The 922,746-nt window shown below is 71.0% G+C and carries 744 protein-coding genes, 7 tRNA genes, 8 pseudogenes and 1 riboswitch (1 of these 760 cut by a window edge); of the genes and pseudogenes, 377 read left to right on the top strand and 382 right to left on the bottom strand.

Annotated features, from left to right (window positions below):
* Positions 1-820 precede the first annotated feature (820 nt).
* The 5 genes from ACQPZX_RS16730 to ACQPZX_RS16710 form a co-directional block, all read right to left on the bottom strand.
* A complete protein-coding gene (locus ACQPZX_RS16730; RefSeq protein WP_433385274.1) occupies positions 821-3,121 on the bottom strand; it encodes a putative bifunctional diguanylate cyclase/phosphodiesterase in 2,301 nt (766 codons plus the stop codon).
* 153 nt (positions 3,122-3,274) lie between these two features.
* Positions 3,275-3,628, bottom strand: coding sequence for a hypothetical protein (locus ACQPZX_RS16725; protein ID WP_433381233.1), 354 nt, complete (start codon positions 3,626-3,628; stop codon positions 3,275-3,277).
* 49 nt (positions 3,629-3,677) lie between these two features.
* Positions 3,678-3,995 (bottom strand): winged helix-turn-helix domain-containing protein, encoded by a 318-nt coding sequence (locus ACQPZX_RS16720; protein WP_433381230.1) that lies wholly within the window; start codon positions 3,993-3,995, stop codon positions 3,678-3,680.
* Positions 3,992-4,459 (bottom strand): hypothetical protein, encoded by a 468-nt coding sequence (locus ACQPZX_RS16715; protein WP_433381227.1) that lies wholly within the window; start codon positions 4,457-4,459, stop codon positions 3,992-3,994. The genes ACQPZX_RS16720 and ACQPZX_RS16715 overlap by 4 nt, the downstream gene beginning before the upstream one ends.
* Before the next feature lie 43 nt (positions 4,460-4,502).
* Positions 4,503-5,027, bottom strand: a complete 525-nt coding sequence (locus ACQPZX_RS16710; RefSeq protein ID WP_433381224.1) for a PadR family transcriptional regulator — start codon at positions 5,025-5,027, stop codon at positions 4,503-4,505.
* A 44-nt stretch (positions 5,028-5,071) separates the two neighbouring features.
* On the opposite strand from ACQPZX_RS16710, the gene ACQPZX_RS16705 reads away from it, so the two are divergent.
* Entirely contained in the window at positions 5,072-6,436 is a 1,365-nt protein-coding gene (locus ACQPZX_RS16705) for an MDR family MFS transporter (protein WP_433381221.1), read from the top strand.
* Here ACQPZX_RS16705 and ACQPZX_RS16700 read toward each other — a convergent pair.
* Complete coding sequence (locus ACQPZX_RS16700) at positions 6,417-7,346, bottom strand: LacI family DNA-binding transcriptional regulator (RefSeq protein ID WP_433381218.1); 930 nt, start codon at positions 7,344-7,346, stop codon at positions 6,417-6,419. The genes ACQPZX_RS16705 and ACQPZX_RS16700 overlap by 20 nt on opposite strands.
* A 108-nt stretch (positions 7,347-7,454) precedes the next feature.
* On the opposite strand from ACQPZX_RS16700, the gene ACQPZX_RS16695 reads away from it, so the two are divergent.
* From ACQPZX_RS16695 to ACQPZX_RS16675, 5 genes are read left to right on the top strand one after another with little or no spacing between them, the layout of a single operon-like run.
* Positions 7,455-8,780 carry an aminomethyl transferase family protein gene (locus ACQPZX_RS16695; RefSeq protein WP_433381215.1) on the top strand — a complete coding sequence of 442 codons (1,326 nt, stop codon included), beginning with the start codon at positions 7,455-7,457 and terminating at the stop codon, positions 8,778-8,780.
* A 4-nt stretch (positions 8,781-8,784) separates the two neighbouring features.
* On the top strand, positions 8,785-9,642 hold the full coding sequence (locus ACQPZX_RS16690; protein ID WP_433381213.1) for a methylenetetrahydrofolate reductase: 858 nt from the start codon (positions 8,785-8,787) through the stop codon (positions 9,640-9,642).
* Entirely contained in the window at positions 9,639-10,544 is a 906-nt protein-coding gene (purU, locus tag ACQPZX_RS16685) for a formyltetrahydrofolate deformylase (protein WP_433381210.1), read from the top strand. The genes ACQPZX_RS16690 and purU overlap by 4 nt, the downstream gene beginning before the upstream one ends.
* Positions 10,545-10,554: 10 nt before the next feature.
* Positions 10,555-11,412 carry a bifunctional 5,10-methylenetetrahydrofolate dehydrogenase/5,10-methenyltetrahydrofolate cyclohydrolase gene (locus ACQPZX_RS16680; RefSeq protein WP_433381207.1) on the top strand — a complete coding sequence of 286 codons (858 nt, stop codon included), beginning with the start codon at positions 10,555-10,557 and terminating at the stop codon, positions 11,410-11,412.
* 6 nt (positions 11,413-11,418) lie between these two features.
* Positions 11,419-15,381 carry an NACHT and WD repeat domain-containing protein gene (locus ACQPZX_RS16675; RefSeq protein ID WP_433381204.1) on the top strand — a complete coding sequence of 1,321 codons (3,963 nt, stop codon included), beginning with the start codon at positions 11,419-11,421 and terminating at the stop codon, positions 15,379-15,381.
* Here the strand turns inward: ACQPZX_RS16675 and ACQPZX_RS16670 are convergent.
* Positions 15,378-16,163, bottom strand: coding sequence for an NPP1 family protein (locus ACQPZX_RS16670; RefSeq protein WP_433381201.1), 786 nt, complete (start codon positions 16,161-16,163; stop codon positions 15,378-15,380). The two genes, ACQPZX_RS16675 and ACQPZX_RS16670, sit on opposite strands and share 4 nt — an antisense overlap.
* Before the next feature lie 246 nt (positions 16,164-16,409).
* Between ACQPZX_RS16670 and ACQPZX_RS16665 the strand changes: the two genes are divergently transcribed.
* On the top strand, positions 16,410-17,570 hold the full coding sequence (locus ACQPZX_RS16665; protein ID WP_433381198.1) for an LCP family protein: 1,161 nt from the start codon (positions 16,410-16,412) through the stop codon (positions 17,568-17,570).
* 856 nt (positions 17,571-18,426) lie between these two features.
* Here ACQPZX_RS16665 and ACQPZX_RS16660 read toward each other — a convergent pair.
* From ACQPZX_RS16660 to ACQPZX_RS16645, 4 genes are read right to left on the bottom strand one after another with little or no spacing between them, the layout of a single operon-like run.
* Complete coding sequence (locus ACQPZX_RS16660) at positions 18,427-19,671, bottom strand: DUF1501 domain-containing protein (protein ID WP_433381195.1); 1,245 nt, start codon at positions 19,669-19,671, stop codon at positions 18,427-18,429.
* 13 nt (positions 19,672-19,684) lie between these two features.
* Positions 19,685-20,953, bottom strand: a complete 1,269-nt coding sequence (locus tag ACQPZX_RS16655) for a DUF1800 domain-containing protein (protein ID WP_433381192.1) — start codon at positions 20,951-20,953, stop codon at positions 19,685-19,687.
* A 41-nt stretch (positions 20,954-20,994) separates the two neighbouring features.
* Complete coding sequence (locus tag ACQPZX_RS16650; protein WP_433381189.1) at positions 20,995-22,074, bottom strand: sensor histidine kinase; 1,080 nt, start codon at positions 22,072-22,074, stop codon at positions 20,995-20,997.
* 4 nt (positions 22,075-22,078) lie between these two features.
* Complete coding sequence (locus ACQPZX_RS16645; protein WP_433385271.1) at positions 22,079-22,738, bottom strand: response regulator transcription factor; 660 nt, start codon at positions 22,736-22,738, stop codon at positions 22,079-22,081.
* 112 nt (positions 22,739-22,850) lie between these two features.
* Between ACQPZX_RS16645 and ACQPZX_RS16640 the strand changes: the two genes are divergently transcribed.
* Genes ACQPZX_RS16640 through ACQPZX_RS16630 form a run of 3 tightly spaced genes read left to right on the top strand, consistent with a single transcriptional unit; the run spans position 22,851 to position 25,777 of the window.
* Positions 22,851-23,708: a S1 family peptidase gene (locus ACQPZX_RS16640; RefSeq protein WP_433381186.1), complete on the top strand. Its 858-nt coding sequence runs from the start codon at positions 22,851-22,853 to the stop codon at positions 23,706-23,708.
* A gap of 15 nt (positions 23,709-23,723) precedes the next feature.
* The gene (locus ACQPZX_RS16635; RefSeq protein WP_433381183.1) at positions 23,724-24,299 is read left to right on the top strand and encodes a DUF3632 domain-containing protein; all 576 of its coding nucleotides are present in this window, start codon (positions 23,724-23,726) and stop codon (positions 24,297-24,299) included.
* 23 nt (positions 24,300-24,322) lie between these two features.
* Entirely contained in the window at positions 24,323-25,777 is a 1,455-nt protein-coding gene (locus ACQPZX_RS16630; RefSeq protein WP_433381180.1) for an endonuclease/exonuclease/phosphatase family protein, read from the top strand.
* Here the strand turns inward: ACQPZX_RS16630 and ACQPZX_RS16625 are convergent.
* The 4 genes from ACQPZX_RS16625 to ACQPZX_RS16610 all read right to left on the bottom strand — a co-directional run bounded on the left by ACQPZX_RS16625 (position 25,735) and on the right by ACQPZX_RS16610 (position 29,919).
* Positions 25,735-26,328, bottom strand: coding sequence for a TetR-like C-terminal domain-containing protein (locus ACQPZX_RS16625; RefSeq protein ID WP_433381177.1), 594 nt, complete (start codon positions 26,326-26,328; stop codon positions 25,735-25,737). The genes ACQPZX_RS16630 and ACQPZX_RS16625 overlap by 43 nt on opposite strands.
* Positions 26,321-27,154 (bottom strand): alpha/beta fold hydrolase, encoded by an 834-nt coding sequence (locus ACQPZX_RS16620; protein WP_433381174.1) that lies wholly within the window; start codon positions 27,152-27,154, stop codon positions 26,321-26,323. The genes ACQPZX_RS16625 and ACQPZX_RS16620 overlap by 8 nt, the downstream gene beginning before the upstream one ends.
* 64 nt (positions 27,155-27,218) lie before the next feature.
* Positions 27,219-29,789: a CHAT domain-containing protein gene (locus ACQPZX_RS16615; protein ID WP_433381171.1), complete on the bottom strand. Its 2,571-nt coding sequence runs from the start codon at positions 29,787-29,789 to the stop codon at positions 27,219-27,221.
* A complete protein-coding gene (locus tag ACQPZX_RS16610; protein WP_433381168.1) occupies positions 29,749-29,919 on the bottom strand; it encodes a hypothetical protein in 171 nt (56 codons plus the stop codon). The genes ACQPZX_RS16615 and ACQPZX_RS16610 overlap by 41 nt, the downstream gene beginning before the upstream one ends.
* A gap of 134 nt (positions 29,920-30,053) precedes the next feature.
* Here ACQPZX_RS16610 and ACQPZX_RS16605 point away from each other — a divergent pair, with 134 nt between their 5' ends.
* Positions 30,054-30,401 (top strand): PadR family transcriptional regulator, encoded by a 348-nt coding sequence (locus ACQPZX_RS16605; RefSeq protein WP_433381165.1) that lies wholly within the window; start codon positions 30,054-30,056, stop codon positions 30,399-30,401.
* Positions 30,398-31,381, top strand: a complete 984-nt coding sequence (locus tag ACQPZX_RS16600) for a permease prefix domain 1-containing protein (RefSeq protein ID WP_433381162.1) — start codon at positions 30,398-30,400, stop codon at positions 31,379-31,381. The genes ACQPZX_RS16605 and ACQPZX_RS16600 overlap by 4 nt, the downstream gene beginning before the upstream one ends.
* A 46-nt stretch (positions 31,382-31,427) precedes the next feature.
* On the opposite strand, the gene ACQPZX_RS16595 is transcribed toward ACQPZX_RS16600, so the two are convergent.
* Positions 31,428-32,567, bottom strand: a complete 1,140-nt coding sequence (locus ACQPZX_RS16595; protein ID WP_433381159.1) for an acyl-CoA dehydrogenase family protein — start codon at positions 32,565-32,567, stop codon at positions 31,428-31,430.
* 77 nt (positions 32,568-32,644) lie between these two features.
* Here ACQPZX_RS16595 and ACQPZX_RS16590 point away from each other — a divergent pair, with 77 nt between their 5' ends.
* The 10 genes from ACQPZX_RS16590 to ACQPZX_RS16545 all read left to right on the top strand — a co-directional run bounded on the left by ACQPZX_RS16590 (position 32,645) and on the right by ACQPZX_RS16545 (position 44,596).
* Complete coding sequence (locus tag ACQPZX_RS16590; RefSeq protein WP_433381156.1) at positions 32,645-34,651, top strand: acyclic terpene utilization AtuA family protein; 2,007 nt, start codon at positions 32,645-32,647, stop codon at positions 34,649-34,651.
* On the top strand, positions 34,648-36,243 hold the full coding sequence (locus ACQPZX_RS16585; RefSeq protein ID WP_433381153.1) for an acyl-CoA carboxylase subunit beta: 1,596 nt from the start codon (positions 34,648-34,650) through the stop codon (positions 36,241-36,243). Before ACQPZX_RS16590 ends, ACQPZX_RS16585 begins: the two co-directional genes overlap by 4 nt.
* A 26-nt stretch (positions 36,244-36,269) precedes the next feature.
* A complete protein-coding gene (locus tag ACQPZX_RS16580; RefSeq protein ID WP_433381150.1) occupies positions 36,270-38,177 on the top strand; it encodes a biotin carboxylase N-terminal domain-containing protein in 1,908 nt (635 codons plus the stop codon).
* Positions 38,174-38,779: a TetR/AcrR family transcriptional regulator gene (locus ACQPZX_RS16575; protein WP_433381147.1), complete on the top strand. Its 606-nt coding sequence runs from the start codon at positions 38,174-38,176 to the stop codon at positions 38,777-38,779. Before ACQPZX_RS16580 ends, ACQPZX_RS16575 begins: the two co-directional genes overlap by 4 nt.
* Positions 38,780-38,833: 54 nt before the next feature.
* Positions 38,834-39,403 (top strand): hypothetical protein, encoded by a 570-nt coding sequence (locus ACQPZX_RS16570; RefSeq protein ID WP_433381144.1) that lies wholly within the window; start codon positions 38,834-38,836, stop codon positions 39,401-39,403.
* A 92-nt stretch (positions 39,404-39,495) separates the two neighbouring features.
* Complete coding sequence (locus tag ACQPZX_RS16565) at positions 39,496-40,185, top strand: DivIVA domain-containing protein (RefSeq protein WP_433381141.1); 690 nt, start codon at positions 39,496-39,498, stop codon at positions 40,183-40,185.
* A gap of 323 nt (positions 40,186-40,508) precedes the next feature.
* Positions 40,509-41,681, top strand: coding sequence for an aldose epimerase family protein (locus tag ACQPZX_RS16560; RefSeq protein WP_433381138.1), 1,173 nt, complete (start codon positions 40,509-40,511; stop codon positions 41,679-41,681).
* Position 41,682: 1 nt separating this feature from the next.
* Positions 41,683-42,813 (top strand): sugar ABC transporter substrate-binding protein, encoded by a 1,131-nt coding sequence (locus ACQPZX_RS16555; protein WP_433381135.1) that lies wholly within the window; start codon positions 41,683-41,685, stop codon positions 42,811-42,813.
* On the top strand, positions 42,810-43,844 hold the full coding sequence (locus ACQPZX_RS16550; protein ID WP_433381132.1) for an ABC transporter permease: 1,035 nt from the start codon (positions 42,810-42,812) through the stop codon (positions 43,842-43,844). Before ACQPZX_RS16555 ends, ACQPZX_RS16550 begins: the two co-directional genes overlap by 4 nt.
* A complete protein-coding gene (locus tag ACQPZX_RS16545; RefSeq protein WP_433381129.1) occupies positions 43,844-44,596 on the top strand; it encodes an ATP-binding cassette domain-containing protein in 753 nt (250 codons plus the stop codon). The genes ACQPZX_RS16550 and ACQPZX_RS16545 overlap by 1 nt, the downstream gene beginning before the upstream one ends.
* Here ACQPZX_RS16545 and ACQPZX_RS16540 read toward each other — a convergent pair whose 3' ends face one another.
* Entirely contained in the window at positions 44,597-45,712 is a 1,116-nt protein-coding gene (locus ACQPZX_RS16540) for an FAD-dependent oxidoreductase (RefSeq protein WP_433381126.1), read from the bottom strand.
* 23 nt (positions 45,713-45,735) lie between these two features.
* On the opposite strand from ACQPZX_RS16540, the gene ACQPZX_RS16535 reads away from it, so the two are divergent.
* Positions 45,736-46,446 carry a TetR/AcrR family transcriptional regulator gene (locus tag ACQPZX_RS16535; RefSeq protein WP_433381123.1) on the top strand — a complete coding sequence of 237 codons (711 nt, stop codon included), beginning with the start codon at positions 45,736-45,738 and terminating at the stop codon, positions 46,444-46,446.
* On the opposite strand, the gene ACQPZX_RS16530 is transcribed toward ACQPZX_RS16535, so the two are convergent.
* Positions 46,439-47,308, bottom strand: coding sequence for a hypothetical protein (locus tag ACQPZX_RS16530; protein WP_433381121.1), 870 nt, complete (start codon positions 47,306-47,308; stop codon positions 46,439-46,441). The two genes, ACQPZX_RS16535 and ACQPZX_RS16530, sit on opposite strands and share 8 nt — an antisense overlap.
* A gap of 65 nt (positions 47,309-47,373) precedes the next feature.
* Positions 47,374-52,740: an RHS repeat-associated core domain-containing protein gene (locus ACQPZX_RS16525; protein WP_433381118.1), complete on the bottom strand. Its 5,367-nt coding sequence runs from the start codon at positions 52,738-52,740 to the stop codon at positions 47,374-47,376.
* A gap of 158 nt (positions 52,741-52,898) precedes the next feature.
* Here ACQPZX_RS16525 and ACQPZX_RS16520 point away from each other — a divergent pair, with 158 nt between their 5' ends.
* Genes ACQPZX_RS16520 through prfH form a run of 3 tightly spaced genes read left to right on the top strand, consistent with a single transcriptional unit; the run spans position 52,899 to position 55,355 of the window.
* Positions 52,899-53,648 (top strand): GNAT family N-acetyltransferase, encoded by a 750-nt coding sequence (locus ACQPZX_RS16520; RefSeq protein ID WP_433381115.1) that lies wholly within the window; start codon positions 52,899-52,901, stop codon positions 53,646-53,648.
* Between the two features lie 49 nt (positions 53,649-53,697).
* On the top strand, positions 53,698-54,759 hold the full coding sequence (locus tag ACQPZX_RS16515; protein ID WP_433385269.1) for an RNA ligase RtcB family protein: 1,062 nt from the start codon (positions 53,698-53,700) through the stop codon (positions 54,757-54,759).
* Positions 54,756-55,355, top strand: a complete 600-nt coding sequence (gene prfH / locus ACQPZX_RS16510) for a peptide chain release factor H (RefSeq protein ID WP_433381112.1) — start codon at positions 54,756-54,758, stop codon at positions 55,353-55,355. Before ACQPZX_RS16515 ends, prfH begins: the two co-directional genes overlap by 4 nt.
* A 222-nt stretch (positions 55,356-55,577) precedes the next feature.
* Here prfH and ACQPZX_RS16505 read toward each other — a convergent pair whose 3' ends face one another.
* The 3 genes from ACQPZX_RS16505 to ACQPZX_RS16495 form a co-directional block, all read right to left on the bottom strand.
* Positions 55,578-56,234: a tetratricopeptide repeat protein gene (locus ACQPZX_RS16505; RefSeq protein ID WP_433381109.1), complete on the bottom strand. Its 657-nt coding sequence runs from the start codon at positions 56,232-56,234 to the stop codon at positions 55,578-55,580.
* A 74-nt stretch (positions 56,235-56,308) separates the two neighbouring features.
* Positions 56,309-57,043 (bottom strand): SDR family oxidoreductase, encoded by a 735-nt coding sequence (locus tag ACQPZX_RS16500; RefSeq protein WP_433381107.1) that lies wholly within the window; start codon positions 57,041-57,043, stop codon positions 56,309-56,311.
* A gap of 43 nt (positions 57,044-57,086) precedes the next feature.
* Positions 57,087-57,875: an alpha/beta fold hydrolase gene (locus ACQPZX_RS16495; RefSeq protein ID WP_433381104.1), complete on the bottom strand. Its 789-nt coding sequence runs from the start codon at positions 57,873-57,875 to the stop codon at positions 57,087-57,089.
* 99 nt (positions 57,876-57,974) lie between these two features.
* Here ACQPZX_RS16495 and ACQPZX_RS16490 point away from each other — a divergent pair, with 99 nt between their 5' ends.
* From ACQPZX_RS16490 to ACQPZX_RS16460, 7 genes are all read left to right on the top strand, one after another.
* Complete coding sequence (locus ACQPZX_RS16490; RefSeq protein WP_433381101.1) at positions 57,975-58,814, top strand: NAD-dependent epimerase/dehydratase family protein; 840 nt, start codon at positions 57,975-57,977, stop codon at positions 58,812-58,814.
* Between the two features lie 39 nt (positions 58,815-58,853).
* Positions 58,854-59,474, top strand: a complete 621-nt coding sequence (locus tag ACQPZX_RS16485; protein WP_433381098.1) for an AbfB domain-containing protein — start codon at positions 58,854-58,856, stop codon at positions 59,472-59,474.
* Between the two features lie 83 nt (positions 59,475-59,557).
* Entirely contained in the window at positions 59,558-61,543 is a 1,986-nt protein-coding gene (locus tag ACQPZX_RS16480) for an endo-1,4-beta-xylanase (protein ID WP_433381095.1), read from the top strand.
* Between the two features lie 9 nt (positions 61,544-61,552).
* Positions 61,553-62,071 carry a carbohydrate-binding protein gene (locus ACQPZX_RS16475; protein WP_433381092.1) on the top strand — a complete coding sequence of 173 codons (519 nt, stop codon included), beginning with the start codon at positions 61,553-61,555 and terminating at the stop codon, positions 62,069-62,071.
* A 169-nt stretch (positions 62,072-62,240) separates the two neighbouring features.
* Positions 62,241-62,858 (top strand): helix-turn-helix domain-containing protein, encoded by a 618-nt coding sequence (locus tag ACQPZX_RS16470; protein WP_433381089.1) that lies wholly within the window; start codon positions 62,241-62,243, stop codon positions 62,856-62,858.
* Positions 62,859-62,965: 107 nt separating this feature from the next.
* Positions 62,966-63,403: a hypothetical protein gene (locus ACQPZX_RS16465; RefSeq protein WP_433381086.1), complete on the top strand. Its 438-nt coding sequence runs from the start codon at positions 62,966-62,968 to the stop codon at positions 63,401-63,403.
* Between the two features lie 18 nt (positions 63,404-63,421).
* Complete coding sequence (locus tag ACQPZX_RS16460) at positions 63,422-64,474, top strand: NAD(P)/FAD-dependent oxidoreductase (protein WP_433381083.1); 1,053 nt, start codon at positions 63,422-63,424, stop codon at positions 64,472-64,474.
* A 94-nt stretch (positions 64,475-64,568) separates the two neighbouring features.
* Here ACQPZX_RS16460 and ACQPZX_RS16455 read toward each other — a convergent pair whose 3' ends face one another.
* Together ACQPZX_RS16455 and ACQPZX_RS16450 are read right to left on the bottom strand one after the other, a co-directional pair.
* The gene (locus ACQPZX_RS16455; RefSeq protein WP_433363724.1) at positions 64,569-65,762 is read right to left on the bottom strand and encodes an IS30 family transposase; all 1,194 of its coding nucleotides are present in this window, start codon (positions 65,760-65,762) and stop codon (positions 64,569-64,571) included.
* 96 nt (positions 65,763-65,858) lie between these two features.
* On the bottom strand, positions 65,859-67,409 hold the full coding sequence (locus ACQPZX_RS16450) for an alpha/beta hydrolase (protein ID WP_433381080.1): 1,551 nt from the start codon (positions 67,407-67,409) through the stop codon (positions 65,859-65,861).
* 127 nt (positions 67,410-67,536) lie between these two features.
* On the opposite strand from ACQPZX_RS16450, the gene ACQPZX_RS16445 reads away from it, so the two are divergent.
* The 3 genes from ACQPZX_RS16445 to ACQPZX_RS16435 are packed head-to-tail and all read left to right on the top strand — an operon-like array spanning position 67,537 to position 70,157.
* Entirely contained in the window at positions 67,537-69,084 is a 1,548-nt protein-coding gene (locus tag ACQPZX_RS16445; RefSeq protein ID WP_433381077.1) for a methyl-accepting chemotaxis protein, read from the top strand.
* Positions 69,085-69,115: 31 nt separating this feature from the next.
* A complete protein-coding gene (locus ACQPZX_RS16440) occupies positions 69,116-69,649 on the top strand; it encodes a hypothetical protein (protein ID WP_433381074.1) in 534 nt (177 codons plus the stop codon).
* Positions 69,639-70,157 carry a hypothetical protein gene (locus ACQPZX_RS16435; protein WP_433381071.1) on the top strand — a complete coding sequence of 173 codons (519 nt, stop codon included), beginning with the start codon at positions 69,639-69,641 and terminating at the stop codon, positions 70,155-70,157. The genes ACQPZX_RS16440 and ACQPZX_RS16435 overlap by 11 nt, the downstream gene beginning before the upstream one ends.
* 1 nt (position 70,158) lies before the next feature.
* Here ACQPZX_RS16435 and ACQPZX_RS16430 read toward each other — a convergent pair whose 3' ends face one another.
* Together ACQPZX_RS16430 and ACQPZX_RS16425 are read right to left on the bottom strand one after the other, a co-directional pair.
* Entirely contained in the window at positions 70,159-71,064 is a 906-nt protein-coding gene (locus tag ACQPZX_RS16430) for a hypothetical protein (protein ID WP_433381068.1), read from the bottom strand.
* Positions 71,065-71,083: 19 nt separating this feature from the next.
* Positions 71,084-71,929, bottom strand: a complete 846-nt coding sequence (locus ACQPZX_RS16425) for a class I SAM-dependent methyltransferase (protein ID WP_433381065.1) — start codon at positions 71,927-71,929, stop codon at positions 71,084-71,086.
* A gap of 23 nt (positions 71,930-71,952) precedes the next feature.
* On the opposite strand from ACQPZX_RS16425, the gene ACQPZX_RS16420 reads away from it, so the two are divergent.
* Complete coding sequence (locus ACQPZX_RS16420) at positions 71,953-72,921, top strand: MBL fold metallo-hydrolase (RefSeq protein WP_433381062.1); 969 nt, start codon at positions 71,953-71,955, stop codon at positions 72,919-72,921.
* 95 nt (positions 72,922-73,016) lie between these two features.
* Here ACQPZX_RS16420 and ACQPZX_RS16415 read toward each other — a convergent pair whose 3' ends face one another.
* The 7 genes from ACQPZX_RS16415 to ACQPZX_RS16385 form a co-directional block, all read right to left on the bottom strand.
* On the bottom strand, positions 73,017-73,181 hold the full coding sequence (locus ACQPZX_RS16415) for a hypothetical protein (RefSeq protein WP_433381059.1): 165 nt from the start codon (positions 73,179-73,181) through the stop codon (positions 73,017-73,019).
* Between the two features lie 27 nt (positions 73,182-73,208).
* On the bottom strand, positions 73,209-74,483 hold the full coding sequence (locus ACQPZX_RS16410; protein ID WP_433381056.1) for a YcaO-like family protein: 1,275 nt from the start codon (positions 74,481-74,483) through the stop codon (positions 73,209-73,211).
* A gap of 63 nt (positions 74,484-74,546) precedes the next feature.
* Positions 74,547-75,146: a hypothetical protein gene (locus ACQPZX_RS16405; protein WP_433381053.1), complete on the bottom strand. Its 600-nt coding sequence runs from the start codon at positions 75,144-75,146 to the stop codon at positions 74,547-74,549.
* A 40-nt stretch (positions 75,147-75,186) separates the two neighbouring features.
* On the bottom strand, positions 75,187-76,068 hold the full coding sequence (locus ACQPZX_RS16400) for a WXG100 family type VII secretion target (RefSeq protein WP_433381050.1): 882 nt from the start codon (positions 76,066-76,068) through the stop codon (positions 75,187-75,189).
* Positions 76,065-76,388, bottom strand: coding sequence for a type VII secretion target (locus tag ACQPZX_RS16395; protein ID WP_433381047.1), 324 nt, complete (start codon positions 76,386-76,388; stop codon positions 76,065-76,067). The genes ACQPZX_RS16400 and ACQPZX_RS16395 overlap by 4 nt, the downstream gene beginning before the upstream one ends.
* On the bottom strand, positions 76,385-76,762 hold the full coding sequence (locus ACQPZX_RS16390; protein WP_433381044.1) for a YbaB/EbfC family nucleoid-associated protein: 378 nt from the start codon (positions 76,760-76,762) through the stop codon (positions 76,385-76,387). The genes ACQPZX_RS16395 and ACQPZX_RS16390 overlap by 4 nt, the downstream gene beginning before the upstream one ends.
* A 39-nt stretch (positions 76,763-76,801) precedes the next feature.
* The gene (locus ACQPZX_RS16385) at positions 76,802-77,632 is read right to left on the bottom strand and encodes an AraC family transcriptional regulator N-terminal domain-containing protein (RefSeq protein ID WP_433381041.1); all 831 of its coding nucleotides are present in this window, start codon (positions 77,630-77,632) and stop codon (positions 76,802-76,804) included.
* Positions 77,633-77,737: 105 nt separating this feature from the next.
* Here ACQPZX_RS16385 and ACQPZX_RS16380 point away from each other — a divergent pair, with 105 nt between their 5' ends.
* The gene (locus ACQPZX_RS16380) at positions 77,738-78,817 is read left to right on the top strand and encodes an aldo/keto reductase (protein WP_433381039.1); all 1,080 of its coding nucleotides are present in this window, start codon (positions 77,738-77,740) and stop codon (positions 78,815-78,817) included.
* A 308-nt stretch (positions 78,818-79,125) separates the two neighbouring features.
* On the opposite strand, the gene ACQPZX_RS16375 is transcribed toward ACQPZX_RS16380, so the two are convergent.
* On the bottom strand, positions 79,126-80,217 hold the full coding sequence (locus ACQPZX_RS16375) for a hypothetical protein (RefSeq protein WP_433381036.1): 1,092 nt from the start codon (positions 80,215-80,217) through the stop codon (positions 79,126-79,128).
* Positions 80,218-81,375: 1,158 nt separating this feature from the next.
* Between ACQPZX_RS16375 and ACQPZX_RS16370 the strand changes: the two genes are divergently transcribed.
* From ACQPZX_RS16370 to ACQPZX_RS16340, 7 genes are all read left to right on the top strand, one after another.
* Positions 81,376-82,356, top strand: coding sequence for a LacI family DNA-binding transcriptional regulator (locus tag ACQPZX_RS16370; protein WP_433381033.1), 981 nt, complete (start codon positions 81,376-81,378; stop codon positions 82,354-82,356).
* Between the two features lie 16 nt (positions 82,357-82,372).
* On the top strand, positions 82,373-83,584 hold the full coding sequence (locus tag ACQPZX_RS16365; protein WP_433381031.1) for an extracellular solute-binding protein: 1,212 nt from the start codon (positions 82,373-82,375) through the stop codon (positions 83,582-83,584).
* Complete coding sequence (locus ACQPZX_RS16360; RefSeq protein WP_433381028.1) at positions 83,581-84,624, top strand: ABC transporter ATP-binding protein; 1,044 nt, start codon at positions 83,581-83,583, stop codon at positions 84,622-84,624. The genes ACQPZX_RS16365 and ACQPZX_RS16360 overlap by 4 nt, the downstream gene beginning before the upstream one ends.
* Entirely contained in the window at positions 84,621-85,493 is an 873-nt protein-coding gene (locus tag ACQPZX_RS16355; RefSeq protein WP_433381025.1) for an ABC transporter permease, read from the top strand. The genes ACQPZX_RS16360 and ACQPZX_RS16355 overlap by 4 nt, the downstream gene beginning before the upstream one ends.
* Positions 85,490-86,359, top strand: coding sequence for an ABC transporter permease (locus ACQPZX_RS16350; protein WP_433381022.1), 870 nt, complete (start codon positions 85,490-85,492; stop codon positions 86,357-86,359). Before ACQPZX_RS16355 ends, ACQPZX_RS16350 begins: the two co-directional genes overlap by 4 nt.
* Positions 86,356-87,561 (top strand): D-mannonate dehydratase ManD, encoded by a 1,206-nt coding sequence (manD, locus tag ACQPZX_RS16345; RefSeq protein WP_433381020.1) that lies wholly within the window; start codon positions 86,356-86,358, stop codon positions 87,559-87,561. The genes ACQPZX_RS16350 and manD overlap by 4 nt, the downstream gene beginning before the upstream one ends.
* 160 nt (positions 87,562-87,721) lie before the next feature.
* Positions 87,722-88,672 (top strand): ABC transporter substrate-binding protein, encoded by a 951-nt coding sequence (locus ACQPZX_RS16340; protein ID WP_433381017.1) that lies wholly within the window; start codon positions 87,722-87,724, stop codon positions 88,670-88,672.
* Here the strand turns inward: ACQPZX_RS16340 and ACQPZX_RS16335 are convergent.
* From ACQPZX_RS16335 to ACQPZX_RS16325, 3 genes are read right to left on the bottom strand one after another with little or no spacing between them, the layout of a single operon-like run.
* Positions 88,661-90,064, bottom strand: a complete 1,404-nt coding sequence (locus tag ACQPZX_RS16335; RefSeq protein ID WP_433381014.1) for a gamma-glutamyltransferase — start codon at positions 90,062-90,064, stop codon at positions 88,661-88,663. The genes ACQPZX_RS16340 and ACQPZX_RS16335 overlap by 12 nt on opposite strands.
* Entirely contained in the window at positions 90,055-91,362 is a 1,308-nt protein-coding gene (locus tag ACQPZX_RS16330) for an LGFP repeat-containing protein (protein WP_433381011.1), read from the bottom strand. Before ACQPZX_RS16330 ends, ACQPZX_RS16335 begins: the two co-directional genes overlap by 10 nt.
* A gap of 1 nt (position 91,363) precedes the next feature.
* Positions 91,364-91,681 carry an RIP homotypic interaction motif-containing protein gene (locus tag ACQPZX_RS16325; protein ID WP_433381008.1) on the bottom strand — a complete coding sequence of 106 codons (318 nt, stop codon included), beginning with the start codon at positions 91,679-91,681 and terminating at the stop codon, positions 91,364-91,366.
* A 76-nt stretch (positions 91,682-91,757) separates the two neighbouring features.
* Between ACQPZX_RS16325 and ACQPZX_RS16320 the strand changes: the two genes are divergently transcribed.
* Complete coding sequence (locus ACQPZX_RS16320; protein ID WP_433381005.1) at positions 91,758-92,168, top strand: ester cyclase; 411 nt, start codon at positions 91,758-91,760, stop codon at positions 92,166-92,168.
* Here ACQPZX_RS16320 and ACQPZX_RS16315 read toward each other — a convergent pair.
* The 4 genes from ACQPZX_RS16315 to ACQPZX_RS16300 form a co-directional block, all read right to left on the bottom strand.
* Positions 92,149-94,038, bottom strand: a complete 1,890-nt coding sequence (locus ACQPZX_RS16315) for a hypothetical protein (RefSeq protein ID WP_433381002.1) — start codon at positions 94,036-94,038, stop codon at positions 92,149-92,151. The genes ACQPZX_RS16320 and ACQPZX_RS16315 overlap by 20 nt on opposite strands.
* A 66-nt stretch (positions 94,039-94,104) precedes the next feature.
* Complete coding sequence (locus ACQPZX_RS16310; RefSeq protein WP_433380999.1) at positions 94,105-95,343, bottom strand: ADP-ribosylglycohydrolase family protein; 1,239 nt, start codon at positions 95,341-95,343, stop codon at positions 94,105-94,107.
* Positions 95,333-96,604, bottom strand: coding sequence for an ADP-ribosylglycohydrolase family protein (locus ACQPZX_RS16305; RefSeq protein WP_433380996.1), 1,272 nt, complete (start codon positions 96,602-96,604; stop codon positions 95,333-95,335). The genes ACQPZX_RS16310 and ACQPZX_RS16305 overlap by 11 nt, the downstream gene beginning before the upstream one ends.
* Entirely contained in the window at positions 96,601-97,695 is a 1,095-nt protein-coding gene (locus ACQPZX_RS16300) for an ADP-ribosylglycohydrolase family protein (protein WP_433380993.1), read from the bottom strand. Before ACQPZX_RS16300 ends, ACQPZX_RS16305 begins: the two co-directional genes overlap by 4 nt.
* Before the next feature lie 168 nt (positions 97,696-97,863).
* Here ACQPZX_RS16300 and ACQPZX_RS16295 point away from each other — a divergent pair, with 168 nt between their 5' ends.
* The 8 genes from ACQPZX_RS16295 (at position 97,864) to ACQPZX_RS16260 (ending at position 105,789) form a co-directional block, all read left to right on the top strand.
* Complete coding sequence (locus ACQPZX_RS16295; protein ID WP_433380990.1) at positions 97,864-98,904, top strand: LacI family DNA-binding transcriptional regulator; 1,041 nt, start codon at positions 97,864-97,866, stop codon at positions 98,902-98,904.
* The gene (locus ACQPZX_RS16290) at positions 98,901-100,241 is read left to right on the top strand and encodes an ABC transporter substrate-binding protein (RefSeq protein WP_433380987.1); all 1,341 of its coding nucleotides are present in this window, start codon (positions 98,901-98,903) and stop codon (positions 100,239-100,241) included. The genes ACQPZX_RS16295 and ACQPZX_RS16290 overlap by 4 nt, the downstream gene beginning before the upstream one ends.
* Before the next feature lie 107 nt (positions 100,242-100,348).
* Positions 100,349-101,137 (top strand): carbohydrate ABC transporter permease, encoded by a 789-nt coding sequence (locus tag ACQPZX_RS16285; protein WP_433380984.1) that lies wholly within the window; start codon positions 100,349-100,351, stop codon positions 101,135-101,137.
* Positions 101,134-101,952, top strand: coding sequence for a carbohydrate ABC transporter permease (locus ACQPZX_RS16280; protein ID WP_433380981.1), 819 nt, complete (start codon positions 101,134-101,136; stop codon positions 101,950-101,952). Before ACQPZX_RS16285 ends, ACQPZX_RS16280 begins: the two co-directional genes overlap by 4 nt.
* On the top strand, positions 101,949-102,827 hold the full coding sequence (locus tag ACQPZX_RS16275; RefSeq protein ID WP_433380978.1) for a ribokinase: 879 nt from the start codon (positions 101,949-101,951) through the stop codon (positions 102,825-102,827). The genes ACQPZX_RS16280 and ACQPZX_RS16275 overlap by 4 nt, the downstream gene beginning before the upstream one ends.
* Before the next feature lie 53 nt (positions 102,828-102,880).
* Complete coding sequence (locus ACQPZX_RS16270) at positions 102,881-104,314, top strand: hypothetical protein (RefSeq protein ID WP_433380975.1); 1,434 nt, start codon at positions 102,881-102,883, stop codon at positions 104,312-104,314.
* A 39-nt stretch (positions 104,315-104,353) separates the two neighbouring features.
* Complete coding sequence (locus ACQPZX_RS16265; protein WP_433380973.1) at positions 104,354-104,920, top strand: carboxymuconolactone decarboxylase family protein; 567 nt, start codon at positions 104,354-104,356, stop codon at positions 104,918-104,920.
* Complete coding sequence (locus tag ACQPZX_RS16260) at positions 104,917-105,789, top strand: fructosamine kinase family protein (protein ID WP_433380970.1); 873 nt, start codon at positions 104,917-104,919, stop codon at positions 105,787-105,789. The genes ACQPZX_RS16265 and ACQPZX_RS16260 overlap by 4 nt, the downstream gene beginning before the upstream one ends.
* Here ACQPZX_RS16260 and ACQPZX_RS16255 read toward each other — a convergent pair.
* Positions 105,786-106,496 (bottom strand): SGNH/GDSL hydrolase family protein, encoded by a 711-nt coding sequence (locus ACQPZX_RS16255; protein WP_433380968.1) that lies wholly within the window; start codon positions 106,494-106,496, stop codon positions 105,786-105,788. The genes ACQPZX_RS16260 and ACQPZX_RS16255 overlap by 4 nt on opposite strands.
* A 63-nt stretch (positions 106,497-106,559) precedes the next feature.
* Positions 106,560-107,207: a hypothetical protein gene (locus ACQPZX_RS16250; RefSeq protein WP_433380965.1), complete on the bottom strand. Its 648-nt coding sequence runs from the start codon at positions 107,205-107,207 to the stop codon at positions 106,560-106,562.
* On the opposite strand from ACQPZX_RS16250, the gene ACQPZX_RS16245 reads away from it, so the two are divergent.
* The gene (locus tag ACQPZX_RS16245; protein ID WP_433380962.1) at positions 107,208-108,368 is read left to right on the top strand and encodes a glycosyltransferase; all 1,161 of its coding nucleotides are present in this window, start codon (positions 107,208-107,210) and stop codon (positions 108,366-108,368) included.
* Here ACQPZX_RS16245 and ACQPZX_RS16240 read toward each other — a convergent pair.
* Positions 108,346-109,602: a class I SAM-dependent methyltransferase gene (locus ACQPZX_RS16240; protein WP_433380959.1), complete on the bottom strand. Its 1,257-nt coding sequence runs from the start codon at positions 109,600-109,602 to the stop codon at positions 108,346-108,348. The two genes, ACQPZX_RS16245 and ACQPZX_RS16240, sit on opposite strands and share 23 nt — an antisense overlap.
* A gap of 129 nt (positions 109,603-109,731) precedes the next feature.
* Here ACQPZX_RS16240 and ACQPZX_RS16235 point away from each other — a divergent pair, with 129 nt between their 5' ends.
* Genes ACQPZX_RS16235 through ACQPZX_RS16225 form a run of 3 tightly spaced genes read left to right on the top strand, consistent with a single transcriptional unit; the run spans position 109,732 to position 112,388 of the window.
* Positions 109,732-110,904 carry a zinc-dependent alcohol dehydrogenase gene (locus ACQPZX_RS16235; protein WP_433380956.1) on the top strand — a complete coding sequence of 391 codons (1,173 nt, stop codon included), beginning with the start codon at positions 109,732-109,734 and terminating at the stop codon, positions 110,902-110,904.
* A 9-nt stretch (positions 110,905-110,913) separates the two neighbouring features.
* A complete protein-coding gene (locus ACQPZX_RS16230; RefSeq protein ID WP_433380953.1) occupies positions 110,914-111,786 on the top strand; it encodes an ATP-binding cassette domain-containing protein in 873 nt (290 codons plus the stop codon).
* A gap of 32 nt (positions 111,787-111,818) precedes the next feature.
* Entirely contained in the window at positions 111,819-112,388 is a 570-nt protein-coding gene (locus ACQPZX_RS16225) for a hypothetical protein (RefSeq protein WP_433380950.1), read from the top strand.
* A gap of 62 nt (positions 112,389-112,450) precedes the next feature.
* Here ACQPZX_RS16225 and ACQPZX_RS16220 read toward each other — a convergent pair whose 3' ends face one another.
* Positions 112,451-113,764: an acyltransferase family protein gene (locus ACQPZX_RS16220; protein WP_433380948.1), complete on the bottom strand. Its 1,314-nt coding sequence runs from the start codon at positions 113,762-113,764 to the stop codon at positions 112,451-112,453.
* A 106-nt stretch (positions 113,765-113,870) separates the two neighbouring features.
* Here ACQPZX_RS16220 and ACQPZX_RS16215 point away from each other — a divergent pair, with 106 nt between their 5' ends.
* Entirely contained in the window at positions 113,871-115,331 is a 1,461-nt protein-coding gene (locus ACQPZX_RS16215) for a PAS domain-containing sensor histidine kinase (RefSeq protein ID WP_433380945.1), read from the top strand.
* A 69-nt stretch (positions 115,332-115,400) separates the two neighbouring features.
* Here the strand turns inward: ACQPZX_RS16215 and ACQPZX_RS16210 are convergent, their stop codons facing one another.
* The 9 genes from ACQPZX_RS16210 to ACQPZX_RS16170 form a co-directional block, all read right to left on the bottom strand.
* Complete coding sequence (locus tag ACQPZX_RS16210) at positions 115,401-116,918, bottom strand: DUF1593 domain-containing protein (protein ID WP_433380942.1); 1,518 nt, start codon at positions 116,916-116,918, stop codon at positions 115,401-115,403.
* Positions 116,915-117,901: a sugar phosphate isomerase/epimerase family protein gene (locus ACQPZX_RS16205; protein WP_433380939.1), complete on the bottom strand. Its 987-nt coding sequence runs from the start codon at positions 117,899-117,901 to the stop codon at positions 116,915-116,917. The genes ACQPZX_RS16210 and ACQPZX_RS16205 overlap by 4 nt, the downstream gene beginning before the upstream one ends.
* A 1-nt stretch (position 117,902) precedes the next feature.
* On the bottom strand, positions 117,903-119,279 hold the full coding sequence (locus tag ACQPZX_RS16200; protein ID WP_433380936.1) for an FGGY family carbohydrate kinase: 1,377 nt from the start codon (positions 119,277-119,279) through the stop codon (positions 117,903-117,905).
* Positions 119,272-120,234, bottom strand: coding sequence for a transketolase family protein (locus tag ACQPZX_RS16195; RefSeq protein WP_433380933.1), 963 nt, complete (start codon positions 120,232-120,234; stop codon positions 119,272-119,274). Before ACQPZX_RS16195 ends, ACQPZX_RS16200 begins: the two co-directional genes overlap by 8 nt.
* Positions 120,231-121,112, bottom strand: a complete 882-nt coding sequence (locus tag ACQPZX_RS16190; protein WP_433380930.1) for a transketolase — start codon at positions 121,110-121,112, stop codon at positions 120,231-120,233. Before ACQPZX_RS16190 ends, ACQPZX_RS16195 begins: the two co-directional genes overlap by 4 nt.
* 69 nt (positions 121,113-121,181) lie before the next feature.
* A complete protein-coding gene (locus tag ACQPZX_RS16185; protein WP_433380927.1) occupies positions 121,182-122,156 on the bottom strand; it encodes a D-ribose ABC transporter substrate-binding protein in 975 nt (324 codons plus the stop codon).
* A gap of 6 nt (positions 122,157-122,162) precedes the next feature.
* Positions 122,163-123,242 carry an ABC transporter permease gene (locus tag ACQPZX_RS16180; protein ID WP_433380924.1) on the bottom strand — a complete coding sequence of 360 codons (1,080 nt, stop codon included), beginning with the start codon at positions 123,240-123,242 and terminating at the stop codon, positions 122,163-122,165.
* Entirely contained in the window at positions 123,239-124,753 is a 1,515-nt protein-coding gene (locus ACQPZX_RS16175) for a sugar ABC transporter ATP-binding protein (protein ID WP_433380921.1), read from the bottom strand. The genes ACQPZX_RS16180 and ACQPZX_RS16175 overlap by 4 nt, the downstream gene beginning before the upstream one ends.
* Positions 124,750-125,391: a DUF2291 family protein gene (locus ACQPZX_RS16170; RefSeq protein ID WP_433380918.1), complete on the bottom strand. Its 642-nt coding sequence runs from the start codon at positions 125,389-125,391 to the stop codon at positions 124,750-124,752. The genes ACQPZX_RS16175 and ACQPZX_RS16170 overlap by 4 nt, the downstream gene beginning before the upstream one ends.
* A gap of 197 nt (positions 125,392-125,588) precedes the next feature.
* Here ACQPZX_RS16170 and ACQPZX_RS16165 point away from each other — a divergent pair, with 197 nt between their 5' ends.
* The 5 genes from ACQPZX_RS16165 (at position 125,589) to ACQPZX_RS16145 (ending at position 132,365) form a co-directional block, all read left to right on the top strand.
* Complete coding sequence (locus ACQPZX_RS16165) at positions 125,589-127,037, top strand: nucleoside hydrolase-like domain-containing protein (RefSeq protein WP_433380915.1); 1,449 nt, start codon at positions 125,589-125,591, stop codon at positions 127,035-127,037.
* Between the two features lie 69 nt (positions 127,038-127,106).
* Positions 127,107-128,096 carry a sugar-binding transcriptional regulator gene (locus ACQPZX_RS16160; protein ID WP_433380912.1) on the top strand — a complete coding sequence of 330 codons (990 nt, stop codon included), beginning with the start codon at positions 127,107-127,109 and terminating at the stop codon, positions 128,094-128,096.
* Between the two features lie 538 nt (positions 128,097-128,634).
* Positions 128,635-130,566 carry a hypothetical protein gene (locus tag ACQPZX_RS16155; protein ID WP_433380909.1) on the top strand — a complete coding sequence of 644 codons (1,932 nt, stop codon included), beginning with the start codon at positions 128,635-128,637 and terminating at the stop codon, positions 130,564-130,566.
* 136 nt (positions 130,567-130,702) lie between these two features.
* The gene (locus ACQPZX_RS16150) at positions 130,703-131,755 is read left to right on the top strand and encodes an MBL fold metallo-hydrolase (RefSeq protein WP_433380906.1); all 1,053 of its coding nucleotides are present in this window, start codon (positions 130,703-130,705) and stop codon (positions 131,753-131,755) included.
* Positions 131,742-132,365: a maleylpyruvate isomerase N-terminal domain-containing protein gene (locus tag ACQPZX_RS16145; protein ID WP_433380903.1), complete on the top strand. Its 624-nt coding sequence runs from the start codon at positions 131,742-131,744 to the stop codon at positions 132,363-132,365. The genes ACQPZX_RS16150 and ACQPZX_RS16145 overlap by 14 nt, the downstream gene beginning before the upstream one ends.
* 5 nt (positions 132,366-132,370) lie before the next feature.
* Here ACQPZX_RS16145 and ACQPZX_RS16140 read toward each other — a convergent pair whose 3' ends face one another.
* Positions 132,371-133,201: a siderophore-interacting protein gene (locus tag ACQPZX_RS16140; protein WP_433380900.1), complete on the bottom strand. Its 831-nt coding sequence runs from the start codon at positions 133,199-133,201 to the stop codon at positions 132,371-132,373.
* A 71-nt stretch (positions 133,202-133,272) separates the two neighbouring features.
* On the opposite strand from ACQPZX_RS16140, the pseudogene ACQPZX_RS16135 reads away from it, so the two are divergent.
* Positions 133,273-135,546, top strand: a pseudogene (locus tag ACQPZX_RS16135) (leucine-rich repeat domain-containing protein); the annotation flags it as partial.
* Between the two features lie 945 nt (positions 135,547-136,491).
* On the opposite strand, the gene ACQPZX_RS16130 reads toward ACQPZX_RS16135, so the two are convergent.
* Positions 136,492-137,613 (bottom strand): lysostaphin resistance A-like protein, encoded by a 1,122-nt coding sequence (locus ACQPZX_RS16130; protein WP_433380897.1) that lies wholly within the window; start codon positions 137,611-137,613, stop codon positions 136,492-136,494.
* Between the two features lie 3 nt (positions 137,614-137,616).
* Positions 137,617-138,516, bottom strand: coding sequence for a LysR substrate-binding domain-containing protein (locus ACQPZX_RS16125; RefSeq protein WP_433380894.1), 900 nt, complete (start codon positions 138,514-138,516; stop codon positions 137,617-137,619).
* A 92-nt stretch (positions 138,517-138,608) separates the two neighbouring features.
* Between ACQPZX_RS16125 and ACQPZX_RS16120 the strand changes: the two genes are divergently transcribed.
* From ACQPZX_RS16120 to ACQPZX_RS16105, 4 genes are all read left to right on the top strand, one after another.
* Positions 138,609-139,364: an N-acetyltransferase family protein gene (locus tag ACQPZX_RS16120; protein ID WP_433380891.1), complete on the top strand. Its 756-nt coding sequence runs from the start codon at positions 138,609-138,611 to the stop codon at positions 139,362-139,364.
* Positions 139,365-139,603: 239 nt separating this feature from the next.
* Positions 139,604-140,269 carry a DUF4097 family beta strand repeat-containing protein gene (locus tag ACQPZX_RS16115; RefSeq protein WP_433380888.1) on the top strand — a complete coding sequence of 222 codons (666 nt, stop codon included), beginning with the start codon at positions 139,604-139,606 and terminating at the stop codon, positions 140,267-140,269.
* 14 nt (positions 140,270-140,283) lie between these two features.
* Complete coding sequence (locus tag ACQPZX_RS16110) at positions 140,284-141,219, top strand: ATP-binding cassette domain-containing protein (protein WP_433380885.1); 936 nt, start codon at positions 140,284-140,286, stop codon at positions 141,217-141,219.
* On the top strand, positions 141,216-142,007 hold the full coding sequence (locus ACQPZX_RS16105) for an ABC transporter permease (protein WP_433380882.1): 792 nt from the start codon (positions 141,216-141,218) through the stop codon (positions 142,005-142,007). The genes ACQPZX_RS16110 and ACQPZX_RS16105 overlap by 4 nt, the downstream gene beginning before the upstream one ends.
* Positions 142,008-142,059: 52 nt before the next feature.
* Here ACQPZX_RS16105 and ACQPZX_RS16100 read toward each other — a convergent pair whose 3' ends face one another.
* The 9 genes from ACQPZX_RS16100 to ACQPZX_RS16060 all read right to left on the bottom strand — a co-directional run bounded on the left by ACQPZX_RS16100 (position 142,060) and on the right by ACQPZX_RS16060 (position 154,361).
* A complete protein-coding gene (locus ACQPZX_RS16100) occupies positions 142,060-142,869 on the bottom strand; it encodes a carbohydrate ABC transporter permease (RefSeq protein WP_433380879.1) in 810 nt (269 codons plus the stop codon).
* Entirely contained in the window at positions 142,866-143,750 is an 885-nt protein-coding gene (locus tag ACQPZX_RS16095; RefSeq protein ID WP_433380876.1) for a carbohydrate ABC transporter permease, read from the bottom strand. Before ACQPZX_RS16095 ends, ACQPZX_RS16100 begins: the two co-directional genes overlap by 4 nt.
* A complete protein-coding gene (locus ACQPZX_RS16090) occupies positions 143,750-145,060 on the bottom strand; it encodes an ABC transporter substrate-binding protein (protein WP_433380873.1) in 1,311 nt (436 codons plus the stop codon). The genes ACQPZX_RS16095 and ACQPZX_RS16090 overlap by 1 nt, the downstream gene beginning before the upstream one ends.
* Positions 145,057-147,045 (bottom strand): glycoside hydrolase family 36 protein, encoded by a 1,989-nt coding sequence (locus ACQPZX_RS16085; RefSeq protein WP_433380870.1) that lies wholly within the window; start codon positions 147,043-147,045, stop codon positions 145,057-145,059. The genes ACQPZX_RS16090 and ACQPZX_RS16085 overlap by 4 nt, the downstream gene beginning before the upstream one ends.
* Before the next feature lie 226 nt (positions 147,046-147,271).
* A complete protein-coding gene (locus ACQPZX_RS16080) occupies positions 147,272-149,365 on the bottom strand; it encodes a carbohydrate-binding protein (RefSeq protein ID WP_433380867.1) in 2,094 nt (697 codons plus the stop codon).
* A 92-nt stretch (positions 149,366-149,457) separates the two neighbouring features.
* A complete protein-coding gene (locus tag ACQPZX_RS16075; RefSeq protein ID WP_433380864.1) occupies positions 149,458-150,465 on the bottom strand; it encodes a LacI family DNA-binding transcriptional regulator in 1,008 nt (335 codons plus the stop codon).
* A gap of 66 nt (positions 150,466-150,531) precedes the next feature.
* Positions 150,532-151,038, bottom strand: a complete 507-nt coding sequence (locus tag ACQPZX_RS16070; RefSeq protein WP_433380862.1) for a hypothetical protein — start codon at positions 151,036-151,038, stop codon at positions 150,532-150,534.
* Positions 151,039-151,067: 29 nt separating this feature from the next.
* Positions 151,068-151,625, bottom strand: coding sequence for a DUF6197 family protein (locus ACQPZX_RS16065; RefSeq protein WP_433380859.1), 558 nt, complete (start codon positions 151,623-151,625; stop codon positions 151,068-151,070).
* An 87-nt stretch (positions 151,626-151,712) separates the two neighbouring features.
* On the bottom strand, positions 151,713-154,361 hold the full coding sequence (locus tag ACQPZX_RS16060; RefSeq protein WP_433380856.1) for an ATP-binding protein: 2,649 nt from the start codon (positions 154,359-154,361) through the stop codon (positions 151,713-151,715).
* 105 nt (positions 154,362-154,466) lie between these two features.
* On the opposite strand from ACQPZX_RS16060, the gene ACQPZX_RS16055 reads away from it, so the two are divergent.
* Positions 154,467-155,300 carry a hypothetical protein gene (locus ACQPZX_RS16055; protein ID WP_433380853.1) on the top strand — a complete coding sequence of 278 codons (834 nt, stop codon included), beginning with the start codon at positions 154,467-154,469 and terminating at the stop codon, positions 155,298-155,300.
* A 16-nt stretch (positions 155,301-155,316) separates the two neighbouring features.
* Positions 155,317-156,498, top strand: coding sequence for an epoxide hydrolase family protein (locus ACQPZX_RS16050; RefSeq protein ID WP_433380850.1), 1,182 nt, complete (start codon positions 155,317-155,319; stop codon positions 156,496-156,498).
* On the opposite strand, the gene ACQPZX_RS16045 is transcribed toward ACQPZX_RS16050, so the two are convergent.
* Entirely contained in the window at positions 156,495-156,782 is a 288-nt protein-coding gene (locus ACQPZX_RS16045; protein ID WP_433380847.1) for a LacI family DNA-binding transcriptional regulator, read from the bottom strand. The genes ACQPZX_RS16050 and ACQPZX_RS16045 overlap by 4 nt on opposite strands.
* A 7-nt stretch (positions 156,783-156,789) precedes the next feature.
* Positions 156,790-156,987 (bottom strand): annotated as a pseudogene (locus ACQPZX_RS16040) (carbohydrate-binding protein); the annotation flags it as partial.
* 555 nt (positions 156,988-157,542) lie between these two features.
* On the opposite strand from ACQPZX_RS16040, the gene ACQPZX_RS16035 reads away from it, so the two are divergent.
* Genes ACQPZX_RS16035 through ACQPZX_RS16025 form a run of 3 tightly spaced genes read left to right on the top strand, consistent with a single transcriptional unit; the run spans position 157,543 to position 161,607 of the window.
* Positions 157,543-159,123 (top strand): ABC transporter transmembrane domain-containing protein, encoded by a 1,581-nt coding sequence (locus ACQPZX_RS16035; RefSeq protein WP_433385266.1) that lies wholly within the window; start codon positions 157,543-157,545, stop codon positions 159,121-159,123.
* A complete protein-coding gene (locus tag ACQPZX_RS16030; RefSeq protein ID WP_433380844.1) occupies positions 159,120-160,844 on the top strand; it encodes an ABC transporter ATP-binding protein in 1,725 nt (574 codons plus the stop codon). The genes ACQPZX_RS16035 and ACQPZX_RS16030 overlap by 4 nt, the downstream gene beginning before the upstream one ends.
* Positions 160,845-160,884: 40 nt before the next feature.
* Complete coding sequence (locus ACQPZX_RS16025; RefSeq protein ID WP_433380841.1) at positions 160,885-161,607, top strand: pectate lyase; 723 nt, start codon at positions 160,885-160,887, stop codon at positions 161,605-161,607.
* A 37-nt stretch (positions 161,608-161,644) separates the two neighbouring features.
* On the opposite strand, the gene ACQPZX_RS16020 is transcribed toward ACQPZX_RS16025, so the two are convergent.
* On the bottom strand, positions 161,645-162,316 hold the full coding sequence (locus ACQPZX_RS16020; protein WP_433380838.1) for a hypothetical protein: 672 nt from the start codon (positions 162,314-162,316) through the stop codon (positions 161,645-161,647).
* A gap of 200 nt (positions 162,317-162,516) precedes the next feature.
* Here ACQPZX_RS16020 and ACQPZX_RS16015 point away from each other — a divergent pair, with 200 nt between their 5' ends.
* From ACQPZX_RS16015 to ligA, 5 genes are read left to right on the top strand one after another with little or no spacing between them, the layout of a single operon-like run.
* A complete protein-coding gene (locus ACQPZX_RS16015) occupies positions 162,517-163,407 on the top strand; it encodes a hypothetical protein (RefSeq protein WP_433380835.1) in 891 nt (296 codons plus the stop codon).
* The gene (locus ACQPZX_RS16010; RefSeq protein ID WP_433380832.1) at positions 163,404-163,883 is read left to right on the top strand and encodes a hypothetical protein; all 480 of its coding nucleotides are present in this window, start codon (positions 163,404-163,406) and stop codon (positions 163,881-163,883) included. The genes ACQPZX_RS16015 and ACQPZX_RS16010 overlap by 4 nt, the downstream gene beginning before the upstream one ends.
* 23 nt (positions 163,884-163,906) lie before the next feature.
* A complete protein-coding gene (locus ACQPZX_RS16005; protein ID WP_433380829.1) occupies positions 163,907-165,982 on the top strand; it encodes a tetratricopeptide repeat protein in 2,076 nt (691 codons plus the stop codon).
* 22 nt (positions 165,983-166,004) lie between these two features.
* The gene (locus ACQPZX_RS16000; RefSeq protein WP_433380826.1) at positions 166,005-167,666 is read left to right on the top strand and encodes a DEAD/DEAH box helicase; all 1,662 of its coding nucleotides are present in this window, start codon (positions 166,005-166,007) and stop codon (positions 167,664-167,666) included.
* 35 nt (positions 167,667-167,701) lie between these two features.
* The gene (gene ligA / locus ACQPZX_RS15995) at positions 167,702-169,681 is read left to right on the top strand and encodes an NAD-dependent DNA ligase LigA (protein ID WP_433380823.1); all 1,980 of its coding nucleotides are present in this window, start codon (positions 167,702-167,704) and stop codon (positions 169,679-169,681) included.
* A 5-nt stretch (positions 169,682-169,686) separates the two neighbouring features.
* Here the strand turns inward: ligA and ACQPZX_RS15990 are convergent, their stop codons facing one another.
* Positions 169,687-170,043, bottom strand: coding sequence for a VOC family protein (locus tag ACQPZX_RS15990; protein WP_433380820.1), 357 nt, complete (start codon positions 170,041-170,043; stop codon positions 169,687-169,689).
* Positions 170,044-170,275: 232 nt separating this feature from the next.
* Between ACQPZX_RS15990 and ACQPZX_RS15985 the strand changes: the two genes are divergently transcribed.
* The 4 genes from ACQPZX_RS15985 to infA all read left to right on the top strand — a co-directional run bounded on the left by ACQPZX_RS15985 (position 170,276) and on the right by infA (position 172,647).
* Positions 170,276-170,977: a hypothetical protein gene (locus ACQPZX_RS15985; protein ID WP_433380817.1), complete on the top strand. Its 702-nt coding sequence runs from the start codon at positions 170,276-170,278 to the stop codon at positions 170,975-170,977.
* Positions 170,978-171,098: 121 nt separating this feature from the next.
* Positions 171,099-171,494 (top strand): nitroreductase family deazaflavin-dependent oxidoreductase, encoded by a 396-nt coding sequence (locus ACQPZX_RS15980; RefSeq protein WP_433380814.1) that lies wholly within the window; start codon positions 171,099-171,101, stop codon positions 171,492-171,494.
* Between the two features lie 164 nt (positions 171,495-171,658).
* A complete protein-coding gene (locus ACQPZX_RS15975) occupies positions 171,659-172,420 on the top strand; it encodes a GNAT family N-acetyltransferase (protein ID WP_433380811.1) in 762 nt (253 codons plus the stop codon).
* A gap of 2 nt (positions 172,421-172,422) precedes the next feature.
* Positions 172,423-172,647 (top strand): translation initiation factor IF-1, encoded by a 225-nt coding sequence (gene infA, locus ACQPZX_RS15970; RefSeq protein ID WP_433380808.1) that lies wholly within the window; start codon positions 172,423-172,425, stop codon positions 172,645-172,647.
* Positions 172,648-172,666: 19 nt separating this feature from the next.
* Here infA and ACQPZX_RS15965 read toward each other — a convergent pair whose 3' ends face one another.
* The 4 genes from ACQPZX_RS15965 to ACQPZX_RS15950 are packed head-to-tail and all read right to left on the bottom strand — an operon-like array spanning position 172,667 to position 175,727.
* Positions 172,667-173,164 (bottom strand): DinB family protein, encoded by a 498-nt coding sequence (locus ACQPZX_RS15965; protein WP_433380805.1) that lies wholly within the window; start codon positions 173,162-173,164, stop codon positions 172,667-172,669.
* Entirely contained in the window at positions 173,161-174,582 is a 1,422-nt protein-coding gene (locus tag ACQPZX_RS15960) for an MFS transporter (RefSeq protein WP_433380802.1), read from the bottom strand. The genes ACQPZX_RS15965 and ACQPZX_RS15960 overlap by 4 nt, the downstream gene beginning before the upstream one ends.
* Positions 174,579-175,319 (bottom strand): 3-oxoacyl-ACP reductase family protein, encoded by a 741-nt coding sequence (locus ACQPZX_RS15955; RefSeq protein ID WP_433380799.1) that lies wholly within the window; start codon positions 175,317-175,319, stop codon positions 174,579-174,581. Before ACQPZX_RS15955 ends, ACQPZX_RS15960 begins: the two co-directional genes overlap by 4 nt.
* A gap of 24 nt (positions 175,320-175,343) precedes the next feature.
* Complete coding sequence (locus ACQPZX_RS15950; RefSeq protein ID WP_433380796.1) at positions 175,344-175,727, bottom strand: SgcJ/EcaC family oxidoreductase; 384 nt, start codon at positions 175,725-175,727, stop codon at positions 175,344-175,346.
* A 149-nt stretch (positions 175,728-175,876) separates the two neighbouring features.
* On the opposite strand from ACQPZX_RS15950, the gene ACQPZX_RS15945 reads away from it, so the two are divergent.
* A complete protein-coding gene (locus ACQPZX_RS15945; RefSeq protein ID WP_433380793.1) occupies positions 175,877-176,869 on the top strand; it encodes a sigma-70 family RNA polymerase sigma factor in 993 nt (330 codons plus the stop codon).
* Here ACQPZX_RS15945 and ACQPZX_RS15940 read toward each other — a convergent pair.
* Positions 176,812-178,665 carry a glycoside hydrolase family 5 protein gene (locus tag ACQPZX_RS15940; protein WP_433380790.1) on the bottom strand — a complete coding sequence of 618 codons (1,854 nt, stop codon included), beginning with the start codon at positions 178,663-178,665 and terminating at the stop codon, positions 176,812-176,814. The genes ACQPZX_RS15945 and ACQPZX_RS15940 overlap by 58 nt on opposite strands.
* A 40-nt stretch (positions 178,666-178,705) precedes the next feature.
* A complete protein-coding gene (locus ACQPZX_RS15935) occupies positions 178,706-179,572 on the bottom strand; it encodes an alpha/beta fold hydrolase (RefSeq protein ID WP_433380787.1) in 867 nt (288 codons plus the stop codon).
* Positions 179,573-179,656: 84 nt separating this feature from the next.
* On the opposite strand from ACQPZX_RS15935, the gene ACQPZX_RS15930 reads away from it, so the two are divergent.
* The 4 genes from ACQPZX_RS15930 to ACQPZX_RS15915 all read left to right on the top strand — a co-directional run bounded on the left by ACQPZX_RS15930 (position 179,657) and on the right by ACQPZX_RS15915 (position 182,256).
* Positions 179,657-180,166: a CGNR zinc finger domain-containing protein gene (locus tag ACQPZX_RS15930; RefSeq protein ID WP_433380784.1), complete on the top strand. Its 510-nt coding sequence runs from the start codon at positions 179,657-179,659 to the stop codon at positions 180,164-180,166.
* A gap of 132 nt (positions 180,167-180,298) precedes the next feature.
* Positions 180,299-180,916, top strand: a complete 618-nt coding sequence (locus ACQPZX_RS15925) for a hypothetical protein (protein ID WP_433380781.1) — start codon at positions 180,299-180,301, stop codon at positions 180,914-180,916.
* Between the two features lie 23 nt (positions 180,917-180,939).
* Positions 180,940-181,653 carry a hypothetical protein gene (locus ACQPZX_RS15920; protein WP_433380778.1) on the top strand — a complete coding sequence of 238 codons (714 nt, stop codon included), beginning with the start codon at positions 180,940-180,942 and terminating at the stop codon, positions 181,651-181,653.
* A gap of 30 nt (positions 181,654-181,683) precedes the next feature.
* Positions 181,684-182,256: an AAA family ATPase gene (locus tag ACQPZX_RS15915; protein WP_433380775.1), complete on the top strand. Its 573-nt coding sequence runs from the start codon at positions 181,684-181,686 to the stop codon at positions 182,254-182,256.
* Positions 182,257-182,320: 64 nt separating this feature from the next.
* Here the strand turns inward: ACQPZX_RS15915 and ACQPZX_RS15910 are convergent, their stop codons facing one another.
* From ACQPZX_RS15910 to ACQPZX_RS15890, 5 genes are all read right to left on the bottom strand, one after another.
* Positions 182,321-182,791: a hypothetical protein gene (locus ACQPZX_RS15910; RefSeq protein ID WP_433380772.1), complete on the bottom strand. Its 471-nt coding sequence runs from the start codon at positions 182,789-182,791 to the stop codon at positions 182,321-182,323.
* 33 nt (positions 182,792-182,824) lie between these two features.
* Positions 182,825-183,406, bottom strand: coding sequence for a GNAT family N-acetyltransferase (locus ACQPZX_RS15905; protein WP_433380769.1), 582 nt, complete (start codon positions 183,404-183,406; stop codon positions 182,825-182,827).
* A gap of 10 nt (positions 183,407-183,416) precedes the next feature.
* Positions 183,417-183,986, bottom strand: coding sequence for a TetR/AcrR family transcriptional regulator (locus ACQPZX_RS15900; RefSeq protein ID WP_433380766.1), 570 nt, complete (start codon positions 183,984-183,986; stop codon positions 183,417-183,419).
* Between the two features lie 13 nt (positions 183,987-183,999).
* Positions 184,000-186,645 carry a PEP/pyruvate-binding domain-containing protein gene (locus tag ACQPZX_RS15895; RefSeq protein ID WP_433380764.1) on the bottom strand — a complete coding sequence of 882 codons (2,646 nt, stop codon included), beginning with the start codon at positions 186,643-186,645 and terminating at the stop codon, positions 184,000-184,002.
* Positions 186,646-186,908: 263 nt separating this feature from the next.
* A complete protein-coding gene (locus ACQPZX_RS15890; RefSeq protein ID WP_433380761.1) occupies positions 186,909-188,348 on the bottom strand; it encodes a cation:dicarboxylate symporter family transporter in 1,440 nt (479 codons plus the stop codon).
* A gap of 60 nt (positions 188,349-188,408) precedes the next feature.
* Between ACQPZX_RS15890 and ACQPZX_RS15885 the strand changes: the two genes are divergently transcribed.
* The 4 genes from ACQPZX_RS15885 (at position 188,409) to ACQPZX_RS15870 (ending at position 193,891) form a co-directional block, all read left to right on the top strand.
* Complete coding sequence (locus tag ACQPZX_RS15885) at positions 188,409-189,983, top strand: sensor histidine kinase (protein ID WP_433380758.1); 1,575 nt, start codon at positions 188,409-188,411, stop codon at positions 189,981-189,983.
* Complete coding sequence (locus ACQPZX_RS15880) at positions 189,980-190,663, top strand: response regulator (protein ID WP_433380755.1); 684 nt, start codon at positions 189,980-189,982, stop codon at positions 190,661-190,663. Before ACQPZX_RS15885 ends, ACQPZX_RS15880 begins: the two co-directional genes overlap by 4 nt.
* A gap of 71 nt (positions 190,664-190,734) precedes the next feature.
* Entirely contained in the window at positions 190,735-193,488 is a 2,754-nt protein-coding gene (locus tag ACQPZX_RS15875) for an ATP-binding protein (protein ID WP_433380752.1), read from the top strand.
* Positions 193,489-193,615: 127 nt separating this feature from the next.
* Positions 193,616-193,891, top strand: coding sequence for a hypothetical protein (locus ACQPZX_RS15870; protein WP_433386105.1), 276 nt, complete (start codon positions 193,616-193,618; stop codon positions 193,889-193,891).
* On the opposite strand, the gene ACQPZX_RS15865 is transcribed toward ACQPZX_RS15870, so the two are convergent.
* Both ACQPZX_RS15865 and ACQPZX_RS15860 read right to left on the bottom strand, forming a co-directional pair.
* Positions 193,798-194,070 carry a helix-turn-helix domain-containing protein gene (locus ACQPZX_RS15865; RefSeq protein WP_433380749.1) on the bottom strand — a complete coding sequence of 91 codons (273 nt, stop codon included), beginning with the start codon at positions 194,068-194,070 and terminating at the stop codon, positions 193,798-193,800. The genes ACQPZX_RS15870 and ACQPZX_RS15865 overlap by 94 nt on opposite strands.
* Positions 194,006-194,620, bottom strand: a complete 615-nt coding sequence (locus ACQPZX_RS15860; RefSeq protein ID WP_433380746.1) for a redoxin domain-containing protein — start codon at positions 194,618-194,620, stop codon at positions 194,006-194,008. The genes ACQPZX_RS15865 and ACQPZX_RS15860 overlap by 65 nt, the downstream gene beginning before the upstream one ends.
* A 123-nt stretch (positions 194,621-194,743) precedes the next feature.
* Between ACQPZX_RS15860 and ACQPZX_RS15855 the strand changes: the two genes are divergently transcribed.
* From ACQPZX_RS15855 to ACQPZX_RS15830, 6 genes are all read left to right on the top strand, one after another.
* A complete protein-coding gene (locus ACQPZX_RS15855) occupies positions 194,744-195,187 on the top strand; it encodes a VOC family protein (RefSeq protein ID WP_433380743.1) in 444 nt (147 codons plus the stop codon).
* A 2-nt stretch (positions 195,188-195,189) separates the two neighbouring features.
* The gene (locus ACQPZX_RS15850; RefSeq protein WP_433380740.1) at positions 195,190-196,518 is read left to right on the top strand and encodes a dihydrolipoyl dehydrogenase family protein; all 1,329 of its coding nucleotides are present in this window, start codon (positions 195,190-195,192) and stop codon (positions 196,516-196,518) included.
* Complete coding sequence (locus ACQPZX_RS15845) at positions 196,515-197,981, top strand: DHA2 family efflux MFS transporter permease subunit (protein WP_433380737.1); 1,467 nt, start codon at positions 196,515-196,517, stop codon at positions 197,979-197,981. Before ACQPZX_RS15850 ends, ACQPZX_RS15845 begins: the two co-directional genes overlap by 4 nt.
* Positions 197,978-198,700, top strand: a complete 723-nt coding sequence (locus tag ACQPZX_RS15840) for an SDR family oxidoreductase (RefSeq protein ID WP_433380734.1) — start codon at positions 197,978-197,980, stop codon at positions 198,698-198,700. The genes ACQPZX_RS15845 and ACQPZX_RS15840 overlap by 4 nt, the downstream gene beginning before the upstream one ends.
* Positions 198,697-200,511 (top strand): glycoside hydrolase family 15 protein, encoded by a 1,815-nt coding sequence (locus ACQPZX_RS15835; protein WP_433380731.1) that lies wholly within the window; start codon positions 198,697-198,699, stop codon positions 200,509-200,511. The genes ACQPZX_RS15840 and ACQPZX_RS15835 overlap by 4 nt, the downstream gene beginning before the upstream one ends.
* 134 nt (positions 200,512-200,645) lie before the next feature.
* The gene (locus ACQPZX_RS15830; RefSeq protein ID WP_433380728.1) at positions 200,646-202,196 is read left to right on the top strand and encodes a peroxidase family protein; all 1,551 of its coding nucleotides are present in this window, start codon (positions 200,646-200,648) and stop codon (positions 202,194-202,196) included.
* Between the two features lie 13 nt (positions 202,197-202,209).
* On the opposite strand, the gene ACQPZX_RS15825 is transcribed toward ACQPZX_RS15830, so the two are convergent.
* A complete protein-coding gene (locus ACQPZX_RS15825) occupies positions 202,210-203,262 on the bottom strand; it encodes a GNAT family N-acetyltransferase (protein ID WP_433380725.1) in 1,053 nt (350 codons plus the stop codon).
* A gap of 163 nt (positions 203,263-203,425) precedes the next feature.
* Here ACQPZX_RS15825 and ACQPZX_RS15820 point away from each other — a divergent pair, with 163 nt between their 5' ends.
* From ACQPZX_RS15820 to ACQPZX_RS15780, 9 genes are read left to right on the top strand one after another with little or no spacing between them, the layout of a single operon-like run.
* Complete coding sequence (locus ACQPZX_RS15820; RefSeq protein ID WP_433380722.1) at positions 203,426-204,196, top strand: polysaccharide deacetylase family protein; 771 nt, start codon at positions 203,426-203,428, stop codon at positions 204,194-204,196.
* Positions 204,189-205,313 (top strand): DegT/DnrJ/EryC1/StrS family aminotransferase, encoded by a 1,125-nt coding sequence (locus tag ACQPZX_RS15815; protein WP_433380719.1) that lies wholly within the window; start codon positions 204,189-204,191, stop codon positions 205,311-205,313. The genes ACQPZX_RS15820 and ACQPZX_RS15815 overlap by 8 nt, the downstream gene beginning before the upstream one ends.
* A gap of 3 nt (positions 205,314-205,316) precedes the next feature.
* Positions 205,317-206,531: a glycosyltransferase family 4 protein gene (locus tag ACQPZX_RS15810; protein WP_433380716.1), complete on the top strand. Its 1,215-nt coding sequence runs from the start codon at positions 205,317-205,319 to the stop codon at positions 206,529-206,531.
* The gene (locus ACQPZX_RS15805; protein ID WP_433380713.1) at positions 206,518-208,032 is read left to right on the top strand and encodes a protein kinase; all 1,515 of its coding nucleotides are present in this window, start codon (positions 206,518-206,520) and stop codon (positions 208,030-208,032) included. Before ACQPZX_RS15810 ends, ACQPZX_RS15805 begins: the two co-directional genes overlap by 14 nt.
* Positions 208,016-209,260, top strand: coding sequence for a lipopolysaccharide biosynthesis protein (locus ACQPZX_RS15800; RefSeq protein WP_433380711.1), 1,245 nt, complete (start codon positions 208,016-208,018; stop codon positions 209,258-209,260). Before ACQPZX_RS15805 ends, ACQPZX_RS15800 begins: the two co-directional genes overlap by 17 nt.
* On the top strand, positions 209,257-210,432 hold the full coding sequence (locus ACQPZX_RS15795) for an O-antigen ligase family protein (RefSeq protein ID WP_433380708.1): 1,176 nt from the start codon (positions 209,257-209,259) through the stop codon (positions 210,430-210,432). Before ACQPZX_RS15800 ends, ACQPZX_RS15795 begins: the two co-directional genes overlap by 4 nt.
* Entirely contained in the window at positions 210,429-211,523 is a 1,095-nt protein-coding gene (locus tag ACQPZX_RS15790) for a hypothetical protein (RefSeq protein WP_433380705.1), read from the top strand. The genes ACQPZX_RS15795 and ACQPZX_RS15790 overlap by 4 nt, the downstream gene beginning before the upstream one ends.
* Positions 211,523-212,533, top strand: coding sequence for a GNAT family N-acetyltransferase (locus ACQPZX_RS15785; RefSeq protein ID WP_433380702.1), 1,011 nt, complete (start codon positions 211,523-211,525; stop codon positions 212,531-212,533). The genes ACQPZX_RS15790 and ACQPZX_RS15785 overlap by 1 nt, the downstream gene beginning before the upstream one ends.
* Before the next feature lie 8 nt (positions 212,534-212,541).
* Positions 212,542-213,771 (top strand): FAD-dependent monooxygenase, encoded by a 1,230-nt coding sequence (locus ACQPZX_RS15780; protein WP_433380699.1) that lies wholly within the window; start codon positions 212,542-212,544, stop codon positions 213,769-213,771.
* Here the strand turns inward: ACQPZX_RS15780 and ACQPZX_RS15775 are convergent.
* Genes ACQPZX_RS15775 through ACQPZX_RS15760 form a run of 4 tightly spaced genes read right to left on the bottom strand, consistent with a single transcriptional unit; the run spans position 213,676 to position 218,486 of the window.
* Positions 213,676-214,737: a hypothetical protein gene (locus ACQPZX_RS15775; RefSeq protein WP_433380696.1), complete on the bottom strand. Its 1,062-nt coding sequence runs from the start codon at positions 214,735-214,737 to the stop codon at positions 213,676-213,678. The two genes, ACQPZX_RS15780 and ACQPZX_RS15775, sit on opposite strands and share 96 nt — an antisense overlap.
* The gene (locus ACQPZX_RS15770) at positions 214,715-215,359 is read right to left on the bottom strand and encodes a sugar transferase (protein WP_433380693.1); all 645 of its coding nucleotides are present in this window, start codon (positions 215,357-215,359) and stop codon (positions 214,715-214,717) included. The genes ACQPZX_RS15775 and ACQPZX_RS15770 overlap by 23 nt, the downstream gene beginning before the upstream one ends.
* On the bottom strand, positions 215,356-216,612 hold the full coding sequence (locus ACQPZX_RS15765) for a nucleotide sugar dehydrogenase (RefSeq protein WP_433380691.1): 1,257 nt from the start codon (positions 216,610-216,612) through the stop codon (positions 215,356-215,358). The genes ACQPZX_RS15770 and ACQPZX_RS15765 overlap by 4 nt, the downstream gene beginning before the upstream one ends.
* The gene (locus tag ACQPZX_RS15760) at positions 216,612-218,486 is read right to left on the bottom strand and encodes a polysaccharide biosynthesis protein (protein WP_433380688.1); all 1,875 of its coding nucleotides are present in this window, start codon (positions 218,484-218,486) and stop codon (positions 216,612-216,614) included. Before ACQPZX_RS15760 ends, ACQPZX_RS15765 begins: the two co-directional genes overlap by 1 nt.
* A gap of 264 nt (positions 218,487-218,750) precedes the next feature.
* Between ACQPZX_RS15760 and ACQPZX_RS15755 the strand changes: the two genes are divergently transcribed.
* Complete coding sequence (locus ACQPZX_RS15755; protein WP_433380685.1) at positions 218,751-219,878, top strand: glycosyltransferase; 1,128 nt, start codon at positions 218,751-218,753, stop codon at positions 219,876-219,878.
* Here ACQPZX_RS15755 and ACQPZX_RS15750 read toward each other — a convergent pair.
* Complete coding sequence (locus ACQPZX_RS15750; protein ID WP_433380682.1) at positions 219,862-220,395, bottom strand: VanZ family protein; 534 nt, start codon at positions 220,393-220,395, stop codon at positions 219,862-219,864. The two genes, ACQPZX_RS15755 and ACQPZX_RS15750, sit on opposite strands and share 17 nt — an antisense overlap.
* Before the next feature lie 22 nt (positions 220,396-220,417).
* Positions 220,418-221,023, bottom strand: a complete 606-nt coding sequence (locus ACQPZX_RS15745; protein WP_433380679.1) for a LuxR C-terminal-related transcriptional regulator — start codon at positions 221,021-221,023, stop codon at positions 220,418-220,420.
* A gap of 312 nt (positions 221,024-221,335) precedes the next feature.
* On the opposite strand from ACQPZX_RS15745, the gene ACQPZX_RS15740 reads away from it, so the two are divergent.
* The gene (locus ACQPZX_RS15740; RefSeq protein ID WP_433380676.1) at positions 221,336-222,457 is read left to right on the top strand and encodes a 5-methyltetrahydropteroyltriglutamate--homocysteine S-methyltransferase; all 1,122 of its coding nucleotides are present in this window, start codon (positions 221,336-221,338) and stop codon (positions 222,455-222,457) included.
* Here the strand turns inward: ACQPZX_RS15740 and ACQPZX_RS15735 are convergent.
* The 4 genes from ACQPZX_RS15735 to ACQPZX_RS15720 form a co-directional block, all read right to left on the bottom strand.
* Positions 222,454-223,068: a hypothetical protein gene (locus tag ACQPZX_RS15735; RefSeq protein ID WP_433380673.1), complete on the bottom strand. Its 615-nt coding sequence runs from the start codon at positions 223,066-223,068 to the stop codon at positions 222,454-222,456. The genes ACQPZX_RS15740 and ACQPZX_RS15735 overlap by 4 nt on opposite strands.
* Entirely contained in the window at positions 223,065-223,601 is a 537-nt protein-coding gene (locus tag ACQPZX_RS15730; RefSeq protein WP_433380670.1) for an RNA polymerase sigma factor, read from the bottom strand. Before ACQPZX_RS15730 ends, ACQPZX_RS15735 begins: the two co-directional genes overlap by 4 nt.
* Positions 223,602-223,921: 320 nt before the next feature.
* Positions 223,922-224,899, bottom strand: coding sequence for a cation diffusion facilitator family transporter (locus tag ACQPZX_RS15725; RefSeq protein ID WP_433380667.1), 978 nt, complete (start codon positions 224,897-224,899; stop codon positions 223,922-223,924).
* Between the two features lie 162 nt (positions 224,900-225,061).
* Positions 225,062-225,715 carry a class I SAM-dependent methyltransferase gene (locus ACQPZX_RS15720; RefSeq protein WP_433380664.1) on the bottom strand — a complete coding sequence of 218 codons (654 nt, stop codon included), beginning with the start codon at positions 225,713-225,715 and terminating at the stop codon, positions 225,062-225,064.
* Positions 225,716-225,810: 95 nt separating this feature from the next.
* On the opposite strand from ACQPZX_RS15720, the gene ACQPZX_RS15715 reads away from it, so the two are divergent.
* A complete protein-coding gene (locus ACQPZX_RS15715; RefSeq protein WP_433380661.1) occupies positions 225,811-226,374 on the top strand; it encodes a TetR/AcrR family transcriptional regulator in 564 nt (187 codons plus the stop codon).
* Positions 226,375-226,377: 3 nt separating this feature from the next.
* Here ACQPZX_RS15715 and ACQPZX_RS15710 read toward each other — a convergent pair whose 3' ends face one another.
* On the bottom strand, positions 226,378-227,040 hold the full coding sequence (locus ACQPZX_RS15710; protein WP_433380658.1) for a TetR/AcrR family transcriptional regulator C-terminal domain-containing protein: 663 nt from the start codon (positions 227,038-227,040) through the stop codon (positions 226,378-226,380).
* Positions 227,041-227,059: 19 nt separating this feature from the next.
* Between ACQPZX_RS15710 and ACQPZX_RS15705 the strand changes: the two genes are divergently transcribed.
* The 3 genes from ACQPZX_RS15705 (at position 227,060) to ACQPZX_RS15695 (ending at position 228,492) form a co-directional block, all read left to right on the top strand.
* Positions 227,060-227,719: a DUF4386 domain-containing protein gene (locus tag ACQPZX_RS15705; protein WP_433380655.1), complete on the top strand. Its 660-nt coding sequence runs from the start codon at positions 227,060-227,062 to the stop codon at positions 227,717-227,719.
* Positions 227,716-228,183: a hypothetical protein gene (locus tag ACQPZX_RS15700; protein ID WP_433380652.1), complete on the top strand. Its 468-nt coding sequence runs from the start codon at positions 227,716-227,718 to the stop codon at positions 228,181-228,183. The genes ACQPZX_RS15705 and ACQPZX_RS15700 overlap by 4 nt, the downstream gene beginning before the upstream one ends.
* 69 nt (positions 228,184-228,252) lie before the next feature.
* A complete protein-coding gene (locus ACQPZX_RS15695) occupies positions 228,253-228,492 on the top strand; it encodes a bleomycin resistance protein (protein WP_433380649.1) in 240 nt (79 codons plus the stop codon).
* Here the strand turns inward: ACQPZX_RS15695 and ACQPZX_RS15690 are convergent.
* Positions 228,479-229,459: a redoxin domain-containing protein gene (locus ACQPZX_RS15690; protein ID WP_433380646.1), complete on the bottom strand. Its 981-nt coding sequence runs from the start codon at positions 229,457-229,459 to the stop codon at positions 228,479-228,481. The genes ACQPZX_RS15695 and ACQPZX_RS15690 overlap by 14 nt on opposite strands.
* A gap of 123 nt (positions 229,460-229,582) precedes the next feature.
* On the opposite strand from ACQPZX_RS15690, the gene ACQPZX_RS15685 reads away from it, so the two are divergent.
* Positions 229,583-231,853: an ATP-binding protein gene (locus tag ACQPZX_RS15685; protein ID WP_433380643.1), complete on the top strand. Its 2,271-nt coding sequence runs from the start codon at positions 229,583-229,585 to the stop codon at positions 231,851-231,853.
* Between the two features lie 7 nt (positions 231,854-231,860).
* Positions 231,861-233,228 (top strand): TrpB-like pyridoxal phosphate-dependent enzyme, encoded by a 1,368-nt coding sequence (locus ACQPZX_RS15680; RefSeq protein WP_433380640.1) that lies wholly within the window; start codon positions 231,861-231,863, stop codon positions 233,226-233,228.
* Here ACQPZX_RS15680 and ACQPZX_RS15675 read toward each other — a convergent pair.
* Entirely contained in the window at positions 233,188-234,111 is a 924-nt protein-coding gene (locus tag ACQPZX_RS15675; RefSeq protein ID WP_433380637.1) for a LysR family transcriptional regulator, read from the bottom strand. The genes ACQPZX_RS15680 and ACQPZX_RS15675 overlap by 41 nt on opposite strands.
* 74 nt (positions 234,112-234,185) lie before the next feature.
* On the opposite strand from ACQPZX_RS15675, the gene ACQPZX_RS15670 reads away from it, so the two are divergent.
* The gene (locus ACQPZX_RS15670) at positions 234,186-235,487 is read left to right on the top strand and encodes an aspartate aminotransferase family protein (protein WP_433380634.1); all 1,302 of its coding nucleotides are present in this window, start codon (positions 234,186-234,188) and stop codon (positions 235,485-235,487) included.
* A 73-nt stretch (positions 235,488-235,560) separates the two neighbouring features.
* Here ACQPZX_RS15670 and ACQPZX_RS15665 read toward each other — a convergent pair whose 3' ends face one another.
* Positions 235,561-235,815 (bottom strand): helix-turn-helix domain-containing protein, encoded by a 255-nt coding sequence (locus ACQPZX_RS15665; protein ID WP_433385263.1) that lies wholly within the window; start codon positions 235,813-235,815, stop codon positions 235,561-235,563.
* Here ACQPZX_RS15665 and ACQPZX_RS15660 point away from each other — a divergent pair.
* Positions 235,726-236,121: a hypothetical protein gene (locus ACQPZX_RS15660; RefSeq protein WP_433386102.1), complete on the top strand. Its 396-nt coding sequence runs from the start codon at positions 235,726-235,728 to the stop codon at positions 236,119-236,121. The two genes, ACQPZX_RS15665 and ACQPZX_RS15660, sit on opposite strands and share 90 nt — an antisense overlap.
* A 63-nt stretch (positions 236,122-236,184) precedes the next feature.
* A complete protein-coding gene (locus ACQPZX_RS15655) occupies positions 236,185-236,898 on the top strand; it encodes an MBL fold metallo-hydrolase (RefSeq protein ID WP_433380631.1) in 714 nt (237 codons plus the stop codon).
* Positions 236,899-236,938: 40 nt separating this feature from the next.
* On the opposite strand, the gene ACQPZX_RS15650 is transcribed toward ACQPZX_RS15655, so the two are convergent.
* Positions 236,939-237,787 (bottom strand): LysR family transcriptional regulator, encoded by an 849-nt coding sequence (locus tag ACQPZX_RS15650; RefSeq protein WP_433380628.1) that lies wholly within the window; start codon positions 237,785-237,787, stop codon positions 236,939-236,941.
* A 68-nt stretch (positions 237,788-237,855) separates the two neighbouring features.
* On the opposite strand from ACQPZX_RS15650, the gene ACQPZX_RS15645 reads away from it, so the two are divergent.
* From ACQPZX_RS15645 to ACQPZX_RS15620, 6 genes are all read left to right on the top strand, one after another.
* Positions 237,856-238,734 (top strand): EamA family transporter, encoded by an 879-nt coding sequence (locus ACQPZX_RS15645; RefSeq protein WP_433380625.1) that lies wholly within the window; start codon positions 237,856-237,858, stop codon positions 238,732-238,734.
* Between the two features lie 16 nt (positions 238,735-238,750).
* Complete coding sequence (locus ACQPZX_RS15640) at positions 238,751-239,065, top strand: hypothetical protein (protein ID WP_433380622.1); 315 nt, start codon at positions 238,751-238,753, stop codon at positions 239,063-239,065.
* Entirely contained in the window at positions 239,065-243,612 is a 4,548-nt protein-coding gene (locus ACQPZX_RS15635) for a hypothetical protein (protein WP_433380619.1), read from the top strand. The genes ACQPZX_RS15640 and ACQPZX_RS15635 overlap by 1 nt, the downstream gene beginning before the upstream one ends.
* Positions 243,613-243,739: 127 nt before the next feature.
* Positions 243,740-245,947: a CHAT domain-containing protein gene (locus ACQPZX_RS15630; RefSeq protein ID WP_433380616.1), complete on the top strand. Its 2,208-nt coding sequence runs from the start codon at positions 243,740-243,742 to the stop codon at positions 245,945-245,947.
* On the top strand, positions 245,944-246,381 hold the full coding sequence (locus tag ACQPZX_RS15625; protein WP_433380613.1) for a hypothetical protein: 438 nt from the start codon (positions 245,944-245,946) through the stop codon (positions 246,379-246,381). Before ACQPZX_RS15630 ends, ACQPZX_RS15625 begins: the two co-directional genes overlap by 4 nt.
* A gap of 10 nt (positions 246,382-246,391) precedes the next feature.
* Positions 246,392-246,790: a DUF4190 domain-containing protein gene (locus ACQPZX_RS15620; protein ID WP_433380610.1), complete on the top strand. Its 399-nt coding sequence runs from the start codon at positions 246,392-246,394 to the stop codon at positions 246,788-246,790.
* Between the two features lie 39 nt (positions 246,791-246,829).
* Here ACQPZX_RS15620 and ACQPZX_RS15615 read toward each other — a convergent pair whose 3' ends face one another.
* Positions 246,830-249,529 carry a hypothetical protein gene (locus ACQPZX_RS15615; protein WP_433380607.1) on the bottom strand — a complete coding sequence of 900 codons (2,700 nt, stop codon included), beginning with the start codon at positions 249,527-249,529 and terminating at the stop codon, positions 246,830-246,832.
* Between the two features lie 104 nt (positions 249,530-249,633).
* Between ACQPZX_RS15615 and ACQPZX_RS15610 the strand changes: the two genes are divergently transcribed.
* Entirely contained in the window at positions 249,634-249,954 is a 321-nt protein-coding gene (locus ACQPZX_RS15610) for a hypothetical protein (RefSeq protein WP_433380604.1), read from the top strand.
* A complete protein-coding gene (locus ACQPZX_RS15605) occupies positions 249,951-250,901 on the top strand; it encodes a hypothetical protein (RefSeq protein WP_433380601.1) in 951 nt (316 codons plus the stop codon). Before ACQPZX_RS15610 ends, ACQPZX_RS15605 begins: the two co-directional genes overlap by 4 nt.
* Here ACQPZX_RS15605 and ACQPZX_RS15600 read toward each other — a convergent pair.
* From ACQPZX_RS15600 to ACQPZX_RS15550, 11 genes are all read right to left on the bottom strand, one after another.
* Entirely contained in the window at positions 250,885-251,553 is a 669-nt protein-coding gene (locus ACQPZX_RS15600; RefSeq protein ID WP_433380598.1) for a hypothetical protein, read from the bottom strand. The genes ACQPZX_RS15605 and ACQPZX_RS15600 overlap by 17 nt on opposite strands.
* A gap of 78 nt (positions 251,554-251,631) precedes the next feature.
* On the bottom strand, positions 251,632-252,711 hold the full coding sequence (gene pabB / locus ACQPZX_RS15595) for an aminodeoxychorismate synthase component I (protein WP_433380595.1): 1,080 nt from the start codon (positions 252,709-252,711) through the stop codon (positions 251,632-251,634).
* Positions 252,712-252,772: 61 nt separating this feature from the next.
* A complete protein-coding gene (locus ACQPZX_RS15590) occupies positions 252,773-253,342 on the bottom strand; it encodes a DUF6518 family protein (RefSeq protein WP_433385260.1) in 570 nt (189 codons plus the stop codon).
* Between the two features lie 75 nt (positions 253,343-253,417).
* A complete protein-coding gene (locus tag ACQPZX_RS15585) occupies positions 253,418-254,317 on the bottom strand; it encodes a DUF1295 domain-containing protein (protein WP_433380592.1) in 900 nt (299 codons plus the stop codon).
* Between the two features lie 216 nt (positions 254,318-254,533).
* On the bottom strand, positions 254,534-254,758 hold the full coding sequence (locus ACQPZX_RS15580) for a hypothetical protein (RefSeq protein ID WP_433380589.1): 225 nt from the start codon (positions 254,756-254,758) through the stop codon (positions 254,534-254,536).
* A gap of 57 nt (positions 254,759-254,815) precedes the next feature.
* Entirely contained in the window at positions 254,816-255,988 is a 1,173-nt protein-coding gene (locus tag ACQPZX_RS15575; protein WP_433380586.1) for an FAD-binding oxidoreductase, read from the bottom strand.
* 10 nt (positions 255,989-255,998) lie between these two features.
* On the bottom strand, positions 255,999-256,769 hold the full coding sequence (locus tag ACQPZX_RS15570) for a DUF6597 domain-containing transcriptional factor (RefSeq protein WP_433380583.1): 771 nt from the start codon (positions 256,767-256,769) through the stop codon (positions 255,999-256,001).
* A 7-nt stretch (positions 256,770-256,776) separates the two neighbouring features.
* Entirely contained in the window at positions 256,777-257,328 is a 552-nt protein-coding gene (locus ACQPZX_RS15565; RefSeq protein WP_433385257.1) for a phosphatase PAP2 family protein, read from the bottom strand.
* The gene (locus ACQPZX_RS15560) at positions 257,328-258,077 is read right to left on the bottom strand and encodes an alpha/beta hydrolase family protein (RefSeq protein ID WP_433380580.1); all 750 of its coding nucleotides are present in this window, start codon (positions 258,075-258,077) and stop codon (positions 257,328-257,330) included. Before ACQPZX_RS15560 ends, ACQPZX_RS15565 begins: the two co-directional genes overlap by 1 nt.
* A 13-nt stretch (positions 258,078-258,090) precedes the next feature.
* On the bottom strand, positions 258,091-259,194 hold the full coding sequence (locus tag ACQPZX_RS15555; protein ID WP_433380577.1) for a hypothetical protein: 1,104 nt from the start codon (positions 259,192-259,194) through the stop codon (positions 258,091-258,093).
* Between the two features lie 2 nt (positions 259,195-259,196).
* The gene (locus ACQPZX_RS15550) at positions 259,197-259,685 is read right to left on the bottom strand and encodes an RNA polymerase sigma factor (RefSeq protein WP_433380574.1); all 489 of its coding nucleotides are present in this window, start codon (positions 259,683-259,685) and stop codon (positions 259,197-259,199) included.
* Between the two features lie 66 nt (positions 259,686-259,751).
* On the opposite strand from ACQPZX_RS15550, the gene ACQPZX_RS15545 reads away from it, so the two are divergent.
* From ACQPZX_RS15545 to ACQPZX_RS15505, 9 genes are all read left to right on the top strand, one after another.
* On the top strand, positions 259,752-260,483 hold the full coding sequence (locus ACQPZX_RS15545) for a maleylpyruvate isomerase family mycothiol-dependent enzyme (RefSeq protein ID WP_433380571.1): 732 nt from the start codon (positions 259,752-259,754) through the stop codon (positions 260,481-260,483).
* Between the two features lie 88 nt (positions 260,484-260,571).
* On the top strand, positions 260,572-261,288 hold the full coding sequence (locus ACQPZX_RS15540; RefSeq protein WP_433380568.1) for a G5 domain-containing protein: 717 nt from the start codon (positions 260,572-260,574) through the stop codon (positions 261,286-261,288).
* A gap of 399 nt (positions 261,289-261,687) precedes the next feature.
* The gene (locus ACQPZX_RS15535) at positions 261,688-262,362 is read left to right on the top strand and encodes a hypothetical protein (RefSeq protein WP_433380566.1); all 675 of its coding nucleotides are present in this window, start codon (positions 261,688-261,690) and stop codon (positions 262,360-262,362) included.
* A gap of 153 nt (positions 262,363-262,515) precedes the next feature.
* Positions 262,516-264,054 (top strand): alpha-L-arabinofuranosidase B, encoded by a 1,539-nt coding sequence (locus tag ACQPZX_RS15530; protein WP_433380563.1) that lies wholly within the window; start codon positions 262,516-262,518, stop codon positions 264,052-264,054.
* A gap of 150 nt (positions 264,055-264,204) precedes the next feature.
* Positions 264,205-264,561, top strand: a complete 357-nt coding sequence (locus ACQPZX_RS15525; protein WP_433380560.1) for an effector-associated constant component EACC1 — start codon at positions 264,205-264,207, stop codon at positions 264,559-264,561.
* Positions 264,558-268,925: a caspase, EACC1-associated type gene (locus ACQPZX_RS15520; RefSeq protein WP_433380557.1), complete on the top strand. Its 4,368-nt coding sequence runs from the start codon at positions 264,558-264,560 to the stop codon at positions 268,923-268,925. The genes ACQPZX_RS15525 and ACQPZX_RS15520 overlap by 4 nt, the downstream gene beginning before the upstream one ends.
* A 110-nt stretch (positions 268,926-269,035) precedes the next feature.
* The gene (locus tag ACQPZX_RS15515; RefSeq protein WP_433380554.1) at positions 269,036-271,963 is read left to right on the top strand and encodes a M36 family metallopeptidase; all 2,928 of its coding nucleotides are present in this window, start codon (positions 269,036-269,038) and stop codon (positions 271,961-271,963) included.
* Between the two features lie 106 nt (positions 271,964-272,069).
* Positions 272,070-272,588 carry a SigE family RNA polymerase sigma factor gene (locus ACQPZX_RS15510; RefSeq protein WP_433380551.1) on the top strand — a complete coding sequence of 173 codons (519 nt, stop codon included), beginning with the start codon at positions 272,070-272,072 and terminating at the stop codon, positions 272,586-272,588.
* The gene (locus ACQPZX_RS15505; protein WP_433380549.1) at positions 272,585-273,712 is read left to right on the top strand and encodes a hypothetical protein; all 1,128 of its coding nucleotides are present in this window, start codon (positions 272,585-272,587) and stop codon (positions 273,710-273,712) included. Before ACQPZX_RS15510 ends, ACQPZX_RS15505 begins: the two co-directional genes overlap by 4 nt.
* 44 nt (positions 273,713-273,756) lie before the next feature.
* Here the strand turns inward: ACQPZX_RS15505 and ACQPZX_RS15500 are convergent, their stop codons facing one another.
* The gene (locus ACQPZX_RS15500) at positions 273,757-276,057 is read right to left on the bottom strand and encodes a glycoside hydrolase family 9 protein (protein ID WP_433380546.1); all 2,301 of its coding nucleotides are present in this window, start codon (positions 276,055-276,057) and stop codon (positions 273,757-273,759) included.
* Between the two features lie 112 nt (positions 276,058-276,169).
* On the opposite strand from ACQPZX_RS15500, the gene ACQPZX_RS15495 reads away from it, so the two are divergent.
* A complete protein-coding gene (locus ACQPZX_RS15495; RefSeq protein ID WP_433380543.1) occupies positions 276,170-276,538 on the top strand; it encodes an HPF/RaiA family ribosome-associated protein in 369 nt (122 codons plus the stop codon).
* On the opposite strand, the gene ACQPZX_RS15490 is transcribed toward ACQPZX_RS15495, so the two are convergent.
* On the bottom strand, positions 276,532-277,209 hold the full coding sequence (locus ACQPZX_RS15490) for a transglycosylase SLT domain-containing protein (RefSeq protein ID WP_433380541.1): 678 nt from the start codon (positions 277,207-277,209) through the stop codon (positions 276,532-276,534). The genes ACQPZX_RS15495 and ACQPZX_RS15490 overlap by 7 nt on opposite strands.
* Before the next feature lie 197 nt (positions 277,210-277,406).
* Here ACQPZX_RS15490 and ACQPZX_RS15485 point away from each other — a divergent pair, with 197 nt between their 5' ends.
* From ACQPZX_RS15485 to ACQPZX_RS15465, 5 genes are all read left to right on the top strand, one after another.
* Positions 277,407-280,082, top strand: a complete 2,676-nt coding sequence (locus tag ACQPZX_RS15485) for a BTAD domain-containing putative transcriptional regulator (RefSeq protein WP_433380538.1) — start codon at positions 277,407-277,409, stop codon at positions 280,080-280,082.
* Between the two features lie 160 nt (positions 280,083-280,242).
* Positions 280,243-281,250, top strand: a complete 1,008-nt coding sequence (locus ACQPZX_RS15480; protein WP_433380535.1) for an ABC transporter substrate-binding protein — start codon at positions 280,243-280,245, stop codon at positions 281,248-281,250.
* A 63-nt stretch (positions 281,251-281,313) separates the two neighbouring features.
* Positions 281,314-282,108 (top strand): ABC transporter ATP-binding protein, encoded by a 795-nt coding sequence (locus tag ACQPZX_RS15475; RefSeq protein WP_433380532.1) that lies wholly within the window; start codon positions 281,314-281,316, stop codon positions 282,106-282,108.
* Positions 282,092-282,859 carry an ABC transporter permease gene (locus ACQPZX_RS15470; RefSeq protein WP_433380529.1) on the top strand — a complete coding sequence of 256 codons (768 nt, stop codon included), beginning with the start codon at positions 282,092-282,094 and terminating at the stop codon, positions 282,857-282,859. Before ACQPZX_RS15475 ends, ACQPZX_RS15470 begins: the two co-directional genes overlap by 17 nt.
* A complete protein-coding gene (locus ACQPZX_RS15465) occupies positions 282,856-283,596 on the top strand; it encodes an ABC transporter permease (RefSeq protein ID WP_433380527.1) in 741 nt (246 codons plus the stop codon). The genes ACQPZX_RS15470 and ACQPZX_RS15465 overlap by 4 nt, the downstream gene beginning before the upstream one ends.
* Before the next feature lie 57 nt (positions 283,597-283,653).
* Here the strand turns inward: ACQPZX_RS15465 and ACQPZX_RS15460 are convergent, their stop codons facing one another.
* From ACQPZX_RS15460 to ACQPZX_RS15445, 4 genes are all read right to left on the bottom strand, one after another.
* Positions 283,654-284,154: a zinc-binding dehydrogenase gene (locus tag ACQPZX_RS15460; protein ID WP_433380524.1), complete on the bottom strand. Its 501-nt coding sequence runs from the start codon at positions 284,152-284,154 to the stop codon at positions 283,654-283,656.
* A 47-nt stretch (positions 284,155-284,201) separates the two neighbouring features.
* On the bottom strand, positions 284,202-284,591 hold the full coding sequence (locus tag ACQPZX_RS15455) for an alcohol dehydrogenase catalytic domain-containing protein (RefSeq protein ID WP_433380521.1): 390 nt from the start codon (positions 284,589-284,591) through the stop codon (positions 284,202-284,204).
* A complete protein-coding gene (locus ACQPZX_RS15450; RefSeq protein WP_433380518.1) occupies positions 284,591-285,658 on the bottom strand; it encodes a hypothetical protein in 1,068 nt (355 codons plus the stop codon). Before ACQPZX_RS15450 ends, ACQPZX_RS15455 begins: the two co-directional genes overlap by 1 nt.
* Positions 285,659-285,959: 301 nt before the next feature.
* Positions 285,960-286,895 carry an oxidoreductase gene (locus ACQPZX_RS15445; RefSeq protein ID WP_433380515.1) on the bottom strand — a complete coding sequence of 312 codons (936 nt, stop codon included), beginning with the start codon at positions 286,893-286,895 and terminating at the stop codon, positions 285,960-285,962.
* Positions 286,896-286,995: 100 nt separating this feature from the next.
* Here ACQPZX_RS15445 and ACQPZX_RS15440 point away from each other — a divergent pair, with 100 nt between their 5' ends.
* The gene (locus tag ACQPZX_RS15440; RefSeq protein ID WP_433380512.1) at positions 286,996-287,868 is read left to right on the top strand and encodes a helix-turn-helix transcriptional regulator; all 873 of its coding nucleotides are present in this window, start codon (positions 286,996-286,998) and stop codon (positions 287,866-287,868) included.
* Between the two features lie 262 nt (positions 287,869-288,130).
* On the opposite strand, the gene ACQPZX_RS15435 is transcribed toward ACQPZX_RS15440, so the two are convergent.
* Positions 288,131-288,898 carry an SAM-dependent methyltransferase gene (locus tag ACQPZX_RS15435; protein WP_433380509.1) on the bottom strand — a complete coding sequence of 256 codons (768 nt, stop codon included), beginning with the start codon at positions 288,896-288,898 and terminating at the stop codon, positions 288,131-288,133.
* A 140-nt stretch (positions 288,899-289,038) separates the two neighbouring features.
* On the opposite strand from ACQPZX_RS15435, the gene ACQPZX_RS15430 reads away from it, so the two are divergent.
* Positions 289,039-290,139: a hypothetical protein gene (locus ACQPZX_RS15430; protein ID WP_433380506.1), complete on the top strand. Its 1,101-nt coding sequence runs from the start codon at positions 289,039-289,041 to the stop codon at positions 290,137-290,139.
* 268 nt (positions 290,140-290,407) lie between these two features.
* Here ACQPZX_RS15430 and ACQPZX_RS15425 read toward each other — a convergent pair whose 3' ends face one another.
* The gene (locus ACQPZX_RS15425) at positions 290,408-291,109 is read right to left on the bottom strand and encodes a copper homeostasis protein CutC (protein ID WP_433380503.1); all 702 of its coding nucleotides are present in this window, start codon (positions 291,107-291,109) and stop codon (positions 290,408-290,410) included.
* 85 nt (positions 291,110-291,194) lie between these two features.
* On the opposite strand from ACQPZX_RS15425, the gene ACQPZX_RS15420 reads away from it, so the two are divergent.
* Entirely contained in the window at positions 291,195-292,211 is a 1,017-nt protein-coding gene (locus ACQPZX_RS15420; RefSeq protein ID WP_433380500.1) for a GDSL-type esterase/lipase family protein, read from the top strand.
* On the opposite strand, the gene ACQPZX_RS15415 is transcribed toward ACQPZX_RS15420, so the two are convergent.
* Entirely contained in the window at positions 292,206-293,333 is a 1,128-nt protein-coding gene (locus ACQPZX_RS15415) for an acyl-CoA dehydrogenase family protein (protein WP_433380497.1), read from the bottom strand. The genes ACQPZX_RS15420 and ACQPZX_RS15415 overlap by 6 nt on opposite strands.
* A gap of 86 nt (positions 293,334-293,419) precedes the next feature.
* On the opposite strand from ACQPZX_RS15415, the gene ACQPZX_RS15410 reads away from it, so the two are divergent.
* Positions 293,420-295,045, top strand: coding sequence for an aldehyde dehydrogenase family protein (locus ACQPZX_RS15410; protein WP_433380494.1), 1,626 nt, complete (start codon positions 293,420-293,422; stop codon positions 295,043-295,045).
* Between the two features lie 134 nt (positions 295,046-295,179).
* Here ACQPZX_RS15410 and ACQPZX_RS15405 read toward each other — a convergent pair whose 3' ends face one another.
* Complete coding sequence (locus ACQPZX_RS15405) at positions 295,180-295,827, bottom strand: GntR family transcriptional regulator (protein WP_433380491.1); 648 nt, start codon at positions 295,825-295,827, stop codon at positions 295,180-295,182.
* A 44-nt stretch (positions 295,828-295,871) separates the two neighbouring features.
* Between ACQPZX_RS15405 and ACQPZX_RS15400 the strand changes: the two genes are divergently transcribed.
* Both ACQPZX_RS15400 and ACQPZX_RS15395 read left to right on the top strand, forming a co-directional pair.
* On the top strand, positions 295,872-296,888 hold the full coding sequence (locus ACQPZX_RS15400) for an LLM class F420-dependent oxidoreductase (RefSeq protein WP_433380488.1): 1,017 nt from the start codon (positions 295,872-295,874) through the stop codon (positions 296,886-296,888).
* Positions 296,885-297,778 (top strand): oxygenase MpaB family protein, encoded by an 894-nt coding sequence (locus ACQPZX_RS15395; RefSeq protein WP_433380485.1) that lies wholly within the window; start codon positions 296,885-296,887, stop codon positions 297,776-297,778. The genes ACQPZX_RS15400 and ACQPZX_RS15395 overlap by 4 nt, the downstream gene beginning before the upstream one ends.
* A 109-nt stretch (positions 297,779-297,887) precedes the next feature.
* Here the strand turns inward: ACQPZX_RS15395 and ACQPZX_RS15390 are convergent, their stop codons facing one another.
* From ACQPZX_RS15390 to ACQPZX_RS15380, 3 genes are all read right to left on the bottom strand, one after another.
* Positions 297,888-299,693: an AMP-dependent synthetase/ligase gene (locus ACQPZX_RS15390; protein ID WP_433380482.1), complete on the bottom strand. Its 1,806-nt coding sequence runs from the start codon at positions 299,691-299,693 to the stop codon at positions 297,888-297,890.
* Positions 299,694-299,732: 39 nt separating this feature from the next.
* Positions 299,733-300,539, bottom strand: coding sequence for an oxygenase MpaB family protein (locus tag ACQPZX_RS15385; RefSeq protein WP_433380479.1), 807 nt, complete (start codon positions 300,537-300,539; stop codon positions 299,733-299,735).
* 103 nt (positions 300,540-300,642) lie between these two features.
* Entirely contained in the window at positions 300,643-301,824 is a 1,182-nt protein-coding gene (locus ACQPZX_RS15380; protein ID WP_433380476.1) for a TetR/AcrR family transcriptional regulator, read from the bottom strand.
* 89 nt (positions 301,825-301,913) lie between these two features.
* On the opposite strand from ACQPZX_RS15380, the gene ACQPZX_RS15375 reads away from it, so the two are divergent.
* Together ACQPZX_RS15375 and ACQPZX_RS15370 are read left to right on the top strand one after the other, a co-directional pair.
* Positions 301,914-303,128: an acetyl-CoA C-acetyltransferase gene (locus ACQPZX_RS15375; RefSeq protein ID WP_433380473.1), complete on the top strand. Its 1,215-nt coding sequence runs from the start codon at positions 301,914-301,916 to the stop codon at positions 303,126-303,128.
* Positions 303,125-305,209, top strand: coding sequence for a 3-hydroxyacyl-CoA dehydrogenase NAD-binding domain-containing protein (locus tag ACQPZX_RS15370; protein ID WP_433380470.1), 2,085 nt, complete (start codon positions 303,125-303,127; stop codon positions 305,207-305,209). Before ACQPZX_RS15375 ends, ACQPZX_RS15370 begins: the two co-directional genes overlap by 4 nt.
* Before the next feature lie 144 nt (positions 305,210-305,353).
* On the opposite strand, the gene ACQPZX_RS15365 is transcribed toward ACQPZX_RS15370, so the two are convergent.
* The 5 genes from ACQPZX_RS15365 to rfbB all read right to left on the bottom strand — a co-directional run bounded on the left by ACQPZX_RS15365 (position 305,354) and on the right by rfbB (position 311,503).
* Positions 305,354-307,258 (bottom strand): elongation factor G, encoded by a 1,905-nt coding sequence (locus ACQPZX_RS15365; RefSeq protein ID WP_433380467.1) that lies wholly within the window; start codon positions 307,256-307,258, stop codon positions 305,354-305,356.
* Positions 307,259-307,495: 237 nt separating this feature from the next.
* Entirely contained in the window at positions 307,496-309,064 is a 1,569-nt protein-coding gene (locus ACQPZX_RS15360; protein ID WP_433380464.1) for a DHA2 family efflux MFS transporter permease subunit, read from the bottom strand.
* A gap of 136 nt (positions 309,065-309,200) precedes the next feature.
* On the bottom strand, positions 309,201-309,476 hold the full coding sequence (locus tag ACQPZX_RS15355; RefSeq protein ID WP_433380461.1) for a hypothetical protein: 276 nt from the start codon (positions 309,474-309,476) through the stop codon (positions 309,201-309,203).
* Between the two features lie 201 nt (positions 309,477-309,677).
* Positions 309,678-310,526, bottom strand: coding sequence for a dTDP-4-dehydrorhamnose reductase (gene rfbD, locus ACQPZX_RS15350; protein WP_433380458.1), 849 nt, complete (start codon positions 310,524-310,526; stop codon positions 309,678-309,680).
* Positions 310,526-311,503, bottom strand: a complete 978-nt coding sequence (gene rfbB / locus ACQPZX_RS15345; protein WP_433380455.1) for a dTDP-glucose 4,6-dehydratase — start codon at positions 311,501-311,503, stop codon at positions 310,526-310,528. The genes rfbD and rfbB overlap by 1 nt, the downstream gene beginning before the upstream one ends.
* Positions 311,504-311,549: 46 nt before the next feature.
* Here rfbB and rfbA point away from each other — a divergent pair, with 46 nt between their 5' ends.
* The 4 genes from rfbA to ACQPZX_RS15325 all read left to right on the top strand — a co-directional run bounded on the left by rfbA (position 311,550) and on the right by ACQPZX_RS15325 (position 315,601).
* Positions 311,550-312,434 (top strand): glucose-1-phosphate thymidylyltransferase RfbA, encoded by an 885-nt coding sequence (gene rfbA, locus ACQPZX_RS15340; RefSeq protein ID WP_433380452.1) that lies wholly within the window; start codon positions 311,550-311,552, stop codon positions 312,432-312,434.
* Positions 312,431-313,030, top strand: coding sequence for a dTDP-4-dehydrorhamnose 3,5-epimerase family protein (locus ACQPZX_RS15335; RefSeq protein WP_433380449.1), 600 nt, complete (start codon positions 312,431-312,433; stop codon positions 313,028-313,030). Before rfbA ends, ACQPZX_RS15335 begins: the two co-directional genes overlap by 4 nt.
* Before the next feature lie 483 nt (positions 313,031-313,513).
* The gene (locus ACQPZX_RS15330; protein WP_433380446.1) at positions 313,514-314,896 is read left to right on the top strand and encodes a sugar transferase; all 1,383 of its coding nucleotides are present in this window, start codon (positions 313,514-313,516) and stop codon (positions 314,894-314,896) included.
* 153 nt (positions 314,897-315,049) lie between these two features.
* Positions 315,050-315,601: a hypothetical protein gene (locus tag ACQPZX_RS15325; RefSeq protein ID WP_433380443.1), complete on the top strand. Its 552-nt coding sequence runs from the start codon at positions 315,050-315,052 to the stop codon at positions 315,599-315,601.
* An 88-nt stretch (positions 315,602-315,689) separates the two neighbouring features.
* On the opposite strand, the gene ACQPZX_RS15320 is transcribed toward ACQPZX_RS15325, so the two are convergent.
* The 8 genes from ACQPZX_RS15320 to ACQPZX_RS15285 form a co-directional block, all read right to left on the bottom strand.
* A complete protein-coding gene (locus tag ACQPZX_RS15320; protein WP_433380440.1) occupies positions 315,690-320,156 on the bottom strand; it encodes a DUF4082 domain-containing protein in 4,467 nt (1,488 codons plus the stop codon).
* Between the two features lie 11 nt (positions 320,157-320,167).
* Positions 320,168-323,368, bottom strand: a complete 3,201-nt coding sequence (locus ACQPZX_RS15315) for a N,N-dimethylformamidase beta subunit family domain-containing protein (protein WP_433380437.1) — start codon at positions 323,366-323,368, stop codon at positions 320,168-320,170.
* Positions 323,369-323,795: 427 nt separating this feature from the next.
* Positions 323,796-324,920: a non-hydrolyzing UDP-N-acetylglucosamine 2-epimerase gene (wecB, locus tag ACQPZX_RS15310; RefSeq protein ID WP_433380434.1), complete on the bottom strand. Its 1,125-nt coding sequence runs from the start codon at positions 324,918-324,920 to the stop codon at positions 323,796-323,798.
* 2 nt (positions 324,921-324,922) lie between these two features.
* On the bottom strand, positions 324,923-326,182 hold the full coding sequence (locus ACQPZX_RS15305) for a nucleotide sugar dehydrogenase (protein WP_433380431.1): 1,260 nt from the start codon (positions 326,180-326,182) through the stop codon (positions 324,923-324,925).
* Between the two features lie 11 nt (positions 326,183-326,193).
* Positions 326,194-326,997: a WecB/TagA/CpsF family glycosyltransferase gene (locus ACQPZX_RS15300; protein WP_433380428.1), complete on the bottom strand. Its 804-nt coding sequence runs from the start codon at positions 326,995-326,997 to the stop codon at positions 326,194-326,196.
* A gap of 1 nt (position 326,998) precedes the next feature.
* Positions 326,999-328,084, bottom strand: a complete 1,086-nt coding sequence (locus ACQPZX_RS15295) for a hypothetical protein (RefSeq protein ID WP_433380425.1) — start codon at positions 328,082-328,084, stop codon at positions 326,999-327,001.
* A gap of 427 nt (positions 328,085-328,511) precedes the next feature.
* Positions 328,512-329,420 carry a glycosyltransferase gene (locus ACQPZX_RS15290; RefSeq protein WP_433380422.1) on the bottom strand — a complete coding sequence of 303 codons (909 nt, stop codon included), beginning with the start codon at positions 329,418-329,420 and terminating at the stop codon, positions 328,512-328,514.
* Complete coding sequence (locus tag ACQPZX_RS15285; RefSeq protein ID WP_433380419.1) at positions 329,417-330,259, bottom strand: glycosyltransferase; 843 nt, start codon at positions 330,257-330,259, stop codon at positions 329,417-329,419. Before ACQPZX_RS15285 ends, ACQPZX_RS15290 begins: the two co-directional genes overlap by 4 nt.
* 614 nt (positions 330,260-330,873) lie before the next feature.
* Here ACQPZX_RS15285 and ACQPZX_RS15280 point away from each other — a divergent pair.
* On the top strand, positions 330,874-331,731 hold the full coding sequence (locus ACQPZX_RS15280; protein WP_433380416.1) for a hypothetical protein: 858 nt from the start codon (positions 330,874-330,876) through the stop codon (positions 331,729-331,731).
* Positions 331,728-332,918 carry a glycosyltransferase gene (locus ACQPZX_RS15275; RefSeq protein WP_433380413.1) on the top strand — a complete coding sequence of 397 codons (1,191 nt, stop codon included), beginning with the start codon at positions 331,728-331,730 and terminating at the stop codon, positions 332,916-332,918. The genes ACQPZX_RS15280 and ACQPZX_RS15275 overlap by 4 nt, the downstream gene beginning before the upstream one ends.
* Positions 332,919-332,952: 34 nt before the next feature.
* Here ACQPZX_RS15275 and ACQPZX_RS15270 read toward each other — a convergent pair whose 3' ends face one another.
* Together ACQPZX_RS15270 and ACQPZX_RS15265 are read right to left on the bottom strand one after the other, a co-directional pair.
* Positions 332,953-334,323, bottom strand: coding sequence for an O-antigen ligase family protein (locus ACQPZX_RS15270; protein WP_433380410.1), 1,371 nt, complete (start codon positions 334,321-334,323; stop codon positions 332,953-332,955).
* Positions 334,320-335,246: a hypothetical protein gene (locus tag ACQPZX_RS15265; RefSeq protein ID WP_433380407.1), complete on the bottom strand. Its 927-nt coding sequence runs from the start codon at positions 335,244-335,246 to the stop codon at positions 334,320-334,322. The genes ACQPZX_RS15270 and ACQPZX_RS15265 overlap by 4 nt, the downstream gene beginning before the upstream one ends.
* Positions 335,247-335,499: 253 nt before the next feature.
* On the opposite strand from ACQPZX_RS15265, the gene ACQPZX_RS15260 reads away from it, so the two are divergent.
* Positions 335,500-336,789 carry a glycosyltransferase family 4 protein gene (locus ACQPZX_RS15260; RefSeq protein ID WP_433380404.1) on the top strand — a complete coding sequence of 430 codons (1,290 nt, stop codon included), beginning with the start codon at positions 335,500-335,502 and terminating at the stop codon, positions 336,787-336,789.
* Here the strand turns inward: ACQPZX_RS15260 and ACQPZX_RS15255 are convergent.
* The 10 genes from ACQPZX_RS15255 to ACQPZX_RS15210 all read right to left on the bottom strand — a co-directional run bounded on the left by ACQPZX_RS15255 (position 336,786) and on the right by ACQPZX_RS15210 (position 350,855).
* Positions 336,786-338,264, bottom strand: a complete 1,479-nt coding sequence (locus tag ACQPZX_RS15255; RefSeq protein WP_433380401.1) for a lipopolysaccharide biosynthesis protein — start codon at positions 338,262-338,264, stop codon at positions 336,786-336,788. The genes ACQPZX_RS15260 and ACQPZX_RS15255 overlap by 4 nt on opposite strands.
* Positions 338,265-338,312: 48 nt before the next feature.
* Positions 338,313-341,891: a DUF4082 domain-containing protein gene (locus ACQPZX_RS15250; RefSeq protein WP_433380398.1), complete on the bottom strand. Its 3,579-nt coding sequence runs from the start codon at positions 341,889-341,891 to the stop codon at positions 338,313-338,315.
* A gap of 530 nt (positions 341,892-342,421) precedes the next feature.
* Complete coding sequence (locus tag ACQPZX_RS15245; protein WP_433380395.1) at positions 342,422-343,444, bottom strand: TolB family protein; 1,023 nt, start codon at positions 343,442-343,444, stop codon at positions 342,422-342,424.
* Positions 343,441-344,697 (bottom strand): MFS transporter, encoded by a 1,257-nt coding sequence (locus tag ACQPZX_RS15240; RefSeq protein ID WP_433380392.1) that lies wholly within the window; start codon positions 344,695-344,697, stop codon positions 343,441-343,443. Before ACQPZX_RS15240 ends, ACQPZX_RS15245 begins: the two co-directional genes overlap by 4 nt.
* Positions 344,698-344,815: 118 nt before the next feature.
* Positions 344,816-345,922 (bottom strand): acyltransferase family protein, encoded by a 1,107-nt coding sequence (locus tag ACQPZX_RS15235; RefSeq protein ID WP_433380389.1) that lies wholly within the window; start codon positions 345,920-345,922, stop codon positions 344,816-344,818.
* A gap of 28 nt (positions 345,923-345,950) precedes the next feature.
* Positions 345,951-347,042, bottom strand: coding sequence for a DegT/DnrJ/EryC1/StrS family aminotransferase (locus ACQPZX_RS15230; RefSeq protein WP_433380386.1), 1,092 nt, complete (start codon positions 347,040-347,042; stop codon positions 345,951-345,953).
* Positions 347,043-347,048: 6 nt separating this feature from the next.
* On the bottom strand, positions 347,049-347,705 hold the full coding sequence (locus ACQPZX_RS15225; protein ID WP_433380383.1) for an acetyltransferase: 657 nt from the start codon (positions 347,703-347,705) through the stop codon (positions 347,049-347,051).
* A complete protein-coding gene (locus ACQPZX_RS15220) occupies positions 347,702-348,856 on the bottom strand; it encodes a DegT/DnrJ/EryC1/StrS family aminotransferase (protein WP_433380380.1) in 1,155 nt (384 codons plus the stop codon). The genes ACQPZX_RS15225 and ACQPZX_RS15220 overlap by 4 nt, the downstream gene beginning before the upstream one ends.
* The gene (locus ACQPZX_RS15215) at positions 348,838-349,803 is read right to left on the bottom strand and encodes an NAD-dependent epimerase/dehydratase family protein (RefSeq protein ID WP_433380377.1); all 966 of its coding nucleotides are present in this window, start codon (positions 349,801-349,803) and stop codon (positions 348,838-348,840) included. The genes ACQPZX_RS15220 and ACQPZX_RS15215 overlap by 19 nt, the downstream gene beginning before the upstream one ends.
* The gene (locus ACQPZX_RS15210) at positions 349,800-350,855 is read right to left on the bottom strand and encodes a Gfo/Idh/MocA family protein (RefSeq protein WP_433380374.1); all 1,056 of its coding nucleotides are present in this window, start codon (positions 350,853-350,855) and stop codon (positions 349,800-349,802) included. The genes ACQPZX_RS15215 and ACQPZX_RS15210 overlap by 4 nt, the downstream gene beginning before the upstream one ends.
* A gap of 323 nt (positions 350,856-351,178) precedes the next feature.
* On the opposite strand from ACQPZX_RS15210, the gene ACQPZX_RS15205 reads away from it, so the two are divergent.
* The 5 genes from ACQPZX_RS15205 to ACQPZX_RS15185 all read left to right on the top strand — a co-directional run bounded on the left by ACQPZX_RS15205 (position 351,179) and on the right by ACQPZX_RS15185 (position 356,842).
* Positions 351,179-351,787 (top strand): acyltransferase, encoded by a 609-nt coding sequence (locus tag ACQPZX_RS15205; RefSeq protein ID WP_433380371.1) that lies wholly within the window; start codon positions 351,179-351,181, stop codon positions 351,785-351,787.
* A 3-nt stretch (positions 351,788-351,790) separates the two neighbouring features.
* A complete protein-coding gene (locus ACQPZX_RS15200; RefSeq protein WP_433380368.1) occupies positions 351,791-354,601 on the top strand; it encodes a BTAD domain-containing putative transcriptional regulator in 2,811 nt (936 codons plus the stop codon).
* A 35-nt stretch (positions 354,602-354,636) separates the two neighbouring features.
* Positions 354,637-355,671: an FAD-dependent monooxygenase gene (locus ACQPZX_RS15195; protein WP_433380365.1), complete on the top strand. Its 1,035-nt coding sequence runs from the start codon at positions 354,637-354,639 to the stop codon at positions 355,669-355,671.
* A 423-nt stretch (positions 355,672-356,094) separates the two neighbouring features.
* A complete protein-coding gene (locus tag ACQPZX_RS15190) occupies positions 356,095-356,442 on the top strand; it encodes a hypothetical protein (RefSeq protein WP_433380362.1) in 348 nt (115 codons plus the stop codon).
* A 4-nt stretch (positions 356,443-356,446) separates the two neighbouring features.
* Positions 356,447-356,842, top strand: a complete 396-nt coding sequence (locus tag ACQPZX_RS15185) for a hypothetical protein (RefSeq protein WP_433380359.1) — start codon at positions 356,447-356,449, stop codon at positions 356,840-356,842.
* 52 nt (positions 356,843-356,894) lie between these two features.
* Here the strand turns inward: ACQPZX_RS15185 and ACQPZX_RS15180 are convergent, their stop codons facing one another.
* The gene (locus ACQPZX_RS15180) at positions 356,895-360,401 is read right to left on the bottom strand and encodes a choice-of-anchor D domain-containing protein (protein ID WP_433380356.1); all 3,507 of its coding nucleotides are present in this window, start codon (positions 360,399-360,401) and stop codon (positions 356,895-356,897) included.
* 343 nt (positions 360,402-360,744) lie between these two features.
* Between ACQPZX_RS15180 and ACQPZX_RS15175 the strand changes: the two genes are divergently transcribed.
* A complete protein-coding gene (locus tag ACQPZX_RS15175) occupies positions 360,745-361,062 on the top strand; it encodes a helix-turn-helix transcriptional regulator (protein WP_433380353.1) in 318 nt (105 codons plus the stop codon).
* 316 nt (positions 361,063-361,378) lie between these two features.
* Positions 361,379-364,648: an NACHT domain-containing protein gene (locus ACQPZX_RS15170; RefSeq protein ID WP_433380350.1), complete on the top strand. Its 3,270-nt coding sequence runs from the start codon at positions 361,379-361,381 to the stop codon at positions 364,646-364,648.
* Here the strand turns inward: ACQPZX_RS15170 and ACQPZX_RS15165 are convergent.
* Complete coding sequence (locus ACQPZX_RS15165; RefSeq protein ID WP_433380347.1) at positions 364,617-365,237, bottom strand: TMEM175 family protein; 621 nt, start codon at positions 365,235-365,237, stop codon at positions 364,617-364,619. The two genes, ACQPZX_RS15170 and ACQPZX_RS15165, sit on opposite strands and share 32 nt — an antisense overlap.
* Positions 365,238-365,296: 59 nt before the next feature.
* On the opposite strand from ACQPZX_RS15165, the gene ACQPZX_RS15160 reads away from it, so the two are divergent.
* Positions 365,297-366,193, top strand: a complete 897-nt coding sequence (locus ACQPZX_RS15160) for an alpha/beta fold hydrolase (RefSeq protein ID WP_433380344.1) — start codon at positions 365,297-365,299, stop codon at positions 366,191-366,193.
* Complete coding sequence (locus ACQPZX_RS15155; RefSeq protein WP_433380341.1) at positions 366,190-367,644, top strand: MFS transporter; 1,455 nt, start codon at positions 366,190-366,192, stop codon at positions 367,642-367,644. Before ACQPZX_RS15160 ends, ACQPZX_RS15155 begins: the two co-directional genes overlap by 4 nt.
* On the opposite strand, the gene ACQPZX_RS15150 is transcribed toward ACQPZX_RS15155, so the two are convergent.
* Entirely contained in the window at positions 367,634-368,629 is a 996-nt protein-coding gene (locus ACQPZX_RS15150) for a LacI family DNA-binding transcriptional regulator (RefSeq protein ID WP_433380338.1), read from the bottom strand. The genes ACQPZX_RS15155 and ACQPZX_RS15150 overlap by 11 nt on opposite strands.
* 81 nt (positions 368,630-368,710) lie before the next feature.
* Here ACQPZX_RS15150 and ACQPZX_RS15145 point away from each other — a divergent pair, with 81 nt between their 5' ends.
* Together ACQPZX_RS15145 and ACQPZX_RS15140 are read left to right on the top strand one after the other, a co-directional pair.
* Positions 368,711-369,703, top strand: a complete 993-nt coding sequence (locus ACQPZX_RS15145) for a Gfo/Idh/MocA family oxidoreductase (protein WP_433380335.1) — start codon at positions 368,711-368,713, stop codon at positions 369,701-369,703.
* Entirely contained in the window at positions 369,700-370,275 is a 576-nt protein-coding gene (locus ACQPZX_RS15140; protein WP_433380332.1) for a TIM barrel protein, read from the top strand. The genes ACQPZX_RS15145 and ACQPZX_RS15140 overlap by 4 nt, the downstream gene beginning before the upstream one ends.
* Here the strand turns inward: ACQPZX_RS15140 and ACQPZX_RS15135 are convergent.
* The 3 genes from ACQPZX_RS15135 to ACQPZX_RS15125 all read right to left on the bottom strand — a co-directional run bounded on the left by ACQPZX_RS15135 (position 370,256) and on the right by ACQPZX_RS15125 (position 375,157).
* A complete protein-coding gene (locus ACQPZX_RS15135; RefSeq protein WP_433385254.1) occupies positions 370,256-373,084 on the bottom strand; it encodes an MGH1-like glycoside hydrolase domain-containing protein in 2,829 nt (942 codons plus the stop codon). The genes ACQPZX_RS15140 and ACQPZX_RS15135 overlap by 20 nt on opposite strands.
* A gap of 104 nt (positions 373,085-373,188) precedes the next feature.
* Positions 373,189-373,839, bottom strand: coding sequence for a response regulator transcription factor (locus ACQPZX_RS15130; protein WP_433380329.1), 651 nt, complete (start codon positions 373,837-373,839; stop codon positions 373,189-373,191).
* A gap of 1 nt (position 373,840) precedes the next feature.
* Positions 373,841-375,157, bottom strand: a complete 1,317-nt coding sequence (locus ACQPZX_RS15125) for a sensor histidine kinase (RefSeq protein ID WP_433380326.1) — start codon at positions 375,155-375,157, stop codon at positions 373,841-373,843.
* A 109-nt stretch (positions 375,158-375,266) separates the two neighbouring features.
* Between ACQPZX_RS15125 and ACQPZX_RS15120 the strand changes: the two genes are divergently transcribed.
* The 5 genes from ACQPZX_RS15120 (at position 375,267) to ACQPZX_RS15100 (ending at position 379,980) form a co-directional block, all read left to right on the top strand.
* A complete protein-coding gene (locus tag ACQPZX_RS15120; protein ID WP_433380323.1) occupies positions 375,267-376,145 on the top strand; it encodes an ATP-binding cassette domain-containing protein in 879 nt (292 codons plus the stop codon).
* On the top strand, positions 376,142-376,930 hold the full coding sequence (locus ACQPZX_RS15115) for a hypothetical protein (RefSeq protein WP_433380320.1): 789 nt from the start codon (positions 376,142-376,144) through the stop codon (positions 376,928-376,930). Before ACQPZX_RS15120 ends, ACQPZX_RS15115 begins: the two co-directional genes overlap by 4 nt.
* 32 nt (positions 376,931-376,962) lie before the next feature.
* Positions 376,963-378,351 (top strand): APC family permease, encoded by a 1,389-nt coding sequence (locus ACQPZX_RS15110; RefSeq protein WP_433380317.1) that lies wholly within the window; start codon positions 376,963-376,965, stop codon positions 378,349-378,351.
* A complete protein-coding gene (locus ACQPZX_RS15105) occupies positions 378,345-379,343 on the top strand; it encodes an acetamidase/formamidase family protein (RefSeq protein WP_433385251.1) in 999 nt (332 codons plus the stop codon). Before ACQPZX_RS15110 ends, ACQPZX_RS15105 begins: the two co-directional genes overlap by 7 nt.
* A gap of 109 nt (positions 379,344-379,452) precedes the next feature.
* Complete coding sequence (locus ACQPZX_RS15100) at positions 379,453-379,980, top strand: DUF4352 domain-containing protein (protein WP_433380314.1); 528 nt, start codon at positions 379,453-379,455, stop codon at positions 379,978-379,980.
* Here ACQPZX_RS15100 and ACQPZX_RS15095 read toward each other — a convergent pair.
* Both ACQPZX_RS15095 and ACQPZX_RS15090 read right to left on the bottom strand, forming a co-directional pair.
* Complete coding sequence (locus ACQPZX_RS15095; protein WP_433380311.1) at positions 379,977-381,098, bottom strand: McrC family protein; 1,122 nt, start codon at positions 381,096-381,098, stop codon at positions 379,977-379,979. The genes ACQPZX_RS15100 and ACQPZX_RS15095 overlap by 4 nt on opposite strands.
* A gap of 2 nt (positions 381,099-381,100) precedes the next feature.
* Positions 381,101-382,588 carry an McrB family protein gene (locus ACQPZX_RS15090; RefSeq protein WP_433380308.1) on the bottom strand — a complete coding sequence of 496 codons (1,488 nt, stop codon included), beginning with the start codon at positions 382,586-382,588 and terminating at the stop codon, positions 381,101-381,103.
* A 115-nt stretch (positions 382,589-382,703) separates the two neighbouring features.
* Positions 382,704-382,907: riboswitch (cobalamin riboswitch) on the top strand.
* Between the two features lie 119 nt (positions 382,908-383,026).
* On the opposite strand from ACQPZX_RS15090, the gene ACQPZX_RS15085 reads away from it, so the two are divergent.
* Both ACQPZX_RS15085 and ACQPZX_RS15080 read left to right on the top strand, forming a co-directional pair.
* Entirely contained in the window at positions 383,027-385,324 is a 2,298-nt protein-coding gene (locus ACQPZX_RS15085; protein WP_433380305.1) for a ribonucleoside-diphosphate reductase subunit alpha, read from the top strand.
* Complete coding sequence (locus ACQPZX_RS15080; protein ID WP_433380302.1) at positions 385,324-386,319, top strand: ribonucleotide-diphosphate reductase subunit beta; 996 nt, start codon at positions 385,324-385,326, stop codon at positions 386,317-386,319. Before ACQPZX_RS15085 ends, ACQPZX_RS15080 begins: the two co-directional genes overlap by 1 nt.
* On the opposite strand, the gene ACQPZX_RS15075 is transcribed toward ACQPZX_RS15080, so the two are convergent.
* Both ACQPZX_RS15075 and ACQPZX_RS15070 read right to left on the bottom strand, forming a co-directional pair.
* A complete protein-coding gene (locus ACQPZX_RS15075; protein ID WP_433380299.1) occupies positions 386,297-387,037 on the bottom strand; it encodes a (2Fe-2S)-binding protein in 741 nt (246 codons plus the stop codon). The genes ACQPZX_RS15080 and ACQPZX_RS15075 overlap by 23 nt on opposite strands.
* Positions 387,038-387,050: 13 nt before the next feature.
* On the bottom strand, positions 387,051-387,383 hold the full coding sequence (locus tag ACQPZX_RS15070) for a cupin domain-containing protein (RefSeq protein ID WP_433380296.1): 333 nt from the start codon (positions 387,381-387,383) through the stop codon (positions 387,051-387,053).
* A gap of 66 nt (positions 387,384-387,449) precedes the next feature.
* Here ACQPZX_RS15070 and ACQPZX_RS15065 point away from each other — a divergent pair, with 66 nt between their 5' ends.
* On the top strand, positions 387,450-387,860 hold the full coding sequence (locus tag ACQPZX_RS15065) for a TIGR03618 family F420-dependent PPOX class oxidoreductase (protein WP_433380293.1): 411 nt from the start codon (positions 387,450-387,452) through the stop codon (positions 387,858-387,860).
* A gap of 1 nt (position 387,861) precedes the next feature.
* On the opposite strand, the gene ACQPZX_RS15060 is transcribed toward ACQPZX_RS15065, so the two are convergent.
* The 9 genes from ACQPZX_RS15060 to ACQPZX_RS15020 form a co-directional block, all read right to left on the bottom strand.
* The gene (locus ACQPZX_RS15060) at positions 387,862-390,636 is read right to left on the bottom strand and encodes an AAA family ATPase (protein WP_433380290.1); all 2,775 of its coding nucleotides are present in this window, start codon (positions 390,634-390,636) and stop codon (positions 387,862-387,864) included.
* A 956-nt stretch (positions 390,637-391,592) separates the two neighbouring features.
* Positions 391,593-391,665: transfer RNA gene (locus tag ACQPZX_RS15055), tRNA-Lys, on the bottom strand.
* Between the two features lie 104 nt (positions 391,666-391,769).
* Positions 391,770-391,843 (bottom strand) — tRNA-Ile (locus ACQPZX_RS15050).
* Positions 391,844-391,847: 4 nt separating this feature from the next.
* A tRNA-Ser gene (locus ACQPZX_RS15045) sits at positions 391,848-391,940 on the bottom strand.
* A gap of 235 nt (positions 391,941-392,175) precedes the next feature.
* The gene (locus ACQPZX_RS15040; RefSeq protein ID WP_433380287.1) at positions 392,176-394,488 is read right to left on the bottom strand and encodes a DUF3488 and transglutaminase-like domain-containing protein; all 2,313 of its coding nucleotides are present in this window, start codon (positions 394,486-394,488) and stop codon (positions 392,176-392,178) included.
* Positions 394,482-395,585, bottom strand: coding sequence for a DUF58 domain-containing protein (locus ACQPZX_RS15035; protein WP_433380284.1), 1,104 nt, complete (start codon positions 395,583-395,585; stop codon positions 394,482-394,484). Before ACQPZX_RS15035 ends, ACQPZX_RS15040 begins: the two co-directional genes overlap by 7 nt.
* Before the next feature lie 185 nt (positions 395,586-395,770).
* On the bottom strand, positions 395,771-396,763 hold the full coding sequence (locus ACQPZX_RS15030) for an AAA family ATPase (protein WP_433380281.1): 993 nt from the start codon (positions 396,761-396,763) through the stop codon (positions 395,771-395,773).
* Positions 396,764-396,775: 12 nt separating this feature from the next.
* A complete protein-coding gene (locus ACQPZX_RS15025; protein WP_433385248.1) occupies positions 396,776-399,325 on the bottom strand; it encodes a fibronectin type III domain-containing protein in 2,550 nt (849 codons plus the stop codon).
* A 213-nt stretch (positions 399,326-399,538) separates the two neighbouring features.
* Positions 399,539-400,963 carry a fibronectin type III domain-containing protein gene (locus ACQPZX_RS15020; RefSeq protein WP_433380278.1) on the bottom strand — a complete coding sequence of 475 codons (1,425 nt, stop codon included), beginning with the start codon at positions 400,961-400,963 and terminating at the stop codon, positions 399,539-399,541.
* A 200-nt stretch (positions 400,964-401,163) separates the two neighbouring features.
* Here ACQPZX_RS15020 and ACQPZX_RS15015 point away from each other — a divergent pair.
* The 4 genes from ACQPZX_RS15015 to ACQPZX_RS15000 all read left to right on the top strand — a co-directional run bounded on the left by ACQPZX_RS15015 (position 401,164) and on the right by ACQPZX_RS15000 (position 402,744).
* Positions 401,164-401,248, top strand: a tRNA-Leu gene (locus ACQPZX_RS15015).
* 273 nt (positions 401,249-401,521) lie between these two features.
* Entirely contained in the window at positions 401,522-401,833 is a 312-nt protein-coding gene (locus tag ACQPZX_RS15010; RefSeq protein ID WP_262012285.1) for a transposase, read from the top strand.
* On the top strand, positions 401,830-402,366 hold the full coding sequence (locus ACQPZX_RS15005; protein WP_433380274.1) for an IS3 family transposase: 537 nt from the start codon (positions 401,830-401,832) through the stop codon (positions 402,364-402,366). The genes ACQPZX_RS15010 and ACQPZX_RS15005 overlap by 4 nt, the downstream gene beginning before the upstream one ends.
* 33 nt (positions 402,367-402,399) lie before the next feature.
* Complete coding sequence (locus ACQPZX_RS15000; RefSeq protein WP_433380271.1) at positions 402,400-402,744, top strand: transposase; 345 nt, start codon at positions 402,400-402,402, stop codon at positions 402,742-402,744.
* Positions 402,745-403,171: 427 nt separating this feature from the next.
* Here the strand turns inward: ACQPZX_RS15000 and ACQPZX_RS14995 are convergent, their stop codons facing one another.
* Entirely contained in the window at positions 403,172-404,332 is a 1,161-nt protein-coding gene (locus ACQPZX_RS14995) for an amidohydrolase family protein (protein WP_433380268.1), read from the bottom strand.
* A 950-nt stretch (positions 404,333-405,282) separates the two neighbouring features.
* Here ACQPZX_RS14995 and ACQPZX_RS14990 point away from each other — a divergent pair.
* On the top strand, positions 405,283-407,508 hold the full coding sequence (locus ACQPZX_RS14990) for an MMPL family transporter (protein WP_433380266.1): 2,226 nt from the start codon (positions 405,283-405,285) through the stop codon (positions 407,506-407,508).
* Between the two features lie 117 nt (positions 407,509-407,625).
* Here the strand turns inward: ACQPZX_RS14990 and ACQPZX_RS14985 are convergent, their stop codons facing one another.
* Together ACQPZX_RS14985 and ACQPZX_RS14980 are read right to left on the bottom strand one after the other, a co-directional pair.
* Entirely contained in the window at positions 407,626-407,856 is a 231-nt protein-coding gene (locus ACQPZX_RS14985) for a hypothetical protein (protein ID WP_433386100.1), read from the bottom strand.
* A pseudogene (locus ACQPZX_RS14980) lies at positions 407,830-407,963 on the bottom strand (transposase); the annotation flags it as partial. The gene ACQPZX_RS14985 and the pseudogene ACQPZX_RS14980, both read right to left, overlap by 27 nt.
* A 159-nt stretch (positions 407,964-408,122) precedes the next feature.
* On the opposite strand from ACQPZX_RS14980, the gene ACQPZX_RS14975 reads away from it, so the two are divergent.
* The 4 genes from ACQPZX_RS14975 to ACQPZX_RS14960 all read left to right on the top strand — a co-directional run bounded on the left by ACQPZX_RS14975 (position 408,123) and on the right by ACQPZX_RS14960 (position 413,320).
* Positions 408,123-408,806: a response regulator transcription factor gene (locus ACQPZX_RS14975; protein WP_433380263.1), complete on the top strand. Its 684-nt coding sequence runs from the start codon at positions 408,123-408,125 to the stop codon at positions 408,804-408,806.
* Positions 408,803-410,251 carry a HAMP domain-containing sensor histidine kinase gene (locus tag ACQPZX_RS14970; protein ID WP_433380260.1) on the top strand — a complete coding sequence of 483 codons (1,449 nt, stop codon included), beginning with the start codon at positions 408,803-408,805 and terminating at the stop codon, positions 410,249-410,251. Before ACQPZX_RS14975 ends, ACQPZX_RS14970 begins: the two co-directional genes overlap by 4 nt.
* A gap of 322 nt (positions 410,252-410,573) precedes the next feature.
* Positions 410,574-411,500, top strand: a complete 927-nt coding sequence (locus ACQPZX_RS14965) for an NADP-dependent oxidoreductase (protein ID WP_433380257.1) — start codon at positions 410,574-410,576, stop codon at positions 411,498-411,500.
* Between the two features lie 80 nt (positions 411,501-411,580).
* On the top strand, positions 411,581-413,320 hold the full coding sequence (locus ACQPZX_RS14960; RefSeq protein WP_433380254.1) for a hypothetical protein: 1,740 nt from the start codon (positions 411,581-411,583) through the stop codon (positions 413,318-413,320).
* A 119-nt stretch (positions 413,321-413,439) separates the two neighbouring features.
* On the opposite strand, the gene ACQPZX_RS14955 is transcribed toward ACQPZX_RS14960, so the two are convergent.
* Complete coding sequence (locus tag ACQPZX_RS14955) at positions 413,440-413,949, bottom strand: winged helix-turn-helix transcriptional regulator (RefSeq protein ID WP_433380251.1); 510 nt, start codon at positions 413,947-413,949, stop codon at positions 413,440-413,442.
* A gap of 79 nt (positions 413,950-414,028) precedes the next feature.
* On the opposite strand from ACQPZX_RS14955, the gene ACQPZX_RS14950 reads away from it, so the two are divergent.
* The 6 genes from ACQPZX_RS14950 to ACQPZX_RS14925 all read left to right on the top strand — a co-directional run bounded on the left by ACQPZX_RS14950 (position 414,029) and on the right by ACQPZX_RS14925 (position 417,174).
* Entirely contained in the window at positions 414,029-414,538 is a 510-nt protein-coding gene (locus tag ACQPZX_RS14950) for a pyridoxamine 5'-phosphate oxidase family protein (protein WP_433380248.1), read from the top strand.
* A 9-nt stretch (positions 414,539-414,547) separates the two neighbouring features.
* Positions 414,548-415,219 carry a Type 1 glutamine amidotransferase-like domain-containing protein gene (locus tag ACQPZX_RS14945; RefSeq protein WP_433380245.1) on the top strand — a complete coding sequence of 224 codons (672 nt, stop codon included), beginning with the start codon at positions 414,548-414,550 and terminating at the stop codon, positions 415,217-415,219.
* Positions 415,216-415,620 (top strand): ASCH domain-containing protein, encoded by a 405-nt coding sequence (locus tag ACQPZX_RS14940; RefSeq protein WP_433380242.1) that lies wholly within the window; start codon positions 415,216-415,218, stop codon positions 415,618-415,620. Before ACQPZX_RS14945 ends, ACQPZX_RS14940 begins: the two co-directional genes overlap by 4 nt.
* Positions 415,621-415,638: 18 nt before the next feature.
* Positions 415,639-415,842 (top strand): hypothetical protein, encoded by a 204-nt coding sequence (locus ACQPZX_RS14935; RefSeq protein WP_433380239.1) that lies wholly within the window; start codon positions 415,639-415,641, stop codon positions 415,840-415,842.
* A gap of 68 nt (positions 415,843-415,910) precedes the next feature.
* Positions 415,911-416,618, top strand: a complete 708-nt coding sequence (locus tag ACQPZX_RS14930; RefSeq protein WP_433380236.1) for a hypothetical protein — start codon at positions 415,911-415,913, stop codon at positions 416,616-416,618.
* Between the two features lie 214 nt (positions 416,619-416,832).
* Entirely contained in the window at positions 416,833-417,174 is a 342-nt protein-coding gene (locus ACQPZX_RS14925; protein WP_433380233.1) for a helix-turn-helix domain-containing protein, read from the top strand.
* A gap of 29 nt (positions 417,175-417,203) precedes the next feature.
* Here the strand turns inward: ACQPZX_RS14925 and ACQPZX_RS14920 are convergent, their stop codons facing one another.
* Together ACQPZX_RS14920 and bglS are read right to left on the bottom strand one after the other, a co-directional pair.
* Positions 417,204-418,217: a LacI family DNA-binding transcriptional regulator gene (locus ACQPZX_RS14920; RefSeq protein WP_433380230.1), complete on the bottom strand. Its 1,014-nt coding sequence runs from the start codon at positions 418,215-418,217 to the stop codon at positions 417,204-417,206.
* Between the two features lie 75 nt (positions 418,218-418,292).
* Positions 418,293-419,066, bottom strand: a complete 774-nt coding sequence (bglS, locus tag ACQPZX_RS14915) for a beta-glucanase (RefSeq protein ID WP_433380227.1) — start codon at positions 419,064-419,066, stop codon at positions 418,293-418,295.
* A gap of 198 nt (positions 419,067-419,264) precedes the next feature.
* On the opposite strand from bglS, the gene ACQPZX_RS14910 reads away from it, so the two are divergent.
* The gene (locus ACQPZX_RS14910) at positions 419,265-420,329 is read left to right on the top strand and encodes a glycoside hydrolase family 26 protein (RefSeq protein ID WP_433380223.1); all 1,065 of its coding nucleotides are present in this window, start codon (positions 419,265-419,267) and stop codon (positions 420,327-420,329) included.
* A 15-nt stretch (positions 420,330-420,344) separates the two neighbouring features.
* Here the strand turns inward: ACQPZX_RS14910 and ACQPZX_RS14905 are convergent, their stop codons facing one another.
* The gene (locus ACQPZX_RS14905; protein WP_433380220.1) at positions 420,345-420,791 is read right to left on the bottom strand and encodes an SRPBCC family protein; all 447 of its coding nucleotides are present in this window, start codon (positions 420,789-420,791) and stop codon (positions 420,345-420,347) included.
* The gene (locus ACQPZX_RS14900) at positions 420,788-421,417 is read right to left on the bottom strand and encodes a TetR/AcrR family transcriptional regulator (RefSeq protein WP_433380217.1); all 630 of its coding nucleotides are present in this window, start codon (positions 421,415-421,417) and stop codon (positions 420,788-420,790) included. Before ACQPZX_RS14900 ends, ACQPZX_RS14905 begins: the two co-directional genes overlap by 4 nt.
* A 322-nt stretch (positions 421,418-421,739) precedes the next feature.
* Between ACQPZX_RS14900 and ACQPZX_RS14895 the strand changes: the two genes are divergently transcribed.
* Both ACQPZX_RS14895 and ACQPZX_RS14890 read left to right on the top strand, forming a co-directional pair.
* Complete coding sequence (locus tag ACQPZX_RS14895; RefSeq protein WP_433380214.1) at positions 421,740-425,126, top strand: galactose oxidase-like domain-containing protein; 3,387 nt, start codon at positions 421,740-421,742, stop codon at positions 425,124-425,126.
* Between the two features lie 699 nt (positions 425,127-425,825).
* A complete protein-coding gene (locus tag ACQPZX_RS14890; protein WP_433380211.1) occupies positions 425,826-426,146 on the top strand; it encodes a MerR family transcriptional regulator in 321 nt (106 codons plus the stop codon).
* A 46-nt stretch (positions 426,147-426,192) separates the two neighbouring features.
* On the opposite strand, the gene ACQPZX_RS14885 is transcribed toward ACQPZX_RS14890, so the two are convergent.
* The 3 genes from ACQPZX_RS14885 to ACQPZX_RS14875 form a co-directional block, all read right to left on the bottom strand.
* Positions 426,193-426,390 carry a hypothetical protein gene (locus tag ACQPZX_RS14885; RefSeq protein WP_433380208.1) on the bottom strand — a complete coding sequence of 66 codons (198 nt, stop codon included), beginning with the start codon at positions 426,388-426,390 and terminating at the stop codon, positions 426,193-426,195.
* A gap of 11 nt (positions 426,391-426,401) precedes the next feature.
* Positions 426,402-426,947, bottom strand: coding sequence for an alpha/beta fold hydrolase (locus tag ACQPZX_RS14880; RefSeq protein WP_433385245.1), 546 nt, complete (start codon positions 426,945-426,947; stop codon positions 426,402-426,404).
* A gap of 242 nt (positions 426,948-427,189) precedes the next feature.
* On the bottom strand, positions 427,190-428,395 hold the full coding sequence (locus ACQPZX_RS14875; RefSeq protein WP_433380205.1) for an ROK family protein: 1,206 nt from the start codon (positions 428,393-428,395) through the stop codon (positions 427,190-427,192).
* A gap of 118 nt (positions 428,396-428,513) precedes the next feature.
* Between ACQPZX_RS14875 and ACQPZX_RS14870 the strand changes: the two genes are divergently transcribed.
* The 5 genes from ACQPZX_RS14870 (at position 428,514) to ACQPZX_RS14850 (ending at position 433,054) form a co-directional block, all read left to right on the top strand.
* Positions 428,514-429,602 carry a sugar ABC transporter substrate-binding protein gene (locus ACQPZX_RS14870; protein ID WP_433380202.1) on the top strand — a complete coding sequence of 363 codons (1,089 nt, stop codon included), beginning with the start codon at positions 428,514-428,516 and terminating at the stop codon, positions 429,600-429,602.
* Positions 429,602-430,348: an ATP-binding cassette domain-containing protein gene (locus ACQPZX_RS14865; protein ID WP_433380199.1), complete on the top strand. Its 747-nt coding sequence runs from the start codon at positions 429,602-429,604 to the stop codon at positions 430,346-430,348. The genes ACQPZX_RS14870 and ACQPZX_RS14865 overlap by 1 nt, the downstream gene beginning before the upstream one ends.
* Positions 430,345-431,523, top strand: a complete 1,179-nt coding sequence (locus ACQPZX_RS14860) for a sugar ABC transporter permease (RefSeq protein ID WP_433380196.1) — start codon at positions 430,345-430,347, stop codon at positions 431,521-431,523. The genes ACQPZX_RS14865 and ACQPZX_RS14860 overlap by 4 nt, the downstream gene beginning before the upstream one ends.
* Positions 431,520-432,440: an ROK family protein gene (locus ACQPZX_RS14855; protein WP_433380193.1), complete on the top strand. Its 921-nt coding sequence runs from the start codon at positions 431,520-431,522 to the stop codon at positions 432,438-432,440. Before ACQPZX_RS14860 ends, ACQPZX_RS14855 begins: the two co-directional genes overlap by 4 nt.
* Before the next feature lie 143 nt (positions 432,441-432,583).
* Positions 432,584-433,054, top strand: coding sequence for a DoxX family protein (locus ACQPZX_RS14850; RefSeq protein WP_433380190.1), 471 nt, complete (start codon positions 432,584-432,586; stop codon positions 433,052-433,054).
* A 116-nt stretch (positions 433,055-433,170) separates the two neighbouring features.
* Here the strand turns inward: ACQPZX_RS14850 and ACQPZX_RS14845 are convergent, their stop codons facing one another.
* Positions 433,171-433,641 (bottom strand): hypothetical protein, encoded by a 471-nt coding sequence (locus tag ACQPZX_RS14845; protein WP_433380187.1) that lies wholly within the window; start codon positions 433,639-433,641, stop codon positions 433,171-433,173.
* A 121-nt stretch (positions 433,642-433,762) separates the two neighbouring features.
* On the opposite strand from ACQPZX_RS14845, the gene ACQPZX_RS14840 reads away from it, so the two are divergent.
* From ACQPZX_RS14840 to ACQPZX_RS14830, 3 genes are read left to right on the top strand one after another with little or no spacing between them, the layout of a single operon-like run.
* On the top strand, positions 433,763-434,887 hold the full coding sequence (locus tag ACQPZX_RS14840) for a hypothetical protein (RefSeq protein WP_433380184.1): 1,125 nt from the start codon (positions 433,763-433,765) through the stop codon (positions 434,885-434,887).
* A complete protein-coding gene (locus ACQPZX_RS14835) occupies positions 434,884-435,795 on the top strand; it encodes an ABC transporter ATP-binding protein (protein ID WP_433380181.1) in 912 nt (303 codons plus the stop codon). The genes ACQPZX_RS14840 and ACQPZX_RS14835 overlap by 4 nt, the downstream gene beginning before the upstream one ends.
* Complete coding sequence (locus ACQPZX_RS14830; protein WP_433380178.1) at positions 435,792-436,625, top strand: ABC transporter permease; 834 nt, start codon at positions 435,792-435,794, stop codon at positions 436,623-436,625. The genes ACQPZX_RS14835 and ACQPZX_RS14830 overlap by 4 nt, the downstream gene beginning before the upstream one ends.
* 8 nt (positions 436,626-436,633) lie before the next feature.
* Here the strand turns inward: ACQPZX_RS14830 and ACQPZX_RS14825 are convergent, their stop codons facing one another.
* From ACQPZX_RS14825 to ACQPZX_RS14815, 3 genes are all read right to left on the bottom strand, one after another.
* Positions 436,634-437,398, bottom strand: a complete 765-nt coding sequence (locus tag ACQPZX_RS14825; protein WP_433380176.1) for a lipase family alpha/beta hydrolase — start codon at positions 437,396-437,398, stop codon at positions 436,634-436,636.
* A 92-nt stretch (positions 437,399-437,490) separates the two neighbouring features.
* Complete coding sequence (locus ACQPZX_RS14820) at positions 437,491-439,287, bottom strand: ATP-binding protein (RefSeq protein WP_433380173.1); 1,797 nt, start codon at positions 439,285-439,287, stop codon at positions 437,491-437,493.
* 143 nt (positions 439,288-439,430) lie between these two features.
* Entirely contained in the window at positions 439,431-439,850 is a 420-nt protein-coding gene (locus tag ACQPZX_RS14815) for an endonuclease/exonuclease/phosphatase family protein (protein WP_433380170.1), read from the bottom strand.
* 308 nt (positions 439,851-440,158) lie between these two features.
* Between ACQPZX_RS14815 and ACQPZX_RS14810 the strand changes: the two genes are divergently transcribed.
* Complete coding sequence (locus ACQPZX_RS14810) at positions 440,159-440,821, top strand: TMEM175 family protein (RefSeq protein WP_433380167.1); 663 nt, start codon at positions 440,159-440,161, stop codon at positions 440,819-440,821.
* Positions 440,822-441,085: 264 nt separating this feature from the next.
* Entirely contained in the window at positions 441,086-442,387 is a 1,302-nt protein-coding gene (locus ACQPZX_RS14805; RefSeq protein ID WP_433380164.1) for an MFS transporter, read from the top strand.
* A gap of 103 nt (positions 442,388-442,490) precedes the next feature.
* Here the strand turns inward: ACQPZX_RS14805 and ACQPZX_RS14800 are convergent, their stop codons facing one another.
* Positions 442,491-443,351, bottom strand: a complete 861-nt coding sequence (locus ACQPZX_RS14800; protein WP_433385242.1) for a phosphotransferase enzyme family protein — start codon at positions 443,349-443,351, stop codon at positions 442,491-442,493.
* Positions 443,352-443,640: 289 nt separating this feature from the next.
* Here ACQPZX_RS14800 and ACQPZX_RS14795 point away from each other — a divergent pair, with 289 nt between their 5' ends.
* Together ACQPZX_RS14795 and ACQPZX_RS14790 are read left to right on the top strand one after the other, a co-directional pair.
* Positions 443,641-444,129: a winged helix-turn-helix domain-containing protein gene (locus tag ACQPZX_RS14795; protein ID WP_433377869.1), complete on the top strand. Its 489-nt coding sequence runs from the start codon at positions 443,641-443,643 to the stop codon at positions 444,127-444,129.
* On the top strand, positions 444,054-444,665 hold the full coding sequence (locus ACQPZX_RS14790; RefSeq protein ID WP_433385239.1) for a transposase: 612 nt from the start codon (positions 444,054-444,056) through the stop codon (positions 444,663-444,665). Before ACQPZX_RS14795 ends, ACQPZX_RS14790 begins: the two co-directional genes overlap by 76 nt.
* Here the strand turns inward: ACQPZX_RS14790 and ACQPZX_RS14785 are convergent.
* The 3 genes from ACQPZX_RS14785 to ACQPZX_RS14775 form a co-directional block, all read right to left on the bottom strand.
* Complete coding sequence (locus ACQPZX_RS14785; RefSeq protein WP_433380161.1) at positions 444,617-445,144, bottom strand: hypothetical protein; 528 nt, start codon at positions 445,142-445,144, stop codon at positions 444,617-444,619. The genes ACQPZX_RS14790 and ACQPZX_RS14785 overlap by 49 nt on opposite strands.
* The gene (locus tag ACQPZX_RS14780) at positions 445,110-445,322 is read right to left on the bottom strand and encodes a VOC family protein (protein WP_433380158.1); all 213 of its coding nucleotides are present in this window, start codon (positions 445,320-445,322) and stop codon (positions 445,110-445,112) included. The genes ACQPZX_RS14785 and ACQPZX_RS14780 overlap by 35 nt, the downstream gene beginning before the upstream one ends.
* A gap of 350 nt (positions 445,323-445,672) precedes the next feature.
* Positions 445,673-446,062 (bottom strand): ester cyclase, encoded by a 390-nt coding sequence (locus ACQPZX_RS14775; protein ID WP_433380156.1) that lies wholly within the window; start codon positions 446,060-446,062, stop codon positions 445,673-445,675.
* Between the two features lie 420 nt (positions 446,063-446,482).
* On the opposite strand from ACQPZX_RS14775, the gene ACQPZX_RS14770 reads away from it, so the two are divergent.
* Complete coding sequence (locus ACQPZX_RS14770; RefSeq protein WP_433380153.1) at positions 446,483-446,845, top strand: STAS domain-containing protein; 363 nt, start codon at positions 446,483-446,485, stop codon at positions 446,843-446,845.
* A gap of 201 nt (positions 446,846-447,046) precedes the next feature.
* Here the strand turns inward: ACQPZX_RS14770 and ACQPZX_RS14765 are convergent, their stop codons facing one another.
* A complete protein-coding gene (locus ACQPZX_RS14765; RefSeq protein WP_433380150.1) occupies positions 447,047-448,069 on the bottom strand; it encodes a zinc-dependent alcohol dehydrogenase family protein in 1,023 nt (340 codons plus the stop codon).
* 80 nt (positions 448,070-448,149) lie between these two features.
* On the opposite strand from ACQPZX_RS14765, the gene ACQPZX_RS14760 reads away from it, so the two are divergent.
* Both ACQPZX_RS14760 and ACQPZX_RS14755 read left to right on the top strand, forming a co-directional pair.
* Positions 448,150-448,323 (top strand): hypothetical protein, encoded by a 174-nt coding sequence (locus ACQPZX_RS14760; RefSeq protein WP_433380147.1) that lies wholly within the window; start codon positions 448,150-448,152, stop codon positions 448,321-448,323.
* A 12-nt stretch (positions 448,324-448,335) separates the two neighbouring features.
* On the top strand, positions 448,336-449,322 hold the full coding sequence (locus ACQPZX_RS14755; RefSeq protein ID WP_433380144.1) for an aldo/keto reductase: 987 nt from the start codon (positions 448,336-448,338) through the stop codon (positions 449,320-449,322).
* Here ACQPZX_RS14755 and ACQPZX_RS14750 read toward each other — a convergent pair.
* The gene (locus ACQPZX_RS14750; RefSeq protein WP_433380142.1) at positions 449,255-449,485 is read right to left on the bottom strand and encodes an SDR family NAD(P)-dependent oxidoreductase; all 231 of its coding nucleotides are present in this window, start codon (positions 449,483-449,485) and stop codon (positions 449,255-449,257) included. The two genes, ACQPZX_RS14755 and ACQPZX_RS14750, sit on opposite strands and share 68 nt — an antisense overlap.
* A 91-nt stretch (positions 449,486-449,576) precedes the next feature.
* Positions 449,577-450,785: an alpha/beta fold hydrolase gene (locus ACQPZX_RS14745; RefSeq protein ID WP_433380139.1), complete on the bottom strand. Its 1,209-nt coding sequence runs from the start codon at positions 450,783-450,785 to the stop codon at positions 449,577-449,579.
* A gap of 239 nt (positions 450,786-451,024) precedes the next feature.
* Here ACQPZX_RS14745 and ACQPZX_RS14740 point away from each other — a divergent pair, with 239 nt between their 5' ends.
* Positions 451,025-451,699, top strand: coding sequence for a hemerythrin domain-containing protein (locus ACQPZX_RS14740; RefSeq protein ID WP_433380136.1), 675 nt, complete (start codon positions 451,025-451,027; stop codon positions 451,697-451,699).
* A 61-nt stretch (positions 451,700-451,760) separates the two neighbouring features.
* Here ACQPZX_RS14740 and ACQPZX_RS14735 read toward each other — a convergent pair whose 3' ends face one another.
* Positions 451,761-452,357 carry a TetR/AcrR family transcriptional regulator gene (locus tag ACQPZX_RS14735; protein ID WP_433380133.1) on the bottom strand — a complete coding sequence of 199 codons (597 nt, stop codon included), beginning with the start codon at positions 452,355-452,357 and terminating at the stop codon, positions 451,761-451,763.
* Between the two features lie 189 nt (positions 452,358-452,546).
* Positions 452,547-452,957, bottom strand: a complete 411-nt coding sequence (locus ACQPZX_RS14730; protein ID WP_433380130.1) for a GlcG/HbpS family heme-binding protein — start codon at positions 452,955-452,957, stop codon at positions 452,547-452,549.
* 98 nt (positions 452,958-453,055) lie between these two features.
* Here ACQPZX_RS14730 and ACQPZX_RS14725 point away from each other — a divergent pair, with 98 nt between their 5' ends.
* Entirely contained in the window at positions 453,056-453,658 is a 603-nt protein-coding gene (locus tag ACQPZX_RS14725) for a TetR/AcrR family transcriptional regulator (RefSeq protein ID WP_433380127.1), read from the top strand.
* A gap of 108 nt (positions 453,659-453,766) precedes the next feature.
* Here the strand turns inward: ACQPZX_RS14725 and ACQPZX_RS14720 are convergent, their stop codons facing one another.
* Positions 453,767-455,833, bottom strand: a complete 2,067-nt coding sequence (locus ACQPZX_RS14720) for a M14 family zinc carboxypeptidase (RefSeq protein ID WP_433380125.1) — start codon at positions 455,831-455,833, stop codon at positions 453,767-453,769.
* Between the two features lie 284 nt (positions 455,834-456,117).
* Here ACQPZX_RS14720 and ACQPZX_RS14715 point away from each other — a divergent pair, with 284 nt between their 5' ends.
* Together ACQPZX_RS14715 and ACQPZX_RS14710 are read left to right on the top strand one after the other, a co-directional pair.
* Complete coding sequence (locus ACQPZX_RS14715; protein WP_433380122.1) at positions 456,118-456,588, top strand: hypothetical protein; 471 nt, start codon at positions 456,118-456,120, stop codon at positions 456,586-456,588.
* A 140-nt stretch (positions 456,589-456,728) separates the two neighbouring features.
* Positions 456,729-458,708 carry a GTP-binding protein gene (locus ACQPZX_RS14710; protein ID WP_433380119.1) on the top strand — a complete coding sequence of 660 codons (1,980 nt, stop codon included), beginning with the start codon at positions 456,729-456,731 and terminating at the stop codon, positions 458,706-458,708.
* Here the strand turns inward: ACQPZX_RS14710 and ACQPZX_RS14705 are convergent.
* Positions 458,705-460,048: a PQQ-dependent sugar dehydrogenase gene (locus ACQPZX_RS14705; protein WP_433380116.1), complete on the bottom strand. Its 1,344-nt coding sequence runs from the start codon at positions 460,046-460,048 to the stop codon at positions 458,705-458,707. The genes ACQPZX_RS14710 and ACQPZX_RS14705 overlap by 4 nt on opposite strands.
* 218 nt (positions 460,049-460,266) lie before the next feature.
* Positions 460,267-460,638 (bottom strand): hypothetical protein, encoded by a 372-nt coding sequence (locus ACQPZX_RS14700; protein WP_433380113.1) that lies wholly within the window; start codon positions 460,636-460,638, stop codon positions 460,267-460,269.
* 275 nt (positions 460,639-460,913) lie between these two features.
* On the opposite strand from ACQPZX_RS14700, the gene ACQPZX_RS14695 reads away from it, so the two are divergent.
* Positions 460,914-461,300 (top strand): STAS domain-containing protein, encoded by a 387-nt coding sequence (locus ACQPZX_RS14695; protein ID WP_433380110.1) that lies wholly within the window; start codon positions 460,914-460,916, stop codon positions 461,298-461,300.
* Here the strand turns inward: ACQPZX_RS14695 and ACQPZX_RS14690 are convergent.
* Positions 461,297-461,854: a TetR/AcrR family transcriptional regulator gene (locus tag ACQPZX_RS14690; RefSeq protein ID WP_433380107.1), complete on the bottom strand. Its 558-nt coding sequence runs from the start codon at positions 461,852-461,854 to the stop codon at positions 461,297-461,299. The genes ACQPZX_RS14695 and ACQPZX_RS14690 overlap by 4 nt on opposite strands.
* Before the next feature lie 43 nt (positions 461,855-461,897).
* Here ACQPZX_RS14690 and ACQPZX_RS14685 point away from each other — a divergent pair, with 43 nt between their 5' ends.
* Positions 461,898-462,233 (top strand): DoxX family protein, encoded by a 336-nt coding sequence (locus ACQPZX_RS14685; RefSeq protein WP_433380104.1) that lies wholly within the window; start codon positions 461,898-461,900, stop codon positions 462,231-462,233.
* Positions 462,234-462,256: 23 nt separating this feature from the next.
* Here ACQPZX_RS14685 and ACQPZX_RS14680 read toward each other — a convergent pair whose 3' ends face one another.
* Positions 462,257-462,655 carry a nuclear transport factor 2 family protein gene (locus ACQPZX_RS14680; RefSeq protein WP_433380101.1) on the bottom strand — a complete coding sequence of 133 codons (399 nt, stop codon included), beginning with the start codon at positions 462,653-462,655 and terminating at the stop codon, positions 462,257-462,259.
* Between the two features lie 90 nt (positions 462,656-462,745).
* Here ACQPZX_RS14680 and ACQPZX_RS14675 point away from each other — a divergent pair, with 90 nt between their 5' ends.
* Both ACQPZX_RS14675 and ACQPZX_RS14670 read left to right on the top strand, forming a co-directional pair.
* Entirely contained in the window at positions 462,746-463,255 is a 510-nt protein-coding gene (locus ACQPZX_RS14675; RefSeq protein WP_433380099.1) for a TetR/AcrR family transcriptional regulator, read from the top strand.
* 155 nt (positions 463,256-463,410) lie between these two features.
* Positions 463,411-463,974 carry a DUF1697 domain-containing protein gene (locus ACQPZX_RS14670; RefSeq protein ID WP_433380097.1) on the top strand — a complete coding sequence of 188 codons (564 nt, stop codon included), beginning with the start codon at positions 463,411-463,413 and terminating at the stop codon, positions 463,972-463,974.
* Positions 463,975-464,151: 177 nt separating this feature from the next.
* Here the strand turns inward: ACQPZX_RS14670 and ACQPZX_RS14665 are convergent, their stop codons facing one another.
* Positions 464,152-465,360, bottom strand: a complete 1,209-nt coding sequence (locus ACQPZX_RS14665) for a hypothetical protein (protein ID WP_433380095.1) — start codon at positions 465,358-465,360, stop codon at positions 464,152-464,154.
* A gap of 21 nt (positions 465,361-465,381) precedes the next feature.
* Entirely contained in the window at positions 465,382-466,512 is a 1,131-nt protein-coding gene (locus ACQPZX_RS14660) for a hypothetical protein (protein ID WP_433380093.1), read from the bottom strand.
* Between the two features lie 158 nt (positions 466,513-466,670).
* Here ACQPZX_RS14660 and ACQPZX_RS14655 point away from each other — a divergent pair, with 158 nt between their 5' ends.
* Entirely contained in the window at positions 466,671-467,513 is an 843-nt protein-coding gene (locus tag ACQPZX_RS14655; RefSeq protein WP_433380090.1) for a hypothetical protein, read from the top strand.
* A 279-nt stretch (positions 467,514-467,792) separates the two neighbouring features.
* On the opposite strand, the gene ACQPZX_RS14650 is transcribed toward ACQPZX_RS14655, so the two are convergent.
* Together ACQPZX_RS14650 and ACQPZX_RS14645 are read right to left on the bottom strand one after the other, a co-directional pair.
* Entirely contained in the window at positions 467,793-468,818 is a 1,026-nt protein-coding gene (locus ACQPZX_RS14650; protein WP_433380087.1) for a methyltransferase, read from the bottom strand.
* A 128-nt stretch (positions 468,819-468,946) separates the two neighbouring features.
* Positions 468,947-471,724, bottom strand: coding sequence for a BTAD domain-containing putative transcriptional regulator (locus ACQPZX_RS14645; protein WP_433380084.1), 2,778 nt, complete (start codon positions 471,722-471,724; stop codon positions 468,947-468,949).
* 124 nt (positions 471,725-471,848) lie between these two features.
* Here ACQPZX_RS14645 and ACQPZX_RS14640 point away from each other — a divergent pair, with 124 nt between their 5' ends.
* Positions 471,849-472,412 (top strand): dihydrofolate reductase family protein, encoded by a 564-nt coding sequence (locus ACQPZX_RS14640; RefSeq protein WP_433380082.1) that lies wholly within the window; start codon positions 471,849-471,851, stop codon positions 472,410-472,412.
* A gap of 169 nt (positions 472,413-472,581) precedes the next feature.
* Here ACQPZX_RS14640 and ACQPZX_RS14635 read toward each other — a convergent pair whose 3' ends face one another.
* Positions 472,582-473,523 carry a helix-turn-helix transcriptional regulator gene (locus tag ACQPZX_RS14635; RefSeq protein WP_433380079.1) on the bottom strand — a complete coding sequence of 314 codons (942 nt, stop codon included), beginning with the start codon at positions 473,521-473,523 and terminating at the stop codon, positions 472,582-472,584.
* Here ACQPZX_RS14635 and ACQPZX_RS14630 point away from each other — a divergent pair.
* The 3 genes from ACQPZX_RS14630 to ACQPZX_RS14620 all read left to right on the top strand — a co-directional run bounded on the left by ACQPZX_RS14630 (position 473,497) and on the right by ACQPZX_RS14620 (position 479,587).
* On the top strand, positions 473,497-474,537 hold the full coding sequence (locus tag ACQPZX_RS14630; RefSeq protein ID WP_433380076.1) for an alpha/beta fold hydrolase: 1,041 nt from the start codon (positions 473,497-473,499) through the stop codon (positions 474,535-474,537). The two genes, ACQPZX_RS14635 and ACQPZX_RS14630, sit on opposite strands and share 27 nt — an antisense overlap.
* Positions 474,538-474,665: 128 nt before the next feature.
* Entirely contained in the window at positions 474,666-476,588 is a 1,923-nt protein-coding gene (locus ACQPZX_RS14625) for an alpha/beta hydrolase-fold protein (protein ID WP_433380073.1), read from the top strand.
* Between the two features lie 41 nt (positions 476,589-476,629).
* The gene (locus tag ACQPZX_RS14620; protein WP_433380070.1) at positions 476,630-479,587 is read left to right on the top strand and encodes an AfsR/SARP family transcriptional regulator; all 2,958 of its coding nucleotides are present in this window, start codon (positions 476,630-476,632) and stop codon (positions 479,585-479,587) included.
* Here the strand turns inward: ACQPZX_RS14620 and ACQPZX_RS14615 are convergent.
* Together ACQPZX_RS14615 and ACQPZX_RS14610 are read right to left on the bottom strand one after the other, a co-directional pair.
* Positions 479,553-479,963 carry a hypothetical protein gene (locus tag ACQPZX_RS14615; RefSeq protein WP_433380067.1) on the bottom strand — a complete coding sequence of 137 codons (411 nt, stop codon included), beginning with the start codon at positions 479,961-479,963 and terminating at the stop codon, positions 479,553-479,555. The two genes, ACQPZX_RS14620 and ACQPZX_RS14615, sit on opposite strands and share 35 nt — an antisense overlap.
* A gap of 47 nt (positions 479,964-480,010) precedes the next feature.
* The gene (locus tag ACQPZX_RS14610; RefSeq protein ID WP_433380064.1) at positions 480,011-480,721 is read right to left on the bottom strand and encodes a C39 family peptidase; all 711 of its coding nucleotides are present in this window, start codon (positions 480,719-480,721) and stop codon (positions 480,011-480,013) included.
* 132 nt (positions 480,722-480,853) lie between these two features.
* On the opposite strand from ACQPZX_RS14610, the gene ACQPZX_RS14605 reads away from it, so the two are divergent.
* On the top strand, positions 480,854-482,287 hold the full coding sequence (locus ACQPZX_RS14605) for a hypothetical protein (protein WP_433380061.1): 1,434 nt from the start codon (positions 480,854-480,856) through the stop codon (positions 482,285-482,287).
* On the opposite strand, the gene ACQPZX_RS14600 is transcribed toward ACQPZX_RS14605, so the two are convergent.
* A complete protein-coding gene (locus tag ACQPZX_RS14600) occupies positions 482,284-483,399 on the bottom strand; it encodes a zinc-binding dehydrogenase (RefSeq protein WP_433380058.1) in 1,116 nt (371 codons plus the stop codon). The genes ACQPZX_RS14605 and ACQPZX_RS14600 overlap by 4 nt on opposite strands.
* 104 nt (positions 483,400-483,503) lie before the next feature.
* On the opposite strand from ACQPZX_RS14600, the gene ACQPZX_RS14595 reads away from it, so the two are divergent.
* Both ACQPZX_RS14595 and ACQPZX_RS14590 read left to right on the top strand, forming a co-directional pair.
* The gene (locus ACQPZX_RS14595; RefSeq protein WP_433380055.1) at positions 483,504-484,262 is read left to right on the top strand and encodes an SDR family NAD(P)-dependent oxidoreductase; all 759 of its coding nucleotides are present in this window, start codon (positions 483,504-483,506) and stop codon (positions 484,260-484,262) included.
* Positions 484,259-485,104 carry an SMP-30/gluconolactonase/LRE family protein gene (locus tag ACQPZX_RS14590; protein WP_433380052.1) on the top strand — a complete coding sequence of 282 codons (846 nt, stop codon included), beginning with the start codon at positions 484,259-484,261 and terminating at the stop codon, positions 485,102-485,104. The genes ACQPZX_RS14595 and ACQPZX_RS14590 overlap by 4 nt, the downstream gene beginning before the upstream one ends.
* On the opposite strand, the gene ACQPZX_RS14585 is transcribed toward ACQPZX_RS14590, so the two are convergent.
* Together ACQPZX_RS14585 and ACQPZX_RS14580 are read right to left on the bottom strand one after the other, a co-directional pair.
* Complete coding sequence (locus ACQPZX_RS14585) at positions 485,101-485,604, bottom strand: hypothetical protein (protein WP_433380049.1); 504 nt, start codon at positions 485,602-485,604, stop codon at positions 485,101-485,103. The genes ACQPZX_RS14590 and ACQPZX_RS14585 overlap by 4 nt on opposite strands.
* A gap of 9 nt (positions 485,605-485,613) precedes the next feature.
* Positions 485,614-486,537 (bottom strand): helix-turn-helix domain-containing protein, encoded by a 924-nt coding sequence (locus tag ACQPZX_RS14580; RefSeq protein WP_433380046.1) that lies wholly within the window; start codon positions 486,535-486,537, stop codon positions 485,614-485,616.
* Positions 486,538-486,668: 131 nt separating this feature from the next.
* Here ACQPZX_RS14580 and ACQPZX_RS14575 point away from each other — a divergent pair, with 131 nt between their 5' ends.
* Positions 486,669-488,963: an ATP-binding protein gene (locus ACQPZX_RS14575; protein WP_433380043.1), complete on the top strand. Its 2,295-nt coding sequence runs from the start codon at positions 486,669-486,671 to the stop codon at positions 488,961-488,963.
* Here the strand turns inward: ACQPZX_RS14575 and bglX are convergent.
* Positions 488,960-491,221, bottom strand: a complete 2,262-nt coding sequence (gene bglX / locus ACQPZX_RS14570) for a beta-glucosidase BglX (protein WP_433380040.1) — start codon at positions 491,219-491,221, stop codon at positions 488,960-488,962. The genes ACQPZX_RS14575 and bglX overlap by 4 nt on opposite strands.
* Before the next feature lie 166 nt (positions 491,222-491,387).
* Between bglX and ACQPZX_RS14565 the strand changes: the two genes are divergently transcribed.
* Positions 491,388-492,455 (top strand): hypothetical protein, encoded by a 1,068-nt coding sequence (locus ACQPZX_RS14565; RefSeq protein ID WP_433380037.1) that lies wholly within the window; start codon positions 491,388-491,390, stop codon positions 492,453-492,455.
* Positions 492,456-492,545: 90 nt separating this feature from the next.
* The gene (locus ACQPZX_RS14560; protein ID WP_433385236.1) at positions 492,546-492,629 is read left to right on the top strand and encodes a hypothetical protein; all 84 of its coding nucleotides are present in this window, start codon (positions 492,546-492,548) and stop codon (positions 492,627-492,629) included.
* Between the two features lie 8 nt (positions 492,630-492,637).
* Here ACQPZX_RS14560 and ACQPZX_RS14555 read toward each other — a convergent pair whose 3' ends face one another.
* The 4 genes from ACQPZX_RS14555 to ACQPZX_RS14540 are packed head-to-tail and all read right to left on the bottom strand — an operon-like array spanning position 492,638 to position 497,332.
* Entirely contained in the window at positions 492,638-494,146 is a 1,509-nt protein-coding gene (locus ACQPZX_RS14555) for an alpha-N-arabinofuranosidase (RefSeq protein ID WP_433380034.1), read from the bottom strand.
* A 4-nt stretch (positions 494,147-494,150) separates the two neighbouring features.
* Positions 494,151-495,038 (bottom strand): carbohydrate ABC transporter permease, encoded by an 888-nt coding sequence (locus tag ACQPZX_RS14550; protein ID WP_433380031.1) that lies wholly within the window; start codon positions 495,036-495,038, stop codon positions 494,151-494,153.
* Position 495,039: 1 nt separating this feature from the next.
* Positions 495,040-495,990, bottom strand: coding sequence for a carbohydrate ABC transporter permease (locus ACQPZX_RS14545; protein ID WP_433380028.1), 951 nt, complete (start codon positions 495,988-495,990; stop codon positions 495,040-495,042).
* Positions 495,991-496,003: 13 nt separating this feature from the next.
* Entirely contained in the window at positions 496,004-497,332 is a 1,329-nt protein-coding gene (locus tag ACQPZX_RS14540) for an extracellular solute-binding protein (RefSeq protein WP_433380025.1), read from the bottom strand.
* Here ACQPZX_RS14540 and ACQPZX_RS14535 point away from each other — a divergent pair.
* The gene (locus tag ACQPZX_RS14535; protein ID WP_433380022.1) at positions 497,331-497,585 is read left to right on the top strand and encodes a hypothetical protein; all 255 of its coding nucleotides are present in this window, start codon (positions 497,331-497,333) and stop codon (positions 497,583-497,585) included. The two genes, ACQPZX_RS14540 and ACQPZX_RS14535, sit on opposite strands and share 2 nt — an antisense overlap.
* A 17-nt stretch (positions 497,586-497,602) precedes the next feature.
* Here the strand turns inward: ACQPZX_RS14535 and ACQPZX_RS14530 are convergent, their stop codons facing one another.
* Positions 497,603-498,415, bottom strand: a complete 813-nt coding sequence (locus tag ACQPZX_RS14530) for an AfsR/SARP family transcriptional regulator (protein WP_433380019.1) — start codon at positions 498,413-498,415, stop codon at positions 497,603-497,605.
* A gap of 98 nt (positions 498,416-498,513) precedes the next feature.
* Between ACQPZX_RS14530 and ACQPZX_RS14525 the strand changes: the two genes are divergently transcribed.
* Positions 498,514-499,521, top strand: a complete 1,008-nt coding sequence (locus ACQPZX_RS14525; protein WP_433380016.1) for a LacI family DNA-binding transcriptional regulator — start codon at positions 498,514-498,516, stop codon at positions 499,519-499,521.
* A gap of 36 nt (positions 499,522-499,557) precedes the next feature.
* Positions 499,558-500,478, top strand: a pseudogene (locus tag ACQPZX_RS14520) (methyltransferase); the annotation flags it as partial.
* A gap of 129 nt (positions 500,479-500,607) precedes the next feature.
* Here the strand turns inward: ACQPZX_RS14520 and ACQPZX_RS14515 are convergent.
* From ACQPZX_RS14515 to ACQPZX_RS14495, 5 genes are all read right to left on the bottom strand, one after another.
* Positions 500,608-503,613 carry an FtsX-like permease family protein gene (locus ACQPZX_RS14515; RefSeq protein ID WP_433380013.1) on the bottom strand — a complete coding sequence of 1,002 codons (3,006 nt, stop codon included), beginning with the start codon at positions 503,611-503,613 and terminating at the stop codon, positions 500,608-500,610.
* Positions 503,610-506,621 carry an FtsX-like permease family protein gene (locus ACQPZX_RS14510; protein WP_433380010.1) on the bottom strand — a complete coding sequence of 1,004 codons (3,012 nt, stop codon included), beginning with the start codon at positions 506,619-506,621 and terminating at the stop codon, positions 503,610-503,612. The genes ACQPZX_RS14515 and ACQPZX_RS14510 overlap by 4 nt, the downstream gene beginning before the upstream one ends.
* Positions 506,622-506,691: 70 nt before the next feature.
* Entirely contained in the window at positions 506,692-508,302 is a 1,611-nt protein-coding gene (locus ACQPZX_RS14505) for a lipase family alpha/beta hydrolase (protein ID WP_433380007.1), read from the bottom strand.
* Positions 508,299-508,715, bottom strand: coding sequence for a hypothetical protein (locus ACQPZX_RS14500; RefSeq protein ID WP_433380004.1), 417 nt, complete (start codon positions 508,713-508,715; stop codon positions 508,299-508,301). Before ACQPZX_RS14500 ends, ACQPZX_RS14505 begins: the two co-directional genes overlap by 4 nt.
* A gap of 76 nt (positions 508,716-508,791) precedes the next feature.
* Complete coding sequence (locus tag ACQPZX_RS14495; RefSeq protein WP_433380001.1) at positions 508,792-509,784, bottom strand: NADP-dependent oxidoreductase; 993 nt, start codon at positions 509,782-509,784, stop codon at positions 508,792-508,794.
* Positions 509,785-509,875: 91 nt separating this feature from the next.
* On the opposite strand from ACQPZX_RS14495, the gene ACQPZX_RS14490 reads away from it, so the two are divergent.
* From ACQPZX_RS14490 to ACQPZX_RS14475, 4 genes are all read left to right on the top strand, one after another.
* Positions 509,876-510,487, top strand: coding sequence for a TetR/AcrR family transcriptional regulator (locus tag ACQPZX_RS14490; RefSeq protein ID WP_433379998.1), 612 nt, complete (start codon positions 509,876-509,878; stop codon positions 510,485-510,487).
* Between the two features lie 107 nt (positions 510,488-510,594).
* Positions 510,595-511,863: a S8 family peptidase gene (locus ACQPZX_RS14485; RefSeq protein ID WP_433379995.1), complete on the top strand. Its 1,269-nt coding sequence runs from the start codon at positions 510,595-510,597 to the stop codon at positions 511,861-511,863.
* A gap of 204 nt (positions 511,864-512,067) precedes the next feature.
* Positions 512,068-513,006: a hypothetical protein gene (locus ACQPZX_RS14480; protein WP_433379992.1), complete on the top strand. Its 939-nt coding sequence runs from the start codon at positions 512,068-512,070 to the stop codon at positions 513,004-513,006.
* Between the two features lie 115 nt (positions 513,007-513,121).
* Positions 513,122-514,090, top strand: coding sequence for an isopenicillin N synthase family dioxygenase (locus tag ACQPZX_RS14475; RefSeq protein ID WP_433379989.1), 969 nt, complete (start codon positions 513,122-513,124; stop codon positions 514,088-514,090).
* A gap of 360 nt (positions 514,091-514,450) precedes the next feature.
* Here the strand turns inward: ACQPZX_RS14475 and ACQPZX_RS14470 are convergent.
* Positions 514,451-514,659, bottom strand: a pseudogene (locus tag ACQPZX_RS14470) (integrase core domain-containing protein); the annotation flags it as partial.
* A 154-nt stretch (positions 514,660-514,813) separates the two neighbouring features.
* Positions 514,814-517,132 (bottom strand): NACHT domain-containing protein, encoded by a 2,319-nt coding sequence (locus ACQPZX_RS14465; RefSeq protein WP_433379986.1) that lies wholly within the window; start codon positions 517,130-517,132, stop codon positions 514,814-514,816.
* 680 nt (positions 517,133-517,812) lie between these two features.
* On the opposite strand from ACQPZX_RS14465, the gene ACQPZX_RS14460 reads away from it, so the two are divergent.
* From ACQPZX_RS14460 to ACQPZX_RS14445, 4 genes are all read left to right on the top strand, one after another.
* Positions 517,813-517,887 (top strand) — tRNA-Glu (locus ACQPZX_RS14460).
* Between the two features lie 37 nt (positions 517,888-517,924).
* A tRNA-Tyr gene (locus ACQPZX_RS14455) sits at positions 517,925-518,008 on the top strand.
* Positions 518,009-518,019: 11 nt separating this feature from the next.
* A tRNA-Cys gene (locus ACQPZX_RS14450) sits at positions 518,020-518,095 on the top strand.
* A 159-nt stretch (positions 518,096-518,254) separates the two neighbouring features.
* The gene (locus ACQPZX_RS14445) at positions 518,255-519,088 is read left to right on the top strand and encodes a hypothetical protein (RefSeq protein WP_433379983.1); all 834 of its coding nucleotides are present in this window, start codon (positions 518,255-518,257) and stop codon (positions 519,086-519,088) included.
* Positions 519,089-519,098: 10 nt separating this feature from the next.
* Here ACQPZX_RS14445 and ACQPZX_RS14440 read toward each other — a convergent pair whose 3' ends face one another.
* Positions 519,099-520,475: a permease prefix domain 1-containing protein gene (locus tag ACQPZX_RS14440; RefSeq protein ID WP_433379980.1), complete on the bottom strand. Its 1,377-nt coding sequence runs from the start codon at positions 520,473-520,475 to the stop codon at positions 519,099-519,101.
* Positions 520,472-520,837: a PadR family transcriptional regulator gene (locus ACQPZX_RS14435; RefSeq protein ID WP_433379977.1), complete on the bottom strand. Its 366-nt coding sequence runs from the start codon at positions 520,835-520,837 to the stop codon at positions 520,472-520,474. The genes ACQPZX_RS14440 and ACQPZX_RS14435 overlap by 4 nt, the downstream gene beginning before the upstream one ends.
* Positions 520,838-521,044: 207 nt before the next feature.
* Here ACQPZX_RS14435 and ACQPZX_RS14430 point away from each other — a divergent pair, with 207 nt between their 5' ends.
* The 4 genes from ACQPZX_RS14430 to ACQPZX_RS14415 all read left to right on the top strand — a co-directional run bounded on the left by ACQPZX_RS14430 (position 521,045) and on the right by ACQPZX_RS14415 (position 524,794).
* The gene (locus ACQPZX_RS14430; RefSeq protein WP_433379974.1) at positions 521,045-521,242 is read left to right on the top strand and encodes a hypothetical protein; all 198 of its coding nucleotides are present in this window, start codon (positions 521,045-521,047) and stop codon (positions 521,240-521,242) included.
* A 90-nt stretch (positions 521,243-521,332) separates the two neighbouring features.
* Positions 521,333-522,892: a diguanylate cyclase gene (locus ACQPZX_RS14425; protein WP_433379971.1), complete on the top strand. Its 1,560-nt coding sequence runs from the start codon at positions 521,333-521,335 to the stop codon at positions 522,890-522,892.
* Positions 522,893-523,016: 124 nt separating this feature from the next.
* Positions 523,017-523,616 (top strand): DUF5317 family protein, encoded by a 600-nt coding sequence (locus ACQPZX_RS14420; protein WP_433379968.1) that lies wholly within the window; start codon positions 523,017-523,019, stop codon positions 523,614-523,616.
* 677 nt (positions 523,617-524,293) lie between these two features.
* Positions 524,294-524,794 carry a hypothetical protein gene (locus tag ACQPZX_RS14415; RefSeq protein ID WP_433379965.1) on the top strand — a complete coding sequence of 167 codons (501 nt, stop codon included), beginning with the start codon at positions 524,294-524,296 and terminating at the stop codon, positions 524,792-524,794.
* Positions 524,795-524,849: 55 nt separating this feature from the next.
* On the opposite strand, the gene ACQPZX_RS14410 is transcribed toward ACQPZX_RS14415, so the two are convergent.
* The 3 genes from ACQPZX_RS14410 to ACQPZX_RS14400 are packed head-to-tail and all read right to left on the bottom strand — an operon-like array spanning position 524,850 to position 526,605.
* Positions 524,850-525,326: a hypothetical protein gene (locus ACQPZX_RS14410; protein WP_433379963.1), complete on the bottom strand. Its 477-nt coding sequence runs from the start codon at positions 525,324-525,326 to the stop codon at positions 524,850-524,852.
* Between the two features lie 59 nt (positions 525,327-525,385).
* The gene (locus tag ACQPZX_RS14405) at positions 525,386-525,751 is read right to left on the bottom strand and encodes a DoxX family protein (RefSeq protein ID WP_433379960.1); all 366 of its coding nucleotides are present in this window, start codon (positions 525,749-525,751) and stop codon (positions 525,386-525,388) included.
* Between the two features lie 5 nt (positions 525,752-525,756).
* Positions 525,757-526,605 carry an SDR family NAD(P)-dependent oxidoreductase gene (locus ACQPZX_RS14400; protein ID WP_433379957.1) on the bottom strand — a complete coding sequence of 283 codons (849 nt, stop codon included), beginning with the start codon at positions 526,603-526,605 and terminating at the stop codon, positions 525,757-525,759.
* A 79-nt stretch (positions 526,606-526,684) separates the two neighbouring features.
* On the opposite strand from ACQPZX_RS14400, the gene ACQPZX_RS14395 reads away from it, so the two are divergent.
* Positions 526,685-527,572 (top strand): RNA polymerase sigma-70 factor, encoded by an 888-nt coding sequence (locus tag ACQPZX_RS14395; RefSeq protein ID WP_433379954.1) that lies wholly within the window; start codon positions 526,685-526,687, stop codon positions 527,570-527,572.
* A 98-nt stretch (positions 527,573-527,670) separates the two neighbouring features.
* A complete protein-coding gene (locus ACQPZX_RS14390; protein WP_433379951.1) occupies positions 527,671-530,418 on the top strand; it encodes a helix-turn-helix transcriptional regulator in 2,748 nt (915 codons plus the stop codon).
* On the opposite strand, the gene ACQPZX_RS14385 is transcribed toward ACQPZX_RS14390, so the two are convergent.
* From ACQPZX_RS14385 to ACQPZX_RS14375, 3 genes are all read right to left on the bottom strand, one after another.
* Entirely contained in the window at positions 530,415-530,975 is a 561-nt protein-coding gene (locus tag ACQPZX_RS14385; protein ID WP_433379948.1) for a hypothetical protein, read from the bottom strand. The two genes, ACQPZX_RS14390 and ACQPZX_RS14385, sit on opposite strands and share 4 nt — an antisense overlap.
* Before the next feature lie 67 nt (positions 530,976-531,042).
* Entirely contained in the window at positions 531,043-531,537 is a 495-nt protein-coding gene (locus tag ACQPZX_RS14380) for a hypothetical protein (RefSeq protein ID WP_433379945.1), read from the bottom strand.
* Between the two features lie 2 nt (positions 531,538-531,539).
* Positions 531,540-531,803 (bottom strand): hypothetical protein, encoded by a 264-nt coding sequence (locus ACQPZX_RS14375; protein ID WP_433379942.1) that lies wholly within the window; start codon positions 531,801-531,803, stop codon positions 531,540-531,542.
* A 144-nt stretch (positions 531,804-531,947) separates the two neighbouring features.
* On the opposite strand from ACQPZX_RS14375, the gene ACQPZX_RS14370 reads away from it, so the two are divergent.
* The 3 genes from ACQPZX_RS14370 (at position 531,948) to ACQPZX_RS14360 (ending at position 534,621) form a co-directional block, all read left to right on the top strand.
* Positions 531,948-532,790, top strand: coding sequence for an MBL fold metallo-hydrolase (locus ACQPZX_RS14370; protein WP_433379940.1), 843 nt, complete (start codon positions 531,948-531,950; stop codon positions 532,788-532,790).
* 79 nt (positions 532,791-532,869) lie between these two features.
* Positions 532,870-533,688 (top strand): alpha/beta hydrolase, encoded by an 819-nt coding sequence (locus tag ACQPZX_RS14365; RefSeq protein ID WP_433379937.1) that lies wholly within the window; start codon positions 532,870-532,872, stop codon positions 533,686-533,688.
* 102 nt (positions 533,689-533,790) lie between these two features.
* Positions 533,791-534,621 carry an alpha/beta fold hydrolase gene (locus ACQPZX_RS14360; protein WP_433379934.1) on the top strand — a complete coding sequence of 277 codons (831 nt, stop codon included), beginning with the start codon at positions 533,791-533,793 and terminating at the stop codon, positions 534,619-534,621.
* 62 nt (positions 534,622-534,683) lie between these two features.
* Here the strand turns inward: ACQPZX_RS14360 and ACQPZX_RS14355 are convergent, their stop codons facing one another.
* A complete protein-coding gene (locus tag ACQPZX_RS14355; RefSeq protein WP_433379931.1) occupies positions 534,684-537,422 on the bottom strand; it encodes a helix-turn-helix transcriptional regulator in 2,739 nt (912 codons plus the stop codon).
* Positions 537,423-537,543: 121 nt separating this feature from the next.
* Here ACQPZX_RS14355 and ACQPZX_RS14350 point away from each other — a divergent pair, with 121 nt between their 5' ends.
* The 6 genes from ACQPZX_RS14350 to ACQPZX_RS14325 are packed head-to-tail and all read left to right on the top strand — an operon-like array spanning position 537,544 to position 540,591.
* Entirely contained in the window at positions 537,544-538,185 is a 642-nt protein-coding gene (locus ACQPZX_RS14350; protein ID WP_433379928.1) for a sigma factor, read from the top strand.
* 44 nt (positions 538,186-538,229) lie between these two features.
* A complete protein-coding gene (locus ACQPZX_RS14345) occupies positions 538,230-538,889 on the top strand; it encodes an SRPBCC family protein (RefSeq protein ID WP_433379925.1) in 660 nt (219 codons plus the stop codon).
* Entirely contained in the window at positions 538,889-539,077 is a 189-nt protein-coding gene (locus tag ACQPZX_RS14340; RefSeq protein WP_433379922.1) for a hypothetical protein, read from the top strand. The genes ACQPZX_RS14345 and ACQPZX_RS14340 overlap by 1 nt, the downstream gene beginning before the upstream one ends.
* A gap of 19 nt (positions 539,078-539,096) precedes the next feature.
* Complete coding sequence (locus tag ACQPZX_RS14335; RefSeq protein WP_433379919.1) at positions 539,097-539,447, top strand: AI-2E family transporter; 351 nt, start codon at positions 539,097-539,099, stop codon at positions 539,445-539,447.
* A complete protein-coding gene (locus ACQPZX_RS14330; RefSeq protein ID WP_433379916.1) occupies positions 539,444-539,800 on the top strand; it encodes an AI-2E family transporter in 357 nt (118 codons plus the stop codon). The genes ACQPZX_RS14335 and ACQPZX_RS14330 overlap by 4 nt, the downstream gene beginning before the upstream one ends.
* Positions 539,801-539,805: 5 nt before the next feature.
* Positions 539,806-540,591: an alpha/beta hydrolase gene (locus tag ACQPZX_RS14325; RefSeq protein WP_433379913.1), complete on the top strand. Its 786-nt coding sequence runs from the start codon at positions 539,806-539,808 to the stop codon at positions 540,589-540,591.
* On the opposite strand, the gene ACQPZX_RS14320 is transcribed toward ACQPZX_RS14325, so the two are convergent.
* Positions 540,563-541,078 (bottom strand): SDR family NAD(P)-dependent oxidoreductase, encoded by a 516-nt coding sequence (locus ACQPZX_RS14320; protein ID WP_433379910.1) that lies wholly within the window; start codon positions 541,076-541,078, stop codon positions 540,563-540,565. The two genes, ACQPZX_RS14325 and ACQPZX_RS14320, sit on opposite strands and share 29 nt — an antisense overlap.
* An 80-nt stretch (positions 541,079-541,158) precedes the next feature.
* On the opposite strand from ACQPZX_RS14320, the gene ACQPZX_RS14315 reads away from it, so the two are divergent.
* Together ACQPZX_RS14315 and ACQPZX_RS14310 are read left to right on the top strand one after the other, a co-directional pair.
* On the top strand, positions 541,159-542,016 hold the full coding sequence (locus ACQPZX_RS14315; RefSeq protein WP_433379907.1) for a BREX system ATP-binding domain-containing protein: 858 nt from the start codon (positions 541,159-541,161) through the stop codon (positions 542,014-542,016).
* A 69-nt stretch (positions 542,017-542,085) separates the two neighbouring features.
* Positions 542,086-543,897 (top strand): LuxR C-terminal-related transcriptional regulator, encoded by a 1,812-nt coding sequence (locus ACQPZX_RS14310; protein WP_433379904.1) that lies wholly within the window; start codon positions 542,086-542,088, stop codon positions 543,895-543,897.
* Between the two features lie 55 nt (positions 543,898-543,952).
* Here the strand turns inward: ACQPZX_RS14310 and ACQPZX_RS14305 are convergent, their stop codons facing one another.
* Positions 543,953-544,561, bottom strand: coding sequence for a 5'/3'-nucleotidase SurE (locus tag ACQPZX_RS14305; RefSeq protein WP_433379901.1), 609 nt, complete (start codon positions 544,559-544,561; stop codon positions 543,953-543,955).
* Positions 544,562-544,581: 20 nt separating this feature from the next.
* The gene (locus tag ACQPZX_RS14300) at positions 544,582-545,010 is read right to left on the bottom strand and encodes a hypothetical protein (protein ID WP_433379898.1); all 429 of its coding nucleotides are present in this window, start codon (positions 545,008-545,010) and stop codon (positions 544,582-544,584) included.
* A gap of 238 nt (positions 545,011-545,248) precedes the next feature.
* Here ACQPZX_RS14300 and ACQPZX_RS14295 point away from each other — a divergent pair, with 238 nt between their 5' ends.
* Complete coding sequence (locus ACQPZX_RS14295) at positions 545,249-546,169, top strand: alpha/beta fold hydrolase (RefSeq protein WP_433379896.1); 921 nt, start codon at positions 545,249-545,251, stop codon at positions 546,167-546,169.
* 5 nt (positions 546,170-546,174) lie between these two features.
* Complete coding sequence (locus tag ACQPZX_RS14290) at positions 546,175-546,519, top strand: hypothetical protein (RefSeq protein ID WP_433379893.1); 345 nt, start codon at positions 546,175-546,177, stop codon at positions 546,517-546,519.
* Positions 546,520-546,758: 239 nt separating this feature from the next.
* Here ACQPZX_RS14290 and ACQPZX_RS14285 read toward each other — a convergent pair whose 3' ends face one another.
* The 8 genes from ACQPZX_RS14285 to ACQPZX_RS14250 form a co-directional block, all read right to left on the bottom strand.
* Positions 546,759-547,511: a DUF899 family protein gene (locus ACQPZX_RS14285; RefSeq protein WP_433379890.1), complete on the bottom strand. Its 753-nt coding sequence runs from the start codon at positions 547,509-547,511 to the stop codon at positions 546,759-546,761.
* A gap of 80 nt (positions 547,512-547,591) precedes the next feature.
* Positions 547,592-547,921, bottom strand: coding sequence for a hypothetical protein (locus tag ACQPZX_RS14280; protein ID WP_433379887.1), 330 nt, complete (start codon positions 547,919-547,921; stop codon positions 547,592-547,594).
* 10 nt (positions 547,922-547,931) lie between these two features.
* Complete coding sequence (locus ACQPZX_RS14275; protein WP_433379884.1) at positions 547,932-548,240, bottom strand: putative quinol monooxygenase; 309 nt, start codon at positions 548,238-548,240, stop codon at positions 547,932-547,934.
* On the bottom strand, positions 548,237-549,079 hold the full coding sequence (locus ACQPZX_RS14270) for an enoyl-CoA hydratase/isomerase family protein (protein WP_433379881.1): 843 nt from the start codon (positions 549,077-549,079) through the stop codon (positions 548,237-548,239). The genes ACQPZX_RS14275 and ACQPZX_RS14270 overlap by 4 nt, the downstream gene beginning before the upstream one ends.
* A 25-nt stretch (positions 549,080-549,104) precedes the next feature.
* On the bottom strand, positions 549,105-549,329 hold the full coding sequence (locus ACQPZX_RS14265; RefSeq protein ID WP_433379878.1) for a hypothetical protein: 225 nt from the start codon (positions 549,327-549,329) through the stop codon (positions 549,105-549,107).
* Between the two features lie 6 nt (positions 549,330-549,335).
* Positions 549,336-549,791 carry a VOC family protein gene (locus ACQPZX_RS14260; protein ID WP_433379875.1) on the bottom strand — a complete coding sequence of 152 codons (456 nt, stop codon included), beginning with the start codon at positions 549,789-549,791 and terminating at the stop codon, positions 549,336-549,338.
* A 78-nt stretch (positions 549,792-549,869) separates the two neighbouring features.
* Positions 549,870-550,055, bottom strand: coding sequence for a response regulator transcription factor (locus ACQPZX_RS14255; RefSeq protein ID WP_433379872.1), 186 nt, complete (start codon positions 550,053-550,055; stop codon positions 549,870-549,872).
* A gap of 54 nt (positions 550,056-550,109) precedes the next feature.
* A complete protein-coding gene (locus ACQPZX_RS14250; protein ID WP_433379869.1) occupies positions 550,110-550,286 on the bottom strand; it encodes a hypothetical protein in 177 nt (58 codons plus the stop codon).
* 160 nt (positions 550,287-550,446) lie between these two features.
* Between ACQPZX_RS14250 and ACQPZX_RS14245 the strand changes: the two genes are divergently transcribed.
* Both ACQPZX_RS14245 and ACQPZX_RS14240 read left to right on the top strand, forming a co-directional pair.
* Complete coding sequence (locus tag ACQPZX_RS14245; RefSeq protein ID WP_433379866.1) at positions 550,447-550,701, top strand: three-helix bundle dimerization domain-containing protein; 255 nt, start codon at positions 550,447-550,449, stop codon at positions 550,699-550,701.
* Between the two features lie 520 nt (positions 550,702-551,221).
* On the top strand, positions 551,222-552,262 hold the full coding sequence (locus tag ACQPZX_RS14240) for a hypothetical protein (RefSeq protein WP_433379863.1): 1,041 nt from the start codon (positions 551,222-551,224) through the stop codon (positions 552,260-552,262).
* Here ACQPZX_RS14240 and ACQPZX_RS14235 read toward each other — a convergent pair.
* Together ACQPZX_RS14235 and ACQPZX_RS14230 are read right to left on the bottom strand one after the other, a co-directional pair.
* On the bottom strand, positions 552,205-553,749 hold the full coding sequence (locus tag ACQPZX_RS14235; protein ID WP_433379860.1) for an FAD-dependent monooxygenase: 1,545 nt from the start codon (positions 553,747-553,749) through the stop codon (positions 552,205-552,207). The genes ACQPZX_RS14240 and ACQPZX_RS14235 overlap by 58 nt on opposite strands.
* A gap of 135 nt (positions 553,750-553,884) precedes the next feature.
* Positions 553,885-555,297: a PLP-dependent aminotransferase family protein gene (locus tag ACQPZX_RS14230; protein ID WP_433379857.1), complete on the bottom strand. Its 1,413-nt coding sequence runs from the start codon at positions 555,295-555,297 to the stop codon at positions 553,885-553,887.
* Positions 555,298-555,404: 107 nt separating this feature from the next.
* Between ACQPZX_RS14230 and ACQPZX_RS14225 the strand changes: the two genes are divergently transcribed.
* The 7 genes from ACQPZX_RS14225 to ACQPZX_RS14195 all read left to right on the top strand — a co-directional run bounded on the left by ACQPZX_RS14225 (position 555,405) and on the right by ACQPZX_RS14195 (position 563,076).
* The gene (locus ACQPZX_RS14225) at positions 555,405-556,439 is read left to right on the top strand and encodes a methyltransferase (RefSeq protein ID WP_433379854.1); all 1,035 of its coding nucleotides are present in this window, start codon (positions 555,405-555,407) and stop codon (positions 556,437-556,439) included.
* A gap of 28 nt (positions 556,440-556,467) precedes the next feature.
* Positions 556,468-557,604: a hypothetical protein gene (locus ACQPZX_RS14220; RefSeq protein WP_433379851.1), complete on the top strand. Its 1,137-nt coding sequence runs from the start codon at positions 556,468-556,470 to the stop codon at positions 557,602-557,604.
* Positions 557,601-557,948, top strand: coding sequence for a hypothetical protein (locus tag ACQPZX_RS14215; RefSeq protein WP_433379848.1), 348 nt, complete (start codon positions 557,601-557,603; stop codon positions 557,946-557,948). Before ACQPZX_RS14220 ends, ACQPZX_RS14215 begins: the two co-directional genes overlap by 4 nt.
* Before the next feature lie 144 nt (positions 557,949-558,092).
* On the top strand, positions 558,093-559,304 hold the full coding sequence (locus ACQPZX_RS14210; RefSeq protein WP_433379845.1) for a pectate lyase: 1,212 nt from the start codon (positions 558,093-558,095) through the stop codon (positions 559,302-559,304).
* 130 nt (positions 559,305-559,434) lie between these two features.
* A complete protein-coding gene (locus tag ACQPZX_RS14205; protein WP_433379842.1) occupies positions 559,435-559,857 on the top strand; it encodes an ankyrin repeat domain-containing protein in 423 nt (140 codons plus the stop codon).
* A 74-nt stretch (positions 559,858-559,931) separates the two neighbouring features.
* Positions 559,932-560,870 carry a cyclase family protein gene (locus ACQPZX_RS14200; protein ID WP_433379839.1) on the top strand — a complete coding sequence of 313 codons (939 nt, stop codon included), beginning with the start codon at positions 559,932-559,934 and terminating at the stop codon, positions 560,868-560,870.
* 196 nt (positions 560,871-561,066) lie between these two features.
* The gene (locus ACQPZX_RS14195; protein ID WP_433385233.1) at positions 561,067-563,076 is read left to right on the top strand and encodes a DUF4153 domain-containing protein; all 2,010 of its coding nucleotides are present in this window, start codon (positions 561,067-561,069) and stop codon (positions 563,074-563,076) included.
* Between the two features lie 41 nt (positions 563,077-563,117).
* On the opposite strand, the gene ACQPZX_RS14190 is transcribed toward ACQPZX_RS14195, so the two are convergent.
* Positions 563,118-565,073 carry a sensor histidine kinase gene (locus ACQPZX_RS14190; protein ID WP_433379836.1) on the bottom strand — a complete coding sequence of 652 codons (1,956 nt, stop codon included), beginning with the start codon at positions 565,071-565,073 and terminating at the stop codon, positions 563,118-563,120.
* Between the two features lie 1,215 nt (positions 565,074-566,288).
* Entirely contained in the window at positions 566,289-567,368 is a 1,080-nt protein-coding gene (locus tag ACQPZX_RS14185) for a DMT family transporter (protein WP_433379833.1), read from the bottom strand.
* Between the two features lie 71 nt (positions 567,369-567,439).
* On the opposite strand from ACQPZX_RS14185, the gene ACQPZX_RS14180 reads away from it, so the two are divergent.
* Positions 567,440-568,330 (top strand): LysR family transcriptional regulator, encoded by an 891-nt coding sequence (locus tag ACQPZX_RS14180; RefSeq protein WP_433379830.1) that lies wholly within the window; start codon positions 567,440-567,442, stop codon positions 568,328-568,330.
* A gap of 45 nt (positions 568,331-568,375) precedes the next feature.
* Here ACQPZX_RS14180 and ACQPZX_RS14175 read toward each other — a convergent pair whose 3' ends face one another.
* Positions 568,376-570,097, bottom strand: coding sequence for a M20/M25/M40 family metallo-hydrolase (locus ACQPZX_RS14175; protein WP_433379827.1), 1,722 nt, complete (start codon positions 570,095-570,097; stop codon positions 568,376-568,378).
* 100 nt (positions 570,098-570,197) lie between these two features.
* The gene (locus tag ACQPZX_RS14170) at positions 570,198-571,808 is read right to left on the bottom strand and encodes a sensor histidine kinase (protein WP_433379824.1); all 1,611 of its coding nucleotides are present in this window, start codon (positions 571,806-571,808) and stop codon (positions 570,198-570,200) included.
* Between the two features lie 211 nt (positions 571,809-572,019).
* On the opposite strand from ACQPZX_RS14170, the gene ACQPZX_RS14165 reads away from it, so the two are divergent.
* Positions 572,020-573,657, top strand: a complete 1,638-nt coding sequence (locus ACQPZX_RS14165; RefSeq protein WP_433379821.1) for a hypothetical protein — start codon at positions 572,020-572,022, stop codon at positions 573,655-573,657.
* Here ACQPZX_RS14165 and ACQPZX_RS14160 read toward each other — a convergent pair.
* Positions 573,632-574,552 carry a GntR family transcriptional regulator gene (locus tag ACQPZX_RS14160; RefSeq protein WP_433379818.1) on the bottom strand — a complete coding sequence of 307 codons (921 nt, stop codon included), beginning with the start codon at positions 574,550-574,552 and terminating at the stop codon, positions 573,632-573,634. The two genes, ACQPZX_RS14165 and ACQPZX_RS14160, sit on opposite strands and share 26 nt — an antisense overlap.
* Before the next feature lie 122 nt (positions 574,553-574,674).
* Here ACQPZX_RS14160 and ACQPZX_RS14155 point away from each other — a divergent pair, with 122 nt between their 5' ends.
* Positions 574,675-575,784: an FAD-dependent monooxygenase gene (locus tag ACQPZX_RS14155; RefSeq protein ID WP_433379815.1), complete on the top strand. Its 1,110-nt coding sequence runs from the start codon at positions 574,675-574,677 to the stop codon at positions 575,782-575,784.
* On the opposite strand, the gene ACQPZX_RS14150 is transcribed toward ACQPZX_RS14155, so the two are convergent.
* Both ACQPZX_RS14150 and ACQPZX_RS14145 read right to left on the bottom strand, forming a co-directional pair.
* Positions 575,774-577,021 (bottom strand): flavin-dependent oxidoreductase, encoded by a 1,248-nt coding sequence (locus ACQPZX_RS14150; RefSeq protein WP_433385230.1) that lies wholly within the window; start codon positions 577,019-577,021, stop codon positions 575,774-575,776. The two genes, ACQPZX_RS14155 and ACQPZX_RS14150, sit on opposite strands and share 11 nt — an antisense overlap.
* Before the next feature lie 2 nt (positions 577,022-577,023).
* Positions 577,024-577,974: an ABC transporter substrate-binding protein gene (locus tag ACQPZX_RS14145; protein WP_433379812.1), complete on the bottom strand. Its 951-nt coding sequence runs from the start codon at positions 577,972-577,974 to the stop codon at positions 577,024-577,026.
* Positions 577,975-578,079: 105 nt separating this feature from the next.
* On the opposite strand from ACQPZX_RS14145, the gene ACQPZX_RS14140 reads away from it, so the two are divergent.
* Both ACQPZX_RS14140 and ACQPZX_RS14135 read left to right on the top strand, forming a co-directional pair.
* On the top strand, positions 578,080-578,568 hold the full coding sequence (locus ACQPZX_RS14140) for an SDR family NAD(P)-dependent oxidoreductase (RefSeq protein ID WP_433379809.1): 489 nt from the start codon (positions 578,080-578,082) through the stop codon (positions 578,566-578,568).
* Positions 578,565-579,275, top strand: coding sequence for a helix-turn-helix domain-containing protein (locus ACQPZX_RS14135; RefSeq protein WP_433379807.1), 711 nt, complete (start codon positions 578,565-578,567; stop codon positions 579,273-579,275). The genes ACQPZX_RS14140 and ACQPZX_RS14135 overlap by 4 nt, the downstream gene beginning before the upstream one ends.
* On the opposite strand, the gene ACQPZX_RS14130 is transcribed toward ACQPZX_RS14135, so the two are convergent.
* The 3 genes from ACQPZX_RS14130 to ACQPZX_RS14120 all read right to left on the bottom strand — a co-directional run bounded on the left by ACQPZX_RS14130 (position 579,257) and on the right by ACQPZX_RS14120 (position 581,766).
* Complete coding sequence (locus ACQPZX_RS14130) at positions 579,257-579,832, bottom strand: dihydrofolate reductase family protein (protein WP_433379804.1); 576 nt, start codon at positions 579,830-579,832, stop codon at positions 579,257-579,259. The genes ACQPZX_RS14135 and ACQPZX_RS14130 overlap by 19 nt on opposite strands.
* A gap of 90 nt (positions 579,833-579,922) precedes the next feature.
* Positions 579,923-580,573 (bottom strand): response regulator, encoded by a 651-nt coding sequence (locus tag ACQPZX_RS14125; RefSeq protein WP_433379801.1) that lies wholly within the window; start codon positions 580,571-580,573, stop codon positions 579,923-579,925.
* Positions 580,570-581,766, bottom strand: coding sequence for a sensor histidine kinase (locus tag ACQPZX_RS14120; protein ID WP_433379798.1), 1,197 nt, complete (start codon positions 581,764-581,766; stop codon positions 580,570-580,572). Before ACQPZX_RS14120 ends, ACQPZX_RS14125 begins: the two co-directional genes overlap by 4 nt.
* Positions 581,767-581,889: 123 nt before the next feature.
* Here ACQPZX_RS14120 and ACQPZX_RS14115 point away from each other — a divergent pair.
* Together ACQPZX_RS14115 and ACQPZX_RS14110 are read left to right on the top strand one after the other, a co-directional pair.
* Positions 581,890-582,534, top strand: a pseudogene (locus tag ACQPZX_RS14115) (ABC transporter ATP-binding protein); the annotation flags it as partial.
* A 77-nt stretch (positions 582,535-582,611) separates the two neighbouring features.
* Positions 582,612-583,400 (top strand): ABC transporter permease subunit, encoded by a 789-nt coding sequence (locus ACQPZX_RS14110; RefSeq protein ID WP_433379795.1) that lies wholly within the window; start codon positions 582,612-582,614, stop codon positions 583,398-583,400.
* 71 nt (positions 583,401-583,471) lie between these two features.
* Here ACQPZX_RS14110 and ACQPZX_RS14105 read toward each other — a convergent pair whose 3' ends face one another.
* Both ACQPZX_RS14105 and ACQPZX_RS14100 read right to left on the bottom strand, forming a co-directional pair.
* Positions 583,472-584,632 (bottom strand): sensor histidine kinase, encoded by a 1,161-nt coding sequence (locus ACQPZX_RS14105; protein ID WP_433379792.1) that lies wholly within the window; start codon positions 584,630-584,632, stop codon positions 583,472-583,474.
* Positions 584,629-585,279, bottom strand: a complete 651-nt coding sequence (locus ACQPZX_RS14100) for a response regulator transcription factor (protein WP_433379789.1) — start codon at positions 585,277-585,279, stop codon at positions 584,629-584,631. Before ACQPZX_RS14100 ends, ACQPZX_RS14105 begins: the two co-directional genes overlap by 4 nt.
* Before the next feature lie 127 nt (positions 585,280-585,406).
* Between ACQPZX_RS14100 and ACQPZX_RS14095 the strand changes: the two genes are divergently transcribed.
* The 4 genes from ACQPZX_RS14095 to ACQPZX_RS14080 are packed head-to-tail and all read left to right on the top strand — an operon-like array spanning position 585,407 to position 588,859.
* Positions 585,407-585,934 carry a hypothetical protein gene (locus tag ACQPZX_RS14095; RefSeq protein ID WP_433379786.1) on the top strand — a complete coding sequence of 176 codons (528 nt, stop codon included), beginning with the start codon at positions 585,407-585,409 and terminating at the stop codon, positions 585,932-585,934.
* Positions 585,934-587,007 carry a peptidoglycan-binding protein gene (locus tag ACQPZX_RS14090; RefSeq protein WP_433379783.1) on the top strand — a complete coding sequence of 358 codons (1,074 nt, stop codon included), beginning with the start codon at positions 585,934-585,936 and terminating at the stop codon, positions 587,005-587,007. Before ACQPZX_RS14095 ends, ACQPZX_RS14090 begins: the two co-directional genes overlap by 1 nt.
* Positions 587,004-587,672 (top strand): ABC transporter ATP-binding protein, encoded by a 669-nt coding sequence (locus ACQPZX_RS14085; protein ID WP_433379780.1) that lies wholly within the window; start codon positions 587,004-587,006, stop codon positions 587,670-587,672. Before ACQPZX_RS14090 ends, ACQPZX_RS14085 begins: the two co-directional genes overlap by 4 nt.
* Positions 587,666-588,859 (top strand): ABC transporter permease, encoded by a 1,194-nt coding sequence (locus tag ACQPZX_RS14080; protein WP_433379777.1) that lies wholly within the window; start codon positions 587,666-587,668, stop codon positions 588,857-588,859. The genes ACQPZX_RS14085 and ACQPZX_RS14080 overlap by 7 nt, the downstream gene beginning before the upstream one ends.
* Before the next feature lie 36 nt (positions 588,860-588,895).
* Here the strand turns inward: ACQPZX_RS14080 and ACQPZX_RS14075 are convergent, their stop codons facing one another.
* The 3 genes from ACQPZX_RS14075 to ACQPZX_RS14065 are packed head-to-tail and all read right to left on the bottom strand — an operon-like array spanning position 588,896 to position 591,249.
* On the bottom strand, positions 588,896-589,840 hold the full coding sequence (locus ACQPZX_RS14075; protein WP_433379774.1) for an electron transfer flavoprotein subunit alpha/FixB family protein: 945 nt from the start codon (positions 589,838-589,840) through the stop codon (positions 588,896-588,898).
* Positions 589,841-589,853: 13 nt separating this feature from the next.
* Positions 589,854-590,630 carry an electron transfer flavoprotein subunit beta/FixA family protein gene (locus tag ACQPZX_RS14070; RefSeq protein WP_433379771.1) on the bottom strand — a complete coding sequence of 259 codons (777 nt, stop codon included), beginning with the start codon at positions 590,628-590,630 and terminating at the stop codon, positions 589,854-589,856.
* 13 nt (positions 590,631-590,643) lie between these two features.
* Positions 590,644-591,249 (bottom strand): TetR family transcriptional regulator, encoded by a 606-nt coding sequence (locus ACQPZX_RS14065; RefSeq protein WP_433379768.1) that lies wholly within the window; start codon positions 591,247-591,249, stop codon positions 590,644-590,646.
* 83 nt (positions 591,250-591,332) lie between these two features.
* Here ACQPZX_RS14065 and ACQPZX_RS14060 point away from each other — a divergent pair, with 83 nt between their 5' ends.
* Positions 591,333-592,220 carry a phosphotransferase family protein gene (locus ACQPZX_RS14060; protein WP_433379765.1) on the top strand — a complete coding sequence of 296 codons (888 nt, stop codon included), beginning with the start codon at positions 591,333-591,335 and terminating at the stop codon, positions 592,218-592,220.
* A 4-nt stretch (positions 592,221-592,224) separates the two neighbouring features.
* Here ACQPZX_RS14060 and ACQPZX_RS14055 read toward each other — a convergent pair whose 3' ends face one another.
* The 10 genes from ACQPZX_RS14055 to ACQPZX_RS14010 form a co-directional block, all read right to left on the bottom strand.
* Entirely contained in the window at positions 592,225-592,845 is a 621-nt protein-coding gene (locus ACQPZX_RS14055; RefSeq protein WP_433379763.1) for a dihydrofolate reductase family protein, read from the bottom strand.
* Entirely contained in the window at positions 592,845-593,315 is a 471-nt protein-coding gene (locus ACQPZX_RS14050) for an SRPBCC family protein (RefSeq protein WP_433379760.1), read from the bottom strand. Before ACQPZX_RS14050 ends, ACQPZX_RS14055 begins: the two co-directional genes overlap by 1 nt.
* The gene (locus ACQPZX_RS14045) at positions 593,312-593,653 is read right to left on the bottom strand and encodes an ArsR/SmtB family transcription factor (RefSeq protein WP_433379757.1); all 342 of its coding nucleotides are present in this window, start codon (positions 593,651-593,653) and stop codon (positions 593,312-593,314) included. Before ACQPZX_RS14045 ends, ACQPZX_RS14050 begins: the two co-directional genes overlap by 4 nt.
* A gap of 42 nt (positions 593,654-593,695) precedes the next feature.
* Positions 593,696-595,096 carry an RICIN domain-containing protein gene (locus ACQPZX_RS14040; RefSeq protein WP_433379754.1) on the bottom strand — a complete coding sequence of 467 codons (1,401 nt, stop codon included), beginning with the start codon at positions 595,094-595,096 and terminating at the stop codon, positions 593,696-593,698.
* Entirely contained in the window at positions 595,093-596,514 is a 1,422-nt protein-coding gene (locus ACQPZX_RS14035; RefSeq protein ID WP_433379751.1) for a pectinesterase family protein, read from the bottom strand. Before ACQPZX_RS14035 ends, ACQPZX_RS14040 begins: the two co-directional genes overlap by 4 nt.
* 129 nt (positions 596,515-596,643) lie before the next feature.
* Complete coding sequence (locus ACQPZX_RS14030; protein WP_433379748.1) at positions 596,644-597,525, bottom strand: PmoA family protein; 882 nt, start codon at positions 597,523-597,525, stop codon at positions 596,644-596,646.
* Complete coding sequence (locus ACQPZX_RS14025) at positions 597,522-598,937, bottom strand: family 43 glycosylhydrolase (RefSeq protein ID WP_433379745.1); 1,416 nt, start codon at positions 598,935-598,937, stop codon at positions 597,522-597,524. Before ACQPZX_RS14025 ends, ACQPZX_RS14030 begins: the two co-directional genes overlap by 4 nt.
* Positions 598,938-599,756, bottom strand: a complete 819-nt coding sequence (locus ACQPZX_RS14020) for a carbohydrate ABC transporter permease (protein ID WP_433379742.1) — start codon at positions 599,754-599,756, stop codon at positions 598,938-598,940.
* A 2-nt stretch (positions 599,757-599,758) separates the two neighbouring features.
* Positions 599,759-600,691 (bottom strand): carbohydrate ABC transporter permease, encoded by a 933-nt coding sequence (locus ACQPZX_RS14015; RefSeq protein ID WP_433379739.1) that lies wholly within the window; start codon positions 600,689-600,691, stop codon positions 599,759-599,761.
* Positions 600,688-601,998: an ABC transporter substrate-binding protein gene (locus ACQPZX_RS14010; protein ID WP_433379736.1), complete on the bottom strand. Its 1,311-nt coding sequence runs from the start codon at positions 601,996-601,998 to the stop codon at positions 600,688-600,690. The genes ACQPZX_RS14015 and ACQPZX_RS14010 overlap by 4 nt, the downstream gene beginning before the upstream one ends.
* Before the next feature lie 99 nt (positions 601,999-602,097).
* Here ACQPZX_RS14010 and ACQPZX_RS14005 point away from each other — a divergent pair, with 99 nt between their 5' ends.
* Together ACQPZX_RS14005 and ACQPZX_RS14000 are read left to right on the top strand one after the other, a co-directional pair.
* On the top strand, positions 602,098-602,952 hold the full coding sequence (locus tag ACQPZX_RS14005) for a PmoA family protein (protein WP_433379734.1): 855 nt from the start codon (positions 602,098-602,100) through the stop codon (positions 602,950-602,952).
* On the top strand, positions 602,949-604,196 hold the full coding sequence (locus ACQPZX_RS14000) for an ROK family protein (RefSeq protein WP_433379731.1): 1,248 nt from the start codon (positions 602,949-602,951) through the stop codon (positions 604,194-604,196). The genes ACQPZX_RS14005 and ACQPZX_RS14000 overlap by 4 nt, the downstream gene beginning before the upstream one ends.
* A gap of 31 nt (positions 604,197-604,227) precedes the next feature.
* Here the strand turns inward: ACQPZX_RS14000 and ACQPZX_RS13995 are convergent, their stop codons facing one another.
* The 8 genes from ACQPZX_RS13995 to ACQPZX_RS13960 all read right to left on the bottom strand — a co-directional run bounded on the left by ACQPZX_RS13995 (position 604,228) and on the right by ACQPZX_RS13960 (position 614,191).
* Entirely contained in the window at positions 604,228-605,751 is a 1,524-nt protein-coding gene (locus ACQPZX_RS13995) for a diguanylate cyclase domain-containing protein (RefSeq protein ID WP_433379728.1), read from the bottom strand.
* A 125-nt stretch (positions 605,752-605,876) separates the two neighbouring features.
* Positions 605,877-606,728 (bottom strand): pyridoxal kinase PdxY, encoded by an 852-nt coding sequence (gene pdxY / locus ACQPZX_RS13990; RefSeq protein ID WP_433379725.1) that lies wholly within the window; start codon positions 606,726-606,728, stop codon positions 605,877-605,879.
* Between the two features lie 144 nt (positions 606,729-606,872).
* Positions 606,873-607,979: an ABC transporter ATP-binding protein gene (locus ACQPZX_RS13985; RefSeq protein ID WP_433379722.1), complete on the bottom strand. Its 1,107-nt coding sequence runs from the start codon at positions 607,977-607,979 to the stop codon at positions 606,873-606,875.
* A complete protein-coding gene (locus tag ACQPZX_RS13980; RefSeq protein ID WP_433379719.1) occupies positions 607,976-608,956 on the bottom strand; it encodes an ABC transporter ATP-binding protein in 981 nt (326 codons plus the stop codon). Before ACQPZX_RS13980 ends, ACQPZX_RS13985 begins: the two co-directional genes overlap by 4 nt.
* A 6-nt stretch (positions 608,957-608,962) precedes the next feature.
* On the bottom strand, positions 608,963-609,904 hold the full coding sequence (locus ACQPZX_RS13975) for an ABC transporter permease (protein WP_433385227.1): 942 nt from the start codon (positions 609,902-609,904) through the stop codon (positions 608,963-608,965).
* 8 nt (positions 609,905-609,912) lie between these two features.
* Positions 609,913-610,920 carry an ABC transporter permease gene (locus tag ACQPZX_RS13970; protein ID WP_433379716.1) on the bottom strand — a complete coding sequence of 336 codons (1,008 nt, stop codon included), beginning with the start codon at positions 610,918-610,920 and terminating at the stop codon, positions 609,913-609,915.
* Positions 610,921-610,995: 75 nt separating this feature from the next.
* A complete protein-coding gene (locus ACQPZX_RS13965) occupies positions 610,996-612,651 on the bottom strand; it encodes an ABC transporter substrate-binding protein (protein WP_433379713.1) in 1,656 nt (551 codons plus the stop codon).
* Between the two features lie 136 nt (positions 612,652-612,787).
* A complete protein-coding gene (locus ACQPZX_RS13960) occupies positions 612,788-614,191 on the bottom strand; it encodes an MFS transporter (protein ID WP_433379710.1) in 1,404 nt (467 codons plus the stop codon).
* A gap of 111 nt (positions 614,192-614,302) precedes the next feature.
* Here ACQPZX_RS13960 and ACQPZX_RS13955 point away from each other — a divergent pair, with 111 nt between their 5' ends.
* Both ACQPZX_RS13955 and ACQPZX_RS13950 read left to right on the top strand, forming a co-directional pair.
* Positions 614,303-616,243, top strand: coding sequence for a sensor histidine kinase (locus tag ACQPZX_RS13955; RefSeq protein ID WP_433379707.1), 1,941 nt, complete (start codon positions 614,303-614,305; stop codon positions 616,241-616,243).
* The gene (locus ACQPZX_RS13950) at positions 616,231-616,836 is read left to right on the top strand and encodes a response regulator transcription factor (RefSeq protein WP_433379704.1); all 606 of its coding nucleotides are present in this window, start codon (positions 616,231-616,233) and stop codon (positions 616,834-616,836) included. Before ACQPZX_RS13955 ends, ACQPZX_RS13950 begins: the two co-directional genes overlap by 13 nt.
* 58 nt (positions 616,837-616,894) lie before the next feature.
* On the opposite strand, the gene ACQPZX_RS13945 is transcribed toward ACQPZX_RS13950, so the two are convergent.
* Together ACQPZX_RS13945 and ACQPZX_RS13940 are read right to left on the bottom strand one after the other, a co-directional pair.
* Positions 616,895-617,293: a VOC family protein gene (locus ACQPZX_RS13945; protein WP_433379701.1), complete on the bottom strand. Its 399-nt coding sequence runs from the start codon at positions 617,291-617,293 to the stop codon at positions 616,895-616,897.
* 224 nt (positions 617,294-617,517) lie between these two features.
* Positions 617,518-618,519: a DMT family transporter gene (locus ACQPZX_RS13940; protein WP_433379698.1), complete on the bottom strand. Its 1,002-nt coding sequence runs from the start codon at positions 618,517-618,519 to the stop codon at positions 617,518-617,520.
* A 54-nt stretch (positions 618,520-618,573) separates the two neighbouring features.
* Here ACQPZX_RS13940 and ACQPZX_RS13935 point away from each other — a divergent pair, with 54 nt between their 5' ends.
* Positions 618,574-619,122 carry a CGNR zinc finger domain-containing protein gene (locus ACQPZX_RS13935; protein ID WP_433379695.1) on the top strand — a complete coding sequence of 183 codons (549 nt, stop codon included), beginning with the start codon at positions 618,574-618,576 and terminating at the stop codon, positions 619,120-619,122.
* Between the two features lies 1 nt (position 619,123).
* Positions 619,124-619,999, top strand: a complete 876-nt coding sequence (locus ACQPZX_RS13930) for a LysR substrate-binding domain-containing protein (RefSeq protein ID WP_433379692.1) — start codon at positions 619,124-619,126, stop codon at positions 619,997-619,999.
* Here the strand turns inward: ACQPZX_RS13930 and ACQPZX_RS13925 are convergent.
* The 5 genes from ACQPZX_RS13925 to ACQPZX_RS13905 form a co-directional block, all read right to left on the bottom strand.
* On the bottom strand, positions 619,990-620,418 hold the full coding sequence (locus tag ACQPZX_RS13925) for a nuclear transport factor 2 family protein (protein WP_433379689.1): 429 nt from the start codon (positions 620,416-620,418) through the stop codon (positions 619,990-619,992). The two genes, ACQPZX_RS13930 and ACQPZX_RS13925, sit on opposite strands and share 10 nt — an antisense overlap.
* A 128-nt stretch (positions 620,419-620,546) precedes the next feature.
* A complete protein-coding gene (locus ACQPZX_RS13920; RefSeq protein WP_433379686.1) occupies positions 620,547-622,097 on the bottom strand; it encodes a phytoene desaturase family protein in 1,551 nt (516 codons plus the stop codon).
* Positions 622,036-622,896 (bottom strand): alpha/beta hydrolase family protein, encoded by an 861-nt coding sequence (locus ACQPZX_RS13915; protein ID WP_433379683.1) that lies wholly within the window; start codon positions 622,894-622,896, stop codon positions 622,036-622,038. The genes ACQPZX_RS13920 and ACQPZX_RS13915 overlap by 62 nt, the downstream gene beginning before the upstream one ends.
* Positions 622,897-622,961: 65 nt before the next feature.
* Positions 622,962-624,509, bottom strand: coding sequence for an amidohydrolase family protein (locus ACQPZX_RS13910; RefSeq protein WP_433379680.1), 1,548 nt, complete (start codon positions 624,507-624,509; stop codon positions 622,962-622,964).
* Positions 624,510-624,538: 29 nt separating this feature from the next.
* A complete protein-coding gene (locus ACQPZX_RS13905) occupies positions 624,539-626,974 on the bottom strand; it encodes an ATP-binding protein (protein ID WP_433379678.1) in 2,436 nt (811 codons plus the stop codon).
* 176 nt (positions 626,975-627,150) lie between these two features.
* On the opposite strand from ACQPZX_RS13905, the gene ACQPZX_RS13900 reads away from it, so the two are divergent.
* Positions 627,151-628,146 carry a hypothetical protein gene (locus ACQPZX_RS13900; protein ID WP_433379675.1) on the top strand — a complete coding sequence of 332 codons (996 nt, stop codon included), beginning with the start codon at positions 627,151-627,153 and terminating at the stop codon, positions 628,144-628,146.
* A gap of 3 nt (positions 628,147-628,149) precedes the next feature.
* Here ACQPZX_RS13900 and ACQPZX_RS13895 read toward each other — a convergent pair whose 3' ends face one another.
* Positions 628,150-628,380 carry a hypothetical protein gene (locus ACQPZX_RS13895; protein ID WP_433379672.1) on the bottom strand — a complete coding sequence of 77 codons (231 nt, stop codon included), beginning with the start codon at positions 628,378-628,380 and terminating at the stop codon, positions 628,150-628,152.
* Between the two features lie 146 nt (positions 628,381-628,526).
* Between ACQPZX_RS13895 and ACQPZX_RS13890 the strand changes: the two genes are divergently transcribed.
* Both ACQPZX_RS13890 and ACQPZX_RS13885 read left to right on the top strand, forming a co-directional pair.
* Positions 628,527-629,384, top strand: coding sequence for a helix-turn-helix transcriptional regulator (locus tag ACQPZX_RS13890; RefSeq protein WP_433379669.1), 858 nt, complete (start codon positions 628,527-628,529; stop codon positions 629,382-629,384).
* The gene (locus ACQPZX_RS13885) at positions 629,378-630,070 is read left to right on the top strand and encodes a haloacid dehalogenase type II (RefSeq protein WP_433379666.1); all 693 of its coding nucleotides are present in this window, start codon (positions 629,378-629,380) and stop codon (positions 630,068-630,070) included. The genes ACQPZX_RS13890 and ACQPZX_RS13885 overlap by 7 nt, the downstream gene beginning before the upstream one ends.
* On the opposite strand, the gene ACQPZX_RS13880 is transcribed toward ACQPZX_RS13885, so the two are convergent.
* The 3 genes from ACQPZX_RS13880 to pabB (ACQPZX_RS13870) all read right to left on the bottom strand — a co-directional run bounded on the left by ACQPZX_RS13880 (position 630,040) and on the right by pabB (ACQPZX_RS13870) (position 633,482).
* On the bottom strand, positions 630,040-631,638 hold the full coding sequence (locus ACQPZX_RS13880) for an ATP-binding protein (protein ID WP_433379663.1): 1,599 nt from the start codon (positions 631,636-631,638) through the stop codon (positions 630,040-630,042). The two genes, ACQPZX_RS13885 and ACQPZX_RS13880, sit on opposite strands and share 31 nt — an antisense overlap.
* A 126-nt stretch (positions 631,639-631,764) precedes the next feature.
* Positions 631,765-632,319: a GTP cyclohydrolase I FolE gene (folE, locus tag ACQPZX_RS13875; RefSeq protein ID WP_433379660.1), complete on the bottom strand. Its 555-nt coding sequence runs from the start codon at positions 632,317-632,319 to the stop codon at positions 631,765-631,767.
* Positions 632,316-633,482 carry an aminodeoxychorismate synthase component I gene (gene pabB / locus ACQPZX_RS13870; protein WP_433379657.1) on the bottom strand — a complete coding sequence of 389 codons (1,167 nt, stop codon included), beginning with the start codon at positions 633,480-633,482 and terminating at the stop codon, positions 632,316-632,318. The genes folE and pabB (ACQPZX_RS13870) overlap by 4 nt, the downstream gene beginning before the upstream one ends.
* A 90-nt stretch (positions 633,483-633,572) precedes the next feature.
* Between pabB (ACQPZX_RS13870) and ACQPZX_RS13865 the strand changes: the two genes are divergently transcribed.
* Complete coding sequence (locus ACQPZX_RS13865; RefSeq protein ID WP_433379654.1) at positions 633,573-634,055, top strand: MarR family winged helix-turn-helix transcriptional regulator; 483 nt, start codon at positions 633,573-633,575, stop codon at positions 634,053-634,055.
* On the opposite strand, the gene ACQPZX_RS13860 is transcribed toward ACQPZX_RS13865, so the two are convergent.
* The gene (locus ACQPZX_RS13860) at positions 634,052-635,029 is read right to left on the bottom strand and encodes an ABC transporter substrate-binding protein (protein WP_433379651.1); all 978 of its coding nucleotides are present in this window, start codon (positions 635,027-635,029) and stop codon (positions 634,052-634,054) included. The genes ACQPZX_RS13865 and ACQPZX_RS13860 overlap by 4 nt on opposite strands.
* 94 nt (positions 635,030-635,123) lie before the next feature.
* On the opposite strand from ACQPZX_RS13860, the gene ACQPZX_RS13855 reads away from it, so the two are divergent.
* The 7 genes from ACQPZX_RS13855 to ACQPZX_RS13825 all read left to right on the top strand — a co-directional run bounded on the left by ACQPZX_RS13855 (position 635,124) and on the right by ACQPZX_RS13825 (position 642,802).
* Positions 635,124-636,464: an aminomethyl transferase family protein gene (locus tag ACQPZX_RS13855; RefSeq protein WP_433379648.1), complete on the top strand. Its 1,341-nt coding sequence runs from the start codon at positions 635,124-635,126 to the stop codon at positions 636,462-636,464.
* 201 nt (positions 636,465-636,665) lie between these two features.
* Positions 636,666-638,372, top strand: coding sequence for a cellulose binding domain-containing protein (locus tag ACQPZX_RS13850; RefSeq protein WP_433379645.1), 1,707 nt, complete (start codon positions 636,666-636,668; stop codon positions 638,370-638,372).
* Positions 638,373-638,383: 11 nt separating this feature from the next.
* A complete protein-coding gene (locus tag ACQPZX_RS13845; protein ID WP_433379642.1) occupies positions 638,384-640,039 on the top strand; it encodes a cellulose binding domain-containing protein in 1,656 nt (551 codons plus the stop codon).
* Positions 640,040-640,145: 106 nt separating this feature from the next.
* Complete coding sequence (locus tag ACQPZX_RS13840; RefSeq protein WP_433379639.1) at positions 640,146-641,387, top strand: alpha-hydroxy acid oxidase; 1,242 nt, start codon at positions 640,146-640,148, stop codon at positions 641,385-641,387.
* A 34-nt stretch (positions 641,388-641,421) separates the two neighbouring features.
* Positions 641,422-641,631, top strand: coding sequence for a hypothetical protein (locus ACQPZX_RS13835; protein WP_433379636.1), 210 nt, complete (start codon positions 641,422-641,424; stop codon positions 641,629-641,631).
* 338 nt (positions 641,632-641,969) lie between these two features.
* Positions 641,970-642,173, top strand: a complete 204-nt coding sequence (locus ACQPZX_RS13830; protein WP_433379633.1) for a cold-shock protein — start codon at positions 641,970-641,972, stop codon at positions 642,171-642,173.
* Positions 642,174-642,268: 95 nt separating this feature from the next.
* The gene (locus tag ACQPZX_RS13825) at positions 642,269-642,802 is read left to right on the top strand and encodes an HD domain-containing protein (protein WP_433379630.1); all 534 of its coding nucleotides are present in this window, start codon (positions 642,269-642,271) and stop codon (positions 642,800-642,802) included.
* On the opposite strand, the gene ACQPZX_RS13820 is transcribed toward ACQPZX_RS13825, so the two are convergent.
* The 5 genes from ACQPZX_RS13820 to ACQPZX_RS13800 are packed head-to-tail and all read right to left on the bottom strand — an operon-like array spanning position 642,787 to position 647,688.
* Positions 642,787-643,584 carry an ABC transporter permease gene (locus ACQPZX_RS13820; protein WP_433379627.1) on the bottom strand — a complete coding sequence of 266 codons (798 nt, stop codon included), beginning with the start codon at positions 643,582-643,584 and terminating at the stop codon, positions 642,787-642,789. The genes ACQPZX_RS13825 and ACQPZX_RS13820 overlap by 16 nt on opposite strands.
* Positions 643,568-644,467: a 2-aminoethylphosphonate ABC transporter permease subunit gene (locus ACQPZX_RS13815; protein ID WP_433379624.1), complete on the bottom strand. Its 900-nt coding sequence runs from the start codon at positions 644,465-644,467 to the stop codon at positions 643,568-643,570. The genes ACQPZX_RS13820 and ACQPZX_RS13815 overlap by 17 nt, the downstream gene beginning before the upstream one ends.
* Positions 644,464-645,510, bottom strand: a complete 1,047-nt coding sequence (locus ACQPZX_RS13810) for an ABC transporter ATP-binding protein (RefSeq protein WP_433379621.1) — start codon at positions 645,508-645,510, stop codon at positions 644,464-644,466. Before ACQPZX_RS13810 ends, ACQPZX_RS13815 begins: the two co-directional genes overlap by 4 nt.
* A gap of 9 nt (positions 645,511-645,519) precedes the next feature.
* Positions 645,520-646,569, bottom strand: a complete 1,050-nt coding sequence (locus tag ACQPZX_RS13805) for a 2-aminoethylphosphonate ABC transporter substrate-binding protein (protein WP_433385224.1) — start codon at positions 646,567-646,569, stop codon at positions 645,520-645,522.
* A gap of 3 nt (positions 646,570-646,572) precedes the next feature.
* Positions 646,573-647,688, bottom strand: a complete 1,116-nt coding sequence (locus ACQPZX_RS13800; protein ID WP_433379618.1) for a TIGR03364 family FAD-dependent oxidoreductase — start codon at positions 647,686-647,688, stop codon at positions 646,573-646,575.
* 145 nt (positions 647,689-647,833) lie between these two features.
* On the opposite strand from ACQPZX_RS13800, the gene ACQPZX_RS13795 reads away from it, so the two are divergent.
* From ACQPZX_RS13795 to ACQPZX_RS13780, 4 genes are all read left to right on the top strand, one after another.
* A complete protein-coding gene (locus tag ACQPZX_RS13795; RefSeq protein ID WP_433379615.1) occupies positions 647,834-648,610 on the top strand; it encodes a GntR family transcriptional regulator in 777 nt (258 codons plus the stop codon).
* Entirely contained in the window at positions 648,607-649,257 is a 651-nt protein-coding gene (locus ACQPZX_RS13790) for a phosphonatase-like hydrolase (RefSeq protein ID WP_433379612.1), read from the top strand. The genes ACQPZX_RS13795 and ACQPZX_RS13790 overlap by 4 nt, the downstream gene beginning before the upstream one ends.
* Before the next feature lie 164 nt (positions 649,258-649,421).
* Positions 649,422-649,892 (top strand): winged helix-turn-helix domain-containing protein, encoded by a 471-nt coding sequence (locus tag ACQPZX_RS13785; RefSeq protein ID WP_433379609.1) that lies wholly within the window; start codon positions 649,422-649,424, stop codon positions 649,890-649,892.
* Positions 649,817-650,428: a transposase gene (locus ACQPZX_RS13780; protein ID WP_433385222.1), complete on the top strand. Its 612-nt coding sequence runs from the start codon at positions 649,817-649,819 to the stop codon at positions 650,426-650,428. The genes ACQPZX_RS13785 and ACQPZX_RS13780 overlap by 76 nt, the downstream gene beginning before the upstream one ends.
* Before the next feature lie 44 nt (positions 650,429-650,472).
* On the opposite strand, the gene ACQPZX_RS13775 is transcribed toward ACQPZX_RS13780, so the two are convergent.
* The 3 genes from ACQPZX_RS13775 to ACQPZX_RS13765 form a co-directional block, all read right to left on the bottom strand.
* The gene (locus tag ACQPZX_RS13775) at positions 650,473-651,057 is read right to left on the bottom strand and encodes a carboxymuconolactone decarboxylase family protein (protein ID WP_433379606.1); all 585 of its coding nucleotides are present in this window, start codon (positions 651,055-651,057) and stop codon (positions 650,473-650,475) included.
* Positions 651,054-651,338, bottom strand: coding sequence for a hypothetical protein (locus ACQPZX_RS13770; RefSeq protein ID WP_433379603.1), 285 nt, complete (start codon positions 651,336-651,338; stop codon positions 651,054-651,056). The genes ACQPZX_RS13775 and ACQPZX_RS13770 overlap by 4 nt, the downstream gene beginning before the upstream one ends.
* A 106-nt stretch (positions 651,339-651,444) precedes the next feature.
* A complete protein-coding gene (locus ACQPZX_RS13765) occupies positions 651,445-652,224 on the bottom strand; it encodes an LLM class F420-dependent oxidoreductase (RefSeq protein ID WP_433379600.1) in 780 nt (259 codons plus the stop codon).
* Positions 652,225-652,292: 68 nt separating this feature from the next.
* On the opposite strand from ACQPZX_RS13765, the gene ACQPZX_RS13760 reads away from it, so the two are divergent.
* Positions 652,293-652,847, top strand: a complete 555-nt coding sequence (locus ACQPZX_RS13760) for a carboxymuconolactone decarboxylase family protein (protein ID WP_433379597.1) — start codon at positions 652,293-652,295, stop codon at positions 652,845-652,847.
* A 4-nt stretch (positions 652,848-652,851) separates the two neighbouring features.
* The gene (locus ACQPZX_RS13755; RefSeq protein WP_433379594.1) at positions 652,852-653,613 is read left to right on the top strand and encodes a helix-turn-helix domain-containing protein; all 762 of its coding nucleotides are present in this window, start codon (positions 652,852-652,854) and stop codon (positions 653,611-653,613) included.
* A gap of 1 nt (position 653,614) precedes the next feature.
* On the opposite strand, the gene ACQPZX_RS13750 is transcribed toward ACQPZX_RS13755, so the two are convergent.
* Positions 653,615-654,658, bottom strand: coding sequence for a DNA polymerase IV (locus tag ACQPZX_RS13750; RefSeq protein WP_433379591.1), 1,044 nt, complete (start codon positions 654,656-654,658; stop codon positions 653,615-653,617).
* Positions 654,659-654,719: 61 nt separating this feature from the next.
* On the bottom strand, positions 654,720-655,772 hold the full coding sequence (locus ACQPZX_RS13745) for an ABC transporter substrate-binding protein (RefSeq protein WP_433379588.1): 1,053 nt from the start codon (positions 655,770-655,772) through the stop codon (positions 654,720-654,722).
* Positions 655,773-655,871: 99 nt separating this feature from the next.
* On the opposite strand from ACQPZX_RS13745, the gene ACQPZX_RS13740 reads away from it, so the two are divergent.
* Genes ACQPZX_RS13740 through ACQPZX_RS13720 form a run of 5 tightly spaced genes read left to right on the top strand, consistent with a single transcriptional unit; the run spans position 655,872 to position 662,227 of the window.
* Entirely contained in the window at positions 655,872-656,909 is a 1,038-nt protein-coding gene (locus ACQPZX_RS13740; RefSeq protein WP_433379585.1) for a FecCD family ABC transporter permease, read from the top strand.
* Complete coding sequence (locus tag ACQPZX_RS13735; RefSeq protein WP_433379582.1) at positions 656,906-657,979, top strand: FecCD family ABC transporter permease; 1,074 nt, start codon at positions 656,906-656,908, stop codon at positions 657,977-657,979. Before ACQPZX_RS13740 ends, ACQPZX_RS13735 begins: the two co-directional genes overlap by 4 nt.
* A complete protein-coding gene (locus ACQPZX_RS13730; RefSeq protein ID WP_433379579.1) occupies positions 657,976-658,800 on the top strand; it encodes an ABC transporter ATP-binding protein in 825 nt (274 codons plus the stop codon). Before ACQPZX_RS13735 ends, ACQPZX_RS13730 begins: the two co-directional genes overlap by 4 nt.
* Complete coding sequence (locus ACQPZX_RS13725; protein ID WP_433379576.1) at positions 658,797-660,455, top strand: ABC transporter ATP-binding protein; 1,659 nt, start codon at positions 658,797-658,799, stop codon at positions 660,453-660,455. Before ACQPZX_RS13730 ends, ACQPZX_RS13725 begins: the two co-directional genes overlap by 4 nt.
* On the top strand, positions 660,452-662,227 hold the full coding sequence (locus ACQPZX_RS13720; protein ID WP_433379573.1) for an ABC transporter ATP-binding protein: 1,776 nt from the start codon (positions 660,452-660,454) through the stop codon (positions 662,225-662,227). Before ACQPZX_RS13725 ends, ACQPZX_RS13720 begins: the two co-directional genes overlap by 4 nt.
* 19 nt (positions 662,228-662,246) lie before the next feature.
* On the opposite strand, the gene ACQPZX_RS13715 is transcribed toward ACQPZX_RS13720, so the two are convergent.
* The 5 genes from ACQPZX_RS13715 to ACQPZX_RS13695 all read right to left on the bottom strand — a co-directional run bounded on the left by ACQPZX_RS13715 (position 662,247) and on the right by ACQPZX_RS13695 (position 688,576).
* Entirely contained in the window at positions 662,247-662,447 is a 201-nt protein-coding gene (locus tag ACQPZX_RS13715) for an MbtH family protein (protein WP_433379570.1), read from the bottom strand.
* On the bottom strand, positions 662,444-672,946 hold the full coding sequence (locus tag ACQPZX_RS13710; protein ID WP_433379567.1) for an amino acid adenylation domain-containing protein: 10,503 nt from the start codon (positions 672,944-672,946) through the stop codon (positions 662,444-662,446). The genes ACQPZX_RS13715 and ACQPZX_RS13710 overlap by 4 nt, the downstream gene beginning before the upstream one ends.
* Positions 672,943-683,322 (bottom strand): amino acid adenylation domain-containing protein, encoded by a 10,380-nt coding sequence (locus ACQPZX_RS13705; RefSeq protein WP_433379564.1) that lies wholly within the window; start codon positions 683,320-683,322, stop codon positions 672,943-672,945. Before ACQPZX_RS13705 ends, ACQPZX_RS13710 begins: the two co-directional genes overlap by 4 nt.
* Complete coding sequence (locus tag ACQPZX_RS13700) at positions 683,319-687,554, bottom strand: amino acid adenylation domain-containing protein (RefSeq protein WP_433379561.1); 4,236 nt, start codon at positions 687,552-687,554, stop codon at positions 683,319-683,321. The genes ACQPZX_RS13705 and ACQPZX_RS13700 overlap by 4 nt, the downstream gene beginning before the upstream one ends.
* 77 nt (positions 687,555-687,631) lie before the next feature.
* Positions 687,632-688,576: a methionyl-tRNA formyltransferase gene (locus tag ACQPZX_RS13695; protein WP_433379558.1), complete on the bottom strand. Its 945-nt coding sequence runs from the start codon at positions 688,574-688,576 to the stop codon at positions 687,632-687,634.
* A gap of 94 nt (positions 688,577-688,670) precedes the next feature.
* On the opposite strand from ACQPZX_RS13695, the gene ACQPZX_RS13690 reads away from it, so the two are divergent.
* Complete coding sequence (locus tag ACQPZX_RS13690) at positions 688,671-690,005, top strand: lysine N(6)-hydroxylase/L-ornithine N(5)-oxygenase family protein (RefSeq protein WP_433379555.1); 1,335 nt, start codon at positions 688,671-688,673, stop codon at positions 690,003-690,005.
* 60 nt (positions 690,006-690,065) lie between these two features.
* Here the strand turns inward: ACQPZX_RS13690 and ACQPZX_RS13685 are convergent, their stop codons facing one another.
* The 5 genes from ACQPZX_RS13685 to ACQPZX_RS13665 form a co-directional block, all read right to left on the bottom strand.
* Positions 690,066-690,722: an HAD family hydrolase gene (locus ACQPZX_RS13685; protein WP_433379552.1), complete on the bottom strand. Its 657-nt coding sequence runs from the start codon at positions 690,720-690,722 to the stop codon at positions 690,066-690,068.
* Positions 690,723-690,732: 10 nt separating this feature from the next.
* Entirely contained in the window at positions 690,733-690,924 is a 192-nt protein-coding gene (locus ACQPZX_RS13680) for a hypothetical protein (protein WP_433379549.1), read from the bottom strand.
* Complete coding sequence (locus tag ACQPZX_RS13675; RefSeq protein WP_433379546.1) at positions 690,921-692,183, bottom strand: vanadium-dependent haloperoxidase; 1,263 nt, start codon at positions 692,181-692,183, stop codon at positions 690,921-690,923. The genes ACQPZX_RS13680 and ACQPZX_RS13675 overlap by 4 nt, the downstream gene beginning before the upstream one ends.
* A 93-nt stretch (positions 692,184-692,276) precedes the next feature.
* A complete protein-coding gene (locus ACQPZX_RS13670) occupies positions 692,277-692,741 on the bottom strand; it encodes a hypothetical protein (RefSeq protein ID WP_433379543.1) in 465 nt (154 codons plus the stop codon).
* A 205-nt stretch (positions 692,742-692,946) separates the two neighbouring features.
* The gene (locus tag ACQPZX_RS13665) at positions 692,947-693,774 is read right to left on the bottom strand and encodes a LacI family DNA-binding transcriptional regulator (RefSeq protein WP_433379541.1); all 828 of its coding nucleotides are present in this window, start codon (positions 693,772-693,774) and stop codon (positions 692,947-692,949) included.
* A gap of 41 nt (positions 693,775-693,815) precedes the next feature.
* On the opposite strand from ACQPZX_RS13665, the gene ACQPZX_RS13660 reads away from it, so the two are divergent.
* A complete protein-coding gene (locus tag ACQPZX_RS13660) occupies positions 693,816-694,988 on the top strand; it encodes an ROK family transcriptional regulator (RefSeq protein ID WP_433379538.1) in 1,173 nt (390 codons plus the stop codon).
* Here ACQPZX_RS13660 and ACQPZX_RS13655 read toward each other — a convergent pair.
* Genes ACQPZX_RS13655 through ACQPZX_RS13635 form a run of 5 tightly spaced genes read right to left on the bottom strand, consistent with a single transcriptional unit; the run spans position 694,985 to position 702,837 of the window.
* Positions 694,985-697,411 (bottom strand): cellulase family glycosylhydrolase, encoded by a 2,427-nt coding sequence (locus ACQPZX_RS13655; protein WP_433379535.1) that lies wholly within the window; start codon positions 697,409-697,411, stop codon positions 694,985-694,987. The genes ACQPZX_RS13660 and ACQPZX_RS13655 overlap by 4 nt on opposite strands.
* Positions 697,411-699,801 (bottom strand): glycoside hydrolase family 2 protein, encoded by a 2,391-nt coding sequence (locus ACQPZX_RS13650; protein WP_433379532.1) that lies wholly within the window; start codon positions 699,799-699,801, stop codon positions 697,411-697,413. The genes ACQPZX_RS13655 and ACQPZX_RS13650 overlap by 1 nt, the downstream gene beginning before the upstream one ends.
* Before the next feature lie 14 nt (positions 699,802-699,815).
* Positions 699,816-700,628, bottom strand: coding sequence for a carbohydrate ABC transporter permease (locus ACQPZX_RS13645; RefSeq protein ID WP_433379529.1), 813 nt, complete (start codon positions 700,626-700,628; stop codon positions 699,816-699,818).
* Positions 700,625-701,527, bottom strand: coding sequence for a carbohydrate ABC transporter permease (locus ACQPZX_RS13640; protein ID WP_433379526.1), 903 nt, complete (start codon positions 701,525-701,527; stop codon positions 700,625-700,627). Before ACQPZX_RS13640 ends, ACQPZX_RS13645 begins: the two co-directional genes overlap by 4 nt.
* Positions 701,524-702,837 (bottom strand): ABC transporter substrate-binding protein, encoded by a 1,314-nt coding sequence (locus tag ACQPZX_RS13635; protein WP_433379523.1) that lies wholly within the window; start codon positions 702,835-702,837, stop codon positions 701,524-701,526. The genes ACQPZX_RS13640 and ACQPZX_RS13635 overlap by 4 nt, the downstream gene beginning before the upstream one ends.
* A 126-nt stretch (positions 702,838-702,963) precedes the next feature.
* Between ACQPZX_RS13635 and ACQPZX_RS13630 the strand changes: the two genes are divergently transcribed.
* The 3 genes from ACQPZX_RS13630 to ACQPZX_RS13620 all read left to right on the top strand — a co-directional run bounded on the left by ACQPZX_RS13630 (position 702,964) and on the right by ACQPZX_RS13620 (position 706,605).
* On the top strand, positions 702,964-704,235 hold the full coding sequence (locus tag ACQPZX_RS13630; RefSeq protein WP_433379520.1) for an ROK family transcriptional regulator: 1,272 nt from the start codon (positions 702,964-702,966) through the stop codon (positions 704,233-704,235).
* A gap of 87 nt (positions 704,236-704,322) precedes the next feature.
* Complete coding sequence (locus ACQPZX_RS13625) at positions 704,323-705,327, top strand: glycosyl hydrolase (RefSeq protein ID WP_433379517.1); 1,005 nt, start codon at positions 704,323-704,325, stop codon at positions 705,325-705,327.
* 60 nt (positions 705,328-705,387) lie between these two features.
* The gene (locus ACQPZX_RS13620; protein ID WP_433379514.1) at positions 705,388-706,605 is read left to right on the top strand and encodes an AGE family epimerase/isomerase; all 1,218 of its coding nucleotides are present in this window, start codon (positions 705,388-705,390) and stop codon (positions 706,603-706,605) included.
* Positions 706,606-706,611: 6 nt separating this feature from the next.
* Here the strand turns inward: ACQPZX_RS13620 and ACQPZX_RS13615 are convergent, their stop codons facing one another.
* Positions 706,612-707,982: a PQQ-binding-like beta-propeller repeat protein gene (locus ACQPZX_RS13615; RefSeq protein ID WP_433379511.1), complete on the bottom strand. Its 1,371-nt coding sequence runs from the start codon at positions 707,980-707,982 to the stop codon at positions 706,612-706,614.
* Positions 707,983-708,091: 109 nt separating this feature from the next.
* Here ACQPZX_RS13615 and ACQPZX_RS13610 point away from each other — a divergent pair, with 109 nt between their 5' ends.
* Positions 708,092-708,838 carry an isocitrate lyase/PEP mutase family protein gene (locus ACQPZX_RS13610; RefSeq protein WP_433379508.1) on the top strand — a complete coding sequence of 249 codons (747 nt, stop codon included), beginning with the start codon at positions 708,092-708,094 and terminating at the stop codon, positions 708,836-708,838.
* A gap of 20 nt (positions 708,839-708,858) precedes the next feature.
* On the opposite strand, the gene ACQPZX_RS13605 is transcribed toward ACQPZX_RS13610, so the two are convergent.
* The 3 genes and pseudogenes from ACQPZX_RS13605 to ACQPZX_RS13595 all read right to left on the bottom strand — a co-directional run.
* Complete coding sequence (locus ACQPZX_RS13605) at positions 708,859-709,917, bottom strand: lysylphosphatidylglycerol synthase transmembrane domain-containing protein (protein WP_433379505.1); 1,059 nt, start codon at positions 709,915-709,917, stop codon at positions 708,859-708,861.
* Between the two features lie 39 nt (positions 709,918-709,956).
* Positions 709,957-710,889: a hypothetical protein gene (locus ACQPZX_RS13600; protein ID WP_433379502.1), complete on the bottom strand. Its 933-nt coding sequence runs from the start codon at positions 710,887-710,889 to the stop codon at positions 709,957-709,959.
* Between the two features lie 68 nt (positions 710,890-710,957).
* Positions 710,958-711,137 (bottom strand): annotated as a pseudogene (locus ACQPZX_RS13595) (ATP-binding cassette domain-containing protein); the annotation flags it as partial.
* Between the two features lie 132 nt (positions 711,138-711,269).
* On the opposite strand from ACQPZX_RS13595, the gene ACQPZX_RS13590 reads away from it, so the two are divergent.
* The gene (locus tag ACQPZX_RS13590) at positions 711,270-712,058 is read left to right on the top strand and encodes an SAM-dependent methyltransferase (protein WP_433379499.1); all 789 of its coding nucleotides are present in this window, start codon (positions 711,270-711,272) and stop codon (positions 712,056-712,058) included.
* Here ACQPZX_RS13590 and ACQPZX_RS13585 read toward each other — a convergent pair.
* Positions 712,055-712,846 (bottom strand): SAM-dependent methyltransferase, encoded by a 792-nt coding sequence (locus ACQPZX_RS13585; RefSeq protein WP_433379496.1) that lies wholly within the window; start codon positions 712,844-712,846, stop codon positions 712,055-712,057. The two genes, ACQPZX_RS13590 and ACQPZX_RS13585, sit on opposite strands and share 4 nt — an antisense overlap.
* 11 nt (positions 712,847-712,857) lie before the next feature.
* A complete protein-coding gene (locus ACQPZX_RS13580; protein WP_433379493.1) occupies positions 712,858-713,463 on the bottom strand; it encodes a TetR family transcriptional regulator in 606 nt (201 codons plus the stop codon).
* Between the two features lie 138 nt (positions 713,464-713,601).
* On the opposite strand from ACQPZX_RS13580, the gene ACQPZX_RS13575 reads away from it, so the two are divergent.
* Positions 713,602-714,195 carry a sugar O-acetyltransferase gene (locus tag ACQPZX_RS13575; protein WP_433379490.1) on the top strand — a complete coding sequence of 198 codons (594 nt, stop codon included), beginning with the start codon at positions 713,602-713,604 and terminating at the stop codon, positions 714,193-714,195.
* Positions 714,196-714,219: 24 nt separating this feature from the next.
* Here the strand turns inward: ACQPZX_RS13575 and ACQPZX_RS13570 are convergent, their stop codons facing one another.
* Both ACQPZX_RS13570 and ACQPZX_RS13565 read right to left on the bottom strand, forming a co-directional pair.
* A complete protein-coding gene (locus tag ACQPZX_RS13570; RefSeq protein ID WP_433379488.1) occupies positions 714,220-714,636 on the bottom strand; it encodes a DUF7144 family membrane protein in 417 nt (138 codons plus the stop codon).
* Positions 714,637-714,697: 61 nt separating this feature from the next.
* Positions 714,698-715,858: a hypothetical protein gene (locus tag ACQPZX_RS13565; RefSeq protein WP_433379485.1), complete on the bottom strand. Its 1,161-nt coding sequence runs from the start codon at positions 715,856-715,858 to the stop codon at positions 714,698-714,700.
* Positions 715,859-715,956: 98 nt separating this feature from the next.
* Between ACQPZX_RS13565 and ACQPZX_RS13560 the strand changes: the two genes are divergently transcribed.
* Positions 715,957-716,781, top strand: a complete 825-nt coding sequence (locus ACQPZX_RS13560; protein ID WP_433379482.1) for an SAM-dependent methyltransferase — start codon at positions 715,957-715,959, stop codon at positions 716,779-716,781.
* 7 nt (positions 716,782-716,788) lie between these two features.
* On the opposite strand, the gene ACQPZX_RS13555 is transcribed toward ACQPZX_RS13560, so the two are convergent.
* Positions 716,789-717,832: an NAD(P)-dependent alcohol dehydrogenase gene (locus ACQPZX_RS13555; RefSeq protein WP_433379479.1), complete on the bottom strand. Its 1,044-nt coding sequence runs from the start codon at positions 717,830-717,832 to the stop codon at positions 716,789-716,791.
* Between the two features lie 101 nt (positions 717,833-717,933).
* Here ACQPZX_RS13555 and ACQPZX_RS13550 point away from each other — a divergent pair, with 101 nt between their 5' ends.
* Positions 717,934-718,812 carry a helix-turn-helix domain-containing protein gene (locus ACQPZX_RS13550; protein ID WP_433379476.1) on the top strand — a complete coding sequence of 293 codons (879 nt, stop codon included), beginning with the start codon at positions 717,934-717,936 and terminating at the stop codon, positions 718,810-718,812.
* On the opposite strand, the gene ACQPZX_RS13545 is transcribed toward ACQPZX_RS13550, so the two are convergent.
* Positions 718,806-719,522 carry a class II aldolase/adducin family protein gene (locus ACQPZX_RS13545; RefSeq protein WP_433379473.1) on the bottom strand — a complete coding sequence of 239 codons (717 nt, stop codon included), beginning with the start codon at positions 719,520-719,522 and terminating at the stop codon, positions 718,806-718,808. The genes ACQPZX_RS13550 and ACQPZX_RS13545 overlap by 7 nt on opposite strands.
* Before the next feature lie 29 nt (positions 719,523-719,551).
* Between ACQPZX_RS13545 and ACQPZX_RS13540 the strand changes: the two genes are divergently transcribed.
* Both ACQPZX_RS13540 and ACQPZX_RS13535 read left to right on the top strand, forming a co-directional pair.
* A complete protein-coding gene (locus tag ACQPZX_RS13540; RefSeq protein WP_433379470.1) occupies positions 719,552-720,529 on the top strand; it encodes an ABC transporter substrate-binding protein in 978 nt (325 codons plus the stop codon).
* A 12-nt stretch (positions 720,530-720,541) separates the two neighbouring features.
* Positions 720,542-721,495, top strand: a complete 954-nt coding sequence (locus ACQPZX_RS13535; protein ID WP_433379467.1) for an ABC transporter substrate-binding protein — start codon at positions 720,542-720,544, stop codon at positions 721,493-721,495.
* A gap of 101 nt (positions 721,496-721,596) precedes the next feature.
* Here ACQPZX_RS13535 and ACQPZX_RS13530 read toward each other — a convergent pair whose 3' ends face one another.
* A complete protein-coding gene (locus ACQPZX_RS13530; protein WP_433379464.1) occupies positions 721,597-722,295 on the bottom strand; it encodes an SDR family NAD(P)-dependent oxidoreductase in 699 nt (232 codons plus the stop codon).
* A gap of 97 nt (positions 722,296-722,392) precedes the next feature.
* Between ACQPZX_RS13530 and ACQPZX_RS13525 the strand changes: the two genes are divergently transcribed.
* Positions 722,393-724,105: a methyltransferase gene (locus tag ACQPZX_RS13525; protein ID WP_433379461.1), complete on the top strand. Its 1,713-nt coding sequence runs from the start codon at positions 722,393-722,395 to the stop codon at positions 724,103-724,105.
* Here ACQPZX_RS13525 and ACQPZX_RS13520 read toward each other — a convergent pair.
* The 4 genes from ACQPZX_RS13520 to ACQPZX_RS13505 are packed head-to-tail and all read right to left on the bottom strand — an operon-like array spanning position 724,074 to position 729,994.
* Positions 724,074-724,883: an alpha/beta fold hydrolase gene (locus ACQPZX_RS13520; RefSeq protein ID WP_433379458.1), complete on the bottom strand. Its 810-nt coding sequence runs from the start codon at positions 724,881-724,883 to the stop codon at positions 724,074-724,076. The genes ACQPZX_RS13525 and ACQPZX_RS13520 overlap by 32 nt on opposite strands.
* On the bottom strand, positions 724,880-725,482 hold the full coding sequence (locus ACQPZX_RS13515; RefSeq protein ID WP_433379455.1) for a class I SAM-dependent methyltransferase: 603 nt from the start codon (positions 725,480-725,482) through the stop codon (positions 724,880-724,882). The genes ACQPZX_RS13520 and ACQPZX_RS13515 overlap by 4 nt, the downstream gene beginning before the upstream one ends.
* Positions 725,479-726,612 carry a DUF3419 family protein gene (locus ACQPZX_RS13510; protein WP_433379452.1) on the bottom strand — a complete coding sequence of 378 codons (1,134 nt, stop codon included), beginning with the start codon at positions 726,610-726,612 and terminating at the stop codon, positions 725,479-725,481. The genes ACQPZX_RS13515 and ACQPZX_RS13510 overlap by 4 nt, the downstream gene beginning before the upstream one ends.
* On the bottom strand, positions 726,599-729,994 hold the full coding sequence (locus ACQPZX_RS13505; protein ID WP_433379450.1) for an AMP-binding protein: 3,396 nt from the start codon (positions 729,992-729,994) through the stop codon (positions 726,599-726,601). Before ACQPZX_RS13505 ends, ACQPZX_RS13510 begins: the two co-directional genes overlap by 14 nt.
* Positions 729,995-730,066: 72 nt before the next feature.
* Here ACQPZX_RS13505 and ACQPZX_RS13500 point away from each other — a divergent pair, with 72 nt between their 5' ends.
* From ACQPZX_RS13500 to ACQPZX_RS13490, 3 genes are read left to right on the top strand one after another with little or no spacing between them, the layout of a single operon-like run.
* Entirely contained in the window at positions 730,067-731,656 is a 1,590-nt protein-coding gene (locus ACQPZX_RS13500) for a PfaD family polyunsaturated fatty acid/polyketide biosynthesis protein (RefSeq protein ID WP_433379447.1), read from the top strand.
* Positions 731,657-731,664: 8 nt separating this feature from the next.
* Positions 731,665-737,355, top strand: coding sequence for an SDR family NAD(P)-dependent oxidoreductase (locus ACQPZX_RS13495; RefSeq protein ID WP_433379444.1), 5,691 nt, complete (start codon positions 731,665-731,667; stop codon positions 737,353-737,355).
* Positions 737,352-743,582 (top strand): beta-ketoacyl synthase N-terminal-like domain-containing protein, encoded by a 6,231-nt coding sequence (locus ACQPZX_RS13490; protein ID WP_433379441.1) that lies wholly within the window; start codon positions 737,352-737,354, stop codon positions 743,580-743,582. Before ACQPZX_RS13495 ends, ACQPZX_RS13490 begins: the two co-directional genes overlap by 4 nt.
* Positions 743,583-743,585: 3 nt before the next feature.
* Here the strand turns inward: ACQPZX_RS13490 and ACQPZX_RS13485 are convergent, their stop codons facing one another.
* Both ACQPZX_RS13485 and ACQPZX_RS13480 read right to left on the bottom strand, forming a co-directional pair.
* Positions 743,586-745,820, bottom strand: coding sequence for an FtsX-like permease family protein (locus ACQPZX_RS13485; protein WP_433379438.1), 2,235 nt, complete (start codon positions 745,818-745,820; stop codon positions 743,586-743,588).
* Complete coding sequence (locus ACQPZX_RS13480) at positions 745,817-746,473, bottom strand: ABC transporter ATP-binding protein (RefSeq protein WP_433379435.1); 657 nt, start codon at positions 746,471-746,473, stop codon at positions 745,817-745,819. Before ACQPZX_RS13480 ends, ACQPZX_RS13485 begins: the two co-directional genes overlap by 4 nt.
* Before the next feature lie 132 nt (positions 746,474-746,605).
* On the opposite strand from ACQPZX_RS13480, the gene ACQPZX_RS13475 reads away from it, so the two are divergent.
* Complete coding sequence (locus ACQPZX_RS13475; RefSeq protein ID WP_433379432.1) at positions 746,606-747,910, top strand: sensor histidine kinase; 1,305 nt, start codon at positions 746,606-746,608, stop codon at positions 747,908-747,910.
* Complete coding sequence (locus ACQPZX_RS13470) at positions 747,907-748,566, top strand: response regulator (RefSeq protein WP_433379429.1); 660 nt, start codon at positions 747,907-747,909, stop codon at positions 748,564-748,566. Before ACQPZX_RS13475 ends, ACQPZX_RS13470 begins: the two co-directional genes overlap by 4 nt.
* Here the strand turns inward: ACQPZX_RS13470 and ACQPZX_RS13465 are convergent.
* From ACQPZX_RS13465 to ACQPZX_RS13455, 3 genes are all read right to left on the bottom strand, one after another.
* Entirely contained in the window at positions 748,553-749,737 is a 1,185-nt protein-coding gene (locus tag ACQPZX_RS13465) for a SpoIIE family protein phosphatase (protein ID WP_433379426.1), read from the bottom strand. The genes ACQPZX_RS13470 and ACQPZX_RS13465 overlap by 14 nt on opposite strands.
* Before the next feature lie 219 nt (positions 749,738-749,956).
* The gene (locus ACQPZX_RS13460) at positions 749,957-750,679 is read right to left on the bottom strand and encodes a hypothetical protein (RefSeq protein ID WP_433379423.1); all 723 of its coding nucleotides are present in this window, start codon (positions 750,677-750,679) and stop codon (positions 749,957-749,959) included.
* 31 nt (positions 750,680-750,710) lie between these two features.
* Positions 750,711-751,346, bottom strand: a complete 636-nt coding sequence (locus ACQPZX_RS13455; RefSeq protein WP_433379420.1) for a TetR/AcrR family transcriptional regulator — start codon at positions 751,344-751,346, stop codon at positions 750,711-750,713.
* 90 nt (positions 751,347-751,436) lie between these two features.
* Between ACQPZX_RS13455 and ACQPZX_RS13450 the strand changes: the two genes are divergently transcribed.
* The 4 genes from ACQPZX_RS13450 to ACQPZX_RS13435 all read left to right on the top strand — a co-directional run bounded on the left by ACQPZX_RS13450 (position 751,437) and on the right by ACQPZX_RS13435 (position 754,562).
* Positions 751,437-752,021, top strand: coding sequence for a TIGR03086 family metal-binding protein (locus tag ACQPZX_RS13450; protein WP_433379417.1), 585 nt, complete (start codon positions 751,437-751,439; stop codon positions 752,019-752,021).
* A 74-nt stretch (positions 752,022-752,095) separates the two neighbouring features.
* The gene (locus ACQPZX_RS13445) at positions 752,096-752,836 is read left to right on the top strand and encodes a glycosyltransferase family 2 protein (RefSeq protein ID WP_433379414.1); all 741 of its coding nucleotides are present in this window, start codon (positions 752,096-752,098) and stop codon (positions 752,834-752,836) included.
* Complete coding sequence (locus tag ACQPZX_RS13440; RefSeq protein ID WP_433379411.1) at positions 752,830-753,540, top strand: polysaccharide deacetylase family protein; 711 nt, start codon at positions 752,830-752,832, stop codon at positions 753,538-753,540. Before ACQPZX_RS13445 ends, ACQPZX_RS13440 begins: the two co-directional genes overlap by 7 nt.
* 38 nt (positions 753,541-753,578) lie before the next feature.
* Entirely contained in the window at positions 753,579-754,562 is a 984-nt protein-coding gene (locus ACQPZX_RS13435) for a glycoside hydrolase family 6 protein (RefSeq protein WP_433379408.1), read from the top strand.
* Here the strand turns inward: ACQPZX_RS13435 and ACQPZX_RS13430 are convergent.
* Genes ACQPZX_RS13430 through ACQPZX_RS13420 form a run of 3 tightly spaced genes read right to left on the bottom strand, consistent with a single transcriptional unit; the run spans position 754,522 to position 757,130 of the window.
* Positions 754,522-754,932 (bottom strand): ATP-binding protein, encoded by a 411-nt coding sequence (locus ACQPZX_RS13430; RefSeq protein ID WP_433379405.1) that lies wholly within the window; start codon positions 754,930-754,932, stop codon positions 754,522-754,524. The genes ACQPZX_RS13435 and ACQPZX_RS13430 overlap by 41 nt on opposite strands.
* Complete coding sequence (locus ACQPZX_RS13425) at positions 754,929-756,800, bottom strand: PP2C family protein-serine/threonine phosphatase (protein ID WP_433379402.1); 1,872 nt, start codon at positions 756,798-756,800, stop codon at positions 754,929-754,931. Before ACQPZX_RS13425 ends, ACQPZX_RS13430 begins: the two co-directional genes overlap by 4 nt.
* 6 nt (positions 756,801-756,806) lie before the next feature.
* Positions 756,807-757,130, bottom strand: coding sequence for an STAS domain-containing protein (locus tag ACQPZX_RS13420; protein WP_433379399.1), 324 nt, complete (start codon positions 757,128-757,130; stop codon positions 756,807-756,809).
* A 116-nt stretch (positions 757,131-757,246) separates the two neighbouring features.
* Here ACQPZX_RS13420 and ACQPZX_RS13415 point away from each other — a divergent pair, with 116 nt between their 5' ends.
* Positions 757,247-757,696 (top strand): nuclear transport factor 2 family protein, encoded by a 450-nt coding sequence (locus tag ACQPZX_RS13415; protein WP_433379396.1) that lies wholly within the window; start codon positions 757,247-757,249, stop codon positions 757,694-757,696.
* Between the two features lie 2 nt (positions 757,697-757,698).
* On the opposite strand, the gene ACQPZX_RS13410 is transcribed toward ACQPZX_RS13415, so the two are convergent.
* On the bottom strand, positions 757,699-762,672 hold the full coding sequence (locus tag ACQPZX_RS13410; RefSeq protein WP_433379393.1) for a fibronectin type III domain-containing protein: 4,974 nt from the start codon (positions 762,670-762,672) through the stop codon (positions 757,699-757,701).
* Between the two features lie 84 nt (positions 762,673-762,756).
* Positions 762,757-763,836, bottom strand: a complete 1,080-nt coding sequence (locus ACQPZX_RS13405) for a CinY protein (protein ID WP_433379391.1) — start codon at positions 763,834-763,836, stop codon at positions 762,757-762,759.
* 87 nt (positions 763,837-763,923) lie between these two features.
* Between ACQPZX_RS13405 and ACQPZX_RS13400 the strand changes: the two genes are divergently transcribed.
* Positions 763,924-764,220 carry a hypothetical protein gene (locus tag ACQPZX_RS13400; RefSeq protein ID WP_433379388.1) on the top strand — a complete coding sequence of 99 codons (297 nt, stop codon included), beginning with the start codon at positions 763,924-763,926 and terminating at the stop codon, positions 764,218-764,220.
* A gap of 48 nt (positions 764,221-764,268) precedes the next feature.
* Here the strand turns inward: ACQPZX_RS13400 and ACQPZX_RS13395 are convergent, their stop codons facing one another.
* From ACQPZX_RS13395 to ACQPZX_RS13385, 3 genes are all read right to left on the bottom strand, one after another.
* On the bottom strand, positions 764,269-764,811 hold the full coding sequence (locus ACQPZX_RS13395) for a hypothetical protein (protein ID WP_433385219.1): 543 nt from the start codon (positions 764,809-764,811) through the stop codon (positions 764,269-764,271).
* 135 nt (positions 764,812-764,946) lie between these two features.
* Positions 764,947-765,555, bottom strand: a complete 609-nt coding sequence (locus tag ACQPZX_RS13390) for a response regulator transcription factor (protein ID WP_433379385.1) — start codon at positions 765,553-765,555, stop codon at positions 764,947-764,949.
* 89 nt (positions 765,556-765,644) lie between these two features.
* Positions 765,645-766,718 (bottom strand): hypothetical protein, encoded by a 1,074-nt coding sequence (locus ACQPZX_RS13385; RefSeq protein ID WP_433379382.1) that lies wholly within the window; start codon positions 766,716-766,718, stop codon positions 765,645-765,647.
* Between the two features lie 119 nt (positions 766,719-766,837).
* Here ACQPZX_RS13385 and ACQPZX_RS13380 point away from each other — a divergent pair, with 119 nt between their 5' ends.
* The 4 genes from ACQPZX_RS13380 to ACQPZX_RS13365 all read left to right on the top strand — a co-directional run bounded on the left by ACQPZX_RS13380 (position 766,838) and on the right by ACQPZX_RS13365 (position 773,962).
* Complete coding sequence (locus tag ACQPZX_RS13380) at positions 766,838-767,530, top strand: SprT-like domain-containing protein (RefSeq protein ID WP_433379379.1); 693 nt, start codon at positions 766,838-766,840, stop codon at positions 767,528-767,530.
* A gap of 24 nt (positions 767,531-767,554) precedes the next feature.
* Entirely contained in the window at positions 767,555-768,616 is a 1,062-nt protein-coding gene (locus tag ACQPZX_RS13375) for a magnesium and cobalt transport protein CorA (RefSeq protein ID WP_433379377.1), read from the top strand.
* A 148-nt stretch (positions 768,617-768,764) separates the two neighbouring features.
* Positions 768,765-772,631 carry a Pls/PosA family non-ribosomal peptide synthetase gene (locus ACQPZX_RS13370; RefSeq protein WP_433379374.1) on the top strand — a complete coding sequence of 1,289 codons (3,867 nt, stop codon included), beginning with the start codon at positions 768,765-768,767 and terminating at the stop codon, positions 772,629-772,631.
* Positions 772,628-773,962: a M1 family metallopeptidase gene (locus ACQPZX_RS13365; RefSeq protein ID WP_433379371.1), complete on the top strand. Its 1,335-nt coding sequence runs from the start codon at positions 772,628-772,630 to the stop codon at positions 773,960-773,962. Before ACQPZX_RS13370 ends, ACQPZX_RS13365 begins: the two co-directional genes overlap by 4 nt.
* A gap of 7 nt (positions 773,963-773,969) precedes the next feature.
* Here ACQPZX_RS13365 and ACQPZX_RS13360 read toward each other — a convergent pair whose 3' ends face one another.
* The 3 genes from ACQPZX_RS13360 to ACQPZX_RS13350 are packed head-to-tail and all read right to left on the bottom strand — an operon-like array spanning position 773,970 to position 775,779.
* Positions 773,970-774,803, bottom strand: coding sequence for a patatin-like phospholipase family protein (locus tag ACQPZX_RS13360; protein ID WP_433379368.1), 834 nt, complete (start codon positions 774,801-774,803; stop codon positions 773,970-773,972).
* Positions 774,804-774,852: 49 nt separating this feature from the next.
* Positions 774,853-775,269 (bottom strand): nitroreductase/quinone reductase family protein, encoded by a 417-nt coding sequence (locus ACQPZX_RS13355; RefSeq protein WP_433379365.1) that lies wholly within the window; start codon positions 775,267-775,269, stop codon positions 774,853-774,855.
* A gap of 51 nt (positions 775,270-775,320) precedes the next feature.
* Complete coding sequence (locus ACQPZX_RS13350) at positions 775,321-775,779, bottom strand: hypothetical protein (RefSeq protein ID WP_433379362.1); 459 nt, start codon at positions 775,777-775,779, stop codon at positions 775,321-775,323.
* Between the two features lie 87 nt (positions 775,780-775,866).
* Here ACQPZX_RS13350 and ACQPZX_RS13345 point away from each other — a divergent pair, with 87 nt between their 5' ends.
* The 6 genes from ACQPZX_RS13345 (at position 775,867) to fxsT (ending at position 785,270) form a co-directional block, all read left to right on the top strand.
* Positions 775,867-776,736, top strand: a complete 870-nt coding sequence (locus tag ACQPZX_RS13345; RefSeq protein ID WP_433379359.1) for an AAA family ATPase — start codon at positions 775,867-775,869, stop codon at positions 776,734-776,736.
* Complete coding sequence (locus ACQPZX_RS13340; protein ID WP_433379356.1) at positions 776,726-777,790, top strand: vWA domain-containing protein; 1,065 nt, start codon at positions 776,726-776,728, stop codon at positions 777,788-777,790. Before ACQPZX_RS13345 ends, ACQPZX_RS13340 begins: the two co-directional genes overlap by 11 nt.
* 97 nt (positions 777,791-777,887) lie before the next feature.
* The gene (locus ACQPZX_RS13335) at positions 777,888-778,397 is read left to right on the top strand and encodes a (2Fe-2S)-binding protein (protein WP_433379354.1); all 510 of its coding nucleotides are present in this window, start codon (positions 777,888-777,890) and stop codon (positions 778,395-778,397) included.
* A complete protein-coding gene (locus ACQPZX_RS13330) occupies positions 778,394-780,772 on the top strand; it encodes a xanthine dehydrogenase family protein molybdopterin-binding subunit (RefSeq protein ID WP_433379351.1) in 2,379 nt (792 codons plus the stop codon). Before ACQPZX_RS13335 ends, ACQPZX_RS13330 begins: the two co-directional genes overlap by 4 nt.
* Positions 780,769-781,623: an FAD binding domain-containing protein gene (locus tag ACQPZX_RS13325; protein ID WP_433379348.1), complete on the top strand. Its 855-nt coding sequence runs from the start codon at positions 780,769-780,771 to the stop codon at positions 781,621-781,623. The genes ACQPZX_RS13330 and ACQPZX_RS13325 overlap by 4 nt, the downstream gene beginning before the upstream one ends.
* A 329-nt stretch (positions 781,624-781,952) precedes the next feature.
* Positions 781,953-785,270 carry an FxSxx-COOH system tetratricopeptide repeat protein gene (gene fxsT, locus ACQPZX_RS13320; RefSeq protein WP_433379345.1) on the top strand — a complete coding sequence of 1,106 codons (3,318 nt, stop codon included), beginning with the start codon at positions 781,953-781,955 and terminating at the stop codon, positions 785,268-785,270.
* A gap of 52 nt (positions 785,271-785,322) precedes the next feature.
* On the opposite strand, the gene ACQPZX_RS13315 is transcribed toward fxsT, so the two are convergent.
* The 5 genes from ACQPZX_RS13315 to ACQPZX_RS13295 all read right to left on the bottom strand — a co-directional run bounded on the left by ACQPZX_RS13315 (position 785,323) and on the right by ACQPZX_RS13295 (position 792,320).
* Complete coding sequence (locus tag ACQPZX_RS13315) at positions 785,323-785,499, bottom strand: hypothetical protein (RefSeq protein WP_433379342.1); 177 nt, start codon at positions 785,497-785,499, stop codon at positions 785,323-785,325.
* Positions 785,500-785,515: 16 nt separating this feature from the next.
* Positions 785,516-787,324 (bottom strand): HEXXH motif domain-containing protein, encoded by a 1,809-nt coding sequence (locus ACQPZX_RS13310; RefSeq protein ID WP_433379339.1) that lies wholly within the window; start codon positions 787,322-787,324, stop codon positions 785,516-785,518.
* Positions 787,325-787,411: 87 nt separating this feature from the next.
* Positions 787,412-788,932 carry a hypothetical protein gene (locus tag ACQPZX_RS13305; protein ID WP_433379336.1) on the bottom strand — a complete coding sequence of 507 codons (1,521 nt, stop codon included), beginning with the start codon at positions 788,930-788,932 and terminating at the stop codon, positions 787,412-787,414.
* A 1-nt stretch (position 788,933) separates the two neighbouring features.
* The gene (locus ACQPZX_RS13300) at positions 788,934-790,976 is read right to left on the bottom strand and encodes a hypothetical protein (protein WP_433379333.1); all 2,043 of its coding nucleotides are present in this window, start codon (positions 790,974-790,976) and stop codon (positions 788,934-788,936) included.
* A 99-nt stretch (positions 790,977-791,075) separates the two neighbouring features.
* Positions 791,076-792,320: a glycoside hydrolase family 6 protein gene (locus tag ACQPZX_RS13295; protein WP_433379330.1), complete on the bottom strand. Its 1,245-nt coding sequence runs from the start codon at positions 792,318-792,320 to the stop codon at positions 791,076-791,078.
* A 135-nt stretch (positions 792,321-792,455) separates the two neighbouring features.
* On the opposite strand from ACQPZX_RS13295, the gene ACQPZX_RS13290 reads away from it, so the two are divergent.
* Positions 792,456-793,496, top strand: a complete 1,041-nt coding sequence (locus ACQPZX_RS13290; RefSeq protein ID WP_433379327.1) for an undecaprenyl-diphosphate phosphatase — start codon at positions 792,456-792,458, stop codon at positions 793,494-793,496.
* A gap of 107 nt (positions 793,497-793,603) precedes the next feature.
* On the opposite strand, the gene ACQPZX_RS13285 is transcribed toward ACQPZX_RS13290, so the two are convergent.
* From ACQPZX_RS13285 to ACQPZX_RS13275, 3 genes are read right to left on the bottom strand one after another with little or no spacing between them, the layout of a single operon-like run.
* Positions 793,604-794,764, bottom strand: a complete 1,161-nt coding sequence (locus ACQPZX_RS13285) for a Dyp-type peroxidase (protein WP_433379324.1) — start codon at positions 794,762-794,764, stop codon at positions 793,604-793,606.
* Entirely contained in the window at positions 794,761-795,954 is a 1,194-nt protein-coding gene (locus ACQPZX_RS13280) for an EfeM/EfeO family lipoprotein (protein WP_433379321.1), read from the bottom strand. The genes ACQPZX_RS13285 and ACQPZX_RS13280 overlap by 4 nt, the downstream gene beginning before the upstream one ends.
* Position 795,955: 1 nt before the next feature.
* Positions 795,956-797,857, bottom strand: coding sequence for a cellulose binding domain-containing protein (locus ACQPZX_RS13275; RefSeq protein WP_433379318.1), 1,902 nt, complete (start codon positions 797,855-797,857; stop codon positions 795,956-795,958).
* A gap of 187 nt (positions 797,858-798,044) precedes the next feature.
* On the opposite strand from ACQPZX_RS13275, the gene ACQPZX_RS13270 reads away from it, so the two are divergent.
* Positions 798,045-799,172 carry an alpha/beta hydrolase family protein gene (locus ACQPZX_RS13270; RefSeq protein WP_433379316.1) on the top strand — a complete coding sequence of 376 codons (1,128 nt, stop codon included), beginning with the start codon at positions 798,045-798,047 and terminating at the stop codon, positions 799,170-799,172.
* Positions 799,173-799,415: 243 nt separating this feature from the next.
* On the opposite strand, the gene ACQPZX_RS13265 is transcribed toward ACQPZX_RS13270, so the two are convergent.
* Both ACQPZX_RS13265 and ACQPZX_RS13260 read right to left on the bottom strand, forming a co-directional pair.
* Complete coding sequence (locus tag ACQPZX_RS13265) at positions 799,416-805,004, bottom strand: RHS repeat-associated core domain-containing protein (RefSeq protein ID WP_433379313.1); 5,589 nt, start codon at positions 805,002-805,004, stop codon at positions 799,416-799,418.
* Positions 805,001-811,414, bottom strand: coding sequence for a LamG domain-containing protein (locus ACQPZX_RS13260; protein WP_433379310.1), 6,414 nt, complete (start codon positions 811,412-811,414; stop codon positions 805,001-805,003). The genes ACQPZX_RS13265 and ACQPZX_RS13260 overlap by 4 nt, the downstream gene beginning before the upstream one ends.
* A gap of 226 nt (positions 811,415-811,640) precedes the next feature.
* Between ACQPZX_RS13260 and ACQPZX_RS13255 the strand changes: the two genes are divergently transcribed.
* From ACQPZX_RS13255 to ACQPZX_RS13230, 6 genes are all read left to right on the top strand, one after another.
* On the top strand, positions 811,641-814,358 hold the full coding sequence (locus tag ACQPZX_RS13255) for an ATP-binding protein (RefSeq protein WP_433379307.1): 2,718 nt from the start codon (positions 811,641-811,643) through the stop codon (positions 814,356-814,358).
* Positions 814,359-814,466: 108 nt separating this feature from the next.
* Complete coding sequence (locus ACQPZX_RS13250; RefSeq protein ID WP_433379304.1) at positions 814,467-815,723, top strand: ABC transporter substrate-binding protein; 1,257 nt, start codon at positions 814,467-814,469, stop codon at positions 815,721-815,723.
* A 38-nt stretch (positions 815,724-815,761) separates the two neighbouring features.
* Positions 815,762-816,679 carry a carbohydrate ABC transporter permease gene (locus ACQPZX_RS13245; RefSeq protein WP_433385216.1) on the top strand — a complete coding sequence of 306 codons (918 nt, stop codon included), beginning with the start codon at positions 815,762-815,764 and terminating at the stop codon, positions 816,677-816,679.
* 2 nt (positions 816,680-816,681) lie between these two features.
* A complete protein-coding gene (locus ACQPZX_RS13240; protein WP_433379301.1) occupies positions 816,682-817,515 on the top strand; it encodes a carbohydrate ABC transporter permease in 834 nt (277 codons plus the stop codon).
* Positions 817,516-817,532: 17 nt separating this feature from the next.
* On the top strand, positions 817,533-818,702 hold the full coding sequence (locus ACQPZX_RS13235; RefSeq protein WP_433379298.1) for an ABC transporter ATP-binding protein: 1,170 nt from the start codon (positions 817,533-817,535) through the stop codon (positions 818,700-818,702).
* 21 nt (positions 818,703-818,723) lie between these two features.
* The gene (locus tag ACQPZX_RS13230) at positions 818,724-820,280 is read left to right on the top strand and encodes a glycoside hydrolase family 13 protein (protein WP_433379295.1); all 1,557 of its coding nucleotides are present in this window, start codon (positions 818,724-818,726) and stop codon (positions 820,278-820,280) included.
* 2 nt (positions 820,281-820,282) lie between these two features.
* Here ACQPZX_RS13230 and ACQPZX_RS13225 read toward each other — a convergent pair whose 3' ends face one another.
* Positions 820,283-822,262, bottom strand: coding sequence for a cellulase family glycosylhydrolase (locus tag ACQPZX_RS13225; RefSeq protein WP_433379292.1), 1,980 nt, complete (start codon positions 822,260-822,262; stop codon positions 820,283-820,285).
* An 81-nt stretch (positions 822,263-822,343) separates the two neighbouring features.
* Here ACQPZX_RS13225 and ACQPZX_RS13220 point away from each other — a divergent pair, with 81 nt between their 5' ends.
* On the top strand, positions 822,344-824,776 hold the full coding sequence (locus ACQPZX_RS13220) for a GH36-type glycosyl hydrolase domain-containing protein (protein ID WP_433379290.1): 2,433 nt from the start codon (positions 822,344-822,346) through the stop codon (positions 824,774-824,776).
* Here ACQPZX_RS13220 and ACQPZX_RS13215 read toward each other — a convergent pair.
* The gene (locus ACQPZX_RS13215) at positions 824,766-825,527 is read right to left on the bottom strand and encodes a hypothetical protein (protein WP_433379288.1); all 762 of its coding nucleotides are present in this window, start codon (positions 825,525-825,527) and stop codon (positions 824,766-824,768) included. The genes ACQPZX_RS13220 and ACQPZX_RS13215 overlap by 11 nt on opposite strands.
* Before the next feature lie 13 nt (positions 825,528-825,540).
* Positions 825,541-834,882, bottom strand: coding sequence for a LamG-like jellyroll fold domain-containing protein (locus tag ACQPZX_RS13210; protein ID WP_433379285.1), 9,342 nt, complete (start codon positions 834,880-834,882; stop codon positions 825,541-825,543).
* Positions 834,883-835,033: 151 nt separating this feature from the next.
* Here ACQPZX_RS13210 and ACQPZX_RS13205 point away from each other — a divergent pair, with 151 nt between their 5' ends.
* A complete protein-coding gene (locus ACQPZX_RS13205) occupies positions 835,034-836,503 on the top strand; it encodes a tetratricopeptide repeat protein (RefSeq protein WP_433379282.1) in 1,470 nt (489 codons plus the stop codon).
* Here the strand turns inward: ACQPZX_RS13205 and ACQPZX_RS13200 are convergent.
* Entirely contained in the window at positions 836,481-838,724 is a 2,244-nt protein-coding gene (locus ACQPZX_RS13200; protein ID WP_433379279.1) for an ATP-dependent Clp protease ATP-binding subunit, read from the bottom strand. The genes ACQPZX_RS13205 and ACQPZX_RS13200 overlap by 23 nt on opposite strands.
* Positions 838,725-838,922: 198 nt before the next feature.
* Here ACQPZX_RS13200 and ACQPZX_RS13195 point away from each other — a divergent pair, with 198 nt between their 5' ends.
* The 3 genes from ACQPZX_RS13195 (at position 838,923) to ACQPZX_RS13185 (ending at position 843,340) form a co-directional block, all read left to right on the top strand.
* The gene (locus ACQPZX_RS13195; RefSeq protein WP_433379276.1) at positions 838,923-839,702 is read left to right on the top strand and encodes a hypothetical protein; all 780 of its coding nucleotides are present in this window, start codon (positions 838,923-838,925) and stop codon (positions 839,700-839,702) included.
* Between the two features lie 90 nt (positions 839,703-839,792).
* Entirely contained in the window at positions 839,793-840,176 is a 384-nt protein-coding gene (locus ACQPZX_RS13190) for a hypothetical protein (protein ID WP_433379273.1), read from the top strand.
* Positions 840,173-843,340: a choice-of-anchor D domain-containing protein gene (locus ACQPZX_RS13185; protein ID WP_433379270.1), complete on the top strand. Its 3,168-nt coding sequence runs from the start codon at positions 840,173-840,175 to the stop codon at positions 843,338-843,340. Before ACQPZX_RS13190 ends, ACQPZX_RS13185 begins: the two co-directional genes overlap by 4 nt.
* A 12-nt stretch (positions 843,341-843,352) precedes the next feature.
* Here the strand turns inward: ACQPZX_RS13185 and ACQPZX_RS13180 are convergent, their stop codons facing one another.
* Positions 843,353-846,739, bottom strand: coding sequence for a TIR domain-containing protein (locus ACQPZX_RS13180; RefSeq protein ID WP_433379267.1), 3,387 nt, complete (start codon positions 846,737-846,739; stop codon positions 843,353-843,355).
* Positions 846,740-846,868: 129 nt separating this feature from the next.
* Between ACQPZX_RS13180 and ACQPZX_RS13175 the strand changes: the two genes are divergently transcribed.
* Positions 846,869-847,342: a hypothetical protein gene (locus ACQPZX_RS13175; protein WP_433379264.1), complete on the top strand. Its 474-nt coding sequence runs from the start codon at positions 846,869-846,871 to the stop codon at positions 847,340-847,342.
* A 7-nt stretch (positions 847,343-847,349) separates the two neighbouring features.
* On the opposite strand, the gene ACQPZX_RS13170 is transcribed toward ACQPZX_RS13175, so the two are convergent.
* Both ACQPZX_RS13170 and ACQPZX_RS13165 read right to left on the bottom strand, forming a co-directional pair.
* Positions 847,350-850,256, bottom strand: coding sequence for a BTAD domain-containing putative transcriptional regulator (locus ACQPZX_RS13170; protein ID WP_433379262.1), 2,907 nt, complete (start codon positions 850,254-850,256; stop codon positions 847,350-847,352).
* A 177-nt stretch (positions 850,257-850,433) separates the two neighbouring features.
* Entirely contained in the window at positions 850,434-851,981 is a 1,548-nt protein-coding gene (locus ACQPZX_RS13165; RefSeq protein ID WP_433379259.1) for an MFS transporter, read from the bottom strand.
* 134 nt (positions 851,982-852,115) lie between these two features.
* Here ACQPZX_RS13165 and ACQPZX_RS13160 point away from each other — a divergent pair, with 134 nt between their 5' ends.
* Positions 852,116-853,459, top strand: coding sequence for an MFS transporter (locus ACQPZX_RS13160; RefSeq protein WP_433379256.1), 1,344 nt, complete (start codon positions 852,116-852,118; stop codon positions 853,457-853,459).
* On the opposite strand, the gene ACQPZX_RS13155 is transcribed toward ACQPZX_RS13160, so the two are convergent.
* Positions 853,438-854,367 (bottom strand): glycosyltransferase family 2 protein, encoded by a 930-nt coding sequence (locus ACQPZX_RS13155; protein WP_433379253.1) that lies wholly within the window; start codon positions 854,365-854,367, stop codon positions 853,438-853,440. The two genes, ACQPZX_RS13160 and ACQPZX_RS13155, sit on opposite strands and share 22 nt — an antisense overlap.
* 206 nt (positions 854,368-854,573) lie before the next feature.
* On the opposite strand from ACQPZX_RS13155, the gene ACQPZX_RS13150 reads away from it, so the two are divergent.
* Positions 854,574-857,324 (top strand): helix-turn-helix transcriptional regulator, encoded by a 2,751-nt coding sequence (locus ACQPZX_RS13150; protein ID WP_433379250.1) that lies wholly within the window; start codon positions 854,574-854,576, stop codon positions 857,322-857,324.
* 4 nt (positions 857,325-857,328) lie between these two features.
* On the opposite strand, the gene ACQPZX_RS13145 is transcribed toward ACQPZX_RS13150, so the two are convergent.
* Entirely contained in the window at positions 857,329-857,652 is a 324-nt protein-coding gene (locus ACQPZX_RS13145; RefSeq protein ID WP_433379247.1) for a hypothetical protein, read from the bottom strand.
* A gap of 152 nt (positions 857,653-857,804) precedes the next feature.
* Between ACQPZX_RS13145 and ACQPZX_RS13140 the strand changes: the two genes are divergently transcribed.
* Genes ACQPZX_RS13140 through ACQPZX_RS13110 form a run of 7 tightly spaced genes read left to right on the top strand, consistent with a single transcriptional unit; the run spans position 857,805 to position 876,225 of the window.
* A complete protein-coding gene (locus ACQPZX_RS13140; protein WP_433379244.1) occupies positions 857,805-860,594 on the top strand; it encodes a choice-of-anchor Q domain-containing protein in 2,790 nt (929 codons plus the stop codon).
* A gap of 24 nt (positions 860,595-860,618) precedes the next feature.
* Positions 860,619-863,015: a S8 family serine peptidase gene (locus ACQPZX_RS13135; RefSeq protein ID WP_433379241.1), complete on the top strand. Its 2,397-nt coding sequence runs from the start codon at positions 860,619-860,621 to the stop codon at positions 863,013-863,015.
* A gap of 5 nt (positions 863,016-863,020) precedes the next feature.
* On the top strand, positions 863,021-866,350 hold the full coding sequence (locus ACQPZX_RS13130) for a DUF6603 domain-containing protein (RefSeq protein WP_433379238.1): 3,330 nt from the start codon (positions 863,021-863,023) through the stop codon (positions 866,348-866,350).
* A gap of 8 nt (positions 866,351-866,358) precedes the next feature.
* On the top strand, positions 866,359-869,085 hold the full coding sequence (locus ACQPZX_RS13125; protein WP_433379235.1) for a hypothetical protein: 2,727 nt from the start codon (positions 866,359-866,361) through the stop codon (positions 869,083-869,085).
* The gene (locus ACQPZX_RS13120; RefSeq protein WP_433379232.1) at positions 869,082-872,861 is read left to right on the top strand and encodes a hypothetical protein; all 3,780 of its coding nucleotides are present in this window, start codon (positions 869,082-869,084) and stop codon (positions 872,859-872,861) included. Before ACQPZX_RS13125 ends, ACQPZX_RS13120 begins: the two co-directional genes overlap by 4 nt.
* On the top strand, positions 872,858-874,360 hold the full coding sequence (locus ACQPZX_RS13115) for a hypothetical protein (protein ID WP_433379229.1): 1,503 nt from the start codon (positions 872,858-872,860) through the stop codon (positions 874,358-874,360). The genes ACQPZX_RS13120 and ACQPZX_RS13115 overlap by 4 nt, the downstream gene beginning before the upstream one ends.
* Positions 874,357-876,225 (top strand): RiPP maturation radical SAM C-methyltransferase, encoded by a 1,869-nt coding sequence (locus ACQPZX_RS13110; protein WP_433379227.1) that lies wholly within the window; start codon positions 874,357-874,359, stop codon positions 876,223-876,225. The genes ACQPZX_RS13115 and ACQPZX_RS13110 overlap by 4 nt, the downstream gene beginning before the upstream one ends.
* On the opposite strand, the gene ACQPZX_RS13105 is transcribed toward ACQPZX_RS13110, so the two are convergent.
* Genes ACQPZX_RS13105 through ACQPZX_RS13095 form a run of 3 tightly spaced genes read right to left on the bottom strand, consistent with a single transcriptional unit; the run spans position 876,198 to position 878,276 of the window.
* On the bottom strand, positions 876,198-876,866 hold the full coding sequence (locus ACQPZX_RS13105; RefSeq protein ID WP_433379224.1) for a DUF6065 family protein: 669 nt from the start codon (positions 876,864-876,866) through the stop codon (positions 876,198-876,200). The genes ACQPZX_RS13110 and ACQPZX_RS13105 overlap by 28 nt on opposite strands.
* A 16-nt stretch (positions 876,867-876,882) precedes the next feature.
* Positions 876,883-877,662: an SDR family NAD(P)-dependent oxidoreductase gene (locus tag ACQPZX_RS13100; protein WP_433379221.1), complete on the bottom strand. Its 780-nt coding sequence runs from the start codon at positions 877,660-877,662 to the stop codon at positions 876,883-876,885.
* A gap of 23 nt (positions 877,663-877,685) precedes the next feature.
* Positions 877,686-878,276, bottom strand: a complete 591-nt coding sequence (locus tag ACQPZX_RS13095) for a TetR/AcrR family transcriptional regulator (RefSeq protein ID WP_433379218.1) — start codon at positions 878,274-878,276, stop codon at positions 877,686-877,688.
* Positions 878,277-878,371: 95 nt separating this feature from the next.
* On the opposite strand from ACQPZX_RS13095, the gene ACQPZX_RS13090 reads away from it, so the two are divergent.
* Positions 878,372-879,679 (top strand): cytochrome P450, encoded by a 1,308-nt coding sequence (locus tag ACQPZX_RS13090; RefSeq protein WP_433379215.1) that lies wholly within the window; start codon positions 878,372-878,374, stop codon positions 879,677-879,679.
* A 514-nt stretch (positions 879,680-880,193) separates the two neighbouring features.
* On the top strand, positions 880,194-881,486 hold the full coding sequence (locus ACQPZX_RS13085) for a cytochrome P450 (RefSeq protein ID WP_433379212.1): 1,293 nt from the start codon (positions 880,194-880,196) through the stop codon (positions 881,484-881,486).
* Here ACQPZX_RS13085 and ACQPZX_RS13080 read toward each other — a convergent pair.
* From ACQPZX_RS13080 to ACQPZX_RS13060, 5 genes are read right to left on the bottom strand one after another with little or no spacing between them, the layout of a single operon-like run.
* Positions 881,476-882,300: a carbohydrate ABC transporter permease gene (locus ACQPZX_RS13080; RefSeq protein ID WP_433379209.1), complete on the bottom strand. Its 825-nt coding sequence runs from the start codon at positions 882,298-882,300 to the stop codon at positions 881,476-881,478. The two genes, ACQPZX_RS13085 and ACQPZX_RS13080, sit on opposite strands and share 11 nt — an antisense overlap.
* On the bottom strand, positions 882,290-883,168 hold the full coding sequence (locus ACQPZX_RS13075) for a carbohydrate ABC transporter permease (protein WP_433379206.1): 879 nt from the start codon (positions 883,166-883,168) through the stop codon (positions 882,290-882,292). Before ACQPZX_RS13075 ends, ACQPZX_RS13080 begins: the two co-directional genes overlap by 11 nt.
* Positions 883,165-884,397 carry an ABC transporter substrate-binding protein gene (locus ACQPZX_RS13070; RefSeq protein ID WP_433379203.1) on the bottom strand — a complete coding sequence of 411 codons (1,233 nt, stop codon included), beginning with the start codon at positions 884,395-884,397 and terminating at the stop codon, positions 883,165-883,167. The genes ACQPZX_RS13075 and ACQPZX_RS13070 overlap by 4 nt, the downstream gene beginning before the upstream one ends.
* 13 nt (positions 884,398-884,410) lie before the next feature.
* A complete protein-coding gene (locus ACQPZX_RS13065; RefSeq protein ID WP_433379200.1) occupies positions 884,411-886,009 on the bottom strand; it encodes an FAD-dependent oxidoreductase in 1,599 nt (532 codons plus the stop codon).
* The gene (locus tag ACQPZX_RS13060) at positions 886,002-887,000 is read right to left on the bottom strand and encodes a LacI family DNA-binding transcriptional regulator (RefSeq protein WP_433379197.1); all 999 of its coding nucleotides are present in this window, start codon (positions 886,998-887,000) and stop codon (positions 886,002-886,004) included. Before ACQPZX_RS13060 ends, ACQPZX_RS13065 begins: the two co-directional genes overlap by 8 nt.
* A gap of 159 nt (positions 887,001-887,159) precedes the next feature.
* On the opposite strand from ACQPZX_RS13060, the gene ACQPZX_RS13055 reads away from it, so the two are divergent.
* Both ACQPZX_RS13055 and ACQPZX_RS13050 read left to right on the top strand, forming a co-directional pair.
* Complete coding sequence (locus tag ACQPZX_RS13055; protein WP_433379194.1) at positions 887,160-888,974, top strand: hypothetical protein; 1,815 nt, start codon at positions 887,160-887,162, stop codon at positions 888,972-888,974.
* On the top strand, positions 888,971-889,900 hold the full coding sequence (locus tag ACQPZX_RS13050; RefSeq protein WP_433379191.1) for an alpha/beta hydrolase fold domain-containing protein: 930 nt from the start codon (positions 888,971-888,973) through the stop codon (positions 889,898-889,900). Before ACQPZX_RS13055 ends, ACQPZX_RS13050 begins: the two co-directional genes overlap by 4 nt.
* Before the next feature lie 492 nt (positions 889,901-890,392).
* On the opposite strand, the gene ACQPZX_RS13045 is transcribed toward ACQPZX_RS13050, so the two are convergent.
* Complete coding sequence (locus ACQPZX_RS13045; protein ID WP_433366032.1) at positions 890,393-891,985, bottom strand: transposase; 1,593 nt, start codon at positions 891,983-891,985, stop codon at positions 890,393-890,395.
* A gap of 505 nt (positions 891,986-892,490) precedes the next feature.
* On the opposite strand from ACQPZX_RS13045, the gene ACQPZX_RS13040 reads away from it, so the two are divergent.
* Positions 892,491-893,414 (top strand): chitinase, encoded by a 924-nt coding sequence (locus ACQPZX_RS13040; protein ID WP_433379188.1) that lies wholly within the window; start codon positions 892,491-892,493, stop codon positions 893,412-893,414.
* 41 nt (positions 893,415-893,455) lie between these two features.
* On the opposite strand, the gene ACQPZX_RS13035 is transcribed toward ACQPZX_RS13040, so the two are convergent.
* Positions 893,456-895,900, bottom strand: a complete 2,445-nt coding sequence (locus ACQPZX_RS13035; RefSeq protein WP_433379185.1) for an immune inhibitor A domain-containing protein — start codon at positions 895,898-895,900, stop codon at positions 893,456-893,458.
* Between the two features lie 301 nt (positions 895,901-896,201).
* Here ACQPZX_RS13035 and ACQPZX_RS13030 point away from each other — a divergent pair, with 301 nt between their 5' ends.
* The gene (locus tag ACQPZX_RS13030; RefSeq protein ID WP_433379182.1) at positions 896,202-899,747 is read left to right on the top strand and encodes a family 78 glycoside hydrolase catalytic domain; all 3,546 of its coding nucleotides are present in this window, start codon (positions 896,202-896,204) and stop codon (positions 899,745-899,747) included.
* Here the strand turns inward: ACQPZX_RS13030 and ACQPZX_RS13025 are convergent.
* The 3 genes from ACQPZX_RS13025 to ACQPZX_RS13015 form a co-directional block, all read right to left on the bottom strand.
* The gene (locus ACQPZX_RS13025; RefSeq protein WP_433379179.1) at positions 899,726-901,060 is read right to left on the bottom strand and encodes an FAD-dependent oxidoreductase; all 1,335 of its coding nucleotides are present in this window, start codon (positions 901,058-901,060) and stop codon (positions 899,726-899,728) included. The two genes, ACQPZX_RS13030 and ACQPZX_RS13025, sit on opposite strands and share 22 nt — an antisense overlap.
* Positions 901,061-901,127: 67 nt before the next feature.
* Positions 901,128-901,502 (bottom strand): cupredoxin domain-containing protein, encoded by a 375-nt coding sequence (locus ACQPZX_RS13020; protein WP_433379177.1) that lies wholly within the window; start codon positions 901,500-901,502, stop codon positions 901,128-901,130.
* 168 nt (positions 901,503-901,670) lie between these two features.
* Positions 901,671-907,028 carry a GH92 family glycosyl hydrolase gene (locus ACQPZX_RS13015; RefSeq protein WP_433379174.1) on the bottom strand — a complete coding sequence of 1,786 codons (5,358 nt, stop codon included), beginning with the start codon at positions 907,026-907,028 and terminating at the stop codon, positions 901,671-901,673.
* Positions 907,029-907,278: 250 nt separating this feature from the next.
* Between ACQPZX_RS13015 and ACQPZX_RS13010 the strand changes: the two genes are divergently transcribed.
* Together ACQPZX_RS13010 and ACQPZX_RS13005 are read left to right on the top strand one after the other, a co-directional pair.
* Positions 907,279-909,345 carry a transglycosylase domain-containing protein gene (locus ACQPZX_RS13010; RefSeq protein ID WP_433385213.1) on the top strand — a complete coding sequence of 689 codons (2,067 nt, stop codon included), beginning with the start codon at positions 907,279-907,281 and terminating at the stop codon, positions 909,343-909,345.
* Between the two features lie 19 nt (positions 909,346-909,364).
* Entirely contained in the window at positions 909,365-909,979 is a 615-nt protein-coding gene (locus ACQPZX_RS13005) for a hypothetical protein (RefSeq protein ID WP_433379171.1), read from the top strand.
* On the opposite strand, the gene ACQPZX_RS13000 is transcribed toward ACQPZX_RS13005, so the two are convergent.
* A complete protein-coding gene (locus tag ACQPZX_RS13000) occupies positions 909,976-910,431 on the bottom strand; it encodes a hypothetical protein (protein ID WP_433379168.1) in 456 nt (151 codons plus the stop codon). The two genes, ACQPZX_RS13005 and ACQPZX_RS13000, sit on opposite strands and share 4 nt — an antisense overlap.
* Positions 910,432-910,471: 40 nt before the next feature.
* On the opposite strand from ACQPZX_RS13000, the gene ACQPZX_RS12995 reads away from it, so the two are divergent.
* From ACQPZX_RS12995 to ACQPZX_RS12985, 3 genes are all read left to right on the top strand, one after another.
* Positions 910,472-911,098, top strand: a complete 627-nt coding sequence (locus tag ACQPZX_RS12995) for a DNA-3-methyladenine glycosylase family protein (protein ID WP_433379165.1) — start codon at positions 910,472-910,474, stop codon at positions 911,096-911,098.
* 39 nt (positions 911,099-911,137) lie between these two features.
* Entirely contained in the window at positions 911,138-913,939 is a 2,802-nt protein-coding gene (locus tag ACQPZX_RS12990; RefSeq protein WP_433379162.1) for a M36 family metallopeptidase, read from the top strand.
* A gap of 200 nt (positions 913,940-914,139) precedes the next feature.
* The gene (locus tag ACQPZX_RS12985) at positions 914,140-914,307 is read left to right on the top strand and encodes a hypothetical protein (RefSeq protein WP_433379159.1); all 168 of its coding nucleotides are present in this window, start codon (positions 914,140-914,142) and stop codon (positions 914,305-914,307) included.
* Here ACQPZX_RS12985 and ACQPZX_RS12980 read toward each other — a convergent pair.
* The 6 genes and pseudogenes from ACQPZX_RS12980 to ACQPZX_RS12955 form a co-directional block, all read right to left on the bottom strand.
* Entirely contained in the window at positions 914,282-915,202 is a 921-nt protein-coding gene (locus tag ACQPZX_RS12980) for a carbamate kinase (protein WP_433379156.1), read from the bottom strand. The two genes, ACQPZX_RS12985 and ACQPZX_RS12980, sit on opposite strands and share 26 nt — an antisense overlap.
* A gap of 3 nt (positions 915,203-915,205) precedes the next feature.
* A complete protein-coding gene (gene argF / locus ACQPZX_RS12975; protein WP_433379153.1) occupies positions 915,206-916,186 on the bottom strand; it encodes an ornithine carbamoyltransferase in 981 nt (326 codons plus the stop codon).
* Entirely contained in the window at positions 916,183-916,713 is a 531-nt protein-coding gene (locus ACQPZX_RS12970) for an arginine deiminase family protein (protein ID WP_433379151.1), read from the bottom strand. Before ACQPZX_RS12970 ends, argF begins: the two co-directional genes overlap by 4 nt.
* A gap of 103 nt (positions 916,714-916,816) precedes the next feature.
* Positions 916,817-917,434 (bottom strand): annotated as a pseudogene (locus ACQPZX_RS12965) (arginine deiminase family protein); the annotation flags it as partial.
* 5 nt (positions 917,435-917,439) lie between these two features.
* Complete coding sequence (locus tag ACQPZX_RS12960) at positions 917,440-918,804, bottom strand: amino acid permease (protein WP_433379148.1); 1,365 nt, start codon at positions 918,802-918,804, stop codon at positions 917,440-917,442.
* A 77-nt stretch (positions 918,805-918,881) separates the two neighbouring features.
* Entirely contained in the window at positions 918,882-920,459 is a 1,578-nt protein-coding gene (locus ACQPZX_RS12955) for a M28 family peptidase (protein WP_433379145.1), read from the bottom strand.
* 109 nt (positions 920,460-920,568) lie between these two features.
* On the opposite strand from ACQPZX_RS12955, the gene ACQPZX_RS12950 reads away from it, so the two are divergent.
* The 3 genes from ACQPZX_RS12950 to ACQPZX_RS12940 all read left to right on the top strand — a co-directional run.
* A complete protein-coding gene (locus ACQPZX_RS12950) occupies positions 920,569-921,363 on the top strand; it encodes an SAM-dependent methyltransferase (protein ID WP_433379142.1) in 795 nt (264 codons plus the stop codon).
* 82 nt (positions 921,364-921,445) lie between these two features.
* Positions 921,446-922,666 carry a carbohydrate-binding protein gene (locus ACQPZX_RS12945; protein ID WP_433379139.1) on the top strand — a complete coding sequence of 407 codons (1,221 nt, stop codon included), beginning with the start codon at positions 921,446-921,448 and terminating at the stop codon, positions 922,664-922,666.
* A gap of 51 nt (positions 922,667-922,717) precedes the next feature.
* On the top strand, positions 922,718-922,746 hold the 5' portion of the coding sequence (locus tag ACQPZX_RS12940; RefSeq protein WP_433379136.1) for a hypothetical protein. Its footprint extends 97 nt past the window's final position; 29 of the gene's 126 nt are visible here — the first part of the coding sequence; it begins with the start codon at positions 922,718-922,720; its stop codon lies beyond the right edge, outside the window.

The following is a 922,746-nucleotide window of genomic DNA, read 5'->3' as shown; positions in this document are numbered from 1 at the left end:
CGTCAACGGCGGCGCGGACGGTGCCAGCGGCGCGGACGGCAGCTTGGGTGGCGGCCCGGACGGTGCCAGCGGCGCGGACCGCAGCTTAGGTGGCGGCCCGGACGGTGCCAGCGGCGCGGACCGCAGCTCAGGTGGCGGCCCGGACGGTGCCAGCGGCGCGGACCGCAGCTTAGGTGGCGGCCCGGACGGTGCCAGCGGCGCGGACCGCAGCGCTGGTGTAAGCGCAGGTTGCGAGGCGCGCATCAGCGGCGGCGTGGACGGTCGCGGTCGCCTAGGCGCCGCGGGCGTGACCGCCGCTGCGGGAGCGAGCGCGGGTTGCAGCGCGGATGTGGGCTGCGACGCGGGCGTCGGCTGCAGCGCAGGTGCGAGCTCCAGCGCGGGGGTCGGCTGCAAGGCGGGCGCGGGCCGCAGCGTGGGCGTCGGCTGCAGCGCGGGTGCGGGCTGCGGGGCCGGCGTGGGGGTTTGGGGCAGCGACGGCGGTTGAGCTTGTGGTTGAGCTCGGTGGGCGGGAACCGTCGTGGGCGGCGCCGGCCGTGGATTGGCGGGGCCGTGTAGGTCGCGTAGCTTTCGCGCGTGGCGCTGGGTCAGGCCCCAAGCGCGATGCCGCTCGTGCATGCGCCGGAATGCCTCTGCCTGGGGTGAATAGCGGCGCGAGCGAGTGCGGTCACGCATTTCTGCCAATTGGGACTTGGTGAAGAACTCCAGCTGCCGCATACCGAAATTATTCCACCCCGGGAAATGCCGCGGTAAGCCCGAACAGGCGTTCGATCATGCCAATCTCGAACCGGGGGCGCTGTTGAAATCTTGATGACTTTTGAGGCTAGGCGACTTGGTGTGTCTTCTGCAGCATCGCGTCGATTTCGGCGGCGGGGAGGGGGCGGGCGAAAAGGAAGCCCTGCGCGTGGCGGTAGCCCAGCTCGTACAGGCGTTGCGCCTGCTCGGGGGTCTCTACGCCCTCGGCTACGGTGCGCAAGCCCATCGTTTCGGCTATGCCGGTCAGGGCGGTGACGATTGCTTCCTGCTGTGGGGTGCCGCCCAGGCCGTCCACGAAGGACTTGTCGACCTTGATGGCGTCTACAGGGCAGGTGCGTAGTAGGCCCAGCGACGAGTGGCCGGTGCCGAAGTCGTCCAGGGCGATGCTGACGCCCAAGTCCGACAGAGCGGTCACGGTGGCCAGGGCTCGGCCGCCGCCGAAGACCGCGGTCTCGGTGATCTCGATGGTCAGCTGGTGGGCGGGGACGCCGTGGCGGGCCAGGGAGGCGGCTACCAGGTCGGGCAGGCCGGGGTCGAGCAGCTGGCGCGCCGAGACGTTGACGGCGACCGAGTGCAGCGCATCCGGGCCATGGGTGAGCCGCCAGGCTGCGGCCTGGGCACAGACGGTGTCGATGATCCAGGCGCCTAGCTCGACGATCAGGCCGGTGTCCTCGGCTACGGGGATGAAGTCGGCGGGAGAGACTACTGTGCCGTCGGGGCGGGTCCAGCGGATCAGCGACTCCACGCCGGTCGGATGGCCGTGGGGGAGCTCGACGATCGGCTGGTAGAGCATGTGGAACTCGCCTGCGGTCAGGGCCCGCCGCAGGTCGGCGGCGATCGTTGCCTGGCGGCTGAGCTGGCGCTCGAGCGAGGCGTCGTAGCGGACCAACCGGCCGCCGGACGCCATGGCGGCGCGCAGGGCCAGCTCGGCCCGGCGGTACAGGTCAGCGGAGTGCACCTCGGCGGCGGCAGGACCGGCCGCGGCGGGACCGGCGGAGGCAGGAGCGGCGGAGGCAGGACCGGCGAAGGCAGGACCGGCGAAGGCAGGACCGATGGAGGCAGGACCGGCGGAGGCGACGCCGACGAAGACGTCGACGAGGACCTCGTGGCCGGCGGCCTGCAGCGGCTCGCTCGCGGCCTCCAGAAGGCGGTCGGCGAAATCGCGGGAGGAGTCGGGGTCCGCGAACAGCAGCACCCCGAACTCGTCGCCGCCCAGCCGGGCAACCAGCGCCCGGTCGTCGAAAGCGCCGGCGAGCCCGGCAAGGCGCGCCCCGTAAGCGATCAGAAGCGCGTCGCCGGCGTCGGGGCCGAGGCCGTCGTTGAGGGCGCGGAACTCCTTGAGGTCGATCAGCACGACGGTGCGTGCCCCGGGGACGGCGGCGGCGAAGTGGCGGCGGTTGGCCAGGCCGGTGAGGTCGTCGTGCATGGCCTGGTTCGCGACCGTGTCGAGGAGGGTGGCGTTCTCGGCGAGCGCCACCGCCTGCCGGGCCACCACTACGAGCAGCAGCAGCGTGGTGCCGCCGACCTGGACGAGGCTCAGGTGGCCGGTCCGCAGCAGGACGGTGGCCAGCAGAACGCTGGTCAGGCCGGTGGCGACCAGCGGAATGGCGGTGCCGCGCCGAGGCGTCGAGGGACGGGACAAAGCAGATGAAGCGAATGAAACGGATGAAGAAGAGCGCGCCGCCAGCACCCCGCACAACCCCACGAACGGAAGCACAGCCGCGCTCCCGTTCAGGTGCGGCCACGGGCTCAGCAGCGACATCAGGATCGTCGAGAGCGGCCCGCACAGCCCGACCGGCGCCAGCCACCACAGGGCGGCGCGCGGCACGGGACTCTGGCTGGCCGCCATGATCTTGACGACGACCACCACGCCGGCGACGGCGATCGCCATCATGGCGATGTTCAGCCACCACGCGGACGCGGTGACGCCGAACCGGTCGATGAACCAGCCGACGTACTGCGACGAGGCGATCCCCGCCGTCACCGCCACGACCGCCACATCGAGCACGGCCGTGGTCAGCTGTCGCCAGCTGCGGCCCCCGCCGGGCAGCCGCAACAGCGCCGAGATCGCCAGGATGGTGCCGATGACGTACAGCAGCAGGGTGCGCGCCCCGATCGGCGGCATCCCGGAGTAGTCGGTGGTGCCGACGTCGATGGTCTGGCTCACCGCCGCGACCGCCACGGCGCCCATGCCGTACGACAGGCGCCGCCAGAACGTGCGCAACGCACCCTCGGTGAGCGCGGCCGCACGGCGGAAAGCGACGACCGCGAGCGCGGGACCGCCGACGGCCGGGAGCCACACCACCAGCTTCGGGAAGCCGGCGCGCATGCCCAGCACGATCAGCAGGACGTCCGCGAGGGCCAGCATCAGGGCGCCGCGCGCGAACCAGCGGTTGTGCACCTCGCCCCCTCATCCCGCCCGGAAGAGCAGTTGTCCGCCAAGCAATAGCGGTTGTCTGCCAGGCAAGATCGGCAGGGAGAGGCCCGAGTTGACTGTGATCTGCGCCTAGTGAAGACGCACCTAGTGGCGGAAGGAGAAGCCCGCACCACGGAGCTTCGCCGAGCTCACCGCCACCGTCGGCGTGGCGATCTCGCCCCGGTAGGTCAGCGGCGGCCACCCGTGCGACGCGCAGATCGCGGCGAACGCCTCGCCGTTGGTCGGCGGGACCGCCGCGTCGGGCACCGCGTTGTAGGCGCCGGTCAGCTCCCGGCTCACCACGAAGTCGAGCGCCGCCGCCGCGTCCCGGTAGTCGATTCGATACAGCAGCGCATGCTCGGCGAAGGGAACGCTGCCGTTGAGCACCTCGTGCGCCATCTCGACCCGGCTCGGGTAGTCGATGTCGCGCGGATGCCCGTACACGTCGGGAATGCGCACGACCGCTCCTCGCGCCGTGGCCAGGACCGCCACGCCGTTTCCCGAGGGGCTACAACGAGTCGGGCACCACGGTCAGCCCCGCGCGGGCCACGATCTCCTGCAGCGCCGCGACGTGCGCCTCGAACGCGCGGCGGCCGGCCGGCGTCAGCCGCACCGCGGTGCGCGCCCGGCGCCCCACGAAGCTCTTGTGGATCTCGACGTAGCCCGCTTCCTCGAGGGTCGTGAGCTGCTTCGACAGCGCCGAGTCGGACAGGCCGGCGGCGTCGCGCAGGTACTGGAAGCCCGCCCACTCGGTCGCCGCCAGCAAGCTCACCAGCGACAGCCGGGTCGGCGCGTGGATGAGCTCGTCGAAGCCGGGTGCGGTCACCGCGACCCCGCCAGCGGGCGCGACATCATGAGCCGCCGCAGGAACCCCATGAGCATCGGGCCGCCGACCGCCAGCCCGATGGCGACCGGGATGCTCGCGAGGGTCGCCGGGAACGGCACGCCCGCGGCCTCGAGCGTCATCCCGATCCCGAGCCCCGCGCCGACCATCAGGGCACTGAACCCGAAGATCGCCATAAACCCCCGAACACCCAGCAGGGCCGCCCGGACCTGCACCCGCGCCCGCCGCACGACCAGCACGATCAAGATCGAGAGACCCATCGCGTACGAGACGGAGCCCAGCGCGACCAGCCACGGCCGCTCGCTCTCCACCGCCGCCACGAAGGGCACCATCAGAAGGCCGATCGCCGGCCAGAACCACGTCGGGACGGAGCTGGCGTCGATGGCCTGGGACCGGCGCACCCGCACCTCGGCGAGGGCGAGCTCGGCATCGATCGGATCAAGCATGACTCTCCCCTTTCCTGCCAGGAAAGTCTAAACCGATAGGAAACTACTTTCCAAGCCCTTCCAGGTGATCGGCTGTCTCCGAGGCCCAGTCCCGGATCGCCGTCATCTGCCGAATGCCCAGGTCCAGGGCATACCAGCCATTCCGCCCCGGCTTCGTCGGCGGGCTGTGCCGCTCGCGCTCCGCCTCCAGCTCCGCCACCTGGGCCGCATAGAGGGCCGCCTCCTGGCGGAGCAGCGGCACCGCCTCCCCGGGCGGCAGCAGGGGCAGCAGGAACATCCGCAGCCCCGACTCGCTGCGCACCCGCTGGCGCGCCTCGGTGGTGCGCAGCCACGAGTCCAGGGCGGACCGGCCGGCGTCGGTGATCGTGTAGACCTTCCGCCCCCGCGCGCCGTCGTCGGTGACGGTGGCGAGCTCGTCGACCTCCAGCTTGTTGAGCTCCGGATAGATCTGGCTGTGCCGCGCCGCCCAGACGTGACTGAGCGAGCCCTCGAATTGTTTGGCCAGGTCGTAGCCGCTGGACGGCCCACCGGCGGCCAGCATGCCGAGCAACGCGATCCGCAGAGACATGCTCCATACTTTACAGGTCATTTTTGACCTGTCAGTATCGACCTATGCCTCTTCTCCTGGCCGTCGTGGGCGGCATGCTCCTGGCCCTGCTCGACCAGACGATCGTCAGCACCGCCCTCCCCCGCATCACGACCGAGCTGGGCGGCACCGGCGGCTACGGCTGGGTGGTCACCGCGTACCTGCTGAGCATCACCGCGAGCGGCCCCCTCTACGGCCGCCTCTCCGACCGGTACGGCCGCCGCCCCCTCCTGCTCATCGGCATCACCGTCTTCCTGACCGGCTCGGTCCTCTGCGCCACCGCCTTCTCGATGCCGTCGCTGATCGCCTTCCGGGCGGTGCAGGGCCTCGGCGCCGGCGCTTTGATGCCGCTCTGCCTGGCGCTGGCCGCCGAGACGTTCCCGCCCGGCCGCCAGGGCGCCGTCCAGGGCATGCTCGGCGGCGTCATGGGCCTGAGCTACGTGGGCGGGCCGCTCGCCGGCGGCTACCTGACCGATCACGCCGGCTGGCGCTGGGTCTTCCTGATCAACCTGCCGATCGGGATCGTGATCCTCTTCCTGATCGCCACCCGCCTGCCCCGCGTCGCCGCGCCCGCCGCCCGGATCCGCCCCGACTACCTCGGCATCGCGTTGTTCACCGGCGCGGTCTCGGCGCTGCTGCTGGGCCTCTCCGAGACGGCGCTGCTGTTGCCCCTGGCAGCGGTCTTGTTCGTGGCATTTGTTCACGTGGAGCGCCGCGCCGCCGAGCCGTTGCTGCCGCTGCACCTGTTCCGGGTACGCGGCTACACCACGGCCGCCCTGGGCGCCTTCGGCGCGGCGTTCGGCCTCTACAGCGCGATCATCTTCCTGCCGCGCTACTTCCAGACCGCCCGCGGCGTCTCCGCCACCGACTCCGGCCTGCACATCTATCCCCTGCTGCTGGGGATGGTCGCCGGCAGCGTCGTGACCGGCTACCTGATCGGCCGCACCCACCGTCACCGCCCGTGGCTGCTGGCCGGGGCACTGTTCCTTGCCTGCGGAGCGCTGCTGGCCACGCGCTTGTCGGACACCACGTTGCCGGCGGGAATGCTCCTGATGGGCCTGGGCATCGGCCCGAGCATGTCCGGCCTGACCGTGGCGATCCAGAACGCCGTTCCGCCCACCCACCTGGGCACCGCGACAAGCACGCTGGGCCTGTTCCGCCAGGTGGGCGGCGCCCTGACCCTGAGCCTGGCCGACCTGATCCACCGGTCGGCGGGCGCGGGCCAGTCGGCCGGCACCGCTGCGATCCTGCGCCGGCTCCCGCCAACCGGGGCGGTGATCCTGCTGCTGGCCGCCGCCGCGATGCCCGCGCTGCGTACCCCGGCCACGACGGACGCCGACCCGGAACTCAGCGGCGCACTCCCGCCAGTCGTCAGGCAGAGTCGCGGGTAATGACCTCGCCGTGGGTGGGGTCCAAGCCTGTCGTGGTGAGGCCCAGAGCCGTGCGGGCAGCTCGCCGGCCGTGGGCCTCGGCGTCGATGTGGATCGTGGTCAGCGCGGGGGTGGCGAGCGCGCCGTACTCGGTGTCGTCGAAGCCGATCACGGCCAGGTCGGCCGGGGCTGACAAACCCAGATCCTGCAGGGCGGTCAGCGTGCGCAGGGCCGTGTCGTCGTCGTAGCCGGCTATCGCGGTCACCGCGGGGTGGTCGGCGCGGAAGGCCGCCAGCGCATCGGCGCCCGCCGGCCGGGGGCGCGGCATGACGAATGAGACCAGCGGCGGAATCCCTGCTGCCAAAGCGGCCTGGTCGGCGAAGCGCAAGCGGACCTCGCCCAGCGGCGGATCCACCGGGGTGGCCAGGGCGATGCGGGTGTGGCCGCGGGAAGCCAGGTAGCGGATCTGCATGGCGGCGTGTGCGGCCAGGCCGTCGTGCCAGCCGCCGCCGACGTCCTCGAGCTCGTGGCCGGTGCGGTAGATCTCGCCGAAGCGCAGGACCGCGCGGGGGCGGATCGCGTCGAGGATCTGCCTGGTCGCCGAATCGGTGGGCGGGCCGTGGCGCACCAGCAGGACGTGGTCGTGGGCCGCCAGCTCCTGGTCGAGGCCGTGGATGTAGCTGCGCGAATAGTTTCCCTCGAGGTTGCTCTCGATGTGCAGCACCACGATGCGCGACGCGCCCTCGCGCAGCGCCTTGGCCAGGCCGTGCGGTTTGTAGCCCAAGTTTCGCGCGGTGCGCAGCACCCGCTCGCGGGTGGCCGGCGAGATCGTCTGGTTGGGCGTGTCGTTGAGAACGAAGCTGACCGTCGCCCGGGAGACGCCACTGGCCGCGGCCACGTCCTTGAGCGTCGCGCGCGGGGTCTCGGTCATGGCTGCACGTTACCGGGGGTTGTCAGATCCCGAAACATGCCTGTAGCTTTCGTCACTAGCTCGATTTAGTGCTAGCTCGATTAAGTACCCCTTGACCAGGGAGGCAGCATGAATCTGCAGGACGGGATCGACAAGGCCGGCTCACCGATGCGGATGCTCTGGAAGCCGGGCGCGCAGCCGTGGAACCCGGAGGTCGTCGAGAAGGAGTACGTGGGCTGGCGCGAGGAGCAGAAGGCCTGGCACGAGGGCGTCGCGATCTCCGACCTCTCGCACCACATGTACGACCTGTTCATCGAGGGCCCCGACGCCACCAAGCTGTTGAAGGCGGTCACCGCGAACAACTACGAAAAGTTCGCGATCGGGCAGGCCAAGCAGATCGTCCCGGTCAACGCGGACGGGTTCATCGTCACCGACGGCATCCTGCTGCGCCGCGCCGAGAACGAGTACACGCTCAGCGGCGTCCCCGCCTCCCAGCACTGGGTGCAGTGGCACGGCGAGCAGGGCGGCTACGACGTAACTTTCCGCACCGATCCCTCCTCGGCTTTCCGCAAGGACGGGAAAGACCCCGCCCTGTTCCGCTACCAGCTGCAGGGTCCGCAGGCACAGGAGCTGGTCGAGAGCGTCTTCGGCGGGCCGCTGCCGCCGACGAAGTTCTTCCACACCGCCGACGTCACGCTCGACGGCCGCACGTTCCGGGCGCTGCGCCACGGCATGGCGGGCCAGGCGGGTTACGAGTTCATCGGCGATGGCGCGGACGCCCCGTACGTGAAAAACGCCCTTGTGAAAGCCGGAGAAAGTTTCGGGCTCGTGCACGTGGGGGCGCTGGCCTACACGACGGCGTCGGTGGAGAGCGGCTGGATCCCGTCGCCGACGCCCGCGATCTACACCCACCCCGGTCTCGCGGAGTACCGGCGGTGGCTGCCGTTCTTCGGCATCGAGGGGCAGCGCCCGCTGCACGGAAGTTTCTACTCCGACGACATCGAGGACTACTACGTCACGCCCTACGAGCTGGGCTACGGCCGGTTGGTCCACCTCGACCACGACTTCATCGGCCGCGAGGCACTGCAAGAGGCCAAGGATTCCGTACGTTTCCAGAAAGTCACCCTGGTCTTCGACAACGACGACGTGCGGGAATTCGTGGAGGCCGACAACGGTTTCGTGCTCAGCTACGCCCGCAACCGCATCGAGACCAAGGACGGCCTGGCCGGGACCACGTATCACACCGCGTCGCTCGCGCCCTACGACGCCGTCATCGCGCTCTCGCTGATCGACCTCGAGCACGCCACCCCCGGCACCCAGGTCGAGGTCGTCTGGGGCGACCACCCGGGCCCCGGCACGCCGGCCGGCGCCGACCTGGGCCTCCCCCGCATCCGCGCCACCGTGCAGCCCGCGCCCTACAACGAGCACGCCCGCACCCAGTACCGCAGGGACTGACAGCATGACCGAGGCACCCATCGCGAACGAACTACGGCTGCTGAGCGACTTCTCCCTGGAAATGACCGGCAAGGACGTCGCCGACCTGCAGCAGGCGGCGATCCCGGCCGGCACGCGGATCAACGTCACCTTTCTCGGCAACGAGGACCTCCAGATGCGGGTGGCCGCCGCCCGAGCGGTCAAGCTGCACGGAGGCGTACCCGTGCCGCATGTCTCGGCCCGGCGCCTGACCTCCGACAGCGAGTTGCGAAAGTTTCTCTCGGCCCTGCGGGCCGAGGGCGCCGCGGGCGAGATCTTCGTGGTCGGCGGCGATCCCAGCGAGCCGCACGGACCGTACGGCGACGCGCTGTCGGTGATCGAGTCCGGCGCGCTGGAGGAGTACGGTGTCGGCAAGGTGAGCATTACCGGATATCCAGAAGGACATCCCGATATTTCGGATATAAAGCTGTGGTCGTCGCTGACCGAGAAGCACGCGGCGATCTCCCGGCGTGGTCTCCGGAGCGAGATCATCACCCAGTTCGGCTTCGACGTCGACCCGGTCCTCGACTGGATCGAGACCGCCCGGGAGAAGGGCATCGACGCACCGGTCCGGATCGGGGTCCCGGGCCCGGCCGGCGTCCGCCGCCTGCTGCGCTTCGCCGGCCGCTTCGGCGTCGGCACCAGCGCGTCGATCGCCCGAAAGTATGGCCTGTCCCTCACCAACCTGATGGGCACGGCCGGCCCCGACCGCTTCCTGCGTACCCTCGCGACCGACTACCACCCGGCCCGCCACGGCGAGGTCAAGCTGCACTTCTACACGTTCGGCGGGCTGCGTGCCACGTCGGACTGGATCACGGACTTCAGGAACGGAGGGCTGACGTGACGATCACCCAGGAAGCACCGCTGCAGGCGCCGTCACTCACACATACCCACAACCAGGCCTCGCTGATCGTGCACGGCCGCGACCGCACCGGCATCGTCGCGGCGGTCGGCGCGGTGCTGAGCAAGCACAAGGCCAACATCGTGTCGCTCGACCAATACAGCGACAACCCCCACGGCGGGGCATTTTTCCAGCGTACGGTGTTCAGCCTCGACAACCTCAAGGCGGCGCTGCCCCACATCGACGACGACCTCAAGGCGCAGCTCGGCAAGGGATTCGAGCTCGAGTTCCGGCTCCGCGACATGTCCATCCCGCACCGGGTGGCGATCTTCGCGTCGAAGGCCGACCACTGCCTGCTCGACCTGCTGTGGCGGCACCGGCGGGGCGAGCTGCCGATCACCGTCTCCATGGTGATCTCGAACCACCCGGACACCGCCGGCGAGGTGCGCGCGTTCGGCATCCCGTTCTTCCACGTGCCGTCGGCCGGCCCCGACAAGTCAGCCGCCGAGACCCAGCATCTTTCGCTGCTCAAGGGAAATGTCGACTTCATCGTGCTGGCCCGCTACATGCAGATCCTCTCCGGGGACTTCATCGCCAAGGTGGGCGTGCCGATCATCAACATCCACCACTCGTTCCTGCCGGCGTTCATCGGCGCCGGGCCGTACGCGCGGGCCAAGGAGCGCGGGGTGAAGCTCGTCGGGGCGACCGCGCACTACGTGACCGAGGACCTCGACGAGGGGCCGATCATCGAGCAGGACGTGGTGCGGGTCAGCCACGCGCACACCGTCGCCGACCTGCAGCGCCGCGGGGCCGACGTGGAGCGCGACGTGCTGTCCCGGGCGGTGCTGTGGCACAGCGAGGACCGCGTCATCCGGCACGAGAACCACACGATCGTCTTCGCGTGAGGGGTCTTCGGTGATCAAGATCGACGGCAAGACGGCCGCCGCCCGGGTCCGTGCCCAGGTCGCCGCCGAGGTGGCCCTGCTGGACGACAAGCCCGGCCTGGCCACCGTGCTGGTCGGGGACGACCCGGCCAGCGCCGTGTACGTCGCGAGCAAGCGCAAGGCGGTCCGCGAGGCCGGCATGCGGGATCTGCACCGGTCGCTGCCGGCCGACTCCTCCCAGGCCGGGGTGGCCGCGGTGATCGACGAGCTGGCCGCCGACCCGGCCGTGCACGGCATCCTGCTCCAGCTGCCGCTGCCGGCGCACCTGGACCCGGACGCCCTGATCGACCGGATCCCGGTGGGAAAGGACGTGGACGGGCTCACCACCCAGAGCGCCGGCCTGCTGGCCCGCGGCGAGTACGGCCTGCGCCCGTGCACCCCGAGCGGCGTGATCGAGCTGCTCGAGTCCGAGGGCGTGAAGATGCGCGGGGCGCGGGCCGTGGTGGTGGGCCGCTCGGCGCTGGTCGGGCACCCGATGGCCGAGATGCTGACCCAGAAGGACGCCACGGTCACGCTCGCCCACAAGCACACCGTGGACCTGCCGGCGGTGACCCGGGAGGCCGACATCCTGGTGGTGGCGGCGGGCGTACGCGGTCTGATCGGCCCTGCGCATGTCAAGCCGGGCGCAACCGTGATCGATGTCGGCATCCACCGTTTCGAGGGCGGCCTGGCCGGCGACGTGCGCACGGCCGAGCTGGAAGGGATCGCCGCCCGGGTCACGCCGGTGCCGGGCGGGGTCGGGCCGATGACGATCGCCATGCTGATGGTGAACACTGTGCGGGCTGCCCGCTGGGCAGAGGAACACAATGGACACTCCATGACACCATGAGCGTCGATGAGCACGACGCCCTCCCCCGCCGAGCGGGCCCGTAACGGCATCCGATCCTGGGTTCGCGCGACCGGCTCCGGGGTGCGCCGGGCCACCCCGTACGCGATCCTCGCCTTCCTGTCCGCGTCGGCGGTCGCCCCGATCGCCGGCGCGGCGCTGGGCGCCCCCGCCGAGTATTCCGCCGCGCTCAACCAGCTCGGCGGGATGGGCAGCAACTACCTCGCCGACGCGCTCGCCTCGACGGCCGCCCGGTCGCCCGGGGAAGAATGGCGGGACGCGGTAGCGGAAGAACTGCTGGCCCGCCTGGAGGCCGGCGACACCGGGCTGCGGGACGAGCTGACCGCGCTGCTGCAGGCGGTCGGCGCGGTGGAGGCCACGCTGCTGGCCGCCGACGCGGAGAGCCGGCAGGAGTTCGCCGCCGCTTTCGAGAGCCTGCACGCGTTGACGGCCGACAACCGGCGGGTGCTCGACGAGATCCGCCTGGGTCTCAACCAGCAGATCGAGGAGCAGCGCCGGGACACGACGCGCGTGCTCGGAGCCCTGGCGGCCACGACTTCTCTGATCCGGTCATTGCGAGATCCCGAGCCGGAAATCCAGCCCACCCGACATGCCGGAAATATCAGTCCGTATCCGGGACTGGCGAGCTTCGACATCGGGGACGCGCCGTTCTTCCACGGGCGGGAGGAGCTCGTCCGGCTGTTGGTCGGCCGCCTCGACGAACACCTGCTGGGCGGTCCTCCCCTGGTTGTCGTCGGGGCGTCCGGCGCCGGGAAGTCCTCGCTGCTGCGGGCCGGCCTGCTTCCCCTGGTCGCCGCCGACGGCCTCGGCGCGGGCAGCGGCGCCTGGCCCTGGCTGATCATGACGCCCGGCCCCACGCCCCTCGCCACCCTGCGCGCCGGCCTCTCGCCCGACGGTCGCCGGATCGTCCTGGTCGACCAGTTCGAGGAGCTGTTCACCCAGTGCCCCGACCCGGCCGAGCGCGTGGCCTTCGTGGAGGCGCTCACCGCCGTACCCGAAACGCTTTTGATCATTGCCGTTCGTGCCGACTTCTATCAGCAGTGCACCGAGCTGCCGCCGATGGCCGCCCTGCTGGGTCCCGGCCAGGTGGTGGTCGGCCCGCTGAACGACGACGAGCTGCGGCGCGCGATCGCCTCCCCCGCCCGCGACGCCGGACTGCACATCGAGCCCGGGCTGGTCGAGGTGCTGCTGCGCGACTACGAGCCGGGCGCGCTGCCGCTGCTCGCGCACGCGCTGCGCGCGACCTGGGAACGCCGCGAGGGCGACACCCTCACCGTGGCCGGCTACCACGCGACCGGAGGCATCCGCCGGGCCGTCGCGGCGAGCGCCGAGCACGTGTACGCCACCCTGACCGAACCCGCCCGCGAGGCGCTGCGCGCGGAGCTCCTCGGCCTGGTCACGATCGTCGACGGCCTTGCCGTTCGGCGCCGCGCGGCCCTCGCCGAGGTGAACATGCCGGTGCTGCGCCCGCTGATAGCCGAGCGCCTGGTCACCGCCGGCGACGACACGGTCGAGATCAGCCACGAGGCCCTGCTCGACGGCTGGCCCCGCCTCTCGGGCTGGCTGGCCGACGCCCGCGAGGAGATCCTGCTGCGTCAGCGGCTGGGCCAGGCCACACGCGAGTGGCAGGCGGCCGGCGAGGATCCCGACCTCCTCTACCGGGGCGCGAGCCTGGCCGTGGCGGCGGGACACCGGGCGGAGCTTCCCGAGGCGCAGCGCCGCTTCCTGGCCGCCTCCACCGCGGCCGCCGAGGCCCGGCAGCTCGCCGAACGGCGCACCACCCAACGGCTGCGTCGTCTGGTGGCCGGGCTGGCGGTCGCGTTGCTGCTCGTCGTGGCCGGCGGCCTGGTAGCGCTCGACCAGAGCCGCCAGGCGCGCGCGAACGGGCGGCTCGCCCTGTCCCGCCAGCTGGCAGCCGAGTCCCGCACCGAGCACTACAGCGACCCGCTGTCGTCGGTGGACAAGGCGCTGAACGCCTGGCACACCTCGCCGACCACTGAGGCCCGCAGCGCGCTGTTCTACGCCCAGCAGACGACGATGATCGGCCGCCTGGGCACCCGCACCGGCGCGGGCAACGTGTCGGTGAGCTCCGACGGCCGGCTGGTGGCGGTCGGCTACCCGAACGGCGACATCGAGCTGTGGGACCCCGGCACGCTGAAGCGGACCGGCCCGGCCATGCGGCATCCCACCGTCAACATGCATTGGCTCGAGTTCTCGCCGGACGGCAAGTACCTCGCCTCGTCCTCCTACGACCGGCGGGGTGTATCCGTGTGGACTCTCGCGACCGGCACCCAACGCCGGCTCGACGCGTTCGGCGGGGTCGCGTGGCTGCCCGACTCATCGGCGCTGCTGGCCACGCGGAACGTCGACGACTGGGCGATCGGCGAGTGGGATCCGGCCACCGGGTCGCTGCGCCGATCGGTGCCGAGCCCGGTGTCGCCCGGCATCGACCTCGCGGTCAGCCCCGACGCCGCCTACCTGGCGGTGGCCGGGCCGGCCGGCGGCGCGCTCCTCGACCGCCGCCGGGTGACCACGCTGGCCCGCATCCCGGACACCGCCGCGGTGGGGTTCTCGGCCGACGACACGCTCTTCAGTTCCGGGCTGAAGGAACTCAGTCCGGTGGAAGCCCGCCGGCGGACGACCGGGTGGAAGGTCGAATACCTGACCGACTCGTCCGGCGCGCCGCCGCAGCCGGGGATCGGCCTGCGCAAGTTCGCGGTCACCCCGGACGGCACAGTGCTGATCGGAAGCTCGGTGAAGGGCGAGACGCTGCGCCTGACCGTCGGCGGCATGTTGAACGAGCTGGGCAACATGACCAACCTGCCCAACGACTACGGGCTCTCGGCGGATGGGCAACTGCTCGCCCTCGCCGGTACCTACGATCCGCCGACGCTCATGCGGATCGCCGGCCCGGCGCTCCCCCACCCGCAGGTCGTCGGCCATCTGGCGGTCGACCCGGCCGGCGGCTGGCTGGCCACCGGCTCGAACGATCCCGCGATCCGGATCTGGGACCCCCGGAACGGCCGGCTGCGCTCGACGCTGCGGGTGGCCGCCGACGACGGCCCACTCGGGCTGGCCTACGGCCCGGACGGCTCGCTGGCCGCGACCTTCGCGCAGGGTGGCCAGGTGCTGCTATACGACCGGCAGCAGCAGCTGCGGCGAACCCTGCGGCTCGACGCCACCCTCTACCCGGGCAACATCGCCTATTCCCCCGACGGCTCGATGCTGGCCGTCGTCACCAACCCGCGCGACACCCCCAAGCTGGGATCCGACGAGGTGCAAGACCGCGACGACGTCGACGTGGTGGTGTGGGACACCCGCACGTTTGCGAAGGTCACCGAGCTCCGGCTGTCCGGTTACCTCGCGATGCAACCGGCGTTCACCCCCGACGGACGGAATCTGCTGGTCACCGCCAACCGGGTGATCGACAAGTACCGGCCCGACTCGCAGAACGGCGCCATCTGGCGCTTCCGGGTGCCGGACTTCAGTCTGGCCGGCTCCCGGGAGTTGTACGCGGAGGCCCTGGACGAGATCACGGTCAGCCCCGACTCGTCCTCGTTCGCGGTCACGACCCGCACGACCGCACGCGTGTTCAAAGTGGACGGACTGAGCCCGGTGCGCGACATCGGCTCGCATCCGGTGGCGCTCAGGCGGGTGGTCTGGTCGCCGGACGGGCGGCTGCTCGCCACCGCTACCGACACCGAGCCCGGTCTGATCGTGCTGTGGGACGCCGAGACCGGTGCGAAGGTGGCCGAGGTGCGCGGGAACTCCAACAACTGGGGGCAGATCCGCTTCAGCGCCGACAGCCGCATGCTGATCGCCGGACTCAACGACTGGACGGTGGGGCTCTGGCGGCTCGACCCCGACGACGCGATCCGGCGGCTGTGCGCGGTGGCGGCGCCGGCGGACCGGGCCGGCGGCAAGGAGCCGCCGGCCCTCTGTGGGGATTAGCTACCGGCCGCGTTGGGATCAAAAGGGATCCCGGCCGGCTTGGAGACGCCGAGCAGGTATTCGAACGAGCCATCCTTGATCTTGATGGTGGCCGAGCCGAAGTCGGCGGCCATCAGCTTGTCGCGCAGCGCGACCGTCGGCCAGCCGCTCCAGTCGACCAGGGGCGGATAGCGCCAGTTGTGGTAGTGGTTCTCCGGCGGCTCGTCGTTGGTGTTGGCCAGCCGGAAGAAGTGGGTCGACGCGCCGTCCTTGTGGTAGACGACCTTCGGGTGGCTGCCGTCGAAGCGGACCTGCGAGCGGGTGTAGGTCACTTGGGAGCTGTGCTGGGTGGTCGTCACGTACTCGACCTGGTTGGACGACTGGCTGACCCAGGAGATGACGTGCTCCCAGTCATGCCGGTGACCGCCGAGACCGCTGCCGGCCACGGCCTGGTCCTTCTCGAAGTAGCTGGCGTACACGATCGCGCACCAGCCGTTGTTGCACTTCGAGCGGGCGTACGTCTGGGAGTTGTCGAGGTCCCACTGGTCGCGGCAGCTGCCGTTGACGGCGCCGGTGGTCTTGAGGCCGCCGTTGAGGGTGCCGTCGGGGCCGATCGCGGGCACCGCGTAGCAGCCGTCGGTGTCGTAGTCGTAGGCCGGGGAGAACGATTGCTCGTAGCCGCCGGCGTTCTGCGGGAGGTTGTGGGGAGGGTCGGCGAAGGCCGGTGTGGCGGGGACCACAATGAGGATCCCGGCGATTGCCGACGCAAGGACAATCCGGGCGGTGGGACGGGTACGGCGCATGAGTCGGTGACCCTTCGTCGCATTTCGCCGCAGTTGGCGATGATTACGGGATCGTGACCGGTCGAATCGAGCCGGGTCAATAAGATCCCGTTCCGGAACCAAAGGATCACAAGCGGTCACAACGGAACCGTTGCGCCCCAACGGCCGATTGACTATCGCAACGTGAAGATATATCTGTTTCTCTGCGATGTCGGCGCCCGGCAGCGCTCGTTCGTGTGTCATTCGTGTGTCCGGAGGAGTTGACGCATGCCGGGACAGCCCGCCCGAAGCAACGGCACGGTGCCCGCCCTGAAAGGCAAGAAGCAGAAGTCGCCTTTCTGGGCCAAAGCGGTCACCGCGCTCGGCGCGTTCCTGGCGGTGCTCAGCGTCAGCGGCATCGTGGGTGTCAAGTACTTCATGGGCCAGCTCACCCACGACATCCAGACGACGTCCAGCGTCCTCGACGGTGAGAGCGGCAGCAGCGTCACGGCGAGCGGCAAGCTCCCCGAGGGCGCGATGAACCTGCTGATGCTCGGCCTCGACACCCGGCAGGGCTGGGAGGAGAAGGGCGAGACGTCCCGCTCCGACACGATGATGATCCTGCACATCACGGCCGCGCACGACCAGGCGTACATGATCTCGATCCCGCGCGACATGATCGTGAACATCCCCGCCGACAAGACGCTCGGCACCGGCGCGCAGACCGGGAAGATCAACGGCGCGTACGCGATCGGCTCGGAGAACAAGCGCGGCTGGACCGGCGGCGCGAAGCTGGCCACCAAGACCGTGCACGAGCTGACCGGCATCAACTTCGACGGCGTCGTGGTCATCGACTTCGACGGCTTCAAGGGCATGCTCGAGGCCATGGGCGGCGTCTACATGTGCGTCGACAAGGACGTCTGGTCGAGCCACTACATCATCGTCGACGGCAAGGTGAAGTACGCCGAGGGCGCCGACCCGCAGACCGCCCCCAAGAACGCGCTCTGGTTCAAGAAGGGCTGCCGCAACATGCAGCCGTGGGAGGCGCTCGAGTTCTCCCGGATCCGGCACTCCTCCAACGGCGACTACGACCGGCAGCGCCACCAGCAGCAGCTGCTGCGGGCCATGGCCAAGAAGGCGACCAGCGCCGGCATCATCACCAACCCGACCAAGGTGGCGAACATCCTGAAGGCGGCCGGCTCGTCGCTCAAGATGGACACCCACGGCGTCGAGGTCTCCGACTTCATCTTCGGCCTCAAGGGCCTGGCCGCCGCCGACCTGATCCCGATCAAGACCAACGGCGGCACGTTCGCCAAGTCCTCCGACGGCAGCGGCGAGGGCGCGACCCAGGACACCAAGGACTTGTTCCAGGCCACCGCCAACGACAAACTCCGCGACTTCCTGGGCCAGCACCCCGAGATGCTCATCAGCGACGGCACCGAGAAATAACTTCCAAACCCTCGATACCGTACGAGCGCGGGCAGCCCCCAACCGCAGCAGCCACCGCCCCCGGCGCGCCCCGCGACCTCACTGCAACACCGGCAAGTGCCGCGACCGCCGGGCTGAGCGACCCACCACAACCGGCGCCGCCCCGCCCCCGGTGCGGCAAGCTGCCGGCGCAGCGCGATGCCACGGCGGTCGGTCGGGCTATGGCCCGTGCGCCTGGGCGGTTGCGCCACGCGCGGCCCGTCGCGGTGGCTAGTCGCGAAGGCGGAGAAGCCGTGATGAACCGCCGCTCGCCCCGCGCAGCGATTCATCAAGGTCACCTGCGGAAGCCGCTGGCAGCCGTGGCAAGGTCACCTGCGGAAGCCGCTGGCAGCCGTGGCAAGGTCTCCTGCGGAAGCCGCTGGCAGCCGTGGCAAGATCTCCTGCGGAAGCCGCTGGCAGCCGTGGCAAGGTCACCTGCGGAAGCCGCTGGCAGCCGTGGCAATGATGAATTGCCGCTCGCCGCGCGCGAACTTATCAAGGTCGCGTGGCGCTGGCAGCGAGGCGGCGTCACGCCGAGCGCGAGCCACCGAGCGAGCGCAGGGTGCAGGGGCCGGGCGCGGAGCTTGGGGGGCCGGGCGCGGGGCGCGGGCGCCGGGCGCGGGCGCCGGGCGCGGGCGCCGGGCGCGGGCGCCGGGCGCGGGCGGCGCGGGCGCCGGGCGCCGGGCGGCGATGATGAGTTGCCGCTCGCAGCGCACGCGGAATCATCAAGATCGCGCGCACCGGGCAACACAAGCGAGTGCGGCGGCCCAGCCATGATGAGTTGCTGCTCGCAGCGCACGCGGAATCATCAAGGTCGCCAGGCGAGAAGGATGGTGGGCTAGGAGAAGACGGTTGGTAGGTGGCTCTGCCAGCCATTCAGGATCGGGGCCGGGTCGGTGGCGAGGACGTCGGCCAGCAGGGTGGCGTAGACGTCGCGGAAGTCGGTGGTGTACTTCAGGTCGCCCTGGTCGAGGTCGGTCAGGCTGGGTGGCTCGCCGTAGAGGCCGCCCTTGACGCCCGCGCCCAGCAGGAACATCGACGACGCCGTGCCGTGGTCGGTGCCGTCGGAGGCGTTGGCGGTGACGCGGCGGCCGAACTCCGAATAGACGGCGATGACCACGTTGCGGCCGGCGTCGGTGCGGGACATGCGGTCGGCGAAGGCGGCCAGGGGCTTGTCGAGCTTGGTCAGCTGGGACTCCTGGGCGGTCTTCTCGTCGGCGTGCAGGTCGAAGCCGCCCAGCGAGACCGAGTAGACGCGGGTGGCGGCGCCGGCTTCGACGCACTTGGCGACCAGGCCCAGCTGGGCCTCCAGGGGCTGGCTGGCGCCTCCGGTGGCGGTCGCGGCGGGCTCCTCATCGGAGTCACCGGCGTCGGAGGAGGAGGAGGAGGAGGCGGCGGAGGCAGTGACGTCGGCCATCAGGTCCTGGATGCGGGTCAGGTCAGTGAAACAGGTGGCGGCCCGGGCGCGGGCAGGCGGCTCGGTGGGGTCGGCGCGGCCCAGCGCGGTCAGCTGATCGGCGGTGACGAAAGCGGGGAGCTTGAGCTCGCCCCCGGGAACCGTGGCGCCGGCGCTGTGGGCGCCGGCCAGCAGCGGCGGCAGGACGGGCTCGAACGAGACGGCCAGGCGCGGGTCGCCGCCGGACGCGTCGAGCCAGCGGCCGAGCCAGCCGGTGTTCTCGGGGTGGTCGGGCCGGCCGGACTGCCAGATGTCCATCGATCGGAAGTGGCTGCGATCGGGCTTGGGATAGCCGACGCCGCGAACAACGGCAAGGCGGCCCTTCCCGTACGCCTGATGCAGGCCCTTCATCGCGGGGTTGAACCCGAACTGGTCGTCGAGCCGGAGGACCTGATCGGCGTTGTAGGCGAGGGCCGGCCGCGCCGCCGCGTAGGCGGGATCCGCGTACGGGATGACGGTGTTGAGCCCGTCGTTGCCGCCGTAGAGGGTGACCAGCACGAGGGTTCGCGCCGAAGGATCGCGGTCGCCGGAGGTGCGCAGGATGTCGGAGAGGGCGTAGGCGCCGGCCCCGGCGGCCACGACCGCGCCACTCGCGGCGAGGAACCGGCGACGGGTGAGGGTGTCCATGACAGCATCCTCCTCAGTGGACGGTGTATTCGGGGGTGGCCAGGGCGATGGCGAGCAGGCGGCGCGGGTCCTTGGCGGCCGGCGTGAGCACGGCGGCAGTGCGGTCGGTCCACGCGTCGACGGCGAGCACGTGCGCGAGGGCGTCGAGCCGGTCGGCGGCGCCGGACTCGGCGAGCTGCTGGACCACGGCGGGGGCGAGCCCCACGAGGGCCTGGCCGGTGCGCAGGCGGGCCTGGGCCGCCGCGGTGGTGAGCCAGGCCTCCCCGGCCGGCCAGCCGCCGACGCTCGGCGGGCGGAACGGCACCTGGCCGAGCGCGCGCAGGCCGGCCAGGATCTGCTTGCGGCCCTTCGCCGGGTCGACGCCGAGCTGGCGCACCGCGCCGACCAGCCATTCGACCGGCTGTTTCACCAGGTGGCCGGCGGTCTGCGGGAACGCCGGGTCGAGGGCGAGGGCGCGCAGCATCGCGGTGACGTCGTTACCGGCCGCGGTCAGGGCGGCGGGCGCCGGCTGGGAGGTGGAGCCGTAGCGCAGCCAGACCCGGGCGGCCAGGAACGGGACGTGGGCGGGGTGGCGCACCAGCAGGTCGGCGAAGCCGTCCAGGTCGAGCGGGCCGGTGTGGCCGAGCAGCGTGACCGGCGCGGTGGCGTGCCGCTTGGCGTCGAGGTGGCCGGCGCCGGCCGCGCGGTCGACGACCCAGCCGGTGAGGACGCGGGCGGCGGCCTTCACGTCGTCCTCGGTGTAGTTGCCGACGCCGAGGGTGAACAGCTCCATCACCTCGCGGGCGAGGTTCTCGTTCGGGGCTTTGCGGGTGTTCTTCTGCCCGTCGAGCCAGAGGATCAGAGCCGGGTCGCGGAGCATGGCCCGCACCAGCGGGCCGGTGGTGCTCAGCCCGTACCGTCGCAGGGTCTTTTGTTGTCCCAGCATGAGCCCCGCCGAGCGCACCTTCTGCACGCTCGTCGCCCAATGCCCGTGCCAGAAGAACGTGAGCTTCTCGGTGGCGACGCCGCCGTGGGCGGCCATCTGGCCGACCCACCAGGCGAGAGCGTCGGTGGCCTGTTTCGTGGCCGCCTGGCGGGCCTTCTGCCGGTCCTCGCGGGAGGCGCCCTTGGCGAGCGAGGCCATCGGGTCCGGGCCCAGCGCCGGCGGCTCCACCGACGCAGGCGCGAGCAGCCGGTCCACGGTCGCCGGCAGGCCGTCCCGCGCGGCGGCATCGACCTCGGCGGCGGTCGGCCCGAAGGTCAGCCGCCGCAGAACATGTGCGACAACGCGTCGGTCCGTCATGCGGCACACGCTAGGCGCGCCGTGTAAGCGTCGTGTAAGGGTCAGGTCAGCGAAGCGTCCGGGAAGGACACCTGCACCCGCAGCCCGTCGTGGCCGGTCGAGTGGGCCGCGATGGTGCCCTCGTGGGCGCGGACGATCGAGCGGGCGATCGACAGCCCCAGCCCGGCGCCGCCGCTGTGGTCGATGCGGGTGCCGGCCAGGCGGTGGAACGGCTCGAACAGCCCGGTGACCTCCTCCGGCGGCACGTCGTCGCCGGTGTTGACGACGACCAGGGCGGGGTTGGCGCCGACCCGCACGTCGATGGTGCCGCCGGGCCGGTTGTACTTGATCGCGTTCTGCACGAGGTTGGTGACCAGGCGTTCCAGCAGCACCCGCTCGCCGGTCACCACCCGCGGCAGCAGCTCGCAGGTCATCGTGACGCCGGCTTCGGCGGCCCGCGACTCGTGCGCGTCGACCGCGGCCCGGGTGACCTCGTCGAGCCGCACCGGCGCGTGGGAGACCAGGCCGCGGTCGCTTTCGGCCAGCACCAGCAGGCCCTCGATCAGGCGCTCGTTGCGCTGGTTGGTCTCCAGCAGCTGCGCGGCGAGCAGGGCGATCTGGTCGGGGTTGAGGTCGCGGGCCATGCCGACCTCGATGAGCGTGCGCTGCACGGCGAGCGGGGTGCGCAGCTCGTGCGAGGCGTCGGCGGCGAACCGGCGCTGGGCGTCGTAACCCACCGCGATGCGGTCCATCATGTCGTCGATGCCGCGGCCGAGCGCCGCGAGCTCTCCGCGGCCCTGGCCGGGCCGCAAGCGGTGGCCGAGGTTCTGCGGGCCGACGTCGGCGATCATCGGGATCAGGTCGCGGACCGGCTGCAGACTCCACCGGATCGCGGCGAGACAGGCCACAAGCAAAAGGCCCAGCACGAGTACGCGTGCCGCGAGCGGGACGACACTGGGATGCCGGAACAGCTGGATGCAGAAGTACGAGGAGTCGCCGCCCGGGACTGGGCTGCACGGCGACGGGACGAAGTCGCTCCACAGGTTGAGCAGCTCGTCCGCGACGCGCGGCACGAACGGGGCGGCGACCAGCAGGACGGCGCAGACCAGCAGCATCCGCCGGGCCGGGGAGCGGTTGGTCACTTCGTCACGAGCCCAGCCGGTAGCCGACCCGGGGCACGGTGTGGATCACCGGCGGGTCGCCCAGCTTCCGGCGCAGGGTCATGATGGTGACCCGCACGGAGTTGGTGAACGGGTCGGCGTTCTCGTCCCACGCCTGCTCGAGGAGGTCCTCGGCGCTGACCACCTGGCCGGCGGCCCGCAGCAGCACCTCGAGGACGGCGAACTCCTTGGGCGACAGCGAGAGCACCAGGCCGTCGCGGGAGGCGGTGTGGCGGGTGGTGTCGAGGGTGACGCCGTCGCGCTCCAGGACCGGCGGCAGCGCCGGGGTCGAGCGCCGGGAGAGAGCCAGCAGGCGGGCCACCAGCTCGGCGAAGGCGAACGGCTTGGTCAGATAGTCGTCGGCGCCCAGGCCGAGGCCCTCGACCCGGTCGCGGATGCCGGCGGCGGCGGTGAGCAGCAGCACCCGCGTGTTGGCGCCGGAGTCGACGATGCGGCGGCACACCTCGTCGCCGGTGTGACCGGGCATGTCCCGGTCGAGGACGGCCACGTCGTACCGGTTGACGTCCAGCCGCTCGAGGGCGCTGTCCCCGTCGTACACGACGTCGACGGCCATCGCCCGCTGCCGCAACCCCTCGGCCACCGTGTCGGCGAGCATCCGCTCGTCGTCGGCCAGCAGCACCCGCACGCGCTCGTCCTCCACTCGTCGCAAGATGCGCCAGGCTCGCACAGCGGGGATAAAGGTTTCGTAAACGCTCCGCTGACGCCCGCCCGACGGCCCTCGCAGCAGCATCTTCACCGTGTCCCGAAACTACCTCGTCATCCCGCTGGTAGCCGCCGCATTGCTCGTGGCGCCCGCGCGACCCGCGGCCGCGATCGCGCACGGCGACCACGTCCCGGCCGGCAAATACCGGTTCGCGACCAAGCTGACCATGACCGGCATCCCGACGACCGACGGCGGCACCCGGGACAGCTGGTGTTCCGGGGCCCTCATCGCGCCCCGCTGGGTGATCACCGCCGGGCACTGCTTCCGCGACGCCGCCGGCAAGCGGGTCGACCGGACCGTCGCCCGCACCACGGCCTCGGTGGGAGGCCACGAGGTCGAGGTCGTCGACGCCTTCCAGGCTCCCGACAACGACGACGTGGCGCTCGCCGAGCTCGACTCCCCCGTCACCGACATCACCCCGATCCGCCTGGGCGACACGCCGCCGAAGGTCGGCGACAAGCTGCGGCTGACCGGGTACGGCCTGACGACCGGGGACGAGTCGGCCGGGTCGCCCGGCCTGCGGACCGGCGTGTTCGTCGTGGGTCAGGTGCGGGACTCGCTGCTCGACGTCTCGGGCAGCCGGCCGCGCCGCGACACCAGCGCCTGCCTGCACGACTCGGGCGGCCCGTACTTCTCGGAGGCGAAGAACGGGACGGCGACGCTGCGGGCGGTGGTCAGCACCGGACCCGGCTGCCCGCACCCCGGCGCCGACTTCGCCGCGCGCACCGACCTGCTCGGCGGCTGGATCGCCGAGACCACCCGCCCGGAGCCGGCCGGCCCGCTCACCCCGGCCAGGTTGCTCACCCTGCTGGCTGTGGTGACCGCATCCGTGGCCGCGGCCGCGCTCGCACTTCGGCGGCGAGGGCGGCGAGCAGGAGCACGACGGCGTTGAAGAAGAATCGAGGCCATGAACTACGAGGAGGCTCTCGCTTACTACCCGGGGGTGGTCGCGGCCGGGGACGTGGCGGCCTTCGTCGCGCCGCTTTCGCCCTCGACACCGGACGACGTTCTCTGGGCCGCATGGCAGACCGTGGTCGCCGTCGCCGATGAGAGTGTCGCGCCGCTGGTCTTCGGGGTGCGGGAGCGCCTCCCCGACCTGCCGCACCTCGGCGCGGCGATGCAAGCGGCCTGGGCCGAACCGCATCCCGGCCCTGAGTGGACCAGCCTGAACGCCTTCGCCGCCACGCTGACCGCCGGTGGGATCGACTTCCTGCGGCTCGGGCTGCGGACCGTCGGCCTGGCGCTGGAGGCCTTCGACGGCGAGCCGCACGTGCCGGCCGCCGTCGCGTGGTTCCGGCTCGCCGGGCCGCAACTGGTGGCCGCCTGCAAGCACGGACGCACCTTCGTGGACTGGTCCGGCGGGTCCGATCCCGGTTTCAGCGTCGCCCGCTGGATCCTCTGGCGCGGCCGCATGGAGGCGGTCAGCCGCGAGGGATTCACCATCATGAAACGGTACGACCGCGAGATCGCCGCCTCCCGGTAGCCCGCCTGCGGTTGCCTGCTCTCGTGCGCGGACTTCTCGCAGCTCTGACGGCGGCGGCGACCCTGGTGGCGCCCGCACCGCACCATGACGCGACGACGCAGATCAGGGTGCTGTCGCTCAACATCTTCTACGGCGGGGACGAGCTCGACCTCGCGACCGGCGACTTCTGCGCGACCCCCGACGGCTGCCCGGCCACCTTACGGCAGGTCGAGCGGGTCATCCGGGCGAGCGGCGCCGACATCGTGGGCCTGCAGGAGCCCGAGCGCAACACCGAGCGGATCGCCGCCGACCTGGGCTGGCACGGCAGCAACCACGCGCACGTCATGTCCCGCTTCCCGATCGTCGACCCGCCCGGCGCCGACGGCCGCTACGTGTTCGTCGAGGTCACGCCGGGCAAGGTGGTCGCGGTCGCCAACACGCATCTGCCGTCCGACCCGTACGGCCCGTATCTCGTGCGCGACGGCGGCACCAAGGACGAGGTGCTCGAGCTCGAGCGATCGGTGCGGCTGCCCGCCGTGCGCGATCTGGCCCGCACGCTGCCGGCCCTGGCCGCCAAGGGGATCCCCGTCGTGCTGACCGGCGACTTCAACAGCCCGTCGCCGCTCGACTGGACGCCCGCCGTCGCCAAGGTGCGGCCGGACGTGCCGTACCCGGTGCGCTGGCCGGCCGGGGCGGCGCTGCTCGACGCGGGACTGGCCGACACGTACCGCGAGGCGCACCCCGATCCGGTGCGGGATCCCGGATTCACGTGGACTCCCGGCGGGCCCGAGTCGGATCCGCACGAGGTCTTCGATCGCATCGACTGGGTGCTGCGGGCCGGTCCCGCCCGGACCGTGGCCTCCCGCGTGGTGGGCGAGCAAGTCGTGAGCCCCTATCCGACCGACCATCGCGGTGTCGTGTCCACTCTGGACACCAGGCCCGCTCCGCCGCCCGTGCTGGTGGCCCCCGCCGCGCGGCGTGTGACCCTGGGCGATGCGGTCGCGGTCCGATTCCACGCTCCCGCTTCTTCACACGTACGGGTTGAGCTCCGCGACCCGCACGGGCGGACCGTCGCCGCCGCGGGAACGGGCGGCCGGCGCGACGGTGAGGTGCGGTTGCCGACCCGGGGGCTGGCCCGGGGTGAGCACGAGGTCGCACTGGTGTCCGGCGATGGTGCTGTGCTCACCCGTACGGGAATATGGGTTTATCCCGCCGGCGAACCCACCCAGGTCTCCACCGCCCGGTCTTCGGTCCGGAAAGGCGAGCCGATCGGCGTGCGGTGGTCGAACGCGCCGGGCATGGGACTCGACTGGATCGCCGTCTATCGCGTCGGCGCCGACGCGGCCGACTATCTGACGTACGAGTACACCGGCGGGCGCGTCGAGGGCGGCCTGACGATCGATTCCGGCTCGCTGTCGCCCGGGCGCTATGTGCTGCGGCTGCTCCCTGACGACGGCTATCGCGCGGTCGCCGAGTCGCGGCCGTTCACCGTCGCCTGAAGCCCGCGGTCGACGAAGGCGATCAGCCACTCGAAGCTGTCGTCGACGCTCGTGTCCATCTCGAAGCCGCCGGCCGACTCGATGACCGCGAAGCCGATGAACAGGCTCCGCATCATGCGCATCGCGTGCACGGTGTCGGCCGGGCCCAGCGGGTATCCGGTGAGGACCGCGGCCAGCGAGCCGAGGACCCGGGTGCCCGCCACGGCGATCGGATCCTCGGGCCCGTCGGCGTTGAGCCGGATCGTGGCCGAGTACCGCCCGGGGTGCTCGACCACGAACGCCCGCATCGTGCGGGCGGCGGCCGCGAGCGCGTCCCGGCCCGAGCGGCCCTGCAGCGCGTCCCGCAGCTCGTCGCCCAGCTCGGTGAGCGCGAGCACGGCGATCCGGCGGTTGAGGTCGGCCTGGCTCGTGACGTGCTTGTAGAGCGACGGCGCGCGCACCCCGAGCCGCTCGGCCAGCAGGCCCATCGTCACGTTGGCCAGGCCGATCTCGTCGGCCAGCCCGGCGGCGGCGGCGACCACGGCCGCCGGGTCGAGTCCGGCCCTAGGCACGGGCGTACGCCTTGAGGAACGGCAGCAGCAGCGCCACGGTCTCGTCGGGGAACTGGGTGTGCGGGTAGTGCCCGGCGCCCTCGATCATCTCGAGCTTGCCGATGCCGGCCGGCATCGCCGCCACGATCGCCTCGCCCTCGGCGCGCGGGTCGGCCCAGTCCGGGTCGAGCGTGCCCTCGACGACGAGCGCCGGAACGCGGACGTTGCCGAGCTGCTCCCCCGCGTCGGTCGGTGCGGACTGGCCCATCTTCTGCATCGCCTTCATCCGGCCGGGCTCGCCGAGCATGGCCGCCATGCCCCGAAGCTGCTCCGCCCAGTCCGCCGGCCTGCGCCCCGGAACGGCGACGTCGAGATATTTGTGCCACCACTTCACGCTGCCCAGGATGCCCGTCGCGAACAGCCGCGTCATGCCGGTGCGGTACCGCTTCACCCGCAGGCCGCCCAGGCTGATCGACTGCTTGCGGGTGAACGGCGCCAGCTCGACGATGCCCTCGACCAGCTCGGGCGCCTGCGCGGCGGCGATGGTGACCGCGCCGCCCGAGATCGAGTGCCCGACCAGCACGGCCGGGCCGCCGAGGTGCCGAACCAGGGCGATCAGGTCGCCGGCGATGTCGGTGCGACTGTAGGACGGCCAGACGGCGCTCGACTCGCCGGTGCCGCGGATGTCGGTGGCGGCGACCCGATAGCCGGCCGCGACCAGCTGCGGGACGACGAAGCGGTAGGCCTTGCGGCTGTCCCCCATGCCCTGAGCGAGAACGACCAGCGGCCCGGCGCCACTGATCTCGTAGGCGATCGTGCCGCCGTCGACGGTGAGGAACTCGGTCATGTCAGCCTCCGTGGCTAATGTCGTTAGCTAAAAGCTAATCCAATTAGCCGCCGCCGTCAAGGCCTTAACTGCCGAGGCAGACGAAACCCGCGGGCGATGCCTCGGCCAGGGCCGCCGCGGGGGTACGGCCGGCGGTGAGCGCCCGGTGGAAGCCGGTCATCAGGGCAGCCGCCTCCTCCTCGCCGACCCGGCTCACGCTGGCCACGACCGTCGCGGCGCCGCCGGAGAGCAGCGCGGAAGCGATGCCGAAGCTCTCGTCGCCCGGACGGATGTCGGTCAGGCCGAGCTCGCAGCAGGAGAGCACGACCAGAGCCGGCGGCCGGCGCAGCCCCAGCAGGTCGTAGCCCAGGATCTGCCCGCCGGCCAGGTCGAGGGTGCTGAAGAGGGCGTTCTCGGCCTGGTGCCGGCCGTGCGCGGCGAGGTGGGCGACGCCGGCGCCGTCGAGCGCGCCGAGCGCGGCCCTGGGTGTCGCCGCCGCCCCGGTCAGCACGCGAGCTCCGGGATACAGCGCGGCCACGGAACGGATCTCCTGTTCGCCGCGCGGGATGCCGGGACCGGCCACGAAGGCCGGCGCCGCGGGGCCGGGCGGCGGAACGCGGCGGACGGCGGCGAGCCACGCGGTGGCCGAGAGCGCGACGGTGACCGGGCGCTGACGGCAGGCGGGCAGCAGGCCCCACGGTGCGGTGGTCAGCAGGCCGGTCGGGACCACGACGAGGTCGCGATCGCCGGTCCGGCGCAGCAGCGGATCGAGGATCATCCCGGCGAGTGCGGCGGCGTCGTGCCGGGTGGCCAGGGCGACGGCCCGGGCGAGCCGGCCGCTCATGGCGCGGCCCGCCCGCGTGTCCAGGTCGGCGCGCAGTCGCAGGACCGCCTGCTCGGCCCGCGCCGCCGAGCCCAGCGCGGTCAGCGTGGTGCGGCCGGCTGTCACCACCAGCGCGCTCAGGGCGTCGCCGTCACGCAGGTAGGCGACCAGGGCCGCGTCACCGAGGGCGGCGCGGACGGCCCCGAGCGGGGCCGGGGCGGATCCGTTCCGGCCGTTCGATCCCGGCGAAGACCACGACCTTTCCCGTACGAGTCGGTGCAGTCGCTCCACTCGCGTGTGCAGCTCGCGGATCGGCCGGCCGGCGAGCTCCGCCTCCCGCAGCACGAACCGGCTGTGGCGCAGCTCCTCCAGCAGCGCGGCGGCCTCCGGGTCGTCGGGCGGTCGCACCGGCAGCAGCAGCGACGACTGGGCGCGGACCCGTTCGGACCAGCGGTAGACCGCGGACAGCGACCCGCCGGCCAGGGCGGAAGCGAGCCCGGCCGCGGCGATCTCGCGCCCGTGCGCGGCGACACCGGTCTGCAGGTCGAAGGAGCCGAGGTGGGCGCGGTGGCGGTGCAGGGCCGCCATTCCGGCGCGCAAATGGCGGGCGGCCTCGGCGGGTCGGCCGGCGGCCTGGGCCAGCTCCGCACGGGTGAGCCGCCAGAGCAGCCGGGTGTCGAGCCGGTCGAAGCGGCCCGGCGGACCGTCGAAACGGCCCGGCGGACCATCGGCGGGCCGCGCCCGTTCTCGCCCGGCCACCGCGCCGCGCAGCGGCCGCTCTCGCCCGGCCGTTGCGCCGCGCAGCCGGCATCGCTCGGCCAGCAGAGCCGCCACGCGAGCGTCTTCCGGCAGGTCGAGGTCCCGGAGCTCGGCTGCCAGCCGCCGGAGCCGGCCGGCCAGGTCTTCGCGGTGGGCGGAGGCGCGCAACTCCAGGAGCGCACACAGGGCCGCCTGCCGCCGGTTCCGCCGGGCGAGGAAGGCTTTCCGGGCCTGCCGCGCCCATTCCGCGGCGTCGACCGGCCGACCGGCCAGCAGGGCCGCCGCGGCCCGCAGTTGCAGCGCGTCCGCGTACGTGTGCCCCTGGCGCTCCCGATGCGCCTGGCGCATCGCGGCGTCGAGCTCGCGGTCGGCCTCCCGGAACAGGCCGGCGCCGATCAGCACGCGGGCCTGCTCGAGCGCTACCACCGAGAGGATCGTCGCCAGTCCGACCCGCTCGAAGGCGGTCCGCGCGACCGTCAGCGTCCGCAGCGCGCCGGGCAGATCCCCGGCGACGCCCTCGAGACAGCCGAGGTTGAGCAGCGCCCGGGCCGCCGCGGCGTCGAGCCCGTGCCGGTCGGCGAGGCGCAGAGCGCGGTCGAGGTCCTCGCGGGCGGCGCCGATGCGCCCGACCTCGAGGTGGAGCACGGCGCGATTGGTCAGGGTCTTGACGAGGTCGTGGGGGTCGCCGAGGCCGCCGATCGCGGCGGTGAACTCGGACAGCGCCGCGCCGGCCTGCCCGTTGCGGGTCAGCAGGAGGGCGCGCTGGGCACGCGCGATCGGCTTGAGCGGCACGGGAAGCGTCGCCTCGGCCCGGTCGACGAGGCGGAAGCCGAGCGCCACGTCGCCGCGTTCGGCTTCCGCCCAGGCGAGGCTGACCAGCAGGCGGCCGTGCGCCCCCGGATCGACCTGGCCGGGCATCTCGTCGATCAGGTGCAGACCGGCGCGCAGCCGGCGGACGGCCAGGGCCGGGCGGGCGTCCTGGTTGGCGGCGACCCCGGCGGCGTAGAGCGCGGCGACGCGGTCCGCCCGGCTTCTAGAGCGGGTTGCCGCGCCCGATGTTTTCCGGGTCGCCATGCCCTGCGGCCTCGCTGTGCGGCTTCTCCGCCGGGTGCGGATCGGCCTCGCCGATATCCGTGGGTGACGTCGGCTCCTCGTCGGTGTCCGGCACCTCGGGCAGGTCTTGTGGGTTCTCGGGAGTGGTCATGATCCCTCCAGCCGTCATCTCGAACCTCCATCGTTCGACCGCCGGTCCCCCGGCGACGGCCTTCTGTCGCGTACCCGATCGCACAATGCTGTAGTGGGTTGCCATAGTGTGTGAGACACAGTATGGTGTTGGACATGACAATGGATGCGACGCTCTCGGGGCACCTCCAAGAGTTGCGGCGCGGCACGGTTGTCGTGGCGAGTCTGACCGTGCTGCGGGAGCCGGGTTACGGCTATTCGCTGCTGGAGACGTTGAGCGCGGCCGGTTTCGAGGTCGAGGCCAACACGCTCTATCCGCTGCTGCGCCGGCTCGAGGCGCAGGGGCTGCTGACCAGCGAGTGGAACACCGATGAGGCGCGGCCGCGCAAGTTCTACCGCACGACCGCCGAGGGCGACGCCATCGCCACCTCGCTGCGCGAGGAGTGGGCGCGCCTCGACAAGGCGATCACCGATCTCGATCGGACCACGGGGAGCGCGAAATGACCAGTCTCGTCGACCGCTACGTCTACACCGCCCTTCGTCGCGTCCCCGAGCAGCAGCGGGCCGACATCGACCGCGAGCTGCGCGCCTCCATCGAGGACGCGGTGGATGCCCGGGTCGACGCCGGCGAGCCGCGCGAGGCCGCCGTCGAGGCCGCGCTCACCGAGCTCGGCGACCCCGACCGGCTGGCCGACAGCTACGCCGGCCGGCCCAACTATCTGATCGGCCCGGCGCTCTACACACCCTGGCGCAAACTGACCATCACTTTGTTGTCCACAGTGCTGCCGATCGTGGTGGCGGTGGTCGTGGTGGTCCAGCTCTTCGACGACCCCAAGTTCGGTGAGGTCATCGGCACGGCCATCACCACGATCCTCAGCGTGGGCACCCAGATGGTCTTCTGGACCACGCTGGTCTTCTTCATCATCGAGCGCTCCGGCGGCGCCAAGACGAAATTGCAGACCACATGGTCGCTCAAGGACCTGCCCCGCTACCAGCCCGGCGGCATGCCCACGTCGCAGCTGGCCGCCGGCATCGCGTGGCCGGTCCTGCTGATCGCCGCCCTGATCCTGCAGCAGTTCACCTTCACCGACGTCCCCGTGCTCGACCCGGCCAACTGGTCCTTCTGGTGGCCGTTCCTGATCGTCGCGTTCGCCCTGCGCGGCGTCTACACGGTCTGGGTGTGGCGCCTCGGCACGTGGAACCGCACGGTCGCGGTCGCCAACGCGGTCGTGTCGCTGCTGTCGACGGTCCCGATGGTGTGGCTGCTCGCCACCGACCAGTTCTTCAACCCGGAGTTCCAGCAGTTCGCCGACCTGGGCTCGGCCGCCGACGTGAAGAGCTGGCTGTCGGCCGGCATCATCGCGATCCTGGTGCTGGGCACCGCCTGGGACATCATCGACGTCACGATCCGCGGCGAGCGGGCCCGCAAGGGCCTGCCCACCAAGGTCCCCGGCACCGGCGGCTCGTACAACTACGGCAAGTAAATCCCGATTCTGGTCACGCCGCCCGGCTGCTCGCGGGCGGCGTTTCTCAGGCTGGCAGGCCGTCGAGGCGGGCCAGGACCTGGAGCATCACCTCGTCGGCGCCGGCGCCGATCGACGTGAGGCGGACGTCGCGCAGCATCCGCGCGGTCCACGTCTCCTCGAGGTAGCCGGCGCCGCCGTGGAACTGCAGGCACCAGTCGGCCACCTCGCGGATCAGGCGGCCCGCCTTGAGCTTGGCCACCGTGGCCATGCGGGTGATGTCCTCGCCGGCCATCAGCGCCTCGCAGGCCTGCAGGTTGTGGCTGCGCAGCAGGTCGACCTCGGCCTGGAGCTCGGTGAGGCGGAACGCCACGTACTGCCGGTCGGCGAGCGGGCGGCCGAAGACCTGCCGGTCCCGCACGAACGCCCGGGTGCGGTCGAGGGCGTACTGGCACTGGCCGGCCGTCGTGTAGGCGGCGAACATGCGCTCGGTGACGAACTGGCGCATCTGCTGCTGGAAGCCGCGGCCGACGGCGCCGATGGTGTTGGCGACCGGCACGCGAACCTCGTCGAGGACCAGCTCGGCGGTGTCGGAGCAGCGGTTGCCGAGCTTGTCGAAGGTGCGCGCCACCTCGACATCCGTCGTGGGCACCACGATCTGCGACATGCCGCGGTAACCGCCCTCGTCGGAAGTGCGGGCGAGCAGGCACAGCCAGTCGGCCTGGGCGCCGTTGGTGATGTAGACCTTCCGGCCGGTGATCACCCAGTCGTCGCCGTCGCGGACCGCACGCGTGCGCAGGCGGGAGACGTCGGAGCCGGTGTCGGGCTCGGTGACGGCGATCGCGGTGACGGCGGTGCCGGCGATCGCGGGCTTCAGATAGCGCTCCTTGAGCTCGGCCGAGCCGAACTCGTGCAGCGAAGGGGTGGCCATCATCGCCTGGACGCCGAGGGCCATGCCGACGCCGCCGGCGTGCATGCGGCCGTACTCCTCGGCGGCGACCAGCTGGAAGCTCGGGTCGGCGCCCTCGCCGCCGTATTCCGGGTCGTATTCGAGGCCGAGCAGGCCGAGCGCGGCCGCCTTGGGGAACAGGTCGTGCAGCGGCGCGCGACCGGCCGCCTCCCACGCGTCGACGTGCGGGTTGACCTCGGTGTCGACGAACCGGCGGACGCTGTCCCGGAAGGCGCTGTGGTCCTCGTTGAGCCGCATTACCGCACGGTAGCTTTCCGGGCTGCCCAAAAACAAGCGCGCTTGCTTGTTTTTCCCGGCTGTGCGAGCCTCGGCGAATGATCCGCATCGGCAACTGCTCCGGCTTCTACGGGGACCGGCTCTCCGCGATGCGGGAGATGCTGGAGGGCGGCGATCTCGACGTGCTCACCGGCGACTACCTCGCCGAGCTGACCATGCTGATCCTCTCCCGCGACCTGCGCGAGGACCCGCAGGCCGGGTATGCGCGAACCTTTCTGAGCCAGCTGCGGGACTGCTTGCGGCTCGCGCTCGACCGCCAGGTGCGCATCGTGACCAACGCGGGCGGGGTGAACCCGTCCGCTCTCGTCTCCGCGATCCAGTCGGTTGCCGCCGAGCAAGGGCTCTCCCCTCGGATCGCGCTCGTGCGCGGCGACTCGCTCGGGCCGGGATCGCACGCTTATCTCGGGGCTTTCGGGATCGCGCGGGCCATGTCGGCGGACATCGTCGTGACCGGGCGCGTAACCGACGCCTCCCTGGTGATCGGGCCGGCTATCGCGCACTTCGGCTGGGGCCGCTCTTCTTATGATCAGCTAGCCGGCGCGACCGTGGCCGGCCATGTGATCGAGTGCGGGACGCAGGCAACCGGCGGCAATTACCCATTTTTCACCGAAATAAGCGACCTGATGCGACCGGGGTTTCCGATCGCGGAGATCTTCGAGGACGGCTCCAGCGTCATCACGAAACACCCCGGCAGCGGCGGCGCGGTCACCGTCGGGACAGTCACGGCCCAATTGGTGTACGAGGTGCAGGATGCGCGCTACGCCGGACCGGACGTGACAACCCGCCTGGACAGCGTGACCCTGCGGCAGGAGGCCCCCGACCGGGTGGCGATTTCTCCCGTACGCGGTGAGCCGCCCCCGCCGGACCTGAAGGTCTCCCGGACGCGGGTAGGCGGCTTCCGCAACGAGATGACGGTCGTGCTCACCGGCCTGGACGTCGAGGCGAAGGCCGTCCTCTTCCGGCAGCAGTTCGAGGCCGGGCTGACGCGGCGGCCCGCGTCATTGACCTGGACGCTCGCCCGGCTCGACGTCACCGACGCCCCCACCCAGCAGCAGGCGTCGGCGCTGCTCACGGCCGTCGCCCGCGACCCCGACCGGCGCAACGTGGACCGAGCCTTCAGCAACGCCGCCGTGGAGGTGGCGCTGGGTTCGTATCCGGGCTTTTTTGCGACTACGCCGCCGGGTGGGGCGCATCCGTATGGCGTTTTCACCGCCGGCTATGTGCCGCAGAACGAGCCGGTGCACGAGGTGGTGCTGCCGGACGGCGCCGTCGAGCGGATCCCCGCGCCGCCGACGTTTCAGGCCCTCGAGCCGCTGCTCGGACCGCCGCTGGTCGCCTCGCCCGAGCCCGCCGCGCCCGGCCCCATGTCGCCCAAGCCGGACCAGCCCGAGGCCGCCCTGGCCGAATCAGCGCAGCCCACCCAGCCCGAGCCCGCGCAGCCCGCCCAGCCCGAGCCTGCGCAGCCCGCCCAGCCCGAGCCTGCGCAGCCCGCCCAGCCCGAGCCCACGCAGCCCGCTCGGGGCGAGCCCGCGGGGTCGGAGCCCACCCCGTCCTGGGCGGGGCCGAGTCAACCATCCGGGTCTGACACTTTTTCGGTTTTGTCCACAGGGGGCGGTCCGCAAGCCTCCCCCACCCGTTCTCGGGTGGGGCCGAGTAGAGCACCTGGGTATGACAAAACCGGGGAGATTTCCACAGGGGGGAGCCGGCGGCTGCCGCTGGGCACGGTCGCGGGGGCGCGCTCCGGCGACAAGGGTGGCGACGCCAACGTCGGGATCTGGGTGCGCCGGGCTGACGCGTACCCGTGGCTGGAGAATTTGATCTCTGAGGAGACGGTGCGTGAGCTGCTTCCGGAGACCGCGGAGTTGCCGGTGCGCATCACGCGGCTGCCGAACATCTACGCGGTCAACGTGGTGATCGAAGGGCTGCTCGGTGAGGGCGTGGCCTACAACGCCCGGTTCGACCCGCAGGCCAAGGGGCTGGCGGAGTGGCTGCGCTCGCGGCACGTCGACATTCCGGTTCGGCTTCTGGAGGAGGAGGCGCGGTGACCGTCCTGCGGTCCACACTCGACACTTCATCGGCGGAGGCGCGGGCGGCCCGGGAGGCCATGCTGGCGGCGCTGGCGGAGATCGGCGCGGAGACGGCGAAGGCCGTGGCGGGGGGCGGCGAGCAGGCGGTGGCCCGGCATCACGCGCGCGGGAAGATGACCGCCCGGGAGCGGATCGAGCTGCTGCTGGATCTGGACTCGCCGTTCCTGGAGCTGGCGGCGCTGGCGGGCTACGGCTCGCCGTTCAACGTCGGCGGCAGCGTGGTGGCGGGGATCGGGGTGGTCAGCGGGGCGGAGTGTCTGCTGGTGGCGAACGACCCGACGGTGAAGGGCGGGTCGAGCAACCCGTGGTCGTTGCGCAAGACGCTGCGGATGCACGAGATCGCGCTCGCCAACCGGCTGCCGCTGATCGCGCTGGTCGAGTCGGGCGGGGCGGACCTGCCGACGCAGAAGGACGTGTTCATCCCGGGCGGGGCGGTGTTCCGGGATCTGACCCGGCTGTCGGCGGCGGGGATCCCGACGATCGCGCTGGTGTTCGGCAATTCCACGGCCGGCGGGGCCTATCTGCCGGGGATGAGCGACCACGTCGTGATGATCGAGAAGCGGTCGAAGGTGTTTCTGGCAGGGCCGCCGCTGGTGAAGGCGGCCACCGGGGAGGAGTCGGACGACGAGTCGCTCGGCGGGGCGGAGATGCACGCCCGCGTGTCGGGGCTCGCCGATCACTACGCGGTGGACGAGCGGGACGCGATCCGGATCGGGCGGCGGATCGTCGCCCGACTCAACTGGGAGAAAAGCGGCAAAACGCCCGCCGAGAGCAAGCCGCCACGGCTCAAAACGGGGGAACTCCTCGACATCGTCCCGCCCGACCTCAAAACGGCGTTCGACCCGAGGGAAATCATCGCGAGGATCGTCGACGACAGCGACTTCGACGAGGTCAAGCCCCTGTACGGCACCAGCCTGGTCACCGGCTGGGCGAGGCTGCACGGCTACCCGATCGGCATCCTGGCCAACGCCAACGGCGTCCTGTTCAGCGAGGAAGCGCAGAAGGCGGCCCAGTTCATCCAGCTCGCGAACCGCTCCCGCACCCCGCTGCTGTTCCTGCACAACACCACCGGTTACATGGTCGGCCGGGAGTACGAGCAGGCGGGCATCATCAAGCACGGCGCCATGATGATCAACGCGGTGTCCAACTCGGCCGTCCCGCACATCTCGGTGCTGATCGGCAACTCGTACGGCGCCGGCCACTACGGCATGTGCGGCCGCGCCTACGACCCCCGCTTCGTCTTCTCCTGGCCCAGCGCCCGCTCGGCCGTGATGGGCGCCCAGCAGCTCGCCGACGTCACCTACCTGGTGTCGAAGGCGTCGGCGCTGTCCCGCGGCCGGCCCTTCGACGAGGACGGCGCGCAGGTCGTGCGCCAGATGATCGAGCAGCAGATCACCGCCGAGGCGATGCCGATGGTGCTGTCGGGGATGGTCTACGACGACGGCATCATCGACCCCCGCGACACCCGCGACGTGCTCGGCATCGCGCTGTCCGCCATCCACTCGGCCCCGATCCAGGGCGCCGAGTCCTACGGCGTCTTCCGGATGTGAAGGAGGTGAAGGAGGTGAGGCAGAAAATGATCACAAGCGTCCTGGTAGCCAACCGCGGCGAGATCGCCCGCCGCGTCTTCGCGACCTGCCGGCAGCGAGGGCTCGCCACGGTCGCCGTCTTCTCCGACGCCGACAAAGACCAGCCGCACGTACGGGAGGCCGACAGCGCGATCAGGCTGCCCGGTTTGTCCGCCGCGGACACCTACCTCCAAGCCGACCTGATCATCGCCGCCGCCAAGAAGGCGAATGCCGACGCCATCCACCCCGGATACGGCTTCTTATCGGAAAATGCCGATTTTGCCCGGAAGGTCAAGGCGGCCGGCCTTACGTGGATCGGCCCCACCCCCGAGGCCATCGAGGTCATGGGCTCGAAGATCGAATCCAAGCGGCGCATGGCCGTCGCCGGCGTCCCCGTGCTCGACCGTCTCGACGTCGCCACGGTCAAGAAGGAAGACCTCCCGATCCTGGTCAAGGCCTCGGCCGGCGGCGGCGGCCGGGGCATGCGCATCGTCCGCGCCCTCGACGAGCTGCCCGACGCCGTCGCCTCCGCCGCCCGCGAGGCCGCCGCCGCGTTCGGCGACCCCACCGTCTTCTGCGAGCGTTACCTCGAGCGCGGCCACCACGTCGAGGTCCAGGTCATGGCCGACGAGCACGGCACGATCTGGGCGCTGGGCGAGCGCGAGTGCTCCCTGCAGCGCCGCCACCAGAAGGTCATCGAGGAGGCCCCGTCCCCGCTGGTCGAGCGGATCGGCGGCGACCTGCGCGCCCGCCTGCTCCGGGCCGGCCGGGACGCCGCGGCCGCCGTCGGCTACCGCGGCGCCGGCACCGTCGAGTTCCTCGCCGACGAGGCCGGCAACTTCTGGTTCCTCGAGATGAACACCCGCCTGCAGGTGGAGCACCCGGTCACCGAGTGCGTGACGGGCGTCGACCTGGTCGGCCTGCAGCTCGACGTCGCGGCGGGGCGCAAGCTGAGCGGTCCGGAGCCGAAGATCGACGGGTACGCGATCGAAGCGCGCCTGTACGCCGAGGACCCCGCCGCGGACTGGCGGCCGCAGACCGGAACCCTGGTCACCTTCGACATCCCCACGACCGACGGCATCCGGCTCGACTCGGGCGTCGAGAGCGGCAGCGTCGTGGGCACCCACTACGACGCCATGCTCGCCAAGGTGATCGCGTACGGGAATGACCGGGAGACCGTGGCCCGCCGGCTCGCCGCGACCCTGCGCCGCTCCCGCATCCACGGCGTCACCACCAACCGCGACCTCCTGGTGGCCAGCCTCCTGCACCCCACGTTCCTCGACGGCACGGCGAGCACGGCTTTCTATGCCGACAATCTCCCGGCGACGCTGGCCCCAAAGAGCGACGCGAGAACAGCCGCCGTGGTAGCGGCGCTAGCGGACTGGGCGATCAGCAAGGGACGCGGCTTCCGCAACATCCCTGTCGGCCACCGCAGCCGGTCCTACCACCACGGCGAGGACGAGATCGAGGTGCGCTACCGGTTCGGTCGCGAGGGCCTCGAAGTCGACGGCATGGCGGCATCGCTTGTCGAAGCAGCAGCCGACCGCGTGGTCCTGGAGGTCGACGGCGTCCAGCGCACCTGGTTGGTGGGCCGATACGGCGAAGACGACGACGTGTGCCTGGTGATCGACGGCCCGCAGGGCTCGGTCGGGCTGCGCCGGGTGCCGCGCTTCCCCGACCCGGCCGCCCAGATCCCCTCCGGCGCGCTGGTCGCCCCGATGCCCGGCACCGTCGTGCGGGTCGGCGCCAAGGAGGGCGACCAGGTCACGGCCGGACAGCCGCTGGTCTGGCTGGAGGCGATGAAGATGGAGCACGCCGTCCACGCCCCGGCTGACGGCGTCCTGGCCTCGCTGCCGGTCGTCGTGGGCCAGCAGGTCACCCAGGGCACGCCGCTCGCGGTCGTGGCGCCCGCATGACCGAGCTCGCCGGCACCAAGCAGGACCGCAGCCGCGCCACCCGCCGCCGCCTGCTGGAGACGACGATCCGCTGCCTGGCCACCCACGGTTGGGAGGTCTCCACCGTCGGTTTCATCGCCGCCGAGGCCGGCATCAGCCGGGGCGCGGTGCAACACCATTTCCGTACGCGGGAAGCACTCATCCTCGCAGCGCTGGAGCACATGTTCGAGGAGCGGGCCGCGCTGCTCGACGCCCTGCCCGAGCCCGCACCGGACAGCCCCGAGCGGGTCCACGCCGTGGTCGGCGGCCTGGTCGAGGCCATCATCGGCGGTGACCTGTTCCGCGCCGCCCTGCAGGTCTGGTCCGTCGCCGCCGCCGATCCCGCGCTGCGCCTGGCGGTGCTGCCCCTCGAACGGCGCTTCGCCCGCGGCGTCCACGAGCGGGCCGTGCGGCTGCTGGGCGCCGACGACAGCGACCCGTCGGTCCGTGCCCTGATCCAGGCGACGCTCGACATGGCCCGCGGTCTCGCGCTGGCCGACGTGCTCACCGACGACTCCCGGCGGCGCGCCCGGGTGGTGCGGGCGTGGTCGGGCCAGCTGGCGACGGCGCTGTCCCCCGCCTGATTGACACCATTGACGCGTACGCATAGGTTCGGCCCCCTTCGACCGGGAGTGACGATGCCTTTCGATGTTGCGCGCCGCGCCGCCGCTGCCGCTGCCGCCCTGCTGGTGCTCGCCGTCGCGGCGTGCGGCGGCAACAGCCCCGCCACGCCCCAGCCCACCCAGGCCCCGCCCGTCTCGGCGAGCGCCGAGCCCTCGTCCGAGGCGCCGCCCTCGGCCTCGGCCTCCGCGCCGGTCACCCTCCCGACAAGCGAGAGCCCGCCACCCACCGCCACCGCCACCGCGTCGGTCAAGGGCGTCAAACTGGTCAAGCAGGGCGGCATCGCCGGCATCGACCAGAGCATCGAGGTCAGGTCCGACGGCTCCTGGCAGCGCTCCAGCGACGGCAACGTCACCTCCAGCGGCAAGCTGACCGGCGATCAGATGGCCCAGCTGCAGAAACTCCTCGCCGACCCGCGGCTGCCGGCCGAGGGCAAGCAGCCCACCGGGCTCGGCCGGTGCAGCGACGCGTTCGTCTACGTGCTCACGTCCGGGAAAACCGTGATCCGCTACACCGCATGCGGCCAGACCGACAAGCCCGCGGTCACGATGAAGATCATCGAACTGCTACAAAACGCCGCAAAGTAGCGTGAGTGATCACGCCCACCGGGCGGACGCACAGGTGGGGTGCGTACGATATTGCGCTGCACCACCGAGACGAACCAAACCCGAGGAGCACGATGCCGCTCACTCCAGCTGACATCCACAACGTGGCCTTCAAGAAGCCACCGATCGGCAAGCGTGGATACGACGAGGAAGAGGTCGACGCCTTCCTCGACGAGGTCGAGCAGGAGCTCATCCGCCTGCTCGAGGAGAACGGCGCCCTGCGGGACCGGATGGACCGCGGCGGCGGTCCCGCCCCGGCCGGCGCGGCCTCGACGATGGTGATGAGCTCCGAGCTCGCCGAGCTGTCCGCGCAGCTCGAGCGCCTCGAGGAGGCCCGCGCCCGCGCCGAGCAGAACGCGCGGAGCATGCAGGCCCAGCTCGAGCGGGCCCGCGCGGCCACGCCGTCCGGGTCGTTCGCCCAGGTGGGTGACGACGAGCGGAACTCGCGGGTGCTCATGATGGCGCAGCGCACCGCCGACGAGCACATGCGCGACGCCCAGCGCGAGACCGAGTCGCTGATCACCAGCGCCCAGTCGAAAGCGGAGCAGATCACCAGCGAGGCCCAGCTCAAGGCCGCGACCATCGAGACCGACGCCCGGCGCAACCACACCGAGGCGATGAGCCAGATCGGGGCCAAGCGGGCCGCGCTGCTCGACGAGATCGAGCGGCTGGGCCAGCTCGCGCAGAGCTACCACCAGGCGCTGAGCAGCCACGTCAACCAGCAGCTGCAGGAGCTCAACAGCGCGCCCGACGCGCAAGCCTGACGACACACAAACGAAGGCCGCCCTCACCGAAAGGGGGGCGGCCTTCGTCGTACGAAAGTATTGATTCTTTAAAAGCGGAAACGCACCAAAACCGCAATTCAAAAGATCGACAAATACCACTGTTGACATTGCCAGAGAGCAAATTGTAGCGTCGACTCCGCGCTCTTGGTTTCGCCTATGTTACTGGCCGGTTTTCCCGTTGGGCCAGGCGAAGCGCTCCTCTCCCCACCTCGGGGTGTCGACTCCCCCTCCCCGTGGTCGCCCTCATTGCATGCTGCCCTGCCACGCGAAGGGCGTGGCGCCGCTGAGAGAGGCGAGGCACGATGCACAAGATTTCCCTGGGCCGGACCGCGGTCCGGCTCGGCGCGGTGATGCTGATGATCGGTGGCGTGGGCGTGGTGTCCGCGTCCACCTCGTACGCCGGCGGATCCGCGACCATCACGAAACGCGCGTTCGGCACGCTGGCCGGCGGCGAGAACGTCGACATCTACACGCTCACCAACAACGGCATCCGCGTCAAGATCCTGACGTACGGCGGCATTCTCCAGTCGATCGAGATGCCCGACAAACACGGCCGCACCGCAAACGTGGCGCTCGGCTTCGACAATCTCGCCGATTACGTGGCGAAGAGCCCGTACTTCGGCTGCATCACCGGCCGGTACGCCAACCGGATCGCGCTGGGCACGTTCACGCTGGACGGCGTCACGTACCACCTGCCGATCAACAACGACCCGAACAGCCTGCACGGCGGCACGGTCGGCTTCGACAAGCACGTCTGGGCCGCCACCCCGATCAAGACCCACGACGCAGTGGCGCTGAAGCTGCAGTTCACCAGCCCCGACGGCGACATGGGATACCCGGGCGAGCTCAGGGCGACGGTCACCTACACGCTGACCCGCAATCACGGCATCAAGATGGACTACGTCGCCACCACCAACAAGGCGACGATCATCAACCTGACCAACCACAACTACTGGAACCTGGCCGGCGAGGGCACGGGCACGATCGACACGACCAAGCTCCAGCTGAACGCGAGCCGCTACACGCCGGTCGACGCGACGCTGATCCCGACCGGATCGCTCGACCGGGTCGCCGGCACCCCGATGGACTTCCGCAAGGCCACGGCCATCGGCGCCCGCAACCGCGACGGCTTCCCGCAGCTGGTGATCGGCCGCGGTTACGACCACAACTGGGTGCTCGACCGCAAGGACCCGACCTTCCGCAAGCTGGAGTTCGCGGCGCGGGCCACCGACCCGGCGAGTGGGCGGCAGCTGACGATCTACACGACCGAGCCGGGAATCCAGTTCTACGGCGGCAACTTCCTGGACGGCACGCTGGTCGGCACAAGCGGTCACATGTACCGGCAGGGCGACGGCTTCGCCCTGGAGACGCAGCATTTCCCGGACTCGCCGAACCACGCGAACTTCCCGTCGACGGTCCTGCGGCCCGGTCAGACGTACCGCACCACGACCATCTATCAGCTCGGCGTGGCGTGACATGCCCGAGATTCCCGAGGTCGTCGAGCGGGCGGCCGCGCAACTCGATCCCCGCGGGGTGACCCGCCGCCGGCTGCTCGCCGGCACCGGCCTGGCCAGCGCGTCGCTCGCGGCAACGGGGCTACTCTCCGCGTGCAGCCAGGACGACACCAAGACCAGCTCCGACGCGATCGGGAACTTCCCGAAGACGCCGAACTGGAAATTCGTCTTCGTCAACCACGTCACCACCAACCCGTTCTTCACCCCGACCCAGTACGGCGCCGAGGACGCGTGCAAGCTGCTCGGCTGCTCGTACCAGTGGACGGGCTCGCAGAACTCGGTGGTGGCCGAGATGGTCAACGCCACCAACACGGCGATCAGCGGCAAGGCCGACGGCCTGGCGATCGCGGTGGTCGACAAGTCGGCCTTCAAGGCGCCGGTCGACCAGGCCCTGAACGCCGGCATCCCGGTGGTGTCGTACAACGCCGACGGCGCCCGCGACGACCCGGGCACCAACCGGCTCACGTACGTCGGCCAGGGTCTTTTCGACTCCGGCTACGCCCTCGGGCAGCGCGCGCTGAGCCAGGTGCAGTCGGGCGACGTGGTGGGGTTCATCGCCACGCCGGGGCAGCTCAACATCCAGCCGCGGATCGACGGCGCGCAGCAGGCGTTCAAGGACGCCGGCGGCGCGGTGAAGTTCACGGCGGTCGCCACCAACGCCGATGTCACCAAGGGCCTGTCCATCATCGACGCGTACGCCCAGGGGCACTCCGGCCTGGCCGGGATGCTCGCCGTGGACGCCGGCTCGACCCAGGCCGTCGGCCAGACGGTCAAGAAGTACGACATGCGCGGCAAGGGCCTGAAGGTGGCCGGGGGCTTCGACCTGATCCCGGAGACCCTGGCCTCGATCAAGTCCGGCGATCTCGACTACACGATCGACCAGCAGCCGTACCTGCAGGGCTTCCTGCCGGTGCTCTACCTCTACCTGTTCAAGGTCTCCGGGGGCCTCATCTCGCCGCCGCAGACCAACACGGGCCTGCTGTTCGTGACGAAGGACAACGTCGCCCAGTACCAGAACACCCAGACCCGCTACGAGGGCTCGTCCACGGACGTCAAGCTCGTCGAGCGGTCCGGACCCATCGCCCACGCATGACCGGGACCCTTCCCAGGCAGCAGGAGACGCCGGCCCAACGCGACCGGCGTCTCCTGACGCTGCTCCGCCACGGCGGCACCGTGCTGGTGCGCTGGCGCGAGGCGAGCGTCCTCATCGTCGCGATCGCCATGGCGATCTACTTCCGGGCGTCCAACGACGTCTTCCTCACCCACGACAACCTGCGCAACATCGCGCAGGCCACCGCGCCGGCCGCGATCGTCGCGGTGGGCATCGTGCTGCTACTGGTCTCCGGCGAGATCGACCTCTCGGTCGGGGTGGTGGCGGCGCTCGCGCCGTTCCTCGTCCACTACGCCGTCGACATCTACGGGATCCCGGTGATCCCGGCGTTCCTGATCGCCTTCGCCATCTCGGCGTTCATCGGGTTCTGCAACGGCTTCATCGTCACCAAGTTCAAGGTGCCGTCGCTGGTGGCCACGCTCGGCTCGTACTACCTGCTGCTCGGCATCCTGCTGACCACCTCGCACGCCTACCCCGCGCAGATCCCCGAGGAGGCCCAGGGCAAGATCCAGACCATCTTCGGTGCCGGGGACTGGTCGTCGCTGATCTGGTGCCTCGGCGTCGTCGCGGTCTATCACGTGGTGCTCACCCGTACGCGATGGGGTCTGCACACGATCTCGGTCGGCGGCAACCTGATCGGCGCGACCGAGGCCGGCATCCGGGTGAACCGCATCAAGATCGGCAACTTCATGATGGCGGCCATGCTCGGCGCGCTGGCCGGCATCCTCGAGGCGTTCCGGATCAACAGCATCGACCCGAACATCGGCGGCGGCACCGCGCTGACCTTCACCGCGATCTCGGCGGCGGTCATCGGCGGCACCGCGCTCGCCGGCGGCTCGGGCACGGTGATCGGGGCGCTGCTCGGCGCGCTGATCCTGGCCGAGCTGCAGAACGGCTTCAACCTGATCGGCATCAGCGCGAACCCGTTCAACATCATTCTCGGCTCGGCGATCCTGCTCTCGATGATCGCGAACCAGTACCTGTCGCGCCTGCGGCGAACCGGAGGCACGTGATGACCGATGTCCTGCAGGTCGAGCACGTGGCAAAGCGGTTCGGCGCGCTGACCGCCCTGCGCGACGTGTCGCTGCGCCTCGAACAGGGCGAGGTGCTCGGCCTGATCGGCGACAACGGCGCCGGCAAGTCCACCCTCATCAAGGTCATCTGCGGCTATCACCGGCCGGACGCCGGCCGCATCGTCGTCAACGGCGAGGAGGTGGTGCTGCGCAGCGTCGACCACGCCCGCTCGCTGGGGATCGACACGGTCTACCAGGGACTCGCGCTGATCAACGAGCTCTCCGTCTTCCACAACATGTTCCTCAACCGGGAGCTGAGGGTCGGCCCACTGCTCAACAACCGGGCGATGCGCCGGCTGGCCCGGGCCCACCTGGAGGACATGGGTGTCAACATCCCGAACGTGAGCTCCGAGGTCGCCAAGCTCTCCGGCGGCCAGCGGCAGGCCGTGGCGGTCGCCCGCGCCGTCTACTCCGACGCGAAGATCCTGCTGCTCGACGAGCCCCTCGCGGCGATGGGCGCGAAGGAGGGCGCCCTGATCCTCGACCTGATCCGCGACCTGAAGGCGCGCGGCGACGTCTCGGTCATCATCATCGCCCACAATTACGCCCAGGTCCTCGACGTCTGCGACCGGGTGAACCTGCTGCAGCACGGCGCCATCACCTTCGACAAGCCCACCCCGGAGGTGACCCTGGACGAGCTGACCGAGCTGGTGGTGGCCGAGTACCGAGCCCGCCGCCGCGGCGGCGCCTGATCACGGCACCTCGGCGGCCCGCCGCGAGAAGAAGCGGACGATGTCGTCCGCCGCGGTCGGCGACAGCATCATCGCCTGGATCCGGGCCGACATCTCGGCGATCGGGTGGATCCGGGCGAACATCTCCTCCTCGTAGGCCCGGATCGCGGAGTCCGGGTCGGCGGCGATCGCGCCGGCCAGCGAGGCGGCGAGCGAGGCGCCGTCGAGCATGGCCTGGTTGGCGCCCTCGCCGACCGGCGGCATGAGGTGCGCGGCGTCGCCGATGAGGGTGATTCCCGGCCGGTGGTCCCAGCGCGTGCCGGTGGGCATCGCATCGATCCGGCGCGGGTTCGGATCGCCGTCGCCGGCCTGGATGAGCGCGGTGAGGCGGGGATCCCAGCCGTCGAAGATCTCCAGCAGGGCCCGCTTGCCGCGGTAGGCGTCCAGGTCGCGATCGTCCGCGGGCAGGGTGATCCCGACCCGGATGCTGCCGTCGCCGAGGCGTTGCGCCGCCAGGATCCGGCTCACTCCCATGCACCAGAGATTTCCCGGGCCGACCAGGCCGGCCACGTCTGGCCGGGGGTCGCCGATGGTCAGCTCGACCAGGGTGGCCACGGGCGACAGCTTCGCATCGGTCAGCAGCGGCCGGACGGCCGAGCGCGCGCCGTCGGCGCCGACGAGGAGGTCACAGTCGGCGCTACGGCCGCCCTCGAACGTCAGCTCGAAGCCGCCGCCGGGTCGTGGCGCCGCCGCGACGATCCGGTGGTCCCAGGCCACCGCGTCGCCGGGGAGCGCATCGAGCAGAAGGTCGCGCAGCACGCGGCGGTCGATCTCGGGACGCCCTGCGAAGGAGCCGGGCTCCGGCACGTGGTGCACGAGGGTGCGCCCGGCCGGGTCGAGGATGCGATGCTCCTCGCCCTCCGGCCGCGCCTCGGACCGGAACGGGGCGGTGAGGCCCGCCTCGGCCAGGGCGTGCTGCCCGGACTCCGGGTGCAGGTCGAGCATGCCGCCCTGCGAGCGCGCGGATCGGCTCGGCTCGCGCTCGTAGACCACCGCGCCGATGCCGTGCCGGTGCAGGATGCGGGCCAGGGTCAGGCCGCCGAGGCCGCCACCGGCGATCGCGATGCGCATCGTCATCTCCTTAGCGTACGCTGTACCTCGTGGATACGCCGTACGGTAGCGAAGGGTTGCCGGTTTGGGAACGGCCCGAGCCGCAGCCGCGGGCGGCGCCGGTGCCGCTGAGCCGGGCGAAGATCGCCGCCACGGCCATCCGGATCGCCGACGAGCACGGCCTCGACGGGCTGTCGGTCCGCAAGATCGCCAAGGAGCTCGGCGTCGGCCCGATGCGGCTGTACGACTACGTGACCAACCGGTCCGAGCTGCTCGATCTGATGGTCGACGCGGTCTACGCCGAGATCGCCGAGGCCGGCCCGGAAGCCGATTGGCGGGCCACGGTGCTGGCCATCGTGCACCGGACGCGGACGGCCGCTCTCGACCACGAGTGGTTCGCCGACGTGCTCGGCGCGCGGCCGCACCTGGGCCCCCACGCGCTCGCGGTGGGCGAGTCGACCGCGGCGGCGCTCAGCCAGGCCCCCGGCGTGCGCGGTATCGAAGATCTCCAGCGGGCCCTGGGCGCCCTCAACGGCTTCCTCGTCGGGGCGCTGCGCCGGGAGGTCACCGAGCGGCGCACCGCCCGGTCCACCGGGACCGACGAGGCCGCGTGGCAGGCGACCCTCGGGCCGTACGTGAAACGCATGCTCGACACGGGCCGCTACCCGACCGTCGCCCGGCTCGTCATCGAGGGCGCCCACCTCGACCCCGGGGAGACCTTCCACCACAACCTGAGCACCATCCTGGACGGCCTCAGGTGAGCTGGGGAAACGGCGACCCCGGCGGGACCTTGCGGAAGGCGGTGCCCGGGTCGCGGACGATCCGCAGCGGGTATCCCTGGTAGCAGATGTACTCGCGGTCGAGCAGCACCGGGCGGTACAGCTCCTTCGCGGCCGCGAGGCGGGTGTCGTCGAAATCGGCGATGGGCGCGGGATCGCGTACGAGAAAAGCGTCGCCCAGAGGGACCACGACGAAGCCCGCCGCCTCCGCGCGCTGCTGGAGATCCGGCAGGCGGGCCAGGTGGCCCGCCGTGAGCAGCACCGCCCAGTAGTAGCCGCGCACGTGATCGCGGGTGTGGCGGACCATCTCGTGGGGCAGCACGTCGTACCAGAGCTCCCAGGCCGAGCTGTGCAGTCCGGTGCGGTCCCAGGTGATCGCGGCGGTCCGCAGGCCGCGCTGCTTGGCGATCAGATCGAGCAGGGATTCCGCCTCCGCGGCCGTCCACAGCTGCGCCGAGCTGGCCGAGACGCCCTGACCGGCCGCGGGATCGGAGGGGACGGCGTCGACGGCGAGGGACAGCCGGCGGTCCGCGGAGTCGGCGAACGAGATCTGGAGCATCTCGAGCCGGCCCGTCCGCAGCGCCGCCATCACGCGGTCGAGCGTGTCGTCCGTCCACGTGTCGGTGCCCGTGGACGGCGAACGGGACAGCGCCCAGCCGGCCGCGACGGGACGCACGCCGGGCGCGGTGGCGGCGAGATCGTCGAGCAGCTGCGGGAACACCTCGGACAGCGAGTCGTGGTCGTAGTCGAGGTAGAGGGCCAGCTGCGGCGGCGGGGCCGGCGCCCGGCCGCGCTCGTGGACGAAGTAGTCGACGGCGTCGAACTCCGCCTGCGGCATCTCCATCGTGTGAGTCCTCCGGGAAAGAGCGCGACCCCGGAGGTTACCCGGGGCCGCGCGAACTCATCGAACTACCACGACATGGCCCAGCCGAACAGGGCGACCGCCGCCCCGACCAGGATCTCCTCGGGCAACAGGACGATGACCAGCGCCACTACTGCGACGGCGGCGACGATCAGTAACGCGTCCTCCAGGAACGACCCGGCGACCACCGGCTCGTCCACCGGCGACTGCACCGGTTTGTCGACCGGGCGGGACGTCGGCTCCTCGGTCGGCTCCTCCGTGGCGCCCGGGGTCGGGCGTCCGGTGGGCTTGCCGGTCGGCACCGGCGGCGGCGGGACCCGGAAGTAGTAGATGATCCCGGACGCGTTGGCCGGATCGGTGGCCGGGCGCGCCCCGGGACGTGCCCAGGCCGCCCAGTCGACCCGCGAGAAGATCGTCAGCGTGCCCCGCGAGTCGACCCGGCTGGCCGGCACGATGTCCGGGCCGGGACGCGGGTTCGGCCAGCCCGCCGCGGTCAGCGAGCGCAGGTAGCGGTTGACCTGGTTGGCGTTGAAGTACTCGCGGATCGGCTGGCTGCGGTGGCCGGCCGAGAGCTGGTCGGTGCCGTGCTTGACCTCCCAGAGCAACGTCTGGGCGCCGAAGCGGGCGATGATGTCGGGGCAGCTGCTGGCGGGCTCGCCGGGCTGCGGGTCGAAGGTCGGGATGCAGATCTCGGTGCTGACGCCGCGCAGCTGGCGGCGGCCGGGCACGTCGGCGGCGTAGACGTTCCACGGCCCGTACTTCGGGTCGAGCTGCTCGAGAGCCAGCTCCTCGGCGGCGTCGTGGTCCGGGTCCGAGCTGGCGCCGGACGGGTCGCGCAGGACCGTGGGCCGGCCCTCGACGTAGCCGTAGGTGGAGACCGCGCCGGCCCGCAACGGCCGGGCGACCGGGTCGGTGCCGCCGAACCGGCCGGTGGACGGGTCGTAGGTGCGCGCCGGGAACGAGTACTGCGAGCCCAGCTGGCCGTCCTGGTAGCCGCCGGCGAACTTCACCGGGTTGTCGGTGCCGGCCCCGGCGACGGAGGCCGCCGTCCCATTTGTCCGGGCATTTCCATAAGGGTCATAGTCGTACGCCGCCAGCACGGCGCCGCTGTCGTCGAGCACATCGGCGACCCCGTTGAGCCAGTCCGGGACGTACGTGGCGGCGCCGTCCGAAGTGAGCATGGCCAGCGGTGAGGTGCCCGCATCGGTGAGGAACCCGCGGGTGGTCGACGAATCGCCCTTGCTGACCGTTTCGAGCGCGAGCGAGGGGATCGTGCCGTTGATGTCCTGCTTCCAGGTGCGGGTCGCCACGTCGGCGCCGCTGCCGGAGATCGCGCCGATCTGCAGGCCCTGGCCGTCGTAGCTGAAGCTGACCTGCTTGCCGCCGACCGTCGCCGAGGCCATGGTCTTGTCCAGGTTGTAGGCGAACGAGTCGGACCCGGCCTTGATCATGTTGCCCTGGGAGTCGTACTGGAACTTGATCGTGTTGCCGCCGGTCCGCTCCGGGCTGTACGCCTCGACCAGCTGGTCGGCGTCGTCGTAGGAGTACTTCGTGGTGCCGGAGCCGGCGGTGCCGCTCAGCTTCTGGGTGAGGCGGTTGCCCACCCCGTCGTAGCTGTAGCTGACCGAGTCAGCGCAGCCGGAGGCGTTGTAACAGGCCGACGTAATCCGGTTGGCGGCGTCATAGCTGTACCGCACATCCTGCGTCGCCGTCCCCCGCGTCGTGGTGATGGCGGTCGGGTTGCCCACCGGGTCGCGGGTGATCTGGTAGCGGGCGAGCACGTTCCCGCCCTGGGTGGTGTTGAGATCGTCGAGCCGCCCGGCCCGGTCGTAGGAACGATCGGTGACGGCGCCCGGCAGCGTCGTCTTGGTGAGCCGCCCCGCGACGTCGTAGCCGAAGCTCCAGCTGACGCCGGCCGAGCCCGCCACGCCGTCCGAGGCGGACAGCGAGGTCATCTGGTTGGCGTCGTTGAAGGAGGCGGCGATCTTCGTCCCGTCCGGCCAGGTGCGCGACGTGACGTTGCCGTCGGCGTCGTAGCCGTACGAGAAGTCCTGCCCGTCCCGGCTGACCCGGGTGAGCTGGTCGTCGGCGTCGTAGGACATGGTCCGCAGCCCGTTCGCGTCGGCCATGCTGGTCATCCGGTTGTCGGCGTCGTAGCCGTAGGCGTAGATCAGGTCGCCGGCGCCCTGGTCCTGGCCGACCTGGCGGCCGAGCAGGTCGAAGGTGTTGACGATGCTGCGCTGGGCGGCGTCGCTCGAGCCGTAGCCGGGGGCGGTGTAGCGGATCATGTTGCCCTCGGCGTCGTAGGCGTAGCTCGACGTGCGGTCGATCGCGTCGGTCACGGTGGCGATCCGGCCGAGCGCGTCGTAGCCGTACTTGCCGAGGTGCCCGTTGGGGTCGACGCGCTTGACGACGTGGCCGACCCGGTCGTACTCGTACTTGGTCGTGGCCTTCGTCGGCGCCACGACCCTGGTGAGCCGGTTCGCGTCGTCATAGCTCAGCGTGGTGGTGTTGCCGTCCCGATCGGTGTTGCTGACCACCTTGTTGACGGCGCTGTAGCCGAAGCGCGTGGTCGCGCCGAGCGCGTCGGTCACGCTGGTGAGATTCGAGGCCCGGTCATACGCGTACGAGGTGGTGAAGTCGGCCGCGTTCGCCCCTTCGGCGTTGCCGCGCGCCTCGACGGCGGTGAGCACCCGGCCGTCGTCGTCGTACGCCCAGGTCGTCTTCCCGCCGGTCCCGGTGGTCCGGGCGATCGGGTTGCCGGCCGCGTCGTACTCGGACTTCAGCGTGCTGCCGCCGGGGGTGGTGACCGCGGTGGGCCGCCCGTTCTCGTCGTACGAGAAGGACGTCTCCTGCCCGAGCGGGTCGACGGTGGAGGTCACCTGGTGGTTGTTGTCGTACTTCGTGGTGGTGACCTTGCCGAACGCGTTGGTGCTGGTCACGCCCCGGTTCATCTCGTCGAAGCCGGCGTCGACGGTGACGAACCCGCCGCCCGGGTAGGGCCGGCGCGCCCGCACGAGGTTGTTGTTGAAGTCGTAGGTGTAGGTGGTGGTGAACTGCGCCGGGTTCGCGCCCTTCACGTTGCCGCGCGGCGACACCACCGTCGACAGGTTGCCGCGGTTGTCGTACGCGAGCGTGGTCCTGCCCCCGAGAGCGTCGGTCACCGAGGAACGACGACCCGCCGCCGTGTAGGTGTATTCGGTCTTCGACCCGGTCGGATCGGTCACGCTCGCGGTCCGGCCGATCACCTTCGTGTACGAGTACGTGGTGGCGTTGTCGAGCGGGTCCACCGCCCGCACCACCTGGCCGAGCTCGTCGTACTCGGTGATCCACGGCTCCCGCTTGCCCGGGTCGTAGGTCTTCCGCAGGCGATCGAGGTTGTCGTAGACGTACCGTGTGGTGAAGTCGTCCCGGTCCGCGCCCGCGACGGTGCCGCGCGGGTCCGTCTCGCTGACCGGGCGGCCCACCTGGTCGTACCCGAAACCGGTCTTCTCACCCAGCGGCGTGGCCCGCTCGATGAGGTTACCGGCCGCGTCGTACGCGAAGGTGGTCTTCTTGTTCCTCGGGTCCGTGATCGCGGTGACCAGGCCACGGTCGTCGACGGTCAGGATCGTGGTGTTGTCGCCGAAATCGGTGATGCGCTGGATCTCGTCGAACGCGTTGTAGCCGTAGGTCGACGTCTTGCCCAGCCCGTCGGTGTGCGACGTCAGGTTGTTGTGCGGGTCGAAGGTGTTGCTGACCGTGTAGTTGAACGGCTCGGGCGCGCTCTGGCTGACCATGTTGCTGGCGCCGTCGTAGGCCGAGACGGTCTGGTTGCCCTTGGCGTCCACCAGCAGCGTCGGGTCGATCTGCTGGTCGTAGCGCTGGTTGGTGGTGTCGCCGTTGCCGTTCTGGCTGTAGACCAGCACGTTGCCCCGGTAGCCGTCGAAGTAGACGACGCCGTCCGGGTCTGTGGTGGTGGCTTCCTGCTTGCCGGCGTCCCAGGCGAAGGTCGTGATCTTGCCGAGGGCGTCGGTCTGGCTCGCGACGCGGTTATTTTGATACGTGGTGCTGACCTGCGTGCGCTGCTCAGGGTCGATGACTTTGCTCAGCAGCGTGCCGACGTACTGATATTTCCAGGTATTTCCGTCAGCATCGGTCGCTGCCGTCATTTGGCCGTTCGTGTAGCCGTATCGGACATTTCGCCCGTCCGGCAGGCTCATCTTGCGGATCAGGCCGTCGCTGCCGAGGTCGACGGTGACCACCCGGCCGGCCGCGTCGGTGATCTTCTGCTGGGTCGCGGTGTAGGCGAGCGTCAGGCCCAGCCCGCGACTGTTCTTCACCGAGGTGAGCCGGCCCGTGCCGTCGAAGGCGTAGGTGATCTGCGCCGGCGTGACCAGCTTCCAGCCGGTGCCGGTGGCGCTCAGGTTGGACCGCACGCCGGCCGGCCGCTTGAACGAGCCGTCCTCGTTGCGACCGTAGGTGACCTGGGCGCCGTCGTCGGCACGCACGGTCACCGCGGTAGCGTCCCCGGCCGGCGGGATCACCCGCACGTCGTAACTCCACGCCCAGCCCAGCCCCATCGATCCGGCGCCGGTGTTCGTCGACGAGTAGCGGCGCACCGCGTCGAACGTGACGCCGAACCCGGCCATCCGCAGGTCGTTCGAGGAGAAGGTGAACGAGCCGGTGCCGGTGTTCACCCCGCCGCCGCGCACCGCCTGCCCGACCGCGGTCGGGTGCAGCACGTTGCCGCACGCGCAGCCGGCGGCCTGGTCGGCCGGGATGGCGGGCGGCTCGATCGTGGCCCGCGCCTTGGCGTTGGCGGACGGCTCGGAGACGACCTCGGTCGCGTCCTTCTTGGTCACGGTGACGGTCGCGAAGTAGTCGTGGCCGTCCTCGAGCACCCAGCCGTCCTTCGCGCCGAAGGTGCGGCAGAAGTCCCGCGGCGTCGTGCACTTCGCGAGGTCGGAAGCCGCCAGCGACGCCGACTCCTGCGCGGTGCCGGTCGCCGGGTCGAAGACGGTCGCCTTCCAGGTCTGCCAGTCGGCGGTGTCGTCGGAGTCGAAATACAGCACGAGCGACGTGTCGGCGATCTCGAACCCGGACCGCAGCAGCACGTCCCGCGCGCCGGGGCCGGGCGTCGTCGGCGCGTCCAGCGCCCGGACTTGCGGCTTCGCCAGCCGTGTCGACTTCACACGGGCCGGCTTTCCGGAAGCCTTGATGCCCGGAGGCACGACCGGCGGCCGTTCCCCCTTGGCCAGCCCGTGCCCCGATGCCGAGGAGCTGGGCAGCGCCCGGTCGACCGGACCCGGCCCCGGCGGCGCCACGACGGGTTTCTTCGGTTGGGCGGCGGGCACCTCGGCCGACGCCGGCGTAGCCACCAGGAATTGCGCGAGAGTGAGTAGAGCCGCGGGCGCGGCAAGCCGTCTCAACATCACTTACCCCCGTAGTCAGCGATGGACGCCGATAGATGTTTCCGGCTCAATAGATCAACATCTATGAAGTGTCGGAAGGGCGATTTCCGGCCCGGACGGGGTTGCCTGCGGTAGCGTCCATTTGCGACCGTCGACGTTTCGACCGGGGGTATTTCGTCATGACCACCCGAGACCAGGCCCGCCGGGCCGCCACCGACCTCTCCACGCTGCTGGCCGCCGAGAGCCGCGCCGGTTTCACCTGGCAGCAGCGCATGTGGCAGATCGCCGCCTGCCTGTGCGCCGACGCCACCGACGACGAGGCCATGCGCGCCGCCCGCTCCCGCTTCGAGGCCGTCTATCCGGGCCTGCGCGACTTCCGCCTCTCGCCGCGCTCGGAGCCGTCCGCCCACGAGCGCCTGGCCACCCTGACCGCCCGCCTGCACGACCTGCTGCACATGCCGCCGGTGACGCTGCGCCGCGCCCGCGCCGCCGACGCCCCGCGCATCGCGATGATCTGGCACACCGGCTGGCGCGACGGCCACCTCGGCAACGTCCCCGACGAGCTGATCGCCGCCCGCACGCCCGACTCGTTCCGCGCCCGCGCCGCCGAGCGCGTCCCCGACACCACGGTGGCCGAGGTTGGCGACGTCGTCGCCGGCTTCGTCATGGTCGTGGCCGACGAGGTCGAGCAGGTCTACCTGGACGCTTCCTTCCGCGGCGGCGGCGTGGCCGACGTCCTGCTGACCGAGGCCGAGCGCCTGGTGGCCACCAACGGCCACGGCGTCGCGTGGCTGGCGGTCGTCCCCGGCAACGCGCGGGCGCGCCGCTTCTACGAGCGCTCGGGCTGGAAGGACGACGGCGGCTTCGACTACGTCGCCACCGGCATCCACGTGCCGTGCCGCCGCTACGTCAAGCCGGTGAGCCGGTAAATCGATTGCCCCGGGTTCGCCGCCCGGGGATGCTTCCCGTCATGACGCGCTGACATCTCCTCCACCGAGTCCCGGAAGCCTCGAGAAACCTGAGGAAGTTTTGTCTGCCACCGTGCGCGTTTTCGCCTCACCCTCCAGCTGGATCGAGTCCTCCGCCGTCGACCAGTGCCACCAGGTCGCCGCGCTCGACGGCATGCTGCACGTCGCCGGCATGCCCGACCTGCACCCCGGCAAGGGCGCCCCGATCGGCGCCGCCATGACCTCCACGGTCCTCTACCCGTTCCTCGTCGGCTCCGACATCGGGTGCGGCATCGCCGTCTTCCCGATCCGGCTCAAGCGCCCCTCCCCCGAGAAGCTCGCCGCCCGCTTCCCGGACCTCGACAAGCCTCTCGGCGATGACGGGCTGGGGACGCTCGGCCGCGGCAACCATTTCGTCGAGCTCGCCCGCGTGGACGAGGTGTTCGCCGACCGTCCGGGCCTGGCCAAGGGCGACCTCCTGCTGATCGTCCACAGCGGCTCGCGGGGCATCGGCGAGCGCATCCTCCGCCGCCACACGGAGGTCCACGGCGCGGGTCCCGCCCCCGATCCGGAGACCTACATCAAAGAGCATGACGACGCCGTACGGTGGGGGTCGCGCAATCGCCGGGTGCTGGCCGACCGCGTGGCGCGGGCCTTGGGCGCCGCACCCGAGGAGCCTCTGGTCGACGAGTGCCACAACCTCGTGACGTACGAGAACGGGGTCTATCTGCACCGCAAGGGCGCCGCCCGCGGCGACCGACGCGACGTGCTGATCGCCGGGACCCGCGGCACGCGGTCGTTCCTGGTCGCGGCCCACGCCGGCCCCGAGGCGAACTTCTCGGTGGCGCACGGCGCCGGCCGCAAGATGTCGCGCGCCGACGCCCTGCGCCGCGGCAAGGCCAAGCACACGGTCGCCGAGCTGCGCCGCACACCCGTCGGCTCGATCGTCGTCTGCGGCGACCGGCAGCTGCTCTTCGAGGAGGCGCCGACCGCCTACAAGCGCATCGAGCAGGTGGTCGGCGACCTCACCAGCCACGGCCTGGCCACCCCGATCGTGGCCACGGTCCCGCTGGTCACCTACAAGACCCGATGACCATCCACCTGCTCGTCTCGGCCGGCCGCGGCCCTGAGGAATGCTCCTGGGCCGTGGCCCGGCTGACCAGCCGCCTCGAGGAGGAGGCACGCCGGCGGAAGGTGGTGGCGACGCGCGTCCAGGCCGTACCCGGCGACCATCCGGGCACCTTCCGCTCAATCCTGCTGCGGATCGCCGACGACGCCTTCGCCGCCTCGTGGACCGGCACGCTCTGCTGGCAGGCGCCGAGCCCGTACCGGCGCGGCCACGGCCGCAAGAACTGGTACGTGATCGCCCATCCCGTCGATGTCAACGCTCCGCGCACGCCGTTCGACGAGTCCGACGTGGACGTGGTCGCCTGCCGCACCGGCGGTCCCGGCGGCCAGCACCGCAACAAGGCGAGCACCGCCTGCCGGGCCACCCACCGCCCGTCCGGCCTGGTCGTGGTGGTCGACACCGAGCGGCAGTTCACGCTCAACCGCGGCCTCGCCATGCGCCAGCTCCGGGCCCGCCTCGCGCAGGGCGACGCGGCGGCGGCCCAGGCGTTGACCACCGCCCGGTGGCAGGTCCACGACGATCTCGTCCGCGGCGACCCGGTCCGCACCGAGCGCCCCTGACAGCGACCTCGCGCCGGTCGCGCTGACGGCGCTGCCGCACGCGATGTTCTCGATCGGCGCCGGCTCCCCCGAGCACGCCGCCGCCAGCCCTGCGCGGCTCGGCCCTTCCCGCGGCTCGGCCTGCCTCCCGGCCGCGCCTCGGCCCGCTCACAGATCTTGATGACGTGCGGTTCGGCCCGAGCGGCAAGTCATCAAACCTCGACGGCTTCGAGCGCGGCCCCCTCAACCCGGGAAGGCCTCCCGTGGCGGCACGACGAGTCCCTGGTCGTACTGCTCGGTGAACGCCTCCTCGCCCAGCGCGTCCAGCGCGGCGGCGCGGACCGTGGCCAGCTCGGCCGCGTCGTCGGGGTCGGGGATCTGGCCGAGGGCCGCGAACGCGCCGTCGGCCACGCCGAGCATGAAGGCGGCCCGCCGGTGCTCGCCCTGGGCTGACGCCAGCGCCGCGGCCGCCACGCAGACGTACGGCACGAACCCGTCCCAGCCCTCCCGGAACACCTCCTGCCGGCCCGCCGCGAACAGCTCCCGGGCCACCTCGATGTTGCCCAGGCGCAACTCGGTGAAGGCCAGGTTGTGGTACTCCGAGTTGACCGTCTCGGCGTTGCCCAGCTGCCGGTTCAGCGCGATGCTCGCCTTGTAGAGGTCGCGGGCGCGCGGCAGGTCGCCGCTCATCCGGGCGACCGCGGCCAGCACATGCCGGGGCCGCTCCTCCAGGCCGCGGTCGCCGGCGCGCATCGCGGCCACGAGCGCCTCCCCGGCCAGCCGCTCGGCGCCGGGCAGGTCACCGCCGCGGGCGGCCACCCGCGACAGCGCGTACAGGGCCTCGACCTCGCCGGGCCGGTCGCCGGAAGCGCGGGCGCGGCTGAGCTCGGCCTGGCTCATCCGCACCACCTCGTCGCTGTCGCCGCGACGGAAGGCGGCCCGCACCCGCTCGGCGAAAGCCGGCCCCTGAGGGCTCAGATCGCGCCGCCGTTCGCGTAGATGACCTGCCCGTTGACCCAGCGGCCCGGGCCCGCCAGGAACGCCACCACCTCGGCCACGTCGCCGGGGTGCGCGAGGCGCTCCAGCGGGGGCTCGGCGGCGATCCGGGCGATCAGCTCGTCGGACTTGCCGGTCAGGAACATGTCGGTGGCGGTCGGGCCGGGCGCGACGGTGTTGACCGTGATGTCGCGGCCGCGCAGCTCACGGGCCAGGATCAGGGTCATCGACTCGACGGCGCCCTTGCTGGCCGCGTACGCCGTGTAGCCCGGCCGCGCGAAGCGGGTGATCGAGCTGGAGAAGTTGACGATCGCGCCGCCGGCCCGGACGCGCTGGGCGGCCAGCTGGTCGACCACGAAGGTGCCGCGCACGTTGGTCCGCAGCACCCGGTCGAGGACCTCCAGGTCGAGCTCGGCGAGCGGGGCGAGAGGCATGACGCCGGCGCAGTGCACGACCACGTCGACGCCGCCGTACCGCTGCTCGGCCTGGTTGAAGACCGACCGCATCGCGGCCTCGTCGGCGACGTCGGCCTGGACGGCGAAGACCTGGGCGCCGGTCGCGGAGATCTCGGCCACGGCCGCGTCGGCGGCGGCCTTGTCGCCCGCGTAGTCGATCACCACCGCGAACCCGTCGCGGGCGAGCCGCTCGACCACCTCACGGCCGATCCCGCGCGAACCGCCGGTGACGATCGCGACCCTGCTGGCTGTGCTCATGCCTTGATCATCCCCGGAGGCGCCGGCGGCAGCATCAGTCAAATTACTTCTCCTTCAGGAAGTCGAGCGCGACCGCCGGGAAGAGCGGCGAATCCGCCATCGCGTAGTGAGTGACGCCGGGCAGGATCGCCAGCGCGTGACCGCCCGCGGACCGGCCCTCGCCCATCCAGCCGCCGTCGCGCAGGCCGCCGTCCAGCAGCTTGAAGACCTCGACGAAGTGGCTCGGCGGGCACATGTCGGCGTCGCCGGCGACGATCATCGTGGGCACCGAGAGCGCGCGGACCTGCTCGGTGAAGTCGAAGTCCTTCGCCATCGCCTCGCCGATCTTGTCGAGCAGGCGGGGGAAGTCCTCAGGGCGCGGCGCGACCCGCTGGTAGAGCTCCCACATCGGGGTTTCCTTCATGAACTCGGCCGCGGCCGCGTTGACCTGGCCCTGCTGGCCGAGGATCTCCGGGTACGTCGCGTCGCGCCGGATGCCAGCACTTGCGCTGACCAGGCGACCGACCTTCTCCGGGTGGTTGAACGCGACCTGCATGGCGACGCCGCCACCGAGCGAATAACCCACGACATCGGGGCGGTCGAGGCCCAGGTGGTCGATCAGCGCCGCGATGTCGTCACCCATCAGCCGGATGTCGAGGGGCCGGTCCACGTCGGCGGTGCGCCCGTGGCCCTGCAGGTCGGGCAGGATCACCTGCCGGTTGGCCGCGAACGCGGGCAGGTTGGCGGCGAACATCTCGCCGGAGCCCAGGCCGCCGTGCAGCAGGACCAGCGGGCGGCCCTCGCCGTGGGTCTCGTAGTAGAGGTTGATGCCGTTGACGTCCGCGTAGCTCATCTTCTCGCTCCTCGTCTCGATTCTTGCCCCTATTGACCGGGCGGCCCACCGGAACTCATCGCTACGCTCGCATCTGGCTACGACATTTTTGGAGGCACGATGCGGATCGCGGTCACCGGTGGCACCGGCAAACTCGGCCGGGCCGTGGTCGCCCATCTTCGGGAGACCGGCGACGAGGTGGTCAACCTGGACGCGGCGGCGCAGCGGCCGGACATCCGGATCGACCTGACCGATTACGGGCAGACGATCGAGGCGCTCACCGCGATCGACGACCGGTACGACCGCATCGACGCCGTGGTGCACCTGGCGGCGATCCCCGCGCCCGGCATCACCGGCAACGCGGCCACGTTCCAGAACAACATCATCGCCACCTACAACGTCTTCGCCGCCGCGAAGGCCGCCGGCATCACCAACGTGGTGTGGGCGTCCAGCGAGACCGTCCTCGGCCTGCCGTTCGACACCCCGCCGCCGTACATCCCGGTGGACGAGGAGTATCCGGCCCGCCCCGAGTCCCGCTACTCCCTGGCGAAGCATCTCGAGGAGACGATGGCGGCCCAGTTCTGCCGCTGGAACCCCGAGCTCAAGATGATCGGCCTGCGCTTCTCCAACGTCATGGACGTCGAGGACTACGCCGAGTTCCCGTCCTTCGACGCCGACCCCTCGCGGCGCAAGTGGAACCTGTGGGGCTACATCGACGCCCGCGACGGCGCCCAGGCGGTGCGCAAGGCCCTCGACTACCGGGCGACGGGGGTGGAGATTTTCATCATCGCCAATGCCGACACGGTGATGAGCCGCTCCTCCGCGAGCCTGGCGGCCGAGGTCTATCCGGGCGTCGAGGTGCGCAAAGACCTGGGAGAGCACGAGACCATGCTGTCGATCGACAAGGCCAAGAGGCTTCTCTCGTACGAGCCGGAGCACAGCTGGCGCCATCACGTGTGAGGGTACGATCCGGGGCAGCCCACGGATCGGGACATTTCGTTGCCTCACGCCGACACTGACACCTTCGCCGCCCGCGTCGCCCGGTTTCTGGGGGCGGTGCGGGCTCATCCGGTCGCGGTGGCCGTGAGCGCGGTGGCGCTGGCGCTGGGGGTCGCCGCCATCGTGGCCGGCTGGACCGTGTCGGCGCCTTCCCAGGCGGCGAACGGGCTGCCACCACCGCTTCCGCGGCGAGGTGAGCAGATCGCGAGCGGCCCGCTGTCGCTCGAGGCGGCCGACAGCCAGGGGCGCTTCGTCGCGGTGGACGGTGACGCCGGGGCGCTCGCCGAGGTGAGCGCGGGCAGCCCGGCCGCGGCGCGGCGGGCGGCGACGTTCGTGGCGGAGCCGGGGCTCGCCGCCACCGATTGTTTCTCCTTCCGGGCCGCCGACGGGCGGTACCTGCGGGACGCCTCCGGACGTCTCGAGGCCGGCGTCGCCGAGCCGAGCGCCGCGTTCCGGCAGGCGGCGACTTTCTGCCTGCGGGGCGGGTTCGCGCGCGGGTCGGCCACGCTGGAGGCGCTGGGGCAACGCGGGAAACTCGTGCGGCACGTGGGAAACGAGATGCGGGTGGAGCAGGGGGACGCGCGGGGGACTTCGTTCCTGGTCCGCGCCCCGCTGGGCTGAAGCATTGTTCTGGGAGCGCTCCCATGTAACGATGAGCGTCACTTTCTCATCCGCGTACCCTTGGCCCCCGAAGGACCCCGCAGATGCGCGCTCTCGCGCGGCTCGCCGTGACCACCGTCCTGGTCGCGGCCCCCATCGCCGCAGTCACCGTCACCACGGTCGCCAGCGCGGCCGACGAACCCGCCCCGATCACCGTGCTGACCAGCACCTTCGAGGACGGCACCGTGCAGGGCTGGACCGGCCGCAACGCCGAGATCCTGGCCAACAGCACGACCGTCGCCCACGGCGGTACGCACAGCCTCTCGGTCACCGGCCGCACCGCCGCCTGGAACGGGCCCTCGCTGGACGTGCTCGGCACCTTCGAGAAGGGCACCTCGTACACGATCTCCGCCTGGGTGCGGATGGCCGACGGCTCCGACAACGCCCGGCTCAGCGTCGAGCGCCACACCGACGGCACGGCGTCCTACGACACCGTCGTGGGCAACACCGCCGTCACCAACGGCAGCTGGGTCAACCTGGTCGGGCATTACACGCTCGCCGCCGACGTGGATTTCCTGCACGTGTACGTCGAGACGGCGTCCTCCACCGGGTCGCTGTACCTCGACGACGTGACGATCAGCTACGTCCCGGCGCTGCCGATCCAGACCGGCATCCCCTCGGTCAAGGACGTGGTCACCGACTTCCCGGTCGGCGCGGCGATCACCGGCGCCGAGACCGTCACCCTGCACGGCGATCTGCTCGCCAAGCACTTCAACTCGGTCACCCCGGGCAACGCGCTGAAGTGGGACGCCACCGAGCCGAGCGAGAACACGTTCACTTACACGCAGGCGGACCCCCTCATCGCGTACGCGAAAGCCCACAACATGAAGGTGCGAGGGCACACGCTGGTGTGGCACAACCAGACGCCTTCCTGGGTCTTCACCCGCGCCGACGGCACCGCGATGACCGGGACCGCCGCCGACAAGACGCTGTTGCTGTCGCGACTGGACAATCACATCCGCAACGTCGCCGCCCACTACGGCACCACGATCGGCACCTGGGACGTGGTCAACGAGGTGATCGACGAGAACCAGTCGGACGGCCTGCGCCGCAGCAGCTGGTTCACCGTGGCCGGGCTCGACTACATCCGCACGGCGTTCAAGGTGGCCCGCGAGGTGGCGCCGGCCGCGAAGCTCTGCATCAACGACTACAACACCAACGTCGCCGCCAAGCGCGACAAGCTCTACAACCTGGTGTCCCAGCTCAAGGGCGAAGGCGTGCCGATCGACTGCGTCGGCCACCAGATGCACATCAACGTGAGCTGGCCGTCGATCGCCGACACCGAGGCGATGATCCAGAAGTTCGTCCCGCTCGGCGTCGAGCAGCAGATCACCGAGATGGACGTCAGCATCTACACCAACAGCGGCGAGAGCTTCCCGGCGCCGCCCGCGGACCGTCTGCTGCAGCAGGCGTACGTGTACCGCGACATGTTCGCGCTGTTCCGCAAGTACGCGAGCGCGATCACCTCGGTGACGTTGTGGGGCCTGGCCGACGACAACACCTGGCTGGACACGTATCCGGTGGCTCGCAAGGACGCCCCGCTGCTCTTCGACACCCGGCTGCAGGCGAAGTCGGCCTACTGGGGCGTCGTCGACCCCACCAAGATCGGCACGACCACGCCCCCCACAACCCCTCCCACCACGCCGCCCACGACTCCTCCCACGACGCCGCCCACCACTCCTCCCACCACGCCGCCGACCGCCACTCCTGGCGCCTGCGCGGTCACCTATCGCGTCACGGGTAGCTGGCCCGGCGGCTTCCAGGGCGACGTGAAGATCGCCAATACCGGCAGCGGCGCGATCTCCGGCTGGAAGCTGGCCTGGTCCTTCACGGGCGGCCAGACGATCTCGCAGCTCTGGAACGGCTCGGCCGCACAGAGCGGCGCCGCCGTGACGGTCACCAACACCTCGTGGAACGGCTCGATCGCCGCCGGCGGGTCGCAGTCGTTCGGCTTCCTCGGCAGTTGGACGGGCAGCAACCCGGTCCCGTCCGCCTTTACCCTCAACGGAACCGCCTGCACCGTCCTCTGAAGGAGGGTCATGACCGTCAAATCCCTGTTCACCGTCGTCGGCGCCGCCCTGCTCACGCTGCTGGCCGCCACCCCCGCCACGGCCGCGTCCCCCACCCGGCCGTTCGGGTCGCTCATCGAGGCCGAGAGCTTCGACGCGACCCACGGCGTCCGGGTCCTGGCCGACGCGAACGCCTCCGGTGGACACGCGATCGCCTTCTCCCCCGGCGACTGGGTCCGCTTCGACAGCATCGACTTCGGCGCGCCCGGCCAGACCAGCGGCTACGCGACGTGGCGCTCCTGCGCCACCGGCTCCGGCACCGTCGAGCTGCGCCTGGACAGCCCGGCCGCCACCCCGTTCCTGACCTTCAACCCGTCCGGCGGCGGCTGCACCCAGTGGTACCAGTCGAGCCTCCGCCTGGGCCTGGGCTCCACCCCGACCGGCGTGCACGCCTTCTACACGACCGCCCGCTCCGACGCCACCAGCTGCGACTTCTACCGCTTCGACAGCCTCCAACTGATCAAACAGACCTTCCCGCCGATCCCCTGACGGCTCGAGGGCGCCGGCCCGGCGCCCTCGACAAGGGTTTCGTGGCAAGTTGACAGAAGGTTGCCACCGGCGCCGGCCCCGGGATGCAATTGCCGGGACGACGAACTCACCGGGGGGCGGCCCGATCATGAGTGACGATCTTCACCGTTTCGCCGAGAATCTCCAGCGCTTGCGGATCTCGGCCGGCATCAAAAGCCGGCGCGCCCTGGCGGCCCGCACGTTCTTTTCGCACACCACGATCTCGGCGGCGGAGCAGGGAAAGATTCTGCCCTCGCTCGAAGTGACAACGGCCTATGTCGAGGCGTGCGGCGGCGATCCGGCGGAATGGGAAGATCGATGGAGACTGGTCTATGCGGCGGGCGAGGACAGCGCCGAGTCGCCCTGGCCGGCCCAGGAGGTGGCGGACGGCAGTGACCCGATGGACTCCGGCTGCCACGTCGACGCGGTGACGGTCCAGGTCGCACGGGTCGCCCTGGCGGCGAAGCGGCACATCATCGGGCGAGTCGAGCTGCGCTATTCCCCGCGATCGCATGCGGCGTGGGGCCGGTTCAACGGCGAGAAGGGCCTCGACTGGCTGGCGGCACATCGCCACGCGGTCGACATCACGGTCGGGGTCGGGCGGGAGTCCGACCAGCGGCGCCTCGGGTTCGAGATCGAGTACGGTGCCGACGATCATTGGTGCGGCATTCTGATCACCGGGGCCGGCGCATTCTTCGCGTGGACGGCCGTGCGTTTCGACGGCGCTCAGGTCGCTTATCGCGAGACCGATCGCGCGGTGCTCGGCTGAACTGGCAGACGATTGGCAACTGACACCGGATCCCTGGCGCGCGGCGTTCCGGCTGCCCCAGCCTGGAACAAAGCGAAGGGGGTCCCAAAATGCGTCGCTTCGTATCCGTGGCAACTGTCCTGTTACTGGCCGGATGCGGCTGGGCCACTCCGGACAGCTCCACGAAGAACGACCTGAACATGAAACATGGGAGCGAAATAAGTTGCCTCCGCGATGCGGTCTTCCCGCATATCGACCACTACGACCTGAACGGGGACGGCAGCGCCGAGGAGTTCCTCGTCATGCGCTGCGAGAACGCCAGTGATCCGCGCGGTGACCAGTTCGAGGTGCTCCCCGGCGGCGGGGACGGGAAACCGGTCAAGCTGGTCCTGCAGATGCCGCAGCCGTCGGTCGTCGACCGGGTGTGTTTCGCCAACGGTGCGGCGATCTACAGTGTCACCAGCGCCACCGGGTCAAAGGTGTGGCAGGTGAAGTGGGCCAAGGACAAGCCCAAGCCGGGACCGCCTACGCCGGGACCACCCGGGGGCTGCCCCGAACCCCGGTAGGCGACCGCACAATGAGGCATGGAGATCGAAGCTGACGTCGCCGTCATCGGCGCGGGCATGGCCGGTGTCTCGGTGGCTCACGAGCTGTCGGCCGGCGCGACCGTCGTGGTGCTCGAGCAGGAGAGTCAACCCGCCTACCACACCACCGGTCGCTCGGCGGCCATGTTCCTGGAGAGCTACGGCAGCCCCCGCGTGCGCCGGCTGACCACCGACTCCCGGCCGGACTTCGACGGCCTGCTCACCCCGCGGCCGATGCTGTGGGTGGCGCCGCCCGATCAGCTCGACCGGCTGGACGCCATGGCGAAGGCCCAGCCCACGCTCATCGCCTCGGATCCGGCCGAGTACTTCCCCGCGATGCGGCCGGGCTGGTGCGCCGCGGCGCTGATGGAGCCGGACGCCTTCGAGATCGATGTGCTCGGCTTGCACCAGCGGTATCTGGGCGGCGCCCGCCGTCGCGGCGTGCAGGTGCTGCTCAAGGCCGAGGTCAGCAAGGGCCGCCGCGAGGGCGCCCGCTGGCTGCTCGACACCGCGGCCGGGCCGGTCGCGGCGACCACCGTGGTCAACGCGGCCGGCGCCTGGGCCGACCGGGTCGCGGTCGCACTCGGCGTGCCGCCCATCGGCCTCCAACCGATGCGCCGCACCGCCGCAGTAGCACGCGCGGCCGGCGTCGACCGTTCGTGGCCCCTGATCGGCGACATAGGCGAGACGTTCTACTTCCGCCCCGAGGGCGCCGGCGTGCTGGTCTCCCCCGCCGACGAGACCCCGAGCGACCCCTGCGACGCCCGCCCGCTCGACGAGGATGTGGCGCTGGCCATCGAGCGGGTCAACGAGGCGACCACGCTGGACCTGCGCTCGGTGCAGACCGCGTGGGCCGGCCTGCGCACCTTCGCCCCCGACCGGCAGCCGGTGACCGGGGCGGACCCGGCCGCGCCCGGCCTGTTCTGGGTGGCGGGCCAGGGCGGCTACGGCATTCAGATCGCCCCGGCCCTGGCCCGTCTGGCGGCCGGCGCGGTGACCGGCGCGGGCGAACCCGTGCCGGCCGACCTGTCGGTAGCGCGCTTCCGGAGCTGAGCCGTGTGGATAACGGCGAAAAATTGTCGTAGCCATCTGCTTCAGTTGCCCCACCCAGTGAGGCGGTTTCTGGGGGTCGTTGCAACACTGCTGGTCAGTTGGCTTGGGTGAGGAGTTTAGCGAAGCGTTCGGCGGGGGTGTCCCAGCCGAGGGTTTTGCGGGGCCGGCCGTTGAGTTGGACCGCGACCGCGTCGAGGTGTTCACGGCTGTGCACGGCTAGGTCGGTGGATTTCGGGAAGTACTGCCGCAGCAGGCCGTTGGTGTTCTCGTTGGTGCCGCGTTGCCAGGGTGAATGCGGGTCGCAGAAGTAGACGCTCATGTCGGTGGCCAGGCTGAACTGGTGGTGCAGGTGCATCTCGCTGCCCTGGTCCCAGGTCAACGACCGGCGCAGATGCGCGGGCAGAGTGGTGATCGTGGTGATCAAGGCGTCGCGGAACACGTCCGGGGTCCGTCGCCCGTCCGGCAGGTGCACCAGCATGAGGTAGCGGGTGTGCCGTTCGACCAGGGTGCCGATCGCGGACTTGTTGCCCTTGCCGATGATCAGATCACCTTCCCAGTGCCCGGGCACCGCCCGATCCTCGATCTCGGCCGGCCGCTCACTGATCATGATCATGTCGGTGGCCATCCGCGGGGTGCGCTGCCCTGCGCTGCGGTGGGGGCGGCGCATCACCCGCCCGGTGCGCAGCGCGGCCGCGACCTCGCGGCGTAAACCGCCGCGGCCTTGCAGGTAGAGGGCCTGGTAGATCGTCTCAGGACACACGGACAGCTCCGGCCGGTCAGGATGATCGCGGCGCAAGCGTCGCACGATCTGCTCCGGACTCCACCGCAGGTCCAGGCCGTCCTGAATCAGCGCCCGCAGTTGCGGGCTAGCGTCGATCTTGCGGGGTTTCGGGCGGGGTCGGCGGGCCTCGGCCCGCCGCTGCGCCGCATACGGCCGGTAGCTCCCGCTGTCCGGATGGGCGTTGCGGCGCAGTTCCCGGCTGACCGTGGACGGATCCCGGCCGAGCTCCGCGGCGATCTGCCGGACCGACGCCTGCTCCCGGCGGCGGTCAGCGATATGGATACGCTCGTCAGCGTTCAGATACCGGCCCCGCACCGAACGCTCAGCGGCCGACCTGATCGGCTTCGGCCCGTTACGCCAGCGTTTAGTCAGCCGATAGGAAACCCCGACAATCCGAGCCGCCCGCCGGAACCCCATGCCTTGATCCACCAGAGCAAGGTAGGCCTCCCGCCGCAACAACGACCGACCGGCGTAGTCGACCGACCCATCCCGGACCACCTGCTCCATCACACAAACCCCTCAGAACGAGGTGTTGCGACGACCCCTGGAATCCGGGTGAACGGGGTGGGGTGGAGTACCCAGCCCGAATCCGGACGTGAGCGCTCAGGCGGCGGGGAAGGGCGCCAGATCCTGCGAGCAGCGCGTCCCGACCGGTGGCAGGGCGCCGTCGATCAGGTAGCGCGAGTACCAACCCGTGATGCAGGCGCTGTACCGGGTCGTGTGCCCGTACCCGTCCAGCGTGAGCAGCCGGGCGTTGCCCAGCTCCCGGGTCATCCGCACGGCGAAGTCGTAGCGGGTCGCCGGGTCGTAGGTCGGGTTCACCACCAGGACCGTCTTGGCGGTGCGCTTGTTCCACGGGCCGTGGTAGCGCTCGGCGATCCGGGGCCAGTTCGCGCAGGCGACCTCGCCGAACGCCTCGGCCCGCCCGAACGTGGGGCTGGCGGCCTCGAAGGCTTCGGCGATCGCCGGGTAGAGCGCGGGGTTGCGGGGCAGCGGCGCGTCGGCGCAGTTCACCGCGAGGAACGAGTCGTTGCCGTTGTACGAGTACGCGTCGGCCGACCGACCCGGACCGGGCCGGGCCTTCGGCAGCGTGCGGGCCGCGAGCGTCGACGCGGTGGCGCCGCCGAACAGGGCGTCGTAAGCGAACTGCAGCGTGGCCGCGGTGTCCGGCCAGTCCGCCACGTTGTACATGCTGCCGGAGATGAAGTCGGTCAGGTCGTCGATGGTGACCGTGCCCAGCTCGGGCAGCGTGGCCGGCCCCTGCCGCAGCCGGTCGCGGAGCCGGTCGAACTTGGCCCGCGCGTTACCGGTGAACGCGCAGGTCGTGGTCGCCTTGTCGCACTCGCGCAGGAACGCCGACAGCACCAGCTCGAAGCCGCCGGCCCGCTCGAACTTGTTCGCCAGCCGGCGGTTGGTGCGCTGGTCGGGGTCGACGTTGCCGTCGATGATCACGGCGCGCACCTGGGACGGGAACAGGTTGGCGTAGGTGGCGCCGATCAATGTCCCGTACGAGAAACCGATGTAGTTGATCTTGGTGTCGCCGACGGCCAGGCGGAGCCGGTCGAGGTCCTTCGCGACGTTGAGCGTGCTCATGTGCTCGAGCAGCGGCCCGGCGTTGGCGACACAGCCCCGCGTGTACTCCAGGTTGGCGCGAATGGTGCTCGCGATCTCGGCCCTGGAGAGCGGGACGATCTTCATCTGCTCGTAGAGCGCCTCGGCCTCGGCGTCGGTCTTGAAGCACTCGACCGGGTCGCTGGCGCCGATGCCGCGCGGGTCGAAGCCGACGATGTCGAAGCGGGCCAGCACATCGGGCGCGACGATCTGGTCGGCCACGGTGACCATGCCGCGGCCGGCGCCGCCCGGGCCGCCGGGGTTCACGAAGATGGTGCCGATCTTGTGGGCCGGGTCGCCGGCCGGGCGGCGGGCGAGCGCGATCGTGGTGGTCGCGCCGTGCGGCTTGTCGTAGTCGAGCGGCACCGGGGTGGTGGCGCAGTCGAAGCCGAGCAGCTCCTCCTCGGTGCAGGCGGCCCACCGCAGGCCGGTCGAGGGCGAGGCAGCGGCCGCCGCCTGGGGGACGGCCAACGCGGCGGAGAGCAGGGCAAGAGCGGCGCCGGCCCGGACTGAGACCCGGCGATGGAACGGAGTGACGGACATCGGTGCTCGTCCTTCCGGTCGGAAGCAGGACCAGCCGCCATATTTCCACGTATGGAAATGCATTGTTGACCGCGCTAAGCCGTCCGAACCGGGTGCCGATAGGTCGGGCATGGGTGCTGGACGATGGATGCGGGACCGCAAGGTGTCCGGGAAGATCTTGGCGGTCGCCGGGGTGGCGATCGCGGGGACGCTGGTCACCGGCACGATGGCGCTGGTCGGGATCGCGGACCTGCAGGGCACGCGCAACAGCGAGCTGCAGCGCGGCGTCCCCTACATCACCAACCTCAACGACGCGGCGCTGACCGCGAAGGCGGCGGCGAACGACGAGCGCGGCTACCTGATCGCCGGCGACGCCAGCTTCAAGGACGAGGCGCTCGGCCGCCAGGACGAGGTGGACAAGAGCCTGGCGTCGGCGCGAGCGCTCGGCGACGCCGGGGAACAGGCCACCGTCGACAAGATCAAAGCGGCCACCGACGCCTGGTTCACCGCGGTCGAGGCGGAGTTCACCACCTACCTGACCGACAAGGGCGCCGCGGTCAAGGCCGCCATGAACGCCAACCGGGACCTGCGCAAGACGTACGAGGGCCTGCTGAAAGACGAGATCGCCCGGGCCGACCAGGCGCTGATCGCCGGGCCGGAGTTCGGGTCGACGGTCGGCACCACCCGCACGGCGCTGGTGATCGCGCTGACCATCGCGCTCGCGCTCGGCATCTTCCTGGCCCTCGTGGTGGCCCGGATGATCGTGGTGCCGCTGCGCAAGGTGTCGGTGGTGCTCGACGCGGTGGCCGACGGCGACCTCACCAAGGACGCCGACGTGGACCAGCGCGACGAGCTGGGCCGGATGGCCGGGAGCCTGCGCCGGGCCACCGGCACGCTGCGGCAGACCGTGGGCGACCTCGGCCGGCATGCGCACGAGCTGAGCGAGGCGGCCGGGTCGCTGGCCGGCACCAGCCGGGAGAGCGCCCGCAGCGCCGAGGCCGGCGCCGCTCAGGCCGGGACCGTCGCCGAGTCCGCCGCGCTCATGTCGACGAACATCCAGACCGTGGCGGCCGGCGCCGAGGAGATGGGCGCGTCGATCCGCGAGATCAGCGAGAGCGCCACGCTGGCCGCTCAGGTCGCCTCCCGCGCGGTCGACGTCACCGCCACCACCAACACGGTGATGGCGAAACTCGGCGACTCGTCGGCCGAGATCGGCAACGTGATCAAGGTGATCACCGCGATCGCCGAGCAGACGAACCTGCTCGCGCTCAACGCGACGATCGAGGCGGCGCGGGCCGGCGAGATGGGCAAGGGCTTCGCGGTCGTGGCCAGCGAGGTGAAGGACCTCGCGCAGGAGACGGCGAAGGCGACCGAGGACATCGGCAGCCGGGTCGCGGCGATCCAGGCCGACACGACCGGGGCGATGACCGCGATCGAGGAGATCAGCGAGATCATCGGACGGATCAACGACTTCCAGACCACCATCGCGTCGGCGGTCGAGGAGCAGACGGTCACCACCAACGAGATGAGCCGCAACGTGGCCGAGGCCGGCAGCCAGGTCGCGTCGACCATCACCGAGGTGGCGTCCTCCGTGCAGCTCACCACCGTCGGCGTCGGCGAGGCGACGCGCGCGGCCGGGCAGCTCGAGGAGATGTCGGCCGATCTGCGGGCAATCGTGGGACGTTTTACCGTCTGAGGTCATTGCGATCGGTCGATAACGTGAGCGCGTGAGTTCAAGACCCCGCCGCGCCGCGGCAGTCGTGGTCGTCCTGTTTCTGGTGCTGGGTGGCGGGCTCACCTACTGCTCGGCCGACTGGAAGAGCTCGGTCTTCGCGTTCGACCTTCCCGGCGGCGACTACCGGGTACGGCTGACCGGCTCCTCGGGGAACGGCGAGTGCGCGCGGCTCGAGCGGGAGACGAACTTCGACGAGTTCACCCGCTGGCGGACCGCCGGCAAGGACTGCGCGTGGCCGAAGGTCGCGGGCGGCGACGGCTGGCTCGCCGGCGGGCAGGTCGTGCGGGTGTCCGAGGACGGCGGCGATCAGACCAAGGACTGGATCCTTTTCGGCATCGTGCCGGCCGCCGCCGCCGAGGTCGTGCTCACCCTCGCCGACGGCAAGGAGCGGCCGGCCGCGACCAAGGCTGCCGGGGGCGGCGCGAACCGGCTGTACGCCCTGCACGTGCCGGGCGTGGGCGACAGCGCCGAGGTGATCTCGATCGTCCTGCACGACGCCCGAGGTGGTGAGATCCGTGTCTATTAGACGAGTCCTGGCCCTGGCGGCCGTGCTGACGCTGGTCGGCGGCTGCGATCGGCTGGACAGCATGTTCCAGCAGCGCAGCGAGCCGCGGCTGCTGGCCGGCGGGGCGGTCGGCGAGGCGCGCTGGTCGGTCGTGCAGGTGCGCGAGAAGGACCACGGCGAGTGCCTGGAGCTGCGCAGCCGGGGCGTGCCGGCCTCGCACACCTGCGCCACGTCGAGCCTGATGAGTCAGTACACACTGGACATCGCGGTGCTGCACGGCACCAGCCAGCCGCTGGTCTTCGGGCTGCTGCCGGCCGGCACGGCCCGGGCCGAGGTCGCGCTCGACGGCGGCCTCGCGGTGCGGGCGACGCCGGGGCGCAAGATGGCCGAGGTGGCGGTGGTCAAGAAGGGCGACCTGCGTTTCGTGGCCGAGCCGGCCCCGGCCGGGCGCACCGGCGACTGGAAGGACGGCGGGTCCGTCAACGTGGTGGCCTACGACGAGCAGGACAAGCCCATTCCGGGTCGATAGCTCACAGGCGCGCCGTCGAGATCGAACCGACGCGGGCCGCGGTCGTCACGTCGTACCGAATCTTGGTTGATCGCCACCCACCGGGCGTGAGGGTCGTGCCGGGTTTGATCTTGCGCTGGGTCTTGCCGCCGACCACCGCGACGTCCGCGCCGGCGGTGAGCCGCAGCCGCACCGGGATCGCGCCGGCCGTCGCCAGGCGCAGCTCGCTCACCTGCTTGGTCGCGGTCACCTTCACCGTTCCCTTCGGCTTGGGCAGGGTCAATGCGGCGCGCGCGGTGACGCCGCCGAGCTCGATGCCGGCCAGGCCGCCCGCGCGCATGTCGATGTCCTGATCCGTGGCGGACGCGGTGAGGCGCACGGTCCAGGCGACCTTACTGGTGAGCCGGATCTCGGCGCCGGTCTGGGCCAGCTCGAGTCGCGGCCCCCGCGCCGAGGTGGTGACGAGCGGCGCCGCTCCCCCGCCGATCCCGATGATGCTGTAAAGCTGATCGCCCAGGTTGGCGCTCGCGATGTGGACGACGGTGGCGGTCCCGGACACCTCGAAGACCAGCGCCTTCGCCTGGCCCAGCGGTGCGGTGAGCGGCGAGACCGGCGTCGGGGCGGTGCTGCCGATGATCGGCGGCACCACCGCGGCCTGCGCGCTCGGCCGGCGTGAGGTCGGCTGGAACGCCTCCGCCTGACCGAGCACCACCCCGATCGTCAGCGACACCAGCACGGCGGTGAAGACCCAGAGCCGCCACGGCTTGCGCGGCGCCTGCTCGTAGACGATGACCGCCCGGCCGGCCACCCGCTGCGGGATGGTCGGCAGCACCTTGAGCTTCTGCGTCGGCTCGTCGATGACCGGTGGGGGCACCACGAGATCCGGCGGCACTTCGGGTCCGCTGCGGGAGAGGAGTCTGTCGAGCATGGGCACCTCCGGTCGTCCGCTACGAAATACGGATCCCGGGCGCCTTCGGATCGATGTTCGTCTGTGCGAATTCGCCGGCGGCCAGGACCGCGGAGACGGGAATCGCCAGCCGGCCACCGCGCTCGTAGGGGGCGGCGTGCCGATCGAAGGCCGCCCGGATCCGCTCTCGTGTCGCCGCCGGCTGCCCTCGGACATGCGCCGCCGTGCGCACCGTGCCGGCCATGAATCCGTCCCACAGCTCACCGGCACTGATCACCAGCTCGAACGCCACTGTGGAAACCTCGCAAGTGAACCCGCATTCGCGGAACAGCGCGGCCATCTCGCCGGGGCGTGCGTAGCGGAAGAAGTCCGGACCGGCCGGAAGCCCCGGCGGCGGCGCCGCACCCACCTCCGCGATCGCGTCGACGAGCACGCCGACGAAACGCGCCCGCTCGGGCAGGTCCCACGCGGTGAGCGCGAGCCGGCCGCCCGGCGCCAGCACCCGCGCGCACTCCGCCAGCACGATGCGCGGCTCGGCCAGGTGGTGCAGCAGGAAGTTGCCCGCTACGGCATCGAAACTGGACGCCGGGAACGGCAACTCCTCCGCCGAGGCCTCCCGGAACTCCAGCGCCGGATGGCGCGTGCGGGCCAGCGCGACCATGGCCGGCGAGAGGTCGATGCCGACCGCCGTGGCGCCGCGTCCGGCCGCCTCCGCGGTGGCCTGCCCGGGCCCGCAGGCCAGATCGAGCAGCCGCGTGCCCGCGGTCACCCGGGCGGCGTCGAGCAGGTCGCCGACCACCCGGTCGGTGACACGGCCGAGCGAGCGCTCGTAGTCCGTGGCGATGGCGGCCCAGCCCGCCTGTTCGAAGCGGCTGAATGCGTCCATCCAGGAAGCGTAGGCTCCGGAACGTGCAGCAGATCAGCCTTGCGCCGGTCGACGGCGTGCACATCACGACGCTGATGGACAACTCGTCGGACGCGTTGCTCCCCGACGAGGGTCTCGTGCGGCGCTGGGGACTGGCCGGGACGGCCGGCCCGCTGGCGGTGCTCCCCGCCGAGCTCGCGGAGGAGAAGCAGAGCTACGACTTCCTCCGGGCCGAGCACGGATTCTCGGCCATGCTGGACGTCGGCGGCCGCCGGCTCCTCTTCGACACCGGCATCTCACGGGACGGGCTGGTCGGCAACCTCGACCGGCTCGCCATCCGCCCGGACAGCTTCGAGACGATCGTTTTCAGCCACGGGCACTTCGACCACACCATGGGCCTCAACGGCCTGGCCGACCGGCTCGGCCCCACCAATGTGCCGGTGCTCCTGCACCCCGACTTCTGGCTGCGCCGGCGCATCGTCTCGCCCGACCGCACGCTCGAGATGCCGACGCCGAGCCGCTCCGCGATCGAGGGCGCCGGCTTCACCATCGTCGAGGAGCGCCAGCCCTCGTTCCTGCTCGACAACGCCGTGCTGGTCACCGGCGAGGTCGACCGCACGACCCCGTTCGAGACCGGCATGCCCGCCGCGCATCAGGCGTTCCGCGACGGCGCGTGGGCGCCCGACCAGGCGGTCCACGACGACCAGGCGGTGGTCCTGCACGTGCGCGACCGCGGCCTGGTCATCCTCACCGGCTGCGGCCATTCCGGAATCATCAACATCATCCGGTACGCCAAGAGGCTCACCGGCATCTCCCGGCTCTACGCGCTGCTGGGCGGCTTCCACCTGCGCGACGGCCCGATCGTGGCGGAGACGGTGGCCGCGCTGGTCGACGAGGCTCCGCTGGTGCTGGTACCGGCCCACTGCACATCGTGGAAGGCCCAGCACGCCCTTGCGGCCGCGTTGCCCGGTGCCTTCCGGCCGAACGCGGTGGGGAGCCGCTTCGAGCTCTGACCGGCCGGCGGGGACCGATCGTTTCCGGTCCCCGCCGTTCTCCGATCAGCGGCCCGTTCGCGCTCGCCGGCCGGGCTCGCGCTCGTCGGCGACGGTCAGCGGTCGAGGTCGGCCAGCTCAAGCTCCTCGGCGGCGGTCAGCGGCAGCGCCGGGGCGGCCGCGAGGTCGTCGCCCGGGTGGAAGCAGGAGTTGACCGGCTTCGGGCGGGGGCCGGCCTCCGGGGCGCGCTCGGCCGGGATCGGGGTGATGGCGTTCGCCATGCTCTTCTCCTTGTTTCGTGTGCGGGTTCAGGCCGCCGCGTTCTCGCGGGACGGCCACAGGCGCCGGCCGCGACCGGTCGGGAGGACCGGGTCGCCGTGCCGCACCAGGCTGAAGCGCTCCAGACCGGGAGCGATGGTGCTGGTCACCGAGATCAGCGAGCCGGGCGGCGCGATCTCGCGGGTGTGGTGGGCGATGCCGTGGGCGGCAAGCGCGCGGGAGACCTCGGCAAGTCCCCAAGCAGCCGAGCCCTCGCCGCACGAGCCACCATCGGCCGAGCCCTCGCCGCACGAGCCACCATCGGCCGAGCCCTCGCCGCACGAGCCACCATCGGCCGAGCCCTCGCCGCACGAGCCACCATCGGCCGAGCCACCGCCGGGCGGATCGCCGCGCAGGACGACCTGCCGGAACGCGAGGCCGTCGAGCGGCAGGCGAGCGCATCGCTCCAGAGCCGGCCATCGCCCGAGGCCGCCTGATTTTTCGGATTTATGCGGCGACGGCGGATTAATGGTCGCTTGACCGGGCACGGCGGCGCCACTGAGCTGGGCCAGCTCGTCAAGCGCCCGACCCGCGGCAACGCTCCCCCACGCCGACGCGCCCGCGCCGAGCCAACCGCCGCCGATCGCGAGGTAGACCGGCACCCCGAGGTCCGTTGTCACGTCCAGCAACCGCACCGGACCGCCCACCGCCCGCTCCGCCTCGGCAAGGCTCTCGGCCGGCGCCGCGTCCGGCGCCACCTCGTCGGCGTCGGCGAGGCCGGCGACGTACCAGCGCAGCAGCGCGTGGCTCAAGCCGTCGTGCTCGATCAGCTCGCACAAGCCGTGGTAGGTGGCCTCCGCCGCATCCGAGCCGGCCGCCGTGCCCAGGCTCGACGAATAACGCAGCAGCCCGGCGTACGAATGCATGTCGTCGCCCGGAACCGGGTGCTGGAAGTAACGCGGGTCCACCAGGAACGTCGGATACCGCACGTCGCCGTAGGCGGCGCAGGCCGCCCTCGCCGCCGGGAACTCCCGGGCCCACCGCTGGATCACCAGGTCGGCCGCCAGCGCCGGCTGGGCCGCCACCTCGCGCGCCGGCAGCAGGACCGACGAGCGCGCGGCCGACATCAGATGACGTTCCAGCGCCTCGAAATAGGCGCTCGCCACGCTGCTGCCGCCTCCGACCGCAACCTCGGTCCCATCGCGCAGCAGCGTGACCTGAGTGGTCCGGCCGAAGGCCGCCACCACGGCGGTCAGGCCCAGCCGCGAGATCTCGGCGACCGCCGTGGACACGGCGCGCGCCGGCGTTGTGGACCGGAACGGCATGCCGTGCTCCCCACGATCGTGATCAAGCGTGGGGCCGACTCTGGCAGCAGAGGTCCACGGATGTCAATGATCTAGAGCGGTCACCAACCGGTGCGCGAGGACCTCGGGGGTGACCAGGCTCAGGCGCGAGCCGTCGCCGAATCCAAGGTGGATCCGGCCGCCGCCGACCGTGGCCGAGACGAGGGCGTGCTGGGGGGCCTCCCAGCGCGGGGCCAGCGGCGGCAGCGGCTCCGAGGACGGCTGGTTGCGGACCAGATCGCCGGCCTTCGCGAGCCAGGAGCGCTTCGGTCCGGGCGGCGGCGCCGACTTCTCGAAAACGATCAGGCGGTGGTCGGTCAGCGCGAGCGCGCGGGCGGCGGTCGGCAGCGGGACCTGGGCGTCGAGCTGGGCGGCGACGCTTCCGGGCCGGCCGTCGAGGACGCCGCGACGATCGTCACCGTACGCGTCGGGGCCGGTCGACGCCTCGTCGATGCCGACGGCCTCGGTGGCGATCGACTCCAGCAGGCGCTTGGGCCCCAGCTCCTGGCGCGCGACCTCGCCGGCCGACGGGCGGGACGTGGCGCGGGTGACCCAGATGGCCCCGCGGAACGTCTCGCCGGGATGCAGATGCTCGCCGACCCGCGCCTGCAGCTCGGCGTATTTCTGCGCGACGGGATCGGTCACGGCCTCTGCTCCCGCGCGGAAGACGTGCGACGCGGCGCGCTCATGGCACCCGGTCCGCGATCGGGTCGACGACGCCGCTGATCGTGCGGCGCCAGCCGGTGGCGTCGCCGTCGGTGCCGGACCGGCGGTCGTCGTACTCGTCGGCGGCCGAGCCCACCACCAGGTCGCCGAACGACTCCAGGCCCTCGCCGACGATCGAGCCGTCAAGGCCCGTGGTCGCCTTGATGCCCACCTTGATCCAGTGCTTGGGGCCGTACATCTTGTTGAGCGTCCAGGCCGCGATCTTGCCCATCGTGCCGAGGGCCTTGAGCGCCTCCATGAACGCCTTGTACGCCTCGAGCGCCCGGTGCAGCTGGGCGAGCAGGCGGGTGGCGCGGCTGACCGCGATGCCCGTCTCGGCCGCCGACGCCACCGCGGCCGCCGCCTCCGACGCGCCCGCCGTCACCAGCGCGAGCGCCTGCGCGGCCAGCCAGGTGATGACCAGCCATTCGACCAGCTCGCGGATGATCGTCTTGATCATCTCTTCGACGTTGCGCAGGTCCATGGCGCTGTCCCCGAGGCTGTCGGCGGTGCGCGCCATCTCGTCGGCCGCCCCCTCCAGGCCCTGGACCAGGGCCTGTATGCGCGCCGCGTACGCGTCGAACGCCGCGCCCTGCCACTGCCCGGACAGTGAGTCGAGGTCGGCGCGCTGGGCCGACGCGAGGTCGCGCAGCGACTGAGCCGTGGTGTTCCAGGTGCCCGCGTGGTGGTCCAGCTGATCGGGGTCGCCGACCGCCTGCTCGAAGACCTGCAGCAGCGGCCAGACGATCGGGGTGAGCAGCCAGTCGAGGCCACTGTTGATCGCCTCGCCCATCGGGTTCATCACCGCGCCGGCGGTGTCCCGGACGTTCTGGTAGCCGCTCGCGAGGTCGCTGCCGCTCATGAGCCGGCCCGGTAGGAGCGGCCCACGCGGTCGGCGGCGGCATGGTCGACGCCGTCGTAGTCGTCGGCGGTGAACGCGAGCCCGTCGGAGAGGTCGGTGAGCATGCGGGTGAGCTCCTCCATCGAGGAGGCCTCGCCCTCGACCCAGCTCAGATAGGACGACTCGAGCCCGGCCATGGCCCCGACCTTGCCGAACGCGTTGCCGACGGTGGCGGTGGTCCGCACCTGGCAGGCGATCTCGGAGACCTTGTTTGCCTGCTCGCGCTGGAAGTCGCGGCTCTGGCGCAGCCGCTCGGCCTGGACGTGCACGTGGTCGCTCACCGGTCGAGCTCCTCGGCGTGGTCCCGCAACGCGGAAGTGTCGATCCGCTGTGTGACCAGCGCCGACACATCCACGGCCCGGCCGGTCGCCTCGTCGACGGCGGCGGCATAGCGCCGGTTGGCCTCCTGCAGACCGTCCCGCTGCGCCCGCAGAATCGCCGCCGACAGCTCCTCGGCGCTCAGCCGCATGGCCGACGGCTCCAGCGACAGGCCGACCAGATTGCCCCCGGGCGCCACCGTCACGATCACGCCGTCGCGCTCGACCGGGGCCCGGAACCGCTCGGGTTCTTCCTGCAGCCGGCTCAGCTCCCCGAACCGCGCCTGCGTCTCGCGCACCAGCCCGCGGAACCATTCCTGCGTCGTCTCGCTCACCACCGGCCGCTCCCCCCTACTTTCGCCAGGCATCGACGCACCTTAGCGGACCCGATCAAGACTCGGCGGCACCCCGAACAGCCGCCGGTAGTCGCGACTGAACTGCGACGCGCTCTCATAGCCCACCGCGAATCCCGCCCGCGCCACGTCCCCCGACGTCGCGAGCCGCAGTCGCGCCTCCTGCAACCGGATCCGCTTCTGGAACTGGATCGGGCTCACCGCGGTCACCGCCTGGAATCCTCGATGGAACGCGGAGACACTCATCCCGCATTCGCGCGCCAGATCCTCGACCCGGAACGGGGAGGCATAGTGGGTGCGGATCCAGGCGACCGCCTTGCTGATGCGGGTGAGAGAGCTTCCGGCAAGACCCATTTCCCGTACGGTGGCAGCCTGGTCTCCCGTGATCAGCCGCCACAGGATCTCCCGTTCGATCATCGGCGCGAGAATCGCGCGGTCACGCGGCCGCTCGATGAGCCGGACCATCCGGGTCACGGCGTCGATCAGGTCGGCGGACGCGTCGCTGACGGCTATCCCGGAGGGCACCGGCCCGCGCGGCGGATCCGCCTCGGTCAGCAGCGACGCGATCACCGAGGGCCGCAGCTCGAGCCCGAAGCCCAGCGAGGGCCCGGTGAAGCGCCCGCTGACGGGCAGGTCGACCGAAGCCACCAGGTATTGACCGGCTCCGTAGTCGAAGACCCGGTCGCCGAGCACGAGGCGCTTGCCGCCCTGGGCGATGAGCGCGAACACGGTGCCGGAGGTGGACGTCTCCGGCGGGCCCGGGCGGTCGACCTTGGACAGCAGGACGCCGTCGATCGGGGTGCGCCCGTCGGGGCGCGCATGCCGGGCGATGAGGGCGGTCAGCTCGTCATGCATCTGCTCATCTGAGCAGAATCGGGCAAGTCTTCGCAAGGATCGTTCTACCTGTTTCCTGGTCGTCCTGATGTCATGGATTCAACGTCTTCCACGAGGAGCAGGAACATGTCACTCGACCAGTACCGCACGCTGGGCCGCTCGGGCCTTCGGGTCAGCCCGTTCGCGCTGGGCGCCATGAACTTCGGCACCGAGGGCGGGTGGGGCTGCGACGCCGCCGAAGCCTCGAAGATCCTCGACGCCTACCTGGAGCGCGGCGGGAACTTCATCGACACCGCGAACTTCTACACCAACGGCCATTCCGAGGCGATCCTCGGCGACTACTTCGCGGCCCGGCCCGAGCTGCGCGACCGGGTCGTGCTGGCCACCAAGTTCTTCGGCAACCTCTACCCCGGCGACCCCAACGCGGGCGGGGCCGGGCGCAAGGCGATCGTCACCCAGGTCGAGGAGTCGCTGCGCCGGCTCCGGACCGGCTACCTGGACATCTACTGGCTGCACAACTGGGACGCGCACACTCCCGTCGACGAGACGATGCGCACGCTCGACGACCTGGTGCACGCCGGGAAGGTCCGCTATCTCGGGTTCTCGAACACGCCGGCCTGGTACACGGCGCAGGCGCAGACCGTGGCGCTGCTGCGCTCGTGGACGCCGGTGATCGCGCTGCAGGTGGAGTACTCGCTGCTCGCCCGTACGGTCGAAGGCGAGATCGTGCCGCTGGCGCTGGACGCCGGGATGGGGTTGACGCCGTGGAGCCCGCTCGCCGGCGGCTACCTGTCCGGCAAGTACCGCCGCGACGGCAGCGCCGACGACACGTATCGCGGGCAGATCACCGGCGGCCCCAGCGCCGCGCAATTCACGGTGATCGACGCGGTTACCTCTGTCGCCGCTGCTGTCGAGACTTCGCCGGCCGCCGTGGCGCTGGCCTGGCTGCTCGGCCGGCCCGCCGTCACCGCGCCCATCCTCGGCCCGCGCCGCCTGGAGCATCTGCTGGCCAACGTCGAGGCTCTTTCGCTCGCGTTGACGCCCGACCAGACCGCCACACTCGATGCGGCATCAAATCCCGAGCTCAATTACCCGTACGCGTTGAACGCCGCCACCGCCCCGATGTTGCAGTTCGCCGGCGCGACGGTCGACGGCCGGCCCTCCACCGTCTACCCACCGCTGCTGGCCGACCCGGTCCGGCACTGAGATCACAGGTAGCACACAGCGAAAACGGCTGGTCGGACCATCCAGCACCCGACGGACGGCCAGCCATGACCGTCAGGCCAGATGAAGATCAAGTACACGGAGCGGACTAACGTCTTGTCCCTCAAGCCTTACCCGCAGTTAGGGGCGGCGCTGTGGCCTGGTAGTGCGGGACCGGACCACAGCGCCGCCGGGCTTCCCCGCCCTATCCGCGGCGCCGCCCGTCCGCGGCGCCGCCCGTTCCCGCCGCGCGCCCGTTCCCGGCGGTCGCTCCCGCCGCAGCCGTCCTGCCGCAATGCGGGTTCGCCTTGCTATCCCCTGCGCTGCCACCAGCGGCGCTTCTTGGGCTCCGGCCGGGCCCGATCCCCGCGGCCGCCTCCGGTCTCGTCCTCCTCGCCAGCCTCGGCCCGCGCGAGCACGATCTCCGCCGCCGCCCGGTCGTCCGGGGTGCAGCCCGGGGTGACCAGCATGAGCCGGGCCAGCGACTCCTCGATCGTCACGAGCCGGGGCGCCCCCATCGCCGCGTCGAGGCGGGCGCGCACGAGCGCACGCACCTCATCCCGCTGCTCCGATTCCCGGAACGCGACCGTGACCAGCGCGAACAGCGCCGCATCGGAAACCCAGTCCTCGACCCCGAAGGCCAGATCCATGAGCACCTCGCGCCGCGTCGACACCAGCCACGGCTCATCGGAGGCGTGGTGCAGAATCCCCAGGCACACCCAAGGCTGAAGGAGCCGGTACCAGTACGTCGGCGTGGTAGTGGCAAGGTGCCGCCACCGCGGCATGTCGGGCGGCCCCGGAAGGTGCGCAAGCAGGCCGAGCAGCTCATCAAGGGGCAGTTTGCCGAGCGGAGCCGCCTGAAGATACCCACTGAGCAGCGAGGGCCAGGGCTCGCCCGCCACTTCATGAAGCACCCGCACAGCCTCGCCCGACGGCGCCGGAACCGCAGGCACCGGATTCTCCCCGTCGTAGCGCCAGACCGCATACCGAACCGGCCGCACCGGCGTACGGATGTCAGGCTGCGGAAACTCGGCGATCCCCACCTCAACGGGCCCGGCAACCCGCTGGCAGGCGGTCATCGCACTGGGCGGCTCCGCCGCCGAGAGCCCCAGCCCGCTGACCTCCAGCTGCTCCCCTTGCGCCCGCCGCCGCCCCACTTCGTCGGCCACGTTGATGATCGCCTCACTGGGCATAGGCACCCAGTTCAGCCAGGCCCGCTGCGCCCCCGCCATCGCAAAGAGCACGTCGGTGCTCTGACAGGGATGCGGGTCATCCTCGATAGCAACAAGATCAGCCACATCACCCCCGTCCCGGAACCGGATCGCCCGCCGCGCCGCATCCCGGTGCGGAAACGCAGGATCGTCGGCCAGCCGCCTGAGCTCGTCGTCAACATCCGCATTCACGCCGCGGAGCGTAGCCGATCCCCGATCTTGCGAACGCCCCTTCACGCAACCCCCGAGCCCCGCCCGCTCGCCTCCAGACCAGCCGAGCCCACGCGGCCAACAGCACCGCCCAGGCCATGGTCGCAGGCCTCGTTGAGGTTTCAACCCCCGAACGAATGTCATTTGCGGAGTGCCGGCAAGAGGCCGCCGCAACGACAATTCCGAGACACAGAAAGCCGTCGGCGAAATGCGCCTTGCAACCCCGGAAGAAAGCGCCTCGAATTGTCTGATACGGAGAGCGATCGCATGCCGGCGGAAAAAAGGCGCCGACAACCGCGCGGGCACAGAAAACGGCGTGGGAGGGGGCGTGGGAGCGGACGCCGGCGCGGGAGCAGGAGCGGGCGCCAGCGCGGGAGCGGGAGCAGGAGCGGGCGCCAGCGCGGGAGCGGGAGCAGGAGCGGGCGCCAGCGCGGGAGCGGGAGCCGGCGCCAGCGCGGGCACGGGAGCGGGAGCCGGCGCCAGCGCGGGCACGGGAGCGGGAGCAGGAGCAGGAGCAGGAGCAGGAGCGGGACCAGGCACGGGCGACGAAGACGGCGGCTGAGCCTTTGCTTGAGCTGCCCGAGCGGACGCGACCGCGACCTGCGCCGCCCGGACGGCCTCGCTCCGATCGCGCCGGTGGCGCAACTTCCGCGCTTGGCGCTGCCCGAGCCCCCAAGCCCGATGCACGTCATGCTCGCGGCGAAACGCTTCCGCCTCCGGAGAATAGCGGCGCGAGAGGGTTCGATCACGCATTACTGCCAACTGAGACTTGGTGAAGAACTCCAACTGCCGCATACCAAATTATCTCACCGCAGGAATTGCAGCGGTAAGCCCAAACATCCGTTCGATCATGCCAATTATTTCGAATCCCAAGGCACAATGAGCCCGGGCCCAAGCGCGACGGGCCGCACCCACCGCACACCGCGCACACCCGGGCCATGGCACGCCAAGCCCAACCACCGTCAAGCCGCAACGGACGCACCCACTACTACGTCGGCGACCGCGAGCGTCTCAAGATCGCCAACGTTTTCAGAAGAATCACCGCACGCCGCAAATGATCTTGAAGAGATCGTGGTCGATGCCTTGACATCGATCCGAAATGGATTTCAAACTGGCCGTTAACTCCAGCAAGGGGGCGGCATGGCGGTGACGATCAAAGACGTGGCCCGAGCGGCCGGCGTCTCGGCGTCCACCGTCACGCGTGCGCTCACCCTGCCCGAGCTGGTCCACCCCGACACCCGCGAGCGTGTCCGGCGCACCGCGGCCACCCTCGGCTATCACCCCAACCGCGCGGCCCGGGGCCTGAGCACCGGCCGCACCGGCAATATCGGCCTGCTGGTCCCCGACCTGGGCAACCCGTTCTTCCCGAGCGTGGTCAAGGGCGTGCAGGCCCGCGCCCACGAGGCCGACTACGCCGTCTTCCTCGCCGACACCGATGAGGACTCGGCCGCCGAGGCCGGCCTCGTGCGACGGCTGTCCAAGCAGGTCGACGGCATCGTGCTCTGCTCGCCGCGGATGCCCGACGAGGAGCTGCGCACCCTGGTCGCCGACACCCCGGTCGTACTCGTCAACCGGCGCATCGCCCGCGTGCCGTCGGTGACCCCGGAGTTCCCGGACGCCATGCGCCAGGCGGTCAGCCACCTCACGGCGCTCGGCCACCGCCGCATTGCGTACGTGGCGGGCCCCCGCTCCTCCTGGGCCAACCGGGAGCGCCTGCGGTCCCTGAAGGCCGCCGCCGCCGAGATCGAGCTCATCGAGATCGGCAATGTCATGCCGCAGTTCGAGGGTGGCGTGGCCGCCGCCGATCAGGTGCTCGCCTCCGGCGCGACCGCGGTGATCGGCTACAACGACCTAGTCGCCCTCGGCCTGCTCAACCGCTTCACGGCCCGCGGCGTCGCGGTGCCGGGCGACATCAGCCTGCTCGGCTTCGACGACATCCCGCTGGCCGCGATGGTCCACCCCGCCCTCACCACCGTCGCCCTGCCCAAGGAGCAGTCCGGCCGCGCCGGCGTCGACCTGCTCCTGCAACTCCTGGCCGACCCGGACCGCTCCACCGCGGCCCGGCGGGAGCTCGCCACCCAGCTGATGGTGCGCGACTCCACCGGCCCCGCCCCCAAATAAACGAAGGGATACCCCAATGTCCCGAAAAATCGGATTTTTCGCAGCAGCGGCCGCCACGGCGCTCGTTCTGACCGCCTGTGGCGCGCCGGACAAGCCCGGTGGAAGCAGCGCCAAGACCGACGGCCCCGTCCCCGACAAGCCGGGCAAGGCCGTCACCCTCAACATCCTCGACGTGGCCGGAGATCTCCAGCTCACCCAGGGGATGATCGACGAGTTCGTCTCGAAGAACAAAGACCAGATCGAGAAGGTCACCTACTCCAAGGCGACCGCCCCCGAGCTGGTCGGCAAGGTCAAGGCCCAGCAGAACGCCGGCCGCGTCGACATCGACCTCGTGCTGACCGGTGTGGACGGCCTCGCCGCGGGCATCGACCAGAGTCTTTGGGTTCCGGTGCTTCCGACGTACGCGAATCGCCTGCCCGGAATGAACGACTACCTGGACGGCGCCGCGGCCATGCAGAAGCTCGCCGGCGATTTCGGGGTGACCGTCGCCTACTACCCGTCCGGCCCGCTCATCGAATACCTTCCGGCCAAAGTGCCGAACCCGCCGAAGACCGCCGAGGAATTGCTGGCCTACGCCAAGGCGAACCCGGGCGCCGTCCAGTACGCGCGACCGAGCAACTCCGGCCCCGGCCGTACGTTCCTCATGGGTCTTCCCTATCTGCTGAAGGACAGCAATCCGAAGGATCCGGTCAACGGGTGGGCCAAGACCTGGGCCTATCTGGCCGAGCTCAACAAATACGTGACGCTCTATCCGTCGACCACCAGCGAGACCATGAAGAACCTCGCGAACGGCTCGGCGAAAATCATCGCGAGCACCACCGGCTGGGACATCAACCCGCGGGTGCTCGGCACCGTGCCCAAGGAGGCCGCGGTCGGCACCCTGGCGGGCTTCCACTGGGTCACCGACGCGCATTACGCCGTCGTTCCCAAGGGTGTCGACGTCGACAAGCAGGCCGCGATCCTCAACCTGCTCAAGGACATGCTCACCCCCGCCCAGCAGGCCAAGGCCTACGACAAGGGCTACTTCTACCCCGGCCCGGCCGTCAAGGACGTGACGCTCGCGATGGCGCCGCAGGAGAGCCAGCAGGCTCTGGGCGAATTCGGCCGCCCGGAGTACGAGAAACTCATCGCCGACAATCCCCTCGAGGTGCCGCTGGACGCGAAATCGCTGGTGGCCGCCTTCGACAAATGGGACCGCGAGATCGGCGGCGCGAAGGTGAAGAAGTGAGCTGGCTCCGCCTCGATGGGGTCACGCGGCGCTTCGGCGGCAAGGACGCGCTGTCCGGCCTCAGCCTCGGCATCGGGAAGGGCGAGTTCATCGCCCTGCTCGGCCCCTCCGGCTGCGGCAAGTCGACCGCTCTGAACTGTCTCGCCGGGCTGCTCCCGCTTTCCGAGGGCAGCATCTGGCAGGACGACAAGCGGATCGACACGCTGCCGCCGGAGCGCCGCGGATTCGGCATGGTGTTCCAGAGTTATGCACTGTTCCCGCACCTTTCGGTGCGGCGGAACATCGCCTTCGGGCTGCAGATGCGGCGATTGCCGCGAGCCGAGGTCCGGCGTCGCACCGACGAGGCGATTCGACTCGTACGCCTCGAGGAGCACGCCACGAAATTGCCGGGCCAATTGTCCGGCGGTCAGCAGCAGCGCGTCGCGATCGCCCGCGCGATCGTCCTCGAGCCGTCGCTGGTCCTCATGGACGAGCCGCTTTCCAATCTGGACGCGAAACTGCGCCTGGAGATGCGCACCGAGATCCGGCGGCTGCATCAGTCGCTGGGCCTCACCACCGTGTACGTCACGCACGACCAGGAGGAGGCGCTGTCGATGGCCGACCGCCTGGTCGTGCTGCGCGACGGCCGGGTGCAGCAGGTCGGCACGCCCGAGGAGCTGCACACCCGGCCCGCCAACCGGCACGTCGCCGACTTCATGGGGTACCGCAACCTGCTCCCGATGCGGGTGGCCTCCGTGTCGCGGGACGTCGTGACGGTCGAGGGGGCCGGCATGGCGTTGCGCGGCACGGCGGTCGGCGAGCTGTCCCCGGGCGACGAGGTCGTCGCGGGCATCCGTCCCGAGGACCTCCAGGTCGGCGAGGACGGCGTGCCGGCCACGGTCGAGGTCGTCGAGTACCAGGGGCGCGAGCTGGCGGTCGAGGCGCGCACGCCGCAGGGGGTCATGCTGCACCTGCGGGCCGTCGACCGGCCGGCGCCGGGTGACAAGATCTCGGTGGTGGCCGACCCGTCACGGGTGCTCGTCTTCGGGGCCGGCAAGTGACCGCGCTCCGGCACCGCCTGGCCGAGCGCGGTGTCGACCGGCAACTTCTCCTTCTGGTGCCCGCGCTGCTGTGCGTGCTGATCCTTTTCGTCTATCCGTTCGCGTACGGGCTGGGGCTGTCCTTCCAACCGGAACAGGGCGGGATTCTCGGGGCGTACAAGGCGTTCTTCGAGGACGCGTATCAGCGGGACACCATTTGGACGACGCTGAAGTTGTCCCTTCCGGCGGCGTTCCTGAATGTCGCGGCGTCGGTGCCGATCGCCTACCGGATGCGCGGCCGCTTCCGCGGGAAGCGTCTCCTCACGACGCTTCTGGTCGTGCCGATCACGCTCGGCACGGTGCTCACCGCCGAGGGTCTGCTCAATTTCCTCGGCCCGGCCGGATGGTTCAACCGGACGCTCATGTCGGCGGGCATCACCGACGAGCCGCTGCGGCTGACCAACAACTACTGGGGCGTGTTCTTCTCCCTGGTGATCACCGGCTTCCCGTTCGCTTTCCTGCTGATCCTGTCGTATCTCTCCGGCATCGACCCGACCCTGGAACGGGCCGCGGCGACGCTCGGGGCCGGGTGGTGGCCGCGATTCCACCGGATCACGCTGCCGCTGCTCGCGCCGGGGCTCGCCACCACGTTCTGCCTCACCTTCGTGCTGGCGTTCAGCGTGTTTCCCTCGGCCGTTCTGGTGGGCGACCCGGCCGGGTCGACGCGGGTCATCTCCATCGCCGCCTATCACGCCGCTTACGAATCCTTCGACTATCCGCTCGCCAGTGCCATCGCCGTGGTGATGGGCGTGGTCGAGCTGGCCGTCGTGGCGGCCGTACTCGGGTTGCGGACGCTGTTCTACACCGGATCGACGGGAGGCAAAGGATGACCGCGGTCGCCGTCGCCGAACAGGACGTGAAAGAGCGGCGCCGCATCGTCGCCTCGCCCGGCGCCTGGCTGGTCTGGGGTTCGGTGGCGTTCTTCTTCGTCATGCTGGCCGGCGTCATTTTCTCGGTTCTGGTCAGCTCGTTCGGCCGCCGCTGGTTCGACACGTGGCTGCCCGACGGCTGGACCACACAGTGGTACGGCCAGGCGTGGACCGAATTCACGCTGCTCGACGTCCTCATCGTGACGATCGAGGTGTCGCTGCTGGTGGTGGGCATCTCGGTGCTTGTGGGCGTGCCGGCCTCGTACGTGCTGGCCCGCCGCACCTTCCCCGGCCGCCGGATCCTCTATCTGCTTTTCCTGCTGCCGATTCTGATGCCGCCGATCACCTACGGCATTCCGCTCGCCACGGTCCTCTACAAATACGGCCTCGCCGGGCACATGGCCGGCGTGGTGCTCGCCAATCTCGTGCCGTCGATCCCGTTCGTGATTCTCACGATGACGCCGTTCATCGAGCAGGTCGACCCGGCCATCGAGCGGGCCGCGCGGATGTGCGGGGCGCGCACCTGGCAGGTGTTCCTGCGGATTCTGGCGCCGCTTCTGGTGCCGGGGATCCTCGCCGCGTCGATCCTGGTGCTGGTGCGCACGGTCGGGATGTTCGAGCTGACGTTCCTGACCGCCGGACCCGATTCGCAGACGCTGGTCGTGGCCCTCTACTACTCGATGTCGGCGGCCGGGATCCGGGCCCAGCAGTCAGTCGACGCCATGGCGGTCATCTATACCTCGATGATGCTGGTGCTGCTGGTCATCGCGCTGCGCTTCGTCAATCCGACCCAATTGGTGGCGCGGGTCAAGGAGGATCCCTCGTGACGATAGAGGCGGCCCGGGTGATCGTCTGCTCCCCGGGCCGCAACTTCGTGACGCTCAAAATCGAGACGTCCGACGGGCTCACGGGAGTGGGCGACGCGACCCTCAACGGGCGGGAACTCGCGGTCGCCGCGTACCTGAACGAGCATGTGATTCCGCTTTTGATCGGGCGCGATCCGGCGCGCATCGAGGACACCTGGCAGTACCTCTACAAGGGCGCCTATTGGCGCCGCGGGCCGGTGACGATGACCGCGATCGCCGCCGTCGACACGGCATTGTGGGACATCAAAGGCAAGGTGGCCGGGCTTCCCGTTTACCAACTGCTGGGTGGGCGGTCGCGCTCCGGGGTTTCCGTGTACGGGCATGCCAGCGGTTCCTCCACCGAGGCTTTGCTTTCGTCGATCGCTTCTTTCGTCGAGCGCGGGTACCGGGCCGTCCGGGTGCAGGCCCCCGTGCCGAATATTTCCGATATCTACGGCGTGACCGACAAGCCCCTCTACGAGCCCGCCTCCGCCGCCCTTCCGACCGAGGCCGTGTGGTCCACCCCGGACTACCTCGCGCACATCCCTTCGGTGTTCGCGAAGGTGCGGGAGGAGTTCGGGCCGACGCTGCGGCTGCTGCACGACGTGCATCACCGGCTCACCCCGATCGAGGCGGCCCGGCTCGGGAAGTCCCTCGAGCCGTACGCGTTGACCTGGCTCGAGGATCCGGTGCCGGCCGAGCTGCAGGACGGCTACCGGCTGATCCGGCAGCACACCACGACTCCCCTGGCCGTCGGCGAGGTCTTCAACTCGATCTGGGACTGCGAGCGGCTCATCCGCGAGCAGCTGATCGACTACATCCGCGCCACGGTCGTGCACGCCGGCGGCATCACCCACCTGCGCCGCATCTTCGACCTGGCCGCCCTGCACCACGTGCGGACCGGCTCGCACGGCGCCACCGACCTCTCCCCCGTCTGCATGTCCGCGGCCCTGCACCTCGACCTGGCGATCCCCAACTTCGGCCTGCAGGAGTACATGCCGCACGCCGCGGCGACCGACGAAGTCTTTCCGCACGGCTACACGTACGCCGACGGCTACCTCCACCCCGCCGAGGAGCCCGGGCTGGGCATCGACATCGACGAATCGCTCGCGGCGAAATACCCGTATCGCCCGGCATCACTCCCCGTTAACCGCCTTGAGGACGGGACGCTGCACGATTGGTGAACTCCGGACATTTGAGTCACCAGGGCATGGCCGACCACAATCCGTCATCGTCATTCCCTTACGAACAGCAACTCTGACCGTTCGCTCTGTGTTGTTGGGCCGGAGTTCGCGGTAACGTGCGCCGGGCGCGAATGCGCCGAATTTCTTCAGGGAGCGCAGCATGCGTCGGATCCTCGCCACCGTCGGCGTGCTGGCGACGCTTCTCGCGTCGTCGGCGTGCACGTCCGACGACGCCAAAGAAGAGCCGGCCGGCACCAAGGTGGACGTGGGCGTCATCGCCATCATCGACGTCGCACCGATCTACCTGGGCAAGGAGAAGGGCTTCTTCAGCAAGCGCGGCATCGACCTGAACCTCGTCCAGGAGCAGGGCGGCGGGCCGATCGTGAAGGGCGTGCTCGGCGGCAAGTACCAGTTCGGATTCGCCAACGTGACCTCGCTGATGGCCGCGCAGGCCGACGGTGCGCCGCTCAAGGGCGTGGCCAGCGGCGTGGCCTCGACCGGCCGGGCCGGCCGCGACTTCTCCGCGATCGTGGTGAAGGACGGCAGCCCGATCCGCACGCCGAAGGACCTGGTCGGCAAGACCGTCGCGGTCAACACGCTGAAGAACATCGGCGACACCACCGTCCGCCAGTCGGTGCGCAAGGCCGGCGGCGACCCGAAGAACATCAAGTTCGAGGCCATGCCGTTCCCGACGATGAACGGCGCGCTGCGCAACGGCAAGGTCGACGCGATCTGGGTGGTCGAGCCGCAGCTCTCCGAGGCGGTCGTCTCCGGCGCTCAGGTGCTCGCGTCCAACTTCGTCGACACCGCGCCCGACCTGACCGTGGCGCTCTACTTCACCAGCCAGGACGAGATCACCAAGAGCCCCGAGCTGGTCACCCACTTCACCGAGGCGATCAAGGAGTCGCTGCAGTATTCGGAGACCCACCCGGAGGAGGTGCGCGACGTGGTCGGCACCTACACGCCGATCAATGACACCGTACGGATCGGCATGATCCTCCCGAACTGGCCGCAGGACATCAACCGCGCCTCCCTCGACAAGGTGGCCCAGCTCGGCCGGACCGACGGCATCTTCAAGAAGCCGCCGGCGCTCGACCAGCTACTCCCCTAGGACCGCGCCCAGCCCGTCGGCGCGCGGGTCGCCGGCGGCCGCGAGGTCGCCCTCGCGCAGGCGGCACACCTGAATGTGTCCCGCGCGGTCGTGGAGGCCGTTCACGATCTCGTCGGCCGCGAGCATGCCCGGCGTTCCCGCCTCGGCCAGCACCCGGGTGCCGTCGAAGACCCAGCGCGGCCGGGCGAGCAGCCCGGCGAGGTCGTCCGACCCGACGGTCTCGCCGGCGACCTGGGCGAGGATCCACGGCTGGTTGCGCCCGCCCATGCAGCCGAGCGCCACCACGGTGTCCCCGGTGATCGCCATGGTCGGGCAGAGCGTGTGCGGCGGCCGGCTGCCCGGCGCTATCCGCCCCGGGTGTCCGGCGTCGAGGCTGAACGAGGCGCCCCGGTTGTGCAGCACGATCCCGGTCCCCGGGTCGAGCAGCCCCGAGCCGAAGCTCTCGAACAGGCTCTGGATGAGCGTCACCGCGTTCCCGTCGCTGTCCACAGCCGTCACCGCGACCGTGTCGCCGCCCGGCCGCGGACCTTCCTTCCCCGGCGCCGCGTCCCCACCCAGCATCGTTTCGAGGTCCACCGGCCCGGTGCGCGGGTCACCGAGCAGCGAGTCCCTGGTTCGGCGGGCGCGCCGGGAGGCGCCGACCAGGTCGCCGGCCCCCAGCACGGCCAGAAACGTCGGCCCCTGCACCGGCGGCGGCGCGGCATGCCAGGTCACCCCGTCCAGCACCCGGGTCAGCGGCGCGACCACCTCGGCCCGATGCGCCGCCAGGTCGGCCGCCACCAGCGGGCTGCCCAGCTTCCGGAGCCCGCCGGCGAGCCGCCGCCCGAGGTCGCCCTCGTAGAAGACCCGCCAGTCGGCCGCGATCTCGGCCAGCGTCCCGGCGAGGACCGGCTGCACCAGCCGGTCGTCCCCGCGGAGCAGCAGTGCGGACAGTCCCGGATCGGCCCGGATCGCGTCCATCCGATCCGCCATTGCGCGGCGCAGCCCCGGGCTGAACGGCACGCCTTCCTCGGCGAGCCGGATCGCCGGCGCGAGCAGTTCCTTCAGCCCCAGCCGCGCCCCGAAGCCGGCGACCTCCGCCCACCCCGCCACGATCCCCGGCACGGTGATGGGATGCGGCCCGCCGAACGGCATCTCCGCCCCGGCCGCCCGCAGCCCCGCGATGTCCACGTTCGCGGCGGCGGCCCCGATGGACAGCACCGCCCTCGGCGGCCCGCCCGCCGGCCGTACGATGGCCACGAGATCACCGCCCACCGAACACTGATGCGGATAGACGACGGCGAGCGCCCCCGCGGCGGCGAGCGCCGCGTCGAATGCGTTTCCTCCGCCGGCGACCACCTCGCGAGCGGCGTCCACCGCAGCCGCATGGGGTGCGGCCACCGCTACGGCCATGGTTCCTCCAGCGCCGAAACCCAAGATCTGACAACGCCATCCCGTACGGTGATGACGCCTTTCTCGAAGAACTGGGCGAAGTCGTCCGCGTTCTCCCCCAGGCGCTGCTCAGCCGTGGTGGGGAAGCCTAATCGCCGCGCCGGCTCCAGAATGCCCTTCCGTACGCTGAACTCGCCGTCAGCCGAGGAGAAGATCGCGCCGCCCTCGAAGTCCTGCCGGCCGTCGTTCTCCTCCGAACTCGGCAGACCGAGCCGGACGTTCAGGGTGCCGACCGCGTCCCGGACCATGAAGGTGCCGTGCCGCGACACGAAGACGGTTGCGCCCTCGAAGGTCTGGCCGACAGCCTCGGTCCCGAAGCTCGACGTGACCCGGACGGCCTCCCGGGTGGGGAATCCCAGCCGGCCCGCGACCCCGCCCTGGGCGTGGTGGTAGTCGGCGATCTCGGAAGACACCGACACCGAGTCGTAGCCCTCGGTCTCGCGTGGCACGCGGTAGACGGTGCCGCCCTCGAATCTCTTGGACCAGCCCGCCCTCTTGCCATGCCGCGAGGGACCGATCCGCTCCGCGGCGCCGGCGGGATAGCCGAGCGGACCGGCCGGGCCACCCGACTCCCGGTAGTACGCGCCGATGAACCCGAAGATCGCGCGCACGCCGTACATCTCGGTCCGATACACCGCGGCGCCGCCCTCGAACCGCTGGAACGTGCCTTCCGTGCCCTGCGCCGAGCGTGGCGCCGGCTCCGGCGATCCCAGCGGGAACCTCAGGACGCCGGAGGTGCCGTCGTACAGGTGAGGAGCCTGCACCTCGAGCGCGCCGCGGCGCGGCGACCAGAGAATCTGCCCGTTCCGGTGAGGTTGCCGGTACCCATGGGTTCCCTCAGTCGAGGGACCGATGTGCTCCACCTGACCGGTGCGCTCGCCCAACGACCCGAGCGCCTTCCGTTCGAGGCCCGCGATCTCCGCCGCGGCGGCCGGCAGTTGCTCCAGCCATGGCCGCTGCCGCTTCAGCGCCGTGACGAGCTCGCGGCATCGCGCCGGATTCATGTGGGCGAGCAGCGAGACCGCCACCCCCTCGGCCTCGCCGAGCACGATCGCCAGAATCCCCACCGCGTCCGCGAGCGGCACGGCGGCCAGCGCCACCACCGCGTTGTCCCGCGACAGCTCCCGCACCTTCGTCGCCGCGACATGCCAGTTGAGCGCGCCCAGATTGAGCGGCTGCGACTGCGACGGCATGAAGACGTTGGTCTGGGTGTTCTGGTCGCCGACCTGGACGCCCCGGCCTCGGTTGACCTCGGCCATGTCAGCCGAACGTGTTGTGCTGCGTGTTGTGGTCGCCGATCTGGACACCCTTCGCGTCCTGGACGTACACGTTCCGCGAAAGCGCCAGCACCTGATGAGCCGCCGCCAGGATCTGCTCGTCCCGGTCCACGCCGGCGGCGATCAGCTCGCCGCGCAGCACCTCGGGGCTCGCCGCCTCGATCGACCGGCCGCCCAGCCGCCGTTTCACCAGGTCGCGGAACCCCGTATAGGCGTCCATCATGGCCGCCTTGGCCACGTCACCACTGCCGGCCCCGGCCCCCGCCGCCAGCGCTGCCAGGACCACCTCGACGCCCGTCACCTTGATCACCTTCTGTCATCCAGCACAACCGACTGTGACTGTAGAGACCGAGCGCTCGCGCGGCTAGCGTGATGCCGTGGCGTTCGAGGATCAGCTCTTCACCCTGTGGCGGTTCCCGCCCGACACCCTGGACGACCCGGTCGCCGCGTTCTCCGCCCTCTACACCGACCCGGTCACCATCAACGGCGTCCCGATGCCGGTCAGCGACCTGGTCGAGCGGGCGCGCACCCTCCACGAGGCCTTCACCGAGCACGACATCGAGATCGTCGACCGGGTCGAGGCGCCGGGCAAGCTGACCGTCGCCTTCCGGCACCGGGCCCGCCACACCGGCGTGTGGCATACCCCGTTGGGTGACCTGGCCCCGACCGGCCTGCTGGTGACCGGCCTGGGCATCGACGTCCTCACCATCGACGACGACGGCCGGATCAGCGCGATCTGGGTCCTGGCCGACGAGCTGCAGCGCATCCTCAGGGTGCAGGCGGTGTGAGCCAGTAGATCACCGCCCGGCCGGCCTTGTCGTGCCCGCTCGCGTCGGCGGGCCTGACCAGCGCCACCAGGCTGTCATCGGGTCCGAAAGCGAGCCCGCGCACGGCGCCTCCCAGATCCTCGACCGGATCGCCGACCCGGTCCCCCGTGCCGGGGTCGACGAACTGCACCGTCCCGTCCTGCGTGGCGACCGCCAATATCTGGCCATCGGGCGAGAATCGCAGCGCCGTCACCGACCCGACCGCTCCGAGTCGCCGTTCGGGGCGGTGTCCCCCGAATTCCCCCAGCGCCACGCCGTCCGGCCCACCGGCCGCCAGCCTTCGGCCGTCGGGCGAGAACTCGAGAGCCACCGGCGCCTCCGGCAACCAAGGGCCAGGATCGGAGGCACTCGCGAACTGGATCTGCCCGTTCGCCAACCCGATGGCAAGCATCTGTCCGTCAGGGCTGAACGCCAGGGAGGTCACAGCATCACCGACGGAAATCAGCTCTCCCCGCGAGGCACCGGTCGCCGGATCGGTCAGATGGACCGTGACCGAACGCACGAACGCCAGGACACCAGCCCGGGAAAATACCGGCTTGGATACTCGGCCACGGCCGATGAGCGGAACGCCGGCCTGGTCGCCGGCCGATGAATCCCACACCGTCAGCGCTCCATCGTTGGACCCGCTCGCCAGGAACCGGCCGTCGTGGTCGAAGGCGAGCTGAGCTCCGACCCGTCCCGACTCGCTCGTCAGCGTCATGACCTGGCTGCCGTCGAACGTGTCGTAGACCGCGACGGACTGCCCGTTCGAAGCCGCCGCCCGCCGGCCGTCCGGCGACAGCACATAGCCGGTGGAACCGCCCGGGCCACCACCGACCGCCACGCGGAGGACACCGCGCTTCGGCCGGAGCCACGCCTCGGCCACGTCGTCGCGCACCGTCACCAGTCCATGCTGGAACGCCTGCACCCGATCCTCGGCCCCCGTGCCCAGCGGCTGCGCATCGGCAACCGGCTGCCCGAGCCGCCGCACCACATCGCCATCCCCGGACAGGAGTTCCGCGACGGCCCCCGAGACCGTCACCGGCCCCCGCTCGGTCAGCTGGATGACCCCACCCTCGAAGCTCTGCCGCCCCTCGGCCTCATCGGAGGTGGGAAAGCCCAGCGCACCGCCCGCCCCGCCCCGGCGGTAATGGTGAAGCCCCACCTCCCCCGACGACGAATACGTCCCGTGCGGCGACGCGTAGACGGTGGCGCCGAAATCGTCCTCGGGATCGAGCCGGCTGCTCTCGGCCGGATAGGCCCGGCGCGACTCGAACCGCTGATAAGTCCCCGTGGTCCCGTGCGGCGAGCCGACTCCCGACGCCGGCCCGACGGGAAGCCCCAACCACCCATGACCGTCGTGATATTCGCGGATCTCGCCGGAGACCACGACCACGCGATCGACGTAGTAGATCGTTCCCCGCTCGAACTCCTGCCGCCACGCGGTGCGGCGACGCGGCGACAAGCCGGTGTGCATGATCTCCCCGACCGGCTTGCCGAGGGCCGCGGTATCCAGCGCGCTGATCGCGGCCCACGCCGATGGCAGCCGCGCCAGCCACCCGGGCGCGCCCGGGACCGCGGCGACGATGTCCGCCGCTCGCCCCCGGTGCATGTGGACGAGCAGCGACACCGCGAGCTCGTCGTCCTCCGCGAGCAGCGCTTTCACGATCTCCGCGGCGTCCGCGGGCGGGATGCGGGCCAGCGCCACCGCCGCGTCGTCCAGCGAAAGCTCCTTCACTTTCGCGGCCGCGCGGTGCGGGCTCAACGCGCCGAGGTCGGGCGCGGTGAAGTAGTTCGTCTGCCGGTTGTGATCGCCGACCTGGACGCCCCGGCCATGGCTCGCGTCGACCACCGTTGATCACCTTCCGTCAGGGAGCAGCACTGATTGTGACAGTCCTGCCGCACCCCGCAGTAGGGACTACCCGGTCAGGGCGTACGTCCGCGCGGCCAGCTCCGCGATCGACGACGTGGCGTGGCCGCTCAGCGCGCTCGTGAACCGGTCGTGCAGCGGCTCCGTCCAATGCGCCGGGATCCCGCCGGTGCCCGCCAGCACGCCGGCGATCGCCCCCACCGTCGCGCCGTTCGAGTCGGTGTCGTAGGCCGAGCTCACCGCGAGGCCGACCGCCGTCGTGAAGGCGCCGTCCGACCACAGCAGGGCGGCCGCGATGATGGCCGCGTTGTTGATGGTGTGGACGTAGTAATAATCCATCCGGTGGATCCAGTCGATCGCCGCTTCCCAGCCGGCGCCGGCGGCGTGCAGGTCCAGCACGTGGGCAAGGGCCTTGTGCAGGCGCGAGCGGCGCGGGACGACGGCGAGGGCCCGGGTGACGACTTCGCGCGGGGTGGCGGCGCCGAAGGCCGCGGCCACCGCCGCCGCGGCCCACATCGAGCCGTAGATTCCGTTGCGCACATGCGAAAGGCGGGCGTCGAGAAAGGCCATCCGGGCCGCCTCGGCCGGGCGGCCGGGCGACACCAGACCGAAGATATCGGCCCGGATCAAAGCACCGACCCATTCACGGTACGGGTTGAGCACGGTCGCCGTCCGGGGCGCCGCGACGCCGGTGGCCAGGTTGCGATAGGCGGCCGCCTCGGCGGTGAAGGTCTTGCCGAACGGCAGCAGCGAAAGCCACATCGACCCGACCTGCTCGGTGGTGAACTCCCGGCCGTGCTGCTCCAGCAGAAGCAGGTTGAGCAGCGTGTAGTCCAGGTCGTCATCGCGGGTGACGCCGTCGATGTTTCCCCTGGTAGTGGTCCGGAAACAGTCCTGCCGCAACACGAACCGCGACGGCATCGGGTCAATTACCGGCACGTAGTCCACAAGCGGCCACGCCCCCGCCGTCTTGAGATAGTCCCGGATCAGCGCGGGCGTCCACAGCGCCGACTCGAAGGGCTTGCCCAGCCCGTTCCCCGCACATCGCCCCAGCCAGCCGGCAAGAATCCGATCAAGAACAACCACGCGGTCCACCGGCAGAGACGGCACGTTCGGCGTCGTCGCGACAATTTTCTCGAACGAGGACGGCTCGTCTTCTGTCTCTGAGACCACAAGGCTTTCCAGCTCAGCCAGTCCGGCGCCGTCGGGCACCACCACGCCGGTCTCCCGGAGCGCCGCGATCTGATGGGCCAGCAGATCAGCGGGGTCGATGGGGTCATGCGGCACGGAAACCCCCCGCATCCCCGCCGGGCTCACCCGGTCCGGCGGACGGAACCGCCGCCACATCCCCGCCGGGCTCACCCGGTCCGGCGGACGGAGCCGCCGCCACATCCCCGCCGGGCTCACCCGGTCCGGCGGACGGAGCCGCCGCCACATCCCCGCCGGGCTCACCCGGTCCGGCGGACGGAACCGCCGCCCCCACATCCGCGCCGCGCACACCGCCGCCGGCGGATGCGTTCGAGGCCGCGCTTCCCGTGGCGTGCGCGACGAGTGCCGCAGCCAGGTCACGCAGCCGGACCCCGCGGGTCGACGGGACGCAGACTCCGCGCAGTTCTTCGACCGGACCGGTCCACGGCGGCGGCAGGCCCGACGCCCCCGTGGCCGCGCCCAGCAGGGCCCCGACCATGGCCGGCATGGTGTCGGCCTGCTTCGGGATCAGCGCCGCCACGCCGAGCGCCTCGGCGTAACTCGCGGTGGACCGGGCGATCAGCAGCGCGAGCGGCAGCGTCTCGGCGACCGCGTTGCCGAAGTTGTATTCGGCGTTGCCCACCTCGTCGGTCCACCGGGGAACGGCCGCGAAGGGACCGCCGCCGGCCTCGTCGAGGATGCGCTCGGCGAGGGCGAACTTCCGCCCCAGCCACGAGTCGGCGACGATCTGCGAGCGCGCGAAGTTAACGGCCTCTTGCATGTGACCGCCGCCTACCAGAACGGCGACGGCCCCCGCGAAGGCGGCCGAACCGTCGACGCCGACCTCGGCGTTGGTGATGATCGCGAGGTCGCGGGCCACCGTGGCGGCGCGCGCGGGATCCGCCGCGAAGTGAATGCCGATTGGCACCGCTCGGATCACCGAGGAGTCGTCGTAGAAGTGGGGGTTGTCGTTGCCGGTGTGCGGCGGGCGCAGGCCGTCGGCGGCGTTCTTGACGGCGGAGATGTCGGCCACCGAGCCCCAGAAGGAGTCTCGTTGCGGCTCGACGATCGACCACCACGCGTCGAAGAGGTCGCCGCCGGCGAGCAGCACCTGCGCGGCCAGGGCGGCCTGCTCGGCGTCGTCGGTCGGCCCGAACGCCATCGCCGCAGGGTCGCCGCTGAGCGTGAACGGCAGCGGAAGCTTGTTCACCCGCTCGGCGTCCCCGTCGAGGGCCTGGGTCCAGAGCAGCCGGCGACGCTTCGGAAAGGCGATCTCCCGGTGGTACAGCGCGGGAAAGCTCGCCGCGTCGGCCGCGGCCAGCCCGAGCAGAGCCCCTTCGGCCCGATCCAGCAACGTCATGCGACTGTTCCCTTCTCGTCGGGATCGCCGGCGGAGGCGAGATTCGCGGCGGAGGCGGCATTCGCAGCGGAGGCGGGACCGGCGGGCGGCGGCGGGGCGTGAACCGGCATTCGCGTCGAGGCGGCCGCCGCGATCTCGTCGGCCAGTGCTTCCAGCCGTACGCCGGCCGTTGCTTTAATGCAGCTCCCCCGCAGCTCCGTGATGCGCTCCGACCAGCGTGCGGGAATCGAAGCGGCGCCGCGCAGCGCGCCTGCCATGGCGCCGGCCATGGCGGCGATGGTGTCCGCGTCGCGGCCGATGTTAACGCCGCCCAGCACCGACTCGACGTAGTCGCCCTCGGCGATCGCGAAGACGCCGATCGCCAGCGCGGTCGCCTCGGGCGCCACGTCGGCCCACGGGTAGTGGAAGATCGCGATGCGGCATTCGAGCTCGTCGTAGCGCTCGTCAGCGGTCCCGGGACCGGTGGCGATCGCGATCGCGCGGGTGACGAGCCGGGCCGACCAGGAGTCGGGCGGCAGTGCGGCCACCGCGGCGTCGACCACCACCCGCCAGTCCTCGGTGGCGGTCGCGGCGGCCACCGCGGCGGCGATCGCCTGGCCGCACCAGATGCCGTCGCGCGCGTGGCTGACCTGGGCGTCTATCCCGGCCAGCCGGGCGGCCTCCGCGGGATCTCCCGCGCAGTAGGCGCCGATCGGCGCGACCCGCATCGCCGAGCCGTCGCTCCACAGCTCGTGGTTGTCGCCGCCGGAGGCGGGCGCGCGCAGGCCACGGGCCAGGTTGTGGATGGCCTCCATCTCGCTGAAGCCGCCGCCGGCGAAGCCGCCCTCCTGGTGGGCGAGGGTGCGCTCCCATTCGGCGGAGACGTCCTCGGCGGTGAGCGCTGGGCCGTAGGTGAGCAGGATCCGCGCGGTGAGCGCGGCGTACTCGGTGTCGTCGGTGCCGGCCGGGTCGTCGGAGAGGAAGCCGGTGACCCGGCCGTGAGCTTCCCGGATGGCGGCGCGGGTCATGCCCTCGGTCGGCGCGCCGAGCGCGTCGCCGATGGCCTGTCCCAGCACCGCGCCGCGGATGCGGTCGCGCAACTGGTGGTCCATGCGGCCCACGCTAAGCGCAAATGGATTTGCGTGCCAGAGGTCGTTTCGGTGGCGAAACATCGTTCCAACCAGGCGTTGACAGCCAAGTAATCGCGGATTCACACTGCCATGACCACGGCAGATCCCGCCGTCGGGCGCAAATCGTTTTGCTTGACAAAGGGGACCGAGATGTCCAGACCGCGCATCGCCGACGTCGCGAAGGCCGCCGGGGTCAGCCCGACGACCGTCTCGCACGCGCTCAGCGGCCACCGCCCGGTCTCCGAGGAGGTCAAGGCCAAGGTCGAGGCGGCCGTGCAGCGCCTCGGCTACCGCGCCAACGTGCTCGCCCAGGGCCTGCGGACCCAGCGCACCCAGACCGTCGCGCTGATCGTCCCGGACATCACCAACCCCTTCTATCCCGTGGTCGCCCGCGGCGTGCAGGACGCGATCAGCGACGCCGGCTACCAGGTCGTCGTGTGCAGCACCGACGGTGAGGCGGCCCGTGAGGCGGCGTTCCTGCGCGACATGCTCGCCCGCAGCGTCGACGGCCTGATCATCGACCTGTTCCGCACCCCGCCTGTGGAGCTGGCCGCGATGATCGACCCGCACACGCCGGTGGTCATGCTCGGCCCGATGCCCGCCCCGGTGGAGGGCGTGGCCGACCGGGTGGTCGGCGACGACCGGGTCAGCGTCGCCGAGGCCACCCGCCACCTGCTGCGCGACGGGCGCCGCCGGATCGCGTTCGCCGGCGCCTCGCCCGGCGTCGGCCCCTCCGACCTGCGCCGCCTCGGCTACGAGGACGCGCTGCTCGGCGCCGGGCTCACCCTCGACCCGGGGCTGGTGATCGAGTGCGACTACACCCGGCCGGCGGCGCGGGCCGCGATGACCGAGGCACTTGCCGGCGGACGCGACGTCGACGCGGTGGTCTGCGCCAACGACCTCGCCGCCATCGGGGTCCTCGACGCCCTGCACCAGGCCGGCCGCGACGTGCCGCACGACGTGGCCGTCATCGGATTCGACGACATCGACGCCGCGGAACTCGTGCGCCCGGCGCTCACCACGGTGGACAACCGCGCCTACGAGAAGGGCACCGTCTGCGGGCGGCTCCTGCTCCAGCGCATCACGGGGGAACTCGACGGACCGGCCCGGGAGATCGTCGTCCCGGGCGCGTTCAAGGTCCGGGAATCAGCACCCGCCATCTCTCTCCCCGCTCAGAGGAGCTCCTCATGACCTCACTTTCGCGCCGTCAAATTCTCCAGCTCGGTGGCGGGGCCGCCCTCACCGCGTTCCTCGCCTCCTGCGCCGCCGGCGGTTCGGGGCCTTCGACGGCGAAGGCCACCGGAAAGCTCGAATACTGGTCGGGTTTCGCCTCCAAAGAGCAAGAGACCTTCTTCCGTACGAACATCGTCGACGCGTTCAACGCCACGAAGCCGGCCGCCACCGTCGAGCTGTCGGTGAAGCAGTTCGACACCATCGACCGGCTGGTGCAGACCGCGCTGGCGGCCGGGTCCGGCCCGGACATCGTGCTGGCCAACGGTCCGGCGCAGATCCGGGCGTACGCCCAGGCCGGCTATCTGGCGCCGCTCGACGACTTCGCCAAGAAGCTGGGGTGGAACGACCGGATCCTGCCGTGGGCGCTGCAGACCGGCGTGATCGACGGCAAGCTGTACGCGCTGCCCTCGAACTACGAATCACTTCTGGCCTTCTACAACCCCGCGACTCTGTCGGCGCACGGCTGGGCGTACCCGAAGAATCGATCGGATTTCGAGGCGCTCTGCGCCGAGGCCAAGGGCAAGGGCATCGTGCCGGTGGCGGCCGGGAACGCCGATTATCAAGCGGCCAACGAGTGGCACGTCTCGGTGATCCTGAACCACGCGGCCGGCCCTGACGCCCTGAAGCAGGCCCTGGCCGGGAAGGCGAAGTTCACCGATCCGGTCTTCGTCGACGCGATCACCCAGCTCAAGGGCTACTTCACGAAGGGCTGGCTCGGCGGCAGCGTCGACCGATACTTCACCAACACGTTCAGCTCGCAGTACAAGCAGCTCGCCGACAGCAAGGCGCTGTTCAACTTCACCGGCACGTGGGGCCTCGGCGAGATCAAGCCGTTCTTCGACAAATGGCAGTGGGGCGCGATCCCCTCCCTGCGCGACGGTGTGCCCGAGGAGGTCTGGGAGCTGTCGCTGGGCGGTACGTACTCGGTCAACGCCCACTCCAAGAACCTCGACACCGCCGCCGCCCTGGTCGACTTCCTGCTTTCCGACCCCAAGCGGCAGACCAAGGGCCTCGCCGAGGTCGGCGCCGGGCTCGCCCCCATCAAGATCGCCTCGTCGGACTTCCCGGCCGACATCGACCAGCGCACGGCGGCGCTCTTCTCCGCCATCGCGGGCGCGCCGAACGTCGGCTACACGACCTGGACGTTCTTCCCGCCCAAGACCGACACCTACATCGTCCAGGGCTGGGAGAAGGTCATCACCGGCGACGTGAGCCCGCAGGAGTACTGCAAGCAGATCGACACCCTGTTCACCGCCGAGCTCGCGGCCGGCGCCGTCCCGCCCCTGCCGCAGTGACCGCCCTGCTCTCACCGGCCCCGGCCGTGTCGCCGAACCCGCCGGCGCCGTCGTCCCGTCGGCGCCGCCGCCGACACCTCACCGCCTGGCTCTTCATGCTGCCGTTAGTGGCGGTTAACTTAGCGGTGATCCTGGTGCCGGCGGCCGAGGCGGTCTGGTACTCGTTCACCGACTGGGCCGGCGTCGGCGGCGCGAACTGGATCGGGCTGGGCAACTACACCCGGATGTTCGGCGACCCGGAGTTCCGCTCGGCGCTGGGCCACACCATCGTCTGGACGGTCATCAGCCTCGTGATGCCGATGGTCCTGGGCCTGCTCGGCGCGTACCTGCTGTCCCGGGTCCGCCGTTTCCAGGTGCTGTTCCGCCTCGCCTACTTCATCCCCTACACCGTGGCCAGCGTGGTCAGCGCCGCCGTCTGGAAGAACCTGCTGTCGCCGGACTCCGGAATCGGGCCTAACTTCCTCGGCGACAAGGACCTGGCGCTCGGCTCGGTGGCGGTCGTCAACACCTGGGCGTTCTGGGGCTTCCTCGTCGTGGTCTTCCTGGCCTCGATGCAGTCTGTCGACCCGGCCCTCTACGAGGCGTCCGCGCTCGACGGCGCGAGCCCCTGGCGGCAGTTCCGCTCGATCACGCTGCCCGGCATCCGCCCGACGCTGGTCTTCCTCGTGGTGCAGACGATCATCTGGTCGTTCCTGGCGTTCGACTTCGTCTACATCCTCACCCAGGGCGGCCCGGCCGGCGCCACGGACGTGCTCAGCACGCTGCTCTACCGGAACGCGTTCAGCAATCTGGAGGCCGGTTACGCCTCCGCGATCGGCGTGGTGATGGCGTTGTTCAGCGCCGTCGTCGTCCTCGTCTATCAGTTCCTGCGACGGGTAAGGAAGTGGGACGCATGAGGCCCCGTCTCACCATCGGCTGGCTGTTCCTGGGGCTGTTGCTGGCCTTCGCCGTCGGGCCGCTCATCGTGTTCGTGTTCGCGGCCTTCAAGACGCAATCCGAGCTCGCCGACGATCCGCTGGGACCGCCCGCGCACCTGCTGTGGTCGAACTTCTCCGACGCGTGGACCCAGGCGGCCATGGGCCGGGGCCTGCTCAACAGTTTGATTCTGGTGGCCGGGACCGTGGCCGGCACTCTTCTGGTCGCCGGGCTCGCCGCGTACGCAATGGCGCGCCTGAATGTGAAAGGAGGTGGCCTGGTCCTCGGGTATCTGCTGGTCGCCAGCTCGCTGCCGATGCAGATGTTCCTGGTTCCACTTTTCTACATCTGGACCCGGGCCGGCCTCTACGACACCCGCCTCGGACTGGTCATCATCTATGTCGCGGTGTTCTCGCCGTTCGCCACCCTGCTGCTGCGCGCCTTCCTGTTGACGCTGCCGCGCGAGTTGGAAGAGGCTGCTCGGATGGACGGCGCCGGCGAACTGCGCGTGGCCGCCCGGGTGGTGCTGCCCAACGCGCTGCCCGGCCTGCTCACGGTCGCCCTGGTGACCGCGCTGTCGGCGTACAACGAATTCCTGTTCGCCGTCACGTTCCTGCAATCCGACTCGTCGATGCCGGTCTCCACGACATTCTTCGCGTTCCAGCAGAGCTACGTGCAGAACGGCGTCCTCAACGCGGCCGCCGGCATCATCATGCTGCTGCCCATGCTGATTCTGTTCCTGGCGCTGCAACGCCGCTTCACCGACGGTCTGGCGAACACTGGAATGAGCTCATGAGCACCGTGATCGTGGTCGGTTCCGTCAACGTCGACCTGGTCGCGGCGGGTGGCCGGATGCCGCGTCCGGGCGAGACCGTCGCGATGGCGCGCTTCGCGCAGACGCAGGGCGGCAAGGGCGGAAATCAGGCCTCCGCGGCGGCGGCGCTGGGCGCCACCACCCATTTCGTGGGCGCGGTCGGCGACGATTCCTACGGCCGATCGGCGGTCACCGACCTGCAGGCCCGGGGCGTACGTCTTTCCGGCCTGCGAACCGTGCCCGAGCCGACCGGCGTGGCCGTCATCCTGGTCGACGACAGCGGCGAGAACTCGATCGCGATCATCGCCGGCGCCAACGCGACGGTCGGCCCCGCCCAGGTCGATGCGGCATTGCAGGCCATCGATGGCGAGGCGGTAGTCGTCGCCTGCCTGGAAGTGCCCGTCCCCGCCATTCTCGCCGCCGCCCGCACCACCCGCGCCCGCGGCTGGCAAATGATTCTCAACCCCGCGCCCGCCCTTGCCCTGCCGCCCGAGTTGATCGCCTTGTGCACCGTCCTGACCCCCAACGAGACCGAGGCGGCGGCCCTGGGCGGCGTCGACGCCCTGCTGGCCGCCGGCGCCGGCTCCGTCGTGGTCACCCGAGGCGCCGACGGCTGCGAGATCCACACCGCCGGAAGTGAACCCACATTCGTCCCCGCGGTCCAAGCCTCGGTCGTCGACACCACCGGCGCCGGCGACACCTTCACGGCCGCCTTAGCTGTGGCCCTCGCCGACGGCCGCCCGCTTCCGGAGGCCGTCCGCTTCGCCGCGGCCGCGGGCGCGCTGGCCACCGAGGGCTTCGGCGCGCGCGGCTCGCTGCCCACCGCCGCAGAGGTCGACATTCGGCTGACCACCTGATCCATGCGGGAGTGTCACAATCGGTGCTGCTCCCTCACGGAAGGTGATCAACGGTGGTCGACGCGAGCCACGGCCAGGGCATCCAGGCCGGCGACAACAACCACCAGACCAACGTCTTCATGCAGCAGGCGCCGATCGACTTGGCGGCGCTCAGTTCGCATGGTGCCGCCGACAAGGTCAAGGGACTGTCCCGCGATGACGCTGTCGTGGCTCTGGCACGGCTTCCGGTCGACGAGGCGCTGAAGATCCTCGAGGTTGTGCTCGCCGACGACGAAGGGCTCGCGGTCTCGCTGCTCGCCCACATGAACCACAGGCGTGCCCAAGAGCTGGTCGCGGAGCTCAAGGCAGTCAAGCCCTGGCTGGAGAACCTTCCGGCAGCCTCGGCGGCGATAGCCGCCTGTGAGCAGGCGGCACGGGTGGAGCTCGGCGAGCGGGTCGGCCAGATCGAGCACGCCGGGCCGTCCGGGCTCGGGACCGAGGGCTACCGCCAGCGGCACCGGAACGGCGCCATCCTCTGGTCGGCGCGGGGAGGCGCCACCGTGGTCCCGCCGCCGGCCGCCGACGTACAAGGTGTGCTGGGGTTTCCTCTCGGCGTGGCGAGACGGGCCCAACGGTCGCCGTCCGGCACGGACGGCACGTTCCAGCGCTTCGAGGGTCCGAGCGGAGAGGGCGCCACGTTGTACTGCTCCGAGCGGCACGGCTTCGCCGCGATACAGAAGCCGTTCCTCACCTACCACGACCGGATGGGCGGCACCGGTGGTCAGCTGGGGTTTCCCACGAGGCCCGCGGACAGCGTCTCGCACACCCTCACCACCGTTCTCCATCAACCGTTTGAAGGTGGCATGGTCTACGCGGCAAGCCTTCGCAGCCCCGGGCGGCTCGTCGCAGTCGGGGTATTCGCGGAGATGCTCGAGTATCACGAGGCCCACAACCGCATCATGGGCCCGCTGGGATTCCCGCTCGACGATGCGGTCGACGTCGTCTCCCCGCACGGAACTTCAGGCCGCCGACAGGACTTCACCGGATCGGGCGGGGAGGACTCCGGCCCAGCCACGATCTATACCTCCACGCACGGCACCTTCGCGGTCAGATCGAGCATTCGTGCCCGCTACGAACAACTCGCGGGCGCCGTCGGTTCGATGGGATTGCCGATCGCGGAAGAGGTCGACTCGCGGATTTACGCCTTAGGGCTGCGACGCGGCTACCAGGCTTTCGAGGGCGGCGCCATCTACACGACGTCGGGGCGCCGCGCCTCTTTCCTCGCCGCCGCCTGGCAGAAACGCGAGCGCACGATCGAGGTCCGGAAGGCCGTGATCGAGATGTTCGCGTCGTCGCCCGGTTTGGAACGGACGCTGGGCTTTCCGAGAGAGGTCGAGAAGCGGCTGGCCGAGAGTGACGACGATGCGGTTCAGTTCTTCGAGAACGGCGTCGTCACCATCCGCGGCGGGCGGGCTCAGGCGTGGGTCCGGCCGGGAGCCGGCGGCTGATGGCTTCCCGGGGCGGGGATCGCGACCTATCCTGCACCGATGGCGCACATCGACCTTGGCGTGGACGAGCAGCTCTTCCCCGGTATCCAGGGGCTTCTGCAGTACCGGCCGGAGACCGCGCGGCCGCTCATGATGCTGGCCGAGGTGCTTCTGCGCGGGCCAAGCACACTGGCGCCCGGTGAGCGGGAGCTGATCGCCGCCTACGTCTCCGAGCTCAACGAGTGCGCCTACTGCGCCGCCTCGCACGCGGCGTTCGCCGCGGCTCAGCTGCCCGAGGGGGTGCGGCTGGTCGACGAGGTCCGGGCCGATCTGGAGACGGCGCCGATAACGCCCAAGCTGCGTGCGTTGTTGCGCATTGCCTCCGCCGTACGGGAAGACGGGCGCAACGTGACCGCCTGGCTGGTCGCCGATGCGCGGGCGGAGGGCGCGACCGACCTCGAGATCCACGACACGGTTTTGATCGCCTCGGCGTTCAGCATGTTCAACCGGTATGTGGACGGGCTGGCCACGCTGACGCCGGAGTCGCCGGAGGCCTATCTGCACGGAGTGCACCGGATCGTGCGCGACGGCTACCTCGCCGGCCGCGGCGGGCCGGAGAGCGAGTGACCCCGTTCCTGCTCGAGCGCCTGCACCGGGCCGGAATGCGCGATGTCGTCAGCGTGGAGCCGGCGACCGGTGGGCTTGCGGCCCTCGCGGGGCTGGCGACCCGGCGGGACGCGCCGCCGCTGTTCGTCAAGGCGTTCGCCGACGCCCCGGACGATGACGTCTTCGCCGCGGAGGCCGAAGGGCTGGCCGCCCTGCGCGAGCTCGGCGGCATGGCGACGCCCGAGGTGATCCTGGCCGGCCGCGAACTGCTCGTGTTGTCGGTGCTGCGGCCGCGACCGAGCAGCGAGGCCTTCTGGGAGGAGTTCGCGCACGCGCTCGCCCGGCTGCACCTCAGCACAACGCACCCGCGCTTCGGATGGCACCGCGACAACTGGCTGGGCCGCCGCCGGCAAGTCAACAGCTGGGAGGAGGACGGCTTCACTTTCTTCGCCCGGCATCGGCTGCTGCGGTGGCTCAGGGAGCCCCGCGTCGAGGCGGCACTGGACGCCGGCGACCGGGCGGCGCTGGAGCGGCTATGTGAACGGCTGCCCGATCTGCTGCCGGTGAAGCCGGCCTGCCTGACCCACGGCGACATGTGGACGCAGAACGTCATGGCCACCGCGGACGGCCGGCCCGCGCTGATCGACCCGGCCGTGTCCTACATGTGGGCCGAGGTCGACCTCGCCCACGTGTGGACCACCTCGCCGCCGCCCGAGGCGGAACGGTTCTTCGCGGTCTACGCCGAGCTGACCGGCCTGGACGAGGACTGGCGGGACCGGATGCCGATCGTCCAGCTCCGCCAGCACCTCGCGGTGGTGGCCCAGTTCGAGAACGACTGGGGCGCGGCCGGCCTGATCCGCGCCACCCTGGCCCCGTTCCGGAAGAGCTAGAACGGGCTGGTGACCGGGCGCCATTCGCGGCCCTGCGGCAGGACGCCGCGCAAGGCCTCGTACCACTGGTACGCCATCTGCTGGTAGCCCAGCGCGTTGGGGTGGACGTGGTCGACCGTGTTGGCGACCGGCACGCGGGCCATGTCGACCAGCGTGACGTTGTCCGGGAAGAGGGCGGCCACCACGGGCAGCGTGCTGTTGTACCACTCGAAGTCGGCCTCGTGGCCGCGGTCGACGACCAGCAGCTCGGCCAGCAGGATGCGGACGTCGGGGTTCGCGGTGACGATGTGGTCGATCAGCTCGACCAGGCGGTCCGGCGCCTCGTCGACGTGGTCGTGGTGGAGCAGGTCGTTGGTGCCGATGTCCAGCAGCACGACGTCGGGGCGCGCGTCCGCCATCCACCCGTCGATGAGCTCGGTGAGCTGGGCGATCCGCCAGCCGGGGTGGCCCTCGTGCGCGGTGGCGCCGTTCACTTGCGAGCCGACGAAGGAGACGGGCCGGCTCAGCCAGGAGTAGAGGGCGGCGCGGTAGCCATTCTCGGTGGGGTCACCCTTGCCGAACGTGATGCTGTCGCCGAGCGGCATGACCCGCAGGCCCGCATCGACGGACGAGGACGCGGGAGAGGCGAGGGCGGCCGACGCCGGTGCCAGCGCCGTGACGACGGTGAGCGCGGCGGCCAGGGCACGGGACCGGATCGTCAGACGCATGCCTGCCCGTTCGGCCCGGCCGGCCGGCGCGCTGAGCGGGGCAACCGGTCCGCAACGTCATGCTCACCGAGGTGCCACCCGGCGGGCGATGACGGTGCCGCCGACCGCGATCAGAGCCACCAGGGCGAGCAGCACACCGGCCAGGCCCGCGCCGCCGGGAGTGGCGCCGGAGTCGGCGGCGAGCAGGGCGATGAAGACCAGGCCGCAGGCGATCCCGGCGGCGATCGCGGCCACGACCGGGCGAGGGCGGCGGGAGGCCAGCGTGATCCGGTTGAGGGCCAGGGCCAGCAGGGCGGCGGTGACCGCGCACATCGCGGTGACGAAGGCGGCGTGGTACCAGCCGGCCGCGGTGAAGCGATGCGGGCGGGGCAGGGTCCAGTTGGGGCGCGGGTTGCCGGCCGCCAGCCACAGGGCCTGGGAGGCGAGGCCGAGGGCGCCGGCGAGGACGGCCGTGACGAGGGCGAACGGCCGGTCACCCCGCGCGGCGGGGAGCGCGCGGACCGCGTACAGGAGGAAGCCTGTCATCGCCGGAAGGGCGAGCGCGTCGCCCCAGGTGGCGCTGGCGAAGTCGAAGAGGCCGGGCAGCGACGACGGGTGAACGCCGGACGTCCAGAAGAGACAGAGAGCGCCGAATCCCGCGGCGAGGACGACGAAAGCGGCGGCGGCCGGTACCTTCAGGTCACTTTTCCGACGTGCGGAGGAAGCGGCCACGTGGTCAGGATCGCACACTTCTCGGACGCGGCCGTCGACGGTGTGAACGGCATCGCGACGTCGGTCCGGCTGCTGGTCGACCAGCTCGAGGAGCTGGGCCACGAGAGCCTGGTGACCAGCACCGGGCCGCTGTGGCGACCGGGCGGGCGGGTGCCGTCGCTGGACACGGGGATGGGTGACTTCCGGTTCGCGCTGTTTCCGATGCGCGGGCTGCGGAGCCGCGTCGAGGAATGGCGGCCGGACATCGCGCACGTGCACACGCCGGGGCCGTTGGGCGCCGCGGGGCTGTCGGTCGCGAAGTTCATGGGCATTCCGGCGGTGTACACCTACCACACCGACATGCACGGTTACTCGGCGTTCTACCACTTCCCCACCCCGGTGATCCGGGCCGGCACCGCGCTCTACGCCCGCTATCTGCCGCACGGCGAACGGGTCCGCGGCCGGGGGAAGTACGCGGCGGTCGAGGCGGCCAACGCGCGGGTCTTCGAGGCCGCGGACGTCATCATCCTGCCGACCGCGACGGCGCTGCGGCACTGCCGGACGGCCGGCGCCTACGCCCACAAGGTGCGAGTCATCGCCACTCCCCCGGGCCATCATGGGGAGCAGGCCGCGCGCAACGAACCGGTCGTCCTCTTCGTGGGCCGCGTCTGCGCGGAGAAGGGCATCCCGCTGCTGCTCGATGCTTTCAAGCTGCTGCGAGGGAATCGGCCGGACGCGAGGCTCGTCCTGGCCGGCCCGGTCTCGCCCCGCCTCGGATTGCGCCGGCGACTCAGCGAACGCGGGTTAACCGAGCACGTCGATGTCACCGGCACCCTGCACGGCGCGGAGGTGCCGGCCGCCTACCGCTCGGCGAGCGTGTTCGCCTTTCCGTCCACGACGGACACTCAGGGCATCGTGCTGCACGAAGCGGCCCTGGCGGGGCTGCCGATCGTCATGGTCGATCGCGAGCTGGCGGCCGGCCATCCGCTGGGCGAGGCGGTGCGGCTGGCCGATCCGGCGCCGGCTTCCCTCGCCTCGGCCCTGCGGGCCTCGCTGGACGACACCGACGGCAAGACGGCGGCGAGGGCGAGGCAGATCGCGTACGGCCTGACGCCCGCCCTTTTCGCCGAGCGGACCCTCGACGCCTACCGGGCCGCGCTCATGCCCGCCGGTCGAGGATGAGCTGGTACACGTCGATCTCGCCGGAGACGAATCCCGCTTCACAATAGGCCAGGTAGTACTCCCACGTACGGATGAAGATGTCGTCGAAGCCGAGCGCGCGGACCCGATCGGCGTTCGACAGGAAGTTCTCCCGCCACAGCCGCAACGTCTTGGCGTAGCTCCAGCCGAAGGCCCGCTTGTCGGCCAGCCGCAGCCCGGTGCCGGCGGCGAGCTGACGCTCGACCTCCTCGACCGAGAGCATCACGCCGCCGGGGAAGATGTATTTCTGCACCCACGTGTACGTGTCGGCGAACTGCAGCCGCTCGTCGGGCAGGGTGATGGCCTGGATGCCGGCCCGGCCGCCCGGCGCGAGCAGCCGGTCGATGGCGCCGAAGTACGACGGCCAGTACTTACGGCCGACCGCCTCGATCATCTCGACGCTGACGATCGCGTCGAACCCCTGGGCGTCCTCGACGTGCCGGTAGTCGCGCAGCTCGATGGTGACCCGGTCGGCGACCCCGGCCTCGGCCACCCGCTGCTGGGCGAGCGCCTGCTGCTCGGTGGAGATGGTGATGGTGTGCACCCGCGCGCCGCGTTTCGCGGCCCGGATCGAGAGCTCGCCCCAGCCGGTGCCGATCTCGAGGACCCGGGTGCCGTCGCCGACCCCGGTCAGGTCGAGCAACCTGTCGATCTTGCGGCGCTGGGCGCCGGCTAGGTCGTCGTCCTCCGGGCCGGCGAACAACCCCGACGAGTACGTCATGGTCTCGTCGAGGAACAGCGCGAACATCTCGTTGGACAGGTCGTAGTGCCGCTGGATGTTGCGGCGGGCGCCCTCGACCGTGTTCTCCTCGTCGGACTTCGGGCGGGCGCCGTGCGCCCACTGCAGCCACGGCACGTGTCGCAGCCGGGCGAGCTTGCGATACCGGCCGAGCGACCCGCTCATCGCCGCGGCGGCCGCGGTGAGCAGCCCGGCCAGGTCGTCGGTGTCCCAGTCGCCCGCCTGGTAGGCCTCGCCGAGCCCGATCAGGCCGGTGGCGCCGACCCGCCGGTGGAACGCCTCCGGCCGGCGCAGGCGCAGGACGGGCGGCGGGCTCGGGGGCGGCGGTCCGTCGCCGGTGACGACGCGCACCGGCACCCGGCCGGCGACGAACCGCAGCAGAGCCTTGGCGGCCGCCCCGCGTAGTGGCGCGCGGGGGACCGTCTCCACATCGGGCCAGTAGCCCGCGGGCGTGGTGGGGACGCCGATCTCCGTCATAAGCAGCACTCTCGGCGATCTCCCGGTCACCCGCAAGACCTAGTCAGAAGTTGAATTGATCGATGTTCCCGGCCGGCTTTGCCGCCGCGGTTTTTGTGTGCCCTTGTCGGGCAGGCGCATCATCGATCGATGCGCGCCGTTCTCGCCGACCTGTCCGTTCCCCGGTACCTGCTGACGGCTGCCACGAAGGGACGGGCGCCGTTCGGGCTGCTTTCGCTCCGGGACGACCTGCCGGCGCCCGCCCTGCCCAAGGCGCCGGGGTGGGTGCTGCTGCGCACCGAGCTCGGCGGCATCTGCGGCAGCGACCTCGCCGTCGCCCGCGCGAAGAACTCGCCGGTGCTGAGCGCCTTCTACACCGCCCGCAAGCAGATCCTCGGGCACGAGATCGTGGCGGTGGTCGACTGGACCGGGCCGGGCGTCACCGCGGTCCAGGCCGGTGACCGGGTCGTGGTCGATCCCGTCCTCCCCTGCGCACACCGCGGGTTCGAGCCGTGCCGGTCCTGCCGCGAGGGCCACCCGAATGTCTGCGAGCGAGGGCAGAACCCGGCGCAGGGCTTCGACGCGGCCCTCGGCGGCGGCTGGGGTGAGCTGATCGCGGCGCACGAGAGCCAGCTCCACCGGGTCGGCGTCATGGCCGCCGCGCGGGCGGTGCTGGCCGAGCCGGCCTCGATCGGGTTGCACGCGACGCTGCGCTGGGAGCGGCGCGGCGACCGGGCCGTGGTGATCGGGCCGGGCACGATCGGGCTGCTGACGACGGCCGCGCTGCGCCGGCTGCATCCGGATCTCGACATCACGGTGGTGGGGCCGGGCCGCTTCAAGGCGGAGAACGTCGGCGCGACCAGAACCATGGCCTCCGGCCCCGAGGTCGTGGAGAAGTTAGCCGAGATTCACGGCGGCCGGGTCATCCGGCCGCGCGTCGCCGGGACCCCGATCCTCGAGCAGGGCGTCGACGTGGTCTTCGACTGCGTGGCGCAGCCGGACACGATCGACCTGGCGCTGCACCTGTTGCGCCCCACCGGGATGCTCGTCCTGGTCGGCGGGGCGGGCCGGCAGCGGGTCGACTGGTCGCTGGTGTGGAACAGGCAGCTGACCGTCCAAGGCACGATCAACTCCGGTCCGGAGCCGGCGCTCGGCGGCCGGTCGGCGATGTCGCAGGTGGTGCAGTGGCTGGGCGATCCGGCGTACCCGGCGGACGGCCTGGTCACGCACGAGTTCCCGCTGTCCCGGTGGCGGGCCGCGCTGTCCACGGCCGCGGCCGGGCCACGGGCGGGGGCTGTGAAGGTTGCGCTACGCCCCCTATAGTGGCGGGCCATGATCGAGACCATCGAGCTGACCAAGGCGTACGGGAAGGTGCGCGCGGTCGACGAGCTCTCGTTCACGGCGCTGCCGGGCCGGGTCACCGGGTTCCTCGGGCTCAACGGCTCGGGCAAGACGACCACGCTGCGCATGCTGCTCGGGCTGACCCGGCCGACCGGCGGCGCGGCGCTGATCGACGGCCGGCCCTTCACCGACCTCAAGCAACCGCTACGCGAGGTAGGCGCGGTGCTCGAACAGGGCATCAGCCACCCCGGGCAGAGCGGGCGGGCGCATCTCGTCACGCAGGCGATGCTGGCCGGGGCGAGCCGGGCGCGGGTCGATCTGCTGCTCGAACAGGTGGGCCTGACCGACGCCGCCCACCCGCGGACCGGCGACTACTCGCTCGGCATGCGCCAGCGCCTGGCGGTCGCGACCGCGCTGCTCGGCGAGCCCCAGGTGCTGATCCTCGACGAGCCCGCCAACGGCCTCGACCCCGAGGGCATCGCCTGGCTGCGCGGGCTGCTGCGGGAGCACGCGTACGGCGGTGGCACCGTCCTCATCTCCAGCCACCTGCTCGCCGAGCTCGCGCAGCTCATCGACGACGTGGTGATCATCGCGAACGGGCGGCTGCGTCACGAGGGGCCGTTGGAGAGCCTCTACGGGTCGGGATGCGTGCTCGTCCGGGGCCGGGACCCGCAGCGGCTGCGGGAGGCCTTCGAGAGCGCAGGCGCGAAGGTGACGAGCGACGACGGTCCCTTCCTGACGGTCGACGGGCTGTCGTCGGAGGAGGCCGGCGAGATCGCCTTCGCCGCCGGGGTGCCCGTGCATGAGCTGCTGACCGACACGCCCAACCTCGAACAGATCTTCCTCGAGCTGGCGGGCGCCTGATGTTAATCCTCATTCGCAGCGAGCTGTACCGGATGGCAACCATCCGCTCGAGCTGGGTGTCGATCGCCCTGTTCGGCTTCGTCGCGGCCGCCTTCGGGGTGCTGGGCGCCGACTATTGGGCGCTGTTCGCCGGCCTGGGCGCCTTCGGCATCTCGGCGCTGACCGTCGCCCAGCATCACCAGCACCGCACGGTCGCCCTGATGTACCTGGCCCGGCCGAAGCGGTTGACGACGCTGTTCGCGCAGGTCGCCACGACGGTCGTGGTGTCCTGGGCGGTGGCCGCGCTCAGCGGCATGACCGCGCTGGTCAAGGACGGCGGCAACACCTACGTGCACACGCTGACCGTCGTCCCGATCATGGCAATCTTCGGAGCGTCGGTGGCGGCGCTCGTCCGCCGGTCGTCGTGGCTGCTGTTCGGCTTGGCGGTCTGGTTCGTCGTGGTCGAGGGCATGGTCGGCCACCTCGACTGGGAACTGCCGATCTCGTCATATCTGGACGCGGCCCGCGGCGACCCGTGGGGCCTCGAGGTCTTCATCGCTTGGGCGGTGGCGGCCCTCGCGGTCTCGGTCGCCTTCCTGGGCCGCGACCTCAGCGCCGACTGACGCGCGGCGCCACCTGAGAGCCGCCGGACCCACCAGGCGCCCCCTGGGCGCCGACCGCCGACTCAGCGCCGGCTGACGCCGTTGGCCGGCACCGCCGCCCGGCCGGTCGTCGCGCCGGCCGGCACCACCTGCGGCGACATCGTGGTCGTCACGGGCACGGCCGCCTGCACGGACTCCGCCGGGGCCGGGACGGAGGCCGGGGCCGGGACGGACGGCGAGGCCGGGACGGACGGCGAGGCCGGGGCCGCGACGGACGGCGAGGCCGCGACGGACGCCGAGGCCGCGACGGACGGCGAGGCCGGGGCCGCGACGGACGCCAGGGCCGAGGCCGCGACTGAGGCCGAGGCCGGCGCCGGGTCCGCGGGCCAGGGCAGGAAGCGCAGGCGACGCCTCGCGGCGAGGTCCTCCACCCAGCCGAAGACCAGCACGGCGTTGGCGAGCAAGGCGAGCGCGACAACGACGTACCCGATCTCGAAGAATTTGCCGAGACGCCACACCTGGAGCGCATCGCCGATCGGGTAGCACAACGCGATCGCGACGTTGTTCCACAGGTAGATCGTGACCGCCCGCGAGTTGATCAGAGAGACCCACTTGTCCAGGCCGGGGCGTCGGGTCAGCCAGCCCATCCGCGGCTGCCAGCGCAGCAGCGCGAGCACGAACCCGGCGTTGTAGAACGCGTAGGCGACCGGAATGTATTTGAGTCCACCGGCGTCGGGATGGGTCTGGCTCCAGAACAGGCCGCCCGTGATGCACGCGGCGGCGACCACGACGACCAGCCGGCCCGGCACCTTCCGCAGCGAACCGTCGCGGTAGGCGAAACCCAGGATCCAGCAGGCCGCGAAGACCAACAGGTCCGTGGCGACCTCCTGCACGGCGCCGACCGGGATCTCGTACGCCGTCAGCACGGCCACGAGCGCGACCGGCAGGAGAATCGTCATTAACTTCGCGCGCTTGTACAGCCACAGCAGCACCGGCGTCAGCGCGACCAGCCACAGGTAGGTCACCAGATACCAGAGCACCTCGGCCGCCTGGAGACCCCACGTGCTCGACGGCGGGTCGGCGAACGGGACGATCCAGGCGACCAGGTGCCACAGCGGCGGCCTCTCGTCCCAGCCGACCAGGAACATGGCCGGAACCACCACCGCCGCGAGCACCCAGAGGGCCGGCAGCAGGCGGCGCACCCGGCCGTAAAGCACCCGGTGGACCGGCTGGCGGCCGAGCGAACTGGCCATCAGCGAGCCGGCGAGCGCGAACATCACGCCCATCGACGGAAACGCGAGCTCGAGCGCGGCGAGCGGAAAGAAGTGGTACACCGACACCCGCACGATCGCGAGGACGCGCAGCAGGTCGAAGTACCGGTCCCGGGTCTTGGTCACGGACGGACGCTATGACCTGCGGTTTTGCGCGAGCTGTGACGTGCCTGTCCGTTACATCCGGCCCCCGGCAGGGCACAATGATCTCGAATCTTGGGGGGATCAGACGGTGACGTGGGAATTCGAGCAATATCTGGCGCTCTCCCCCGACATGGTGATCCTGGCCGGATACGACGGGTTCTGGAAGCGGATCAACCCGGCCGTGGAGGCGATTCTCGGCTATCCGGAGCAGGCGGCACTGGCGCGGCCGTTCCTGGAGCTCATCCACCCGGACGACCGCGCGGGCGCCCGGGAACAGCTGCGCCGCGCGGCCGGTGGGGCGCAGCCCTTCACGTACGAGACCCGGATGGTCTGCGCGGACGGCTCGATCCGCCGGATCGAGTGGACGGCGACGCCGTTCCCCGGGCAGAGCGTGCTGTACGGCGTCGGGCGCGACGTCACCGAGCTCCGCCGCACCGAGCGCGAACAGGCCGAGCTGCGGCGCATCGCCACCCTGGTCGCCGAGGGCGCCCGGCCGGCGGAGGTGCTCGCCGCCGTCACCGCGGCGGTCGCGGCCACGTTCGACGCCATCACCGGCGTGCTGCGGTTCGAGCACGACCCCTCCGAGGTGGTCCTGGCCGGGGCCTCGGACGAGATCGGCATCCCGGTCGGAACCCGCTGGGCGACCGACGACGCCCTGGCCGCCGCGGCCGTGCACCGCACCGGCAGCTCCAGCCGGATCGACCCCCTGGAATGGTCGGCGGCGGCCAGCGAGATCGCCGACGAGGTGCACCGGCTCGGCATCGTGTCGACCGTGGCGAGCCCGATCGTCGTCGAGGGCGAGCTGTGGGGCGTCATGACGGTGAACTCCCGGGAGGAACTGCCGCCGGACACCGCGCGGCGGCTCGGGAACTTCACCGATCTGGTCACGACCGCCATCGCGAACGCGGAGAGCAGGTCGCAGCTCGCGGCCTCCCGCCGGCGCATCGTGGCCGCCTCGGACGAGGCCCGGCGCACGATCGAGCGCAACCTGCACGACGGCACACAACAGCGGCTGGTCTCGCTGGCGCTGGCGGTGCGGGCCGCCGAGGCGAACCTGCCACCGGAGCGGGACGACCTGCGCGCCCAGCTGTCCGAGGTCGAGGCGGGCCTGGTGGCCGCCGTCGACGAGCTCCGCGAGCTGGCCCGCGGCATTCATCCGGCGATCCTGTCCCGGGGCGGCCTCGGCCCGGCCCTGCGGGCCCTGGCGCGCCGCTCCGCCATCCCGGCCGGCCTGGAGATCGCGCTCGACGTGCGACCGGCCGAGCCGATCGAGGCGGCGGCCTACTTCGTCGCCTCGGAGTCCCTCGCCAACGCGGCCAAGCACTCTCGCGCCGCCCGCGTCGAGGTGTCCCTCGTGCGGCGCGGCCAGATCCTCGTGCTGACCGTCCACGACGACGGCGCCGGCGGGGCGGATCCGCGCGGCTCGGGGCTGGTGGGTCTCCGCGACCGCGTCGAGGCGCTCGGCGGCTCGATGCGGGTCGACAGCCCGCCGGGCGGGGGCACGCGAATCACCGCCGAGCTCCCGCTCGAGCTGAAGCCACCCGCGTGAAAGAGCTCGCGAGCTGAAGCCACCCGCGTGAAAAGAGCAGGCGGCCGACGCCGCCTGCTCTTCACCGGCCTAGCTCACACGGATGGTCACACGGTCGTAGCGGGTCAGCGGGAACTCCCCGTTGTCGGTGCCCTGCAGGATGACCGAGATGGTCTGGCCCCGCTTCGCGTCCGGGGGAACCGTGACGGCGCCGTGGGCCGACACCGCCACCGCGCCGGGGTAGGTGCCCTCCTCGCGGTATTGCCACCACTGTGTGGCGACCCTGTCACGGTCGGGGTCGGAGACCCGGGCCGTGAGCCGGACCGTCGAGCCGGGGCGGGCCTGCACCGACGCGCCCTGGGCGATCCGCACCGACGGCGCGTGGTTGCCGTCGGAGTAGCGGCGGGTCAGCGTCCACTGGATCCGGGCCGCGAAATCGTTCTGGGCGGCCGCAGCCCAGCGCAGCGTCGTGTAGTTCGCCACGTCGGCGCCGGTGGCGTCCTTCTCGGTGGGGACCATCGTCCACAGGTTGGGCGACGCCGTGGTCTGCGTTGCCCGGCCGCCCCAGCCGCCGAGCAGCGGATTTTCCGGCGCCTGGATCCCGGTGTCCAGCAGCATGTTGAAGGCGACATTGTCCCCTTCGGACAGGAAGTCGTACTTGCCGAGCGGCGGGCACCATCCGGTCTGGGCGGCCACCGGGTCGCCGAAGATGTCGAGCTGGTCGCCGGGCATCGACTGGCCGTCGAGCCACGAGCGGTACAGCGACCCGTACGGCCCGACCTGGATGTTCCGCTGGATCCAGGCCCCGCTGAAGTAGACCCGGTCGGCGGGCAGACCGCGTACGTTGCCGGTGTTGCCGAAGTTGCAGTTGTAGCCCCAGGTCGCGTACCCGGCCGACATCTGCTCGACCCGGATGGCCGGCCATTGCACCGAGATGTAATCGGCGTAGGTCTCGTCCTGGAACCCGCTGGCCAGGATCACGGCCTTCGACGAGACGGCGTCGCGGATCCGCGGCCACGAGCGCGAACCGGAGTATCGCTCCTCAATGGACTTCAGCGCGCGGGCGATGGTGCTGGTGCCGCCCCACGCCTGCAGATAGAGCGGCCGCGGGTCGTGGTCGAGCAGCAGGCTCCGGATGAGATTCGAGCCTTCGGTGTCCTGGCTCATCTCCCCCTCGAAGTCGATGTTCCCCACCTTGACCTTGGAGAGCAGCGCGGCCGGCGACGGATAGTCCGGGTCGTGCGTCTTCAAATTCTTATAGACCTTCGCGTACGCCGGGAGCACCTGATCCTGGATCGTGCGTGTCCCGGTCCAGCGCCACGAGGTCTGCGGCGTCTTGTATTCGCGGCCGGGCAGGAAGAACTCGGTGCCCTTGCCGTCGCCGGCCCAGTGGAAACGGCCGCTGGTGTAGATGATGCCTTCGGTGTCGACGTCGTTGGTGTAGAGCAGGTAGCGGATCAGCGAGGCGAGGTCGTCCTGCTCCATGTCGGTGGTGACCACGGTGCGCGGCTTCGACGGGTGCGACGACGAGTGGGCGGATGCGGGAACGGCCTGGCCCGCAAGCGCGAGGCCGGCCGCCGTGGCGACAGCGAGGAACCGGCGGATCATGAAGGCACCTCTCCGAACAGCGCGTCCTGCACGATCCGCTGCGTCGCCATGGCGTCCTGCCGCTCCTGCGCCTCGGCCAGCGCGGTCTCGTCGAGGCGGTCGAGCGCCCGGTGGATGCGCTTGAGGAACGTGATGGACGTGCGGGCCGCGTCGACCGAGTCCTCGCGGAACGGGAACTGGTCGAGCTGCCAGACGCCGTCCCAGTTGTTCTTGCGCAGCACGTGGAAGAACTCGAAGATCTCGCTGAGGTGCACGGTGCCGACCACCAGGTCGTCGTCCCAGCCGCGCAAATTGTCGTTCACATCCATGCCGTACAGGCGGCCATGGTCGATGATCAGCTGGGCCGCGTCGGCCGGGGACTCGCCACCGTAGAGGCTGTGGCCGAAGTCCAGCAGGATGCCGACGTTGTCGAGGCCGATCTCCTGGATGCCCAGCAGCGAGCGGGCGGCCGAGTCCCAGGTCATCTTCACCCGCGGCTCGCGCGGCTTGTACTCGATGGCGAACTTGAGGTCGGGGTGGGCGCCGGCCAGCTCGCGCATGCCGTCGACCGCGAGCTTCCACAGGGTGCGGTGGTCGACCTGCCAGGGGTAGTCCCAGCCGTCCTGGCCGGGCCAGATCTTCACATAGTTGGCGCCGAGCTCGCGGACGATGCCGGCCGCCTCGTGCATGAGGTCGAGCGCGGCCTTGCGTACGCCCGGGTCGGGGTTGGTGAAGGAACCGCGGCTGAACTTGCGCAGATAGATCTCGGGGGTGATGCCGATCGCGGTGAGCCCCTGGGCGGCGAGGGCGTCCTTCACCTCGCCGAGGCCGACGCCGGGGGTGAAGGGGTAGTTGAGGTCGACCACGGAGAGGTCCTCGACCTGGCCGGCCAGCTCGATGGCCTCGAGCGTGGTGCGGGCCGGGCCGTAGCCGTCGGAGGCGTACCGGTCGACGTAGGTGGCGAAATGCCACAGGCCGGCGCCGAAGCGGGGGTACTCGGACATGTCAGCTCCCTCCAGAGGGGGTGCGGGCCCGGGCCACCGCGTCGCGCCAGGCGATGCGGACGGCCGGGTCGATCGGACGGGGATCGAAGTCGTCGTAGTCGAGGGACAGGCCGGTGAAGCCGCCGGCCAGGAAGGCGGCGCCCAGCGCCGAGAGGTTGGCGGCGCGGGCCCGCCGCACCGGCACGCCGGCCAGGTCGGCCTGGATCCGCATGAGGTGGTCGTTCTCGCTCGCCCCGCCGTCGGCGAGCAGGCAGGAAGCGCCGCCCATCGCGTCGACGACATCGGTGACCTGGTGGGCGATCGACTCGATGGCGGCCCGGGCGAGCTGCGGCGCCCGGGTGCCGAGGGTGAGGCCGCTGATCACGCCGACCGCCGCGTCGTCCCACCAGGGCGCGGCGAGCCCGCCGAAGGCCGGCACCACGAAGACGCCGTCGCTCGACGCGGAAGCGGCCATCTGCCCGATCTGCGAGGCGGAGACCCCCAGCAGCGAAGCCAGCCAGGCGACGGTGGCGCCGCTGGAGCGAATGTTGCCTTCCATCGCGAGGCAGTCGTCCCACGCGACGGTGAGGCAGACCGCCTCGGAGTCGGACGAGCCGAGCCGCATGACCGACGACCCGGTGCCGTAGGTGACTTTCACACCACCGGAACCGGCGGCGCCGTGGGCGTAGAGGGCGGCGTGCGAGTCACCGAGCACCGCCGTGATCGGCAGCCCTTCGAGGACTCCCCCGCGCTCGCCGATGATGCCCAGCGACCCGGAAGATGGAGTAACAACGGGGAGCGCGGAAGCCGGGATCCCGAACAGATCGAGCAGCTCCGGGCTCCACACGCCGGCCCGGACGTCCAGCAGCTGAGTGCGCGAGGCGTTACCCACCTCGATCTGGTGGCTGCCCGTCAGCGCGTGAACGAGCCAGGCGTCGACGGTACCGACCACGGACGACGAAGGGGCGCGATCGAGGAGCCATCGCAGCTTGGCCGCGCTGAACATCGGGTCGAGCGGGAGCCCGCTGATCTCCCGTACGCGATGGGCCTGATCTTTGTCTCGAAGCGCGTCGCAGATGGGCTGAGAACGCTGGTCCTGCCAGCCCAGAACCGGCCCCGAAGGCAGGCCGGTGCGCGGATCCCAGACCACCGCCGACTCGCGCTGCGTGCTGAACCCGACCGCCCGCACCGCGCCCTTCCCGACCCCGGACAGGCACTCCGTGGCGGCCGCGAGGACGCTGTCGAGGATCTCGATGGCGTCCTGCTCGACCCACCCGGGCTGTGGATAACGGATCGGGACCGGCGCGCTCGCGGACCGCACGATCGCGCCGGACGGGTCGACCAGCAGGCACTTCGTCGATGAAGTGCCCTGGTCGATCGCGAGGACCAAATCAGGCATCTTCGCGGGCCAGCCCGATCGCGGCCTGCCGGATGTCCGCGGCGGTCAGGCCGAAGTGCTCGAGCAGGAACGTGGTGCTGCCGGTCGGGGCGAACTCGCGGTGCACGCCGAGCATGCGCATCGGCACCGGAGTGCGGGAAGTGACGACGACTGCCGCGACCGCCGCGCCCAGCCCGCCGGTGGTGGTCGCCTCCTCGGCGGTGACGATCGCGCCCGTCTCGCGCATCGCGGAGCGGATCGCCTCCTCGTCGAGCGGCGCGATCGTCGACATGTTCAGCACCCGCACCGAGACGCCCTGCTCGGCGGCCTCCTCGGCGGCCTCGAGCGCCCGGGAGACCATCGTGCCGGTGGCCACCACGGTGACGTCCGAGCCGTCGCGCAGCCGGGTCGCCGTGCCGAAAGTGAATGGCCGTTCGCCCGTGACGGCCGGCACCTTGAAGCGGCCCACGCGCAGGAAGACCGGCGTGGCCGCCGACGCCGCCCAGCGGACGGCCAGACGCGTCTCGTTGGGGTCGGCCGGGACGACGATGCCGAGCCCGGCTATCGCGCGCAGCCAGGAGAGGTCCTCGATCGAGTGGTGGGTGGGGCCGAGCTCCCCGTACGCCATGCCGGGGCTCATCCCGCAGAGGACGACCGGCGACTGCGAGTACGCGACGTCGGCCTTGATCTGCTCCAGCGCGCGGCCGGTGAGGAAGGGCGACGCGCCGCACACGAACGGCACGTAACCGCTGAGCGCGAGGCCGGCGCCGACCCCGACCATGTCCTGCTCGGCGATGCCGACGTTGATGAGCCGGTCCGGGAACTCCTTCTGGAAGCCGACGAGGTTGCTGGAGCCGACCGAGTCGTTGCAGACCGCCACGATCCGCTCGTCCTCGCGGGCCAGCTCGATCAGCGTCTCGGCGAAGGCGACCCGGCAGTCGAAGGTCTCGGCGGACGAGAGGACCTGCGCGCTCATCGGGCCAGCTCCGCCGTTGCCAGCGAGATCTGCTCGACGGACGGCACCTTGTGGTGCCATTCCACGCGGTCCTCCATGAACGAGACGCCCCTTCCCTTGATCGTGTTGGCGATGATGCAGGTCGGACGCTCGCCGCGAGGCGAGGTGAACGCGTCCAGCAGCTCAAGATGATCATGCCCGTCGACGACGCGCACGTCCCAGCCGAACGCGCGGAATCTGTCGTCGAGCGGGTCGAGCGTGTTGGTCTCCTCGGTGCGGGCGCCCTGCTGGAGGCGGTTGCGGTCGACCACCGCGGTGAGGTTGGCCAGGTGGCGGTGCCCGGCGGTCATCGCGGCCTCCCAGTTGCTGCCCTCCTGCAGCTCGCCGTCGCCGAGCACCACGTAGACGTGCCGGGAGGAGCCCGAAAGGCGCCCGGCGACCGCCATGCCGACCGAGATCGGCAGGCCGTGGCCGAGCGGGCCGGTGTTGGTCTCGACGCCCGGCACCTTGACCCGGTTGGGGTGGCCGTTGAGCGCCGACATCGGGGCTGCGAACGTTTCAAGTTCCTCGGTCGCGAAGAAGCCCGCCGCCGCGAGCGTCGCGTAGAGGGCGCCCGCGGTGTGGCCCTTGCTGAGCACGAACCGGTCGCGGTCGGGCCAGTCGGGCTTCTCCGGGTCGACGCGCAGGACGGCGAAGAACAGGGTGGTGAGGATGTCGAGGACGGACATGTCGCCGCCCACGTGGCCCAGGCCGGCATGACCGATCATGCGCAGGTCGGTGGCGCGGGACTGGTTGGCCCGCTCCCGCAGTAACTCGCGGCGTCGCTCAGGGCCGGCGTCGGCGATCTCCTGCCGGAGTCGGCGCCATTCGCGAGCGGAACGGGGGTCGGCGACCAGCATCGAGGTTGTTTCCTTTCTTTGACGGCGGGCCGCATTTCGCAACGCGGCCCGCCCTTCTCGCCACGAAGATCAGGAAGTGGTGACGGCGAAGTTGTTGACCTGCTTGGCGTTGTCCGGGTTCACCAGCACGCAGTCGACCGACTGCTTCTCGGGCTGGTCGGCCTTGCCGTTCTTGATGTACGCGTCGGCCTGGTCGACTGCCATCTCGCTGATCTTGCTGGCCGGCTGGAGCACGGTCGCCTTGATGCCGTTCTTGAGGATCGACGAGACGACGTCGGGGCTGCCGTCGAAGCCGACGACCACGATGTCCTTCTTCGCCGCCTGCACCGCGGCCCACGCGCCCAGCGCCATGGTGTCGTTGCCGGCGATGATGCCCTTGATGTTCGGGTGGGCCTGCAGGATCGTCTGCGTCTTCTGCAGCGCCTCGGCCTGGTCCCAGTTCGCGCTCTGCTGGGCGACCATCTTGAGGTCCGGGAACTGGTCGAGCACGCCGTGGTATCCCTGCGAGCGGACGCCCGCGTTGGTGTCGGTGGGCTTGCCGGTGAGCTCGGCGTACTCGCCCTTGTTGCCCATCAGCTTGGCGAACTCCTGGCCGCCGAGGCCGGCGCCCTGAGCGTTGTTGGAGACGATCTGGGCGACCGCGACGTCGGTCTTGTTGATCTCACGGTCGATCAGGAAGGTCGGGATCTTGGCGTCCTTGGCCCGCTGGATCGCGGCGACCGAGGCGTCCGCGCCCGCGTTGTCGAGGATGATCGCGGCGGCCTTGCGGGAGATCGCGGTGTCGATCTCCTGGCTCTGCTTGGTGGGGTCGTCGTCGTGGCTGAGGACCAGGGTCTCGTAGCCGAGCTTCTTGGCCTGGGCGGCCGCGGCGTCCTGCTCGGCCTTGAAGAAGACGTTGTCCGGGGACGGCGTGATGATGACGATCAGCTTCGAGGCTGCGGGGGTGCTGCCCGAATCACCGGATTTGTCATCCGAGGAGGAACCGCAAGCCGCCAGGGCCAGAACCGCGGCGGTACCGGCGGCCAGGAGGATCTTTCTGAACATCAAGGATCAGCCCTTTCGTTTATTGAGACCGGTCTGCAGGCGCTGCTGGGCCTGCTCGGTGATGACGGCGAAGACGATCACGGCGCCCTTCACCACGGACTGCCAGAAGGTGGAGACCCCGACCAGGACCAGGCCGTCGCTGAGGAAGCCGATGACGAAGGCGCCCATGACGGTGCCGATGATGGTGCCGCGGCCGCCGCTGAGCGCGGTGCCGCCGAGGACCGCCGCGGCGATCGCGTTGAGCTCGTACGTGGTGGCGGTGTCCGGGTAGGCCGCGCCCAGCTCGGAGGTGAGCAGCAGGCCGGCCAGGGCGGCGCAGGCGCCGGAGATGACGTACACGGCGATCTTGACCCGGTTGACCCGGATGCCGGCCAGGATCGCGGCCCGTTCGTTGCCGCCGACCGCGAAGATCCGGCGGCCGAACGGGGTTTTGGTGGTCACGACAATGGCCGCGATCGCGACCAGGATCATGATCCAGACGGCGACCGGGATGCCGAGCACGCTGTCCACGCCGATGAACGAGAAGCCGGTGTTGCCCCGCGCCTCCGATCCCGCGAGATCCGGATAGGTGCCGCCGTTGCTGTGCAGCTGGGCGAGGCCGCGCGCGACGTACAGCATGCCGAGCGTGGCGATGAACGGCGCGACCTTGAACCGGGTGATCAGCAGGCCGTTGACCGCGCCGACCAGCGCGCCCACCAGGATCCCGATGAGAATCACCACGGCCACCGAGAAGAAGATCGTGCCGCCCGGGACGCTGAAGCCCTTGAACAGCAGACCACCCGCGACCATGCTGGCCAGCCCGGCGATCGAGCCCACCGACAGGTCGATGCCCCCGGTGAGGATCACGAAGGTGACGCCGATCGCGAGGATCGCGTTGATCGCCACGTGCTTCGTCATCAGGATGAGGTTGCTCTGGGTCAGATACTCCCCCGAGATCGCGCTGAAAAAGATCACCAGCAGCACGAGTACGACGAGAGTGCGCCCCCGCAGCAGCAGCAACGCCGCCTTGGCCAGTGCCGGGTTGCGGGCCGGCCCCGGCTCGGGCGCCGCGGCCTGGGACGGGGCGGCGACGTGCGTGTCGGTCATGAGGAGGCCTCCAGGACGCTTTCGGATGCGGAGGCGGTCACGAGGGCCTCCTCGGTGACGTTCTCGGCGGTGAACTCCGCGGTGATGCGGCCCCGTGCCATGACCAGGACCCGGTCGGCCATGGCGATCACCTCGGCCAGCTCGGAGGAGATGAACAGCACTCCGAAGCCCTGCGCCGCGAGGTCGGCCATCAGCGCGGCGATCTGGGCCTTGGCGCCGACGTCGATGCCCCGGGTGGGCTCGTCGAGCAGCAGCACCACCGGCTCGGTGAGCAGCGCCCGGGCGAGTACCACCTTCTGCTGGTTGCCGCCGGACAGCGCGGTGACCGCCGCCGACAGGCCGGGGATCTTGATGGCCAGGTCCTTGACCTTCGCGGCCGCGGTCTTCTGCTCGGCACCGCCGGAGAGAAGCCCGCCATGGGTCAGGCGGGCCACGGTGGCGAGCAGGATGTTGTCGCGGACGGACATGGTCTGCACGAGGCCGTCGCGCTGCCGGTCCTCGGGCACCAGGGCGAGGCCGGCCGCCATCCGGGCCTGCACCGTGCCCTCTTTTTCCATTTTGTCGCGCACCAGCACGTCGCCGACGCCGCGCCGCATGCCCATCAGGCACTCGACGAGCTCGGTGCGGCCCGCGCCCATCAGGCCGTAGATGCCGACCACCTCGCCGGCGCGCACGGTCAGCGAGACGTTGTGGACGGGCACGGTTCCGGGGACGCTGAGGTCGCGAACGTCCAGTAACACGTCGCCCACAGCCGAGCTGTTGCGGACGTAGAGCGAGTCGGGGTCGCGGCCGACCATCTGCCGGACGATCCACCCGGTGTCGGTGCGGCTCATCGCTTCATGGGCGACGAGGTTGCCGTCGCGGAACACGGTGACCCAGTCGCCGATCCGGCGGAACTCGTCGAGCTTGTGCGAGATGTAGATGACCGTGACGTCCTGCTCGCGCAGATCGGCCATCACTTCGAAGAGGACGTCGACCTCGTGGTTGGACAGCGCCGAGGTGGGCTCGTCCATGATCAGCACGCGGACGTCCTCGAGCAGCGCCCGGCCGATCTCGACGAGCTGCTGAAGACCGATCGGGAGGTCGCCCACCTTCTCGTCGGGGTTCAGATCGCCCTGGCCGAGCCGGGCGAGGACCTCTTTCGCCCGGCGCCGCTGGGCGGCCGAGTCGACGAAACGCCGGCCGCGGCGCAGCTCCCGGCCGGCGAACATGTTCTCGGCGATCGACAGATTCGGGAAGAGGCTGAGCTCCTGGTGGATGATGCCGATGCCGAGCGCCTGGGCGGCGCGCGGGCTGCCCAGCGTCACCGGCTCGCCGTCGAGCCGGATCTCGCCGCTGGTCGGCTGCTCGGAGCCGGAGAGGATCTTCATCAGCGTCGACTTGCCGGCGCCGTTCTCCCCCACCAGCACGTTGACCTTGCCGCGGTAGGCGGTGAACGTGACGTCCTTGAGCGCCCGGACGCCGCCGTAGCTCTTGCTGATGTGGTGCGCTTCCACGATCTCGGCGGTCACGGCGTCACCGTCAGCTCGGTCGGGACCAGGAAGATCGTGCCGGGGCTCAGCGCCGAGAACGCGCCGTAGAAGTCGACCTTCTTGCCCTTGATGCTCTTCAGGTCGACCTTGGCGATCACGTCCGACTTGACCTTGGCATTGATCTGGTTGGCCGCCTCGGCATAGTCGATCTGGTTGGTGAAGTCGCCGAACGAGACGAACCCGACCCCGTCGCGGATCGCGGTGCCGGCGATGACCGGGCCGGTCGCGATGGTGACCTTCGTGCTGCCCACCTGGACCGTCATCGGGCCGGTGGGCACCGACGTGTCGATGCCGGTCACCGTGCCGGAGCCCTTGACCATGTACGCGTACGGGCTGCCGGTGCCCGCCTGGTGGCCGTATTGCTTGCCGGCGGCCTCGGGGTCCTTCGCGACCGCCGCGGCCACGGTGGCGACGTCGACCGCCTTGTCGTGCACGGTCGGCACGATCTTGGTGGACCAGTTGTCGGCCACGTAGGTCTTCGGATCGTTCGCGCCGGACTTGGCCGCGGTGGCCTGCCCGTCCTTCTCGTACACATAGACGCCCGGCACTTTGGAGCAGGCCGCCGTCAGCGTTGCCGCGAGGAGGAGGGCCACTGCCCGGCGTACGATCACCTTCATGCTGAATATCCATTCATAGGCGACTGGCCATGCAGCTACTGTGAACGCTCGATGTCGTCGTTGTCAACGGGTGGCGTTCTTGACTCTCGGCAGACGTCATGATTACGGTCCTGTTGCGGTACCGATGCAGCACTGAATTTCTATTCGTCGCTCTTCCACTCCCCTTACCGGAAGGACGTACGTTGCAGACTCGGACATTGGGGCGGTTATTGACCACCGCGGCCCTGGCGATCACGCTGCCGCTGGCGATTTCCGTGCCGGCGCAGGCTCACGATCGCGGCCACGACAAGCCGCGGATCATCGTTTCCCAGGACGGCGAAGTGGACGACATGGACTCGTTCATCCGCTTCCTGTACTACTCCAACGAATTCGACATCCAGGGCATCGTCTACTCGAGCTCGCGCTACCACTACGCCGGCAACGGCGCCGACGTCGCGCCGTTCCGCTGGACCGGCACCGAGTGGCTCAGCCACTACATCGACCTGTACTCGAAGATCTACCCCAACCTGCGCAAGCACGCCTCCGGCTACCCCTCGCCGGCCAAGCTGCGCTCGCTCTACAAGATCGGGAACATCGACAACGTCGGCGAGATGGACCACGACACCCAGGGCTCCGACTGGATCAGGAAGACAATCCTGGACGACGACAAGGGCCCGCTCTACATCCAGTCGTGGGGCGGTTTGAACACCACCGCGCGGGCGCTCAAGTCCATCCAGGACCAGTACCAGGGCACCCGTAAGTGGCCCGCCCTGCAGCGCAAGATCAGCCAGAAGGTCGTGATCTACAACATCCTCGACCAGGACGCGACGCTCAACGGCTACATCAAACCGAACTGGCCCGACCTCAAGATCGTCGACAACCAGAGCCAGTTCTGGAGCTTCGCCTACCTGTGGACGCGGCAGGTGCCAGCCGACCTCCAGTACGCCCTGAAGGCGCCCTACATGGAGCAAAACCTCCTTAACAATCACGGTCCGTTACTTCAGGAGTACCGCACCTACCGCGACGGCAAGCCCACCCCCGGCGACGACCAGAACAACCGGTGGCGGCCCGACCAGAACCTGACGTACGCCGTTCACGACTTCATCTCCGAGGGCGACTCCCCGTCGTTCCTCTACCTGCTCGACTTCAACGGGCTGCGCTCGTCGGAGGACCCGACCTACGGCGGCTGGGGTGGCCGGTTCGCGCCCAACGCCACCGGCTGGATCGACACCACCGATGTGAATCCGAATTCGGGTGCGGCCGACCGGGCGTACCCGCAGACCCGATGGGTCGCCGACCTGCAGAACGATTTCGCCGCCCGCGCGGACTGGGGAACGACCCCGCGCTATCGCGATGCCAACCACAACCCCATTGCTTCCGTACGGGAAGGGCTGAACCTCCGCGCTCGCACGAGCCAGACGGTGACGTTGCATGGTCGCGGCGCGGACCCGGACGGCGATCGTCTCGGGTACCGCTGGTGGCAGTACACCGACGCCGACACGTACGCGGGAACGGTTGCTCTGTCGAACGCGACCTCGCCCACGACGTCGTTCCAGGTGCCGGCCGACGCGAAGAGCGGCGACACGATCCACCTCATCCTCGAGGTGACCGACAACGGGACGCCCGCCCTCAAGCACTACCAGCGGGTGATCGTCACGGTGAGGTAGCTCTTCACATCCGAGGTTGAATGGATATTCTTCCTAGCTGCGCGTAATCGAACGCACGGGAGGGCCGTAATGGTGGACAGCTACGCGGCGGAGATCGCCACTGATCAGATCCGTCTGCTCACCAAGGTCGCGCGCATGTACCACGAGCGCGGCATGCGGCAACCCCAGATCGCCGAGCAGCTCCACATCTCCCAGCCGCGGGTCTCGCGGCTGCTCAAGCGGGCTGTCGAGCTCGGCATAGTGCGCACCACGGTGATCGCGCCGCGGGGCGTCTATGCCGAGCTCGAGGAGCAGATCGAGCAGGCGTACGGCGTCACCGAGGTGATCGTCGCCGACACCGACGACCACGCCGACGAGGCCCAGGTGATCAGGGCGCTCGGCGCCGCCGCGGCCGTCTACCTGGAGACCACGCTCATGGGCGGCGAGCGGATCGGCGTCTCCTCGTGGAGCTCGACGATCCTGGCCACCGTCGAGGCCATGCACCCGCGGCCCACGCCGGTCGCCGACCAGGTGGTGCAGATGATCGGCGGGGTCGGCAACGTCACCGCCCAGACCCAGGCCACCCGCATCACCGGCCGGCTCGCGGCGCTGACCGGCGCGCAGGCGGTCTATCTGCAGGCGCCCGGGCTGCTCTCGTCCGGGGACATGCGGCAGATGTTCGTCAGCGACCCCAACATCGAGCCGGTCCTGCGCGCCTGCGACGACCTCACCATGGCGCTGGTCGGCATCGGCAGCGTCGAGCCGTCGCCGCTGCTGCGCGAGAGCGGCAACGCGGTCGCCGAGAACGAGCTGCCGGCGCTGCGCGCGGCCGGCGCGGTCGGCGACGTGTGCATCCGCTTCTTCGACTCCGACGGCGTGCACATCGACTCCGACTTGGACGACCGCGTCCTCGGCATCGCCGCCGACACGCTGCGCGCCGTCCCCCGCCGCGTAGCCGTGGCCGGCGGCACCCGCAAGAGCACAGCGATCCGGGCCGCCCTCCGAGGCGGCTGGGCCAACGTCCTGATCACCGACCTGCAGGTGGCCCGCAGCCTGATGGCGGCCGACGACCAGCGCTAGCCACCTCCGGGCAGAAGCCCGCCCCGCCTCCGGGCACGAGGCCCCGCCCAGCCGCCAGTCAGCGAGGGCCGGCCTCCGTGGCCACGCAAGGCCGGGCCAGGCGGGTCGCGGCGTGACCGCGCAAGGCCGGGCCAGCCGGGTCGCGGCGTGACCGCGCAAGGCCGGGCCAGCCGGGTCGCGGCGTGACCGCGCAAGGCCGGGCCAGCCGGGTCGCGGCGTGACCGCGCAAGGCGGGCCAGGCCGTCCACGGCGTGGCCGGGCCAGGCCGGGCCGGCCAGGCCGGTCGCGGCGTCACGGGTCCGTGGCGGCACCGTCAGCCACAGCGCCGCCGGCTTTGCTCTGCGCACCAATACGCGCCCGCCGCCGGCAAGGCGCCGCCGACGGCTCGGTGACCCGCCGCGCCGGTGGTGGTGCGTATGGGTGAGCAGAGCAAAGCGCGCGACAAAGTCGGACCCGGTACGCCGTGTCCTGGATCCGACGGCGGATCCGGTCGTCGTGGCGGGTGTTCGGGGACGACGGTTCGGTACGGTGCTCCCCGATGGTGAGGGAACACGAGGACCTGCCGCCCAAGGGTCCCGTTCCGGTGGCGGACGCCTGGCGGGCCGGGGTGCTGCTGCACGCGCGCGGCGAGTTCGACGCCGCGGCGCGCGTCTATGCGCGGGCGCGGGACGACGACGCCACCGAGGCCGCGGACCGGGCGCAACTGCTGGCGGCGCGCGCCTCGCTCAGCTGGGCGCAAGGCGGCGACGACGTGCGGCGGCTCGCCGAGCTGGCGGTGGCCGAGGCGCTGAAGAGCCAGGACGACGCCGCCCAGGCCGCCGCATATGTGGCGCAGGCGCTCGGCGCCTATCGGGCCGGGGACCGAGCCGCCAACGAGCACGCCTATGCGCTCGCGCTCGCCGCGGCGGAGCGTGCGGGGGATGTGCGCCAGCAGGTGCGGATCCGCAGCAATGTGGGATCGCGGCTGCTCGAGGAAGGCCGCTACCGGACGGCGATCGCCGAGCTCGACGCGGCCATCCGGCTGAGCGAGGACGGTGGGATGCCGGAGTTCCTGGCGCTCGCGCGGCACAACCGGGCCGAGGCGTGGCTGGGGCTCGGCGAGCTGCGCCGGGCCCGGGACGACGCGGACGCCTCGCTCAGCGGGTGGCAGCGGATGGGGTCGCCGCAGGCGGCGTTCGGGTTGCTCACCATCGCCCGGGTGCATCGGCAGCTGGGGTTGGCGAGCCAGGCGGTGGCGGCCTACCGCGAGGCAATCGTGTTGGCCGAGCCGACCGCGAACGCCCAGGTCCTCACCGAGGCCTGGGCCGGCCTGGCCCGCTCGGTCTTCGCCGACGATCCGGCCGAGGCGGGCCGCGCGGCCAAACAAGCGCTTGACCAGTCGCCGACGGGCGGTGCGGTGGTGCCGGAGCTGGCGGCCGGCTGGGTGTCGCTCTGTTCCGACGATCGCCCGGCCGCGGCTGGGCATGCGGCGCGGGCCAAGGCCGAAGCCGGGCGGCGGCGGGACGCGGCGGGGCTGGCGGAGGCTCTCGAGCTGGGGGCGCTCGCGGACGAGCGGTCGGTGGCGGGGCGGCTGTCCGATCTGGCCGAGGCGGCGGCGATCTGGGGCGAGGTCGGCAACGGGCTGGCGGCGGCCATGAACGCCGTCGTGCGGGGGCGGCTCACCGGGGATTGGCCGGCGGAAGCGGTGGCGCGCACTCGGTTGCATGCTTTGGGCGTACGGGATGGGGTTTGGCAAATCGCCGGACCTCTGGCCGCGCTCGGCGCGCCACCCACCGCTGAGGTCGCGGTCCGGGCGCTCGGGGAGTTTGCCGTGCTGTTGTCGGGGGAGGCTGTGCCGACGGCGGCGTGGCAGTCACGCAAGGCGCGGGATCTCGTGAAACTGCTGGCGGCGCGGTCGGGCGGGCCGATCTCGCGGCAGACGCTTGCGGAGGCGTTGTGGCCGGAGGCGGAGGCGGCTGTCGCGGGGAGGCGGCTGGCGGTGCTCGTGTCGACCGTGCGTGGGGTGTTCGACCCGCGGCATGCCAGGCCGGCGGGGCATTTTCTGGCCGCCGACGAGGACAGCGTACGGCTGGATACGCGGCATGTGGCGCTGGATACCGCGGCGTTCGCGGCTGCGGCTCGGGCCGCGCTGGCGGCGCCGCGCGACGAAGCCCGCCTCGAAGCCGTCGCGACCCTCTACACCGGAGAGTTGTGCGTGGGGGACGAGAGCGCCCGGGTCACGCTCGCCGATCTGCATCGGGAAGTGTTGCGGCGGCTGGCGATCGGCGCGGGACCCGACGCCGCGGCCGGGTGGTACCGGCGGATCGTCGCGGGCGAGCGGTACGACGAGGCCGCGCATCTGGGGCTGATCGGGGCGCTGACGGCCGCGGGGCGGCACGGGGAGGCACGGCGGGCCTACGACGAGTACGCGGCGGCGATGCGGGAGATCGACGTCGCGCCGGCGACGCGGGAGAGCCTGAACAAATCCTGAACCGGCTCCGAAACGCTCCTGGCACCCTGTGGCGCGCGGCGCGGGTGGGCCGTGCTCATCCCCGCCGATGAGCGACCTCGTGGCGGCGTGGGCGGCCCACCCGGCGTCACTCCCGCCCGGGTTAGTCTGACCAATGATGGTGGTGACGGGGGAAGCACAGCGCGAGGCCTGGCTGCGGCGCGTGCTGCCCCCGGTCGAGCAGCCCCGGCCCGATCTGTGGTCGATCCCGGTGCCGATCCCCGGAAATCCGATGCGGTACACGTTGTCCTACGCGTTTGTCGCGGACGGTGGCATCCTGCTGGTCGACCCCGGGTGGGACAGCGCCGACGGCCGGCGGATCCTCGCGGAGGGCCTGGCCGCGGCCGGCGCCACCCCGGCCGACGTTGCCGGCATCGTGCTCACCCACATCCACCCCGACCATCACGGCATGACCGGCTGGCTTCGCGAGGTCTCCGGCGCGTGGATCGGCATGCACCCGCTGGAGGCCGCCAACCTGCCCGGCCGCGCCTGGAAGGACCGCCGCCACCCCGGCATCGACCCGGGCTGGCTCCGCCACCAGGGGGTGCCGGAGGAGGAGCTCGCCGGGCTGAGCGTGGCGGCCGATCGCGTCGAGGCGCTGCTCGCGATGGCCGAGCCGGACCGGCTGATCGAGGACGGGGACCTGCTGCCGTTCCCGGGCCGGGCGGTGCGCGCGGTCTGGACGCCCGGCCACACCCCGGGCCACCTGTGCCTGCACGACGCCGGCGCGGGCGTGCTGCTGACCGGCGATCACGTGCTCCCCCGCATCACCCCGAACATCGCGGTGCTGCCCACCTCGGCGGGCGACCCGCTCGGGGCGTACGTGTCATCTCTGCGGAAAACGGCCGCGTTCGACGCCGACGAAGCTCTCCCCGCGCACGAGTGGCGATTCCGCGGCCTGAAAGGCCGCACCGACGACATCATCGCGCATCACGAGAAACGCGACGCCGAGATCATGCGAGCGGTGGACCTGCTCGACGAGCCCACCGCCTGGCACATCGCCGCGTCTTTGACCTGGTCGCGCGGCTGGGACGCGCTGCACGGGCTGCTGCGCCGGATGGCGCTGGCCGAGACCCTCGCCCACCTTTGGCACCTCACGGAAATCGGAATGGTCGCGCCTACTCACGGTGACCCCGCGTTGTGGCTAAGGTCGAGCAATGTCCATCGATGACCGTCTCACCACACTCGACGCGCTCTGGTCGGTCTGGGCCGGGACCGGCAAGGGGCTGACCGAAGCCGACTGGCGGCGGCCCACCCGGCTCGACGGCTGGGACCTGCGGGCCCTCTGGGCGCACTCGGCCGGATGGCCGTTCGGATTCTCGATACTCGTCGGCCGCGTCACCGACGCGCCGGCCACCCACGACACCGCGGCGGCGCTGCTCGCCGAGTTCAACGTCCCGGACGGGATCGCCAACACGACGCGTGACCGGGTCGCCGATTCCGGGCGCGAGGACGCCGAGAAGTACACGGTCGAGCAGCTGGTCGACCAGTTCGCCACGACCGGGCCGCACGCGATCGCCGAGGCGCGGGAGCTCGGGGACGTGTCGATCGACTACTTCGGCCGGGCGGTGCTGCCGCTCGGCGAGGCGGTCAGCATCGGCATCCTGGAGGCGACCGTCCACCTGCTCGACGTGCAGCGGGCGCTCGGCCACGAACCGGACGTGCCGGCGGTGGGGCTCGCCCACACCGCGGAGGTGATCGCGCACATCGCGCCGCCGGTGGAGTTCATCGAGGCCGCGACCGGACGGGCATCGACCGACCTCTTCCCCGTCATGTCCTGAGGCCGCTACATGTAGGCGTGCCCGTGCCGCCAGTAGCCGACAAAATCGAGGTGCGCCTTGGCGAACCCACGCTCCTCGACGAGATGCCGCCGCGCGCCCGTGGCCAGCTGCGACTCCCCGATCAGGTAGCCGTAGCCGATTCCCTCGGGCAGCGCGGCCTCGCGCAGCGCCGCGAGCGCCAGGCGCCCCGGAACGTCGTGGCCCGCTGCCGCCTCGTCGCGGGCGAGCCACCGCAGCTCCACGCCGGGCGGCACCTCGATGTCCTGCACATCCGCGTCGGTCGGGACCTCCACGATGGCCACGCCTTTCGCCTGCGGCGGCAGCGACGCGCAGATCCCCGCGACGGCCGGAAGCCCGGTCTCGTCCGCCACCAGCAGCATCCAATCGTGCGGGTGGCGCGGGTTGTAGCCGACACCCTGGTCGAGCAGCCCGACCTGGTCACCCACTTCCGCGCCGAGCGCGAAACCCGTCGCGGGACCGCAGCTGCCGTCGGCGCCGGCATGGATCACAAAATCAACATCCATCTCGTACGGGTCGGCCCGGAACGCCCGCACGGTGTAGTTCCGGACGTGTGGCCGCTTCGGCTTCGGCGTGGCGAGATACTGGGCGTACCAGAGGCTCGAGGTGCGAGTCGGCAGACGCAGCGACTCCTGCCCGTCGCGCGGCAGGAACAACCGGAACCACTGGTCGAAGCCCTGCGGCGTGAACTGGGCCAGCCCTTCTCCCCCGAGCGTGACCCGCACGACGCTCGGCGAGACCTGCGCCCGCCCGGTCACCTCGAGCAGCAGAACATGCGGATCGATCGGCTTCCGCAGCCGCAGGCGAGACTCACTCATGTTAGGGGAGGCTAACCTAATCACCCGCTCGACGGAACAGGCGGTGGCCATAGCCCTGGCCCGATGTTTTGATGAGTGCCGAGGGGTCCCGTCGAAGGCAGGAGTTCAGCTCGATGTCCGAGGCCGCTGAGCGCGCGATCGCCGAGGCCGTCCGAGCGGGCGAGAAAGCAGTGCGCCTGACCGGGATGCAACTGACCGAACTACCACCATCGATCACCCGGATCGACGGCCTCCAAGATTTGAATTTCGGCGGCAACCAGATCAGCGAAGTTCCCGAGTGGATCGGGCGGATCGACACTCTGGAAAGCATCAACGGGTCAGGGAACAGCCTGTCGAGGCTGCCCGAATCCCTCGGCAACCTCAAGCGTGTGCGAACGCTCAAGTTCTCGCGCAACAAACTCGCCGAACTTCCCCAGTCGATCGGGGAGATCCATTCGCTCGCTGTCCTCTCGGCCGACAACAACGAGCTCACCACATTGCCGGAATCCCTGTCGAACCTACGTCGCCTGACCGAGGTCTACGTTTCCAGAAACCGGCTGGCCACACTCCCCGATCTGCGCGCCTCGACCGCGCTCGAAAACCTCACGATCGACCACAACCACCTCACCGCGGTCCCCGGATGGCTGGGCGAAATGCCTAAGTTGTGCCGCCTCGACCTGAGCAACGTCGGCATCGATGCGCTGCCGGAGTTCCTGGCCGGCCAGCGCGTCCTCAGGATGTTGTACGCCGCCGGCAATCGCATCGAGACATTGCCCGGATGGCTGTTCGATTGCACGGAGTTGAGACTTCTCAGCCTGGAGGACAATCAGATCTCGGCAATTCCGGAGTCGATCGGAGAATTCACCCACCTGGAAAAACTCCATCTGGACCGCAATCGAATCGCCTCCTTGCCGGAATCGATCGGCAAGCTCACCAAGTTGACCCACCTGAGTGTGGCGGGGAACAAGCTCACCAGACTGCCGGACGCATTGCGCGAGATTCCCCGGCTCGCCACCTTCGACGTCTCGAACAACTTGGTCGAAGAATTCCCCGAGTGCTTGAGCTCGCGTCAGAAGGTCATCGACCTGGGCGGGAACCACATTCGTGAGCTTCCGGCGTCGGTCCGCGACCTGTCGCTCGAAGGGCTGCGCCTGGACGGCAACCCCTTGCAGCCGGAGATCGTGGAGGCCTACAAGGAGGGCGCGAACGAACTGTCCAACCTGCTCGGCCTGCTCCACGACGAAGGCACCGTCCTGCGCGAGGCCAAGCTGGTCCTGATCGGCGAGGGCGAGGCCGGCAAGAGCAGCCTGCTCGCCGCCATGCGCGAGGAGGAGTTCGTCGACCGCCGATCCACCACGCACGGCATCGAGATCAAACCGGTCCTGGTGGACCGGCCGGACGGCACGCTCACGCTCAACACGTGGGACTTCGGCGGACAGCCCGACTACCGCCCGACTCACCAGCTCTTCTTCACCGCACCGGCCGTCTACGTCGTCGTCTGGAGTCCGCGCCGGGGACCCGAGGTCAGCTTCGTCGACTACTGGATCGATCTCATCCGGAACCGCGCCGGCGAGGATGTCCGCATCCACGTCGTAGCGACCCACGCCGACAGCGGCCAGCGGGGCGCCTGGATCGACGAGGCCAACCTGCGCCGGCGCTTCGGCCGCGTCATCGCCGGCTTCCATCACGTCGACAGCCGTACCGGCACCGGCATACCCGCCCTGCTGACCGCGCTCGCCGACAGCGCCGCGTATCTTCCCCATACCAAGCGCCACTATCCCCGTAGCTGGATCGAGGTTCGCCGGGCCGTGGCCAGGAGCGGCACGACCTACCTCGCCTACGCCGACTACGCCCGCCTGGCCGCCGGCCACGGCCTCTCTCCCCTCAGCGCCCGCTCCCTCGCTTCGAGCTGCAGCGCGCTGGGCCACTGGATCTTCTACAGCGACGACACCGACCTCAGCGGCATTGTCATCTTCAAGGCCGACTGGCTCAGCACGGCGATCAGCTACGTCCTGGACGATGCCGCGACGAGGGGGTCCGGCGGCCTCCTCGCCCACCGCCGTCTTGCCACCATCTGGCACGACAGCAAGCGGCCCGTACGATATCCGCCCGCTCTTCACCCGGTCTTCCTGCATCTCATGGAGAAGTTCCAGATCTCCTACCGCATCGCCACGGAGTCACCCGTCGACGAGCCCACCAGCCTCGTCGCTCAGCTGGTCGGCGGCGTACAGCCCGACCTCGAATGCTGGTACGGCTACGGCGAAGGCCTGCACCAGCAGAGCCAGGTCTGCCAGATCGTCGACCAGGACGGCGAGCCGGCCACTCCGACCGGCCTCATCTTCAACCTGATCGTCCGGCTGCACCGGTATTCGCTGGGCCGCTTCGAGCACTCCCGCAGCCGCCACTGGCAGACAGGTCTGGTGCTGGACAACGACATCCACGGCCGCGCACTGCTGACCATGGATCGCAACATGCTCACCATCACGGTCCGGGCCGCCTATCCGCAGTATCTGCTGCACCGGCTGACCGAGGCGGTCCGCGAGCACATCGCCGACTTCTGGCCCGGCCTCGCCGTACGCGTGCTCGTGCCCTGCGGCCCGCGATGCGGAACCAACCGGCCCGGCTCGGGCCTGTACAACCTCGAGACGCTGATCGCCACGAAACGCGAGGGCTACCCGAAGAGCCCCTGCCCGCGCTGCCAGTCCTTCCAAGAGATCGACGAGCTGCTGTCCACCGTGGTGGTGCTGGCCAACGAGCGGGACCAGCGGATCGCCGACGCGGTGGAGGCTCTGATCGGCCCCCGCTTCGCCGAGGTGCTCGACGTGGTGAACGCTCAGGCGCGTGAGGTGACCGAGACGGTGGAGCGCAGCTCCCGGCAGACCCTGGACATCGTCCGATCCATGGGTGTCGAGACGCAGCGGGCCGTCAGTCAGGTCGAGGACCGCTACCGGGAACTCGTCTCCGCGCTCGACGACGAGTCCCGCGACGGCCCCACGCTCTTCACCGTCGAGTTCCTCGACGCGAGCCTGCTGCGGCCGGGCTGGACGCACCGCCGGCTGCGGGTGACGTTGTGGTGCGAGCACTCCCGGCTTCCGGTCAACGCGCTCTTCGGCGCCGATTCGACCCTGGGCGTCTACGACCTCAGCCTGCCCCGCGACTGGGTAGTCGCCGCCGCTCCGATGATCAAGGCCATGTCCGTCGTGTTGCGGGCCTTGCTGCCGGTCGCCGTCGGCGCGGTCGATCTGGGGGTTCCCGACACGGCGGCCTGGCGGACGGCGCTCGGCGAACAGCTGAAGAACATGGGCGACGGGCTAGAGGCCGTCACCGACGGCGCCGACATTCTCTACGCCCGGGACGGTTTTGGACCTCAGAGCGTCGACACCATCGGGGCTCAGGGCCCGGTTCGGCTCGACAGCGGGCTGCTGCGCGTCCTGCGAGACCGTCTGGGCAAGGTCGACCCCGGCTTCGGCGGTCTGGTCCGCTTTCGCGTCGACAGCCGCTACCGCTGGGTGCATCCGCGCTTCCGGTCCGCCTACGAGGGCACCGTTCCGGTCATTCCCGCGGCCGGCGAGTAGGCGGCGCTTCAGGAAAACCACGATCATCCCGTACGCGATGAGCACCGGAACGTCGACGGCGACCAGTTGCCATGGCATGTCCGCCGCGGTCTCGTCCGTGCTCAGGTCGCCGAAGGCGGCCAGCAGCACGGTGCCGAGCAGGTTGTTGGCCACGTGCAGCGCGATCGCCGCCTCGAGGCCGCCGGTCCACACGGTGAGCCAGCCCGCGACGACCCCGAACACGACGAGGTCGGCGAAGCCCCAGGGCGTGCCCCAGCCGTGCAGTGCCGCGAAGACGAGGGCCTGCACCGCGATCGGCAGCCACGGCCGTTTGAAGTAGGCGCCGATCGCCTGCATCAGCCAGCCCCGGATGACGTACTCCTCGGCCGCCGCCTGCACCGGCACCACGTGCACGGCCACCAGCGCCGACACCAGGAAAGTCGGCCAGCCCACCAGGCTCTCGCCGCCATCGGCGGACGAGGACTCGGCGGGCAGGAACGCGGACGCCCCCAGCAGGATCCCCACCGCGACCACCGCGACGCCGAAGCAGGCCATCATCCACGGCCACCGCAGCCGTCCGGTCACCGAGGAGAGCGTCCCGGCCGGGCGGCCCTGGATCCAGCGCGCCGCCGCGAACGTGGGCGGCAGCAGCGCGGCGACGGCGAGGAACGTCAGCGCCAGGTCGGGGAGCGGACCGAGGGTCGGCAGCCCGTCGGCGTCGAGGGGCCGGCCGGCGAGGACGGCGACGATCGCCGCGACGACGATCAGGCCGATCGCGAGGGCCAGCCCGCCCGCGACGATGAACAGCGTGCCGAGCACCGATTTCCACCAGCGGAGCTGCGGCGTGCGCGCCAGGCGGTGGTACTCGGTGATCGGCATGCCTCAAAGTGTCGCGGCCGGGGGCAACACCGCCTCGCTTGCGGCCCGGAGGAAGGCGCGGACCAGCGAGGTCTCGCCGGCGCTGCGCCACACCGGCGCGTACTCCAGGGTCGGCGTGTCGGCGAGGGGCAGGAAGACGACGTCGTGGGGCTGCCGGGCGGCGGCCGTGAAGGCCCCGATCGGCGAGACGACGCTGCCGCCGCCGATGGCCGTCAAGGCCTCGGCGAGGGTGTCCACCGGAGTTCCGGACCGGATCGGCCGCCCCGCCGGCGTGACGGCCGGGGTGTGGGCCCGCCACATGTAGTCCGGAATGGGGCCGTCCGGCTGGACCACCGGGTAGTCGCCGAGGTCCTCCATCACGACCCGGTCGCGGCCGGCCAGCGGGTGGTCGGGCGCGACCGCCAGCACCAGCGGTTCGGTGAACAGCACCGGGCCGACGACCAGGTCGGGCTCGCGGACCGGCAGCCAGAGCACGGCGATGTCGACCCGTCCGGCGCGCAGCCCGGCGAACGGGTCGGTCGGGACAACCTCGCGCATGCGCAGCTCGCATCCCGGGTGCCGCTGCCGGAACAGGTCGAGGACGGCCGCGATCTCGCGCGACTGGTTGTCGTACGTGCCGACGGTCAGGGTGCCGGTCTCGCCGCGGGCGGCCGCGGTGGCCTCCGCGATGCCGGCCATGATCTCGCCGTAACCGGCGGCGAGCCGGTCGCGGAGCCGCTCGCCGAGCGGGGTGAGGCGCACGTTACGGCTGGTCCGCTCGAACAGGGCGCCGCCGATCCGGCGTTCCTGCTGCTTGATCGACTGGCTGACCCTCGCCTGGGAGACCCGCAGGCGCTCGGCCGTACGCCCGAAATGCAGCTCCTCGGCCAGCGCGAGAAAGATCTCGATGTCGCGTAGCTCCACCTGGCCGTTTCTCCCATCGATAACCGGAGGCTTATCCGGCGGTTCAATCTTTCACATTGTTCACCACCGATCACTCAGGTGATCGTGATGCCATGAGCGAACCCATGATCAAGATGGTCGCGGAGCGGTGGCAGGCCGTGGCCGCAGGGGGGACCGTCGCCGGGGTGGCCGGCGTGCGGCCGGTGCCCGCGCTCATGAGTCCGGGCGCCGCGGAGCTGAGCCTGCACGTCGAGCCGGAGTGGCGGCGCCGCGGGATCGGCTCCCGGCTGCTGACCGCGGTCCGGGAGCAGTCGACCGGTCTCGGCCTGCTCGCGGGCGTCGCCGAGGGCTCGCCGGGCGAGGCGTTCTGCCGGCGGCACGGCTTCCGCCACACCCGGTCGCAGCGCCACGACCTGCTCACCTACTGCGACGTCCACCAGGCCTGGCTGGGTGAGCTGGTCGACGCCGAGCATCCCGGCTACCGCCTGACCCACTGGACCGGCGACCTGAACGGCACGCCCCGCGTCGACGAGCTGTGGCGGACCCCGAGCCGCCCGGGCCGGGCATTGCTGACCGCCGCGGACGCGGACGGTGACCTGGCGGCCTACGCCGTGGCGGTGGTCGGCGCGCTCGCCGAGCCCCGCGCCCGCCAGTACGGGCCGGCCGTGCTGCCCGGCCATCGCGGCCGGCGGCTCGGCCTCTGGGTCAACGCCGGCCTCATCCAGCGGCTGCGGGAGGTCCATCCGCACGTCACCGAGATCGAGGCCGCCACGGCCGAGGACGACCACCAGTTGCTCGCCGCCCGCGAGCATTTCGGCTTCCGCCCGGTCGGGCGCACGCACCTCTACGAGCTCTGGAACGAGTCGTGAACAGCACCCGGATCTGGCTGCTCGCCGCCGGGGCGCTGTTCCTCCGCGCGCGGGAGCGTTCACTTCCCATCCATTGCAACGCCAATACCTCTCGCCGTTGCGTTAAATTCAGAGCCGTTGCAATGAAATCATGGCTTTTACCTGCGATTATCTGTTCCATACGCAACAGGCGTGTTGCCAGCTCTGTGAACGCAACGTAGCGTTTCCCATGTCAGAAACACCAGCACAAGGAGCCCACGATGCAGAAGTTCGACACCCCTTCCCCGATCTCCGCCGTTCTCGACATCCCCGCCGGGCGCGTCCGGTTCGTCGCCACCGAGCGGGCCGACACCACCGTCGACATCCGGCCCCTGGACGCCTCGAAGGGCCGCGACACGAAGGCGGCCGAGCAGACCACCGTCGAGTACGCCGACGGCGTCCTGCGGATCCGGACCGCCGAGCCCAAGAACCAGCTCCTCGGCCCCTCGGGGTCCCTCGAGGTCACCGTCGAGCTGCCCGCCGGCTCGCGGGTCGAGGGCAAGGCCGCCGCCTCCGAGCTGCGCGGCGTCGGCCGCCTCGGCGAGGTCGCCTTCGACGGCGCGTACCGCGAGATCAAGATCGACGAGGCCGCAAGCCTGCGCCTGACCGCGATCGACGGCGACGTCGAGGTCGGCCGGGTGGGCGGGGCCTCCGAGATCAGCACCGCCCGCGGCGACATCCGGATCGCCGAGGCCGCCGCCGGCCGGGTCGTCCTGACCACGCAGTCCGGCGACATCTCGGTCGCCGCCGCCCCCGGCGTCTCCGCCGCCCTGGACGCCGGCACCGGTTACGGCCGCGTCAGCAACTCCCTGAAGAACGACGGCGCCAACGAGCTCGACATCCGCGCCACCACCGCCCACGGCGACATCACCGCCCGCAGCCTCTAAGGAGCACATCCCTCATGACCACCCTGGCCATCTCGGCGAACGGTCTGCGCAAGTCGTACGGCGACAAGGTCGTGCTCGACGGCGTCGACCTGGCCGTGCCCGAAGGAACGATCTTCTCCCTGCTCGGCCCGAACGGCGCCGGCAAGACCACCGCCGTCAAGATCCTCTCCACGCTCATCTCCAAGGACGCCGGCGACGTCCGCGTAGGCGGCCACGACCCGGCCACCGAAGCGCAGGCGGTCCGCGCCGCCATCGGCGTCACCGGCCAGTTCTCCGCGGTCGACGGCCTGATCACCGGTGAGGAGAACATGCTGCTCATGGCGGACCTGCACCACCTGCCCCGCGGCGAGGGCCGGCGCGTCATCGCCGGACTGCTCAAGCGCTTCGACCTGGTCGAGGCCGCGAGCAAGCCCGCGTCCACCTACTCCGGCGGCATGAAGCGCCGCCTCGACATCGCGATGACCCTGGTCGGCAGCCCCCGGATCATCTTCCTCGACGAGCCGACCACGGGTCTCGACCCGCGCAGCCGGCACAACATGTGGCAGATCATCCGCGAGCTCGTCGCCGACGGCGTGACCGTCTTCCTCACCACGCAGTACCTGGAGGAGGCCGACGAGCTCGCCGACCGGATCGCCGTGCTCCACGACGGCAAGATCGCCGCCGAGGGCACCGCCGGCGAGCTGAAGCGGCTCGTCCCGGGCGGCCACGTCCGGCTCCGCTTCAACGACCCGGTCGCCTACCAGTCGGCGTTGCTCGCGCTGGTCGACGCCACCGGCGACGACGAGTCGCTGTCGATGCAGATCTCCAGCGGCGGCAGCCAGCAGGAGCTGCGCACCGTCCTCGACCGCCTCGACTCCGCCGGCGTGCTGGCCGACGAACTGACCGTGCACACCCCCGACCTCGACGACGTCTTCTTCGCACTCACCCAGCCCATGGAGGCCCTCCGATGAGCACCATCGCCCTCGCCTACCGCGACTCGTCCACGATGCTGCGCCGCAATCTCCTGCACGCGCGGCGGTACCCGTCGCTCACCCTGAACCTGCTGCTCACCCCGATCATGTTGCTGTTGCTCTTCGTCTTCATCTTCGGGGACACGTTGAGCGCGGGCATCGACGGCGGTCCACCCGACCGCGCCAAGTACATCGCTTATCTGGTGCCGGGCCTGCTGCTGATGACCATCGGCAGCACCGTGATCGGGACCGCGGTGTCGGTCTCCAACGACATGACCGAGGGCATCATCGCCCGCTTCCGCACCATGGCCATCCACCGGGGCTCGGTGCTCGTCGGGCACGTCGTCGGCAGTGTCCTCCAGTCGGTCCTGAGCGTGGTGCTCGTCGGCGCGGTCGGGGTGGCCATCGGCTTCCGGTCGACGGACGCCACGGTGCTGGACTGGCTGGGCGCGTTCGGTCTGCTGGTCCTGTTCGCCCTGGCCCTGACCTGGATCGCGGTCGGCATGGGCCTGGTGAGCCCGACCGCGGAGGCGGCCAGCAACAACGCGATGCCGCTGATCCTGCTGCCGCTGCTGTCCAGCGCGTTCGTCCCGGTCGACTCGATGCCCGGCTGGTTCCAGCCGATCGCCGAGTACCAGCCGTTCACGCCGGCCATCGAGACCCTCCGGGGCCTGCTGCTCGGCACCCCGATCGGCCACAACGGCTGGCTCGCCATCGCCTGGTGCGTCGGGCTCACCGTGCTCGGCTACTTCTGGGCCACCTCGAAGTTCAACAACGACCCCAAGTAACCGGGAACGCTCCGCCGGCCCGGGCCGTTAACGGCCCGGGCCGAGCGCGCGCCTACTTCACCGCGCCCCCGGTGATGCCGGAGATCACCCGCCGCTGGGCGACCGTGAAGACCACCACCAGCGGCAGGCTCATCACGATCACGTACGCGAAGATCAGGTGCCAGTTGTTGAGGTAGAGCCCCGCGCTCGCCACCCGGAACAGGTTGAGCGGCAGGGTGTCCAGCCGGCCGCCCACCACGAAGAAGGCGTAGAACACGTCGTTCCAGACGTACAGGCAGATCAGGATCGTGGCGGTCGCCAGCACCGGGCGCAGCAACGGCAGCACGACCCGGCGGAAGACGAGCAGCGGGCCGGCGCCGTCGATCTGCGCGGCTTCTTCGAGCGCGACCGGGATCGTGCGGACGAAGCCGGTGACGAAGAAGATCACCGTGGACAGGTAGATGCCGAGGTAGACGCAGATCATCCCGATCACCGTGCCGGCCAGGCCGAGCTGCCGCAGCAGAAGCACCACGGTGACGACGGCCGGCGGCAGGATGATGCCGCTGATTCCCAGCGCGTAGAGCATCGCGGTGAGCCGCGACCCGCGGCGGGCCAGCACCCAGGCCGCCATCGATCCGAGGATCAGCACCAGGACGACGGTCGGCGCGACGATCAGCACGCTGCCGAGGAAAGCGGCCGGCACGTCCGCTTCCGTCCACACCGTGCGCAGGTTGTCGAGCAGCTGCCAGTGCGAGGGCAGCGAAAGGTCGGGGTCGACCGCCTCCCCCTGCGACTTCCCGGCGGTCACCACGACGAGCCACAGCGGGACGCCGATGAGAACCGCCGTTAACAACAGGGCGGCGACGGGCTGAAGGCGCCTCACAGGATCTCCTCCCGCTTGCGCAACACGTAGATGACCGGGAACGCGAGCAGCGCCACCATCAGGAACAGCACCAGGCTCATCGTGGTGGCCTGGGCGAACAGGCCCTGGCCGAAGGTCCGGTAGATGAAGATGTTGAGGATCTCGGTGGTCCGCGCCGGGCCGCCGCCGGTGGTCGCCTGCACGATGTCGAAGCCGTTCATCGAGCCGAGCAGCGCGGTGGCGACGTTGAAGGTGATCGCCGGCGCGAGCAGCGGCACCCGGATGCGCCAGAACGACCGCCAGCGCGAGGCGCCGTCGATCGAGGCCGCCTCCACCAGGTCGAGCGGGATGGTCTTGAGCCCGGCCAGGTAGATCAGCATGGACAGGCCCATCCACTTCCAGGAGTGGATCAGCGAGACGACCAGCAGGGTCCACGTGGTGTCGGCGAGCAGGCCGGTCGGCTTGAGCAGGGCCTGGAAGATGTAGCCGACCGCCAGCGCCGACATGAGCACCGGCAGCAGGAAGAACGTGCGCGAAATCCGATTGACCACCGTGTCCCGCTCGAGCAGCACCGCCAGGCCGAAGCCGAAGACGTTCTGGAAAACGGCCACTAACAACGCGTACTCGAGGGTGATCCGCAACGAGCGCCAGAGCGTGCCGTCCGCGGCCAGCGAGGTGAAGTTGTCGAAACCGACCGGGTTGATCGCGCTCTTGAAACTGGACCAGTCGGTGAACGCGTACACGAAGTTGAAGACCGTCGGCAGCACGAAGAACACAACCAGGACGGCGTACGCGGGAATCAGGAACCACAACGGGTGCGTGACCCGGCCGATGGGTTTCCCCGCGCGGCGCGGCGGCATCGCCGGCCGCGCGGGGGCCCGGGAGACGGTTGCGGTGGCCATCAGAAGCCCGTGGCTCCGGCGGCCTTGGCGAGCTGGGCGAACTGGTCCTGGGTGGCCTTGGCGACCTGGTCCGGCTTCATGGTCCCGGCGATCATGTCGGCCAGGTTGATGTAGAGGTCGGGGTTGGCGACGGCGAGCGCCTGCATCGAGCCGACCGAGTTGCCGAGCGACGCGTGCACGTCGAGCAGCGCCTGCGGCACGCCCGGCGGGTTGGCGACGCTCGTCTCCAGCGAAACGGTCTTCCGGTCGGTCACGAAATCCGAATAACCAGGACCCATCCAGTACGCGAGGAGCTGGCGCGCTGCCGCTTCGCGTTTCGCGTCCCCGGTCTTGAAGGCGACCAGCGCGTTGGACTGGTCCGGGATGAACGTCCCCACGTTGCCGGTCGGCGAGATGGGGAAGAAGCCGATCTTCTTGTCCAGCGTGGCGGTGTCGGCCTTCGCCTGCAGCTGCCCGAAAAACGAATTAACTTGGACGACCATGGCGGCCTTGCCGTCGAGCAGCGCGGCGCCCTGGTCCTCGAACTTGGCCGTCTTGATGTCCTTGTTGAACAGTCCCTCGCCGATCAGCCCCTGGTACTTCTTGATGGCGTCGAGGACGGTCGGGTCGGTGAACTTCTCCGAGCCGTTGTTGATCCGGTCCCACAGGCCGCTCTTGGCCGCGTCGGCGAGCTGCACCTGCACCCACCACTGGGTGGCCCACCGGTCGGCGCCCATCTCGTAGAACGGGGTGACGCCCTTGCCCTTGAGCTGCCGGGCGAGTGTGATCATGTCGTCGAAGCTCTTGGGCGTCGCGGTGATCCCGTTGGCCGCGAAGACTTCCTTGTTGTAGTAGACGCCCTCCACGGCCGGGCTGGTCACCAGCGCCGCGTAGCGGGTGTCGCCGAGAAGCCCGGTGATGTCGCGCAGTTTCGGATCCAGCGAGGAAAGCCACGGCGCGCCGGTCAGCGGCTGCAGATTCGTTTTCGCGTTGATGGCGGTGAGCATCGAGGCGGTCGGCTGCCAGAAGGCGAGGTCCGGCTTGTCGCCGGTCGCCACTTTGGTCTGCACACCTTGCTCGTACGGGTCGGGCACGGTGACGACCTGCACGGTCGCGCCGGTCGCCTGCTGGAAACCCTCGATAACTTTCGCCGGCACGGTGTTGCTGTTCTGCGCGGCCCAGATGGTGAGCTTGACCCCGTCGAGCTTGGCGGCCGGGTCGGCCCACGCGGTGTCGCCGCCGGTGGAGGTGGTCGTGGCGCCGGGGTCGCTGCAGGCGGTTACGCCGATGAGGAGGGTCAGGCCGGCAAGGGCGCCGAGTATGCGTTTCATAGCGATCCTTCGTTCGGGTGGAGGCGGAACAGCCGGGCGGAGAAGGGTTCGTCGCCGGGCGCGGTGACGGTGAGCCCGCCCGCCGACCACTCGGTGGTCCAGGCGGGCAACTCGCGGGGGTAGAGCACGTCGGCCGTGACGCGCTGGGAGAGCGGAAGGGTGACACTGCGGGCGGCGCCGGGACGGCGCCACATCGCCAGGTAGGTGACCCCGGGCGCGCGCAGAGCGATTGCCAGCCAGGCGTCGTTCCACGCGGGCAGGCCGAGGGGCCAGGTGGGTGCCGCGGTCGCGATTTCCGCGCGGATTTTCCGGTACGCGTCGACGCCGTCACCCACGAGCCGCCGCTGCCCGCCGCTCATGGAATCGAGCCGCCCGGAGAGGTAGAGCCGCCCGGCAAGGCCGGTGACCATCGCGTACGCGATCTGCTCGTCGCTCATCTCGGGTTGCGGGTAGGCCCAGCTGGCGGCCTGCTCGGGCAGCACCGAGAGCGGCGCGGCCACCGCGATCGGCGGATAGAGCCGCCAGTCCTGCTGGTCGCTGGTGGACTGCAGCTGCATCCGGCTGAGTAGCGCGTAGTCGGCCCGCATCCCGCCGGACGCGCAATTCTCCAGGATCAGCCCCGGATGCCGGTCGTGCAGGCCGTCGAGCCAGGCCAGCTGGGCCCGGTTGTGGCCGAGCAGCCCCGCGCCGACGCTGTCCGCGTCCCGGTCGGTGCCGGCGCCCGGGTCGATGTTGTAGTCCAGCTTGAGATAACCGACCCCGAGCTCCTCGACGAGCCGGTCGACGACCTCGTCGAGGTGCGCGACCGCCGCCGGGTGCCGCAGATCCAGGTGATAGCGGCCGTGCTCGACCAGCCGCACCCCGCCGCGCTGCAGGAAAGCCTCGGCGGGCAGCTTGTCCCGCATCGGGCTGCGCACCCCGATCACCTCGGGCTCCAGCCACAGCCCGGCCACCATGCCGCGCCCGCGGATCCGGGCGATGACCTCCTCGATGCCGCGCGGGAACCGGGTCTGCGACGGCTGCCATTCGCCGACGCTGTCCCACCACGCGGTGCTGTTGTCGTACCAGCCGGCGTCCACGCAGAACACTTCGGCGCCGCTCTCGGCCGCCGCGTCGATCAGCGGCAGCAGCTTGGCGGTGGTCGGGTCGCCCATCAGCGTGTTCATGTAGTCGTTGAAGACGACCGGGAGCTCGGCCCGGTCGAGGTGCGGCCGGGTCAGCTCGCGGCGGTGGGCGGTCAGCTCGGCGACGGCGCCCTCGAGGCCGTCCGGCGAAACGGCGAGCGAGACCGGCACCGTGGTGAAGGACTCCCCCGGCGCGAGCCATTGCTGCCATTGATGGTCGATGTCGGTGGGTCCGAGCAGCGCCAGGTAGGCGCCGGCGAGCCGCTCGCCGGTCTCCCACCGCCACGGGCCGTTGTGCTCGACCTGCCAGAGCCAGGCGTCACCGCGGCGCCGGTAGTGGTGGTCTACCGGTTCCTGCGGCTCTGCCTGGTGGATCTCGATCAGGCCGCCGACCGGCAGGTGCGAGCCGGTCGACCAGGTGCCGGTGCTGACGTGCGCGAACCGGCCGCGGCCGGACTGCCCGTGCAGAGCCAGGCCGAGGTCGGGGACGAGGCCGTCGCGCAGCGCCCGCCTCGTCCACCGCCCCTCGCCCAGCCACTCGCTCTCGCCGGAGAGCAGGTCGAGGTCGTCGATCGGGTTGTGCTCGAGGCCGAGGGCGAGTGAGGTGACGCCGAGCAGCAGGATCGGCTCGGCGCCCTCGTTCGTCAGGGTCGTGGTGGCCTGGCAGGCGGCGACCCCGGCCGCCGACCGGAGGGTCACCCGGGCGGCGAGGCCGCTGACCGGGTCGCGCTGGTCGAGCCGAAGCTCGTGCCAGGCGCCGTCGCGGCTCTCCGCGTGGCCTGTGTAGCGCAGGCCGCGCCCGATGGCCGTGTCGGAGAAGCGTTGCGAGACGTGCGCCCGGCCGAAGCCGGCCGCGAGCACCTCGACGAGCGGCTGCGGGTGCCCCTCCGATGCAGGTACATGTTGACGTGTTGATGCCGTCAATGTTGATGCAGTCAATGCATCAACATGTCTGTCAACATGACCGTCAACGTGCGCGCCGGCGAGGAACGACACGGCCGCGGGCCCGTCGTCCGGCGTCGCGATGACGAGCCGGAAGGCGCGATGTCCCCAGGTGACCCTCACTGCACAACTCCCCGTGGTGTGCTCAGCCGACCGGCGCGGCGATCTGGATGCGGTCGATGTTCGGCGCGTAACCGCTGGATGCGTTGCCGAACGTGATGGTGTTGGCGCCGGCGGCCAGGTCCACGTCGACCACCCGGGTCCAGTAGTTGGACCAGCCCAGCGTGTTGCGGAAGTAGACCCGCTTGCCGTTGATCTCGGCGTACCGGTCGACAATGTTGCTGTTGTAGTTGGTCGCCCCGTCGCCGAGCTCGCCGTTCGCGTAGCTCACGACCAGGCGGTAGCGGCCCGCCGCCGGGACGCTGATCCCGTTGAAGCGCACCGTGTTCGCGCTTCCGGCGCCCACCCACCCGACGTATTTGCCGCCCGAGGCAGCCGCGTCGTTGACGACGACGGCGGTCCCGCTCAGCGTGGTGCCGGTCTCGGCCTCGTATGCCGTGACTGTTCCGCTGGTCGCCGCGACATCCAGGTAGTCCAGGTTGACGGCGTCGCGGTCGTCGCTCGCGTATGCGTTGTACTCGACGCGACTGATGCCGGCCGGTAGGTAGACCTTGGTGGTGGCGGTCTTCCACGTGTTCCAGTCGGCGGTACCGGGCAGCGCGACCGTCGTCAGGTCGCTGCCGTTGAGCCGCACCCGGATCGAGCGGTCCGCCGGCGCGCCGGTGTAGGGCCCGGCCGAGTAGCGGATCCCGAGGTTGTAGTAGCCGTCCGACGGCACCGAGACGACGAACTTCGTGCTCGCGGTGGTGCTCGCGCCGTAACCCTCGACGAAATAGGTGCTCACGATTTTCGCGGTGCCGCCGATGGCGGCATATTCCGCCTCGTAGCGGCGGGCGGGAGCGACGTCACCGTTGGGCGTGACGACGATCTGGTACGCCGATTGGCCCTTGAGCCCGGTCAGCGGGACCGTGACCTGCCCGCCCGAGGCGGTGAAGTCGCCCTCCTTGACCACGTACGGCCCGGCCGACGGGTTGAGCCCGGAAGTGTCGACGCCCCACACCGTCGCGTGCACGGTCGTCCCCAGGTAGGACGGGATGCCCTTCACCACGACGTTGGTGTCGTAGGTGCCCGACGCCGGGTTGTTGCCGCCGAAGATCACCCGGGCCTGTTTCTTGCCGGCGTCGACGGCGGCCAGCCCTTGCAGCGAGCCGCTCGGCGGCGTCACGGCGACCGTGTTGCCGGTCAGCTCGCCGTACCACTTGTAGAGCCACCACCCGCCGGTCGCCTGGTTGTTGCGGGTGACCAGGTCGTTGAGGCCGCCCGCCGTGGTCCAGTAAGCGAGGCAGCCGTCCACCTTGCTCGCCTCGAACCTCGCGACGAACTGGACGAGGTTGCCGGGGACGCCGAGGTCGCCGGACGAGCGGCCGTACTCGTTGATGGTGATCGGCCGCGCGCTGATGCCGAGGCTCGACTCGATCGCGCGGTAGTCGTTGTAGTGGCTCTGCCAGCTGGTGAAGAAGTCGTTGCCGAGCTCGTGCCAGGTCATCACGTCGGGGAGAACGCCGTTGGCCTTGGCGTACGTGAGAAAGGCGCGCAGATCGGCCGAGCGGTAGGAGGCGAAGTTGGGCCCGGCGATCCGGGCGGTGGAGTCGATCGAGCGGATCTTCTGGAACACGGTTCTCCAGTCCGCCTCCAGGCCGGCGAGGTTGCCGGAGTACCAGATCCCGTCGGGCTCGTTGAACGGGACGTAGACGTACGAGCTTCGGTACGGGTCGGCGACCACCTTGCGGGTGATCGTGTCCACCTTGGCGAGGTAGTCGGCGATTCCGAGGTTCTCGTACGGCCACTGCTTGTAGACGTCCTGCATGTAGATCTGGATGTCGCGGCCGCCGGTGCGCTTGAACATCGGGGCGATCTTGAGGGCGTCGCCGTTGGGGTGCTGCAGCCCGTCCGGGGCCTTCTGGGCGGTCACCTGCGGTTTCAGGGCCGCCAGCATGGTCTCGTCGGGGACGCCCTCGTCGCCGAGCCCGTACAGGAAGCCCGTCGCGCCGTAGCGCAGCGCGCCCGTGCTCGTCGCCAGGTCCACGGTGAGCGTCGACGCCGCCGCGCTCGCCGGGGTGGCGATCGTGGTGGCCGCCAGCGCGATCACGCCGATCATGGCTGCTCTTCTCGATCTCATGGCCCTCCCTTTGGCCGATGTGACCGGTCACATTGTCGGTCATGAGTGTGACCGGTCACACGCCACGACGGGAAGAGGCCGTTACCGGTTTGTTACCTGGGTGATGCGGTCGACTCGCGGATCACCAGGCGCGGGGGCTCGGGCGCCGACTCCGGCTCCCCCGCCAGCGCCGCCACGCACTGCCGGCCCAGCGCCCCGAAATCCATCCGCACCGTGGTCAGCGCGGGCGTCCAGTAGGCCGCCCCCGGCACGTCGTCGAAGCCCACGATGCTCACGTCGCCCGGCACATCCCGGCCCGCCTCGTGCAGCGCGCGCCGCACGGCGAGGGCGGTGTCGTCGTTGCCGCAGAGGATCGCCGTGACACTCCGGTCGGCTGCGAGCCGCTGCCCCGCGAGGTAGGCCGAGCGGTAGTCCCAGCCGGCCGGCAGCACCGCCGGCACCGCGCGCCCCGCCGCCTCGAGCGCCTCCCGCCAGCCCGCGCCCCGGGCGCTCGCCCCCGCCTCCGAGGGGATCGCGACGTGATGGACCGTGCGGTGCCCCAGATCGAGCAGGTGCCGCGTCGCGTCCGCCGCCGCCTGCCGCTCGTCGAGGAAGATCATGCGGCAGCCCGCCCCCGCCAGCCCACCGGCCTCGGTCGCCGCCACCACCGGCACGTCCGCCGGCAGCTCCCGCAGCACTCCCGCGCCGGCCGGGTCGAAGGCCACCACCACGAGGCTGCCCGCGGTCGGGTCGCTCACGTACTCCACGGCCTGCCGCACGTCCGCCGCCGAGTCCGATTCCACGACGCGTACGCCCACCGCCAGCCCCAGCAGCCGCCCGGCCTCCTCGACGCCTTGCAGCACACTCGCGTACCCGTAAAGCGTGGTGTTGGCCGTGACGACGGTGACCGCCCGCGCCCGGCCCAGCCCCAGAGCCCGCGCCGCCCGGTTCGGCCGGTACTGCAGGCGCTCCATCACCTCGACCACCAGCCGGCGGGTCTCCGGCCGCACGTTGGGCGAGTCGTTGATGACCCGCGACACGGTCTGGTGCGAGACTCCCGCCGCGGCGGCGACATCCCGGATGCGGGGCGAACTCTCCCCGTGCCGATCTCTAGCGGTCAAGGCAGGCAGGCTTTCGTCGAGGCCGGAACGACACGAGCGTACGCGCAGGACCGCCGCCGCCCCGGTTCAGTAACCCGGCTCGCCGCCGGCGGCCAGCCGGGCGGCCGCCTCGGCCGGGGTGTCGTCGTACCCGGGCCGGGCGATCAGCGCCGACTGGAAGAAGTAGCCCTCGGCGTCGTCGGGATCGTCGTCCGCCGCGAACGGCCGCCAAAGCGCCAGGTACGACTCCCGGGCGGTGAAGCCGTCATCGTCCTCGTTCGGCGCGATCGCCACGTGGCGCCGGAGCCGCTGCACCACCTCGAGCGCGGGCGCCCCGAACACGTCCACGTCCCGGAAGCGCACCACGTCCCGCTCGTGCGGACGCCACACCTCGATCGCGTTGACCCGATCGAGTGTGGCGCCGACGCCGAACCCCACGCTGAGCCCGAGCCCGCTGCCGAGGTGCAGCGAGAGCTCGCCCCGGCCGGCCGGCGAGGGCACCCCGAGCGTCTCCAGCGCCGCCCGGGCCTCCGCCGCCGTCATCCCCAGCCGGAGCGGACCGGCGCCGCGCGGCGGATCAAGCACGATCTCCACGCACCGGACCGTAGCAATCCGGCGCGCGGTCAGGCGTCGACGGCCGCGGCGCGGTGGCTCGACACCCGGGCGATGGTGAGGTCCAGCAGCTGGAGTACCTCGTGTTTGGCCCGGTGGCCCCGGTCGTTCCAGGTGGTCAGGTCGCGGACGCGGGCCGCGCGCACCAGCGGCGGCGTCATCGGGCCCACGGGGTCGGCGCTCCCGGCGGCGCCGGCGTCGAAGAGCGTGTGCCAGAGGGCGTCGATGGCCGGGTACGCGTACTCCGCCCGCGGGCTCAGCTGCCACCCGCCGTGCATCACCGCGCCGACCAGGCACGCCCCGACGACCCGGCTGCGGTCGAGGCGGCTGGGGAGGAAGCGCTGCCGGGCCGGGCGAGGACCGGCGGGGGTCTCGAGGACGTACCAGGTGTTCTGCACCCAGCCCCGGGCGATCACGCCGCGGGTCGCGCTCAGCACGGCCAGCGCGTCCTCGTGCCGGGGATGGGACGGCGGCGGCGCGGCCCCGGCCGGCGAGGCTCTCAGCGCGGACGCGACACGGGCGAGGAGCCGGACGGAACGTGACGGGGTGACGGTGACGGTGACGGACATGCGCACCTCCCGATCGACTGACGGGCAACATCGATTGTTGCGCGCGAGCCGCCACCCGGGAAGACAGCGAGGGCGACGATGCCGCGCTCAGCCCTCGGCGAGGAGGGCCGCCATCTCGGCGGCCAGGGGTGTGCCGAGCTGTTGGGCCAGTTCGTGGGCGTCGCGCCAGAGCCGGCGGGCGCCGTCGCGGTCGCCGGTCGCGTGCCGGGTGCGGCCGAGGCCGGCCAGGCTGCGTGCCTGTTCGTCGCGTTCGCCGGTCGACGCGGCCACGTCGGCGGCTACGGCGAAGTGCTCGGCGGCTTCGGCGTAGTGCTCGGCGGAGAGCGCGACCTGGCCGAGCGCGATGAGGGCTTCGGCTTCGCGATGGCGGTCGCCGGAGCTCCGCGCGATCTCCAGTGCCTTGGTGGCCGCCGCGGCGGCCTCGGGGAGCCGGCCGGTCGTGGCGAGGGCCGTGGCCAGCGTCGCCAGGGTGGCTCCCTGCTGGGGCACGTCACCGACGTCGGCGCAGGCGGCCAGGGCCTCGTGCAGGAGGGGCAGGGCCTCCGCGGGGGCGCCGAGCGCGGCGGTGGCGGCGGCGATTCCGGTGAGGGCGTTGGCGATCGAGGACCGGTCGCCGATGGCGCGGAACAGGGCGGCCGCCGCCGTGTAGCGCTCGCGGGCCTCGTGGTGGCGGCCCAGGCGCTGGCGGACGCCGCCGAAGTTGAGCAGGGCGATGCCTTCCCGGTCGCGGTCGCCCTCGGCGACGAAGATGTCGAGGGCCTGCTGGTGGAGGTCGAGGGCGGCGGGATAGTTGCCGCGCCGTTCCTCGATGTTGCCGAGGTTGTCCAGGGCGTTGGCCTCGTTGATCCGGTCGCCGAGCGGGCGGGCGAGCTCGAGGGACCGGCGGTAGTAGCCGGCGGCGTCGTCGTAGCGGGTCAGGGCCTCGCTGATCGTGCCGAGCATGCCCAGCGCGGTGCTCACCTTGGTCTGGTCGCCGAGGTCGGTGAAGATCTGCAGCGCCTCGTTCATCTGCTTGAGCGCCTCGTCGTTGCGTCCGGCGAGCCAGTAGGCCATGCCGACGTTGCCCAGCGCGCGCCCCTGGGCGCCGAGGTCGCCACGCGTCCGGGCGGCGGTCAGCGCGTGGGTGTGGATGGCCATGGCCTGCTCGAAATGGGCGTGCACGACGAAGTAGCGCCACAAGGAGCTCGACAGGTCGCCGGCCGCGACCGGCCATCCGTTCGTGGCGGCGAATCCGGCGACGAGGATGATGTTGTGCCGTTCGCCGTCGAGCCAGCCCTGCGCGGACTCGGCGTCCCCGCCGTCGGGTTCCTCGTCGAACAGCGCCCGCACGGCCTCGGCGCCGGTCCGGACGTAGTGCTCGACCAGGCGGTCCAGCGCCTGTCTGCGCTCCTCCTCGGAGTCGGCTTCCTCGCCGAGCGAACGGGCGTAGGCGCGCAGCAGATCGTGCATCGCCACATGACCGCCGCCCGAGGCGTGGGCCAGGCTGACGCGTACGAGATGGTCGAGCCAGCCCTGTGCGACACGCTGCGGGGCGCCGGCGAGGACGCCGAGGGTCGCCGCGGTCACGGTCGTGCCCGGGTGCAGGCCCACGAGCCGGAAGGCTCGCGCGACCGGCGGCGGCAGGTTGCGGTACGACCAGGAGAACACCGCCCGCAGCGCGCTGCGCGGGTCGTCGGTGGCGTCCATCAGGTCCAGCCGGCGGGTCACGTCGGCCAGCTCGGCCACGAACGACCGCAGCGGCACGCCGGGCTGGGACGCGACGAGCTCTGCGGCGATCCGCAGCGCCAGCGGGATGCGGCAGCACTGCCCGGCCAGGACCGCCGCCTCGGCCGGCTCGGTCTCCACCCGGGCGCCGATCAGATCGCGCAGCAGGGCGACCGCGTCGCCCGCGCCGAGCGGGGTCAGCGTCAGCCGGTTCGCCCCGTCCACACTGACCAGGCCGCTGAGGCTGTTGCGGCTGGTCACGACCACGACGCAGGCGCCGCTGCCGGGCAGCAGCGGCCGGACGTGCTCGGCGTCGGCCGCGTTGTCCAGCACGACGAGCAGGCGCCGGCGGGCGGCCCGCGTCCGGAACGCGGCCGACCGCTGGTCGGCCGAGGCGGGCAGCTCCGCCTCGGGCACGCCCAGCGCGACCAGGAACCCGGCCAGGGCGTCCGCCGCCGCCACGACGTGGCCGGGATCGAAGCCCCGGAGGTTGACGAACAGCTGGCCGTCGGGGAACAGGTCGCGGACCTGGTGTGCCCAGCGCACCGCCAGCGCGGTCTTGCCCACGCCGCCCGCGCCCACGACCGCCGAGATCACGATGGGCGCGCCGGTCGTGCCGGCGGCCTCCATCCGGCCCGACAGTTCCCGGAGCTCCGCCTCGCGGCCGACGAAGTTCGCCACCGCCGGCGGCAGCTGCTCGGGCACCGGGCGGTCGGCGTCCTCCGCGGACTCGGCGGCGCGGCGTTCACGGTCGACGGCGATGACCAGCTTGTTGTGCTCCGCGCTCCACCAGCCGAGATCGGTGCTGACCGATACGGTCCGGTGGTGATCACGCGCGTAGCGGTCGCACGCCGCCACGAAGGCGGCGACGAACTCCCACGAGGGCGGGCGGCGCACCGTCCCGCCGAGGACCTGGTAGACCTGTGTGCGCCGCAACGGGAACCGTACGTCCGAGGTCATCGCGTCGACGTTCGGACCGCCCGCTTGCACATGCAGTTCCTTGAGCCGCGCGCAGAAATCCCGCAGTGCCATCGCCTCATTGTCCGGTCCGGCGCCGTCCGCCGCCGTCCGGAGACGCTGACGGGTGACCCGGGCCGCGCGCAGGATCGGGAAAACCCGAACCTGAGTGAGGTGCCCATGGCGACGCAGACCGACGCCGACGTGCTGGTTCTGACCGCCCTGCCGGTCGAGTACGCCGCCTTCCGCGCGCATCTGCACGACGTGGGGCGAGCCTCCGACGACGCGGGCACGCAGTTCGAGGTCGGCGTCATCGACGGCGGCACCTGCCGGGTGGCCGTCGCCGAGATCGGTGAGGGCAACGACGGCGCGGCGGTGCTCGCCGGGCATGCCATCGCGCGCTTCCGCCCGTACGCGATGCTGTTCGTCGGCGTCGCCGGCGCCCTGCGCGACGACATCGACGTGGGCGACGTCGTCGTCGCCACCCGCGTCTACGGCTACCACGGCGGCAAGGATGACGACGACGGCTTCCTGCACCGGCCGCGCGTCTTCGAGGCGGACAACGAGCTGCTGCAGCGCGCCCGGTTCGTGGTTCGCCCGATCCAGGACTTCCGGGTTCACCTCGGCCCGGTCGTCGCCGGCGAGGTCGTGCTGAACTCGCGCAAGACTCAGCTGCTTCAACAGCTCAAGCGCAGCTACAACGACGCCGTCGCGATCGAGATGGAGAGCGCCGGCATGGCCCGCGCGGGCCACGTGAGCCGGGTGCCGGTGCTGACGGTCCGGGGCATCAGCGACCACGCCGACGGCACGACGGCGATGGCGGACGGCAACGGCCCGCAGCGGATCGCGGCCCGCCACGCCGCCCGGGTCTCCGCCGCGCTGGTCGCCGACCTGCCGTTCCTCCCCCGGCAACTGGCCGCGCCAGTGCTCCCTGGCAACGGGACGACCAGGGTGTTTCACGGGCGCGAGCTCCTGCCGAGATGGCCAGGCTTGGGGGTGTCCCGGAAGCCTTAGAGAGGCAGTGTGCGACATGAGTATCCGACCGTTCACCGTGGAGATCCCCAAAGACGCGCTCGACGACCTGCGGCGGCGCCTCGCGGCGACGCGCTGGCCGAGCCGGGAGATCGTCGGCGACCGCTCGCAGGGTGTGCAGCTGGCCACGTTGCAGGCGCTCCGCGAGTACTGGGCGACCGAGTACGACGGGCAGCGGGTCGAGGCCCGGCTGAACGCCTTGCCGCAGTTCACCACCGAGATCGACGGCGTTGACATCCACTTCGTGCACGTGCGGTCGCGGCACGAGGACGCACTTCCGCTGATCATGACGCACGGCTGGCCGGGCTCGGTCATCGAGATGCTGGACTCCGTCGGGCCGCTCACCGACCCGACCGCGCACGGCGGCGCGGCCGCGGACGCGTTCCATCTCGTGCTGCCGTCGCTGCCCGGGTACGGCTTCTCGGCGGAGCCGGCCGAGACCGGATGGGACCTCGCCCGGACCGCGCGGGCCTGGGCCGAGCTGATGAGCCGGCTCGGCTACGACCGCTACGTGGCGCAGGGCGGCGACGTCGGCGCGGGCGTGACCGACGCGATGGGACGGATCGGCCCCGACGGGCTGGCCGGCATCCACACCAACCTGCTGGTGCCGGCGCTCAACGACCCGGCGGCGCTGCCCAGCGACGGCGACGCGGAACGCGCGGCGCTCGCCGCGATCAAGACCTTCCAGAGCAGCGGGAACGGCTACTTCGTGGAGATGGCCACCCGGCCGCAGACCATCGGGTACGCCCTGCTGGACTCCCCCGCCGCGCTGGCCGCCTGGATGATCGACCACGACACCGACGCGTACTACAAGATCGCCGGCGCGTTCGTCGACGGCCGGCCCTCGGGCAACCTCACGCGGGACCACATCCTCGACAACATCACGGCCTACTGGCTGACCGGCACCGGCACGTCCGCGGCCCGGTCGTACTGGGAGGCCTACGGACCGGACGCGCCCACCGCCGGCGGCAAGCCGCTGCCGGACCCGCGGGTGCCGGTCGGCTTCAGCGCGTTCCCCGGCGAGATCTGGAAGACGCCGCGCAGCTGGGCCGAGCAGGCCTACCCCACGCTGAACTACTTCGGCGAGGCCGAGCGGGGTGGGCACTTCGCGGCCTGGGAGGAGCCGGAACTGTTCGCGGCCGAGCTCCGGGCGGCCTTCCGCCCGCTGCGAGGCGCCTAGCCGGCGGGTTCGGCGACCTCCTCGACGCCGGTGAGGATCGACAGGCCCCACACGCTGTCGAGCTCGTTGATGACCAGGTCGATGAGGTCGGGGCGGCGGGCGCTGTGCCGCGCCGACCGGGGCCTGCGAAAGCCCCGGTCGGCGAGGAGGCGCTCGACCTGTTTGCGGGTCGACGACGCGACGTCGGTGTGCCCGTTCAGCACCTTGGAGACCGTGGACACGGCCACGTTGGCTTCCTTGGCGATCGCCGCGAGCGTCGGCCTGCCGGTGGTGGTCATGGTCATTCGCCTATCAGAGGAGACGGAACCAGTCCAGGGTCAGCACGTCGCCGCCGTCGTTGGCGCGCGCCACGACGGTGATCGACGTGGTCCCGGCGGGCAGGTTGCTGACGTTGAAGGGGACCTCTTTGTACGTATTCACCGATCCGGTGCCCAGCGGCCCGGGCGCCGCGATGATCGGGCCGGTGGCCGATCCGGCGTGGAATTCGAGCGTGAAAGCCTGATTGGCAGGCCTCGCGGACGAGTACCGGAAGAAGGTCGAGGCGCTGGTCTTCTGGTGCCTCGACCGCGGCCTGCACCCGGATACTCCGACAGGGGTCTGGTTGAAGTTGTTTGATGTTGCCGTTCAGGTTGCAGGTCGCGGTCAGCCCGTTGCAGATGCCGGCGTGATGTTGGTGTACAGCGTGACGCCGCCCGGCCGGGGGAACGACGGGTCGGCGTTGAGCACCTGCTGCTTGAAGGCGGTCAGGTCAGGCGTGTTCTGCCCGACTACGAAAGTGATGCGGCCGGCGGGGATGGCGGCGTCGGCTCGCGCGGCGAAGGGGACGGCGGCGACCAGCAGGGCCGCGGCGGCGAGGAGCGATCTACGCAGCGTGGGGGACTGCCCTTTCGAGGGGGATCGATCCCCGTACGCTAGGAAGCCCGCCGATAAATCCCGAAGAGTTTTCGAAACATTTGGCAGGATTGCCGGGTGATGACACGGGGACCCGTTCGATTTCTCTGGTGGCTGGCGACCGAATACAAGGGACGCGTCGGGCTCGGCGCCATGTTCGGCTCGCTCTGGTTTCTGAGCCTGGCGTTCACCCCCTGGCTGATCTCGCAGGCCATCGACCGCGGCCTGCACCCGCACAAGGTCGAGGCGCTGGTCTTCTGGTGCCTCGCGGTCCTGGTCACCGGCGTGGCCAGCGCGGGCCTCGGGATCATGCGGCACCGCAGCATGACGAAGCTGCGGCTGGCCGCGGCGCTGCGCACGGCCGACCTGGTGATGACGCAGGCGACCCGGCTCGGCGCGGCGCTCCCCCGGCGGGTCACGGCCGGCGAGGTGGTCACGATCGGCATCTCCGACGTCTGGACGATCGGCCGGGCCATGAACGTCGGCGGTGTCGGCGTGGCCTCGATCGTCGCGTACACCACCATCGCGATCCTGCTCGACCGCACGTCGCCCAAGCTCGCCCTGGTGGTCCTCATCGGCGTGCCGGTGCTCGCGCTGACCGTCGCGCCGCTGCTGCGCCGCACCCAGCGGGCCGGGTCGCGCTACCGCGAGCACCAGGGCCACCTCAACGCCCGTCTGGTGGATGTCCTCGGCGGCCTGCGCATCCTCAACGGGCTGGGCGGCAAACAGATCCATGAGCAGCGGTACGAGCGGCAGTCGGCGGCCCTGCGCGACCAGGGCTACCGCGTCGGCGGCCCGTCCAGCTGGATCGGCGCCCTCGGCGAGGGGTTGCCGGTCGTGTTCCTCGCCGTCGTGGTCTGGATGGCGGCCCGCCTGGCGGCCACCGGCGAGATCACCGTGGGTCAGCTGATCGCCGTGTACGGGTACACCGCGATGCTGGTCATCCCGGTGAACGTGCTCATCTTCTGCGGCTTCGACACCGTGCACGGCCTGGTCGCCGCGCGGCGGGTGACCAACTTCCTGCGGCTCCCCTCCGACTCCCCGGCCGGCGCGTCCTTCGACGGGCCGGCGACCCTGGCCGATCCGGAGTCCGGCGTCGTCGCGGAACCGGGCCGGTTCACCGCGCTGGCCGGCAACAGCCCGCAGGACGCCGGGGCGATCGTCGACCGGCTCGGCCGCTACGGTCCGACCCGTGCGACCTGGGGCGGCCGGCCCCTGGCCGACTTCGCCCTGCCCGAGGTGCGCAAGCGGATCCTGGTGGCCGACCAGGACGCCGACCTGTTCGCCGGCACGCTGCGCGAGGTGGTGGCCGGTCGCGACGAGCCCGGCGACGACCGGGTGCGCGCCGCGATCGACACCGCCGTGGCACAGGACGTCGCCACCGACCTCGGCCGCGAGATCGAATGGCGCGGCCGCAACCTCTCCGGCGGCCAGCGGCAACGCGTACGCCTGGCCCGGGCCGTGCACGCGGACCCCGAGATGCTGCTGACTGTCGAGCCGACCTCGGCGGTTGACGCGCACACCGAGTCGGCCATCGCGGAGCGGCTGGTCGCGGCCCGCGAAGGCCGCGGCACGGTGGTGGCGACGACCTCGCCGGTGCTGCTCGACCGCGCGGAGGTCGTGCATTACCTGGTGGACGGCCGGGTCGCCGCCACCGGCACGCACCGCTCGCTCCTGCTGGAAGAGCCCGGCTACCGCGCGCTGGTCACCCGGGTGTTCGGGGAACAGGAGTGAGCTCCTCGCTGCCGATCGCCGACCAGCGGGCCGTCGGGCGGGCCGCGCTGCGCCTGCTCGCCGCCGACCGCCCGTCGGTCGCCGCCATGGTGGGGCTGAACGCGCTGGCCGCCATCGCCGCCCTCGGCGGGCCGTTCCTGCTCGGCCGGGTCATCGACACGGTCACCACCGGCGGCGGCGTGGACGACGTCGACCGGCTCGCGCTCGGCGTGCTCGGCTGCGCGATCGCCCAGATGCTGCTGTCCCGATACGCGCTCGCGATCGCCTACCGCTTCGGCGAGCGCACCGCGGCCCGCATCCGCGAGGGCTACCTGCGCCGCGCGCTCGGCCTGCCGGCGAGCGTGATCGAGCGGGTGCCGGCCGGCGACCTCGCCGCGCGCGGCACCACCGACATCGACGCGGTCGCCACCACGCTGCGCGACATCTTGCCGAACATCCTCGTCGGGCTCGTCCAGATGATCTTCATCATCGCCGCGGTGCTGGTGGTCAACCCGCTGCTCGGCGGCGTCGGCGTGCTCGGCCTGTCCGGCATCTGGTTCGTCACCCGCTGGTACCTGAAGCGCGCCCGGAACGCGTATCTGGCCGAGGGCGCGGCGAACTCACGGCTCGCCGACGAACTGGCCGCCACCACCGAGGGCGCCCGCACCGTCGAGGCGTTCGGGCTGCGGCAGCGGCGGCTCGACGCCGGTCACGCCGCGATCGCCGAGACCAGGCGCACCCGGATGGCCACCTTGGCCTTACGCAGCGTCTTCTTCCCCCTCGTGGAGACCTCGTACGCGGTGCCGGCCGTGCTCGTGCTGCTGCTGGGCGGGCTGCTCTACCTCGACGGACAGGTCAGCCTCGGCACCGTCGGCGCGGCCGTGCTCTACCTGCGCCAGCTGGTCGGGCCGCTGGACACCCTGCTCATCTGGATCGAGAACCTGCAGAGCAGCAGCGCCTCCTTCGCCCGGGTCGAGGGGCTGGCCGCCATTCCCGTTCCGCCGCCCGCCGCGACGGAAGCGCCCCGGGACGACCGCATCGAGATCAAAGGCGTGCGTTACGCGTACGAGAAAGGTCGTGACGTCCTCCACGACGTGACCTTGACCGTACGTCCCGGCGAGCGCCTCGCGATCGTCGGTCTCTCCGGCGCCGGCAAGTCCACCCTGGGCCGCCTGATCGCGGGCGTCGACCGGCCGGGCGCCGGGAGCGTGACCGCGGGCGGCGTGCCGATCGCCGACCTGCCGCCCGACCAGCTGCGCCGCCAGGTCGTGCTAGTCACCCAGGAGCACCACGTCTTCCGGGAAACGCTGCGGGACAACCTGATGGTGGCCGCGCCCGACGACGAGCTGCGGCGCGCGCTCGCCACGGTCGGCGCGGACTGGGCCGACGACCTCGACCGCGACCTCGGCGAGCATCCGCTCGACGGCGCGCAGGCCCAGCAGCTGGCGCTGGCCCGGGTGGTGCTGGCCGACCCGCACACGGTGATCCTCGACGAGGCGACCGCGCTGCTCGACCCGACCGCGGCCCGCACGGCCGAGCGGGCGCTGGCGGCGGTGCTGCACGAGCGGACGGTCATCGCGATCGCGCACCGGCTGATGACGGCGCACGACGCGGACGAGGTGGCGGTTATGCGCGACGGCCGGATCACCGAGCTGGGCAGCCACGATTCCCTGGTCGCGGCGAACGGGGAGTATGCCGCGCTGTGGCGGTCGTGGCACGGGTCCGACTTAAATCTCGCTTAGGCAGGAAACCGCTTACCTGTTCCCGTCCGTAACTGCCGGCATGAGAAGAAGACTCCTTGCTGCCGCGGTTGCCGTCGTCGGTGTCGGCGCCGCGGTGGTCTTCACGAACTTCGCCTCCGCGGCCACCGATCAGGTGGTCACGTCGACGATCCAGGTCACCGGCGTGTTCGACGGCGCGGGACAGCGCTTCGTCGGCGGCGGCGACCTCGGCGACGGGGGCCAGGACGAGGGACAGGACGCGCTCTTCGATCTAGCCGCGGGCGCGACCCTGAAGAATGTCGTCATCGGCAGCCCGGCGGCCGACGGTGTGCACTGCGCCGGCAGTTGCACGCTCAGCAACGTGACGTGGGAGGACGTCGGCGAGGACGCGGCGACCTTCCGCGGCACGAACGCCACCGTGGTCGTCGACGGCGGCAGCGCGGCCTCCGCCGACGACAAGGTGTTCCAGGACAACCGGGGCGCCGGCGGGTCGGTGACGATCCGGAACTTCGCGGTCTCCGACTTCGGCAAGCTGTACCGGTCGTGCGGCAACTGCTCCACGCAGGCCCCGCGGACCACGACGATCACGAACGTGACGGCGACGGCGCCGGGCGGCACCCTGGCCGGCATCAACGTCAACCTCGGCGACAAGGTGACGCTCAGCGGCGTGACCCTGGTCGGCGACGACATCTCGCTGTGCGACCTGTTCGAGGGCAACGACACGGGCGACGAGCCCACGAAGATCGGCGAAGGCCCCGACGGAACGAGCTGCATCGCGACCTGACGTTCCCGCCGGCCCGGGGGTGCTTCCCGGGCCGGCTTCAGCCTGGGTGGTTGCAGCTGCCGGGGACGCCGCCGAGGCAGTACCAATTGGGTAACCCAGGGTTGACGGTGGGCAGCGGGATCTGGGGGTTGCCCGTTGGCGGCGGGAACACCGGATTGCCGCCGGGCTGCGGGATTTCGGGGCTGCCGCCGCCCCAGGGCGTCGACGCCGTGATGTGGGCGGTGACGCTGCCGCTGTTGTCCACCGTGTAGTTGCTGTAGGCGTCGGCGTTCTTGTTGAGCCAGAGCCGGCCGGACTCCTGCGGCGACGCCTCGTAGATCGCGCCGACGAAGAAGACCTTCCGTGCCCTCGGAAAGACCGCCGGCGACGTGTAGCTGCCGGGCGCCGGCGGGTCGTAGCCGACATACCCTTCGAGCGCGCCCCAGCGCGGAGTCATCGTCCGGGCGCAGACCCCGCAGAAGCCGATGTCCGACAGATTGAAGAAGTTGTCGGGCCACGCCTTGCCGGAGCCGCTCGGGCCCGACTCGTATGCGCCGTCCCGCCATCGGCCCCACGCGGTGATCTCCAAGGAGCCGCCGGCCGTCACGTCGATCCCGGTGTCCACCCAGCTCCCGTCGGCCGGAACGGTCACATGATTGGAGCTGGAGTCGGCCTGAGCCGGCGTGCCCGGCGCGAGCGTTGCCCCGGCCAGGACCATTGCCGCCGCCAAGCGGCCCCACTGTCGTTTATCCGCCCTCATGACCGCCCCCGCGTGGTCACCGATGAACCAGGTCGAGGCGATGCTATGCCTGAGACGGACGAGATCGACGGGAAACCGGCCATCCCGCCATCACCGGGTCGGTGGATGGACGGTGTCGCGGGACTCCCCGAGGATGCAGTCGTGACGACGCGACGCCGGGTGGTCTGTCCTTGAGGGATATTCAGGAAATCGCCGCCGATCTCGAGAAGACTGCCAACGGCCTCGGGGCGCGAGGCCGGCCGTTCCAGGAGCTCGCGGCGGCGCTGAAGGGCGACGACGCGCGGACGCTGGCCGGTGTCGATCTCGCCTCGGCTTTCGGGCCCGACCGGTTGCTCCCCGACCGGGACGGCGCGGCGCTCGGGCTCCTCGAGATCCTCCGCGACCTCGCCGTCCTCGCGCCCCCCGCGTACGTCGCCTGGCAGTTGTATGAAGCTCTTCGCGCCCACTCCGAAGGCTCCTTCCTGGCCGGCTGGCAGCAAGGGTTCGGGCAGACGATTCCCACGCTGGGCGACACCGCCCGGACCGTCGCGCTGACGGTGGTGGCCGCGGCGGCGCTGTATCTCGTGAGCCGGATGGTTCGCGACCTGCGCGACGGCCGCGCGCAGCGCCTGCGGGTGCGCTTGAGCAGCCTGATCGGTGAGGCGACGCTGAGCCTGGCCCTGCCGGCCGGGGCCCGCGACCGCCTGACCCGGTCGGCGGCGCTTCTGAAGGCGTCGCTGCAGTCCACCATCGACTACTTCGCCGGGCTCTCCGCCGGTGCGGGCGGCGGCGCCGCGGGGTTGCACCGCAACTCGGCGCGGCTCGCCCGCAAGCTCGGGTTGCTCGCCGACGAGATCGTCGACGCGGCGCTGGCCGGGAAGGACGTCTCCGATCTGCTGGGCCAGTTCCACGCCACGGCCGCCCAGCTGTCCCGCCTGTTCGCCGACGAAGATCCTGAGTTCGGCCCGGCCGCGGCAGCCGCCCGGTTCGAAGACGCGGTACGGGAGACGGCCGCACCGTCCGGATCGGACATCGTTCCCGCGCCGCGCATGGAGGTCGCCCGGCGGGAAGACCCGCGGTGAGGCCGGGCCGCGGCGCGATCCTGGCGGGCTGGCTCGTGGCCGATCTCGTGCTGGCGCTGGTCCTCGTCGGCCTCGCGAACTCGCCGGTCGAACCCGCGAGCGCGCCGGCGCCCGTCAAGCCGTCCGTTTCCGCGACGCCGGTTCCGCCGGGCATGGACAAGCCCGTGGAGTTCCGCGTCGCCGTGAAGCCCTCCGACCTGCGCAGCCCTCGCCGTTCCGCGGCCGCCGAGCGCGAGGTGCTCACGGCCGTACGCAACGAGCTGGCCAAGCGCGGACTGAGCGGGAAACGCGCCGGCTTCGTGGAAGTCTTCGCCGCCGGACCGACCGACGACATCCGCACGAGCCTGGACACGGCCGAGGCCGTGCTGCGGAACCTGCAGCGTCGGGAACCGGCGATGTTCGGCAAGGCCAGCGGCGACGGCTATTGGGGCGGCACCGGCGACGACCTGAACTTCAAGATCTTCTTCTACAACTGACGCGGGAGTCGACCATGTTCGGCATGGATGGCCGCAGGTCCGTGCGGGTCTCCGCCGGCAACTTCGGCATCATCGCCACCGGCGACAACACCACGAACATCCAGACCGTCCTCCCGCCGGAGGCGCTCCAGCCGGTCGCCTCGATCGCCGCGCCCGACCGCACGGTGAACCTGCCGCCGCTCCCCCATCGCCTGGTCGGACGGGACGGCGATCTGGCCCGGCTCGGCCGCGCACCCGTCGAGGTCGTCCAGGGGCTCGCCGGGATCGGCAAGAGCGCCCTCGCCGCGCAGCACGCGAAGGATCAGGCCGGCCGTAGCAATCCGGTGTGGTGGATCAACGCGACGAGCCGGGCCGACGTCGAACTGGGGCTCGCCGCCCTGGCCGGCGCCCTGCAGCCGGGGCTGGCCACCGCGCTGTCCACCAGCGCGCTCGCCGACCGGGCGACCGCCTGGCTCGCCGCCCACTCCGGCTGGCTGCTCGTGCTCGACGACGTCCGGGCGCTGCCGGACGTCGGCGACCTGCTGAGGCGGGTCGGCGCCACGGGCGGACGTGTCGTCGTCACCAGCCGCACCGATCTCGGCTGGCGGCGGATCACCCCGTCGGTCATCGCGCTCGGGCCGCTGAGCGACGACGCCGCCCGCCGACTGCTCGCCCGCGGTGGCCCGGTGACGGGCGCGGCGGAGCTCTGCGGCGCGCTGGGCAACCATCCGCTGGCCCTCGAGCTGGTCGCGGCCTTCCTGGAGCGGGTGCCGCTCAGCCCGTCGGTGCATCGATCGCTGCTCGCCACCGCGGGCGGCGCGACCCTGAGCCCGGTGGCCTCCGCGTTCCGGGCCACCCTCGGCCAGTTGGACGACAACCGGCTGGCCGGCGACATCCTGCGCATCTTCGCCTGGTACGCCGAGGCCATCCCCTTCGACCTGATCGAAAGGACGATCGGCCAGCCGCAGCCGGCGGCCGAGGCCATCGCGCGACTGGCGGCCGCCGGCCTGGTCGCCGTCGACAAGGGCAGGTCGACGATCACCGTGAATCCGCTGCTGCAGTCGGTCGTGCGGGACGACCGGTTCCTCCCGAAGGCGGTCCTGTGCCTGAGCAAGGTCGTCCCGGGCTCGGACGAGCCGGACACCTGGCCGCAATGGCGGCGACTGCACCCGCACATCGCCGCGCTGGCCGACCGGGCCGACCCGGCGCGCGACGCGCCCGACCTGGCCGGGCTGCTCAACGTGACCGGTCTCTACCTGATCGGGCAGGGCGCCCCGGCGACCGGGCTCCTGCGCCGGGCCCGGGACGCGTACCTCAGGGCGTACGGCCGCGGCCATGCCGACACCCTGGCCGCCGCCAACAACCTCGCCCTCGCCCACCACGGGGAGGGCGACCTGCAGGTCGCGATCCGCCTCTACGAACAGACCCAGGACCTGACCGGGCCGCTCGAACCGGTCATGGTGGCCTGCGCCAACAACCTGGCCTGCGCCTACGAGGAGGCCGGCCGGCCCGGCGAGGCGATCCGCCGGCTGGAGTCGATCCGGGACCGCTGGATCGCCGCGCACGGCGACGCTGATCGCTACTCGCTGATCCTGACCACCAACCTTGCCAGCGCCTACCGCAGCAACGGGGATCCCGGCCGGGCCGCGGCTCTCCTGCGGAACCTGCCGTCCGGCGCCGGGTCGTCGCGGGACGCCTTTCACGCCGTCCTGGAGAGCGCGAAGGCCGAGCTGGAGCTCGACCGGCCGGCCGCCGCGGTCGCGCTGCTGGAACCCGGTCTCCCCGGCGCCGTACGGCTGCTGGGTGAAGCTCACCCGGTCGGTCTCGACGCCGCGCACACCCTGGGTTTCGCCTACGTCGCGGCCGGCCGGTCGGCCGACGGCATCCGCCTGCTGGAGTCGGTGCTGCGCCGGCGGACCGCAAGCCTCGGCCCCGCGCACCCGGACACCCTGGACACCTCGCACGCCCTCGGCGTGGCCCTCGCCAACTCCGGCGCCCTCGACCGTGCGATCGAGCTCCTCGACGCGGCCGCGACCCACGCCGCGGCCACCGGGCATCCCGACACGGCGCTGATCCGCTCCGACCTCGAGCAGCTCCGACGCCGTGCGGCCCGGTCCTGAGCGCTCTCATATTGTTGTGGTCATGGAAGACGATCCGTTGGAGTCCGAGGCGGGCTTCGCCGGGCTGGGACTGCGCCCGGAGCTGCTCCGTTCGCTGACCAACCTCGGCTACGAGGAACCGACGCCGATCCAGCGGGAGGCGATCCCGCCGCTGGTGGCCGGCAACGACCTGGTGGGACAGGCGGCGACCGGCACCGGCAAGACCGCCGCGTTCGCGCTGCCCGTGCTGCAGCGGCTGGAGGCCGGCCGGTCGGAGGCGGGACCGGCGGCGCTGGTTCTCGTGCCCACCCGGGAACTGGCCGAGCAGGTGTCGCAAGCGGTGCACCGGTACGGCCGTGACCTGGGCGTACGCGTGTTGCCGGTGTATGGCGGGCAGCCGATCGGCCGGCAGCTGCAGGCGTTGCGGCGCGGCGTGGACGTCGTCGTCGGGACGCCCGGGCGGGTGCTCGATCACATCGAGCGGGAGACGCTCCAGCTCGGCGAGGTGCGCACCGTCGTGCTCGACGAGGCCGACGAGATGCTGGACATGGGGTTCGCCGAGGACATCGAGGCGATCCTGGCCGAGACGCCCGCCGAGCGGCAGACCGTGCTGTTCTCGGCCACGATGCCACCCCGGATCGACAGCATCGCCCGCCGGCACCTGCGCGACCCCGTCCGGATCACGATGGGCCGCAAGGCCGTCTCGCCGGACGAGCTTCCGCTGGTACGGCAGAGCGCCTACATCGTCGCGCGGGCGCACCGGACGGCCGCTCTCGGGCGGATCCTCGACGTGGAGGCGCCGTCGGCGGCGATCGTCTTCTGCCGTACGCGGGAGGAGGTCGACCAGGTCACCGAGGCCCTGAACGGGCGCGGATACCGCGCCGAGGCCCTGCACGGCGGCATGAGCCAGGATCAGCGCGACCGGGTCATGGGCCGGCTGCGCGGCGGCAGCACCGAGCTGCTCGTGGCCACCGACGTGGCGGCTCGCGGCCTCGACGTGGAGCAGCTGACCCACGTCATCAACTTCAACGTGCCGTCCGCCCCGGAGGCGTACGTGCACCGCATCGGCCGGGTGGGCCGGGCCGGCCGCGAGGGTTGCGCGATCACCCTCGCGGAACCGCGGGAACAGCGCATGCTCAAGGCCATCGAGCGGCTCACCGGCCAGCGGATCACGCTGGAGAAGCTGCCTACGGTGACGGACCTGCGGGCCCGGCGGCTGGAGCTGACCCGCGCGGCGCTGCAGAGCAGCCTGGAAACCGACGACCTCGAGCGGTACCGGGTCGTGCTCGACTCGCTGACCGGCGAGTTCGAGGTCGACGACATCGCCCTCGCGGCCATACGGCTGTTGCACGAGGCGGCCGGCGGCGACGCCCACGAGGACGAGATCCCCACGCCGGCGGCCGAGCGCGCTCCGCGTGGCAAGGACACCCGCCCGGCCGGTGGCGGCGGACGTGATCGGCCGGGCGTCACCCGGCTCTTCTTCGGCATCGGCCGGCGGGCCGGCCTGCGTCCGCAGGATCTGGTGGGCGCGATCGCCGGCGAGTCGGGCCTGAGCGCCCGCGAGATCGGCGCCATCCAGATCACCGACCGTTTCTCGCTGGTCGAGGTCCCGGAGGCGGCGGCCGACAGCGTCATCGTGGCGATGCGGCACAGCACCATCCGGGGCCGCCGGCCGACGGTGCGCCGGGAACGGTTCGCCCGGTAGCCGATTTTGTCGTACCGGGGACGTAGGTTGTCGGCATGACGGAACCCGCCCTCACCGAGTCCGGCTTCGCCGCCGCGGTCGACCAGGCGCAGGTCGCCGCGAGGTCGTATTACGACACTGGCGACGTGCTGATGACCGACGCCGACTACGACGCGTTGCTCGACCGCATCGCCGAGGCGAAGAAGGCCCATCCGGAGTGGGACGACCGCGGCCTCACCACGCGGGTCGCGGCGGGTGTGTCGGGCGGCGGCGACGTGCGGCACCCGGTGCCGATGATGTCGCTCGGCAAGGTCACCGGCGAGGACGAGGTGCGCGCGTTCGTCGCGGGCCTCGGCGGCGACCCCTGCCTCGTCGAGGTGAAACTCGACGGGCTCGCGATCCGGGTGGAGTATGCCGCGGGCCGGCTCGCCCTGGCCGCGTTGCGCGGCGACGGCAGCACCGGGGAGAACGTCACGGCCCAGGTGCTGCGCGGCATCGCCGGCCTGCCCGCCCGCCTCGGCACCCCGTGGACGGGCGAGGTCCGCGGCGAGGTCTACATGACCGTCGGCGACTTCGAGGCCGCCAGCGCCAACCGGGTCGCCGCCGGCGCCAAGGCGTTCATCAACTCGCGCGGCGCCGTCGCTGGCTCGATCCGCAGCGTCGACCGGACGTACGAGACGCCGATGACCTTCGCGGCGTACGACATCTCCGGCGACTTCGACTCCCACCGCGAGCGCATGGGCCGCGCGGTCGAGCTCGGCTTCCCCGTGGCCGGCCGGCTCGCCACGGGGGAAAACGAAGTGGCCGGCGACGCCGAGACCGCGCTCGCCGCCATCGCGCGCATCGGCGAGCTGCGGCGCGGCCTCGAGTTCCCGATCGACGGCGCGGTGCTGACCGCCGACCTCGAGTCGACCCGCCGTCGGCTCGGCTCCGGCAGCCGCACGCCGTACTGGGCGGCCGCGTTCAAGTACCCCGCCGACACCGGCTCCACGGTGCTGCGCGACATCGAGGTGCGGGTCGGGCGCACCGGGCGCATCTCGCTGCGGGCCGTGCTCGACCCGGTCTTCGTCGACGGCACCACCATCACGTACGCGACGCTGCACAACCCCAAGTTCGTCGAGGAGCAGGGTCTCGCCATCGGCCAGACCGTCGCCGTGTGGCGGGCCGGCGACGTCATCCCGCGGGTCACCGCGCCCATCGGCGAGCAGCCGCACGGCCTGACCCCGTGGACGCCGCCCGAGACCTGCCCGCAGTGCGGCGAGGCGTGGGACAAGTCCAGCCTGCTCTGGCGCTGCCACACCGCCTCGTGCAGCGCCACCAACGCGCTGGAGTACTGGTGCAGTCGCGAGGCCATGGACGTCGAGGGCGCGGGCGAGGCGCTCTGCGTCGCCCTGGTCAACGCGGGTTTGGCCAACGACGTCGCCGATCTGTACACCCTCACCGAGGCGCAGCTGGCCGAGCTGCCGGTCGGCAACACCAAGGCCGGCGGCGTCGTGCTGCTCGGCAAGCTCAACGCCGCCAAGGTCGTCGCGTCGCTCGAGCACAGCAAGACCCAGCCGTTCAACCGCGTCATCACCGGCCTCGGCATCCGGATGACCGGCCGCAGCGTCGGCCGCTGGCTCGCGGCCCGCTTCAAGACCATGGAGGCGCTCCGCGCCGCCACCGTCGAGGAGATCGCCGAGATCGACAAGATGGGCCTGATCAAGGCCCAGCACGTCGTCGACGGCCTCGCCGCGATGTCCGGCGTGATCGACCGGCTGGCCGCCGCCGGCGTCACCATGAGCGTCCCCGAGTCCACCGGCGGCCAGCCCCTCGAGGGCAAGACCTACGTGGTCAGCGGCAGCGTCCCCGGCTACACGCGCACGACCGTCAGCGAGCGCATCGAGCAGCTGGGCGGCCGGGCCACCGGCAGCGTCTCGGCGACCACCACCGCGCTCGTCACCGCCGAGACGACCACGGCAAAGGCGGTGAAGGCGGCCAAGCTGGGCATCCCGATCATCGATCCCGCCGAGTTCGCGGAGATGCTCGCCGACTGACCCGATCAGTCCGGCAAGGAGTGGGCGGTGGGGTGGCGGGGCTGGTAAAGGCCCAGCTCTCCCCCGCCGGGCAGCCTGATGCCGGTCAGCACCCCCCAGCCGCGGTCGCTGGGCTCCCCGGTGAACTCGACCCCGCGCTCGCCCAGCTCGGCCATCGTCGCGGCCAGGTCGTCGCACATCAGGTAGAACTCCTGCGCCGGCGCCTCGCCGGTCGGGTGCACGGCCAACTCACCGGGCGGGGTCTTGAAGATGAGCCAGCCGTCACCCGCGTCGACGTTCGGGTACTCCAGCACGTCCCGGAAGAACGCCCGATCGGCCTCGGCGTCGCGGCTGTAGAGGATCACGTGCGCACCGTTGATCACACCCCGATGATAGACCGGGCCGGGCCAGCCGTATTCGGTGGATGTGCCGATCTCAGTACGTCGACAAATACACAATATTGGCTTCGACGACCCAGCCCTTCTCCGCAGACCAGCGGAATCTGCAATACGATCCGCCGGCGCGTTCGGGTCGAGTCCATGATCCGATCGACACTGCCAGTCGTCAGCGCTACCGTTCAGCGTGGAACTGCCAATTTGAGGATTGGAGCGGACCATGGGCAATGGATTCGTACGGCTCAAAATGGCTTCTCTGAGTCTCGTCGGCGGCGCGGGGCAGGTCCACTCGTACCTGAACGCATGGGTCAAAGTAAGAAATGTGGCGTACACCAAAGACGTAAGAATTCATTACCGAGAATTGGGAGCCTGGAAAGATCGATCTCTCGCATGGAAGCTCAACCAGGGTAATTGCGACCTGTTCGCCCTCGATCCCGCACTCGACTTCGGCGGCAATCCCTTCGTTGAGTTCGCCATCAGCTTCTCCGCAAATGGTGCAACATACTGGGACAACAACAATCTCGCGAACTACTCGTTGACGCCATCCGTGACCGGGCTGACCGGCGGCAATGTGGCGTTGAACATCGCCGAGCTTGTTTATGGCGGCACGGCGGGCTCGTCGTATGTCACTGGTATAGGTGGGGAAATACTTGTCAACAACCTCTCCTACAACAAGAGTGTTGGCATCCGCCATTCGGACAACGGCTGGCAGAGCTACCTGGACATACCTGCCAGTTTCAGCCGGCAAGTCGGAGAGGGCGGGATCCTCGAGAAGTGGATTTTTGGTCGGAACACCAGCCCTGCGGCGTTCGGCAGGGGAGAATTCGCCGTATATTACCGGAACCTGGACACCGGAATGGACTACTGGGACGCCAACTTCGGGCAGAACTACGACATAAGACAGCGGCATCAATGGGAGTGAAGTCCCGCATGAGCGGACGACCGAGATGACCTGGGTTTCCCGTTGACCGGCCCGGACTTGAGGAACAGGCTGGGGTGTGGAGTTCCGTCGCAGTCGTGGGCGTCGCATCGGGGACGCGATCATGGGCGTGTTCGTGCGGGCCGGGGTGGTGCCGAGCACGTACATGCTGACGACTATCGGCCGCAAGAGCGGGCGGAGTCTGACCCATCCGGCGACCATCGTTCGTGATGGGGAGCGACGGTGGCTTGTGTCGCCGTACGGCGTGGTGTCCTGGGTATACAACGCTCGTGCCGCCGGGCGGGTGAGTCTGGCGCGGCGCGGGGACCGGCATGACTACGCCGTCCGGGAGTTGTCGGCAGCTGAGGCGGGGCCGGTGCTCAAGCGCTACATCGCCGTCGCCACCGCCACGCGACCGTATTTCGACGCGAACAAGGACTCGCCGGTCGAGGATTTTGTGGCCGAGGCGGACCGCCATCCGGTGTTCGAGCTGACCCCGGTCACAAATAGCGGGCGTTAGCCGGGCGCGAGTGGTAACTTTTTCCCGCCGTGACGCTGTGCGAGGAGGTGAGACCCGTGAACGTTTGTATCGATGTGGGTGCTCCCCTCGTCGTCACGGGCCGGCCACTGACGTAGGTGTCGCCGGGAGCGCCCCGCACCAGGCGATCCCGAAAGGCACTACCTGTGAATCCTGTGGAATTCAGCCACGCCGTGCTGATTTCGCGCGTTGCTCCCGGCCAATGGCACGCCCTCGAAGACGACCTCGTCGTCGGTCGCGGCGAGGCGTGGCGCCGGCCCGACGGGCGGATGTTCGTCAGCATCGACGCGTGGCGCGAAGAAGCGTTCGACCGGCTGGCCGGGGCCATGCTGGCAGCCCTGCCGAAGCCGCTGCACACCGTGGTCGACGAGGCCGACCACGACCTGACCGGCCGCTGGCGGCGCGCCGGTTTCACGACACGGCGCCGCGAGTGGGAGTACGCCGTGCCCACCGACCCCGCCGCCACCGGTCTCGACTCGGCGCTGCCGCCGCCGGGCGTGACGATCAAGGCCTTCGGCACCGCCGAGGAGGTCCCCCTTCGTGATCTGGACCGGACCATCCGCGACGAGGTCGGCAACTGGCAGGACATGCCGTCCGAGGTGCTGGCCCGCCCGGTGCTCGACCCGTCGAAGTACGCGGTGGCGGCGCAGGCCGGCGAGTACGTGGGTCTGCTGCGGGTCGCGACGGTGACCCGGCTGCCCCGGATCGGGCTGGTCGCCGTCCGGGCCGACCGGCAGCGCCGGGGCATCGCCCGGGCACTGCTGGCCCACGCGCTGGGCGCGCTGCACCACGTCGGCAAGGACACGGCCGCGGCCGAGGTGACCGAGTCCAACGTGGCCGCCACGGCGCTGTTCGACGGCATCGCCGCCCGCCGCACGGGCAGCAACCTCGAACTGGTCCGGTGGTGACGATGGCACGGAACTCCAAGGGCATCGAGCTCGAGGGCACCGTCCTCGAGTGCCTGCGCAACGCCACCTTCCGGGTGGAGCTCCAGAACGGCCACAAGGTGCTGGCCCACATCAGCGGGAAGATCCGTAAGAACTACATCAAGATCCTTCCGTTCGACCGGGTGCTCGTCGAGCTGAGCCCGTACGACCTGACCCGGGGCCGGATCGTCTTCCGCTACCGCGGCTGACGCCGGCCCCGACGAGGAGTTATTCGCCCGTCGCGCCGTCGATGGCTTCGCGGAGGAGATCCGCGTGGCCGGCGTGGCGGGCGTACTCCTCGATCAGATGCGCGAGGACGAACCGCACGTCCGTATCGCCGAACTCCGGGTTCGGCACCGTGCGGGACAGGTCTTCGGTGGCCTTCGCGAACACCTCGCGCGACTTCTCACACGCCGCCAGATAGTTCGCGTAGACCTTCTCGGCCGGTGCCGGGGACTCCTCGTCGCCATCATCGGCAATGACCGTTCCCGCGAGCTTCCATTGGATCCAGTACTGCTCGACCCCCTGGAGGTGGCGCATGAGCCCCAGCAGGGTCAACTCCGACGGCGTCACGGATCGTTGCCGCAGCTGGGCCTCCGTCAGGCCCGAGCATTTCCACAGGAAGGTCGCCCGGTGGTAGTCGAGGTTCGAGGCGATCACCTCGAGCCACGATCCGGACAGCTTCCGCTCGGGCCGGGCGATGCTCTCGATGACGGCGTCGGTCATGGTGCGGTCCTCTCCGTTGGTCTTTGACCTTCATGACGAAGAGGCGGCCGGGAATACGACAAGCGCGGCAGGAAGAAACTCGCGGCCGTGCCGGCGAACGCGAGCGCGGCGGAGACGGCCATCGCCGGGACGTAGCCGTCGGCGAACAGGCGCGCGGTGGTGTAGCCGCCGGCGGAGGCGAAGACGGCGCCGGTCAGGGCGACCCCGAACGCGCCGCCGAGCTGCCGGAGCGTGCTGAAAGCGCCGGAGGCCCGGCCGATGTCCGGCGGCGCGACCCGGCTGACGACCGACTTGGTGACCGCCGGCAAAGCCAGCGAGAAACCGATCCCACCGACGGCCATCGCCACGGCCGTCGTGGCGTACGGGATGCCTGGTTGGGAAATTATGGCGATCCACCCCATGCCGGCGCCGAGGAGGAGCGTGCCGATGACGACCAGCGCCCGCTCGCCGATGCGATCGGTGAGCGCACCCGCGCGAGGAGCGATGAGGAAGGGCGCGATGCCCCACGGCAGCAGCCGCAGGCCGGCCTGGACCGCGCCGTGGCCGAGCGCCACCTGCTGGAACTGCGCGGTGAAGAAGATCGCGCTGGTCAGCGAGGCGTTGATGAAGAAGACCGCGGCGTTGCCGGCGGAGAAGGCCGGCGAGCGGAACAACCTCATCGGCAACATCGGCGCGGGCGCCCGCCGCTCCCGCACGATGAAGAGGCCGCCGGCGACGACCCCGCCGGCCAGCGTCGACAGGATCTCGGCGCTCCCCCACCCGGCGGCGTTGCCGCGCACGAGGGCCCAGGTGATGCCGAGCGCGGACGCGGCCGCCAGGGCCAGACCTGGGAGGTCCAGCGCGCCGCCGGGTCCGTGGGTCTCGGCGATCCGGCCGAGCACCAGCGGGATCGCGATCACCGTGAGCGGAACGTTCAGCCAGAAGATCCACTGCCAGGCGAGGTGCTGGGTGACCAGGCCGCCCAGCACCGGGCCGGCGATCGCGGCCAGCCCGGTGACGCTGCCGTAGACGCCCGTCGCCCAGCCGCGCCGCTCGGGCGGGAAGGCGCCGTTGAGCAGGCCCAGCGCCACCGGCATGATCATCGCGGCGCCGGCGCCCTGCACGGCTCGCGCGGCGATCAGCGAGCCGGCCTGGGTGGCCAGCGCGCAGGCGGCCGAGGCCACGGCGAACAGGCCGAGCCCGATCGCGAAGACGCGGCGCCGCCCGTACCGGTCGCCCAGCGCCGACCCGGTCATCAGCAGGACCGCGAAGCTGAGCGTGTAGGCGTTGACGGTCCATTCGAGGTCCTCGAGCGAGGCGCCGAGGTCGCGCTGGATCGCCGGCAGCGCGGTCGCCACCACCAGCATGTCCAGGACCACCACGAAAGACGCGAGGGAGCTGAGGCCGAGCACCCATCGCTGCGCCGTCGTCGAACTCATGCGGCGAATCCGCCGTCGACGGTGATCGCGGTGCCGCTGATGTACCGGCCGGCGTCCCCGGCGAGGTGCGCCACCGTGGCGGCGATGTCCTCGGCGACGCCGTAGCGGCCGAGCGCGGGGAAGCCGCCGAGCAGGGCGGCGCCGGGGCCGTCGGCCGGGTTCATGTCGGTGTCGATCAGGCCGCCGTGCACCACGGTGGCCGTGATCCCGCGCGGACCCAGGTCACGCGCGAGGCCCCGGGTCAGGCCGGTGAGGGCGGCCTTGCACATCGCGTACACGGTCATGCCCTCGACCGGGACCCGCTCGGTCAGAACGCTGCCGATGGTGATGATCCGGCCGCCCTCGGTCATGTGCCGGGCGGCGGCCTGGGAGGCGAGGAACACCGCGCGGACGTCGACGGCGATGATCCGGTCGAGCTCGGCCGGCGTGATCGCGTCGAGTGGGCCGCCGGTGAAGATGCCGGCGTTGTTGACCAGGATGTCGATGCCGCCGAGGTCCCGTACGGTCTGCTCGACGGCGCCGGCTGCCTCGTCCGGGTCGGCGTTGTCGGCGCGGATGACCAGCGCTCGCCCGCCGTCGGCCTCGATCTTGCCGGCCACGGCCCGGGCCTTGTCCGCCGCGCTGGCGTAGGTGAGCGCCACGGCCGCGCCGTCGTGCGCGAGCCGCTGGGCGATGGCCGCGCCGATCCCGCGGCTGCCACCGGTCACGAGGGCGGTGCGCCCCTTCAGGTCTGTCATCGTTCTCTCCTCGATCAAGAAATGTCAGGCGGCGGGGCAGTCGTGGTAGGCCTCGACGAGCCACGGCCCGGTGCGGCGGGACAGGACCCAGGTCGCGATCGACCAGCGGTCGGCGGGCGGCTCGTCCTCGCCGGCCGGGACGGTGACGCTGCGGGTGATGACGATCGCGGTGGCGTCGTCGAGGAAGCGCACGCCCTGGACGCGGTGGACCCGCCGGGTGCCCTTGAGCTGGCCGGCGAAGGCCGCCCCCATCGCGGTGCGGATCACGGGCTTGCTGAGGAGCGCGAAGCCGGGGAGGACCGCGGTCGCGTCCTCGGCGTAGTGGGCCACGAAGGCGTCGACGTCGTTGTCCGCCCACGCCTCCGAGACGGCGTCTATCACGGCGCGTACGGTCTGCTCGTGTGTCATGGTTTGTCCTCTCGCTTTTCGCTGCTTCTCGCTTTCGTTGCTTCGCGAATGAGGACTTGGCCGAGGACTCGAACTGGTCGGCGCGTGGCCTTGGACACATCGGGCGCCGGGACCGATCAGTTCCGGGCGGCTCCCCGGTCTGCATCGACATGACGCAGGCCGACTTCTCGCTGCTTACCGAGCCGTTCCGCCGGGAGCTGCTGGCGCACTGCTATCGCATGCTGGGCTCGGTCCACGACGCCCAGGACATAGTTCAGGAGACATACGTACGGGCGTGGCGCGGCTTCGACGGCTTCGAGGGCCGGTCGTCGCTGCGGGTCTGGCTGTACCGCATCGCGACCAGCGCCTGCCTCACCGCGCTCGAGCATCGCAGCCGGCGGGTCCTGCCTTCCGGGCTCGGGCCCTCGGGCGACCCCGGCGAGCCGCTGGCCGTCGCCGGTCCGGAAGTCGTCTGGGTCCAGCCCCTGCCCGACGCCGACCCGGCCACGATCGTCACCACCCGCAGCAGCGTGCGGCTCGCCCTGGTGGCCGCCCTGCAGTACCTTCCGGCCAAGCAGCGGGCCGTGCTGATCCTGCGCGACGTGCTCGCCTGGCACGCCGCCGAGGTCGCGGACCTGCTCGGCACCAGCGTCGACGCGGTCAACAGCGCGCTCGCCCGGGCCCGCGCGCAGCTGGCCCGCAGCGGCCTCACCGAGGACATGGTCACGGAACCTGCCGACCCGGCCGACCGGTCACTGCTCGACCGGTACGCCCGGGCCTTCGCCGACGCGGACACCGCGGAGCTGCTTCGGGTGCTCCGCGAGGACGTCACGATGGAGATGCCGCCGCACCTTTCGTGGTTCGCCGGCCGCGCGGCGGTTGCCCGCTTCCTCACCACCACCCCGTTCGAGTGCGCCGGCGCGATCCGCACGCTGCCGGCGACAGCCAACGGCCAGCCGGCGCTCGCGGTCTACGCCGGCGGGGCGAACGGGCATTATCTTCCGCACGGTTTGCAGGTGCTCACCATCACGCCCGCGGGCATCTCCCGGATCGTCTCCTTCCACGACCCGAGCCTCTTCAAGCCCTGCGGCCTCCCGGCAGCCCTCTACGACCGGCAGTACAGCGCGTCCGGCGTGCGGGACTTGCCGATGCGGCCGGTGTAGGCGACGCCCGCCACGTGCTCCCCCGCCGCGCACTGCCCCTTGTAGTTGCCGGTGGCGAAGTCGCCGCCCGGGTTGCCCGCCGGCCGGTTGTCACCGCCGTCGAACCACAAAGTGCGGCCGGAGTTTCGCGGTGCTGCCGCAGCCGCGCACAGCACGCTCGACATCGCCGCGCCGCGAACCGAATAGCCGATGACGTACGCCCCGGCGGGGCACTGCAGTTTGCTGTAGCCGGAGGCCCAGTCGGTGGTGACGTAGCGCTCGTCCTTCACGACCTCGTAGCCGGTGACCGCGGCGGCGAGATCGGTGCACAGCCCGCGGTTGCCGGTGTGGGCCAGGCCGGCGAGCCGCTGGCCGTCCGGGCAGGCCGCCTTGCGGGCGCCCGAATCCCAGTCGGGCCGGTCCCGCATCGTCGAGGACTGGATGAAGTCGCCGTGGTCCGGGCTGAGCATCGACCAGCGCGTCACCGGATCGACCACGCCCGTGCGGCCCGCGCTGCCGACGAGCCGGTTCCAGATCTCGCCCCGCCACGCGTCGCCGTACGATACTTGCCCGGATTCATCGAGAAATATCAGGGCCCAGTCGTTGGCCGCCCGCGTATCCGAGAGCCCCACCACCGGCCAATAGGCGAAGTCGGCGTCGGCCTGGATGAGGTAGTCGACGAAGTTGACGAACCATTGCCGCTGCTTCGAACCCTCCGCCGCGTTGCCGTCGACGCCGAACTCGCTTATCCACACCGGCGCCGTGAAATGCTGCCCTTGTTCCGCCGAGACGAAGAACGCGTCGCGGGTCAGCACGGTGAACAGCTCTTCCCGGGTGAAGTCGCGGTAACGCAGGTCGCTGGTCTCGCCGATCCCGGTCGCCCCACTGTGATTGGGGCCGGTGTAGTCGTAGAAGTGCGCCGAATACACCAGCTTTCCGGACGCGACGAGCGTGTGCGAAAGCCACCTGGCCGGCGTCAGCGTCGGGCGTCCGTGTGCGAACCCGTCGACCGGGATCCCCGTCCAGTTGATGCCCTCCACGATGATCAGCAGGTTCGGGTTGGCCTCGCGCAGGATCCGGTCGCCGAGGTGTTGCGAGGCCGCGAACCAGTCGTGCTCGTCGCCGCTCCCCCAGTTCGGGTCGTCCCACACGTCGCGGCGCACCTCGTTGTAGAGGTCTGCGCCGACGACGCGCGGGTTGTCCCGGTAGCGGCGGACCATCGCCAGCCAGTTCTCCTCCCACTGCTGGGTGGACTGGCTCGAGTTCCACCGCTCGTTGCCGTCCACCCCGCAGCACCACTTGGTCGTGTTGGTGTGGTTGTTGAGGATCACCGCGAGCCCCGCGCCGGTCAGGGCCGCGACGACCTCGTCGTACACCTGCAGCGGTGTCTTGGAAAGTAACTGCGGATTCGCGGCGACATCGGCGCTGTCCACAACCCGGGTGTCGGTCAGCATCTCGTCGGAGAACTGCAGCCGGACGCTGTTCAGCCCGAGCTCCTGGAAGTTAGCGACGATTCGCCCCAGCGGCGCCCGGTCCAGGCCCATCGGGAGGCGATGTGAGTTCTCCCCCGCGTGATGGTTCGCGTCGTCGTTGACGTCCCCGCTGCCGTTCCACGTGCCGCTCGCGCCGTGCCAGTTGCCCGACCGCAGCTTGAAGCGCACCCCGTTGGCGTCCACGATGTAGCGCCCGCGGGTGCTGAGCGGCGGCACGAAAGACACGGCCTGGGTGGTGGGTGCGGCTTCGGCGGGGACCGTCGCGCTCAGCGGCACGACCAGAGCGAGCAGCAGGGGTACGACCAACGCGCGCGCGACCATCATTCATCGACCTCCGCGCATATCTAAACTCGCGCGGACCCGTTTACCAAGAGTGTTTTGCGAGAAAGTTTCGCATCAGCGCGGCAACGTCGTCGACGGCCGACTCGAGCAGGAAGTGACCGCCGTCGAGCAGGTGGATCTCGGCGTCGGGCAGGTCGGTCGCGAAGGCCCGGGCGCCATCCGGCCCGAAGATCTCGTCACCCCGGCCCCAGACCGCGAGCAGCGGCACCTGGGACTCGCGGAAGTACTCATGCAGCCGCGGATAGAGCAGCGGGTTGGTCGCGTAGTCGCTGAACAGGTCGAGCTGCACGGCGTCGTTGCCCGGCCGCGAGACCAGCGCGACGTCGTGCTCCCACGCGGTCGGGTCGACCAGCGTCTCGTCGGGCACGCCCGTCAGGTACTGCCAGCGGATGCTCTCCCGGGTCAGCGCCTGCCGCATGGCGTCCTCCGTCTCGGGGTTGCGGTCCTTGTGGTACGCCCACACGCCCTCCCAGAAGCTCGGCACGAAACCCGCCTCGTACGCGTTGCCGTTCTGCGTGACGATCGCCGCGACCGCCGCCGGATCGCGCAACGCCAGCCGCCACCCGACCGGCGCGCCGTAATCCTGCACGTAGATCGCGTATCGCCGGACGCCCAGCTGTGCCAGCAGCCCCGCCGTGAGGTCGGTGAGCGCGTCGAACGTGTAGGCGAACTCGCCGGCGCTTGGCGCGTCCGACAGCCCGAAGCCGAGGTGGTCGGGCGCGATCACGTGGTAGTCGGCGGCGAGCCGCGGGATCAGCTCGCGAAACATGAACGAGCTCGTCGGAAACCCGTGCAGCAACACGATCGCCGGCTCGGCCGGGTCCCCCGCCTCCCGGTAGAAGAGCCGCCGCCCGTCGACCGTCGCGTAGCGGAAATGAACCTGCGTCATGACCTAACCTCCTTGGTGCACTTTGATGGTTAGCACCGTGCCATTCGCTCGTGTAACCTGTCAAGCGAGCTTTGGGGGTTAGATATGGCGGCGGACGAGGTTGTCCTGCTGGCGCTGCTGAACAGCAGCCCGGTGATCGCCGGCACACCGGCCGACGAGCTGGCCGACGAGGAGTCGGCCCGGCGCTGGCTCCGCGCGCACAAGATCCCGGCGCGGGCCGAGGACGCGGCGGTGCTGCGCGAGGGCCGCGATCTGCTCCAGGCCGTGGTCCGCGGCGACCTCCCGCCCCGGGCGCTCTCCCCCTTGCTGGAAGGCGTCGTGTCCCGCCCGTCGATCACCCGCGACGGCTTGGAGTGGACCGTCGACCTGCACGGCGCCCGCGCCGTCCTGGTCGACGCCGTCATCGCCTGGGACGATCTGCACCGCAACCGCCCGGGCCGCCTGCGGCCCTGCGCCAACGAGGAATGTGCCCTCTTCCTGATCGACCGCAGCAAGTCCAACAGCGCCCGCTGGTGCTCGATGGCCACCTGCGGCAACAAGCTGAAGGCCCGCCGCCATTACCAGCGCGCCCACTCCGACGGCGCCCAGCCCTGAGGTCGCGGCCGTCCGGCATGCGGATCAAGGAACGGGCGCGCGGTGGCTACCCTCACGGGCGGCTTGGCTCTCTCGGGTGGCTCGTCTCGCGGGCGGCTGGGGTCTGGCGGGCGGCTCGGCTTAGGGGGTTGCGTGGAGATGCGAGGACGGCGGGCGCCGTGGTGGCCGATGGCCGCCTCGGTGGTAGCGGTGGCGCTGCTGCTGTGGGGCGTCAGCGTGCCCGGCGGCTACTACGGCGTGGTGGTTACCGCGCTGGTGGCCTGGTTCGCGGTCGGGCTGGCCTGGGCGGTGACCGGCAGGTCGTACCTCGGGTCGCTCCCGGAACGGCGGTTCCGGCAGTGGTGGCCGCTGCTCGTGGTGCCGGTGGTGTTCGTGGCCAGCGTCGCGGTGGCGTCCGGCGACCTGGTCGGGCGGGCGCTGTTCCCGCTGCACCGGGCGGAGCTCGAGCGCTGGGCCGCGGACGAGGCCGCCGCGCCGGATTGGAACCCTCCCCCGCCCTGGGGTGTGGGTATCTACAGGTTCGAGTCGGTGGGCTGGCAACAGGGCTGCATGATCTATGCGACCAAAAGCCCCGCCATGGCGCCGTACGCCGGATTCGCCTGGTGTCCCGACGTGGCGCCGATGAGCAAGCGCTGGTCGGACGGCCAGGTCTTCGAGCGCTTCGACGGTGACTGGTACGTGGTCAGCGTCCGCGCCGACCACCCGTGGGGCCTGCACCTGAGCCGCCTGCACCACCGGACCGAAGTCTGACCAGGCCTTGAGGGGAAGAGGTAATGCTGCTCGGTGAGTCCCTGGCTCCGCTGACGTCCAGGATCGGCTTCCTCGAAGCTCCGGTGAACGAGGTCGCGAAGAGCCTGCGCGAGTGGCTCGAGAACCTGCGCCGGCAGGTCCGTGTCACCTCGTTCGAGGGTGGGCTGCAGGAGAACGCGCTTCGCCTGCAGCCCTTGATCAGCGGCGCGGCGCCACGAGACCTGGTCGTGGCGACCCGTAATCCGCGGTGGACGGCCGTGCTGGATTGCTTGTATCAGGGCGGAAACCAGGTCACTACCGTCGGCTATCTGGCCCGCACCATGCGGGTACAGGGTCTCGTCGTCTCCTCGATCTCCGATTCCCGGGGCGCGCCGGGCGTGCCGCAACGCTTCGGCGCCCGCCAATTCGAGCTGTTCGCGCCGATCGAAACCGACTTCCTCAACTACGTCCGGACTATTTCCGTCATCCGGGAGGGCGAGCGGTGGCGGTTCGACGCGGCCGGAACGGTTCAGGACTTCGAGGACGAGGCCGCCTACGCCCGGCGAAAGATCGCCGATCGATTCACCGAGGACATGCTGGCCGACTATTGCGCCGCGCTCGGCCTGCACCCGTTCGACGACGATTTTTACCCCGGACCGTCGATCCTGCTCGAGACCGACGAGCCGGTGCCCCACGGCGCCTACGCCCTGAGCCTCGCCGAGGCGCGGCGCAAGTGGGGCTACGACGCACGCGGTTAGGATCGGCCTTTTCCGGAGGCGGGAGCACGGATGCGGATCGGAATCTCCGGAACGCACGGGACGGGGAAGACCACGCTCGTCGAAGCGTTGTGCGAGCGCCTGCCCGGCCACGCCGCCGCCGATGAGCCCTACTACCTGCTGGAGGAGGAGGGCTACGAGTTCCAGTTCCCGCCCTCGCTCGACGACTACCGCGCCCTGCTGGCCCGCTCGGCGCGCAGCCTCCGCACCTCGCCACCGCCGACCGTCTTCGATCGGACGCCGCTCGACTACCTCGCCTACATGGCCGCGGCGGGCGCCGATCCGGCGGAGGAGGTCGACGGCACGGTTTTCGCAAACCTCGACCTCCTGGTCATCACAGTCATCACCCCGGAGACCGAACGGATCCTGCCGCCGGCCGAGCTGCCGGGCCTCCGGTCACGCATGAACGACGCGTTGCTGGACCTGGTCTACGACGATCCGCTGGACGCCTGGGCAAACACGCCGGTGCTGGAGTTGAGCGGCCCGCTCGACGGCCGCCTCGACACGATCCTCGCCGCCGTCAAGCAGATCAGAGCAAATCGGTTCTCGCCTGATCGAGGGCGAGTGTCCGTCTGGGCCAGCTGACGCGTTGCCGGACGAGAACGGCCTCGCCGAGAACCATCGGTTCTCGGCCGGACGATGCCATGGATCAGCCAGCCTTCACTGTGGCGCCGGCGATCCGGGCTTCAAGTTCGGGGCACATGGCGTCGATCGGCTCGCGGCCGGGCTGGGTTCGTCCGCCGGGCTCGCGCGGCAGGGCCGCCCAGCTGTCGGCGAACGTGGTCAGGGCCTTCTCGGCCTGCGGATCGGTGGCCGTCCGGGCGAGGGCCCGGATCTTCTGTTCCTGTTTCTGGAAGAATTCGCGGCGGATCGTCGTCTCCTGGTCCCGGGTAAATGTGCCGTCGTCGGCGGTCAGCGCTTCGAAGAACTTGGCCGACACCGCGTCGTCGCGGGCGGTGAGTGCCAGGGCCCAGTCGACCAGCGAGTCGCAGATCTGCCCGGTGTTGGGAGCCGAAGACGGTGCCGCACTCTCACTCGTCTTGTCGCCGGAGCCGCCGCAGGCCCCGATCGCGACCGTCGCCGCTATGACAGCCGGAACGGCGATTCTTCTCCACAGCACAGCGGCGTCCTTCCCCGATTCGCGGATGAGGCGTCAGGCTACCTCCGTCCATTCCGGCGACAGCGCGGACATGACAATCGAGTCCACTCGCTGATCGTCGAATTTGAGGGCGTCCCGCTTGACGCCTTCCACCTTGAAGCCCGCCTTCTCGTAGACCCGTTGGGCCCTCGGGTTGAAGGCGAAGACCTCCAACCCCACGCGGTGCAGGCCGAGCGTGGTGAAGGCGTACCGGAGGATCAGCTTTGTCGCTTCGGTGCCCAGACCCCGGCCGCGACCGTCCGGGCCGATGAGGATGCGGAAGTTGCAGGCTTCGTTGGCCGGCTCCCATTCGTTGAGCACGACTTCGCCCACGCAGCGGCCGGTGGCATTGTCGACGATGGCGAGGTCGAGCCGGTCGGGCTGGTCGTTGCGCGACCCGTACCAGGAGCGCATGCGGTCGTCGATCTGCGGCCAGGGGCTGCCGTCGGCGGAGGAGTGGATGCTTCCGGTCAATCGGAGCACCTCGGGGTCGGCCAGCGCGGCGGCCATCGGTTCGAGATCCTCGGTGCGGAACGGCCGGAGTGAGACCTTCGGCCCGATCAGCGTCGGCTTGGCAGCGAACGGCGACCCACTCATGTGCCGCATGCTAGCGGGCGAAGAGCAGGTCCAGCTGGGCGTCCAACGCGCCCAGAGCCTGCTCCGCCGTGTACTGGCCGCCCAGCAGGTAAACGCCGAGGCCTTCCATGAGGGCGAGCAGGCCGGCCGCGTCCGCCGCGGGGTCCGGGCCGGGCAGGACCGTGGCGAGGAAGCCGACCATCTGGGCGGTGTCGTCGCGCAGCTCGCGGGCCGCCGCCGGACGCACCGCCGTGTAGGCCAGGAACGCCAGCGCGACCCGGCCGTCGGCGCGGCTCTCCTGGTCGAGAGGAAGAAGAGCAGCGATCATCGTACGGAGTAGCAGGCGCGCCGCCGGGTTGGCGCCGAGCCGGCCGATCGCCTCGGTGACCCGCACCTGATTGCGGTCGCGCACGACGGCCAGCGCGAACGCCATCATTTCGTCTTTCGTACGGAAGTAGTGCTGCACCATGCCCGCGGAGACCCCGGCCGCGGCGGCCACATGACGCAGGCTCACGGCCTCGAGACCCTGCTCCGCCGCGACCTGCATCAGCGCGTCCGCGATCAGCGTCCGCCGCGCCTGGTGGTCCACCTTCTTGGGCATGGCACGGATGGTGTCACGAGCCGAGGGTGACAGTCCCCGCCGCGCCGTCCACGGTGATCGTCTCGCCGGTGACGATCCGCGCGGTGGCGCCGGGGACGCCGATGACGGCCGGGATGCCGTACTCGCGGGCCACCGTCGGCCCGTGCGCCATCACCGCCCCGGTTTCGGTGACCAGCGCCGCGGCGGTGAGGAACAGCGGAGTCCAGCCCGGGTCGGTGGTGGCCACGACCAGGATGTCCCCCGGCTCGACGACGGCGGTGGCCGGATCGCGCACAACCCGGGCCGGTCCGGTCGCGCGTCCACCGGACGCGCCGACCCCGCGCAGAACAGCTCGACCACTGGCGGCCTCGGACACGACCGCCGCTGGCGGTAGGGCCGCAGGCGCGGTCGCCGCCGACAAGATTGCCGTAGGCGCACCGGCCACCCCGGGCAGGACGGCCGCGGGCGCAGGGGCTGCGGGCGCAGAGGCAGCGGGCAGGACGGCCTCGATGTCCGTGCCGTCCGAGAGCAGCGCGACCGGCACGGCCCGGCGGCGCGACTCGCGGCGGTACTCCGCCCGACGGGCTGCCACGATGTCCCGCAGGTCCGCGCCCTCGTGCGCCCCGCCCGCCGCGTCGTCGGCGCCCTTGTGCACTGCCGTCGCCACCTCGTCGAGGGTGAGGAACATGATGTCGTCCGGTTCGGTGAGCACCCCGGTGGCGGTCAGGTCGGCGCCGAGAAGGAGCAGCTCCCGGCGCACGGCCTGCAACCGGTAGAGGCCGGCGAACTTGCCGGCCTCCCGCAGGCCGGCCAGTGCTCGGGCCCGGCGTAGCAGGAAGCCGGCGATGCGTCCGCGCACCGGCCGGCGCCGCCGGGCGCGCGCGGTGAGGTCGGCGAGCGCGGCCTCGGCGGCCTCGGCGGCACGGTCGAAGCGCCGGCCGGGCGCCTGGTCGGGGTCGGTGAGGCGCAGATAGTTGGCGATGACGGCCAGGACCGGTGTGGGGTCCTCCGCCCAGCGGGGCACGCCGAGGTCGGCCTCGGCGACGCCACGATGACCGTAGGCATCGAGGAACGCGTCCAGCCCGATGTCCGGCAGGTCGCCTCGCAGATATCGGGCCGCCAACTCGGCGGGCGGCGTGCCCAGCAGCAGGTCGCGGTGCTCGCCGGCCCGGGTGGCGAGCTCCCAGAGCGCGAGGTTCATCTCGATGGTGACGTTGTGCGGCATCCCGCCCAGGACGGTGTGGATCTCCCCCGGGCGGGCCACGTCCCCGAGAAGCTGGGCGGGAAGCGCGGAGGCAAGCATCCCGGCGACGATGGGCCAGGTGAGGTCATCGCCGCTGTCGGCCGGACCGTCCGCCTGCACATACCGCAGCCGGTCGGCGGCCGTGCGCAGGTCCCCGCTCGGAGCGGACGCCAGCCGGATCCGCTCCACGGCCCCGGCCGCCCGCTCACGGGCTGCCTCGGGACGGGCCAGCGCACGAAGGACCCCGCTGACGCCCCGCGCGGCCGTTCGCACCGGCGACGCCTTCTTGCGGGCCGGGCTGTTCGCGGGCGCGGCCTCGCCGCGAGCCGGGCCATTCGCGGGCGCGGCCTCGCCGCGAGCCGGGCCATTCGCGAGCGCGGCGTTGCGGCGGGCCGAGCCTCCCTTCTGTGCGGCGAACCGGGGGTCGGCCAGCACGTGCTCCATCACCGCCTGCGCTCGTGGGCCGAAGTCCACCGCCATCAGCTTGACCAGCCGCCTGCGGGCGATCGGATGCCGTGCCAGGTCGCTCAGGTCGCCGTACAGCCGGCCGCCGATGTCGGTGATCTCCACCCGCAGGCCGATCGAGGCGGCCATCGCCGCGACGGTCTTCTTCAGGGTCGACATGCCCATCGGCGTGACCGGCTGCAGCATGCCCTGCACGTTGCCGAACTCCAGGTAGACGCGAGGCTGCTGACCCCCGGCCGGCGGCGGGAGCGGGAACAGCGTGGTGATCGGCCGCGATTGCAGCAGCCACAGCCTGCCGTCATGGTCGATGGCCCACTCCACGTCCTGCGGGGCGCCGAGCTCGCGTTGCAGCCGCTCTCCGGTGGCGCGCAGCTCGGCCAGCTGGTCGGGGCTCAGGCAGCCACGCTGCGACGGCTCGGAGTCGTCGAGCTCGTAGTGATCCACCGGTGCAGAGCCGTCAACGACGGCGGTGCCCAGCCCGGGGGCCGCGTCGACGACCATCTCGGTGCGCCGGCCGGTCACCGGGTTGGCGGTGAACAACACTCCGGCCACCGCCGCGTCGACCATCCGCTGAACCACGACGGCCATCCGCACGATCGCGGGGTCGATGTCGCGGGCCTTCCGGTACGCGATGGCGCGCTCGGAGTGCAGCGACGCCCAGCATTTCTCGATCGCGGCGAACAGCTCGGCGCCGCCGGTGACGTCGAGGACGGTGTCGTGCTGCCCGGCGAAGCTGGCGTCCGGCAGGTCCTCGGCGGTCGCGCTGGACCGCACCGCCACCGGGCCGGCGCCCATCGCTTCATAGGCCGCGAGGATCTCCGCTTGTGGAAGCTCGCCACGCTGGTACGCGTCGGTGGTGACGCAGAAGCCCGGCGGCACCCGCTCGCCCAGCCGGATCAGCTCGGCGAGGCCGGACGCTTTGCCACCGGCCACGGCTACCGACGTTGCCTGGGCCAACGGGATCACCGACATGGCCAACTCCTTTGCAATACAGTTGCATTGCAAAAGACGATACTCCCGTCGCAATGCAACTGCAATGCGATAGGCGCGGAGCGGCCGGCCGCCCTTCTGGCGGAGAGGACGGCCGGCCGAGTTCCGGGTAACGACAAAGGCGGGGACGGGGAGGGCGGGGGCGGGGCAGGGCGAGACGGGGCAGGGCGAGATGGGCAGGGCGAGATGGGCAGGGCGAGACGTGGCAGGGCGGGGACGGGACGGCGGGCGAGGGCGGGGACGCGTCAGGTGGTCGGCTTGGACGCGCTCGACGCGGTTGCCTCGGCGCCGGCGTGAGTGGGCTCGGCCGCGCCGGCGTGAGTGGGCTCGGCCGAGCCGGCGTGAGTGGGCTCGGGCGAGCCGTCGCCGGGCTCGTCGTCGTCGAGCATGGTCGACTCGTCGAAAGGCAGGTCGCCGGCCAGGACCAGGCCCACCCGCTCGCGGTCGATCTCGCCGGTCCAGGTGCCGATCAGGACGGTGGCGACCGCATTGCCGGCGAAGTTCGTGAGGGCGCGCGCCTCCGACATGAAGCGGTCGATGCCGACGATCAGGCCCACCCCGTCGACCAGGTCGGGCCGATGGCTCTGCAGACCGCCGGCCAGCGTCGCCAGACCCGCGCCGGTGACGCCGGCGGCGCCCTTCGAGGCGATGATCATGAAGACCAGCAGCGAGATCTGCTCGCCGACCGAGAGCGGGTCACCCAGGGCCTCCGCGATGAACAGCGACGCCATGGTCAGGTAGATGGCCGTGCCGTCCAGGTTGAACGAATAGCCCGTGGGGACGGTGATGCCGACGACCGGCTTGCTGACGCCCAGATGCTCCATCTTGGCGATCAGCCGGGGGAACGCGGTCTCCGACGACGACGTCGAGAGGATCAGCAGGAACTCGCGGGCCAGGTAGCGGAGCAGCAGCAGGATGTTCACCCGGGCGAAGCTCCACAGGATCAGGCCGAGGATCCCGAAGACGAAGATCGCGCAGGTGATGTAGAAGCCGAGCATGATCTGGGCGAGGCTCTTGAGCGCGTCGACGCCGGTCGCGCCGACCACGGCGGCGATCGCGCCGAATGCTCCGATGGGCGCCAGCCACATGATCATGGCGAGGATCTTGAAGACGACGCGCTGGAGGACCTCGACCGCGCGCAGCACCGGCTCGCCGCGGCGGCCCAGGGCCTGCACGGCGAAACCGACCAGCAGGGCCACCAGCAGCGCCTGCAAGACCTCGCCGGAGGTCAGCGACGAGAACAGTGACGTCGGGATGATGCCGAGGACGTAATCGGCGGTGCCCTCCGAAGCGGTGGTGCCGACCGCCTTCTGGCCGGCGGCCGCGATGGTGTCGTTGAGGTGCAGGCCGGCGCCGGGGTGGATGATGTTGCCGACGACCAGGCCGATCGCGAGCGCGACGGTCGACATGATCAGGAAGTAGCCGAGCGCGAGGCCGCCGACCCGGCCGACCTTGGCGGCCTGGCGGATCGAGCCGACCCCGAGCACGATCGTGCAGAAGATGACCGGGGCGATCATCATCTGGATGAGCTTCACGAACCCGGTGCCCAGCGGCTTGAGGTCGACGCCGAGGTCCGGGAAGACGAGGCCGACGACCACGCCGGCGACGACGGCCACGATCACCGCCAGATAGAGGAAATGCGTTCGGTCCCGCCTGACCCGCGGGGAGGGCGTCTGGGTCTCCATGACGCAGAATGTGTCCTACGTCTCACCCGAGGGGCACGCTTGCGTTCATTTTGGTCACCAGTGAGAAGCGGGAGCATCGCCCGGCAGCTCTTCGTGCTCCAGGCGCTGGTCGTGACTCTGCTCGTCGCGATCGGCACGACCGGCGCCGTCCTGCTCGCCCGCGACGACGCCGAGCAGGCCGCGATCGACCAGGTCGTGGGCATCGCCGAGGCGGTCGCGCGCTCCCCCGCGGTGGTCGAGGCCGTTCGTGGCCCCGCGCCGTCCCCCATGCTGCAGCCGTACGCCGAGTCGATCCGGCTCGCTACGCACACAGATTTCGTCGTGGTCATGGCCACAGACCGGACCCGTTACTCGCACCCGACAGAAAAACTGATCGGCCAGCCCTTCATCGGGAGCATCGACGCCGCCCTCGCGGGCGGCCGCGTCGTCGAGAAACACACCGGCACGCTGGGCGAGTCGGTGCGGACGGTCGTTCCCGTACGCGATGGAAGCGGAACCGTCATCGCCCTGGTCTCGGTCGGCATCACCACCGACGCGATCAACCAGAAGCTGCTCAGCCGCGGCCAGGCCGTGCTGATCCCGACCGCGCTCGCCCTGCTGCTGGCGGCGGCCGGGTCGTGGCTGCTCAACCGCCGCCTGCGCCGCCAGACCCACGGTCTCGGCCCGGCCGAGATGACCAGGATGTACGAGTACCACGACGCCGTCCTGCACTCGGTGCGCGAGGGTCTCGTGGTGGTCGACCGCGACGGCCGCGTCACCCTGGTCAACGACGAGGCCCGCCGCCTGCTGGACCTGCCCGGCGACGCGCCGGTGTCCGAGCTGGACCTGCCGCCGGAGGTCGCGGCCATTCTGGCGCCGGCGCCGGGAGAGAGCGGCCGTGAGATGAAGGACGACGAGCCCGTGCTGGCCGGCGACCGCGTCCTCGTCGCCAACCAGCGCGAGATCCGCTCGCAGGGCCAGCTCATCGGGGCGGTCCTGACCCTGCGCGACCACACCGATCTGCGTGCGCTGACCGGCGAGCTCGACTCGGTCCGCGGGCTCACCGAGGCGCTGCGCGCGCAGGCGCACGAGGCCGCCAACCGCCTGCACACCGTGCTCACCATGGTCGAGCTGGGCCGCACCGACGAGGCGCTGCGGCTGGCCACCGCCGAGCTCGCGTACGCCCAGCAGCTCACCGACCAGGTGGTCGGCGCGCTCGACGAGCCGGCATTGGCGGCGCTGCTGCTGGGTAAGTCGGCGCAGGCCGCCGAGCGCGGCGTGCAATTGATCGTGGATGATGCGTCCCGCCTGGACGGTGCGCGGCTGCCGAGCCGCGACCTGCTCACGGTGGTCGGCAACCTGGTGGACAACGCCCTCGAGGCGGTGGCCGGCACCGACCCGCCGCGGACGGTGACGGTGCTGGTGGTCGAGGAGGACGGCGAGGTGCTGGTGAAGGTCAGCGACAGCGGCCCGGGTCTGCCGGCCCGCGACGTGCGCGCGGCGTTCCAGCGCGGCTGGTCCACCAAGGAGAACGGCCGGGGCGTCGGGTTGTCGCTGGTGCGGCAGGTGGCCGACCGGCACGGCGGCAGCTATGCCGTCGGGGAGCGGCCGGGCGGCGGCGCGGTCGTCGCGATCCGCCTTCCGGTGCCGGCATGACGGCCATCAGAGTCCTCGTGGTGGAGGACGACGCGATCATCGCCGAGGCGCATGCCGCGTACACGGAAAGGGTTGAAGGTTTTGAAGTGGTGTCTGTCGCGCACACCGCTCAGCGCGCGATGGCCGCGATGCGCGCCACCCCAGTTGATCTTGTGTTGCTCGATCTGAACCTGCCCGACATGTTCGGGCTGGAGCTGTGCCGGCAGCTGCGCGTGGCCGGGATCGGCACCGACGTCCTGGTCGTCACCTCGGCCCGGGACCTGGCGGTGGTCCGCTCGGCGGTGTCGCTGGGCGTGACCCACTACCTGCTGAAACCCTTCACCTTCGCGACCTTCCGGGAGAAGCTGCTCGGCTACGCCCGGTACCGCAGCCAGGTGCTCGGGGCCGAGCCGGTGGCGGCCCAGCACGAGATCGACCGCGCGTTCGCCGCCCTGCGCGGCGCGCCGGACAGCGACAGCCTGCCCAAGGGGCTCGACCAGTCCACGCTCGACCTGGTGCTGGGCGTGCTGCGGGCGGCGACGCTGGGCCTGTCGGCGGCCGAGGTGGGCGCGCGGATGGGCGCCTCCCGGGTGACCGCGCGGCGCTACCTCGAGCACCTCGCCGAGACCGGCCAGGTGGTGCGCAACCCCCGCTACGGCGGACCGGGCCGGCCCGAGGTGGAGTACCGGAGGATCCGCTGACGTGCGCCAGCCCACATAACTGACATCCCCGCACGCCCCCGGAAGCGGCAAGAATCGCCTATGGGGGCGGTATGGCTTTGCTCGGTCGTGCGCGGGAGAGCGCCACGCTGGACAGGCTGGCCGAGCAGGTGGCCGGCGGGGACAGCCGTGTCCTGGTGCTGCGCGGAGACGCCGGCGCCGGCAAGAGCGCCCTGCTGGGGCACCTGACAAAAAACCTCAAAGGCTGGCGGGTCGCCTCGGCCGTGGGCGTGGAATCCGAGATGGAGCTGGCGTACAGCGGCCTTCAACAGCTCTGCGCGCCCCTGCTCGGCCATCTCGACCGTCTGCCCGCTCCCCAGCGCGACGCGCTCGCCACCGTGTTCGGGCTGGCCGCGGGCCCGGTTCCGGATCGGCTCATGGTCGGCCTGGCCACGCTGACGCTGCTCGCCGAGGCCGCCGAGGAGCAGCCGCTGGCCTGCGTGGTCGACGACGCGCACTGGCTCGACCGGCAGTCCGCGCAGGTCCTGGCGTTCGTGGCGCGGCGGCTGCTGGCCGAGCGGGTGGCGCTGGTCTGCGCGGCGCGCACCGGCGCCGGCGACGACTTCCTGCCCGGCCTGCCGGAGCTGGCGATCGGCGGGCTCGACGAGGGCGAGGCGCGACGGCTGCTGCTCGCGGGGGTGCACGGGCCGCTCGACGCGGCAGTGGCCGACCAGATCGTGATGGAGAGCCACGGCAATCCGCTCGCGTTGCTCGAGCTCCCGCGCACGTGGTCCGCGGCGGATCTGGCGGGTGGGTTCGGCCTTCCGGCCGGCCATCAGGTCGCCGGGAGGATAGAACAAAGTTTCGTACGCCGCATAGCACGGCTCCCCGCAGCCACCAGGCTGCTGGTGCTGGCCGCCGCCGCCGAGCCGCTCGGCGATCCCGTCCTGCTGCACCGCGCCGCCGAGACCCTGGGCGTCGAGATGGCCGCCGCCATCCCGGCCGTCGACGACGGACTGCTCCAGATGCACGGCCGGGTCGAATTCGCCCACCCGCTGGTCCGCTCGGCCGCCTATCGCACCGCCCCGACCGCCGACCGTCTCCGCGTGCACCACGCCCTGGCCGCGGCCACCGACGCCGCGGCCGACCCGGACCGGCGGGCCTGGCATCGGGCGCACGCCACCGCCGACCTGGACGAGGAGGTGGCCGTCGAGCTGGAGCGGTCGGCCGGGCGGGCGCAGTCGCGGGGCGGGCTGGCAGCGGCCGCCGCGTTCCTCACCCGGGCCACCGAGCTGACCCCGGATCCGCGGGCGCGGCTGCGCCGGGCGATGGACGCCGCGTTCGCGAACGTGCGGGCCGGCTCCTACGAGGCCGTGCGGGCCATGCTCGCCGTCGCCCGGGGCGGCCCGCTCGACGAGCGGCAACGGGCCCGGATCGACCTGGTCCGGGCGCAGCTCGCGTTCGCGACGAGCAAAGGCAAGGAGGCGGCGCCGCTGTTGCTGGCCGCCGCCCGCCGCCTGCAGCCGGTCGACCTCGGCGCGGCCCGCGAGGCGTACCTCGACGCCCTGCTCGCGTCGATGTTCGGCGGCCGGCTCACCGACGGCGCGCTGACCGCGGAGGCGTCCAGGGCCGCCCGGGCCGCGCCCCGTCCGCCCAGTTCCGGCCCCACCGGCGGCGACCTGCTGCTGGAGGCGTTCGCCGCGCTGGCCGACGACTACGCGACCGCGGTGCCGCTGAGCCGCGAGGCACTGGCCGCCCTGCGCGCCGACAAGAGTCTCGCAGCGCCGCCGGACAGAACGGGCGCGGCGGGCATCCGGCTGCGCTGGCTCTGGCAGGGAGTCGTGCTCGCCCTGGAGCTCTGGGACGACCAGGACTGGTGCGACCTGGCCGACCGCAACCTGCGGATCGCCCGCGAGACCGGCGCCCTCAGCGACCTCCCGATGGCCCTGGGGTCGCAGATCCACGTGTACGCGTTCCGCGGCGAGCTCCGGGCCGCCACCGCCCTGATCGCCGAGGCCCGCTCGACGCTGGAGGCGACCGGCAAGTCCGTCGAGCCGAACGGCTCCCTGCTTATCGCCGCCTGGCGCGGCGCCGGCGACGCGATCGAGCTGATCGAGAACGGCCTGCGGGACGCGCACGAGCGCGGCGAGGGCATCGCCGTCGGGGTCGCCCACTACGCGCACGCCGTACTCTGCAACGGCCTCGGCCAGTACGACGAGGGCCTGGAGGCCGCCGTACGGGCCACCGAGAACCCGCGCGACCTGGCCGCCCAGAATTGGGGCCTGCCCGAGCTGGTGGAGGCGGCCGTAAGGCAGGGCCGCCCCGATGTGGCCGCCGACGCGCTCGACCGGCTCACCGCGCGGGCCAAGGCCAGCGGCAGCGACTGGGCGCTCGGCGTCGAGGCCCGCTCCCGGGCCCTGCTGAGCGAGGGCCGCGACGCCGAGGACCTGTTCCGGGAGGCGATCGAGCGGCTCGGGCGCACCCGGCTGCGCGCCGAGCACGCCCGCGCCCACCTGCTGTACGGCGAGTGGCTGCGCCGCGAGAGCCGGCGGGTGGACGCGCGCGCCGAGCTGGCCCGGGCGCTCGAGATGCTCCAGGCCATGGGCGCTGACGGCTTCGCCGAGCGGACCCGCCGCGAGCTGGCCGCCACCGGGGCGAGCGTGCGCAAGCGCACCGCCGAGACCACCAACGACCTGACCGCGCAGGAGGCGCAGATCGCCCGGCTCGCCCGCGAGGGGCTGTCGAACCAGGAGATCGGCGCCCAGCTGTTCATCAGCCCACGCACCGTCGAGTGGCACCTGCGCAAGGTCTTCGGCAAGCTCGGCATCAGCTCGCGACGCCAGCTACGCGGCGCCTCCATCAAGTGACGTCCTCTCCGCTCGATGGGACGGAGATCCCCTCCACGCTGTGTGTAGGACACGCGGCGTCCAGGTGGGTTGCCGCTTCCTTGCGCGCCGCCGGCACGGGTGTCGGTCTTACGCATCCTTGACGATCGTGACCGAACTCGGGGCCGCGGGCAGCCGTCGGGACCACCGCACCGCAATGTCGCCGATCTTCGGCAAGCGCAGTCGTCCGTTTCCGAGCACCTTGAAGTGGGCGTTGGCGGTGAATCGGATCGCCTGCCGGCTGTCTCCGCGCGACCTGAACCGTGGCGCGGAGATCCTGGGCCCCGACGCTCACCGGCGCTCGTGGGCTTCTCGGCGTGCGCGTAGCGCGTCATTGAAAACGACTCGCGCGCACCCGAACGCCCTCGCCAACATGATCCGCTGACCGGGCGCCGGGTAAACGCGATAGTGGTGACGAAGGTGCACACCATCATCAACAACATTGAGTTCGTGCCCGGGCGCATCGCTCGGAACCTCGACGATTGGTCCAGCAGGGCTGTCACCCGTGCGCTGACAGCCGGGGGACCGGTCCGTTTTCCGCCGGCGCCTTCCGGTCGTACCCATGGAAAAGCGACCGGTCGCCCGCCTCCCACGCCTCGCGCAGCCCGGGTTTGCCCAGGTCCCAGTCGGGTCGGACCTCCCGGGTCGCCGCCCGCAGGTCGAGCCAGAGGTCGTCGACCGAGGGCCGGCCCCAGAACCAGTACCCGTTGTAGATCGTGTGCACGACCAGGCCGGGCTTGAGCACCAGGGTGTGCGGGATCATCGGGTCGTTCTCGGGGTCGGTGTACTCCTGGATGTCCAGGTCGCGCTGCACGGTGCGGCCCGGGTCGGACAGGAACGGCCACTGCGCGCCCACCGAGGCGCGGAACTCCTGGATCGTGTGGTGGTCGTCGGTGGCGATCGTCACGATCTGGGTGTACGCCACGGCGATCTTGGGATAGAAGGCGGCGAGCGCCAGGTGCTGCTGGTGCTCCTTGGGGCAGTAGTGCCCGCGGGCCAGGGTGAGGATCATCGGGTCGCGGCCCTGCAGCTCACTGAGCCGGCGCAGCTCGCCGGTGTGGTCGGGCAGCTCGTAGTCGGGAAAGATCCCGCCCGGAACGATGTCGGATCTCATGGGCCCACTGTCCCGCCCCCGGGCCCGGTATCGAACCAGTGTTTTTCCCTGGGGCGAAGCCCGGCCCGTGCATGACAACGTGATCCCGCAGGCAACCACAGCGCAGAAGAGGTGTTCTGAGAGATGGACTACAAACTCGAGGTCATCGTCATTCCCGTCGCCGACGTCGACCGGGCGAAGGAGTTCTACACGGGCCTCGGATGGCGACTGGACGCCGACTTCGCGACCGACGACAAGTTCCGGGTGATCCAGCTGACCCCGCCCGGCTCGCTCGCCTCGGTGATCTTCGGCAGCGGCCTGAGCAACGCTGCGCCGGGCAGCTCGCAGGGCCTGCACCTGGTGGTCGAGGACGTGGTGGCGGCCCGCGCGGAGCTGGCCGGCAAGGGCGTCGACGTCAGCGAGGTGTTCCACGACGCGGGCGGCGTCTTCCACCACGCCGGCGCCGACGGCCGTGTCGACGGGCCGGACCCGGAGCGCAGGAGCTACTCGTCGTTCGCCTCGTTCAGCGACCCGGACGGCAACGGCTGGGTCCTGCAGGAGATCACCAAGCGTCTCCCGGGCCGCTGAGCATGCCCGACTACGACGTGATCGTGCTGGGCGCGGGCGCGCCCGGCGAGCACTGCGTCGGTGACCTCGTCGACGGCGGCCTGCGGGTCGCCGTCGTCGAGCAGCGTCTGGTCGGCGGCGAGTGCTCCTACTACGCCTGCATCCCGTCCAAGACGCTGCTGCGGCCGGGCGAGGCGGTGCACGAGGCGCGCGAGGCCGCCGCCACCGCCGAGGTCGACGTCGCGGCCGCGCTGGCCTGGCGCGACTTCATGGTGTCCGACCACAACGACGCGGGCGCCGTCCGCTGGCTGACCGACAACAACGTCGACCTGATCCGCGGGCACGGCCGTCTGGCCGGTCCGGGCGCGGTCGAGGTCGACGGCGTCCGCTACACGGCCGAGCACGTTGTGCTGTCGACCGGCTCCGACCCGGCGTTCCCGCCGGTGCCAGGGCTGGCCGAGCTCGACGGCGTCTGGACCAACCGCGAGGCCACCTCGATGACGGAGGTGCCGCGGCGCCTGCTGGTGCTCGGTGGCGGTCCGGTCGGGGTCGAGCTGGCCCAGGCGGTGCGGCGCCTCGGCGGCGAGGTGGTGGTCGTGCAGCACGGCGCGCGCCTGCTCGATCGCGAGCCGGCGGCGCTGGGCGATGCGCTGGCCGAGGTGCTGCGGCGAGACGGCATCGAGATCATTCTGGGCGTACGGGCGACCGCCGCGCGCCAGGACGGCGACGACTACGTGCTCGTCCTCGACGACGGCCGGGAGCTTCGGGGCGACCGTCTCCTGGTCGCGACCGGCCGCAAGATCCGCATCGACGACCTGGGCCTGGAGACGGTGGGAATCCAGGGCGGACCGCGGGGCATCCCGCACGACGCCCGGCTGCGGGCGGCCGAGAACCTCTGGGTGGTCGGCGACGCCACCGGGAAGTTCCTGCTCACCCACGTCGGCAAGTACCAGGGCGAGGTGGTGGCGTCGAACATCCTCGGCGAGGTGCGCGAGGCAAACTACGAGGCGGTGCCGCGGGTGACGTACACCGACCCGCAGGCCGCCGCGGTGGGCACGTCCGAGGCCGCGTTCAGCGGCACCGCGAAGCTGAACGAGATCGCCAAGACCGAGACGTACACCCGCGAGTACGCCGAGTCGAACGGCTTCCTCACGCTGCTCAGCGACGGCGAGCGCCTCGTCGGGGCGTACGCGTTCGGGCCGGAGGCGGGTGAATGGCTGCAGCAGGCCACCGTCGCGATCCGGGCGCACGTGCCGATCGACGTGCTGCGGGACACCATTCAGCCGTTCCCCACGTTCTCCGAGATCTTCGTGGGGGCGCTGAAGGCGCTGCGGGCGGACATCAAGAAATGACCACCACCCCGCTGCGCAGCCGCGTCGGCGAAGCCCTCATCGCGGCGACCGTCCTGGCGTCGATGGTCGGCTTCCTCGACGCGAACGTGGTCAACGTCGCGGTGCCGGCGATCGGCCGCGACCTGGGCGCCGGGGTGGCCGGCCTGCAGTGGGCGCTGACCGGGTACCTCCTGACCGTGGCCGCGTTGCTGCTGCTCTCGGGGGCGCTCGCCGACCACTTCGGCCGGCGGCGGATCCTGATCATCGGGCTGCTGGCGATGCTCGGCTCGTCGGTGCTGTGCGCGGTGGCGCCGACGATCGGGGTGCTCGTCGCCGCCCGGGTGCTGCAGGGCGCCGGCGCCGCGATGGTGGTGCCGACCAGCCTCGCCCTGCTCAACGGCACGCTGCGGGTCGAGGACCGGGCGCGCGGCATCGGGCTCTGGGCGGGACTGGCCACGATCGGCACCACCGTCGGCCCGTACGCCGGTGGCTGGCTGGTCGACCACGCCGGCTGGCGCTGGATCTTCCTGCTGAACGTGCCGCTGATCCTGCTGGCCCTGCTCGCGCTGCGCTGGGTGCCGGAGACGTCCGACGAGCCCCGGCCCCTCTCGCTCGACGCGGCCGGCGCGATCCTGGCGATCCTCGGCATCGGCGGCGTGATCTTCGCGCTCACCCGGGGCGCGGAGTCCGGCTGGGCCGACGCCGCGGTGGTCGTCACCGGGATCGTCGGGGTGGCGGCGCTCGTCGCGCTCACCCCGGTCGAGCGGCGGGTGAAGGCGCCGATGGTGCGGCTGTCGCTGTTCAAGTCCCGCCAGTTCGACGCGATCAACGTGACCACCGTGCTGTTCTACGGCGCGCTCGCGGCCGGCGGATACCTGCTGGTCCTCCAACTGCAGCTGGTGCTCGGCTACTCGGCCGCCGAGGCCGGCGCCGCCGCGATCCCCAACTCGATCGTGTTCCTCGCGCTGTCACCGATCAGCGGCGCCCTGGTGCCCCGGATCGGGCCGCGCTGGCTGATGGTGGCGGGGATCGTCGCGGTGGCGGCCGGGTTCGCGTGGATTTCCCAGGCAAATGCCGGTGACACATACGCCTCCGCGATCCTTCCCGGTGTGCTGCTCCAGGGTCTCGGCCTCGGACTGGCCGTGACCCCGCTGACCGCCGCCGTGCTGGCCGCGGTCGACGACGCCGACCTGGGCGAGGCCTCGGCCGTCAACGACGCCGCCTCCCGGGTCGGCGCGGTCCTCGCCGTCGCGGCCGTCCCGCTGCTGATCGGCGCCGGTGGCGGAGATCTCGCGAACGCCCTCGTCGACGGCTTCCGGCCCGCCATGCTAGTGCTCGCGGTCGTCTGCGTGCTCTCCGCGGTGGTCACCGCCGTGTTCGTCTCCGATCGCCGGGCCGCCGTCGCGGCGCCCCCGATTCCCGCGCCCGCGCCGCACCACGGCTGCGCGCTTCCCGCCACCACCTCCCTGGGGGTCAGACAATGAGCAAGCTGGATGGACAGACGGTCGTCGTGCTCGGCGGCAGCGCCGGCATGGGGCTGGAAACGGCACGTCTCGCCCGGGCCGAGGGCGCCGAAGTGGTGATCACGGGCCGGAACGCGGATCGGCTGAAGGAGGCCGCGGCGGACGTGGACGCGCTGAGCACCGCGGCGTTCGACGCTACCGACCCCGTACAGCTGCAGGGATTCTTCGACGATTTTCCCGGGCCGATCGATCACGTTTTCGTGACGGCGGGCGGACCGTATTACGGGCTGCTCAAGGATCTCGACCTCGAGGAAGCGCGGCGGCACGTCGGAATGGAGCTGACTTTGCCGCTGTACATCGGGCGGGCGGCGATCGGAAAGGTGCGGGGTTCGCTCACGTTCATCGGTGGGACCGGCGCCCGGCAGGTGGCGCCCGGACTGACCGTCACATCGGCGATGACGAATGCACAGCCGTCGCTGATCGCGGGGCTCGCGCTGGAGATCGCGCCGATCCGGGTCAACCTGATCGCGGCCGGTTTCGTGGACACGCCGCTGTCGGCCCGGCTGCTCGGCGACGACCTGGAGAAAAGGCGGCAACAATTGCGGGACACGCTGCCGATCGGGCGGGTCGTCGGGCCGGCCGACGTCGCCGCGCTGGCCGTGCATCTGATGACGAATACCGCGCTGACCGGCGCGACCTATGACATCGACGGCGGCCAGCAGTTTGTGCCGAAAGGGTGAGCTCGGTTCCGATCGCGTCCCATGCGCTGCTCTCCGACTGCCATTCGGCGGCGCTGGTGACCTCCGACGGGTCGGTCGACTGGATGACCTGCCCGCGGTTCGATAGCCCTTCCTTGTTCGGGCGAATGCTCGATTCCTCGGCCGGGCACTGGTCTTTGACTCCCCGCGCGATTTTGTCGGTTTCCCGGCGCTATCTTTCGCGGACTTTGGTTCTGGAAACGACCTTTACTTGCTCGTCGGGGGTTCTCGTTCTGACCGATGCGCTCGCCATGGGGCAAGGGAATCGCGGGCACGCTCTGGGGCGAGGGGCGCCGCACCTGCTCGTACGCCGCTGTGGGGTTTTGTCCGGATTTATCGAGTTATCGATGGAATATGCGCCGCGACCGGAATATGGGCTGCTGCGGCCTCTCCTGTCGTCCGTGGACGGCGGGGTGACCGCTCGCGGCGGGGCGGAATGGCTGGTGCTGTCGTCGCCGGTGCCGCTGACCCTGACCGGCTCGACGGGTGTCGCGGAGTTTCGGATGTCCGCCGGCGACACGTACGCCTTCGGCCTGCACCGCTCCACGCTGGAGGAGACGCCCGCCCACATCTGGGACCAGGCTGACCTGCTCGCGCGGCTCGACGAGACGGCCGAGGCGTGGCGGTCGTGGTCGGCGCTGCACCAGAACTACGAGGGTCCGTGGCGGGAGCTCGTGCACCACAGCGGCCGCGTCCTGCAGGGCCTGACGTTCCAGCCGAGCGGCGCGATCGTCGCGGCCGCCACCACGTCGCTGCCCGAGGAGGTGGGCGGCTCACGCAACTGGGACTACCGCTACTCGTGGGTGCGCGACGCCAGCTTCACCATGGAGGCCCTCTGGGTCGCCGCCTGCCCCGACGAGGTCAGCGACTTCTTCGCCTTCATGACCACCGCCGCAGCGGGCGCCGTCGAGCCCCTGCAGATCATGTTCGGCGTCGGCGGCGAGCACGACCTGTCCGAGCGCACCCTGCCGCACCTGGCGGGCTGGCGCGACTCGGCCCCCGTCCGGATCGGCAACGGCGCGTGGCAACAAGCCCAGATCGACGTGTACGGCGAACTGCTGGATGCCGCTTTCTTGCTGGCCGACAAGATCACCGACATGGACGAGGACATGCGCGCCTTCCTGGTGGCCCTCGCCGACACCGCCGCGAACCGCTGGCGCGACCCCGACCAGGGAATCTGGGAGGTGCGCGGCGAGCCCCGGCACTTCCTCTACTCCAAGGTGATGTGCTGGGTGGCCCTGGACCGCGCCCTCAAACTCGCTGACCGCCTCTCCGCCGCCGATCACGTGCCCTTCTGGAAGGCTGCCCGCGACGAGATCTGGCAGAAGGTGATTTCCGAGGGCTGGCACCCCGAAGCCGGCGCCTTCACCCAGTATTTCGGCGGCGACACCCTCGACGCGTCGGCCCTGATGATGCCGATCGTCGGCTTCCTACCGGCCGACGACCCGCGCGTGCTGGCCACCATCGACGCGATCGCCACCCGCCTGACCGATTCGCGAGGGCTGGTCTACCGCTACCGCGCCGAGTCCGGCGTGGACGGCGTCGCCGGCGGCGAGGGCACGTTCCTGCTGTGCACGTTCTGGCTCGCCCAGGCGCTGGCGATGGCCGGCCGCGTCGCCGAGGCCCGCGAGGTGTTCGAGCGGGCGGCGTCCTACGCCAACGACGTGGGCCTGCTGGCCGAGGAGATCGACCCGGCCACGGGCGAGCTGCTGGGCAACTTCCCGCAGGCGTTCAGCCACATCGGGCTCGTCAACGCGGCATGGGCCATCACCAAGGCCGTCCAGCAGCCGTGAAAACGGTCATCTGAATTGGCACACGTCTATACAAGAAACCCTTGGGATCTGTTTGTGCACGCTTGAGTGGTTCCAGACTTCCCTCGCGCCACACGGTGTCACTCCACCGAGACACCGGTGGCCGGAGGTGGAGCATGGCACCACAGAAAGAGTCCCGTGCGGTCAGCCGCCGCACCTTCCTCGCAAGCGTAGGAGCCGGCACCGCGGGCGCGCTCGCGGTGGGGCCGGTCTGCGCCATGGCCGGCCCCGCGGCAGCGGCCCACGCCGCCGCCGTCCCCGCCAACCGCTTCGGCCGGATCTTCACCGACCTGCCGCCGTTCCTTCCCGTGGTCGACCAGCGCCGGCACGACGCCCTGGTCGACATGGGCCGGACCGGCGGCCTGCTGGACGCCCGGGACAACCTGGCCGCCGGGCCGATCCTGCTGATCACCGATCCGGCGCTCAGCGCGAACAACCAGGACAACCCCACCATGACGGCCGGCGTCACGTTCCTCGGCCAGTTCCTCGACCACGACATGACCTTCGACGCGACGTCGGCGCTCGGCGTGCCCACCGCGCCCGAGCAGTCGCCGAACGCCCGCACGCCCGCCCTCGACCTGGACTCCGTCTACGGCGGCGGGCCGACCACCCATCCGCAGCTGTACGAGGCCGACCGCATCCACCTGCGCATCGAGTCGGGTGGCCTCTTCGAGGACCTGCCGCGGTCGGCCGACGGCACGGCGATCATCGCCGACCCGCGCAACGACGAGAACCTGATGATCGCCGGCCTGCAGGCCGCGTTCATCCTCTTCCACAACCGGGTGGTGGATCAGCTCGCCGCCCAGGGCGTGCCGACGGCGCAACGCTTCGCGCAGGCCCGTCAGCTGGTCACCTGGCACTACCAGTGGATCATCGTGCACGACTTCCTGCCGCAGACCATCGGCACGGCCGCCGTGCAGGACATCTTCACCAACGGGCGCAAGTGGTACCGGCCCGAGCCGGGACCGGCGTACATCCCGGTGGAGTTCCAGGGCGCGGCGTACCGCTTCGGGCACAGCCAGGTGCGTCCGTCGTACCGGGCCAACCTCGCCGGCAATCCCGACGGCAGCGCGTTCTTCGGCTTCATCTTCGACCCGGGCGGCGAGGGCCAGGCCGACCCGGTGGACCTGCGCGGCGGGCGGCGGGCGCGCCGCCGCTTCATCGGCTGGCAGACGTTCTTCGACTTCGGCGACGGACAGGTACGGCTGAACAAGCGCATCGACCGCCGGATCTCCACCCCGCTGTTCCGGCTGCCGCTCGGCACCATCCCGGACGGCGCCCCGCCGGTCTCGCTGCCCCAGCGCAACCTGTTGCGACAGGTCACCTGGTCGTTGCCGGCCGGGCAGCGGATAGCCCAGACGATGGGCTTCGAGATGCTGCATCTGCAGGAACTGGCAGGGTATGGGGTGGCCTTGGAGAACCAGACGCCGCTCTGGTACTACGTGCTCGCCGAGGCGGAGATGCTCGCCTCCGGCCTGCACCTCGGGCCGGTCGGCGGCCGGATCGTCGGCGAGGTCTTCGCCGGCCTGCTGGAACTCGACCCGGGGTCGTACGTCAGCGCCAACCCGCAGTGGCGGCCGACGCTGGCGGCCGCCGTGCCGGGCTCCTTCCACATGACCGATCTGTTGCGGTTCGCGAGGGTGGATCCGGCCAGCCGGGGACAGTGATCACTGGTGATGGTCAGATAGAGCGTGAGGCGCGGGTCGCCGGCCGGCCGTCGTCGGCTGGGCCGGAGCGGGTGAAGCGGGCCAAAGTGCGCTGCCGCAACGCGAAAGCCTCCTTGGCCGCGTCGCGCAGGCCGGCGACCAAAGGCGAGCGGGAATGACGGGCCCATGGCACGGGGACCTCGGTGGTGCCGTACTTCTCCTTGTAGGAATTGCCCCCCACGAAGTCGAACTCGGTGACTCCCCGCTCGCGCGCCCACCGAAGCGCATGCCAGATCAATGCCTCGTTGGGGCGCAGGTGCTGATCGGGGCGATAGGAAGCCCCACCCCAGAAGTACATGGTGCGGTGGTACCAGGGCAGGACCGCCGTGGCGATGCAGCGGCCCTCGGGGTCGCGGGCGCGCAGCAGCAGGATGCGGCCGGACGGCTCGAGATTGCGGATCAACTGGCGGACCCGGTCGATCGAATAGGTCGGGACGAGATTTTGTTTGGCGAAAACGTCGCGTAACTGATCGTAGAAATCGTCGGCGAATGTGGGGTCCTCGTGGGCCTCTTCGATGATCACGCCGCTGCGGGAGGCCTTGCGGATATTGCGGCGGCAGGCCGATGCCATCGCGCCGAACAACTGATCTTCGGACGGGGAGAGATCGATGACGGCGGTCGGGGCGTCGGCCCAGCGCATGCCGAGGCCATCGAGATCGCCGGGAGTGGCGAAGCGGTCGCGGACCTCGAGGTGCGCGCAGCCCAGCTGACCGAAGGCGAACGCCGGAAGCGCCGCCAGGGCGGCATGCCGGGACACCCCCGGAAGCAGGTTGAAGCCCAGGTAGGAGGTGGTCCAGCCGGCCATCGGGCTGCCCAGGATGCGCAGGCCGAAGCGCTTCGTGATCAGGCCGGTGAAATGACCGACGGTCGCGGCGCCGTCATGGACGGTGGCCAGCACGGGCTCGGCCCGCTGGGCCTCGGCGACGAAGCGCAGCCACGGCGGCGTGTGGAAGAGCAGGCGATCCGCGTACGCCTCGCGCTCGCGCCACAGCGACGCGGAGGGCTCGGCCCGTCGCAACTCCAGCATCAGTTCCCCCGGGGAAAATTGTCGTCCTGGCCGGATGATGCGCCGCCGCTCGCCCATTCCGCAAGGACCGTTCGGGCGCGATTAATTGAATATGAATTTCCCTCGCATTCCATATGACAATTGCTACTGACGCGACCGGCCACGCATTTGTCAGCCTGGAAACATGCGGTCGCCGACCCCGATCCAACGACGTCTGAACGAGCTCGGGCTGCGCAGCCGCCTGCGGCAACGGCCACGGCTGCAGGGCCGGATCCTGGCCCCGGCCGGCGCGCGCAAGCGGCTGCCGGCCACCGCGGGCCTGTACTTCCCCTTCTACCACGACGTGCTCCCGGAATACGCGTCCGGCCTGCGCCGTCACCTCGCCGCGTTCGCGGAGCTCGGCCCGCTGGTCTCCTGGGACGCGGCGCTCGAAGTGCTCACCGGCGGGCGCCGGCTGGACGGCCCGATGTTCTGCCTCTCCTTCGACGACGGCCACGCGAGCTGGCGGGACGTGGTCGCCCCGATCCTGGCCGAGCGGAACGTTCCGGCCACCTTCTTCGTCACCACCGCCCTGATCGGGCAGCCCGGCAACCTCTCCTGGGCCGACTGCCGCGATCTGCTGGCGGCCGGCCACACCTTCGGCTCGCACACGATCACCCATCCGCGGCTCGCCGACTGCGACGACGAGGCCGCCGTGCGGGAGATCGCCGATTCGAGGACCGAGCTCGAGGACGAGCTCGGCACCGCGATCAGGGACTTCGCCGCGCCGTACGGGAATCCCGCCGTCGACGTCGGAAGGCGTGAGGTGACCGCGGCGCGCGAGTCCGGCTATCGCAGTTTCGCCACGACGCTGCGGCCGGCCATGCGTGTCGGCGACTCTCCGATGTGGATTCATCGGCAGGGGCTGCACCCGGCGTGGCCGCTGCTGGCAGTCAGGACACGGGTTCATGAGTGACACGCGCATCTTCCTGTCGCCGCCCGACGTCAGCGACGTCGAGCGCAAGCTGCTGCTGGAAGCCTTCGACTCCAACTGGGTGGCGCCGGTCGGTCCCGACCTCGACGCGTTCGAGACCCAGGTGGCCGAGCTGGTCGGCGTGCGCCATGCGGTGGCCCTCGCCAGCGGCACCGCGGCCCTGCACCTCGCGCTCGTGGCGGCCGGCGTGCGCCGCGGCGACACCGTGCTGGTCCCCTCGTTCACCTTCGCCGCCACCGCGAACGCGGTGATGTATCTGGGCGCCCGCCCGGTCTTCCTCGACTCGACCCCGGAGAGCTGGAACGTCGACCCGGCGCTGGTCGCCCAGGAGCTGCGCGCCCGGGCCGGCGCCGGCCAGCTCCCCCGCGCGGTGGTCGCGGTCGACATGTACGGCCAGTGCGCCGACTATCAGCCCCTGCTCGACGCCTGTGACCGCTACGGCGTAGCGCTCATCGAGGACGCCGCCGAGGCGCTGGGCGCGTCCTACCGCGGCAGGCCGGCCGGCTCGTTCGGGCTCGCCGGCGTGCTGTCCTTCAACGGCAACAAGATAATCACCACCGGCGGGGGCGGCATGCTGCTCACCGACGACCCCCGGGTGGCCACCACGACCCGGCATCTCGCGACCCAGGCCCGCGAGCCGGTCCCGCACTACGAGCACCGCACGGTCGGCTACAACTACCGCCTGTCCAACCTGCTTGCCGCGGTCGGCCGCGGCCAGGTGCAGCGGCTGGCCGAGATGATCGCCGCCCGGCGCGAGACCGCCCGCTACTACCACGAGGCGCTCGGCGACCTGCCCGGCCTCACCTTCATGCCGGTGGCGCCCTACGGCGAGCCGAACTGGTGGCTGACCTGCCTGCTGGTCGACCCGGAGAAGTTCGGCGCCGACCGCGACCAGCTGCTCGCGCGCCTGGCGCGGCACAACATCGAGGCCCGGCCGGCCTGGAAGCCGATGCACCTGCAGCCGGTCTTCCAGGACTGCGTGATGCGCGGCGGCGAGGTCAGCGCCGGCCTCTTCCGCCGCGGGCTGTGCCTGCCGAGCGGCTCGGCGCTCACCGAGCACGACCGGGAACGCGTCGTCGAGGCCGTGCGGGAGGGCTGAGCATTGCGCATCGTCTACATCCACCAGTACTACTGCAATCCGGGGATGACCGGCGGGATCCGCTCCTACGAGCAGGCGCGGCGGCTCGTCGCGCGCGGCCACACGGTCGACGTCATCACCACCGACATCGGCGGCGGCCCCAGACGGGTCACCGTGGACGACGGCGTCACCGTGCATTGGTTCCCCATCCCGTACTCGAATCACATGTCCTATGCCCGCCGCCTGCGCGCCTTCGGTGAGTTCATGGTGCTCGCCGCGGCGAAAGCCGCGCGGCTCGACGCCGATCTGGTCTTCGCCACCAGCACGCCTCTGACGGTCGCGGTGCCCGGCGTCATCGCCGCGAAGCTGCGCCGCGTGCCGTTCGTCTTCGAGGTGCGCGACCTGTGGCCGGAGGTCCCGATCGAGATGGGCGCGCTGCGTCATCCGCTGGCGCGCAGGCTGGCCTGCGGTCTCGCGAACTTCGCCTACCGCAACGCCACCGAGGTGGTCGCGCTTTCCCCGGGCATGGCGGCGGGCGTGACCGCCCGCCGGCCACAAACCAAGGTCACGATGATCCCCAACGCCGCGGATTTGGAGCTGTTCCAGGGAGTACGGCCGGAAGCGGTGCGAGCCTTCCGCGAGGAGCACCGGTGGCTGGACGACCGGCCGCTGATCGTCTACACCGGAGCTCTGGGCGCCGTGAACGGGGTCGAATACCTCGTGCGGGCCGCGCGCCGGATGCGCGAGCTCGACCCGGAGATCCAGGTGCTCATCGTCGGGCACGGCAAGGAATGGGAGTCGACCAAGGCCCTCGCCGCCGCGCACGGGCTGCTCGACACGACCGTGCACATGTGGGAAAAGGTCCCCAAGGCCGACCTGCCGGTGATTCTCGGCGCCGCGACGATGTCGTCGAGCTTCGTGCGGCCGATCCGCGCTCTGTGGGACAACTCGGCCAACAAGTTCTTCGACGCGCTCGCCGCCTCCCGGCCCATCGCCGTCAACTACGGCGGCTGGCAGGCCGACCTGCTGCGCGAGACCGGCGCCGGGCTGGTGCTCGACCCGAGCGACGCCGACGAGGCCGGCAAGCTGCTCGCCGACCGGCTGCGCGACGCCGACTGGCTGCGCCGGGCCCGCGAGGCCGCGCACCGCCTGGCCGTCGAGCGCTTCTCCCGCGATCTGCTCTTCGACCAGTTCGAACAGGTGCTGACCCGGGCGGAGGACCGCGTTGGAGCTGCGTGAGTATGTGCGTGCCTGCCGGCGCCGATGGCCCTGGCTGCTCGTCCCGGTGCTGATCGCGGCGGGCGTGGCGGCCGGGCTGTCGCTGTCCTCGCCGCCGGCCTACCGGTCGTCGATGGTCCTGTTCATCACCACCGGCACCGGCGACCCGGACGCCAAGGCGAGCCGGCTCAACTCGTACATCGCGCTGCTCACCGGCCCGCGGGTGGCCTCGAACGTGGTCAGCAAGATCGGCCCGCCGCTGACCGCCGACGAGGTGCGCGCGAGCCTCTCGGCGCAGGTGCAGGACGGCACCGACCTGCTTGTGGTCACCGCCACCGACCCGGACGCCGCCCGCAGCCGGCAGATCGTCACCACCGCCACCAACGCGCTCGTCGTCCTGGCCAAGCAGCTCGACCCGCCGAGCCCCGCCGCGGCCGACGGGCCGAAGCCGTCGGTCACCGTCGCCCAGGACCCGGTGACCACCCGCGAGCCCAGCAACCTGGTGCGCAACCTCGGTTTCGCGTCCGTGCTCGGCCTGCTGGTCGGCGCGATCGCGGTCGCCGTGCGGGAGGCCACCCGCAAGACCGTGAGCGACGAGGACGACCTGCGCCGGCTCGGCCTCGGCGCGGTCGGCGTCATCTCGATCGGCCGCTCGTCGGGTCTGCCCGGCGAGGCGCTGGCCGAGGGCTTCCGGCGACTGCGCAGCCTGCTCCCCGAGACGGATCGGGGATCGCGCGGCTCCTCGCTGATGCTGGCCGGCAGCCACGCCAAGGAGGGCACCACGGCGGTCGCCTGCGGACTCGCCATCGCGATGGCCGAGACGGGCTCGCGGGTGGTGCTGGTCGACGCGAACCTGCGTACCCCGGGCGTGGGCCGCTATCTGGCGCTGGACGCCGGGCCCGGGCTGGCCGACGTGCTGGCCGGCCGGGCGTCGGTGCGGGAGGTGCTGCGCGACTCGCTCGACGGGCGGCTCACCGTGGTGCCGTGCGGGATGCCCGCGGCCGACCCGGGCGAGCTGCTCGCCTCGCCGCGGCTCGGCGCCGCGGTCCGGGCGCTCACCGAGACCTTCGACGTCGTGCTGGTGGACGCGCCGCCGCTGCACGGCGTGGCCGACGGCGTGGTGCTGAGCAAGGTGACCGACAGCTCGCTGCTGGTGGTGCGGGCCAACCGGACGCCGGTCGCGGACGTCCAGCGCTCGAAGGACCTCCTCGAGCGGGTCGGGGCCAAGCTGGCCGGGGCGGTCCTCAACGCGCTGCCGCGCAAGCTGCCGAGCGGGACCGGCTGGCACAAGGACCGGGCCGCGGTTCCCGGCGCGGGTGGGCTCGGGCTGGTCACCGGGGACGGCGAGGCCGCCGAGACGATGGTCATCACGCCGGATCCGGGTCCGGTCAGCGGGCGGGCGCGGGTGAACAAGCCGCGCGGTCAGGCCACGGTGGTCACCATCCGGCCGGACGGGACACCCGAGCCGGAAAACCTGCCGGTACAGAGCAAGCAAGCGCAGAACGATGACGCAGGCGACTGAGAGACGCGACCCGATCGGCTGGCTCGGCGAGCGGCTGCGCGAGCCCTACGTCCAGCTGGTCGCGTCGCAGCTTCTCATCGGCGTGGTGGCGCTGGCCGCGAACATCATGATGGTGCGGGCGCTCACCCCCGCCCACCGCGGCGAGGTCGCGCTCCTGCTGCAGGTCGTCTATCTGGCCACCCAGGCGCTGCTGCTGGGCACCGAGCGCAGCTTCGTGGCGGCCTACCACGAGGTGCCGCCGGCCACGGCGGTACGGCTCTACGGACGCCTGCTCGTGGCGCCGGCGCTGCTCGGCGTGGCCGCCGCGGCGGCGTACGCGATGATCGCACCCAGCCGGCTCACCCCCGGCCCGGTCGTGATCGCCTTGGTGACCATTTTCGCGATCGTCGAGGCGGCCAGCCTCGCGAGCCGCTCGGTCGCGATCGCGGCCGGGCGCGTGCACGATTTCCTGGCCTCGCGTGTCATCGAGTCGATCCTGCTGCTCGCCGTCATGGCCGTGCTGTTCCTGGCCCGGGTGGACAGCCCCGAATTGTGGCTCGGCTCCTACATCGTCGCCTGCCTCGCGCCCACGCTCGGCTACGTCATCTACTGGCTGCGGATGCCCGGCGGCGGCGTCAGCGACGAGAACCGGCTCGTGCGGCGCCAGGGCGTCGCGCTGTTCCCGGCCGCCATCTCCAACATGGCGATGCTGCGCTCCGACCGGCTCGCCCTGCCCGCGCTGGCATCGACCACCGCGCTCGGCCTCTACACCGCCGTCGCCACCATGACCGAGCTGCTGGCCTGGCCGCTGCGCGCCTACGCCGACTCGCGGCTGGGCCGCTGGCGGGCCGCGCACCGCGACGGGAAGCTGCGCACCCGGCCGATCGTGGTCGCCGCGGCGCTCTACGTGCTCGTGGTCGCGCCGATCGTGGCCGGCGGCCTCTACCTGCTGATCGTGCCGGTCTTCGGCGAGGACTACGCGCCCGCCAAGGCCGTCGTGCTGCCGCTGGTGCTCGCGGCCGGGCTCTACGCGCTCTCCCGGATCAGCCTCGGCCTGCTGGTCGCGAAGGGCCACGGCACGCTGGTGTCGGCCGCCGAGATCGCCGGGTTCGTGGTGAGCTTCGCCTGCTACCTGCTGCTGATCCCCGCGCACGGCATCGCCGGCGCGGCCTGGGGTTCGCTGATCGGCTACGGCGCCGGGCTGGTCTTCGCGCTCGTCATCACCCGGTTCGCGGGTGACCGGCTATGAGCCGCCGCGTCTTCCTCGCGCCCGCGCTGGTGCTGATGCTGGTCGCGATCGGCGGCCGGTTCACGCTCGACCGGGCCGGCTTCCCCGACCTCGCCTGGGTCGACCTGCGCGTGATCGGGCTGGCCGCGGCGCTCGCCGTGCTCGTGGTCGACATCGCCCGCCGCCCCCGGATCGCCGTCGGCCAGGAGCGCCGCGAGGGCTGGCTCATCGCGACCGTGCTGTTCTTCCTCTATCAGATCGCCTCGGGCCTGTGGGCGCCGTCGGCCGCCCGGGTCGGCCCGCAGACGCTCGATCTAGTGTTGATGGCCGCGCTGACCGTCGCCTTCTACCTGTACGCGATCGGCGACCCGGAGTCGGTCGTGCGCACCACGTTCTGGCTGTTCTACGCGGCCGGGATCGTCTTCGCGCTGGCCGCCATCTTCATCAACGGCCCCGGCGAGCAGGGCCGGTATTCGGCCTTCGGCGGCGGCCCCAACGTCTTCGTCCGGATCCAGATCCTCGGCATCATCGCCGCGATCGCGCTGTATCTGCACTACCGTCGCTTGTGGATTCTCGGGGCGGTGCCACTGTTCCTGCTAGCCGCGGTGCTCTCCGGTTCGCGGGCGGGCCTGCTGGCCGGGGCCGCGGTCGGCGCGGCCGCCTTGCTGAGGCTGCGGCACCGGCTGCGGGCCGCGCCGGTCGTCGCGGCCGGCGTCGGGCTCGTCGTGGCGGCCGGGATCGCCTGGCAGTTCGCGCCGCCGGCGTTCACCAGCCTGTTCCAGGAGCGGTTCGTCGAGCAGACCGTGCAGGACCACTACCTCTCCGACCGCACCAGCATCTGGCAGGCCGCCGGGAAGCTCGCCGTCGACCATCCCGTCCTCGGCACCGGGCTGGACGGCTTCTACGGCACGATCGGCGTCAACCAGGGCGTCGAGTACCCGCACAACTACCTGCTCGGCGTCGCCGCCGAGGGCGGGCTCATCGGAATCGGCCTGCTGATCACCGCGATCGTGCTCTGGGCCGGCACCATCCGCGGTCACCGGGGAACCGGCTTCGCCGCCTCCGCCGCCGTCTTCGTGGCCCTCAGCAGCCTGTTCTCCGGCGACTACTACGACGCCCGGCTCGCGTGGCTGTTCGCCGCGCTGGCCGCCGCGGCCGCGGTCGTCCCTTCGCGAAAGCTGGTCCTGACATGACCACCCGGCGGAGCTTCCTCACGCTCGGCGTCGCGGCCGCGGCGCTGGCCGCCTGCGGGCACGACAAGGACGTCCCGGCCATGATGACGCCGCTGCCGGCCGAGCCGGCCTCGCCGCCGCCGACCGCCAAGCTCCGCACGGTCGCCGACTGGACGAACGTCTTCATGCAGAGCTGGGACTACCAGTACGCGAACAGCACGCCGATGTCGAAGTCGCCGGACAGCTGGGACCACTACGACCTGTCCTACTCCGTCGACTCGTGCGTCGCGATGTACCGGGCGACCCGCGAGAACCGCTACCTCGACCGCGCGCTGCAGTTCGTGGAGAACGTCGCCACCGCGGCGGCGCCGTCGAAGTCGTTGCGGCACAGCAGCTTCCACGACAACTACCTCGGCTGGGCGTCGTCGAAGTCGGGCGAGGGCGGCGACGAGGTGCCGCTCTACGAGAGCTACTTCTGGCGCTACGGCACCGCTTTGCTGGTCGCGATGCGCGACGGCCGGGTGCAGGGCGAGCGCTACCGGCGGCTGCTCGACTTCGCCGAGGTGAACGTCTTCGAGAAGTGGTACTCGCGAGGAGCGGATGAAACCATCTACCGCGACCGGACCCACCTCGCGGCGCACTGGGCGCTGATCGCGCACAACCTCGCCCAGGTCACCACCGACACCGCGCGCAAGGCGCGCTACCAGTCGGTCGCCGGCGCCATCGACCGGCGGCTGCGGGGTCAGCTGCGCCGCAATCCGGTCGAGCCGACCGCCTATTTCTGGTCGGATCGCTGGGGTTCGGCGAAAAGGCCCGGGCAGGACGTCAGTCACGGCAACGGCGTCATCGCGTACGTCGCGGAGGCCGGCTGGACGGGGGCGGAGATGGCCGCGTTCGCCTCGCTGCTCACGAAGGTGGTCTGGCCCGGGGGCACGACCTACAAGGGATACGTGGACGGCAGCGGCACCGACAACGGGTGGCTCTCCGACGGCTTCGTCAAGCTCGGGCGCTTCGACGCGGGCGCGCAGCTTCGGCTCGACGACCACCGGGTGGTCAACGACCAGTTCGCCGCCAACATGGCGCTCAACGCCCGGATTCTCAAGGGGGGATGATGTCTCTGATCACGCCTGAGGCGCCCGAATGGGCTTCGGCCCTGCCTCGGCTCCGCCACGACATGTACCACGAGCCGGCGTATGTGGTCCTCGACGCCGGTCTCTACGGCGGATCGCCGGCGGCATTCCACCACGCCGAGGGCGACCAGGTCTTCCTCATGCCGCTGATCGTGCGGGACATCCCGGAGAGCGACCTGCGCGATGCCCTGTCGCCCTACGGCTATCCCGCGCCGGTCAGCTCGACCGATGACCCCGCCTTCTGGGATCGGGCCTGCGCCAACATGATCGAGACGCTGCGGGAGGCAGGCATCGTCACCGCTTTCGTGCGGATGCATCCCCTCCTCGACGCGGAGCTCGGCGTCTTGAGCCAGCATGGCTGCCTGGTCACGCACGGGGAGACGGTCTCGATGGATCTGGCTGTGAGCCTCGACGAGATGTGGAGCCAGACCCGATCGGACCACCGCAACCACATCAACCGCGCCCGCCGGGCCGGCACCAAGGTCGTCTTCGACGACTGGGACCGCCTGGCCGAGTGGGTCGCGGTCTACCACGACAACATGCGCCGGGTGGGCGCCTCCGACTACTACTTCTTCACGTACGAGCATCTGGCGGCCCTGCACGACGCGGTCGGTGACCGGATGCACCTGGCGGTCGCGCTCGAGGGCGACGAGGTGGTCGGCGGCAACACGTTCTTCGAGCACGACGGCATCGCCACCGGCTACGTCTCCTCCACCCGCCGCGCGCGCGGCCGGTACGCCGACGAGATGCTCTACGACGAGGTGCGGCGGTTCTGCAAGGCGCGCGGCGACACCGTCTTCCACCTCGGCGGGGGCAAGGGCGGCGCCAACGACTCGTTGTTCTCGTACAAGTCCGGCTTCTCGCCGAGCCGGCACCCCTTCCACACCTGGCGCGTGGTCGCCGACGCGCCGGCGTACGAGAAATTGGTCAATGACCGGAAACCGCAAGCGGACCCGGAAGATCTCGCCGCCACTTTCCCGTCCTACCGATAGGAGCCACCATGCGGATCACCTGCGTCGGCGGCGGCCCCGCCGGTCTCTACTTCGCGGTCCTGGCCACGAAGGCCGGGCATCAGGTCACCGTGCTGGAGCGCAACCCGGCCGGCGTCACCTACGGCTGGGGCGTGGTGTTCTGGGACGACCTGCTCGACGACCTGTTCCGGCACGACCCGGTCAGCGCCCAGCGGATCTGGGACGCGGCCTACAAGTGGGACGAGTACGAGGTGCGCGCCACCGGCAAACCGGTCAACTACCTTGCCGGGTACGGCTTCAGCCTGGGCCGGCACCGGCTGCTCGACATCCTCGCCGAGCGCGCCACCGAGCTCGGCGTCGACCTTCGTTACCGCGCCGATGTGTCCGATCTGCCGCCGGCTGACCTCGTGGTGGCGTGCGACGGCGCCGGCAGCCGCATCCGCGAGCGCGACGCCGAGCACTTCGGCGCCGAGGTCGAGCTGGGCCGCAACCGCTACATCTGGCTGGGCACGCCGCACGTGTTCCGCACGTTCACGTTCGGCTTCGAGAAGACCGAGGCCGGCTGGATCTGGTTCCACGCCTACCCGTTCACCGACGAGGCGAGCACGTTCATCGTGGAGTGCACGCCCGAGACGTGGGAGGGGCTGGGCTTCGGTGAGCTCACCGGCCGCGACGGCTGCGACCGGCTGAGCACCATCTTCGCCCGGCATCTCGACGGCGAGCCGCTCATCGACCAGCGGGCCGAGACCGGCGGCACCGGCTGGCTGACCTTCCGCCGGGTCACCAACCGACGCTGGGACCACGGGAACGTGGTGCTGATGGGCGACGCCGCGCACACCACCCACTTCGCGATCGGCTCGGGCACCAAGCTGGCCATGCAGGACGCGATGGCACTGGCCACCTCCCTGGAAACGGCCGACGACCTGCCGGTGGCGCTCGAGCGCTACGAGGACCGCCGGCGCTCGCAGCTGGCGCCGTTGCAGGAGGCGGCGAAGGCGAGCAGCGAGTGGTTCGAGCGGATGCCCGACCACGGCGATCTGCCCGGGAAGCAGTTCTCCTACGCCCTGTCCAACCGGCGCGGCGCGTACCCGCTGTGGCGCTACCTGCTGCACGTGACGACGCAGGGCGGGCCGCCGCGGGCGATGCTGCGGTGGGCGCTGACGCTACGCCGCTGGAGCCGGGCTCGGCGCCGGCCCGGGCTCGGCGGGCCAGCCGAAGGCCAGCAGCGCCTTCCCGATCCGGCGGACGTCGTCGGCTGAGCAGCGGTGGTCGACGGGGATGGTGAGCATGCACGCGGCCAGCTCGGCCGCCTCGTCGTCCCCGCTCCACAGCCCCTCGGGGTCCTGCCGCCAGTGCACCGGCGCGTAGATGCCTTCGGCGGCGAGGTGCCGCAGCAGGGCGTCGCGTTCGGTGGTGGAGAAGCAGAGGAACTGGGCGCGGAACGGCCCGGCCCGGACCGGCGCCTCGGCGGCGAGCGCGAGGGCATTGTCAATTCCCCTCTGCCGCAAGCCTTTCGCGTCGAGCAGCGGGAGCACGGCGGCGGTGAACGGGCTGGCCGGGCCGGCGCTGCCGAGCAGGGTGCGCTCGCCGCGCTGCTGCAGGGCGCGGAAGGCTTCCTTGTGGACCGGGCGGCCGTCCAGCCAGGCCGATTTCAGCAGCATGGCGGCGAGTTTGAGCTGGGCGCCGTCGCCGGCGCGGCCTTCCGGCCGCGGGATCTCCCGGCCGGTCGGCGACCACATCAGGCCACCGTCGGGCACCGGCAGCGTCTTGCGCATCGAGGCGATCGCGTACGGGGCGCGGCTGGCTCGCGCCCAGGCGCTGAGCGGATCGTGGGAATGGTCCTCGACGACGGTGACCCCGGGATGCGCCGCCATCCAGTCGTTCCACGGCTCGCCCTCGTCGCGGCCGAACAGGTTCTGGGCGAGCACGACGTCGCCGTCGCGCGCGTGCAGCGTCTCCCATTGCGGGCCGCCGTCGTCGGGCAGGTGCCGGTAGAAGGCGATCGGCACGTCGGCCGCCAGCGCCTCGGCCACCCCCATGCAGAAGTACGACGGGATGTGGAGGTGGCCGAGCGGATTCAGGTGCCGCAGCAGCGAACTGAGGGCGCCGCAGCCGGTGGCGTACAGCTCGTGCCGGGCCGGGAGCCAATCGTCGCCGGCGGCGCTCAGGAAAGCCGGATCCCAGTGGAACTCCGAGCCGATCTCACGCGGCACGGCGTACCTCATGGGCCTGTGCCCTTTGGATGTTGAGCTCGTCGACGTGGACGGGCGGCTCCGCGCGGTGCAGCGAGACCGCGGTCCGCCAGAGGATGCGCAGGTCGAGCGCGGGCGACCAGTGGTCGACATACCAGCGGTCGAGCACGAAGCGCTGGGCCCAGTCGATGTCCTCGCGGCCGTTGATCTGCGCCCAGCCGGTGATGCCGGGCTTGACCTCGAGGCGGCGGCGGTCCTCGGCCGAGTAGTTCGCGACCTGCGGCAGCACGTCGGGGCGCGGGCCGACCAGCGCCATCCGCCCGGTCAGCACGTTGACCAGCTGGGGCAGCTCGTCGAGGCTGGTGCGGCGCAGGAACCGCCCGCACCGGGTGATCCGCGGGTCGTCGCGCAGCAGGCCGAACGGGTCGCTGAGGCCGATCTCCCGGGCCATCTTCACCGAGTCGTGCACCATCGTGCGGAACTTCAGCATCCGGAACGGCACGCCGTCGCGGCCGGCCCGGTCCTGGACGAAGAGCACGCCCTTGCCGTCGGCGATGCGGATCCAGGCGGCGATGACGAGCAGCACCGGCGCCAGCAGGACGAGAGCGATGGCGGCGGCGAGCCGGTTGGCGAAATCCCACAATGTCCGGGTCATAGCGACTCCACGGTCGGGCCGGTGAGGCGGTGGCGGGTGTCGAGGACGTATCCGGCGTGCTGGACGACCAGGTCGAGGTCGAAGGCGTCGTGGTCGGCGAGAAGCAGCACGGCGTCGGCGGCGGCGAGCTGCTCCGCGGTCGGCAGCACGCGGGTGACGCGGCGGTCGATGTGGGCGTCCTCGACCACGTGCGGGTCGGCGGCGCGCACGTCGGCGCCCATCTCGAGCAGCAGCGCGGCGATCCGGCGGGCCGGCGACTCGCGGGCGTCGCCGCTGTTGCGCTTGTAGGCGAGGCCGAGCAGCAGCACGGTCGAGCCGTTGACGGCCTTGCGCCGCCGGTTGAGGGCGGCGACCAGGCGTCGTACGACGTAGTCGGGCATGTGGTTGTTGATGTCGTTGGCCAGCTCGACGAAGCGGAAGCTCTGGCCGAGGGCGCGCTGCACCCGCCACGACAGGTAGGACGGGTCGATCGGGAGGCAGTGGCCTCCTACGCCCGGTCCGGGGACGAAGCGCTGGTAGCCGAAGGGCTTGCTGGCGGCGGCGTCGATCGCCTCCCAGACGTCGATGCCGAGGTCGTGGGCGAAGACGGCGAGTTCGTTGATCAGCGCAATGTTGACGTGCCGGTACGTGTTCTCCAGGAGCTTGGCCAGTTCGGCGACGCGGCAGTCGCTCACCGGGACGGTCGTCTCCACAACGCTGCCGTAAAACGCCCGGATTTTTACTAATGACGCCGCGTTTATCCCGGAGACCACCTTGGGCGTGCTGACCAGCGTCCATTCCTGGTTGCCGGGGTCGATGCGCTCGGGGCTGTAGCCGAGGTAGAAGTCGACGCCGGCGACCAGGCCCGAGCCCTCCTCCAGCAGCGGTGCGACCAGGTCGTTGGTGGTGCCGGGATAGGTCGTGGACTCGAGGGCGACCGTGGCGCCCGGCCTCAGGTAGCGGGCCAGGGTGCGGGCCGCCTGCTCGATGAAGGACAAGTCGGGCAGGCCCTCGCGCAGCGGCGTCGGGACCGAGATGACGGCCACGTCGAAGCCGGCGCAGGCGCGGGGGTCGTTCGCCGGGTGGAACGATCCAGCGTCGAGGATCTCGCGCAGCTCGGCGTCCTCGATGTCGTCCACATAGGATTCGCCGACCGCGAGGCGCTTGACCCGCTCCTCGTCCACGTCGAGGCCGACCACGTCGTGCCCGGCCTGGGCCGCCCGCACGGCGAGGGGCAGGCCCACGTAGCCCTGGCCCACGATGACGACTCGCATCAGTGCCTCCCGTTCTTGTGTGCCACCGTCAGCGCCGGGCTCTCCGCTAGCCACCGCAGCACCGCGATGAGGTCCTTGCGGGGCGCGGCCGGGTCGAGCAGCGACAGCACCGCGCCGTCCAGCGGCGGCACCGGCACCTGCGACAGCAGCGGATGGTGCGGCCGCCGGTCCTCCTCCCCCGGCCCGAGCAGCACCTCGCGCAGCTTCTCGCCGGGCCGCAGCCCGGTGTAGACGACCTGGATGTGGGTGTCGGCCGTGGCGGCCAGGCGGCGCGCCACGTCGGCGATCCGCACCGGCTCGCCCATGTCGAGCACCAGCACCTCGCGCGTGCTGTCGACCGCGCCGGCCTGGACGACCAGCCGCACGGCCTCCTGCACGGTCATGAAGTAGCGCGACACCTCGGGGTCGGTCACCGTGATCGGGCCGCCCTTGGCCACCTGCGCCTCGAAGGCGGTGAGCACCGAGCCGCGGCTGCCCAGCACGTTGCCGAACCGGACGCTGCAATAGGTGCCGGACTCCGACTCGTCGGCGGCCGCGGTCAGCCGCTCGGTGATGCGCTTGGAGTAGCCGAGCACGCTGCACGGGTCGGCGGCCTTGTCGGTGGAGATGTTCACGAACCGCTCGACGCCGTGCCGCAGCGCGGTCTGCAGCATCTGGTAGGTGCCGATGATGTTGGTCTTGAGCGCCTCGGACGGGTGCATCTCGAGCAGCGGCAGGTGTTTGAGCGCGGCGGCGTGGAAGACGACCTGCGGCCGGTGCTCGCGGAACACCTCGTCGAGGCGCTGCTGGTCGCGGATGTCGGCGACCACGAGGTTGCGGTCGTTGAGCAGGCCGCGGCCGTCGAGCGAGAGCTGCACGGCGTGCAGGCCGGACTCGTCGCGGTCGAGCATCACGAGGCTGTCCGGGTGGAACTGGGCCACCTGGCGGCACAGCTCGGAACCGATCGAGCCGCCGGCGCCGGTGACGAGCACGCGGCGGTCCTCCAGGTAGCCGGCGATCGCGGCGAGGTCGATGCCGATCTCACGACGGCCGAGCAGGTCGGCGTGCGAGACCGGGCGGATGTCCTCGATGCGTACGGTGCGGCCGAACAGCTCCACCACCGGCGGGACCACTTTGAGGTCCACGTTCAGCTCACCGGCGAGCGTGCTCAGCTCCCGTACGAGATCGGCGCCCGCACTGGGAATGGCGATGAGCACGGCGTCGGCGCGGAACCGGCGCACCACCTCGGGCAGCGCGTGCCGGTTCCCGGTGACCGGCACCCCCATCACCCGCAGGGCGCGCTTGCGCGGGTCGTCGTCGAGCAGGGCAACCGGCACGTACGGGCTGGACGGTGTCCGCAGCATGGCGCGGACCACCTGGGCCGCCCCCTCGCCGGCCCCCATCACCACCACCCGGCTGCCCTGCTCCGGCGACGGCCGCAGGCGCGAGTCCTGCAGCAGGCGTGCGCCGTACCGGATTCCGGCCGCGAGCACGAGCACGATCAGGCCGGAAGCGATGATCGCCGAGCGCGGCACGAGCCGGCCCAGCAGCGTGTCGAGCACGAACACCACCGGCGTGGTGACGGCGGCGGTCTTGGCGAGCGCGGCGATCTCCTCGAAGCAGCCGTACGACCACCGTCCGGTGTAGAGCCCGAACTGGATGCCGGCCACGGTCTGCACGACCGCCGCCACCGCGGCGAGCTCGAGGAGGCCACCGCAGTTGAGGTACTCGACGCGGCCGTCGTGGCGCAGCAGCGTCGCGATCAGCATCCCGATCGCGAGCGCCAGCGCGTCGCCGCCGGCCCGCGCGGCCCGGCCTGGTAGGGCAGCCCACAGAAGCATCGACCATGGGGTGCCCGTACGCCATTCACCAGGCGCGGCCCTCCGTACCTCCATGGGAATCCCTCCGGAAATTGTCTTTTCCGGAGCGTCCCTCGTTCGCGGTTCGCGGCACAGTAGCAATTGTCACGAGCAACATGAGAGATGTTCGCGTTACCTATTTCACGTGCATCTACCAGCACTTTCGGACTATCCAACGTGCCTGATCGGATTTCGGCAGACGTGAGGAGGTGTTCATGTTTCCCGTGACATTTGCATCTGTTATTCGTGGCGAATTGTTTGGCAGCGTCGATTCCGGGGTGTCATGAAAATGGAGTCGGCATGAGAGTGCTGCACGTGATCAGCGCGCTGTCCGCCGGCGGACCGGAGCATCAGCTGCGACTCCTGGTGAGCCGGCTGCCGCACGAGAGCGAGGTCGTCACGCTCTCCCCGCCGGGCGCCGTCGCCGATGCGCTGCGCGCCGGCGGCACCACGGTGCACGACCTGAGCGGCCGGCGCGACCTCTCCACCGTCGGCCCGCTGCGCCGCCTCATCCGCCGCGGGCACTTCGACCTCGTGCACACCCACATGCGCCAGGCGTGCGTGCCCGGCCGCTTCGCCGCCCGCCTGGCCGGGGTGCCGCGCGTGGTCGCCACCGAGCACGACCTGACCGCCGCCGACGGCCGGCACGACGTGCTCGACACCGGGCGCGGCCGGTCCCGCGGCCGTTTTCGCGACCGGCTCTATCTGGCCGGCGAGCGCCTGGGCCGGGTCACCATCGCGCCCTGCCCCGCGATCGCCGCCCAGCTGCGCGAGTGGGGCGTCCCCGATTCGCGGATCGCGGTCATTCCCAAGGCCGTCGACGCCGGCGAGTTCGGCTTCGACCCCCGCCTGCGGGCCGCCGCGCGGGCCCGCCTCGGCATCGCGCCGGACGCCGCGGTCGTCGGCGGCATCGGCCGTCTCGAGCCCGCCGAGCGCTTCGACCGCCTCATCCGCGCGCTCGGCGAGGTCCCCGGCGCCACCCTGCTGCTCGTCGGCGACGGCCCGGCCCGCGACGCCCTCGCGAAGCTCGCCACCATCGAGGGCATCGCCGACCGGGTGGTCTTCGCCGGCGCGGTCGGCCACGCCCGCGAGGCGCTCTGCGCCATGGACGTCTTCGCGTCCCCGTCCGAGGAGACCTTCGGCCTCGTCGTGCTGGAGGCCCTCGCGTCCGGCCTGCCGGCGCTCTACGCCCGCTGCGAGCCGCTCGGCCTCCGCCCCACCGTCGAGGGCGTCAAGCGCCTGACCCCGCACGACCGCGAGTCCCTGCCGCGCGCGCTGCGGGCCGAGCTGCTCTGCTGCGAGGAACGGAACTTCCGGCGCCTGCCGCCCCGCACGGCCAGCGCCTGCTACGACGCCGACCACCTGGCCGGCGAGGTGGCCCGGGTCTACGAGCAGGCCGGGCTGCGCCGAGTCACACCGCGTCCTTGACGACGCGGCGCAACAGCGGCAGGCGCAGCAGCCACTGGAACGCGACGAATCCCAGATAGACGCCAAGCGTGTTGGCGATCAGATCGTTCGCCTCGGCCCAGCGGTTGTCGTGCACGGTCAGGATCAGCACGCCCTGGGTGAGCTCGATCGCCAGGCTCATCAGGAAGCCGAGCCGGATCACCCGCATCTTGTCGCGGATGCCGAAGACGACGTGCAGGACGGCGGCGAACGGCAGCGTCATCACCACGTTCAGCAGCGAGTCGCGCGGGCGGACATGGGTGAGCGGGAACGGGTTGATGCGGAAGAGCTGCGGATCGCCGCCGAAGGACAGGTGCAGCGGCAGCAGAGTCGCGCCGAGCACGGCCACCGCGTACCAGCCCGCGAGCCAGGTCACGAGCAGCCGTGTCATGGTCAATTCACCGCGGCGGCGCAAGACCAGAAAAGAAATGACCATGATGAGTACGCCCAGGGGCAGGAGCACCGGCGGCCCGGGGATGACGTACTGGTCGTTTCGCATCCCTGCCCACGGTACGTTCCTCTCAGTGCAGCCAGCCATCCTTTCGGGCTATCCGGATGGCGTCGAGGCGGTTGCGCGCGCCGGTCTTGGAAATGATCGCCGACAAATAGTTACGCACCGTGCCGCCCGACAAATAGAGACGGCTAGCGATGTCCTTGACCGACTCTCCCTCGGCGGCCAGCCCGAGCACCTCGAGCTCGCGCGTGCTCAGCGACCGGTCGGCGTTCAGCGAGGCGGCCTGCAGCATCGGCGAGACGACGCGCTCGCCGCTGGCCAGACGCCGTACGGAATCGGCCAGTAACGCCTCGGACGCCCCCTTGACCAGGAAATTGAGCCCGGCGGCGCGCCGCCGCGGCGGCAGCATGCCGCGTTTGGCCGGGTCGGAGAGCACCAGCATGGCGCAGGACGGGATCGCGCCGTGCAGGTCGGTGGCGAAGGGAAGCAGCTGGCTGACCATGTACTCGGTGTCGAAGACGATCACCGTGGGCCACAGCTGCACCGCCCGCTCGACCAGGCCGCCGTCGAGCGGCAACGTCGCGACGTAGTGCATGTCGGGTTTGGACTCGATGAGCGCGCGCACCGGGACCCCGAAATACCCCTCGTCTCGCACCACCAGAACCCGGATCATGACTCCACCTCGCCAGAGAAACGGGACGCTACTTACCCTTCTACGCCTTCGTGTCCATTCGGAGCCGCCGGCGTCGCGGATTGCTTTTCTTTTGTCCAGCTCAAAAACTTACTGCCCCCGGGCAAGTCGCACACGACCGTTAGCCGATCGACCGATCCAGATGTGGCGGATCTTCGTCGCGGCCAGCCGAAATGTGCCTCATGATTTTTTGGAAATGCCTTTGAAACAAGGTACAAATCGGATTTCATGTATTTTCCGGACATGGCCGGGAGTATGATCCGGTTCTCCTTACGTCTTTGGGGGTTACCTGCAATGACGCTCCGCGACACCCCGCCCTTCCGCGCCGACCACGTCGGCAGCCTCCTGCGGCCGCAACGCCTGCTCGACGCGCGGCAGCAGCGAGCCGAGGGCAAGCTGGACGCCGACGAGCTGCGCGCCGTGGAAGACGAAGCGATCCGCGACGTCGTCCGCATGCAGCGCGACGTCGGGCTGCGCTCGGCCACCGACGGCGAGTTCCGCCGCACCTCCTGGCACATGGACTTCATCTATCGCCTCGGCGGCATCCACCCCACCGACGAGAAGATCCAGGTCCACTTCCGCAACGAGCAGGGCGACCTCGACTTCGAGTCGGCGGCGCTCGCCATCGACTCCCCGGTCCGCCTCGAGGAGACCATCTTCGGCGACGACTTCACGTTCCTCGCCGGCATCGTCGACCCCGGCGTGACGGCGAAACTGACCATCCCGTCGCCCAGCATGGTCCACTACCGTGGCGGTTTCGCCGCGATCGACCCGGCCGTCTACCCCGACCACGAGCAGTTCTGGGCCGACCTCTCCGCGGCGTACGCGGAACAGGTCCGCCGCATCTCCGCGCTCGGCTGCCGTTACCTGCAGCTCGACGACACCAGCCTGGCGTATCTCAACGACCCGTCGCAGCGGCAGCTGCTGACCGAGCGTGGCGACGATGCGGAACACCAGCACCTGCGCTACATCAGGCAGATCAACGCGGCGATCGCCGACCGCCCCTCTTCACTGGCCGTGACCACCCACATGTGCCGCGGCAACTTCCGCTCGTCGTGGGCGGCCTCCGGCGGGTACGACTTCGTCGCCGAGGCCCTGTTCTCCGAGCTCGCCGTCGACGGCTTCTTCCTCGAGTACGACGACGACCGCTCGGGCGGCTTCGCCCCGCTGCGTTTCGTGCCGCCCGGCAAGATGGTCGTGCTCGGCCTCGTCACCACCAAGCGCGGCGAGCTGGAGTCGAAGGACTCGCTCAAACGCCGCATCGACGAGGCCGCCAAATACATTCCGCTGGAGCAGCTGTGCCTTTCCGGCCAGTGCGGCTTCTCCTCGACCGTGGACGGCAACGCGCTCTCCTACGACGAGGAGGTCGCCAAGCTGAGCCTGATCGTCGAGACGGCGTCGGAGGTCTGGGGCTAGAAGGCCTTGTCGTAAAGATCGCGCAGGCCGGGAAGGCCGGCCTCGCCGCTGAAGCCGCAGATCATCACCACACCCTGCGCCGAGGCGACGAGATAATCCTTCCCGGTCTCGAACTTCCCGCTCCCCAGCATCTGCTCGGAACTGTCTCCCGCCTGCGCCACCTCCACCTGGCCGGTGGCCACGCCCTTGTAGACCTTGGTGACCTTCAGCAGCACGTCATTCCCGGCAATGCCGGTCACCGTGCCGGCAAAGGCAAAATCGGCAGCTTGCGCCAGGAGGTCCGGTTCCGGCTCACGACATTTCGCGCGTACGGCGGTGAGCGTCAACTTGGTGACACCGGCATCCGTGGTCGCCGAGGCTGCCGGGCCGCCCGCCTGCGGTGTCGACGGTTTGTCATCGGGCCGGGTCAGCAGCCAGCCGGCGCCCACCGCGATCACCACCACGACAGCGGCGGCAACTGCCACAAGCCGCCATCTCTGGATTCGTGCCGCACCGGCCGATGAGGTCATTGTTTCTCCCAGGAGTCGCGAGACGCGGTCGGGGTCGAGCGCCGGCAGCGACGCCGCCGGGTCGGCCCGCCGCAGGCGCGCGCGAAGGTCGTCGTCGGTCACGGCCGTCTCCCCTCTGTCGACTCCTCATGTCCGCCCGGGTCGCCGAGCTTTCGCAGCTGTTCGCGAAGTTTCTGCTTGGCCCGATGCAGCCGGATGCTCGCCGCGTTGGCCGTGATGCCCAGAACCACCGCGACCCGCGCCGCCGTCAGGTCTTCCCACGCCCACAGCCGCAACACTTCGGCGTCCTCGGCCCGCAGCCCTGCGAGCGCCGCGGCCAGGTCCTCGTCGTCCCTCTCCCCCGGCCCGTCCACCGTCTGCGGCGGTGGATCGACCGCCGAGATCCGGGCAACGAGCCGCTCCTGTCGCCGCCGCCCGCGCTCGGCGTTGGCGAGGCAGTTGCGCGCCACCGCGTAGACCCACGGCAGGTGGTCCTCCGGCACCTCCCCGAGCCGCCGCCAGCACACCAGCAGCGTCTCGGAGAGCACGTCATCCGCGGTCGCCGGATCGGTGCGCCGCGCCAGATACCGCCGCACGGCCTCGATCCACCCCGGCGCCAGCTCCTCGAACCGCCGCCGGCGCGCGTCCACGTTCACCAGGTCCACCCTCAGCTATGTCCGGCACCGCCCGAACTCTTTCACGCCAAGCCCCCCGTTTTCCCCGGATGCCGAGCCGCCGCCCCCTCCTCCTTGCGATCTTGATGATCTGCGGCGCGGAGCGCACGCCAATTCATCAACGCCCACCACCGCCGCAGCGCCCACCCGCGTCGCGCTCGCGATCTTGATGATCTGCGGCGCGGAGCGCACGCCGAATCATCAACGCCCGCGGGCCGGCGCGGGGCGCACGCCAAATCATCAGCGCTCGCGGGCCGGTGCGGAGCGCACGCCAAATCATCAACGCCCGCGGGCCGGCTCGGTCAGTGGGGTGTGTCGGCCAGGCGGTCGCGGCGGTCGTGGGAAAGGTCGGTGTGGTGGGACTCGCCGGGGTGACTGTCGGGGTCGACGTGGACCGTGGCGCTGGTCAGCCTGGGCACCCCGTGGGTGAGCTGATGCTCGGCGTCGGCGGCGATCTCGTGGGCGTCGAGCAGGCTGAGCCGGGCGTCGACGACGATCGCGGCCTCGGCGTGCAGGCGGTGACCGATCCAGCGCAGGCGCAGCCCGGAGACGCCGTGCACGCCGGGGACGCCGCGCAGGGTCTGCTCAGCTTGATCGACCAGCGAAGGCTCGACCCGGTCCATGAGGCGGTGGTAGACCTCGCGCGCCGCGTCCTTGAGCACGAACGCGATGGCCACGGTGATGGCGAGCCCGACCACCGGGTCGGCCCAGCCCCAGCCCAGCCACGCGCCGCCGGCGGCGAGCACGACCGCGAGCGACGTGAATCCGTCGGTGCGGGCGTGCAGGCCGTCGGCGACCAGCGCGGCCGAGCCGATCCGGCGGCCGACGGTGATGCGGTAGCGGGCGACGATCTCGTTGCCGAGGAAGCCGATCACGCCGGCCGCGAAGACCCACGGCAGGTGCGTCATCTCCCGCGGGTTGAGCAGGCGCTCGACGGCGAACCAGGCGGCGGCGACCGAGGACGCCGCGATGACCAGCACGATGACGATGCCGGCCAGGTCTTCGGCGCGGCCGAAACCGTACGTGTAGGCCCGGGTTGCCGCCCGCCGCCCGAACCAGAACGCGAAGCCCAGCGGGATCGCGGTGAGCGCGTCGGCCACGTTGTGCAGGGTGTCGCCGAGCAGCGCGACCGAGCCCGAGAACACCACGATCAAGGCCTGCAGCGCCGCGGTGACGCCGAGCCCGGCCAGCGAGATCCACAGCGCCCGCATGCCCTCGCGCGATGCCTCCATGGCCGGGTCGACCTTGTCGGCGGTGTCGTGCGAGTGCGGCGTGACCATGTGCCGGAGGCGATGCCCCAGGCCGCCGCCGTGGCCGTGCTCATGAGCAGAACGAGCAGGGTGGTGGCCATGATCGTGAGTGGATTCCCGCATGGTGCGAAGCCTATGCCCTGCACTAGTCGTGCGACAACGCGGTAACTGCCAATGACCTGCAAGAACCAGTCAGCGGCGCGCCCGCACCCAATGCAGGAACGGCCGCACGTCCCCCTCGCCGACCACGGTGAACCCGGCCGCCGCGATCGACGGCCCCTGCTCCTCGACCGCGTCGTGCTGCATCGCGTGGCCGGCCGTCAACCCGACGAACCGCCCGCCGATCTTGCCGGTCGGCGGGCGGAAGTCCGCGATCAGCATGCGCCCGCCGGGCCGCAGCAGCCGGAAGATCTCCGCGAAGGTCTCAGCCCGCTGCTCGGCGGGGATGTGGTGCACCGCGAGACTCGACACCGCCACGTCGAACGACTCGCCCTCCTCGGGCACCTGCCGCCCCTCCGCGACGTGGAAGGCGCACGTCGGGGGTGCGGCGCGGCGGGCGTACGCGATCATGTTGGGTGACGGATCGACGCCGACGACACCTCCCCGGGCGCCGGCCGCGACCGCGGCCCGGCGCGTCAGATAACCGGTGCCGCAACCGATGTCCAGCACCCGTTCGCCGGCGGTGACGCCGGCCAGCGCGACCAGCCGGTCGTAGGCCTTGCGCCGCCGGCCCAGGAACGCCGCCCCGGCCATCAGCTCGTATCGCCTCGGCGCGGTGATCAACCCACCGCTGTGGTCGTCGGCGGGCCCGTGCGGGTCGCCGAGCAGCCTGCGTGCCAATGCCATGACTCCTCCAAACTCTCGCCTCCGCCGATTTTGCGATACAACTTGTTTCAGGTCAATACACATCGTCGGATCCCGTCGGATTGTATGATCGCGGGATGCCGAAGCTGTGGGACGCGACGATCGAGAGCCACCGGCAGGCGGTGCACCAGGCGATCCTCGATGTCGGCGCCGCGCTGGTCCGCGCGCACGGCCCGGCCGCCGTCACGATGTCGCAGATCGCCAAGGACGCCGGCATCGGCCGCGCCACGCTGTACAAGTACTTTCCGGACGTCGCCTCGATCGTCACCGCCTGGCAGGAACAGCAGATCGCCCAGCATCTCGACCAGCTCGCCGCGGCCAACGAAGAAGGACAGGATCCGGCGACGCGCCTCAAGGCAGTGCTCATCGCGTACGCCCGCGCGGTGCACGCCCATCACGACGACCAGCTGTTCGCGCTGGTGCATCGCAGTGAGCAGGCCGGTCACGCTCAGGAGCGGCTGCACTCGTTCCTGGCCGGCCTGATCGCCGAGGCCACCACCACGCGCGCCGTCCGCACCGACGCCGAGCCCGGCCAGCTCGCCAACTACTGCCTGTTCGCCCTGGCCGCCGCCGCGGCGATGCCCGACGAGGCCGCCGTCGGCAAACTGGTCGAGGTGGTCGCCGCCGGCCTGCGCCCCTGACGCCTAGACCCGCGACGCGGAGGCCAGCCTGGCCAGGCCGTCGAGGAGCAGGTCGAGGGTGAACTCGAACTCGACCTGGCTGTCGCACCAGCCCAGCGTCGGATCGCCGGCCGCGTGGATCTCGGCTGCCATCATCGTCGTCAGGTTGGGGACGGCCGCGGCCATCGCGGCCAGGTCGTCCTCGGCGGCGTCGACATCGGTCGCGTCCGGCGTGAACAGCTCCTGGACGAAACCCAGCGCCATCGTGCCGAACGCGTGGATCGCCCGGTGGGCCAGCCGGGGCGTGAAGCCGGCCGCCAGCAGCGTGCCGACGATCTCGTCGTAGTACGCGTAGAGGCTGGGCGGGATGCTCGGGAGCGAGCCCAGCAGAGTGGGCGCCCACGGATGGCGCAGCATCACCTCGCGGGCTCGCAGGAAGCGGTGCCGCAGCCGCTCCCGCCAATCGCCACTCTCCTCCCCGATCGCGGCCCGGATCTCGGCGATCACCCGCTCGGCCAGCCCGTCGAGCAGGCCGACCTTGCCGGGCAGGTGGTAGTAGAGCGACATCGCCTCGACACCCAGGTCGGCGGCGAGGCGGCGCATGGTCAGCGCCTTGAGGCCCTCGGCGTCGGCCAGGTCGACCGCGGCGGCGAGGGTTCGATCGCGAGTCAGCGGCTCCCTTGACACGTCGGCTACCTTACAACGTATGGCTACCTTACATAGTAAGACTACGGCCCGCGCGACCGGACTCCTCTACCTCGCCCTCGCCGTGGCCGGCGCCGCCGGCTTCCTCACGATCCGGCCGATCCTCTTCGAGGCGGGCGACCCCGCCGCGACCCTCGCCCACCTCACCGACCACCTGGCGCTCGCCCGCACCGGCGTCGTCCTCGAGCTGCTCGTCGTGCTGACCCAGGCGCTCGCGGCGGCCGGCTTCTACCGCCTCTACCGGGAGTCGCACCCGGTCAACGCCGCCGGGATCGCCGCGTTCGGCCTGGTCAACTCCGTCGCGATCCTGGTCAGCGCGGCCATGCTCGGCGCCGCGGTCGAGATCGCCGACCAGCCCTTCGGCGACGCCGCCGGCAACGTCCAGCTGCTCTATCTCGTCAGCGGCCACCTCTGGACCGTGGGCGGGATCTTCTTCGGGCTGTGGCTGATCCCGATGGGCTTCTGCGTCAGCGGCGCCCTGCGCTGGCTGCTGGTCGTGGGCGGCGCCGGGTACGTCCTGAGCTCGTTCGCGTCCTACGTGCTGCCGGCCGCCGCCGACGTCCTCGTCGTGCCGGCCACGATCGGCGAGCTCTGGATGATCGGGTACCTGCTGGTGCGCGCACCCGCTGTTCACCTCGACCTCGTAGCTTCCGGCAGATGAGCACACCACACGACCGGGTGGCCGAGGTCGACCGGCACCTCACCGGCGCCGCCGACTCGGCCGCCCAGCGCCACCCCCGCTTCGCCGGCGCCATCCGTCACTCGTTCGACCGGCTGCGCGGCGGCTTGGCGCAGGCGCACGCACGCTCGGCGGCGGTCGACTCCGCGGCGTGGGCCACCTACGTCGGCGACCTCGACCGGGGCCTCGACGAGCTGGACAAGGAGATCGGCCGGGCCACCGAGGGCGCGGTCGCCGGGACGAGCGTCGACGACGTGCTGACCATCCACCTGACCGGCATCGAGCTGCAGGGATGGCGCCTGCAGGTGAGCCTGGCGGGCCTCGAGCCGCGCCTCACGGCCGCGGAGATCGAGTTGCAGAGGTACGCCTCGGCCTGCGCGACCGGCACGGCGAAGCCGGTGGGCGCTCTCGAGGAAGCCATGACCCACCTGCGCGAGGCCGGTTGACCGTCCCGTGGGCGGGCCAGGGTTTTCCACTGGCGCGACCCCGGCGCCGCGTGGGCCATCGTAAGGGCCATGAGTGAAGACACGAACAAGGTTGTCGCGGACACCGCCCTGCTCCTGAAGGAGACTGCCGAGCACCACGGCGCGTTCGAGGCGGTCGCCCCGCCGCATGACTGGTGGGACTGGTACGCCGCGTACTTCGTCGCCCGGCAGGGCGGCGCCTCGCCGGAGGAAGCCGTCGCTGCCGGGGACAAGTACATGGCCGACGTGAAGGGCGTGGTCGTCCCGCCCGAGGCGGCTAGCCGAAGGTGAACGAGTAGATCTCGGCGCCGGGGTCGAGGAAGGTGATCTCGGCGGTGCGGTCGGCGATGTGGCCGGGCTGGCGTACGAGCTGGTAGAGCCGCCGGTCGCCGATCGTGCCGTAGCCGTCGGCGTCGAGGTCGTCGCCGTGCGCCGCGGCCGGCGGCTCTCCGTCGAGCAGCAGCTGGAACCGTACGGGTGCCGCCGCGCCCATCACCAGGTTGAGGTCGCGGGCGTGGAAGCGGTTGAGGATCCGGCCGCCCGCCGCGTTCGACGTGGTGGCCTGCTCCCCGATGGTCCATTGGCCGCCGAGCGCCCAGTCGTTGAAACCCAGATGGTCGGGAACGGTGTACTGCTGCGACCGCTCGGGCGCGAATCCCTCGGGTGATCGGAACTGCTCGCTGCGGGCGTACCCGGTGTAGTTCTCCGGCGATCGCAGGGTGCGATAGTCGCCCGGCTCCTCGATCGGTCGCGGTTTGACGGTGACCACGTCGCTGCGGGCGTCGCCGAGCAGCCGCTGGATCGCCATCTCGGTGCGGGCGTACTCGTCCTCGCCGAAGTGGTGGTAACGGATCATGCCCTCGGCGTCGGCCAGGTAGATGGCCGGCCAGTAGTGGTTGTCGAAGGCGCGCCAGATCGCGTAGTCGTTGTCGAGCGCGACCGGGTAGTCGACCCGGTCGCCGCGCGCCTCCCGGCGGACGTTCTCGAGGTCCTGCTCGAAGCCGAACTCCGGCGTGTGCACCCCGACGACCAGCAGGCCCTGGTCGGTGTATTTGTCGGCCCACGCGCGGACGTACGGAAGCTGGCGCAGCCAGTTGACGCAGGTGTAGGTCCAGAAGTTGACCAGCACCACCTTCCCGCGCGTGATCTCTTCCGTCAGCGGCGGCGAGTTGAGCCAGCCGGTCGCGCCGTCGAAGCCGGGCAGCTCGCCCTCGACGGGCAGCCGCGCTTCCGCCCCGTGCAGCCAATGTGGCGTCATGACCCATTCCCCCTGTCGTTGTGTGCTCCCACCATGGCCCGCCCATCACCCGCGTCGCGCCCGTGCAATGCACTGGTCCGCACCCGGGTAAGGCCGGGCGAGCCGCCTGCCGATGGGGTCTGTGTGAGGCGTCGCGTCCCGGGCCTGCGCTCGGTCGTCGCGCTCACCGCGCTGGTGGCGGTGGGCGGGTCCGCCCTGTCCGTCACCGTCGCCGCGGCCCTGGCCGGCGGGCAGCGGCGCGCCGCCGAGCAGCAGCTCGACCGGCGTGCCCGGCAGGCTCAGGAGGCCGTCACCGCCGAGGCCCGCCGCTACGTCGACACGCTGCGCACGATCGCCGCCGCCGCGGGATCGTTCAACGAGCTCACCGCGGACAAGTTCAACGGCTTCACCGAGCCGCTGGCGTCGATGCGGCTGGCCGGCGTGGTCTCGATCGCCTACATCGTGCCCGCCACCGAGGCGCAGATCCCGGCGGTGCAGGCGTTCTGGCGCTCCCGCGGCGCGACCGATCTGGTGCTCACCAGGAAGGGCACGGCGCCGGAACATATCTTCACCGTGCTGGGCACCTCGCTCGACGGGTCGGGCGTGTCCGGGGCGGGCATCGACGTCTCGCAGGCGCCGGCGCCGACCGCGGCGCTGAACGAGGCCCGCCGCAGCGGCCTGCCCGCCGTGTCCGACGCCTACCACCTGCTGCGGGACGCCAACCTGCCGGAGACCGAGCGGCAGATGTCGTTCGTCCTCGCCGTCCCGGTGTACGGGCTGGAGTCCGCGCTGGGCGGCCGGGGATTCCGGGGCTGGGTGCTGATGGGCCTGCGGGGCCAGAGCTTCGCCTCCGCCACCCTGCAGCGCGTCTCGCAGCAGCTGCTCGACATCAACCTGCGGGCGCTCAACAGCAACCAGGACCAGGTCTCGGTCGCCACCTTGACAGCGCCGGTCGAGGGCCGGCGCGACATCTCCCGCGATCTGAGCTTCACGGTCGCCGACCGGCGCTGGCAGCTGCACATGGCCGCGCACGGCCGCGCCCTGCCCGGGGCCGACGACAACATGCCGGGGACCGTGGCCGTCGGCGGCAGCACGGTCAGCTGCCTGCTGGCCGCCCTGGTCGCCGTGCTGGCGACCGGCCGCCGCCGGGCCCGTGCCCAGGTGGAGACCGCGACCGCCGGCCTGGCCGAGAACGCCCGGGCGCTGCGCCGGGAGCTCGCGCGGCGGGAGGCCATCGAGTCCGACCTGCGCGCGGCCCACGACGACCGCGACGCCCAGCGCGCCTTCCTGGCCCAGGTCCTCGACGCCCTCGAGCCGGCGGTGCTGACCTGCGACAACGACGGCGTCATCGTGCACGCCAACCACGCCGCCCGGGCCGCCGTCGCGCACGCCGAGCCCCCGGTGACCATCGTCGACCGGGCCGCGGTAGGCCGGTACGAGCACCCGGACGGAACCCCGGTCGGAGCGGACGAACTGCCCATGGCCCGCTCGCTGCGCGGCGAGCAGGTCACCGGCATGGAGATCGTCACGCACACCGCCGACGGGGCCGGCGTGGCGATGCTGGTGCACAGTCGTCCGCTGCGCGACCCGGGCGGGCGCGTCACCGGCGCGGTGGCCACCATCTACGACATCAGCGAGCTGCGCGAGCGCGAGAACGAGCTGCGGGCCTTCGCGGGCGTGGTGGCCCACGATCTGCGGGCGCCCCTGGCCAGCGTCGCGGGTTACGCCGAGCTGGTCGACGAGGGCATGGCCGACGGCGATCCGGTGGCGGAGCTGCACCCGCAGGTCGAGCGGATCCGGCAGGGCGTCAACCGGATGCGCACCCTCATCGAGGACCTGCTCGCGTACGCCACCGCCCGCGACGCCACCCTCGACCGCCGCCCGATCGCTCTGGACGAGGTCGTCGCCGACGTGCTCAACGAGCGCACCGCCCACCTGCGCGGCGGCAAGATCGACGGCGCCCCCACGCTGTTCCCCGACATCTACACCGGGCCCCTGCCGGTGGTGCGGGCGGATCGCGGGATGATCCGCCAGCTGTTCGACAACCTCATCGGCAACGCTCTCAAGTACACCGCGCCCGGCCAGCCCGCCCGCATCGACATCTCCGCCCAGCGATGCGCCGGCGACGAGTGGGCCGTCACCATCGCCGACCGCGGCATCGGCATCCCCCTGGAGGACCAGCCGCACATCTTCGACTCGTTCCACCGCGCCGCCGCCCACCGTGGCTACCAGGGCACCGGCCTCGGGCTGGCGATCTGCGAGCGCATCGTCACCCGGCACGGCGGGGTCATCACCGCCACCGACAATCCGGGCGGCGGAACGCGCTTCAGCTTCACCCTGCCGGCCGGCGAGCCGGACGATTCCCGGGCCGGCATCCAACCGGGTGCTCCCGCGGCGCGGATGGATGGTCGATGATCGGGGCATGAGCGACGACGCCACCAAGATTCTTCTGTCCGAATCGGAGATGCCGCGCCGGTGGTACAACATCGTGCCGGATCTGCCCGCGCCTCCCCCGCCCGTGCTGCACCCGGGCACGCTCCAGCCGGTCGGCCCCGACGACCTCGCGCCGCTGTTCCCGATGGCGCTCATCGAGCAGGAGGTCACCGCGGAGCGGTACGTCGACATCCCGGACGAGGTGATCGACGTCTACCGTCTCTGGCGGCCGTCGCCGCTCTACCGCGCCCGGCGGCTCGAGAAAGCGCTCGGCACCCCGGCGAAGATCTATTACAAGTACGAGGGTGTGTCGCCGGCCGGTTCGCACAAGCCGAACACCGCGGTGCCGCAGGCGTTCTACAACGCGGCCGCGGGCGTACGCCGCTTGACGACCGAGACCGGTGCGGGCCAGTGGGGAACGGCACTGGCCTTCGCGAGCGCCCAATTCGGGCTGGACTGCGAAATCTGGCAGGTGCGCGCCTCGTACGATCAAAAGCCTTATCGGAAAATCATGATCGAGACCTTCGGCGCGACGATCCACCCGTCGCCCTCGGAGCTGACCGAGGCCGGCCGGAAGATCCTCGCCACCGACCCGGACTCCCCCGGCTCGCTGGGCATAGCGATCAGCGAGGCCGTCGAGGTCGCGGCGCAGAACCCGGACACCAACTACGCGCTCGGCAGCGTGCTCAACCACGTCCTGCTGCACCAGACGATCATCGGCGAGGAGGCGCTGCTCCAGCTGGCCAAGGCGGGTGACACTCCCGACGTGATCGTCGGCTGCACCGGTGGCGGCTCCAACTTCGCGGGGCTGGCCTTCCCGTTCCTGCGCGAGAAGCTCGCCGGCAACATGTCGCCCACCATCCGCGCCGTGGAGCCCGCCTCCTGTCCCTCTTTGACCAAGGGCGTCTACGCGTACGACTTCGGGGACACCGCCGGAATGACGCCGCTGATGAAGATGCACACGCTGGGTCACGAGTTCATCCCCGACCCCATTCACGCTGGGGGCCTGCGGTACCACGGCATGTCCCCGCTGATCTCGCACGTCTACGAGCTCGGCCTCATCGAGGCGGTCGCCAAGACGCAGCGCGAGTGCTTCGAGGCGGGCGTGCGGTTCGCCCGCAGCGAGGGCATCATCCCGGCGCCCGAGCCGACCCACGCGCTCGCGGCCTGCGTCGAGGAGGCCCTGCGCTGCAAGGAGACCGGCGAGGAGAAGGTCATCCTGACGGCGCTCTGCGGGCACGGCCACCTGGACCTGCCCGCCTACGGCACGTTCCTGGCCGGCGACATGGTCGACCACGAGCTGTCCGGCGACGCGGTCAAGGCCGCGCTCGCGGGTCTTCCGGCAGTGCCTGCCTAGCGCCGTAGCGTCGCAGCGCGCTGAGCACCGCGGTGATCTCCGGCCTGGGCGTCGCGGGCCGGCGGATCGCCGCGGTGATCCGGCGCGTCACCGGCGGGGTGAGCGGCCGCACCGCGACGCGATAGCGCGGGTCGGCGGCGAGGCTGGGCAGCAGGGCGATCGAGCGGCCCTTCTCCACGTGCTGCAACGCGATCATGTAGTTGTTGAACCGGCAGATCACGGCCGGCTCGAAACCGGCCTCCCGGCACAGCCGGGTGGCGAGCTCCGACATGTACGAGCCGGTCACGTCGAACGTCCACCGCTGATCGGCGCACGCTCGGAGGTCGACGGTCTCGCGCTCGGTCAGCGGATGGTCCTCGGGCAACACCAGCACGACCGCGTCCTCGGCGATCGGCACGAGGTCGATCGCCGGGTCGAGCTCGGCGCCGGTGAAGTCGGTCGTGGTGATGATGACGTCCACGTCGCCGCGGCGCAGCGCCGGCATGCTCTCGTGCGGCTCCAGCTCGAGCAGCACCACGGTGACGTCGGGGTGCCGCTCGGCGACCCGCGCGACGGCCGGCTCCGCGAGGGCGTGCACCGCGCTCTGGAACACCGCGAGCGTCACCGTGCCGGCCGGCTCGTCGGCGAGGCCGCGCAGCTCGGCCTCGGCCGCGTCCATGGCGGCGAGGATCTCCCGGGCGCGGCCGGCCAGCAGCACGCCGGCCGCGGTGAGCCGCACCCGGCGGCCGGTGCGTTCCAACAGCGCGGTGCGGGTCTCGCGTTCGAGCGTGGCGAGCTGCTGGGAGACGGCGGAGGCGCTGAGGTTGCCGCGCTGCGCGACCGCCCGGACGGTCCCGTACGTCGCGAGATCGACCAGCAGGCGCAACCGCCAGGGATTGAGCATTGTGCGGCGCAGCTTAACAGCAGCGGCGAAAATGTGAGATGGACCTGACGCTCCAGCCTTCGTAGCGTCGAGACATGGCAGATTCGTTCTGGTCCGACGCCGAGCGTCACCTGGTCCGCTACTCCGGGGCGGGCCGCTTCGTCCCCGAGATCATCGAGCGGGCCGAGGGCAGCTTCGTCTACACCGCCGACGGCCGCCGCCTGCTCGACTTCACGTCGGGGCAGATGAGCGCCATCCTCGGCCACTCGCATCCGGCCGTGGTCGCCACCGTCCAGCGGCAGGCCGCGACCCTCGACCACCTGTTCAGCGGCATGCTCAGCCGCCCGGTGGTCGACCTCGCCCGCCGCCTGGCCGCCTCGCTGCCCGACCCGCTGGAAAAGGTGCTGCTGCTGACCACCGGCGCCGAGTCCAACGAGGCCGCGATCCGGATGGCCAAGCTCGTCACCGGCCGGCACGAGATCATCGCCTTCGGCCGGTCGTGGCACGGCATGACGCAGGCGGCGGCGGGCGCCACCTACAGCTCCGGCCGCAAGGGGTACGGTCCGGCCGCGCCGGGCAACTTCGCCATCCCCACCCCGAACGCGTACCGGCCGGATTTCACCACCCCCGACGGCGAGCTGGATTGGCGGCGGCAGCTCGACTACGCGTTCGAGCTGTTCGACGCGCAGTCGGTGGGCAGCCTCGCCGCCTGCATCGCCGAGCCGATCCTCAGCTCCGGCGGCGTGCTCGACCTGCCGCCGGGTTACCTGGCCGCGCTGCGCGACAAGGTCCACGAGCGGGGCGGCCTGCTCATCCTCGACGAGGCGCAGACCGGCCTGTGCCGCACCGGCGACTGGTATGCGTTCCAGCGCGACGGCGTGGTCCCCGACATTCTCACGCTCTCCAAGACGCTGGGCGCCGGCCTGCCCCTCGCGGCCGTGGTGACCAGCGCCGAGATCGAGCAGACCGCGCACGAGCGGGGCTTCCTTTTCTTCACCACGCACGTGTCCGACCCGCTGGTGGCGGCGGTCGGCAACACGGTGCTCGACGTGCTCACCGCCGAACGGCTGGAGACCCGGGCCGCCGAGCTGGGGACGTACCTGATGAAGGGTTTGAACGAACTCAAGGAGAAGCACCGCGTGGTGGGCGATGTGCGCGGGCGCGGCCTGCTGGTGGGCCTCGAGCTGGTGGTCGATCGCGACACCAGGCAGCCGGCCGACGAGCTGGGCGCGGCGGTCACCCGGCGCTGCCTGGAGCTGGGCCTGCACATGAACGTGGTGCAGCTGCCCAAGATGGGCGGCGTGTTCCGGATAGCGCCGGCGCTGACCTCGTCCTTCGGCGAGCTCGACCTGGGCCTCGAGATCCTCGACCAGGCGATCTCCGACTGCGCGGGCTGAGGCACCGCGGGCTGAGGCATCGCGGCTCGGGGCAGCGCGGGCTCAGGGCAGCGCGGGCTCAGGCAGCGCGGGCTCAGACGGGGCGGAAGCTGGCTCGGTAGGACTGGGGTGACACGCCCAGGATGCGGCGGAAGTGCGGGCGCATCGCCACGCCGTCGCGGAAACCGCTTGCCCGGGCCACCGCGTCGACGGTCAGGTCGGTTCCGGAGAGCAGGTCCTGGGCGTGCAGGACGCGCTGGTGCAGCAGCCACTGCAACGGCGAGCAGCCGGCCGCCTCGCGGAAGCGCCGGTCGAAGGTGCGGCGGCTGACGTGGGCGGCGGCGGCCAGGCGGTCGACGTCGAGCTCCGGGTCGGCCAGGTGGCCGCGGCGCAGCAGCTCGAGGATCTCGCCGCGGATCGGCGGGCCGCCCGGCAGCCCCAGCCCGGCACGATGATCATCTCGGCCTCGTCGAGCGATCCCAGCGAACAGGGCGCGGTGATCATGATGCCGGCGGTGGTGAGCATCGGGGCGTCGTGCTCGCCCGCGACGCGTACGTCGAATCGCTTGTCGATGCCGAACACCCGCGGCGCGACCGCGACCTCCAGCATCGGCGCGTCGGCGCCGACGATCACCCCGACCACGGTCATGGCTTGAACGTATCGCACGATGGCTTTCCAGCCACTGCGGTTTTCGCGGGCGCCGCAGCAGGATGGGCACATGACTTTCCGCAGGTTCGGCGGCCCGACCGTGGAGTTTCCCCTCGGCGGCCTCACGTTTCTCACCGACCCGACGTTCGACGAGCCCGGCGACTACCCGATCGGCGACCGCAAGCTCACCAAGACCGCGCCGCCCACCGGAGAGCCGGGACCGGTCGACGTCGTGCTGCTCTCCCACGACCAGCACCCCGACAACCTGGATCGCCGCGGCCGGGAGTTCGCCGCGGCCGCGCCGCTCGTGCTGAGCACTCCGGCCGCCGCTTCGCGGCTGGGCCGGCCGGTCCGGGGCCTGTCACCCTGGGAGACCGTTCAGCTCGACCATGGCGTACGCGTCACCGCGGTCCCCGCCCAGCACGGCCCCGACGGCACCGAGCACCTCGTCGGCCCGGTCACCGGTTTCGTCCTCGAGGCCGACGGCGAGCCCACGCTGTACGTGAGCGGTGACAACGCCTCGCTGCGCGTGGTCGAAGAGATCGCCGCCCGCTTCCCGTCGATCGACGTGACCGTCCTCTTCGGCGGCGCCGCCCGCACCCCGCTGGTCGGCGACGCGAACCTGACCCTCTCCGCCGCCGACATGGTCGAGGCGGCCCGCATCCTCGGCGTGACCCGCGTGGTCCCGGCCCACATCGACAGCTGGGCCCATTTCACCGAGACCCCGGAGGACGTGCGCGCCGCCTTCGACAAGGCCGGCGTCGCCGACCTGCTTCAGCCGTAGGGCGTTGAGCCGCCGGGGCGCCGCGCCGCTGCGGGCGCGTTCAGCCGTAGGCGGCGCGGGCCAGGGCGAGCAACTCGCCCAGGCGGGTCGGTGGATCGTCGCGCCACCAGGCGAGGCGCACCTCGATCGGCGGGGCGTCGCGGACCGACCGATACGCGACGCCCGGGCGCGGGTTCTGGTTGGCCGTCGCCTCCGAGGTGACGCCGACCGCCTGGCCGGCCGCGATCAGCGTGAGCCACTCGTCGACCCCGTGCGACTCGCGGGTGGAGACCGGCGCGGCCCCCGGCGGCCACAGGCCCGGCGTGGTCGTGCCGGTGCGGCTGTCCAGCGCCACCGTGTAGCGGGCGAGCTCCGCCATCCGCACCGAGCGGCGCCGGGCGAGCGCGTTGTCGGTGGCCACCGCCGCGTACCGGGCCTCGGCGCCGATCAGCGCCGTGTCGAACCGGGCGTCGTCGAGCGGACGCCGGATCACCGCCACGTCGGCCAGGCCCTCGCCGAGACCGGCGGTCGCGGTGCCGGACTGCACGAACACCAGCGGCACGTCCGGGTGCGCCGCGGCCCACGCCTTCTGGAGGCGCCGCGTGTGCTTGCCCAGCGCCGCCCACGCGTACCCGACGCGAAGCTCCGCCGGCGGCGTGACCGTCCGCTCCAGATGGGCGACCTCCGCCAGCACGCGGCGCGCGGCCGGCAGCACCCGGGCGCCGGTCGCGGTCAGCGAGACGTGCCGGGTCGTGCGTTCGAGCAGCCGTACGCCCAAAGCGGTTTCCAGAGCCGCGATCGCGCGCGAGACGGCCGCCTGGGAGAGCCCGAGCGACGCCGCCGCGTCCGTGAACGTGCCGGCGTCGGCCACCGCGACCAGCGCCTCGAGCTGACGCAGCTGCACATTCATGCGTGCAGCGTATAGGTCGCCCGCGTCGCGCATTTCTCATCGGCGCGCGGGAGGCCGACGCTTGCCCCATGAACGCGAGGACCACCGCCGGCGTCGCCACCATGCTCGGCAGCGCCGCCAGCAACCAGATCGGCGCGGCCGTCGGCGCCCATGCCTTCCCGTTCATCGGTCCGGCCGGTGTCGTCGCCGTACGCCAGGTGGTCGCCGCCGCCGTCCTGCTCCCGCTCGCGCGTCCCGACGTCCGGCGCTTCACCTGGCCGCAGTGGTGGCCGACGCTGCTGCTGGCGGTCGTCTTCGCCACCATGAACCTCAGCCTCTACACCGCCATCGACCGCATCGGCCTGGGCCTGGCGGTGACTCTGGAGTTCCTGGGCCCGCTGGCCGTGGCGCTGGCCGGCTCCCGCACCCGTCTCGACCTGCTCTGCGCCGTGATCGCCTGCCTCGGCGTCTACGTGCTGGTCCTACCCGGCTCGTCCAGCGACTTCCTCGGCATCGGCCTCGGCCTGCTGGCCGCGACCTGCTGGGCCGCGTACATCGTGCTCAACCGCGTGGCCGGCGCCCGCCTCCCCGGCCTCCAGGCGCCCGCCGTCGCCACGTCCATCTCCGCCGTTCTCTACCTGCCGGTCCTGCTGACCCTGCATCACGGCGGCCTCGGGTACGCGCTGATCGCCGGCCTCCTGAGCTCCGCCGTCCCGTACGCCGCCGACCTGATCGTCCTGCGTTTCGTCCCGCCCCGCCTCTTCGGCGTCTTCATGAGCGTCCACCCGGTGTTCGCCGCCCTCGCCGGGGTGGCGCTGCTCGGCCAGGTCCTGCACGTGCACCACTGGGCCGGCATCGCCCTGGTCGTCATGGCGAACGCCCTCGCCGTCCGATCGTCGCGGCCCCGCGACGAGCGAACGATTGACGCGGGCCGCACACTGGAAGGACGGGCTATCGCGGGCGGGTGATGGTGTGCGGCATGGCGTGGCGGCAGGCGTGTCGGTCCTGCTTGGAGTGGTGACGGGCGTGCTGGGCAACGCTTTCACCGCCGGCTGGAAGTGGCCGCTCGGCCTGGGCCTCGGCGTCGCCGCGCTGACGGCCGCGTGCTGGGAGGCCTGGCGGGCCACCAGGGGCAGCAGCACAGCCCGGGCCGTGCGCACCGGCCCCGCCACCGCCCAGGGCCCCGGCAGCCGGGCGAACTCGGGCGTCGTCGGTGGCGAGGGCGCCGTGCGCTCGACCGGCGAGGCCCGGGCCTCCGACGGCGGCATCGCGAACTCCGGGATCGACGGCCGCCCCTAGTGTTCTCCGACAAGAGGCCCCTCGTCCGCGAATCCGGGGACGCCACCGCCGAGAGCGGTGGCGTCGCGATCACGGGCGCGGTCGGGACGGTCAACGTCGGCGCGCTCGCCCCGGCCCGGTCGCGCTATGCCGAGCAGGTGCGCCAGATCGCGCCGCCCGAGCTGTTCGACCGCGACGAGGAGTTGGCCCGGCTCGCCAAGTTCTGCGACCGGGCGGAACCGGCGGCGGCGTACATGTGGTGGCGTGCTCCCGCGTGGACCGGCAAGTCGGCGCTGATGGCCACGTTCGCGCTGAACCCGCCGCCCGGGATCCGGGTCGTCTCGTTCTTCGTCACCGCGCGCTGGGCCGGGAACGACGACCGGGTCGCCTTCGTCGACGTGGTGCTCGAGCAGCTGGCCGAGATCACCGGCCTGCCGATCCCCGACTACTTGACCGACGCCACCCGCTACTCCCACCTGCTGGGCCTGCTCACCGAGGCCGACGAGGCGTGCCGCAAGCGGGACGAGCGGCTGGTCCTGCTGGTGGACGGTCTCGACGAGGATCGCGGCGTCCAGGCCGACGGCAGCACGCACAGCATCGCCGCGTTGTTGCCCGAGTCACCCACACCCGGCATGCGCATCGTCGTCGCCAGCCGGCTGAACCCGCGCCTACCGTCCGACGTGCCGCCCCGTCATCCGCTGCGCCGCGCGGCCGAGATCTGCACGCTCAGCCAGTCCCCGCACGCCGAGGGGGCCCGCCACTACGCGCAGGACGAGCTCAAGCGCCTGCTCCGCGGCACCCCCGCCGAACAGGATCTGCTCGGACTGATCTGCGCGGCCGGCGGTGGCCTCTCGGCGGCCGACCTGGCCGAGCTCACGTCCCAGCCGGCCTGGGAGATGGACGACCTTCTCAACGCGGTCTCCGGACGCACGTTCGCCTCGCGCTCCGAGCGGCGCGACGCGGCGACCGCCGTCTACGTGCTCGGTCATGAGGAGCTGCAGCAGCAGGCGATCCGGTTCATCGGCCCACAGCGCCTGTCGGAGTTCCGCCGGCGCCTGCACGACTGGGCCGATTCCTACCGTGAGCGCGACTGGCCGGCCACGACCCCGGAATACCTCTTGCGCGGCTACTTCCGCATGCTGCACGAGACCACCGAGATCAACCGCATGATCTCGTACGCGACGGACGCCGCTCGCCACAACCGCATGATGGGAGTCGGCAACGGCGACACGGCGGCCCTCGCCGAGATCGCCCTCGTCCAGGAAGCGCTGCGTTCGCAGGAGGAGCCCGACCTCGCCGCCGCCGGCCGGCTGGCCGCCCACCGGCACTACCTCGTCGAGCGCAACGCCAACCTCCCCGAGGAGCTGGTCCAGGCCTGGACACTCGCCGGGGACCTGGCCCGGGCCGAGGTCATCGCACGGTCCATCGCCGACAAGCGGGCCCAGGAGACGGCCCTGACCACGGTCGCCGTCGAGTTCGTGCGGTCCGGCGACCCGCAGCGGGCCGAGGCGGTGGCCCACTCGCTGCGCGACCCGGGCCGCGCCCTCGCCGCCGTCGCCCTGGCGCTGGCGGAACGCGGTGACCGTGACCGGGCGGACACGGTCGTCCGCTCCCTTCCCGACCCCGAGGACCGGGCTCGGGCGCACGCCCGGATCGCGGTGGCTGTCGCGCGCGCCGGCGACCCGGCGGTGGCCCGCGACTTCGGCGCGCACGCGGAGACGGCCGCCCGGGAGGTCACCGATCCGGTACGCCAGGCCTGGGTCATGCCCGAGATCGCCGACGCGCTCGCCCACGCGGGTGACGCCGACGGCGCCGACCGCGTCCTCGAGACGATCGACCGCGCCACGCGGATCGTGACCCGGACCCGGGTCGCGGAGACGCTGGCCCGGCACGGTCGCGCGACCGCGGCCCGCGCTCAGGCGGCGAAGCTCGACCGGGCCGAGGATCGTGTGGCCGCGTTGGTCAAGGTGTCCAGGGCCCTGGCCGAATCGGGCGCCGGCGACGCCGCGCGCGAGACCGCCCGCGCCGCCGAAGAGGCCGCCGGCGAGCTCGACGACGGAGACCCGCGGGCGTGGCTGCTCCTCGATGTGGCGGAGGCGCTCGCCCGAGCCGGTGACGTGGACGGCGGCCTCCGCGTCACCCTCGCCGTCGTCGAACGCGACGCCGACCGCGGCGGCGGCGAAGCGCACAGCCGGACCGAGCGCCTCGGCGGCGACCCGTTGAGCCGGATCGCGACGGCCGCGGTGCGCGGCGGCCGGATGGCGCGGGCCGCCGAGATCGCTCTTGCCCTGGCGCCCACCACGACGCAGGCCATGGTGCTGCTCGAAGTCGCGCGAGCGGCGGAGGTGGCGGGCGCGCGGGAGATCGCCCGCTTGTCGGCCACCGCGGCGGAGGGTGTGATCGCGTCGGCCGTGGCCGCGAAGGATCGGCCGGTCATGCTGGGCGCGATCGCCGGTGTTCTCCGGCGGATCGGTGATGGGGAGGCGGCGCTCGCCGTCGCCGCCCGGGCCGGGTCGATCGAGGATGCGGCCGAGCGCACGCGGACCCTGGCGCTGGTCGCCGAGGCGCTGGCCCAATCGGGCGACGGCGAGGCGGCGCATCAGGTGGCGGCCCGGGCTCTCGCCTCGGCCCGGACGATGGACGACCGCCCCGAGGCGCTGGACGCCGTGCTGCCGATCATCACCGCGTTCGCCCGATCGGGTGACGCCGGCGCCGTGCGCTCGATCGTGGCCGAAGCCGAGACACTCGCCGGCAACTGGGGCGTCTCGCGGGTCGCCGAGGTGATGGCCGGCGCGCTGGCCGCGGCGGGCGACGTCCCCGGGGCCGAGCGCCTCTGCGAGCTGTCCGGGGATCGTTCCCGGCAGGCGCGGATCCTCGCCCGCATCGCGACGGCGCGGGCCCGGGCCGGCGCCCCGGAGACGGCACGCCAACTCGCCGAGCGGACCGAGGACATCGCGCGCACTGTGATCGACCCGGTCGCGCACGTCGCGAGCCTGGTTCAGCTCGCCGGGGCGCTCACGGCCTGCGGGGCCACCGCGACCGCGAGCGAGGTCCTCGACCGGGCCCGTAAGACCAGCGCGTCGATCGGCGATCTGCCACAGCGGGCCGCGAGCCTCGCCACGGTCGGCGAAGCCGTGCTCGCGTCCGGGGGCGTGGCGAACGCTCTCGCCATCGCCGACGAGGCGAAGTCCATTGCCGACGAGGCGAAGTCCATCGCCGGCGAATCCCCCGGACATCCGCGCGGCCAGCATTTCGCCGCGATCGCCATCCTCTCGGCGAAAGCCGGGGACGGCGCCGCGGCCGAGGAGGCCGCCCGGAAGCAGGGCGGTGAGTCGTGCCTGGCCGAGGTCGCCGAGATCCTCGCGCGGGGCGCCGACCCGGACCGCGCGGAGGCCATCGCCCGGGATTTCGCCGGCCGCCTTCAACGGGAGGCAACCGCGCGGGCGGTGGGCCGCGCGCTGGCTCTCGGCGGCGACACCGGCCGGGCGCTGAAGGTCGCCGGGCTCATCACCGACCCGGCCCAGCGGGACCTGTTCCTGATCGACCTCGCCAAGGAGGTGGCGGCCGGTGGGAGCGCCGAGGAGGCGCTGCGGCTTGCCCGCGACGTCGCCAACCCCGCCCGGCAGGTGTGGGCCATGGCCGAGGTCGCCGGCGGCCTGGCAACGGCCGGGGACGCCGGCGGGGCTCGCCTGACGGCGTTCCGGGCCGAGAGCGCCACGCACGGCATCGCCGACCGCACGCCGCAGGTGTTCGCGCTGGCGAAGGTGACGGAGGCGCTGGCCCGGGCGGGCGAACCGGCGGCCGCGCGCGACGTCGCCGACAACGGCGAGCTCATCGCCCGGGCGATCGAGGACCCGGCGCAACGAGCATGGGTCCGGATCCTGCTCGCCGAGGGGCTCGCCCAGGTCGCCGACCGCGACGCCGATGCGCTGCGACGGCTGGCCGACCTCGCGCAAGCCGCGGCGCGGCGCGTCGCCGAACCGGACGCGCGGGGCCGCGTGACGACACGGATCGCCGAGGCGTACGCGCGGGTCGGCGACGCCGAACGGGCGCTGGCGGTGGCGGAGTCCATCCCGGAGAGCAAGCGGCTCGAGGTGACCCGCGACCGCGTGGTCGAGCAACTCGCGAAGTCGGGTTTCGCCGACGAGGCGCTCCGGATCGCGCGGAGCCTGACCTCCGGCCTGCTCGTGCTGCGCAAGCTGGTCAGCGAGCTCGTGTGGGCCGGTGACGCCGGCACGGCCGAGGCGTTCGTGCTGCGGATCGGCGACGAGGCGGCGCGCGACGGGATGCTGGCGCCGCTCTGCCTGGCGATAACCGAGGCCGGCAACCCGCTACGGGCCGCGGCCGCGGCCGCGGCGATCGTCGACGAGAAGATCCGCACCGACACCCTCGCGACGATCGCGATGCACCTGCCGGCCGAAGGCAGCCCGGCGAACGTGCTGTCGCTTCTGGAGAACCGGCTGGAGGCTGTGGATCTCACCGCGCTCGCCCGGATGTCCCCGGTGGCGACGGAGGCATTTGCCAAGGAATATCTCCATTCGCTGCAAGCCCACGGAGATCAATCTTAGTAAATTGCCCGATGCGCAATATATTTGTCCGGGCAGTGACACCGAAAGAGTCGATGGGGTGACGTTGACTCGACCGGCAGAGGGGCTAGGCTCGCCAGGTCATTCGCCCTTTATCGAGGTCGTTCTCATGTCGCCCGAAGCGGTGGTCGTCCAGCTCGACCTGGTGGAGCACGCCCCTGGCGTGTACTACCTGACGTGCCAGTCGCCGTTCGGCGAGACGAATTTCCGGCTTGATCTTCCGGAGCCGGAGGCGCGGCGGCTCCAAGCGGTCGAGACCAATGTGCTGCGGTCCGGCGCGCAATTGATCACGCGCGGGTCGGCGGGGCGGCTGGAAGCGCCGATCCGGCAACTGGGAACCGATCTTTGCGACGCGGTTCTGCACGACGAATCGCGGGAGCTGTTCGAGATCAGTTTGCGGCACGCGGAAAGCACGCGTACCCCCTTTCAGTTGATGTTGCGGATCCGCGGGACGACGCTTGCCCAGTTGCCGTGGGAGTTCCTCTACGACAAGCGCCGCGGCGACTACCTCGCGCTGAACCTGCCGGTGGTGCGCTACCTCGACGTGATGCAGCCGGTCGCGCCGGTGACGGTGAAGCTGCCGCTGCGGATCCTCGGCGTGATCAGCCACCCGGACGACCGCGACCAGTTGCAGGTGGCGGCCGAAAAGGAGGCGCTGTCCGCGGCGCTCGCCCCGCTCGGCGACAGCCAGGTGCAGCTGAGCTGGCTGGAGGGCTCGGGCTGGGAGCACCTGTGGAAGGCCGCCCGCGGCGCGTCGTGGCACATCCTGCACTTCATCGGGCACGGCGGCTTCGACGAGGCGCGCGGCGAGGGCTATCTGGAGTTCGTCGACGACGACGGCGGCGCGCGGCACGTGTACGCGACCGACCTCGGCCGGCTGCTGCACGACAACGGCTCGCTGCGGCTGGCGGTGCTCAACGCCTGCGAGTCGGGTCGGGCGTCGGGGGTGGACACGTTCGCGAGCCCGGCGGCCAGCTTCATCCGGCGCGGCTTCCCGGCGGCCGTGGCGATGCAGTACGAGATCAGCGACCCGGCGGCCCTGATCTTCGCGCAGGCCCTGTACGGCGCGATCGCGTCGGGGGTGTCGCTGGACCGCGCCGTCACCGACGCGCGCACCACCGTGCACATGACCCAGCCGGGCAGCCTCGAGTGGGGCACCCCGGTGCTCTATCTGCGCTCCCGCAACGCCGATGTGTTCGAGGTGGAGGACGCGTCGAGGGTGTCGCCCGCGGACACGCAGACCGACAACCTGCGGCGCGCCAACGATCTGGTGCGCACGATGAAGGCGCCCACGCCGCCGGTTGTCGGCAAAGCCGCGGTGCATCCGCCGGAAAACCGGCCGCCGGAGCAGCGGCCGCCGGAAATGGCCCCGGCAAGACCTCGGCCCAAGCCGCCCGAGCCAAGGCCACAGCCCACCGGCCATGGCCTTACCGAGACCCATCGCTTCTCCCACCCCGGGCCGGTCCACGCCGTCGCCGTCGACCCCGCTCATCGCCGCCTGTTCGCCGCCGGCGAGCACGGCGAGATCCTCTGCTGGGACCTCGACAGCGCCCAGGTCTGCCGCTGCTGCCGCCTCCCCGACCGGCCGGCCCCGGTGCGCTCGATCGCCGTCACCCGCGACGGCCGCTTCGTCGCCGCCGTCCACGACGACCGCGTCGTGCGCGTCTGGGACGTCGAGACCGAAACCGCCACCCTCAACTTCCGTACGCCCGGCGGCCAGGCCGGCCGCTGCGTCCGCTTCTCCCCCGACGAGTCGCTGTTGGTGGTGGGTTGCTCGGGCGGCATGGCCCTGGTCGCCGACCGCTACGGCCGCGAGCGCCTGCGCCTGCTGCACCGCCCCGAGGTCGACAACGGCGGCCGCCCGCGCCAGCCCGGCGATGTCCGCGCCGCGACCTTCAGCCCGGACGGCCGCTGGATCGCCACCGGCGCCGACGACGGCCTGCTCCGCCTGTTCGGGGCCAACGGCCAGATCGCCGCCCGTTTCCCGCACCCGCATGCGGTGCTGGACGTCGCGTTCCGCGCGGACGGCCGGATCCTGGCGACCGGCGCCGCCGACGGGGTGGCCCGGCTGTGGAACGCGCGCGGCGAGGTGCAGGGCCGGCTCAACCACGGTTCCGCGGTCGGCGCGGTCGCGTTCACCGCCGACGGCCGCCTGGTCACCGGCGGCGCCGACGGCATCGCGCGCCTGTGGCACGACGAGCGCCCGCACGCCTGGACCGAGGTGGGCGGCGCGGTCGCGGCCGTGGCCGGCCGCGCGGAGAAGTCTTTGATCACGGCGCACGCCGACCACACCGTACGCGTCTGGGAGCGGGCATGACCGAGGACGTCGAGCTTTTCGTGAACCCGGGTCTGGCCCCGGACGAGGTGGCGGACATCCGCGCCGAGCTGCGGGACTGGGGCTGGGATCCCGCGGTGCGCCGGATGCCGCCCCGCCGTGGCGCCGCCGAGTTCACCTGGCTGCTCCTGCTGACCGTGCCCGCCGAGATCATCGTGAAGACGATGCTCGAGCAGGCCGGGCGGCAGGCCTTCGAGTCGCTGCGGGGCTTCGTGCAGCGGCGGCTCGACCGCAAACAGGAGGCGCAGGTCGTCGTCATCGAGGAGGCCGGCTCGGGCGCGCAGTTCGCGCTCTCCGCCGACCTTCCGCTGGACGCCTACCGGCAGATGGTCGAGGCGCTCTCCGCGGGCAACATCAACGACGGGCTCAGAACCTTCGACCGGGGGCGGGGTCGCTGGGTAGGCGAGACGACATGAGGAGGCAACGATGACCGACCGCGACGACGCCGCCTGGAACCGGCCCGACGCGCCACCCCCGAGCTGGCAGCAGCAGCCACCGCCGCAGCAGCAGCCGCCCGGGCCCGCGCAGGGCTCGTGGAATCCCGGCGGCTATCAGCAGCCGCAGCACTACCAGCAGCCGGGCGCGTGGCAGCCCGGCCCGGCGCCGGTGGCCGCGCGGCCCACCAACACGATGGCCATCCTCGCGCTGGTCTTCGCGTTCGTCTTCCCACCGGCGGGCCTGGTGCTCGGTTTCCTGGCCCGCCAGCAGATCCAGCAGCGCAACGAGGGCGGCGAGGGCCTGGCCATGGCCGGCCTGATCATCGGCGCGATCGGCACGGTCGGCTACGTGATCCTCTGCGCCGCCTCCGCGTCCAGCGGATATTGATAGCGGCGGGCGCCCCTCGCGGGACGCCCGCCTCACTTCCTAGTCGGTGACCGTGCCGGTCAGGTCCGGCGCGCCCTCCGGGTCGAAGAACTTCAGGGAGATCTGCTCGTCGGGCTCGGCGACGTCGTCGGTGATCGTCGGCACGGTCAGCGTCGCTGTGGTCGCCCCCGGCTCGAAGAACGTGTACGGCGTCAGCGTCGTCTCCGACAGCGGCCGCGACGGCAGGACCGACTCGAAGGTGTTCTGCTCGAACCACTCCGCGTCCACGTCGGTGGTGGACAGCTCCACCCCCGAGGCGAGGGGCTGCACGAACGTGGCGGCCCAGTAGCCCGTCTCGGTCGGCGCCGACAGCGACAGCTGCCACGTCAGCGTGCCGCCCTCGGCCGTGCTGACCGAGGTCGACGCCACCGAGAACACCGGCGCCGGGTCGTCGTTGGTCACGTCGATCCCGCCGAGATAGTCCCCGATCACGAGGCCCTTCTGCGCCTTGGCGAGCAGCCAGGTGGCCTCGCCCTCGCCGTACAGCGTGTCCCCGGTGACCGACACCGGCACCTTGATGGTCCGATCGCCCGGCCGCACGGTGGCGAGCCACGACTTGACCACGAAGGTCGACGTGTCGAGCAGGAAGAGCCGCACCACGGCACCGCCGTGCCCGGAAACCTTCACCGGAACCTCATAGGTCTTCGTTCCCGAATCACCTTCGGCGACCACAAGTTTGCCGATGTCGATGCGGGGCAACGATTTCTCCCGCGGATCCGGCGTACCCGGATTCCAGCCCCACGCGTCGATCAGCCATGCCTTGCCGGCAGTCGTCCGCGGCGTCAGCTCGACGGCCGCGACCTTTCCGCCGCGCCACGGCACCCGCACTTCCTGACCCCAATACGAGGTCGTGAACTGCGTTCCGGGCAGCCCGTCGATCCGCACGTCGCCGAGCTGAGTCCGCCGCCCGTCGACCCCTACCACGGTGACGCCGAGCCTCGTTCCGGTCGAATTCGGCGGCACGATCACCCGCATGGCGAGCGCCTGACTGCCGCGCGCGTCGACCGTCTTTGCCGGGGTGAACCGGATCGGCGTTCCCGCCGCGCTCCAACTCAGCTCCGCCGCGTAGCGCCCTTCCTCCGGGACGACCGGATAGAAGGCTGTGAAATGCGCCCCCATCGGATTGACGGCTTCCGGGTCCAGGCAGGCTTTCGCCTCGTCGTCGCTGATCTGCTCGCAGATCCGCCCACCGGCGGAAACCCGCACGCTGGGATCGGGCGCGAGCAGGGCGGCGCGATTTCCGCCGAGTGCGTGGCTGAGCACCTTCGCCGGGTACGCGCTGGGCACGCGCCGGCCGCTTCCGTCGAGCAACGGCCGCACCCGGTCATCGCCGGCCACGAACAGCCGGGCCGCCGCCGCGATGTAGGTCGCGCCCACATTCTGTTGCTGCGGCGCGGTCAGCCGCGTCGGCTGCCCCGGTGAGCAGAGCGGATCCGTTTCGTCACCGCTCCAGAAATCGTCGAAGGAGGGCGCCGCCGACTGTCCCGGCGTCCATTCCGTGTTGAAGAAGTTGTGGTTCGCTCCCACCACGTAGAGGGCGCTGTGCAACGCCTTCCCCGCGCTGACCCCGCGCGTGGCGTCCACGAACATCTGCCCCTGCAGGTCCGAGACGTCCCCGTCGCAGCCCGGCAGAATCGTCGCCGACGGCACGTCCGGAACCGGGTCGTGGCCGAAAATCGTGGGCCCGATCAGCAACAGTCCGCGAACCGTCCACCGCACCGATCCGTGGTAACCGTCCTGAGCCGCGGGCGGCGGCGTGAGCGTGTCCATGGCGGCCCGGCTGACGCCTTCGCCGCCGCGCGAGTGTCCCATCAGGAACACCTTTGCCATGTCGGGCCGGGGCGCGGCCCGTACGATCGAAGGCGCTTTTGACCGGTCCTTGCCGGCCCAATCGGCCCACTTCGCCAGGTGCAGTCGCACCAGCGACGACCGCGCCTGAGCGCCGCCGTCCTCGGAATCCCAGTCCTGCCCGTTGATGCCGTTGGCCGAAATGGACACCGTCACGTATCCCTGCGAGGCCAGCAGCCGCTGCGCCTGCAGATAGCCGCGATAGCTCGGGATCGGCTCGGTGCCTTCCGGGCAGGGCCATTCCTGCGGGACGTCCTCGTCGGCGCCGCGATAGCAGACCGTGTGCCGGCCGTGCAGAAAGAGCGCGAGCGGCCGTGGCCCGCTGATGCCCACGGGCGCCACCACGACGGCCCGCATCTCCACTTTCTCCGGGAAATCCGGGAGCTTGACCGGCGCCAGGTCGTACTCGCCGGTGACGGAACGGTAAGGGCCCGGCTTTCCCGGATCGACGGCATTGACCGCCTGCGTGTCCGGCCCCGCGGAAATGCTGCTCTTCTTCAGCGCCCGGGTATCGGGCGCCTTGTCTATCCGCTTGCCGCCGGCCCGGACGGAAAGCTCATCGAGGCTTTCCACCTTGCCGAGGTCGAGGCTGAAGCTCTTTCCGTCGGCCGCCGGTCGCGGCCTGCCCAGCAGCTTGTCCCCCGCCCAGAATTCGACGGCGGCGTCCCCCATCGGCACTTTCCTGTCGGCCCGCCAGACGAGCCGCCCGTCCTCAACGGACCATCCGCCGTCGCCCTTCCCCGACGGCGCCTGCGGCGGCGCGGCGGCCGCTTGCCCGGCCGCCCCCACCACCAATGCCATGACCAGAAGCGTTGACCCCAGTAGTCTGCGCATGCGGACGTGTCTAGCCAACGCATGCAAATACCCCGATCACTGACACTGTCTCGCAAGCGACAGAATTACGGTGGGCAATGGCATAGCGTCTCTCCGTCCTCAAGACGAGGTGGGGGTGCCACATGCGTTCAGCCCTGTGGGGCCTGCTGGCCACCCTGCTCGGCCTCGCGACCGGCAACCTCCCCGGCAAGCATCCTGGGTACCTGGCGGTGTGCAAACGTGTCGACTGTGGCTGGAGACGCTTCATCCACGAGGCTCAGGCACTCGGGTCATTCTGCTCGCGACATCCCGGCGAGCGGCGAATGGCCGCCTTCGGCGAGAAGATCAGCGTTCGCTGCTTCAAGCGCGGGTGCCCAAATCCCTCGGTCGAGGTGGAATACCAGCCCGGAATTCATGGCCCGGAGGACTTCCGGTGCCCGGCTCACCTGCGGGATCGCTCATGACCTCACCCATCGAGGCCGTCGGCGACCTTCCCACAAGATTCAAGCTCGTCAACGCCCTTCCGGCCGCGTTCCTTGTCAGTCTCATCGGAGCGCTGATTCTCAGCGGAGCACCCCTGACTTCTCCCGATTTCGGCACGATGGTGGATCGCGCACGCGATTACGGCTGGGCGGGCGCCGCGATCTCGGTAGCCGTGGTCGCGGTGGGCGCGCTGCTGCTCGAGCCGTTCGAGCTGTCCTCGATCCGGCTGCTCGAGGGGTACTGGGCGAGCTGGGGACCGACGCGCAGACTCGGCGATCTCGGCCGTTGGCTGCAGGAGCGCCGACGGGACCGGCTGATGTTCCTGATGGAGGCGTACGAAGACCTGCCGGAGGCCGCGGAGGCCGAGGATGAGTTGAAGCACTTCCCGGCGGCGACCCTTCCCATGTCGCTCGGAAACCGGCTCAAAGCGTTCGAGGAAAGGGCCGGAGCCGCGTACGGCATCCGCGCGATCGATCTCTGGCCGCGACTGCACTACGCCCTGCCCGAAGCGGTTCTGTCCTACGTCAACCTGCACCGCAATCAACTGGACACCGCCTGCCGGCTCTGCCTTTCGCTGGCCGTTGCCGGCGTGGGATCTTTCGGCCTCCTGATCAGGTTCTCCCTGTGGTGGTGGCTGCCCCTTGCCCTGCTGATCGGCGCTGTTGTCGCTTACCGGGCGGCCCTCGCCGCGGCGGAGAACTACGGCGCCGCGGTACGAGCCGCCATCGATGTCTACCGCCTGCGGCTCTATCAGGAGATGCGCCTCCAAATGCCGCCCGACACCGCCGCGGAGCGGACTGTCAACGACCATCTGCGCCGACTGTGGATGGGCGACACTACTGCCTCGGTGCGGTACGCGCCCACGGATTCCGACATGACGATCGTGATAGAGGCCCTGCACCGGTTCGCCGTTAGGAACCAGCCCTGACGTTCAACGTCGAGAACGCCGACAGCACGACAATTCGCAAATCGGCGACGTCCGGCGGAGCCTCGTCCGCGGTGACGGTTCGACGAAGGCCTGGGCCACGCGCATACAGGTGCACAGTGGATCCTCGCGGGACGACGACGTCAATGCCGGACAACGCGGCCCGTATGTCCACCATCCCCTTGACCGGACCTTTCCTGACTGTCAACAGACAGCCTCCGACCAGCGACCGCATCAGCAACAACGGCTGCTGACCCGGATCCCACTCGAGCGGGTTGCCGGAGGCGACCAAGACCTCCCGCCGGACGGTGGGGTCGTCCGGCTGCGCCGCACGCTCCCGCCGGCCCACCAGCGAGAGCCCGATCCCCCCGGCCAGCAGGAGCAGCGGCAGGACCAACGGGCCCGCCCAGCCAGGCAGTGGCCGGAGCGTGAAGAGAAGGGCGACGCCACCGACCATCACCAGCAACAGTGGACCGGTCATCGCGCCGGAGGCCGGCAGCAGCCGCAGCACACCGATCGCACCCAGAGCAAGCAGAGCAAGCGGCCACCACCGCGCGACGACGGCGGAGAGATCCGCGGCCGGCACCGTGCGGTCGACCAGCAGGACGGCTCCAGCGACGGAGAGCAGCGCGGCCGCCCACCGGCCCGCGTTCACCAGGGCTCCCGGCGAACATCGAGGGACATGCGCATCCAAGGATCCAACCACGACGGACGCCCTGCACCTGAAACAGGCTCACAGCCGCCCGGCGATCGACGCCTTCGTCAGCAGTTCGGCCCACTCCGCGGCCGGGTCGGAGCCCCATGTGATCCCGCCGCCCGCGCCATAGACGGCGGTCGAGGTGCGGCGGTCGATGACGGCGGTGCGGATCGCGACGTTGAATCGGGCTCGCACCGGCTCCGAGGGCGGCGCGATCAGGCCCACCGCGCCGCAGTAGACGCCGCGCGGGCCGCCTTCGAGGTCGCGGATGATTTCCATGCTGCGGCGCTTGGGCGCCCCAGTCACCGAGCCGCACGGGAAAAGCGCCCGGAAGATGTCGACGAGCCCGCAATCCTCGCGCAGCCGCGCGACCACTTCCGACGTCATCTGCCACACCGTCGGATAGCGTTCCAGCGCGAACAGCTCGGTGACCTCGACGCTGCCGGTCGCCGCGACCTTGGCCAGGTCGTTGCGCAGCAGGTCGACAATCATCAGGTTTTCCGCCTGCTCCTTCGGGCTGTTCCGGAGCCGCCGGGCGATCTCCTCGTCATGCGCGGGCGAGCGCGCCGCGGTTCCCTTCATCGGTCGCGTCCGCACCCGGTCGCCGGCCCATTCGAAAAACAACTCAGGGCTGGCGGAGGCAACAACAAAAGAGCCCATTTCGACGTACGCGTTGAGCGCGCCACCCTGTGCGGCGGCGAGAGTCGCATAAAGGTCGAGCGGATCACCCTCGAAGGCCGCCCGCAGCCGGCCGGTGAGATTGCATTGATATGTTTCCCCGGCCTCGATGTATTTCCGGACCGCCTCGACCGCGCGCCGGTGCTCGCCCTCGCTCCAATCGAGCGTCCATCGGGTCGGGCGAGGGCTTACCGAAGCGATCACCGGGACCGGCTGCGGCTCGTCGCAGAGGCCGAACCATGCGAGCGGCGGTTCACTTTCGCCGCGCGGAAAGGCCGGCAGCAGTGGATCCAGGCCCGGGGCGGCCTCGTAGGAGACGTAGCCGTACGCCCATTCCCCGGACGCCTCGACCTCGGCCAGGACCCCGGCCACCTCGTCGGGCCGCTCGGCGACCAGGACACGATGCGGCGGCGGGCAGGCCACCGCACTCCCGGACATCAGATCATCGAATCGCGCGTTCATTTCCCGGACGAGGCTACGCCGATGGCACCCCCGAAACTCAGCGAAAACCAGTGAGGGAGAACACCACGAAACCGAGGACGGCCAGCGGAATGGTGAACAGCAATGCGCGACGCGACACCACCACGCCGAGAGCGATGAGAATCGCGGCTAACATGAGCGGCTCGGCGACGCCATAGGACGGGTCGCCGGCGCGGAGCAGCTCGATCGCCGCCTCGGCGAACAACACCGAGCCGGGAAGCGCCACGGCGACGCGCTGGAGACGCCCGGGAACGCGCGCAAGGTAGCCGCCCGCGCCGAAAATCCCGCCGGCCACCACACCCAGGGCCATCCAGATCAGCGCGTATGACGCGTACGCCTGGGAAAGCTCGTCGTTTTGAATGAGCGCCGCCGCCAGGTAGTAGGCGGGGACGGCGACCACCAGCATCATCACCGCGCCGATGACGCTTGCCGGCAAGTTCCACCGCGAACGCCGGGTAACAAGGAAGGCTGCCACCGCCCACACCGCCATGGAATTGCCGAGGCCGCCGAGCGGGAACGGCACGTATTTGATCCACACGAAGTCGAGGAACCCCAGCAGGAGTCCCGCGAGCGGGGCAACGACGATCATCACGACCCGGAGGATAGGGATACGGAAGCCGGTCTCGCCTCGATCCGGGGACAGATGGCGGGTCGGCCGAAAGTGTCAGACCCCGCGGTGGAGACGCAGCGGGAGCAGCGCCGGCACGCGGCGCATGTGATCGGCGTACGCCGGGCGGCGCTGGACCGATCGGCGATCCATCAGGGGCACGCTGACGAAGACGAACAGCAGCACCATCGCGATCGGGCCGAGGACCGTCCACCACCAGCCGGGCGCGGCGGCCAGCCCGAACAGCCACAACCCCCACCAGAAGGCGATCTCGCCCAGGTAGTTGGGGTGCCGCGAATACCGCCACAAGCCCCGGTCGAGGACGCGGCCGCGGTTGGCGGGATCGCGGGCGAACGAGCGCACCTGCCGGTCGGCGACCGCTTCGGTCACCACGGCCAGCACGACCACCAGCGTGGCCAGGACGTCCAGCCACCCCAGCGGACGGTCGAGCACGGTCACGGCGGGCCAGGCGGAGAGCAGGCCGGCGAAGACGACGAGCGTGGGCATCAGCTGGATGCCGACGAGGTTGACCACCCAGAACGGCAGCCAGGACGGGCGCTGCTCGCGCAGCTGCACATAGCGCCAGTCCTCGTGGGTGAGGCCCCGCCACGACGACGCCCAGTTGGCGGTCAGCCGCACCGCCCAGGCCAGCACGAGCACCAGAACCGTGAGCTGACGCTCGCTGACGGCGGCGAGATCGCCGCCGTTGCGCCACCACACCCAGGCCAGGACGATCACCGGCGGGGCGACGCTCCAGTACGGGTCGTAGAGGCTCGCGTTGCGGACCAGCACGCTGACCCCGAACACGACGACGGTGGCGGCCAGGTCGGCGACGAGCGTGACCACCAGCGGGTGGGCGCCCGCCACCGCGGCGGCGACGGCCCACGCGGCTAGCCCGGCCGCGACATAGGCGCCCGTCACTATGGCGAACCCGATCGGCCGATCATCCGCTGCCATGCGACGAGGGTAGGCGCTCGGCGTCTCCTTCGACGCGCCCGGTCCGTTTTGTGGGGGATCGCCGATGCGGTCAGCGACCTTCCCGGGGCCTCGCCTTCGGTCGGCGCCCCTCCTCGGCCTCGCCTTCGGTCAGCGACCCTCCCCGGCCTCCGCTTCGGTCAGCGACCCTCCGCGGCCTCCGCTTCGGTCAGCGACCCTCCCCGGCCTCCGCTTCGGTCAGCGACCCTCACTAACCTCGGCGAGGAGGCGGCGGAAGCGGCGACGGCGGTGGCGGGCCACCAGAGCGACCGCGACGATGGCCGCGGCGAGCAGGAGTTGCGGCCACGGCAGCGCCCAGGTCGTCACGGTCACCGGCGTGGGTGCGCCGGTCACGCCGGGCGCGCCGCCCAGGACCGCCGGCGTCAGGGTGACGGTGGTGCGGATGCGGCCCAGCGACCACACGCCGCCGATGGTCGCCGACGCGGTGTGGGTGCCGCCGAAATCTCGGTTTCTACAGTGTCAACGGATGATCTCGGTCGAAACCTTTTCGGCCGGTGGGATCGCCTGGTGGAACCGGAAGAAGCCGTCCGGGTCGTACCGCGCCTTGACCCGTCGCAGACGCGCGTAGTTGACCCCGTGATAGGCCCGCGCCCAATCCGTCAGCGAAGGATCCGGGAAGTTCGGATACACGCCGCCGGTCCCCCACGGCGCCGCCAGCGCGTGGGAACGGCGCAGCCATTCTCGAGCGTCGCCGACCGCCGTCACCGAGTGCTTGAGCAGAAACCTCGCGTCCCGGTGGGCGAAAGCCGTGGCACGCACCGGAACGCGGTTGTAGGCGCCACCCCACGGCGTGAAGTCGAGCTCCCGGCGCTGTCCCGGCACCCGCTCGCCATAGAAGTGCTCCACAAGCGCCTCCGCCGGCACCCGCCGGCGGAAGAACCCCGATTTGCTGAACGTGTCGCGAAAAGCCAATTCCTCGTGGAACGGAGCCGCGGACAGCGGCTCGACGCCGGCCATCGCGACAAAGGCATCAAGCAAGTCAGCGGCAGCCGACCCGAAGACGACGGGTCCCTCCTCGGTGAGGAGCAGGCTCGCGGCCAGCTCGTCGGGCCCGTCCGGCGCCCAGTCCTGCCACGCCTCGATCACCTTGACCGCGTCGGCGGGTCGCCAGGCAAGACGGAAGGTCGTGTCCGGCGGCGTGGGACCGGCCCGGAAGGTCAGCGACGTGACCACGCCGAACTGGCCTCCACCCGCGCCCCGCAGCGCCCAGAACAGGTCGGCATCACGCTGCTCGTCGCAGTCGACCGTCCGCCCGTCGGCCAGCACCACCCGCGCGGCGAGCAGGCTGTCACAGGTCAAGCCGCGGCTGCGGCCGAGGAAGCCGAACCCGCCGCCGAGGGTGAGCCCTGCGATGCCGACCGTGGGGCAGGACCCGGCGGGGATCGTCAGGCCGTGCTCCGCCAGCGACTCGTAGATCTCGCCGAGCCGCGCGCCGGCCCCCACTGTCACCACGTCACCGGAGACCGACACCGACCGCATCGGCGACACGTCGATGACGATCCCGTCGACGGACGACCGGCCCGCGAAGCAATGCCCGCCGCTGCGGACCGCGCGGGCCAGCCGGTCCCGCCGCGCCCGGGCGATGGCCTCGGCAACGTCTTCCCCGGACGTACAGGAAACCAGGATCTTCATGACCCGAAAGCTAAGGCCGGCTGGGACCGCCGTTATTGAACAGAACGGCCATCGACACCCCGTGGTCGTGCCCGCACCCGCAGGACCGCTCGACGTCGCCCAGGAACCGCCGCGGCGTGTCCCCGGTCAGCCGCACGCACTCCCGGGTCAGGTGGGCCTGGTCGGCGTAGCCGGCATCGACGGCGAGCCGGGCCAGTCCCTCCTCGGCCGGGCGCCGTCCCCGCGCCAGCGCTGCCTGCGCCCGCGCGAGGAAGCCCTGGAACCGCAGAATCCGGTGCAGCGCCTTCGGTCCCATCCCGATCGCCGACCGGCACCGGCGGCGGAAGCTCCGCTCGGACACCTCCAGCGACGACCAGATCGAGCCGAGGCCGGCGGTCCGCCCGGCCATCAGCCGGCCCACTGTTTCCGCCACGAGCGGGTCCACCGCGTCCACGCGCCGGCCCACCAGCTCTTGCAGGGCCGCCAGAACGTCGGAAGGGTCACCCGCCGCCCCGGCCTCCACGAGCTCCGGCACCGGCACGCCGAGCACCGCAGCCGCCGCCCCGGGCCGGAAGCGAAGGCCCACCACGGTGCTCCCCGGCGCCAGCGTCTCGATTCGCGGCCCGGTCAGCGGCCCGACGACGAACGGCGGCGCACCCACCCGGCACACGAGCTCGACCCCGCCGCTGGGCACGCTGCGATGAACGTACGGCGTCGCGCCCACCTGCTGCACCCACGTCATCGAGACGTGCCCGGCCAGCGCGGCGACCGGCGGCATCTCCCGATAGGTCTGCCCGGCCATCCCGCGATTATCGCAACAGCCCGAAGACGACGCCCGCCACGACCGCGCCGATCGCCGCCCCCACCACAACCTGGGCGATTGTGTGGTCCTCGAGCCGCACCCGCGACCACCCCACGGCCGCCACCACCACCGCGGAAGTCAGCAGAACCGGTCCGAATACGATCACCAGCACGACGGCCGACCCGGCGGCCACTCCCGTGTGGATGCTCGATTTCCAGAAATGGTTGATCCCGGTGGCGATGACTCCGCCGGCGAACGACGCCACGATCAGCGCGATCAGCTCACGCGGCGCGCCGCCGGCGGCCAGGAGCCCCATCCCGGCGAGCACCGACCCGAGCCCGAACAGCAGCGGCCCGGTCCGCTGCGACCGCACGCCGATGTGCCGGTCGCTCAAGCTGCCGCGGCGCACGCCGCGCAAGATCATCCCGTACGGGACGACCGCGCAGAACAGAGCGCCCACCAGCCCCCACCCGACGTTGCCGGCGTGCGCCCCGATCACCACCGGCATCACGGCGGCCAGCACCGCGGGCGCGAAGACCTCGGTGAGCAGCCGCGCGATCACAGATGCCGGTCGAGGAACTCGGCAACCGTCCGCGACAGCGCCACCCGGTGGTCGGAGAGCGCGTGATCGGTCGGGAAGACGTGATGCTCCAGCCGGCTCCCGCCGTACGCCGAAACCAGCGGATGGTGATGCACCTCCGGCGGCGACACCGGGTCGCGACCGGTCCCGATCAGCAGCACCGGTCGCCCCGCGAGCCGCGGCGCCAGCCCGGCCAGCTGCCACGACGGCCCGGCCGCCTCCATCTCGGCGACCAGAGCCTCGGCGCTGGTCCCCCGCAGGGGCAACAGCTCGCCGGCCCAGTCCGCCACGAGAGAAGCGTGCGGCGAAGCGGCCGCCGCGCCGAGGTCGAAGCCGGCCACCGAGGCGACCGCCTGGACCGCCGGATCCGCGGCCGCCGTCATCAGCGCCGCGAACCCGCCCACGCTGTGCCCCACCACCGCCACCCGCCGCGGGTCGAGCCGGGGATCCTCGCGCACCGCCGCCACCACGGCCGCCGCGTCTTCGAGGACGTGCGCCCACGACCAGTCGCCGCCCACGCCCCACGAGCCGCGGTAATGGAACACCAGCGCCGCGTACCCCTGGCGGCGCAGCTCCTGCGCCAGGTCGAAGTTCCGCTCGTTGCCCGGAAACCCGTGCAGCAGCACCACAATCGGGTGCGGCCCGTCGCCGCCCGGCAGATGCAGCACGCCGAGCAGCGTCTCGCCGCCACTGGCGAAGGTGACCGCGGGAGTGGCGGCGAACGTCATGATCGGGACGTTATCAGCTGGTCGTGATGAGGAACGGTGTGATTTTCGACGTTCCCGGCCCGACCGGGACCACCGCGCCGCGCAGCGTCGTCGCGTCCTGCCAGGCGAAGCTCACGAGAGGCTGATCGACCTTCCCGCCGCGACTCGCGATCCACTGATCCACCAGAATCGCGCGGTCCGAGAAGCGGATCCCGGTGACGCGCTCGCCCTGGGCGCGATCGCTTTTCCCGTACGTGAGCGCGACTCGTTCCCCGTCCGGCGAGAGACGCACAGCGCCCACCCAGGCGCAGCTGAGCGTCGGCAGCGGGAACTGGTCGATCTGCTGCCCCAAGATGGTGTCGAACAGCACGGGCGTGCACGGCGCGGAGTCCCGGACCAGCACCAGCCGGTTCCCCACGAGGTCGGCCGCCCGGATCCCGCCGCCGAGCGCCTTGTGCGGCACCAGCACCCGTTCCCGGCCGGATCCGAGGTCGTGCTCGACCAGGCCGGCCGGCCGCCACAGGTACGCCGCGGTGCTGTCGGCCGTCAGCATCGACACCGCCTCGCCCTTGCGGCGCACGTCCCGCTTGAGCTGAACGGCGCCGTCCGCCGCGGTGACCACCAGGTTGATTTGCAGGCCCTCGACGTCGACGCCGTCGGAGCGCGGCGTGCCGGGCATCAGGTCGTGCGCGCCGAGCGCGACGATCCGCCCGTCGTCGAGCCCCACGAACCGGTCCCAGCCGTCGGCGCCGTCCACCCAATGCGGCAGGATCTCGTCGCCGGGCACGAGCTCGCCGACCCTCGTCGTGCCGCTGAGGTCGACGGTGAGCCCGGGCCCCGACTCGTAGACGCCATTGGCGCCGTCCAGCATGAGCCGCTGGGCGGGCACCTCCGCCGACGGGCTCGGCAGTCCGGTCGCGGGCGGCAGGGCGGGTTCGCGCTTCTCCACCGAGCGCAGCGCCAGGGCCACGCCGGCCAGCGCCACCACCGTGGCCACGCCGGCCGACGTCGCCGCCAGCCGCCGGCGCCGGTTCCGCCGGGCACGGCGGTACACGTTGTCGAGCTTGCCCGCGTACCCGCCGGTCGCGCTCGCCGCCGCCCGGACCGCCACCTCGACCTCTCGGGGAATCTCGTTCATCGTCACTCCTTGTCGGTCAGGGTGGTCCGCAGCGCGGCCAGGCCGCGGGAGAGCCGGCTCTTCACCGTGCCTTCGTTGAGGCCCAGGGCCGCGGCCGTCTCAGCGGTGCTCAGGTCGAGCAGGATCCGGCAGGTCACGACGGCCCGCTGGGGCGCCGGCAGCGCGGCGAGGGCGTCGCGCGCCACGACCGCGGTGTCGGACGGCGCGTGCTGCGGGTGGTCGGCGTCATCGGCGGGCGGGCGCTCCCGGCGCACCTTGCGCCACCACGAGGTGGCCCAGTTGAGCCCGACCCGGAACACCCAGCCGGCCGGGTTGTCGAGGTGCCGCACGGTCGCCCATTTCGCGTACGCCCGCGCCATGGCCTCGTCGGCCGCCTCCTGCGCGAGGTCGTCGCGGCGCAGCGTCACCGCCAGGGCCCGGTAGACGCGGTCCACGTTGGCCCGGTAGAACGCCTCGAACTCCGCGTGTGACGAGCCCTCGTCGACCGCCATAGTCGCAACCACCATGCTCAGTACACGCGGTTCCCCCGGCCGGGGTTCCCGGCGCAGTATGGTCGCATGACTTCGCCGGATGTCGTGGACGATCTCGAGGCCGAGCAGGATCAGATCGAGGCGCTGCTCAGCAAGCTCTCCCCCGCCGACTGGGTCGCGCCGTCGGCCGCCGCGGGCTGGAGCGTGGCCGACGTGGTGCTGCACCTCGCCCAGACCGAGGAGGCGGTGACGCTAGCGGTGAGCGGGGCGCCCTTGGAGTGGGCGGTCTTCGGCGACTCGGTCGACAGCGCCATGGAGGCGATGGTCCGCAGCCAGCCGGCGCCGCCCGCCGAGGTCTTCGAGCGCTGGCGGACAGCCCGCCGCGCCTCGGTGGCCGCGCTGCGGGCCGCCGATCCGCAGGCGCCGGTGCGGTGGGTGGCGGCCGCGTTCAAGCCGCGCACGCTGGCGACGACCCGGCTGGCCGAGCACTGGGCGCACGCGCTCGACGTGGCCACCCCGCTGGGCCTCGACTATCCGGACACCATGCGGCTGCGGCACATCGCCTGGCTGGGGCACAGCACCCTGCCGTACGCGTTCCGCCTGGCCGGCGAGCCCGCGCCCGAGGTGTTCGCCGAGCTGACCGCGCCGGACGGCTCGGTGTGGCGGTTCGGCGATCCCGCGGCCGCGTCGTCGATCACCGGCAGCGCCGGCGCGTTCTGCCGGGTGGGCGCGCGCCGTCTCGCGCCGGCGGATTCCGGTTTGCGGACCCAGGGGCCGTACGCCGAGACGGCGCTCCACCTGCTGCGCAACTACGCGTAAGAAGTGTTCATGTTTCGGATCTTTCGTGGGAGGGGTGGTCGGCCGAACGGCGGTTCTGCCGGTCAGCGCCGGAAACCACACTGGCGCGGTGACGAGTCAGACTCCCCTGTGGGGACCACCGCCGCAGCGGCCCGGCTTCTGGGCCCGGCTGTCGCCGATCCAGCGGGTCGGCCTGATCGCGGCCGCCCTGGTGCTGCCGTGCTGTGGGGGCGCGGCGGTGGCCGGCGCGCTGTCCGGCGATCCGAAGCCGGCGATCGTCGAGACGCCCGCGGCCGCCGAGGCGGGGGCCGTGGGAGACGCGCCGGTCGAGGAACCCACTACGGAGTCCGTCACCGTCGACCCGGCCGCCACCGGGTCGAGTGACGCCACGCCGGCGCCGCTCGTCACGACGAAAGCCGTCACGAAGAAGACCGTGAAGGTCACCAAGTCGGTCGCGTTCGCGACGAAGAAGGTCGACGACGACAACCTCGCCGAGGGCAAGACCAAGGTGACGACCAAGGGCGTCGCCGGCGTGCGCACGCTGACCTACGAGGTCACCATGACCGGCGGCAAGGAGACCGGCCGCAAGCTGATCAGCGACACCGTCACCAAGAAGCCGGTGACCAAGGTGATCGCGGTCGGCACCAAGCCCGCGTCCAACGGCTGCGATCCCAACTACACACCGTGTGTGCCAATCGCCTCCGACGTCGACTGCGCGGGCGGCAGCGGGAACGGCCCCGCCTACGTCGACGGGCCCGTCACGGTCGTGGGCAGCGACATCTACGACCTGGACCGCGACGGCGACGGCACCGCTTGCGACAGTTAGGCGCTTTCGTCCCTTTGCGCGCTCACCGCGACGCGATTACCCTCCGTTTTCGGCGACCATGCGTCACCGCCGCCGCACCAGCAGCGACGTGACGGGCGCTGACCTGCGCTTTCGCCAATGCGGTTGCCTGACTAGCCAGGTAACGGCATTGGCACGCCGGATATGCGGGAAGAACTGCGGAAACGCAGATCACTTAAGGATTACTAAAGGTTCCCGCTAGATCGAGATAATGGTATTGACCGCGGGTTCATGATGTTTGACGTGGCGATCGAATCACGCGACTCACCGACACCCCGGGCACGGCACAGAGCGAGCCCACGGGCGTACCACCAGGGCGGTTCCGCATCAAGTCCGCACCTGCGCGAATATTTTCTCGAACGCGAGACACCATATCCCGAAGTGCTCGACGTCCAGCGCGGGGGCGCCATTCAGGCCCTCACCCGCGACGTTCTTATTCGCCGTTCGCTGGAGATGTCGCCGAACGGCTTCATCACCATCATCAGCATCATCCAGGGCGTCGCTCTGGCGCTGCTGGCCCAGAACGCCTTTCCCAGTCCGTCCCCGCTGGTGATCTGCCAGAGCATCGCGCTGATGATGGTCTTCGTCGCGATCTTCTACTACTACCTCACGCTGAGCATCCTCATCCGGTGGGCGCCCTCGTTCCTCGACTGCTTCCTTCCGTTCGCGGTGGCGGGGCTCGAGATACCGCCCGCGTTCTTCCTCGGCAACACGGTGGCCTGGAACTTCTCGGTCGCCGCGCTGTGGTTGTTCTTCGCGCTGGCGTTGTGGATCACGACGAAGTGGTCGCCGCCCTCGCATTTCGCCAAGGTGCCGATGGCCCATCGCCGCTACCTCCAAGGCCTCCAGGAGTGCCGGCTGTGCCTGATCCTCGGCGGCACCGCCACTGCCGCCTGCGGCCTGTTCGCCGCGCTCGATCCCGGCCACAACCTGTTCTGGGGCCTGACCGGCACCACCACGGTCCTCGGCGCGATCGGCGCCCAGATCTGGCGCATCGAGATCCGCGTTTCCCAGATCCACGCCCTCTACGGAGTCAACCGCCCACCCTTCAACTAGCCATTGCCCACTGTGGATGTGACAACTATGTTAACGTTCACAAACCGTCCGCGTCAGGCTCCCCCCTGCCTCCACGGACCGACGCCGTCGCTCTCCCCGATGCGACGCCGGTCCGGCAGAGCCGCATCCCCCACGCCACGGAAGAGGTCAGCAATGGCACGTTCCCGTACGCGAAAAGCCCTGCTCCCGGTCGCCGCCGCCGGCGTACTGGTGGCAGCGCTGTTCACCGGCGCCGCCCCGGCGCAGGCCGCCACGACGCAGCCCTGCGACATCTACGCCTCCGGCGGCACCCCCTGCGTCGCCGCGCACAGCACCACCCGCGCCCTCTACGGCGCCTACGCCGGCTCGCTCTACCAAGTGCGCCGGACCTCCGACAACGCGACCCAGAACATCGCGCCGCTGGCGGCCGGCGGGGTCGCGAACGCCGCCGCGCAGGACTCGTTCTGCGCCGGCACCTCCTGCGTCATCACGATCATCTACGACCAGTCCGGAAGGGGTAACCACCTCACCCAGGCGCCGCCCGGCGGGTTCCAGGGCCCGGCCGCGGGCGGCTACGACAACCTCGCCAACGCGGTCGCGGCGCCGGTCACGGTCGGCGGCCACAAGGCGTACGGCGTCTTCGTCTCGCCCGGAACCGGCTACCGCGACAACTCCACCAACGGCATCGCCACCGGCGACCAGCCCGAGGGCATGTACTCCATCTTCGACGGCACGCACTACAACGGGGGGTGCTGCTTCGACTACGGCAACGCCGAGACCAGCAGCCTGGACACCGGCAACGGCCACATGGAGGCCATCTACTTCGGCAACAGCAAGGGCTGGGGCTACGGCGCCGGCAACGGGCCGTGGGTGATGGCTGACCTGGAGAACGGCCTGTTCTCGGGCGTCAACGCGGGCTACAACGCCGGCAACCCGTCGGTGAGCCACCGGTTCCTCACCGCGATCGTCAAGGGCCAGCCCAACCACTGGGCGATCCGGGCCGGCAACGCGCAGTCCGGCGGCCTGTCCACCTACTACAACGGCGTGCGGCCCAACGTCTCCGGCTACAACCCGATGAAGAAGGAGGGCGCGATCATCCTGGGCATCGGCGGCGACAACAGCGTCAGCGCCGCCGGCACGTTCTACGAGGGCGTGATGACCTCGGGCTACCCGTCCGACGCCACCGAGAACTCGGTCCAGGCCAACATCACCGCCGCCGGGTACGCGACCGTCGCCCGCCCCGGCCCGGCCGTCGGCTCGGCCATCTCGCTGCGCGCCACCACCGCGTGCTGCACCACCCGGTACATCACGCATTCCGGCACGACCGTCTCCACCGGCGTGGTCTCCTCGTCGAGCTCGGCGACCGACAAGGCCAACGCCACCTGGTACGTCCGTTCCGGGCTGGCCAACAGCGCCTGCGTCTCGTTCGAGTCGCGCAACACGTCCGGCAGCTACCTGCGGCATTCCAACTACCAGCTCTACCTGAACGCCAACGACGGCAGCGCGCTGTTTGCGAACGACGCGACCTTCTGCCCGCAGGCCGGCGTCAACGGGCAGGGCAACTCGTACATGTCGTACAACTTCTCGCTGCGCTACCTGCGCCATTACAACAACAGCCTGTACATCGCGGCCCACGGCGGCTCGACCTACAACTCCGCCACCGCTTGGCCCGACGACGTGAGCTGGGTGTCCACGGCCCCCTGGACACCCTAGCTCTGATGGGCCGCCCGGGCCCCCAGAACCCGGGCGGCCAGACACGCCGACGTCTCACTCCTCGCGGTCGGCGGCGTGCCGGCGGCCCGGGAAACCCAGTCCCGGGCCGCCGTTCTGTCTGATCTGGACCACTACCACTAGGATCGATGCGTGGACGTCTCGATCACGGCGGGCGACGCGGACACGTTGCGGGGATTGCGTTCCTGGCTCGTCGACGAGCCTGCCCTGCGCGGCCGGGTGACGACCCGCGACAGCCCGCCCGCCGACGACAAGCTCGGCCCGATGCTGGAAGCGCTGGTCGTCGCGGTCGGCCCCGGCGGCGCCGCGGCGGCGCTGGTCACGGTCCTGGTCACCTGGCTGCGGCAGCAACGCGCCGACATCACGGTCAAGGTCGAGCGCCCCGACGGCAGCTCCTTCGAGATCACCGCGTCCCGGGTGAAGGGCGTGGACATGGCCGCCCTGCGCACCGAGATGGAGCGACTCGCCCGCGAGATCGAGCCGCCGTGACCGACCTGACCGGCCCCGGCGTCCGCGCCCTGGTCATCGGCACCGCCACCCACACCGGGCCGGCCCTGCCGCCGGTGCCCGCGGCGGCGCGCGGGGCACACGCGGTCGCCGCGACCCTCACCGACGTCTGCGGGGTCGCGCCGGACGCCGTACGCGTCATCATCGACCCACCGCAAGCAATCGACATGGCGCAAGCCGTCGCCCAGGCCGCCGCCGAGGCCGAATCGGTGCTGCTGGTCTACTTCGTCGGCCACGGCCTGCTCGACCCCGCCGGCGAGCTGCACCTGGCGGCCGCCGGCACCGACACGCTGACCGCCGGGATGAGCGGCCATCAGGCGCTCGCCTTCTCCGCGGTGCGCCAGGCCATCGCCGATTCGCCCGCCGCCACGGTCGTCCTGATCCTCGACTGCTGCTTCTCCGGCCGCGCCCAGCTGCCCGACGCGGCGCCCACCGGCTTCACCCCGCCGCCCGTGCACGGCGCCTACGTGCTCGCCTCCGCCGAAAACCTGGCCGACGCCCCCTCGGACGCCGAGCTCACCACGTTCACCGGCGCCCTGGTCACGCTGCTGCGCGACGGCGACGACCGGGCCGCCCACCTGCTCACCCTCGACGTGGTCTACGACCGGCTGCGGGGCCGGCTGCGGGCCGCCGGAGCGCCGCTCCCCCGCCGGCAGATCGGCGACACCGCCGGCTCGCTCGTGCTCGCCGTCAACCGCGCCGCGCCACCGTCCCGCGAGCCCGAGCCGCCCGGCGAGGGCAACAGCCCCTATCCCGGCCTCGCCTCGTTCGGCGTCGACGACGCGAAGGTCTACTTCGGACGCGAGAAGCTGGCCCGGGCGCTGCTGGAAAGCGCCGGCGAGGCGGCCGAGGCGGGCCGCCCGCTGCTGGTGGTCGGCGCCTCCGGTTCCGGCAAGTCCTCGCTGCTGCAGGCCGGCCTCGTGGCGTCGCTGGCCGGCCGGCCCGTCGCCACCATCACCCCGGGCGAACAGCCGACGGATGCCCTGCGGCGGGCCCGCCTGGGAACGGACCGCTCGGTCCTCGTGGTCGACCAGCTGGAACAGCTGTTCACCCTGTGCAAGTCCACTGAGGAGCGTGCTCGTTTCCTTGCCGCCCTGCAGGATCTGGCGCACCTCCACCTGGTCGTGCTCGCGCTGCGCGCCGACTTCTACGGTCAGGCCGCCGAACGCCCCGAGTTGAGATCCGCGCTGGAGCACCAATTCCTGGTGACCGCCATGGACGCCGGCGAGCTGCGCGCCGCGATCGAAGGCCCCGCCAAGGTGGCGAACCTCAGCCTGGCGGACGGCCTGGCCGACTTCATCCTCGACGAGCTCGGCACCGGCGACCGCCTGCCGCTGCTCTCCCACACGCTGCTCGCGACGTGGCAGCACCGCGAGGGCAACCTGCTCACCGTTCGTGGCTATCGCGCGGCCGGCGGGGTCGAGCTGGCCGTGGCGACCAGCGCCGAGCGCGTCTACGAGAGCTTGGGCGCGGGGTCGCGCGAGGCGCTCCGGCGCATGCTTCCGCGCCTGGTCCAGGTCGGCGACAACACCCCCGACACCGTACGGCCTACGTCGCGCGACGATTTGTTGAGGACCGACGACGACCGCCTGGCCCTGGAAGCCTTCACCGACGCCCGCCTCATCACCCAGGACCAGGACTCGGTCCGGCTCAGCCACGAGGCCCTCCTGCGAGTCTGGCCCCGCTTGGTCGAGTGGCTCGACGAGGACCGGGATTGGCTGCTCATCAGCCAGCGCCTGGCCGCCGACGCGGACAACTGGGCCAGTGGCGGCCGCGACTCCGGCCTGTTGTATCGCGGCAGCCGCCTCGCCGCCGCCCGCGAGGGCTCCCAGTCCCACGACCTCCCACCCGCCTCGGCCGATTTCCTCGCCGCCTCCACCGGCCTCGAAGAGCGCGCGACCCGCCTCCGCCGGATGGTGACCGCGGTCCTCGTCGTGCTGCTGGTGCTGACCGGCGCCGGCGCGGCCGTGGCCGTGCTGGCCCAGCGGGAGAGCAGCAAGCAGCGCGCCGAGGCCGAGATCTCCCGCAACCAGGCACAGGCCCGCGCCCTGGCCGGCGTCGTGGCCCGGATGCGCGAGAACCAGCCCGGCCTTGCCAAGCAACTGGCGACGGCGGCCTACCGGCTCGACCGCACCCAGGGCGGCCAGGCCGTGCTGAACAGCGCCGGCATCCCCGGCCAGCTCGCCGCCGCCTACAAGGTCTTCGACCTGGCCTCCGGCCGAGCCGGGAACGTCCTGGCCCTCTCGACCGGCGCGGAGCTGCTGCTGTGGGACACGGCCTCCAGCACGCCGCTGTCCCGCGTCGCATCGGTGCTCACCGGCCCGGTCGCGGTCTCGCCGGACGGCAGGCTGCTGGCTGCGGCGGTCGGGCCGCCCGGCGCGGACAACTCCGCCGTCCTCGCCGGCTTCCCGCAGATCGAGCTTCCCCGGCCCGAGGTGCGGCTCTGGGACATCAGCGATCCGCGCCGCCCCGTGCCGGTGCGGCCGCTGCCGACCGACGCCAAGAGCATCACCACCCTGGCGTTCTCGTCCGACGGCCGGGTGCTCGCCGGCGCCGGGACCGGCGGGAAGATCCATTTGTGGGACACCGGGAACCCGGCGTCGCCCCGCGAGCTCGCGCCGGTGACAGGTCACCGCGGCCGGGTCGACTCGGTGACCTTCGCACCGGCCGGGCGCCTCATGGCCAGCAGCGGCGCCGACGGCACGGTCCGGCTCTGGGACCTGACCGACCCCGCGCGGCCGGTGGCCCGGGCCCGGCTCACCGGGTCGACCGCGCCGCTCGAGGACGGCGTCCGGATGATCCAGCACCGGGTGTCCTTCGACCCGACCGGCAAACGGCTGGCGTTCGCCACGCTCAGGAAAAATATCTACGCGCCGGCTCTGAAAAGGGAGATCCCGGCCCTCTACGACGTATCCGACCCGGGCCGTCCCCACTCGGTCTACCAGCAGCCGGCCGAGCTGGACTGCGACCGCATCCACGCGATCCTCCTGCTCGACCACGCTGTGATCACCTCGTGCGATCTGGGCCGGGTGCAGACCTGGGTACGCGGGAAGACAACCTTGCCGGAGGCCAAGGGACAGTCGACGCTGGAGCCCAGCGCCAAGATGCCGATCGCGACCGGCGGAAGCCTGCAGACCGGGGCGTTGCTCGCCCGCCCGGACGCCGCGGGTCTCCGGACGGTCGCGGTGGCCGGCACGGCCGGCGTGTTCGTCTGGGATGTCACCGATCCGGCCCGGTCGGGCCCGGTCGCGACGACGATCGCCGGGCCCAACGGGTTCTCGATCCGGGTGCGGTTCAACCCGGCCGGGCCACCGCTGATGGCCGAGCACAGCGGCCGGGACGGCACCCGGCTGCTCGACTTCTCCGACCCCCGGCACCCCAAGCTGGCCGGCACCGTCGCCACCACGGGCGACGTCGACAAATGGTACGGCCAGGAGTCCGGGGGTGGTTTCGCGTTCCGCCCCGACGGCGCCGTGGCCGCCGCCACGAGAATCGTGAAAGAGCGTCCGCACGTCGTGCTGCTGTCGACGAGCGCGCCGGGCGGCCCGCCGCTCGCCGAGATCACCACCGGCCTCGACTACGGCGCCGCGGCGCTGTCCTTCTCGCCCGACGGCCGGCTGCTCGCCGTCGCCGACCACGAGAGGGTGCCGCACCCCGAGGTGGAGCCCTCGGTGAAGATCTTCGACGTCGCGGACCCGTCCCGGCCCCGGCTCCTGTCGTCGTTCCCGGCGCTCACCTGGGACATCGCGTTCTCCCCCACGGCTCCGATGATCGCCGCTTTCACCCGGAAAGAGATCATCCTCCAGGACCTCACCGATCCCGCCCATCCACGCGCGCTGCGCGGGTTCACCTTCCCCACCGCGGGCGGGCTGACCAACGGCCTGTTCACGCCGGACGGCAAGCGTCTGATCGCCGGCGACACAACGCAACAGGTCCGCGACTTCACCGTCGGCGCCGACGGGCTGTCCGTGACTCCGGTCGTATTCCTCGGCCAAGGGGGCGGCGGCAACCAGACCCTGATCGCGATCAGCGCCGACGGCAAGACGCTCGCGCTGCGTGGCGACACCGAGAACGACGAGATCGATCTCTGGGACATCGGCCGCCAGGATCTCCCGCGCGTGCGGACATCGCTGGTCGTGCCGGATCTCTCGGGGCTCGACGTCGTGGCGTTCAGCCCGGACGGACGGTTCCTGGCCGTGAAGAGGAGCGAGAGCACCGAGCTGTGGGCGATCGACCCGGGCCTGGTGGTCGACACGCTCTGCCGCCTGGGCGGCGACAAGATCACGCCGGAGCAGTGGAACGCCTACGTCGGGACCGACGTGCCGTACGACCCGCCCTGCAAGTGACGATCGATAGATCGACAACTCTCTAAATTGGATGTTCGGCCCATGCCGTGGCACATCCAGGTGCGGTCGGATCGAGGCGACCGGTATAACCGTTCGACCTAGGAGGGACCGTGCGCACACCATCCCGTGCGTTACCGGCAGCCGCCACGATGCTTCTCGCCACCGCGCTTGTCGTCGTCGGGCTGCCGACCGGCGGCCAGGCGGCGCCCGGCGGGCCGGCACGAGCCGAGGCTGCCCGCACGCCTGGTGACGACCACCTGGACAAGACCAAGGACAACCGCCGCGGGCAGATCGCGCCTACCGAACGGCAGCGGTCGCTCGCGGCTTCGGCGGGCGCGAAGGCCCGCTGGAACAGCTTCGGCACCCCTGCCGCGCTCACGCCGGCCGCGAAACCGCTGGCGGCGGGCCTGCCGTCCGACCCGATCGCGGCCGCCCGCGCCTACGTGGACGCCAACCGCGAGGTGCTCGGCCTGACCGACCGGGGCGCGGACGCGCTCGACCTGCTCACCTCCGCGCCGCTGGGCACGGGCGCCGCCGTGATCTTCCGGCAGCGCTTCGGCGACCTGGTCGCGGGCCACGACGGCCTGCTCGCCGTCGGCGTGCGCGACGGCCAGGTCTGGTACGTCAGCTCGTCGCTGGCCCGGGACGCGGCCGCACCCCAGCCGGCCACGCTCACGGCGGCCGACGCTCAGCGCGTCGCAGCCGCGGACGCGGGGATCGCGAGCCCGACGGTCATGGCGAACCGCCTCGTCGCCGTGCCCACCGCGGACCGCGGCGCCCGCGCGGCGTACCAGGTGACCCTGGGCGCGAATCTCGGCGGGGCCGAGCCGGTCGCGTACACGACCTATGTCGACGCCCGCGACGGCGGCGTGCTGCTGCGCGAGGACATCGTCGACGCCGACCACGACAACGCCGAGTGGGAGGCGTTCCCCTCCTCGCCGCCGGTGGACTACTCGTCCCGGGACACCCGGCAGACGTGGTGCTTCGCGCCGCAGCGGGGTTGTGACTACGTGATCGGGACGGCGTCGTCGCCGAACGCCTGGGATGTGCTCGACGGCGCGCCCACGTACACGACGCTCGGTAACAATGCTGTGGCCGTACACAATTGGAACTCGAGCGATCCCTTCACCGTAGGCACCGAGACGGCGACGGCGAAGCCGAGCCGTGACTACGACTACAAGTGGACCAACCAGTGGCAGAAGGAGAAGTGCTCGCCGACGGTGTTCGAGAGCGCGCAGCGCAACGACATCGACGCGGCGCGGGCCAACCTGTTCGCCATGCACAACCGGATGCATGACTGGGCCTATCAGCTCGGCTTCACCGAGAAGACCTGGAACATGCAGGACGACAACTTCGGGCGCGGCGGGCTCGGCAACGACTTCGAGCAGGGCAACGCCCAGGCCGGCGGGATCAGCGGCGGGCCGCCGGACTTCGCGGCGCGCGACAACGCCAACCAGATCACGCCGCCCGACGGCGAGGCGCCGATCACCAACATGTACCTGTGGCAGCCGATCGCCGGCTCGTTCTACGCTCCGTGCGTGGACGGCGACTACGACATGTCGGTCATCGGCCACGAGTACACGCACGCCATCACCAACCGCATGGTCGCCGGGCCGGACGCCGGGGTCAGCACCCCGCAGGGCATGAGCGAGAGCTGGTCGGACCAGCTGGCGATGGAGTACCTCAACGAGAACGGCTACGCGCCGCACGGCATCCGGGCGTACACGGTCGGCCAGTACGTCACGTCCGACCCGATCGCCGGGATCCGCAACTACAACATGAGCCAGAGCCCGCTCAACTACAGCAGCATCGACTACGACTTCGTCGGCCTGCAGGTGCACGCCTCGGGTGAGGTGTGGACGGCGACGAACTTCGACATCCGCGCCGCGATGATCAAGAAGTACGGCGCGGGCACGCCGTCGCTGCAGAAGTCCTGCGCGGCCGGGCGCACGCCGGTGACGTCCTGCCCGGGCAACCGGCGCTGGGTGCAGCTGGCGTTCGACTCGTTCCTGCTGATGGCCAACAGCGCGAACAGCATGGTGGACGCGCGGGACGCGATGCTCGGCGCCGACCTCGTCCGGTTCGGCGGGGCCAACCAGGCGCTGCTGTGGAACGCGTTCGCGAAGCGCGGCCTGGGCGAGGGCGCGGCCAGCGTCGGCGCCGGGGACGTGAACCCGACGCCGAGCTTCTCCTCGCCGTACGCGTCGGAGGCGACCGTGGCGTTCCGGCCGGTGGACGAGTACGGCCGGCCGGTGCCGAACGCGAAGCTGTTCGTCGGCAACTACCAGGCGCGGGCCGTGGCGGTGGCCGACACCGACCCGGCGACGGCGCTGCCCGACACGGTTTCGCTCGTGCCCGGGACCTACACGTTCATCGCGCAGGCGCCCGGCTACGGCGAGGCTCGCGTGAAGGCGACCTCGTTCCGCTGGGCCAAGCCGTCCCGGCTGACCGTACGAATGCCGCATAACTTGGCGTCCGGCAACGCGGGCGCCGTGGCCACCGGCGACGGCATCAACCTGGCGCGTCTGGTCGACGACGACGAGGCCACCAACTGGGCGTCGCTGGCGAGCCCGGTGGCCGGCAAGCAGGTCACCGTCGACCTGGCCGGCGGGGCGCAGAAGGTCCGGCGGGTGCAGGTGAGCGCCATGCTGCGGCCGCAGATCGCCACCGACCCCGACGGCGCGGTCCAGAGCCGGTTCTCCGCGCTGCGGCAGTTCCGGGTGTCGGCGTGCACCGCGTCCGCCACGGTGACGTGCTCGTCCGCGGCCGACTTCAAGACCGTCTACACCAGCAAGGCGGACGCCTTCCCGTCGATCGCGCCGCGCCCCCGGGCGCCCGAGCTGATCGTGCGGTCGTTCGACATCCGCCCGACGACCGCGACGCACCTGCGCTTCGAGGTGCTGACCAACCAGTGCACCGGCGGTCCCGACTACGCCGGTGAGCAGGACAACGACCCGCGGGCCAACACCGACTGCGGCACCGCGAGCGCGCAGGCGCTCAACGTACGCGCGGCGGAGTTCCAGGCCTTCGGCAGCTGAGCCGGCACTAGAAAAGGCGGGCGGGTCCACTCGGACCCGCCCGCCTTTCGTATACAACCTTTTGACGCCGATCCCCGTCTAGTGAGGGAATCGGCGGGGAGAGGCGATGGATGAAGATCAAGAACGTGACTACCTGGCGTACGCGGGCGGGCGGATCCCGGCGCTGAGACGCCTGGCCATCCTGTTGTCCGGGGACGACGACCAGGCCGACGACCTGGTGCAGGAGACGATCACCAAGCTGTACGCGGCCTGGTCGCGGGCCAGCAAGGTCGAGAATCTCGACGCATACACGCACGCGATGCTCGTGCGGGCGTTCCTCGACGACCGGCGTCGCGGCTGGTGGAAGGTGCGGCTGTTCGGCGCCGCGCCCGAATCGCCGGCGCCGCCGCAGGCGAACGCGGATGACCGTGCCGTGGTCCGCGCCGCGCTCGCCCAGGTGCCGCGCCGCCAGCAGGCGGTGCTGGTGCTGCGATTCCTGCACGACCTGCCGGTCGCCGAGGTGGCTCAGATCCTGGGCTGCTCGATCGGCACCGTGAAGAGCCAGACCTCCCACGGCCTTTCCACCCTGCGTCGCATCCTGGGCGACCGCACGTTCACCCACGCCGGATCCGGAGGTGCCCGATGAATGACGAAGAGTACGGAACATCCGCGTTGAGCACCTTGCAGGTGGATCCCCGCCCGGCCACCAAGGTGGACCTGGACCGGGCCGTGCGTGACGGCCGCCGGACGCGGCGCCGCCGGAACTGGGGCACGGCCGCGGCCGCGGCGACGGTCGTCGCGGCCGTCGTGATCGGCGGTGTGACGCTCGTGCAGCGCGCCGGCCGTCCGCAGGAGAAGCCGGCACCGGCACCGGCGGCCCCGGCCGACCCGACCGTGCCGACATCGTGTACGGCCACGGCGCTGCCGGCCGGCAAGACGAAATCGGTGTCCATCGTCGGCGGCGAGCCGACCGGACGCTGGTACGTCGGCACGCAGAACCCGATGGCCAGCCGAACCACCGGCACCGTGATCTGGCACGACGGCCGGCTCGTCACCGAGCTCGCCGGCCGTGGCGAGATCCGGATGTTCGCGGTGAACTCCTCGGGCATCGCCGTCGGCTACGACGCGCTGCACCCGGTCTACATCCGCGACGGCGTCGAGGTCACCATGAAGGGTGCGTCTCAGCCGAAGGCGATCAACAGCTCCGGTGTCGTGGTCGGCGAGGGCAACCCCGCCGACACGAGCGCGTCGTTCGGGGCGCGATGGTCGTCGCCGGACGCCGAGCCGGAGCGGCTGCCCGACATCGACGGCCGGACCGCCGAGGGCGCCTACCTGGTCGCCGACGACGGCCTCGTCATCGGCAACTCGGCCGACCGTGGCGCTCTGCTGCTCTGGTATCCCGACGGCCGGACCAAGGCCGTATCCATGCCGGCCGGCGCCCCGATGTTCCACCCGGTCGCGTACCGGAATGGCTGGATCTATGTCGAGCTGCTCGGTAGTGGCGGGTACCGCTACGCACCGGCGACCGGCGTCTGGCAGCAGCTGGGCGAAAACGCGACAGTCGTGCCGGGCAACTCCGCCAGCGCCCACCCGCAAGTCTTCGTCGGCCGGCAGCCGTTCGCCTTGCCGATCCCGCCGGGCTTGCCGCCGAACGCCGCGTTCGACATCACCGCCATGAGCGACGACGCCCGCCACTTCGGCGGCTACACCCTGGGAATAGCGGCCGACCTGACCTTCCCGTCCGGCGCGTTCACCTGGACCTGCAAATAGCCGAAGGGCGGGGCGGGCCGCCCGGGGCCCGCCCCGCCGCTTTCTTACCCCCTGGAGCAGGTCGTGCCGTTCACGGTGAACGTGGTCGGGGCGGTGTTGCTGCCGGTGTAGGTGCCGTTGAAGCCGACGCTCGTCGAGCCGCCGGAGGGGACGGCGCCGTTGTAGGAGAGGCTCGTGGCGGTCACCTGGGCGCCCGTCTGGGTCCAGGTCGCGGACCAGCCCTGGCTGACCTTCTGGTTGCCGGGGAACGTGAAGCCGAGGGTCCAGGAGCTCCAGGCCGTGCCGCCGGTGTTGGCGATCGCGACCGTGCCGGTGAAGCCGCTCCCCCAGTCGTTGGCGCTGTAAGTGACCCGGCAGCCGGTACCGGTCGGCGTGGGCGTCGGGGATGTTGAAACCGTGGGGCTGGGCGACGGCGTCGGGGAGGTCGAAACCGTAGGGCTCGGAGTGGGCGTCGGCGACGACGTGCCGGGCTCCTGGCCCCAGATCAGCTTGCCGGCCTCGTACAGCGGGACGTTTTTGTTAACGGAGGTTCCGGTCACATACGACGGGTCGTTCGAAGGGTCCCAGGTGCCGCCGTCGGCCACGCCGACCTTGAACTGGACCTCCATCCGGTGCTGCGACTGCCCGGACGGCGAGATCGTGTACCCGGCGCAGTTCACCTCGACGTACCAGATGTCCCCGGACCATTGCTTGGCCGCCGAAGGCGACGGGCAGCCCTGTGTGTAACCGGGAGTCACGACGAGAGCGGCCGTGCCCTCGCGGCGGAAAAAGTACCGGTACGACGAGCTCGTAAGGGCGCGCGCCGGATACGCCGACTTGTTGTAGATCATCACCTTGAGGGCGGTGTCGCGCGGCTCGTTCTGCATCACCGTCGTCTCCACGGTGATCTCGTCCATGTCGGGGGTCTCGGCCTTCGGGAAGCCGGCCAGCGGCGCGCCGCCGTACTCCTTGTAGAGCCGCGCCACCGCCGAAGTGAATCCGGCGTTGTAGTCGGTCGCGACCTCGTTCATCACGTAGTCGGACCGTACGTCCTGGTAGGCGTCGTCGGGCGAGGACGGTCCGCCCACCAGGGCGCCGTACAGCACATGACGCGTCTCGGTGGGAACGGTCATGTTGTCCCACCACGAGCCATGAGCCGTACGGTGATGGGGGTTCTTGGGGGAATTGGCGCCGAAGCCGATCAGATAGCTGGACTGGCGCGGGTTGTCCCCGAGAGCGTAGTTGATCTGCCGGACCGCGAAGTCGTGGTAGCGGGTCTTGCGCGTCGCGTCGGAGGTCTTGTCGCTGTACACAAGCGCGACGAACGCCGTGTTGGCCGCGTAACGCAGCGATCCCCAGCTGTCGAGCACCGCCTCCCCGCCCGGGGAGTAACGAACTTTCTCCCCGTTGACCCCGACCGTCCACCAGTCCAGCCAGCGGTTCGCGTCGTCGATGTACTTCTGCTTTCCGGTCAGGTTGGCCAGCAGCACGTACGCCCCGAACTGCTTGTTGTCCCAGGCAATCGTCCACTTGTACGAGTGGGTTGTGGTCTGCGGCTCGGTTCCAAGGGCGTCATAGGACGATTCCGCCTTAGCCAGATAGGTGGCGTCGTTGGTCGCCCGGTAGAGCCAGATCGCGCCCCACACCAGCTCGTCCTGGTATCCGCTCCAGGACTTGTAGAAGGAGGCGGCGTCGGTGATGCAGTCGCTGTACGCCTTCCGCACCGTGTCCGCGAACGTATACAGCTGCTTCGCGTGGGTGAGCAGCTTGTCGGCGTACGCGGCATCGGTGGGCCGGAACACGATGGAGCTCGCGGCCATCGCCGCGGCCGTCTCCCCCGCCAGGTCCGAGCCTCCGCAGGTGGCGTCGATCTTGTACGAGGGCCGCGCCATCGGCAGCACCTCGGCCGGTCCCCACCACTTGTGGTCGTCGTCGCCCTTGCCGATCTGGCCATAGAGCACGTTGGCCGAGGGGTGCGCCTTGATGAAGTAGTCGTTGGGCACCCGCAGGTTGTTCAAGAACGAGGTCAACTGCCCGGAGGACACGTACGCGTCGCGGTATTCGACCGCGCCCCAGGCCAGCATCGTGGTCGTGAACGCCATCGGGAAACCGAACTTCACATGGTCGCCGGCATCGAACCAGCCCCCGGAGAGGTCCAGACCCACATCAGAACCGTCGTTGACCGCGGCGTCCCCACGCCACGACACCTGACTCCACGAGGGCTTCTTGCCGGCGATCTGGGCCTGGTAGAAGAACATCGACTTCTGCAGCGCCTCGCCGTAGTTGTAGGCGCCGGCGGCTTCGGCGGGGCGACCGACCACCAGCGCGGTTGCGAGCAGGGCGAGGACGAGGAGGACACGGCGCATGGGGGGTTCCTTCACGAGTGGGAGCGCTCCCATACATTCAACATTCTCGTTACGTGTTTGTGAAGCATGATCTTCGGGGAAGTCCGGGTTGTCCCGAAAACGAGGAGGTCAGATGAGCGCCGTGACCAACCCGGCCACCGTCGAGGAATGCCTGCGCGTGGGCGCCGGCTTCAGCCAGGGTGACCGCAACTGGATCGCCGAGCAGTGCGCGACCCTCGACGCCCGGCTCGCCTCATTCCACGCCGACGCGACCGACCTGGAGATCTCGGTCAAGGACCGCGAGGCGCGTGGTCAGAAAGTCACCCTCGAATGCTGGATCGGCGGCCGCGACAAGATCGTGACCACGTCGAGCGAGGAGGACCTGCACGCCGCGATCATGGACGTGCGAGACGACCTGCGGCGACGGCTCACCGATGCGAAGACCCGCCAGGAGCCGCGCCACGACAAGCACCCGCCGACGCCCAAGAACCAGGATCAGTAGGAGTGCGCCGACTGCCAATGTGACCAGGCGCCGCAGGGGGTCTTGTACTTCCCCTTGACGTAGCCGAGGCCCCACTTGATCTGGGTGGCCGGGTTCGTCTTCCAGTCGTCCGCGACCGAGGACATCTTGCTGCCCGGGAACGCCTGCGGAATCCCGTACGCGCCATTGGGATTTGCGGCCCTGTGGTTCCAGCCGCTCTCCTTGTTGAACAGGTTGTTCAGGCAGGGGAACTGGTCGATCGCGAAGCCGGCCTCGAGCATCAGCGCGCAGCCGGTGGCCCGGTTGCCGGTGAACTCCTTGCAGGACGTGGGGATCGGCCCGTTGTACGGGACCGTGGCGTTGTCCTTCTTCGCCTTGTCCTCGGCCTTCTTGGCCACCACCCGCTGGGCGAGAGCGTGCGCCTTCCCGGCCGCGCTCTTCGCCTCGGCGGCTGCCTTGCCGGCCGCCTCGGTCTCCGCCTCGCGCTGCCACGCCCGCGCGGCGACGTGCTGGTTCTGCCGGGCCTTGAGCAGCTGCGCCTCGTCGGCCTCGGCCTGCATCAGATCGACCGAGGCGCTCGCGCGCAGCGGCTCGACGTGCCGTCCCTTGCCGAGCTGGTAACCGGCGGCCGCGCCGACGACGAGCAGCACGACGGCCGCGACACGGACGACGACGCCCAAGTGCCGATTCACGAGGTGATCCCTTCGCCGGGGGGCGATCACGCGGCGCGGGGAAACGCCGCGGCACAGGATCATAGCCGTATGCCGGAGCGCGGCTGCCGATCTGGGGTTCGGCAGCCGCATTCCAGCCCCCGTGGACATACACCGTCGCGGATGCCGCCCCTCGAATCGCTTGTGGGATTCTTGTGGCCGACGCTGTGGGGGGCGAAGTGATCGAGTTCCGGCTGCTGGGTCCGATCGAGGTGCGCGCCGGCGGCCGTCCGGTCGACGCCGGGCAGCCGCGGCAGCGGGCCGTGCTGGCCGTGCTCGCCGCCGACTCCGGGCGGGCGGTGCCGGTCGACACGGTGATCGACCGGGTCTGGGGCGACGAACCGCCGCGCGGCGCCCGGGCCTCGCTGCAGGCGCACGTGACCCGCATCCGGCAGGCGCTCGGCGACGTGCCGCTCACGTTCGCGGCCGGCTGCTACACCCTCGAGGCCGACCCGCTCAGCGTCGACCTGCACGTGCTGCGTCATCTCACCGCGCAGGCCCGCGACCCCCGCGAGGGCGACGCCGAAAGGCTGGAGCTGCTGCGGCGGGCCGTCCGGCTGTGGCGCGGCGAGCCCCTGGGCGGGCTGCGCGGGCCGTGGGTGGCGCAGTGCCGGCAGGCGTGGGGGCAGGAGCACCTGACCGCGGCGGTGGCCTGGGGAGAGGCCGAGTTGCGGGCCGGCGATCCGGCCGCGGCCGTCACCGTGCTGGCCGATCTGGCGGCCGAGCACCCGCTGACCGAGTCGCTCGCGGCGGTGCTGATGAAATCGCTGGCCGCGGCCGGGCGGCCGGCCGAGGCGCTCGCCCACTACGAGACCGTGCGCCGGCGGCTGGTCGAGGAGCTCGGCGCCGACCCGAGCCCGGAGCTGCAGGCCGCGCACCGCTCGATCCTGCGCGGGCCGGATCCGGTCGCCGGGCCCGCCCAGCTGCCGGCCGACGTCTTCGGCTTCACCGGCCGGGCCGGCCAGCTGGCCCAGCTGGAAGAGCCGGCGCCGATCTTCGTCGTGTCGGGGATGGCCGGGGTCGGCAAGAGCGCGCTCGCCGTCCACTGGGCGCACACGGTGGCGGGGCGGTTCCCCGACGGCCAGCTGTATGTGAACCTGCGCGGCTTCGACCCGGCCGGCCGGGTGATGGATCCCGCCGACGCGGTGCGTGGCTTCCTCGACGCGCTCGGCGTGGCCCGCGACAAGGTGCCGGCCGGCCTGGACGCGCAGGCCGCGCTGTATCGCAGCCTGCTGGCCGGCAAGCGGATCCTGGTGCTGCTCGACAACGCCCGCGACGCCGAGCACGTACGGCCGCTGCTGCCCGCGACCGCCGGGGCCGTGGCCGTGGTGACCTCGCGCAACCGGCTCACCGGCCTGCTCGCAGCCGAGGGCGCCCGGCCGGTCGCGCTCGACGTGCTCAGCGATGAGGAGGCCCGCGACCTGCTCGCGCGGCGGCTCGGCGCTGATCGCACGGCGGCCGAGCCGGGGGCGGTCGACGAGATCGTCGAGGCCTGCGCGCGGCTGCCGCTGGCGCTGGCCATCACCGCGGCGCGGGCTCAGCAGAGCAGGTTCCCGCTGGCCCGGTTCGCGGCCGAGCTGCGCGAGTCCGGCGTGGACGCGCTGGACACGGGCGACCCGGGCCTGCAGGTGCGGGCGGTGTTCGACTGCTCGTACGCGGCGCTGAGCGCGCCCGCCGCGCGGCTGTTCCGCCTGCTCGGGCTGCATCCGGGGCCGGATTTCGGCACGGCCGCCGCAACCGCGCTGGCTGGGCACGATGCCCGGCGCGAGTTGGCCGAGCTCCTCAACGCCAACCTGCTCACCGAGCACCTACCGGGCCGATACGTCTTCCACGACCTGCTGAGGGCGTACGCGGCCGGCCTCGACAAAACGGACACCAAGGAAGCCGCACAGCGGCTGCTCGACCACTACGCGCACACCGCGCACGCGGCCGACCGGCTGCTCTATCCGGCGCGCGACCCGATGGAGATCCCGCTGGGCGACGGGAAGCCGGCCCCGCTGGCCGACCACCACGAGGCGATGGACTGGCTCGCCGCCGAGCACCGGGTGCTGCTCGCGGCGGCCCGCTACGCCGCCGGCAACGGCTACGACGCGCACGCCTGGCAGCTGGCCTGGGGGCTCGACACGTTCCTGTTCCGGCGCGGGCTGTGGCACGAGCAGATCCCGCTCTGGACGATCGCGGCGGAGGCGGCCGAGCGCCTCGGCGACCTCACCGCCCGCGCGTTCGCGTACCGCAGTGTCGGGCGCACGCACATCGCGTTCGGCCGGCACGAGGAGGCCCGCGCCCAGCTGAACAAGGCGGCCGCGCTGTACGAGCGGACCGGCAACGCGGCCGGGCAGGGTTTCATCCACAACACGCTCGCCTATCTGCTCGGCTCGCAGCACCGGTACGCCGAGTCGCTCGAGCACAGCGCGCGGGCGCTCGCGCTCTACCGCGAGGCGGGCAGCCCGCGCGGGCAGGCGATCGCGCTGAGCCAGTTCGGCTGGCACAACGACATGCTCGGCAACTACGAGGAGGCGATCGGCTACTGCCATGAGGCGCTCGTGCTGAACCGTCAGGTCGGCGACCGGCGCGGCGAGGCGGATGTGCTGGACAGCCTCGGCTACGCCCACCACCACCTGGGGCGGCACGAGGAGGCGGCGGACAGCTATCGGCAGGCGATCGATCTCGTACGGGATCTGGGCGACCGGTACGCGGAGGCGCAGATCCTCGTGCACCTCGGGGAGACGTGCGAGGCGTCGGGCGATCCGGCCGCCGCCCGGGGAGCGTGGGCTGAGGCCGTACGCATCCTGAAAGAGCTGAACCACCCGGATGAGCGCGACGTGCGCGCCAAGCTGGAGGCGACGCGAAGCTAAAGCTTCTCTCGTTTCCCGTCGCACGACGTGCCCTTTGAGGGCGACATTTCGTAACCCTAAGGTTGCACCCACGTGACACGCGCAACGGGCAGCATCGTGGCCACCGGATGGGCTGCGTGACGCGAATCCCACCCGGCCTGACACGGAGAGGAGAGGTCGGATGCACGTGCGTTTCCGGCAGCCCGGCGCCCGCGCGACCATGATCGCGATTGCCGCCACCGTCGCCCTGGCCACCGCGGCCTGCGGCGGCGATTCGTCGAGCAACGACACCACCAACAGCGCGAGCGGCCAATCCGGGCAGCTCACGCTTCGCATCGCATATAACCCGAACGCCACCAACACCACCATCGTGGTGGCCGACCAGCAGGGGTTCTTCAAGAAGAACGGGCTGGACGTCAAGCTCACCGCGACGCAGAACTCGGCGGCGCTGATCCCGGCGATCGGCAAGCAGTTCGACCTGATCACCGTGACGCCGCCGTCGCTTCTGCAGGCCGCGGCGCAGGGGCTCAAGCCGGTCCTGGTGGCGGGCCAGAACGTCGAGAACGCCAAGGACAAGCGCAACAGCTACCTGATCGGTGGTCAGGGGATCACCTCGATCGCCGCGCTCAAGGGCAAGACACTCGGAGTGCCGAGCCTGAGCGGCAACCTGTACGAGGGCGCGGTCATCCTGCTCGACAAGGCCGGCCTCAAGAAGACCGATGTGAAGTTCCTGCAGGTGCCGTTCGCCGACATGGCGGGTGGGCTCAAGACCGGCACCATCCAGGCGGCGGTGACGATCTTCCCGTTCGGCAACGTGCTGCTCGGCCAGGGCGGCGCCGACCTGGGCAGCCCGACCGACCTGAGCGGCACCGGATCCGACGCGCTGTCCGCGGGCTGGCTCGGCTACCAGCCGTGGGCCGAGAAGAACAAGGCGACCATCGACGCGTTCAACAAGGCCCAGGACGAGGCCCTGGCCTGGATGCAGGCGAACGACGCGGCGGCCAAGCAGGTGCTGGTCAAAGACTTCAAGCTGCCCGACGCGGTGGCCCAGAAGTACCCGGTCACCCAGTACGTCTCGTTCGAGGCGAAGCCCGAGTACCTCGAAGCCTGGATCGAGCCGATGAAGAAGGTCGGCGACCTTCCGTCGAGCTTCACCACCGCGGCGAGCGACCTGGTCTACCAGGACTGAGATTTCCCCTACGCCGGCGGCCGATCCCCCTCGGCCGCCGGTACGGCAATTACGGAGCGAGACATGAGCGAACGTCTGACGGCGGATGACGTCGTCTTCGAACTGCGCGATGTGTGCGTCAAGCTTCCGGCTGGTCCCACCGGTCGCGACATCCTGCGTCAGATCGACGCCAAGGTCCACGCCGGCGAGATCATCGGGATCATCGGGCCCTCCGGGACCGGCAAGACCACGCTGCTGCGCGTGCTCAGCGGGCTGCAGCTGCCGACCACCGGCAACAGCCTGCTCGGCGGCAAGCCGGTCACCGGGCCCTCGCGGGACGCGGTCACCGTGTTCCAGGACTACGGCACGGCGCTGCTGCCCTGGCGGACCGTGGCCAGGAACGTCGCCCTGCCCCTCGAGGGCCGGGTGAGCAAGGCCGAGCGCGACGAGCGCGTGCACAAGGCGCTCGAGATCGTCGGCCTCGCCGACCGCGCCGGCGAGTACCCGTGGCGGCTCTCCGGCGGCATGCAGCAGCGGGTGCAGATCGCCCGCGCGCTGGTCGTCGAGCCCAAGGTGCTGCTGATGGACGAGCCGTTCGGCGCGCTCGACGCGATCACCAAGGGCACCCTGCACGACCAGCTCATGGACGTGCAGGCCCAGACCGGTCAGACGATCATCTTCATCACCCACGACGTCGACGAGGCGGTCTACCTCGCCGACCGGGTGCTGGTCATCCACGGCTCGCCGGGGTCGATCGTGCACGAGGTCACCACCAAGCTGCCGCGCCCGCGCGACCAGATCGCCACCCGCGACCTGCCGCGCTTCCACGAGGCCCGTCACGAGCTCGCCGAGGTGCTGCGCTATGGCCGACCTGCTTAAGCGCGTCAACTGGCCGGGCATCGCGGTCATCGCCGGCCTGCTCGTCGTCTGGCAGCTGATCGGCAGTTCGACGCTGCCCACGCCGGTCGACATCTGGCACGGCTTCCTGGATCTCCTCGGCCCCGACGGCGGGCTGGGCGAGGCGCTGCTGCACACCATCCAGATGGTGCTGATGGCGTGGGTGATCGGCGCCGGGGCCGGGCTGATCCTGGGGCTGCTGATCGCGCTCAACCCGACCGTCGCCTCCTGGGGCTACGCGACCGTGGACATGTTGCGGTCGCTGCCGGTGGTGGCGCTGATCCCGATCGCGATCCTGGTCTGGGGCACCGGCGAGCTGACCGAGGTCATCCTCGGGGCGTACGCGGCGCTCTGGCCCATGCTGATCAACACGGCCGGCGGCGTCCGCGGGGTGACGCCGCGCCTGCGTGACGTGGCCCGCACGCTGCAGCTCGGCCGCACCGCCACGCTCTTCAAGATCGTGCTGCCGGCGACCGGCTCGTCGATCCTGATCGGCGCGCGGCTGTCGCTGGCCACCGCGCTGGTCGTCTGCGTGGTCAGCGAGATGCTGGGCCTGCAGAGCGGCGTCGGCAACCAGCTGGTCCTCGAGCAGAGCGGCATGCAGCCGGCCCGCATGTGGGTCTACGTGCTGCTGGTCGGCGTGCTCGGCCTGATCATCAACGCCGGCCTGATCCGGGCGTTCCGTCTTCTGTTCCCGGGCATCGCGCTGGTGTCGGAGAGGAGCAGCAAATGAGCTTGCGTACGCTGCGGGGCCTGGTCCCCATCGCGCTGGTCATCGTGCTGTGGCAGCTGTTCGGCACCAAGGACTCGATCACCACCCCGCCCCCGTCGGCGTGGTGGGACTCGTTCAAGCAGATCGAGGAGAGCGGCGCCCTGTGGCCGGCGCTGGGCACCAGCCTCAAGCTCTTCGTGCTGGGCCTGCTGCTCGCCACGGTCCTGGGCGTGCTGCTGGGCATGGCGCTCGGTTCCTCGCGGCGCCTGAGCCGCGCGCTGAACCCGCTGTTCGAATTCATCCGCGCCACGCCCGCCGCCGCGATCGTCCCCGCCGCGCTGGTGCTCTTCCAGGCCAACAGCAAGACCGAGATCGGGATCATCGTGTACGGGTCGATCTGGCCGATCCTGCTCAACACGGCCGCCGCGCGCGCCGCGGTGCCGTCGATGCGCCTGGAGATGGCCCGATGCTTGCGGCTGAGCCGCTGGGACCGGCTGCGCAAGGTGGTGCTGCCGTCGCTGCTGCCCGAGATCGTGGTCGGCATCCGGGTGGCGGTGCCGGTGTGCCTGATCGTGACGTTGCTGGTGGACTTCCTGGTGGCGACCGGCGGCATGGGATACCTGCTGGTGCAGTACCAGCAGAGCTTCCAAGTAGCGAGCGCCTTCGCCCTGCTCGCCACGATCGGGGTGGTGGGCGTGCTGCTCAACCTCGTGATCGGCCTGGCCGAGAAGGTGGTCCTCCGGCGCTGGCCGGCCTAGGTTCCGCACGCATGAGGAAGCCCCCGCCGATCCCGGCGGGGGCTTTCCTGTTGCCTGCTACATGCTGATGACGGTCTTGCCCCGGGTGTGCTTGGTCTTCGCGGTCGCCAGGGCCTGGGCGACGTCGTCCAGCGGCCGGGTCTCCTGGATCGGCACCCGCAGCGTGCCGGCCGCGACCAGCCGGCCCAGCTCGTCGAGGAGGTCACGGTCGGGGTTGCTCATGACGTTGGCGCCGGTCAGGTTCCTGGGCTCCAGGAGCGCGGGGTCGGCGGCCCGGTGCACCGAGACCACCCGGCCGCCCGGCTTGACCAGGTCGAGCAACTCGGCGAAGGCTTCTCCCCCGTTGACGAGGTCGATCAGGACATCGACGCCGTCAGGGTGGAGCTTGCGAACCGACTCGGCGAACCCTTCGCGGGCCACGACGTCGGTGGCGCCCAGATCTTTCAGGTAGGTCTCGTCCTCTTCCGGGCCGGACGCCACGACGTGTGCGCCCTTCGCCGCCGCCAGCTGGACCGCCAGGCTGCCGACTCCGCCGGGCGCGCCCACCACGACCACCACATTCGCTGCATCAACTTCTTTTACACAGCGCAGCGCGACCACACCGCTCAACGGCAGGCAGGCCGCCTCCGCGAAGTCGACGCTCTCGGGTTTGACGGTGAAGCATCGTTCTCGTTCACGATCAGATGAGTCGCGAAGGTGCCCCGGTGCAGCTTGGGGCCGCCCAGGTAGCCGAAGATGGCGTCGCCAACTTGGTATTTAGTCACGCCTTGGCCGATTTTTCGGACAATTCCGGCGTAGTCGCGACCGATGACCACGGGGAACTCGTACGTGAAAGCGTGTTTGAGAGAGCCCTCGGCGACCTTCCAGTCGAACGCATTGATCGACGACGCCTTGATCTCGATGAGCAGCTGGTCGTCGGCCGGCTCGGCGACCTCGAACGGCCGCAGCGCCGCCGGCTCGTCGAAGGAGGTGAGAATCAGTCCCGTCGCCCGCATCAGATCTCGTTGCCCCAGTAGTAGCGGCACACCATCTCGACCAACTGGATCTTCACTTTCTGCTGCTCGGCGCTCAGCAGAGGTGCGGCGGCCGAGGGCGCGAACCCGGAGTTGGGTGCGAACGCCACATCATCGAGCGAGCGCCGGTCGGCGACCTCGTCGGCCAGGGTGAGCAGGTCGTCCATCGACTCGGCCTCGGGCGCGGAGGCGTCGACGATGCCGAAGCTCACCGCCATGCCGGCCGGGATGTCGTCGAACGGCAGCCGCCGGGCGGGATCGCGCGGGAAGTCCACGGCGAGCCGGTTGAACGGCGTCCCCGCGATCAGCCGGTCGAGCGCCGCCTCGTCGTATCCGGCGCCGGTGGTGGGAAGCGGGCCGTGGTCCGTCAGGTCGAGGCCCACCCGGAAGTGCTGCGGCGCGTCGAGGCCGGTCACCGCGGCCCGGTCGGCGTTCACCACCGCTTCCAGGAGGGCGTCGGCGTCCTTGACCTGGGCCCGGCCCTCGACCGTGAGCAGCGGGACGAGCAGCGGGTTCCCGAGGGCGACGTACGCGACACCCTGCGCGGCCAATGCCGCGACCTCGGCCCGGATGATCGCCGCGAGCTCCTCGCCCGTGCGCGCCACCGTCGCCGGGTCGGCGGACGGGTCACTGAGCAGCGCCAGATGCCCCGGCGACGGCAGCGTCACGAACACCGGCCGGTCGACCGTGCTCAGCAGCGGCGCGACTTCATGCTCGGCCATCCGCCCCTTAGCGGCAAGCTTGCCGGCCACTGCCTTCCTCCGCGCCGCGGAAATCCCCGCCAGCGCGGCGATCGGGTGGTCGCCGCTCGTTTCCTCGAACCCGTCGACGTGGTCGTAGACGACGGACTCGAAGTGCTCCCGCCGGAACTGCCCGTCACTGATCGCCGACACGGTCAGCCGACGCTGCTCGTGCGCGGTGGCAACGGCCGCTTCCTCCTCGGCCGCGGCGATGGCCCGCGCGTCCCCCGACGCCCACGCGGCAAGAAGCTCCGCCGGCCGGACCAGGCTGCCGTGGTGGTCGATGTGGTACTGAAAATCGTCAGCCATGCCCATACTCTCCCGGCTGCTTCGACATCTCGATCCCGCCGACGCTATGGCAAAGCCCGGTGCCTAGATACGCACTCGCCTGCATCCTTTGCTTTCACCCCCATCCTCCGATCCCGCCGCGCCCTCGGACCGCCTCGGCGCCCGCCGATCCAGCCGGCATCCGCCAATCTCACCCGCCGCCCGCCGCCCGGCATCCACCGATCCCACCCGGCGCCCGCCGATCCCGCCGGCATCTGCCGCTCTCACCCGCCACCCCCGATCCCACCCAGCGCCCGCTGATCTCGCCCGGCGCCGTCCGGGCTCAGAGGTAGCTGACGCCGGTCAGCTCCTCGGCAGCAGCCCAGAGGCGCTTGCCGACCGCCGGGTCGGCGGCCTCCCGGCTGAGCTTGGCGTCGGTGACCGGGCCGCGGGTCTCCCAGAGCCCGGCCGGCCCGAAGAACTCGCCGCCCCGCACTCCCGCCCCGGTCGCGGCGCGCAACTGCGGCTGCGCCCCCTGCTCCACCGACTGAGTAGCCACCAGGCCAACCCTCGCGACGATCTGCCCGAGCCGACCGCGGTGTTCCCAGGCCCGTGGGGTCAGATTGGTGCGAGTGAGACCGGGGTGGGCCAGCACGCTGACGACCGGCGATCCGACGGCCCGCAGCCGACGATCCAGCTCGACCCCGAACACGGTGGTGGCGAGCTTGGACCTGCCGTAGGCGGTGGCGGCCCGGTAGCCACGCTCGAACATCAGATCGTCGAAGTCCAAGTGCGCGTTCTTATGCGTGATCGAGCTGAGGCTGACCACCCGGGCCTGCGACGCCGCGGCCAGATTGCCGAGCAGCAGCCCGGTCAGCGCGAAGTGCCCTAGGAAGTTAGTAGCGATTTGCAGCTCATAGCCGTCGGCAGAGGTCCGGCGCGGTCCGAGCAGCACCACTCCCGCGTTGTTGACCAGCAGATCGATCGCCGGGAAGTCGGCGGCTAGCTTCGCGGCAAACGTGCGAGCCGAGACGAGCGAGGCCAGGTCCAGCTCCCGCACCTCAACGCGGCTGCCCAAGCGTGCCGCTTCCCGGGCGCCGCCGTCTGTCATGTGGGCGGCGCCCTTGATGGCGTCGCGGATCCGGCGGGCGGCCTCCTCGCCGGCGGCGGTGTTGCGGACGGCCAGCACCACGTGGGCGCCTCGGCGGGCCAGTTCGGTGGCGGTGACCAGGCCGAGGCCCGAGTTCGCGCCGGTCACGACGGCGATGTTAATGGTCATTCGGCGACGCTAAGTCGTTCACATCCCGGGCCGGTCGTACTGGCTTGCCTAGGTCTGCGGGACCTACCCTGCGTGCCCGGCGGCGCGGCACACTTGCGGCATGACCCACCCGTACGCTCGCGAGCTCGGCGACTTCCTGCGCGCCCGGCGCGGCCGGTTGCACCCGCGCGATGTCGGCCTCGAGCCGGGCGGGCGGCGCAAGGTCACCGGGTTACGGCGCGAGGAGCTGGCCCTGCTGGCCGGGTTGAGCACCGACTACTACCAGCGGATGGAGCAGGGCCGCGAGGTCCGCCCGTCCGACGACGTCCTGGAGTCGCTTGCCGGCGCGCTCGGCCTCGACGACGAGGAACGCCGGCACATGTTCACCCTGGCCCACGCCGCCCGCCGCCCGATGCCCGCCACGGTGAGCCGCGCGCCGGAACGCGTGCCCGACAGCACGCGGCGGCTGCTGCGGGTGATGGACACTCCGGCGGTCGTCCTCGGCCGGCACCTCGACCTGCTCGACTGGAACCCGATGGCGGAGGCGCTGCTCGGCGACCCCGACGGCTACCCGCCCGACCGGCTCAACATGCTCCTGCTGATGTTCGACGACGCCTTCACCAGCGAACGGACGTGCCCCGACTGGGAAAGCCAAGCCCTGGACTACATCGGCATGATGCGGGCCGCCGTCGCCACCGACCCCACCCATCCCCGCGCCACCGCGATCGTCGGCGAGCTGAGCATCCGCAGCGCCGAGTTCCGGCGGTTGTGGGCCCGGCACGACGTCCGCGAGTCGGTCAGCGGCACCAAGAGCTTCCGCGTACCGGAGGTCGGCGACATCACGCTGGACTGGGACACCTATCCCCTGCCCGGCAACCCCGGCCCGGTCATGCTGGTCTTCACCGCCGAGCCCGGCACCGCCGACGCCGACCGCCTGCAGCTGCTGGCGGCATTGCACGCGACCCGCTCGGCCCCCGCCACCACGGGCGAGTAGCGCCTCCGCCCGACAACCGGCAAGCACTCTTTACGCCCACGCCCGGCGCCCCACACCCGGCCCAACGCCTCACACCCGGCGGCTCGCGCCCCACGCCCCAGTGCCAGCGCTACGCCCGGCACCCCGCGCCCAGCGCCTTGCGACCAGCGCCCCGCGACCAGCGCCCCGCGACCAGCGCCCCGCGGCCGGCGCCCTGCGGCCGGCGCCCCGCCGCCGGCGCCCCGCCGCCGGCGCCCCGCCGCCGGCGCCCCGCGGCCGACGATCAGGGTTTCCGCGCTACTCCGCACACCACGTCGAGCGGTTTGGCGTCGGCGGTCGACGGGTGCCACAGCGGTGCCGAAGTTACTCCCGGTTCGACCATCTCGAGGCGGTCGAAGAAGCCGCTGAACTCGGCGTGACTACGCAGAAGATAGGGCGGATTCGCCTGCTCGTTCCAGATCTTCTCGGCCTCCCCGTGCTCGGCGCTGTGCGAGCCGTCCAGCGCGATGAAGTAGCTGCCCGGCGCCAGCGCGGCCACATACTCGCGGACCATGCGCCGGGCCACGTCGTCGTCGGTGACGTGGCCGAGGATGCCCGACATGATCAGCGCGACCGGTTGGGTGAAGTCGAGCGTCTCGGCCGCCCGCGCCAGCACGGTGGCCGAGTCGCGGCCGTCGGCGTCGATGTACTGCGTCACCCCGGCCGGATCGCTGGTCAGCAGCTGCCGGGCGTGCACGAGCACGAGCGGATCGTTGTCGACGTAGACGATGCGTGACAACGGCGCGATGCGCTGGGCGATCTCGTGCGTGTTGTCGGCGGTCGGCAGGCCGGTGCCCACGTCCAGGAACTGGCGGATGCCGGCCTCGGTCACCCACGACACCGCGCGGACCAGGAAAGCGCGCGACGCCCGGGCGTTGTCGACGATCTGCGGGAAGGCCAGCCGGATCTGATCGCCCACCTCCCGGTCGACCGGGAAGTTGTCGGTCCCGCCCAGCCAGTAATTCCAGATTCGCGCGGTCTGCGGCACTCCGGAGTCCACCTCGTCGGTCATCGACGATCACCTCACTCCACTGTGGCCGCCATTCTTTCGGCACCCGGGACTCATCCGCAACAGATGAAAGCAAGGCCCAAATCTTGTGTACGGCCGCGGTGGCCTGCGACGATCCGGGAATTCCGGGTCGGAGGTCCCGCATGAGCGCTGAAGCGACGCTGGTCTTCCTGGCCGTGGTCGGGGCACGTTTCGTCGTGCCGCTGCTGATCCCGCGCTGGCCGCTTCCGGCGATCGTCGCGGCGCTGATCCTCGATGGCATCGACCAGACGATCTTCCAGTGGTTCGGCTACGACCCGCCTGGTTATCAGGGCTACGACAAGGCGATGGACATGTTCTACCTGTCCGTCGCCTACCTCACGGTCCTGCGGAACTGGACAAGTTATCCGGCGTTCCAGGTCGCACGGTTCCTCTTCTTCTACCGGTTCGCCGGGGTGGTGCTGTTCGAACTGCTCGACTGGCGCCCGCTGCTGCTGATCTTCCCGAACACTTTCGAGTACTTCTTCATCGCGTACGAGATCGTGCGTCTGCGCTGGAACCCGGCGACCGTGAGTTATCGCCGGTGGGTGATCACCGCCGCCTGCATCTGGATTTTCGTGAAGTTGCCGCAGGAGTGGTGGATCCACGTCGCGCAACTCGACTTCACCGACACGCTGCGGGATTACCCGTGGCTCGGCCCGGTCCTCGCGGTGCTCATCATCGCCGCCGCGCTGTGGGTATGGCTCTGGCTGTGGCCGCGGCTGCCCGCACCGGCCTGGAGTTGGCGCGTGGCGGCCGATCCGCTGCCGGAGGAGATGGACACCGCGGCCGAGCGCGATCAGTGGGTCTCGTCGCACTGGCGGGTCTGGTCGTCGTCGACACTCGAGATGGTGGTGCTCATCGGGCTGCTTTGCGTGATCTACGGCGAGGTGCTGCCGGGCGTGCGGTCCAGCGAGTTGGAGCTGTTCATCGGCATCGGCGCGTTCGTGGTGGTCAACGTGGCCCTCAGCCTCGCGGTGGCCCGGCGGGCCGGCAGCGTGGAGTCGGCCGCGGCGTCGTTCGCGGCGCGAGCGGTGGTCAACGCCGGGCTCGTCGTCGGCGCGAGCTGGCTGATCAACAAGGTCGGCGGAGACCTCAACCTCGGAGCCGCACTGTTCTTCTCGCTGCTGATCAGCCTGCTCGTCACGCTGGACGACCGGTTCCGCCCGGTCTCCCAGGTCCGCTTCGGCGAAGCCAAGGCGTCGCCGCTCCCCGCCCGGCGGTGATCGCGGCGGCGCTAACCGGCCGCCGCCCCGCACGGCGGCCGTCACCCAGCGCCCCGCACGGCGACCATCACCCACCGCCCCGCACGGCGACCATCACCCACCGCCCCGCCCGGCGACCATCACCCACCGCCCCGCACGGCGGCCGTCATCCAGCGCCCCTCACGGCGACCGTCGCCAGCCGTAACCGGCCGCTGCGCCCCGCATGGCGGGTGGGACGGGCGGCGGTGGGTGCGGAGGTGGGCGATGAGCTGGGCACCGCTCGGCGGCGCTAGGCCGTCGCCGCTCGCAGGGCGGCGATGATCCGGAGCGCCTCCTCCTCGTCGGTGGTCTCGCGCGTGCGCTCGCCGTCGAGGCCGCCCGGGTCGGGGACGGTGTGCTTGGCGGAAGCGTGAATCGCGTCCGCCCCGGTGCGAACGATCTTTTCGACCAGGTGCGGGCGCACGCCGCCGCCCGCCATGATTTCGATGCCTCCGGCGGCCGTCTCGACCGCGGTCGCGAGGGTGGCGAGGTCGGTGGCCGAGGCCAGGATCCGGGCGACGCCCAGATCGATCAGGGTCTCCACCGCCTCGGCCGGGCCTTCCAGCGTGTCGAAGGCGCGGTGGAAAGTTACCGGCCGTTCGCCCGCGGCGTCGATGACACGCTTCATCAGCTCGGTGTCCACCTTGCCGTCGCGGACGCCGCCGACCACCACCCCGGCCGCGCCTGCGCTCACCGCATAGCCGATGTCGGCGGTCATGACGGCCGCCTCGTCGGGCGTGTAGACGAACCCGCCGGGCCGCGGGCGGATGAGCACATGCACCGGCGGCATGCCCGGCGCCGCGGCTGCCGTGAGGATCAGGCCCAGTGACGGCGTGAGGCCGCCCAGCGCGAGCGCGGAACACAGCTCTATCCGGTCCACCCCTTCGGCGGCGAGGCATGCCGCCACCGTGAGGCCGTACTTGTCCTGGACCGCGAGCTCGAAGGCAACCATGGTCAACATTCTCCCTCACGATCCGCATATATTGACTGCTATAAATATGGGAGCGCTCCCGAGTCATCCACGGAAGGACCGAGCCATGGCACACCTCCGGCGGCTGTCCACAGTCGCGGCCCTGACGCTCCTGGCAACCGGGGCCGTCGCACAGCCGGCCGCCGCGGCCACCGGCGACGGCTCGCCGACCGATGCGAATATCGCTTACGTCGGGCGCTGGAACACGAGCAATGCCGCCGCCTACGTCCCCGCCTGGGCCGGCGCCTACCTCACCACCGGTTTCACCGGCACGACCGTGAAACTCAAGCAGCGCAACAGCATCGACCTCTTCTACAGCATCGACGGCGGTCAAGATCAATACCTGACCAACCGCACGGGTACGGTCGACCTCACGCCCACCAAGCTGGCGTCCGGGCGGCACACGCTGCGCGTTTCGTACCGGGTGGTGGCGGGCTCGTATCACGGCGACGCGGTCTTCCAAGGCCTGATCCTGGATTCGGGCGCCTCGACGTACGCGCTCCCGCGGCCCGCCAAGCTTCTCGAGTTCATCGGCGACTCGATCACGGTCGGCACCACGACCTCGAAAAACGCGCTGACAGCGTACGGGTGGCTGATCGGCGAGCGCCTCGGCGCCCGGCACACGCAGATCGCCCAGGGCGGCGCCTGCCTGGTGACCACAGCCGACGGGTGCGTGGGACTCGAGGATTACTTCCTCAAGCTGAGCAGCGCCTCCACCTCACCGGCGTGGGACTTCTCCCGCTACACGGCCGACGCGGTGGTCATCAACCTGGGCACCAACGACCTCGCCCACGGCACGCACACCACCACGTTCCAGCCCCACTACCTGCATCTGCTCGAAGAGGTGCGCGCGAAGTACCCGTACGCGAAAGTCTTTGCCCTTCAAACGCTCTGCAAGCGCTTCGGCGCACAGACCCAGGCGGCGGTACAGACCCGCAACGCGGCCGGCGACGCGAATGTCTATTACGTGCCGACCGAAGGCTGGCTGACCACCGCCGACTACACCGACGGCACGCACCCGACGGACGCCGGCCACCGCAAGCTGGCCGACCGCCTGGCGCCCATCATCGCCGCGAAGCTATAGCCCGAGCGTCTTGCCGATGATGTCGCGCTGGATCTCGCTCGTGCCGCCGTAGACGGTGGAGACCAGCGCGGCGCGCACGTGGCGTTCCATGTCGTATTCGGTGGCGTATCCGTAGCCGCCCATCATCTGCATGCCGGCCAGCGCGACCTCGCGCGCCACCTCGGTGGTCTTGAGCTTGACCATCGAGCTTTCCCGCGGCAGCACGCGCGCGGGGTCGCGGTCGACGAGCTCGGCGGTGCGATAGACGAGTAACTTGCAGCACTCGATCTCGGTGGCCAGGTCGGCGAGACGGTGGCGCAGGGCCTGGAACGTTCCGACAGGTCGGCCGAACTGGCGGCGCTCCCGCACATAAGTGAGCGCGTCGTCGAAGGCGCGCCGCGCGGTGCCGAGCATCAGCGCGGCGAGGATCAGGCGCTCGAGGTTGAGGCCGGCCATCAGCTGCCGCCAGCCCTGGTCGACCGCGCCGACCACCGCGTCGGCGGGCACGCGGCAATCGGTGAAGTACAGGTCGTTGACCTCGCGCCCGCCCATCGTGTCGATGCCGCTGACCCGCAGGCCCTCGGCGTCGCCCGGCACCAGCAGCATGGTCAGGCCGTCGTGGTCGCCGGGCCCGCCCGAGGTGCGCGCGACCAGCAGGATCGCGTCGGCGAAGTGCGCGTTGGAGCACCAGGTCTTCTGCCCGGTGATCACAAAACCGCCGCCGTCGGCGGCTTCGGCGCGGCAGGCGAGGGCGGCGACGTCGGAGCCGGCTTCCGGTTCGGACATGGCGATCGAGTACGTCCGTCCGGCCGCGACCCCGCCGAGCACCGCCTCTTTCTGGGCCTGGGTGCCGAAACGCTCGATCGCCCCGGCGACGATGGCCGAGGTGGCGAAGCCGCCGATGGGCGCCATGCCGTAGGCCGTGTGCTCGAGGAACAGGCAGGTGTCGACCATGCTGCCCGCGCCGGCGCCCACCTCGAGCCAGCCCAGATCGGCGAGCTTCTGGTAGAGCGCCTGGTTGTGCGCGTGGCTGCCGCCGTCGGTGAGCTGGTCGCGCTGTTGCCGGGTGCCGGTCTCACGCTTGCAGAAATCGTTTATGGCTTCGGCGAAGGCGCGTTGCTCATCGGTCAGATCGAGATCCATGTCAATCCCCTTCGCCGGGTTTTCCTCGGTCACCGCCGGGATTGACAGCGACCGTAACATATCAAATATCAAATCTGGAGGGTGTCATGGTCGCCACCACGTCGGTCGCCGTCGAACCGTTCGTCACCCGCGCGCGTGCCGCGGCCGGCTGGTGGGGCGGGCTGTCCTTCCGGGAGCGCCGGGACCACCTCCTCGCCTGGAAACGGGTGATCGCGGCCCGCTCCGACGAGTTGTCCGCGGTGATCAGCGAGGAGACCGGAAAGCCGGTCGGCGACGCGCTGCTCGAGGTGATGCTGGCGGTCGAGCACCTGGATTGGGCCGCCCGCAACGCTTCCCGGGTCCTGCGCAGCCGCCGGGTCCGTTCCGGATTGCTGGCGGCCGACCAGGGCGCGGCGCTCTCCTACAAGCCGCTGGGCGTGATCGCCGTGATCGGCCCGTGGAACTACCCGGTGTATACGCCGATGGGTTCGATCTCGTACGCGCTGGCGGCCGGCAACGCGGTGGTGTTCAAGCCGAGCGAGCACACGCCGAAGACCGGCGTGTGGCTCGCCGAGGCGTGGGCGTCGGCGGTGGGTTCCGCGGCGACCGCGACCTCCACGGCGTCAGCGCACTCCTCGGCGTCAACGCACTCCATGCCGTCAACGCACTCCACGCCGTCAACGCACTCCTCGCCGTCAACGCACTCCTCGGCGACGGGCACCATTGCGAGGGACTCCGCGGCGACGGGCACCATGGCGGAGGGCTCTACGGCGGCGGGTCCCTCGGCGCTAGACCCTGCGAGTGTCGGCGCGGCGGTCCTGCAGGTAGTGACCGGCGGTGGTGAGACCGGGGCGGCGCTTTGCTCGGCGGGCGCCGACAAGGTGGCGTTCACGGGATCGGCGGCCACGGGCCGCAAGGTGATGGCGGCCTGCGCGCAGACGCTGACGCCGGTGGTGATCGAGGGCGGCGGCAAGGACGCGATGATCGTCGCGGCCGACGCCGATCTGGACGCCGCCGCGAAGGCCGCCGCGTTCGGCGGATTCGGCAACGCCGGCCAGACCTGCGCGGGCGTCGAGCGGGTCTATGTGGAGAGACCGGTTTATCGGGATTTCCTCGCCCGCCTCAAGGCGATCGCCGAGTCACTCGAGCCCAGCCAGCTTCCCTACGGGCCGATGACCGTGGCCACGCAGGTCGACATCGTGCGCGACCACATCGCCGACGCGCTGGCCCACGGCGGCAAGGCCGTGGTCGGCGGCACCGAGTCGGTCGATGCGCCGTACATCCAGCCGGTGATCCTCACCGAGGTCCCCGAGGACAGCGCCGCGATGACCGACGAGACGTTCGGCCCCACCCTGGTCGTCAACCCTGTGGACAACCTCGACGAGGCCGTTCGCCTGGCCAACAACTCGCGTTACGGCCTGGCCGCCTCGATCTTCTCCGCCAACCGTCGCGGCGCGGTGGCTCTGGCCGGCCGCCTCCGCACCGGCGCGGCCTCCGTCAATGGGGTGCTCGGTTTCGCCGCCATTCCCGCCCTGCCTTTCGGTGGCGTCGGCGACTCGGGCTTCGGTCGCATCCACGGCCCCGACGGCCTGCGCGAGTTCAGCCGGCCCCAGTCGGTGACATGGCGCCGGTTCGCCGCCCCGATGGACCTGATGCGCCTCGGCCGCGACCAGGCGGTCCTCGACCGGGCCGCCAAGATTTTCCGGCTACGGCACGCCCGTGGAGCCCGATGACCGGCGGCTCCCCGTCAGCGCCCGACCGTCCGCACAACGCCCGCGCCGACAGTGCCGGGCCTGGAACGGTTCGAACGCGGCCTGGCCACGCTGCGCCGGCTCGCGCCGGACCTGTGGCGCGGTCGGGCGGCCGCTCAGGTCCAGATGCCCAGGTCGTCGAGGTGCTTGATGAGCAGGTCGGCGCCGTTGGTGAAGTGGCTGGTCATCAGCGTGCGCGCGGCCGTCGCGTGCCGGTCGGCGAACGCCTGCAGCAACATGTCGTGGTCCGAGCGCATGCCCTCGCGCCACGCCTGATCCGAGGCGTAGAACCGGGCCGGCGTATACCGCGTCGCCGTATGCAGGAACCAGCTCAGCTTGCGCGCCTCGGCCAGCCGGTTGATCGTGCGGTGGAACTCGTACTCCAGCCGCTCGACGTCCTCGATCTTGCGGGCCCGGGCCGCCCGCACCAGCGCCCGGTTCGCGACCGTCAGCTCGTCCAGCTGCGCGTCGGTGATCCGCTCGGCGACGCGGGCCGCCAGCTCACCCGCGATGTCGCCCTGAAGCTGGAACAGGTCGACGACATCCTGCTTGGACAGCGGCGCGACCACGTACCCCTTGCGCGGCTCGAGCACGACCATGTCCTCGCCGCGCAGCGTCAGCAGCGCCTCGCGGACCGGCGTGATGCTGACGCCGAGCTGGGCGGCGACCTCCTCGAGCCGCACCCGGGCGCCGGGCCGCAGCTCGCCCGACATGATCCGTTCGCGCAGCGCGGCCGCTACCTCTTCGGAAAGCTGGGGTCGCATCCGACAGACGCTATCAAATATCAAATACCCGAAGGAGCCGGGCGATGCGCCTGTCCACCTCTTTGACGTACGCGGGTGACCCGCGCGCCGCCGCGGACGAGGTAGCGAGCTGGGAACGCGCCGGCCTCGACATCGTGTGGGTGTCCGAGGCGTACGGCTTCGACGCCCCCACGATCATGGGCTATCTCGGCGCGAGAACCGAGCGGGTCCAGATCGGCTCGTCGATCCTGCCGCTGTTCTCCCGCACGCCCGCCTTGCTGGCCCAGACCGCGGCGGGCCTCGACGCCGTCTCCGGGGGCCGCGCGATCCTCGGTCTCGGCGCGTCCGGCCCACAAGTTATCGAGGGTTGGCACGGCGTGCCGTACGACCGCCCGGTCGCCCGCACCCGCGAGATCATCGAGATCTGCCGCGCCGCCTGGCGGCGCGAAATCCTGCAGCACGACGGCATCTACCAATTGCCGCTCCCCGGTGGTCTGGGCAAACCCCTCAAAATGCTCACGCACCCGGTCCGCGACCGAATCCCGATTTACATCGCCGCGTTGGGTGAGAGCAACGTCCGGCTCACTGCCGCGCTCGCGGAGGGTTGGCTGCCTTTCCTGTACGTCCCGGAGAAGGCGGCCGACGTCTGGGGTTCCGCCCTCTCCGCCGGCCTTGCCCGCCGCTCCCCCGACATGCCCCCTCTGGAGGTGGTCGCCGGCGGCCTCCTGGCGATCGGCGACGATGTCACGGGCCTGCGGGATCTGGCTCGGCCGCTGATCGCCCTGTATGTAGGTGGTGTGGGCGCCCGCAGCCGCAACTTCTACCACGATCTGGTGGCCAGGTACGGCTACGAGGCCGAGGCCGACAAGATCCAGGAGCTGTATCTGGCCGGCCGCAAGGACGAGGCGGCCGCCGCCGTCCCGGCCGAGCTTCTGGAACGAACCAGCCTCGTCGGCACGGCGTCCTACGTACGCGATCGTCTGCAGGCCTTCGCCGAATCCGGCGTAACTGTTCTCAACGTGACCCCGGTAGGCGATTCCGCCCGCCTGCTGGCCCAGGTGAGGGAGTTGATGACCGCATGACCCGCCGCCGTTACCGCAACCGGGACCGGATCGCCGCCCTGAACCCGTCCCGGGACCACCTCGAGATCTACCAGATCTCCGCCGGCGTGGAGTTCCCCTGGGACTACACGCGGGCCCTCGAGTTCGCCCTGTTCCGCACCTACTGCGTGCCGAGCATCTCCCGCCTGCTGGCCGCCACCGGCGAGTTCGAGAAGCGCCCCCAGAAGCGCTACGACGACACCGCGCTGCTGATGGCCGAGATCGCCGCCCACGGCTACGAATCACCTCGCGGCCGCGAGGCCCTACGGGTCGTCAACCGCGCCCACGGCCGCTACGCCATCACCAACGACGATATGCTCTACGTCCTCTCCACCTTCATCTACGACCCCATCGACTGGCTCGACTCCTACGGCTGGCGCCCGCTGCACCCCCACGAGCGCGAGGCGGCCTTCCACTACTACCGCGCCGTCGGCACGCGAATGAACATTCACAACATCCCCGACGACTACGAGACGTACGCCGCCTTCAAGCGGGACTACGAGGCCCGCCATTTCGTCTACTCGGACACCAACCGGCGCATCGGCGAGTACACGGTCGGCCTCTTCGCCGCCTGGTTCCCCGCGTTCCTCCGCCCCGCGGTCCGCCTGGGCGTCCGCGGCATGCTCGACCCCCGCATGCTCGCCGCCTTCGGCTTCGACCCCGCCCCCGCCTGGGTGGGCAAGGCGGCCGCCACCGGACTGCGCGCGCGAGCCGCCGCCCTGCGCCTGTTCCCACCGCGCCGCCACTCGCTCCTGGGCGTCTCCAAGCGCAACCGCACCTATCCGGGCTACCCCACCGGCTACAGCCCTTCCGACCTCGGCGCCCCCGCCCCGAGCCCCGACCTCCCCGCCGAACACCTGCGCCGCGTCTGACGATCGCTTTACCGCGCCGGGGCTCGCCAGAAGCGACGCGCGGATCGGCCCCGACACGCACCAGGGCCGGCCCGCGCAGCGCTGCGGACCGGCCCCGCATGGATCCTGATCACTCCCCGGCTTGATACAGCCCGTCGATGTCGGCCGCGTACTTCTCCGCCACGATCCGGCGCCGCAGTTTCAAGGTCGGGGTGAGCTCGCCGCTCACCGGCGTCCAGACGGTGGACAGCACACGGAACGTCTTGACCTGCTCAGGACGCGCCAGCTTCTCGTTGGCCGCGGCGACCGCCGACGAGATCTCCTCGAGCACCAGCGGATGCGCGGCAAGTGAAGCGATCGTCGTGTCCGCGATGTCGTGGGCGCGGGCCCACAACGGCGCCGTCTCCTCATCAAGGACGATCAAGGCCGTCACGTACGGCCGGCGGTCGCCGATCGCCACCGCCTGGGCGATCAACGGGTGCGCGCGCAGAGCGTTCTCGATCTGGGCCGGCGAGATGTTCTTCCCGCTGGAGTTGATGATCAGTTCTTTCTTCCGGTCGGTGATCGTGAGGTAGCCGTCCTCGTCGAGCACGCCCACGTCCCCGGTCGCGAGCCATCCTTCGTCGTCCACAACCGGCTCCACCCCACCGTCGGCGCGGAGGTATCCGGCGCAGACCAGCGGGCCCCGGACGAAGATCTCCCCGTCCTCGGCGAGCCGCAACTCCATCCCCGGATTGACGCGCCCGACCGTGCCCGTACGGAAATGGTCGGGGGTGTTGATCGTCGCGGTGCCCGTCGTCTCGGTCATTCCCCAGACCTCGAGCACGTCGACGCCGATGCCCGCCAGGTAGCGCAGCACCTCGACCGGGATCGGCGCGGCCCCGCTGCCCGCCCAGAGCATGTTGTCGAGCCCGAGCTTGGCCCGCAGCGGCCGGAGCACCTGGGCGTCCATCGCTTCGAAGCGCGCGGCAAGTTCAGGCGGAATCGCACGCGAGGCGCCGCGCAGCTCATAGGCCTCGGAAGCCACCGCGCTCGCCGCCGCGACCGCGCCCCGCACCGCCGGATCGGCCACCGCCAGCTGCGCCTGCAGCCCGGCGACGAACTTCTCCCAGATGCGCGGCACGCCGAAGAACGACACCGGCCGCACGGTGACCAGGCCCGCGAGCAGCTGAGCCGGGTCGGGGCAGATCGTCACGTGCCCGGCCCGGTAGATCGGGTTGTAGATGCCCAGCATCCGCTCGGCGATGTGCGCGAGCGGCAGGTACGCCAGCGAGTGCGGGTGGTCCGGGGTGGTCACGGTCGCCTCGAGCGTCACGGATTGATAGATCACGTTCGCGTGGGTGAGAACGACGCCCTTCGGATCCCCGGTGGTGCCCGACGTGTAGAGCAGGGTGACCGGGTCGGACGGCTGCACCTGCCGCCAGGCCTGCTCGAAGGCCGACGGATCGGCCTGGTGGAGCTCGGCTCCGCGCGAAGCGGCCTCGCGAAGTGAACCGTCGACCACAAGGACCCGCGGCGGGTTCTCCAGGGAGTCCAGGATCGGCTTCCAGCGGGCCACCATCTCCGAGCTCTCGAGGACCAGGAACGGCGCGGCGCTGTGCTCTGCCAGGTAGCGCAGCTGGTCGGGCGCGAGCGTGGCGTACACAGTGGACGGCACGGCGCCGAGGTGGACGGCCGCGAGATCGGCGATCCAGTGCTCGACGCGGCCGGACATCATGATCAGCATCCGGTCCCCGGCGCGCAGCCCGAGGTCGGCGAGGCCACGGGAAAGTGCTGCGATCTCGTCGCGCAACTCGCGCCAAGTAAGCACGCGTTCGCCCCCGAGCATGCCGAGGGCGGGCAGGTCGGCGAATTCGGTGGCATTGCGGTGGAGCAGGGCGGGAACGGTCAGCCCTCGGGCGGTCTCGGCGCACCGCCGGGCGAGGGTGTCATCCATTACGCGGCCTCCTCAGCCATCGGAAGCAAGGAAGGGGTTTCAGGTGGTTATCGGGTGACGCCGCCGGTCGAAGCGCCGGCGGAGATCCTTGAGGTAGTAGTCCTTCGCCGCGTCGCGGACGCGATGCGGCAGGTGTGGGTAGACCACCGATGTGGCGGCCAGGCCGCGGTCGAGCAGGCGCTGCCGGCGCGGCGACCAGGCGAAGTGGTAGCCCGCCCGGATCGGCGCCGGCAGCAGGCCGATCGTGACGAAGCGGTTGAGCGGAACGCCGGTTCGCAGCGGGATCGGCAGGTTGCGCTGCCACATCAGCGCGTTGGCGATCACCCGGGCCTCGGCGCTGACGCGCAGCGTGCCGATCATGTGGTCCCAGTACGCCTCGAACGCGGCCCGGTCAGCCGGCCAAGCCGACGAAGGGCAGCCGATCGAGGTGGCCAGGACGCTGTACTGCTGGTAGCAGGCGTCAGCGTCGGCCGCGGAGAGCGGGCGGACGACGCGCTGATAGAGCACCATCGCGGTGTCGTACAGCGTGGCGGTGACCCAGACCTGCAAGGCGGGATCGTCGGCGAAGTAGCCGGGGCCGGTCACCCGGCGGTGCATGGCGGCGACGGCGCGGCTGATCGCGCGCGCCTCCTCGCGAGTGCCGAAGAGGACGCCGTAGACGTAGCTCAGCGTGCCGCGCAGGCGGTCGAGCGGCCGGTCGGCGAAGTCGCTGTGGTCGTAGACCCCCTGGGCGACCCCGGGGTGGGCGATCTGCAGCAGCGTGGCCCGGCCACCGCCGGCGAGCAGCAGCCCCTCGCGCGCCACGCGCCGGATGACCGCGTCGTCGCCGAAGAGACCGTCTTCCATTCCGGCAACGTAAACGACGGTTAACTTCTTGGGAAGACCTCCGAGCGTATGGCGCGATTTTTTCGCACCTCAGACCCGTCGGTGGCTGCGAAAGTAGATTAACTTATGCGTGGAGGACGACATTCATGAGACGTACGAGGTGACGGTCCATCCCCGTACGGCGGTCGAAGCGTGCCCATCTGCTCAGGTCGGTCGCGAGGTTGAGCGCCGCGTGCGTCAGCACGCGCGCCTCCCCGGCCACCAGGCCCGGCCGGACGGCGACCAGCAGCCGCACCCACTCCTCGACGTGCAGCCGCTGCACCTTGCGCAGCTCGTGCCGGTCGCCCTCGGGCAGGTTGTTGTTCTCGGCGAGGTAGACCGTGACGAGATCGCTGCGCTCGAAGGTGAGATCCACATACGACTCGATCATGCGGCGCAGGGCCTGACGGTCGTCGCGGGCGCCGGTGAGAGCGATCGTCGTAGCCTCGGTGACCCGCTCGGAGGCGCGGTAGAACGCGGCGGCGAGGATGTCCGCCTTGCCGGGGAAGTAACGATAGACGCTGGACGCGTTGATGCCGGAAGCGTGCCCGATCAGCTCGATGTTGACGTCGTGGTAGCCGTGCATGCGGAAGAGGCGGACCGATTCCGCGAGGATGATCTCGCGGCGGGCGCCGACCGGAACCCGCACGGGCGGGTCGCCGACGGCGAACCCCGAGACCGGCGTGGGCGGCGAGGCCTGCAGCACGGCGCGGCCGGCCCGGAACAGCAGCTGCTGGGCCCGGCCCTTGGCGATCACGGCGCGGTGCGTGCCGAGGCTGCCGAAGATGCTGAACGTCGCCCGCGTCGTCGCCTCCGCGTCGGCGGTGCCCAGGTCGGGACGGGCCTCGAAAAGGGACACCGACACCCGGCGGACCAGCTCGTCGAGGTCGTCGCGGACCTCGGCCTGGTGCTCGCGGGTCAGATGCCGCCACACCCACTGGTAGAGTCCAGCGGTCTTGCGATGCGTCACCGCGAGACGGGCGAGCGCGTCGAGGAGATCGTCGAGCGAGTCCCACGCATCCTCGCGCAACGGCAGAGCCGTCGCGGTCAGCGTCGCGTCGATCAGGTCCCGGGTCGCGGCGACGAGAATCGCGTACTTGTTCTCGAAATGCCGATACACCGCGGGGGCGCTGATGCCGACGACGCCGGCGATGTCCTCGAGGCTGACGCCGTGGTAGCCCCGCTCGCAGAAGAGCTCGGCGGCGACCTGGGCGATGCGGTCCTTGCGGTCCTTGGGCCGCTGCCGGCCGACGGTGGGGCTATGCACCCGGACAGCGTACGCGGGTTAGCGCCGATTCGCGTCTGACGGATATCGGCAGCCTTGACAACGAGCCGAAACACGGGAAAAAGTTAACCATGATTCGCACCCAGGAGGCGTACGTATACGACGCCCTGCGCACACCGCGGGGGCGGGGGAAGAAGACCGGTTCGCTGCACGGCGCCAAGCCGGTCTCGCTGGTCACCGGCCTCATCGACGAGCTGCTCCGGCGCGCTCCGGCCCTCGATCCGGCCGCCATCGACGACGTGGTGCTCGGCGTCGTCTCCCCGATCGGCGAGCAGGGCGCCGACATCGCCAAGACCGCGGCGCTCGCCGCCGGCCTGCCCGAGACCGTGGCCGGCCTGCAGGTCAACCGGTTCTGCGCGTCCGGGCTCGAGGCGGTGAACCTCGCCGCGCAGAAGATCCGTTCAGGCTGGGAAGACTTGGTTCTCGCCGGCGGCGTCGAGTCGATGTCGCGGGTGCCGATGGGCTCGGACGGCGGCGCGTGGGCGCTCGACCCCGAGACCAATCTGAACACGGGCTTCGTGCCGCAGGGCATCGGCGCCGACCTGATCGCCACGCTGGACGGATTCTCCCGGGCCGACGTCGACGCGTACGCGTTGAAATCGCAGCAGAGGGCGGCGCACGCCTGGGCGAACGGGTATTTCCAACGGTCGGTCGTGCCGGTCCGCGACCGCAACGGCCTCGTCCTGCTCGACCACGACGAGCACGTGCGTCCGGAAACCACAATGGACGGTCTCGCGGCACTGAAACCGTCGTTCGCGAACATGGACTTCTTCGACGCGGTGGCGCTGCAGAAATACCACTGGGTCGAGCGGATCGACCACGTGCACACGGCCGGCAACTCGTCGGGCATCGTGGACGGCGCGGCGCTGGTGCTGGTCGGCTCCCAGGAGGCCGGCGAGCGGGCCGGCCTGACGCCGAGGGCGCGCATCGTCTCGGCCGCCCTCAGCGGCGCCGACCCGACCATCATGCTGACCGGGCCGGCGCCGGCCTGCCGCAAAGCCTTGGACAAAGCCGGCCTCACCGTCGACGACCTCGACCTCGTCGAGATGAACGAGGCGTTCGCGGCCGCGGTGCTGCACTTCGTCGACGACCTCAAGGTCGACCCCGAGATCGTCAACGTCAACGGCGGCGCCATCGCCCTCGGCCATCCGCTCGGCGCGACCGGCGCGATGATCATCGGCACGCTGGTCGACGAACTGGAACGGCGCGGCGGCCGCTACGGCCTGGCCACGCTCTGCATCGGAGGCGGCATGGGCGCGGCGACGATCGTGGAGGTGATCCGATGAGCGGCACGATCCGCTGGGAACGCGGCGAGGACGGCATCGTCGTGCTCACCCTGGATGATCCGGCGCGAGGCGCCAACACCATGAATCAGGCGTACGTCGAGAGCATGGCGGCCACGGTCGCACGCCTCGAGGAGTCCCGCGACGAGATCACCGGCGTCATCATCACCTCCGCCAAGAAGTCGTGGTTCGCGGGCGGCGACCTCGATCGGCTCCGCCAGATCGGGCCCGGCCAGGCCGACGAGGCGATGCGGCAGGCCACGGAAGTCAAGGCGCAATTGCGGCGACTGGAGACTCTCGGGCGCCCGGTGGTGGCGGCGCTCAACGGGTCGGCGCTCGGCGGCGGGCTGGAGATCGCGCTCGCCTGCCATCGGCGGATCGCGCTCGACGACCCGAAGCTGGAGGTCGGGTGTCCCGAGGTCACGCTGGGCCTGCTGCCGGCCGGCGGCGGCGTGGTGCGCACGGTGCGGCTGCTCGGCCTGGCCACCGCGCTGACCGAGGTCTTGTTAACCGGCGTTCGCCACCGGGCCGCGGCCGCCCACAAGCTCGGCCTGATCGACGAACTGGTCGCCTCGCCCGACGAGTTGATCACGGCGGCGAAAACCTGGATTCGCGCCAACCCCGACGCCGTCCAACCCTGGGACCAGCCGCGTTTCAAAATCCCCGGAGGCGTCCCTCTGGTGCAGCTGCCGGCGTTCCCGGCCAACCTGCAGAAGAAGCTCAAGGGTGCGCCCTACCCCGCTCCCCGGGCGATCCTCTGCGCGGCCGTCGAGGGCGCTCAGCTCGACATCGACACCGCGTTCGACATCGAGAGCCGCTACTTCGCCTCGCTCGCCACCGGGCAGACGGTGAAGAACATGATCCAGGCGTTCTTCTACGACCTCAACACGGTGAACCGCCGCGACGTGGGTGAGGTGCCGCCGGTGCGCAAGGTCGCGGTGCTCGGCGCCGGCATGATGGGCGCCGCCATCGCGTACGTCTGTGCCCGCGCCGGCCTGGAGGTGGTGCTGCGCGACGTCTCCCTCGAGGCGGCGACGCGCGGGAAGGCGTACGCGGAGAAGCGTGCGAAGGACCCCAGCGTGCCCGACCGCATCACGCCGACCGCGGACCTGGCCGATCTGGCCGGCGCGGACCTGGTGATCGAGGCGGTCTTCGAGGACGTCGGGCTCAAGCACAAGGTCTTCGCCGAGATCGAGGACGTCGTGGCGCCACATGCGCTGCTCTGCTCGAACACGTCCACACTGCCGATCACGGTGCTCGCCGAAGGCGTGCGGCGACAGAGCGACTTCATCGGCCTGCACTTCTTCTCACCGGTGGACAAGATGCCGCTCGTCGAGGTCATCCCCGGCGAGAAGACAAGCGACGAAGCGCTGCGGCGCGCACTCTCCGTAGTGGGGCTCCTGCGCAAGACGCCGATCGTGGTGGGCGACAGCCGGGGCTTCTTCACCAGCCGGGTGATCGGCACCTTCACCAACGAGGGCATCGCGATGCTGGCCGAGGGCGTGCCGGCGGCGAGCATCGAGCAGGCCAGCAGCCAGGCGGGCTACCCGGCGCCGGTCCTGCAGCTGATGGACGAGCTCACGCTGACGCTCCCCCGCAAGATCCGCCGCGAGTACCAGGCGGCCCTCGGCGACGCATGGGTCACGCATCCGGCGGACGAGGTCGTCGATCGGATGATCGACGATTTCGGGCGTCCGGGCCGTTCGTCCGGTGCGGGTTTTTACACGTACGAGGACGGCAGGCGCACCGGGTTGTGGAAAGGTTTATCGGCGTTCGCACGGCCGGATGCGCGCGTCCCGTTCGAGGATCTGAAGGAGCGCTTCCTCTTCATCGAGGCGATCGAGAGCGTGAAGTGCCTCGACGAGGGCGTGCTGAACTCGGTGCCGGAAGCGAATGTCGGTTCCATCCTGGGGATCGGCTATCCCGGATGGACGGGCGGGGTGCTGCAGTACATCAACCAGTACCCGGGCGGGCTGCCTGGTTTCGTGGACCGGGCGCGCGAGCTGGCAGCGCGGTATGGCGATCGGTTCGCGCCGCCGGCGCTGCTGCTGGCGAAGGCCCGGGCCGGCGAAATCTTCGCCTGACGCCGGGCTGAGCGCGACTAATGCGGGGTGATGCTCCGCGGGGGCGGCGGGAGGCGGGCCTCGACCTTGGCGGAGTTCGAGGCCCGCACACTTCCCGGCGGGGCGCGGCCACGCTCGTTTGCAGCGGGCGCGGCCGTGCCTGTTTCAGGCGGCGGGGCGGTAGCCGGCCGGGCGGGTGGTGAACGTGCCGCGGCCGTGGGTCTGGCTGCGCAGCCTCGTCGTGTAGCCGAACAGCGCCGCCAGCGGGACCGTCGCCGTCACCGTTCCGGCCGTGGTGTCGGTGATCTGGCCGCGGCGGGCGGCCAGGTCGCCGAGCACGCCGCCCAGCGTTTCCGTCGGGGCGGTGACCGTCACGTCGGCTACCGGCTCGAGCAGCACCATCTCGCAGGAAGCGAGCGCCTGCCGCAGGCCGAGCTTGCCGGCCGTGCGGAAGGCGAGCTCCGACGAATCCTTCGGGTGGGTGCCGCCGTCGACCAGCGTGACCTGCACGCCGACCACCGGGTGGCCGCCGAGCGGGCCCTCGGCGAGAGCTTCCCGGCAGCCGGCCTCGACCGCCCGGACGAACTCGGCCGGCACCCGCCCGCCGGTCACCGTCGACGAGAAACCCTCGCCGGGGCGCACGTCGAGGACGATGTCGGCGAACTGGCCGGCGCCGCCGTCCTGCTTGGCGTGGCGGTATCGGAAACCGGTCACGCCCCGGACGACGGTCTCCCGGTGGGCAACCCGCGGGCGGCCCACCGTCACGGCCAGGCCGGCGTCGCGGCGCAGTTTCGTCACGGCTACCTCCAGATGCAGCTCACCCAGGCCGGCCAGCAGGGTCTGGCCGGTTTCGGGGTCGACGCGTACGGAAAGGGACGGATCCTGGTCGACCAGCGCGGCCAGCGCCGGTCCCAGGCGCTGCCCGTCGGCGGGGGTGTGCGCCTCCACCGCGACCGAGACCAGTGGCTCGGCCGTGCGCGGCTGTTCCAGGAGCACCGGGTGCTCTCGGGTGCACAGCGTGGCACCGGGACGGGACGCCTTGACGCCTGCCAGCGCGACTATGTCACCGGCCGTCGCCTGGTCGATGTCGGTGTGGCGGTCGGCCTGGACTCGGAGGATCCGGGAGATCCGCTCGGGTCGTTGGCCGGTCGCGTCCCACACGATGTCCCCCTTTCGGAGCGTGCCTTCGTAGAGGCGTAGGTAGGTGAGCCGGCCGGTGCGGGCGGCGTGCACCTTGAACACCAGGGCGGCCAGATGGGTGCCGGGGTTGCCGGCCGGCGCGGGCAGGTAGTCGACCACCGCGTCGAGCAGGGGCTCGACGCCGATCTGGCGGTACGCGGAGCCGCACAGCACCACGACCGCCTCGCCGGAGACGGTGAGGTCGCGCAGGGCCCGCCGCAGGGTCGCGTCCGACATGCGTCCCAGCTCGTCGAGGGCGCCGCCGTGCCGTTCGGCCACCGCCTCCTCCAGAGCTTTCCGGGCCGTCCGGCTGTCGGCGTCGGCGGCAGGCTCCTCACGGAGAATGCCGTCGAGCCAGGTCAGGCGACGCATGCCGACGAGGTCGACCACGCCGGCCAGCGCGCCCTCGACGCCGATCGGCAGCTGCGTCACCAGCGGCTCCACGTGCAGCCGCGTACGGATCGACTCGACGACCAGGGTGAGGTCGGCGCCCGGGCGGTCGAGCTTGTTGACGAAGACGATCCGCGGAACCTTGTAGCGGTCGGCGACGCGCCACACGGCCTCGGTCTGCGGCTCGACCCCCGCCACGCCGTCGAAGACGACCACCGCGCCGTCGAGCACCCGCAGCGAGCGCTCGACCTCGTCGGCGAAGTCCACGTGGCCGGGGGTGTCGATCAGGTTGAGGCGGTGGCCGGCCCAGTCGCAGCTGACCGCGGCCGCGAAGATGGTGATGCCACGGTCGCGCTCCTGCGGGTCGAAGTCGGTGACCGTGGTGCCGTCGTGCACCTCGCCGCGCTTGTAGGTGGCGCCGGTGGCGAACAGGACGCGTTCGGTCAGGGTGGTCTTGCCGGCATCCACGTGGGCGAGGATGCCGAGGTTGCGGACTCGCATGATTCTCGGTCTTCCGATTCGGGCGGATGGGACAAAGCGCCCAGCCCGGCCACGAAGGTGGTCAGGCTCGTCCAGCCCCGGCGGCGCACCCGGGACTGGGCACGCCGGAGACGAGAATCAGCTCGAAACGCGAAACGGGGGTGAGGGCGGCGCTGCGGTTACGCATCGCTGGCCCCCTCCCCCGTCATCGCTGTTTCAGGAAGGGTACGAAGATCGCCCACGGCGGGCGACCGAATTTCAGTGGATCATCACCGGGGCATCGGCGGAGTCCGTCGCGCCGGCCGGGATCTCTTCCTTCTTGCGCGGCAGGAAGGCGATCGGGATGAACGTCGCCAGCACCAGGAAGAAGCCGACGGTGAAGGTCGTGGCGAACGAGTCGGCCACGAAGTTCAGACCGCGCTCGATGATGTCAGGCGGGATCGGCAGGTTGATGCCCTGCTGATGGGCGATCGCCGCGCCCGCCTCGGTGACCGGCTCACCGGTCTGCGGGTTGACCGCGCCGGGGATGTCGGGCGACTGGTTGAGCTGGCTGGTCAGGATCACCGACATGGTCGCCGTGCCGATCGAGCCGCCGATCTGCTGCAGGATGTTGACCAGCGTCGAACCGCGGGCCACGTCGTGGTGGTCGAGCGTCCGCAGCGCCGAGGTCATGATCGGCATCATCGTGCCGCCCATGCCGAGGCCCATCACGAACAGCGAGCCGCACAGCAGCACGTACGACGTGTCGACGCCGACCTGGGTGAACGTGAAGAAGCCGGCCGCGATCAACGCCATCGCGAACGGGACCGTACGGCCGACCGGGACCCGGTCGGCGAGCATGCCCGCGATCGGCATGGTGAGCATCGCGCCGATGCCCTGCGGGGCCATCAGCAGACCCGCGTGCAGCGTCGACTCGCCCCGCACCTGCAGGAAGTAGCTGGGGAACAGCAGGCCGGCGCCCATGAACGCGATGATGAACACGAACAGCGCGACGGTCGACACGGTCAGCCGCCGGTTACGGAACAACCGCAGGTCGAGCAGCGGGTGCCGGGGCCTGAACGAGTACCACACGAAGGTGACCATCATGATCGCGCCGATCAGCATGGTGATCCACACCTTCGGCGCGGTGATCGTGCCCTCCTGCGGCAGCGACGAGACGCCGAACAGGAACAGCGCGAGGCCGGGCGAGAGCAGCAGCATGCCGACGAAGTCGAACGACTCGGACGGCACCGGGCTGTCCTTCGGCAGCGCGAAGAACGCGTAGACCAGCGCGACGATGCCGATCGGCAGGTTGATCAGGAAGATCCAGTGCCAGCTCGCGGCCTCGATCAGCCAGCCACCCAGGATCGGGCCGCCGATCGGGCCGAGCAGCATCGGGATGCCGAGGACCGCCATCAGGCGGCCGATGCGCTTGGGGCCGGCCGCCCGGGTCATGATCGTCATGCCCAGCGGCATGAGCATGCCGCCGCCGAGACCCTGCAGCACGCGGTAGCCCACGAGCTGCTCGATCGAGCCGGCGGTGGCGCAGAGCACGGACCCGGCGGTGAACAGCAGCAGGGCCAGCATGTAGAGACGTTTGGTGCCGAACCGGTCGGCCGCCCACCCGCTGAGCGGGATCACGGTGGCCAGCGCCAGGGTGTAGCCGGTGAGGGTCCACGCGACCTCGGCGTACGTCGCGTTGAACTCCGTCTGGAACGTCGGCAGCGCGACGCTCACGACGGTGATGTCGAGGATCGACATCACGGCGCCGAGCACTACGACGCCGGCAATCTTGAATACCGCGGCGTCCAGTTTCTCGGGCGGCGCAGCAGCCGCTTGATCAGTCACGGGGTGCTCCAGAGATCGCGATCACTGTGTGTATGGCCTGGATACTGCCATTGATGCAGTTCGCGAGGCATCCCGTTTTCCGACAGGGTGACCCCCATCACTCAGCGAAATCTCAGGAGACCAAACACCCGGCGGATCAAGCCGCGATGAGCTCCCTGTCCGGTTCGGGCCGGACGGCCCCGGGCGCCATCATCGAGGCGACACTCAGCGCCCAGCGCATGCGCGGGGCTGACGTCTCCGGGTAGTCGCCGTAGGCGGCGGCCATCATGGCCACGCAACCGCGGGTGCCCCCGCACGCGTGGACGGAAGTGGCGATCGCGGTGCTAACCGCGGAGAAACTCGGGCGGGAGCCGGTCGGCAGGTCACTGGCGAACAGGGCGGCCGCGCGGGCGGCGAGAAGCTGGCTTCGCATTTCGATCATCTCCGATGTCGTGTGCGGTTGTTGCCTCAGAGTGCGCCTGGCTCGCTAGTGATCGCCTCCGGGTTTCCACCGGAACCGGCAACCCCCGTCCCCTGCGGGCCATACCTGACAAACGTCGGATAGCCAGGAAGGGTTCTGTCCCTCGATAGGTATTCGGGACGGGGGCCGGCGAGGATGGCCCGGACGCCGAGGTCACCTTTCCGACAACGAAGGCATCGCTTCGGTCAGCATGGCCCGCCAATCGGGCAGGGGGCCGACGCCGGTGCCGGCCCAGCGGTCGTGGCCGAGCACGCTGTACGCCGGGCGCCGCGCCGGGCGGACGAACTTGTCGCTGGTCGTCGGGCGTACCCGCGCGGGGTCGAGGCCGGCCTCCTCGAAGACGGCCCGGGCGAGGCCGAACCAGGTGGTCGAGCCGGCCGCGGTGCCGTGGTAGGCGCCCGGCTCGGCGCGGCCCGCGACCGCGGCGCGGCCCAGCGCCACCAGCTGGCGGGCCAGGGCGAGCGACCAGGTGGGCGAGCCCTGCTGGTCGTCGACGACGTCGAGGGTGTCCCGGTCGGCGGCGAGCCGCAGCATCGTCCGCACGAAGTTGGGGCCGTGCTCGCCGTACAGCCAGGCGGTGCGCACGACGTACCCGCCGCCGGCGAGCACCGCGCGCTCGCCGGCCGCCTTGCCGCGGCCGTAGGCGTTGATCGGCGCGTGCGGGGTTCCCTCCGGGATCGGCGCGGTGGCCGCGCCGTCGAAGACATAGTCGGTGGAAACGCTGATCAGTCGCTTTCCGGCCGTTTCGGCCAGCACGCGTACGGCGTCACCGTTGACCGCCGTGGCCGACTCCTCCGCGGCCTCGGCGCCGTCGACGTCCGTCCACGCCGCCGCGTTGAGCACCACATCGGCACCAAGAGCGGCATCGCGCACCGCGGCAAGATCGGTGATGTCGAGATCGGCGCGCGTGGCCGCGTACACGTCAAGCTCTTGGGCCTCGGCGAGGGCCACCTGGAGATCACGCCCCAGCATGCCGCCGGCGCCGGTGACGAGCCAGCGCATCAGAGGGCCGCCCGCGCCTTCAGCGGCTCCCACCAGGCCCGGTTCTCGCGGTACCAGCTGACCGTGTCGGCGAGCCCCTGCTCGAGGGTGACCTGCGGCTCGTACCCGAGCTCGTTTTTGATCTTGGTGATGTCCAGCGAATAGCGGCGGTCGTGGCCCTTGCGGTCGGTGACCGGCGTGACCATCTCCCAGCCGGCGCCGCATGCCTCGAGCAACCGGCCGGTGAGCTCGCGGTTGCTCAGCTCGGTGCCGCCGCCGATGTTGTAGACCTCGCCCGCGCGGCCCTTCTCCAGCGCCAGCTGGATGCCCCGGCAGTGGTCGGTGACGTGCAGCCAGTCGCGCACGTTGCCGCCGTCGCCGTAGAGGGGCACCTGCTTGCCGTCGATCAGGTTCGTGACGAACAGCGGGATGACCTTCTCGGGGAACTGATGCGTGCCGTAGTTGTTGGAGCAGCGGGTGACCACCACGTCCATGCCGTGCGTGCGGTGGGCGGCCAGCGCCATCAGGTCGGAGGAGGCCTTGGAGGCCGCGTACGGCGAGTTCGGGGCGAGCGGCCACGTCTCGGTCCACGAGCCCTCGTCGATCGAGCCGTACACCTCGTCGGTGGAGACGTGCAGGAAGCGGCCGACGCCGGCAGCGCGAGCCTCGTCGAGCAGCGTCTGGGTGCCCAGCACGTTGGTTGTCACGAACGGCAGCGCGCCCGCGATCGAGCGGTCCACATGGGACTCGGCCGCGAAATGAACGACGGCGTCATGCCCGGGCAACAGCTCGCGAAGAAGGGCCGAATCGGTGATGTCACCCTGTACGAATCGCAGTCGGGAATCCGTCAGAGGGAGGTTGTCTCGATTACCGGAATAGGACAACAGGTCCAGAACCGTCACCGAGGCGCCTGCCGCGCCGGCGTATTCGTCCTGCAGGAGGGCCCGGACATAGGCCGAACCGATGAAACCGGCACCCCCGGTCACGAAAATCTGCACGGCTGGCGAGTGTACGCGTCTTGCGTGCGCTGCCTAGTCTCCTTCGGTGCGCGGAATCCTGCTCGCCGGTGGAACCGGCTCACGACTGTGGCCCATTACGATGGCGATGTCGAAACAGTTGATGCCGATCTTCGACAAGCCGATGATTTACTACCCGCTTACCACTCTGGTATCAGCGGGGATCCGGGAAATTCTCGTGATCACCACCCCCGAGGACCAGCCGCTCTTCCAGCGGCTGCTGGGTGACGGCAGCAGCCTCGGGCTCTCCCTCTCGTACGCCGTGCAGCCGAGCCCCGACGGGATCGCCCAGGCGTTCAAGATCGGCGCGGACTTCATCGGCGACCAGCCCGTCGCGTTGGTGCTGGGCGACAACATCTTCCACGGCGTGGGCCTGGGCCGTCAGCTCGCCCGTTTCGCCTCGCCGTCGGGCGGCCGGGTCTTCGCCTACCCGGTCGCCGACCCCGAGCGCTACGGGGTGGTGGAGTTCGACGACAACGGCAAGGTTCTCTCAATCGAGGAGAAACCGGACAAACCCAAGTCGACGTACGTCGTTCCCGGGCTCTACTTCTACGATGCCGACGTGGTGCGGATCGTGGAGAAGCTGGTGCCCAGCGAGCGTGGCGAGCTGGAGATCACCGCGGTGAACGAGGAGTACCTGCGGCAGGGCCGGCTCGAGGTGACCGTCCTCGACCGGGGCACGGTCTGGCTGGACACCGGCACGTTCCAGTCGATGGTGCAGGCGTCGGAGTACGTACGGGTCATCGAGGAGCGGCAGGGCCTCAAGATCGGCTGCATCGAGGAGGCGGCGTGGCGGCTCGGCTTCGTCTCCGACGACGGGCTGCGCGCCCTGGCGACCCCGCTGCTGAAGAGCGGATACGGCGACTACCTGATGCGACTGCTCGATTCCGGTAAGTTCGGGGGCGCGCTGTGAAGATCCGGCCGCTGACCATCGAGGGCGCTTTCGAGATCACGCCGGTCCAGCACGGCGACGGCCGCGGCGTGTTCCTCGAGTGGTACCGCTTCGACAAGCTGGCCGAGGTCGTCGGCCACCCGCTCGACCTGGCCCAGGCCAACCTCTCCACCTCGGCCCGCGACGTCGTGCGCGGCATCCACTTCGCCGACGTGCCGCCCGGCCAGGCCAAGTACGTGACATGCGTCTCCGGCGCGATCCTCGACGTGATCGTCGACATCCGCGTGGGCTCGCCGACTTTCGGCGCCTGGGAGGCCGTTCCTTTGGACGATCGGGAGCGAAAAGCCGTTTATCTGGCCGAAGGACTCGGGCACGCGTTCTGCTCGCTGACCGACGGCGCCACCGTGACGTACCTCTGCTCGAGCACCTATCGCCCCGGGCACGAGCACGGCGTCGACCCGCTCGACCCGGAGCTCGGGATCGCCTGGCCCACCACCAGTCCGTCACTGTCCACCAAGGACGCCGCGGCGCCGTCGCTGGCAGAGGCGCAGGCCACGGGACTCTTGCCGCTATATGAGGCCTGCAACACATATATCGCGGAACGTGGTCGGATTTAATACATACCGATGTCCTCTTCGGACGATTGACCCGTACCGTGCTTTGGAGTAAGAGTTGCAGGTTCACTCCAACATTTAGAGAACATTAAGTTCCGGAATATGGCAATATTCCGGTACGCCCGATTTGACCAGCCTGCGACGCGTTTGGAAATGGCATCATCCGATTCGCCATTCCTCTCGCACGGAAAGGTGTAGCGCGTGACCCACCGGATTAAGCAGGCTCTCCGTTGGAGTCCGCCGGGTCAGCACCCGACGGTGAAAATCTGAACTAGTTACACACCGCCTCGGCCGGCATGTCCGACAGGGGCACGAAAACGGACCGTGGTTGACCGCCATCAATGACGGAGGCTAGGCGTGCAGACGATCGACCCGGGGTCGACAGTCGAGATCACCGAGGAAGAACCCCAGCTCATAGCCGTTCGGCCAGCGGGGTTTCGCCGGGCCGCCCCACGCCCCGACTGGCGCGGCCGGTACACTTGGGGGTTGTACCTCATCGACTACGCGGTCGGGCTCACCGCGGCCGGCTCGGCGCTGTTCCTGCGATTCGGGAACTACGGCCCTGCTCCGTTCCTGCTGGTCTATCTGCTGCTGACGCTGCTTTTCCCACTTGCCTGGATCGCGGTGCTGGCGCTCAACCGGGCCCACGAGGGGCGGCACCTGTTCGTCGGCACCGACGAATACGCGAGAGTAGTTCGATCCGGACTAGGCCTCACTGCTACGCTGGCCATTTTTTCATTCGCGTTCGACCTGCGTTTGGCGCGTGGATACGTTCTGATAGCGGTTCCTCTTGCCACCGCTCTCGGCCTGGCCGCTCGATACGCCTATCGGCAGATGCTGCACCGTTCGTGGGCCCGGGGTAACCGTCTGCACCGGGTCATCCTGGTCGGGCACGCGCGGGCGGTCGCCGACATGACCCGCCGGCTGCGCCGGGAGAGTCACCACGGCCTCGGCATCCTCGGCGCCTGCGTGCCGGCCAGCCAGATCGCCGACTGCGAGGCGGTCACCGGCATGCCCGAGATCTACGGCGACTTCGACGGCGTCGCGGCCGCGGTCAGCCTCTCCGGCGCCGACACGGTTGTCGTGCTCTCCTGCCCCGAGCTCGACGGCCCCGCGCTGCGCCGCCTCGCCTGGCAGCTCGAACGCGACGAGATCGACCTCATCGTCGCCAGCACCCTGGTCGACGTCGCCGGCGACCGCACCACCATCCGCCCGGTCGACGGCCTGCCCATGCTGCACGTCGAGCACCCGCGGCTCAAGGGCAGCTCCCGGCTCATCAAGAACGCCTTCGACCGCGTCGGCGCGTTCATCCTGCTGACGCTCAGCTCCCCGCTGCTGCTCGCGCTCGCCCTGCTCGTCAAGTTCGGCCCCGACGGGCGCGGCCCCGCCATCTTCAAACAGGAACGGGTCGGCAAGGACGGCCAGCTCTTCGAGCTCTACAAGTTCCGCACGATGGTCGTCAACGCCGAAGCACGCCTGCAGGAGCTGCGTAACCTCAACGACACCGACGGCGAGCTGTTCAAGATGCGGCACGATCCTCGGGTCACCCCGGTCGGCCGATGGCTTCGACGTCTGTCCCTCGACGAGCTGCCCCAGCTGATAAACGTGCTCAAGGGCGACATGTCCCTCGTCGGCCCCCGGCCCCCGCTCGCCCGGGAGGTCGCCGGTTACCCGGCCGACATGCGCCGCCGGCTCGTGGTCAAGCCCGGCATGACGGGCTTGTGGCAAGTCTCCGGCCGCTCGGACCTCTCCTGGGACGAGTCGATCCGGCTCGACCTGACGTACGTGGAGAACTGGTCGCTCTCCATGGACCTCGCCATCCTGGCCCGCACCGTCAGCGCTGTCGCGCGGAGCTCCGGCGCCTACTAGCGCGAGCCGTTCTTTCTTCCCAGCAGGAATGCCCCGGATGGATAATCCGGGGCATTGCCATGTGGCGACCGAAAGCTGATGACGGACCCCGCCCGCCACCGCGTCCTCCGGCGACCGCAGTACGACAGATGACGCGAAGGAGACCCGACGGGTATGGCACCCGAGGAGCAAAGCGCTGTCCGGGTCATCCGGCCGAACCGCTTGACGGGATGGTCGGCCGTCGTCCTGACGGTCGTTCTGGTCTGGCTGGCGGCTTCGTACGTACCGCTTCCCTGGGCGGGCGCCGCGGAACCAGTCGTCTGGGTGGCGCTGCTCGCGGCGTTTCTCGAGGCACTCTGGCGATTCGATTTCCGGCCGCAGCTCCGCTGGAACCGCGGTGGCCTGGTCGTGGTCGACGGTAGTCGAGTGCGGCGGCTGGCTTGGCACGAGGTGAGTTCCGTCGAGGTGCGAGCCAACACCATTCTCGTCCGGGCCACGGGCGAGGTGTTTCAGGCGAGGTACGACCGTCCCTACTGGTTGCCACTGTTGGCCAAGCGTTATCGGGACCTTCCGTCAACGATCGAGGAGGACCTGAACTCCGTACGCGTTGGGGCGTTGCACGACTCGACGGTGCCACCCCCGGAGACGGGTGACGTCGGACGTCCGGCGTTCTTGTACGTGGCATTTGCGGCAGGTGTTGTCGGCGTCCTCGCTCATCACCTGTGACAACCTCACCGCGCTCGCCCGGCCGAGCACGAAAGAGCCCCCGGCCGCGGCCGGGGGCTCTTCGCTGTGGAGCGGTGCAGTTACCTGACTACCGTTGCGTCTCGGTCGGTGTGTCCAATGGTTTCGCGTCCGAGGTGATGCCGAGCCCGTGCAGGACCGGCGAGGCGCCGCTCTTGTCGCGGGTCAACTCCACCCGGTACTGCGCGTACCGGGACCCTCCCACGACCCTGTCACCCTGGCCGGCCGGCTTCCAGCCGGACCATCCGGCGCCGGGGGCCGAGGTGCTGCCGGTGCGGATGTACAGCCGGACGGTCGTGCCCGCGGGAGCCGACGCCTGGTACGACAGCCGATCCCAGGTGACCATCTGTCCCGCGTCAAGGACCCGGGACACCATGCTGCCGCTCCGGGCGTTGCCGGACAGCCGTACGCCGTCGGCGGCGACCGTGGTGTGGTTGGCCGTGCCGGTGCGCAGGCCGGCAAGGGTGTAGTCGGCCACACCAACCGCTGCGGAGACGAACGTCGCCGCCGGCTGGCCCACCGCGGGCCAGACCGTCGTGTTGCCGGACGCGTCGACGCTGCGGACCCGGTAGTAATACGTGGTCTGCGGCTTCAACCCGGTCACCGTCGCGCTGTGCTGCCGGCCCTCGAGGTCGCCCGGCCAGTCGGCGAGCGCGTTCGCCTTCTCGCCGACCTGCAGGGTTGCGGCGGCGGACTCGTCCGTCCGCCAGGACACCGTCGCCGTGCCGTCGGGCCGCGACAGCGCGGTCACCGTCGAGGTGCTCGGCGCCTTCGCATCCGGGGCCTCGGTGACCAGTCGGTGCAACGGCGAGATCGTCGTCTTACCGCCCGGTGAGGTGACCCGCACCCGGTACCAGTACGTGGTGGCAGGCTTGAGCCCCTCGATCTGCACGGTCCGCTTGGCCGCCTGGGTGCCGTCCACGACCTTCGCGGACAGTTGAGCGGCGTCCGTGCCGTACTCGACCGTGGTTTGACCGGCGGTGGTCCCGCCGAGCGTGACGTCCGCCGTCGTGGCGCCGGCCGCGAGGACCGTCGCGGTGACCGCAGGTGCCGCCGCGCTGCCGTACGCCGCCACATATGCGCCGGGTGCGGCCGTGAACATCGCGTACTCGACGCCCTTGATGGTCGTCCTGGTGAAGGAGACCGCCGAGCCGGCGCGGGTCAGCGTGGTCAGCGTCCGCCCGCCGGGCCCGAGCGTGGGCACCATGCCGGTCAGGCCGTTGGCGCCCGAGCCCACGTTCACCGTGAACGAGAGGTTGCTGCCCGACCACGAGATGCCCGAGTACGACGAGGCGTTACGCCCGTCCACCCAGGTGAGCAGCTGCTTGGCGGTGATCAGCGGCACGCCGCGCGCCTGCGCCGAGGCGAGCATCTGATCGCTCTCGAACTCGGTGTCAGCGTCGGTGTGCATGTTGGCGGTGAAGGCGCCGTAGTAGCCCAGCGAGCCCAGCGCGTTGTCCAGCAACGTGTTGATCGTGAAGGGGTAGCTCTGCTCGGACTCGTCGGTCATCTGGGTGGCCGCCTGGTAGACGTCGATGAGCCCGCCGGTCTTCCCGGAGAAGCGCATCGGCATGCCGGAGCCGGTCATGAAGCCCGGCCGGTCGGCGACCCAGGACCCGGGCCAGTAGTAGTAGTCCGTGTCCAGCCTGATTCCATTGGCCCCCTGGGTGGTGGCCTGGCTCGACCAGTCCGACCACACGATGCAGTGCGTGCGGTTAGTGAACGGACCCTGCACGGAGGTGTACTTCGAGCGCCAGGAAGCCAGCTGGTCGGTGTAGAACCCGTTCAGCGAGCTCGGCGTGAAGTCGGAACAGTTGGTGTTGGTGTGCAGGCCGACCTCGAAGCCCTGCGACTGGAAGGACGCCGCCTGGCTGTTGCTCAGCGGGGTGTTCGGGAAGACGTACGAAGTGTACCGGGCGCACTGCCAGTCGTCGACCACACAGTTCGCCGGGCTGTTCGCCGCGTACTGGGCGAACCGGGCCGAGGTGCCGCCCGTGGCATGGTCGTCCCCGGTCGCGACGACGACCGCCTTGAGGCTGCGGGGGAAGTACCAGAACTTCGGCAACGGCTTGCGATCGAGGTCCATCGCGCCGATCAGGTTGGCCAGCAGCCGCTGCTGCTCGTCGGCCTGCGGAATGGCGGCCTTCGACAGGTTGACCCAGTCGGTGGCGCTGCCGCCGAAGTACAGGTCGTCGGAGCGCCTCGGCGACGTGCCGTCGCGTTCCTGGCCGTCCCAGGCGGGGTTGCCCTGCCGGGTGTAGACCAGCGACTGCGGCAGGTCGAAACTGAACGCCGCGGCTTGACCGCCGTTGGCGCCCACGCTCACCAGGGACACGGCCGGGTTGGTCGTGGCAGTGGTCGCGTTCGTGTACAGCGTGGCGACCGCCCGGGCGCCGTTCAGCGTGTACCGGTCGGCAGTCCCGTGGTACTGGACCGTTTGGTTGGTGATGCCCGCGCCGGGCGATGACGTGGTGTCGACCTTGAGGTATCCCTCGGCCAGTGTGGTGCCCGCGGAGGTGAGCCCGAGCAGGCCGGCCAGTTGCGCGTCCGGACGGAACGCGATCAGGTTGCCGCCGCCGTTGACCCAGGTGGTGAACATGCTGACCTGAGCGGCCGTGAGCGGGGTCTGGCCGAGCAGCACCACGTCGTACTGGCTCAGGGTCGCAGCGGTGACGGTGGACAGGTCGGTGGTCGTGAACTCGTTGAGACCTTCGGTGCGCAGCACTTCGGCCAGGAACGAGCTGAACCCGCTGGCGCCGGTCGCGGTCGACTTGATGACCAGCACCGGACCACCGGGTCCCTGGTCGGGCGGTGGCGGTGGCGCGGCCGCGGTGGTGAAGCCCCAGGTCACCGGCGTCATGACGTTGCCGGCCGCATCGCGGGCACCGCTCACCGTGACCGTGTACGCGGTCGAGTAGGCCAGCGCGGTGGACGGGGTGAACGTGGCCGTGGCGGTGCTCGAGTTGTACGCCGCCGTGCCGGCGACCGCGCCGGACGGTCCGGTCAGCGTCACGCTGGACGCGGTGACCGGCTCGCTGAAGGTCGCGGTGACCGCCGTTGTGGCCGCCACCCCGGTGGCGCCGGCCGACGGACCACGCGCGATCAGCGTCGGGGCCGTGGTGTCGGTAGCCGTGTTGTTGAAGACGACGTCGACCCAGTAGTTCGTCGACTGGTAGCTCTCATTGGGGTAGCTGCTGGCGCCGTACTTGTAAACGCCGTTGCCGCCGTCGGTGCCGTTGGCAAGCGCGGTCAGCGGACCTCGTGTGACCGCTGTGGAGAGGCCGTTGCCGGTGGCCGAGTAGAAGCCCGCGTCGGTGTGGTACGACGCGACGTAGGTCGTGTTCGCCGTGACCGCGACCGGATTCGGCAGAGTGGCGGTCTGCCAGCCGGTGGAGCTCTCACCCGTGAAGGTGACGGTCGACAGACGCGCGCCGGCCGTGCTCCAGATCGAGCCGGTGTGCGTGCCGCTGTTGCCGCTGCCCTTGTAGAACTTCAGGCCGGTGATGTAGCCGGCCGTGTTGGCGCGGAACTTGACGCCGACCTCGACCGCGCTGTTGTCGTTGGCCGCGGCGGTGGCAGGGGTCGCGGTGGACGGCCAGATCGTGCACGGGCAGGCGGTGCCGGTCGAGTCCACTGTCGTGAACGTCCACGAGTACGGGGCCATCGTGTTGCCGGCGGTGTCCTTCGCCCCGCTGACCGTGGCCGTGTATGTCGTGTTCGTGCCGAGGGCGGCCGACGGTGTGAACGTGACCGTCCGGGTAGTCGCGTTGTAGGCGGCCGTGCCGGCCACCGTCGCGCTGCCCGCCTTCACCCCGAGCGCCACGGTGCCGGTCTGCAGCGTCTCGTTCAGCGTGGCGCTGACCGTGGCATTGGTGGCCACTCCGGTGGCCCCGGAGGCCGGGCTGGTGCCGCTGACCGTCGGGGGCGTCGTGTCGGTGGCGGACGTGGTGAAGACAACGTCGACCCAGTAGTTCGCCGACTGCCACGAGCTGGTGGGGAAGCCACCGCCGGTGCCATAGCGATAGACGCCGTTGGGCCCGTCCACCCCGTCGCGCAACGCGTGCAGCGGGGCGTTGTCGACCCCCGCGGAGGCGAACGCCCCCTCGTCACCGGAGTACCGGCCGTTCGGCGCGTAGTAGGACGCGACATAGGTGGTGTTCGCGCTGACCGCGATCGGGCTGGCGAAGGTGGCGGTCTGCCAGCCCGAAGCGGACTCACCGGTGAAGGTGACGGTGCCCAGGTTCGTGCCGGTCGCCGACCACAGGTGGCCGACGTGGGTGCCGGTGTTGGCGCTGCCCTTGTAGAAGCGCACTCCCGTCACGAACCCGTCGTTGTCCGACCGGAATTTCACCCCGACCTCGACCGCCGCGGGATCCGGGTCGGATGGAGTAGCCGGTACGGCCGTGCTGGGCCAGATCGTGCAGGGACAGGTGGCGGCGGCCGCCGCCTCCGGCGCGACGAGCACTCCGGCCACCAGCGCCAGGCAAGCCACCAGCACGGGAACCAGGCGCCGCGGCCGGTCTGCTGTTCGTTTCAAGGTCACTCTCCTCAGGGGGCCAGGAAGACAACGTCGACCCAGTAGTTGGCCGATTGCCACGTGTCAGTGGGGAAACCCCCGCCGGCGCCGTACCGGTAAAGCCCGTTGGCCCCGTCGGCGCCGTCCTGCAACGCGTGCAGCGGACCGTTGTCGACGCCGTTGTTCGCGAAGTAATTGGTGTCGCCGGCGTAACGACCCACCGGGGCGTAGTAGGACACGATGTAGGTGGTGTTGGCGGCAATGGTCACCGGAGTCGCGAACGTAGCGGTCTGCCAGCCGGTGGCCGACTCGCCGCTGAAGGTCACCGTGCCGAGCAGCGTTCCGGTCGCGCTCCACAGGTGCCCGACGTGTGTGCCGCTGTTGCCACTGCCCTTGTAGAAGCGGACTCCGGTGGCCTGCCCGGCGACGTCGGACCGGAACCGCATACCGAGCTCGACCGCGGCGGTGTCCGAGTCGGCCGGCGTGCCCGGGGTGGCCGTGGCGGGCCAGACCGTGTACGTCGTGCCGGTCGGCGGCGTGGTGCCGGCCGTGGTCGTGAACGACCAGGAGGTGGCGGTCATGGTGTTGCCCGCGGCATCCTTCGCGCCGCTGACCGTCACGGTGTAGGTGGTGTTCACCGCGAGCGCGGCGGTGGGCGTGAACGTCGCGGTGTTCGTGGCGGAGTTGTACGCCGTGCTGCCCGCGATCGTCGTGCCGGCCGCGTTCTTGAGACCCATCACCACCGTGCTGCTCTGCACCGGTTCGCTGAAGACAGCGGCGGCTGTGGTTGTGGTCGCCACTCCGGTCGCGCCGGAGGCGGGAGTCCGGGTGGTCACGGTCGGCGCTGTCGTGTCGGGTGTGCTGCCACCGGGGCTGAAGACGACGTCGACCCAGTAGTTCGCCGAACCCCAAGCCTCGGTCGGGAAGCCGGTTCCGTACCGGTAGACGCCGTTGGCGCCGTCGGCGCCGTCCTTGAGCGCATGCAGCGGCGCGTTGTCGACGCCTTGCAGGGCGAAGTAGCTGACGTCACCCGCGTAGTGACCGTTCGGCGCGTAGTAGGACACGATGTACGTCGTACCGGCGGTCAACGTCACCGGGGTGGACAGGTTGGCCTGCTGCCAGCCGGAGGCGGATTCGCCGGAGAAGGTGACGCTGGCGAGCTGGGTGCCGCCGGCCGTCCACAGGTGCCCGACGTGCGTGCCCGTGTTGGTGCTGCTCTTGTAGAACCGGATCGCCGTGACCTGCCCGGCGACGTCCGCCCGGAACTTGATGCCGACCTCGGTGCCGACGTTGTCCGGGTCGGCCGGGGTCGCCGGGGTGAGGCTGGAGCTCCAGATGCTGCACGGGCAGGTGCGGGCGCCGACGGTGACGGGCCGGGTCGCGTCGGCGCCGACGTTGCCGCTGTCGTCGGTGGCCCGGACCCGGATCGTCGTGGCTCCGGTGCTGCCGGGCGTCCACGTGTACGTCCAGTTCGCGCGGCCGTTGGCCGGGTGCCAGGTGGCCCCGTTGTCGGTCGACACCTCGACGCCGCCGACGACGCCGCCGCCGGCGTCGGTCGCAGTGCCGGAGATGGCGGTGGCCGAGCCGGCTTGCACTGTCGCACCGGCCGCCGGAACTGCGATGGCCGCGGAAGCGCCGGTGGTGTCGGTGGAGGCGGTGGCCGCGGTGAGCCCGGATTGCAGGGTTCCCGGCTGCACCCCCATGTCGGCGAGCAGGTTGACGGTGGCCTGCTTCATCGGTGTGCTGGCCGCGCCGGAGCCCCGGTCGTGGTTGCTGTCCAGACCCCAGGACCACTGCACGGTTCCGCCGCCGAACACCAGCGCTCCGCTAGGCGCGCGGTACATCGTCAAGTTGTGGGTCGCGGTGCCCGGCGACGCATAGGTGCTGCCGAAGTCGGTCAGCACCTCAGCGCTGGTCGAGGTGGTGCTGGACAGCCGGATCAGGCCGCGCGGGCGTGCGCCGTTGTCCTCGTCGTCGTCCCATTCGTAGCCGACCGTTCCGGAGCCGAGGGTGGCGGTGGCGCCGGCCGCCTGGGTGGCCACGGTGGTGCCGCGCCAGAGTCGCATCTTGCCGTCGGCCGCGGGAACCTGAAGGTTCACCGTGCCCGCGTTGACTTTGAAGATCGTGCCGGTCAGGCCGTTCTCCGGCCGGCCGCCGTCGGCGGGCGGGCTGAACCGGGGGTCGCGCCAGCTGCCGGTCCATGCCGCGGTCGGGTCGATCTTGGCGTTCGCGTGGGTCTCCTTGTAGCAGACCATCGTCCGGTACGCCGTGGCGGAGCCGTCGGTCGACGGCTCCCACCGGGTCTTCCAGAAGACCTCGTTGCCGCTGAGGAAGGCGAGGTTGACTCCGGCGTCACGGGCCGCCTCGACGTTGGCCCGCTGCTGTCCCGACCAGTACTCGTCGTGGCCGACGGACAGGAACGCCTTGTGGTTCTTCAGCAGTGCGCCGCTGCGGTCGGCGTCGACACCCGCGATGTAGCTGACGTCGTACCCGTTGGCCTCGAGCCAGCGCACCATCGGGTACTCGGCGTTGAAGACGAAGTCCTCGGCTCCGGTGCCGCGGGTGGTGATCGGCCGGTTGTAGCTCACCTTGTACGCCCGCCCGGCCGGCGAGCCGACGTAGAGGCTGTTGCCGCCGTACTGGTTGTAGGCCTGCCAGGTCGAATCGGAGGTCTGGAAGACGACGCCCGAGTGGCTGGAGTCGTCGCGCACCACGAACGGGATGTGGCTGGCGCCGGAGGTGCCGTCAGTCCGGACGAGCCGGGCGAAGTAAATGCCGGAGACCGCGGTGGACGGCACCGCCCACGAGGCCGAGACCGCCCAGTTGCCGCAGTCGACCAGCCCGGTGCTGGAATCGCTCAGGCAGTTCGGCTGGGTCTGGCGACCGACCGGACTGACCGTGGTGATCAGCCGTGCGCCGTTTCCGCCGTAGTAGCCCATCCGGTAGATGTCGAGGCGGTACGACGTAGCGGTGGACTTGATTTTGAAGTTCACCGTCTCGCCGGCGTTGACACTGATCTGCGTGCTGAAGCCCTGGAGCGCCGTGCTTCCGGAGCCGGAAATGTCCCATGTGCTGGCCGGCGTGCCGGGCTTGCTGTTCTCGCAGGCGATCGGGTTGATCAACGGTGCGCAGGCGTCGGCGGCGGCCGGTCCGGCCGCGATGAGCGGAAGTCCCGCGGCGACGAGGATGAACACCAGCAGCGACCGCCACCGGAACGTGATGAGGTTGCGCAAGGGAATCGCCTCCCGCCGCAGACGCGCTGCGCTGCGGCCCTCGGTGGTCTGGACGATGGACGGAACGCCGCAAGCCTCTGCGAGCGAAGAACTCCTGAGCAGATATATCGCAGTACGCAGACGGCAGTATCAGTCGCCTGGCCGACAGGGTTGAACGGTGCGGGTGAAGTGCGCGAACAATCAGCCCGGTCGACGGAACTGATCTTGGCCGTCCCGGGTTCGGACGGCCGCCGATCAGCGGAATTCCCCGACCGTTCGGCCGTTCCGGAATGCAGCGCAGCGGGAATGGCTCAGGAGTGCGTCGGTTTCCTCCGCGATACTCGGTACACAGCCTATTTATCGCGGTTTTGGGGAACATTAAGCTCGCCAAGAAAAGCGGCCCGACCCCCTGCCGGGGATCGGGCCGCAACCATCTCAAGTGGCTCGTTCAGGAGCCGACGACGGTCTCCCGCAGATCCGTCGGCCGCAACCGCACCGGTGCGGCCAGGTAGGCCAGCAGCACATCCGCGATGCGATCTCCCGCGTGACCGTCCCAGAGGGCCGGCGCCCGCTTCGCCGGCGGCGAGGCAAGCACCTGACGGGCCGTGCCGACGATCCGCGCCGGGTCGCGGCCGACCAGGGTGTTGGTGCCCTCGGTGACGGTGATCGGGCGCTCGGTGGAGTCGCGCATCGTCAGGCACGGAACGCCCAGCGCCGTCGTCTCCTCCTGGATGCCGCCCGAGTCGGTCAGCACCAGCCGGGCCGACGCCTGCAGGGCGATGAAGTCCAGGTATCCGGCCGGCGGCACCAGGCGGATACCGGCGGGCAGCCCGGCCAGCTCCAGCCGGGCCGCGGTGCGCGGATGCACCGGCAGGACGACCGGCAGCTCCCGAGCCACCTCGCCGAGCGCGGTCAACAGGGCGCCGAGCATCGCGGGATCGTCCACGTTGGCCGGCCGGTGCAACGTCGCGAGCGCGTACCCACCCGGGGTGAGCTCGTAGCGGTGCAGGATGTCCGAGGCGAGCGCCCGGTCGAGGTTGGCGTACAACGTGTCGATCATGACGTTGCCGGCGAGGTGGATCTGGTCGTCGTGGTAGCCCTCGGCGCGCAAATTGTCCACACCGTCCGGAGACGGGGCGAAAAGCAGCTCGCTGAGGCGGTCGGTGACGACCCGGTTGATTTCTTCCGGCATGGCCCAGTCGCGGCTGCGCAGGCCGGCCTCGACGTGGGCGACCGGCACCCCGGCCTTGGCGGCCACCAGCGCGCACGCCAGCGTGGAGGTGACGTCGCCGACCACCACGACCGCGTCCGGACGCAGCTCGTCGACGAGCGGCTCGAACGCCGTCATCACGCGAGCGGTCTGCTCGGCGTGCGTGCCGGATCCGGTGCCCAGGTGGCGATCGGGCGCACGCAGCCCGAGGTCGGCGAAGAACACGTCGTTCATCGCCGCGTCGTAGTGCTGCCCGGTGTGGACGAGCACCACCTCGGCGCCGCGCGCCTCGAGCGCGTCCATGACCGGCTTGACCTTCATGAAGTTGGGCCGCGCACCAGCCACGCAGATGATCCGCGGCACGCTCAGATCACCTCGACCGCGGCGCTTGCGGTGAGCCGGCGGCGGGTGTCGAGAACGTAGCTCGACTCGGCCGCGATGAGCTCGTAGTCGAAGGCGTCGTGGTCGGCCAGCAGCACCACCGCGTCGGCCGCCCTCAGCTCCTCGGCGTCCGCCTGCACCATGGTGAGGTCGGCCGCGCCGTGCACGGCCTCGACCACGTGCGGGTCGGCCACCCGGACCTCGGCACCCATCTGACGGAGCAGCTGCACCACGCGGACGGCGGGCGACTCGCGCGCGTCGCCGGTGTTCTTCTTGTACGCCAGGCCCAGCAGCAGGATGCGGCTGCCGGACACGGACCGCTGACGCCGGTTCAGGGCGTCGATGAGCCGGCGCACCACGTAGTCGGGCATGTGGTTGTTGATGTCGTTGGCCAGCTCGACGAAGCGGAAGCTCTGGCCGAGCGCACGCTGCACCCGCCACGACAGGTAGGACGGGTCGATCGGCAGGCAGTGACCGCCGACGCCCGGGCCCGGGGTGAACCGCATGAAACCGAACGGCTTGCTGGAGGCCGCGTCGATGGCCTGCCACACGTCGATGCCGAGGTCATTGGAGATCATCGCGATCTCGTTGACCAGCGCGATGTTGACGTGCCGGAAGGTGTTCTCGATGAGCTTGGCGAGCTCGGCCTCCCGCGTCGACGCGACGCTCACCGTGGTCTCGACGACGGTCTCGTAGAAGCCCTTGACCCGGGCCCGGGACTCCTCGTCGACGCCGGACACGATCTTCGGCGTGTTGACGACGGTCCAGGTCGGGTTGCCCGGGTCGATCCGCTCCGGGCTGAATCCGAGGTGGAAGTCGACACCGGCCGCGAGTCCCGAGGACTTCTCCAGGATGGGGCGGACCACCTCTTCGGTGGTGCCGGGGTAGGTGGTCGACTCGAGCACCACGGTGGCGCCCGGACGCAGATGCTCGGCCAGCAACTCGGAGCTCGCCTCGACGTACGACAGGTCGGGCGCCCCGTCGCGCAGCGGCGTCGGCACCGTGATGATCGCGATGTCGTAACCGGCGCAGTCGGCCGGGTCGGCGCTGGGCTTGTACCGCCCGCTCGCGATCGCGGCCCGCAGCCGCTCCGCCGGGATGTCCTCGACGTACGACTCGCCCTCGGCGAGACGGCCGATGCGGAGGGTGTCGACGTCGTACCCGACGACCTCGTGGCCGACCTCGGCGGCGCGGACGGCCAGCGGCAGCCCTACGTAGCCCTGTCCGGCGATGACGACTCGCATGTGCAGTCTCCTCAGTTGCTTTCGCCGGTGTTCACCGGGGCGGAACGGAACGATCGAACCCATTCGCCGGCGACCAGGCCGACGAAGGCGACATTGGTGGTCAGGTACCGCTTGCCGAGCCGGCGCGGTTCCTGAAGGGCGCGGTAGAGCCATTCACAGCCCATCCGCTGCCATACCCGCGGTGCCCGCTTGACCACGCCGGCGAGCACGTCGAACGAGCCACCCACGCCGTGGACCACCTTGGCGCCCGTGCGGGCGCCGTGGGTGGCCACGAAGACCTCCTTCTTCGGCGAGGTCATGCCGAGGAAGAGCAGGTCGGCGCCGCTGCCCTTGATGGCATCGGCGATCGCCGGCGCCTCGTCGTCGCCGTAGTAGCCGTGGTGCCTGCCGGCGATCCGTAGGCTGGGGTGCTGGGACCGGATCCGCTCGATCATGCGGTCCAGCACTTCGGTCCGGGCACCCAGGAAGTACACCGAGCGGCCCTGCTGCTCGGCCATGTAGAGCAGGCGCTGGAACAGGTCGATGCCGGCCACCCGCTCGGGCAGCGGCTGGCGCAGGACCTTGCTCGCCCACACCACGGACTGTCCGTCCGCGACGATGATGTCGCAGCCGGTGACGGCGTCGCGCAGAGCCGGGTCGTGGCGCATCTTGACGATCTTGGCGGCGTTCACGACGCCGACCTCGAGCAGATCCCCGGTCTTGACCGCGCCCATGCACAGCTCCACGGTCTCGCCGAGGGTCAGGGCGTCCAGCGGCACACCGAAAAGCTCCTGCCGCGGCCGCGGCAGGGAGCGAAGCTCGTTCTCCGCAACCATCTCAGCTCACCCGTCCCTCGTTGTCGGTAGCGGGCAACTGGGCGAGCCAGGCGTAGTACATCCAGCCGAACTCGTACGGCCGGCATTCACGGTCGAGATCGGTCGGCTTGTAGATGCTGTCGATGACCGGGAGACGCAGGCCGGAGCGTGCACGCGTGGTCACCGTGTGCAGTCCCCGGACGACCTTGCGCGGGTCGCCCCGGTAGACCTTGCGGACGGTCAGCCCTTCGTCGTCGAGGAGCATCGGGTCGCCACCGCGGCGCGGGCCGAGCTCGGCCGGGCCGAGCAGCCAGCGCAGCCCGCGGCGAGTGGCCTCGCTGTAGTCGCCGCCACCGGCGTCGGTGAGGTCGTTCAGCGCCATCGGGCCCATCGCGTGCTGGTGGACCGAGTAGACCGGGTAGCCCTCGATGACCTCACCGGTGCGAGCGTCGTAGAACCACCACCACTGGCCGTCGGGGCCCTGCAGGCGGCAGATCTGATCGGCGGTCCGCACGGCGGCGGCGAGCGCCTCGGGGTCGTCGCCGGAGTGGTGGAGCCGGGCCAGGGCCTGGATCGGATAGACCTGGTCGGCGTAGCAGGCGACGTGATCGCGATAGGACTTCACCAGGCCCGGGCCGGTCACGTGCGGGAAGACCGGGCTGCCGGGGTGGACGCTGCCCAGCAGGCGCGCCCGGGCCTGGGCCAGATGCTCCTCGACGTCGAGGTGGTGACGCGCGGCGGCGAGCGCCGAGACGACCCAGGCGCACTCGACCACGTACTCCGGGGCCGTGCGCCGGTCGAACTCGCCGAGCCGGCGGATCGCGTCCGGCAGAAGCGGATGGCCGGCCTCGGCGGCGGCCCAGGCGATCAGAGCGATGTCGCCGAGGTTGGTGCTCACTGCCTGTCGCTTGACCAGTAACGCGATGAAGTCCTCGAGGGTGTGGCCGCCGAGCTGCGCGCGCTGCTCATCGGCCGGCAGCCAGCGGACGCCGAGCGCGACGATCGCCGCGTACCGAAGGCTCGTGCCCGACAGTCGCGTAGCGACCCGGTCACTCTCGGTAGAAAAGATGCGAGTGAACGCGAACTCGTCGCTGTCCGCTCTGTACATCTTGGGCAGTCCCCGCGACGCGAGGGCTATGAGCCGATTTGTCAGTTCGGTCGTCTCCGCGTCGAGATGGGCGAATCTCGCTGGTGCTGGCGTCATGTCGTCCTTCCGAAGGGCGGGGGCGGCGCGTGCGCCCAATGAGGACAGCCGCGGTGGCAGGGCACAGGTTCGGCAAAGCCGACAGCGAACCTACTGAGGACCCTTGCCGCAACGGAAGATATGACGCCAAGCCGACATCGCGACATGTCCGATTCGTCCAAGGGCTTTCGAATTCTTCGCCCGACCGGGTCTCCCCGATTCACGGAACGGCCAGCGCGGATCCGACCGTTCCGGCGATGGTGAGTGCACGGGCGGAAAGGGCTGATTTGCAGTCACGAAGACGCCCACGCCAAGAGAAATTGACGTGGGCGTTAACCAGCTGTTTCGAACGCTAGGCGGACGGCGGGAACGGCAACCGCGACGGGCACAGCAGGGCTGCCGCCGCCCGGCGGCTGCGGGGGTGGCCGAGGGCGGCCCGGGAGGCCTCACGGAGGAAGACAGCCGACCAGAACAGGGCGGTGGCGGGCGCCGCGTGGCGCATGCGGTACAGCCGGACCTTGTTGACCGTCAGAAGGCTCCACAGGGCCGGCGAGACCCGCGACTCGCCGCCGATGTGCACGACTTCGGCCGCGGCCACCAGCGTGGTCCGGAAACCGCGGTCACGGGCCCGCAAGGCGAACTCGGTCTCCTCGGAGTAGAGGAAGAACCGTTCCTCCCACGGGCCGCACGCCTCCAGGCAGGCGCGCGACATCAGCATCACGGCGCCGGTGGTCCAGTCTGCGGGGCCGTCCCGGAAGTAGGTGTCGCGGTCGACCACCGTCTCGCCCAGGGCGGGATATCGCCCGGCCCGCTGGCCCAGCACCGCTTCGCCGAGCGCCCGGCCGACCGTCGGCTCCCGGCGGAGCGACAGCGCCACGTGGCCTTCCTCGTCGAGGATGCGCGGCACGGTGATGCCGACGTCGCCGCCGAGCCGCGCCATCAGGGTGGCTACCGAGCCGGCGCTCAGTCGTACGTCCGGGTTGAGGATCAGGACGGCGTCGTACTCCCCCGCCTCGCGCAGCGCGGCGTTGAACGCCGCGGCGTAGCCGGCATTCCGCCCGGTCTGCACGATCCGGCAGTCCGGCACGAGCTTCTCGGCGATGGAGACACTCTCGTCGGCCGAGGCGTTGTCGGCGACGATCAGCCGCCAGTCAAGCCCGCGCATCCCTTCCTCGAGCGAGTCGAGGAGCCCGGGCAGCACGGCAGCGCTGTTGTAGGTCACGACCGTCACCACGACGGTGGGCGGTTTGGTCGCGCTCATGCCGCGCGGCTGCTCTCGTCACGCAGCCAGGTGGTGAAGTCACCGGAGCGGATCGCTCGAGCGGCCCGTTGCCGGCAGACCACCGTCACCGCGAGGAAGACGGCCATCTTCGGCGCGTACGCGGGCCGGCGCCGCAGAATCCCGATCAGGTCGGCGCGCGAGGTGCGCGCCGAGTCGACGGTGCCCGGCCGGGCCCGTTGCAGCTGGGTGGTCGCGGTGACCGACCGGACGCGCCGGCGAACCAGATCGGCCACCGTGCGCGGGGCGTGGACCACGACCCTTGCGCCGGGGACCACCATCCGCTCGTCCGGAGAGAACGCCACCGAGGCGGCGAGGTCGTCCCCCATCACGTCCGGCACATCGCGCAGGCGCTTGCGGCCCTCGGGCGAGACCGCGATGACGCCGCGGCCGAACAGCCCTTCCCGCACGCCCGGCAGTTCCTGCCATACGTCGTAGTACCACCGCACGAGCCAGGAGGAGCGCTCCAGGGCAACGACGCGTTCCGGAGCAACGGCGTGCACGCCCGGCTCGGCCAGGGCGGCGGCCAGCGCGCGCAGGCTGCCGGCGTCCATCTCGACGTCGGCGTCGAGGTACACGACCTCATTGCCGGTCGCGTTGTCGTCACCGGCACGCAGGGCCGCGTACTTGCCCGGCTCGGCCAGGGATACCACGATGACCGCCGGACCGAACGACGCGGCGACCTCGGCGGTGTCGTCGGTGCACCCGTTGGGCACGACGACTATCTCCATCTCGCCGGGGCGCGCACCGGCGAGCAGGCCGCGTAGCAGCCGCCCGATCACGGGCGCTTCGTTGTGAGCGGGAACCACGACGCTGATCACGCACGCAGTATTGTCGCTAGCCGCCACCGGGCACCACCGACTGTCGCATCCCCGGCGCAGGACGCTCCGGACGGATGGCCCGAAACGGCCGTCGGGACGAGGTCGCCGCCCGGTCGGCCGAGTGTGACGATTCACCCGTACGCGTAACAGTGGCGAACCTGCGAACCGCTCGCTGGGCGATGGCGTGGCCGGCGCCTGTCTTCAGCCCGGCTTACCGCGACGAAGCGTACTAAAACACACGTCGGCCCGGCAGCAGAAACGCAGCCGAGCTCGGCCGTCCGGCGACGCGAGGTGACCGAACGTGTCACGGCGCCCGGTACGCACGCCGCCCGGAGACGTCCGGATGGACAATCATCCCGCATCGGGCCACCGGTAAAGTGCCGGTGTCGCCCACCCGGGAGGATCCCTTGCCAACGCGGAATCGGACGCCGATCGTCCTTGGAGCGGCTCTCGGTATCGTCGTCGCGCTCGCACTCGGTGTGATCGGCTGGGTGATGTCGGGAGACGAGGAGCCGACAGCGGCGACGGGCCAGAGCGCCACCTCCCTCTCGCCGCGGTCGGCCAGTCCGGCTGCGGCGCCGTCAGTCCGGCCCAGCGCCGTCGCATCTGCCTCGGTGACGCCCAGCGCGGGGGCCTCCGCCAGCCCGAGCCGGACGAGCGCCCGGCCGCCGAAGACCGAGGCGACCAAGGCGCCGCCGTCCCGCGGCTCATTCCCCGGGGCCGGCAACACGGGCGTACCGGCAGGGGCCAAACTCAAAGCGCCCTCGTCCACGGTCCTGCGGGTACAGAAGGCCGGGACGGTGATCAACGGCGTCGACATCCGCGCCGACATCAGCGTCGAGGCCAACAACGTGACTATCAAGAATTCACGGGTCATCACCGCGGGCGAGTGGGGGATCATTCAGCGGGCGAACGTGAGTGGTCTGGTCGTCCAGGACAGCGAGATCCGTGGCGACGGATCGGCCCGCCTTCAGCACGGGATCTTCAATCTCGGCGGCAACATCACCGTCCTGCGCACCGAGGTGTCGAAGGTGACGGACGCGATCACCACGAGCGCCGGTCTCATCCAGGACAACTATCTTCACGACCCGGCGTACTTCGACGGCGACCACACCGACATGATCGAGTCGGACTCCGGACCGGGCTCCGGGCAACAGCTCGTAATCCGCCGGAACACGGTGGTCAACACCCTGGATCAGACGTCCGCCGTTGCCCTCTACCAGGACTTCGGCGTGCAGCACGACACGATCATCGAAGACAACCTGCTGGCCGGGGGCGGGTACGCCCTGTACGGCGGCGCCGGGGACAAGGGCTCCGCGTACAACGTCAAGGTCGTCGGCAACGTCTTCAGCCGCGAGGTGCACCCGCAGAGCGGCCAGTTCGGCCCGGTAGCGCATTGGGACGAGCACGGCAGCGGCAACGAATGGCGGGACAACGTCTGGGCCGACACCGGCCGGCCCATCACACCGTGAGGACGGAAATGGGATCTTCGGGTCTGCAAGCATCGCTCGAGGATCTGGTCGTCTATTTCGCCACCACCTCGTGGTACGGGCCCGCTGGTACCGACCGGCACATGGCTCAGGCCCTGAGCCGTCACGCGCCCGTCCTGTACGTCGAGCCGCCGGTGTCCACACTGACCTTCCTTCGAAATCCCGCCCTTGCATCGACGTTGTCGGAACGGGCGCCCTTGGAGGTGCTCGATCCGGCACTGGCGCGGGTCGTGACCCGGGTGACGCCCGGAATGAGCCGGCCCGTTCTCAACCGACTGACCGGCCCCCTGGTCGAGCGTGGCACACGCTCGGCGATCCGGCGCCTCTTCGGGCGGCTCGGCACGGTTGCCGGCATCGTGTCATGCCGGGCGACGCCGCTGTGGTCAACCGTGCCGGCCCGCCGCCGGGTCTTTTTCGCGACCGACGACCTGCCCGCGGGCGCCGAGCTCTTCGGTGAGTCGCGCGAACGCCTACTCCGCGACGAGGCTCGCACGATCGCCGGCGCGGACGCGGTCGCGGTTGTCTCGCCAGGGCTGCAGAAGCGATACGCCGACGAGGGCTGGAGCGCTGAGGTCATTCCGAACGGATGCCTGCCGGAGGCATACGAGAACGTCGACGAGGCCTCTCCCGCCTCCGACGTCGACCTGCCCGGCCCCATCGCCGGCTTCGTCGGCTACCTCAACGAACGCATCGATCTCCGCCTCCTGGAGGCAGTGGCCGACACCGGCACATCCCTGCTCATGGTGGGTCCGGCCGTGCCGGGATACCGGACCGAACGGTTTGAAGCGCTGTGTGGCCGGCCCAACGTCCGTTGGGTGGGAGAGAAGCCGTTCGCGGCCCTCCCCTCCTACCTCCGCCTGATCGATGTGGGCCTCACCCCGTACGCGGACACCGCGTTCAACCGCGCGAGCTTCCCGCTCAAGACGCTCGAGTACCTAGCCGCCGGCCGGCATGTAGTGTCCACGCCGCTTCCGGCCAACGATTGGCTCGGCACCGATCTGATCCGAGTGGCGGCGGAACCGGACGCGTTCGGTGCCGCGGTCAGCGAAGAACTTGCTGCGGCGCGGGGCGTCGAGTCGGCGCAGCGTCGCCGCGCGTTCGCCTGCGAACACTCCTGGTCGCGCCGGGCCGATACGCTGGCTGCGCTTCTCGAGCTGGATCGTCGCTGACGCAGCCGACTCGCACGAGTTGACCGGACGGGTCTCAGTGACCCACGGTCGATGTTCGAACCTGACGTGCGGGGTGAGTGAATCGCCAGACGGCGCCACAGAGCCCAATCACCAGCGCCACCACGGTGGCGTACGTATCGAACCAGAGCGAATCGAAAGTCACCGAGACGAACATTGCGATGAGCTGGGTGCTGGCTAGTGCCGCGCACACATGCTTGTCCTCTGGTGTCGTGGCACGCTTGAGCGCCAACAGCGACAGCGTCAGCGCAAAGATGAACAGGAGCGCGAGCGCGGCAACACCGATGATTCCGTTGCAGAGCGCTGTGGCAAGCCATTGATTGTCCAAGTACGTGTACTGCGGCGGAACCCAGGTACCCGTTCCTCGGCCCAGCCATGGTCTCTGCGCAAAGTAATAGCCGATGAGCTCGTATCGCTCGGTCCGCGATGTGATACTGGGGTCATCGTTGAAGCCTGTGAACATGTCCAGCAAAGTTGCCGCGAAGGATGGCTTGGCCGCGGCGAGCACACCGAGCAACCCCAGACAGCTGATCAGAGCGTTGTAACGCAGGCGCCAGGTCCACAGGGGCATCAGGCAAAGCGCCATGATGCCGACCGCAATGATGCCGGTTCGGGAGATGGTCGCCGGGATGCCGGCGCCGATGAGGATCGTAGCGACGGCGAACATGCGTCGCTGGACCTTCGTCACCGAGTACCGGGTCAGGTGGATCGCGAATGGCAGGGCCGTGGCCAGCACCGCGCTCAATTCAATGTAATGCGTGGTGTTGCTTGCTACACGAAGGCCGCCGCCACGTGCCTGCAACGGCGGCGCCACGCTCCTCTCCGCCAACCCGGGGATCGTCAGATATTGGGTTACGTCGCGAGACAGAACCATCTCGACCAGACCGACGAAGGCGAGGAAGGCGGAGCACCAGACGAACGCGCGCAGTACGCTGCGAAACCGCTCCCAGTTCGTGATGCCGTCAGCGGCCGCGAGAGCGAGGCCGCTGAATGCGGCGGTGCCTATCAGCCATCGGTCCGCCGAGTTGGCCTCCATCGCGGTGAGACCGCGGAGGAATCCAGCCCCGTACGAGGCGAGGATGGACAGCCAATAGATGAGCAGCGCCCATCGCATCGGCTGAGGCCCTACCAACACCAGGTTCGGATTGAAGCGAACCAGCACCCACCAGCTGAAGAGAAGCAAGCATACGACCAAGGCCGGGCGGCCAACCTCAGTGGTGCCGGGGACGATCAGCCGTGCCGGAATCGCAGTGAGCAGCACCAGCATGAGGCTGATCAGCGTCGCCGCGTCCAACTTCATGATCCGCCGACGGGTGAGGTAAGTGTGCCCGTTCAGCAGGGATGGCTCTAAGTCACCGGGATGGATGGCGGCCGGCGCGATTGTCAACGCTCAGTGTCCTTGCGTTGGGCCCGCTTGCCGTAGACAGTCGATGGCAGAACGATCGTGGCGTCCGGCGGCGCCTCGGAGGCCCGGCGGGCGGCGCGATTGCCGTTGTTGCTCCCAGCCGCGGCCGGCACATTCCCATTGACCGCCGGGACGGCGGGAACCACGGGCTGTTGACGGGCCGACGCCTGCGGGGGAACGTTGATCTTCACCGTCCGGTCTCCGGGGGAGCCCGTCGGCGTGGTCACTGGCTCGGCACTGCTCTTCGCCACCTCGACCGGCCCACTACCCACGTCGGACTGACCTCGCTTGCCACGCCGGCGGAACCGACCGCTCATCAGCGCGTCGAAAGCGATCGTCAGCCCGGCGGTGAGGAGCGCACCGGCACCGACCACGGCGACCAGTGCCCGCTTGACCTTGCCGCCGGTCTCCTCGAGGTTGTTGCCGGTGTCCAGACGGCGGGTGAGGATCCGGCCCGGAGTCTGCACGGCGTAGTCGTCCTGCAGCGATTTGACGATGTCGTTGAAGCGCTTGACCACGACATCGGCGGTGGCCGTGGCCATCTGCTGGCTGCTGCCGATCACCTCGACCGTCGCGATCGGCGCCGGATACCCGTTGGTGATGACGACGTTGTCGCTCATGCCCGTGGTCCTGAGCTGATCGAGGAACTTCTTGTCGACCGTCGCGTACGTCGCTGCCGTGTTCAGCGCGCCGAGGCCGAGATCGAGCCACGGGTTGCGCAGGGTCTTGATGTCCTTCGCGATCGACGCCTCGGGCGGCGGGACGAGCTGGACGTACGCCGTCGCCTTGTAGTCAGGTTTGACGGTGTGCGTCGTGTACACGGCGGCGAAACCGGTGATGAGCAGCAACGGCACAGCGATGTACCAGCGCCGGAACACCAGCTTCGTCAGGTCCCAGAAATCCACCTTGCAGCTTCTCCTCGCCGGTCACTGTCCGCGTCATCCCGGACGTGGTACGCATGCTAGCCGGACGCGAATCAACGCTGAGCCTAGCGATGGCGCATCTGGTTCAGTCATCCACCGGAAGGCCGGAACATGGCAATTATCTGTCCTGCGTCACGCATCGGCTGTCGGTAACCGGACGACAACCGTTCGACGGTGCCGGACCGCGCCGCCAGTTCCTAGAATCTCCGCCAGTCGACGAACAACAGGTGGGGAAATGGGACAGGACCGACTCAACGTGCTGGTCTACCCGCATGACATGGCGATGGGTGGGAGCCAGCTGAACGCCATCGAGCTCGCCGGCGCGGTACGTGACCTCGGACACAACGTGACGGTGATCGGTGACAACGGAGACCTCGTGCGGCTCGTCCACGATCTAGGACTTCGGCATGTGTCGATCCCGAAGGACCGCCGGCGGCCGTCACCGGCCGTGACCCGCCAGCTCCGGAGGTTGATCCGGGAGGAAGGCGTCGACATCGTTCACGGCTACGAGTGGCCGCCCGCCTTGGAGGCGGCGGCGGCGACCTTCCCCGCGCGACGCGCTGCCGCGGTGTGCACGGTGATGTCGATGGCCGTCGCCCCCTTCCTGCCTGACGACATGCCGTTGGTGGTCGGCACCCAGGCCCTGCAGGAGCGATCGGCGGCCGGCCGCCGGGGCCCGACCTACCTGATCGAGCCGCCGGTGGACGTGGTGGCCAACGCTCCCGGCCATCCGGCGGGCGACTTCCGCTCCCGGTTCGGCCTGGTCGACGACCACCCGGCCGGTCCGGTCGTCGACATCGTGGTGATCTGCCGGCTGGTGCCCGAGCTCAAGCTCGAGGGCGTGCTCACCGCCGTGGACGTGGTCGGTGAGCTCGCGCGTGACCTTCCGGTCCGGCTGGTCGTGGTCGGCGACGGCACCGCCCGCGACCAGGTCGAGGAGCGAGCCGCCAAGGCGAACGCCCGAGCCGGGCGCCGGGCCGTGGTGCTCACCGGCCAGATGATGGATCCACGGCCGGCGTACGCGGCCGCCGATGTCATGCTGGGCATGGGCGGCTCGGCGCTACGCTCGCTGGCGTTCGCCAAGCCGCTCGTGGTGCAGGGCGAGCAGGGCTTCTGGAAGCTCCTCACGCCGGACAGCTGCGACCTGTTCCTTCGTCAGGGATGGTACGGCGTGGCCGACGATCCCGGGGCGGGCCACGAGCGTCTCGCCGCGATCCTGCGCGGCCTGGTGGCCGATCCGGCCCAGCGCGCTGCCCTCGGCGACTACGGCCGCCGGCTGGCCGTCGACCGGTTCAGCCTCCAGCGGGCCGCGGTGCTGCAGGAGGAGATCTATCGCGCCGCGCTCAGCGCGCCCGGCCGACCGGCGTTGTCGCAAGCGCGAGCCGGCCTGAGCTCGGCCTCCGGCGTGCTGGGGCACAAGGTGCGCCAGCGCTACCGCTCGGTGCGTGGCACCCGCAAGGCCGATGATTTCAACGCCGTGAACCTGGCCAAGACCGCGCTCGAGAAGCCCGAGGACGAGCGCTAGGCCGAGACCGGAGCCACGGCGACCTCGTCCGTGGCTCCGACCGACCGCAGCGACTTCACGGTGTCCCGCATGCGGTACAGCAGGATCCCGAGCACGGCCGCCGCGGCCACGCCGGCGACCAGGATGGCCAGCAGGTCGACCGAGATGAAGCGGGCGGCCAGCGCCGCCACCACGGCGACGCCGAGCGAACCGAGGAAGGCCGGGCCGAGCCGGCGTGTCACCGACGATGTGGTTATGCCGGTGCGGGACAGCTCGAAGAGATAGATCGGCGCGACCACGAGGGCCGCGACCGCGAAGGCCGCGAAGGCGGCGCCGGCGGCGCCCCCGTAATGGGCGCCGGCCCACAGCGCGGGGATCAGCGCCAGTAGCCAGATGACCTGGACGGTGAAGACGACGCGGCTGTGGGCGAGGACGACGAAGTAGTCGTACACCAGCTCGAACAAGATGCGCAGCGCCGCCAGCAGCCCCAGCCAGGTCAGCACGGCCGCGGCCGGCTGCCAGGCCGCGCCGTAGACGAAGGTGATGATCGGATCGGCTGCGGCCGCCAGCACCACGCAGGCAGGCAGCGTGATCGCCGCGAGCAGGCCGCCGGTGGACAGGAACGTCTTGCGCATGACCGGCGGGTTGCCCTGCAGGCGGGACAGCAGCGCGGGAGCGACCGAGCGCACGGGCAGCGAGAACATGGTCGCCGGCCAGTTCGAGAGGTTGGCGGCCAGCACGTAGTAGCCCAGCGGCACCGGGCCCAGGACGGCCCCGACCAGCACCTTGTCCACATTGGTCGAGGCGAACACCACGATGCTGGAGCCGGCCAGCGGCAGGCCGAACTTGAGCAACGCGCGCGCCTTGGTCCGGTCGAAGCCGAACCGCAGCGAGCGCGGGGCGAACGCGATGAACAGCGCGGCGCCGACCGCGGAGCCCACGAGCTGGCCGACGGCGAGGCTCATCGCCCCGACGCCGGCCAGAGCCAGGCCGACCGAGATGAGCGCGCTGGTCCACGCGCTGATCTGATCCGCGATCGTCTTGCGGTCCTGCCGGAAGGTGCGTTGCAGCATGGCGGCGGGCGCGGCCGCGATGCCGCTGACGATGACGCTGAGACCGAGCACCCGGACCACGGGCGCCGCGTCCGGCGCGCCCATGGCCGACGCGAAAGCGGGTGCGCCGAGGTAACAGGCGGCGCAGATGAGGGTGCTCGCGAGCACCGAGATGGTGGTGACGGTCGGGGCGATCTCGCGGGGGTCGCCCGGCCATCGCACGATGGCCAGGCTGACCCCCAGCTCGTTGAAGCTGAGCAGGGCGAGCAGCGCCACGGTCGCCACCGCGAACGTGCCGAACTCGTGGGGTCCGAGGACCCGGGCGAGCACGATGCCGATGGCCAGCGTGCTGAACTTCGACACCGCGGTGCCGATGAAGCTCCACGCCAGCGCCTTGCCGGCGCGGGAGAACAGCGAGCCGTCCTCCCCGACGCCGATCCTCAACGGACTCGTCCCCGGAACCCCACGAGATCTCCTCTCGACTTCGGCCGGTCAGCTACCGGGCGTGAACACGACGTCCACCCAATAGTTGTGGTTGACCGCATTGGAGGGGAACCCTCCCCCGTAGACGTACGACCCACCGCCGGCCACCGACCTCAGCGGTGCGTTGACCACCGGGGAGGACAGGGCGTTGACATCCACGGCGTAATGCCCGTTCGGTGCGGAGTAGGACACGACGTACGCGGTGTTGGCAGTGATCGGCACCGGCGCCGAGAACAGCATGGTCTGCCAGCCGGAGCCGGTCTCGCCGACGAACGTGCCGGTTGCGATCGATGTGCCCGACGCCGACCACAGTGTCGCCGTGTGCGTGCCGACGTTGTCCGTGCCCTTGTAGAACCGGACGCCGTCGACCGTTCCCGCCACGTCCGAGGTGAACCGCAGACCGAGCTCGACGTTACCCGAGTCGTTCCAGTTCGGGTTGGTCGGCGTGGCCGAGTTGAACACCGTGACGGCGCCCGCGGGAACCGTCGGCTGCTGCGGCGGCGGCGCCGCTACGAACAGCGCGTCGACCCAGTAGTTGGTGTTCGACCAGCTGCCGGTCGGGAACGTGTCGGAGCCGTACTGGTACATGCCGTTGTTGCCGGACGGTGCGGTCAGCGGGCCGTTCGTCCAGTTGCTGTTGAAGAATCCACTGGTCGACGCGTAATTGCCTCGTGGCGCGTAGTACGACGCGACATACGTCGTTCCGGCCGACACCTGCACGGGCTCGGCGAAGTAGACGTACTGCCAGCCACTGGCCGACTCGCTGACGAACGTCGCCGTCGCCAGCCGGCTGCCGGTCGAGGACCAGAGGCTTCCGGTGTGCGTGCCACCGTTGCCGCTGCCCTTGTAGAAGCGGACGCCGATCACCTTGCCGTCGCTGCTCGGCGTGAACTTGACGCCGAGCGAGATGGACCCGGAGTCCTTGACCGCGGCCGTGGCCGGGGTGTCGGTCGCCGAGAACAGCTTGTTGATCGTGGTCGAGCCCGGATCCGTGGTGAACGACCAGGTCTGCGGCGACGCCATGGCGTTGCCGTTGGTGTCCGACGCGGTCACGCTCACCGTGTACTTCTTGTCGGCCGCGAGCGCCGCGCCCGGCGTAAAGGTGGCCGTCTTCGAAGTCGAGTCGTACGAGGTCGTGCCGGCGACCGTTCCGCCACCGCTCGCCGTCACCGTGAACTGGACCGTCGACGGGTTGACCGGCTTGCTGAACGTCGCCGTCACGGTCGTCGACGTCGCCGTGTAGACGGCGTTCGGCGTCGGGGTGACCGTCACGACGGTGGGTGCCGTCAGCGCCGACGAGTCGAACAACACGTCGACGTAGTAATTGGTTGCCTTGTAGGAGTTGACCGGGAATTGCCCGACCGACCCGAAGACGCCGTTACCACCCGAGTCCTGACTGCGGGGCGCGGTCAGCGGTGGCGCCTGCCAGGCGTTGTAGATGAACGCCCACTGGTCGGCGGCGAAGTGTCCGTTCGGCGCCGAGTACGAGGCGACGTACGTGGTGCCGGCGACCACCGGGACCGGGTTGGAGAACTGCAGCGTCTGCCAGCCGGTCGAGGTCTCGCTGGAGAAGGTGCCGCTGGCCAGCAGGTCGCCGTCGGCCGACCAGAGATTGCCGGCGTGGGTGCCGGTGTTGCCGGCGCCCTTGTAGAAGCGCACACCCTTGATGAAACCGTCGGTCTGCGGGATCACCTTGACGCCGACCTCGGTCGCGTCCGTGTCACTGGAGGCCGGGGTGGCCGGGACCCGATCGCCGAACAGGCTCGTCGACCCGGTAAGAGTCACCGTCCGGGTGGCGACCGCGCCGATGTTGGCGCTGTCGTCGGTGGCCCGCACCTTGATCGTGCCGGTGCCGTCACCGGTGAGATTCCCGGTGTAGGTCCAGGACGTGGTGCCGGTAGCCGGGTGCCAGGTGGTGCCGTTGTCGAGGGAGACCTCGACGCCGGCGACGACACCGCCGCCGCTATCCGCGGCTGTACCGGTCACGGTGACCTTGGCGCCGTTGGCCGCCGACGCGCCCGACGCCGGCGACGTGACGGTCGCGGTCGGTCCCGTCGTGTCTGTCGAAGCGGTGGCGGCGACAAGGCCGCTCATCCGGGTCGCGGGCTGCACCTTCATGTCGGCCAGCAGGTTCACCAACGCCTGCTGCATCCGCACGTCGGCGGGTTCCGCGTCGTAGGAGCTGTCGTGCTCGGCGTCGAGGCCCCAGCCGAACTGGATGGTGCCTGCCCCGAACACGAGCGCGCCGCTGGACGCGCGGTACATCGTCATGTGGTGAGTGGTGGTACCGGGCGTCACAACGTTGCCGAAGTCGGTCAGATACTCCGGAGTGGCGCCTGTGGTCGTCGAGAGCCGGATCAGACCGGCCGGCCGAAAGCCGTTGTCGAGATCCTCATCAGATTCGTATCCGACGGTGTGTGGAGCGAGGGTGGCAGTGGCACCGGCTGCGAGGCTCGCTACCGAGGTGTTCCGCCAGAGCCGGTTCTTTCCCTGCGCTGCGGGGATCTGGAGGGCCAGATCGTCGGAGTTGGACATGAAGGCGGTGCCGGTGAGCGCGTTCTCCGGGTGACCGCCGTTGGAGGGCGGGCTGAAGGTGGGGTCACGCCAGGTGCCGGTCCACTCGGAGGTCGGGTCGCTCTTGACCCCGTCCCAGGTCTCCTTGTAACAGACGAGCGTCCGGTACGAGGTGTTGGATCCGTCCTTGCTGGTCTCCCAGCGCGTGCGCCAATAGACCTCGTTGCCGCTCAGGAAGGCGAGGCTGGTGCCGCTGTCGCGGGCGGCCTCTACCGCGGTGCGCTGGGCTCCCGACCAGTACTCGTCATGGCCGACCGACAGGAAGACCTTGTGGTTGGCCAGAAGCCCGCCGCGGCGGTCGGCGTCCACATCCGTGGTGTAGGTGACGTCGTACCCGTTGCGCTCCATGAATCGGATCGTCGGGTACTCGTTGCTGAACAGGAAGTCGCGACCGTCCGTCGAGCCACGGGTGGCGAACGGGCGGTTGTAGCTGATCTTGGTCGCCCGGCCCTGCGGCCCGGAATAGAAGTCCGAGCCGCCGTAGAGGTTGTAGGCCTGCCAGGTCGCGTCCGATGTCTTGAAGATGACGTCGGACGTGCTGCTGTCGTCGCGCACGACGAACGAGATGTGGCTGGACCAGTTGAGCGTGGTGTCGACGCTCTTGAGCAGCGCGAAGTAGACGCCGGAGACGGACGTCGCCGGCGCCGCCCAGGTGGCCGAGACGGCCCAGGTGCCACAGTCGTAGATCTGGGTGGCCGAGTCCGTCACACACGCGGTGTTCTGGTTCTGCGCCGGGTAGCTGCCGGGAAGCGTCTGCACGAGGCGCGCGCCGTCACCGCCGTAGTAACCCAGCCGGAAGATCGAGATCGTGTACGCCGCCTCGGCCCGCACCTTGAAGGAGACGGTCTGGCCGGCGTTGACGCTGATGTCGGTCGCGAAGCCCTGGAGCTCATCGTCGCCGGCACCCTCGATGTCCCACTGATCCTGAGGTGTGCCGGTCTTCTGGTTCTCGCAGACGACCGGGTTCGGTGAGCAGGTGGCGGCCGAGGCCGGCGTGATGAAGACGCCAATCATCCCGGCAAGCAGCAACGCACCGGTCACCGCAACCGCAACGGAAGCAATCTTCCGGTTGGACCGGGTGCGACCCGAACCGGGGTGAACGGCACTGAAACCGGCCGCTGCGGACGCACCGCGCGTCCGCGACCGGACGAACCGTCCGAATAGTGCGGCTCGCACGCCGCTGCCCTCGTCTGCTCTATTCACGTTGTGTGGCGCCTCTCAGCTGAGAGTGGGAGACCCTCCGTGACGGAGGGCGACCGAAAGTACGGACAATGATGAGCGACCGTAATGACGGCCGCGGGTCGTGGTAATCGACCGTCAAAATCGTTTCCTCCACCCGAGCGGAGGACACGATTCAACCATTCAGTCGACCCGGGGAATGGATCGGGTGCGACCTGCGAGGACGCACCCGGCGTCGGCCGCGCGCACACCGTCACAATCGTCGATTTCTGAGGATAGGTTTGTCGGATCACAGACCCGCTACGAGGGGCGAATCCGGAAGACAGGCAGTCGGTTCGCAGCGGGTTACGCCCTACCGGCGCACGTCACCGCACGACGACCGGCGACCAGGCGTCCCGCACGATCACTTGCGGGCTACCGCTGCCGTCGGCCGGAACCTGCCAGATATCGCTGGTCGCCGCACCGTTGTCAGCGGTTCGGGGCAACCCATAGACGATCGTCTGATTGTCGAGCCACTCGACCTGGTCGTCGACGCTGTTCTGCTCGGCCAGCAGCGTCTCCTTCCCGGTCTGCAGGTCGTAAACCGCCAGATGCCACTTCCCGGCCGGCAAGTCACCGTGCTTCTTGAAGGCAATGCGAGTGCCGTCGGGCGAAAGCGACGGACACTCGACGTCGCCGCGTACGGCAGTGACCGTCTTTCCGGACAAACTGCCCTTGACGAGCCAGGTCTTCCCGCCTGAGGCGGCCGTGGCGTAGAAGTCGTTGTCGTTGCCGGCGAAGGTCACGCCCCAGAGGTTCTTGTCGGCCGCGGAGATGACCTTGCCGTCCACGGTCAACTTGAACTTTTCGATGTCGCCGATGGTCGTGCCGTCCTTCCGGCTGACCACCGTGCGGGTCGAGAACTTGCCCGGGTTGGCATACGAATCGCCGAAGACGAACGTGGTGGTGGCGGCCAGCGACCCGTCGTACGACAGGCGGGCCCGGCTGGGCAGGCCGGTCAGCGGCAGGTCGTGCGCGGGTGACCAGGAGCTGTCGAGGATCTGGGACTTGTAGGTGGTGACCAGGCCACGGTCGGCGGAGAGGCAGATCGCGTCGACGGCAGTCGCATAAACGCGCTCGCAGGACTGAGGCGTGAACGTGCGCGGGCCGGTCGTGTTCGACAACGGCACCATCGCGACCCGACCGTACTCGCTGCCCAGCGCCGTACTCCGGAAGATCATCCGGGGCTGTTTGCTCACGGTGGCGAGGTCGCCGCCGGTGACCACGGCCGGGGCGGAGGAGAGCGTCTTGGCCCGGTCGCTGTGCGCCTTCCACACGAAGGCGACCGAGCCGAGAACGGCGAGAACCAAGATTGCGGCCAGGACAGAGACACGCTGCCGCACGGTCACGCGGCAACCTCCACAGCGGGCGAGCGGTCGATACCGCGCAGCAGCCAGGCGGCCAGAGGCACCGCCGCGGCCAGCAACGCCGTGAACAGGACCAGCGATGTGGTCGGGCCTTGGATGCTCCAGAGCAGACCGAACACCACCGACGAGACGAACCGGGCCACTGCCTGGACGGTCTGCGCGGCTGCGATGCCGCTGCCTCGTACGTCGGCGGCGACCAGCTTGCTGATGAGGGCCGGCAGCACACCGTCGGTCGCCGCATAGAACACCCCGAGCATCGCCAGCGTCACAAGTGTGAGCCCGAGGCCACCGGCGGGCAGGGCGGCCAGCACATAGCAGCCGATCAGGACCACGTGCCCGGCCAGCAGAACCTTGCTGCGGCCGACCCGGTCGGCCAACCGGCCCAGCGGGATGGCCAGTGTGAGATAGGCGATGTTGGTGCCGACGTAGAGCAGCGGGAAGTACTTGGCCGCGAAGTCGTCGCGCTCCTGGAGGGAGAGGTAGAGAAAGCCGTCGCCCACCGTCATGAGGCCCAGCACGGTAGCGGCGATCAGCGGGCCGCGGAGCCGCCGGCCGCCCACCTCTCGCATCACCATCCGGAAACCGACCCGGGCCGCCGACACAGTGGTACGCATGTTGGGCACGAACAGCAACAACACCACGACGCCGATCGCTGCAAACGCGAACGACACCACAAAAATGGAATCATAGCTGCCGGGCACCGCTGCCAGCAGGGCGAACGCCACAAGCGGGCCGATTGCGGCGCCGACCGTGTCGAGCATCCGGTGCACGCCGAACGCCCGGCCGAGCATCTTCGGGTCGCTGGAGGCGGCGATGAGCGAGTCGCGCGGCGCCGTTCGCAGCCCCTTGCCAAGCCGGTCTGCGGTCACCACCCCGGTGATCGCGGCGAAGCCGTGGGCCGGGAGCATCGCGATGCGGCTGACGGCCGAGGCCCCGTATCCCACGACCGCTACCCACTTGGGGTGGCCGCCCCGGTCGGCCGCGTAGCCGCCCGCGAGGCGCACGAAGGCGCTGACGCCCTGATACATGCCGTCGAGGAAGCCGTACGCAACGGGGCTGAGCCCGACCACGGCGGTCAGGTACAGCGGAAGGACCGAGTTCACGCTCTCCGACGAAACGTCGGTGAGCAGACTGACCACACCGAGCAGCACCACCGTCGACGAGACCCGTTTGACGGTGCTACCCGCCGCCGCCGGTTCGTCGGATCCGGGACGATCCCGGAGCGTCACGTACACGTGCGTACTTCCTTCCCTGCCTGGTCCAGGCCAGCGCTGACGCTACCCGGGTGCCCGGTCGGGGTCCGTGGCCCGTTCCGCCCGATCTTGTGGCAGATCGGGCGGAACGGTGCGACGTTCAGGTTGCCTGAACCGGCTGCGCCGCGACCGGCACGGGCGCAGTGCGACGCCCGGCGAATCGGGCCATCGCCGGCACCTCGACGATCCGGTACAGCGCCCATGACCCGGCCAGGGCGAGCGCCAGCATCAGAACGGACACCAGCATGCCTGCCGGGTCGGACCACGCGCGGTCGCCCAGCGCACGATCCACGATGCGGATTGCCAGCTGGTGGACCAGGTAGAAGGCGAAGGACACCTCGCCGAGCCAAATCATGGTGCGATTGCGGAGGAATGAGCGTTCGCCGCGAAGGTCACTGGCCGCCACGGCTGGGATCAGCAACGCGAGCGGAACCACTGTGCCGGCCACGTACGAGAAGCCGAGCGGCAGATAGCCCGAGGCAAAATAGGCGGCTATGGCCAGCGCGGCGGCGGGGAGTACGGGAAGCCGGATCCAGAGATCGTTCTGCAGGATCAGGGCGAGCAGGATGCCGATGATGAATTCGAACATGCGGGCGACCGGGAACACGTACACGAACCAGTAGTGCAGGTTGTCCGGCAGGGCGAGCGCCACCAGCGGCATGAGGCACACCGCAGCGAACGCCGCCACTGTCACCGGCCACAGCCCGCGCCGCGGCAGCCGGTCAAAGGCTCGCAGCAGCAGCGGGAAGCAGAGATAGAAGAACGCCTCGCACGACAGCGACCAACTCGGCGTGTTCAGCCCATAAAAGATCTTCTCGTCCGGCACCCAAGCCTGGAGCAGCAGAAAGTTTGTGGAGGCGGCCGAGAACGTCACGGCGCCGGCCACCACCGCCAGCATCAGGGCGGCCAACGCCGTGACGAAGTGGTTGGGGTAGACCTTCGCCGCCCGGCGACGCCAGAAGCGGCGCATGGTGTCGCCGGGCCGGGCCGACCAGCACAGCACGAAACCGCTGAGCACGAAGAAGAACGAGACACCCGTCGCACCCTGCCGAAACAGGTAATTGAGGACGCCCGGCGCTCCTTGCGGGTCGACGAACAGCTTGGTGGCCGAGACGTGGAGCCCAAAGACGGCGAACGCCGCGATGAATCGCAGGCCGGTCAGTGAGGGCAGCCGGCGGTCCCCGCCGGAGGCTTGCGCTGAAGCCATCCCGAATTTCTCCCCGGTCTCGTGACGGCTAGCGGAGGGCCTCGGCGAGCGCCTCGGCCACCCGCTCCTGCTGCTCCGGCGTGATCTGCGGGTAGATCGGCAGGGACAGGATCTCCGGGGCGGTCGCCTCGGCGTTCGGGAACGAGCCGCCCAAGTAGCCGAACGCGCCGGTCTTGTGGATCGGGAACGGGTAGTGGATGCCCGCGCCGATGCCGGCGGCGTTGAGCTTGGCCAGCACCTCGTCGCGTCGCTGGACGCGCACGCAGTAGATGTGCCACACGTGCTCGTTGCCGTCGAGCGTCGCCGGGGTGACGACGTCCAGGCCGGCGAGCAGCTGCTCGTAGCGGGCGGCGGCCGCGCGGCGGCGGACGTTCCAGTCGTCGAGGCGGGCCAGCTTGGCGCGCAGCACGACGGCCTGGAGGCCGTCGAGGCGGCTGTTCACGCCGATCAGGTCGTGGTGGTACTTCTTGAGGCCGCCGTGGCTGCCCAGTGTGCGCACGGTCTCCGCCCATTCCGGAGAAGAGGTGACGACCGCGCCGGCGTCGCCGTACGCGCCTAGGTTTTTGCCGGGGTAGAAGCTTGTCGCGGCGATGCCGTCGACGCCGGCGCTGATGCCGTGCCGCTTGGCGCCCTGTGACTGGGCCGCGTCCTCGACGATGGCGATGTCGCGGCCGGCGATGCCGGCCTTCAGCTGCTCGACCGGAGCCATCTGGCCGTAGAGGTGCACGGGCGCGATCGCGCGGGTGGCCGGCGTGATGGCCGCGAGGGCGGCTTCGACATCGATGAGATACGTACGGGGGTCGCAGTCGACCAGGACGACCTTGCCACCCGTACGCACGACCGCCTCGGCCGTCGCGATGAACGTGTTGGCCGGGAGGATCACCTCGGTGCCGGGGCCGACGCCGACCGCACGGAACGCGAGCTCGAGGGCATCGGTGCCGTTCGCGACGCCGATGCAGTGCGGCACGCCGGAGAACGCGGCGTACTCCTGCTCGAACGCGGCCACCTCGGCGCCGCCGATGAACGCCGTGTTGGCGATGACGCGCTTGAAGCCGACCTCGACCTCCTCGGCCACCTCCGCGTGGGCGGCGGCCAGGTCGACGAGCGGGATTCGGGTCATGGTTCGTTAACTCCTCGGGGAGGCCGTCACATCGGCGCTGCGTAGTTTGCGGGCCGGACTGCCGACCCAGATCTCTTCGGAGGGAACATCGGTCAGCACGACGGAGCCCATCCCGATCAGCGACCAGGCGCCCACCCGGACGCCCTCGCGGACCAGGGCGCCGGCGCCGACGTAGGCGCCGGTCTCGAGCACCGCGCCGCCGCCGAGCCGGACGCCGGAGGCGATGGTGGCGTAGTCCTCGATCCGGTCGTCGTGGGTGAGCACCGCCTGCGGCATGACCGCCACGTGCGAGCCGACCTCGACGTCGGCGGTGAGCACCGTGCCGGCCAGCAGCACGCTGCCCGGGCCGACGTCGCAGCCGGCGCCGATCGAGACGCTCGGGTGCAGGACCGTGGCGTACCGGTGGGCGGGCAGGCCGAGCCGCTCGACGATCTTCCGCCGGGCGGTGTAGTTGCGGGGGTTGCCGACGCAGACCACGACGGCGGCCTCCGGCATGTCGAGCACGCGGGAGACCTCGCCGAGGATCGGCAGGCCGGAGCGGACCGTGCCGTGCAGGTCCGGGTTGTCGTCGAGGAAGCCGAGGACCCGGAAGCCGGCCGCCGCTGCCGCGGCGGCCGTCTCGCGGGCGAAGCCACCGGCTCCGACGATGACGAGGTCCTTCACCGGCCCGCCAGGTCGCGCAGGATGCCGACGATGTAGTCCTGGTCGTCGGCGGTCAGCGCGTGGTGCAGCGGCAGGATCAGCGAGTCGCGGGTGAGCCGCTCGGTGACCGGCAGCGAGACCGGGGCCATGTCGGCGTAGGCCGGCTCGAGGTGGGCCGCCATGATGCCGCGGCGGGCCGAGACGCCCCGGGCGGCCAGCTCGGCGAGGACCTCGTCCCGGCCGGCCGGGAAGCCGTCGAGCAGCACCCAGAACGACTGGTAGTTGGTCGTGCCGTACTCCGGGTCGCGCACCGGGACCAGGCCGTCGATGCCGGCCAGCAGCTCGTGGTAGCGGGCGGCCAGCTCGCGCCGCTGGGCGACCAGGCCGGGGAGCCGGCCGAGCTGCACCAGGCCGACGGCGGCCTGGATGTCGGTCATCCGGTAGTTGTAGGCGGTCTCGAGGTACGCCTCGAGCACCGGCTGCTTGCTGGCGTGCCGGTCGGCGGCGGACACGTTCATGCCGTGCTCGCGCAGCCGGCGCAGGCGGGCGGCCTGGTCGGCGTCGTCGACGGTGATCATGCCGCCCTCGCCGGTCGTGATGACCTTGCGGGGGTGGAACGACCAGGCGGCCACCGCGGCCCCGGCGCCGGCCGGCTGCCCGTACGCGGTCGAGCCCGCCGCGCAGGCGGCGTCCTCTACCAGGCCGATGCCCCAGTCGTCGGTGGCCTTGCGCAGCGCGACGGTGTCGAACGGGACGCCGCCCTGGTGCACGGCGATGACCGCCCGCGTGCGCGGGGTGCGGACCGCGTCGATCGTCTCGACGGTGAGGTTGCCGGTGGCCAGCTCGACATCGGCGAAGACCGGGGTCGCGCCGACGTAGCGGACCGCGTTCGCCGTCGCGATGAACGAGAGCGACGGCACGACGACCTCGTCGCCGGGGCCGATGCCGAGCAGCACGAGGGCCAGGTGCAGGCCGGTCGTGCAGGAGCTGACCGCGACACCGTTGCCGGCGCCGACGAACGAGGCGAACTCCTGCTCGAACTTGGCGACCCGCGGGCCCTGGGCGACCCAGCCGGAGCGGACGGCCTCGGCGGCGGCCTGGGCCTCCTCCTCCCCCAGCATGGGGATCATGACCGGGATCTTGCGCTGCTCGCTCATTTCGACGTCCGCCACCAGTCGACGAGGCCCTGCAGGCCCTCGTTCAGGTCGATGGCGGCCCGGAAGCCGATCTTCTCCTCGGCGGCGGTGGTGCTGGCCAGCCTGCGGGTGACGCCGTTGACGGCACGGGCGGGGCCGTGCTCCGGAGCGAGGTCGGACTTCATGACGTCGCTGAGAGCCTGCGCGAGCTCCTTGAGGCTCGTCTCCGAACCGCTGGCGATGTTGAAGACCTCGTCGGTGACGTCGGCCCGGGCCGCCAGGATGTTGGCGCGGGCGATGTCGGCGACGTGGACGAAGTCCATGGTCTGCAGGCCGTCGCCGAGGATCAGCGGCGGGGTGCCCGACTCGATGCGCTCCATCCAGCGGATCAGCACCTCGGTGTACAGGCCGTAGATGTCCATCCGCGGGCCGTACACGTTGAAGTAGCGCAGGGCGACGTAGTCGAGGCCCTTCATCGCGTGGAAGCTGCGCAGGGTGGCCTCGTTGAAGGCCTTGGCGGCGCCGTAGAACGTGTCGTTGTTGTACGGGTGGTGCCGCTCGGTAGTCGGGAACTCCTCGGCCAGGCCGTAGACGGAGGCGGACGACGAGGCGATGAGCTTCTTCACACCCGCCTCGGCGGCGGCCTCGACAACGTTGAACGTGCCGTCGACGAGCACCTCGTTGGCCAGACGCGGCTCCTCGGCGCACTGGGTGATGCGGATCGCGGCGAGGTGGAAGACCAGATCCTTGCCGGCGGTCACCTCCCGTACGAGTGCCTGGTCTCGAATGTCGCCCTCGACCAGGGTGACCGAACCGTTCTCCAGCGCCCACGCCAGGTTTTCGCGGCGGCCGCGCACGAAGTTGTCGAGCACGACGACCTCGGCCGCCCCGCCCCGGATGAGTTCGTCGACGACGTGCGAGCCGATCGTGCCCGCACCGCCGGTGACGAGGGCCCGCGAGCCCTCGATCTGTACGCCCGTCACGCCATGTGCCCTTCGTTGAGCTTGATCATGGTTCCGCCCTCGGCCAGGCTGCGCGAGGCGGCCTGGAGGATCTCGAGCACACGCAGCCCGGCCCGGCCGTCGGTCAGCGCCGGCGTGCCCGTGGTGATGGCCCGCGCGTACTCCTCGACCATGGTGCGCAACGCCTCGCGCTCGACCAGCGCCGGGGCGACCATGTCGCCGGAGCGGTAGGAGACGAGAATGTCGCGCCGCTGCTCGTCGCCGAGCTCGTCCGGCGAGGCCACGTCGACGCCGCGGTCGTAGATGGCCAGGCGCTGGCTGGGGTTCAGGTCGTCCCAGACCAGGGTGCGCTTCGAGCCGCCGAAGATGGTCGTGCGGACCTTCACCGGGGACAGCCAGTTGACGTGGATGTGCGCGATCGCGCCGGTGTTCAGCTGCAGCGTGAGATATGCCACGCAGGCCCGGCCGGCGCCGATGCCGTCGGCGCCGTGGGCCGCCACGGCCACCGGGCGGACGCCCGGCGGCAGCACGAAGTCGAGAATGGACAGGTCGTGCGGCGCGAGGTCCCAGACCACGTCGATGTCGCGCTGCACAAGACCGAGATTGATCCGTACGGAGTCGAGGAAGTGCAGATCGCCGAGCTCGCCGGAGTGCAGCATCTCGCGGATCCGCAGCACCACCGGGGTGTAGCAGAAGGTGTGGTCGGTCATCAGCGTGAGGCCGCGCTTCTCGGCCTCCTCGACCAGCTGCAGGCCCTGCTCGTGGGTGGCCGCGAGGGGCTTCTCGACCAGCACGTGCTTGCCGGCGCGCAGGGCGGCCATGGCGACCGGCAGGTGCGTGCCGGCCGGGGTGGCGATGGCCACCGCCTTCACCTCGGGGTCGGCGAGCACCTCGTCGAGGTCACCCGAGACCTGGACGGTCGAGTAGCCGCCGAGCACCCGCTTGGCGCGGTCCACGTCGAGGTCGCACAGCCAGCGCAGCCGGAAGGCCGGCGACGCCTGGAAGTTGCGGACGAGGTTGGGGCCCCAGTAGCCGGCCCCGACGACGGCGATTCCGATCGGTTCGTCAGACACGGGAAGCGGAGGTGTCACAGACATCCGTTTCGTTCTGGAAGCCGAGGCTTCGTCGGCTTCGTCGGTAAAGCGGGGGCGCGCGTGCGCACACCCGACGCCGGGTCGACGGCAAGTTATCGATCCCACGCGGTCCGCCGCCAGAGCGCTGACGGAAATCCGGCGGAGCCGGGAGGTCAGTCCGGTACCTTCGGTTGCCGCCGGTGCGACTGTCGGTCCTCCGGTGGCGGACCTTTGGCCAGTTCGTCGGATTTCCGACCACTGGTGGCCGTCGGTCCGCACTACCCTCGACGCCGGTTCACCGACTCCCGTGGAGGTACCCCGCCATGACCGATCCCGCCCGCGACGGCGTCACCGTCGCGCCGACCGCCGACGTCGACGAGCGGGCCACGATCGGTGCCGGGACCCGGGTCTGGCATCTCGCCCAGATCCGCGAGGACGCGACCCTCGGGGACAATTGCAACATCGGCCGCGGCGCGTACGTCGGCCCTGGCGTCGTCATCGGCGACAACGTGAAGCTGCAGAACCACGCCCTGGTCTACGAGCCGGCCCGCCTCGCCGACGGCGTCTTCATCGGCCCGGCCGCGGTGCTGACCAACGACCAGTACCCGCGCGCCGTCACCCCCGACGGCCGCCTCAAGACCGGCGACGACTGGCACGCGGTCGGCGTGACGATCGGCGAGGGCGCGGCGATCGGCGCCCGGGCGGTGTGCGTGGCGCCGGTCAGCGTGGGACGCTGGGCCCTGGTCGCGGCCGGCGCGGTGGTCACCAAGGACGTGCCCGACTTCGCCCTGGTTGTCGGGGTTCCGGCCCGCCGCATCGGCTGGGTCGGCCGCGCGGGGCAGCCGCTGACCGCCAAGGGCGACGGCCTGTGGGTCTGCCCCTCCACCGGCGCCGAGTACCGCGAATCGGACGGCGTCCTCACGGAGAGTTAGCGCTTGGAGTTCCAGGTCCTCGGGACGGTGCGGGCGGTGCGGGCGGGAACGCCGCTACCGCTCGGTGGCCCGCGGCACCGGCGGCTCCTGGCCGCGCTCCTGGTCCAGCCGGGCGAGACAGTCTCGGCCGACCGGCTTACCGAGGCGCTGTGGGGCGACGATCCACCGCGCAGCGCGGGCGAGATGATTCACGTACGGGTCAGCGAGCTGCGCGCCGCGCTCCGGCCGGACCATCCCGGCCCGCTCTCGGGTGACGGCGGCTACCGCCTGATCGTCGCCGACGACGAGCTGGACGCCCGGGTCTTCGAACGCCTTTTTGATTCGGGAGCAGAGGCGCTCAGCTCCGGTGACGTCGCCCTGGCTCGCGACCGCCTCGGCGAGGGCCTGGCCAAGTGGCACGGTCCCGCGTTCGGCGAGTTCGCGGGCGAGCCGTTCGCGCGCGCCGAGGCGGTCCGGCTCGAGGCGCTGCGGTTGCAGGCGCTCGAGGACCGGCTCACGGCCGATCTGGCGCTCGGCCGGCATGCTCTGGTCGTGGCCGAGCTGAGCGCGCTGGTCACCGACCATCCGCTGCGCGAGGGGTTGCGCGAGCGTCTGATGCTTGCGCTTCATCGGTGCGGGCGCCAGGCGGAGGCCCTTCACACGTACGAACAGGGGCGCGCGATCCTCGCCGAAGAGCTCGGTGTGGACCCGGCTCCCGCCGCCACCAGGCTGCACACCGCGATCCTGCGCCGGGACCCCGCGCTCGACCTGCCCGCGCCGATCGCCGCGCCGCTGACCAGCTTCGTCGGCCGGGAGCGCGACCTGGCCGGGATCCGTGCCCGCCTGCGCGCCGGCCGGCTGGTCACGCTGACCGGCGTGGGCGGCGCCGGCAAGAGCCGCTTGGCGGTGGAGGTCGCATCGGGCCGGCCGGCCTGGTTCGTCGAGCTCGCCGCGCTCACCCGGGCTTCCCAGGTGGCGCCGGCGGTGGCGGCCGCGCTGCGCGTGCGCGAGCATCCGCAGAGAACGCTCACGTCGCTGATAGCCGACCGCCTGCGCGACACGTCCGGCCTGCTGGTGCTGGACAACTGCGAACACCTCCTGGACGGCGTCGCCACGCTCGCCTCCCACCTGCTGGCGACGTGCCCCCGCCTGCGAATCTTGACTACGGGTCGGGAGCACCTCGGCGTTACCGGCGAGCAGCTATGGCCCGTCGGTGGTCTCGAAACGGCCGACGCGGTGCGGTTGCTGACCGCGCGAGTCGCGGACTTCGCCACCGACCTCCCCCACACCGAGGCGGCCGCGCGGATCTGTCGTCGGCTTGATGGGCTGCCGCTCGCGATCGAGCTGGCCGCCTCAGCGGTTGCCGCGCTGGGTGCTGAGCAGGTGGCCGAGCGGATGGGCGACCGGTTCGGGGTGCTCGCCGGGGAAAGCCGGACGGCCTCGCCGCGGCACCGGACGCTGCGGGCCGTTCTCGACTGGAGCTATGACCTGCTCGATCCGCCGGCGCGGCGGTTGTTCGATCGGCTCGGTGTCTTCGTGGGCGGCTTCACGCTCGAAGCGGCCGAGGCGGTCGGCGCGAGCGCGGGCAGCGCCGGCGACACCTGCGGCGCGGGCGACGGCGACGCGGGCGACGGCGCGGGCGACGGCGACGCGGGCGACGGCGCGGGCGACGGCGGCGCGGGCGGCGGCCAGTCGGTCGCCGGGACGCTGGCGGGGCTTGTCGAGAAGTCGCTCGTGAGTGGGGATGGGGCGCGCTATCGGCTCCTGGAGACGGTGCGGGCGTATGCGCTCTCGCACACGGTGGCCGACGACGTGCGGGATCGCCATGCGGCGTACACGTTGGGGGTTGTCTCTTCTGCTCGGCGAGGGCTGCGCGGGGTGGAGGAACCCGTTTGGCTGCGGCGGCTCGAGGCGGAACACGGGAACATCCGGGCGGCGCTCGAGTGGTCTCTCTCGCGTGGGGACGCGGGAACGGCGGTGCGGCTGGCCGGGTCGCTGTATCCGTTGTGGGATCGGCATGGGCACTACCGCGAAGGGCGGGAGTGGCTGAGCCGGGCGCTGGCGCTGCGGCCGGGGGTGCCGCCGTTGGTGCGGGCGCGGGCGTTGGACAGTGCGGCCGGGCTGGCGGTGATTCAAGGGGACTTCGCGGCGGGAGCCTTGGCGGCCGAGGAGTCGGCGTCGCTCAGCCGGGAGGCCGGCGATGTGGCGGGTGCCGCGCGGGCGCTGACCACGTCGGGGCTGGCTGCCTTCTACGGCGGGGACACGGCGCGGGCGGTTGCGGTGCTGGAAGAGTCGGTGCGGCAGGCGCGGGCGGCCGGGGATCGGGGGCAGGCCGGGTTCGCGCTGATGTATCTCGGGGCCACCGATCTCGCCCGGTCGCGGTTCGCGGCGGCGATCGAGCGGTGCGACGAGGGCGAGGCGGATCTGCTCGCGGCCGGGAATCCGGAAGGGCTGGCGTGGATCCACATCGTCCGGTCCGGGGCTGCGTGGCGAACCGGCGACCATGCCGGGGGCGTTGATGAGCTGCGGGCGGCGATCTCCGGATTCCGTAGCCTCGACCATCGGTGGGGACTGTCGATCTGCCTGCAGATGGGGGCGGAGGTTGCTGCGTTTCGGGGCGATTTATCCCGTACGATATGGCTTGCGGCCTCGGCCGAGACGGCGCGTGAGTCAGTCGCGGCCGGATGGATGCCCTTCCTCAAGGTCTGGTTCGAAGCGCTCGTGTCCGCCGGGCGTGACGCGCTCCCCGCGGCGGCCTTCGACGCGGCCTGGCGTGACGGCGCCGCGGCCGGCCTCGACGCAGCGATCGCGGTGCTGGCGGAAGAAGTCCGATAAGGATTCGGGAAGGTGGCACGCCTAGCTTCGGTCGCATGCGAGGACACGGGGTGAAGGTGCTGGTGGTGGGGGCCGGGATCGCCGGCCTGGCGGCGGCGCGGACGCTGCGCGCGTGGGGCGCGGACGTCGAGGTCGTGGAGCGCGCGGCGGCCGCTCGGACTGAGGGCGCGGGGATCTACCTGCCCGGGAACGCGGTGCGGGCGCTCACTTCCCTGGGCGTCACGGGCTTCCGGGCCGCCGAGATCAAGCGACAAACGATCAGCGACCACCGGGGCCGCCCGCTGATGGACCTGCCGGTGGATTCGCTGTGGCACGGGGTCGGCCCATGTCTGGCGACGCACCGGGCTTCACTGCACCAGGCCCTGCTTGCCGACGTGCTCGTGCGCTGGTCATGCACGGTGTCCTCGGTCGACTCTTCCGGCTCGGTCGTCCTCGCCGACGGCAGCGTCTTGGAATATGACCTGGTGATCGGGGCGGACGGCGTGCACTCCTCGGTGCGGCAGATCCTGATCGGCGTTTCCGCGCGGCCGTTGGGCTTCCAATGCCGCCGTTTCGTGGTGCCGTGGCCCGACACGTCGCCGGTCTGGTCGCTGATGCTGGGGCGGAACGCCGCCTTCCTGACCATCCCGATCGGCGACGGGCAGGTGTACTGCTACACCGAGGGCGACGTCGAGGCGTTCGCCGATCCGGTGCCGAAGCTGCTGGCCAACGCGCCCGAGGCCCACCGGGCGCCTCTTGAAGAGGTAGCGCTCCCCCGCTGGTCGCGCGGGGTGGTCACGCTGATCGGCGACGCGGCCCACGCCACGTCGCCCAACATGGCGCAGGGCGCGGCGATGGCGGTGGAGGACGCCTTGGTGCTGGCAGCGGCCCTGTCCCGATCCGACACGATCGAGGGGGCGTTGCGGGCTTTCGAGGAGCGGCGGCGACCGCGTACGGAGTGGGTGCGAGCACAGACCCACCGGCGCGACCGGAGCCGGTCGCTACCGGGGCCGGTGCGCAATCTGGTGCTGCGTCGGTTTGGGGAGAGGATGTTCCGCGCCAACTACGGGCCACTCCGGGAGCGGCCGTAGCGCTGCGCACTTGACAGATACACCTAGCGTTATCTGTCGATGCCTCCCCGACCGCGGTCCCCCCACGGCGGCGGCGAAGACCCACCGGACGAGGGCGGGCCGCCGCCGCGACCTCATGGCGCCGGCGGTAGCGGCGGGCCTGGGAGCGTCGCCGAGGCTGAGCGGTGGGTCGCCGCGGTATGCAGCCACGGCCGACCCACCGCCGACGGCGGAGCCGGCCCTCTCCCGCCGGGACCGCCGGCGCCGTCCGCTGCTCGCAGCGACGACGACATCCAGCTGAGCCGGTGGGAGACCAACTACGGCAACCTCAGCGATGACCCGCTGAAGTTCAATGTCGTCGCCAACGACAGCTCCCACACCGCACAGAATGCCCACACGTCACGCGACCATGGCCCCGGAGTGCCGCTCCGGAGCATCCCGGACGTGAAGACCATTGAGGGCCGCATCTACGGCGACGGGTGGCCGCACGCGGCCAACGCGTCGACGAGATGGCTCGACTGGACGACGATGCACCGGACGATCAACGAGTACGTCAGCAGCAACTGGCAGCGGATTCGCTCCGACCTGGCGATCGAGGGAAAGCACGAGGCGGTCTTCGACGCCGGGCACCGTATCGGCGAGGGCTTCGTCAACCGCGGCATGGGCGGCGCCGGTCCACCTCAGGCGCAATACGTCACCACCAGTGCTGTGCGCCTCGTCCTCAAGGTCGTTCCCGGCTCCGATCCGCCGGATGTGTACATCAAGACCTCCTTCCCGGCGGCGTTAGGGTGATTGCATGGATTCCTCGCAGATCCGTGAGCAGCTACGGAGGCGGGCCGAAGAACTCCTGGCAGTGCCGCCGATGGAGACCGTCCGCAGCTTTCTCGCGACCGAGATCGGCGACGCCGCCGACCTCGAGGAAGCCCGCGACAACCTCGCGCAGTTGGCGCAGGTGAACATCCGTTCGCATCAACGGGAGCTGTGGGCGCTCGAGCGGGTCATTGCGGATCCGCCGGCTGAGCCGGGGGCTCTCGCGCACCTCGTCGCCTGGGATGCCAACTGGGTGCTCGACGACACGTCCGATGCGGCTGCGCTTCAGTTTCTTCGCGAGGTGGCGCAGATGCTGCGCGAGGTGATCGAGGCGGCGCCGCCGACCGCCGATCGTTGGCGGTCCTGGCCGCCTCAGCTTTAGACGGTGGAGCGCCCCGGGGCTCAAAGGAACCCCGGGGCGCTCGCTTACTTGGTCAGCTGTTCCAGATCTGGAAGCTGGAGATCTGGCCCGCCGGCCAGCCGGAGTTGCCGGTGATGTTCAGGCGGAAGTAGCGCTGAGTGCTCGCCGTGAAGGTGATGGTCACGGTGTTGTTGGCGGACGGGTTGAAGGTGTAGCCGGCCGAGGCCTTGAGCGTCGACCAGGTCGAACCGTTGGTGCTGCCCTGGACCGAAAGGGTCTCGGTGCGGGAGCCCCAGCCGGTCGGCAACTGCAGGACTACGCGGGAGGCGCTCTGGGCGGAGCCCAGGTCGACCTGCACCCATTGCGGGAAGGCGTTGTTGGTGCTCTCCCAATAGGTGTTCTGGTCGGCGTCGGTGACATTGCCGGACGGGTAGACGTCGTTGTGGCTGGACTCGCTGGTGGGCTTGCCGGCGGCCAGGTTGGTGCTGGTGGTGCCGGCGCCGGTGCCGGTCAGGGTGACCGCGGTGCTGGCGCCGCCGCCGGAGGCGGTGAGCGTGCCGGTGCGGGTGCCGGAGGCGGTGGGGCGGAAGGTCACGGTGGCCGTGCAGGAGGCGCCGGCCGCCAGGGACGTGCCGCAGGTGTTGGACTGGGCGTAGTCGCCGTTGACTGCCACCGCGAAGGAGGTAGCGGCGGCGTTGCCACTGTTGGTGACGGTGACCTGCTGGCCGGCGCTGGTGGTGTTCAGCGCCTGCGAACCGAAGGTGAGCGAGCCAGGGTTGGCGCTCAAGGACGGCCCGGAGGGAGACGAACCTGCGGGATAGACCCCGAGCTCGGAGATCTGGCCGGCCGGCCAGCCGGAGTTCGCCGTGATGTTGACCCGCACGTAGCGGGCGCTGGTGCCGGGCACGGTGATGCTCGCCGTGTTGCCGGACGCGGGATTGAAGGTGTAGGTGGCCGAGCCCACGGCGGTGCCGAAGCTCGAGCCGTCGGTGCTGGTCAGCACCGACAAGGTCTGGGTGCGGGTCGCCCAGGCGGAGGACGGCGGCAACTTCAAAGTCAACTTCCCGATCGCGTACGGGGAGCCGAGGTCGACCTGGAGCCACTGCGGGAACGCGCCGTTCACGCTCTCCCAATAGGTGTTCGCGTCGCCGTCCGTGGTGGTCGTGGCCGCCTGCGTCGAGTTGACCTGGGAGCTGGCGGTGGCCGGGCGGCCGGCCGCGACGTTGGTGGTGCTGCCGATCCCGCTGCCGGTGAGCGCGACCGTGACGGGGTTGTTGTTGGCGTTGCTGGACAGCGTGACGCTGCCGGTACGCGTACCCGACGTGGTGGGTTTGAAGGTGACGGTGACCGTGCAGGAAGCACCCACCGCAACCGACCCGCAGGTGTTGGATTGCGTGAAGTCACCGCTTGCGGTGACGCCGGAGACGGTCGCCGCGGTGGTGCCGGTGTTGGTGACCGTGATCGCCTGCGCGGCGCTGGTGGCGCCGACGACCGTGCCGGGGAAGGAGAGGCTCGACGGGCTGGCGGTCAGGATCGGGCCGGGCGCGACGCCGGTGCCGGAGAGCGGGATCGTGTTGGTGATGCCGGACGCCGTGACCGTGAGGTTGCCGGTGCGCGAGCCGGCTGCGGTGGGTGCGAAGCGGACGGTCACGGTGCAGGAGCCGCCGGCCGCGATGGAGCTACCGCACGTGTTGGTCTGCGAGAAGTCGCCGGTGATCGAGATCCCGCTGACCGGTGCGGCGGCGGAGCCCGAGTTGGTGACGGTGACCGCCTGCGCGGCGCTGGTCGAGCCGGTCGCGACCGTGCCGAAGCCGAGTGTCGTCGGCGAGATCGAGATCAACGAGCCGTTGTCCGGCAGGTAGGGCGGGAACGCCGGGTTCGTGACCTGGGTGCAGGCGGTCGACCCGAAGATCCCGGAGTTGCCGCCGCCGTCGGTCAGCGTGAAGCCGACGCCGCAGTTGTAGACGGCCGCCGGGCCCTGGGTGCCGGTGGCGGTGCTGTTGGAGATGGTCGCCGACCCGCCGACCTGCTCCTGCACCACGTACGAGCCGGTGTTCTGGATCGTCGCGTTGTTGATCTTGACGTTGGAGATCTGCGAGCCGGAGACGAACTGGATGGCTTCGAACGGGCTCTGCTGGATCAGGATGTTGTCGACGTTGGTCAGGCCGGTCATCGCGCCGTCGCGGGCGTCGAACCAGAGCGCGCCGACGCCGAACTGCCAGTTCGGGTCGAGGCTGCCGGACCGGATGATCGTGTTGCGCAGCACGTCGGTGCGGCCGAGGGTCGTGGACGCGAAACGCTGCGCGACGTGGATGCCGCCACCCTGGGTGAGGCCCGAGTCGATCACGCGGTTGTCGGTGACGAAGTTGTCGTGACCGCCGTAGATGGCGATGCCGTTGGCGAGGATCGGGTACTGCACGGTGTTGTGGTCGAACGAGTCGTTCGCGTCGGCCACCGCCTCCGACCAGGTCGCCAGGCCGTCGTCGCCGGTGTTGCGGATGTCCGAGTTGGTGACCTTGGAGTTGGTCACGCCCTTGTGGAAGTTGACGCCGTCGGCGGTGACGTTGCGGATCCGCATGCCCGAGAAGACGAGGTTGTCCATCGGGCCGTCCATCCAGGCGCCGACCTTGAGGTGCTCGATCCAGAGCCGATCGACGGTCGAGTTGCTCATCGCGCCGCCGACCGCGTTCACCTGCGCGCCGTCGTTGCGCTCCTGCACGTCACCGAAGATCGCGAAGTCGGCGAGGTGAACGTTCGTGCTCGCGTTGGGCGCGTCGTTTCCATAGAAGCCCGGCGCCGCGCCGACCACGGTCGAGCGCCACATGCCGGCGCCCTTGATCGTCACGTTGTTAACGGCGATATGCCCCGGCACCTTGAAAGTGCCCTCCGGAATCCACACCGTGCCGCCCGCGCCGGCCGACTGGATCGCCGAGTTGAACGCCGCGGTCGAGTCGCCCGCGCCGGTCGCATCCGCGCCCTTGCTGGTCACCGAGACCGAGCCGGACGGCTGACCGAGGGCGCCCGCGACGCTCTCGAAGTCGGCCAGGTCCACCGTGGTGGTCGTGGTGGCGGTTAACCGGAATTTGGTGCCGGCCGGATACGAGGTCGGGAAGAGCCGGTGCGCCTCGTCGTAGAAGTGGTGCGGGTTGCTGCCGGGCGAGTTGGTGAACGGATATCCGCCGTAGAACCAGCTGTACGCGTTGGTCAGGGTGAACGCCGTCGACCCGGCCCCGTTGATCGAAAAGTTGATCGGCGTCGTGTAGACCGAGCCGCCCGACGAGTCCGGGATGCTGTACCGGAACACGAACGAGTTGGTGGCGACCGGCGAGGTGAACTCGACGTACTGCCCGGAGTTGAGGGTCACCGCCTTGCGGTAGGACGCCTCCGACGGGAGCGTGTTGTAGGCCGCCGACGGACCGATGATCGTGCCGTTCGTGGTCGCGTTCTCGGCCTGAACCTCCACGTAGGGAAGTGTCGCGCCGACGCCGCCGGTGGCAGCGGCGAGGGCCGGGCTCGCGTACAGCAGAGGGCCGAGCAGCGCGGCGCCGACAAGTGCGGCGCCAAGCCTTCGTCTGGTCATTGGTGTTGCTCGCTTTCGACGGACGACCGGGGATGTCGCCCATGCCGAGGACCGCTCTGGCAGAGGGGACGCCAGACCGGGACGCATGGAGCGGGGTACCTGAGGAACTAGGCCGACCGTAACGTCCGCGACACAGTCACGCAATATCGAGACTGTTCTTTGCAAAGATTGAACTTGCGTCGGGAAAAGCAACTCAGAGGGTCGTGGTCAATCCGCCGTCCACGGTGAACTCAGCGCCGGCCCAGTGGTGCGGCCCGCGGCCGTCACCGCCGTCTGCTCGCCCGCCAGGCCAGGATCCACGGTGTTGCGCGCGGTCGAATCGTCATTTACTTGATCCGAACCCGTGGACCGGATCATCAACGAGCTCGACGACGCCCGGACCGCGGCCGGCCTGTCCAAGGCCGCCCTGGCCCGCGCGATCGGAACGAACCCGGATGCCATCCGGCGCCTGCTGACCGCGGGCCATGTGAACCCCACCCTCGGCACGCTGGCGGAGATCGCCGCCGTGTTCGGCTTCCGGATCGCGCTGGAGCCGCTGCCCGATGCCGAGCGGGAAAATCTGACTGAGCCGCTTCTGCGGGGAGAGCACGCTGACCCCACGGCACTGGCCGCCTACCTGGCGGACGTCCGCGACGGTTCCTCGTTACGGCTGGCGAGCTAGGACACCGATCTGGGGTTACGCGAGAGATATTCCTCGCCCAGCCGCCTGACGGCCTTGTAATCCGCGTCGGCGAAGACGGTGCGAAACGGCGGAAGTATCGGATCTCATGTGGGTCGTCGATCGACGGCCCGACGGGAATCGACGACGGCGCGGAGCGGGCCTCCGACGGCTTTCGCCGCCGTGATCGCCGATCGGCGAGGTCGGGAGGCATCCACGCATTTTAGATGTCCACTGTGCTGCCGACCGCCGTCTTACATCGATTCATCCGGGCGTGCTCATCTGCTATCAGCAGAAAGCTCTCGCTAGGATCGCGGCGATGGCCTCGCTCGGTTCTTTCCTGGACACCGGCGACAAGGTCGCGTCCATTGTGGGTGGGGCGGCGGCGCTGGCCGCGCTCTGGTTCGCCCGGCGCAAGCTCTTCCGGCGGCCGGCCGACTCCGGGGTGACGGCGCTGCTCGCCGCGCAGGTTGCCGACGCGCGGCAGCACCGGTACCGGTTCTTCGGGGAGCATGTGCCGGCATTGACCGACCTGTACGTGCGATCGCGCGCGACCCTCGAAGGGGACACGCCCCGCACGATCGAGGCCGGCCGGATCCTCGCCGCGCACCGGCACGCCGTGCTGCTCGGCGACGCCGGCGCGGGAAAGTCCACCTTCCTGGCGACGGTCGCCGGTGACCTCGCCGGGCGGGCGCGGGGGCGGCGCGGGCGCGGCGAGATCGCGGTGATCCTGCCCGCCTCCGATCTGGTCGGGCGGCGGCTGCCGGAAGCACTCGCCCGGGCGGCGGGACGCGACCTCGCCGTCGAGGTGCCGCCCACCCTCTTCGAGAAGGCGCCGCCGGGCGGGGTCTGGCGGGTGCTGATCGACGGACTCGACGAGGTGGTCGCGCCGGAGAGCCGGTCCGAGGTGCTGTGGCGCATCCGCGGGCTGCTCGCCGACCCCGGGCCGTACCGGATGGTCGTCACCTGCCGCCCGCTCGCCGCGGCCGAGCTGGCCGAGTTGCACGGGCCCGAGGTCGGCGTGTACGACCTGCGCCCCTTCGACCGGCGGGAGCTCGACGAGTTCGCGCATCGCTGGTTCGCGGCCCGCTTCCCCGACGACCGGCCGCGCGCCGACCGGACCGCCGGGCGTTTCCTGGCGCGGGTGGCGGGCGCCCGGCTCGGGCCGGTCGCCCGGGTGCCGCTGCTGGCCACCATCGCGGCGCTGGTGTACGAGTCGGCGGATGACCGGACGCTACCGTCGAGCCGGGCCGCCCTCTACGACCGGTTCGTCGACCACCTGCTCGACGGGCGGCGGTCGCTGGACCGCTTCCGCGAGGCGGTCGAACCGGAGCTGATCTCGCGCGGGCCTTCGGGGGCGGCGGTCGCCGCGTGGCTCTGCTCCGACATCCGCCAGCACGTGGGCGGGCTGCTGCACGCGTGCGGCGCGGCCTGGCTGGCCGATCCCGACGCGTCGCTGACCGAGGTCGCGGCATCGTGGATCGACGCTCACGCGCCGCACGGCCTCGGGCCGTCAAGCGACCGACTCGTACGGGAACTGCTGCTCGTCACCGGCGTATGCACGATGCGGCGGAACCGGGTGGTGTTCGCGCACCAGAGCTTCGCGGAGTACTTCGCCGCTTCCTTCGACGAGGCGACCTGGACGAAGTGGGTGGCCGAGCCCGCCACGCGCAGTCTCGCGGCGTTCGCGGCCGCCCGCCGGCCCGACTCGGACGCGCTGGTCGCCGGCCTGTCCGACGCGCTCGCCGCCGGCGACCTGCTCGCCGACGGGATCCCGGTGCATCCCTCGACGCGGGAGCGCGTGGTAGGGCGGCTGCTGCGCGAGGTCGCCAACGAGGGCGAGGCCGCCCCGGAGGCGTTGCGCGTCCTCGGCGAGCTGAGCCTCGACGGCGACGTCATCGAGCGGATGGCCGCCGTCGCGCGGGATCCGGACGCGTCGTCGTGGACCCGGGCGCTGGTGGCCGACCGGATCGCCGACGTGGACGTGGCGACCGGGCACGAGCTGCTACGCGCGGCCGCCGAGCACGCGGACGAGGTGGTGCGGTCCTGGATCGCGGACACGCTGCACGAGCGGGGCGGCCGGGTCGATCCGAATCTGCGGGTGCCACTGGCCGCCGACGCCGAGCCGGTCAACCGGCCGCTGGGTCCGCTGGCCCGGCAGGCGCTCACCCAGCGCCTGGCCGACGCCCGTGCCACCGAAGCCGATCGGGTGGCGGCCGCCCAGCAGCTCGCCGCCGCCGGCGACCTCGCTCCCCTGCGCGCGATGGCCGAGGCCGCCGATCTCGACCCCTACCACCGCGTCCAGCTGGCGGTCGCGTTGGCCGACATCGGCGAGCCGGGCCTGCTCCGGGAGCTCGGCGCCGGATCCGCCGGGACGCCGGCGTGGACGTACGCGGCCGCGATCCAGCTGTTCCGGCGCGATGACCCGACGGCCGGCGACGCGCTGCGCGCGGTGGTCGACCGCCGCCCGGACCTGCCGATGGCCTTCGGCGCGGCGGCCCGCTGCGCGGAGCTCGGTGACCGGGAGCCCCTGATGTGGCTCGTCAAGCACCCCGGCCCGATCCTTCTGCGGGTCGCGGCGGCGCGGCGGCTCGCGGCCCTCGGCGAACCCGAGCAGCTGCGCCGGCTCGTCGACGTCCCGATGCATCCCGGCATCGAGGCGATCGTGCTCGCCGATCTGGTCGAGGCCGGCGACACCACGGCCGTCCCCCGGCTCCGTCAATGGCTCGGCACCCGACAGATCCGCTCGTACCGGCAGGTCGAGCCGGCCTACCTGCTGGCGCGCCTCGGCGACGAGTGGTCGCGACACATCCTCCGCCGCCTGGCACAGCGCGGGACCATCGAGGCCGCGGTCGCGCTGTCCGCGCTGGCCGATCCCCTCGGCCCGGAACTGCTGCGGCGCACCGCCATCCAGCGCCGGCGACGGCAGCGTACGAGAATGCGGGCCGCCCGGGGGCTCACCCTCGTCGACCGGGTCGCCGGTCGCCGACTGCTGGCCGAGCTGGCCGCGCCCGGGTCCCGCGCCAGCCTGCGGTTGCGCGCGGCCACCGTCGCACTGAGCGCGGCGGGCACAGCCGATCCGCTGTACGACCTCGCCGTCGAGGCGACCGCGCCGGCCCGGTTGCGGGCCGACGCGATCGACCGGCTGGCCAGTTTCCGGGCCGATTCCGGACTCCTGCCGGACGAATTGATCGCCGCTGTCGCGGAGCTGACGGCCGCCGGGGCGGCGCCGGACCGGGTACGGGCCGCGGCCGCGCGCATGCTGCCGAAGGCGGCGGCCATCGCGCTGCTGACCTCGATCGCCGACACCACCGCGGAGCCGGCCGACAGGGTCGCCGCGATCGACACGCTCGACCTGATCGACGGCTACGGCGCGGGCGAGTCGTTCGGGCGGCTGCTGCGGGACCGGCGGATCGGGCGCGTCCGCCGCCGTTACCTGATGATCCGCTACAGCGACCTGCTGTCCGACGCCGACAGCGCGGCCGTCGAAGAGCGGGTCGGTTCCTCCTACCTTCGCGGCGTCGTCGTGGCGGCGATCCGCGGCCCGGAATGGGCGCTCAGTGGTCGGCGCGACGCCAGCGCGACTTGACGGCGCCCTGGATCGGGCCAGCCAGGAACATCAGCAGAAAGGCCCAGAAGTTGATCGTCTCGGCGAAGACCGAGCCGATGACGGTGGCGACCAGCTCGGTGCCGAACGCCACCGCCGAGCCGAGCACCTGCTCGCGGGTCACCGGCGTCCGGTCCTCGCTGAGCTCCGGATGCCGGTGGGCGTACCAGCCGAGCATCAGCAGCGACCCGCTGGCCAGGCACAACGCGCCGCCGTAGAGCGCGACGGTGCCTGCGGTCGGCCGGTACGCGGTGATGAGCGCCGTCGGGATCGGCAGAAGCACGATGGCGAACGTCCAGAGCAGGCTCCACCGCACGACCCATGTCCGCAGCAGCTGTACGTGCCGGAAGAGGTTGTGGTGCGCCCACCAGAGCCGGAAGATCACCGCGAAGCTCAGCGCGAACGCCCCGAACTGGCCGACGTGGTGGTGCACGAACTCGCCGAAGCTCTCTTCGCCGGCGGCCTCCGAGACGCTTTCCATGAGCGGCAGGATGAGCAGGGTGATCGCGATGGCCGCCACGGCGTCGGTGAAGAAGACCAGGCGCTCGGACGAGGAAGATTCACTACTCACCGCGACAGTATGTCCCGGGTCGCTGTCACAGATCCGGCCGCCGTCCGGTCGAAAGGGGCATGACCAACCTTCCGATTCGGCGCGTCACCACGGACCTGCTCGAGGTGGCCTACCACGAGGCGGGCCCCGCCGACGGGCGGCCGGTGGTCCTCCTGCACGGTTTCCCCTACGACATCCACAGCTACGCCGAGGTGGCCCCGCTGCTCGCGAACGGCGGCTTCCGGGTGATCGTGCCCTACCTGCGCGGGCACGGCCCGACCCGCTTCCTCAGCCCGGCCACGCCGCGCTCGGGGCAGCAGGCCGCGCTCGGCGCCGACGTCATCGCCCTGCTCGACGCCCTGCGGATCCCGAGCGCGATCCTCGCCGGCTACGACTGGGGTGGCCGGGCCGCCTGCGTCGCCGCGGCCCTGCACCCGTCACGTGTCGCGGGGCTCGTTTCCGTCAACGGCTACCTGATCCAGGACATCGCCGCCTCGTCGAACCCGCTGCCGGCCGAGCTCGAGGCCGGATTCTGGTACTTCTTCTACTTCCTCACCGAGCGCGGCCGGGCCGGGCTGACGGCCAACCGGCGCGAGATCGCCAAGGTGATCTGGCGGCGGAACTCCCCCAAGTGGACCTTCGGGGACGCCGAGCTCGACCGGGCGGCGGCCGCGTTCGACAACCCGGACTACGTGGACGTCGTCATCCACTCGTACCGTCATCGGCTCGGCCGTGCCCTCGGAGCGCAAGAATATGCAGCGGCGGAAGCCGCGCTCGCGCAGTTGCCGCCGATCGGCGTGCCCACCGTGACCCTCGACGGCACCGCCGACGGCAACTTCCCGGCGACCGACGGCAGCGCGGGTGCGGCCCATTTCTTCGGCCGCCGCGTGCACCGCCAGGTTCACGACGCGGGCCACAACCTTCCGCAGGAGGCGCCGGAGGCGTTCGCCGACGCGATCCGCGAGGTGGCCCGATGACCGCGACGGTCGCCGTGGAAGAGGGTCTGACCAGCCGCAGCGCCGTGGGCCGGTGGGTCCTCGCGGCGTGCATCGGCGGCTCGGTGATCACCCAGGTCGACGCCAACGCCGTCGGGATCGCCCTGCCCGCGATCGGCCGCGACTTCCAGACCGACCTGGCGCCGCTGCAGTGGGTGTTCACCGCCTACACGCTGACGCTGGCCGGTCTGCTGCTGGTGGCCGGCGCGCTCGGCGACCGCTACGGCCGCCGCCGGATCTTCACGATCGGCGTGTACTGGTTCGCGGTCGCCTCGGTGCTGAGCAGCATCGCGCCGACCTCGGAGACGCTGATCGCCTGCCGCGCGCTGCAAGGTGTCGGCGCGGCCCTGCTCACGCCGGGCAGCCTCGCGATCCTGGAGGCGTCGTTCGCCCCGGGCGAGCGGGCCAAGGCGATCGGCGCGTGGTCGGGGCTGAGCGGCGTGGCCGGCGCGCTCGGGCCGTTCCTCGGCGGCTGGCTCGTGCAGTCCGCGTCCTGGCGGTTCATCTTTCTCGTCAACATCCCGATCGCGCTGGCCGTCGGCATCATCGCCCGCCGCTACGTGCCCGAGTCGCGCGACCCGAACGCCACCGGCCGCGTCGACCTGACCGGCGGCGTGCTGGTCACGCTGGGGCTGGTCGGGCTCACGTACGGCCTGATCCAGGGCGGTGACGGCTGGGTCGCGATCATCGCCGGCGCCGCGCTGCTGGTCGCGTTCGTCGCCTGGGAACGCCGCGCGCGACAGCCGATCCTGCCGCTGCACCTGTTCGCGTCCACCCGGTTCACCGCCGCCAACGTGGTGACCTTCGCGGTCTACGCCGCGCTCGGCGGCGCGCTGTTCCTGCTGCCGATCGCGCTGCAGCAGGTCTCCGGCTACTCGCCGATCCAGGCCGGGCTCACGCTGCTGCCGGTGACCGTGCTGATGCTGCTGCTCTCGTCCCGCTCCGGTGCCCTCGCGGCCCGGATCGGCCCGCGCCTGCAGATGAGCCTCGGGCCGATCCTGGTCGGCCTCGGCCTGGCCCTGTTCACCCGGATCGACGAGAGCGGCGACTACCTCACCCAGGTCTTCCCGGCCGTCACCGTGCTCGGCCTCGGCCTGGCCACGACCGTGGCGCCGCTGACCTCGACGGTGCTGGGCGCGGTTCCTTCCGAGCACGCGGGTGTGGCCTCGGCGGTCAACAACGACGTGGCCCGCGCCGCGGCGCTGATCGCGGTCGCGGTGCTACCGGCCGCCGCGGGGCTCACCGGGGACGCCTATCTGGAGCCCGCGAAGTTCTCCAGCGGCTTCCACACCGCCTCGATGATCTGCGCGATCCTGTGCGTGCTGGCCGGCGGCCTCGCCGCGGTCACGATCGGCAACCACCGCTCGCGCCGGCAGAAGATCCACCCGCCGCACGCCGCCCTGGACACGCCGGCGCCCCGGGTCAGCGAATAGGGCCGGTCGTGCCGCGGACGACGAGACGCGGGGGGACGACGATCTCGCGGTGATCGACCGGGTTGTCCTCGACCCGGTCGATCGCGCGAGCCACGGCCAGCCTGGTCAGGGTGGCGGTGTCCTGGGCGACCGTGGTCAGGTCGATGTGGGCGAGGCGGGCCAGATAGCTGTCGTCGTATCCGACGACGCTCAGGTCGCCCGGGACCGCGACCCGCGCCCGGGTCAGCACGTCGAGGACGCCGGTCGCGCAGCGGTCGTTGAAGACGGTGACGGCGGTCGGCGGGTCGTCGAGGAGCTGCCGGGCCGCCGCCGCGCCGTCCTCCTCGGTCAGGCCGCCGCGGATGAAGCGCTCCTCGTCGGACAGGCCGTGGCGGCTCATCGCGGCCCGGTATCCGCGGCGGCGCTCGGCGGCGCCGGCGGCACGGCCGCCGTCGATGTGGGCGATCCGGCGATGGCCGAGACCGGCCAGGTGGTCGACCGCCAGGTGGAGGCCGCCGGCGTCGTTGTTGCGGATGACGTCGGCCCCGGACGCCCGTACGTCACGGGCCAGGACGACCACCGGCATCCGCTCGGCGAGCCGTCCCAGGGCGGCGGCCGTGGACTGCGGCGCGAGCAGGATCAGCGCCTCGCAGCGGTCCTGCAGCAGGCCGGTGACCGCCTCCCGCTCGTCGCGATCGGGGGTGACGGCGCTCAGCGCCAGCTCGTAGCCGGTCTCGCGGGCGGCCTTGTACAGGTCGGTCACCAGGTCGGCGTGGAAGGCGTGCTGAATGCCGAAGACGACGCCGAGCAGCTTGGTGCGACCGCTGCGCAGCAGCCGCGCGCGGCTGTCGGGGTGGTAGCCCAACTCGTCGGCCGCCTCGAGCACACGGCGGCGGGTCTCGGCGCCCGCACCGGGCTCGTCGCGCATGACCAGCGACACCAGCGACTTGGAGACCCCTGCCCGGGCGGCCACATCGGACAGCGTCGGCCTGCGTTCCTCTCGCACGGGAATAAGCGTAGTGACAAATACTGGAACGTTCCAGTCCTCACCTTGACGCCGCCGGCACCAGAACGCAGCCTCGTTCGTATGGAACGTTCCAGTAGATTCGCGCTGATCGGCTCGGGCCGGATGGGTTCCTTCCACGGCCGCACCCTGAGCCAACGCCTGCCGGGCGCCAGCCTCGTAGCGGTCGCGGACCCCGCCCCCGGCGCCGGCGACCTGGGCGCCTCCCGGGTCTACACCGACCCGGCCCAGGTCTGGGCCGACTCCGAGATCGACGCCGTGGTCATCGCCGCGCCCGCCCGCTTCCACACCGAGCTGATCGTCGCCGCCGCCGCGGCCGGAAAGCACGTCTTCTGCGAGAAGCCGATGGCCCTGACCCTGACCGACGCCGACCGCGCCATCGACGCCTGCCGCACCGCCGGCGTGCACCTGCAGATCGGCTTCAACCGCCGCTTCGCCCCCGACTGGGCCGCCGCCCGCGCCCTGATCGACGCGGGAAGCGTCGGCACCCCGCGGCTGCTGCGCTCGCTGACCCGCGACCCGGGCGGCTTCGACCCGTCCCGCGTGGCCCCCGGCACGATCTTCCTGGAGACCCTGATCCACGACTTCGACACGCTGCGCTTCCTCAACCCCGCTGCGTCCGCCGTCGAGGTCTACGCCACGGCGGACGCCCTGGTGGAACCCGCTTGGCGCGACCGCGGCCTGCTCGACACGGCCGTCGTCACCGTCCGCTTCGACAACGGCGCGATCGGCATCGCGGAGGCCTGCTTCGAGGCGAGCTACGGCTATGACGTACGCGGTGAAGTGCTCGGCGCCGCGGGGATGGCCACCATGGGCGACGGCCGCCGCACCGGCATGACCTTCTCGGGCGCGGACGGCCGCACCGTGGAGACTTCCCGCAGCGACCAGGAGCTGTTCGGCATGGCCTACGCCGCCGAACTGGCCGCCTTCGCCGAGTCGATCCGCACCGGCGTCCCGCCCGCCGTGACCGGCGAGGACGGCCGGGCCGCGCTGGCCATCGCCCTGGCCGCCGCCGAATCGGCGAGCACCGGCAGGCCGGCGGCGGTGGCGAAATGAGGCTCGCCGCCTGCGCCGAGATGCTCTTCCTCGATCTGCCGTTCGCCGAGCGCGTCAGCCGCATCGCCGCGGACGGCTTCGAGGTCGAGATCTGGAACTGGCACACCAAGGACCTCGACGCCCTCGCCAAGACCGGCGCCACCATCTCCTCGATGACCGGCTACCTGGCCGAACTGGGCGAGCGCGCCGGCCGCGTCTTCACCCTGGAGAACCTCAACCTCGTCGACCACCCCGGCACGCCGTTCTGGCGGGCGGCGGACACCATCGCGCTGGTCGAGGCGGTCGGCAGCCCGCACCTGCGGCTCAACCTCGACCTCTACCACGCCCAGATCGGCGAGGGAGACCTGATCCGCCTGGTCGAGAGGGCGCTGCCGCTGATCGGCGAGATCCAGGTCGCCGACGTGCCCACCCGTCAGGAGCCGGGCACCGGCGAGATCCACTACCCCGCGATCGCCCGTGCCCTCCGCCGCCTGAACTACGACGGCGTCGTCGCACTCGAAGCCTGGGCGTCCGGCGACTCCGAGCTCGCTCTTCAACGCTTCCGGGACGCGTTCACCGGCTCCGGAGGGTGACCCGGTCGAGGGCGATCGTGCCGCCGTCCAGCCGGAGGCCGAAGGCCGGCGACCCCTGCGGACTCACCGGCGCGGTGTGAATGAGCGCCCACTTCCCGTCGTGTTCGGCCCAGGTCATCAGCTTGCCCCACTGAGACAGCACCGCGAATCGATCATCCGGCGACCAGCGGAACGCGGCGCAGCAGCCGCCGGTCGACGACGGCTGGGAGACGCCGCCAGCCTGCACGTCCACGCCCGACGAACCGAAGTGGTTGTTGTACCAGGCCAGGGCGTTGTCCCGGTCGCCGGCGGAGAAGCCCAGGAACAGGCTGTCCTCGGGCGACGCGCCGGAGAAGCGGGCCGGCTCGACGATCACCGCCTCGCCCGCGGCGGGGGCGGCCAGCACGGCGAAGGCTCGGGCGTCGGCGGACGCGGTGAGCAGGCCATCGGCGACCGCGAGGCGGGGCGACGGCTCGGCCGCGGGGTGGTCGATCCGGTACGACGCCAGCCGGTCGGCCGAGAAGTCGTCGTCCCACGTCACCGTCGGGTAATTCGCCGGGTCGAACTGGTAGCGGGTGGGCAGCAGCGCGCTCGTCACCCCGCCGGCCGACCAGGCCAGCAGCCGGATCGGCAGCCCAGCCGTGGGGTCCGCGCCGGCCGGGACCGAAACCTGCCACGTGGAGGCGCCGAGCTGGCGGGCCGTCCAGCCGCGCGGCACCTGAAGGCTCGTCCTCGTGACGGGTCCGGTGATGCGAGCCTGCACGGCGACCGTCTTGCCGGCGTCGACGGCGAGGCTCGGCGTCGTGAAGCCGGCCGTCACCCGCGGATCCGGCTGCCGCCACGACTGCAGCGCGGTGATCCCGACCGCTCCTCCGTCAGCCCGCGACATCACGACCCGCAGCCGATCGGTCGTAAGCGGTGGCGAGATCCGAATCCGATTGAGGGCGCGGGCCACCGGCGTGACCGGGTCGCGCGTTTGGCCGGTCACCTCGAGCCAGGCGCCCGAGGCGTCCTGGTACTGCAGCGCATACGAGTCCGGCACCCGTACGCCGCCGCCGTCGTCGTAGAAATCGATCTTCACATCCGAGACCACAGTGGCCGCCCCGAAGTCGACCGCCAGCCAGTCGCTGCGATTCGGCGAGCCGTAGCTCGTCCAGCGCGTCGACGGCACGTCCAGGTGGAAGTCCTGGCCGTCGATCGCGTTCGCCGGGGTGTCGCCGTGCCAGGTGTAGGAGGCCGTCGCCAGCGGATAGCCGGTCTCGGTCACGTTCGCCGCGTCGTCGACGAGCTCGGGCTGCGAAGCGCGGTCAACCAGAGACACCGGGACCGTCACATCGCCCAGCGTCGCGCGACGCAGTTTCACGACGCCGTCGATCAAAACCTGAAAACCACTGCCCTTCCCGTACGCGCTGCCGTCGCGATCCCAGAGAATCGTGAGGTCATGGCCGTGATACGCGAGATTCTCCACCGCGAAACGCGACCAGTCGGCCGGCACGAGCGGCGCGATGCGGATCGAGTCTCCGGCTTGAGGGCGAATCCCGAGTAACCCCGACAACACCAGATCCGTGAACGTCGAGTGGTTGTAGTCCTCGCTGTGCCCGGCGCCGTCGTAGATCCAGCGATCCTCGTCGGGGTGGTGCGCCTCGGCGACGTACGGCCGGCCGTTCTTGCGCTGCGTCAAGGCGTACCCGTGAAGGATCTTGATGTAGTCGTTGACGCTCACATAGGACTGCGCCGGGTAGTCGAGCAGCTGATTCGCCAGCGCCGTCAGCGTTTGGCTCGTCGCGAACGGCCAGGACGGCCCATCCCAGCGGCAGCAACCAGTCAGCGCGTCGTGCATGAACCAGGGGCTGCGCCGCTCGGTGGTCGTCGGGCCGAAGGTGGCCGCGAATCCCTGCGGGTCGGTCAGCTGCGCCCAGGCGACCGCATCGGCGGCCGGCGGCATGTGGAAGTACCACGGGACGAAGCCGATCTCCTCCCGGTCGGCGATGACGCGACCGTCGAGCATCACGTGCTTGTAGAAGTCGCCGTTCCAGAGCGCCTTCTCCGTGGCGGAGCGCAGCCGGGCGGCCTCGGCGTCGTACTGCGCCGCCACGGAAGTCAATCCGGCCTTGCGGGCGACCGCGGCCAGCGCTTTCGCGTCGCCGTACTGATAAGCATTGATCGTCGGCCGATAGCCGTCGCCGCCGTGATAGGGGTCGGAGCCCTGATACGAGCTCGCGGTGAACTCCATCGCATCCCACACCGGCGTCTGCCAGTACAGGCCTTTCGCGCTGTCGAAGTTGGTGGCCTTCCACCCCTCGTACTGTTTGCGCAGCGCCGGCAAGCGATCGGTGAGAAACTTCCAGTCCCCGCTGACCGAGGCCCGGGCCACCGCCGCGTCCACGGCCCAGAACGAATACTGGTGCGCCCAGTCGGTGGTGTTCTTGTTGAGATCCTCGGTGGCCGGCTTCGCCCCCGACCCCGATCCGGTCAGCCAGTAGTCGAGGTAGTCGTCGAGGTAGCGCTGGTCGCGCAGCCACCGGCCCTCGTAGATGTGATGCCCGGCCGCCGCGTCGATCCCGCCGAACGGCGCCGAGTAACCGACCGGCCCGAGGAACTCCGAGACGATCCAGCCGTCGGTGGGACCGGTGTACTTGAGCGCCTCCTTGAAGGTGCGCCACCGGTAGTAGTAGGTGTCGCGGATCGCCGCGTCCGGCACGTCCACGAACGGGATGTTCGCCTCGTACCACGCCTTGTCCGGCGTGTCCCCGAGCAGCGCCGCGTGGTCGAGCAAAGGCGCCTCGCGCAGGGGAACGCCCATTAACGTCGCGACGAGGGCAGCAACCATTCCCACTCGTGCAAACATCACCGCACACCTCCTGCACAGATCCAAACATCGAAATCCGTCAAGAGTCAACGAGAGGTGCCCCTTCGGGAAGGAGTTCGTCGCGGTCAGACCAACCCGGCCTGGTGGGCGACGATCGCGGCCTGCACCCGGTTGCGCACGTCCAGCTTGATCAGGATGGAGCTGACGTGCGCCTTGACGGTCCCCTCGACCAGGTGCAGCGTCTTGCCGATCTCGGCGTTGGAGTCCCCGGCGCCGATCAGCGCCAGCACTTCCCGCTCGCGGTCGGTCAGCGCGCCGATCCGCTTGCGGGCCCGTGCCGCGCCGGCCCGGCCCACGTCGCTGTAGCCGTCGATCACCCGCCGCGCGATCATCGGCGACAGGAACGCCGCCCCGCCGGCGACCGCGTGCACGGCGCCGATCAGCTCCCGTGGGTCGGACGCCTTGAGCAGGAACCCGGCCGCCCCGCCCGCGAGCGCCCGCCCGATGTACTCGTCATCGCCGAAGGTGGTCAGGATGACCACGGCGGTGCCCGGCGCCACCGCGCCGATCTCCTCGGCCGCCTGTAGCCCGTCCAGCCCCGGCATCCGGATGTCCAGCAGCACGACATCGGGCCGATGCGCCCGCACCGCCTCCACGGCCGCATGCCCGTCCGCCGCCTCCGCGACCACCTCGATGCCGTCATCGGAGCCCAGAATCGCCCGCACCCCGCCCCGGACCATCGCCTCGTCATCGGCAATCAAGACTCGAACCGGCACGTCACGCCCTCTCCAGCCGATCCTTGCTGACCAGGACGCCGGCGGCGAAGCACAACCGGTAGACCTGGGCCTCGAGGTCGGTCAGCGCCGCCCCGGCGTGGTAGTAGCGGCACGTCGATCCCGCCGGTGGCGCCGGCTCGGCGATCAACCGGAAGCGCTGCGTGGTCTCTGGCGGCAGCAGCGGCTCCACCTGAGCCTGCGGCTGCCCGACCCGCAGCGCGGCGTATCGCCCGTCGGCGAGCCCGGTGCGCCGGACCGTCGCCACCTGCCCGGCGACCAAGGCCGCGAAGAGCGCGAGCACCACGCCGACCGGCAGCGCCGCGGTCTGGAGCAGCCGGCGCCGGGTGATCCGCCGGCTGACTGCCACGTCGAAGGAGACTGGCGGTACTGGCGCGGAACCGGCCGGCAGCGTGGCACTCACGAGCCAGCCGCCGCCCGGCCGCGACCCGGCCGCCAGTTGCCCGCCCACCAGCCGGACCCGCTCGTCCAGCCCGATCAGCCCCTGCCCACCGCCAGGGCGGCCGCGCGGCGCAACGCTCTCCTCGTTCGTCACCTCGATCCGGTCCTCCGCGATGGTCACGACCACCGCGGCGCCCGGAGCGTGCCGCGCCGCGTTGGTCAATGCCTCCCGCACCACCCGATGCGCGGCCTGCCGGGTCATCGGCGGCCACTGCGGGGCCGCGCCCTCGTGCACGAGCCGGACCGGCATCCCGGCCGCCGCCGACCGCGCCAGCAGGTCCTCGATGCTCTCGTCGGGCGGCACCTGACCGGCCGCCGCGTCGGAGCTGCCCACCACCCGTACGAGATCATGCAAGCGCTCGGTCGCACGGACCGCATGTGATCGCAGCTCGCCGGCGGTCTTGCGCTGTGCGTCGCTCAGGCCCGCGCCGACCTCGAGGGCGCCCGAATGCAGCGCGATCAGAGCCAGCTCGTGCCCGATGGTGTCGTGCATGTCCTGGGCGATCCGGGCCCTCTCGCGCAACCGCGCCTGCCCGGCCACGATCTCGTGCTCGCGCTCCCGCCGCTCGGCGTTCAACCGCTGGTAGCGCCCGGCCCACCAGGGCAGCACCGCCGCGAACAGCTCGACCAGCGCCATCGTCGACCACGCCGAGATCGGGTCGCCGGTCCGCGCGAAGGCCAGCGCCAGCCCGGCGACCGCGACGGCGCCGAAGACTCCGACCGCCTGCGCCAGCGATGCCAGCCGGCGGCCGGCCGCGTAGGCGAGCACGACCATCACGAACGGCGCCCACCCGGTGCTCACCGGGAGCAGGTTCCCCAGCGCCAGCCCGGCCGCGACGACCAGCGTGAACAGCCACATCGGCTCACGATACAAAGCCGCCGGCCGCGCCCGCCCCTGTCGAAAGTAAGGGTTCGCCCCCGTCGACGGACCGATGTCCGCATTCGCACGCGAACCTAGGTTCACTTCCATGATTACGGCAACGAAACTGGCGAAGAGGTACGGCGATCGGGCCGCCGTCGACGACCTCTCGTTCGAGGTGACGCCCGGGACGGTGACCGGGTTCCTCGGCCCGAACGGCGCCGGCAAGTCCACCACCATGCGGCTGATGCTCGGCCTCGACCACGGCGAGGGCGCGACGCTGTTCGACGGCCGCCGGTTCACCACGATCCGGCACCCGATGCGGGAGATCGGCGCGGTGCTCGAGGCGCGCGCTTTCCACCCGACCCGCAGCGCCCGCAACCACCTGCGCATGCTCGCGGCCGGCAGCGGCATCGGCTACGCCCGGGTCGACGAGGTCCTCGAGATGGTCGGCCTGGCCGACGTGGCGCGGCACAAGCCGAAAAGTTTCTCGCTCGGCATGGGGCAGCGGCTCGGCCTGGCACAGGCCATGCTCGGCGATCCCGGCACGCTGATCCTCGACGAGCCCGCGAACGGCCTGGACCCGCACGGCATCTTGTGGTTACGCGACATTCTCAAGTCCCTGGCCGCCGAGGGACGCACGGTTTTCGTCTCCAGCCACCTGCTGCCCGAGATGGCGCTGATGGCCGACCGGCTGGTGGTGATCGGGCGCGGCCGGATGATCTACCACGGCGATGTGGACGGTTTCGTGCGCGAGTTCACCCGCTCGACCGTCGTCGTGCGCAGCCCCCGGCTTTCCGAACTCGCGGCGGCGCTCGACGGCGAGGACGTCGCATTCGAGGACGGCGCGCTGCGAGTTTCCGGTGTCGAGGCGTCCGAGGTCGGTGAGGCCGCGTTCCGCGCCGGGATCGTCCTGCACGAGCTGACCACCGAGACGGCCTCGCTCGAGGCCGCGTTCATGACCGCCACGGGAGACGACACGCTATGAGCGAGGCCCTGCGCTACGAGATCGTGCGACTGCGCACCCTGCGGTCAAGTTACTGGCTGTTCGCATCGGGGCTTGCGCTGAGTGCTCTGGCTTCGCTGCTTTTCGCGTACGGGTCGCGCACGCTCCCGCTGAGCGCCGAGATCGTCGCCGACGTGGCCACGGCCGGCGGCGCCTCGCTCCCGATCCCGTTGCTGGCCGCGTTCGTCGCCGCGATCGGGATCCTCGCCACCGGCCACGACTACCGCTACGGAACGATCCAGCCGACGCTCACCGCGATGCCGCAACGAACCCCGCTGCTTTTCGCGAAAGTTCTGGTCGTCGGCGCCACCGCTGTCGTGGCCGCGATCGCCTCGCTGGCCCTGAACCTCGTGGCCGGAATCCTGGTGTGGCACCGTTTCCCCGACCTGTCCGAGCCGCCGCTGGGCCAGATCCTGATCGGGTACGTGCTGCTCACGCTGCTCTGGTCGGTGCTCGGCGTGGCGCTGGGCCAGCTCTTCCGGGGCGTGCCCGGCCCGCTGGTGGTGATCCTGGCCGTCCCGATGCTGGTCGAGCAGGTGATCCTGCGCCTGCAGTTCGTCCCGTCGTTCCACTGGGTGGCCCCGTACGCCAGGTTTCTGCCGTTCACCGCGGGCATGCAGCTAGTGACTTTCGCGGGCGAGGCGTCCGGCGGCAGCGCCACCGAGCTGACCATGCTCGCCCGCTGGCCATCGGCCGCCGTGTTCGCCGCATTTACCGCCTTTGCCCTGCTCACAGCACTGATCATGTTCAACCGAAGAGACGCGTGACCCATCGAAACATTTGCAATAATGTTCACGCCGTGGCAGAACTCGAGCAGTTCGGTTACAGGCAGGAGCTCAGCCGATCGCTGAGCTTCACCGACCTGCTGATCTACGGTCTGATCTTCATGGTGCCGATCGCGCCATTCGGGATCTTCGGAAGCGTCTACAGCGGCTCCGGCGGGATGGTCGCGCTCGCGTACGTCATCGGCATGATCGCGATGATGTTCACGGCGCTGTCCTACGCCCAGATGGTCCGTGCCTTTCCCATGGCCGGCTCGGTCTACAGCTACGCGGGGCGCGGCATCGCGCCTCCCGTCGGCTTCCTGGCGGGCTGGGTGATCCTGCTCGACTACGTGCTGGTCCCCGGCCTGCTCTACCTCGTCGCCAGCGTGGCCATGCACTCGCTGGTGCCGGGGATACCGGTCTGGCTGTGGCTGGTCGCGTTCGTCCTGCTCAACACCGTCGTCAACTATCTCGGCATCCAGATGACCGCCCGGGTCAACAAGCTGATGCTGGTCGCCGAGCTGATCGTCCTCGCGATCTTCCTGGTCGTCGGCCTCTGGGCCCTGTTCTCCGGAAAGGTCCACGTCGGCAACTTCTGGTCGCCCCTGTTCAACGCCGACACTTTCGAATGGTCGGTCGTCTTCGGCGCGGTATCGATCGCGGTCCTTTCGTTCCTCGGCTTCGACGGCATCTCGATGCTCGCCGAGGAAAGCCGCGAGGAGGCACGCCAGATCGGCCGCGCGATGGTCGGCGCCCTTCTGCTGGCGGGCACCCTGTTCATCGTGCAGACCTGGGTGGCTGCTCTGCTCGTACCCGATGCTCCTGGTCTTTTGGAAAATGGCGACCCGGAGGGGACGGCTTTCTATGACGCGGCGCGTGCGGCCGGCGGCGGATGGCTGGCCAACCTGACCGCATTGGCCACGGCGATCGCCTGGGGTTTCGCCAACTCGCTGGTCGCGCAGGCGGCCACCAGCCGGCTTCTCTACGCGATGGCCCGCGACCGTCAGATGCCGCGTTTCCTCGCGAAAATCAACGAGCGCCATAAGGTTCCCGCCAACGCCACGCTGCTGGTCGCCGCGGTTTCCCTGGCGCTCGGCCTCTACATGGCGAGCCGCGACGACGGCATTTCGTTGCTCTCCACGCTGGTGAATTTCGGCGCGATGACCGCTTTCCTGGCGCTGCACGTCGCCGTGGTGGTGCATTATGTGGTGCGGCAGCACAGCCGCGATTGGCTGCGGCACCTGGCCGTGCCGGTGATCGGCTTCCTGATCCTGCTCTACGTGGTCATCAACGCCGACATCGCCGCGCAGACGCTCGGATTCATCTGGCTGGGCATCGGTGTGATAGTGCTGATTTCGTTCTACGTCAGCGGCCGGCGCCCGCAACTGGCCGGCCTTACCTCGGAGAGCGAGTCGTCATCGTGAAGTACAAGCCCGACATTTCAGAATTGTCGTATACGTTTGGTGGACGGGAGCCGGTTCGCAGCGTCAAGCCGGGCACCATTCTGGAGCTGTACACCGAGGACTGTTTCGGCGGCCGCGTGCAGGATGTCACCGACCTCCCCTCGGTGGTTTGCGAGTTCCCCTATCTCAATCCGGTGACCGGCCCGTTCTTCGTCGAGGGCGCCGAGCCCGGCGACACCCTCGCGGTGCATTTCGTCTCCATCACGCCCGCGCGGGACTGGGCGGTTTCGTCGACCTTTCCGCATTTCGGCGCGCTGACCGGCACCCACACCACGGCCACTTTGCATCCGCCGCTCGACGAGGTGGTCTGGCGCTACGACGTGGACGTCGACGCCGGCTCGGTGCGCTATCACGCCCGGCGCGGCGACTTCAGCATGGAGCTTCCTTTGGACCCCATGCACGGTACGGCGGGAGTGGCGCCGGCCGCGTTCGAGTCGAGAATGACGATCGTCCCCGACGTGCACGGCGGCAACATGGACACCCCGGAACTGCGCGCCGGCACCACCGCCTATTTCGGCGTCAACGTTCCCGGCGCCCTTTTCGCGCTCGGCGACGGCCATTGCCGCCAAGGCGACGGCGAGGTTTGCGGCACCGCCGTCGAGGCAGCGATGAACACGGTCGTGATCCTCGATGTCATCAAGGGCGCCGCCACCCCCACCCCGCGTTTCGAAACCGACGATTCCCTGATGTCGGCCGGCTCCGCGCGCCCACTCGAGGACGCGTACCGCATGAGCCAGCACGACCTGATCACCTGGACCGCCGGAATGACCGGACTCGATACCCTCGACGCCTACCAACTGATCAGCCAGGCCGGCACCGCCCCGGTCGGCAACGTCTGCGATCCGAACTACACGATGCTGGCGAAAGTCCAGAAGAAATACCTCGGTGGCGTCAACGCCTACGAAGGCATGCACGCCCGCCTCCGTCAGACAGCAGCCGAAGCCAACCGTTAGGTCGACGCCGAGGTAGCAACGAGCGCCGTTGGGCGTATGCGCGGCCGGTCTCCAGGGCTGGTGGCCGGCCGCGCATACCAGCCCGCACCGGCCCGCCTGGAGCTCCGTCGTGCCGAAGAGGGACCCGCTGCTGCTCGGCGCCGTCGCCGCCCTTTCCACGCTGGCCCTCGCCGTCGCCGCGCTGGCAAGTTTCTACCCACATGCGCAAGGCGCGACGACGCCAACGGCGCAGCCGAAAGCGGCCGGCCTGAACACCCCCGTCCCGGACGGAAAACTCGAGTACACCGTCACCCGCGTCTCGTGCGGCAGCAGAACCCTGATCAGCGGCCCGATCATGCGCCGCGCCCGAGGCGAATACTGCCTCGTACGGCTGACGGTCAAGAACCTCGGAACCGAGGCGCAAACTTTCGGCGACGGCTCCCCCACAGCATGGGATGTGAAGAACATCGCCCACGCCAACGACGAAAGCGCCGAGTCCCCCGTCAACGTCGACGTCCAGGCATTCCTGGAGCCGATCGGCCCGGGAAGCACGGCACGGGGAACGCTGGTTTTCGACGTACCGATAGGCACGAAACTCGCCGCCGTCGAGCTGCGCGACTCGTTCCTCTCCGCCGGCGTGAAGGTCCGGCTGCGCTAACCCTTCTCCAGGCTCGGCATCAGCCCGAGCACGCGGACGGTCCGCGAGCCGACGGTCACGGCCGGCCGCTCCGCCGCGACCGGGTAGACCAGCGTGCACTCGGTGAGACCGAGCCGCTCGCAGTAGGTCACCATCTGGTAGACGTCGGCCCGGTCCGGCGCGTGGTCCGGCCATTTGTACTTGGCGTCGTAGAGCGCGACGAGCCGGCCGCCGTCCCAGACGGTCGCATCGGCCTCCGCCTTCTGCCCGTCGTTCGTGAGCGGAAAGGCATACGGGGCGCGCACGTCGTGATGCGGCCACGTTCGCCGCAGCCACTGCGCCACATAGGCTTCCCAGACCTTCGGCATGTGGAAAAGAAGGGATCCACCGGCAAGACCCGCGGACGTCGGCGCCAGCGATTGGGACCGCAATATGGTCTCGGCGAGCGCCAGCGCCTGCCGGTAGTGCGTCGTGAGGTTCGTCAGGCGGATCCGCCCGACGTCCTCGGCCCGCCACGAGCGGCGCGAGACCCGGTGAAACGCCGGTCCGAGGGCCGCGATACGCACCGCGGCGTCCCGGTCGAGCGGGACGTGGGTAAGAACGTCGAGGGCCGCCGCGAGCGCCTGGTTCTCCCGGATGTCGACCGTGAGACGCCGGGCGATGGTGGCGAGCCGGTCCGGGCGCGCCCCCAGCTTGCCGACGTGATGTGCGACGTCGAGCCGGCCCGGGTAGGGCGGCCGCTCGTGGCGCACCGGCTCGTACCCCTTGGCCAGGCCACGGCCGACCAAATGCTCGACCTCGCGGGCGTACGCGATGGCGATGGCGTCGATGAGGAAGTGGCGTGCGGCGGCATCCACCGGCAGCGTGTCCGCGCGAACGGGCCGGCGCCCCGACTGCCGGATGAGCTGCACGACGTCGCTCAGCGGAAAGCGGCTCCGGAAGTCGATCCAGCGGCCGGTGGGCAGCCCCAGCCGGCCGACGAAGGACCCCGGCGTGACCTCGAAGACGCCCGGCTCCCGCGTTGGCGTGATGCTCTGCAGGACACGCGATCCGGAGTTCGCGCGCACCAGCCCGAGCAGGTAGTCGAGCTCGGCGGCCGCGAGCGGAAGCAGCGCCGGCCGATACTCCACGACCTCCACGGTCAGGCTTCCTCGGACAGCATCTTGGTCACGCTGGTGGTGAGGTCGTCCAGGCGCGAGCGGTGCTCGAACCAGTATTCCGTCAGGTACGGCAGCAATTCGTACCGCCAGATCCGGAACAGCCCCGCCGCGGTGGCATCGTCGCCCATCCAGTACGAATGGCCCGGCGCGAAGTCCGGATTGCCGACCGCCTGCTGGATCAGGTCGAAGAACCTCAGCACCAGCTCGGCCGACTCGCCTTGCCCCAAGTGCCCGCTCAGCACATCGCGGCTCGGGAGCACCTGGAACGCGTGGAATCGGCGGCGCAATGCGAAGTCGACGAGCGCCAGGCTCCGGTCCGCCGTGTTCATGGTGGCCAGCACCACGACGTTCCCGGGAACCGAGAACCGCTCCTGCGAATACGGCAGCAGCACCGACTTGGTGACCCGGTATTCGAGCAGGAGCATCAGCTCGCCGAGAACCGCGCCCAGCTCGGCGCGATTGATCTCGTCGATGATGAAGACATGCGTCGCCTCGGACTTCCTGGCGTCCTCGCAGAATTGCTTGAACACCCCCGGCCGCACCTGATAGCCGATGGTGCCGCCGACCCCCGGCGCCGGACGCAAACCCTCGATGAAGTCCTCGTAGGAGAAGGACGGATGGAATTGCACCGTCTCGACCTTCCCGTCCGCGCCGGCGAGATGGCGGCCGAGCTCCTCCGCGACGAAGGTCTTGCCGGTGCCCGGCGGGCCGTAGAGCAGCGCCTGACGCTTGCTGTCGTTGAGTAGTGCGACCCATTCCTCCAGCTGGTCAAGCGGCAGATGCGTCGTCTCCGCGACCTTGGTGAGCGGATGCGGCTCATTCACCGGACCGGGGACGGGCGGCGCCGGAACGGCCTGCTGCTCGCGGGCGACCGCGGCGAGCACCGCGTCGATTTCTTGCGGCGCCAGCCCGAACTCGGCCGCGAATCGCTGGGCCGCCTCGCAATAGCGCTGGTATCGCTCGACGCCACCGCCTCGGCCCCGCGATTCCGTGAGCCGGCCCAGCGCCACCAGGGCCTGATGGGTGACCTGAAGCCAGATGACGTACCGGGCGGGATCGCGCAGGTACATGAGCATCGTGGGATAGGACCGGCCCGCGCCGGGAAACACCTGCGCGCTCTTCAGGATCTGGTCGACGAAGGACAGCGACTCGTCGATCGGGCGCCGCCACAGCCGTTCGGTCCATTGGTTGAATTCGTCGAGGGGGTCGACGACCCGGCTCATCGTGGCTCCCACGAAGGCGGGGCTGAACCGGTTGTAGTGCATGACGCCGTCCCACTCGCCGGTGTTGAAGAGCCGCCCCAGCTCCAGCGCCTGCTCCGTCGTCATCGCGCCGGCGGAAGCGTCCAGCAGTTCGCGCGCTCGATCCTCGGCGGACCGCCGCGATTCGACCAGCGTTGATCCGTAGCCGTCGCGGACCCACTCCACGAACCTCGGCAAGTCGCTCAGCGGAGGCCTCTCGTCGGTCACCGTGTGCCCCTCCCCTAGTCACCGGATGCCCGAGCTTCGCACACGCGCGGTGATCTCCGTAATGCGACACGCCGACACATCATCTGGGGTTGCACTGGCACCCCCGTACCCATATATGGTGTCTCCCGCAGCTGGTTCGGCGCTCCGATGAGGAGCGTCGAGGCAAGAGGGAACCCGGTGGGAATCCGGGACTGCCCCGCAGCGGTGAGTGGGAACGAAAGCCGTCACGAGCACTGGGCCCGGGCCTGGGAAGCGACGGCCGGTAGGCGCGAGCAGCACGCCCACGAGTCCGAAGACCTGCCAGCGCGCCGCATGCCGCCCGGTGTGCGGCGGTCGGAGGCCGCGCGGGACGGCCGACGCCATCACGCGGCCGCGGCACGGAACAAGCGGCCGGTGGCGTCTGCCTGCGCGTCCTCACCACGAGGGGGGACGGAAGAGATGCAGGTGCGCAAGCGCAACGGCGACCTCGAAGCGGTCGACGTCAACAAGATCGTGCGGGCGGTCGAGCGGTGGGTGACCGACCTGGACGAGGTCGATCCGCTGCGGGTCGCCACCAAGACGATCAGCGGGCTCTACGACGGCGCCACCACGGCCGAGCTCGACAAACTTTCCATCCAGACGGCCGCCGAGCTGATCGGCGAGGAGCCGCAATATTCGCGGCTTGCGGCGCGGCTGCTTTCGGCGTACGTCGACAAGGAAGTTCGCCTGCAAGGCGTCGCCAGTTTCAGCCAGTCGATCCGCTACGGCCACGACCTCGGCCTGATCGGCGACGCGACCGCCGAATTCGTGGCGCGCAACGCGCGGAAACTCGACGACGCGATCGACGCCTCGGCGGACAAGAGACTCGAATATTTCGGCCTGCGCACCGTGGCCGATCGCTACCTGTTGCGTCACCCGCAGCTGCGAACGGTCGTGGAAACTCCGCAATATTGGCTGCTCCGGGTCGCCTGCGGCCTTTCCGAGACGCCGGCCGAGGCGATCGGCTTCTATCGGCTCATGTCGTCGCTGGCGTACCTGCCCAGCTCGCCGACGCTGTTCAACTCCGGCACCCGGCACACCCAGATGTCGTCGTGTTTTCTGGTCGATTCGCCGAAAGACGAGCTCGATTCCATCTACGAGCGGTACCACCAGGTCGCGAAACTTTCCAAGTTCTCCGGCGGCATCGGCATCTCATGGACGCGCATCCGGGGCCGCGGCGCGCTGATCCGGGGCACGAACGGCAAGTCCAACGGCATCGTCCCGTTCCTCAAGACGCTCGACGCCGGAGTTGCCGCCGTCAATCAGGGCGGTCGCCGGAAAGGCGCGGCCTGCGTCTATCTCGAGCCGTGGCACCCGGACATCGAGGAGTTTCTCGAGCTGCGCGACAACACCGGCGAGGAATCCCGCCGCACCCACAACCTGAACCTGGCCAATTGGATCCCCGACGAGTTCATGCGCCGGGTCGAGGCCGACGAGGACTGGTCGCTCATCGATCCCTCCGACGCGCCCGAGCTTCCCGATCTGTTCGGCGAGGAGTTCGACCTCGCCTACCGCAACGCCGAGAAAAAGGCCGTGAAAACCGTCAAGGCCCGTGATCTGTACGGGCGGATGATGCGCACCCTGGCCCAGACCGGCAACGGGTGGATGACGTTCAAGGACCGGTCCAACGCGCTGTCCAACCAGACCGGCGCGCCCGGGAACACTATTCACCTTTCCAATCTGTGCACGGAAATTCTCGAGGTGAACAGCGACGACGAGACCGCGGTCTGCAACCTCGGCTCGATCAACCTGGGCGCCCACGTCACCGCCGACGGCGTCGACTGGGAAAAGTTGCGCGCGACTGTTCGCACGGCCGTCGTGTTCCTCGACCGGGTCATCGACATCAACTACTACCCGTCGCCGCAGGCCGCCGCCTCGAATCCGCGCTGGCGCCCGGTCGGCCTCGGACTCATGGGCCTGCAGGACGCGTTCTTCACGCTGCGCCTGCCGTTCGACTCCGCCGAAGCCGGCGAGCTCTCGACCCGCGTCCAAGAGGAAATTTTCCTCACCGCCCTGGAAACCTCGGCCGCGCTTTCCGCGAAATTCGGACCCCATCCCGCGTACGAGAAAACCCGCGCCGCCCAGGGTGACCTGCACCCGGACCTGTGGGGAGCCACGCCGGCGCAGCCGGAAAGATGGACCGCGCTCAAAGCGCAAGTCGCCGCGACCGGCCTGCGCAATTCCCTGCTGATCGCGATCGCCCCCACGGCGACCATCGCCTCGATCGCCGGCTGCTACGAATGCATCGAGCCGCAGGTGTCCAACCTGTTCAAACGCGAAACCATGTCCGGCGAGTTTCTGCAGATCAACAACTACCTCGTACGGGAATTGAAGGCGCGCGACCTGTGGACCGCGCCGATCCGGGAGCAGATCAAGCGCGCCGAAGGTTCCGTGCAGGGGATCGCCGAGCTGCCGCAAGACGTACGCGAAATTTTCCGGACCGCGTGGGAGCTCCCGCAGCGTGCCCTGATCGATCTGGCCGCCGCCCGCGCGCCCTACATCGACCAGTCGCAATCGCTGAACCTGTTCCTGAGCGCGCCCACCATCGGCCGCCTCTCGTCGATGTACCTGCATGCCTGGAAATCGGGCCTGAAAACGACCTACTACCTGCGCTCGCGGCCCGCCACGCGCATCCAGCAAGCGACAGTTTCCATAGCACCCGTCGAGGCGGTCGCCTGCTCCCTGGAAAACCCCGAGTCATGTGAGGCCTGCCAGTAATGCTGCTCGACCCCGGAATGGACCTGACCCTGCGGCCGATGAAGTACCCGCACTTCTTCGACCGCTTCAAGGACGCCATCAAGAACACCTGGACGGTGGAGGAGGTCGACCTGCATTCCGACCTCGCCGACCTCGCCCGCCTCTCCCCCGCCGAGCAGCACCTGGTCTCGCGACTGGTTGCCTTCTTCGCCACCGGCGACACCATCGTGGCGAACAACCTCGTGCTCAACCTCTACCAACACGTCAACTCGCCCGAAGGCCGGCTCTACCTTTCGCGGCAACTTTTCGAGGAGGCCGTGCATGTCCAGTTCTACCTGAACCTCCTCGACACCTATGTCCCCTCGGAGACCGAGAGGTTCGAGGCCTTCGCCGCTGTCGAGAACATTCCGTCGATCGCCCGCAAGGCCGAGTTCTGCTTCAAGTGGATCGACTCGGTCTTTTCACTGCGCAAACTTTCCTCCAAGGACGACCGGCGGGCCTTCCTGCTCAACCTCATCTGTTTCGCGGCGTGCATCGAGGGCCTGTTCTTCTACGGCGCCTTCGCGTACGTCTATTTCCTGCGCTCGCGGGGTCTGCTCAACGGCCTGGCCAGCGGCACCAACTGGGTCTTCCGCGACGAGTCGATGCACATGGCCTTCGCATTCGACGTGGTCGAGCAGGTGCGAGCCGAGGAGCCCGACCTCTTCGACGCCGACATGGAGAAGCAGGTCCGGGACATGCTCGCCGAGGCCGTCGACTGCGAGGTCCAGTTCGCCGAGGACCTGCTGGCGCAGGGCGTCTCCGGCATGTCCCTGGCCGACATGCGCTCCTACCTCGAGCACGTGGCCGACCGCCGCCTGGCCGTGCTGGGCATCGAGCCGCTCTACGGCAGCAAGAACCCGTTCGTCTTCATGGAACTGCAGGACGTGCAGGAGCTCTCCAACTTCTTCGAGCGCCGCGTCTCCGCGTACCAGGTGGGGGTGACCGGCACGGTCAGCTTCGACGACGATTTCTGAGCACCGCTTGCCAGTGCTGACGCCGGACCGCTTCCGGCGTCAGCACGCAGTCGCCGCATTTCCCGCCGCCCGGGATCCGGTAGTAGAGGCAGCAGTTCCGCCGCACCAGAAACCACCGCTCGGTTTCCGGATCCGGCTGCTCGAGCACCGCCGTGTTTTTCAGCGGCGCCTGTCCCAGCAGCTGTTCCACCGCCGCCGCCGCGCTCGCCGCATGCTCCGGCGCCGAGTCCGCGATCATCCCCGCGGCCCCGCCCAGCGCCGACGCCACATTTCCCCAGAGCAGGTGTTCCGGCAGCGAGAATCGCTTGCTAACGACCTGGAGCAATGCCTTTACGACGTCGAGGTCTGCTTTGTCGGCTGCGGCAACTCGGTCGTAGGCGACCGGCAGCGGGCCGCCTTCCACCGGCCGCCACCATAGCTGCCCGATCTCGGCCCGCGGCAGCACTCCCGTCGTCGCCACCGCCCCCACCAGCGGCGACACCAGCCGCGACGCCCAGCCGAGGAACATGATCGACGCGACCTCACGCTCCCCGATCTCGTCGACGCCCAGCCCCGACATCCGCACCAGCGTCTGCCGGGCGACCCCGACCCGCTCCGCCACCACGTCGGCGTCCAGCAGCTCGCTCAGCGGCCGCCACCCGTGGCCTGCCTCCCACGGCTCCCAGACGAAGTAGGGCCCGAGCGCCGCCGCCCCTCGAAGGGCCTCCCATGGGGTCACCCCACCACCCTAATCAGGGCAGCTTCGCCACCGTCAGCAGCACGACGCTGTCCTCGAGAGCGTCGAGCGCGTGCCGCGCGTCCGGAATCATCAGGAGATCGCCGGCGGCCGCCTCCTGCCCCTCGCCGCCTGAGGAGAGCCGCACGCGCCCCGCCAGCACGTACAGCGTCGCCTCGCCCGGATTCTCATGCTCGTCCAGCCGCTGCCCGCCGAGCAGCGCGATCACCGTCTGCCGCAGCGTGCTGGCATGCCCGCCGTGCACCGTGTGCGCGCTGCGCCCGCTGTGCACGTTCCGGGCCTCCGCGAGACTCTTTTCGGCCAGCTCGGCCAGCGATGTCTTCTCCACCCGATCAGCCTCGCCCGCCCGCCGTACCCGGCGACAGGGACCTAAGTCCCGATCTAGGCTGCCAGGGTGGCAATCACACTGTCCGCGGCATGGGAACTGAGCCGCCAGGATTCCGGCCTGGCCATCGTCTCCACCCTCCGCGCCGACCAGACCATCCAGTCCTCGCTGGTCAACACCGGCATCGTCGGCGACCGCCTGGCCTTCGTCACGTACGGCAAGGTCAAGCTGGCCAACCTGCGGGCACGCCCCCAGCTGTCGGTCGCCTTCCGCAACGGCTGGCAGTACGCGACCGTCGAGGGCCGAGCCGAGATAGCCGGCCCCGACGAGCTGGACGCCGAGGAGTTGCGCCTGCTGCTCCGCGAGATCTTCACGGCCGCCGGCGGCACCCACGACAACTGGGACGAGTACGACCGCACGATGCGCGAACAACGCCGCGCGGCCGTACTCATCACTCCCAGCCGCATCTACGGCAGCTAGCTCACGCCCGCCGAAACCGCTGCTGCCCGTTGTATCCGGCCGCTGCGGCTCGAGCGAGGTGCACGCGGTTGCGGACTCCGAGCTTGCGATAGATCCGGGTGAGGTTGGCCTCGACGGTCTTCTCCTTGACCTGAAGGGCGGCGGCGATCTCGGCGTTGCTGTGTCCTGAGGCGACCAGCTCGGCGATCCGTCGTTCCGTCGCTGTGAGCAACTCCGGGGCGGCGTGTTCGAGCCGAGCACGCTCGGCGCGCGCCTGGCCCAGCCAGTGCCGTGCCCCGAGGCCCTCGAAGATGGCGATCGCCTCGTCCAGGACGGTCGCCGCGCCGCGTCGCCGGCGGGCGCGGCGGTCGGCACGTCCGAGTACAAGCAGCCCTCGGCCCAGCTCGAGTTGTAGCCCTAGCTCGCGCGCCCCGGCCGTCGCACGCTCCAACGCCCCGGCGGCGGCGCCGGGCTCGCCTTCCGAAAGAAGACGCAGACCGGCGCAACGCAGACCGACGATCTTCGCCCAGGGTTCATCACGTCGTTCGGCGCTTTCCCGCAGGAGTTGCAATCGCTCGACGGCTTCGTCGTGGCGATCCAGGCGCAGCCAACTTTCGATCAGGTCGCCCTCGAACGTGGGCAGGAGAAACTCCACGAACGTCCGGTCCCGGAGCAAGTCGGCTACCGGCGCAAGCCAGGCGGCGGCAGCAGCAGGATCGTCGACCGACAACTCGAACTCGGCGGCGATACCCCGGAGGAATGTCGCGGCTACTCGGTCCTGCCTTGATTCGGCGAAGTGGATGGACTCCACAAGCTCGTCGCGCATCTGCGGTGCTGGAAGCAGCCCCGCGCGTACCAGGCACGTGGCCATCGTTGACGCGGTCGCATTGCTGTCGCTGAAGCGAGCGTGCTGCACGTAGTGGTCGGCGTGTTCCTCGGCAGCCTCCCAGCGCCCGCTTGCCCACGCGATCTGCATGAGGCACCAGCGCACGGCCCCGCCCCAGCGGCCGCTGCGCTCGTTTGCCTCGTACAGCACGTCGACCAGTTCCCGCGCCGGGGCGAGCTCTCCCCGCCGTAGGTGCCAGTCGATGAGCGCGGTGTGCGGAGCCATCCAGGGCAAGGGCAGGCCGTGCTCGTCCTGCATGGAGACGGCAGCACGCATACGCCGCCCGGCGTCCGGGTCGCCCTCCCGGCCCAGAACGTCGGCGAGCACGGACAGAGCCCAGCTGAGAATGCCCGGCTCGCCGCAGGCCCGCGCCGCCAGAACAGCCTGCTCGGCGTGACCGCGTGCCTCTTCGACCCGCCAGTCCTCATCCACCAGGCAACGGGCCAGCCTCGCCCCCGCATACGCCGCGCCGCTGGGATTGCCGGCCAGTTCCCCGACCGCGCGGACCACCAACTGGAAGCGGGTTTGCATGTCCGAGAACGACGAATAGATAAGGCTGAAGAATCCGCGCAGGTCCGGCGGAGGTGTCTCCCTGGACCAGGAGGCGACCAGTGTCTCGCCCCGCGGTATGTCATGGGCCGCCTCGAGGCTTCTGAGCACCAGAAGCCTGCGACGCCACATGTCAAAGTTCGGCGCGCCGGGCGTGAGTCGCACGGCGGCCTCGGCCAGACCCGAGGCGCGAGCCGGCATGCCCGTTTCCATGAGGCGGACAGCCGCAGCTTCGAGCGTCGATGCGGCCCCTTCGTCCGGTTCGTCGGTGCCGGCCGCCAGATGCAGGGCCGCCTCATCCCGATCCTCGATGACAGCGGCCAGCCGGCGATGCAGGAGGCGGCGGCGTCTCGTGTCCATCGTCGAAATCGCAACCTGCTGCAGAAGAGGATGCGAGCAGCCAAGAACCCCGTTTTCCGACACGACCTGCAGCACACCGGCGTCGATTGCCGCGTCCACCGCAATGTCCGTGTTGTCCGTCTCGCCGGCGGCAAGCGATCGGAGCAGTCCGCGTGACGGCCGGGCCACGAGTGCGACAGCCTGCACCGCCCGCTGCACCGGCTGGTCCAGTCGGTGCAGCCGTGCCTTCAGCGAGTTCGACAGCGACGCCGGCACTGTGGCCTCAGACGCGTGAAATCCGGCAGCAGCGACGGTTTCGCGGGCCAGTTCTATGGCTGTGTAAGGGTTTCCGCTGGACAGCGCAATGATCCTGCGCACCAGGACCGGCGACCACGGCCCGGGGACCCGATCGACGACAAGGCTGGTCAGCGAACCCCCGTCGAGCGGCCCCAGGTCGATCCTGACCGACCGTGCCGCGAACTCGTGCAGCGCAACGTGCGCCAGCCCCGTCCGCTCCTGACTCGCTCGCACCGAGAGCAGCCAGGCCAACGGCACATCGGTGATCCAGGCGGCGGCCATGCGAAGCAGACGCTGGGTGTCCGCGTCGAGCCACTGCGAGTCATCGATCGCGACGACCACCGGGCAGCGCCGGGCCAAGGCCCGCAGAGCATTGACGATCGCACGGGAGATCACGCCATCGTCGAGCTGCCCGGGCAGACGCCCGAGGCGAAGGACGCCACCGAGCACGTTGGCCTGCACCGCGGGAAGCTCCGGCAGCACCTCCTGAGCCGCACGATCGAGCAGGTCGGCCAGGTTCGCGAACGGCACGTCGACCTCACCGGAAAGACCGGTAGTGTGTAGCACCCGCCGCCCGGACGCCGTCACATCCCTCACCGCCGAGCGCAGCAACGTCGTCTTGCCGATCCCCGGCTGACCGACGATGACCACACCAGCCGGGGCCGGATCGTCCATCAGCGTCGTAAGGCAGATGGCGCGCTCTCGTTCCCGGCCGAGCAGGACCATGCATCACATTATCGCGCGCATGGACGTTGGCATCAGCGCCAGTTCGACGGCCCGTGCCAGGCGCCCGTGGACCAGAAGTACTTGGCAAGTTCGACCTCACGAGGCGAACAAACGACGGCCTTCTTGAATATCCCAACTGCCCTACCCGAGTTCGTTGACCATACAAGACCGGCCTCGGCGGCGCTTGTTCGCCGCGCTTCTGGTCGATCGATGGGTTTCTTCAGATTGGCCTTCATGTGGATCCTCCTCAGAGGTTCCCGCCCGTGGACAAATCCGGATGGTGTTGCTTCCACATTGCGGGCACACGGCCGGCGATTCATTGGGGGAAACCCCACGCCCCTCGCGGTCGGACCGCATCCGTGTCAAGGAAAGATCATGGCGATGACGTGCGGTCACATCTCAGGTGAGCTGCTCGGACGGTCCGCTGAGGTCGATGCTCGACCGCCGCTGATGCCCTTGGTTGTCACCCAGGCAGACACTCGCGCCCGACTTGCGGGTGACCGGCACACTTGGCAGATGCAACCTATCTTGGGGCCCCTCGTAGGTGGTCTTCTGGCGATCACCGGTGGCCTACTTGTTGCACTGACGGCCGATAGACGCGAGCGCAATAAGTGGAAGCGTGATGCGCGACTCAAAGCGAGTTCCGAGATCCTTGGAGCACTTCAAGGCGTCGTGCGTCGACTGAAGGACGTTGCATCGGCGGAAGGCACCGACACTCCGGAAGCCAAAGCCTGCATCAGCCAGTATTTTGGTGCCACTACTGCTTGGAATAGTGCCATGTACACGGCGCTAGTGGTCGGCTTGCCGCTGAGCTGCTCGATGCTGCCCGCCGAGGATCTAGCCTGCCTCCTTTAGGACTAAGCTCAGCTTGGAGCTGGGAGCGATCGATTTCCGACGCCTCCATAGAATCAAGAGGACGTGAGTCCTAATCGACTGTTCGTCGTACCCGGTAGAAGTGCGCCGCCGGGGAGTCGAACCCCGAACCTACTGATTAAGAGTCAGCAGCTCTGCCAGTTGAGCTAGCGGCGCGTTGCGGAGACGGGGCGAGTCGAACGCCCACGGGTGGTTAACCCCAACGGTTTTCGGGACCGCGGCCGGCGCCCATCGGCTGGCGTCTCCATTCAGTTTTGTCGTGTCGCCGGGTGGGGTCGAACCACCGGCCTCCGCCTTATCAGGGCGGCGCTCCAACCTGCTGAGCTACGGCGACATCGCGGAGGGCGAGGGATTCGAACCCCCGGCGAAGGCGTGCGCCCCCGCTGCGGATTAGCAATCCGCCGCCTTAGACCTGACTCGGCCAGCCCTCCTCGGCGGGAGCGTCAGAGCCGGCCATGCAGCCTGATACATCAGCTCCCACGGTGGCCGGCACACGAAAAAGCCGCCGGCCCCGGATGCGGGAGCGGCGGCAAGGAGAACGACCGACGCTACCGTTTCCGAATCTGCTTGCTGACGGAACTCTGCGACATCATCGGGAATCTCCTGAACCGGGGTGATCGGTGATGTTCTCTACGGTAGGGAGCATCGGGCGGCAGGACAACGCAATTAATCGCGGTGCCAGCGCAGCGGGCCGGGGTGGATGCTCCACCAGATTCGGCGCCACCAGGAGCGGCGGGCGCGCAACGCGGTGGCGTAGTCGACCGCCTGTTGGCTGGCCCGCGAGGCCTGGCCGTCGTCGGCCGCGCCGGGCGCGAAGCCGACGGTGTTGATGCCGGCAACGAGTGCGTCGAGCGGAGGCAACGGCGGCGCGGAAGGAGAGGGCGGCGCGGCAGAAGCGGGCGACGCAGCAGAAGCGGGCGTCGCAGAAGGAGAGGCAGAGGCGGGCGACGAGGTGGGTGCCGACGAAGGCGTGGCTCGGCGCAAGCGGCTCCGTCGTGGTGGGGCGGGCGAAACCGCGTACGCGGCCGCCTCTGTCGCCGCAAGGTGGGACGGCATGGGGCGGCCCGCAAGGCGCAAGGCATCCCTCAGCTCCGCCCACGCCCCGGCGATGCGGTCGTCGGGCGTGCCGGCCAGGAGCCGACGCCGGCGCAGCGAGCTCCGCATCGTCAGCAGGGTCAGCGCCGCGGCACCCATCAGAAGCAGCACCGAGCCGGACGCGCCGCCGGCCACCACGACCGTGCCGGGGCCGCCACCGGGAGCGGCAGCGGGCGCGGCCGGCGGCGCCGACGACGAAGTGGGCGAAACGGTGGGTGGTGGTTCGGAGGGCGGAGATGGGGGCTTGGTGGGCTTCGGGGTGAAGTCTTCCTCGACCGGGCGGGGATTCTTGCTCTTCGGCATCGGGTCGAAGGGGACCCAGCCCAGGCCGTCGAAGAGCACCTCGGGCCAGGCGATCGCATCCCCGCCGGTCACGGTGCCGCCCGCGGCCGGCGCGTCGAAGCCGACCACGACGCGGCTGGGCAGGCCGGTCAGGCGCGCGAGCACGGCGAAGGAAGCCGCGAACTGCTCCGACGTCCCCACCTGCCCGCCCTGGTCGCGGGGGCCGAACAGGAAGAAGGTCAGATTCGGGTACGCGTGGCCGCTCGGCGCGTCGGCGACCTTGCGGTAGTGCTCGGCTAGGAAGTCCTCGATGGCGGCGGCGCGGTCATAGGCGGCGCCGTTGCCGTCGGCCAGCTGGTCGGACAAGCGCTGAAGCTGGTCGGGAACATTGGCGCCGACCGAAAGGTAGCGCGCCACGGCGCCGCCGGACGGCACATCTGCTGTTGGCAGAAGGTTGAGATCGGGGGTCTGCTCCTCGGAGACGACGTCGTACCGTAGTCCCGTGGCCAACTGCTCGGGGCGGATCAGGGTTCCGGTCCCCGAGTCGAAGGCCACCCTCGCACCCGTGATCTCGGTGGGCGTGGGCACGACGGGGAGGAGTCGGCCGGTGAGACCGTCGATCGTAATCTGCTGGCGTACGGTATGAATTGCCGTGTCCGCAAGGCGCGGCTGCTGCGGAAGCACGCGCCCGGCATTGCGATAGGTCGCTCCGACGCGCCACGTGATGCCGTCGTAGTCGGGCATCACGGCCAGCCGCAGGCGGATCTTCTTGTCGCTGGCCGAAACTTCGAGAAGGCGCTGGCGGGGGTCGAGCATCCAGCCCGAGATCCGGTTGAGCGGGCTCTCGTCGAGACTGTCCACCTGAGGCGGCTGCACGTAGCGGCGCGGATCAACCGGCGTCGCCGAGACCTGGCCGCCGACCCAGGGCCCGATCGCCGCCGCGAAAGCCAGCACCGCCACGAGCCCAGCTGCTGCCGCGCTCCCCCGCACCTTGGACGGCCCCTCGACCTGCGCCGGCCGGTTGCTGGTCGCCATCGCGACGATCGCCAGTCCCGCGAAACCGAGCGTCGCCCACCCGGCGGCCGAGGCGTTCGGCCCGACCACATAGAGTGCGCCCGCATAGAGCGCCGTCACTGGCACCAGCCCGAGCAGCACCCGCCCCGCGCGCACCGCCACCTCGGTGGCAGCGAGGCCGGCCAGCCACGCCGCGATGACCGGCACGACAACGGTGTCCGGCGTGGGCTCGACCGGGATCATGGCCGTGAGCAGCCGAGGGATCCCGTTCGCGAGCGAGTCACGGGCGATCTTGGCCAGGGGCCCGGTCATCTCGGCGCGGCCTGCGGCCCATTTCAAGACCACGATGGTGTACGCGGCCAGCAGCACCGCCGAAATCGGGGCCACCGCCCAGTTGGGCAGCCGGCGCGCGCCCACGCCGAGCCCCACCGACCCGAGCGCGGCGCCGGCGACGAGCAGGACGAGCAGCGAGTCCGCGTAGATCCGCCCGAGCACGAAACCGGCCAGCGCGATCATTCCCGCCAGCGCGGAGGCGACCACGAGCGCACGCACCCAGGCGGCCCGGCGCGCGCCGCCGCTCGTCACCATCCGCGCACCCCGTCCCAGGCTGCCGCGAACTCCGGGCCGTTCTCGGCCTCGATGACGATCAGGCCGTCGCCGCTGGAGACCGGCGCCGCGTCCCGGTCGCCGAACAGGCCCGCGAGCACTACCGGATAAGGCCCTCGCAACCCGCTGACCGCGCCGAGGTCCTGCCGCCCGCCGGGGCCGGTGAGGAAGACGAGGGTGTCGCCCAAGCGCTGAGCGCGCAGGCGCCGCAAGGTGGCCGCGAGTTCGCCGTCGGCCAGGGTGGCCTCGGTGAGCACGTCCAGGAACGGGCCGGTCGCCGTCGAGGTGACCAGGTGCAGCGAGACGGGCAGGTCTTCGCGCACGGCGGCCGCGACGATCGAGGCCGCCGCTTCGCACGCCGCCTCGAAGGAGTCGGCTACGCCGTCGCGCAGCTCGGGGTGGGCCACGGCCCGGTCGTCGAGCAGGACCACGATCGTGGGCTCGGAGGTGTCGAGCTGTTCGCGGACCATGAGCTCGCCGACCTTGGCGGAGCTGCGCCAGTGGACCCGCCGGAGTTCGTCGCCGACCACGTATTCGCGCAGCGAGTCGAAGGTGATGGTGCCGTGCGGGACTTTGTCGATCCGCCCGTCGAGGCTGCGCGAGATGCCGGCTGGGACCGCTCGGAGCAGATGGATGCGCGGGTGGACCCAGACGGACGCGGTGCCGCCGTAGGTGCGGGCCAGCGTGATCAGCCCGAGCGGGTCGCCGCGGGTGACTTTCAGCGGACCGATAGGCACCACACCGCGCCGGCTCGTCGGTACCGGGTAGTCCACGGTGGTGTCATGTCCGGGACGCAGGCGCAACAGCGGAACCGGCACGGTCGTGGGGCCGCACCGATCGGCGGCGATGAGGTTGGCGCCTCGGACGCGGCTGGTGTTGCTCACGGTCAGCGTCATCCGGGCCGGCTCGCCCCGGGCCACGCGGTCGGGGTCGGCCGCCCGCTCGACGCCGAGCCGTGGCCGCCACAGCGCGAAAACGACCCCGCAGATGAGTGCCACAAGCGCGACGGCGCCCAAGAGCGCGAGGTCGGGATACCCGTAGCGGAACCCGCCGAAGAGCAGGACCGCTCCGCCGAGCAAAAGACCGATCCCCCGCCCGGTAACGCCACCAAGTCTCACCCGAAAGCGCGCCGGGCCGCTGCCGGTCGGCGGAGCGCTGCCGACCGGCAGCGGCGGCTCGGCGGTAGGCGCGCCCGGCCGCGAGGCCAACGGCGCACCCGGTTGCGAGGCGGGAGGCGGCTCGGCGGGGGCGCCGTTGGGGCCGGTCACGCCCCGGCCGTGACGCGGTTGCTGTCGGGGAGCGGGACCGGCACGGAGCGGACCGCGTCGTCGAGTACCTCGGCTGCTGTCACGCCGCGCAGCTGTGCGTCGGCCGACAACAGGATCCGGTGGGCGAAGACCGGGCCGAGCAGCTCCTTCATGTCCTCGGGCAGGACGTACCCGCGGCCCTGGATCAGCGCGTAGGCGCACGCCGCCCGGGTCAGCGCGATCACCCCGCGCGGGCTCACCCCGACCCGTACCTGCGGGTGGTTGCGGGTTGCGGCGGCGAGGCGCACCGCGTAGCCGTACAGGGGGTCGGCGATGTGGACGTGCATCGCCATCCGGACCATCTCGCCGATCATCGCCGTGTCGGTGATCGGCTCGAGGGCGTCGGGCGAGCGCATCGCGGCGCCGCGCAGGACCTCTATCTCGACCTCCTCGCTGGGGTAGCCGACCGACAGCTTCACCAGGAAGCGGTCGAGTTGTGCCTCGGGCAGGCGGTACGTGCCGTCCATCTCGACCGGGTTTTGCGTGGCCACGACCAGGAACGGCTGTGGCACCGGGTGCGGCACGCCGTCCACCGTCACCCGCCGCTCCTCCATCACCTCGAGCAACGCCGACTGGGTTTTCGGCGAGGCCCGGTTGATCTCGTCGGCGATCACGATGTTGGCGAAGACCGGGCCGGGGTGGAACTCGAAGCCGCGGCTCGCCTGGTTGAAGATCGTCACGCCGGACACGTCGGAGGGCAGCAGGTCGGGCGTGAACTGGATGCGGCGCCACTGGCCCTGGATGGACGCGGCGAGCGCCCGGGCCAGCGTCGTCTTGCCCACGCCGGGCACGTCCTCGAGCAGGACGTGCCCCTGCGCGAACAGCGCGGTGACGGCCAGCCGCACGACTTCGGGCTTGCCGAGCACCACCGCGCCGATCCGGTCGGCCAGTGCCGCGGCGACCCGGGCGAAGCCCTCGATGTGCTGCGGCGGTAGAGGTTCGGTGTGCACGTGGGTCGGTCCTCAGCAGGTCTTCAGGTCGTTGATGTCGTCCCCGCCGTCGAGGTTGAGCCACGCCCACGGGATGTAGTTCTTGCCGGAATAGTTGACCTGGACCCACCAGGTGCTGCGCTTCTCGTTGTTGTAGATGTAGGCGTACACCACTTCGCCGGACTTCTTGCAATACGCCGTCAGCTTGGTGCCCGGTTTGGCCCAGCCGACCTGCTTGTCGTTGTCCTGCTGGGTGGTGCTGAAGATCTCGTTGCCGTTGCGGCCACTGACGTCCTTGTCGCAGTAGGTCGCGGTGTCGCCGTCCTGGCCGTTGTTGCAGGTGGCCGTGCCGGCGAGGTTGTCGGTCGTGGCCTTGGCCGTCGTCGTCACGCTGCCGGCTTTGTTCTTGGCCGTCACCGTGAACGTGTAATCCGTCCCGGCGGTCAGCTTGCTCACGGTCAGCGAGCTGCAGCTGCCGGACGCCGAGCCCGCGCCGGACGCGCTCACCGAGCAGGTCGCCGTGCCGCCGCCCGCGTCCACGGTGAACGAGACCGTCGCGGCGACCGCGGTCGGGTTCACCCCGGTGATCGTGGCCTTCGGCGTGGACAGGGTCTTGGCCGTGGCAGTGCCCGCCTCGCCCGGGCCGGCCTCGTTGACCGCGCGGACCTCGACGGCGACGGTCTGCCCATTGTCGAAGCCGGTGAGCGTCGCTGCGGTGCTGCCGTCGGTGAGTTCGACGGTCTTGCCGCCGGCGGACACGACGTACTTGCTGATCGGGCGCCCGTTGTCGGCCGGGGCCTGCCAGGTGACCCCGACCGCGCCGGCCTCGTCGCCCAAAGTGGCGGCCTGGACGTTTTCCGGGCGGGCGGGCAGCGTGAACGGCACGACGCTGCCGCTGGGCGGCGACGCCTTCGAACCGGCGCCGCGCTCGTTGACCGCCACGACCGTGAACGCGTACTGCTTGCCGTACTCGAGCTGGCCCGCCGGAATCGTCAGCGACGTCTCGGTCGCGTCGCCGATCGGGGCGCTGCCGCCCTCGGAGATGGCCGTGACCGTGTACCGCTTGATCGCCAGCCCCTGCCCGTTGGCCGCCGGCCAGCTCACCGCCACCGTCCCGTCCGGCTTGGCTTCGGCGGTGACCGCGGTCGGCGCGTCCGGAACCTCGGCCGTCGGCTTCACGCTGTTGCTCGTACGGGTCGGGCCGTCGCCCTTCTTGTTCACCGCGTGCACGGCGAACTGGTAGGTCTCGCCGTTGGTCAGCGCGGTCACGGTCAGCGACCGCTGGTCGGCGCCGACCTGGAACGTCTTGCCCGCGCCCTCCACCACGTACCGGGTGATGGCCGCGCCGTTCTCCGGCGCTGCCTGCCAGGTCACCCGGGCCTCGGCGTTGCCGGCGGCGGCCCGCACGTTACGCGGCGCGCCCGGCTTCGAGGCGACCGGCTTCCTGGGCTTCGGCGGGGGCGGCGTCACGGCCGGCGGGGTCTTGGGTGGGTCGCCGCCGAGCACGTCGTCGGCGTACTTGTCCACCACCCGCACCTTGTGCGCGTCGTCGACCACCTGGGCCACCGACGAGTTCGGAGCGTTGATGAACAGGTAGCCCTCGCGGACCTCGAGCTCGAGCTTGCCGCCCGGCCGGTCGAAGGAGATGTCCTTCTGCGCCTTGCCGGCCGAGTCGAAGACGTGCACGGTGCCGGCGTCGTCGGCCACGTAGAAGTAGCCCTGCCAGGCCACGGCCGGCTGCAGCTCGGCGCCGGTGCCGGGCACCGCGAAGTCGGCCCGCATGCCCTGGTCGCCGACCACGTAGACGTGCCGCGAATCGGTCACGGTCACCGGCACGGACCGGCCGTCGGTGTGCGAGGCCAGCGAACCCAGCCCGGCCAGCGGCAGCGTCACGGTGGCCGGCTTGGCGTCACCGTGGACTGTGGCCAGCGCGTTGGTGGTGCGGTCGAGCACCGCGACGCCGTCGTCCAGCGTGGAGAGCGCGAGGTCGTGGCTGGCCGCGGCGACCGCTTCCGTCCGTACGATATGAGGCCCTTGACTTGGGGATTTTGACGCCGACGCGGCCGGGGCGACCGCGGTGATGGTGCCCTCGCTCGGCGCCGCGATCCACAGCCGGCCCTTGCCGTCGAAGACGCCGCCCGTGATGCCCGGCGGGAAGCGCATCTCCGCGCCGATCGGGGCCAGCGTCTGCGGGTCGATCTGCTGCACCTTGCCCTGAACGGTGTCGACCACGAAGGCCGAGTCGTCGTCGAGGGCGACGCGCACGCCGAAGCCCGGATTGCCGGAGTCCACCCAGAACTGGTGCAGGGTCGTAAGGTCCATCGAGCCGATGCGCCCGGTCTGCACGTCGCGGAGGATCACGAACCGGTCGGTCTGCGAGATCTCCAGCTGATGCCCGCGCGCGTCCGGCACATTGACCCGGGTGTCCACCTTGGCGGTCACACCGTTGATCCGCGCGACCTCCGACTTGGACCGGCTGAACACCCACGACGCGGCGTCGAAACTGGCCACCGCCTGATCGGCCGAGCCCAGCCCGAGCACGGTGAGGCCAAGCCCACCCGCGAGCGCGACGACGGTCCCCATCGTGACGAGATAGCCGCGACTGCGCCACCGACGTCGCTGCGCGGTCACCCGCACACCCTCCGTACTGGCGCCATCTGCGCTGGTCACTACGGCAATCCTCCTCCTTTGACGGACCCCCTCCGCAAGGACGCAGGCCATCATAGGGGGAGGTGGATGAGTGCCGATACCCGGAAGTCACGGTTGTGGACAACTCCGGTCGCGGAGCGTGATCCACTACTTCGGGGCGTTAGGCCGATCCGTGCACGACTGCTGCGAGGTGGCGAACTTGTTGTCGCGATACACCGCGACCACCGCGAAGCAGTAGTTCAACGTGGGGCTCAAGGCATTGATCTCGTACGACGTCTGCCCAGGTCCCAGCGTGCCCACGGGCTTCAGTTGCTGCCCCGGCTGCGCCATCGCGACCAGGAACGAGACACTCCCGTTGGCCGGGTCCTGCCAGGTCACCTTGATGCTCGTACCCTCGTCGTTGATGGCCACATCGGTCGGCGGTTTACCACCCAGAGTTGGCACATCCGAGTCGTTTTTGTCACCCGACCGGTTGGCAAGGACGAAAACAAGCGCGGCCACGGCGATCACTGCGGCCAGGACCGCGGCTATGGCCGCGAAGATGCCTAGGCCACGCTTCGCTTTCTGATCGTACGGGTGAGCAGGCGCCTGATTCGGGAAAGCTCGCTGGGGGTGGGGTGGGGCCCAGGCCGGGGGTTGTTCGTGCCAGGTTTGCTGGGGGAATTGGGGCTGTGGATAAGCCGGTTGAGGTTGTGGCATCTGTTGCTGGGGTTGCGGCATTTGCTGTTGCTGGGGGGCTTGCCACGGGTGCTGGATGGCTGGGGTTGGAGGCTGGGTGATCGGCGGGAGCGTGGTGGTGGGCTCCTCGATCGCCGCGAAAGCCGTCGTCGGCTCCTCGTCTGCCTGGCGATCCGAGGGCCGGTGAGCTGGTGGGGCGCTGGGCTGATACGTCGGCTGCGCTGGTGGGGTGCTCGGCCAAGGTGCCGGCGGGGCGCTCGTTTGGGGCGCCGGCGAGGCACTTGGCTGAGGCGTCGGGCGGGCGCTGGGCTGATACGTCGGCGGGGTGCTCGGCTGATATGTCGGCTGCGCTGGCGGGGCGCTCGTCTGAGGCGCTGACGGGGCGCTCGCCTGAGGTGCCGGGAGCGAGCTCGTGGGCGGAGCCGATTGCGGTTGGGGCGCGTGCTCCGGCCGTACGGGAGCGTCTTGTCCTTGCCCCAGATAAGCCCGCGCCCGCGCGACCGCCGGATGCCCCCCACCCAGCGTGGCGGGCCCCCACTCGGCGACCCTGCTGAAGGCCTTGCGCGCCTCGTGCTTGTTGCCCAGCTCCTCGGCCACCACGCCGATCTCGTGCGAGATCTCCAGCATCAGCGCATCGGAGTCCCCCAGCCGGAACAGCCCCGCCCCGTAGGCTTCCTCCAGCACCCGCCGCGCCGCCATCGGATCGTCGTCCTTCTGCAGCGTCTGCCCCAACTGCAGCGCAGTACGCAGGACGTCCGGATCCCCCTCAGCCAGGTTGACCTTCCCCAGCGCGACAGCCCGCTCCAGCAGAGCTATGGCACCCACAAGATCGCCGGACTCGGCCAGCGATTGAGCTTGCTGCCGAGCCGGCGCAAGGGGGGATGGCTGCGACACGCGAGTCATGCTGCCCGGTACGCGCCTTTCACGCCAGGCCGGGCCCTTCCGAGCGCCCATATGCACCGGAATGTCCCACACCCCACCCCTCGTGGAGCCCCCGCCGAGGGCCGTGTAAAGTTCTCTCCTGTGCGGCCCGCCGGGACGCCGATCCCCGGTGCAAAATCGGGGTGCGGCGCTGGGTAGGGTTTGTAGTGCAGGTCCGGGTGGCGGAATGGCAGACGCGCTAGCTTGAGGTGCTAGTGCCCTTTATCGGGCGTGGGGGTTCAAGTCCCCCTCCGGACACAGTTGATCATGGCTTGACCTGCGCGTTCTTTGTGGGTGTCCCGACTTTGTTCTCGTGTTTGTCGAGCTCAGAGACGTGGGGGTTTGAGTCTCTCTCCGACACTGCTATTCGGCATGGTTCCTCCAGAGGGTTGTGTCCTTGGCTTCGGACACCGTTCGACGTCGCTCCGCGCTGTCGTGACCGGGTCGAGCACCCGGGCCGGCGAACTTGAGTTCCCCCCGGTTTGGCGGAGCTTCTCAAGCATGATCGACTGATCATGGGGAGGAAGTCCTGTGGCCGCACCGAAGAAGTACCCCGACGAGCTACGGGCGCGTGCCGTGCGCTTGTATCGCGAGTCGGACCCGAAGCCGACGATCCGGCGGCTGGCGGAGCAGTTGAACGTGCATCACGAGGCGTTGCGCAACTGGATCCGGCAGGCCGAGGCCGACGCGGGCGAGCGTCATGACCGGCCCACCAGCGAGATGGCCGAGGAGAACCGGCGGCTGCGGGAAGAGGTCGCTGAGCTGCGCCGGGTCAACGAGATTCTGCGCGCGGCGTCCAGTTATTTCGCGTCGGAGCTCGGCCCGACCCGGCGACGGTCATGAGGTTCATCGACGAACACCGTGACCGCTTCGCGGTCGCGCTCCTGCTACGGGTCCTGAACATCGCCGAGTCGACCTACTACCAGTGGGTGAAGCAGGCCGAACAGCCCTGTGACCGGGACCTGGTCGACCTCGGCCTGATCTCCAACATCTACGAGGTCTGGGAAGCTTCTGAGTTCACCTATGGCGCCGACCGCGTCCACCGGCAACTGCGCCGCGACGGCATCCGGGTCGGCCGTAAACGCATCGAGCGGCTGATGGCCGGTCAGGGCTGGCACGGGGCGTTCCTGCGGCGTGGCTGGCGCGGCGGCTCGACCCGGCAGAACCCCGCGCATACGCCGGCGCCGGATCTGGTCAACCGCAACTTCACCGCGAACCGGCCGAACCGGCTCTGGGTAGCCGACGCCACCCGGATCCCGTGCGGCGAGGGTGTGTTCTGGCTGGCCGCCGTCCGCGACGTGTTCTCCCGCCGGATCGTCGGCTGGAAGATCTCCGACCGGTGCGACACCGATCTGATCCTGGCCGCGCTCGAGTAGGGCATCTTCTCCCGCGACGTCCGCGACGGCCAGTTGATCCACCACTCGGACCGCGGCTCGAACTACACGAGCTTCCGCTTCTCGCAACGCTTGCGGGACAACGGGATCCGGCCGTCGATGGGATCAGTCGGCGACTCGTTCGACAACGCGCTGATGGAGAACTTCTGGGCGACGCTGAAGATCGAACTTGTCTACCGAACCAGCTGGCGGACCCGCGACGAGGCCGAGAACGCGATCTTCACCTACATCGACGGCTGGTACAACACCCGCCGCATCCAGAAGGAACTCGGCTACCTCAGCCCGGACGAATACGAGACCGTCTGGCACGTCCAGGCAGAGCCCGATAACCTCACCCCTGCCCCGACCGGAAGCAGGTAATCACCGCTCCGTGAAAACGGGGGGAACTCAAACTCGTGCTCGTCGGAGTCGGCCCGCACGGAGGTATCGCACCGACACGGGCAACACTGCCATCGATCGATGGCACGCCGAGGGCCTTGTGGCCAGTTCCCGGCCTGCCTCGGTCATCATCGGCAACACCGGCTCGAGCCCTCGCGCACCGGCGGGAAGGCTTGGTACCGCAGCAGCACCGGGTTCGCTTTTCGCCGTCGGTGGCAATGCTGTGCTCGCCACCGACGGCGTCCAGGCGTGACCAGGCGATGGCGTGGTGATTGTCGGGGAGACGTGGGCGGGGCGAGGGTCTGCCAGGGATCCGCAGCGGGCCCTCGTGAACCACGCTGTCGATGACCGAGCGGGTCGGCGCGCTGAGGATCTCAGGAGAGTCACTACTGCTGCCGATGCCGGCGCGTCACTTCACGGCTACTTTCATTTTGAACAGTTTCTCCGCGTTTCGGAACGCGATCTTTTCCTTGTCTTCGCGTGGCAGATCGACTCCGCGGAACCAGTCCGTCTGCTCCTTTATGTCCGCGAACGGATAGTCGGTTGCGAACATCACTCGATCCACGCTTATGTGCTTCAGCAGGAGAGTGAGCAGATGGGTCTGGGGGAATGCGCTGGTGGTGATCCAGAAGTTGTCCTGGAAGTATTGTGCGAAGGGCTTCTTGAGTGAGCTTTCGGTCGGCTCGCCCATGTCATTGACGATCCGCTCGTAGTAGAAGGGAAGACCTTCGCCCATGTGGCCGATGATGATCTTCAGTTTGGGGAATCTGTCGAAGACCCCGTACGTGATCATCCGAATGCACTGGGTCAGCACCTCCTGGTGCCAGCCATATCCGGATCCACTGAAAATGTAGGGTTGGAACTCCTTCGTGTACTGAGGCCGCGTGGTGTCGTAAAGGATCTTGAAGATCTCGTCAGCTGGATAGCCGGGGTGCAGGTAGATCGGCACATCGAGAGCAACGGCACGTGCCAACACCGGCTCGAAATCGGGATGATCGAGATACTTCTTCGTGATGTGTCCGTTGGTCAGCGCGCCCAAGAAGCCGTCTTCCTTAACCGAGCGTTCCAGTTCGTCCGCCGCCGCCTCCGGGCTCTGCAAGGGCAGGGTGGCGAAAGCCTTGAAGCGGCCCGGATATTTGGCGATCGGCCTTTCTGCAAGTAGCCGGTTGAGACGATAGGCAAAGTCGATGCCCTTCTTCCCAGGGACATTTTGTACGGACGGTGTATGGGCAGAGAGGATTTGAACGTTGAGTCCCCCCGTGTCCATGTCGTCGATGCGGCGTTGTCCTAGATCCGCAAGACCAATCTCCGTAAGGAACGCGATATGATCCGCATTGATGGAGTTCAGCTTCAACAACTCAGGAGTTGAAAATGTCTCCTCCGCGCCGATGAAGGGCAGGTCCCGGTCTCGCTGGTAGATGTCCGCGGTACTGTCCGCGTTCTGGTCCGGAGCCTTTTTCGGAGTCTTGTCGTCGCTCACTGCCGAGGCGATGGCATGCGTGGACACGCCGGCGCCGATACCGAGTGCCGTGGCTGCGGCCAGGAAGCTACGGCGTCCCATGGAGTTCATGTCAGTCTCTCTTCCGGTGTTTGTGTGGTGCGGTGTCCGTACGGCATCCGTCTGCGAGATGCGTCAGATCGAGCCTTCGTCGCCCAGGTCTCCACCCGAGCCGTGCCCCCACGACGACCTCGGCGCCTGATCCCGCTGAAGCGGTGCCGGCCGGGACCAGGGGTTTCCGCGTCCTGCCCGGAGTCCGGGAACAGCCCGCCCGCGTGCGTGCTGTGCGGGCCGGCTGGGCGTGCCCCGCATTGTTGTGGGGGTGCGACGCCCACAGGCGGCGACCGGGTACGCCGTCGCCAGAGCCACGGTGGACGTTCCGAATCTGGATAGACCGGGCGGCGCTTTTCCTGACGGCGCTGCATCCACTGTCATCACCAGCTTCCTGCCGACGGATCACCTCGCCTGTCTGACGCCGAATTCGTACCTAGTGAATCTGAGACGAACGTTAGAAATGCTCAGGTCGGTCGTCCGAGCCGGGCGCCCCGGCGCATGCGTCCGCGTGTTGGACTTCTACACCTGCCCGACCGCGCGAGTACGGGCCGTTGCGTTCTCGCTCTGCGGACCGGTGAGCTGCGATGATGCGCGGTGATCGGCCCAGATGGCTGTTCGAGCTCACCGATGCGGTGGGCTGCCGCTACCGCGGCGCGCGGGCGGCTGGTCCTGGCCGTGGACGTCAGTGCCGGCTGCGCCTGGACGCCAACGACACACAGTCGCGGCGCGCCTGCTGCGGCCCACTCGGGACTACATCGCCCTGATGCTGTCCGACCCGGACGTCGTGACTGCGGCTACCCGGTCGGCGGACCTGCTGCGGAAGGTGCGCGCGCTCCTGCTGAGCCTCGTCGACCACGCGGCTGCACCCGCGTGGACCGCACGGGTCAACACCGTCACCGCCCGCACGGACCGGTCGACGTCTTTCTCATCCGACCCAACGGCTGTCAACCGGTCTGATCAGCACATTAATGATCGTCTCAGATTCACTCGGTACGAAGTCGGCGTCGGACAAGCGATGTAACGCTGGCGTAGGAGGAAAGATGGCAGTCAACGTAGCCCCGACCAAGGAAACGCCGCCGGGCCGGTTGGCGAGCCGGTGGGTGCCGTGGCTGGTGATCGGCTTGTGGGTGGCGCTGGCGGCGGTCATGGTGCCGCTGAGCGGGAAGCTGAGCTCGGTGACCAAAGACAGGGCCGTGGACGCCCTGCCCGCCAGTGCCGACTCCACCAAGGTGGCGGCGCTGGAGGACAAGCTTCCCGGTGGTGAGGAAAACACGTTCATCTTCGTGTACCACCGGGCCGGCGGTGTCACCGCCGACGACCGTGCGGCGGTCGAGCGTCATTACAACACCTTGGCCACGCGGTACCCGCCGAAGGTGACGCCGCCGGCCGGCGAGAACGACGAGGGCCCGCCGACGCAAATCTCCAACGACGGCAAGGCGACAATGTTCACCCTCAACGTGAGCACGAGCTACGGCGAACCGGCGGTCCTCATCGGCCCGATGCGTGACACCGCGAAGGACCGCCCCGCCGGCCTGGACCTCGACGTGACCGGCCCGGCAGGGATCGACGCCGATATGGACGCTGTCTTCGACGGCATCGACGTGCAGGTCTTCCTCACCACCGTCATCGTCGTCACCATCCTGCTCATCCTCACCTACCGCAGCCCGGTGTTGTGGTTCATCCCGTTGGTGGCGGTGGGTGTGGCCGCGCTGACCTCGATGGCGACCGTCTACCTGCTCGTCAAGGGCTTCGGCCTCGTGATCAACAGCCAGAACTCGGCACTGCTGACGATTCTGGTGTTCGGCGTCGGCACGGACTACGCGCTGTTGCTCATCGCCCGATATCGGGAGGCACTGCACCAGCACGAAAACGTCCGAGTCGCGATGCTGCACGCGCTTCGCGGCGCGGCACCGGCCATCGTCGCATCTGCGGCCACTGTCATCGCCGGCCTGCTCTGCCTACTCGCCGCGGACCTGAACGAAACCCGCGGGCTGGGCCCGATCGGTGCGGCCGGCATCCTGTGCGCCCTGGTGGCCATGCTGACTCTGTTCCCGGCGGTGCTCGTGGTGCTCGGCCGGCGGATCTTCTGGCCAGCCATCCCACGGTTCGGCACGGCCATGCGGCAGAAGCCAGGGCTGTGGGGACGCCTCGGCGCCGCCATCAGCCGCCGCCGGTGGGTGGCGACGCTCGCTTCGCTGGGAGTCCTCGGCGTGCTCGCCGTCGGGCTGATGGGCAACACCAGCATCCTGCGGGAGCAGGACCAGTTCCTGTCCACGCCGGAATCGGTCACCGGCTTCACCGTTCTGCGCGAGCACTTCCCGGAGCTCGGGGGCCAGCCGATGACGGTCTTCACTCGTGCGGCGTACCAGAAGCAGGTTCTCGACGTAGTCATGCACACCCCCGGCGTGGCACAGGTCGAAACGGGTGAGACAAAGGGGGGCTGGGTCGACATCTCCGTGTTCCCGAAGGACGCGCCGGACACCACCGCGGAGTACGACACGATCAGGCGGGTGCGCACCGCCGTGCACACGGTGAACGGGGCGGAAGCGATCGTTGGCGGGCCGAGCGCGGAGCACCTCGACACTGACGTGACCACCAGGCGCGACCAGAAGGTGGTGATCCCGCTGGTACTCGCCGTCGTCCTGATCATCCTCGGGCTGCTGCTGCGCGCCATGGTGGCCCCGCTGGTGCTGATGGCCACCGTGATCGTCTCCTTCGCCGCAGCCTTCGGCGGCAGCGTGTTCATCTTCGACACGATCCTCGGGTTCAAGGGCATCGACTACTCGGTGCCTCTGCTGGCCTTCATGTTCCTGGTGGCACTCGGCGTCGACTACAACATCTTCCTGACCCACCGGGCCCGGGAGGAGACCGTGCGCCTTGGCACCAGAGACGGCATCCTCAAAGCTCTCTCCGCCACCGGCGGCGTCATCACCTCGGCCGGCCTGGTCCTGGCGGCCACGTTCGCGGTCCTCGTCTCACTTCCGCTGGTAATGCTGGTTGAGCTCGGGTTCCTGGTCGCCTTCGGTGTGCTGCTCGACGCCCTGCTGGTGCGGTCGGTCCTGGTGCCCGCCCTCACCCTGCTGATCGGCCGCCGGATCTGGTGGCCCAGCCGACTGTCCCGGCCAGCGGCGGATAGGCCGCCGACAGGGCGGCACTCGCTCGCCGACGACCGGGAGCCCGTACTGCAACGGTGAACGCGCCGGCACGGACGAGATCCGGGACGGGTAGCCAGCCCGTCCCGCGTCTTCTCCCGTGCCCGGCGCGGGTCTTCCTCGGCCCGTAACAGACGTAGTAGGCCAGCGCGCCAGTACTCATACCGCGTCGGGCGAGCAGCCAGTGCCCACGGCCGGGCCGCCGGAGAGACCCGCGTGGCCCGTGAGCACCCGGACGGCCGAAATCCGCGACCAGGCCCGCCGGGGCAAACCGGCGATCAGCTCGTCCACGCGGACGCGGCCCATGCTGGTGGTGACCACGTCGTCGTTGCAACGCGTCGCCCGCGCAGCCGGCATTCCCGCGGGCAGATACAACTGCCGGTCGATCAACGCGAGTCCCGCATCAAGCGGCAGGCCAGAAAGACGCCGATCTGGCAGTTCTCGATCCGCCCCGCGGGCCCGGAGTACTGCCGGGCCACCCCGGCGGGGTGCATCCCGTCTGGTGACAGGTCGCCGGCCTGCTCGGCTAAGGTCCAGCCGTCGTCGTGCATCCGTGAGCACGGCAAAGCGGCAGCGTCTTTAATACTGACCTCAGGTTGATCAGGGAGGATGAGCGTCGAAGGCATCGGTTAGAGGGGTGGGCCGGCGTGCGGATCATGATCGCGGATGATGAGGCGGCCATCCGTGAGTCGCTGGAGCGGGTGCTCCAGGTCGAGGGGTATGACACCAGCACCGTCGCCAACGGTCTCGCCGTACTCGACGGGGTCACCGGGGCCGGCGACGACACGCTGGATCTGCTGATCCTGGACGTGATGATGCCCCGTCTCGGCGGGTTGGAGACCTGCCGGCGGTTGCGGGCGGCGGGCCGGGATCTGCCGGTGTTGATGCTGACCGCCCGGGATCAGGTCTCCGACCGGGTCGCGGGGCTGGACGCGGGCGCGGACGACTATCTGCCCAAGCCGTTCGCCACCGAGGAGTTGCTGGCCCGGGTGCGGGCCTTGCTGCGCCGGCGCGCGCCGGCCGGCGGGGAGTCGCCGGTCCTGTCGTTCGCCGACGTGCGGCTCGATCCCGACCGGTTCGAGGCGTGGCGTGGCGGGCGGCCGCTGCGCCTGACCCGGACCGAGTTCTCCCTCCTGGAGGTCCTGGTGCGCAACGCGACCCGGGTGCTGAGCCGCGACGCGCTGTTCGAGGCGATCTGGGGTTTCGACATGAGCACCACCGCCAACAACCTCCAGGTGTACGTGAGCTATCTGCGCCGCAAGATGGAGGCCGAGGGTGAGCCCCGATTGATCTACACGCTGCGCGGACTGGGATACACGTTGCGGGAGACTCCTCCGTGACCAGGTCCGGGGGCCGGGGGCCGCGCCGGTGGATCCGGTGGTGGCGCCGGCAGTCCTTGCGGACCAGGATGACGGTGATCGCGGCGACCGCCATCGCGGTCAGCGTGTTCGTGTCCTTCCAGGTGGCCAGCGAGCTGATGGACCGCAAGCTACGGGCCACCGCCGCGGATCAGCTGCACGCCGACTCCCGCGTCCTGGCAACCAACGCGGAGCGCGCCGGTCTGGCGCAGGTCCCGCTGCCGCCGTACCCGGGATCCGGCAGGCTGGTGCGGGTCATCCTGCCCGACGGTTCGACCCGGACGCCGGCCGGCCAGCCGGCGCTGCCCCCGGTCAGCGAGGACGCCCGGCGCGTGGCGCAAGGCGCGGCTACCGACCTGCTTGAGTCGACCGACTGGGATGACGGCTACCGCGTCTACACGCTGCGGGTGGGCGACGGCGCGGTTCAGGTGGCCGACCTTGCCGACGACAGCCCGATCAACGAGTTCGGGTTCGGCATGCTGCTGATCGGGCTGTTCTGCGTGGCCGGCGGCGCCCTGGTCGGGCGGGCCGTGGCGCGGACCGGGCTGGCCCCGATCGATCGGCTGACCGCCGCCGCGGTACATGTCGCGCAGACCCGGGATCTCGACGCCGACATCCCGAACGAGGGCGGCGGGGAGATCCGGCGGCTGACTCAGTCGATCAACGACATGCTCGCCGCGCTGCGGGACTCCCGGCAGGCCCAGCGGCTGCTCGCCGAGGACGCCGCGCACGAGCTCAAGACCCCGCTCACCAGCCTGCGCCTCAACGTCGAGCTGCTGATCCGGCTCGATCGGCGCGGCACCATGGACAGCGCGCTGCCGGCGGAGAGCCGGACCCGGCTGCTCCACGATCTCGGCGCCCAGGTGGCCGAGCTGAGCACGCTCGCCGCCGAGCTGACCGACCTGGCCCGTGGTGACATCAGCGACGAGAACACCGAGCTGATCGACCTCGCCGACGTGGTGGTGGCCGCCGCGACCCGGGCGCGTTCGCGCATGCCCGACATCGAGGTCACGCTCGACGTGAGCTCCGTGTGGGTGAGCGGGCGGCCCGCCGCGCTGCAGCGGGCTGTGCTCAACCTCATCGACAACGCCGGCAAGTGGTCCCCCGCGGACCGGCCGGTCCAGGTCCGGCTCTTCGCCGAGGGCGCGTGGGCGGTGCTCGAGGTCGACGACGCCGGCCCGGGTATCGACGCCGCCGACGTACCGCGGGTGTTCGACCGGTTCTACCGTGCCGACAGCGCCCGGGCGTCGCCGGGCTCCGGTCTGGGGCTGTCGATCGTGCAGCGGGTCGTCGACGCCCACGGCGGCCGGGTCACCGTCGCCCGCTCCGCTCGCGGCGGCGCTCTGCTTCAGGTCGGCCTTCCGGCCGCCTCCCCGCCCACCGCGAGCGAGTGGTTGACCGCCGGGGAGGACACCGCGGTGCGCTGATGCGCATCTGGTTGCGGAGGGCGCGGCCGCCGACCGGCCGCGGAGGTCGGCGCCGGTGTCCTGCGGGCCGCTGCCGGCCTGCCCGGGACGCCGCACGAGATTGTGCCGCCGGGTGCTGCCCGGCCTTTGAACCCGCGCTGTCGGCACCGACAGAGGTGGTTCTCAGCATTTCAGTGCAGAAGCGCAAACTTGGACAGCAACTCGAAGTGTCGGCCCAGTGGTCGCCCGCTCGCCGTGGCCGCCGGGGTCGCGGTGCGCGGGTGGCACGGTCGGCGTGTTCCCGGCCGGGACGAGGCGGTGGGCGGGCGTCTAGAGTGGACGCGTGCTGGGAGTCGTGGCGGCCGCGCTCGGCGGTCCTGAGGTGTTGCAACTGACCGAGCTGCCCGAGCCTGAGGCGGGTCCGGGGCAGGTAGTGGTGCGGATCCGCGCGGTCTGTGTTCACCCGGCTGACGTGGCCGCGACCACCGGGGAAATCCCTCTTGGGCCGGATGTTCCGCCGTTCTCACCCGGCTGGGATATCGCCGGCGAGGTGGCCTCGGTCGGTCCCGACACGGCGGATTTCGAGGTGGGTGACCGTGTTGTCGGGATGATTCCGTGGTACACGACTCGGGGCGTACCCGGCGGTTATGCCGAGTTCGTGGCCGCCGGCGTGGACTGGTTGGTGCGGTTGCCGGACGGGCTCGACTTCGTGTCCGCCGCCACGGTGCCGCTCAACGCCCAGACCGCACACCAGGGGCTGTCACTGGTGTCACCGGCCATGCTTCCGGCCGGCAGCAGCATTCTGGTCACCGGCGCCAGCGGCGGTGTCGGCGGCTTCGCCACGCAGCTCGCCGTTCAGGGTGGCTACCGCGTCCTGGCGCAGGCCAGCAACGGGGACGAGCAATGGGTGCACAGTCTCGGCGTGCACGAGGTAGTTTCCCGTTCCGCCGATCTGGCCAGGGTAGGGCCGGTGGCGGTGGTGTTCGACGCGGTCCCCCTCGGCGAGGCGGCGGCCGCTGCCGTCGAGGACTGGGGGATCCTGGTGGCGACCCGGCCCACGCCGCCCATCGTTCCGGCACGGGGTGTGCGCCAGGAACTGCAACTCATCCGGCTCGACCGCAAGTTGTTGGCCGACCTGGTGGAGCAGGTGGCGGCGGGACGTCTGCGCACGCGCGTCGCGGCCACGATGCCGTTGACCGAAGCGGCCGACGCGCACCGGCGGGTACTGGCGGGCGGCCTGCGCGGAAAGCTCGTGCTGACGGTCGGCTGACTGCGAGAGAAGCCGGCGTCGAAGAGCTCCGCCGAAACCTCGGCCATCGAGCAGGTAGCGGCTGAGTAATGATGGGTGGCGTGCCCCCCGCATCCGCGCGCCGGGCGGCAGGTGACGTCGCCGCGGTGCTGAGCTATCTGCTGCTGGCCGTCTGGATCATGCGGGGCCTGTGGGCCGCCCCCGCTGGGCAGGTGCTCTTGCACGGCGACGACCACCAGTTCTTCCTGGCAATGATGGCGCACGGCGAGCGGGTGGTCTACCACGGCGAGACGCCGTTCTACCTCACCCGGCTCAACGTCCCGACCGGCGTGAACATGATGGCCAACACCTCGGTGCTGGCGATCAGCATCCCGCTCGCTCCGTTCACCCACGCTTTAGGCCCGGCCGTCACCGTGGCGCTGATGGCCACCGGTGCCCTGGCCGGCACGGCGACCGCCTGGTGGTGGGTGCTGCGGCGGCACCTGCTCGGCAGCGGGCCAGCCGCCTGGATCGGCGGACTCTGGACGGGCTTCGCCCCCGGTTTCCTCGCCCACGCCAACGGCCAGCCCAACCTGGCCTGCGGGTTCGTGGTCCCGTTCATCGTCTGGCAGGTGATCCGGCTGCGCGAGCCGGGCCGGCTCTTGCGTGGCGGGTCGGCCCTCGGCGTGCTGATCGCGCTGCAGGCTTTCGTCGGCGAGGAGTTCCTGCTGCTGCTGGCGATCACCATGGCGCTGATCGCCGTCGCGTACGCGGCCATGCGCCGGCGGGAGACGCTCGAGGCGGGCCCCCGGTTCGTGGCCGGCCTGGCGGTCGCGGGGCTGGTCGCCGGCCTCCTGCTTGCCTACCCGCTCTACCAGCAGTTCCACGGGCCGGGCCACTACACCGGGCTGCCCTTCCCGGTCGGCACGTCCCCCACCACGCTGCGCTCGGTCGCCGCGTTCCCGCGCAGCGCCATCGCCGGCAGCGTCGCCCGGGCAAGGGAGGCGAACGGCGGCAGCGTCACCGAGGAGAGCGTCTTCTGGGGCCCCGGCGCCTGCCTCATGATCCTGGTATCGATCGCGATCCTGTGGCGGTCGGCAGCCGTCCGCGCCACCGCCCTGGCCGGCCTTGTCATGCTGGTCCTGTCATTCGGCACCCAGTTCCGCGTCGACCGGACCACAACCACCGGCGCCGGCTCGCCATTCGCCTTCGTCACCCGCGTCCCGCTGCTCGACTTGGTGACAACGCCCCGATACGCGCTGGCGAGCACCACGATCGCCGGCGTGCTGATGGCGCTGGCAGCCGACCGGGTGCACAGTTTCCGGTGGTTCGCCCGGGTGCCGTACTGGACTGGCATCGCGCTGGCGTTCGTGCCGCTGTTCCCGAAGCCGCTGCCGACCTCGCCGGCCCCGCCGATGCCGGCGTTCTTCGCCGACGGCACATGGCGGTCGTACGTGCACGGCGACCAGACCGTAGTGATCGTGCCCCTGCCGAAGATGCGCACCGGCGGGGCGGCCATGCGCATCGCGGCACTGAACACCTTCGCGTTCCCGGTGCCGCGCGGATACTTCATGGGCCCGCGGAACCCGCCCGCGGACGACCAGGGCTCGTGGTCGCCGCCGCCGCGCTTCACGGTCACCGCCCTCGACCAACTGCGCCGCACCGGGACGCTCCCGCCGGCCAGCGTCGACCTCCGCCGGACGATGCTGGCCGATCTGCGCTACTGGCACGCCGGCGTGGTCGTCCTGCTGCCGCAGATGCCGCATCAGGCTGCCGTGCGCCGAGTGCTGTCCTATGTGCTCGGCACCCCCGAGGATTACGGTGACGTCACCGTGTGGCGTGTGCCCCCGCCCCCGACCTGATCACGCGCAGGAGACAAGTGCCGGCCGCGGCCCAGGCGCGATATTGCCCGCATCGGGCGGCACCGCCAACCCAGCGATCAAAGGCAAAACGCACCCCGGTCGACGACAAGCTGCGGCGGTTACGTCGTCGTTTCGAGAGTGCCGCCCGCGACCGCGGCCTCGTACGCCGCCTGCAGCTCGGCGAAGACCGAAGGGGTGCCCGCTGGGCGGGAGATGCCGAGGTGCTGTTCGCGTAGCTCGTCCATGAAGCGGTCCCACAGTTCGGGGCCGCCCTGCTCGAGCAGCTCGGCGCGCACGGAGAGCTCGTGGCTGGCCGGCAGGTGCCGCCGGCCCCACGAGCCGAGCGCGGCCATCACCGGGACGAGCTGCACGCCCGGCTCGGTGAGGCTGTAGCGGATCTTCTGGCGGTGGGTCTCGTCGTCCGTGCGCCACAGCAGGCCGTGGGTGACCAGGCGCCGCAGCCGGTCGGCGAGGATGTTCGAGGCGATGCCCTCCTCGGAGCCGGTCAGCAGCTCGCGGAAGTAATGCCGGTTGCCGAACATCATGTCGCGCAGCACCACCAGCGACCACCGATCGCCGAGCACCTCGACCGCCAGGTTGATCGGGCATCCCGACCTGTGCTTTCCCACGCGCTGATGGTACTTCGCAACCGGTCGTGCTAGCGTGACCGCGACCACTTTCGAACTGCAATCAGTTTCGGGGGACGCGGTGAGACCGACTACCGAGCAGCTCGACCGCCGCTACAGCGACGAGAAGTCCCAGGCCGTCCCGTGGGCCGCCGCCGAGACACGGCTGACCGCGGCGCAGATCGCCTGGATCGTCACCGTCCGGCCGGACGGCCGGCCACACGCGACCCCGATGGTGCCGGTCGTGCACGACGGCAAGGTCTACTTCCATACCGGCAGCACTGAGGTGAAATACGCCAACCTCGAGGCCAACCCGCACGTGCTGGTGCTCGCCGGCGACACCGCCTGGGACGGCGGCCTCGACGTGGCCGTCGCCGGAACCGCGGCGCCCGTCACCGACGACGCCCTGCTGCACCGGCTCGCCGAGCTCTACCGCGAACGCTGGGACGGCCGCTGGCAGCTCGATGTGCGCGACGGCGGGCTCGCCGCGCACGTCCCCGGCGCCGGCCCGGTCATGTTCGAGGTGACGCCGGACCGGGCGTACGGCCACGACAAGGGTGACCCGTTCGGCCAAACCAACTACCGCTACTGAGAGGGCACGATGAAGTTCCTGCTCACCGATTCCGGCGTCAAGAACCCGAGCATCCACGCGGCGCTGCTCGACCTGCTCGGCAAGCCGATCGAGGAATGCGTCGCGCTCGCCATCCCGACCGCGTCGTACGGCCACCCGTGGGCCAGGCCCGCCGGGGCGTGGCGCTTCATCAGCGGCCGCGGCGGCAACCCGATGACCGAGCTGGGCTGGAAGTCCGTCGGCGTGCTCGAGCTGAGCGCGCTGCCGAGCATCGACCGGGACAAGTGGGTCGATTGGGTACGCGAGGCGGACGTGCTGCTGGTCAACGGCGGCGACGCGCTCTACCTGGCCCACTGGATGCGCGAGTCCGGCCTGCTCGACCTGCTGCCCACGCTCGGCGACAAGGTCTACGTGGGCTTCAGCGCCGGCAGCATGGTGCTGACCCCGCGCATCGGCGACGACTTCGTCGGCTGGAACCCGACCGGTGGCGACACCGCGCTCGGCCTCGTCGGCTTCTCGATCTTCCCGCACCTCGACGTGCCCGACTGCCCCGAGAACACCACGGCCGCCGCGGAGAAGTGGGCGGCCGAGATCGGCGTCCCGGCCTACGCGACCGACGACCAGACCGCCATCAAGGTCGTCGACGGCGTCGTCGAGGTCATCTCCGAGGGTCACTGGCTGCGCTTCAACGGCGCGGCATGAAGATCCTCGAGCTCGCCGAGCCCGGCCCGCTGCGCGACTCCGGCGTCAGCGCGATCCTCGCCGGCACCAAGACGGCGATGACCGGCCTGCCCGCCATCTACGAGAAGGAGGGCGAGCCGCTGCCCGCGGCCGGCGAGCGATACAGCGTCATCGACTCGGACGGGAAACCGGTCGCGGTCATCGAGCTGACCCGGATCGCCACCGAGCAGATCGGGGCCGTCGGCGACGCGTACGCCCACGCCGAAGGCCGCGGCTACCGCGACGCCGCCGATTGGCGATCCGCCCACGAGGACTTCTTCCGCAGCGACTTCGTGGCCGAGTACCTCGGCTTCGTGCCCCACTTCGACGACGACACCCTCGTCGTCACCCAGCGGTTCCGGCTGATCGAGACGCTTGGCTGAACGTCCTGCAGTCGGCACGTGCTCGCGAGGATCATGCGGAGTGTCGCGACCGATCCCCGATCGGGCGTCCTCTACCTGCTCGCCGCCACCGCCCTGCTCGCCTGGCTAGCGGCTGCGGCGCTGCGCTCACGCCGGATCAAAACTCGGCGTCACCTCACGCTGCGAGGCGCCACCTCACGCTGCGAACTGCGCGACGTTCTGCACCTCGGCAGCCATATGTGATCGGGCCCAGTTTGCACGGCCTCGGTTTGCTACTAGCGCCGACAGGTTGGCTGTGGAAACCTATTGGCATGACGACTGATTCGGTGTCCGCCGACGGTGATCCGCGCCGGCTGCTGGCCGAGGTGCGCGCGCTCGCCCACCGGGTGCGCGTCGACCAGCGGATGACCTGGGCCGCGCTGCTGGTGCTGGGCGCGACGACCCTCCTCGCGATCCCGTTCGACTGGTTCGGCATGTGGGTGAACTGCCTGCCCGAGGGCGGCTGCCAGTTCGCGCGCCGGGGCATGCTCTATTACTGGCCGGCCGCGATGGTGCTGGCGTACGCGATCATCGCCCTCTGCTACCTGCGGGCCGCCCGGGCGCGGGGGCTGGGCGCGCGGGTGTTGCCGTACGCGATCACCGGCGCCGTGACGACGGTGGTCTTTCCCGCCGCCTGGCTCGCCGTGTTCCTGTACTTCCGGAGCCACCCGTACCCGAACCCGCCGCTCCCCTACTGGTACTTCGTGCTGGACCGGCTGGTCATGCCGTGGGGGATGATCGGGGTGGCGTTGCTGGTGCTGGTCTGGTTGGAGCGCAACGTCGGGTTGCTGCTGTTCACCGCCGGCTACCTGGCGTTGGTGCTGCTGGTGCTGCCGATGAACGACGGCTTCCCGCCCCGCTTCGGCGGTTCGCTCGAGTTCGGAATGCGGGCCGGAATGGCGGTGCCCCAGCTCATCGTCGGCATCGTGCTGCTCCTGGGCGCGGCCGGCTTCGCACGCGCCCGTCGGCGGCACCGATAGCCGCCGTGACCTCCGCCCACGTCCAGGATGCCGCCCCCGACGACACTCGTTATCGACGGCTATCGTCGCGACGCGGTCCACCACCATGCTTCCGGCCGCGTTCACGTGACGGCTCGGTGATCACGGCCGGGGCCGCGTTCGCGCACATCGACCTCGCGCTGACCCTGGTCCGTACGGTGAGCGCCGACCTCGCTCGGCAGGTCGCCGGCTGCTCGTGATCGACGAACGCCCGTCGCAGGCGGCCTACGTCGCGTACGACCAGATGGCCCACGACGACCAGCTGGTGCTGGCGTTTGAACGCCACGTCCGCAAGCACCTGCCCGAGCCGTTCGACGTGGCGGTCGCCGCCGCCGCGATCGGGGTGACCCGCCGGACCCTCGAGCGGCGCACCAAGCAGGCGCTCGGGCTCAGCCCCCTCGGCGTGGTCCACCGGCTACGTCTCCAACAGGCCGCCTATTTGCGACGTACGGGCGACCTGAGCGTCGAACAGATCGCACACCAGGTCGGCTACGCGAACGCGGCGACGCTGCGCAACCTGCAACGCCGCCACCGGTGACTCGGGGCCGATCCTGCAGATACCGCACTTCAGGCCGACTCCCGCACGACCACCTTCGTGGGCAGGATGAACGGTTCCGGCTGCGCGCCGTCCAGCAATTCGACCAGCATGCGGGCGGCCTCGCGGCCCAGGGCCTGCACCGGCTGATGAATCGTGGTCAGCTTCGGAGCGGTGTGCAACGCGATCGGCAGATCGTCGAACCCCACAACGGCAACATCGCCGGGCACCGTACGGCTGGCGTCGCGCAACACCCGCAACGCCCCAGCCGCCATGTTGTCGTTCGCCGCGAGCACCGCGTCGAGATCCGGGTGCGTTTTCAGCAGCGTACGCATCGCGGCTGCGCCGCCGGCCTCCATGAAGTCCCCGGGCTCGGTGGCGTAGGGCCGCAGTCCTGCCAACGTCAGCGCCTCGGTGTAGCCGCGACGGCGTTCCCGCCCGACCGCGGTGTCGTCCGGTCCGGTGATCATGACGATCCGGCGACGGCCACCGCGCAGCAGGTACTCGGTGGCCGCCCGCGCCCCGCCCGCGTTGTCGGCCTCGACGTAGAACGGCGGCGTCCCGTTCATCGGCAGCCCGATGAAGACGGTCGGTAGTCCGGATCGCGCCGCGATATCGATCAGCGGATCGTCACCGCGCAGCGCTACCAGCATCACCCCGTCGGCTCCCCGGGTCTGCAGGAAGTTCTCCAGCCGCCGCTGGCCGTGACCGGTCGTGGCCAGGCTGAGCATCAGGTGCAGGTCCGTCTTCTCCAGCGCGGTGGACGCGCCGACCATGATCTGCCCGAAGAACGGATCCGCGAACACTCCCGGTCCGTCACCGGAAACGGCGAGCACAACCACGCCGGTCTGGCGAGTCGCCAAAGCCCGCGCGGCCCGGTTCGGTGTGAACCCGAGTTCGCGGATCGCCTTCTCCACCGCGTCTCGCTTGGCCCGGCTGACGTGCGGCCCATTGTTGATCACTCGGGAGGCCACCGTGCGCGACACCTGCGCCCGCTTGGCTACCTCGTCGAGCGTTGGTGGCCGCGACGGGACCGGCGACGACATACCCGGGCCCCCTCCGCTCGAACCAGCGCCTTGCTGCTCAGCGTACCGAGCAGCAGGGGGCGGGCCTCGGGCCGATCAGTACTTGGTGTATTTGGCCCAGTCGTACGTGGCGGTCAGTTTGGTGCCCGGGTACCTGAAGGGCTGCAGCCAGCTGTCGACGCCGATGCCGGGCCAGAGGTTCATCATGATGCGTTGCGGATGTGTGGGAAGCGGTCCGCGCGAGCCGTTCTCCTGGTGGACGAGCGCGCCGTCGACGAACCAGTTGATGGTGCCGCCGTTCCACCACTCGAAGGCGTAGTTGTGGTAGCCGGTCGACGCGTCGAAGCCCAGGTTGATGACGGTTTCGTGACCGCCGGCGCCGTTGGTGAAGTAGTTGAGCTGCACCTGCGTGGTGTTCTTGCCGAGGATCTCCACGTCGATCTCGTCCCACGGCTGGCCGTCGCTGGGCCCGGTGTAACTGAAGAACGAGGTCACGGTGCCGGGGTTCTTGACGGCCTTCAGGCGCGCCTCGAACCGGCCGTACGAGTACAGGTCGGTGGTGCGATATTCGCCGGAGGCGTAGGGCTTGCCGGAGCAGCCGCCGGGGCAGGACTGGGTGTCCAGGTTGATGCCCATCACGCCGCCGCTGAACCAGACGTGGTCGGCGCGCCAGCCGGCGTTGAACATGCTGCCGTTGCTGTAGCCGTCGGCCTTGTACCAGCGGCCGGTGTCGAATCCGTCGAAGTTGTCGACGAAGCTGGGGCCGATCGCAGCTTCGGCCGGTGCGGCGCCGGGCGCCGCCAGGGCGGCGACGGTACAGAGGATCGCGGCGGCCAACACTTTCGGGGCGCGAGTTCGGATGAAGATCATTTGCGGCCTCCTACTCGACGGAATTGGAAGCGCTTCCGGTATATTCAATCGAGAGCGCTCGATGACAAGTTTTGTAACCTCGACGACACGGCCTCGTCAAGATGTAGATGTTCCAGAGTCGGCCTTTACATCGATGGGAACGCCTCGTACCTTCAACTGGAAGCGCTTCCAGTTCGGAGCGCCGTTTGGGGAGGCAACATGCGAAGGCGAACACTGCTGGGCACGGCGGCGGGCGCGGTGGCGCTGGCCTTATCCGATGCCGCCGGCGCCCAGGCTGCGCCGGCCTGCCGGGACTCCTTCCCCACTCGGTACCTGGGCGTCTTCCGGGAAGAGGCCCCCACGGCGATCGCGGCGAACGTCGAAGACCTCTACGGTGTCCGCCCGGCCGGCGTGATGTGGTTCGACAGCTGGGCAAGCGGCCTGGCGTTCCCGGCGAACGAGGCAAAGGCGCTCTGGCGGCGCGGCGTCATGCCGCACTACACCTGGGAACCGTGGAACACCGCGCTCGGCCCGAACGACCCCGGGCAGATCCACCTGACCGACGTCATCGAGGGCACCTGGGACACGTACATCAGGGCACGCGCCAAAGAGTTCGCCGCGGTGCGGCTGCCGATCATGGTCCGCTGGGGACATGAGTTCAACGGCAACTGGTACCCGTGGGGCATCGCGAACAACAACAACGACCCCTCGCTGTACGTGCAGGCGTACCGGCGCGTACATGACCTCGTCCTGGCGGCCGGGGCGCGGAACGTGCAATGGGTGTGGGCGTACAACAACGGATCCTCGCCGGACGCGCCCTACAACGACCCGGCCGGCGCCTACCCCGGGGACCGATACGTCGACTGGGTCGGAATCGACGGATACAACTGGGGCTCCGGCCCATCGTGGGACCCGGCGGGCGACCACTGGACCAGCTTCGATGCGACCTTCGCCATCGCGTACGCCAAGGCACGCGCCATCGCGCCGAGCCGGCCGGTGATGATTGCCGAGTTCGCGTCCACCGAGGACGGCGGCGACAAGGCCCGGTGGTTCAAGGGCATGGACACGGCGCTGCGGTCGGGGGCGTACCCCGACCTCAAGCTGCTCACCTATTTCGACGTGAACAAGGAAGAGCCTTGGTCGCCGACCTCGTCACCGGCCGCGCTCGCCGCCTTCACCTCCTGGGTACGGCAGAGATACATGAGCGGACGCGGCCACGAGCTGGCGCGCGTCGCCGGGACGTACGCGAGCTCCCGAGTTGCCCCGGCGATCGCCGTTTCATGACTTCACCTGGCTCGGTCATCCGTGGTCGGCCGGCCGCCGCTCTTCGAGGAGCTGTTTGAGAACGCCGAGGTTGGCAGCGACCGCCGATTTGACGCCGGGCGCCGCCAGGGGCGCGACCAGCCGCATCGGACCTGAGGGCTGGAGCTTGATGGTGTTGGTGAGGACGGTGCCGTTCTCGGCCGGGGTGAGCAGATAGGTGACCTCGGAGTGGAAGGGTCCGAGCGAGCCCCGGATCGAGAGCCGGTGGTCGCGCTCGAATTCGGTGACCTCGAACGTCTCCTTACCCCGGGCGGGAACCGTCCGGGTTTGCCGGTAGCGCGAGCCGGCACCGACCGCGCCGGGCGAGATCTTCTCGGTGTCGCTGATCGCATAGTTCCACAGCGGCAGGTTCTCGAGGTGGGCGAGGAACGCGAACACCTCGGAGAGCGGGCGGTCGATCGTGATCGTGTTGGTGAATTTCATCTGAGCCCATCTCCTGCCGAGGCGCGGGTACGGAGTGATTCCACGAGGAGGCCGAGCCCGTACTCGAACTGGTCGGCGGACGCGGCCGATGCCAGCTCCGGGCGCAGCGCGTGCAGATGCGGGTAGTCCGTGGGGTCGAGTGCATCGATGGCCGCGTGCCACGAGGAGACGTACGCCTCCTCCGGCTGCTGGTGCACCCGCGGCAACTCCCACATGACCGAGCCGAAGACGTACGTGAACAGGCTGTAGAAGGCCCGCACCGCCTCGCCGGGGGCGAAGCCGGCCCGGATCAGGATGCCGTGAACAGTCTCGAGTTGGGTGAAGACGGGTCCGACCGTCAGCCCGTGGTCGGCGAGGATGCGCCCGAGCGCGGGATGAGCGGTGACCGCGTCGCGCAGCGCTCGCAGGTAGCCGACAACGCGGCCCTCCCAGTCGTCGGCGGCGCCGTCCGGGACGTCGATCTGCCCCATGACCTGCTCGGCAACCGCGTCGACGAGGTCGCGCTTGTCATTGACGTGGCGATAGAGCGACATCGTCCCGACCCCGAGACGCTGCGCGACATTCGGCATCGTCACCGCGTCGAGACCGGCGGTGTCGATCAGTTCCAGCGCCGCCTTGACGATCACCGAGCGAGAAAGCGTGTTCCGCGGCGCTCGTCTTGGCGCGCCCGTGCGTTGAGCCGGCATATACGCCTCATTCGCTTGCGTATGACGTACGCTAACACTAGCGTACGTCATACGCTACTGGATCCCGCTCCTTGCCCTTCCGCTGCCGGCAATGGCCGGATACCGGGCGGGCTGCGGCGCGGCCCCCGCCGTCTCGGGCGTGGGAAGTGAATTCCCGACAGTTCAGCGGCCCGGGCCCCGTGGCTACCTACCCTGAACTGCACGATCCTGCGGCGTACGCGTTCATTCCATCCGGTCGTCGCCGTCAGTGAGGAGCACGCCAATGTCGGGTCGGGTGCATCGCCGTGATGTGTTCCTGCGGATCGAGCCGCTGACGGGTTACAGCCCCCTGGCGCCGATCGTCGGTAGCCGCCGGTACGGGCGCGATGCCATGCGCGGGCCCGGTCACGAGGTGGGGCGGGCCCGGCCGGAGGAGATCGCCGCCGCGACGGTGGACGCGTTGGTCTATCGGGAATACCTCGACGACCACTACCTGATCCCCAACACCGCCAAGATCGTGCCGGCGGACGTCAACGAGCCGCCCTGGTATCGCCGCGTCCCCGGGGCCGTGCTGTATGCCGAGCCCGGCGAGCGGTTGCACATTCACGTGCTGAACGCCGACCCGGATGACTGCCACAGCCTGCACGTCCACGGCGTGGAATACGGCATCGATTCCGACGGCGCGTGGCCTTTCGGTATCCAGAGCCGGCTCGGCCGGCGTAGCGATGAGATCCGGCCCGGAGACAAGTGGACCTACACGTTCGACGTCACCGAGGACACCATCGGGGTCTGGGCCTTCCACGACCACGTCCGCATGGTCCAGGCCAACGTCAACCGTGGCCTGTTCGGTGCCCTGATCGTCCGCGAACCGGCGGCGCCGCGGGCGCTGGACGTACCGATGATCATCCACGCGATGCAGGCGCCCTCGACCGTCGACACATTCGAGAGCCCCACGCTGCACAAGGCGACACCGCAACAGACCTTCGAGCACACCTTCACCGCGCCCGGCACCGTCGCGTACCACTGCAAGATCCACGGCCCGACCATGTCCGGCACTGTCGTGGTCGACCCGGGTGCGCCGGCCGGTGACCGCGCCGTCGAGATTCGGGACAACAGCTTCGTGCCGCCGAACGTCTCGGTACGCCCCGGCAACAAGGTGGTGTGGACCCTCGCCCAGAACTTCGACCACATCGTCATCGCCCCGGGCGGCGGAGCGCTCACGTACTGCCTCAACGGACGCGCCTTCGTCGGCAACACCCCGACCATCGAGGCCGACGCCGGTCAGCGCCTGCGCTGGCACGTACTGAATCTCGACCTCGGCTCGGTGTGGCACAACTTCCACCCGCACTCGGCGCGCTGGCAGCTGCCCGCTCCCCCGGGCGGCGCCGCCGACGTGCACGGTCTCAGCCCGGCGGAAGGGTTCACCGCGGACACTGTCGTGCCCGCGCCCTTCCGGCTGCCCCGCTCGCTCGAGGAGCTGCAATGCGATCCGTCCGCGGACGCCTGCCGCGTACGGGTCAAGGGCGACTTCCTCTTCCACTGTCATCTCGAAGAGCACATGATGTCCGGCCTCGCCGGGCTGGTCCGCTCCCGGGACTGGCTGTGGGTCGACCCGAAGACCGCCTGGTCGCCGGACCTCCGCCCGCTACTGGACGAAAGCCACGACGACCTCCCCTGGGTCGATCTTGCGCGCTGCGGTCACTGCGCGCACGACGACCACGACCCGCACCAGCACGCCAGACCGCACAACCTCTGCTGTGGCATCCTCGGCCCGGCCGCCCATCAGGACCGCCACGACGATCATTCGCAGCCGCACAGCGACTGCGATCCGAAGCAGTGCGACCACGACCACGCGCACCAGGTGGACGAGCCCCCAGGACCATGCTGTGGCCATGACCATGGGCACACCCGGTGCTGCGGACACGACCCGGACGCCGATTGCGAGGCATGCGAGAAGCTGACCCGGCACGTCCACGGCGGCCACCATGACCACCCGAAGGACGTTCGGCCGGGCCCCCGCAGCTCCGCCAGGACTGCCGGCGCGGGTATGCCCACGGACGCGATACCCCACCGCCACGATCCGTCGATGCCGGGGACGCCCACGACGCCGCCGATGCCCGGAATGCCGGCCCATGACCCCGTCGACGCGTGCCACCTCGCCGAGGTCGGGTACTGGGAACTGCTGCCGGTGGACTCCCACGTGCTGGCGGTGCACGCGGTCCTCATGCACACCGGCCAGGTCCTGTTCTTCGCCGGGTCGGGCAACAACGTGCCGAACTTCAACGCCCACCTGGTCAAGAGCGTCGTGTGGGACTACGAGGAAGGCACCTTCTACGACCCCGGCTGCCCGTTCGACGTGTTCTGCGCCGGACAGACCGTCCTGGCCGACGGCAAGGTCCTCGTCGCCGGCGGCACCGACAAGTACGACAACTTCGTCGGCTCACGAGCCGCGTACCTGTTCGACCCGACGCTGCGGCAATGGATCCGCGTCGACGACATGGACGAGCAGCGCTGGTACCCGACGGTGGTCAGCATGGGCGACGGCCGGGCGGTCGCCAGCTCCGGGATCTCGGCGCCGAACGAGGTCTTCCACCCCGGCCACGGCTGGAGCAAACTACCCGCGACCACCGCGCTGCCGCTGTACCCGCACCTGCTGCTGCTCCAGGACGGCCGGCTGTTCTACACCGGAGAGCAGCTGGGTGACGCCACCGTCGAGGGGCGCGTCATCGACCCGTGGACCGGCGCCGAGCAAACCGTCTCCGGCCTGCGCGACAAGGGCAACCGCGACCAGGGCAACAGCGTCCTGCTGCCGCCGGCACAGGCGCAGCGCGTCATGGTCATCGGCGGTAGCGGTTCGTCCGCGGCCACCAACCACACCGACATCATCGACCTGGCCGGCGGACCCGCCGGCGCCACCTTCCAGCCCGGCCCCGACCTCGCCAAGGCTCGCGGCCTGTGCAACTCCGTCATCCTTCCCGACCGCACCGTCCTGATCACCGGCGGCGGCCTGCACGGCGAGACCAGAAGCGACGCCGTACACCTCGCGGAGATCTACGACCCGGCCACCAACACCATCCGACCGGTCGCCGAAGCCGCCGTCTCCCGTCTCTACCACTCCGTTGCCCTCCTGCTCCCCGACGGCCGGGTCGTCACCGCCGGCTCCAACCCCGACCGCGGCGACGACGAACTACGCCTCGAGCTGTACCACCCGCCTTACCTGTTCCAGGGCCCACGACCATTGCTGGAGTCGGCGCCCACCGAGTGGCACTACGGCACCACCGTCGAGGTCAGCACACCCTCGGCGATGACACTCCGATGGGCCCAGCTGATCCGGCCCATGACCACCACCCACTCCGACGACCCCAGCCAGCGACTGATCGACCTGCCCATCGTGTGCCGTGACGCCTGCAGCATCACCGTCGACGTCACCGACAACCCCAACCTGGCGCCACCCGGCTGGTACATGCTCTTCGTCGTCGACGACTGCGGCATACCGTGCAGCGCATTGTGGATCCGGCTCGACCACCCACCGGCGCCCCCGCCCCCGGCGCCGCCTCCGGACCACCACCACGGGGAGGGTCACTCGCACCAGCCCGACTTCGACATCCCCGGCCAACCCAGCCGGCCGACGACTCGCCCACGCAAGACCCGGCGCGCGAAGAAGACCTGAACGGCACCCACGCTCGGCCGCCCTGCCGTGGAACCCATCACGACCGGCGCCGTCCTGCATCCGGGGGCCCCGGGCGCAGCAAAACCGGTGAGCAGCGCCGAGAAAATCTAGTCCGCCGAGACTAGACTTTCTCGGTGGAGCTGGGTAATGTTGCCTCCGTTGACGACAGAGATCGGTTAAAGACGCCGACGTAACAGGCCGAGTGTCGAAGCAGGGCCCGGAAGTTCTCGCGGCTCGCTCGGTAACGCGGTGGAACCACATCACCGCACGCAGCATGGCAGGTGTACGACAAGACCTTGACGTAACTCCAGGTCAGGGCAACCGCAGGTGGGGCCGATGCAGGTTCAGGGCTCCGCCTGATGCAGGAAGGATCCGCCGCACGTGTGCGGGGCCATGAAGTCGCGTGGGCTCCGGCATCGGCGGGTAGCACGGCAGTATCGGAAAAGAGGAAAGGGAGGGCTGGACGCCGTTGGATCGCCCGCCGTCAGAACATGGTTGCAGTTCTGCGGTGGACACCGTTGTCCCATCGAACGTGAGGTGGTCTCCGGTCACGCTTATGCGATCCTCGCACCGCCGCCGAGGGCGGCACGGTGCGGAAAAGAGAACCCGACGAACCTGTCGGTAGATGGTGTATTCAAGCCGTAACCCTGGGCCCCGGCGCGTTTCTGTGCCGGGGCCCTCGTTCATGACGAGGAATGTATGGCCCAATCCGACGACATGCTCAACGATGACGACTACCCCGCCTACACGATGGGCCGCGCCGCCGAGATCGTGGGCGCTTCGCAAGACTTCCTGCGCCGCCTCGACGAGGCGAAACTGATCATCCCGTTCCGCTCCGCCGGCGGACACCGCCGCTACTCCCGCTACCAGTTGCGGCTGGCCGTACGAGCCCGCGAGATGGTCGATCACGGCACCGCCCTCGAAGCCGCCTGCCGGATCATCATCCTCGAAGACCAACTCGAGGAGGCCCTCCAGCACAACCGGGACCTCCAGAGCCGCCAGCAGACCGGCGCTACCTGACTCCACGGCGATGCCACGACCACGGACGCACACGAGACCGGGGTTGCTACCGGTCGCCGAGTGATTCGGATGGCCGGGCGACCCGCCGGAGGGCGTCCGTTACCGCGGCGGCGTACTTGCTCTTGGACACCAGGGTGTAGTGGGTCGCTCCGGCGACGGTGATGTGCCGGCTGTTGGTGGACAGCTGAACCAGCTCGTTCTGGAGGCTGGTCAAGACTTCGCCGTAGCGGCTCTGCTCGGTCACGCTGAGGACTATCAGTGGCAGTTTCCTGAGGTCACGGGCGGCATCGACCTGATCGCGCGACTGCCGGTCCCAGGCGAGCAGACCGGCGGCGCCGGCCAGCCAGCCGTCCGGTCGCGCCAGGTAGGCGCGCATCTCGGCGTACTGACGGGCCGGAAGACCCGCGATGTACGGCCGTTCGGCGCGGAACAGGCGCAGTAGTCCGACGTACGCGAGCGCCGCGGTGAGCCGGTTGGCCCAGGCGACGGTGCGCCGCGCGAGGCGGGGATGTGCGTCCATTGCTGCGGATGGGACGCGTCGACCAGCACGAGCCCGACGACGTCATCGGGATGGCGATCGGCGAAAGCCCGGACGACCAGTCCGCCGTAGGAATGGCCCGCCAGCACGTACGGAGGGCGGCAACCGGCCGCCGCCAGTGCGGTGTGCAGCTCCTCGGCGCTGGAGGCGGCGTCCATGCGCCCGGTACCGGCTTCGCTCCAGCCCAGGCCGGCCCGGTCGTAGGAGACGACCCGGAATTGCGGGGTCAGCTCCTGCTGTACCCAGGCCCAGTTGGCCGACATCGACGCCATGCCCGCTTCCAGGACGATGGTGGGGGCCGCGGTTTGCGGGCCGGTCACCTGAAGGTGCAGGCGGTGACCGCCGACCGGAATCATCCGGCCGGGCGGTGGGAACCGGCGGCGGTCGCGCCGGGACGCGACAGCCTGCCACGTGGCGCCGATCGCCTGGGGCAGCTTCGCGCTGGCGTGCTGCTGTTCCTGCGCGGCTGACGAGACCCGCCGCGCCGGTCAGGTCCGCGACGGGCTCAGCGGGGGGTCGGCGGCTCGGCGCGGTCCAGCACCAGGTCGCGGGCGGCCGTCAGGCCGGACGCCAGGGCGCCGAGCAGGACCGCGTCGGTGCCCAGGGTGGAGACTTCGATGCGGGGCCGGCGCAAGGCGACCAGGCGGTCCAGCCGTTCGAGCAGCGGGCCGGTCAGCAGATCGCCGGCGTGGCCCGCCACTCCCCCGCCCAGCACCACGAGCTCCGGATCCAGCACCGCGGTGACGCCGGCCAGGGCCCGGCCCACGTACTCGATCTCGCGGTCCACCGCGCGCAGGGCGGCCTCGTCACCGGCCCGGGCGGCGTCGAGGACCTCCTTCGCGGTGACCGCGTCCACCAGACCCAGGCGGTGGGAGGTGGCGACGACGCCGGCGGCCGAGGCGACCGATTCGAACATGCCCCGGCCGCGGGATCCCGGTTCGTCCAGCAGCGGGTCGCCGTCGCCGACCGGCATGTACCCGATCTCGCCGGCGGCACCGCGGGTGCCGCGGTACAACTTGCCGTCGATCACAATGCCCATGCCGGTGCCGGTGCCGATCTGCACGTACACGAAATGGCGGACGCCGCGGCCGAGCCCGTAGGTGGCCTCGCCGATCGCGGCGAGGTTGGTGTCGTTCTCCACCACGTAGGTCGCGCCGGTGACGCCGGCCAGTTGGGCGACGCTGTTGTGCCGCTCCCAGCCGGGCAGGTTCGGCGCGAGGTGCAGCGAGCCGTCGGTCTTGTCGTGGATGCCGGGGGTGCCGAAGACAGCGAGCGTGATGTCGTGGCGGGTGATGCCGGCGGCGCCGGCCAGTTCGTCGGCGAGCCGGGTGAGCTGGGTGACGAGGTCCTGTTCGCGGTATCCGTGCGACGGCTCCTCCTTGCGGGCGACGATGTCGCCGACGAGATCAGCCAGGGCGGTACGCACGAAGGCGCGCCCGATGTCCACCGCGAGGACATAGCCGGCCTCGGGGCGCACCTCGTAGAGCAGGGCGGAGCGACCGGCCGGCCCGGCCCGCCGGCCGACCTGACGCAGCAGTCCCGCGTCCTCCAGGTTGTTGAGGGTGACGGCCACGGTCGGCTTGGACAGCCCGGTGATCGCCGCCAGTTCCGGGCGCGACGCCTTCCCCAGCCGGAAGATCTCGGCGAACACGGCCCGCTCGTTGATCACCCGGAGAACGGCCGTGGTACTGGCTGTCGCACTGCTCTGCACGTCCTACAGGCTGCCACACCACTTCGTAAATCTCATTTATCAATTTCGTAAAGGACATTGCCAAAGGGCGACCGGGTGGCTGACGATGCTCCTCAAACCTTCGGAAGAGAGGTGCACCGTGAGAGCCAACAGGTTCGCCGCAGCAGCCGCAGCCACCGCCGCCGTCGTTTTCCTCAGTGCCTGCGGTGCTGCGGACAATTCAGACGCCTCCGACAGCTCGAAGAAGGCGGCCGCCATCGCCCTCTTCCTTCCCGAGTCCAAGACCACCCGGTACGAGGCCTTCGACCGGCCCCTGTTCGAGGCCAAGGTCAAGGCCCTGTGCGCCGACTGCAAGGTGCTCTACTTCAACGCCGACCAGGACGCGGCCAAGCAACAACAGCAGGTCGAGGCGGCGCTGACTCAGGGCGCCGACGCTCTGGTCCTGGACGCGGTCGACGCGGGCGCGGTCGCGTCCCTGGTCAACCGGGCGAAGCAGGCCAAGGTTCCGGTGATCGCCTACGACCGGCTGATCTCCGGCATCAGTTACGACTACTACGTCTCCTTCAACAACGTCCGGGTGGGCGAGATGCAGGGCCAGGCGCTGCTGGACGCGCTCGGCAAGGCCGGCACGACCGGCAAGGGAAAGATCGTCATGATCAACGGATCGCCCACCGATCCCAGCTCGGCCGACTACAAGACCGGCGCGCACCACGTGCTCGACGGCAAGGTGACGGTCGGCCGCGAGTTCGACACTCCCGACTGGAGCCCCGACAAGGCCCAGCAGGAGATGGAACAGGCGATCACCGCCCTCGGCCGCGACAACATCGTCGGCGTGCTGTCCGCGAACGACGGCATGGCGGGCGGCGCCATCGCGGCGATGAAGCGGGCGGGCTACGCCACCGTCCCGCCCATCACCGGCCAGGACGCCGAGCTCGCGGCGGTGCAGCGCATCCTGACCGGCGAGCAGTACATGACCATCTACCTGGACATTCGCAGCGAGGCGGAGAAGGCGGCAGAACTGGCCGTCGGGGTGGTCCACGACCAGAAGCCGGCCGCGCCGGCCAACGTCGACAACGGTACGGCGAAGATCCCGTCGTTCCTGCTCGATCCGATCCCGGTGACCGCCGACAAGATCAACGACACGATCGTGAAGGACGGCTTCTACACCGCGGCCGACATCTGCACTCCGCCGGTGAAGGCGGCATGCGCGCGACAGGGCATCCAATAGTGTTCTCCGCCAACGCGATCTCCAAGGCGTACGGCGCGGTCCAGGCGCTCGACGAGGTGAGCCTGGACCTCGCGCCGGGCGAAGTCGTCGCCCTCGTCGGTGACAACGGCGCCGGCAAGTCGACCCTCGTGAAGGTCCTCTCCGGCGTCGTCATCCCGGAGAGCGGAACTGTCGAGCTGGACGGCCGCCCGGCCGGCCTGAGCAACCCCCACGAGGCGCAACGGCTGGGCATCGCCACCGTCCATCAGGACCTCGCCCTCTGCGAGAACCTCGATGTGGTGGCCAACCTGTTCCTCGGCGCCGAACGGCAACGCTGGTCGGTGTTGCGCCCGATCCGGATGGAACGAGCGGCACGCGACCTGCTGGCGTCCCTGGACGTCCGGATCCGGGACATCCGGGTCCCGGTCGCCATGCTCTCCGGCGGTCAGCGTCAGTCGGTCGCCATCGCCCGGGCGCTGGTCGCCGATCCGCGCGTCGTGATCCTGGACGAGCCGACGGCGGCGCTCGGCGTCGAGCAGACCGCCCAGGTGCTCGACCTGATCCGGCGCCTGCGGGACCGTGGCCTCGCCGTACTCGTCATCTCCCACAACCTCGCCGATGTCCGTGCCGTCAGCGACCGGATCGTGGTCCTGCGGCTCGGCCGCAACGCGGGCGAGTTCCGCACCGCCGAGACCACCCCGGAGGCCGTCGTGGCCGCCATCACCGGCGGCGCCGCCCTGGCCGGCGCATCGGAGGAAACCGCATGACCGCCCTCTCCCTGATGCTGCGCAAGCCGCTGCGGCCGATCGGCCGCGGCGGGTCCGACCTCGGCGCCTGGCCGGTCGTCGCCGGGCTGGTCGTCATCGCGGTCGTGTTCGGCTCGCTGAACGACCGCTTCCTGTCGGCCGAGAACCTCACCAACCTCTCCCTGCAGATGGCGGCGACCGGCACCATCTCGCTCGGCATCATCATGGTGGTGCTGCTCGGCGAGATCGACCTGTCGGCCGGGTCGGTCAGCGGCCTGGCCGCGGTCATCATGACCATCCTGTCGGTGAACCACGGCTGGCCGCCCATCCTCGCCATCGCCACGGCGCTCGCCGGCGCCGCCCTGATCGGGCTGCTGCACGGCTGGATGTTCACCCGGCTCGGCATGCCGTCGTTCGTGGTCACGCTGGCCGGGCTGATCGGCTGGCAGGGCTTGATGCTGTATCTGCTGGGCAGCGGCGGGACCATCAACCTGCCCTTCGACGGGTTCGTGGCGAAGCTCAGCGACAGCTGGCTTCCGGCGCCGGTCGCCTGGCTGACCGCCGTCCTGATCGTCGCGGTCAGCGCGACCAGCGCGCTGGTCAACCGGCGGCTGCGGGCTGCGGCCGGACTGCCGGTGACCTCGGTCCTCCGGATGGCCGTACGCTTCGGCGGTCTGGCGATCGCCCTGGCCGCCGTCGTGCTCGTCCTGACGGCCGACCGCGGCGTGCCGCTGCTGCTGGTCATCTTCGCCGCCCTGGTCGTGGCGCTCGACCTGATCCTGCAGCACACCGTCTTCGGCCGGCACATGTACGCGGTGGGCGGCAACGCCGAGGCGGCCCGGCGGGCGGGCATCAACGTGACCAGGATCCGGGTGATCGCCTTCGCCGCCGGCTCCGCGCTCGCCGCCGCCGGTGGCATCCTGGCCGCCAGCCGCCTCGCCGCCGTCAATCAGAGCTCGGGCAGCAGCGACACCCTGCTCATGGCCATCGCCGCGGCCGTCATCGGGGGCACCTCGCTGTTCGGCGGCCGGGGGCGCGCCTACGCCGCCCTGCTCGGCATCCTCGTCATCCAGGCCATCACCAACGGCATGCTGCTGCTGAACGTGAACTCCTCGGTGCGCTACATGGTGACCGCCGCGGTCCTCGCGGTCGCCGTCGCCGTGGACTCCCTCGCCCGGCGCGGTCAGCCCCGATGACGGACTCCCGGGTCCTGGCGATCGACTTCGGCGGCACCAAGATCGCGATCGCCACGGCGGCCGTCGGCTCCCCCGACGGCCGCCCCGAGGCCACACTCCGCTTGCGGACCCTCGGCGAATCGGGCGCCATGCAGGCCGTGCGCCGCACCTTCGAAGCCGCCCGGACCCTGCTGACCGGCCCGGCGGCAGTCGGCGTGTCCACGTTCGGCGTGCTGCGCGACGGCCGGGTCCGGCTCGCACCCAACGTACCCGGCTGGGACGGCATGGCCCTGCCCGCGCTGTTACGCGCCGAGTTCGGTGACGCCCCGGTGGCGATCGACAACGACGTCAACGCGGGCGCCGCCGCCGAACTGCACTGGGGGGCGCTACGCGGGGTCGACGTGGGCCTGTACATCAACCTCGGCACCGGGCTGGCCGCCGCCCTCGTCGTCGGCGGCCGGGTCGTGCCTGGCGCGCACGGCGCGGCCGGCGAGATCGGCTATCTGCGCGACAACGACACCGATCCCGGCTTCGCGGACGGGCACGCGCCATTGGAGGACATCGTGTCCGGCGTGGCCCTGAGCCGGCGCGGCGCCGCATTGCTGGGCCGGCCGGTGACTGCCGCGGAACTGTTCGAGCTGAGAACGGAACCGGGCGTTGCCCGGCTGCTGGACGAGACCATCGAGACGCTGTCGCGCACCATCGCCAATCTCTGCGTCGTCGTCGACCCGGAGCGAGTGGTCCTGGCCGGCGGCATGATGGGCGCCGCCGAGCACATCATCCCGCGCGTCGCGGCGGCCCTGCGCCGATCGGTGCCGTTCCCGCCGGCGCTGGCCAAGGCCCGCTTCGCCGACGACGCTCCGCTCGTCGGAGCGATGGCCCTGGCCCAGGACTCCGCGCCGGCCGGCGCCGCCCCGGCGCGCCGACCGGATCGGTGACAGGCTCGGCGGGAAACAGTCCGGCCGCCATCTGCTCGGGCTGCTTGGTCTCGGCCGTCTCGCCCTGAACCGATTCGTACGTCACACGGACAGTCCAGCCAGGCCCGTCGTTTCTCCTCGCGGCTGCCGTCACGGTTGGCTATGTGCGAGACGAGGCGATCTCCCGCGGGAAACTCGACCAGTCGCTGAGGTCGGACGAGAACGCCGGCGTCGCGGCCACTGCTCTGGCCGTGGCGGCTCAGCCCTGTCAGCGCCACGCCGGCGCCGCCGAGCGCGCACGCCCAGATGAGAAAGCGGTTCCGGTAACGGTTGGCGAGCAGCCCGCGCTCATCCAGCTCGTCTGCGGCACTCTGGTCCTGGCCGGACTGGCCACCCGGCCCGCCGCCCTGCTGGCCTCCGGCTCGATGGCGTACGCCTACTTCACCGTCCACCAGCCGCAGGCGCTCATGCCCGTCCAGAACGGTGGCGTCACCCCGGCCCTCTACGCCTGGACATTCCTGATCATCGCGGTCATGGGTGCTGGCCAATGGTCGATCGACGCGCTCATCGGCCACCGCCGCGGAATGACGGCCGATCCCGTACGCGAGCGCGGGCTCGCGGAAAGCCGCCGCTGATCCCCCACGCGCCGCCTGGCGCGAAGCCCTCGACTTCCGCCGCCGGGATCGCCGGGACCAGCCCGATCCCTTCACCCAGTGGTCGGTTCGCTGACGCTCCTCCTCGCACGCCGCTCCTACGCTTGCAACGAGTCGAAGAACGCGGACTTCATGCGTTCGTACTCGCGCGGGTCGTCGCGGTGGCGAAGCTTGACATCGTTGTATGCGTCGACCAGCGCTGGGTCGGCGGCCAAGCGCTGCCACGCACGGGTGAAGCGCAGATCGTGCTCCGAGCCGGCCGGGGTGGCCGCGATCCCGGTCGGCAGCGCCGCCTTGGCGGCGAATGTCGCCAAGGTCGGCGCCCAGATCTCCGGAAGTACGACTTCGTAGACGTCACTCATCGCGGCCACAGCCTGGGTGAAAGCGTCGACCGATACCCGTAGGTGCAGGTCGACATCGCCTTTGGTGAGTGTGCCGGGCAGCGAACTGCCGCCGACCAGCACCAGCTCATGCGGACACTGCAGCAAGACGGCCAGCCGCTGTCGCTCCTGCCGCAGAATCGCCTTGGCCGCGTCCAGGAAGTCGGCGCCGGCGCGAAGCTCGCCCACGAATGTCATCGGCCCTTTCGGTTGCCGGCCGCCAAAGGTCACTCGACCGACGACGTGGTGAATCGCAACTGCCGTCCGGGCATCGGATGAGGTCGCCGATCGTGGGTACCTTTGCAGGCCTATGGGGATCGGCCGCACCGTCGTCACTGCGCAAGGCCTGCGCAGGTGGGCGCTCGTGCTCGGGGTGATCCTCGCGCTCGCGGCCGTTCCGGTCGCGATCAGCGCCTGGCCGGTCCGGGCGAGTGGGCACGACCCGGCGGCGCTGCGGGATCGCATCGCCGCCTCCGGGTCGGAGGCCTATCACGGGTACGCGCAGAGCACCGGCCTGCTCGGGCTGCCCTCGCTGCCCAACCTCACGCAGGTGTCCGCGCTGCTCAGTGGCACCACCGAGATGCGTACGTGGTACGCGTCCCCGCAGAGCTGGCGCGTCGACGTGCTCGGCGAGGGCACCGAGCGCGACGTTTATCAGACCCCGCAAGCCCAGTTCGTCTGGGACTTCGGGGACAACCAGATCACCCGGGTGAACGGCGGCGCGGCGCTCCGGCTCCCCCGGGCAGCCGACCTCACCCCGCCCGAGCTGGTTCGCCGGCTGCTCGCCACGGCGGCGGGCGACCGCGTCGAGGACCTCGGCGCCAAGCGCGTTGCCGGCGTCGCCGCGGAAGGGTTGCGGCTGGTGCCGACCGGCCCGGACACCACCGTGGCGCAGGTGGACATCTGGGCCGACCCGCGGCACGGGCTCCCTCTGCAGGCCGAGATCACGGCCAAGGGCGGGGTGCGGCCGGTGTTCGTCACCCGATTCCTCGAGATCCACTTCGATACCCCGGACCCGGCCGTGCTGACGCCGCCGGCTCCCCGTGCCGGCATCGGCTACACGGAGGCCGACGCGCCGGACATCCTCGGCACCATCAACCGGTGGCGGCCGGTGTCGCTGCCGCCGGTGCTGGGCGGGGTACCGCGGCGTGACGCGCTCTCCGATGTGGCGGCGGCCGGCGTGTACGGCACCGGCTTGGCCTCCTTCGTCGCCGTCGGGCTGCCGGGCCGGTTCGGCAACGCCGCGTTCCGGCAGATCGACACCTTCGGTCAGGAGGTTCCGGTGCCAGGCGGCCGGGACGCCGCGATGATCACGACGGGGCTGCTCAACCTGCTGGTGGTGCGCAACGGGTTCCGTACGCTGCTGGTCGCCGGCCTGGTCGGCCCGGACCTGCTGCGCCGCGTCGCCGTCGACCTGGCGGAGGTGCCAGGATGATCGTCACCCATGACCTGACCAAGCGGTACGGCCGCACGGTCGCGGTGGATGGCGTCGACCTGGAGGTGCGCGAGGGCGACCGGTACGGGTTGCTCGGCCCCAACGGCTCGGGCAAGACCACCCTCGTACGCATGCTGCTCGGCCTGGTGTTCGCGACCCGCGGCCGGATCGAGGTCCTCGGGCATCCGGTCCCCCGTCGGGTCCGTGACGTGTTGCCCTCGATCGGCGCCCTGGTCGAGGGCCCGGGGGCGTACCCGAACCTGTCCGGTCGCGCCAACCTGGCCCTGTTCGACGCGGCCGGGCCGGGCGGCCGCCGCCGCGACCGGCGCGCGCGGGTCGGCGAGGCGCTCGAGCGGGTGGGCCTGGCCGGCATCGACCGCCGCCCGGTCCGCGCCTATTCGCTCGGCATGCGGCAGCGGCTCGGCCTGGCCGGCGCGCTGCTGCGCAGGCCGCGGCTGCTGATCCTGGACGAGCCCACCAACGGCCTGGACCCGCGCGGCATCCGAGAGATCCGTGACCTGCTCGGCGAGCTGAACCGCGACGGCGCCACGGTTTTCCTCTCCAGCCACCTGCTCGGCGAGGTGGACGCGTTCTGCACCCGGGTCGGCGTGATGGACCGCGGCCGCCTCGTGGTGCAGGAGGACCTGGACAGCCTGCGCGCGCCGACCGGACGGGTCCGGGTCGCCACGCCCACACCGGAGCGGGTGGCGTCGCTGCTCGACGGCCGGGTCGAGCACCGCGACGGCGAGAAGCTCACCGTGCGGCACGACGACCCGGGAGCGCTCAACGCCGAGCTGGTCGGCGCCGGGGTGACGGTCACCGCGATCGCCGCGGAGCTGCGCACCCTCGAACAGGTCGTGCTCGAGGCGACCACCACCAGCTCGGACCGGGTGGAGGCGAACGGGTGATCCGGGTCGAGCTCGCGAAGCTGTTCCGCCGCCCGCGGACGTACGTGATCGCGGGTCTGCTCTGCGCCCTTCCCCTGATCGTCGCGATCTTCCTGGCCACCACCCGCATCCCCCCGCCGCCCGGTCAGGGTGGCGCGTTCCTGTCGGCGGTGCTCAGCAACGGCGCGCTCTATCCCGCCGCCGCGATGGCCCTGGTGCTGCCGGTCTTCCTGCCGGTGTCGGTGGCCGTGCTGGCCGGCGACGCGGTGGCCGGCGAGGCGTCCGCGGGCACGCTGCGCTACCTGCTGGTCCGCCCGGTCGGCCGGAGCCGGCTGCTGGTCGCCAAGCTGATCTCTCTGATCGTCTTCGTGCTGTTCGCGATCCTGGCCGTGCTGGTCACCTCGTACGTCACCGGGGTGCTGCTGTTCGGGGTGTCCACGAGCTCGGCCGGGGTGGCCCTGCCGCCGGACGTGACGTCGCTGTCGGGGGTCACGATCACGCCGGCCGGCCTGGCGATGCGGCTGCTGGGCACGGTCGCGTACATCGTCGTGTCGATGCTCGGGGTCGCGGCGATCGCGCTGTTTCTCTCGACCGTGACGGATTCGGCGCTCGGCGCCGCCATGGGCGCCCTGGCCGTGCTGGTGACCAGCCAGGTCCTGGTCACACTGGACGCCGCGGCGGCGATCCGGCCGTACCTGCCGACCCGCTACTGGCTGGCCTGGATCGACTTCTTCCGGGAGCCGGTCCTGTGGCGCGACATCGAGCGCGGCGCGGGCATCCAGCTGGTCTACCTTGCGGTGCTGCTCGGCGCGGCCTGGGCCAACTTCCTCACCAAGGACATCGCGAACTGATCGCGGAGTCAGGGACAGGCGGTCGGGGCGGTCAGTGGCGCGACGGCGAGAGCGTCCAAAACCAGCGCGGTGACGTCGGGGTCGGTGGGGAGCTCGCCGTGCGTGACCCGGGAGGACGGGCAGATGCTCTGCAGCGGCACGTTCACCGCGCCGGGCAGGCGGGCGGAGTCGGGCGGCTGCACAGTTTCGTCGTTCTCCGTCCAGATCGACATCCAGGGCAGGCCCTCGGGCAGCGGCCCGGTCAGGTCGCGCAGCAGGTCGCTGCCGGGAACCAGCTGACGGCACGCCTGCGGGCAGGCGTCCGGCGCAACCGCGGCGCCGACGCCGGCGATCCGCGCGCCGTGCAGCGGCGACCCCAGCGTGACGACCCGGCGGACGCCGGCGCCATGGTGCCGCTCGACCCAGAGGCGCGTCACCACGCCACCGGCGGAGTAGCCGATCACGTCGACCGAAGGGGCACCGTCGCGCAGCGCGTCCCGGACGGCCCGGTCCAGCGTCTCGGCCTGGGCCGCCAGGTCACCGGTGCCCTCAGCGGGCAACGTCACGATGTCGGTGGTGCGGCCCTCGCGCCGCAGGCGTTCGGCCAGCCCGCTCAGCCCAGCCTGACTGCCGCCGTACCCGGGCACCAGGACCACGGTGCCGGGCAGCGCCTGGTCGGGGCGGCCGCCGTCGCCCGCGCGGCCGCCGAGCAGCCGCAAACCGACCACAACGAGCAGGGCGGCCACGGCTACGCCGGCCACAACGAGCAGGAGCAAACGCCGTCGCGGTGACACCACTCCATCATGACCGAGGCACCCACCGCGGTGGCGTCGCCGCCGATGGCCGAGAGCCCGGCCGACGCCATTCCAGGGCCCGGCGTCACCGCTCACTCCGTAGCCGCGGCTACTTGACCAGCGGCGAAATTTCTATCGCCCCCATCCTCCCGCAGGACGTCGCTGACGGCGATGAGCAGCTGATTGGCAGAGAAGGGCTTCTCAATCAGGACGGCCTCGGGCTCGAGAAGGCGCGCGGCGCCGACCGTCCCTTCGGTGTAACCGGACACGTAGAGCACTGGAAGAAGGGGATGCGTCTGCCGCAGGATCCCGGCCAGCCGCGTGCCCGACATCTCGGGCATGACGACGTCGGTGAGCAGCAGATCGCAGCCGGAGCGCTCGAACTCGGCGATGGCCTCGGGGCCGCTTACCGCGGACCGTACGCGATATCCGCCGTTGCCGACGATGCGCGCGATACTCGCCCCGAGGACCGGCTCGTCCTCGACTACCAGCACCCGCTGACCGCGGCCGCGCGGCGCCCTGGTCGAGCTCACCAGCTCCGAATCGTCCGGCGGTTCGACAGCGGGCAGGTACACCCGGAACGTGGTGCCGATGCCGGGCTTGGAGCAGACGTCGATGCTGCCACCGGCCCCCGTGACGATGCGCTGCACGGTGGCGAGGCCCAGTCCCGTACCCCGGCCTCTGGGTTTGGTGGTGTAGAAGGGCTCGAAGATGCGAGCGGCGACGTCGGGAGGTATCCCGGTGCCCGTGTCGCTGACCAGGACTTGAACGTATCGTCCCGGCTTCAGCTCCGGCCGCAGGTCGACCTGGTTGGCCTCGATGTCGACGGCGGAGGCCGCGATAACCAGCGTGCCACCATCCGGCATCGCATCGCGGGCGTTCACCGCGAGGTTGACCAGGATCTGCTGGATCTGACCGCCGTCGAAGGAGATCGTCAGCGGGGTCGGCGACGGCACCGTGACCAGGTTGATGTGCTCGCCGATGGTGCGCGCAAGCAGCGTGTGCGTCTCGGCGATCATCTCGTTGACGTCAAGGACCTCCGCGCGCGGCTTCTCCTGCCGGACGAAGGCGAGCAGCTGAGCAGTGAGGCCGGCCGCCCGTTCGGCCGCTGTGCGCACGTGGGCGAGGTCCTCGCGGGTCTCATCCTCCTTGGCCGCCTCGGCGGCGAAAGCCGTGTAGTTCAGGATGATGCTGAGCAGATTGTTGAAGTCGTGGGCGATCCCGCCGGCGAGCTGCCCGAGGCTCGCCATCCGCTGGACCTGCCGATCGTGCTCGGCGATCACCCGCCGGCGTGCCTCCGCGAGCACCACGCCGATCACCGCCAGGGCGATCGCGGCGGCGCTGAGTGCCATGATGTACAGGCGTGTTGAGCCGCCCACCGCGCCGAGGTGCGCGAAGTCGGCGTCCGCCGCCGAGGTCGACAGGGCGACAGCGGCGTCACAGCTCGCCGCGATCAGGTTGTACAGCTCGATCTCCCGGCCGAGAACCAGGTTCGCTGCGGCCTCGCGGTCCGCGCCGTTGCCGCTTCGGTACAGCCGCAGGATCTCCTGGTCGACGTTCATGAACTCGGTGAAGGCGGACCGGACGCCGCCGACCGCACGTGCGACATCGGGAGAACGGGCCAACGCCTGCAAGGCGGTCAGGTCGGCATCGAACGCCGCGGCCGAGCGGAGGAACATGGCGCGGCTCGGCGAGGAGTCGCCGGCCGCGCCGGGCAGGCCGCGGGTGATGTCGAAGGCGTACGCGGTCTGCCACCCGTTGAAGTCCGCCACCCGGTATTTCACCTGTTGAGCAGCTTGAACGAGGCGCTGCGCCTGGCGCGCCCGGCTCGCCGTTGTCTCCTGCCGGTACGAGACCACGTAGCCCAGCCCGGCTACGGCGACCAGCATGACGACTACAGCTACGTTGATCAGCAGCCGACTGCCGCCAAAATGACGCAACCGCCGAATCATCACTGAGCACCCCCGCGACAAATCCTTTCAGGATTACTGAAGACATGTCGTCAATCCCACGGATTTGTGCCGCCGCGGGGTCAAACGTTGGCTTTGATGAATCGTCCGATCGCCCGGACGCCCGCTCCTTCGTCAGGGAGACCGGGTCGCGTCGCTGGAATTGTCGGACAGGCGCACCGGACCATGACGTAATCGATCCGGCGACCCAATTCCAGCGACATCTCCCCAGCCCGTTCATACGCATTCATCGGCGTGAACGTATGCCCGGCGTCGTCCGGATTTATTGCGGCCCACGTGTCATGGTAAGCGACGCTGATGCCATGCAAAGACTGCTTTCCCGTCCAGAACCGGACGATGGAAGAGTCGGGGGTGTCGTCGAAGTCCCCGGCCAGCACCACATGAATGGCGCGATCGGGGCGCCACCGTGCAATCGCTGCCTGTATGACCGGCCGTCGCCGGATCCAATCACTGTGCTCAGGCGAGAGCATGTTGAATGTCATGACCCGCAAGTTCGTCTGGTTCCTCCTGATCGGCGCCCCCGCTCTCGAGTCCCGAGGTAATGCAAGTTCCGTAGGCGCGATTCCTGCAGGGCGACTGCCATAGCAATGGTCAGACCCCAGGCGCCGACTCCCTCGGCCACGCCCACGTCGACAATCATCACGGTGAGCGCCGCGAGCGGGTTGTCGAGGAACGTTACGGACTTGGATTGGTGCTTCGGTGTCCGCAGCGAGCCTCGGCCCCGTCGGCGACCACAGGCGGGTGGATGATGGACGACCTCATCGACGCCGCGACCTCAGAGGAATCGCTCGTGACCGAAGGAACCGACCCCGCCCCTGAGCGGGCCGAGCGCGAACCCGCACGGCTCGTCGCGTTCAGCGACGGCGTGATCGCCATCGCCGTCACGCTGCTGGTCCTCGAGATCCATCCGCCGGAGGACACCCGGCATCTGCTCCATGGGCTGGCCGAACTCTGGCCCTCCTACCTGGCCTACATCATCACCTTCATGCTCATCGGCCAGGTCTGGGCCAATCATCACGTCATGTTCGACCATATCCGGCACGCCGACCGCACAATCCTGTTCCTCAACACCGTGCTGCTGATGGACATCGCATTCCTGCCGTTCGCCGCCTCCGTGCTGGCCGACGCCTTCCGCGACGGGCACGGCGAGCGCGTCGCTGTCGTCCTGCACGGCGTCGTGTTCGAGGTGGCGGCGGTGGTGTTCAACATCATCTGGTGGTATGCCCGCCGGGAGCGGCACGGGCTGCTCCACAAGATCGATCCAGCCGGCGCCCGCGCCATCCACCGTCGCTTCCAGCTGGCACTGGTCTGGCTCGGTCTCGGCACCCTGCTCGGGGCCCTGCTGCCGGTACACGGCGTCGTGGTGATCGCCGCCTTCAACGCGTTCTTCTGGCTTCCGATCTCCGGGGAGCTCGGCGCGGCGAGACGCCGAGCTCCCCGGCGTTCCATCTGAACGCTGCCAGGCAGAACAATGTGGGTGACCGTGAGCGGCCGGCACGGGGCTGCGGACGTGCCGGCCGTGTGGTGCGGTCCTGCATAGTCACGCACGTCGACGGGTAGAAACGGTCGAATGAGCGACAAACCCGTTGTCGGGGCTCGTGTTGAGAGGCCGTCGCTGGGCACGACTGCCGATGGCGGGCCTGAACGCACCGGGGTGCCCTCGCCTGGACCAGAGCTGTCGCGAACCCGCGCGGGATGGGCGGTGGCGGTGCTCTGCATGGTGCAGTTCGTCGACGTCATGGGCGTGACCAGTGCGGTGGTCGCGATTCCCTCGATGATCCGCGCCGTTCACGGTTCCGATGCCTTGGCCGCTCCGCTGGCTACGGCGTACGCGATGTTCTTCGGCGGTCTGCTCGTCCTGGGGGCGCGGCTTGCCCAGAAGTTCGGACACCGGCGGCTTCTGATGGCCGGGCTGGCCGTGTTCGCGGTCGCCGGCGTCATCGGCTGGGCCGGTAACCACGGTTGGCAGCTGGTGCTGGCCCGATCCGTACAGGGCACGGCGTCCGCCCTCACGGTGCCGGCCGCGCTCAGCCTGCTGTTGGCCACCGCTTCCCGCGCCGATCACCGGGCACGGGCGCTGGGATGGTGGAGCGCTGCCGGCGCTGCCGCCGGCGCGAGCGGCCTTTTCCTCGGTGGATACCTGACCGACACGGTCGGGTGGCGGGCCGTGTTCTGGGTGAACATTCCCGTGGCGATCCTGCTCGGCGCCGGAGTCATCGTTTGGGTGCGTTCCCAGCCGGAGACAGATCGGTCAAGTTCCATCGATGTGATCGGCGCCCTGCTGTTGACCGCCTCGGTGATGGCGATGGTTTTCGGCGCCGCGCTTTTGCAGGAACCGGCGCACCGCATGGTGGGCGCGCTGGCCGTCGCTGCGGGCGTCCTGCTGGCCGGGCTGCTGTTCGTCCGGCTGGCCCGGCACAGAGAACCGATCGTGCCCCTGTCGGCGCTGCGGCAGCCACGGCTCGTCGCCTGCTCGCTGGGCTCCTTCATCAATACCGCCGTGACCAGCTCGACCGCGGTACTGCTGACGCTCCATCTGCAGGAGGCTGCCGGGCAGTCGGCCTTGCAGGCAGGCCTGATGCTGCTGCCGCTCAGCGTGTCCGTGGTGGTCGGATCCGTCCTCGCGGGACCAGTCACACATCGGTGGGGCAACCGCCAGACCATTATGCTCGGCCTTTTTCTGCTCGCCCTCGGCAATGTCGTTGTCGCTCTCACCCTCGATATGGTCGCCGGCACCGTGATCGGCTTGGCGCTGCTCGGCTACGGCCTGGGCACCTCGTCCGTGGGCTGCAACGACCTCGGTACCAAGGTGCCCCGGGAGCATGTCTCCATGGCCACCGGCGTCCTGAACACCGCTGCGCAGCTCGGCACCGCGCTGGGTGTCGCGGCCTTGATTCTGGTCGCCTCCTCCGCCGAGCCTGCCGGCGGCGGACGCGGACCGGTGATCGCGATTCTGCTCGCCGCCGCCGTGGCCGTGGTAGGCCTCGCCTCGATCGGCCGCTGGCGGTCCGCGTCCTGACCCAGGCCGGAACGACAACCCGACAGCCGTAGCGTGAACACGTTGATCGGCCACGGCCGGCCTCGGCTCGGATCTTCCTGCCGTCTCGCAGCTCCCGCCGACTTCAGCGATCGCAAAAAGGGCGGGCGAGCACAAGGTCGGCGTCCACTCGGCGCAATCCGTCGAAGCCCCATGTGTTGATGCCGTCCAGGTCGACCTCGTTGTCGACGCGAACGGCGATATCGCGAAGCGAGCGGGCGAGCCGGGCGTACTCGAGGTGCGTGAGGTCGAGCCGCTGTGCGCGGTACGCACTCAGGAAGCGCACGGGGTCGGGCCCGCACAAGCCGGCGAACACGTCGTGCTCACGCGGCGCCAGCATCATTTGACCCCAGTCGAGTAGTGCCACAACGCTACCGTCGCGGCCGACGAGGACGTTGTGCGGGAACAAGTCTCGGTGACACACCACGTGCGGAACGTCGATCACGCGGGCCCTTTCGATCACCGCTTCGAGCCGGTCGACGTTGGCCATGACCTCGTCACGACGGTCGACGATCCACGGGTGGTCGCGCCGGTCACGCAGCGCCTCGATGCACCATTCGTCCATGTCGGTGCGGGGCAGCAGGAGGTCGGTGATCTCGTGCGCGGTACGCATCGCCCGCGCGATCGCGTCGGCGTCGTCCCAGGTTGCCTGGCGGCCGTCGACGAATGGAAACAGCGCGTAGCGCCGACCAAGGTGCGCAGAGGTGTACGAGCCGTCGAGAGTTCGCTGCGCCGCAGGAACCGGGAGGCCCCGAGCCGCCAGCTCAGCGGTCAGCGCCAGTGCGGCGTCACTGTCTGGCTGCTGACGCCAGAGTTTCACGAACCAGCGCCCGTCGGTGAAGGCGTCCGCTTCGAACCCGCCCGGATGCGGCCGCAGCTCGCCAACCTCGACACCGAAGTCATCGCGGACCTGAGCCACCGCCAGCGGGGCTACTACGCTCCACATCACCCCAGGACACTACCGTCGCGGAGCAACGCGTCTCGGACCATCTCGTATCGGCGTTCCTCTGCCTGGCAAAGGAACGCACGGATCTGCTCCGCCAAGTCGTGCGCCTTCTTGCCGTTCTCGTCCTGACCGGCGCGCTCTAGAGACCTTTCGGGTTGGGGGTCTGTGTCTGATCCACTGTGACGCTTGTGGGTGATCGTGCTGGCGGGCGGGTGTCGGGTCTGCTGGTCGCATGCGATATGGCGACGGTGGCGGCGTTGACCAGGCGGAACGGGTACGGCGAGAGCGAGTGCGGCAGCGAGCGGCGCTGTTGTTCGCGCAGGGCAGGTCGGCGCTCGAGGTCGCCGCGTTGCTGGAGGTGTCGACGAAGTCGGCGTATCAGTGGCGGCGGGCCTGGGCGGCCGGCGGTGTCGACGCGCTGGCTTCGCGAGGGCCGGCAGGTCCGGGTCCGAAGCTGTCGGACGCCCAGCTGGCCCGGTTGAAGGCCCGTCTGGAACAAGGGCCCGCTGCGGCCGGCCATGGCGAGGATCAGCGGTGGACTTTGGTCCGGATCGTGGCGTTGATCGCGTCGATGTTCGACGTGCGGGTCGGGATCACCACGGCGTGGGAAGCCATGCGCCGGCTCGGCTGGACCAGCCAGTTGCCGTCGTACCGGGCGATCGAGCGGGACGAGGCTGCGATCGCGCATTGGCGCCGCTACCAGTGGCCGGCGGTAAAAGAGTCGCCGCACGACGGGCCGCCTGGATCTGTTTCGCCGACGAGTGCGGCCAGACGCTAAAACCGCACAAAGCCGCCACCTGGGCGCCCAAGGGCGTCACCCCGATCGCGCACGTCACCGCGACCGGCAACGCCCGAGTCTCGGTGGCCGGACTGGTCTGTTACCGGCCCGGCCACCGATCGAGGCTGATCTACCGCACCAAAACCTCCGGCCGGGGCCGTAAAGGCGAGCCGAAAGGCTTTCGGGAACGCGACTTCGCCCGGCTGCTCGACGCCGCACACCGGCAGTTGCAGGCGCCGATCGTGCTCGTCTGGGACGGCCTGAACGCGCACCGCTCCACCCGGATGAAAGCCCTGATCGCCGCCCGGCCCTGGCTACGCGTCTACCGGCTACCCGCCTACGCGCCCGAACTCAACCCCATCGAGAAAGCCTGGTCAGGTCTCAAACGCAGCCTGGCGAACCTGCCCGCCCGCACCGCCGGCAGTCTGGCCATCGCCGTGAAGAACCGCCTCAAACGCATGCAACACCGCACCCATCTGATCGACGGCTACCTCACCGGAACCGGTCTATCCCCACCAACACCGCCCGGACCCTGACCGCGAAAGGTCTCTAGAACGTCGAGTAGGGCGGGGCCGATCTCGACCGGTGCGGAGTCCGGGGTTGGCCATTCGAGGCTCGACTGGTACCCGGCGTCCTGCCGGGTCAGCTGGATCCGGACCGTGTCGCCGGCTTTCGACGCCTCGAATTGAGGCTTGGCGGCGGTCGGGTAGGCATCGATGAAGCTGTCCGGGCCGATCTGAGTCGTCTCCAGAGGCTGATCGAGAAACACGAAGCGAGGGCTTACCTTGTGGTCGGTCAAGCGCAACCGTCTGGTGCGCTGCCAGTGCACGGCTTCGTGGTGCCCGGCGCGCAGCGCCGGCACAGTGAGGCCCTGGCCGCTAACACGTTTCGGATTCTCACGCGTCCGCTGTCCGTGTCTGACGAGTCGCGCGCTACGGAGCGTCACGGCGGCAAGGGCGTTGGGCGCGCCGTTGCCGAAATCAGAGCTGTGCATGGCCGATGACACAGAACTCATTTCCATCAGGGTCTCGTAGCACCACGACGTCAGCATTGTCGGGATAGCGCCAGTCGTCGACCCGGGTGGCGCCCAGCTCGACGAGTCGCTCGACCTGCGCCGCTTGCGCATCGGTGTAAAGGTCGAGATCCAGGCGGACCGGTTCCCGCGCGACGGAGTCGGTCAGTTGCAAGGACACCGTGTCCCAGTCCGCTTCACGCCGTTGATACCCAGAGCAAGGGTCCAGAAGCGCACCGCTCGCTCCATGTCTCGCACGTTTACGACGATGGTGGCGAGGTGAAGGTCGCCCACAAGATCGCCTTGATCGCCAATGGAAGCAGAATATCTTGCAGTCCTGGATACTGATCTACTCGGCAGATCGGGAGCGGAGGCCTGCCGGGATATTCGCGCCCACAGCTCGTTGATGTGCCCGCCTGTGATCGCGTTCTCAGCGGCTGTGCCCATGCGAGGCTGCCGTCGGGCGGGGCCTCACGAAGCTCGATGGATGTGGCCTTGCCGCGCAGCGGCGCCAAGGTCGCCTGCCCGCCGTCATGTCGCAGTTACCGAGGTTAGAAGGCGAGCGTTGTCCGCGGTGCCCCACAGCTCGGCGATCCGCCCGTCGGTGATCCGATACATGGCGAATTCGTCGGTCTCAACGGGCGACAGGTCGCCCGGGGCGCCAAGGAACGGCCTATGCCGTGTTCCCGTGTCGTGCAGATGGACGGCGAGCCAGGGCGCCCGCTCCACGACGTGCCGGATCTCCCACGTGTAGTCGGGAAACACGGCGATCGTCTTCCTGATGTCGTCGACGTACTGGTCCCGCGTTCGCTGAACGCCGTTGACCAGAACCGCGGCATGCACGAAGCCAGCGACCGTCGTCCACGCGCGGTCGTTGCACGCGGCGAGATAGATTTCATACGTCTCGAAGAGCTCGGTCATGTCCCAGGTCTACCCGGGAAGGACCATGAACCACCGACCGTCGATCACCGAAGTCGCGGCGTTGACCGAATCGCGACAGCTTGGCCTACCTGCATTCATCTGATCCGGAATACGTTCCGGCTGCGTTGTCCCGACATTGACCGCACCGGCCGACCGACAGCCGCACGCGTGCCTGCGGGCGAGGCGGGCGTGCTGGGTGTTGGTGTGTTGACAGCCACGGTCGGAGTGAAGTGTCAGCCCGACGCCCGGCGAATGAAAGCAACGCCACGCAGACGGCGCTTTCATGGCGGGGGCGTACGGTGGTCTTACAGCACCACGTCGGGGTTGCTCGCCTTCAAGGTTCGTCGTCTCGGCATCACCGCCCGCGCGCGGTGATTGCACCCGGTTACCACGGCCGAACCCCAGAAGGTTGTTGCTACCATGATTTTCGATCATGAGTACGTTGATGCTGCCCTGATCGTCGAGGTGACCACTCCCACATCGGACACGGCGACGGTGACGGTTGCCGGCGAGATCGACCGCGACAACTACGCACAGCTGGAACGCGTCTTTACCGACCTGGTGAGCACGCACCGCCCGCGGCGTGTGGCGTTCGACCTGGCCCGGGTGACGTTCATGGGCTCCGACGGTATCCGTGCTCTCCTGATCTGCCGACGGAAGGCCGAACAGGCCAACGCAGAAATCGAGATCATCCGAGCGCATCAACGAGTACGCGAGGTACTGACCCTCATCAACCTGCAACATATCCTCAACATGGCGCCAGACTGCGCAAACGAACACTGACTGACTCGCTGCCCATCGCGGCAGATCTCGCACTCGCTACACGAGTTGACCATGCAGCCGACACCGATCCGGGGTCCCCACAGCGTGCTTGATGACCTCGGCGCCGACCTCGGCCGCCACGCCGACGATCTCGTGACCGACCACGAGCGACTCGGTGACAGACAGCCGTTGACGGTGAGCATGGTGATGTTCCCGTAAGTGTCACGGGCGCAGAAGAGTCTTGATAGCGCGGCGCTCGTCCATCGCCGCGTAGCCCTCGGCCGCCTGGTCGAGCGGCAGGCCCAGGTCGAAGACCCGGCCCGGGTTGATGCTGCGGTCGCCGATCAGCTCCATCAGGTGGGGAAGGAAGCGGCGTACGGGTGCCGGGCCGCCCTGCAGGCGCACCAGCGACCAGAACATGTCCATGCCGGGCAGGCTCACGTCATGGGTGACGCCGACGAAACCCACGTTCCCGCCGGGCCGCGTCGAGTGGATCGCCTGCATCATCGACTCCTGCGTGCCGACCGCTTCGACGACCGAGTGCGCGCCCAGCCCGTACGTCAGCTCCTTGATCTTGGAAATGCCCTCTTCCCCACGCTCGGTGACGATGTCAGTGGCGCCGAACTCCCGCGCAAGCCGCTGCCTCGGCTCGTGCCGGCTCATCGCGATGATCCGCTCGGCGCCCAGCTGCTTAGCCGCCAGCACCGCCAGCAGCCCGACCGCGCCGTCGCCGACGACCGCGACGGTCTTGCCCGGCCCGGCCTCGGCGGCGACCGCGGCGAACCATCCGGTGCCCAGCACGTCGGAGGCGGCCAAGTAGTTAGGGATCAGCTCAGCCGGGGGCAGCTCGGGCGTGGCCACCAGGGTGCCGTCGGCCAGCGGCACGCGCAGGTACTCGGCCTGGGCGCCCAGTGCCCCCATCGGCACCCGGTGCAGGCACGCGCTCTGGTAGCCGGCCCGGCAGATCTCGCACGTGTTGTCGGAGGCCCAGAACGAGCCCACCACGAACTGGCCCGGCCGGACGCTGGTGACCTCGCTGCCCACCTCCTCGACGACGCCCACGTACTCGTGACCCATCGGGGCCGGACCGTCGACCTTGTCGACACCCCGGTACGGCCACAGGTCCGACCCGCAGACGCAGGCAGCCGACACCCGGATGATCGCGTCGGTCGGCTGCTCGATCCGGGGATCGTCGCGATGCTCCACCCGGACGTCACCGGCCGCGTGCAGGACGACACCACGCATGATCTTCTCCTTGGTCGTTCCTTGAAGTGGCTTTCCCAGACAACCTCGCCCGACCCCTCGGCGGGAGTCCCTGATGAAGGGTGTACCGGCAGTACACCCCTGGTGAGCGCGGCACGACGTACGGTCGAGATGGGAACAGCAACGTCGGCAACGACCGGGCCACAATGCCGGCCGTCATCACCCAGCTGCTGCCCTTCGCCGGCTACCCACGCACCCTCGACGCCCTGCGCGCCCTCGACGAGATCACCCTTTAGAAGGAGCCGTTCATGCAGACCCGCACCCTCGGCAACGACCTCGTCGTCTCGGCGATCGGCTTCGGCGCCATGGGCATGAGCCAGAGTTACGGACCCGGGCCGGACCGGGCCGCCAACATCGCCTTGCTGCGCACCGCCGTCGAGCGTGGTGTCACCTTCTTCGACACCGCCGAGGTCTACGGGCCGTTCGTCAACGAAGAACTCGTCGGAGAAGCCCTGCAACCCGTACGCGATCAGGTCGTCATCGCCACCAAGTTCGGCTTCGCCTTCGACGCCGACGGCAACCAGACCGGGCTCTCCAGCCGCCCCGAACACATCAAGCGGGTCGCCGACGCCTCCCTCAAGCGGCTGCGAACCGACCACATCGACCTGTTCTACCAGCACCGCGTCAACCCCGACGTACCCATCGAGGACGTCGCCGGCGCCGTCAAAGAGCTGATCCAGGCCGGCAAAGTGAAGCATTTCGGGATGTCCGAGGCCGCCGCCGCGACCGTCCGCCGCGCTCACGCCGTGCAGCCGGTCACCGCGCTGCAGAACGAATATTCGCTGTGGTGGAAGCGCCCCGAGGCCGAGATCATCCCGATGTGCGAAGAGCTCGGCATCGGCCTCGTCCCCTACAGCCCGCTCGGCAAAGGCTTCCTCACCGGCAAGATCACCGCCGAGACCGACTTCACGCCCGGCGACATCCGCGCCACCATCCCCCGCTTCGACGCAGACGCTCGCAAGGCCAACCAGGCCCTGGTCGACCAGGTCGGCGAGATCGCCGCCCGCAAGAACGCCACCGTCGCGCAGATCGCCCTGGCATGGCTGCTCGCCCAGAAACCGTGGATCGTGCCGATCCCGGGCACCCGCCGCCTCGAGCGTCTGGAAGAGAACATCGGCGCCGCCAACGTCGAGCTCACCGCAGACGACCTCGCCGAGATCGGCAAGGCTACGGCACAGGTCGAGATCCAGGGCGCCCGCTACGCCGAGCAGATGGAGCGGCTGACCAACCGATGACCGGTAACCTCCCTGGCGGTCGCGGTGATGTCACGTCGGCACGCATGGCGCCCAACGACTGCACGAACGACTTCGACGCGTTGTAGACCGCCTGATACGTGCCCGGCATCATCGAGGCGACGGACGAGGTGAACAGTACCGAGCCCGAGTTGCGGACGACCATGCCCGGCAGGACTCGCTTGGCCAGGTCGGTGATGTCATACGTCCCCGGTTTCCCCTTCGCCGCGGGACTATGCCGACCTCGAGGTTTGTGGTCAGTCCGGTAGCCGCCGGGCGATTTCCGCCCACACGATCTTGCCGGCGCGGCCGGCCCAGCGGGCCGGCCGGTTGCCCCATCGGCGTGCGGTTGCGGCGACGATGAGCAGCCCGCGGCCACCCGGCTCGGCACGCGAAGGGGCTTTCAACCGTGGCGGTTGCGGGTTGGTGTCGGTGACCTCGATCAGAACCGCATCGTCCTGACGATGTAGATGGAGCTCGCCGCCGTCATCGGTGTGCCGGGTGACGTTCTGGACGAGTTCGGTGACGACCAGCAGCACGTCGCCGGTTCGCTCGGTCATGTTCCAGTCGCGGAGAACCTGCTCGGTCAGGCGTCGGGCTTGTTCGGCCGACGTGGTGTGCTCCACCGGCATCCGACGGTCGTCGAGCGGGGGCTCCTTCGTTGTCTCGACGGCGGTGTGAGTCGCGGCGAAGACGGCAGCTTGGGCGGCGACCACCGAGCCGGCCGTGGTCACGGCGTTGTGTGCCGCGTCGGGGACCTCAACGGTACGGGCGGTACGGGCCAAAGACGCCGCGCGGGCTACCCATCCGGCAGGGACGATCCGGTCGTGCTGGCCGCGCAGGATCAGGATCGGCGCCCGGACCAGCGGGATGCGGCGTTCGATGTGATGGCCGACGGCGTGTGCCAGCGTTCGCAGGATGCGCCGCGGTCCGGCGTCCCGAACGTCGGCGACGATCATGGGTATTTGGTGCGGGTCCTCGCTGAGCATGTCGTGCGTCCAGCGGCGGATCTGAGCACCGGGAGTCGAGGCGGCAGGGTCGACGGTCGGCCCGACCAAGATGAGCGAGGCGATCAGGTCGGGGCGGCGGATCGCGAGCTCGACGGCGATCTGGCAGCCGAACGAATTCCCCAGCACGTGGACGCCGCTCAGGTCGGCGGCGTCCATCCAGGTGGCGATGACCTCGGCGTGCTGCTCGGCGGTCAACACCCGGACCGGCTTGCCGGAGAGGCCGAAGCCGGGCAGGTCGGGCACGTACACCGAGCCGGGCAGCGCGGCTGCGGTCGGCATGAGATACCGGTGCGACACGGCCAGTCCGTGCAGAAGCAACCACACCGGTGCCGTACCGGCGGGATCGAGGCGCTGCCGCAGATGCAGGCGCAGACCGCAGACCGACACCGTTGCGCTGGTGAATCCGCCGGACGCGCTGGGGGCGGCGCGGGTCATGTGCCGCTGGGCGGGACTCATGCGGGCAATGTGGGGCCAGGACATGCCTCCCACTACCCCGCGGCGAGCGCCGAGAACCCGATGTTCCCCGAGGGTCGCATCGTCGGGCGGATCACCGAAGAGCTGACTATCTACACCTCAGATGCACGCCTCCAGCTGCTGCGGTGTCTTGTAGGTCACGCACTGCTAGACGATATCAATCAAGCACTTGATTGATATCGTCTGAAGGTCAGCACAGCCGATTCGGGAACGGACCCTTCATGACCGCACCACGCTTCGACGGCCCCAAGATCTGTGACGCCAGTGGGATGTTCGAGATCCACCGCATGCTCCTACGGTCGTTCGAGGAAGCCGTCGGGCTCGTCGACGGCGTCGCCGAAGGCGACCTCCGCCATGCACGGGTGGTCGCCGCACAGCTCCACCTGATCTCCAACGCGCTGCACGCGCACCACGAGGGCGAAGACTCACGGCTATGGGACATGATCGACCGGCGAGCTCCGGCATGCGCGCTGCACGTCGAGCGGATGAAGATCCAGCACGCCCAGATGCTCATCCATCTCGATGCGCTCGATCGGGCGGCGCCGACCTGGCGGGACTCCGCCGAGAGATCCGACGCCGCCCCGGTCCGGGACGCTCTCGAGAAGGTCTCGGCCGCCCTCAGGGCACACTTTCCTGACGAGGAGGCCAACATCGTTCCCGCCATCGAGCACGTGGTCACTCAGCCCGAGGTGAACTGGTTCAGCAAGCACGGCCGTCAGGCCACCCCGAAGGGCCAGGGATGGAACATGCTCGGCGCGATCCTCGCCGCGCAACCTGACGGCGGAACCCGTTGGCTGAAGAAGCACATGCCCGGCCCGGCCGGGCTGATCTGGCGGTTCATCGGCGCACCGCGCTATGCGCGCTTCCGTGCCGCGCTCGAAGGACGTTCGCGCTGACATCACGACCTCGCGGTGCCTGGCTCCCGGCACTGGTGCCGGGAACTCATCAGACTAGACGTCAGCCGCGATTGCGGACGGAGACCGACCGCAGAAGCTCGTCGGCCGCCCGACGAGTCAGTTCCGGCGTGAGGCCGAACTGGGAGAGCAGGCTCTTGAGGAACCCGATGACGATCGCGGCGGCAGCGTCGGGATCGAGATCGCTACGGAACTGACCGTTCTCCCGTCCCGAAGCGAACAGCGGCCGCAGGAACCCGGCCCAAGCCTCGTCGTTGGCCTGCAGGGTCGCGCGCAGCTCGGGATCCCGCCCCGCCCGGGCGTTGAGTTCGTTGAGCACCACGAACCCGTCCCGGTCGGCCTCGAAACGGTCGAGGATGCGCTTGATGTGCTCGGCCAGCACCGCCTCGGGATCTGTCCCAGGGTCGATTCGCGGGACCGGCTCGAGGTCGCCGAGGATCCGGTCGACCACCGCTTTGACGAGCGACTCCTTCGACGGGAAGTAATAGTGCAGCGTGGCGATGTTGATGCCCACCTGATCGGCGACGTCACGCACCCGCAGACCCTCGAACCCGAGCATCGCGATCGACCGCTGCGCCACGGTGATGATCTGTGCGCGGCGCTGCTCACCGTCGGACCCCGCACGCCTTCCGGCCGGCATGAGCCCTCCTGACGATGTCGATCAGCCGCTCGACAACAAGCCTAGGGGCCGTCGGCGTGCACCCGAAGCCGAGGGCATCAACGTACGCCCACTGGCGGTCATGACAGTTCGCCGGCATTCCCGCGCCGAAGTCGGACCATCATCAGCGCTCATACCCAATGCTTCTGAAGCCGGCGGTCCGGATCGCGGCTAGGGGGCGAAGACGGCAAGCGCAGCTTCAGCGCATTCGTCGTCTTGGCCAGGCACGGTACCGCCGCTCACCGCCAGCGCACCAAGGACGGTGTCCCCCCGCACGATGAGCACTGAACCGGCGCCCGCCAGGATCGGCACGCACACGGCCCGATCGAGCTGGGCGAAGAAGGCAGGCGAGGTCTCCTTCATCTTGCGCAGTGCGGCACCGTCGCGGCGGAAGAGCGCAACGCTGGCCGCTTTGGCCTCGGCGATCTGCGCTGAGAGCGGCGGTGCGCCGTTCATGCGGCCGAGGGCCTGAAGGTGTCCGCCCTCGTCGACGACAGCGACCGTCACCGACGCAGCTATCTCGGCGGCACGCTCGTGTGCGCCGGTGATGACTGCCTGTGCCTCGTGGAGTGTCAACGGCATAGCGATCCCCTTAAGCAAACGGGCAGGAACTTGTCTTACACAAGAGCATGATTGAAGTACAGGTGTAGCGCAATAGCTGTACAGCTATTCTTGCCGGGATGGACACCAGGGGCCGGCGCAAGCAGAACACCCGCGGGCAGGGCGACCTGCTACGCGAGGAGATCTTGACGGCCGGCGTGCGCATGCTTGACGAACTCGGCGACGATCAGGCGCTGTCGCTCCGCGCGATCGCCCGCGCCGTCTCCGTCGCCGCGACCTCGGTCTACCTCTACTTTCCCGATCGCGACGCACTCGTCCTTGCCGCCACCGAGCGCTGCCACGAGGAACTCGTCGCCGCCGGCGACGCCGCCGAGGGCGCCCACGACCACCCCGCCGAGCAGCTGCGGGCCCGCATCCTGGCCCAGGCCGAATGGGCCCAGACCCACCCGGGCCTCTACAAGGTGCTGCACGAAAGCGCCGTCCACCGCCGCCTCGGCATGCCGTTCAAGGAGGTCATGGTGGAACGCACCCGCACCGCGGTCCAACGCTGCATGGACGCCGGCGTCGCCCCGCGCGACGACGCCCTCACCGTGACGATCGACCTGCGCACCGCCGTCAACGGCATGCTGGCTCAGCGCATCAACGAACCCGACCTGCCCTGGCCCCCCATAACCGACCAACTCGACCGCTTCCTGACCAAACTGGTCGGCCTACAACTCTGACGCCATGTCGACCCTGCCGTCATACGCGAGCCAAACGAGGCCTGACTCGCGCGGCCGGCGAACCGGCGGAGTGGTTGGTTGACCTGCTCCGCCGGTTCTCGATCTGACTCAGAGGGCCACGCATTGCCCCGTCTTCGCCCCGATGACCTTGTTGGGGACCTCGAGGTCGGTCGGCGCCGGAAGGTTGCCTGTGCAGCTCAGCGTGCTGGAGATGGTGTTGCCTGCCAGGTACGGCGCGCCGCCGTCGATGTTGCCGGCCAGGGTTACCTGGCCCAGCAGGGGCGAGCCGATCAGCGAGACCGGGCCGGCGGTGCGGCCGACCTGGACCGAGCCACGCACCTGCGTGTTGCCGAGGAAGACCCCGGCGGCGCCGTCGGTCGTGAGCGGGCCGCCGATCGTGGAGCCGGTGGCGATGAGCGTCCCGCCGGGGCGCACGGTGACCCCGCCGTTGACGGTGGCTGCCGACAGGCAGGCGAACCCGTTGATGGTCAGCGGGAGGGGTTGCGGGCCGGTGAGCGTCGGGAAGACCCGCTCGGCGCTGACCCACGGCTCCGCGGCCTGCCCGTCCAGCAGCAACGGGATCAGGCCACGCTCGGGCTGGGCCAGCGGCACGATGAAGCCGTCGGCGACCTGGACGACCTTCCATCCGTGATCGGCGATCCGCTGGGCGACGGTGGTGCCGATGCCGCCGGGGCCGTCCGTACGCCCGCCGTTGTATTGCTTGTCGGTGAGCTTGTAGGCGCACGGCGCGTTGTCCAGGATCTGGTCCGGGCCCGGCTGGTCGGCGGGCGGCGGCGCCTCACCCGGGTGCGGCGCGGGGTGCGCGGGGATGATCCGGGAGCCGCGGAACACTATCCGGCCGGAGTTGCCGGACTGGAACTGGATCGCCGCGCTGCGGGCCGCCCGGATGTCGAGGAGTTGGGCGCGGTGGAAGTCCAGGAACGAGTTGAACGTCCAGAGCGCGGAGAATGTCTTGCGTCGCCGGTTGTTCGCCGCGTTGGTCTCGTCGGGACGGGTCGGGCCGCCGGCACTGCGCAGCTCGAGCAGTGAGTTGACAGTGTTCTTCAGGCCGAGGGTGTTGCGGAGGATGGTTTCCTCGGACAGGCCCACGGGTCCGCCGTTCTGGCAGCCGTACGGGCATGGCCACCAGCCGGCCTTGGCGCCCTGGACGTACATGTGGTTCTCGATCATGTCGAGCGACTCGTCGAAGATCGGCTGAGCTACGTTCTGGTGCCGCGGCGGCAGCATCGGCAGGTCACCGGCCTGATTGTTGCTGAACTCGTGACCGTCGTAGCCGGCCACCGGGCGGTAGTCGCGCAGCATTCGCACGTACGCCGCGGTCTCCGGTTGCCGGATCAGTGAGTAGTCCCGGTTCAAGTCCTGCCCGGTCGAGTTACCCCGGGTGTCCGCGGCCCGGCCGTCCCCGTTGATCGACGGGATGATCAGCACGGTGGTGTTGCGGAGCAGGTCCAGCGTCCGCGCGTCGGTGCCGAACGCGAGCTGCCGGGCCATGATCAGGCACGCCTCCCGGTCGCTGGGCTCGTTGCCGTGCACGTTGCAGTTGATCGCCAGCGGCGAGGTCTTGGCGACGGCGTCCGGAGTGGCCGGCGGCGCCGGAAGACCGATGACGAACATGTTGATCGGCCGGCCCTGGACGGTCCGGCCGATCTCGACCACCCGCATCCGGTCGCTCAGCCGGTCGACGGCCGCGGTGTAGGCGAATTCGTTGACGTCGCTGGTGAATTGCGCGGCCCGGGTGGTCTCCCACTGCGTACGCAGGTCTTGCCCGGGAATGCCCGGGTCACCCGGTGGCGGGAGCGTGGTGCCGAACACGGGGGTCGAGTAGGGCTGCTCCGCTGTCCCGATCCGGGCGCGCACGCGCCACTGGAACCGATCGCCGGGGTTGAAGCCGGCGTCCGCGAAGGTCGGCGACCCGTTGTTGACCTGGCGGTTGGGCCGCCACACACCGACGACGGTGGGAGTTGCGGTGGGGGTGTCGTCGGCGTCGACGGCGGTGCGCTCGATCTGGTAGTCGGTAGCGCCGTCCACCGGCGTCCAGGCCACGGTGGTGAACCCGTCCGCCTGGCTGACAGTGACGTTCGTGACCTGGTTCGGCTCGGTCGCTGCGTGGGCCGGTCCGGTCTGGACGAAGGAAAGAGAGGTAGCGACAAGCATGACGGATAACGTGAAGACGATCGACCGCCGCTTCTTCATGGGACCTCCGATAGAGCTGGCCTGAAAGGCGATGGCCGGACGGTGCCACCGCCCGCTGGAGGGAAACTGATGCGGCGCTGAAACGCCCGGCGGCCGGGCGCTGGTTTGGCTATCGTCTGGCCAGCCGACCGACAGCCTCCGGTCGCTCAGTCAGGTGCGCCGACTGTCCACGGTCTGCCGCCGATCATCCGGGATTGACTCGCAGACCTCGACGCCACGACCGGCCCCGGTCACCGTGTCACTTCATGACGTACCCGCCGCAGCCCAGCAAGCGCCGTCGCGCCTCGACCGCGGTTCTCGGCGGCGTTGCCGTCGTGCTGGTGCTCGGCGCCGGGGCCGGAATCGCCGGCGCGTTCCTGAACAACGACAAGGACACCGCCGGCGCCGACGCCGCCGAGACCCGGGTGGCCGAGGCCGGCGCCCAGGCGACGGGGCCTACGGCGGACAACGTGAAGCTCACAGCGAAGATCACCCAACAGACCTGCTACGGCGACGCAGGCTGCGCGGTCACCTGGCACCCGGAGGTGACCTACACCGGGCCGGTCACCGGCGCCTGGGTCATCTCGTACGACATCTCCGGGATTGGGTCCGGCCCCGACACGGGGCGGATCGTGATGTCCGGGGCGACCCCGGCCGGGAAGAACGACCAGCAAGCCCGCACGGCGGCGAAGGACAGCCAGATCACGCTGAAGGTGACCGGCGTCGAGCTGGGTTGACCTCGTCGTGCACAAATAGGTCGCTCGCCGCCCGGGCCCGTGCGAAGCTGGCCTGGATTGAAGCCGAACACTAGGAGTCCGAATGCGCTCAGCTGTCATGTCTCTCGAAAACCTGTCCGCCGGTTCGAAGGATGTGGCTGTTGTCGCGCACGCTCAATCTTGGCGTTTTGGCGCATGTCGACGCTGGTAAGACGACACTGACCGAACGTCTGCTCTTCGAGGCAGGCGCCATCGGTGCGATCGGACGTGTCGATGACGGTACGACGCTGACCGATTCGCTCGATCTGGAGCGCCGCCGTGGCATTACGATCCGCTCGGCGATCGCCTCGCTGGTGATCGAGGATGTGTCTGTCAACATCATCGATACGCCCGGCCATCCCGACTTCATCGCGGAGGTGGATCGCGTCCTCGGCGTACTCGATGGCGCGGTGTTGGTGGTTTCCGCGGTGGAGGGTGTTCAGCCGCAGACGCGGGTGCTCATGCGCGCGCTGCAGCGCCTGCGGGTGCCGACGTTGATATTCATCAACAAGATCGACCGCGGTGGTGCCGATGTGGCTGGGGTGCTGCGCGGAATCGAACGCCGGTTTGCCGTCCGTGCGGTGCCGTTGACCCGGGCCATCGACGAGGGCACACGCGCGGCGGCAACCGTCACGCCGGCCCCGGACGACTTCTACTCCGCGCTGATCGAAGCGCTTGTCGACTACGACGATGCACTGTTCGAGGCGTACATCGCCGACCCGGCAGCTGTGACGAAGGCTCGGCTGCGAGCGGTGCTCGCGGACCAGACGTCGAAGTCACTCGTGTACCCGGTCTACGTCGGCTCGGCGGCGACCGGCACCGGTATCCCCGAGTTGATGGATGGGCTGATCAGCCTGCTGCCGGTGGCCGAGCGTGACGATCGCGGACCGTGCGCCGGCCGCATCTTCAAGATCGAGCGGGGTGCCGGCGGCGAGAAGATCGCGTACGTGCGGATGTTCTCGGGAGCCTTGCACGTACGCGATCGCGTGCACGACGACGAGGACAAAGTTACCGGGATCAGCGTCTTCGAGCGCGGGGCGTGGGTGCGCCAGGGCGCCGTCCGGGCAGGCGATATCGGCAAGCTGTGGGGCCTCGCTCACGTCCGGATCGGCGAGCCGATCGGCCTGCGACAGGAGGATGCGGTGCCGCATCATTTCGCGCCGCCGACGCTGGAAGCCCGGATCGCGCCCGACCGGCACGAGCAGCATGTCGCATTGCGGGCCGCCCTCGCACAGCTCGTCGAGCAGGACCCGCTCATCAACATCCGCTCCGAGCCGTCCGGCGAGCTGGCCGTCTCGCTCTACGGCGAAGTTCAGAAGGAAGTCATCGAAGCGACGCTCGCCGCCGATTACGGCATCGCGGTGACGTTTCGCGAGACCACCCCGCTGTACATCGAGCGGCCGACCGGCACCGGCGCGGCGGAGGAGATCCTCAACAGCGCGACCAACCCCTTCCACGCCGCCATCGGCCTGCGCGTCGAGCCGGCCACGACCGGATTCGAGTTCCGCCTCGAGGTCGGCTTCCAGTCGGTGCCGCTGTACGTCTATCGCAACATCGATGAGTTCGCGAGCGCCATGGAGCAGTACGTCCGCGCCGCCCTTCAGGAAGGTCTGTACGGCTGGGCGGTGAACGACTGCCTGGTCACCATGACCAGCAGCAACTACAGCATCGCCGACGGGCCGCCGTCGAGACGCGGACCGCTGAGTACCGCCGCCGACTTCCGCAAGCTGACGCCCCTCGTACTGATGCAGGCTCTGCACAACGCCGGTACCTACGTCTGCGAGCCGATGTCCCACGCGCGGATCGACGCGCCTGCGACGAGTATGGGCAGCGTCCTTGCCATGCTCGCCCAGCAAGGGGCAGCGGTCCAGGCACAGTTGATACGCGGTGAGGACATCAGTATCGAGGCCGAACTGCCGGCCAGAGATGTCCAAGCGCTGCAGCGCAGGTTGCCGGCCGCCACGAACGGAGACGGCGTGATCGAGTCGATATTCGCCGGGTATCAACCGGTGCGCGGCGAACCACCGACGCGACGACGTACCACTCCGGATCCGTTGAACCGGCAGGAGTACCTGGCGGCCATGAATGGCCAGACCCGCTAGGAGGTGGTGACGCGGTAGATGGCGCCTGCCAGGTCGTCGCTCACGTAGAGGGCGTGGTCGGGACCCTCGACTGCCATGACCGGGCGGCCCCAGCGGGAGCCGTCCGCGTTCTGGAAGCCGGTCAGCAGTGTCCGCTGGGGGCCCAGGGCGCCGTCCTTCCAGGCGAAGAAGGACACCTCCGGCGGGCGGGGTGGCTTGCGATTCCACGAGCCGTGGACGCCCACCAGGGCGCCGGGGCCGTAACCGCCGGGCAGGCCGGGTGAGGTCACAAAGCTCATGCCGAGAGGAGCCGAATGGGCGCCCATCCCCTGCTCGACCGGGGGCAAGGTGGCGCAGTCCAGCCTCGTACCATCGGGATTTGTCTGGATGTCCCGGACGAAGGGGCGGTTGGTGTAGCTCAGCGGGGAGTCCTTCTTGCCGGGCTGGAGGTCGGGGTCTGGGTTGCAGTACGGCCAGCCGAGGTCGCGGCCCTGGGTGAGGCGGGCCAGGGGCTCCAGAGGCTGGTCGTTCACGTACCACTGCATGACCTTGCCCCGGTCGTCGCCGGCGTACGGATAGCCGATGTTGTCGCGGTTGTTGACGGCGGTCCAGACTCCGCCGTCGGGATCGATCGCCAGGCCGGTGCCGTTGCGAACGCCTCGGGCGAAGGTTGAGGCCTTCCCGCCGCCGGGCGGGACGCGGAGGATCGAGGCCCGCTCCGGGTCGGCGTCGCGGTCGTCGGCGGAGATGTTGCCGGTCGAGCCGACCGAGATGTAGAGGGCGCCGTCCTTGCCGACCGCCACGCTCTTGAGGGCGTGGGCGTAGGCGCCGCCCAGCTCGGGGCTCTTCGCGTCGGGGAGGCCGTCGACCACGACCCTGCTGCCCGACACCGCGCCGTTGCGGTAGGTGAAGGAGTCCAGCTGGTCGCTCTCGGCCACGTACAGCGTGGTGCCGCTGAACGCCAGGCCGTGCGGTTGATCGAGGCCGCCGACCAACGTGCTCTGCGACGGGACGGAGCCGCCGGGGGTCAGCGCGACGACGTCGCCGAACTTCGGCCGGGAGACCAGCAGGCGGCGGTCGGGGGTCCAGGCCAGCAGGCGGGCGCCGGGCAGCCGTGCCCACACGCTGATCGTCCAGCCGGGCGGCGCCATCAGGGTCCTCGTCTGGTCGAACGGGGCCGCGGCGGTCCCGGCCGGCGGGCGCACGTCCGTCGGCGCCAAGGCAGGCACGTCGACGGTGCCCGAGGACGGCTGCACCGTCTCGCGCGGCGGCTCGGACGCGCCCGAGGACAATGACGAGCACGCCGCCATCGTGAGCGCCAGACCACCGGCCACCATGGCGTGCAACAGAGCTCTTTTCACCACTGCATTTCTACCTACGGCAGCGCCGCTCGCCAAGCCGCGCCAGGCCCGGCCGATATGCCACGAGACGGGCGGTCCTCTTCGTAGGTCATGGTCTGCGGCGGCCATGCCCCTGCCCACGTAGAGAGTCCAGGTCCGCTGCCAGCTTTGGTCGACCACTCGTCGGCGCCATCGTCCGATCGAGCAACGCGAACTGCCGAAATACTGGGACTGCAGTGTCACCTGCCGGTTCGTCGAGAGCCGGGTCGCCGGCCACCACGCGCGGGCCCGGAACTGCGGGGTCGGGTCGGCTGATCAGCCGGTCCGTCGACGGCGCCGGGGCTGGAGAACGACACCGAAGGCGCCGCCGGACGGGAAGATTTCGGTGGCGGCCACTGCGACGCCGCGATCTGGGCCCCGGTGACCGGCAGGGTGGGCGAGATCTGGTCGAGCAAGCGCTGCGCCACAGCAGCGTCGATCTCGAGGTCAGCGCTGATGCGAACATCGGCCGCGGTCGCCAGGTCGACGACGTCGTCGCTGGTGAACGCATCGGCTCCGAGAGCACTCAGCCGCCGCGCGAACTCCTGGGCATTGACCATTTGCAGCCTCATCGTCGGATTGTTAATGATCCACAGTAACCCCCGCCTTCGGTCGGCGGATCCTGCGCCCACTGCGCGGCGGTCCGCAACTCTTCGGGGAGCTGATCGTGCTCGGGGGTCGGCAGAGCGGTCACGCTCAGCGCAACCCATGCTACCCGTGCTGCCCGCGACGACGGCCTGGTGATCCTGATCCACACTGACTGCACCGGGACGGCGTTGACAACTCGGGAGTCCGATGATAGGTGCCTATCGTGGCGGTAAATGGGGGTGGGTGCTGGAGGTGAGGCATGATCGACGAGATCTGGGACTACGACGTCACACACGAGGGACGGACCTGCACCGTCAGCGTCTCCGGTGAAATCGACATGAGCGTCAGCCTCGATGTGTTCGCCGTGTTCGCCTCCGCACTCGATCGTCCCGACATCGACCACGTACGGGCGGACCTGGCAGCAGTGTCATTCCTCGGATCGGCCGGACTCGCCATCCTCGTCAATGCCAAGCTCCTAGCCTGCGACCGTGGCAGGCAATTCACCGTTACCGGGGTCAAAGGACTCCCGCTGCAGGCCATGGAAATCACCGGCCTGCTGCCGGTCTTGACCGATATGCAAGGCTCGCTGGCCCGCTTCGTCACCGAGGATGATGCGCTTCGGCTCGACGACCGCGGAGTGATCTAGTCCGCCGCGGCCACCTGGTGCAGGCGGGCTTCGGCCGCGCGGAATCGGTCGCCCTCGATGGCCAGAGCGGGGTCGACCAGTGTCTGGAAGAGCAGGCCGTTGAACAGAGCCAGCGCGAGGCCGGCGGCGTCGATGCCGGCCGTGTCGGTGCCGGTGCTGAGCACCGATGCGACGGTATGGCGGGTGCGGCGGAAGCCGGTGGCCAGGGTCTCCCGGACGCGCTGGTCGTGTGGGGCCCGGGCCAGCGCGGCGAGGAATGTGCGGGCGAGCCCGGCGTGGCGGTGCCGGGTGGTGGCCACGATCTGCATGGCCCGGAAGTAATCGTGCGTGCCGGCCAGCGCATCGGTGATCTCCGTCAGCCAGCGGTCGAGCCCGGCAACGACTGCCTCGGTGACCAGGTCGTCCTTGGAGCCGAAATGGTAGGTGATCGAGGCGAGGTTGGCGCCGGACTCGTCGGCGATGGCGCGAGCGGTGACCCGCTCGGGCGGGAGGCGCTCCAGGCATCGCAGGGTGCCGTCGATCAGCTGGGTCCGGTTGCTGCGCTGTGGGCTCACGGAGTAAATTGTACAAACGTTTAGATTGAGGGGGTGGCGGCCCATGACGGTCGCCGTGTCGCTGGTGCTTGCGGTGCTGCTGCTGGTCACCGCGGGCCGCAAACTCAGCCATGCCCCTGGCGTTGTCGAGACCTACCGCCGCGTGGGTGTGCCTGAGCAGCGGCTGAACCTGCTGGCGCTGATCCTGATCGCCGGCGCGGCCGGGCTCGTGGCCGGTCTGTGGTGGCAACCGCTGGGCGTGGCCGCTGCCGGCGGGCTGGCCGCCTACTTCGTACTGGCCGTGGTGGCGCACGTGCGCCACCACGATCTCAAGCCACTGCCGACGCCGTTGGTCTTTCTGGCGCTGTCGCTTACGGCATTGGCCCTACACGTCACCTGAGCCGCGTTGAACAGGTTCGGAGCTCAGGCATGCAGTGGCACCCGGCGCGGGCGGATCGTCCGCCGGATGATCCGCCACCCGGCCGGCCCGGCGCGGAGCACGTCCTCGTAGACGACGCTGCCACAGTGCCCGTTCACGCCGATGCCGATGCCTTTGCTGATCGCGTTGACGGTGCCGTCGTCGCCTTCGGTCAGCACGATGTTGGTCACGTGGTGTGCGACCGGGTGCTCCTCGACCGCTCGAATAGCGTCGTTCATCGCTGCCAGCCCAGCCCGCACGCCGAGCCCGAAGTCGCTGAGGTCGAACTCCGCGTCCGGCGCGAACAGCTCGTCCATCCGGTCGAACGCGCCCCGGTCGGTGAGGTGGCCGTGCATGTTGATCAAATCGGTGATGGCTTGCCGGTCGCTCGAGATGAGAGCCACGAGGTCCTCCCGTATCATCGAAATGGGGACGCCCCCATTTAACTGGGGGCATCCCCGTTTAGCAAGCGCTTCCCGTCGGAAGGAGACATCATGGCCCGAGCGGATGCCACGCGGAACGCCGACCGCTTGCTCTCCGCGGCTCGCGAGCTGGTCGCCGAGCGAGGCGCCGAGGTGCCGCTGGACGAGGTGGCGAAACGGGCCGGTGTCGGCAACGCCACGCTCTACCGCCACTTCCCGACCAGGGCCGACTTGCTCGTGGCGGTCTACGCCGACGAAGTCGACCGTCTGGTGAGGCTGGGCGCCGAAGCCGACCTGTTCACCTGGCTCGACGCGTATGTCGAGCATGTGACGACCAAGCGTGCCCTGGCTATGGCCGCGACCGAGGGGCCGGCCGGACGGCGCGCCGAGTTGTCCGGGCGCTGGCATCAGACGATCACCGAGACCGCCGCCGCGCTCGTGGCCCGGGCCGCCCCGGAACTGCGTCCCGGGCTGACCGCAAAAGACCTGCTCGCATTGGCCACCGGCGTGGCCCTGACCGCGGTCGACGCGGCCCACGCTCGTCGATTGCTCGCCCTGGTACGGACCGGCGTGCAGGGCTGAAGGCCGCGCCGCCCGAGCGGAGCTGGTCGAGATCAGTGCGTTCGGCCGGGCCCGGTCCGGGGTTTGTTTTGCGATTTCTTCGACCGGTCCTCGAGTTATTCTGCGCGGGCGGGAGTAACTTTGCGTGCCCTTCGGTAGTGGGTACAGTGGACGAGGTGAAGACGTTCCTGATCCTTTTGCGCGGCATCAATGTCGGCGGCAAGAACAAGGTTTCCATGACGGAGCTGAAAAAGTGCCTGGAAGGGCTCGGCTTTTCCGACCCCGCAACCTACATCGCCAGCGGGAACGTCGTCGTGACATCGGACCGGGACGCCGACGAGATAGCGACTCGAATCGAAGCGGCGCTGCCCAAGGCTTTCAAGCTCGACAGCGATCTCATCAAAGTTCTGGTCATCACGCGTGATCAACTCCAGGCGGTCGTGGACCACAGGCCGAAAGGCTTCGGTGACCAGCCGGACAAATACCACACCGACGCGATTTTTCTGATGGGCATCGAGGCCGCCGAGGCGATGGCCATCTTCAATCCACGCGAGGGTGTCGACAGGGTCTGGCCCGGCAATGGTGTCGTCTATTCGCAGCGTCTCAGCGCTCAGCGCACAAAGAGCCGGCTAAACTCGATGATGTCTTCACCACTCTACAAGTCGATGACCATTCGCAGCTGGAACACAACGGTCAAGCTGCTGGAAATGCTCAATGCCAGAGGCCCTGCCGGGGGCTAGCAACGCACGCCGCGCGGCGTGCATCGCCGATCACTACTGGCGACTGCACACCCAGCCCCGCCAGCAATGGGAACAGGAAGTCGTCCACGGCTGACAGCGGCCGAAAGGCGCCGCGCTGTCGGCGGAGTGCGGTCCGGCTCACCCGGGAGGCGGGCCGGACCGCGGTGATGGTTCCGGTCAGGAGCGGTGCATCGCGAACGCGCGGTTGTTTCCGTCGGCCGGTACGGTGTTGCCGACCGCCCAGACCTCGGTCGCCGAACCGGACACGGCGGCAATGCCACGCAGTGTGGTCGAGCCGGCCGGGCCGGTCGGAACGGTGGTGTCCGGCGCCCACGACGTCCCGTTCCAGTGCAGCACGGTCCCGGGATCACCCGGGCCGCCGGCCGCCCAGACGCTCGTCGACGAGTTGGCGGTGACCGACGCGATCCCGCCGTTGCCGATGTTCGGCAGCGTCGTCAGCGACCACCTGGCGCCGTTCCAGTGCATCGCGATCGGCCGGGCCGGCTGGAAGCCGGAGATGTCGCTGGTGCCGCCGACCGCCCAGGCGTCGTTGGCCGAGATCGACACGACGCTGCTGAGAACCTGGGTAGTTCCGGCCGGGGTCGGAATCGCCGGGTTCGGGCTGGGCACGACCGTCCAGGTGGAGCCGTTCCAGTGCATGGTGAGCGTGAACTTGTTGGCGTTCGTGCCCTGCGCGCCCTGGGTGTAGCCGACCGCCCAGATGTCGTTCGCGGACCGCGCCGAGATCCCGTTCAGCGTGGTGCCGACGAACGTGTTACCGGACGGCACGGTGGGAACCGGCGCGGGGATGATCGTCCAGGCCGACCCGTTCCAATGCTCGATCAGCGCCCGGTTGGCCTCGCTGCGGCCGACCGCCCAGACGTTGCCGCCGCCCAGGTTGGCCACACCGAACAGGATCGACTTCGACCCGCCGGTGGTGGCCGGCACCGGCACCAGGCTCCAGGCCTGGCCGTCGTAGTGCGCCGTTATCGGGTCGGTGTGCGCGAACCCGGTCTTGTTGGTGGAGCCGACCGCCCAGACGTCGTTCGCGGCCGAGGCGGACACGGCGTTCAGCTTCTCGTTGAACCGGAAGACGTTGGGCGTGGGCAGCGCCGTCCACGTCGTGCCGTTCCAATGCTCGGCCAGGATGGCCGAGCCGTCGTCGTCGTTCGCCCGCTCGAAGGTGCCGACCGCCCACGCGTCGGTACTGGTCCGGGCGGTGACGGCGTTGAACACGTTGTTGAACGGGACGCCGTCGGGCACCTGGTCCGGGGTCGGTGTCGAGACCCAGGTCGGTGCCGCGAGAGCACCACCTGCGGTCAGGACAAGCGCGGCGCCGACCGCCGGGAGCACCACGCCGAGGCGCCGGCTGATGGATGATTTCATGGCTTTGTTCCCTCTCATGGCTCAGCCCACGACCCGGAAGGCGATCGAGGACGACTGCCCGGTGGTGGGGTCCCACTGGCCGCCCACCGCCCATGCGGTGGTGGCGTCGGCGGTCGTGATCGCGCCGAGCGTGGGAATGCCGACGCCGCCGGTCACGGTCACCGGGGTGACGGTCCACGTGGTTCCATTCCAGTGGGCGAGTGCAGGCTTGCTCGGGTCGTCGGCGGCTGCCCCGGTCACCCAGACGTCGGTCGCGGACCTGGCGGTCACTCCACCGAGGTTCACCAGCGGCGGCGCCGCGACGGTGCTCCACGAGGTGCCATTCCACCGTACGACGAGGGCCGCGCCGCTGGTGCCGACGCCGACCGCCCACGCGTCCGTCGCCGAGAGCGCCGCCACGTCGTACAGGAAAGTGCTGCCGTTGTTGGGGCTGGCGACCTGGGTCCACGCCGTGCCGTCCCAGTGCAGGATCTGCGACTGCCGGATCTTGTTGCCGTACGGCAGGTTCAGCGAATACCCGACGGCCCAGACGTCCCGCGTCGAGACGCCGTCGACCGCGGTCAGGAAGTTGGTACGGGTGCCCGCGCTCGGCGTCGGCACGGCGCTCCAGGAGGTGCCGTTGTAGTGCATCGCCAGCGTCTTGCGGAAGGTCGAGCCGGCGGATGCCGTCTCCCCGACCGCCCAGGCGTCGCTCGCCGAGAACGCCTTGACCGCGGAGAACTCGGTGTCCGTCCCGGCCGGCTTGGGCAACGCCTGCCGACTCCAGGCCGTACCGTTCCAGCGCAGGGCGACGGCCGACTTGGCCCCACCATTGGCAGCCGTCGTGTTGCCGACGGCGACCGCCGATCCGGCCGACGTCGCGTCGACCCCGCTCAGGTCGGCCCAGCTGTTCGCGCCGCCGCTGAGCAGGTCCGGGCTCGGGAACACGCTCCATCTCGTACCGTTGAAGCGCTGGATCACCCCGTTGCCGTTGCCGCCGACAGCCCACCCATCAGAAGGTGAGACGGCGTCCACGCCGAGAAACCCGCCGAAGAAGCCGGTCGACGCCACCGGTATCTGGGTCGCGGTGGCGGCCCACGCGGGACCACCGGTAGCGACCACCACGCCGAGGGCCACCGCCGAGCCGGCGGCGGCCACAAGTGCCTTTCTCACGTTTCCCCCTCACGTTCGATAGCCGGACGATGCCACCGCCCGCTGGAGGGAAACTGATGCGGCGCTGAAACGCCCGGCGGCCAGGCGCTGGTCTCCCCGATGACCGCCACCGACTGGCTCACGCCGGGCGGGTAGCGCGGAGCTCTTACGCTGGCGCAGTGACGTTCGTCGTTGCGATTGCGGCGTGCTTCGGGGTGGGGCTGCTGATGCTGGCCCCCGTCCTCGTCTGGCTGTCGGTGAAGAGCCGGCGCGACGCCCGGTGGGTTCGGCGGCATCCCGTCTCGCCCGCCGCGGCCGTACGGCTCGGCGTCGCGCTTCCGCAGCGGTACGCCCTGTTCGGGCTGACCGCGCCGGGGCCGGCTGGGACGGTTCGCACCCTGCTCGACGGGACGCCCGCGGTGTGGTGCCGCACCATGGTTTACACGCGGCGCAGCCTCGGGGAGGACCGGGGCGAGCTGCGCGTGCTGTTCGAGCAGACGTTCGGGGAGCCGTTCGGTGTGGCGGACTCGACCGGCACGGCCGCGGTCGCCGGCAACTTCCTCGAGGCGTTCCTCTTCAACGGACATCCACCGCTCTGGCGCCGCATACGCATCCCGGAAGGCCAGCCGGGCGAGCAACTGGTCCACCGCGCCGTCGACGAGCTGACCGCGAAGCGGGACGAGCCGGGGCCGTACCTGCGGGCAGCGATCGAACGCGGCCTGGTGGGGCCGGGCGCGCGCCGCCGAGTCGACGAGGTGGGCGTTCTCGAGGAGTACATCGCGGCTGGTCAGCCCCTGCACGTGATCGGGAAGCCGGCCATGCTGGACGGCGGGGTGCCGGGGCTGACGATGCCCCGCCGGGGCCGCTACCTGATCGTGAGCCGGGAGCCGGCCGAGACCGAGGCGGAGCTGGTCGGCGACGGGCGGTCCAGCCTGGGCTGCGGGCTGTGGGTGCTGCTCATCGGCGCCGTTGCCGTGGCCGTCAGCTTCGCCGTGGCGTACAGCGCGGGCTTCCTGGGCTGAGGCGCGCGACGCGAGACGCGCCGAGTATCTGCCGAGATGAGTATGCCGGGCCTAAATCGCAACGATGGCATGTAATTTGGCCAAGCAACGCAATGTGCCTGCTCCGATAGCGCCATTATCCGCAATTAGATCGGCGCAATAGCGGGATCGCCGTTCGTGGCCGACCTTTCCGAGAGATGGTAGCCCCTGCTGACCGCGGGTGTGTCCAGATCCTTTCCCTGATTCTCACTGAGGAGGGGCTGCTGCGGTCCTGAGACGATGCAGACGACGACGGCCCGGTCAGGCACACACCGCCTCGAGGATCGACATATCCGATGCCGTCGCAACGACCCGCTCGAGCCGGAAACCGCAGGTCTGCAACAGCGACTCGTGTTCGCTTCGGGTGCGTTGCCTGCCCCCGGTGTGGATGAGCATCATGATGTCCATGGCTTTGGACCAGTCGGGCCCAGGGTCGTCGGGGATGACGCTTTCCACCAACAACAGCCGCGCATGCGGCGCAGCGGCCTTCCGTACGGCGGCCAGGATCGCCGTGGCCCGCTCGACGTCCCAGTCGTGGATCACGTCCATGAGCACGTAGGTGTCGCAGACTGGCAGCGGATCCTTGAAGAAGTCGCCAGCTTGCAGTGTGAGCCGATCGGAGGCGATCTCCGCGGCACGCTCGATCACCGGGGACAGGTCGAAAAGGATGCCCGTGGTTCGCTCGGCGGCGTCCACCACCGCCTGCAGTAGGTGTCCTCGGCCGCCGCCGATGTCGGCGATCGTTCCGCAGTCCGAGAAGTCGTAGGCGGCCAGGACACTCGCGACCTGGATACGCGCCTTGGAGACCATCGCGGCGTCGAAGACCCGGCCCGCCTCGGGATCACTCTGAAGGATGGCGAAGAACCCGTCCGGGTTCAGCTTGTTCGCGGCCGGGAGTCCGGTCTGGAGTGAGTAGTCGAAGTAACCCAGCTGCTTTGCAGTACGTTCGGTTCCGAATGTTGCCACGAAGTCACGCCAAGACAGGGGATGGTCGGAACGGAGCATTCGCGACGCGCCGGTGTGGGTGAAGCGGTCATCGCCGGCCGCGAAGACGCCGTGGGCTGCGAGGAGGCGAAGCACACGACCGAGGGCCTCGGGATTTGCCCCGGTAACCTCGGCCAGCTCCGCGGCCGTCCGCGGCGTGTCGTCGAGCGCGTCGGCGACGCTGAACCTGGCCACGGAGGCCAGACAGTGCCCGACAAACAGGCCCCCGAGCGCCCCGGTCAGTGTGTCGAAGGGCCCGGTCTGTCGATCGATCGCGGCATGGTGATCATCACTGGCGGGCATGAAACGCCTCCGATTTGTCCCCGGCTGCAGGCGGACGGCGCAATCGTCGTCGCAATCATTGTGCGAGCCGTACGGCGTTGTCGACAGAGCGATAAGTACGCGACGCGGCATCGGAGCTGCAACCACCCTCAGCGGCGTTGGCTTCGCCGGAAGGCGTCGGCGATGGACCTGTCGGTGAGTGACAGCTGGGCGTGGATCTGGTCGGCGGTGTCCGGGTCGAGGTCGTCGAGGAGCGTGTGGGCTTGGCGCCACTGCTCGCGGGCGGCCTCGGGGTCCCCGGCGAGGTGGTGGCAGGCGCCGAGGTGGGCCAGCAGGCTCGCCTCGGCGTACCGGTCGCCGAGCTCCCGGAACAGGTCGAGGGACGGCCGGTAGTAGTCGGCGGCGCGGCCGGGGTCGCCCGACTGCAGTCGGGTGTCGGCGAGGCAGGACAACGTGTGGGCCTCGTGGGCGCGGTTGCCGAGCTTCTGATGCAGGACGAGGGCCCGCTCCAACAGGTCGACGGCCCGGTCGCGGTCGCCCAGCCGGCCTTGGTGCCAGCCGCAGTTGGTGAGCGCGATGGCGCGGCCGACGTCGTCGCCGAGCCTCTCGAACAGGTCACGGGCGCGCAGGGCGGCGGCGAGCGCATCGGCCTCCCGGCCCTGGATGGCGTATACGAGGTCGCGGTGGTAGTGCGTCCACGCCTGACCTGCGGGCTCGTCCCGGGACCGGTCCAGGGCCGTGTCGAGGTTGCGGTGGGCGTCGTCGAAGCGGCCCAGGTCGGCCAGCGTGACGGCCAGGTTCCGGTACGCGCGGGCCTCCTCCAGCGGATCGCGCAGCCGGCGGGCGGCGGCCACGGCGGCCTGCTGGGTGCCGGGTCGGTCGTGCCAGCGACCCAGCCGGTGCAGGATGTCGAACAACGCCCGCGCCAGGTGGCAGGCGTGCCGGTCGAGGCCGAGGTCGGCGGCGAGGGTCAGGGCGGCGTGCAGGGCGGGACGCTCGGCCGCGAACCAGGCAAGCGCATCGTCGGGTCCGGTGAAGGCGGTGACGCAGACGCCCGCGGCGGGCGGGTCGGGGACGGCCGCGTCGATGTGCCCGTGCAGGAGCACCGTGGCGGCGTAGGCGGTTTGGGCGTAGTGGTCCACGACGCGGCGCCGCGCGGCTGTCCGGTCCGCGTCGTGCGTCTCGCACAGCTCGGCGGCGTAGGAGCGCAGCAGGTCGTGGCACGTGTAACGGCCGGGGGCCACCTCGGTGAGCAGGGTGGCGCGGGTCAGCTCGGCCAGCGGTGCCCGTACCTGCGATTCGGGGACGCCAGCCAGGCTCGCGGCCGCGGCAACTGTGCTCTCGGAGCCGGGATGCAGGCCGGCGACCAGCCGGAACACGCGCGCCGCCGGCTCGTCGAGCGTCCGGTAGGACCACGAGAAGATCGCCCGCACGTCGACGGCGCGGTCCAGCGCGCCGAGGGCGTCGCGGAGCTCATCGGCGAGCGCACCGAGCGGAAGGGTGGGACGGATCGCGGCGCGGGCCGCGACGATCGCCAACGCCAGTGGCAGCCCGGCGCAGCCGCGGACAATCTCCTCGGTGACGGCGGGCTCGGCGGCAATCCGATCCGGGCCGAGCCGGTTCGCCAGCAACCGCCTGGCCTCATCCGGCGGGAGCGGGTCGAGGGCGAGCGGACGCGCCGCGTACGTCATGATCAGCCCGGCGAGGTGGTCCCGGCTGGTCACCACCACCAGGCAACCGGGCGCCGCGGGCAGCAGCGGGGCGACCTGATCGGCGTCGCGGGCGTTGTCCAGCAGCACCAGCATCCGCCGCCCCGCCAGCAGGCTGCGATAGAGCCCGGCCTGAGCGGCCGCGCCGGCCGGCAGCCGGTGCGGCGGCACCTGCAGCGCGACAAGGAACTCGACGATCGCCGCTTCCGGCGCCACCGCCTCCCCCGACGCGTCGTATCCTCGCAGCCCGGCATAGAGCTGACCGTCCGGGAACCGGTCGGCGACCCGGTGCGCCCAGTGCACGGCGAGCGTGGTCTTCCCGACACCGGCCGTACCGGCGATCACCGCGACCCGCGGGGACCCCGGCGTCCTGCCGTCCAGCGCGCCGAGCAGTGCGTCCAGCGCCGCCACCTCCGCCTCCCGCCCGGCGAAGCCCTCGACGGCGGCCGGCAGCTGCCTGGGAACCGCACGCCCGCCAGGCACGGTCCGCGCGCCGTGCGCCAACAGGTCGGCGTGCACCTGCCGGAGCTCCAGGCTCGGGTCGGCACCGAGTTCGTCGGCGAGCCGGCGTCGGATCGTCTCGTACAACTCCAACGCCTCGGCGGGGCGGCCGGCCGCCTCCAGGATCCGCAGCAATCGCACCCACAGCGACTCCCGCAGCGGATGCCGCTCGGCCAACTCCGCCGCCTCCGCCGCGTCCGGGCGCGATCCGCCCGCCAGCTCCAGGTCGATCCGCCGCTCGAACGCGGTCAGGTACCGCTCCCACAGCGCCGGGGCCACCGTCAGCTCCAGCCAGTCCGACCGGATCCCGTCGAACGGTACGCCGCGCCACAGCGCCAGGCCGGCGGCCAGCCGAGATCGTTCCGTTGCTGGGTCCGGCGCCGCCGCGGCTTCGTCGAGCAGGCGGCCGAACCGCAGCGCGTCCACCCGGTCCGGTTCCACGGCCAGCAGGTAGCCACCCGGACGGGCCGCGACCAGCTGCTCACCCGCGGTACCGACGGCCCGACGCAACCGCTTGATGTTCGTGCGGACGTTGGCCCGCTGGTCACCACCGGCACCAGCGCCCCACACCGCGGCCGACAACCGCTCCAGCGGCACGGTATGGCCCGCCGACATCGCCAGCACCGCCAGCAGCGCGCGCAACCGCCCGGCCGGCAGCTCGACCGCCCGCCCGCCGACCGATACCCGCAACGGGCCCAGCAGGTCGACGGTCAGCACGAGGAACGCCTCGCCATCAATCGCCTCGCCAGCACCGGTGCAGTTTCACCGAACTGACAGAACAATGCCACGCGCATCCGACCAAACTAGCGATGATCCGCTCGCAGCTCACCGAGGAGGCCAGGTGCCCATTTCCGTACTCGACATGTCGGTGTCCCTTGATGGCTACATCGCCGATCCCGACGACTTCCTCGGGGGCGACGACGGGGAGCGGCTGCACAAGTGGGGCGACGCGGACGGGGAGCCGTCGGGACCGGTCAAGCAGTTCCGGGACGAGTGGAGCGAGGCCGGTGCGGTCCTCGCGGGACGGCGGACCGCCGAGCTGATGGATCACTGGGGCGGTAGTCATGCCGGCCGTCCGATCATCGTGCCCAGCCACCGCCCGCCCGGGCCGGCCGCCCGCTGGGGCTACCCCCTGGTGACGTACGTGACCGACGGGATCGAAAGCGCGATGGCGCAGGCGAAGGCCGTCGCCGGGGACCGGGACGTACAGGTGCGCGGTGCGTACACCGGGCAGCGGGCGATCGAGGCCGGAGTGCTGGACGAGGTGCAGATCCATCTGATCCCGGTGCTGCTCGGTCGCGGCCGCCGGCTGTTCGACGTATTGCCGTCGCTCGTCGAGCTGGAGATCGTCCGGGTGATCGACACGCCGGAGGCCACCCATATCCGCTACCGCATCCGACGCTGAGCCCGGTCGACTCAGGCCGGGGGGTGATCCGAGCTCACGCTGCTCCTTGCCGCGTCGATGACGAGCGGCATCCTTGCTCACAGCTCGTCGTTACGGAGGCGGGAGAGCTGGGCGGGTAGATGGCGCTCATCTCGTCGTGGTGTCGTGCGAGCAGTTCTGCCGTACGACGTCAGTGGCGGTCTGAGCCGTATCGCTCGGCGAGCGCGTTGCCGATCGATGCCAGGTGGTCTCGCACACGCGGAGGGCCGGTCACCTCGAGGTATTCGACCAGCCCGGCAAGCTCGCCGGCGAGTATGTATTCGTCGTTGCCGCGGATCACGATCTCGATGCGGCCGTCGGTCGTGGAACCTCCCACTTCGAGTCGAGCGCCGAACCCCATCCGGAGCACGTCTATCCCGTGTGGCGCGCACATCGCCCGGGCCTCGAGGGGTGTTCGCTTGCGTTCGACCTCGTCGGCGATCGCGCGCCAGCTCTCGGCAAGGTCGAAGTCCTCGGGCCGGTGCACGGGATCGGCGGTCGGGTCGACGGACGACACGCGGTCGATCCGGAAGGTCCGCCGGCCGGTCTCGGTGTTGGAGACGAGGTACCACGACGGGCCCTTGGCGACGATGCCCAGCGGGTGGACGGTTCGCTCGGTTTCGGTGCCTTCGCGGTCGACGTAGCCGAGCCGGACCTGGACACCGCGGATCACCGCGTCCTGGAGCTCGTCGAGGAAGCGAGGCGGTCGGGTCTCGACCCGGCTCGACCCCCATCGTTGCGGGTCCGTGACGAGCGACGACGCCGCCGACTCGGCCTGCGCCCGGAACGGCTCCGGCAGGGCATGGACGAGTTTGCGCAGCGCCGCTTTCACGGCCGGCGTGACAGACGAGGCCGGGCCGGCGACCAGGAACAGGGCGCGGGCCTCACTCGCGGTCAACCCGGACAGGTCGGTGCGGGCGCCTCCCACGAGGCGCCAGCCGCCGCCCCGGCCCTGCACGGAGTACACCGGCACGCCGGCCATGCCGAGGGCGTCGAGGTCGCGGCGGGCGGTGCGCTCGGAGATCTCCAGCTCCCGGGCGACCTCCGCCGCGGTCACCTGCTCGCGATGTTGCAGCAGGAGGAGGATGGCCATCAACCGGTCGGCTCGCACCCCGGCAACACTTCCACCAAAACCGGTCAGGAGGTGACCGGTATCGGTCCGCAAGATACCGGCATGACAACCGATTTTCCCGAGCCCACCCGCATTTCGGTCAACGGTGTGGAACTCGAAGTCTTCGAAGCCGGCCGGCAGAACGCGGGGAACCCCATCGTGCTCTGTCACGGCTGGCCGGAGCACGCCTTCTCCTGGCGCCATCAGATGCCCACCCTCGCGGCAGCGGGCTACCACGTCATCGTCCCGAACCAGCGGGGTTACGGCAACTCGTCCCGTCCCGCCGAAGTGACGGATTACGACATCGAGCACCTGTCGGGTGACCTCGTCGCCCTCCTCGATCACTACGGCTACGAGGATGCCACCTTCGTCGGCCATGACTGGGGCGCGTTCGTCGTCTGGGGCCTGACCCTGCTGCACCCGAACCGGGTCAACGGCGTGGTAGCGCTGAGCGTGCCCTACCAAGAGCGCGGAGAGATGCCCTGGATCGAGCTCATGGAGGCCGTGCTCGGCGCCGACTTCTACTTCGTCCACTTCAACCGGCAGCCGGGCGTCGCGGACGCCGTGTTCGAGGAGAACACATCCCAGTTCCTTCGGAACCTGTACCGGAAGAACGTGCCCCTCGCAGAGCCTCAGCCGGGCAATGCGTTGATCAACCTCGCCGGAGCGGAAACCCCACTCGGTGACCCCGTCATGAGCGACAGCGAACTGGCCGTCTTCGTCTCCGCCTTCGAATCGGGAGGGTTCACGGGCGGAATCAATTGGTACCGAAACCTGGACCGCAACTGGCGCCTACTGGCGGACGTGGACCCGATCGTCCGACAGCCCACCCTCATGATCTACGGCGACCGCGACACGGTCGCGAGGGCTGAAAGACTGACGGAATTCGTGCCGAATGTGGAAGTGGTCAGTCTGGACTGCGGTCATTGGATCCAGCAGGAGAAGCCGGAGGAAACGACTGCGGCGATTCTGAAGTGGCTGGACCAGCGGGAATGATGAACGCGGCGCACAACTAACCCGCGCTGGTGTGAGCCTCGTACGCGCCGATCGGGGCGCACCGGCCACCCGGGTCGCCTTATCGTCTTCGATGGAGGATGCGTAGACGCGGCGACGGGAGACAGATCATGGCTGCAGGGCAGGCCGGATTCAGCCGGCGCTTCGTGTTGACCGGCTCGTTCGCCTCGGTGGGCGGGCTGGTGACCATGTCGGACGCCGGCGCCGCTCAGGCGGGCGGGCGGCCCGGTCCGGAGTTCTCGCTCACGCTGGCGGCGGGGACGTACAGCGGCGCCGGCCGTGCCTTCGTGATCATCGCTCGGGCGTCGGACCTGAGCCCGGACACGCCGGAACCCCGGGACTACCTGCAGAACCTCGAGCCGATCACCGTGCCGTTCTTCGGCCAGGACGTGTCGCACGCCGTGCCCGGCCGGCCGATCCTGCTGCGCTCCGGGGCCGCGGTGGTCGGCTACCCGCTCGACCGGTTCGAGGACATCCCGGCCGGCGACTACGTGGTGCAGGCGTTCTTCTGCACCTACGAGACCAACCATCGCTCGGACGGGTCGGTCGTCCAGGTGCACTGGCCGCAAGGCGACGGCGGCGACATCTGGCACTCGCCGGGCAATGTCTACTCGACGCCGCGTACCGTCCATCTGACCGGCCACGCGCAGACCGTGCGCATCCCGCTCGACCAGGTCATCGAGCCGATCGGCACGATCCCGCCCGGCGGCACCGGCCAGCAGGGCAACCCGGCCGACTCGGCGCACGTCAAGCACCTGAAGATCCGCTCCGCGCTGCTGAGCCGCTTCTGGGGCCGCGACGTCTATCTCGGCGCCGACATCCTGCTGCCGGCCGGCTACGACCTGCCCGCCAACCGCCACGTCCGCTATCCCATGGAGCTGATCGCGCGCCACTTCCCGCGCGCCAACCCGCACCGCTTCGACGAGTCGCTGGGCGATCCCTTCTCCCAGTGGTGGATGTCGGCGGACGCGGCCCGGTTCATCTCCGTGCAGGTGCGCAGCGAGAACCCGTTCTACGACGACTCCTACCACGCCAATTCGGCCAATCTCGGCCCGTACGGCGACGCGATCAACAAGGAGCTCATTCCGGCCATCGACAGGTCGTTCCGGACGATCGGGCAGCGCTGGGGCCGGGTGGTCGCCGGCGGGTCGACCGGCGGGTGGATCGCTGCGGCGTCGCTGGTGCTCTACCCCGACACGTACGCCGGTGCCTGGGCCGGGTTCCCCGACTCCATGGACTTCCGCGCCCATCAAGTGATCGACGTCTACGCCGACGCCAACGCGTACGTCACCGGCAGCTCTTGGGTGTCGGTGCCGCGGCCGGCAGCCCGCGGAAACACCGGCGACACCTGGTGGACCACCGAGCAGGAGAACGCGTACGAGCGGGCGGTCGCCTCGCACGGGCGCAGCCAAGGGCAATGGGACATCTGGCAGGCGGTGTTCGGTCCACAGGGCAAGGACGGATACCCGGCGCCGATCTGGGACAAGCGCACCGGCGCCATCGACCACACCGTGGCCGCCTATTGGAAGAAGCATTTCGACCTTTCGTCGATCGTCGCGACCGACTGGGCAAGGCTCGGACCGAAGATCGCCGGTCGGTTGTCCGTCTACGTCGGCACCGAGGACACCTACTTCCTCAACAACGGTGTCGCGTACTTCGAGCAGCGGACCAACGCCCTCACCTCGCCGGCGCCCGACTTCCAGTTCCTCTACGGCGTGGGCCAACCGCACGGGTGGACCCCGTTCACCGACCAGCAACTGCTGACCACGATGGCCGACTTCATCGCCCGGCACGCGCCGCAGGGCACCGATGTCAGCGGCTGGCGCGGCCAGGAGCAGCCGCCGCACCTCATGATCACCCGTGGCCGGCAGGTCGTGGACGAAGGCGTCGACGCGATCCTGCCCCCCGCCTTGGCTGCGAAGAGTTTGCCCGAGGAGCAGGTCGAGCCAGCCTGTGGGCGCGGCACCGGCCCTGGTCTTCCGACGTCGAGGCGCCGCGACCGGCGACCAGGGCCGACTCCGCTCATGTCGTGAAGGCGCCACCCGGTCGCGAGGGTTTCATCTATGTTGTCCCGATGGGAGGCCGCGTCGAGGTCAGCCAATTGCGGTTCGGAGTGCTCGGACCGATGGAGGTGCGGTTGGGCGGCGCGCTGCTCCCGGCCGGTCCGCCGAAGCAACGGCTCCTTCTCGCGGTGCTTCTGTGTCATGGCGGACAGGTTCTTTCGACGGATGCGCTTCTGGATCTCGTATGGGATGGGGCCCCGCCGCAGTCAGCCCGGGCCAACCTGCGCACGTACATTCACAGCCTGCGGGCGCTGATCGGCGACGGCCTGGTGCAGGGCCGGGGACAACCGGGCTACGCCCTGGTGGCCGAGCCTGGCCAGGTCGACCGGGTCCAGTTCGTTGACCTGGTCAGCCGCGGATGTGTCGCTGTCGACAGGGGCGATGTGGACGGCGGACGGGCCATGTTGGCCCGCGCTCTCTCGTTGTGGCGCGGCCGGCCGTACGAGGATGTCCCTGATCTTGCGATCCTCGCGGCCGACGAGGCCAGGCTGTGCGACCATCGCCTGACGGCCACCGAGTACCTGATCGAGGCCGATCTTCTCCTCGGACGCGACGCCGATCTCGTTCCGGACCTGACTGACCTGGTGGCTCGGTATCCGTACCGGGAGCGGTTCGCTGCGCAGTTGATGCGCGCCCTGTACCGCTCGGGCCGGCAGGCCGACGCGCTGGCGGTCTACCGTCGGGCACGCGCCGTGCTCACCGGCGAGCTCGGCGTCGAGCCGCAGGCCGAGCTGCGACGGCTGCACGAGGCAATGTTGCGCGGCGAGGTCGACGCCCGGCTGGACCCGCAACAGCGCGGCGAGGTCGACGCCCGGCTGGACCCGCAACAGCGCGGCGAGGTCGACGCCCGGCTGGACCCGCAACAGCGCGGCGGGGCCGACACCGTCAGCGTCGAGCGGCCCGTCCCGGCGCAGCTTCCGCTCGACGTCCATGGATTCACCGGGCGCCGCGACGAGCTGCGCCACCTTGACACGATCATGGCGACCGTCGGTGATCAGCCCACCGCGATGGTCGTCGCCGCGGTGTCGGGGACCGCGGGTGTCGGAAAGAGCTCCCTCGTCGTTCATTGGGCGCACCAGGTCCGGCAGTCCTTCCCCGACGGACAGCTGTATGTGAACCTCCGCGGTTTCGATCCCACCTCGGCGCCGATGAGCACAGACGACGCGGTACGCGGCTTCCTGGACGCCCTCGGCGTGCCGCCACACCGGAGCTCGACGGGCTCGGATGCCCGAGTCAGCCTGTACCGCAGCCTGCTCGCCGACCGGCGAATGCTCATCGTGCTGGACAATGCCCGGTCCGCCGAGCAGGTCCGCCCGTTACTTCCGGGCGCGCCGAACAGCCTGGTGGTGATCACCAGTCGCCACCTCATGCCGGGCCTGGTCGCCGGCGAGGGCGCGCATCCGCTGATCCTTGGTCTGCTGACCAGGGCCGACGCGCGCGCGATGCTGCTCGGGCGGCTCCATCGGGTCCCGGCGGAACACCCCGCCGAGGACGAGATCGTCGAGGCGTGCGCCGGGCTGCCGCTCGCGCTGGCACTCGCTGCCTCCCGCGCCGCCACCTGCCCCGAGCTGCCACTGAGCGTGCTTGCAGCGGAGCTGCGCGACGCCCGTCATAGGCTGGACGCCTTCACCAGCGAGGACTCGGCCACCGATCTCCGCGCGGTGCTTTCGTGCTCGTATCGCGCGCTCGGCCCGGCAACAGCGCGGTTGTTCCGGCTTCTCGGGCTGCATCCTGGCCCGACCTTCACGGCTCCGGCCGCGGCAAGCCTGGCCGGCGTCGACGCCCGCTCCGTTCGGACCCTGTTGACCGAGCTGACCCGCGCGCATCTGCTCACCGAACACCAACCCGGCCGGTACACCTTTCACGACCTGGTCCGCGCGTACGCCGCCGACGTGGAAGGCACCGTCGATCCCGAGCCGGAACGCCGGCGGGCGCTGCGACGGTTGTTGGACCACTACCTGCACACCGGGTATGCGGGCCACCGGCTGCAGGACCCGTCGCTCGATCCGATCAGCCTTGATCCGCCCGCACCGGGTACCCGCCCGGAGCCGTTCGCCAAGATGGAGGAGGCGGACGCCTGGTTCATCGCGGAACGCACGGTGCTGCTCGCGCTCGTTGACTATGCCGCCGGCGGTGGCTGGTCCCAGCACGCGTGGCAGCTCGCCTGGACGATGTGGACGTTCCTCTACCGGGCCGGGTACTGGCACGACTGGATCCGGATCGGCCAGGCTGCGGTAGCGGCCACCCAGGGCGGACCCGACCTCGCCGCCGGCGGCTTGGCGCAAAGGATCCTCGCCACCGCCCACAACCGGCTGGGCCACACCACGGCGGCGAGTCACCATCTCCAGCAGGCACTCGACCTTCATGTACGCGCCGGCGACGAGCTCGGGCAGGCCATTGTCCACCATCATCTGGCCGCCATGAGTGGCCGCTGCCAAGACGACGAGCGGGCGCTGGCGCACGCGCGGCAAGCGCTGGCCCTGTTCAGCGGCATCGGTCATGTCGGCGGGCAGGCTCGTACGCTCAATCAGATCGGCTGGTACCTGGCCCGGCTGGACGACCCGGTGCTCGCCGTGGGGCACTGCCGGGAAGCCCTCGAGCTGAACCGGCGGTTCGGAGACCGGCATGGGCAGGCGGCCGTGTCGGACACTCTGGGATACGCCTTTCACCGGATGGGCCGGTACGCGGCGGCCGATTCGTGGTTCCGCCGTGGGGTGCGGCTGTACCGAGCGGTCGGGGACCGGTTCCACGAAGCCGACACGCTCGAGCACCTCGGTGACACGCGCCGGGCCGCAGGGCGGTATGACGCGGCCAGAAATGCCTGGCGGCAGGCCCTCGTCATCCTCGACCTTCTCCCCGACCAGGACTCCGCCAGGGTCCGCGCGAAGCTCCGCCCCGCGACCAGCCGGGTCGTAGGGCGGGGCTCCCATCCGGTCAGAGCCGATCCCAATCCGTCCAACCACCGGTAGGCCCCCGATAGATGTACCACCAATAGCCGTCACTGCCGACGCATTGCAACTGCAGGGTCGTGTCGCTGAGGACCACCATCACCAAACCCCGCTCCGGCCGGCACGTGCCGCCCAAAGCGTCCGACCATGCGGTGAGGGTCGTGGCGGTGCTCCACCGGGTGTACACCTTGAGATTGGGACCGATGACGAACACCTGCGGATAGGTGTCCAACCTGGTCCAAATGCGGCCCGTTCCGCAGTAGAAGGTGCCGGCCCAATTGCGGTAATGACAGTAGTTGTCGGCGGTCTTGTACACCGCCCCGGGTGGAGCCGGCGCCGCCTGCGCCGGCATGCTTGGCCCGCTGAGCAGGCTCAGGCTCGCCAATGCCGTCACCACGAATCCGAACCACGCCCGCCGGTATGACCTCATCGGTCCACAACTCCTCAGATGTAGTTCGGGCCGATCACGAAGCGGCCCGGATAGGCGACCCGTTCCCAATCGTTCTTGCCGAGATGGTGCGAACCGCCGAGGCTGCCCGCCGCCGGATCCCACACCATGTAGCCCTGCGCCTGATCGCTGTAGCCGTAAATGACGAGGTAATGAGCAATGCCGGTGCCCGCGTTCGGGTACCAGATCTTGTGGGCGTACACGGTGATGATGTAGACCTCATCGAAGTAGTAGACGCCGCCGCGCACCGAATTCCACAGGTTGCTATTCGTGATATTCGCATAGGCGCTGTACGGGTTGAGCGTCTGACCGTAATACGCGTTGATCTTCTCGTTGATGGCGTTGTCCATGCTTGTTGGCAGCGCGAAGCGGAACTCGTCGATGCCCACCCGGCTCGCCACCCAGGATTGGGCCACACCCGGGACGGCCCAGTTGGTCAGCACCGTCGTGGCGCTCGCCGGGCCGCACCAATTCCACTGCTGCTGGACCTGCCCGCTCAGCGGTGACGAACAGCGGAAGGTGGCGCTGCAAGCGACCGCCACCCGCGGGCTGACGACGTGCTGCCGGATCGATTGGCGTGCCGCCGCCACCGCCGGCCGTGCCGGATCGGCCGACGGCGGCGCGGCCTGCGCCGGAGCGGCGAGCGAAAGAACGGAAAGGAGGAATAGCACCACGGCGACCGCGGCGCGGCCGGACCGACGTCTCATGCCGATACCCCGTTTCTTCAGTGCCGATGTCCCGCCTGGAGGGCGGCTTTCGATCACGTTAGGAGTCGCGGGTACATGAGCCGCACATAAGCTGTACATACACCCTGTGATCGACCCTCTAAAGTCGGATCGGTGGAGACACCAACCCAGCTTCTGCACAGGCTGACCTCATACGAGCCCGGACGGGAGTGGGACGACGTCATCTCCGACCCGCGTCTTGTTCTCGATCTGAAGCCCAACGACTTCGACCGTTTCCCGCTGTTCTACAAGCGGTACGCGGGGCACCTGCCGCGCGTGGAGTTGCCGCGTGACCTGCCGTCCACGGAGCCGTCGGCCATCGAAGTGCTGGCCGGCACCGCGAAAGTCAGGGCCGGCGACCTCGACCTGCCGCATCTTGCCCGGCTGCTGTACCTGTCCGCCGGCGTCGTGCGTACGTCCAAGCGCCGCAACGGGATCACTCACCTGTTCCGCGCGGCCGGCTCGGCCGGTGGCCGTTTCCCGCTCGAGGTCTACGTGCTCGTCCCGGAGGATGTCCCGGGTCTTCCGGCCGGCGTGCACTGGTACGACCCCGCCGCGCACGCCCTGGTGCGGGTGGCGCCGGCGCCGAGCGGCGGCGACGTGGCGATGGTGGTCACCGGCGTCCCGTGGCGGACCGGCTGGCGGTATCGCGAGCGCGGCTACCGGCACATCTACTGGGACGCGGGCACGATGCTGGCCCAGACCCTGGCCCTGGCCCACTCCGCCGGGATCCCGGCGCGGCTCCGCACCACGTTCCCCGACCGGACGGTCACCGAGTTGGTCGGCGCGGACGGCGTACACGAATGGCCGGTCGCCGTGGTCGGGCTCGGCTCGCGGCCGCCGGCGCTGACGCCGACCGGTCCGGCGGCCGCCGGCGAGGTCGACGGGGATCCGCTGGAGTTCCCCCTCGAGACGGCGGCGCAGCGGGCCGGGGACACGACCGTGCTGGGCGAGCCATGGCCGGAGGGCGATCCGGTCGATGTTCTCAAAAACAGCGCGCCGGTCGAGGCGGTGGTGCTCACCCGCGGCTCACAGCGGCGGATGGATCCGACCCGCGGGCTACCGAAGAACGTGCTCACCACGGGCCTGGCGGTCGCCGTACGGGGAATCGATCTGCCGCAGTTCGTGGCGGTGCACGACGTCGACGGTGTGGCACCGGGGGTGTACCACTGGCCCGATCTCCGCACGCCCGTGCGCACGGGCAACCAGCGCGAAGAGCTCTACCGGGTGAGCCTGGACCAGGGACTGAGCCGGGACGCGGCGTTTGTGGTGATCACCGCGGCCGAGGTCGCGAGCCTGGACGATCGCGGGTACCGGGCCGCGCAGCTGGCCGCGGGGCTGGTCGAGGGGCGGTTGCACCTGCTCGCGTACGCGATGGGTGCGAGCGCGACCGGAATGACCTTCCTAGACAGCGAGATCCCGGCGCTGGTCGGAGCGCCGCTGGACGCACTGATCTTCACGTGCGTGGGGGTGCCCGACTACCGGGCCACGCCGGGTGGGCTGCCCGGGGCGCCGGTCGACGTGCGGCCGATGCAGCACCGGGATTAAAGACCTTGATGCGGGACGATGATGCCGCGGCCGACCGCGCCGCCGATCAAGTCGGTCATCGCGTCGTCGATGCGGTCCAGCGGGTAGTGCGTGCCCACGAGTTGGTCGATGGGTAGTCGGCCGGCCTGGTACAGCGACAACAACTTCGGCACGTCCAGCTGGGGGTTGGACGACCCGTACAGGCTGCCGATCACCCGGCGCTCGCGCTGCACGAGCGGGTTCAGCGGCAGGCTCAGCTCCTGGCCGGCCGGGCCGAGCCCGATGGCCACCAGCGTGCCACCGGGCCGCAACGCGTCGAAGGCTTGACGCAGAGTGGCCGGTCGCCCGATCGCCTCGACGGCGTAGTCGAAACCGTCGATGTCGGTCAGGGCCGCGGCGACGTCCCCGGACCCGGCGTTCACCACGTGCGTCGCGCCGAGCCGGGTGGCGGCCTCCAGCCGTTCGGTGACCATATCGACCGCGACGATCGGGTACGCCCCGGCCAGCACCGCCCCCATCACGACGGACAGCCCGACGCCGCCCGCGCCGAAGACCACCAGACCCCGGCCGGCGCACGGACCGATCGCGTTGAGGACGGTGCCGACGCCGGTGACGACCGCGCAGCCGGTGATGGCGGCGATGTCGGCGGGCACGCCGGGCGGGATGGGCACCACGGCTCGTTCCGAGACGATCGCGTACTCGGCGAAGCAGGAGACGCCCATCAAGTGGTGCACGGTCGTCCCGTCGGGCCGGCGCAAGCGGGAGGTTCCGTCCTGCAGGCCGCCGGACGCGGCGTGGACGGCGCCGGACTGACACAACGCCGGTCGTCCGCCGAGGCAGTGCCGGCACCGGCCGCATCGAGGTCGCCACATCAAACCAACGACATCACCCGGGCGTACGGCGGTGACGTCCGCCCCGACCGCGACGACCTCCCCCGCGCCTTCGTGCCCGGGCACGAGCGGCATCCGGCTGGGCAGGTCGCCGGTGAGGTAGTGGTAGTCGCTGTGGCACACCCCGGCCGCGTCGATCCGCACCAGCACCTCGTCGCGGGCCGGATCGGCCAGGTCCAGCTCCTCGATGGCGAGCCCGGCGCCCGGTCGCTCGAGCACCGCCGCCCGGATGCGCCTCGTCATCGCCAACCGGCTCACCCCGCCAAGAAAGTTTCGTAATACTTGCGAAAGTATCGGTGCGGACGGCAGCATACGAGCGTCGGCGACGCGGGGTCAAGGAGAGCGAAATGACAGCCGAGTACGCCACCTACCCGTCCCTGAGCGGCCGGGTCGCGTTCGTCAGCGGCGGCGCGTCGGGGCTGGGCGAGGAGTTCGTGCGGCAGCTCGCCGGCCAGGGCGCGCGAGTGGCGTTCGTGGACATCGACGAGGACCGCGGCGCCGCCCTGCAGCGGGAGCTCGGCGAGGACGTCCTGTTCCGGCCGTGCGACGTCCGGGACATTCCAGCATTGCGTACGGCGCTGGCCGCGGCCGCCGACCGCCTCGGCCCGATCCGGGTGCTGGTGAACAACGCCGCCGACGACCGGCGTCACCCCGTCGGCGAGTTCGACGTCGCGCTGTGGGACGACCGGATGGCCGTCAACGTACGGCACCACTTCTTCGCCGCTCAGGCGGTGGCGCCCGGCATGCGCGACGCCGGCGGCGGGTCGATCATCAACCTCGGCTCGATCAGCGCCCACATCGACCTGCTCGAGCTCCCGGCGTACATCACCGCGAAGGCCGGCATCGAGGGCCTGACCCACACCCTGGCCCGCGAGCTCGGCCCGTGGCAGATCCGGGTCAACTGCGTCGTGCCCGGATGGATCATGACGGAGAAGCAGCTGACGCACTGGGTCACCCCGGAGGCGGAGGCGTCGATCGTGCGCAACCAGTGTCTGCCGGGCAAGCTGTACCCGGACGACGTGGCCCGGATGATGCTGTGGCTGGCGGCCGATGACTCCCGGTCGTGCACGGCGCAGAAGTGGATCGTGGACGGCGGGTGGATATGACAACGGCGCGACAGGTGACCGACGTGGTCACCGAGCATGGCGAAGGCCCGTTCTGGGACGCGGCGGCCGGTCGGCTCCTGGTGGTCGACATGCTGGCCGGGGCGGTGGTCGCGGTGACGCCGGCCGTCTCGCGATATGAGGTGGGCAGGGTGGCGGCCGCGATCCGTGCACGGGCCGGCGGCGGCTACGTGCTGGCCACCGAGCGCGGATTTCAGCTCTACACGGCCGATTTCACCCCCGACGGCCCGCCGATCACCGCGTTCGACGACCCGGCGATCCGGATGAACGACGGCGGTTGCGACGCGCGGGGCCGGTTCTACTGCGGCACGATGGCGTACGACGTGACGCCCGGCGCCGGTGTGCTCTACCGGCTCGACCCCGACCTGAGCGTGCACCGGGTGCTGACCGGGGTCACCATCTCCAACGGCATCCAGTGGTCGGCCGACGGTAATCACGCCTACTACAACGACACCCCGACCGGCCGCGTCGACCGGTACGCCTTCGACCCCGGCACGGGTACATTCGGCGACCGCGAGACCCTGGCGACCATCGAACCCGAGCACGGCCAGCCGGACGGGATGGCCCTGGACGCCGAGGGCGGCATCTGGGTGGCCCTGTGGCAGGGCGGCGCGATCCACCGGTACGCGAGCGACGGCACCCTGACCGCGCGGATCGCCGTGCCGGCCCGGCAGACCACCGCGTGCGCCTTCGACGACGGCACCACGCTGTTCATCACCACGTCGCGGGAGGGCCTGGGCAACGAGGCGGAATCCGGCGCCGGCGCGGTGTTCGCCGTCGATGCCGGGGTCGCCGGAGCCCGCCCGTACGCCTTCGCGGGCTAGTCACTGGCTTCCATCGCGGCGCCGATGGCCTTCGCCGCGGCGACCAGCTCCTCGTCGGGGCGGTTGGGCAGGACGTCCTCCCAGAGCGGCAGCATCATGCCTTCGGCGTCGAGCATCCCGAGCGGGCGGGGCAGGAACCAGGTGTGGAAGTGTGCCCCGCCATCTCCCCACCGGTAGAGATGGATCCGCGCGAAGCTCCCCCACCCGAGAATCGCGCGTTCCACCCGGGCCGCGACCGGTCCGAAGGTGACGGCCACGCTGCCGGGCAGGTCGGCGAACGAGTCCACGTGCACCCGGCTTGCCAGCCAGACGGTGCCCGGCAGGCTGCTTCCGGCCGGCGGGTGCAGGGTCCAGTTCGCGTCCGACCAGATCGGCGGCCGGCTGGTCCCGGCGCAGATCGTGCATGGGGGCCCGCCGGGCTCACCCCGTCGTGGCGGCTCGGGCAGGACCGGCTCGGCCGGCGCCAGCACGGTCAGCGGCTCTTCGTAAGGCAGGCGCATCGCAGCTCCTCAGCCGGCGTGGGTGCCCTCGGCGACCCAGTCCCGGGGGTCGCCGAAGTGGAGATCATCGAATCCGGCCGTGGCCAGAGCGCCCACGACAAGCGTTCGGCGATAGGCCGCGAAGGTCAAAACATGAGCGATCAAGCCGCCGTACGTGTAAACCTTCGCGGGGGTGTCCTGCAGGCTGACGAACGTGTCGTCGAGCCGGCCGTCCGCGGCCGTGCGACGCACCTGGTCGAGGAACGCGGGCCCCGCTTCGTCGAGGCGACGGCGCATGCTGGAGACGGTTTCTCCGTTCTCGACCGCCCAGTCGTAGTCCTGCAGAGCCATGGCCCGGTTCCACATGTCCATCTGGCCGACCAGCCGGGACAGCAGCGACCGCAGCGTCGGGTCGTCGTCGACGTCGGCGTTCGCTGTCGCGAGCGGCCGGTCCAGCACCGCGTCGTCGAGCCTCGCGGCCCGCTCGATCATTTCTCCGACCAGCCACACGTGGTGCTCGACCATCCGAATCACGAGATCCATCGACGCAACCTTTCGTAGTGAGGGCAGCCGCAGGTCCGCCGGCGGGTGGAAATGAACACCGTTCGGCGCGTCCAGCAGCACCGTCGTCGGTTCGCGCCGCCACACTCGCGGGGCGGCGCCGTAGGCGTGGGCGAACGCACGGGTAAACGCTTCGTGGGAGCTGTAGCCCGCCTCGACAGCCACGTCGATAACCCTGGCGTCGGGGTCGAGCAGCCGGAAGGCGGCCCGCTCGAGCAGCACCCGGCGGCGGAAGCGGGCCGGCGTCTCGCCGGCGGCCCCCGCCACCAGCCGGTCGAAATGCGACCGGGACAAATGCAACTTCGCCGCGAGATCCGGGCTCTGCAACCCATGCTCGTCGAGCGCTCCCGCCAAGCAGGAGACGAAGCTCGCGAAGGTGTCCGACGTGCTCACCTGCTCGAGCCTGCCAGGCCGGGGGCGGCTCGTACTTGACTGTTTTCACCCGATCGTGCTGAGTTGACGACAGGGCTCATGCCGATGTCTATGCTGCGGGGAATCGTGAGTCGCCGTCGAGCGAGGCTGGTGTGCCGGAAACTACGCGAGCGCCACGACTCCGGGGAAACCTGCCCGCGGAGCTGTCCAGCTTTGTGGACCGGGTCGGCGAGCGCGCGGCGCTGAAGCGGCTGCTCACTGCCGCCCGCCTGGTCACGGTCACCGGCGTCGGCGGGGTGGGCAAGACCCGCACGACGCTACGTGTCGCGGCCGAGGTCCAGCGTGCCTTCGCGGACGGCGCCTGGTTCGTCGACCTGTCCGCGCTGGCGCGAGCCGACCTGGTGGTGGAGGCCGTGGGCCAGAGCCTGGGGCTCCGCGACCAGTCGACCCGGCCGCAGGTGGAAATCCTGGCCGAGTACCTGGCGGGTCGCCGGCTGCTGCTGGTGCTCGACAACTGCGAGCACCTGGCCGAGTCGTGCGCGGAGCTGATCGACTCGCTGCTGCGCGCGGCACCCGGCCTGCGGGTGCTGACGACCAGCCGCCAACCGCTGGGCGTGCAGGGCGAGCACGTCTTCCCGCTGCCGCCGCTGCCCGTGGACGACGCCGCGGTGACGCTGTTCGTCGAGCGGGCCCGGGCGTCCGCACCCGGCTTCGCACTGACCGATGCCGACCAGGACGCGGTGGACCGGCTGTGCCGCGGGCTGGACGGTATTCCGCTGGCCATCGAGCTGGCCGCGGTGCGCACCCGCGCGTTGCCGGTGCGGCAGATCGCCGACCTGCTCGACGACCGGTTCACGCTGCTGAGCCGCGGCGGCGCGGGCATCGGCGGCCGGCACGAGTCGCTGCGTACGGCGATCGATTGGAGCTATGGGCTGTGCACCAGGGCCGAAGGGCTGCTGTGGGCCCGGCTGTCGGTCTTCGCCGGTCAGTTCGACCTGGCCGCGGCGCAGCAGGTCGGCGCCGACGGCGAGCTAGCCGGAGCGAACATCGTGCGGCTGGTGGCCGGCCTGGTGGACAAGTCGATCCTGTTGTGCGAGACGCATGCGGCCGGGGCCAGCTACCGGCTGCTGGACACCATCCGCGAGTACGGCCTGGAGCTCCTGCTGAAAACGGGCGAGGAGCGGCGGCTGCGGCGCCGGCATCGCGACTTCTACCTCGAGCTGGCCCGCCGATTCGACGCCGAGTGGTGCGGCCCGGACCAGATCGCCTGGTACCTGCGGCTCAGCCGGGAGCACTCGAACATCCGGGCGGCGCTCGACTTCAGCCTGTCCGATCCGGCCGAGCAGGAGGCCGGCCTGGAGATGGCCGCGGCGCTGGTCTACTTCTGGATCGCCTGCGGACATTGCCGGGAGGGCCGGCACTACCTGGACCTGGCCCTGGGCCTCGACCAGGCGCCCAGCCCCGCGCTGACCAAGGCACTGTGGGTCTGCGCCTGGGTTGCCCAGAGTCAGGGCGACGAGACAGCGGCCAAGGCCCGCGTCGCGCAGTGCCGCCCGCTCGCCGCGGCGCAGGCCGACACCACCGCGGCCGGCTGGATCGCCTACCTGGAGAGTGCCGACGCGACGCTGCACGGCGATCCGGTGCTGGCGGTCGCCCTGGCGGAGGAATCGGTCGACCGGCACCGCAACGGCGGCGATCTGGGCACCGGCCTGCTCGCCGGGCTGGCCGCGCAGAGCATCGCGCTCGCGTTCGCCGGGGAATTCGACCGGGAGATCGCGATCGCCGAGGAAACCCGGCAGTTGTCCGACGAACGGGGCGCGGGCTGGATGCGCTCCTACGCCGACTACCTGCGTGCCCTGGGCGAGGTGGGGCGCGGCGCCCCCGGCGTCGCCGTGCGCTATGCCCGTGACGCGTTGCGCTTCAAACGGCAGCTGGGTGACAGCGCGGGCTGCGCGATGGCGGTCGATGTGCTGGCCACCGCGGCCGCGACTCTGGGCGAAGCCGAACGGGCGGTCCGGCTACTGGGCGTCTCCCAGCGGATCTGGGAGACCGTCGGTCTGCCCCAGCTGGGGTCGGCCGGCATGACCGCCACCCGCGCCCTCGTCGAGGAACAGGCCCGGGCCAAGCTCGGCGATCGCGGCTTCGACGCGGCGCTCGCGGACGGTCTGGGCCTGGACCGGGAAGCGGGCATCGAGTACGCGCTCGACGAGCCTTCGACCCCGCCGGCGGTCCCGCCGCCCGCCGGCTGGGCGCCGCTGACCCGGCGCGAGCACGAGGTCGCCGTGCTCATCGCCGAAGGGCTGACCAACCAGCAGATCGCCGAACGCCTGGTGATCGGACGGCGCACCGCCAACACCCACGTCGAGCACATCCTGACAAAACTCGACTTCACCTCGCGGGCCCAGATCGCCGTCTGGGCCACCGAGCGGCAACTCCTCGACGACTAGATTCGCGGGCTCCTCACGGTGAACGATGCGGTCGATTCGGCTGTCGAGCTGTCGCCGGCGTACACGTCGATGCGGCCGGGCTCGACGATGAACCGGCCGTGGTTGTCGTAGAAGCCGAAGTCGTCGCGGTCCAGCGTGAAGCTGAGCGTGCGGTGCTCGCCGGGCTGGAGCGTCACTCGGGCGAAGTCGCGTAGCCGCCGCACCGGCTGCGAGATGCTCGCGACCGGATCGTGCACGTACAGCTGGACGACCTCGTCGCCGGCGCGGGTGCCGGTGTTGGCCACGTCCACCGAGGCGGTCAGCCGTTTGTCCGCCGCCACGGTGGCCGTGCTGAGCCGCAGGTTCGTCACCGAGAACGTGGTGTAGGACAGGCCGAAGCCGAACGGGTAGAGCGGATCGCAGCTGTCCAGGTCGCGGTACCGCGACACATACTTCTGGCCGACGTCGCAGGGCCGGCCGGTCGGCTCGTGGTTGTAGTAGATCGGCACCTGCCCGATCCGCCGGGGAAACGAGACCGGCAGCTTGCCGCCGGGGTTGACCTTGCCGAACAGGACGTCGGCGACCGCGTTGCCGGCCTGCACTCCTGGGAACCAGGCCTCCAGGACGGCCGGCGCGGACGCGGCGACCCGTTCCAGGGTGAGCGGGCGGCCGTTGAACAGCACGACCACGAAGGGCTTGCCGGTGGCCTTGATCGCGTCGATCAGCTCCTGCTGCCGGCCCGGCAGGTCCAGGTCGCTGCGGGCGGCCGCCTCGCCGCTCATCTCGCGCGACTCGCCCAGCGCCAGCACGACCTGGTCGGCCTGGCGGGCGGTGGCGACTGCCTCGGCGAACCCGTCCCCCGGGCAATCCGCGGCCGGGTCGTAGTCCGGGGGTTCGGTGTGCGGCAAAGCGCACGCCTGCGCGTACGTCGTGGTCCCGGTGCTCTGCGCCCGGATCCCGGTCAGCGTGGTGACCGCGTCCTCGTCCCGGCCGATGCCCCACCACGGGCCGAGCATCGCGTGGCCGTCGTCGGCGAGCGGGCCGATCACGGCGGTGTTCTTGGCCGGGTCCAGCGGCAGCGTCGCGCCGGTGTTCTGCAGCAGGACCATCGACCGGCCGGCGGCCCGCCGGGCGGCGGCAACCGCGTCCGGAAGAAGCTGAGCGGCCTCGGCCTTGGACACGTCCACATACGGGTGCTCGAACAGCCCGGCACGGAATTTCACGCGCAGGATCCGCCGCACGGCGTCATTGATCCGGCTCCGCGAGATCCGGTGCTGCGCCACCAGCTCGGCGCCGTAGTCGCGCAGGAACGTGCTGGTCATCTCCGAGTCGGTGCCGGAGTTGAGGGCCAGCGCGGCCGCGTCGGGCCCGTCCGCTGCCACGCCGTGACCGCAGGGACCGCTGTCGGGCCGGACCGGTGGGCAGGCTCGCATCTCGGCCACGGCCGTGTAGTCGCTCTCGATGAAGCCGTCGAACCCCCATTCCCCCTTGAGGATCCCGGATTCCGTGTACGGGTCGCCGCAGCCGGGCACGCCGTTGATCGCGTTGAACGAGCACATCGCCGTGTCCGCGCCGGCCCGGACGGCGGCCTGGAACGGCGGCAGGTACAGGTTGCGCAGCCGCTGCTCGGACAGGTCCGTCGTGTTGTAGTCACGGCCGCCCTCCGGTTGCCCGTACGCGGCGTAGTGCTTGGGACTGGCGATCACCTTGTCCGGCGCGCTGTAGTCCTTGCCCTGGGCCGCGCCCACCCGCGCGGCGGCAAAGACGGAGCCCAGGTACGGATCCTCGCCGGCGCCCTCGGCGATACGGCCCCAGCGCGGCTCGTGCGACACGTCGACCATCGGGCCGTAGATCTGCTTGAGACCGACCGCGGCGGACTCGCGCGCCCCGATCCGGTCGTCGTCGGCGGCCACCGACGGATCGAAGCTGCTAGCGGCGCCCAGCGGGATCGGGAAGACGGTGCGGAAGCCGTGGATGGTGTCGAAGGCGAACAACAGCGGGATGTGCAGCCGTGACTGCTCGACGGCGATGTGCTGGAGCTGGTTGATCCGCACCGGGTCGGTGAGGCTGAAGGCCGAGCCGAGCCCGCGGCGTACCTCGTCGTCGGTGACCATGAAGTCGGGCAGCAGTTGCAGCTGCTCCAGCTTCTCGGACAACGTCATCCGGGCCAGCAGCGCGTTGACCCGCTCCTCAACGGATGGTGGCCCGCCGGGCGCGCTCCCCGCGCCCGTGGTGCCGAACAGCGTGACTGCCACCGCCGCGGCGGCAATTGCCCGCATTTTCACCATCTCGCCGCACCCCCTTGGGCCCGCGGATTAGACGATCGTGGATGTATTCCGCTCCGGAGCGTACGCGCATCGTGACCGTCAGGCGACCGGCGCGGCGCTCGGGTGGCGCCGTGGCCCTACCTTGTGCGGCGAGCCACCAATTCATGGGGGTCATTCGATGAAGTCGAGAGCCGTTCGCATTGTCGCGGCGCCGATGTGCCTCGCCCTTACTCTGCAGTCCTGCGCGAGCGGAGCCGGCGAACCGTCCGGGACCGCGACGGTCGCCGCGACCCCCATCGCGTCCGACCCGTCGGTCCTTCCGTCGCCGACCCGGCTGCCGGCCGAGCAACCCGACGGCCAGCCGGACCTGGGCCCGTTCCGATCCGCCACGCTCACTGTGCCCGACTGGGGGCCCACCGCCGGCAGCGGTTGCAGCGAGGGGTGGATAACCCTGACCGACGGCGGGCAGGAGAGTAACGACCAGCATCGGCCGGTGAACGTCCTGTCGTACGTCGCGGTGGATGTCGACCACGACGGCGCCAAGGACTACGTGGCTCACCTGATGTGTGGCGAAGGGCCCGAGGCCGGCGGAAGCCAGGTCGTCGCGTACCGGCTCGACGGCCGGGAACTGCGGCCGATCGGCCGGATCGTCGGCACCCAGGACGGGTTCGCCATGATGGACCACATCGAGGCCCGCAGTGGTGGCCGGGTCGCGGTCCTGGTGGCCAAGGAGTACACCGACGGCGGCGAGGAGACCGTGCCGAACCAGTGGCGCACGTACGCCTGGCGGCAGGGCCGGTTCCGGCAGGTGGACGGTCCCACGACGTTTCCGGCGAAGTCACCGGCGGCCCGGTTGTCCGTCGTCCCGTCGGTGCTGACGTTCCGGCAGATCGGCAGCGGGTTCGCGGGCCGGATGACGGTGGCGGTGAGCAACGACGGCGACGTCGACGTCGCCCGGCTGGAGATCCGGCTGATCCTGCCGGGCCAGGTTCAGCCGGCGGGTGCCGACTGGGCGGGCTGCACCACGGGTCCCGAGGAGACCACCTTCGTTTGTGTGGTCGCCGGACCACGGGCACGATCGCGCATCTCGATGCCGTTCACCTTCGTGGCGTCGGACAAGCCGGTACCGGTCGACGACGAGGTCGGCAACGGCAACCACCAAGTGTGGATCACGCAGCGGCCGCCGTTCGGCGGGCAGGTGCTGATCAACGACCCGGACGCGCTCATCCCGATCACCCTGCCCTGACCGGGCAACGGTCTACCGCCCCGAGGGCCAGGCAATCGCGGAGACGGAGGGCCGTCCGGCAACCACGTCGAGTGGTCCTTCATCGACATCATGCGCATCCGCGACGGCAAGATTGTCGAGCACTGGACGAGCATGGACCTGGAGGCCCTGCGCGCCCAGATGCGCCCCGGATGAGCCGAACCTCAGCGGTCGCCCGAGAGCCGGATCATGTTCCACGACAGGGGCGGCAGCACAGCGGTCGCCCGGCCGCCGGACGCCTTGAGGTCCTCGAGCGGGCGCGGAGCTACCCGGTCGGGCTGTTCGGCGGTGTTCACCGCCTCCGGGTCGCTGTCGTAGACGGCCAGGTGCTTCCCCACCGTCAGGTCGGGGCAGGCTCGCAGATCCAGGTCGAGGGTCAGGGGCTGCCCCTGGTCCCGGTTGACGGCGAACAGCGTGACCTCGCCGGACTCTTCGTCCCGTACGGCCGCCGCGGCGAGGACGGGGACTTCTCCCTGTGCCGCGGTCTCGTGGGTGGGCGCCACGGCGTCGGTCCGCAGCACCGTGCCCCGGCCGTGCCGCGAGGTCAGCGCGAACGGGTGGAAGGTGGCCTGCCGCCACGCCGGGCCGCCCGGCTCCGAGCGGATCGGCGCGATGACGTTGACCAGCTGGGCGAGACAGCCGATCTTCACCCGGTCGGCGTGCCGCAGCAGCGTGATGAGCAGGTCGCCGACGACGACCGCGTCGGTCACCGAGTAGGTGTCCTCGATCAGGCGCGGCGCCTCCGCCCAGTCGAGGTTCTCCTCACCGGCGAAGCGGCTCTGGTACCAGACGTTCCACTCGTCGACCGCCAGATTGATGCGCTTGCGGTGACCGTTCTTCGCCCGTACGTGATCGCAGGTTGCCACCACCGCGTCGATGAAGCGATCGAAGTCCACCGCGCGCGCGAGGAAGCTGTCCCGGTCGTCGCCGATCTGTTCGTAGTAGGTGTGCAGGGAAACGTAGTCGACGAGGTCGTAGGTCTCCTCGAGGACCGTCGCCTCCCACCCGCCGAACGTGGGCATCTGCTGGTTGGAGCTTCCGCACGCGGACAACTCGATGCCCGGGTCGACGCGGCGCATCGCCTTGGCAGTTTCGGCGGCCAGGCGCGCGTACTCGTACGCCGTCTTGTGGCCGATCTGCCACGGCCCGTCCATCTCGTTGCCGAGGCACCACAGCTTCACGTCGTACGGCTGCGCCGAACCGTTGGCCCGGCGCAGGTCGGACCAGTAGGTGCCGGACGGGTGGTTGCAGTACTCGACCAGGTCGCGCGCGGCGTCCAGCCCTCGCGTGCCGAGGTTGACCGCCATCATCGGCGCGCTACCGACGTTCCGGCACCAGCGCAGGAAGTCGTCCACGCCGACCTGGTTGGTCTCGATCGACCGCCACGCCAGGTCGAGCCGGCGCGGCCGCTGCTCGCGCGGGCCGATGCCGTCCTCCCACTTGTACGCGGAGACGAAGTTCCCGCCGGGGTAGCGCACCAGCGGCACGCCGAGCTCACGGATCAGGCCGGCCACATCCTGCCGGAATCCGGCCTCGTCGGCACTCGGATGGCCGGGCTCGTAGATGCCGGTGTAGACGCACCGGCCCATGTGTTCCACGAACGATCCGAACAGCCGCGGGTCCACATCGGAGACTCGCAAGGCAGGGTCGACGGTGAGGGACGCGCGATTCAAAAGATCACCCCTTGAGCCCGGTGCCGGCGATGCCCTCGACGATGCGGCGCTGGAAGAACAGGAAGATGAGTACGAGTGGAAGCGCGCCGAGGATCGCGGAGGCCATCGTGTCCGCGTACCGGATGCCGTAGCTGCCCTGGACGGTGGCCAGGCCGACCGGGATGGTCATGAGCTTGGGGTTCGACAACACCAGCAGCGGCCAGAGCAGGTTGTTCCAGCTCCACACGAAGGTGAAGATCGCCACCGCGGAGACCACCGGCCGGCTGAGGGGCAGGACGATGCGCCAGTACGTGCGGAAGAAGCCGGCGCCGTCCACGCGCGCCGCCTCGTCGAGGTCGCGCGGCAGGCCGTCGAAGAACTGCTTGAAGATGAACACCGCGATGGCGAACGGGATCTGCGGCAGGATCACCGCCCAGTACGTGTTCAGCAGATGCAGCGCGCCGAACTCCCGGAACTGCGGAACGATCAGCGCCTGCTGCGGGATCATGATGCCGATCAGGATGAACCAGAACACCACCCACCGGTATCGGAAGCGCATGCGGGAGAGCGCGTACGCGGCCATGCTGCCGGTGAGCACGGTCCCGGCCGCGATGGTCAGCGACGTGATGAAGCTGGAGGCGTACCAGTTCCAGATGTCGCCCTGAGCGAAGATCGTGCGGAACGACTCCAGCGTGGGGTTGTCGATCCACCACGTGGTCTTGGTGGTCTCGGCGTTGGGCTTGAGCGCGGTGTCGACGGCCCAGGCAAGGGGGACCAGCCAGATCAGCGCGAACGCGATCAGCACTCCTACGCAGACGCCGTTGAACAACCTCAGCCGGCGATCGACGGCGGCCTGGGTCACCTCCGGACGCGTGCCGTTTCGTACCCCGGTGTCAGTGGCGAGCGTGGTCATCTCACAACCCCTGTTCCTGACGGCGGGTGAGGAACACCCACACGGCGGACACGGCGAGCACGAGGATGAAGAACAGTGTCGACACCGCGGCGGCGTAACCCGTGCGGAAGTCGGTGAAGCCCATGTCGTACACGTATTGGAGGGCGGGCCGGGTGGCGAAGTTGGGGCCGCCGCTGGTCATCAGGTAGGGCTGGTCGAAGATCTTCAGCGACGCGATGATCTGCAACACGATCACCAGTGAGGTCGTGCGGCTGAGCATCGGGATGGTGATCCGGCGGATCTGCTGCCACGGGGTCGCGCCGTCCATCGAGGCGGCCTCGTACAGGTCCCGCGGGATGTCCTGCAGGCCGGCCAGGTAGAGCACGAAGTTGAAGCCGAGCGTCCACCAGACCGTGGCGAAGGCCAGCGACCACATCGCCAGATTCGGGCCGCCCAGCCAGTTCGGCTCGTCGAAGCCCAGGCTCGTCACGACCTTGCCGAGCAGGCCGAGCTCCGGGGTGTACAGCCAGATCCAGATCAGCGCCACCACCGCCGACGGCAGGATGTACGGCAGGAAGAACGCCAGCCGGAAGAACCAGCGTCCACGGCGGGCGCGGTCGGCGAGCAGCGCGAAGACGAAGGCCAGGACAACCAGCGGCGGCACGGTGAGGATCGTGAACCAGATCGTGTGCCACATCGACGCCCAGAAGTCCGAGCTGCTCAGCGCCTCGGAGAAGTTGCCGAACCCGGCGAAGCCGCCCAGGCCCGGCTTCGTGAGGCTGGTGTTGAAGAAGCTCATCACGACCATGTAGATCGACGGTCCGATGATGAACAGCAGGTACAGCGCGAGGAACGGCGCCATCATGAGCCACGCGGGCTTGGCGTGGCCGTGCTCGGTCACCCGGGTGGTGTCGGTGTCGACGGGCCGGACCGGCCGGTCCTCGGTGGTCTCGTAATCGGCGGTGATGGTCACGGCGCGTACCTCCTCAGACCGGCGACGCGGCGCTCGCGAGCGCGGAGAGCTTGGACCGGATCTGCGTGATCGCGGCGTCCGGCGACAGCTGGCCGGCCTCGACGGCGCCGATGGCCGAGCCCATGATGATTTCGAAGTCCGAGCCGGAGCCGGAGTACCAGCCGGGCGGGTCGTACACCGCCGAGTCGGCGGCCGCCGCGTAGTTCGACTGGGGGGTGAGCTTCTTGAACGCGTCGCTCTGCGCGACCGGCAGCCAGGTCGGGATGTGGCCGCCCTGCGCCCACGTCATGCTCTGGTCGAGCATCGACTTGATGAAGCCCAGCGACCGGTCCAGCTGACCCTCGGCGGCGACGCCGCCGCGCGGGACGATCAGCGTGTGCGAGTCGGCCTGGACCGCGTACGTGCCGCCGAAGACGTTGGGCACCAGCGTCATGCCGAACGGCATCTTCGCGGTCTGGAAGGTGCTGATCTCCCACTCGCCGTTGAGGTGGAAGCCGGACGCCCCGTTCGCGAACAAGGCGATCGCGCCCTGATAGTCGATGCTGCCGGGCATCAGCTTCCTCTCGACGGTGAGCCCACGCATGAAGGTGAGCACCTGCATGGCCTTCGCGTCGTCCAGCACCACCTTGGTGCCCTCGTCGCTGAGCACCTCGCCGCCGAGCTGTGAATAGAGCGTCTGGAAGAACCGCCACGGGGTCGCCGTGTCGGCGTTGATCCCGTGCGTGGCGCCGTACTGGCCGGTCACCTTCTGCACCTTGGTCAGCGCCTCGGTGAAGGCGTCCGGCCCCTGGATGGGCGCCAGGTTGCCGGCCGCGTCCAGCAGTCCGGCCTTCCCGCAGATCTCGGTGTTGTAGAACAGCACGAACGGGTGCGTGTCGATCGGGATCGCGTAGATCCTGCCGTCGACCAGGCCGGCGTTCCAGGCGCGCTGGTTGAACATCTCGGCCGACATGCCGTGCCGGGCAAGGTCCGCCGGCGTGAGCTCCTCCAGCAGGTCGGCGGACTGCAGCGTCTTCATGCGGGTCAGATGCGCGACCGCCACGTTCGGCGGCTTCCGGCCCACCGTGGCGAGGGTGAGCTTGGTGTAGTAGGGATTGCCCCAGGCCAGCGTCACCGCCTGCAGCGGGGTGCCGGGGTTGGCCTGGCGGTAGGCGTCCTCCATCTGCTGCATGCGGACGCCGTCGCCGCCACCGAAGAGATTCCAGTAATCGATGGTGCCGGGGTCGAGCTGGCTGCCGGCGATGCCAGCGCCCACCGGGGAGGAACAGGCGGCGAGGGAGACCGCGCCGAGGCCGGCAAAGGCGCCTTTCAATATCGTACGGCGTGACAGCGGTGCACTCATGAGCTCCGTCCTCTCATCGACCCGCGGCTTGCCCGAGACACCGCCGGACCGTCGCCACGAGCTCTTCCCAACCGGCGAAGCGCTGACCGTCGTGGGTGGCGGCATCGACGACCTCGCCCTGCAGGACGACTCCCCGGCGGTCGAGCACGATCCTGAGCACCAAGGCGACCACCCGCCGGTCGGCGAGCGAGTCTTCGTACCGGTGATCGTTCGAGGCCACCTCGACGGTCTACGCCCTCGCGGTGAGAACTGACTGAGGTTTGACTGAGGTCATACCGCCGGATGACCCCGCCGCAGCTGCGCGAACAGGTCGTCGGTCGCCGGCTCCGGCGCGGCCTGGAACTCGCGGCGCAGGATGTCGCGGCACAGCCGGTACTGCTTCATCGCCTGGGCCCGCTGGCCGAGCCGGGCGTAGCAGCGCATGACCGCGCGGTGCGCGTCCTCCCGGCAGGGATCGGCCAGCAGAAGGCGGTGAGCGTACTGCAGCGCCGTGCCGTTGTCGCCCAGGTCGAAGTAGTAGTCCGTCAGGTGTGCCAGCGCTCCCAGGTGGAGCGCCCGCAACCGCTCCCGCTCGATCACCACGTTCAGGCTCGTTCCGCCCGGGCAGAGATCACCCTGGTAGATGCTCAGCCCCTCCTCGAACGTGGCGGCGGCGCCGGCCCGGTCGCCCATCCGGAGTTGACGGGAGCCAAGTTCCGTACAGCTGTCGAAGCGCAGGGTGTCCACATCGATGCCGGCCGAGAGGTTCAGCTGATAGCCGTCATCCGTACGGATCAGCGGCGGATCGCCGGCCAGCGCGTCGGCGAGCAGGCGGCGCAGCGCGTGCACCAGGGTGTTCAGCGACTGGCTCGCGTGGTCGAGATCCATCCCGGGCCACAGTGCCTCGAGCAGCGCGTCCCGCGTGGCCTGCTGGTGCTCGTGCAGCGCCAGCGCCGACAGCAAGGACTTGATCTTGCCGCCATGGCGCAGCGGTAGCCGCTGTCCCTGTTTGAACACCTGGAACTGACCGAGGAGACAGATCAGTACGGCCGGGGAGTTTCCGGCAGGGCCGGGTGCCAGCCAGGTGGACGTACCACTTGTCATGGTCAGTCCCGCATTGCTAAAGGTGGTGGTTCAACGTTGAACCGGGCAGTTATCCTTATGATTGTGTCCCGCCGGCCTCATTGGCAAGAGCCCTCCATATGACGAAGCGTGTGACGCTGAGCGACGTGGCGCTCCGTGCCGGGGTTTCGGCGAAGACCGTCTCGAACGTCGTCAACGGCACCGGCCGCTTCAGCCCCGAGGTGCGCGCCCGCGTCGAGTCGGCCGTGGCCGCTCTGAACTACGTTCCCAACCTCTCCGCGCGCGGCCTGCGGAACGGTCGCACCGGCCTGATCTGCCTGGCGCTACCAAATCTGAGCACGCCCTACTCGGCGGAGTTGATTCGCGAGTTCGCTCTCGCCGCTGCCCGGCGCGATCTCGGCGTGCAGATCGAGGAGACCGGTTTCGACAACTACCAGCGGGAGCGCCACCTGCTGTCCCGAGCCCGGCGGCACCTGGTCGACGGATTGATCATGAGCCCGGTGCTCCTCACCAGCGTCGCCCTCCAGCCGACCCCGGCCACCCCGCCGATGGTGTTCCTCGGCGAGGTGCAACAGGACACCACCGACCATGTGTGGGTCGACAACGTGGCGGCCAGCAGGGACATGGTCGAGCATCTCATCGGCCTCGGGCATCGCCGGATAGCGATGCTGGGCCTGTTCGAGTCGGAGAGCGCGCGCCTGCGCCGGAAGGGGTACCGGCAGGCGCTGACCGCCGCGGGTCTAGCCCCCTCGGCCGACCTCGAGATCCCCAACCCGACCTGGACGACCGCCGCCGCCGCGGCGGCGCTCGACCAGTACCTCGACCACCGGCAGCTGCCCGACGCGATCTTCTGCCTGACCGACTCGCAGGCGCTCGGCGCGCTCAACGCCCTGTGGCGCCGCGGGATCCGCGTCCCCGATGACGTCTCGGTCGCCGGCTACGACGACATCACCGACGGGCGCTACGCCGTGCCGCCGCTGACCACCGTCGGCATCGACAAGGCCCGGCTGGCCGAGGCGGCGATCGACCTGCTGATCGAGCGGATCGCCGAGCCCCGGCGCCGGCCGCGACGGGTCACCATTCCGTACCAGATCCTCCCTCGGCAAAGCAGCAGGCCGCCGCGCTGAAGCGGTGGCTGTCGGATCTCCAACGCAAGAGCCTTTGTGGCGTCACACCGGCGGCACCATGCGACGGTGAGCCTCACCGCCGGGTCGTGGCGGCTAGTGGAGCTGGCTGACGGCTTTCTCGTCACCCAGCTGCTCTATGCCGCGGCTGAGCTACGGCTGGCCGATGTGCTGGCGGCTGGTCCCGCCGACGGGCCGGCCGTTGCCCGGGCGGTCGGCGCCGACCCGGGCGCCGTCACCCGCATCCTGCGCGGGCTGTGCGCGGCCGAGGTGTTCGCCGAGACCGAGTCCGGCCGGTTCTCGCTCGGCCCGCTGGGTGAGTATCTGCGTGACGGCGTACCGGGATCGCAGCGCGGGCCGATCCTCGCGCGCGGCGCCCTCTACTACGCCGCCGCCGACGGTCTGCTCGGTGCGGCCCGGACCGGCGGGAACGCCTTCGAGCAGACGTACGGTGAGTCGTTCTTCGCCCATCTACAGCGGGTCGCGGCGCACCGCCAGGCGTTCGAAGCGTCCATGGCCGGCCGCGCCCAGCACGAGGCCGACGCCGTGGTGGCCGCCTACGACATGAACGGGATCGGCCATCTCGTCGATGTCGGCGTCGGCCCCGGCCTGATGGCCCGCGCCGCGCTCCGGGCGGTTCCCTCGATGACCGCGACGCTGGTCGACCGGCCGGCAACGTTGGATCGCGCGCGAGGCGAGATGGCCGATGCGGATCTCACCGAGCGGTGCACGTTCGTGGCCGCGGATTTCTTCGAGTCGGTTCCGGGCGGCGGCGACGCCTACCTGCTGTCCCGGGTCCTGCACGATTGGCACGACCAGGACGCCGGACGGATCCTGCGGCGCTGCCGGGAGGCCATGCCGGCGCACGCCCGCCTGCTGGTGGTCGACGCGGTCATGCCGGAGCTGGCCCGCGACGTGCCCGCCGCGATCCGGATGGATCTGCTGATGCTGCTGCTGTTCAACGGCCGCGAACGCACCCGCGACGAGTTCGGCCTGCTGCTCGCTGAGTCCGGATTCAGCATCCGGCGGATCGTCCCGACCGGCTCGCCCACCGGGCTGGCCGTCATCGAGGCCATCCCCGGGGCACGTTCATGCCGGTCGTTTCCTGCCGTTGACCCGGCGGCGCAGATTTTGCCCCGTGGCGGCGGCCACCAGGACGAGGAACAGGAACACCAGCACCGTCGCGACGAGCACGGTGGCCGGTCCAGGCCGGGACGGCAAGGGTAGGTCGGGCGGGTCGATGCCGGCCAGCGGGAGGGCCCAGCCGGTCGCCAGCCAGGCGATCAGCGCGGTGACCAGCCCGACCACCGAGGCGATCGCGACCAGGACCGGGTAGGTCCAACTCGTCGCCCGGCCGAGCGGCGCCCGTCGCAGTCCCTGGTTGCGCAGGGCCGACAGGTCTTCGACCCGGCGAGCCCGGTCCACCGCGGCCGCCAGCACCAGCGCTCCCCCGCCGAGCAGGACCGACAGCACGCCGGCCAGGGCGTAGAACCAGAGCGACAGCGCCGGGCCCTGCCGGTCGAGCTGACGGACGACCTGGTCGGTGCGGGTATCGCCGGTGATCTGCAGGCCCTGGGCGGAGAGCCGGTCGACGATGTCGGCCGGCGCGCGCGGGCCCAGCCACACCTGGGGTTCGAGGGCGCGGCCGACGTCGGTGGCGAGGCGGTCGGCCCATTCCAGATCGACCAGGGTCGCGTGGCGGCCCAGCCGCGGCACCGCCGACAGCGTGCCGGCCGGCGTGACCGGCTGCGGGCCGCCGCCCACGCCGGTGATCGAACCGTCGATCGGGGCGGCGCCGGACCAGGCGGCGGGAAGCGGGTACGGCGTGTCGGCCGGGTTGATCCAGGCGCCGCCCAGCAGGCCGTCGGGCGCGTTCAGGGTGATGCTCAGACCGGCCGGGTCGGCGCCGACGGTGCCGTGCCGGGGCATCCGCCAGCGGGCCGGGTCGGTGAGCGGACCGGTCGGGTCGGCCGTGCTGAGCGAGCGGACCACCAGCCGGCCGGTGACCTTGCCGACCGCGCCGCCCTGGACGATCTGGAGGCCGTTGAGCCGGCAGCCCTTCTCGCACGCCGGCACCCGCTGCTGGTAGCGGGACGCTCCGTTGCGGAGCCGGCCGAGCTGGACGAGCGCGTCGCCGGCCCCCGTGGTCGACGAGACCGCGGCCGAGAGCCGGAGGTCCTGATCCGCGTCCAGGCCGCTGCCGGTGACCTCGAGAGCGACCGGTGAGCCAGGGAAGATCAGCGGCGCCGCGGCCTGCGGGTGCAGCCGGCTCGCCAGCCTGTCCGCCGGGATGTCGCCGGACGGCCAGTTCACGACCGCGGCCAGGCGGGTCGCGTCGACGGCGAGGCCGGGCGGCTCGGTGGGGCCGAGCTTGGGCAGCCGGACGACCGCCATCGCGTACCGGCCGTCGGGGTCGACGTTGCGGACCGCGGTCAGCAGCTGGCTGCGGAAGACCGCGTTGCCGACGTCGAGGACCCGGTCGGCGCCGACCCCGAGGCGGGACTGCACGGCCCGGCCACCGTTGGCCACGTCGATGGCGCAGGCGGCATACCCGGCCACGGCGACCGTGGCGACGAGGAGCGCGAAGAGCCGCTGGGCGCCCGGACGGCGGGACAGCTGGAAGGCGGCCAGGGCGGCGGCGAGGTGGCCGCGGTCGAGCGCGCGCACGGCGTACCGGGTGACCGCCGGCAGCAACAGGCGGGCGGCCAGCACCGCGACCGCCAGCATCAGGAAGGCGGGCGCCAGCAGGCCGACACCGGTCAGGGTGCCGTCGGAGAGCACCAGCTGCACCGTGGCCATGACCGCGAGCAGCACGACCACCGCCTCGACGGCCGGCACGCGCGGGCCGGCGACGGCGTTGCGGCGCAGCAGGGTGGCGACCGGGCGGAGCAGCTGCCGGCGCTGGGCGAGGACGGCCGCCGCGAGCGCGGCCAGCGCGGCGTACGGCGCGTACCGCAACGAGCTCCAACCTGGCTCCACGCCGGCGCCGAGGCGGGCGGTCGAGACGGCGTTGACCATCAGTTGGGCGGCGACGCACCCGGCGACCGCGCCCGCCGCCACGGCGGCGACGTTCTCGCCGATCGCGAGCCACCAGCGGGTCCACCAGCGGGCGCCGCGCAGCGCGACCACCGCGAGCTCGGGCTGCCGGGCCTCGGTGCCGTAGCCGACGGCCAGGAAGATGCTGAAGCAGGCGAGCAGCACCAGCGGCACCGCGAGCACGGGCACCAGCAGATGGGCCGCGGCCCGGCCGGTTTCGATCCGGTCGAGCATGGCCGGGATCTCGGTCGTGATCTGCAGCGACGAGCCCAGGTCGGCCGGGTCCGAGTCCAGTGTGGCCAGGCCACCCCGCAGCGCCCCGAGGTTGTCCGGGTCGAGCGCGTCCGGACCGGCCGTGCCGTCGATGGCCTTCGCGGTGTCCCCGTGGTCCATGGTGTCGAACGTGGCCGCGTTGGTGAAGATCGGCTCGCCCGGCCCGAGCCCGGAGACCGCGGTGAAGTACCCGTGCGTGCCCCAGAACGTCGCGTCGGGCGCGGTCACCCGGTAGACCCCGGTGATCACCAGCTGCTTGGGCTTGCCGTCCGGGACGTAGCCGGGCCTGTTCGGATCGTTGCTGTACTTGCCGGCCCGCAGGGTGACCGGCCGGCCGGCCGCCAGGTGCAGGCGGGCGGCGGTCGCCGTCCCGACGATCACCTCGCCCTCGGCGGCCGGGCAGCGGCCGCTGACCATCCGGACGTGCGAGCAGGTGTCCTGGCGGAACACGAACCGGCTGGCGTCCTGCCGGCCCGGTTCGAGGCCGATCGCGGTGAACTCGGCCGCGTAGATATAGGAGAACCCGGGCAGCTCGATCAGGGCCGAGCCGATGTCCTCGAAATCGATCTGGTTGTCGCCGTCCCGGTCGTTCTGCACGCCGACGATGGCCAGGCTGCGCTCGGCCGAGCTCGCGTTGGCGATCTGGCCGACGGCGATCGCCCGGTCGGCCGCGGTCAGATAGGCCGGCGCCGCGACCGCGGCCGCGACCGCGCAGAGCGCGAGCAGCGCCAGGGTGAGAGCCTGGCCGCGGCGGGACCAGAGCATGGCGAGCACGAGCGAGATCACGGGGCTCCCTCGCGAACGCGGCGCAGCAGGGCCAGCGTCGACAGCCAGCCGGCCAGGCCCAGCAGGACCAGGGACACCAGAGCGGCCAGGGCGACCGCGGCGGCGCTCAGCGGGCCCGGCGGGGCGAGCACCGCCCACCCGTCGGAGAAGGGCGGCACCGCGGTACGCGCGAGCGGCCGGGCCAGCGTCGCCGCGATCAGTCCCCCGGCGACGGCGGCGAGGACGAGCCCGGCGGTACCGGCCCAGCTGGCGACGACCGCGGCCCGGTGCGGCAGGCCCTGCACCCGCAGGGCGGTCATCTCGCCGAGACGCGTACGCCAGTCGACTGCCCCGGCGACGGCGATGGAGAGCGCCGCCAGCAGCAATCCGATCGACGTGGCCAGCAGCATGAACCGGGAACCGGCCGACGGGCCCTGGTGCGCCAGCCGGCTTGCCCGGCCGGTGACCGACTCGTCGTGCAGGACGGCCAGCCCGTTGCGCTCGAGCGCCCCGATCACGCCCGGCCCGGCGTCCGGGGAAAGCCAGACCTGGAAGGTGCCCGTCGTCGGGGCGTCGCCGATGATCCGGCGGGTCGCGTCGAGGTCGGCCAGCACCCCGTCGGAGCCGAGCACCGGCAGCGCCCGGGCGGTTCCCGCCACCCGTACCGGGGTGATCCCGTCGCCCAGCAGCGACAGGCCGGGCTCGCCGAACCTCCAGTCGTCCGGCACCGCGCCGCCGAGCACGACCGGCAGCGGCAGCCCGACGTCGACGGCCCAGACCCGGTAGTCGGCCGGGACGGAGCCGGTCAGGTTCTCGTCGACCGCCATCCGGAGTCCGTCCCGCGACGTGTCGATGTCCATCGCGCCACCGGACGCACCGCCCCGCCAGCGGTCGATGTCGGACATCGCCGCGCCGTCCAGCACGGTCGCGGTGGGGTTTTCCTGGGTCAGCCCGCGTACGGTCACCGTGGTCGGGAACTCGGCGGCCCGCGCCCGTTCCAGCGGCCCGGGCGCGGTCACCTCCCAGCGCACGATGCGACAGCCGGGGGCGGCGGTGCAGCCGGTCACCGGAGCGCTCACCGTCTGCTCCCCCGCCCCGAGCACCCCGAAGGAGACCCGGACGGCGACCCCGGTTCCCTCGTGCTGGGCCACGAGCCCGAGGGCGGCGGGCGTATCGCCGGTGTGCGTCACCCGTACGGTCAGCCGGTCACCGGTGATGGACGGCGCCGGCGCCGGACCGGGGTCGTCGGCGGACGCCGACGGCAGGGTCGTCACGGAGCCGAAGTCGGGACGCCAGCGGGCGACCGCGGCGAGCCGGGAGCTGTCGACGGCCAGAACGGCGGGCAGTTGGGTGGTGTCGACGACGACCGCCATCGCCTGCCTTCCCTGCGGGTCGGCGCGACGGACCGCCTCCTGAAGGGCCGTGCGGTTGGTGGCCTGCACGGTGAGCACCCGCTGCGCGCCCAGTTCGGCGGCGCTCCGGATGGCCCGGTGCTCGCCGTCGGCCAGCCACCCGCCCAGCGCCGTGGTGAACATCGCCACCGCCACCACAACCAGCGCGAACAACCGGTCGGCACCGGGCCGCCGGGACATCTGCGCCGCGGTCAGGCCCAGCCGCAGCCGGCCGGACCGCAGGGCCGCGCCGCCACCACGGTCGGCGACCCGGAACAGCAGCCGGGCCAGCAGCACCGCCACCGCCAGGGCGACCAGGGCCGGGGCGGCGAGCGCGAACCCGCCGGCGTCGTTGCCGACCCGGGCCTGATAGATCCCGCCGACCGCGACGGCGAGCAGCAGGAGATCGATCAGTCCGGACTTCCAGTCGCCGCGGGTGGACGTGCTGTGCCGCAGCAGCTCGGCCACCGGCCGCCGCTGGGCCAGCGCCTCCAGCACGGCCAGCACCAGCAGCCCGCCGAGCAGCACCGCCAGGGCCGCGGCGACCGACAGCAGCAGCGCCGACCGCCGATCGGACGGGTTGCCGACCGCCCCCGCGAGCGTCCGGGCCATCAGGAAGCCGAGCGGCAGCCCGGCGATGGCCCCGGCGATCAGCGGGACCAGATGCTGACCCCAGGCCAGCTGGAGCAGGCCGGCCGGGGTGGCGCCGCGGAGCTTCAACAGAGCGGTGTCCCCGCGCCTGTCCCGCGCGGTGTAGCGGCCGGCCAGGCCGATCGCGAACCAGGCCACGATCAGCACCTGCACCAGCGAGACGGTGACCGTGGTGCGCACTGTCGAACGGTCCCGCGCCACCGCGGTCAGCAACGGCCCGCTGGCGTTGATCAGTGACAGCTCCTCGCGCCCCATCCGGGCGCCGGCGGTGTTCAGCACCGACGCGAGGTCGTAGCCGCCGTCGGAGCGCAGGAGCTCCTCGGGCACCTGCACGTCGTACGTGACGGTGGAGTTGGCCAGCGGGGCGAGCCGGAACGTCTCGATCGGCGTGAACACCGGGTCGAAGCCGGTGAGCGCGCGGAACAGGCGGTTGCTCCAGTACGGCCCGTCCGGCTCGACCGGGGTGTAGATCGACACGATCCGGAACCTGACCTGCTGGCCGGCGAGCGAGACCTGTTCGATCGCCTGGTCGCCGGGCCGCAGCCCGAGCCGCTGACTGGCGGTGGCGCTGATCGCCACCTCGCCGGGGGCGGCCGGGCACGGTCCCTGCAGCTGCACGTGGGCGCAGAACTCGTCACGGTAGGCCACCGGCAGGGTGTCGGAACGCAGGCCGCGAATCAGGTTCATGCCCAGGGTCAGACCGGTGACCGGTTCCGCCGACGGCAACGCGACCATGTCGCGGACCTGCCCGACGAACCGGTCGATGGCGGCGCGGGGATCGCCGTCGATGTGGATGTTCTGCCGGACCGACAGCGTGCGCTGCTCGGCCGGGGCGGCGGCGACATCGGCCGCGGCGGCGGAGCTCATGCTCGCGTAGGCGAACCATGGGCCGGCCGCGGCAACCCCGGCGGCCAGAGCGGTGAGGACGAGCATCGTCAGAACCTGCGCGGGACGGGCTCGCACCAGCCCGATGACGAGTCTCCACATCACGTGGGAGCGTACGCCATAGGCACTGGTCGCCGGGGTCCCTTGTGCACAGCCGCCGCGGGCCGAGGCGCTACGGCGCCGTGGCCACGTAGTAGGCCTTGCGGACCTTGTGCGCGGTCAGCGGCCCCGTCTCGCCGCCTGTCTTCACGGTCCAGGCCTTCTTCGACTTGTCGATCCCCTTCGTGGCGGTGCCCCACACCGCCTGGGCCTTCTCGCAGCCGTACCAACCGATCCGGTCCGGATAGTGGCCGCCCCAGCTACCGCCGTTTCGCAGGCGGCAGCGGTCTCCGTTGTCCAGGTCCAGGCGGATCGGCAACGCCTCCTCAGCGTGCGACGCCGGGCCGGTCGGCATGCCGTCCGGTCCGGCCGGGAGCATCTCGACCTTCTTGGCCATCGGGTCGGTCAGGCACAGCATGGTGATTTTGTTGTCGGCCACCCAGCAGGCGTCGGCGCTGGCCGCCACCGGGCTGCAGTAGTAGATGTCGCCGAGGATGGCCGAGGGCGATCCCTCGTTGATCGAGCAGTCGACGCCCGCGGGACCGTTGTCGCCGGTCAGGTCGACCGTCGTCCAGCCCTGGGCGACCTTGCCGGCCTGGGTCACCGGGGCCAGGTTGACGATCGACGTGCCGGGCTCGAGCAGGTCCAGGTAACGCTTGAGCGCGGCGGCGGCCTGCTTCTGGGCGCCCTCGTCGTTGTAGATGTTGCTGTGGCCGCACGGGGCGAACTGCGCCATCAGCGTCGCGTGGCCGAACAGGCCCTCGGCCGAGCTGATGTCGGCGACGATCTGGTGGATCAGCGACGCGTTGGCGGTGGGCAGGACGGCGGCCAGCAGCGCATCCGTGCTGTAGACGCAGCCGATGGTCCTGGTGGTGACGTCGGCCTTCTTCGGGCGGTCGGCGCTCTTGGCCATCGACAGGTAGCCGTTCGAGGACGGCACCGACACCACGCCGTCGGTGTTGAGGTGCTGGTTGTAGAGGGTGATCCCGCCGAACTTGCGGCGGATCGTGACGTCGCCGGCGATCGTGGTGACGGGGGTCGCCGCGGGCAGGTATTTGGGGAGCGGCCACTTGCAGTTCTTGGCCAGGGGCGCGCCGTCGCGGTGCTCACCGAGGCAGATCTGGGCGTCCGAGCCCACCGGCGGCGCGATCGCGGGGCCAAGGCTCTGCTGGACGCCCTGCCACCAGCCGGCCACGCCGGTGTCGCCGAACTCGCTGCCGAGGTACGGGGTGTCGAAGGTGAGCAGCCCGCCGATGTCGGCGCGGGCGTTGCCGGTCGCGGCGTAGAGCGAGGCGAGCCCGCCCATCGAGTGCCCGACCAGGATGACCCGGCCCTCGCCGCCCTTCTTGTAGTACGCCGCCGACACCTTCTCGATGTACTGCGAAAGGCAGCCGGAGACGATCGGGTCGGCGGCCCAGGTGGTGTCCTGGACGCCGTAGTCGAAGTAGAACGGCTGGATCCGGTGGTCGAGCAGGGCGTCGAGCGCCTTGCCGGCCTTCTGCAGCGCGCCGCCGTTGGCCCGCCAGCCGTGGACGAAGATGACCGGCCGGCGGTTGGCGGACTGGTTGCTGCCCGGATCGGTGGGTTTGCCCTGGCAGCTGGGAGCAGCGGCGGAAGCCGGCGCGGCGAGCGGCAGGACGGCCAGCACGCTCAGGACCATCAGGGCCAGCCCGCGGCGGATCATGCGGGCCTCCCGTCGACGAGCTTCCACTGCGATGACACGTACGTGAGGGTGAAGAGCCACTCGCCGGCCGGGTTCTCCACATGGCCGCGCACCGTGGCGGTCTGCCCGTCGATGTACGTGAACGTGGACAGGTCGAAGCTGATCGTCCCCAGCGCCGCCAACTGCTGGGCCGCGTTCGGGTCCAGCTGCTGGCCGCTCGGCATGGCGATGGCCGCGCGGACCCCGGCCTCCGTGCCGGCCTTGAGCTGACCGGCCAGCGCGACCGCGCTCGGGCTGCTGAGCGGGGCGGCGCTGGGAACGACGGCGGCCGGGGTCGTCGCCGCGGCGGCAGGCTTGTGATGGGCGCTGCAGCCGGCCAGCGCGGCGATGACCACCGCGGCCGCCAGTGCGCCTCGAAGGGGACGTAGATCCACCGCCCTACCTTCGGCGGACCCGCGGGAACCGCGCCAGGCCCGAGAGTCGCCATTGAGCCGCGAGTCGGCTATCAGGTCATGACAGGTCGGGTGATGACTGGAAGTGGAGGTCGATGACGACCTTTCCGTGTACGTGCCGGCCGGCTTGAAGCTGGACGGCGGCGCTGATCTGCTCGACCGGGAAGGTTGCCGCGATGGGCACCCGAAGCTGACCCGCCGCGACCAGGCGAGCAATCTCCTCGATGGCGCCGGGGGCGGCGTTGGCACCGTTTGCCGAGGTGATTCCGTCGATCCGTGCGGCGATGGTGGTGATGCGCTCGTCCGGAACGCCAAGTTCTCTCGCCGCGTGCACCGTCTCCGTTCCGAACAGGTCGATGGCCGCGGCGATGCCGCCGGGAGCCAGGGCACGGAGCCGGTCGACCAGGCCGTCGCCATAGGTGACCGGCTCGGCTCCAAGGGCACGCAGAGCATCGGCCGACGTCGCCGATCCCGTCCCGATCACCCGCGCGCCCGCGAGGCGAGCGAGCTGCACGGCGAACACGCCGACACCGCCGCCCGCGCCACCGATGAGCAACGTGTCGCCCGGGCCAGGGTTGACAACGGCGAGCGCGGCGGCGGCTGTGCACCCCGCTATGGCAAGGGTGGCGGCCGTGCGGTCGTCGATGCCGTCGGGCGTACGGTGTGCGTCGCCGCCGACCGCGATGGTTCCCGCCACGTCTATCACTACGTGGTCGGCGACCGCGCGGGAGAGGGCGCCGCCGAACACGCGGTCGCCGGCGGCGAACTCGGTCACGCCGTCACCGACCTGATCCACGACCCCGGCATAGTCGGTTCCGAACCTGGACGGCAGGCTCAAGCCGAATCGGGTGGCGGTCTCCGCGTCGGAGGTCATGAACCAGTCCATCGGGTTCAGTCCCGCCGCGCTGACTCGTACGCGAATCTGCCCTGGACCGGCTTGCGGTGCCGGCACCTCGCGAAGTCGCAGAAGCTCGGGGCCGCCGAACGACTCGAGCAGAATCGCCCGGCTCACGGTCGCCGGCGTGGTGACGCTGGGTCGTTGCGTGTTCACTTGTCTCCTCGAGCGACTACCGATGGCAACGAGAAGCGGACTATGCTCCGTTTCCAACAGGCACCGTACCACAACCGGAGCGTGATCCGTTTTGGCCGAGCCGGAAGCTCGCGTGCTGCGGGCGGATGCGACGCGCAACCGCAACCAGCTGCTCGAAGTCGCGACCCGCGTGTTCGTCGCGGCCGACACCGAACCGTCGATGCGGGCGATCGCACGCGAAGCCGGAGTCGGCATCGCCACGCTCTACCGGCACTTCCCCACCCGCGAGTCCCTCGTCGACGCGGTCTACCGCGATCAGGTCGCGCGCCTCACCACCGGCGCCCGCGAGCTACTCGCCGAGCTTCCCCCGCCCGCGGCGCTGCGACGCTGGATGGAGCTGTTCGGGGACTGGATCGCGACCAAGAACGGCATGCTCGACACGCTGCTCACCATGATCGAATCTGGCGAGATCGCCCATACCCAGACCCAGACCGAGTTGCTCGCGGCCATCGACGAAATCCTCACCGCCGGCCGGGTGACCGGCGAACTCCGCGCCGACGTGACCGCCGAGGACATCGCCGCCGGCCTCATCGGCATCTTCACCGTGGCCCGCCCGCCCGAGCACGCCGCCAGGGCGAGCCGCCTGCTGAACATCCTGATGGACGGCCTCCAAAGCGGGACGGATTCCGGACAGGCCGCCGAGGTGGATGTGTCCATGAACTGACGGTGGGGGACGTGGCGGCGCCGCTACGCTCCTGCTCGATTCCAGATCTTCGAAACGGGGGCGTAGCGATGGATCGGATCGGTCGGCGGACCCTATTGGTCGGCGGTGTGTTGAGCGCGGCGACGGTGGGGTTGCCCGGCCGCGCCACCGCCCGGCAAGCCGCCTGGAAGTTCCCGGAGCACCGGAGTACCGCCCAGCTCGCCGCGGACCGGGCCCATGCCGTACGGCAGATGCGCGCACTGTCCGGCGCGCCGGAGCGGGCCCGGCAGATCCTCGATCGGCTCCAGGCGCGGCAGGCAGCCACGCCGGGAGTGCCGTTCGACCGCTACCGGAACCCGTCCGGCGCCGAGGTGCTGGTCGCCCGCGGACAGCTGAGCGTGAGCACCCGCGGTGGGGCCCTGCCCAGCATCATCCACAGTGCCCAGACTCCGGCCGCCCTGCGGGAGCGGGGCATCGACGCCGCACCCCACCTCATCGTCCCGCTGGGCTACGTCATCAAAGCCGACGACCATCCTCACGGCACCGAACCGCTGGCTCCGCCGACGGCGGTCACGCCCGCGCCCGTACGGGTGGCGCTGGTCGACACCGGCATAGCCGCCGCGGCGCGCAACGACGGCTGGCTCGCCCGCGCCGTGGGGCACGCCGATCCGCTCGACATCATGCCCGCGGCGGGCCGGCTCGACTGGGGAGCCGGCCACGGCACGTTCACCGCCGGCATCGTGCAGCGGGTGGCGCCGCGCTGCGAGATAGTGGCCTACCGCTTCACCGGCGGCGACGGCCTCGGCACCGACACCGACGTCGCCACCGCGCTCCTCGCGGCGGCGGCCGACGGGCACCGGGCCGGCGTTCCGACCATCATCAACGCGTCGCTGGGCTCGCCCGCGGCCGACGGCACCCCGCCGCCGGCGATGCGCGCCGCCGTCGAGCACATCGCCGCCGCCTATCCCGACGTCCTCATCGTCGCCGCCGCCGGAAACATGGGCAACGCCGAGCCGGTCTATCCCGCCGCCTTCGACCAGGTGGTCGCGGTCGGCGCGCTGACCGACGACCTCCAGCCGGCGCCGTTCTCCAGCCGCGGGCCCTGGCTCACGTGCTCGACTGTTGGCGTCGGCGTGGTCTCGCCGTTCGTCGCGGGGGTCTACCCACCGGAGCGCGACCCGAGCCAGCCCGACCAGACCTTCGGAGCGGACGCCTGGGCGATGTGGACCGGCACCTCCTTCGCCGCGCCCCAGATCAGCGGCGCGGTCGCCCGGCTCTGCTACGAGCAGCCCGGCCTCACCCCGCGCGCCGCCCTCGAACTGCTCCTGGCCGGCCGGCCACACCTGACCGGCCACGGCCGGGTCCTGCGCCTGCTTCCCGGCACACCCACGGCCTGACCGGAGGGAAACTCATGTCTCGTACGTTCCGCGCGCTGCTCGCCCTCACGGCGTTCGCCATGCTGCTCTACACGGTGGGGGCCCCGCACTACAGCGCCGGCTGACCGTTCGAACCGCGTCCGGGTGGGCTCCGCCGGCGTTGTTCAGGGGGAGAGCGGTCGATCAGCCGATCGATCCGCGCGATCTTGAAGAGGAACTCCCCCCATGAACGAGAGCACATCAACCGTGGTCAAGAAGGGCCGAGGCCGGCGCTACGCCCTCGCCGCCGCCGTTGCGACTGTCGTCGCCGGCGGTGTCGCCGCCGTTGGCGTCGCCAACGCGGACACCACGCCGACGCCCTCGAATCCCTACATCGTCGCCCCTCCCGGCGATTCGCTGGGCGGCGGTGAGGCCACGAAGATCCAGGTCGCCGGCCGGACCTTCTCGGGCACGGCGGTGCCGTCGAACGCCACCGGCGCGGTCGTCAAGATCACCAGCATCAACCCCGCGTCCTCGGGTAGCCTGACCGTCTACACGACCGGCAACCGGCCGACCGGCGCGGCGACCGTCAGCTACCGGCGGGGTCAGAGCGCGTCCGGCACGGCGACCGTCCCGCTGGACAGCCGGGGACGGCTCACCGTCTACAGCTCGGCGCGGACACGGTTCACCCTGCAGTTGCAGTCGTACAGCACACCAACCACCATCCCGGTGTGCACCGCGACGATCTCGACGATCTCGCCCAGCGTCAAGACGCTGACGCAGGTCGGCGGCAGCATTCGCGCCGGGGCCACCGACTTCGGCAGCGTGAACCTGCCGGCGGGCACCTACGACGCCCGCGTCATCGGTGGCTTCACGGGCTTCAACAACAACGACACCTGGCTGCCGTCCGGCGTGTTCCTGACCGGCACGATGACCGTCGTCAAGGGCGCGACGATCAACTCCGACTTCACCAACAACGTCACCGCGGGTGGCGTGATGATCCCCAAGTCGGACAGCGCCACCCTGACTCAGGACCCGACGCTGGCGATCTCCACGTTCCTGGTTCTGGACGCGCCCACCGAGGTGCACATCAAGATGTTCGCCTACGCGTCCAACAGCGGGACGGCCGGATCGGGTCAGGTCAAGGCCAACGTGCAGAGCGCGCAGTTCCGCAAGGTCTGCTGACCGGGCCCCTGCGTTGACGTGTGCTTCACCCGCGAGCCCCGGGGTGAAGCACACGTCACTAGGCTGGGGTCGAGTGGAATGAGGTGCCGCCATCGACTCGCTGCCGGTTGTCGACGTGTCCCCGCTGGTGCGGTGGTCCGGACCGGCCGCGCGCGGGGTGGCCGGCGAGATCGAGCGAGCCTGCCGCGACAGCGGCTTCTTCTACGTCGTCGGCCACGGCGTACCGGACGACCTGCTCGATGGCCTCGACGCCGCCGGCCGGCGGTTCTTCGGCCTGCCGGTGGCGGACAAGATGGAGATCGCCATGCGGCACGGCGGTCCGGCTTGGCGGGGCTACTTCCCGATGGGCGCCGAGCTGACCTCCGGCCGGCCGGACCGCAAGGAAGGTCTGTACTTCGGGGCGGAGCTCGATGCCGGCGACCCCCGGGTACGCGCCGGCGTGCCGCTGCACGGCGGCAACCTCTTTCCCCGTCAGGTGCCCGAGCTACGGGAGGCGGTGCTCGAGTACCTCGCGACGCTCACCGCGACCGGGCAGGCCGTGCTGCGCGGCGTCGCGCTCAGCCTGGACCTGGACGCTGACTACTTCGCCAACGGGTACACGGCCGACCCGACGGTGCTGTTCCGGATCTTCCACTATCCGCCCTCGCCACCGGGGAGCGACGACTGGGGAGTCGGCAAGCACACCGATTACGGCCTGCTCACCCTGCTGGCCCAGGACGCCAACGGCGGTCTGCAGGTACGGTCGGCCAACGGCTGGATCGACGCGCCCCCGGTTCCCGGCGCTTTCGTCTGCAACATCGGCGACATGCTCGACCGGCTGACCGGCGGCTGGTACCGGTCCACTCCGCACCGCGTCCGTAACCTCAGCGGCCGGGACCGGCTGTCCTTCCCGTTCTTCCTCGACCCGGACTTCACCGCCGAGATCCCCCCGCTACCCCGACGCGCGGCGAGCGACCCGGACGGCGTTCCCCGCTGGGACGGTCAGGACCTCCAAGCTTTCACCGGCACGTACGGCGAATACCTGATCAACAAGGTGTCCCACGTCTTCCCCCAACTGCGCGGCGAGATCAACCCGAACGAATAGCGCGGGCGTTGCCTTGCGCGATAGCCCGCACCAACGGAGTCCACGCGACGGCCCGCATGAACCCGCCGGCGGATAGGTCACCGCCGGCGATAAAACCGCGAGGAAGTTCTGCCGGGCACGTCCTTCGGGCGGCGGAGGCACCCGCCGCGTGGACCGTGCGGTCGGCGAGGCGCGCGTGCTGGCCCGCGAGCGCGAGGGCCGGACTCGAGCGATGGTCAGCAAGGCATCCGGGCCGAGGCGATCACTGGCCGGAGGCCAAGATGTTCTCAGGCCACCTTGCGACCGTCCCCGGGGCCGCGCCACCGTGCCCAGCCAGCACCGCCGACCGCGCCTGCTATCAAGAGCGTCCCATCGGACGGGCTAGGTGTTCTGCCCAGAGAGGTCGGGCACGCGGCTGGCGGGTGATCCGCCGATGGCGGTGTGGTGGCGGTGGTGATTGTAGGCGTGTAGCCAGCCGGGTAGGGCTCTGCGTCGGGCTTTTCGCTGGTGTGGGGTTTGGCGTAGGCCCATTCGTCGGTCAGGGTGCGGTGGAAGCGAACTGCCCTGGCGTCTCTTGGACTTCCTGGACGATGCCCACCGGCGCGGGGTTCTGCGCCGGGTCGGCTCGTCCTACCAGTTTCGTCACGTACGGATTCGCGAATACCTGGCCGGTCGGTGAACGGGGCGGATCACGCCCTGCCGTTTGGCGGTCGGCCGCCCAGGCGCCAGCGTATTCGGAGCTCGCTAACTCCGCTCCATCTGCGCGCTCCGCCGGCCAATGGCTTCAGCCAATTGATCGAGATCGCTCTGCACGAGATGATTGCGGACGAGAATGTGCACGAAGCGGTATTCACCGTCAGTGCGCAGTAGGACACACCGATCGACCGCATACCGAAGGAATCGGCGACGCCAGGGCATCGCGTCGCCGACGAGGCCTTGAAGTACGGAGACCAGCGGAGACCTGAAGACAACGATGGCCACTTGTCCGATGAGGACCGCCGGCAATACGGATCCGGCACAGCCAAGCAGCGTCAGGGCGAAGTATGGGCTGGCATCCGCACCGAGGTAGTAGGCGACGCATGCCGCAAACAGGGGAAGCAGTCCACCGTGTCGACGCCAGATCATCGATCTCAAGTGCTGGCCGTGGGGCCCAGATTGGGTTCGGAACGATAGGACGTGCATTACTGCGGTCCCGATTGCGATGATTAGCAGGCCAAGTGCGTATCCGCGGAGAGCCGGCTCCGGTCGGATGAACGCGGCGATCCCTGCGGCCAAGCCTGTGGCGCCGCCCGCCAGAAGCGCCGTTGCCCGATCTTCACTGTCGAACAGGATCATGGCGGCCGCAATGCCCACCGTCACGAACAGGAGACCGATCAAGTCCTTCATCAGCGTTTCGTGCAAAAATCTCAGCGCAGTTTCAAAGTGTTCAGCCGCGATCACCGCACCCAACGCGAGCCCGACCCCGATACCAGCAGCCGCTACCAGCGCAAGTCCTACTCGAAACGCTCCGGGACGGCCCGGCCGTCGAGGCGCGGCAGACGCGTCATTGAGCCTGCGGAAGACGAGAAGACCGCTGAATGCCGAGACCATTCCCGTTACTACATCGGTCCGGGCGGTTATCAAGAATGTGGCTGCGGCCATGAAGCTCACGGCTGCAACAGGCATCACGATCATGCTGGCAAACCATGCCGTCCGCCGCGGCAGAACCACTTCCCATGTGTCGACGTCGGGATGACGCACGATTGGTCCGTCGCCAAGGCGGATCGAGGTCGCCGCGAGAATCCGCAAAGAGTGTAAAACGTCGAGGGCTTGATACTTGGCCCGTGGGTGTACTCGCCGTGCGATGACCTCGACCAGATATGCGTCGAAGAGTTCCCGCCGCCGTGCGTTCGTGCCGATGTTGCGAGCCAGGGGGCCAATCCTGCCGCCGCCGTAGGCCAACGCCATGATGTTCATCATCAGCGGAGTGGTCAGCAATTCCATGAGTTCGGGGTCAGTGTTCAGTACGTCGGCTACAGCATGAACATCGTCGACAGTCGCTGATGTCACGTAGGCGATTACCTGCTCCGGCGTCAGAGGTCGGATTGCGAGGGCTCCTTGGAGGCGCAGTTGCTGCCTCAGTCGCTCGTAGTCATTTTCCCGGCAGCACACGACGAGATCTCTGATTGGATAGTGAGCAGTCAGTCGGTTGATGAGAGTGATGCATTGCTCCTGGCTCGCGGGCAGCACCTCGTCGAGACCGTCGAGAAGTAGACCTAGGCGGCCCGCAGTCAGCCAGGCCTGCGCGACTGTTGCCGGAATCTTGAATCGCCGATGAATAGTGTCCAATAACCAGTCGAGGAACTGCTTGTCGTCCTCCTCGGTCGTCTGCCTTTCACGGAAGCCGGTCGGGGAGGCTTGTACCCAATCCGGCATCGGCAGTTTACGCGGCCAGAATCGACGTAGTAACCAGAAGGCATCGGTACGGCCGAGGCCCTGCTTCGTCATGTCGGCCCACTCGGCCAAGTCGATGACCACCGGAACGACCGCGCCGGTTTGGTCTTGGTCCTCGGCGAGCGAGGCCGCCAGGTCCAGGAGCAATGTGGTCTTGCCTGCGCCGGGCGCCCCTAGAATCAGCATGACACCCTGCAGTTCGTCGTAGATCTTTCGAATGGGTGTGCCCGGCTCGATGGTCAGCTCGTTGCTCTGGACTCGCTGTACCAGATTCGCGGGAGGGGCTACCGCGTCCGGGCGTTCGTCGAATCCGAGCTCGATGCGGGCACGCTGCGCGAGAGACCCCTCAATCCGCTGCTGAACGTACTTCCGAACCTGCTCCATCGCATTTCGTGCATTGCGAGGGTGATCGATTCGATGCGGGTCTATCGGTGTGATCAGCCCTCGAACCCGAGGCCATAGAGTCAGCGCCACCAAAACGATGAATAGCGCCGCCACCGCCGCCCACTGGAGTTTACCCCCATTGGAACGGAGCGACGTGAGCGTACCGCCGGTCAAAATGTTGATCAAGATGGGAAGCGCTACTGCGGACAAAGCAGTGACGATGACGGCTTGAGCGACTCTCTTCACACTCACCCTCGCTGCGGACCCACATGTCACTACGATGTCGACCGGCCCGCAGAGTGCGAGGCTTCACCTCAGCAAACCAAAGGTGCAGCCACGCCAGCAATCACCGTGGCCAACTTGTCCCGGCTGAGTTCGGCGATACAGCGGAGCGCCCCTGGGCAACCCGGCTCGGCCGCGGCTGCCTCCAACCGCCGGGTTCACAGCAAGACGGCGCAGCCCGAACGCCGCTCGAGCTCCCGCTGCCGAAGGACGCAACAATCAACCTGCTCGGCCAACCTTGCCCGCCGAAGGCGCCCACGTGCAGGCCGCTGACAGTCTGACCTGGCGACCGGCGTCCGTTGGAAGGCTGATCCGAGTTCGCATTGGTTCTCGAAATCAGTGCTCCAATATGTGTTCGCTCATGCGCGACCGGTGTTCTACCGTGGTGATCAGCACCGAGCACATCCACCGATCCGGGAGTTCCGATGATGTCGTGGCGAAGGTTCACCCAGCGGCAACAGCCGCTCGGCGAGACCGTCATGACCTGTATCGAGCGACCGGTCCACCTAAGCGGCCCCGGCCACTACCAGGCCCGGCACCGGTGGTGCGGCTAGCCTTCAACCCGCTAGCAACCGCGCCGCCCATCCCACCGGGACCGGGCGGCGTTCTCGTGTCTACGACGAGCAGCTCAGCAAGCATCTGATGGTCCTGTGGAGCTGTCGGCAAAGCTCACCTGGCCCTCAACCAGGAGAACGTCGGTTCGAGCCCGACCAGGACTGCTGGAAGCGCCGGTTCGACTCCGGTCCGTCACCGCAAGCGGGATCGCCGACGATGGAGAGTCGGGGCCGGCTGTAAACCGGTCGCTTCGCTGAGGGGGTTCGAATCCCTCATCCCGCACCATGGCACGTCTGGTCCGTATGCCCGAGTGGTCAAGGGCTCCGCCCGCAACGCGGGTGTTCGCCGGTTCGATTCCGGCTACGGACTCCACGCTCATGCGATCTTCCGCTGTGGCGCTGCCGGACTTCTATTTCTTCGTACCTATTCAAGTTGATCACTTGAACTCGGGAGCGAGGTGTGGTGGAGTGCACACCGGCCAAGCCAGGATCCGCTCGCCGGGCGCCGGCGGGCACGGAGGGGATGACAAACGTGGGTTCCGTTGCCGGTGTCAATGTCAAAGAATATTGGGACAAAGGCTTCACCATCGTACGGGGGCTGTACTCGCCCGAGGAGATCGAGGACTTCCGCAAGCGCTCCCTGGCGTCGGTGGGCAAGCACGGCGGCGATCTCCTGTCGCACCCCGAGCTGAGCAGTGTGATCACCGACGGGCGCATGCTGGACGTCGCCAAGCAGATCCTGGATCGCGACGACGTCGTCTACTACGGCGACAGCATCGTCGCGATCCGCGAGGGCACCCCCGGCTTCCACAAGGACAACACCGACAAGTTCGACGGCAAGGCCCCGGACTGGCGGTCGCCCTACACCCAGATCCGGCTGGGCATCTATCTGCAGGACCACTACAGCCATTCCGGTGGCCTCAATGTGCGCGAGGGCTCGCACAACAAGGTCAACACCACCGAGGGCCGGGTGCGACAGCTGCGTACCCGCGTGGGTGATCTTGGCGTTTGGAACATGCGCGTATCGCACAGCGCGGCCGGCACCATTCTGCGACGGCCGCTCAATTTCGTGCAGCCGCATTTCAACGACGTCAAGCGGTACCCGAAATGGCTGCTCGCGCCGAAGGACGGGCAGCGGATCGCGCTGTTCGCCGCGCTGGGCGCCGACGACGAGCACCTCGCCCGGTACGTCGACTACCTCAAGACCCGGCAGTACATGATCCAGGTCTGGCAGCGGTCGAAGTACTCCGACGAGACGCTCGCCGAGGCCGAGGCGATCGGGCTGCGGGTGCGCAACACGCCGGCCGAGATCGTGGGCGTCGAGGGCCTCGGGCAGAACGTCGAATACAAGCCGATCCCGTACTGAGCCCGAGCGGTCAGACGTAGCTGAACAGCGGAGGAAAGACGAGGACCACGATCCAGGCCCACGCCGCGTACACCTCCAGGTAGCCGGTCTGCCACCGTTCGAGCGCCGCGAACGGCCTGCGCCGGCGGATGAAGGCCAGCAGGAGCCACGCCGACCACGCGAGGTTGACCAGCAGGATGACGTTCTCGCCGAGCGCGGCCGCCCGGTTGGGCGTGCTTCCGTACTCGTCGGTGAGGCGCCCGGTGATCTCCAGTAGCACCAGCACGTCGATGGCCAACGCGCTGACCACCAGCGCGAGCTGGAGTTTGTCGAACGCGCCGGCCGGGGCCAGCGGATCGCGGGCCGAGAGCGAGTAGAGGAGCAACCCCAGCACCACGACCAGCAGAAGGTTGAACAGGATCAGCGTTTCGCGGTCGACGTCGATGCCGTGGCTGGTCCAGACGACGGCGACGAGGAACGCGAGCAGGGCGGCGGTGAACAGCGGGGTGAACAGTCGAGTGAGGACCGGCGCGATGTTCTCGACGACACTCTGCTTGGCCTCGACGAGCCACCCGGCAACGACGACGGCGGCCACGGCGCCGCAGGGGAGAAGCCAGTTCGAGATGAAGTCCTCCGGGAGAATCCCGATGGCCTTGAAGGTGTTGAACAGGAACGCGGAGAGCACGCCGCCGCCGAGCGCCATGAGGACGAAGTAGATGAGCCACTCGCCGGTGAAGCGGATGAAGTCCATGCGCCGGCGGGAGGAACGCCAATCGTCGGCGACATAGGCCAGGCCGGTCACGAGCCACAGGGCGATCGGAAGGTGGATGCTGGTGACGACGACGGACTGCGAGTCTTCGGCCAGCGAGTAGGCGTTGGCGGCCACGATGCCGAGAGCGAACAGCGCCACCAGGATCGCGATCACCGGCCGCCGGGCCTGCCGGCGCCAGGCCAGGAACGCCGCCAGCCAGGGCAGCGCGAACAACGCGAAGTTTCTTGCGTAGAACGACCCGTCGTCGTCGAAGCTCAGCCCGAACAATGCCGGCACCTTGACGGACACCACGGCGCCCGCCGCGCAGACTGCCATGGCCCAGAGGTCCCGCCGGGAGCGCGCGCCGGCGACCGGGCTGCCGGCGTCGGCGGTCAGCACCAGCTGCTTCCACAGTCGTTCCGAATGCTCCCGGGCGAACTCGCGGGAGAGCTCATCGAGGCTGCCCATCCGCTTGACCGCGACCAGGAACGCTTCATCGGGGCTCAGGCCGGCGGCGACGAGCTCGTCGACGGAGCCGCGGAGATGGTCTTCGAGCTCGTCGGCGTCGAGCTGTTGCAGCTCCTTGCGGCGCAGCACGTATTGACGCCACTGCGCGAACTGCGCCTCCAGCTCCTTCTGACCGTCCGGCGCCGTCATGCGAGGCCCTCCAGCGGGTTCACCGTCAGCGGCATCCGGTCGTGCCAGATCCCCTTGAGCGCGTCGACGACGGTGTCCCACTGCCGGCGCTGCTCGGCCAGCTCGGCCAGGCCTTTCTCGGTGATGCGGTAGTACTTGCGCTTCCGCTCGCCGGTGACCGACTGCCAGCTCGACTCCGCATGGCCGAGGCGCTCGAGCCGGTGCAACAACGGGTACAGCAGTCCCTCGGTCCAGTCCAGCTCACCCCCGGACAGCTCGTTGATCCGCCGGAGGATGGCGTATCCGTAGCTCTCCCCCTCGGCCAGGATGCCGAGCACCAATGGCGTCGCCGAGGCGGCCACCAGATCCTTTGCGACTTTCACAAGACCTCATTCCGGCATCCCTAGAAGTGCAATGCATAGTACTGGTAGGTATTGCCGGACGCAACGACCGTTCGCTCGGCGCCGGGAGCCCTGATCGCCGCGGCCTCGGGGGGTAGCAACCTGCTCGCACCCGAACGGCATCTCGGTTGCAACCGGGGCGGCTGATCGTTGCCTTCAGGTCCCCCACCTGAGCTACGGAGGAACAGCATGCGCTCCCGAATTTTCTCAACTGTCGCCGCGGTCGCGGCCGGTGTCGCCCTGACCGCCGGCGCAGCCGGCGTCGTCGGATCGGCCCTCGGCGGCGGGTCGGACAGCTCCTCGACCACGCAGCAGGCGGCGAAGATCATGGTGATCAAGGTGCCCGGCAGCCCCGCCACCGTGATCGGCACGCCCGGCGGGAACTGATTCCGCCGGCAGTGTGAACGTCGGCAAACGGCCGGGCCCGGGTCACCGGTGCCCGGCCGCAACGCGGGAGGGGGAAATGCAGTGACGACGATGGACGCGCTCACGGACCGGGCCGCGCTTGCCGAGGTGATCGCGGAGCTGGAGAGCCGTTCGGTGTCGCAGTTCCGCACCCTGCACGCACCGGCGGTCACGGCCGAGCTCCGGGCGGCCGAGCTGGGCGACGCCGAGCTGGCGCACCGGGCGATGCTGCTGCAGTGCGGCGTCCTGTTGCGCGAAGGCCGCTCCGCCGAGGGCGGCGCCCTGGCCCGCCGCGTTCTCGACTGGGCGGTCCTGCACGACAGCCCGAACCTCCTCGCCCGCGCCCACCGGGAGATGGCGATCTTCCATCGCCAGATCGGTGATCTCGCGGACGCACTCCGGCACGCGGTGCAGTGCGTGTCGAACCTCGCCGACAGCGCCGCCCCCGCGCTGCGGGCCCGGCACCTCATGTCCCTGGCGGTGGCCCTGGACGACAACGGATCCGCCGGTGAGGCCCAGCGCCGGTTCGACGAGGCGCTCGACCTGGCCACGGCGACCGGCGAGTTCGAGCTCGCGCTCCACATCCTCAACAACGTCGCCTACATCGCCTACGAGAACGACGACGACGCGGGCGCCCGGGCGTTCGTGGGTCGCATGCGCGAGACCCTGTCGCACTGCGGCCGCGCCTTCACCGCGAACGAACTGGACACGATGGCCCGCGTCGAGATGATGTCGGGCCGCTACGCCGTGGTCGAGGAACTCCTGGGCGCGGTCCTGCACGAGAACTCGGCGGTCCGCGGCGACGAGGGCGACGCGCTGGCCGAATGCCTGCTGACCCTGGCCGAGGCGCGCCGGCTGGACGGCCGGCACGACGCGTGCCAGGTCGCTCTGGACGCGGCGTTCGCGATGAGCGAGGAACGCGGGCTCGAAACGGTGCGCATGCGGGCACACGAGGAGAAGGCGGCGTTGCTCGCGGCCACGGGACGCTTCGAGGAGGCGTACGAGGAATATCGGATCTTCCATGCCCTCTTCGCCTCACTTCGCTCGATCCAACGCGAAGCTCGCGCCCACGCGCTGCACACGGTGTTCGAGGCGACCGAGGCCCGCAAGGACAACGAGCGCTTCCGCGAGATGGCCTACCGGGACGCGTTGACCGGGCTCTACAACCGCCGGTACCTCAACGAGAAGCTGCCGGCGATCCTCGGCGCGGCCCGCATCGACCGGCAGCCGGTGTCGCTCGCGATCGTCGACCTCGACCACTTCAAGCGCATCAACGACACCCTGTCGCACAGCACCGGCGACACGGTGCTCAAGCAGGTGAGCGTGCTGCTGGCCGAGGCCGAGGCGTCCATCGTGGCCCGCCTGGGCGGCGAGGAGTTCGTGCTGATCCTGACGGGGGTCGACGCGGGCGAGGCACACCGGCGCTGCGAGCGCCTGCGGCGACAACTCGAGGCGTACGCGTGGGGGCCGATCACCGGCGAACTCGCCGTGACCACCAGCATCGGCGTCGCGACGTCCCCGTGCGGCGACGACACCATGCCGGACCTGATGGCCCGCGCCGACGAGAACCTGTACGCCGCCAAGCGCGGCGGCCGGAACCGGGTCGTCGGCACCTCGACCGCGGGAGGATAAGCCTCCGAGGTCGCCGTCCGTCCTTTGTGTCCGCAGCCCGGGTTTGTCGACTTGGTGGCAGTTCCCGGGCGCGTACAGGGATAGGAACGACGCATCGGATTCCTCACCCCGCGGGGGAGGCAAAGTGTCGTTCAGTTTCTTCCTACTCACCGTGTTCCCACCGGCCGCCGGCGTGATCATCGGTTACCTGAGCGGCGGGCGACTTTCCGGATTCCGTACGGTCCGGATTCGCGCGCTCTGGCTGGTATGGCTGGCCGCCGCGGTCCAGTTCACCCAGTACTTCGCGCCGGGGGTGCGTCGCTTCCTCGAGGACGACCTGGGCGTACCGATGCTCGTCCCGGTCTTTGCGATCGTGCTGGCCTGGCTGGCCGTCAACCTGCGCACCTGGCCTGCCGCCATCCGCGTGGCGGGCGCCGTCATCGTGCTGGGCGCGGCAATGAACGCCCTGGTCATTGGGTTGAACGGCCGTATGCCGTACGACCCGGCGGCGTCCGCGGGCATGGGTCTGCCGCCCGGACTGCAGGGACCCAAGAACGTTCCCGCCGACGCGGGCACCCGGCTGGCCGCGCTGGCCGACATCATTCCCGTGCCCCTGGTCGACAAAATCGCCAGCCCGGGCGACGTCCTGATAGCGGGCGGCACGTGCGCACTGGTGGTCCTGGCCATGCGCCGATCACGCCCCAACGCTGCCGCCCGAGTCGTGCTCGCCACCAGCGGAGGCTGACCGATGAAGAAACTCTGGCCGACCCTCACATCCCTGGCCACATTCGCGGCGCTGCTCTACACCGTGGGCGCCCCTCATTTCAGCGGAGGCTGATCATGATCCGGCACCTGAGAATCGCTCTCTCGACCCTGGCCACGCTGGCGTTGCTCCTGTACGCCGTCGGCGCCCCGCACATCAGCACCGGCTAGGCGAGGACATCGTGAGCCGCCTACTCGCTGTCTTCACCGTGGCCACCCTGGCGCTGCTGCTCTACACGACCGGCGCTCCGCATTTCAGCATCGGCTGATCTTGATACCGGAGGACTTCCATGAAGCGTACGTCGTCCCGGCAGCGCCTCCTGCGGGCTGCCGTCACCGTGGCCAGCCTGGCCTTGCTGCTCTTCACCGTCGGCGCCCCACATCTGAGCGCCGGCTGACATCAAGCCGGACGCACCCTTGTGCGCGGCCACTGGTCCGGGCGCTATCGCAAGAACTGGCGCTGGCTGGATTCGATCACGGCATAGGGCCCGGCCGACTCACCGGCACCGGTGGGCTCAGTAGCCTCAATCGAACCCGAAACCCCTTGCGCCACAACAGTTTTCGGCGTCGACCGACCCGGTGGTGTTCCCGTCCGTACGGGCCATTACGCACGGTCACGGCCGGCGGATAGAAAGTCGTCCTGAACGACGATCAACCCCCGTGAGGACGACGATGCGCAAACTTCTGCTGACCGCTGCCGCTGCCGTGACCGCGTTCGCCGCGATGCCGGCGATGGGCGCCCAAGCCGCCACCAAGGTCGAGTCGGTGATCGGCACCGGCACCCTCGGGCAGTTCGGCACCCCGACCGCCTACCTGGCGGCGGCCGGCAACCAGCGCGGCCAGCTCGGCGCGTTCACCATCACCTACCCGGACGGCACCTACGCGACGGGCATGTCGAGCTGTCTCGTGGTCGACAGCAAGACCGCGTACCTGACCGGCAAGATCGTGCTCTCCGGCGGGCCTCGCCGCGAGAGCAACAGCTGGCAGCGCGGCAACTACGTGGTCATCGGCGTCCAGGACAACGGCGACGGCACCGTCGTGGCGGACAAGCTGAACTTCTCGACCGGCACCGTTGCCGACCCGGGCTGCGGCCCCAACGCGGCCGCGAGCCCCGACTTCTTCATCGTGAAGGGCAACTACCGGGTCACCGACGCCGGCTGAGGTCAGAAGCGAGCCGCCCGGATCATCGCCGGGCGGCTGCTTCCAGGCGGCTGGTTCAGCAGATGCTGATCCATTCCGTCGCGTACAAGATTTCGTTGGGGATGCCGAACCTGCCGTTTCCGTACGACGCGATCTCCGCTTCCGCCGCGTTGTAGAGCCGCACCCTCGCGCCGCCGTATTGGTTGTTCACGAGTGCGCCCGCGTTGATGAAGTCGTAGACCTTCCGCCATCCGCATTTGAACATGGCGAAGCCGGAATGCGTTCCGTCGCCATCTCCCACGGTGATGCACGCGTACCCATTGAGGTCTTCGGTCTGGCAGAGATCCAGGAAGCGCTTGCGGGCTTCCGCGGAGTCCAGCGCAACCTTGGTCTCGTTGGAGTAGAGCGGAACGACCCGAGGGTTCCAGGCCGCGGCTGCCACAACGTCCGGTGCGGCCCTTGCCGACGTCGGCGAGGTGGCGATCACGGTCGGCACCGCCAGTACCAGGCCGATGAATGCTACGAACGCCCTGAGCATGCTGTGAGTTCGCACGAGTCCTCCTGATTGTCAGCGACTGTGGAAGACAATCAGAAACCCGCTTCACATCGGCTTCAGCCGGCGAAACGGCCGGCGGCGACGAAGACGCAGACCAGGAAAATCGTGACGGTTATCGCGATGTTCTTCGGTTCGCGCAGCAGGATGTGGGTCGTCATCGCGCCGAGCATGACTATCGCCAGGCCGACCGCGGCGATCGGTGTGAGTATCGGGGCGATGCCGGTCAGCCAGGGCAGGATCAGCCCGAGCACCCCGAGCAGCTCGCTCGCCGCGATGAGGCGGATCGCCGGGGTCGGGAAGAACTGCACTCCGGTCTGCCCGCGGGCCACCAGGTCGTCCTTCGGCAGGGTCGACTTCATGATCCCGGAGGTGGTGAACACCACCGCGAGCAGGATCTGGGCGCACCACAATGCGACGTTCATGCGAATCACCCCTGATAACCGGTGGCGTGGCCGATGACGCGGTCCATCAACCGATCCGTCAGGACGCGGTGCAGGAGCAGGAGACGCTTCGCGCCGGCGCCGACCGGATAGCGGACTCGGGGACGGCGGCTGGTCAGCGCATGCGCGACGGCGCCGGCGACGACGTCGGGCGGGGAACCGGCGGTCGCCTCCCGGCTGATCCGGGTGGCCATCGCCGCGAGCTGCCGACCGTACGTGTCCCGGCCGTCCCCCGGCAGCCGCCGGAGCCAGTCATCGGTGTCCCGTTTCAGCTTCGCCGGCATCGAGCTGGCGATGAATCCCGGCTCGATGACCGACACGTGGACGCCCAGCGGGCCCAGTTCCAGGCGGAGGCTGTCGCTGAGCCCTTCGAGGCCGTGTTTGGCCGCCGCGTAGCAGCCCATCAACGGCGTGCCCACCCGTCCGCCGACCGAACTGACGTTGACGATCCGCCCGTGCGCGCTCCGCAGCATCGGCAGGAACGCCTGGATGACGGCGAGATGGCCGGTGAGGTTGACCTCGAGCTGGCGCCGGAACACGTCCAGCGGCAGATGTTCGGCCGGGCACGGGACGGTCGTCCCGGCGTTGTTGACCAGACCGGCCAGTCCCTCCCCGCCCACCTGCCCGGCCACCAGGTCCCGGGCCGCGCCGATCGACTCGGCATCGGTGACGTCGACGACTATCGGTGTGAGCCGGTCGGAGGCGACCGAGCACAGCGCGGCGCCGTCCTGCGGTCGTCGCACACCCGCGTACACCCGCATACCCATGGCGTCGAGAGCCAGCGCGCACGCCCGGCCGATTCCGGACGACGTACCGGTGATCACCACTGCTCGCATGATGCCCTCCCATCGTTGTGTCGACCCCTCCGACGAGATCCACCCGGCGCTTGTGACAGCGGCGTGTTTTGATGCGGGTATGGCCGACCTCGCGACCAGCTACTCCCAGCTGCGGCCCTTGATGTTCGCCATCGCCTACCGGATGGTGGGCAGCGTCGCCGACGCGGAGGACATCACCCAGGAGGCGTTGCTGCGCATGCATCGCGACACCACGGTGGTCGACACGCCCGACGCGTATGCGACGACCGTCACCACCCGGCTCGCGATCGATCACCTCCGTTCCGCCCGTGTCCGGCGCGAGAGATACGTGGGTACGTGGCTTCCCGAGCCCCTGCTCGGAGTGGACGACTCCGGCGACCCGGCCGTGCGGACCGAGCTGAACGAGAGCCTCTCGCTGGCGTTCATGGCCACGATGGAGCGGCTCTCCCCGGTCGAGCGGGCGGTGTTCCTGCTCCGCGAGGTCTTCGCCTACGACTACGACATGATCGCCACCGTCGTCGGCAAGACCGGGTCGAACTGCCGCCAGATCCTGGCCCGGTCCCGTGCGCACCTCGACGCCGGCCTTCCCCGTTTCGAGGTTCCGCGCGCACGCCGGGACGAGCTCGCGCGCCGGTTCTTCGCCGCCTGCCACGCCGGCGACCTGGCCGAGCTGGAAGCGCTGCTGGCCCGCGACGTCCGGTTCCACGCCGACGGCAACGGCAAGCCGCCCGCCGTCACCCAACCGGTCATTGGCCGGGACCGGGTGGCCCGGTTCCTCCTCGGTTTGTTCCGCCTCGCCGAGAGGGACAATCTTCTGGTACGACCGCAGTACGTCAACGGGCAGCCCGGCGCCTGCGTCCTCGACGAGAACGCCCAGCTGCGCGCGGTGTTCGCCCTTCAGGTCGCCGATACCGACGGTGAACCCCGGATCGAGACCATCCACACCGTCATCAACCCCGACAAACTACGTCATCTGGCGATGCGCTGATCATTCTGACTGGGTGATGCGGCGCCGGTTGCCGGGCTGCCATGCTCGTCGATTGGTGCTTGCAACTGTGCAGTCACCGAACGCGCCGGGCGGTGGCCATGTCACATGCAATGCCGGAGCCGGCTCTTCGCGGCCGGCGCAGCGAATGCGAGCTGCTGCGCCAGATGCTGACCGACGCCCGGGCGGGCAGCAGTCAGGTCGTCGTGCTGCGCGGTGATCCCGGCTCCGGCAAGACCGCGTTGCTCGGCTACCTCTCGGGACACCTGGCCGACTGGCAGCACCTGGTGGCGGTGGGCGTCGAGTCGGAGATGGAGCTCGCCTACAGCGGCCTGCATCAGCTGTGCTTCCCCGTACTGGATCGCCTCGATCGGCTGCCGCGGCCGCAACGCGACGCCCTCGCTGTCGTGTTCGGCCTGAGCTCGGGGGCGCCGCCCGATCGGTTCCTGGTCGCGCTGGCCACCCTGACCCTGCTGGATCAGGTGGCCGAGGACGAGCCGCTGGCCTGCGTGGTCGACGACGCGCAATGGTTGGACCAAGCGTCGGCGCAGGTCCTCGCGTTCGTCGCGCGGCGCCTGCTCGCCGAGCCGATCGCCCTGGTCTGCGCGGCCCGGACCGGCGTCGGGGACACGGTGCTCTCCGGACTGCCGGCGTTGCCGGTCGGCGGTCTGGGCGCCGACGATGCCCGGGCGTTGCTGATGACCAACGTGACCGGTCCGATCGACGCCGAGATCGTCGATCAGATCGTGGCCGAGAGTCACGGCAACCCGCTCGCCCTGCTCGAGCTGCCGCATACCTGGACAAGTCAGGATCTCGCCGGTGGGTACGGCCTCCCGGACAGCCACCCGGTGTCGAGCAAGGTCGAGCAGAGCTACGTCCAGCGGGTCGCCGCACTGCCGCCGGAGACCCAGCAGCTCCTGTTGATCGCGGCCGCCGAACCGCTCGGCGATCCACGCCTGCTGGCGGCGGCCGCCGCCCGGTTCGGCATCGACCTGGACGCGGCCGGGCCCGCGGTCGCGGCCGGCCTGCTCCGCCTGAACGCCCGGGTGGAGTTCGCCCACCCGCTGGTGCGATCGGCGACGTACCGGTCGGCCGCGCCCGATCAGCGTCAGCGGGCGCACCGCGCGCTGGCCGAGGCGACCGATCCGAGCACCGATCCGGACCGCCGCGCGTGGCACCGGGCCCGGGCCACCAAGGCGGCCAGCGAGGACGTGGCCGCGGAACTCGAACGGTCGGCCGGCCGGGCCCAGTCGCGAGGTGGTTTCGCCGCCGCCGGCGCGTTCCTGTCCCGGGCGGCCGAGTTGACCCCGGACCCGGCCCGGCGCAGCGGCCGGGCGCTGGGCGCGGCCTTCGCCAACGTGCAGGCGGGCGCGTTCGACACCGCGCGCAGGATGCTCACGCTGGCCACCGACGGTGTGGTCGACGAGCTCCAGCGGGCGCAGAGCGATCTGTTGCGCGCCCAGCTCGCCTTCGCGTCCAGCCGTGGCACGGAAGCGCCGCCGCTGCTGCTGACGGCCGCGCGACGGCTCGAACCACTCGATGAGCGCCTGGCTCGCGAAACCTATCTGGACGCGTTGGCGGCCGCGTTGTTCGGTGCCCGGCTGAACGAGAGCCTGGGCCTGCCCGAGATCGCCGAGGCCGCCCGGAACGCTGCCGGGCGGATCGGGCCCGAGCCCAGCCCGGCCGATCTGCTGCTCCAGGGGTTGATCGCGCTGGCCGACGACTACGCCACGGCGGTTCCCGCCTCCCGCGATGCCGTGCGGCGGATGTCGGCCGGCTGGACGCCGCCCCCGGATCAGCTGCGCCGCTTGTGGCTGGGCTGCGTCGTCGCGATCGAGATGTGGGACGACGAGGGGGCGTACGTCCTCTCCCGGCACCACGTCGAGATCGCCCGCCGGGCCGGGGCGCTGAGCGAGGTGGCCTTGGCCCTCAGCTCCCAGACACCGGTGCTCGTGTTCTGCGGCGAGCTGACCGCCGCGGCGGCGGCCGTCGCGGAGACCGAGTCGGTGGAAGAGGCAACCGGCATCGCCGCGGCCCCGTACGGCGCGTTGATCGTGGCCGCGTGGCAGGGCCGCGGCGGTCACGCCGACCGCCTCATCGCGCGGACCCGCGAGGAGGCGACCGCCCGCGGCGAGGGCATCGGGGTGGCCATCTGCGCATACACCACGGCGGTGCTGGGCAACAGCAGCGGCCGGTATCACGACGCGCTCTCCGCCGCCGGCGACGCGGCTGCCTACCGCGAGGTCGTCGTCGAGAACTGGGCCCTCCCCGAGTTGATCGAAGCCGCGTCCCGCGTGGGCGAGACCGAGCTGGCGAATCGGAGCCTGGCCCGCCTGACGGAGAAGACCCAGGCAACTCACACGGACTGGGCGCTCGGGGTGGAGGCACGCTCGCGCGCCCTGCTGAGCGACGGCGGGCGGGCGGAGAGCCTCTACCGCAGCTCGATCGACTGCCTGAGCCGGACCAGGATGCGCGGCGATCTGGCGCGAGCCCATCTGCTGTACGGGGAATGGCTGCGGCGGGCGAGCCGCCGCGTCGACGCACGCCGTGAGCTGGAGATCGCGTACGAGATGTTCAGCGCGATGGACATGAAGCTGTTCGCCGAACGGGCCCGCCACGAGTTGTCGGCGACCGGAGCGACCGTACGCAAGCGGGGTTTTGAAGAACCCACCGAGCTGACGCCCCAGGAGTCGCAGATCGCGCATCTGGCGGCCGAAGGGCGAACGAATTCCGAGATCGGGGCGCAACTGTTCATCAGCAGCCGCACCGTCGAATGGCACCTGCGGAAGATCTACACGAAGCTCGGCATCAGCTCGCGCCGGTACCTCCACACCGTGCTCGCCGACTAGCTCAGGTCGAGGATCGCCCCGGTCACCGCGGGATCGACCATGAGCTGCACCGCGCGTGCCGCCACGTGGCCGAGCTGATCGTCCGCGGGCGTGCAGGTGATCAGATTGACCCGGACGGGAGCCGCCTCGACCGCGAGGTTCGCCACGATCGCGGGCAGCGCGACCGCGGCCACGGCGGCGAGCATCTGGCCGTCGCCGGGTCGCCGCGCCGGAGACCTCGCGATGAACATCAGCGAGCCGCAGTCGCGCATCTCCTGCTGGGCGTAACGGGCGATGCAGATCGGCAGCAGGAACTGGTCGAGCGCACCGTACGCCCGCGCGAGATCGATCTCGCTGAACAACACATGGTCGACATGGCCGGGCAGCCCGTCGAGAAACGCCCGGAGCTGATCGACATCGGACTCGTCGAAGGCCGCGGTCGCCTCGACGCCGATCTCGTCCGCCAGGTCTTCGAGCGGCCCCGCACGGCGATCGGTGAGGATCAGCTGGGCGCCCTCGCCCTTCGCCCGGCGGGCGGTCGCGAGGCCGGCGCCGGTACAGGTACCGATGATCAGCACTGTTTGACCCAACAGCCTCGATGACTGCGTGACGGACCGTGACGACTCGCCGGACACGATCGATCTATCATTCCTCGGCCGCGAGGACCGACACCAGGGCTTGCCCCAGGTCGATCTCCGCGTCGCGGGTCTGCAGGCCACGCTGCAACGCGGCGCCGATCAATCGCTGTGCTGCCGGCTCGGCGGCGCCCTGACCGAAGAGGTCGGAGTCGCGGCGGAAGTCCTCCGGTGGCGCGAGCTGGTCGGCGGGCAGCGCGCGGCCACGGCCCATCAGCCGGGTGAGGTGTTGCGTGGCGCCGCCGCCGGGTAGCAGGCCGAACGCCGCCTCGGCGCGGTACTCCGCGATCCGGGTCAGGTCGACATGCGAGATGAAAAAGTCGGGATCGCCGCTGGTGAAGACCAGCACGCGGATCGCCTCGTCGGCCTCGGCGCGCTGGATCAGCGAGACGAAATCGCGTACGAGTTCCGGGCCCAGGGGATTCATGGGCGGCGCCTTGATCTCGGCGAAGAGGACGGCGCCCTCGACCCGTACGGCAATGGTCTCCAGATCGAAGCCGGCCATGGTCACGCCTCGGTGCCGTATCCGGCCGCGGTGAGCATGCGGCGCAGCTCGACGACTGTCGGCAGGTCGACGTCCTTGTGCGTGGGTGTTTCGAGGACGAGAGACTGCGTTCCGACCGTGACCGCGACCTTGCCGTCGCCGTGGTCGGTGACGGAACCGACGGCGCGTAGCAAGGAGAGCGCGTCGTGCCACTCGATGTTGTGGCCGCCCGTGTGCTGGAGGATCTTCCGCAGCGTGGTGCGGTGGTGGCTGTCGAGATGAGCCATCGCTCTACTCCTTCCGGTCGGCTGTGAACGTACGGTTTGCGGCGCCGCGGTCGCGCCCGTGCAAACCCTGGTCCGCAGGCCCGTGGGACGGGACCAGTGGCTTGCCGGGCGCGAACGACCCCGGAAGCCGCGCAGGCTACGGAGATGCTTTCGATCGATGTCCTCAACAGCGGCTACAAGCCGATCCCGCCCGGCCCCGGCTGGGACGTGCGCCGCCCGGCCACCTGGCCGGCGAGCACCTCGACGCTGATCGCCGGCGAGCGCGACGCGATCCTCGTCGACGCGCTGGCGACCACCGCCGAAGGCAACCGGCTGGTGACCTGGTTGCGACAGTCCGGCAAGCGACTGCGGGCGATCGTCGTGACCCACGGCCATTTCGACCACTTCTTCGGCGCCGGGCCGCTGCTCGACGCGTACCCCGAAAGCCGTTTGATCGCCTGTGACCGGCAGGTCGTCGACGAGGCCCGGGGCCAGACCTCGCCGGCGGCCATGCAGCGATGGAACGCCTTCTTCGCCGGCCAACTCCCGGCCTCGCCGCCGGTGCCCTCCTGGAGTGGCGCCGGCGACCTCGACGTCGAGGACAGCCCGATCCAGCTGCGGGCCATCGGCGGCGCCGACGGCGTCCTCGCGACCATCGCGTACGTGCCGGAGCTGCGCGCCGTGTGCTCCGGCGACATCGCGTACAACAACATCCACATGTGGCTGTGGAACTCGACCCCGGAGTCCCGTAAAGCGTGGCTGGCATCGCTGGACGCGATCGCGGCCTTCCAACCCGCCACGATCGTGACCGGCCACAAGGACCCGGACGCCCCGGACGACGACGCCGGCCGCGTGCTCGATCAGTCTCGCCGCTACCTCGAGGACTTCGACCAGGCCGTGGCCAACTCCGGCACCCCGCAGGAGCTGATCGACCGCATGCTGGCGAGATATCCCGCGTACGGCAACCGGCACACCCTCTGGGCCGCGGCGTACAGCCAATTCGCCTGACGGACTTCATCCTCGCGGGGTGAAGCTACGGCCTTCCGAGGACCCGACGATGACCTGAGCCCACATCGAAAGGAGCATCATGAGCCAGCCGACGACCGACGCCTTACCGATCGTGCTGATCCACGGGCTGTGGATGACCGCCCGGAGCTGGGACCGCTGGGTCGAGCACTACCGGGCGAAGGGACACGAGGTCATCGTGCCGACATACCCCGGATTCGAGATCGAGGTGGAAGGGCTGCGGGAGAAGCCCGAGATCATCGCCGAGGCCACCGTCCCGGCGACGGTCGACCATCTCACCCAGGTGATCGAGAGCCTGGACCGTCCGCCGATCATCATGGGTCACTCCTTCGGCGGGACCTTCACCCAGATCCTGATCAACCACGGCCTGGGCGCCGCCGGGGTGACGATCGACTCAGCGCCGCCCGAGGGCGTACGGGTGAACCCGCCGTCCCAGATCAGATCCCTGTTCCCGGTGCTCAAGAACCCGGCCAACCGGCACCGCGCGGTGGGCTTCACCAAGGAGCAGTTCCACTACGCCTTCGCCAACACGGTCAGCCGCGAGGAATCCGACGCGGCCTACGACCGCCTGCACATCCCGGCGCCCGGCAGCTGGGTGTGGTCCTACGGCCTGATCGCCAACTGGAAGCCCGGCCATCAGGAGACCTGGGTCGACTACGACCTGGACGACCGAGCTCCGCTGCTGTTCATCGCCGGCGGCCAGGACCACCTGATGCCACCCGCGGTGATCCGCTCGAACGCGAAGAAGTACCACAACTCCGAGGCGACAACCGACTTCTACGAGTTCCCTGAGCGCTCCCACTTCACCGGGGTCGAGCCCGGCTGGGAACAGGTCGCCGACTACGCGCTCGAGTGGGCGACGAGCCACGCCCGGACGTGACGGCAGGGAGCCGCTGGCGAGCCGCACTGGCGTAGTGGCGGATTCGAGCCAGCCGGGTCGGCGGGACCCTCATCGGGACACCAATTTCCGAAGGGGGTTTCGATGTTCACTCGCAAACTGGCTGGTCGCGGCGCGTTTCTGATCGGGCCCGTCCTGCTTCTCGCGGGGCTCGCCTCGCTCGGCACGGGCGGGTCCGCAAGCGCCGAGTCGCGGGCCAAACAGCGTCCGACCATCGTGCTCGTGCACGGCGACTGGGCCGATGCGTCGTCCTGGAACTCCGTGATCAAGCGCCTGATGGGAAGGGGCCAGACGGTGGTCGCTCCGCCCAACCTGCTGCGCGGGCCGGTCACCGACGCCGCATATCTCAGGAGCTACCTGCAGACGATCTCCGGTCCGATCGTCCTGGTGGCCCATTCGTACGGCGGGTTCGTGATCACCAACGCGGCCACGGGCAATCCGAACGTCAAGGCACTCGTCTACATCGACGCGTTCGTGCCCGACGAGGGCGAGTCAGCCGGCGTCCTGGTCGGAACGTCGGGCTCCTGCGTGACCGAGAGCGGCTTCAACCAGGTGCCCTACGACGGCGGCGTGGATCTCTACCTGCGCTGGGAGGCGAACCCGCCGTACCCGGGCTACATCAACTGCTTCGCCAACGGCGTCGAGCCGAAGGAGGCGCGGATCCTGCACGCCACGCAGCGACCCGCCGCCGTCAACCAGTTCACCGAGGTCTCCGGGCCGCCGGCGTGGAAGACGATTCCGTCGTGGTCGCTGATCGGGACGCAGGACAACGTGATCCCACGGGCCCTGCAGGAGAAGATGTCCACCCGGGCCGGCGCTCGCATCACCCGGGTCACCGCCGGCCACCTGACGCTCATCACGCGTCCCGACGACGTCACCAGGATGATCCTCGCCGCTGCGGACGCGACGACGTGATCAGCCGGTTCGGGGTTGCCGCCATCGTCCGGGCCGCTTCCGGACGATGGCGGCGACGCCGGTCAGAACCGGCTCTGCGGCAGCCGGATCAGCTGACCGCGCGAGGTGATCTCGAGCTTGGTGAAGACCTTGCCCAGGTGGTACTGCACCGTTCGAGGGCTGATGAACAGCTGGGCGCCGATCTCGGGGTTGGACAGGCCGTCGCGCGCCAGCCGTGCGATCTGCCCTTCCTGCGGCGTGAGCGCGTCGCGGGTCTCCACGCTGCGCTTGCGGGCGGTCGCGCCGGTGCTCAGCAGTTCGCGGCGCGCGCGCTCCGCGAACGCCTGCGCGCCGGCGCCGTCGAAAATCTCGTACGCGGCGGTCAGGTGCTCGCGAGCCTCGGTCCGGCGGTTCTCGCGGCGCAGCCACTCGCCGTACACCAGATGCGCGCGGGCGAGGTGGATGGCAACCCGGGTGCGCGCGAGCCGTTCGATCGCCTCGCGATAGCAGGACTCGGCGGCCTTGCCGTCGCGCAACAGGGCGGCCGACCAGGCGCCGGCCCCGAGCGCCCAGTCGGTGCCGGCCGCGCTCGTGCGTTCCTCCAGACGTCGCAGGGCCGCGGCGGCTTCCTCATGGGCGCCGCTGCGCGCCCCCGCCTCGATCAACTCGACCAGGGCGAACCCGGTGATGCCCAAGTCGTCGTACTCGCAGGCCGATCGCGCGCTCGCCAGCGCCTCCTCATACCGGCCGAGGCCGTTGGAGAGCACCGCGGACGCGTAACCGAACCCACCGGCGGCGCGCCCCTCGCCGCGCGCGATGGCGTTGCGATAGCCCCGGTCCATCTCGTCCTGCGCCGTCTCGGCGCCGCGCCACGCCGCCAGCAGCAGCGAGGCATACCGCGCCGGGGCGTTGCCGGTGGCCTCGGTGATCGCATCGGCCTCCTCGGCCAGCGACGAGGCCGCCGCGAACTCGCCGGCGTGCAGGTGGACGGCGGCGCGGTGCCCCAGCGCCGCCGGCAGGGCGAGCAGCGCGCCGGCCTCGCGCGCCCGCCGGACGGCCCGGGTGGCCAGCTCATGCCACGCGTCGTCGTCCCACAGATCGCCGGCGACGATCCAGGGCAGCGAGAACCACCGCATCGCGTGCTGGTCGCCGCCGAGCTCCCGCCCGAACGCCTCCAGGGCCGCCCGCAACGGCGCCGTGCCGGCGACGTAGCCCCGCGTGTACCGGGTCAGCAGGCCGTCGAGGAGAAGGTCGATCGGTCGTGGCGCCGGCCCGGCCGCAGGGGCGTCCCGGGCCGCCGCGGCGACCTCGTGCGGCCCGGCTTCGTTGAGACGGCCGGCGTGGATCGCGGCTTCGAGAGCCTCCAGGTATGTCTCGCGCCCGTGCGCGCTGTCGAGCGGCGCGAGCCGTTCGGCGGCGGCGAGCAGCAGAGGCGGGGCGTCGGTGCCGCGCCGGAGAGCGAAGACGATCTGGGCGCGTACGCGGATGAGCTGCGCGCGCTGAGTCTCGTCCAGCGGGCACAGCCCCGCCAGCGACAGGAGCTTGTGCGCGGCCTCGGGCGCCCCCGACTCGGAGGTGGCCGTCGCGGCGATGAGCGCGCGCCGGCCACGCTCCGCCGGGTCCGGGGTCAGCTCCGCCGCCCGTTCGAGGAACGCGGCCGCCGCGGCGATGCCGCCGCGATGGGCCGCCCGCCCCGCCGAGAGCTCCAGCTCCGCGGCGACCCCCTCGTCCGGGACAGTCGTCGCGTGCCCACGGTGCCAGGCGCGGCGGTCCGGGTCAGTGTCCGGATCGGTGGCGGCGGCGAGCGCCCGGTGCGCCTGCTCCCGTTCGGGCAGGGTGGCGGTTCCGTAGATCGCCGAGCGCACCAGCGGGTGGCGGAACCGCACCCGGCCCCGCAGATCGATCAGCCCTGCCGACTGCGCCGGCGCCGCGGCGCCCGCGTCGAGTCCGAGCCGGCCGGCTGCGCGCCAGAGCAGCGACACGTCACCGACCGGTTCGGCCGCCGCGACCAGCAGCAGCCGTCGAGTCTCCGCCGGGAGCGCGTCGAGCCGCCGCAGGAAGCTCTGCTCGATCCGGTTCGCCAGCGGCGTCGCGTCGAGGACCCCGAACCCGCCGGCGAGCTCGGTCGGCGTCAAACCTCGGGGCAGCTCGAGCAGGGCGAGCGGGTTGCCGCGCGACTCGGCGACGATGCGGTCCCGCACGTGCTCGTCGAGGCGGCCGGGGAGAGCCGCGTCGAGAAGCGCCCGGGAGTCGCTGTCCCCCAGCCCGCCCAGCGCGAGCTCGGGCAGGCCCTTCAGTTCCGGGACGTTCGCCGGCTCCCGGACCGCGAACACCAGCCCGACCGGGTCCGCGAACAGGCGGCGTGCGACGAACGCGAGAGTCAGCGCCGAGGCCTTGTCCAGCCACTGCGCGTCGTCGATCACCCAGAGCAGCGGCTTGTCCTCGGCGGCCGCGGAGAGCAGGCCCAGCACCGCGAGGCTCACCACGAAGCGATCCGGGACGGAAGCCGCGCTCAGCCCGAAGGCCGCCGCGAGCGCGTCCCGCTGCGGGCCGGGCAGCCGGTCGCGGAGATCGAGCAACCGGGCGCACAGCTGATGCAGGCCCGCGTACGCGAGCTCCGTCTCGTACTCATGGCCCGCCGCCTGCGCGACGCGACAACCGGAGGCGTTGTGCACCAGATAGTCCAGCAGCGCCGACTTGCCGACCCCGGCTTCGCCGCGCAGGACCAGCAACTGGCTCCGACCCGACCGCACGCTCGCCATCAGTCGATCCAGCGCCTCGCGCTCGTCGCGTCGATCGTGCAGCGCAGGGCTCGTCGACATCGTTCCGAACGCTATGCGGGCCTTCCGATCACGTCAATCGCCTTGCTCCCATCGCCTGTGGTGACTGGCGACACAGGCCGGCGTCCGGCGGCGATTCTCGGGTCAGGTCACGGAAAGGGGGATGATCACCGTGGTTGCCAGCGCAAGTGGACTCGTCGAGCCGCTCGACCGGGCGCCCGCCGAATTCGAGAGCGTCCGTTCCCGGCTGTTCGGCATCGCCCATCGGATCGTGGGTTGTGCGGCGGACGCCGAGGACGTCGTCCAGGACGCATGGATCCGCTGGCAGACCGCGGACCGGGCGGCGGTCCGGTCGCCCACCGCGTTTCTCGTCACCGCCACGCGGCGGCTCGCGCTCAACACAGTCACCTCGGCCCACGCGCGTCGCGAGGTGTGCGCCGGCGGATGGCTGCCGGACCTCTGTGTCGCTGCAGATCCGGAGCCGGACGGCGGCGAGGCGCTCAAGGTCGCGATCCAGTTGTTGATGGAACAGCTCTCCGCCGTCGAATGTGCCGTCTACGTGCTGTACGAGACGTTCGGATACCCGTTCCGCGAGATCGCCGGGGTGCTCGAGCTCAGCGAAGTAAACGCACGGCAGCTGGCGCACCGGGCGCGGAGGCACCTGCGGGAAGGGCGCCACCAGCCGGTCGATCCCGCGGAGCGAGATCGGCTTCTCAGGGCGTTTGTCCGCGCGGCGCGTGGCGGCGACATGCCGGGTCTGGTCGACCATCTTTCCCAGCGCATATTCTCTTGCACGGAACGATAAGTGGGTTTCCGGCGCTCCATTCGCGAGAAATGGGCGGTAGTGAAATGTCCAGAAAGTTCCCCGAAACAACGACATGGAAGCCGCCGCTGCCGACTGCGGCCGACCTCGTCCGCCAAATCGGAGCCGTCGTCGCCGACCTGCCGAAGTTCGTCGTCGCCCCGCTGCGACGGCGCCGGCATCAGACCTGGGGCGCCAACCCGGCGGAGGTCGCCGCGCCGATGCCTGGGGACGGCCTGCTGCCGCGCGCGCAGTACCGCAGCACCCGGGCCATCACGATCGCCGCGCCGCCCGAGCGGGTGTGGCCGTGGCTCGTCCAGGTCGGGTGCGGCCGCGCCGGCTGGTACGCCAGCGACCTGCTGGACAACTTCGCCCGCCCCAGCGTCCGGTACATCGTGCCCGAGCTGCAGCACATCGAGCCCGGCCAATGGCTGCCCTGGGTTATGAAACCGTCCGAGCGGCTGTCGTTCATCGTGGACAGCTTCGACGAGCCGCAGTGGCTGCTGTGGCGCAGCCGGGCACGCAGCTGGTGCTGGCGGCTGACGCCGCTGAACGGCGAGCAGACCCGGCTGGTGGCCCGGCTGAACACCTTCTATGACTGGCGGCGCCCCGGAACGGTGATCACGGTGGTGCTGATGGAGGTCGCCGACTACGCGATGATGCGGCGCATGCTGCGCGGGATCAAAGAGCGAGCGGAGATGCAGTGATGGCCGCATTCACGAAGGCTCATGCCCTCTACGTCCTGCGCCGCGTCTACGGGCCCGATCACGCCGCGGCCCTCGAGGAGCACCTGCCGGAGCGGATCGATCTCGACGACCCCAAGGATGTCGAGCTGCTGTTCAAGCTGGGCCTCACCCCGGACCGCCTGGCCAGCGAGCTCGGCGGCGAGCTCTGAGATCCGCGACGGTGTTCCGGTGGGCCGTAGCGGGGACCTGCGGCGTGCTCGCGGTGCTGCTCGCCGCGCCCCGACCTATCTGCAGAAGCTCACCGAGGACTCGCGGCAGGTACGCGAGATCACCGATCGGTACCACCTGACCGCCCGGCTGACCTCGGCCGTGAGCGCCCTGCCCGGCACGCTCGCCACCGGCGCCGTCGGGTTCTTCCAGCATTTCGTCGGCGCGGTCTCCTCCGCCTTCACCGTGCTCGTGCTGACCATCTACTTCATGGCCGACCTGCCGCGCCTGCGCCGCGGCGTGATGTGGCTGCTGCCGGAACGTCACCACGCCCGCGGCGCGTACGTGCTGGACGTCGTGGTCGACAAGTGATCGTCTCGCTGTTCACCGTCGGCCTGTGGCCACGGACCATCATCGTGGTGATCTTCTTCGCCCTCTACCAGCTGGCCGAGAACTATCTGCTGGTGCCGCGCGTCTTCCGCAACACCGTGGACATGCCGGCGGCGGCCGTGCTGCTCGTCGCGCTGACCGGCGGCACGCTGCTGGGCCTGGCCGGCGTCATCATGGCGATCCCGATCGCCGCCACAATCAAGGTCGTGCTGAGCCCGCCACCAGCGAAGGAGCCGGCGGCCAGGGACGGGACCAGGGCATCCACGGGTGCGACCCCGGCAACGGATCTCGACTCTGGACGCGGAAAGGAACCGAACGCGTCAAGGGGGGAATGATGGGCATGACGACACGGCGAACCGTCCTGAGGGGCTCGGCCGCGCTGGCCGTGGCGACGTCCGGGCTGGCCGCGCCGGGACGGGCGAGCGCCGGCGGCCGTACGAAAGCCAATGTTCTGCTGGTGCATGGGGCGTGGGTCGACGGATCCAGCTGGAACGCGGTCATCGCGATTCTGCAGCGCCAGGGGTACACCGTGGTCGCCGCGCAGCTGCCGATGACCTCGCTGACCGACGATGTGGCCTGGACCAGGCATGTGCTGGCCGAGCGGCTGCAGGGCCCCACCGTGCTGGCCGGGCACTCGTACGGCGGTGCGGTGATCTCCGGCGCGGCCACCGGCGTGCCGAACGTGGTCGGCCTGGTCTACGCCTCGGCTTTCGCGCCGGACGAGGGCGAGACCATCGGTGGCCTCAACGCACGGTTCCCGGCGCCGCCCGGGCTGGCGTTCGCCCAGCCCGACTCTCTCGGATTCCTATGGTTCGACCCGGCGGCGATCCCGGCCAACTTCGCGCCGGACATTCCGCTGGCGGACGCGCGGGTGCTCGCCGCGACGCAGAAGCCGATCGCCGCGCAGTGCTTCGGGGAGGCGGCCGGACCGCCGGCCTGGAAGACGCTGCCGTCGTGGGCCCTGGTCTCCACCCAGGACCGCATGATCAACCCGGACCTCGAGCGTTTCATGGCCAGGCGCAGCCATGCGACCACCATCGAGGTCCGATCCAGCCACGCGTCGCCGGCGTCCCACCCGGACAAGGTCGCCGGGCTGATCATCGCGGCGGCGCGCGCCGGGCGCTGACCAGCAGGGCGACGAGGTCCGCGGCCCGTTCCGGGTCGCACGGGCCGCCGGCCTCGATCGCCACTCCCACGACCGTGATCCGCCGGAGTCGCAGCTCGGCGGCGAGCGTCCGGGGCAGCTCCACATCGGCGAAGTTGACGACCGTGCCGCCGTCCCGCAGATCGCGCGCGGCCTGGCGGTGGACGAGCAGCGTCGCGGCGGTCGTCCGGCCGCCCACGGTGTGCACCACTATGTCGACGCCGCCGAACACGTACGACGTCTCCGCGAACAGCCGGGCCACGTCCCACTCGTCCGCGACGTCCGCGCGTACCGCCACCGCCTCCCCGCCGGCCCCGAGGATCTGGTCGACGACGTCCTCGGCCGTTCGCCGATCGTGCAGATAGTTGACGACGACCCGGTAGCCGCCGGCCGCAAGCCGGTGGACCGTCGCCTTGCCGATGCCGCGCGATCCTCCGGTGACGATCGCAACCCGCCGGTCGGCAGCCATGTGACCGAATGTCCCGCCTGACCGTCGCGCGTCACACCAGGGGTTCCCCCTGGTCCGATCCCGGTCCTATGTTGAGGAGCGTGCCCGCCTTCAGAGGTCGCACCCGGGAGCGCAACGCCTTGGACGACGCACTGGACACCGTGCGCGCCGGGACAGGTGGCGTGCTTGTGGTCCGCGGTGAGCCCGGCATCGGCAAGACCGCGCTGCTGCACTACGCCGCCCGGCAGGCGGCCGGCTGCCGGGTCATCCAGATCGCCGGCGTCCAGTCCGAGCTGGAGATGCCCCTCGCCGCGCTGCATCAGCTGTGCACGCCGCTGCTCCCCCACCTCACCGCGCTGCCGGAGCCGCAGGCGCAGGCGATCCGGGTGGCCTTCGGCCTGGCCGCCGGGAACGCGCCGGACCGGTTCGTGGTCGGACTGGCCGTGCTCGGCCTGCTGGCCGAGGCCGCCGCCGAGCGCCCGCTGGTGTGCTTCGTCGACGACGCGCAATGGCTGGACCAGCCCTCGTTCCAGGTTCTCGGCTTCGTCGCCCGTCGCCTGCTCGCCGAGCCGGTGCTGCTGCTGATCGGCGCCCGCGAGTCCGGCGACCACCTGGCCTTTCCCGGTCTGCCGACGCTCACCCTCTACGGGCTCACCGACAACGACGCCCGGGCGCTGCTGCGGGCGACCATCTCCGGGCAGCTCGACCCGCGGGTCCGCGACCGGATCGTGGCCGAGAGCCGGGGAAACCCCCTCGGCCTGCTGGAGCTGCCGAAGGACATGAGTCCCGCCGAGCTCGCGGGCGGGTTCGCCGTGCCGGCGTCGACCACCGTCTCCGACCACGTCCATGCCCGCTATCTGGGCCGGGTCCGCGCCCTCCCGGTATCGGCGCGGCACCTGTTGCTGCTCGCGGCGGCCGATCCCACCGGCGACGCGGCGCTGGTGTGGCGGGCCGCCTAGGCGCTGGGCATCGGGTTCGACGCCGCCGAGCTGACCGGCGCGGAGAACCTGCTGGAGATCGGCGCCGCGGTGCGGTTCCGTCATCCGCTGGTGCGGTCGGCGGCCTACCTCGCCGCGTCACCGGGCGATCGCCGGGCCATGCACCAGGCCCTGGCACAGGCCACCGATGCCCGGGCCGACCCGGAGAGGCGGGTGTGGCACCTCGCCGCCGCCACCGCGGAGCCCGACGAACAGCTCGCCCGCGAACTCGAGCGCACCGCCGAGACCGCGCAGACCCGCGCCGGGCTGGCCGCCTCGGCCGCCTTCCTCCAGCGGTCGCTCGCGCTGACCGCCGACCCGGCGCGCCGCGCCGACCGGGCCTACGCGGCGGCGCTGGCGCACCTGCAGGCCGGCGCGTTCGACGCGGCCCGCGCCGTTGCCGCGGAGGCGGCCGCCAATGCCGCCGACGACCTCCAACGTGCCCATGCCGAGCAGCTCACCGGGCAGATCGAGGCCGCGGCCAATCCCGGGCGCCACGCGCCCGTACTGCTGCTGCGGGCAGCTGCGCGGCTGGAGTCTCTGGACATACGGCTGGCCCGGGACACCTACCTGCAGGCCTGGTGGGCAGCGGTGCTCGCCGGACAGTTCGCGGCCACGGGCGGCGACCTGCGCACCGTCTGCCGGGCGGCGCTCGCCGCGCCCCACCCCACCGAGACCCGGCCCGCCGACCTGCTCCTCGACGGCCTCGCCACCACGATCATCAACGGGCGGGCGGCGGCCGCGCCGAGCCTGCGGCAAGCGGTCGAGCTGTTCCGTTCCGATCGCGTCACCGCCGACGACTGGCTCCAGTGGGGCCGCAGCGCGACCACCGCCGCCTTCGCCACCTGGGACGCCGACGGCTGGGCCGAGCTGAGCGCCCGCCAGGTGCGGCTCGCCCGCACGTCCGGCGCGCTCACCTCCCTGGTCCTCTCGCTCAACTACCACGGATTCATGACCACGCATTGTGGCGACCTCGAGGCCGCGGCCGCCGTGGTGGCCGAGCACGACGCCGTCAAGGAGGCGACCGGCGTCCGGATGGCCGCGTACGGCGCCCGGCTGCTCGCCGCATATCAGGGCCGCCCGATCGAGCTGACACCGCAGATGGCCGAGGTCGAACACGAACAGGTCGAACGCGGTGACGGCTATGCCTTGCAGATCGCCGCCCTGGCGGCCGCCGTCCTGGACAACGGCGCCGGCCGCTACCGCACCGCTTTCCACGCCGCCGACGAGGTGGCCGGGGCGGAAGACTCCTTCCTGGCCCCGTTCGCGCTCACCGAGCTGATCGAGGCCGCCGCCCGCAGCGACAACATGCCGGCGGCCAAGGACGCGCTGCATCGCCTGTCGGCCTACACCCTGGACACCTCCGACTGGGCCGCCGGCATCACGGCACGCTGCCAGGCGCTGCTCGGCGCCGGCGAGGAGGCCGAGCGCTGCTACGACGAGGCCATCGCACGTCTGTCCCGGACCCGGTTACGGCCGGACCTCGCCCGCACCCACCTGCTGTACGGAGAGTGGCTGCGCCGGGAAGGAAGGCGCCTCGACGCACGCCGTCAACTCCAGATCGCGTACGGGATGATCACCGCGATGGGCCTCGGCGCCTTCACCGACCGAGCCCGCCGCGAGCTGCGCGCCACCGGCGAGAAGGTCCGCAAGAAGCAGATCACCCTGGACAACGAGCTGACCCCGCAGGAGGAGCACATCGCCCGCCTGGCCCGCGACGGGCGCACCAACGCCGAGATCGGCGCCGAGCTGTTCGTCAGCGCCCGCACCGTCGAATGGCATCTGCGGAAAGTTTTCACCAAGCTCGGCGTCAGCTCACGCCGCGAGCTTCGCGACGCCCTGCACAACGGCGCCAGGGATTAGACCGGGATCTTCACGGGTGTGAGTGGCACGCCAGATCAGCGCGCGCCATGTTCTCTCAGCGGAGGCGGCGGACGCGCGGGGCACGCTGGGCTGGTATCGCGACGTGCGCGGCCGCTCGGATCGGCTCCAGCACCGTGAAGGTGGCGTACCCCTCGCCGAGCAGGCGGACATCGGTGCCCTCCGCAGCCGGCTCGCCCTGCTCGAGCGTGATCCGGGCGAAATCCGTCCCGTGGTCGGCGATCGCCATGCGCACCTGACCGAACGCGGCCAGCTCCGCACGGCGCAGGCCGGCGAGGTCGGCAACCGGCCGGTCCGGCACGTTGAGATTGCCGACCGTGCCCGGCTCGGCATCCGCCAGCCAGTCCTCCAGCAGGTCGGCGGCGACCTCGGCGGCAGTCGACCAATACAGCCGCGCGTCCTCGGTGACCGAGAAGGCCGCCCCGCCGCTGCCCACCTCGCCGGGCGCGATCACGTCAAGCGAGACGGCCAAAGCCCTTGCGTCGTAGTTCGCCGCCGTCAACGCCGCGCCGACCGTGCCGGAGTGCAACACGGCCCGGCCGGTGTTGGCGCCGCGGTTGATGCCGGACAACACGATCTCCGGCGGCTCGCCGAACGCGCCCAGCGACGCCAGCACGACGAGCAGCATCGGTCGAACCTGCAGCACTTGTCATGGCAATCTTCGCCTCAGGAGGCCGACCTGGCGAGTTCGTCGGCGTAGGCACGGGCGTCGATGGCGTCCAGAATGGCCAGCTCCGCGTTGTCCACGGCCCATGCGGCGAAGTCCAGGGCGTCGGCCGCGTCGGAGTCGGCGTTGTCGGCGTCGCGGACGGCGAGCTTGACGTCGCGCTGCCGCGACCGTTCCGCGATCTTGGCCCGTACGTCATCGACCCTTGCCGAGGCGTCATCCCTCATCTGGGCCCATTTGCTGCGGGCGTTGTCGGCAGCCAGCTCGGTCTGCTTCTGCGCGTTCTGCACGGCCCGTGCGATGTCGAGCTGGGCCTGGTCGATGCGCTTTCCGATCTGCTCGCGGGACTCGGTGGCGGCGGTCTGCGCTGCCGCCTTGGTTGCCGCGACGCGCTGCTGAAGTGCGTCGAGTCGCTCCGAGTAGTCCATCTCTCCTCCTTGTTGGAGTCGATCGGGTGCCGGCTTCGTTCGGCACAAGCGTGTCCGTATCGCCGGGCCGTCGCGCCCGTCACGACCCTGGTTCGGATACTGGCCGCCGGATGGCGCGTCTTCGCCGATCTGGAGGCCAGGGACGAGACCAGGGTCTTCACGGGTGTGAGTCGTCCCTGCTGGGAGCAGTCTTCGGCTGACCGCCACCACGCAACAACGCGTCCAGCGAGGAGGACCGATGAGCACTGCCCATCATCGCGCCGAGGACAAGCACCCCGAGCAGGGGCCATGGCTCGGCGGCGTTCGCGAAGGCTACGCGGACCTCGCCGAGGTGCGATTGCACTATGTCGAGGCAGGCGACGGACCACTGGTCGTCCTCTTGCACGGATTTCCCGAATTCTGGTACGGGTGGCGGCTGCAGATCAAAGCACTCGCCGTCGCGGGATTCCGGGTCGTCGCGCCCGACATGCGCGGATACAACCTGTCATCACGGCCGAAAGACGTCGGCGACTACGACCTCAAGAAGCTTGCCGACGACATCCGCGACCTGATCCACGAACGCGGCGCGCAGTCGGCGATGATCGCCGGCCACGACTGGGGCGGCAGCGTGGCCTGGGCCACCGCGATGAACCACCCCGACGTCGTCGACCGGCTGGCCATCCTCAACGCGGCGCACCCACGAAAGCTGTCGGAAGGGCTGCACCATCCCGGCCAGCTGAGGAAGTCGTGGTATTTCTTCTTCTTCGCGCTGCCCGACCTGCCGGACGCCGTCGTGCACGCCAACAACTGGCACTTCTTCCGGCATTTCCTGCACGACGCCCGCCCGCCGTACACCAAGGCGGACATGGACCACTACATCGAAGCTTGGTCACAGCCGGGCGCGGCCACCGGAATGATCAACTACTACCGCTCCTCCGTCCGCACCCCGGCCAAAGAGGCCGAAGCCGCGATTCATCCCATCAAAGCTCCCACGCTCGTCATCTGGGGACAGCGCGATGCGTACCTCGGGCAGGAACTGGCCGAGCCCCACCACGACGACGTTCCCGGCCTCGATCGTGTCGAGCGACTGTCCAATGCCTCGCACTGGGTCCACCACGACGACCCGCAAAACGTCAACCAACTGCTGATCGATTTCTTCGCGCCTGCACTATCCAGGTGACCTTCATGGGAATCGAGTCGGTCGCCGCGCCGGAGACCGTACGAGCGGGTGGACCCGAGTCCGTTGCCATGCCGGCGCTGCCCCGGTACGGAGCGAGCGCCACCGCGACTGCTGCCGTCGACATGCTGACGCGCGCGCTGGCGCTCGAACTTCGCGACCGCGACATCACCGTCAACGGGATATCCGTCGATGTCGAAGAGCCCAGCTCGGACGGCCGCGTCGACGTCATCGCCTACTTCCTGAGCGATGAGGGCCACGGCGTCACGGGCCATGTGATCCACCTGGATGACTCGCCTGCCGCCGGCGCGGGCCGCCTCGATTCCCTTGATTTGTGGAGATCGGCCCGCTAGCACCCCCGGGGTACGCCCAGGGCGTTCACGGGTTCGAACCAGTTGGGGGCAGCGCCAGGCATGGTGACCATGCCATCCGATTTCGTTCGCTACCCCGAGGAGAGAGGACGATGCCCGAATACCTCATCTCGCAAAACGACCCGCGTGGCGAGCGCGCCGAGCAGTTGGCGGCGCTGCGGGCGGCGCACACCTACGACATGGCGTACGGATTCCCGGTTGTCGCTTCCGCGCTGTACGCGTCACGGCCGGCCCGGTCCGGCGGTCAGGTCGTCGGAGCGGCCGGCTTCGATGCGGGACCACTGGGCGATGGGGCGTCCGTTCATCCGCCAGACCTCGGGGTTCCTGGCGTCGCCCCAGGGCTGGGGCCAGCCGTCGGGTGAGTCCTCCCACGTCTCCTGGCGTCCGTAGACGGTCATGTCCAGCAGCCCGTGGGTAGGTGCCATGATCTCGACGCCGCGTCCGCCGGTGTAGTACGTCTCGAACACCCGCTCGCCGTCGCGGACATAACAGACCAGGTGGTGACGCTGCCAGTCACGACCCTCGAGGAGTCGCGGCGCCGTCGTCTCGACCGAGTACCACGGCATGTCCAGGCCCAGGAAGTCCCGGTAACGAACGCTCTCCGGGTACGGGCCCTTGCAGAGGACGGCGTACGTGGCGTCGCGGGACTGGATGTAGGACAGCTCGCGGACCTGGCAGTTGAAGAAGGTGCAGCCCTCGCACTGCTGCGCGGCGGGCCGGTCGGGCCACCAGGCGTGAAAGTAGGCGATGAGCTGCTTGCGGCCGTCGAAGACGTCGAGAATCGTGATCGGTCCGCCGGGACCGATCACCTCGATGGTGGCGTCGACCTCCACCATCGGCAGCCGCCGCCGGGCCGCCGCGATCGCGTCCCCTTCGCGGGTGTGTGCCTTCTCCCTGACCCTTAGCGTGTCCAGCTCGGCCTGGAAGGTCGCCCGGTCGACGACCGCGGGCAGGCTCTGCGCATTGCCGGTCATGACTATCCCTTTCTCCCGGTGTTCCGGTCGCCGTTCTTGGCGCCCGAACCCTTATAGCAACTACTTGGTTGCTATTCAACCTATAGCAACCAGATAGTTGCGTCAATCGCGCATGGACATGTCGTGTGCGAAGCGGAGCCGTGTGCGCGCATCGACGCGGCGCTGCTCGCGTCGCAGCCATTCGCCGTCGCGTACCGGCCCAGCCCGTTGTAGCGCAGGGCGCTGCCCCAGTCGTTGACGAAGAACCAGAGCCCTTCACCACGGCGTCGCACGTCGTCCTGGCGCGCCTTGGTGAGCGCGACGGCTTCGGCGTCGTGGCCGCGCCAGTTGGCCACCGCGATCCGTCCGCGCAACATCAGTCGGCTACCGGTCGCCTCGGCCAAGGCTTCCGCCTCGGCGGAGACGAGCACCACACCCCCGTCAGATGGCGCCTTTCGCCGGCTCGCCGAACGGGTGTGGTGTCAGGACCTGCACGTCGAGCTTGGTGGTGAGCTTGCTGTCCAGGGCGGAGAGCAGGCCGGCCAGAGCCGGGCCCTTGGCGTGTGCGGCCCTGGCCTGCTCCGACTCGTACTTCTCGATCATCACGAGGCGATCGGCACCCTCGTGCAGCGCGTACACCTCGACTCCCTGCTCCTGATGCACTCGGGCGATCGCCTTCTCGAAGGCGGCGATCACCTCATCGCGATGCTCCGGAGCGGGTACGACGGTGACAACCAGGACGATGCTCATGCCGGCTTGTCTCCCTCCTGTCGCTGTCGCAGCTCGCCGATCGCGGTGCCAAGGTCGGTCTCGACGCCGTCGGGTTGCTGAAGGCCGTTCTTGAACAGCAGCTCCGCGAACGGCCGGTGCTGCGGACGGCCGGCAGTGGCGAAGTACGCCGTCAGGCCGGCCGCCAGCTCGTCGTCGGCCGGCAGGGTGGCCACGTCGACCAGCTCCTTGATGCCGGTAACGGCCACCTTGTCGAATGCCGCGATCCGGCGCGCGAAGGCGTCGACGAAGTCCTCGATCTCCGCGTCCGGGACAACGCGGTTCACGTACCCGTAGGCGGCGGCGAGCTCGGCGGGGATGTCGTCGCCGCCGAGCAGGATCTCCAGCGCGCGGCCCCGGCCGGCCAACCGGCCCAGCCGTGCCATCGGGCCGCCGCCCGGGACCGCGCCCACGCCGATTTCGAACTGGCCGAGGACGGCCTTGTCGGAAGCGAAGCGGATGTCGGTGGCCAGCACGAACTCGCTGCCGGCGCCCCGGGTGCGCCCGCGGATCTCGGAGATCGTGGCGACCGGGACCTTGCTGAGCCGGACGAAGTTGTCCAGGTACGGATGGAGGCCGGTCGGCCCCGGTCGCATCGCCGCCACCCGGCTCGCGTCGGACAGGAAGTCCCAGTGCGCCATGAAGTAGCCGGGTTTGTCGCTGCGGAACACGACCACGGTCAGGTCCGGGTCGCTCTCGATGCTCGCGATGAGCTCGGCGAGCTCGTCCACGGTGTCGGGGTCGAGCAGGTTGACCGGCCCGTTGTCGAAGGTCACCCGCCAGTACGACGGCGAGACCCGGTTGACTTGGAACTGTTCCACGGCGTGCCCCCTTGGAGCTGTCCGGTTACGAGCTCAGGAATGGGATGAGGGTGGCCAGCAGTCGCGCGGGCTGTTCCTCGGCGACGAAGTGCTTGCAGTCCTGCACAACGAAGGCCTGGACGTTGAGCGGCTGCTGAACGTCTTCCGGAATCCGGCCGGCAGATGCGGTGCCCCGGATACCGAACCCGGCCCCACCGGCGCGGCCGCCGATAATGGTGCGCCTCGACGCTTCGAATCCCCCCTCGTTCATCGGGGATCAGCCCTGCCACGTGCGGCCGGGCAGCCGCGTCGTGACCTCTTGCAGCAGCCAGCCGTTGCCGTCGGGGTCCGAGAAGGACGCGTACGTGAGGTAGGACCGCCGCTGCGGGTCGACGCCCGGTTGAAGGTTGCCGCCGTCGCGGTGGAACGGCTCGCTGACCTCGACGCCGCGGTTGGTCAGATCCTTGCGGGCCGCCTCGATGTCGTCGACGACCAGTTCCAGCCGCTGGAACGAGCCCGGCGCGGCGGTGGTGAGACCCTTGCCGAACGAGATCGAGCAGTTCGAGTGTGGTGGTGTGAACTGAACGGCTCGGACCTCGCCGAGGTCGAAGTCGGCGTCGAGCCGCCATCCGAGGCTCTGGTAGAAGCTCTTCGCCCGGTCGACGTCGGAGACCGGCAGTGTCACGACCTCGAGCTTCATGTCGTAGCCCAGATCCTGGCCGGTGTCGCTCATGGTGACCTCCTGTGGTCGCTTGGTATCGACCACAGTCTGTAAGCGCGCCGGGCCCGTCGCGCCCGTAGAAACCCCGGGTCAACCAGACTGGGCCAGGGCCCGGCGGATCTGCCGGCGGGACGTGACGCCTAGCTTGGCGAACACTTTGCTCAGGTGCCATTCGACGGTGCGCGAGCTGAGGAACAACTGGCCGGCGATCTCGACATTCGACGAGCCGTCGCCGGCAAGGCGGGCGAACGCGATCGTCACGGCACGCGAGGTCATCGACTCCCTGCGAGCTCGCGTCGAGTGATTCGCGGCTGGTCGAACCTCACAGGATCATGGCCCGGTCACGATGCCGACCACGATCATGACGATCAGGGCCACCACGCTCAGGGCCAGGCCGACGCCGGTGATCCGGCGCTGCAGAACCGGGTAGCGGCTGACCGGCTGATCCCACGCGGACCACGTCGTCGCACCGAGAAGTCCCAAGGTTCCTACGACCAAGATGATCATGCCGCCGCCTGACACCAGAGGATCGATGCCTTCACGTTGCACCGACGCCGCCGAGCCGGCAGGGCCTCGGAGGTGAACACTGAGCGAACGACGGCATGGCGACGGCGCGAGGCGGGCATCTACGCGAACAGGTGATACCGGCGCCGAAATGAGGTGTGCGATGACGGAACCAGCCAGCAGCGGCGGTCTCGTGGACCCTGAAACCGCTTTGCAGCGTGAAGTCGAGACTCTCGGGCAGCGTTTCCCCGAGGTGGATCGCGCCGAACTCGACGAACGTGTCCACACGGTCTACGAGCGGCTCAGCTCCGACGCGGCCGTGGACACCCATCTGGTCGCGATGACCGAGAAGCAGGTCACCGAGGAGCTACGCGAGGGCGGCGCCGACGTCCACGTCCGTGGTGAGGACGCCGGCTGACCGTCAGGCGGTCGTGACCAGTCGTTGTTCGACCAGTCGTACGGCGGCGGTCAGCCGGGGCGCGCGCAGACCCCGGTCCGCGCCCTGGATGATCAAGATCAGGAGGGATGGCCCTTCCCTCGGGCGGTGGCCGGCATTGAAAGCACGTTCAGGATCGAGGCCGGCTCGTCGAGCGGGAGCAGTTCCACGGTGATCGCGCCCTGACACCGTCGGTATCGGATAAGGCCTATCGAGGTCCGGTGTTCCGACAGGATGGTTCCGGCCACGCGGTGTGGTCTCGCGCTGTTCACGACGCATCGATCCGTTCGGACCGGTGCCGGCGATTACAAATTCGGCAACGCATCGCAACTCTCCTCGTACGGCGGAATCGGCCACGATTGTGGCGCGCCGCCTCGGTCCTCGAAAAACGTTTCGGCCGAGCCCGAAAATTGGATCTGGCACAGGTGAGAAGTTTCAGGAAGCGGTGTCAGGGGCAGGGCTCTCGGGTACGGAGACTTGGCGTGACTGTCAGGGGGACGGCATGCTGCGAATCCTGTTCACCCCCGGCGACCTCGCGTCGACGCGGTTCCTGCCCGAGCCCGCTCCGATGCTGGAGCTGAAGTTCGTGGCCCTCGCGCTTCGCCGGGGTATTCGCGCGCCGTGGGGGGCGCGGTGGCGCAGCCACGCGCTCGCGGCGATCCCGCAGTCGGCGCGGCCGTCGGTGAGTCAGATCGGCGAGCACTTCTCCTGGGCGTTGTCGCCTACTTTCGCCGTCAGCGCGGACCTCGACGAAGGAATGGAAACGTTTCTGAGTTTCGGCACTCAGCGGCTGCGCGAGGAGATGGCGCTGTATTTCAGCGCCCCCAACTCGGGTGTTCCACTTCTGCCCCGTTACGCATTCGAGGGGGACCGCGACGCCGGACGGGTGCTGATGCACGGAGCGAAAGCCGCCTTCACGGCGGCGATGCAGCCGTATTGGCCCGATGTCCAGGCCAACCACCAGAGCGAACTGGCGCAGCACGGGCGGCTGCTGGCGTGCCGGGGGATCGGCGCCGCGCTGATCACAGTGATACCCGGGGCGAGGTGGTGCGGAGACTGCTTGCTGATCGACAGCCCGCAGGACCGCACGGTCCGGTTGGGTGGGCGAGGATTGCTGATCACACCGGCCGCGTTCTGGGCGGGACCGCCGCTGGTGGGCGAGTTGCCCGATCAACCAGTTCTGCTGGCGTACCCCGCCCCGGCCGTGCTGAGCATCCGGGCCGGCGCCGAGTCCGACTCCCTCGCGGCGATCCTCGGGGCGACCCGGGCGGCGGTGCTGCGGCTGCTGTCCACCGAGCACACCATCGGTGACATCGCGCGCCGGCTCGGCATCAGCGCGGCGTCGGCGTCGGAGCACAGCGCGGCCCTGCGAGCGGCCCGCCTGATCTCCAGCCGCCGCGACGGCAAGGCGGCGATCCAGCGCGCGACCGTCCTCGGCCTGGACCTCATCAGGCTCAACACCCCGTCATCGAGCGCCGGTGGTGGTCAGCGCGGGCCGAACCAGGTGGCGAGTGCGGAACACAGAGATTCCCGATCGCGGTGATCCGGGTGAGGGGTATCGGTGGCCCAGGCGACGTAGCAGTCCGGGCGCAGGAGCAGGGCGGTGGCCGGAGCGTTCATGGCGTGGGCGGTGATGGTGTCGACCCGGTCGAGCCACCCGTCCGCCGCCCCGGTGAGCGATGCGTCCTCGGTGGTGTCGAGCAGCAGCGGCCGGGCGTTCGTGGTCAGCTCGGCGAGCCGGACCGTGCCGTTGTCGGTCTTGAGGACCAGATCGGGAGCCCAGCGACCGACCATGAAGTGGGTATCGCGGCCTTCCATCTCGTAGCGGATGTCCGCGCCCGCCATCATGTTCGCGATGTGCGCCACCGTGTGCTGGTCACGGAGTAGCTCGGTGAACAGTTCGCGCAGTGCCGTGACCTCGGGGCCCGGGGCCAACAGCGCGAGCTGGGCCTGGCTGTGCATGGCTACTCGCTCACCGGCCGGACGGCGCTCGGTGTCGTAGGTGTCGAGCAGCCCGGCCGGCGCCCGGCCTTGGATCTCGGCCGCCAGCTTCCAGCCGAGGTTGACCGCGTCCAGCAGGCCGAGATTGAGCCCCGGCCCGCCGATCACGAAGTGCACGTGCGCGGCGTCGCCGACCAACAGCACCCGGCCGTCGCGATACCGCTCAGCCAGGCGGGTGTTGACGCCGATCGACCGATCCAACCGATGCGGTCCCCGGCCATCGGGTGGCCGCAACGGCAGGTCCGCGCCCATGACGCGGTAGATACTGTCGTGGACTTCCGCCGGCGTCAGCGGCGCATCGGTGTCGGTCGTGCCGATCCCCCACTCGACGGTGAACACCAGATCCGGCCGGGACGGAATCCGCGCGTAGGCGAAGACGCCGTGTTCGGTGCGGTGGTACATCGGTGCGATGTGGCCATAGCCAGGCAGGTTCAACCCACCGGTGGCCGGGTCGTGGAGCTCATCGGGCACGGCCACCTCCGCGATGCGGGTGACGATGTCGTCGCTTGCCGCGCCGGGAAATCCGATGCCGGCGAGGTTGCGGGTCGTGCTGTGCGCGCCATCCGCGCCGATCAAGTAGCGGCTGCTGATCTCATAACGCCCGTTCGGGCCGGTAACTTCGGTGGTGACACGGTCGGCGTGCTGGGTCAGCCCGGTCAGCTCGTGGCCTCGGCGGATCTCGACACCCAGACCGGCGGCGCGTTCGGCCAGTATCCGCTCGATACGAGTCTGTGGGACGGGCAACAGGTAAAACGGATTGTCCGCGAGCACGTGCAGGTCCATGGGTACGGCGCCGAAGTAGAACGCCGGGATCGGCTGCGGCGGCTCGGATCGCCCGGTCAGTGGTCGATACAGGCCGCGGCGATCGAGCATCCGGACCACCTGGCCGACCAGACCGTTCGCCCGGTTCTCCCGGCGCGGCTCGGACAGGCGCTCCAGCACAACGGGTTGTACGCCGGCCAGGCTCAGCTCGCAGGCGAGCATCAGCCCGTTCGGGCCCGCACCCGCGATCACCACATCGGCAACCATCGCAACACTCCTGAAGAAGGTGAGTCGGTCACGAGTGTGGATTGCCGCCGGCGTCACCGGAGAACGCTTCGGCCAGACCCGAAATGTGGTCTAGCTGGCGTCGGACGGCAAGCGTCTGCACGACGCGCCGCCGGCTCAGCGATAAAGCGATGCCAGGAGCTCTATCGCGTACGGGATGTCCGGGGTGGAGATCGCACCGAAGCCGAGGACGATGCCGGGCTGGGGCCGGCTGTGCTGGTAGGTCCGCCGCAGGGAGGAGAGCTGGAGTCCGTGCCGCGTCGACCGTACGTTCAGCTCTTCGTCGTCCGGTGCGTCGGGGGCGAGCAGCGTCATGTGCAGTCCCGCGTGGCTGGGCAGGGGTGTGAGGCAGGAGTCGGGCAGCGCGGCCACAGCCGCGCGGACAGCGCGATGCCGTCCGGCGTAGACCTTGCGGGTGCGACGCAGGTGGCGGTCGAGGTACCCGTCCTCGATGAAGGCGCAGAGCGTCTGCGCGGTCACCGGCGGCACGCCGAAATCGACGGCCTGCTGGATCGCGGTGATCGCCGGGACGAGCCCGGGTGGGACGACCGCGAACCCGATGCGCAGCGCCGGGCTGAGCATCTTGCTGAAGGTGCCGACGTAGATCACCACTCCGTCGCGGTCGAGCCGATGGAGTGGCTCCAGCGGCCGGTTCTGGTAGCGGAATTCGCTGTCGTAGTCGTCCTCGATGATGGCGGCGCCGCGACGACCGGCCCAGCGCAGCAGTGCGAGCCGGCGTTGCCGGCTGAGGACGGCGCCGAGCGGATATTGGTGCGAGGGCGTCACGTGGACCAGCCGCGCCGCGTCGGGCAGCGCGTCCACGACCAGGCCATGCTCGTCGACCGGGACACCCACCACCTCGACGCCCACGGAACGCAACATGGTGGTGATCGGGGGATAGCCGGGTTCCTCGACGGCGGCCACGTCGCCGGGGCGTAACAGGACGCGGGCCATCAGGTAGGTCGCGTGTCCGGCGCCGTGCGTGACCACGATCTGATCCGCCGTGGCGGCGACCCCACGGGACCGGGTGACCCAGTGGGTGAGCGTGCGGCGCAGCTCGATGCTGCCGGCCGGGTCGCCGTAGTACCCGACGTCGCGGGCAAGCCTGGTCAAGGCCCGGTTCGTGCAGCGTCGCCAGTCGGCGAGGGGGAACAGCCGGGCGTCGACCCGCCCCGCGGTCAGGTCGTAGCGCGGGTGCGATTCCAGGCCGACGCCGTAGCGCCGGACAGCGGCGGCCCGGGCGGTCGGCGCCAGCGCGGTCGGGGCCTCGGCCATTTCGGGTGGAGGCGAGGCGTGGCCCTGGACGACGCTGCCACCGCCGCGGCGGCCCTCGACGTAGCCCTCGGCGGTCAGCCGGGCATAGGCGTCCGTGACGGTGGAACGCGCTATGCCGAGCTCTTGGGCCACGAGGCGCGAGGGTTGCAGGCGCCCGCCGTGCGGTAGCCGCCCGTCGGCGATCGCCTCCCTGATCTGGTCGTACAGCTGCGTGCTCAGGGCGCGCCCGTCGTCCGGGTCGAGGAACAGCTCCATGGGCACTCCGGCGATTTGGTCTGCCCGTGACGGCCAAGGTTGGACCTGCCGAGGCTACCAAGTCCGCCGTAGCGTCGGAGCGGAGCGGCCCGCTGAATGGAGGATTCATGATTTCGGACGCCGATCGAGCACTGTCGCCCATCCCGTTGATGCAGTTGGCGACCGGGTTCTGGGCCTTCAAAACGCTCGCCGCGGCCCACGAGCTCGACCTGTTCTCCCGCCTGTCCGGCACGGCCGGCACGACGTCCGCCGGGCTCGCCCAGGCGCTCGCGATCGAGGAGCGACCGGCGGAGATGCTGCTCACCGGCTGCGCCGCGCTCGGGCTGCTCGTGAAGAACGACGGCCGCTATGTCAACAGCCCGCTGGCCGAGGAGTTCCTGGTCCGCGGCAAGCCCTACTACTTCGGCGGCTTCGTGCAGATGCTCGACCAGCGGCTGTATCCCGGGTGGGGCAGGCTGACCGAGGCGATCCGTACGAACCGCCCGACCACCTGGGATCCGGACCGGCAAAGCTCGATGTTCGACAGCGAGGATCCCCGGCTGCTCGAGGTGTTCTGGGACGCGATGCACTCGCTTTCGACGTTCACCGCCCGCGCGCTGGGCCAGGCCGTCGACCTGAGCGGCGGACGCAGGCTGCTCGACGTCGGCGGCGGCTCAGCGGCGTTCGACATCGAACTGTGCCGGCTCTACCCCGACCTGACCGCGACGGTCTACGAACTGCCGAAGGTCGCCGACATCGCCACCGGAAAGATCAAGGAAGCCGGCCTTGCGGACCGGATCGAGACGGTCGCCGGCGACTTCTTCGCCGACACCGCGCTGCCCGGCGGGCATGACGCCATCCTGCTTTCCATGATCATGCACGACTGGGCGGCGGACCGCTGCCGCGCGATCCTGCGGAAATGCTGGGCCGCACTACCGAGCGGCGGCCAGGTGATCATCGCCGAGCTGCTGGTCAACGACGCGCGAACCGGCCCGCCGGCCGCGGCCCTGATGAGCCTCAACATGCTGGTCGAGACCGAAGGCCGCAATTACACACCCGCCGAGTACAGCGCGTGGCTGAGCGAACTGGGCTTCCAGGACATACGCACGGTGTGGTTCGAGGCGGCGGGAGCGAACGGCGCAGTGATCGGCCGGAAACCATGACGCCGGCCGGTCGAGGTGACGATCCCCGATGACTTTTTATGTCGAGGCCGACGGTTTGACCGCCGCGGAAAGGATGGTGGAGCGCGCGGCGGACGATGTCATCGCCGCCAGGAACCATTTCGAGGAAAATGGGAAGATCTTCTGGATACTGGACGGGATCATCAATATCGTCCAGGACGAGAGCAACCGGATCCGATGGAGCGTTCTCGCTTTCCTCAATAACGTCGGGCAGAACGCACTGCCGGCCGCGGCGGACGCGATAACAGATTCCCGCAACTATTACGCACGCACCGATCAGGCCGGCGCCGAGAAGATCGACGCCACGATGCCCGGGGTGAACGTCGCGGCGGAGAGCAAGGACGCGCCGGCGCCTCAGCCCGGCCCCGGCAACCGGGACCTCGTCCCGCTGCACGATGTGCGAGAACCCCGGGGCCGGCTCGACCATGTGCCGTTCGACGACTCGGCTTACGGCCTGGATTACCAGCCGAAATGGCACGACATGATCTCCCCCGCGGCCTCGCTCCGCACAGCGATCTACGAGGTGACCGCGCTCGCCTCGAAGATCGGGATGTGCGACCGGGCCTACGACCCGTACGAGGTCGTTCTCAAGCCGATCTGCGGCGACTGGGCGGGGATGGCCCGCCTCGGGCACGTGATGAATCAGCTGGAGTGGTGCCTTCGGGATGTAGCGACCAATCTCGGGTGGACGGGCCAGGGCATCCTGTCGGTGTGGATGGGCAACGCCGGCGACGCCGCGTCCGCGTACTTCTTCACGATGGCGAAGACCCTCGACACCACGGCATCCACCTTGGACGGCCTCGGCCAGATGTACCGCGATGCCGCGCGCGGGGCCTTCGAGCTGGCCGACACGATCGGGTCGCTGCTCAGCGGCATCGCCGACGCGGCCATCTTCGCGGCGGCGGCCGGCGCGACGGCGGGCGGATCCGCGGCCACCGGTTTCGGGCTCCCGCCGGCCGCGCTCGCCGCCATCGGGGGCGCCGCCGAGGTGGCCCGCGTGGTCCGCCTCGTCCTCCAGATCATCGATTACGTCGCCAAGTTCGACGCGCTGGCATCGACCCTGAAAAGCTCGCTGCAACATTTCGGCGAGGTGGGCGGCGAATTTCCCGTGCCCGAGATCCCGCCGGTCCCGCCGGTGCCGCGTTGACCGCCCGCGGGAACACCCCCGGAGAGGGCCTGGGCCTGATGGATCATCAAGAGCACGACCCGGTCACGATCGAGACGCTCCTCGCCAAGGTCGAGAACTCGCGCTATCGCGGCCTGCTCCACGACGACCAACTGCGCCGGCGCCTCGTGACGAAGATGTTGGCGGAAAGCGACGATCCGATACTTCGCGAAATGGGCGAGCAACTCCGCGACGGCCTCGCCACCCCGTCCCAGCTCATGTCGATTCCGGAGTACTGGGAGGCGCTGAGGCCCGGGTACGAGGCTCTGGGCAGCATCGACCTCGACCAGGTGGCCGAACAGGTCGACGCGACGGACGACGACTGAGCTGACCTGAGCGGCGTCGCCACAACGGGCAGATCGGACACCTCCTTGTCTTGGCATCGATCGGTCTCTATTCTCCAGGAAAGCGCTTACCTGTGGTAGTCCACCCACCGCAACCGCGCTACCGACAACGAGGTGAGACAACTGATGAAGAGGCCAATCGCGCTCCGATGGGTCGCCTGCGGAGCCACCGCCGCAGCAGCAGCCGCAATCACGCTGATGCTGCCCACGTCCTACGCTTCGGCCGCTGACAACCTGAGCCTCAGCGGCGGCGCCGACGGCTCCAGCAAGGCCAGCGGCACCAGCTACGGCAACGTCAAAGACGGCAACACCGGCACCTACTGGTCGCCGGCCAGCGCCACCGGCTACGTCTCCGTCAAATGGGGCAGTGCCATGACGGTGTCGTCCGCCGTCATCAGGCAGGCCTCCGGCGGGGGCTCGATCAGCGCGTGGCGGCTGCTCAACTACGACACCGGCTCCGTCCTGGCCAGCGGCAGTGGCAGCCCGAGCACCATCAACTTCTCGTCGACATCGCTGAAGAAGCTCACGTTCGAGATCACCAGCGCGTCCAGCGCGCCGCGGATCGCCGAGTTCGAGACCTACTCCAGCGGCGGCTCGACACCCACCACGGGCCCCACCACCGGCCCCACGACCGGGCCCACCACCAGCCCGCCCAGCAACCCCGGCACCCCGACCGGCCAATGGCCGTCCTCGGCCGGCTCGGCGTCGGTCTCCGGCACGATCTCGGTCTCCGGGACCTTCGACGGCGGTATGAAGACCTACTGCTGCATCGGTGACGGCTCGCAGAACGAGTCCCAGGACCCGATGTTCGAGATCGCCAACGGCGGCACCCTGCAGAACGTCATCCTCGGCTCCCCCGCCGGCGACGGCGTGCACTGCCTGGGCACCTGCACCATCCGGAACGTCTGGTGGAACGACATCGGCGAGGACGCCGCGACCTTCCTGCAGACCAACGGCGGCACCAGCTACGTCATCGGCGGCGGCGCCCGGAACGGCAGCGACAAGACGTTCCAGCACAACGGCAACGGCACCGTCAACATCTCCGGCTTCTACCTCAACGGCGCCGGCAAGCTGTACCGCGGCTGCGGCAACTGCACCAACTCGTACCAGCGCCACGTCGTGGTCAACAACGTGCTGCTGACCGGCGTCGACTATGTCGTCGGCATCAACACCAACTGGGGCGACACGGCCACCATCACCCGCGTCACCGTCAACTCCGGCGCGGTGGTCTGCGGCATGTACCAGGGCGTCGCCAAGGGCAGCGAGCCGAAGTACCTCGGCGAGGGCTGGAACACCAGCAACTGCAAGGTGAACAAGAGCGACATCACGTACCGGTAATCCATCGGCACCTTCCCGAGGGGCGCTCACCGCGAGGTGGGCGCCCCTCGCGGCTCACCCTGGCGTTGCTCCTGTACACCGTCGGCGCCCCGCACTACAGCATCGGCTGACGAGGACAAACGCGCCAGGCATGACGGCGAGGATCGTGGGTATCTCCTGCGCCGTGGCCGAGGTGGATGACGAGGTGATCGCGCTGGCGCGGCGCATGTTCGACCTGGCGCGCTGCGGAGACACCGACGAGCTGATCCGTACCGTCGCGGCCGGCCTGCCGGCCGACCTCACCAACGACACGGGCGACACGCTGCTGATCCTCGCGGCCTACCACAATCATCCCGGCACGGTCGGCGCCCTGCTCGAGCAGGGGGCAGACCCGAATCGGATCAACGATCGGGGTCAGTCGGCGCTGTCCGCCGCCGTTTTCCGGCAGAACGCCGAGACGGTGAAGGCGTTGCTCGCCGCCGGCGCCGACCCGGACGGCGGAACGCCTTCCGCGCTGGCGACGGCGGAATTCTTTAAACTTCCCGAGATGGCAGCGCTGCTGCGCGGAGCATGACGCCTCCCCGCACCGGAAGCGGTGCTTCTCACCGTCCGAGGGAAACCGCGTGAGGGAAAGAGGTCGATGCCGGGATGACGGCCACGCAGGACGACGTGCTCGCGTATTTCGACTCGCTGTCGAACTGGGGACGGTGGGGCGACCACGATGAGCTCGGAACCCTGAACCACATCACCGACGAGGTCCGCGTGGCGGCGGCGCGGGCCGTGCGGCACGGCCGGAGCGTGTCGTGCGCCTGGGAGGTCGCCGTGCCGGAAGACATGGAACGGTCGACGACGACCTGCCCGCGCGCCGTCGACATGCCCGGCGCGGCCACCATGCCGCCCGCTTTCCACGCCGACCGGCGCTGGGGCTTCTCGTCCGAGCGGCTCGGCCTCACGTTCCACGGCAACAACATCACCCACCTCGACTCGCCGTGCCACATCTTCTGGGACGGCACGATGTACAACGGGCGATCGCACTCGATGGTGGACGCCGCGACCGGATCGGCGTGGGCGGCGGTCACGGCGGCAGTGAACGGCATCATCACGCGTGGTGTCCTGCTCGACATCGCGAAGGTCCGCGACGTGCCGTGGCTGGAACCGGGCCAGGGTGTGTTTCCCGACGATCTCGAGGAGGCCGAGCGTCGCCAGGGTGTGCGGGTGCGCTCCGGCGACGCGGTGCTCCTGCGGACCGGCTACGGCCGCGCCCGGCACGAGAGCGGCCCGGCCACCGGTTTCACGCAGGCCGGCTGGCACGCGTCCTGCCTGCCATGGCTGCGGGAACGCCAGGTCGCTCTCATCGGCGCCGACACACCGCAGGACGTCCAGCCCTCGGGCTTTGAAGACGTGTTGATGCCGGTGCACGCCGTGGGTCTCGTCGCCATGGGCCTGTGGATGGTCGACAACTGCGACCTGGAGGCGTGCGCGACGACGGCGGCCGAGCTCGGCCAATGGGACTTCCAGCTCGCCGTCGCTCCGGTCCGCTTCGCCGGCACGTCCGGCAGCCCGGTCAACCCGATCGCCACGTTCTGACGGCGACGGCTCGAGCACCTCCCGCATCCGTGCCAATCCGCTGGGGCGTCGCGGCGATACGTACCCGTCCCGGCGTAGAAATTGCCGTGCGTACGGCTTACGGTGTGCGCACCGGTCAATCGAGGAGGGTGCAGTGGCGGATCTGCCACCAGAGCAGTCGGAACCCGCGGAGGCGGCAACGGCCGTTCCCGTGGACATGGGCAAAGACGCGCCTGTGCCGGCGCCCCAACTGCTGGTCATGCCACCCACCGACGCGATCCCGTCGATGGTCTGGCCGGGGGCCGAAGGGGAAACGGCATGGGCGATTCCGGTCCAGATCCCATCTGGCACGCGGGGGTATGCCCTCTTTGTGCCGATGGTTCCGGCCCAGGCGTTGGCTCCGGTCGTCACCAGGCCGGCCGAACAACCCGGGAAGCCCGCGGCCGCGCCGGCCAAGGTGGCTCCCGCACCGGCCGAGAGCGCGGCCCCCGCAGCCCGGGCAGTGCCGCGGCCGGACCTCGAAGCGCCGGCTCCGCAGACGCAGGCGCCGCAACCGCAGACGCCGCAACCGCAGACGTCACCACCACAGACGTCACCACCACAGACGCCGCAGCCAATGGCCCCGCAGCGGCCGGCCCCGCAGCGGCCGGCTCCGCAGCCGCAGCCGTATGGGCCGCCGTACCCGATGCGCCCGTTCGGCACGTACGAGCGGCCGCCCACCCCGTGGCAGAAGTTCCGCAAGAAGAGCTGGCCCGGACCGAACGAGGACCAGGGCTGGGCCGTCCCGGCCGGGGTGCTCGCCGGCGCCCTCGGCTTCCTGATCTTCCTGCCGCTGGACCGGGTGGGAATCGGCTGGTTCCTCGGCTGGCTGATGCTGACGCTGGGAGTGGCGTTCGGCGTCCACCGGTCCGCCGATCTGCCGCGCAAGGAGCGGCTGGTCCGGTCCGGCTGGGCCGCGGCGGCGCTCGCCCTGCTGCTGATCCTGGCGTTCCGCAACGCGTGGTGGCTGGTGACCTTCAGCGTGCTGGGCGCGATCGGCTGCACCGCGCTGGCGATCGTCGGCGGCCGGCAGGTCCGGTCGATCCTGTTCAGCCTGGTGGCCGCCCCGTACGCGGCCTTCGTCGGCATCCCGTGGGTCCGCAGGCACCTGAAAACGGGCCGTACCAACCCGGGAATCGCCCGGCGGGCCTTCTTCTCGGTCGCCCTCACCGTCGTGGTGCTGCTCGTCTTCGGCGCGCTGTTGTCGTCGGCCGACGTCGCGTTCTCCGAGCTGCTGGACGACGCCATCCCCGATTTCGCGATCGGCTCGATCTTCCTGTGGATCTTCCTGGCCGTGGCCGGAGGTCTGCTCGCCATCGCCGGGATCTACACGCTGACCGCGCCGCCGGCGACGGCTGGCCTGGACACCGAGGGCAAGGGCCGGCTCGGCCTGATCGAGTGGGCCCCGGCCTGCGCCGCGCTGGTGTTGCTCTTCGCCGGTTTCGTGGCGGTGCAGTTCACGGTGTTGTTCGGTGGACGACGGCACGTGCTGGAGACAGCCGGGCTCAGCTACTCGCAATACGCCCGCAGCGGTTTCTGGCAACTGGTCGCGGTCACGCTGCTGTCGCTGGCGCTGATCGCGAGCCTGGCCCGCTGGGCGAAACGGGACCAGTCGAGGGAACGTCTGCTGCTACGCGTACTCCTTGGTCTGCTCTGTGCTCTTAGCGTTGTCATCGTGGCATCGGCGCTGTCCCGGATGTGGGAGTACCAGCGGGTCTACAGCTTCACCGGTGAGCGGATCTTCGTGATGTCGTCCGAGATGCTGCTCGGCGTGATCTTCGTGCTGATCGCGGTCGCCGGCATCAAGTGGCAGGGCAAGTGGATCCCCGCGACCACCGTCGGTCTCGCCGTCGTGATGCTGCTCGGTCTCGCGGCCCTCGATCCCGAGGGCTACGTGGCCAGCCGCAACGCGGCCCGTTACCAGGGTTCCGGCAAGATCGACGCCTGGTACCTGCGTGCTCTTTCGGCCGACGCGACTCCCGCTTTGACCAAACTGCCTGATCCCGTACGGCGGTGCACGCTCAGCTGGATCGCGGAGGACCTCAAGGAACCCGACCCCTGGTACGCGTGGAACCTCGGCCGGCAACGGGCCCGCGCGGCCCTCGAGGAACTGGGCCCGGCCGCGATCGGCAACCAGAAGGACTGCCGCTCCGCCGACCAGTTCGACCTGCCCAAGACACGCCGATGAGGTGATGGTGCTCCGGTTCCGCGCCGGAGCACCATCCCGCGTCAGGCGTGCCGAGGGCGACGGCCGGTCCGGACTCCTATCCCGACGAGCCGGGACGCGTCCGACCGTCTCGTCGAGGCCACCTCCGGCGCCTCGTCGGCCGGGACGGCGAGCGCCGCCGGGAGGGTCACCACCGCGCGGATGCCGCCCTCGCCGGTGGGGCCGAGGGTCACGCCGATCCCGTGCTGGGCGGCCAGCGTCGCCACCACGAACAGGCCCAGCCGGGCGCTCTCGGCCGGATCGAACTCCCGCGGCTGTGCCAGCCTCCGGTTCGTCTCCTCGATCGCGGCCGGCGACATCCCGATCCCCCGGTCCTCGATCTCCACCACGATCCCGTCCGGTCCCGGCCGGGCCGACAAGCGCACCGACGTGTCCGGCGCCGAGAAGGTGGTGGCGTTCTCGAGCAGCTCACCGATCAGGTGGCCGAGGTCGGAAACGGCGTGCTCGGGCACCTCGGCATCCACGATCGGTCCGATCGCGACCCGCTCGGCGTGCTCCATCTCGCTTGCCACGCGAGCGAGGATCCGGGCGAGCGGCTCGGCGCCGAGCCCGCGCCGGCTCCGCGCGGAGCCGGCCAGGATCACCAGATGCTCCGCGTGCCGGCGCATCCGCACAGCCAGCTGGTACGCGCGTACGTCAGCGCCGTCCACCGGACCGAGCGCCTCGATCTGGCGGTCCAGCAGCGCCTGGTTGCGCCGGGCGATGTTGACCAGGACCTTGTTCATGTCGTGCCGCATGGCCGCTTCCCCGGCCGCCGACTCGACCGCGCTCAGGTGCACGTCGGTCAGCGCGGCGCCGACCTCGGCGATCTCGTCGTCACCCAGGCGCAGGCGCAGCGCGCCGGCGTCCACGTCGATGCGGTCACCGGCCCGAAGCCGCCGGACCAGCTCCGGCAGGCGCTGGCGGGCGAGCTCGGTGGCCGCCGTCCGGAGCAGGGACAGCCGCCGTACGACCGAGCCGCCGATGTGCACGGCCAGCACCAGCGACAGCACGATGGCGAGCAGGCCGAGCAGGCCGGAGACGCCGAAACGGATCAGGATCCGATCACGAGCCTCTCGCGCGAACGTGACGGCGTGGTCGTAGCCGTCCGCCATGAAGGCGAACAGCTGACCCAGGGCCGGGGTCGAGGTCGCCTTCCAGACCTCGCTGGTGATCGTCACCGGCCCACCGGAACGCCCGTTCCCGATGATCTGATCCTCGGCCGTCCGCAGCGCCGCGAAGGCGGGACCGCTGAGCATGCTCTTGAACAGCGCCTGGTCGGGCGCCGGCAAGGTCGAGCCGGCGGTGGGGATCTGGAACCGCAGGGCCCCGACGATCTGGATGAGCTGGAGGTACTCCCCATTGCCGAAGCGGCCCGCGGTGGTGGCGCCGGTCAGCAGGGCGTCCTCCTGGTAGAGCAGCTCCCCGGCCCGGCGCATGGCGACCATCGTGCGCATGACCCGCTCCACCAGCGGGTCGCTGGAGGCCGCGGCCGCGTTCGAGACGCTGAACGCGGTCCGGATGATGCCGGTGTAGCCGCTGAGGATCGAGGTCAGCGTGGCATCCCTGGCGTCGATCCTGGCCCGCACCAGGGTCAGGGAGTCGAGGCTGGTCGCCATGTCCGCGAACCGCGACCGCGTGATGTCGGACGAGACCCCGCTCCCCCGGTAACGGCGGGAGAGCTCCTGGAACTGCGCTATCGCGGCGTCGGTCGCCGCCCTTCGCGTCCGCAGGGCGCCGGCGTCGCCGTCGAGGGTGGCCAGGAACTCCGCCGACTGGGTCCGCTCGGCCTGCAGCGCGGCCACCATCCGGTCGCAGGGCAGGCTCACGTTGTCCCGCGTGTTGTACGTGTCGCGCAACGCGTTCGCGTCGGCGAACGACGCCTTGACGTCGATCACCCACAACCCGGTCAGGGCGACGACCGGCACCAGCAGGGCCAGAACGATCTTCGAGCGAATGGACCTCGGTTTTCTTCGCATGTGACCTCAATCGGGCAGATGACGGGCAAGTCCTCTGGGTGAGAGGGGGACCTGTCGGCATCCAATGTGGAGTACGGCCCGCGACGCCGGATCAGCGAAAAACCGGGAAGGATGTGACGCGCGCCATAGTCAACGGCGACCCGCAGCCGCCTCCGGCGACGTCTTTCTTGGTGTGAGGATCATCCGTATCGAGCTGCGCCGCTCCGCCGCGCTCTGGGCCGCCTTGACGCTGATCGTCAGCGGCACCTGGATGCTGTATTCCGCCCGCGAGCGGTGGACCTCCGGGTACATGATCCTGGCGTTGGACCAGCGGTGGTATCTCCCGCTCCTGGCCGGGATCGCCATGGCCGCGGGCGCCTGGCAGGGCCGGCGTGAACATCGCGCGGGAGTCGGCGAGCTGTTCGCCAGTGTCCCGCGTCCGCGCGCTCAGCAGGTCGTCCCGCTGCTGCTGATCTTCGGCATCGCCATGTTCGTCGCGTACGCCGGAGCGACGGCTCTGGCCGCGCTTCGGATCATCGCCATCGCGCGGTACCTGCCGGCCGGCGCTTTCACCGGAGTGGTGGTGGTCGGCGCGCTGGCCGTGGTCGCCGGGGCCTGGTGCGGCCTGGCTGTCGGCCGGATCCTGCCCTACGTGGCGACCGCTCCGATCCTCGCGATCGTGTCGATGGCGTCGCCGCTCGCCGCGCCGGGACTCACCGGGCATCGGGAGTGGCTGAGCCGCCTGCTGTTTCCGGCGTACGGCCTGGGCGGCGCCAGCGACTTCGAGACCATTCCCGAGCGGTTCAGCGTCGCCCAGGTGCTCTATCTGGCCGGTCTGGCCGCCGGCGCCGCGCTGCTGTTCGCCGCCGCCGGCCGGCGCGACCGGCTGATGGCCCTGCTGCCCCCGGCACTCGGAGCCGCCGCCGCGGTTCTGCTCCTCCATGGCGGATCGACCTTCGTCGAGAAGCCGATCGACCCGGTCGCTCGTGAGCTGGTCTGCACCGACGACGCGCCACGCGTCTGCGTGGCCCGGGTGCACGGCGGCATCCTGCCGGAGGTGACGCCCCCGGCCCGCGCGGCGATCGCGAAGCTCGCCCGGCTGCCCAACGGGCCGAGCCGGGCTCAGGAGTACCTCGACCCCGACAAGAAACCGGTTGAGCAGTCCTCGGACACGCTGCTCATACCCCTCACGATCGACGATGACGGCCATCTGACCGACGTCGACCGGATCGAGGGCTACATGCTGCGCAACGTCGGTGTTCTCCCGTTCGCCTGCCCCGACGACAGACCCGGCCCGGACTCGGCGGTGGTGGCCGCGGCGACCTCCTGGCTGCTCGGCTCCGACGCGGACACAGCACGGGCGCGGGACCTGCTCGAAGGCTTGCGCAGGCTCAACGAGCGGGAGGCCGCCGCGCGGGTCGCCGCCGTCCGCGAAGCGGTCCTGGCCTGCGCACCCGTCGAGGCCGGCTGGTAGGCGCCGCCGCGGTGGGCGCGTTCGACCCGCTGGCCCCAGAAGGTGCCGGCCAGGACCAGGGCGATGCCGGCCGCCGCCAGGACGGTCAGGTGCTCGCCGCCGAGGCTGACGCCGATCAGGACCGCCCACACCGGCTCGGTGCCGAGCAGCAGGCTCGCCCGGGCGGCCGAGGTGCGGCGGACGGCCCACAGCTGCACCACGAACGCGAAGACACTGCAGCCCAGCGCCACGTAGAGCACGCCGAGCCACTCGCCGGCGCCGAAACCCCGGGCCGCCGGGAGCAGCGCCGGACCGGCCGCGACGGTGAACACGACCGCGCCCACCACCGTCTGCAACGTTGTCAGGGTGACCGTGTCGTAGGAGGGCCGGCTGAGCCGCCCGGAGAGCGTGACGTGAACGGCGCGGACCACGGCGGCGGCCAGCATCAAGGCGTCACCGGCCGACGGCGTACGCAATCCGGGCCCCGCGACCAGAAGCACCACTCCCCCGGTAGCGACCGCGGCGGCCAGGAAGAACCGCGGCGGCAGGCCACCCTGCAGCAGCGGGGTGAGCAGGATCGTCAGGCTGATCAGGACGCCGGCGTTGGTGGCGCTCGTGAGCGAGACGCCGTACGTCTCCAGCGCCAGCACCGACGCCTGCGTGCACCCGAGCAGAAGCCCCACCCACACCTCGCCGCGTGCCGGACGCCGGCCGATCATCAGCGGCAGCATCGCCGCCATCGACACCAGATAGCGCAGCGCCAGCACCACCAGCACACCGCCGGCCACGACCAGCGTCTTGGCCGCCAGATAGCTGCTGCCCCAGATCGCCGCCACGGCCAACAGCAAAAGGTCCCCTGCCACACCGGAAGCCTGCGGCCCGCCGATACGGTAGACAAGACGCCATCTGCTGAATCGACGATGTAGTAGGGCTAATGGATCCGTACCATCTGAGGCTGCTGCGCGAGCTAGGCGAACGAGGCAGTGTCGCCGCCGTGGCCCGCGCGCTGCACATCACCCCGTCGGCGGTGTCCCAGCAGCTCAACGTCCTGCAACGGTCGGCGCCGGTGCCGCTGACCGAGCGCAGCGGGCGGCGGCTGGTGCTGACCGAGGCCGGCCGGGCCGTCGCCACCGCCGCGGTCGAGGTGATGACCGCGCTCGACCGGGCGTCCCGGGCCGTCGGCGACTACCTGGACGCGCCGGACACGCCGGTCACGGTGGCCGCGTTCCACAGCGCCGGGCTGACCTGGTTCGCGCCGCTGATCACGCGACTCGCCGGGACCGGTGGGCCGCCGGTGCGGTTCGCGGACGAGGACGTGGCGCGCGCCGACTTCCCGGCCCTGGTCGGCGACTACGACCTGGTGCTGGCGCACCGGCTGGCACACAGTCCGCCCTGGCCCGCCGACCGGCTCACGGTGATCCCCCTGATCCACGAGCCGCTGTACGTCGCGATGTCGGCCGGCCATCCGCTCGCCGCGCGCGACCGGCTCGCCGCGGCCGACGTCAGCGCCTGGCCGTGGATCAGCGTGCACGAAGGGTTCCCGCTGACCGGGCTGCTGACCGCGATAGCGGCGGTGGCCGGGCGGCCCCTCGACATCCGACACCGGATCAACGAGTTCACGGTCGCGGCGTCGGTGGTCGCCGCCGGCGAGGCGCTCGCCCTGCTGCCCGGCCACACGACGACGCCGGACCCGCGGCTCGTGCTGCGGCCGCTCGCCGACCTGCCGGCCGGCCGCTACATCGACGTGCTGACCAGGCCGGAGACGCTGCACCGAGCTTCGGTCCGGGCGGTGCTCGACGCGCTGCGCGCCATCGCGGGCCAGTAGCCGGGCCGATGCCGCAGGGCGGGCCTGCGGCATCGTCCGGGTGCGTCAGCTGACGGTGAGCGCGGTGTCGTCGATGACGAACGACGTCTTCAGCGAGGAGTCCTCGGCGCCGGTGAACTTGATGGTCACGGTCTGCCCGGCGAAGGCGGCCAGATTGTACGAGCGCAGGGTGTATGCGCTGGCGTTGAGGTTGGAGAACACCTGCAGCGTGGTGGTGCCGGCCTGCACGGTCAGTTTGTCGTACTGGCTGGTCGTGGTGGTCTCGGCCGTGCTGATCTTCAGGTAGAACGACAGCGTGTAGGCGCTGCAACCGGCGGGAAGGGTCACCGACTGGGACAGGGTGTCGGTGTGGGTCGAGCCGTAGCCGTCGAGCCACGCGTCGCGGGTGCCGGTTCGCGGCGACCCGTCGCCGGTGTTCGCGCCGATGACTCCGCTCGAAGCGGTCCAGGGCGTCGTTGCGGTTTCGAAGCCGGGATTGCCGAGCTTCTGGCCGGCGCCGGTGCATCCGCCGGTCCCGTTGAGCGTCAACGTGTACGAAGCACTGTGGACCGCGGAGCCCGTACCCGTCACCGTGATCGTGTAGGAACCGGGTGCCGCGGCCGTGGTGGTCGCTACGGTCATGGTCGACGAACCACCGGAGGTGACCGACGCCGGGCTGAAGCTCACCGAGACACCGGCGGGAGCACCGGAGCTCGTCAGCGTGACGGTCTGCGCGCTGCCGGAGGTGGTGGCGGTGCTCACGGTGGCGGTGGTCGAGGAGCCCGGGTTCACCGCGCCCGTGCCCGGGCTCAGCGACACCGAGAAGTCGTTGGCCGGCGCGCTGCCCGTGGTGAGAGTCCAGAGGGCGTATTCCTCGGCGTTGGCCCATCGGCCCAGGGACGTGGTGTTGATGTTCGACGGGTACGAGTCGCAGGCCTTGTGGTAGCAGGAGTCGTACGCCTGCCCGGCGGTGCCGCCCCACTTGGCCACCTGGGCGCTGGTCTTCGTGAAGCTGGCCCCGGTGGAGTTGATCGACGACGGGATGCCGGCGTTGCGGAACGAGCCGTCGTCGCTGCAGCACTCGGTCGACGTCTCGGTGGGCACGTTGATCGAGGTGAAGTACGCACGCAGCTTCACGGCGATCGCGTCGGTGCCGGTGACGAAGTAGCCGCCGTTCGTGGAGGCGACCATGTCGAAGGTGCCGTACGCCTTGATCGCGGTCTTCTGGGCCGTGGTCAGCGAGTTGACGTAGAACTTGGAGCCGATCAGTCCCTGCTCCTCGCCGGCCCACCAGCCGAACCGGAGGTGGTTGGTCATGGTCGGGTGGTTCGCGGCCAGCTGCAGCGCGGCTTCGAGGAGCGTGGCCGTACCGGAGCCGTCGTCGTTGATGCCCGGCCCGGCCGAGACGCCATCGGAGTGCGCGCCGAACATGTAGGTGTTGCTGGTGTCGCCGCCCGGCCAGTCGGCGATGATGTTCTTCGCGGAGCCGCTGCAGGTGGTGCAGGTCTGCACGGTGACGGTGAAGCCGGCCGCCTGCAGTTTCTGCTGCAGATACGTCGTCGTCGCGGTGTGACCCGCGGTGCCGGTGGCCCGGTTGCCGCCGTTGTTGGTGGCGAAGGTCTGCAGCTGCTGCAGGTGGGCGTTGACGCTGTTGACGTCGACAGTGGGCGGAGCGGCCAGCAGGGAGGTGGGCGAGGCCGCCGCCGGCTGGGCGCTGAGTGTCAGCGTCAGCGCCGTCGCGGCGAAAACAGCTAGGGCAGGTCCTGCCGTCACCGTTCTGAGTCTCATGGGGGGCTCCTAGGGTCGAGGCCGCTTTCACGGCTGGCCGTAGGAGAACAGGAACGTGCCACCAGGCACAAGATATCGAAATGCTTATATCCCTCAGCCGTCAGCGCGAGGGAAGCTCACGGTGCGCGAGATCCAGCGAAGCCTCCGCCTCCGGGCTCCGCTGTGCGCAGGGCAGGCGCAGCACGAACCGGCTGCCGTGGGGCACGACGTCCTCGTACCAGACCTGGCCGTCGTTCGCCTCGGCGAGCAGCCTGGACAGGTACAACCCGAAACCGGCGCCGGTTCTCGCTCCCCCGGGCTGCTCGGCCTGGGTGAAGCGGTCGAACAGGTGCTCGACGAAGTCCGGCGGCACCCCGTTGCCTTCGTCGGTGACGGCGAACAGGACATCGCTGCCCGTGTCGTTGAGGGCCGCCGACACGTGGATGTCGCCGGGGCTGTACTTGACCGCGTTCGTGACGAAATTGGTCAGCACCTCGTGGGTGTGCACCGGGTCGGCCCACACGGCCGTGCCGGGTGGACCGTAGCTGACGCTGACCCGTACGCGGGCCTGCTTGGTCAAATTGTCGGTGACCCTGATCATTGCCTGTTCGATCGGCAGCACGACCGGCTGGGTGTGGATTTCGCCCGGCTCGGCGCGACAGAGCACGAGCAGGTGCGCGGCCATGTCGAGCAACTGGTTGACCCGATTGCCCAGCGCTTGAACGGCGGCGCGGCGTTCGTCGTCGGTGATGGCGGCCCACTCCTGAGTCAACTCCTCGGAATAGGCCGAGATCACGGCGAGCGGCTGGTTGATCTCATGGGTGAGAGTGGCGATGACGTCGCTCTTCCAGCTGCCCGCGGCCTCCAGATCCCGATTGGCCGTGGCCAGATGCTCGGCCCGGCAACTCAGTTCGCGGTGCGCCCGGTCGAGGTCTTCATGGGCTCTCGAAAGCCGGCGGTAGAGATTCGCGGTTTCGGCCAGCAAAGCCAGCAGCACCACCCCGGACGAGATCAACAGAGTCACCCGCGCCGCATAGAAGCCGAGCGTGTAGCGGTACGGCGCGGCCAGATACAGGATGGCGGTGGCCAGCGAGGAACTGATCGCCACGACGACCCACCGCTCCACCGCCGGCCGGCGGCGCAGATCCCGGCTCACCACCAGCAGGCTCGCCGCCGTGGTCAGCAGCGCCGCCCATACCATCCATCGACCGGCCGGGGTCTGCGTGCCGCTCTGATAGAGCCGGGGCAGCCGGTCCGCGGCGCCCACGACGAGGCTGGTCACCACGACGACCAGCGCGAGCACGGCACCGGCCGCGACCGCAGCCGCGGCCCGCCGCCGGGTCCGGGCCGGCCCGCCCAACCGGGCCGGTAACGCCGCGACGACCCCCTGCTGCGCGGCCACCACGACCGGAAAACCCCAGAACAACGCCAGGGAGAGCCACGGCGAGCACACCTCGGCCCAGACCGAGCCGGCGCCCGAGCGCTGCATACCGGTGAAGACCACGGCGTACGGCACCATCATCAACGTGGAATAGAGGTAGGCCGACGACAGGCCCAGCGTCGCCAGCCGGCCACCGGCCAGGAACTGCTGCACCAGCAGATGCGCGGTCAGCAGATCGGCCGCCGCCATGAGGACGAAGAACGCGATCATCAGGTTCGGGTGAACGGCCAGGCGGTGGTCGGCGATCGGCACGACGACCAGGGCGACGGCGATCACCGTGGCCGCGTACACCCACAAACCTCGGTGTACCGGGACCTCCTCCGGCCGTCCCGCAACCCTCCCCGGGCCCACGGCCATCGCCTCCCACGCATCACAGATACCCAGGTCAAAGGCTACCTGGGTTCGCCGCAGGACTTGACCGATTCCCCGGCCGGGCCGCACGGGCCCCCACCGCCGCCGTGTGGCAACGACAATGGGCCTGACGGGCGACCGGAAGGGTCTGATGAAAAAGCTGCACGGGGGAATAGCGGCGCTCGCCGCGGCGGCGGCGATCGTGGTGGCGAGTCTGGCGGATCTGAACGGCGATGTGCGGTACGCCCTCGGCTGCCTCGAGACGGCCGGGCGGGGCGGCGTCAGCGTCTGGGACATCTTCGTGTCCCGGCCGCTCGCCTACAAACTGCTGATGGCGGCGCTCGACAAGGGCCGGCTCCTGCTCGTCGGGGATTCGTCGGGGAACACGACGAGCCTGGTGCTCCGGATCGAGGCGTACCTCCTGGTCGTCGCCGTCGCCGCGGTGTTGTTCCTGGGTGTCCGTCGGGTCGCCGGGCGGCCGGCGGCGGCCGGGATCGCGGGCGCCACCGGCCTGGCGCTGATCGCCGCGCCGCCCTGGCACTTCCTCCAGCCGGACTGGGCCGCCGCGCTCGCCGCCGCGCTGGCGGTCGGCGCCGCCTGCGCGCCCCGGCGGCCGTGGGTCGGCGCGCTGCTGGCCGGGCCGGCCGCGATGCTGGTCGTGGCGGTCAAGTTCTCCACGTTCCCGATCGCGCTGATCGCCCTGGTCGTCATCTTCGTGCTCGACCGGCGCCGGGCCGCGTGGACGGCGCTGTCCACGGTGGTCTGTGTCGCGCTCTGGTACCTGCTGACCAAGCACTTCCAGCCCTGGGAGTGGACCTGGGCGAGCGACCTGGCGAACCTCGTGCACAGCAAACCGCAGGGCATCCACATCACCGACCTGCGGAAGCTGCGCTTCGCGATCGGCGACGCGGCGGTGCTCAGCCCGATCCTGGTGGTGGCGCCGGCCGCGGCGGCGGCGCTGATCAGCCGCGAGACCGGCCGTCGGCGCTGGGTGGGCGCGGCGGCCGCGGTGGTCGCGGGCGCGCTGTCGCTGGCCCCCGCGTACGGGCAGGCCGAGTTCTTCAACTACCACTTCGCGTCCACCGTCGTGCTCGCCGTGGCGGTGTGCGGGGCTGCCTTCATGCTCTGCCCCGGGTTCCGGCTGCCGCTGGCCGCGGCCACGGTGCTCGTCACCGGCGTCAGCCTCGTGCTGCTGCACCAGAGCGCCTCCTGGCGACTGGCGCACGCCGGGCCGGTCGTCTGGGCGTACGAGATCACCGCTGTTGCCTTTGCCTTTATCGCCTGGTTCCTCGCCGGCCGGATGAGGCTGCCTCTGCCGTGGTCGGCCGGTGTGGTCGCGCTCTGCTTCGCGCTGCTGCCGGCCGTGCTGCCGGGTTACCCGTACGCGTTCAGCAGCTACGACTACAACGTCCGTATCGGCCGCTCGACCGACGGGGGCCTGGCCGGCCTCGGCCAGCGGCTCGGCCCGGACACTCAGGTGCTGTATCTGACGTTCGGCAGCTACAACCACGCCATGGGCAACCCGACGACGTGCCGGTACCCGTCGCCGCTGTGGTTGCAGCGGGGGGCCATCATCCCGCGGTTGCGCGCCCGCCCCAGCTACGCCGACAACCTGCGCTGCCTGACCGCGGACAGCAACGCCCAATACCTGATCGTGCACAACGGCTGGTTCAACCTCGCGAAGTCGGCGCCGGACGTGCAGGCGCTGATCAATCAGCGGTTCGACTGCTCGCCGGCGGCCCGGATCCCGTCCCCGCCCCAGGTCACCGTCTGCCCGGCCCGGCGGTAGGGGTCAAGCCGTTCACCATCAGGGCCAGGCCCTGCTCGAAGAGGCGGTCCAGGTCCAGGTCGTACCCGCCGGGGCCGAAGGCGGCGAACAGCCGGGCGTACGCCGGGTAGGTGCCGGAGGCGGTGATCGCGTCCAACGCCGGGCCCTGCCGGCGCAGCCACTCGTCGTCGGACAGGCCGGTGGTGGCCTGGGCCTGCGCCTCCCGCTCGATGTTCACGGCGAGGCCCTGAACGTAGCTGTACAGCAGGACCTCGACGTTGAACGCGGCCACCGGCTCGAGGCCGGCGCCGGCCAGCGCGGCCAGGATGCGCTCACCGTGCGCCAGCAGCCGGGGCAGCGGCAGCGGCCGGCTGAGCGGGCTCAGGTGCGCCAGCCACGGATGCCGCCGGTGCAGCGTCCACAGTGTCCGCACCGCGTCGGCCACTTCCTCGCGCCATTCGCGGGCCGGGCGCGTCGCGGGCGGCACCTCGACACCGAAGGCGGCGTCGGCCATCAGGAGGACCAGATCGTCCTTGCTCGCCACGTACCGGTAGAGCGACATCGTCGAGGCGCCGAGGCGGGCCGCGAGCGCGCGCATCGACAGCGCGTCCAGCCCTTCGGCGTCGGCGAGCTCGATCGCGACCCGCACGATCCGGTCCTGGCTCAGGTCGCGCTCGGCGGCGACCGCCGGGACCCCCGGATCCGGCGCGGCGACGATCGTGCCGACCCGCGGCGAGGCGTGGACCAAACCCTCCTGGCGCAGCGTCGCCAGCACCTTGGTCGCGGTAGCCGGCGCGACGCCCCACCGGATGGCGATCTGGCGAGTGGACGGCACCCGGTCGCCGGGGCGCAGCTCGCCCGAGGCGATGCGGCGGCGGATGTCGGCGACGATGCGCCGGTACGGCGGCTCGGCCATCGGTTCTCCTGTCCTAGTACAGAAGATGGCTGCCCTAGCACTGAAATGCTGGCCAGACCCTGTTCGAGTCTGAGTGTACGACGTACGTTCAGTGGCGTACAGCGTCATCCTGAGGAGGCATCATGCGGAACGTCCTGATCTCCGGTGCGAGCGTTGCGGGCCCGGCCCTGGCCTACTGGCTGCGCCGCCGGGGCTTCACCGCCACCATCGTGGAGCGCGCGCCGGCGATGCGCGCCGGCGGCCAGGCCATCGACGTACGCGGCACGGCGCTCGACGTCGTCGACCGGATGGGACTGCTGTCCGACCTCCGGGCGATGCGCACCCGGATGCGCGGGATGTCCATGCTGGACGGGGACGGCAACGAGCTCTCCCGCTCGACCGAGTACGCGGCCAGCAGCGGCCGGCTCGACAGTGACGACGTCGAGGTGCTGCGCGAGGACCTCACAGAGTTGCTCTATCGGCACACCGCCGACGACGTCGAGTACCTCTTCGGTGACTCGATCATCGCGCTCGACCAGGACGACAGCGGCGTGCGAGTGACGTTCGAGCGGGGCGCGCCGCGGACCTTCGACCTCGTTGTCGGCGCCGACGGGCTGCACTCGAATGTGCGCCGGCGAGCATTCGGTCCCGAGGAGGACTACCTGCACCACCTGGGCACCTACTTGTCGGTGTTCACCATGGAGAACTTCCTGGGGCTGGACGAGTGGCAGCTCTGGTTCAACCAGGGTGACTTGGGCGGCGCCGTCTACACGGCCCGGAACAACACCGAGCTGCGGGTCAATCTCGGCTTCATGTCCGAGCCGATCGCGTACGACTACCGCGACGCCGACGCGCAGCGGCGGCTGATCGCCGAGCGGTTCGCCGTCATGGGCTGGGAGGTGCCCCACATGCTCGAGGGCATGTGGAAGGCGCCGGACTTCTACTTCGACGCGATGGCCCAGGTCAAGATCGACTCCTGGGCGCGCGGCCGGGTGACGCTGGTCGGCGACGCCGGCTACTGCGCCTCCCCGCTCAGCGGCCAGGGCACCAGCCTGGCCCTGGTCGGCGGCTACGTGCTGGCTGCCGAGCTGGCCGCGGCCGGCGGGGACCACGTCGCCGGCTACGCCGCTTACGAGCGGCGGATGCGCCCCTTCGTGGCACTCAACCAGGCGCTGGCCACCGAGAACCCGGGCCGGGGTCCCTCGGAGGAGTCGGGCGAGCGCGCGAAGCGAGCCATCGACCTCACCGATTGACCTGGGTCTGGTCGAAGCCGGCCATCGTCGAGTAGCCCTTGACGATGGCCTCGAGCTCGGCGCGGCTCGCTACCTCGTCGATGCTCGTGAACCCGTCGGGCGCCCGCTCGGCGACCAGGTCGATCACCCCCTCGGGGCCGCCGCGCCGGTTGGCGCGGACAATGGCGGCCGTCGCGGGCAGCCGCTCGGCCTCGTAGGCGCGCAGGGCGGCCGCGACGTCGCCGGTCCGGGCCAGCAGCGGAGCGAGGCACCGAGCGTCGAGGATGGCCTGGCTCGCCCCGTTGGACCCCACCGGATACATCGGGTGGGCGGCGTCGCCGAGCAGCGTCAGCCGGCCGAAGGACCAGCGCGGCACCGGATCGCGGTCGCACATCGGGAACTCGTGGCACCGGCCGGCCGCGCGCACCACCGCGGACACGTCGACCTCCGGCAGGTGGAACTCGCGTTCGACGTACGGGATGACGTCCTCGACGCGGCCCGGACGGTTCCAGTCCTCGCGCCGGGGCGGCGGCTGCGAGCCATCGCCGAGCTTGACGCAGACGACCCAGTTCAGCAGCGCCGTCTCGGGACCGTTGCGGTGCGAGATCGGGTAGAGCACCAGCTTGGCGCGTTGCAGGCCGCCGGCGATGATCATCGAGCGGCCGGTGAGGAAGCGCGGGTACTCGACCGCGCCCCGCCACATCAGCACGCCGTTCCAGGACGGCGGGCCCTGGTCGGGGTACAGCATCCCGCGCACGGTGGAGTGGATGCCGTCGGCCGCCACCAGCACGTCGCCGCGCGCCTCGATCGTCGCATCGTCCGAGTCGCGCCGGGCCAGGGTGGCCGTGACGCCGTACGTGTCCTGCTCGAAGCCCACCAGGCGGTGGCCCGCGTGAATGTGGTCCGGGCCGATTCGGTCGCGCGCCGCCGCGTACAGGATGCCGTGCAGTTGTCCCCGGTGGATGGAGAACTGCGGGAAGTCGTAACCGGCCTCGATGCCGCGCGGCTCGCGCCAGATCTCCTGGCCGAGCTGGTTGGTGTAGATCAGCTCGTGGGTGCGCACGCCGACGGCGTCGAGATCGTCGAGCAGGCCCAGCTCGGCGAGCGCCCTGGTGGCGTGCGGCAGCATGTTGATGCCGCCGCCGAGCTCGCCGACCTCCCGCGACTGCTCGAACACCTCGGTCTCGATGCCGGCCGCGTGCAGGCTCAACGCCGTCGCGAGCCCGCCGATGCCGCCGCCGATGATCAACGCTCGCATGGTCACGGCAGCAAGTTGTCGAGGTCGACCGGGGCCACGAGCAGGCCGTCCGTGACCATCAGCTTGTTCAGCTTGTCGACCGACGCGCGGTCGATCTCGGGCCGGTACTGCGGCAGCGTCATCTTGCCCGCGACATCCTCCTTGATGGACGTGTATGTGGTGACGATCTGGCGCACCGCGTCCGGGTTGGCCTGGGCGTAGGCGAGCGATTCCCGCATCGCCGCGGTGAACCGGCTGACCAGGTCCGGGTTGGTCTGGATGACCTGCTGCGACGTGAAGTACGTCGAGACGCACAGGTTCGGGTCGACGTCGGCCAGCGCGCCGATCGTGCGCCAGCCCTTGGCCTGGGCGGCGGCGAGGAACGGCTCGACCACGAAGATGGCCTGCACCCGGTCGCCGTCGAGCGCGGCGGCCATGTCCGGGAAGCCGATCTCGGCAAACTTGACCTTGGTGGGGTCGCCGCCGTCCTTGCGGATGATCTCCTTCACCGCGGTGTCGGTGATGTTCAACAGGGTGTTCGCGGCGATCGTGCGGCCGACGAGATCCTTGGGCGAGCGGATGGCCGGATCCTTGACCACGATCATGCCGAAGTCCTTCTCCGGGTCGCCGGTCGCGTTGTTGCCGTTGGCGACCATCCTGATCGGCACGTTCCTCGACTCGGCCAGCATCAGCGAGACCACGTTGCTCAGGCCGAACTGGTACTGACCGCTGATCACGGCCGGCACGATGGCGGCGCCGCCCTGGGCCTGTTCCATGGTGAGCTCGATGTTCCGCTTCGCGAAGAAGCCCCGGGCGTCGCCCAGGTAGATCGGCGCCACGTCGACGATCGGGATGACCCCGACCTTGATCTTGTCGGTCGAGCTCCCCGCCGCGGAGCCGTCGTTGCCGCAGCCGGCCACGGCAGTTGCCAGGGCCGTGACAGTGAGCAGAGCGATGAACGGTCTTCTCAACATGGGCGCACGCTAGAACGCGCCCGCTTCATTTCCGCTTCACGCTGCTCCGTCCCGGGTGCAACTGGGGCGTGACGTGACCCGGCGGCGCTGCGGCTGCGGCTCGACGTGACCGATCAGGCGTCGGTCGACGCCGCGGTCGCGGCCGCCGGGCCCCTCGACGTCCTGATCAGCAATGCGGGTGACACCCTGCGAGCCCCGGTCGAGACCGTGCCGCTGCCGGAAGTCCAGCGCATCTTCGAGCTCAACACGTTCGGCGCGTTGCGGGTCGCGCAAGCCGTGCTGCCGGGCATGCGCGCGCGGGGCGCCGGTCGCATCGTGTTCATCTCCAGCATCCAGGGACGCCTGGTGATCCCGCTCATCGGCACGTACGCGGCAAGCAAGTGGGCCCTGGAGGCGTTTGCCGAGACGCTCGCCATCGAGGCGCGCCACTTCGGTGTCTCGGTGCAGGTGTTCCAGCCGGGCGCGGTCGCCACCGGCGGGGCCGACCGGGCGAAGGTGTACGTCGACCCAGCTTGCCGCCCGGAAGGCGGCCGTCGAGGACGAGCCCTTCGTCCCCGCCGCCCTGGACTGGTGAGCGTATTCTTCGGCCCGTGAAGCTGCGGTTCACGACGCGCCGGTCCGACTCGCCGTGGGTCGACACTGTGTGGACGTGTACGAGCGAGCAGGTCACCGAGATGACGTCGGTCGCCGGGGTGCGCTGGGGGCTGGTGTTCTGGGAGCGGGCCGGCCGGGCGTACACGACCATCACCGGCCCCGAAACGCGGACCAGCACGGCACCGGTGCCCGAGGGCGCGACCTTCACCGGCATCGAGTTCGGCGTCGGCACCTCGTTGCGGGCCGTGCCCACGCCGGCATTGGTCGACGGTGGCATCGAGCTGCCCGACACCACCCGCCGGACGTTCCGGCTGGACGGCGCGCGCTGGGAGACGCCCGGCCCCGACGACGCCGAGGCTCTGGTCGAAAGGCTCGTCCGAGGCGGGATCGTGGTCCGCGACCCGCTTGTCGCCGACGTGCTGCGGGGTCAACGCCCGGCCGTCTCGGGCCGCACGGTCGAGCGCCGGTTCCGCACCGCGACCGGGCTGACGCGGGGCGCGGTCCGGCAGATCGAGCGAGCCCGTACGGCGGCTGCGCTGCTCGCGGCCGGCAGCACGGCCGCCGACGTCGTCGCCAAACTCGACTACTTCGACGAGCCGCACCTGGCCCGGGCGCTGCGCTCGTACGTCGGACGCACCGCCGGGCAGCTGCGCGAGGGGGCCGGCGGCGCGATCGCCCTCGATCTGGATCAGCGCTTGACGGCGTAGACCAGCTTCAGGATCCCGTTCGAGTAGCTTGCCGACTCCCGCAGCTCGAGCATGTACTTGTCGCGGTCGGCCCGGCCGAACACGCTCTTCCCGGCGCCGAGCAGCACCGGGAAGACAAGCAGGTTGTACTGGTCGATCAGGCCCGCATCCGACAGCCGGCGGGCCAGCTCCGCGCTCCCGTGAATGAAGATCGCGCCGCCGTCGCCCTCCTTGAGCGCGGCGACATCGTCGGTCGAGCGCAGGATGGTCGTCGGCCCCCACCCGCCGACGAGGGCGTCGTCGGGCAGCGTGGCCGACACGACGTACTTGGGCAGCTCCTTGTAGCCGGCGTGGTCCTCGGAGGTGGGCCAGAACGGCGCGAAGGCCTCGTAGCTGCGGCGGCCGAACATCAGCGCCGTCGTCTCGGCGAGCTCTTCGCCCTTCAGCGACCACGCTTCCGGGACGAACTCGAGGTCCTTGACCACCCAGCCGCCGCTGCGATGCCCCTCCGCCGGGCCGCCGGGCGAGTCGACGACGCCGTCAAGCGACATGAAACCGGTGTAGACCAGGTCACGCATGGTGCTGTCTCCTCACGCTCGGCGGAGTTGCCGGGTGCAATGTAGATCGCGCCCGCGGCGAGCGTCTTGGACGGAAACGACAACGGGTCGTCAAGGGACCACCAGGCCGGTGCGGTAGGCGACGATGACGAGCTGGACGCGGTCTCGCGCGGCGAGTTTGGTCATCAGCCGGCCGACGTAGCTCTTCACCGTCGCGGTGGTGATGTGCATCCGGTCGGCGATCTCGGCGTTGGACGCGCCCCGGCCGATCAGCGTGAGGACTTCGCGTTCCCGCTCGGTCACGCCGTCGAGAGCGGGGGCGGCCACGGCCGGTTCGGGGCGTTTGACGATCAGCTCGATAAGCCGGCGGGTCACGCTCGGCGCGATGAGCGCGTCCCCCGCGGCGACCGCCCGGATCGCGGCGACGATGTCTTCCAGGGCCATGTCCTTGACCAGGAAACCCGAGGCACCCGCGCTCAGCGCGCCGTAGACGTACTCGTCGTCGTCGAAAGTGGTCAGTGCGACGACGCGGGGCGGCTCGGGCTCGGCGGTGATCCGGCGGGTCGCCTCGATGCCGTCCATGCCGGGCATGCGGATGTCCATCACCACGACGTCCGGTCGCAGTTCCCGGGTCAGCCGGATCGCCTCGTCGCCGGTTCCCGCCTCGCCGGCCACCTCGACGCCGTCGGCGTCGGTCAGGACCATCTGCAGGGCGGTGCGCACGAGGGCGTGATCATCGGCGAGGAGCACGCGTATGGTCATGCCGCCGCCACCCGCATCTCGACCGGCAGACGCGCCGCCACCTGAAACCCGCCCGCCGGGCGTGGGCCCGCGGTCATCGTGCCGTGCAGCAGCGCGACCCTTTCCCGCAGGCCGGCCAGGCCGTAGCCGGGCGGCCCGGACCCGCCGCCGCGGCCGTCGTCGGTCACCTCGATGGCCAGCTCGGCGGGGTGGAACTCGACCAGAACACGACAGGCCGCGACATCGGCGTGCCGCAACACGTTGGTCAGCGACTCCTGGATGATCCGGTAGGCCGACAGCTCCACGTCGGCCGGAAGCGGGCGACGGTCACCGGCCCAGCACAGGTCGACCTCGATGCCGGCCGCGCCGGTCGTCACGACCAGATCGTCGACGTCGGCCAGGCTCGGCGCGGGATGCAGCGGCGGCGACTCGGCCGGGCCATCGCCGGAGACGCGCAGCCCGCCGACCATCCGGCGCAGGCCGGAAAGTGTGTCCCGGCTCGTGGCCTCGACGGCCCGCATCGCTTCCCGGGCCCGGTCGGGCTGGGTGTCCATGACCCGGGCCGCCGCCCCCGCCTGCAAGGCGATGACGCCGACGCTGTGCGCGACATGATCGTGCAGCTCGCGGGAGATGCGCAGCCGTTCCGCGATCACGGCCTGGGCCGCTGTCTGCTCGCTGAGCCGGCGTGCATAATCCCGGGCCTGACGGATCGAGAAGCCGACCAGACCGGCCACGAGGGCCGGCAACACCGCGTACGCCACCCCGACGGTCCAATGCGTCGGCGCCCCCGAGAGATAGCCGGCGACCGGCAGCGCGGCCAGCACCGGGACGGCTGCGGCAAGCCACGCCCACGGCGGCTGGGTGACGACAACGTAGCCGAGCACCAGATCCGCCGCGAACAGGAACAGCGTCAGCGAGCTTTCCAGAGAGCTGGCAAGACCGCGCTGGCCGACCACCGTCACGATCGCAACGGCCGAGACGACCAGGACACACACCCCGGCCAGCGGCCGGCGACGCGCCAGCGCGCCCGCGGCCAGCGCGCTCACGACCGCGACCGTCACCAGCGCCCAGCCCCACGCCGACGGACCGGGCAGGCCGGTCGGCATGCCCGGTAGCCCGGAGTGGGCGCGCAGGGCGCTGAAAGCCGCGGCGCCCCAGATCAGCTCGACCCAGACGACCCACGGCAGCCCTTGACGACGCGGTTTGCCCTGCATACGGCCGATGGTATCGACGGGACCGCCGGCCGGCATCGGACCACGGTATGACGACCGTGGTCGGTAGTCGATGCCGTCCCCGGGGCGATGACGGGACGGGCCACGGCGCGGGACCGTACCGGCATGATTGAAGTAGACGAGCTGGTCAAGCGTTACGGCGCCACCACCGCGGTGGCGGGCCTGTCGTTCACCGCGCGGCCCGGACAGGTCACCGGCTTCCTGGGCCCGAACGGCGCCGGCAAGACGACCACCCTGCGCGTTCTGCTCGGGCTGGACGCGCCGACGAGCGGACACGCCACGATCGGCGGCGTGCCGTTCCGGCGGCACCGGCGCGGGCTGCGGCACGCCGGGGCGCTGCTCGACGCCCAGCAGGCACATCCCGGGCGCAGCGCCGTGGTCCATCTGGCCGCGCTCGCCCGCAGCAACGGCCTGCCCCGGCGACGGGTGGACGAGGTGCTCGGCGAGGTGGGCCTGTCCGCAGTGGCGGGACGCCGCGTCGGTACGTACTCCCTGGGAATGCGACAGCGGCTCGGCGTGGCCACCGCACTGCTCGGTGACCCACCCGTGCTCATCTTCGATGAGCCGGCCAACGGCATGGATCCCGAAGGGATCCGCTGGATCCGCGGGTTGTTCCGGCGGCTGGCCGCCGAGGGTCGCACGGTGTTCCTCTCCAGTCACCTGATCGGCGAGATGGCGGCGACCGCCGACGAGATCGTCGTGGTCGGGCAGGGCCGGCTGCTCGCCCGCGGTCCGGTGGCCGAGCTGGCCGGGCCGGACGGCTCGCTGGAAGACACGTTCCTCGAGCTCACCTCGGGCAGCGTCGACTACCGGGCCGGGGGTGCGTGATGCGCGACGTGATCGCGGCCGAATGGCTCAAGACCCGCTCGCTGCGCTCCACCTGGTGGGCGCTCGCCCTCACCGCTGCGGTGGTGATCGGCTCGGCGGCGGTGGCGGCGCACGCCGACTACGTGAACTTTCCGTCCTACAGCCTCGAGGAACAGCGCACGCACGGGTTCGCGCTGGGCGACGCGTTCCCGCTCGCCGGATATCTCGTGCTGGTCGTCGTGGCGGCCAGCGCCGGCGCCTCGGCGATGATCAGCGAGTACAGCAGCGGCCTGCTCCGGGTCACCGCCGTCGCCGTCCCGGCCCGCTCGGAGCTGCTGGCGGCCAAAGCGGTCGTCGCCGCCGCCGTCTGGACCGTCGCCGGCGCGCTCACCTCATTGACCGCCTTCGCCGTCTCGCAGCTCATCCTGGCCGGGCGGGACGCGAACGCCTCGCTCACCGGCCCGGGCACCGCCACGGCACTGCTGGCCGCGACGCTGATCGGACCGGTGTGCGCCCTCGTCGGCCTCGCTCTCGCGGTGCTCCTGCGGCACGCCGGCACGGTCTACGTGACCGGCATCCTGCTCCTGGTGCTGGCGCCCCAGCTGCTGAGCACCCGGCAGAACGTCACCCGCGAACTCCATCACACGATGCTCATCCCGGCCTGGCAACGCCTGACCGAGGCGTACGGGCCGCCCCGGTTCCTCGGGTCGCTCTACACCTCCGCGGTGGAAGCCTGGCTCGCGTACGCGATCTGGTCCTTGATCTTCATCGCCGCAGCCCTGGTGGTGCATCGCCGTCGCGATCTGTGATGGATCCCGTGGTCGCGCGAGCGCGCGGGCTGCTGCGACCTCGGACGACAGGGTCGCGGGCCCGTAGGTGGTCATCCGGTCGGCAAGGTAACCGTCACGGTAAGGCCGCCGTCGTCGTTCGGCGTCGCGGCGACCGTGCCGCCGTGGGCGCGGACTATCGAACGGACGATCGCCAGCCCCAGACCCGTCGAGCGGGAGCCGGCCGGCCGGTTCCGCGCCAACCGCTGGAACGGCTCGAACAAGCGGTCGACCTCGTCGGCCGGGATCCGGTCACCGCCGTTGCGCACCGTCAGTGTCGCGCCGCCCGCGCCGTTTCCGGTGGATACCTCCACCCAGCCGGCCCGCTGGTTGTGCCGTACCGCGTTGTCGATGAGGTTGCTGGCGAGCCGGTCCAGCAGCGCCGGATCGCCGGTCACCGCCGCCGGGCGCAGATCCGTGGTGGTCTTCAACTCGGCGCGCTCGGCCTCGTCGTCCGCATCGCTGAGCGCCGCCGCGGCGGAAACCGACAGATCGTGCGGCTCGGCCGCCAGCACGCCGCTGTCGCTGCGGGCCAGGGCGAGCAGGCCGTCCAGCATGCGTTCGGCGCGGCCGGTCGCGGTCAGCACGCGGCGGGCCATCGCCTCCCACTGCTCGGGCGTGCTGGAACGCTTCGCCAGCTGCACCTCGGCGCCGGTGCGGGCGATCGCCAGCGGGGTTCGCAGTTCATGCGCCGCGTCCGCCACGAACCGCCGTTGACTGGTGAAGGACGCCTCCAGCCGGGACACCATCTCGTCGAACGTGTCCGCCAGCTCCTTCAGCTCGCCCGGCGGGCCGGTCAGCGCGACCCGCTCGTGCAGCCGGTCGTGCGAGATGCGGCGGGTGGCGGCGGTCAGTGTGCGCAGCGGCCGCAGCATCCGCCCGGTCACGATCCACGACGCGCCGACGCCGAGCAACGCGGTGACCGCGAGCGCCGCCGCCGACGTACCGATCGTGGTCACCATGGTCTGGCGGCGCAGCGCGGCGATCTCGGCCTGGCGGGCGTGATACACGGCGAGCGTTTCGCGGGCCCGGTCGGCGGCCTCCGGCGGCGCGCCTTCCAGCTTCTGCACCTGGAGCCCGTTCGGCGCGCTGAGGTCGGTGTAGAGCCGGTGGTAGAGCAGGGCGTAGTTGAGCGCGAGCAACCCCGTGCAGATGGCCACGAGCACCGCCGCGTACATCAGGGTCAAGCGCAACCGGATCGACGGCGGCCTCACAACCGGTACCCCGCTCCCACCAGCGTCTCGATCAGCGCCGGCTCGCCGAGCTTGCGGCGCAGCCGCGCGAGGGTGACCCGGACGGTCGCCGTGAACGGGTCGGCGTGTTCGTCCCACGCCCCCTCCAGCAGGTCCTCGGCGCTGACCACGGCGCCGTCCGCCGTCATCAGGATCTCCAGCACGGCCAGCTCCTTGGTGGTCAACGCGATGACGCGGCCGTCCCGCGTCACCACCCGGCGGGCGGTGTCGAAGCTCAGCCCGGCCCGCCGCAGCACCCGCGGCGCGTTGGTGGCGCGCCGGGCCAGGGCCCGGATCCGCAGCACCAGCTCGTCGAAGACGAACGGCTTGGGCAGGTAGTCGTCGGCGCCGAGGAGCAACCCGGCCACCCGGTCCGACGCCTCGCCGGCCGCGGTGAGCATCAGGATCCGGACGCCGGAGCCCCCCGCCGCGAGCGCCGTGCACACCTGATCGCCGTGCACCAGCGGCAGATCGCGGTCGAGGACGACCACGTCGTACCGGTTGGCGCCGGCCTTGTGCAGCCCGTCGAGGCCGTCGGCCGCCAGGTCGACCGCCATGCCCTGGTCGCGCAGGCCGTCCGCGACCTGCTCGGCCAGCAACGGCTCGTCCTCGATCAGCAACACCCGCACTCGGCACCCCCACCCGCAGTCTCGTCGCCGGGGCATTACACCCGCGTTACAGCCGCTGTAACGGCACTGTTGCCCGCGCGCTGCTCCACTGATCGGCGGACGAATCAGGGGATCGGAGGAGCCAGCTGTGAAGAAATACGCGATCGCGGCCGCCGTGTTGCCGCTCGTGCTGGTCTGGGCGGCCGCGTGCGGCGAGCCCGCCAGACACAAGAATGTGGCCTCGGCCGGCAGCGGTGCAACGCCGAGCCCGACCGCCACGCTCAGTTTCCTGGACCAGGGCCTCCGATACGCGCGGTGCATGCGCGAGAACGGCCTGCCCGACTATCCCGATCCGGAGGTCACCGGCGACAACGTACGGATCGTCGGGGTCGACAAGACCAAAGTCGACACCACTGTGCTGGCCGGGGCACAGCAGGCCTGCCGCGCGCTGCGGCCGGTGCTCACCGGGCCGGACGGGGCGCAGAAGGCGGCGGCCGCCCGGTACGAGTCGCAGTGCATGCGGGAGCACGGCCTGGCGGACTACCCCGACCCGGACCCGGACGGGCACGCCGAAGTGCCCGACGCGGTCCGGCAGAATCCCCTTTTCGACGCGGCCAGAGCGGCCTGCCGCGACCTGACCCGCTCGTTCACGCCGAGCCCCGCGGCGACAAACTGATGACCGGCCGGGGTCGGCGCCGGTTCCGGACGGCCGCGGTGGCCGCGGCGGCGGTCCTCACGGGCGGCGCCGCCGCGGCGGCGGCAGCCGGGTTCGGCGGCGGCGGGCGCGACGAGCCGCCCGCGTCCGATCTGCCGCCGGCTACGGCTCAGGTGACCCGCCAGACCATGCACGACACCTTCGACGAAGCCGGCCAGCTCGGCTGGAGCGGCCACACCACCCTGGCCGGCCGGATTCCCGGCGTGATCACCCAGCTCCCGCAGCCCGGCGACGCCATCGGGCGGGGCGCGACCATCTACCGGGTCGACGACCGGCCGGCGGTGCTGATGTACGGGCTGGTCGCCGCCTACCGCACGGTGGGGCCGGGCACGACCGGGCGCGACGTCCGCCAGCTCGAGGCGAACCTCACGGCGCTGGGCTTCGGCGGATTCACCGCGGACGACCGGTACACGGCGGCGACCGCCGCGGCGGTTCGCCGCTGGCAGCGGAAGCTCGGCCTGCCCCGCACCGGCACGGTCGAGCTGGGCCGGGTGGTGTTCGCCCCCGGGCCGATCCGGGTCGACGCCGTCACGGCCGGCGTCAACCAGTCGACCGGCGGCGGCGCCGAGGTCCTGCGCTACACCGGCGCCGGCCGGGTGGTCACCGTCGACCTGGAGGTGTCTCAGCAGCGACTGGCTCGCCCCCGGGCCGGCGTCCAGGTCACCATGCCGGACGGCAAGCACGTCGCCGGACGGGTCGAGCGCGTGCACACCGTCGTCGAGCAACCGACCGGCCAGAACACTCAGCCGGTCACCCGCATCGAGGCCACCGTGTCCCTGGGCGACCCGGCCGCGGCCGCCGACCTGGAATCCGCCGTCGTGACCGTCTCCTTCGTCGCCGGCGAGCGCGCGAACGTCCTGACCGTGCCGATCGCCGCGCTGGTCGCGCTGGCCGAGGGCGGCTACGGCGTCGAAGTCGTCGACGGCCACGCCACCCGACACCTGCGGGTGGCCACGGGGCTCTTCGCCGGCGGGCGGGTCGAGGTCAGCGGCGAAGGGCTGCGAGAGGGGCTGACCGTGGGGATGCCGCGATGATCGAGCTGGCCGGCGTGACCAAGGTCTACCCGGGCGGCGTACGCGCGCTCGACGGCGTCACGCTCAGCATCGGCGCCGGCGAGCTCGTCGCCGTCACCGGGCCGTCCGGCTCCGGCAAATCCACCATGCTGCACATGCTCGGCACCCTGGACCGGCCCACCTCGGGCCGAGTCGCGGTCGACGGGCACGACGTGTCCCGGCTCTCCGACCGGCAGTTGTCGGCCCTGCGCGCTTTCCGCATCGGCTTCGTCTTCCAGCAGTTCCACCTCGCGGCCGGCGCCTCGGCCCGGGACAACGTCGCGGACGGCCTGCTCTACGCGGGAGTGCCGATCCGGGAACGCCGCCGCCGGGCCGAGGCCGCGCTGCATCGGGTCGGGCTCGGGCACCGGCTCCGCCATCAGCCGCACGAGTTGTCCGGCGGGGAACGGCAGCGGGTCGCGATCGCCCGGGCGGTGATCGCCGAGCCGGCGCTGCTGCTGGCCGACGAGCCGACCGGCAACCTGGACACCGCTTCCGGCGCCGGAGTCATGGCCGTGCTGCGGGAGCTGCACGCCACCCGTACGACCGTGGTTGTCATCACCCACGACCGTGACCTCGCCGCCCAGCTGGACCGGCAGGTGCGGATGCGGGACGGGCGCATCGAGAGCGAGGCCGTCGCGTGCTGAACCCGGCCCGGCTCGCTCCCGCCGACGTGGTCCGGGTCGGCGCGGCCGGCCTGCGCACGCGGCCCACCCGGGCGCTGCTGTCCGCGCTCGGGATCGCCATCGGCATCGCCGCCATGGTCGCGGTCGTGGGGATCTCGTCGTCCTCCCGCGAGCAACTCCACCGGCAGCTGGCCGAGCTCGGCACCAACCTGCTCACCGTCGCGCCGGGACAGACCGTCGACGGCCGGCCCGCCGCCCTGCCCGCACCGGCCGAGGCGATGATCGGCCGGATCGGCCCGGTCAGCGCGGTCTCCGCGACCGGGGCCGTCAGCGGCGCCCGGGTCTACCGCACCGACCGGATCCCGCGGGTGGAGACGAACGGCCTGTCCGTGCTCGCCGCGCGGCTCACCCTGCCCGCCACGGTCGGCGCCGGCATCCGCCGCGGCGCCTGGCTCAACGGGTTGACCGCCCGTTATCCGGCTGCGGTGCTCGGCGCCGACGCGGCCGATCGGCTCGGTGTCGGCCGGCCGAGCGCGCAGACGATGATCCTGGTCGGCGGCGTGCGGTTCACCGTGATCGGGGTGCTCGGCCGCGCCCCGCTCGCCCCCGAGCTGGACGCGTCCGTGCTCATCGGCTGGGACGCGGCCACCCGCCTGTTCCCGTTCGACGGCCGGGCCACCACCGTCTACGCCCGATCCGACGACAGCCAGGTCGAGGCCGTGCACGCGGTGCTCGCCCGCACCGCCGACCCGGCCGATCCGGGCGCGGTCACCGTCTCGAAGCCGTCCGATGCGCTGGCCGCCCAGCAGGCCGCCGACAGCACCCTGAACGCGCTGCTGCTCGGCCTCGGCGCGGTCGCCCTGCTGGTCGGCGGCGTCGGCGTCGCGAACACCATGGTGATCTCGGTACTCGAACGCCGGGCGGAGATCGGGCTACGACGGTCGCTCGGCGCCACCCGCGGGCAGATCCGGGTGCAGTTCCTCGCCGAATCGCTGCTGCTCTCCACGATCGGCGGCGCCGGAGGCGTGCTCCTCGGCATCGCGATCACCGCGGGATACGCCGCGTATCAGGCCTGGCCGGCCGTCGTGCCCGCGTGGGCGACCAGCGGCGCGATCGGCGCCACCGTGGTCATCGGCGGGCTGGCCGGCCTGTACCCGGCGATCCGGGCGGCCCGGCTCTCCCCCACCGAGGCGCTGGCCGCGCCGTGACCCGATGCCGAGTACGACGGGCGCGGCGGCCGGCCGCTACTTGCGCTTGCGGATCTCGTCGGCGGCCTGGGGTACGACCTTGAACAGGTCACCCACCACGCCGTAGTCGGCGAGCTCGAAGATCGGGGCCTCCGGATCCTTGTTCACCGCCACGATCGTCTTCGAGGTCTGCATACCGGCCCGATGCTGGATCGCACCGGAGATACCCAGCGCCACATACAACTGCGGCGAGACCGTCTTACCGGTCTGACCCACCTGGAACTGATGCGGATAGAACCCCGAATCCACCGCCGCCCGGGACGCACCCACCGCCCCGCCGAGCAGATCAGCGAGCTCCTCGACCAGCTTGAAGTTGTCCGCGTTACCCACCCCGCGGCCGCCGGAGACCACGATCGAGGCCTCGGTCAGCTCCGGCCGCGAGCCCTTCTTCTCCGCCACCCGCTCCACCACCTTGGTCAGCTTGTCGGCGTCGGAGACCGCCACCGTCAGCTGCTCCACCGAACCGGCGCCGGGTGCGGCCTCAGGCGTGATGGAGTTGGGCCGGATCGTGATGATCGGCAGACCCCGCGTGACCTTCGCCTGCACCGTCGCCGACCCGGCGAAGATGCCCTGCGTCGCGGTGCCATCCGCGTCGACCGCCACCGCGTCGGTGAGCAGACCGTTGTCCAGCTTCACCGCCAGCCGACCGGCGATCTCCTTACCCTCCTGCGTCGAGGCCAGCAGCACCGCCGCCGGCTGCACCCGCTTGACCAGCTCGGCCACCACGCTCGCCTTCGGCGCCACCAGATAGCCGTCGATATCGTCACCCGCGGCCACGTAGACCTTCTCAGCGCCGTACTCGCCGAGCCTCGCGGTATCGACCTCACCGAACGCCACCGCCGAAACCGTCCCCAGTGAGCGGGCGATCGTCAGCATCTCCAGCGTGACCTTCTTGACCCCAGCCGACGCGGAGGCCTCCACCACAACCAGAACCTCTGCCATGACAGCCTCCCCCTCAGACGAACTTCTCGGTGGCCAAGTAAGCGACCAGCTGCGTGCCGCCATCACCCTCATCAGTGATCTTCGTACCGGCGGACCGCGAAGGACGCGGCGTGAACGAGAGCACCTCGCTGGTCGCGCCCGCCGCACCCACCTCGTCGGCGGCCACGCCCAGATCGGCCAGCGAGAGGGTCTGCACCGGCTTCTTCTTCGCCGCCATGATCCCCTTGAACGACGGATACCGCGGCTCGTTGATCGTGTCCCACACACTCACCACCGCCGGCGTGGCCGCCGTGACCACCTCATACCCCTCATCGGTCTGCCGCTCGACAGTCAGCTGCGAACCATCCACCGTCAGCTTGCGAGCACCGGTCAGCGCGGCGATCCCGAGCCGCTCGGCGAGCATGTGCGGCATCACCTGCACCCGGCCGTCGGTCGACTCCGAACCCGCCAGGATCAGATCCGCGTTCAGCGTCTTCAACGCCTCAGCAAGCACCTTCGAGGTAGCAACGGCACAGGAACCGTGCAACGCGTCATCCTGCACATGGACCGCCTTGTCCGGACCCATCGACAGCGCCTTACGGATCGACTCGGACGCCGACGCCGGACCCATCGTCAGCACCGTCACCTCACCACCATGAGCCTCCTTGATCTTCAAGGCCTCCTCGATGGCGTACTCATCCATCTCATTGATCACATTGCTCGCCGACGCGCGGTCCACCGAAAAGTCGGCGCCGAGCGAACGCGACGCACCGGAGTCGGGCACCTGCTTCACCAAAACGACGATGTTCATCGCGCTCCTGTCGTTATCCGACGCCGGCGATCAGCGGCGTCATGAGTCCGGAAACGGTGGCCAGGGCGGCATCCAGCGCGGGGTGGGCGTCCTTGACGCCGCCCGCCCGCAGCCACTCGCGCAGCACCTGGTTGTGCGCGGCCGCGAAGGACGCCGCCGCCACGTGGGCCGCCAGGGCGGCCTCGGGAGTGTCGGGCAGCCGGCCGCGCAGGTAGTCGCTCAGCGTGCGCTCGTAGCGGGCCACGCTGGCGATCTCGCGGTCCCGCAGCGGGCCGACGACGCGGGTGAGGCTATACCGGGCGAGGGTCCGCTCGGGGGTCGCCATGAACGACTCGAAGATCAGCCGGGTCGCCTCGGCCATGACGAAGACCGGGTCGGCGGAGGTCGAGGAGGCGAGGTACCACCGCACCCGCTCGATCACCGAGTCGTGGTCCGGGAAGATCACGTCTTCCTTGGACCGGAACTGCCGGAAGAAGGTGCGCCGCGCGACGCCCGCGGCCGCCGCGATCTCGTCGATGGTCGTGTTGTCGTACCCCTTCTCCGCGAACAGCGCGAAAGCGGCCGTGGCCAGCCGCTCGCGCACCGGCCCGGCGCCCGGCGGGGCGGCGGAGACGTCCATGGCGGGACCATAGCACAAATGGCACCGGGTGCAGGCTGAATGGCACCGAGTGCCATCCTCCACCGCGCGGCTACGGTGGCCGGATGGATCATCCCGATCAAGTGGCCGGTCACGTCGCCCGGACCGTGCTGGGCGAGACGAGCGCTCCGGAGCCGCTGGCTGCCGGGGCCTGGTCCACGGCGTACGCGCTGACGGTCGCCGGGCGGCCGATGGTGCTGCGGGTCAGCCGGCACGGCGGGGACTTCGCCAAGGACGAGGCCGTGGGCGCGGCTGCACGCGGCAAGCTACCGGTGCCGGAGGTCACGGTCCGCGGCGAGACAGCCGGGTGGGCGTACGCGGTCTCGGAGCGCTTGACCGGAACGCCGCTCGACGATCTCGACGCGGGCGCCCTCGACGCCGTCCTGCCCGACCTGTTCGATGTCATGGACGCCATCGGCCGGATCGACGTCGGCGGCCGCGGCTACGGCGTCTGGGACGAGTCCCGCACGGCGCCCTACCGCTCCTGGCCGCAATACCTGCTCGCGGTCGAGCACGAGACGCCGCGAGTGCCGGGCTGGCGGGCCGCCCTGGCCGCGTCCGACATCGGCCTGGAGCCGTTCGAACGCGGCCTGGCCACGCTGCGCCGGCTCGCGCCGGACCTGCCCGACGAGCGCCGCATGATCCACGACGACCTGCTCGAGCGGAACGTGCTGGCCACCGGCGACCGGATCTCGGGCGTCCTGGACTGGGGCAGCGCCAGCTTCGGCGATCCGCTCTACGACGCCGCCTGGCTGCTCTACTGCTGGGGCTGGCATCCGCAGTGGTCCTCGATCGACATCGAGGCGGCGATCGGGCGCCGGTGGAACCCGGATCCGGCGGCGCTGCGCGCGTACCGGATCCACATCGGCCTGGGCTCGATCGCTTACTGCACCACCCGCGACCGCTGGGACGACGTGGCCCTCAACGCCGAGTGGCTGCTCGCGCTCGCCTGACCCGCTACCGCCGGCGTACGGCGTAGGTCAAATGCGTCGCCCGCGGCGACGGCTCCGAGCGGATCGGCTCCAGCGCGACCCTCGACGCGTCGACGCCGTCGAACAGGCGAACTCCGGAGCCGAACAGCACCGGCGACAGCGCGATCGTGCACTCGTCGATCAGCCCGGCGTTCAGGTACTGCAGGATCGTCTCGCCGCCGCCGGCGATGCGCACGTCGCGGTCGCCGGCGGCCACGCGGGCCTGGTCGAGCGCGGCCTCGATGCCGTCGTTGACGAAATGGAACGTGGTGCCACCGGGCCGCTCCCAGGGGTCGCGCTTCTCGTGCGTCACGACGAATACCGGCGTGTGGAACGGCGCTTCCTCCGGCCACATCCGCTCGCCGGCGTCGAACATGCGCTTGCCCATCACGCTCGCGCCGGTGCGCTCGTACGTCGCCCGTACGATGTCATTGTCCTGCCCTTCTTCACCGCCCCCGCCGAGCTTCAGGTTCTCCCGGAAGAACCGGGTCGGGAAGATCCACGCCTGCAGCTCCATCCATTGCCTGCCCATCAGCTCCCCGAGGGAGCCGGGCGCGATGAACCCGTCCAGCGACATCGACACGCTGAAGAACACCTTGCCGGCCATCAGCCCTCCGCTCCGTTCCGGACGATCTCGGCGACGTAGGCCGCCAGGTTGCTCAGCGTCTGCTCGCCGCCCTCGATCGCGTGATATTTCTCCACGGCCTGGTCGCGCAGCTGCTGGGTGGGGAAGACAGTGCGCATCACGATTCGCGTCGTCGCACCGCCGGGCTCGAACGTCAGGACCGACTCGAAGGCGTCCGGGTCGTCGCGGTGCTCACCGTGCAGCAGCGCGATCCGCTCCGGCGACACGATCTCGGTCCAGGTGATCCACTCGGAATAGTCGTTGCCGTCCGGCCCGTGCATCACGAAATCCCAGACCCCGCCGACGCGGAACTCGAAGGACCGCGTGGTGGTGCTGAACCCCTCCGGACCCCACCACCGCGCCAGGTGCCGGACCTCGGTGAACGCCTCGAACACCAGCTCCCGCGGCGCGTCGATCACCCGGAAGATCACAATCTCTCGGTCGGACGTCATTCTCCCTGCCGTTTCTGCTTGAGCTCCCGCACGTACGCGTCCAGCCGGTCGAAACTCCCGGTCCAGAACTGCTCGAACCCGCCGACCCACTCGTGGATCGGCCGCAACCCGCGGGCATCCAGGCCGTAGAGGCGCTGCTTGCCGGCCCCGCGGACCTGCACCAGCCCCACCTCGCGGAGCACCCGCAGGTGCTTGGAAGCTCCCGGCAGGCTCATCCCCAGCTGCTGGGCCAGGTCGGTCACCGGCCGCTCACCCGAGCGAAGCAGCGCCAGGATGTCCCGGCGCTGCGGCTCGGCGATCGCGTTGAACGCATCCGACGTCGTTGCTGCTCGTGCCACGGCAGCCACAATAATTTCCCATATGGGAAAACGTCAAGCGGCTTACATGCTGATGTTGGCCTGAGGCCCGGAGTAGGTCTTGACCAGCGACGGCACGTTGGCCGCACTGTCGAGGGTGTAGGAGTAGAAGCTGCTCGGGGTGAACGCGCTGCCGCTTGTCTCCTGGCGGCCGGTGCAGCTGACGACCACGCTTCCGGTCTGCTTCAACTGGGCGGTGGAGTCGGGGTAGTACGGGTTGTTCACGTGATCGAAGTAGCTGTTCTCGATCACCATCTTGGTCGCGCCGCGCGAGTAGTTGCCGTACGAGCTGATGTTCTGCAGGTAGTTGTTGTACAGATGCGCGTACGCCAGGTTGTCGGCGCTGGGGTTGCGCTGGTTGGTGTCGTGCAGCCAGTTGTGATGGATCGTCATCCGGGCCGTCACGTTCTCGGTCCAGCCGATCCCGAAGGTCTTGTTGTGGTTGCCCAGCTGGTTCCACGACACCGTCACAAACGACGTGTCCTTACGGGAGTCGATGTAGCCGTCGTTGATGTTGGTGAACGTGTTGTGGTCGATCCACACGTGATCGGCGGTGTCCATCTGGATACCGTCGTAATCGAAGTCCTTGTCATCCGGATCATCCGAGGCCACCGCGGTGTCCCCGATCGTCAGGTTCCGGATGATCACGTTGTGGATCCCGGTCCCGAGGAAGAACCCACCGCCCTTGATCCGCCCCGAGGCCCCGACCCCGATGATCGTCTTGTTCGACGCGACCGGGATCTCGTAGCCGTAGGTCGGTACGGTGATCGTCCCGCTGACGCGCACCACGTAGGCCGCGCTCGATGTCGCATATTTCAGCAGATCGGCGTACGTCGTGACCGTGACCGTCGTGCCACCCGCGCCGCCGGTCGTGCCCTGGGCGAACCCGTCGGCTGTGTTCGACCATGTCCGGCCGGACGTAGAGACGGCGTTGAACGCCCACTGCATCCGGGAGATGTCCGAGCAGGCTTCCTGCACGATCGGGTTGCCGCCGGCCGTCGAGCCGTCCTTGTCGCTCATGCACAGCCCGCTGGAGTTGCTCTTGAGCAGGTACTTCCCGGACGCCGCGGACGAGGCCGTGAACGTCCAGGTCTGGTTGGCGCTGGCTCCGCAGGTCCAGATCCACAGCTGAGTGCCGGACGCGGTGGTCGAGTTCGGCACGTCGACGCACTTGCCGCTGGCCACGTCGGTCAGCCCGTAGGCGCCGTTCTGGGCGACCACCTTGAACTGCTGCCCGGCGCAGGCGAGCTGCTGCAGCAGGGCGCCGTTCCCGGTGCCGGCCGCGTTGAGACACTTCCCGCTCGCCCCCGAGGCGAGGGTGTACGTGCTGCCGGCCACCGGTGCGACCGCCGCCTCCGAGGACAGCGGGGTGACCACGACCAGCGCGACCGCCACCGCGGCCGCAACGATCAGCTTCGTCTTCACAGCGGGCTCCATCCGTCGGTACCGGCGAGGTATTTCTGCGGGGTGTAGTTGGCCGCGGTCGAGTCGCTCATCTGCGGCCGGTTGCCGTTGGTCGTGGCGCCCGAACCGGTGTTCTTGTATTCGAAGAACCGCGCGTTCTTCCAGGTGTTCTCGGACATGTCCGTCCAGGGCTGTGCGGTCTTGATCGTGGCGCTCAGCGACGACTCCCGGTACAGCACCTGCGCGCCCTGCCGCCACGGCCGGCCCAGCTGGGTGACGTTGTTCGCCGCACCGGTGATCGTGGATTTGTAGAACAGCAGGCCGTACGTCTTGGCCGCGTCCGTGCTCGCGGCGGTGATCGGGCCGCCGGTGCTGCGCTTCTCGTAGATGGAGCACGTGTTGAAGACCGCGGTGCCGCCGCCGAAGATGAAGTCGACAGTGCCCTCGACGTAGCAGTTGGTGAACAGCGCCCGGGTGCTGTCGTTGACCAGCAGCGTGTCCTGGTCGCCGAGCAGCCGCACGTTGCTGAAGACCGCCCGGTCGGCGTTCAGGTGCAGCGCCACCGCCTGCTGCCCGCTGGTCACCGAGCCCTCGTCGAAGTCGTTCGAGATCGTCAGGTTGGTGGCGACGAAGTCGTGCCCGTAGACGAACACGCTCGCGCTTCCGGACGTGCCGCAGCAGTTCGCGGAGTTGTTGTAGACCAGCGTCGTCTGCGACGCCGAGCTGCCCAGCCCCTGCAACGTGATGTACGGCTTGTTCGCCGGGATCGTGACGACCTGGCGGTAGGTGCCCGCCTTGATCGTGATCACCTGGCGGGTGGTGTTGTTCGCCGGCACGGCGTCGATCGCGGCCTGCACGGTCTTGTACTTGCCGGTGCCGTCGGACGCCACGGTGGCGGTGGTCGGCGTCCCGGAGACGGCGTTGAACGACCACTGCATGCGGGCGATGTCCGAGCACGCCTCCTGCACGATCGGGTTGCCGCCGGCGGTCGAGCCGTCCTTGTCGCTGACGCAGAGGCCGGTGGCGGCGCTCTTGATCACGTACTTGCCACTGGCCGCGGTGGATGCGGTCAATGTCCAGGTCTGGTTGGCGCTGGCCCCGCAGGTCCAGGTCCACAGCTGCGTGCCCGCCGTGGTGGTGGAGTAGGGCACGTCGACGCACTTCGCGCCGGCCGCGTTGACCAGGCCGTACGCGCCGTTCTGCGCGACGACCTGGAACTGCTGGTCGGCCGCCGCCGTGTTGCAGGCGATCTGCTGGAGCACCGCGCCGTTGCCGGTGCCGGTGGAGTCGAGGCACTTGCCGCTCGCACCCGAGGACAGGGTGTAGACGCCGCCGGCGACGGGTGTCGTGGCGGCCTCCGACGGCCACGCCGACACCACGACCGTGACGGCCGGGACGACCGCACACAGCGCGAAGGCGCCGGCTGTTCTCCTTCTCATGACGGATCCTTCCGGGGACGGATGATGGGACGGATCGACTGGAGTAGATGCGCGAGAGGAGCGGGGATCACAAAAACCAGGTTTGTTACAGAGGTTTGCCTAACTCGTCCAGACAGTCAAGAGCGTCGATTAATATGGCCCGCCGACGTGCCGCAGCGCGGCGAAGGCGGCCTCGGCCGCGCCGCGGGCCGGCAGGATGCCGTCGGCCACGACGATCAGGAATCGGCGGCTGACGGCGTCGCCGCTGGCGAGCAGCAGCGGACGGTCCCAAGCGAGCGCCGAGCCGATGCCGGGGTAGTCGCGGGTGCGCACGAACCACGGGTCGTCCAGGCCGTCCGGCCCGGCCTGGACGAAGACCAGCGTCCAGCGGCGGCCGTTGGTGCCGGTCCCGGTCAGGGCCAGCCACGCCGTGCGGCGGCCGTGCAGGCCCTTCTCGCCGCCGGGGCCGGGGCCGTACGCCCGTACGCCCTGGGGTGTGCGCGGCGCCCGCCAGAAGAATCCCCCGTAGCCGGCGCCCGGCCGGCCCTTGGTGGCGGGGCTGGCGAAGGTGATCGGCAGGGCGGTCCGGTTGGTCAGCTCGAACGAGAGGTCCACCGCCCAGCCGGGGCCGGCCGGCAGGACCGCGATGCGCCGCCGCTCGCGCAACAGCTCGGCGCCGTCGGGGCCGCACCAGCGCAGCTCGTGCACGACCTCGCCGGGGGCGCGGTGCAGCCAGTTGTGGTGTTGCTGGGTGCCGTGGTTGGCGAGCATGACCGGGCCGCGGTTGGCGACGAACGTGCGGCCGCCCCAGAAGTTGGCGCCGGAGATGTCGGGCACGGCCACGCCGGCGCCGAGGTGGTGCGGGTGGTCGGCCGGCAGGTGCTCGGTGACCTCGGTGCCGGCCAGGGTGCGGACGGGATGCAGATAGGGCCGCGGGGCCAGGTCGTGGGCGAGCCGGGGACGCCACCGGTAGTCGGCCACCGCGCGCCCTTGGTGCAGGAGCGGGACGCTGGCCGCCTCGTCGGCCGTCAACGAATCACCTCGGGGTAACCGAAGTCGGCGTAGCCCGCCTCGCCGCTCGCGAACACACCCAGCGTGGCGCCCACCCAGACCCCGGCCGTCGCGGTGAACGGCGGCCCCGGAACCCCGTCGACCAGGAACCGTCCCCGGTCGCCCTCCGCCACGTGCAGCCCGAGGTCGACCGGCACGTCCGCCGGCAGCTCGACCGGCGGCGCGGCGTCGACCTCCGGGCCGCCGGGTTCGGCCGTGCGGCAGGTCAGATACGTCCTTCCGGCGCGGCGGACCACCCCGATCCACGCGTACGCCGTGCCGAGCACCACCAGCCCGGCCCGGCACGCGTCCGAAGTGGAGCTCAGCCGTAGCGAGGTGCGGACGGTGACCGGCGAACCGGGCAACCGCCGCCCCAGCACGTTGGGCCGACGCCGCAGATCGCCGTCGTCGCTGGGCGCGCAGGCCAGTCGCATCCCGCCGCCGGGCGCCGGCGTCAGCCAGGACGGGTCGGGATTAGCGGCCCAGAACCACTCCGGCACCTCGGGGAAGCGGCTCGGCGCACCGGCGACCCCGGGCCGGCGGTGGGTGAGCACCGGCGTGCCCCGGTTGCCGATCACCGGCCAGCCGTCGCCGTCCCACGCCATCGGTTGCAGGTGCACCACTCGCCCGTACGCGTGCCGGTCTTGAAAATGCAGAAACCAGTCCTCGCCGCCGGGCGTGTCCACCCACGCACCCTGATGCGGCCCGTTGATGGGGCTTTCCCCGCGCGCGAGCACGATGCGGCCGTCGTACGGCCCGGCGATCGAGCGGGACCGGAACGCCGACTGCCACCCGTCGCGGACGCCGCCGGCCGGCGCCCAGATCCAGTACCACCCGTCGCGTTTGTAGAGCTTGGGTCCCTCGAGCGTGCGATACCCGGGCAGCGCGTCCCCGTCGATCACCGTGCGGCCGTCGTCGAGCAGCGCGCCGGCCGACGGGCTCATCTCGTGCAGCGTAAGCCGGTTGTTGAAGCCGGCCCGGCTCCGGGCCCAGGCGTGCACGAGGTACGCCCTGCCGTCGTCGTCCCACAGCGGGCACGGGTCGATGAGCCCGCGGCCGCCCTTCAGCAGCCTTGGCGGCGACCACGGCCCCGCCGCAGACTCGGCGGTGAGCACGAAGATGCCCCGGTCCGGGTCGGGATAGAAGATCCAGAACAGGCCGTCGTGGTGCCGCAGCGCCGGCGCCCACACGCCGCAACCCGGTTGCGGCACATCGAAAAGCCGGTCGAGGGCGTGCCCGATCAGCCGCCAGCTCACCAGATCATGGCTGTGCAGGATCGGCAGCCCGGGCACCCGGCCGAAGCTGGACGCCACCAGGTAGAAGTCGTCGCCCACCCGGATGACGTCGGGGTCGGAGAAATCGGCGTCCAGCACGGGGTTGCGATAGCGATCCATCTACTTGAGACCCGTCGTCGCGATGCCCCGGACCAGATATTTCTGCCCGGCGATGAAGAACCCGATGACCGGGGCGAGCGAGACGAACGACATCGCGAACATCTGGCCCCAGTGGCTCTGGCCTTCGGAGTCGATGAACTGCCGCAGCGCCAGCGGCACCGTGTAGAGGTCGTCGTCGGTGAGGTAGATCAGCGGGGCGAAGAACTCGTTCCAGACCGAGATGAACGTGAAGATCGCGGTGGTGGCGAACGCGGGCCGGCACAGCGGCATGATCACCTTCCAGAAGGTCCGGAACGGGCCGCAGCCGTCGATGCGGGCCGCGTCGTCGAGCTCGCGCGGCAGCGCCCGCATGAACTGCACCATGAGGAAGATGTAGAACGCGTTGGTGGCCAGGAAGTGCGGCACCAGCAGCGGATAGTAGGTGTTGATCCAGCCGAGCTTCGCGAACATGATGTACTGCGGCACGAGCAGCACGTGCCCGGGCAGCATCATCGTGCCGAGCATGAGGGCGAAGAACAGCTTGCGGCCGGTGAAATCGAGCCGGGCGAAGCCGTACGCGGCCAGTGAGCACGAGAAGAGATTGCCGACGATCGCCAGCGTCACGATGATCAGCGAGTTGAGCAGATAGACCGTGAACGGCTGGCTCAGCGCCGTCCAGCCACGCGGATAGTTCGACAGGTCCCAAGTGGACGGCCAGAGCGACAGATCCTTGAAGATCGTGTCGCTGCGCTTGAGCGAGGCCGAGACCAGCCAGGCGAGCGGGTACAGCATGACCGCGCCGACGAGGCAGAGCATGATGTGGCGGACGAATCGGGGCATCGTCAGTCCTCGTAGAAGACCCAGTACCGGGCGGCCAGGAAGTTGAGCGCGGTGAAGCTCGCGATGATCATCAGCAGGACCCAGGCCATGGCGGCGGCGTAGCCCATCCGGAATTCCGAGAACCCCTTCTGGTACAGGTAGAGGTTGTAGAACAGCGTCGACGTGCCGGGGCCGCCGCTGCCGTTGCTCAGCACGAAGCCCTGGGTGAACGTCTGGAACGACGAGATCAGCGACTGGATCAGGTTGAAGAAGATGATCGGGCTGATCAGCGGCAGGGTGATCGAGCGGAAGCGGCGCCACGGCCCGGCCCCGTCGACCGCCGCGGCCTCGAAGTACATCGCCGGGATCTGCCGCAGCGCCGCCAGGAAGATCACCATCGGCGAGCCGAACGTCCACACGTGCAGCAGGATCAGCGTGTACAGCGCGGTGTCGGGGCTGGTCGTCCAGCCGTGCGCGGGAATGCCGAAGACGCCCAGGATGTCGTTGACGGCGCCGGTCGGGCCGAAGATGTAGCGCCAGAGCAGCACGATCGCGACGCTGCCGCCGAGCAGCGACGGCAGGTAGTAGACGGCGCGGTAGATCGCCAGCCCGCGGATGCCGTGGTTGAGCGCCATCGCGACCAGCAGCGCGACGGCGAGGGAGAGCGGCACCGAGACGAACGTGTAGAGGAACGTCACCCGCAGCGCGGCGTGCAGTGTGGGGTCGTGCAGCATCTCCCGGAAGTTGCCCAGCCCGACCCAGTTGGGCGCGTTCAGCAGGTTGTAGTCGGTGAACGCGAGATAGAGCGAGGCGAAGAACGGGACGACCGTGAAGGCCATCCCGGCGAACCACGGGAGCAGGAAGAGGTATCCGGCGCGGTCCCGCCGCCGTCGCCGCCGCCGGCCTGGCGGGGCCGCGACGGCCTGGACCACCGGCGGTGGCAGGACCGCCGTCACTGACCCAGCGCCTTGTGCGCCTCGGTGAGGAACTGCTTGGCGCCTTCGGCGGAGGACTGCCGGCGGAACTCCACCTCGGTGGAGATTTTCTTGAGCGTCGGCTGCAGGGTGCTGGACCCCTTCGGATACACGTAGGGCGCCGGCAGCGTCTCCTTCTGCAGGCCCATGAGGTAGTCGGTGGCGACCTGGTCGTCCGGGGCGAGGCCGGCCTTGATCGCGCTCGCGACCGCCGGATTCGCCGGCACACCGCGGGTGGTGCCGGCCGCCTTGGCGCCCTCGGCATCGTTGATCAGGAAATTGAGCAGCTTCAGCGTCTCGGCCGGGTGCTTGGATTTCGCCGAGATCGACCACAGCGCCGGGGTGTCGATGCTCTGGCCGCGCCGCTTGCCCTGGGTCTCGCCCGGCGGCCGCAGCAGCACCAGCGTCCCGCCGCAGGCCTTGTTGTAGGACAGGAAGTTGTTGGTCGGGATGATCTGCGAGGCCAGGGTGCCCTTGGCGATGTAGGACTGGTCGGCCGAGGAGCCGATCTCCTCGAAGAACCCGGCCGGCGGGAAGCCACCCTCGCGGCGCATGGCCTCGATCATGTCGAACCAGGCGACCAGCGTCCCCTGGGTGAGGCCGAGCTTGCCGTCCGCGGTGTAGAAGTCCTCGCCGCGTTGCCGGGTGAAGACGATCAAATTCGCGATCGTGTACGCCTCGAAGCCCGTCCCGTAGATCTTCCGCCCGGTCTTGGCGCTCAGCTCCCGGGCGAACGCGGCCAGGTCGGGCCAGCCCCACGTGTTCCCGTCCGGGATGGCCACCTTGTACTTGTCGGTGACGGCCTTGTTGACGATGAAGCCGATGGTGTTGAGCCCGGACGCGACGCCGTAGTTGGCCGCGCCGACGGTGCCGAGCCCCTTGACGTTGGCGCTCAGCGGGCTCAGGTCGAGCGCGTCGGCGTGCCGGTTGAGGTCGAGCAGCACGCCGCGGCCGCCGTACTCCCCCACGCTGTCGAGGCGCATCGCCATCAGGTCCGGCGGGTCACCGGCCGCGAAGCGGGTGGCCAGCTTGTCCTTGTACGGGGTGCTGTCCTGGTACTCGGTCTTGATGGTGATGCCGGGGAACTGGCGGTGGAAGACGTCGAGCGCGGCCTGGGTCAGGTTGGCGCGGGTGATGTCGCCCCACCAGACCATGTTCAGCGTCGTGCCGCTCGTGCTGTCGCCGCCGCCGCCCCCGAAGCCCTTGCCGCACGCCGCGAGGCCGAGGGCGAGGCCGGCCGCCCCGCCCAATCGCAGCGCCTGCCGCCGGCTGATTACCTGGTCGGTCATGGGTTCTCCCGCTGACGCATTCACGGAGATCGATTATCGGCTCGGCATTTGTTTATGTCAATCCATGAAACTAAGTCGCTGCCGACTATCCTGCTCGGCATGACGGACTCGGCGCCGCTGCGTCTCGGCGACCTGGTGGTGGCCGAGTACACGTGGCGCCCGGAACTGCCCATCGCCCTCGCGCCGCGGCCCTTCCTGCATCCCGTCCGCACGCTGGCCGGCACCGTCGGGACCGAGGCGCAGCCGGCCACCCACCGGCATCATCTCGGCGCCGGCTTCCCGGTGGCCGACGTCGGCGGCAGCAACTTCTGGGGCAGCCGCACCTTCGTGCCCGGCCACGGCCCCGCCTGGCTGGACAACCACGGCACCCAGGAGCACCTCCGCTGGATCCAGCAGCGACCCGCCCGCCTCGCGCACTCGCTGCGCTGGACGGCGATCGACCGCGAGCAGCTGCTGGCCGAGCGGCGCACCCTCGCGGCCCGGCAGCTCGACGCGCGGGAGTGGGCGCTGGACTGGGAGTCCGTCCTCACCAACACGACCGGCCGCACCCTGCCCATCCGCAGCCCCGCCGTCCTCGGCCGGGCCGGCGCCGGGTTCGGCGGCTTCTTCTGGCGCGTCGCCACCGCCGCCCGCGACTGCCGGGTGGCCACCGCGACCGGGGAGGGCACCGAGGCGGCACACGGCTCCCGCTCGCCCTGGCTGCTGCTCGCCGGCCCGGCCTCCGGCACGCCGCCGTGGTCGCTGGTCTTCATCGGCGCCACCGAGCGCACCCGCGCCGACCGCTGGTTCGTGCGCACCCGCGACTACGTCGGCGTGGGCTCCGCGCTGGCCTGGGACGAGCCGCTCGAGCTGGCCGCCGGCGACACCCTGACCCGCCGGTTCGTCGTGGTCGTCGCCGACGGCATCCTCTCCCCCGAGCAGGCCGCCCAGCGCGCCGCCGGGCTGGCCTCGTGACGCGCTCGGTTTACCGCGCGGCACCGGCCGCGGCGGAGCCGGTGCGGCAGGTGAACCTGCGCGCGCACAACCTCACGCTGCTCTTCCACCGCATCGTCGCGGCCCGCGGCGTGCCGATCTCCCGGATCGAGCTGGCCCGCGCCACCGGTTTGACCCGCCCGACGGTCACCCGGATCGTCGACGACCTGCTCGCCGGCGGCCTGATCGTCGAGGCCGGCCCGGACCGGTCGGGCGGCACCGGCCGGCCCCGGGTCGGCCTGCTGCTGTCCCGCACCGGCCCGGCCGGCCTGGGCCTGGACATCCGGGTCGACAGCCTGACGGCGTGCGTGGTCGACCTGACCGGCTCGGTGCGCCACCTCGGCTTCGCCCCGCGCACCCGCGGCGGCCCCGAGCAGACCGTCGAGGACCTCGCCACGATGGCCCGCCAGGCGATCGCCGCGGCCGCCGCCGAAGGCCTCACCGTCGTCGGCGCCACCCTTGCGGCGCCCGGGCTGGTGCGCGACCACAGCGTCGTGCGGTCGCTCTCCGGGCTGGGCTGGCACGACTTCGACGCCGGCGCCGCGCTGCGGGCATCGATCGGCGACGACCTGCCGGTCGGCGTGGACAACGACGCGAGCCTGGCCGCCCTGGCCGAGCTGTACGCCGGCGACCCCGAGCTGCGCGACTTCGTCTGCGTGTTCGGCGACTTCGACCTCGGCGCCGGCATCGTGCTCAACGGCGTGCCGCTGGACGGCGCCCGCCGCTGGAGCGGCCAGCTCGGCCACATCCCGGTCCTCGCCGACGGCGGGCGCTGCACCTGCGGCGCCGTCGGCTGCGTGCAACACACGGCCGGCCTGGAAGCGATCCTCGCCGCCGTGCCGGAGGCCGCGCGCCGCGCCGGCACCCGATCCCACCAGACCCCCGCCGTCACCGTCGACGCGCTCGCCGACGCCGGCTCGCCCGAGGTCCTCGCCGCCCTCGAGCTCGCCGGCACGACGCTGGGCCGGGCGATCGCGACGCTGCTCACCATCGTCGAGGTGGACATGGTCCTGCTGGACGGCGCCTATTCGCTGCTGGCCGCCTGGATCGGCGAGCACGTCCAGGCCGAGTTGGACAGCCGCGCCCCGGCGACCTGGTCCCGCGCCGAGGTGCGCTCCGCGCCGCTCGGCCCCGACGCGGCCGTCATCGGCGCGGCCCTGGTCTCCGTCGACGCCGTCCGCGCCAGCCCGGTCTCGTGGCTGGAGCGCACGGCCCCGCATCGCTGACCTCCCCCGCCGGCCAGTCGTGCGGGTCCTCTCACCTCGCGACCAAGGCCGGTCTTGAAGTGGCGCTGATGCGGTACTGGTTGCGGCCGCCGCCCTTGGCCGCGTAAAGGGCGATGTCGGCGTCGCGGAGGGCGGCGGCCGTGTCGACGCTCAGGTCGAGTGGCTGCAGGCCGAGGCTGGCCGACACGTTGATCGTGGCGCTGTCGATGTGGCGTTCGCGGGCGGCCAGCACCAGGACCCGCGCGGCAAGGCCGGTCGCCTCCGCCTCGTCGCTGCCGGGCAGGACGAAGGCGAACTCGTCGCCGCCCAGGCGGGCCACCTGGCCGGCGGGCGGCAGGGTGGCGGTGAAGTCGCGGGCCAGGGCCACCAGCAGGGCGTCGCCGACCGGGTGACCGTACGTGTCGTTGACGTTCTTGAATCCGTCCAGGTCCAAGAGAATCAGCCAGCCGTGGGTGCCGACCGCGGCGTCGAGGGCCGTCATCAAAGCGGCCCGGTTGCCGAGGCCGGTCAGCGGGTCGTGGGTGGCCCGGTGCTCCAGCTCCTCGCGCAGCGCCTGCTGCTGGCGCAGCGCGTCCTCCAGGGCCGCGGAACGACGCTGCGCGACAGAGCTCAGCATGCCCAGCCGCAGCACGAGCAGGACGGCGACGCTCACGCCGAGGATCATCTGGATCCACGCGCCCTCGGCCAGGCTGCCCGGCGACACCGAGACCCCGGTGATGTCATTGAGCCCGGTCACGATCGGGATCACCGCGGTCAGCAGGACGAAAATCACCAGGCGGGAACCCGACAACGTGTCGCCCGGCCGGCCGAGGCGGACCGGGGCGCCCATCGCGGGATGCAGCGCGGTGGCCGCGATCGTCACGGTCCCCAGAAGCCAAAGAAGATCAAAGCATTGCACGGGTACGGCGGTGCCAGTCGTCGCCGCGTACGTGAAGAGGATGTCCCCGGCGATCGGCAGGGACATGCCGGTCAGGACCAGCCGCCGGACGGTCCCGTTCGCCGACGGGGACATGAAGATCAGCGCGAGGAGCGCGATCCGGGCCAGCTCGAACAGCTCGTAGAACCAGAACAACCCGGTGTGCCACGCGTCGAGGCCGCCGGTGGTCAGGAACGGCTCGGCGATGAACTGCCAGCTGACCGCGGACACCCCGAGGACGACCACGAGCCCGTCGATGGCGTCGGTGCGGCGGCTGCCGGCCCGCTGCCCGCCGAGCGCGCAGATCGCGAGGGCGGCCGTGAACAGCCCGAACGCCAGGTACAGCAGCCAGTCGCCGACGCCGCCGAACGGAATACGGACATTCCAGGCGTCGTCGCCCGTGCGATAGGGGAGCTGCGCCACCGCGTACGAGATCAGGCCTGTTGCCGTCACCACCCAGAACGCCGGACGTGGCGGCCGATGCCGGCGAATGCCGGCGAGAACGACCAGCCCGGCCGATGCCTGCAGCGCGGCGGCGCACCAGGCCGACCAGGCGTGACCGCCGAACGCGATCACCACCGACGCGACGATGCCGACAGCGAGGCAGAAGAGCCAAGCCTTGCCGGATCGTTGGGTCACAGTCCTGTCGATCGGCCGGAAAACGCCCGACTTTACGGCCTGAGCCGGCCCGGCATCTCGCCGTACGCCGCAGCGCGGGGTCGGTCAGATCGCCGACGAGCGCTTCGGCGCATGCCCTCGGGGTATCAGCGCACCTGCTTGGCGGTGAACTGCATGCGCGGGTGGGCGTAGAACTCCTGGGCCTCGATCAGCTGGAGCTCGCGCTCACCCGACCGGTAGGTGGTCCCGATCAGGTCGAAGACGCTCGAGGCCGTACGCTCCAGCGCCAACGCCGCGTTCCCGGTCGCCACGTAGTGGGCGGTGAACAGGGCGGCCGTGACGTCGCCGGAGCCGTTCGCCTTGAACGGCAGGTGCGGGGTGGTCACGAGCCAGGCGCCGGCCGCGTCCACGACCAGCATCTCGATCGTGCCCTCCTCCCGGTCGGGGCGCTCCACGCTGGTGACCAGCACGGTCGAGGGGCCCATGGCCCGGGCCAGGTCGGCCGAGGCGAGGGTCGACTCGATGCTCGCCGGCTCGGTGCCGGTCAGGAAGCCCAGCTCGAACTGGTTCGGCGTGATGATGTCGGCCACCGGCACGACCCGGTCGCGCAACAGGGCGGGGATCTCCGGCGCGACGAAGCATCCGGACTTGGCGTTGCCCATGACCGGGTCGCAGGCGTAGACCGCCGAGGGGTTCGCGGCCTTCACCCGGCGCACCGCGTCGATGATGACGTCGCCGATGCCCACCCCGCCCTGATACCCGGACAGCACGGCGTCGATCTGCGGAAACACGCCCCGCTCTTCGACGCCGAGGAGGATCTCGGCCACCTCCGGCGGCGGCAGGAGCGGGCCCCGCCAGGCGCCGTAGCCGGTGTGGTTGGAGAAGTTCACCGTGGGCACGGCGACCACCTCGACACCGATGCGCTGCAGGGGGAACACGGCCGCGGAGTTACCGACGTGGCCGTAGGCGACCGCCGACTGGATAGACAGAACCTTCATCCTCCCAGCCTAGAGAGGCGGTCGCCGCAGGCTTCCTACTGCACGCCCAGAGGGTCTTGAAGCTGTTCTCGTACCGGGTCGGCACGGCCTGTTGCACCGCCCTTCGCCGCGCTTCCCGGACGCGCAGCTGGTCACCCTGTAAACCTAGGGCGCGGGCAGGTCCGTCCGGGTCTGGATCAGCTCGGCGCCCACCCCGGGCGCGGTGTCCGAATCCGGGCGGACCACCTCCGCACGCACCTCGTGCATCCTCAGCTCGCCGCTGCGGATCTGTTCGGCGAAGTGGCAGGCCACCCGCTGCCCCGAGTCGTCGAAGACCCGCAGCTCCGGCCGTTCCTCGGCGCAGCGGCTCTGCGACCAGGGACAGCGCGTGCGGAACCGGCATCCGCTCGGCGGGTCGGCCGGCGACGGCAGGTCGCCGGCCAGCAGGATCCGCTCCCGCTGATCCTCCACGTACGGGTCGGGGATGGGCACGGCCGAGAGCAGAGCGATCGTGTACGGGTGCAGCGGGCGCTCGTACAGCTGGTCGCCGTCGGCCTCCTCGACCAGCGAGCCCAGGTACATCACGCCGATGGTGTCGGAGATGTGCCGGACGACCGCCAGGTCGTGCGCGATGATCAGGTAGGTCAGGCCGAGGGAGTCCTGCAGGTCGCCGAGCAGGTTGACCACCTGCGCCTGGATCGACACGTCCAGCGCGGACACCGGCTCGTCGGCCACGATCAGCTCGGGGCCGAGCACCAGGGCCCGGGCGATGCCGATGCGCTGCCGCTGCCCGCCGGAGAACTCGTGCGGATATTTGTTCAGCGCCGACTCCGGGAGGCCGACCGAGTCCAGGGTGGATCGCAATCTCGTACGCATGCCGGCCTTGTCCTTGTGCAGACCGTGCGCCTTGAGGCCCTCGACCAGCAGGGACTCCACCGACTGCCGGGGGTCGAGGCTCGACATCGGATCCTGGAACACCATCTGCATGCGCCGGCGGAAGAGCCGCAGTTGCTCACCCTCCAGCGCGCGGACGTCGGTGCCGTCGAAGGTGATCCCGCCGCTGGTCGGCTCGACCAGCCGCAGCAGGCCGCGGCCCAGCGTCGACTTGCCGCAGCCGGACTCGCCGACCAGGCCGTACGTCTCGCCGCGCTTGATCTTCAACGTCACGCCGTCGACGGCGTAGACCCATCCGACCGTACGGTTGAGGAGCAGCCCGCTCTTGATCGGAAAGTGGACCTTCAAGTCGTCGATCTCCACCAAGGCGTCGCTCACGCCGGCACCTCCTGCGGTACGGGGTTCGTGCACCGCAGCGCGCCGCCGCGGAAGGTGGGCTCGAGCGGCACCGTCTCGCCGATGCAGGCGTCGATCACCCGATCGCAGCGCGGCGCGAAGGCGCAGCCCTCCGGCCAGGGAATGTTGTCATTGACCGAGCCGCGGATCTGGTGCAGCCGTCCGCCGCGGTCGACATCCAGGCGGGGCACCGACTGCAACAAGCCTTGGGTGTACGGGTGCCGCGGGGCCGCGAACAATTCGTGGCGCTCGGCCCGCTCGACCACCTTGCCGGCGTACAGGACGTTGACGCTGTCGCAGAGCCCGGCCACCACCCCCAGGTCATGAGTGATCATGATCAGCGCCGTGCCGGAGTCGTCGACCAGCTCCTTGAGCAGCGTGAGGATCTGCGCCTGGATGGTCACGTCCAGTGCCGTTGTCGGCTCGTCGGCGATCAGCAGGCGCGGCTTGCAGGCCAGGGCGATCGCGATCAGCGCCCGCTGCCGCATGCCGCCGGAGAGCTGGTGCGGGAATTCCTTGAGCCGCCGCATCGGGTCGGGGATGCCGACCGCGTCGAGCAGCCTGCGGGCCTCCCGTAGCGCCGCCTGCCGGGTGCGGCCCTGGTGGCGTTCCAGCACCTCGGCCACCTGCAGGCCGAGCGGGATCACCGGGTTCAGCGAGGACAGTGGGTCCTGGAAGATCATGCCGATGTCCCGGCCGCGCCGGTCCCGCATCTCCTGCGGGCGCAGCTTGAGCAGGTCGGTGTCCTCGAAGCGGACCTCGCCCGCGACCTTGTTGCCGCGCCGGGGAAGCAGCCCCATGATCGCCAGGCTGGTGACCGACTTGCCGCAGCCGGACTCGCCGACCAGCCCGACCGTCTGGCCGGGTTCCACCGTGAAGCTGACCCCGTCCACCGCGGTGAACGGCTTCGCGCCTTGCTGGAAGACCACCGAGAGATCGCGTACGTCGAGCAGAGGCATCACGGATCACCGCCGGTTCTTCGGGTCGAGCGCCTCGCGCATACCCTCGCCGAGCAGGGTGAAGCCGAGAGCCACCAGAATGATCGCCAGGGCCGGGAAGTAGGCCAGCTCCGGGCGGACCTCGAAGTACCGCACACCGTCCACACCCAGCATCAAACCCCACTCGGCCCGGTTGATGTCCGGGTCGCCGAGTCCGAGGAACGACAGCGCCGCCGCGTCCAGGATCGCCACCGCGAAGGTCAGGGTGGCCTGCACGATGACCGCGGTGAGCGAGTTCGGCAGCATGTGCCGCGTGACGATGTGCCGCCGCCGCACGCCCAGCGCGCGGGCGGCGAGCACATGATCGCTCTCCCGTTGCGCCAGCATCGACCCGCGGAGCAGCCGGGCGAAGATGGGCACGTTCACGATGGCGACCGCCATGATCACCGTCCACTGGGTGGATTCGCTGGCCAGGGCGACCAGGGTGATCGCCAGCAGCAGGCTGGGCAGCGCCAGCATCACGTCGGTGAACCGCATGATCACTACGTCCACCCAGCCGCCGATGGCGCCGGCCAGCGCGCCGAGCAGCACGCCGAGAAGCAGGCCGATCGTCGTGGCCAGCACGCCCACGATCAGCGTCTGCCGCGCGCCGTAGACCATCCGCGAGGCGAAGTCCCGGCCGAGCGGGTCGCTGCCCAGCGGGTGCCCGGCGGTGGCGCCCGGGATGTTGTCGACGGTCAGGTCCCTGGTCAGCTCCGGGAACCGCTGCACCGGGTCGTGCGGGGCGACCAGCGGGGCGAAGATCGCCATGATCAGGAACAGCAGGATGATCGCCGCGCCGAACATCGCGGTGGGGTTGCGCACCAACCGGCGGGAGGCGTCGCGGAGCAGCCCGACCCCACCGCCCTGGGTGGTGCGCTCGGTCAGCTCCTCGATCCGGCGGCGCTTGTGCTCGGCGAGGGTCGAGATTCCTCCGGTCACCGCACACGCACCCTCGGGTCGATGATCGCGTAGGAGAGGTCGACCACCAGGTTGACCAGGATGAAGACGACCGCGGCCAGCAGGATCAGCGCCTGCAGCACCGGATAGTCGCGGCTACCGCTGATCGAGTCGGTGATGAGCGTGCCCAGCCCGCCCCAGTTGTAGACCTTCTCGGTCAGCACCGCGCCGGCCAGCAGGGCGCCGGTCTGCAGCCCGATGATGGTGATCACCGGCAGCATGGCGTTGCGCAGCACATGTCGCTTGCGGACGGTGGGATTGCGCAGGCCCTTGGCCTCCGCCGTACGGACGTAGTCCTCGTCCAGCACGTCCAGCACGCTCGCCCGGGTTATTCGAATGATGATCGCCAGCGGGATCGTCGCCAGGGTGAGCGCGGGCAGCACCAGATGCCAGATGGCGTCGGCCGAGGCGTCGAACTCGCGGGTCAGCAGCCCGTCCAGGACGAAGAAGCCGGTCACGTCGGTGTTGTCCATGCCGGTGGTGATCCGGCCGGACGGCGGGAAGACGTGGATGCCCTGGGTCAGCCAGTCCTTGAGCAGGTAGCCCAGGAAGAAGATCGGGACCGAGATGCCGATCAGCGTGAAGACGATGGTGGCGTTGTCGAGCACCCGCCCGCGGTGCCGGGCCGCGAGGTATCCCAGGGGAATGCCCAGCCCGACCGCGATGATCATTGCCGCGATGGCCAGCTCGACGGTCGCCGGGAAGGACCGGCTGATCACGTCCATCACCGGCTCGCCGGTCCGGATGGAGTTGCCGAAGTTGCCGGTCACCACGTTCTTGAGGAAGCGGCCGTACTGGATCCAGATCGGCTGGTCATAGCCGAGGGCCCGGGTCAGCCGGGCCCGGTTCTCCGGGGTCGCGCGCTCGCCGAGCAGCGCGTCGACCGGTCCGCCGGGCAGGCTGCGAAGCCAGAAGAAGACGAGGGTCATCAGGGCGATCAGGGTGATGGCCAGTTGGATCAGGCGGCGTAGGACGATTCTCGCCATAAGGTCCTTCTTGGAATTGCGCCGAACGGCCCAGGCCGGGGAGATCGTCCCCGGTCCGGGCCGCGCGGCGGTGCCCTACTTGGTGAGCGAGACGGTGTTGAACTGCTCGGCGGTCAGCGGACTCGGCACCAGGCCCTCCACGTTCTTCGTGGTGACCAGGGCGGGCGGGGCGTGCCAGATCGGCACGGCCGGCAGCCACTTGGTGGCGATGTCGCGGTTGACCTGCTCCCACGCGGCCTTCTTGGCCGTCTGGTCGACGGTCGCGTCGGCCTTGCCGATCTCGGCGAACATGTCGGTCATCGCCGCGTCGCCGAACTCGTCCTTGGCCCGGCCGAAGAACGTCCCGACGAAGTTGCCCGGGTCGTTGTAGTCGCCGGTCCAGCCGAGGATGTGCAGGTCCTGCTTGCCGAACTGCTGCACGTCGTCCTTGAACCCGCCGTTCCACGGCCGCGGCACACCGTTGACCTTGATGCCGGCCGCCTGCAGGTCGTTCGCGAGAACGGTGAAGATCTCCTGCGGGTTCGGCATGTACGGGCGGGACACCTCGGTCGGGTAGTAGAAGTTGAGCGTCAGGCCGGTCGCGCCGGCCTCGGACAGAAGCTGCTTGGCCTTGTCCAGGTTGTAGTCGTACTTCTGCACGTCCGGGGCGTACCCGAGCACCGTGTTCGGCATGAACTCGTCGGCCACCGCCGAGCCGCCCGGGCCCTTGGTCTGCACCAGCTGAGCGCGGTTCAACGCGTACGCGATCGCCTGGCGCACCCGCAGGTCCTTCAGCTTCGGGTTCTTCTGGTTGATGCCCAGGTAGAGGATGTTGAAGGCGGGCCGGTCGAGCACGTTGTATCCCTCAGCCGCCAGCGCCTTGCGGTCGGCCGGGGCCGGGAAGTCGATCGCCTGGACCGTGCCGGCGCGCAGCTCCTGCTTGCGGGTGTTCTCGTCTTTGATGACCTTGATGATCATCTTGTCGATCTTGGCCTTGTCACCCCAGTAGTCGGGGTTTTTGTTCAGCGTGATCTCGCCGGTCGCCTTGTTCCAGCCGCCGTAGGTGAACGCGCCGGTGCCGGTCGGGTGCTCGTTCGCGAACGCGCTGTACGAGAAGGAGTCGCCGTTCTGGGTCACCTTGTCGGCGTCGTACTGCTTCATCGCGGCCGGGCTGGCGATGGAGAACGCGGTGAGCGCGAACGCGCCCGGGAAGGCGCCCTTGTGCTTCTTCATCGTCACGACCGCGGTGCCGGCGTCCTGCGCCTTGCAGTTGTCGTAGACGGCGTCCGGGCTGCCGGCGAAGCCGCCGAACACGTCGGCGTAGTAGATCATCTGAGACTGGGCGGCCTCGCCCTTCATGTTGTACCAGCGGTCGAAGTTGGCGCAGACCGCCGCGGCGTCCAGCGCGGTGCCGTCGTGGAACTTGACCCCCTGGCGCAGCTTGAACGTCCAGATCTTGCCGGTCGGGTCGTTGGTCCAGCTCTCCGCCAGGCCACCGGTCAGCTCGGCGGTGCCGGGCTTGTGGGTGACGAGGGTGTCGTAGAGCTGCCGGATCGGCCGGAACGACTCGCCGTCATCGTTGAAGATCGGGTCGAAGTTCTTCGGATCACCGGCACCCGCGAAGATGAAGGTGCCGCCGGAAGCGGCTTTGTCCTCGTCGCCGCCGCTGTCGCGCTCGCTTTTCGCACAGCCGGCCGCGCCGATCGTCAGCGCCGCAATGGCACCGGCGGCGATGACCGTCCGGAGCCTCATTGCCTGCATCCCTGATGCACGCATCAAATTCACCTCGTCCTATGGGTACGGGCAAACTCAGTGACGGCTGGTCACCGTTGGCGAGACATTAACCACTCACGGCGAGCGCGTCGTGGGTTGGTATCGGATCGTGTCCTTATTGGTCTGACGGTGCTGCGCGGGGCATCAGCGCGACGACCGGCAGGCTGAGGGCGGTGACGGCCAGGACGACGACAAGGCTGACCTTCATCGCGTGGCCGAATCCGGAGGTTGCGGCCTGGAAGAAGATCGACGTGACCGCGGCCGAGCCGATCGCCGACGAGAGCTGCTGGATCGAGCTGAGCGAGCCGCTGGCGCTGCCGGCTTCCTCGGGGCTCGCGTCGCCGAGGGCAACGGCCGGGATCGTGGCGAAGCAGAGGCCGATGCCGGCGCCGATGACGAACAGCGCCGGGGCCGGCGCCCCGAGGCCGAGGCTCGTCCCGGAGCGATCGACAAGGGCCAGGACCCAGCCGCAACCGGCGAGGACGACGGCGAGGCCGATGAAGACGAGGGTGCGGCCGAACTTGGCGACCAGGCCACCCATCGCGGCGAACCCGGCGGCGATGAGCCCCAGCGTGAGCGGCACCAGGCCGAGCGAGGCGTCCCGCGGGCCGGCGTGCAGCCCCTCCTGCATGAACAGCGACAGCACGAAGATCAGGCCGGTGCCGGCGGCGAAGACGGTCAGGCCCACCAGCATTCCGGAGGTGAAACCGCGGTTGCGCAGGAGCGAGGGCGTGACGAGCGGGTGGGTCGCGGTGCGCTGACGGCGGGCGAAGGCGGCGAACGACAGCAGGCCGGCGGCGATCGAGGCGACCGGGATCGCGGTCCAGCCGTTGGTCGAGCCCTCGATCAGGCCGTACAGCAGCCCGATCATGGTCACCGCCAGCAGGCCCGAGCCCCAGCCGTCGACGACGGTGGACCGGTCGCCGTCGTCCCGCGGCAGGATCCTGGCCGCGATGACCAGCCCGGCGCCGCCGAGGACGACGTTGACGAGGAAGATCGGACGCCAGGACAGGCCGAACAGGTCGGCGCCGATGACGAATCCGGCCAGCACCGGGCCGCCGACGCTGGAGAGGCCGAGAATCGGGCCGAACAGCCCGAACGCCTTGGCGAGCATGTCGCCGCTGAACGCCTTCATCATGATCGACATGCCTTGCGGGAGGAGCAATGCGCCGAACGCTCCCTGCGCAACCCGGGCGACGATGAGCAGGGCCGGGCCGGGTGCGAGCCCGGCGACCGCCGAAGCCGCGGTGAACCCGCTCATGCCGATCAGGAAGAGCCGTCGCTGGCCGAACTTGTCGCCCAGCCGTCCGCCGACCACGAGCAGGACGCCCATGGCGAGCATGTACGCCGCACCCAACCACTTGATCAAACTCTCGCCGCCGCCGAGCTCGCGGGCGATGGTGGGTGCGGCGATGTTCGTGACCGTCGCATCGATCACGTCGAGGGCGTCGGCCAGCAGCACCAGCCCGAGGATCGCCCACATCAGGCGGCTGGAGCGGCGCTCCATCAAGATTGTCATGAGCAAGAACGGTGCCCGGCCGGCGCGCGGCACCGGTAGTGCGTCAAGCATCCGAAGACGTGCAATCTGCATAGCGGCCCGGGCACCGCACCCCACCTAGACTCGGACGGCGTGACGATCGTGAGCTCGCCCGGTGTCGACGCCGACGTCACCCGTACCCGTCTGATCTCGCTCGGCTTTCTGGCCACCCTTCTGCTTGCCCGGTGCGCCGACGCGGCGGTGCATCAGACGTACGCGTATCTGCCGTTCGTGGCTGCCCTTTTCGTGTTGCCTGTCTGGTATGTCAGCGGGGTCGCCGCCCACGCGTGGACCCGATGGCGATGGTGGCTGCTCGCGGGTCAGGCCCTGTTGACCTACGTGCCGTTCGTCCTGTTCGGCGACGGCTGGGTAGCGGGCATGTCCGGCCTGCTCGGCGGCCTGGTCCTGCTGCTGGTCCCGGCGCCGCGGTCCTGGCTCCTGCTGGGGGCGTTGCTGGCGCTGGAAGCGACCCTGTGGGTGCAGGTCGTCGGGGTTCCGTACCGGCCGGCGATCAACGCCGGCGTCTGGGTCCTGGTCGCGTTCGCCGACGTAGCGCTGGGCTTGTTCGGCCTCTCCCGGCTGTCGCAGTCGGTGCGCGACCTGGGCGCGGCGCAGGAGGAACTGGCGGCGGCCGCGGTCGATCGGGAACGCCTGGCCACGCAGGAGCAGTTGCGGCGCCTGATCGGGGACCGCATCCAGCAGGTGGCCCAGCACGCCCGGGCCGCGCTGCGGTGGCTGTCTACGACGCCGGAGGACGCCCGGGGAGAGATCGCGGCGGCCGGTGTGATCGCCCGGCAGGCCGCGGCCGAGAGCCGGCGCCTGCACGCCAACGATCCGATCAACAGCGATTTATCGTACGAGTCGTCGCGCCCGATGACAGCGCCACGCACCGCCCGTGCCGTGCTCGTCACGGTCGTGGCCCTGTTCGCCACGCAGAACCTGCTCAACGTCACCATGCCGTCGGGCGAGCCGCCGGCGCCGCGTCAGCACCTCGCCACCGCGGTGCTCGTGGCCGTGGTCGTCTCGCTGGGCATCCTGGCCCTGCAGTGGTACCACGCCGGCGCCGGGAGTGGCCGCGGCAAACCCCGGCACTGGCCGTACACGCTGGCGTTGCTCGCCGTCATGACCTATGCCCAGGTCCCCGTCGTGGGCTACTTCGGAATGATCTTCGTCGCCTTCCTCGCCGCGTCCGGCTTGCTGTTGCTGCCGGGCGTCTGGCGGTGGTGGTGGTTCGGCGCCGCCGTTGTCAGCGTGCCCGCGCTCTACGCCCACTACGCTTCCGGCGAGGTCTTCCGGGCCGTCTACACCGGCGCCATCAGCGCCAGCTTCGGCCTGATGGCCTACGGCCTGTCACGCCTGGCCGGCCTGGCGGTCCAGCTCGCCCACCGCCGCGAGGATCTGGCCGCCGTCGCTGCCGTACGGGAGCGGCTGCGCCTCGCGCGCGACACCCACGACCTGCTCGGGCTCGGGCTGTCGACGGTGGCGCTGAAGTCCGACCTGATCGCGGCGCTGATCGGACGCGACGACGCCCGGGCGGCGCGCGAGCTCGGCGAACTGCTCCACGTCTGCGCCACCGTACGCTCCGACACCGCCCGGATCGCCGGTGAGCGCCCCCAGCTGTCCCTCGACACCGAGCTCGCGCTCGCGACCGACCTGCTCACGTCCTCCGAGATCCACGTCAACGTCACCGGCGCCGGCCACGCCGTGCCGGCAGCCGTGGACAATGTCCTCGCCATCGTCCTGCGGGAGGCGACCACCAACATCCTGCGGCACAGCCAGGCGCGGCAGTGCGCGATCACCGTCGAATCCGGCGACGGCCTGGTCCGCCTCCGGGTCAGCAACGACGGGGCCGCCCCGGTGCCGGGGACCGGGACGGGCCAGGGCCTGGACAACCTGCGGACCCGCGTCGCCGGCGGTGGCGGGGTCCTCACCAGCCGGCACACCGGTGGCACCTTCGTCATGATGGTCGAACTGCCCTTCGTGATGACGGTCGAGCTGCCCGGAGCGCGAGGGGGAACGCCGTGGTCCGTGTGATGATCGCCGAGGACACCGGCATCCTGCGCGAGACCCTGTCCGCATTGCTGCGGCTGCAGGACGACCTCGACGTGGTGGCCGAGGTGTCGTCGGGCGACCGCATCGTCCCGGCCGCGCTGGAACACCGCCCCGACGTGGCCGTGGTCGACATCGACCTCCCCCGGGTCGACGGCATCACCGCCACCGCCGAGCTGGGCCGCCGGGTCCCCGCCTGCGCGGTCCTGATCCTCACCGGCCTCGCCCGGCCCAGCAACCTGCGCGCCGCGCTCGACGCGGGCGCCAAGGGCTTCCTCCTGAAGGACACCCCCGCCGCCGACCTGATCGCGGCGATCCGCCGGGTCGCCGCCGGCGAGCCGGTCATCGACCCCACGTCCGCGGCGGCCGCGCTCCGGCAACGCCCGACCCCGCTGACGCCCCGCGAGACCGCGGTCCTGCAGCGGTACGCGGCCGGGGCGGAGCCTCGGGAGATCGCGGCGGAGCTGTTCCTGTCCTACGGCACGGTCCGCAACTACCTCGCCTCCGCCATGGCCAAGCTGGCCGCCCGCAACCGTGTCGACGCCATCCGGATCGCCACCGAGGCGGGCTGGCTGTAGCGCTCCACTTCGGTGAACCCGGCCGGCGCCGCCCGCAAGCAGCGCCGGCCGGGATCGACTATTCCTGGGTCAGGATCTGCGCGGCCTCCCAGACGTTGCCCGCCGGGTCGGCGAACGCCACCGTCCGGCGGCCCCACGGGCGGTCGACGGGGCCGTTGAGGATGGTTACGCCGTGCTGCTTGAGCTCCTCGTGCACGGCGTTCGCGTCCTCCACCGCGATGGTGAGCAACAGGCGCACGCCGGCCTCCGCCCCGGCGACCGCCCGCGGCTCGACGAGCGTGTCCGCGCGGTCGACCCGAAGGATGTTGATCATCATGTTCTCCAGGCGGACCACCGCCGAGGCATCGTCCGCCCAGACGACCTCGAGCCCGAAGACGTTCTCGTAGAACGCCCGCGTCTCGGCGAGATCCTCGACGAAGATCGTGATGACCTCGACTTTGTTCAATCCTTTAATCATGTTTGTCTGCTTTCTGTAGACATCGACATGCGTTCATGCCGGCGAGATCGTACAACGGCTGGTCAGCGGCGTGGGGCCCATGCCGAGCGGGGTGAGAACGGCTCGGCCGCAGTGCCGCCGACGCCGCCACGCCCCGCTGCGGCCGACGCGCCGTCAGGCCCCATTGCGGCCGGCCCCCGCCAGCCCGTCGCGACCAGCGCGCCGTCAGGCCCATGGCGGCCCCGTCAGGCCGCTTCGCGGCGGTCCGGGTGCGGCACCTCGCGGCGGTCCGGGTGCGGCACTTCGCGGCGGTCCGGGTGCGGCACGAGGGAGGACGATCGTGCGTCGGCAGGCGGGGTGGCCTGTTCGAGCCGGCGACGGGGGCGGTCCGGGGTCTGGAGGGTCAGCCGCAGGCCCACGGCCGCGACGAGCAGGCCGGCCACAGTGGTGGGTCCGATCGGGGTGCCGAGAATCGGCCAGGCCGCGATCGCGGTGACGGCGGGGACGACGAACAGCAGGCTGCTGGCCCGGGTGGCGCCGCGCTGCTTGATCAGGGCGAACAGCAGCAGGGGGCCGAGCACGCCGGGAATCAGGGCGATCCAGAGCAGCGACCCGATCGCGCGCGGCGTGCCGGGGACGGCGAGGGAGCCTTCCAGCGGCGCCCAGGCCGCCATCGCCAGCGTCGCGAAAGCGATCTCGGTCGCGGCGAGGGCGGCGGGACCGGCGCCGGTGCGGAGCCGGCCCTGCAGGAGAGTTCCGGAGGCGAGGCCGGCCAGGCCGAGCAGGGTCCAGGCGAAGGCGGTCGCGGTCGGCGGGCGGCCGAGCCGGTCGGCCAGGGTGACGGCGACCCCGGCGACGCCCAACCCGATGCCGATCCACTGCCGCGCGGCGAGCCGGTCCCACCCCAGCGCGGCGCCGGCCGCGGCGACGATCAGCGGCGCGGAGCAGGCGATCAGCGCGGTCGTGGACGCCGGAGTGCCGTTGGCCATGCCGAGGTAGAGGCCGCCGAACTGCACGGTGAACAGCAACGCTCCGACGAGAGCGGCGGCGCCGAGGGCCCGCCCGCGCGGCCACGCCTCCCGGCGCCGGCGGGCGATCCCGGCCAGCAGGATGCCGCCGATGGCGAACCGCCACAGGTTGGCGGCCAGCGGGGCGATCGCCGAGGTGGCCAGCGAGCCGCCGATGTAACCGCTGCTCCACACCCCGATGAAGACAGCGCCGGTCCGATCGATCTGTAACGACTTCATGCGTTACAACGTGCCCCGTCGCTCGTAACGTGTCAACCCGTTACACTGGGCGGCATGAGTGAGTTCCGCACCGGGAACGGCGCCGACTGGCTGGACTTCCTGGGCACACATCTCGGCCGCTACCAGGCCAAGCAGGTCGAGATGCTGGCCGGCCCGGCCGCGCTGAGGGCATGGCTCCGCGAGCACGGGATGGAGCCTGTCGCGCAGGTCACCACGGCCGACGTCGACACGGCGCGGGCTCTGCGCGAGGCCATGCACCGCGTGGCCACCGCCACGATGCGCGGGCAGGCGCCGTCGACTCAGGACGTGCGAGAGCTGCAGGGAGCGCTGGCCGCGGATGAGCCGTTCGGGATCACGCGCGAGGGATCGGCTCTCCGGCTGACCCCGCCCGGCGACGTGTCCGTCGCCCTGGCCCGGCTGGCCCGCCAGGCGGCCGCCGACCTCACCGGCCCGACCCGGGAGCGCCTGCACGCCTGCGGCGACGACACCTGCTCCGGCATCTTCATCGACCACACAGGCCGCCGGCGCTGGTGCTCGGACGAGCGCTGCGGCGTTCGCGCCCGCGTGCGCGCCCACCGCGCACGGGCCCGGGCGGCGGAATAGCATGGAGTTGCGCCAGTTCGAGTATTTCGTGGCGGTTGCCGAGCAGCTGCATTTCGGCCGCGCCGCCACCAGCCTGTCGATCGGGCAGCCCGCGGTGAGCCAGCAGATCGCCCGGCTGGAGCGCGAGCTGGGCGTGAGCTTGTTCGACCGTTCGGCGCGGACCGTGCGGCTGACCGCCGCCGGGAGCCGGCTGCTGCCCGAGGCGCGCGCCGTGCTGATGGCCGCCGACCGGGCCCGGCTGGCGGTCGCGGCGCCGACGAGCCGGAGCCTGCGGCTGGGCAGCAGCACCGGCCTCGGCGACCGGCTGGCACGGGTGCTCCACGAGCTCCGCGCGGCCTGGCCGGAGACGGAGGTGACCCTGGTCAGCGCGCCGACCCGGGCCCGGCTCGAGCGGGTCGCCGGCGGGCAGCTCGACGCCGCGTTCGTGCGAGGGGTGCCGTCCGCGCCCGGCGTGGAACTCATCGAGGTGTGGCAGGACCGGCTGCTGGTGGCGCTGCCCGCCACGCACGAGCTGGCCGGGGCGAGCGTCGTCCGGCTGCCCGACCTGGCCGAGCTGCCCCTGCGGATCGTCTCCCGCCGGCTCAACCCGCCGCTGGTCGACCTCCTGCTGAGCGCCTGCGCGGCGACCGGTTTCACCCCGGCGCCCGGAGCTCACCCGGACACGCTGGAGAACACGCTGGCCGCGATGGCCGCGGGCCCGGCGACTTGGACCGTGCTGTACGAGACCCATGCTCGAACCCTGCATCTGCCGCAGGTCGTGTTCCGGCCCACCGATCCCGAGCTCGTCATGCCCACCATGCTGGCGGTCCGGGAGGACGAGACATCACGAACGGTGGCTCCCCTGCTCCGGGCCTGCGCGGCAGCGGCTCACGACTGATCGTCCTCTGGACCGCCGAAGAGGACCCGCCGCGCGTAGCCCGTGTCGAAGTACTCGCGAACCGCGGCGATCCTCCCGTCACGGATCACGAAAACGACGGCGTAGTCGTTCTCGTAGGGGCGGCCGTCGCGGGTGGTGGCATGGCTGGTCCACTCCGCGACGACCGTGTCGCCGTCCGCGACGATTCCCCGGACTTCCTGAGTGAGTGGCTTGGTGGGATCCAGGCGGTCCACCATCGCGGCCAGGAAACCGTCGAGGATCTCCGCCGGCCCGGTCCACGTTCCGGATACCGGCAGGTCGCCGCGCAGCGACCAGGTCGCGTCCGGGGTGAAGCTGGCTCTCAGGGCGTCGATATCGCCCTTCTGCAACGAGGCGATGTAGTCGCTGACGACTGCCCTGCTCCGGTCGGTGTCGGACATTTCTGCCCCCTCATTCGTCCCTGCGAGATCTGCTCGATCGAGCCCTCCCGCACATTGGACGCCGGCGCCGCGTCGTCGATCGAGATCCGATCGGCAATCGCACCGATCACGATCGCCGATCGAGGCGGTCAGCGAGAACTCATCACCGCGGAGGGGTCCATGCCGAGTTCTGTGAGTACCGCGCGTGCGGCGTTGCGGCCGGGTCTCCCGCTCACACTGCCGCCCGGGTGGCTGGTCGAACCGGTCAGGAACAGGCCGTCGATGCCCGTCGTGTAGGACGGCCAGCCGGCCAGCCACCGGCCGTCCGGCAGCACGAACTCGCCGCCGTGGCAGGAGCCGCCCAGGTTGTGGACGTTGTGGGCGGCCACGTCGCGCGGGGATTCCGCGCGCATGGCGAGGATGTCTGCGGGGCCCAGGCCGCCTATCCGCTCGCGGACGCGGTCGACGATCTGGCCGGCGTACTCGTGCTTGGCTTCTGCCCAATCGCGGCGGTCGGCCCGGTCCCAGGGCGCGATGGTCAGGATTTTGAAGGTTCCGGCGCCGGCGGGCGCCCGGGAAGGGTCGACGACCGTCTGATTGACGACCAGGAGCCACGGGTCGGTCGCGTCGGTCTCCCCGCGGTAGAAGGCGTCGAGCTGGCGGGCGATCCCCTCGGTGCTGCCCAACCCGGCCGCCGCCGACTGCGTGGTCAGGTCGCCGGTCAGGGCCGCGTGCACGGCGAACACGCTCAGGCCGGGCCGCCAAGCGGCGCTCGCGGCGGCGACGTCATCGGGGACGGTGTCCAGCATCTCCGGCAGGCGGGCCAGGCTGGCGCTGCTGAGGACGGCACGCCGGGCCGTGAAGCGCCGGCCGTCGGCGGTGTGCACGGCGACGGCCCGGCCGTCCCGAGTTTCGATCCGCGCGACCGCGGCGTCGCACAGCACGGCGCCGCCGCGTGCCTCGAGGAGACGGATCAGCGCGGCCGGCAGCGCCCCCGAGCCGCCGACGGGGGTGGACCAGCCGAACCGCAACCGGCCCGCGGTGATCGAGGACGGGAGGACGCCGGTGCCGGGCCGGCGGGGATCCTGAATGGTCGCCAGGGACAACCACACCATCAGATCGCGTACGGCGGGATGCTCGAACCGCTCATGGATGACGTCCCACGCCGATCGGGCGCGCAATTGCTCGTACGCGTCATGGTCTGCCGGGAAGCCGGACGACCAACGGCCGTGAGCTGCCGCCAGGCCGTTGGTCCACTCCCCCATCAGCTCGCGGAACGCCGAGGCGTCGGCCGCGGACCACTTGCCGATCTCGTTGGCCGTGGCGTCCAGGTCGCGGTGCACGACGATGGTCTCGCCGTCGGCGCGCGGCAGCACCACGGCCGGATCGGTGTGCACGTAGCGCAGGCCCCACCGGGACAACAGGCCCAGCTCGTCGTCGGCCAGCAGCGGGTTGGACTGGATGAGCACGTGCGCGGACGAGCACGAGTCGTGCGCGAAGCCGGGCAGCGTCAGCTCCTCGGTGATCGTGTTGCCGCCCGGCAGGTGGCCCGCCTCCAGCACCAGCACCCGCAGCCCGGCCTCGGCCAGGTAGGCGGCACTCACCAGGCCGTTGTGGCCCGCCCCGATGACGACGACATCAGCCTCGGTGGCGGTCGAAGAAGTCGACGATGACCTCGAGGGCTTCGCGCTGGACGCCATCGGGTTCACCCTCCGGATAGATGTAGCCGTGGATGTCGTGGCTCCACGAACGCCATTCCGCGTCGGACCGCTTCTCGGCGAGCAGCTCGTAGGTGAGACGGAAGATGCCCTGCAGCTCGTCCTGTTCGCGGCCCAGCACCAGGACGGGAATGTCGACGCCGCCGAGCCGCCGGGACACCTCGGCCGGTTCGGTGATCGCGCGGCGGGCCCGCTCGACGCTGCGCATCTCGAGGGTCTCGATGTCGCGCAGGCCGTCGGTGACGGTGACCTTGTCGTCGTCGTGCAGGTTGAGGGTGAGCAGCTCGTGCGAGGCGGGCTCGGCGGCGACGCCCGCCCGGAGCAGGCCGTGGTACTGCGAGAGCAGCTTGAACAGCATCTCGCCGGCGTGGCTGACGCCGAGGTGGAACAGCCGGTCGCCGTCGATGCCGGGCAGCTTGGCCACATGCCGGAGGATGGCGACCTCGTCCTCGTACTCCAGCGGCGCCCGGCTCATCAGCTCCATGCCTTGCCGTACGTCGGTGCGCAGCTCGCCGCCGGTCTGGTAGCCGAGCTCGACCTCGGTGCGGTAGCGGGCCCACGCGCACGCGTACCCGGCCTCGATCAGCACGTCGGTGACGTGGCGGAAGCGGTGCACCCGGTCGCGCAGCCATTCCATGCCGCCCCCGCCGTTGCCGTAGGCGACGAACACGAACGGGTGCGGTCCGTCGCCGGGCGGCATGCGTAGCGCGTACGGCGTGTAGAGGCCGTCCAGGGTCTCGGCCAGGTAATAGTCGGCGAGGTCGTCGGTTTCGATGCGCATGGGCTGTTCCCGCAATCGATTGCAACTCGGTGTCCTCGGAGACTAGGCCAGCGATCTCGGCAAAATCAAGATGCGACAGCAATCGATTGCGCGGGGCCGTGACAGGGGCAGCCGCGGTAGGCGACCGGCGCCGATTCTCTGACCTGCCCAACCGTGGCCTCGATGTCGGCCAGCATCCGCTGTCGCTGGGCCTGGTCGATGAGCCGGCCGCGGACGAAGACGCTGTTGATGCGGGTCGTGTTGCGGATGTCGTGCAGCGGGTCGGCGTCGAGCAGCACCAGGTCGGCAACCGCGCCGCGGGCGACCACCCCGAGGTCGCGCCGGCCGAGATAGCGCGCCGGGTTGAGCGTCGCGGCGGCGAGGGCCTGGATCGGCTTCAGCCCGGCCCGTACGAGCAACGCCAGCTCGTCATGAAGGCTGAAGCCCGGCATCAGGTACGTGGTGCCGAGGTCGGTCCCGGCCAGCAGCGGCACTCCGGCCGCGGCCAGGTCGGCGGTGAGACTGAGCCGGCGCCGGAACAGATCCTCCGACTGGGCGATCTGGGCCGGGGTCCGGCCGGGCAGGTACAGGTTGTCGAGGGCCCAGTCCCAGTAGCCGATCATGTCGGCGCTGAAGTACTTGTAACGCGGGTCGTGCCGGTCGATCCGCTCGGGCATGTCGTTGGACTCGTGGAGCACCAGCGTCGGCGTGACGAACGTGCCGTTGCGGGCGACCCGGCGGAACACCTTCTCGGCCTTCCGCCGGTCGTAGCTGCGGGCGGCGGCGTACTCGTACGGTTGCATCCGGTTGAACCAGCCGTTGTAGTCGCCGGAGCCGATCGGCACCGAGGCGACGCCCCGCCGCAGGCGATTCTCCTCGGCCGACGTGTCATACCAAATTTCAAAAAGATGTTCGATCGTACGGATACCGCGGTCGCTCGCCTCGGTCAGCTCGACGAAGTCGGGCACATGACCGAGGAACGGCAGCCCGAGCTTGCCGCACTCGTCGGTGATCGCGACGAACGACTCCCGGGTGAGCCGGGTGTACGTCTTGATGAACGCGACTCCGGTGGCGTGCTCCTGCCGTACGGCGGCCCGCGCCTGCACCGGATCGGCGACCGCGACATGTATCGACCCGTCGACATCCAGTCCGTCCCACAGGGACGGCGAGCCGTCGACGATCCGGCTGCCGATCGACCACTGAGGCCCGATGCGGGCGCCGCCGGCGATCTGCTGCTGCCAGTCGCGGGCCTCAGGGCTGCCCGACATCTGCCGCGTCGTGGTGACGCCGTTGACCACGTACAGCTCGGGATCGGTGTCGTCGATGCCGGTGGCGTGGGTGTGCATGTCGGCGAGGCCGGGGATGAGGTATTTCCCGGCGCCGTCGACGATCGTGGCGCCGGGCGGCACCGGCACTTGGTGAGCGGGACCGGCGTCGAGGATGCGGTCGCCCCGGATGAGGACGGTCTGCCCGCGCCGGGCGCCGCCCACCGCGTCGACCACGGTCACGCCCCGGATCGCGACGACGTCACGGGTCGCCGGGCCGGAGCGAGCCGCCTGAGCCGGCCGGGACAGTCCGAAGGCGGCGCTAGTCACGCCGAGTGCGGTTCCGGTGAGGATAGTCCGTCGCTGCATGAGCTTCTCCCTGTTCCCTTGCGCTGGTGTCAGGGATCAGCCTGCTCGCCGGGGCCGCGCGATTCACTGGTGCTGGCCCCCGAGCCGGGAGGGGGCCTAGTACCCCGCCGCGCCGCGGCCCAGGCGGCGATCTGGGCGCGCGAGGTGAAGTCGAGTTTGGTCAGGATGTGCTCGACGTGAGTGTTGGCGGTCCGCCGGCCGATCACCAGCCGCTCGGCGATCGCCTGGTTGGTCAGGCCCTCGGCGACCAGCAGCGCGACCTCACGCTCCCGCCGGGTCAGCGGCGCCCAGCCGGCCCACTGCTCGGGAACCTCGGCCGGCCGGGGCGCCGGCTCGCCGACCGCGTAGTCGACGCCCGCGGTCAGGTCGAGGGTGAGGCCGTCGGCGTACGCGGTCTCGAAACCCTCGTCGCCGGCCTTCTCCCGGGACTGCTGCTCGACACGCGTGCGGGCCGCGACCAGGTCGGGCGAGCCGAACTGGGGACGGCCGACGGACTGCCACAGCCGGTGTGCGACGCCGAGCAGGCGGGCGGCCCGCTCTGCCTCGCCGAGGGCCGCCGCGGCGGTGGCCAGCACGTCCACCGACATGGCGCAGCCGGCGACGTCGCCCAGCTGCCGTTTGAAGCGCAGCGCGGCGCGGCCGTAGCCGACCGCCGCGCCGGGGTCGCCACGGCCCATCTCGCCGAGGGCACGCAGGTAGTCGGCGTACGAGCGCATCCAGAGCTCGTGATGCTCGTCGCACAGCGCCCAGGTCTGCTCGGTGACGGCGGCGTTCCGGTCGAACTCGCCGGCGAACACGAGAGCGATGGACTGCGCCGCGAGCGCGACGAGCAGGCCGGTGGCCGGGTCACCGCCGTTGCGGTGCAGGGCCGCCGATTCCTCGGCGAGGGCGAGCCCGCGCACCGGCTCGCCGCGGAACACGGCGCAGCCGCCGGCGACGTACGCGACCCAGGCCGTTGCCTCGATGTCGCCCCTCGCCTCGGCGTGGGGCCGGCACTGCGCGAGACGGGCCTCGGCGGCGTCCAGATCGCCCTGCGCCATGGTGATCCAGCCGCTCACCCACAGCGCCTTGGTCAGCGCGTCGCTCGGCGCGTGCTCCAGCGCGAGCAGCCGGTCGAGATAGCGCCGGCCCTCCCGCGGGTGCCCGCACGCGAACCAGAAGTACCGCAGCGCCGCGCCCAGCTCGACGCCGGCCTGGTGCTCGGCCGGGTCGGCGAGGCAGAAGTCCAGCGCGGCCATCAGGTTGGCCCGTTCCCGCCTGAGCCGCTCGTACCAGGCCACCTGGCCGGGCCCGCACCACTCGGCGTCGAACCGCTGCGCCAGCCGCAGGTAGAAGTCCCGATGCCGGCGCCGCAGCTGTGGCTCCTCCCGGCCGGCGCGGAGCAGGTCGAGGCCGTACTCGCGGAGGGTGTCCAGCAGGCGGTAGCGCGCGCCGGCCGGACGCTCCTCGCAGAGCAGGATCGACTTGTCGACCAGGCCGGCCACCAGCCGCACCACGTCGGCGCCGGGCAACCGATCGCTCACGCACACCTCCCGCACGGCCTCCAGGTCGAAGTCGCCGGCGAACACCGAGACCCGCGACCAGAGCAGGCTCTCTGCGCGGGTGCACAGGTCGTGACTCCAGTCGATGGCGGTGCGCAGCGACTCGTGCCGCCCGGCCATCGGGCCGCCGCCGCTGAGCAGCGCGAACCGGTCGGCGAACCGGCCCTCGAGCAGGTCCGCGATCTGCTGCACGGGCAGCGCCCGGGTGCGCACCGCGGCGAGCTCGATGGCCAGCGGGACACCGTCCAGCCCCTGGCACAGCCGGGCCACCGCGGCCTGGTTCTCCCCGGTCAGCGCGAAGACCGGCGAGGCCGCCCGGGCCCGCTCGGCGAACAGCACGATCGCCGGGGAGGGCTCCCGATCGGCCCCGCCGCGATCGGCCCCGCCCTGATCGGCCCCGCCCTGATCGGCCCCGCCCCGGTCGGACACGGTCAGCGGCAGCAGCGGGAAGACGTGCTCGCCCGGCACCGCCAGGGGCTGCCGGCTGGTCGCCACCATCTGCAGGGCCGGGGCGGCCCGCAGCAGGGCCTCGGCCAGCTGCGCGCACGGGTCGGCGAGGTGCTCGCAGTTGTCCAGCACCAGCAGCAGGCGGCGGAACTCCAGGTACTCCGCCAGGGACTCGGTCTGCGGGCGGGCCGACTGGTCGTGCAGGCCCAGCGCGTGCGCCACCGTCTCGGCCACCAGGTCGGCCTGGGCGAGCGGGGACAGGTCGACCAGCCAGACGCCGTCGGGGAAGGCGCGCTGCACCTCGGCCGCGACCCGCAACACCGTACGCGTCTTGCCGACCCCGCCGACGCCGGTGACCGTGACCAGCCGGGAGGAGGTCAGCAGCCGTTTCAGGGCCGCCCGCTCGGCGACCCGGTCCACAAAGCTCGACAGCTCCGCCGGCAGATTGCCCTGGCGCCGCTGCCCTCCCGTGATCACCGCTACGCAGCTCCTCCCCGGACACTCGCAGCATAGGTGCGGACCGCCGGGAAGTCCTGTCGTCAACCGGACGAGGGACGCCCGGCCGTGGCCGTGGCGCGCTCGATCGCTCCGTAAGGCGAGGACCAGGTCTCGTTCGCCTTGTTGGTCCCGGCGCGGGCGACGACCCTAGGGAGATGCGCATCTTCGGGATGAACTACGACACCGGCTTTGTGAGCGCCGGATCGACCACCCACGAGCCGTTCGACCCCGATACCGTACGGCGTGACCTGCGCGTCATCCGCGACGAGCTCGGCTGTGACGCGGTGCGGATCACCGGCGGGATTCAGGATCGGCTCGAGCTGGCCGCCCGGTTCGCCGCCGAGGCCGGGCTCGAGGTCTGGTACTGCCCGTTCACCAACGGGCTCGACCGCGACGAGCTGATGGCCTTCGTCCTCGACGGCGCCGAACGGGCCGAGCGACTGCGGCGCACCGGAGCCTCGGTCGTCTACCTCACCGGCTCCGAGATCGCCATGTTCACCGACGGCTTCCTGCCCGGCCGCGACCTGGCCGAGCGGATGGCGCTGTTCACCGATCCGATGCGGATGCGGGAGGCGATCCCGGCCGCCCGCGCCGCCGTGCGCGACTTCCTGGCCGAGGCGGTGCCAGCGGTGCGGGAACGGTTCGGCGGGCCGGTCGGGTACGCCTCGATCCCGCTCGAGGACGTGGACTGGAAAGCCTTCGACATCATCGCCAGCGACGCCGGCTACCGCGACGCGACCAACGCCGCCGCGTTCCCGCAGTCACTGGCGGCGGCCGTGGGCCAGGGCAAGCCGTACGCCGCCACCGAGTTCGGCTGCTGCACCTTCCGCGGCGCCGCCGACGTGGCCGGCGCGGCCGAGCCGGTGACGTACGACGAGCACGGCCGCGCTGCCAAGCTGACCGCGGAGCTGGAACGCGACGAGGAGGGCCAGGCCCGCTACCTCATCGACCTGCTGCGCGACTACGAGGCCGGCGGCGTCGAGGCGGCCTTCGTGTACACCTTCGCCAACCGGCACCTGCCCACCACGGACGACCCGGAGCACGACTACGACCTGGCCGCCCGCGGCATCGTACGCGTGCTGCCGGACGGCTCGTGGACGCCGAAGGCCGCCTTCCACGCCCTCGCCGCCTACGGCCGCGCACGGCGGTGAGGGTCAGTCCCAGTCGGCCCAGGCGATCCAGCGGTCCGGCCGCAGCACCAGGATCACCGCCGCCGCGAGATCGTCCTCCGACCAGCCGGCACCGAGTGGATCCAGCCGCCGCCGTGGTTGACGAACCCGTCGCTGTTCCAGCAGCCGGCTGGGTATCTCGCCCGGCGGAGCGAGCCAGCACGCGACCGTGCTGCGCCAGGCCGGCCTGGTGGTCAGCCGCCGCCACCGCAACACCGTGCGGCACACCCTCACCCGGCTCGGCGCCGGCCTGTTGAACGCGAGCTAGGCCTGGCCGCCCGCGGCGGCTACCCCCCGAGCACCGGTCAACCTGGGTCCGGCAGTACCAGGCTCGCCGGGTGCGGCGCGGCCATACTGGATCGATGGACCGGAACGCCGACCTGGCCGAGTTCCTGCGCTCGCGGCGGGCGCGGCTGCGACCCGAGGAGCTCGGGCTGCGGCCGCTCCCCACGCGGCGCCGGGTGCCGGGCCTGCGCCGCGAGGAGCTCGCCCAGCTGGCCGGGGTCAGCGTCGACTACTACGTACGGCTGGAGCAGGGCCGCGGCGCCCACGTCTCCGACGCCGTGCTCGACGCGGTCGCCAACGCTTTGCGCCTGGCCGACGACGAGCGCGCCCACCTGCGCAACCTCGCCCGCCCCAGCCGCGCCCCGCGCCGGCCGGCCCCGCCGCAGCGGGTCCGGCCGCAGCTACGCCAGCTCCTGAACGCCATGACCGACGTCCCCGCGTTCGTCGTCGGCCGGCGCACCGACGTGCTCGCCTGGAACCCGCTCGGCGCCGCCCTGATCACCGACTTCCGGGCGCTGCCGCCACGCGAGCGGAACTTCGCCCGCCTGATCCTGCTCGACGAGCACCTCGGGGCGCTGTTTCCCGAGCGGCGGCGCAAGGGCCGCGACATCGTCGCGTTCCTCCAGCTGGACGCGGGCCGGCACCCGCACGATCCGCTGCTGGCCGAGCTCGTCGGCGAGCTGACGCTGCACAGCGAGCTCTTCCGTCAGTTGTGGTCCGAGCGCCCGGTCGCCGACAAGAGTCACGCGAGCTACACGGTGAACCATCCGATCGCCGGCGCCATGCTGCTGGCGCAGGAGGCGCTGCGGGCGCCGGACGACCCCGACCAGACGCTGGTCACCTACACGGCCGAGCCCGGCTCGCCGTCGGCGGCCAGCCTGCGCCTGCTCGCCTCCTGGCAGTCCACGACCGAGAAGGAGAGCACCCCGTGGTGACGGTTGTCGCGTTCGACGTCAACGAGACCCTGCTCGACCTGTCCGCGCTCGACCAGCCGTTCCAGCAGGCCTTCGGCGATGCGGCCCTGCGGCCGCTGTGGTTCGCACAAATGCTGCAGCTGTCTTTCGTGGGCGGCCTGACCGGCGAGTACGTCGACTTCACCACCGCCCAGCACGCCGCGCTCCGGATGCTGGCCGAGCGCATGGGCACCACGCTGAGCGACGCGCAAGCCACGGCGATTGTCGACGGGATGTCCACTCTGCCGCCGCATCCCGAGGTGCCGGCGGCCTTGGCCCGTCTGCGCGGCACGACCCTGCGGGTGGCCGCGCTCACCAACTCGGTGCAGGCGGTGGCCGAGGCCCAGCTCACGCACGCCGGGCTGCGCGACCTGTTCGACGATGTGCTCTCGGCCGACGCGGTGCGCCGGCTGAAGCCGGCGCCCGAGCCGTATCTCGCGGTCGCCGAGCGGTTCGGCGTCGCCACTTCCGGCGTACGCCTGGTGGCCGCGCACGCATGGGACGTCTCGGGCGCCCTGGCCGCCGGCTGCCGGGCCGCGCTCGTGCGGCGGCCGGGTGTCGTGGCCAGCCCGCTCGGCCGGCAGCCGGACATCGTCGGCGCAACCCTCACCGAGGTCGTCGACCAGATCCTGGCGGCTCAGCCCGGCGGGGGCTTGACCGGCAGCTGAATGGTGAACGCGGTGCCCGGCCCTTCCTGGTCGGCGAGGCCGATGTGGCCGTGGTGACGTTCGATGATGGTCCGGATTATCACCAGGCCGAGACCGGTGCCGGGAATGCGGTGATCGAGGGCGGTGGAGGCCCGGTAGAAGCGCCGGAACACGCGGGACCTTTCCGCGGCGGGGATGCCGATGCCGGTGTCGGCGACGGTCCAGGTGATCCGGCCGTCGGCCTCGGCCGCGGTGATCGTGATGCTGCCCCCGGCCGGCGTGTACTTGATGGCGTTGCCGATGAGGTTGTCGGCGACCTGCCGCAGCCGGTCCGGATCGGCGTGCAGGCCCAGCCGGGACGGGGTGTGCACGGCAATGGTCAGATCCTTGTGGCGGGCCGAGCCCTCGAGGGCCTCGACGGCCTCGTCGATGATGCCGCACAGGTCGGTGGCGACCGGCTGGACCGCCAGGTGGCCGGACTCCAGCCGGGCGAGGTCGAGCAGGTCGTCGGCGAGCACCGTCAGCCGGTGCGCGTTGCGGGTGATCGTGCGCAGTTGCTCGCGTTGCTGGTCGACGGTCAACGTCTCGAGGTCCTCGTCGAGCAGGGTCGCGGTGCCGGTGATCACCGACAGCGGGTTGCGGAGCTCGTGGGTGACCAGCGCGAGGAACTCGTCCTTGGTGTGGGCCAGCTCGATGGCCAGCTCCTCGGCACGACGCCGTTCCAGGTACTGGCCGACCTGCGCGGCCACCCCACCGAGCAGGGCGATCAACGTGTCTTCCGGATCCTCGACCCGGTCGCCGTAGACACACAACGCGCCCAGCGTGTGCCCGCCGCTGGTCACCGGCACTCCGACGGCCACGTGCAGGCCGATGCGCGCGCCGGCCCGGCTGCGCACCGAGCCGACGTCGGCGGCCAGGTCGGGAATCCAGCCCGGGCGCGCCTGGGCGAAGACCCGGCCGGGCAGGCCGACGCCCGGCTCCAGCTCGGTGAAGGCGAACCGGCCGAGCCGCCGCCCGCCGGTGACGTGCCGGGCGGCGCACACGAGCAGCTGCCGCTCGTCGTCGGCCAGCCACAGCTCGGTCACCGGCCAGGCCATCTTCTCGCCGAGCGCCTCGGCGACGCGGGAAGCGGCAACGCCGCTCGACGGCGCCTCGGCCAGGCCCCGGGCCACCGCGGCCTCGACAGCGGTGAACCGGCCGGCCCGGTGGATCGCGGTGACGTCGTGGGCGAAGGCATGGAACACCCGATCGGGCCCGCTCCCGGTGACGGTCAGGGTCAGCTCGATCGGGAACTCGTGACCGTCGCGGTGCCGGGCGAACACCTGCACCCGCTGGCCGAGCACCCGGCCGGGTCCCCCGGCCGTCAGCCGGGCAAGGCCGGCGCGGTGCGCCTCCCGGTACCGCTCCGGGATGATCAGCTCGTCGATCTTCCGGCCGGTGGCCTGGTGCGGATGGTGGCCGAAGGTCGTGGCCGCGGCCGCGTTCCAGGTGATCACCCGGCCGTCGCCGTCGATCGCGACGTACGCCTCCGGGGCGGACGCGAGAACCGCCGCTTGATCGCTGGGCCCCTGAGCCGGCTGGCTCGCCATGCCGTCCCCCTCGGAAGCAGACCGCGCATCGCGCGACCGCACCAGAAGCCTATCGCCGCGCGTGGCGCGAAACCGGCCATCCGGCGAGGTCAGCGGCCCTATCGGCGGGCGAAGCGAGGTCCTGGCCTATCGGGTGCGGGCCACGGCGAGGAACTCCTGGCGGGACCGGGGATCGCTGCGCAGCCGGCCGAGCATGGTCGACGTGACCGTGGTGGAGCCGATGGCCTGGACGCCGCGCAGGGTCATGCACGTGTGCTCGGCCTCCAGGACCACGCCGACGCCCTTGGGTGACAGCTGGGTGTCGAGCCAGTCGGCGATCTGCTTGGTGAGGCGCTCCTGGACCTGGGGGCGCAGCGCGAACATCTCGACGACGCGGGCGAGTTTCGACAGGCCTAGGATGCGGCCCTCGGGGAGGTATCCGACGACGGCCCGGCCGTGGAACGGGAGCAGGTGGTGCTCACACACCGACCGGAACGGGATGTCGCGGGCCACCACCAGCTCGTCGTAGCCGTCGTCGTTGCGAAACGTGGTCAGGTCGAACGGGCGCGGGGTGAAGAATTCCGCGTACGCCTTGGCCATGCGCCTCGGGGTGTCGGCCATCGACTCGTCGTCGGTCGGGATGTCGAGCGCGCTCAGGAAGTCGCGGGCGGCCTTTTCGGCGGCGGTCAGGTCGATGGTCATGTCAGGTTCTCCGAGAGGGTGCGAGCCGAGAGGGTGCGGGGCGAGACGGTGCCGAGGATCGCGGATTTGGCCAGCACTTCGGCCCATTCGGCGGCGGGCGAGGAGTCCCAGGTGATGCCGCCGCCGGCGCCGTAGGTGGCCGTGTCCGTGGCCCGATCCACGACGGCGGTGCGGATGGCCACGTTGAAGCGGGCACGGATCGGCGCCGACGGCGGCGCGACCCAGCCGATCGCGCCGCAGTAGACGCCGCGCGGGCCGTCCTCGACGTCGCGGATGATCTGCATGCTGCGGGCCTTGGGCGCGCCGGTGATCGAGCCGCACGGGAACATCGCGCCGAAGACGCCGGCCAGCCCCACCCCGGCCCGCAGCCGGGCGGTCACCTCGGAGGTCATCGTCCAGACCGTCGGATACCGCTCCAGCGTCAGCAGGCGCGGCACGTCGACGCTGCCGACGGCGGCCACCCGCGCGAGGTCGTTGCGGATCAGATCGACGATCATCAGGTTCTCGGCGCGTTCCTTGGGGCTGGCCCGCAACGTCCGCGCGTTCCGCGCGTCGGTCACCGGGTCGGCCGATCGCCGCGCCGTGCCCTTCATCGGCTTGGTGCGCAGGCGGTCGCCCGACCATTCCAGGAACAGTTCCGGGCTCGCGCTGGCAACGGCGAATCGTCCGGTGTCGAGGTAGGCGTTGTGCGCGGCGCGCTGAGCCTGGGCCAGGACGCCATAAAGCAAAAGCGGATCCGACGCGTACGGCGTTCGCAGCCGCGTGGTCAGGTTGCACTGATAGACGTCGCCGGCCGCGATGTGCTCGCGGATCCGGGCCACCGCACCGGCGTGTTCGCCCTCGCTCCACTCCAGTTCCCAGGGCGCTGACGGAGGCGTACGAAAGGAAAGGTCTTGGGGTTGGAATGGGTGGCGGTCGGAGAGCCCGAACCAGACCAGGGGCGGACCGTCGGCGGCCGGCGGGTGCACCGTGAGCGACGGGTCGAAGGCGGGGGCGGCGTCGTAGGAGACGAAGCCGTGGGCCCACGCGCCCTTCGCGGTTTCAAGATCAACCTCATCGAGTACGCCGATGACGTCCGCGAGACTGCCGGCGGCGAGCACCCGGTCGGGGGCCGGGAAGGCGAGCGCGCGGCCGGTGGTCAGGTCGTCGAAGCGGGCGGTCATGAGAGGAAGTTAACAGGCACCTGAAAACTTTCAAAGGACCTGAAACATAATAAGATTGCTGAGCAGATGCTGAGGAAACGGAGATCGACGATGGCGAAGGCGGCCGCACCGGGCTGGCAGGACGGCCTGCCCTACGTGCTCTATCGCGCCCAGCAGGCCGTGCACCGCCAGGCTCAGGACGCGCTCGACGGCCTGGGCGTGACGGTGACCCAGCTCGGCCTGGCCGTCCACCTCGACGAGCTCGGCCTGATGTCGGCCTCCGACCTCGCCCGCCGCTTCCACATGACGCCGCAGAGCGTGACCACCGCGCTGGCCCATCTCGAGAAATTCGGCTGGGCGCGCCGACTCCCGCACCCGGTGCATCGCCGGGTGATCCTGCACGAGCTCACCGAGACCGGCCTCGCCGGGGTCGCCGACGGGCGCGCCCGCATGGCGGAGGTGGACCGCCTGCTTGACGAAGCGCTGCCCGACGGCGCCCACGACGAGATGATCGCCCGGCTGCGCGAGCTGACCGTCTCCCTGGAGGGCGAGGAGCCGGAGTACCTGGGGGCGTGGCCGGTGGCCCGGGCCTAGCCCTGGTAGACCAGCTCGCTCGCCGGGGTGCTGAAGCCGGCCGGCAGGTCGCCGACCTTCTTCATCGGCTCGATCCACGGCTCCAGGTAGGCGGCCTTGGGCTCGAACGACACCCACTGGGTGATCGGGAACTTCGCCGCCACCGCGTCGGGCAGCTTGAAGTCCTTGACGAGGACCTGCTTGGCCGCGGCGTCGTTCGCCTTCATCCAGGCCAGGGCATCATCCTGGGCCTTGTTGAAGGCGTCGATGGTCGCCTTGTTCTTGGCGGCCCAGTCGGCGTTGCCCATCCAGCCCGCGGCGAGCGCGTCGGCGCCGGTGCCGGTGAGGTCCATCGGGTTGCCGATGTCGGTCCCGCCCTGGCCGAGCATCTGGCCGTTGAACGGGAAGATCGTGACGGCGGCCTGGATGGTGCCGGACTTCAGCGCGGCGGCCATGTCGGCGAACGGCACCTGCAGGAACTTGACGTCGGTCTTCTTGAGGCCGGCCTTGTCCAGCAGGATGACCGCGCCCTCGTAGAGATTGCCGCTGAGCCCGGGCACGCCGATCGCCTTGCCCTTGAGCGCGGCGATCGAGGTGATCCCGGGGCCGCCGATCACATAGCTGTCGCGCTTGTCGGTGGCATTCTCGACGTTCTGCGCGGCGACCAGGATCGGCTTGAGACCCCGCGCCGCCGCCTGCAGCAGTGACGGCGGGGTGACCGTGACCAGGTCGAACTGCTTGCCGACCGCGGGCAGCAGCGCGCCCGAGTTCTGGGTGGGGGTGAGCGTGACGTCGAGCCCGTTCTTGGCGAAGAAACCCTGCTGGTCGGCCACCACGATGGTCGTGTTGGTGGCGTTGGCGTTGTAGGCGATACGCAGCGGGAGCGCCCCGGACTGGGCATCCCCGCTGGTGTCGTTGCTGGACGAGCCGCCACCGCAGCCGGCGGTGGCGAGGATGGCGGCCACGCCGATGGTGAGCAGAAGACGCGCGTGCATGACCTCTCCTTTCCGAGATGCTGGGCACAATGCCAGGCGCCTTATCGCATTACAAGGTCTTCAAAAGTTTTCAGATGACTGATAACTTCGGCCCATGGCCAGCCTCGAAGAAGAGATCACCAACGCCGGCGGCGCGCTGAAGCTGCTGCGGCAGGGGCGCTCCGGCGCCTACCCGTTCCCCATCCAGCCCGAGTTCACCAACTGGCGCGACGAGCAGGAGGCCTGGCGCACGAGCGCGGCGCTGATGGACCTGTCGCACCACATGACCGACCTGATCGTGCAGGGCCCGGACACGTACCGGCTGCTGGAGCGCCTCGGCGCCAACAGCTTCAAGGGCTTCGGCACGGACAGCGCCAAGCAGCTGATCACGGTACGGCCGGACGGCTACATGATCGGCGACTGCATCCTGTTCGGGATCGCCGACCACCACGTCCGCATCGTCGGCCGTCCCCCGGCGCTCAACTGGGTCGAGTTCAACGCGGAGACCGGGGACTGGGACGTCGAGGTGCGCAAGGATCTGCGTACGGTGCAGAACCCGAAGGGCCGCGAGCTGTTCCGCCTGCAGCTGCAGGGCCCGCACGCCGCCGCGATCTTCGAGAAGGTCAACGGCGGGCCGATGCCCGACATCCCGTTCTTCCACATGGGCCGCTTCAAGATCGGCAACCACGAGGTCCGGGCGCTCAACCACCGCATGTCCGGCTTCCCCGGGTACGAGTTCACCGGGCCCTACGCCGAGTTCGAGGCGGTGCGCGACACGATCGTCGAGGCCGGCGCTTCCTTCGGCCTGCGGCTGATCGGTTCGCGGGCGTACGCGTCGGTGGCCACCGAGTCGGGCTGGATCGCCAACACGCTGCCGGCCACCTACACCGGCGACGACATGAAGGCCTTCCGGCAGTGGATGCCCGCGCGCTCGTTCGAGGGCAACCTCGCGCTGGGCGGCAGCCTGGTCGCCGACGACATCGAGGACTACTACCTGACGCCGTGGGACCTCGGGTATGGGCACGTCATCAAGTACGACCACGACTACATCGGCCGTGAGGGCCTGGCGGCGCGCAAGGACGAGCCGCACAAGCGCAAGGCGTGGGTGCTCTGGGACCGCGACGACGTAGCGCGCATCGTCGCCAGCTACTACAACCCGGGCGCGGAGCGGTTCAAGTACCTGGAGATGCCGGCCGCGTTCTACACCGCCTGCCAATTCGACCGCGTCGAGAAGGACGGCTCATTGGTGGGCGCGGCCATGCTCACCATCTACTCCGCGAACGTGCGCGGCTGGATCTCCCTCGGCTCGATCGCGCCCGAGGCGGCCGTCGGCGATCAGGTCGATATCGTCTGGGGCGAGCCGGACGGCGGCTCCCCGAACCCGGCCGTCGAGCGCCACACCCAGACCCGCGTCCGGGGCACGGTCATCGACCGGCCGTACCCGCAGGGGCACTGACCCCTCCCCCAGCCGCGCCGGGGCGCGCCGCCGATAAATCCGTGTCGTCGGTGGCGTGCCCCGGCGCGCCCACGCAGCAGCTTGCGCTGACTCCGGAGCCTCTTTGATTGAAGTTGGTGAATTTATCGCCCCGAACGTGTTATCCGCGAGGAGATCAGACATCTACGACAGAAACACGTCGACTATGGGAGCGCTCCCAAGATGTCCTCACGAACTCTCCTGTCCGCCGCGGCGGCCGGCGCCCTCGTCCTCGCCGGCCTGATCGCGACCAGCCCCTCCGCCAGCGCCGCCACCGTGGCCGCGTTCCCGGGCGCCGCCGGCCCGGCCATGTACGCCACCGGCGGCCGGGGCGGCGACGTCTACCACGTCACCAACCTCACCGACAACGCGAGCAGCCCGGCCGCCGGGTCGCTGCGGTACGGCATCAACAACGCCCCGAGCGGCGGGCGGACGATCGTCTTCGACGTGGCCGGCACGATCAAGCTCTCCCCCGCCGGGCGGCAGGGCTGGCTGACGATCAACTCGAGCAACCTGACCATCGCCGGGCAGACCGCGCCGAAGCCAGGCATCACGATCATGGGCCAGGCCACCAAGGTCACCGGCAAGAACATCATCCTGCGGCACGTGAAGTTCCGTCCCGGCAAGGACCAGGCCAACCCGGAGACCGCGACCAACGACGGCATCTGGATCACCGGTGACAACGTCATCGTCGACCACGTGTCGGTCAGCTGGGCCGACGACGAGGGGATCAGCACCAGCGACGCCGCCGGGCAGGTGACGGTGCAGTACGCCGTCGTGTCGGACGGGCTGAACTACAAGGGCCACAGCTACGGCGCGCTGGTCGGCAGCGACGTGACCGGATCGAACATCGCCTACCACCACAACCTGTTCGCCCACCACCTCAGCCGCCTGCCCCGGCTCGGCAACGAGACCGGCGCGGTCAACAACGTGGAGTGGAGCAACAACGTCATCTTCGAGGGCAAGGGGTACAGCGGCGAGAACCAGCTGGCCAACGCGAACTTCGTCGGCAACACCTACCTGCGGCAGAACTCCAGCAGCCCGGAGGTCTACACCGGGGAGACCGGCACCAGCGCCTACATCTCGGGGAACCGGGCCGACTACGACGGCGACGCGAACCTGACCAACGGGGTGGACATCGCGTGGGACCGGTACACCGGCGTGCCTACGCACAAGTCGGCGCGGTTCGCCGTACCGAATATGACCAATGAATCGGCGGGTGCGGCCCTGACCCGGGTGCTGGCCAACGCCGGCGCCTTCTACTGGTCGCGGGACGCCGTCGACACCCGCGTCGTCAGCGAAACCAAGAACACGAGCGGCGGGGTCATCAACAACCCGAACTCCACGGAGTGGAACAACTTGTGGAACGCCGCGCAGGTGAGCAGCCCGAGTGGCTGGGACACCGATCGGGACGGCATGCCCAACGCGTGGGAGTCGGCCAGCGGCCTGAACCCGGCGTCCGACGACCACAACGGCGACGCGGACGGCGACGGCTTCCGCAACATCGAGGAGTACCTCGACTACGCGGCTCAGGGCAGCCCGCCCATCACCTCCATCACACCCCCGCCGACCACTCCGCTCACGACGCCGCCCGCCGGCGCTTGTGGCGCGGCCTACCGGATCACCAACACGTGGGACGGCGGCTTCCAGGGTGAGGTGACCGTGACGGCCGGCAGCTCGGCCATCAGCGGCTGGAACGTGCGGTGGACTCTCGGCAGCGGCCAGGCCATCAGCCAGGTCTGGAACGGCAAGCTCACCACCAGCGGCACGGCCGTGACGGTGGCCAACGAGTCCTACAACGGCGCTCTGGCCGCCTCGGCGTCGACCACCTTCGGCTTCCTTGCCACCGGCACGGCCACGACGCCGGCCCTGACCTGCACCAGCGCGTGAGGAGGACGTCCATGAACCGCAAACGAGCCGTCGCGGCCGCCGCCGTCGCTTCCCTTTCCGTCCTCGCGTCCGTCGCGGTCGCCACCACCGCCCGGGCGGCCGCCGGGTGCCAGGTGGACTATCGGGTGAGCTCGCAGTGGACCGGCGGATTCACCGCCGCCATCACCATCCACAACCTCGGCGACCCGATCAACGGGTGGCGGCTCGGCTGGACCTTCCCGGCCGGGCAGACCATCACGCAGTCCTGGGGCTTCACCGCCAGCCCGGCCTCGGGCTCGGTGGTGGCCACCAACGCCGACTACACCGCCGTGATCGGTACGGGGGCGTCGGTCGAGGTCGGTTTCAACGGCACCTGGACCGGCAGCAACCCGGTACCGAATGCCTTCACCCTCAACGGAACGGCCTGCACCGGCGGCACGACACCGACCACGACACCACCGACCACCACCCCGCCTCCCCCTAGTGGGCCGGTGAAGGCGTTCCCGACGGCGGTCGGCTACGGCGCGGCGGCCACGGGCGGCCGCGGCGGCACGGTCTACCACGTCACCAACCTCAACGACTCCGGCTCGGGCTCCTTCCGCGACGCGGTCAGCGCCAACAACCGGATCGTCGTCTTCGACGTCGGCGGCTACATCAAGCTGTCCTCGACCGTGCTGGTGCACAGCAACATCACCATCGCCGGGCAGACCGCGCCGGGCGGCGGCGTCGGCGTGCAGGGCGGCGAGGTCTCCTTCAACAGCGGGACCAACGTCATCGTCCGCAACTTCCGGTTCCGCATGGGCACCCAGGACGCCGACCAGAAGAACAGCGGCATCAACTGGCTGGACGCCAGCAACCTGATCTTCGACCACGTGTCGATCGAGTTCGGCGCCTGGAACAACATCGACGCCGTCCGCGCCTCGAACATCACCGTGCAGTACTCGATCGACGCCGACCCGATCGGCCAGCAGTTCGGCGCGCACACCGAGACCGGGCCCTACACCTGGTGGCGCAACCTCTGGGCCAACTCGCACAACCGCAACCCGCTGGCCAAGGCGAACACCCAGTTCGTCAACAACGTGGTCTACAACTACCAGGCCGGCTACACCGCCGGGAACTCCAGCGGGCACTTCCTGCACGACGTGGTCGGGAACTACTTCATCACCGGCCCGCGCACCACCAGCGCCTCCAACTACTACTACCAAACCGGCAACCAGCAGATCTACAACAAGGACAACTGGCTGGACAGCAACAAGGACGGCGCGCTGAACGGCTCGGCGGCCGGCGTCCGCGGCGGCGCCACCGAGCTGACCGCGCCGTTCTCGCCCACCACCGCCAGCATTCCCACGCTGGGCGCCGCGGCCGGTTACGCCGACGTGATCGCGAAGGCCGGCGCCGTTCCCCGCGACGACGTGGACAAGCTCGTGGTGGCCGACGTGACGTCGCTGGGCGCCAAGGGCGACCTGTGGTCGAACCAGAGCGCCACCGGCCTGGGCAACAGCGGCTACGGCACCCTGGCGGGCGGCACGCCGAAGGCCGACACCGACCGCGACGGCATGCCGGACGCCTGGGAGACCAAGTACGGCCTGAACCCGTCCGCCAACGACGCCGGCGGCGATTTCGACAAGACCGGCTACACCAACGTGGAGAAGTACCTCAACGGCCTGCTCGACAACCAGTATCCCTAGGCCATCCGCGGGTTCGCCGGTCCACCCCTGGACCGGCGGGCTTGCCGAACGCCGCGGGATCGTGGTGCGCTCGCTATAGTCCCCGTCAGCGTTCGAGGAGGCACCGGTGGTCCAGCGACAAATCCCCAAGCCCGCCGAGATCTTCGAGCTCATGCGCTTCAAGAAGCCGCAGCTCGACGCCCGCAAGCGGCGTCTCGACGCCGCGCTGACCATCGAAGACCTGCGGGCGATCGCCAAGCGCCGCACTCCCCGGGCCGCGTTCGATTACACCGACGGCGCCGCCGAGGGCGAGTTGTCGCTGTCGCGCGCCCGCCAGGCTTTTCAGGACGTCGAATTCCACCCCAACGTCCTGCGCGACGTCGCCAACGTCGACACCTCCACCACCGTCTTCGGCGGTTCCTCCGCGCTGCCCTTCGGCATCGCGCCCACCGGCTTCACCCGGCTCATGCAGACCGAGGGCGAGACCGCCGGCGCGACCGCCGCGGCCGCCGCCGGGATCCCGTTCTGCCTGTCCACCCTCGGCACCACCAGCATCGAGACCGTCCGGGAGGCCAACCCCACCGGGCGCAACTGGTTCCAGCTCTACGTCATGAAAAAACGCGAGATTTCGTACGCGTTGGTCGAGCGCGCCGCCAAAGCGGGGTTTGACACGCTCTTCTTCACCGTGGACACGCCCGTGGCCGGCGCCCGGCTGCGCGACAAGCGCAACGGCTTCTCGATCCCGCCGCAGCTGAGCCTGCGCACCATCGGCAACGCCATCCCGCGCCCCTGGTGGTGGTACGACTTCCTCACCACGCCCAAGCTCGAGTTCGCCTCGCTGTCCTCCACCGGCGGCACCGTCGGCGAGCTGCTCGACGCCGCGATGGATCCCACCATCAGCTACGAGGACCTGCGCATCATCCGCGAGATGTGGCCCGGCAAGCTCGCCGTCAAGGGCGTGCAGACCGTCGAGGACGCCCGCAAGCTGACCGACTTCGGTGTCGACGGCATCGTGCTGTCCAACCACGGCGGCCGCCAGCTCGACCGAGCCCCGATCCCGTTCCATCTGCTGCCCGCCGTCGTCCGCGAGGTCGGCGCCGACGTCGAGGTCACCGTCGACACCGGCATCATGAACGGCGCCGACATCGTCGCCTGCATCGCGCTCGGTGCCAAGTTCACCCTGATCGGCCGCGCCTACCTCTACGGCCTGATGGCCGGCGGCCGCCCCGGCGTCGACCGCACCATCCAGATCCTCACCGAGCAGATAATCCGCACCATGAAGCTGCTCGGCGCGCACAGCCTCGAGGAGCTCACCCCGCGGCACGTCACCCAGCTGGTCCGGCTGGTCCCGGCCCACCCACCTCGCTGAAAGCAGCGCCTTGCGGGACGGATCGTGGTCGCACATGGGCGAGAGGAGCAAGCTGGACGGTCCACGTCCGGGCCGGCCCGACGAACGCCATGGCCCGGCAGAGGAGGTCGCAGCCCAGCTGCGGCGTGCCTTCGGCGAAGCCGCGATTGATGAAGCGAACCGCTCGCGGGTAGTCCTCCGCTTCGAGAGCGGCGTCGAGGCCAGCAGCCAAGATCGCGGCGAGCGCGGCGTGGAAACTTTCTGAGCCCTTCTCCCGAAGAGACTTGGTGGGCTCGCGCAAAGTTGACGTGTCTCCTCTGGTGTTGGCGGTCCAGCCAGTGGCGCCAACCCTACTCGCACCATCCGGCGATGGCCGGTTGTGACGGGGGTCACGCATTGCCAATCAGCGCGTCTTGCGACAAATTCTGTGCTAACTTTGCGGCGTTGCAGTTTTGATTTCCGTAGACGTTTCCGGCGCCTGATGGGTTATCTGAGCCTATCCAGGCGCTTTTTCGTTTTTCGTGTCGTTTCGGCGCGGGTGATCAACGCGGCGGCGTACGAGTCTGCACAAGGCATTCTCGAACAGCCTGCGAAGGAGCAGACATGGCTACAGGCACCGTGAAGTGGTTCAACGGCGACAAGGGCTTCGGCTTCATCAGCCAGGACGGCGGCGGCCCCGACGTCTTCGCCCACTTCTCCGCGATCTCGGCGAGCGGTTTCCGCAGCCTCGACGAAAACCAGCGGGTGGAGTTCGACATCACCCAGGGCCAAAAGGGCCTGCAGGCGGAAAACATCCGCGCGCTCTGATCCACGCTTTTTGCCGGAACGGCGGCCCGACTGGTTCAGCGGGCCGCCGTTTCGGTGTTTCCGGGAATTCGCCGGCGCCGCCGTACGCTTGCCGCATGATCGCCTTCACGGATGTCGATGCCTTCGCCAAGTCGTTCGCGGCGCTCGACGGCGTCTTCGACGCGCCGCCGCCGCTCGGCGATCCGGTCGACCTGCTCGCGCACGGCCTGCAGTGCGCCGACATCCTGCGCGGCCGCTATCCGGGCGACCTCGGCCTGCAGCTGGCTGGGCTGGTCCACGACATCGGTCACGCCGTCGGGGGCGACGATCCCGATCACGCACGGACCGGCGCCGAGGCGGTGCGGCCGCTTTTCGGCGACCGGGTGGCCGATCTGGTCGGCCTGCATGTCGCGGCCAAGCGGTACCTGGCCGCGACCGAGGACTACGAGCTCTCCGAGGCCAGCCGGCTCAGCCTCGCCCGGCAGGGCGACGTCATGACGCCGGACGAGGTCACGGCCTTCGCCGCCGGGCCGGAGGCCGCCGCGGCGATCGCGCTGCGGCGGGCCGATGAGGACGCGAAGGTGGTCGGTCGGGCCGTGCCGGGCCTGGCGACCTGGATCCCGCGGATCCACGACTACGTCCGCCGCTGACCCACCCGGATCCGGCCGATTCCCAGGAGCAGCAGGCCGGTCGCGACCAGCAGCAGCAAAGTGTCGGCGCTGGCGCCGAACACGTCGCCGCGGTCGGACAACGCGAAGATGCTGACCGGCATGGTCCGCCAGCTCGCCGGATAGACCATGATCGTCGCGCCGAGCTCGCCCATGCACAGGGCCACGGCCAGCGCGGCGGCCGCCGTGATCGACGGCAGCAGCAGCGGCAGCGTCACCCGGGTCAGGACACGAGCCGGCCGGGCGCCGAGGCTCGCGGCGACGTCGAGCAGATGCCGGTCCAGGCGTTGCAGGGCCGCGGACACGGTGCTGTAGGCGAACGCGAGCACCAGCATGGTCTGCACGGCGATCACGATCCATTTCGTGCCGTTGAGCAGGATCGGCTGCCGGCTGAACGCGACCAGCATGCCGAAGCCGAGAACCACGCTCGGCACGGCGAGGGGCAGGTGGAACAGCGCGTCGCTGGTGGCGCGCAGCCGCCGCGGCAGGCGATCGGTCGCCAGGGCCGCCCAGGCGCCGACCACCACGGCGGCCAGGCCGGCGATCAGCGCCGTCTGGATGCTGGTGGACAGGCTCGCCAGGTTCTCCGCGTCGAGGGCCTCTTGCAGATGGGCGCCGGTCAGCGACGACGGAAGCACGCCGTTCCAGCTGCGGGCGAGCGACGCGACCAGCACCACGAGCAGCGGCGCCACCAGGAGCACGAATACGACGACGGCGAACAGGGCGACGACGGCACGCCGGCCGCGATCAGTCCAGAGCAGCACGACGGCCTCCGATCCGCGCGGCGAGCACGCGCCCCGACACGTACAGAATCAGCGATAGTGCGACCTGAACGCAGGCGAGCACGGCCGCCGAGGGGTAGTCGAAGGCGACGATGCCCTTGGTGTAGATCAGCACCGGCAGCGTGATCACGCCCTTGGCGCCGATGAACAGCACGATGCCGAACTCGTTGAGCGTGAGCATCAGGCACAGGCTCGCGCCGGCGACGATCGAGGGCAGCAGCTCGGGCAGCAGCACCCGGCGGGTCACCGTCCAGGGCCGCGCGCCCAGGCTCGACGCGACCCGCAACTGCTCGATCGGCATCCGCTGGCAGGCGGCGAGGACCGGGCGGACGACGAACGGCGTGTAGAACGTGATCTCGGCGAGCAGGACAGCCCAGCGTGTGTAGATGAACCCGCCGAGCGCCTCCGGCCGCCCCGTGAGGCCCTCGATCACCGAGCTGAGCACGCCCACCCGGCCGTAGAGGACGGCGAACGAGAGAGCGATGAAGAACGACGGGAACGCCAGGATCACCGTGGTCAGCCGGGACACCGCCGCCGAGCCGGGGAACGGCACGAAAGCGAGCACGATCGCGATGAAGGTGCCGAGCAGGACGCAGCCGATCGTCGCGCCGATCGCGGTCGTGATCGTGTTGACCAGGCCTTCGCGGAACGCGGCCGAACGCAGCACGGTCTGCCAGGCGACCGCGCCGGCGGGCCGGCCGAGCCGATCCTGGAACGACTGCTGCACCACGGTGACCAGCGGATAGATGAACAGCAGGCCGAGCACGGCGAGCGGCCCGACGAGGCTGATCCCGCCGAGCGCCGGTCGTCGCCGGACGCGGACCGTGGTGTCGCCGGGCGCGGTGGTCTCCAGCGCGATGGTCATGCCCGCACCCCGTCCGGCACCAGCACCCCGGCGCCCTCGGCCGCGGTGATCGAGATGGGGTGCCCGACCTCGGGCAGCGTGCTCACCGAGCCGACGTCCACGCGCAGCGGCCCGAGCCCGTCGAGATCCACCGAGAGGCGATAGTTGGCGCCCCGCCACTGCACCGCGGTGAGCCGCCCGGACCAGCCGTCCCCGATGCCGAGCTCATGCGGCCGCAAGCAGAGCAGCGTCGGGTCATCAAGATCAAAACCAGCAGTCGGGCATCGTACGGTGACAGCACCGGCCCGGACCAGCCCGGCGCCGACCACGGTGGCCGGCACGAGGTTGGCGTCACCGAGGAAGGAAGCGGTGAACGACGACGGTGGCTGCCGGTACAGCCCGCCCGCCGGACCGGCGTCCACGATCCGGCCGTCGTGCATGACCACGATGCGCTCGGCCAGGCTCAGCGCTTCCACCTGGTCGTGGGTCACGTAGAGCATGGCGATGTCGGGCAGGTCGATCCGGAGCCGCTGCAGCTCGCCGATCATGTCCTGGCGCAGCTTGGCGTCCAGGGCGGACAGCGGCTCGTCGAGGAGCAGCACCTGCGGCGAGATCGCCAGGGCGCGGGCGATCGCGACCCGCTGCTGCTGGCCACCGGAGAGCTCGCCCGGGTAGCGGCGGGCGTACCCCGCCATGCCGACCATCTCCAGCACCTCGGTGACCCGGGTCGCCGCCTCCGACCGGCGCACCCGGCGGGCACGCAGACCGAAGGCCACGTTGTCGGCGACCCGCATGTGCGGGAAGAGGGCGTACTGCTGGACGACGATGCCGAGGCCCCGCTCGTACGGCGGCAGCCCGGTGACGTCCCGGCCGGCCACGGACACCCGGCCGGACGTGAGACGTTCGAAGCCGGCCAGCGCCTTCAGGGCGGTCGACTTGCCGGATCCGGACGGCCCGAGCAGCGCCACCGTCTCACCGGCATCGACGGTCAGGGAGAAGTCGGTCAGCGCTCTCGTGCGACCGTAGTCGACGCAGGCGTCGTCGAAGCGGATGGCCTCGGGCATCGTCGTCACTCAGCTCGCGGTCGCGTTGTTATAGGCGGCCACGTCGGCGTCGAGCTCGGCGAGCACCGCGTCCCAGTCCGGGTGGTAGACCTCGACGCCCTTGACGGCCTTCTGGACGGCGGCGAAGTTCTCGTCGGTGGGGGTGACGTCGCTGCGCACCGGGATGCCGAAGGCCGCCGACGACACTGCCTTCTGGGCGTCGGCGGAGAGCAGGAACTCCATCAGCTTCTTGCCGTTGGCGGCCTGCGGCGCGTTGGCGGTCAGGCCCATCGCGTACGGGAGGGCGACGGTCTGCGGCGCCTTGCCCGCCTCGGCCGGGAAGAACACCGTGAAGGCCGACTTGTCGTTGCTGATCGAGGCCAGGTTCATCTGCAGGTCGCCGTTGGCCACGACCAGCGAGCCGGAGGAGACCTTGGGCTGCAGCTTGCCGGTCGAGGAGGACGGGCCGACGTTGTTGGCCTGCAGCTTCTTCAGGTACGCGAGGGCGCCGTCCTTGCCCATGACGTGCTGGAGCAGGATCAGCACGGCGGTGCCGTCGCCGGCCTGGCCGGGGGTCGAGTACTGCAGCTTGCCCTTGTAGGTGGCCGCCAGCAGGTCGTCCCAGGTCTTCGGCGGGGTCGTCTGCTTGGTGCTGACGATGAAGCACGAGTAGTTGTTGACCAGCGCGGTCCAGTGCCCGTTGGCCGCCTTGTCGGTCGCCGGGACGGCCGCGGTGTCCACCCCCAGGTCGCCCAGCATGCCGTCCTTGTCGGCCTGCTGGATGAACGGCGGCAGCGTGATGAGCACGTCGGCCTGCGGGTTCGAGCGCTCCTTCTCGATCCGGCTGACGACCTCGCTGGAGCCGGCCTCGACGTAGTTGACCTTGACGCCGGTGCTTTTGGTGAACGCATCGAACTGCGGCTTGTACCAGTCGGCGAGGCCGTCGGCGCTGTAGACGGTGACGGCGCCGCCGCTCGAGCCGGAGCTGCCGGCAGGGGTGTCGCCGCCGGTGCCACCGCAGGCGGCGAGCGACGCGGCGGCAAGGACGGTGATGAGAAGTCGAATCTTCATGGCAGTCAGTCCTCAGGGGGTGGGAAGGTTCTCGACTACGTGCTCGGCCAGGCCGAAGGCCGTGGTCATGCCGATGCCGGCGGTGACGGAGACGACGTGCACGCCGGGGGTCGGGGTCTCGATGAGGAAGGGCTGGGGCGCCGAGGCGTAGACGCCCCGCCAGCGCGCGCGGATCCGGAGGGCATCGCTGCCGAAGAGCCGGCGGGCGTGGCTGAGCAGCAACTCGTCGCGCTGCTCGGCGCGGAAGGGCGGGATCGCGTCGGCGTAGTCGTGCGTGTCGCCGAAGACGATCTCGCCGGTCGGTCGCTGGGTGAACATGAGGTTGAGCCCGGCCTCGACGCCGGCCGGGTCGGCCGACGCCAGCCGCTCCCGCACGCGCTCGAGGGCCGGGCTGACGGCGAAACCGTCGTAGCGCAGGAGCGACCAGCCGGTGAGCACGGCCGGGTCGACCGTGGTGTGTGCCGGGTCGTCCAGTTCGAGCATGTGCAGGGCGCACCGGAGCACTTCGTGCCCGGCCGCCACCTCCGGGTAGAGCCGGTCGACGTCGTGACCGACCGCGACGACGACGTCGGCCGCCCGCAAGGCGCCACGGCTGGTGCGGACGGTGTCGCCCTCGACGCCGTGCACCGAGGTCGACCAGTGGAAGTCGACTCCCCGGCCGGCGAGCCAGGCCGCGATCGACCCGACCGCTTCCCGGGCGTCGACACGCAGGTCCAGGGGGAGCCATGCGCCGCCGACGACATCCCCGGCGACCGGCACGCGACCCCGTACGGCCGCGGCGTCGAGCAGGACGACGTCGTCGCCGCGCTCGGCGTGGAAGTCCTCGAGCACCTCGTACTCGTCATCGGCCCGCGCCACCACGACGGTGCCGGCGTCGCGGATCCAGAAGCCCGCCTCCTTGGACAGCCGCAACCAGTCCCGCCGCGCCGCCATCGCGTAGCGGAGCGCGTCGCCGGCCTGGCCGGTCACGCAGCCATGGCCGAAGTTGCGCACCGACGCGCCGATCGCCCGCGGATTGCGTTCGACCACGGCGACGCGGGCGCCACGGGCCAGGGCGTGCACGGCATGGCCGAGACCGACGACACCGGCGCCGACGATCAGCACGTCGTAGGGGCGGGGACTTGTCATGACAAGCATGCTCGACCGGGCCGTTCCGCCGGGTCAAGACGCGCGGCCAGCTAGACCGCGAGCGTTTACCCGTCGTTAAAACGGGCCTATTTGCTGGAGATCTACCCTGTTCCGGCAGCGCCGGCCACATGTATTGTCATCTTCCGTGGAAGCACCGCTGCACGAACGCGTGGCGGCCGACCTCCGGGCCCGGATCCTGTCCGGCGAGCTCGCGGTCGGCGCGCCGGTCCCGTCCGAGTCCGAGCTGTGCCTGCAGTGGCGCGGCTCCCGCGGGCCGGTCCGCCAGGCCCTCGCCTCACTGCGCGCCGAGGGGCTCATCTCCGGCGGCCGGGGCAAGTCGCCGACCGTGCTGCGCCGCGAGGTCGCGCAGCCGTTCGACTCGTTCGTGTCGTTCTCCCGCTGGGCCCACATGCTCGGCCTGCCCCCGGGGCAGAACACTGTGGAGATCGCCCGGCGGCGCGCCGACCAGGACATCGCCGACCACCTCGACATCGAGGCCGGCGAGCCGGTGGTCCAGCTGCTGCGCCAGCGCTCGCTCGCCGGCGAGCCGGTCATGGTCGAGCGCACGACGTTCGTCCGGGCCTGGGGCTCGCTGCTGTTCGAGCACGACCCGGACAGCGGCTCGATCTACGAGCACCTGATCGGCAAGGGCCTGCGGATAGGCGTGGCCCGGCACACCATCGACGCGGTGCAGGCCGACGAGAACGATCACAAGCTGCTCGGCGTTGCCGTGGGCGCTCCCCTGCTGCGCGAGGTGCGCATCGCGTACACCAGCGGCGGCGAGGCCTTCGAGTACTCCGACGACCGGTACCGCCCCGACCGGGTCACCTTCACCATCGACAACGCCCCCGAGGGCCGCCCGCTGTTCGGGCGCACCTGGCACACCTCCGTACGCCCCCGCCCGGAAAGGTCCATCCCATGATCGAGCTGGTCGTGTTCGACGTAGCCGGAACCACGGTGAACGAGGGCGGCACGGTGTACCGCGTGCTGGCCGACACCGTGCGCGCGGCCGGGGGCGACCCCTCCCCCGCCGAGATCGAGGCGTGGATGGGCGCGAGCAAGCGCGCGGCGATCCAGGCGCTGCTGACCGACGCGAGCGATGCCGTGGTGGACGAGGCGTTCGCCGACTTCCGCAAGCGGCTGGCCACGGCGTACCAGGAAAGTCCGCCCGTTCCGTTCCCCGGCGTCACCGAGCTGATCGCCGCCCTGCGGGCGGCCGGCGTCAAGGTGGCCCTCTCCACGGGCTTCGACCGCGAGACCACCGCATCGCTGCTCGCCTCGATCGGCTGGGGCCCGGCGACGCTGGACGCGGTCGTCTGCATCGACGACGTGGCCGCCGGCCGCCCCGCTCCCTACATGACCTTCCACGCCATGGAGGCGACCGGCGTCCAGGACGTACGCCGCGTCCTCGTCGCCGGCGACACCGTCCGCGACGTAGAGGCGGGCCGGAACGCCGGCGCGGCTCTGGTCGTCGCGGTGCTCACCGGCGAGGTCTCGCAGGAATCCCTGGCCGACGCCGGCCCCACCCACGTCCTCCCGGGCGTCGTCGAGATTCCGGAGCTGTTCTAGAGACCTTTCGGATTGAGGGTCTCTGTCTGATCCACTGTGACGCTTGTGGGTGATCGTGCCGACGGGCGGTTTCGGGGTCTGCTGATCGCATGCGGTATGGCGATGGCGGTGGCGTTGACCAGGCGGAACGGGGACGGCGAGAGCGGGTTCGGCAGCGAGCGGCGGTGTTGTTCGGGCAGGGCAGGTCGGCGGTCGAGGTCGCCGGGCTGCTCGAGGTGTCGACGAAATCGGCGTATCAGTGGCGACGGGCCTGGGTGGCCGGCGGTACCGGCGCGTTGGCGTCGCGGGGTCCGTGCGGGCCGGGTCCGAAGCTGTCGGATGAGCAGTTGGCCCAGTTGAAGGCCCGGCTGGAGCAGGGGCCGGCTGCGGCCGGTTACGGCGAGGATCAGCGGTGGACTTTGGTCCGGATCGTGGCGTTGATCGCGTCGATGTTCGACGTGCGGGTCGGGGTCACCACGGCGTGGGAAGCGATGCGGCGGCTCGGCTGGACCAGCCAGTTGCCGTCGTACCGGGCGATCGAGCGGGACGAGGCTGCGATCGCGCATTGGCGCCGCTACCAGTGGCCGGCGGTAAAAGAGTCGCCGCACGACGGGCCGCCTGGATCTGTTTCGCCGACGAGTGCGGCCAGACGCTAAAACCGCACAAAGCCGCCACCTGGGCGCCCAAGGGCGTCACCCCGATCGCGCACGTCACCGCGACCGGCAACGCCCGAGTCTCGGTGGCCGGACTGGTCTGTTACCGGCCCGGCCACCGATCGAGGCTGATCTACCGCACCAAAACCTCCGGCCGGGGCCGTAAAGGCGAGCCGAAAGGCTTTCGGGAACGCGACTTCGCCCGGCTGCTCGACGCCGCACACCGGCAGTTGCAGGCGCCGATCGTGCTCGTCTGGGACGGCCTGTCCGCGCACCGGTCAGCCCGCATGCGGGCGCTGATCGCGGCCCGGCCCTGGCTACGCGTCTACCGGCTACCCGCCTACGCGCCCGAACTCAACCCCATCGAGAAAGCCTGGTCAGGACTCAAACGCAGCCTGGCCAACCTGCCCGCCCGCACCGCCGGCAGTCTGGCCATCGCCGTGAAGAACCGCCTCAAACGCATGCAACACCGCACCCATCTGATCGACGGCTACCTCACCGGAACCGGTCTATCCCCACCAACACCGGCCAGACCCTGACGCCGAAAGGTCTCTAGATGTCGCTGGAGGGCGGCCGACAGGCATCAGCTGTAGCCCCGCTTGAGCAGGTACTTGGCTCCCGCCTCGAAGCCCTCACGGCTGAGCACCTCGAAGGCGAAGGCGTCGGCGAGCCGGCCGGTGATGTCGAAGGCGGCGCACACCGCTAGCGCGTCCTCGACCTGTCGGGTGGTTGCGCCGGCGGCCAGGACGCGCCGCATGTCGTCGGCGCTTACGGTTCCGTCCGCGGTCAGCTTGCCGAGCATCCGAAGCGTCGCCCGCAACGGCTCGCCGATGGGTGCCGATTCGAGATCGGCCAGCACCGCGGCGACCAGCGGTCCGTCCTGGTAGGCGCGCCGGGCGGTGGCAGTGTGTGCGCCGATGCAGAAAGCGGACCCGTTCACCTGCGAGATGTAGGCCGCCATCAGCTCGCGATCGGCCACTGACCACGCCGAGGGTCCGCGCATTGCCGCGTGGGTGAACGCCTTCGCCCGGGCGCCGTAGAAATCCGGACGGTAGAAGACCAGCTTCGCGGCGTCCGGCACCGGATGCCCGGAGAACATCCGGATCAGCTTGAACAACAGCTTGGTGGCCGGACGGTACCCGTGGTTGAGGACGTCCGGGCGCATCATGCGGCCGTTCCGTCGGCGGCGGCTTCGGCCAGGGCGGCCAAGCCGGCGTCGTACAGCCGTGCGGACCGGCCGACCGCGGCGCAGATCACCAGCTCGAACAGCTGGTCATCGCTGAGGCCGGACATCGTCGCCGCCGCGAAGTCGTCATCGGCGACCCGTACGGGCGTCGCGGCGACCTTGCCGATCAGCACGCCCACCGGCCCCGGCCCGCCCTCGTTGCGGAAGGCCTGCTCCCGCAAGGGGGCGGGCGCCCGGCCCTCGCCCTTCAGGACTCGATCCACCAGGGCTCGGTACAGCTCCCGTTTCTTGCCCATTTCCGACATAGCGCCACCGCCTCCATAGCTCTCTATGAAGAAGACGATCGGGGAACCCCGGAACACGACACGATCAGCCGTTGATCGTGTCCCGCCAGGCAAGCCACTCGCGCAGCTCGGCGAGGTCGTAGTCGGGGCCGTCCGCCTCCACGGTGAACAGCGTGACGCCCTGGGCCAGCAGGGCCGGGCCGGTGTCGGACGGTTTGCCGTACACCGCCGCCGACACCTCGATCTCAGCGGCGTCGCGGCCGACCGCCGAGCAATGCTGCCGGAGGATCCCGGTCTTGCGCGCGATCGTCTCGGCGTCGCCGAAGCTGTGCCAGATGTCGGCGTGCTTGGCCACCAGGCGCAGCGTCTTCTTCTCGCCCCCGCCACCGATCAGCACCGGGATCTTCCGGGTCGGCGGCGGGTTCAGCCTGCCCAGACGCGCCTCGATCCGCGGCAGCGCCTCGGCGAGGTCGTCGAGGCGGCTCCCGGCGGTCCCGAACTCGTACCCGTACTCCTGGTAGTCCCGCTCGGCCCAGCCGGAACCGATGCCGAGGATCAGCCGGCCGTCGCCGATCCGGTCGATGGTGCGCGCCATGTCGGCGAGCAGGTCGGGATTGCGGTAGCTGTTGCACGTGACCAAGGCGCCGATCTCCACGCGCGACGTCTGCTCGGCCCAGGCGGCGAGCATCGTCCAGCACTCGTAATGCAGGCCGTCGGGGTCGCCCGACAGCGGGAAGAAATGGTCCCAGTTGAACAGGATGTCCGTGCCGAGCTCTTCGGCCTCGGCGACGGCACGCCGGATGCTGCGGTACTCGGCATGCTGCGGCTGGAGCTGGACGCCGATGCGGACGGGCCGGGAAGTCATGATCACAGCGTAGGCGTTTACCTGCCGGGGAATTGGTTCGGCTCGGCGAACCGGCCAGTGTTTCCGGCATGACGACATACCCGATGCACACCGTCGAGACGGCGCCCGAGGGTTCCCGGCTGGCGCTGGAGAAGCTGAACGCCGCGCTCGGCCTCGTTCCCAACCTTGCCGCCACGATGGCCGGCTCGCCGTCCCTGATCAGCACCTTCGTCGCCGCGTTCGGGCAGTTCGGCGGCACCGCCTTCACCGACGCCGAGCGGCAGGTGCTGCTGCTGTCCAACGCGGTCGCCAACCGCTGCGCCTGGGCGGTGGCCTTCCACTCCACGCTGGCGCTCGCCCACGGCGCCCCGGAATCCGCGGTCGAAGCCATCCGCCGCGGCGAGCTCCCGGGCGATCCGCGGCTCGCCGCCCTGTCCGCCACGACGCGCGCGCTCATCGACAAGCGCGGCCACCTCGACGAGGCCGACGTCAAGACGTTCACGGCCGCCGGCTTCGACGAGCTGCGGCTCCTCGACGTGCTCACCGGGCTGGCGATCTCGACGATGGCCAACTACACCGGCAACCTCGCCGATCCGCCGCTGGAGCCGCAGTTCCGGGCCCAGGCTTGGCACGACGGATACTGACCGTATGAGCGGCGACGTCGGCGCCCTGGTCCAGCGGTGGCGCAAGGCTCGGCGGCTGAGCCAACTCGGGCTCGCCGCCGAGGCCGCGGTGTCCATCCGGCACCTGTGCTTCATCGAGACCGGCCGGGCCCGGCCCAGCCGGGCCATGGTGCTGCGGCTCAGCGAGGTTCTCGGCGTGCCGCTGCGCGAGCGCAACACGCTGCTGCTCGCCGCCGGCTTCGCCCCCGAGTACCAGGAGTCCACGCTCGACGCGCCGGCGCTGGCCGCCGTGCAGGGCGCGATCGAGGCCATCCTGAGGCAGCAGGAGCCGCATCCGGCCGTGGTGATGGACCGCGACTGGAACATCCGGCACACCAACGCGGCCGCCGACCGGTTCTTCGGTTTCCTGCTCGAGGGCCACGAGCCGGTCCCCGGTCCGGCGAACGTGCTCCGGCTGATGTTCCACCCCGATGGCGTACGGCCGCACGTCACGAACTGGCCGGAGGTGGCGCACGCCCTGGTCCGACGCGTACGCCGGGAGGCGCTGGGCGGGGTCACCGACGAGCGCGCCCAGCGGATCCTGGACGAGGTGCTCGCCTACCCCGGCGTCCCCGCCTCGGTCGCCGACACCGACCCGACGACGCCTCAGCTGCCCATCGTGCCGGTCCGGTTCGCCCGCGACGGCCGGCAGTTCGACTATTTCTCCAGCGTGACCACGCTCGGCACGCCGCAGGACGTGACCCTGCAGGAGCTGCGCATCGAATGCTTCTTCCCCAGCGCTGCCTGAGTCAGTCGTCCAACCGAAGATCCGCTCGTACGCCGAGCAGCCGCACCGGGCGCTTCAGCTCGAACTTGCCGAGCACCGTCAGCGCGGCGTCGGCGACCACGTTGGGATCGATAGTCGGGCCCTCGCGCAGCTTCGCCTCGCGGGTCTGGGTGAAGAACGACGCGGTCCGCACCTTCACGCCGACCCGGATCACCTGCCGGCCGGCCGCGACCACCTCCGCGCAGAGCGCCCGAGCCAGAAGAGTGAGCTGCTCCTCGATCTCGGCGCGCTCGGTCAGATCGCGGTCGAAGGTGACCTCCTTGCTGCGCGACCGGGCGACCCACGGCTCGGTCACCACCTCGGTCTCGCCGCCGCCGCGGGCGACGACGATCAACCATTTGGCGGCCCGTGGCGGGAAGCGCGGCGTCAGGGTCTCGAGGCGGGCCGCGGCGAGCTCGGCGACCGTCGTGAGGCCGAGCTCGTCGAGCTTCTTGACCGTCTTGGGGCCGACACCCCACAGATCGCCGACCGGCCGGCCGCCCATCACCGGCATCCATGTCTCGTCCGTCAAGGTGGCGATGCCGGACGGGTCCTTCTTGGCGAAGCGCGCCGCGATCTTCGCCTGGTTCTTGTTGCGGCCGATCCCGATCGCGCAGGTGAGGCCGGCCTCGCCGAGGATCGCCGCCCTGAGCTCCGCAGCCAGGCGCTCGGGATCGCCGATGTCACCGCCGACGAACGCCTCGTCGAGGCCCCACACCTCCAGGCGTACGGGAAAAGACCGCAAGGTGGCCATCACCTGGGCCGACGCCGCCTCGTAGGCGGGCATGTCCGTCGGCAGGAACACCGCGTCGGGGCATTTGCGGGCGGCGAGCCGGATCGGCATCCCGGAGTGCACGCCGAACTCCCGCGCCTCCCGGGAGGCGGTCGCGACGACCGCCCGCGCCTGAGCCGGATCGCCGGCGCCGCCCACGATCACCGGCTTGCCGCGCAACTCGGGACGGCGCAGCACCTCGACCGAGGCGAAGAACTGGTCGAGGTCGACGTGCAACAGCCAAACTCCGGTCACCGGACCAGTATCGTCACGGCCGGCCCGCGCGAGGTGCGGACCGGCCGTGACGGCGCCGGGGTCAGGCGGCCGGGCGGCCCACCGCGGTGGCCGGGTCGCCGTCGACCGCGGCCTGCAGCAGCGGGGTCAGCTTCTCCAGCAGGAACGGCAGGCTCAGCGGGGTGATGAACGAGGTGGCCGCGCCGACCAGTTCCTCGTTCTCCAGGTAGATGTCGCGGCCCTCGGTCTTCACCTTGAGCTTCGCGTACAGCGGGTCGGCCTGCACCTTCGCCTTGTCGGTGTCGTACTTGTCGACCAGCCAGATCAGCACGTCGGTGTCGAGCAGGTCGGTGCGCTCCTTGCTCAGGTTCGCGCCGAACTCCTTGCCGGTCACCTCGGCCAGGCCGTCCGGCAGCTTGAAGCCGAGATCGGTGAGGAAGCGCCCGCGCGGGTCCTCGGGGCCGTAGACGTAGTAGCCCTCGTACGTGGTGGCCATCAGGCCGGTCGCGCCGTTGAACTTCGGGTTCGCGGCCTTGACCGCCGCGATCTTCGCTTCGACGTCGGCGACGACCTTGTCGGCCTGCTCGGCCTTGCCGACCGCCTTGCCGACCGTCTTGGTGACCTCCTGCCAGGAGACACCGTAGTCGACCTGGCCCTTCGGCTGGGCGATCACCGGGGCGAGCTTCGACAGCTTGTCGTACTCGTCCTTGGTCAGGCCGGAGTACATGCCGACGATCAGGTCCGGCCGCAGCGCCGCGACCTTCTCCACCGGGATGCCGTCGGTCTGCGTGAGCACCTGCGGCTTGGGGTTGCTGCCGAGGGCGGCCTCGGCCCACGGCCAAATGGCGCCCGGCTTCTCGCCGAACCACTCGGAGGTCGCCACCGGCACCACACCCAGCGAGAGCAGCGCGTCCTGCTCGACCAGGCCGACCACGACGATCCGCTTAGGCTCGGCCTTGACGGTCGCGGTGCCGTACTTGTTCTCGATGGACACGGGGAACGCGCTGGCGGCGGGGGCGCCGCTGTCCGCGGACGCCGCCGGCTCCTCAGTGCTCCCGCCGCAGGCCGCGAGGGAGAGCAGGAGCCCGGTCGCCGCCGTCGCGACGAGGGTCCGCCGGATATGGGTTAGCCGCACGGCTGATCCTTTCTACGTCGAGCGAGGCCGCCAGGGAATGGCCCCAGCCCGCAGTGTAGGTTAGCCTCACCTAATCGCACGACCTCAAAGGGGTGACCGGTGACCGCAGCCGTACGCGAGGCGCCGGCTCGCAAGGTTGCCGAACGCAGCACGCGCCGCTGGACCGGGCTCGCCGTCGGAGTCGCCCTGCTCGGCGTCGCCGTGGCGCTCAGCATCGCGGTCGGCAGCCGCACCATCGGCCTGTCCACCGTCTGGCACGTGCTGTGGCACGACGACGGGACACCGGAATCGGTGATCGTGCACCAGCTGCGTCTGCCTCGGACGGTGCTCGGCATCGGCGTGGGCGCCGCGCTCGGCCTGGCCGGCACGCTGATGCAGGCGCTGACCCGCAACCCGCTGGCCGAGCCCGGCCTGCTCGGGGTCAACCTCGGCGCCTCCACAGCGGTGGTGCTGGCGATCGCGTTCCTCGGTGTCGCCTCTCCCACCGGCTACGTCTGGTTCGCCTTCGCCGGCGCCGGGATCACCTCGGTCACCGTGTTCGCTCTCGGCGGCTCCGGCCGCGCCCCGACGCCCGAGCGGCAAGTGCTCGCCGGGGTCGCGTTCACCTCGGTGCTCGGCGCGATCGTCTGGGGCATCCTGGTGTCCAAGCGCGAGGTCTTCGACCGCTACCGGCACTGGGACGTGGGCTCGCTGAGCGATCGGGAAACCGCGGTCGTGGCCCAGCTCATGCCGTTCATCGTGGTGGGCGTGCTGCTCGCGCTCGCCCTCGGCCGCCAGCTGAACGCGCTGAGCCTCGGCGACGAGTCGGCCACCGCGATGGGCGCGCACCCGGCGCGGATCCGCGCGCTCGGCATGGTCGCGATCACCCTGCTCTGCGGGGCCGCCACCGCCGCCTCCGGCCCGATCTGGTTCCTCGGCCTCGCGGTGCCCTACGCGGCCCGCCTGCTCGTCGGCTCCGACCACCGCTGGATCCTGGCCTACGCGCTGGTCCTCGGGCCGACGATGCTGCTCGCCGCCGACGTGCTGGGCCGGGTCGCCGTGGCCCCCGCCGAGCTGCCGGTGGGCGTGGTGACCGCGTTCCTCGGCGCGCCCCTGTTCATCGCGCTGTGCCGCCGACGCCGGCTGAGTGCCCTGTGACGTCAACGGGGTTGCGGCTGAGCCGCGTCGGGGGCGCGCGGCGAATCGTCGTACGCGGAAGATCTGGACGTGTCTCGCTGCGGCTGCCGCTGCGGTCGTTCGTCGTCGGCGCCGTCCTGCTGCTGATCGCCCTCACCATCTCGGTGGTCAGCCTGACCTCCGGCGACTTCCCGATCCCGGTGCTCGACGTGCTCAAGAGCCTGATCGGGCGGGGCGACGCGAGCACCGACTTCATCGTGTACGAGCTGCGGCTGCCCCGGGTGCTGGTCACGCTGCTGGTCGGCGCGGCGTTCGGGGCCAGCGGCACGATCTTCCAGGGCCTGACCCGCAACCCGCTCGGCAGCCCCGACTTCGTGGGCCTGACCGTGGGCTCGGCGAGCGGCGCGGTGATCATGATCCTGCTGTTCGACGCGAGCGGGCTGACCGTCGCGGCCGGGGCGATCGCCGGCTGCCTGCTCACCGCGGTCGCGATCTACCTGCTCGCGTTCCGCCGCGGTGTGCAGCCGTTCCGCCTGGTGCTGATGGGCATCGGCGTCTCCGCGCTGCTCGAGGCGTTCAACTCCTACCTGATCTATCGCGCCCGGCTCGACGAGGCGGTCGCCGCGCAGGTCTGGCTGATCGGCAGCACCAACGGCCGCGGCTGGAGCGAGGTCGCTATCGTCGGCGTCGCCGTCGCGGTGCTGCTGCCGCTGGTGCTCTTCCACGGCCGGCACCTCGACATGCTCGCGCTCGGCGACGAGACCGCCGTCCTGCACGGGGTTCCGGTCGAGCGCAGTCGCGCGATCCTGGCCCTGAGCGCGGTCGGGCTCGCCGCCGGAGCGACCGCCGCCGCCGGGCCGATCGCGTTCGTGGCGCTCGCCGCCGGGCCGCTGGCGAGCCGGCTCACCCGCTCGCCGCACGCCGGGATCCTGCCCGGCGCGCTGATGGGCGCGGCGCTGCTGAGCGTCAGTGACTGGCTCGCCCAGCACGCGTGGCCGGGCGGGGACATCCCGGTCGGCAACGTCACCGCCGCGCTCGGCGGCGTCTACCTCACCTGGCTGCTGATCCACGAGCGACGGAGAGTGGCATGAGCACGAACGACCCGCGGCTGCAGGCGGAGACCCTGACCCTGGCCTACGACAAGCGGGTGATCGTCGACAAGCTCGACGTGCGGATCACCGACGGCTCGTTCACGGTCATCGTGGGCCCGAACGCCTGCGGCAAGTCCACGCTGCTGAAATCGCTCGCCCGGGTGCTGAAGCCGCAGTCCGGCGCGGTCCTGCTGGACGGGCAGGCGATCGCCTCGTACCCGTCCAAGCAGGTGGCGAAGCAGCTGGGCATGCTGCCGCAGTCGCCGGTGGTGCCGGGCGGGATCGTGGTGGAGGAGCTGGTCGCCCGCGGCCGGTTCGCCCACCAGAAGCTGCTGCGGCAGTGGTCGCCGGAGGACGAGGCGGCGGTGGCCGGCGCGATGCGGCAGACCGAGGTGACCGACCTGGCCGACCGGTTCGTCGACGAGCTCTCCGGCGGGCAGCGGCAACGGGTGTGGCTGGCGATGGCGCTGGCCCAGCAGACCCCGATCCTGCTGCTCGACGAGCCGACCACGTTCCTCGACCTGTCCCACCAGTTCGAGGTGCTGGACCTCTGCGCCGAGCTGCACGAGCAGGGCCGCACCATCGTCGCGGTGCTGCACGACCTGAACCACGCCTGCCGGTACGCCACCGAGCTGATCGTGATGAAGGACGGCGAGGTGCTGGCCCAGGGCGCGCCGGGCGAGGTGATGACCGCGGAGCTGGTCGAGCGGGTCTTCGCGATGCCCTGCCGGGTGATGGACGACCCGGAGACCGGCACCCCGATGGTCGTGCCGGCCAGCCGGGAGCGCCGCCGGGCGGGGTCCGCCAAGGTGTCCGCGTGAAGGTGCTCCGGGAAGCGTTGCGGGGGCAGCGCCGCGATCTGATCCTCGGGACCGCGATGGTCACCGGGCATCAGGCCGGGGAGGCCGCGGTCCCGTTCCTGATCGGTGTGATCATCGACCAGGCGATCGACGGCGGCGTGGACGCGCTGGTGCTCTGGCTCGGCGTGCTGGCCGCGGTCTACGTGACGCTCAGCTACAGCTACCGCTGGGGCGCCCGGTTCGGCGAGCGCGCCTCCGAGCGGGCCGCGCACGAGCTGCGGATGCGGATCACCGGCCGGGTGCTGCACGAGCGTGGCGGCGCCGAGACCGACCGGCTGCCCGGCGCCCTGGTGTCGATCGCGACCAGCGACGCCGCCCGGGTCGGCGCGGTGGCGGTCGCGGTCACTTACGCGATCGCCGCGGGCTTCGGCCTGATCTTCGCGGCGGTCCTGCTGCTGAACATCTCGATCCCGCTCGGCCTGCTGGTCCTGCTGGGCACCCCGCCCCTGCTGTGGCTGACCCGCAAGGTCGGCGAGCCGCTCGAGGAGCGCAGCGAGGCCGAGCAGGAGCACGGCGCGCACGCCTCGGGCATCGCCGCCGATCTGGTCGCCGGCCTGCGGGTCCTCAAAGGACTGCGGGCCGAGGACGCCGCGGTGGGCCGCTACCGGCAGCGCAGCCGCAGCGCGCTGACCGCGACCGTGCGGGCGGCCCGGGCCGAGGCCGCCTATCAGGGCGTGGTGCTGACGCTCAGCGGCGCGTTCCTCGCCGTGGTCGCGGTCGTCGGCGGTCTCCTCGCGGTCCGCGGCGATCTGACCGTCGGCCAGCTGATCTCCACGCTCGGACTGGCCCAGTTCCTGGTCAATCCGATGTCGACATTCGCCTGGGTAGGCGCCGACTGGGCGCAGGGCCGGGCTTCGGCCCGGCGGGTGCAGGCCGTCCTCGACTCACCCGAGGCGGTCGCGGGCGGAGATCAAGAGCCAATCCATCCCGTACGGGGTGAGCTCACGCTCCGCGGCATCCGGGGCGGTATCGACCTCGACGTCGCGCCCGGTGAACTGGTCGGCATCGTGGCGAGCGACCCGGCCGACGCCGCCGACCTGGTTCGCCTGCTGGGCCGCGCCTACGACCCCGCCGACGGTCGCATCGAGCTGGACGGCCTGGCATTGACCGCGCTGGCCCCGGAACCGCTGCGGGCGGCGCTGCTGGCCACCGAGCACCACACCGACATCTTCGACGGCACCGTGCGCGACGCGGTCTCCCTCGGCGGCCGGGCCGACGCGCGCACGGTCGACGCGGCGGTGACCGCGGCCGGCGCCGACGAGGTGGCCCGCACCCTGCCGGACGGCCTCGACACGATGCTCGACGACCGGGCGCGCTCGCTCAGCGGCGGCCAGCGGCAGCGGATCGCGCTGGCCCGCGCGCTCGCCGGGGAGCCGCCGGTGCTGGTCGTGCACGACCCGACCACCGCGGTGGACGCGGTCACCGAGGCCCGGATCGCCGGCCGGCTGCGCACGATGCGCGCGGGCCGCACCACCGTGCTGATCACCACGAGCCCGGCGCTGCTCGCGGTCACCGACCGGGTGATCGTGGTGCGCGACGGCAAGGTCCACACCGACGGCACCCACGCGGGGCTCGTCGCCGGCGACGCCGAATACCGGGAGACCGTCCTAGCATGAGCACTGCCGCACTGCTGCCGATCGCCAGCGGGCGGCGGACCCGCGCCCAGCTGAAGGTCCTCGTCCGGCCGCTCCGGCGCCGCCTGGCCGGGGCGATGCTGCTGCTGATCGCGGGCACGATCGCCGGCCTGGTCACCCCGCCGCTGCTCGGCCACATCGTCGACCTGGCCACCTCCGGAGGCGACACGGCCGACTTCCTGCTCGCCGGCACGGGGCTGATCGCCGGGGCGATCGGCGAGGCGGCGCTGGCCGGGATCGGCTTCGCGCTGCTCGCCCAGGTCGGCGAGACCATGCTGGCCGGGCTCCGCGAGCGCTTCGTCGAATCCGCCCTGCGGCTGCCGCTGGAACAGGTCGAGCGGGCCGGCGCCGGCGACCTCACCTCGCGGGTCACCAACGACGTCACGGTGATCGCCGAGGCGGCCCGCAGCGCGCTGCCCGAGTTCGTCCGGGCGATGCTCACGATCGTCCTCACCCTGGCCGGGATGGCCCTGCTGGACTGGCGCTTCCTGGTGGCCGCGCTGATCGCGGTGCCGGTGCAGGCCTACACGGTCCGGTGGTACGCCCGGCGGGCCGTGCCGCTCTACGCCCGGCAGCGGATCGCGGTCGCCGACCAGCAGCACCACCTGCTCGCCACGATCGACGGCGCCCCGACCATCCGCGCTTTCAGGCTCGCTCCCGAGCACCGGGACCGGGTCGGCGCGAAGTCCGAGCAGGCGGTCGACCTGTTGCTGCGCGGGGTGGCGTTGCAGACCCGCTTCTACGCGCGCCTGCACGTAGCCGAGTTCGCCGGCCTCGCCGCCGTGCTGGCCACCGGCTTCTTCCTCGTGCGCGGCGACGTGGTCTCGATCGGCACGGCCACCGCCGCGGCGCTCTACTTCCACGGGCTCTTCTCGCCGATCAACACCGCGCTGGCGCTGGCCGACGACGCGCAGGCGGCCGCATCCGGCCTGAACCGCCTGGTCGGCGTCGCGGACCTGGCGGACCCCGCCGTCCCGACCGGCCTCGCGGACCCCGCCGTCTCCGAGGGGGCGACTGCCGTCGAGGGGTTGGCTGCCGTCGCCGAGGGTGCGGATGCCGTTGTCGTTCGCGACCTGGGCTACTCCTATGTCGCCGGACGCCCGGTGCTGGCCGATGTCGATCTGCGGATCGCGCGGGGTGAGCGTGTTGCGGTGGTCGGCTCGAGCGGCGCCGGCAAGACCACCCTCGCCAAGATGATCGCCGGGGTGCATCAGCCCACGGCGGGCCGGGTCGAGGTGCCCGCGGGCGAGGTCGCGCTGATCACCCAGGAGGTGCACGTGTTCGCCGGGCCGCTCGGCGACGACCTGAGCCTGGCCCGGGCCGGCGCCTCCGAGGAGGATGTGCGGGCGGCGCTGGCCAAGGTGGACGCGCTGGGCTGGGTCGAGCAGCTCCCGGACGGCCTGGACACCGAGGTCGGCTCGGGCGGCCACGTGTTGACCGCGGCTCAGGCTCAGCAACTGGCGTTCGCCCGGCTGATCCTCGCCGACCCGCCCGTCGCGATCCTGGACGAGGCGACGGCCGAGGCGGGCAGCGCGGGCGCCCGGCTGCTCGAACGGGCCGCCACGGCCGCGCTGGAGGGCCGCACGGCGCTGATCGTCGCGCACCGGCTCACCCAGGCGGTGGCCGCCGACCGGGTCGTCATGATGGAGGCCGGGCGGGTCGTCGAGATCGGGGCCCACGAGGATCTGATCCTGCGGGACGGGCCGTACGCGGTGCTCTGGCAGGCCTGGTCGGACCAGCGCGCCCAGGCGTGAGCGCGCTGGTCCCCTCCGGCTAGGAGATCAGGCTCTGCGGGCGCATGTCGGTCCAGTTCGCGTTCACGTAGTCCAGGCAGTCCTGCCGCCCGGCCGGGCCGTGCACCGTGCGCCAGCCCGCCGGCACCTCGGCGAAGACCGGCCAGAGGCTGTGCTGGTTCTCGTCGTTGACCAGCACGAGAAACGTGCCGTCGGCGTTGTCGAACGGGTTGGTGCTCATCGGATACTCCTCGTGCGGATGTGGGTTACCAGGGCTTGCAGGGCGTCGAACCAGGCCGCGGCCAGGTCCTGAACCTGTTTCTCGGCGAGCACGGCGTCGGGCCATGCCCAGGTGGCGGTCAGCTGCGGGCCGGTCGCCCGGTCCTCGGTCTGGGCGTTGACGACCAGCTCGTACGTCTCGGGCATGGCGTCGTCGGCGCCGTTCTCGGCCGCCTCCGCCTCCGGTGCGTACTCCCAGTCCTCGGCCTCCGGGAAGTCGAACCGGCCCATGTAGTTGAACTGGATCGGCGGATGCGGCAGCGCGGCCAGCGCCGGCCCGGTCCGCGGGTTGAGGTAGCGCAGCAGGCCGTAGCCCATGCCGTTGTCGGGCAGCGCGGCCAGGTGCTCGCGCACCCGGGTCACCGCCTCGGCCACCGCCGCTCCCCCGGCCGCCAGGTCGATTCCGGTGGTGTCCAAAAGAATCGGGAAGATGTTGGTGAACCAGCCGACCGTCCCGGAGAGGTCGGCGCCGGGCACCAGATGCTCCTCGCGGCCGTGGCCCTCCAGCGCGACCTGCACCGCGCCGCCGGGGCGCCAGCGGGCCACCGCCACCCCGAGGGCGCCGAGCAGCACGTCGTTGATGCTCGCGCCGAGCGCGGCCGGCACGGTGGTCAGCAGCGCCTCGGTGACGTCGGTGGGCAAGGCGAGGGTGTGGTCCTTGAGCGTGCCGGCCACGTCGACCTTCGGGTCCAGCGGGCGGATCACCGGTAGCGGGTCGCCCTTTCCGGCGATCTCGGTCCACATCGGAAGCTCGGCCTCCCGCCGCGGCGAAAGCGCCTCCTGGGCGAGCCCGGTCGCCCACCGCCGGAAAGAGGTGCCGGCGGCCACGGCGACCGGGATGCGGCCGGACGCGGCGACCGGGGTGCCGGTGGCCGGGGTGCCGGCGGCGACCGCGTCGCGCCAGGCCGCGCCGATCTCGGGCAGCAGGACCCGCCAGGAGACGCCGTCGACGACCAGGTGATGCACGAGCAGCAGCAGGCGGCCCGGGCGATCGGGCCCGGCGTCCAGCCAGGCGGCCCGGATCATCACGCCGTTGTCCGGGTCGAGCGCGGCCTGGGCGATCCGGGCCTGCTCGGCCACCGCGTCCCACAGTCCGCCTTCATCGAGTCCGGAAACGTCGACCCGGGTGCAGAACGCGGACGTCGGAAGGGATCCCGGCGGCACCACGAGAGACCAGTCGCCGGTGCGGTCGAGCCGTGCCCGCAGCAGGTCGTGCCGGTCGGTGACCGCCTGCAGCGCGGCCAGCAGCGGCTCCCAGCCGAGGCCGGCCGGGACCTGCACCACCGCCGACTGGTTGAAGCCGGCGATCGGCCCCTCGACCTCGCTGAGCCAGCGCATCACCGGCGTGAGCGGCAACGACCCGACGCCGTCGGCGGCCTGCTCCCCGGACGGGTCGAGCGCGGTGGCGACCAGGGCGAGCCCGGCCACCGTGCGCTCGGCGAACACCTGCCGCGGGGTGATCCGCAGGCCGGCCGCGCGGGCCCGGCCGACCAGCTGCATGGCTACGATGCTGTCGCCGCCGAGCGCGAAGAAGTCCGCCTCGACGTCGACCGTGTCCAGGCCCAGCGCGGCCGCCACGACCTCGCCGAGCGCGCGTTCGCGGTCGTTCGCGGGCTCCCGGCCGGCATTTGCTCCGGTAACCGAAGGGGCGGGCAGCGCGGCCTTGTCGAGCTTGCCGTTGGCGAGGGTGGGCAGCCGGTCGAGCCGGATCAGCGCGGCCGGGACCATGTAGTCGGGCAGCTCGGCGGCCACCGCGGCGCGCAGCACGGCCGGGTTGAGGTCGTCCGGGCCGACCACGTAGCCGACTAGCCGGCGGACACCCGGGCGGTCCTCGCGGGCGATCACGACCGCCTCGGCGACGCCGGGCTGGGCGGCGAGCACGGTCTCGATCTCGCCGAGCTCGATCCGGAAGCCCCGGATCTTGACCTGCTCGTCGACCCGGCCGAGGTATTCGACCCGGCCGTCCGCGGTCCAGCGGACCAGGTCGCCGGTGCGGTACATGCGGTCGCCGGGCGCGCCGTAGGGGTCGGCGACGAACCGCTCGGCGGTCTGCCCGGGGCGGCCCAGGTAGCCGCGGGCCAGCCCGGCCCCGGCCACGTAGAGCTCGCCGGCGATCCCGGCCGGCGCGTGCCGCAGCGCGTGGTCGAGGACGTACGCGCGGGCGCCGCCGACGGCCCGGCCGATGACCGGCGTACGGCTGTCGGCAACCCGGGCGGAGAGGGCGTCCACGGTGGCCTCGGTCGGCCCGTACAGGTTGAATGCCTCGGTGTCCGGCAGCGACGCCAGCCGCTCCCAGAACGCGGGGGCGATCGCCTCCCCGCCGACCCCGACCACCGCGAGGGGGCATATCCCGTCGCGGATCAGCCCGGCGTCGGCGACCTGCGCGAAATGCGACGGGGTCAGCTCGATGAAGTCGATGCCCTCGTCGCGGATCAGCGCGGCCAGCTGCTCGGGGTCGCGCTGGGTCGGCTCGGTGACGATGTGCAGGGCGTGGCCGTCGAGCAGCCACAGCTGCGGCTGCCAGGAGGCGTCGAACGCGAACGACCAGGCGTGCCCGACCCGCAGGTGCCGCCGCCCGGTGGCCGCGCGCGCGGGCCGGTGCAGCTGGGCGTTGTGGCTGCGGAACAGGTTGACCAGGTTCCGGTGGGTGACCACGACGCCCTTGGGCCGGCCGGTGGAGCCGGAGGTGTAGATGACGTACGCCGGATGCTGCGGTCTCGCGCGGCCCTCCAGGTTCTCGCCGGCGTGCTCGCTCTCGTCGACCAGCACCCGCGGGACCTCCGCCGCGATGTCCACGTCCTCGGCGGTGACCAGGAGTTTCGGCTTGGCATCGTCGAGCATCGCGGCGATCCGCGCGGCCGGGTAGGCCGGGTCGAGCGGCAGGTAAGCGGCGCCGGACTTGAGCACACCGAGGATCGCCGTGATGGCGTCGGCGGCGCGCGGCAGGGCCAGGGCCACGATGTCCTCGGGACCGGCGCCGCGTTCGACCAGGAGCCGGGCGAGGCGGTTGGTCCGCGCGTTCAGTTCGGCAAATGTCCACCGCACCTCCCCGCACACCACCGCGATCGCGTCCGGCGACTCGGACGCCTGCCGCTCGAACAGCTCGGCGACGGTGGGGTCGTCGGTCCGCGTGATCGGGGCCGGGTTCCAGCCTTCCCGGTTCTCGCCGGCGACCAGATCGAGGCGGCCGACCGGGCGCGAAGAGTCGACGGCAAACGCGGTCAGCACCGCTGTCACTGCGGCGACGATCCGCTCGGCAACCGCGCCGGTGAACAGGTCCGGGCGGTATTCCAAGCCGATCCGCAAGCGTTCGCCGAGGTCGACCACCCAGGTCAGCGGATAGTGCGTGGCATCCCGGCCGCCCGCCTCGGCCGCGGCGAGGAGGGAGTCGTCGCCGTCCGGGTAGTTCTCGACGATCAGCAGCGTGTCGAACAGCTCGCCGGCGCCGGCCAGCCGCTGGATGTCGGCGAGCCCGAGATACTGGTGGTCGAGCAGCGCCGATTGCTCGTCCTGCAGCCGGGTCAGGAACGCCTCGACGGGCTCGGCGGGGTCGATCCGGACGCGGACCGGCACGGTGTTGATGAACAGGCCGATCATCGACTCGACGCCGGGCAGCTGGGCCGGGCGGCCCGAGACGGTGGCGCCGAAGACCACGTCGTCGCGGCCGGTGAGCCGGCCGAGCACGACGCTCCACGCTGCCTGCACCAGCGTGTTCAGCGTCAGGCCACGGGTACGGGCGAGCGCCGTGAGCGCATCGGTGACGTGCCGGGGCAGTTCGCGGTCGAGCAGCTCGGGAACGGCCGGTTCGCGCTGCGGGTCGGCCGGGGCGAGCCGGGTGGCATCCTCGACGCCGGCGAGCGCGGCCCGCCAGGCCTCCTCGGCCGCGACGCGGTCCTGCCCGGCCAGCCAGGCCAGAAAGTTCCGGTACGGCGTCACTTCCACCGCCTGCCCGGCGTACAGGGCGCCGAGCTGCTCCATCAGCGGTCCGCGGGACCAGCCGTCGAGCAGCATGTGCTGGTGGGTGAGGACCAGCCGGTAGCCGCTGGCCGTCCGGACCAGCATCATCCGCAGCAGCGGCGCGGTGGCCGGGTCGAAGCGGCGGCCCTCCTCGGCCAGGCAGCGCTCCCAGGCCTCGCCGTCGTCGTCACCCAGGTCGGCGACGGCCCACGGCAGGCTGACATGCCGGGACACCACGGCGACCGGGCGGCCGGAGCCGAGCTGGTGGAACGAGGCGCGCAGGTTCGCGTGCCGCTCGAGCAGGGCCTGCCCGGCGGCGCGCAGGCGCTCGGGGTCGACCGTGGCCGGCAGGTCGAACACCATCTGCACGGTGTAGAGGTCGAGGCCGCCCTCGTCGAACGCGGCGTGGAACAACAGTCCGGCCTGCAGCGGGGAGAGCGGCAGCACCTCGGCCACGTCCAGGCCCAGGCCTGCGATCTCGGCGGTCTCCGCGTCGGTCAGCTCGACCAGCGCGCCCTCGCCGGCCGTGGCGGTGAAGGCGGATCCGGCCGCGGCGGCCAGCGCGGCCGGGGTGCGCAGCTGGAACACCTGCCGCAGGGTGAGCGACAGTCCGGCCGCCCGGGCGCGGCCGACCAGCTGGATCGAGACGATGCTGTCCCCGCCCAGGCCGAAGAAGTCGTCCTCGGCGCCGACCGACGGCATCCCGAGGACCTCGGCGAACAGGTCGCAGAGCAGCTGCTCGCGGGGAGTCCGCGCGGCGGTGCCGGTGGTGGCGGCGGCGAAGTCGGGCGAGGGCAGGGCGGCCCGGTCGAGTTTGCCGTTGACGCTCACCGGCAGCGCGTCCAGCTCGACGAACGCGGACGGCACCATGTGGTCGGGCAGCTTTTCACGGAGCCCGGAGATGTCGGCCGGTCCTACTGTGTAGGCGACCAGGCGGCCATCGCGGACCACCACCGCGCAGGGCCTGTCGATCGCGGCCTCGATCTCGCCGAGCTCGACCCGCTGCCCACGGATCTTGACCTGCCCGTCGCCGCGGCCGAGGAACTCCAGGACGCCCTCGGCGGTCCAGCGAACGCGGTCGCCGGTGCGGTACATGCGCTCGCCCGGCTCGCCGTACGGGTCGGCCACGAACCGCCCCGCGGTCAGGCCGGGCTGCCCGCGATAGCCCCGGGCGAGCTGGACGCCGGAGAGGTAGAGCTCGCCGGGCACGCCCACCGGCACCGGGCGCAGCGCGTCGTCGAGCACGCTGACCCGGGTGTTCCAGACCGGCCCGCCGATCGGCACGCTCGTCCCGCTTGAAAGAGAAGCGGCCGCCCAGTATGTGACGTCGACCGAGGCCTCGGTCGGGCCGTAGAGGTTGTGCAGCCCGGCCTCCGGGAGGATCTCGGCGAACCGGTTCGCGAGGGTGGTGGGCAGGGCTTCGCCGCTGCAGATCACCCGGCGCAGGCTCGTGCAGCCGGCCGCGGAGGGCAGGAAAGCGGCGAGCATCGACGGGACGAAGTGGACGGTGGTGACGCCCTCGTGGCGGATCAGCCCGGCGAGGTACTCGGGGTCGCGGTGGCCGTCCGGCTTGGCGACGATCAGGGTGGCGCCGGCGATCAGCGGCCAGAAGAACTCCCACACCGACACGTCGAACCCGGCCGGGGTCTTCTGCAGCACCCGATCGGCGCCGGTGAGCGCGTACTCGTGCTGCATCCAACGCAGCCGGTTGACGATCCCGGCGTGCTCGACGGCCACGCCCTTGGGCGCGCCGGTCGAGCCGGAGGTGTAGATGACGTACGCCGGGTTCCGCGGCCCCGGCGGGGTGAGAGCGACCGCAGGGTCGTCGATCGGCTCGTCGAGCCGAATGGACGAGGCGGGCAGCCGGCCGGCCGTCGCGGCGTGCGCGAGCACCGCGACCGGCCGGGAGTCGGCCAGCATCCCGGCCAGACGGGCGTCCGGGTGGTCGAGGTCGAGTGGCAGGTACGCAGCGCCGGCCCGCACCACGGCGTGGATCGCCACCACGAGGTCGATCGAGCGCGGGAGGGCCAGCGCCACCACGGTTTCCGGGCCCGCGCCGGCCGCGGTCAGCACCCGGGCCAGCCGGTCGATCCGGGCGTCCAGCTCGCGGTAGGTCAGCCTCTCGCCGGCCGGGCCGACCAGCGCGAGGGCGTCCGGCGTGGCCGCCACCTGCGCGGAGACCAGCTCCGGCAGGGTGGCCGGGGACAGCGCGACCACCGGGCCGGCGCCGCCGGCCGGCGGCGCGTCGAGCAGCCCGATCCGGCCGACCGGCGCGTCCAGCCCGGCGGCGAGTCCGTCGACCAACGCGACGAGGCCGTCGGCCAGGCGGGCGGCGAGGGCGGGATCGAAGAGGTCGGGCCGGAACTCGAGCGCGAGCCGCAGGGTCTCCCCCGGCTCGGCGATCAGCGTGAGCGGATAGTGGGTGGCGTCGTGGCCGTCGGTGCCGGTGACCGGCAGCCCGCCGTCCCCGGTGGTGTCGTCGTCGGGATAGTTCTCGAACACCACGAGGGTGTCGAACAGCTCGCCGTGCCCGGCGATCCGCTGGATGTCGGTGAGGCTGAGGTACTGGTGCTCCATCAGCGCGGACTGCTCGTCCTGCAGGCGGTCCAGCAGGGTGTGCGCGGGCTCGGCCGGGTCGATGCGCACGCGTACGGGAACGGTGTTGATGAAAAGGCCGACCATCGACTCGACGCCGGGCAGCTGCGGCGGGCGGCCCGAGACGGTCGCGCCGAACACCACGTCGTCGCGGCCGGTGAGCCGGGTGAGCAGCAGCGCCCAGGCGGCCTGCACGACAGTGTTGAGGGTGAGCCCGCGAGCCCGGCCGATCGCGGTGAGCGCGGCGGTGCGATCGGCGGCCAGCTCGACCTCGACGACCTCGGGGCGCAGCGCCTCCCGCGGCCCACCGGGGGCGACCCGGGTGGGCTCGGCCAGCCCGGCCAGCGCGGCGGTCCAGGCCTGCTCGGCGGCGGACCGGTCCTGCCCGGCGAGCCAGGCGAGGTAGTCGCGGAACGGGCGGCCGGTGGTGGTCGCCGACGGATCCCGGTACAGCGCCGAGAGCTCGGCCATCAGCGGGCCGCGGGACCAGCCGTCGAGCAGCAGGTGGTGGTGGGTCAGCACGAGCCGATGGGTGTCCGGCCCGGTGTGCACGAGGGCGAACCGGACCAGCGGGCCGGCCGCCGGGTCGAACCGGTGGCCCTGCTCGTCGAGGATTCGTTGCCAGGCAACGTCGTCCGGGGCGTCGGCCTCGGTCCACGGGACGGTCACCGTGGCCGGGACGACGCTGACCGCGGTGCCCGAGGCGAGGTGGTGGAACGAGGCGCGCAGGTTGCCGTGCCGTTCGAGCAGGGCCTGGGCGGCGGCGCGCAGCCGGTCGGCGTCCACCGGGCCGCTCAGCTCGAACACCATCCGGACCGTGTAGACGTCCGGCCCGGCGTCGTCGAGCAGCGTGTGGAAGAGCAGGCCGGTCTGCAGCGGCGAGAGCGGCAGCACCTCGCGTACGTCGAAGCCGAGGCCGGCGACCTCGCGCCGGTCGGCCTCGGTGAGCGTGACCAGCGACAGGTTCGCGGGCACGGCGTCGGCGCCGGTGACCGTGCCGGCCACCGCGACCAGCCGGGCCGGGGTGCGGTTCTGGAAGACCTGCCGGGGCGAGAGCACCAGCCCGGCGGTGCGGGCCCGGCCGACCAGCTGCATCGACATGATGCTGTCGCCACCGAGTGCGAAGAAGTCGTCGTCGATGCCGATCCCGGCGACCCCGAGGACCTCGGCGAAGACGTCGCACAGCAGCTTCTCGCGGGGTGTGCGCGGCTCGCGGCCGGTGCGGCCGGCGGCGAAGTCGGGTGCGGGCAGCGCGGCCCGGTCGAGCTTGCCGTTGACGCTGACCGGGAGCTTCTCGAGGGACACGAAAGCGCCGGGGACCATGTAGTCGGGCAGGATCGCGCTCACGTCCGTACGCAATCGGACCGGATCGGCGTTCCCCACGACGTACGCGATGATGCGTTTGATCCCGGCGTCGGTGCGCAGCACCACGGCGGCCTGCCGGACGCCCTCCTGGCGCGCGACGACGGCCTCGATCTCGCCGAGCTCCACCCGGAAGCCGCGGATCTTCACCTGGTGGTCGGCCCGGCCGACGAACTCGAGCGCGCCGGACTCGTTCCAGCGCACCAGGTCGCCGGTGCGGTACATCCGGCCGCCACGGAAGGGATCGGCGACGAACCGCGAAGCGGTCATCCCGGGCTGGTTGAGGTAGCCGCGGGCCAGGCCGAGGCCGCCGAGATAGAGCTCGCCGACCGTGCCCGGCGGCACCGGGTTGAGGCCGCTGTCGAGCACGTAGGCGCGTTGTCCGGGGTCCGGCACGCCGATCGGCACGGGTCCGGTGGTGACGGGGGCGACCTCCCACAGCGTGGCGTTGACGCTGGTCTCGGTGGGGCCGTAGCAGTTGAACATGTGCCGGCCGGGCGCGAACCGCTCGGCCAGGCGGGCCGGGACCTCCTCGGTGCCGACCATCAGGTGCACGTCGAGCGGCAGCTCCACGTCGGCCGGCAGCGCGCCGAGCACCGACGGCGGCAGCGCCAGGTGGGTGACCTCGTGCTTGACGATGTAGTCGGCCAGCGGCGCGCCCGGCGCCCGCAGCTCGGCCGGCACGACGACCAGGGTGCCGCCGGACAGCAGCGCCCAGCCCATCTCCCAGTAGGCGAGGTCGAAGCTGGGCGAGGCGAACTGCAGGGCCCGGCTGTGCTCGGTGATGCCGATCCGCCGGGTCTGGGTGGCGAGCAGCTTGGCCACGCCCTCGTGGGTGACGACGACGCCCTTGGGCCGGCCGGTCGATCCCGAGGTGTAGATGACGTACGCGGCGTCCAGCGGCCCGGGCTCGCGCGGCTCGGCCCGCGGTCCGTCGCCGGGCAGGTCGGCCGCGGTGACCGTGCACAGTGGACGGGCGTCGTCGAGCATGTACTGCAGGCGCTCGGGTGGGTAGTCGAGGTCGAGCGCGAGGTAGGCGGCGCCCGAGCGGAGCACGCCGACCAGCGCGGTGATCAGGTCGGCCGAGCGGGGCAGCGCGACCGCGACGACCTCGCCGGGGCCGGCGCCCCGGCCGGCGAGCGAGCGGGCCAGGCGGGCCGAGCGGGCGTCGAGCTCCGCGTAGGTGACCTGCTCGTCCCCGCAGACGATCGCGACGTGCTCGGGGAACGCGGCGGCCATTTCGGCGAACCGGCGCGGGAAGGTGGTGAGCTCGATCCCGTCGGTGCCGCCGGCCCAGTCGCCGAGCAGCCGGGCGCGGTCGGCCGGGTCGAGGATGTCGATGCGGCCGACCGGACGCGCCGGGTCGTCGGCGATCGCGGTGAGGATGCGGACAAGCCGGTCCAGCAGTCCCTGCGCGGCAACGTCGGCCCGATGCCGGATCTCCAGGTTGATGCGGTCGCCCGGCTCGGCGATCAGCACCACCGGGTAGTGGGTGGCGTCCTCGTCGTACGCCTCGGTGACCTGCAACCCGTCCACCGGCTCGGCCGGGCCGCCCGGATAGCTCTCGAAGACGGTCAGCGTGTCGAACAGCTCGCCGTGCCCGGCCAGCCGCTGGACGTCGCCGAGACCCAGGTATTGGTGCTCGATCAGCGCGGCCTGCTCGTCCTGCAGGCGGATCAGCAGGTCGCGGGCGGGCTCGGCGGGGTCGATCCGGACCCGGACCGGAACAGTGTTGATGAACAGGCCGATCATCGACTCGACGCCGGGCAGCTGCGGCGGGCGGCCGGAGACGGTGGCGCCGAAGACCACGTCGTCGCGGCCGATGGTGCGGGCCAGCAGGAGGCCCCAGGCGGCCTGGACGAGCGTGTTGAGGGTGAAGCCGTGGGTGCGGGCCAGGGTGGTGAGGCGGGCGCTCAGTTCCTCGGGGAGCGCGGTCTCGACCGAGTCCGGGACCGACGGCTCGCCGGGGGCGGCGATCCGGGTGGGCTCTTCCAGGCCGGCGAGGGCCTCCCGCCAGGCGGCGATGGCGGCCTGCTTGTCCCAGCGGCTGAGCCAGGCCAGATAGTTCTTGTACGGGGTGACCGGCGGCAGCTCCCGGCCGGCATAGAGGTCGAACAGCTCGCGGACGAGCAGCGGGGATGACCAGCCGTCGAGCAGGATGTGGTGGTGGGTGATGACGAGGCGGTGGACGTCGTCGGCGAGCCGGGTCAGCGCCATCCGCAGCAGCGGCGGCCGGGTCATGTCGAAGCGCGGAGCCTCCGGCTCGCTCTCGTTGAAGGACCACGGCAATGGCACCCGGGTGGGGATCGCCGCGACCGTGGTGCCCTTGGCCGTACGGCGGAAGCCGGCCCGCAGGTTGGGATGCCGGTCCAGCAGCGCCTGCCCGGCCGCGCGCAGCCGGTCGACGTCGAGGGCGCCGGTGAGGTCGAGGGCGATCGACACCGTGTAGACGTCCGGCTTGTCGGCGTCGTACAGCGCGTGGAACAGCAGGCCCTCCTGCAGCGGCGAGAGCGGCAGGACGTCCTGGAGTCCGGGCTTCTTGGTCACTGCGTCTCCCACTCGGCCTCGAAGTCCGCGAAGTCGGCCTCGAGGCTGTCGATGTCGTCCTGGCTGAGCTCGACCAGGTCCAGGTCGGACGGGGTGTAGCCGCCGCTCTCCGCGCCGGTGGCCAGCGCCCGCAGGGCGGCCCGGAACCGGTCGGCCAACTCGCGGACCTGCTCGGCGGCGAGCAGGCCGCGCGGCCAGGTGAAGGTGGCGGCCAGCCGGGGCCCGTCGGGGTGGTCCTCGGTGATCGCGTTGATCTCCAGGGGGTAGTCGGCGGGCATGTCCTCGTCGGCGCCGCCGCCCCAGCCCTCGCCGGCCGGCTCCCACGCCTCGTCGCTCGCGTCGCCGGCGGCGAAGCGGCCGAGGTAGTTGAACCCGATCTGTGGCTGCGGCCGCCCGGCCAGCGGCTTCTCGGGGTGGGACCAGCGCAGCAGGCCGTAGCCGACGCCGTGGTCGGGCACCGCGCGCAGCCGTTCCTTGACGACCTTCAGCGCGTCGGCCGGGTCTTCGGCGCCCAGGTCGAGCCGCACCGGGTACTCGGTGGTGAACCAGCCGACGGTCCGGGACAGGTCGGCGCCCGGCACAAGCTGTTCCTCGCGGCCGTGCCCCTCCAGGGTGACCAGCCAGCCCTCGTGATCGGCCCAGCCGCGCAGGGCGAGCGCCAAGCCGGTCAGCAGCACGTCCTCGACGGTGGCGTGGAAGCCGGCCGGGACGGTGGTCAGCAGCGGCTCGGTTTCCGCCGGCGGCAGCGTGACGGTGTGCTCGTCGCAGGTGCCGACGGTGTCGCGGGTCGGGTCGAGCTCGCGGCGGCCGAGCGGGGCGCGCGGCCCGTCGAGGACCTCGGCCCAGTACGGCGCCTGGCTCTCGGCGCGTGGGTCGCGAGCGAGCCGGTCGAGTTCGCGGGCCCAGCGCCGGAACGAGGTGCCGGTACGGGTCAGCGCCCTACCGTGCCACGCGTCGGCGAGGTCGGAGAGCAGGATCCGCCAGGAGACGCCGTCGACGATCAGGTGGTGGAGGACGAGCCGGACGTACGGGCCGGCGAGCGCCGCCTGGACCATGGCTTCGGCGATCGGCGCACCGGGCGGGGGGATCTCGATGCCGTCGGCGGTGATGCGGGCGCGCAACATGTCGTGCCGATCGGCAAGCGCCCGCATCGCCTCGGCGAGCCGTTCCGGGGTGGCGCCGGCCGGGGCGTGCAGCAGCATCGACTGGTGGTAGCCCTCGATCGGGCCGTCCACTTCGAACAGCCAGCGCATCACCGGGGTCAGCGGCGCGCTCCCCCACGCTTCGCCCGGCGCCTCGGCGACGGTCACGGTCTCGGCGACGTCCAGCTGGGCGAGGGCGGCCGGGGTCTTGTGCCGGAACACGTCGCGCGGGCTGATCCCGAGACCGGCCGCGCGGGCCCGGCTGACCAGCTGGATCGAGACGATGCTGTCGCCGCCGAGGGCGAAGAAGTCGTCGTCGGCGCCGACCGCGGGCAGGCCGAGCACGTCGGCGAACAGGTCGCACAGCTGCTGCTCGCGCTCGTTGCGGGCGGCGGTGCCGCCGATGAGCCCGGTGAAGTCGGGCGCCGGCAGGGCGGCGACGTCGAGCTTTCCGGCGACCGTACGGGGCAGCGAGTCGACCTCGACGAACGCGGCCGGGACCATGTAGTCGGGCAGCTTGCGTTTTACCTCGTCAAGATCGACCGGGCCACCGACGACGTAGGCGACCAGGCGGCCCTCGCGGACCACGACCGTGCTCTGGCCGCCCAGCGCCGCCTCGATCTCGCCCAGCTCGATGCGGAAGCCGCGCACCTTGACCTGACCGTCGGCGCGGCCGGCGAACTCCAGCACGCCATCGCGGCTCCAGCGGGCCAGGTCGCCGGTGCGGTACATCCGGCCGGGGTGGAAGGGATCGGCGACGAACCGCTCGGCGGTCAGGGCGGGGCGGTTGAGGTAGCCGTGGGCGAGACCGGCGCCGGCCACGTACAGCTCGCCGAGCACGCCGGGCGGGACCGGCTGCAGGGTGGCGTCGAGGACGTAAGTGCGGACGTTGTCCAGCTGGTAGGAGCGGCGATCAGGCCCGGACCAGCCGTAGGCGTCGACCGAGGCCTCGGTGGGGCCGTAGAGGTCGTGGCAGTCGAGGCCGTCGACGGCGCAGATCCGTTGCCACAGCTGAGGATCGATGGCTTCGCCGCCGACCAGGAGCACGCTCAGGCCGGCGTCGAGGATCCTGGCCGGGATCAGCTCGCGCAGGTAGGTCGGCGTCACGTCGAGCACGTCGACGCGGTGTTCCCGGACGTAGCCCACCAGGGCGGCGTCGTCGCGGTACTCGTCGTCGTCCAGGACGTGCAGGGCGTGGCCGTGGAGCATCCAGACGAGCGGTTCCCACGAGCCGTCGAAGGTGAAGGACGCGACGTGCGCGACCCGCCTCGGCGATTCGGGCATCAGCCGCCGGGCGTGGGTGGCGGCCAGGTTGACGATGCCGCGGTGCGGGACCAGCACGCCCTTGGGCCGCCCGGTCGAGCCGGAGGTGTAGATGACATATGCCGGGTCGTCCCCGCCGATCGAGGCACGGACGCCGCGGCCGGGCAGCGCGGCGTCGCCGGCCGTCAGGCGCGGGCCGGTCCACGGGACGTCGAGCCCGTCGGTGGTGACCAGGATCGCGGGCGCGGCGTCGTCCAGGATCGCGGCGACCCGGTCGCTCGGCTGGTAGGCGTCGAGCGGCAGATACGCGGCCCCGGACCGGAGCACGCCGAGCAGCGCGGGCACGGTGAGCGGGCGGGAGGTCGCCAGCGCCACCAGGCCGCCTCGCCCGACGTGCCGCCCGGCCAGCGCACCGGCCAGCCCTGAAGACCATTCATCCAACTCGGCGAACGTCCAGCTGCGGCCGCCGGAGACCAGCGCGACCGCGTGCGGCGTGGCGGCCACCTGCGCCTCGAAAAGGTCCACGATGGACCCTTCTTGCACCTGGCCGGTCGGAGCCGACAGGAGGCGAGCGCGTTCCTCCACTCCGAGGACGTCTATCCGGCTCAGCGCCGTGTCGGGGTCGGCGGCGAGGATCCGCTGCAACCGCTCGACCAGGGTGCGTGCCGAGGCAGGGTCGAAGCGGTCGGTGGCGAACTCGAGGGTGCCCTCGATGCCGGCGCCGTCGGCCGCGTCGGCGAAGTCGAACGAGAGGTCGAACATCGCCGAGCGGTGCCCCACCGGTTCCGGCCGCCCGTCCAGGTCAGCCAGGCGCCAGCTGCCGCCGGTCCCAGGCAGGTAGGACACCATCGTCTGGAACAGCGGGTGCCGCCCGAGCGACCGCACCGGATTCAACGCCTCGACAAGATGCTCGAACGGCACATCCTGACGATCAAAAGCTGCAAGATCCGTTTCCCGTACGCGCGAGAGCAGCGCCCGCAACGACGGGTCACCGCTCGTATCCGTACGCAGAACCAGCGTGTTCACGAAGAACCCCACCAGGTCGTCGACCGCCGCATCCGGACGACCCGCCACCGGTGAGCCCAACGGGATGTCGGTTCCGGCGCCCAACCGGGTCAACAGGATCGCGACCGCCGCCTGCACGACCATGAAGACGCTCGTGCCGGTGCTCCGGGCCAGATCGCGCAGATCGCGGGCGACCGCGTCCGGCAGGCGGAACTCGACGGCCTCGCCGCGGTAGCTCGCCTCGGCCGGTCGCGGCCGGTCGGCCGGAAGGTCGATCTCGTCGGGCAGCCCGTCGAGCGCCTCCCGCCAGCCGGCGATGTCCAGCCGCTGATCTCGTTGCCAGAGCGCGAAATCCGCGTACTGCACCGGAAGCGGGACGAACGACGGCGCGTGACCGGCGCGCCGGGCCTCGTACGCGATGCTCAGATCCCGCAGCAGCGGCGCCTCGGACCACTCGTCGCCGGCGATGTGGTGCAGCAGCAGGAGGATCACGTGCTCGTCCGGCCCGGCCGGGAACACGTCGACCCGCAGCGGCGTCTCCCGGTCGAGCTCGAACGCGTGCTCGGCCGCGGCGTCCAGGTCACCGTCCGCGGGGAAGGCGACCGGCACCGCCCCGGCGTCGAGAACGTGCTGATACGGCGTGCCGTCGACCTCGGGGAAGACGGTCCGCAGCGTCTCGTGCCGCTCGGCCACGTCCCGCACCGCGGCGGTCAGCGCCGCCCGGTCGAGCGGCCCGCGCAGCCGCCACGCCATCGGGATGTTGTAGGTCGGGTTCGGGCCTTCGAGCCGGTAGAGGAACCACAACCGTTGCTGGGCAAAGGAAAGCGGCACCCGCGCGGGCCGGGATCGCGGGGTGATCGGCTCCCGGAGGGCGCCGGTCAGGCGGGGCAGCAGCGCGGCCACGGTCGGCGCGTCGAAGACGGCCCGCACCGGCAGCTCGACGCCCATCGCCGCGCGGACCCGCCCGGCGAGGCGCATCACCAGCAGCGAGTGGCCGCCGAGCGCGAAGAAGTCGTCGTCGATGCTCACCGACGGCAGTCCGAGCATCTCGGCGAACAGGTCGCACAGTTGCTGCTCGCGGGTGCTGCGGGCGGCCCGTCCTTGGCTGAGCACGTACAGGTCGGGCGCCGGCAGGGCGGCCACGTCCAGCTTGCCGGCCACCGTGCGGGGAAGCGCGTCGACCTCCACGAATGCGGCCGGGATCATGTAGTCGGGCAGCTTTTTCTTCACTTTGTCGAGATCGACCCGGCTGCCCACGACATAGGCGACCAGCCGGCCGTCACGAACCACGACCGCACTCTGCCCACCGAGCGCCGCCTCGATCTCGCCGAGCTCGATCCGGAAGCCGCGCACCTTGACCTGACCGTCGGCGCGGCCGGCGAATTCCAGCGTGCCCGCGGCATTCCAGCGGGCTAGGTCGCCGGTACGGTACATGCGGCCTTCTTGGAAGGGATCGGCGATGAACCGCTCCGCGGTCAGCCCAGGCCGGTTGAGATAGCCGTGGGCGAGGCCGGGACCGGCCACGTAGAGCTCGCCCAGCACGCCCGGTGGCACCGGCTGCAGTGCCGCATCGAGCAGGTAGGTACGCACGTTGGCGAGTTGATAGGGCTCGCGCGCAACGCCGTGCCAGCCGTAGGCGTCGACCGAGGCCTCGGTGGGGCCGTACAGGTCGTGACATTCGAGGCCGTCGACGGCGCAGATCTGTTGCCACAACTGCGGATCGGTCGCCTCGCCGCCGACCAGCAGCATGCTCAGGCCGGCGTCGAGCACCCCGGCCGGGATCAGCTCGCGCAGATGGGTGGGCGTCACGTCGAGGAAATCGACGTCGTGCTCCCGCAGGTAGCCGACGGTCGCCGCAGCGTCCCGGCAGACGTCGGTGTCGAGCACGTGCAGGGCGTGGCCGTCTAGCAGCCAGATCAGCGGCTCCCACGAGCCGTCGAAGGTGAACGAGGCGACGTGCGCGACCCGCCGCTTGGGGCCGTGCATCAGCCGATCGCGGTGCGAGTGGAACAGGTTGACGATGCCGCGGTGCGGGACCACCACGCCCTTGGGCCGCCCGGTCGAGCCGGAGGTGTAGATGACGTAGGCCGGGTCGTCGGCCTCAACGGCGACCCAGTCGTGCCGCGCTTCCGGAAGCACCGCCGGGTTCAGGCGGCGGCCGTCCCACGGGACGCTCAGATCGCCGACCAGCAAAGCCGGCGCGGCGTCGTCCAGGATTCCACCGATTCGATCGGCCGGTTGATTGGCGTCCAACGGCAGATACGCCGCCCCGGATCGCAGCACGCCCAGGATCGCGGGCACGGTCAGCGGACGGGCGGTGGCCAGCGCGACCAGATCGCCACGGCCGACTCCCTCGGCGGCCAGCGCGCCGGCCAGCCTCGAGGACCATTCGTCCAGCTCGTTGAAGGTCCAGCTGCGGCCGCCGGAGACCAGCGCAACGGCCTGCGGCGTAGCGGCCACCTGCGCTTCGAAGATGTCCACGATGGACCCGGTCGCCGCTTCTCCGTGCGATGAGGCCAGCAGGCTAACGCGTTCCTCCTTTCCGAGGACGTCGATCCGGCTCACCACGGTGTCGGGGTCGGCGGCGAGGACCCGCTGCAGCCGCTCGACCAGAACGCGGGCCGAGGCCGGGTCGAAGCGGTCGGTGGCGAACTCCAGCTCGCCGCGGACCCCGTCGCGGGTCTCGAAGAAGTCGAACGACAGGTCGAACATGGCCACGTGCTGACGGACGTGCTCGGTCTCGACCCGCAGCGAGCCCAGATGCCAAGTGCTGTCGGCCTCGCCGAGATACGACACCATCGTCTGGAACAGCGGGTGCCGACCGAGCGACCGCACCGGGTTCAACGCCTCGACAAGATGCTCGAACGGCACGTCCTGACGATCAAAAGCAGCAAGATCGGTTTCCCGTACGCGTGACAGCAGCTCCCGGAACGACGGGTCCCCGCTCGTGTCCGTCCGCAGGACCAGGGTGTTCACGAAGAAGCCGACCAGATCGTCGAGCGCCGCATCCGGACGCCCGGCCACCGGCGAGCCCAGCGGAATGTCGGTACCCGCGCCCAACCGGGTCAGCAACACGGCCACCGCCGCCTGCATCGCCATGAACATCGAGGTGCCGGTGTTCCGGGCGAGCGCCCTCAGCCGGGCGGTCACCTCGGCGGGCAGCTCGAAACGCACGACGTCGCCGCGGTAACTGGCCGCCGCCGGGCGTGGCCGGTCGGCCGGAAGGTCGATCTCGTCGGGCAGACCGGCGAGCGTCTTCCGCCAGCCCTCGATGTCCAGCGGCTGATCCCGTTGCCAGAGCGCGAAATCCGCGTACTGCACGGGAAGCGGCGGGAAGGCCGGCGCCAGGCCGGCGCACCGCGCGGTGTACGCGGCCACGAGGTCGCGGCGCAGCGGCACGTCCGACCATTCGTCGCCGGCGATGTGGTGCAGCAGCAGGACGAGGACGTGCTCGTCGGGAGCGACCCGGAACAGCCGGGCGCGCAGCGGGGGCTCCTGATCGAGCCGGAACCCGTACGCGCCAAGGGTTTCCAGTCGCTCGGCCAGGTCGCCCTCGGCGATCTGCTCGACCGGCATCGGGACCGGCCCGGCCGGCAGCACCCGCTGGAACGGCTCGCCGTCCTCCTCGGCGAAGACCGTGCGCAGCGTCTCGTGCCGGCCGGCCACGTCGGTGACCGCGGCGGTCAGAGCCTCGGTGTCGAGGCGCCCGCGCAGCCGCCACGCGATCGGGATGTTGTAGGTCGGGTTCGGCCCCTCCAGCCGGTAGAGGAACCACAACCGTTGCTGCGCATAGGAGAGCGGGAGCCGGTCGGGTCGCGGCCGGGCGATCAGCGGCGCCCGGGTCGAGCCGACCAGGCGCGGCAGCAGCGCGGCCACGGTCGGCGCCTCGAACACCGCCCGCACCGGCAGCTCGACGCCCATCGCCGCGCGGACCCGGCCGGCCAGGCGCATCACCGACAGCGAGTGGCCGCCGAGCGCGAAGAAGTCGTCGTCGATGCCGACCGAGGGGATGCCGAGCACCTCGGCGAACAGGTCGCACAGCTGCTGCTCGCGGGTGCCGCGGGCGGTGCGGCCACCGGCCGGCGCCGCGATCTCCGGGTCGGGCAGGGCGGCCACGTCGAGCTTGCCGGCGACCGTACGCGGCAGGGCGTCCACCTCGACGAAAGCCGACGGAATCATGTACGCGGGCAGCTTGCCTTTCAATGCCTCGACGTCGACCGGCCCGCCGACCACGTAGGCAATCAGGCGCTCCGCCTTGACGACGACAGCGCACTGGCCGCCGAGGGCCGCCTCGATCTCGCCGAGCTCGATGCGGAAGCCGCGCACCTTGACCTGGCCGTCGGCGCGGCCGGCGAACTCCAGGACGCCGTGTTCGTTGCGGCGGACCAGATCGCCGGTGCGGTACATCCGGCCCGGGTGGAAGGGATCCGCGACGAACCGTTCGGCGGTCAGCCCCGGGAGGTTGAGGTAGCCACGGGCGAGGCCTGGCCCGGCCACGTACAGCTCGCCGAGGACGCCCGGCGGCACCGGCCGCAGCGCCGCGTCCAGCACGTAGGTCCGGACGTTGTCGAGCCGGTAGGCGTCGCGCGCGGGACCGTGCCAGCCGTACGCGTCCACCGAGGCCTCGGTCGGCCCGTACAGGTCGTAGCAGTCGAGGCCGTCGACCGCGCAGATCTGCTGCCACAGCTGCGGATCGGTCGCCTCGCCCCCGACCAGCAGCATGCTCAGCCCGGCGTCGAGCACGCCCGCGGGGATCAACTCACGCAGATAGGTGGGCGTCACGTCGAGGAAGCCGGCGCCGTGCTGACGCAGATAGCCGACGGTGGCCGCCGCGTCCCGGTAGACGTCGGCGTCGAGCACATGCAGGGTGTGCCCGTCCAGCAGCCAGATCAGCGGCTCCCACGAGCCGTCGAACGTGAACGAGGCCACGTGGGCAACCCGCCGCTTCGGCCCACTCATGAACCGGGCGCGGTGCGAGGCGAACAGGTTCACAATGCCGCGGTGCGGCACCACGACACCCTTGGGCCGCCCGGTGGAGCCGGAGGTGTAGATGACATATGCCGGGTCCCTGGCTTCGATCGCCCCCGTGCGGGCGTCGGCCGGCTCGAGGTGCTCCGAGACATGAAGTCGCCGCCCGTCCCAGGGCAGCTCGACCCCCTCCTCGGTGACGACGAGCGCGGGCGCGGCGTCTTCGAGCATGGCGGCGATGCGCTCACAAGGCTGGTCCAGGTCGAGCGGCAGGTAGGCGGCGCCCGCGCTCATCACCCCGAACATCGCCTGCGGCGTGAGCGCCCGCGGCAGCGCGAGCGCGACGCGGTCTCCCCGGCCGACCCCCAGCGCTCGCAGCCGGGCGGCCAGCCCACCGGCCCACCCGGAGAATTCGGCAAACGTCCACTCGCGCCCGCCCGCGACCAGAGCCACCGCGTCCGGGGTCCGTCCGGTTTGCGCGGCAAGCAGATCCGGGATGGTGACGCCCGCTGTCGGCGCCGCCGCGTCAAGCAGCTCGGCACGCTCGGCCGTTGCTGGCGGCGCCAAGTCGAGCAGGTCGGCGCGCTCAGCCGGGTCGAGGACGTCGAGCCTGGCTAGCAGGGCAGTCGGTGCGTCGCACAGCTGGGTCAGGACGGTCGTGAGCCGGTCCAGGAGCCGCTCGGCGGCGGCCGCGGTGAACAGGTCGCCGCGGTACTCCAGGTCTAAGTGCATCCGCTCGCCCGGGCGGGCGGTCAGCGTCACCGGATAGTGGGCGCAGTCCCGGATCGACGCGCCGGTGATCCGCGCTCCCCCGCCGGGCGACGGCAGCGACGAGCCGAGCGGGTAGTTCTCGAAGACGGTGAGCGTGTCGAACAGCTCGCCGTGCCCGGCCAGCTGCTGGATCTCGGCGAGGCCCAGGTGCTGGTGGTCCATCAGCCGGGTCTGGCCGTCCTGGAGGCCACGCAGCGCGTCGACGGTCCGGGTGGCCGGGTCGAGCCGGACCCGGACCGGGATCGTGTTGAGGAACAGGCCGATCATCGTGTCCGAGCCGGGCAGGTCGGGCGGCCGGCCGGCCACGGTCGCGCCGACCACCACGTCATCGCGGCCGGTGAGCGCGCCGACGACGATCGCCCAGGCGCCCTGCACGAGGGTGTTCAGCGTGAGCCCTTCGGCCCGCCCGAGCGCGGTCAACCGGGAGGTGAGCCCGGCCGGCAGGTCGCGCAGCACCCGGTCGGGCACCACCGCGTGGACGGTCGGCCGCCCCGCCGGCGAGGAAGGCCCAGCCGGCGCGGACGGCCCAGCCGGCGCGGACGGCCCAGCCAGCGCGGACGGCCCAGCCAGCGCGGACGGCCCAGCCAGCGCGGACGGCGCGGACGGGCCGGACGGCGCGGCCAGCAGGGTGGCGCCGTCCAGGTCGGCGAAGGCGGACTGCCAGGCCTTGGTGGCGGCGGGCCGGTCCTGGGCGGCGGTCCAGGCCAGGTAGGTGCGGAAGTCGGCGGGTGGTGGCAGCGCGTCGCCGCGGTAGAGGGCTGTCAGCTCGTCCAGCAGGAGCGGCATCGACCAGCCGTCGAGCAGCAGGTGATGGTGGGTGAGGACTAGGCGGTGGTCGTGCGGGCCCAGCGAGACCAGCGCGAGGCGCAGCAGCGGGGCGGTGGCCGGGTCGAGGCGGGTGGCTAGGTCGTCGTCGAGGAACTTGGGCAGTTCCTCGGCGGCCAGCGACATCGTGGTCCAGGGCAGGGCTACGTGCTGCGGCACGATCGCGACGGCCTGGCCGTTCTTGCGGCGGCGGAAGGCGACCCGCAAGTTGGGCCGCCGGTCGAGCAGCGCCTGCCCGGCCGCGCGCAGCCGGTCGGCGTCGACCGGGCCGGTCAGCGTGACCGTCAGCTGCCCGGTGTAGACATCCGGGCCGTCCGCGGCCAGCTGGGTGTGGAACAGCAGGCCTTCCTGCAGCGGGGTGAGCGGCAGGATGTCGCTGATGCGGGAGGCGGGCGCGGTCACGGAAGCTCCCACTCGTTCTCGAACTCGTCGATCTCGTCCTGGCTGAGCGTCAGCGTCAGGTCCGACGGGGTGAGCCCGCCGGCGGCCGGGCCGCGGGCGTGCCCGACCAGTGCGCCGAGCGCGGCGAACCAGCCGTCGGCCAGCTCGGCGACCGCCTCCTCGGAGAGCAGGTCCCGCGGGTAGGCCCAGGTCACGCCGAGTGCCGGTCCGTCGGCGGTGTCCTGCACGTACGCGTTGATCTCCAGGGTGTAGGGCGCGACCGGCATGCCCAGGTCGTAGCCGCCGGCCAGGATCCCGTGCCCGGCCACCGGGGTGAAGTCGGCGCCCGATCCGGCGGCGAACCGGCCCAGGTAGTTGAAGCTGATCTGCGGGGCGGGCAGCGCGGCCAGGGCCGGTGCGGTGTCCGGGTTGAGGTGGCGTAGCAGCCCGTATCCGATGCCGTGGTCGGGGATCGCGCGCAGCTGCTCCTTGATCCGCTTGAGCGCGGCGCCGGCGGCCGGTCCGCCGGCGAGCGCGTCGGTGAGGTCGGCGTCACCGGGGTCGAGGCGCACCGGGAACACGCTGGTGAACCAGCCGAGCGTGGAAGCGAGGTCGGCGCCGGGCACGACCTGCTCCTCGCGGCCGTGGCCTTCGAGGGCGATCAGCACGGACCGTTCGCCGCCGCCGCGCCACTTCGCGACGGCGAGGGCGAGACCGGTGAGCAGAACGTCGTTGATGCCCGCGTTGAAGGCGGCCGCGACGCTCGTGATGACCGGCTCGGTGCGGCCGGCCGGCAGCCGGACGGTGTGCCGGGCCACCGAGGCCAGGTCGTCGACCGGGCGCAGCGGCCGGTGGCTGAGCGCCGGGTCGGGACCGTCGAGGATCCGTTGCCACAACGGCAGTTCCGTGGCACGGCGGCCGGCCGCCTCGCGGAGCCCGAGCGCCCAGCGGCGGAACGAGGTGCCGGTGTGCGAGGTCGCCCGGCGCTGCCAGAGCGCGGCCAGGTCGTCGGGCAGGATCCGCAGCGAGACCCCGTCGACCACGCTGTGGTGGACCACCAGCAGCAGCTCGCGCGACGCCGGGAAGAACACCGCCTGGGCCATCACGCCCCGGGCCGGGTCGAGCCGCCGCGCCGCCGCTTCCTCCTCGGCCGCGATCGTGGCTCCCTCGGCCGCGATCCGAAGCCAGGGTGCGACGGTTCCCCGCGGCGCGACTCGCAGCATGCCGGCCGGCCGGTCGAGGGTGGCGCGGAGCAGGTCGTGCCGGTCGGTCAGTTGGGCGAGGAGCGCGGCCACATCGTCGGCCGTGGCGGCCGAGGGGGCGGTGACCACGATGGACTGGCTGAACGCGGTGAGGTCGCCGCCGGTCTCGTCCAGCCAGCGCAGGATCGGGGTGAACGGGATCTCTCCGATCCCGTCGTCCGGCGACTCCGGGCGGACGGTCTCCAGCTCGGTGACGACCTCGGCGAGGGCGGCCACCGTGCGGGCCTCGAAGACCTGGCGGGAGGTGCAGACCAGACCGGCGGCCCGGGCGCGCAGCACGAGCTGGATCGAGACGATGCTGTCGCCGCCGAGGCTGAAGAAGTCGTCGTCGATGCCGACGCCCGGCACGCCGAGCACGTCCGCGTAGAGCTCGCAGAGAACCTTCTCGCGCGGGGTGCGCGGGGCGGTGCCGGTGGCCAGCACGGCAAAGTCGGGGGCGGGCAGCGCGGCCCGGTCGAGCTTGCCGCTGGTGAGCACCGGCAGCGCGTCGAGCAGCACGTATCCGGTCGGCACCATGTAGGCGGGCAGCCAGGACTCGGCGTGCAGGCGAAGCGCTTTCACGAGCGCGGCCGGGTCGGTGAACGCGGCCGGGGTGTTGGCGAGCGGCACGGTCGCGCCCGGCCGGTAGTCGCCGGCGGGCGCCTCGCCGAGCTGGAAGATGGCGTCGAGCGCGCCGGTGAGCGAGTCGCCGTTCCAGGTGACCGCGACGTGGTGACTGCTCAGGGCGGCGAGGCCGGCGGCGGTGACACCGTCGGCAAAGCCCAGCAGGGCGTTGGGAATTCCGGTGACACGCACCCGCTGCGGGTTCGCCGAGAGCAGTTCGCGTAGGTCGTCGAGCCCCGTCCACGCGTGCACCGGCTGGTCGCCCGGGGACGCGGTCGAGAGCACGACGTCGTACCGGTAACGGGTCAACTCGTTGTCGTGGCGGGACTGCTTCACGCGTACGTCAGCAGTGAGCATGCCGAGAGTCGCGAAATAATCCGGATCCAGCAGCAGCTCGCGCTCGGCCCGCAGGGCCGCCTCGACATCGTGGCCGGGCCGCGCCGCCGCGATCGCCTCGTGCAGGGCCCGATGCAGCCGCAGATTGCGCACGTCGCCCACGAAGATGCGCCCACCGGGAGCGAGCCGGGTGACCGCCGCGCGCAGCACCGACGTCAGGTAGTCGGCGCTCGGGAAGTATTGCGCCACCGAGTTGATGACGACCGTGTCGAAGTGGCCCTCGGGCACGCCGGTCAGGTCGTGGGCCGGCTGCGCGCGCAGCACCACGCCGGGCATGTCCGCGGTGGCCGCGCGCAGCGTCGCGACGGCCTCCTCGGAGAGATCGAGCCCCCAGTAGCTCTCCAAATCCGGCGCGAGCCGCGACAGCAACAGTCCGCTGCCGACCCCGATCTCCAGGATTCGTTGCGGGGCAAGGGCTTTGATCCGGGAGACTGTCTCGTCCCGCCACTCGCGCATCTGCTCCAGCGGGATCGGCGAGCCGTCGAAGCTGGAGTTCCAGCCGGTGAAGTTCTCGTCGAAACGCTCCACCCGGCCGGCCTGGTAGAGCAGCTCGTGCAGCTCCTTCCACTCGGCAACCTGCGCCTCGGCCGTCTCCTGCGGCGCCTCGGCGGGAACGATGTAGGCGGCCAGCCGCTCGTCGCGGACGATCACCGCGACCTGCCCGACGCCCGGGTGGCGGGCGAGCACCGACTCGATCTCGCCCAGCTCGATCCGGTAGCCGCGGACCTTGACCTGGTCGTCGACCCGGCCGAGGAAGTCGAGCCGGCCGTCCTCGCGCCACTGGGCGACGTCGCCGGTTCGGTACATCCGGCCGCCGGCCTCGTCGAACGGGTTGGCGACGAACCGCTCGGCGGTCAGGTCGGGCCGGTTCACGTAGCAGCGGGCCAGGCCGGGTCCGGCCAGGTACAGCTCGCCGGGGACGCCGGGGTCGACCGGGCGCAGGGCGGAGTCCAGCACGTACGCGTCGGTGGCCGGGTCCGGGCGGCCGATCGGGACCGACGAGCCGTCGATCCGGGCCGGGTCGCACTCGCCGAGCGTCGAGTTCACGGTGGCCTCGGTCGGCCCGTACGCGTTGAACATCCGGCGGCCGTCCGCCCAGCGCGCGACCAGTTCGGGCGAGACCCGCTCGGTGCCGGCCAGGAGGATGCCCGGCGGCAGCTCGCATTCCGGGGGCAGAGCCGCCAGCAGCGCCGGCGGCAGAATCATGAAGTTCGTCCGGTGCCGCATCGCGTACTCGGTCAGCGCGGGCCCGGCGACCCGGCGGTCGGCCGGCACGACGACGATCCGGCCACCGGAGCAGAGCGCCAGCACCAGATCCCAGAACGCGACGTCGAAGCTGGGCGAGGCGAAATGCAGCACGCGCACGTCCGGGGTGAGTCCGAACCGCTCGAACTGGGTGGACATCAGCTTGGCGACGCCCGCATGGGTGAGCAGCACGCCCTTGGGCCGGCCGGTGGAGCCGGAGGTGTAGATGACGTACGCGGCGTGCTCGACCCGCAGCCCATCCCGTACGGGATCGGTTGCCGCCGCCCGCGTGAGCTCGGTGACCACGGCGGGGTCGTCGAGCAGCAACCGCGGCAGACCCTCCGGATGAGGCAGGCGATCGTCCACCTCGGAAGTGGTGACCAGGCAGAGCGGACGGGCGTCGGCGATCAGGTAGCCGAGCCGCTCGGCCGGGTCGGCCGGATCCAGCGGCAGATAGGCGGCGCCGGCCTTCAGCACGGCCAGCTCGGCCACGATCATCTCGATCGAGCGCGGCACCGCGAGGCCGACCACCCGGTCCGGCCCGGCGCCCCGCGCGATCAGCAGGTGGGCCAGCCGGTTCGCCCGCGCGTCCAGCTCCGCATAGCTGATCTCGGTGTCCTCGAAGACCACGGCCACCGCGTCCGGATCGCGCCGGGCAACGGCCGCGAAGACATCGGGCAAGGCGGCCGGGGCGACGGTGAGCGGGCCGCCGCTGGACCACTGGTTCGCCTCGATCGTGTCGTGCATGCGTCGCTCCTGACAGTCCGGAATGAGGGCGCGTGGCATCCGGGCCCCGTTGGCGCGGCCCTTCGCAAAGCGGTGGATCAGGGGCGGGAGGTCAGGTAGCCGCCCATCGAGCGGAAGTAGTCGCCGGCGGGCAGTTCGGTCCCGTCGTCGAGGCGGATGCGGTCGATCGCGAGCCCGTGGCTGGTTCCCCGGCGGGCCTCGGCGCCGGCCACGACGACCACGGCGTCGCCCTCGCGGTAGAAGATGCGGCCGGGCGTCCCGCCGTAGATGCCGTCGGAGACGTGCGCCGCGACGATCCGCAGGCGCTCGCCTTTGTGGAAGGCATAGGCGTTCGGGTACGGGTCGGACTGCGCGCGGATCAGCCGGTCCAGCTCCTCGGCCGTCCACGTCCAGTCGATCCGGCTGTCCTCCTCGGACCGCTTGTGGAAGAAGCTCGCCCGCGAGCGGTCCTGCGGGGTCCAGTCGGTGCGGCCGGAGGCGATCAACGCGAGCCCGTCGACGGTGATCGGGCCGAAGAGGTCGAGGGTCTTGTGGAAGAGGTCGGTGGTGGTGTCCCGGTCGCCGACCGGCACCGACCGCTGCAGCACGATGTCGCCGGCGTCGAGCGTGCCGTCCATCATGTGCGCGGTCACCCCGACCTCCTTCTCGCCGTTGATCAGCGCCCAGATCAGCGGCGAGAAGCCGGCGTACTTGGGCAGCAGCGAGTCGTGCACGTTCAGCGTGCCGAGGCGGGGCAGCGCGAAGATCTGGGGCGGGATCCACGTACGCCAGTTGGTCGCCACGATGACGTCCGGGTCAGCCTCCTTGAGCGGGCCGAGCAGGTCGTCTTCGGGCCGGTCGCGCACCTCGACCGGCACGCCGTGCCCGGCGGCGAGGTCGGCGACCGAGTCGCTCCAGATGCGCTCGTAGGCGTGATCGCTCTTCGGGTGGGTGACCACGAGCGTGACCTCGTGTTCCGAGTCCAGAAGGGCTTGCAGGGTCCGGTGACCCCACGTCTGGTACCCGAACATGACTACCCGCACGGTTCCTCCTGGCCCATCCACATCAGCAAAAGTTAGGTTAGTCTAACCTAGCTTCGCGCCGCCGAAAGGGGGCGCCTGACGAATGGGACTGCCGATGTCACAGCCCGCTCCGCAGGGTGCAATTCCGGTCTACGACGTGGTGGGAATCGGTTTCGGTCCGTCCAATCTCGCGTTGGCGATAGCCGTGAAGGAGCACAACGCAGGCGCCGGCCAGGATCCCGTCACCGCGGTTTTCCTGGAACGTCAGGCCTCGTTCGGCTGGCACCGCGGGATGCTGCTGGAGGACGCCACCATGCAGGTGTCGTTCCTCAAGGACCTGGTGACCCTGCGCAACCCGACCAGCGAGTACAGCTTCCTGTGCTACCTGCGGGACCGTGACCGGCTGATCGACTTCATCAACCACAAGAGCTTCTTCCCGCTCCGCGTGGAGTTCCACGACTACCTGGAGTGGGCCGCGGCCAAGGTGGACGACATGGTCCAGTACGGCCACGAAGTCGGCGAGGTCGTCCCGGTCGTACGCGATGGGGTGATCGAAGCCTTTGACGTGCTGGTCCGGCACGCCGGCGGGGTCAGCTCATACCGGGCGCGGAACCTGGTCGTCGCCACCGGGCTGCGGCCGCAGATCCCGGCCGGGGTGGACGCGTCCGAACGGATCTGGCACAGCCGCGACCTGCTCACCAACATCGGCCGGCTGGACGGCGCCGCCCCGTCCCGCTTCGTGGTGGTCGGCGCCGGGCAGAGCGCCGCCGAGGTCACCGCATTCCTGCACGAAAGGTTCCCGCGAGCCGAGGTGTGCGGGGTGTTCTCCCGCTACGGCTACTCCCCCGCCGACGACAGCTCGTTCGCCAACCGCATCTTCGACCCCGCCGCGGTCGACGACTACTTCGGCGCCCCGCCGGAGATCAAGACCATGCTGATGAACTATCACAGCAACACGAACTACGCGGTGGTCGACAACGACCTGATCGAGGAGCTGTACCGGCGCTCGTACCGGGAGAAGGTCAACGGGGTCCGGCGGCTGCGGCTGCTCAACGTGACCCGGCTGGCCGGCGCCAAGGAGGCCGCCGACGACCGGGTCGAGGTGACGATCGAGACGCTGACCACCGGCGAGCTGTCGACGCTCGACGCCGATGTGCTGATCTGCGCCACCGGATACCAGCCGGTCGACCCGTTCCCGCTGCTCGGCGACGCCGCCCGGCATTACCGGCGGGACGAGTTCGGCCGGGCCGTGGTCGACCGGGACTACCGGATCGCGGCGGGCCCGTCGGTCACCGCCGGCGTCTACCTGCAGGGCGGCACCGAGCACTCGCACGGCATCACCGCGTCGCTGCTCTCCAACGCGGCGGTGCGCTCCGGCGAGATCATCAAGTCGATCGCCGGGCGGCTCAGCGCGGACCGCCCGTTCGCGGTCACCGCCAACGTCGCTTAGCGGACGGGCCGTTGGGGGTCACCGCAAACGTCGGCCAGCGGACGGCCCGCTCGGGGTCGCCTAGCGGACTGCCGCCGCCCACCGGGTCAGCGTCCGGTCGGCAAGCGAGGTGAACACCGCGTCGGTGTCGGGGGCGACGCCGGGCAGTGACGGGACCCCGACGACGTACATGCCGGCGGCCTGGGCCGACGCGACGCCGGTGCGGGAATCCTCGAACGCGATCGACCGGGCCGGGTCGGCGCCCAGCCGGGCGCAGGCTGCCAAGTAGAGGTCGGGCGCCGGTTTCGGGTGCTCGACGTCGTCGGCGGTGACGACCACTTCGAACAGGTCGTCGATCCCCGCGGATTTCAGGGCGGCATCGACGAAGGGGCGCGGGCTGTTGCTGGCCACCGCGATCGGGATCCGCCCGCGCAGGCCGGCCACCAGCGCACGGGCACCGGGCAGCGCGTCGGCGCCGGCCTTCAGCTCGACGGCCACGAGGTCGTGCAGGCGCCGCGCGAGCTCCGGACCCTCGCCCGGTCTGTCGAAATAGCCGGCCATGGCCGTCCCGGCGTCCTCGAGGGTACGGCCGATGACGATCTGCTTCCGGTCGGGGCCGAAGCCGTGCCCGTGCTCGGCGAAGATCGCCGTTTCGGCGCGTGTCCAGCAGGTCTCGGTGTCGACAAGCAGGCCGTCGCAGTCGAAAACCACGGCGTCGACGGTCGGGGGCAGCTCCACGCCGCCGAATCTACGGCCAGAGCAGCTCACGCGCCCACCCGGAATCGGTGCGCGTGTAGCGCAGCCGAGTGTGCTTGCGCTGCCTGTCGGCCGCGTCCACCGCGGCGATGAGCCAGTCGACGAACAGCATGCCGGGCCGGTCCGGCGCGGTGGACGGGTCGAAGACGGGCAGGCCCCGCAGGTGTCCCCTGGTGCCGATCACCCCGCGACGCTAAACCCGAACCTCGGCGTACGGGTCAAGCCTTTGCGCCAGCTGGCGAGCGCGGCGAGGGCGGCCCGCCGGCCGACGGCGGCGCCCAGCTCGTCCGTGTTGCGGAAGTGCACGCCTTCCCAGACGCGTGCGTCGATGTTGTCCCGGGTCAGCTCCGACCATCGCCGGTAGGTCAGCGTCACGTCGGTCGCCACCACGCTGGTCAGCGAGAACGCGGCCCGCGGCGGCCCGGCGAGCGCCTCCAGCACGGCCTGCGCCGCGCCCGCGTAGGTGGTGTGCCCCGACGGATACTCCGGGTGCGCGGGGGTGGCGATCAACGGCGTCCACGACGGGTCCGCCGCGACGGAACCGGTGCGGATCGCGGTGACCGGCCGCCAGAACAGGTGTCGGTACTTCGCCTGGTACGTGGTGATCTGCGCGTCGATCGTCGCCGCGTGGAACAGCGCGACGAGCGCGATCCGGTGCACGAGGGGGCGCCGGTCGGCAGCGTGCGAGCCGTGCGGCGCGACGGCCGTGCGCAGCGCCCCGGTGAAGCCGTTGAGCGAGGTCTGCGACCAGAATCGAGCCACCGCCAGCTGCTGCGGGGTGCGTACGGCGCTGTCCAGGGCGCCCACCGCCCGCGACTCCGCGAGATCGCGCAGGTAGACGGCGCTGCCCAGGGCCGGCGGCGGCCCCGGCTGCAGCGGCTCCACGCTACGCACCAGGAACGGCCGGCCGTCGCCCTGCCCCGCCTGAACCGCCGCGGCGAACGCGGGCGGCGTCGGCTGCCACACGCCGGGCGCGGCCGCGGGCGGCGTGAACGGCCGGTTGACCGAGGCCAGGTCGAGGCCGTCGCCGGCCCGCTCGGCGAGAACCGCGCGGGCCGCGTCGGCGCCGGCGGCGACGGCCCAGTCCGCGCGCCGGACGCTCAGCCGGGCCAGGGTGGCCGCGAGCGCGGCGTCCAGGGCCGGGGCGGCGGCCGGGTTGGTGCCGATGAGGGTCTGGTGGACCGCGGCGGCCAGCGCGAGCTCGGCCTCGGCGCCCGGGCGGACGGCCGCCACCGCGCGCCACGCGGCGATCCAGGCGATGGCCCAGGTGCGGCTGTTGGTCACCTGCTGGGGCCCGGTGATGACCCCGATTGTGGAAGCGTTGAGGTCGTACCACTCGAGCAGCGTGTCGGCCCGCGGCGCGGCGGCGCCGGCGGACGACGGGCTCAGCACGGCGGCGGCGCCCGCGCCGGCGACGGTCGCGAGGACGGTACGGCGAGACATGGGCTTCGATGAAAGCATGCCGTGACCGTAGTATTCATTTCCCATCGGCTCAATAGGAGGGATGGGGGCGACAACAGATCGGCGGCCCCGCCGTCAACGATCCCGACCGCCGAGCGGGACTGAGCGAGCCGCGCGGGGCTCGCTCCGGTGCCAGCCCTCGTCCGGGACGAGCCAGGGGTCGAGGTGGCGGATCACCGGCCAGCCCGGGTCGAGCAAATCCACGACGGCATCTGAGTGGTCGCCGGCGTGGTCCGGCGAGGTGCGGACCCAGATGGTCAGATGCCAGGCGCCGGCGGGTACGTGGTCACGCCATCGCGGCCCGCTGGCGATCACGATCGTGCCCGCCGCACGCGCGCGCGAGCCGTCCGCGGCGCTGGTGCAGGCATCGCCGGTGAGCCGGGCGCAAGTGCGGCCCTCGGCACGGAACCGACCGGCTAGCCGGTCGGCCACCAACGCGGCCCGGTCGCCGGCGCCGTCGACCAGGATCAACCGGCCCTCGTCCGGCAGGGCGCCGGCCAGAAGGTCCAGGACGGTCTCCCAACGGGCGCCGGCAGTCATACGGTCATGATGCAACTGCGACCCTTCTGATGCCAATACGGCCGAAGATGCTGGGAAGAAACGCGCTTCCGGCCCGCAGAATCGCGTTTACTCATTCTTGGGAAGGGTGCCGAGAACCTCGGCCTGGCCGCCGGCGACGCGGTGACCGCCCTCGTGAAGTCGACCGAGGTCGGCGTGGGCACACCCTGACGGCGCGGCCGGTGGTTCAGCGGGTGCTTTCCCGCGTCACCAGGTGGGCCGCCGGGGCCTCGTAGATCGCGGGCGCGACCCCGGCCATGGCGTCGAGCAGGGCGCGGGCCGCCAGCTCGCCGATGCGGCCCACGTCGTGGCTCATCGCCGACAGGGGTGGCACGGCCAGCTGGCAGAGGGCGGAATCGTCCCAGGCGATGACCGAGATGTCGGTGGGGACCTTCACGCCGCGCTCGCGCAGCTCGTCCAGCACGGCGAGGGCCATCACGTCGTTGTCGCAGACGATGGCTGTCGCGCCGCCGGCGACGACCGGTGCGGTGGCGGCGCGGCCCGACTCGTACGAGTAATCGCCCTCGGCATGCAGCAAGCGCACCCCGCGCGCGGTGGCCTCGGCCTCCGCGCCCTCGCGGCGAAGCTGGGTGTGCGCGAACGACATCGGGCCGCTGATGTGGCCGATCACCTCGTGGCCGCGCTCGGCCAGGAAGCGGATCGCCTCGCGGGCGAAACCGGCGTCGTCGGTCCACACCGTCGGCAGGCCCGAGGCCGTCGACGGCGCGCCGAGGACCACCGCGGGCAGGCCCAGCCGGTGCACCAGGTCGACCCGGTCGTCGCCGGGTGACAGGTCGACCAGCACCACGCCGTCGACCTGCTCGTCGGCGGCCCAGCGCTCGTACGTCTGGATCTCGGCGTCGCGGTCGGTGACCACCTTGACCAGGACCGACACCCCGGCCGGCGTGAGCACGCGCTCCAGGCCCTCGAGGAACTCGTGGTAGAACGGCTCCTCGCCGAGCACTCGCGAGGCACGCGCGAGAACGAGACCCACCCGCCGCTGCGCCTGTGTCACGGTTCCTCCGGTTCTCCTCGCCCAGGCGATACCGTACCGCCATGGCACGTCGAGAAACGCCAGCTGCCGGGCCGGGCAGTCGCGCCCTGATCGTGGATGTCGTCCGATCGGCCACCACCATCAGCCGGGTGGAGCTCGCCGAGATGACCGGCCTGACCCAGCCGTCGATCTCCAACATCGTGCGCGATCTGATCGCCGACGGCGTCATCCACGAGACCGGCTCGACCGACTCGGCCCGGGGCAAGCCCCGCAAGCTGCTCGCCATCAACCCGGCCAACCGGTTCGGGCTGGGGTTCCAGCTCGGACCGGAATCGGTCACGTGCGTGGCCATCGACCTCACCGGCGGGGTGGTCGGCCGCGAGGTCGTCCCGCTCGACGGCACCGACCTGCCGGAGCAGCTCACCGCCCGCTTCGACGACTTCACCGGCGGCCTCGACCTGCCCCGCGACCGCATCGAAGGGCTCACGATCGTGGCGCCCACCGCCCGCCCGGGTCACGAGTCGGAGGGCCCCGATCTGCTCGTGGTCCAGTCCGCCCTGGCCGACCGGTTGAAGGTGCCGGTTCTGGTGGAGAACGACGCCGCGGCCGCCGCCCTCGGCGAGTTCTGGAGCCGCCGGGTCTCCCGCGAGCAGTCCTTCGGCAGCGTCTATCTGAACTTCGGGATCGGCGCCGGCCTGGTCTTCGGCGGCGCGCTGTTCCGTGGCGCGAGCTTCGACGCGGGCGAGCTGGGCCACCTGTCCATCCAGTACGACGGGCGGCCCTGCCCCTGCGGGAACCGCGGTTGCGTGGAGCGGTACGCCTCGATGGCGGCCATCGTCGACACCGCCCGCGAGCATCCGGACCTGCCGGGCCGGCTGCGGCTCGACGGGACGGTCGCGGCGGCGTACGACGCGATCGCGCGCGCCGCAGTGAGCGGCGACGCGGCCGCCTTCGCAGTGGTCGACGAGGCGGCCCAGCGCCTCAGCGTGGCGGTGACCTCGATGGTGAACCTGCTCGACCTGGGCCGCGTCGTGCTCACCGGGCCGGCCGTCGCGGTGGCCGGGTCGATCTACGCCCGCCGGCTGCGCGCCCACCTCGCCCGGACGGCCCACGCCCGGCACCGCCACGAGGTCGTCGTCGAGCTGTCCGCGCAGCCGCGGGACGCCGCGGGGATCGGCGCCGCCGCCTTGGCGGTGCAGGCGTCGATCTCCCCCGGCCATACCGCGGCGCATTAGATCGGATACGCCCGCACGTCGTCCACGACGAGCCGACCCGTGCCGCCACCGCCGACGTAGAACGACAACTGCGTGAAGTGCCGCAGGTCAAGCGGCCCCGAAGTTGCCCAGGACGGCTGGGCGAACGCCGTGAACGGCACCCGGACGACCCCGCTCGGCGTGCCCGCCGGAAGCGTGGCCTCCCAGTACAGCCCGTTCGCGACGAACTGGATCGAGATGCTCCCTTGGGTGCTGGAACGATCCAGGCGGAGCTCGATGCCCTCCTGTCCCCAGAGGTCCATCGGGGCGAAGGTCCGGCTGACGCCCGCGTAGCCGGCCGTTCCCGCGGTCACGTCGAGTCGCATCGCGTGGCCGGCGCCCGAGGCGACCAGCGTCGGGGTGATGACGTCGCCGCCGGGGTTGCGTGGATAGGCCGCGGCGAGCGCGCTGTCGTCGGCGTACCCCTCGAAGTCGTCGATCGTCGCGGGCGCCGCCGGGCGGGCCCTCGTCTCGAAGGAAGCGAGCGGAGTCGTCGTGCTGCCGGCCGCGTTGGTGGCCCGCACACTCCAGTACCACGTGGTGCCCGGCTCGAGGCCCTGCGCGAGGGCGTAGGTCGTGCCGTTGGTGGTCGCGCTGAGCACCGGATCGCTCAGGTTCCGGTTACGGGAGACGGTGAGCGTGTAGTAGCCCGCGCCCGCGGAAGTCGCCCAGGAGAAGGACTGCGGGCCGATGACGCCGGTGGCGCCCGGGGCCGGCGCGGTCCCGGCGAACGCCGCGGGCCGGTGGGTGACCGGGGCCGGATCGGCGGCCCAGAAGGTGGCCAGGGCCAGGCCGGTCCGGGTCCGGGACGCGGGCCAGACCAGCCGCACGTGGCCGGCCGCGACGGTCGCCGAGATCGTGTACGGGCCGTTGCCGTCGACCCGCGAGCGCACCGTACGCCAGGTGGTTCCGTTGTCCGAGATCTGAACCGCCAGATCGGGACGGTGGGAAGCCACCACCTCGAACTCGGCCCGGCGGGCGCCCGGAACCGGCCAGCTCGCCCAGGCAACGCCGGCATCCGCGGGGAAGGTGCCGTCGGGACGGATGATCAGGTTGCTGGAGAGGGTCGCCGCCGGATCGGTCACGACGGTCTCTCCGGCGCCGACGAAGCGCGGCTCGGATGCCACGCCCGCCTTGCCGTCGGTGAACGGGACAACGCGATACCAGGCGTCGCCTGCGGCCGTGCGGTCCTGCCACGGAGTGTCGTCGTCGGTGAGCAAGCCACTGTGCGCCGGACGCCAGCCGCCGTACGAGGTGCGGCGCTCCACCCGGTAGCCGTCGGCGCCGGCCGCGCCCCGCCACTGCAGGACGTTGAACCCGCCCGCCTTGGTGATGGCGGTGACAAGCGGAACGCCGACCGGCCGGGTCGCCGGCCTGGCACCCAGAGCCTTGGCGTACGCCATCTGCGCCGCGCCGTCGGGGTAGTGGAACGTGAAGCCGTCGTCGTGCTGCACGTAGCCGTACCGGTCGTTGTGGCCGAACAGCGACCAGGACAGCATGCCGCTGACGTTCCGGTCGGCGATCAGCGGCTCGAAGAACGCCGGGGACGCGGACGTCGACGCGTACTCGCCGGCGATGTAGACCTTGCCCGATGCGGCGATCGTCGCCGCATCCAGCGCGACCTTCGCGGACGTCGGCGGATAGTAGTGAACGTCGACGATGTCCACGTCGGGGGCGGCCAGGGTGTCCGGATCGATGTCGAAGCGGCGGCCGGCCGCGATCAGCTGACGCGGCGCCCAGTCGGAGAACAGCTTCGCGTTGGCGTTGATCCAGTCGGGAGTCATGCCCTCAAGCTCGTTGCCCAGCTCCCATGCCATGACGGCCGGGTCGTCGATCAGCCGCTTGCCGGTGAACATGTTGACGTGGTGCATGACGTGCGAGACGTACGCCTGGTAGTCCGCGATCACGCGGGGATCGGTGTAGAAGGCGGACTCCGGCAGACCGTACGGCTTGGTGAAGTCGGCGTGCCCGCCGTGGTAGTAGGCCCAGTTGTCGGTCAGGGGCAGTACGAGACGCAGGCCGAGTTTCCCGGCGTACGCGATGGCGTAGTCGATGGTGTCGAACGCGTCGTCGTTGTAGCCGGCCTCCTTCGAGGGCAGCAAGGTCTTGGGGCTGCCCGACGACACGAGCATGTGGCTGCGCACGACGGTCATGCCCATGGCCTTGGCCGTGTCGAGCGCGTCCCGGATGCGGAAATAGGTCGGGTAGTCGACGCCGCCGACGTTCTCGTCGAGGCCAAGCCAGTACATGTTGGTCCCGGCGAAGCGGAACTGCTTCCCGTTCAGTTCGAGGTGGGAGCCGACGCGCTTCACGAAGGAATCGGGCTTCGCGGAAGCCGGCGCGCCGAGCCCGGTAGCAAGGACGGTGACGGCCAGCGCCGCACCGAAGATCCGTCTGGCATTCATCACAACACCGCCGAGAGGTTGGTGATCACCCAGGGGGCCTTGACCGACGCGGGGTCGAGGTCCAGGGGCGCGCGGACGTGGAAGACGGCGGACTCGCCGGCCAGAAGGGTGACGAAACCCTTGTCGGCGACCGCTTGGGGGTGGATGCGGTCGGGCTGGAGCAGGATGTCGCGGGCGAGGCCGACCGCCTGGACGTGGACGTCGAGGCCACCGGGGACGGTGTGCACGTCGACGGTGAGGCCCGGGTCGTCGTGCGTGAACTCGCGGTCCTCGACCGCGAACCACAAGGCGCGGACGTCGCCGAACCGGCCGACCAGCAACTCGGAGGCCGGGTCGCCGAACTCGGCCACCGCGACCGGCACCGGGATCAGCGTCACCGACCGCGCGGCCACGGTGACCCACTGGGTGACGGTGGCGAGCACCGCGCCGCCGGTGTCCTGGCGCTCGACGAGCAACGGCCCGGTCCACTCGGCAGGGTGGTCGTTGAGGACGGCCACGACCAGGCCGCCGTCGCGGGGCTGGAAGGTCAGCGCCTGCTCGGCGAACAGCTCCTTCAGCGCGTGATACAGCGGCTTGTGCCGCCCGGCGCCGTCGATGGCCGCCCACGACGTCACCGGCCACAAATCGTTGAGCTGCCACAGGATCGAGCCGCCGGTGTGCGGCCACTGCGAGCGCCAGTGCTCGACGCCGGTGCGGATCGCCCGCACCTGGTTGAGCTGGGTGAGGTAGTGCCAGGCCTCGGTGCCGGAGGGCGCGCCGAAGTGCGGGGCGAGCCCGCGGGCCAGCTTGCCGTTGCCGTCCTCGGCCTTCTGGTGGTGCAGGACGCCGGGCGAACCGGGCAGCAGCGGGTCGTCGGAGACCGCCTCGCGCAGCGTGGTCCACGCCGGCGGCGCCTGCCAGCCGAACTCGGCGACGAACCGGGGCGCCGAGTCGCGGTAGTTCAGGTAGTCCTCGCGGTTCCACACCTCCCAGGAGTGGAACGTTCCATGGGCGGGGTCGTTCGGCGGCAGGCCGGGGCGGCCCGGCCAGGGGCTGCCCGCCTGGTACGGCCGGCTGGGATCCAGCTCGGCGACGATGGCCGGCAGGGTCTCCAGGTAGTACCGGGCGCCCCAGGAATGGCCGTTCTCCCAACCCATCGCCTCGTGCAGCCACAGGTTCTCGTTGTTGCCGCTCCACGTGATGAGGCTCGGGTGCGGCGCCAGGCGGGTCACGTTCTCCCGGGCCTCGGCCACCACCTCGGAGTAGAGCGGCTCCTCCTCGGGATAGTCGGCGCAGGCGAACAGGAAGTCCTGCCACACCATCAGGCCGAGCTCGTCGCAGACCTCGTAGAACTCGCGCGCCTCGTAGATGCCGCCGCCCCACACCCGGATCAGGTTGACGCCGGCATCGGCGGCCTCGCGCAGCCGCCGCTCGTAGCGCTCCCGCTTCATCCGGGACGGGAAGATGTCGTCCGGGATCCAGTTGACGCCCTTCACCAGCACCGGCGAGCCGTTGAGATGGAAGACGAATCCGCCGCCGGCGCGGTCGAGCTCGACGGTCCGGAAGCCGGTGCGGCGCTCCCACCGGTCGAGCACCTCGTCGCCGTCGAGCAGCTCGACGGTCAGGTTGTACAGCGTCGCCTCGCCGTAGCCGCGCGGATTCCACGGCTGCACCGCGCCGGCGTCGATGACCGCGTGCTTCGTGATGACGCCACCTGGCAGGTCGAGCGTGGCTATCTCGAGCTCGTCGAGCAGCACTCGGGCGCGCAGGTCACGCTCGCGGGTGCGTTCCACGTCGACGGTCAGGTCGAGCCGGCCGGTCTTGTCCAAGGTCGCAAGTGGACGGACAGTGGCGAGCCGGGCGGTGCTCCACCCTTCGAGGCGCACCGGCCGCCAGATGCCGGCGGTCACCAGCGTCGGGCCCCAGTCCCAGCCGAACGAGCAGGCCATCTTGCGGATGAAATTGAACGGCTCCGGGTAGGCGTTGGGTCGCGGTCCGAGCTTTTCCCGTACGCGTTCCGCCTCGGCGTACGCCGACTCGAACCGCACACTGAGCCAGTTGGCGCCGTCGTCGAGCAAGGCCGTCACGTCGTACCGATAGCTGCGGTGCATGTTGCGGGTCGCGCCGAGGGTGACGCCGCCCAGCTCGATGGCCGCCACCGTGTCGAGGCCGTCGAAGACCAGGTCGACGCGCTCGTGGCCGGGCCCGTCCCACGCGAGGTCCCGGCTGTACTCCCAGTCGGTGTGCCCGACCCAGGCGACCGCCTTCTCGTTGTCGTCCAGGAAGGGGTCCGGCAGCCGGCCGTCGTTCATGAGGTCGACGTGGACACAGCCCGGCACCAGCCCCGACAGTGGGTCCACAGTGGCGCCTCGCAGATCCCAAGCGCCGCCGAGGTCCTGTGCGTGCAGCATGCGCGCGTCCTTTCTTACTTGGTCGATCCGGCGGTGACGCCGTTGTAGATGAAGCGCTGCAGCAACAGGAAGACCACGACGGTCGGAATGATGACGATCATGGTGCAGGCCGCGATCGTCTCCCATTGCGCGCCGTACGGCCCCTTGAAGCGGAACAGCGCGGTGGAGATGACGTTCAGGTTGGGCGAGCGCAGATAGAGGAACGGAATGTAGAACTCGTTATAGATGGCGATGCCCTTGATGATCACTACGGTGGCGATGGCCGGCTTCATCAGCGGCAGGATCACCTTGCGGTACACGGTGAACCGGGACGCGCCGTCGATCACCGCGGCCTCGTCGAGGCTGCGCGGGATGGACTGGATGAACTGGATGAAGATGTAGATGGACACGATGTCGGTGCCCATGAACAGCACGATCGCCGACCCGAGCGTGTCCACCAGGCCCATGGATTTGACGATCTGATAGGTCGCCACCTGCGTGGTCACACCCGGCACGAGCGCCGCCACCAGGAACAGCCCCAGGACGAGGCGCTTGAAGGGAAAGGAAAAGCGGCTTATCGCGTACGCGGCGAGCGTGCCCACCGCAACGGTGCCGGCCAGCGACACGGCCAGGATGATCGTGGTGTTCACGAAGCCGCGAAGCATATGACCGTTGGTCCACGCCGTCGCGAAGTTGTGGAAGTTGAACCAGTTCTCCGGCGGGGTGAGCGGCCCGGTGCTGCCGTACTCGGTGTGGGTCTTGAAGGAGGCGAACAGCACCACCACCAGCGGGACGAGCACAACCAGCGACGCGAGCACCAGCGAGGAGTACTTCCCGAACTTGCTCATGAGAGCGTCACCTCCTCGTCCGGCACGAGCCGGCGCTGGATCCACGTGACGAGCAGGACGATCAGCAGCAGGACCACCGCCATCGCCGAGGCGAGCCCGATCTTCCGGAACTGGAAAGCGGTCTGGTACGCCTGGATGACGAAGGTGGCGGTGCCGTTCGCGCCGCCGGTCATGATGAACGGGATCTCGAAGGCGGACAGGCTGCCGGAGATCGCGAGGATGAACGAGAGGCTGATGATCCGCCGGATGCCGGGCGCGATGATGTGCCGGAACTGGTGCCAGCGGTTCGCGCCGTCGATCTCGGCCGCCTCGTAGATCTCGCCCGGGATGGACTGGATGGCGCCCAGGAACAGCACGAAGGTCAGCCCGGTGAACCGCCACACCGAGGTGCCGGCCAGCGAGAAGTTCGCGACGTCCGGGTCGCCCAGCCACAGCGGGGTGTGGCCGCCGAGGATCGTGTCCAGCGTGCCGCCCGGCTGGAAGAAATAGAGAAAGACGAACCCCACGGCTACGCCGTTGAGCAGGTACGGGAAGAAGAGGATGCCCTTGAACAGATTGCGGAACCGGGTGCTGAACGACAGGATCACCGCGAAGTACAGGGCGATGCCGATCTGCACGAACGAGGCCGCGAAGTAGTAGAGGCTGATCAGGAAGACCCGCCAGTACTGCTCGTCGGTGAAGACCCGGACGTAGTTGTCGACGCCGACCGGCTCCATCGTCGGCCGCAGGCCGTCCCAGCTGTGGAAGCTGTACCAGATCATGTTGCCGACCGGCACGTACGTGAAGGTGATCAGCAGGATCAGCGCCGGCGCGAGATAGAGCCAGGGACTGTGCCTCTTCTTGCGTGCCCGGTCCACCTTCGCGGCGGACCGGGCACGCTCCATGACCTGAGCGGTCACTTCATCACCTTGGATTGCGCGGTGCCCCACCGCTTGTTCAGGTCGGCGAAGTACGAGTCCTTGGTGCCCTTCGCGGCGCCGCGGGCGATGTCGACCAGCTTCTGCCGGTAGATGTTGCCGGTCAGGTCGATCTCGGACTCCTTGATGATCAGGTCCTCCTTGCCGCTGTTCGTGGTCGCGGCCGGCAGGTCGAGCAGCTCGGCGCCGGCGCTCTGGAAGTCCTGGATCACCTGCGGCATCGGCGCGCTCACCGGGGTCGGGATCGCCTGCTGGTCGGTCGCGAAGCCGGACTCGGTGACGAACCAGTCGAGCCACGCCCGCGCGGTGGCCTTGTTCTTCGAGTTCTTGCTGACCGCGGCGGAGTAGTCACCGGTGATCTGGGTGTGGAACTTGCCGCCGGTCTGGTACGGGAACGGCCAGAGCGCGATGTCGGCCGGGTCGGCGCCCGCGGTCTTCGCCGCGTCCTGCATCTGCGGCACGGCCCAGGAGCCGAGCAGCATCGCCGCCACCTTGCCGGTGGCGATCATCGGCTTGGAGTTCTCCCAGTTGGTGGTGAGCGGGTCCTTCTCGCTGAGCCCGCCGTGCACGATGTCGAAGAGCAGGCCGTCGGTGATGTACTGGACCTTGCCCGGCTGCCACGGCGTGGCGTCCTCGGGGAACGTGTTGTTGATGTCCTGCTGGTTGAGGATGCCGCGCTGGTTGTTGAACTCGCTCAGCGGCCAGCCGTCCTTGTAGTTGGTGTAGTACGGAATCGCGCCGGTCTTCTTGATCGCCTGCAGCCCGGCGAGGAACTCCTCCGGCGTCTTCGGCGGCGCGGTGATCCCGGCCTGCGCCCAGACCTTCTTGTTCACCACCAGGCCCTTGGCGATGCCGCCCAGGGAGAGGCCGTAGACCTGGCCGTCGTACGACTTCTCGTCGGTGAAGCGGTACTTCTGCTTGAGGTCGTCGAGCTTGCCCAGCGGCTCGAAGAACTGGCCGAGCTCGTCGCGCGCGACGCTGTTGGGGATCAGCAGGACGTCGCCGTAGTCGCCGCCGCTGAGCTGCGTCGTGACGTCGCCCTCGTAGTTCGTCACGCCCTGGAACTGGACGGTCGTGCCCGGGTACTTCGCCTCGAACTTCTTCGCGTACGCCGGCAGAGTCGTGTTCACCAGGTCGGTCCGGTTGGTCAGGACCGTGATGGTGCCCTTGACGTCGCCCGAGAAGTCGCCGGTCGAGCCGGCGTCGTCGCCGCCGGCCCCGCCGGTGCAGCCGGCGACCAGAGCGAGCGCCGCGGCGGCGCCGATACCGAAGAGATTCCGTCTATTGATCATGGTGGCATCCGTCCACTGGGTGTCGATTGAGGCGCCCAGCATGGGACGGAGATGACAACGGTGTCAAGGTTAGATTACTAATTTATTTTTTGCCTCGAGCGCGTCTTGCCTGGTAGACATGCCGCCATGGCACGTCGAGAAGCGCCCGCGGCCGGGCCGGGGAGTCGCGCGCTCGTCGTGGACGTCATCCGGTCGTCGGTGGCCGTCAGCCGCGTCGAGCTCGCCGAGCTGACCGGCCTCACCCAGCCGTCGATCTCGAACATCGTGCGCGACCTCATCGCGGACGGCATCATCCACGAGGTCGGCTCCATCGACTCCGTGCTGGGCCGACGGCGCAAGCTCATCGCGATCAGCGCGGCGAGCCGGTTCGGCGTCGGCTTCCACCTCGGCCCGGAGACGCTGACGTGCCTGGCGATCGACCTGACCGGCGGAGTGGTCGGCCGGGAGGCGGTGCCCCGGCGGCCGGACGAGGATCTGGGCGAGCGGTTCGAGCACTTCACGCGCGGCCTGGACCTGCCGCGCGACCGCATCGAGGGCCTGGCGATCGTCTCGCCGGGCGCCGACCTCGCGCCCGCTGACGCCGGCCCCTCGCCCGCCAAAGCCGGCCGCTCGCCCGCCAGCGCCGGCCGCTCGCCCGCCAGCGCCGGCCGCTCGCCCGCCGGCGCCGAGCCCTCGCCCGCCGGCTCCGACCTTGGCCAGGTGCGCGCCCAGCTGGAGGCCCGGCTCGGGGTGCCGGTTCTGGTGGAGAACGACTCGGCGGCCGCGGCGCTCGGCGAGTTCTGGAGCCGCCGCGTTTCCCGCGAGCAGGCGTTCGGCTGCATCTACCTGTCCACCGGCATCGGCGCCGGCTTCGTCTTCGGCGGCGCGCTGTTCCGCGGGGCGAGCTTCGGCGCCGGCGGGCTCGGCCACGTGTCCATCGACCACGACGGCCTGCCCTGCCCGTGCGGCAACCGGGGCTGCGTGCAGCAGTACGCCTCGATGCGGGCGGTCGTGGCCGCGGGCCGGGCCGACCCGGCGCTGGCCGCGCGGCTGCCACTGGACGGCAGCGAGTCGAGCGCCTACGACGCCATCGCCCGGGCCGCGGTCAACGGCGACGCGGACGCCTACCAGGTGCTCGACCGGGCGGCCGTGCGGCTGAGCACGGCCGTGACCTCCATGGTGAACCTGCTGGACCTCGGCCGTCTCGTGCTCACCGGTCCCGGCGTGGCCCGCGCCGGATCCATCTTCGCCCGCCGGCTGCGCGCCCACCTCGGCCGCGCCGCGCACTCCCGGCGCCGGCACAGCGTCGCCGTCGAGATCTCGGCCCAGCCGGGCGACGCGGCCGGCATCGGCGCCGCGGCGCTGGTGGTGCAGGCTTCCGTCGCTCCCGGGCACACTCGCGAGTTCTTAAATTATTAATGTAACTATTGACATCGGCGAAACATGGGCTTGAACATGGGCTGCGCAGGGGTCCCCCGACCCCGTCCCGAAGGAGGACACTCCCCCATGAAAGTCCCCCGATTCCCGGTCGCCGCGCTGACGGCGACGCTGGTCGCCGGCGTCGCGGTGGTCGCCGCCGTCACGATCACGAGTCCGGCGAACGCCTTCGCCGCGACGTCGAAGACCACGGTGATCAACTACCTGAAGTCGATCACCGGCAACCACATCGTCAGCGGCCAGCACAACAAGGAACCGGCCACCTCCCCCGGCCAGTACACCCAGCAGGTGCACGACATCACCGGGCAATGGCCCGGGCTCTGGGGCGGCGACATGATGTTCACCTCGAACGACATCGCCAACCGGCAGAGCGTCGTCAACCAGGCCAAGACCGAATGGGCCAACGGATCGCTGGTTGCGCTGACCTGGCACGCCTGCTCCCCCACCGTCGGCGCCACCTGCAACTTCGACGGCGGCGTCAAGACCGGCATCAGCGACGCTCAGTTCCAGCAGATCGTCACCGCCGGCACCGCGCTCAGCAACACCTGGCGCAGCCGGATGGCCGCCGTCGTGCCCTACCTCAAGCAGCTCAAGGACGCCGGCGTCCCGGTGCTCTGGCGCCCCTTCCACGAGATGAACGAGTCCTGGAACTGGTGGGGCCACCGCCCCGGCGCCAACGGCTCGCTGAAGCTGTACCAGCAGATGCGCGACTACTTCGCGAGCCAGGGCCTGGACAACCTCATCTGGGTCTGGAACGTCCAGGACAACCCGGCCGGGGGCTGGTCCAATTACTACCCCGGCAGCAACTACGTCGACGTCGTGACGCTCGACGCGTGGTACAAGAACTACCCGTCGAGCGGCGACTACTCGCAGATCCAGTCGATCGCGGGCGGCAAGCCGATCGCGATCGCCGAGATGGGCAAGGTGCCCACCGCGGCGTTGCTCGACAGTCAGCCCAAGTGGACGTACTTCATGATCTGGTCGGAGCAGCTACGCGGCAACAACAGCAACGCCGAGATCCAGACCTCGTACTTCCTGCCCCGGGTCTACAACCAGGGTGAGATCAAGTTCTAGCTTCACCAGCGGTGGCCCGGCGTTCGTCGCCGGGCCACCGGCGTCGACACGGAGGATTCCTTGACCCTCGACCACAGCTGGCTCGCGCTGCTCGACTTCGGACGCGCGTTCCCCCATCCGCTCGGCGGCGCGGCCTGGCTCCGCGCGGACGGCACGCCCGATCTCGACGCCCCGGTGTACACCTGGATCACCGCGCGGATGGCGCACGTCTACAGCCTGGGCGACCTGCTCGGCATGCCCGGCGCCGGGCCGCTGGCCGACGCGGCGCTGGCCGGCCTCACCGGGGTTCTCCACGATCGGCGCCACGGCGGCTGGCACCCCTCGGTCGGCCCCGACAGCCGGCCGGCGCCGGGAAAGTCCGCTTACGACCACGCCTTCGTGGTCCTGGCGGCCGCGTCCGCCACCCACGCGCGCCGGCCGGGCGCGCAGGCGCTGCTGTCCGAGGCGGTCGACACCTTCGTGCGGCGTTTCTGGGAGGCCGAACAGGGCATGTTCGCCGACGAGTGGGACACCGAGTGGCAGCACCGGGACGACTACCGCGGGCTGAACGCCAACATGCATGCGGTCGAGGCGATGCTGGCGGCGTTCGATGCCACCGGCCAGAAGGAATGCCTCCAGCGCGCCCTGTCCATCACCGAGCGGGCCGTCGGCTGGGGCCGGACCCACGGGTGGCGGCTGCCGGAGCACTACGACGCCCGATGGAATCCCCGGCTCGACTACCACCGCGAGCGCCCGCAGGACCCCTTCAAGCCGTACGGCGCGACGGTGGGCCACGCGCTGGAATGGTCCCGGCTCATCCTGCACGTCGAGGCGGCCCTCGGGGCGGCGGCCGAGCCGTGGCTGCTCCCCGCGGCCGAGGCCCTGTTCGGCCAGGCCGTCGCCGACGGCTGGGCGGTCGACGGAGCGCCCGGGTTCGTCTACACGACCGACTGGGACGGCGCCCCGGTGGTGCGGCAACGGATGCACTGGGTCGCCGCCGAGGCGATCGCCGCGGCCGCCGCCCTGCACACGCGCACCGGCGAGGAACGTTACGCCGTTCAGTTCAAGACCTGGTCCGCGTACGTCCGGGAGAACTTCGTGGACGAGGAACACGGCTCGTGGTGGCACGAGCTGGACACCGGCAACCGGCCGGCCACGTCGACGTGGCGCGGCAAGCCCGACCTCTACCACGCCGTGCAGGCGATGCTGATCCCGCACGTTCCCCTCACCCCCGGCCTGGCCGCGGCCTGCGCGAACGGCGGCACGGCTCCCGGCCGGGGTGGCGGCCGGGAGCCGTGAGCTCCATCAGGGCAGGGATGCCGTGTACACGTTGGTGTGGCCGTCCGTGTTGTCGTTGGAGGCCATGAAAATCTTGTGGCCGGCGACCGCGAGCGGTCCCCCGTTGTAGAACTGCGACTCGCCCATCTGGACCAGCGAGATCGGCGGGCAGAGCGCGGCGCCGCAGCCACGCAGGTTGTAGGTGAAGAACCCGGAGTCGACCGGGAAACCGGAAGCCGGGCCCTTGGCGACCAGGATCACGTCGCCGACCACCACCGGCGGGGACGCCGGGGCGAAGGCGAAGCTGGTTCCGATCCACGCCGGCTGGCATTGCGGCTTGCCGCAGCCGTCCACCGGGTAGGCGAAGACGCCGCCGATGAAGCGCAGGTCGTCGGCGTTGCCACTGGCCAGCACGTATCCGCCGGCGACGGTCGGCGATCCGTCGACGCCGGTGTCGTAGGTGAAGTAGGTGCGCAGCGGCTTGCAGACCGGGCCGCCGCAGCCGCCGGCGGCGAAGGCCATCAGGTGGAAGTCGGTGTTGGTGCCCTCGCCGAACAGCGTCGAGGAGTTGGTGAACACCGTGCCGCCGGCGACGGTCACGCCGGATCCCGGGCCGCCGATGTCGGCGGTCCAGACCGGCTTGCAGGTCGCGGCGCCGCACCCGCCGGCCCGGAAGGTCAGCAGCCGGCCGGTGAACAGCTCCGGCGAGGACAGGAAGGTGTCCACGTAGACGAAGCCGTTGCCGACGGCCGGGGTGTCCAGTGCCTCGTTGGGCAGCCCGATGCCGGTCCACAGCGGCGGGCAGGTGGCGCGTCCGCAGCCGGTGGTGCGGAAGGCGTACAGGTGGCCGCTGATGTCACCCACGTACGCGATGCCGCCGGAGGCCGTGACCGAGCCGGTGGCGCCGTCTTGCATCGTGCCGGTCCAGACCGGCTTGCACGTCGCGGCGCCGCAACCGGCCGCCGGGAACGCGAACAGCGCGTGGATGTTCGGCGATCCGACCAGGACGAAGCCGTCCGCGACCGCCACCGTGAAGTTGATGGTGCCGTCGCCGATGGATCCCCGCCAGAGCGGCTCGCACGATTCGGCGCCGCAGCCGCCGGCCGCGAACACCGACAGGTTGCCGTCCGTGCCGCCGATGTACATGCGTCCGTTCGCGACGACCGGTCCGTTGCGGTCCAGGACGGTGTCACCGACATGCGCCTTGGACGTCACCTTGAGGTTCTTGATGTTGCCGGTGTTGAAAGCGTGCTCCGCCGGGTTGGTGCCGGTGTGTTGCGCGTCGTGGCCGTACTGCGGCCAGGAGTTCACGATCGCCGCATCCGCGGCCGGCGCTCCGGCCCCGGCCACCGCCAGCAGGATCCCGGCCAGCGCGGCCGCCGATCTTCGTAGGTTCATGGGGTCCCCTCCCCGTGCCTCGTTGACGCACGTCATGGTCCGCGCGGCGCTGATGCGGCGCTGAAATCTCCCGCAAACGACGAGGCCAGCGGCGGCGTAGGGTGCGGGCATGAGCGCCTGCGACCGCTTGCGATCTCTGCACGTCCCCGGCGCCCCGCTGTTGTTGCCGAACGTGTGGGACGTGGCCACGGCGCGAGCCGTCGTCGCCGCCGGGTTTCCGGTGGTGGCGACGACCAGCAGCGGGGTGGCCGCCGCGCTCGGCTATGCCGACCATGAGGGCGCGCCGGCCGCCGAGATGTTCGCCGCCGCCGCGCGGATCGCCCGAGGGGTCGAGGCGCCGGTGACGGTCGACGCCGAGGCCGGCTACGGCATGGAGCCGGCCGAGCTGGTGGCCGCGTTGCTCTCGGCGGGGGCGGCGGGATGCAACCTCGAGGACACCGACCATTCGACCGGCCGGCTCCGCGATCTCGACGAGCAGGCAGGCCGGCTCGAGGCGGTTCGTCAGGCCGCCTCGGCGGAAGGCTACGGCCTGGTCATCAACGCCCGGGTCGACGTCTTCCGCACGGGCGTGGCGCTCGAGCTCCAGGAGGCGCTCGTTCCCGAGGCGGTGCGGCGAGCCCGTGCGTATTTCGAGGCCGGGGCCGACTGCGTCTACCCGATCGGGCTGTGGGAGCCGGACGCGCTGCGCCGCTTCGTCTCGGAGGTCCCCGGCCCGGTGAACGTCATCCGGCTGCCGCGGACGCCGCCGCTCGCCGAGCTGGCCGCCCTCGGCGTGGCCCGGGTGAGCTGGGCGGCCTCGCTGTATCGCCAGGCGATGGCCCGCTTCACCGAACAGCTCGCCACGCTTCGCGCTTGAGGCGGCCTCGCCGACCAGGGTCAGCCGGCGGGCGAGACCGTCATCACCGTCTGATCGGCGCCGGCGGCGGGCGTCGGTGCGGGGGTGTCCTCGCGGCGGCCCCTCATCACGAGCCAGGTGATCCAGCCGGCACCGATGATGAAGCCGAAGCTGATGATGCGGTAGAGGACCACGGCGGCGATCGCCGCGGACGTTTCGACGCCGCCGGTGACCAGGCCCAGGATCAGCGCGCTGTCGATGATGCCGAGCCCGCCCGGAATGATGGTCACGGTGCCGGCGGCCATGCCGGCGCAGAACGCCAGCAGCACCTGGGTGCCGTTGATTGGGTCGTCGCTGATCGCCCGCAGGCACATCCACAGGCAGACGGCGTCCAGGCCCCAGTTGAGCACCGCGAAGATCGCGGCCGCCGCGCCGCGCCCGGGGGTGAGCCGGGCGGTGCCCAGCTGCCCGACGAAGGCGCGGACCCGGTCCAGGCCCTCCGCGGGCGGGCGGCGGCGCAGCCGGTTGACCCGGGCCAGCACCGCCCGGACCGGCGGCTCCACCATCTCCGGGCGGCGGGTCACCTGCCGGACGCCGAGGACGATCAGCACGATCACCGCGACGAGGCCGGCGAGGCTGTACCACTGCGGCGTGCCGTCCGAGGCCAACGCCCCGGCGGCCGTGACTACGGCGAGCGCGGCGGTGGACAGGATGCCGGACAGGGCGATGCACCACGAGGCGACCGCCGGGGTGGCGCCGAAGCGGCGCAGTTGCTGGTAGTTGAACCGGGTGGAGAACGCCGGGCCGCCCGGCAGGGTCTCGTTGAGCGAGTGGGCGGCGTAGGCCAGGGCGACGTTGCGGCGGATCGGCACGCGGAGCCCCGCCGAGAGCAGCAGGAACTGTTGCATCCGCGCGTACGAGCCCATCGCGATCATCTCGGCCGCCACCGCCGCGGCCAGCCAGCCGGGATGCGGCGCCCGCAGTTGCGAGAACGCCGAAGCCAGCGACGGCCAGCCCAGGACCAGCTCGACCGCGAACAGGACGAGTACGGCGGTAACCGCACCACGCCGTATCCAGGCTCGGCGGGTGCTCACGGTCATGGCCTCAGAATCGGCTCGTCACGTGGCGGGCTGACGGTTTCATGTCAGATGACGTCGCGACGGCGGAAGCCGGCGAACGCGACGACGGTCAGGACCAGCGTGACCAGGGTGACCCAGCCCAGGCCGGACCAGTCGGGGCTGGTGACGGTGACGTTGGGGACGTGCCACAGCGGGCTGATGCCGAGGATCCTGGTTGATCCGTACCGCGAGGCCCCAGACGCCGGCCACCCAGCCGCCGCGGGCCGGACCGCGCCGGGGAGCGATCATGCCGAGGCCGAAGTCGCGGCGGGCGTGCAACACCAGCGCCACCGCGGCCGGCACGATCGCGAGAGCGAGCGCCGGCAGCAGCGGCCAGGGGTTGTTGCCGGTCGCGGGGCGAACCTGTTCGAGCCAGCCGAACGGGGTGAGCCACGCGGTCCAGGCGGAGGCCTCGCTGGCGCCGAAGTAGCCGCGCACGATGTAGGCGATGCCCAGGGTCGCCACCGCGATGCTGTTGGCGGTGCGCGCGTCCGAGCCGATCTGCGCCGCGATCCCGGCGACGCCGGCGAAGATCAGCCCGGAGGCGGTGAAGGTCGCCGACAGCGCGAGGGAGCTCAGCCAGCCACCGCCGCACGCGACGGTGATCAGCCAGGAGACGATGCCGAGCACGATCGAGGCGAGGGTCGCCATGATCAACGCGGCGGCCAGGCGGGTCTGCCGGCCCATCACTCCGGAGGCCAGCAACTCGGCCTGGCCGGAGTCCTCGTCGGCGCGGCTGTTGCGGACCACGATGAAGATCGCCATGAGGGCGGCGAAGAAGGCGCCGAGACCCCCGGCCCGCCAGGCGTTGAACCCGTCGGCGGTCAGCAGGTCGCGGGCCGGGCCGAAGATCAGGCTCAGCGCGGGGTTGGCGCCGAGCGTGGCCGCCAGCTCCCGCCGGTCGTCCAGGTCGGGGAACACCCACGCGTACCCGAGGACCGACGACGCCGACAACGCGCTGATCAGGACGATCCAAGGACCGATATTTCGTACGTCCTGCTTGAGCGCGGCCCGCAGCAGTGCCCGGCATCCGCCCGGAGCAGGCCCAGCAGCACCCGGATGGTGGTCGACTTGCCCGCGCCGTTCGGCCCGAGGAAGCCGTGCACCTCCCCCTCGGCGACCTGCAGATCGAGCCCGTCCAGCGCCCGGAACGACCCGAAGGACTTGACCAGCCCTTCCACCTCAACGACCGATGGGCTCACGACCCCTGCAATAAAATTCCACACCCGTAGAAGTCAACGCTTGATGAACCGGCCGACCGGGGAACCGGGCCAGCACAGTGGACAGTATGCTGCTGCGGAGCAGGACCACAGATTCCCGAGGAAGGCGGATCGATGACCAGTTCCGACCCCGACCTGCAGTCCCGGTTGAACATCGACCAGCCGCACAGCGCCCGGATCTGGAATTACCTGCTCGGCGGCAAGGACAACTTCGCCGCCGACCGCAACGCCGCCGACGCCGTGCTCGGCCAGCTGCCCGAGATCCGCGAGTTCGCCCTGGCCGGCCGCGGGTTCCTCGCCCGCGCGATCGGCTACCTGGCCGGCGAGGCCGGCATCCGGCAGTTCCTCGACCTCGGCACCGGCCTGCCCACCGCCGACAACACGCACGAGCTGGCCCAGCGCATCGCCCCCGAGTCGAAAATCGTCTATGTCGACAACGATCCGCTGGTCCTGGTCCACGCCCGCGCGCTGCTGACCAGCGATCCGGCCGGCGAGACCAGCTACATCGACGCCGACGTCCGCGACCCGGAGAAGATCCTGCACGCCGCGGCCGACCTGCTGGACTTCACCAAGCCGATCGCCGTCGTGATGATCGGCATCCTCGGCCACATCGCCGACTCCGACAACCCGGCGCGGATCCTCCGTACGATCGTCGATGCTCTGCCCTCGGGCAGTTATCTCGCGATCAACGACAGCATCACCACCCCGGCCAACGACAGCGCGGTCGAGACCGCCCAGCAGGAGGGCGCCAACTACCACCTGCGCACGGTCGAGCAGATCACCGAGTTCTTCGCCGGCCTCGACCTGGTCGAGCCGGGCGTGGTCTCGACGCCGCTCTGGCGTCCCACGGGTGAGACGCCGGAGCCGATCGCGGTGTATTGCGGGGTCGCCCGGAAGCCTTAGGGCTTGCGGCCCACGCCGCAGTAGACGTTGAGGTCCTTCGGGTCGCTGCCGGGCTCCGGGCGCCAGGTCGGCGTGGGAACGACGCCCGGGTCGACCAGCTCGAGGCCGTCGAAGAAGCCGGTCATCTGCTCGACCGTGCGCAGGTGGTAGTCGGCGCCGCTGTTGCGGGCCGTGCGCACGGCGTCGGCGGTCGCGGCGGTGATGACGCTGTCGTTGACGATCAGATAGCTGCCGGACGGCACGGCCGCGAGGAACCCGGCGACGATCTCGCCCGGGCCGGGCACGTCGTCGTCGGCGACGTTGCCCAGGACGCCGAGCATCATGACGGCGACCGGGCGGGTGAGGTCGAGAGTCTTCGCCGCCGCCTGCACGATCCGCGCGGGGTCGCGCACGTCGGCGTCGACGTAGTCGGTGACGCCGTCGCCGGTCAGCAGCGCGCGGGCGTGGGCCAGCACCAGCGGGTCGTTGTCCACGTAGACGACCCGGGCCTCCGGCGCGATCGCCTGGGCGACCTCGTGGGTGTTGCCGGCGCTGGGCAGGCCGGTGCCGAGGTCGAGAAACTGCCGGATGCCGGCCTCGCCGGCCAGGAACCCCACGACCCGGCCGAGGAACGCGCGGGACGCCCGGGCGACCTCCACGACCTCGGGATAGACCTGCTTGACCTGGTCACCGACCGCGCGATCGGCGGCGAAGTTGTCGGTGCCGCCGAGCCAGTAATTCCAGATCCGGGCGCTATGTGGCTGACCAGTGTCCAAACTCGCCGGAAGGCCGGAACCAGATCCGCTCATGGCTGTCGATGTTAGCCGATCAGGTAGCGCTGGATGGCCGGCGCGCACCGGGCGATCAGCTCGGCCCGGTCCATGGCGGCCAGCGGGCCGATCCGCACCACGTACCGGGCGATGGCGACACCGAGCAGGTGCGAACCGGCGAGAGCGGCCCGCTCGGCGCCGTCCGGCTGCCGCAGGCGCGGGGCGATCTCGGCGAGGAAGCGGGCGCCGAGCACCGCCTGAAGGCGGTCGGCGGCGCGGTCGGAGGAGATGGCCGAGCGGGCGATCGCCAGCAGCGCCTCGGCGCTGGCCGGGTCCTCCCAGAGGCGCAGGTACGCATCGACCAGGCGCTCGCCGAGGTGTTCCGGGTCGCCGCCGAGGGCCTGCGTCATCCGCTCGATGACCGCGGGCGGCATCTCCAGGGCGGCGTCGAAAAGGTCGTCCTTGCTGCCGAAGAAGTGCCGGATCAGGCCGGTGTCGACGCCGGCGGCCGCCGCGATCACCCGCAGCGAAGCCCCGTCGTAGCCCTTGCCGGCGAACTGCTCGCGAGCGGCGGCGAGGATCGCGTCGCGGGTGCCACTGTCACCGGCGCGGCTGCCGGCGGGGCGACCGGCGGGGCGGCGAGCTGCGAATTCCACAGCTGAGGACTTTACCAAGAACGTCGCGTAGTTCACCACGCGTTGACTTCTACAAGCGTGGAATTTACCGTCGAAGACGAGCTCGGCAGACGTTCCTCGGTCACTTCCGCTGACCAAGCGATGCGTACGATCGTACGCATGACCTCTGACGACCCGCTCGAAGGTGACGTGCGCTCGATGCGCGAGCGGATGCTGGCCGGCGATCTCTATCGGGGCGCCGATCCGGAGCTGGAAGCCGAGATGCGCCAGGCGATGGTGCTCACCAAGGCGTTCAACGACAGCGATCCGCGTGACCCCGACGGCCGCCGGAAGCTGCTGGAGCAGCTGCTCGGCTCGATCGGCGACGAGGTGGACATCCGCCCGCCTCTGCACGTCGACTACGGCAGCCATCTGCACGTCGGCGACCGGGTGTTCATCAACTTCGGGCTGATGGCGCTGGACGTGGCGGAGATCCGGATCGGCGACGACACGCTGATGGGGCCGAACGTGCAGTTGCTGACGCCGACCCATCCGGTCGATCCGGAGCCCCGCCGCGCCAAGTGGGAGGCGGCCCTGCCGATCACGATCGGCGACAACGTGTGGATCGGCGGCATGGCGGTGATCTGCCCCGGCGTGACCATCGGCGACAACTCGGTGATCGGGGCCGGCGCGGTCGTCACCAAGGACATCCCGGCCGACGTGGTCGCCGTGGGCAATCCGGCGCGCGCCATACGGTCCGTCCACGACCGATGATCGAGCCGCTACGCCGCGCGGCGATCACAGCTTGGCGCCGCGCATCTCGCTCCCGTGGGCGACCAGCGCATAGATCACCACGACGTCAAAGGTGATCATGATGACTCCCCAGACCGGGTAGGCCGGCATGAAGAGCATGCTGGACAGCGCGCTGACCACGGCGACCGCGACGCCGGCCACGCGGGCCCAGAGCGCGCCCACGAAGATCCCGACACTGGCGGCAAGGGCGACGACCCCGAACACGAGGTGCAGCCAGCCCCACGCCTTGTAGTCGCCGGCCACGACCAGGTCGCCCTTGCGGGCGATGTAGAAGGTGTCGTTGAAAAGGGCCACGATGCCCTGGATCACGTGGAAGGCGCCCAGCAGGAACAGCATCAACCCGCCGAACACCAGGACACCCATCCAGGGCGTTTCGGTCGCGTACTCACTCTGTCCGGACATCCCACCACCGTGCGGCATCATCCGCCGCGGACGCGCCATCCGCGGCGGATGAGGCCGACGGCTAGTAGGCGTTGTTCGCCGTGGTCAGGCGGGTCTCGCCGGCGGGCAGGGCCGGGCAGCCGGCGGCGCCCGGGTTGGTCGCGCCGGCCGGGTAGAGGTACCAGGTGGGCAGGTTCGCCGAGCTGCCGATCAGGTACGTGCCGAGATCGTTGTTGGTGAACCGGTTGTGATACGACGAGCACTGACCGCTCGCGGTGTCGACCTCTTCGAGGTAGTGCGCCGCCGGCGGCGTCGACGAGCGCAGGAAGTCGTTAGCGCCGAAGACGTTGGAGTCGAAGGTGTTGTAGTTGCTGGCGTCCCGCACCTTCACCGGGTCGCTGCTGACGCCGGTCACGTTGTTGCCGGTGAACTGGTTGGACGAGCTCTTGTGCGTGACGTAGATGGCGTGGATGTAGCTGTTCTCGCTGTTGCGCACGTTGACGAAATGGTTGTTGGCGATCCGGTTGCCGGACGACTCGGTCAGCACGATGGCGCCGTACCCGCAGCGCGGCCAGTCGGCGTCGCCGCAGAGGCCGCCGGTGTAGGCGTTGCCGAGCGAGGTGAAGACCATGCCGAAGACGGTGTTCCCGTCGAGGCCCCGCGCCGACGGCAGGCCCGGGCCCGAGGACGGGTTGTACCCGCCGCCACAGGAGCCGGCCGAGCCGTCGAGGGAGATCCCACCGGACGCGTAGTACTGCACCTGCAGGTAGTAGAACCGCAGGCCGGAGGTGCCGCCGTCGGCGAGCGGCGTGCCGGTCGCGCCGGCGCAGGCGTAGAACCAGTAACCGGCGATGTACCGGTTGGAGCCGCTGGCCCGGGCGTTCTGGAAGACCGGGCGGGCGGCGATCGACGAGCCGCCCCCGCCGATCTGGTAGTCGTCGGGCATGAACGAGATCGTGTGGCCCGGCCGGTACGCCTGCCAGGTGATCCCCTGGGTCACGTAGGTGCCGGCGTGGATCCGCACCTCGACGTCCTGGTCGGCCGGCCCGGCCGCCACCAGCGCCTCGACCCGCTCGAGGGTCTTCACCGCGGTGGCCGGGGTGGCGCCCGACGCCGCGTCGGACCCGGAGGCGTTCATGTAGATCGTCTGCGTGCCCGCCGCGGAGGCAGGCACGGCGGGGAGGACGGCGGTCAGGCAGAGGCCGGCAGCGATCGCGGCGAGCCAGGCATTCATCGTCTTCACTTCGGCAGGCTATCGCCGACCGCGGCAACCGTGGGGGCCGCCGGTCCGTTACCCTGTGCGACAGCATCGGCCGGGTCCACAAGAGAGGGAGCGCCGTCGTGGTGAACGAAGAGTGGGCTCCACCGGGCATCGACACCACGAAGCCGAGTGTCGCCCGGGTGTACGACTTCATGGTCGGCGGCAAGGACAACTACGCCATCGACCGGATGGTCGCGCAGCGCGCGCTGGAGATCATGCCCGACGCCCAGGAGGCGGGCCGCGCCTGCCGCGCCTTCCTGCGCCGGGTCGTGCACTACCTGGCGGCCGACGTCGGCATCCGGCAGTTCCTCGACCTCGGTTCCGGCCTGCCCACCGACACCAACGTGCATCAGGTGGCGCAGAGCGTGGACCCGGCGACCCGGGTCATCTACGTCGACAACGACCCGATGGTGCTCGTGCACGGCCGCGCGCTGCTCGCCAGCAACGACACCACCGCCGTCGTGCAGGCGGACATCCGCGAGCCCCAGCAGATCCTCGATCACGACGTCGTCCGCGACCAGCTGGACTTCACCGAGCCGATCGGCCTGCTGATGCTGTCGATCCTGCACCACCTGAACGACGACGAGGACCCGGGCGCCGTCGCCGCGACCCTGCGCGACGCCCTGCCCTCCGGCAGTCACCTCGCGATCATCCACTTCTGGGACCCGGCCGAGGAGCAGCCGGAGGTCGCGGCGAAAGTGGTCGACGCCGAGCGGGTGTTCAACGAGACCCTCGGCACGGGCCGCTGGCGGCGGCGCGACGAGGTCCAGGCGTACTTCGGCGATTTCGAGCTGGTCGAGCCCGGCCTGGTGCCCTTGGCGGAGTGGCGCCCCAACGACAAGGACAAGGCCGAGCAGACCGACAGCTACTACACGATGATCGGCGGCGTGGCGCGCAAGCCGTGAGGCCGGGTCAGCGCAGGGTGTCGACGTCGATGACGAAGCGGTAGCGGACGTCCGAGCTCAGCACCCGCTCGTACGCCTCGTTGACCTGGTCGGCGCCGATGACCTCGACCTCCGGGGCGATGCCGCGCTCGGCGCAGAAGTCGAGCATCTCCTGCGTCTCGGCGATGCTGCCGATGCCGGAGCCGGCGAACGAGCGACGGTTGCCGAACAGAGCCCACACCGGCACCTCGAGCGGCTGCGGCGGGGCGCCCACGCTGACCAGGGTGCCGTCCAGGCGCAGCAGGCCCAGGTGGGCGGTCATGTCGATCGGCGCGCTGACCGTGTTGATGATCAGGTCGAAGGTGTTCTTGAGCGCCTCGAAGGTGGCGGCGTCGCTGGTGGCGTAGTAGTCCCCGCCGCCGAACGCAAGGCCGTCGTCCTTCTTGCTCAGCGTCTGCGACAGCACGGTGACCTCGGCGCCCATCGCGGCCGCGATCTTGACCGCCATGTGGCCGAGACCGCCCATGCCGACCACGGCGACCTTCTTGCCGGGTCCGGCGTTCCAGTGCGCCAGCGGCGAATAGGTCGTGATGCCCGCGCAAAGCAAGGGCGCTGCTTTCTCGTACGGGATGGCCTCGGGCACCCGCAGGACGAAGTCTTCGTCGACCACGATGTGCGTCGAGTAACCACCCTGCGTGATGGTGCCGTCGCGGTCGACGCTCGCATAGGTGCCGGTGTTGCCGGCCGTGCAGTACTGCTCGTGGCCGGCCCGGCAGTTCTCGCACTCGCGGCACGAGTTGACCATGCAGCCGACGCCGACCCGGGCGCCGTTTTCAAAACGGGTGACCTCGTTGCCGACCTCGATGACCCGGCCGACGATCTCGTGACCGACCGTCTGCGGATAAGCGATCTCACCCCACTCCCCGCGCACGGTGTGGATGTCGGAGTGACAGATCCCGGCATACCGGATCTCGATGAGAACATCGCGCGGCCCCAGATCGCGCCGCTCGACCGTGGTGCGCACGAGCGGGTCGGTGGCGGAGGTGGCGGCGATGGCGTTGACTTTGAGCATGCTCTGAGCTTGCCGTGCCCGAAGCCCGCCAGGGAGTTCCTGACGAAAGGTGTACCGGCAGTACACCCCTGGTGAGCGCGGCACGCCGTACGGTCGAGCATGTGAACAGCAACCGAGCCGAGGTGCACGAGTTCCTGACCTCGCGCCGCTCCAAGATCACGCCGGAGCGGGCGGGGCTCCCGACCGCCGGGACGCGGCGGGTGCCCGGGCTGCGCCGCAGCGAGGTCGCCATGCTGGCCGGGGTGAGCGTCGAGTACTACGCCAAGCTCGAGCGCGGCCAGCTGGCCGGGGTCTCCGCCGGAGTGCTCGAGGCCATCGCCCGCGCCCTGCAGCTCGACGACGTCGAACGCGCCCACCTGATGCGCCTCGCCCAGGAGGCCAACGGCGCCGGCGCGCTGCTGAGGCCCAGCCGGCGGCCGAAGCAGTGGACCATGCGACCGAGCCTGCAGTGGTCGCTCGACGCCATCGCCGCCCCCGCCATGGTCATCAACCACCGCGCCGACCTGCTGGCCTGCAACCACCTGGGCCGGGCCATGTTCAGCGACCTGTACGCCGACCCGGCCACCCCGCCGAACTTCGCCCGCTTCACGTTCCTCGACAGCGCGGCACACCGCTTCTACCCCGACTGGAACCGCTTCGCCGACCTGACCGTGGGCAACCTGCGCACCGCGGCCGGCATCGACCCGCACGACAAGGGCCTGCACGACCTGGTCGGCGAGCTCTCCACCCGCAGCGACGACTTCCGCCGCCGCTGGGGCTCGCACAACGTGCGCATCCACGGCACCGGCACCAAGCACTTCCGGCACCACATCGTGGGTGACCTGGAGCTCGCGTACGAGACCATGGACCTCCAGGCCGAGCCGGGCCTGACCATGACCATCTACGCCGCCGAGCCGGACTCCCCGACCGCGCACGCGCTCACGCTGCTGGCCTCCTGGGCCGCCACGGTTGATCCCAGCCCCACGCCGGCCGGTCAGTGACCGCCCGCTTCGAGCTCGTGACGCCAGGCGATGTCGGTGAGACCCGGGCCGAGGTCGGGTAGCTCGGCCAGATCCTCGGGCGGCAGGTCGCGCAGCACGCCGCCGGCGGAGACTACCGCCAAAGCCAGCCGGGCCAGCCGATCGACCGACAGGGCCTGCAGGACCGCCCGGGGAACATCCGCAGCGACACTGGTCAGCCCGTGGCCGCGCAGCAGCACGACCGGGCGGTCGCCGAGCGCGGCGGTCATCTCCCGGGCCAGCGGCGCGGTGCGGATCAGGACGCCCCGGGGGTAGACCGGCACACCGCCGGCGGCCAGGTGGGCGCCGGGGATGTCGAAAGACCCGAAGATCGGTCGGATCGCCAGGCCGGCGAGGTCGGCGGCGACCACGTTCTCCGGGTGGGCGTGCACGACCGCGGCGACGTCGGGACGCCGGCGCAGCACCGCGGTGTGCAGCGGCAGCTCGTGGGGCGCGGTCCAGCCGTCGAGCTCGCCGCGGGCGCCCGGCGAGCCGTCCAGGCCGATCAGCCGGATGTCCTCGGCGGTGGTCCAGGCCAGGCCACGTTCGTGAGGGCCACGGCAGCGCACGAGCAGCCGCTCACCGTCGACGCGCAGGCTGACGTGGCCGAGGAAGCCCGGCGCGAGGTCGCGGGCGGCGAGCACCCGACAGGCGTCGGCGACGAGCTTCCGCTCAGCGGTAAAGTTGTCCATCGACGCTAGCCTATGCGTACGGTGTGGTGGTGGGCATTTCCCTCACGCTCGCGTGTGAGCGCTACGACCGCACGGAAGCCCTCCGCGACGGCCGGGTGACGCCCGCCGGCGTGCATCTCACCTACCTGCCGCAGCCGGTGGAGGAGACGTTCTTCCGGATGGCCCGGTTCCGTGAGTTCGACGCCGCCGAGATGTCGCTGGCCAGCTACGTGGTGGGCCTGACCCGGGACGCGCCGTTCGTGGGGCTGCCGGTCTTCCCCTCCCGGATGTTCCGGCACAGCGGCATCTACGTCTCGGCGGCCGCCGGCATCACCAAGCCCGAGGAACTCACCGGCCGGCGGGTCGGGGTCGCCGAGTTCCAGCTGACCGCCAACGTCTGGATCCGGGGCATTCTCGCCGACGAGCACGGCGTGCCCATCGAGTCGGTCACCTACGTCACCGGGGGGCTGCATGCGCCTGGGCGGGTCGAGAAGGTGGCCCTCGAGCTGCCGGCCGGGATTCGCGTCGAGCCGTTGCCGCCGGGGCGCACGCTCGATCAGGCCCTGGTCGCCGGCGAAATCGACGCGCTGTACTCACCCCGTACGCCGAAGAGCTTGAACTTGGGGGTTGATCGGCTCTTCGAACCGGCGCGCCCGGTCGAGGAGGACTACTACCGGCGGACGGGCATCTTCCCGATCATGCATCTGGTGGTGCTGCGGCGCGACGTGTACGAGCGCGACCGCTGGCTGGCGCGGTCGCTGCAGGACGCCTTCGAACGCGCCCGGGCGCTGTGCGTCGAGGGCATCGACGAGACCGCCGCGGCCCGGTACATGCTGCCCTGGCTGCACGACGAGGTGGCCCGCACCCGGGCGCTGCTCGGCCACGACTACTGGCCCTACGGGCTGGAACCGAACCGCCACACGCTCCAAACATTCCTGGATTACGCGTACGCCCAAGGGCTGGCGGCCCGCCGCCTGAAGCCGGAGGAGCTGTTCGCCCCGGAGACCCTGGAATCGGCAATCGTCTGAAGGGGGTGGGACATGTTTCCCGTCCACCGCACCCTGGCCGCCGTGTTGTCCGTCGTGCTGGTCACCGGCGCGGCGGCCTGCTCCCGCGACTCCGATGAGGACGACGCGGTCACGCGGCTCGACGTCGGGGTGGTGACCGTCATCGACATCGCCCCGCTCTACCTCGGCATCGAGAAGGGCTTCTTCGCCAAGCGGCAGCTGCAGGTGACGCCGAAACCCCGCCAGGGCGGCTCGCTCATCGTCGCGGCGGTGGTCTCCGGCAACCAGCACATCGGCTTCTCCAACAACACCTCGCTGCTCATCGGCGCCTCCAAGGGGCTGCCGTTGCGCATCGTCGCGGCCGGCAACCAGGCCGCCGACGGCGACTACGCGGCGATCTTCACGCGCGCGGACAGCAAGATCGGCTCACCCAAGGACCTCGTGGGCAAGACCATCGCCGTCAACAACCTCAACAACGTGGGCCCGCTGTCGATCAACGCGGCGCTGCAGGCGAGCGGCGTCGACATCACCCGCATCAAGTTCGTCGAGGTCTCCTTCCCGGAGATGGGCGCCGCGCTGGCCCAGCGGCGGGTCGACGCGGCCTGGGCGGTGGAGCCGTTCGCCAGCGCGATCAAGGCGAACGGCGGGGCGAAGGTGCTGCTGCGGCCCTATCCGCTGGTGGCGCCGCACTTCCCGGTCGCGTCCTACTTCACCAGCGAGTCGTTCGCCGCGTCCGACCCCGGCGTGGTGGACCGGTTCCGCCAGGCGATGAACGAGTCCTTGACGTACGCCCAGGGCCATCCCGACGAGGTACGCCGCATCCTGCCGACCTACATCAACCTGACGCCGGAGGTGGCCGCCCACGTCGTGCTGCCGGAGTGGAGCACCGATGTGGAGGCGCCTCTGCTGCGGCGGACCGCCGAGTTGGCGCTCAAGTACGGCTACCTGACGACGGAACCGGATGTCACCCGCCTGGTGGGCGGCTGAGTCCTACCCACTCGGCCCGTCCCCGTCCAGCCAGCCGGCGGGGACGAATCTCAGCATGATCCGGGAAGCCAAAGGCTTGGGCAGGAGTCGCAGGGTGCGGGTCAGGGTGGCGGTCGGCCAGGGGAAGGCGACGTCACGGCGGCCGGATTCCAGGCTCGGATCACGCGGGCGGCGCACTCCTCGGTGCTGATCTCGAAGGGGGCGGGGATGCCGTCGTCGTGGGTTCGGTCGGTGGCCACGAAACCCGGGTAGATGGCGAGGAACCGGATGCCGCTTCCCCGCAGCTCGGTGCGGTAGGTGTCCAGAAGGATCCGGACGGCCGCTTTGGCCGCCGAATACGGGCCCTGCATAGGGACGCCGATCAGGCCGGCGAGCGAGTTGGTATGGGCGATCAGCCCGCCCCTGCCCCGCATCCGGGCGGTCAGCGGCGCCAGATAGTTCACGGTCACGTCGTAGTTCACGCGCATGGCCGCGGTGATCTGCTCGGCGGTGGCGGTCGCCAGATGGTACTCGGGGCCGGCGCCGATGTTCAGCAGCGCGACGTCGATCGGGCCGACCTCGGCCTCGGCGGCGGCCAGCGACGCCTCGACCGCGGCCGCGTCGGTGGCGTCGACCGCGGTGACGCAGCAGCGGGCGCCGACGGCCCGGATCTGCTCGGCCAGCGTCTCCAGCCGCTCCGCGCTACGAGCGCTCACCACCAGGGCCGAGGCGCCGCGCCGGGCCGCTTGCAGGGCCACCTCGCGGCCGATGCCGGTCGAAGCTCCGGCTATCAGGACGACCTTCCCCCGCAAATGCGCCATGGGCGGAGATTAAACAGGACCGCGCAGGGCCCGGCGACGAGGACATCGACGTCATCGATACCCCCGCGACCCCCGCCCGGGTGGTACAAGTACGGGTGTGAAGCCCGGGATTGGTTCCGTCGAGGAGGCGCACGCCGGCCACCTCGAGACGATGCTGGCCTATGTGGACCGGCAGCAGCTGGATCGGCGCGAGACCTTTCACGTCTGGGAGGCCGAGCTGCCGCCGGCCGAGCGGGACGCGTTCGCTGCCCTGGCCGGCTCGGAGGCGATCCGGGCGAGCATCCTCGAGGCGTTCCCGGGGTGCACGGTCCACAATGTCGGCGACATGAACGAGGTCTACGTCTCGAACATGGGCGCCAAGGGCTCCGACCACGCCTTTCTCCAGCATCACATCGACGGGCCGTTCGCCTTCCTGCCGTTCCTGACGCTCCTGCGGTGCCTGGTCGTCATCCGGGGGAACGACCGCGTCGCGACGATCTTCGTGGCGCAGAAGCGCGGGAGCACGCTCGGCACCGGCGAGTACTGCTGGTTCGACTACAACCGGGACATCCACTACATCACCAAGAGCGGCGACGCGGACGAGTTGCTGGAAGACAGCCGCATCTGCCTGAAGGTGCACTACGCGATCGCCCCGCGGTGGCTCGCGCCCGTGCAGGGGCTCTTCGCGGGGTGGAACGCGACGTACAACCGGCGTGCGCGGCAGCTGTTCGTCGCGAGCAAGAATCCCCAGTCGGCGGTCGGCAAGTTCCTCGGCGCGGTTGTGAACGTCAGCACGTTCCTCTATCCGCTCTTCCTGCAGTACGTCGGCGTTCTGAACCTGCTCGTGCTTCTGCTGTTCTGGGGCGTGAGCTCGGGGCATCCGACCGAGCGGGTCTACGTCTTCAGCTTCGTCCACTACTTCCTTTACTTCTTCGCCTACACGTTCCGTGCGGTGGAGCCCGGCAAGTTCGCGCGCGACGCGACATTGTTCCAGCTGGTCGCCTTGGGCACGCTGTTTTTTCAGTACGGGCGGACGGGGCTCGACGTGCCGTCACTCGTCGTCGCGGTCCTCGGATTCGGGCTGTCGGGGCTCGCCTTTCTCCGGCTCGGATCGGACCGCACCTACTTCGGCGCGGAGTTCGGCGTCGTGCCGACAAGCAAAATCACGGGTTTCCCGTACGGCGTGATCCCGCACCCCATGATCGTCGGCAAGCTGATCGGGTTCGCCGGTCTGGCTCTGTCCGCGCCGTTCCGGGCGGCGTGGTGGCCCCTGCTGGTCGGCCACGTCGCCTTCTACGTGCTCGTCCTGTGCCAGGAAACGACGAAGCGGCACCTGGGCGACAGTTACCGGTTCGAGGAGACGTTCCGGGATTTCGTCCGCTTCCACCGACGTACGGGGAACGTGGTCGTCCACCTCATCACCACCGGGCTCGGCCTGCTCGGCATCTTCGGCCTCGTCGGCGCTTTCGTGCCGGCGCCCGCGGTGGCGGTGGCGTTCGCCGCGGCGATCTACGCGTTCTTCTGCGCGTACACGACACCCGACCAGACCGCGCTGATGTCGATTCTCTACACCGGCGTCGTGCTCGCCGTTTACCTCGTTCTTCCGGTGCTCGGCTGGCCGATTTCCGTGGGGCTGCTGGTCTTCGGCACGGTGGCTCAGGAGCTGTCGCACATCGTGTTCCGCGAGCGTACGTACATGAGCTCATATCAGAGCCAAAGCGGGGCGTGGGCGCAGTTCGTGTTGCACAGCCTCCTGCTCGTGCCGCTCCTCTGCCGGGCGGCCTTCTTTCCCACGGCCCTCAGAGAGCCGAGCGGGCAGCCAGCCGCGTGATGGCGTCCAGAAGCGCCCTCGGTCGTTCGAAGGCGATCGCGTGACCGGTCTCGAGCAGGATCGTCAATCGCGCATCGGAAAAGCACGCCGTCAGGGCCTGTGAGTTGTCCGGCGAGAGCACGCGATCGCCGGCCCCGGCGATCACCTCGACCGGCACGCGGACCGCGGCCAGCCGGCGATCCGTCCGATGCGACGACATCGCGATCGCCTGCAACACCGAGTTGAGGCGCGAGTAGGGCTCACTCCGCTGGATTTCCCGAAGTGGGGCGAGGAGATCGTGCGCCTGGCTCCGGCTCTTCGTCTCGTGGACGAGCAGGCGATCGCACATCGCCCACACACGAACGTTCTTCGAGATCGCGGCGGCGACGGTGAGCGGAAGCGAGCGGACGAACGCCGGCGACACCCCGGCGCGCGCCGAACTGGCCGACAGGACGAGCCCGCCGATCAGTCGCGGGTGCCGGAGGGCGAGGTGCTGCGCGACCATGCCGCCCATGGAGTCGCCGACCACGATCGCGGGCGCGTCCCCGGCGGTCTCCCGCAACACGGCGGCGGCGTCATCGGCCAGCGCCGTCAACGCGTACGGCCGCGACGAGCGCGCCGACTCCCCGGTGCCGCGATGGTCCAGGAGCACGACCCGGAACGGCAACGGCCCCACCCGCTCGAGCCAGGGAATCCAGCTGCTCCCGGACCGGCCGTAACCAGCCATCATGAGGAGCACACGGTCGCCCTCCCCGGCCGAGACCTGATACGACACCCCGTTCACCCAGTGGCGGCTCATGCCGTGAACCGCGCGACGACGAAGTAGCGGAGGGGTCCGTGCTCGACATGGCTGCCCAGCAGGTCGTCCGGCACCGCGTCGACGTGGAACGCGGAGAGGAACTTCCGCATCGCTTGTCGCGGCAGGGTGGGAAGTCCGCTCAGATCGGAGAAGTCGACAACCCACAGCTCGCCGCCGGGCGCGAGATGCCGGCGCGCGTTGGCGATCGCCCGCTCCTTGTCCATGAACATCGACAGGCAGTACGACATGAGGATGCGCTGCGGCGGCGTGCCGAGGACGGCCCCGATATCTCCGTCCTCGGCGAAGCCCGGCTCGATCCGCGCCCACGGACAGCGGCGCCGGGCGTGCGCGCGCATGACCTCGCTCGCCTCCAGCCCGCCGAGCGTCGCGCCCGGCCGCCGGCGGTGCAGCCGGGCGAGGTTGCGGCCGGTGCCCGGGCCGAGCTCCACGAGTGTCGTCCAGTCGCTCGCGAGCAGGCGCTCGAGCACGCCGTCGCGGCCGAACAGGAAGTACTTACGCGACACGTCGTACACGTGATGCGTGAGCCGGTAGTACCGATCGAGGAATGCTCGATGGGCGGCCTGCCCCTCGGACGTCATGCGCCGCCGACGACCCGGTAGACGTTGACGCGCCCGTAGAGCCGCGTACGCTCCTGCTCAGTCGCCTCCGTCGAGGCGGGCTCGACGCGCTCGTACAGATCCGCGAGGCCGGCACGTTCCACGACGCAGTCGCTTTCCACGCTCCTAGTGAGGACGAGCGCGTCGGGCCCGCCCACCCGCGCGATCCGGTGGAGGAGCTGCCGTTGCGCGTCGGCCGGGAGCCAGTCCAGCACGTCGCAGAGGGAGAAGTGGGACCATTGCCCCGGCGTCGCTTCGGCGAGCATCCGCTGCAGCGACTCGCGGTGGAAACCCACCCGCGTCGGCGCTTCGAGCGCGCGCTTATGGCTCTCGGCCCGCAGGTAGGGCGGCACCGCGTCGGGGTGGTCGTGGTTGAACTCCCCGGTCAGCCCCACCCAGACGAACCAATTCGTCTCCAGGTCGGTCTGCGCGAGCCGCTCGAAATGGGCGGTGACGACCTCCATCATGGTCGCCGCCCGGTTGGCCCGGAGGTTGCGCTGCCGCTGCTCGAAGTTGACGCCGATGCCGAGGAGGAGCAAAGGCGTGTTGACCATCGTACGGGCGGGCCACGCGCGCCGGAGCGAGGTGAGAACCGGCGACAGGCGCTCGACACGTTCGGCGGGCGGCAGCTGTTGCAGGGCTCGAAGGTAGTCGGCGTCGATCCCCAGCTTCCGCCGGAGCCACCGCTGGAACGTTCCGACCAGCCCCTCCGCGTACAGGTTGGTGCGGAAGCGGCGGTGGTTCGCGCGCCAGTAACGCCCCACCCAGTCCGGCAGCTCGGCCATCAACGGCTGGAGAGTGCGCTCCGGATCGCCGTGCCGCCCCCGGCCGAGCAGTTGATAGAACTCGTCGTAGGACGTCACTTGCCGCGTCGCCGCGACCTTGAGGGCGGCCAGCGCCAGGTGATGCGGATTGATGTCGACGGCGTCGATGCGCGCCGGATGAGCGGCCAGCAGGCCCGCCACCCCACAGCCGGCACCGCTCACCGCCAGCACTCGCGACCGGAAGTCGAGGCCCAGGACGCGGTTGTCGACCTCGGAGTCCTCGTACAGTAGGGAGAAGGCGAAGACGTGCCGGAAGGTCGCGGCGAAGGCGCGGTCAGCGGCCCGCATCTCGCACCATGCCCCGCAGCTCTCCGGAGAACCTGGTCACCCACTCGTCGATCTCCGCTCCCGACCACTGCAGGTGGCGGGGCGAGTAGTACCAGTCGAGGCGGGTCACACCCTCGACAATGGAGCATTCGAGGTAGAGCGGCGGTTGCTTCACGCCGCACTCGGGATCCCACATGTCGCCGAGCGGCGCGTCGCGCAGCGAGAAGAGGCCACTCCTGCTCCGCGTCGGCACCTCGCCCTGGAAGTTGAACCACAATGTCGGGGCCGGCGCATCGAGGATGCTCGTCTTCACGTCGGGATCGTCGTTCAGATAGGTGAGCGCGTCAAACGAAACTCCCGCCGAGGGGACGCGGGTGAGCCGCTCGCTCACCGCGGCCAGCGTCTCGGCCGGGCTCTGGGCGGAGCTGTCCTCGAAGGCGAGCGGGAAGGTGCAATGCAGGTCGCCGACCGTCCGGGAGAGATCGAGGCCGTGCACCGCCGACTGCCGCCCCGAGCTCGACAGGTTGAGCACGAGACGACCGCAGGTCCACTGGCGCTGAGCGGTCCGCACCAGCGCCGCGAGCAGCGTGGTCGCGATCGGTGCGCGTCGTTGGCCGGCGCCGTCGACCCGCGCGTTCCGGAGCGCGCGCGTCTCGTCGGGCATCAGGTAACGGCGTACGGTGGCGATGTCCTTCATCTTGGGGCCCGGATGCAGTCGCGAGTCGTAGGCGGCCGGCGGCGGCACCTCGAGCTGGGCGCGCCAGAAATCCAGATCGGCGGCCGCACCCTCGCGCGCGAAGCCGGTCATCCAGCGGGCGTACGCCTCGAACGGCGCCGATGCCCGCGCCAGATGCAGGCGCTCACCCCGCTCGTCCAGCTCGCAGAGGCGCTCCAGCTCGTCGATCAGGATGCCCATTGTGACGCCGTCCATGACGAGGTGGTTGACGGCGACGAGAAGGCGCTGCTCGGAGCCGATCTCGGCCAGCAGCAGACGCATCACCGGGCCGTTCTCGACGCTGAGCCGGCGATGCTGGTCGCTCAGCAACGGCAGAAGCTCATCGGGCTCGCGCACCGTGACCGACTCGACGGCGAAGCTGCCCTCGATGTCGCCGTAGTGCTGGGCGAAGCGGTCGTCGTCCCGGCGGAACCGGAGGCGCAGCGCCTCGTGCCGCGCGACCAGCGCGGATGCGGCCCGGCTCAGACGCTCCGGCGTGAGCGACCGGTGCACGTCGAGCAGGACCGCCCGGTTCCACCAGTTCCACTGTCCCAGGCGCAAGGAGTGCACCTGCGCGGCGCTGAGCGGGACCTCGCCCGTCCCTTGCCGCGCCGCCTCCGCGGGCTCGACGGGCTGACGCAAGACGAGGGCCGCCAACTCCCGCAGGGTCGCGTCGTCGGAGGCGCTCGCCGGCGACACGTACGCCCCGGTCCGATCCTCGATCCGCTTGGCCAGGTCCATCATGCCGAGCGAGTCCAGCCCGGCGTCGCGGAGCGGCACGTCAACCGGCACGTCGCCCGGGTCGGTCAGCTGCAGCACGGCCGCCACCTCGGTCTGGAGCAGCCGGAGCACGTAGCCCGAGTCCTGTGCCACCTCTCGGGTGTCCGGACGCGCCGGGTGAGAGAGCGCCGACGAGCGCAGCGAGCCGTTCGCCCAGCGCTCCCGGCACACCCCGTGCTGCAGCTTGCCGCTGGTCGTCTTGGGGAGGCTGTCCGGCTTCATCAGCAGGACCTCGTGGCACTGCACGCCGCTATGCGCGGCCACCGCGGCCCGGATCGCGGCCACCGCACGGTCGAGCGGGACGGGCTCCGCGCCCTGCAAGGCCTTCCGTCGCACCTCGGCCGCCACCACGACCCGCTCGACGCCGTCCACCCGTACGCCGAAGGCGACCGCGTTGCCCGGCCGGAGGATCGGATCGGCCGCGACCACCGCCGCCTCCAGATCCTGCGGATGAATGTTGCGCCCGCCCACGATGATCAGATCCTTGAGGCGGCCGCACACGAACACCTCGCCGTCCTCGCCGATCACCCCGAGGTCGCCGGTGCGCAGGAATCGGCGGTCGTCGTCGATCGCCAGGCGCGCGGCGAAGGTCTCCGCGTTCTCCTCGGCGGTCCGTCCCCAGTAGCCGGTCGACACGCTGGCGCTCGAGACCCAGAGCTCGCCGACGACGTGCGGCGGCCGCGGCAGGCGCGTTTCGGGATCGACGGCCAGCACCGACACGCCGAGCCCCGCGTCGGGGACGCCGCTACCCACGAGGGTCACCGTCGGAGCGCCCGGCGCGGGCGGGACGATCATGCCGCCGCGATCCAGCACGGCCCGATCGCCGTGGAGCATCGTCGGCTTGCGGCCGATCGCGCCGCAGACGAAGAGCACGGCCTCGGCCATGCCGTAGACATTGCAGAACGACTTCGGGTCGAAGCCCATCGGCGTGAGCGCGGTTTCGAAGCGATCCATCGTCGCCGCGAGCATCGGCTCGCCGCCCTGAAGCGTGGCGCGCAGCGACGAGAGGTCGAACGCGTCGCCGTCGCGCAGCCCGCGCAGCACGTACTCGTAGCCGAAGTTCGGTCCGGCGATGTGCGTGCCGCCGTACCGATCGATCGTCTCCAGCCAAAGACGAGGGGCGGCGAGGAAGGTCAGCGGGGAGAAGGCGATGCAGCGCGCGCCGGTGTACATCGCGTTGAGGATCCCGCCGGCCAGCCCCATGTCGTGGAAGAGCGGCACCCAGCCGACCAGCACCGACTCGCTGTCGACCTCGGTGTCGCGGGCGATGAGCTCGAGGTTGTGCACGAGGTTGCGGTGGCGCACGACGACGCCCTTCGGCGCCGATGTGGAGCCGGAGGTGTACTGGAGATACACGATGGCATCCGGGCCGAACGTGCTCGCCGCTCGGGCGAGCCGGGCCGCGGCCTCCGCCGGCTCCGCGCGCCTCGCACGGTTCGACAAGAGCCAGGAAAGCTTGGGCAGGCTTGCCGTCTCGCGGCCGCGCAGGCGACTCGTCACCCCGTCGCGCACCGACGCGAGCGTCATGAGCGCGCGGTACTTAGCGTGGGTGAGCGCGACGTGAGCGCCGCTGTCCTCGACGACATGCCGGAGCTTCGGCAGCTCCCGGTCGAGATGCCGCGGATCGGGGCTCGCCACCGGAACCGCGATCGCGCCGAGCAGCATGCAGCCGAAGAAGCTCGCGACGAAGTCGAGACCGTCATCGGGCGGGAAGATCAGCAGGACCGGATCACCGGGACCGACCCCGGCCGTTTGGAGGAGATCGGCCGTGCCCGCCGCGCGCCGCACGATCTCCTCGCAGTCGGCCGCGTCCACCTCCCGGCCGTGGCGATCGAGGAACGAGTAGAGGGGTGCCCGAGGAGCGACGCCGAGGCGCTCGACCATCGTGGCGAACAGGCTCGCGGTCACGCTGCGGACGGTACACCCACCATCCCAAATGGACCTTGGCGATCGGAAACGGCCGGGGCTACCGTGGGGCCCATGGCGACGCCTGCGCCGCGTGCGGCCGACTTCTCGCCCGCGGGCATCGTCGAGGCTGTTCACCGCTTTCGCGAGCCCGTTCAGATCGTGCGCGACCGGGCCGGCCACGAGCCCGCGGTCCGGCTCGGCGGGCCGCTGCCGAGCGGCGTGGATCAAGGATTTGAGCTGGTCGGCGCGCTGCCCGGCCTCTATCCCGAGTGGCTCGGCGAGCGGTCTTTCAACCAGACCCACGGCGTACGGTTTCCGTACGTGGCCGGGGAGATGGCCAATGGCATAGCGACCGTCGCCTCGGTGGTGGCGATGGCCCGCGCCCGGATGCTCGGGTTCTTCGGAGCGGCCGGGCTGGCCATGCCGGCCATCGAGCGGGCGGTCGAGGAGCTGCGCCGCAGCCTGCCCGATCAGGACAACTGGGGTGTAAACCTCATTCACTCGCCGTCGGAATCCCGACACGAGGAGCGCCTGGTCGACCTGCTCGTGCGGGCGGCGGTGCCCAAGGTCTCGGCGTCCGCCTACATGGAGCTGACCCCGGCGGTCGTCCGCTGCGCGGTCGCCGGACTGCGCCCGGACGCCACCGCCGAGGGCGGCATCGTGCGCGCCCGGCAGCTGTTCGCCAAGGTCTCCCGCCCCGAGGTCGCCGCGAAGTTCCTCTCCCCGGCGCCGCCCGAGATCCTGCGAGGACTGGCCGAGCGCGGGCAGATCACGCCGGAGGAGGCCGCCCTGGCGGCGCGGGTGCCGCTCGCCGAGGACGTGACCGTCGAGGCGGACAGCGGCGGCCACACCGACAACCGGCCGCTGGCCGTCGTGCTGCCGGTGATCAGGGCGCTGCGCGACGAGCTGGTGCGGCGAAACGGATATTCCCGCCCGATCCGGGTGGGTGCCGCCGGCGGGATGGGCGATCCGGCCGGCGTCGCGGCCGCGTTCGCCGCCGGGGCCGCGTACGTCGTGACCGGCACCATCAACCAGCTCGCGCGCGAGGCCGGGCTCTCGGAAGCGGCGAAGGGCCTGCTCGCGCAGGCCGACCTCGCCGACGTCGCGATGGCGCCCGCCGCCGACATGTTCGAGTACGGCATCAAGGTGCAGGTGCTGCGGCGCGGCACCCTGTTCGCGGCGCGCGCGAGTCAGCTCTACGAGACCTACCTGGCATATCCGTCGCTCGCCGACATTCCTGACCCCACCCGCGAGCGGATCGAGAAGGACGTCCTGCGCGCCACCTTCGAGGATTCCTGGGAGCAGACCCGCCAGTTCTGGCTCGACCGCGACCCGCGCGAGGTCGGCCGGGCCGAACGCGATCCGCACCATCGGATGGCGCTGGTCTTCCGCTCCTACCTGGGGTTGTCGAGCCGGTGGGCGATCACCGGGGAGCCGACCCGGATGGCGGACTACCAGATCTGGTGCGGCCCGGCGATCGGCGCCTTCAACCGGTGGGCCGCGGGCAGCCCGCTCGCCCGGCCCGCGCGGCGCACGGTCGTGCAGATCGCCCTGAACCTGCTCGAAGGGGCGGCCATCGTGACCCGGGCCCACCAGCTGCGGTCCTTCGGCGTCCCGGTGCCCGGGGAGGCCTTCGCCCCGCGTCCACGTCTGCTGTCCTGAGGAGAGCCATGGAACCGATCGCCGTCGTGGGGGTGGCCGCCCTCATGCCCGGGGCGCGCGACACGGCCGAGTTCTGGCGCACCATCGTCACCGGCCAGGATCTGATCACCGAGCTGCCGCCTGGCCGCTGGCCCGCCGACGGATTCTACGATCCCGACCCGGCGACGCCGGACACGACCTACAGCAACCGCGGCGCGTTCCTGCCCGAGATCGAGTTCGACGCGCTCGCCCACGGGCTGCCGCCGGCCACGCTCGCGGCCGTCGACCCCGCGCAGCTGCTGGGCCTGACGGTCGCCGACGCGCTGCTGGCCGACCTCGACCGGAACCTGGCCGGCCCGCTCGACCGGGAACGCGTCAGCGTCATCCTCGGCAGCTCCACCCTCAGCCGGGTCGGGACGATGGACGCGCGCATCCAGCGCCCGGTGTGGCTCAAGGCCCTGCTCGCTCAGGGGATCTCCGCGCCCGACGCGAGCGAGATCTGCGATGCGATCGCTGCGCAGTACACGCCGTGGCAGGAGGACTCGTTCCCCGGCCTGCTGTCGAATGTGGTGGCCGGGCGGATCGCGAACCGTCTCGACCTGCACGGCACCAACTGCACCGTGGACGCCGCCTGTGCCAGCTCGCTGGCGGCGGTGGCGGCCGGGGCGAACGAGCTGGCCCTGGGCCAGGCCGACCTGGTCGTCACCGGCGGCGTGGACGTGACGAACAACCCGCTGATGTACGTGTGCTTCAGCAAGACGCCGGCCCTCTCCCCCACCGGCGACGCGCGCCCGTTCGCCGCCGACGCGGACGGCACGATGCTCGGCGAGGGCCTGGCGATGCTGGGTCTCAAGCGGCTGGACGCCGCCGAGCGGAACGGCGACCGCGTCTACGCCGTGATCCGCGGGCTCGGCACCTCCTCGGACGGCCGGGGCGGGGCGATCTACGCGCCGATGGCCACCGGGCAGGAGAGGGCACTGCGGCGGGCGTACGAGTCCGCGGGGTACGGCCCCGACACGGTCGGCCTGGTCGAGGCGCACGGCACCGCGACCCGCGCCGGGGACGCCGCCGAGTTCGAGTCGTTGCGCCGCGTCTTCGGCGAGACGGGCCGGCCGGACACCGGATGGTGCGCGCTCGGCAGCATCAAGTCCCAGATCGGGCACACCAAGGCGGCGGCGGGCGCGGCCGGGCTCGTCAAGACGGTGCTGGCCCTGCACCAGCGGACGCTCCCCCCGACCATCAAGGTGAGCGAGCCCCACCCCGGCCTCGGCATCGACGACAGCCCGTTCTACCTGAACACGGTCGCCCGCCCGTGGACGCGGCGCTCCGACCACCCGCGGCGGGCGTCGGTCTCCAGCTTCGGCTTCGGCGGCGCCAACTTCCACGTCACCCTCGAGGAGCACCGCGACGGCAACGCCCCCGCCCGGTTCGACGCCGGCGCCGACCTCGTCGTGATCAGCGCCGACTCGCCGGCCGAGCTGGCCACGGCCACCGATTTCGACGCCGCTCAGCCGTGCCGCCTGGCGATGACCGGCCGCGACGCGCTCGACCGGGCCGTGGAGATGGCCGTGCGGCGGCCGACCGAGTCCTTCGCCCTTCCCGGCGGGGTTTTCTACGAGTACGGGCCGGTCTCGCCGGGCCGGGTGGCGTTCGTCTTCCCCGGGCAGGGTTCGCAGTACGTCGGGATGGGCGCCGAGATCGCCCAGGCCGTGCCGGCGGCCCAGGACGTGTGGGACTTCGTGGCCGGCGCCGAGCTGGCCGACGTCGTCTTTCCCCCACCGGCCTTCACCGACGACCAGCGCGCGGCGCGGGAACGGCGGCTCACCGACACACGCTGGGCGCAGCCGGCCCTCGCCGCGCACAGCCTGTCGCTGCTGGCGCTGCTTTCGTCGGTCGGGCTCGCGCCTTCCTGCGTGGCCGGGCACAGCCTCGGCGAGCTGGTCGCGCTGCACGCGGCCGGGGTCATGGACGCGGAAAGCCTGCTGCGCCTGGCGAAGCACCGGGGCGCGCTGCTCGCCGGGGTCGACGCCTCGCCGGGCGCGATGCTCGCGATCGACGCGGACGGGGACATCCCGGCGACCCCGGAGGTCTGGATCGCGAACCGGAACGCGCCCCGGCAGACGGTGGTCTCCGGGACCGTGCGGGCGATCGAGGCGCTGCAGGAGCGACTCGCCCGGGACGGTGTGGCCGCGCGCCGCCTCGCGGTTTCGGCCGCCTTCCACAGCCCGTTGATGCAGTCGGTCGAGGCGCCGATGCACGACTTCCTGTCGACGCTCTCGCTGACCGCGCCGCGGATCGACGTGTACGCCAACCACGACGCGTCCGTCTACGACAGTGAGCCGGCGGCGATCCGGCGCGCGCTCGCCCGGCACCCCGGTTCGCCGGTCATGTTCCAGGAGCAGATCGAGGCGATGTACGCCGCCGGGGTGCGGACCTTCGTCGAGGTCGGGCCCGGCGCCGTGCTCACCGGCTTGATCGGCCGGATCCTCGCCGACCGGCCACACTTGGCGGTCCCACTGGACCGCCGCGGCCGCGACGGCGTGGCCGCCTGTTACGAGGCCCTTGGCCGGCTAGCGATCCACGGCGTAGCGATGGATCTGACGAAGCTGCTGCCGAACCCGGCGCCTCAGGCCACGCGACCGCGAATGCCGGTGCGCGTGAACGGGACCGGCTACGTCGCGCCCTCCGCGACTGTCGCTGCCGCCGAGCGGCCCGTCGTCCCTCCCGCACCCATCGCTACCCCCGAGCCGACCGGCGCGCCGCCCGCGCCCATCGCCGCCCACGAGCCGACCGTCGCGCCTCCCGCCCCCGAGCGGGACTTGCCGGCACCGATCCGAGCGACCTCACCGACCCGTCTGGAGCCTTTCGCCCCGATGACCGAACCCGAGCCCTTGCGCAGCGCCGAGTGGCTGGCGGCTGTGCAGGAGATGCAGCGCCAGACCGCCGAGGCGCACACGCATTTCCAGCGCGTTCTCGCCGAATCGCACCAGGCATTCCTCCAGATGGCCGAAAGCACGTTCGCCGCCTTCGCCGGGCAGCCGCCGCCCACCCTGCCGGCCCTGCCGCCAAGCACTCCCGAGCCACCGCTCCTCCAGCCACCGCCCGTCGAGCCACCGCCCGTCGAGCCGCAGCTCCTCGCGCCGCTGCCCGTCGAGCCGCAGCTCCTCCAGCAGCCGCCCTTCCAGCCGCGCGGCCACCCGCAGCCGGTCCAGCAGCTGGACCTCCAGGCTCCGCCCCCTCAGCAGCCGGCTGCTCAACCGCCCACGGCTTCCCCAGCGGCGGTTGAGCGGGCGGGCGAACCGGTAAGTCTTGGGCTGCTGTTGTCCGTGGTGGCCGACAAGACCGGCTATCCGGTGGACATGCTCAACGGCGGCATGGATCTGGAATCCGACCTCGGGATCGACTCGATCAAGAAGGTGGAGATCTTCGCGGCGGTCCGGGAGCGCGCGGTGGGGCTGCCGGCGACCGATTCGGCGCAGATGGCTCAGCTGTTCCAGGCGCGCACGCTGGATGACGTCATGCGCGGGATCCCGAGCACTCCCGGGCTGCCTCGATTACAGGTCCAGCCGGTCGCGGCGCCCGCCTGTGGGCTGGCGCTGGCCGGTCTCCGGGACGGACCGATCGCGGTCATCGACGGGGGCAGTGCGCTCGCGCCCGCCGTGGTCGAGCAACTCCGCGCGAACGGCATCACCGCGACTGCCGAGGAAAGGCCCGCGGGCGACGCGTACGGTGTGATCCTGCTCGGCGGGCTGGCACCGGCGTCGGATGCCGGACCGGCCGCCCGGCTCGCCTTTCAGGCCGCTCGCGCGGTGGCGGACCGTTGCGGTGTCTTTGTGACCGTGCAGGACACCGGCGGCTGCTTCGGGCTCATGGACCCTGATCCGCAGCGCGCCTGGCTCGGCGGCTTCGCAGCGCTCGCCCGGACCGCCGCCCGGGAATGGCCCGCGGTCGCGGCCAAGGCGATCGACTGCCAGCGCGGCGGCCGCAGCCCGGACGACGTCGCCGCCGCCATCGTCGCCGAACTGCTCACCGGCGGGCCGACCCCCGACGTGGGCCTTCGCGCCGACGGAACGCGATGGGTCCTGACCGACACCGAAGCCCCGATCGGGACAGATCTGCGGCTCAATGCGGACTCGGTCCTCGTGGTCAGTGGCGGCGCGCGTGGTGTCACCGCTGCCGCCTTGCTCGCGCTGGCGGCTGAGTGCCGGCCACGCATGCTGCTTCTCGGGCGCACGGCACTCGTCGACGAGCCCGAGTTCGTGGCGCCGGCCCGCGACGAGCCAGCCCTCACCCGCCTGCTGGCCGAGCGGGACGGCGCCCACACGCCGGCCCAACTGACGGCCCAGGCGCGCGCCATCCTGGCCCGCCGGGAAGTGCGGGCGACGCTGGCCGGCCTCGAGCGTGCGGGGACGACCGTGCGGTACGCGGCCGTCGACGTCACCGATCGGGCCGCGCTCGACCGTGAGCTGAGCCGGACGCGACAGGAGTGGGGGCCGATCACCGCGCTCGTGCACGGGGCCGGCGTCCTCGCCGACAAGCGCATCGCCGACAAGACGGACGACCAGTTCGACCGCGTCTACGCCACCAAGGTCGCCGGGCTCGCCGCCCTGCTCGACGCGACAGCCGCCGATCCGCTGGAGCTGCTGTGCCTGTTCTCGTCGGTCGCGGCGCGCTACGGCAACCCGGGGCAGTGCGACTATGCGATGGCCAACGAGGTGCTCAACCAGGTGGCCCACGCCGAGCAGCTGAGGCGGCCGTCCTGCCGGGTGCGGGCGATCGGCTGGGGGCCCTGGGACGCGGGCATGGTCACCGCCGCGCATGCCGCGCAGTTCCGGAACCTCGGGGTCGGGCTCATCCCGCTCGAAGCGGGCGCGCGCGCCTTCGTCGCGGAGCTGAGCACGCCCGGCTACGCGGCCCAGGTGATTCTCACCGGCGGCGCCTTCGCCGAGCCGGCCCGGCCGCGATTCGCCGCCGAAGCCGTCGTCGACGCGCGCACGCACGGCTTCCTGGCCGACCACGCGCCGGCCGGTGTGCCCGTGCTTCCGCTGGCCATGGCGGTGGAGTGGTTCGCGGCCGCCGGGCACGCGCGTCACTTGAGCCACCCGACCGCGCTGGCCGATATCCGGGTTCTCCATCGGATCGAGCTCTCCGATCTGGCTACGGGCTCTCACCGCTTCACCATCGAGGTCACCCCGGCCGACGAACTGCGCCTCGGAAATCATTTCCGGGCAAGGCTCGTCGCCCCGGAACGGCCGCGAACATGGACGGCGCCGACCGAGATGGAGTCCTTCGCCGGATCGTCCGTCTACGAGTCCGCCGCGTTGTTCCACGGCCCCCGGTTCCAGGTGCTTCGGGAGGTGCGGGGGCTGTCCCGGCGTGGCGCCGAGGCGCAGGTCGTCGGAGTGCGGGCGGCGGGTTGGCCCGATGCTCCTTGGCGTACGGACCCGGCCGCGGTCGACGGCGCTCTGCAGGCCGCCGTTCTGTGGGCCGAGCACGTCACCGGTAACGCGACACTGCCCATGGGCGTCGACGCGATGTACGTCCGTCGGCCAGGGCCGGCACCCGCGACGCTGCGCTGCCTCGTGCGTGCCGTGACCGTTGCCGCCGACGAGACGCGTTGCGACATCGCGCTGCTCGACGAGGACGGTGCGGTCCGCGCCGAACTGCTCGGCGTCAGCCTGATCCGGCGCCCCGACATAGCACCGGCGGCTCGCACGTGACCGCCACTTCCGGTTCGAACACGCCCCGGGCGGCGAGGTCTCGAGGCGCCGGGCCGGGGTTCGAGCCGATCGCGATCGTCGGCCGCGGCTGCGTGCTGCCGGGAGCGCTGAGCCCGGAACAGTTCTGGACGAACATCGCGTCGGGCCGGGTCGACCTCGACGCGGTGCGGCCGGAGGACTGGCGGCTGCCGCCGGGTTCGCTCGCCGCGGGCGCGACGGCCGGTCTCGTCCGCGGCTTCACCGAGGTCTTCGATCCGGACGACTTCGCGGGCGAGGTCGCCGCCTACGACCCGGCGCTGCAATGGGTGCTGCACGCCGGCCGGGCCGCGCTGATCGAGGCCGGCGACCACGCGCACCCGGCTCGCACCGGCCTGATCCTCGGCAACCTGGGGTATCCGAGCCGGAGCCTGGCCGCGTACGCCGAACGCGTCTGGCTCGACGGTCACCCCGGCGGCCTGGACCCGCGTGGCCGCTTCTGCTCTGGGCTGTGGGCGCACACGGCGGCGAACGCCCTCGGGCTGGAAGGCGGATCGCTCGCCCTCGACGCGGCCTGCGCCTCCGCGCTCTACGCCATCAAGATCGCATGCGACCGGCTGCACGACAACACGGCCGACCTCATGCTGGCCGGCGCGGTGAGCGGCTGCGACGGGCTGATCATCGACTCCGGGTTCGCGGCGCTGGGCGCGCTGAGCCCTTCAGGACGCAGCCGGCCGTTTCACCGCGGGGCCGACGGCCTGATTCCCGCCGAGGGCGCCGCGCTGCTGGCTTTCATGCGACTGCGCGACGCGGTGGCCGCGCGTGTGCCGGTCCTCGGCGTCGTGCGCGGCATCGGCCTGTCCAACGACGGCCGCACCGGCGGATTTCTCCAGCCCGCGGAACAAGGCCAAATCCGAGCCATGCGTACGGCGTACGAAATGGCGGATTTTGGTCCGGAGACCGTGGAGCTGCTGGAATGCCACGCCACGGGCACCCCGATCGGCGACGCCGTGGAGGCGAGGTCGACCGCCCGGCACTTCGGCGAGCGGCCGGAGCCACTGCCGATCGGCTCGGCCAAGTCGAACGTAGGCCACCTGCTGACCGCCTCCGGCGCGGCCGGATTGCTCAAGCTCCTCGGCGCGATCCACCATGGCATACTCCCGACGACAGTCGGCGCCACCGACCCCATCGACGAGCTGCGCGACGGCCCCCTGCGCCTGCTGCAGGCGAACGAACCATGGCGCGGGCCGCGGCGGCGCGCGGCAATCAGCGCCTTCGGCTTCGGCGGCAACAACGCCCACCTGATCGTCGAGGCCTACGACGGCCTGCCGGCATTCACCGTCGCGGCGCCCGGTCTCCCGTCGGCAGCCCCGGCCTCGTTCCCGCCTCCTGCCTGTGCCCACGCCTCTGCCCACGCCTCTGCCGACGCCTCGGCGTCGGACGCCGTTGCTATCGTCGCGATCGGCGCTCGCGTCGGGGATGTGAACGCCGATGGGCTCCGGGACGCCCTCATGGGTGGGCGGGTGCCCGGCGCGGCGCCGGACGCCATCAAGGTCGCGCTCGATGACCTGCGTTATCCGCCGCGCGATCTCGGTGAGACGTTGGGCCAGCAGGTGCTCGCGCTGGAAGCCGCCCGCGACGCTGTCCGCGGCATCGACCTTCCGCCGGAGCGCACGTCCGTCTTCATGGGCATGGGCTGCGACCCTGAGATCGCCCGCGCAGCTACCCGCCTCCGCCTGGAGGCCGCTGGCCAGACCGGCGACGAGTTCAGCCCGGCGCTTACCGCCGCACGGGTGCTGGGCGCCATGGCGAACATCGTGGCCAACCGCATCGGCGGGCAACTCGGGCTCTCAGGGCCGGGCTTTGCGGTCAGCGCCGAGGAAGCCTCGGGGATCGCGGCGCTGGAGCTGGCGGCTCGAGCACTGCGGGCCGGGGAGATCGACGCCGCGCTCGTCGGTGCGGTCGACCTCTCCGACGAAACCGTGCACCGAGCCGCCGTCGCGCAGCTCGGCCTGGCCGGGAAACCGGCCGACGCTGCCGTCATCCTCGTGCTCAAGCGCCGGGACGACGCGCGACGCGACGGCGATCAGATCATCGCCCTGATCGACCGGGACAACGGCGATGCCCCGAACGAACGGGAAGCCGCGATCGTCTCGGAGCTGACGGCCGGTGACGCGGCCGAGCGCATCTCCAGCGGCTTTTTCGGCGCGCCGCACGCTGCTGTCGGTCTGCTCGACGTTGCGGTCGCGGCCCTCGCGCTGCGGCATCGCGCCCGGCCGCGGGCGGGAAAGCCGGCTCTGCCTCGCCTCGGCGCTACGACCGTGGACGTCGTCACGCCTGTGCTCGGCGCTTCGCCCGCTCGGATCCGTCTGCGTGCTGCCGACGCCGCGCCGTGGGTAGCGGGTCCCGTGCCACGGCTGCACCTCTACTCGGGCGCGGACCGGGCGGGAGTGCGTGCCGCCGTGTCGGCCGGCGTTGAGAGTGATGGCGGGCCGGCTCGCCTGGCTGTGCTCGCCCGCGATCCTGCCCACCTCGCCGGCCAGCTTGACGGCGCACGCGCCTGGCTCGAAGGTGAGGCGCTGCGGCCTCCGGGCGTGGCCTTTCGGGAGAGCCCGATCGGCGGGGAGACCGCGTTCGTCTATCCGATGAGCACGTCCTTCTACCGGGGCATGGGGGCCGATCTCGTGCTCGCGTTCGCTCCGGAGCTGGCGGGCGTGGACGGGGCGCCGCTGGTCTCGTGGCTCTACGACGGGCATGCGGAACCAGAGCCGCTCGACGAGATCCTTGCGGTCGGATTCCTCTCGGGGCTGCACACGCGAATCTCCCGCGAAGTGCTGGGCGTCGAACCGGATGCCGCGCTGGGCTACTCCTCCGGGGAATCGGCCGCTCTCGTCGCGCTGGGGGCCTGGACCGATGGGCCGGCCATGGCGGCCGACGCACGGGCCGACGGAGTGTTCACGCACGATCTGAGCGGCGAGCTGCGGGCGGTCCGGCGCTACTGGGAGCGCAACGGGATCGCGGGTGAGCGCTGGGCCGGCTATCTCCTTGCCGCGGACCCGGAACTGGTGCGGGCGACGCTCAAGGAGGAGCGAGGCGTGTACCTGTCGGCGGTGTGCGATCCCGGGACCTGCGTGGTGGCCGGGGAGGAGAAGGCCTGTACGGCGTTCGCCGAGCGCTTCGAGGCGGGCTCACGCATGCCGCTCCGGCTTCTGGTGGCGCACGTTCCGGAGGTGGCGGAGGTGCGCGAGCGCTGGAATTCCCTGCATCGGCGGCCCACGAGGACCGTGCCGGGAATTCGGTTCTATCGCGGGGCTACCGGGGACTGGTATCACCCGACCGCGGAGTCGGCCGCCGACGCGATCACCGAGCAGATGCTCGCGCCCGTCGACTTTCCCCACCTGATCGAGCGTGCCTGGCATGACGGCGTCCGGGTCTTCATCGAGCACGGGCCGACGGCGCAGTGCACGGGCTGGATCCGCCGCATTCTGGGCGGGCGGGAGCACGTCGCGGTGGCCTTGGACGCCGTGCCGGGGCAAGGCGTGTGGTCGGTGTCGTCGGCGGTCGCGGAGTTGGCCGCCGCGGGCGTCCCGGTGCGGCACGATGCGCTCGCGACCTATTTCGCGACGCCCACGATCGTCCCGCCCGGCCCGACGATCAGCCTGCCCAAGCGGCTCCCCGCCCCGATACCGGCCGACGAATACACGGTGATGGAGCCCGCCCCGGACCTGGCGCCAATGCCGATCGACCGTCCTTCGACGCCGCGACACGATCCAGCCGTCTCGGCCGCTATGGAATGGCGCGCTTCCATCACGGCCGCGCACCACCAATACCTGGAAATCCAGGCCGCCGCGCATGCCCGATTCCTGAGCGGTCGGGCCGCGGCCGTCTCCGCGCTCGCTCGGCCTGAGGCATCGGCGGCCAAAGGGTTCCCCGGGCCTCGGTTCGATCGAGCGCAGCTCGAACACCTTGCGTCCGGGCGGATCTCCGAGTTGTTCGGGCCCGCGTTCGCCGTTCAGGACGCTGACGTGCGGCAGACCCGGATGCCCGGTCCGCCTCTTTTGCTCGCCGATCGAGTCCTCGGGATCGACGCCGTGCAGGGCACGCTGGGTCAGGGCACATTGGGTCAGGGCACCATCTGGACCGAGACCGAGGTGCACCATGATTCGTGGTATCTCGACGCGGCGGGGCGGATGCCGGCGGGGCTGGTTGTCGAGGCGGGGCAGGCCGATCTGTTGCTGATCAGCTGGCTCGGCGCCGACCTGCACAACCGGAGCGAGCGGGTCTATCGCCTGCTCGGCAGCGACGTGACGTTCCACGGGCCGCCGCCCGGCGCTGAGCAGACGCTCCGCTTCGAGATTCGGGTTCTGCGGCATGTCGCGCACGGGTCGGTTCGGCTCTTCTTCTTCGAGTACGACTGCCATGTGGGCGACGAGTTGCTGCTGACGGTGCGCAACGGCCAGGCGGGGTTCTTCACCGACGAGGAACTCGGCCGCAGCGGAGGGGTGCTCTGGGACGCCCCGGCCGTCGCGCGATACGAAGGCGTACGGGAAAAGGCCTTTGATTTTGATGCTGTCACTGCCTTTGCCGACGGGCGCCCGGACGAGTGTTTCGGGGCTGGGTGGGAGGCGACCCGCGCGCATGTGCGGACGCCGCGCATCGGATCGGGGCGGCTGCGACTGCTTGACGAGATATCGGTCTTCGATCGGGAGCGTGGCTATCTGCGGGCCGAGACGGCCGTCGGCCCGGACGACTGGTTCTTCGACGGCCACTTCCACAACGACCCCTGCATGCCGGGCACTCTCATGTCGGAGGCCTGCTTCCAAGCCGTCTCGTTCTACCTGGCCGCCTGCGGTTACACGATCGACCGGGACGGCTGGCGGTTCGAGCCGGAGCCGGGGCGGGTCGCGCGGATGCGCTGCCGGGGACAGGTCACTCCAAAAAGCCGACAGCTGACGTACGAAGTCTTCATTTCCTCCATTTCGGATGGTCCCTTCCCGACGGCCGTCGCGGACGTGCTCGTCACCGTCGACGGCGTGAAGGCGCTGCACGTGGCCGGTTGTGCCGTGCGGCTGGTGCCGGACTGGCCGCTCGAGCACTGGCGGCATCTTGGGCCGCCCGCCGTGCAGCGAACCGCGCTGGCCGAGCCGCTGCCGGCGCTGGGCGGGCTCGCCGGACACCGCGAGACGCGGCCGGTCGCGCATCTCGGGGACCTGCCGCTCGGCTACGCGTCGCTGCTGGCGTGCGCGTGGGGCCGGCCGGCCGACGGGCTCGGGCCGATGGCCGAGGCGTTCGCCGGCGCGCGCCGCGGACCGCGCCTGCCGGGGCCGCCGTACCACTTCATGAGCAGGGTCACCGCGGTCGAGGGCCCGTACCAGGGCATGGCGGTCGGCAGCGCGGTCGTGGCGGAGTACGACGTACCGGATGAGGCCTGGTATTTCGCCGGTTCCACCATGCCGGCGGCCGCGCTGATGGAGGTCGCCCTCCAGCCTTGCGGGTGGCTGGGCTGTTACGTCGGCAGCCCGGTGCAGATCGACGCGGAGCTGCTGTTCCGCAACCTCGACGGGGAACTGCTCGTGCGGCGCGAGGTGCGGCCGGGCACCCGTGTCGTGCGGACGCGCGCCGAGCTGACGGACGTGTCCCGGGCCGCCGGAATGATCATCGAAACGTTCCGGATCGAGTGCCACGCCGATGGGGAGCCGTTGCTGAGCGGCACCGCCGTGTTCGGGTACTTCCTCACCACGGCCTTCGCGCAGCAGCCGGGCCTGCCTCCGACGCCGGCCGAGCGCGCGCGCCTGGCCGAGCCGTGCGAGAACCTCCCGGTGCTTCGCCATCCCGCCGGGCCGATGCTCTCGATGCTCGATCGGATCACCGGCTACTGGCCCGAGGGCGGGGCGGCCGGTCTCGGGCGGCTGCGGGCCGAGAAGGACGTCGACGCCGGCGACTGGTTCTTCAAGGCCCACTTCTTCCAGGACCCGGTCATGCCCGGCTCGCTCGGCGTCGAGGCGATGTGCCAGCTGCTGCAGTGGTACCTGACCGACCGGGGCATCGGTGGGCGCTTCGAGCCGGTCGCGCTCGGCGAGCCGCTGAAGTGGACCTATCGGGGCCAGGTCGTGCCGTCCGACCGCCGGATCATCGTGGAGCTGGAGATCCTCGAGATCCGCGGCCGGACGGCGTACGCCCGGGGGTGGCTCTGGGTCGACGGGCGCCGGATCTACCGTGTCGACCGGCTCGCCGCCCGGATGGCCGCCTGAGCGTTATTCGGTGCGCAGCGCCACCGCCGTGCGGGTGCGGGCGGCCCACCCCGCCGGGAGCAGGGCGCCGCCGGCCGCGATGACCAGTCCGGCCAGGGCGAGCGCGGCGACCAGGCCGGCGGCGTACACGTCAATGGTTGATTGAGGAAGACGGATGCCGGCGCCACGTGCCATGGCGGGCACGGCCCAATGGTGCAGGAGGTAACCGGCGGGAACGCCGGCGAGACCGCCGATCAGGCCGGGAATGCCGACCGACGCGACGACCATCGCGGCGGTCTGTTTCGGCGTCATCCCCACCGATTTGTGTACGCCGATGTCGTGCACCCGGTCGCGCGAGTCGAGCACGACCGCGTTGAGCACGCCGAGCCCGGCCACCGAGACCAGCAGCGCGGTGAGGAGGGCGGTCAGCGAGTCCAGGATGATCAGCGTGCCGTCGGGGCCCTCGGTGCGGGTGGCCTCGGCGTGCAGGTTCTTGCCCTGCATGGCCTGGATGTAGGCGGTGCGGTCGGCGCCGGCCACGAGCTTGACGTACCACGCGAGCATCGGCTTCGGGCCGGAGGTGCTGGCGATGTCGGTGTAGAGGTGGTTGTTGGCGCTGCCGTCGAACGCCTCGCCGACCAGGATGAGCGGTTCGTGGCCGGCGCCGGTCACCGTGTCGCCGATGTGCTTGCCGGTGGCGGTCAGGAAGGCGGTGTTGACGACCGCCTCGCCCGGGCCGGTGTACCAGCGGCCGTCGAGCATCTCGTATCCGGCCCAGCTCGCGTCGCCGCTGGTGATGGTGCCCCGGGCGGCTTCGCGCAGCCCGTCGACGGCGATGTCGGCGGGTCCGCGGCCGTAGTACTGCCCGGTTCCCTGCGCGGCGGCGATCGTGGCCTGCGGGTCCGCCTTGACGCCCGGGTCGGGCAGGACGAGCACGTCGGCGGAGCTGTCGGGTTTCTGGTCGGCGGCCTGGACGTGGCGCAGCGAGCTGGCCAGGCCGATGGCGAACGTCGCCGCCGCAGTGCCGAGCGCGATCGTCAGCAGCATGACCAGCAGCCGGGCGGGCCGGGTGAACGGCTGGGCCAGACCGAGGCTGAGCGGCCTCGGCAGGCGGGTTCGGGCGGCGAGGCGGGCGGCGACGCGGCCACGGCCGCTGTGCGGGGTGCGGCCTACGGCAAGGGCATCGACCGTACGCAAGCGGGCGGCTCGCCACGCGGCCGGCGCCGCGGTCCCGGCGATCACCAGAATCGCGGCGACGATCGCGGCGGCGTCGACCCACGGCGTGACCGACATCGGGACGGTGCCGAACAGGTCGGCGACGTCGGCGGTCAGCGGCACCGCGAGGAAGTCCCCGGCGACGATGCCGAGGACCGCGCCGATCATGCCGGGGATCAGGGCCTGCGCCATGCAGGCGCGCACCACCTGCGACGGGGTCAGCCCGAGCGCCTTCATGACGCCGATGCGGCGGGTGGCCGAGGCGACCGTGCCCGCGGTGACGTTGCCGATGACCAGGGCGGCCAGGGCCAGGCCGATCAGCCCGAACGCGCTCAGCAGCGGCACGAACAGCTGGGTGCGGTGCGCGGCGTCGTTGCGTACCTCCAGCCAGGTTTGCGTCTGCACGCCCGCGCCGAGCGCGGCCTGGTGCGTGTTCATCGCGGCCTCGGTGCCGGCGTCGGCGTACCGGTAGAGCATCTGCCACCCGGTCTGGCCGAGCGCGGCGGCCTCCCCGGGCGTCACCCAGCCCTGCGCGGTCTGGCTGAGCGACCGGGCCTCGCCGACCACCTTCAGCGTGGAGCCGTCCCGCAGCTGCAGGGTGGTTCCGGTGGGGATCCGCAGGTTCGTGCGGGCCACCACGATCTCGCCGGTGGTCTGCGCCCAGCGCCCGGACAGCAGGGTGACCTTGTCGATCGGGTCGCCGCTCGGGTCGGCCCGCCCGACGACCTTCATCGGCGGCGTCGGCGGGGTGCTCGGGTCCTCCTTGACGACGGCGGTGGCCACCAGGAACGGGCCGGTCGCCTGCCCGGCCTGCGACGCGGTGGCCGCGGCCTGCTCCTTGGTCGTCTTCGCGGCGTCGAAGACCGCGGTCAGGTGGGCGCCGTTCTGCTGGGCGAACGCGTTGGCGAACGGCGCCGAGGACGCGGCCAGCAGCAGGCCGGCGAGGACGGTCGCGGTCACCGCCATCGCCGTCGCCGCGACGATCACGATGGTGGCGACGCGGCGCCGCTGCGCCCCGCGCACCACGGTCCGGATGGCGCTCACGCCGCCACCTGCCCGTCGACAAGGCGCACGGTGCGGGTCGCCACCGTGGAGGCGAGGGTCTCGTCGTGGGTGACCAGGACGATCGTCTGGCCGTCGGCGTGCAGGTCGACCAGCAGCTTGCGCACCTCCGCGCCCGAGGCGGTGTCGAGCGCGCCGGTCGGCTCGTCCGCGAGCAGCAGCGGCGGCCGGTTCATCAGCGCCCGCGCGACCGCGACGCGCTGCCGTTCCCCGCCGGAGAGCCGGCCGGGGTACGCGTCGGCGTGCCGGTCGATGCCGAGCGTCTCCAGGAGCTCGCGGGCCCGCTGGCGGGACGGGGCGGCGGGCCGGCCGGCGATCTGCGCCGGCAGCAGGATGTTGTCGGCGACGGTCAGGTCGTCGAGCAGGTTGAAGAACTGGAAGACCAGGCCGATGGTGGCGCGGCGGTAGCGGGCGGCGGCGGCCTCGCTCAGCCGGTCCACGCGGGTGCCGCCGACCGTGACGGTGCCGTCGGTGGGGCGGTCGAGGGCGGCGATCAGGTTGAGCAGGGTCGACTTGCCGCTGCCGGACGGACCGAGCAGCGCCAGGCACTCCCCCTCGGCTACGTGCAGGCTCAGGTGGTCGAGGGCGGCCTGGTCGCCCTCGTAGCGGCGGCTCACATCTACGACGTCAATCATGGAAACGGACGCTAGGGACACCCGGGCGCACGGGTCGTCGGCCGCGAGAGGGGATTCGCGGGGCGGCGTCATCCTTGCGGCGTAGTCGGGAGATGGATGCGTGCGCTTTGCCCGGGCGGACACAATGAGCCGGTGATCGCTGTTCCCTCGCTGGCCCTGAGCCGCTTCATGAAGGCGCCGGGCCGCTTCGTGACGGCGCTGCGCCGGGAAGGCCCGCAGCCGCGGCTGACCCGGCGCAACTGGGCCTTCGACGTGCTGCTGGTCGCGGTGTTCATGCTGGCGGCGTTCAGCGGCACCGATATCACCGGGCACTTCTTCGAGACCACCAGCGACGGGGCCAGGGCAGTGCCGCTGCCGGACTTCCCCGACATGCCGCCGATTCCCCTGCCGCCGCCCGAGTATCAGCTCGTCGACCCGCAGGGCCCGGGCTGGATCGCCGTCGCCGCGATCCTCCCGCTGCTCTTCCGCCGTCGTTATCCCCTGGCGACGCTCATGGTCATCCTCGGGATCACGGTGCTGTCGCTGCACGGCGAGTCACCGGGCACCGACATCCTGCGCGTCTCGTTCTACGCCTGCGTGATCGCCGGGTACAGCGCCGCCGCGTACAGCCCCTACCGGTTGCTGGCCCTGGCCGCGCTGCCGGTCGCGGCGCTGCTGTACAGCTCGTTCCCCGATCTCGCGGTGCCGATCGTCCCGGTCGCCTCAGTGCCGTTCCTGGTGCTGCTGCCGATCGGGCTGGCCGTCAACGGCATGCGGACCTGGCGCCGGCGGGCCGACCGGCTGCGCCACGAACGGGCCGACGCGCTGCGCGACGCCACCCGCCAGGAACGCGCCCGCATCGCCCGCGAACTGCACGACATCGTCACCCACAACGTATCCATGATGGTCATCCAGGCCGGCGCCGCCCGTAAGGTCCTCGACAGCGCGCCCGAGGCCGCCCGCGACGCCCTGCTGTCGGTCGAGGAGGGCGGCCGCGCGGCGCTCGGCGAGCTCCGCGGCGTCATGGGCCTGCTGGCCGCGGCCGACGACGAGGACACCCTCACCCCGCAGCCCGGCCTGGCCCAGCTGCCGCCGCTGATCGACCGGGTCCGCGACGCCGGCATCGACGTCACCGTCACCACGAGCGGCGACAGTTACCCGTTGCCGGCCGGCCTGGAGCTCGCCGCCTACCGCGTCGTGCAGGAAGCCCTCACCAACACGGTGAAGCATGCCTCGGGCGCCCGCGCCACGGTCGACGTCGCATACTCGCCGGACGAACTGCGCATCACCGTCACCGACACCGGTGGCCGGCCGACTCCGGAAGCCGCCACCTCCACCGGGCGTGGCCTGGCCGGGCTGCGCGAGAGGCTCGCCGTCTACGGCGGCACCCTGCAGGCCACCACCCGGCTGACCGGCGGCTACCGGGTGCAGGCCCAGCTACCCTTGGAGAGCCGATGACCGAGCCGCTGAGAGTCGTGATCGCCGACGACCAGGCGCTCGTGCGCGCCGGCTTCCGGATGATCCTCACCGCCGACGGCATCGAGGTGGTGGCCGAGGCCGCGACCGGCGCCGAAGCCGTCGACGCGGTCCGGAGCACCGGCCCCGACGTGGTGCTCATGGACATCCGCATGCCGGCGATGGACGGCATCGAGGCCACCCGCCGCATCCTCGCCGCCGACGACCCGCCGCGCGTCATCATGCTGACCACGTTCGACCTGGACAACTACGTCTACGCGGCCCTCGGCCTGGGCGCCAGCGGCTTCCTGCTCAAGGACGTCACCCCCGAGTACCTGGTCGCCGCGATCCGCATCGTCCGCGACGGCGACGCCCTGCTCGCCCCGAGCATCACCCGCCGGCTCATCGAGCGCTTCGCCACGCCCGAGCCCCGGGAGACGCCCCTGCACCGCGACCTCGCCGCGCTGACACCCCGCGAACGCGAAGTCCTGACCCTGGTCGCGCAGGGCCTGAGCAACGTCGAGGTCGCCGGCCGCCTCTTCCTCTCCGAGGCGACCGTGAAGACACACGTGGCCCGGGTCCTGGCCAAGCTCGGCCTCCGCGACCGCGTCCAGGCCGTGGTCGTCGCCTACGAGACCCGGCTCATCACCCCGTCCTGACCGCCGGCGGCGCGGGAGGGGGCACGCCGATCGCCATGACCGCGGTGTCGTCGTCGAGGCCTTCCCCGAAACTGTCGAGCAGGTCGACGAAGGCGTCGATGGCCGCCGCGGCGCCGGCCGGGGCCAGGTCGGCGGCGAATCGGGCCACGGCGTCCACCCCGTAGCGCGGGTCGGCGGCCGGGCCGGCTCTGGCCCGGGCCTCGGTGACGCCGTCGGTGTAGAGCACGAGAGTGTCACCGGGCCGCAGGTCGACGATCGTGTTGGTGTAGACGGAGCCGGGGAACACGCCGACCAGCCGGCCCTTGGTGCGGTGGTACTCGGCGGTTCCGTCGGCGCGCAGCACCAGCGGATCGGGGTGCCCGCCGCTGGCGATGACCGCGCGGAAGCCGTCCGGCCGGAGGGTGAGGATGCCGAAGACCAGGGTGCAGTAGCGGGCGTCGTGCCGATACTCCTGGTAGAGGACCCGGTTGAGGTTGTGCAGGACGGCGGCGGGATCCGGGTCGTAGACGGCGGCGGCCCGCAGGGTGTACCGGGCGAGAGCGGTCACGGCGGCGGCCTCGACACCTTTGCCGCTGACGTCGCCGAGGAAGAATCCCCAGCGGCCGTCGTTCATCGGGAACAGGTCGTAGAAGTCGCCACCGACCTCGTCGGCCGAGGCCATCCGGTAATGGGCTGCGGTTTCCAGGCCCGGCGGGGTCTGCAGGACCGCCGGCAGCAAGCTGCGTTGCAGGTCGGAGACCAGGTGGCGCAGGCGGTTGCTTTCCCGCTCGGCGGCCCGGCGGGCACGCAGGAGCTCCTGCTCGTACGCCCAGCGGTCCCGGCCGTCGAAGACGATGGTGCGAACCAGTTGCGGCTGCCCGTCGCTGCCGGCCTTGACCAGCGAGCTGATCAGGACCGGGAACCTGCTGCCGTCTTTCGCTCGCAGATCCAGCGCGATGCCGCTGATCTCACCCTGCATGGTCAGCAAAGGGGCGAAATGCGTCTCGTAGTAGATACGTGCGCCTGCGGTGAGCAACGCGCCGAACCGGATACGCCCGACGATCTCGTCCCGGGTGTAGCCGAGCCAGCTCAGGAGGGTGGCGTTGACCTTGACGATCGTGCCGTCGGGCAACGCCGACAGGTTGCCGCACGGCGCGTTCTCGTACAGGTCGTCGGGGTTGTCTTCGAGCAATGCGGGTAGTCCTGCTTGTCCTGTTCAACGGCCGGTTCAGCAAGTACGGATCAAGCCCACGATATCTCAGCCAGTCGATTGACAACCTTCGTCAGCGTTGCGACGGGGTCGGCATTCCGGCGGGGGCGCCCAGGTGTATCCGTTCGACGGGGGCCGGAGGGCCAGCCCGAGATCACGCTGATCTCCGACGCGCCGTACACCCCGTCCTGACCGCGGGCGCTACCAGTCCATCCAGCCGTCCAGGGAGGGCTTGCGCATGTGCGGCGGCTCGTCGTAGTCGATCGCGGTCAGCCACTGGGCGCCCCGCATCACGCGGTAGCCGAGGTTTCCGGTCAGCTCGCGGACGACGGTGGGCATGTGCAGCGCGCCGAAGACGACGGCTACCTCCATGTCCTCGGCGGCGAACTCGCCGTCTATCTCGTGCATCACGCCCAGCAGCAGGTCCTCGCGCTTGACGTCACTGGCGTCCCGCCGGACCTCGGTGTGGTCGTGGATCTCGAGCGAGGTGGTGGCCAGCCAGTCGCGGTCGCCGGTGAGGGCCATGTGCAGGGCGAGAATCGGCGTCATGATGGTCGAGCTCATCCGCTCCTCGCGGGACATCCGGCGGTCCGGGTCGGCGTTCGGCGCCAGGTAGGCGTCGGGAAAGATGATCGGTACGCCGAGAGCGCCGTAATCGATGTCCTGGGGCACGAGGTCGCGGCTCGCCCGCTGCCGGGCCAGGCGCATCGCGTTGGCGTACGTCATCCCGGTCGAGCTGGGCCCGTCCCAGACCTCGGCGATGACGGCCTGGCAGGAGCGCAACCGCTGCCAGATCGCCCAGTAGTAGTCGGCGTGCCCCATGTGGATGGTCGGGATGACCACCCAGCGCAGGCCACCGCCGGGCCGCCGGAACACGGTGACCGACGTCCGGAAGCCCATGACGCTCAACTCGGTCAGCTGCACCTCATCAGCGTAGGAAGGTGCTGCCAGGCGGTCAGGTGGCGCGGTTCCAGCGGGCGCCGAGATCGGCCGGGGTGGGCGCGGCGCCGGGCAACGTGCCGTACGCGATGGCCTCGGATCGCAGGCCGGCGAGGTGCACGTCGAGGTAGCGCCGGCGCAGGTCGCGGATCTGGTCGTCGTCGCCGAGGCGGATGGCGGCCAGTTGCTCGAAGATCATCGGCAGGTCGGTGCTCTCGAGGTCGCCGCGGACGGCGCCGGACCGCTGGGCGCGGTGCAGGATCTCATCGCCGAGGACGCCCGCACGCACTGCGAGCTCGCGGTGCTCGGGTGTGGGCGTGAACCGGCCGGCGAGATGGACGGTCAGCGAGTGGACGTCGGCGTCGACGATGCCGCGCAGGAACTCGACGAACGACTCCCAGGGGTCGCTCACCTCCGCCGCCGCCTCCGTGATCGCGATGAAGCGGCGTAGCCCGTCGAGGCAGAGCGTCGCGAGCAGGATCTCCTTGCTGGCATAGCGCCGGTACAGCGCGCTGATCCCGACGCCCGCCGCGCGGGCGACCTCGCCGATGGGCGCGTCCGGTTCCGCGATGAAGACCGCCTTGGCGGCGGCGAGGATCGCGTCGTCGTTCCGGGCGGCCTGGGCGCGCCGCCCGCTGAGTGCCTCTGCCATGGATCAAAGGTTAGCACTTGTGCGGAACGGAGCGTTCCGCTACTCTAAACGAAGCGGAACGTTCCGTTCCGCAAGACTCGAGGAGAAGACATGACGACCTGGACGATCCTGGACCGCTCCCACACCGCCCTGCGCGACGCGACCGCCGCTCTGACCGCCGCCGACCTCGGCCGGGCCACTCCCTGCACCGAGTGGAACGTCACCCAGGTCCTTCAGCACGCGGCCGGCGACCAGCTGGCCTACGTCTCGGCGATCACCGGAAAGGGCGGTCCGACGGAGAATCCGTTCACCCCGTCCGGCACCCTGGCCGGCACTCCGGCCGAGCTGGTCGAGCCCACCCTCACCGCGTCGGCCGCCGCCTTCGCCACGGTCGACCCGGCCGGCACGACCCCGACCCCGCTCCCCCACGGCGTCCTGCCCGCCGCCACGGCCGCCGGCGCCGCCGCCCTCGACGCCGCCGTCCACGCCTGGGACATCGCGGTCGCGGCCGGTCAGCCCTCGCCGCTCGACGACGACCTCGCCGCCGAGCTGATGCCCGTGGCCCAGGCGATCGTCGAGCCGCTGCGGCAGTACGGCGCCTACGCCGTCGCGCTGGAGGCCGGCGAGAAGGACGGCGCCGCGGCGGAGCTGCTGCGCTACCTCGGCCGCGACCCGCACTGGACGCCCGCGAGCTGAGAGGCAGAAATCAGGGCCGTATCGGGGTGATCATGGATGGCTCTCGGTATGGCCGCGCGCCGACGCTGATGACCATGACAATCCGGTTCAGCGTCGTCGTCCCGTGCTACAACGAGGCGTCCTACATATCCGATGCGATCACTTCCCTGCGGAACCAGGACTTCCCCGGTCCGTACGAGATAGTCGTGGTCGACAACAACTGCACCGACGACACCGCGCAGATCGCGCGTGACCTGGGTGTCCGCGTGGTGACCGAGCCGAGCCCGGGCGTGTGCAACGCCCGGCAGGCCGGCACCGCCGCCAGCACCGGCGAGATCGTCGTCTCGGCCGACGCCGACACCACGTACGCGAAGGACTGGCTCTCCAAGATCGACCGCTCTTTCCAGGAGTCCGGGGACGTCGTGGCGGTCGTCGGCCCGTGCCGCTACCACGACGGCCCGCGGTGGGGCCGCGTCTTCGCCCGCACGCTCTTCGGCGCGGTGCACGCGGTCTATCGCGCGACCGGTCGCACCTGCTACGTCTCCGCCACCAACATCGCCTTCCGCCGGGACCGCTGGACCGGCTACGACACCACCCTGACCCAGGGCGGGGACGAGCTGGACCTGCTGCGCCGGATGCGCCGCGAGGGACGCGTGATCTACGACCACTCCAACCCGACCTACACCTCGGGCCGGCGCTTCAACCGGGGCTTCTTCTACAACGTCTTCGTCTGCCTGGTCGTCTACTACCTGTCCGCGTACCTGCTGAACCGGGTGACGGGCAGACGCGTGATCGGCTCGGCGCCGGTCTTCCGCGAGAGCCGCCTCCAGTGGTAGCGCTCTGGCTCGTCGTGCCGGTCGCGGTCACGTACGCGTTGTTCATGCTCCCGCAGTCGCAGGTGTTCGGCCGCTACGCCTATCGCGCGGCGCCCGAGGACCGCGTCGTCGCGCTGACCTTCGACGACGGGCCCAATGAGCCGTACACGTCGGAGATTGTCGATTTTCTGGAAAGCCGCGGCATCCGGGGCACGTTCTTCCAGGTGGGGCAGTGCGTGCGGCGCTATCCGGCGACGACGGACCGGATCGCCGCCGCGGGCCACGTGATCGGGAACCATTCGCTGACCCACCGCTTCACCACCTACCTGCGCCCGGGGGCCTTCCGCCGCGAGGTCGGCCAGACCCAGGACGTACTGCGCGAACGGCTGGGCCGCACCCCCGCCCTGGCCCGCACGCCGTGGCTGTGGCGCCAGCCGGCCCTGCTGCGCATGCTGCGGCGGGAGCGTCTCGAGCCGGTGGCGGGCGTCTTCGGCCATCCGCTGGAGGTCTTCCACCGGGACGGCGCCGCGATGGCCCGCCGCGCGATCGCCCGGACGAGACCGGGCACGATCCTGATCTTCCACGACGGTTTCGACGGGCGGGTCGGCGACCGCTCCCAGACCGTCCGGGCCGTCAAGCTCACCGTCGACGGGCTGCGGGAGCGCGGCTACCGGTTCGTCACCGTGGACGAGCTGCTCGGGGTGCCGGCGTACCAGGAGGCCTGATTTCCTCACGTCCGGCGCCGGCCGGCCGAAGGCAGGGCGTGAAGAGACGGGCCGCGGTGCTCCTGGCGGCGGTCGTGGCCGCGATGCCGTTGCTGGCGGCCGACGCGCCCTCGACGACGGCCGCAAGCACCGCTGCGGCACAGCCGGCGAGCACCCCGCTGAGCCGTACGCGTGGGCTCTTCATCGACCCGAAGCTGCCCGCCGCCCTCTGGGTCGCCGCACATCCCAAGGACGAGCGGGCGGCCGCCATCCGGTCCGCCATCAGTCGTCAGCCCATGGCGCACTGGTTCACCGGAACCAGCGACGCCGACGTGGGCAAGGCGGTCGCGGCCTACACCCGGTCGGCGACGGCCGCCAAGATGTTGCCGGTCCTGGTCGCCTACAACCTGCCCGGCCGCGATGCCTGCGGCGCGGAATCCGCGGGCGGGGCGGCCGACGCGGCGAGCTACCAAACGTGGATCTCCAGGTTCGCGACGGCGATCGGCGCCCGGCCGGCAATCGTCGTCCTCGAGCCGGACGCGCTCGGCGACTTCAGCTGCATGAGCCAGGCGCAGATCGCCACCCGGCTCGGGCTGCTCAACGCCGCCACCCGGGTGCTGGCCCAGAAGGCGCCCAAGGCGTGGACCTACATCGACGCCGGCCACGCCGACTGGATCAGTCCCGCGACGATGGCGAAGCGGCTCCTCTCGGCGGGCGTGGCCCAGGTGCGCGGCTTCGCGGTGAACGTCTCCAACTACATCGGCACCACCGACTCCCGGCGCTACGCGGAACGGGTCAAGGCTGCGCTGCGCCGGCCGGCCGGATACGTCATCGACACCAGCCGCAACGGCAACGGCGGCAACGGGCAGTGGTGCAACCCCGGCGGCCGCAAACTGGGCCGGCAGTCGACCGCCAACCCGGCCGCCCTCGAGCTCTGGATCACCAACCCCGGCAACTCGGACGGCAAATGCGGCATCGCGCCCACCACCGGAGCCGGCGTCTTCAGCCCGGCGCTCGCCCAGCGGCTGATCGCCGGGAAGTAGCGCTCGTCGAGAGCGTCACGGTGGTGCCCCGAACCCCGGTCTCGATGGTCAGGTCATCACAGCTCTGCTCGGCCAGCCACAGCCCGCGCCCGCTGGTCGCGTGGGTGGAGGGCCGGTGGGCCCGGTGGTCGCCGGGCAGGCCGGGGCCGTGGTCGGAGATGCGGCAGTGCAGGCGGCTCGTCGTGCGCCAGAGCTCGAGAAGACCGTGGCCACCCCCATGGCGTACGGCGTTGGTGGTGATCTCGTTGACCGCGACCACGAAGCGGTACAGCGCCAGGTCGCTCAGCCCGCTGTCGTGGGCGCTCAGCTCGATCTGGTGACGCAGCTCGACCAGGCTGCGCAGGCTGAACTCCCGGCGCAGGAGGCTCATCGCGGGTCGGAGGGCCGGGAATGCGGACGGGCGGTCAGGACGCAGGTGTCGTCGTCGGGATTGGCCCGGCGCAGCCGGCTGAGGAAGTCCTCCATGGGCTGCGCGCTGGCGGAGAGGCTGTCGAGAAGCTCGATCAGCCGGCCGAGCCCCTCCCCGACGCCGCCCGATCGGTTCTCGACGAGCCCGTCGGTGTACAGCACCAGAAGGTCGCCCCGTTTCAGCGTGCAGGAGGCGGTGGCGTAGGTGGCCTGGGGCAGGGCGCCGAGCAGCGGCCCGTACGGCCGGGCCAGCTCGGCGGTGCGGCCACGGCGGACGAGCAGCGGGGCCGGATGCCCGGCCTGAGCCCAGGTCAGGGTGCGGCTGGCCGGCTCGTAGCGGGCGACGATGCCGGTGGCCGTGGGAGCGGTCATCCAGGGTTCGGTGGTGCAGAGCAGAACGTTGAGGTGGGTCAGCAGCGTCGCGGGGTCGGAGGTCGTGGTCACGGCCAGGGCGGCGAGAGCGTGCCGCAGCCGCGCCATGGTGGTCGCGGCGTGCAGGCCGTGCCCGGCGACGTCGCCGACCGCCAGGATGATGGTGCCGTCACCGTCGGCGGCGGCGTGATACCAGTCCCCGCCGACCCGGCTGGCCTGTTCGGCCGGCAGGTACCGCACGCCCACCCGCAGCCCGGGCAGCTCGATCGGCGCCTCCGGGATCGGGATCACGATCTGCTGGAGCTGGGTGGCCACCCGGTGTTCGGCGGCCAGGCTCCGCTGGTGCTCGCGAAGCTCCTCCTGCACCTCGGCGAGCTTCATGCGGCTGGTCTCGCGCGCGGTGACGTCCTGGATGATGCCGTAGATCTTGACCGGACGGCCGTCGGTGTCGCGGATCGCGTCGACCACGGCCCGCAGCCATTTGACCTCGCCGTTGACGCGGGCGCGGGTCGTCACGTCCACGGTCTCGCCGCGGCCGAACGCCTCCGCCGCGTGCCGGCGGTGCGCCTCGTCCTCGGGCAGCCCGAGCGCCTCGGACTCCTCCCGCGGCATGGGGCCGTCGGCCGGGTCGCGCTCGTAGATCCGGTAAAGGCCCTCGGACCAGACGGTGGCGTCGGAGATCAGATCCCACTCGCCCCAGCCCAGCAGGCCGAGCCGCTCGGTCTGCGCGATCCGCTCGGCGAGCCGGGCATGCTCGTCCTGGTAGATCCACGTGTTGAGCAGGCCCTCGCCCACCGGCTGAACGTGCACCGTGAGCAGATGCTCGGTGGCGTGCCCGTCGTCGTGGTGCAGATAGCGTACGGGCGCGACGGTGCGCGCCTGGCCGTCGGCGGCGGTGTCGGCCCACGCCCGCCAGACCGGCCCGTCGACGATGCCCGGGTACACGTTGCTCACCTGGTCGCCGATCAGCTGCGCCCCGGTGCGTCCGGCCAGGTCCACCACGGACGGGCTGACGGCGGTGACGTCGTAATCGACGATCTGCCCGCCGCCGTCGCGCTGCGGGCTGACCACGATGTGCTGGCCCGGCAACGCGTCGAGCAGCTGCTGCACGGTGGCCGCCCAGTCCGGGACGCTCGCGCCGGCCGGTGCGGGCGCCGGTCGCCGGGAGCGGGGCGCGCTCCGGGGCGCCTCCGGCGTAACGGTGTCCAGGCCGGTCGACGGGATCGGCCGCCGGGTCTCGAGGGTGGCGATCACCGCGGCGGCCACGGCGCCGACGTCCGAGTCCCGCTGGGCCGCGAGCATCCGCAGGTGGGCGTGGGCGTCGTCGATGCAGCATCCGATCCGACCGGCCAGCAGGCCGGCCGCGCGCTCGCAGACCATCTCGGGGCTCAGCCGGGCCTGTTCGATCCGCGCGCCGAGCTCCGCCAGGCGTTGGGCGTATCCGTCGCTGCCGTCCATGTCCCGTCAGCCCGACGCGTCGCTGAGGCCGAACGGTTCCAGCAGCCCGCTGAGGCGCAGCTGGTCGAGGACCTTCGCCCGCGGGTTCTGGACCTCGAACTTCGCCGAGACCTCCTCGGCCGCCCGCATGGCATGGACCAGGACGCCGATGCCGGAGGAGTCCAGGAAGCTGACCTCGGCGACGTCGACGCGAACCGCGAGCGGACGACTGTCCGCCACCGACTCCAGGATCACGGCGGCGATCTCGCCCGCGTTGGTGAAGTCCAGCTCACCGCGCAGGACCACGGCCAGTGAGCCATCGACGTCCGCGCCGACCGAAACGGCCTGCATCGGCTTCCTCCTCGAGCGAATGCCCGTCGTGGGGGCGACCGTGTTCCCATCATGGCCCGTGCTCAAACCAACCCGAGCCGGAATCACCCGAACGCGCACGGCGCTAGGCTCTCCCCATGCGCCCGCCTCTACCGCCGTTCACCCGCGAGACCGCGACGGCCAAGGTGCAAGCCGCCGAGGACGCGTGGAACACTCGCGACCCCGCACGGGTCGCGCTCGCGTACACGGAGGACTCGGTCTGGCGAAATCGGGACGTCTTCGTCACGGGGCGCGCCGAGATCGAGGCCTTCCTCACCGCGAAATGGGACCGCGAGCTCGACTACGCCCTGCGCAAGTCACTCTGGACCTTCGAGGACAACCTCATCGCCGTACGTTTTCAGTACGAGTGCCACGACGCGGCGGGCCTATGGTGGCGCAGCTACGGCAACGAGCTGTGGGAGTTCGATGCCGAGGGCCTCATGCGCCGCCGCGAGGCCAGCATCAACGACCTGCGGATCGAGGAGTCCGACCGCCGCATCTTCGGCCCCCGCCCGGCCGGCGACCGCACCGAGCTCCCGCTGCGCTGACCTCACCCGCGCCTCCGGGCGCCGTGCTTCGGGGCGGTACGCCGCGGACGCGTCGTCATGGTCGTCAGCAGAACGCCGGTCATGACCATGAGGAAGCCGGCCATGATGAGCGGCCCCGAGCTGCTCCCCGTGACCGCCAGGACGGAGGCCGACCAGCTCGTCGTCAGCTTGACCGGAGCCGTGTGGATCCGGACCGGTCCGCCGGTCGACGCCGCGGCGGCGGTCCCGCTCGGGCGCAGGGCCGTGGCCAGGTAGCGAACCCCGCCGCCGGGGGCGAGCCCGGTGGTGAGCACGGTGATCGAGCTCCGCGCCGGCATGATCACGCCGAACGAGACGGTGCCGCGCGGCGACGCCGTGGTGGCGCCGAGCGACGTGCCGCCCGGGTAGAGGGTCATCCGCACCCGGGTCCCGGGCCGGTAGCCGGCCCCGTTGACGACGATCCTGGTACCCGGCCTCGCCACCCGGGCGCCGTTGTTCACGGCGTTCGCCGGCAGGGCCGCCGGCACGTACACCTCACCGGCCGGGCTGATCGTGGTGGCCGAGGACGCCATCGGCGAGTTGCCGCCGCTGCCGGTGGCCACCACCCGGGCCACGTACCGGACGCCGGCCGCCAGCCCGGTGACGGTGCAGGGGCTGCTCGTGACCGAGCCGCACCCGCGGACCGGGTGGTAGGGCGCGGTCACGGTGACGGTGTAGCCGCTGACTCCCGCCCCCTGCTGGACCGGCGGCTGCCAGCTCACCTTGATCGAGTTGGGGCCCGGGGTGCCGGTCACCGCGGTCGGCGCGCCCGGCGCGGTGCTGACGGTCACACCGGTCGTGGCGGACTGGGCACTCGGGCCCGCCGAGGTCACGGCGGTCACGCGTACGGTGTAGGCGCCGTTGAGGTCGGTGGCGAACTCGCACGAGGTGGCGGCGCCGTCGACGGTCTGCGCGCAGGAGCCGGTGATCCGGGCGCCGGTCGGGCCGCTCACGCCGACCTCGTATTTACGGCCGGTGCCGTTGCCCCAGGACACCTGGCCGGCCGCCCACGTCACCACGGCGCTGCGGGTGCCGGGCGCGACCTGCCGGGCGGTCAGCGAGGCGACCACGCCGGTGGGTGGTGGCGTCGTGGCGGTCGGCGGCGTCGTCGCCGGTGTTGTGGGCGGCGTCGTCGGTGGCGTCGTGGCCACCGTGACGGCGACCGCTTTGGCGAGGTTGAGGACGTCGCCGTTGGCGTCGAGGCCGGTGGCGAGCAGGGTGTGGCTGCCGGTGGGCGTGCCGTGCGGCAGCGAGACGGTGACCGAGATGTCGCCGTTCACGTCGGCGGTCGCCGTGCCCAGCGAGACCGGGTTGCTGAACAGCGACAACACGACGGTGGAGAACGGCGCGTAGCCGCTGCCGGTGATGGTGATGCTGGCGCCGGGCTCGGAGGTGCCGGTGCCGGCGGGCACCGCGTCGGAGGGCACCGCGGCGGGCGCCTTCGGCGCGCCGGTCGGCACGACATCCTCGGTGCTGCCGGCGGGCGAGGAGGTTCCGCCCGGGCCGTTCGTCACCACGCGTACGGCGTACGGGACGCCGGCGGCCACGTCGGAGATCGTGCAGGGGCTGGTCATCACGGTGCCGGCGCACGTCTTGACGGGGTAGCCGTCCGCGACCGCGCTGACCGTGTAGGAGCTGACCCCGGCGAGGCTGGTGGCCACCGCCGCCGTCCACGACGCGGTGATGGCGTTGACGCCGCCCACCCCGGACACGGCCGTCGCCGCCGCGGGCACGCCCGCGGCCAGGGTGCCAGTGCCGGTGCCCGCGGTTTCGGACGTGCCGGCTTCGTTGGCCGCCCGGACCTGAACGCCGTAGGCGCCCGGGGTGTCGGTGGTGAAGCTGCAGTGCGGGTCCGCCTCGTCGGCCACCGTGGCGCAGGTGTTGGCGCCCGGCACCACGCCCGCCGGCGCCTGCAACGTGACCACGTAGTTGTGGGTGGCGCCGCCGTTCCAGTCGGCGTCGGTGAGGCGGTCCCATCCGACGTTCACCGTCGAGGACCCGGGCGTGGCAGTGACCGTCACTCCCTCGACAGTGGCCGTGGGCTTGAGCGTGACGTGGGCGGTCTCGTCCACGGACGGACCCACGCCGATCTCGTTCTCCGCCTGCACGTAGACGATGTAGTCGCCGCCCACCGGCACGTCGAACGTGCAGGCCGGCGACGGGTTGTCGAGCACCGGTTCGATCGTGCAGCCGTCGTTGGGGAGTTCCTCCTCGGACGGCCCCTTCACGCTGACGGCGTACGTCTTCTCGTCGCCGCCCTCCCAGCCGGTCGTCAGCTGGTCCCAGGTGACGGTGACGGTCGGCGAGTTCAGCGAGGTGCTCGTGTGCAGGTTGGACACGGCGGCGCTCGGTTCGAGGGCGATGGTGCCGCTCTCGGACGTGCCGGCGGTCGCGGGGCCGGCCTCGTTGACCGCCTTCACCGTGACCGTGAACGGTCCCGAGGTGTCGGAGGCGAAGAAGCACGAGTTCTCCGTCGCCGGGACCGACTCGCAGGTGTTCTCGGTCAGGTGCAGGCCACCGCCGATCGCGACCGCGTACGAGCGGGTTTCGCCCTCGCTCCAGCCGCTCTCGTCCAGCGGGGACCAGCTCAATTGCACGGCCGAGCCGTCGATGACGTCCACGGAGACCGAGCCGACCTGGCCGGAGGGCGCATCGAGCGTGAGGTGCCCGGTGTTGCTGGCGGTGTTCGAGCTGGTACCGGCCTCGTTGACGAGCGCGACCTGGACGGTGTAGTCGCCACCGCGGTCGGTGGAGAAGTGGCACGACGCGGATGAGAGGGTGGTGCAGGTGCCGGGATCGACGGCCGCGCCGTCCGGTCCGGTGATGCTCACGGCGTAGTCGTGCGTGGTGACCGCGCCGTTCCACGCGTCGTCGTCGGCGGCGACGGCATCCCAGCTGACCTGGATGGTGGCGTTCCCGGTGGCCGGCTGCACCTGCAGGCCGGTCACGGTCGCGACCGGCACGGCCGGCGCGAGCTCGAGGTGCGCGGTGGCGCTCGCCGGCTCGCCGATGCCGGCGCCGCTCTCGGTGACGGGAACGACCGTCACGGTGTAGTGGCCGCCGCGCGAGACATGGAGATGGCAGTTCGACGGCTCTGAGTCGGGGATGTCGCCGACCGTGCACGTGTCGTCGGAGATCTCGGCGCCGTCCGGGCCGATCACCGCCACCCGGTACGCCCTGCTGGTGTTGCCCAGCCAGTCGGCATCGCCGAGCTTCGTCCACTGCACGGCGATCGTCGACGTGTCCGGGTCGGCGGTCGCGGTCAGGCCGCTCACCGTGGCCGTCGGCGCCAGGGTGATGACCCCGTCGGCGGACGAGCCGTCGGCCGCGGGGCCGGCCTCGTTGGCCGCCTTCACGACAACCGAGATCGGGCCGGGCGCGCCGGCCGTGAACGAGCAGGACGGCTCGGGCCCGGCGGGAACGGAGTCGCAGGTGTTGCCGGCCAGGGTGCCGCCGCCGGTGATGGCGACCTCGTACTTGGGCTGCTGGGCGTTGCCCCAGCCCTCCGTCATCGGCGCCCAGGAGAGTCGCACCTCGCCGGACCCGGGCGTGTTCGTGACCTCGACGGGTCCGACCGTGCCGGTCGGCGCGAGAACCGCCGCGATGCCCCGGCCGGCGTGCTCGCTCACGCCGCCCTCGCTGATGGCCACGATCTGCACCGAGTAGTACCCGCCGACGGGAACGGGGAACGAGCAGCTCGACGCATCCGGGTCCATCTCCAGCAGGCAGGTCCCCGGGTCGGAGACCGGCCCGACGCTGTTCTCGGCGACGGCCACGCTGTAGTGCCGGGACTGGGCGCCGTTCCAGGCGTCCTCGGCGAGCGGGGTCCAGCTGACGTCGACGACTCCGGATCCGGGGTCGCTCTCGAGCGCGAGATCGCTCACCGGCCCGGTCGGCCCGCCCAGCGTCACTTGGACGTCGCGGCTGCTGGACTGCGTGCTCGCGCCCAGCTCGTTCACGGCCGTCACGGTGACCGTGTACGTGCCGGTGGCGTTGACCGTGAAGGCGCAGCCGGTGGCCGCCGTGGCGTCCTCGTCGGCCCAGCGATGGCAGTCGTCGGCGAACACGCCGTCGCCGGAGGGCGTGATCTGGACGTCGTAGTGGTGGATGTCGCCGTTCCAGTCACCCTCGGCCAGCGCGTCCCAGTGCACCTGCACGAACCCGAGTCCGTCGCCCGGGGTCGCGGTGAGATCGCCGACCGCGGCACTGGGCTTCAGCCCGACCGAGACCGTCGTTTCCGTGGGCGTGCCCTCCGCCGCCTCGTTGACCGGCGTGACGCGGATCGTGTAGTCCCCCGCGGCGGTGGCGGTGAAGTGGCAGAGGCGGTCCCCGTCCCCGTAGTTGCCGGAGCACCAGCCCGGGTCGGCGCTCACGCCGTCCGGCGGGTCGATGCTCACGGTGTAGGTCTGGTAGCTCCCGAAGCTCCACGCGTCGGGGGCGATGGCGTCCCAGCTGATGTTGACATCGGCCCGGTCGTGGTCCGGGTCGTAGGTGCTGACGGCGTCGACTTGCGCGACCTGGCCGGTGGGCGCGTCGAGCACCACGGTGTCGGTGCCCTGGGTCGAGTCGGTGCTCGTGCCGCCCTCGTTGTTGGCGGCCACGGTGGCGGTGTAGACACCACCCCTGTCGGTCGTGAAATAGCACGCCGTGTCCGCGATGAAGGCGTCGCAGCCGTTGCTGATGTCCGCACCGTCCGGCGCCGTGATGTGCACCTCGTAGGCCTGGGTCTGGCTGTCGTGGAAGCCGGCCGGGTCCAACGGCGCCCAGGTCACCTCCACCAGTTCGTTGCCGGGGTCGGGGGTGAACCTGACCCACTCGACCGCGCCGGTGGGCGGATCCACCGGATCCGCGAGGGCCTGCTCCGCGGGAACGACCTGACCGGCCGCGCCAGCGAAGATCCAGATCATGGCGACGCAGATCCGCGCCAGCCAGGAGTCACGTCGGCGCCGAGAGCTCATGGTGGGGTGCCTCCGGAGGACCGGACAATGGTGCCGTCCGAAACCTAGCCCGAATAAATCGGGTAAGTGAAGAAAAGTCGCGATTTAGCGACGCCGGCGCGCCAGCCAGATGGCCGCGGCTCCTGTTGCGAGGCCCACGATGACGACGATGACGACGGCGACCCCGTTACGACGCGGCCCTTGGCAGGCGCTCGCCGGGTCGTCGTGGGTGAGAGCGCAGACCATTCGAGCGGCCCGGTCCTCGCCGTACCGGGCGGTCAGTCCGGCCCGGAAGTCCTGCCACTGGCGGCGGCTCTCGGCGATCGCCCCGGCCACCGCGTCCGCGAAGTTGGTAGCCACCTGGCCGCGCGGCGTCCCCGGCTCGGTGGCCCGCCCGGTGACCGGGTCGATCAGGCCCCGGTCCTTGTTGAGCGCGGCGTGGGTGATCCGCTGCTCGCACGCGCCGACGCCCGGCACGCGGTCCTGCAGCACGTAGCAACCGGTGGTGAAGTCCGCGGGCGGCGTCGCGACCGCCGCGCCGCGCAGGTCGAGCAGGGGGCTCGGCCCGGGCCGGTGCAGCCCCGGCGGGTTGTCGTCACCGATGGGCCGGGCCGGATCGGCCTGGTCGGCCCAGTTGCTGTGCGAGTAGAAGTCCTGCGCGCCGTGCAGCACCCGCCCGAAGGCCTCGATGGTCGCGCATTTGGCGCGGGTCTCCTCCCGTTCCTTCGGGTTGCACTCCGGGCTGGCGGTGACCTCCTCCGGGATCACCTCGCCCTCGTCGTCGAGGAGACCCTCCGCGCTGTCCAGCCCCCTCCGGAACTGCGCGCGCAGGTGCTCGACACAGTTCGTCAAGGTGGCGGCGGCCTGGTCGCGGGTCTGCGGATAGCCGCCGGCCAGGTAGTCGGCGTTGTCGCAATGCGCGGCCGGGTCGGCCATCTCGTCGCTGTCGGGCGCGCCGACCGCGCCGAACTCGCGGTCGTGGCCGGCCAGGTAGTTCGCGGTCGCCGGCTCGAAGCAGTCCGGCTCCCCGTTCGCGCAGGCCAGGGCGGCGCGCGTGAGGCGCTCGTGCTCACGGTGCTGACCGCCGCCCTCGATCGTGCCGAACGCGACGGCCGGCGCCGCCGCCGGGGCGCTCCAGGCCAGGAGGAGCAGAGACAGCAGTACCGCGCATCTCCGTCCCAGCACCGTCAAAGCCTGCGGTACGGGCGGCTCACCGGCCTCATCCGGCCGGGATGAAGCCCGTCCCCGGCCCGGCCCCGATCATCAAGGGCCATGGGCTGTCTGTTCGCACTGTTCGCGGGGCTCTTCCCCCGGCTCGGCCTGTTCATCGTCTGGGTCGCCCGGCCGGCGCTGGTCAACGCGGCCTTCGACACCTGGATCTGGCCGCTGCTCGGGATCATCTTCCTGCCGTTCGCCACCCTGATGTACGTCATCCTCTACACCCCGGGCATCGGCCTGACCGGCTGGGAGTGGTTCTGGGTCGTGTTCGCGGGGCTCCTGGACCTCGGGCACTGGGCGGCGAGCGCGACGCAACGCCGGCAGATCCCGGGCTACCCCGCGACCCGGTGACGGCCGCGCCCGGATGGGCGCGGCCGTCACCTCGGTCCAATTCCGGGGTCAGAGCTGACCGAGCAGGGCCAGCAGGGCGTTGAGGATCGCGGCCAGCGCGCCGGCGCTCGGGTTCCCGTCGAGCAGGTGCGTGATCGCGCAGAGCAGGTTGCCGAGCAGGTTGCCGGGTCCCGGCACCGCGTTGATCGTCAGGTGCACCTGGTTGAGGTCCACCACCAGGCCGAGCAGGTCGAGGTGCAGCGGGCCGAGAGTCAGATCCAGAACCCGGCAGGTCGCCTGGGCAACGCCGACGGGCGCGCTGACAGTCTGGGTGACCGTGCCGACGGCGCCGCCGGCTGAATCGGTGAGGGCGCCGGTCAGGGTGCCCGTGGCCACGAGGTTTCCGTTCGGCGCCGCGAACCTCGACGGGGTGAAGCTGCCGACGAAGGTGCCGGCGCCACCCGCCGCGTCCGTGAAGGTGCCGGTGATCGGCACGCTGGGGACGGCGGTGGTCACGGGTGGCGCGGCGGCCTGGGCGCTCGGGGCGGCGCCGGCCGGCATCGCGCCCACGGTGGCAAGCCCCAACGTCGCGAGCAATGCCACGACAATCATCGAAAGCCGTTGCCGGGATGTCATCGTTCCTCCTGCTGGTAGACGTTTGTCACCGATAAGCCTCGATGTCTGCGCCGGCACGGACCAGTGAGCGCTGTCATCGGCACGGCTGACAATCGTCACGTTTGGCCGGCCTCAGACGAGCCAGCCCGCGTCCTCGGCGACGCGGACGGCCTCCAGCCGATTGCGGGCGCCGGTCTTGCGCAGGATCACCGAGATGTAGTTGCGGACCGTGCCGGCGGTCAGGTGCAGCTTGGCGGCCACCTCCGCGGACGGCACACCGGAGGCGGCGACGCTCAGCACGTCCAGCTCCCGGGGCGAGAGCGGGCTGCGGGGCGCGGCGACCAGGGCGACGGCCAGGCCGGCGTCGATGACGCGCTCGCCCCGGGCCAGCCGGCGGATGCCGCTGACCAGCTCACAGGGCCGGGCCTGGGTGCCGAAGACGCCGCGGACCTGGACGTCCAGCGCGCGGTTGAGCTGCGCCGGGGCGTCCGGGCCGGCGAGCACGAGCGTGGCGCAGCCCGGCTGCTCCACGCTGAGCCGGGTGAGCAGGCGCAGGCCGTCCCCGGCCAGCAGCCCGACGTTGACGACCGCCACGTCCGGGGGCACGGCGCGGGCGAGGTTCAGCGCCTCGGCGAGGCAGCCGAGTTCGCCGACAACGGTGAAGTCCTCTTCCAATGACAAGGTCGCGGCGAGGGCGCCACGGAGCAGGTTCATGGGTTCGACGAGCAGGATGCGGATCACGATGGCCTCCCAGCCAGGGTCTGAAGTCGCGGTGGGAATGCCGTCGCCGGGTCGGTTCACCGGCGTCGGCCCGATTCCGGACCGCGGGATCAGCTGGGAGGGCCGTTGTAGCGGACAGTTCGCCCGGAGGCGCTCGCGTGGGCGGGCATGGTGATGGCGGCGGCCTCGATCTCGGGTCGCCAGGAGGACGGGACGGTGCCCATCGCGGGTGCGGCGCCGCCACCGGCGTCACGGAGCTGGACGCCGGCGAGGTTGTCGCCCGGATGCGGCGACGCCGGCGGTCGCGGCGCGCCCGGCGCCGAGCTCACCGTGCCCCCATCGCGCCGAGGGCTGGCATGCTGTCCAACATCAGTCGACATATCTGAAATGTCGGGCAGCGCAAATGATGCGGTCGCCATCGGCGCAGGCACCAGGAGGGGCGCCGGCTGCCATCCGGCCGGCGACGGCGGCTGACCCGCCTGCAGCGACGATGGCAGTCCCACCGGCAGCGACGACGGCTGAACGGCCTGCAGCGAAGGCGGCAGAACGGCCTGCGGCGAGAGCGGAACGGCAGGCAGCCGCAGCCACGGGACGGAGGGCGCCGCCGGAAGGGCCGGCGGGGTGTCCAAGAGGGGCAGTGCGGGCGGCTTCGAGATCACCGGGAGTCGCGGCGGGACATTCAGCTGCGGAACAGCCGTAAGCGCGCGGCCGGCGAGCGCCTCGACCCGAGACGTGCCGTGCCGGACCGGCACCTTGGCCACGTCCGTGCGCACCCTCACCTGCGCGGTCGACACCGCCACAGGCGCGTTCCGCACCTTCGCCTTCACCTGCACAGCCGGCACCGCCACCTGCGCATGCCGCGCCTTCACCTGCGCGGTCGGCGCCTTCACGTGTGCGGGCGGGACTCGGCGGGCCTCCGCCTTCAAGGTCGGCACTGCACGCTTCTTGACCGTGGTCTTCTGCCGCTCCACCTTGGGCTTCGGAGCCACCCGGTCCTTCGCGGCGTCAACGGTGACCTTCTTGGCCTTCTCGGCGTCAGCGATGACCTTCTCGACGGAGGCGGTCGGATCGGGCAGGCCGTCATCGGCCCGCGCCGCGTGATCGAGAAGGGTCAGGGCGAAGTAGGCGGCCACGACCAACCCGATCATGAGCAGGAGGCGGCGAGCCGCAACGGTCGCGCTCACGATCCCCTCCCGCCCTAGAGCCATCGACAACTGTCTACCCACGCCACGCGGGCTGACACCACTCCGCGGCCGGCGTGGCACGATTGGCCGGCGTTGGCGAGTCGACGGGGAGCACGGGGTTGGATCTGAGGGAAGCGAGCCGGCTGGCCTCGAGCCTGATGGCCCGGCACGGCTTGACCGGGTGGCGCCTGGTGTACGACAACGCCAAGACCAGGGCCGGAGTCTGCCGCTTCGACCGCAAGGAGATCGGGCTGTCCCGGCCGCTGATCTCCCTCTACGAGGCCGAGCAGGTCACCGAGACGATTCTGCACGAGATCGCCCACGCCCTGACCGGGCCGCGACACGGCCACGATCGGGCCTGGCGGGCCACCGCGCGACGGATCGGCTGCTCGGGTCAGCGCTGCATGCCGGCCGACGCGCCCAGTGTCGACGGGCCGTGGGTGGGCGTCTGCCCGGCCGGTCACCGTACGACGGCACACCGCCGGCCGATCCGCGTCAAGTCGTGCCGGGGCTGTTCGCGCGGCTTCGACGCCGCCGCGATCTACACCTGGTCGCATCGCGGCCGGCCCGCTCCGATGGACCCCCGCTACGAGGCCGAGCTGGCCCGCATCCGGGCCGACCGGTCCGCGCCGAGGCCCGCGCACATCCCGATCCAGGTCGGCGAGCGGGTCCGGCTGACCGGTACGGGCCGGTACGCCGGCCTGGCCGGCACCGTCGTCAAGCGGGGCCGCACCCGCTATCAGGTCCAGACCCGGGCCGGCCTGCTGAGCGTGGCCTTCACGGCCGCCCAACATCTCCCCACTCCCCAGTAGGCTCCCGGTCGGGGGTGACGAGTCTTGGACGTCCGACGCAACTGGCAACCGCCCCAGCCGGCCGGGCGACGCCGCGCCGACCACACCGCGATCGTGGGCTGCGACCTGTTCGTCGACGGGGTCGCCGTCGAGAGTCCCGGCTCGGCCGCCGATCTGACCCGGCTCTACGAGAGCGCCCAGGCCCAGGACGGCGCCTTCGTCTGGCTCGACCTGCACGAGCCCACCGAGGCCGCGCTCTCCCGCCTCGCCGAGGTGTTCGGCCTGCACCCGCTGGCGGTCGAGGACGTCCTGCACCGCGAGCAGCGGGTGAAGATCGAGCGGTACGAGGACGTGGTGTTCCTCGTCGTCCGCGCCGCCCAGTACGTGGAGCACGACCGGTTCACCGCCACCAGCGAGATCGTCAGCACCGGCTTCGTCCGCCTCTTCGTCGGCCCGCGGTTCGTCATCACCGTGCGGCAGGGCACTGTCATGGAGCTCGGCTCGCTGCGCGCCGACCTGGGCTCCGACCCGGTGACGCTGACCCAGGGGCCGTGGGCGGTGGTGCACGCGATCCTGGATCGCCTCGTCGACGTCTACGTCGACATCGCGGCCGCGATGCAGACCGACGTCGACCTGATCGAGGTGGCCGTGTTCGCGTCCGGGTCGCCGGTCACGGTCGAGCAGATCTATCAGCTCAAACGCCAGCTGATGAAGTTCAAGGCGGCGGTGCTCCCGCTGCAGCGCCCGCTGGCCGCCCTGGCCGGCAGCAAGCAGTTCCTGCCCAGGGAGATCCGCCGCTATTTCAGCGACGTCGCCGACCACCACTCCGCCGCCGTGGAGCAGGTCGTGGCCTTCGACGACGTGCTCAACGCGCTCCTGCAGGCCTGCCTCACCCAGCTGACCGTCGATCAGAACAACGACATGCGCAAGATCGCCTCCTGGGCGGCGATCGCCGCGCTGGTGACCGCGATCGCCGGCATCTACGGCATGAACTTCGCTCACATGCCCGAGCTGACCTGGCAATACGGCTATCCCAGCGTGATCCTGTTCATGCTGCTCGCCGCCGGCGGTCTCTACTGGGTCCTGCGCCGCGCCGGGTGGCTGTGACCATACGAACGGTGTGTCAGTCGACACGAATCCGTCATTGAGCCGTCATTCTCCGTTTCCTTCCCGTAACTTTGAACGCTGCCCCGGGCGGCTGAGTGTCACGCGCCTGGCCGACGTTGACCCGTGAGGTAGGGATGGTGCACGCCCGGTGACCGTGACGACTGATCTGCAGTTGATCGAGCTCCCCACGTTTGCCGAGGTACCGGCCGCGCCGGCGCTGTTCCTCTCGCACTCCGCACCGGTCCGCCGCACGCTGGTCGACATCCTCGACGCGACGGTGCAGGCCCATCCGGCCGCCCGCGCGCTCGACACCGGCGCCACCAAGCTGACCTACCGCGAGCTGGCCGACGAGATCGAGACGCTGCGCGCGCGACTGAGCGAGCACGGGATCGGCGTCGGCGACCGCGTCGGTGTCCGGGTCTCCTCCGGCACGGCCGAGCTCTACCTGGCGATCCTCGGCGTGCTGGCGGCGGGCGCCGCCTACGTGCCGGTGGACGCGGACGACCCCGAGGAGCGCGCCGAGCTCGTCTTCGGCGAGGCGGATGTCGCCGCGGTGATCGGCGACGGGTTGAGCGTGACGCTGCGCCGTACGCCGTCTGGAAGCCCCGGACGGCCCGGACCGGACGACGACGCCTGGATCATCTTCACCTCCGGGTCCACCGGCACGCCGAAAGGCGTGGCCGTCACGCACGGCGCCGCGGCCGCCTTCGTCGACGCCGAGGCGCAGCTGTTCCTGGCCGAGGAGAATCCGCTCGGCCCGCACGACCGCGTGCTGGCGGGCCTCTCGGTGGCCTTCGACGCGTCCTGCGAGGAGATGTGGCTCGCCTGGCGGCACGGCGCCTGCCTGGTGCCGGCCGAGCGCTCGCTGGTCCGCAGCGGCGTCGATCTGGGTCCGTGGCTGGTCGAGCGGCGCATCACCGTCGTGTCGACGGTCCCGACCCTGGCCGCGTTGTGGCCGGTCGAGGCGCTCGACGACGTCCGTTTGCTGATCTTCGGCGGCGAGGCGTGCCCGCCCGAGCTCGCCGAGCGGCTGGCCGTCGAGGGACGCGAGGTCTGGAACACGTACGGCCCCACCGAGGCGACTGTGGTCGCCTGCGCCGCGCGGATGACCGGCGAGGGTCCGGTGCGCATCGGGCTGCCACTGGCCGGTTGGGAGCTCGCCGTGGTCGACCCGGCCGGCGTCCCGGTCGCGATGGGCGAGACCGGCGAGCTGGTCATCGGCGGGGTCGGCCTGGCCCGCTACCTCGACGCCGCGAAGGACGCCGAGAAGTTCGCCCCGCTGTCCGCCCTCGGGTGGGAGCGGGCGTACCGCAGCGGCGACATCGTGCGCGCGGAGCCGGAGGGGCTGCTGTTCCTCGGCCGGGGCGACGAGCAGGTCAAGCTGGGCGGGCGCCGGATCGAGCTGGGCGAGGTGGACGCCGCGCTGCAGGCGCTGCCCGGCGTCGCCGGCGCGGCCGCCGCGGTGAAGCGGACCGCGGCGGGCAACCAACTGCTGGTGGGTTACGTCGTGCCGCGCGACGGGTTCGACGCGGCCGCCGCCGCGCTGCGGATCCGCGAGCAACTGCCGGCCGCGCTGGTCCCGCTGCTGGCCGAGATCGACGCGCTCCCGACCCGTACGTCGGGGAAGGTGGACCGGGCGGCGCTGCCTTGGCCCTTGGTCTCCGGTGGCGGCGACGCCGCCGCCGAGCTGACGGCGACCGAACAGTGGCTGGCCGGCGGCTGGGAGCGGATTCTGGGGCTACGGCCGGACGCCGCCGACGCCGATTTCTTCAGCAGCGGTGGCAGCAGCCTCGGCGCGGCGCAGCTGGTCGCGTGGATCCGCCAGACGCACCCCCAGGTGTCGGTGGCCGGCGTCTACCAGAACCCCCGGCTGTCGCAGATGGCGGCGGCGATCGACGCGCTGGACACGACGGCCACGGTCCGCCGCGAGGTCCGGCCCACTCCCCTGCGCGCCGGGCTGCTGCAGGGCCTGCTGATGCTGCCGATGCTCGCGCTGGTCGGGCTGCGCTGGGCCAGCGTCCTCGCGGCGCTGGGCAACCTCCTGGTGCCGTGGGCGCCGCACGTCTCCTGGTGGTGGATCGCGGCGGCCTGGGTGCTGCTGTTCAGCCCGCCCGGGCGGATCGCGGTGGCGGCCGCGGGGGCCCGCTTGCTGCTGCGGGGCGTACGCCCGGGCGACTACCCGCGCGGCGGCGGCGTGCACCTGCGGCTGTGGGCGGCCGAGCGGCTCGCGGAGCTGACCGGCGCGACCGGCGTCACCGGCGCGGGCTGGATGATCACGTACGCGAAGGCGCTCGGCGCCCAGATCGGCCCCGACGTCGACCTGCACTCGGCGCCGCCGGTCACCGGGCTGCTGAAGCTGGGTCGCGGCGCGGCGATCGAGCCCGAGGTCGACCTGTCCGGCCATTGGCTCGACGGCGACGTCGTCCGGGTCGGGAAGGTGCGGGTCGGCGCGGGCAGCCGGGTCGGCTCCCGGAGCACGCTCATGCCCGGCGCCCGGATCGGCAAGGGCGCGCAGATCGCCGCCGGGTCGACCGTCACCGGCGCGGTGCCGGCCCACCAGCGCTGGGCGGGCTCGCCGGCCGTGCGCGCCACCAAGGGCGCGGCCGCCTGGCCGGCCGAGCGTCCCCAGCACCGGGCCAGGATCTGGGTGGCCGTCTACAGCCTGACCGCTCAGCTGCTGGGCCTGCTGCCGGTGGCGGCGGTGATCCCGGCCCTCGAGCTGCTGGCGGTCTCGCCCCTGTGGGCCCCGGTCGGCGCCGTCGCCTACCTCCTGACGTACGCCCTGATCGTGCTGGTGGCGGTCCGGCTGCTCGGCCTCGGGATCCGCGAGGGCTTCTACCCCGTGCGGGGGCGCGTCGCGTGGCAGGTGTGGACCACCGAGCGCCTGATGGGCATGGCCCGGTTCGCGCTCTTCCCGATGTACGCCAGCCTGTTCACGCCGGTGTGGCTGCGGCTGCTCGGCGCCAAGGTGGGCCGCAACGTGGAGGCCTCGACCGTGCTCGCGGTGCCGGCGATGACGACCGTCGACGACGGCGCGTTCCTGGCCGACGACACCATGGTCGCCACCTACGAGCTGAGCCACGGCTGGCTGCGGGTGGCGCCGGCCCGGATCGGCAAGCAGGCCTTCCTCGGCAACTCCGGCATGGCCGCGCCCGGCCGGTCGGTGCCCAAGCGGGGCCTGGTCGGGGTGCTGTCGTCGGCGCCGCGCAAGGCGAAGAAGGGCTCCTCCTGGCTCGGCGCGCCGCCGATGCCGCTGCGCCGCACGGTCGAGGCCGCCGACGCCAGCCGCACCTACGACCCGCCGCTGCGCCTCAAGCTGGCCCGGGCCGCGATCGAGCTGTGCCGGATCGTCCCGGTGATGCTCGCCGGCGTGCTCGCGGCCGGCGAGCTCGTCGCGCTCACCGGGATCTGGCAGGCGGCCGGCGGCTGGGTGGCCGCGCTCGCCGCCGGGCCGGTGCTGCTGGTCGCGGCGATCGTCGCGGCGCTCACCGCGACGGCCGCGAAGTGGCTGCTGGTGGGCCGGTTCCGGGTGACCGAGCACGCGCTGTGGACGTCGTTCGTCTGGCGCAACGAGCTCGCCGACACGTTCGTCGAGGTGCTCGCCGCGCCGTGGCTGTTCCGGTTCGCCACCGGCACTCCCCTGCTGAACATCTGGCTGCGGACGCTCGGCGCCAAGATCGGCCGGGGCGCGTGGCTGGAGACCTTCTGGCTGCCGGAGTACGACCTGGTGCGGCTCGGGCCGGGCGCCACGGTCAACCGGGGCTGTGTTGTACAGACCCACCTGTTCCATGATCGGATCATGAGCATGGACGAGGTGACTCTGGGCGCGGGCGCGACGCTCGGCCCGCACGGCATCGTGCTGCCCGGCGCGAGCATCGGCGCGCGCACCACCGTGGGACCCGGTTCGCTGGTCACCCGCGGCGACGCCGTGCCCGCGGACAGCAGGTGGCTCGGCAACCCGATCGCGAACTGGGCTCCGCCGTCCGTAGGACCAGGCTTGGGTAGCAGAAAATGACCCCGGTCGGGGCCACCGCTGGCGCCGATTACTCGACTGACTCGTACCTGCCCGCGCACGGCAACGGCGGATACCGCGTACTCCATTATGATCTTGATCTTGATTATCGCGTCACCACGAACCGGCTCGCCGGGAAAGCGATAATCACGGCGCGGGCGGTCCAGGCGCTGTCCCGGTTCAGCCTCGACCTCGGCCGCTTCCGGGTCCAGAGCGTGCGGGTCGACGGCCAGCCGGCGAAATTCACCCACCGGCTCGGCAAGCTCCAGATCAAGCCGGAGCGCCCGATCGCCTACGGCACGACATTCAAGACCGAGATCCGGTACGGCGGAACGCCCGTCCCCATCTCGGGCCGCTGGGGCGACATCGGCTGGGACGAGCTCACCGACGGCGCCCTGGTGGCCAGCCAGCCGAACGGGGCGCCGTCCTGGTTCCCGTGCAACGACCGGCCCGCCGACAAGGCCACCTATCTGGTCACGATCACGGCGCCGGCGCCGTACACCGTGGTGGTCACCGGCGACCTGGTCTCCCGCCGCCGGGGCGCGGGCACCCGGACCTGGGTGTACGAGCGGAACGAGCCCACCGCCCCCTACCTCATGAGCGTCCAGGTCGGACGGTACGAGCTGGTCGACCTGGCCGCCGGCGGGGTGACCCAGCGAGCCGCGATCCCGCCCCGGCTGCGGGCGGTGTTCGGCCACGACTTCGCCCGGCACGGCGAGATCATGGCGACGCTGGAGGGCCTGTTCGGGCCGTACCCGTTCCGGGAGTACGTCGTGGTGGTCGCCGACGACGACCTGGACGACCCGATCGAGGCGCAGGGCATGGCCGTCTTCGGGCGCAACCACCTCGACGGGCGGCGCACCCACGAGCGGCTGGTCGCCCACGAGCTGGCCCACCAGTGGTTCGGCAACAGCCTCACGGTCGCCGACTGGCGGCACATCTGGCTCAACGAGGGCTTCGCCACGTACGCCGAGTGGCTGTGGTCCGCGGCCTCCGGCGGCCCCTCGGCCGACATCCACGCCGCCGAGTGGCATGCCCGCCTGGCCACGCAGCCGGCGACCATCGTCATCGCCAACCCCGGCGTGGCACGAATGTTCGACCCGAGGGTCTACAAGCGCGGCGCGCTGACCCTGCACGCCCTGCGCACCAGAATCGGCGACCCGGCGTTCTTCGCGATGCTGCGCTCCTGGGTAGCCGAACACCAGCACGCGACCGTGACAACCGACGAGTTCCGCGAGCACGCCCGCCGCTTCGCCCGAGGCCCGGTCGACGACTTGCTCACCGCCTGGCTCGACCGCCCGGCCCTCCCCCGTCTGCCGATCTTCGGCCTCTGACACTGCGTCAGGCCGCGCCGGACCAGGCCTCTGCTACCCGTACGGAATCGTGCTTGGCCTGGGTTTTGCCGGCTCGGGCCGCGGCTGCTCGGCGAGCTGGATCCAGGACGTTGCGGCCGAAGGCGCGCCTTGCCTGCTTGTCCGGGCGGATCAGGGCGACGTGCGTGCCGAGGGCGGCGATCTGGCGGCTGGTGCGGGCCGACGGGCCGAAGCTCGCGGTCACCGGCGCGAGGATCGCGACGCGGTCGTAGCCGGCGGCCAGGTCGGCGTTGACCGGGGAACGCACGCCGCCGTCGATGTAGCGGCGGTCGCCGATGGTGACCGGTGGCCACACGCCCGGCACCGCGCAACTGGCGCCCACCGCGTCGACCAGGCTGGGGCCCTGCTCGCGGTCGAAGACCACGAACTCGCCGGTCCGCGCGTCGACCGCGGTGACGAGCAAGCGTCGCTCGGGCCAGTCCTCGTTCCGCAGCCGGGCGGCGATGACCGCGCGGCGATCGTCCTCCGGCACCGTTCGCGCGGCCAGCGCCATCGCCCCGATCCGGGCCCGCGCCCGCTGCTCGTCACGCCGGCCGGCCGCGGCCCAGGCCCAGCGCAGCAGCATCGTCACGCCCAGCCGGGCGGGAATCTCGGCGGTCGGCGGGGCGAGCTGGCCCTCGTACATCGCCGGCAGGTCGAGGCCGCCGGCCACCAGAGCGCCGACGACCGAACCGGCGGAGGTGCCGATGATGACGTCGGCGCCGGTCAGGTCGACTCCCGCCTCGGCCAGACCGGCCAGCATCCCGATCTCCCAGGCGACGCCGGTCACGCCGCCACCGCCCAGTACCAGCGCGCGTTTCATACCGCACGCTAACCGGACGGGTGGCGGCCTAACCAGTCCTGTTCGGACTTCAGTGGACGGTGATCACGGCGACCGGGAACTTGCGGTCGGTCTTCGTCTCGTAGTCGGCGGCGTCCGGCCAGTACGCGCGCCACACCCCGTACAGCTTGTCCCAGTCGTCGTCGCGGCCGGGCCGGACCACGCGGTGCTCGGCCTTCACGGTGTCCGCGCCCAGCTCGACGGTCACCGGGCCGTCGACAGCCTCCAGGTTGGCGACCCACTGCGGGTCGCCGGGCGCGCCGCCGGCGCTGCCGCAGACGATGTACGCGTCCTCGTAGGGCGCCGCGACCAGCGGGTTGACGAAGTTCTTGCCGGACTTGCGGCCGGGCGTGTGCAGCAGAAGCGTCGTCTTTCCTTCCCAGTGGCCGCCGAGCACGCCCTTGCTCGCGCGGAAGTTCTCGATCACCGTGTCGTTGAATGAGGCCATGCCCCGCAGATTAGTTGACGTGAGGAATTTCCGCTGGGAATGTGATTGATTTCAACCGGCCCGGGTGAAGTCCGCGACCCAGTTCGTCTCCCACGTCTCGCCCGCGTCGGTCGAGAACGCCTGCTCCCACCGGCAGGCGTCGGCCGAGGCGACCGTCCATTGGTAGCGGACCCGGATCGGCCGCCCGTTCCATTCCTCGTCGTCGTAGAACCGGCCGACCCCGTCCGCGTCGAAGCGCCCCACCGTCGGCGGCAGCGCGAGCCCGGTGTCGTTGCGCGCCCAGTAGATCGACCACAACTCGGTGGCCGGGTTGAAGATCCGTAACGTGAGCCCCGTGTAGCCGAGCTCCGGAAACTTGACCTCGTCGACGTTGCCACCACCGTCGAACACGCTCCAGCAGCGGGTGATCCCGCTGAACTCGTACCAGTCGTCGCTGCCGGCCAGAACGTCCCGCAGGCGGCGCTGTTTCGAGGTCCAGTCACCGATGAAGAAATCGAAGTTGTTCGCCATGCCGCGACGCTAGGACCGCATCACTGACATCCTCTGTCAGTTGACCAAGAGGTAGCCAGCGGATCTCGGCGCGCGCATAGTGGAGCCGTGCCCGGATATGCCGACCCCGCCGCCCTGGCCGAGGCGCTGGCCGCGGCCGGCTATCTCGCCGACGAGGGGCTGGCGGTCGCCGGCTTTCTCGCGCTCAAGCTGCACCGGCCCATTTTTCTCGAGGGTGACGCGGGCGTGGGCAAGACCGCCTTCGCGAGCGCCCTCGCCGACGCGACCGGGCTTCCGCTCGTCCGGCTGCAGTGCTACGAGGGGCTCGACGCGGCGCAGGCCCTGTACGACTGGGACTTCCCCCGCCAGGTGCTGCACCTGCGGGCGGTGGAGGCCGCCGCGGGCGGGGCCCGGACGGCCGAGGAGTTGGAGGCCGGGCTGTACGACCGGCGCTTCCTGGTCGCGCGGCCGCTGCTGCAGGCGATCGAGCAGGCGCCCTGTGTGCTGCTCATCGACGAGGTCGACCGGGCGGACGACGAGTTCGAGGCGTACCTGCTCGAATTGCTGGCGGACGCCGCGGTGACCATCCCGGAGCTGGGCCGGATCGCCGCGGCCGAGCCGCCGCTGGTGGTGGTGACCAGCAACCGCACCCGGGAGGTGCACGACGCGCTCAAGCGCCGCTGCCTGTACCACTGGGTCGGGCATCCGACGCCGGAGCGGGAAGCGGCGATCCTGCGCCTGCGGCTGCCGGAGGTGACCGAGCGCCTCGCCGTGCAGATCGCCGCCGCGACCGCGCGGCTCCGCGCGCTCGACCTCGTCAAGCCGCCGGGCGTGGCCGAGGCGGTGGACTGGGCGGCGGCGATCGGGGCGCTGGGGGCCGACACGCTCAGCACCGAGATCACGGTCATGACGCTCGGCGCGGTGCTCAAGGTGCGGGAGGACATCGACCGCGTACGCGAGGCGCTGGATGCTCCTTGACCTGGTGGCCGCGGTGCGCGCGGCGGGCGTGCCGGCGACGCCGGACCGGGTCCAGGCGATGTACCGGGCGGTGGACGCGACCGGACCGGAGCTCCTGTACTGGGCGGCCCGGCTGACGCTGTGCGGCTCGCCGGACGACATCGCCCGGTTCGACGCGGCGTTCGCCGGGTTCACCCGGGACGCCGAGCCGAAAGGCACCCCGTGGCAGGTGCGCCGGCTGCCCGAGCGCACGCTCTTCCGCTCGCAGACGGCCCGGGACGAGGCGGCCGCCGGCGACCCGGGTCTCGCGGTCCAGGCCGCCGACGCGGAGGTGCTGCGCCACCGGGACCTGGCCACGTTGTCGGCGGCCGAGCGGACCGAGGCCATGCGGTTGCTGGCGCTGGCCGCGGCCGTCGATCCGCGGCGGCCCGGCCGGCGGCACCGGCCGTGGCACCGGGGACGGCCCGATCCGCCGCGGACGATGCGGGCGATGCTGCGCGCGGCCGGCGAGCCCCGCACGCTGGCCCGCCGCGCCCGCCGTCCCCGGCCGCGCCGGCTGGTGCTGCTCGCCGACGTGTCCGGCTCGATGGCGCCGTACGCGGATGCGCTCTTGCGCCTTGGACATGCCCTGGTCCGGAGCCGTCCGCGATGGACGGAGGTCTACACCCTGGGCACCCGGCTGACCCGGGTCACGCCGTCGTTGCTGACCCGCGACGTGGAGGCGGCGCTGCTCGCGGCCGGGCAGGCGATCCCGGACTGGCGCGGCGGCACCCGGCTCGCCGACACGCTCAACGAGTTCCTGCGCCGGCACGGTCATCGCGGCATCGCCCGGCGCGCCGTCGTGGTCGTCTTCAGCGACGGCTGGGAGCGAGGGGATCCCGCTCCTCTCGGCGAGGCGGCGGCACACGTACGCCGGCTCGCGCACCGCCTGATCTGGGCGACCCCGCACGCCGGCCGGCCGGGCTTCGCACCCACGGCGGGCGGGCTGGCCGCGGTGCTGCCCCACGTGGACGCCCTGGTCGCCGGGCACAGCATCGCGGCGATCGAGAATCTGCTGCGCGAGGTGTCGATCTGACCTTGCGCGCTCGGTTGCGTGTGAGGAAACTCACCCGTAGTGCGTGGCCCGTGCGCGTCCGCCGCGGGCCGATTCTCGGCCACCCGCGGGAGGCGCCGTGTCTTCCTCCTCCAAAATCTCCGTGACCGTCGACGGCGACCAGTACATCGACACCGTCGAGGCACGTACTCTCCTCGTTCACTATCTCCGCGAGACCATCGGCAAGGTCGGCACCGTCATCGGCTGCGACACGAGCAACTGCGGCTCGTGCACGGTGCTCATGGGCACCGCCGACACGCCGGCCCGCAGCGTCAAGAGCTGTTCCGTCCTCGCCGTGCAGGCCGACGGCACGAGCATCACGACCGTCGAGGGCCTGGCCTCTCCCGACGGCTCGTTGCACGCCGTGCAGCGGGCCTTCCACGAGCTGCACGGCCTGCAGTGCGGGTTCTGCACCCCCGGCATGATCATGTCGACGGTCGACCTGCTCCGCGACAATCCGGACCCGACCGACTACGAGATCCGCGACGGCCTGTCCGGCAACCTGTGCCGCTGCACCGGATACCAGAACATCGTGCGTGCCGTGCAAGCCGCCGCGGCCGAGCTCCGCACCCAGGAGGTGTCGTCGTGACCGTCACCGACGACCGCGAGGTCGGCGCGGCCCGCCGCCGCAAGGAGGACGCCCGGCTGATCACCGGACGCACCCGCTGGACCGACAACATCACGCTGCCCGGCCTGCTGCACATGGCGATCCTGCGCAGCCCGTACGCGCACGCCCGGATCACCTCGATCGACACCTCGGCGGCGCTGAGCCGGCCCAACGTGGTGGCCGCGTTCAGCGGCGCCGACGTGGCCGACGTGCAGGGCAGCCTGCCGTGCGCGTGGCCGGTGACCGAGGACATCGTGCACCCCGACCGGCCGCCGCTCGCGGTCGGCACAGTGCGCCACCATGGCGAGGCCGTGGCCGTCGTCGTCGCGCGCGACCAGGCCAGCGCGCTGGACGCCCTCGAAGCGATCGAGGTGGACTACGAGCCGCTGACGCCGGTGCTCGACCTCGAGCAGGCGCTCGCCGACGGTTCTCCGCTCGTGCACCCCGACAAGGGCACCAACAAGTCGTACACGTGGGTCTTCGACTCCGCGGAGGCCGGCACCGGCAGCGACGTCGCCGCGGCGGACGCCGAGGTCGTGATCGAGCGGCGCTATGTCCAGCAGCGACTCATCCCGGCCTTCATGGAACCGCGCAGCGTCATCGTCGACCCGGGCGCGGGCGAGTACACGATCTGGTCGGCGACCCAGATCCCGCACATCCTGCGGGTGTTCTACGCGCTGCTCACCGGCACGCCCGAGCACAAGGTGCGGGTCATCGCGCCGGACGTCGGCGGCGGCTTCGGCGGCAAGCTCCAGGTGACGCCGGAAGAGCTGATCACGTTCATGGCGGCGCGCCGGATCGGCCGCCCGGTGAAATACACCGAGACGCGCAGCGACACCATGCTGTCGGCGCACCACGGACGCGACATGATCCAGGACGTACGGCTCACCGCGCGCCGGGACGGCACGGTCACCGGCATCTCGGTGAAGCTGATCGCCAACATGGGCGCCTACCTCGGGCTGGTCGGCCCGGGCGTGCCGATCCTCGGCGCCTTCATGTACAACGCGATCTACAAGTTCCCCGCCTACCGCTTCGAGTGCAACGGCGTGTTCACCAACACGACGATCACCGACGCCTATCGCGGCGCCGGGCGGCCGGAGGCGACCTACGCGATCGAGCGGACGATGGACGACCTGGCCGTCGAGCTCGGCGTCGACCCGATCGAGATCCGCCGCCGCAACTGGATCAAGAAGGAGGAGTTCCCGTTCACCACGGTCGCGGGACTCGTCTACGACTCCGGCGACTACGCGGCCGCCACCGACAAGGCGCTGGCGCTGCTCGGCTACGACAAGTTGCGCGCCGAGCAGGCCGACCGCCGCGCGTCCGGCGACCCGGTGCAGTTGGGCATCGGCACGTCGACGTACACGGAGATGTGCGGCCTGGCGCCGTCGCGGATCCTGGGCGCGCTGCGGTACGCGGCGGGTGGCTGGGAGACGGCGGCCGTACGCGTGCTGCCGACCGGCAAGGTCGAGGTGGTCACCGGCACCAGCCCGCACGGGCAGGGGCACGAGACCGCGTGGAGCCAGATCGTCGCCGACGAGCTCGGCGTGGGTTTCGACGACGTCGAGGTCCTGCACGGCGACACGCGCTCTTCATACAAAGGCCTTGACACGTACGGGTCGCGCTCGCTCGCGGTCGGTGGGATAGCGCTCGTGGAGGCGTGCCGCAAGGTGCGCGACAAGGCCCGTACGATCGCCGCCCACATGCTCGAATGCAGCCACGAGGACCTGGAGTTCACCGGCGGCGCGTTCCGGGTGCGGGGCACGCCGGACGCGGCGAAGACCGTCGCCGACTGCGCCTTCGCGGTGTTCGCGGCGCACGACCTGCCGGACGGCGTCGAGGCGACGCTCGACGCGGACGCGACCTTCGACCCGCAGACGTTCTCGTTCCCGCACGGCACGCACCTCTGCGCGGTCGAGGTCGACACGCAGACCGGGCACGTGGCCATCCGCAAGTACGTGGCGGTCGACGACGTCGGCAAGGTGATCAACCCGACCATCGTCGAGGGCCAGGTGCACGGCGGCGTCGCCCAGGGCATCGCGCAGGCGCTGCACGAGGAGGCGATCTACGACGAGTCCGGCACGCTGCTGACAGGTTCCTTCGTCGACTACACGCCGCCCACGGCGGCCGACCTGCCAGAGATAGTGAGCGACCGCACCGAGACCCCGGCGACGACACACCCGCTCGGCGTCAAGGGCGTCGGCGAGGCCGGAGCGATCGCGGCGACCCCCGCGGTGGTCAACGCGATCGTCGACGCGCTCCGCCCGCTCGGGGTGCGCGACGTCCCGATGCCGTGCACGCCGGAAAGGGTCTGGCGGGCGATCAGAACAGCGGGAACGGATGGTGGACGGTCATGATCCCGGTTGCCTTCGACTATCTGCGCCCCGCCGGCGTGGACGACGCGGTCGCGGCGCTCGCCGAGGCCGGCGACGACGCCAAGATCCTGGCCGGCGGCCAGAGCCTGCTTCCGGTGCTGCGGCTGCGGCTGTCGGCCCCCAGCGTGCTGGTCGACCTGGGCGGCGTGGCACAGCTGCGAGGCGTCCGCGAGGAGGGCGACTCGCTGGTCATCGGCGCGATGACCACCCACGACGAGGTGGCGACATCGCCGCTCGTACGCCGGTACGCGCCGCTGCTGGCCACGGTGGCGGCCACGATCGGCGACCGCCAGATCCGCCACCGCGGCACGCTGGGCGGCTCGCTGGCACACGCCGACCCGGCCGCCGACCTGCCCGCGGCGGCGGCCACCTTGGAGGCGAGGTACGTCCTGGCCGGACCGTCCGGCCGTCGCACAGTCACGGCGGCCGACTTCGCGGTGGACCTGTTCACCACGGCGCTCGCCGACGACGAGGTGCTCGTCGAGGTCCAGGTGCCCAAGGTCGAGGGCTGGGGCTCGCACTACGAGAAGTTCCACCACGTCGTGCAGTCGTGGGCGATCGTCGGCGTGGCCGCGATGGTGAAGCGCGCCGACGGCGGCATCGAGTCGGCCCGCGTGACGCTGACGAACATGGGCCCGACGGCGCTGCGGGCAACCGCGGTCGAGCAGGCTTTGACCGGCTGCGCCGCCGACCCGGCCGCGATCAATGAGGCATGCATGGCCGCGGCGGAGGGCACTTCCCCACGCGACGACGTGACCGCATCCGCCGAGTACCGCCGCCATCTGGTCCGCATCCTCACCGGCCGAGCCGTCACCGCAGCCGCCGGCGTGTAGCCAACGGCCAGGACCGAGCGTCCCGCTCGGTCCTGGCCAGCACGGTTGACCATTACGTCGAATATTGACTGATCGTTCTACCACGGTCGGGGCGCAACCCCCCGATCTACTTGCGGCGTCGCTCGCACCGCGCACATACTCGGGCATGGCCCGTCTTTCCATGCAAGTTGCATTAATGCAGCTGATGACAGGCTCATAATGTCCTCAGCTGTAAGACTCTGCCCTTGGGTCTTGGGTCACGACCCAGTAGGCTGCCAACCTATTCGTTAGGTCCGGACACTCATTGAGGTGCGTCGTCCCACGTCATCGCAACATTTTGGGGCTCTACGTTGACCCACACCACCGAGAAAGACCCTGCTTCGGAGTTCCGGAAGGCTCTGGTAGCCGCGCTGGTCGACGTGCCGATCACGCATAGCCTGGCCGACCGCCGATTGTTGATAAACCTGATCCGGCGCGACATCCGTGCATTCCCCGACGTCCCGGAACGCGACCAGGCCCGGACCCACGTGACGGAGATCGTCCTCGCCTGCACAGGTACACGCGGAGGGCTCCGCGCTCTCAAGGAGGCCCTGATCGTCATGGCGCCGGACGCGCCCGGCACTCGGCTGGCGTGCGCCCTCATCGACAACGCGAGCCTGGCCAGCCTCCTGCTGCAGGGTGAGGGCCAGCGGGTACGCCAGCTCCTCCGGCAGGCTTCGGCCGAAGTGGACGACGCCGTGTGGCGCGAGACAGCCCGGACGGCGATTTCCGGCTTCACCAGGCCCCCAGCCGATCTCGTGGAGGCCTTCGAGCTCGCCGCCGATCAAGCAGGTACCACCGCGCTGACCTTTTTGTGCAGGGTTGCGGCCGACCTGGACGGCGCCCCCGGCGCTGAGCTCAGGGATTGGGCCCTCCAGGTCGCCGAGCGGCTCGAGCCGCCTGACCAAGTGGCACCGGGACTGGACCCGGACGCCCCCGAAGGTCAGGTTGGTGGCTTTCGCGACGAAAATAGTGATATGGATAACCTGCACTACACGCGAACAAGATTCATGTCAGTTGACGATATTGCGCCCGCTCCTGAAGCCGACGCCGAGACGGTACCGGCAACCCATGGCGACACGAATGTTGAAATTGGAGATGACATGGCTCCCGTCACCGACCTGGGGATCGCCCACCAAAGGCTTCCTCAAGTATGGGGAGATGTACCGCAGAGAAATCCGGATTTCACCGGTCGAGAGGAATTTCTCGAATCCCTTCACAGGGAATTGAGCGAGAGACGCCAGACCGCCGTCCTGCCTCAGGCGATCCACGGCATGGGCGGTGTCGGAAAGTCTCAGATCGCCATTGAATACGTGCACCGGCACAGCGAGGAATTTGACCTGGTCTGGTGGATCCCGGCCGAAGAGACCGGTCAGATCCTGACGTCGCTGACCAAACTTGCGCAACGTTTGAAACTGGATGTCAGCCCTGAGGCCAATGCGGCAGTTCCCGCGGTGCAGGAAGCGCTGAGCACCGGCGTCACCGGCTATCGCGACTGGCTTCTGGTATTCGACAACGCCGAGGATCCCACCGAGGTCCGGAAGTATTTCCCGACCGGTGGCGCCGGCCGGATCCTGGTCACCTCCCGTAACCCGGACTGGGAACGTGGCACGCGTGCCCTCGAGGTCGATGTCTTCACCCGCGAGGAAAGCAGAACATACCTGCGCAACCGCCACGGCGATCTCAGCGACGAGGACACGGAGAGTCTCGCCGACGCGCTCGGCGACCTGCCTCTCGCGATCGAGGCGGCCTCTGCCTGGCGAGCCACCACCGGGATGGAGCCGGGGGAATACCTCCGCCTGCTCAGCGACAAGCGACTGGAGCTCTTCGACGTCGATCCGCCGCCGGACTACCGGCTCGCTGTGCGGGCCGCGTGGAGCATGTCGCTCGAGAAGCTGGCCGCGGAAAACCCGGGCGCCCTTCAGCTGCTGCAGGTGTGCTCCTTCTTCGCTCCGGAACCGATCTCCCGCAGCTTCCTCACCGGCTGGAGCGGGACCGACATCACGCCGGAGCTGGACGCCATGTTGCGCGACACATACAGCATCGGCCGCGCGATCCGCGACATCCTGAAGCTGGCGCTGGGCAAGTACGACCACCGGAACAACACGCTGCAAATTCACCGTCTCATCCGGCTGGTGCTCGTCGACAGCATGGATCCGGACCAGCAGAAACGCATGCGTCGCGGTGCGCACATGTTGCTGGCGAACGCCGACCCCATCGATCCGAGCCGGCGCACTCAGTGGGACCGCTACAGCGTGATCCGACCGCACCTGGAGGCATCGGACGCGGTCTCGTCGGATGAGCCCCGCGTGCACGACCTCGTCTTCAGCGTCACGCAGTACCTGTACTACTACGGCGACCACCAAGGCAGCGAGGCGCTGGCCGAGCAGTCGTTCGCACACCGGAAGGTCGACCGGGGGCCGGCCGACGCGCATACCCTGCGTCTGGCCAAATGGCTCAGCTGGATGTACTCCATCAACGGCAGGTACGAAGAGGCCAGGGCGCTCAACCAACAGACCCTCGACCTCTATCGGGAGTCCTTCGGCGACGAGGATGAGGGCACTCTCGACGCCATGAAAATCGTCGCCAAGGACCTGCGCGTGGCCGGGGACTTCGGCTCCGCCCTGGAGCTCGATCAGCGAGCTGTGGAGATCGCCCGACGGAACTTCGGCGAGGAGGATCCCGTTACGTTGCAGGGAGCGAACAGCCTCGGAGTCAATCTGCGGTTTTTGGGCCGGTTCCGTGAAGCTGAGCAAGTAGACCGTGACAACTACCGCCGTCTGGCCAATGTGCTCGGGTCGGACAGTGACGCCGCTGCCCTGTCGCTCTACAACCTCCTGATCGACCGGCGCGAGGCCGGGGACTACGTGGCGGCCCGCAAGGAACACGAGGCCGCCTATACCCGGAGCGCGGAGATCTTTGGCAAGGGTGCTCCGGCCACGCTGCGCATGGCCCGGGCCCTGTCGGTGGCGCGCCGCAAAGCCGGCGACCACCCGGGAGCCCTGCAGATGTCGAGCGAGACATTCGACAAATACCAGCGTCGCTACGGCGACGACTATCCGGAGACCATCGCGACCGCGCTGGACCTCGCGGTCGACCGTCGCCACGACGGAGACCTGCAAGGCGCCCGCAGATTGGGCGAGGACACGCTGGAGAGGTATCTGCGACTGTTCGGGCCGCGTCACCCGTACACGCTTTCGGCGCGGACGAACCTCGCGGTCGTCCTCCGTCTCGACGGCGATCTCGACAGGGCACTCGCCCACGACAAGGAGACTTTGAGCATCCTGAAGGAGACGCTGGGCGCCGACCACCCAGTCACGCTCATCTGCGCGACGAACTACAGCAGTGACCTGTTCGCGGTCGGGGACGTGAGCGACGCCAACGAACACGACATCGACACGCTGTCGCGGTCGGAGCGCGTCCTCGGCCCCGATCACCCCTCGACGCTCGCCTGCAGTGTCAACGTGGCCCTCGATCTGAGGGCGCTGGGGCGGGTCGCCGAAGCCGATCGCATTCTCTCGGACACCCTGGCGAGCTTGCGCCGGGCCCTGGGCGAGCGTCATCCGGCCACGCTGAACGCGTTGCAGAACCTGCGGGCCGACTGCGACGTCGACCCGATGCCCCTCTAGTCGCGCGAAGTCACGGATAGCGGCGACCTCAGGGCCGCCGCCTTCCGTAGCCTCAGTCGATGCGCCCGGGCGGCCCGGTGCCCAAGTTGTAACGGGCGTGCTCCAGCTGCCCGAGCAGGGCGGCCTTCGACTGTTCGAGCACTCGGTGGTCGGTTTCGCAGAGATCGTGAAGAGAAGTATCGGTTAGGTCGATCAAATCAGTCTCGATCTCCGGGCTATCGAGATCCACAGCAGATTCCCTCTCTTCAAACAGGCCTTGCCAGCCAGGTCGCCAGGGCCATCGGATCCAGGGCCGGCCTGAGGGCCCTACGATGAACCGCCCGGACCAGCGCGGGATGCTCGCGCAGGACAACGGCCCCAGGCCCAGCGGCGGCCAGGGCGAGACCGCTCCAGGCGTCGAGGTCATCGGGATCGGCGCGAAGGCGACGCGTGAAGGCAGCCGCGGCCACGGTGCGTTCGCCGCGCAGGAGGTCGGCGTCGGCGTCGTCGGCGCCCAGCGCGCGGAGGCGATCGGTCAGAGGTTGGTCGCCTCGGGCCACCCATCGGCGGGCCAGCGCCAGCCGCGCCTGGGACCACTGCCTCTCCCCAGTGGCGACCACGTACCCGGGGTCGACGGACGGTGCGTCTTCGCCGCGCGACCAGGCAGCGACCAGGCGGTCCACACTCTCCTTCGCGGGAGTCAGGTGTCGCAGGCGCCAACCGATCCGATGGCCGGCGGCGACCAGCTCGGCCGCACGGGCGGGGGCCTCGGCGACCAGGGTGGACCTCCACCCGGAGACCCGGTCGGTCAGGCCACCGATCAGGCGCTCGCCGGTCTCGGTGAGCGCGTTCGAGCCGGCAACCTCCCGCAGGGCCTGCTCGACCTGACGGCGGGCAAGGGCGAACGCGAACTCGTCGGCGGGCGAGCAGCTGACCTCGGCCTGGGCATGCCAGAACGCGGTGATGTTGGTGAACGCGAAGATGCCCTGGATCAGGCCGGGCAGCGGCCTCGGGTCGTCCCGCCAGGGGGCGTAGAGAGTCTCCTGCTCGCTCAGCACGGTCACGGGTAACAGATGCAGCAGTCCACCCAGCTGGATGTGGGCGAACTCGTGGACCAGCGCGACGGCCAGGGACAGGGCGTCGCCGGGCTCGGAGACCAGGACGCTGCCGAAGGCCTCGCCGGTCGACGCGCTCCTCGCCTCACCGCCGCCGCCGTCGGCCAGGGGCACCAGGGAGACCACGCCGGCGGCCATGGCGTCGGCGGAAGCCGGGTGGTGGGCGCAGAGGATCGCCCACGCCTCGGTCAGCAGCGACGCCCACCGGTCGTGGCCGGCCGGCGACAGGCGTTGCGGCTCGACGGGGTCGCTGAGATCGCGGTACGGGTCGATGTCGTCGAGCGTCACGGCGAGGACGGGACCGGAGCCCACCCGCAGGCGGCGCAGCTCCCACCACTGGGCGTCGCCCGACCAGCTCCGGCCGTCGGCGGAAATACACAGCTCCCGCCCACGGCAGCGGAGCGTCACCCGGCCACCGCTCGTCACGGCCTCGACCGTCTCCCAGGCCTCGCGGGCGGGGAGCACGGCCTCGCCGGCAGGGAAGCCGCCGGGGAACTGGGCTGGGAAGACCGCCATGCCGAGGCCCGGCAACATCGCCTTGCCGTCGCGGGCGGGAATGACCGTGGCCCACTCGCGGCGCTGCCGGACCGCACCGACGAACGCCAAGGCGTGCAAGACGCCGGCGTCCACCCACAGTGGCGCCGGGGACTTCGCGAGGCCCTGGGCGCGCCGCAGCAGGTAGGCGGCCCAGCTCCCCACCTGCGGGTGCAGCAGCAGGTCCCGGAACATCGCCCGGTCGGAGGCGTCCATCGCCATCAGCAGGTCGAGCGAGGCGGCCGGCGGCGGCAACGGCCCCAGCAGCTCGGGCCGGCCGGCGAGGAGGTCCACGACGGAGTGGAAGACCAGGAAGCGGCGGCTGAACTCCGTCTGCCAGAGAGCCTCCGTCAGATCCGCGCTTCCGTAGCCGTGGCAGAGCAGATCGAGGTGCGACTCCTTGATGCGATGTCTCGTCAAGAGCATCCGGGTCCCCCGAGCAATAGAGTCCGAGCACACAGTTCCCGCATGGCTACTCTAAGCGCAGTCCGGGGGTTGATCGATCAAGTTCGATCAGGCGGAGATGCCGGCGTAGGTCAGCCAGCGCTCGCGGGGCGACAACCGGAGCCGGATCTTGCTGGGGTCGACCTGGCCGAGGGCCGGTAGCCACTCGCGGATGCGCAACTGGGCCGCCTCGGTGGCGTCGGTCAGCAGGCGTTGCACCGTCTCGTGGTCGCGGTGCTCCTGGGAGAGCATCACGATCAGCTTGGCCCGGCCGCGTACGACGTCGCCCCGGCACAAGCGCGACTGGGCGTAGGCGATGTCGCATCGCCGGGTGTAGGGCTGCAGGGCGGCCTGGACCTCGGCCAGCAGCGCCGGCGTGTCGACAGTGCGGTGCGGGAGCTGCCACCACAGCCAGATGGGGTACGGGACCCGGCCGGTCGCGGTGGCGCCGGTCTGCTGGCTGGACGGCGGGTACGAGCAGCGCATCACCGGGCTCAGCGCCACCTTCCAGTCCGCGATCACGCTCTCGTCGGATTCGCCGGCGGCGCCGGGACGGTGGCCGGCGAAGGCGCTCAGTCGCGGCAGCGCGTCGAGCCAGCCGCCGGTCCACTGGGGAAGCGTGTCGGGAGTGTCGGCCGCGACGGGGAGCACGAGGTTGATGAAGGTCGTCTTGCGCATGCTGGAGATGGACGCGGCCAGCACACCGACGCCACGTTCGCGCAGGGCTTGCACCGTCGCCGCGGTCGTGCCGGCCCGCGATGGGCCGACGATGCTTGCGATGACCGCCCTTTTCGGGGTGAGCACCGGCGCCTCGGGGAACAACCGGCTGCGCGCCTGGCGGTAGCGCTCCCGGTCGAATCCCCGAATCGTGAACCACTCCCCCCGTACGCGATTAAGCCTTTGATCGTCGAGTTTGAGACCGAAGCCGTATTCCTCGGCCAGCGCCGCCAGCTCGGTTTCGAAGTCCAGCCGGGCCTCGGCCATCTTCGGATCCACCCCGATCGAGAACCGCAGGCACGGCCCGATCGCGTCGCGCAGCCGCTCGTTGGACCCGTCGCCCCGCTCGGACCGGCTGATCTGCGGAACTGGCGCGACCGGGGTGTGCAGGTGCAGCACCGGCGCGCCGCGCTGGCCGGCCAGCCCGGTGAGCTTCTCGATGACCAGCGCCTGCATGAGCGCTTCCCGGTAGGTCGGCGACCAGTGGGTGTTGCCCAGGGTGATCAGGACCTCGACCTTGCGGGTGGACTGGTTGAGGAAGCCGGGATTGGGCACGGCGTGCCCGGAGTACGAGTAGGTGTCCGGGGCGCCGGCGTGTTCCACCTGGCCGATCTGCACCCGGCCGCTGAACGCCGACATCGTCGAGGGCCAGATCGACGTGGACACCGACAGCCCGGCCGCGGAGAAGTGGCAGAAGTCGGTCGGCCAGGCGGTCACGTCCTCCTTGTCGGGCTCGTCGCCGATGACCGAGGTCGGCAGCGGGCCGTAGCCGTGCGTCAGGGTGAACTCGACCGAGGAGAAGTAGGTGCCGGCCGCCTCCGCCGCGATCTGGGCCAGCTCGGACGACTTGGTGAAATTCGCGGGCACCGTCATCTCACACCTCACCACGTGCGTCGAAGAAGTCGTCCGGCTCGACGGTGCGCCGGGTGGAGCGCCGGGCGTCGCGGAGCCAGCGGGGCACCCGGGTCGACCGCGGCACCGCGCTGCCGCGGTGGATCCGCCGGGCGTAGAACTCGCACAGGCAGCAGACCAGGATGAAGATCAGCACGGCGAGGGCGAGCTGGAACAGCCTGGTCATCTCGTGGTCCGATTGCACCGTGCCGACGGCGATCGCCAGCGCGGTGGTGACCGCGACCGAGGCCGCGGCGAGCATCCGCTGGAACTTGTGCAGCTGGCCCAGCACCGATTTGGTGCTGGGCAGGTCGAGCCGGGCCAGGAGCAGGCCGGGCACCAGGAGAAGCACCGCGACGACGGCGTCGGCCTGCTCGGGCACGAAGCCGTCGGACACCTCGGACGAGTAGAGCCACTCGACGCCGCCGGACAGGAACGTGCCGATCGCGAGGACCACCAGGGCCAGGCCGGCCACCATCCGGGTGATGTTCTCGATCAGGGCCGGCGCCTCGTCGGCGAGGGCCATGAACGCGAAGACACGGACCGGCTCGGTGGACTGCGGGCTGAGCTCCACCGACGGGCGGCGCCAGTGGGCGTGGGCGCCGTGCTCGCGGGGGTCGTTGTCGGTGGTGACGTCCCGGCTCACCTGCGCGGCGCGCAGCCCGGCGGCGATGTTCCGCAGGGCCGGGCCGGCCAGCCCGCTGCGGGCGAGGTGCTGCATGCCGTCGGCGGAGTAGTGGGCGCAGAACGCCGCGAGCACGTCGAGGGAGCAGTCGCCCGCGGAGAGCGCCTGGATGACCTGGTCGGCGGTCAGCCGGCGCAGCGGGGGCGCCGAGCCGGGCCCGACCGGGATCGGCAGGCGCGCGAGATACTCCTCGTAGCTCGTCATGTCGACGAGCCGTCGCCGGCCGAGCTCGGCCAGCCGCGACGCGATCCCCTGCATCTCGAGCTCGAGCAGCTTGTGGTAGGTCCCGAGCCGCTCGGCGCGCTGGGCCACCGACTCCAGATCCTGGGCGAGCACCTCGACGAACTCCTCGTCGACGTCGCTGGACATCAGGAACCGCCGGACGCTGATCTCCTGCCGGACCTCCAGGGTCAGGTGGTACGCCTTGACCGATCGGGGAATCTCGGTCTCGTACTCGACGACGAACTCGCGGTTCACCGGCAGCACGTTCTTGGCCAGCGACTGCAGCGGCGCCGGGCGATGCTGGGCCGGCAGCAGCGGCGCCTCCCAGGTCAGGAACCGCCGCGGCCGGTCCAGCCCGAGCTGCGCCACCAGGATGTACTGCCGCGTCGCGAGTTGCAGCAGGCGCGCGAACGGAATCACCTCGGCCGGGAAAAGAGCATCAAGACCGAGCAGAGCAAGATTTCGTACGGATTCGGAGCTGCCTTTTCCGGTAAGCAGCTCGGCATGGTCGAGCGGGGTGTGCAGCCGTTGCCCCGCCGGCGAGCCAACCATGATCAGCTCGGTGATCGCCGCCTCGATCAGCCAGCGCGACCGCTGATGGGTGTGCCGTAGCTGGTGGATCGCGCTGGCCGGCGCCGAGACGTCGTCATGGGCGTTGATCAGCATTTGCAGCAGCTTGACGAACGCGGCGGCGGTGAACCGGTTGGCGTCACGATGCGAGAGCCGCGGCACCACCTCGCCACTCGAGTCCCTGATCGCCACCGGCGCGAGATCACGGCGGCTGTACCGGGAAACCGGCACCCAGAGCGACGCGCCGTCCCCGGGCACCATCAGCGTGTCACGGAGAGGTCCCGAGATCAGGTCGAGGTCCACGTCGACGCTGATCGCCCGGCTCATGTGCCCGCGATCCATCAGGGTCAGGTGCTCCGACAGCCGCGGGACGTGGTCGAGCCGGAAGGACAGGTCCATCAGGGCCAGCCCGAACGCCGCCTCCCGGCTGGGAAACGTCAGCGGCGCGGTGGGGACCGGAAGAGCCCGGATAAGCGTCCGCAGATGGTCCAGCGGGCCGTCGGCCGGCTGGCCGGCGAGCGCGGCGCTCCCCCGGAGATGGACGGTCATGCTTTGATCCTCGCCGCAATCCGGGGTACGACGGCTGATCTGTCGCCATGACGACGGTGCACCACCCCTTCCGACAAAAGGGGTGGTGCACCGCGCTGGTCAGCGCAGCGGCGGGTTCGCCAGTTCGACGAGCTCCACGGCCTGCTGCGGGAACCAGGCGCCGGCGGCCGGGTCGGCGGTGTTGCCGCGAGCCGGATCGAGGCCGGTGCCGGTGCCGCGGTCACACTGGCCGTCGGACTGTCCGGGCGTCTTGACCCACAGGAACGCGTCTGCCAGCGGGTCGCCGGTCCTGGTGGTCGGGCGCAGCCCCAGCCCGCGGTCCGGCGGGTTGCACCAGGTCTGCGGGTCGGGCCAGGTGACGCCGGCCGGCGCCGTCCACGGTCCCTGGCCGTTACGACTGGTGTCCACGACGAAGTGGGCCAGCTTGTGCGGCGAGACGTTGCCGACGTTGGCGTCGTACCAGGCGTCGCTGAGCGGCCAGGTGCTGAAGTCGCCCGGACTCGCCGGGTAGTACTGGCTGGCGCACCGCTCGAAGTGCCCGCGGTTCTCGGCCAGCCCCCTGGTGCCGTAGTAGACGCACTTCGAGATCCAGTTGCCGAACTTCAGCTGCCGCTCGGTCGTCTCGTAGTTCGACACGTTGAGGAAGAACCCGTCGGCCTTGGCCACGCCCGCCTTGACCAGCCGATCCGCGATGTCGCCGGTGCCGAGCCAGGCGCTGTGCGTGCCGTCGAGGTAGACGCTGGTCCGCGGCAGCGCGCCCAGGCGGTCCACCGCGTAGTTGAGCATCGCGAACCGGTCGGAGGCGGCGGTGGCCGGGTCGGCCTCGGCCGGCTGGCACCACTCCTGGTTGCCGTTGATGGTGGTGTACCAGGGGATGATGCCCAGGCCGTCGGGTTCGAGCATGACGGCGGCCGGCTGGCCCCCGATGCCGGCGGCGAACGCGTCGATCCACGCCTTGTACTCGGCCACCGAGGTGGCGCCGCCCGCGGAGTACTGCGAGCAGTCCCGGAACGGGATGTTGTAGGCGACGAAGACCGGCAGCGCCTTCTTGGCGGCCGCCCGCTTGGCCTCCGCCTTGACCGACTGCGTCAGCGAGCGGCCGGAGCCGCCGGTGCCCCAGACCGCCTGCGGCGTGTCGATCATCGTGTGGATCTTGCGGGCCAGCCCGCGCTGCCCGGTCACGGTCAGCTGAACGATCTGCTTGACCGCGCCGGGGTCGGGGCGCGGCGTGTAGAAACGGGTGCCGTCCGGAATGACGGCGCCCGCGGGAGAGGGGTTGAGAGCCAGGGTCACCACGACGCCGGCGGCCGCGGCGGCCAGCCGTAAGAGAGGAGATAAGGACACATCGGACTCCTGATCAGACGGTAAGTGGGAGCGTTCCCATCCGTGACCCGAGCCTCGATCCCGGCACCCATCAAAGTCAATATGCTGGCCCGCTTTCAGGGAAACTTCAGGTCGGTCCGTGCACGATCCGCCGCCATGGACCACGCGTCACTGACCTATCCCGAGGCGATCGTCATCGGACTCCTGCAGGGTGTCACCGAGCTGTTCCCGGTGTCGAGCCTCGGCCACAGCATCCTGCTGCCCGCGGTGATCGGCGGGCGGTGGGCGGCCGATCTGAGCATGAGTGCCGACAATTCGCCCTATCTCGCCTTCGTGGTGGCGGTCCATGTCGCGACGGCCGTCGCGCTTGTCTGGTTTTTCAAAGCCGATTGGGTACGGATCGTGCGCGGTCTCCTGACCTCGGTCCGGCATCGGTCGATCACCAACGCCGACGAGCGCCTGGCCTGGCTGCTCATCGCGGCGACCATCCCGGTGGGCCTGGCCGGGCTGGCCCTCGAGCACATCGTGCGGACCGCGCTGGGCAGGCCGCTGCCCGCCGCGGTCTTCCTGATCCTCAACGGCATCCTGCTCGCCTCGGTCGAGCGCCTACGCAGCCGGCAGCGCGTTCCGGCGCTGGTCGGCGGCGACGGGACACATGTCAGCACCGCGGCCGGCAACGGAGTCTCGGCCGGCCGCAGCAGCGCGGGCGCGGGCCAGGGCGGCGCGGGCCACAGCGGCGCGGGCCAGGGCGGCGCGGGCCGTGGCGGTGACGGGGGCAGTGGCGACGGGCGCAGTGACGCCGCGCCGGATGGGCGGATCGCGTCTCTGTCGTGGGGGCAGGCGCTGCTCATCGGGTCGGCGCAGATCCTCGCTCTGCTGCCGGGCATCAGCCGCTCGGGCTCGACGATCGGTGTGGGGCTGCTGCGCGGGCTCTCCCACGAGGACGCCGCCCGGTTCGCGTTCCTGCTGGCCACTCCGGTGATCGCCGCCGCGGGCGTGCTGAAGCTGCCCGAGCTGGCCGGGCCGGAGGGGCGCGGCATCCTCGGGCCGGTTCTGGTCGGCAGCCTGGTGGCCGGGGTCGCCGCCTACGTGTCGCTGCGCTTCCTCACCAGGTATTTCGAGACGAGGACGCTGAACCCGTTCGCCATCTACTGCGTTCTCGCGGGCACCGCCGGCGTCATCTGGAGTCTGGCCTAGGAGCGAACGGAGAAGACGCCCATCATGCCCATGTCCTCGAATTCGAGGTTGTGGCCATGGAACACGTGCGCGGCCCGCCCGAACAGCCGAGCGCGCGGGCGGCCGAGCTAGGCGAGCAGGGCGCGGCCGTACCAGTCTTCGGTGGATGTCACGCCGGGCAGGGTGAAGAAGTAGCCGCCGCCGAAGGGGCGGATGTAGTCGTTGAGCGGGTCGTCGGCGAGCCGGGTCTGGACCGCCTCGAAGCCGCGCCGGAGGTCCTGCTGGTAACAGCAGAAGATCAGGCCGGCGTCCAGGTCGCCGCCGGGGACCAGGCCGTCGTCGTAGTTGTACGGGCGGCGGAGGATGCGGCTGTTCGCCGTGTCCGCGGTGCGCGGGTTGGCCAGCCTGATGTGCGCGTCGAGCGGGGTGAGCGCGCCCGCCGGGTCCCGCTCGTAGTCGGGCCGGTCCCGCTCCTCGACGCCGTCCAGCGGCGCCCCGCTGTCCCGCCGCCGGCCGATGATGGCCTCCTGCTCGGCCAGCGACACCCGGTCCCAGAACTCGGTGTGCATCCGGATGAACCGCAGCGCCTGGTAGCTACCCCCGGCTGCCCACGCAGGCTCGCCGGCGCCGGCCCAGACCAGGCCGGCGCCCTCGGCCTCGACCGGGTTGCTGGTCCCGTCCTTGAAGCCCATCAGGTTGCGTGGCGTGCCGGCCGGCCGAGGCGGGCTGAGGAATCCGGTGCGGCGGTAGCGCAGCAGCAGGCTGCCGCGGGTGCTGCGGGCGATGTCGCGCAGCGCGTGGTGGACGGTGTCGGCGTTGTCCGCGCAGATCTGCAGCAGGAGATCGCCGTGACACCAGGCGGGGTCGAGCGCGTCGCCCGGGAAGACCCCCATCGCGGTGAGCGAGCGCGGCTTGCGGGCGGCCAGGCCGAAGCGCCCGTCGAACAGCGAGGCGCCGACCGAGACGGTGATGGTCAGGCCGTCGGCGGGGATGGTGGGGCCGAGCACGCCGTTGTCGGCCGGCGGGGTGGTGATCGGTCCGGCGGCCGGGTCACCGCCGGTGGTGAGGAAGCGGGCCCGGGCGGTGAGGGTCTGCAGCACCGGCCGCAATGGCCCGGCGACGTCGAAGGCGGCGAAGACGGCGTTGCGTTGCGGCGGGGTGAAGATCCCCGCTTGGTGCGGGCCATGGAAAGCCGGCGCCTCGACGATGGATTCGGTGCGCGGCAGGGCGGCCACGGCGGCCGCGCCCACGGCGAGGCGCTTGAGGACGGCACGGCGGCTGACGCTCACGATCCGGTCACCTCCAGCAGGCCGGGCGCGCCGGCCAGGGTCTCCAGGACGCCGCCGAGGGCGGCATCGACATCCCGGTGTACGGCCAGCGCGTGCCGGAGCCGTTCGAGTCCCGTGCGGGCGGCCGGGCGCAGGTCCGGGCGGCGCTCGTCGAGCAACGGACCGAACATGTCGAGCAGCGCCTCGGTGGCATCCACGCTCGCGGCCGTTTCGGCGAGCCCCGAGCCGGCGCCCATGTCGGTCAGGCCGGTGCGGTGGAAGCGCAGTGCGTCCTCGAGGATCTCGTGCAGCCGCAGCGGCAGGTCGATCGCGTCCGGGGTCGCGCCGGGCAGGTCGGCCCGGAGCGCGGCCACCTGCTCGGCGACCGCGTCGGCAAGGGGCCGCAACACGCCGAGCGCCTCGCCGTGCCAGAGCCCGTACTCGATCCGGCGCAGGCCGGTGAAGTCCGGGTCCCGCACGCCGCCGGGCAGCCCCTGCGGCAGGCCGTCGATCGCGTCCGCGTAGTCGCCGAAGCTTCCGTAGGCGGCGCCGACCCGATCCCAGGTCAGCTGGGCGATGAGCCAGGCGGCGCGGGCCTTCGTACGGTCGGATCCCGCAACCGCGGACCGCAGCGCCGTCACATCCCGGGTCAGCTGGTCCAGGACGCCCGCGACGTAGCGCTGGTACTCCTCCCGTACGGAAGCCTGCTCTTCTGGAAGAACGGGAGGCGCCGGCGTGTAAGGAAGAGTCAGGCACGGCGAGGAGACGACCAGGCGCAGGAAGCTGGCCGCGCGCTGGCTGATCCCGACCCGGAAGCCGGTGGCCGGGTCCTCGGTGAGCAGCTGCGAGTTCTGGCCGGGCACGTCGACGACGACGCGGTAGCCGAGATCGGCCCAGTGCTGCCGCAGCGCGTCGACGGCCGCGGCGCCTTCGGTGCCCGAGGGCGGCATCATGCTGTAGCGCGAGGAGATCGTGTACGTGCCGGCCGGATCGGAGCACGCGCCGATGGTGCTCACCGCCTCGGCGTACCGAATAGTTTTGGAAATGCCGGCGGCCGCGTCGCTGCGATATTTGTCGATCAAAGCCCGCGCCTCGCGCTCGGTCGGCACCGGAATCGCGGCCGAAGCGCCGGATCGGACGAAGGCGAAGGCGCCCGCCGCCGCCACGACGGCCGTCGTGGCGGCGAGCAGGGCGATCCGGAATCGGGTCATCTCAGTACGTGAAGGAGTAGCCGGCCGAGGAGACGCCGCACGCCGAGACGTACAGCGTGTAGCTGCCTCGCGGCAGGCCGGACGGCAGCGTGAAGTCGGCCGTCTGGGCCTCCCCCGCCCGGCTGGTGATCATCGAGCTGAAGTTGAAGGTCCGGGCGAAGTAGACGTGCCCGGCGCCGTCCTTCAGGTAGACGATCGGATAGTTCTGCGGGTTCTGGTAGTCGTCCTCGCCGAGGCTCACCAGCCCGCTGAGCTGAGTGCCGGACAGGTGGTAGGTGCCGCTGCCGGTGATCGACGTGACCGTCGGCCGCCAGGCGTCGCGCGGCCCGCCGATCGGCGTGTAGACCCAGTTGCGGCTGCCCGCGGCGGCCAGCACCTGACCGTTGGGCAGGTTAATGAAGTTGACCGGCGCCCCGCGGGAGTCCGGCGGTTTGCTGATGATCGCGATCGTGTTGGTGGCCGGGTCGAACTCGTTGATGTTCGCGCCGGAGGCGGAGCCGCACTCGTTGGTCAGCCAGCTGCACTGCACCGAATCGAAGATCACCTTGCCGTTGACCTCGGGCGTGGCGTACACGTCGTCGGTGAACGAGCCCTGCGGGATCGCCGGGCCCTGCTGCCACGAGCCGGGGTCGCTCGGCCGCGCGCCGGGCGTGTAGATGACCGACGTGTTGTGGCCCATGGCGAGGATCCGTCCGTCGTACATCAGCGTGACGGTCGACGTGTCGACACTGCCGTTCGCGTACGAGGAGGGCGGACGCGCCACGGTGTACCAGGCGTTCGCGGCCGGATCGAACCGGTAGGCGCCGCCGTTGCTGATCGAGACGATCGAGCCGTCCGGCAGCGGCACCCAGCCGTCCTCGGCGGCCGGCGCGGGCCGGTTCGGGCCGGCGGTCCACTTGTTCGTCTTCCCGTCGAAGATCTGGGTACGGGCCTGCCGCTGGTCGCTCGACACGATCCGGCCGTCCTTCAGGTGGGCCGTGCCGGTGTCCCAGAGGTTGCCGTAGAGGCCGGACTGGCCGAGGGTCCAGGTGTTGGCCACCGGGTCGTAGAGCTGCACGCCGTTGTGGTCGTTGGACGAGCTGCCGGACGGCCACTGGTACACGTACTCGCCGCCGGCCTGGTAGAAGCGGCCGTCCGGCAGGAGCTGCTCCTGCGCGGCGCCGACCCCGTACGGGCTGGTGGCCAGCTGCTTCCAGGTGCCCTTGGTGTAGTCGCCGAACTGGTCGGGCACGAGCTTGACCCACTGGTGCAGGTCGCTGCCGTTGGAGAGGATGCTGCCGTCGGTGAGCAGCCACATGAACGTGCCGGCGCCGCCGTTGTAGGGGTTGACCGGCACCGCGGCCCAGGTGCCCGGGGTGCCCGGAACGGCCGGCGGGCCGCCGTTGGTGGGCGGAGTCGTCGGCGGGGTCGTCGGTGGCGTCGTGGGCGGAGTCGTCGGCGGGGTTGTCGGCGGTGTCGTGGGCGGGGTCGTCGGCGCGGTCGTCGGGGTCACCGAGCCGGTGCAGGCGACGCCGTTAACGGTGAACGCTGTCGGCACCGGGTTGCTGCCGGTCCAGGACCCGTTGAAGCCGAACGAGGCGCTGCCGCCGGTCGCGATCGCGCCGTTGTAGCTCACGTTGGTGGCGGTGACCGCGGCGCCGCTCTGGCCGACCGTCGCGTTCCACGCCTGGGTCACCGTCTGCCCGGCGGTGTAGGACCACCGCAGGGTCCAGCCGTTGATCGGGTCGCCGAGGTTGGTAATGGTGACGCTGGCGCCGAACCCGCCGCTCCACTGCGAGCTGACCGCGTAGGTCACCTGGCAGCCGGCGGCCGCGGCGTGGGCGACGACAGCGCTGGTGACCGCCAGCACGACCGCCGTGGCGGTGCTCGCCGAGACGAGCATCCGGCGAAGTCCTTTCCGCATGGTCCTTCTCCTTGCGGCTCGGTGGGGTGGCCGCGCGATGCCCACGCCATCGACGACCGTCACTGCCCCGACATCATGTAGGACGAAAACCTTTTCGGCAAGGCCTTACCACCTGGGCTCATCGTGGCCGAAAAGGTTTCGGCCATCCGTTACCGTGGATGCAGGCGTCCGAGGAGGTGCTTCCGTCGTGACTTCAGCCCTACCGCCGCCGACCGGCCCCCACGCCGTGGGCCGGACAGTGCGCGACTGGACCGACCACAAGCGAACCGATCCGTACGCGGCCGAGCCGTCCGAGCCCCGGTCGCTGGTGACCTGGATCTGGTATCCATGCGGCCCCTCGCCGGCCGCCCCCGCCGACTATCTGCCGGCCGCCTGGGACCCGGTCGCCCAGATGCTCGGCATCCGCGCCAAGGGGCTCAAGTCCCGCAGCGTCGACGCCGCGCCACCGGCCGACAGCCACGAGGCCTACCCGGTCGTCTTCCTGTCGCCGAGCGGCTTTCCGCCGCTGCTGCTCTCCGGCACCGCCGAGGAGCTGGCGAGTCACGGTTTCGTCGTGGTGGGCGTCAACCACACGTACGAGACGGCCGTGACCGTCTTCACCGACGGCCGCGTCGTGCCGATGAACCCCGCCGCCATCGCCGGAGCGCTCGGGCCGCAGGCCGGCGCGCACCGGCAGGTGTTCGCGCGGCGCGCCGACGTGTGCCGCTACAAGGCCGAGGATCTGGCGTTCCTCGCCGACCGGCTGGCCGCCCTCGACCACGACGACCCGCTCGCCGGGCGCCTGGACCTGGGCCGGCTGACCGCGATGGGGCACTCGTTCGGCGGCGTGGCGGCCATGCAGTGGTGCCGGGACGATCCCCGCTGCACGGCCGCCGTCAACCTGGACGGGGCGGTGTGGACCGACGTCGGGCGGCTCGGCGTGCCCCGGCCGGTGCTCCAGGTGCTGGCGCCGCACCCCGAGTTCGACATCGCGCCGGAGGCCGCCGTGGCCGCGGGCATGGCCCCCGACCCGGAGTGGTTCGCCGCCGAGAAGGCCATCGCCGTCGACGGCTGGGCGGCCGTCCAGCGCAACGGCCGCCCCACGCACACGTTCGAGATCGCCGGCGCGTCGCACCTGAGCTTCATGGACATCGCGTTCCTGCCGCTCGCGCCCGACTCGCCGGTGCGGCCGATGCTCGACCGCACCGCGATCGAGCCCGGCCGCATGCTCGCGGCCACCACCACACTGGTGCGGGCGTTCCTCACCGGCCAGGACATGGCCGGCATCCCGCTCCCGGCGCCGGCGGTCCGGCTCTTCGGCCGGTCGGAAATGTGACCGATGTGGACGCCCGCGTCGCGACCATCCAGGGCCGCAACCGGCCGCACGCACGGTGACCATGCACGATGCCGGGCCATGGCAACCCAGCCCAGCCACCCTTCCCACCGTGACCGGCCGCACGCACGGTGACCACGCACGGCCCTCGGGCCACGGCGCCCCCGCCCCGGCCACCCGCTGAAGCCGCGACCGGGCCGCGCGCACGGTGACCGACGCGCGACCCGACCCCGCCTCACCAGGTGTCTAGCATTGGAGATTGATCTCGCAGCTCGGCGGGCCGCCGCTGACCAGCTTCGGCAGTCCGCTCGCGTCGATCGTGTCGATGCCGAGCGACGCGGCCGAGTTGACGGCCGCATAGGTGCGCGGGCCGGACGAGACCGCCTGGACGACCGCCCCGGCGATGGGGTGGCCGCTCGCGTAGAGTTTCGCGCCCCCGCTGAACATGACGTTGGCGGCCTTGCCCAGACCGGCGGCGACCGTGCCGAGGCCCACCGAGGCCGCACCGGTCGCACAGTCCCCGCCGGACGTGCCGTCGCCGAAGAAATAGTTGCTGCAGTTGGTGGCGGTCGCGGCGATGTTCATGCCCATGCTGACCAGACCGCACACGGCACACCCGAACATCGCCATCACGCCGAGCCCGACCCCGATCCACTTGTAGGCGCTGCTGTTGGTTACCGCCTTGAGGTTGTCCCAGACGCCGCAGATGAAGCTGGTGCACTTCTCCTCGGGAGGCGGCAGCGGCGGCCCCACCTTGCGGTTGTCTTCCCACGACACCCGGTCGGCGCGGCGGGCGAGCTCCTCGATGCTGGGTCCCTTGTAACCGACCCGGCAGTCGCCGAACTTGTCGCAGTTCGGCACCGGCGCGGGCGCCTTGCCCCGCGCACCCACCCGGCAGTCGCCGTACTTGTTGCAGGACGGCTGGGTCGCCGGCGTCTTGCGGGTGCTGGCCGTGGGCACACCGGGTGGCGGCGGCGCCCACGTGTCCGGCCCCTTCTTGCCGACCATGCAGTCGCCGAACTTGTTGCAGGACGGCGCGTACTGCCCGCTGGGGTCGGACATGGTGACCGGGTTGTTGGCGGCGTAGGCGTACGCGTTCATCTGTTGTGGATCGTCGAGGGCCGCCACCGGGTCGACGGAGAGGAACCGGCCCACCGCCGGGTCGTACTCCCGGGCGCCGAGGTGGACGAGGCCGGTGGACGAGTCGGCGGTGCCGCCGACGAAGCCCTTCTCCCCGGGGAAGGCGGCCGGGACCGCATCGCCGCGGGCCGTGCCGAAGGGGGTCTGCCGCCGCTTGGTGACCTGCTGGCTGACGCTGTCGACGGCGACCAGCGCGGTGCCCTGGTGGTCGGCGGCCAGCCAGGTCACGCCCGCCCCGGTGCGCACCGCCACCGTGGCGCCGGCGTGCTGGTAGAACCGGGTGCCGGTCAGCGTTCCGGAGGCGTTGTCCAGCCGCAGCTCCTGCCCGTCGAGGTACAGGGTGCGGCCGGTCGGGTCGCGGCGGATCAGGCGGTTGCCGTCGGCGTCGTACACGTACTCGGTGGACTTGCCGGCCTCGGTGACCTTGGTCAGCTTCCCTTCCGGGTCCCAGTCGAGCGTCTGCCCGGCGCGGGTGACCACGTTGCCGATGGCGTCGTAGGCGAACTCGTCCTTCGTGGCGCCGCCCGGCTTGACGGTGGTCACCGACCGCAGCTCGCGCGAGTCGTCGGCCGGATAACTGTAGGTGCGGACGGTGTTGCCGGCCGCGGCGTGCTGGGTCTCGGTCAGCCGGTTGCCGACCGCGTCGTAGGTGAACGACTGCCAGTACGGCGCGGCCCCGGCGAGCAGGCTGGTGCCCGGATCCGCGGCGCAGTCGGCGGCCGGCGTCCACGCTTCGGTCAGCCGCCGCAGGTAGTCGTACCCGAGGCACTGCACGTCGTCGGTGTCGGCGACCGAGGTGACATTTCCCGCCGGGTCGTAGGTGTAGTGGGTATCCGCCTGCACCGGCCGGGGCACTTCGGCGTCGACGACGGTGCGGTCCAGCCGGCGGGTGTCGGTGTCGTAGTAGTAGGACTGCCAGACCCGTTTGCCGGTCACGCCGAGGTGCACCCGTTCAAGCTCGCCGTACCGGGTGTACTCGGTCTTGCCGACGTAGGTGGCGCTGCCGGTGAGCGTCGTCGGGTTGGCCAGGTCGTCGTAGCCGAGGCCGACCGTCTCGGCCGGCAGGTTCCCGATCTTGGGCAGCGTCCGGGCGTACACGCTGCCGTCCGGATTGGCTTTGGCGTACGTCGTGTAGGCGCCGCCCAGGCCACCCTCCGCGTCGGGGATCGTGACCGTGGTGTCCAGCGCGAGGTAGAGCGCGGAATAGGCGCCGATCGTCCGGGTGTACGCCGCCCCGCCCACGTACCGGGTCGAGGAGGCCGGCCGGCCCTTGCCCTTGGTGGCGGTGTCGTAGGTCCAGGCGGCGAGGGTGGCCGTGCCCGACGTCACCGCGGTCCGGCGGCCGAGGTCGTCGTAGCCGAACGACAGCGTGACCCCCCGGTCGTCGGTCGATGTGCTGAGCAGCCCGCCGTTGTCGTAGGTCATGGCCGAGGCGCCCTTGTCCGGGTCGTCGACCTTCACCAGACGGCCGCGCAGGTCGTAGGTGTTGCGCCAGATGCTGCCGCCGGCGTCGGTCGCCGACGCCAGGTCACCCCGTTTCGTGTACGTGTACGTGGTGGCGTCGTACGCGCCGGCCGGCGCCCCGCTCCGGTACTGCCGCAGCTCGGTCGTGCGTCCGCGGGCGTCGCTGATGGTGGTCGTCGCGGTGCCCCCGGCCGGCGGGGTCACGCTCACCTGGTCGCCGCCGTACGCCGTGGTGGTGCGCCGCAACTCGGCGCCGCGGCCGTAGACGATCTCGGCGACCTCCCGGCCCGCGCCGTCGTACCGGGTCACCGTCTGCTCGTGGATGGCGGAGTCGGCGGCCAGCCACAGCTGGTCGTCGACCGGCGCGTCGTTGAAGTACGGCGCGCTCGTCTTGAACGCCCGGCCCTGCGAGTCGTAGCGGGTGTCGGTCAGCAGCCGCCCGCCGCCGACCGCCGGGGTCTGCTTCTGCCGTGGCCGCAGCAGCCCGTCGAACAGCGTGTTGACCGTGGTGTAGTTCCCGTTGGGCCCCACGGTGGTGGTGCTGACCACCGACGGGCTGTCGCGGTTTATCCGGTACGCGAACGTGGAGCTGGCGTCGTTGTCCGCGCGGGGGCGGTTGGGCAGCCAGACCGCGGCGACCCGGCCGAGCGGGTCGTACGCCGTCTCGGTCCGGCGGTTGTTGGCGTCGTCGACGATCGTCGCGCTGCCCCAGGCGGGCTCGAGCGTGGTGGTGACGGTGTGGCCGAGCGGGTTGGTCACCACCGTCTGCGTCTCCGGCCCGCCGAGGGCCGGCGTGTAGGCCGTCCGGGTGACCTTCCCCCGGGCGTCGGTCGTGCTGGTGGCCCGGCCGTGCTGGTCGTACCCGGCCCTGCTCGTGGTCACGTATTGCGGATCGGCGCCCGCCGCGTGCTCGCTCTGCTCGTCGGTCCGGACGGTGTTGCCCGCGGCGTCGTACGTGTACTTGGTGTCGCTGATCGCGTCGGCGGGGAAGACCGGCGTGGCGTCGCATTTCACGCCGACGGTCACCACCCGGGCGGGCCGGTCGAACACCCCGTACGTCGTGGTGGTGCAGCGGTCGTCGGCCGCGGTGGAGGTGTCGCCCTGGTCGTCGGACTGGATCGCGAGCCCGCGGCCGTCGTACGTCGTCCTGGTGCTCGTCGTGCGCCACCCGCCGGAAGCCAGCGCGGTGTACCGGCGCACCGCGCCGGTCCGGACCAGATACGCCTTGTACGCGCCGCGGGTGGCCAGCGGACCCTTCCAGTACGGGTCGCTGATCGTCTTCTCGACCACCTGATCGGTGTCGCCCAGGTAGGTGGCCGACTCGAGTTCGAAGCCCTGCAGCCAGTCCTCGTCGGCCCGCGCGTCGCCCTCGCTGGGGTCGACGGCGCCGCCCATCCCGCGGTAGTACCAATGCCGGGTCTTGCCGATCTGGCCGCCCGGATCCCCCGGCGTGCCGGTGCGGACGGTGACGTCGCCGAAGCCGCGGAACTCGTCCCAGGTCCGCTTGTCGTCCTTCATGAACTCCGCCGTGTTGAAGTGCCAGGCGGCGGCGCCGTACGAGTAGGCGGTGACCTGCTCGGTGCTGCTGCTCATCCGGTCGGTCTGCTTGACCTCGGCCACGACGTACTTCTGGAAGTAGTCGGTGCGGGGGGTGTGGAACTTGGTGCTCCAGGTCTGCGGGAAGCAGCGCAGCGTGTTGGTCTTCGCATCGGCCGGCATCGAGGCGCCGGGGACGCAGTTGGGCGGCGCGTAGGTGACGGTGATGACGCCGCCGCTCTCCGAGACGATGCCGGTCACCCGGTAGCGGATCAGCGGCGCGTACCCGTCGGCCTGGTAGACCCGGTTGGCCATCTTGGTGCCCTCGAAGGTCACCGCCGGCAGCGAGGCCGAGCCGCCGGCCAGGCCGGTGTGTGTGATGCTCCGCAGCCACAGGGCGGCCTTCCCGCCGTCGCCGGGGTCGGGGTACTGCTGGTCGAGAGTCCACTGGTCGACGTCGGTGAAGGTGCTGCCCCGCCGGACCTGGGTGGTGATCCGCGCCAGGCGCTTGGCCGACCAGAAGCTCGGCGAATGCTGATCCGCACAAGAGCTGGTGGCACAGTTGTCGTCCCAGGAGACGTCCGGCCAGTTGTCCTTCTTCTCCGGCACGCAATCGCTGCCCGGCACGCACCGGTCGGCGACGGTGAATTCGACCCGGCCGGTCGCCGGGATCGCAGCGTCGTCGGCCCGCAGCCCGTATTCGACCCGGCGCAGCGTGCCGCCCCGGACGTACGGGACCGCGGCGTCGGCGTTGTTCAGCCCGTACGCGTTGGTCTCCTGGTCGTAGGTGTAGACCATCATGTTGCCGTTGCGGTCGACGACCTTGTCCAGGTTCCACCGCCACGCCTGCGCGCAGTGCGAGGCGGCGAACCCGGCGGAGCTGTGGCACGGCTCGCCGGTGTCGTCGCCGAAGACCGGCACCGTCCAGGCCGATTTGGTCTCGGGCCGGGAGCCGAAGAAGTACTGCGTCCCGTCGAGGGTGGTGATCTTCCAGTACTCGCCGTCGTCGTCGCCGTTGGCCGCGCCGGTGAGCAGCTCGATCCGCGAGCCGTCCTCGCTGCGGTTGTGCCACACCTTGGTCGACTCGTCGCGGATCAGCATCCCCGCTCCGCCGCCATAGGAAGCGGTCGCGTTCCAGCTGCCCCAGCAGAGATCGCCGGCCTTCGGGGGCGTGACGTCGCCGGCGTCGTCGTCCGCGCACGGACGGTAGGACCGTTCCACGAAGCCGGGTGACAGGCTCCAGCCGTCGCCGATCCACGAGGCCTGGTTGTTGGTGGCGCTGGTCCGGCCGTCCACGGCCGACGACGCGTACGAGAGAGCCAGCTCCGGCTCCTGCCCGCCCGGCGCCGGCGGCACCCGCAGCGGGTACGACCAGCTGAAGTCGCCGGTCTGGGTGGAGACCTGCCAGCTCGCCGACGGCGCGAGCGGCGTGGCCTCGTTGGTGCCGGCGCCGTCCTTGACCTGTGCGGACGGCGCCTGGTTGCCGTGCAGTGCGTCCTGGCTCGCCTGATCCGGCGGCTGCGCCCGCATGGTCTGCTTCTCCACCGGGGTCGAGCCGACCGTGGGCAGCGGCACCGACGGGCCGGTGGCCGCGAGCGCCATCGGCGGCCGCACCACCCCGTTGATCAGCGGGACGACGAGCAGAACCGCGAGGGCGAAGCGGATGGATCGCATGAAGATCTCCCGTCCGGTCATGCTGCGAACACCGCCGTCACGGCCGGCACGCTGGTCAGGACATAGCCGAGCTGTTTGTCGACGACCTGGCCCTCGCAGGCGGCGTCGAGCGAGACGAAGGTGTCCGTGTTGATCCGGCATCGGTAGATCGGCCGGCTGTCGAGTCCGGGTGGGGCCTCGGGCCAGATCCGGCCGACCGAGGCGAGCACGGACTTGCCTTCGCAGGCGGCGTCGGTGGAGAGGAACTGGTCGATGCCGTCCTGGCAGCTCAGCAGCCGCTGGGTGGCCGGGTCGGCGGCCAGCAGCAACAGGCCCTGGGCGCCCGGATATCCGTACGACGGTGGCGGCCCGTCGGTGGTGCTGGTCGAGTCGAAGCCGGGCAGGACGTAGCGGGTCAGCGTCCCGTAGGCCACGGTGTAGCCGAGCAGCCCCTGGTTGGTCCCGCCCTCACAGGTGTCCACGCGCGACTCGAACCGGTCGGCGCCGCTCGCGCACCGATAGACGGCGATGGTCGGGATGTTTTCCGGCTGCTGGGTGTAGACCAGGCCGACGTCGCCGGCCTTCTCGGCGCCCTCGCAGTCGGCCTGGACCGAGGTGAACCCGTCGGCGCCGGCCCGGCAGGCATAGAGCATCCGGGTGTTCGGCCCCTCGGCGGCGGCCGTGCCGAGGGTGCCCTCGAAGTGGTAGCCGTCGCGGACCTGGCCGGTCGGGCCGGTGTAGTGGTCGCCCGATCCGTTGAGGAACCGGCCGATCTGGCCGGCGGGCGGGCCGGCCCAGCCACCGCGGGCCGCCTGCTCGGCGTCGGGCACGATCCCGTCCGAGATGCGCACGTCGTCGAGCGCGCCGGCGAACCAGCCGGACGGCTTGCCGTCGGCCTTGGCCCGGCCGATCGCCACCTTGCCGGTCGCCCGCCACAGCACGACCCGGTCGCGGACGCCGGCGAGCTCACCGTCGACGTAGAGCCGCAACTGCCGGGCCGGGAAGTCGTAGACGCCGGTCAGGTGGGTCCACTGGTTGAGCACGGCCTGCTCCGGCGCCGCCGCGTAGGCCTGCGGGGCGCCGTCGCTGTCCGAGATCGCCGCGCCGAAGACCCACCGCTTGAGGTCCGGCCGGTACTGCAGCGCGTAGCCGCTGGCCCGGTCGCCGTCCTGGCTGACCACGGTGGCGACCAGGTCGCCGCGGGTGAGCCGGGCCCAGCCGGAGACCGTGAAGCTGTCCAGCATCTGCAGGCCGAACGGCGCGGTAGCCCCGCCGCTCGCTCCGTCGAGCTGGAGGGCCTGCCCGCTCACCGCCGGCACCCCGAAGTTGCTGCCGGCGACGATCGCGGCGTCGGCCTTGCGCCAGCTGGTGTCCACGCCGTTCCCCTTGTCGAACCGGTAGAAGCCCCACCAGTCCTCGGGGGTGTCGTCGTGAACCTTGCGGATCTCGCCGTCGCCGAGCGCGCGGGCGTACACCCGGACGTCGTCGATGCCGCGCGGGAAGAAGGCCGAGTTCGCGCCGTTCCACCTGGCCCGCCCGATCGACATGGGACCGGACGACGGCAGGACCGTCACCCCGACCTTGGTCGCCGAGAGCAGGCCGTTGACGTAGAGCCGCAGCTGGTGCAGGTCGGCGTCGTAGGCCATGGCGAGGTGGGTCCAGGCGCCGGCCGCGGCGGTCTCGGTGGAGTTGAGGATGTTCACCGCGGTGCCGGGGTTGTCCTTGTCGACCTGCGGCGCGAGCACCATCCAGGTCTTGGTGGTCCCGTTGTAGCCGAGCGAGAACGCGCTGAGCCGGCCGGCGTCCTGGGCGAGCACGGCGGTGTTGGCGGTCCCCGCCTGGGTCAGATAGACCCAGGCGGTGGCCGAGAAGCTGTGGGTGGTGTCGAGCACCGCGCTCGCCGTCTGCGCGTAGCCGGAGGTGCCGTCCAGCCAGGAGCTGTAGGTGTTGCGTCCGCCGATCCAGGTCGCTCCGCCCTTGAGCGTCGCCGTGCGGCCGCGGCCGCTGCTGTCGGCAGCGCTCGTGCCGGCGTTGTCGTCGAATTTCCACCAGGCCGCGTCGGCCTCCGGCAGCGCCGAGGCGGCCTGCGCCGGGTACGAGTGGAACAGCCCGAGAATCCGGTCGGAGTCGAGCGGCCCGGTGTAGAGCCGCACGTCGTCGACGCTGCCCGGCCAGTACTCGCCGGCCGCGTCCTTCACCTTGCCCCGCCCGATCGCCAGGCCCTTCGCCGCCGGCCACGGGGTGTTGAGGGTGCCGTCGCCGACCCGGTCCCCGTTGACGTACAGCCAGATCTTCTTGGTCGGCTGGTCGTACACCGCGACAAGGTGGGTCCAGGTGTCGAGGTCGGTGGGCTCGGTCGACACCGCCGCCTTGGTCACCCGGGCGCCGGCCGCGTCGGACTCGGGCATCTCGAAGAGCCAGGCCCCGTACGCGTTGTTGTCGGCGTCGACGATGTGGCCGAGCCGGAACTTGCTGGTGTGCTCGCCGTCGGCGGTGACCGCGTCCACCTTGCAGGCCGGCACCGCGTCCAGGTCGCAGTCCTTCTGCCGGAGCTTGACCCAGGCCGAGACGGTGAACGACTGGTCCAGGCGCACGTCCACGCCCGAGGTGACCGCCGCGCCGCTCGTCCCGTCCAGGGTGATCGCGTTGCCGACCCGGCCCGGCGCGAACGACGCGCCACCGGTCACCGTCGCGCCGCGCGCACCGACCCCGTCGGCGGCGTTGCGGCCGCCGGACTCGTCCAGGGCGTAATTGTGGACGAGGGCCAGATCGCGGCCCGCCATCGCCTGGATCTCCGAGGCGAACAGCGCCCGGGAGTACGCCGCCACGTCGTCGATGGCGCCGGTGAAGTACTCCACCGGACCGCCGGCCCACTTGGCCCGGCCGATCTGGAAACCGCCGGTGGCGTTCCAGGTCTGGGTGTGCGCGGCCGAGCCGGCCAGCACCCCGTTGACGTAGAGCTGGATCTGGTGCGCGCCGGCGTCGTACACCGCCACCAGATGCGTCCACTGTCCGAGCTGGATGGCGTCGCCGACCGCCTCGTCCCGCTTGGTGCCGTCGTCCACGACGTCGCCCGCGAACATGACGAACCCCCACCGGCCGTCCGACCGGGCCCGCACCTTGAACGCGCTGACCTGGTTGCCGTCCTGCGACAGCACGGCCGGGAGCGAGCCGAGCTTGTCGACCCGGGCCCAGGCCGCCACCGAGAAGCTGCGGTCGGTGTCCACCGCGTGCGGGGCCTGCACCCATTTGGCCGAGCCGTCGAGGCGCAGCGCGAGGTCGTTCGGGTCGGGCATGCTCGCCTGTCCGCCGGTGTAGTCCGGGCCGTTGATCGCGGTGGCGTGGATCGCCTTCGGCGAGGAGTCCTGGGTGTTGCCGTCGAACTTCCAGTTGCCGGTCATCACGCCGTCCCGGCTGACCAGGCCGCGGATCTCGTCGGCCGACAGGACCCGGTTGTAGGCCCGCACCTCGTCGATCCCGCCGCGCCACGGGTTGGTGACGTTGCCCTGCCATCGTCCCTGCCCGAGCAGGAACGGCCCGGTGGCGTCGACTCCGGTGGTGCGCGGGGCCGATCCGGCGAGGGTTCCGTTGACGTAGACCCGGATCTGGTTGAGTCCGGTGTCATAGACCGCGGTGAGGTGGGTCCACTCACCCGTCTTGGCAATGCGCGCGCTGCGCACCATGGAATCGGAAGACACGGCGAGCTCCCACATGTCGCCGTCCTTGTCGCTGCGGTAATTGATCATGAAGCCGCTGGTGACGGCGCCGTCCTGGGACACCACGGTGGCGGCGTCGGAGCCGCCCGGCGCCCGGTCGGCCCAGGCCCAGGCGGACACCGAGAAGCTCCGGTCGGTGCGCAGCACCGGTCCGCTCGTCGTCACGTAGTCGCCGGGGTTGTCCAGCTGCACGGCGCCGTTGACCGCGCCGCCCTCGACGAACCGGGCGCCACCCCGCAGCACGCCCATCTCGCCACCGGCGGCGTTCCGGGCGGTCGTGCCGGCGGTCTCGTCCAGGCTCCAGTAGCCGGCCTGCACGTTGTCCCGGCTCACCGCGCCGCGCACCTCGCCGTCGGTCAGCGCCCGGTCGTACACCTTGACCTCGTCCACCGACCCCACCAGCCCGCGCCCGGCATAGAACTCGCCCGTGCCGTTCCACGGGGTCGGACGCGCGACGGCGCCGACGAGCTCACCGTCCACATAGAAACGGACCTTTTTCCCGTACGCGTCATAGACGCCCGTCAGTTGCGTCCACTGCCCGGCCATCGGCGCCGCCGGCGCGGTCACGAAATCCCATTCCGTCGGCGTCTTCTCGTCGGTGCGCGGCATCGAGAAGACCCAGCGCTTGCGGTCACCGGCGTACTGGAGAACGAACGCGGACTGATTGACGCCCATCTGACCCACCGCGTTGATCCAGCGGTCGTCGACGTTGTCGAGCTTCACCCAGGCCGACACCGAGAAGCTGGCGTCGGTCTTCACCACGGTGGGCGCCGTCATCTGCCCGGTGCCGTCCAGGCGCAGGCCGGTGCCGACCGCTCCCCCGGCGTAGGTCGCGCCGCCGCTCAGCGTGCCGTGCCGGTCGCCCAGGAACGCGGTGTCCTTGGCGTTGCCCTCCATCGGCCACTGGCCGAGCGGCCCGTTGCCGGCGCGGACGTGGACGGGCACCTCCTTGATCGGGCTCTCGTGCCCGGCCCGGTCGACGCTCTGGACGTACAGGGTCTGCACGCCGTCGGCGATCGGGGCGATCTGCACGGTCGCCTTGCCGCCCAGCGCGTCGGCGTCGACCTTCTTGGCCGGCGGGGTGGCCCAGTCGTACATGTAGTGGTCGACGTCTTTGAGGTTGACGTCGCCGGGATCGAAGGTGAAGGTTCCGGGCACACCCACACCGCCGTGCCACCGGTTGTCCTGCTCATACAGCCCGGCGGTAACGCCCGGCTCGTTGGGGATGCCGGTGAGGTCGACGACGAACGGGCCGGGACCGTTCTTCCAGTCGCCGCCGTCCGGCCCGTCCCGGCCCCACAGCGTCCAGCTGACCGTCTGGTTCTCCCGCCCGCTCAGGTCGAGGACGGTGCTGAAGGTGTTGCCCGAGCCCAGGGTCGGTCCCTCGCGGTGCTCCTTGGCCGGGCCGCCGTAGACGTCCCAGATGGCGGTCAGCTGGTCGTTGTCGGGGTCGGAGAGCTGGCCCTTGAGGCGGATGGTCTTGTCGCCGAAGTACCGGACGCCGCCGCACCACTTGCACGGCGGATCGAGCGGCGGGTCGGTGGTCATCGCGGCCGGCGGGTTCGGGCGGGTGTTGAAGTTGACGGTGATCCGGGTGGCGGCGCCGTCGTACTTGCGCCACGCGAACTTGTCGCCCTCGTCGGTCGCCCGGACGTAGAACGTCGACCAGCCGGACGTGTTCAGCGCGCCCGCCACGTTCCACCCGATGCCCTTGTAGCCCTCGCATCCGGTGTAGTTCGACCCGGCGGACGCCTTGCCGACCTCCCAGCCCTGCGGAGCGTTGTTCCAGGTGGTGCCGCCGCCGATGCCCCCGGTGGCGAATAGCTTGTGCTCGTCGGTCCGGCACTGCGGGCCGTACGCGATGGTGGCGTCCAGGCTCGCGCTGATGATCCGCTTGCCGTTCAGGAAGCTGGTGTCGAAGGTCCAGTAGGTACGGGCGACCCCGATGCCGTTGCACCCCGGCCAGTCGCAGTAGCCGACCTTGGCCCAGTTGTCGAGGTCGTTGCCGCCGTTCCAATGGGCGCTGTCCGGCTTGCCGGAGAACACCTTCGTCCACCCCTGCTGGCCGAACGTCCGCCAGTCCGGGTCGATGGTGATCGGGAACCGGGCGGTGCCGCCGGTGAGCAGCCGGCGATCCGGGATCAGCGTCAGCGCGGTGGCGCCGGCCTCGACCCCCACGCCGGCGTGCGTGCCGGCGGCGTCCCACATCGTCGGCGCCGCCGCCGCGAAGACCACCTTGCCGGCCTTGTCGCGGGCCTCCAGCCGCCGGGACGGGGTCACCTCGACCCGTAGCCCGTCGGTGGCCAGGCCGAGCCGGATCCGCTTCAGGGCCCGGCTGCGCGCGGCCGCGGCGTTCTTGACCACCAGATGCTGGACGTAGCCATCGGCTTCGGCCCGCATGACGAGGTCGACACCGGGCAGCACCTCGCGGTAGGTGGCGGTCCCGCCGGCCAGGACGGGTGCCGGGAGCAGGCCGGGCCAGGTGAGCGCCAACGATCGGCCCGGCGCTCCGAACCGGACCAGCGGCGTGCCGCGCCCGCCCGGCGAGAAGCTCAGCTCGGCGCCGATCTCCCGTGGCGCCAGCCGGCCGTCCGCCCGGCGCTCCAGCGTCGGATCGGTGCCGGCCGGCTGGACGGTCAGCACGGCCTGGAGCGTGCCGTCCGGCTGGGCCGTGACCAACCGGGTCGGCGTGCTCAGCTCCTTCACCATCACCGGAGCCGGGACCGCCTCGGCCACTGGTTCGGTCCCCTTAGGAACCACCCAAGCCAACGCCGCGATCACCGCCGATACCCCCACCGCGGCGAGCCACCATTGCCGGCCATTTCCTCGAACCACCACAGTCCCCCCAGAGTTGCGCCCGGCGAACAGCCTCGCCGGGGCGGGTGGCCGGGGCATCCGTGGCGGCCACGTGTCCACCACCTGCCCGCCACGTGTGCTCGCATCGACAGGGCATGATGGGCGCGTGATCGGAACGACCCGGCCGTCCGGCCGCGAGGCGGAGGTTCTCGCCGCGCTGGGCGCGGGCCAGTCCAACGCCCAGATCGCCGGCCGCCTGCACATCTCGGTGCGCACGGTCGAGGGACACGTGTCGTCGCTGCTGCGCAAGTACGGCGTGACCGGCCGCGCCGAGCTGGCCGCGCTGGCCGGCTCCGGGAGCGACAACGCGCCGCCGGCGCCGGGGACGGTCAGCGGCGTGCCGGTCGCCCGGACCTCGTTCGTCGGCCGGGTCCGGGAGCGCGCGGAGATCCTCGGCCTGCTGGCCGAAGAACGGCTGGTCACCCTGGTCGGACCGGGTGGCGCCGGCAAGACCCGGCTGGCCTGGGCGGTGGTGGCCGAGGCCGGGACGGGATTCCCGTTCGGCGGCGCGTACGTCGACCTGGTGCCGGCCCGCGACGAGTCGGTGCCGCAGGCGGTGGCGGCCGCGCTGCACGTCGCCGAGGGCCCGGAGCAGTCGCTCGAGGCGGCCATCACGGCCCGGCTCGGGCGCGGCCGCACCCTGCTGGTGCTGGACAACTGCGAGCACGTGATCGACGGTGTCGCCGCGTTCGCGGACACCCTGCTCACGCTCTGCCCCACCGTCACGATCCTGGCCACCAGCCGGGAGCGGCTCGCGGTGCCCGGCGAGCACACCGTCCCCATCGGACCGCTGCCGCTGGGCTCGGACGCCGAGCGCCTCTTCCGGGAGCGGGCCGCCGCGGCCGGCGCCGAGCGCGACGCCGATCCGGCCGTGGTGACCGACCTGTGCGCCCGGCTCGACGGGCTGCCGCTGGCGATCGAGCTGGCCGCCGCCCGCAGCCGCGCCCTCGGCGGGCCCGGCCTGGCCGCCGGGCTCGGCGACTACCTGCGCCTGCTCGCCGGCGGGCGCGGCTCGACCGTCCGGCACCGGTCGATGCGCTCGGTGATCGGCTGGAGCCACGACCTGCTGGCGGCGGACGAGCAGACGCTGTTCCGGCGGCTGGGCGTGTTCGCCGGCGGGTTCGACCTGCCGGCCGTCGCGGCGGTCACCGGCATCCCGTCCGCGACCGCCGCCGACCTGCTCGGAAGGCTGGCCGACAAGAACCTCGTCGCCCTCGACCGGGTCGACGGCCGGTGGCGGCTGCTCGCGACGATCCGGGCCTATGCGATCGAGCGGCTGCACGCCGAGGACGAGTACGAACCGGCCCGGCAGCGACACCGGCGCTGGGTCTGGGAGGTGGCCGGCGCGCTGCGGCACCGGTCCGACGGCGACTGGGAGCGCGACTTCGACGCGATCGCCGACGACCTGCGCGCGGCCCTGTACGGGGCCGGCCCCGACGCGCACCCGCTGATGCGGCTGCTGGGCGGCCTGACCTTCGCACGCCGGTTCTTCGCCGAGGCGCAGGGCCACTACCTGGCGGCGGCGCTGCTGGCGGCGGACCCCGCCGAGGCGCTCACCGACACCCGCAACGCGGCGGCCGCGGGCCTGCGGATCGCCGGCCGGGCGCAGGGCTACCAGCACCTGATCGACTTCGCGGACCGGGCCGGCGCCGAACCGGTCACCCGGGCCCGCGCCCTGGCCCACGCCGTCGTGCTCACGCACCGCTTCATCGCTCAGCCCCTCCGGGTTTCCGCCGAGCAGACGCGGGTGCTGCTGGCCGAGGCGCGCGACGCCGCCGCGCCGGCCGACCCGGAGACCGCCGCGCTGCTGGCTTCGGCCGAGGCCTGGGCGGCGGCGCCGGGCACCGACCTGCACGCGCCGGACCCGGAGCTGGCCCGCGCGGCGGTCGCGGCCGCCCGCGGCGTGGACGACCCGATCCTGCTGCACGGCGCGCTGGACGCCCTCGCCGCCGCCGAGTCCCGGGCCGGGCGGCTGCGGGCGGCGCACCGGATCGCCCAGCAACGACTGCCGCTGCTCGCCCGGATACCGAGGCACGAGCCGTACGCGACGGTCGAGGTGATGGACGCCTACCTGATGGCGTCCGCGCACGCCGTGGGCGCGGGCGACCTGCACGCCGCCGTCGACGACGCCGGCGAGGGCGAGGACGACCAGCGCGGCGCCTACCCCTATCTCGGCACGCGGCGGGTGCTGGCCCTCGCGCTGGCCGGCCGCTTCGACGAGGCGCTGCGCCGGGCCGACGCGGCCTGGGACGAGTGGCAGCGCAACGGGTTGCCGTTGATGCGGTGGGTGGCGCCGCAGGCGTACGCCGCCGCGCTGGTGCACGGCCTGCGCGGGGACGGCCGGTACGAGACCTGGAAGCAGCGCGCCCTGGAGATCGCCGGCGAGCCGAGCTCGTCCTTCGTCGTCGCCGTCGCCGCCTACGCCGACGCGCGGCTCGCCCTGCACCGGGGCCCGGCGGCCGCTACGGTCGGCGAACTGGTGAGCCGGGCCGTCGCCGACCTGCCCGAGCCCTGGTACGCCGCCTACGCCCGGGCCGCCGGCGCCGAGCTCGCCGTCGCGGCCGGACTGCCCGAGGCGCCGGAGGTGCTGCGGGGCGTCGCCCGGGCCGGCGCGGAGAACGACTTCGCGGCCGCCACGCTGGCTCGCGCCCACGGCCGGCTCGCCCGCGACCCGGCCACGCTCCTCGATGCGGCCGGCCAGTTCGAGCGGATCGGCGCCCGGTTCGAGCGGGCAGCCACCCTGCTCCTGGTCCCGGACCGCGCGGACGAGGGCCGGGCCGAGCTCACCGCCCTCGAGGTGAAGTTCGAAGCCCGCGGTCGTTGATCGCAAAACCGGGTTAGCAGCTCGACTCGCGCTTCCTACCTGGATCTGGCAGTCTGAAAATCGGATGTGATCTACGTCATATCGGAGGTTTCGACGGACGGAGGATCGATGAGGCTTCACCATCCGGCACGACCGACGGCGACGCTCGGCGTGATCGCCCTCATGGCATCGCTCGCGGCCTGCTCCAGCGGTCCGGAGGGGACCGTGGTCAACCTGTACGGCGGGGCGAGCGGCACCGGATTCGACAAGATCATCGCCGACTGCAACCAGGCGGCGGGCGGCCGCTACACGATCGTCGGCAACCTGCTCCCCAGCGACGCCGACGGCCAGCGCGACCAGTTCGTACGCCGGCTCGCCGCGCACGACGACGGCATGGACCTGCTCGGCATGGACGTGACCTGGACCGCCGAGTTCGCCGAGGCCGGCTGGATCCGGGAGCTGACCGGCGACGAGAAGGCCCAGGCGACAAAGGACACCCTGCAGCCACCGATCGACACGGCGACCTGGAAGGACAAGCTCTACGGCATCCCGCGCACGACCAACGTCCAGCTGCTCTGGTACCGCAAGTCGCTGGTGCCGACGCCGCCCAAGACCTTCGACGAGATGCTCACGATGGCGCAGCAGCTCAAGGCGCAGGGCAAACCGTACGAGATCGGCCTGACCGCCGCCCAGTACGAGGGCTACGTCGTCAACATCAACAACCTGGTGACCGCGTACGGCGGCACGCTGGTCAACGCGGACAGCTCGGCGCCCACCATCGACGACAAGACCGTCCAGGCTCTGGCCATGATGCGCCGGCTCGCGAGCTCGGGCGTGACCAGCCCGTCGCTGTCCAACGCGCAGGAGCCCGAGGTCTTCGCCGACCTGCAGTCCGGCCGGTCGGCGTTCTCCCTGAACTGGCCGTACGTGCTCAGCTCCATGCGCGAGGCGAACCCGGACATCGTGGACGACCTCGGCTTCGCCCCCTACCCGTCGGTCGACGGCGGGGCGCCGAAGGTGACCTTGGGCGGGATGAACTACGCGATCAGCACCTACAGCAAGCACCCGGCCGAGTCGTTCGAGGCCGGCATGTGCCTGCGGAACGAGAAGAACGCGCTGAGCGCCGCGCTCGACGGCGGTGACGTGCCGGCCCTGGCCACCGTCTTCGACGAGCCGGAGTTCATCAAGGCGTACCCGATGAAGGACGCCATGCTCACCGAGCTGAAGAACGCCGTGCCGCGGCCGGTGTCGCCGGTCTACCAGAACATCTCCACGATCGTCTCCACCACGCTGTCTCCCCCCGGGAAGATCAGCCCGCAGAAGTCCGCCGACAAGCTTCGCAGCGCGATTCAAGCCGCGATCGAGGGCAAGGGGATCCTGCCGTGACCGCTACGCCGACCCCGGCGGCCGCGGAGTCGGCCGACCTGCAGATCGAAGAAGAAACCACCCAGATCGCCCGCCAGCGCTTCAACGAGGCCAAGCGGGCCGAACGCAAGCTGGGCCTGATGCTGGTGGCGCCGGCGGTGATCATCATGCTCGCGGTCACCGCCTACCCGGTGCTGTACGCGATCTGGCTCTCGCTCAACAAGGCCGACCTGCGTAAGCCCAACGACAACCAGTTCATCTGGTTCGACAACTACGTCACCGTGCTGTCCAGTCCGATCTGGTGGACGGCGTTCGGCGTGACCACGCTCATCACCGTGGTCAGCGCGGCTCTCGAGCTGGCCCTGGGCATGATTCTGGCGATCATCATGCACCGCACGATCGTCGGCCGCGGGCTGGTGCGCACCTCGGCGCTGGTCCCGTACGCGATCGTGACCGTGGTCGCCGCGTTCTCCTGGCGCTTCGCCTGGACGCAGGACCTGGGCTGGCTGGCGCCGGAGGGCTCGGCGCCGCTGACCAAGTTCGGCAGCTCGATCGGGATCATCATCCTGGCCGAGGTCTGGAAGACGGTCCCGTTCATGGCGCTGCTGCTCATGGCCGGCCTGGCACTGGTCCCCGAAGACCTGCTCAAGGCGGCGTCGATGGACGGCGCATCGGCCTGGAAGCGCTTCTGGATGGTCACCGTGCCGCTGATCAAGCCGGCCATCCTGGTGGCGCTGCTGTTCCGCACGCTCGACGCGTTCCGGGTCTTCGACAACATCTTCATTCTCACCAGCGGGGCCAACCACACCAGCTCGGTGTCGATGGTGACCTACAGCAACCTGATCCGCGGGTTGAATCTCGGCATCGGCTCCGCCATGTCGGTGCTGATCTTCATCACCACCGGGATCATCGCGTTCGCGTTCATCAAGCTGTTCGGCGCGGCCGCGCCGGGCGCCGACCCGGGTGGGAGGCGGTAGCCGTGCAACCAGCGACGACCAACCGCAAGCTGATGTGGTGGGGGATCAACATCCTCGTGCTGCTGTACGCCTTTGTCCCGGTGTTCTGGCTGCTCTCGCTGTCGCTCAAGGACGCCGCGACGCTCAACGACGGCAAGTACTTCCCGGTCAGCCCGACCGGCGAGAGCTACAAAGCGATCTTCCAGAACGAGGACTTCGTCCGCGCTTTGATCAACTCCATCGGGATCTGCCTGATCTCCACGCTGATCGCCATCGTGGTCGGCACGATGTGCGCGTACGCGATCGCCCGGCTGCAGTTCCCGGGCAAGGCGGCGATCCTGGCGATGGCGCTGCTGGTCTCGATGTTCCCGCAGATCGCGCTGGTCACCCCGCTGTTCAAGATCGAGACGGCGATCGGGCTGTTCGACACCTGGCCCGGCCTGATCATTCCGTACGTCACGTTCGCCCTTCCGCTGGCGATCTACACGCTGTCGGCGTTCTTCCGGGAGATCCCCTGGGATCTGGAGAAGGCCGCCAAGATGGACGGCGCCACGCCTTACCAAGCCTTCCGGCAGGTGATCACGCCGCTCGCGATGCCCGGCGTGTTCACCACCGCGATCCTGTGCTTCATCGCCTGCTGGAACGACTTCCTGTTCGCCCTCTCGCTGACCTCGACGTCGAGGGCGCGCACCGTGCCGGCCGCGATGAGCTACTTCACCGGCGCCACCACCTTCGAGAAGCCGACCGGGCCGATCGCCGCGGCGGCCATCGTCATCACCATCCCGATCGTGCTGTTCGTGCTGGTCTTCCAGCGGCGCATCGTCGCCGGCCTGACCTCCGGCGCCGTCAAGGGCTGAGGAGAAGAGGAGCTGAAGTGGCTGAGATAGTTCTCGAGCATGTCGTCAAGCGCTACCCCGACGGGTCCCTCGCCGTGGACGACTTCAACCTCGACATCGCCGACGGCGAGTTCATCATCCTGGTCGGCCCGTCCGGCTGCGGGAAGTCGACCACCCTCAACATGGTGGCCGGCCTGGAGGACATCACCGCCGGGAAGCTGATCATCGACGGTCAGGTGGTGAACGACAAGGCGCCCAAGGACCGCGACATCGCCATGGTGTTCCAGTCCTACGCGCTGTACCCGCACATGACCGTCCGGGAGAACATGGGCTTCCCGCTGCGGCTGGCCGGGATGGACAAGGTGACCATCCGCGAGAAGGTGGACAAGGCGGCCGAGATGCTGGAGCTGACCCAGCACCTGGACCGCAAGCCGGCCAACCTCTCCGGCGGCCAGCGCCAGCGCGTCGCCATGGGGCGGGCGATCGTCCGCTCCCCCAAGGCCTTCCTGATGGACGAGCCGCTCTCCAACCTGGACGCCAAGTTGCGGGTCCAGATGCGTACGCAGATCTCCCGCATCCAAAAATCGCTGGGCACTACGACGCTCTACGTGACGCACGACCAGACCGAGGCGATGACCCTCGGCGACCGCGTGGTGGTCATGCGGGCCGGCGTCGTGCAGCAGGTGGGCACCCCCGCGCACCTGTACGCCCACCCGGCGAACCTGTTCGTGGCCGGCTTCATCGGCAGCCCGTCGATGAACTTCCTGCCCGGGAAGCTGCGCGACGGCGCGGTGGTGACGGCGCTGGGCGAGGCGCAACTGCCCGACCGGTCCCGGTCGGCGCTGGAGAGCTCGGGGGCCGACCGCGACGTCATCGTGGGCATCCGGCCGGAGCACTTCGAGGACGCCAGCATGGTGGGCGACAAGCCGGGAGCGACTTTCGACGTGCCGATCGACATCGTCGAGGCGATGGGATCGGACGTCTACGCGTACTTCACCGTCAAGGGCGAGGGGGCGCACTCCCGCGACCTCGACGACCTGGCCAAGGACACGGGCAACGACCTGCACGGCAGCGGCACGTCGATCACCGCCCGGCTGGACGCCGCGGCCGACGTCCGGCGCGGCCACAACGCGCGGCTCTGGTACGACACGGCGAAGCTGCACCTGTTCGACCCGTCGTCCGGGAAGAACCTGCTGGCCACCGACTGATCCACCGGGAGGGAGACGGGCATGGACGCCTGGTGGCGCCGCTCGGTGATCTACCAGGTCTACGTGCGCAGCTTCGCCGACTCCGACGGCGACGGGATCGGCGACCTGCCGGGCGTCCGGTCCCGCCTGCCGTACCTGCGGGATCTCGGCGTCGACGCGCTGTGGATCAATCCGTTCTACCCGTCGCCGCAGGCCGACGCGGGCTACGACGTGGCGGACTACCGCGACGTCGACCCGCGCTTCGGCACGCTCGCCGACGCCGAGGCGCTGATCCGCGACGCCCACGCGCACGGTCTGCGGGTGCTCTTCGATCTGGTGCCCAACCACACCTCCGAGGAGCACCCCTGGTTCCGGGCCGCTCTGGCCGCGCCGCCCGGCAGCCGGGAGCGCGCCCGGTACCTGTTCCGCGACGGCCAGGGCTCCCTTCCCCCCAACAACTGGCAGAGCGCCTTCGGCGGCCGCGCCTGGTCCCGGGTCGCCGACGGGCAGTGGTACCTGCACCTGTTCGCGCCGCAGCAGCCCGATCTGGACTGGACCAACGACGAGGTGCGCGCGGAGTTCGAGGCGATCCTCCGGTTCTGGTTCGATCGCGGCGTCGACGGCTTCCGCATCGACGTCGCGCACGGCCTGGCCAAGGATCCGGAGATGCCCGACCTCGGCGCCGGGCACGCCCCGTCGGGTCCGGCCGCGACCGGACACCCGCACTGGGACCTCGACGAAGTGCACGACGTCTACCGCGCGTGGCGCCGGATCAGCGACGGCTACCCGGGCGACCGGACCTTCGTCGGCGAGATCTGGGTGGCCGACCCGGCCCGGCTCGCCCGGTACCTGCGCCCCGACGAACTGCACACCGCGTTCAACTTCACCTTCCTGCTGGCGCCGTGGGACGCCAAGGCGCTTCGGGCAGCCGTCGACGAGAGCATCCAAGCGCTGTCCGCAGTCGGCGCGCCGGCGACTTGGGTGCTGTCCAACCACGATGTCGTCCGGCACGTCACCCGCTACGGCGGCGGAGCAGCCGGCGTCCGGCGGGCCCGGGCCGCGGCGCTGCTCATGCTGGCCCTGCCCGGCGGGGCCTACGTCTACCAGGGCGAAGAGCTCGGCCTGCCGGAGGTCGAGGACCTGCCCGACGAGCTGCGCGAGGACCCGTCCTTCCGGCGCACGCGGGGCGCGGAGACCGGCCGGGACGGCTGCCGGGTGCCGCTGCCGTGGTCGGGAACGGCGCCCCCGTTCGGCTTCGGCCCGGGCGGCGCGTGGCTTCCGCAGCCGGCTGGATGGGCGGAGCTGACCGCGGACCGGCAAACCGGCGACCCGGCGTCGATGCTGTCGCTCTACCGCGCGGCGTTACGCCACCGCGCCGCGCTGCCGGCCCTGGCGCGGGGCGCGCTGACCTGGCTGCCGGCCGCCGACGGGGTGCTGGCCTTCCGGCGCGACCCGGACTTCTTCTGCGTGGTCAACGCCGGCGAGCGGCCGGCCGCGGCGCCCAGCGATCTGCGCCGCGCGCGGTTGCTGCTGGCCAGCGGGCCGGTCGCCGGCGACGGCACCCTGCCGCCGGCGACCGCCGCGTGGTATGTCTCCTGAGCTCACTCGACGCGGACGTTGTCCAGGTCGACGGTGCCCGGGTTGATGTAGACCCACAGGACGCGGACGTCGCTGAGCGCCGTGCTGTCACAGGACATCGCGCTCTGCAGGTCGATCTCCGCCGTCGTCGTGGTGTCCTGGTTGATCCAGGTGAAGCCGGACTGGCACCAGGCGAACCCGGCGCCGGTCTGCACCGCGATGGCCGCATTGGTGCCGGCGGCGGGACTGGTGCGCAGGTCGTACTTGAGCGCCGACCGGCCCGACATGTCGACCGGCTCGGCGAAGGTGACGCCGAACCAGCCGCCGTCGGCCGCCGCGATGCGCAGGCCGTGCGTGCCCTCGGTGGCGAACTCGGTGGTCTGTTCGACCGTGCCGGCGTTGGTCTGCCACGAGGCGGAGGCCCAGCCCTCGACGCCGTCCTCGAACGAGTAGAGCAGCTGCGCCGCGGCCGGATCCGGCTTGACCGTGACGGTCACGGTGGCCACGTTGGACCATCGACCGGCCTGGTCCTGGATCACGTACGAAACGGCGGCCTTCCCGGCGAATCCGGCCTGCGGGGTGAAGGTGACCGCGCCGGCGCCGCCGACGGCGAACGCGCCGCCGGTGACGGTGGCGGTCGTCTGCCGGCCCGCGGTCGCCGGGTCGAGGTCGATGCCGGCCGGGCGGACCTTCGTGCGGTACGCGATGTCGTTGGCGGCCGGCTGCAGCGTCACCGGGGTGTTCGCCTCGGTGATCGCGGTGTCGTTGTCGGCGACCGGCGGCAGGGACCGCTGCCCGGAGGCGATCTCGGTGGTGGCGTTCGAGATCGTGGTGCAGACCGGGCTCGGGCAATACACGGTGAACCCGTCGTAGTCGGGATACAGCGTCCCGTCGTCCTGCGAGCCGGACAGGATCCAATACAAGAAGCCATTCCCACCCGTACGCGTGAAGGTGTTGAGCCAGTCCTGATAGACCGGATTGCGGGTGGCCTTGTCCTTCCAGCCGAACTCGCCGAGCATCACGGCCTTGCCGAGCCTCTTGGCGGCGATGTTGTGCCGGGTGATGTAGTCGTCGGCCCACTGCGGCGTGCGGTTGCCCCAGCTGTCCGGGTACAGGTGGTACGACATCACGTCGACGGACGGCAGCGCGGCCAGCGCTAGGCTGTCCACGCCCTCGCCGCAGTTGTCGATCCAGTCGGGCGCGTCCGGGCCGTCGCAGAAGAAGCCCTCGTCGCCGACGCTCACCAGGTGGTTGCGGTCGAGCGACTTCAGGTACGCCGTCATCTCGCCGGCCCAGCCGGTCAGCGTGTCCGTGGTGCAGTGGTCGCTCTGCGGGTAGACGCCGGAGCCCTTGCAGCGCGGCTCGTTGCCGAGCTCCCAGGTCATGATCGTCGGGTCGTCCTTGTACCGGACCCCGGTGATCGTGTTGACCCGGTTGAGGATGTGCTCGAGGTAGTCCTTGTACCAGCCCTTGATCACCGGGTCGGTGTAGAAGTCGTCGTGGTAGGAGGCGCCGCGCCAGCGCACGTACTGGTCGATGCCGCCGAAGTCGGACCAGTTGTTGGTCAGCGGCAGCACCAGCCGCTGCCCGGCCTTTTGTGCCGCCTGGATGACGTAGTCGAGGCGCTCGAGCCCGTTGGGACCGTCGTTGAAGGCCGGCTTCTCGCCGTCCCAGTACTGGAAGTACACGCCGTCCGGCGCCGGGGCGACCGAGTTGCTGCCGTCGGCGTTGCCGATCAGGCCGAACGCCCACGTCCGCATCACGCCGAAGCGGGCCGCCTTGGCGTCGGCGAAGACGTCGTCGACCATCGTCCGGCTCTTGTAGAACAGGTAGTAGTTGTTGGTGCCGCCGAAGCGGAACGGCTTTCCGCCCAGCTTGAGCGTGCTGCCGGACCGGGTGACGAACCCGGCGCCCGGAGCGGGGCGCACGGCGGCGACGGCGGGGCCGGCCGCGACGAGCACCCCGGCAAATGCAGCGAGAACGGCGACTAAGGCTCTCCGCATGACACGGTCTCCTCGAGGGCGATCGACCAGAACCGATGTTCAAGCTAGCATTTCGGGAGCGCTCCCAAAACGGAGGACCTCATGCGGTACGGACACTTCGACGACGAGCGTCGCGAGTACGTGATCGACCGGCCCGACACCCCGCTGCCCTGGATCAACTACCTCGGCACCGAGGCGTACTTCGGCATCGTCTCCAACACCGCCGGCGGGTATTCGTTCTACCGCGACGCCAAGCTCCGCCGCCTCACCCGGTACCGCTACAACAACGCGCCGTTCGACGTCGGGGGCCGCTACCTGTACCTGCGGGACGATGCCACCGGTGACTTCTGGTCCCCGTCGTGGCAGCCCACCCGCAGCCCGCTCGACGAGTACGAGTGCCGCCACGGCCTCTCGTACACGAAAATCTCCTCCGCCCGCAGCGGGATCCGGGCCGAGACACTCTACTTCGTGCCGCTCGGCGAGACCCTCGAGGTCTGGCGGGTCCGGGTCACCAACGACCGCGACACGGCGGCCGAGCTCTCGCTCTTCTCCTCGGTCGAGTTCTGCCTCTGGGACGCGCAGGACGACGCGACGAACTTCCAGCGCAACTTCAACACCGGCCAGGTCGAGGTCGCCGACGGGGTGATCTACCACAAGACCGAGTACCGGGAGCGGCGCGACCATTTCGCGTACTTCGCCTGTTCGGAGCCGCTCGCCGGATTCGACACCCAGCGGGAGACCTTCCTCGGCGCGTACCGCGGCTGGGACCAGCCGGCGGCGGTCGAGCGCGGCGCGGCCTTCGACTCGGTGGCGCACGGCTGGGCGCCGATCGGCAGCCACCACGTCCGGCTCGCCCTCGCGCCGGGTGAGAGCCGCGAGGTCATCTTCGTGCTGGGGTACGCGGAGAACCCGAAGGCGGAGAAGTTCGACCCGCCAGGGTCGCAGACGCTCAACAAACGGTTTGTCAAAAAGGTGATCGAGCGCTGGCTGCGACCGGAGACGGTGGCCGAGGGCTTCGGGGCGCTCGGCCAGTACTGGGGCCGGCTGCTCGGCGGATTCCAGGTGACGACCCCGGACGCGGACACCGACCGGATGGTCAACATCTGGAACGCGTACCAGTGCATGGTGACCTTCAACATGAGCCGGTCGGCGTCCTTCTACGAGTCCGGGATCGGCCGCGGCATGGGGTTCCGCGACTCCAACCAGGACCTGCTCGGCTTCGTCCACATGATCCCCGAGCGCGCCCGCGAGCGGATCCTCGACATCGCGGCCACCCAGATGGCGACCGGCGGGGCGTACCACCAGTACCAGCCGCTGACCAAGCGCGGGAACAACGACATCGGGCAGGGCTTCAACGACGACCCGCTGTGGCTGGTGCTCGGCGTCTCCGCGTACGTCAAGGAGACCGGCGACGAGTCGATCCTGGACGAGCCGGTGCCGTTCGACAACGCGCCGGACAGCGAAGTGCCGCTCTACGAGCACCTGCGCCGCTCGGTGCGCTACACCCAGGAACGGCTCGGCCCGCACGGCCTGCCGCTGATCGGGCGGGCCGACTGGAACGACTGCCTCAACCTCAACTGCTTCTCCGATACGCCCGGCGAGCCGTTCCAGACCACCGAGAACGTCAGCGGCGGCGCGGCCGAGTCGGTCTTCATCGCCGGGCAGTTCGTGCTGGCCGCCAAGGAGCTGGCCGCGATCGCCGGCCTGCGCGGGCTGGAGGCGGAGGCGGTCGAGTACCGCGCCGCCGCGGAGAAGATGACCGCGGTGATCCTCGAGCACGGCTGGGACGGCGCCTGGTTCCGCCGGGCGTACGACTTCCACGGGCGCGCGATCGGATCCGGCGAGGACAACGAGGGGCAGATCTTCATCGAGCCGCAGGGCATGTGCGTGCTCGGCGGGGTCGGCCTCGACGACGGGCTGGCCGCGCAGGCCCTCGACAGCGTGGCCGAGCGGCTGGCCACCCCGCACGGCATCGTCCTGCAGCAGCCGGCGTACTCGAGCTATCGGATCGAGCTCGGCGAGATCTCCTCGTACCCGCCGGGTTACAAGGAGAACGCCGGCATCTTCTGCCATACGAACCCGTGGATCATGATCGCCGAGGCGATGGTCGGCAACGGCGACCGGGCCTTCGACTACTACCGGCGGATCAACCCGTCGGTCCGGGAGGCGATCAGCGACGCGCACCGCTGCGAGCCGTACGTGTACGCGCAGATGATCGCCGGCCGGGACGCGCCCACCCACGGCGAGGCCAAGAACTCCTGGCTCACCGGCACCGCGGCGTGGAACTTCGTCGCGATCACCCAGTGGATCCTCGGCATCCGCCCGGAGCTGACCGGCCTGCGCATCGACCCGGCGCTGCCGGCGGAGTGGGACGGCTTCCGGGCCACCCGGCTCTTCCGGGGCGCCACCTACGAGATCACGGTCCGCCGGGCCGGCGAGGCGTCCCTGTTCGTGAACGGCGAGCGGATCGACGGCACGATCGTGCCGCCCGCCTCCCCCGGCGCCGTCGTCCGGGTGGAGGCTGTCATCGCTTGAGGAGCTCAACCGCCAGCAGGATGTGGGGCGGCACGACCTTGCTCCGCTCGTAGTTCTTCGGGCGGAGCAAGAGCTGCCGCTGCCCGTAGTCGATCTCCCGCTGCAGCACGTCCTCGAGGAAGAACTTGGCCTTGCCGGCCAGCTCCGACGGCTCCTGCTCGGCCGCCGCGACGGCCCGCCGCACGGCCGCCGCGGCATCGGGCAGGTAGAGGTAGTCGTCGCCGGTCGGCAGCTTCTGGGCGGTCAGGTCGACCCCGAACCGGAAACTGACGCCGACCAGCTCGGCGCCGGCGAAGTCGTTGCCGTGGATCTGGTTGCTCGGCCGCAGCGCGAGCTCCCGGTAGCCGGGCGGCTCGGGCTTGCCCTGCCGGGCCAGGCCCCGGAGAGTGGCCTCGTATCTGTTCTGCGCCCCGTGCGGGGCGCCGCGCAGTTCGAGGCCGGTTGTCCGCCCGGTGAACGAGCAGTCGACGAACTCGAGATAGTCGGCCCCCGGCCGCACGAACCGCGCGTTGCGGAACGTGCAGCCGACGAAGCGAACGTATCCGACGAGAGAGGTCAGCGACGCGCGGTCGAAGGAGCAGCCGACGTACAGCGACTGCTCCGTTCCCGCTCCGAAGGACGCATCCCCCACCTTGACGCGATCGAACTTGCAGTCGGTGAAGGTGGAGCCCTGCGCGCTGAACTTGTCCAGCGACCGGCCCGAGTAGTCGGCTCCCACCACATCCTCGTGGTCGATGCTGATCCGCTCCATGGGACCACCCTAACTACGGCTTGAACTTGTACGTGGAGTAGTCGCAGGTGAGGTACTTCGGGTCGTAGTTCGACTTCGTCGGGTCCTTGCCCTTGGCCTTGTGGCTCGACACCGCGCCGGGCGTGGTCAGCTCGATCCACTTCTTGGTCAGCGTGTCGAAGAAGTCCACGCCACGCCGGTTGTACTTGAACCGGTCCGGGTAGGCATCCTGGAGACGCTCGTTGGTCCGGTTGTGGACGATGTGCCCGCGATCCCGCCAGATCCGCCAGCCCTCCTCGTCGTACAGCGCCCGCTGGGCGTCGGTGATGTCGGCGTCGATCGAGTCGAGGCCCTCGTCGGCGACGCCCTGGGCGATCTCCTGGATGATGTCCTTCGGATCGTCGCCGCAGCCGTTGGGGTCCTTCGTGCCGGTGATCTTCAGACCCTCGGTGGCGGCCACCGCGCCGGCCGCGGCCGCGGTGTTCGCCGCGTCGCTGCCGTCGCTGCCGGCGAACACCGTGCCCGGCAGCTGGACCGTCCCGCCGATGTTGGTCACCAAGCCGGCGCCGCCGACCAGCGCGACGGCCGCGGGCGGCTTGACCACGTTGGCGCCGACCGCGCCGGGCTTGGCGGCCCGGATCGCCGCCGCCCGGTCGGCCGCCCGCTGGTCGAGCATGTTCAGCTGCGCCTCGGTGCGCGCCTTCTCCAGCGCGATCCGCTGCGCCCGCGCCGCCTCGAGTCTCGCCGCGAGGTACTGGTTGTACGCCGCGGTCATCTGCGCCACCCGGGCGTTGATCCGCGCCTGCGTGGCCGCCTGCTGGTAGTTGGCGTAGGCCTGGGCCCGCGCCGCCGCGGCCTGCGCCTGGGCCGCCGCGTTGAGCCGGGCCGCGTAGGCGTCCTGCGAGGCCGCGTACGGGTTCGTCTGCGTGGCGGTGGCGGGCCCGTCCCAGCTGCTCGCGCTGTCGGCCCACTGCCGGTTCTCGTTCCACTGGTAGCCCTGGTAGATCAGGACGCCGGTGCCGACCACCGCGACCACGCCGAGGATTCCCCAGCCGACCGGATTGGAGCCGAGGAACACGCCGCCGAGCAGGACGAGCGGGTTGTGCCCATCCGCGTCGACGTTGTTCAGCGGGCTCGCGTTGCCGTAGCCGTACTGGTTGGCCTGGGCCACCGGATCGGGCTCGAGGGTCCAGGTGTCGCGCGAGGTGAAGCCGGCCGCCGCCGGGTCGTACCAGCGGGCGTGCGCGTTGAGCAGGCCGGTCTGCGGATCGGACCAGCCGCCCTGGAACCCGAGCGGGAGCCGCTCGGCCGAGGAGGCGACCACCTGGCCGGACGGGTCGTAGACCGCGGACCGGCTCAGGGCGCCGTCGGCCGGATCGTACGAGCCGCGCAGGTCGCCATGCCGGGCGTCCTGGAACAGGCTCCGGCCGGCGCCGCCGTCGAGAGTGGCCGACAGCGGCCGGGACTCGGGGTCACGGAAGACCTTGCCGCCCGGCACGACGACCGGCGCGTTGCCGAGGTCCGAGTACCCGAAGGCCACCCCGTTGCGGGTGGCGACCCGGCCGAGGGAGTCGTACGCAAAGTTGACCGTGTAGCCCGGGTTGGCCGCCGTGACCATCTGCTCGAACGCGTCGAACGTGTAGTCCGTGGTGCTGCCGCCCTCGGCGGTGCTGCGGATCGTGCCCCGCGGCGACCACGTGTTGGCGACGTCGGGCTCGCTGCCGCCGGTAGCGGTGAGCAGCCGGTTGCGCTCGTCGAAGGCCGACGCACGGGTGCTCGCGCCGACCGCGACGGAGGTGCGGTTGGACGCGTTGTCGTAGCCGTACGTCACGGTCGAGCCGTCCGGCCGGATCCACGACGTCTGGCGGCCGGCGCCGTCGTACCCGTAGCCGTTGGCGCCGTCGCCGGTGATGCCGGTCGCGGTGGTCCCGATCAGCAGGTCGTCGTTGTCGTAGGCGTACGTGACCTTGGCGGACTGGGTGCCGTTCGCCGCGGTCAGGGTGTCGCTCGCCAGCCGGCCGAGGTTGTCGTACCCGTAGCTGCGCGACGCCGCGCCGGTGCCCTGGCTGACCGACTGCACCTCGCCGGTCGTGCGGTAGGCGTAGGTGAGCGTCTTCGACACCAGCGGGTCGGTCACGGTCTTGAGCCGGTCGGCGCCGGTGTAGGTGAAGGTGGTGGCGCCGGCCAGGTCGCTGCGGGTGGTCATCCGCTGGTCGGAGTCGTAGCCGAACGCCGCCTGGGCGCCGCCCGGACCGGTCACGCGAGTGAGCAGACCGCGGTCGCTCCAGGTGTACGTGTTCTCCCCGCCGGGCGTGCCGGCCTTCAGCAGCTTGCCGTTGGCGTCGTAGTCGAACGACCGGCCGGCGGTCGATCCCTCGGCGCCGCTGCCCGTCTCGGTGGTGATCCGGCCGAGCCCGTCGTAGGTGCGGTCGACCGTCACCCCGCCCGGCAGGCCCATCCGGACGGCCTGGCCCGCCTTGTCGTACGCCGTGGTCCAGGTGCGGTCGGCCGCCGCCGGGTGCGCGGCGGTGGCCGGCTCCAGCACCTCGACCGGCGCGGCCCAGTCGTTGTAGCGCGTTTCGGTGACGTTGTTGTTGCCGTCGGTCGTGCGGGTGCGGTTGCCCACCGCGTCGTAGTCGGCCCTCACCGTGATCGTGGTCGCCGCGTCGGCGGTCACCCGCCGCTGGGTGACCGTGCGCACCTGGTCGCTCGCGTCGTACGTGTAGTCGGTGATCCGGCCCTCGGCGGTGGTCTCCCGCGACACCCGGCTGTCCCGGTCGTAGCTGGTCCGGCTGGTCCGCAGCGCGGCGGAGAGCACGCCGCCGCTCACCGTGTGGCCGGTGACCGCGGTGGTGCGGCCCAGACTGTCGTAGGTGTACCCGGTCGCCAGCGCGCCGCCGACGATCTCGGCGATCGGCCGGCCGGTCGCGTTGTACCGGAACTCGGTCGCCACGCCGTCCGCGTCGGTGACCTTCACCCGCTGGTCGGCGGTGTCGTAGACGGTGGTCGTCGTGTCGTTGCGCGGCGAGGTGACCGCGGTCGTGCGGCCGCGGGCGTCCGGCGCCATCGTGGTCGTGTAGTAGTAGGTGGTGTCGCCGGACCGCTCGGTCACCGTGTCGGTGATCTGGTTGCCCCGGTCGTCGTAGGTGGCCAGCCGCCGCGCGCCGAGCGGGTCGACGGTCTCGAGCACCTCGCCCAGCCGGTTGCGCTTGTACTGGGTGACCGGCGTGGTCTTGGGCCCGGCGCCGTCCGGGTCGGGCTCGGTGACCTTGGTCAGCCAGCCGTTCTTGTCGTACTCGTAGCCGGTGACCCGGCCCAGCGCGTCGGTCTCCTTCTTCGGCAGGCCCCGCTCGTCGTACTCGGTCGCCTCGACCGGCACGATCGTCACGCCGCCGGGCGGGGTGTACGCGGGCAGGGTGGTCTGGGTCCCGCGGCCCACGGCGTCGCGCGCCACGCGGATGACCGCGCCGTTGGCGTCGCGGGTGTCGGTCGCCTCGCCGAACGTGTTGCGGCCCACCACCGACGCCGGCGCGAGGTTGTCGGTGGCCACGCCGTCGCGCCACACCGGCCGCGCCGGCTCGACGGTCCGCTCGAGCTCGCCGGACTTGTCGTACGCGTACGTGGTGACCGCGCCGGCCGGGTCGGTGAACGACGTCTGCAGGCCGCGCGGGTCGCGCTTGATCGTGGTGACCAGCGCCTGCGGGTTCGCCGCCGGGTCGGTCACCGTCGTGGTCGTGCCGCGACCCATGGCGTCGTAGCTGAAGGAGGCCGACTCGGCGGGCGCGCCGGCCCGCTGGAAGCGCAGCTCCGACCGCTTGACCCGGCCGCCCCAGCCGGTCGCCGGCTGGCTGTCCCGGACCCGCAGGTAGATCGTCTTGCCGCCGGCGAGGGCCGGGGTGAGGTCGATCGTGCGGACGGCCCGGTTCGAGCCGTCGCGGATGTCCCGCGTCTCCTCCAGCACCTTGGTCCAGGTGCTGTTGTTGGGGCTGGTCTCGACCAGGAACTGGTTGGCGATGTCGGTGATCAGGCTGGCGCCGGTCGTGTCGGACGGCAGCGTGAACTTGTAGGTGAAGGAGGTGGCGCCGTCGGCGTAGCGGGCGCGCGTCCCGTCGATCAGCGAACCGCCGTCGGTCAGGATCGCCTTCTCGCCGGGTGTGTCGACGTCGACCGCCAGGCCGTTGCCGGACACGATCGAGCTGGGCTGGCCGTCGCCCCGCATCTGGTACGAGGTGGAGCGCATCAGCCCGGCCGGGTCGAGCACCTCCTGGATCAGGTTGCCGCCGTTGTCGTACATGAAGTCGCGCACGACGCCGCCGGCCTCGGTGCGGCGCACCAGGTTGCCCGCGTAGTCGTACTCGTTCTGCTGCTGCGTCAGCGTGGACGCGACCGTGCCGTTGGCGTTGCGGGTGACGTGCTTGACGCTCTCGACCAGGCCGGTCTCGAAGTACGTGTACGCCGTCTCCCGGCCCATCGCGTCGACCACCGTGGCGAGCTGGCCCGCCGGGTCGTACGCCCGCGACTCCACCACCATGCGGGTGGCCGCCGGGTCCATCGGGTCCACCCCGGCGCCGACACCCGCGGTCTCGACCAACCGGCCGTCGTCGTCGTACTTGTACTCGAGCACCTGCCCGCCCGGCCGGGTCTCCCGGATCCGGTTGCCGGCCGCGTCCCAGTCGGTGCTGGTGACGGCGTTGTCCGGGGTGGTCGACGAGGTGATCCGGCCGGCCGGGTCGTACCCGGTCTTCCAGGTCCGGGTGGCGTCGCCGCCGGTGGTGTCGCTGGTGTCGACCTGCTTCGTCCGGCCGCTCGCGTCGTACGTGTACTTCGTGCGCGCGGTGTGCGTCACCCCGGTGATCGGGTTGACGACGCCCGGCGAGGTGACCGTGTCGGGCAGCGACGCCGCGTTGTACGTCGTGGTCGTGGTGCCGTAGTCGGCGGTCGTGCCGTCCGCGCTGCCGGTGACCTTGGAAGCGGTCGGGCGGCCGATCGCGTCGAAGGTGACCTCGGTGGTCAGGCCGGCCGGGTCGACGGTCTTCACCAGGTCGCCGACGCTGTTGTAGTAGTACCAGGTCCAGCCGCCGGCCATGTTGCTCGCGACGCGCACCAGACCGGGCGGGGCGGTGCCGCCGCCGATCGCGGCCTGCGTTCCGTCGGTGTAGAAGTAGTCGTGGCGGGCGGTCCAGTCCAGCTGCCCGGGCAGCTTCGGGCTGATGACGCCGGTGGGGCGGCCCTTGTCGTCGCGGTAGTACCAGGTGCGGTGCTCGTCGGAGTAGGCGTCGCGGTCGCGGCCGTCACTCGCCCACAGGAGCTGGTCGTTGCGCGGGTCGAGCGGGTCCGCGTACAACGCGTAGCCGTAGTAGCGGTACCGGAAGTCGCCGTTGTACCAGACGATGTCGGCGGTCCGGTTGCCCCGGTCGTCGGTGAAGAAGAACCGGGTGTGGTCGTTCGGATCGGTGTAGTTGTAGACGAAGCCGGCCTCGTTGTACTCCCAGTCGCCGGTGCCGAAGTTGTCGGTGCGGGCGATGATCCGGCCGTTGTGGTCGGCGTCGTAGGTGTAGGTGATGGCGTCGCGGGCCGAGGACGACAGCGTGACGACGCGGACCCGGTCGCCCACGGTCGGCGGGTCGAGCGTCCACGTCGCGCCGTTGCGGTCGGTCATCGTGGTGATCCGGCCGGACGCGTGGTCGTAGCCGGCGGTGGTGGCCGTGAACGGCCCGGGCTCCACCACGGTGGCCAGCCGCGTCGACGCGGCCTGCGCGGCGTAGTGCGCCTTGACCTGGCTGAGCGCCAGCGGGTGCCGGTAGAAGGCGACCTCGTCGATGTCGCCGGTGAACGGGAAGTAGCCGGTCGACGCCAGCGGCCAGTTCTTGGTGTAGCCGTTGCCCACGTGGTGCCGGCTCATGTCGAAGTGCTTGAGGGCCTTGCCGGTGATCTGGCCGATCTGATTGCCGTCCAGGTACAGCGTCTGCGTGTCGACCGCGACGGTGAGCACCGCGTGGTGCCACAGCCCGTCGTTCACCACGCCGGGCGAGACCATCGAGTCCGACGAGGCGCCGGTGTACACCAGGCCGCGCAGCTTGCCGTCGGTGCCGATGTCCAGGTTCGGGTTCCAGCCGGAGGGCGGCACGGCCGGCGCGGGCACCGACTGGCTGCCGAAGAGCACGCCGCTCTTGCCGGCCGCGGCCTTGAACCACAGCTCGATGCTGAACGCGACGCCCGAGCCGAGCAGGTTGTCCGGCAGGGCCACGTAGCTGTCGGTGGCGCCGGTGAAGCCGAGCGAGCCGTCCGGGGAGCCGGACAGGGCGCCGGGCCGCCCGGAGGTGACGTTGCGGGCCGTCGCCTTGTTCTCGTCGGGGCTGCGCGCCACGACGTTCTCGAGGTTCGCGGCGGAGCCGCTGAGCGGCCAGTACCCGGCCGGGTTGTCGTCGAGCACGACCGAGCGGTAGTGCGACGAGGTCACGTACGTGTAGCTGGTGCACGAGGTGGCCGACAGCGGGCTGCAGACCTTGCTGAGCTTGGCGCCGTCGTACGTGTAGGTCCACGTCGGGGCGGCGGCGCCGGCCGCGGGCGGGTCGGTGGCGACCGCGGTGAGCCGGCTGCCGACCCACGTCGCCCACAGCGAGCGCCCGCTGGCCTCGTCCCTGATCCGGCTCGGCCGGGTGCTGGTCCCGTCGTAGGTGAAGGTCTGCTTCCGTCCGCTGGCGTCCTCCACCGTGACCAGCCGGCCGGCCGCGTCGAAGGTGCGCTTCGAGCCGGACGGATCGCGCAGGATCCACGACACCGGCGGCCCGGCCACCCGCACCAGGGTCAGGTTCATGCCCGGCGGTGGCTGGTAGGCGCTGCCGGACAGCCCGAACCGCACGGTACGGCCGGTGGACAGCGTCACGACCACGTTGCCGGAGCCGTCGCCGTCCACCACCAGGCGCTGGTCGAGCGGGCTGGCCCAGCCGGGGCCGAACGCGCCGTCGGTGCGCGGGTCCTGCGAGTTGTAGGTGCGCTCGATCGAGAGGGCGGGCCCGACCGCCGGTACCGCCGCGTCGGTGGTCGTCGTCTCGTAGTTGCCGACCTGCGGGTTCAGGCCGGGCGCGTCGGCGTCGTCGGGCGCGCCGGCGAGATGGCTGGTGATCTCGGGCTGCGCCACGATCGGCGTGAACGAGAACGGGCCGTACTCGGGGCTGGTGTTCTGGGTGTCGTTGAGCGTGACGTACCAGAACGACTGCTTGCTCCAGGCCAGCACGCCGGCCGGCACCTGCCAGGCCGCGTTGGTGATCCAGCCGGAGGACTGGCAGCCGGTCGGCGCGGCCGGGGTGCCGTTGCAGATCCGGAACGAGTACTTGCCCACCGCGCCGGCCGGGAAGTTGTCGGGGTCGCTGTAGCCGGCCCAGAGCGCGGGGCGCAGCTTGTCCACATACCCGTTGTGCGCGGGATATTTGCTGGTCAGGATCGGCGGGCCGTTGCCGACGTTGAAGGTCGTCACGCCGGCCGGCACCGAGTACGTGGTGTCGAAGTCCTTGCCGGCGGGGTCGACCATGGTCAGCTTGAGCTGATAGCCGGTGCCGACCGGGACCGGGCCCACCTCGACCGGCACGTCGACGTTCCAGCCGTACTCGACGGTCGCCGGCATCGGGTAGAGCGTGCGGGACAGCTGGGTGCCGGCCGAGTTCTTGACGATCACGGCGAGCTTGTAGCCGTTGGTCGGCGTCCAGGCCGCCGCGCCCCACTTCTTGATCCGGACCGTGATCCCGCCCTTGGAGGTGGCGGTGACCGGCGGCGAGAACGTCGTGCTGGGCAGCGAGTAGTCGGCGCCGACGTCGGAGTAGGTCACGTCGAGGTAGGGCTGCAGGCCCATGGGGGCCGGCGTGTTGGCCGAGTAGTAGGAGCGGTGCGTCGTGCCCGCGGCCTGCCGGATCGTGAAGCCGGTCATCGGCAGGTCCTCGCCGTGCGCCCACCGGGTGAACCGGGCGCGGGGCAGCTGCCAGGTGTGCCAGCCCGGCTGCACGATCGTGCCGCTGCTGGTCGTGCAGCCCTTGCTCGGCTGGTTGACGGTGGCGAGCGGGCTGGCCGAGTCGTACGTCTTGCCCGGCCACGCCATCACGCCGTAGCCCCAGCTCTGCCGGACCGCATAGACGCTCGACGAGGCGGCGTTGCAGTTGAGGGAGGCGTCGTTGAAGAGGTTCAGCGACGCGCCGAGGATGTACTTGTAGGACAGCTTCGACCAGAAGTCGAAGGTCACGTAGCTGGCGTACTGCGTGCCGGCGAACGTGCCGGCGCCCAGCACCTCGTCGAGCGAGTAGTCGCGGTTCGAGGCGCTGGTGGTGACGGTGTCCCACCCGGAGGCGATCAACCGCACCGACGGGTCCACCGTGACCGGGAACTTGCGGGCGCTGCCGCGCAGCCAGGCCCGGTCGATGTCGACCTTCAGCGCCCAGCCGTCGCCGTCGCGTTCCAGGGTGTAGAAGACCTCGCGGGACACGACCGGGACGCTCGCCGAGTCGGTCATGAAGCCGGGCGCGATGGCGGCCTTCACGGCGCCGGCCTGGTCCTTGAAGAGCACGCCGGACTGCGGCGACGCCAGCTCCGGCGTCAGGCCCTCGACCATGAGCGGGAAGCGCCAGCTGGTCGGGGAGTCCGGCCCGTCGAGGACGATGTCCTCCTTGATGCCGTCCGGCAGGGTGGTCAGCTTGAGGTCGGCGCCGGGGCGCACCTCGGCGAACGACGCGGTGGCGCCGCTGACCGACGCGGCCGCCGGGCCGGCGCCGTCGAGCTGGAAGCCCACCTTCGCGCCGCCGCCGGCGTCGACCGAGGCGAGCACCGGATCGTCGGCGCGCGGCGCGATCGAGGACTTCGCGGCCAGCCGCGGGGTGAGCCGCTTGTCGGCGCCGCGGCTCAGCGTGGGGTCGGCCTCGCGCATCTCGCCGGAGGCATCGGGCAGATACCTGGTGCCGGAGAAGAACCGCAGCGTGTGCGTGCCGTCCGGGTTGTCGAAGACGGTCGACCGGCCGGTGCGGCGCCCGGAGTTCTCGCGCGACCCGCCGACCACGCCGGGTGGCTTCTGCTCGGCGGCCGGCGTCAGCGTGTTCGGCACCGGCGCGGCCGTGGGCTGTTTCGGCTCCGGCAGCTTCTGCTCCAGCCCGACCGCGGGGATCCCCTTGGGCACGGGCGGCGGCGTCTTCGGCGCCGCGGCGCCCTTGGCGGCGGTCGCCGTCGCCGCGGTCCGGTGCCCGCGGCCGGCGGCGGAGCCCGCTTTCTGCTTCGGCGCCGAGGTGCGGGCGCCCGGCGCGGCGCCGGGATCGGCCGCGGCCGGCGAGCTGCCGACCTCGAGGCACGACAGGGCCAGCACTACCGGCAGAACGAACGCGACAACGTTTTTGGACATGCTTCGGCGCTTCACCGATGCCTCCCCCGTACGGCGACCTCAGATGAGCCGGGGACGATATCGGGCGGATAGATGTTTTGAGATACGTCTCTGTACTCCGTTTGCACCATGCGCACGGACGGGCGAACCGACCCCGCTACACTCCGCGGCCATGAACGCTTCCTCAGCTTCCATGAGCCTGCTCGACGAGGCATTGACGCTGCTCCGGGCCGGTCGCGTGGCCGACGCCGAGGAACTGATGAAGCGCGCGGTGCGCCGGGCCGCCGAGGAGCACGGCGAGGGCAGCGCCGCCTGGGCGACCGCGCAGTCCGACATGGGCAACGTGCTGCTGCGCGCCCAGCAGCCGGCCTGGGCGGCCGAGTGCTTCCGGGCGGCGGTCTCGGCGCCGCCGGGCGAGGATCCGCAGCGCCACCTCGGGTACCGGCTCAACCTGGGCATCGCATTGGCGCTCAGCGGGCGGCTCGACGAGGCGGCGGAGGCGCTGCGCGAGTCACGCGAGGGGCGGCTGGCCCACTTCGGGCGCGAGCACCTCGGCTACGCGGCCGGCCTCGAACCCCTCGCCGACGTGCTGCTGCGTCTCGGCGACTTCGCGGGCGCGCTCGAGGCGATCGACGAGGCGGTGCCGATCTTCCAGGGCGCCGGGCACCCGCGGGTCGCGAGCGCGGTCGCGCTGCGCGGAGTGATCCTGCAGGCGGACGGCCGGACCGGGCCGCTGTTCCCGGCGCTGAAGAACCTGCCCGACGAGCAGGTGGAACGGGTCGCCGCGATCGCCGTGGCCCGGGTCCAGCGCGACATCGACCCGGCGGCCGCGTACATGCTGGTCGCCCACCTGGCGAACGCGCTGCGCGAACGTCTCGGCCCGGACCACGCGGCCACGGTGAGCACGTTCGGCGCCCTGTCCCAGCAGGCCGGCGAGCGCGGCGATCACAACGGCCGGGTCGCGGCGCTGCGGCGGGTGCTCGCCGCCTACGACCGGCAGGACCTGGCCGAGGAGGCGGTCTCGGCGGCGACCGATCTCGCCCGGGCGCTGAGCGCCGCCGGAGAGACCGACAAGAGCCTTGACACGTACGAGGACGCGGCCGCCCGCGCCGAGCGGATCGGCCGCGCCGAGGGGATCAGCCAGGCGTTGTTCGACTGGGGACTGGCGCTGCAGGACGCGGGCCGGGCCGAGCCGGCCGCGGAGCGGTTCGGCGCGGCCCTCGCGGCCGCCCGCCGCGGCGACGACCGGGTGCTGCTCGGGCACGTCGGCGCCGCCTACGGGATCTGCCTGCAGCACCTGGGCCGCCTGGCCGAAGCGCGCGCGGCGCTCGAGGAGTGCCTCACCGTCATGGATCCGCGCGACGAAGCCGCGAGCGCGGCCCGCGGTCACCTGGTCGCCCTTCTCGACGGCGAGGACTGCGACTGCGCCCGGGCGCGGGCCGCGCTCGAGGAGGCGTACCGCGACTTCGTGGTGTCGCGCACGCCGGACGGGCTGCTCGCCCGCTTCGACGTGCGCGTCGTCGCCAACAACTTCATGGTCGACGTCGAGTTCCAGCGGCAGCCGGCGGAGGACGAGGTGGACCGGCTGAACCAGGTCCTGCAGGCCGGCCACGCCGAGTTCATCCGACAGGTCGCAGGCTGACCAGCTCCCGGAAGACCAGCGACGAGCCCTCGCAGTCGACCACCACCACCTGACCGGGCCGCAGCTGGTCGTGCAGGATGCGCTCGGCCAGGACGTCTTCCACCTCGCGCTGGATGGCCCGGCGCAGCGGCCGGGCGCCGAGCGACGGGTCGAAGCCCTTGGCCGCGAGGTGACGGCGGGCCGCCTCGGTGACCTCGACGCCCATCTCCCGGTCGCGCAGCCGCAGGTCGATCCGGGCCAGCATGACGTCGACGATCGCCAGCACGTCGGCCTCGGTCAGCCGCGGGAACACGACGGTGTCGTCGACCCGGTTCAGGAACTCGGGGCGCAGGTGCTGCTTCAGCGCGTCGTGAACCTTTTCGGACATCCGGTCGTCCGACCCGTCGGGCTGGAAGCCCAGCGACACCGGGTTGGAGGCCGCTCGGGTGCCGAGGTTGGTGGTCATGATGATCACCGTGTTCTTGAAGTCCACCACCCGGCCCTGGCCGTCGGTCAGCCGGCCGTCCTCCAGCACCTGCAGCAGCGTGTGGAAGACGTCGGGATGGGCCTTCTCGATCTCGTCGAACAACACCACCGAGAACGGCTTGCGCCGGACCTGGGTGGTGAGCTGGCCGCCCTCGTCGTGACCCACGTACCCGGGCGGCGCGCCGACCAGCCGCGACACCGTGTGCCGGTCGTGGAACTCGGACATGTCCAGCTGGATCAGCGCGTCCTCGGAGCCGAAGAGGAACTCGGCCAGGGCCTTGGAGAGCTCGGTCTTACCGACGCCGGACGGCCCGGCGAAGATGAACGAGCCGGCCGGCCGCTTCGGATCCTTCAACCCGGCACGCGTACGCCGGATCGCCCGCGCGACGGCACGCACGGCCTCCTCCTGCCCGATGATCCGTTTGTGCAGCTCGTCCTCCATGTGCAGCAGCCGCTTGGTCTCGGACGAGGTCAGCCGCTGCACCGGGATCCCGGTCCAGGTGGCCAGGACCTCGGCGATCTGCTCGCCACCGACCTTCCCGTCGCCGCTGGGCCGCAAGTGCGCCCACGCGCCGGCCTCGTCGAGCAGGTCGATCGCCTTGTCCGGCAGGAAACGGTCGGCGACATACCGGTCGGCCAGGGACACCGCGGTGGTGAGGGCGCCGTCGGTGTACGAGATGTGGTGGTGCTTCTCGTACCGCTCGCGCAGGCCCTTGAGGATCTCGACGGCCTCGGCCGAGGTCGGCTCGTCGATCGTGACCGGCTGGAAGCGGCGGGCGAGCGCGGCGTCCTTCTCGAAGTACTTGCGGTATTCCGCGGTCGTGGTGGCGCCGATGGTCTGCAGCTCGCCGCGGGCGAGCATCGGTTTCAGGATCGAGGCGGCGTCGATCGCGCCCTCGGCCGCGCCCGCGCCCACCAGCGTGTGGATCTCGTCGATGAACAGGACGACGTCGCCGCGGGTGCGGCACTCCTTGACCACCTTCTTGAGGCGCTCCTCGAAGTCGCCGCGGTAGCGCGAACCGGCCACCAGAGAGCCCAGATCGAGGGTGTAGACCTGCTTGGCGCGCAATGTCTCGGGCACATCGCCGGCCACGATGCGCCGGCACAGGCCCTCCACGACCGCGGTCTTGCCGACGCCGGGCTCGCCGACCAGGACCGGGTTGTTCTTGGTGCGGCAGGAAAGCACGACCATGATGCGGTCGATCTCACGGTCCCGGCCGACCACCGGGTCGAGGCCGCCGTCGCGGGCACGCTGGGTGAGATTCTCGCCGTACTGGTCGAGCAGGGCCGAGGTCGCCGGCGGCGGGGCGGCCAGGGCCGGGTGCCCCGACAAGAGCAAGAGCACTTTTTCCCGTACGCGTCGCGGATCCGCACCCAGGGCGACCAGGACCCCAACCGCGACATCCGCGCGCTCCCGGACCAGACCGAGCAGGATGTGCTCGGGGCCGATGTGGTTGTGGCCCAGCTTGAGCGCCTCACGCAGGGCCAGTTCGAGCACGTTCTTGGCGGCCGGGGTGAACGGCACGTGCACGCCCGGCACCTCGCCGCTGCGGCCGACGGCCTCCTCGACCTCGAGGCGGGCGGCGTCGAGCGTGACGCCCAGCTCGGTCAGGGCCTGCGCGGCCACGCCGTCGCCCTCGCTGATCAGGCCCAGCAGCAGATGCTCGGTGCCGATGAAGTGGTGATCGAGGCGACGAGCCTCTTCCTGCGCCAGCACGACAACCCGGCGGGACTGGTCGGTGAATCGTTCGAACACGAGACTCACGTCCTCGTGGCGAGGCCCCACGCACCCCACCCGGTCGGCGCACGGGGGCGCGCGTAAGGGTGGTGTGCGCTGAGTCAGAGCCTCTTGGCGTCGACGCGGGCCCGCGTGGGGGGCTCGCACGCTCGTGCAGGCGCGGCTGCCCCCTCAACGTACAACGGAGAACCTACGATCGACCAAAGGGGGAACGCCATGACCGGAGCAGAACGCCGCCGCCAGGCCAACGACCGCGCTCGCCGGCGCGCCATCCGGGCCCTCGCCGCCCAGATGGGAGTGCCCTACTCGGTAGCGGCGCGGCTGATCGCCGACCCGCACCGCGCGCTCGTGTTCGCCCACCGCGAACAACGTCCGTTCCACGCCCGGGTGCGCGACACCCGCGACGCCGCCGCTCCCCCGCTGGGCCGCGCCGCCCACCTGGTGGCCCGCTTCCCCCGCCTGCACACCGCGGCGGGCCGGCTCTACGACGGCCGCGACCGGCAGACCGTCCTGGCGATGCTCTATGCCGTGGTGGCGCACGAGTCGCCGGCCCTGATGCCGGCGGCCGAGGAGCTGGCGTGGGTGGCCGAGCTGGGCGAGGAGACGGCGGTCGACATCACGTGCGCGGGCCTCGACCGGGCCGCCCGGCTGCTGCTCGACGACGACCAGTGGCGGCTGTGGAGAAGGGTCGAGGCGGCCCTCGCCGCCGGCGACGCGCGCGGCGAGGTGGTGATCACTCTCGGTCAGGAGCTCCGGACGGTGAGCCTGCGGGGCTCGCTGCCGGGCGCCCGGCACACCCTCGACGCGGTGCTGCTCGCGGCGCACCGGCTCAGCGCCCCGGGCGCCCCCATCCGGCTGAGCGGGCGGACCGCCACGGTGGTGGGCGCGCGCTGGCCGCGGAGCGGGCCGCCGACGGCGTACGAGGTGCGGCTCGACGGCGACCCCCGGATCCGCCTCGTCGATCTCGGCCAGGAGCAGCAGCCGGCCGGCGTCTGACCGGCCACGGTTGTCGGACCTCCGACAACAGCCACCGGGCGGAGTGATGGCCGATTGACGGCCTCACCACCGCGGAGGAGCGTGCGAAGCATGCCTCCTCGCAAGCGCTCCGGCGCCTCCCGGAAGAAGGACGGCGACAACGGCTCCGGCGACACCCCGCAGCTCGGCCGCAACCCGGACGCGGACCCGGTGCGGATCCACCGTGACTATGTGGAGCGCCGGATCGGCGGCGGCGCGGCGCCCACCTCCGACGCGTACGGCCGGGCGCTGGAAGAGTTCCACAAGCTCCCGGGCGCGGTGCGCCAGCCGGCCGCGGAGGCCACCGGCGACACGGTCCGGGAGCGCTCGGCCCCCTCAGCGGCCCCCGAAACCTCAGCGGCCCCCGAACGCTCGGCGGCCCCGGCGGCCGAGGATGTCGCGCACGAGGACGAGTCGGGCGACGACACGGGCGGGGCGTGGGAGCCGGGACGATGACGCTCGTCGGGACGGTGTGGGAGCGTCGCGGGCCCAGCCCGATGGTGTCCGGCAGCGGGCGCGAGGACAACGGCCTGACCACCGTGATCGCCGTGCACCCGAACGACCCGGACATCCTCTACCAGGGCACCGCGGCCGGCGGGGTGTGGCGCAGCCGGGACGGCGGCGCGCACTGGACGCCGTTGTTCGACCGCCAGCTGGCGCTGGGCGTCGGCGAGCCGGGCGGCATCGCGTTCGATCCCAACGACACCAGCACGATCTTTGTCGGCACCAGCAGCCGCGTCGCCCAGCAGATCGCGGCCGGGCTCTACAAGTCGACCGACGGCGGGGCCACGGTGGTGCGGCTGGGCAGCGGCTATCCGGCCGACAACGTCGGGAACGCCAGCCAGTTCTTCCGACAGTCGATCAACGTCGTGATCGTCGACCCCGCCGACTCCCGTACGGTCTATCTCGCCTCCTCCCGGGGCGTGTTCGTCTCCACCGACGGCGGCCTGAACTGGACGCCTGGCGCCGGCAGCGCGGGCGACGCCCGCACCCTCGTGCTCGACCGCAGCTCGGCCGCCGGCGCGCGGATCCTCTACGCGGGCATCACCGGCCGCGGCGTCTTCCAGTCGACCGACGGCGGCCGCAACTGGACGGCCATCCTCACCGCCGCCACCCCGGCCGTCGCCACCGCCCTCGGCCCGCCACCCGCGTCGTTCGGCAAGGCCGTCGTCGACATCGCCCCGCCGGCCTCGCCGCCGGCCGCGGGCGGCGTCCAGGTGCTGTACGCCTCTCTGGCCGGCAACGGCGGCGCGCCGGACCCGGTCGGGCTCTTCCTGAGCACCGACCAGGGCGCCACCTGGACGGCGCGGGCGGCGACCGGCATGCCCACGCGCACCCAGGGCGGCTACAGCTTCCACTTCGCCGTCGACCCCGCCTCGCCCGGGGACGGCGCCAACGACATCATCGTGTTCGGCTGCGTCGGCCAGGCCCGATCCACCGACTCGGGCGCCACCTTCACCGGCATGGGCGGCCTGCACGCCGACACCCACGCGTGGACGTTCGTCCCGCAGGCCGCGCCCGCGCCGTCGGTCGTCTACTGCGGCACCGACGGGGGCCCGTCGCGGTCCACCGACGCCGGCGCCACCTGGCAGCCCCTCACTTCGGGTGGCCTTCAGACCGCGCTGATCTACAACCTCGACGTGCGGCCCGACGCCACCGCCAGCGTCTCGGTCGCCGCGCTGCAGGACAACCAGGTCGAGACCACCGCCGGGAACGCGGGCCTGCGCTGGGCCGGCACCAACGGCGGCGACGGCTGGGACGTCGTGTACGACGGCGGCACGGCCGGCCGCATGTACTGCACCAGCGGCTTCTGGTCGCCGGCGCCCTGCACCCGGGTGTGGCGGTCGGACGACGACGGGACGAACTGGGCCGAGGTCACGCCGTGGGGCACCACTTCGGACGCCGGCTGCTACCTGTCGCCGATCGCGACCGACCCGGGCGCCGCCGACACCGTCTACGTCAGCGGCAACCAGAACCTCTGGCAGAGCCAGGACGCCGGCGGCACCTGGCGGATCGTCGGCAGCTTCGCCGGCGTCGCCGAGCCGGCCGTGGCGCCCACCGACTCCGGCAGCGTGGTGGTCGCGGTCGGCCGCCGGGTCTTCGTGTCCACCGACGCGCTCGCCGCCGGCCCCACCTTCACCGACATCACCCGCAACCTGCCCTCCCGCGCCGTGCTGCGGGCCGAGTTCGACCCGGCCGACCCGACCGTGATCTTCTGCGTGCTGGGCGGCTTCAACGGCCCCGGCCCCGGGCAGCAGGGCCACGTCTTCCGGACGACCGTGGCCGGCGCCGCCTGGACGGACATCTCGCCGCCGCTCGACGTGCCGCACGGCGCGCTGGCGCTGGACGGGACCGACACGCCCACCACCATCTACGTCGGCACCGACCTGGGCGTGCTGCGATCGGTCGACCGCGGGATCAGCTGGACGGTGCTCGACGACATCCACTTCCCCCGGGCGCCCGTCACCGACCTGGTGATCGGCCGGGGCGGCAACGTGCTGCGGGCGGCCACCTACGGGCGCGGCGTGTTCGAGCTGGTCCGGCCCGATCATCCGGCGATCACCGTGAACCTGGAGCGCGACCTGAGCTTCGGGTCGGCCTGCGGGGGCCCGCAGTATCTGACGATCCAGGTCTTCAACGTCGGCACGAGCGAGCTGGTCGTGCACGACGTCCAGCGGGTGCTGGGCTCGACCGGGTTCTCGGTGCTGCCGTTCCCCGGCACGCCGGTGCCGATCCGGGCCGGCGAGGAGCTCGACTTCACCGTCGCGTTCACCCCCACCACGCCGGGCATCGCCGAGGCCGCGACCATCCGGATCCGCAGCAACGACCCCGGCGCGCCGGTGGTCGACCTGCTCGCCTCGGGCATCGGCGGGGTCGCCGACGCCCAGGTGATCATCCCGGACCACGGTGACTACGGCCGGGTCTGCGCCGGCGAGTTCGCCGACCGCGACCTCGCGGTCAACAACGCCGGCTCCTGCCCGCTGGTGATCAGCGCGGTCACCTCCTCGACGCCCGACTTCGTGCCCCCGGACGTCGACTCCTGGCCGCTCGTCGTCGCGCCCGGCTCGACCGTGCCGGTGCCGATCCGGTTCGCGCCCCAGGCGCCCGGCCCGGTGACCGCCACGGTGACCGTGTTCAGCAACGACCCCACCGGCCCGCAGGTGCTGACCCTGCGGGGGCAGGCGCCGACCGGGCGCTTGACCGTCACCGGCAGCGCCGACTTCGGCCCGGTCGAGCTGGGCCGGCACGCCCGCCAGGCCCTGACGGTGTGCAACACCGGCGAGTGCGACCTGCACGTGACCCGGGTGGCGTTCAAGCCCCCGTGCCCGTGTCAGGGCGTACACCACCATAAATGCGGTGACGACCGCTGCCTCACGTTCCGCATCGTCAGCAGCCCGTTCCCGGCCACCGTCCACGCCGGATCCCGCCTGGACGTGCTGATCGAGTACGTGCCGACCTGCGGCGGCTCGGCCTGCTGCGAGCTGGTCATCGAGTCCGACGACCCGGATTCACCGGTTCGCACGGTAATGGTCACCGGGCAGCTGCGGCGCACCCTCGGGTCGGCCCTGAAGTGCTGGGCCGCCGGCGAGCTCCGCGACATCCTGGAGGCCGGCGGCTGAGGCGCCCCCGGGTCAGCGGGCGCACGTACGCCGGTATTTGACCTCCGGAATGTAGCGGGCCCACTCGTCGGCGTTGAGGCCGCGCCCGGTGACCGCGCAGGCGTATATGGCGGGGTCGGCGCGGAGCGTGTTCAGGCTGTTGTAACTCCACAGCGTGACGCTCGAGACGTTTCCGCCGGGTTCGGCGGGGACCGCCAGCGTGCGCCCGTCCGCTCGGAAGACCAGCCCGGTCGGTTCCTGGCCGGAGGGAGTCCGCAGCCGGCCGAGCAGGACCGGCACGGCCGGGATGGAGGTGTCCCAGAGCATCACCGCCAGGTCCCCGCCCCCGGTGGCCAGGGTGCGGCCGTCCGGGCTGAACGCCAGCGTGGTGACCCACCTCGCGTGGCCGGTCAGCGTCGCGAGCCGGAGCGGGACGGTGCGCTTGGTGATGTCCCACAGCACGGTGGTGTCGTCCAGGCCGCCGCTTGCCAGGGTGTGTCCGTCGGGGCTGAAGGCCATCGCGTAGATGTCGCCGCTGTGGCCGAGCATCGTGGCGAGCCGGCCCGGGGCGGCCCGGTTGGCCACGTTCCACAGCGTGATCGCGGGAGTGCTGTAGCCCGAGGTGGCCACGACCTGTCCGTCCGGGCCGAACTTCAGCATCCCGCCGAAGTCACCGCCCACGCTGGACCGGAGGACGGGACGGGCGATGTCGGTCACATCCCACAGCATCAGCGTGGTGCTGCCCGAGATGACGGCCATGGTGCGCCCGTCGGGGCTGAAGGCCGGCGCGCTCGTCTGCTTCACCGGGGCGCCGGCGACGGCGAGCGTCGTCGTCCGGTCCGGCCGGGTCGCGTCCGCCAGCGTCAGCGTCCGGTCGTCGGTGGCGACGACCGCCACCTTGCGATTGTCCGGGCTGTACCGCACCGCCCGGACCACCCCGCTGCCAAGGGCCACGTCGGCGCGGCGGACGGGATGGCCGGGGTCGGCGATGTCCCAGGTGCGCGCTTTGCCGTCGCCGCCGGCGACGACCAGGGAGTGCCCGTCCGAGCCGAAGACGGTGGCCCGGTGACTGGCCGGGGCGGTGACCATGGCGAGTGGCTGCGGAGCGCCGGGGCCCGTCACGTTCCACAGGGTCGCGGTCGCGGAGGCGTCCGCGGTGGTCAGCACTCCGGTCCGCGTGTCAAAGGAGAGCGTCCGGATCGCCCCGCCGGCCCGGACGGTGGCGAAGTCGCCGGCGGTCATCTCGCTCGTCAGGTTCCAGACCGTCGTCATGCCGTTCCGGTCGCCGGCGGCGACCAGGCTCCCGTCCGGGCTGAACGCCACCGCGGTGATCTGGCCGGAGAGGCCGGTCAGCTTGTCGAACGGCCCGACGTCGGGGTCGTCCGGCAGCGGCGGGGGTGGCTCGATGCCGCCGGGCTCGTCCGGCGTGGCCGGCGTGGTGGGCGTCGCCGGGGTGGCCGGCGCGGGCGCGCCCGGATCGTCCGGACGGATCACCAGGGGTGGCCCGTCACCCCGCATGTCGTAGAGATACACCGTTCCGTCGGCTTCGCCCACGGCCAGCGTCGAGCTGTCCGGGCTGAACGCCATCGGCGTGAACCCGAAGGTGAGGAACACCGGTCCATCCATCGGAATCGACGGCTCGGACAGGTCGAAGACCGGGATGAACCGGCCCTTGTCCACGACGAGACGACGCCCGTCCGGGCTGAACGCCAGGCGCTCGACCCCGTAGCTGTCGTCGTCGGTCAGCGTGGTGAGCTCCTCGGGATGCATCCGGTCGCTCGTGTCCCACACGGTCGAGGCGCCGCGCACGTCACCCACGACGAGGACGGCCGCGTCGCCGCGGAACGCGACGGCGGAAACCGCGCGCGCGGTCGGCACCGTGCCGAGCCTGGCCGGGCGGGACCGGTCGGTGAGGTCCCACATGGCCACCTCTTGCCTGGTCCCGACGGCCAGCGTCCGCCCGTCCATGCTGAGCTCGATGACGTCGTCGGCCGCGAACGTGCCCGGGAGCGCGCCGATCCGGACCGGCTTGCGCGGATCCTTCACGTTCCACATCCCGACCCGGCCATCGCTGCCGAGCGCCACCAGGACGCCGTCCGGGGCGTACCGGGCCGCTGTCACGCCGCCGATCGTGCCGGCGTAATGGGTCGCCGTGATGACGCCGGTGAGCTGGCGGCGGGTCGCCACGTCGGGGTTGATCTGCTGGGCGGCCGCACCCAGCATCAGGGCGGTCAGCGGGTCGGCGCCGACCATCGAGGAGACCTGGTTCATCAGGCGCCGGCTGACCGCGATGCGCTGCTGCTGGTCGGCCTTGGCCTGCTGGGCCGCGGCCTCGGCGGCCGCCTCGTCGGCCAGCCGGCGCTGCTCGGCCGCGATCCGGGCCAGCCGCTGCGCTTCGGCCTGCGCCTGCTTCGCCCGCTCGGCCGCCTGCTTCGCCCGCTCGGAGGCCTCCGCGGCCAGCCGCTGCTGCTCGCGCGTCCGCGACGCCGCCTGATCGGCGAGCCGCCGCTGGCGCTGCGCCTCGGCCGCCGCCTGGCCGGCCGCCCGCTGCTGCTCCTGCGCCACCTGCTGCTGCTCCCGCGCCAGCCGCTCGGACTTGTCGGCCACGGCCGCCGCCTGCGCCGCCCGGGTCCGCTGCTGCTCGGCCAGATCCTGCTGCTGCCGCGCCAGCTCCTGCTGCCGGCGCGCCTCCTCCGCGGACCGCTGGGCGCTGTCGCGCTGGGTGTCGGCCACCTGCTGCTGGCGCAACGCCTCGGCCGCCGCCGCCTTCGCCCGCTCGGCGTTGCGCACCGCCGACAGGCCGGTGAGCGAGGTCACCAGTGCCAGGATCAGCAGGGTCACCAGCGCCCCCGAGCGCAGCCGCTTGGCCCGCCGGTGCTGCCGGACGTCCTCGCCCTCCAGCTCGTCCTTGCTCACCCCGTGCATCGGGGCCGCCAGCTGCGCGATCGCGTCGCGGAACCGGGAGTGGTGCAGGCTCAGGTGCTCGCTGCCCCGCGCCCACCGCAGGTCCAGGAAGAACGGCTCCTCGGCGAACACCCCCCGCAGCGCAGGCGGCACCGCGGTCGAGTCCTCGCGGAAGTCGCCGCGGTCCTCGTCCCACGCCCACTCCCCGTCGGTCACCACGGGCAGGATCCGATTCGCCGATTTCGTGGCGATCCAGTGCTCGATCTCCCGGTTCACCCACGGCGACCGCGCGGCCTCGGGCGAGGCCAGCAGCACGAAGTACTCCGAGCCGTCCAGGGCGGTCTGGATGGACGACCAGAGGCCCGGGGTCACCGCCAGGCCGGTCTGGTCCCGGAAGATCCACAACGCGCGCCGGCGGTGCCAGGGCTTGGCAAGACGGTGCAGACCACGCTGCACCGCGGGCGCGAGGCGCCCGTCGGCCGCGTGGCTGTACGAGATGAACCCATCGAAGGTCATGGCAAGTCCCCTGGCAGTCGGCACGTGCTGCGACGACAGATTGTGCATGCCAGCGCCCCACGAGAAAAGGCAAGGGATCGTATCGTCATGCTGCGAGGCAGTCTGACGAGGGCCGATACGGAGGTCGATGTGCGATTCGGTGTCACAGGTCATCGGATCCTCCCGCCGCGCGTCGTCGACTGCGCGGTCCGGCATTGGAGCCGGGTGCTGCCGGACGGCTCGCATCCGCACGGTGTGTCGAATCTCGCCGACGGGGCCGACCAGTTGTTCGCCGCGCACGTCCTGGCGGCCGGCGGCACGCTCGAAGTGGTGCTGCCGTGCGAGGGCTACGCCGGCTCGCTGATCGCTGACGACAGCCGGAGCCGGTTCGAGGACCTGCGGCGCGCGGCGGCGACGGTGACCACGATGCCCTACCCGGAGCCCAGCGATCAGGCGTTCCTCGCCGCCGGCCAGGCTCTGGTGGATCGTTGCGACCATCTCTTCGCCGTGTGGGACGGCCACCCGTCACGGGGCCTCGGCGGAACGGCGGACGTCGTCACCTACGCGAGGGACCGCGGGCTGCCGGTGACGGTGCTGTGGGTCGCGGGCGTCGTCCGGGTCTGACGTCCCGTCATCCCGGCGCCGCCAGGTCGGCGAAGAGCTGCTTGGCGAGATCCTGGTGCTCCGGGTCGCCGATGCCGTCGTGGGCGCGCGCCTGCTCGTACCGGTCGCCGATCTCCCGGGCCAGGATCAGCGCCTGCTCGTGCTGGGCACGCGCCTCGGCCGTGTCGCCGGCGGCCCGCAGGACCTCACCGAGGTCGTTGAGCGCCTCGGCCTCGCTGGCGCGGTCGCCGATCCGCCGGTGCAGCACCACCACGCGACGCAGGTGACCAGCGGCCTCGGTGAGCCGGCCGCTCAGGGCCCGCACCGCGGCGAGATCGGTGAGCACGTACGCCTCCGCCGTCCGGTCGCCGGCCTGCTTGGCCGCGGCGAGACTCCGCTCCAGGTGGGTGGCGGCCCGGTCGAGATCGGACGGCCGGCGCGAGATCCGGGCGAGATGGGAGAGCACGTACGCCTCGCTGAACCGGTCGCCGAGCCGGGAGTAGAGCTCGAGGGCCGACCGGAGACGTTCCGCGGCCGGGGTCTCGTCGCCGAGCCGGGCCTCCACCAGGGCGAGCTGGACCGACGCGTCGGCCTGCCCGGCCTCGTCGCCCAGCTGCCGGTAGCGCGACCAGGCCCGCCGGTAGTGGTCGGCGGCCCGCCGGTAGTCGCCCAGCCGCCAATGGACGCTGCCCAGGTTGCGCAGCGCCACCGCTTCGGCGGCCCGCTCGCCGAGATCGGCGTACAGCGTCAGAGCGCGCTGGTAGGTGGCGACCGCCTCGTCGAGCCGGCCCTGCCGCCGGTGCAGCCGGCCCAGATCGGAGAGCGCCCGCGCCTGCGCCTCCCGATCGCCGAGGGCCAGCGCCGCCGACACGGCCGAGGCGGTGACGGCGACCGCCTCGGCGGCCGGCCCGCCGGCGTCGAGGTAGCGGAACAGCGTTCCGGCGAGCGTGATCGCGAACCGGTGCCAGCCGTGGGCGGCGGCGTAGGTGCAGGCGGCGGCCAGGTTGGGCCGTTCCGCCTCGAGCCAGTTGCGGGCCGCCTCCGGATCGCCGGCGGCCGCGCCCTCCTCCGGGTACAACGCGGTTGTCGCCGCTACCGCGCCGGCCAGGTAGTGATCGAAGAGGCGGGTCAGGGCGGCCCGCCGGTCCGCCTCGGGGTCGTGCCCGACGGCGAGCTCCGCGGCGTACGCCCGCAGCAGATCGTGCATGGCGTACCGCCCGCCCCGGCCGACGTGCACCAGGCTGGCCCGGACCAGCACGCCGAGCAGCCGCCGGGCCTCGCCGGCGTCGATGCCGGCGAGCGCCGCCACCGCCTCGACGTGTGCGGACTCGCCCGGGTGCAGCCCGAGCAGCCGGAACACCCGGGCCGCGTCGGCCGGCAGGTTCTGGTACGACCACGAGAACACGGCCCGGACCTCGGCGCGCGGATCGCCGGCGTCGAGCAGATCCAGCCGTACGCGATGGTCGCCCAGCTCCCCGACCAGCTCGGCCAGCGAGACATCAGCGCGCGCCGCCGCCAGCTCGGCGGCGATCCGCAGGGCCAGCGGCAGCCGGGCGCAGGCCCGGGCCAGGTCCTCGGCGACGGACGGCTCGCTGTCCACCCGGCCGCCGATCAGGCGGCGCAGCAGCACCACCGCGTCCGGCAGGGGCAGCAGGTCCAGGTTGATCCGCTCGGCGCCGTGGATCGCCACCATGCCGGGCAGCGCGTCGCGGCTGGTGATCAGCACCAGGCACGACCCGGTGCCGGGCAGCAGCGGCCGCACCTGCTCCACCGAGGACGCGTTGTCGAGCAGCACGAGCATCTTGCGGCCGGTCAGCTCGGACCGGTACCGCCCGGCCCGCTCCTCGACGCCGGGCGGGATCTCCGTTCCGCGCACGCCGAGCGCGGTCAGCAAGCCCGCCAGCGCGTCGCCGACCGCCACCGGCTGCTCGGCGTCGTAGCCGCGCAGGTTCACGTACAGCTGGCCGTCGGGGAAGGCGTCGCGGACGCGGTGCGCCCACCGCACGGCGAGGGCGGACTTGCCCACCCCGGCCGTGCCCGAGAGCAGCATGACGGTCAGTGGCGGCTCGTCGCCCTCGGGCGGCGCCAGCGACTTGTCCAGGACGGCGAGCTCCTCGGTGCGCCCGGTGAAGGCGCGCACGTCGGCGGGCAGTTGCGCGGGCACCGCGGCGGGCTTCATCGCCGGCGCCGACGTCGCGATCAAGGTGGGGTCGGCGGCGAGGATGCGCTCGTGCAGCCGGCGCAGCCCGGCGCCGGGATCGCTGCCGAGCTCGTCGGCGAGGCAGCGGCGGATCCGCCGGTACTGCTCGTCGGCGTCGGCCTGGCGGCCGGACCGGTAGAGGGCGAGCATCACCTGCGCGGCCAGCCGCTCGTCGAGCGGATGCCCGGCCACCGCGGCGGACAGCGACGGCAGCAGCTCGCCGTGCCGGCCCAGCCGGAGCAGCACGTCGTTGTGGTCCAGCTCGGCGGCGAACCGCTCACCCAGCAGCGCCTGCCGCATACCGTCCAGCCATGGGTTGTCCAGCCCGGCGAAGGGCTCGCCCCGCCACAGGCCGAGGGCCTGCGTGATCAGCTCGGCGGCGTTCCGGTCCGACTCCGCGCCCCGGGACTGCGTGACGAGCCGGCGGAACTGGTGCAGATCCACCGTCTGCGGATCGACGGTCAGGGCGTACCCGCCGGGCCGGCGCTCGATCCCGATGCCGGCATCGGCGACGGCCGTGCGCAGCCGCGAAAGGTAGCTGTAGAGCGCCCCGGCGGCCCGTTGCGGCGCCTCCGCGCCCCAGACCCGGTCGATCAGCTGGTCGACGGTGACCGGCCGCCCGGCCTCGACGAGCAGCACGGCGAGGACGCTGCGCTGGCGGGCATGCCCGAGGGCGACGGGCCGGCCGGCGATCTGCGCCTCCACCGCGCCGAGCACCCCGAACTGCGCCGTCAACTGACCTCCGGACAGGGGATTCAAGATTTCCACAAGGAGCGCGCCAAGTCTTGCATGCTTCGTACAAGGTCCGGCAACGACTATTGATCCCGTTGCAGGGAAGGCAGGTCGCCCCTCGCCCGGCTGCGCACAGCGCACGGGGAAGTCGGGAAGGGGCGGGCGACCTGCCCTGCACCATCAGCCCAGGACGACGCCGTCCGTGTTCGACGGCTGGGGGTCGGGCAGGCGTCGCATGCGGATGGAGTTCAGCAGTCCCAGCAACGCCGCCAGCAGCGGGACGAGCAGCGCGATCTGCAGGGACACCGGCCGGGCCTCGGTGTTGATCCGGAGGATCTCGGCCTCCACCTCCGGGGTCTGACCGTCCAGCAGCTCGTCGAGGTGGGTGTTGGTCATCACCTCGGCGTTCTCCTCCAGCGACTGAGCCACCTGCGTCTGCTGGGCCGGCGAGAGGACGGTGCTCGCCTCGGCCTTGTTGGTGAACGACAAGGACAGCGTGGCCAGCATGATCGCGCCGGCGAACGCCAGCCCGAAGGACAGGCCGAACGAGCCGCCCGCCGAGTTCACCGCGGCGGCCTCGCTCACCCGCTCCTCGGAGATCGGTGACAGCGTGTAGTCGTTGAGCTGCGACACCAGCATGCCCAGCCCGGAGCCGGCGATCGCCAGGGGAATCAGCAGCCCCCAGCCGAAGTCGGCCCGCGGCACGATCGGGATCAGCAGCGCCACCCCGATCGTGACGAGCAGGAAGCCCGTGCCGACGATGCTCGCCGGGCGCCGCCGTCCGGCCCTCTTGCCGGCCAGCAGCGCCACGGCGAACATGCTCAGCGACAGCGGGGCGAGCGAGAGGCCGGCCAGCATCGCGCTGTATTCGAGGACCATCTGCAGGTAGATCGGCAGCGCGATCATCAGGCCGCCCAGTGCGATCTGCTGCAGCAGCTGCTGGGAGATGCCCACCCGGAACATCGCCGACTTGAACAGGCCGGGGTCCAGCAGGTGCGGCTTGCCGGCGCGCGTGCGCCGCACCAGCCAGTACGCCAAACCGGCCATGGCCGCCACGCCCAGCAGGATGAGCGCGAGAACCGACTCGCCGCCCTCCTGCCACACCAGGATGCCGAGCACGATGCCGCCCATGCCGATGACCGAGAGGACCGAGCCGACGAAGTCGATCTCGCGCGGTCCGGTGTACTCCACGTTGCGCACGAGCCCGATGCCGGACAGCACGCAGACGATGATCACGACCTCGAGCCCGAACCCCACCCGCCACGACAGGTAGGTGGTGATGAAGCCGCCGAGCAGCGGCCCGACCGCGGCCGCGATCGCCGCCGCCGCGCCGACCAGGGCGTAGACCCGCCGTTGCGCCGGTCCCTGGAAGTTGCCGTGGATGAGCGACTGCATGGACGGCAGCAGCAGCGACGCGCCGATCCCGCCGACCAGGGCCCAGAAGATGATGACCACGGTGAGGCTCTGGGCCAGCGTCATCGCCAGCGCGCCGATCGCGTAGCCGAGCAGGCCGAGCACGTACGCGCGCTTGCGCCCGATGAGGTCGCCGACCTTGCCGCCGATCAGGATGAAGGCGGCGGACACCAGCGCCTCCAGGGCGATCGCGGACTGCACGCCGCTGGTGGTCGTGTCGAGATCGCGGACCACGGCCGCGATCGAGACGTTCATCAGCGACGTGTCCACGACGAGTACGAACATCGCCATCGCCAGCAGGATGGCCAACCTCATGCGCCGGCCGGATAAGCCGCTGTCCTCGGTCATCCCCTCAGCATCGGCACGACCGGGCGGAAGGGCCTCATCCCGGGAAGGTGAGACTTGTGTCCCCTGGCGAAACACCGTTTCCCAACGGTAGGGTGCCGGGCATGATCGAAGCCCAGACCCGCGAGGTGGCGGCCTATCCGGGGCGGCGGCCGATCGCGGTCCGGCGCGGGGCCGGGGCGCCGTTCGGGTGGTGGCCGGCGATCTGCGTGGCGCTCGTCGCCGCCATCGACCGGGTGGAATACAACCTGCTGGCCGGGGCGCTGCCGACGATCCAGGAGGAGTTCGGCTTCAGCGACAGCGCGGGCGGCGCGATCGCCACCGCCGGCGCCCTCGCCGCGATCGTGCTGCTGTTGCCGGCCGGCAAGCTCGCCGACACCGGCAAGCGCACCTGGACCATCGCCGCGGTCGTCGCGGTCTGGGCGCTGCTCACCGTCGGCACCGGCCTGGCCGGGTCGTACGCGACGCTCTTCGCGGTGCGGGTGCTGCTCGGCGCGGCCGGTCAGCTCTACAACCCGCCGTCGTCGAGCCTGCTCGGCGACCTCTATCCGGGGCCGGGGCGGGCCCGCGCGTACGGCTACGAGCGGATGGCCTATTTCGCGGGGCTGCCGATCGGCGTCATCGCCGGAGGCGCGCTCGCCCAGACCGTCGGCTGGCGCACCGGGTTCTTCCTGATCGCCGTCCCCGGCATCGTGATCGCGCTGCTCGTGCTGACCGTCCGCGAACCGGTGCGCGGCGTCGGCGACAGCCTCTCCCGCTGGTACGACGACGCGGCCGCCGCCGAGGTGGAAGCGCCCGAGCCGGCCGCCCCGATGCGGGCGCAGCTGGCCACCCTGCTGCGGATCCGCACCCTGCGCTCGGTGATCACCGGCCTGAGCATCCTGTTCTTCGGCCTCGGCGGCCTGTTCTTCTGGATGCCGTCGTTCTACGCCCGCGAGTTCGGCCTGCCCGAGGCCTCGGCGGCGGCCATCGGCGGCGGCGCCGGCCTGGTCGGCATCGTCGCCGGGATCCTGGCCGGCAGCTGGCTCGGCGACCGCCACCACCGGCGGCGGGTGGCGATCGGCGGCTGGTCGCTGCTGTTCGGCACCGTCTTCCTGGCCGGGGCGGTCGGCGTGCCGGCCCTCGGGCCGCAGGCGATCTGCTTCACCCTCGCCAACGTGGGCTTCTCGGCGGCCATCGCCAACCTGACCGCGGCCAACGCCGACGTGGTCGCCGCACACCGGCGCGGCCTCGGCTTCGCGGTGCTGCAGCTGCTGGTCACCCTCGGTGGCGCCCTCGGACCGTGGCTGATCGGCCTGGCCTCGGACGCCACCGGGTCGCTGCGCTGGGCGTACACGGTGGTCCTGCTGCCTTTGGTGATCGGCAGTTTGATCGTCTTCCGGGGTCAGCGGACCTACGGCGAGGACGCCGACGCCGCCGTCGGGATCTACGAAGCGCGCGGCATCTGAGTCTCGGCGGTCAGCAGGGCGTCCACGGTCCCGTACCACTTGCCGCCGGGGACAGCGAGCACCGGCACGACCTTGTCGGACTCCACGGCACGAACGAGCGCTTCCGTACGGCGCATGGCCCCGCGGCGGCGGTACTCGCTGAGGATCGTGCGCAGCACCCGGGCGCCGTCGCGGAAGGTATTGAGGTTGCTCATGCCGTGGATGCGCAGGTGCTCGATGCTGGAGACCTCGCGCACCCGCATGCCGCTGGCCGCGACCCGGATGTTGATCAGCGTCTCGATCTCGAAGCCGTCGCCCCACAGCTTGCGCCCGTCGGCGGGGGCCGGCAGCTCGGTCGAGGGAAGATCCATCACGGGTACGGCGCGGCGCCAGAACGCGTTGTAGCCGTAGCAGAGGTCGGTGAACTTGGTGCCGAAGAGCCGGTTGACGAACATGTTGAGGCCCATGTTGCCGGCCCGGCGCAGCGGGGTGATGTCGTGGCTGTGGCCGCCCTCGCCGAACCGGGAGCCCTTGGCGAACTCGGCGCCGTTGATCAACGCCTCGACGAACCGGTTGATCTCGGCCGGGTCGGTGGAGCCGTCCGCGTCGATCATGACGATGGCGTCGCCGGTGCAGGCGGCAAAGCCACTGGCAAGAGCATTTCCCTTTCCCGTACGGGTCTGCCGCACCACCACGACGTCGGGGCGCAGTTGCCGGGCGACCGCCACGGTGTTGTCGACCGAACCGCCGTCGACCAGGACGACCTCGTGCAGCCCGGCCGGCAGCGCGCCGAACACGTGCGGCAGGTTCAGCTCCTCGTTCATCGCCGGGATGACGACGCTCACCAGCGGCGCGCGGCGCGGGCCACCGGGCTCGCTGCGGCGGCGGTCGGGCGTCGAGCGGACGGTCATGCGGCGGTCCTGCGTCATAGGGCGTCCTTCTTCCGCTGGTGCCGACGCTGGCTGCGTCTTCTCCAAAACTAACAAGTCATGGTAATTACGGACATATCCGGAAAGAGGAGTACGGCCTGTCCGTCCGGCCGGGCGTTGGGTCGGATCGGCGATTGACACGATGTCCGGGCCGCGTGGGAATGAGGGATATGGCTGTGCCGGCTGTGGCTGGTGCCGTATCCCTGGTGGGCCGGGACGCCCCGCGTGGCCGCGTCGCGGCGCTGCTCGACGGCCTGCGCCAGGGCCGGGGCGGCGCCCTGGTGATCGCCGGGGAGCCGGGCATCGGCAAGACCGCGCTGCTGGAGTGCGCGATGGCGGAGGCGCGCGCCTGCACCGTGCTGCGCGCCGTCGGGCTGGAGTCGGAGTCCGAGCTGCCGTTCGTGGCGCTCGGCGACGCCCTGCGCCCGCTGCTGCCCCTGATCGGCAAGCTGCCCCCGCCGCAGGCGACCGCGCTGCGCACGGCGCTGGCGCTGGAGGCCGCCGCACAGCCGGCCGCCCGCTACGCCGTCTGCATGGCCACGCTCACCCTGCTCACCGTGGCCGCCGAGAACCTGCCGGTGCTGGTGGTGGCCGACGACGCGCACTGGCTCGACCCGGCATCGGCCGCGGTGCTCTCCTTCACCGCCCGCCGGCTGGCGAACGACCCGGTCGGCATGCTCCTCACCGTCCGCGACGGCGCGGCCGCCGAGCTGGACATCCGCGGCCTCGAGCGCCTCGCGCTGACCGGCCTCGACGCGGCCGACAGCGGCCGGCTGGCCGAGCAGTTCCGCGGCGCCCCGATCGCGCCGCAGGTCGCCGGCCGCATGTGGGAGGCCACCCGGGGCAACCCGCTGGCGTTGCGGGAGGTGGCGGCTCACCTGGACGAGCAGCAGCTCGCCGGCGTCCGGCCGCTGCCCGACGCGCTGCCGCTCGGCGCCGACCTGACCCGGGCCTTCACCGACCAGCTCGGCCCGCTGCCCGAGGACACCCGGACCGCGCTGCTCGTCCTCGCCCTGGCGGCCGCCCCGGAGGTGCCGGTGCTGCTGGCCGCCCTGGAGACGCTCGGCCTGCCGCCCGGTGTCCTCGATCCGGCCGACGCCGCCGGGCTGATCGTCACCGACGGCGACCGGGTGCGGTTCTGCCACCCGCTGGTGCGCTCGGCGGTCGAGAGCGCCGCCGGCGGCTGGGCGCGCCGGCGCGCCTACCAGGCCCTGATCGCCTCCTCGGCGGACGACACCCGGCTGCGCTACCGGGCCATCGCGGCCACGGCGCCGGACGACGACCTGGCCGACGAGCTCGAGCAGGCCGCGCGGCGCATGCGCGACCGGTCCGGGCTGGCCGCCGCGGCCCGGGTCACCTACCGGGCGGCGCAGCTCGCCACCGACCCGGAGCGCCGCGCCCGCCGCCTGCTGCAGGCGGGCGCCGACGCGCTCGGCGGCGGCCGGCTGGACGAGGCGACCTCCTGGCTCGATCACGCGCGCATGCTGACCGCGGATCCCCGCACCGCCGCCGACGTCGACCTGATGCGCGGCCGGGCGCTCATCACCCGTGGCACGCCCGCCATCGCCTTGCAGGTCCTGACCACGGCGGCGGACGCCGCCGCGGCCACCGACCCCGGGCGGGCCGCCCGGCTGCTCTGCGAGGCGGCGCTGCCCATCTTCACCGAGGGCCGGGTCCGGGCGGCCGAGGAGTCCTGCCGCCGGGCGGTCCGGCTCGCCGAGGCCGCCGGCGACCCGGAGGTGCTGGCCCGGTCGGGCGCCGTGCTGGCGCAGGCACTGGTCCTCGGCGGGCAGCCGGCCGCCGCGCGAACGGCCCTGGACGCGGCGGCAAGCGCGCTCGACCCGGTCGCGGACGCGCTCGTGCTCAGCCTGATCGGGGCCTGCTACCACTGGTCGGAGGAGCAGAATCAGGCGCGCCGGCTGCTCGACCGGGTGATCGACGCGGCGCGCCGGGCCGGGCAGCTGGCCACCCTGGGTCACGCGCTCAACTACCGCAGCGAGGTGGACCGCCGCACCGGCGACTGGGTGCAGGCGTACGCCCGGGCCGAGGAGGCGCTGCGTCTGGCCGAGGAGACCCGGCTGCCGCTGACGATCGGCTTCTCCCTGGTCCTGCTGGCCCGCCTGGACGCCGTACGCGGTCGGGCCGGCCTGGTCGCGGCCCGCTTGGACCGCGCCGCGCGGATGTCCGGCCCGCTCGGCACCGGCGGCCTCGCGATGTGGGAGGGCGGGGTACGCGGCCTGCTGCACCTGACCGCCGGGGCGCCGGAGCGGGCGGTGCCGGACCTGGAGGAGGTCCGCGACTTCGCCGGCGCGAACGGCATCGGCAACCCGAACGCGATCCTCTGGCAGCCCGACCTGGTTGAGGCGTACTGGCGATGCGGCCGCGTGGACGAGGCCGAGCGCTGCCTCGCCGACCTCGACCGCCGAGCCGCCGCGACCGGCCTCCCCACGCCGCGCGCGGTGGCCGAGCGCTGCCACGGGATGTTGTCGGAGGACCCCGAGGAGGCCGACGCCCATTTCGCCGCCGCGGACGAGCTGCATCGCCTCGTGGGCGACCCGTTCGAGCGGGCCCGCAGCGCGCAGTGTCACGCCGAGGCGCTGCGCCGCCACCGCCGTCCCGCGAAGGCGCGCGCGACGCTCCGGGAGGCGTTGGCCGTCTTCCGCCGCCTGGGCGCCGACCCCTACGCCCGCCGGGCAGCGGCCGAACTGGCGGCCGCCGGGGAGCGCCCGCCCGGCCCGGCCCGCGACCCCAGCCCGGTCGGGCGGCTGACCCCGCAGGAGTTGCAGGTCGCCACGGCCGTGGCCCGCGGCCTGAGCAACCCCGAGGTGGCCGCCGCCATCTTCCTGTCCCGCAAGACGGTCGAGGCCCATCTGTCCAGCGTGTACCGCAAGCTCGGCCTGTCCTCGCGAACCCAGCTGGTCCGCTACCTCACCGAGGCCGGCGTCGCCCCACCCTGACCCATCACTCCACCAGGGGTGCTGGGTCGGGGAGGCCGTCGGCGACGCCCGGCTCGGCGTAGGCGTCCACCACGAGTTGCCGCAGCGCGACGGCGAAGCGGGGGTCGGCCTCGGCCACCCGCCGGATCTGCGCGGCGAGCGCGGCGGCGAGGTCGGGCCGGGGGCGTTCGCCGGCCGCGGCGAGGAGCGCGGCGGCCTTCCGATCCCCGCCGAGACGCGCCTGAACCACCGCCTGCAACCGCCGCCGGCCGGACCACGACCGTGGCGCCGCGCCGCCCGTGGTCAGCAGCACGGCCGTCACTCGCGCGATGAACCTCAAGTCCGGCACGGCGGTCCTCCATGGCGAGCACGGCCGGGATCCATATTCGGTAGCGCACGCGGGGGTGGCGGCGCATCCGGGAACTCCCGCATTCCGATCCGCGCCATGCCATGGGGACTTGCCGGAGGGACATGGCGCCGGCCGGCGGAGACGCTGAACGGATGACCGGACGCACCTCGACGCGGCACGGTGCCCGCTTGCGCGCCGGGGCCGCCACCGTGGCCGTGCTGCTCACCGCCGCATATGCCGGCTGGCCAGCGGCAGCATCCGCAGCGGTGCCGCTCACTCTCGTGGTGGATCGGACGGTCGACGAGCCCGACACGAGCCCGGGCGATGGCGTGTGCCAGGCGGTCAACGGTGGCTGCACGCTGCGGGCCGCGGTCGAGGAGGCGAACGCCAACCCGGGGCACGACCGGATCGCCTTTCCGCCGCTGTCTCCGGCGCACAAGGGTGAGAGGCTGCGGCTGACCCGGGCCGGCGCGGGCGAGGACCAGGGGTTCCTCGGCGACCTGGACGTCACCGACGACGTGACCATCGCCGGGAACGGCGCCCGGTGGACCATGGTGGACGGCCGCGGGCTGGCTGGCGGGGATCGGGTCTTCGATGTCGATCCGGCCGGCGCCGGCATCGTCGCCGAGTTGTCCGGGCTCACCGTGACCGGCGGGGCCGTGACGGGCGCCGGCGGTGCCGTCCGCACCCTCGGCGTGCTCCGGCTGGACGCCAGCACCCTGACCGGCAACACGGCCACCGGCAACGGTGGCGGCCTGGCCGTCGAGTCGCCGACGGCGCGTGCCGAGCTCACCACGGTCACGATCAAGGGCAACGAGACCCAGCGCAGCGGCGGTGGCGTCGCCAACCGCGGCACGTTGCTGACCAACCGGTCGACCGTGGCCGGAAACCGCGCGGCCGGCGACTCCGGCGGCGTCTTCACCGGCGGCGTCGCCCGCTTCTCCGCCACGACGATCAGTGGCAACCACGCCTCCGGCAACGCCGGCGGCCTGCCGGCCGGCGGCCTGCTGACCAGCGGCAACAGCGTCCTGGAGAACGTCACGATCAGCGGCAACACCGGCGACCCGGGCGGCCTGCTCGTCGGCGGTCCGACCTCGCTGGTCAACGTCACCATCGCCGGCAACACCGGCGGCCTCATCAACCTCGCCGCCGCCGGCGGGACCGTGCGCGCCGTCAACACCATCGTCGCCGACAGCGCGTTCGTGCCGGGGGTGAACTGCTACGGGCCGGTGGTGTCCCTTGGCCACAACCTGGAGGACAGCGCGAGCTGCGGCTTCACCGCCGCCGGCGACCTGCAGCACGCCAATCCGGGCCTTGCGTCGCTGGCCTACTCGATCGGGCCGACGCGCACGCACGCCCTGGCCGTGACCAGCCCCGCCGTCGACGCCGGGGATCCGGCCCGCTGCCCGGCAACCGATCAGCGCGGCGTGCCGCGACCGCAGGGCGCCCGCTGCGACATCGGCGCCTTCGAGCGGCAGACCGACTCGTACGTGGTCAACAGTCCCGTCGACGCCGTGGACGCCCAGCCGGGGAACGGGATCTGCGAGACCGCCGTACCCACCCAGTGCACGCTCCGGGCCGCGGTCATGGAGGCCAACGCGCGCCCCGGCCCGGACCAGATCCGTGTCGGGCCGGCCCGGATCCCGCTGATCATCACGGGTGCCGGCGAGGACGCGGCCGCCACCGGCGATTTGGACGTGACCGACGACCTGACCGTCATCGGCGGCGGGCACGCCGCGACCGTGATCGGCGGGGTCGGCCGGCGGCTGGGCGACCGGGTCTGGCACGCCCTCGGTCACACCCGGCCCGGCGTCAGCGTGATGCTCGAGGGCCTGACGATCGAGAACGGCAATCCCCCGACCACCGAGGACGGCGGAAACGTGCTGGTCGGCGACTACCTCGAGCCGGCGCCGCCGCGGATGGTCATGCACGACGTCGAGATGCGCAATGGTTTGCTCGGCTCGCTCTCGCACGGCGGCAACATCGCGAACAACGGTGACCTGGAAGCGTCGGGATCGATCGTCCGGGGCGGGCGGGCCAGCGCCGGCGGCGGAGTGTCCGGTAACCGCGCGTCCACCACCGCCCTGACGGATGTCGCCGTCACCGGCAATACGGCCACCGACGTGGGCGGCGGCGGCATCTACGTCGAGTTCGACGCGTACGCCGACCTGCTCCGTACGCGAATCGCCGGTAATGCCGCCACGGACCCCACCGCGGTCGGCGGCGGCATCTGGAGCGGCGGCACGCTGCATGTCACCGAGTCGGCGCTCACCGGAAACACCGCCCCGCGCTGGGGCGGCGGGCTGTTCACCGATCTGGGCACCACGACCACGGTCACGGCGAGCACGTTGGAGACGAACACCACCGGGGCCGGCGGCGGCGCCTTCAACCTGGGCGCCATGCGGGTCACCGGCAGCACGTTCGCCGGCAACCTGGCCCTGGTGTCCGGCGGCGGCATCAACACGGGCACGGGCTCGCTGATCGTCCTGACCAGCACTTTCAGCGGAAATGACGGCACCACGTCGGGCGGTGGCATCCGGAACACGAGCGGCACCACGACAGTGACGGCCACGACCCTGCACGGGAACACGGCCGCCACGGGAAGCAGCATCGTGAACGGCGCCGGCGCCGCCCTCACCATCGGCGGCACCGTGCTCGACGGCGCCGGCGCCAACTGCAGCGGCGTGCTGACCTCGGCCGGCCACAACCTCGACCGCGGCGTCACCTGCGGTCTCGCCGGGACGGGCGACCTCAGCGGCCAGGACCCGCTGCTGGGCCCGCTCGCGGCCAACGGCGGGCCGACCGCCACCCATGAGCTGCTCGCGGGCAGCCCGGCGATCGACGCCGGGCCCGCCGCCCCCGCCTGCGCCGGCCTCGACCAGCGCGGAACGCCGAGGCCGCAGGGCGCGGCCTGCGACATCGGCGCCGTCGAGATGCCCTAGTTCCCTTCCCGGTCAGGAGACGACATGAGCAGCCTCGACCCCGCCTTCGAAGAACTGCTCGACCGGATGAGCCGCCGGCAGGCCCGGTTCGCCGATGAGCCGGAGCCCCGGGTCGACGTGCACGTGCTGTTCACCGGCTCGATCGACGCGCTGGTCGCGGTGGGTTTCACCCCGATGGTGGTGTCGCCCCACCCGCGGCGCGAGGCGACTGTCGCCGCGGGCACGGTCCCGGCGGGGCGGCTGCGCGAGCTCGCCGATCTGGATCAGGTGGAGTTCGTCGAGGCCCCGGCCCGGCACGAACCGCTGCTGGAGGAGAGCGTGCCCGACATCCGCGCCGATGTCGTGCAGCGCCCGCCGCTCTCGCTCACCGGCCGGGACGTGATCGTCGCCGTCGTGGACGGCGGATTCGACCTGACCCACCCGACCTTCCGGAAGCAGGACAACAGCAGCCGGGTACTGGCCTATTGGGATCAGGACGAGTTCGTGACCGCGCCGGCGACGGGTGCGCCGCCGCAGCCCTTCAACTTCGGCTGGGCATGGGACAACGGCCAGATCACCGCGGCGCTGCAAGCCAACCCGCTGCCGTCCTGGCTCCGGCCACATTTCCCGCCGCGCGACGCGGGCGAGAGCGACGACCACTACCGGCGGCGGCAGCAGAAGGTCGTGAGCGGGACGCGGCACGGGACGCACGTGGCCGGCATCGCCGCCGGCAACGGCCGGGGACGCACCGGATGCGTCGGCAACCACTTCGTCGGCGTGGCGCCGGAGGCGGACCTCATCCTGATCCGCTGCCGGCGAACCGACGACCCGAACCCGCTGCCGCAGTCCGTGCTGACCTACGCGCTCAACTTCATCTGGCGCATCGCCGACGATCTCGATCGGCCGGTCGTTGTGAACTACAGCCGCGGTTCCAACGCCGGGCCGCACGACGGCAACACCGTCGAGGAGGTGCTGGTCGAGGCGGCCTTGCTGCCGTTCGCGGGCAACCGGGCGCGGGCGCTCGTGGTAGCCGCCGGCAACGAAGGGGACGCCGACCACCACGCACGGGCGACCGTCGCGCCGGGTGGGGCGGCCAACGCCGAGGATGTGGAGTTCACCATGCCCGACGCGTGGCCGGATTCGGTGGGCTTCGAGATCTGGTATCCGGGCACTGGCGACCTCGAAGTCGCCTTCGTCGTCCCGGGCCTGCTGGAGACGCTGGTCAGTCCCTTCGCCACGCCGGACGGCCCGGAAGTTTCCTGGACCTTCCCGGCCGGGGCGGCGAAGCCGAACAAGGTGACCATCCGATCGTTCCGCAACAACGTCCGTAACCACGACAACTGGGTCTGGATCGACCTCACGCTCGCCCGTACGGAGGGCCTCCCGTCCGCCCGCCCGGCCCGTTTCGCGATCCGCCTGGCCAACACCGAGCCGGTTTCGACCAGCGCCGACATCTGGGCGCTGACCTTCGACAAGACGCTGATGTTCACCTCGCATCAAACCGCGGCGACGACCGTGACCACGCCGGCCACCGCGAACCGGGCCATCGCCGTCGGCTCCTACAACAAGCCGCTGATCTTCGGCCTCTTCGGTGGCGGCATCGCCGACTACTCCAGTCGCGGGCCGGTCCGCGGGCCCAACCCGGACCACATCGAGAAGCCGGACCTCACCGCACCCGGCACCAAGATCTACTCGGCGCGGGCGGACATCGGACCGGAAGCGGCCGAGCAGGTCAAGGAGAGCTACGGCGAGATCTGCGACTGCTGCACCGACGAGTACATGACGAACACCGGCACCAGCATGGCCGCTCCGCATGTCGCCGGCGTCATCGCGCTGATGATGCAGCGCGAACCGACGCTGCAATCCGACGCCTTTCAGCCGCGGCTCCGGTCCACCGCCCGCCGGCCGGACGGCAATCCCGGGCCCTCCACCTACGATCCGGTGTGGGGATACGGCAAGGTGGACGCGGCCAACGCGGTCTCGCCGAACCTCCCGGCGCCGCCGCCGGTCCCGGCGCCCCTCGCCGGATCGGGTGCCGGCCCGCGGCCCGGGCCGGGCACGCCGATGGCCTTCGTCGACCGGCTGGCCGGCCTTCCCGAGACGGCCACGCTCACCGCCCTGATCAGCCTGCATTTCGCCGAGGCACGCGCGCTGATCGACGGCCGCCCGCGGGTGGCCGTCACCTGGCACCGGCTCGAGGGCCCCCGGCTGCTGCGCGGGTTACGCACGCTCGCCGACGTCCCACCCGGTCCGTGGCGCCAGGATCTCGCCATGGATCTCGCGCCGGTCCGCGGCCGGGTGCGGGCCTTCCTCGACGCGCTCGCCCGCAACGGCAGCGCTGCGTTGCGGCGCGACATCGCGGCGCACGGCGACGCCCTGCTCGCGTTGCTCGCCCCCGAACCGCTCACCCGGGTCGCCCGGGCCGCCGGGCTCATCGGCTGACCGCCATGGCCGGGACCCTGGAACTGATCGCCCGCGAGCTCGGCGCGGCGCTGTCCCTGCTGCGGGAGCGGGTCGACGAGGGCGGCGCCGCCGGGCTGCTGGCCGATCTGGGCCTGCGCCCGCCGCCGGTGGTGACCGACGCCGACGACGTGGTCGGGGCGCTCGCCGACGCGGCGGGCCTCGCCGACGACCTCGCGCCCGACCTGGCCGACCTGATCGAGGCGATCGCCGGCGACGACAGCGACGCGGCCCTGGCGGCGGCGACCGGGCTGCTGGACACCGTGCGGCAGATCATCGCGGCGATCGTCACCTTCGCCGAGGCGGTGGAGCGACTGTGCGCGGACGCGGATCTGACCGACGCGCAAATGGCCGAGGTCGTCGCGGTCCTGGCGCAGCTGCCGGCACGGCTGCTGGAGTTCCTCATCGTCGATCGGTTGCGGACCGCGGTGCCCCGAACGGCGGCGCTGATCGAGCTCCTCGGCCTGATCGAGCGGGTGGCCGAGCCCGGTGACCCGGCGGATCCGCTGCGCCCGGCCTACGAACGGCGGCGGCTGCGCCTGGACCGGTTGCCGGTGCTGCTGACCCGGCCCGAGGAGTACGCGCGGGACGCGCTCGGCTGGAGCCCCGACGGCGTCGACGAGGTGCGCTTCCTCGACCGGATCCGGCTCTTCCTGGACGAGGGCTTCGGCTGGCCGGTGCTGCTCCTGAACGCGCCCGGCACGCCGGCCGTGCTGGAGGCCGGGCTGTTCGAGATGCACCTGACCGACCCGGCCACCGACCCGAAGCTCGACGTCAGCCTCCGGTTCCGCGGCGCCGCGCAGGTGAGCCGCAGCCTGCCGCTGAACGCGACGTGGGCGGTCGTCACCGACGCGGCCGGCCAGTTCCAAGTGGGACTGTCCGCGCAGGTCACGCCGCCGTTCCAGGTCCAGTTGCGGCCGCCGCAGGGCAGCCTGTCGGTCTCCTTCGGGGTCGGCCTGAGCGGCGCCCGGCTGGACCCGGCGATCGTGCTGCTCGGCCAGGCCGGCGGCACCCGGCTGGAGGCGCGGGCCATCGCCCTGCGGTTCACCGGCACCGCCACCGGCGGCAGCGGCAGCACCCCGGAGTTCGCGCCAGGTGTGGCCGCGGAGGTCACCGGTGGACGGCTGGTCGTCGCGCTCGGCGGGGCCGACAGCTTCCTCGGCGCATTCCTGCCCGGCACCCTGGAGGGCGCCGCCGACCTGGCGGCGGACTGGAACCCGCGCGACGGCCTCACGGTGCGCGCCGGCGCCGCGCTGGAGATCAGCATCCCGCTCACCGTCCAGCTCGGCCCGGTCAGCCTGGACCGCCTCGACATCGGACTCGGCATCGACCAGACCGGCCTGAGCGTGGGCGCGCGGATCTCGGCGGGCATCGCCCTCGGCCCGTTCGCGGCCGCCGTCGACGGTGTCGGCGCCGCCGTCGTGATCACCCTCGGCCAGGGCAACCTCGGCCCGGTGAACCTCGGCGTCCGCTTCCTGCCACCGCGCGGGATCGGCATGCGGGTCGAGGCCGGCCCGGTCACCGGCGGCGGCTTCATCGAGTTCGACGAGCCGGCCGGGCGCTACTCCGGCGTCCTCCAGCTCAAGATCAGCACGTTCGGGATCACCGCGATCGGGATCCTCGACACCAAGCTGCCGGCCGGCCTGCCCGGCTTCGCGCTGCTGATCCTGCTGCGGGCCGAGTTCCCCGCCATCCAGCTCGGCTTCGGCATCGCGCTCAACGGCGTGGGCGGCCTGCTCGGGCTCAACCGCCGGGTCGACGTGGACGCGCTGCGGCAGTCGTTCGCCTCCGGCACCGTCGGCCGGGTCCTCGCGCCGGAGGACCCGGTCCGCAACGCCCCGCTGCTGCTGCGGGAGCTGGGCACGGTGTTCCCCGTGGCGCCCGGTGTGACCGTCGTCGGGCCGACCGTCCAGCTCTCCTGGGCGGCCCTGGTCCGGCTCGACCTGGGCATCATCATCGAGCTGCCCGGCCCGAGCCGGATCGTGCTGCTCGGCTCGGCCCGGGCGGCGATCGAGAACCCGTCCGGCGAGGGACCGTACCTGCAGATCCGGCTGGACATCCTGGGCGTGCTGGACTTCGCCAAGAAGGTGCTCGAGTTCGACGCCGTGCTGATGGACAGCCAGCTGCTGGAGGTCTTCGAGCTCACCGGCGGCGCGGCCTTCCGGCTCTGCTGGGGCGACCAGCCGTCGCTGGTGCTGTCGATCGGCGGGTTCCACCCGGCGTACGACCCGGCGCCGCTCGCCTTCCCGGCCAGCCTCACCCGGGTCGCGATGAGCCGCGGCCAGCCGACCGACGAGCTGTACCTGCGCTTCGAGGCCTACTTCGCGCTCACCACGAACACCGTGCAGTTCGGGGCGGCGGTGCAGGTCGTGGTGAACGCCGGCCCGATCACCGCGGAGGGGTTCCTCGGCTTCGACGCGCTGATCCGGTTCCAGCCCTTCTGGTTCGAGTTCGCGTTCCAGGCGAGCGTGCAGGTCAAGTTCCACGGCACCACGCTGGCCGGCGTACGGGTCACCGGTGTGTTGTCCGGTCCCGGGCCGGTCACCTTCACCGGCGAGCTCTGCTTCGAGATCCTGTTCCTGGAGATCTGCTGGAACGCGACCTTCGCCCTAGGCAGCAGCACCCCGCCCGAGGCGCACCCGATCACCAGCGTGCTGCCCGAGCTCGGCGCCGAGCTGCGACTGCCGTCGAACCTGGTCACCAGCGGCGGCGACGACCCGTACGTGGGGCTCGCCCCGGCGGCCGAGGGAACTCCGCCGGTGCTCGTGCCGATCGGCCGGCTCACCTGGGAGCAGCGGCGCGCGCCGCTGGGCCTGCTGCTGGAGCGGTTCGAGGGCGCGCCGGTGGAACGGCACGAGACGATCACCGTCGCCAGCCCGCGGCCGGCCACCGCGACGCGGGACTGGTATGCGCCGGGCAGCTTCACCGAGCTGTCCGAGAGCGAGGCGCTCAACCGGCGTGGCGTCGAGGAGCTGCCCAGCGGCCTCGCCTGGGGCGCCGGGGACGAGACGGCGTCCCGGCCGGTGGCGCACGCCGTCGAGTACGAGCAGTACCGGACGGCCGGGCCGCCGAGCAAGGTCACCGGGACCGCGATGCCGCCGTGGATGTCGTCCGCGGTGGACGAGCGCGGCGGCGTGGCGACCCCGGCCGCCATCGAACCGGCGATCACGGCCCACCCGGAGGCGTGGACGGTCACCGCCGCCGACGGCACGACGACCGGCTCCGGTCTGCCCGAGGCCCAGGCCCATCAGCTCGCGCGAGCCAACGACGCGGTGGCGACCGCAGCCGGAGACCGCGTCTCGACCTTCGACTTCTAGGGGGCGGCATGCCGGAGAGCATCGACTTCCACGGCTGGGTCCGCCCGGCCGTCGGTGACCTGGTCACCGCGGTCGACGCGGGCCGCCCGCGGGTCACCTTCGACGCGACGCTCACCGCCCGCGACGCGAGCGGCGCCGTCACCGGCGAGGACACCGCGACGCTGTCGGTGCTGCTCGCCGGCCCGCGCGACGTCACCGGCCTGCAGCCGGGCGCGGTCCGCCGGCGGTTCCCCGAGCCGGGCGCCATCGACGCCGAGACCACCAAGTGCCCGTACGCGGAGCTCGCCGACGCCTCACTCCCCTGGCGGTACACCCCGGCGGCCAACCCGGGCACCGCCGACCTGGTGTTCCGGCCCTGGCTGGCGCTGCTCGTCGGCACCGAGGCGGAACTGCCGATCGTGGACGGTCGCGTGCGGCCGGCCGCGCCGGTCTGCGCGGCCCATCCGCTCGCCGGCTCGGCGCGCTGGGCGCATGTGCAGCGGGGAACCGGCCGGGACATCGCCCGGATCCTCTCGCCGCGCCCGCTGGAGCCCGAGACCGAGTACGTCGCCGCGCTCGTTCCCGCGTTCGGCGCGGACGGCGGCGACGCCTGGACCGCGGCCGGCGGGGCGGATCTGCCGGTCTACGACTCGTGGCGGTTCCGGACCGGGCCGGGCGGGGACTTCGCCGCGCTGGCCCGGCGCCTGAGGCCGGGGACGGCGGGCGCGGGCGTGGGGTCGGCCGGGCTGGGTTATCCGCGTACGCCGGGAGCGACGCTCGCCGTGCGCGGCGCCCTCATCCGGCGCGACGCGACCGATCCGGCCCTGCCCCCGGAGGTCGCCGCGGACCTGTCGACGCTCGCCACCCCGGCGCACGACGACCGGGGCCGCCCGGTGCTCGGCCTCCCCCGGTACGGCCAGGACTGGCGGGCCGACGTGGCCGGCGCCGCGTGGGGCCGGACCGTCAACGGCGACCCCCGGCATCGCGGCGTTGCGGGCCTCGGGCTGGACCTCGGCGTCACCCGGCAGGAGGAGCTGATCCAGCAGGCCGCCGACCAGCTGGGCGCCGCCGAGGCGGCGGCGCAGCGCATCCGCGACCTCAGTCTCGGCCTGGCCGCGAGCGGGTCGCTGTGGCGGCGGCGTTTCCCGGCCGACGCGCTGCGCCGCCTGTGGGTGCTCGGCCCGGCCCTGCGCCGCACGGTCACCGGCGACGGCACGCTGGCCGCGCTGGCCACCGCCGACGACCGGCCGCTGCCCGCCGGGATCTTCTCGTCGGCCTGCCGCCGCATCCTGCGGCCCGGGCCGGCGCGCAGCTCCGGCACGGACGCGGCCGCGCTCGACCCGGTGGCCGTGCTGCACGCCGCCAACCGGTGCCCGCCGGGCGACCAGGAGGCGGAGATCGGGTTCCGCCCGGCCGGGCTGGGCGCCGCCGATTTCTTCGACCGGATCCGGCAGCTGGCGCAGGCGCTCGCCGGCCCGGCAAGCGGCGCGGCGCCGGCGGTCGGGGTCGTCAGCCCGTCGCCCATCGTCACGCCGTCGCCCGTCATCACGCCGCCACCCCCGCCGCCGCCCCCACCCCCGCCGCCTCCCCCGCCCCTGCCGCCACCACAGCTGCTGGCCGCCTTCGCCACCGTGCGCGCCCAGTCGGGGCCGGACGACCAAGCCCTGATCGACGCGGTGGTGCGGAAGATCCGCGACCTGGCCGGGCAACGCAAGCCGCTGCCCTGGGGCTATCTGAGCGGCCTGCTCGCCGCCCTCGTCGACCAGCCGCGCGACGCCGCCGCGGTGTCCGGGTTCGCGGACCCGATCCGCAACGACACCGCGCCCACCGAGAGCCAGGCCGAGCTGGTCGGGCTGCTGCGGGCGCTGCGCCAGCCGCTCGGCCCGCCACCGCCGTGCCGGCCGGTCCGCCTCGGCGACCTGGCCGCCGGGGTCGACGCCGCGCTCGACCCCACCCGGCCGGACGCCGCGGCCCGCACCCGGGTGCTGGACCGGTTCGACGGTCTCGACCCGCAGGCGCCCGAGGCGCCGCCCGAGCTCTGCTTCCGGATCACCACGCCGGCCTGGCGGATGCTCGCCGACACCGCGCCGGACTGGCTGCTGCCCGGCGCCGCCGCCCTGGAGCGGGACCGGGTCGTCGGGATGCAGACCAACGCCACCTTCGTCCAGTCGCTGCTGCTCGGCCTCAACGGACAGTTCCTCGCCGAGCTGCGCTGGCGCAACCTGCCGATCGCCGCCGGCTGCACCCCGCTGCGCACCTTCTGGGGTCAGGTCGACACGGCGGCCGGGGAGCCCGCCGACGACATCCGGCCGGTGCGGCAGTGGCCGGCGACCGCGGACCTCGGCGACCCGCTCAACCAGCCGGACGGCCCGGCCGGCCCGCACGCCGTGCTGGTGGCGCGCGGGCAGCTGTTCCTGCGGTACCCGGCCACGCTCGTCTACCTGCTCTCCGCCGAGCACGACGGCGAACCCGACTTCTCCCGCGACCCCGCGCCGGACGCGGGCCGGGTCCTGCCGTCGTTCCAGGGCCGGATCGGATCCGACGTGATGTTCTTCGGCTTCCGCGGGTTCGACCCCGCGACGTTCGGCCGGTTCTGGGTGGCCTTCGAGGAACCCGCCGCCGGCTACCGCTTCCACAACGACGTCGCGGCGGCCGCCGCCGCGACGAACGGCGCCGACTTCGCCGAGCTTTCCTTCGCCGATCCCGTGCGGGTGCTGATCGGCGGCGCCGACCTGATGCCCGAGGAGTTGCCATGACGGACACGGTCGGCGTGCTGCTGCCGCTGCGCATCGAGACCCGCTTCGACGGCGCCCGGCTGCGGCTGCGGGTGATTCCCGACGAGCCGTGGCTGGACCGGCACGATCCGCTGCCCCGCGCCGGCGAGCTCGACCTGCTGGAGCGCTACCTGGCGGTGGCCGGCGACCAGCCCGGCGCCCCCGACGCCCGGCAGGCGTGGCGCGCGTTCGCCGGGCAGGTCGGCGGTGGCCGGGCGGTCTGGCTGCTCGAGTCGTTCCGCGACGGCCGGCCGGACGACCTGCGCGCGACCGCCCGCCTGCCGGAGATCCCGTTCTTCCCGCCGCACCTGCAGGTGTGGCTGGTGCGCGCCGGCACCCCGCCGGAACTCGCGCTCACTCTCGACGTGCGGGCCGAGCGGATCCGCGCCGACCTGCCCGACCCGAGCGACCCGGACGACCGGCGCTGGTGGGAGTCCTGGGACGAGGCGGTCGAGGCCGGCGTCGCCGGCGAGATCGATCTGACCGACTTCCCCGGCGAGATCGAGACGCTGTACGTGACGGGCCTGGGCGAGACGGACCAGGAGCCGGCTCGGCTCTTCGCCGCCCACGCGGCCGCGGGACGGCTCGGCCTGCTGTCGCCCGGCGATCCCACCAACACCGTGGACGCCGCCCCGGCCGCGCATCTCGGCGACGATCCGGACCGCTGGCTGGACGCGCTCTCCGCTCCCGCCACCCCGAGCTCGCGGGCGGTCAGCGCCGCCCTGACCGGGTCGCCGGACGCGTTCCGGGTGCTGCTCGACGACGATCCGGAGCACATCGCCCACGCGGAGCACCTGACCGCGGGGCTGTGGCCGGCGCTGTGGGGGTTCGCCCAGACGTCGGTGTGGCGCCTGCCGGACGCCGAGGCCGCGGCCGCCTGGGCCGCCGGGAACCTGTGCCCGGAAGGACCATGGCCACCGCTGCGCATCGGCGATCAGCCGTACGGCTTGCTGCCGGTGACCTCGCTGGCCGAGTGGCGACCGGCTCCCGGCGACCCGGCGGTGGAGGCCGGCATGATCGGCGCGCTCCGGGTGCTGCGGGAGCGGTGGGCGCGGGCCGCTCGCGAGCGCGGCACGGTGCTGGGGGCGGACACCGAGGGCCTGCTGGACCGGCTGGCGCAGGTGCCGACGTCGACCGGTTACCGCCACCGCGACAGCCGCCCGTTGCAGCTCTGGTACATGGCGATGCTGTTCCTCGGCTATTTCGAGGACTGGATCGACGTGCGCAACGGCTGGGGCGACCAGGCGGCTCTGGCCGAGGAGATCGGCCTGGACCCGCGACGGCGGTACGCGTCGGTGGGCGGCAGCACCGCCGTCCCGCTCCCGCTGGTCAGCCCCGCGAGCCTGGCCGCGGGCGACACCGCCGGGGCCATGCTGCGCCGCCTCCTGCAGGCCACCGCGGCGAACCCGGCGCTGCTCGCCGACCCGCGACGGCTGGCCACCGAGGTGCTCGGCACGCCGGCCGACAGCCTGCTGCTGCGGCTGGCGATCCGCGCCCTGCAGGTGGCGGTGGGCGATGTCGGGCACGCCAAGCTCGGCGACTGGTCGGCCTGGCTCGACGCGCTGCTCCGCCAGGACACCGAGCAGACGCCGCTCGAGCGCTGGATCCGCGCCGTCGCCCCGGCCGACCTGACCGCCGGCCCGGCCCGGGTGATGGCCGGGCTGACCGCGGTGGCCGGTCTCGCCGACGCCGACGCCGGCCGCCTCGACCGACTCTTGCGCGCCACCTTGGACACCAGCACGTTCCGGATCGACCCGTGGGTCACCGGTCCGGCGCTGCGCCGGCTGCGGGCACTGGGCGCGGCCGGCGCGCGGAGGCGGCTCGGCGCGTACGGCTGGGTGGACACGCCGCGCACCGGCGAGCCCGGCCCGACCGGCGGCGGGCTGCTGCACGCCCCGTCGCAGGCGCAGGCCACCACCGCGATGATCCTGCGGGACCGGGCCCGGAACGACCCCAAGCCGGACCGCTGGCACATGGATCTGAGCTCCGGCACGGTTCGCACGGCCGACCGGCTCGGCGCCGCCGTGCGCGGTGGCCTGCACCTGTCCGAGGTGCTCGGCCTGGAAGTGGAACGGATCGTCGGCGACGGCGCCACCGTCCTGCGGTTGCGCCGGGACTTCCCGATCCGGGCCGAGCACGCGGGCCGGCGGGTGTGCGACGGCCGGGCGGTGCTGGCCGCCGATCCGGGCGCCCTCGGCCTGCCCGGCCCCGCGCGCGCCGGCCTGGACCGGCTGCGGGCGGGCCTCGACGCGTACGGCGATCTGCTCATCGCGCAGGCGGTCTTCGATGTGGTGGAAGGGCGAGGGGAGAGCGCGGGCGCCACGATGGACGCCGCCGCCGGCCTGGCCCGGCCGCCGGACCTCTCGGTGCTGCGGACTCGGCGCCCGGGCCGCACTGTCTCCAGCGCCTGCCTGATCGTGCTGCCGGCGCCGCCGGAGGTCGCGCTGCCCGCCGACGCCGCCGCGCTCAGCGAGGTGCCACCCGCGACGGTGGCCGACCCGGCGTTCGCCGCGTTCCTCGCCGCGCAGCTGGGCGCTCCCGCCGACTGGCGCTGGCAGGTCGGGGCGGCGACCACGGTCACGCTGGCCGACCTGCGGATGCAGCCGGTGGACACGCTGGCGCTGGCGGTCGACGACCTCGAGCGCCTGGTGGAATCCGTGGGCGGCGGCGAGATCGTCGAGCGGCCGGCGGAACCGCTGGGCGGCGGCGAGATCGTCGAACGCTCCGGCTCGGCCCGGCACCGGCAGGCGGTGCGGCTGGCCGCGCTGATCGGGCGCACGCCGCCGCCGGAGAGCCCGGCCGGCCTCATCGAGCGGCGCTACCGCGACGTGCGCGAGATCGCCCAGGCGATCCTGGCCCGGCTGCGGGCCGTCTCGCCCGACGACCGGGCGGCCGCGCTCATCGCCGCCCGGCGCTGGGGCGTGGTGCCCGAGGACGGCGTTCCCGATCCGGCGGCGCGGGCCGCCGAGCTCCTGGCGAAACGGGTGGACGCGGCCCCGCCCGACGGCGCCGGGCTGAGCCGCGCCGACCTGATCGCCGCGCTGGCCGACCTGGTCACGCCGACCGGACGGCTGGCCGTGCTGGGCCGGGTCGCCGCCGCGGACTTGCCGACCGGCCTCGCCGCCACGCCCGACTTGGACGACCGGTGGCTGACCGTCGTGGCCGCTGTCCGCGAGCCACTGGCCCGCTTGGAGGCCCACCAGCTCGCCGCGGCCGCCCCGGCCGGCGCCGGGGACGCGTTCGTGGCCTGGTCCAACCGGCCGGTCGACCCGTGGCAGCGGGACGGGACCGGCCCGCCGCTGGTGGCGGCCTACGCGCCGACCGGACTCCAGCTCGACGGGATGGCGGCCGGGGCGGAGGTCGCGGTCGGCCTGATCGACCGGTTCGAGGAAACGATCCCGGCGGCCGAGGGCGCCACCTCGGCGGTCTTCGGCTTCCACGCGCCGACCGCGCGGCCCCCGCAGGCGATCCTGCTCGCCGTCCCGCCCGACCCGGACCGTCCACTCGAGCCCGCCGACCTGATCACGATCGTGGCCGAGACCCGCGAGCTCGCCCACGCCCGGATGGCCCGACCCGCCGACCTGGCCGCCGCCCACGCGATCCTGCCGGCCGCCCTGCTGCCCGCCGAGGGCCCGCTGGCGGTCCCCCTCGCCCCCGACCCGACCCCCGACCCCGGCCCGGCCGTCAACCGCGAGCCGGCCCCTGACCGCGAGCCGGCCCTCGGCTCCGAGCCCGGCCTGAGGAGGCGGCCCCGATGATCGTTTACGACCGCCTGCTACGGCTGGAGTCCGAGCCGCTAATGCAGGATCTGGCCCGGGGGTTCGCCGCCGAGCTGGCCGATCCCGCCTGGATGCTCGGGCGCGGCTGGCAGATGCTGGAGCAGCAGGGCGGCAACGCCTCCTCCCCCGTACGCGTGGAGTATCGCGCCTCCTACGTCCCGGTCGCCGCGCCCGTCGGCGATGTCGCCGCCGATCCGCGGGTCACGCCGGTCGAGGCGATCGTCGAGTCCGAGCCCGGCGACCACTGGACGCCCGGCCGGCGGATCACCGCGGGCCGGCGGGTGGCCGCCGCCGTGCCGCTCCCGGACGACCCGAGCCTGCTGCTCGCCGGGCTGCCCGCCCCGTACGACGTGCTCGACGGCAGCGGCCCGGACGGGCGCGTCCTCTGGCGGCGCCGCGCCGAGCTGGGCCTCGACCCGGCCCTGTTCCCCGACCCGCCGCCGCAGCCGGAGCCCGCCGACCGGTGGAACCCGGCCCAGTTCGGCTACGACGCCGACCTACCGGCCGGCGATGTCCAGCTGCGGCTGCGCCGGCACGATGGCGGCCCGCTCGACTGGTACTCGGTGGACGCCTCCGGCCCGGTCCCGGCGCCCGCGCAACCGCCGCCGGCGGTGTCGGTGCTCACCGGCCGGGCCACCTACCGCGGGGCGCCGGCGCCGCGCTGGTGGCAGATCGAGAACGCCAAGGTGGACATCGGCGGCTACCCGCCGGACCGGGCCCACGTCAGCACCACCCTGCTCGTCGACCTGGTCTGCGGCCACTCCGACGACTGGTTCACCTTCCCGGTCGCGTCCCAGGGCGGCTGCGTGGTGACCCTGCACGAGGTCGCGGTGCACGACTCGTTCGGCGAGAACTGGCCGGTCGTGCCGCCGGAGGATGGCTGGACCCTGTTCGCCGTCGACGGCCTGGACGTCCGCTCGCTCGCCGTCTGGGCCACGGCGAGCACGCCCCTGCAGGGCCCGGTGCTGGACACCGTCCTGCTCGGCGAGGATCAGGACGCCAACCTGCTGTGGGCGGTGGAACGGCGGATCGGCGGGCGCGAGATACCCACCCCGGACCGTCCGGTGGCTGCCCCGCCGGACGGCATCGACGCGCAGCAGGCCCTCGCGTACACCTATCTCCCGACCAGTGACGTCCCGGTTGGCTGGCACCCATACCAGTTGGACGACTCCGGCGGACGGCGCCGGTTCGTGCAGGCCCGCGTCGCCGATCTCGCCGGGCCGGAACCGGTGCTGGCCCCGGCGCCGGTCAGCGACCTGCTCGCCGATCCGCGGGCCGGCGCGGCCGATCCGGCGCACCAGATCGATCCCTCCGCGGTTCCGCCGGCCGGCCTGCGGCTGGAACGGCGGGCGATGCTGGCCCGCGGCACCGATGGCCGGCCGGTGCTGTGGACCCAGCGGAGCACGGCGCCGCTGTCCGCGCCGCCCGCGCTGCGGCTGCGGTGGGACCAGTTGGCACCGGCGGCCGGGGCGCCATGATCGAGCGGGTTCTGCTGCTGAGCATGCCGTTCGGGGCGCTGGACCGGCCGTCGCTCGCCCTCGGCCTGCTCCGGGCCTTGTGCGACCGGGCGGGGGTGGCCTGCGACACCGGCTACCGGACGTTCCGGTTCGCCGAGATGGTCGGCCACCGCGACTACCAGTGGGTGATGGACCTCCCGCACACCGCGTTCGCCGGGGAGTGGCTGTTCGCGGAGGCGCTGTACGGGCGCCGCGAGGACGCCGACGACCGCTACTTCGACGAGGTGCTGCGCCGGACCTGGCGACTGGGTGACGCCGACGTGCGGCGTCTGCGTTCCATCCGTACGGCGGTCGAACCGTTTCTGGAGGACAGCCTGCAAGCCGTGCACCGGTCCGCGCCCACCCTGGTCGGTTTCACCTCGGTCTTCCACCAGCAGCTGCCGTCGCTGGCCCTGGCCGCGCGGATCCGCCGGAGCCGGTCCGGGGTGACCGTCGCGTTCGGCGGCGCGAACTGTGAGGGCGAGATGGGCGTGGCGCTGCAGCGCCTGTTCCCCTTCGTCGACCTGGTCTTCTCCGGCGAGGCCGAACGGTCCTTCCCGGCCGTGCTGAGCGCCCGCGCCGCCGGCCGGCCGGTGACCGGCATCCCGGGCGTCACCGTGGCCGGGGCCGCCCGGGGCGCCGGCGCGCCGGCCCCGCCGATCGGCGACCTCGACGAGGTGCCCACGCCGTGCTTCGACCCGTATTTCGCCCAGCTGTCCGGCACGCCGGCCGGCGCCGCGATCCGGCCCACGCTGCCGGTCGAGACGGCGCGCGGCTGCTGGTGGGGAGCGCGGGCGCACTGCACGTTCTGCGGGTTGAACGGCGGCACCATGGCGTTCCGCAGCAAGTCGCCGGGCCGGGTGCTGGACGAGCTCGCCGAGCTGCGGAACCGGCACGGCGTCGCGGAGTTCGGGGTGGTCGACAACATCCTGGACGCGCGCTATTTCCGCACGGTGCTGCCCAAGCTCGCCGCCGCCGGCTTGGACGTGCGGCTGTTCTGGGAGGTGAAGGCCACCCTGACCCGCGCGCAGGTCCGGCTGCTGCGCGACGCCGGGGTGACCCGCGTGCAGCCGGGCATCGAGAGCTTCTCCGACCACGTCCTCACGCTGATGCGCAAGGGCACCACCGCGGCCCGCAACATCGAGCTGCTCAAGTGGTGCGCCGAGTACGGCGTCCGCCCACTGTGGAACCTCATGTACGGCTTCCCCGGCGAGACCTCCGACGACTACCGGGAGATCGCCGAGCTGCTGCCGGCGCTGTGGCACCTGGAACCGCCGGCCGGGTACGGCCCGGTGCGGATGGACCGGTTCAGCCCGTATTTCGAGCGCCCCGGCGAGTGGGGGCTGACCGGCGTGCGGCCGATGGCGGTGTTCCACCACCTCTATCCGGAGGCCGGTGAGGCGGCACGCCGCATCGCCTACTACTTCGACTTCGACTACCCGGACGGCCGCGCCGCCGACGCGTACGCCCGCGAGGCGATCGCCGCCGCGCTGGCCTGGCGGCGCGAGCCCGATCGCGGCCTGCTGACGATGAGCCAGGGCGACGACGGCACGATCCGGCTGGCCGACAGCCGCTACGGCGTCGCGGCGCCGGTCTGGACGGTGCTGACCGGGTGGCGGGCCGCCGTCTACCGGCATTGCGACCGCTCCCAGCTGCTGGCGACGCTGGCCGCCCTGCCCGAGGTGCGGGCCGACGCTGTGGACGCCGGAACGCTGCGCGCCTTCCTCGAGCGGTGTGCCGCCGAGCGTTCGATGGCACGCCTCGGACCGCGGTGGCTCAGCCTGGCGGTGCACGTGCCGCCCCGCGAGGCGGCCTGCGATCAGGACACCGATCGCCACGACGGGTAGTGGGTCTCGACCGGCCGGCCGTCCGGGTGCCGGCCGCGCAGGTAGTCCAGGTCCTTCACGTACTCGGGCCGGCCGCGCCGTTGCTGCCACGCCTCCCATTCGGCGTGCGGACTGTCGTCGACCCGCAGCCGCGCGCCGCCGGCCTCGGCCAGGAACACGTTCATCTGGGCCACCGCGTCGCCCGCGGCGACCGTCACCGTCCCGGGCCGGGTGAGCAGGCAGACGATGCTGAACTCGGCGGGGTTCCACCAAGCCTCGATCAGGGCTTCCATCGCGACCCAGGCCGGGGCGATGCGGTTCGGGACGCCGCCGACGCGCACGAACTCGCCGGGATGGTCGGTCGCCACCACGAATCCGGGGTGGAGCGTGAACGAGGCCGGCGCCGCGCGGGCGCTCACCCGGGCCATCGGATCGTCCGATTCGACGACCGCGTGCCCGTGGACGTCGCCGTCCCAGCTGACCCGGAAGGAGAACGGCGAGTGGACGGTGAAGCCCAGCGAGTTCGCCATGGTCAGCGGCAGGCAGTGCCGGGCGTGTCGCCGGGTGGCGTGCTGCTCCTCCCACCACTCCCGCCGGGGCGGGGCCGGTCGCGGCAGGAACTCGCCGGCCAGCCACGGGAGGCGGTGAACGCGCAGCTCCATGCGACCCCTCCTCGCGTCAGAAGACGGTGTACCCGCCGTCGATCACCACGACGGAACCGGTGACGAAGGCCGCCGCCGGCGAGCACAGATAGACGACGGTCGGCGCGATCTCCTCGGGCGACGCGTAGCGCCGCTGCGGGGCGTCCTCGATCCACATGCGCTGGAACTCGGGGCGGTCCACCGGGGCCATCTCGGTCTTCACATAGCCGGGGGCCACCGCGTTGACGCGGATGCCGTGCGGCGCCCACTCGGCGGCCAGCGACTTGGTCAGCTGGTGGACGGCGGCCTTGGAGGCGTTATAGGGCGCCTGGGCCTGCGGGCGGTTCACGATCAGGCCGGAGATGGAGCCGATGTTGACGATCGCGCCGCCGCCGGTGGCGCGCAGGTGACGGCCGGCCGCGAGGCTGACCTTCCAGACCGCGCGGACGTTGAGATCGAAGACCTGCTGCCACTCGTCGTCGGTGGCGTCCCAGGCCGGGTTGTGGAAGCAGACGCCGGCGTTGTTGACCACGATGTCCAGGCCGCCCAGCGCCTCGGCGGCCTGGTCGACCGCCCGATCGGCCTGCTCTTCCGCCGTCAGGTCGGCGCTGATCCCGTACGCGTCGATGCCCTCGTCCTTGAGACGGCCCACCGCGATCTCGTTGGCCTCGGCGCTGCGCCCGACGAACGCCACGGTGGCGCCGCTGTCGGCCAGGGCCCGGGCGAACGCGTACCCGAGGCCCCGATTGCCGCCGGTGACCAGGGCCTTCTTGCCTTCGAGCGAGAACGCGGACAAGCCGCGGGGGTAGTCGGCCATGGTGAGCTCCCTCGGGTCGGGAATCAGGTGCGCGGGCCCAGCATCAGTTGGGTCGCCTCCACGGCGGGAGCGACGATCGTGGCGACATCGTGGCCGTCCTCGACGGCGGTGGCGATCAGCTCGCGGAGGCCGCCCAGCAGGATGGTGGCGAGCTGCTCGGACGGCGGCCGCACCCCGGCGGCGCGCAGGTGCGGGGTGTCGGTGAGGTCCTGGATCAGCTCGACGTAGGAGCGCATCGTCGAGCGCTGGAAGTGCCGGGCGCGGCCCTGGCCGAGCGCGGGCACGTCGCGGATCCAGCTGAGGGTGATCGGCGGATCGGCCTGGACCGCCGCGATCCAGCCCTCGATCGCCTGGCGCGCCTGCACCTCCCAGGCGGCGACCGGGTCGACCGCGGCGACGATCCGGGCGATCGTGCGCTGGTTGCTCTCGTGCAGCAGGGCGACCAGGCACTCCTGGCGGTCGGCGAACTGCGCGTAGAACGTACGCCGGGAAGTGCGCGCCTCCCGGACGATGTCGGCCACCGTCGTCTCCGCGTACCCCCGGGTGCGGATGCACGCCGCCAGACCCTCCATCAGCCGCCGGCGATGCGAGGTGTCCACGTCAGTGGTCGTCACGTTGCACACGCTAATACCTGACGACGGTCTTGTGCGCGGCTGGTACGCGAACGTACCGTGGGGCGGTACGCGAACGTACCAAGCGGAGGTGGGCGATGACAGCGACAACCGCGACCCACGCGGTCCTGCCGGACGGTCCGCACTCTCCCCGGGTGGTGCAGGCCCTGAGCTTCGCGGTCTCGCGGCGCGCCACCATGCGCCGGCTGAGCCGCCGGTACGGGTCGGCCTTCACCGTCGACTCGCTCAACCTCGGGCGCATGGTCATGCTGGCCGACCCGGCCGAGGTGCGCGAGCTCTTCCAGACCAGCCCCGAGCTGGCCGACACCCCCGATCAGAACCTCGGCTCGGTGCTGGGAAAGGGATCGTTCTTCGCCATCACCGGCGACGAGCACCGCCGGCAGCGCAAACTGCTCACCCCGCCGTTCCACGGGCGCCGCCTGCGGGCGTACGAGGAAATCATCGAAAGCGAGACGGCGCGCGAGACGAAGTCATGGCCGGAAGGCCGGTCCTTCCCGGTCATGCCGTCGACCATGCGCATCACGCTCAACGTCGTCCTGCGGGCCGTCTTCGGCGCCGAGGGGGCCGAGCTCGACGAGCTGCGCCGGCTGCTGCCCAAGGCGGTCAAGCTCGGCTCGATCCTGGCGGTGCTGCCGATCGTGCGCCGCGACCTCGGCGGATACGGGCCGGGCCCGCGCTTCGACCGCTACCGGCGGCGCTACGACGAGATCGTCGGCACGCTGATCGACCGGGCCGCCGCCGATCCGCGCCTCGACGAGCGGGAGGACGTGCTCGCCCTGCTCGTGCAGGCCCGCTACGACGACGGCTCGCCGATGAGCCGCGGCCAGATCGCCGACCAGCTGCTGACCCTGCTCACCGCCGGGCACGAGACCACGGCGACGACGCTGGCCTGGGCGTTCGAGCGGCTGCGGCGCCACCCCGCGGTGCTGGAGCGGCTGGCCTCCGGCGGCAACGAGCTGCTCGACGCGACGGTCATGGAGGTGCAGCGGGTCCGGCCGGTCGTCGAGATCACGGCGAGGCAGGTCCGCGCCGACAGCCTGCGGATCGGCCGGTGGACCCTCCCCCGCGGCACCGTCGCCACCGCCTGCATCACGCTGCTGCACGAGAACGAGACGCTGTTCCCCGACCCCGGGCGCTTCGACCCGGACCGGTTCGCCGGGCCGCATGCCGAGACGTACGGCTGGATCCCGTTCGGCGGTGGGGTGCGTCGGTGCATCGGGGCCGCCTTCGCCTCGCTCGAGATGCGGGTCGTGCTGCGCACCATCCTGCGGGACTTCGTGATCGAGCCGACCACCGACCGGCCGGAGCGACCGCACAGCCGAGGCATCGCCGTGGCGCCGGCCGGCGGTGGCCGCATCGTGGTCCGCCGCCGTTCGGCTACCTAGTTCTCAGGTAGTCGATCCAGACGACATCGCCGCTGTCCAGGCGCACGGTCACCGTGGCGTTCCGCGGTACGGTCGCCTCCGCCCACGCCGTCGCGCTTCCGCGGCCGGGTAGCGCGAGGGACTGGCGGAGGCGGGCGCCGAGCTGGCGGATGCGGCGGGCGATGTAGCGGTACGCCTGCTTGTACTGCGCCGGGTCGTAGGCGGGGTCTGCGCCGGGTCGGACAGATACAGGCCGACCGTGAGCCCGCCGCCGTACTGATTGACGGTGGCCGGGAAGTCGTTCTCGCCGGACCCGTAGTTCGTAGGCTGGAACATGCCGCTCATGGGTGAGCCGACCAGGTTGGTGTAAAGGGTGACCCCGGCCGGCTCGGGAAAGCCGCGCACGTCCTTGCCGAAATCGTCGAGGGTTTCGAAACCTTCCCGTGATGGGCCTCACTGCGGCAACCGGATCTTGGGGTCACCATCAGAGGCGCGGTATCTCACGGGGACGAACCACGGCGGTCTGGAGGGCGACTTGCAGACGTACTCTTCGGTCCGGCTGCGCCTGCTCGGGTGGGTCGCCCGCCGATTCGGCGGGAAGACCGGCCCGGTCTCGTTCGACGGCTCGCTGTCGATGCTGCCGGACAGCTCGCTCTTCCCGCTGTTCCGCGACGGCCTCGACCCGGTGCCCGAGGTGGGCAAGCTGCGCGAGCAGTCGCCGGTCAGCCGGCTGCCGATTCCGCTGGGCATCCGCGTCTGGCTGGCCACCGGGTACGAGCCGGTGCGGGCGGTCCTCGGCAGCACGGACGGCTTCAGCAACGACTTCGGCCGGTTCGCCGCCCAGATCGGGCTCACGGCGGCCGCGGAGCCCGGCGGTCTCGGCATGACCGACCCGCCGATGCACACCCGGCTGCGCCGCCTGGTCACGCCGGAGTTCACCATGCGCCGGCTGGCCCGGCTGCAGCCGCGGATCGAGACGATCGTCAGCGACCGGCTCGACGCGATGGCCCGGATCGACGGCCCGGTCGACCTGCTGCAGGAGTTCGCGCTGCCGGTGCCCGCGCTGACCATCTGCGAGCTGCTCGGCGTCCCATACGCCGACCGGGCGCTGGTCCAGGAGTTCAGCGCGGCCCGCTTCGACCTCGGGGGCGGCGCCTACGCGCCGCTCGACGCGATCAACGAGTCCAAGGCGTACCTGCGCGGCCTGGTCGCCGACCAGCGCCGGAACCCGGGCGACGGGCTGATCGGGGCGCTGATCCGCGACCACGGCGACGAGCTCGGCGACCAGGAGCTGGCCGCCCTGGCCGACGGCGTGCTCACCGGCGGGCTGGAGACCAGCGCCAGCATGCTCGCGCTCGGCGCCCTGGTGCTGATGACCCAGCCCGAGCTGGCCGAGCCGCTGCGGTCCGGCGAGCCGGCCGACGCGCTGGTCGAGGAGCTGCTGCGCTACCTGACGGTGGTGCAGGTCGCGTTTCCCCGGTTCGCCGTCCACGACCTCGAGGTGGCCGGCGTGCCGATCAAGGCGGGCGACATCATCATGTGCTCGCTGAGCGGCGCCGACCGGGACGGCGTGCTCGGCCCGGGGATGGACCGGATCGACGTCGGCCGGCCCACCGGCCGGTCGCACCTGGCCTTCGGGCACGGCCTGCACCGGTGCGTCGGCGCCGAACTGGCCCGCATGGAGCTGCGCACCGCCTACCCGGCCCTGGTGCGGCGCTTCCCGGCGATGCGCCCGGCCGTCGACCCGGCCGACCTGCCGATGCGCCGGGCGTCGATCGTCTTCGGCCTCGACGCCCTCCCGGTGACCCTGGAGCCGCTCACCCCTTGAGGCCGGTATGGGCGAGGCCCTCGATGAACTGGCGCTGGGCGATGACGAAGACGATCAGGACCGGGATGGCGGTCATCGACGCCGCGGAGAGCTGGACGTTCCACAGCTGGCCCTGGTACGGGTCGGTGAACTGGGTCAGGGCTTGGGGCAGCGTGAACATCGACTTGCTGGACAGGTAGACGATCGGCTCGAGGTAGAGATTCCAGCTGGTCAGGAACGTGAAGATGGCGACCGCGCCGAGGGCGGGGCGGGCGAGCGGCAGCGCGATGCGGCGGAAGATGGCGGGCCGGCCGAGGCCGTCCATGCGGGCGGCCTCCTCCAACTCGACCGGCAGCGTGACGAAGAACTGCCGCATGATGAAGGTGGCCAGGACGCTGGGCGCGCCCAGCACCGGCACCAGGATCAGCGGCCAGTGCGTGTCGATCAGGCCGAGCGAGTTGAAGATGCGGAACAGCGGGACGATCGTCACCTCGCTGGGGATGAGCAGGCCGGTCAGCACCACCAGGAAGAGCACGTTCTGCCCGCGGAAGCGGATGCGGGCGAACGCGTACCCGGCCATCGACGAGACCACGAGCGTGCCCAGGGTGACCACGATGGCGATGTAGGCGCTGTTGAAGTACTGCCGGGCGAACGGCTGCATCGTGAACACGTCGTGCCAGGCCTCGAACGAGACGCGCGAGGGCCAGAGCGCGCGGCCGAAGATGTCGGCGTTCGGCTTCAGCGAGCTGGTCACCATCCACCACGTCGGGAAGACGAACGGCACGCAGAGGACAAGCAGGATCCCGTACGTGAAAAGCCTGGTCCTACGACTCATGGAAGACCCACCTCTTGCGGAGCTGCCACTGGACGACGGTGAGCACCAGCACGATCAGGAAGAGCAGGACCGACAGGGTGGCGCCGTAGCCGAAGGCGTGGAACTGGAACGCCTGCTGGTACAGGTAGTAGACGAGCACCGTGGTGGACGTGCCGGGGCCGCCCTCGGTGAGCACGGCGATCTGCGCGAAGACCTGCAACGACCCGACCACGGTGATGACCGAGGTGAGCAGGATGGTCGGGCTGATCATCGGCAGCGTGATGCGGCGGAACACCGTCCATGGCCCGGCCCCGTCGGCTCGGGCCGCCTCCTGGAGCGAAACCGGCACGCCCTGCAGCGCGGCCAGGAACAGCACCATGTTGAGCCCGACGTTCTTGAGGACCTGCACCACGATCACCGCCGCCATCGCGGTGCCGCCGGAGCGCAGCCAGTTCGGGCCGTCGATGCCCACCAGGTCGAGGAAGCCGTTGATGCCGCCGTTGTCCTGGAGCATGAACCGCCACACGATCGTCCAGGCGACCAGCGACACCACCACCGGCGAGAAGAACAGCACCCGGAAGAACGTGGTGCCGCGCAGCTTCTGGTTGAGCAGCACGGCCAGCAGCAGCGCCAGCGACAGGTTGAGCACCACCAGCCCGGCCGAGAAGAGCGCCGTGGCCCGCAGCACGTGCGGGACGTTCGGGTCGTCCAGCAGCTTCCGGTAGTTGTCGGCGCCGCTGAAGGTGAACGTGTTCGCGAGCACGTTCCACTCGTGCAGGCTGTACCAGAAGACCAGCACGAGCGGAACGAGCACGAAGGCGACGGTGCCGGCCAGCTGCGGGGCGATGAAGAGGTACGCGGTGAGCTGGTCGCGCCTTTTCAAGTTCATAGGAGCGGCTGGATCGCGGAGCACACGCCCTTGAGCACCGCCGGCACGTCGGCGTCCGCCTTCCACATCGGATCGAGCGCGGCCCGCACCGCCTGGCTGATCTGGGCGTTGTTGGCGTGGCTGGGCTTGACCACGCCGTTCGCGATGCCGTCGATCACCACGGTCTGCAGCTGTTCCGGCTTGAGCAGCGGGTTCGTCTTGGCCAGGGTCTCCGCATTGAGCTGCGGGGTGCGCGGCGGCGGGAAGAACTGGGCGAGCTTGGCCGAGTTGGCGTCGCTGGTGAAGAACTTGAGGAACTCCTTGGCCGCGTCGGCGTGCTTGCCCTGCTTGAGCACGCCCACGCCGCCCTGGCCGATGACCGAGTACTTGCCCTTCGGCCCGGCCGGCAGCGGCACCAGGTCCCACTTGAACTTGGCGTCCTTGAGCAGCGAGGCCCGGGAGATCTGGGTGATGGTCATCGCCGACTCGCCGGCGAAGAAGTCGGCCGCCACGCCCGGCCCGGGAATGGCCTTCTTCGTGAAGATCGCCTGGTGGATGAAGGTCATCGCGTCGGTCATCGGCTGCTGGTCGAAGCCGCAGGTCTTGCCGTCGTCCGACCACGCCTGGGCGCCCCAGCCGTCGAAGATGGGCGCGAGGTTGGTCCAGTCCTTGTAGTCGAAGTCGCGCGGCACCAGGCCCTGCTTGCCGGTCTTGGCGGCGGTGGCGCCGGCCACCGCGATCGCGTTGTCCCACGTCCAGTCCGCGCCGGTGGGGAGCTGCTGCCCGGCCTTGGCGAGCATGTCGGTGTTGACGAAAACCCCGAACGGCGAGGTCGAGAACGGGTACGCGATGAGCTTGCCGTCCTGCTTCCACAGCGCGGTCGCGCTCGCGGCGAGCTCGGACGGGTTCTCGATCGAATCGTCGAGCGGCGCGAGCGCACCGGACGAGACGAAGTCCGGCGCCGAGCCCTCCAGGATCCAGGCGAGGTCGGGCGCGTTGCCGCCGGCTATCTGGGTGGTCAAAGTCGTCGTGTACGTGTCGACCGGCAACGCGTCGAACTGCACGGTCACGTCCGGGTGGGTCGTCTTGTACTCGGCCGCGATCTCGTTGAACAGCTTGACGTGCGCCTCGTTCGCCGACCAGGTGGTCATCCGCAACGTGACCGGGCCGTCGGCGCCCGTGTCGCCGCCGCCGCACGCGGCCATGGTTCCGAGCAGGGCTATGGCGGCGATGGCCGCGGTCTTCTTCATCTGACGCGTCCCTTCAGTAACCGCTGACGTCGGGCCAGCGCAGCTCGACGCCGTCGGAGACAAGGCGTTCCTGGAAATCGGCCAGCAGGGCCGGGGTGTTGCGGACCGCGCGGGGATCGCAGCCGCGGTCCAGGCAGAAGGCGGCGAGCGAGCCCGCCACCTCTCCGGTGTTCCACTCGACCGGGTGCAGCCGGTGTGATCCGTTGGTGATGTGGGTGGTGCCGATGTTCTTGCCGGCCGGCAGGAGGTTCTCGACGCGCTGCGGCAGCAGCGCGCCGAGCGGGATCTCAAAAGGGCAGGAGCCCACGTCGATGTAGTTGTCGCCGCCGGTCGACGGGTGCAGGTCGATGCGGTACATCCCGACGCCGATCGAGTCGGCGTGCGAGACGGCGCCCTTGTCGCCGCGCACTTCGAGGGAGAGGTCCTGCTCGACGATCGTGTACTCGGCGCGGATGCGGCGGCCCTCCCGGATGTAGGGGGCCATGGCCAGGCCGTCCGCGCCGCCGGTGACGTCGCCGCGCAGGCGCAGCCCGGGGAAGCCGGTGCCGCCGTCCGCGCGGGGCGCCTCGGTCTGCAGCCAGTAGAGGACCGAGCGGGAGAGCTCCCGGGCCTTCGCGATGTGGACAGCGGCGTCGGGCACGTCGACGATCGGCGCCTCGAAGTAGTCGATCATCGGCCAGTTGACCAGGCAGATGTCGCTGGCGTAGAAGCCGTCGGCGAAGTTGCGGCGGGCCGCGATGCGGCGGAACGTCCACAGGTTGCCGTCGCCGGGGTTGCGCCGCTGGTCGGCCTGCACCAGCCACGGGTCGTCGTCGGGGTTGGGGGTGAAGCTGCGCGTCGACAGCTCGAGCGTGCGCGGGTTCGGCGTCTGCCAGGAGAGCAGCTTCGCTCCCCAGAACGGGGGTTGATAGTCACGCCAGAACTCGTACGACGCCGGGCGGTCGATCGTGTGGTCGCCGTCCACGTGGTCGACCGCGAAGCAGACCGAGAACGCCTGCATGTTCATCGGATCGGCGACTTCGGGGGCGCTCGGCTCGCCGGTGTCGGCGCTCGACTCGAAGCCGGTCACGTACTCGGTGCCGGTCAGCGGGAGCAGCTCGCCGGTCTCGGTCGCGTCCAAGATGTACTTTCCGGTCAGGACTCTTTCTCCGGTCCGCAGGGAGACCGTCACCGAGGTCACCCGGTCGCCGTCGGTGCTCGCAGCCACTGGTGTCGCCGGCTGGAGGACCGTGAGCCGGCCCGACGCGCGGTAGGGCGCCAGCATTTCCTCGATCACTGCCACCGCGACGCGGGGCTCGTGGCACAGGCGGCTGACATGCCCCGCTCCGGGATTCAGCCAGCGCTCGGCCCGTGCCCGATCTGTCAGTGGGAAATGGGATTTATAGTAATTTCTAATGCCGGCGCGCAGCGCCCGATAGCTGGCGGTCACGCCGAACTGCTCGACCCAACTGTGCTCGTCCGGCGGGACGGCCTGGCTGGTCAACTGCCCGCCCAGCCAGGCGTACTCCTCGGTCAGCAGCACCGACCGCCCGGCCCGCAGCGCCGCCAGCGCGGCCGCCACCCCGCCGAGGCCGCCGCCGATCACGACGACGTCCGCATGGAGCTCACGCACGGGCCACCGCCAGCGTCGTCCCGGCGACCGGCTCGCACGGCAGGATCCGTTGCGCCGCCCCGCCCGAGCCGCCCTCCAGCAGCCCGGACAGCACCTCGACGGCCTGCCAGCCCATCTGCTTGCGCGGGATGCGGAAGCCGGTGAAGTCGATGTCGGTCGCGGCCGGCCGGGTCGGATCGCCCAGCGTCACGATCGACAGGTCCTCCGGGACGCGCAGCCCGCGCTCGGCCGCCTGCCGGGCCAGGGCCACGCCGTCGGCGAACTCCTCCACGAAAACACAGGTCCTCTCGTCGGCGACGATCGCGTCAAGGTCGGGGGCGGGCAGATGCCGGCCCTCCGGGGCGGCGGAAAGGAAGCCGCGCATGCGGTCGGCGTGCGACTCCGGGCCGGTCGTCCCCTCCCCCACGTAGACCAGCCGCCGGTGCCCGAGCTCCACCGCCGCGCGCACCTGGGCGGCGGTCGCGCCCGGATAGTCGGCGCCCACATAGGGCACCGGGCCGCCGGCGTCGTCGCGCCGGCCGACGCTGACGAAGGCCGGGCCCTCGTCGACCAGGCGGGCCAGCTCGTCCGGGTCGAGCCACTGGCCGAGCAGGATGCAGCCGTCGGCCAGGCGCAGCCGGTTGTCCTGGTGGAAGATGCGGCGGCGGCCGTCGACCACCGGCGCGCTGGTGAACAGCAGCAGGTCGCAGCCGATCCGCTCGGCGCACTCCTCGATGCCGACCAGGAACGGGTGGTAGAAGTCGCCGGTGCCGGCGGGGAACACCGACTCGTAGGTGAAGACGCCGAGGATGCGGTTGTGCCGGGCGGCGAGGCGCCGGGCGATCGGGTCGGCCACATATCCCGTACGGCGGATGGCCTCGAGCACCCGGTCGCGGGTCTCGGGGGCGATCCGGACGTCGCCGTCGTCCCGCCCGTTGAGCACCAGCGACACCGTGGCCTGGCTGACGCCGGTCATCCGGGCGATGTCCTGCTGGGTCACGCGTCGCGCCACCGGACCCCCTCGTTGTGCTGCGTTGATACGCATTAGCCGGGTGTGGCTCACATGGTGTGGTGGCGCGGAAGCCGAAGTCAAGGACTAATAGGTATTAGCACCGAACTAATTCGTATTATCATCTTGACCGCCGATGTAACCCTGCCGAAACTTCGACGCATGGTTGCTCGTCGAACTCTCTTCGCCGCCGCGGCCGGCGCCGCCGCCTCTCCCCTCCTGATCTCCGCCCCCGCCTTCGCGGCACCAGCGCTGCCACCCGTCTCCCCCGATCGCCGGCTCTTCCTCCCGGCCGAGCAGCGCTACGCGCCCTATCTGGCCACGCTCGCGCCGATGGTCGGCGACGTCGACGACAGCGGCTTCTTCGGCGGCGGCTGGTGGCGCACGCCGAGCGTGCCGACCAACGCACGCGTCCAGGAGCACGTCTTCACGTTGAGCTGGTTCTACGCCAACTCCCGTCGCTGGAACCCGTACTTCCGCGACACGGCGCTGCTGGCCGCGCTGGACGCCACCATCGGCCACTACCTCTCCCTGCAGCACCCCGACGGCTCGTTCCCCGAGTACAACGTGGACGAACACGGTCTGGCGCCGACCGGCTTCGGCATCGGCTACCTCGCGAAAACCCTGCGAAACTTGCGCCAGGCGGGCGCGTTACGGCAACGACAGAGCCAGATCACGAGCGCATTGCGTACGGCGATGAGCTGGCTCCTGAATCCGGACAACGCGATCTGGACGCCCCCGGTGCACTACGCCAACCAGGTCACCGCCGGGCTCGCGGGCTCGGCCTTCGCGTTGACCCAGTTCTCCGACCCGGCGCTGCGGGCGCGCCTGACCGAGCGGGTGCTCTACCTGTCGCGGCACGGCCAGAGCCCGGCCGGCTTCTTCTACGAGCCGACCGGCATGGACGTCAACTACAACTTCGAGGTCATGCTCCCGGAGCTGGCCGAATACTTCCGGCTCACCGCGAGCCCGGTCGCGGCCTCGATGGCCCGGCGGTTCGCCGACTGGTTCGGCCACGTGATGCTGCGCGAGCCCGACGGCAGCGGCTGGCTCACCTACTACGCGGTCTCCGCCCGCACCGCCGCCTCCGACTACGACGACGTCATCGGCGACACCGACCGGCAGACGCTCGGCTCGTCGTTCCTCCCGGTCGCGCCCGCGCTCGCCGCGTTCTACACCTCGCGGGAAGGCAAGGCGGCCGCCCGCGCGCGGTGGGCCGCGCTCCCCGGGCCGGTGCCGGCGCTCGCCAAGCAGGACACCTCGCCGCGCATCATCACCCACGCCATGTACCCGGAGTTGCTGCCGCCCTCGCCGGTCAAGAAGGCCGCCATCGCGGGGCTGCCGTACCTGCGTTCGCGGCGCTTCTGGGAGCTGCGCCGCGACGACGCGACCAATCAGGACTTCCTGTTCGTCCGGAAGCCGGGCTTCTACTTCGGGGCGTTCTTCGGCGATCGCGCCTCGACCACGGTCAAGGGCGGCACCGGGTTCCTCTGGCATCCGGCCGCCGGCACGGTCATCCACGCCCAGCAGACCACGACCGGGTGCTGGGCCACGGTTCCCACCGGCGCGAACCCCGACGCCGCCGGGAACCTCGTGGCCACGTACGGGAAAGACCGAGTCGACTACCGTACGCCCGACGCGAGGGTGACCACGACGCTCACCTTCACCGACAGCTCGGTCCGAAGGACCGTACGTGCCACGACCGCCGCGACCGAGCAGATCCCTCTCGTGCTGCGGCCCTCCGACACGGTCGCCTTCACCGACGGCACGCCGGTCCCCTACAACACCACTGTCACCGCCACCGCCGACGGTCTGGTGCTGCGGCGGGCCGGGGCGACCATCGCGATCCGCTGGGGTTCGGCGCGCCGGGCCACGATCTCCACCTCCACGCGGACGTATCTGGCCGACGCGACCCGGCGCGTCCACGTGCTGCGCATTGCGCACAGCGGCGACATCGACGTCACCATTACGGCATGACGCTTTCGCCACCGCCCTTCGACGCCGAGCTCGGCGCCGCGCTGGCCGCCATCCGGGCCGTGCGGCCCGCCCACCCGAACCTCGCCGACATGCGGCGGCCGGTGCCCGGACGGGAGCCGCCCACGCTGGAGGCTCTCGCCCGGGACGGCGCGTTCCGCCTGCGGGAGGACGGCGACCTGCTGTACTGCATCCCGGCCGGCCTCACCGAGCCGGCGCCGGCGCTCTACTTCATCCACGGCGGCGGCATGGTCGCCGGCAACCCGCGCACCGACATGCCGCTGGTGCTGGATTGGGCGCTCGAGCTCGGCATGGTGGCGGTGTCGGTCGACTACCGGCTGGCGCCCGAGCACCCGCATCCGATCCCGGTCGAGGACTGCTACCGGGGGCTGCTGCGGGCAGCGGAGGCTTCTGAGATCGACGAATCCCGCATCGTCGTGGGCGGGGTCAGCGCGGGCGGAGGTCTGGCTGCTGCGGTCGCGTTGCTGGCCCGGGACCGCGGAGGGCCTTCCCTCGCCGGGCAGATGCTGATCTGTCCCATGCTGGACGATCGCAACGACTCGGTGTCGGCCCGGCAGATGGCCGGGCTCGGCGTGTGGGATCGCGAGTTCAACGAGTTCGGCTGGACCGCTTTGCTGGGCGACGCACGCGGCGGGCCGGACGTGTCGCCCTACGCCGCGCCGGCGCGGGCTTCGGACTTGAGCGGCCTGGCACCGGCCTATGTGGACGTTGGCTCGGCCGAGACCTTCCGCGATGAGGATGTCGCATACGCTTCTCGGATCTGGGCCTGCGGCGGCCAGGCCGAGTTGCACGTGTGGCCGGGCGGGTTCCACGGCTTCGACGGGATGGTCCCGGACGCCGCCCTTTCTGTCTTGGCCCGCCGCTCCCGCCTTTCCTGGCTGCGCCGCGTCAACTCGCTACCGGGGTGACGGTTCGGGGCGGGGTGACGGCCAGGTTCTGGCTTGCTCACCGCTGGGTGCATGGCTGAGCTGGACGGCTCACCTCTGGCTTCGTGGTCTGGCTGCCGCGCTGTGGTCAGGGCAGGAGATCCAGTTCCGCGGGCCGGCCTGGGTGGTGGGCCAAGCGACGCACCGCGCCGGTTGCCCTCAGAATCTTTCGCTGGGTGCAGCCTCGCGCCCGCCGTCCGGCTTCGGCTCGGTGGGCGGCCCGGGTTCGCCATGGCGCGCGGCGTGCGTGGTTGCGGTGGGTGCGGCCGGTCTCGGCCGGGTCGTGGGCTCGGTGGGCTCCCGTTATGCCGGCTGCGCCGGGCCCGGAAGGCTGGTGGCGGCCAGCCCGTTAGATCTTGAGGAGTTGCGGTCTGCTGGGAGCCTGTTGCTTTTTCGCTGGCTGGCTGTCGGTGCGGGACGTCCGGGCCCGGGGCTGGGCCTGGGTGGTGGCTGGAGGCCCCCGGGGGTTTGGGGTTATTCGGTGGTGAGGGTGTGGATGCGTAGGAGGTTGGTGACGGCGGCGGCGAAGCGGAGTTCGCTGTTGGTGGCGGTGAGGCCGCGGCGCAGGAATTGGCGGAGTCCGCGGCGGTCTTTGAGCCAGCTGTTGGGTGCTTCGACGAGTGGGGATCGGCGTTTGTAGAGGTTGCGGCCTGCGGTGGTGCGTAGCCGGTGGTTCATGGCTTGCCGGATGGTGGCGTGTTCGGGTGGCTGGCCGGTGGCCGGGTTGGTGGTGGCGTGGTCGCCGAGTTGGCGGCTGGTGGTGCCGGCGATGAGCCGGTCGGGGCCGTGGCAGGTGAGGTTGTTGATGCTGTCGTAGCCGGCGTCGCCGATCATGACGCCGATGGTCAGGTCGGTGCGGCCGGTGTGTGCGGTCAGGTGCGCGGCGAGGTCGGTGATGGCGGTGCGGGTGGGTTCGAATTGCTGGACGTCGTTGGCGTCCTGGGTGGCTTGGGCGTGCAGGAAGAACTGGTCTTCGCTGACGGCGGTTTGGCAGTTGTAGCCCTGCAGCCAGCCGTTACGGGTTTTCAGTAGCCGGGAGTCGGGGTCGGTCAGGTTCACCCGTGGCCCTGGCGTGTCGGTTGTGGTGGGGTCCTCAGCGGCGCCGGTCCCGGCGTCGACGGCTGCTGCGTCGTAGGCGGCTTTCGCGGTTTTGACCCGGCAGTGCTGGTCGGCGGGCAGTGGCGGGCGTCCGTGGGGCTGGTTCCCGGCGGCGCGGGTCCGTGCGGCCCGTTCGTGCCAGGCGTCGGCGCGGCGCTGGATCCGGGCGCGTTCACGCTGCCAGCGGGCCCGGGCCGCGGCGACCGGGTCCGCGGTCTTCGGCGGCGGCCCGAACACGCTCAGGTCCGGGTCGGCGAGGTTGCGTTCGTAGTCGGCGCCGGCCTGCTCGGCGGCGTCCCGGCGGGCCCGCTCGGCCGCGCCCGCTTTCTCGGCCTCGGCCAGGGCCTGCCGGATCCGGGCAGCCCGCCCGGACCGGTCCCGCAGCCTCGGCGGCAGCTCATCACCCCGCTCGTCCCCGCCGAACTCGGTGTCCTCGGCCGCGTCGGTCGCCGCGGTGTCGGCCAGATACTGCTCGGCCAGGCGCCGCAAGCCCTGCTCGCTGCGGTTGGCGTCACGGGCCGCGTTCCCGGCGATCTTCGTGCCGTCGAACGCGACCACCCCGAGCCGGACCATGCCCAGGCGGGCGGCCAGTAGCAGCGTCGCGGTCAGCAGGTCAGCCAGCGCCGTCTCGTGGTCTTGCCGGAACCGGGCGAGGACCGTGTGGTCCGGCACATCGGACGCGCAGATGACCCGGAACGCGACATCGGTGTGACACAACCGCTCGATCTGCCGCGACGAACGCACCCCGTGCGCCATCGCATACACCAGCAGAGTGAGCAGCATCTCCGGGTCATAGCCACGCCGGCCGACCCCGCCGAGCCGGGCCCGGGCGTGGAACGCGGCCGTGTCCAACTCGCCGACCGCGTCGATGACGAACCACACCAGATGATCCGCGGGCAGCCAATCCATCATCGACGGCGGCAACAGAAACACCTGATCACGATCCACCGGCCGATACCGTTTCGCCACCAGTAAATGGTGACAGGCATGGATCAATCAGGCCAGACCCGCCACCACCCGAAGCCAAAAAGCAACAGGCTCCTGGGTGCGGGAACTCATCACCCTTGGCCGCGCTGCCGGTTCAGCCGACAGATAAATACGGATATTTCTGGCGGGGCGCCTCAGCCCATCCCGCGATGCGGGCCGCGGATCCAGCCCTCCGGGACGGTCGGCCGGAAGGTGGGACACGATCCCGCCACCCGGAAGCGGCCGCCGCAGAGCGCGCCCAATCCCACCGCCGCGCCCAACCCCACCGCCGGGGCAGTCGCCCGCCGCACCACGGGAGGGCCGCGGGCGCCGCGCTCTGTGAAGCTGGCCATTGAAGGCCGTTGACATGGGTGGCGGTCGATCTTACGGTCTGATTGTGAAACTACTTAACTATTGCGGGGCTGCTGTCGCCGTCGCGGTGCTCGCGGCTGGGGCGATTCCGGGTGCTGCATATGCCGGTGGGAGTCAGCGGACGTTGCCTGCGCATGTGTTTGCGCCGTACTTCCAGACCTATACCGACGCCAACCCCGCCGAGGTCAGCAAGGCGTCGGGGGCTCGCTACCTCACCATGGCGTTCCTGCAGACGGCGGCGACCGGGTCGTGTGACGTGCTGTGGAACGGCGATCCGGCCACGCCCGTGGACCGGTCCGTCTACGGGCCGGAGATCGGGCGGATCCGCGCCTCAGGCGGGGATGTGGTGCCGTCGTTCGGCGGCTACAGCGCCGACAGCACCGCCACCGAGATCGCGGACAGCTGCACCGACGTGGGCCGGATCGCCGCCGCGTACCAGAAGGTGATCACCACCTATGGCGTCACGCGGCTCGACATGGACATCGAGGATGCCTCGCTGGACAACACCGCCGCCGTCGACCGGCGCAACCAGGCCATCCGGCTGGTGCAGCGGTGGGCGGAGCGGCAGCACCGGCCGCTGCAGATCGTCTACACGCTGCCGACCGCGCCGTCCGGGCTCGAGCCCAACGCGATAAACGTGCTGGCCAGCGCCATCCGCTACGGCGTCCGGGTCGACATCGTCAACATCATGACCTTCGACTACTACGACGACCAGGCGCACGACATGGCGGCCGACACCAAGACCGCCGCGTACGGCCTGGTCGGCACCCTGCGAGAGCTCTACCCGCACCGCTCGGCGGCGCAGCTGTGGGGGATGGTCGGCATCACCGAGATGATCGGGATCGACGACTACGGCTCCGGCGGCGAGACCGGGCCGCTGGAGGTCTTCACGCTCGCCGACGCCCGCGCCGTCACGCGATGGGCGCACGAGCACCGCATCGGCGAGCTGTCGTTCTGGGCGCTGGGCCGCGACAACGGCGGCTGCCCGGGCGTCGCGGGATCCGACGACTGCTCCGGCGTGGCGCAGCGGCCCTACGAATTCACGCACATCATGAAGTGACGCGGTGGCCCGGGAGCATCGGCTCCCGGGCCACCCTCAGCTCAGGAGATGCGGATCTTGGCGGAGGTGCCCTTCTCCTCGAGCACGCGGATCTTCACGCCGACCGCGGGGAGCTTGACTCCCTGGTTCGGCAGTTCGTCGTAGAAGTACTTCTGGGTGTCGTCGAACAGCGGCTGCGCGGCCTGACCTCGTACGTATGAGGGCTGGCCGTTGATGTGCAGCGTGAACGAATCGGCCTTGCGGAGCGAGAACGGCGCGTCGTAGACCTGGATGCGGGCGCTGAACGGCAGGCCGTCCATCCGGTAGAACGGACGCGGGTGGGCGTCGATGTACAGGTTCCGGCCCACGCCCGGATGCCAGTTGGTGTCGTTGTCGACCTGGGACCGGTCCCAATAGGAAATCAGCAGGCCCTGCTGGTACGAGTAGTGCTCCACCCAATCCGGCTTCGTGTTGAGGAAACCGAAGTTGTACGGGCCGGTCTTGAGGTACTGGTCGTACGAGACATACGTCCGATAACCGGCGATGTAGTAGTTGTCGTATTGACCGGTCGCGCTGGTGCCGACGGTGCTGAATCCCTTCAGCGTCCACGACGAGGCGCCCTCGGCGTCGTCGCTGAACAGCACCGTGCCGCCGTCGGTGACCTGAATGTTGTCGGAGAAGAAGCCGCCGGCCGAGAAACCGCCGTCGGTGCGGTAGTAGAACTGCAGATACACATTCTTGCCGGCGTACGCGCTGAGCGGCACCGACACGTCCACCCACTGGTTGTCGGTGGAGCCGCCGATGGCCGGCCGCGGCGGGTTCGCCCCGTCCCGGATGAACGGCTGACCGTTGACGGTGCCGTCGAGGGCTGTCCACTTCTGACCGTCGAGCGACGCCCGCACGTACAGGTAGTCGAAGCCCTCCTCGATGTTGTACCGCGCCTTGAAGCTCAGCGCCGGCGCGCTCGCGCCGGTGAGATCGAACTGGCGGGTCATCGAGTTGCGCAGGTCGTCGGCGTTGCCCGAGAAGTACTGCTTGGCCCCGGCGAACGGCGCGCCGAACTCGGTGGTGACCGTCTTCTTGGGCAGCACCACCACGGCCGCTTGAGCCTTGTTGCTGTTGTACTCCTGTGGGCCGAGGGTCAGGGTGCGCTTCTGCTTGGCCACCACCGTCTCGTAGTCGAGCCAGCCGAGCTGCAGCTTGTTCCACGCGCCGAGGTCGCCGGGCCGGGTGCCCAGCGGCTCGCCCTTGGCGTTGAGGCGGCTCTGCGCCATCAGCGTCCAGTACTCGTTGTTGCCGGTGCCGCCGGCGAGCACGTTGTAGTCGTCCGGCAGGCCGAGGTCGTGGCCGTACTCGTGGACGAACACGCTCAGGCCGCCGTTCTCGGGCTGGATCGTGTAGTCGCCGATCCACAGGCCGGTGTCGGCGATCTCGGTGCCGCCGAGCAGGTTGCCGGCCGGGCCGCGGTCGCCCTCGTCGTCGCCGTACGCGAACGCCCGGTGGCTCCAGATGGCGTCCTCGCCCTGGTACGGGTCGCCGTCGGCCTCGTCACCGCCGGCGTGCACGATCTGGAAGTGGTCGAGGTAGCCGTCCGGCTCGTTGAAGTTGCCGTCGCCGTCGAAGTCGTACCGGTCCCACTGGTCGAAGGTCTTCAGCTCGGCCACGACCTGCGCCTTCGTGCGACCCATCGCGAGCTGGTCGGCGACCCACTGGTTGGCGGCGTCGCGTACCAGGTCGTACGTCGTGTTGCAGACGTTGCTGTTGCAGACGTTGGGGTCGTCGCCGTTCTCGTCGGTGGGGTCGTCGCCGGAACGGCCGTACCGGGCCTCGTTGTACTTGACCTTGACCCAGTCGGTGACGGTGCCGTCGACGCTGTACCGCCCCGACGACTGCGTCTCGTAGTAGGTCTTGACCGACTCGACGTTCCGGCCCTTGCCGAAGTAGAGGTTCTGGTAGTGGCTGCGGCTGTAGTCGGCCTGCCAGACGGTGGTGTTGTCGACCGCCCGGTCGGGCGCGGGGATCTGGTTGTGCACCGGCCCGTCGAAGCGCTGCGGGCCGGCCGTGGCCGGATCGGTGTCCTGATCGGGGAAGCGCGGGTCACGCTCGTTGCCGAACTCGGCGAGGATCACGAAGATCCGGTCGGTCCGTTCCCGGGCGAGCTCGACGTACTGGTCGCGGTTGTCGCGCCCGCCGTGGCGGTGGCGCGACTCGCGGCCGAAGGCGCCGCCGCCGGCGCTCTGACCGACTTTGACAACGGTGCTGCCGTTGCGGCTCTCCGGTTTCGCGCGACCGGAAAGGACATCGCTGACGGCCTTTTCCCGCAATGTCCGCCGCTTCTGTTCGAGCGCGCCGACCAGCTCGTCGCTGCCCGCCTCCGCGCCATTCTTCACCGAGGGGACCGCGGCCGAACTGTCCGACGGCGGGGCGGCCACGGCGGCCGGGCTGAGCGATACGCCCATTCCGGACGCCAGGCTCAGGCCCAGCAATCCCGCTACGACTTTTCGCATCGATTGAACCTCCGGGGTGATCACGCCGGCCCCGCGGGTGACGCGGGGGCGGCCCGGATGCAAAGTGGACCGGTTATGGCCCGTCCCGGAACGTAGGCATCGATGCGGAGTGAGAGGAAGACTTCGATCCGCATCGAATCAAAATTCGCGTCGACCGTGACTACGGGTGTTTCGGCCGAGACGGTCTGAAAGGGCAGTCCTGCGTGCCCCTGGTTGAAACGATCACGAGCGCGACCCTAGCCTGTATTCATCATTGGCATTGAAACGTGTCAATACCTCGCTCCCCACGAGGAGAATCAGGATGGCCGTAAAACGCCTGGTCGCCGTGCTCGCGACGATCGCCGCCGCCCTCACCGTCATCGCCACCCCCGCGCCCGCCTCGGCCGCCGCGCCCGTCGGCCTCGACGCCGCGCACTGGATCTGGTACCCCGAGGACCAGCCGCCGGCCGCCACCCGCTATCTCCGCCGCGTCTTCACCGCGCCGGCCGGCCCGTACTCCGACGCCCAGCTGGTCGTCACCGGCGACGACACGGCCGACGTCTGGCTCAACGACACCTACCTGGCCGGCTCCGACCGGGTCACCGACTCCTGGCGCCAGGCCCGCTACGTCGACCTGGCCGCGGCGCTGCGGCCCGGCAGCAACACGCTGCGGGTCGCCGTCCGCAACACCAGCGCCGGGCCGGCCGGGCTGCTCGGCCACCTGCGGGTCGTCTCCGCGGCCGGCACGGCCGACCTGGTCACCGACGGGGCGTGGCAGGCGGCGAACGGCGTGCCCGAGACCTGGGTGGCCGCCCGCGACCTCGGCGCGTACGGGACCGGGCCGTGGGCGAGCAACGTCGCCGCGCCCGACCCGGCCGCCGCCTCGCCGGTCACCGCGGCCGGGCTGACCACCGAGCGCCGCACGAACGCGGCCGGTGTCGACGCGCGGCAACCGCGCTTCGGCTGGCGGCTCTCCGCCACCGCCACCGCCCAGGTGCAGGGCCGCTACCAGGTCACCGTCGGCACCTCGCCCGGCGCGGCCGACGTGTGGGACAGCGGCCAGGTCGCCTCGAACCAGAGCGTGGACGTCGCCTACAAGGGCCCGACGCCGGCGAGCAACCGCACCTACCACTGGCGGGTCCGGGTCTGGGACTCCCAGGGGCGGCCCAGCGCGTGGAGCGCGCCGGCCACCTTCGACACCGGCCTGTTCGACCCGGCCACCGAGTGGCAGGCCGCCTTCGTCGGCGCACCTGCCACGGCGAACCTCACCGGCGCGTCGTGGATCTGGTATCCCGAGGGCGACCCGGCGACCACCGCCCCCGCCGCGACCCGCTACTTCCGGCGCACGTTCGACCTGGCCGCGGCCGGGACGGCGACGCTGGTGGTGACCGGCGACGACACCGCCGACGTGTGGCTCAACGGCGCGAAGGTCAGCGCCTCCCGCCGGGTGACCGACTCGTGGAAGCGCGCCACCACGGTCACCGTCCCGACCCGCGCCGGCAGCAACACCCTCGCCATCGCGGCCACCAACACCACCGACAGCCCGGCGAGTGTGATCGCCAAGCTCGCCACCGTCGTCACCGACGGCACGTGGAAGGCCTCGACCACCGGCCCGTCCGGGTGGGAGCAGCCCGGTTTCAACGACTCCTCGTGGCCGGCCGCGAAGGCCACCGCCGCGCTCGGGGCCGGCCCGTGGGGCAACCAGGTCTCGGTCACGAATCCCACGCCGTACGTGAGCAAAGCCTTTGATGTCGGAAAGCCGGTCGCCCGGGCGCGGTTGTTCGCCACCGCGCTGGGCCTGCACGAGACCTACCTCAACGGCTCGAAGGTGAGCGAGGAACGCCTGGCGCCCGGCTGGACCGACTACACCAAGCGCTTGCAGTACCGCGAATACGACGTGACCGCGCGCCTGCGCACCGGTGGCAACACCCTCGGCGCGCTGCTCGGCAACGGCTGGTACTCCGGCAACATCGGCTTCGCCGGCAGTCAGCGCTACGGCACATCTCCGTGGTATTCGGCGAAACTGGCCATCGAGTACGCCGACGGCACGCGCGCCGAGGTGCGCACCGACGGCAGCTGGACCGCCGCGCCGAGCACGATCGTCGCCGACGACCTTTACCACGGCGAGGACCAGGACGCCCGGATCGGCGGCACCGCCGGGGCGCCGGTGACGGTCCGGACGGCCGGGTTGCCGCATCTGGTCGCGCAGGTCGATCCGGGCGTCACCGTGCAGCAGGAGTTCCGGCCGCGCTCGATCACCCAGCCCAAGCCGGGCGTGTTCATCGCCGACCTGGGGCAGAACTTCGCGGGCTGGAACCGGCTGCGGGTGACCGGGCCGGCCGGCACGAAGGTCACGCTGCGGCACGGCGAGATCCTCGACGCGGACGGCACGCTCTACACCGCGAACCTGCGCGCCGCCCAGGCCACCGACACCTTCACGCTGGCCGGGACCGGCGCGCCGGAGGTCTTCGAGCCGCACTTCACGGTGCACGGCTACCGCTACGTCGAGATCACCGGGTTCCCCGGCACGCCCACCGCCGACAGCCTCACCGGGCTGGCGGCCTGGACCGCCGGATCGGCGACCGGAACGTTCCAGACCAGCGACCCGCTGGTCAATCAACTGCAGTCGAACATCGTGTGGGGCGCGCGCTCGAACATGCTCTCGATCCCGACCGACTGCCCGCAGCGCGACGAGCGGCTCGGCTGGACCGGGGACATCGCGGCGTTCGGGGCGACGTCGACGTTCAACTTCGACACCCACGGGCTGCTCGCCAAGTTCGCCGACGACCTGGTGGACGCGCAGCGCTCGGACGGCGCGTTCACCGACGTGGCGCCGGCGGTCATCGACGGCGCGGGCAAGGCGGGCTGGGCCGACGCGGGCGTGATCGTGCCGTACACGATCTGGCAGCGCTTCGGCGACCTCGCCGTGGCCGACCGGCATTTCGCGGCCATGGCGCGGTACGTGGACTACCTGCGCTCGACGGCCGGCGCCGACCTGATCCGCAACCAGGCCACGTACGGCGACTGGCTGAACGTTGACGACGGCACCCCCAACGACGTCTCCAGCACCGCGTTCTTCGGCTGGTCGGCCCGGCTCGTCGCGCGGATGGCGGCGGCCACCGGGCGGACCGCCGAGGCCGCGTCCTACGGCACGCTGGCCGACCAGATCGCGGCGGCGTTCACCGGCCGCTTCGTCGCGGCCGACGGCACCGTGGGCAACAACAGCCAGACCGGGTACGTGCTCGCGCTCGCCTTCGGTCTGGTGCCGTCCGCGCGGCAGCAGGCGGTCGCCGACAAGCTGGCGGCCAAAGTGGACGCTCGCGGCGGCCACCTGTCGGTCGGCTTCATGGGCGTGGAGAACCTGTTGCCGGTGCTGGCCGATCACGGGCACGCCGACACCGCGTACCGGATCCTCCAGCAGCCGGGCTATCCGGGCTGGGGCTACATGAGCTCCCGGGGCGCCACCACGATCTGGGAGCGGTGGGACGGCATCCGCACCGACGGCACGCTCCAGGATCCCGGCATGAACTCGTTCAACCACTACGGGCTCGGCTCGGTCGGCGACTGGCTCTACCGCGGGGTGGGTGGCCTCGGCCCGGCGACGCCGGGCTATCAACGGCTGCTCATCGAACCCAAGGCCGGCGGTTCGCTCACGTCCGCGTCGGCGTCTCTCCAGACCGCGTACGGCCCGGCAAGCTCGTCGTGGAGCCGGAGCGGCGCCACGCTGACGCTGCGGGTCGTCGTCCCGCCCAACACGACCGCGACCGTACGGCTTGCGGGCTCGGTCTCGGCACCGGCCGAGGCGGTGCCGCAGGGTGCGGGCAGCTGGGCGTTGCCCTCCGGCAGCTACACCTTCGTCGCCACCTGACGACGCTCGACGCGCTCGACGATGTCGGGGCGGAGGAGGGTCCGCGGCGGGTCGACCAGGCCGGTCACCCGCAGCAGGACCGCGGCCAGATCGGCGTCCTCCGTCCCGGCCAGCTGCAGCCGGCGCAGGTAGTCGGGGGTGAGCGGCGACTCGGAAAGGGCCGGGCCGGTCACGCCGGGAAGCGCCAGGTCGGCGCCGACGGCCAGGCGCCACGGCGTCTCGAGGACCTGGGCGACGGACTGGAAATACCGGTACGGGTCGGGCTCGCCGCCGTGGCTCAGCTCGTCGCCGAGGGCGGCGGCGTTCATCGCGGCGACCGACATGCCCTGGCCGTACACCGGGTTGAAGGCGCAGGTCGCGTCGCCGGCGACGAGCAACCCGGCCGGGAACCGGCCCAGCTGGTCATAGCGGTGCCGGATGTACGCCGGGAACCGGTACGTCACCGGCTCGCCGAGAGGCTTCGCCGCGCGCAGGACGTCGTAGGTGTCCGGCGTGGCCAGCGTCTCGGCGTACCCCGGGAGCTCGTCGTGGGTGACCGGCGGCCGCTCGCCCAGCACCCCGGCGAGCGTGATGAGGACCCGGCCGCCCTCCAGGCGCTGCATCACCGAGCTGCGCCGCTGGCCCGGGAAGCGCGGGGTGACGATGATCAGGTCATCGCCGAAGATCTCGTCCGGCACCGCGACCAGGCAGGACGTGTACGCGAGGCCGATGGCGACCCGGTCGGCCGAGGGCTGTTCGTAGCCGAGCTCGGCCAGCCATCGCGGCGTCCGCGAGCCGCGGCCGGTGGCGTCGACGACCAGGTCGGCCGGCACGGCGCGCGATGCGCCGTCATCCCGGCCGGCCACGGTGGCGCCGGTGATCCGGTCCCCCTCGTCCGAGGTGATCAACCCCGTGACGTCGTACCCGTCGAGGATCTTGATGTTGGGCAGTGCCCGCACCCGGTCCCGGATCGTCCCCTCGAGCAGCGGCCGGCTGGCCGACAGGGCGATCAGGCCGGTGGTCGTGCGGCGCAGCGGCTTCCCGTTGAGGTACCACCGGACGTTGGCCAGGATGTCACCGGTCAGCCCGCCCCCGGCGGTCACCTCGGCGGTGAAGCCCGGCATCAGGCGCTCGATGACCGCCAGGCCGCCCGGCAGCATGCCGTGGACGTGCTGCCCGTGCGGCACGCCCCGCCGCTGCTCGGCCGCGGTGGGCAGGTGATCTCTCTCGACGATGGTGACGGTGGCGTAGCGGTCGGACAGCACCCGCGCGGCCAGCAGGCCCGCGATGCTTCCGCCGAGCACCAGCGCGTTTCCCCCGATGTTGGCAACCATCGCCCGAGGCTGACAGCGGCCGGGCGTTCGGGCATCGGGTCTGACGCCCATGCGACATGCCAGTCGGCTACCGCACCTCGATCGATCCCTTCATGAACGGGTGGATCGAGCAGTGGTAGCTCAGGGTGCCCGCGGTCGCGAAGGTGTGCTCGTAGGTCTGGCCGGCGCCCATCGGCTGGGAGTTGAACGAGTTGTCGTCGGCGGTGACCGTGTGCTCGGTGGAGTCGTCGAACTTCCAGGTCACCGACGTCCCCGGGGAGACGGTCAGCGTGGCCGGAGTGAAGGCGAAGTTGTCGATCTCGACTGTGGACCCGCCCGACGCCGCCGGAGCCGGCGTCGCGGTCGCCGAGGGCGACCCGGACGAGCTCGGGCAGCCTGCGAGTGCGCCGGCGACGACGAGCAGGATCGCGGCTGCGCTGTGCGATGCTTTTGTCCCTCTCATGGAAACCTCCCGCAGCATGGTGCTGAGACGTGGAGGCCGCCGGCCGGGGCTAAGCCCGACGCTACGCGCGGTATTCCCGCTCCGGCTGCTCGGCCGGGCGTGACGTGGGACCCATCTGACGCGGAGAGGCCCCCGCCGGCGCGCCGGCGGGGGCCTCCGTGACCACGGCTACTTGGTGACTGTGAAGGGCAGCTCGACCCTGGTGGCCGAGTCGGCGCCGGAGAGCGTGATGCCGGTCTGGCCCGGCGTCGCCGCGCCCGGCACGCTCACCGTCTCGCCCGAGACCACGCCGTCGGCGTTGGCCCGCAGGGTCGTGGCGGAGAGCCCGTCACCGAAGGTGCCGGTGACGACCTCGTTCGGCGCGAAGCCGGAACCGTCGACGGTGACGGCCGTGCCGCGCGGGCCGGTGGTGACCGAGAGGGTCGCCTCCGGCTGGTACGCCGGCGGCGCGGGCTGCTCAGCCACCTTGGCGGTGGTGGCGACCGCGGCCTGCGCCGCCGACTTGGCCACCGTCACCTCGAGGGTGGCGGTGCCGCTGGACAGCGTGTCCCACGCGGTCACGTGCACCGTGTAGGTGCCCGGCTGGGCGTACGTGTGGGTTCCGCTGATCGCACCGGAAGCGTCGACGCCGGCGTCGGAAGGCGCCGTGCCGTCGCCCCACTGGACCCGGGCGTGGTAGCCGGTGGCGTCGGCGACGCCGCCGCTCACCGCGCCCAGGCCGGCCGTGAGCTCCTGCCCGGCGGTCGCCGTCAGGTCCTTGCCGGCGGTCAGTGCCAGCGCGGGCGCCGGCGTGCCGTCGTCGGCGACGGCGAACACGTGGATCCGGCCGGCCGAGCCGGGGTCACCGGACTGGGTCGGCAGGGTCACCGAGACGAGCGTCTTGCCCTCCGGGATCTGGTACGGCGCGGTGGCGAACAGGAACGGCTGCGCGCCGTCCCGGCTGGTCCCGAGCAGCCGGTACGCGGTCCGGGCAACGATGATGTTGCCGTAGGACGGCGTGCCGTTGGGGTTCCCGCCGAGCGTCCAGTCGCTCATCTGGATCGGAATCGTGGCGGTGCTGCCGTCGCTGAACTTCGCCGTGCCGGTCGTGCTCTGGTTGCCCTGGGTGCCGGCGCCGATGAACGAGATGCTCTTGGCGTCGGCGGGCAGGTCGAGCGCGATCGTCTTGCCATTGCCGATCGCGTCGTCCGGCTGTCCGGCCGGGGTCGCGGGCAGCGTGAACCGCAGCGCGGTCCCGGGCACCGGCGTCGCCTTGCCCTGGGTCACGCCGCCCGCCGCGAGCGCGGCACGGGAGTAGGCCCAGTTCTTGGCGTCGCAGTTGGCGGCGAGCACACCCTCGTCGCCGATGCAGACGGTGTCGAAGGCGGCGACGAGGCCGTTCTCCGGCACGTAGGCCACATCGACACCGACCGTGGCGGAATCCTGGCTGGTCCCGTCGGTCACCGTCACCGAGGCTTGATAAAAGCCGGGTTTCGCGTACGTGTGAGAGCCGCTGACGCCGTAGACCGCTCGCGAGCTGAGCGCCGTCGTTCCGGCGGTCACCGGCGAGCCGTCGCCCCAGTCCACCGTGGCCTGGTACTCGGTCGCCGTGCCGCCGGTGACCGTGGCCAGCGGCACCGAGACCGCGGCGCCGGCCCGCGCCGGCACGTCGGCCGCGGCGGTCACCGTGACCGCGCCGCCACCGAGCTGGACGTCGCCGCCGGAGAGCAGCTCGATCTCGGCCAGGTTCGCGTTCTCCGCGCCGGTGGTCTTGGTGACCACCAGGCGGAACTGCTGGAAGCGGCCCGGCCGGTCGATCCGGAACGGCCGGGTCTGGTTGCGCCACGCGAAGACCTCGCCCTTGCGGGAGTCCACAGTGGTCCACTTGATCCCGTCCCGGGAGCCCTGCAGCTTCCAGTCGGCCGGATCGCCGGCGTTCGCACCCGAGGTGAGGGTGTAGTACGTCGGCGCCTGCTTGCCACCCCGGTACGCCCAGGTGACCTGCGGCGTGCCGGAGGTGAAGGCCATCTGCGTGACCGACGAGTCGTCGAACAGCTTGGCGGCGTCCTGCCCGCCGGTCGCGGTGGCGGTGCCGAGGCCCGGACCGGTGGTGTCCTGCAACGGCTTCGGCACGTCGTTGCCCTTGGTCAGCGACTCCGGCGCGTCGTTGCGGCCGGTGCCCCACGACGACGGGTTCGGGCCCATCTTGAACTCGATGGTGCCGCCGCAGTCGAGGACCGACGAGTCGATGGAGACCCCGCGCTGGGTCCGGCCGTTGACGGAGACACTCTGCACGTACACGTTCTTGGTGCTGTTGTTCGTGGCCTTGACGACGATGTCGCCGGACTTGCGGTGCACGGTCATCTGGCTGAACTGCGGCGAGCCGATGACCCAGTTCTCCGAGCCGTTCTGCAGCGGGTAGAGGCCCAGCGAGCTGAGGATGTACCAGGCGGACATCTCGCCGTTGTCCTCGTCGCCGAGGTAGCCCTGGCCGATCTCGCTGCCGACGTAGAGCCGCCGCAGGATCTCGCGTACGAGGGCCTGCGTCTTGGCCGGCGCGCCGGCGTAGTCGTACATGTAAGGAATGTGGTGTGAGGGCTGGTTGCTCATGCCGAGCTGGCCCATGCGGACCGCCCGCGCCTCCAGCATCTCGTGGATCGTGCCGTTGTAGCCGCCCGGGTGGTCGGCCTTCTCCGGCGTCGCGAAGAACTCGTCGAGCTTCTTCTGCAGCTCCTTCTGCCCGCCGTAGAGGTTCGCCAGGCCCTGGCCGTCGTGCTGCGCGGTGAACGCGTAGTTCCAGCCGTCGGTCTCGGTGTAGACGCCACCCCAGTCCAGCGGGTTGCCGTCGAGGAAGGTGCCGGCCGCGTCGCGACCCTGGAAGAACTCCGTCTTGGCGTCGAACATGTTGACATAGTTCCGGGCCCGCTCGAGGAAGTACTGCGACTCCTCCTTGAGCTGGTCCCGCCGCGCCTTCGGCGTGTGCGGGTCCTTGGCCAGCGCCGCGCCCATGTTGCCGATGCCGTAGTCGTTGATGAAGCCCTCGAGGGCCCACGACACCGACTCGCCGGTGGAGGTCGGCGTGTAGCCGAGGAACAGCGACGTCTCGATGCCCTTGCGGCCGACGGCGCTGCGGCCGGAGGCCACCGTCGCGTCCTTCACCGCCGCGTCGTACGCCGCGAGCGGGTCGGGGAGCTTGACGCCGTTGAGGTACGCCTCGGCGAGCGCGACGTCCGCGCTGGTGCCGGTCATCAGGTCGGCGTAACCGGGCGACGACCAGCGGGCGATCCAGCCGCCGTCGCGGTACTGCTGGACGAACCCGTCGGCGATCTTGGCCGCGATGTCCGGGTACAGCAGCGAGTACGCCGGCCACACGGTCCGGTAGGTGTCCCAGAACCCGTTGTTGACGTAGATCTGGCCGTCGACGAGCTTCGCGCCGGTGGTGGTCGGGGTGGACGCGCCGGTCGCCGGCGACACCGGGCTCGCGTACTGCCAGTGCGGCGCCTTGGCGGTGCCGGTGTTCTCCGACTGCGAGTTCGGGTACAGGTTCAGCCGGTACAGGTTCGAGTAGAGGCTGACCAGCTGCGTCTCGGTCGCGCCCTTCACCTCGATCCGGCCCAGCCGGTCCTTCCAGGCCGCGGTCGCGGCGGCGTGGACCTGATCGAGGCTCTTGCCGGTGACCTCGAGATCCAGGTTCTTCTTCGCCTGGTCGAGCGAGATGAACGACGTGGCGAAGCGCAGCGTGACCGCCGGGCCGCCCGCCAGATCGAAGGTGGCACTCCCGGCGGCCGTCGCCGTCGGCGCCCGGTCGAACGTGCCGGCGTAGAACATCCGGCTACGGCCGGCGGACAGACCGCTGCCGTTGTCGACCCAGCCCGTGAGGGTCCCGTCCGTGCCGATGGTGAACGTGCCGTTCCAGAAGACGAGGCTACCGGTGGCGGTATTTGCCGGATACGTGAACTGCATGACGCCGCCGTGGTCGGTCGGCGACATCTGCGCGGTCAGGCCGCTCTGGGTCTTGACGCTGTAGAAGTCGGGCCGGGCGATCTCGTCGTCGTGGCTGAACGGGAGCGCGCGGGTGCTCGGCTGACCGGTGAGGTTGCCACCGGCCGCGACCGGCATGACCGACATCTGGTTGCGGTCGCCCATCCACGGGCTGGGCTCGTGTGAGATCGCGAGGCCCTGCAGCATCGTCAGGTTGGCGGCGCTGTTGTCCCGCTGGTACACGTACTCCCACGAGTCCGATGTGGCGTTGGTGACCGGCGTCAGGAAGTTGAAGCCGTTCGGCACCGCCGAGATCGGCAGGTTGTTGCCGCGCGAGAAGCCGCCGGACGCGTTGGTGCCGCGGCGCGTGTCGACGTAGTTGGTCAGCGCGGAACCGTCGATCGGCGCCGGCGAGCCCACGACGGCGAGGTCGTCGATCCAGCCCTGGAAGCGGGTGGCGGCGGTGGCGCCGGGGTTGTCGTAGGCGAGCAGGATGCGGTCGATCGTCTTGCCGTTGGCGACCGCGCCGAGATCCGACTGCACCGCGTTCCACTCGTCGGCGAACAGCGTCTTCGACCCGCCCTGGCCGGCGCCGGTGAGCGCGTTGCCGTGCTGGTCGACCGGGGACCGCTTGCTGAGGTAGCTGCCGTCGGTGAAGTGCAGGTCGATGGCCGCGTACGTGGACGGGTACTGCAGGTTCTCCCCGGTGAGCTCGGGGAAGATCTTGTAGGTCAGCCGGGACTTCGGGCCGACCGGGATGCTGACGTCGAACAGCTTATTGGTCGCGTACGAGCGGCCGTCGGTCTGGGCGCCGCCCGCGTACCGCAGCGAGGCCACGCCGGTGAACCCGGCGTTGGGCTTCTGGTTGGAACCGCGGTTGGGGCCGGTGCCGGCCACGCTGATCATCGGGGTGGCGGGCGGCAGGACGTTCGAGCCGTCGCTGATGTCCCAGTCCGCGAGCTGGACGATCGAGTCGCCGGAGTTCGCGGTGATGTTCAGCCGGTAATACGCGTACGCGGTGGTGTTGGTGAAGCTGTAGACGTTGGTCGCGAAGCGACCGGCGTAGGTCTGGCCGGTCCGGGTGTCCAGATCGGTCCACGCCGAGCCGTCGTTCGACCCCTGCAGGGTGAAGTCCTTGGGGTCCCGGGTGGCGGCATCGTTCGCCGAGGTAAGCGAGTACTTCGCGACGGCCACGGGCGCGGCCAGCTGGTAGGTGACCCAGCCGGTCCGGCTGAAGGCCAGCCACTTGGTCGACGAGTCGCTGTCCTTGAGCTTGACGGCGGTCTCGCCGGGAGCGTTCTCCGCGCTCGCCGTCACCGCGGTGACCTGCTTGAGCAGGCTGCCCGGCAGGGCGGCGCTGGCCGACCCGGTCAGGTTGCCCTGCACCGGCTTGCCGTCCGCGCCGACCTCGGTGGTGGTCGCGGCGGGCTGCGGGTCGGTGGTCTCGAATGAGGAGCCGAAGCTGCCGGGCGTGACCGCGGCGTTCGCCGCGGTCGGTGCGGCCAGCAGCCCGATCGGCATCAGGAGGACGAGTGAGGCAGCGAGGGGGCCGCCGATCAACTTCATGCACAACTCCAGGGGAGAGGTCCAGAGATCGTCAGCCTCGCCCCCGCTGACAACGTTGTCAAGAATCTTTTCGGCCGTGGTGATCAACACAGTTATTCGCCGATTGGCGGTGCAACATCGGGGTATGCCAGGCGCTTCGTAAGGAAATGCCCGACAAGCCGGTTTGGTCTCGGCGGCTAGCCTGGCCGCCGTGCCTTTTCGCAAACGCTTCCGTGAGCGCCATCCGCTGACAAATCTGAGCTCCCTGCTGATGTGCGGGTTGCTCGCCGGATTGGTGCTCGCCGCCGCCTCGTTCCCGGCGGCGGCGCTGTCGGGGCTGGCGGCCAAGGCGGGCGCCGAGGGCTTCGCCGAGCTGCCCAGCGAGCTCAAGCAGCAGACCTCGCCACAGATGAGCCGGGTCTACGCGTCCGACGGCAAGACGCAGATCGCCGTGATGTACGACGAGTACCGCAGCGACGTGCCGCTGAAGGACATCTCGGTCAACATGCAGAACGCGATCGTCGCGGCCGAGGACCACAAGTTCTACGAGCACAACGGCGTCGACTTCAAGGGCCTGGCCCGGGCGTTCGTGAACAATCAGAACGGCGGGGACCAGCAGGGCGCGTCCACCCTGACCATGCAGGTGGTGCGCATGTCGCTGTCGTACTCGGCGACCAGCCCGGCCGAGGTCGTGGCCGCGACCGCCAAGACGACCGAGCGCAAGCTCGCCGAGATCAAGTACGCGATGGAGCTCGAGAAGCAGCTCACCAAGCAGCAGATCCTCGAGCGCTACCTGAACATCGCGCCGTTCGGCAACCGCGCCTACGGCATCTACGCCGCCAGCCAGGTCTACTTCGGCAAGAAGCCCAAGGATCTGGACGTCGCGGAGGCGGCGCTGCTGGCCGGCATGGTAAAGGGCACCTCGCTGTACGACCCGACCACCAAGGACGGCTATCCGCTGGCCAAGGAGCGCCGCGACTACGTCGTCAACGACATGCTGTCGCTCGGCTACATCAAGGCGGACCAGGCGGCCACGGCCAAAACCGAGGCGGTGCCGCACACGACCAGGTCGGTCGGCAACGGCTGCACCGCCGTGTCCCGCAACGAGTGGGGCTTCTTCTGCGACTACTTCCAGCGGTGGTGGATGAGCCAGCCGGCGTTCGGGGCCAACGAGTACGAGCGGGAGCGCCGCCTCCGCAGCGGCGGCTACAAGATCGTCACCACCCTCGACGTCCAGGCGCAGAAGGACGCCCGCAAGCGCGTCCTCCAGCAGCGCAAGGACGACTCGGTGAACGCGCTGCTGCTGGCGGCCGTGCAGCCGGGCACGGGCAAGGTGCTGGCGCTCGCCGCCAACCGCAAGTTCAAGCTGCCGACCGCGGCGAACCCGAACCCGCTCTCCTCCGATCCGGCGAAGCGGAAAGCCGGCGCGCGGGCCACCTACCCGAACACCACCAACCCGATCGTCACCGGCGGCGGGGACATCCACGGCTACCAGGCCGGCTCGGTGTTCAAGATGTTCACCATGGTCGCGGGCCTGGAGAACGGTTTCGGGCTGGACTACTCGATCACCACCACGCCCCGGTACGTCTCGCCGCTCTACCTCGACTCCGCGGCGCCGGCGGCGTGCGGCGGCCACTACTGCCCGTCCAACTCCAGCGACAAGGAGAAGGGCCCGTACAACATGTGGACGGGCTTCGGGGCGTCGGTCAACACGTACTTCGTGCCGCTGCAGGAGAGGATCGGCGCGGAGAAGGTCGTGGACGTGGCCAAGCGCTTCGGCGTCCAGTTCCGCGAGTCCAACGACAACGACCTGGCCACCAAGTCCGCCCACGACTGGGGCTCGTTCACGCTCGGCGTCTCCGCGTCGACACCGCTGGACATCGCCAACGCGTACGCGACGCTGGCCGCCGACGGCAAGTACTGCCAGCCCACGCCGATCCAGCAGATCACCACCCACACCGGCGAGAAGCTGAAGAACGGGCAGCCCAGCTGCAAGCAGGCGACCACGCCCGAGGTGGCCCGCAAGACGATCGACGCGGCCCGCTGCCCGGTCGGCGACCAGGCGCAGCTCGGCAGCTGCGGCGGCACCGGCACGGCCAAGGGCGCGCGCGGGGCGGTCGGGCATCCGATCTTCGGCAAGACCGGCACCACCGACGCCGAGAAGACCGCGTCGCTGGTGGTGGGCACGACCTCGATCGTCGTGGCCGGCTACATGGTCAACCCCGACTGGCAGGCCCACAAGGACCAGATGAAGCACGACGTGATCAACCCGGCGGTGTGGAACACGGTCGCCGACTACATGGACGGCAAGCCGTCCGAGCAGTTCAAAACCCCTTAGCCCGGGTACGACGGGCCGGGTGGACCGCACACGGATGCTCTTCGACGGGTGGATCGCGGGCCTCGGCACGTCGAGCGGGACCCGGCTGGTGCTCGGGCACTGGCCGGGCTCCCCGTTCGGGCCCGTCACCGACGTCATGGTCGAGCGGGCCGACGGTCACCGCATGCTGCTGGCGCCCACCGCGGAGCTCGGGCGATTCGTCGCCGGCACATACTCGTTCGACGAGGTCCGGACCGTCCCGATCGCGGTGCAGCGGTCCGGCACGGCGTGGGCGGTCACGGCCGGCCCGCTGGAACTGAGGTTCACCACCGGCGGCCGCGGCCGGCTGGGCCTGCTGCTGCGCTCGGTGCCACCGCCGCTGGCGCGGCAGCTGCCGTGGGTCCGGTGCATCGACCTGCCCGCACGACTCCTCCGGGGCGTGCGCACCTACGGCAGCGCCGGCAACGGCCGCCGGGAGTGGTACGCCGCGCAGGACCTGCATCGCGTCACCACGGCCCGCTGTGTGCTGGACGGCGTGGATCTCGGCCACCTCACCGACGTCGACCCACCGGTACGGTTCGGTTTCGGCTCGACACCCCGCTCCCCTGCCCTGGTGCGGGTCACCACCACGGTGGAGCTTCCCGAGGCTGCCTAACCGGAGGCGGCGGACTGCTGCGCCTGCCAGATGGCTATCTGGACGCCGACGACGCAGATCTGCACCGGCAGCGGCATGCCGGGAAGGTCCGCCTCGATGGCGCCCGACCAGGCGCTGGTGCGGCGCAGCGAGCCGACCTTGGCCCCGTCGGCCAGCAGCTCCTGCTGGTTGCCCCAGAACGAGGCGCGGCGGAACTCGTACGTGCGGCCGCCCGCCTGCACGGTCCATTGCTTGCGGCCGGCCTTCTCGATCAGCGCGACCTCGTTGCCCATCTCGTCGAGCATCCGGTACTTGGTGCCCCAGCCGTTGGCCCGCACCTGGAACCGCCGGCCGTCGACCTCGAAGTCCCCGCCGGTCCGCCACCACGACGGATCCCACACGGCGACCGGCCGCCCGTCGGCGGCCAGCCGGTAGCGGCCGCGCCACATGCTCATTCGCTCGGCGGTCAACATGCTTCCGAGGCTATCCACGCCCCGCCAGTACTGTCGGCGCATGGCCCCCTACGCCCGTCTTTCCCCGGCGGATCGGCATTTGTCGGACGCCGACCCGGTCATGCGGATGCTGATCCGGAAATGGGGGCCGCTGGATTCACCCCACGCGAACGGCGACCGGTTCGGCGCGTTGATCCTGGCGATCGTCAGCCAGCAGTTCTCCACGGCCGCGGCCCGCCGCATGTACGAGCGGATCACCGGCCGGTTCGACGGGCGGGTCCCCACGGCCGAGGAGCTGCTCGCCGTCGATCTCGACGCGCTCCGCGTCACGGCCGGCCTGTCGCACGCGAAGACCCGCGCCCTGCGCTCGCTGGCCGAGCACGTCGCGGCGGGCACGCTGGAGCTCGACCGCCTGCCGGAGCTGCCCGACGACGAAGTGCGGCGGCAGCTGACCGCGGTCGCCGGCATCGGTGACTGGACGGCCGGCGTGTTTCTGGTGTTCAACCTGCACCGGCCGGACGTCCTGGTCGCCGGCGACCTCGCGATCCGCAAGGCGGTGCAGGCCGCGTACGGGCTCGCCGCGCCACCCGACGCGGCGGCGGTGACCCGGCTCGGGGAGCCGTGGCGGCCGTACCGGAGCCGCGCCTGCCTGTACCTGTGGCGGAGCCTGGAAACCGTACCCGTCTGACCCGTTGATGTCGATCAATAGGTTTGCCAGGCTGGCTCGGTGAAGAACAACCTCAGACGTACCCTCGCCGGGGCCGCGGCGCTGGCCGTCGGCATCACGCCGGCCGCGATCAGCGCCGCACCGGCGACGGCGGCACCACACACCACGCGGACGGCGGACACCACCGCCGCTCCGGGAGACTACGACGCGCGGCGGGATCCCGCGGTCATCGGCACGCTCCGCAGCAACCTGGCGAAGGCGCCGGCCTCGGCCGTCGACATGCGCTCCGAGCTCGGCGATCAGGGGATCGTCGATCTGGACCGGCTGACCGGCACGCCGCGGCAGGTGGCCCGGCTGGACGGCTTCCTCACCGGGCCGTCGCGGAAGCCGGCCGTGCGGGTCGCCCAGGACTACCTCAAGACCCACGCCGACCTGTTCGGCGTGGACCCCGCGACGCTGAAGCTGCGCCGCGACTACGTGGACATCGAGGGCACCCACCACCTGAGCTTCCTGCAGCAGGTCGGCGACGTGCCGGTGTTCGGCAACGGCATCCGGGCCGACGTGGCCCGCAACGGCGCGCTCATCCAGATGACCGGCTCGCCCGTCCGGCAGATGCCCGACGAGCTGGGCGGCGCCCGGCTGACCGCGGGCCAGGCGCTGGACACCGCCCGCCGGGATGCCCGGGAGACCCGGTCCACCACCAGCGACAAGGCCCACCTGGTCGCCTTCCCGACCGTGGCCGGCCTGCGGCTGGGCTATCAGACGCTCACCATGCAGGCCGGGTACCTGCACGTCATCGACGCCGAGAACGGCCGCGTCCTCTACCGGCAGAGCCTCACCGACAACGACGCCGGTCCCGACGCGCTGGTGTGGGACAACTACCCCGGCGCCCCGGCCGGCGGCAAGCAGCGGCGGGTGTCGCTGAGCCGGTGGATGTCCCCGAACGCGACCAACCTCACCGGCAACTCCACGCACGTCTTCTCCGACCTCAACGACAACAACGTCGCCGACGCCGGCGAGGAGGTCGGGCCGAGCTCGCCGGGTCACTTCCGGTATCCGTTGAAGCAGTTCAGCGGCGAGCTGTGCTCGGCTCAGTTCCAGTGCACGTGGGACCCGTTCGTGGCGTACTCGTGGAACGACAACCGCGAGATGGACGCCACCCAGCTGCTGTACTTCAACTCGGTCTTCCACGACCACCTGCTGGCCGCGCCGATCGGCTTCACCCGCGCCGCCGGCAACTTCGAGACCCGCGACGGCGACCCGGTGCAGGCCAACGACCTGGACGGGGCGAACACCGACAACGGCTTCCCGGACGGCGACCACGTCGACAACGCCAACATGTCCACCCCGCCCGACGGGACGTCGCCGACGATGCAGATGTACCTGCAGCCGGCCCCGAACACGCCGGCGTCGGAGGACCCGTACGTGCCGTCCGACGTCGGCAACGAGGCGTCGTCGGTCTACCACGAGTACACCCACGGGCTGTCCAACCGGCTCGTGGTCGACGCGGCCGGGGTGTCCACGCTCAACGGTCCGCAGTCGGGCGCGATGGGCGAGGCGTGGAGCGACTGGTACGCCTACGACTACCTGCAGAAGGAAGGGCTGGAGCGGGACACTCGCGCGCCGGGCGAGCTGGTGATCTTCGAGTACACCACGGCCGGGGCGAACACCATCCGCACCGAGCCGCTGGACTGCACGGTCGGCGCGCCGGCGACGGTCTGCCCGGGCACCCCGACCGCGGGGCCGGGCGGCTACACGTACGGCGACTTCGGCCACATCTCGCGGCGCGGTCCCGAGGTGCACGCCGACGGTGAGATCTGGGCGCAGACGCTGTGGGACCTGCGCACCAAGCTCGGCTACCGGCTCTCCGAGTCGCTCGTGACCCGGGCGATGGAACTCTCCCCCGCCGACCCGTCGTACCTGGACATGCGCAACTCGATCCTGATGGCCGACCTGGTCGTGGCCGGTGGCCGGCACCAGCGCGACATCTGGAAGGTTTTCGCGAACCGTGGCATGGGCTTCTTCGCCGCCGCGGTGGACGGCTCGGACACCGCGCCGATCGAGGACTTCTCGCTGCCGCCGTCGCCGCACTCGGCCAAGAGCTCGATCAGCGGCACGGTCATCGACCAGGGCAGCGGACGGCCGGCGTCCGGGGTCTCGGTCACGTTCGGCGGGCACAGCTCCGGGTTCGCGGGCTCCTACGCCGCGGTCACCGACGCCGCCGGGCGGTACCGGATCAAGAACATCTTCGTCGGCACGTACCCGAAGGTGGCGGCCGGCGGCGCCGGATTCGAGCGCCAGGTCAAGACGGTCACGGTGACCAGGCAACCGGCCACCGTCGACTGGACCGTCCGCCGCGACTGGGCGGCGTCCCAGGGCGGCGCCACGGTGGCCGACTTCAACGGCGACGACTACAGCGGCTTCGGCTGCGGCCCGGGGCAGACGATCGACATGTCCCAGGGCAGCGGGTGGAGCAGCGACGCGGTCATCACCGGCGGCACGGCGATCGAGCCGCGGTTCGTCACCATCCAGCTGCCGTCGGCGGTCGACCTGACGTCGATCGAGATCAACCCGACCGGCAACTGCGGTGACGACCCGAGCTCGTCCACCGGCGACTACCGGGTGGAGACGTCCGCGGACGGCGCCGCCTGGACGGTGGCGGCGACCGGGCACTTCGGCCCGGCCAACCGCGACAAGATGAACGCGGTGACGCTGTCCGCCGGTACGGCCGGCGTGCGGTTCGTGCGCTACACGATGCTCGGCACGCAGGTCGCCGACGAGGGTGGCGCCTGCCCGAGCCAGGCCAGCGGCTGCTCGTTCGTCGACACCGTCGAGGTGGGCGTCTACGGCGCTGCTGCCTGACCGCCGAGGACCTCGCCGTCGCTCGACGCGGCGGCGAGGTCCCCCGTCCGGCCCGTGGTGCCCCGCGCCACGGCCACGGGGCCGACCACGGACTCCCAAAGGCTCGGCGCACCGGCACGGCAGGCGATCGTGATCCCAGGCGTACCGCCGGATGCGGCCGGCGGCCTGAGGGGGACGATCATGAACCTGCTGGGCAACTGGTGCGGCGCGCGCACGTCGCGCTCGCCCGCGGCCGCGCCCGGCCGGTGCACCCGGCCGCGCACCGACGCCTGGTGCGGGCGTTCCTGGCCGCGGCACAGACCGGCGACCTGGGCGAGCTGGAGAACCTGCTGGCCGCGAGCGTCACCTGCGCGCCGTCGGTGGCGTGACGGTCGTGCCGGTGCGCCCGGCCAGCACGCCGGCGGCGTCGGTGAGCGCGCCGACCGCCGCCGGCCGACCGGTGGTCTGGGCGAACCACGCGCACGCTTCCGCCTTCGGGCCCATCGAGCCGTCGGGGAACGGCATCTCCGCCAGCGCGTCCGCGTCGATGACCCGGATCGGCTCGGCCTCCGGCGTGCCGTACCCGCGGATGATCGCCGGTACGTCGGTAAGCACCAGCAGCCGGTCCGCGCCCAGCGTCAGGGCCAGGCGCGCGGCGGTCATGTCCTTGTCCACCACGGCCTCCACGCCGGTCAGCCGGCCGATGTCGTCCTCGGCCACCGGCACCCCTCCCCCGCCGCCGCACACCACGACCACGTCGCGGTCGACGAGGGCTCGGATCGTCTCCTCCTCGACGATCCGCAGCGGCTCGGGCGACGGCACGACCTGCCGCCACCGCTCTCCGTCGGGCGCCACGATCCAGCCGAGCCTCTTGGCGGCCTCCTCGGCCTGCTCGCGGGAGTAGCCGGGGCCGATGAACTTGGTGGGCGCCGCGAAGGCGTCGTCGCCGGGGTCGACGACGGTCTGGGTCACCAGCGCCACCGCGGGCTTGTCCACCCCCGCGTTGGCCAGCTCCCGCACCAGCAGGTATCCGATCATGCCCTGGGTCTGGGCGCCGAGCATGTCCAGCGGGTACGGCCGGCTCAGCGCCGGGTCGGCGGCGCTCTCCCGGGCGAGCAGGCCGATCTGCGGCCCGTTGCCGTGGCAGAGGATCAGTTGATGGTCGGCCGCCAGCGGCGCGAGGGACAGCGCGGCACGGCGTACGTGCTCGCGCTGCACCTCGGCGTCGGGCTTGTCGCGGCGTTCCAGCAGGGCGTTGCCGCCGAGGGCGATGACGAGGCGCACGGCTCAGCCCTCCAGCGCCCGGACGAGCACGGCCTTGATGGTGTGCATCCGGTTCTCCGCCTGGTCGAAGACGATCGACCGCTTCGACTCGAAGACCTCTTCGGTGACCTCGGCGCAGTCGATGCCGAACTGCTCGTGCAGGCGCGCGCCGATGGCGGTCCCGCGGTTGTGGATCGCCGGCAGGCAGTGCATGAACCGCACGCCCGACCGGTCGCCGGCCGCCAGCACGTCCTCGGTCACCCGGTACGGCAGCAGCGCCGGCACCCGCTCGGCCCAGGCGTCGTCGGGCTCACCCATGCTGACCCACACGTCGGTGTAGACGAAGTCGGCGCCGCGCACCGCCTCGCCGAGGGAGTCGGTGACCAGCAGGCGCGCGCCGCTGGACCGGGCGGCGTCCTCGGCCGCGGCGACGACGTCCGGCGGCGGCTGCAGGCCCGCGGGCGCCGCGATGCGGACGTCCATGCCGAGCAGGGCGCCGGTGACCAGCAGCGACCGGGCGACGTTGTCACGGCCGTCACCGGTGAAGCAGAGCGCGATGTCCTCGACGGCGCCGTCGTAGTGCTCGGTCATGGTCAGGATGTCGGCGAGGCTCTGGGTCGGGTGCCACTGATCGGTGAGCGCGTTCCAGACCGGAACGCCGGCGTGCCGGGCGAACTGCTCCACGGTGTCCTGGGCGTAGCCGCGGAAGGCGATGCCGTCGTACAGGCGGCCCAGCACCCGGGCGGTATCGGCGACGGACTCCTCGCGCCCGAGATGCGAGCCCTCGGGCCCCAGGTACGTCGTGTGCCCGCCCTGGTCGGCCACGGCGACCTCGAACGCGCAGCGGGTCCGGGTCGAGTTCTTCTCGAACACCAGCGCGATGTTCCGGCCACCCAGCCGGGCAACCTCGCTGCCGCGCTCCTTGTCGCGCTTGAGCTGGGCGGCCAGCGCCAGCAGGTCGAGGAACCGCGGCTTATCCAGGTCCAGATCCCGCAGGAGGTTCATCGGGTCTCCTTCTGCTCGGCGAGCGGGTGGCGGCGTACCGGGCAGCTCATGCACCGGGCGCCGCCACGGCCCCGGCCCAGCTCGCTCCCGTCGAGCGTGATGACGTCGATGCCGTGCCGGCGCAGCAGCGTGTTGGTGACGACGTTGCGGTCGTAGCCCATGACCACGCCGGGTGCCACGGCCAGGTAGTTGTCGGCGTCGTCCCACTGCTCCCGCTGCGCGCTTCTGCGGTCCGCGTCGGCCATCAGCAGCTTGACCGGGCCGGCGTCGAGCGCCTGCTCCAGCGCGGCCGGCAGGCCGGTGCTCGGCTCCACCGCGAGCTCGCCCGGAGCGTCACCGGGGGTCAGCCGCCAGCACCGGACCTCGTCCCAGTCGAGGTAGGGGTAGGCCACGAAGGTGCCGAAGTCGATCATGGTCAGCACGGTGTCCAGGTGCATTGCGGACCGCGCCTTGGGCAGCTCGACCGCGAGGACCAGGTGGGCCTGCCCGGCGTCGAACAGCCGCCGGGCCAGCGCCTCCACGCCCATCGGGGTGGTGCGCTCGCCCATGCCGGCGAGGACCACTTCCGGGGGCGATCACGTGGAGGTCGCCGCCCTCCAGTGTGGCCGGCGCGTGGTCGGCGTCGTCACCGCCGTAGTGCACGGTGAAGTCCGCGTCCCGGAACAGCGGATGGTAGCCGTACACGGTGCGGGTGTTTATCGATTCGCGGCGGCGGGCCGCCTTGGCCATCGGGTTGACGGTGACCCCGGATCCGACCCACGCGGCATTGTCGCGCTGGAAGAGCGTGTTCGGCAGCGGCGCCAGCACGAAGTCGTCGATGTCCAGGGCCTGCCAGGTGAGGCTGGGCCGGGTCAGCGGGGACAGGTCGGACTTGGTGACCCCGCCGACGAGGTATTCGGCCAGCTCCGCCGGGCCGGCGTCGTCGAACAGGGCCCGGACCTCGCGGGCGAGACCGGCGCCGAGGCGCTCGGCGGTGACCGTGCGATCGAGGGCGAACGCCCGGCCCTCCGGCGTGGACAGCGCCCCGGCGAGCTCGCCGAACAGGTGGACGGTGACGTCCTGGTCGCGCAGCGCCTGCACGAACGCGTCGTGCTCGGCGCGGGCGCGGCTCGGCCACAGCACGTCGTCGAAGAGGAGGCCGGCGACGTTGGCGGGGGTGAGCCGATCGAGCTCACGGCCGGGGCGGTGCACGATCACCTCGGTCAGCGCGCCGATCTCGGAGTCGATGCCGACGGTCAGGTTCCTCATTTGTGTCATCGCGGTTCTCCGACCTTGAGCCAGATGTAGACGGGCAGGCCCAGCAGCAGGCAGAACAACCCGTAGTAGGCGGCCTGGTATCCGCTGCCGGCCAGCGCCCAGAAGCCGAACAGCAGGGCGACGCCCGCGACGACGAGGTCGCGCGCCAGGTGCGCGGGGCGGGGGCGGCGGCCCCCGGTCAGCAGCCAGTACAGCTGGGCGGCAGCCGAGAACAGGTACGGGATGACCGCGGTCAGCACCGACAGCAGCACCACGGTGGTGAACACCCGGGCGAAGCTGGTGTAGCTCACCACCGTCAGCGCCGAGGCCAGCAGCGTCCCGATGACGATGCCGTACGCCGGAACGCCGCGCCGGCTGTCCCGCGCGAACCGGGCCGGGAAGAGCCGGTTGCGGGCGGCCGCCTGCGGCATCTCGCCGACGACGAGCGTCCAGCCCACGAGCGCGCCGAACCCGGAGACAACCGCCGCGACCGCCACCGTGTCGCCGGCCCACTCGCCGCCGAAGATGGCGTTGGCCGAGTCGGTGAACGGCGCGGTCGAGGCGATCAGCGCGTCCTGGCTGACGGTGCCGAACACCGCGACGGTGCCGAGAATGTAGACGACGGCGCAGGCCAGGGTGCCGATGACCGTCGCGCGGCCGACGTTGCGCCGCGGGTCGACGACCCGGCCGGCCGCCACCGAGGCGGTCTCGATCCCGATGTACGCGAACAGCGCGATGGCCGCCGCGGCGCTGATGGCCCCGAGCACAGAGCCGCCGCTCGCGTTGAACTCGCCGAAGTTGGCGGACTTGACGAACAGCAGGCCCACCGTCGCCATGAACAGCAGCGGCACGAACTTCAGCACCGTGCTGACCACCTGCACCGCCGCGAGGCTGCGAATGCCGGCCAGGTTGACCGCGGCCGGCAGCCACAGCCCGGCGAGCGCGATCACGATCGACCACACCTTGGCGTGCGAGGTGTTCCAGAACACCTCGACGTAACCCACCCAGGCCACCACGATGGCCGCGTTGCCGGCCCAGGCGGTGATCCAGTAGCTCCAGGCGTTGAGGAAGCCGGCGAAGTCGCCGAAGGCCTCCCGGGCGTACAGGTACGGGCCGCCGGACCCGGGGATCCGCCGGTTGAGCGAGCTGAACGTCAGGGCCAGCGCGATCGCGCCGACCGTCACCAGCCCGAACGCGACCAGCGAGACAGGACCGAAGCCGGCCAGGGCCGACGGCAGGGCGAACACGCCGGTGCCGATGACCGAGCCGACCACCAGCGCGGTGGCGGCCGGCAACCCGAGGCGTCTTTGCCCGGGTTGCCGGCCCGGCGGTGAGTCGTCGTCCGATCGGCGCGGCACGTCGCGGACCACTGTGGTGCTCATGGCGTCCTCCTCATCGTGATCTCGATGAGGAAGACCGGGCACCACAGCGGCTTTGTGACAGCGGCTTTGTGACAGCGTCAGCCGGCCGCGTCACCGCCCGCCGTACGGGCGAACGTGGCCACCGCGGCGGTGCGCGGCGGGATGGACGAGGTGTCCTGGGCGAACTTGGCCACCGCCGTCGCGACCGCGTCGGCGTTGGTGTCGAGCGCGAACGTGTTGATGTTGCCGATCAACTGGTGCGGGTAGGCCCGGCGGAGCTGGGCGTAGAGCGCGGCGTCGGCGCCGTCGCGCTCGGGCGTCAGGCTGTCGCAGTGCTCGTGGTAGCAGGGGTCGAACTGCTCGCCGGCGACGCCGCCCCAGAGCGCGACGTCGGCCTCGGTCTTCTCCACCTCGGCGCCGGTGAACAGGCCGCCGGCCGGGATGCCGCCCGCGATGAAGGGGCCGTAGTCGGAGCGGCCGGTGAAGTCCGCCGCCGAGGTGGCCTGGTGCCGGGCGGCGAAGAAGTCCTGGAAGACCGCCTCGATCTGGGCCGAGCCCGCCGGTCCGGGGCCGGCGCCGGTGGCGGCCGAGTCGTCGCCGTCGTACACGCCGAACGTGTAGTTGGGCGAGCCGATCATGTCGAAGTTGAGGTAGAGCGCGATCTTCGCCCGTTCCTGCTCGGTCAGGCTGTTCACGTAGAACGTCGAGCCGACCAGGTTGGCCTCCTCGGCGCCCCACCAGGCGAACCGGAGCTTGTTCTTGGTCTTCTGCTTGCTCATCTGCAGCGCGACCTCGAGGATGCCGGCGCTGCCCGTGCCGTTGTCGTTGATGCCCGGCCCGGCCGGCACCGAGTCCAGGTGGGCGCCGGTCATGACGACCTCGTCCGGGTCGCCGTAGCGGGACTCGGCGATGACGTTCTCGGTCTGGCGCACCTCGGCCACGGTCTCGGTCGTGATCGTCACGGTGAGATCCGCGGTGCCCGCGAAGGCGACGCCCTGCGGGTACGAGACCGAGATGGCGGGGATGCCGACCGGATTGCCCAGGGTGCCGAAGAAGAGATCCTGACGGTCCGGTCCGGTGGTGTTGCCCTGGTTCATGATGATGACGCCGGTCGCGCCGGCGGCCTCGGCGTTGGTCGCCTTCTGCCCGAACGGGCAGGTGCCGCGCTGGACCAGGGCGATGTTGCCGGCCACGCCGGCGAAATCGGCCGCCTCGCAGCCCGAGCTGCTCGTGTTCGGGGTGGTCAGCTGCAGGTCCACCGGAACGACGCGGCCGGTCGCCGTGCCGTTGCCGGAGCAGTCGAGCACGTCGTAGTCGACCTGGTCGACGTAGGTGGTCGGGGTGGGCGTGTTCTGAGCGAACGACGACCCGGTGTCCGAGCAGAAGTTGAACGGGAACGGCTGCCGGGTGACGCGGTACCCGGCGCCCTTCAACAGCGCCGCGACATAGTCGGCGCTGCGCCCGAACCCGGGCGTCCCGGAGGCCCGGGTGTCGCCGTTGAGCTTGGCGATCACCTGGAACGCCAGCAGATGACGCATCACCCCGGCGAGGGTGACCGCCTTGGCCGGATCCTTGCCGGACGAGGCTTGTGCGGGGCCGGCGGCCGCGAGGCCACCTATCAGAACGGCCACCACGGCCGCGGCGCCAAGACGTTTTCGTGAGAACCGAGACACCACGATGTGTCCTTCCTATCTCGAGCGTCGGCTTTGATTACTCAGCAAAGTAGATCAATCACCGTCCGTAGGGAACCCCATCGCGGTCCATGTAGGACGTATGATCGCCCAGGTGAACCTGCACACGGATCGTCCGCACCCGGCCCGGGTGTACGACTACCTGCTCGGCGGCAAGGACAACTTCGCCGCCGACCGCGAGGCGGCCCAGAAGGGCCTGCAGGCCAACCCGGACAGCCGGATCCCGCCCCGGGAGAACAGGTTGTTCCTGCGCCGGGCGGTCCGGTTCCTGGCCGAGCAGGGCATCGACCAGTTCCTCGACATCGGCACCGGGATCCCGAGCCCGCCGAACGTCCACCACGTCGCCCAGGGGATCAACCCCGCGGCCCGCATCGTCTACGTGGACAACGACCCGATCGTGCTGGCGCACGCCCGGGCCCTGCTGACCAGCGATCCCCAGGGCCGGACCGACTACATCGACGCGGACCTGCGCGACGTCGACTCGATCCTCGGCTCGCCGGTGCTGCGCGACACCCTCGACCTGAACCGCCCGGTCGGCCTGCTGCTCATCGCCATCCTGCACTTCATCGGCGACGACGACGATCCGCGCGCCATCGTCGAGCGGCTCCTGGCGGCGCTGCCGTCCGGCAGCTATCTGGCGATGTCCCACCTGACCGGCGACTTCCGGCCGGAGGCGTGGGGGAAGATCGCCGAGGTCTACCGCAAGCAGGGCGTCACGATGCAGGTCCGCCCCCGGCCGGAGATCGAGCGTTTCTTCGACGGGCTCGAGCTGGTCGACCCGGGCGTGCGGATCCTGCCCTCATGGCGGCCCGACCTGGGCGAGCCCACCGATCCGCAGCCGTCGGAGGCGCAGGTCTCGGTCTACGGAGCGGTGGCCCGCAAGCCCTGAGGGCTTAATAATTAAGAGTGTTGACAGTTTGTTGCCGCATCCATCAAGCTCGATGAAATGATGTCGAGCTGAAGGAGATGCGATGAGGCATTCGCACCGCTGGGTGGCGCTGGCCGTGGGCGCCTTGACCATCGCGGCGGGAATAGTGACGTCGCCCGCCTTCGCCGCCGCCCCCGCGGGCGCGGTGGTGATGGTGGCCTGTTCCGCCCCGGCGTGGGCCGAGGGCACCAGCTACGCCGCGGGGGCTCAGGTCACCTACAACGGGCGGCTCTACCGGGCGCGCGTCGCGCACACCCCGCCGGTCGGCGCCGGGTGGAACCCGGTCGCGGCGGCGTCGCTCTGGGAGGATCTCGGCGCCTGCGACGGACCCACCACCCCGCCCACCACTCCCCCGACCACGCCGCCCACCACCCCGCCGCCCACCACCGGCGGACTGGCACACGCCCCGTACGTCGACATGGGCGCTTGGCCGACGCCGAGCCTGCCCACCATGGTGAGCAGCGGCAACCTCAAGAACGTCACGCTGGCGTTCATCACCGCGTCCGCCTGCAAGGCGATGTGGTTCAACGCGTACGACCCGCGCCAGGGCTGGGCCCGTGATCAGATCGACGCCGTGCGCGCCCGCGGCGGCGACGTGAAGATCTCGTTCGGCGGGGCGACGGGCATCGAGCTGGCGCAGGCGTGCACCAGCGTGAGCGCGCTGCAGGCCGAGTACCAGGCCGTGGTCAGCGCCTACAACCTGAAGTTCATCGACCTCGACATCGAGGGCAGCGCGACCGCGGACCCCGCCTCGGTGGCGCGGCGGTCCCAGGCACTCGCCGCCCTGCAGCGGGCCAACCCGGGGCTGCGGGTCTCGTTCACGCTGCCGGTGCTGCCCGAGGGCCTGACCGCCGACGGGCTCGGCGTGATCCGCTCGGCCCGCGACGCCGGCGTGACCGTCGACCTGGTCAACGTCATGGCCATGGACTACTACCGCACCGGCGACTACGGCAACTTCGCCGTCGACGCGGCCAACTCGACCTTCAACCAACTCAAGGGGCTGTACCCCGGCCGTACGGATGCTCAGGTCTGGAAAATGGTCGGCGTCACGCCGATGCTCGGCCAGAACGACGACGGCCACATCTACGACCAGGCGGACGCTCGCCAGCTGGTCACCTTCGCGCAGGGCAAGCACCTCGGCATGCTGAGCTTCTGGGAGCTCGGCCGCGACAAGAACGCCTGCAACGGCGCGCTCTACATGTGCACCAACATCCCCCAGCAGCCGTACGAGTTCAGCCGCATCTTCGCCGGATACAGCGGCTAGCCGGCATGGAGTACCTGCGCCTCGACGAGCCGCTGGCCGTCGGGGCGCGGGGTGCGCGCATACCTACAGGGCCGCCGGGC

The sequence above is a fragment of the Actinoplanes sp. CA-142083 genome (genome assembly GCF_050942195.1).
In the GTDB taxonomy this organism is placed as follows: Bacteria; Actinomycetota; Actinomycetes; order Mycobacteriales; family Micromonosporaceae; genus Actinoplanes.
This window is presented reverse-complemented; position numbering and strand designations above follow the sequence as displayed.

Excerpts from the sequence above, each read along its gene's own strand:
- ACQPZX_RS15785 (WP_433380702.1), top strand. The coding sequence starts at position 211,523 with ATGTCTCTGATCACGCCTGAGGCGCCCGAATGGGCTTCGGCCCTGCCT.
- ACQPZX_RS14250 (WP_433379869.1), bottom strand. The coding sequence starts at position 550,286 with ATGATCATCTTGGTCGTAGGAACCTTGGGACTTCTCGGTGCGACGACG.
- ACQPZX_RS15180 (WP_433380356.1), bottom strand. The coding sequence starts at position 360,401 with ATGACCAGACGAAGGCTTGGCGCCGCACTTGTCGGCGCCGCGCTGCTC.
- ACQPZX_RS13210 (WP_433379285.1), bottom strand. The coding sequence starts at position 834,882 with ATGTCCAAAAACGTTGTCGCGTTCGTTCTGCCGGTAGTGCTGGCCCTG.
- ACQPZX_RS14510 (WP_433380010.1), bottom strand. The coding sequence starts at position 506,621 with ATGTGGAGACTCGTCATCGGGCTGGTGCGAGCCCGTCCCGCGCAGGTT.
- ACQPZX_RS14930 (WP_433380236.1), top strand. The coding sequence starts at position 415,911 with ATGACGACTGATTCGGTGTCCGCCGACGGTGATCCGCGCCGGCTGCTG.
- ACQPZX_RS15780 (WP_433380699.1), top strand. The coding sequence starts at position 212,542 with ATGCGGATCACCTGCGTCGGCGGCGGCCCCGCCGGTCTCTACTTCGCG.
- ACQPZX_RS13365 (WP_433379371.1), top strand. The coding sequence starts at position 772,628 with ATGACCCCGGTCGGGGCCACCGCTGGCGCCGATTACTCGACTGACTCG.
- ACQPZX_RS15140 (WP_433380332.1), top strand. The coding sequence starts at position 369,700 with ATGAGGCTCGCCGCCTGCGCCGAGATGCTCTTCCTCGATCTGCCGTTC.
- ACQPZX_RS13120 (WP_433379232.1), top strand. The coding sequence starts at position 869,082 with ATGACGGACACGGTCGGCGTGCTGCTGCCGCTGCGCATCGAGACCCGC.
- ACQPZX_RS14010 (WP_433379736.1), bottom strand. The coding sequence starts at position 601,998 with ATGACCGACCAGGTAATCAGCCGGCGGCAGGCGCTGCGATTGGGCGGG.
- ACQPZX_RS13675 (WP_433379546.1), bottom strand. The coding sequence starts at position 692,183 with ATGTCTCGCCGTACCGTCCTCGCGACCGTCGCCGGCGCGGGCGCCGCC.
- ACQPZX_RS14390 (WP_433379951.1), top strand. The coding sequence starts at position 527,671 with ATGTCACATGCAATGCCGGAGCCGGCTCTTCGCGGCCGGCGCAGCGAA.
- ACQPZX_RS13450 (WP_433379417.1), top strand. The coding sequence starts at position 751,437 with ATGACGACCTGGACGATCCTGGACCGCTCCCACACCGCCCTGCGCGAC.
- ACQPZX_RS13015 (WP_433379174.1), bottom strand. The coding sequence starts at position 907,028 with ATGAAGTTGATCGGCGGCCCCCTCGCTGCCTCACTCGTCCTCCTGATG.
- ACQPZX_RS15645 (WP_433380625.1), top strand. The coding sequence starts at position 237,856 with ATGAACGCGAGGACCACCGCCGGCGTCGCCACCATGCTCGGCAGCGCC.
- ACQPZX_RS16305 (WP_433380996.1), bottom strand. The coding sequence starts at position 96,604 with ATGACGTTGCTGGATCGGGCCGAAGGGGCTCTGCTCGGGCTGGCCGCG.
- ACQPZX_RS13690 (WP_433379555.1), top strand. The coding sequence starts at position 688,671 with ATGTCACAGCCCGCTCCGCAGGGTGCAATTCCGGTCTACGACGTGGTG.
- ACQPZX_RS13105 (WP_433379224.1), bottom strand. The coding sequence starts at position 876,866 with ATGGAGCTGCGCGTTCACCGCCTCCCGTGGCTGGCCGGCGAGTTCCTG.
- ACQPZX_RS14775 (WP_433380156.1), bottom strand. The coding sequence starts at position 446,062 with ATGACCGAGCTCTTCGAGACGTATGAAATCTATCTCGCCGCGTGCAAC.
- ACQPZX_RS15815 (WP_433380719.1), top strand. The coding sequence starts at position 204,189 with ATGAGTGACACGCGCATCTTCCTGTCGCCGCCCGACGTCAGCGACGTC.
- ACQPZX_RS15455 (WP_433380521.1), bottom strand. The coding sequence starts at position 284,591 with ATGCGGGCGACGGGACTGATTCTCACCTCCTTCGACGAGCCGGCGGCG.
- ACQPZX_RS14345 (WP_433379925.1), top strand. The coding sequence starts at position 538,230 with ATGTCCAGAAAGTTCCCCGAAACAACGACATGGAAGCCGCCGCTGCCG.
- ACQPZX_RS13890 (WP_433379669.1), top strand. The coding sequence starts at position 628,527 with ATGGACCGGAACGCCGACCTGGCCGAGTTCCTGCGCTCGCGGCGGGCG.
- ACQPZX_RS13585 (WP_433379496.1), bottom strand. The coding sequence starts at position 712,846 with ATGAGCGGATCTGGTTCCGGCCTTCCGGCGAGTTTGGACACTGGTCAG.
- ACQPZX_RS16605 (WP_433381165.1), top strand. The coding sequence starts at position 30,054 with ATGACAATGGATGCGACGCTCTCGGGGCACCTCCAAGAGTTGCGGCGC.
- ACQPZX_RS13035 (WP_433379185.1), bottom strand. The coding sequence starts at position 895,900 with ATGCGAAAAGTCGTAGCGGGATTGCTGGGCCTGAGCCTGGCGTCCGGA.
- ACQPZX_RS15080 (WP_433380302.1), top strand. The coding sequence starts at position 385,324 with ATGCTGCTCGACCCCGGAATGGACCTGACCCTGCGGCCGATGAAGTAC.
- ACQPZX_RS15115 (WP_433380320.1), top strand. The coding sequence starts at position 376,142 with ATGAGCGAGGCCCTGCGCTACGAGATCGTGCGACTGCGCACCCTGCGG.
- ACQPZX_RS16380 (WP_433381039.1), top strand. The coding sequence starts at position 77,738 with ATGTCACTCGACCAGTACCGCACGCTGGGCCGCTCGGGCCTTCGGGTC.
- ACQPZX_RS16200 (WP_433380936.1), bottom strand. The coding sequence starts at position 119,279 with ATGCCTGATTTGGTCCTCGCGATCGACCAGGGCACTTCATCGACGAAG.
- ACQPZX_RS14800 (WP_433385242.1), bottom strand. The coding sequence starts at position 443,351 with ATGTGGAGCGTAGTAGCCCCGCTGGCGGTGGCTCAGGTCCGCGATGAC.
- ACQPZX_RS14535 (WP_433380022.1), top strand. The coding sequence starts at position 497,331 with ATGAGCTCCGTCCTCTCATCGACCCGCGGCTTGCCCGAGACACCGCCG.
- ACQPZX_RS15425 (WP_433380503.1), bottom strand. The coding sequence starts at position 291,109 with ATGGTTGCCTTCGAGCTCGCGGTCCAGGACAAGTACGGCCTCACGGTG.
- ACQPZX_RS13020 (WP_433379177.1), bottom strand. The coding sequence starts at position 901,502 with ATGAGAGGGACAAAAGCATCGCACAGCGCAGCCGCGATCCTGCTCGTC.
- ACQPZX_RS13155 (WP_433379253.1), bottom strand. The coding sequence starts at position 854,367 with ATGACGCAGGACCGCCGCATGACCGTCCGCTCGACGCCCGACCGCCGC.
- ACQPZX_RS13265 (WP_433379313.1), bottom strand. The coding sequence starts at position 805,004 with ATGACCGGACGGGAGATCTTCATGCGATCCATCCGCTTCGCCCTCGCG.
- ACQPZX_RS14295 (WP_433379896.1), top strand. The coding sequence starts at position 545,249 with ATGAGCACTGCCCATCATCGCGCCGAGGACAAGCACCCCGAGCAGGGG.
- ACQPZX_RS16365 (WP_433381031.1), top strand. The coding sequence starts at position 82,373 with ATGTCCCGAAAAATCGGATTTTTCGCAGCAGCGGCCGCCACGGCGCTC.
- ACQPZX_RS13980 (WP_433379719.1), bottom strand. The coding sequence starts at position 608,956 with ATGCCTCTGCTCGACGTACGCGATCTCTCGGTGGTCTTCCAGCAAGGC.
- ACQPZX_RS16110 (WP_433380885.1), top strand. The coding sequence starts at position 140,284 with ATGACCACCCTGGCCATCTCGGCGAACGGTCTGCGCAAGTCGTACGGC.
- ACQPZX_RS14715 (WP_433380122.1), top strand. The coding sequence starts at position 456,118 with ATGACGTACCCGCCGCAGCCCAGCAAGCGCCGTCGCGCCTCGACCGCG.
- ACQPZX_RS15420 (WP_433380500.1), top strand. The coding sequence starts at position 291,195 with ATGGCACACCTCCGGCGGCTGTCCACAGTCGCGGCCCTGACGCTCCTG.
- ACQPZX_RS13130 (WP_433379238.1), top strand. The coding sequence starts at position 863,021 with ATGGCCGGGACCCTGGAACTGATCGCCCGCGAGCTCGGCGCGGCGCTG.
- ACQPZX_RS16670 (WP_433381201.1), bottom strand. The coding sequence starts at position 16,163 with ATGCGCCGTACCCGTCCCACCGCCCGGATTGTCCTTGCGTCGGCAATC.
- ACQPZX_RS14035 (WP_433379751.1), bottom strand. The coding sequence starts at position 596,514 with ATGAGAAGGAGAACAGCCGGCGCCTTCGCGCTGTGTGCGGTCGTCCCG.
- ACQPZX_RS15750 (WP_433380682.1), bottom strand. The coding sequence starts at position 220,395 with ATGCGAAACGACCAGTACGTCATCCCCGGGCCGCCGGTGCTCCTGCCC.
- ACQPZX_RS15765 (WP_433380691.1), bottom strand. The coding sequence starts at position 216,612 with ATGCGAGTCGTCATCGTGGGCCAGGGCTACGTGGGCCTGCCCCTCGCC.
- ACQPZX_RS14360 (WP_433379934.1), top strand. The coding sequence starts at position 533,791 with ATGTTCACTCGCAAACTGGCTGGTCGCGGCGCGTTTCTGATCGGGCCC.
- ACQPZX_RS14590 (WP_433380052.1), top strand. The coding sequence starts at position 484,259 with ATGACAACGGCGCGACAGGTGACCGACGTGGTCACCGAGCATGGCGAA.
- ACQPZX_RS14620 (WP_433380070.1), top strand. The coding sequence starts at position 476,630 with ATGGGAGGCCGCGTCGAGGTCAGCCAATTGCGGTTCGGAGTGCTCGGA.
- ACQPZX_RS13090 (WP_433379215.1), top strand. The coding sequence starts at position 878,372 with ATGACAGCGACAACCGCGACCCACGCGGTCCTGCCGGACGGTCCGCAC.
- ACQPZX_RS15120 (WP_433380323.1), top strand. The coding sequence starts at position 375,267 with ATGATTACGGCAACGAAACTGGCGAAGAGGTACGGCGATCGGGCCGCC.
- ACQPZX_RS15840 (WP_433380734.1), top strand. The coding sequence starts at position 197,978 with ATGAGCAAGCTGGATGGACAGACGGTCGTCGTGCTCGGCGGCAGCGCC.
- ACQPZX_RS13965 (WP_433379713.1), bottom strand. The coding sequence starts at position 612,651 with ATGAGGCTCCGGACGGTCATCGCCGCCGGTGCCATTGCGGCGCTGACG.
- ACQPZX_RS14745 (WP_433380139.1), bottom strand. The coding sequence starts at position 450,785 with ATGAGTCCCGCCCAGCGGCACATGACCCGCGCCGCCCCCAGCGCGTCC.
- ACQPZX_RS13055 (WP_433379194.1), top strand. The coding sequence starts at position 887,160 with ATGGTTGCTCGTCGAACTCTCTTCGCCGCCGCGGCCGGCGCCGCCGCC.
- ACQPZX_RS13720 (WP_433379573.1), top strand. The coding sequence starts at position 660,452 with ATGAGCACTGCCGCACTGCTGCCGATCGCCAGCGGGCGGCGGACCCGC.
- ACQPZX_RS13070 (WP_433379203.1), bottom strand. The coding sequence starts at position 884,397 with ATGAAGAAGACCGCGGCCATCGCCGCCATAGCCCTGCTCGGAACCATG.
- ACQPZX_RS15865 (WP_433380749.1), bottom strand. The coding sequence starts at position 194,070 with ATGGGTACGACCGGAAGGCGCCGGCGGAAAACGGACCGGTCCCCCGGC.
- ACQPZX_RS15060 (WP_433380290.1), bottom strand. The coding sequence starts at position 390,636 with ATGGTCCTGCTCGGCCGGGAACGAGAGCGCGCCATCTGCCTTACGACG.
- ACQPZX_RS15440 (WP_433380512.1), top strand. The coding sequence starts at position 286,996 with ATGACCCACCCGTACGCTCGCGAGCTCGGCGACTTCCTGCGCGCCCGG.
- ACQPZX_RS15875 (WP_433380752.1), top strand. The coding sequence starts at position 190,735 with ATGGCTTTGCTCGGTCGTGCGCGGGAGAGCGCCACGCTGGACAGGCTG.
- ACQPZX_RS16235 (WP_433380956.1), top strand. The coding sequence starts at position 109,732 with ATGCGCGCCGTTCTCGCCGACCTGTCCGTTCCCCGGTACCTGCTGACG.
- ACQPZX_RS16505 (WP_433381109.1), bottom strand. The coding sequence starts at position 56,234 with ATGAGCCAGGCCGAGCTCAGCCGCGCCCGCGCTTCCGGCGACCGGCCC.
- ACQPZX_RS15830 (WP_433380728.1), top strand. The coding sequence starts at position 200,646 with ATGGCACCACAGAAAGAGTCCCGTGCGGTCAGCCGCCGCACCTTCCTC.
- ACQPZX_RS16000 (WP_433380826.1), top strand. The coding sequence starts at position 166,005 with ATGGAAGACGATCCGTTGGAGTCCGAGGCGGGCTTCGCCGGGCTGGGA.
- ACQPZX_RS13630 (WP_433379520.1), top strand. The coding sequence starts at position 702,964 with ATGGCACGTCGAGAAGCGCCCGCGGCCGGGCCGGGGAGTCGCGCGCTC.
- ACQPZX_RS13520 (WP_433379458.1), bottom strand. The coding sequence starts at position 724,883 with ATGAGCCGCCACTGGGTGAACGGGGTGTCGTATCAGGTCTCGGCCGGG.
- ACQPZX_RS16495 (WP_433381104.1), bottom strand. The coding sequence starts at position 57,875 with ATGAGCTACGCGGACGTCAACGGCATCAACCTCTACTACGAGACCCAC.
- ACQPZX_RS14895 (WP_433380214.1), top strand. The coding sequence starts at position 421,740 with ATGTCGGGTCGGGTGCATCGCCGTGATGTGTTCCTGCGGATCGAGCCG.
- ACQPZX_RS13650 (WP_433379532.1), bottom strand. The coding sequence starts at position 699,801 with ATGCTGCACGCACAGGACCTCGGCGGCGCTTGGGATCTGCGAGGCGCC.
- ACQPZX_RS15825 (WP_433380725.1), bottom strand. The coding sequence starts at position 203,262 with ATGCTGGAGTTGCGACGGGCCGAGCCCTCCGCGTCGCTGTGGCGCGAG.
- ACQPZX_RS16445 (WP_433381077.1), top strand. The coding sequence starts at position 67,537 with ATGCGGGACCGCAAGGTGTCCGGGAAGATCTTGGCGGTCGCCGGGGTG.
- ACQPZX_RS14990 (WP_433380266.1), top strand. The coding sequence starts at position 405,283 with ATGATCGTCTCAGATTCACTCGGTACGAAGTCGGCGTCGGACAAGCGA.
- ACQPZX_RS14735 (WP_433380133.1), bottom strand. The coding sequence starts at position 452,357 with ATGCCGGCCGGAAGGCGTGCGGGGTCCGACGGTGAGCAGCGCCGCGCA.
- ACQPZX_RS15465 (WP_433380527.1), top strand. The coding sequence starts at position 282,856 with ATGAGCTTGCGTACGCTGCGGGGCCTGGTCCCCATCGCGCTGGTCATC.
- ACQPZX_RS13430 (WP_433379405.1), bottom strand. The coding sequence starts at position 754,932 with ATGAGCCTCCTGCGCCGGGAGTTCAGCCTGCGCAGCCTGGTCGAGCTG.
- ACQPZX_RS13220 (WP_433379290.1), top strand. The coding sequence starts at position 822,344 with ATGCGGTACGGACACTTCGACGACGAGCGTCGCGAGTACGTGATCGAC.
- ACQPZX_RS14375 (WP_433379942.1), bottom strand. The coding sequence starts at position 531,803 with ATGGCTCATCTCGACAGCCACCACCGCACCACGCTGCGGAAGATCCTC.
- ACQPZX_RS16480 (WP_433381095.1), top strand. The coding sequence starts at position 59,558 with ATGCGCGCTCTCGCGCGGCTCGCCGTGACCACCGTCCTGGTCGCGGCC.
- ACQPZX_RS13190 (WP_433379273.1), top strand. The coding sequence starts at position 839,793 with ATGCCTCCTCGCAAGCGCTCCGGCGCCTCCCGGAAGAAGGACGGCGAC.
- ACQPZX_RS16730 (WP_433385274.1), bottom strand. The coding sequence starts at position 3,121 with ATGCTGGCCCTCGCGGACGTCCTGCTGATCGTGCTGGGCATGCGCGCC.
- ACQPZX_RS13830 (WP_433379633.1), top strand. The coding sequence starts at position 641,970 with ATGGCTACAGGCACCGTGAAGTGGTTCAACGGCGACAAGGGCTTCGGC.
- ACQPZX_RS14075 (WP_433379774.1), bottom strand. The coding sequence starts at position 589,840 with ATGGCAGAGGTTCTGGTTGTGGTGGAGGCCTCCGCGTCGGCTGGGGTC.
- ACQPZX_RS16105 (WP_433380882.1), top strand. The coding sequence starts at position 141,216 with ATGAGCACCATCGCCCTCGCCTACCGCGACTCGTCCACGATGCTGCGC.
- ACQPZX_RS14650 (WP_433380087.1), bottom strand. The coding sequence starts at position 468,818 with ATGCCCGCCAGTGATGATCACCATGCCGCGATCGATCGACAGACCGGG.
- ACQPZX_RS15185 (WP_433380359.1), top strand. The coding sequence starts at position 356,447 with ATGGATTCCTCGCAGATCCGTGAGCAGCTACGGAGGCGGGCCGAAGAA.
- ACQPZX_RS16665 (WP_433381198.1), top strand. The coding sequence starts at position 16,410 with ATGCCGGGACAGCCCGCCCGAAGCAACGGCACGGTGCCCGCCCTGAAA.
- ACQPZX_RS14165 (WP_433379821.1), top strand. The coding sequence starts at position 572,020 with ATGAAAAAGCTGCACGGGGGAATAGCGGCGCTCGCCGCGGCGGCGGCG.
- ACQPZX_RS13865 (WP_433379654.1), top strand. The coding sequence starts at position 633,573 with ATGGCGAAGGCGGCCGCACCGGGCTGGCAGGACGGCCTGCCCTACGTG.
- ACQPZX_RS15290 (WP_433380422.1), bottom strand. The coding sequence starts at position 329,420 with ATGAGCGCGACCAAACCGCCCACCGTCGTGGTGACGGTCGTGACCTAC.
- ACQPZX_RS15155 (WP_433380341.1), top strand. The coding sequence starts at position 366,190 with ATGACCGCGACGGTCGCCGTGGAAGAGGGTCTGACCAGCCGCAGCGCC.
- ACQPZX_RS13670 (WP_433379543.1), bottom strand. The coding sequence starts at position 692,741 with ATGACTGCCGGCGCCCGTTGGGAGACCGTCCTGGACCTTCTGGCCGGC.
- ACQPZX_RS15795 (WP_433380708.1), top strand. The coding sequence starts at position 209,257 with ATGAGCCGCCGCGTCTTCCTCGCGCCCGCGCTGGTGCTGATGCTGGTC.
- ACQPZX_RS16590 (WP_433381156.1), top strand. The coding sequence starts at position 32,645 with ATGATCCGCATCGGCAACTGCTCCGGCTTCTACGGGGACCGGCTCTCC.
- ACQPZX_RS13590 (WP_433379499.1), top strand. The coding sequence starts at position 711,270 with ATGACCAGTTCCGACCCCGACCTGCAGTCCCGGTTGAACATCGACCAG.
- ACQPZX_RS13655 (WP_433379535.1), bottom strand. The coding sequence starts at position 697,411 with ATGAATGCCAGACGGATCTTCGGTGCGGCGCTGGCCGTCACCGTCCTT.
- ACQPZX_RS15250 (WP_433380398.1), bottom strand. The coding sequence starts at position 341,891 with ATGATTGGCGTCTTCATCACGCCGGCCTCGGCCGCCACCTGCTCACCG.
- ACQPZX_RS14440 (WP_433379980.1), bottom strand. The coding sequence starts at position 520,475 with ATGACGGCGCCGGACGGTCAGAAGGAGCTGGAGGCGCAGTTCGCGCAG.
- ACQPZX_RS14600 (WP_433380058.1), bottom strand. The coding sequence starts at position 483,399 with ATGACGAGGCGCATCCGGGCGGCGGTGCTCGAGCGACCGGGCGCCGGG.
- ACQPZX_RS14065 (WP_433379768.1), bottom strand. The coding sequence starts at position 591,249 with ATGGACGTCTCCGCCGCCCCGCCGGGCGCCGGGCCGGTGCGCGAGCGG.
- ACQPZX_RS15325 (WP_433380443.1), top strand. The coding sequence starts at position 315,050 with ATGGCACCCGAGGAGCAAAGCGCTGTCCGGGTCATCCGGCCGAACCGC.
- ACQPZX_RS14855 (WP_433380193.1), top strand. The coding sequence starts at position 431,520 with ATGACGGACTCCCGGGTCCTGGCGATCGACTTCGGCGGCACCAAGATC.
- ACQPZX_RS14005 (WP_433379734.1), top strand. The coding sequence starts at position 602,098 with ATGACGGACTCGGCGCCGCTGCGTCTCGGCGACCTGGTGGTGGCCGAG.
- ACQPZX_RS13855 (WP_433379648.1), top strand. The coding sequence starts at position 635,124 with ATGGCCAGCCTCGAAGAAGAGATCACCAACGCCGGCGGCGCGCTGAAG.
- ACQPZX_RS14300 (WP_433379898.1), bottom strand. The coding sequence starts at position 545,010 with ATGGACTACTCGGAGCGACTCGACGCACTTCAGCAGCGCGTCGCGGCA.
- ACQPZX_RS15300 (WP_433380428.1), bottom strand. The coding sequence starts at position 326,997 with ATGGTTGCGGAGAACGAGCTTCGCTCCCTGCCGCGGCCGCGGCAGGAG.
- ACQPZX_RS15630 (WP_433380616.1), top strand. The coding sequence starts at position 243,740 with ATGTCGCCCGAAGCGGTGGTCGTCCAGCTCGACCTGGTGGAGCACGCC.
- ACQPZX_RS14365 (WP_433379937.1), top strand. The coding sequence starts at position 532,870 with ATGAGCCAGCCGACGACCGACGCCTTACCGATCGTGCTGATCCACGGG.
- ACQPZX_RS16705 (WP_433381221.1), top strand. The coding sequence starts at position 5,072 with ATGCCTCTTCTCCTGGCCGTCGTGGGCGGCATGCTCCTGGCCCTGCTC.
- ACQPZX_RS13835 (WP_433379636.1), top strand. The coding sequence starts at position 641,422 with ATGGGCGAGAGGAGCAAGCTGGACGGTCCACGTCCGGGCCGGCCCGAC.
- ACQPZX_RS13400 (WP_433379388.1), top strand. The coding sequence starts at position 763,924 with ATGGGCTGTCTGTTCGCACTGTTCGCGGGGCTCTTCCCCCGGCTCGGC.
- ACQPZX_RS15745 (WP_433380679.1), bottom strand. The coding sequence starts at position 221,023 with ATGATCCGGGTTCTGGTGGTGCGAGACGAGGGGTATTTCGGGGTCCCG.
- ACQPZX_RS13625 (WP_433379517.1), top strand. The coding sequence starts at position 704,323 with ATGAAAGTCCCCCGATTCCCGGTCGCCGCGCTGACGGCGACGCTGGTC.
- ACQPZX_RS13415 (WP_433379396.1), top strand. The coding sequence starts at position 757,247 with ATGCGCCCGCCTCTACCGCCGTTCACCCGCGAGACCGCGACGGCCAAG.
- ACQPZX_RS16080 (WP_433380867.1), bottom strand. The coding sequence starts at position 149,365 with ATGAGATCGAGAAGAGCAGCCATGATCGGCGTGATCGCGCTGGCGGCC.
- ACQPZX_RS14320 (WP_433379910.1), bottom strand. The coding sequence starts at position 541,078 with ATGGCTGCCGACCGGCGGGTTGCGATCGTCACCGGAGGATCGCGCGGC.
- ACQPZX_RS15585 (WP_433380592.1), bottom strand. The coding sequence starts at position 254,317 with ATGGCAGCGGATGATCGGCCGATCGGGTTCGCCATAGTGACGGGCGCC.
- ACQPZX_RS15085 (WP_433380305.1), top strand. The coding sequence starts at position 383,027 with ATGCAGGTGCGCAAGCGCAACGGCGACCTCGAAGCGGTCGACGTCAAC.
- ACQPZX_RS14200 (WP_433379839.1), top strand. The coding sequence starts at position 559,932 with ATGACGGCCACGCAGGACGACGTGCTCGCGTATTTCGACTCGCTGTCG.
- ACQPZX_RS14070 (WP_433379771.1), bottom strand. The coding sequence starts at position 590,630 with ATGAACATCGTCGTTTTGGTGAAGCAGGTGCCCGACTCCGGTGCGTCG.
- ACQPZX_RS14245 (WP_433379866.1), top strand. The coding sequence starts at position 550,447 with ATGACGGAACCAGCCAGCAGCGGCGGTCTCGTGGACCCTGAAACCGCT.
- ACQPZX_RS15305 (WP_433380431.1), bottom strand. The coding sequence starts at position 326,182 with ATGCGAGTCGTCATCGCCGGACAGGGCTACGTAGGGCTGCCGCTGGCC.
- ACQPZX_RS13420 (WP_433379399.1), bottom strand. The coding sequence starts at position 757,130 with ATGCAGGCCGTTTCGGTCGGCGCGGACGTCGATGGCTCACTGGCCGTG.
- ACQPZX_RS14190 (WP_433379836.1), bottom strand. The coding sequence starts at position 565,073 with ATGCGAAGAAAACCGAGGTCCATTCGCTCGAAGATCGTTCTGGCCCTG.
- ACQPZX_RS15930 (WP_433380784.1), top strand. The coding sequence starts at position 179,657 with ATGGCGGCGGACGAGGTTGTCCTGCTGGCGCTGCTGAACAGCAGCCCG.
- ACQPZX_RS16460 (WP_433381083.1), top strand. The coding sequence starts at position 63,422 with ATGGAGATCGAAGCTGACGTCGCCGTCATCGGCGCGGGCATGGCCGGT.
- ACQPZX_RS13730 (WP_433379579.1), top strand. The coding sequence starts at position 657,976 with ATGAGCACGAACGACCCGCGGCTGCAGGCGGAGACCCTGACCCTGGCC.
- ACQPZX_RS15690 (WP_433380646.1), bottom strand. The coding sequence starts at position 229,459 with ATGACGCCACATTGGCTGCACGGGGCGGAAGCGCGGCTGCCCGTCGAG.
- ACQPZX_RS13810 (WP_433379621.1), bottom strand. The coding sequence starts at position 645,510 with ATGCCCGAGGCCATCCGCTTCGACGACGCCTGCGTCGACTACGGTCGC.
- ACQPZX_RS14840 (WP_433380184.1), top strand. The coding sequence starts at position 433,763 with ATGGGGATCGGCCGCACCGTCGTCACTGCGCAAGGCCTGCGCAGGTGG.
- ACQPZX_RS13510 (WP_433379452.1), bottom strand. The coding sequence starts at position 726,612 with ATGCGGGCCGCTGACCGCGCCTTCGCCGCGACCTTCCGGCACGTCTTC.
- ACQPZX_RS14120 (WP_433379798.1), bottom strand. The coding sequence starts at position 581,766 with ATGCAGGGCAAACCGCGTCGTCAAGGGCTGCCGTGGGTCGTCTGGGTC.
- ACQPZX_RS16095 (WP_433380876.1), bottom strand. The coding sequence starts at position 143,750 with ATGGCCACCGCAACCGTCTCCCGGGCCCCCGCGCGGCCGGCGATGCCG.
- prfH (WP_433381112.1), top strand. The coding sequence starts at position 54,756 with ATGACCATCCACCTGCTCGTCTCGGCCGGCCGCGGCCCTGAGGAATGC.
- ACQPZX_RS16410 (WP_433381056.1), bottom strand. The coding sequence starts at position 74,483 with ATGCCGTTCCGGTCCACAACGCCGGCGCGCGCCGTGTCCACGGCGGTC.
- ACQPZX_RS14290 (WP_433379893.1), top strand. The coding sequence starts at position 546,175 with ATGGGAATCGAGTCGGTCGCCGCGCCGGAGACCGTACGAGCGGGTGGA.
- ACQPZX_RS14550 (WP_433380031.1), bottom strand. The coding sequence starts at position 495,038 with ATGACCACGCTCGCCACTGACACCGGGGTACGAAACGGCACGCGTCCG.
- ACQPZX_RS16290 (WP_433380987.1), top strand. The coding sequence starts at position 98,901 with ATGACCTCACTTTCGCGCCGTCAAATTCTCCAGCTCGGTGGCGGGGCC.
- ACQPZX_RS13715 (WP_433379570.1), bottom strand. The coding sequence starts at position 662,447 with ATGAGCACCAACCCGTTCGACAACGCCGACGGCACGTTTCTCGTGCTG.
- ACQPZX_RS14240 (WP_433379863.1), top strand. The coding sequence starts at position 551,222 with ATGCTGCGAATCCTGTTCACCCCCGGCGACCTCGCGTCGACGCGGTTC.
- ACQPZX_RS16155 (WP_433380909.1), top strand. The coding sequence starts at position 128,635 with ATGGTGAGGGAACACGAGGACCTGCCGCCCAAGGGTCCCGTTCCGGTG.
- ACQPZX_RS13755 (WP_433379594.1), top strand. The coding sequence starts at position 652,852 with ATGAGCGGCGACGTCGGCGCCCTGGTCCAGCGGTGGCGCAAGGCTCGG.
- ACQPZX_RS13075 (WP_433379206.1), bottom strand. The coding sequence starts at position 883,168 with ATGAACTTGAAAAGGCGCGACCAGCTCACCGCGTACCTCTTCATCGCC.
- ACQPZX_RS15620 (WP_433380610.1), top strand. The coding sequence starts at position 246,392 with ATGACCGACCGCGACGACGCCGCCTGGAACCGGCCCGACGCGCCACCC.
- ACQPZX_RS16525 (WP_433381118.1), bottom strand. The coding sequence starts at position 52,740 with ATGTTGAGACGGCTTGCCGCGCCCGCGGCTCTACTCACTCTCGCGCAA.
- ACQPZX_RS16275 (WP_433380978.1), top strand. The coding sequence starts at position 101,949 with ATGAGCACCGTGATCGTGGTCGGTTCCGTCAACGTCGACCTGGTCGCG.
- ACQPZX_RS15755 (WP_433380685.1), top strand. The coding sequence starts at position 218,751 with ATGAGAGTGCTGCACGTGATCAGCGCGCTGTCCGCCGGCGGACCGGAG.
- ACQPZX_RS14995 (WP_433380268.1), bottom strand. The coding sequence starts at position 404,332 with ATGAACTCCATGGGACGCCGTAGCTTCCTGGCCGCAGCCACGGCACTC.
- ACQPZX_RS13775 (WP_433379606.1), bottom strand. The coding sequence starts at position 651,057 with ATGATGCGCCCGGACGTCCTCAACCACGGGTACCGTCCGGCCACCAAG.
- ACQPZX_RS16540 (WP_433381126.1), bottom strand. The coding sequence starts at position 45,712 with ATGACGATGCGCATCGCGATCGCCGGTGGCGGCCTCGGCGGCCTGACC.
- ACQPZX_RS16655 (WP_433381192.1), bottom strand. The coding sequence starts at position 20,953 with ATGACGGACCGACGCGTTGTCGCACATGTTCTGCGGCGGCTGACCTTC.
- ACQPZX_RS13410 (WP_433379393.1), bottom strand. The coding sequence starts at position 762,672 with ATGAGCTCTCGGCGCCGACGTGACTCCTGGCTGGCGCGGATCTGCGTC.
- ACQPZX_RS13180 (WP_433379267.1), bottom strand. The coding sequence starts at position 846,739 with ATGACCTTCGATGGGTTCATCTCGTACAGCCACGCGGCCGACGGGCGC.
- ACQPZX_RS15720 (WP_433380664.1), bottom strand. The coding sequence starts at position 225,715 with ATGGCATTGGCACGCAGGCTGCTCGGCGACCCGCACGGGCCCGCCGAC.
- ACQPZX_RS15860 (WP_433380746.1), bottom strand. The coding sequence starts at position 194,620 with ATGAGATCCGACATCGTTCCGGGCGGGATCTTTCCCGACTACGAGCTG.
- ACQPZX_RS14060 (WP_433379765.1), top strand. The coding sequence starts at position 591,333 with ATGGATCATCCCGATCAAGTGGCCGGTCACGTCGCCCGGACCGTGCTG.
- ACQPZX_RS13945 (WP_433379701.1), bottom strand. The coding sequence starts at position 617,293 with ATGATTAAAGGATTGAACAAAGTCGAGGTCATCACGATCTTCGTCGAG.
- ACQPZX_RS15575 (WP_433380586.1), bottom strand. The coding sequence starts at position 255,988 with ATGAAGATCCTGGTTTCCTGTACGTCCGGGGAAGACGTTGCCGAGGCC.
- ACQPZX_RS16660 (WP_433381195.1), bottom strand. The coding sequence starts at position 19,671 with ATGGACACCCTCACCCGTCGCCGGTTCCTCGCCGCGAGTGGCGCGGTC.
- ACQPZX_RS16700 (WP_433381218.1), bottom strand. The coding sequence starts at position 7,346 with ATGACCGAGACCCCGCGCGCGACGCTCAAGGACGTGGCCGCGGCCAGT.
- ACQPZX_RS13250 (WP_433379304.1), top strand. The coding sequence starts at position 814,467 with ATGAGGCTTCACCATCCGGCACGACCGACGGCGACGCTCGGCGTGATC.
- ACQPZX_RS13910 (WP_433379680.1), bottom strand. The coding sequence starts at position 624,509 with ATGCAGCGACGGACTATCCTCACCGGAACCGCACTCGGCGTGACTAGC.
- ACQPZX_RS16635 (WP_433381183.1), top strand. The coding sequence starts at position 23,724 with ATGAACTACGAGGAGGCTCTCGCTTACTACCCGGGGGTGGTCGCGGCC.
- ACQPZX_RS16620 (WP_433381174.1), bottom strand. The coding sequence starts at position 27,154 with ATGACCGAGTTCCTCACCGTCGACGGCGGCACGATCGCCTACGAGATC.
- ACQPZX_RS15370 (WP_433380470.1), top strand. The coding sequence starts at position 303,125 with ATGAGCGGCACGATCCGCTGGGAACGCGGCGAGGACGGCATCGTCGTG.
- ACQPZX_RS13545 (WP_433379473.1), bottom strand. The coding sequence starts at position 719,522 with ATGGACAACTTTACCGCTGAGCGGAAGCTCGTCGCCGACGCCTGTCGG.
- ACQPZX_RS15410 (WP_433380494.1), top strand. The coding sequence starts at position 293,420 with ATGGTCGCCACCACGTCGGTCGCCGTCGAACCGTTCGTCACCCGCGCG.
- ACQPZX_RS15920 (WP_433380778.1), top strand. The coding sequence starts at position 180,940 with ATGCTGCTCGGTGAGTCCCTGGCTCCGCTGACGTCCAGGATCGGCTTC.
- ACQPZX_RS14820 (WP_433380173.1), bottom strand. The coding sequence starts at position 439,287 with ATGCTGGTCGCCGTAGCCGGGCTGGGCTACGTGGTCTCGTACCGGCAG.
- ACQPZX_RS16500 (WP_433381107.1), bottom strand. The coding sequence starts at position 57,043 with ATGAGCACAGCCAGCAGGGTCGCGATCGTCACCGGCGGTTCGCGCGGG.
- ACQPZX_RS16060 (WP_433380856.1), bottom strand. The coding sequence starts at position 154,361 with ATGGCACTGCGGGATTTCTGCGCGCGGCTCAAGGAACTGCATGTGCAA.
- bglX (WP_433380040.1), bottom strand. The coding sequence starts at position 491,221 with ATGCGGGCAATTGCCGCCGCGGCGGTGGCAGTCACGCTGTTCGGCACC.
- ACQPZX_RS13800 (WP_433379618.1), bottom strand. The coding sequence starts at position 647,688 with ATGACAAGTCCCCGCCCCTACGACGTGCTGATCGTCGGCGCCGGTGTC.
- ACQPZX_RS15915 (WP_433380775.1), top strand. The coding sequence starts at position 181,684 with ATGCGGATCGGAATCTCCGGAACGCACGGGACGGGGAAGACCACGCTC.
- ACQPZX_RS14540 (WP_433380025.1), bottom strand. The coding sequence starts at position 497,332 with ATGAGTGCACCGCTGTCACGCCGTACGATATTGAAAGGCGCCTTTGCC.
- ACQPZX_RS16600 (WP_433381162.1), top strand. The coding sequence starts at position 30,398 with ATGACCAGTCTCGTCGACCGCTACGTCTACACCGCCCTTCGTCGCGTC.
- ACQPZX_RS16035 (WP_433385266.1), top strand. The coding sequence starts at position 157,543 with ATGTTCGGCTCGCTCTGGTTTCTGAGCCTGGCGTTCACCCCCTGGCTG.
- ACQPZX_RS15505 (WP_433380549.1), top strand. The coding sequence starts at position 272,585 with ATGAATGACGAAGAGTACGGAACATCCGCGTTGAGCACCTTGCAGGTG.
- ACQPZX_RS15385 (WP_433380479.1), bottom strand. The coding sequence starts at position 300,539 with ATGGAAGACGGTCTCTTCGGCGACGACGCGGTCATCCGGCGCGTGGCG.
- ACQPZX_RS15475 (WP_433380532.1), top strand. The coding sequence starts at position 281,314 with ATGAGCGAACGTCTGACGGCGGATGACGTCGTCTTCGAACTGCGCGAT.
- ACQPZX_RS13325 (WP_433379348.1), top strand. The coding sequence starts at position 780,769 with ATGATCCCGGTTGCCTTCGACTATCTGCGCCCCGCCGGCGTGGACGAC.
- ACQPZX_RS13275 (WP_433379318.1), bottom strand. The coding sequence starts at position 797,857 with ATGCGGAAAGGACTTCGCCGGATGCTCGTCTCGGCGAGCACCGCCACG.
- ACQPZX_RS16185 (WP_433380927.1), bottom strand. The coding sequence starts at position 122,156 with ATGTTCAGAAAGATCCTCCTGGCCGCCGGTACCGCCGCGGTTCTGGCC.
- ACQPZX_RS16450 (WP_433381080.1), bottom strand. The coding sequence starts at position 67,409 with ATGTCCGTCACTCCGTTCCATCGCCGGGTCTCAGTCCGGGCCGGCGCC.
- ACQPZX_RS15405 (WP_433380491.1), bottom strand. The coding sequence starts at position 295,827 with ATGCGACCCCAGCTTTCCGAAGAGGTAGCGGCCGCGCTGCGCGAACGG.
- ACQPZX_RS15415 (WP_433380497.1), bottom strand. The coding sequence starts at position 293,333 with ATGGATCTCGATCTGACCGATGAGCAACGCGCCTTCGCCGAAGCCATA.
- ACQPZX_RS14155 (WP_433379815.1), top strand. The coding sequence starts at position 574,675 with ATGCGGAACGTCCTGATCTCCGGTGCGAGCGTTGCGGGCCCGGCCCTG.
- ACQPZX_RS15510 (WP_433380551.1), top strand. The coding sequence starts at position 272,070 with ATGGATGAAGATCAAGAACGTGACTACCTGGCGTACGCGGGCGGGCGG.
- ACQPZX_RS14180 (WP_433379830.1), top strand. The coding sequence starts at position 567,440 with ATGGATCCGTACCATCTGAGGCTGCTGCGCGAGCTAGGCGAACGAGGC.
- ACQPZX_RS14340 (WP_433379922.1), top strand. The coding sequence starts at position 538,889 with ATGGCCGCATTCACGAAGGCTCATGCCCTCTACGTCCTGCGCCGCGTC.
- ACQPZX_RS15625 (WP_433380613.1), top strand. The coding sequence starts at position 245,944 with ATGACCGAGGACGTCGAGCTTTTCGTGAACCCGGGTCTGGCCCCGGAC.
- rfbD (WP_433380458.1), bottom strand. The coding sequence starts at position 310,526 with ATGCGCTGGCTCGTCACCGGCGCCGGCGGCATGCTGGGGCGTGATCTC.
- ACQPZX_RS15500 (WP_433380546.1), bottom strand. The coding sequence starts at position 276,057 with ATGCGCCGTGTCCTCCTCGTCCTCGCCCTGCTCGCAACCGCGCTGGTG.
- ACQPZX_RS15740 (WP_433380676.1), top strand. The coding sequence starts at position 221,336 with ATGACGCTCCGCGACACCCCGCCCTTCCGCGCCGACCACGTCGGCAGC.
- ACQPZX_RS14130 (WP_433379804.1), bottom strand. The coding sequence starts at position 579,832 with ATGCGTGACCTGGTCTACACCGGTTTCATGTCGCTTGACGGCGTCGTC.
- ACQPZX_RS14805 (WP_433380164.1), top strand. The coding sequence starts at position 441,086 with ATGGTGCAGTTCGTCGACGTCATGGGCGTGACCAGTGCGGTGGTCGCG.
- ACQPZX_RS16570 (WP_433381144.1), top strand. The coding sequence starts at position 38,834 with ATGCCTTTCGATGTTGCGCGCCGCGCCGCCGCTGCCGCTGCCGCCCTG.
- ACQPZX_RS16230 (WP_433380953.1), top strand. The coding sequence starts at position 110,914 with ATGATCGAGACCATCGAGCTGACCAAGGCGTACGGGAAGGTGCGCGCG.
- ACQPZX_RS15955 (WP_433380799.1), bottom strand. The coding sequence starts at position 175,319 with ATGACAGACCTGAAGGGGCGCACCGCCCTCGTGACCGGTGGCAGCCGC.
- ligA (WP_433380823.1), top strand. The coding sequence starts at position 167,702 with ATGACGGAACCCGCCCTCACCGAGTCCGGCTTCGCCGCCGCGGTCGAC.
- bglS (WP_433380227.1), bottom strand. The coding sequence starts at position 419,066 with ATGATCTTCATCCGAACTCGCGCCCCGAAAGTGTTGGCCGCCGCGATC.
- ACQPZX_RS15205 (WP_433380371.1), top strand. The coding sequence starts at position 351,179 with ATGACCGATCCCGCCCGCGACGGCGTCACCGTCGCGCCGACCGCCGAC.
- ACQPZX_RS13445 (WP_433379414.1), top strand. The coding sequence starts at position 752,096 with ATGACAATCCGGTTCAGCGTCGTCGTCCCGTGCTACAACGAGGCGTCC.
- ACQPZX_RS12970 (WP_433379151.1), bottom strand. The coding sequence starts at position 916,713 with ATGGGCGTGGAGGCGCTGGCCCGGCGGCTGTTCGACGCCGGGCAGGCC.
- ACQPZX_RS13645 (WP_433379529.1), bottom strand. The coding sequence starts at position 700,628 with ATGAGCAAGTTCGGGAAGTACTCCTCGCTGGTGCTCGCGTCGCTGGTT.
- ACQPZX_RS16195 (WP_433380933.1), bottom strand. The coding sequence starts at position 120,234 with ATGAGCGCGCAGGTCCTCTCGTCCGCCGAGACCTTCGACTGCCGGGTC.
- ACQPZX_RS13290 (WP_433379327.1), top strand. The coding sequence starts at position 792,456 with ATGGACCACGCGTCACTGACCTATCCCGAGGCGATCGTCATCGGACTC.
- ACQPZX_RS14230 (WP_433379857.1), bottom strand. The coding sequence starts at position 555,297 with ATGGAGCTGTTCCTCGACCCGGACGACGGGCGCGCCCTGAGCACGCAG.
- ACQPZX_RS13195 (WP_433379276.1), top strand. The coding sequence starts at position 838,923 with ATGACCGGAGCAGAACGCCGCCGCCAGGCCAACGACCGCGCTCGCCGG.
- ACQPZX_RS14255 (WP_433379872.1), bottom strand. The coding sequence starts at position 550,055 with ATGACCTCGCGTGCCGTGACGATCGCGTTCGCCCGCCTTGCCGGCGAC.
- ACQPZX_RS16490 (WP_433381101.1), top strand. The coding sequence starts at position 57,975 with ATGCGGATCGCGGTCACCGGTGGCACCGGCAAACTCGGCCGGGCCGTG.
- ACQPZX_RS14785 (WP_433380161.1), bottom strand. The coding sequence starts at position 445,144 with ATGAGTTCTGTGTCATCGGCCATGCACAGCTCTGATTTCGGCAACGGC.
- ACQPZX_RS14525 (WP_433380016.1), top strand. The coding sequence starts at position 498,514 with ATGACGAAGCGTGTGACGCTGAGCGACGTGGCGCTCCGTGCCGGGGTT.
- ACQPZX_RS13425 (WP_433379402.1), bottom strand. The coding sequence starts at position 756,800 with ATGGACGGCAGCGACGGATACGCCCAACGCCTGGCGGAGCTCGGCGCG.
- ACQPZX_RS16560 (WP_433381138.1), top strand. The coding sequence starts at position 40,509 with ATGCACAAGATTTCCCTGGGCCGGACCGCGGTCCGGCTCGGCGCGGTG.
- ACQPZX_RS15935 (WP_433380787.1), bottom strand. The coding sequence starts at position 179,572 with ATGACGCAGGTTCATTTCCGCTACGCGACGGTCGACGGGCGGCGGCTC.
- ACQPZX_RS13080 (WP_433379209.1), bottom strand. The coding sequence starts at position 882,300 with ATGAGTCGTAGGACCAGGCTTTTCACGTACGGGATCCTGCTTGTCCTC.
- ACQPZX_RS15880 (WP_433380755.1), top strand. The coding sequence starts at position 189,980 with ATGACGGCCATCAGAGTCCTCGTGGTGGAGGACGACGCGATCATCGCC.
- ACQPZX_RS16240 (WP_433380959.1), bottom strand. The coding sequence starts at position 109,602 with ATGACGGAGATCGGCGTCCCCACCACGCCCGCGGGCTACTGGCCCGAT.
- ACQPZX_RS13030 (WP_433379182.1), top strand. The coding sequence starts at position 896,202 with ATGGCCGTAAAACGCCTGGTCGCCGTGCTCGCGACGATCGCCGCCGCC.
- ACQPZX_RS13610 (WP_433379508.1), top strand. The coding sequence starts at position 708,092 with ATGAGCGCCTGCGACCGCTTGCGATCTCTGCACGTCCCCGGCGCCCCG.
- ACQPZX_RS13025 (WP_433379179.1), bottom strand. The coding sequence starts at position 901,060 with ATGGTTGCCAACATCGGGGGAAACGCGCTGGTGCTCGGCGGAAGCATC.
- ACQPZX_RS14725 (WP_433380127.1), top strand. The coding sequence starts at position 453,056 with ATGGACACCAGGGGCCGGCGCAAGCAGAACACCCGCGGGCAGGGCGAC.
- ACQPZX_RS14565 (WP_433380037.1), top strand. The coding sequence starts at position 491,388 with ATGAAGTCGAGAGCCGTTCGCATTGTCGCGGCGCCGATGTGCCTCGCC.
- ACQPZX_RS16330 (WP_433381011.1), bottom strand. The coding sequence starts at position 91,362 with ATGGCCGAGGTCAACCGAGGCCGGGGCGTCCAGGTCGGCGACCAGAAC.
- ACQPZX_RS16210 (WP_433380942.1), bottom strand. The coding sequence starts at position 116,918 with ATGATCCGCCGGTTCCTCGCTGTCGCCACGGCGGCCGGCCTCGCGCTT.
- ACQPZX_RS16300 (WP_433380993.1), bottom strand. The coding sequence starts at position 97,695 with ATGGACCACCAGTTGCGCGACCGCATCCGCGGCGCGGTGCTGGGACAG.
- ACQPZX_RS14560 (WP_433385236.1), top strand. The coding sequence starts at position 492,546 with ATGCGCATCCGCGACGGCAAGATTGTCGAGCACTGGACGAGCATGGAC.
- ACQPZX_RS13760 (WP_433379597.1), top strand. The coding sequence starts at position 652,293 with ATGACGACATACCCGATGCACACCGTCGAGACGGCGCCCGAGGGTTCC.
- ACQPZX_RS16455 (WP_433363724.1), bottom strand. The coding sequence starts at position 65,762 with ATGGAGCAGGTGGTCCGGGATGGGTCGGTCGACTACGCCGGTCGGTCG.
- ACQPZX_RS15715 (WP_433380661.1), top strand. The coding sequence starts at position 225,811 with ATGCCGAAGCTGTGGGACGCGACGATCGAGAGCCACCGGCAGGCGGTG.
- ACQPZX_RS14370 (WP_433379940.1), top strand. The coding sequence starts at position 531,948 with ATGCTTTCGATCGATGTCCTCAACAGCGGCTACAAGCCGATCCCGCCC.
- ACQPZX_RS13125 (WP_433379235.1), top strand. The coding sequence starts at position 866,359 with ATGCCGGAGAGCATCGACTTCCACGGCTGGGTCCGCCCGGCCGTCGGT.
- ACQPZX_RS16115 (WP_433380888.1), top strand. The coding sequence starts at position 139,604 with ATGCAGAAGTTCGACACCCCTTCCCCGATCTCCGCCGTTCTCGACATC.
- ACQPZX_RS15145 (WP_433380335.1), top strand. The coding sequence starts at position 368,711 with ATGGAACGTTCCAGTAGATTCGCGCTGATCGGCTCGGGCCGGATGGGT.
- ACQPZX_RS13940 (WP_433379698.1), bottom strand. The coding sequence starts at position 618,519 with ATGAAGTCGTTACAGATCGATCGGACCGGCGCTGTCTTCATCGGGGTG.
- ACQPZX_RS15555 (WP_433380577.1), bottom strand. The coding sequence starts at position 259,194 with ATGAACGAGATTCCCCGAGAGGTCGAGGTGGCGGTCCGGGCGGCGGCG.
- ACQPZX_RS16520 (WP_433381115.1), top strand. The coding sequence starts at position 52,899 with ATGACCACCCGAGACCAGGCCCGCCGGGCCGCCACCGACCTCTCCACG.
- ACQPZX_RS16065 (WP_433380859.1), bottom strand. The coding sequence starts at position 151,625 with ATGTCCGTCACCGTCACCGTCACCCCGTCACGTTCCGTCCGGCTCCTC.
- ACQPZX_RS13360 (WP_433379368.1), bottom strand. The coding sequence starts at position 774,803 with ATGAAACGCGCGCTGGTACTGGGCGGTGGCGGCGTGACCGGCGTCGCC.
- ACQPZX_RS14175 (WP_433379827.1), bottom strand. The coding sequence starts at position 570,097 with ATGAGACTCAGAACGGTGACGGCAGGACCTGCCCTAGCTGTTTTCGCC.
- ACQPZX_RS13185 (WP_433379270.1), top strand. The coding sequence starts at position 840,173 with ATGACGCTCGTCGGGACGGTGTGGGAGCGTCGCGGGCCCAGCCCGATG.
- ACQPZX_RS15850 (WP_433380740.1), top strand. The coding sequence starts at position 195,190 with ATGCCCGACTACGACGTGATCGTGCTGGGCGCGGGCGCGCCCGGCGAG.
- ACQPZX_RS14275 (WP_433379884.1), bottom strand. The coding sequence starts at position 548,240 with ATGAGCATCGTCCTGGTTGTCACCGTCGTACCCGCTCCGGAGCATCGC.
- ACQPZX_RS14685 (WP_433380104.1), top strand. The coding sequence starts at position 461,898 with ATGACGGTCGCCGTGTCGCTGGTGCTTGCGGTGCTGCTGCTGGTCACC.
- ACQPZX_RS14815 (WP_433380170.1), bottom strand. The coding sequence starts at position 439,850 with ATGACATTCAACATGCTCTCGCCTGAGCACAGTGATTGGATCCGGCGA.
- ACQPZX_RS16385 (WP_433381041.1), bottom strand. The coding sequence starts at position 77,632 with ATGCATGACGAGCTGACCGCCCTCATCGCCCGGCATGCGCGCCCCGAC.
- ACQPZX_RS13480 (WP_433379435.1), bottom strand. The coding sequence starts at position 746,473 with ATGATTGACGTCGTAGATGTGAGCCGCCGCTACGAGGGCGACCAGGCC.
- ACQPZX_RS15960 (WP_433380802.1), bottom strand. The coding sequence starts at position 174,582 with ATGAGTTCGACGACGGCGCAGCGATGGGTGCTCGGCCTCAGCTCCCTC.
- ACQPZX_RS14890 (WP_433380211.1), top strand. The coding sequence starts at position 425,826 with ATGGCCCAATCCGACGACATGCTCAACGATGACGACTACCCCGCCTAC.
- ACQPZX_RS14195 (WP_433385233.1), top strand. The coding sequence starts at position 561,067 with ATGGGCAAAGACGCGCCTGTGCCGGCGCCCCAACTGCTGGTCATGCCA.
- ACQPZX_RS14020 (WP_433379742.1), bottom strand. The coding sequence starts at position 599,756 with ATGCCCCGATTCGTCCGCCACATCATGCTCTGCCTCGTCGGCGCGGTC.
- ACQPZX_RS15945 (WP_433380793.1), top strand. The coding sequence starts at position 175,877 with ATGACGCAGGCCGACTTCTCGCTGCTTACCGAGCCGTTCCGCCGGGAG.
- ACQPZX_RS14755 (WP_433380144.1), top strand. The coding sequence starts at position 448,336 with ATGCAGACCCGCACCCTCGGCAACGACCTCGTCGTCTCGGCGATCGGC.
- ACQPZX_RS14975 (WP_433380263.1), top strand. The coding sequence starts at position 408,123 with ATGATCGCGGATGATGAGGCGGCCATCCGTGAGTCGCTGGAGCGGGTG.
- ACQPZX_RS13605 (WP_433379505.1), bottom strand. The coding sequence starts at position 709,917 with ATGACCGTGAGCACCCGCCGAGCCTGGATACGGCGTGGTGCGGTTACC.
- ACQPZX_RS16265 (WP_433380973.1), top strand. The coding sequence starts at position 104,354 with ATGGCGCACATCGACCTTGGCGTGGACGAGCAGCTCTTCCCCGGTATC.
- ACQPZX_RS16295 (WP_433380990.1), top strand. The coding sequence starts at position 97,864 with ATGTCCAGACCGCGCATCGCCGACGTCGCGAAGGCCGCCGGGGTCAGC.
- ACQPZX_RS15650 (WP_433380628.1), bottom strand. The coding sequence starts at position 237,787 with ATGAATGTGCAGCTGCGTCAGCTCGAGGCGCTGGTCGCGGTGGCCGAC.
- ACQPZX_RS16425 (WP_433381065.1), bottom strand. The coding sequence starts at position 71,929 with ATGGACGCATTCAGCCGCTTCGAACAGGCGGGCTGGGCCGCCATCGCC.
- ACQPZX_RS13860 (WP_433379651.1), bottom strand. The coding sequence starts at position 635,029 with ATGCACGCGCGTCTTCTGCTCACCATCGGCGTGGCCGCCATCCTCGCC.
- ACQPZX_RS16690 (WP_433381213.1), top strand. The coding sequence starts at position 8,785 with ATGACCGAGGCACCCATCGCGAACGAACTACGGCTGCTGAGCGACTTC.
- ACQPZX_RS16190 (WP_433380930.1), bottom strand. The coding sequence starts at position 121,112 with ATGCTGGTCGCCGACCCCCGTTCCGCTCGCGAATGGCGCCGACTCCGG.
- ACQPZX_RS13455 (WP_433379420.1), bottom strand. The coding sequence starts at position 751,346 with ATGGCAGAGGCACTCAGCGGGCGGCGCGCCCAGGCCGCCCGGAACGAC.
- ACQPZX_RS14395 (WP_433379954.1), top strand. The coding sequence starts at position 526,685 with ATGGCCGACCTCGCGACCAGCTACTCCCAGCTGCGGCCCTTGATGTTC.
- ACQPZX_RS16120 (WP_433380891.1), top strand. The coding sequence starts at position 138,609 with ATGAGCGAACCCATGATCAAGATGGTCGCGGAGCGGTGGCAGGCCGTG.
- ACQPZX_RS12945 (WP_433379139.1), top strand. The coding sequence starts at position 921,446 with ATGAGGCATTCGCACCGCTGGGTGGCGCTGGCCGTGGGCGCCTTGACC.
- ACQPZX_RS15940 (WP_433380790.1), bottom strand. The coding sequence starts at position 178,665 with ATGATGGTCGCGCGCGCGTTGGTCGTACCCCTGCTGCTCGCTCTGGTC.
- ACQPZX_RS13050 (WP_433379191.1), top strand. The coding sequence starts at position 888,971 with ATGACGCTTTCGCCACCGCCCTTCGACGCCGAGCTCGGCGCCGCGCTG.
- ACQPZX_RS13880 (WP_433379663.1), bottom strand. The coding sequence starts at position 631,638 with ATGGCGAGCCAGCCGGCTCAGGGGCCCAGCGATCAAGCGGCGGTTCTC.
- ACQPZX_RS12960 (WP_433379148.1), bottom strand. The coding sequence starts at position 918,804 with ATGAGCACCACAGTGGTCCGCGACGTGCCGCGCCGATCGGACGACGAC.
- ACQPZX_RS16695 (WP_433381215.1), top strand. The coding sequence starts at position 7,455 with ATGAATCTGCAGGACGGGATCGACAAGGCCGGCTCACCGATGCGGATG.
- ACQPZX_RS13660 (WP_433379538.1), top strand. The coding sequence starts at position 693,816 with ATGGCACGTCGAGAAACGCCAGCTGCCGGGCCGGGCAGTCGCGCCCTG.
- ACQPZX_RS15895 (WP_433380764.1), bottom strand. The coding sequence starts at position 186,645 with ATGTCGGTGATCCCGTTGGCCCAGGCAACGTCGGTAGCCGTGGCCGGT.
- ACQPZX_RS14430 (WP_433379974.1), top strand. The coding sequence starts at position 521,045 with ATGCGCTCCCGAATTTTCTCAACTGTCGCCGCGGTCGCGGCCGGTGTC.
- ACQPZX_RS15025 (WP_433385248.1), bottom strand. The coding sequence starts at position 399,325 with ATGGGGACCGTCGTCGCGCTCGCGGGTGGGCTTGGCCTCACCGTGCTC.
- ACQPZX_RS14325 (WP_433379913.1), top strand. The coding sequence starts at position 539,806 with ATGACGACACGGCGAACCGTCCTGAGGGGCTCGGCCGCGCTGGCCGTG.
- ACQPZX_RS13635 (WP_433379523.1), bottom strand. The coding sequence starts at position 702,837 with ATGATCAATAGACGGAATCTCTTCGGTATCGGCGCCGCCGCGGCGCTC.
- ACQPZX_RS15800 (WP_433380711.1), top strand. The coding sequence starts at position 208,016 with ATGACGCAGGCGACTGAGAGACGCGACCCGATCGGCTGGCTCGGCGAG.
- ACQPZX_RS14025 (WP_433379745.1), bottom strand. The coding sequence starts at position 598,937 with ATGGATCGCTATCGCAACCCCGTGCTGGACGCCGATTTCTCCGACCCC.
- ACQPZX_RS13615 (WP_433379511.1), bottom strand. The coding sequence starts at position 707,982 with ATGAACCTACGAAGATCGGCGGCCGCGCTGGCCGGGATCCTGCTGGCG.
- ACQPZX_RS14265 (WP_433379878.1), bottom strand. The coding sequence starts at position 549,329 with ATGAACGAGGGGGGATTCGAAGCGTCGAGGCGCACCATTATCGGCGGC.
- ACQPZX_RS14610 (WP_433380064.1), bottom strand. The coding sequence starts at position 480,721 with ATGAGACGTCGGTCCGGCCGCGCCGCGGTCGCCGTGGTGCTATTCCTC.
- ACQPZX_RS13340 (WP_433379356.1), top strand. The coding sequence starts at position 776,726 with ATGCTCCTTGACCTGGTGGCCGCGGTGCGCGCGGCGGGCGTGCCGGCG.
- ACQPZX_RS13230 (WP_433379295.1), top strand. The coding sequence starts at position 818,724 with ATGGACGCCTGGTGGCGCCGCTCGGTGATCTACCAGGTCTACGTGCGC.
- ACQPZX_RS15680 (WP_433380640.1), top strand. The coding sequence starts at position 231,861 with ATGAGCGACGACGCCACCAAGATTCTTCTGTCCGAATCGGAGATGCCG.
- ACQPZX_RS13115 (WP_433379229.1), top strand. The coding sequence starts at position 872,858 with ATGATCGTTTACGACCGCCTGCTACGGCTGGAGTCCGAGCCGCTAATG.
- ACQPZX_RS14770 (WP_433380153.1), top strand. The coding sequence starts at position 446,483 with ATGATTTTCGATCATGAGTACGTTGATGCTGCCCTGATCGTCGAGGTG.
- ACQPZX_RS14835 (WP_433380181.1), top strand. The coding sequence starts at position 434,884 with ATGATCGTCACCCATGACCTGACCAAGCGGTACGGCCGCACGGTCGCG.
- ACQPZX_RS16145 (WP_433380903.1), top strand. The coding sequence starts at position 131,742 with ATGTCCATCGATGACCGTCTCACCACACTCGACGCGCTCTGGTCGGTC.
- ACQPZX_RS15235 (WP_433380389.1), bottom strand. The coding sequence starts at position 345,922 with ATGGCTTCAGCGCAAGCCTCCGGCGGGGACCGCCGGCTGCCCTCACTG.
- ACQPZX_RS16025 (WP_433380841.1), top strand. The coding sequence starts at position 160,885 with ATGAGAAGAAGACTCCTTGCTGCCGCGGTTGCCGTCGTCGGTGTCGGC.
- ACQPZX_RS13915 (WP_433379683.1), bottom strand. The coding sequence starts at position 622,896 with ATGCGCATCGAAACCGACGACCTCGCCGACTATTACCTGGCCGAGACC.
- ACQPZX_RS13495 (WP_433379444.1), top strand. The coding sequence starts at position 731,665 with ATGGAACCGATCGCCGTCGTGGGGGTGGCCGCCCTCATGCCCGGGGCG.
- ACQPZX_RS15005 (WP_433380274.1), top strand. The coding sequence starts at position 401,830 with ATGAGGTTCATCGACGAACACCGTGACCGCTTCGCGGTCGCGCTCCTG.
- ACQPZX_RS13845 (WP_433379642.1), top strand. The coding sequence starts at position 638,384 with ATGAACCGCAAACGAGCCGTCGCGGCCGCCGCCGTCGCTTCCCTTTCC.
- ACQPZX_RS15470 (WP_433380529.1), top strand. The coding sequence starts at position 282,092 with ATGGCCGACCTGCTTAAGCGCGTCAACTGGCCGGGCATCGCGGTCATC.
- ACQPZX_RS14530 (WP_433380019.1), bottom strand. The coding sequence starts at position 498,415 with ATGACAAGTGGTACGTCCACCTGGCTGGCACCCGGCCCTGCCGGAAAC.
- ACQPZX_RS14480 (WP_433379992.1), top strand. The coding sequence starts at position 512,068 with ATGAACGAGAGCACATCAACCGTGGTCAAGAAGGGCCGAGGCCGGCGC.
- ACQPZX_RS16400 (WP_433381050.1), bottom strand. The coding sequence starts at position 76,068 with ATGAGCGGCAGCGACCTCGCGAGCGGCTACCAGAACGTCCGGGACACC.
- ACQPZX_RS16130 (WP_433380897.1), bottom strand. The coding sequence starts at position 137,613 with ATGCCGATCACCGAGTACCACCGCCTGGCGCGCACGCCGCAGCTCCGC.
- ACQPZX_RS14730 (WP_433380130.1), bottom strand. The coding sequence starts at position 452,957 with ATGCCGTTGACACTCCACGAGGCACAGGCAGTCATCACCGGCGCACAC.
- ACQPZX_RS13300 (WP_433379333.1), bottom strand. The coding sequence starts at position 790,976 with ATGACCGTCCATCTCCGGGGGAGCGCCGCGCTCGCCGGCCAGCCGGCC.
- infA (WP_433380808.1), top strand. The coding sequence starts at position 172,423 with ATGGCACGGAACTCCAAGGGCATCGAGCTCGAGGGCACCGTCCTCGAG.
- ACQPZX_RS14630 (WP_433380076.1), top strand. The coding sequence starts at position 473,497 with ATGTTGCAGCAGGAGGAGGATGGCCATCAACCGGTCGGCTCGCACCCC.
- ACQPZX_RS14220 (WP_433379851.1), top strand. The coding sequence starts at position 556,468 with ATGACTTTTTATGTCGAGGCCGACGGTTTGACCGCCGCGGAAAGGATG.
- ACQPZX_RS14210 (WP_433379845.1), top strand. The coding sequence starts at position 558,093 with ATGAAGAGGCCAATCGCGCTCCGATGGGTCGCCTGCGGAGCCACCGCC.
- ACQPZX_RS15530 (WP_433380563.1), top strand. The coding sequence starts at position 262,516 with ATGGCACGTTCCCGTACGCGAAAAGCCCTGCTCCCGGTCGCCGCCGCC.
- ACQPZX_RS15775 (WP_433380696.1), bottom strand. The coding sequence starts at position 214,737 with ATGAGGTACGCCGTGCCGCGTGAGATCGGCTCGGAGTTCCACTGGGAT.
- ACQPZX_RS16090 (WP_433380873.1), bottom strand. The coding sequence starts at position 145,060 with ATGAAACGCATACTCGGCGCCCTTGCCGGCCTGACCCTCCTCATCGGC.
- ACQPZX_RS15760 (WP_433380688.1), bottom strand. The coding sequence starts at position 218,486 with ATGGAGGTACGGAGGGCCGCGCCTGGTGAATGGCGTACGGGCACCCCA.
- ACQPZX_RS15725 (WP_433380667.1), bottom strand. The coding sequence starts at position 224,899 with ATGGTCACGCCGCACTCGCACGACACCGCCGACAAGGTCGACCCGGCC.
- ACQPZX_RS14765 (WP_433380150.1), bottom strand. The coding sequence starts at position 448,069 with ATGCGTGGTGTCGTCCTGCACGCGGCCGGTGACGTCCGGGTGGAGCAT.
- ACQPZX_RS15450 (WP_433380518.1), bottom strand. The coding sequence starts at position 285,658 with ATGGCTGACGATTTTCAGTACCACATCGACCACCACGGCAGCCTGGTC.
- ACQPZX_RS15160 (WP_433380344.1), top strand. The coding sequence starts at position 365,297 with ATGACCAACCTTCCGATTCGGCGCGTCACCACGGACCTGCTCGAGGTG.
- ACQPZX_RS14920 (WP_433380230.1), bottom strand. The coding sequence starts at position 418,217 with ATGTCGTCGCCGGTCCCGTCGCGGCCACCAACGCTCGACGAGGTAGCC.
- ACQPZX_RS14740 (WP_433380136.1), top strand. The coding sequence starts at position 451,025 with ATGACCGCACCACGCTTCGACGGCCCCAAGATCTGTGACGCCAGTGGG.
- ACQPZX_RS15550 (WP_433380574.1), bottom strand. The coding sequence starts at position 259,685 with ATGGCGGTCGACGAGGGCTCGTCACACGCGGAGTTCGAGGCGTTCTAC.
- pabB (WP_433380595.1), bottom strand. The coding sequence starts at position 252,711 with ATGTCCGGGAGTGCGGTGGCCTGCCCGCCGCCGCATCGTGTCCTGGTC.
- ACQPZX_RS14910 (WP_433380223.1), top strand. The coding sequence starts at position 419,265 with ATGCGAAGGCGAACACTGCTGGGCACGGCGGCGGGCGCGGTGGCGCTG.
- ACQPZX_RS13930 (WP_433379692.1), top strand. The coding sequence starts at position 619,124 with ATGGAGTTGCGCCAGTTCGAGTATTTCGTGGCGGTTGCCGAGCAGCTG.
- ACQPZX_RS14860 (WP_433380196.1), top strand. The coding sequence starts at position 430,345 with ATGACCGCCCTCTCCCTGATGCTGCGCAAGCCGCTGCGGCCGATCGGC.
- ACQPZX_RS14225 (WP_433379854.1), top strand. The coding sequence starts at position 555,405 with ATGATTTCGGACGCCGATCGAGCACTGTCGCCCATCCCGTTGATGCAG.
- ACQPZX_RS13110 (WP_433379227.1), top strand. The coding sequence starts at position 874,357 with ATGATCGAGCGGGTTCTGCTGCTGAGCATGCCGTTCGGGGCGCTGGAC.
- ACQPZX_RS15700 (WP_433380652.1), top strand. The coding sequence starts at position 227,716 with ATGAGCACACCACACGACCGGGTGGCCGAGGTCGACCGGCACCTCACC.
- ACQPZX_RS13920 (WP_433379686.1), bottom strand. The coding sequence starts at position 622,097 with ATGGCGTCCAGCGCGAAGCCCTCGAGGTCATCGTCGACTTCTTCGACC.
- ACQPZX_RS16545 (WP_433381129.1), top strand. The coding sequence starts at position 43,844 with ATGACCGATGTCCTGCAGGTCGAGCACGTGGCAAAGCGGTTCGGCGCG.
- ACQPZX_RS16205 (WP_433380939.1), bottom strand. The coding sequence starts at position 117,901 with ATGTCCGAGTACCCCCGCTTCGGCGCCGGCCTGTGGCATTTCGCCACC.
- ACQPZX_RS16055 (WP_433380853.1), top strand. The coding sequence starts at position 154,467 with ATGGCGACGCAGACCGACGCCGACGTGCTGGTTCTGACCGCCCTGCCG.
- ACQPZX_RS13280 (WP_433379321.1), bottom strand. The coding sequence starts at position 795,954 with ATGACCCGATTCCGGATCGCCCTGCTCGCCGCCACGACGGCCGTCGTG.
- ACQPZX_RS15260 (WP_433380404.1), top strand. The coding sequence starts at position 335,500 with ATGGGACAGGACCGACTCAACGTGCTGGTCTACCCGCATGACATGGCG.
- ACQPZX_RS16565 (WP_433381141.1), top strand. The coding sequence starts at position 39,496 with ATGCCGCTCACTCCAGCTGACATCCACAACGTGGCCTTCAAGAAGCCA.
- ACQPZX_RS13850 (WP_433379645.1), top strand. The coding sequence starts at position 636,666 with ATGTCCTCACGAACTCTCCTGTCCGCCGCGGCGGCCGGCGCCCTCGTC.
- ACQPZX_RS16715 (WP_433381227.1), bottom strand. The coding sequence starts at position 4,459 with ATGCTTGATCCGATCGATGCCGAGCTCGCCCTCGCCGAGGTGCGGGTG.
- ACQPZX_RS14695 (WP_433380110.1), top strand. The coding sequence starts at position 460,914 with ATGATCGACGAGATCTGGGACTACGACGTCACACACGAGGGACGGACC.
- ACQPZX_RS13205 (WP_433379282.1), top strand. The coding sequence starts at position 835,034 with ATGAACGCTTCCTCAGCTTCCATGAGCCTGCTCGACGAGGCATTGACG.
- ACQPZX_RS16555 (WP_433381135.1), top strand. The coding sequence starts at position 41,683 with ATGCCCGAGATTCCCGAGGTCGTCGAGCGGGCGGCCGCGCAACTCGAT.
- pabB (WP_433379657.1), bottom strand. The coding sequence starts at position 633,482 with ATGACCGCCCGCTTCGACGACCTGACCACCGGCCGCGCGCTCGCCTTC.
- ACQPZX_RS13500 (WP_433379447.1), top strand. The coding sequence starts at position 730,067 with ATGGCGACGCCTGCGCCGCGTGCGGCCGACTTCTCGCCCGCGGGCATC.
- ACQPZX_RS15845 (WP_433380737.1), top strand. The coding sequence starts at position 196,515 with ATGACCACCACCCCGCTGCGCAGCCGCGTCGGCGAAGCCCTCATCGCG.
- ACQPZX_RS15040 (WP_433380287.1), bottom strand. The coding sequence starts at position 394,488 with ATGGTGACGAGCGGCGGCGCGCGCCGGGCCGCCTGGGTGCGTGCGCTC.
- ACQPZX_RS15395 (WP_433380485.1), top strand. The coding sequence starts at position 296,885 with ATGACCCGCCGCCGTTACCGCAACCGGGACCGGATCGCCGCCCTGAAC.
- ACQPZX_RS14945 (WP_433380245.1), top strand. The coding sequence starts at position 414,548 with ATGAAGTTCCTGCTCACCGATTCCGGCGTCAAGAACCCGAGCATCCAC.
- ACQPZX_RS13925 (WP_433379689.1), bottom strand. The coding sequence starts at position 620,418 with ATGTCCGACACCGACCGGAGCAGGGCAGTCGTCAGCGACTACATCGCC.
- ACQPZX_RS16370 (WP_433381033.1), top strand. The coding sequence starts at position 81,376 with ATGGCGGTGACGATCAAAGACGTGGCCCGAGCGGCCGGCGTCTCGGCG.
- ACQPZX_RS14635 (WP_433380079.1), bottom strand. The coding sequence starts at position 473,523 with ATGGCCATCCTCCTCCTGCTGCAACATCGCGAGCAGGTGACCGCGGCG.
- ACQPZX_RS16140 (WP_433380900.1), bottom strand. The coding sequence starts at position 133,201 with ATGAGTGAGTCTCGCCTGCGGCTGCGGAAGCCGATCGATCCGCATGTT.
- ACQPZX_RS16170 (WP_433380918.1), bottom strand. The coding sequence starts at position 125,391 with ATGAAGGTGATCGTACGCCGGGCAGTGGCCCTCCTCCTCGCGGCAACG.
- ACQPZX_RS15980 (WP_433380814.1), top strand. The coding sequence starts at position 171,099 with ATGGGCGTGTTCGTGCGGGCCGGGGTGGTGCCGAGCACGTACATGCTG.
- ACQPZX_RS13310 (WP_433379339.1), bottom strand. The coding sequence starts at position 787,324 with ATGCTCTTGACGAGACATCGCATCAAGGAGTCGCACCTCGATCTGCTC.
- ACQPZX_RS13515 (WP_433379455.1), bottom strand. The coding sequence starts at position 725,482 with ATGACGTCCGAGGGGCAGGCCGCCCATCGAGCATTCCTCGATCGGTAC.
- ACQPZX_RS16415 (WP_433381059.1), bottom strand. The coding sequence starts at position 73,181 with ATGGCGAACGCCATCACCCCGATCCCGGCCGAGCGCGCCCCGGAGGCC.
- ACQPZX_RS15820 (WP_433380722.1), top strand. The coding sequence starts at position 203,426 with ATGCGGTCGCCGACCCCGATCCAACGACGTCTGAACGAGCTCGGGCTG.
- ACQPZX_RS15400 (WP_433380488.1), top strand. The coding sequence starts at position 295,872 with ATGCGCCTGTCCACCTCTTTGACGTACGCGGGTGACCCGCGCGCCGCC.
- ACQPZX_RS14050 (WP_433379760.1), bottom strand. The coding sequence starts at position 593,315 with ATGACGTCCGACCGAGAGATTGTGATCTTCCGGGTGATCGACGCGCCG.
- ACQPZX_RS13215 (WP_433379288.1), bottom strand. The coding sequence starts at position 825,527 with ATGGAGCGGATCAGCATCGACCACGAGGATGTGGTGGGAGCCGACTAC.
- ACQPZX_RS14720 (WP_433380125.1), bottom strand. The coding sequence starts at position 455,833 with ATGCTTGTCGCTACCTCTCTTTCCTTCGTCCAGACCGGACCGGCCCAC.
- ACQPZX_RS13900 (WP_433379675.1), top strand. The coding sequence starts at position 627,151 with ATGCGCATCTTCGGGATGAACTACGACACCGGCTTTGTGAGCGCCGGA.
- ACQPZX_RS14205 (WP_433379842.1), top strand. The coding sequence starts at position 559,435 with ATGACGGCGAGGATCGTGGGTATCTCCTGCGCCGTGGCCGAGGTGGAT.
- argF (WP_433379153.1), bottom strand. The coding sequence starts at position 916,186 with ATGAACCTCCTGCGGGATCTGGACCTGGATAAGCCGCGGTTCCTCGAC.
- ACQPZX_RS15855 (WP_433380743.1), top strand. The coding sequence starts at position 194,744 with ATGGACTACAAACTCGAGGTCATCGTCATTCCCGTCGCCGACGTCGAC.
- ACQPZX_RS15430 (WP_433380506.1), top strand. The coding sequence starts at position 289,039 with ATGAGCGCTGAAGCGACGCTGGTCTTCCTGGCCGTGGTCGGGGCACGT.
- ACQPZX_RS15985 (WP_433380817.1), top strand. The coding sequence starts at position 170,276 with ATGGGCAATGGATTCGTACGGCTCAAAATGGCTTCTCTGAGTCTCGTC.
- ACQPZX_RS16050 (WP_433380850.1), top strand. The coding sequence starts at position 155,317 with ATGAGTATCCGACCGTTCACCGTGGAGATCCCCAAAGACGCGCTCGAC.
- ACQPZX_RS14085 (WP_433379780.1), top strand. The coding sequence starts at position 587,004 with ATGATCGAGCTGGCCGGCGTGACCAAGGTCTACCCGGGCGGCGTACGC.
- ACQPZX_RS13815 (WP_433379624.1), bottom strand. The coding sequence starts at position 644,467 with ATGACCATCGCGCTGGAGACCACCGCGCCCGGCGACACCACGGTCCGC.
- ACQPZX_RS16350 (WP_433381022.1), top strand. The coding sequence starts at position 85,490 with ATGACCGCGGTCGCCGTCGCCGAACAGGACGTGAAAGAGCGGCGCCGC.
- ACQPZX_RS13350 (WP_433379362.1), bottom strand. The coding sequence starts at position 775,779 with ATGGCGAACAACTTCGATTTCTTCATCGGTGACTGGACCTCGAAACAG.
- ACQPZX_RS14285 (WP_433379890.1), bottom strand. The coding sequence starts at position 547,511 with ATGACCGGCAATGCGCAGAGCCTGCCCGCGGTCGTCGACCGGGCGACC.
- ACQPZX_RS15125 (WP_433380326.1), bottom strand. The coding sequence starts at position 375,157 with ATGTGGCTGTTCACGCTGGTCGTCGCGGCCGGGCTGGCGCTGGGGAAC.
- ACQPZX_RS15390 (WP_433380482.1), bottom strand. The coding sequence starts at position 299,693 with ATGGATGACACCCTCGCCCGGCGGTGCGCCGAGACCGCCCGAGGGCTG.
- ACQPZX_RS16575 (WP_433381147.1), top strand. The coding sequence starts at position 38,174 with ATGACCGAGCTCGCCGGCACCAAGCAGGACCGCAGCCGCGCCACCCGC.
- ACQPZX_RS13960 (WP_433379710.1), bottom strand. The coding sequence starts at position 614,191 with ATGACAATCTTGATGGAGCGCCGCTCCAGCCGCCTGATGTGGGCGATC.
- ACQPZX_RS16045 (WP_433380847.1), bottom strand. The coding sequence starts at position 156,782 with ATGACCATGACCACCACCGGCAGGCCGACGCTCGCGGCGATCGCCAAG.
- ACQPZX_RS13765 (WP_433379600.1), bottom strand. The coding sequence starts at position 652,224 with ATGACTTCCCGGCCCGTCCGCATCGGCGTCCAGCTCCAGCCGCAGCAT.
- ACQPZX_RS13000 (WP_433379168.1), bottom strand. The coding sequence starts at position 910,431 with ATGTTGACCGCCGAGCGAATGAGCATGTGGCGCGGCCGCTACCGGCTG.
- ACQPZX_RS16225 (WP_433380950.1), top strand. The coding sequence starts at position 111,819 with ATGGCAACCATCCGCTCGAGCTGGGTGTCGATCGCCCTGTTCGGCTTC.
- ACQPZX_RS16595 (WP_433381159.1), bottom strand. The coding sequence starts at position 32,567 with ATGCGGCTCAACGAGGACCACAGCGCCTTCCGGGACAGCGTCCGCCGG.
- ACQPZX_RS13225 (WP_433379292.1), bottom strand. The coding sequence starts at position 822,262 with ATGCGGAGAGCCTTAGTCGCCGTTCTCGCTGCATTTGCCGGGGTGCTC.
- ACQPZX_RS15890 (WP_433380761.1), bottom strand. The coding sequence starts at position 188,348 with ATGGAGACCCAGACGCCCTCCCCGCGGGTCAGGCGGGACCGAACGCAT.
- ACQPZX_RS13825 (WP_433379630.1), top strand. The coding sequence starts at position 642,269 with ATGATCGCCTTCACGGATGTCGATGCCTTCGCCAAGTCGTTCGCGGCG.
- ACQPZX_RS16280 (WP_433380981.1), top strand. The coding sequence starts at position 101,134 with ATGAGGCCCCGTCTCACCATCGGCTGGCTGTTCCTGGGGCTGTTGCTG.
- ACQPZX_RS15560 (WP_433380580.1), bottom strand. The coding sequence starts at position 258,077 with ATGACGTTCGCCGCCACTCCCGCGGTCACCTTCGCCAGTGGCGGCGAG.
- ACQPZX_RS15695 (WP_433380649.1), top strand. The coding sequence starts at position 228,253 with ATGAGTGAAGACACGAACAAGGTTGTCGCGGACACCGCCCTGCTCCTG.
- ACQPZX_RS14380 (WP_433379945.1), bottom strand. The coding sequence starts at position 531,537 with ATGGCCGGCTTCGATCTGGAGACCATTGCCGTACGGGTCGAGGGCGCC.
- ACQPZX_RS13160 (WP_433379256.1), top strand. The coding sequence starts at position 852,116 with ATGATCGAAGCCCAGACCCGCGAGGTGGCGGCCTATCCGGGGCGGCGG.
- ACQPZX_RS14880 (WP_433385245.1), bottom strand. The coding sequence starts at position 426,947 with ATGTCGGCCAACTGGGCCTGGGTACAGCAGGAGCTGACCCCGCAATTC.
- ACQPZX_RS14160 (WP_433379818.1), bottom strand. The coding sequence starts at position 574,552 with ATGGCCGAGCCGCCGTACCGGCGCATCGTCGCCGACATCCGCCGCCGC.
- ACQPZX_RS14110 (WP_433379795.1), top strand. The coding sequence starts at position 582,612 with ATGCGCGACGTGATCGCGGCCGAATGGCTCAAGACCCGCTCGCTGCGC.
- ACQPZX_RS15605 (WP_433380601.1), top strand. The coding sequence starts at position 249,951 with ATGACCTCACCCATCGAGGCCGTCGGCGACCTTCCCACAAGATTCAAG.
- ACQPZX_RS14940 (WP_433380242.1), top strand. The coding sequence starts at position 415,216 with ATGAAGATCCTCGAGCTCGCCGAGCCCGGCCCGCTGCGCGACTCCGGC.
- ACQPZX_RS15375 (WP_433380473.1), top strand. The coding sequence starts at position 301,914 with ATGATTCGCACCCAGGAGGCGTACGTATACGACGCCCTGCGCACACCG.
- ACQPZX_RS15545 (WP_433380571.1), top strand. The coding sequence starts at position 259,752 with ATGACTTCGCCGGATGTCGTGGACGATCTCGAGGCCGAGCAGGATCAG.
- ACQPZX_RS15655 (WP_433380631.1), top strand. The coding sequence starts at position 236,185 with ATGACTTTCCGCAGGTTCGGCGGCCCGACCGTGGAGTTTCCCCTCGGC.
- ACQPZX_RS13700 (WP_433379561.1), bottom strand. The coding sequence starts at position 687,554 with ATGCACGACACGATCGAGGCGAACCAGTGGTCCAGCGGCGGCCCGCTC.
- ACQPZX_RS13570 (WP_433379488.1), bottom strand. The coding sequence starts at position 714,636 with ATGTCCGGACAGAGTGAGTACGCGACCGAAACGCCCTGGATGGGTGTC.
- ACQPZX_RS14585 (WP_433380049.1), bottom strand. The coding sequence starts at position 485,604 with ATGCGCCTGCCTTACGAAGAGCCGCTGACCGTGCTGGCGCCGGCCGAG.
- ACQPZX_RS16430 (WP_433381068.1), bottom strand. The coding sequence starts at position 71,064 with ATGCTCGACAGACTCCTCTCCCGCAGCGGACCCGAAGTGCCGCCGGAT.
- ACQPZX_RS13530 (WP_433379464.1), bottom strand. The coding sequence starts at position 722,295 with ATGGCGCATTTGCGGGGGAAGGTCGTCCTGATAGCCGGAGCTTCGACC.
- ACQPZX_RS14700 (WP_433380113.1), bottom strand. The coding sequence starts at position 460,638 with ATGAGGCTGCAAATGGTCAATGCCCAGGAGTTCGCGCGGCGGCTGAGT.
- ACQPZX_RS16255 (WP_433380968.1), bottom strand. The coding sequence starts at position 106,496 with ATGCGTCTGACGATCCGGTCCCGTGCCCTGGCCGCCGCGCTCACCGTC.
- ACQPZX_RS15355 (WP_433380461.1), bottom strand. The coding sequence starts at position 309,476 with ATGCGAAGCCAGCTTCTCGCCGCCCGCGCGGCCGCCCTGTTCGCCAGT.
- ACQPZX_RS14235 (WP_433379860.1), bottom strand. The coding sequence starts at position 553,749 with ATGGTTGCCGATGTGGTGATCGCGGGTGCGGGCCCGAACGGGCTGATG.
- ACQPZX_RS13355 (WP_433379365.1), bottom strand. The coding sequence starts at position 775,269 with ATGGCCTCATTCAACGACACGGTGATCGAGAACTTCCGCGCGAGCAAG.
- ACQPZX_RS14355 (WP_433379931.1), bottom strand. The coding sequence starts at position 537,422 with ATGTCGACGAGCCCTGCGCTGCACGATCGACGCGACGAGCGCGAGGCG.
- ACQPZX_RS15495 (WP_433380543.1), top strand. The coding sequence starts at position 276,170 with ATGAGCGCCGTGACCAACCCGGCCACCGTCGAGGAATGCCTGCGCGTG.
- ACQPZX_RS15965 (WP_433380805.1), bottom strand. The coding sequence starts at position 173,164 with ATGACCGACGCCGTCATCGAGAGCATCGCCCGGCCCGAGCGGAAGCTG.
- ACQPZX_RS16550 (WP_433381132.1), top strand. The coding sequence starts at position 42,810 with ATGACCGGGACCCTTCCCAGGCAGCAGGAGACGCCGGCCCAACGCGAC.
- ACQPZX_RS15675 (WP_433380637.1), bottom strand. The coding sequence starts at position 234,111 with ATGCTCAATCCCTGGCGGTTGCGCCTGCTGGTCGATCTCGCGACGTAC.
- ACQPZX_RS13100 (WP_433379221.1), bottom strand. The coding sequence starts at position 877,662 with ATGGCCGACTACCCCCGCGGCTTGTCCGCGTTCTCGCTCGAAGGCAAG.
- pdxY (WP_433379725.1), bottom strand. The coding sequence starts at position 606,728 with ATGAAGGTTCTGTCTATCCAGTCGGCGGTCGCCTACGGCCACGTCGGT.
- ACQPZX_RS13395 (WP_433385219.1), bottom strand. The coding sequence starts at position 764,811 with ATGATTGTCGTGGCATTGCTCGCGACGTTGGGGCTTGCCACCGTGGGC.
- folE (WP_433379660.1), bottom strand. The coding sequence starts at position 632,319 with ATGACCATCGACCTGACCGCCGCCGAAAAGGCCGCCCGCGACTTCCTG.
- ACQPZX_RS15770 (WP_433380693.1), bottom strand. The coding sequence starts at position 215,359 with ATGACCCGGACATTGTGGGATTTCGCCAACCGGCTCGCCGCCGCCATC.
- ACQPZX_RS14625 (WP_433380073.1), top strand. The coding sequence starts at position 474,666 with ATGGCTGCAGGGCAGGCCGGATTCAGCCGGCGCTTCGTGTTGACCGGC.
- ACQPZX_RS15705 (WP_433380655.1), top strand. The coding sequence starts at position 227,060 with ATGGCTACCTTACATAGTAAGACTACGGCCCGCGCGACCGGACTCCTC.
- ACQPZX_RS14425 (WP_433379971.1), top strand. The coding sequence starts at position 521,333 with ATGGACGCGCTCACGGACCGGGCCGCGCTTGCCGAGGTGATCGCGGAG.
- ACQPZX_RS15135 (WP_433385254.1), bottom strand. The coding sequence starts at position 373,084 with ATGGTTGCTGCCCTCGTCGCGACGTTAATGGGCGTTCCCCTGCGCGAG.
- ACQPZX_RS16530 (WP_433381121.1), bottom strand. The coding sequence starts at position 47,308 with ATGGAGATGCCGCAGGCGGAGTTCGACGCCGTCGACTACTTCGTCCAC.
- ACQPZX_RS16475 (WP_433381092.1), top strand. The coding sequence starts at position 61,553 with ATGACCGTCAAATCCCTGTTCACCGTCGTCGGCGCCGCCCTGCTCACG.
- ACQPZX_RS13575 (WP_433379490.1), top strand. The coding sequence starts at position 713,602 with ATGACCTCTGACGACCCGCTCGAAGGTGACGTGCGCTCGATGCGCGAG.
- ACQPZX_RS16710 (WP_433381224.1), bottom strand. The coding sequence starts at position 5,027 with ATGTCTCTGCGGATCGCGTTGCTCGGCATGCTGGCCGCCGGTGGGCCG.
- ACQPZX_RS13970 (WP_433379716.1), bottom strand. The coding sequence starts at position 610,920 with ATGGCGAGAATCGTCCTACGCCGCCTGATCCAACTGGCCATCACCCTG.
- ACQPZX_RS12995 (WP_433379165.1), top strand. The coding sequence starts at position 910,472 with ATGGCCCCCTACGCCCGTCTTTCCCCGGCGGATCGGCATTTGTCGGAC.
- ACQPZX_RS14400 (WP_433379957.1), bottom strand. The coding sequence starts at position 526,605 with ATGCGAGCAGTGGTGATCACCGGTACGTCGTCCGGAATCGGCCGGGCG.
- ACQPZX_RS15570 (WP_433380583.1), bottom strand. The coding sequence starts at position 256,769 with ATGGCCGGGCAGACCTATCGGGAGATGCCGCCGGTCGCCGCGCTGGCC.
- ACQPZX_RS16675 (WP_433381204.1), top strand. The coding sequence starts at position 11,419 with ATGAGCACGACGCCCTCCCCCGCCGAGCGGGCCCGTAACGGCATCCGA.
- ACQPZX_RS15170 (WP_433380350.1), top strand. The coding sequence starts at position 361,379 with ATGGCCTCGCTCGGTTCTTTCCTGGACACCGGCGACAAGGTCGCGTCC.
- ACQPZX_RS14150 (WP_433385230.1), bottom strand. The coding sequence starts at position 577,021 with ATGCGAGCGTTGATCATCGGCGGCGGCATCGGCGGGCTCGCGACGGCG.
- ACQPZX_RS13470 (WP_433379429.1), top strand. The coding sequence starts at position 747,907 with ATGACCGAGCCGCTGAGAGTCGTGATCGCCGACGACCAGGCGCTCGTG.
- ACQPZX_RS14090 (WP_433379783.1), top strand. The coding sequence starts at position 585,934 with ATGACCGGCCGGGGTCGGCGCCGGTTCCGGACGGCCGCGGTGGCCGCG.
- ACQPZX_RS15670 (WP_433380634.1), top strand. The coding sequence starts at position 234,186 with ATGGCAGATTCGTTCTGGTCCGACGCCGAGCGTCACCTGGTCCGCTAC.
- ACQPZX_RS15590 (WP_433385260.1), bottom strand. The coding sequence starts at position 253,342 with ATGATCGTCGTTGCCCCGCTCGCGGGACTCCTGCTGGGGTTCCTCGAC.
- ACQPZX_RS13790 (WP_433379612.1), top strand. The coding sequence starts at position 648,607 with ATGATCGAGCTGGTCGTGTTCGACGTAGCCGGAACCACGGTGAACGAG.
- ACQPZX_RS13165 (WP_433379259.1), bottom strand. The coding sequence starts at position 851,981 with ATGAGGTTGGCCATCCTGCTGGCGATGGCGATGTTCGTACTCGTCGTG.
- ACQPZX_RS14405 (WP_433379960.1), bottom strand. The coding sequence starts at position 525,751 with ATGAACGTCGCATTGTGGTGCGCCCAGATCCTGCTCGCGGTGGTGTTC.
- ACQPZX_RS14125 (WP_433379801.1), bottom strand. The coding sequence starts at position 580,573 with ATGACCATACGCGTGCTCCTCGCCGATGATCACGCCCTCGTGCGCACC.
- ACQPZX_RS14350 (WP_433379928.1), top strand. The coding sequence starts at position 537,544 with ATGATCACCGTGGTTGCCAGCGCAAGTGGACTCGTCGAGCCGCTCGAC.
- ACQPZX_RS14145 (WP_433379812.1), bottom strand. The coding sequence starts at position 577,974 with ATGTTGAGAAGACCGTTCATCGCTCTGCTCACTGTCACGGCCCTGGCA.
- ACQPZX_RS15610 (WP_433380604.1), top strand. The coding sequence starts at position 249,634 with ATGCGTTCAGCCCTGTGGGGCCTGCTGGCCACCCTGCTCGGCCTCGCG.
- ACQPZX_RS15905 (WP_433380769.1), bottom strand. The coding sequence starts at position 183,406 with ATGAGTGGGTCGCCGTTCGCTGCCAAGCCGACGCTGATCGGGCCGAAG.
- ACQPZX_RS16580 (WP_433381150.1), top strand. The coding sequence starts at position 36,270 with ATGATCACAAGCGTCCTGGTAGCCAACCGCGGCGAGATCGCCCGCCGC.
- ACQPZX_RS13555 (WP_433379479.1), bottom strand. The coding sequence starts at position 717,832 with ATGCTCAAAGTCAACGCCATCGCCGCCACCTCCGCCACCGACCCGCTC.
- ACQPZX_RS14595 (WP_433380055.1), top strand. The coding sequence starts at position 483,504 with ATGACAGCCGAGTACGCCACCTACCCGTCCCTGAGCGGCCGGGTCGCG.
- ACQPZX_RS14905 (WP_433380220.1), bottom strand. The coding sequence starts at position 420,791 with ATGAAATTCACCAACACGATCACGATCGACCGCCCGCTCTCCGAGGTG.
- ACQPZX_RS13305 (WP_433379336.1), bottom strand. The coding sequence starts at position 788,932 with ATGACGGTGCCCGCGAATTTCACCAAGTCGTCCGAGCTGGCCCAGATC.
- ACQPZX_RS15435 (WP_433380509.1), bottom strand. The coding sequence starts at position 288,898 with ATGACCGACGAGGTGGACTCCGGAGTGCCGCAGACCGCGCGAATCTGG.
- ACQPZX_RS15230 (WP_433380386.1), bottom strand. The coding sequence starts at position 347,042 with ATGACCCGAATCCCGCTCGTCGACCTGGCCGCCGCCCACGCGGAGGTG.
- ACQPZX_RS13010 (WP_433385213.1), top strand. The coding sequence starts at position 907,279 with ATGTGCGGGTTGCTCGCCGGATTGGTGCTCGCCGCCGCCTCGTTCCCG.
- ACQPZX_RS15900 (WP_433380766.1), bottom strand. The coding sequence starts at position 183,986 with ATGCCCAAGAAGGTGGACCACCAGGCGCGGCGGACGCTGATCGCGGAC.
- ACQPZX_RS16180 (WP_433380924.1), bottom strand. The coding sequence starts at position 123,242 with ATGACCGACACGCACGTCGCCGCCCCGTCCCAGGCCGCGGCGCCCGAG.
- ACQPZX_RS16150 (WP_433380906.1), top strand. The coding sequence starts at position 130,703 with ATGGTGGTGACGGGGGAAGCACAGCGCGAGGCCTGGCTGCGGCGCGTG.
- ACQPZX_RS14750 (WP_433380142.1), bottom strand. The coding sequence starts at position 449,485 with ATGGTCGTCCGCAACTCGGGCTCGGTACTGTTCACCTCGTCCGTCGCC.
- ACQPZX_RS15790 (WP_433380705.1), top strand. The coding sequence starts at position 210,429 with ATGACCACCCGGCGGAGCTTCCTCACGCTCGGCGTCGCGGCCGCGGCG.
- ACQPZX_RS13140 (WP_433379244.1), top strand. The coding sequence starts at position 857,805 with ATGACCGGACGCACCTCGACGCGGCACGGTGCCCGCTTGCGCGCCGGG.
- ACQPZX_RS16340 (WP_433381017.1), top strand. The coding sequence starts at position 87,722 with ATGCGTCGGATCCTCGCCACCGTCGGCGTGCTGGCGACGCTTCTCGCG.
- ACQPZX_RS13535 (WP_433379467.1), top strand. The coding sequence starts at position 720,542 with ATGTTTCCCGTCCACCGCACCCTGGCCGCCGTGTTGTCCGTCGTGCTG.
- ACQPZX_RS13935 (WP_433379695.1), top strand. The coding sequence starts at position 618,574 with ATGAGTGAGTTCCGCACCGGGAACGGCGCCGACTGGCTGGACTTCCTG.
- ACQPZX_RS14055 (WP_433379763.1), bottom strand. The coding sequence starts at position 592,845 with ATGGCCGGCAAGGTGTTCTTCAGCGTGTCGATGTCGCTGGACGGGTTC.
- ACQPZX_RS15950 (WP_433380796.1), bottom strand. The coding sequence starts at position 175,727 with ATGACACACGAGCAGACCGTACGCGCCGTGATAGACGCCGTCTCGGAG.
- ACQPZX_RS14665 (WP_433380095.1), bottom strand. The coding sequence starts at position 465,360 with ATGAAATCATCCATCAGCCGGCGCCTCGGCGTGGTGCTCCCGGCGGTC.
- ACQPZX_RS14675 (WP_433380099.1), top strand. The coding sequence starts at position 462,746 with ATGGCCCGAGCGGATGCCACGCGGAACGCCGACCGCTTGCTCTCCGCG.
- ACQPZX_RS16615 (WP_433381171.1), bottom strand. The coding sequence starts at position 29,789 with ATGGCGACCCGGAAAACATCGGGCGCGGCAACCCGCTCTAGAAGCCGG.
- ACQPZX_RS15445 (WP_433380515.1), bottom strand. The coding sequence starts at position 286,895 with ATGACCATTAACATCGCCGTCGTGACCGGCGCGAACTCGGGCCTCGGC.
- ACQPZX_RS16335 (WP_433381014.1), bottom strand. The coding sequence starts at position 90,064 with ATGGCCGTAGCGGTGGCCGCACCCCATGCGGCTGCGGTGGACGCCGCT.
- ACQPZX_RS16005 (WP_433380829.1), top strand. The coding sequence starts at position 163,907 with ATGGATGGCCGCAGGTCCGTGCGGGTCTCCGCCGGCAACTTCGGCATC.
- ACQPZX_RS13135 (WP_433379241.1), top strand. The coding sequence starts at position 860,619 with ATGAGCAGCCTCGACCCCGCCTTCGAAGAACTGCTCGACCGGATGAGC.
- ACQPZX_RS16610 (WP_433381168.1), bottom strand. The coding sequence starts at position 29,919 with ATGACCACTCCCGAGAACCCACAAGACCTGCCCGAGGTGCCGGACACC.
- ACQPZX_RS14505 (WP_433380007.1), bottom strand. The coding sequence starts at position 508,302 with ATGATCCGCCGCGGGCTGGCCCTGATGGTCCTGAGCGTGCTGGCCGTC.
- ACQPZX_RS15295 (WP_433380425.1), bottom strand. The coding sequence starts at position 328,084 with ATGTACAGAGCGGACAGCGACGAGTTCGCGTTCACTCGCATCTTTTCT.
- ACQPZX_RS15480 (WP_433380535.1), top strand. The coding sequence starts at position 280,243 with ATGCACGTGCGTTTCCGGCAGCCCGGCGCCCGCGCGACCATGATCGCG.
- ACQPZX_RS15365 (WP_433380467.1), bottom strand. The coding sequence starts at position 307,258 with ATGCGAGTCCGCAACCTCGGCATCCTCGCCCACGTGGATGCCGGCAAG.
- ACQPZX_RS14260 (WP_433379875.1), bottom strand. The coding sequence starts at position 549,791 with ATGAGCGACACCGGCCAGGATCTGGGCTACGACATGAAGCTCGAGGTC.
- ACQPZX_RS15195 (WP_433380365.1), top strand. The coding sequence starts at position 354,637 with ATGCGAGGACACGGGGTGAAGGTGCTGGTGGTGGGGGCCGGGATCGCC.
- ACQPZX_RS16160 (WP_433380912.1), top strand. The coding sequence starts at position 127,107 with ATGGTGGACAGCTACGCGGCGGAGATCGCCACTGATCAGATCCGTCTG.